Origin of the sequence: Citrobacter sp. Cpo012 (assembly GCF_030333015.1) — a bacterium.
Classification (GTDB): domain Bacteria; phylum Pseudomonadota; class Gammaproteobacteria; order Enterobacterales; family Enterobacteriaceae; genus Citrobacter; species Citrobacter portucalensis.
In genome coordinates, this window is record NZ_JAOWGR010000043.1 from 61,744 (window position 1) to 816,608 (window position 754,865).

At 52.1% G+C, this 754,865-nt stretch carries 672 protein-coding genes, 13 tRNA genes, 1 other RNA gene, 4 pseudogenes, 1 riboswitch and 1 other annotated feature; of the genes and pseudogenes, 327 read left to right on the forward strand and 363 right to left on the reverse strand.

The window, feature by feature from the left end; genetic code table 11:
- Positions 1–472: 472 nt before the first annotated feature.
- Genes mukB through cmoM form a run of 4 tightly spaced genes read right to left on the reverse strand, consistent with a single transcriptional unit; the run spans position 473 to position 7,736 of the window.
- The gene (mukB, locus tag OGX90_RS20175; RefSeq protein WP_286624581.1) at positions 473–4,933 is read right to left on the reverse strand and encodes a chromosome partition protein MukB; all 4,461 of its coding nucleotides are present in this window, start codon (positions 4,931–4,933) and stop codon (positions 473–475) included.
- Positions 4,933–5,637: a chromosome partition protein MukE gene (gene mukE / locus OGX90_RS20180; protein WP_003035809.1), complete on the reverse strand. Its 705-nt coding sequence runs from the start codon at positions 5,635–5,637 to the stop codon at positions 4,933–4,935. The genes mukB and mukE overlap by 1 nt, the downstream gene beginning before the upstream one ends.
- Positions 5,618–6,940, reverse strand: a complete 1,323-nt coding sequence (gene mukF / locus OGX90_RS20185; RefSeq protein ID WP_003831939.1) for a chromosome partition protein MukF — start codon at positions 6,938–6,940, stop codon at positions 5,618–5,620. The genes mukE and mukF overlap by 20 nt, the downstream gene beginning before the upstream one ends.
- A complete protein-coding gene (gene cmoM / locus OGX90_RS20190) occupies positions 6,933–7,736 on the reverse strand; it encodes a tRNA uridine 5-oxyacetic acid(34) methyltransferase CmoM (protein WP_003035803.1) in 804 nt (267 codons plus the stop codon). The genes mukF and cmoM overlap by 8 nt, the downstream gene beginning before the upstream one ends.
- Before the next feature lie 135 nt (positions 7,737–7,871).
- On the opposite strand from cmoM, the gene elyC reads away from it, so the two are divergent.
- Positions 7,872–8,636: an envelope biogenesis factor ElyC gene (elyC, locus tag OGX90_RS20195; RefSeq protein ID WP_234692297.1), complete on the forward strand. Its 765-nt coding sequence runs from the start codon at positions 7,872–7,874 to the stop codon at positions 8,634–8,636.
- Positions 8,637–8,729: 93 nt separating this feature from the next.
- On the opposite strand, the gene OGX90_RS20200 is transcribed toward elyC, so the two are convergent.
- The 13 genes from OGX90_RS20200 to OGX90_RS20260 all read right to left on the reverse strand — a co-directional run bounded on the left by OGX90_RS20200 (position 8,730) and on the right by OGX90_RS20260 (position 23,703).
- On the reverse strand, positions 8,730–9,623 hold the full coding sequence (locus OGX90_RS20200) for a YcbJ family phosphotransferase (RefSeq protein WP_003831934.1): 894 nt from the start codon (positions 9,621–9,623) through the stop codon (positions 8,730–8,732).
- A gap of 165 nt (positions 9,624–9,788) precedes the next feature.
- Entirely contained in the window at positions 9,789–10,535 is a 747-nt protein-coding gene (gene kdsB, locus OGX90_RS20205; RefSeq protein ID WP_137377327.1) for a 3-deoxy-manno-octulosonate cytidylyltransferase, read from the reverse strand.
- Positions 10,532–10,714, reverse strand: a complete 183-nt coding sequence (gene ycaR / locus OGX90_RS20210) for a protein YcaR (RefSeq protein ID WP_003035793.1) — start codon at positions 10,712–10,714, stop codon at positions 10,532–10,534. The genes kdsB and ycaR overlap by 4 nt, the downstream gene beginning before the upstream one ends.
- Before the next feature lie 51 nt (positions 10,715–10,765).
- Positions 10,766–11,998 (reverse strand): winged helix-turn-helix domain-containing protein, encoded by a 1,233-nt coding sequence (locus OGX90_RS20215; protein WP_137377326.1) that lies wholly within the window; start codon positions 11,996–11,998, stop codon positions 10,766–10,768.
- A gap of 41 nt (positions 11,999–12,039) precedes the next feature.
- Positions 12,040–13,017: a tetraacyldisaccharide 4'-kinase gene (lpxK, locus tag OGX90_RS20220; RefSeq protein ID WP_032942888.1), complete on the reverse strand. Its 978-nt coding sequence runs from the start codon at positions 13,015–13,017 to the stop codon at positions 12,040–12,042.
- On the reverse strand, positions 13,014–14,762 hold the full coding sequence (gene msbA, locus OGX90_RS20225; protein ID WP_137377325.1) for a lipid A ABC transporter ATP-binding protein/permease MsbA: 1,749 nt from the start codon (positions 14,760–14,762) through the stop codon (positions 13,014–13,016). The genes lpxK and msbA overlap by 4 nt, the downstream gene beginning before the upstream one ends.
- Positions 14,763–14,798: 36 nt before the next feature.
- Positions 14,799–17,063: a ComEC family protein gene (locus tag OGX90_RS20230; RefSeq protein ID WP_234692296.1), complete on the reverse strand. Its 2,265-nt coding sequence runs from the start codon at positions 17,061–17,063 to the stop codon at positions 14,799–14,801.
- A 206-nt stretch (positions 17,064–17,269) separates the two neighbouring features.
- Positions 17,270–17,554 carry an integration host factor subunit beta gene (gene ihfB / locus OGX90_RS20235; RefSeq protein ID WP_003035780.1) on the reverse strand — a complete coding sequence of 95 codons (285 nt, stop codon included), beginning with the start codon at positions 17,552–17,554 and terminating at the stop codon, positions 17,270–17,272.
- 159 nt (positions 17,555–17,713) lie between these two features.
- Positions 17,714–19,387, reverse strand: a complete 1,674-nt coding sequence (gene rpsA, locus OGX90_RS20240) for a 30S ribosomal protein S1 (protein ID WP_003035776.1) — start codon at positions 19,385–19,387, stop codon at positions 17,714–17,716.
- Between the two features lie 113 nt (positions 19,388–19,500).
- Positions 19,501–20,184 (reverse strand): (d)CMP kinase, encoded by a 684-nt coding sequence (gene cmk, locus OGX90_RS20245; RefSeq protein ID WP_003831921.1) that lies wholly within the window; start codon positions 20,182–20,184, stop codon positions 19,501–19,503.
- A 171-nt stretch (positions 20,185–20,355) separates the two neighbouring features.
- Positions 20,356–21,639: a 3-phosphoshikimate 1-carboxyvinyltransferase gene (aroA, locus tag OGX90_RS20250; protein ID WP_103015115.1), complete on the reverse strand. Its 1,284-nt coding sequence runs from the start codon at positions 21,637–21,639 to the stop codon at positions 20,356–20,358.
- 70 nt (positions 21,640–21,709) lie between these two features.
- Positions 21,710–22,798 (reverse strand): 3-phosphoserine/phosphohydroxythreonine transaminase, encoded by a 1,089-nt coding sequence (gene serC / locus OGX90_RS20255; protein WP_208744486.1) that lies wholly within the window; start codon positions 22,796–22,798, stop codon positions 21,710–21,712.
- A gap of 212 nt (positions 22,799–23,010) precedes the next feature.
- Entirely contained in the window at positions 23,011–23,703 is a 693-nt protein-coding gene (locus tag OGX90_RS20260; RefSeq protein WP_008784261.1) for a DUF421 domain-containing protein, read from the reverse strand.
- Between the two features lie 136 nt (positions 23,704–23,839).
- Here OGX90_RS20260 and ycaO point away from each other — a divergent pair, with 136 nt between their 5' ends.
- From ycaO to OGX90_RS20285, 5 genes are all read left to right on the forward strand, one after another.
- The gene (gene ycaO / locus OGX90_RS20265; protein WP_234692295.1) at positions 23,840–25,600 is read left to right on the forward strand and encodes a 30S ribosomal protein S12 methylthiotransferase accessory factor YcaO; all 1,761 of its coding nucleotides are present in this window, start codon (positions 23,840–23,842) and stop codon (positions 25,598–25,600) included.
- A 404-nt stretch (positions 25,601–26,004) separates the two neighbouring features.
- On the forward strand, positions 26,005–26,862 hold the full coding sequence (focA, locus tag OGX90_RS20270; protein ID WP_003831909.1) for a formate transporter FocA: 858 nt from the start codon (positions 26,005–26,007) through the stop codon (positions 26,860–26,862).
- Between the two features lie 59 nt (positions 26,863–26,921).
- Positions 26,922–29,204 carry a formate C-acetyltransferase gene (gene pflB, locus OGX90_RS20275; protein ID WP_003035753.1) on the forward strand — a complete coding sequence of 761 codons (2,283 nt, stop codon included), beginning with the start codon at positions 26,922–26,924 and terminating at the stop codon, positions 29,202–29,204.
- Positions 29,205–29,514: 310 nt separating this feature from the next.
- A complete protein-coding gene (gene pflA / locus OGX90_RS20280) occupies positions 29,515–30,255 on the forward strand; it encodes a pyruvate formate lyase 1-activating protein (protein WP_003035751.1) in 741 nt (246 codons plus the stop codon).
- Positions 30,256–30,341: 86 nt separating this feature from the next.
- Positions 30,342–31,136 carry a PA3715 family protein gene (locus OGX90_RS20285; protein ID WP_060682474.1) on the forward strand — a complete coding sequence of 265 codons (795 nt, stop codon included), beginning with the start codon at positions 30,342–30,344 and terminating at the stop codon, positions 31,134–31,136.
- Between the two features lie 54 nt (positions 31,137–31,190).
- Here OGX90_RS20285 and OGX90_RS20290 read toward each other — a convergent pair whose 3' ends face one another.
- Together OGX90_RS20290 and OGX90_RS20295 are read right to left on the reverse strand one after the other, a co-directional pair.
- Positions 31,191–32,612, reverse strand: coding sequence for an amino acid permease (locus tag OGX90_RS20290; RefSeq protein ID WP_003035749.1), 1,422 nt, complete (start codon positions 32,610–32,612; stop codon positions 31,191–31,193).
- Between the two features lie 213 nt (positions 32,613–32,825).
- The gene (locus tag OGX90_RS20295; RefSeq protein WP_149607851.1) at positions 32,826–33,974 is read right to left on the reverse strand and encodes an MFS transporter; all 1,149 of its coding nucleotides are present in this window, start codon (positions 33,972–33,974) and stop codon (positions 32,826–32,828) included.
- A 385-nt stretch (positions 33,975–34,359) separates the two neighbouring features.
- Here OGX90_RS20295 and ycaC point away from each other — a divergent pair, with 385 nt between their 5' ends.
- Positions 34,360–34,986 (forward strand): isochorismate family cysteine hydrolase YcaC, encoded by a 627-nt coding sequence (gene ycaC / locus OGX90_RS20300; RefSeq protein ID WP_282626274.1) that lies wholly within the window; start codon positions 34,360–34,362, stop codon positions 34,984–34,986.
- A 110-nt stretch (positions 34,987–35,096) separates the two neighbouring features.
- Here ycaC and OGX90_RS20305 read toward each other — a convergent pair whose 3' ends face one another.
- The 8 genes from OGX90_RS20305 to lrp all read right to left on the reverse strand — a co-directional run bounded on the left by OGX90_RS20305 (position 35,097) and on the right by lrp (position 47,387).
- Positions 35,097–35,960, reverse strand: coding sequence for a dimethyl sulfoxide reductase anchor subunit family protein (locus OGX90_RS20305; protein WP_003831906.1), 864 nt, complete (start codon positions 35,958–35,960; stop codon positions 35,097–35,099).
- A 1-nt stretch (position 35,961) separates the two neighbouring features.
- Positions 35,962–36,579, reverse strand: coding sequence for a dimethylsulfoxide reductase iron-sulfur subunit DmsB (dmsB, locus tag OGX90_RS20310; RefSeq protein ID WP_003831905.1), 618 nt, complete (start codon positions 36,577–36,579; stop codon positions 35,962–35,964).
- A gap of 10 nt (positions 36,580–36,589) precedes the next feature.
- Entirely contained in the window at positions 36,590–39,034 is a 2,445-nt protein-coding gene (gene dmsA, locus OGX90_RS20315; protein WP_008784257.1) for a dimethylsulfoxide reductase subunit A, read from the reverse strand.
- Positions 39,035–39,270: 236 nt separating this feature from the next.
- On the reverse strand, positions 39,271–40,563 hold the full coding sequence (gene serS, locus OGX90_RS20320) for a serine--tRNA ligase (protein WP_003831902.1): 1,293 nt from the start codon (positions 40,561–40,563) through the stop codon (positions 39,271–39,273).
- Positions 40,564–40,655: 92 nt separating this feature from the next.
- Positions 40,656–41,999, reverse strand: coding sequence for a replication-associated recombination protein RarA (gene rarA, locus OGX90_RS20325; RefSeq protein WP_234692294.1), 1,344 nt, complete (start codon positions 41,997–41,999; stop codon positions 40,656–40,658).
- Positions 42,000–42,009: 10 nt separating this feature from the next.
- Complete coding sequence (gene lolA / locus OGX90_RS20330; RefSeq protein WP_137377321.1) at positions 42,010–42,621, reverse strand: outer membrane lipoprotein periplasmic chaperone LolA; 612 nt, start codon at positions 42,619–42,621, stop codon at positions 42,010–42,012.
- Positions 42,622–42,732: 111 nt separating this feature from the next.
- Positions 42,733–46,758, reverse strand: coding sequence for a DNA translocase FtsK (gene ftsK, locus OGX90_RS20335; protein ID WP_286624593.1), 4,026 nt, complete (start codon positions 46,756–46,758; stop codon positions 42,733–42,735).
- Between the two features lie 134 nt (positions 46,759–46,892).
- On the reverse strand, positions 46,893–47,387 hold the full coding sequence (lrp, locus tag OGX90_RS20340) for a leucine-responsive transcriptional regulator Lrp (protein ID WP_002439523.1): 495 nt from the start codon (positions 47,385–47,387) through the stop codon (positions 46,893–46,895).
- 547 nt (positions 47,388–47,934) lie between these two features.
- Between lrp and trxB the strand changes: the two genes are divergently transcribed.
- The 5 genes from trxB (at position 47,935) to infA (ending at position 53,757) form a co-directional block, all read left to right on the forward strand.
- Positions 47,935–48,903 (forward strand): thioredoxin-disulfide reductase, encoded by a 969-nt coding sequence (gene trxB, locus OGX90_RS20345; RefSeq protein ID WP_003831889.1) that lies wholly within the window; start codon positions 47,935–47,937, stop codon positions 48,901–48,903.
- A gap of 114 nt (positions 48,904–49,017) precedes the next feature.
- The gene (cydD, locus tag OGX90_RS20350) at positions 49,018–50,784 is read left to right on the forward strand and encodes a heme ABC transporter permease/ATP-binding protein CydD (protein ID WP_003831887.1); all 1,767 of its coding nucleotides are present in this window, start codon (positions 49,018–49,020) and stop codon (positions 50,782–50,784) included.
- The gene (gene cydC, locus OGX90_RS20355) at positions 50,785–52,506 is read left to right on the forward strand and encodes a heme ABC transporter ATP-binding protein/permease CydC (protein ID WP_103284956.1); all 1,722 of its coding nucleotides are present in this window, start codon (positions 50,785–50,787) and stop codon (positions 52,504–52,506) included. It begins immediately after the preceding gene.
- Between the two features lie 44 nt (positions 52,507–52,550).
- A complete protein-coding gene (gene aat / locus OGX90_RS20360; protein ID WP_032948928.1) occupies positions 52,551–53,255 on the forward strand; it encodes a leucyl/phenylalanyl-tRNA--protein transferase in 705 nt (234 codons plus the stop codon).
- Positions 53,256–53,538: 283 nt separating this feature from the next.
- A complete protein-coding gene (gene infA, locus OGX90_RS20370) occupies positions 53,539–53,757 on the forward strand; it encodes a translation initiation factor IF-1 (RefSeq protein ID WP_002211347.1) in 219 nt (72 codons plus the stop codon).
- A gap of 79 nt (positions 53,758–53,836) precedes the next feature.
- Here the strand turns inward: infA and OGX90_RS20375 are convergent, their stop codons facing one another.
- The gene (locus OGX90_RS20375) at positions 53,837–54,748 is read right to left on the reverse strand and encodes a LysR family transcriptional regulator (RefSeq protein WP_003831675.1); all 912 of its coding nucleotides are present in this window, start codon (positions 54,746–54,748) and stop codon (positions 53,837–53,839) included.
- A gap of 108 nt (positions 54,749–54,856) precedes the next feature.
- Here OGX90_RS20375 and OGX90_RS20380 point away from each other — a divergent pair, with 108 nt between their 5' ends.
- From OGX90_RS20380 to OGX90_RS20390, 3 genes are all read left to right on the forward strand, one after another.
- Positions 54,857–55,717, forward strand: a complete 861-nt coding sequence (locus tag OGX90_RS20380) for a pirin family protein (RefSeq protein WP_153753434.1) — start codon at positions 54,857–54,859, stop codon at positions 55,715–55,717.
- A gap of 16 nt (positions 55,718–55,733) precedes the next feature.
- The gene (locus OGX90_RS20385; protein WP_003831673.1) at positions 55,734–56,411 is read left to right on the forward strand and encodes an isochorismatase family protein; all 678 of its coding nucleotides are present in this window, start codon (positions 55,734–55,736) and stop codon (positions 56,409–56,411) included.
- 149 nt (positions 56,412–56,560) lie between these two features.
- Positions 56,561–56,648 (forward strand) — tRNA-Ser (locus OGX90_RS20390).
- A gap of 150 nt (positions 56,649–56,798) precedes the next feature.
- Here OGX90_RS20390 and rlmC read toward each other — a convergent pair.
- The 10 genes from rlmC to OGX90_RS20440 form a co-directional block, all read right to left on the reverse strand.
- Positions 56,799–57,926, reverse strand: coding sequence for a 23S rRNA (uracil(747)-C(5))-methyltransferase RlmC (gene rlmC, locus OGX90_RS20395; protein WP_048214585.1), 1,128 nt, complete (start codon positions 57,924–57,926; stop codon positions 56,799–56,801).
- A gap of 41 nt (positions 57,927–57,967) precedes the next feature.
- The gene (locus OGX90_RS20400) at positions 57,968–58,456 is read right to left on the reverse strand and encodes a YbjO family protein (protein ID WP_003035378.1); all 489 of its coding nucleotides are present in this window, start codon (positions 58,454–58,456) and stop codon (positions 57,968–57,970) included.
- A 59-nt stretch (positions 58,457–58,515) separates the two neighbouring features.
- Complete coding sequence (potI, locus tag OGX90_RS20405; protein WP_008784246.1) at positions 58,516–59,361, reverse strand: putrescine ABC transporter permease PotI; 846 nt, start codon at positions 59,359–59,361, stop codon at positions 58,516–58,518.
- On the reverse strand, positions 59,358–60,311 hold the full coding sequence (potH, locus tag OGX90_RS20410) for a putrescine ABC transporter permease PotH (protein WP_079934664.1): 954 nt from the start codon (positions 60,309–60,311) through the stop codon (positions 59,358–59,360). Before potH ends, potI begins: the two co-directional genes overlap by 4 nt.
- Before the next feature lie 9 nt (positions 60,312–60,320).
- Complete coding sequence (gene potG / locus OGX90_RS20415; RefSeq protein ID WP_286624598.1) at positions 60,321–61,454, reverse strand: putrescine ABC transporter ATP-binding subunit PotG; 1,134 nt, start codon at positions 61,452–61,454, stop codon at positions 60,321–60,323.
- A 138-nt stretch (positions 61,455–61,592) separates the two neighbouring features.
- Positions 61,593–62,705, reverse strand: coding sequence for a spermidine/putrescine ABC transporter substrate-binding protein PotF (gene potF / locus OGX90_RS20420; RefSeq protein ID WP_136391668.1), 1,113 nt, complete (start codon positions 62,703–62,705; stop codon positions 61,593–61,595).
- A 433-nt stretch (positions 62,706–63,138) separates the two neighbouring features.
- The gene (locus OGX90_RS20425) at positions 63,139–63,615 is read right to left on the reverse strand and encodes a type III secretion system chaperone family protein (protein ID WP_100272709.1); all 477 of its coding nucleotides are present in this window, start codon (positions 63,613–63,615) and stop codon (positions 63,139–63,141) included.
- Between the two features lie 90 nt (positions 63,616–63,705).
- Positions 63,706–64,608: a 30S ribosomal protein S6--L-glutamate ligase gene (gene rimK, locus OGX90_RS20430; protein ID WP_003831660.1), complete on the reverse strand. Its 903-nt coding sequence runs from the start codon at positions 64,606–64,608 to the stop codon at positions 63,706–63,708.
- A 59-nt stretch (positions 64,609–64,667) separates the two neighbouring features.
- Positions 64,668–65,390: a nitroreductase NfsA gene (gene nfsA, locus OGX90_RS20435; protein ID WP_079934663.1), complete on the reverse strand. Its 723-nt coding sequence runs from the start codon at positions 65,388–65,390 to the stop codon at positions 64,668–64,670.
- On the reverse strand, positions 65,374–65,664 hold the full coding sequence (locus OGX90_RS20440; protein ID WP_003831656.1) for a DUF1418 family protein: 291 nt from the start codon (positions 65,662–65,664) through the stop codon (positions 65,374–65,376). Before OGX90_RS20440 ends, nfsA begins: the two co-directional genes overlap by 17 nt.
- 172 nt (positions 65,665–65,836) lie before the next feature.
- On the opposite strand from OGX90_RS20440, the gene OGX90_RS20445 reads away from it, so the two are divergent.
- Entirely contained in the window at positions 65,837–66,100 is a 264-nt protein-coding gene (locus OGX90_RS20445; RefSeq protein ID WP_008784241.1) for a GrxA family glutaredoxin, read from the forward strand.
- A 34-nt stretch (positions 66,101–66,134) separates the two neighbouring features.
- Here the strand turns inward: OGX90_RS20445 and OGX90_RS20450 are convergent, their stop codons facing one another.
- Positions 66,135–66,515 carry an inner membrane protein YbjM gene (locus OGX90_RS20450; protein WP_003035356.1) on the reverse strand — a complete coding sequence of 127 codons (381 nt, stop codon included), beginning with the start codon at positions 66,513–66,515 and terminating at the stop codon, positions 66,135–66,137.
- A 269-nt stretch (positions 66,516–66,784) separates the two neighbouring features.
- On the opposite strand from OGX90_RS20450, the gene OGX90_RS20455 reads away from it, so the two are divergent.
- Together OGX90_RS20455 and OGX90_RS20460 are read left to right on the forward strand one after the other, a co-directional pair.
- Positions 66,785–68,470 carry an aspartate:alanine antiporter gene (locus OGX90_RS20455; RefSeq protein ID WP_286624600.1) on the forward strand — a complete coding sequence of 562 codons (1,686 nt, stop codon included), beginning with the start codon at positions 66,785–66,787 and terminating at the stop codon, positions 68,468–68,470.
- Between the two features lie 271 nt (positions 68,471–68,741).
- Positions 68,742–69,539, forward strand: coding sequence for an SDR family NAD(P)-dependent oxidoreductase (locus tag OGX90_RS20460; protein ID WP_286624602.1), 798 nt, complete (start codon positions 68,742–68,744; stop codon positions 69,537–69,539).
- Here OGX90_RS20460 and OGX90_RS20465 read toward each other — a convergent pair.
- Positions 69,526–70,086, reverse strand: a complete 561-nt coding sequence (locus OGX90_RS20465) for a TetR/AcrR family transcriptional regulator (protein WP_003831648.1) — start codon at positions 70,084–70,086, stop codon at positions 69,526–69,528. The genes OGX90_RS20460 and OGX90_RS20465 overlap by 14 nt on opposite strands.
- An 85-nt stretch (positions 70,087–70,171) precedes the next feature.
- Between OGX90_RS20465 and OGX90_RS20470 the strand changes: the two genes are divergently transcribed.
- The 3 genes from OGX90_RS20470 to OGX90_RS20480 all read left to right on the forward strand — a co-directional run bounded on the left by OGX90_RS20470 (position 70,172) and on the right by OGX90_RS20480 (position 72,584).
- The gene (locus OGX90_RS20470; RefSeq protein WP_286624605.1) at positions 70,172–71,380 is read left to right on the forward strand and encodes an MFS transporter; all 1,209 of its coding nucleotides are present in this window, start codon (positions 70,172–70,174) and stop codon (positions 71,378–71,380) included.
- Positions 71,380–72,195 (forward strand): Cof-type HAD-IIB family hydrolase, encoded by an 816-nt coding sequence (locus OGX90_RS20475; RefSeq protein WP_153753439.1) that lies wholly within the window; start codon positions 71,380–71,382, stop codon positions 72,193–72,195. The genes OGX90_RS20470 and OGX90_RS20475 overlap by 1 nt, the downstream gene beginning before the upstream one ends.
- A gap of 107 nt (positions 72,196–72,302) precedes the next feature.
- Complete coding sequence (locus OGX90_RS20480; RefSeq protein WP_003831642.1) at positions 72,303–72,584, forward strand: hypothetical protein; 282 nt, start codon at positions 72,303–72,305, stop codon at positions 72,582–72,584.
- Positions 72,585–72,798: 214 nt separating this feature from the next.
- On the opposite strand, the gene OGX90_RS20485 is transcribed toward OGX90_RS20480, so the two are convergent.
- A complete protein-coding gene (locus OGX90_RS20485) occupies positions 72,799–74,031 on the reverse strand; it encodes an MFS transporter (protein ID WP_286624608.1) in 1,233 nt (410 codons plus the stop codon).
- Between the two features lie 297 nt (positions 74,032–74,328).
- Here OGX90_RS20485 and ybjG point away from each other — a divergent pair, with 297 nt between their 5' ends.
- Positions 74,329–74,937, forward strand: coding sequence for an undecaprenyl-diphosphate phosphatase (ybjG, locus tag OGX90_RS20490; protein WP_286624610.1), 609 nt, complete (start codon positions 74,329–74,331; stop codon positions 74,935–74,937).
- 64 nt (positions 74,938–75,001) lie between these two features.
- A complete protein-coding gene (gene deoR, locus OGX90_RS20495; RefSeq protein WP_048214595.1) occupies positions 75,002–75,760 on the forward strand; it encodes a DNA-binding transcriptional repressor DeoR in 759 nt (252 codons plus the stop codon).
- Between the two features lie 45 nt (positions 75,761–75,805).
- Here the strand turns inward: deoR and dacC are convergent, their stop codons facing one another.
- Positions 75,806–77,008 (reverse strand): serine-type D-Ala-D-Ala carboxypeptidase, encoded by a 1,203-nt coding sequence (gene dacC / locus OGX90_RS20500; protein ID WP_020996521.1) that lies wholly within the window; start codon positions 77,006–77,008, stop codon positions 75,806–75,808.
- Between the two features lie 328 nt (positions 77,009–77,336).
- Between dacC and OGX90_RS20505 the strand changes: the two genes are divergently transcribed.
- Positions 77,337–77,963: a glutathione S-transferase family protein gene (locus OGX90_RS20505; RefSeq protein WP_003831628.1), complete on the forward strand. Its 627-nt coding sequence runs from the start codon at positions 77,337–77,339 to the stop codon at positions 77,961–77,963.
- Between the two features lie 5 nt (positions 77,964–77,968).
- On the opposite strand, the gene OGX90_RS20510 is transcribed toward OGX90_RS20505, so the two are convergent.
- Together OGX90_RS20510 and bssR are read right to left on the reverse strand one after the other, a co-directional pair.
- On the reverse strand, positions 77,969–79,066 hold the full coding sequence (locus OGX90_RS20510; protein WP_128316662.1) for a PQQ-dependent sugar dehydrogenase: 1,098 nt from the start codon (positions 79,064–79,066) through the stop codon (positions 77,969–77,971).
- Between the two features lie 102 nt (positions 79,067–79,168).
- Positions 79,169–79,552, reverse strand: coding sequence for a biofilm formation regulator BssR (gene bssR, locus OGX90_RS20515; RefSeq protein WP_008784229.1), 384 nt, complete (start codon positions 79,550–79,552; stop codon positions 79,169–79,171).
- A 220-nt stretch (positions 79,553–79,772) separates the two neighbouring features.
- Here bssR and OGX90_RS20520 point away from each other — a divergent pair, with 220 nt between their 5' ends.
- Entirely contained in the window at positions 79,773–80,699 is a 927-nt protein-coding gene (locus OGX90_RS20520) for a LysR family transcriptional regulator (RefSeq protein WP_032942801.1), read from the forward strand.
- Between the two features lie 32 nt (positions 80,700–80,731).
- Here OGX90_RS20520 and glgP read toward each other — a convergent pair whose 3' ends face one another.
- A complete protein-coding gene (gene glgP / locus OGX90_RS20525) occupies positions 80,732–83,182 on the reverse strand; it encodes a glycogen phosphorylase (protein WP_286624613.1) in 2,451 nt (816 codons plus the stop codon).
- A 51-nt stretch (positions 83,183–83,233) separates the two neighbouring features.
- Positions 83,234–83,419 (reverse strand): glycine cleavage system protein T, encoded by a 186-nt coding sequence (locus OGX90_RS20530; RefSeq protein WP_223240755.1) that lies wholly within the window; start codon positions 83,417–83,419, stop codon positions 83,234–83,236.
- Positions 83,420–83,650: 231 nt separating this feature from the next.
- On the opposite strand from OGX90_RS20530, the gene rimO reads away from it, so the two are divergent.
- Complete coding sequence (rimO, locus tag OGX90_RS20535) at positions 83,651–84,958, forward strand: 30S ribosomal protein S12 methylthiotransferase RimO (RefSeq protein WP_003831616.1); 1,308 nt, start codon at positions 83,651–83,653, stop codon at positions 84,956–84,958.
- A gap of 92 nt (positions 84,959–85,050) precedes the next feature.
- On the opposite strand, the gene gsiD is transcribed toward rimO, so the two are convergent.
- From gsiD to OGX90_RS20565, 6 genes are all read right to left on the reverse strand, one after another.
- On the reverse strand, positions 85,051–85,962 hold the full coding sequence (gene gsiD, locus OGX90_RS20540) for a glutathione ABC transporter permease GsiD (RefSeq protein ID WP_032942798.1): 912 nt from the start codon (positions 85,960–85,962) through the stop codon (positions 85,051–85,053).
- A gap of 2 nt (positions 85,963–85,964) precedes the next feature.
- Positions 85,965–86,885, reverse strand: a complete 921-nt coding sequence (gene gsiC, locus OGX90_RS20545) for a glutathione ABC transporter permease GsiC (RefSeq protein ID WP_032942797.1) — start codon at positions 86,883–86,885, stop codon at positions 85,965–85,967.
- Positions 86,886–86,931: 46 nt separating this feature from the next.
- Positions 86,932–88,470, reverse strand: coding sequence for a glutathione ABC transporter substrate-binding protein GsiB (gsiB, locus tag OGX90_RS20550; RefSeq protein ID WP_218659424.1), 1,539 nt, complete (start codon positions 88,468–88,470; stop codon positions 86,932–86,934).
- A gap of 28 nt (positions 88,471–88,498) precedes the next feature.
- On the reverse strand, positions 88,499–90,370 hold the full coding sequence (gsiA, locus tag OGX90_RS20555) for a glutathione ABC transporter ATP-binding protein GsiA (RefSeq protein ID WP_057067350.1): 1,872 nt from the start codon (positions 90,368–90,370) through the stop codon (positions 88,499–88,501).
- On the reverse strand, positions 90,357–91,322 hold the full coding sequence (gene iaaA, locus OGX90_RS20560; RefSeq protein WP_003836974.1) for a beta-aspartyl-peptidase: 966 nt from the start codon (positions 91,320–91,322) through the stop codon (positions 90,357–90,359). Before iaaA ends, gsiA begins: the two co-directional genes overlap by 14 nt.
- Positions 91,323–91,513: 191 nt before the next feature.
- Positions 91,514–92,302 carry an aminoglycoside adenylyltransferase family protein gene (locus OGX90_RS20565; RefSeq protein WP_286624615.1) on the reverse strand — a complete coding sequence of 263 codons (789 nt, stop codon included), beginning with the start codon at positions 92,300–92,302 and terminating at the stop codon, positions 91,514–91,516.
- A 174-nt stretch (positions 92,303–92,476) separates the two neighbouring features.
- Between OGX90_RS20565 and moeA the strand changes: the two genes are divergently transcribed.
- Together moeA and moeB are read left to right on the forward strand one after the other, a co-directional pair.
- Positions 92,477–93,712 (forward strand): molybdopterin molybdotransferase MoeA, encoded by a 1,236-nt coding sequence (gene moeA / locus OGX90_RS20570; RefSeq protein ID WP_191226235.1) that lies wholly within the window; start codon positions 92,477–92,479, stop codon positions 93,710–93,712.
- Entirely contained in the window at positions 93,712–94,461 is a 750-nt protein-coding gene (gene moeB, locus OGX90_RS20575; RefSeq protein WP_057067348.1) for a molybdopterin-synthase adenylyltransferase MoeB, read from the forward strand. The genes moeA and moeB overlap by 1 nt, the downstream gene beginning before the upstream one ends.
- Before the next feature lie 86 nt (positions 94,462–94,547).
- Here the strand turns inward: moeB and fsa are convergent, their stop codons facing one another.
- Complete coding sequence (gene fsa, locus OGX90_RS20580; RefSeq protein ID WP_003836983.1) at positions 94,548–95,210, reverse strand: fructose-6-phosphate aldolase; 663 nt, start codon at positions 95,208–95,210, stop codon at positions 94,548–94,550.
- 132 nt (positions 95,211–95,342) lie between these two features.
- Between fsa and OGX90_RS20585 the strand changes: the two genes are divergently transcribed.
- From OGX90_RS20585 to OGX90_RS20600, 4 genes are all read left to right on the forward strand, one after another.
- The gene (locus tag OGX90_RS20585; protein WP_137377782.1) at positions 95,343–96,242 is read left to right on the forward strand and encodes a glycyl-radical enzyme activating protein; all 900 of its coding nucleotides are present in this window, start codon (positions 95,343–95,345) and stop codon (positions 96,240–96,242) included.
- A gap of 5 nt (positions 96,243–96,247) precedes the next feature.
- Positions 96,248–98,680 (forward strand): glycyl radical protein, encoded by a 2,433-nt coding sequence (locus OGX90_RS20590; RefSeq protein WP_032942784.1) that lies wholly within the window; start codon positions 96,248–96,250, stop codon positions 98,678–98,680.
- 224 nt (positions 98,681–98,904) lie between these two features.
- On the forward strand, positions 98,905–99,720 hold the full coding sequence (locus OGX90_RS20595; protein ID WP_213752075.1) for a Cof-type HAD-IIB family hydrolase: 816 nt from the start codon (positions 98,905–98,907) through the stop codon (positions 99,718–99,720).
- A 152-nt stretch (positions 99,721–99,872) separates the two neighbouring features.
- Positions 99,873–101,135: a DUF1479 domain-containing protein gene (locus OGX90_RS20600; RefSeq protein ID WP_186413568.1), complete on the forward strand. Its 1,263-nt coding sequence runs from the start codon at positions 99,873–99,875 to the stop codon at positions 101,133–101,135.
- 78 nt (positions 101,136–101,213) lie between these two features.
- Here the strand turns inward: OGX90_RS20600 and OGX90_RS20605 are convergent, their stop codons facing one another.
- Positions 101,214–102,806, reverse strand: coding sequence for an ABC-F family ATPase (locus tag OGX90_RS20605; protein ID WP_008784214.1), 1,593 nt, complete (start codon positions 102,804–102,806; stop codon positions 101,214–101,216).
- A 232-nt stretch (positions 102,807–103,038) separates the two neighbouring features.
- Between OGX90_RS20605 and ldtB the strand changes: the two genes are divergently transcribed.
- Positions 103,039–103,959, forward strand: coding sequence for a L,D-transpeptidase (gene ldtB / locus OGX90_RS20610; protein ID WP_008784213.1), 921 nt, complete (start codon positions 103,039–103,041; stop codon positions 103,957–103,959).
- Positions 103,960–104,053: 94 nt separating this feature from the next.
- Here the strand turns inward: ldtB and OGX90_RS20615 are convergent, their stop codons facing one another.
- Together OGX90_RS20615 and mntR are read right to left on the reverse strand one after the other, a co-directional pair.
- On the reverse strand, positions 104,054–105,163 hold the full coding sequence (locus OGX90_RS20615; RefSeq protein WP_048226004.1) for an anion transporter: 1,110 nt from the start codon (positions 105,161–105,163) through the stop codon (positions 104,054–104,056).
- Positions 105,160–105,633: a manganese-binding transcriptional regulator MntR gene (mntR, locus tag OGX90_RS20620; protein WP_003831586.1), complete on the reverse strand. Its 474-nt coding sequence runs from the start codon at positions 105,631–105,633 to the stop codon at positions 105,160–105,162. The genes OGX90_RS20615 and mntR overlap by 4 nt, the downstream gene beginning before the upstream one ends.
- 186 nt (positions 105,634–105,819) lie before the next feature.
- On the opposite strand from mntR, the gene mntS reads away from it, so the two are divergent.
- A complete protein-coding gene (gene mntS, locus OGX90_RS20625; protein WP_003831584.1) occupies positions 105,820–105,948 on the forward strand; it encodes a manganase accumulation protein MntS in 129 nt (42 codons plus the stop codon).
- A gap of 276 nt (positions 105,949–106,224) precedes the next feature.
- Positions 106,225–107,805 carry a phosphoethanolamine transferase gene (locus OGX90_RS20630; RefSeq protein ID WP_057067342.1) on the forward strand — a complete coding sequence of 527 codons (1,581 nt, stop codon included), beginning with the start codon at positions 106,225–106,227 and terminating at the stop codon, positions 107,803–107,805.
- A gap of 139 nt (positions 107,806–107,944) precedes the next feature.
- Here OGX90_RS20630 and ompX read toward each other — a convergent pair whose 3' ends face one another.
- Positions 107,945–108,460: an outer membrane protein OmpX gene (ompX, locus tag OGX90_RS20635; protein WP_048214619.1), complete on the reverse strand. Its 516-nt coding sequence runs from the start codon at positions 108,458–108,460 to the stop codon at positions 107,945–107,947.
- A gap of 411 nt (positions 108,461–108,871) precedes the next feature.
- Between ompX and rhtA the strand changes: the two genes are divergently transcribed.
- The 6 genes from rhtA to ybiO all read left to right on the forward strand — a co-directional run bounded on the left by rhtA (position 108,872) and on the right by ybiO (position 115,550).
- The gene (gene rhtA / locus OGX90_RS20640) at positions 108,872–109,759 is read left to right on the forward strand and encodes a threonine/homoserine exporter RhtA (protein WP_008784209.1); all 888 of its coding nucleotides are present in this window, start codon (positions 108,872–108,874) and stop codon (positions 109,757–109,759) included.
- 303 nt (positions 109,760–110,062) lie between these two features.
- Complete coding sequence (dps, locus tag OGX90_RS20645) at positions 110,063–110,566, forward strand: DNA starvation/stationary phase protection protein Dps (protein ID WP_003035253.1); 504 nt, start codon at positions 110,063–110,065, stop codon at positions 110,564–110,566.
- Between the two features lie 365 nt (positions 110,567–110,931).
- On the forward strand, positions 110,932–111,678 hold the full coding sequence (glnH, locus tag OGX90_RS20650) for a glutamine ABC transporter substrate-binding protein GlnH (RefSeq protein ID WP_048235778.1): 747 nt from the start codon (positions 110,932–110,934) through the stop codon (positions 111,676–111,678).
- Positions 111,679–111,815: 137 nt separating this feature from the next.
- Complete coding sequence (glnP, locus tag OGX90_RS20655) at positions 111,816–112,475, forward strand: glutamine ABC transporter permease GlnP (RefSeq protein ID WP_003035248.1); 660 nt, start codon at positions 111,816–111,818, stop codon at positions 112,473–112,475.
- The gene (gene glnQ, locus OGX90_RS20660) at positions 112,472–113,194 is read left to right on the forward strand and encodes a glutamine ABC transporter ATP-binding protein GlnQ (RefSeq protein ID WP_003035246.1); all 723 of its coding nucleotides are present in this window, start codon (positions 112,472–112,474) and stop codon (positions 113,192–113,194) included. The genes glnP and glnQ overlap by 4 nt, the downstream gene beginning before the upstream one ends.
- A 118-nt stretch (positions 113,195–113,312) precedes the next feature.
- The gene (ybiO, locus tag OGX90_RS20665) at positions 113,313–115,550 is read left to right on the forward strand and encodes a mechanosensitive channel protein (protein ID WP_111465886.1); all 2,238 of its coding nucleotides are present in this window, start codon (positions 113,313–113,315) and stop codon (positions 115,548–115,550) included.
- Here the strand turns inward: ybiO and rlmF are convergent.
- Positions 115,547–116,473, reverse strand: a complete 927-nt coding sequence (gene rlmF, locus OGX90_RS20670) for a 23S rRNA (adenine(1618)-N(6))-methyltransferase RlmF (RefSeq protein ID WP_048226015.1) — start codon at positions 116,471–116,473, stop codon at positions 115,547–115,549. The genes ybiO and rlmF overlap by 4 nt on opposite strands.
- Before the next feature lie 210 nt (positions 116,474–116,683).
- On the opposite strand from rlmF, the gene mcbA reads away from it, so the two are divergent.
- From mcbA to ybiJ, 5 genes are all read left to right on the forward strand, one after another.
- Positions 116,684–116,944: a DUF1471 family periplasmic protein McbA gene (gene mcbA, locus OGX90_RS20675; RefSeq protein ID WP_048235782.1), complete on the forward strand. Its 261-nt coding sequence runs from the start codon at positions 116,684–116,686 to the stop codon at positions 116,942–116,944.
- 290 nt (positions 116,945–117,234) lie between these two features.
- Positions 117,235–119,520, forward strand: coding sequence for a catecholate siderophore receptor Fiu (locus OGX90_RS20680; RefSeq protein WP_060683740.1), 2,286 nt, complete (start codon positions 117,235–117,237; stop codon positions 119,518–119,520).
- Between the two features lie 43 nt (positions 119,521–119,563).
- Positions 119,564–120,241: a PKHD-type hydroxylase YbiX gene (gene ybiX, locus OGX90_RS20685; RefSeq protein WP_048214623.1), complete on the forward strand. Its 678-nt coding sequence runs from the start codon at positions 119,564–119,566 to the stop codon at positions 120,239–120,241.
- A 75-nt stretch (positions 120,242–120,316) separates the two neighbouring features.
- On the forward strand, positions 120,317–120,583 hold the full coding sequence (locus OGX90_RS20690) for a DksA/TraR family C4-type zinc finger protein (RefSeq protein ID WP_032942775.1): 267 nt from the start codon (positions 120,317–120,319) through the stop codon (positions 120,581–120,583).
- Positions 120,584–120,883: 300 nt separating this feature from the next.
- Complete coding sequence (gene ybiJ / locus OGX90_RS20695; protein WP_003831561.1) at positions 120,884–121,144, forward strand: DUF1471 family protein YbiJ; 261 nt, start codon at positions 120,884–120,886, stop codon at positions 121,142–121,144.
- 97 nt (positions 121,145–121,241) lie between these two features.
- Here the strand turns inward: ybiJ and OGX90_RS20700 are convergent, their stop codons facing one another.
- The 4 genes from OGX90_RS20700 to rhlE form a co-directional block, all read right to left on the reverse strand.
- Positions 121,242–122,327: a malate/lactate/ureidoglycolate dehydrogenase gene (locus OGX90_RS20700; protein ID WP_032942773.1), complete on the reverse strand. Its 1,086-nt coding sequence runs from the start codon at positions 122,325–122,327 to the stop codon at positions 121,242–121,244.
- Positions 122,328–122,489: 162 nt separating this feature from the next.
- Positions 122,490–123,458 carry a DNA-binding protein YbiB gene (gene ybiB, locus OGX90_RS20705; RefSeq protein ID WP_048214626.1) on the reverse strand — a complete coding sequence of 323 codons (969 nt, stop codon included), beginning with the start codon at positions 123,456–123,458 and terminating at the stop codon, positions 122,490–122,492.
- Between the two features lie 29 nt (positions 123,459–123,487).
- Positions 123,488–125,638 (reverse strand): ATP-dependent DNA helicase DinG, encoded by a 2,151-nt coding sequence (dinG, locus tag OGX90_RS20710; RefSeq protein WP_071445151.1) that lies wholly within the window; start codon positions 125,636–125,638, stop codon positions 123,488–123,490.
- Between the two features lie 96 nt (positions 125,639–125,734).
- The gene (gene rhlE / locus OGX90_RS20715; RefSeq protein WP_060682506.1) at positions 125,735–127,081 is read right to left on the reverse strand and encodes an ATP-dependent RNA helicase RhlE; all 1,347 of its coding nucleotides are present in this window, start codon (positions 127,079–127,081) and stop codon (positions 125,735–125,737) included.
- A gap of 221 nt (positions 127,082–127,302) precedes the next feature.
- Here rhlE and cecR point away from each other — a divergent pair, with 221 nt between their 5' ends.
- From cecR to OGX90_RS20740, 5 genes are all read left to right on the forward strand, one after another.
- A complete protein-coding gene (gene cecR, locus OGX90_RS20720; protein ID WP_048235794.1) occupies positions 127,303–127,980 on the forward strand; it encodes a transcriptional regulator CecR in 678 nt (225 codons plus the stop codon).
- Positions 127,977–128,972, forward strand: a complete 996-nt coding sequence (gene hlyD, locus OGX90_RS20725) for a secretion protein HlyD (RefSeq protein WP_008784196.1) — start codon at positions 127,977–127,979, stop codon at positions 128,970–128,972. The genes cecR and hlyD overlap by 4 nt, the downstream gene beginning before the upstream one ends.
- Positions 128,965–130,701, forward strand: a complete 1,737-nt coding sequence (locus tag OGX90_RS20730; RefSeq protein ID WP_286624618.1) for an ATP-binding cassette domain-containing protein — start codon at positions 128,965–128,967, stop codon at positions 130,699–130,701. Before hlyD ends, OGX90_RS20730 begins: the two co-directional genes overlap by 8 nt.
- Entirely contained in the window at positions 130,694–131,827 is a 1,134-nt protein-coding gene (locus OGX90_RS20735; protein ID WP_003831545.1) for an ABC transporter permease, read from the forward strand. Before OGX90_RS20730 ends, OGX90_RS20735 begins: the two co-directional genes overlap by 8 nt.
- A gap of 115 nt (positions 131,828–131,942) precedes the next feature.
- Positions 131,943–133,049, forward strand: a complete 1,107-nt coding sequence (locus tag OGX90_RS20740; RefSeq protein WP_008784194.1) for an ABC transporter permease — start codon at positions 131,943–131,945, stop codon at positions 133,047–133,049.
- On the opposite strand, the gene OGX90_RS20745 is transcribed toward OGX90_RS20740, so the two are convergent.
- Positions 133,011–133,421: a YbhQ family protein gene (locus OGX90_RS20745; protein WP_286607828.1), complete on the reverse strand. Its 411-nt coding sequence runs from the start codon at positions 133,419–133,421 to the stop codon at positions 133,011–133,013. The two genes, OGX90_RS20740 and OGX90_RS20745, sit on opposite strands and share 39 nt — an antisense overlap.
- Before the next feature lie 131 nt (positions 133,422–133,552).
- Here OGX90_RS20745 and OGX90_RS20750 point away from each other — a divergent pair, with 131 nt between their 5' ends.
- The 3 genes from OGX90_RS20750 to OGX90_RS20760 are packed head-to-tail and all read left to right on the forward strand — an operon-like array spanning position 133,553 to position 136,514.
- Positions 133,553–134,314 carry an endonuclease/exonuclease/phosphatase family protein gene (locus OGX90_RS20750; protein WP_100272730.1) on the forward strand — a complete coding sequence of 254 codons (762 nt, stop codon included), beginning with the start codon at positions 133,553–133,555 and terminating at the stop codon, positions 134,312–134,314.
- A complete protein-coding gene (gene clsB, locus OGX90_RS20755; RefSeq protein ID WP_032942766.1) occupies positions 134,311–135,552 on the forward strand; it encodes a cardiolipin synthase ClsB in 1,242 nt (413 codons plus the stop codon). The genes OGX90_RS20750 and clsB overlap by 4 nt, the downstream gene beginning before the upstream one ends.
- Positions 135,552–136,514 (forward strand): lysylphosphatidylglycerol synthase domain-containing protein, encoded by a 963-nt coding sequence (locus tag OGX90_RS20760; RefSeq protein ID WP_286624620.1) that lies wholly within the window; start codon positions 135,552–135,554, stop codon positions 136,512–136,514. Before clsB ends, OGX90_RS20760 begins: the two co-directional genes overlap by 1 nt.
- A gap of 100 nt (positions 136,515–136,614) precedes the next feature.
- Here OGX90_RS20760 and OGX90_RS20765 read toward each other — a convergent pair whose 3' ends face one another.
- The 6 genes from OGX90_RS20765 to moaA all read right to left on the reverse strand — a co-directional run bounded on the left by OGX90_RS20765 (position 136,615) and on the right by moaA (position 140,062).
- Entirely contained in the window at positions 136,615–137,319 is a 705-nt protein-coding gene (locus tag OGX90_RS20765; RefSeq protein WP_003831536.1) for a Bax inhibitor-1/YccA family protein, read from the reverse strand.
- Positions 137,320–137,360: 41 nt separating this feature from the next.
- Positions 137,361–137,813: a molybdopterin synthase catalytic subunit MoaE gene (moaE, locus tag OGX90_RS20770; protein ID WP_286624623.1), complete on the reverse strand. Its 453-nt coding sequence runs from the start codon at positions 137,811–137,813 to the stop codon at positions 137,361–137,363.
- A 1-nt stretch (position 137,814) separates the two neighbouring features.
- Entirely contained in the window at positions 137,815–138,060 is a 246-nt protein-coding gene (gene moaD / locus OGX90_RS20775; RefSeq protein WP_003831530.1) for a molybdopterin synthase sulfur carrier subunit, read from the reverse strand.
- Complete coding sequence (gene moaC / locus OGX90_RS20780; RefSeq protein ID WP_003035188.1) at positions 138,053–138,538, reverse strand: cyclic pyranopterin monophosphate synthase MoaC; 486 nt, start codon at positions 138,536–138,538, stop codon at positions 138,053–138,055. Before moaC ends, moaD begins: the two co-directional genes overlap by 8 nt.
- 2 nt (positions 138,539–138,540) lie before the next feature.
- On the reverse strand, positions 138,541–139,053 hold the full coding sequence (moaB, locus tag OGX90_RS20785; RefSeq protein ID WP_003035187.1) for a molybdenum cofactor biosynthesis protein B: 513 nt from the start codon (positions 139,051–139,053) through the stop codon (positions 138,541–138,543).
- Positions 139,054–139,072: 19 nt separating this feature from the next.
- Positions 139,073–140,062, reverse strand: coding sequence for a GTP 3',8-cyclase MoaA (gene moaA / locus OGX90_RS20790; RefSeq protein WP_032934386.1), 990 nt, complete (start codon positions 140,060–140,062; stop codon positions 139,073–139,075).
- A riboswitch (molybdenum cofactor riboswitch) is annotated at positions 140,050–140,195 on the reverse strand. It overlaps the preceding gene by 13 nt.
- Positions 140,196–140,524: 329 nt before the next feature.
- Between moaA and yvcK the strand changes: the two genes are divergently transcribed.
- Positions 140,525–141,433 (forward strand): uridine diphosphate-N-acetylglucosamine-binding protein YvcK, encoded by a 909-nt coding sequence (yvcK, locus tag OGX90_RS20795; RefSeq protein WP_003831525.1) that lies wholly within the window; start codon positions 140,525–140,527, stop codon positions 141,431–141,433.
- A gap of 292 nt (positions 141,434–141,725) precedes the next feature.
- Here yvcK and uvrB read toward each other — a convergent pair whose 3' ends face one another.
- Complete coding sequence (uvrB, locus tag OGX90_RS20800) at positions 141,726–143,747, reverse strand: excinuclease ABC subunit UvrB (RefSeq protein ID WP_008784186.1); 2,022 nt, start codon at positions 143,745–143,747, stop codon at positions 141,726–141,728.
- 768 nt (positions 143,748–144,515) lie between these two features.
- Between uvrB and OGX90_RS20805 the strand changes: the two genes are divergently transcribed.
- Positions 144,516–145,238, forward strand: a complete 723-nt coding sequence (locus tag OGX90_RS20805) for an ABC transporter ATP-binding protein (protein ID WP_008784184.1) — start codon at positions 144,516–144,518, stop codon at positions 145,236–145,238.
- Here the strand turns inward: OGX90_RS20805 and bioD are convergent.
- Genes bioD through bioB form a run of 4 tightly spaced genes read right to left on the reverse strand, consistent with a single transcriptional unit; the run spans position 145,204 to position 148,828 of the window.
- On the reverse strand, positions 145,204–145,902 hold the full coding sequence (gene bioD, locus OGX90_RS20810; protein WP_234692243.1) for a dethiobiotin synthase: 699 nt from the start codon (positions 145,900–145,902) through the stop codon (positions 145,204–145,206). The genes OGX90_RS20805 and bioD overlap by 35 nt on opposite strands.
- Positions 145,895–146,650, reverse strand: a complete 756-nt coding sequence (bioC, locus tag OGX90_RS20815; RefSeq protein WP_032942762.1) for a malonyl-ACP O-methyltransferase BioC — start codon at positions 146,648–146,650, stop codon at positions 145,895–145,897. The genes bioD and bioC overlap by 8 nt, the downstream gene beginning before the upstream one ends.
- Positions 146,634–147,791 carry an 8-amino-7-oxononanoate synthase gene (gene bioF, locus OGX90_RS20820; protein ID WP_286624626.1) on the reverse strand — a complete coding sequence of 386 codons (1,158 nt, stop codon included), beginning with the start codon at positions 147,789–147,791 and terminating at the stop codon, positions 146,634–146,636. Before bioF ends, bioC begins: the two co-directional genes overlap by 17 nt.
- Positions 147,788–148,828: a biotin synthase BioB gene (gene bioB, locus OGX90_RS20825; protein WP_008784180.1), complete on the reverse strand. Its 1,041-nt coding sequence runs from the start codon at positions 148,826–148,828 to the stop codon at positions 147,788–147,790. Before bioB ends, bioF begins: the two co-directional genes overlap by 4 nt.
- Positions 148,829–148,904: 76 nt before the next feature.
- Here bioB and bioA point away from each other — a divergent pair, with 76 nt between their 5' ends.
- Positions 148,905–150,194 carry an adenosylmethionine--8-amino-7-oxononanoate transaminase gene (gene bioA, locus OGX90_RS20830; RefSeq protein WP_174770540.1) on the forward strand — a complete coding sequence of 430 codons (1,290 nt, stop codon included), beginning with the start codon at positions 148,905–148,907 and terminating at the stop codon, positions 150,192–150,194.
- 57 nt (positions 150,195–150,251) lie between these two features.
- Positions 150,252–150,728, forward strand: a complete 477-nt coding sequence (locus tag OGX90_RS20835) for a kinase inhibitor (protein WP_103284915.1) — start codon at positions 150,252–150,254, stop codon at positions 150,726–150,728.
- A gap of 95 nt (positions 150,729–150,823) precedes the next feature.
- Here the strand turns inward: OGX90_RS20835 and hutH are convergent, their stop codons facing one another.
- From hutH to hutI, 5 genes are all read right to left on the reverse strand, one after another.
- Positions 150,824–152,344: a histidine ammonia-lyase gene (gene hutH, locus OGX90_RS20840; RefSeq protein ID WP_111465897.1), complete on the reverse strand. Its 1,521-nt coding sequence runs from the start codon at positions 152,342–152,344 to the stop codon at positions 150,824–150,826.
- Between the two features lies 1 nt (position 152,345).
- Positions 152,346–154,031 (reverse strand): urocanate hydratase, encoded by a 1,686-nt coding sequence (hutU, locus tag OGX90_RS20845; RefSeq protein ID WP_008784176.1) that lies wholly within the window; start codon positions 154,029–154,031, stop codon positions 152,346–152,348.
- Positions 154,032–154,167: 136 nt separating this feature from the next.
- Positions 154,168–154,887, reverse strand: coding sequence for a histidine utilization repressor (locus OGX90_RS20850; RefSeq protein ID WP_003831502.1), 720 nt, complete (start codon positions 154,885–154,887; stop codon positions 154,168–154,170).
- An 87-nt stretch (positions 154,888–154,974) separates the two neighbouring features.
- On the reverse strand, positions 154,975–155,916 hold the full coding sequence (hutG, locus tag OGX90_RS20855) for a formimidoylglutamase (protein WP_267439330.1): 942 nt from the start codon (positions 155,914–155,916) through the stop codon (positions 154,975–154,977).
- A complete protein-coding gene (gene hutI, locus OGX90_RS20860; protein WP_286624629.1) occupies positions 155,913–157,136 on the reverse strand; it encodes an imidazolonepropionase in 1,224 nt (407 codons plus the stop codon). Before hutI ends, hutG begins: the two co-directional genes overlap by 4 nt.
- 224 nt (positions 157,137–157,360) lie before the next feature.
- Between hutI and OGX90_RS20865 the strand changes: the two genes are divergently transcribed.
- Positions 157,361–158,644, forward strand: a complete 1,284-nt coding sequence (locus OGX90_RS20865; protein WP_128611652.1) for a putative acyl-CoA thioester hydrolase — start codon at positions 157,361–157,363, stop codon at positions 158,642–158,644.
- 95 nt (positions 158,645–158,739) lie between these two features.
- Here the strand turns inward: OGX90_RS20865 and OGX90_RS20870 are convergent, their stop codons facing one another.
- The 3 genes from OGX90_RS20870 to OGX90_RS20880 all read right to left on the reverse strand — a co-directional run bounded on the left by OGX90_RS20870 (position 158,740) and on the right by OGX90_RS20880 (position 163,639).
- Complete coding sequence (locus tag OGX90_RS20870; protein WP_286624631.1) at positions 158,740–161,004, reverse strand: hydratase; 2,265 nt, start codon at positions 161,002–161,004, stop codon at positions 158,740–158,742.
- 68 nt (positions 161,005–161,072) lie between these two features.
- Positions 161,073–162,506, reverse strand: a complete 1,434-nt coding sequence (locus OGX90_RS20875) for an anion permease (RefSeq protein ID WP_286624633.1) — start codon at positions 162,504–162,506, stop codon at positions 161,073–161,075.
- Positions 162,507–162,586: 80 nt separating this feature from the next.
- The gene (locus tag OGX90_RS20880; protein WP_048226050.1) at positions 162,587–163,639 is read right to left on the reverse strand and encodes a 4-oxalomesaconate tautomerase; all 1,053 of its coding nucleotides are present in this window, start codon (positions 163,637–163,639) and stop codon (positions 162,587–162,589) included.
- A gap of 178 nt (positions 163,640–163,817) precedes the next feature.
- Between OGX90_RS20880 and OGX90_RS20885 the strand changes: the two genes are divergently transcribed.
- Positions 163,818–164,768 (forward strand): LysR family transcriptional regulator, encoded by a 951-nt coding sequence (locus tag OGX90_RS20885; protein ID WP_258735718.1) that lies wholly within the window; start codon positions 163,818–163,820, stop codon positions 164,766–164,768.
- 56 nt (positions 164,769–164,824) lie between these two features.
- Here the strand turns inward: OGX90_RS20885 and pgl are convergent, their stop codons facing one another.
- A complete protein-coding gene (gene pgl, locus OGX90_RS20890; RefSeq protein WP_020996535.1) occupies positions 164,825–165,820 on the reverse strand; it encodes a 6-phosphogluconolactonase in 996 nt (331 codons plus the stop codon).
- A 165-nt stretch (positions 165,821–165,985) separates the two neighbouring features.
- Between pgl and OGX90_RS20895 the strand changes: the two genes are divergently transcribed.
- Positions 165,986–166,804 (forward strand): pyridoxal phosphatase, encoded by an 819-nt coding sequence (locus OGX90_RS20895; protein WP_003831476.1) that lies wholly within the window; start codon positions 165,986–165,988, stop codon positions 166,802–166,804.
- On the opposite strand, the gene modC is transcribed toward OGX90_RS20895, so the two are convergent.
- The 4 genes from modC to OGX90_RS20915 all read right to left on the reverse strand — a co-directional run bounded on the left by modC (position 166,805) and on the right by OGX90_RS20915 (position 169,662).
- Complete coding sequence (modC, locus tag OGX90_RS20900) at positions 166,805–167,863, reverse strand: molybdenum ABC transporter ATP-binding protein ModC (RefSeq protein ID WP_003831474.1); 1,059 nt, start codon at positions 167,861–167,863, stop codon at positions 166,805–166,807.
- A 2-nt stretch (positions 167,864–167,865) separates the two neighbouring features.
- Positions 167,866–168,555, reverse strand: a complete 690-nt coding sequence (modB, locus tag OGX90_RS20905) for a molybdate ABC transporter permease subunit (protein ID WP_008784169.1) — start codon at positions 168,553–168,555, stop codon at positions 167,866–167,868.
- Positions 168,555–169,328, reverse strand: a complete 774-nt coding sequence (modA, locus tag OGX90_RS20910) for a molybdate ABC transporter substrate-binding protein (protein ID WP_003831470.1) — start codon at positions 169,326–169,328, stop codon at positions 168,555–168,557. The genes modB and modA overlap by 1 nt, the downstream gene beginning before the upstream one ends.
- 184 nt (positions 169,329–169,512) lie before the next feature.
- A complete protein-coding gene (locus tag OGX90_RS20915) occupies positions 169,513–169,662 on the reverse strand; it encodes an AcrZ family multidrug efflux pump-associated protein (protein WP_020996536.1) in 150 nt (49 codons plus the stop codon).
- 129 nt (positions 169,663–169,791) lie between these two features.
- Between OGX90_RS20915 and modE the strand changes: the two genes are divergently transcribed.
- The 7 genes from modE to gpmA all read left to right on the forward strand — a co-directional run bounded on the left by modE (position 169,792) and on the right by gpmA (position 177,581).
- A complete protein-coding gene (modE, locus tag OGX90_RS20920) occupies positions 169,792–170,580 on the forward strand; it encodes a molybdenum-dependent transcriptional regulator (RefSeq protein WP_032942748.1) in 789 nt (262 codons plus the stop codon).
- Between the two features lie 67 nt (positions 170,581–170,647).
- Positions 170,648–172,120 (forward strand): molybdate ABC transporter ATP-binding protein ModF, encoded by a 1,473-nt coding sequence (gene modF / locus OGX90_RS20925; RefSeq protein ID WP_103284906.1) that lies wholly within the window; start codon positions 170,648–170,650, stop codon positions 172,118–172,120.
- A 217-nt stretch (positions 172,121–172,337) separates the two neighbouring features.
- Complete coding sequence (gene galE, locus OGX90_RS20930; RefSeq protein WP_003831462.1) at positions 172,338–173,354, forward strand: UDP-glucose 4-epimerase GalE; 1,017 nt, start codon at positions 172,338–172,340, stop codon at positions 173,352–173,354.
- Positions 173,355–173,363: 9 nt separating this feature from the next.
- Positions 173,364–174,410, forward strand: a complete 1,047-nt coding sequence (gene galT, locus OGX90_RS20935) for a galactose-1-phosphate uridylyltransferase (RefSeq protein WP_186413578.1) — start codon at positions 173,364–173,366, stop codon at positions 174,408–174,410.
- Between the two features lie 3 nt (positions 174,411–174,413).
- Positions 174,414–175,562: a galactokinase gene (galK, locus tag OGX90_RS20940; RefSeq protein WP_032942744.1), complete on the forward strand. Its 1,149-nt coding sequence runs from the start codon at positions 174,414–174,416 to the stop codon at positions 175,560–175,562.
- Positions 175,556–176,596 carry a galactose-1-epimerase gene (galM, locus tag OGX90_RS20945; RefSeq protein WP_258735720.1) on the forward strand — a complete coding sequence of 347 codons (1,041 nt, stop codon included), beginning with the start codon at positions 175,556–175,558 and terminating at the stop codon, positions 176,594–176,596. Before galK ends, galM begins: the two co-directional genes overlap by 7 nt.
- A 232-nt stretch (positions 176,597–176,828) precedes the next feature.
- On the forward strand, positions 176,829–177,581 hold the full coding sequence (gpmA, locus tag OGX90_RS20950) for a 2,3-diphosphoglycerate-dependent phosphoglycerate mutase (protein WP_003022999.1): 753 nt from the start codon (positions 176,829–176,831) through the stop codon (positions 177,579–177,581).
- Positions 177,582–177,689: 108 nt separating this feature from the next.
- Here gpmA and aroG read toward each other — a convergent pair whose 3' ends face one another.
- On the reverse strand, positions 177,690–178,742 hold the full coding sequence (gene aroG, locus OGX90_RS20955; protein ID WP_003831449.1) for a 3-deoxy-7-phosphoheptulonate synthase AroG: 1,053 nt from the start codon (positions 178,740–178,742) through the stop codon (positions 177,690–177,692).
- 317 nt (positions 178,743–179,059) lie between these two features.
- On the opposite strand from aroG, the gene OGX90_RS20960 reads away from it, so the two are divergent.
- Both OGX90_RS20960 and zitB read left to right on the forward strand, forming a co-directional pair.
- Positions 179,060–179,434, forward strand: a complete 375-nt coding sequence (locus OGX90_RS20960) for a YbgS-like family protein (protein WP_003022994.1) — start codon at positions 179,060–179,062, stop codon at positions 179,432–179,434.
- A 113-nt stretch (positions 179,435–179,547) separates the two neighbouring features.
- Positions 179,548–180,489 (forward strand): CDF family zinc transporter ZitB, encoded by a 942-nt coding sequence (gene zitB, locus OGX90_RS20965; RefSeq protein ID WP_032942740.1) that lies wholly within the window; start codon positions 179,548–179,550, stop codon positions 180,487–180,489.
- Here zitB and pnuC read toward each other — a convergent pair.
- The 15 genes from pnuC to cydA form a co-directional block, all read right to left on the reverse strand.
- Complete coding sequence (gene pnuC / locus OGX90_RS20970) at positions 180,486–181,205, reverse strand: nicotinamide riboside transporter PnuC (protein ID WP_008784161.1); 720 nt, start codon at positions 181,203–181,205, stop codon at positions 180,486–180,488. The genes zitB and pnuC overlap by 4 nt on opposite strands.
- A gap of 26 nt (positions 181,206–181,231) precedes the next feature.
- On the reverse strand, positions 181,232–182,275 hold the full coding sequence (gene nadA, locus OGX90_RS20975; protein ID WP_286624638.1) for a quinolinate synthase NadA: 1,044 nt from the start codon (positions 182,273–182,275) through the stop codon (positions 181,232–181,234).
- Positions 182,276–182,556: 281 nt separating this feature from the next.
- Positions 182,557–182,632, reverse strand: a tRNA-Lys gene (locus OGX90_RS20980).
- Positions 182,633–182,664: 32 nt separating this feature from the next.
- A tRNA-Lys gene (locus tag OGX90_RS20985) sits at positions 182,665–182,740 on the reverse strand.
- 165 nt (positions 182,741–182,905) lie between these two features.
- Positions 182,906–183,697: a cell division protein CpoB gene (gene cpoB / locus OGX90_RS20990; protein WP_071445707.1), complete on the reverse strand. Its 792-nt coding sequence runs from the start codon at positions 183,695–183,697 to the stop codon at positions 182,906–182,908.
- A gap of 9 nt (positions 183,698–183,706) precedes the next feature.
- Positions 183,707–184,225 carry a peptidoglycan-associated lipoprotein Pal gene (pal, locus tag OGX90_RS20995; protein ID WP_003022983.1) on the reverse strand — a complete coding sequence of 173 codons (519 nt, stop codon included), beginning with the start codon at positions 184,223–184,225 and terminating at the stop codon, positions 183,707–183,709.
- Between the two features lie 34 nt (positions 184,226–184,259).
- Positions 184,260–185,552 carry a Tol-Pal system beta propeller repeat protein TolB gene (gene tolB, locus OGX90_RS21000; RefSeq protein ID WP_003022981.1) on the reverse strand — a complete coding sequence of 431 codons (1,293 nt, stop codon included), beginning with the start codon at positions 185,550–185,552 and terminating at the stop codon, positions 184,260–184,262.
- 128 nt (positions 185,553–185,680) lie between these two features.
- Positions 185,681–186,937 (reverse strand): cell envelope integrity protein TolA, encoded by a 1,257-nt coding sequence (gene tolA, locus OGX90_RS21005; RefSeq protein ID WP_008784157.1) that lies wholly within the window; start codon positions 186,935–186,937, stop codon positions 185,681–185,683.
- Positions 186,938–187,001: 64 nt separating this feature from the next.
- Entirely contained in the window at positions 187,002–187,430 is a 429-nt protein-coding gene (tolR, locus tag OGX90_RS21010; protein ID WP_003022978.1) for a colicin uptake protein TolR, read from the reverse strand.
- A gap of 3 nt (positions 187,431–187,433) precedes the next feature.
- Positions 187,434–188,126: a Tol-Pal system protein TolQ gene (gene tolQ, locus OGX90_RS21015; RefSeq protein ID WP_003022976.1), complete on the reverse strand. Its 693-nt coding sequence runs from the start codon at positions 188,124–188,126 to the stop codon at positions 187,434–187,436.
- Positions 188,123–188,527: a tol-pal system-associated acyl-CoA thioesterase gene (gene ybgC / locus OGX90_RS21020; protein WP_286624640.1), complete on the reverse strand. Its 405-nt coding sequence runs from the start codon at positions 188,525–188,527 to the stop codon at positions 188,123–188,125. The genes tolQ and ybgC overlap by 4 nt, the downstream gene beginning before the upstream one ends.
- Positions 188,528–188,802: 275 nt before the next feature.
- Entirely contained in the window at positions 188,803–189,096 is a 294-nt protein-coding gene (gene ybgE / locus OGX90_RS21025; RefSeq protein ID WP_003831434.1) for a cyd operon protein YbgE, read from the reverse strand.
- Complete coding sequence (gene cydX, locus OGX90_RS21030; protein ID WP_003022970.1) at positions 189,096–189,209, reverse strand: cytochrome bd-I oxidase subunit CydX; 114 nt, start codon at positions 189,207–189,209, stop codon at positions 189,096–189,098. Before cydX ends, ybgE begins: the two co-directional genes overlap by 1 nt.
- Before the next feature lie 14 nt (positions 189,210–189,223).
- Positions 189,224–190,363 carry a cytochrome d ubiquinol oxidase subunit II gene (gene cydB, locus OGX90_RS21035; RefSeq protein WP_003831431.1) on the reverse strand — a complete coding sequence of 380 codons (1,140 nt, stop codon included), beginning with the start codon at positions 190,361–190,363 and terminating at the stop codon, positions 189,224–189,226.
- A 15-nt stretch (positions 190,364–190,378) separates the two neighbouring features.
- Positions 190,379–191,947, reverse strand: a complete 1,569-nt coding sequence (gene cydA / locus OGX90_RS21040; RefSeq protein WP_008784156.1) for a cytochrome ubiquinol oxidase subunit I — start codon at positions 191,945–191,947, stop codon at positions 190,379–190,381.
- A 1,217-nt stretch (positions 191,948–193,164) separates the two neighbouring features.
- Between cydA and glmS the strand changes: the two genes are divergently transcribed.
- The 10 genes and pseudogenes from glmS to cobO all read left to right on the forward strand — a co-directional run bounded on the left by glmS (position 193,165) and on the right by cobO (position 204,341).
- Positions 193,165–193,614: a methylaspartate mutase subunit S gene (glmS, locus tag OGX90_RS21045; protein ID WP_191226250.1), complete on the forward strand. Its 450-nt coding sequence runs from the start codon at positions 193,165–193,167 to the stop codon at positions 193,612–193,614.
- A complete protein-coding gene (gene glmL, locus OGX90_RS21050) occupies positions 193,614–195,002 on the forward strand; it encodes a methylaspartate mutase accessory protein GlmL (RefSeq protein WP_003831429.1) in 1,389 nt (462 codons plus the stop codon). The genes glmS and glmL overlap by 1 nt, the downstream gene beginning before the upstream one ends.
- Positions 195,003–195,020: 18 nt before the next feature.
- On the forward strand, positions 195,021–196,466 hold the full coding sequence (locus OGX90_RS21055) for a methylaspartate mutase subunit E (protein ID WP_003831428.1): 1,446 nt from the start codon (positions 195,021–195,023) through the stop codon (positions 196,464–196,466).
- Positions 196,466–197,707, forward strand: a complete 1,242-nt coding sequence (locus OGX90_RS21060) for a methylaspartate ammonia-lyase (RefSeq protein ID WP_008784155.1) — start codon at positions 196,466–196,468, stop codon at positions 197,705–197,707. The genes OGX90_RS21055 and OGX90_RS21060 overlap by 1 nt, the downstream gene beginning before the upstream one ends.
- A 3-nt stretch (positions 197,708–197,710) precedes the next feature.
- Positions 197,711–199,081 carry an acyclic terpene utilization AtuA family protein gene (locus OGX90_RS21065; protein ID WP_286624643.1) on the forward strand — a complete coding sequence of 457 codons (1,371 nt, stop codon included), beginning with the start codon at positions 197,711–197,713 and terminating at the stop codon, positions 199,079–199,081.
- Positions 199,078–199,395 (forward strand): DUF4387 domain-containing protein, encoded by a 318-nt coding sequence (locus OGX90_RS21070; RefSeq protein ID WP_003831425.1) that lies wholly within the window; start codon positions 199,078–199,080, stop codon positions 199,393–199,395. The genes OGX90_RS21065 and OGX90_RS21070 overlap by 4 nt, the downstream gene beginning before the upstream one ends.
- Positions 199,396–199,564: 169 nt before the next feature.
- Positions 199,565–200,846 (forward strand): annotated as a pseudogene (locus OGX90_RS21075) (dicarboxylate/amino acid:cation symporter); the annotation flags it as partial.
- A 119-nt stretch (positions 200,847–200,965) separates the two neighbouring features.
- A complete protein-coding gene (gene glsA, locus OGX90_RS21080; protein ID WP_032942734.1) occupies positions 200,966–201,967 on the forward strand; it encodes a glutaminase A in 1,002 nt (333 codons plus the stop codon).
- 109 nt (positions 201,968–202,076) lie between these two features.
- Positions 202,077–203,729, forward strand: coding sequence for a class I fumarate hydratase (locus tag OGX90_RS21085; RefSeq protein WP_286624645.1), 1,653 nt, complete (start codon positions 202,077–202,079; stop codon positions 203,727–203,729).
- A 9-nt stretch (positions 203,730–203,738) separates the two neighbouring features.
- On the forward strand, positions 203,739–204,341 hold the full coding sequence (cobO, locus tag OGX90_RS21090) for a cob(I)yrinic acid a,c-diamide adenosyltransferase (protein ID WP_286624647.1): 603 nt from the start codon (positions 203,739–203,741) through the stop codon (positions 204,339–204,341).
- A gap of 82 nt (positions 204,342–204,423) precedes the next feature.
- Here the strand turns inward: cobO and OGX90_RS21095 are convergent, their stop codons facing one another.
- Positions 204,424–205,326 carry a LysR substrate-binding domain-containing protein gene (locus OGX90_RS21095; protein WP_003022936.1) on the reverse strand — a complete coding sequence of 301 codons (903 nt, stop codon included), beginning with the start codon at positions 205,324–205,326 and terminating at the stop codon, positions 204,424–204,426.
- A 405-nt stretch (positions 205,327–205,731) separates the two neighbouring features.
- Between OGX90_RS21095 and cobA the strand changes: the two genes are divergently transcribed.
- A complete protein-coding gene (gene cobA / locus OGX90_RS21100; protein ID WP_003831416.1) occupies positions 205,732–206,520 on the forward strand; it encodes a uroporphyrinogen-III C-methyltransferase in 789 nt (262 codons plus the stop codon).
- Here the strand turns inward: cobA and OGX90_RS21105 are convergent.
- Positions 206,499–207,392, reverse strand: coding sequence for a PocR ligand-binding domain-containing protein (locus OGX90_RS21105; RefSeq protein WP_137377169.1), 894 nt, complete (start codon positions 207,390–207,392; stop codon positions 206,499–206,501). The two genes, cobA and OGX90_RS21105, sit on opposite strands and share 22 nt — an antisense overlap.
- 372 nt (positions 207,393–207,764) lie before the next feature.
- On the opposite strand from OGX90_RS21105, the gene otnK reads away from it, so the two are divergent.
- From otnK to OGX90_RS21145, 8 genes are read left to right on the forward strand one after another with little or no spacing between them, the layout of a single operon-like run.
- Entirely contained in the window at positions 207,765–209,021 is a 1,257-nt protein-coding gene (gene otnK / locus OGX90_RS21110) for a 3-oxo-tetronate kinase (protein WP_128316868.1), read from the forward strand.
- Positions 209,018–209,662, forward strand: coding sequence for a 3-oxo-tetronate 4-phosphate decarboxylase (gene otnC / locus OGX90_RS21115; RefSeq protein WP_008784146.1), 645 nt, complete (start codon positions 209,018–209,020; stop codon positions 209,660–209,662). The genes otnK and otnC overlap by 4 nt, the downstream gene beginning before the upstream one ends.
- A gap of 6 nt (positions 209,663–209,668) precedes the next feature.
- The gene (locus OGX90_RS21120) at positions 209,669–210,478 is read left to right on the forward strand and encodes a DeoR/GlpR family DNA-binding transcription regulator (protein ID WP_286624651.1); all 810 of its coding nucleotides are present in this window, start codon (positions 209,669–209,671) and stop codon (positions 210,476–210,478) included.
- The gene (locus tag OGX90_RS21125; protein ID WP_286624653.1) at positions 210,459–211,235 is read left to right on the forward strand and encodes a hydroxypyruvate isomerase family protein; all 777 of its coding nucleotides are present in this window, start codon (positions 210,459–210,461) and stop codon (positions 211,233–211,235) included. The genes OGX90_RS21120 and OGX90_RS21125 overlap by 20 nt, the downstream gene beginning before the upstream one ends.
- A gap of 28 nt (positions 211,236–211,263) precedes the next feature.
- Positions 211,264–212,076 (forward strand): beta-keto acid cleavage family enzyme, encoded by an 813-nt coding sequence (locus OGX90_RS21130; RefSeq protein ID WP_198801901.1) that lies wholly within the window; start codon positions 211,264–211,266, stop codon positions 212,074–212,076.
- 21 nt (positions 212,077–212,097) lie between these two features.
- Positions 212,098–213,444 carry a bile acid:sodium symporter family protein gene (locus OGX90_RS21135; RefSeq protein ID WP_204191465.1) on the forward strand — a complete coding sequence of 449 codons (1,347 nt, stop codon included), beginning with the start codon at positions 212,098–212,100 and terminating at the stop codon, positions 213,442–213,444.
- A 5-nt stretch (positions 213,445–213,449) separates the two neighbouring features.
- Positions 213,450–213,869 (forward strand): GlcG/HbpS family heme-binding protein, encoded by a 420-nt coding sequence (locus OGX90_RS21140; protein ID WP_048235851.1) that lies wholly within the window; start codon positions 213,450–213,452, stop codon positions 213,867–213,869.
- Positions 213,866–214,519 (forward strand): aspartate/glutamate racemase family protein, encoded by a 654-nt coding sequence (locus OGX90_RS21145; RefSeq protein WP_032942725.1) that lies wholly within the window; start codon positions 213,866–213,868, stop codon positions 214,517–214,519. The genes OGX90_RS21140 and OGX90_RS21145 overlap by 4 nt, the downstream gene beginning before the upstream one ends.
- Positions 214,520–214,616: 97 nt before the next feature.
- Here the strand turns inward: OGX90_RS21145 and sucD are convergent, their stop codons facing one another.
- The 8 genes from sucD to sdhC all read right to left on the reverse strand — a co-directional run bounded on the left by sucD (position 214,617) and on the right by sdhC (position 224,291).
- Positions 214,617–215,486, reverse strand: a complete 870-nt coding sequence (sucD, locus tag OGX90_RS21150) for a succinate--CoA ligase subunit alpha (protein WP_003022929.1) — start codon at positions 215,484–215,486, stop codon at positions 214,617–214,619.
- Complete coding sequence (gene sucC / locus OGX90_RS21155) at positions 215,486–216,652, reverse strand: ADP-forming succinate--CoA ligase subunit beta (protein WP_003022927.1); 1,167 nt, start codon at positions 216,650–216,652, stop codon at positions 215,486–215,488. Before sucC ends, sucD begins: the two co-directional genes overlap by 1 nt.
- 90 nt (positions 216,653–216,742) lie before the next feature.
- On the reverse strand, positions 216,743–217,966 hold the full coding sequence (gene odhB, locus OGX90_RS21160) for a 2-oxoglutarate dehydrogenase complex dihydrolipoyllysine-residue succinyltransferase (protein ID WP_003022925.1): 1,224 nt from the start codon (positions 217,964–217,966) through the stop codon (positions 216,743–216,745).
- Between the two features lie 14 nt (positions 217,967–217,980).
- On the reverse strand, positions 217,981–220,782 hold the full coding sequence (sucA, locus tag OGX90_RS21165) for a 2-oxoglutarate dehydrogenase E1 component (RefSeq protein WP_003831411.1): 2,802 nt from the start codon (positions 220,780–220,782) through the stop codon (positions 217,981–217,983).
- Between the two features lie 265 nt (positions 220,783–221,047).
- On the reverse strand, positions 221,048–221,764 hold the full coding sequence (gene sdhB / locus OGX90_RS21170; RefSeq protein WP_003022921.1) for a succinate dehydrogenase iron-sulfur subunit SdhB: 717 nt from the start codon (positions 221,762–221,764) through the stop codon (positions 221,048–221,050).
- A 15-nt stretch (positions 221,765–221,779) separates the two neighbouring features.
- A complete protein-coding gene (sdhA, locus tag OGX90_RS21175; protein WP_003831409.1) occupies positions 221,780–223,546 on the reverse strand; it encodes a succinate dehydrogenase flavoprotein subunit in 1,767 nt (588 codons plus the stop codon).
- Positions 223,546–223,893: a succinate dehydrogenase membrane anchor subunit gene (gene sdhD, locus OGX90_RS21180; RefSeq protein ID WP_003831408.1), complete on the reverse strand. Its 348-nt coding sequence runs from the start codon at positions 223,891–223,893 to the stop codon at positions 223,546–223,548. The genes sdhA and sdhD overlap by 1 nt, the downstream gene beginning before the upstream one ends.
- Positions 223,887–224,291: a succinate dehydrogenase cytochrome b556 subunit gene (sdhC, locus tag OGX90_RS21185; RefSeq protein WP_003831406.1), complete on the reverse strand. Its 405-nt coding sequence runs from the start codon at positions 224,289–224,291 to the stop codon at positions 223,887–223,889. Before sdhC ends, sdhD begins: the two co-directional genes overlap by 7 nt.
- A 383-nt stretch (positions 224,292–224,674) precedes the next feature.
- Here sdhC and OGX90_RS21190 point away from each other — a divergent pair.
- The 6 genes and pseudogenes from OGX90_RS21190 to OGX90_RS21215 all read left to right on the forward strand — a co-directional run bounded on the left by OGX90_RS21190 (position 224,675) and on the right by OGX90_RS21215 (position 230,179).
- Positions 224,675–224,785 (forward strand): annotated as a pseudogene (locus tag OGX90_RS21190) (hypothetical protein).
- Between the two features lie 203 nt (positions 224,786–224,988).
- Positions 224,989–226,272, forward strand: coding sequence for a citrate synthase (locus OGX90_RS21195; protein ID WP_003831404.1), 1,284 nt, complete (start codon positions 224,989–224,991; stop codon positions 226,270–226,272).
- Positions 226,273–226,500: 228 nt separating this feature from the next.
- Positions 226,501–228,234, forward strand: coding sequence for a type VI secretion system tube protein TssD (gene tssD / locus OGX90_RS21200; protein ID WP_286624656.1), 1,734 nt, complete (start codon positions 226,501–226,503; stop codon positions 228,232–228,234).
- Between the two features lie 11 nt (positions 228,235–228,245).
- On the forward strand, positions 228,246–228,524 hold the full coding sequence (locus OGX90_RS21205) for a bacteriocin immunity protein (protein ID WP_071445727.1): 279 nt from the start codon (positions 228,246–228,248) through the stop codon (positions 228,522–228,524).
- Between the two features lie 75 nt (positions 228,525–228,599).
- A complete protein-coding gene (locus OGX90_RS21210) occupies positions 228,600–229,004 on the forward strand; it encodes a DUF2251 domain-containing protein (RefSeq protein ID WP_071445729.1) in 405 nt (134 codons plus the stop codon).
- Between the two features lie 122 nt (positions 229,005–229,126).
- The gene (locus tag OGX90_RS21215; protein WP_286574359.1) at positions 229,127–230,179 is read left to right on the forward strand and encodes an AbrB family transcriptional regulator; all 1,053 of its coding nucleotides are present in this window, start codon (positions 229,127–229,129) and stop codon (positions 230,177–230,179) included.
- A 9-nt stretch (positions 230,180–230,188) separates the two neighbouring features.
- Here OGX90_RS21215 and OGX90_RS21220 read toward each other — a convergent pair whose 3' ends face one another.
- From OGX90_RS21220 to ybgI, 9 genes are all read right to left on the reverse strand, one after another.
- A complete protein-coding gene (locus tag OGX90_RS21220; protein ID WP_286574358.1) occupies positions 230,189–230,605 on the reverse strand; it encodes a hypothetical protein in 417 nt (138 codons plus the stop codon).
- Between the two features lie 68 nt (positions 230,606–230,673).
- Entirely contained in the window at positions 230,674–231,465 is a 792-nt protein-coding gene (gene nei, locus OGX90_RS21225; RefSeq protein WP_286574357.1) for an endonuclease VIII, read from the reverse strand.
- 14 nt (positions 231,466–231,479) lie between these two features.
- The gene (pcp, locus tag OGX90_RS21230; protein ID WP_100272761.1) at positions 231,480–232,124 is read right to left on the reverse strand and encodes a pyroglutamyl-peptidase I; all 645 of its coding nucleotides are present in this window, start codon (positions 232,122–232,124) and stop codon (positions 231,480–231,482) included.
- Positions 232,125–232,133: 9 nt separating this feature from the next.
- On the reverse strand, positions 232,134–233,129 hold the full coding sequence (locus tag OGX90_RS21235) for a DUF979 domain-containing protein (protein ID WP_008784131.1): 996 nt from the start codon (positions 233,127–233,129) through the stop codon (positions 232,134–232,136).
- On the reverse strand, positions 233,126–233,848 hold the full coding sequence (locus tag OGX90_RS21240) for a DUF969 domain-containing protein (protein WP_003831395.1): 723 nt from the start codon (positions 233,846–233,848) through the stop codon (positions 233,126–233,128). The genes OGX90_RS21235 and OGX90_RS21240 overlap by 4 nt, the downstream gene beginning before the upstream one ends.
- Positions 233,849–233,903: 55 nt before the next feature.
- Positions 233,904–234,638, reverse strand: coding sequence for a 5-oxoprolinase subunit PxpA (pxpA, locus tag OGX90_RS21245; protein ID WP_008784130.1), 735 nt, complete (start codon positions 234,636–234,638; stop codon positions 233,904–233,906).
- Positions 234,628–235,560 (reverse strand): 5-oxoprolinase subunit PxpC, encoded by a 933-nt coding sequence (gene pxpC / locus OGX90_RS21250; protein WP_057067723.1) that lies wholly within the window; start codon positions 235,558–235,560, stop codon positions 234,628–234,630. Before pxpC ends, pxpA begins: the two co-directional genes overlap by 11 nt.
- Positions 235,554–236,210, reverse strand: coding sequence for a 5-oxoprolinase subunit PxpB (gene pxpB / locus OGX90_RS21255; RefSeq protein WP_003831391.1), 657 nt, complete (start codon positions 236,208–236,210; stop codon positions 235,554–235,556). Before pxpB ends, pxpC begins: the two co-directional genes overlap by 7 nt.
- Before the next feature lie 15 nt (positions 236,211–236,225).
- On the reverse strand, positions 236,226–236,969 hold the full coding sequence (ybgI, locus tag OGX90_RS21260) for a radiation resistance protein YbgI (protein ID WP_100272911.1): 744 nt from the start codon (positions 236,967–236,969) through the stop codon (positions 236,226–236,228).
- A 289-nt stretch (positions 236,970–237,258) separates the two neighbouring features.
- Between ybgI and dtpD the strand changes: the two genes are divergently transcribed.
- Positions 237,259–238,740, forward strand: a complete 1,482-nt coding sequence (gene dtpD / locus OGX90_RS21265; protein WP_008784127.1) for a dipeptide permease DtpD — start codon at positions 237,259–237,261, stop codon at positions 238,738–238,740.
- Positions 238,741–238,786: 46 nt separating this feature from the next.
- Here dtpD and OGX90_RS21270 read toward each other — a convergent pair whose 3' ends face one another.
- The 4 genes from OGX90_RS21270 to OGX90_RS21285 form a co-directional block, all read right to left on the reverse strand.
- Positions 238,787–239,689, reverse strand: coding sequence for an Rpn family recombination-promoting nuclease/putative transposase (locus OGX90_RS21270; RefSeq protein WP_286574356.1), 903 nt, complete (start codon positions 239,687–239,689; stop codon positions 238,787–238,789).
- Between the two features lie 162 nt (positions 239,690–239,851).
- Entirely contained in the window at positions 239,852–241,270 is a 1,419-nt protein-coding gene (phrB, locus tag OGX90_RS21275; RefSeq protein WP_286588015.1) for a deoxyribodipyrimidine photo-lyase, read from the reverse strand.
- 18 nt (positions 241,271–241,288) lie between these two features.
- Entirely contained in the window at positions 241,289–241,843 is a 555-nt protein-coding gene (locus OGX90_RS21280; protein ID WP_286624659.1) for a DUF1722 domain-containing protein, read from the reverse strand.
- Positions 241,844–241,940: 97 nt separating this feature from the next.
- Entirely contained in the window at positions 241,941–242,147 is a 207-nt protein-coding gene (locus OGX90_RS21285; protein WP_003022870.1) for a YbfA family protein, read from the reverse strand.
- Positions 242,148–242,455: 308 nt separating this feature from the next.
- On the opposite strand from OGX90_RS21285, the gene kdpF reads away from it, so the two are divergent.
- From kdpF to kdpE, 6 genes are read left to right on the forward strand one after another with little or no spacing between them, the layout of a single operon-like run.
- Positions 242,456–242,545 carry a K(+)-transporting ATPase subunit F gene (kdpF, locus tag OGX90_RS21290; RefSeq protein ID WP_001670793.1) on the forward strand — a complete coding sequence of 30 codons (90 nt, stop codon included), beginning with the start codon at positions 242,456–242,458 and terminating at the stop codon, positions 242,543–242,545.
- Positions 242,545–244,224, forward strand: a complete 1,680-nt coding sequence (gene kdpA, locus OGX90_RS21295) for a potassium-transporting ATPase subunit KdpA (protein WP_267448478.1) — start codon at positions 242,545–242,547, stop codon at positions 244,222–244,224. Before kdpF ends, kdpA begins: the two co-directional genes overlap by 1 nt.
- Before the next feature lie 20 nt (positions 244,225–244,244).
- Positions 244,245–246,293, forward strand: coding sequence for a potassium-transporting ATPase subunit KdpB (gene kdpB / locus OGX90_RS21300; protein ID WP_020996545.1), 2,049 nt, complete (start codon positions 244,245–244,247; stop codon positions 246,291–246,293).
- A gap of 8 nt (positions 246,294–246,301) precedes the next feature.
- Positions 246,302–246,868 (forward strand): potassium-transporting ATPase subunit KdpC, encoded by a 567-nt coding sequence (gene kdpC / locus OGX90_RS21305; RefSeq protein ID WP_048235873.1) that lies wholly within the window; start codon positions 246,302–246,304, stop codon positions 246,866–246,868.
- A 10-nt stretch (positions 246,869–246,878) separates the two neighbouring features.
- Positions 246,879–249,563, forward strand: coding sequence for a two-component system sensor histidine kinase KdpD (kdpD, locus tag OGX90_RS21310; RefSeq protein WP_191215053.1), 2,685 nt, complete (start codon positions 246,879–246,881; stop codon positions 249,561–249,563).
- Positions 249,560–250,237: a two-component system response regulator KdpE gene (gene kdpE / locus OGX90_RS21315; protein WP_234692215.1), complete on the forward strand. Its 678-nt coding sequence runs from the start codon at positions 249,560–249,562 to the stop codon at positions 250,235–250,237. The genes kdpD and kdpE overlap by 4 nt, the downstream gene beginning before the upstream one ends.
- Before the next feature lie 96 nt (positions 250,238–250,333).
- Here the strand turns inward: kdpE and pgm are convergent, their stop codons facing one another.
- Positions 250,334–251,974 (reverse strand): phosphoglucomutase (alpha-D-glucose-1,6-bisphosphate-dependent), encoded by a 1,641-nt coding sequence (gene pgm, locus OGX90_RS21320; protein ID WP_008784117.1) that lies wholly within the window; start codon positions 251,972–251,974, stop codon positions 250,334–250,336.
- A gap of 24 nt (positions 251,975–251,998) precedes the next feature.
- Complete coding sequence (gene seqA / locus OGX90_RS21325) at positions 251,999–252,541, reverse strand: replication initiation negative regulator SeqA (RefSeq protein WP_048214679.1); 543 nt, start codon at positions 252,539–252,541, stop codon at positions 251,999–252,001.
- Positions 252,542–252,735: 194 nt separating this feature from the next.
- Between seqA and ybfF the strand changes: the two genes are divergently transcribed.
- From ybfF to OGX90_RS21370, 9 genes are all read left to right on the forward strand, one after another.
- Positions 252,736–253,509: an esterase gene (gene ybfF, locus OGX90_RS21330; RefSeq protein ID WP_167819702.1), complete on the forward strand. Its 774-nt coding sequence runs from the start codon at positions 252,736–252,738 to the stop codon at positions 253,507–253,509.
- 128 nt (positions 253,510–253,637) lie between these two features.
- Positions 253,638–253,925 carry a LexA regulated protein gene (gene ybfE, locus OGX90_RS21335; protein WP_003831362.1) on the forward strand — a complete coding sequence of 96 codons (288 nt, stop codon included), beginning with the start codon at positions 253,638–253,640 and terminating at the stop codon, positions 253,923–253,925.
- A 155-nt stretch (positions 253,926–254,080) separates the two neighbouring features.
- A complete protein-coding gene (fldA, locus tag OGX90_RS21340; protein ID WP_003022839.1) occupies positions 254,081–254,611 on the forward strand; it encodes a flavodoxin FldA in 531 nt (176 codons plus the stop codon).
- Between the two features lie 210 nt (positions 254,612–254,821).
- The gene (locus OGX90_RS21345; RefSeq protein ID WP_100247215.1) at positions 254,822–254,908 is read left to right on the forward strand and encodes a ryhB-regulated fur leader peptide; all 87 of its coding nucleotides are present in this window, start codon (positions 254,822–254,824) and stop codon (positions 254,906–254,908) included.
- Positions 254,901–255,347 carry a ferric iron uptake transcriptional regulator gene (fur, locus tag OGX90_RS21350; protein WP_003022836.1) on the forward strand — a complete coding sequence of 149 codons (447 nt, stop codon included), beginning with the start codon at positions 254,901–254,903 and terminating at the stop codon, positions 255,345–255,347. The genes OGX90_RS21345 and fur overlap by 8 nt, the downstream gene beginning before the upstream one ends.
- Before the next feature lie 128 nt (positions 255,348–255,475).
- On the forward strand, positions 255,476–256,402 hold the full coding sequence (gene tcuR / locus OGX90_RS21355) for a tricarballylate utilization LysR family transcriptional regulator TcuR (protein WP_048226092.1): 927 nt from the start codon (positions 255,476–255,478) through the stop codon (positions 256,400–256,402).
- A 97-nt stretch (positions 256,403–256,499) separates the two neighbouring features.
- Complete coding sequence (gene tcuA / locus OGX90_RS21360) at positions 256,500–257,903, forward strand: FAD-dependent tricarballylate dehydrogenase TcuA (protein ID WP_204557370.1); 1,404 nt, start codon at positions 256,500–256,502, stop codon at positions 257,901–257,903.
- Entirely contained in the window at positions 257,890–259,029 is a 1,140-nt protein-coding gene (tcuB, locus tag OGX90_RS21365; protein ID WP_204557369.1) for a tricarballylate utilization 4Fe-4S protein TcuB, read from the forward strand. The genes tcuA and tcuB overlap by 14 nt, the downstream gene beginning before the upstream one ends.
- Before the next feature lie 53 nt (positions 259,030–259,082).
- On the forward strand, positions 259,083–260,378 hold the full coding sequence (locus OGX90_RS21370; RefSeq protein WP_008784107.1) for an MFS transporter: 1,296 nt from the start codon (positions 259,083–259,085) through the stop codon (positions 260,376–260,378).
- 50 nt (positions 260,379–260,428) lie between these two features.
- Here the strand turns inward: OGX90_RS21370 and OGX90_RS21375 are convergent, their stop codons facing one another.
- The 4 genes from OGX90_RS21375 to nagE all read right to left on the reverse strand — a co-directional run bounded on the left by OGX90_RS21375 (position 260,429) and on the right by nagE (position 266,458).
- Positions 260,429–260,761 (reverse strand): ChiQ/YbfN family lipoprotein, encoded by a 333-nt coding sequence (locus OGX90_RS21375; protein ID WP_008784106.1) that lies wholly within the window; start codon positions 260,759–260,761, stop codon positions 260,429–260,431.
- Positions 260,762–260,810: 49 nt separating this feature from the next.
- A complete protein-coding gene (gene chiP / locus OGX90_RS21380; RefSeq protein WP_008784105.1) occupies positions 260,811–262,217 on the reverse strand; it encodes a chitoporin ChiP in 1,407 nt (468 codons plus the stop codon).
- Between the two features lie 436 nt (positions 262,218–262,653).
- The gene (gene glnS, locus OGX90_RS21385) at positions 262,654–264,321 is read right to left on the reverse strand and encodes a glutamine--tRNA ligase (protein ID WP_048226099.1); all 1,668 of its coding nucleotides are present in this window, start codon (positions 264,319–264,321) and stop codon (positions 262,654–262,656) included.
- A gap of 187 nt (positions 264,322–264,508) precedes the next feature.
- On the reverse strand, positions 264,509–266,458 hold the full coding sequence (nagE, locus tag OGX90_RS21390; RefSeq protein WP_003831342.1) for a PTS N-acetyl glucosamine transporter subunit IIABC: 1,950 nt from the start codon (positions 266,456–266,458) through the stop codon (positions 264,509–264,511).
- Positions 266,459–266,800: 342 nt separating this feature from the next.
- Between nagE and nagB the strand changes: the two genes are divergently transcribed.
- From nagB to OGX90_RS21450, 12 genes are all read left to right on the forward strand, one after another.
- Positions 266,801–267,601 (forward strand): glucosamine-6-phosphate deaminase, encoded by an 801-nt coding sequence (gene nagB, locus OGX90_RS21395; RefSeq protein WP_003022803.1) that lies wholly within the window; start codon positions 266,801–266,803, stop codon positions 267,599–267,601.
- Positions 267,602–267,662: 61 nt separating this feature from the next.
- Positions 267,663–268,811, forward strand: a complete 1,149-nt coding sequence (gene nagA, locus OGX90_RS21400; RefSeq protein WP_003831339.1) for an N-acetylglucosamine-6-phosphate deacetylase — start codon at positions 267,663–267,665, stop codon at positions 268,809–268,811.
- 8 nt (positions 268,812–268,819) lie between these two features.
- Positions 268,820–270,040, forward strand: coding sequence for a DNA-binding transcriptional regulator NagC (gene nagC / locus OGX90_RS21405; protein ID WP_218659452.1), 1,221 nt, complete (start codon positions 268,820–268,822; stop codon positions 270,038–270,040).
- A 166-nt stretch (positions 270,041–270,206) separates the two neighbouring features.
- Positions 270,207–270,959: a ribonucleotide monophosphatase NagD gene (gene nagD, locus OGX90_RS21410; RefSeq protein ID WP_003022792.1), complete on the forward strand. Its 753-nt coding sequence runs from the start codon at positions 270,207–270,209 to the stop codon at positions 270,957–270,959.
- Between the two features lie 251 nt (positions 270,960–271,210).
- Entirely contained in the window at positions 271,211–272,875 is a 1,665-nt protein-coding gene (gene asnB / locus OGX90_RS21415) for an asparagine synthase B (RefSeq protein WP_008784099.1), read from the forward strand.
- Between the two features lie 223 nt (positions 272,876–273,098).
- Positions 273,099–273,175, forward strand: a tRNA-Met gene (locus tag OGX90_RS21420).
- 8 nt (positions 273,176–273,183) lie between these two features.
- Positions 273,184–273,268, forward strand: a tRNA-Leu gene (locus OGX90_RS21425).
- A 23-nt stretch (positions 273,269–273,291) separates the two neighbouring features.
- Positions 273,292–273,366, forward strand: a tRNA-Gln gene (locus tag OGX90_RS21430).
- Positions 273,367–273,403: 37 nt separating this feature from the next.
- Positions 273,404–273,478: transfer RNA gene (locus OGX90_RS21435), tRNA-Gln, on the forward strand.
- A gap of 21 nt (positions 273,479–273,499) precedes the next feature.
- A tRNA-Met gene (locus OGX90_RS21440) sits at positions 273,500–273,576 on the forward strand.
- 43 nt (positions 273,577–273,619) lie between these two features.
- Positions 273,620–273,694, forward strand: a tRNA-Gln gene (locus tag OGX90_RS21445).
- A 36-nt stretch (positions 273,695–273,730) separates the two neighbouring features.
- Positions 273,731–273,805: transfer RNA gene (locus OGX90_RS21450), tRNA-Gln, on the forward strand.
- A 120-nt stretch (positions 273,806–273,925) separates the two neighbouring features.
- Here OGX90_RS21450 and ubiF read toward each other — a convergent pair.
- Positions 273,926–275,101: a 3-demethoxyubiquinol 3-hydroxylase gene (ubiF, locus tag OGX90_RS21455; protein WP_234692212.1), complete on the reverse strand. Its 1,176-nt coding sequence runs from the start codon at positions 275,099–275,101 to the stop codon at positions 273,926–273,928.
- Between the two features lie 145 nt (positions 275,102–275,246).
- Here ubiF and miaB point away from each other — a divergent pair, with 145 nt between their 5' ends.
- From miaB to rihA, 10 genes are all read left to right on the forward strand, one after another.
- Positions 275,247–276,677: a tRNA (N6-isopentenyl adenosine(37)-C2)-methylthiotransferase MiaB gene (gene miaB / locus OGX90_RS21460; RefSeq protein ID WP_003831327.1), complete on the forward strand. Its 1,431-nt coding sequence runs from the start codon at positions 275,247–275,249 to the stop codon at positions 276,675–276,677.
- 206 nt (positions 276,678–276,883) lie between these two features.
- Positions 276,884–277,930: a PhoH family protein gene (locus OGX90_RS21465; RefSeq protein ID WP_003022776.1), complete on the forward strand. Its 1,047-nt coding sequence runs from the start codon at positions 276,884–276,886 to the stop codon at positions 277,928–277,930.
- The gene (gene ybeY, locus OGX90_RS21470; protein ID WP_234692211.1) at positions 277,927–278,400 is read left to right on the forward strand and encodes an rRNA maturation RNase YbeY; all 474 of its coding nucleotides are present in this window, start codon (positions 277,927–277,929) and stop codon (positions 278,398–278,400) included. Before OGX90_RS21465 ends, ybeY begins: the two co-directional genes overlap by 4 nt.
- A gap of 158 nt (positions 278,401–278,558) precedes the next feature.
- Positions 278,559–279,437, forward strand: coding sequence for a CNNM family magnesium/cobalt transport protein CorC (corC, locus tag OGX90_RS21475; RefSeq protein ID WP_003022770.1), 879 nt, complete (start codon positions 278,559–278,561; stop codon positions 279,435–279,437).
- A 24-nt stretch (positions 279,438–279,461) separates the two neighbouring features.
- Positions 279,462–281,000 (forward strand): apolipoprotein N-acyltransferase, encoded by a 1,539-nt coding sequence (lnt, locus tag OGX90_RS21480; protein ID WP_057067709.1) that lies wholly within the window; start codon positions 279,462–279,464, stop codon positions 280,998–281,000.
- A 412-nt stretch (positions 281,001–281,412) separates the two neighbouring features.
- Complete coding sequence (gene gltI / locus OGX90_RS21485) at positions 281,413–282,321, forward strand: glutamate/aspartate ABC transporter substrate-binding protein GltI (protein ID WP_003831318.1); 909 nt, start codon at positions 281,413–281,415, stop codon at positions 282,319–282,321.
- A gap of 159 nt (positions 282,322–282,480) precedes the next feature.
- Positions 282,481–283,221 carry a glutamate/aspartate ABC transporter permease GltJ gene (gltJ, locus tag OGX90_RS21490; protein WP_003831316.1) on the forward strand — a complete coding sequence of 247 codons (741 nt, stop codon included), beginning with the start codon at positions 282,481–282,483 and terminating at the stop codon, positions 283,219–283,221.
- Positions 283,221–283,895: a glutamate/aspartate ABC transporter permease GltK gene (gene gltK, locus OGX90_RS21495; protein ID WP_003831315.1), complete on the forward strand. Its 675-nt coding sequence runs from the start codon at positions 283,221–283,223 to the stop codon at positions 283,893–283,895. The genes gltJ and gltK overlap by 1 nt, the downstream gene beginning before the upstream one ends.
- Positions 283,895–284,620, forward strand: coding sequence for a glutamate/aspartate ABC transporter ATP-binding protein GltL (gltL, locus tag OGX90_RS21500; RefSeq protein ID WP_003022754.1), 726 nt, complete (start codon positions 283,895–283,897; stop codon positions 284,618–284,620). The genes gltK and gltL overlap by 1 nt, the downstream gene beginning before the upstream one ends.
- A 116-nt stretch (positions 284,621–284,736) precedes the next feature.
- A complete protein-coding gene (gene rihA, locus OGX90_RS21505) occupies positions 284,737–285,672 on the forward strand; it encodes a pyrimidine-specific ribonucleoside hydrolase RihA (protein ID WP_191226268.1) in 936 nt (311 codons plus the stop codon).
- Between the two features lie 96 nt (positions 285,673–285,768).
- Here rihA and OGX90_RS21510 read toward each other — a convergent pair whose 3' ends face one another.
- Entirely contained in the window at positions 285,769–286,251 is a 483-nt protein-coding gene (locus OGX90_RS21510) for a zinc ribbon-containing protein (RefSeq protein WP_003022748.1), read from the reverse strand.
- A gap of 235 nt (positions 286,252–286,486) precedes the next feature.
- On the opposite strand from OGX90_RS21510, the gene leuS reads away from it, so the two are divergent.
- The 4 genes from leuS to nadD are packed head-to-tail and all read left to right on the forward strand — an operon-like array spanning position 286,487 to position 291,357.
- Positions 286,487–289,069 carry a leucine--tRNA ligase gene (gene leuS, locus OGX90_RS21515; protein ID WP_095533124.1) on the forward strand — a complete coding sequence of 861 codons (2,583 nt, stop codon included), beginning with the start codon at positions 286,487–286,489 and terminating at the stop codon, positions 289,067–289,069.
- 14 nt (positions 289,070–289,083) lie between these two features.
- Positions 289,084–289,683: an LPS assembly lipoprotein LptE gene (gene lptE, locus OGX90_RS21520; protein WP_191221715.1), complete on the forward strand. Its 600-nt coding sequence runs from the start codon at positions 289,084–289,086 to the stop codon at positions 289,681–289,683.
- Complete coding sequence (gene holA / locus OGX90_RS21525) at positions 289,683–290,714, forward strand: DNA polymerase III subunit delta (protein WP_032942687.1); 1,032 nt, start codon at positions 289,683–289,685, stop codon at positions 290,712–290,714. Before lptE ends, holA begins: the two co-directional genes overlap by 1 nt.
- 1 nt (position 290,715) lies before the next feature.
- Positions 290,716–291,357: a nicotinate-nucleotide adenylyltransferase gene (gene nadD, locus OGX90_RS21530; RefSeq protein ID WP_234692210.1), complete on the forward strand. Its 642-nt coding sequence runs from the start codon at positions 290,716–290,718 to the stop codon at positions 291,355–291,357.
- Here the strand turns inward: nadD and cobD are convergent.
- Positions 291,332–292,426, reverse strand: a complete 1,095-nt coding sequence (gene cobD, locus OGX90_RS21535; RefSeq protein WP_286624665.1) for a threonine-phosphate decarboxylase CobD — start codon at positions 292,424–292,426, stop codon at positions 291,332–291,334. The two genes, nadD and cobD, sit on opposite strands and share 26 nt — an antisense overlap.
- 96 nt (positions 292,427–292,522) lie before the next feature.
- Between cobD and OGX90_RS21540 the strand changes: the two genes are divergently transcribed.
- From OGX90_RS21540 to lipA, 10 genes are all read left to right on the forward strand, one after another.
- Positions 292,523–293,134, forward strand: a complete 612-nt coding sequence (locus tag OGX90_RS21540) for an adenosylcobalamin/alpha-ribazole phosphatase (protein WP_234692208.1) — start codon at positions 292,523–292,525, stop codon at positions 293,132–293,134.
- Between the two features lie 254 nt (positions 293,135–293,388).
- Positions 293,389–293,706: a ribosome silencing factor gene (rsfS, locus tag OGX90_RS21545; RefSeq protein WP_003022728.1), complete on the forward strand. Its 318-nt coding sequence runs from the start codon at positions 293,389–293,391 to the stop codon at positions 293,704–293,706.
- A 3-nt stretch (positions 293,707–293,709) separates the two neighbouring features.
- Positions 293,710–294,177: a 23S rRNA (pseudouridine(1915)-N(3))-methyltransferase RlmH gene (gene rlmH, locus OGX90_RS21550; RefSeq protein ID WP_003022725.1), complete on the forward strand. Its 468-nt coding sequence runs from the start codon at positions 293,710–293,712 to the stop codon at positions 294,175–294,177.
- 30 nt (positions 294,178–294,207) lie between these two features.
- The gene (gene mrdA, locus OGX90_RS21555; RefSeq protein WP_286624668.1) at positions 294,208–296,109 is read left to right on the forward strand and encodes a peptidoglycan DD-transpeptidase MrdA; all 1,902 of its coding nucleotides are present in this window, start codon (positions 294,208–294,210) and stop codon (positions 296,107–296,109) included.
- Positions 296,110–296,111: 2 nt separating this feature from the next.
- On the forward strand, positions 296,112–297,224 hold the full coding sequence (mrdB, locus tag OGX90_RS21560) for a peptidoglycan glycosyltransferase MrdB (protein WP_003022718.1): 1,113 nt from the start codon (positions 296,112–296,114) through the stop codon (positions 297,222–297,224).
- 10 nt (positions 297,225–297,234) lie between these two features.
- Positions 297,235–298,344 (forward strand): endolytic peptidoglycan transglycosylase RlpA, encoded by a 1,110-nt coding sequence (gene rlpA, locus OGX90_RS21565; RefSeq protein ID WP_057067704.1) that lies wholly within the window; start codon positions 297,235–297,237, stop codon positions 298,342–298,344.
- 142 nt (positions 298,345–298,486) lie between these two features.
- The gene (gene dacA, locus OGX90_RS21570) at positions 298,487–299,698 is read left to right on the forward strand and encodes a D-alanyl-D-alanine carboxypeptidase DacA (protein WP_234692206.1); all 1,212 of its coding nucleotides are present in this window, start codon (positions 298,487–298,489) and stop codon (positions 299,696–299,698) included.
- Positions 299,699–299,804: 106 nt separating this feature from the next.
- Complete coding sequence (gene ybeD, locus OGX90_RS21575) at positions 299,805–300,068, forward strand: DUF493 family protein YbeD (RefSeq protein ID WP_003022706.1); 264 nt, start codon at positions 299,805–299,807, stop codon at positions 300,066–300,068.
- Between the two features lie 114 nt (positions 300,069–300,182).
- Positions 300,183–300,824 carry a lipoyl(octanoyl) transferase LipB gene (lipB, locus tag OGX90_RS21580; RefSeq protein WP_003831286.1) on the forward strand — a complete coding sequence of 214 codons (642 nt, stop codon included), beginning with the start codon at positions 300,183–300,185 and terminating at the stop codon, positions 300,822–300,824.
- A gap of 206 nt (positions 300,825–301,030) precedes the next feature.
- Positions 301,031–301,996 (forward strand): lipoyl synthase, encoded by a 966-nt coding sequence (gene lipA, locus OGX90_RS21585; protein ID WP_003022702.1) that lies wholly within the window; start codon positions 301,031–301,033, stop codon positions 301,994–301,996.
- A gap of 98 nt (positions 301,997–302,094) precedes the next feature.
- On the opposite strand, the gene tatE is transcribed toward lipA, so the two are convergent.
- Positions 302,095–302,298, reverse strand: a complete 204-nt coding sequence (gene tatE, locus OGX90_RS21590; protein ID WP_003022699.1) for a twin-arginine translocase subunit TatE — start codon at positions 302,296–302,298, stop codon at positions 302,095–302,097.
- A 128-nt stretch (positions 302,299–302,426) separates the two neighbouring features.
- The gene (locus tag OGX90_RS21595; protein ID WP_198801712.1) at positions 302,427–303,215 is read right to left on the reverse strand and encodes a deaminated glutathione amidase; all 789 of its coding nucleotides are present in this window, start codon (positions 303,213–303,215) and stop codon (positions 302,427–302,429) included.
- 90 nt (positions 303,216–303,305) lie between these two features.
- On the opposite strand from OGX90_RS21595, the gene crcB reads away from it, so the two are divergent.
- The gene (gene crcB, locus OGX90_RS21600; RefSeq protein ID WP_003831281.1) at positions 303,306–303,689 is read left to right on the forward strand and encodes a fluoride efflux transporter CrcB; all 384 of its coding nucleotides are present in this window, start codon (positions 303,306–303,308) and stop codon (positions 303,687–303,689) included.
- 52 nt (positions 303,690–303,741) lie between these two features.
- On the opposite strand, the gene cspE is transcribed toward crcB, so the two are convergent.
- Together cspE and pagP are read right to left on the reverse strand one after the other, a co-directional pair.
- Positions 303,742–303,951 carry a transcription antiterminator/RNA stability regulator CspE gene (gene cspE / locus OGX90_RS21605; RefSeq protein ID WP_000034825.1) on the reverse strand — a complete coding sequence of 70 codons (210 nt, stop codon included), beginning with the start codon at positions 303,949–303,951 and terminating at the stop codon, positions 303,742–303,744.
- Positions 303,952–304,140: 189 nt separating this feature from the next.
- On the reverse strand, positions 304,141–304,704 hold the full coding sequence (gene pagP, locus OGX90_RS21610; protein ID WP_003831280.1) for a lipid IV(A) palmitoyltransferase PagP: 564 nt from the start codon (positions 304,702–304,704) through the stop codon (positions 304,141–304,143).
- Positions 304,705–305,166: 462 nt separating this feature from the next.
- Here pagP and dcuC (OGX90_RS21615) point away from each other — a divergent pair, with 462 nt between their 5' ends.
- Positions 305,167–306,552, forward strand: coding sequence for an anaerobic C4-dicarboxylate transporter DcuC (gene dcuC / locus OGX90_RS21615; RefSeq protein ID WP_003022136.1), 1,386 nt, complete (start codon positions 305,167–305,169; stop codon positions 306,550–306,552).
- A gap of 116 nt (positions 306,553–306,668) precedes the next feature.
- Here the strand turns inward: dcuC (OGX90_RS21615) and dpiA are convergent, their stop codons facing one another.
- Positions 306,669–307,349, reverse strand: coding sequence for a two-component response regulator DpiA (dpiA, locus tag OGX90_RS21620; RefSeq protein ID WP_003831279.1), 681 nt, complete (start codon positions 307,347–307,349; stop codon positions 306,669–306,671).
- Positions 307,318–308,979 (reverse strand): sensor histidine kinase DpiB, encoded by a 1,662-nt coding sequence (dpiB, locus tag OGX90_RS21625; protein WP_234692205.1) that lies wholly within the window; start codon positions 308,977–308,979, stop codon positions 307,318–307,320. The genes dpiA and dpiB overlap by 32 nt, the downstream gene beginning before the upstream one ends.
- 391 nt (positions 308,980–309,370) lie before the next feature.
- On the opposite strand from dpiB, the gene citC reads away from it, so the two are divergent.
- The 8 genes from citC to rna all read left to right on the forward strand — a co-directional run bounded on the left by citC (position 309,371) and on the right by rna (position 317,025).
- Positions 309,371–310,447, forward strand: coding sequence for a [citrate (pro-3S)-lyase] ligase (gene citC, locus OGX90_RS21630; protein ID WP_234692204.1), 1,077 nt, complete (start codon positions 309,371–309,373; stop codon positions 310,445–310,447).
- Positions 310,444–310,740 (forward strand): citrate lyase acyl carrier protein, encoded by a 297-nt coding sequence (gene citD, locus OGX90_RS21635; RefSeq protein WP_003831276.1) that lies wholly within the window; start codon positions 310,444–310,446, stop codon positions 310,738–310,740. Before citC ends, citD begins: the two co-directional genes overlap by 4 nt.
- Positions 310,737–311,645, forward strand: coding sequence for an aldolase/citrate lyase family protein (locus OGX90_RS21640; protein ID WP_003831275.1), 909 nt, complete (start codon positions 310,737–310,739; stop codon positions 311,643–311,645). The genes citD and OGX90_RS21640 overlap by 4 nt, the downstream gene beginning before the upstream one ends.
- A gap of 9 nt (positions 311,646–311,654) precedes the next feature.
- Positions 311,655–313,187, forward strand: a complete 1,533-nt coding sequence (gene citF / locus OGX90_RS21645; protein ID WP_008784078.1) for a citrate lyase subunit alpha — start codon at positions 311,655–311,657, stop codon at positions 313,185–313,187.
- 3 nt (positions 313,188–313,190) lie between these two features.
- The gene (gene citX / locus OGX90_RS21650; protein WP_234692203.1) at positions 313,191–313,745 is read left to right on the forward strand and encodes a citrate lyase holo-[acyl-carrier protein] synthase; all 555 of its coding nucleotides are present in this window, start codon (positions 313,191–313,193) and stop codon (positions 313,743–313,745) included.
- Entirely contained in the window at positions 313,714–314,619 is a 906-nt protein-coding gene (gene citG / locus OGX90_RS21655; RefSeq protein ID WP_003831272.1) for a triphosphoribosyl-dephospho-CoA synthase CitG, read from the forward strand. Before citX ends, citG begins: the two co-directional genes overlap by 32 nt.
- 25 nt (positions 314,620–314,644) lie before the next feature.
- Complete coding sequence (citT, locus tag OGX90_RS21660) at positions 314,645–316,108, forward strand: citrate/succinate antiporter CitT (protein WP_003831271.1); 1,464 nt, start codon at positions 314,645–314,647, stop codon at positions 316,106–316,108.
- Positions 316,109–316,218: 110 nt separating this feature from the next.
- Positions 316,219–317,025: a ribonuclease I gene (rna, locus tag OGX90_RS21665; RefSeq protein ID WP_212024107.1), complete on the forward strand. Its 807-nt coding sequence runs from the start codon at positions 316,219–316,221 to the stop codon at positions 317,023–317,025.
- A gap of 41 nt (positions 317,026–317,066) precedes the next feature.
- On the opposite strand, the gene OGX90_RS21670 is transcribed toward rna, so the two are convergent.
- Together OGX90_RS21670 and OGX90_RS21675 are read right to left on the reverse strand one after the other, a co-directional pair.
- Positions 317,067–317,690 carry a flavin reductase family protein gene (locus OGX90_RS21670; RefSeq protein ID WP_286624673.1) on the reverse strand — a complete coding sequence of 208 codons (624 nt, stop codon included), beginning with the start codon at positions 317,688–317,690 and terminating at the stop codon, positions 317,067–317,069.
- Between the two features lie 96 nt (positions 317,691–317,786).
- Complete coding sequence (locus OGX90_RS21675; protein ID WP_234692202.1) at positions 317,787–318,617, reverse strand: alpha/beta fold hydrolase; 831 nt, start codon at positions 318,615–318,617, stop codon at positions 317,787–317,789.
- A gap of 275 nt (positions 318,618–318,892) precedes the next feature.
- Here OGX90_RS21675 and rnk point away from each other — a divergent pair, with 275 nt between their 5' ends.
- Both rnk and uspG read left to right on the forward strand, forming a co-directional pair.
- Positions 318,893–319,303 carry a nucleoside diphosphate kinase regulator gene (gene rnk, locus OGX90_RS21680; RefSeq protein ID WP_003831264.1) on the forward strand — a complete coding sequence of 137 codons (411 nt, stop codon included), beginning with the start codon at positions 318,893–318,895 and terminating at the stop codon, positions 319,301–319,303.
- Positions 319,304–319,486: 183 nt separating this feature from the next.
- Positions 319,487–319,915 (forward strand): universal stress protein UspG, encoded by a 429-nt coding sequence (gene uspG, locus OGX90_RS21685; RefSeq protein ID WP_003022101.1) that lies wholly within the window; start codon positions 319,487–319,489, stop codon positions 319,913–319,915.
- Positions 319,916–319,984: 69 nt separating this feature from the next.
- On the opposite strand, the gene OGX90_RS21690 is transcribed toward uspG, so the two are convergent.
- From OGX90_RS21690 to ahpC, 6 genes are all read right to left on the reverse strand, one after another.
- Positions 319,985–320,752: a dimethyl sulfoxide reductase anchor subunit family protein gene (locus OGX90_RS21690; RefSeq protein ID WP_071445768.1), complete on the reverse strand. Its 768-nt coding sequence runs from the start codon at positions 320,750–320,752 to the stop codon at positions 319,985–319,987.
- On the reverse strand, positions 320,752–321,309 hold the full coding sequence (locus tag OGX90_RS21695) for a 4Fe-4S dicluster domain-containing protein (protein WP_008784074.1): 558 nt from the start codon (positions 321,307–321,309) through the stop codon (positions 320,752–320,754). The genes OGX90_RS21690 and OGX90_RS21695 overlap by 1 nt, the downstream gene beginning before the upstream one ends.
- The gene (locus OGX90_RS21700; protein WP_048235898.1) at positions 321,306–323,576 is read right to left on the reverse strand and encodes a molybdopterin-dependent oxidoreductase; all 2,271 of its coding nucleotides are present in this window, start codon (positions 323,574–323,576) and stop codon (positions 321,306–321,308) included. The genes OGX90_RS21695 and OGX90_RS21700 overlap by 4 nt, the downstream gene beginning before the upstream one ends.
- On the reverse strand, positions 323,573–324,127 hold the full coding sequence (locus tag OGX90_RS21705) for a TorD/DmsD family molecular chaperone (protein WP_008784072.1): 555 nt from the start codon (positions 324,125–324,127) through the stop codon (positions 323,573–323,575). The genes OGX90_RS21700 and OGX90_RS21705 overlap by 4 nt, the downstream gene beginning before the upstream one ends.
- 223 nt (positions 324,128–324,350) lie before the next feature.
- The gene (gene ahpF / locus OGX90_RS21710) at positions 324,351–325,916 is read right to left on the reverse strand and encodes an alkyl hydroperoxide reductase subunit F (protein WP_020996553.1); all 1,566 of its coding nucleotides are present in this window, start codon (positions 325,914–325,916) and stop codon (positions 324,351–324,353) included.
- Between the two features lie 154 nt (positions 325,917–326,070).
- Positions 326,071–326,634 carry an alkyl hydroperoxide reductase subunit C gene (gene ahpC / locus OGX90_RS21715; RefSeq protein WP_002894394.1) on the reverse strand — a complete coding sequence of 188 codons (564 nt, stop codon included), beginning with the start codon at positions 326,632–326,634 and terminating at the stop codon, positions 326,071–326,073.
- Between the two features lie 374 nt (positions 326,635–327,008).
- Between ahpC and dsbG the strand changes: the two genes are divergently transcribed.
- From dsbG to OGX90_RS21735, 4 genes are all read left to right on the forward strand, one after another.
- Positions 327,009–327,755 carry a thiol:disulfide interchange protein DsbG gene (gene dsbG / locus OGX90_RS21720; protein ID WP_111465930.1) on the forward strand — a complete coding sequence of 249 codons (747 nt, stop codon included), beginning with the start codon at positions 327,009–327,011 and terminating at the stop codon, positions 327,753–327,755.
- A 203-nt stretch (positions 327,756–327,958) separates the two neighbouring features.
- On the forward strand, positions 327,959–328,861 hold the full coding sequence (gene citR, locus OGX90_RS21725) for a DNA-binding transcriptional repressor CitR (RefSeq protein WP_048235900.1): 903 nt from the start codon (positions 327,959–327,961) through the stop codon (positions 328,859–328,861).
- A 165-nt stretch (positions 328,862–329,026) separates the two neighbouring features.
- Positions 329,027–330,250, forward strand: a complete 1,224-nt coding sequence (locus OGX90_RS21730; RefSeq protein WP_286585331.1) for a phosphoadenosine phosphosulfate reductase — start codon at positions 329,027–329,029, stop codon at positions 330,248–330,250.
- Positions 330,235–330,852 (forward strand): IbrB-like domain-containing protein, encoded by a 618-nt coding sequence (locus OGX90_RS21735; RefSeq protein WP_032942666.1) that lies wholly within the window; start codon positions 330,235–330,237, stop codon positions 330,850–330,852. The genes OGX90_RS21730 and OGX90_RS21735 overlap by 16 nt, the downstream gene beginning before the upstream one ends.
- On the opposite strand, the gene OGX90_RS21740 is transcribed toward OGX90_RS21735, so the two are convergent.
- Entirely contained in the window at positions 330,853–332,013 is a 1,161-nt protein-coding gene (locus tag OGX90_RS21740) for a pyridoxal phosphate-dependent aminotransferase (RefSeq protein ID WP_128611424.1), read from the reverse strand. It abuts the gene before it with no gap.
- A gap of 132 nt (positions 332,014–332,145) precedes the next feature.
- Here OGX90_RS21740 and OGX90_RS21745 point away from each other — a divergent pair, with 132 nt between their 5' ends.
- Positions 332,146–333,234, forward strand: a complete 1,089-nt coding sequence (locus OGX90_RS21745) for an oxidoreductase (RefSeq protein WP_286624674.1) — start codon at positions 332,146–332,148, stop codon at positions 333,232–333,234.
- Positions 333,235–333,345: 111 nt separating this feature from the next.
- Here OGX90_RS21745 and OGX90_RS21750 read toward each other — a convergent pair whose 3' ends face one another.
- The 7 genes from OGX90_RS21750 to entC all read right to left on the reverse strand — a co-directional run bounded on the left by OGX90_RS21750 (position 333,346) and on the right by entC (position 340,756).
- Positions 333,346–333,543, reverse strand: coding sequence for a YbdD/YjiX family protein (locus OGX90_RS21750; protein ID WP_003022064.1), 198 nt, complete (start codon positions 333,541–333,543; stop codon positions 333,346–333,348).
- Positions 333,544–333,606: 63 nt separating this feature from the next.
- Positions 333,607–335,712: a pyruvate/proton symporter CstA gene (gene cstA, locus OGX90_RS21755; protein WP_008784063.1), complete on the reverse strand. Its 2,106-nt coding sequence runs from the start codon at positions 335,710–335,712 to the stop codon at positions 333,607–333,609.
- A gap of 184 nt (positions 335,713–335,896) precedes the next feature.
- Positions 335,897–336,310, reverse strand: a complete 414-nt coding sequence (gene entH, locus OGX90_RS21760) for a proofreading thioesterase EntH (RefSeq protein ID WP_003022055.1) — start codon at positions 336,308–336,310, stop codon at positions 335,897–335,899.
- Positions 336,311–336,312: 2 nt separating this feature from the next.
- Complete coding sequence (gene entA / locus OGX90_RS21765) at positions 336,313–337,068, reverse strand: 2,3-dihydro-2,3-dihydroxybenzoate dehydrogenase EntA (protein WP_032942661.1); 756 nt, start codon at positions 337,066–337,068, stop codon at positions 336,313–336,315.
- Positions 337,068–337,925 (reverse strand): isochorismatase, encoded by an 858-nt coding sequence (locus OGX90_RS21770; RefSeq protein ID WP_003831197.1) that lies wholly within the window; start codon positions 337,923–337,925, stop codon positions 337,068–337,070. The genes entA and OGX90_RS21770 overlap by 1 nt, the downstream gene beginning before the upstream one ends.
- A gap of 13 nt (positions 337,926–337,938) precedes the next feature.
- A complete protein-coding gene (entE, locus tag OGX90_RS21775) occupies positions 337,939–339,549 on the reverse strand; it encodes a (2,3-dihydroxybenzoyl)adenylate synthase EntE (protein WP_137377144.1) in 1,611 nt (536 codons plus the stop codon).
- 31 nt (positions 339,550–339,580) lie between these two features.
- Positions 339,581–340,756, reverse strand: a complete 1,176-nt coding sequence (entC, locus tag OGX90_RS21780) for an isochorismate synthase EntC (RefSeq protein ID WP_048235908.1) — start codon at positions 340,754–340,756, stop codon at positions 339,581–339,583.
- Between the two features lie 187 nt (positions 340,757–340,943).
- On the opposite strand from entC, the gene fepB reads away from it, so the two are divergent.
- Positions 340,944–341,900: a Fe2+-enterobactin ABC transporter substrate-binding protein gene (gene fepB / locus OGX90_RS21785; protein ID WP_044699495.1), complete on the forward strand. Its 957-nt coding sequence runs from the start codon at positions 340,944–340,946 to the stop codon at positions 341,898–341,900.
- Positions 341,901–341,961: 61 nt separating this feature from the next.
- Here the strand turns inward: fepB and entS are convergent, their stop codons facing one another.
- A complete protein-coding gene (gene entS / locus OGX90_RS21790) occupies positions 341,962–343,197 on the reverse strand; it encodes an enterobactin transporter EntS (protein ID WP_111465939.1) in 1,236 nt (411 codons plus the stop codon).
- Positions 343,198–343,306: 109 nt separating this feature from the next.
- Between entS and fepD the strand changes: the two genes are divergently transcribed.
- Genes fepD through fepC form a run of 3 tightly spaced genes read left to right on the forward strand, consistent with a single transcriptional unit; the run spans position 343,307 to position 346,097 of the window.
- Entirely contained in the window at positions 343,307–344,314 is a 1,008-nt protein-coding gene (fepD, locus tag OGX90_RS21795) for a Fe(3+)-siderophore ABC transporter permease (protein WP_032942654.1), read from the forward strand.
- Entirely contained in the window at positions 344,311–345,303 is a 993-nt protein-coding gene (fepG, locus tag OGX90_RS21800; protein WP_008784056.1) for an iron-enterobactin ABC transporter permease, read from the forward strand. Before fepD ends, fepG begins: the two co-directional genes overlap by 4 nt.
- Positions 345,300–346,097 (forward strand): iron-enterobactin ABC transporter ATP-binding protein, encoded by a 798-nt coding sequence (gene fepC, locus OGX90_RS21805; RefSeq protein WP_286574340.1) that lies wholly within the window; start codon positions 345,300–345,302, stop codon positions 346,095–346,097. Before fepG ends, fepC begins: the two co-directional genes overlap by 4 nt.
- A 46-nt stretch (positions 346,098–346,143) precedes the next feature.
- Here the strand turns inward: fepC and wzz(fepE) are convergent, their stop codons facing one another.
- From wzz(fepE) to fes, 4 genes are all read right to left on the reverse strand, one after another.
- Positions 346,144–347,277 (reverse strand): LPS O-antigen length regulator Wzz(fepE), encoded by a 1,134-nt coding sequence (gene wzz(fepE), locus OGX90_RS21810; protein WP_286574339.1) that lies wholly within the window; start codon positions 347,275–347,277, stop codon positions 346,144–346,146.
- Between the two features lie 229 nt (positions 347,278–347,506).
- Positions 347,507–351,397, reverse strand: a complete 3,891-nt coding sequence (gene entF, locus OGX90_RS21815; protein ID WP_234692188.1) for an enterobactin non-ribosomal peptide synthetase EntF — start codon at positions 351,395–351,397, stop codon at positions 347,507–347,509.
- Entirely contained in the window at positions 351,394–351,612 is a 219-nt protein-coding gene (locus tag OGX90_RS21820) for an MbtH family protein (protein WP_032941816.1), read from the reverse strand. The genes entF and OGX90_RS21820 overlap by 4 nt, the downstream gene beginning before the upstream one ends.
- A 30-nt stretch (positions 351,613–351,642) precedes the next feature.
- Entirely contained in the window at positions 351,643–352,860 is a 1,218-nt protein-coding gene (gene fes, locus OGX90_RS21825; protein ID WP_286574338.1) for an enterochelin esterase, read from the reverse strand.
- Positions 352,861–353,113: 253 nt separating this feature from the next.
- On the opposite strand from fes, the gene OGX90_RS21830 reads away from it, so the two are divergent.
- The 6 genes from OGX90_RS21830 (at position 353,114) to OGX90_RS21855 (ending at position 360,416) form a co-directional block, all read left to right on the forward strand.
- Positions 353,114–355,408, forward strand: coding sequence for a TonB-dependent siderophore receptor (locus OGX90_RS21830; protein WP_003831180.1), 2,295 nt, complete (start codon positions 353,114–353,116; stop codon positions 355,406–355,408).
- Between the two features lie 50 nt (positions 355,409–355,458).
- Positions 355,459–356,121, forward strand: coding sequence for an enterobactin synthase subunit EntD (gene entD / locus OGX90_RS21835; protein WP_032942649.1), 663 nt, complete (start codon positions 355,459–355,461; stop codon positions 356,119–356,121).
- Between the two features lie 117 nt (positions 356,122–356,238).
- Entirely contained in the window at positions 356,239–357,180 is a 942-nt protein-coding gene (locus OGX90_RS21840) for a D-ribose ABC transporter substrate-binding protein (protein ID WP_032942648.1), read from the forward strand.
- Between the two features lie 11 nt (positions 357,181–357,191).
- Positions 357,192–357,800: a DUF2291 family protein gene (locus tag OGX90_RS21845; RefSeq protein ID WP_032942646.1), complete on the forward strand. Its 609-nt coding sequence runs from the start codon at positions 357,192–357,194 to the stop codon at positions 357,798–357,800.
- Entirely contained in the window at positions 357,800–359,326 is a 1,527-nt protein-coding gene (locus tag OGX90_RS21850) for a sugar ABC transporter ATP-binding protein (protein ID WP_234692191.1), read from the forward strand. Before OGX90_RS21845 ends, OGX90_RS21850 begins: the two co-directional genes overlap by 1 nt.
- 1 nt (position 359,327) lies before the next feature.
- Positions 359,328–360,416 (forward strand): ABC transporter permease, encoded by a 1,089-nt coding sequence (locus tag OGX90_RS21855; RefSeq protein ID WP_234692192.1) that lies wholly within the window; start codon positions 359,328–359,330, stop codon positions 360,414–360,416.
- A 97-nt stretch (positions 360,417–360,513) separates the two neighbouring features.
- Here OGX90_RS21855 and OGX90_RS21860 read toward each other — a convergent pair whose 3' ends face one another.
- Positions 360,514–361,860 carry a glycoside-pentoside-hexuronide (GPH):cation symporter gene (locus OGX90_RS21860; RefSeq protein WP_063940731.1) on the reverse strand — a complete coding sequence of 449 codons (1,347 nt, stop codon included), beginning with the start codon at positions 361,858–361,860 and terminating at the stop codon, positions 360,514–360,516.
- Between the two features lie 404 nt (positions 361,861–362,264).
- Here OGX90_RS21860 and OGX90_RS21865 point away from each other — a divergent pair, with 404 nt between their 5' ends.
- A complete protein-coding gene (locus OGX90_RS21865; protein ID WP_286624675.1) occupies positions 362,265–363,737 on the forward strand; it encodes an apiosidase-like domain-containing protein in 1,473 nt (490 codons plus the stop codon).
- 49 nt (positions 363,738–363,786) lie between these two features.
- Here the strand turns inward: OGX90_RS21865 and OGX90_RS21870 are convergent, their stop codons facing one another.
- A complete protein-coding gene (locus OGX90_RS21870; protein WP_079934804.1) occupies positions 363,787–364,737 on the reverse strand; it encodes a sugar-binding transcriptional regulator in 951 nt (316 codons plus the stop codon).
- A 316-nt stretch (positions 364,738–365,053) separates the two neighbouring features.
- Here OGX90_RS21870 and OGX90_RS21875 point away from each other — a divergent pair, with 316 nt between their 5' ends.
- Genes OGX90_RS21875 through OGX90_RS21890 form a run of 4 tightly spaced genes read left to right on the forward strand, consistent with a single transcriptional unit; the run spans position 365,054 to position 369,819 of the window.
- On the forward strand, positions 365,054–365,884 hold the full coding sequence (locus tag OGX90_RS21875) for a transketolase (RefSeq protein WP_032942640.1): 831 nt from the start codon (positions 365,054–365,056) through the stop codon (positions 365,882–365,884).
- Positions 365,877–366,833: a transketolase family protein gene (locus tag OGX90_RS21880; RefSeq protein WP_191238773.1), complete on the forward strand. Its 957-nt coding sequence runs from the start codon at positions 365,877–365,879 to the stop codon at positions 366,831–366,833. The genes OGX90_RS21875 and OGX90_RS21880 overlap by 8 nt, the downstream gene beginning before the upstream one ends.
- Before the next feature lie 26 nt (positions 366,834–366,859).
- Positions 366,860–368,278, forward strand: coding sequence for an L-fucose/L-arabinose isomerase family protein (locus tag OGX90_RS21885; protein WP_286624677.1), 1,419 nt, complete (start codon positions 366,860–366,862; stop codon positions 368,276–368,278).
- A 32-nt stretch (positions 368,279–368,310) separates the two neighbouring features.
- A complete protein-coding gene (locus OGX90_RS21890) occupies positions 368,311–369,819 on the forward strand; it encodes an FGGY family carbohydrate kinase (protein ID WP_048214730.1) in 1,509 nt (502 codons plus the stop codon).
- A 51-nt stretch (positions 369,820–369,870) separates the two neighbouring features.
- On the opposite strand, the gene OGX90_RS21895 is transcribed toward OGX90_RS21890, so the two are convergent.
- On the reverse strand, positions 369,871–370,887 hold the full coding sequence (locus OGX90_RS21895) for an alpha/beta hydrolase (RefSeq protein WP_353622335.1): 1,017 nt from the start codon (positions 370,885–370,887) through the stop codon (positions 369,871–369,873).
- Positions 370,879–371,568 (reverse strand): annotated as a pseudogene (locus OGX90_RS21900) (GNAT family N-acetyltransferase); the annotation flags it as partial. The pseudogene OGX90_RS21900 and the gene OGX90_RS21895, both read right to left, overlap by 9 nt.
- Before the next feature lie 142 nt (positions 371,569–371,710).
- On the opposite strand from OGX90_RS21900, the gene OGX90_RS21905 reads away from it, so the two are divergent.
- Together OGX90_RS21905 and OGX90_RS21910 are read left to right on the forward strand one after the other, a co-directional pair.
- The gene (locus tag OGX90_RS21905) at positions 371,711–372,829 is read left to right on the forward strand and encodes a YbdK family carboxylate-amine ligase (RefSeq protein ID WP_234692194.1); all 1,119 of its coding nucleotides are present in this window, start codon (positions 371,711–371,713) and stop codon (positions 372,827–372,829) included.
- Positions 372,830–372,896: 67 nt separating this feature from the next.
- Positions 372,897–373,145, forward strand: coding sequence for a DUF1158 domain-containing protein (locus tag OGX90_RS21910; protein ID WP_008784044.1), 249 nt, complete (start codon positions 372,897–372,899; stop codon positions 373,143–373,145).
- Positions 373,146–373,166: 21 nt separating this feature from the next.
- Here the strand turns inward: OGX90_RS21910 and OGX90_RS21915 are convergent, their stop codons facing one another.
- Together OGX90_RS21915 and OGX90_RS21920 are read right to left on the reverse strand one after the other, a co-directional pair.
- A complete protein-coding gene (locus OGX90_RS21915; protein ID WP_003021996.1) occupies positions 373,167–373,508 on the reverse strand; it encodes a RamA family antibiotic efflux transcriptional regulator in 342 nt (113 codons plus the stop codon).
- 17 nt (positions 373,509–373,525) lie between these two features.
- Positions 373,526–374,638, reverse strand: coding sequence for an MBL fold metallo-hydrolase (locus tag OGX90_RS21920; RefSeq protein ID WP_008784042.1), 1,113 nt, complete (start codon positions 374,636–374,638; stop codon positions 373,526–373,528).
- A gap of 190 nt (positions 374,639–374,828) precedes the next feature.
- On the opposite strand from OGX90_RS21920, the gene OGX90_RS21925 reads away from it, so the two are divergent.
- From OGX90_RS21925 to OGX90_RS21940, 4 genes are all read left to right on the forward strand, one after another.
- Complete coding sequence (locus OGX90_RS21925) at positions 374,829–375,410, forward strand: TetR/AcrR family transcriptional regulator (RefSeq protein WP_234692195.1); 582 nt, start codon at positions 374,829–374,831, stop codon at positions 375,408–375,410.
- Positions 375,410–375,778 carry an MmcQ/YjbR family DNA-binding protein gene (locus OGX90_RS21930; protein WP_008784040.1) on the forward strand — a complete coding sequence of 123 codons (369 nt, stop codon included), beginning with the start codon at positions 375,410–375,412 and terminating at the stop codon, positions 375,776–375,778. Before OGX90_RS21925 ends, OGX90_RS21930 begins: the two co-directional genes overlap by 1 nt.
- A gap of 119 nt (positions 375,779–375,897) precedes the next feature.
- Complete coding sequence (nfsB, locus tag OGX90_RS21935) at positions 375,898–376,551, forward strand: oxygen-insensitive NAD(P)H nitroreductase (protein WP_003831162.1); 654 nt, start codon at positions 375,898–375,900, stop codon at positions 376,549–376,551.
- A 65-nt stretch (positions 376,552–376,616) separates the two neighbouring features.
- Positions 376,617–377,861, forward strand: coding sequence for a mechanosensitive ion channel family protein (locus OGX90_RS21940; RefSeq protein WP_234692196.1), 1,245 nt, complete (start codon positions 376,617–376,619; stop codon positions 377,859–377,861).
- Positions 377,862–377,864: 3 nt separating this feature from the next.
- Here OGX90_RS21940 and OGX90_RS21945 read toward each other — a convergent pair whose 3' ends face one another.
- From OGX90_RS21945 to OGX90_RS21970, 6 genes are all read right to left on the reverse strand, one after another.
- On the reverse strand, positions 377,865–378,845 hold the full coding sequence (locus OGX90_RS21945) for a LacI family DNA-binding transcriptional regulator (RefSeq protein WP_003831159.1): 981 nt from the start codon (positions 378,843–378,845) through the stop codon (positions 377,865–377,867).
- 77 nt (positions 378,846–378,922) lie between these two features.
- A complete protein-coding gene (locus OGX90_RS21950) occupies positions 378,923–380,074 on the reverse strand; it encodes a Gfo/Idh/MocA family protein (RefSeq protein ID WP_286624684.1) in 1,152 nt (383 codons plus the stop codon).
- Positions 380,071–381,099 carry a sugar phosphate isomerase/epimerase family protein gene (locus OGX90_RS21955; protein ID WP_057066485.1) on the reverse strand — a complete coding sequence of 343 codons (1,029 nt, stop codon included), beginning with the start codon at positions 381,097–381,099 and terminating at the stop codon, positions 380,071–380,073. Before OGX90_RS21955 ends, OGX90_RS21950 begins: the two co-directional genes overlap by 4 nt.
- Before the next feature lie 15 nt (positions 381,100–381,114).
- On the reverse strand, positions 381,115–382,356 hold the full coding sequence (locus tag OGX90_RS21960; protein WP_032942623.1) for an MFS transporter: 1,242 nt from the start codon (positions 382,354–382,356) through the stop codon (positions 381,115–381,117).
- A 180-nt stretch (positions 382,357–382,536) separates the two neighbouring features.
- Positions 382,537–383,931: a phenylalanine transporter gene (gene pheP / locus OGX90_RS21965; protein ID WP_008784036.1), complete on the reverse strand. Its 1,395-nt coding sequence runs from the start codon at positions 383,929–383,931 to the stop codon at positions 382,537–382,539.
- A gap of 146 nt (positions 383,932–384,077) precedes the next feature.
- Positions 384,078–385,163 carry a YncE family protein gene (locus tag OGX90_RS21970; protein ID WP_234692198.1) on the reverse strand — a complete coding sequence of 362 codons (1,086 nt, stop codon included), beginning with the start codon at positions 385,161–385,163 and terminating at the stop codon, positions 384,078–384,080.
- Positions 385,164–385,462: 299 nt separating this feature from the next.
- Here OGX90_RS21970 and OGX90_RS21975 point away from each other — a divergent pair, with 299 nt between their 5' ends.
- The 3 genes from OGX90_RS21975 (at position 385,463) to OGX90_RS21985 (ending at position 397,376) form a co-directional block, all read left to right on the forward strand.
- A complete protein-coding gene (locus OGX90_RS21975) occupies positions 385,463–386,638 on the forward strand; it encodes a coiled-coil domain-containing protein (RefSeq protein WP_234692199.1) in 1,176 nt (391 codons plus the stop codon).
- Between the two features lie 617 nt (positions 386,639–387,255).
- Positions 387,256–387,834, forward strand: coding sequence for a helix-turn-helix transcriptional regulator (locus OGX90_RS21980; protein WP_008784033.1), 579 nt, complete (start codon positions 387,256–387,258; stop codon positions 387,832–387,834).
- A gap of 197 nt (positions 387,835–388,031) precedes the next feature.
- Complete coding sequence (locus OGX90_RS21985; RefSeq protein ID WP_286624687.1) at positions 388,032–397,376, forward strand: autotransporter outer membrane beta-barrel domain-containing protein; 9,345 nt, start codon at positions 388,032–388,034, stop codon at positions 397,374–397,376.
- Positions 397,377–397,520: 144 nt separating this feature from the next.
- Here the strand turns inward: OGX90_RS21985 and OGX90_RS21990 are convergent, their stop codons facing one another.
- From OGX90_RS21990 to rclA, 6 genes are all read right to left on the reverse strand, one after another.
- Positions 397,521–398,288: a putative bifunctional diguanylate cyclase/phosphodiesterase gene (locus tag OGX90_RS21990; protein ID WP_286624689.1), complete on the reverse strand. Its 768-nt coding sequence runs from the start codon at positions 398,286–398,288 to the stop codon at positions 397,521–397,523.
- Between the two features lie 100 nt (positions 398,289–398,388).
- A complete protein-coding gene (locus OGX90_RS21995; RefSeq protein WP_003831148.1) occupies positions 398,389–398,970 on the reverse strand; it encodes a helix-turn-helix transcriptional regulator in 582 nt (193 codons plus the stop codon).
- Between the two features lie 21 nt (positions 398,971–398,991).
- On the reverse strand, positions 398,992–399,687 hold the full coding sequence (locus OGX90_RS22000; RefSeq protein ID WP_008784030.1) for a flagellar brake protein: 696 nt from the start codon (positions 399,685–399,687) through the stop codon (positions 398,992–398,994).
- A 569-nt stretch (positions 399,688–400,256) separates the two neighbouring features.
- On the reverse strand, positions 400,257–400,817 hold the full coding sequence (gene rclC / locus OGX90_RS22005; RefSeq protein WP_008784029.1) for a reactive chlorine resistance membrane protein RclC: 561 nt from the start codon (positions 400,815–400,817) through the stop codon (positions 400,257–400,259).
- Between the two features lie 11 nt (positions 400,818–400,828).
- Entirely contained in the window at positions 400,829–401,059 is a 231-nt protein-coding gene (gene rclB / locus OGX90_RS22010) for a reactive chlorine resistance periplasmic protein RclB (RefSeq protein WP_048216347.1), read from the reverse strand.
- 171 nt (positions 401,060–401,230) lie between these two features.
- Positions 401,231–402,556, reverse strand: coding sequence for a reactive chlorine resistance oxidoreductase RclA (gene rclA, locus OGX90_RS22015; protein ID WP_137377131.1), 1,326 nt, complete (start codon positions 402,554–402,556; stop codon positions 401,231–401,233).
- Positions 402,557–402,793: 237 nt separating this feature from the next.
- Between rclA and rclR the strand changes: the two genes are divergently transcribed.
- A complete protein-coding gene (gene rclR, locus OGX90_RS22020) occupies positions 402,794–403,648 on the forward strand; it encodes a reactive chlorine-specific transcriptional regulator RclR (RefSeq protein WP_191226291.1) in 855 nt (284 codons plus the stop codon).
- Positions 403,649–403,700: 52 nt separating this feature from the next.
- Here rclR and OGX90_RS22025 read toward each other — a convergent pair whose 3' ends face one another.
- The 4 genes from OGX90_RS22025 to OGX90_RS22040 all read right to left on the reverse strand — a co-directional run bounded on the left by OGX90_RS22025 (position 403,701) and on the right by OGX90_RS22040 (position 409,986).
- Complete coding sequence (locus tag OGX90_RS22025) at positions 403,701–406,844, reverse strand: CusA/CzcA family heavy metal efflux RND transporter (protein WP_241176332.1); 3,144 nt, start codon at positions 406,842–406,844, stop codon at positions 403,701–403,703.
- An 11-nt stretch (positions 406,845–406,855) separates the two neighbouring features.
- Entirely contained in the window at positions 406,856–408,148 is a 1,293-nt protein-coding gene (locus OGX90_RS22030) for an efflux RND transporter periplasmic adaptor subunit (RefSeq protein WP_008784024.1), read from the reverse strand.
- A 75-nt stretch (positions 408,149–408,223) separates the two neighbouring features.
- Positions 408,224–408,571: a cation efflux system protein CusF gene (cusF, locus tag OGX90_RS22035; RefSeq protein ID WP_008784023.1), complete on the reverse strand. Its 348-nt coding sequence runs from the start codon at positions 408,569–408,571 to the stop codon at positions 408,224–408,226.
- Positions 408,572–408,603: 32 nt separating this feature from the next.
- Entirely contained in the window at positions 408,604–409,986 is a 1,383-nt protein-coding gene (locus OGX90_RS22040; RefSeq protein ID WP_008784022.1) for an efflux transporter outer membrane subunit, read from the reverse strand.
- Between the two features lie 195 nt (positions 409,987–410,181).
- Between OGX90_RS22040 and cusR the strand changes: the two genes are divergently transcribed.
- The 5 genes from cusR to OGX90_RS22065 all read left to right on the forward strand — a co-directional run bounded on the left by cusR (position 410,182) and on the right by OGX90_RS22065 (position 414,521).
- Positions 410,182–410,865 (forward strand): copper response regulator transcription factor CusR, encoded by a 684-nt coding sequence (gene cusR, locus OGX90_RS22045; protein WP_286624692.1) that lies wholly within the window; start codon positions 410,182–410,184, stop codon positions 410,863–410,865.
- Positions 410,855–412,306, forward strand: coding sequence for a Cu(+)/Ag(+) sensor histidine kinase (locus OGX90_RS22050; protein ID WP_286624694.1), 1,452 nt, complete (start codon positions 410,855–410,857; stop codon positions 412,304–412,306). The genes cusR and OGX90_RS22050 overlap by 11 nt, the downstream gene beginning before the upstream one ends.
- 125 nt (positions 412,307–412,431) lie before the next feature.
- Positions 412,432–412,758: a PcoE/SilE family metal-binding protein gene (locus OGX90_RS22055; protein WP_100272807.1), complete on the forward strand. Its 327-nt coding sequence runs from the start codon at positions 412,432–412,434 to the stop codon at positions 412,756–412,758.
- Positions 412,759–413,130: 372 nt separating this feature from the next.
- A complete protein-coding gene (locus OGX90_RS22060; protein WP_286574327.1) occupies positions 413,131–413,634 on the forward strand; it encodes a hypothetical protein in 504 nt (167 codons plus the stop codon).
- Between the two features lie 83 nt (positions 413,635–413,717).
- On the forward strand, positions 413,718–414,521 hold the full coding sequence (locus OGX90_RS22065; protein WP_235124864.1) for an MBL fold metallo-hydrolase: 804 nt from the start codon (positions 413,718–413,720) through the stop codon (positions 414,519–414,521).
- A gap of 69 nt (positions 414,522–414,590) precedes the next feature.
- On the opposite strand, the gene OGX90_RS22070 is transcribed toward OGX90_RS22065, so the two are convergent.
- Entirely contained in the window at positions 414,591–417,035 is a 2,445-nt protein-coding gene (locus OGX90_RS22070) for a trimethylamine-N-oxide reductase 2 (RefSeq protein WP_032942601.1), read from the reverse strand.
- Positions 417,036–417,055: 20 nt separating this feature from the next.
- A complete protein-coding gene (locus OGX90_RS22075) occupies positions 417,056–418,150 on the reverse strand; it encodes a NapC/NirT family cytochrome c (protein WP_048235934.1) in 1,095 nt (364 codons plus the stop codon).
- A 527-nt stretch (positions 418,151–418,677) separates the two neighbouring features.
- On the opposite strand from OGX90_RS22075, the gene uspF reads away from it, so the two are divergent.
- The gene (uspF, locus tag OGX90_RS22080; RefSeq protein ID WP_003831130.1) at positions 418,678–419,106 is read left to right on the forward strand and encodes a universal stress protein UspF; all 429 of its coding nucleotides are present in this window, start codon (positions 418,678–418,680) and stop codon (positions 419,104–419,106) included.
- Positions 419,107–419,161: 55 nt separating this feature from the next.
- On the opposite strand, the gene torD is transcribed toward uspF, so the two are convergent.
- From torD to torC, 3 genes are read right to left on the reverse strand one after another with little or no spacing between them, the layout of a single operon-like run.
- Complete coding sequence (gene torD, locus OGX90_RS22085; protein WP_111465964.1) at positions 419,162–419,776, reverse strand: molecular chaperone TorD; 615 nt, start codon at positions 419,774–419,776, stop codon at positions 419,162–419,164.
- Positions 419,773–422,313, reverse strand: a complete 2,541-nt coding sequence (gene torA / locus OGX90_RS22090) for a trimethylamine-N-oxide reductase TorA (RefSeq protein ID WP_286624696.1) — start codon at positions 422,311–422,313, stop codon at positions 419,773–419,775. The genes torD and torA overlap by 4 nt, the downstream gene beginning before the upstream one ends.
- Positions 422,303–423,481: a pentaheme c-type cytochrome TorC gene (gene torC / locus OGX90_RS22095; protein ID WP_003831126.1), complete on the reverse strand. Its 1,179-nt coding sequence runs from the start codon at positions 423,479–423,481 to the stop codon at positions 422,303–422,305. The genes torA and torC overlap by 11 nt, the downstream gene beginning before the upstream one ends.
- A gap of 131 nt (positions 423,482–423,612) precedes the next feature.
- Between torC and torR the strand changes: the two genes are divergently transcribed.
- Positions 423,613–424,305: a two-component system response regulator TorR gene (gene torR, locus OGX90_RS22100; protein WP_020996565.1), complete on the forward strand. Its 693-nt coding sequence runs from the start codon at positions 423,613–423,615 to the stop codon at positions 424,303–424,305.
- Here torR and torT read toward each other — a convergent pair.
- Positions 424,278–425,309 carry a TMAO reductase system periplasmic protein TorT gene (gene torT, locus OGX90_RS22105; RefSeq protein WP_032942593.1) on the reverse strand — a complete coding sequence of 344 codons (1,032 nt, stop codon included), beginning with the start codon at positions 425,307–425,309 and terminating at the stop codon, positions 424,278–424,280. The two genes, torR and torT, sit on opposite strands and share 28 nt — an antisense overlap.
- Positions 425,310–425,391: 82 nt before the next feature.
- Between torT and torS the strand changes: the two genes are divergently transcribed.
- Positions 425,392–428,157: a TMAO reductase system sensor histidine kinase/response regulator TorS gene (torS, locus tag OGX90_RS22110; RefSeq protein WP_234692877.1), complete on the forward strand. Its 2,766-nt coding sequence runs from the start codon at positions 425,392–425,394 to the stop codon at positions 428,155–428,157.
- 37 nt (positions 428,158–428,194) lie between these two features.
- Here the strand turns inward: torS and OGX90_RS22115 are convergent.
- Both OGX90_RS22115 and OGX90_RS22120 read right to left on the reverse strand, forming a co-directional pair.
- A tRNA-Arg gene (locus OGX90_RS22115) sits at positions 428,195–428,271 on the reverse strand.
- Positions 428,272–428,310: 39 nt separating this feature from the next.
- Positions 428,311–428,490, reverse strand: a complete 180-nt coding sequence (locus OGX90_RS22120) for a hypothetical protein (protein ID WP_003831122.1) — start codon at positions 428,488–428,490, stop codon at positions 428,311–428,313.
- Between the two features lie 34 nt (positions 428,491–428,524).
- On the opposite strand from OGX90_RS22120, the gene fimW reads away from it, so the two are divergent.
- The 3 genes from fimW to fimZ all read left to right on the forward strand — a co-directional run bounded on the left by fimW (position 428,525) and on the right by fimZ (position 431,446).
- Positions 428,525–429,118: a fimbria biosynthesis transcriptional regulator FimW gene (fimW, locus tag OGX90_RS22125; RefSeq protein ID WP_008784010.1), complete on the forward strand. Its 594-nt coding sequence runs from the start codon at positions 428,525–428,527 to the stop codon at positions 429,116–429,118.
- 386 nt (positions 429,119–429,504) lie between these two features.
- The gene (gene fimY / locus OGX90_RS22130) at positions 429,505–430,227 is read left to right on the forward strand and encodes a fimbria biosynthesis regulator FimY (RefSeq protein ID WP_174770603.1); all 723 of its coding nucleotides are present in this window, start codon (positions 429,505–429,507) and stop codon (positions 430,225–430,227) included.
- 586 nt (positions 430,228–430,813) lie between these two features.
- Positions 430,814–431,446 carry a fimbria biosynthesis transcriptional regulator FimZ gene (fimZ, locus tag OGX90_RS22135; RefSeq protein ID WP_003831119.1) on the forward strand — a complete coding sequence of 211 codons (633 nt, stop codon included), beginning with the start codon at positions 430,814–430,816 and terminating at the stop codon, positions 431,444–431,446.
- A gap of 49 nt (positions 431,447–431,495) precedes the next feature.
- Here the strand turns inward: fimZ and sfmF are convergent, their stop codons facing one another.
- The 6 genes from sfmF to fimA all read right to left on the reverse strand — a co-directional run bounded on the left by sfmF (position 431,496) and on the right by fimA (position 437,565).
- The gene (gene sfmF, locus OGX90_RS22140; protein ID WP_187392937.1) at positions 431,496–431,990 is read right to left on the reverse strand and encodes a fimbria assembly protein; all 495 of its coding nucleotides are present in this window, start codon (positions 431,988–431,990) and stop codon (positions 431,496–431,498) included.
- A 34-nt stretch (positions 431,991–432,024) separates the two neighbouring features.
- The gene (fimH, locus tag OGX90_RS22145) at positions 432,025–433,032 is read right to left on the reverse strand and encodes a type 1 fimbria D-mannose specific adhesin FimH (RefSeq protein ID WP_048214757.1); all 1,008 of its coding nucleotides are present in this window, start codon (positions 433,030–433,032) and stop codon (positions 432,025–432,027) included.
- A gap of 4 nt (positions 433,033–433,036) precedes the next feature.
- Positions 433,037–435,658 (reverse strand): fimbrial biogenesis usher protein, encoded by a 2,622-nt coding sequence (locus tag OGX90_RS22150; protein WP_100272814.1) that lies wholly within the window; start codon positions 435,656–435,658, stop codon positions 433,037–433,039.
- Positions 435,659–435,665: 7 nt separating this feature from the next.
- A complete protein-coding gene (fimC, locus tag OGX90_RS22155) occupies positions 435,666–436,358 on the reverse strand; it encodes a type 1 fimbria chaperone FimC (RefSeq protein ID WP_267452461.1) in 693 nt (230 codons plus the stop codon).
- A gap of 41 nt (positions 436,359–436,399) precedes the next feature.
- Entirely contained in the window at positions 436,400–436,933 is a 534-nt protein-coding gene (gene fimI / locus OGX90_RS22160; RefSeq protein ID WP_048214759.1) for a type 1 fimbrial protein subunit FimI, read from the reverse strand.
- A gap of 77 nt (positions 436,934–437,010) precedes the next feature.
- Positions 437,011–437,565 (reverse strand): type 1 fimbrial major subunit FimA, encoded by a 555-nt coding sequence (gene fimA / locus OGX90_RS22165; RefSeq protein ID WP_032934356.1) that lies wholly within the window; start codon positions 437,563–437,565, stop codon positions 437,011–437,013.
- Between the two features lie 575 nt (positions 437,566–438,140).
- Here fimA and folD point away from each other — a divergent pair.
- From folD to OGX90_RS22180, 3 genes are all read left to right on the forward strand, one after another.
- Entirely contained in the window at positions 438,141–439,007 is an 867-nt protein-coding gene (folD, locus tag OGX90_RS22170; RefSeq protein WP_003831112.1) for a bifunctional methylenetetrahydrofolate dehydrogenase/methenyltetrahydrofolate cyclohydrolase FolD, read from the forward strand.
- 1 nt (position 439,008) lies between these two features.
- Positions 439,009–439,221, forward strand: coding sequence for a ribosome-associated protein YbcJ (gene ybcJ, locus OGX90_RS22175; protein WP_234692822.1), 213 nt, complete (start codon positions 439,009–439,011; stop codon positions 439,219–439,221).
- A gap of 125 nt (positions 439,222–439,346) precedes the next feature.
- Positions 439,347–439,871 carry a metal-dependent hydrolase gene (locus OGX90_RS22180; protein WP_003831110.1) on the forward strand — a complete coding sequence of 175 codons (525 nt, stop codon included), beginning with the start codon at positions 439,347–439,349 and terminating at the stop codon, positions 439,869–439,871.
- Between the two features lie 77 nt (positions 439,872–439,948).
- Here OGX90_RS22180 and cysS read toward each other — a convergent pair whose 3' ends face one another.
- Positions 439,949–441,334, reverse strand: coding sequence for a cysteine--tRNA ligase (gene cysS / locus OGX90_RS22185; RefSeq protein WP_267452462.1), 1,386 nt, complete (start codon positions 441,332–441,334; stop codon positions 439,949–439,951).
- Positions 441,335–441,507: 173 nt separating this feature from the next.
- Between cysS and ppiB the strand changes: the two genes are divergently transcribed.
- The 5 genes from ppiB (at position 441,508) to mnmH (ending at position 445,721) form a co-directional block, all read left to right on the forward strand.
- Entirely contained in the window at positions 441,508–442,002 is a 495-nt protein-coding gene (gene ppiB, locus OGX90_RS22190) for a peptidylprolyl isomerase B (protein ID WP_003021875.1), read from the forward strand.
- A gap of 2 nt (positions 442,003–442,004) precedes the next feature.
- The gene (gene lpxH, locus OGX90_RS22195) at positions 442,005–442,727 is read left to right on the forward strand and encodes a UDP-2,3-diacylglucosamine diphosphatase (protein ID WP_100272817.1); all 723 of its coding nucleotides are present in this window, start codon (positions 442,005–442,007) and stop codon (positions 442,725–442,727) included.
- A gap of 238 nt (positions 442,728–442,965) precedes the next feature.
- A complete protein-coding gene (gene purE / locus OGX90_RS22200; RefSeq protein ID WP_003831107.1) occupies positions 442,966–443,475 on the forward strand; it encodes a 5-(carboxyamino)imidazole ribonucleotide mutase in 510 nt (169 codons plus the stop codon).
- Complete coding sequence (gene purK, locus OGX90_RS22205) at positions 443,472–444,539, forward strand: 5-(carboxyamino)imidazole ribonucleotide synthase (RefSeq protein ID WP_234692820.1); 1,068 nt, start codon at positions 443,472–443,474, stop codon at positions 444,537–444,539. Before purE ends, purK begins: the two co-directional genes overlap by 4 nt.
- A 96-nt stretch (positions 444,540–444,635) precedes the next feature.
- Complete coding sequence (mnmH, locus tag OGX90_RS22210; RefSeq protein WP_267452463.1) at positions 444,636–445,721, forward strand: tRNA 2-selenouridine(34) synthase MnmH; 1,086 nt, start codon at positions 444,636–444,638, stop codon at positions 445,719–445,721.
- Here the strand turns inward: mnmH and OGX90_RS22215 are convergent, their stop codons facing one another.
- The 6 genes from OGX90_RS22215 to ybbA form a co-directional block, all read right to left on the reverse strand.
- On the reverse strand, positions 445,722–446,381 hold the full coding sequence (locus OGX90_RS22215) for a methionine ABC transporter permease (RefSeq protein ID WP_003831085.1): 660 nt from the start codon (positions 446,379–446,381) through the stop codon (positions 445,722–445,724). It abuts the gene before it with no gap.
- Positions 446,374–447,390, reverse strand: a complete 1,017-nt coding sequence (gene sfbB / locus OGX90_RS22220) for a virulence-associated ABC transporter ATP-binding protein SfbB (protein ID WP_032942581.1) — start codon at positions 447,388–447,390, stop codon at positions 446,374–446,376. The genes OGX90_RS22215 and sfbB overlap by 8 nt, the downstream gene beginning before the upstream one ends.
- 63 nt (positions 447,391–447,453) lie before the next feature.
- Positions 447,454–448,284: a MetQ/NlpA family ABC transporter substrate-binding protein gene (locus tag OGX90_RS22225; protein ID WP_079934834.1), complete on the reverse strand. Its 831-nt coding sequence runs from the start codon at positions 448,282–448,284 to the stop codon at positions 447,454–447,456.
- A 260-nt stretch (positions 448,285–448,544) separates the two neighbouring features.
- A complete protein-coding gene (locus OGX90_RS22230) occupies positions 448,545–449,678 on the reverse strand; it encodes a porin (RefSeq protein ID WP_008783995.1) in 1,134 nt (377 codons plus the stop codon).
- A gap of 186 nt (positions 449,679–449,864) precedes the next feature.
- Entirely contained in the window at positions 449,865–452,279 is a 2,415-nt protein-coding gene (ybbP, locus tag OGX90_RS22235; RefSeq protein WP_234692818.1) for a putative ABC transporter permease subunit YbbP, read from the reverse strand.
- Positions 452,276–452,962: a putative ABC transporter ATP-binding protein YbbA gene (ybbA, locus tag OGX90_RS22240; protein ID WP_234692817.1), complete on the reverse strand. Its 687-nt coding sequence runs from the start codon at positions 452,960–452,962 to the stop codon at positions 452,276–452,278. Before ybbA ends, ybbP begins: the two co-directional genes overlap by 4 nt.
- Between ybbA and tesA the strand changes: the two genes are divergently transcribed.
- From tesA to OGX90_RS22255, 3 genes are all read left to right on the forward strand, one after another.
- On the forward strand, positions 452,933–453,547 hold the full coding sequence (gene tesA, locus OGX90_RS22245; RefSeq protein ID WP_043015448.1) for a multifunctional acyl-CoA thioesterase I/protease I/lysophospholipase L1: 615 nt from the start codon (positions 452,933–452,935) through the stop codon (positions 453,545–453,547). The genes ybbA and tesA overlap by 30 nt on opposite strands.
- Before the next feature lie 163 nt (positions 453,548–453,710).
- A complete protein-coding gene (locus OGX90_RS22250) occupies positions 453,711–454,481 on the forward strand; it encodes an SDR family oxidoreductase (RefSeq protein ID WP_234692816.1) in 771 nt (256 codons plus the stop codon).
- Between the two features lie 58 nt (positions 454,482–454,539).
- Entirely contained in the window at positions 454,540–455,394 is an 855-nt protein-coding gene (locus OGX90_RS22255) for a co-chaperone YbbN (RefSeq protein ID WP_032942575.1), read from the forward strand.
- 105 nt (positions 455,395–455,499) lie between these two features.
- Here the strand turns inward: OGX90_RS22255 and fetB are convergent, their stop codons facing one another.
- Both fetB and fetA read right to left on the reverse strand, forming a co-directional pair.
- On the reverse strand, positions 455,500–456,279 hold the full coding sequence (gene fetB / locus OGX90_RS22260) for an iron efflux ABC transporter permease subunit FetB (protein WP_008783989.1): 780 nt from the start codon (positions 456,277–456,279) through the stop codon (positions 455,500–455,502).
- The gene (fetA, locus tag OGX90_RS22265; protein ID WP_234692814.1) at positions 456,266–456,943 is read right to left on the reverse strand and encodes an iron efflux ABC transporter ATP-binding subunit FetA; all 678 of its coding nucleotides are present in this window, start codon (positions 456,941–456,943) and stop codon (positions 456,266–456,268) included. Before fetA ends, fetB begins: the two co-directional genes overlap by 14 nt.
- A 133-nt stretch (positions 456,944–457,076) precedes the next feature.
- On the opposite strand from fetA, the gene OGX90_RS22270 reads away from it, so the two are divergent.
- From OGX90_RS22270 to OGX90_RS22285, 4 genes are read left to right on the forward strand one after another with little or no spacing between them, the layout of a single operon-like run.
- The gene (locus tag OGX90_RS22270) at positions 457,077–457,994 is read left to right on the forward strand and encodes an SPFH domain-containing protein (RefSeq protein WP_003831073.1); all 918 of its coding nucleotides are present in this window, start codon (positions 457,077–457,079) and stop codon (positions 457,992–457,994) included.
- Entirely contained in the window at positions 457,991–458,449 is a 459-nt protein-coding gene (locus OGX90_RS22275; protein ID WP_048235951.1) for an NfeD family protein, read from the forward strand. Before OGX90_RS22270 ends, OGX90_RS22275 begins: the two co-directional genes overlap by 4 nt.
- Before the next feature lie 19 nt (positions 458,450–458,468).
- Positions 458,469–460,613 (forward strand): PA5441 family protein, encoded by a 2,145-nt coding sequence (locus tag OGX90_RS22280; protein ID WP_234692813.1) that lies wholly within the window; start codon positions 458,469–458,471, stop codon positions 460,611–460,613.
- On the forward strand, positions 460,583–461,299 hold the full coding sequence (locus OGX90_RS22285) for a DUF3142 domain-containing protein (protein ID WP_020996569.1): 717 nt from the start codon (positions 460,583–460,585) through the stop codon (positions 461,297–461,299). Before OGX90_RS22280 ends, OGX90_RS22285 begins: the two co-directional genes overlap by 31 nt.
- On the opposite strand, the gene cueR is transcribed toward OGX90_RS22285, so the two are convergent.
- A complete protein-coding gene (cueR, locus tag OGX90_RS22290) occupies positions 461,296–461,706 on the reverse strand; it encodes a Cu(I)-responsive transcriptional regulator (protein ID WP_008783984.1) in 411 nt (136 codons plus the stop codon). The genes OGX90_RS22285 and cueR overlap by 4 nt on opposite strands.
- 290 nt (positions 461,707–461,996) lie before the next feature.
- On the opposite strand from cueR, the gene OGX90_RS22295 reads away from it, so the two are divergent.
- The 10 genes from OGX90_RS22295 (at position 461,997) to ybaK (ending at position 473,542) form a co-directional block, all read left to right on the forward strand.
- Positions 461,997–464,141 (forward strand): TonB-dependent receptor plug domain-containing protein, encoded by a 2,145-nt coding sequence (locus OGX90_RS22295; RefSeq protein ID WP_234692812.1) that lies wholly within the window; start codon positions 461,997–461,999, stop codon positions 464,139–464,141.
- Between the two features lie 2 nt (positions 464,142–464,143).
- Positions 464,144–464,968, forward strand: coding sequence for a heme/hemin ABC transporter substrate-binding protein (locus OGX90_RS22300; RefSeq protein WP_103284821.1), 825 nt, complete (start codon positions 464,144–464,146; stop codon positions 464,966–464,968).
- Between the two features lie 18 nt (positions 464,969–464,986).
- On the forward strand, positions 464,987–466,324 hold the full coding sequence (gene hutW / locus OGX90_RS22305) for a heme anaerobic degradation radical SAM methyltransferase ChuW/HutW (protein WP_128612065.1): 1,338 nt from the start codon (positions 464,987–464,989) through the stop codon (positions 466,322–466,324).
- 12 nt (positions 466,325–466,336) lie between these two features.
- Complete coding sequence (gene hutX, locus OGX90_RS22310) at positions 466,337–466,831, forward strand: heme utilization cystosolic carrier protein HutX (protein ID WP_128612066.1); 495 nt, start codon at positions 466,337–466,339, stop codon at positions 466,829–466,831.
- Complete coding sequence (gene chuY / locus OGX90_RS22315; RefSeq protein WP_032942560.1) at positions 466,831–467,454, forward strand: anaerobilin reductase; 624 nt, start codon at positions 466,831–466,833, stop codon at positions 467,452–467,454. Before hutX ends, chuY begins: the two co-directional genes overlap by 1 nt.
- Positions 467,455–467,505: 51 nt before the next feature.
- Positions 467,506–468,498 (forward strand): FecCD family ABC transporter permease, encoded by a 993-nt coding sequence (locus OGX90_RS22320; protein WP_048235958.1) that lies wholly within the window; start codon positions 467,506–467,508, stop codon positions 468,496–468,498.
- Positions 468,495–469,265: a heme ABC transporter ATP-binding protein gene (locus tag OGX90_RS22325; protein WP_048235959.1), complete on the forward strand. Its 771-nt coding sequence runs from the start codon at positions 468,495–468,497 to the stop codon at positions 469,263–469,265. Before OGX90_RS22320 ends, OGX90_RS22325 begins: the two co-directional genes overlap by 4 nt.
- A 147-nt stretch (positions 469,266–469,412) precedes the next feature.
- Complete coding sequence (gene copA / locus OGX90_RS22330; protein WP_032942557.1) at positions 469,413–471,914, forward strand: copper-exporting P-type ATPase CopA; 2,502 nt, start codon at positions 469,413–469,415, stop codon at positions 471,912–471,914.
- Between the two features lie 152 nt (positions 471,915–472,066).
- The gene (locus OGX90_RS22335) at positions 472,067–472,861 is read left to right on the forward strand and encodes a TraB/GumN family protein (protein ID WP_060682642.1); all 795 of its coding nucleotides are present in this window, start codon (positions 472,067–472,069) and stop codon (positions 472,859–472,861) included.
- A gap of 201 nt (positions 472,862–473,062) precedes the next feature.
- Positions 473,063–473,542 carry a Cys-tRNA(Pro)/Cys-tRNA(Cys) deacylase YbaK gene (gene ybaK, locus OGX90_RS22340; protein WP_003831056.1) on the forward strand — a complete coding sequence of 160 codons (480 nt, stop codon included), beginning with the start codon at positions 473,063–473,065 and terminating at the stop codon, positions 473,540–473,542.
- A 107-nt stretch (positions 473,543–473,649) separates the two neighbouring features.
- Here ybaK and ushA read toward each other — a convergent pair whose 3' ends face one another.
- Entirely contained in the window at positions 473,650–475,302 is a 1,653-nt protein-coding gene (ushA, locus tag OGX90_RS22345) for a bifunctional UDP-sugar hydrolase/5'-nucleotidase UshA (RefSeq protein WP_286624711.1), read from the reverse strand.
- A gap of 174 nt (positions 475,303–475,476) precedes the next feature.
- Between ushA and fsr the strand changes: the two genes are divergently transcribed.
- Together fsr and ybaL are read left to right on the forward strand one after the other, a co-directional pair.
- Positions 475,477–476,697, forward strand: coding sequence for a fosmidomycin MFS transporter (gene fsr / locus OGX90_RS22350; protein ID WP_003021788.1), 1,221 nt, complete (start codon positions 475,477–475,479; stop codon positions 476,695–476,697).
- A gap of 225 nt (positions 476,698–476,922) precedes the next feature.
- Entirely contained in the window at positions 476,923–478,602 is a 1,680-nt protein-coding gene (gene ybaL / locus OGX90_RS22355; protein ID WP_003021783.1) for a YbaL family putative K(+) efflux transporter, read from the forward strand.
- 45 nt (positions 478,603–478,647) lie between these two features.
- On the opposite strand, the gene gsk is transcribed toward ybaL, so the two are convergent.
- A complete protein-coding gene (gsk, locus tag OGX90_RS22360) occupies positions 478,648–479,952 on the reverse strand; it encodes an inosine/guanosine kinase (protein ID WP_003021781.1) in 1,305 nt (434 codons plus the stop codon).
- A 152-nt stretch (positions 479,953–480,104) separates the two neighbouring features.
- Here gsk and aes point away from each other — a divergent pair, with 152 nt between their 5' ends.
- Entirely contained in the window at positions 480,105–481,064 is a 960-nt protein-coding gene (aes, locus tag OGX90_RS22365; protein WP_234692810.1) for an acetyl esterase, read from the forward strand.
- Here aes and hemH read toward each other — a convergent pair.
- The 8 genes from hemH to OGX90_RS22405 form a co-directional block, all read right to left on the reverse strand.
- On the reverse strand, positions 481,061–482,023 hold the full coding sequence (gene hemH / locus OGX90_RS22370; protein WP_003831052.1) for a ferrochelatase: 963 nt from the start codon (positions 482,021–482,023) through the stop codon (positions 481,061–481,063). The two genes, aes and hemH, sit on opposite strands and share 4 nt — an antisense overlap.
- Before the next feature lie 163 nt (positions 482,024–482,186).
- Complete coding sequence (gene adk, locus OGX90_RS22375; RefSeq protein WP_003021773.1) at positions 482,187–482,831, reverse strand: adenylate kinase; 645 nt, start codon at positions 482,829–482,831, stop codon at positions 482,187–482,189.
- A gap of 231 nt (positions 482,832–483,062) precedes the next feature.
- Positions 483,063–484,937 (reverse strand): molecular chaperone HtpG, encoded by a 1,875-nt coding sequence (gene htpG / locus OGX90_RS22380; RefSeq protein ID WP_234692809.1) that lies wholly within the window; start codon positions 484,935–484,937, stop codon positions 483,063–483,065.
- 110 nt (positions 484,938–485,047) lie between these two features.
- On the reverse strand, positions 485,048–485,653 hold the full coding sequence (gene recR / locus OGX90_RS22385) for a recombination mediator RecR (protein WP_003021767.1): 606 nt from the start codon (positions 485,651–485,653) through the stop codon (positions 485,048–485,050).
- Positions 485,653–485,982 (reverse strand): YbaB/EbfC family nucleoid-associated protein, encoded by a 330-nt coding sequence (locus tag OGX90_RS22390; RefSeq protein WP_003021764.1) that lies wholly within the window; start codon positions 485,980–485,982, stop codon positions 485,653–485,655. The genes recR and OGX90_RS22390 overlap by 1 nt, the downstream gene beginning before the upstream one ends.
- 57 nt (positions 485,983–486,039) lie before the next feature.
- Positions 486,040–487,968, reverse strand: a complete 1,929-nt coding sequence (gene dnaX, locus OGX90_RS22395) for a DNA polymerase III subunit gamma/tau (protein ID WP_060682646.1) — start codon at positions 487,966–487,968, stop codon at positions 486,040–486,042.
- Positions 486,643–486,707 (reverse strand) — a sequence feature (DnaX frameshifting element). (Overlaps the previous gene by 65 nt.)
- 210 nt (positions 487,969–488,178) lie before the next feature.
- A complete protein-coding gene (gene apt / locus OGX90_RS22400; protein WP_286588083.1) occupies positions 488,179–488,730 on the reverse strand; it encodes an adenine phosphoribosyltransferase in 552 nt (183 codons plus the stop codon).
- A gap of 193 nt (positions 488,731–488,923) precedes the next feature.
- Entirely contained in the window at positions 488,924–489,301 is a 378-nt protein-coding gene (locus OGX90_RS22405; protein WP_008783969.1) for a DUF454 family protein, read from the reverse strand.
- Between the two features lie 69 nt (positions 489,302–489,370).
- Between OGX90_RS22405 and priC the strand changes: the two genes are divergently transcribed.
- The 3 genes from priC to OGX90_RS22420 all read left to right on the forward strand — a co-directional run bounded on the left by priC (position 489,371) and on the right by OGX90_RS22420 (position 491,073).
- Positions 489,371–489,898 carry a primosomal replication protein N'' gene (priC, locus tag OGX90_RS22410; protein ID WP_008783968.1) on the forward strand — a complete coding sequence of 176 codons (528 nt, stop codon included), beginning with the start codon at positions 489,371–489,373 and terminating at the stop codon, positions 489,896–489,898.
- 14 nt (positions 489,899–489,912) lie between these two features.
- The gene (gene rsmS / locus OGX90_RS22415) at positions 489,913–490,080 is read left to right on the forward strand and encodes a pleiotropic regulatory protein RsmS (RefSeq protein ID WP_065772037.1); all 168 of its coding nucleotides are present in this window, start codon (positions 489,913–489,915) and stop codon (positions 490,078–490,080) included.
- 69 nt (positions 490,081–490,149) lie between these two features.
- Entirely contained in the window at positions 490,150–491,073 is a 924-nt protein-coding gene (locus tag OGX90_RS22420) for an Rpn family recombination-promoting nuclease/putative transposase (protein ID WP_048214781.1), read from the forward strand.
- 39 nt (positions 491,074–491,112) lie between these two features.
- Here OGX90_RS22420 and mscK read toward each other — a convergent pair whose 3' ends face one another.
- Positions 491,113–494,478: a mechanosensitive channel MscK gene (gene mscK, locus OGX90_RS22425; protein ID WP_286624717.1), complete on the reverse strand. Its 3,366-nt coding sequence runs from the start codon at positions 494,476–494,478 to the stop codon at positions 491,113–491,115.
- 128 nt (positions 494,479–494,606) lie between these two features.
- Complete coding sequence (gene acrR, locus OGX90_RS22430) at positions 494,607–495,257, reverse strand: multidrug efflux transporter transcriptional repressor AcrR (RefSeq protein ID WP_003831045.1); 651 nt, start codon at positions 495,255–495,257, stop codon at positions 494,607–494,609.
- 141 nt (positions 495,258–495,398) lie between these two features.
- Here acrR and acrA point away from each other — a divergent pair, with 141 nt between their 5' ends.
- The 6 genes from acrA (at position 495,399) to OGX90_RS22460 (ending at position 502,193) form a co-directional block, all read left to right on the forward strand.
- Positions 495,399–496,592 carry a multidrug efflux RND transporter periplasmic adaptor subunit AcrA gene (acrA, locus tag OGX90_RS22435; RefSeq protein ID WP_003831044.1) on the forward strand — a complete coding sequence of 398 codons (1,194 nt, stop codon included), beginning with the start codon at positions 495,399–495,401 and terminating at the stop codon, positions 496,590–496,592.
- 22 nt (positions 496,593–496,614) lie between these two features.
- Positions 496,615–499,764, forward strand: coding sequence for an efflux RND transporter permease AcrB (acrB, locus tag OGX90_RS22440; RefSeq protein ID WP_008783964.1), 3,150 nt, complete (start codon positions 496,615–496,617; stop codon positions 499,762–499,764).
- A 488-nt stretch (positions 499,765–500,252) separates the two neighbouring features.
- On the forward strand, positions 500,253–500,627 hold the full coding sequence (gene tomB, locus OGX90_RS22445; RefSeq protein ID WP_003021733.1) for an Hha toxicity modulator TomB: 375 nt from the start codon (positions 500,253–500,255) through the stop codon (positions 500,625–500,627).
- Positions 500,628–500,654: 27 nt separating this feature from the next.
- Positions 500,655–500,873: a hemolysin expression-modulating protein Hha gene (hha, locus tag OGX90_RS22450; protein WP_002892050.1), complete on the forward strand. Its 219-nt coding sequence runs from the start codon at positions 500,655–500,657 to the stop codon at positions 500,871–500,873.
- Between the two features lie 181 nt (positions 500,874–501,054).
- Positions 501,055–501,606 (forward strand): maltose O-acetyltransferase, encoded by a 552-nt coding sequence (gene maa, locus OGX90_RS22455; RefSeq protein WP_008783963.1) that lies wholly within the window; start codon positions 501,055–501,057, stop codon positions 501,604–501,606.
- Between the two features lie 116 nt (positions 501,607–501,722).
- On the forward strand, positions 501,723–502,193 hold the full coding sequence (locus OGX90_RS22460; RefSeq protein ID WP_020996574.1) for a YlaC family protein: 471 nt from the start codon (positions 501,723–501,725) through the stop codon (positions 502,191–502,193).
- 78 nt (positions 502,194–502,271) lie between these two features.
- On the opposite strand, the gene ykgO is transcribed toward OGX90_RS22460, so the two are convergent.
- The gene (gene ykgO, locus OGX90_RS22465; RefSeq protein ID WP_005125190.1) at positions 502,272–502,412 is read right to left on the reverse strand and encodes a type B 50S ribosomal protein L36; all 141 of its coding nucleotides are present in this window, start codon (positions 502,410–502,412) and stop codon (positions 502,272–502,274) included.
- Position 502,413: 1 nt separating this feature from the next.
- Positions 502,414–502,674, reverse strand: a complete 261-nt coding sequence (locus tag OGX90_RS22470; protein WP_286624718.1) for a type B 50S ribosomal protein L31 — start codon at positions 502,672–502,674, stop codon at positions 502,414–502,416.
- A gap of 188 nt (positions 502,675–502,862) precedes the next feature.
- On the opposite strand from OGX90_RS22470, the gene pdeB reads away from it, so the two are divergent.
- Positions 502,863–504,416 carry a cyclic di-3',5'-guanosine monophosphate phosphodiesterase PdeB gene (gene pdeB / locus OGX90_RS22475; RefSeq protein WP_286624720.1) on the forward strand — a complete coding sequence of 518 codons (1,554 nt, stop codon included), beginning with the start codon at positions 502,863–502,865 and terminating at the stop codon, positions 504,414–504,416.
- A 51-nt stretch (positions 504,417–504,467) separates the two neighbouring features.
- Here the strand turns inward: pdeB and OGX90_RS22480 are convergent, their stop codons facing one another.
- Together OGX90_RS22480 and yczE are read right to left on the reverse strand one after the other, a co-directional pair.
- On the reverse strand, positions 504,468–504,821 hold the full coding sequence (locus tag OGX90_RS22480) for a DUF1428 domain-containing protein (protein WP_008783959.1): 354 nt from the start codon (positions 504,819–504,821) through the stop codon (positions 504,468–504,470).
- Positions 504,822–504,885: 64 nt separating this feature from the next.
- Positions 504,886–505,515, reverse strand: a complete 630-nt coding sequence (gene yczE, locus OGX90_RS22485; RefSeq protein WP_234692804.1) for a membrane protein YczE — start codon at positions 505,513–505,515, stop codon at positions 504,886–504,888.
- Positions 505,516–505,602: 87 nt separating this feature from the next.
- Here yczE and yczR point away from each other — a divergent pair, with 87 nt between their 5' ends.
- On the forward strand, positions 505,603–507,030 hold the full coding sequence (yczR, locus tag OGX90_RS22490; protein WP_286624723.1) for a MocR-like transcription factor YczR: 1,428 nt from the start codon (positions 505,603–505,605) through the stop codon (positions 507,028–507,030).
- A 59-nt stretch (positions 507,031–507,089) separates the two neighbouring features.
- On the opposite strand, the gene OGX90_RS22495 is transcribed toward yczR, so the two are convergent.
- From OGX90_RS22495 to ffs, 3 genes are all read right to left on the reverse strand, one after another.
- Entirely contained in the window at positions 507,090–507,308 is a 219-nt protein-coding gene (locus tag OGX90_RS22495; RefSeq protein WP_008783956.1) for a hypothetical protein, read from the reverse strand.
- Positions 507,305–507,556, reverse strand: a complete 252-nt coding sequence (locus OGX90_RS22500) for a hypothetical protein (RefSeq protein ID WP_003831029.1) — start codon at positions 507,554–507,556, stop codon at positions 507,305–507,307. Before OGX90_RS22500 ends, OGX90_RS22495 begins: the two co-directional genes overlap by 4 nt.
- A 198-nt stretch (positions 507,557–507,754) precedes the next feature.
- Positions 507,755–507,851: signal recognition particle sRNA small type (gene ffs / locus OGX90_RS22505), an RNA gene on the reverse strand.
- A gap of 84 nt (positions 507,852–507,935) precedes the next feature.
- Here ffs and OGX90_RS22510 point away from each other — a divergent pair.
- Positions 507,936–508,325: pseudogene (locus OGX90_RS22510) on the forward strand (MGMT family protein).
- 31 nt (positions 508,326–508,356) lie between these two features.
- Here the strand turns inward: OGX90_RS22510 and OGX90_RS22515 are convergent.
- Positions 508,357–508,926, reverse strand: coding sequence for a YbaY family lipoprotein (locus OGX90_RS22515; protein WP_003021666.1), 570 nt, complete (start codon positions 508,924–508,926; stop codon positions 508,357–508,359).
- 212 nt (positions 508,927–509,138) lie between these two features.
- On the opposite strand from OGX90_RS22515, the gene tesB reads away from it, so the two are divergent.
- The gene (gene tesB, locus OGX90_RS22520; RefSeq protein ID WP_003831027.1) at positions 509,139–509,999 is read left to right on the forward strand and encodes an acyl-CoA thioesterase II; all 861 of its coding nucleotides are present in this window, start codon (positions 509,139–509,141) and stop codon (positions 509,997–509,999) included.
- A 50-nt stretch (positions 510,000–510,049) separates the two neighbouring features.
- Here the strand turns inward: tesB and amtB are convergent, their stop codons facing one another.
- From amtB to decR, 5 genes are all read right to left on the reverse strand, one after another.
- Complete coding sequence (gene amtB / locus OGX90_RS22525; RefSeq protein WP_008783954.1) at positions 510,050–511,336, reverse strand: ammonium transporter AmtB; 1,287 nt, start codon at positions 511,334–511,336, stop codon at positions 510,050–510,052.
- 31 nt (positions 511,337–511,367) lie between these two features.
- Positions 511,368–511,706: a P-II family nitrogen regulator gene (glnK, locus tag OGX90_RS22530; RefSeq protein ID WP_003021657.1), complete on the reverse strand. Its 339-nt coding sequence runs from the start codon at positions 511,704–511,706 to the stop codon at positions 511,368–511,370.
- 248 nt (positions 511,707–511,954) lie between these two features.
- Positions 511,955–513,733 carry a SmdB family multidrug efflux ABC transporter permease/ATP-binding protein gene (locus tag OGX90_RS22535; RefSeq protein WP_008783952.1) on the reverse strand — a complete coding sequence of 593 codons (1,779 nt, stop codon included), beginning with the start codon at positions 513,731–513,733 and terminating at the stop codon, positions 511,955–511,957.
- Positions 513,726–515,498 (reverse strand): SmdA family multidrug ABC transporter permease/ATP-binding protein, encoded by a 1,773-nt coding sequence (locus tag OGX90_RS22540; RefSeq protein ID WP_198801661.1) that lies wholly within the window; start codon positions 515,496–515,498, stop codon positions 513,726–513,728. The genes OGX90_RS22535 and OGX90_RS22540 overlap by 8 nt, the downstream gene beginning before the upstream one ends.
- Positions 515,499–515,542: 44 nt before the next feature.
- Positions 515,543–516,001, reverse strand: a complete 459-nt coding sequence (gene decR / locus OGX90_RS22545; protein ID WP_003831023.1) for a DNA-binding transcriptional regulator DecR — start codon at positions 515,999–516,001, stop codon at positions 515,543–515,545.
- A 116-nt stretch (positions 516,002–516,117) separates the two neighbouring features.
- Here decR and OGX90_RS22550 point away from each other — a divergent pair, with 116 nt between their 5' ends.
- A complete protein-coding gene (locus tag OGX90_RS22550; RefSeq protein WP_220471131.1) occupies positions 516,118–517,173 on the forward strand; it encodes a PLP-dependent cysteine synthase family protein in 1,056 nt (351 codons plus the stop codon).
- A 50-nt stretch (positions 517,174–517,223) separates the two neighbouring features.
- On the opposite strand, the gene cof is transcribed toward OGX90_RS22550, so the two are convergent.
- Positions 517,224–518,042 carry an HMP-PP phosphatase gene (gene cof / locus OGX90_RS22555; RefSeq protein WP_286624725.1) on the reverse strand — a complete coding sequence of 273 codons (819 nt, stop codon included), beginning with the start codon at positions 518,040–518,042 and terminating at the stop codon, positions 517,224–517,226.
- Positions 518,043–518,186: 144 nt separating this feature from the next.
- Here cof and OGX90_RS22560 point away from each other — a divergent pair, with 144 nt between their 5' ends.
- Both OGX90_RS22560 and queC read left to right on the forward strand, forming a co-directional pair.
- Positions 518,187–519,887: an SgrR family transcriptional regulator gene (locus tag OGX90_RS22560; RefSeq protein ID WP_234692803.1), complete on the forward strand. Its 1,701-nt coding sequence runs from the start codon at positions 518,187–518,189 to the stop codon at positions 519,885–519,887.
- 65 nt (positions 519,888–519,952) lie between these two features.
- A complete protein-coding gene (gene queC, locus OGX90_RS22565) occupies positions 519,953–520,648 on the forward strand; it encodes a 7-cyano-7-deazaguanine synthase QueC (protein ID WP_043015404.1) in 696 nt (231 codons plus the stop codon).
- Between the two features lie 105 nt (positions 520,649–520,753).
- Here queC and fadM read toward each other — a convergent pair whose 3' ends face one another.
- The 9 genes from fadM to bolA all read right to left on the reverse strand — a co-directional run bounded on the left by fadM (position 520,754) and on the right by bolA (position 531,175).
- Positions 520,754–521,152: a long-chain acyl-CoA thioesterase FadM gene (gene fadM / locus OGX90_RS22570; RefSeq protein ID WP_003021636.1), complete on the reverse strand. Its 399-nt coding sequence runs from the start codon at positions 521,150–521,152 to the stop codon at positions 520,754–520,756.
- A 103-nt stretch (positions 521,153–521,255) separates the two neighbouring features.
- Positions 521,256–521,633 carry a helix-hairpin-helix domain-containing protein gene (locus tag OGX90_RS22575; RefSeq protein WP_234692802.1) on the reverse strand — a complete coding sequence of 126 codons (378 nt, stop codon included), beginning with the start codon at positions 521,631–521,633 and terminating at the stop codon, positions 521,256–521,258.
- 146 nt (positions 521,634–521,779) lie between these two features.
- Complete coding sequence (gene ppiD / locus OGX90_RS22580; protein ID WP_003831016.1) at positions 521,780–523,654, reverse strand: peptidylprolyl isomerase; 1,875 nt, start codon at positions 523,652–523,654, stop codon at positions 521,780–521,782.
- 268 nt (positions 523,655–523,922) lie between these two features.
- Entirely contained in the window at positions 523,923–524,213 is a 291-nt protein-coding gene (hupB, locus tag OGX90_RS22585) for a nucleoid-associated protein HU-beta (protein ID WP_219352570.1), read from the reverse strand.
- A gap of 190 nt (positions 524,214–524,403) precedes the next feature.
- Positions 524,404–526,758: an endopeptidase La gene (gene lon, locus OGX90_RS22590; RefSeq protein WP_003831014.1), complete on the reverse strand. Its 2,355-nt coding sequence runs from the start codon at positions 526,756–526,758 to the stop codon at positions 524,404–524,406.
- A 184-nt stretch (positions 526,759–526,942) separates the two neighbouring features.
- Complete coding sequence (gene clpX / locus OGX90_RS22595) at positions 526,943–528,217, reverse strand: ATP-dependent protease ATP-binding subunit ClpX (RefSeq protein WP_003831013.1); 1,275 nt, start codon at positions 528,215–528,217, stop codon at positions 526,943–526,945.
- A gap of 126 nt (positions 528,218–528,343) precedes the next feature.
- Positions 528,344–528,967, reverse strand: coding sequence for an ATP-dependent Clp endopeptidase proteolytic subunit ClpP (gene clpP / locus OGX90_RS22600; RefSeq protein WP_003021624.1), 624 nt, complete (start codon positions 528,965–528,967; stop codon positions 528,344–528,346).
- Between the two features lie 247 nt (positions 528,968–529,214).
- Positions 529,215–530,513, reverse strand: coding sequence for a trigger factor (tig, locus tag OGX90_RS22605; RefSeq protein ID WP_003021622.1), 1,299 nt, complete (start codon positions 530,511–530,513; stop codon positions 529,215–529,217).
- A gap of 344 nt (positions 530,514–530,857) precedes the next feature.
- Positions 530,858–531,175, reverse strand: a complete 318-nt coding sequence (gene bolA, locus OGX90_RS22610; RefSeq protein ID WP_003021619.1) for a transcriptional regulator BolA — start codon at positions 531,173–531,175, stop codon at positions 530,858–530,860.
- A 306-nt stretch (positions 531,176–531,481) separates the two neighbouring features.
- Between bolA and OGX90_RS22615 the strand changes: the two genes are divergently transcribed.
- The 8 genes from OGX90_RS22615 to OGX90_RS22650 all read left to right on the forward strand — a co-directional run bounded on the left by OGX90_RS22615 (position 531,482) and on the right by OGX90_RS22650 (position 540,612).
- Positions 531,482–532,060, forward strand: coding sequence for a lipoprotein (locus OGX90_RS22615; protein WP_016152050.1), 579 nt, complete (start codon positions 531,482–531,484; stop codon positions 532,058–532,060).
- A 44-nt stretch (positions 532,061–532,104) separates the two neighbouring features.
- Positions 532,105–533,580, forward strand: coding sequence for a muropeptide MFS transporter AmpG (gene ampG / locus OGX90_RS22620; protein WP_286624728.1), 1,476 nt, complete (start codon positions 532,105–532,107; stop codon positions 533,578–533,580).
- 652 nt (positions 533,581–534,232) lie between these two features.
- A complete protein-coding gene (cyoA, locus tag OGX90_RS22625; protein WP_032942534.1) occupies positions 534,233–535,180 on the forward strand; it encodes a cytochrome o ubiquinol oxidase subunit II in 948 nt (315 codons plus the stop codon).
- 19 nt (positions 535,181–535,199) lie between these two features.
- A complete protein-coding gene (gene cyoB / locus OGX90_RS22630) occupies positions 535,200–537,191 on the forward strand; it encodes a cytochrome o ubiquinol oxidase subunit I (protein WP_003831008.1) in 1,992 nt (663 codons plus the stop codon).
- Complete coding sequence (locus tag OGX90_RS22635; RefSeq protein WP_003831007.1) at positions 537,181–537,795, forward strand: cytochrome o ubiquinol oxidase subunit III; 615 nt, start codon at positions 537,181–537,183, stop codon at positions 537,793–537,795. The genes cyoB and OGX90_RS22635 overlap by 11 nt, the downstream gene beginning before the upstream one ends.
- Positions 537,795–538,124: a cytochrome o ubiquinol oxidase subunit IV gene (locus OGX90_RS22640; RefSeq protein ID WP_003831006.1), complete on the forward strand. Its 330-nt coding sequence runs from the start codon at positions 537,795–537,797 to the stop codon at positions 538,122–538,124. Before OGX90_RS22635 ends, OGX90_RS22640 begins: the two co-directional genes overlap by 1 nt.
- 11 nt (positions 538,125–538,135) lie before the next feature.
- Positions 538,136–539,026 carry a heme o synthase gene (gene cyoE / locus OGX90_RS22645; protein WP_003831005.1) on the forward strand — a complete coding sequence of 297 codons (891 nt, stop codon included), beginning with the start codon at positions 538,136–538,138 and terminating at the stop codon, positions 539,024–539,026.
- A 221-nt stretch (positions 539,027–539,247) separates the two neighbouring features.
- The gene (locus OGX90_RS22650) at positions 539,248–540,612 is read left to right on the forward strand and encodes an MFS transporter (protein ID WP_057067573.1); all 1,365 of its coding nucleotides are present in this window, start codon (positions 539,248–539,250) and stop codon (positions 540,610–540,612) included.
- A 46-nt stretch (positions 540,613–540,658) separates the two neighbouring features.
- Here the strand turns inward: OGX90_RS22650 and OGX90_RS22655 are convergent, their stop codons facing one another.
- A complete protein-coding gene (locus OGX90_RS22655) occupies positions 540,659–541,150 on the reverse strand; it encodes a YajQ family cyclic di-GMP-binding protein (RefSeq protein WP_003831002.1) in 492 nt (163 codons plus the stop codon).
- Positions 541,151–541,324: 174 nt separating this feature from the next.
- Between OGX90_RS22655 and panE the strand changes: the two genes are divergently transcribed.
- Genes panE through OGX90_RS22670 form a run of 3 tightly spaced genes read left to right on the forward strand, consistent with a single transcriptional unit; the run spans position 541,325 to position 543,904 of the window.
- A complete protein-coding gene (gene panE / locus OGX90_RS22660; RefSeq protein ID WP_060682658.1) occupies positions 541,325–542,236 on the forward strand; it encodes a 2-dehydropantoate 2-reductase in 912 nt (303 codons plus the stop codon).
- On the forward strand, positions 542,199–542,789 hold the full coding sequence (gene yajL, locus OGX90_RS22665; RefSeq protein ID WP_008783935.1) for a protein deglycase YajL: 591 nt from the start codon (positions 542,199–542,201) through the stop codon (positions 542,787–542,789). Before panE ends, yajL begins: the two co-directional genes overlap by 38 nt.
- A gap of 32 nt (positions 542,790–542,821) precedes the next feature.
- Positions 542,822–543,904, forward strand: coding sequence for a hypothetical protein (locus OGX90_RS22670; protein ID WP_286624730.1), 1,083 nt, complete (start codon positions 542,822–542,824; stop codon positions 543,902–543,904).
- 65 nt (positions 543,905–543,969) lie between these two features.
- On the opposite strand, the gene thiI is transcribed toward OGX90_RS22670, so the two are convergent.
- Entirely contained in the window at positions 543,970–545,418 is a 1,449-nt protein-coding gene (gene thiI / locus OGX90_RS22675) for a tRNA uracil 4-sulfurtransferase ThiI (protein ID WP_008783933.1), read from the reverse strand.
- A 196-nt stretch (positions 545,419–545,614) separates the two neighbouring features.
- Here thiI and xseB point away from each other — a divergent pair, with 196 nt between their 5' ends.
- Genes xseB through yajO form a run of 4 tightly spaced genes read left to right on the forward strand, consistent with a single transcriptional unit; the run spans position 545,615 to position 549,675 of the window.
- Positions 545,615–545,857, forward strand: coding sequence for an exodeoxyribonuclease VII small subunit (gene xseB, locus OGX90_RS22680; protein WP_003021586.1), 243 nt, complete (start codon positions 545,615–545,617; stop codon positions 545,855–545,857).
- Positions 545,858–546,757: a (2E,6E)-farnesyl diphosphate synthase gene (gene ispA / locus OGX90_RS22685; protein ID WP_008783932.1), complete on the forward strand. Its 900-nt coding sequence runs from the start codon at positions 545,858–545,860 to the stop codon at positions 546,755–546,757. It abuts the gene before it with no gap.
- Positions 546,758–546,781: 24 nt separating this feature from the next.
- Positions 546,782–548,644, forward strand: a complete 1,863-nt coding sequence (dxs, locus tag OGX90_RS22690) for a 1-deoxy-D-xylulose-5-phosphate synthase (protein WP_126955925.1) — start codon at positions 546,782–546,784, stop codon at positions 548,642–548,644.
- A 56-nt stretch (positions 548,645–548,700) separates the two neighbouring features.
- Positions 548,701–549,675, forward strand: a complete 975-nt coding sequence (gene yajO, locus OGX90_RS22695; RefSeq protein WP_234692795.1) for a 1-deoxyxylulose-5-phosphate synthase YajO — start codon at positions 548,701–548,703, stop codon at positions 549,673–549,675.
- A gap of 99 nt (positions 549,676–549,774) precedes the next feature.
- Here the strand turns inward: yajO and pgpA are convergent, their stop codons facing one another.
- The 6 genes from pgpA to nrdR form a co-directional block, all read right to left on the reverse strand.
- The gene (gene pgpA / locus OGX90_RS22700; RefSeq protein WP_003021578.1) at positions 549,775–550,293 is read right to left on the reverse strand and encodes a phosphatidylglycerophosphatase A; all 519 of its coding nucleotides are present in this window, start codon (positions 550,291–550,293) and stop codon (positions 549,775–549,777) included.
- Positions 550,271–551,248: a thiamine-phosphate kinase gene (thiL, locus tag OGX90_RS22705; RefSeq protein ID WP_008783930.1), complete on the reverse strand. Its 978-nt coding sequence runs from the start codon at positions 551,246–551,248 to the stop codon at positions 550,271–550,273. Before thiL ends, pgpA begins: the two co-directional genes overlap by 23 nt.
- A gap of 77 nt (positions 551,249–551,325) precedes the next feature.
- Positions 551,326–551,745, reverse strand: coding sequence for a transcription antitermination factor NusB (nusB, locus tag OGX90_RS22710; protein ID WP_000801129.1), 420 nt, complete (start codon positions 551,743–551,745; stop codon positions 551,326–551,328).
- A 19-nt stretch (positions 551,746–551,764) separates the two neighbouring features.
- Positions 551,765–552,235 (reverse strand): 6,7-dimethyl-8-ribityllumazine synthase, encoded by a 471-nt coding sequence (ribH, locus tag OGX90_RS22715; RefSeq protein WP_003021575.1) that lies wholly within the window; start codon positions 552,233–552,235, stop codon positions 551,765–551,767.
- 90 nt (positions 552,236–552,325) lie between these two features.
- Positions 552,326–553,429, reverse strand: a complete 1,104-nt coding sequence (ribD, locus tag OGX90_RS22720; RefSeq protein ID WP_008783929.1) for a bifunctional diaminohydroxyphosphoribosylaminopyrimidine deaminase/5-amino-6-(5-phosphoribosylamino)uracil reductase RibD — start codon at positions 553,427–553,429, stop codon at positions 552,326–552,328.
- A gap of 3 nt (positions 553,430–553,432) precedes the next feature.
- Positions 553,433–553,882, reverse strand: coding sequence for a transcriptional regulator NrdR (gene nrdR, locus OGX90_RS22725; RefSeq protein ID WP_003021571.1), 450 nt, complete (start codon positions 553,880–553,882; stop codon positions 553,433–553,435).
- A 153-nt stretch (positions 553,883–554,035) separates the two neighbouring features.
- Here nrdR and OGX90_RS22730 point away from each other — a divergent pair, with 153 nt between their 5' ends.
- Together OGX90_RS22730 and OGX90_RS22735 are read left to right on the forward strand one after the other, a co-directional pair.
- A complete protein-coding gene (locus OGX90_RS22730; protein ID WP_286624733.1) occupies positions 554,036–554,575 on the forward strand; it encodes a SadB/YajI family lipoprotein in 540 nt (179 codons plus the stop codon).
- A 298-nt stretch (positions 554,576–554,873) separates the two neighbouring features.
- Positions 554,874–555,737, forward strand: coding sequence for a nucleoside-specific channel-forming protein Tsx (locus OGX90_RS22735; RefSeq protein WP_003021561.1), 864 nt, complete (start codon positions 554,874–554,876; stop codon positions 555,735–555,737).
- Between the two features lie 45 nt (positions 555,738–555,782).
- Here OGX90_RS22735 and OGX90_RS22740 read toward each other — a convergent pair whose 3' ends face one another.
- From OGX90_RS22740 to queA, 7 genes are all read right to left on the reverse strand, one after another.
- Positions 555,783–556,475 carry a helix-turn-helix transcriptional regulator gene (locus tag OGX90_RS22740; RefSeq protein ID WP_286624735.1) on the reverse strand — a complete coding sequence of 231 codons (693 nt, stop codon included), beginning with the start codon at positions 556,473–556,475 and terminating at the stop codon, positions 555,783–555,785.
- A gap of 23 nt (positions 556,476–556,498) precedes the next feature.
- Entirely contained in the window at positions 556,499–556,864 is a 366-nt protein-coding gene (locus tag OGX90_RS22745; protein ID WP_032942527.1) for a VOC family protein, read from the reverse strand.
- Positions 556,865–557,034: 170 nt separating this feature from the next.
- The gene (gene secF / locus OGX90_RS22750; protein WP_003021550.1) at positions 557,035–558,006 is read right to left on the reverse strand and encodes a protein translocase subunit SecF; all 972 of its coding nucleotides are present in this window, start codon (positions 558,004–558,006) and stop codon (positions 557,035–557,037) included.
- A gap of 10 nt (positions 558,007–558,016) precedes the next feature.
- Complete coding sequence (gene secD, locus OGX90_RS22755; RefSeq protein WP_003021547.1) at positions 558,017–559,864, reverse strand: protein translocase subunit SecD; 1,848 nt, start codon at positions 559,862–559,864, stop codon at positions 558,017–558,019.
- Between the two features lie 27 nt (positions 559,865–559,891).
- A complete protein-coding gene (yajC, locus tag OGX90_RS22760; protein WP_003021544.1) occupies positions 559,892–560,224 on the reverse strand; it encodes a preprotein translocase subunit YajC in 333 nt (110 codons plus the stop codon).
- Positions 560,225–560,246: 22 nt separating this feature from the next.
- Positions 560,247–561,374, reverse strand: a complete 1,128-nt coding sequence (tgt, locus tag OGX90_RS22765; protein WP_003021535.1) for a tRNA guanosine(34) transglycosylase Tgt — start codon at positions 561,372–561,374, stop codon at positions 560,247–560,249.
- A 55-nt stretch (positions 561,375–561,429) separates the two neighbouring features.
- The gene (gene queA, locus OGX90_RS22770; RefSeq protein WP_003021529.1) at positions 561,430–562,500 is read right to left on the reverse strand and encodes a tRNA preQ1(34) S-adenosylmethionine ribosyltransferase-isomerase QueA; all 1,071 of its coding nucleotides are present in this window, start codon (positions 562,498–562,500) and stop codon (positions 561,430–561,432) included.
- 90 nt (positions 562,501–562,590) lie between these two features.
- Between queA and acpH the strand changes: the two genes are divergently transcribed.
- Complete coding sequence (acpH, locus tag OGX90_RS22775; protein WP_003830978.1) at positions 562,591–563,172, forward strand: ACP phosphodiesterase; 582 nt, start codon at positions 562,591–562,593, stop codon at positions 563,170–563,172.
- Positions 563,173–563,340: 168 nt separating this feature from the next.
- Positions 563,341–563,943 carry a peroxiredoxin gene (locus OGX90_RS22780; protein WP_003021524.1) on the forward strand — a complete coding sequence of 201 codons (603 nt, stop codon included), beginning with the start codon at positions 563,341–563,343 and terminating at the stop codon, positions 563,941–563,943.
- A 67-nt stretch (positions 563,944–564,010) separates the two neighbouring features.
- Here OGX90_RS22780 and OGX90_RS22785 read toward each other — a convergent pair whose 3' ends face one another.
- The 3 genes from OGX90_RS22785 to OGX90_RS22795 form a co-directional block, all read right to left on the reverse strand.
- Entirely contained in the window at positions 564,011–565,879 is a 1,869-nt protein-coding gene (locus OGX90_RS22785; RefSeq protein WP_286624737.1) for an amidohydrolase, read from the reverse strand.
- Positions 565,880–565,900: 21 nt separating this feature from the next.
- Entirely contained in the window at positions 565,901–566,446 is a 546-nt protein-coding gene (locus OGX90_RS22790; RefSeq protein WP_286574268.1) for an antibiotic biosynthesis monooxygenase, read from the reverse strand.
- A 173-nt stretch (positions 566,447–566,619) separates the two neighbouring features.
- Complete coding sequence (locus OGX90_RS22795; protein WP_003021513.1) at positions 566,620–567,261, reverse strand: hydrolase; 642 nt, start codon at positions 567,259–567,261, stop codon at positions 566,620–566,622.
- A 273-nt stretch (positions 567,262–567,534) separates the two neighbouring features.
- Here OGX90_RS22795 and OGX90_RS22800 point away from each other — a divergent pair, with 273 nt between their 5' ends.
- On the forward strand, positions 567,535–568,437 hold the full coding sequence (locus tag OGX90_RS22800) for a LysR family transcriptional regulator (protein WP_071445893.1): 903 nt from the start codon (positions 567,535–567,537) through the stop codon (positions 568,435–568,437).
- On the opposite strand, the gene malZ is transcribed toward OGX90_RS22800, so the two are convergent.
- The 5 genes from malZ to phoB all read right to left on the reverse strand — a co-directional run bounded on the left by malZ (position 568,431) and on the right by phoB (position 575,602).
- Positions 568,431–570,248, reverse strand: a complete 1,818-nt coding sequence (malZ, locus tag OGX90_RS22805) for a maltodextrin glucosidase (protein ID WP_286624739.1) — start codon at positions 570,246–570,248, stop codon at positions 568,431–568,433. The genes OGX90_RS22800 and malZ overlap by 7 nt on opposite strands.
- Positions 570,249–570,386: 138 nt before the next feature.
- Positions 570,387–571,760, reverse strand: coding sequence for a proline-specific permease ProY (gene proY / locus OGX90_RS22810; protein WP_008783922.1), 1,374 nt, complete (start codon positions 571,758–571,760; stop codon positions 570,387–570,389).
- A gap of 81 nt (positions 571,761–571,841) precedes the next feature.
- Entirely contained in the window at positions 571,842–573,161 is a 1,320-nt protein-coding gene (brnQ, locus tag OGX90_RS22815; protein WP_003021501.1) for a branched-chain amino acid transporter carrier protein BrnQ, read from the reverse strand.
- A gap of 405 nt (positions 573,162–573,566) precedes the next feature.
- The gene (gene phoR / locus OGX90_RS22820) at positions 573,567–574,862 is read right to left on the reverse strand and encodes a phosphate regulon sensor histidine kinase PhoR (RefSeq protein ID WP_286574266.1); all 1,296 of its coding nucleotides are present in this window, start codon (positions 574,860–574,862) and stop codon (positions 573,567–573,569) included.
- Between the two features lie 50 nt (positions 574,863–574,912).
- Complete coding sequence (phoB, locus tag OGX90_RS22825) at positions 574,913–575,602, reverse strand: phosphate response regulator transcription factor PhoB (protein WP_103284804.1); 690 nt, start codon at positions 575,600–575,602, stop codon at positions 574,913–574,915.
- Positions 575,603–575,792: 190 nt separating this feature from the next.
- Between phoB and sbcD the strand changes: the two genes are divergently transcribed.
- A complete protein-coding gene (sbcD, locus tag OGX90_RS22830) occupies positions 575,793–576,995 on the forward strand; it encodes an exonuclease subunit SbcD (RefSeq protein WP_079934857.1) in 1,203 nt (400 codons plus the stop codon).
- A complete protein-coding gene (sbcC, locus tag OGX90_RS22835) occupies positions 576,992–580,135 on the forward strand; it encodes an exonuclease subunit SbcC (RefSeq protein WP_286624741.1) in 3,144 nt (1,047 codons plus the stop codon). The genes sbcD and sbcC overlap by 4 nt, the downstream gene beginning before the upstream one ends.
- 85 nt (positions 580,136–580,220) lie before the next feature.
- Here the strand turns inward: sbcC and OGX90_RS22840 are convergent, their stop codons facing one another.
- The 4 genes from OGX90_RS22840 to OGX90_RS22855 form a co-directional block, all read right to left on the reverse strand.
- On the reverse strand, positions 580,221–581,219 hold the full coding sequence (locus OGX90_RS22840; protein WP_174770632.1) for a fimbrial protein: 999 nt from the start codon (positions 581,217–581,219) through the stop codon (positions 580,221–580,223).
- Between the two features lie 14 nt (positions 581,220–581,233).
- Positions 581,234–583,759, reverse strand: a complete 2,526-nt coding sequence (locus tag OGX90_RS22845) for a fimbria/pilus outer membrane usher protein (RefSeq protein WP_286624743.1) — start codon at positions 583,757–583,759, stop codon at positions 581,234–581,236.
- Positions 583,760–583,785: 26 nt separating this feature from the next.
- Positions 583,786–584,505, reverse strand: coding sequence for a fimbrial biogenesis chaperone (locus OGX90_RS22850; RefSeq protein ID WP_286624745.1), 720 nt, complete (start codon positions 584,503–584,505; stop codon positions 583,786–583,788).
- 103 nt (positions 584,506–584,608) lie between these two features.
- The gene (locus OGX90_RS22855; protein WP_079934862.1) at positions 584,609–585,166 is read right to left on the reverse strand and encodes a fimbrial protein; all 558 of its coding nucleotides are present in this window, start codon (positions 585,164–585,166) and stop codon (positions 584,609–584,611) included.
- Positions 585,167–585,715: 549 nt separating this feature from the next.
- Here OGX90_RS22855 and araJ point away from each other — a divergent pair.
- On the forward strand, positions 585,716–586,888 hold the full coding sequence (gene araJ, locus OGX90_RS22860) for an MFS transporter AraJ (protein ID WP_048216350.1): 1,173 nt from the start codon (positions 585,716–585,718) through the stop codon (positions 586,886–586,888).
- Positions 586,889–586,915: 27 nt separating this feature from the next.
- On the opposite strand, the gene mak is transcribed toward araJ, so the two are convergent.
- Complete coding sequence (gene mak, locus OGX90_RS22865) at positions 586,916–587,824, reverse strand: fructokinase (RefSeq protein WP_286624747.1); 909 nt, start codon at positions 587,822–587,824, stop codon at positions 586,916–586,918.
- A gap of 91 nt (positions 587,825–587,915) precedes the next feature.
- Here mak and rdgC point away from each other — a divergent pair, with 91 nt between their 5' ends.
- Complete coding sequence (rdgC, locus tag OGX90_RS22870) at positions 587,916–588,827, forward strand: recombination-associated protein RdgC (RefSeq protein WP_003021479.1); 912 nt, start codon at positions 587,916–587,918, stop codon at positions 588,825–588,827.
- Between the two features lie 50 nt (positions 588,828–588,877).
- Here rdgC and ppnP read toward each other — a convergent pair whose 3' ends face one another.
- The 5 genes from ppnP to OGX90_RS22895 all read right to left on the reverse strand — a co-directional run bounded on the left by ppnP (position 588,878) and on the right by OGX90_RS22895 (position 591,563).
- On the reverse strand, positions 588,878–589,162 hold the full coding sequence (gene ppnP / locus OGX90_RS22875) for a pyrimidine/purine nucleoside phosphorylase (protein WP_003021477.1): 285 nt from the start codon (positions 589,160–589,162) through the stop codon (positions 588,878–588,880).
- A gap of 71 nt (positions 589,163–589,233) precedes the next feature.
- The gene (locus OGX90_RS22880; protein ID WP_003830963.1) at positions 589,234–589,911 is read right to left on the reverse strand and encodes an AroM family protein; all 678 of its coding nucleotides are present in this window, start codon (positions 589,909–589,911) and stop codon (positions 589,234–589,236) included.
- A gap of 246 nt (positions 589,912–590,157) precedes the next feature.
- Positions 590,158–590,349 (reverse strand): protein YaiA, encoded by a 192-nt coding sequence (yaiA, locus tag OGX90_RS22885; protein ID WP_003021472.1) that lies wholly within the window; start codon positions 590,347–590,349, stop codon positions 590,158–590,160.
- A gap of 26 nt (positions 590,350–590,375) precedes the next feature.
- Positions 590,376–590,921 carry a shikimate kinase AroL gene (aroL, locus tag OGX90_RS22890; protein ID WP_008783910.1) on the reverse strand — a complete coding sequence of 182 codons (546 nt, stop codon included), beginning with the start codon at positions 590,919–590,921 and terminating at the stop codon, positions 590,376–590,378.
- Positions 590,922–591,107: 186 nt separating this feature from the next.
- Positions 591,108–591,563 (reverse strand): YaiI/YqxD family protein, encoded by a 456-nt coding sequence (locus OGX90_RS22895; protein ID WP_008783909.1) that lies wholly within the window; start codon positions 591,561–591,563, stop codon positions 591,108–591,110.
- 273 nt (positions 591,564–591,836) lie between these two features.
- Here OGX90_RS22895 and proC point away from each other — a divergent pair, with 273 nt between their 5' ends.
- A complete protein-coding gene (gene proC, locus OGX90_RS22900) occupies positions 591,837–592,646 on the forward strand; it encodes a pyrroline-5-carboxylate reductase (RefSeq protein ID WP_003021462.1) in 810 nt (269 codons plus the stop codon).
- A 17-nt stretch (positions 592,647–592,663) separates the two neighbouring features.
- On the opposite strand, the gene adrA is transcribed toward proC, so the two are convergent.
- The 5 genes from adrA to OGX90_RS22925 form a co-directional block, all read right to left on the reverse strand.
- Entirely contained in the window at positions 592,664–593,779 is a 1,116-nt protein-coding gene (adrA, locus tag OGX90_RS22905; protein ID WP_095533161.1) for a diguanylate cyclase AdrA, read from the reverse strand.
- Between the two features lie 91 nt (positions 593,780–593,870).
- Positions 593,871–594,191 carry a phosphate starvation-inducible protein PsiF gene (gene psiF / locus OGX90_RS22910; protein ID WP_003830956.1) on the reverse strand — a complete coding sequence of 107 codons (321 nt, stop codon included), beginning with the start codon at positions 594,189–594,191 and terminating at the stop codon, positions 593,871–593,873.
- A gap of 97 nt (positions 594,192–594,288) precedes the next feature.
- Positions 594,289–595,704 carry an alkaline phosphatase gene (gene phoA, locus OGX90_RS22915; RefSeq protein ID WP_286624749.1) on the reverse strand — a complete coding sequence of 472 codons (1,416 nt, stop codon included), beginning with the start codon at positions 595,702–595,704 and terminating at the stop codon, positions 594,289–594,291.
- A gap of 104 nt (positions 595,705–595,808) precedes the next feature.
- Complete coding sequence (locus OGX90_RS22920) at positions 595,809–596,051, reverse strand: sigma-S stabilization anti-adapter protein IraP (RefSeq protein WP_057068908.1); 243 nt, start codon at positions 596,049–596,051, stop codon at positions 595,809–595,811.
- Positions 596,052–596,299: 248 nt separating this feature from the next.
- Positions 596,300–597,496 (reverse strand): multidrug efflux MFS transporter, encoded by a 1,197-nt coding sequence (locus tag OGX90_RS22925; RefSeq protein ID WP_100272851.1) that lies wholly within the window; start codon positions 597,494–597,496, stop codon positions 596,300–596,302.
- 301 nt (positions 597,497–597,797) lie between these two features.
- Between OGX90_RS22925 and ddlA the strand changes: the two genes are divergently transcribed.
- Positions 597,798–598,892 (forward strand): D-alanine--D-alanine ligase, encoded by a 1,095-nt coding sequence (gene ddlA, locus OGX90_RS22930; RefSeq protein ID WP_008783901.1) that lies wholly within the window; start codon positions 597,798–597,800, stop codon positions 598,890–598,892.
- Between the two features lie 23 nt (positions 598,893–598,915).
- Here ddlA and OGX90_RS22935 read toward each other — a convergent pair whose 3' ends face one another.
- Entirely contained in the window at positions 598,916–599,134 is a 219-nt protein-coding gene (locus OGX90_RS22935) for a DUF2754 domain-containing protein (protein ID WP_003830949.1), read from the reverse strand.
- A gap of 264 nt (positions 599,135–599,398) precedes the next feature.
- On the opposite strand from OGX90_RS22935, the gene OGX90_RS22940 reads away from it, so the two are divergent.
- A complete protein-coding gene (locus tag OGX90_RS22940) occupies positions 599,399–599,722 on the forward strand; it encodes a DUF2755 family protein (protein WP_032942507.1) in 324 nt (107 codons plus the stop codon).
- On the opposite strand, the gene OGX90_RS22945 is transcribed toward OGX90_RS22940, so the two are convergent.
- Both OGX90_RS22945 and sbmA read right to left on the reverse strand, forming a co-directional pair.
- Positions 599,707–600,810, reverse strand: coding sequence for a DUF1615 domain-containing protein (locus OGX90_RS22945; RefSeq protein WP_048214809.1), 1,104 nt, complete (start codon positions 600,808–600,810; stop codon positions 599,707–599,709). The two genes, OGX90_RS22940 and OGX90_RS22945, sit on opposite strands and share 16 nt — an antisense overlap.
- A 14-nt stretch (positions 600,811–600,824) precedes the next feature.
- Positions 600,825–602,045: a peptide antibiotic transporter SbmA gene (gene sbmA, locus OGX90_RS22950; RefSeq protein WP_057067136.1), complete on the reverse strand. Its 1,221-nt coding sequence runs from the start codon at positions 602,043–602,045 to the stop codon at positions 600,825–600,827.
- A 384-nt stretch (positions 602,046–602,429) separates the two neighbouring features.
- Here sbmA and ampH point away from each other — a divergent pair, with 384 nt between their 5' ends.
- On the forward strand, positions 602,430–603,587 hold the full coding sequence (gene ampH / locus OGX90_RS22955) for a D-alanyl-D-alanine-carboxypeptidase/endopeptidase AmpH (protein WP_003830945.1): 1,158 nt from the start codon (positions 602,430–602,432) through the stop codon (positions 603,585–603,587).
- A gap of 1 nt (position 603,588) precedes the next feature.
- Here the strand turns inward: ampH and iprA are convergent, their stop codons facing one another.
- Together iprA and ehaB are read right to left on the reverse strand one after the other, a co-directional pair.
- Complete coding sequence (gene iprA / locus OGX90_RS22960) at positions 603,589–604,212, reverse strand: hydrogen peroxide resistance inhibitor IprA (RefSeq protein ID WP_003830944.1); 624 nt, start codon at positions 604,210–604,212, stop codon at positions 603,589–603,591.
- 89 nt (positions 604,213–604,301) lie between these two features.
- Positions 604,302–607,223 (reverse strand): autotransporter adhesin EhaB, encoded by a 2,922-nt coding sequence (gene ehaB, locus OGX90_RS22965; RefSeq protein WP_286624753.1) that lies wholly within the window; start codon positions 607,221–607,223, stop codon positions 604,302–604,304.
- 500 nt (positions 607,224–607,723) lie between these two features.
- Between ehaB and hemB the strand changes: the two genes are divergently transcribed.
- A complete protein-coding gene (gene hemB, locus OGX90_RS22970; RefSeq protein WP_003830941.1) occupies positions 607,724–608,698 on the forward strand; it encodes a porphobilinogen synthase in 975 nt (324 codons plus the stop codon).
- Between the two features lie 78 nt (positions 608,699–608,776).
- Here hemB and tauD read toward each other — a convergent pair whose 3' ends face one another.
- The 4 genes from tauD to tauA are packed head-to-tail and all read right to left on the reverse strand — an operon-like array spanning position 608,777 to position 612,196.
- Positions 608,777–609,628 (reverse strand): taurine dioxygenase, encoded by an 852-nt coding sequence (tauD, locus tag OGX90_RS22975; RefSeq protein WP_286624755.1) that lies wholly within the window; start codon positions 609,626–609,628, stop codon positions 608,777–608,779.
- Positions 609,625–610,455, reverse strand: a complete 831-nt coding sequence (gene tauC, locus OGX90_RS22980; protein ID WP_008783892.1) for a taurine ABC transporter permease TauC — start codon at positions 610,453–610,455, stop codon at positions 609,625–609,627. The genes tauD and tauC overlap by 4 nt, the downstream gene beginning before the upstream one ends.
- Entirely contained in the window at positions 610,452–611,219 is a 768-nt protein-coding gene (tauB, locus tag OGX90_RS22985; RefSeq protein WP_048235995.1) for a taurine ABC transporter ATP-binding subunit, read from the reverse strand. Before tauB ends, tauC begins: the two co-directional genes overlap by 4 nt.
- Positions 611,220–611,233: 14 nt before the next feature.
- On the reverse strand, positions 611,234–612,196 hold the full coding sequence (gene tauA / locus OGX90_RS22990; RefSeq protein ID WP_003830936.1) for a taurine ABC transporter substrate-binding protein: 963 nt from the start codon (positions 612,194–612,196) through the stop codon (positions 611,234–611,236).
- Positions 612,197–612,533: 337 nt separating this feature from the next.
- On the opposite strand from tauA, the gene OGX90_RS22995 reads away from it, so the two are divergent.
- The 6 genes from OGX90_RS22995 (at position 612,534) to fbpC (ending at position 620,327) form a co-directional block, all read left to right on the forward strand.
- Entirely contained in the window at positions 612,534–613,163 is a 630-nt protein-coding gene (locus OGX90_RS22995; RefSeq protein ID WP_286574248.1) for a response regulator transcription factor, read from the forward strand.
- Positions 613,163–614,704, forward strand: coding sequence for an MASE1 domain-containing sensor histidine kinase (locus OGX90_RS23000; RefSeq protein ID WP_286574247.1), 1,542 nt, complete (start codon positions 613,163–613,165; stop codon positions 614,702–614,704). The genes OGX90_RS22995 and OGX90_RS23000 overlap by 1 nt, the downstream gene beginning before the upstream one ends.
- 85 nt (positions 614,705–614,789) lie before the next feature.
- A complete protein-coding gene (gene uhpC / locus OGX90_RS23005) occupies positions 614,790–616,094 on the forward strand; it encodes an MFS transporter family glucose-6-phosphate receptor UhpC (RefSeq protein WP_286624757.1) in 1,305 nt (434 codons plus the stop codon).
- Complete coding sequence (locus OGX90_RS23010) at positions 616,091–617,122, forward strand: ABC transporter substrate-binding protein (protein ID WP_057067130.1); 1,032 nt, start codon at positions 616,091–616,093, stop codon at positions 617,120–617,122. The genes uhpC and OGX90_RS23010 overlap by 4 nt, the downstream gene beginning before the upstream one ends.
- A gap of 68 nt (positions 617,123–617,190) precedes the next feature.
- Positions 617,191–619,269 carry an ABC transporter permease gene (locus OGX90_RS23015; RefSeq protein ID WP_008783887.1) on the forward strand — a complete coding sequence of 693 codons (2,079 nt, stop codon included), beginning with the start codon at positions 617,191–617,193 and terminating at the stop codon, positions 619,267–619,269.
- 11 nt (positions 619,270–619,280) lie between these two features.
- Positions 619,281–620,327, forward strand: a complete 1,047-nt coding sequence (gene fbpC / locus OGX90_RS23020) for a ferric ABC transporter ATP-binding protein (protein WP_286574246.1) — start codon at positions 619,281–619,283, stop codon at positions 620,325–620,327.
- Positions 620,328–620,590: 263 nt separating this feature from the next.
- Here the strand turns inward: fbpC and mmuM are convergent, their stop codons facing one another.
- The 9 genes from mmuM to OGX90_RS23065 form a co-directional block, all read right to left on the reverse strand.
- Complete coding sequence (mmuM, locus tag OGX90_RS23025; protein WP_286624759.1) at positions 620,591–621,523, reverse strand: homocysteine S-methyltransferase; 933 nt, start codon at positions 621,521–621,523, stop codon at positions 620,591–620,593.
- On the reverse strand, positions 621,510–622,913 hold the full coding sequence (gene mmuP / locus OGX90_RS23030) for an S-methylmethionine permease (RefSeq protein ID WP_001373486.1): 1,404 nt from the start codon (positions 622,911–622,913) through the stop codon (positions 621,510–621,512). The genes mmuM and mmuP overlap by 14 nt, the downstream gene beginning before the upstream one ends.
- Before the next feature lie 274 nt (positions 622,914–623,187).
- Positions 623,188–624,399 carry a 3-(3-hydroxy-phenyl)propionate transporter MhpT gene (gene mhpT, locus OGX90_RS23035; RefSeq protein ID WP_020996588.1) on the reverse strand — a complete coding sequence of 404 codons (1,212 nt, stop codon included), beginning with the start codon at positions 624,397–624,399 and terminating at the stop codon, positions 623,188–623,190.
- A 69-nt stretch (positions 624,400–624,468) separates the two neighbouring features.
- Positions 624,469–625,482 (reverse strand): 4-hydroxy-2-oxovalerate aldolase, encoded by a 1,014-nt coding sequence (gene mhpE, locus OGX90_RS23040; protein ID WP_032942491.1) that lies wholly within the window; start codon positions 625,480–625,482, stop codon positions 624,469–624,471.
- The gene (gene mhpF, locus OGX90_RS23045) at positions 625,479–626,429 is read right to left on the reverse strand and encodes an acetaldehyde dehydrogenase (protein WP_286624762.1); all 951 of its coding nucleotides are present in this window, start codon (positions 626,427–626,429) and stop codon (positions 625,479–625,481) included. The genes mhpE and mhpF overlap by 4 nt, the downstream gene beginning before the upstream one ends.
- Positions 626,426–627,235, reverse strand: a complete 810-nt coding sequence (mhpD, locus tag OGX90_RS23050; RefSeq protein WP_286624764.1) for a 2-keto-4-pentenoate hydratase — start codon at positions 627,233–627,235, stop codon at positions 626,426–626,428. Before mhpD ends, mhpF begins: the two co-directional genes overlap by 4 nt.
- A 9-nt stretch (positions 627,236–627,244) precedes the next feature.
- A complete protein-coding gene (gene mhpC / locus OGX90_RS23055; RefSeq protein WP_103015003.1) occupies positions 627,245–628,111 on the reverse strand; it encodes a 2-hydroxy-6-oxonona-2,4-dienedioate hydrolase in 867 nt (288 codons plus the stop codon).
- Between the two features lie 28 nt (positions 628,112–628,139).
- Positions 628,140–629,084, reverse strand: coding sequence for a 2,3-dihydroxyphenylpropionate/2,3-dihydroxicinnamic acid 1,2-dioxygenase (gene mhpB, locus OGX90_RS23060; protein WP_048236000.1), 945 nt, complete (start codon positions 629,082–629,084; stop codon positions 628,140–628,142).
- A gap of 1 nt (position 629,085) precedes the next feature.
- A complete protein-coding gene (locus tag OGX90_RS23065) occupies positions 629,086–630,750 on the reverse strand; it encodes a bifunctional 3-(3-hydroxy-phenyl)propionate/3-hydroxycinnamic acid hydroxylase (protein WP_118262410.1) in 1,665 nt (554 codons plus the stop codon).
- Between the two features lie 191 nt (positions 630,751–630,941).
- On the opposite strand from OGX90_RS23065, the gene OGX90_RS23070 reads away from it, so the two are divergent.
- The 3 genes from OGX90_RS23070 to OGX90_RS23080 all read left to right on the forward strand — a co-directional run bounded on the left by OGX90_RS23070 (position 630,942) and on the right by OGX90_RS23080 (position 632,717).
- Entirely contained in the window at positions 630,942–631,754 is an 813-nt protein-coding gene (locus tag OGX90_RS23070) for a DNA-binding transcriptional regulator (protein ID WP_128612103.1), read from the forward strand.
- Positions 631,755–631,889: 135 nt separating this feature from the next.
- On the forward strand, positions 631,890–632,192 hold the full coding sequence (locus OGX90_RS23075) for a putative quinol monooxygenase (RefSeq protein ID WP_234692776.1): 303 nt from the start codon (positions 631,890–631,892) through the stop codon (positions 632,190–632,192).
- 135 nt (positions 632,193–632,327) lie between these two features.
- A complete protein-coding gene (locus OGX90_RS23080) occupies positions 632,328–632,717 on the forward strand; it encodes a VOC family protein (protein WP_233097433.1) in 390 nt (129 codons plus the stop codon).
- Between the two features lie 144 nt (positions 632,718–632,861).
- On the opposite strand, the gene OGX90_RS23085 is transcribed toward OGX90_RS23080, so the two are convergent.
- Entirely contained in the window at positions 632,862–633,338 is a 477-nt protein-coding gene (locus OGX90_RS23085; RefSeq protein WP_003830914.1) for a cold-shock protein, read from the reverse strand.
- 86 nt (positions 633,339–633,424) lie between these two features.
- Positions 633,425–633,670: a YmjA family protein gene (locus tag OGX90_RS23090; RefSeq protein WP_003021350.1), complete on the reverse strand. Its 246-nt coding sequence runs from the start codon at positions 633,668–633,670 to the stop codon at positions 633,425–633,427.
- 381 nt (positions 633,671–634,051) lie between these two features.
- Between OGX90_RS23090 and OGX90_RS23095 the strand changes: the two genes are divergently transcribed.
- Both OGX90_RS23095 and OGX90_RS23100 read left to right on the forward strand, forming a co-directional pair.
- Entirely contained in the window at positions 634,052–634,828 is a 777-nt protein-coding gene (locus tag OGX90_RS23095) for an MBL fold metallo-hydrolase (protein ID WP_057067089.1), read from the forward strand.
- An 18-nt stretch (positions 634,829–634,846) separates the two neighbouring features.
- Entirely contained in the window at positions 634,847–635,797 is a 951-nt protein-coding gene (locus tag OGX90_RS23100; RefSeq protein WP_048236003.1) for a GlxA family transcriptional regulator, read from the forward strand.
- Here OGX90_RS23100 and OGX90_RS23105 read toward each other — a convergent pair.
- Positions 635,794–636,456, reverse strand: a complete 663-nt coding sequence (locus OGX90_RS23105; protein ID WP_008783870.1) for a class I SAM-dependent DNA methyltransferase — start codon at positions 636,454–636,456, stop codon at positions 635,794–635,796. The two genes, OGX90_RS23100 and OGX90_RS23105, sit on opposite strands and share 4 nt — an antisense overlap.
- A gap of 111 nt (positions 636,457–636,567) precedes the next feature.
- Here OGX90_RS23105 and OGX90_RS23110 point away from each other — a divergent pair, with 111 nt between their 5' ends.
- From OGX90_RS23110 to OGX90_RS23120, 3 genes are all read left to right on the forward strand, one after another.
- Entirely contained in the window at positions 636,568–637,650 is a 1,083-nt protein-coding gene (locus tag OGX90_RS23110; protein ID WP_048236005.1) for a LacI family DNA-binding transcriptional regulator, read from the forward strand.
- A 121-nt stretch (positions 637,651–637,771) separates the two neighbouring features.
- A complete protein-coding gene (locus OGX90_RS23115) occupies positions 637,772–640,855 on the forward strand; it encodes a beta-galactosidase (protein WP_286624769.1) in 3,084 nt (1,027 codons plus the stop codon).
- Positions 640,856–640,906: 51 nt separating this feature from the next.
- Complete coding sequence (locus OGX90_RS23120) at positions 640,907–642,160, forward strand: MFS transporter (RefSeq protein ID WP_071444600.1); 1,254 nt, start codon at positions 640,907–640,909, stop codon at positions 642,158–642,160.
- A 94-nt stretch (positions 642,161–642,254) separates the two neighbouring features.
- On the opposite strand, the gene prpE is transcribed toward OGX90_RS23120, so the two are convergent.
- From prpE to prpB, 4 genes are all read right to left on the reverse strand, one after another.
- Positions 642,255–644,141, reverse strand: coding sequence for a propionate--CoA ligase (prpE, locus tag OGX90_RS23125; RefSeq protein WP_286624771.1), 1,887 nt, complete (start codon positions 644,139–644,141; stop codon positions 642,255–642,257).
- A gap of 40 nt (positions 644,142–644,181) precedes the next feature.
- The gene (locus OGX90_RS23130) at positions 644,182–645,633 is read right to left on the reverse strand and encodes a bifunctional 2-methylcitrate dehydratase/aconitate hydratase (RefSeq protein WP_032942477.1); all 1,452 of its coding nucleotides are present in this window, start codon (positions 645,631–645,633) and stop codon (positions 644,182–644,184) included.
- Between the two features lie 40 nt (positions 645,634–645,673).
- On the reverse strand, positions 645,674–646,843 hold the full coding sequence (gene prpC / locus OGX90_RS23135; protein ID WP_060682693.1) for a bifunctional 2-methylcitrate synthase/citrate synthase: 1,170 nt from the start codon (positions 646,841–646,843) through the stop codon (positions 645,674–645,676).
- Between the two features lie 80 nt (positions 646,844–646,923).
- Positions 646,924–647,805 (reverse strand): methylisocitrate lyase, encoded by an 882-nt coding sequence (prpB, locus tag OGX90_RS23140; protein ID WP_003830903.1) that lies wholly within the window; start codon positions 647,803–647,805, stop codon positions 646,924–646,926.
- Between the two features lie 253 nt (positions 647,806–648,058).
- On the opposite strand from prpB, the gene prpR reads away from it, so the two are divergent.
- Positions 648,059–649,669, forward strand: a complete 1,611-nt coding sequence (gene prpR, locus OGX90_RS23145; protein WP_267458789.1) for a propionate catabolism operon regulatory protein PrpR — start codon at positions 648,059–648,061, stop codon at positions 649,667–649,669.
- A gap of 32 nt (positions 649,670–649,701) precedes the next feature.
- On the opposite strand, the gene yahO is transcribed toward prpR, so the two are convergent.
- A complete protein-coding gene (gene yahO / locus OGX90_RS23150) occupies positions 649,702–649,977 on the reverse strand; it encodes a DUF1471 family periplasmic protein YahO (protein ID WP_032942474.1) in 276 nt (91 codons plus the stop codon).
- Between the two features lie 325 nt (positions 649,978–650,302).
- On the opposite strand from yahO, the gene OGX90_RS23155 reads away from it, so the two are divergent.
- The 4 genes from OGX90_RS23155 to OGX90_RS23170 all read left to right on the forward strand — a co-directional run bounded on the left by OGX90_RS23155 (position 650,303) and on the right by OGX90_RS23170 (position 654,411).
- Positions 650,303–650,935 (forward strand): LysE family transporter, encoded by a 633-nt coding sequence (locus tag OGX90_RS23155; RefSeq protein WP_008783857.1) that lies wholly within the window; start codon positions 650,303–650,305, stop codon positions 650,933–650,935.
- Between the two features lie 79 nt (positions 650,936–651,014).
- A complete protein-coding gene (locus OGX90_RS23160) occupies positions 651,015–652,403 on the forward strand; it encodes a diguanylate cyclase (protein WP_286624772.1) in 1,389 nt (462 codons plus the stop codon).
- Between the two features lie 220 nt (positions 652,404–652,623).
- On the forward strand, positions 652,624–653,718 hold the full coding sequence (locus OGX90_RS23165; RefSeq protein ID WP_286583420.1) for a 4Fe-4S binding protein: 1,095 nt from the start codon (positions 652,624–652,626) through the stop codon (positions 653,716–653,718).
- A gap of 183 nt (positions 653,719–653,901) precedes the next feature.
- Positions 653,902–654,411: a hypothetical protein gene (locus OGX90_RS23170; RefSeq protein ID WP_233899549.1), complete on the forward strand. Its 510-nt coding sequence runs from the start codon at positions 653,902–653,904 to the stop codon at positions 654,409–654,411.
- Positions 654,412–654,739: 328 nt separating this feature from the next.
- Here the strand turns inward: OGX90_RS23170 and foxA are convergent, their stop codons facing one another.
- The 3 genes from foxA to OGX90_RS23185 all read right to left on the reverse strand — a co-directional run bounded on the left by foxA (position 654,740) and on the right by OGX90_RS23185 (position 658,983).
- Positions 654,740–656,848: a ferrioxamine B receptor FoxA gene (gene foxA / locus OGX90_RS23175; RefSeq protein ID WP_286624776.1), complete on the reverse strand. Its 2,109-nt coding sequence runs from the start codon at positions 656,846–656,848 to the stop codon at positions 654,740–654,742.
- Positions 656,849–656,969: 121 nt separating this feature from the next.
- Positions 656,970–657,953 (reverse strand): helix-turn-helix transcriptional regulator, encoded by a 984-nt coding sequence (locus OGX90_RS23180; RefSeq protein ID WP_071444609.1) that lies wholly within the window; start codon positions 657,951–657,953, stop codon positions 656,970–656,972.
- Positions 657,954–658,077: 124 nt separating this feature from the next.
- Positions 658,078–658,983: a LysR substrate-binding domain-containing protein gene (locus tag OGX90_RS23185; protein WP_048236016.1), complete on the reverse strand. Its 906-nt coding sequence runs from the start codon at positions 658,981–658,983 to the stop codon at positions 658,078–658,080.
- A 109-nt stretch (positions 658,984–659,092) separates the two neighbouring features.
- Here OGX90_RS23185 and OGX90_RS23190 point away from each other — a divergent pair, with 109 nt between their 5' ends.
- Positions 659,093–659,722 carry a LysE family translocator gene (locus tag OGX90_RS23190; protein ID WP_079935108.1) on the forward strand — a complete coding sequence of 210 codons (630 nt, stop codon included), beginning with the start codon at positions 659,093–659,095 and terminating at the stop codon, positions 659,720–659,722.
- Between the two features lie 101 nt (positions 659,723–659,823).
- On the opposite strand, the gene OGX90_RS23195 is transcribed toward OGX90_RS23190, so the two are convergent.
- From OGX90_RS23195 to pepT, 4 genes are all read right to left on the reverse strand, one after another.
- Positions 659,824–660,060: a hypothetical protein gene (locus OGX90_RS23195; RefSeq protein ID WP_020996594.1), complete on the reverse strand. Its 237-nt coding sequence runs from the start codon at positions 660,058–660,060 to the stop codon at positions 659,824–659,826.
- A 98-nt stretch (positions 660,061–660,158) separates the two neighbouring features.
- Positions 660,159–660,788 (reverse strand): DUF2913 family protein, encoded by a 630-nt coding sequence (locus tag OGX90_RS23200; protein WP_048226383.1) that lies wholly within the window; start codon positions 660,786–660,788, stop codon positions 660,159–660,161.
- Positions 660,789–661,110: 322 nt separating this feature from the next.
- Positions 661,111–662,472 (reverse strand): C4-dicarboxylate transporter DcuC, encoded by a 1,362-nt coding sequence (dcuC, locus tag OGX90_RS23205; RefSeq protein WP_286624778.1) that lies wholly within the window; start codon positions 662,470–662,472, stop codon positions 661,111–661,113.
- Positions 662,469–663,725 carry a peptidase T gene (gene pepT, locus OGX90_RS23210; RefSeq protein WP_008783847.1) on the reverse strand — a complete coding sequence of 419 codons (1,257 nt, stop codon included), beginning with the start codon at positions 663,723–663,725 and terminating at the stop codon, positions 662,469–662,471. Before pepT ends, dcuC (OGX90_RS23205) begins: the two co-directional genes overlap by 4 nt.
- Positions 663,726–665,045: 1,320 nt before the next feature.
- Between pepT and OGX90_RS23215 the strand changes: the two genes are divergently transcribed.
- Positions 665,046–665,303, forward strand: coding sequence for a YjhX family toxin (locus OGX90_RS23215; RefSeq protein WP_003021255.1), 258 nt, complete (start codon positions 665,046–665,048; stop codon positions 665,301–665,303).
- Between the two features lie 10 nt (positions 665,304–665,313).
- A complete protein-coding gene (locus tag OGX90_RS23220) occupies positions 665,314–666,060 on the forward strand; it encodes an SAM-dependent methyltransferase (RefSeq protein WP_286624780.1) in 747 nt (248 codons plus the stop codon).
- 56 nt (positions 666,061–666,116) lie between these two features.
- Here OGX90_RS23220 and OGX90_RS23225 read toward each other — a convergent pair whose 3' ends face one another.
- Positions 666,117–666,680 carry a DJ-1/PfpI family protein gene (locus OGX90_RS23225; protein ID WP_003830885.1) on the reverse strand — a complete coding sequence of 188 codons (564 nt, stop codon included), beginning with the start codon at positions 666,678–666,680 and terminating at the stop codon, positions 666,117–666,119.
- A gap of 403 nt (positions 666,681–667,083) precedes the next feature.
- On the opposite strand from OGX90_RS23225, the gene OGX90_RS23230 reads away from it, so the two are divergent.
- Complete coding sequence (locus tag OGX90_RS23230; RefSeq protein WP_286624782.1) at positions 667,084–668,196, forward strand: agmatine deiminase family protein; 1,113 nt, start codon at positions 667,084–667,086, stop codon at positions 668,194–668,196.
- A gap of 504 nt (positions 668,197–668,700) precedes the next feature.
- A complete protein-coding gene (locus tag OGX90_RS23235) occupies positions 668,701–670,923 on the forward strand; it encodes an EAL domain-containing protein (RefSeq protein ID WP_286624784.1) in 2,223 nt (740 codons plus the stop codon).
- 186 nt (positions 670,924–671,109) lie between these two features.
- On the opposite strand, the gene OGX90_RS23240 is transcribed toward OGX90_RS23235, so the two are convergent.
- The gene (locus OGX90_RS23240) at positions 671,110–672,498 is read right to left on the reverse strand and encodes an APC family permease (protein WP_048236023.1); all 1,389 of its coding nucleotides are present in this window, start codon (positions 672,496–672,498) and stop codon (positions 671,110–671,112) included.
- Between the two features lie 343 nt (positions 672,499–672,841).
- On the reverse strand, positions 672,842–674,260 hold the full coding sequence (locus OGX90_RS23245; RefSeq protein ID WP_286624786.1) for a glutamine synthetase family protein: 1,419 nt from the start codon (positions 674,258–674,260) through the stop codon (positions 672,842–672,844).
- 212 nt (positions 674,261–674,472) lie between these two features.
- On the opposite strand from OGX90_RS23245, the gene puuD reads away from it, so the two are divergent.
- From puuD to cbdX, 13 genes are all read left to right on the forward strand, one after another.
- Positions 674,473–675,237, forward strand: coding sequence for a gamma-glutamyl-gamma-aminobutyrate hydrolase (puuD, locus tag OGX90_RS23250; RefSeq protein ID WP_048236024.1), 765 nt, complete (start codon positions 674,473–674,475; stop codon positions 675,235–675,237).
- Positions 675,238–675,262: 25 nt separating this feature from the next.
- Positions 675,263–675,820, forward strand: a complete 558-nt coding sequence (gene puuR, locus OGX90_RS23255) for an HTH-type transcriptional regulator PuuR (protein ID WP_003830877.1) — start codon at positions 675,263–675,265, stop codon at positions 675,818–675,820.
- 138 nt (positions 675,821–675,958) lie between these two features.
- Positions 675,959–677,446 (forward strand): aldehyde dehydrogenase PuuC, encoded by a 1,488-nt coding sequence (gene puuC / locus OGX90_RS23260; RefSeq protein WP_048236025.1) that lies wholly within the window; start codon positions 675,959–675,961, stop codon positions 677,444–677,446.
- A 2-nt stretch (positions 677,447–677,448) separates the two neighbouring features.
- Positions 677,449–678,729: an NAD(P)/FAD-dependent oxidoreductase gene (locus OGX90_RS23265; protein WP_048214853.1), complete on the forward strand. Its 1,281-nt coding sequence runs from the start codon at positions 677,449–677,451 to the stop codon at positions 678,727–678,729.
- A gap of 208 nt (positions 678,730–678,937) precedes the next feature.
- A complete protein-coding gene (gene hyaA, locus OGX90_RS23270) occupies positions 678,938–680,065 on the forward strand; it encodes a hydrogenase 1 small subunit (protein WP_100247274.1) in 1,128 nt (375 codons plus the stop codon).
- The gene (hyaB, locus tag OGX90_RS23275; protein WP_032942453.1) at positions 680,062–681,855 is read left to right on the forward strand and encodes a Ni/Fe-hydrogenase large subunit; all 1,794 of its coding nucleotides are present in this window, start codon (positions 680,062–680,064) and stop codon (positions 681,853–681,855) included. The genes hyaA and hyaB overlap by 4 nt, the downstream gene beginning before the upstream one ends.
- An 18-nt stretch (positions 681,856–681,873) precedes the next feature.
- Complete coding sequence (gene hyaC / locus OGX90_RS23280; RefSeq protein ID WP_032942451.1) at positions 681,874–682,608, forward strand: Ni/Fe-hydrogenase b-type cytochrome subunit; 735 nt, start codon at positions 681,874–681,876, stop codon at positions 682,606–682,608.
- Entirely contained in the window at positions 682,605–683,186 is a 582-nt protein-coding gene (gene hyaD / locus OGX90_RS23285; RefSeq protein WP_234096101.1) for a hydrogenase 1 maturation protease, read from the forward strand. Before hyaC ends, hyaD begins: the two co-directional genes overlap by 4 nt.
- A 5-nt stretch (positions 683,187–683,191) precedes the next feature.
- On the forward strand, positions 683,192–683,593 hold the full coding sequence (hyaE, locus tag OGX90_RS23290) for a hydrogenase-1 operon protein HyaE (protein ID WP_286624788.1): 402 nt from the start codon (positions 683,192–683,194) through the stop codon (positions 683,591–683,593).
- A complete protein-coding gene (locus OGX90_RS23295) occupies positions 683,593–684,450 on the forward strand; it encodes a hydrogenase expression/formation protein (protein ID WP_286624791.1) in 858 nt (285 codons plus the stop codon). Before hyaE ends, OGX90_RS23295 begins: the two co-directional genes overlap by 1 nt.
- 87 nt (positions 684,451–684,537) lie before the next feature.
- On the forward strand, positions 684,538–686,082 hold the full coding sequence (gene appC / locus OGX90_RS23300) for a cytochrome bd-II oxidase subunit 1 (RefSeq protein WP_286624792.1): 1,545 nt from the start codon (positions 684,538–684,540) through the stop codon (positions 686,080–686,082).
- A gap of 11 nt (positions 686,083–686,093) precedes the next feature.
- Complete coding sequence (appB, locus tag OGX90_RS23305; protein WP_286624794.1) at positions 686,094–687,230, forward strand: cytochrome d ubiquinol oxidase subunit II; 1,137 nt, start codon at positions 686,094–686,096, stop codon at positions 687,228–687,230.
- A gap of 13 nt (positions 687,231–687,243) precedes the next feature.
- Positions 687,244–687,333, forward strand: a complete 90-nt coding sequence (gene cbdX / locus OGX90_RS23310) for a cytochrome bd-II oxidase subunit CbdX (RefSeq protein WP_003830863.1) — start codon at positions 687,244–687,246, stop codon at positions 687,331–687,333.
- Between the two features lie 52 nt (positions 687,334–687,385).
- On the opposite strand, the gene OGX90_RS23315 is transcribed toward cbdX, so the two are convergent.
- The gene (locus OGX90_RS23315; protein WP_032942443.1) at positions 687,386–688,099 is read right to left on the reverse strand and encodes a GNAT family N-acetyltransferase; all 714 of its coding nucleotides are present in this window, start codon (positions 688,097–688,099) and stop codon (positions 687,386–687,388) included.
- Positions 688,100–688,291: 192 nt separating this feature from the next.
- Complete coding sequence (gene pdxR, locus OGX90_RS23320; protein ID WP_286624796.1) at positions 688,292–689,761, reverse strand: MocR-like pyridoxine biosynthesis transcription factor PdxR; 1,470 nt, start codon at positions 689,759–689,761, stop codon at positions 688,292–688,294.
- Between the two features lie 124 nt (positions 689,762–689,885).
- Here pdxR and OGX90_RS23325 point away from each other — a divergent pair, with 124 nt between their 5' ends.
- From OGX90_RS23325 to OGX90_RS23340, 4 genes are all read left to right on the forward strand, one after another.
- A complete protein-coding gene (locus tag OGX90_RS23325; protein ID WP_191238834.1) occupies positions 689,886–690,335 on the forward strand; it encodes a GNAT family N-acetyltransferase in 450 nt (149 codons plus the stop codon).
- A gap of 167 nt (positions 690,336–690,502) precedes the next feature.
- Positions 690,503–691,507 (forward strand): LacI family DNA-binding transcriptional regulator, encoded by a 1,005-nt coding sequence (locus tag OGX90_RS23330; RefSeq protein ID WP_008783828.1) that lies wholly within the window; start codon positions 690,503–690,505, stop codon positions 691,505–691,507.
- Positions 691,508–691,660: 153 nt separating this feature from the next.
- The gene (gene nhaC / locus OGX90_RS23335; RefSeq protein ID WP_008783827.1) at positions 691,661–693,112 is read left to right on the forward strand and encodes a Na+/H+ antiporter NhaC; all 1,452 of its coding nucleotides are present in this window, start codon (positions 691,661–691,663) and stop codon (positions 693,110–693,112) included.
- 12 nt (positions 693,113–693,124) lie between these two features.
- Complete coding sequence (locus tag OGX90_RS23340; protein ID WP_103285717.1) at positions 693,125–694,306, forward strand: MalY/PatB family protein; 1,182 nt, start codon at positions 693,125–693,127, stop codon at positions 694,304–694,306.
- Positions 694,307–694,923: 617 nt separating this feature from the next.
- Here OGX90_RS23340 and drt3b read toward each other — a convergent pair.
- The 9 genes from drt3b to OGX90_RS23385 form a co-directional block, all read right to left on the reverse strand.
- Complete coding sequence (drt3b, locus tag OGX90_RS23345; protein ID WP_286624798.1) at positions 694,924–696,942, reverse strand: antiviral reverse transcriptase Drt3b; 2,019 nt, start codon at positions 696,940–696,942, stop codon at positions 694,924–694,926.
- Positions 696,933–698,210 carry an antiviral reverse transcriptase Drt3a gene (gene drt3a / locus OGX90_RS23350; protein WP_286624800.1) on the reverse strand — a complete coding sequence of 426 codons (1,278 nt, stop codon included), beginning with the start codon at positions 698,208–698,210 and terminating at the stop codon, positions 696,933–696,935. Before drt3a ends, drt3b begins: the two co-directional genes overlap by 10 nt.
- Positions 698,211–698,836: 626 nt before the next feature.
- On the reverse strand, positions 698,837–699,109 hold the full coding sequence (locus tag OGX90_RS23355) for an ogr/Delta-like zinc finger family protein (protein ID WP_069721335.1): 273 nt from the start codon (positions 699,107–699,109) through the stop codon (positions 698,837–698,839).
- A complete protein-coding gene (locus OGX90_RS23360; protein WP_286624804.1) occupies positions 699,109–699,870 on the reverse strand; it encodes a phage polarity suppression protein in 762 nt (253 codons plus the stop codon). Before OGX90_RS23360 ends, OGX90_RS23355 begins: the two co-directional genes overlap by 1 nt.
- 400 nt (positions 699,871–700,270) lie before the next feature.
- Positions 700,271–702,943, reverse strand: a complete 2,673-nt coding sequence (locus tag OGX90_RS23365) for a TOPRIM and DUF927 domain-containing protein (RefSeq protein ID WP_286624806.1) — start codon at positions 702,941–702,943, stop codon at positions 700,271–700,273.
- Entirely contained in the window at positions 702,940–703,323 is a 384-nt protein-coding gene (locus OGX90_RS23370; protein WP_001075582.1) for a DUF5375 family protein, read from the reverse strand. Before OGX90_RS23370 ends, OGX90_RS23365 begins: the two co-directional genes overlap by 4 nt.
- On the reverse strand, positions 703,320–703,604 hold the full coding sequence (locus OGX90_RS23375; protein ID WP_286624808.1) for a hypothetical protein: 285 nt from the start codon (positions 703,602–703,604) through the stop codon (positions 703,320–703,322). The genes OGX90_RS23370 and OGX90_RS23375 overlap by 4 nt, the downstream gene beginning before the upstream one ends.
- A gap of 31 nt (positions 703,605–703,635) precedes the next feature.
- A complete protein-coding gene (locus OGX90_RS23380; RefSeq protein ID WP_286624810.1) occupies positions 703,636–703,995 on the reverse strand; it encodes a hypothetical protein in 360 nt (119 codons plus the stop codon).
- Entirely contained in the window at positions 703,988–704,164 is a 177-nt protein-coding gene (locus OGX90_RS23385) for a host cell division inhibitor Icd-like protein (RefSeq protein ID WP_286624812.1), read from the reverse strand. The genes OGX90_RS23380 and OGX90_RS23385 overlap by 8 nt, the downstream gene beginning before the upstream one ends.
- Before the next feature lie 130 nt (positions 704,165–704,294).
- Here OGX90_RS23385 and OGX90_RS23390 point away from each other — a divergent pair, with 130 nt between their 5' ends.
- Positions 704,295–704,468: a hypothetical protein gene (locus OGX90_RS23390; protein WP_164519984.1), complete on the forward strand. Its 174-nt coding sequence runs from the start codon at positions 704,295–704,297 to the stop codon at positions 704,466–704,468.
- Between the two features lie 452 nt (positions 704,469–704,920).
- On the opposite strand, the gene OGX90_RS23395 is transcribed toward OGX90_RS23390, so the two are convergent.
- From OGX90_RS23395 to proB, 13 genes are all read right to left on the reverse strand, one after another.
- A complete protein-coding gene (locus OGX90_RS23395; RefSeq protein ID WP_001101696.1) occupies positions 704,921–705,745 on the reverse strand; it encodes a hypothetical protein in 825 nt (274 codons plus the stop codon).
- Positions 705,742–706,932, reverse strand: coding sequence for a tyrosine-type recombinase/integrase (locus OGX90_RS23400; RefSeq protein WP_023225882.1), 1,191 nt, complete (start codon positions 706,930–706,932; stop codon positions 705,742–705,744). Before OGX90_RS23400 ends, OGX90_RS23395 begins: the two co-directional genes overlap by 4 nt.
- Positions 706,933–707,096: 164 nt before the next feature.
- Positions 707,097–707,172, reverse strand: a tRNA-Thr gene (locus tag OGX90_RS23405).
- A 165-nt stretch (positions 707,173–707,337) separates the two neighbouring features.
- The gene (locus OGX90_RS23410; RefSeq protein WP_103285727.1) at positions 707,338–707,802 is read right to left on the reverse strand and encodes a methyltransferase family protein; all 465 of its coding nucleotides are present in this window, start codon (positions 707,800–707,802) and stop codon (positions 707,338–707,340) included.
- Positions 707,803–708,066: 264 nt separating this feature from the next.
- Positions 708,067–709,515 (reverse strand): EAL domain-containing protein, encoded by a 1,449-nt coding sequence (locus tag OGX90_RS23415; protein WP_286624818.1) that lies wholly within the window; start codon positions 709,513–709,515, stop codon positions 708,067–708,069.
- A gap of 517 nt (positions 709,516–710,032) precedes the next feature.
- Entirely contained in the window at positions 710,033–710,728 is a 696-nt protein-coding gene (locus OGX90_RS23420; protein WP_286607998.1) for a fimbrial biogenesis chaperone, read from the reverse strand.
- Positions 710,725–712,332, reverse strand: coding sequence for a fimbrial adhesin EcpD family protein (locus OGX90_RS23425; protein WP_071444634.1), 1,608 nt, complete (start codon positions 712,330–712,332; stop codon positions 710,725–710,727). Before OGX90_RS23425 ends, OGX90_RS23420 begins: the two co-directional genes overlap by 4 nt.
- 10 nt (positions 712,333–712,342) lie before the next feature.
- Positions 712,343–714,835, reverse strand: a complete 2,493-nt coding sequence (locus OGX90_RS23430; RefSeq protein WP_286624820.1) for a CS1-pili formation C-terminal domain-containing protein — start codon at positions 714,833–714,835, stop codon at positions 712,343–712,345.
- Positions 714,836–714,893: 58 nt separating this feature from the next.
- Positions 714,894–715,571, reverse strand: coding sequence for an EcpB family pilus assembly chaperone (locus tag OGX90_RS23435; RefSeq protein WP_286624822.1), 678 nt, complete (start codon positions 715,569–715,571; stop codon positions 714,894–714,896).
- Between the two features lie 52 nt (positions 715,572–715,623).
- Positions 715,624–716,211: a common pilus major fimbrillin subunit EcpA gene (gene ecpA / locus OGX90_RS23440; protein WP_003830835.1), complete on the reverse strand. Its 588-nt coding sequence runs from the start codon at positions 716,209–716,211 to the stop codon at positions 715,624–715,626.
- A 598-nt stretch (positions 716,212–716,809) separates the two neighbouring features.
- The gene (locus tag OGX90_RS23445; RefSeq protein WP_048236043.1) at positions 716,810–717,529 is read right to left on the reverse strand and encodes a Crp/Fnr family transcriptional regulator; all 720 of its coding nucleotides are present in this window, start codon (positions 717,527–717,529) and stop codon (positions 716,810–716,812) included.
- 278 nt (positions 717,530–717,807) lie between these two features.
- Positions 717,808–719,058, reverse strand: a complete 1,251-nt coding sequence (proA, locus tag OGX90_RS23450) for a glutamate-5-semialdehyde dehydrogenase (RefSeq protein WP_103015305.1) — start codon at positions 719,056–719,058, stop codon at positions 717,808–717,810.
- 11 nt (positions 719,059–719,069) lie between these two features.
- Positions 719,070–720,173: a glutamate 5-kinase gene (proB, locus tag OGX90_RS23455; protein ID WP_003031373.1), complete on the reverse strand. Its 1,104-nt coding sequence runs from the start codon at positions 720,171–720,173 to the stop codon at positions 719,070–719,072.
- Positions 720,174–720,462: 289 nt separating this feature from the next.
- Here proB and phoE point away from each other — a divergent pair, with 289 nt between their 5' ends.
- Entirely contained in the window at positions 720,463–721,518 is a 1,056-nt protein-coding gene (gene phoE / locus OGX90_RS23460; protein WP_153687913.1) for a phosphoporin PhoE, read from the forward strand.
- A 58-nt stretch (positions 721,519–721,576) separates the two neighbouring features.
- Here the strand turns inward: phoE and crl are convergent, their stop codons facing one another.
- From crl to gpt, 3 genes are all read right to left on the reverse strand, one after another.
- On the reverse strand, positions 721,577–721,978 hold the full coding sequence (crl, locus tag OGX90_RS23465; RefSeq protein ID WP_008783790.1) for a sigma factor-binding protein Crl: 402 nt from the start codon (positions 721,976–721,978) through the stop codon (positions 721,577–721,579).
- A gap of 57 nt (positions 721,979–722,035) precedes the next feature.
- Entirely contained in the window at positions 722,036–723,280 is a 1,245-nt protein-coding gene (gene frsA / locus OGX90_RS23470) for an esterase FrsA (RefSeq protein WP_079935327.1), read from the reverse strand.
- Positions 723,281–723,380: 100 nt separating this feature from the next.
- Positions 723,381–723,839 (reverse strand): xanthine phosphoribosyltransferase, encoded by a 459-nt coding sequence (gpt, locus tag OGX90_RS23475; protein WP_286624825.1) that lies wholly within the window; start codon positions 723,837–723,839, stop codon positions 723,381–723,383.
- Between the two features lie 261 nt (positions 723,840–724,100).
- Between gpt and pepD the strand changes: the two genes are divergently transcribed.
- The gene (pepD, locus tag OGX90_RS23480; RefSeq protein ID WP_008783788.1) at positions 724,101–725,558 is read left to right on the forward strand and encodes a cytosol nonspecific dipeptidase; all 1,458 of its coding nucleotides are present in this window, start codon (positions 724,101–724,103) and stop codon (positions 725,556–725,558) included.
- Positions 725,559–725,709: 151 nt separating this feature from the next.
- Here the strand turns inward: pepD and dinB are convergent, their stop codons facing one another.
- On the reverse strand, positions 725,710–726,765 hold the full coding sequence (dinB, locus tag OGX90_RS23485; protein WP_003830824.1) for a DNA polymerase IV: 1,056 nt from the start codon (positions 726,763–726,765) through the stop codon (positions 725,710–725,712).
- Positions 726,766–727,096: 331 nt separating this feature from the next.
- Between dinB and dpaA the strand changes: the two genes are divergently transcribed.
- Positions 727,097–727,837, forward strand: a complete 741-nt coding sequence (gene dpaA / locus OGX90_RS23490; RefSeq protein ID WP_008783787.1) for a peptidoglycan meso-diaminopimelic acid protein amidase — start codon at positions 727,097–727,099, stop codon at positions 727,835–727,837.
- Here dpaA and OGX90_RS23495 read toward each other — a convergent pair.
- Positions 727,808–728,575 (reverse strand): class II glutamine amidotransferase, encoded by a 768-nt coding sequence (locus OGX90_RS23495; protein WP_125363548.1) that lies wholly within the window; start codon positions 728,573–728,575, stop codon positions 727,808–727,810. The genes dpaA and OGX90_RS23495 overlap by 30 nt on opposite strands.
- Before the next feature lie 111 nt (positions 728,576–728,686).
- Positions 728,687–729,268 carry a D-sedoheptulose 7-phosphate isomerase gene (lpcA, locus tag OGX90_RS23500; protein WP_003031390.1) on the reverse strand — a complete coding sequence of 194 codons (582 nt, stop codon included), beginning with the start codon at positions 729,266–729,268 and terminating at the stop codon, positions 728,687–728,689.
- Positions 729,269–730,229: 961 nt separating this feature from the next.
- Between lpcA and fadE the strand changes: the two genes are divergently transcribed.
- The 3 genes from fadE to OGX90_RS23515 all read left to right on the forward strand — a co-directional run bounded on the left by fadE (position 730,230) and on the right by OGX90_RS23515 (position 734,142).
- Positions 730,230–732,674, forward strand: coding sequence for an acyl-CoA dehydrogenase FadE (gene fadE / locus OGX90_RS23505; protein WP_003830821.1), 2,445 nt, complete (start codon positions 730,230–730,232; stop codon positions 732,672–732,674).
- A gap of 110 nt (positions 732,675–732,784) precedes the next feature.
- Positions 732,785–733,552 (forward strand): amidohydrolase, encoded by a 768-nt coding sequence (locus OGX90_RS23510; protein ID WP_048214872.1) that lies wholly within the window; start codon positions 732,785–732,787, stop codon positions 733,550–733,552.
- Positions 733,553–733,731: 179 nt separating this feature from the next.
- Positions 733,732–734,142: a Spy/CpxP family protein refolding chaperone gene (locus OGX90_RS23515; protein WP_003830819.1), complete on the forward strand. Its 411-nt coding sequence runs from the start codon at positions 733,732–733,734 to the stop codon at positions 734,140–734,142.
- 15 nt (positions 734,143–734,157) lie between these two features.
- On the opposite strand, the gene OGX90_RS23520 is transcribed toward OGX90_RS23515, so the two are convergent.
- The 9 genes from OGX90_RS23520 to OGX90_RS23560 form a co-directional block, all read right to left on the reverse strand.
- On the reverse strand, positions 734,158–734,877 hold the full coding sequence (locus OGX90_RS23520) for an EAL domain-containing protein (protein ID WP_008783783.1): 720 nt from the start codon (positions 734,875–734,877) through the stop codon (positions 734,158–734,160).
- Between the two features lies 1 nt (position 734,878).
- The gene (locus OGX90_RS23525) at positions 734,879–736,546 is read right to left on the reverse strand and encodes an O-antigen ligase family protein (protein WP_048236085.1); all 1,668 of its coding nucleotides are present in this window, start codon (positions 736,544–736,546) and stop codon (positions 734,879–734,881) included.
- A gap of 1 nt (position 736,547) precedes the next feature.
- Positions 736,548–737,090, reverse strand: coding sequence for a fimbrial protein (locus OGX90_RS23530; RefSeq protein ID WP_003830815.1), 543 nt, complete (start codon positions 737,088–737,090; stop codon positions 736,548–736,550).
- A 9-nt stretch (positions 737,091–737,099) separates the two neighbouring features.
- Complete coding sequence (locus OGX90_RS23535) at positions 737,100–738,164, reverse strand: fimbrial protein (RefSeq protein ID WP_125363544.1); 1,065 nt, start codon at positions 738,162–738,164, stop codon at positions 737,100–737,102.
- Positions 738,161–738,766 carry a fimbrial protein gene (locus OGX90_RS23540; RefSeq protein WP_032942421.1) on the reverse strand — a complete coding sequence of 202 codons (606 nt, stop codon included), beginning with the start codon at positions 738,764–738,766 and terminating at the stop codon, positions 738,161–738,163. Before OGX90_RS23540 ends, OGX90_RS23535 begins: the two co-directional genes overlap by 4 nt.
- Before the next feature lie 12 nt (positions 738,767–738,778).
- Entirely contained in the window at positions 738,779–739,555 is a 777-nt protein-coding gene (locus tag OGX90_RS23545) for a fimbrial biogenesis chaperone (RefSeq protein WP_100247262.1), read from the reverse strand.
- Between the two features lie 26 nt (positions 739,556–739,581).
- Entirely contained in the window at positions 739,582–742,053 is a 2,472-nt protein-coding gene (locus OGX90_RS23550) for a fimbria/pilus outer membrane usher protein (protein WP_286624826.1), read from the reverse strand.
- 41 nt (positions 742,054–742,094) lie between these two features.
- Positions 742,095–742,643 (reverse strand): fimbrial protein, encoded by a 549-nt coding sequence (locus OGX90_RS23555; RefSeq protein WP_020996612.1) that lies wholly within the window; start codon positions 742,641–742,643, stop codon positions 742,095–742,097.
- A gap of 69 nt (positions 742,644–742,712) precedes the next feature.
- A complete protein-coding gene (locus OGX90_RS23560) occupies positions 742,713–743,261 on the reverse strand; it encodes a fimbrial protein (protein ID WP_003830808.1) in 549 nt (182 codons plus the stop codon).
- A gap of 645 nt (positions 743,262–743,906) precedes the next feature.
- Between OGX90_RS23560 and OGX90_RS23565 the strand changes: the two genes are divergently transcribed.
- Both OGX90_RS23565 and OGX90_RS23570 read left to right on the forward strand, forming a co-directional pair.
- Positions 743,907–744,695: a winged helix-turn-helix domain-containing protein gene (locus OGX90_RS23565; RefSeq protein ID WP_020996613.1), complete on the forward strand. Its 789-nt coding sequence runs from the start codon at positions 743,907–743,909 to the stop codon at positions 744,693–744,695.
- A gap of 1 nt (position 744,696) precedes the next feature.
- The gene (locus tag OGX90_RS23570; protein ID WP_003830806.1) at positions 744,697–745,215 is read left to right on the forward strand and encodes a FidL-like protein; all 519 of its coding nucleotides are present in this window, start codon (positions 744,697–744,699) and stop codon (positions 745,213–745,215) included.
- Between the two features lie 156 nt (positions 745,216–745,371).
- Here the strand turns inward: OGX90_RS23570 and OGX90_RS23575 are convergent.
- Both OGX90_RS23575 and dnaQ read right to left on the reverse strand, forming a co-directional pair.
- Positions 745,372–745,448 (reverse strand) — tRNA-Asp (locus OGX90_RS23575).
- 133 nt (positions 745,449–745,581) lie between these two features.
- Positions 745,582–746,310 carry a DNA polymerase III subunit epsilon gene (gene dnaQ / locus OGX90_RS23580; protein WP_095533177.1) on the reverse strand — a complete coding sequence of 243 codons (729 nt, stop codon included), beginning with the start codon at positions 746,308–746,310 and terminating at the stop codon, positions 745,582–745,584.
- 64 nt (positions 746,311–746,374) lie between these two features.
- Between dnaQ and rnhA the strand changes: the two genes are divergently transcribed.
- Positions 746,375–746,842, forward strand: a complete 468-nt coding sequence (gene rnhA, locus OGX90_RS23585) for a ribonuclease HI (RefSeq protein WP_003838896.1) — start codon at positions 746,375–746,377, stop codon at positions 746,840–746,842.
- Here the strand turns inward: rnhA and OGX90_RS23590 are convergent.
- Positions 746,839–747,561, reverse strand: coding sequence for a class I SAM-dependent methyltransferase (locus OGX90_RS23590; RefSeq protein WP_079935334.1), 723 nt, complete (start codon positions 747,559–747,561; stop codon positions 746,839–746,841). The two genes, rnhA and OGX90_RS23590, sit on opposite strands and share 4 nt — an antisense overlap.
- Before the next feature lie 33 nt (positions 747,562–747,594).
- Between OGX90_RS23590 and gloB the strand changes: the two genes are divergently transcribed.
- Positions 747,595–748,350, forward strand: a complete 756-nt coding sequence (gloB, locus tag OGX90_RS23595; protein ID WP_186413701.1) for a hydroxyacylglutathione hydrolase — start codon at positions 747,595–747,597, stop codon at positions 748,348–748,350.
- A 71-nt stretch (positions 748,351–748,421) separates the two neighbouring features.
- Positions 748,422–749,780 carry a murein transglycosylase D gene (mltD, locus tag OGX90_RS23600; RefSeq protein WP_048236093.1) on the forward strand — a complete coding sequence of 453 codons (1,359 nt, stop codon included), beginning with the start codon at positions 748,422–748,424 and terminating at the stop codon, positions 749,778–749,780.
- A gap of 49 nt (positions 749,781–749,829) precedes the next feature.
- Here the strand turns inward: mltD and OGX90_RS23605 are convergent, their stop codons facing one another.
- The 3 genes from OGX90_RS23605 to OGX90_RS23615 form a co-directional block, all read right to left on the reverse strand.
- Positions 749,830–750,600 (reverse strand): class I SAM-dependent methyltransferase, encoded by a 771-nt coding sequence (locus OGX90_RS23605; RefSeq protein ID WP_286624828.1) that lies wholly within the window; start codon positions 750,598–750,600, stop codon positions 749,830–749,832.
- Between the two features lie 76 nt (positions 750,601–750,676).
- Positions 750,677–751,477, reverse strand: coding sequence for an endonuclease/exonuclease/phosphatase family protein (locus tag OGX90_RS23610; protein WP_286624830.1), 801 nt, complete (start codon positions 751,475–751,477; stop codon positions 750,677–750,679).
- A gap of 131 nt (positions 751,478–751,608) precedes the next feature.
- Positions 751,609–752,784, reverse strand: coding sequence for an MFS transporter (locus tag OGX90_RS23615; RefSeq protein ID WP_153687921.1), 1,176 nt, complete (start codon positions 752,782–752,784; stop codon positions 751,609–751,611).
- Between the two features lie 104 nt (positions 752,785–752,888).
- Between OGX90_RS23615 and yafC the strand changes: the two genes are divergently transcribed.
- Positions 752,889–753,803, forward strand: a complete 915-nt coding sequence (gene yafC / locus OGX90_RS23620) for a DNA-binding transcriptional regulator YafC (RefSeq protein ID WP_008783768.1) — start codon at positions 752,889–752,891, stop codon at positions 753,801–753,803.
- A 21-nt stretch (positions 753,804–753,824) separates the two neighbouring features.
- Here the strand turns inward: yafC and dkgB are convergent, their stop codons facing one another.
- Positions 753,825–754,628, reverse strand: a complete 804-nt coding sequence (gene dkgB, locus OGX90_RS23625) for a 2,5-didehydrogluconate reductase DkgB (protein WP_267449254.1) — start codon at positions 754,626–754,628, stop codon at positions 753,825–753,827.
- Positions 754,629–754,865 lie beyond the last annotated feature (237 nt).

The following is a 754,865-nucleotide window of genomic DNA, read 5'->3' on the forward strand; positions in this document are numbered from 1 at the left end:
CCTGAGCCAGCATCCATGCTGGCTCTCCCGGCCTTACGGAAACACGTCGGCAATTTTCAGCCGGACCAGCCCACACCTGACCATCTGCGTTTTTGTTTAAACAGCAAAACAGCTTTTACTGAAAGTCAGGGCATTGAAGCGATGACCCCTGTCCGGCTGAAAATCGATGAGGCGTTGACGTCTGCCCGGGACTGCCCGCAGGGATGCGGGCAGAGGGGATGGCCTGCATGGATGCAGGCTCGGCCCCGACCCGACAGGCAGACGGCATAAGACGAATAACTCGCGCAGCGACGATTTTCCCGCCGGGAGCCTGGGTTGCAAGGGAGGTGGCGGTGAGCCTCCCTTGCACGTTCACAGGTATCTGCGCTTCAGAGAAATGACACCACTGAGGTGAACGGAACCCTGAGCAAGAATCACATGTTCATCATACATGCTTAACTGATGAGCATTAGCCATGTAGCCGCCTTTTTGCTTAGCTTGCCTGCGAGGAGGCATCTTCAGTCCCCGGCAGTGGTTCCGGTAACTGAGGCGCAAATCCGCGCAGCCCCACCACGTGAACGTGTTCGGTGTTCTGGAAGACTTTACGCACCAGTTTGTAGGTGGTGCCTTTCTCTGGGCTGATGTTTTCCGGCGCAGCGATAATCAGCTGCATCTGCAAACGCTCACACAGCTCAAACAAGGTCGCAATAGAACGCGCATCGAGTCGTGCAGCTTCATCAAGGAACAGCAGGCGGCAAGGAGATATATCTTTCCCGCGCAATCTGCGGCCTTCATCTTCCCAGCTTTGCACCACCATCACCAGAATAGACATCCCGGTCCCGATCGCTTCACCCGTTGACAACGCACCAGACTCAGCACGCAGCCAGCCGTCAGAGCCACGGTTAACCTCAACTTCCATTTCCAGATAGTTACGGTAATCCAGCAGCTCTTCACCAATGGTTTGTGGCGTGCGTTGCCCCATGTCTATCTGCGGATTCAGACGCTGATACAGCTTCGCCAGCGCTTCTGAGAAGGTCAGGCGATTGCTGTTAAACAGATCCTGATGCTGTTCATGCTGCTCTGAAAGTACGTCCAGCAAGGTAGCATGTGTTTCACGCACATTGACGTTCAGGCGAACGCTGTTGACCTGGCCAAACGACACGCTTTGCAGCCCCTGGTTCAGCATGCGAATACGGTTCTGTTCACGCTGAATGGTCTTACGAATAATGTTCGCCACGCTGCGTGAGCTGATCGCCAGCTTCTGTTCGCGTGAGGTTAACTCTTCCGTCAGACGGCTCAGCTCAATCTCCATCTGTTCAATGGCTTCAACCGGATCATCGGTACGAATAATATCCTGGCGAATACGTTCACGCAGATGCTGGTAAACCGCGACGAAGAACTGAATTTTGCGCTCTGGACGTTTTGGATCTTCAGACAGACGCAACACATCGCGCAGGTGCTCGTTATCTGCAACCGCCAGACGTAGCGCACCGAGCGCCTTATCCGACATCGAACGCAGTTCGTCACCGGAAAGATAGGCCAACTCGCGACGGTGCAGACGCCGTTCCACACCGTTATCTTTCACCATCCGCATGACTGCACACCAGCCGGCTTTGGCGGTGACTACCTGCTCGCGCATTTCATGATAATCACGTTCCAGCTTGCGCAGTCTGCGGGTCAGGTTTTCCATCTCCGCTTCGCAGAAGGTCAGTGCTTTCTCAAGTTGGTTGCGGCGTGCACGGTTGTTGCTGAGTTGTGCATGCAGTTCGTCACGACGGATACGCGCGCGCTCTTCGGCACCGCTGTCCGCACGAACGCCAATATCCTGCAGTTCACGTTGTAAATCGTTCAGCAGCTCTTTTTTGGTGTCATAAGAGCTTTTCAGCGATGCCATGACCTGGTTGTACTGGCTTAACTGTGCGGCGTGGCTGCGCAGCGCTTCGCGAGCGCGGGTACGTTCGGCTTCCGCCTGTTCCAGGCGTTCACGCAATTTTTCGTTCAGATCGCTATTGCCGCTCAGCATTTCGGCTGAGTCGGAATAACTAAAGTGCGCCCGACGCTGTACAACTTCGGTCAGCGCAAAAGCCTGCTGACGCGCATCGCGCTGCATCTGCTGGGAATACGCATAGTCTTCCTTCAGCTGTTCAAACTGCTCAGGGTCATTTTGCAGAACCGAAACGATAGGTTCCAGTTTCGCCAACTGATTGCCATGTTGCTGTACAAAACGCGCGGCTTCCTGAGCTTCATCCAGACGCTCGCGAATTTCGTCTACGCGATCGGCTAGCGTATCATCTGCCAGCAGATTCAAGCGCGGCAGCAGGCGGTTCAGCGCAGAGACGCCCTCTTTCGCCTGTTCAAACTGCATACGGCTTTGCTGGTTATCATTTTCATGATTGGTCAGCGCACGTTCCAGTTCAACGCGACGGCTATTCAGTTGGCGAATTTCCGCTTCTGGATCGGCTTCAAACGCCACCGACAGATGGCTGCCGATAAAGCGACTGAACGCCTGATGCAGACGTTGGGTTTTCTGGACGTCAAAGGAGAGCGTGGCGAAACGTTCAGACAGCCCTTCACGCTCGGCATGCAGGGTTTCGATACGGCTTTCACGTGCTGCACGCCCAAAAATAGGCACCGTCGGGAAGCGAGAATAACGCCACTGACGCTCGGCAGTTTTCACCACCACCGCATTTTCCAGTTCATCAACGCTGAAGACGCTGTCATCAAACGACTGCGGATCCCCTTCGATGAAATAGAGATCTTCCGGGCAATCCGTCAGCCCTTCAAGCTGTTCGGTAATCAGCGACAGATCCGGTACCACAATGGCATGACGCGAAGGACCGTATAGCGCAGAGAAGTACGGTGCATCTTCAAGGCTAACGTCATCATAAATTTCTGACAGCAGTACGCCGCCAAAGCGTTCAGCCAGCGCGTTCAGACGCTGATCTTCCGCCCCGCCCGGCTGACTTAAACGTTCAATCTCTTCATCAACTGCATTTTTACGTGCGCCGACTTCATCACGCTCAACAATGGCCTCACGCTCGCGCTCCAGCAATTGTTGCAGATACTCGGTCACGTCCTGGCTGGAGGTAAACTCTTCACCACACTGATCGCTAAGCTGATTCAGGCTATTTTGCGCAGCCAGCCAGACAGGTGCCCGCTTCATCAAATGCTGAATACGGGATTGCAGCTGTTCCTGCTCCTGACGCAGCGTCATACGCTGTTCGCTGGCAGACGAGACGCTGTCCGACAAGGCGGCGATGCGTGCTTCCAGCTCCTGGTGCAGCGCTTCCAGCTCATCGATATCGAACTGTTTACCCTGACGCTTGCAGAATTCGGCCAGCAGACGCTCGGCATCCTGCTGTTCGCGCAGACGCTGCTCCAGTTCGCTCAGTCGCATACGCAACGGCTGAACCTGTTCTGCCAGGTGGCGCTGTTCCACGCCTTCGCGCAGCAGTTCACGCGCCACGCTCCAGGCTTCACCGCGCGCCAGCGGGCCGTTGATAGCCGCCACCAGCTGATAAGCCTGTTCAAACTGGCTATGCGCGGTTTGCGCCACGCTCATTTTTTGTTCTAACGTCAGCAGCTTTTCAGTGGCTTCCTGCTCTTTGGCCTGGAAAGTCTCCAGCCATTCGGCGGCGCTGTCGGCTGTCAGGTCCGGTAAGTGGCAGAGCTCTTTCGCCCGGTTTAGGGCCTGGATCGCCTGGGTATACTGGATGGCTCGCGTTTGCTGGACGTCCAGCGCTTGCTGGTAATCGGCAAGCTGGCTTTTCAGCTCATCCACTTCCAGCTCAGCGGCTTCTGCGCGGGCTTCGTTTTCATCCTGGCGGTCAACGGCTTCCGCGACCACCTCGTTTTGTTCTTCAAGACGGACCTGCAATTCTTCGAGATCCGCCTCGTAGCGTTCAATTTTTTCCTGCTGACGCAGCGCGGTTTGCACCAGATTCAGGTGATCGCTCGCGGCCTGGTAATCAGCTTCCAGATCGCCTTCCGCACCGTTGTGCTCACCCAGTTCACGCGCCATATCCACGTGTTTGTACTGCTCTGCCGCCAGCTGCTTGCGAGAGGTATACAGTTCACGACGATTTTCCAGTGCTTTATCCAGATGGATACGACGTTCATTGGCGTGGCGCATATAATCTGCGGCCACATAGTTGGTCGCTTCACTGATTAAATGCTTAAACAGGTCGCGGTCAGACTGCGTTACGCGAATCGCTTCCAGCGTCATACGGTTTTCACGCAGCGCGGCTTCCATATCCTGGAACGCTTTACGTACGCCGCTGTTTTCCGGCAGCAGGTAGTCACGCAGTGAACGGGTAATGGCGCTGGAGATCCCGCCGTACAGCGAGGCTTCAATCAGACGGTAGAATTTACTACGATCGGACGCAGAGCGCAGACGACGGGCAATGATGCCCAGATCGAACATCAATGAGTGATAATCGGTTATTGAGTTGAACTGCTTAAACTGCACGCCTTCCATCTCATCAAGCTTCTCTTTCAGCTCAGGTAGAGACAGTACGCGCGCCTGGCGTTCGTTCAGCGTTTCCGTCACCAGTTGGGTTGGCTGTACCGACATCGGCAGCCCCTGAATGGCAAACGGTTTGATATCCACTTTGCGATCGCGACCAGCAACCTGTTGCAGACGCACCCCCACGACCACGCGCTGATGACGCGAGTTGAGGACGTCGAGCATTGAATAACAAACCCCTGCTTTCAGCTTACCGTGCAGGCCTTTATCACGTGAACCGCTGGTTGCACCGGCTTCGGTGGTGTTACGGAAATGCAGCAGGGTTAAGTCCGGAATGAGCGCCGTAACAAATGCCGCCATGGTGGTGGATTTACCCGCACCGTTACCACCGGACAGCGTGGTGACCAGCTCATCGAGATCAAACGTACGGGCAAAAAAACCATTCCAGTTAATCAGCGTAAGTGAGCGAAATTTACCGCGTTCAATCATTATTCTTCTTCTCCACTGTCCGGCTGATTCTCTTCGGGCTCATCGTTGAGCTGCAGACGGTTCTCGACCGCCATCGCTTCACCATCACGAATTAAGCGACGCTGTGCTTCACGCGGATCGTCACCGCTACGCACATCCGCACCAAAGCGGAAGACAGATTCCGTAATACGGAATTTGCTGCTGTCGTGGCCCAGAAACCACACCATGCCTAAGCGGCGCAAGCGGTTGAGCGAAGAACGCACTTTTTCCTGTAGCTTCTGGCGGTCAACGTCAGAACCGGTTGAACGGTTGTTCACCAGCTTCAGTAACTTCGCTTCATCTGCCAGCGTTAGCAGCTCGTCGTACAGCTCTTGCTGGGTAAAAATCCCTTCGTTCGCCAGGCGTTCCGGGCTGAGATAGAGATAGCAAAGAATTTTACCCACCATCATGTCCAGTTCAGACAGGACCGAACGCGGAATGAGCGTCGTTGAACGCGGACGAAGGTAGAAGAACCCTTCCGGCGCACGGATCAATTCCACGTTATAGCGGCTGTAAAACTCTTCAAAATATTCCTGAAAATCCATCAGGAAGGCATGATTATCCAGTTCATCCAGACCGATATGGCGGCCCGAACGTAAGGCACTATCCAGTGCCGGAAATAACGGATTCGCCAGCGCCTGCGCCAGCTTTACCGGCATCACTTGTTCAATATTTGTCAATGACATGCGCCTGTACCTTGGCTCCGTAATCATTAATCGGCTGCCATTTGGCTGGCAGTCCGGTGAAGTCTGCTTGCGCTACGCCAAGGCGTACCGCCTGATCGATAACAATACGCGCGACGTCGAAATGACGCGCACGTGGGTATTGCGCCAGATACTCGCGCACTACCAAGCCGAGATCCAGTGGTGTTTGTCTGGATTTGTAGATAGCCAGCTGTTCTTCGATGATCGCCGCCAACTGCTCACGGATCTCGTTAAATTCTTCATATTCCAGGTCTTCCGGAAGTTCACCGGTGACCTCTTCGTCACGCAGCACCATCTCCTCGTCACGCATATCCAGCAGACGATCGGCGTTGGCATAGGTCAGCGCCCATGGGTCGTCAAAGTAGGTCTGCACGGACTGACGCAGACGCTGGGCGAAGACGCGGTTTTTATCCATGTCGATCGCGGTACGGATAAATTTATGCACGTGACGATCGTAGCCGATCCACAAGTCAATGGACTGCTGGCCCCAGCTAATAATGCGGTCGAGCTTGCTTTGTAAATCAAACACCAGCCGATCGACAAAATGCAAATCGTCATGCGTCATCGTGGCGTCCTGGATGCGTAACAGGTTAGCCTGCAGCTTATCCCCTGCCGCTTCCAGCGTATCTTGCAGCTCACGCAGCGTACCAGATGTTTCAGACAGCAGCATTTCACAGCTGGAAATCGCCGCCCGCCAGTCTTTGTTTAGCAACTGTGCGATGTCGTCTTTTACCTGCTGCTGCTGTTCATCCATGATGCGCTGGGTCAGATCGATACTGTCGAAAATCTCCGCCACCGAGTATTTCAATGGCGCATAGACGTTGCGATGCCAGTGGAACTCATCACCACCTTCCGCTGCCGCATCCGCCGCGCGCTTCAGTTCGCCTGCCACAATTGACAGCTGCATAGAAAGACGCAGCGTAGAGAATTCGCGCTGACGAATATAGTAATCTGTGATGCCAATCCCGAGCGGCGTTAAACGGTAAATGGCGTTGCCTTCAGCCTGCTCGCTGGTAAAGCGGTTCAGCAGACGTTGACGCACCATATCGTTGATCGCGTTGTTGGCGCGGACGCCGATGGTTTCGCTGGTTTGCTCAAACGCATCACTCACATGGCGGAACGCATCCACCAGTTCACCTTCACTCATCTCACCGTCAAGTCGCTCACCGTTTAGTGTGGCAACAGCCAGCAGGAACGAAAGTCTGTCTACCGGCAGAGAGATGGAGAAGTCATTTTTTCTGGCCCAGGCAACCAGTTCGGGGACTGTCTGGGAAAATTCACTCATAGGTTATCCTTGCATCTGCGGCTCGGGCCGGACGTTTAATCGCGGTGACATGAATATAGCGCCCAAGGCTGATATACGGTTCCTGGCGGCAATAACGTGTTTCTATTTCTGTTAAAGCATCAAAACAGTCATGCTGTTTTTGTTTATCACGCAGATAATCATGAAACACCCTCACGCCCGTTTTACCGGTTATCTCCCAGCCAATCTCCTCCAGCCAGCCATAGACCTGCTGAGGGTCGCGCGGAAAATCGGGAGACAACGTGCGCCGTTTCTTTTTATACATTCCCTGCTGTACATAGCCGAAATTACCGACCAACACATTACGCATCAACAGACCGTTTGCATTGTAGAACATCAGCGATAAAGCACCGCCCGGGCGTAACATCGACCACAATGTTTTTAAGACGGCTTGCGGATCGGCCACCCATTCCAGCACAGCATGAAACAATATCAGATCAACCTGAGAATCCAAATGCTGTGGGATGTCCTGAGCGGCACAATGTATAAAATGCATGTTGTCGCTCACACCTTGCTCTTCTGCCGCCCGTTGCGCTCGCGCCACCATCTCAGCAGAAAGATCGCACAAGGTGACGTGATGGCCCCGCTGCGCCATCAGAATGGCAGTCTGCCCTTCTCCGCCACCCGCATCAAGCACACGCAACGTTTGGCCCGCGTAGTCGGCAAGAAGTTTGTCCAGATCCTGCCAGAGGATCGTCTGACGAAGCTGACCTTTGGTGGTGCCGTAAATGTTACGGGAAAACTTCTCTGCAATGTCATCAAAATTGCGATCCCGCATCGGGCTCTCCACATGCTGGCTTTAGGGTGACTAAGTAAAACCGCTATTTTGTCACACCCACGCCGAGAATGAACCTTCCTGGTGTAATATCCCTGCTGATCCCCTGCTGTATGGTTAAAAAAGGAACCAAAAAGGATGCTTTTTACGCTGAAGAAAGTGATTGGCGGTATGATGCTGCCACTTCCGCTAATGCTCATTATCATGGGCATAGGCCTGGCGCTGCTCTGGTTTAGCCGCTTTCAAAAAACAGGGAAAGTGTGCATTAGCCTGAGTTGGCTGGCACTGTTACTTCTAAGCTTGCAGCCCGTCGCCGACAGTCTGCTGAAACCGATTGAGGATAGCTATCCAACCTGGCAGGATACACAAAAAGTGGAATACATTGTGGTGCTGGGCGGAGGGTATACCTGGAATCCACAGTGGGCGCCGAGTTCAAACCTGATCAGCAACAGTCTTCCGCGTCTGAATGAAGGTATTCGCCTCTGGCGTGCTAACCCGGGATCGAAGCTTATCTTTACCGGCGCTGCGGCAAAGAGCAATAACGTCAGTACTGCAGAAGCGGGCGCCCGCGTAGCGCAGTCACTGGGTGTGCCGCCCGGTGATATCATCACGCTGGATAAACCTAAAGACACCGAAGAAGAAGCAACAGCGGTTAAGCAGGCCATCGGCAGCGCGCCGTTCTTGCTGGTGACCTCCGCATCGCACTTACCGCGAGCAATGATTTTCTTCCAACAGGCCGGACTACATCCGTTGCCCGCGCCAGCCAACCAGTTAGCGATTGATTCACCGCTTAATCCGTGGGAGCGCGCGATCCCCTCTCCCGTCTGGTTGATGCATAGCGATCGTGTTGGTTACGAAACGTTGGGGCGAATCTGGCAGTGGCTAAAGGGATCGGAACATTGACAGGAATGTTGCCTGATGGCGACACTAACGCGTCTTATCAGGCCTACGTGTTCAGCGCAGAATTGTAGGCCGGATAAGGCGTTCACATGTTCATCAGGCGAGCCACGGCAGCAGTGATTTCGTGGCAAGGTCAAAGTTGGAGCGGTTAAAACGTCCGGTGTTGACCAGTTGCGCCACCTCATCCCATAACACATACAGCCAGCGTCGCCAGATGAAGGACTCCGCCACGGGCGCGCGTTGCAGGTATTGCCAAAGCAGACTTTCCGCCAGCGCATTATCCATTAAACGGAACAATTCATACTCTCTGGGCGCCCACAGCATCAAACCCGGTCCGACCATGGCCAGAAGCTGATCGCTACGGGCGTCTTTGAGCATGCTACGTAAACTAAAATTACCGTGGATCAGCACGCAGTTATCATTGAATCCTTCAAATAAAGCGGGCAAACACTCACGGGTGCGAAACAGGATCCGCTTATCCTGCATCGTCAGCCCGGTATTGTTGAACTGATTTAACGTGGTCCACAACACTTCAACACGCTGACGATACCAGGATGGCCAGATATTCTCTTGCGTGTTATCCACCATTCCCACGCAGCCACGGCTATCCTGCCGATGCCATGACAGCAGACCTTCTACGATCTGATCTTTTAAATGTTCCCAGCGTTCGGGCGTTCGGGCTGGCGCTTCCACCGGCACGCCACGTAAACGCTCAAGCAGTAGCACATCGGGACCGGGATGCTCTTCGTGGGTTAAGACCCCGTAAATGACGGGCATTCGCACCGTACCACTGCGCGCCAACATGGAGGTTTTCCATGCCAACTGCTGCGCCATACCTGGCGTGGTGAAGCTTCTCGCCATCAGCGGCATCGGATTTCCCTGGCTGTCGTACAGTGACCACAGGGCCGTATCCACTTTTTCATTCACGCATTCTATGCGACTGAGTTTTTCGCCCAGCAGGTGGCTGAGTTCGGCACGCAACTGTTCCATTTCAGATTGCCCTCATAAATGCTACTGCTTTCATAATGAGCGTCGTGCAGACAGATGTCACCCGGATGAGATCAATTGATGAAAAGAAAAGTGGAGAGAAAGCGCAACGATACGACACTCCTCCCAAAAATACGCCTCAATATGGGGGGAGTGCCGTGAGAAAAACTAATGCATTTCGGCGCGAACGCGCTCAAGATCTTCGGCAGTGTCTACGCCGGTACCCGGGACTTCTTTTGCGACGGCAACGTGAATTTTTTCGCCGTACCACAGCACTCGCAGCTGCTCCAGCATTTCGATATGCTCAAGCGGGCTAGGCTGCCAGTTAACATAGCGGCGAATAAAACCGGCGCGATAGCCGTAAATGCCCAGATGGCGCAGGAAGGTGTCCCCCACCGTTTCCAGACTTTTGGCGAAACGATCGCGATCCCATGGGATGGTCGCGCGTGAAAAATAGAGAGCATATCCTTCAGCGTCCAACACGACTTTTACCGCATTCGGATTAAATGCCTCTTCCGCACTGTGAATCGGAGCCGCAAGAGTCGCCATACCGACCTGACGTTGCGACAGATTCTCAGCCACCTGGCGAATAATGACTGCAGGAATCATCGGCTCATCACCCTGTACGTTCACAATAACGGTATCATCGCTAAAACCACATTTCTCGACGACTTCCGCCAGGCGCTCCGTACCAGACTGGTGATCGGCGCGAGTCATGCACACTTCGCCACCCACCGCTTCTACCGCGCGAGCGACATCCTCGTGATCGGTAGCAACGATGATACGTTCAGCGCCAGATTCACGCGCACGCTCCAGTACATGCACGATCATCGGTTTACCGTTGATATCCAGCAACGGCTTACCAGGCAGACGTGTGGACGCATAGCGCGCAGGAATAATGACCACAAAACTCATGATTTACTCTCATCAGCAGTCAGAACGCGGGCTTCGGTTTCCAGTAACACGGGAATGCCATCACGCAGTGGGAAAGCAAGGTTATCCAGTTTACAAATCAGTTCCTGTTTTTCCTGGTTAAACCAGAGTTTGCCATTGCATACCGGGCAGGCAATGATTTCAAGCAGACGATGATCCATAGTTCCTCCAGATGGACCGGATTGTGAATCCGTAAATATTAACATAATCGCTTAAAGGGCTGGGTCTATTTCCCAACCATGGCGTGCATCAGCAAATAAACCTTCAGGATAACGTCCCAGCGTCACGCGTGCTGCCTGCTGCCAGCGGGCAAAATCGTCAATCGCCTGAAACAATCCTTTTTGCAACGTCACTCCAGGCTTAACCCCATCCTGTAACCACAGCGAAATAACGTCCAGCACACCTGTTTTGCGGTGCATTTTGGCATCCATCCGCCCAACTAACTGTCCGCGATGCAGCAGCGGTAAGACGAAATAACCGTACTGACGTTTTGGTGCTGGCGTGTAACACTCCAGCCGATAGCTAAAATCGAATAGCTGCTCTGCCCGTTTACGATCCCAGACCACCGGATCAAAAGGTGATAATACTGCACTGTGAGTCGCCGTTAATTTGCCCGCCAGCGCCTGTTCAAGCAGCGGCTGAAGGTGGCTATGCAGCCACAAGGCTCCTAGCCCCTCAACGTCGACAGGAATAATCTGCCGCTGTTCCGCCCGTTCGTTGCACCAGTTTTTTAGCGCCGGGCGCTTCAGGCGGTAGTAGTCTGCCAGCCATTGTTCGCGGAAAATCCCCAGACTGCGGGCGCTGTTATCCAGCATGACACTTTCCGCATCTTCCTGCGAAAGTGGGTCGCGTTCATCGTCCCAGTGCGGCATGACGCGATGGGTTAAATCATACACTCGCTGGAAATTACGCCGTTCCACGACCATCACTTTCCCGGCAGTGAACAACCCTTCAAGATGACGCTTCTGCGGTTTCCATTCCCACCAGCCGCTGGTCCCTTTGCGTGGATGCTCAAAATCAGCTGAGCGTACCGGCCCGTTATGCTGGATGTGCTGGAGCAGTTGCTCAATCTCATGCGCATGTTCTTTCATCCACGCCGCTTTATATTTCCAGCCCATATTCTCCGGGGCCAGCATGCGGTGACGTATCAGCATAAAATCGCTGCGCGGCAAAAAACAGGCCTCGTGCGCCCAGTATTCCATCAGTTCGCCCTGCTGTAACGAGTCGTCCAGCCATTGGGGGGAATAATCGCCTAAACGACTAAACAGCACCAGGTAAGGACTGCGCGCCACAATATTGATGGTGTCGATTTGCAGTAACGACATGCGCGAAATGGTCGCGAGAATATCTGCCGGGGTTGCCCGGCGGCGTGTTTTTTTCAGCAGACCTTGAGCAGCAAGGTGAAGATGACGGGCATCCGTCAGAGAAAGGCGCGGCAACGACATTTATGGCCTCATAAATGATTCGCTGCCGCAGCGTGAATCAGTTAGCGAGTCAGCGAGATTAAGCTATTCAGCAATACATCAGGCCGATCGCCTGACAAATGTGCATCAACAGGTAAATACCACCAGTTTTCATCGGCAAATGCCCGGCACTTAACCGCATCTTTTTCCGTCATGACCAGCGTTTGCCCGGCGTCTACAAACGCACTGACGTCACTGTAGGTCAGAGACTGATGGTCTGCCAGCGCAATGCTTTTTTGCACGCTGGCACCACATGCTTTCAGCGTGGCAAAAAAACGCGGTGGATGACCAATGCCCGCCATGGCGACAATATTGGACAATTGCGCCACATCACGGCGTTCACCTGTACGTAAATTAACGGCCAGCCCCGGTTCAAGTCGCATAGGGATTTCCCCTGGTTGCGCAACGCCACCGTTAACAATAGTCGCATCCACCGATTTAAGGCGACCTGCGCGTTCCCGCATTGGACCAGCGGGAAGCCACCAGCCGTTGCCAAACCGACGTTCGCCGTCAATGACTACGATTTCAACATCTCGCGCCAGACGATAGTGCTGTAGTCCATCGTCCGTCACAATAATCTGCACGTCGTGTTGGGCCAAAATGGCTTTTACCGCATCCGATCTTACCGGGGATACCGCTACCGGCACGCCGGTACGTTGGGCGATCAGCACAGGTTCATCGCCCGCTTCTGCGGTAGTAGTATCAGCGGTTAGCAACAGCGGGTAAGCAGTCGCTTTCCCGCCATAACCACGCGACACCACACCCACGCGAATCCCGCGTTGTCGCAGTTGTTCAACCAACCAAATCACCACCGGCGTTTTACCGTTTCCGCCCGCGGTAAGGTTTCCGACCACCACAACCGGGACTGGCGCGCGCCATGCGCGTTTAAGCCCCAACTTGTAGCATAAGCGGATCGCGCCACTCACCAGGCCATACAGCCAGGAGAGTGGAAGTAACAATCGCCACAGCGGCGATTCACCAGACCAGATACGTGCGATCATTGACCAAATTGCATTTTATGTAATTGCGCATACACCCCGCGCTGCTCAATCAACTCGCTATGGGTTCCGCGTTCGACAATCAGACCATCCTCCACCACGATGATTTCGTCGGCTTGTTCAATGGTTGAAAGACGGTGAGCAATGACCAGAGAAGTACGGTTTTTCTGTAGCTCATCCAGCGCAGACTGAATCGCGCGTTCAGATTCAGTATCAAGAGCCGATGTTGCTTCATCAAGGATCAGAATTGGGCTGTCACGCAACAAGGCACGGGCGATAGCGATACGCTGACGTTGTCCGCCGGAAAGCAGGACGCCGTTTTCACCAATTACCGTATCCAGACCATTATCCATCTTGTTGATGAAGTCCATAGCGTAGGCCATCTGTGCCGCTTTTTCGATCTGCTCACGGCTGTACATATCGGTACGCGCGTAGGCAATGTTGTTGGCAACCGTATCGTTAAACAAGTGCACATTCTGCGAAACCAACGCAACCTGATCGCGCAGTGATGCCAGGGTATATTCGCGCAGATCGTGTCCGTCCATCAGAATCTGCCCTTCATCAATATCGTAGAAGCGCGTAATCAGGCTGGCGATGGTGGATTTCCCTGAGCCCGAACGGCCGACCAGAGCAACAGTTTTACCCGCGGGAATATTCAGGTTGATGTTACGCAGAGCCGGTACTTCACGTCCCGGATAAGTGAAAGTCACTTTGCGGAACTCGAGATCGCCGGTAGCACGCTCGATCACACGTTTACCTTCATCTTTCTCCTGTTCGCTATCCAGAATCGTAAATAAGGTCTGGCATGCCGCCATACCGCGCTGGAACTGCGCGTTGACGTTGGTCAGCGATTTCAACGGACGCATTAATGCGATCATTGAGGAGAAGACAACCGTAATTGTCCCTGCTGTCAGGTTTTCCATTACGCTTGGGAAGCTAGCCGCATATAACACGAAGGCCAGTGCCAAAGACGCAATCAGCTGGATGATAGGGTCGGAGATAGAAGAAGCGGAAACCATCTTCATACCCTGCAAACGCATCTTGTTGCTGACCTTATCAAAGCGCTTGGTTTCGACTTCCTGACCACCAAAAATCAGAACTTCTTTGTGGCCTTTCAGCATCTGCTCCGCACTGGTCGTAACCTGACCCATGGTGTTTTGCATGTTTTTACTGATGCTACGAAAGCGCTTGGAAACCACACGGATTGCCACTGACACAATTGGCGCCAGTACAATCAGGATCAGTGACAGCTGCCAGCTGTAATAGAACATCATGATAAACAGGCCAATAATTGAGGCCCCTTCACGTACCACGGTGATCAGCGCACCGGAGGACGATGACGCTACCTGCTCTGAATCATAGGTAATACGTGACAGCAACGTACCTGTTGACTGCTTATCAAAAAAGGATACTGGCATACCCATCATATGACCAAAAAGGCGGCGGCGCATGGTCATAACCACTTTGCCTGACACCCATGAAATACAGTAACTGGAGACATAGCTGGTTAAGCCACGAACTATCATCAGTCCAATGACCACCAGCGGCATCCACAGCAGCACCGAGCGATCCGTTTTACCAAAACCATCATCCAGTAATGGTTTAAGGAGCGATAACATGAAGGTATCGCTGGCCGCGTTAAGGACTAACGCTATACCCGCCACGATCAGACCCGATTTAAAAGGCGCTATGGTTGGCCATAGTCGGCGAAACGTCTGCCACGTAGAGAGATCTTTATCGTTATGCATTCAAAAAACCAGCATTTGTTAGAATAGCCGCATATTCTACCCGTTATCCTCCGACACGCCAAACCACTGATGATACCAACGAGGTAAAATCTGATCCCGCATGCTGCGTATGCGCCAGTTTTTTTGATAAAAATCCAGCGTAATCTGTCCCTGATGGGGGGTATCCAGCCATTGATAATTTTGTTGCCGATAACGTTGCTTCACTTTCCAGGACGGCAGACGCCAGGCGTTGTAACGGGATGCAGAGGCGAGTGCGACCTGCCCGTCAACCCGCTGAATGAGTGCCAGTGATGATGAAGTATTGCTGCCATGATGTGGAACCTGCATCACCGTCGACTGTAGGTGCTGCCAATAGTGACTTAGCATTTTTTGTTCAGCAGGAGATTCGATATCACCGGTCAGCAGAATACTCTGATATCCGTCATCGACCTTAACCACGCAGGAGTGGTTATTCCCCTGGTCTGTATTTCCACGCACAGGCCAGTGCGCACTGAAGGTTAACCCTTGCCATTGCCAATGCTCTCCGCGAAAACACGGGAGATGACCTTTCCAGCTCAGCGGACTTCTTACCCATAGCGACGGCCAGGCTTGTTGTAAGGAGTGCAACCCGCCGCGGTGATCCATGTGCTCATGGCTTAAAATAATTCCTTCTGGCTCCAGATTATGCCAACGCAACCAGGGAATAATCAGCTGTTGTGCGCTATCGCCTTCGGGCCATGCCAGACCGGTATCGTAAAGCAGCGCTTTCCCATTTCGCGCGATCACCATCGCCAGCCCCTGCCCGACATCCAGCATATGCACTTGCCACACATCAGTACGCGGTGCACGCCAAAGCGGCCCACTCAGCAAAAGGAGCACAGAGAAACAGAGCACCGGTAGCGTACGCAAGATATTTAGTCGCCATGCGATAATCATCATTCCGGGTAAAAATGCCAACCATTGCCAGCGAGCATCAATATTGATCCACCCTTGAGGCAGACTTCTGAGCCCCCAAAATAGCAGCGCCAGAGAACGATCCGCTAGATACCACAGGCTTGATTCAACCATCACCGTCCCGGCTAAATGCATGATCATGCCTGCTAATATCAAGGGTACGGAAACAAACGTGACCAAAGGGACGGCAAACAAATTAGCCAGAAACGAGGTCAGACTAAAACCGTGAAACATTGCGATTTGCACGGGAAAAAGCAGAAGCGTAATACCCAATTGCAGATGAGCCAGCGCCAGAAATTGACGTCCAGCACGCGACAGCGGCCAGTCCGGGAGCGGTACCCATTGGTACCAGAACAGCAGTGCCGCAACGGCGGATGCAGACAACCATAGGCTTTGCGAAAGAACAGCAACAGGATCCACCACCACGATGGCTGCCAGACAGCAGATCCAGACCGACCATCCACTCCACTGCCTGCCGCTAAGTCTCAGCGCCCCCCAGACTAGCAGCGCAACAACCGTTCGTAATGCCGGGGGTTGCAGCCCCGTCAGCCAGGCATAAAATGTGGCGCAGACAATCCCACCCACTAATGGCATCTGCCAGCAAATCCACCTTGTTGGCATAAAAAACTGTCCAGCACGAATCAATCCTGCGGCCAGTAATGCTGCAAACGCAATATGCAGCCCGGAGATAGCCATCAAATGAGCCGTGCCGGTATCACGCATAATCGTTTTCACCTCTTGTGACACAGACAAGCGCTCTCCCATTCCCAGACCCAGTATGACCTGCTGCCAGGGAAAGTCGGTGAGTGCCGTTTTCAGCGAGGCGAGATACCGCGAACGCAAACTACATTGTGGTGTGATTACCGAAGCCTGCAAGAATCGTCCCGTCAGCGGTTGATGCTGCGCCAATGCGTAACGCTGGCTATCAAATCCGCCTTCGTTTAATTGACCGTGTACAGCGCGGACTTTCAACGTCATCGCCCATGTCTGACCCGCACAAACATCACCGGGTAAATACTGCCCGTACAAGACGATTCCTTGCGCAGGAAAGATTCGTTTCCCCTGAAGGTGAGTGATCTGGCCGTAGTGCGTTGTCATATTGTCAGTTCCGGTTATCCGCACAATGGCTTGCTGGGTTTTCGCAGGCAGCGTATTACCGGCCCACATAGCCTCTTTCGCGGCCAGGATTCCCCAAAGAAAAAACAGCAGGGTTAGTCCGGCGGAACGCATATATTTGTAGGGGAGAAAACAGAGCAGACATGCCAGACAAAATACAATGCCGATACACAACATGCCTGGCAGCATAGGTAATAGCATGAGTGGGAGAATGCCGAGTAATGCGCAGGTACTCACCGTTGTTATTTTCATCAATCACCTCCCTGTTACAGGGAGTGTGCAGTACTCTTCGACGGTTGTCTGGCATCAATTTATCGTTATACGACCTGAGTTCCGCAGACATTTAGTGATGGTTGTAACGTACAAATTAACTGGGATGAGGATTCCAGGATAGGTGGACAGAAATGAAAAAAGCACCCATTTGGGTGCTTTTCTCGGCGTTAAGTCTCGCTAAAAACTTAACCGTAAATATTGGCGCGATCGCGCAGTTCTTTACCTGGTTTAAAGTGCGGAACGTATTTCCCTTCCAGATCCACTTTATCGCCGGTCTTCGGATTACGTCCGGTGCGTGGTGCGCGGTAATGCAAAGAGAAGCTGCCGAAACCGCGGATTTCAATACGCTCGCCCTGCGCAAGAGTCGAGGCCATATGTTCCAGCATCTCTTTAACTGCATCTTCAACCGCTTTCGCGGGAATATGAGGTTGCTGGGTTGCAAGTCTTTCAATCAATTCTGACTTGGTCATGATTCCTCCGGTTCCTTAAAGGCATAATTAGCTGCTGCATTGATTAAGGGCGGCCGTAGCCGCCCTTTGTCATTGATTACAGGACGAATCCTGTAATCTGTCAAGCTACTCGTCACCCTTTGTGCAGTTAACAGCACAAAGGATTTAGAGCACTCGATATTACTCGCCTTTAGCTGCTTTGAAAGCTTCAGCCATTGCGTTGTTAGAGAAGTTAGCATCTTCCTGTTTGTTAACAGTTGCGATTGCATCTTTCTCATCAGCTTCGTCTTTAGCACGAACAGACAGGCTGATTGCACGGTTCTTACGATCAACGCCGGTGAATTTAGCTTCAACGTCGTCGCCTACGCTCAGAACCAGAGTTGCATCTTCAACGCGGTCACGTGAAGCTTCAGAAGCGCGCAGGTAACCTTCAACGCCGTCAGCCAGTTCTACGGTTGCGCCTTTAGCGTCAACTGCAGTGACTTTACCGTTTACGATTGCGCCTTTCTTGTTCAGTGCAACCCAGTTGTTGAACGGATCTTCTGCGAGCTGTTTAACGCCCAGAGAGATACGCTCACGCTCTGCGTCAACCTGCAGAACAACTGCTGCGATTTCGTCGCCTTTTTTGTATTCACGAACTGCTTCTTCGCCTGCAACGTTCCAGGAGATGTCAGACAGGTGAACCAGGCCGTCGATGCCGCCGTCCAGGCCGATGAAGATACCGAAGTCAGTGATAGACTTGATTTTACCTTCAACACGGTCACCCTTGTTGTGGGTTTCCGCGAACTGCTGCCATGGGTTGTTTTTGCACTGCTTCAGACCCAGGGAGATACGACGACGTTCTTCGTCGATATCCAGAACCATAACTTCCACTACATCGCCAACGTTAACAACTTTGGACGGGTGGATGTTTTTGTTGGTCCAATCCATTTCGGAAACGTGAACCAGGCCTTCAACGCCTTCTTCGATTTCAACGAAGCAGCCGTAGTCGGTCAGGTTGGTCACGCGACCAGTCAGTTTGGTACCTTCCGGATAACGCTTAGCGATAGCTACCCATGGATCTTCGCCCAGCTGTTTCAGGCCCAGAGATACACGAGTACGCTCGCGGTCGAACTTCAGCACTTTAACAGTGATTTCGTCGCCAACGTTTACGATTTCGCTCGGATGCTTAACGCGTTTCCATGCCATGTCGGTGATGTGCAGCAGGCCGTCAACGCCACCCAGATCAACGAATGCACCGTAGTCAGTGAGGTTCTTAACGATACCTTTAACTTCCATGCCTTCCTGCAGGTTTTCCAGCAGCTGATCGCGTTCTGCGCTGTTTTCGGATTCGATAACGGCACGACGGGAAACAACAACGTTGTTACGCTTCTGATCCAGCTTGATTACTTTGAATTCAAGCTCTTTGCCTTCCAGGTGCAGCGTGTCGCGGACCGGACGAACGTCTACCAGGGAACCCGGCAGGAACGCGCGAATACCATTCAGCTCAACAGTGAAGCCACCCTTGACTTTGCCATTGATAACACCAGTAACGGTTGCAGCTTCTTCGTAAGCTTTTTCCAGCGTGATCCAAGCTTCGTGACGTTTAGCTTTTTCACGGGACAGCAGGGTTTCACCGAAGCCGTCTTCTACTGCATCCAGAGCAACGTCAACTTCGTCACCAACCTGGATTTCCAGCTCGCCCTGGGCGTTTTTGAACTGCTCTGCCGGAATGGCGGACTCAGATTTCAGACCAGCGTCAACCAGTACTACGTCTTTGTCGATAGCAACAACAACACCACGAACGATGGAACCCGGACGGGTTTCGATTTCTTTTAAGGATTCTTCAAACAGTTGAGCAAAAGATTCAGTCATGTTTAATCTTCAGGTTTCATATTTAACGTCCACCTGGCTCCATGCCGGATGGGGTTGTTTAACATACCCGCTGTCAATCCATTGCAACGGGGGTACTGCAAATTCGGTCGCACTTAAGCGAGAGCCAGTTTTTGGCGCGCGTATTGTAACGCTTTTTCAATCACTTGCTCAATGCTTAATCGGGTTGAATCCAAAACTAAAGCATCAGCAGCGGGAACCAGCGGCGCTACAGCACGATTACGATCGCGATAATCGCGTTCTTCGATCTCGGCCAAAAGGCGTTCAAAGTTAACACTAAAGCCCTTCTCCTGCAACTGTAGCATACGTCTATGCGCACGTTCTTGCGAGGAGGCGTCCAGAAAAATTTTCACCGGCGCATCTGGGAACACCACGGTGCCCATATCACGTCCATCAGCAATCAGACCTGGGGATTCGCGAAATGCGCGTTGACGACGTAATAACGCTTCACGCACGCGGGGAAACGCCGCAACCTGAGAGGCGGCATTCGCTACTTCCTGAGTACGTATTTCACCGCTGACATCTTCACCTTCAAGAATGACTTCCAGGTTGCCGTCTGTTGAGATAAAACGCACATCAAGGTGTGAGGCAAGCGGTACCAGAGCATCTTCAGATGTGACATCAACATGGTGATGTAACGCTGCGAGCGCCAGTACGCGGTAGATCGCGCCTGAATCTAACAGATGCCACTGCAATGCTTCCGCCATTGCCTTGCACAAGGTGCCTTTACCTGCACCACTTGGGCCATCAATGGTAATAACCGGGGCAATTGCCGTCATCTTTTTCTCCTTAAACGGGCGTACATTAACGTGAACGCCGCGCATTATACGCGCCAACGCCAACGATCGTTATCTTTGTGTGAAAAATGCAGAATCATTGAAGCTGAGTGTAGAATAAATAGGCAATCGGAGATGTCAGAATGTGCCGCACCCGAAAGTGCGGCAATAAAATCAGGCAGATGTACTAATACGAGCCAACTGTTCGAAATAATCCGGGAAGGTTTTGGCGGTACATTTTGGGTCAAGAATGGTCACCGGCGTGTCAGACAGCGCCACCAGCGAGAAACACATCGCCATGCGGTGATCGTTGTAGGTCGCGATGTCCGCAAATTGCAATGTTGCAGGCGGGGTGATGCGGATAAAGTCATGCCCCTCTTCCACTTCCGCGCCCACTTTGCGTAACTCCGTCGCCATCGCGAACAGACGATCGGTCTCCTTGACGCGCCAGTTGTAGATATTACGTAATGTCGTGGTGCCTTTAGCGAACAGCGCCGCCGTTGCAATGGTCATCGCCGCATCAGGAATATGGTTCATATCCATATCCACTGCGTTCAACTCGCCGTGAGTACAGGCAATAAAATCGTCGCCCCATGTAATGGTTGCGCCCATTTTCTCCAGTACATCGGCAAAACGAATATCACCCTGCATGCTGTTGCGGCCAATCCCGGTAACTTTTACCGTACCGCCTTTAATAGCACCTGCCGCGAGGAAATAGGAAGCGGAAGAAGCATCACCTTCAACCAGGTATGCACCCGGTGACTGATACTGCTGCTGCCCCTTCACGACAAAGCGCTGGTAGTTTTGATTTTCAATTTCAACACCAAACGTTTTCATCAGGTTCAGTGTGATATCAATGTAAGGTTTGGATACCAGGTCACCTTTAATTGCGATCGTCGTATCCTGCGGCGCCAGCGGCGCAGTCATCAGCAACGCAGTGAGGAACTGGCTGGAAACGCTACCGTCTACCTCAACCTGGCCTCCGGTAAAGCCACCACGCAGACGTAAAGGGGGATAGTTTTCCTGCTCCAGATAGTCAATTTTGGCTCCGCCCTGGCGCAGCGCATCAACCAGATGGCCAATCGGGCGCTCTTTCATGCGCGGTTCGCCCGTCAGCACGATGTCATTGCTGCCCAGACATAACGCTGCGGCCAGCGGGCGCATTGCGGTTCCGGCGTTGCCAAGGAACAGCTCAACTGCACCTTCTGCGTGCAACGCACCGCCATTGCCAACTATCTCGCAGCGGGTACGATCGGCAGAAAGGGTATAGCTAATCCCTAACGCATTCAGAGCATTGAGCATATGGCGAACATCATCGCTGTCCAGCAGATTGGTCAGGACAGTGGTGCCATTGGCTAATGCAGCCAGCAGCAAAGCGCGGTTAGAAACACTTTTGGATCCAGGCAGATTGATGGTGCCATCCACCCGCGCAATGGGTTGTAACGTCAGGGATTCCATGAAACTCGACTCTCAAAAAACAGACATAAAAACCCCACAGACGGGCTGTGGGGATGAAAAGTACAGCAGATTAGCCTCGGCGGCGTTCGAAATCGACCATGAAATCGGTCAGTGCTTTAACACCTTCAAGCGGCATGGCATTGTAGATGGACGCACGCATACCGCCGACCACACGATGCCCTTTCAGCGCGTGCAGGCCCGCAGCAAAAGACTCTTCCAGGAACAGTTTATCCAATGCGCTATCAGCCAACTGGAACGGTACGTTCATGCGTGAACGGTTGGATTTCGCTACATCGTTACGGTAGAAATCGCTGTTATCGATTACGCCGTAGAGCAATTCCGCTTTTTGCTGGTTAATTTTATCCATCGCATTAACACCGCCCTGCTTTTTCAGCCATTTAAAGACCAGGCCAGACAGATACCAGGCAAAGGTTGGCGGCGTATTGAACATGGAATCGTTGTCATTCAGCACGGTATAGTCGAGGATTGACGGGCATGAGACATGAGCTTTACCCAGCAAATCTTCACGGACGATGACAATCGTCAGACCGGCCGGGCCGATATTTTTCTGTGCCCCGGCATAAATTACGCCATAACGGTTAACGTCAAGCGGTGCGGAAAGAATGGTAGAGGACAGATCCGCCGTGACCACAACGTTGCTGGCAAAATTCGGCGTTTCATCGATCGCAATGCCATCGATGGTTTCGTTCGGGCAATAGTGCAGGTATGCCGCGTTATCAGAAAGTTGCCATTCACTCATCGGCTTAACAGCACGCAGGCCGTCCACGGTGACTTTGGCATCAATAACGTTTGGCGTGCAGTATTTTTTCGCTTCTTTAATTGCGCTGGCGGCCCAATAACCGGCATCGACGTAATCCGCGGTGGTTTTATCGCCCAGAATATTTAACGGGATACCCGCGAACTGCCCGCGACCACCGCCATGGCAGAACAACACTTTATAGTTGGAGGGGATGCTGAGAAGATCGCGAAAATCCTGCTCCGCTTCCTCTGCGACCTGGATGAATTCTTTGCCACGGTGGCTAATTTCCATCACTGACGTGCCAAGACCGTTCCAGTCACAAAGATCCTGTTGAGCCAGTTTAAGTACTTCTGCCGGTAACATTGCCGGACCTGAACTAAAATTGAAGACCTGAGCCATTTCCCCTCACCACGTTGTGTTGTTGTCCAATCAACATCCTGTCATTGACGATAATCCGGTGACAGACATTGGTATAAGTTATTCCTGTGGATATCGGTTTTATCATTCAGTGACACGCGCCGCAATGGGTAAAACTGGCAAGGGTAAAAATGTGTCATCGGTCACACAACAGAATCTATCGGATTGACGGGTAAAAACCGAGATTTTTGCTGTCAGGTAACCCGTTTTGCCCGGCTGGCCTTCGACCATTCTGGATTTGCACAGCGCGGACATAATTGATGATCTCCGGCCTTCATTTGCACCACTTCGCTACAACGTATGCAGGCATAGTCCCCTGCTTCAGGTATTACTTTAAATCGTTGCGTACAACGTTTAGGCAGAATACTGAGCCCCGGCTTTACGTCTTCATCGGCAAAGAAGTAGACGCTGATTTGCCCATTCGTCTCCAGAATAGCCAGTTTCACTTGTCCCAATTGCTCCACGCCGTTCAAACGCAGTTCCATAAAGAATTCAAATTCCGTCATATTGGCGCTATTGAGCTTTGACCATGCCAGCTCGCCGTCTTCAATGATCACGACGGGTTTGCCCTCCAGCAGGTCCTCCATTTTTTCACTATGCGCCATTAGCCACATTACCAGCCGATACAGCACAGCAAGAGTAATAAAGACCACCAGCACCGGCAGCATCGGAACATCGTCATAAAACGCCACGTCTCCCGCGGCGGAACCCAGCGTAAGGATGATAAGGACTTCAAAAAGCGACATCTGGCGTACGCCACGACGTCCGGTGATTTTTAAAAACAGAAAAACCAATATAAAGGTGTAAAGGCTGCGTAGCGCAACTTCCCCCAGAAAATCCATGGGCACCTTATCAAGCGCCATACGGTGTAAATCGAAAGCTTTCATTAATATGCTCTAAACGTGATTGGCTGTAAGAAAGCATAGCCAATGCTTTTATTTACGCATGGGCTCCGGCGACGATAGCGCCGTTCATTGAAACCCCGTATCATTGCGCGCTTTCCGTACGACAAAAGTGATTTTCATGACGCAAACATTTATCCCCGGCAAAGATGCCGCTCTGGAAGACTCCATCGCTCGCTTCCAGCAAAAATTGCTCGACCTCGGTTTTCAAATTGAAGAAGCTTCGTGGTTGAATCCCGTCCCTAACGTCTGGTCTGTACATATTCGCGACAAAGAATGCGCGCTGTGCTTCACCAACGGTAAAGGCGCGACAAAAAAAGCGGCGCTGGCTTCTGCGCTGGGCGAATACTTTGAGCGTCTGTCGACTAACTACTTCTTTGCAGATTTCTGGCTGGGCGAAACTATCGCCAATGGCCCCTTCGTACATTACCCGAACGAAAAATGGTTCCCGCTGACTGAAGAAGACGATGTTCCAGAAGGTTTACTGGATGCGCGTCTGCGTGCATTTTACGATCCAGATAACGAACTGACCGGCAGCATGCTTATCGATCTACAGTCTGGTAATGAAGAGCGTGGCGTCTGTGGCCTGCCGTTTACCCGCCAGTCTGATAACCAGACCGTCTACATTCCGATGAATATTATCGGCAACCTGTATGTTTCTAACGGCATGTCTGCGGGTAACACACCTAACGAAGCTCGCGTTCAGGGCCTGTCTGAAGTCTTTGAGCGCCATGTGAAGAACCGTATTATCGCCGAAAGCATCAGCCTGCCGGAAATCCCGGCCGAGGTGATGGCGCGCTATCCGGCAGTGGTGGAGTCCATCGCCACACTGGAAGCGGAAGGTTTCCCAATTTTTGCCTACGATGGCTCGCTGGGCGGCAAGTATCCGGTGATTTGCGTTGTCCTGTTCAACCCGGCCAACGGTACCTGCTTTGCCTCCTTCGGCGCACACCCGGATTTCGGCGTTGCGCTGGAGCGTACCGTGACTGAACTGCTGCAGGGCCGTGGTCTGAAGGATCTTGATGTCTTCACCCCACCGACCTTCGACGATGAGGAAGTGGCAGAACATACCAACCTTGAAACTCACTTCATCGATTCCAGCGGTCTGATCTCCTGGGATCTGTTCAAGCAGGATGCCGACTATCCGTTCGTTGACTGGAATTTCTCCGGCACCACGGAAGAAGAGTTCGCCACCCTGATGGCCACCTTCAATGCTGAAGATAAAGAAGTGTATATCGCTGACTATGAGCACCTGGGCGTTTACGCGTGCCGCATTATTGTTCCGGGAATGTCTGACATCTATCCGGCTGAAGACCTGTGGTTAGCCAACAACGCTATGGGCACCCATCTGCGTGAAACCATTCTCTCTCTGCCAGGCAGTGAGTGGGATAAAGAAGACTACCTCAATCTGATTGAACAGTTGGATGAAGAAGGTTTTGACGACTTCACCCGCGTGCGCGAGCTGCTCGGTCTGGCGACCGGTGCGGATAACGGTTGGTACACCCTGCGTATTGGCGAGCTTAAAGTGATGCTGGCGCTGGCCGGTGGCGATCTGGAGCAGGCCCTGGTGTGGACCGAATGGACGATGGAATTTAACGCCTCCGTCTTTAGCGCGGAACGTGCAAACTACTATCGCTGCCTGCAAACATTGTTGCTGCTGTCTCAGGAAGAAGACCGTCAGCCGCTGCAGTATCTGAACGCATTCGTCCGCATGTACGGCGCTGAGGCGGTTGAAGCGGCAAGTGCAGCACTGAGTGGTGAAGCGCCGTTTTATGGACTTCAGCCAGTAGACAGCGATCTGCACGCATTCCCGGCACATCAGTCTCTGCTGAAAGCCTATGAGAAATTGCAACGTGCGAAAGCGGCACACTGGTCAAAATAGTGACAAACGACTTGCCTCGAGTAGGCTAAATGTATTGTCTGAGCTATATTACGGGGCGCTTAAAGCGCCCCGTTTTTTATTTTGGTCAAACCAAAAAATAAATGTAAAAACAAGGTTAAATATTAGTAGTTGATATTAAAAAAATTAGCTTATTAATGTGGTTTTTTATCTCAATTACTCCATTTTAATTAACCGTCCCATAGGAGGCTGAAAGAAAAAATTCAACTCACTTTATAATTTTTAAAATTTATTTTTATATGGATAATCAACATGTTACACCGTAATCGCATAAAAACCATGCGTCTTACGGGCCTATAAGCCAGGCGAGATATGATCTATATCAAATTCTCATCTATAATGCTTTGTTAGTATCTCGTCGCCGACTTAATAAAGAGAGAGTTAGTGTGAAAGCTGACAACCCTTTTGATCTTATTCTACCTGCTGCAATGGCCAAAGTTGCCGAAGAAGCAGGCGTCTATAAAGCAACGAAACATCCGCTTAAGACGTTCTATCTGGCAATTACTGCCGGTGTATTCATTTCAATTGCCTTTGTTTTCTATATCACCGCCACAACCGGCACTGGTACTATGCCTTTCGGCATGGCGAAATTAGTAGGTGGTATCTGCTTTTCCCTGGGGCTGATCCTTTGTGTTGTCTGCGGTGCAGACCTCTTCACTTCAACCGTACTGATCGTCGTTGCTAAAGCCAGTGGTCGTATTACCTGGGGTCAGTTAGCGAAAAACTGGCTTAACGTTTATGTCGGCAACCTGATTGGCGCCCTGATCTTTGTGTTACTCATGTGGCTTTCTGGCGAGTATATGACCGCCAACGGCGCATGGGGGCTCAACGTTCTGCAAACAGCCGACCACAAAGTGCACCATACTTTTGTTGAGGCAGTGAGCCTTGGTATCCTGGCTAACCTGATGGTGTGTCTGGCCGTATGGATGAGCTACTCGGGCCGCAGCCTGATGGACAAAGCGTTTATCATGGTATTACCGGTAGCAATGTTTGTTGCCAGCGGTTTTGAGCACAGTATCGCAAACATGTTTATGATCCCTATGGGTATTGTAATACGCGATTTCGCCACCCCGGAATTCTGGACCGCAGTTGGGTCTTCTCCGGAGAATTTTTCTCACCTGACCGTGATGAATTTCATCACCGATAACCTGATTCCGGTTACGATCGGTAACATTATCGGCGGCGGTTTGTTGGTCGGGTTGACATACTGGGTCATTTATCTGCGTGGTAACGATCATCATTAATCTGTTGATGCCCATTACACGCAGTAAATAAAAAATCCACTTAAGAAGGTAGGTGTTACATGTCCGAGCTTAATGAAAAGTTAGCCACAGCCTGGGAAGGTTTTACCAAAGGTGATTGGCAGAATGAAGTAAACGTACGTGACTTCATTCAGAAAAACTACACTCCGTATGAGGGTGACGAGTCCTTCCTGGCTGGCGCAACTGATGCGACCACTGCACTGTGGGACAGCGTTATGGAAGGCGTTAAACAGGAAAACCGCACTCACGCGCCTGTTGACTTTGACACCTCCGTTGCTTCTACCATCACTTCTCACGACGCTGGCTACATCAACAAAGCGCTCGAGAAGATTGTTGGTCTGCAGACTGAAGCTCCGCTGAAACGTGCGATCATTCCGTTTGGCGGCATCAAAATGGTTGAAGGTTCCTGCAAAGCGTACAATCGCGAACTGGACCCGATGCTGAAAAAAATCTTCACCGAATACCGCAAAACCCACAACCAGGGCGTATTCGATGTTTACACCAAAGACATTCTGAACTGCCGTAAATCCGGTGTTCTGACTGGTCTGCCAGATGCGTATGGCCGTGGCCGTATCATCGGTGACTACCGTCGCGTTGCGCTGTACGGTATCGACTACCTGATGAAAGACAAATACGCTCAGTTCGTCTCTCTGCAGTCCGATCTGGAAAACGGCGTAAACCTGGAAGCAACTATCCGTCTGCGTGAAGAAATCGCTGAACAGCACCGCGCTCTGGGTCAGATCAAAGAAATGGCTGCTAAATATGGCTGCGATATCTCTGGTCCGGCTACCAACGCTCAGGAAGCTATCCAGTGGACTTACTTCGGCTACCTGGCCGCAGTTAAATCTCAGAACGGTGCAGCAATGTCCTTCGGTCGCGTATCCACCTTCCTGGATGCTTACATCGAACGTGACCTGAAAGCAGGCAAAATTACCGAGCAAGACGCACAGGAAATGATCGACCACCTGGTCATGAAACTGCGTATGGTTCGCTTCCTGCGTACTCCTGAATATGATGAACTGTTCTCCGGTGACCCGATTTGGGCAACTGAATCAATCGGTGGTATGGGCGTTGATGGCCGTACTCTGGTTACCAAAAACAGCTTCCGCTTCCTGAACACCCTGTACACCATGGGTCCTTCTCCGGAGCCGAACATCACTGTTCTGTGGTCTGAAAAACTGCCTCTGAACTTCAAGAAATTCGCCGCTAAAGTGTCCATCGACACCTCTTCTCTGCAGTACGAGAACGATGACCTGATGCGTCCGGACTTCAACAACGACGACTACGCTATCGCTTGCTGCGTAAGCCCGATGGTTGTTGGTAAACAAATGCAGTTCTTCGGTGCGCGTGCAAACCTGGCGAAAACCATGCTGTACGCAATCAACGGTGGCGTTGATGAAAAACTGAAAATGCAGGTTGGTCCTAAATCTGAACCGATCAAAGGCGACGTTCTGAACTTCGACGAAGTTATGGATCGCATGGATCACTTCATGGATTGGCTGGCTAAACAGTACGTCACCGCGCTGAACGTTATCCACTACATGCACGACAAGTACAGCTACGAAGCCTCTCTGATGGCGCTGCACGACCGTGACGTTATCCGCACCATGGCGTGTGGTATCGCTGGTCTGTCCGTTGCTGCTGACTCCCTGTCTGCAATCAAATATGCGAAAGTTAAACCGATTCGTGACGAAGACGGTCTGGCTATCGACTTCGAAATCGAAGGCGAATACCCGCAGTTTGGTAACAACGACTCTCGCGTTGATGACATGGCGGTTGACCTGGTAGAACGTTTCATGAAGAAAATTCAGAAACTGACTACTTATCGTAACGCTATCCCGACTCAGTCTGTTCTGACCATCACCTCTAACGTGGTTTATGGTAAGAAAACTGGTAACACCCCAGATGGTCGTCGTGCTGGCGCGCCGTTCGGACCGGGTGCTAACCCAATGCACGGTCGTGACCAGAAAGGTGCTGTTGCCTCTCTGACCTCCGTTGCTAAACTGCCGTTTGCTTACGCTAAAGATGGTATTTCTTACACCTTCTCTATCGTTCCGAACGCACTGGGTAAAGACGACGAAGTTCGTAAGACCAACCTGGCTGGTCTGATGGATGGTTACTTCCACCACGAAGCGTCCATCGAAGGTGGTCAGCACCTGAACGTGAACGTCATGAACCGCGAAATGCTACTGGATGCGATGGAACATCCGGAAAAATATCCGCAGCTGACCATCCGCGTTTCTGGCTACGCAGTACGTTTTAACTCCCTGACTAAAGAACAGCAGCAGGACGTTATTACTCGTACCTTCACTCAGACCATGTAATTGGTTTTGACTGAAATCGTACTTTAAAAAGCGTACAATAAAGGCTCCACGTAAGTGGGGCCTTTTTAATAGCCTGCTTTGTCAGCTATCTATACTTATATACTCGATGGATTTCGAGTTGCATTGAGGCGGCAACGGAGTGAATCCCCTGGAGCGTACAGAAGTACGTGACTGGGGTGAGCGAAGGAAGCTAACAAAGATGCATCTTGAAAGACGAAAAGTATGGATAGCAGCCAAAACAGACTCGACACAGTTAATAACTGTGCACTAACACTGGCCCCGGATGGGCCACACCTGGAGAAACACCGCAATGTCAGTTATTGGTCGCATTCACTCCTTTGAATCCTGTGGCACTGTTGATGGCCCGGGCATCCGCTTTATTACCTTCTTTCAGGGCTGCCTGATGCGCTGCCTGTATTGCCATAACCGTGACACGTGGGATACACACGGCGGTAAAGAAGTCACCGTCGACGAATTAATGAAAGAGGTGGTGACCTATCGCCACTTTATGAACGCATCCGGCGGCGGCGTGACGGCGTCTGGCGGCGAAGCTATCCTGCAAGCTGAATTCGTACGTGACTGGTTCCGCGCCTGTAAAAAAGAAGGTATTCATACCTGTCTGGATACCAACGGTTTTGTTCGCCGCTACGATCCGGTGATCGATGAGCTGCTGGAAGTCACCGATCTGGTCATGCTCGATCTCAAACAGATGAACGATGAAATCCATCAGAATCTGGTCGGCGTATCTAACCATCGTACGCTGGAGTTCGCGCGTTACCTGTCAAATAAAGACATCAAAGTGTGGATCCGCTATGTTGTCGTACCTGGCTGGTCTGATGACGATGACTCCGCACACCGCCTCGGCGAATTTACCCGCGATATGGGTAACGTTGAAAAAATCGAGCTGCTGCCTTACCACGAGCTGGGCAAACACAAATGGGTGGCAATGGGCGAAGAGTACAAACTGGATGGCGTCAAACCACCGAAGAAAGAGACCATGGAGCGCGTGAAGGGCATTCTCGAGCAATATGGACATAAAGTGATGTATTGAGTTTTAGCCACCACGAAACGGCTGCCCTGAACGGCAGCCGTTTTGCTATCTAAGCGACAACCACTCGAATTAAAGGAAAGGACGCCATGCGGTTATTCATTTCTGGCATGTTGCTGTTATCTGCCCAATACGTAAATGCCGCCAGCAACTGTGATATCAACGCCATTGTGCAACATGCGTGGCCAGATGCAAAACCGACAGCGGAAGGCAAGCTACTCACACAACATAATCAGGTTATCGATATCACAGGTAACTCACCGCAAAGCGCAATTTGCCGTGTCTGGCCAGCCCACCCGGAACTGACCCTAGCGGCGATTCCGCTGATGGCACAACAATATAGCGATTACGATCGCATTGGCGATCTGGAGCTTCTGGTACTGGATTCCACAAACCTCGACGTAAAACAGCGGCTACGCCTGCCCGAACGTATGAATGACGATGCCATTCAAATTACCGGTCTGGCGTTGGATACTGCGCGCTGGAAAGTTACCCCAGATCAGACCGCATTTGGCTTACGAGTCGCCCGCACCGGCAGTTCCCGTGTAAATCCTTTTAGTGAAGATGCGCTATCGCTGTTTGTTATTGAAAATAATCAACTACGGGCGGTATTAAACGGAATCGTACTTGAGAATAGCACCGGTGAATGGGACGGGAACTGTGTGGGAACATTCCACGATATTAAACGCACCCTTGCCCTTGCGCCTGATTCACATAATGGATACTTCGATATTCGGGTAAACGAGAAAAACGTGGAATCAACGGCCTATACAGACGCCAACGAGCAATGCGCATCAAAGGATAAACCGGGGAAAGCCAGTTGGGTACTGCGTTATGATGGCAAACAGTATGCCATCCCAAAAGAACTGTCCCCGTTGTTTTGAGAGGCAAAGCAGGAGATAGCATCACTATCTCCTGCTCTTCTGCCACACTTGTCTTTAGCGTCCTCTTCTCGCCAGTAGCGGGAAAATCAATCCCAGTCCAACCAGCACAAATGGCGTCACGATATTCAGCGTGAGCTGGAATGTCCACTCAGGGGTAAAGGCTTCCATTTTCGGGAAAATCCCGGTCAGACAGGCAAATGCGGTAAAGGCAAAGCACCAGATCCCCACGGTCATCGCAAGCGAGCGGTTGCGAATAAAGACATATTCCGATTTATATTTTTGCGCCAGGCGAATAACGGCAATGAACGCCACAAACACCCATAAATAACGCAATGGCATCACGACAGAGTTAAGATTCAATAGCCATTTATACAGGTTGTTCATGTCGCCAATTCCCAGTGTTGGCAACATAATCAAAATCGCCACCAGCACCAGCGTCAGAATATAACCATTTACCGGCGTACCGGAAGCGTTGGTTTTACACAGGCTCTCGGGAATATATTTACGATCAGCATCCCCCAGCAGAACTTTAAGCGGTGCATCAATAGAAAATACCAATGCCGCAATCTGTCCCAGCGTATTGGCAATCGCGTAAATAACCATCAGCGAATTACCCATACCATAATACTCACCCAATTTCTGGAAGGCGTAATATTGACCATTCGTCATCAGGTCATCTGGAATATGCCGGGAGTCAAACATCATTCCCATAGCCAGCGACCCGAGAATCGCGCATACCGCTACCATAACAGCCAGAACGAGCATCCCTTTTGGAAATTCTTTGCCCGGATTACGTGTCTGATTAACGTATGGCGAAATTTTCTCCGCACCGCCCACGGCAAATACCAGCATGGAGATCGTAGTAATGTAGGTAAAATCGATGTGCGGGATAAACGATTCCCAGGTGATATTGGTTGTCGCTATTTGCACATCCGTAATTGCAGGCGCGGTTACCGCCATCACGACATACAAAATGGACATCACAAACATCGCGATGCCTGCAACTGACCCAACAATTTTCAGTGACTTCATGCCACGGGACGCAACCCACATGAAAAAGACAAACAGCGCCAGCGTCAGCCCCTGCAACGCCACGACGGTGTACTCTTTAATCAACGAACCATCGCCCTTCAGCGCCCATCCCAGCGCAATCAGAATAGCCTGCGGTTTTTGCGCCAGATAAGGTATATGAACAACCCAATAGGTCCAGGCAGCAAGATAGGCCAACCCTGGCCCCATGGTATGTTTAATCCAGGTACTGACGCCGCCTTTACCCTCTTTAAAGGTTGAGCCAAGCTGCCCGACGATCAACGCATAAGGAATAAAATAGAGCGCGAAAATAAATATCCAGGAGGAGACAACAACCAATCCCTGATTAGCATAGTTGTTAACGACGTTGCCAAAACCCCAGACGGTAATAAATGACATTAATGCAATGTTGTACCATCGCAATTGTTTTTCCTGCACACCAGCCATACGCAATCCTTTGTGGAAGCTTTTTGATTATCAATATATGAGGCGTGGGATTATGCGCGGTAAAATGAGCGAGCGGAAACGGCAGGATGTAAAACTATAACCTTCTGCACACTTTATTTTCAGGACAGACGTGTGCGATTAAATAATGCAGGTTCCCATAAAGCATACATAAACAGTATGTATGGGAACCTGTTCATATTCTGTTAAATCAGGTCAAATGTGCGCAATAGAATTGGGCGTATGGCCCGTCTTACGCAGCAGCATTAGTAAATAAATAAACGATACGCTGGCGATCATGATAAACAGCAAGCTATCTGAATAATTCTGCATCAGCATCGCAGTAAACGAAGGTCCCAGCAGACTGCCCACGGTATAGCTCAATAGCAATGCCTGATTCATGGCGACCAGCTGATGATGTTCCACCTTTTCACAGGCCCAGGCCATCGCGACCGGATAGAGGGTAAAGCCTGCCGCACCCAACATAAACAACGCGGGCGCCATCGCCGCCTGGTTCAGCATGGCGATACTCCCGACGATCACCACGAAGACCTGGACGCGTAAAACCAGCAGACGTCCCAGCTTATCCGCCAGACGGCCAATCGGCCATTGCCCCAGAATACCGGCGCTTACCAGAACCGCCATCCAGAAACCAATGCTGGCGTTGCTCACCCCCTGATGGTTGAGATACAGCGGCATCAGGCCATACAAAGACCCCAGCACGATCCCGGAAATAATGCAGCCATTAACGCCTAGGCGCGCCTGACGCAACCTCAGCATGGAGACAATAGGCGTAGACTGCTGTTCATCACCCTGCTGATTAGCAATGCGCGTAAAGAGCAGTGGTAAAACACCCGCCAGGATAGTACCCGTCACCCACGGCAGGACGTTCATCAATTCTGTTGATACTTTACTGACCAGCAGTTGGCCTAAAAAAGTACCCACGTAATAGATCATCATATAGGCGGCAAGTAACCGTCCGCGATTACGGGACGTCCCGCTGCACATCAGCGCGCTTTCCACGACCACCCAGATCATGGCGCAACCGACACCGGCGATAAAACGCCATGTCATCCAGCTCCAGAATCCCACCATAATCCCCAGCCCGACACAGCCCGCGGCAAAAATAAGCGAGGCGATGTAATAGCTGCGGTTAAAACCAAGGTGTTTTATTAAATACCCTGTCAGCAACGTCCCTACCAGATTACCGGTAAAGTAAGACGAGCTCACCATGCCTACCTGCCAGGTAGGCAGATTTTCATGGGCGAGCCAAAGCGGGACGAGCGTGTTTAACACGGCGATCGCCAGGGTCAACAGAAGTAGCCCGCACAGCAATAGCATGACGGGACGGGTATAGGTGGACATGAATAAAAACCGTGAGGAAGTTCAAATTTCATGCGCATCATGCCACTGCTAAAAACATTGTCAATCGGCGGAATCAGAGGGCTGAGGCGCTTTCTGGTCGATCGATTTGCATTACTGATTCTTAATGTGAATAGATAAAAAATACAAAAACACATCTGCTTGTTTTTATTGATCTAAAACAAAAATCTCGCGTTACGTTCAGTCGAAAAATTTCATGGACTCCCCTTACTTTTATTTCTTACTAAACTCTATGCGGGATGCTGAGCTGCATTGTCTTCAAAATAGAACAGTGAGTTCTTATTTATCTATCTAATCCAAATATCGTTCTTTTCGTAGACTTAAACTCATCAAATTTCCCCCACTGATACTGAACAGGAGAAATACCATGACTAAACCTTACGTAAGACTTGATAAAGACAATGCGGCAGTACTGCTGGTCGACCATCAGGCTGGCCTGCTCTCCCTGGTTCGGGATATCGATCCCGATAAATTTAAAAACAACGTGCTTGCGCTCGGTGACTTAGCAAAATACTTCAACCTCCCAACCATTCTGACAACCAGTTTTGAGACAGGACCAAACGGACCGCTGGTACCGGAACTGAAAGCTCAATTTCCGGATGCGCCCTACATTGCTCGCCCAGGAAACATTAACGCATGGGATAACGAAGATTTCGTGAAAGCAGTAAAAGCGACCGGCAAAAAGCAGCTGATTATCGCTGGTGTCGTGACGGAAGTTTGCGTCGCTTTCCCAGCGCTCTCGGCTATTGAAGAAGGTTTTGACGTCTTTGTTGTCACCGATGCTTCAGGCACGTTTAATGAAATTACCCGCCATTCAGCATGGGATCGGATGTCTCAAGCAGGCGCTCAATTGATGACATGGTTCGGAGTAGCATGCGAACTGCACCGCGACTGGCGCAACGATATCGAAGGTCTGGCGACGTTGTTCTCTAATCACATTCCGGGTTATCGCAATCTGATGACCAGCTATGACACGTTAACTAAGCAGAAGTAAAGACTGGGGCAAAACCCTGACCTGACATGTAGCCGGATAGCGCGCAGCTTTAAGGCCTACGGATATTGTAGGCTTGATAAAGCACGAGGCGCCATCCGGCGTATTATGGATTAACTCGCCACCGCCATACCGACGGTCATATGCAGCCCGTAGAACACGCCACGACCAATCAGCTCGCCGACTAACAGCAGAATAAACGCGACAGAAAGCAACGGAACGGCAGGCTGGTAACCCTTCACTTGCGGTACTATCCAGCAGCACAACGCTAACGCCAGCGCCACGATCCGCCACGCCATCAGCGAACCGTAATCCGGAACCAGCGCAGAGGCCTGTTGAATCGAACTGTGGATTGTCGCCAGTTCAGTCCCCTGCATTACCGACATGATGGCACTCACGACCAGAGCAAGCACTGATATAGCCGGCAGCAGGCGCATCGCCCAACCATCCACGCCAGCAATTCTCAGTAACAGATATCCCAGCAGCGGACCGCCCATAAACATCGTCAGGAAGAAGCCCAGCGGTGTCCAGACGCTGTACCAGGTCGGTACAGTATCGATGGTGTTATACACGCGCACCATCATCCAGACAAAAACCACACCCAGCACCATGGTGACAACTAACCACAGATTGCGTAATGCGGGCGACATTTTCTTCAACATAGCCAGCAGCCAGCCGATACCGCCAACGGCAAAGAAGAGTGAGCCGCTGGCAATTTCGTTACTCAACGCAGATGATCCAACGCGATTGAGTGAGTTAAAGGCGCGCATCGGTGAGCCCAAATGGAGCATGGAAGCAATAAAACCAATGCCCATTAATACCCACAACCCAAACATGCAGGTAATTACGCGTTGCTGCGATTCTGGGCGTAAGCCCCCTTTCATCAACGCCAGCGCCAGAACAATAAAACCGCCAACCACACACTGTCCGAAGACCGTGAAGATCATCAGCGGCCATTCATGCCATCCACTTCCCATCTTACACCTCCTTCGGATTAGCCAGATAACCTGTGGTATCCCCGGTCGGGCGGCTATTGGCGTTAGGTTTGATGACAATGCTCGGTTTGGTAAAGTGCGCGCCCGGCAATGGCGCAACCGCAGCCAAAGTACCGTGTTTTTTGCGCAGTTCATCAATTGGGCCAAAATCCAGCGCACGCAGTGGACAGGACTCGACGCAAATAGGTTTCTTACCTTCAGCGACGCGCTCATGGCAGCCATCGCATTTGGTCATGTGCCCTTTGTCAGCATTGTACTGTGGTGCGCCGTAAGGACAGGCCATGTGGCAATAGCGGCAGCCGATGCACACATCTTCATCAACAACGACAAAGCCATCTTCACGTTTGTGCATCGCACCGCTCGGACACACTTTGGTACAGGCCGGGTCTTCACAGTGGTTACACGCAATGGAGAGGTAATAGGCAAAGACGTTCTGATGCCAGACGCCGTTGTCTTCCTGCCAGTCACCGCCGGCGTACTCATAAATGCGGCGGAAGCTGACTTCAGGGGTTAAATTTTTGAAATCTTTGCACGCCAGTTCGCAGGTTTTGCAACCGGTGCAACGGCTGGAATCAATAAAAAATCCATACTGGGTTGTCATCGGTTACTCCTTACACCTTTTCAACCTGAACAAGGTTCGTGTGTGATGGGTTCCCCTTCGCGAGAGGAGACGGACGCTGGGTCGTCAGGACGTTAATACAACCGCCCTGGTCCACGCGTTTTGCGTCCGGGTCATACCACGCCCCTTCGCCCAATGCCACCACGCCAGGCATCATACGCGGCGTTACTTTCGCCTCGATGTGCACTTCACCACGATCGTTAAAGATGCGCACCTTGTCGCCGTTGTTAATGCCGCGTCGCTGTGCATCCATCGGGTTGATCCACATTTCCTGACGGCAGGATGCTTTCAGAACATCCACGTTGCCATAGGTCGAGTGGACGCGAGACTTATAGTGGAAGCCGGTCAACTGCAGAGGGAATTTCTCCACCAGCGGATCGTTTAAGCTCTCAAAACCTGGGGTATAAATCGGCAGTGGATCAATCACATCACCTTCCGGCAGCTCCCAGGTTGACGCGATCTCGGCAAGCTGCTGCGAATAAATTTCGATCTTACCTGACGGCGTGGTCAGCGGATTGGCGTTAGGATCCTCACGGAACGCCTTGTAGGCCACGTGATGTCCCTGCGGGTCGCGCTGTTTAAAGATCCCCTGCTTGCGGAATTCTTCAAACGTTGGCAGTTCAGGAATGGCTTTGCGCGACTGCTCGTACAGATGACGCATCCACTCTTCCTGAGTACGACCTTCTGTAAACTGCTGCTCAACACCAAGGCGTTTCGCTAGCTCACTGGTCATCTGGTAGATAGTCTTGCATTCGAAGCGTGGTTTGATCGCCTGATCGGTGAAAATCACATACGACATATTTCCGCAGGAGGCATCCAGTGCGAAGTCCATCTGCTCCGAAGCGGTGCAGTCCGGCAGCAAAATATCCGCGTATTTCGCCGAGGAGGTCATATGACAGTCGATGACAACGATCATCTCGCACTTCTTATCATCCTGTAGGATTTCATGTGTGCGGTTGATATCAGAGTGCTGGTTAATCAGACAGTTACCGGCATAGTTCCAGATCATCTTAATCGGAACATCGAGCTTATCTTTGCCACGAACACCGTCACGCAGTGCCGTCATCTCCGGACCTCGCTCAATGGCGTCCGTCCACATAAACATAGAGATGCTGGTTTCGACTGGGTTTTCCAGCGTAGGCATACGTTCAAACGGCAAACTGTATGAGCCCTCACGCGCCCCGCTGTTGCCGCCGTTAATCCCAACGTTACCGGTAAGGATTGCCAGCATAGAAATGGCACGAGTCGCTATTTCACCGTTAGCATGGCGCTGCGGTCCCCACCCCTGACTGATATATGCCGGTTTAGCGCTACCGATTTCACGTGCCAGTTTGACGATTCGATCAGCAGGAATACCGGTAATTTGCGCTGCCCATTCCGGGGTCTTGGCGATACCGTCTTTGCCCTGCCCAAGAATATACGCCTTATAGTGACCGTTTTTCGGTGCGTCGGCCGGTAAGGTTTTCTCGTCGTAACCCACGCAGTATTTATCAAGGAACGGTTGATCGACCATGTTTTCGGTGATCAGCACATACGCCAGACCATTCACCAGCGCCGCATCGGTACCTGGGCGGATCGGGATCCATTCATCTTCACGACCCGCACCGGTATCCGTGTAGCGAGGATCGATAATAATCATGCGGGCATTGGATTTCTGTCGCGCCTGTTCAAGGTAATAGGTTACCCCACCCCCGCTCATACGGGTTTCACCTGGGTTATTCCCGAACAGAACCACCAGCTTGCTGTTTTCAATGTCGGACGGGCTGTTACCGTCTGCCCAGCCGCCGTAGGTGTAGTTCAACCCGGCAGCGATTTGCGCTGAAGAGTAGTCACCGTAGTGGTTCAGGTAGCCGCCACAGCAGTTCATCAGACGTGCTACCAGCGTTTTGCCTGGCGGCCAGGAACGTGTCAGGGTGCCGCCCAGCGTACCCGTGCCGTAGTTCAGGTAGATAGACTCGTTGCCGTAGTCTTTAATAAGACGCTGCATATTGCTGGCAATGATGTCGTAGGCTTCATCCCAACTGATGCGCTCAAATTTGCCTTCTCCACGTTTGCCGACGCGTTTCATCGGATATTTCAGCCGGTCGGGATTATAAACGCGACGACGCATGGAGCGACCACGCAGACAGGCGCGTACCTGGTGCAAGCCGTCATAGTTGTCATCACCGGTGTTGTCGGTTTCAACATACTTTATTTCACCGTCTACCACGTGCATACGCAGAGGACAGCGGCTACCACAGTTCACCGTACACGCGCTCCAGATGACTTTCTCATTGGCCTGTGTCGGATTAAGGGCTTCTGCAGCATTTGCAATACGGGTAAATGGCAGGGTAAACGCGCTACTGGCCACCGCCAGTCCGCCTATCGCCGTCGTTTTCACCAAACCTCGGCGACTAACCTCAGCTGCCAGCATGGCATCGGGGATCTTAGTTTTCATAGTGGCTCACTCTGCTGCTCACAATAAACAAAAGAGAAATACTCGTTATATATATTTTTATATAGCGTTAATATCGATATACAGACTGGTAGATACTGAATTTGCGAAAAGACAGAGATAAATACTGACTTTCATTCGAAGGCAGTATTACTCCTATGGAGGTAGGCGTTATTGTCCGACGTCAAACGGGCATAAAAAAAGCGCCCTGAGGCGCTTTTTTAGCAAAGAAAGGTAGCTTAGCCGATAAACTCCAGGCCATTCATGTACGGACGTAACACTTCCGGAACCTGAATACGGCCATCAGCCTGCTGATAGTTTTCCATCACCGCAACCAGCGTACGTCCAACCGCCAGACCGGAACCGTTCAGCGTATGTACTAAACGGGTCTTTTTGTCGGATTTGCTGCGGCAACGCGCCTGCATACGACGAGCCTGGAAATCCCACACGTTGGAGCAAGAGGAGATTTCGCGATAGGTGTTCTGCGCCGGGATCCACACTTCCAGATCGTACGTTTTGCATGCGCCGAAGCCCATGTCGCCTGTGCACAGGATGATCTTACGGTACGGCAGGCCCAGCAGCTGAAGAACCTTCTCGGCATGGCCGGTCATCTCTTCCAGCGCGTCCATAGAGTCTTCCGGGCGAACGATCTGCACCATTTCAACTTTATCGAACTGATGCATACGGATCAGACCACGGGTATCACGACCGTAAGAACCTGCTTCAGAACGGAAGCACGGCGTATGCGCGGTCATTTTGATCGGCAGCGCATCTTCGTCAATGATTTCGTCGCGAACCAGGTTGGTCAGCGGAACTTCTGCCGTTGGGATCAGCGCATAGTTGCTGCTGTCAGCTTCTTCATCCAGCGGACGGGTGTGGAACAGATCGCCAGCAAATTTCGGCAGTTGCCCTGTTCCGTACAGCGTGTCATGGTTAACCAGATACGGAACGTAGTTTTCGCTGTAACCATGCTGTTCGGTATGCAGATCCAGCATGAACTGAGACAGCGCACGGTGCATGCGCGCGATCTGCCCTTTCATCACGACGAAACGAGAGCCGGTCAGCTTAACCGCAGCGGCAAAATCAAGACCCGTGTGCATTTCACCCAGGGTAACGTGATCGCGCACTTCGAAATCAAACTCACGCGGCGTACCCCAACGGCTGACTTCAACGTTGTCATTTTCATCTTTACCCACCGGAACGTCGTCCGCTGGCAGGTTAGGAATGGTCAGCGCAATGTCGCGGATCTCGGCCTGTAAGGTATCAAGTTCAGCTTTCGCGGCATCCAGCTCTTCGCCCAGTTTGTTCACTTCCAGACGTAAAGACTCGATATCTTCCCCGCGCGCTTTTGCCTGGCCGATGGATTTCGATCGAGAGTTACGCTCTGCCTGCAGGTTTTCAGTTTGTACCTGCAGAACTTTACGACGCTCTTCAAGAGCGCGCAGCTTATCTACATCCAGCTTAAAGCCCCGGCTTGCCAGTTTTTCTGCGACTGCGTCTGGCTCATTACGCAGCAGATTGGGATCGAGCATGCTTATCCTGTGCTTATCGAATTAAAATAGGAGAAAGTGACCACAGCCTGCGGTCACAGGGATACAGAGACAACATTACCGCAACGATAACACTAACGGTAGCGTTTTATAGGGCTATTTTGATCCTGTCCGGCGAGCCAGGCGAGCTTTTCGCCAATCTTGCCTTCAAGACCTCTGTTTGTGGGGTGATAATAGCGCGTTTGTGCCATTTCCTGCGGGAAGTACTCTTCTCCGGCGGCATAGGCATTTGGTTCATCATGGGCGTAACGATACTCCTGACCATAGCCCATTTCTTTCATCAGCTTAGTTGGCGCATTACGCAGGTGGACCGGCACGTCGTAATCCGGACGTTCGCGGGCATCAGCCAGCGCGGCTTTAAAGGCGGTGTAAACCGCATTACTTTTCGGCGCGCAGGCCAGATAAACAATAGCCTGTGCAATCGCCCGTTCGCCTTCCGCGGGTCCCACGCGGGTAAAGCAGTCCCATGCGGAAATTGCCACCTGCATGGCGCGAGGGTCGGCATTGCCGACATCTTCAGAGGCAATGGCCAGACAGCGACGGGCAACATACAGCGGGTCACCGCCTGCACTAATGATGCGCGCATACCAATAAAGCGCCGCATCCGGGGCGCTGCCGCGAACCGATTTGTGTAATGCGGAGATGAGATCGTAAAAACGATCACCTTTATTATCAAAGCGTGCGCTGCGTTCACCGGCAATTTCAGTGAGCAATTCTGATTTCAATACGCGCTTACCGGAATCATCAACTTCGGCCATATCGGCCATCATTTCCAGCGTATTCAGCGCTCGCCGCGCGTCGCCATTCACCAGTTCGGCAATCGCCCGACGCGTCTCTGGCGGCAGTACGATATCCTGACCACCGTAACCCCGGGCTTTATCTGACATCGCCTGGTCCAGCACCTGTTCAATATCGTCGGTGGTTAACGATTTCAGTAAATAAACACGCGCCCGCGACAACAGTGCCGAGTTCAGTTCAAACGAGGGATTTTCAGTGGTGGCGCCAATAAACGTGATGGTACCGTCTTCAATATGCGGTAAAAACGCATCCTGTTGGCTTTTATTAAAACGGTGAACTTCGTCCACGAACAGGATCGTACGTCGACCCGCGTTACGATTCTGACGCGCCCGCTCAATCGCTTCACGAATTTCTTTTACACCAGACGTGACCGCCGAAATTCGTTCAACATCGGCGTTAGCGTAACGGGCAATAACTTCGGCTAGCGTGGTTTTCCCCGTCCCCGGCGGACCCCATAAAATCATAGAGTGCAGGTGCCCGGCCTCGATGGCGCGCGGCAAGGGTTTACCCGCAGCCAGCAGATGCTGCTGGCCGATGTACTGCGCTAAATTTTCTGGCCGCATACGTGCGGCCAGTGGCTGAAAGGTATTATCAGAAAAGTCGAGCGACAGATTGCTCACTCACACGCCTCTACTTACGTTGATCGTCAACCGTTACACCTTGCGGCGGGGTAAAGGTGAATTTCGAAGGTTCAATCGCACCATTCTGCTGAGATTTCAGCTGATAGCTGCTGCGCTGATCGTCTTGCTCAACGGCACTGAACTGATGGATAGTCCCGTCCCGCCCAACATTGATAGTAAACTGCTTCAGGTTACCGCTGCTGGTTTTTGGCGTCAGCACGAAATCATCGCCGTTTTGCTTAATGTTGTACTGTTGCCAGTCGCTGGCCTGGTTACGCGCAATCAGCATAAACGGCGTGTTGCCCGTAGCGTCTTTCAACCAGGTCGCAGTCGCCTGCTCAACAAACGGGTTAAAGAACCACAGCGTTTTACCATCGGAAACCAGAATGCTCTCGTCAGGCTGCGTCATATGCCAGTTAAACAGATTAGGGCGTTTAACCCATAAGTCGCCCTGACCTTCCTGCACCGCCGCGCCGCTACCGTCCGTGACCCTCTGAGTAAAGCTGGCATGGAAGCTACTGACTTTATCCAGACGGCTTTTCAGGTCGCTGGCAGCATCAGCCCAGACGCTGCTCACCACAAAGCTAGACAGTAATGCACAGGTGATTGCGATTCTTTTCATCGTTATTCCTCAAAATACGTCACTCCCAACGGGGAGATCCCTCTGCTATCCATTTCAGGCCAAAAATCAGCATGAGGAAAGTAGAAAATACTGAATTACTTAACTTTGCAATCATTCGAAGGGCGGCGGAGCCAGCACTTCACGATTACCATTATGCCCTTGTTCGCTGACTATTCCCTGCGCTTCCATCTGTTCGATGATGCGCGCCGCTCGGTTGTAACCGATACGGAACTGACGCTGGACGCCGGAGATTGAGGCTTTGCGTTTCTGAGTAACAAAGTTCACCGCCTGATCGAACAGCGGATCCAGTTCTTCGCCACCATCAAAGCCGCCACCGCCACCTTCGCTTTCGCTGTCAGAGGTAATGCCATCAACGTATTGTGGACGGCCACGCGCTTTCCAGTCCTGAACCACCGCGTGAACTTCTTCATCGCGTACAAAGGCGCCGTGTACACGCACAGGGATCGTCGAGTTTGGTGCAGAATAAAGCATGTCACCCATACCCAACAGCGATTCCGCGCCGCCCTGGTCAAGGATGGTACGCGAGTCAATTTTACTCGACACTGTAAATGCGATACGCGTCGGGATGTTCGCTTTAATCAGACCGGTGATAACGTCAACTGACGGTCGCTGGGTTGCCAGCACCAGGTGGATACCCGCCGCACGCGCTTTTTGCGCCAGACGAGCAATCAGTTCTTCCACCTTTTTGCCAACGGTCATCATCAGGTCAGCGAATTCATCCACCAACACCACGATATACGGCAGTTTTTCCAGCACCGGATGCTGAACATCCATGCTGTCGCCCGGCTTCCAGTATGGGTCTGGAATCGGACGTCCCATACGGGCGGCTTCAGCAATCTTATCGTTATAACCGGCAAGGTTACGCACGCCAAGCGCCGACATCAGTTTGTAGCGACGTTCCATTTCATTGACGCTCCAACGCAAGGCATTGGCGGCATCTTTCATGTCGGTCACAACTTCAGTCAGCAGATGTGGAATACCTTCATAAACAGAAAGTTCCAGCATTTTCGGGTCAATCATGATAAAGCGAACGTCTTCCGGCTGCGCTTTGTACAGCATGCTGAGGATCATGGCGTTCACCCCAACAGACTTACCGGAACCGGTTGTCCCTGCCACCAGCAGGTGCGGCATTTTAGCCAGATCGGCCACCACCGGTTCGCCCGCAATATCTTTGCCCAGCACCACAGTCAGCGGAGATGAGTTATCACGGAATTTAGCGTTATCCAGCACTTCTCGCAGATAGACGGTTTGACGTTTTTTGTTCGGTAACTCCAGTCCGACATACGGTTTGCCTGGAATAACCTCGACCACACGTACCGCCGCGGTCGACAATGAACGCGCCAGATCTCGTGACAGGTTAGAAATACGCGCTGCTTTAACCCCTGGAGCCAGATTAAGCTCAAAGCGGGTAATCACCGGGCCAGGAGAATAGTTCACCACATCGGCTTTAATGCGGAAATCCGCCAGACGCGCTTCCACCAGACGTGCCATTTGTTCCAGTGCGAACGTATCTATCGGCTCAACTTCGCTCGGCGGCGGCGTGAGCAGATCTAACGATGGCAGCGGCGTGCTTGGACGGTGCGCCGGACGACTATCCCCATTACGCATCAGCAGCGGATGGATCAGACTATCCTGCGGCGGCGGTGTAGCAGGCTGCGCTGGCTGCTGATAATGCTGCTGCGATGCAACTGGCTGCACCGGTTGCTGGTAGTGCTGCTGCGGTGCAACTGGCTGCGCTGGTTGCTGATAATGCTGCTGTGGTGCAACTGGCTGTGCCGGTTGCTGATAGTGCTGTTGCGGTGCAACTGGCTGCGCCGGTTGCTGATAATGCTGCTGCGGCGCAACTGGTTCCTGGTACTGCGCCGCGGGCTCCGGCATTACGCCAGGCGTAAACAGCGGCTCATGCGGACCCTCATCCACCAGTGTTTTCATTGGCGAAAATTCAAAGTCATCGAGGGAGAACGGATTCGCTCCGACAGGCTGTTCACCGGAATAACGCTGCTGCTGAGAAGAAGCAAACTGGCGAGCCAGTTCCGCTTCTGCGGCTGAATCTTCGTCATCAGTCTGGTGGGTATCGTCCTGATACTCTTCGCCATAACGATGCTGCTGCGACTGAGCGAACTGACGTGCCAGCTCGTCCTGCTGCATTGCATCCATTTCATCGTCACTGTACGCATCTGTATCAAGCTGCTCTTCGCGCGCTTTCTCTTCAGCCATACGCTGTGACGGCAGTTTTATGCCATATGAAGCCAGTTCACGACGAGTAGGCACGCGCACACGATTCGGACGCGGCAACTGCGGGCCAATGCCCTCTTTCACCTGCGGACGCGGCGTACCGCTGCCTGCAAGGCTAAAGACAGGTGCTGCGGCAGCGGCACCTGCCCCTAACGCGGCGCTTTTTACGCCAGCGGCCAGCGGTGCAACGGCAGCAACAGACTCAACGGGTGGTATGGATGCAGGCGTCGGCATAGATGGCGTAGACGGCTTAACACGCTCAGGCTCCTGAGCAGGTTCTGGAATCGGCTGATACCATGCGGCCAGTTGCTCACGCTCACGCGCACGTTTCTCTTCGACTTCTTCAAAGTAATAGAGCGGCGGACGAGTCGGTTTAACTTCTTCAACCACCGGCTCAGGTTCCACCACTGTTGGTTGTTCAACCACAGGCTGCTGGAACGTAGTGCTCTGTTGAAAAGTTGGATCCTGCTGATAAACAGGTTGCTGCACAGGCTCCGGCTGATAACCAGGCTGCTGGAATGCGGTGTTCTGTTGAGAGGTCGGATCCTGTTGATAGACAGGTTGCAGCACGGGCTCCGGCTGATAAACAGCTTCCGGCTGCGGCGCGACAGGCTGCGTATAAACAGGTTCAACGGGCTGCTGTGCGTAATATTGCGGCTGCGGACTCTGCTCCACAACCGGTTGTTGCCATGGCTCATACGGCTGCTGCACCGGAGGTTGCGCGTACTGGGCTGGCTGCGGATAACCTTCAGGCGCTGGTGCAATCGCGGCATCACCGGTTTGCGGGCCAGGCACGGGTTGCCAGGCCACAGTTGGGACCGGTTGCTCCATAACAGTGTTGGTCACGGGTGACGTTTGCAGTAACGGATCGACCGGTGCGCTCCAGGCCTGAGCGGCTGTTGTAGCTGCAGCTGCTGCAGCCACAGGCTCGGTCACCGAGTGGCCGTTAAGCAGTGGATCAAGTTCGTCATATTCAGGCAGCGTCGCGCGATTACCGGAAAACAGCACATCATTAGGATCGGCAACCACGCCACGGGCGCTGTATTCAATTTCGTCTTCATCATCCATGCGTTTGCCGGAAAACAGCGCCGCATCGGTATGACGACCAAGCGGGTTGGTAAATTTCTCCGCCAGACGTTTACGGCGCGCTAACGCACCGCGCAGGATACGAGCTCGGCGCGATTCATGGGGTTTGCCATCAGCGGCGTCGACAGACTCTTCTTCGTCTTCATATTCTTCGTCATCGACCCAGGTATCGTCGCGGCGGGTACGGTTGCTGGCAAACGTCAGGATATTGAGTAACCAGCCGCCCAGTTTTTCCGCAATGCTCACCCATGACCAACCGGTGAACAGTGTTAATCCCGCTGCCCAAATGCACAACAACGTCAGCGTGCCGCCGCTGCTGTGCAGCAATGGTTGTAGCGTGGTGCTGAGCAGACTGCCGATCACGCCGCCAGAGGCGAAATACCAGATGTCATCGGCGTTAATTGCGGCCAGCCCGCAGGAAGTGAGAATCAGCGCCAGAACGCCAATAATGCGCAGCGAGACGGCAAAATAATCGACGTATTCGTCGCTGGCCTGATGTCGCCAGGCAAACCAGCAGCCACCGACAATGATGACGGGGATGGTGTAGGCCATGACGCCAAAAATAAAGAACAGCGTATCCGCCAGCCATGCTCCAGGTATTCCACCCAGATTATGGATAGGCTCATGCCACGCGGTTTGCGACCAACTGGGATCCGAAGGGTTAAAGCTGAGTAAGGCAGCCATCAACCAGACGGCAAAAAGGGCAATAAGGATCAGTAGCGCTTCCAGAAGTCGGCGCCCGCTGCTTAACTTCGTCAATGTGACGTCTTTGTCTTCAGTGTATTCCTGGCTCAAAAACGGCTCTCCAGGTTTCGGGCTTTTCCTGCCCGATGCTAAAACGGACAACAGCACCGGGTTGCCCCGGCACTGTTGCTGTATGGATTAACAGGAGTGTAATCAAACTGCGTCGATTTTGCACCTGTTCCGTGTTAGCGCGTCTTAATTACCAGACGATTGCTCTGTTTGACTTCTTCCATTACTACATAAGTACGTGTGTCATTCACGCCAGGCAGACGCAGCAGGGTTTCCCCCAACAGCTTACGGTATGCCGACATATCCGGTACGCGTGTTTTCAGCAAATAGTCGAAATCACCGGAAACCAAATGACACTCTTGAATTTCTTCAAGTTTTTGTACTGCAGAGTTAAATTGTTCAAACACATCCGGGGCGCCACGATTCAGAGTAATCTCAACAAAAACCAGAAGTGATGCATCCAGATAATGCGGGTTTAACAGCGCTGTATAGCCCTGAATAAAACCCTGTCTTTCCAACCGACGCACACGCTCAAGGCAGGGCGTTGGTGAAAGTCCCACACGTTTAGAAAGCTCGACGTTAGAAATACGCCCATCCTTTTGCAGCTCATTAAGAATGTTACGATCGATACGGTCGAGATCTTTGCCAGGGCGCTTCTTACTATCTACCATTATTATTGTCTCTCTGTATTCCTTCCCTACTCCTGCCTGACTCTACCAACATCACTGTTCAGAGTCGCTACCCATCAAAATAAACCGCAACCCAGAGGGATTTTCGGTTCGCAATGTCTGGGTTTATGGTGAGAAGACCGTTGCCTGTCGGCGGCTATCGACATCACGAATGGCATCTGTCCACACCATGCGTAGATTTCGCTAACACGGTAAACATGGTATCTACATGCATGATTATGCAGCACATACATGACACAGTTTTTTTCTTCCTTGAATGTTTTCGCAAAACAGCAGGGGATTGTCAAAGCAAAACATCGATTTTTAGTACAACATGCCAGTTATTCATTCGCAGTGATGGAAAATCGTCATTTTATCACCTTATAACTGACCGATTTTAAGTAGAAATCGTTATAGTATTACGACTAATTCTGCCGTTCATCGGTTCCCGCTATTACACATATTGTTAACAAAATCGCCATACTCTTTTTTTACGCCTGTAAATTCCCTACAATCCTGCTCATTGCCTGCTAACAACTATGGGGATCTCATGGGCGCAACCAAACACAGTAAACTTCTTATTCTGGGCTCTGGCCCTGCGGGGTATACCGCTGCGGTCTACGCTGCACGCGCGAACCTGCAACCGGTACTGATTACCGGTATGGAAAAAGGTGGTCAGTTGACCACAACAACAGAAGTGGAGAACTGGCCTGGCGATCCGCACGATCTCACAGGCCCATTGCTGATGGAACGCATGCACGAACATGCGACCAAATTTGAAACTGAAATTATTTTTGATCATATCAGCAAAGTTGATCTGCAAAACCGCCCTTTCCGTCTGACCGGCGACAGCGGTGAATACACCTGTGACGCACTGATCATCGCCACCGGTGCGTCAGCACGCTACCTGGGTCTGCCTTCAGAAGAAGCCTTCAAAGGCCGTGGCGTTTCCGCCTGCGCGACCTGCGACGGTTTCTTCTACCGTAACCAAAAAGTTGCGGTGATCGGCGGCGGCAACACCGCTGTTGAAGAAGCGCTGTACCTGGCGAATATCGCATCTGAAGTGCATTTGATTCACCGTCGCGACAGCTTCCGCGCCGAAAAAATCCTGATCAAGCGTTTGATGGATAAAGTCGAAAACGGCAACATCGTGCTGCATACCCACCGCACACTGGAAGAAGTGACCGGCGATCAAATGGGCGTAACCGGACTGCGCCTGCGCGATACGCAAAACACTGACAACGTCGAGTCACTTGACGTTGCAGGGTTGTTTGTCGCTATCGGTCACAGCCCGAATACCGCCATTTTTGACGGTCAGCTTGAACTGGAAAATGGCTACATCAAAGTTCAGTCCGGTATTCATGGTAACGCCACCCAAACCAGCATTCCGGGTGTATTCGCCGCCGGTGACGTGATGGACCATATTTATCGCCAGGCGATCACTTCAGCAGGCACCGGTTGTATGGCTGCGCTTGACGCAGAGCGTTATCTCGACGGTCTGGCAGACGCTTGCAAATAAGTTTTACAAATCAGTAACAAAAGTAAAAAAGGCGACTATAAGTCGCCTTTATTTTTGCCTCGTTGTAACATTGTCCTGCCCAAAAATTCCAATAACTCACCTGCTAAGCGTGCAATGAATAAAACCCGTCAAAAAGAGCTGACCCGCTGGTTAAAACAGCAAAGTGTAATTTCCCAACGATGGCTGAACATTTCACGCCTGTTGGGGTTCGTGAGCGGCCTGTTAATTGTCGCTCAGGCCTGGCTCATGGCCCGAATTCTCGACCATATGATCATGGACAATATCCCCAGAGAGGCGCTTCTGCTCCCTTTCATTGTGCTGGTATTGATTTTCATCCTGCGGGCATGGGTCGTCTGGTTACGCGAACGTGTCGGGTTTCATGCTGGCCAACATATCCGCTTTGAGATTCGCCGACAGGTGCTTGACCGTCTGCAACAAGCAGGTCCCGCCTGGATACAAGGCAAACCAGCCGGGAGCTGGGCTACGCTAATCCTGGAACAGATTGATGACATGCATGATTACTATGCACGTTATCTGCCGCAAATGGCGCTGGCCGTATGCGTCCCCTTATTGATCGTGGCGGCGGTATTCCCGTCAAACTGGGTAGCCGCCCTTATTCTGCTTGGAACTGCCCCGCTGATCCCGTTGTTTATGGCGATGGTTGGTATGGGTGCAGCCGATGCTAACCGCCGCAACTTTCAGGCTCTTGCTCGCCTCAGTGGCCATTTCCTCGATCGCCTGCGGGGCATGGAAACGCTAAGAATCTTTGGCCGCGGTGAAGCTGAAACAGAAAGCATCCGCGCAGCGTCACAGGATTTCCGCCAGCGCACCATGGAAGTCCTGCGCCTGGCGTTTCTGTCATCCGGTGTCCTTGAGTTCTTTACCTCCCTGTCCATCGCACTGGTCGCGGTTTACTTCGGTTTTTCCTACCTCGGTGAACTCGATTTTGGCCACTACGGGACGGGCGTCACATTGGCTGCTGGCTTCCTGGCGCTCATTCTGGCGCCGGAATTTTTCCAACCCCTGCGCGATCTGGGCACGTTTTATCACGCCAAAGCACAAGCCGTTGGTGCAGCAGACAGTCTGAAAACCTTCATGGAAACCCCGCTTGCACATCCTGAGCGTGGCGATATTGAGCTGACTACAAAAGACGCAGTTTCAATTGAAGCAGAAGATCTAGTCATCACCTCGCCGGAAGGTAAAGTGCTTGCAGGTCCGCTCAACTTTACCCTGCCAGCGGGCCAACGCGCTGTGCTGGTTGGCCGCAGCGGCTCCGGCAAAAGTTCGTTGCTCAATGTCCTGTCCGGTTTTCTCTCTTATCAGGGATCGCTGCGGATTAACGGCTTTGAGCTGCGCGACCTGTCGCCTGATTGCTGGCGCAAACAGCTGTCCTGGGTTGGACAAAATCCGCAGCTCCCTGCCGCCACGTTACGCGATAACGTGCTGCTCGCTCGCCCCGATGCCAGCGAAGAACAGCTGCAAGCCGCACTCGACAGCGCCTGGGTCAGTGAGTTTTTACCACTTCTGCCACAGGGTGTGGATACACCAGTAGGCGATCAGGCTGCTCGACTTTCTGTCGGACAAGCGCAGCGCGTTGCCGTGGCTCGCGCCTTACTCAATCCATGTCAGTTGTTGCTGCTTGACGAGCCCGCCGCCAGCCTTGATGCACATAGCGAACAACGCGTGATGCAGGCATTGAAAGCAGCATCACGCCGCCAGACCACGCTGATGGTGACACACCAACTTGAAGATCTTGCCGACTGGGACGTTATCTGGGTGATGCAGGACGGACAGATCGTTGAACAAGGCACTTATGCCGAACTTAGCGCAGCCAACGGGGCGTTTGCGACATTACTGGCTCATCGTCAGGAGGACATCTAAATGCGCGCTTTGCTACCTTATCTGACGCTGTATAAACGTCACAAATGGATGTTAACCCTGGGGATCGTTCTGGCGATCGTCACACTGCTGGCAAGTATTGGTTTGCTGACGCTTTCCGGCTGGTTCCTGTCGGCTTCTGCTGTGGTGGGTGTCACCGGGATTTACAGTTTTAACTATATGCTCCCTGCTGCCGGGGTGCGCGGTGCGGCAATCACCCGAACCGCGGGCCGCTATTTCGAGCGGCTGGTCAGCCACGACGCGACGTTCCGCGTGCTGCAACATTTGCGTATTTATACCTTCAGCAAACTGCTGCCGCTCTCCCCTGCTGGCCTGTCCCGTTATGGACAAGGTGAATTGCTTAACCGCGTGGTGGCAGATGTCGACACGCTCGATCATCTCTATTTGCGCGTGCTCTCCCCGCTTGTGGGTGCTTTTGTCGTCATCATGGTGGTCACGCTGGGGCTAAGCGTTCTCGATTTCACGCTGGCTATCACTCTCGGCGGTATTATGCTGCTGACCTTATTTATCTTGCCCCCACTCTTTTATCAGGCAGGTAAAAGCACCGGGCAAAGCTTGACGCATTTACGTGGGCAGTATCGTCAGCAGTTAACATCCTGGCTGCAGGGCCAGGCTGAACTGACCATCTTTGGCGCCAGTGAACGTTACCGCGCCCAAATGGAAGCCACCGAGTTGCAGTGGCATGAAGCCCAACGACGTCAGTCTGAATTAACGGCGCTATCACAGGCGGTCATGCTGTTAGTCGGCGCACTGGCAGTGGTTGTAATGTTATGGATGGCCTCAGGCGGCGTGGGTGGCAATACTCAACCTGGCGCACTGATCGCGCTGTTTGTCTTCTGTGCGCTGGCCGCGTTTGAAGCTTTAGCACCCGTCACCGGGGCGTTTCAGCATCTCGGACAGGTTATTGCCTCTGCGCTGCGCATCACCGAACTGACCGAACAACAGCCAGAAGTCACCTTCCCGGATACCGGTTCTCCAGTTTCTGAGCAGGTCACTCTCACGCTACACGATGTTTCATTCAGCTATCCGGGGCAAACACAAAAAGCGCTCGACACCCTTTCGCTGCAGGCTCAGCCCGGTGAACACATTGCGATTCTCGGTCGCACCGGCTGCGGTAAGTCAACGTTACTACAATTGCTGACCCGCGCATGGGATCCGCAGCACGGCGAAATTCTGATTAATGAGCAGCCGATTTCAGCCCTCAGTGAAACCACGCTGCGCCAGAGCATCAGCGTCGTGCCACAGCGCGTGCACCTGTTCAGCGCGACGCTTCGCGATAACCTGCTGCTGGCAGCACCGCACGCCAGTGATGACACATTATCCGCAATGCTGTGCCGCGTCGGCCTGGACAAACTGCTAGAGGGGGATGGACTCAATGCCTGGTTAGGCGAAGGCGGTCGTCAGCTTTCTGGCGGCGAACTCCGTCGTCTGGCTATCGCCCGCGCCTTATTGCACGATGCCCCACTGATGCTGCTGGATGAACCGACCGAAGGGCTTGATGCCACAACAGAAAGCCAAATGCTTGAATTAATTGGCGATGTCATGCGCGATAAAACCGTACTGATGGTGACACATCGTCTGCGCGGCTTGTCACGTTTTGATCAAATAATAGTGATGGACAACGGACACATTATTGAGCAAGGTAATCACGCAGATTTGCTAGCCCGGCAGGGGCGTTATTACCAGTTTAAGCAACGTCTGTAAGCTATTATTGAACGATCAAACTCGCGTAGTGGAGTTTCGCTGTCATGCGCCTGGTGCAATTGTCCCGCCATTCTATAGCCTTCCCTTCACCGGAAGGCGCTTTACGCGAGCCTAACGGTTTGTTGGCGCTTGGCGGCGATCTCAGTCCAGCTCGACTGTTAATGGCCTACCAGCGCGGAATTTTCCCGTGGTTTTCACCTGGCGACCCCATCCTTTGGTGGTCGCCCGATCCACGCGCCATTCTTTGGCCCGAGAAATTTCATCTCAGCCGCAGCATGAAACGTTTTCATAAAAACTCGCCTTATCGCGTGACGCTCAATTACGCGTTCGGTCAGGTGATTGAAGGCTGCGCGAACGACCGGGAAGAAGGCACCTGGATAACGCATGATGTAGTGGACGCCTACCATCGCCTGCACGAGCTGGGCCATGCGCACTCCATTGAAGTATGGCGACAAAATGAATTAGTGGGCGGTATGTATGGCGTGGCGCAAGGTACGCTATTTTGTGGCGAATCAATGTTCAGCCGTCAGGAAAATGCGTCCAAAACCGCACTGCTTGTTTTTTGCGCTGAATTTATCCGTCAGGGCGGAAAATTAATCGACTGCCAGGTATTAAATAGCCACACAGCTTCGCTGGGCGCCGTCGAAACCCCACGTCGGGAGTACCTTGAACACCTGAGCAGACTGCGCCAGCAGCGGCTACCGAGCCATTTCTGGGTTCCCAGGACGTTATTTTCGCCTCAGGGGTGAATGTTTTCGGCACATTTTTTGTCGGGGTGTTATAATTGTCGCGCAGAGTTGGTTTAGCCCATTACCCCGCCGCCGTTAAGGAACAGTTCGCGTCAGGCAACGCCTATCGTTTATCTCCTCGTTCCCTTACACGTTGCGCTTTAAGTGCGGCTTTGCCGTGTGGTTAGAGTAATGCGCCAAACCCGATTTGCTGTGTTTTAAACGCACAAATCTTTACTTATTAAAAGAACTTCGGCATTATCTTGCCGGTTCAAATTACGGTAGTGATACCCCAGAGGATTAGATGGCCAAAGAAGACAATATTGAAATGCAGGGTACCGTTCTCGATACGTTACCTAATACCATGTTCCGCGTAGAGTTAGAAAACGGTCACGTGGTTACTGCACACATCTCCGGTAAAATGCGTAAAAACTATATCCGCATCCTGACGGGCGACAAAGTGACTGTTGAGCTGACCCCGTACGACCTGAGCAAAGGCCGCATTGTCTTCCGTAGTCGCTGATTGTTTTTAACGCCCGAATGGCGTCCAGATAATAAAAGGTCGGTTTAACCGGCCTTTTTTGTGGGCCAAGGTCAGTTATTTAATCCTCAATCATCCGCGCATATTCTTCCGTTAAGAAATCCACTAATGTGCGTACTGACGGCAATAATCCCCTGCGTGATGGAAAGACTGCGTGAATTATTTCTCGCTTCGGTTCCCAGCCGTCGAGCAATGCCACCAGTTCACCCGCGGCTACTTGATCTTTTACCATCAGCTGTGGAAGTTGAACTACCCCCACACCGGCAACTGCGGCTTCACGTAACGCCAGCATATCGGTGGTGATCATACGCGGCGTGAAATGCACCTCCGCACGTGCGCCCTGCGGCCCGAATAACTCCCAACGATGCACATGTTTACCCGTCGCCAGACTCAGGCCCGGCCAACGCGTCAGCTCCGCCGGAGAATGTAGCGTTCCCATTTGCTCGATTAACTGCGGGCTGGCATACAAACGATGTCCCCTGTCCGCCAGCACACGCATCACCAGGTCGCTATCCTCAAATGGTCGGGGCCTGACGCGAATCGCCACGTCCAAACCCTCTCCAACCACGTCCACGCGGCGGTTAGTGGCCTCCAGTTGCACTGATACGTCGGGATAACGCGCCATAAAACGGGCAAGCATTGGCCCGATATGCACATGCAGCAGCGTGACCGGACACGTCAACTTCACCACGCCACGCGGTTCAACCTGTAACGCGGCAATCGCATCCTGCGCTGCCTGCGCTTCCACCAGCATCGCCTTACAGTGTTCGTAAAAGGTTTGCCCAACTTCCGTCACGTTAAACTGGCGGGTGGTTCGCTGAATCAGTCGAACTCCCAGCGTCTCTTCCAGTTGCGCTATCCGTCGGCTTAGTTTTGATTTCGGTTCATCAAGCGCCCGACCCGCCGCCGCGAATCCCCCTTCCTCTACAACATGTACAAACCATGCAAAATCATTGAGATCCGGCTTTGTCATCTAATTGTCCTATTTATGAGACAGTGAGGACTATTTTAGCTACTACTCAGCTCGCTGTCATGAATATAAGCTTATTCACATCAAGATAACGCCACAGAGGAGACACATATGAAACAAGTAACAGGCGTCTACACCGCACCTCGCCCACACTGGGTTGGCGATGGATTTCCGGTTCGCTCGATGTTTTCTTACCAGTCTCATGCTGAACAGCTAAGTCCGTTCCTGCTGCTGGATTACGCCGGCCCACATACGTTTACGCCGGGTAACGAAAAACGCGGCGTAGGTGAACACCCTCACCGTGGTTTTGAGACGGTGACCATCGTTTACAGCGGCGAAGTTGAACACCGTGATTCAACCGGTCGCGGCGGCATTATCGGCCCCGGTGACGTGCAGTGGATGACCGCAGGAGCAGGAATATTACACGAAGAGTTCCATTCACCTGAATTTACCCGTCAGGGTGGCGAACTGGAAATGGTACAGCTGTGGGTCAATCTGCCAGCAAAAGACAAAATGGCCGTTCCGGGTTACCAGGGCATCAGCAGCGATGTGATCCCCACTGTCACTCTGTCAGATGAAGCAGGGAGCGTTCGTGTGATTGCGGGCAGCTATCAGGATACAAAAGGCCCGGCACATACCTTCTCGCCGCTGAACGTCTGGGATATGCGTGTGCAACGTAATCATCAGCTCACGTTGTCCCAGCCGGAAGGATGGAGCACTGCCCTGGTGGTATTGAAAGGGAATATCACCGTAAACGGCACTACGTCTGCCAGCGAAGCGCAACTGGTGGTGCTGAGCCAGCAGGGGAAAACGCTGCATATTGAAGCCTCCAGCGACGCCAGCGTGCTGCTGCTTTCTGGAGAACCGTTGAACGAGCCGATTGTAGGTTACGGTCCGTTTGTAATGAACACGAAACAAGAAATCGCTGAAGCCGTACGCGATTTTAACACCGGCCGCTTTGGCCAAATCTGAATCGAAGGAGAAGAATATGTCCAGTCCTGCAAACTTTAATGGTTCACGTCCGGTCATCGATGTGAATGATTCCGTCATGCTGCTTATCGATCATCAGAGCGGGCTGTTCCAGACCGTCGGCGACATGCCAATGCCAGAACTGCGTGCGCGTGCCGCCGCGCTGGCTAAAATGGCGACTCTGGCGAAGATGCCGGTGATTACCACGGCATCCGTACCGCAGGGACCTAACGGCCCGCTGATCCCTGAGATCCACGCCAATGCGCCGCATGCCCAATACGTGGCGCGTAAAGGCGAAATCAACGCCTGGGATAACGAAGACTTCGTGAAAGCGGTCAAAGCAACGGGTCGTAAAACGCTGATTATCGCCGGTACAATTACCAGCGTGTGCATGGCTTTCCCGGCTATCAGCGCGGTTGCGGAAGGCTATAAGGTTTTCGCTGTGATCGACGCTTCCGGTACTTACAGCAAAATGGCGCAGGAAATCACCCTGGCTCGTGTTGTTCAGGCTGGCGTCGTGCCGATGGATACCGCCGCAGTCGCTTCTGAAATTCAGGGCACTTGGAACCGTGAAGACGCCGCCGAATGGGCGGAGGTGTATACCAAAGTCTTCCCGGCTTATCAGTTGCTGATCGAAAGCTACAGCAAAGCTCAGGAAGTCGTGACCAGCGGCGAAAAACTGGACTCTCAGCGCTAATCCTTTCCTCCGCGCCTGCCTGGGCGGAGGAATATGTATATTGCGTAACCAAACGAGAGTTAACACGTAAATTCTGCTTGACCGTTTTAGCACAACTCCCTATAGTAGCGCCCCGTTGCCCCCCAAGCGGTCAGGCAGCAATACAATATGGTGAGGTGTCCGAGTGGCTGAAGGAGCACGCCTGGAAAGTGTGTATACGGCAACGTATCCGGGGTTCGAATCCCCGCCTCACCGCCATATTTTAAGAAGAGCTCGTACGAAAGTACGGGCTTTTTTTTCGCATGTTGCATTTGCCGGATGCGGCGCAAGCGCCTTATCCGGCCTACATTGCTACAGCCCTGAATATCTCCGTAGGCCTGATAAGCGAAGCGCCATCAGGCATGGCAGTTATTGTCGGCTGAGCAGCGTTAGCACTTCATAGTGCGCGGTGTGTGGGAACATATCGAAAAGTTGGACGCGTTCAATGCGATACCCGGGCAACTCACGAATATCCTTCGCCATGGTTTGCGCATTACAGCTGGAATAAACGATATAACGCGGTGCCATGCGGGAGAGAAAATCGCACAGCGGCTTTCCAATCCCGCGACGCGGCGGATTCACCAGCACCAGGTCAGGTACTTCGCCCTGAGCGGTAGCAAACTGGGTTGAATCCAGCGCCTGAAAATGCAGATTCTGCAACCCAAGCTCCTGCGCTGACTGCTTCGCGCAGGTAATCGCTTCTGGCGCGATTTCAATCCCCGTCAGTTTCATTTGCGGTGTAGCACAGTGCAGACCAAAACCCCCGACGCCGCAAAACAAATCCCACATGTGATTAACCGGAAGCTGACGCACCCAGTCACGCGCCGTGGCATATAATTGCCCCGCTACCACCGGATTGGTCTGGAAGAAACTCTGCGGGCGGATCCACAACGGTACATCGTTAAAGCGTTCCGCCAGCGCCTGTTGTTCCGTCAGGAAGATTTCTGTCTCCCCTTCCATAATCGCCATATGCACCGGCTGAATATTGGCAGTGATCACTTTTAACTGTGGGAGTTGTGCCTGCAACCAGGGTAGTGCCGCGCGCAGTTGTGCCAGTTTTGCGTCAGAACGCAGGACAAAACGCAGCATCATACCGCCGTCGTATCGGCTTTCCGTTAACAGCAGATATTTCAGCTCCCCGCGTTTGCGCGCCACGTTATAGGGCGTCAGCCCCGCCCGAGCGATAAACGGCTTAAGCGCGGCAAATACGGGCGCAAAAGACTCAGGATAGAGCGGACAGTCGCACAAATCCTCAGGCGTACCGTCACGATGCAGCATTCCCAGCAGCGGTTTTTCCACGCTGCCGCTGACCACCATTTTGGCTTTATTACGAAACGCGCTTTCCGGACCACTGACCGGCGCGCACCATTCTCCGACCGGATACTCGGCCAGCAGATTCTGCAGATCGGCTGTTTTTTCGAAGAGTTGATCGGCGACAGGCTGTGTTATCCACTGACAGGAGCGGCAGCGTTCGGCGTCATATAGTGCGCACTGCATACAAAGACCTACAAATTAACCGGGGGCCAAGATTATACACGTTATTGCAAACGGAAGAACCGCCTGCTGGACGCAGGAACAAACAGCAGCAGCAATACCAGCATATCCGGCAGTTTTTGCATCACCAGCGTATGCAGGATTTCGCGTCTGGACTCCCCCGCAATGCTGAACAGTTCTGGATATCCGTAGCCCAGCGAAGCCGCCCACAGATAGACGCTGGCGATAATCTGGGTCAACAGATAGATCCAGCGTGCCCAGTTCCGTCCTTTTACCAGCGAAAATGCGCAGTAAATTTCGATAAATAGCAGCACCAGACTGCCCAGAAACACCAGCGTCAAATTCCAGGTCTGCACACTGCGATGAATAAACTCACTGGTTCCACGAAACCCAAGCGTATTAAAAATCATCAACAGATCGAGACAGCGGATCATGATAATAGCCAGCGCCGCCACCTGCACCAAAGCAGGGACGTTTAAGCGAGCATGTGATGTGGATGATTTCTTAAAAAATCCCAACGCGTCGTCTTCCATGAAAACGGCGCAACCACCACAGCTGCGCCGTATAGACAGGTTGGCAGATTTTAGTTTTTTCAGCCGCGTCTTGCACGTTGGATATCGCGGATCCGTTGTTTTTCTGTTCGCGCCATCAGATACCACGCGATAAATCCGATAATTCCTACCACACCAAGGATCAGCGTCGCCAGGGCGTTGATCTCCGGGTTTACCCCCATACGTACGCTGGAGAACACCAACATCGGTAACGTTGTGGCGCCAGGACCAGAGACAAAGCTGGCAATAACCAGATCATCGAGTGACAGCGTGAAGGCTAATAACCATCCGGAAATCACCGCCGGCATAATCATCGGCAGGGTGATGACGAAAAAGACCTTCAGCGGCGTGGCGCCGAGATCCATCGCCGCTTCCTCAATGGAGTGATCCAGTTCGCGCAAACGTGAAGAAATCACCACCGCTACGTACGCCGTACAGAAAGTGACGTGCGCCAGCCATATGGTCAGCATGCCGCGATCCGCTGGCCAGCCGATGGCGTGAGCCAACGCAACAAACAGCAGCAGCAGCGACAAACCGGTAATAACATCCGGCATGACCAGCGGCGCGGTAATCATAAAGGCGAAACCATTCGAACCACGAAAACGACCAAAGCGCACCATTACCACGGCGGCGATGGTGCCAAGGATTGCCGCCATCGTCGCAGCACCTGCAGCAATCGTTAAACTCATGCCGACGGCGCTTATCATCGCGCTATCGTGGAAAAGCTCGCCATACCAACGTGTTGACCACCCCGCCCAGACCGTCACCAGCTTCGAGCTGTTAAACGAATAGATAACCAACATCAGCATCGGCGCATACAGGAAGGTAAAGCCCACTACCAGGATAAAAATACGCCACGGCGAGCGAACGACCGGTAAGTTATTCATCCGTGTTCCCCCACGCTTTTTTGCTGATATTTATGGAACCACATGATTGGCACAATCAGTAACAGCAGCATAATAATGGCGACAGCAGAAGCCACCGGCCAGTCGCGGTTATTGAAAAACTCTTGCCAAAGCACACGGCCAATCATGATGCTATCCGGGCCGCCCAACAGTTCCGGGATCACAAACTCGCCAACAGCCGGAATAAATACCAGCATTGACCCGGCGATAATGCCGCCCTTGGTCAACGGTACAATCACGCTAAAGAAGGTCTTCAGCGGCCGGGCACCTAAATCCAGCGCAGCTTCCACCAGCGAGTAATCAATACGGGTCAGCGCGGTATAAATCGGCAGCACCATAAAGGGCAAATAGGCGTAAACAATACCGATGTAGACCGCCAGATTGGTGTGCAAAATCGTCAACGGTTGGTCGATGACACCCAGCCACATCAGGAAGTTGTTCAGCACGCCGTTGTTTTTCAGGATCCCCATCCAGGCATATACGCGAATTAAAAACGAGGTCCAGGACGGCAGGATCACCAGCAACAGCAGAATATTACGCGTTGAGGGTTTACTGTGCGCGACGGCCCATGCCAGCGGGTATCCCAGCAGCAGGCAACAGATTGTCGAAATTCCCGCCACCTGTAACGATTGCATGTAGGCATCGAAATAGAGCGGATCGTCCGTTAACTGCAGGAAGTTGGCTAAGTTGAGCGTGATGGATAGCTGATCGTCAGCCCATGAAACGAGGTCCGTATAGGGAGGAATAGCGCGCGCCATTTCAGCCAAACTGATCTTGAAGACGATCAGAAAAGGCAGCAGAAACAGGAGCAGCAGCCACACATACGGCAGCGCGATCACCAGCTTGCGCCCGTGCTTCATTTGCAGCCGCGACATAAACAGCGTGAATCGCCCTGCTTTATCCACGCGTGCCGGAGGTTCAAGTGTACTCATCTTCGCTCCTTAAACCGTCAACACCACACAGCTGTCCGCATCCCAACATAAACGGACTTCGTCACCCCAGGTTGGTAATCCCTTGCGATAACGATGCTCATTTTGTAGCTGGGCGCTCAACATCTGGCCGCTTTTCAAACGTACGTGGTACACCGACAAATCGCCCAGATAGGCAATGTGCACCAATTCGCCTACCGCGAAGTTATAACCCTCTGGCGGAGGGGCTTCGCAGAGCATGATTTTCTCCGGGCGCAGCGCAACGTATACCGGGACGTTATCGACAATAGACGCATCGGCGTCCACTTTCAGCGGATGCACCAGTCCAGGAGACTCAATCACCAGACCATCTTCCTGGCGTTCTTTTAGCAGTCCCTCAAAAACGTTTACCGAACCGATAAACTCTGCGCTGTAGCGCGTAGTCGGATGCTCGTAGATCTCTTCCGGCTCGCCGATCTGGACAAATTTGCCACGGTTCATGATCGCGATACGGCCCGCCATCGTCATGGCTTCTTCCTGATCGTGTGTCACCATCACGCAGGTCACGCCGACGCGTTCAAGGATATCCACCACTTCCAGTTGCATGCGGTCTCGGAGTTTTTTATCCAGCGCTCCCATCGGCTCATCCAGCAGCAGCAGTTTTGGCCGTTTCGCCAGACTACGCGCCAGTGCCACACGCTGACGCTGGCCGCCAGAAAGCTGATGCGGCTTGCGTTTGGCGAACTCCTGCATATGCACGAGTCCCAGCATCTCATTCACCCGACTGGCGATTTCAGCCTTCGGCAGTTTGTCCTGCTTGAGGCCAAAGGCAATGTTCTGCTCGACAGTCATGTGCGGAAACAGAGCATAGGACTGAAACATCATATTAATCGGACGCAGATAAGGCGGGACATGCGCTAAATCGACGCCATCAAGCATGATTTGCCCAGTAGTCGGCAGTTCAAATCCCGCCAGCATCCGTAGCAGAGTCGATTTGCCACAGCCGGACGCGCCGAGCAGAGCAAATATTTCACCTTTGTAGATAGTAAGATTGACGTCATCAACGGCGTGCTGACCGTCAAATGACTTGGTCAGATTGCGAATTTCAAGCAGCGGGGTCAGCGCTTTGCGGATTTTCGCTTGTGGGCGTGGGGTTGCATCATTCACTCAGGTGCTCTCCGGCATAAAACAAAGAAACGGTGCAAATAACGCACCATAAAGGTGCGTATTGCCGGGTTATATGTGTCCGGGCTCAACGCTGCCCGGCAGGCAAAAATCCTGCCGGGTCATGTCCCAAACATCGGTTTATTTCCCGCTTTTTACCTTCGTCCATGCGCGGGTACGTACACGATCGATCTTCGGATCCTGTACTTTCAGTGTGAACAGCTTGGCGCGAACATCCGCAGGCGGGTAAATGCCCGGGTTGTCACGAACTTCAGGGCTGACCAGAGCCGTCGCTTCTTTGTTGGCATTGGCATAAAACACGTGGTCGGAGATATGCGCAATCACATCAGGGCGCAGCAGGTAATTGAGGAACTGATAGGCTTCATCTTTGTTTTTCGCATCGGCAGGCATCGCGAATACGTCAAAGAACGCCATTGCACCTTCTTTAGGAATTGAGAAGGAGATATTGACGCCATTTTTCGCTTCTTTCGCACGGTTTGCCGCTTGCCATACGTCCCCTGCCCAGCCAATCGCGACGCAGGTATCACCGTTTGCCAGGTCGTTGATATATTGCGAAGAGTGGAAGTAGCGAATATTTGGGCGCAGCTTCAACAGCAGATCGGTTGCTGGCCCGGTGTAATCATCCGCTTTGGTACTGTTTGGGTCTTTACCCAAATAGTTCAGCACCGTGGCAAACACCTCTTCGGGCGCATCGAGGAAAGAGACGCCGCAGCTTTTGAGTTTTTCCAGATTTTCTGGCTTGAGGATCAAATCCCAGCTATCAACCGGCGCATCCGGCCCCAGCACCGCTTTGACTTTATCCACGTTATAGCCAATACCGGTCGTAGCCCACATATACGGCATCGCGAACTTGTTGTCCGGATCGTGTTTACCCACCAACTTCAGCAGTTCAGGATCAAGATTTTTCCAGCCCGGCAATTTGCTCTTATCCAGCGGCTGGAATACGCCCGCAGTCAGTTGACGCTCAAGGAAGCTGGCAGAAGGAACGACAAGATCAAAGCCGGTGCTGCCAGCCATGAGCTTACCTTCCAGTACTTCATTGGAATCAAATACGTCATAGATAACTTTAATTCCGGTCTCTTTTTCAAAATTAGCCACCGTGTCCGGGGCGATATAATCAGACCAGTTATATATATGCAGCGTTTTTTGTTCAGCAGCGAGCGTGCCGGCAGAGATGGCCATCAGAGCACCCGCAACCAGGCCTGATAACCATTTTTTATTTAAGGCGGTCATAATCTCTTTCCTTCTGAAAGTTCGTTAACAAACGAACAAAAATGTCACACTCTAATGATATGCAAGAAACGTGCATATTCTTTCATGCGGCACCGATGAAAAGAGAGACCTCTCCTCATGCCGCTGTTGCTCGCTGGCATCCGCCGATGCATTCAACACACATTGTGGCCACAGGTCAGGTCACAAGGGGTTGTTTAAATGATGACGTTGGTAAGCTTCGCAAGAATAACTTTAGCCAGGAATTGTGGATATAGCCCAGATTAAAAAACGTCTTTTATCAATTTTTTATGCAGGAATTGTCTATGACATAAAGCGGAAGGCGCTGAATCGAGGTGAATAATTCTTTAATGAAAGGTTAAATGCAGAATAAAAACAGGCAATACGCAACCGCTCTGGCAGCGGCTGCGCGATATATGTCCAGATTCAGGAAGAATTAATGGAGGAAATGAATTTCAGCGGTGCTGTTTTGCGCATCTTCTTCAGCATTAAATAACAGCTGATGCGCTCCGGCTTCGAGGATCACCATCGATATTTGCTCTTCGCTCTGGCGAACAAAATATTCAAACTGCTCAAACGTTACGCCCGGCGTAACGGATAAAGACTGGCAAACCACCAGCTTTGGCAGATTATCATCCTGCATATCCAGAAAAGCTTTCACCGTCAGTGAACTGGCATTGATCGCAGACAGATCGGCTGCCAGTGGCAGCAATGCAGAAGGTCTGACTTCCGCCATCGCAGAAAACAGAATGACGTTATCGACCAAATCAACTTTTGCATCAAAGATGCCGTCAAAATTCTGCATGTGTGGCAAGTGCAGCGCCTGACAGGTATCGCATTCAAAAAAACTCATGCCCAGGTCGTCGAGCCATTGACGCAACGTATCCAGAGTGGGAACGACCAGTGATGTCATAATAATGTGCGACCTCTATTGATGAAAAAAATACCGGCACAGCTTACGCAAAAAGAGCGTGTCATACCACGATCGCAATCGATATTGCGCTTAGCCGCCGATTTTAAGACAAAATTCAGGAGTAGCATGGCGCTCGATCCACTGGATCATTTTCGCGGCAATGTCTATTCCGGTGGTTTTCTCCACGCCTTCCAGCCCCGGAGACGCGTTGACCTCCATGACCAGTGGCCCTCGATCAGCACGCAGAATATCAACGCCTGCAACGTCCAGGCCCATCGTCCGGGCGGCTTTGAGCGCAATTTCTCTTTCGCGCGGCGTGATACTCGCAATAGTCGCCACCCCACCGCGATGGAGATTAGAACGAAAATCGCCCTCTTTAGCCCGTCGTTCAATGGCGGCCACTACTTCATCGCCCACCACGAAACAGCGGATATCGCGACCCTTCGCTTCTTTGATATATTCCTGAACCAGGATATGGGCATTCACCCCACGAAAGGCATCTACCACGCTTTCTGCAGCCTGCCGCGTTTCCGCCAGCACCACGCCAATACCCTGGGTGCCTTCAACCAGTTTCACCACCAACGGCGCACCGCCAACCATGTCAATCATGTCGCTGGTATCGTCCGGAGAGTGAGCAATTCCGGTAATGGGTAAATCAATTCCCTGACGCGCCAGCAGCTGTAGCGAACGCAGCTTATCGCGCGCTCGCGTAATCGCTACCGATTCATTCAACGGATAGCTACCCAGCATCTCAAACTGGCGCAGCGCCGCCGTCCCATAAAAGGTAATCGCGGAACCAATCCGCGGGATCACCGCATCGAAATGAGGAAGCTGACGGCCCTTGTAATGAATAGAGGATGCCGCCGGGCTGATGTTCATATAGCAAGAAAGGGGATCGATAACTTCAACCAGGTGACCGCGCTGCATCGCCGCTTCACGCAGGCGTTTACAAGAATAGAGCGTTCCGTCCCGGGACAAAATGGCAATTTTCACCCTGCACCTCTCTGAATGACCTGGTAAAAGCTGGCGTATCATACACTGGGTTAAAATCTTTAGCGCGTAGCCCATCCCTGTTTATGCAAATATTCCAGGATAAAGGGGCGACTTTCTTTAATGATGGTACGGCGAATATGATCGCTCCAGGTGTCGCGGCGGGTATTGCTGCCTCGGGTCAGATAGTACTGCGCGAGCTGCTCATCATATTGCGCCAACACATCACTGTTGAGTGGCTGGTATTGGTTTTCTTGCACCACAAGCGACGCGGGCAGGCGCGGCTTGATATCCGGGTTATCCGCAGGCCAGCCGAGGCACAATCCAAAGAGCGGCAGAACATGTTGCGGAAGCTTCAGCAGTTCGGTGACCGGCTCAATATTGTTACGCAAACCGCCAATAAACACGCCGCCAAGTCCCAGCGACTCTGCCGCCGTCAATGCATTTTGCGCCATCATTGCAGTATCAACCACACCCAGCAGCAGCTGTTCCGCCAGCCCAAGTTGCGCGTCAGGGCAAATCTGCAAATGACGGTTAAAATCAGCGCAAAACACCCAGAACTCAGCGGCCTGTGCCACATGCTTTTGACCGCCAGATAAGGTAGCCAGTGATTCACGCAAGGATTTATCCGTTATGCGAACGATCGTCGTGCACTGTAGAAAACTGGAGCTTGACGTTCCCTGAGCGGCGGCAATAATCGCCTCACGCTGTGCATCCGAAATGGCATCATCAGTAAAATGGCGAATGGAACGGTGGCTGCGGAGTAAATCAATGGTTGGAGTCATCTCTTTTGTCTCTGTCTGAATCAGTTGAATCACCGGGTGTGCGAGACATCAGTTGCGGTGCCAGCAGTTGAGCAACACGCCACATCAACGCCACCGCAGCAGGGAGCATCAGCAGTACGCCCAGAAATATCATCACCACGCAGGCTAACGGGCTGTTAAGCGGTGCGGGCAAGGTGAGGTAATCGTTAAGCGATAGCAGCGCCAGCGATAACAAAACCATCCCAATTATTTCCAGCATCAATACGCTTTTGGGTAATACACCAATTGTGCGCATACGCGGCCTCCCGGCGAAATGGCTTCCATTATAAAACGTTCCGGCTTGCCGTGTTTAACAGATATAGCTTGAGGATATCAAAGCAACAGGCTGAACCTGCTTTCCATCCGTCACAAATCGCGGCATCATAACCATTATTGCCATCCGGCCTGATAAGTTCGAGGAGAAAGAGATGTTTGCCGTTATTTTTGGTCGCCCAGGGTGCCCGTATTGCGTGCGCGCAAAAGAATTAGCAGAAAAATTAAGCAGTGAGCATGAAGATTTTAACTTCCGCTACATTGATATCCATGCTGAAGGAATTACCAAAGCAGATCTGGAAAAGACGGTAGGTAAGCCAGTTGAAACCGTTCCGCAGATTTTTGTCGATCAAAAACACATCGGCGGCTGCACGGATTTTGAAGCTTGGGCAAAAGAGAACATGAATCTGTTCGCCTGATAGCGGTTTCTACGCCCTCACCTTGAGGGCGTCATCAGTTCTTTTTCCGCCGTTGATGCTGATTGAATAAGCTACTGATAAATAAAAAACATAATGCGCCAAGCGCGCACCAAAACACCGCACTAAACAACCACGCCAGCTCTTGCCACAATGAACGCGTCGGCATAAAAACGAACCGCATCAGTAACAGGCAGCACGGCGCCGCCAACATTGCACCAAGCAGGGGTTTGAGCACTTCCCGACGATGGGAAAAAAAGCTTGCTGCAGCACCCGGTAAGATAAAAAACAACAATCCGACCTCAGGATGCCCTGCCGCTCTGAATGCCCCTTTCACGTTCAGCGTTAATGAAAGACACACCACAATAAAGAGCACAAAGCAGCAGACCGCACTCGCCCAACTTTGCTTATGTTTCAATCGTTCCTCCTGACACATTCTCTATCGAACACTCTTTTCGCCCGCAGGCGTCCAGTCAGATAAAGTAACTCGGCATTCCATGCCAAAAACACACCCACACGATTCTTATAGCCGTTGATACGTAATGAGATTAAACTAACCGCATATATTGTTATGCTGCATTATTCGGGGCTGTGTACGATGCTATCGCCCCTTAATTTCTGGCAAAAACATTAGCGTAAATTGCCATTTCTTTCAATAGCTTACTAGTAAACAAGAAGTTAGTCTCCGTGAATATAAACGTCGCAGATTTGTTAAATGGGAATTACATCCTGTTATTATTTGTGGTCCTGGCTCTGGGCCTGTGTCTGGGCAAATTACGTCTGGGTTCAGTCCAACTCGGTAATTCCATTGGCGTTTTAGTGGTCTCCCTATTATTAGGTCAGCAGCACTTTAGTATTAACACCGATGCATTAAATCTCGGCTTTATGCTGTTTATTTTTTGCGTCGGCGTCGAAGCCGGTCCCAACTTTTTTTCGATTTTTTTTCGCGATGGGAAAAATTATCTAATGCTTGCCCTGGTGATGGTCGGTAGCGCAATGCTGATCGCGCTGGGGCTGGGTAAGCTATTTGGCTGGGATATCGGCCTGACGGCGGGTATGCTGGCTGGCTCGATGACCTCAACGCCGGTGCTGGTCGGCGCGGGTGATACCTTGCGCCATTCAGGAATGACAGGGACACAACTTTCAAGCACTCTCGATAACCTGAGCCTGGGTTACGCCCTCACCTATTTGATTGGTCTGGTCAGTCTGATTGTTGGTGCGCGCTATTTGCCGAAACTCCAGCATCAGGACCTGCAAACCAGCGCCCAACAAATCGCGCGTGAACGAGGTCTGGACACCGACGCCAACCGTAAAGTGTACCTCCCGGTGATCCGCGCCTATCGCGTTGGCCCTGAGTTGGTGGCATGGGCCGATGGTAAAAATCTGCGCGAACTGGGTATTTATCGCCAGACCGGTTGTTACATTGAACGCATCCGTCGCAACGGCATTCTGGCCAACCCGGATGGTGATGCGGTGTTGCAAATGGGCGATGAGATAGCCCTGGTGGGTTATCCGGACGCCCATGCTCGCCTCGATCCCAGCTTCCGTAACGGTAAAGAGGTGTTCGATCGCGATCTGCTCGATATGCGCATCGTCACTGAAGAAATTGTGGTGAAAAACCACAATGCCGTTGGTCGTCGCCTGGCCCAGTTGAAACTAACCGACCATGGTTGTTTCCTGAACCGCGTGATCCGTAGCCAGATTGAAATGCCTATTGATGACAACGTCGTACTCAATAAAGGCGACGTGTTGCAGGTCAGCGGTGATGCTCGTCGCGTGAAAACCATTGCCGATCGTATCGGCTTCATTTCCATTCACAGTCAGGTGACCGATCTGCTGGCCTTCTGCGCCTTCTTTATCATCGGTCTGATGATCGGGATGATCACCTTCCAGTTCAGTAATTTCAGCTTCGGCATTGGGAATGCGGCTGGACTGCTGTTCGCCGGGATCATGCTGGGCTTCCTGCGAGCCAACCACCCCACATTTGGCTATATCCCACAGGGTGCGCTGAATATGGTGAAAGAGTTTGGCCTGATGGTATTCATGGCAGGCGTCGGTTTAAGCGCGGGCAGCGGCATTGGCAATGGCCTGGGCGCGGTCGGTGGTCAAATGTTGATTGCCGGTCTGGTAGTCAGCCTGGTTCCGGTTGTCATCTGTTTCTTGTTTGGTGCTTACGTATTGCGCATGAACCGTGCCCTGCTGTTTGGTGCCATGATGGGCGCACGTACCTGTGCTCCGGCAATGGAAATCATCAGCGACACCGCACGCAGCAACATCCCTGCGTTAGGTTATGCCGGGACCTACGCGATTGCCAACGTTCTGCTGACATTAGCGGGGACACTCATCGTCATTGTCTGGCCTGGCCTTGGTTAGCGCTGAAATTTTCCTTTAATTGAAAAATTTTTTGCAGGTAAGCAGAACTTTTCTTCAAGGCGTCAGTCATAACTATTGCCACTGCTTTTCTTTGATGTCCCCAATTTGTGGAGCCCATCAACCCCGCCGTTTTGGTTCAAGGTTGATGGGTTTTTTGTTGCCTGAAATTTGCGCTCATCGCCTTCCACCTCTGAAACTCCTCCCAAATTTGCAGCATGCCGGTTATGGCACATACTTTAAAACGGTGCTTTATCGGGGATGGGGGTTAGTCATGTTGCTTACTGGAAAAGTCGCAGTAATTTTTGGTGGCAGCGGGGCTATTGGTAGTGCGGTTGCGCAGGCCATGGCGCGCGAAGGAGCCCATATATGTCTGGGCGCTCGCAGCCAGGAAAAACTTGATCGGACGGCCAGTATTATCGGAACGGCAGGTGGTACAGTCGAAACCTTTATCACCAATGTACTCGACGAGCACAACGCATCGAAGGAAGTTACCCGCCTTGCGCAGCAAACCGGTGGAATAGATGTGGTGGTTAACGCAACGGGATTTATGCACGAACAGGGCAAACACATTAACGCATTATCCCTCTCTGAGTTTATGAGCGGTATAACCCCTTTCCTCTCGGCGCAGTTCAATATCGCAAAAGCCGTAACGCCGCACATGGGCGGCAATCGTGCGGGCGTCATTCTCAGCGTTGTTGCCCCCGCGGCCCCGATGGCGATGCCTGGTCATCTGGGTCATATTGTTGGTTGTGCAGGAACAGAGGCTTTTATTAAAGCGTTCGCCAGCGAGGTAGGACCGGCAAATATCCGGGTCGTCGGCGTGCGCTCGCATGCGATTGTGGATGCTGTTGCAGCTGGCTCCTATACCGGAGAAATTTTCTCCGCTAAAGCACAGTCAATGGGTTTAACCGTCGATCAATGGTTAGGGGGTGCGGCGCAAAGTACCATGCTCGCGCGCCTGCCTACGCTTGCACAAATCGCTGAGGTCATGACCTTTCTTGCTTCAGACCATGCCAGCGCCATGACCGCGACGGTGGTGAATATTACCGGAGGCGCTACGCACAGCTGACTGTCGCGGGTATCCCTGCAATACGCTCCACCATCAGCAAGATATCTTCTCGCTGCAGCGGTTTTTTGTCCGTGACAAAATGCAGCGTCATTCCTTCAATAAACGCATCCAGCGCCCGCGCCGTAACCGGGTCAAACCACTGCTCCAGCGTTTGTTGGCTGCGTAGCATCCAGTTCTGCATCACCGTTTTCAACGCTGGTTTACGGCTGGCAAAAGCATACAGCTGATACATGAGCTCCATATTATCAGGCGTTGTGACCTGAGAGCCGTAAATCATATCGGTAATGGCATGGCAAGCCTGCGACGCATCCTTAACATCGGCAAAAAAGTCCTGATACTGCAGCATCATCCTGTCAGTAAAACGGCCAAATGCCTCCATCAAAAGCTCATCGATTCCCGAAAAGTAATAGGTCATAGAACCCAGTGGTACCTCGGCGATCATAGCGATTTTACGGTGTGTAACCCCATGAATACCATGGGCTATTACTGCATCCAGAGTCGCCTGAACTATTTTTTCCCGCCGCTGCGGATCGTTTGCACGTCGCACTACATTTCCTCTTCTTGCATTTGTGTACAAATGTACACAGTCTTGCTAATGTTGTCTCCTTCCCTCTTTTCTTTGGCTCGAATTCATGACTGGCATCTCATCACGCAAAGCCTTAAGACGTCGCACCTGCGCGCTGTTCACGTTCTTCTTTTTACCAGGATTATTAATGGCCTCCTGGGCAACGCGTACCCCTGCCATCAGAGATATCCTCTCCATCTCCACTGCCGAAATGGGTGCGGTGTTGTTTGGGCTCTCTATTGGTTCGATGAGTGGCATACTTTGTTCGGCCTGGCTGGTGAAACGATTTGGCACGCGTAAGGTGATTCGCACCACCATGTCTTGTGCAGTCCTCGGAATGGCGATCCTCAGCGTAGCGCTCTGGCTGCATTCCGCATGGCTTTTCGCGTTTGGCCTGGGCGTATTTGGCGCCAGCTTTGGTGCGGCAGAAGTTGCCATCAACGTCGAAGGTGCGGCAGTTGAGCGCGAAATGAACAAAACCGTGCTACCGATGATGCACGGTTTTTACAGCCTGGGAACGCTGGCAGGGGCTGGGGTTGGAATGATGCTTACAGCCTTCAGCGTCCCGGCTACCGCGCATATTCTGCTGGCAGCGATGGTTGCTATCACACCAATTTTCATCGCCATCAAAGCTATTCCTGACGGCACGGGCAAAAATGCTGCTGATGGTTCTCACTCCGGTGAAAAAGGACTGCCTTTTTATCGTGATATCCAGCTATTGCTGATCGGCGTTGTTGTGCTGGCGATGGCATTTGCTGAAGGTTCCGCCAACGACTGGCTTCCACTGTTAATGGTGGACGGACATGGATTTAGCCCGACATCAGGCTCGCTGATTTATGCCGGTTTTACGCTGGGTATGACCGTTGGGCGATTTACCGGCGGCTGGTTCATCGACCGTTACAGCCGCGTTGCGGTGGTGCGCGCCAGTGCGCTGATGGGCGCTCTCGGGATTAGCCTGATTATTTTTGTCGACAGCTCCTGGGTGGCGGGTGTGTCCGTTATTCTGTGGGGACTCGGCGCATCGCTCGGCTTCCCGCTGACCATTTCAGCCGCCAGCGACACCGGCCCCGATGCCCCAACCCGCGTCAGCGTCGTGGCGACCACCGGTTACCTGGCGTTCCTTGTTGGACCGCCGCTTCTGGGCTATCTGGGTGAACACTATGGCCTGCGCAGCGCTATGTTAGTGGTGCTGGCGCTGGTGCTTGTCGCCGCCGTCGTCGCGAAAGCGGTAGCGAAACCGGATCTCAAAAATACCACGGTGATGGAGAACAGCTAATGAGTATCAAACTAATTGCGGTCGACATGGACGGCACATTTTTAAGCGACCAAAAAACCTATAACCGTGAGCGCTTTATGGCGCAATATCGCCAGATGAAAGAACAAGGGATCCGCTTTGTAGTCGCCAGCGGCAACCAATATTATCAGTTGATTTCCTTTTTCCCCGAACTGGCCAATGAAATCTCATTTGTCGCCGAAAACGGTGGTTGGGTGGTCAGTGAAGGAGAAGATGTCTTTAACGGCGAACTGGCTAAAGACGATTTCCATGCCATCGTAGAGCATCTGCTGACCCGCGCCGATATCGACATTATTGCCTGTGGTAAAAACAGCGCCTATACGTTGAAACAGTACAGCGATGAGCATAAGAACGTTTCCGCCATGTATTATCATCGTCTTGAATTTGTAGATGATTTTGACAACCTCAACGACGTTTTCTTCAAGTTCGGGCTGAATATTTCCGACGACCGAATTCCAAAGGTACAGGCCGATCTCCACGAGGCGATTGGCGATATTATGGTACCAGTGCATACCGGCTACGGCAGCATCGACTTAATAATTCCCGGCGTGCATAAAGCTAACGGTCTGCGCCTGCTGCAACAACGCTGGAATATTAACGACAATGAAGTTGTTGTATTTGGCGATGGCGGAAATGATATTGAGATGCTGCGCCAGGCAGGATTTAGTTTTGCAATGGCCAACGCCCATGAGCCGGTGATCGAGGCGGCAAAATATCGCGCAGGCTCGAACAACGAAGAGGGCGTTCTGGATATTATTGACCGCGTGTTAAGGAATGAAGCACCGTTTACGCATTAACGGCTCAGCACAGACGGCAACAAAATGATGGCATGATCTATTCATAATCCGCCTCAAATTAACCCGCTGGATTATTACTTCCAGTGAATATTTCAGGCGAGCGGATCATGAAGAAAAGTGTACTGATGGCAACATTGTTGCTGGGCTTTGCGGGGACCACATTTGCACAGAGCGTTACCGTTGATGTCCCCAGCGGTTATAAAGTGGTGGTAGTGCCCTCTTCCGTCAGCGTCCCGCAGGCGGTCAGCGTAACGACCGCACCACAAACGGTATATGTTGCTCCAGCGCCTGCTCCGGCCCCTGTCTATCGCGCACATCCTTATGCGCGACATGTGGCAAGCGTCGGTGAAGGGATGGTTATCGAACATCAGATTGACGACCACCACTAAGTTGTCGCCAGGCCCAGACAACCGTAATACTGGTCAGTTAAGATCTTTGGTGAGCGGTAGGCCGGATAAGGCGTTTACGCCACCATCCGGCAATTTGCTGTAGGCCGGATGGCGCTTCGCTTATCCGGCCTACAGCGTGATTCTATTATCAACATAATGATGAATTTATCGGCGTCATTATGCTTATCTGCGCTGGATTGCGGAAATCCGGACCTTAACCTTCCCGGGAATTCCCTACCCGTTTATCTTTCAGGAAGATAACCATCAAAATCAGCCACAGTACGCCGCTTGCCAGATTGAACAGGCTGAACAAGCCGTTCCCTCCCAGCAGATACGCGTGTTTACTCAGCTCAATACCGACGGTAAAAATCAGCATCTGCAACATACCCATTGCGGCAGAAACAGTACCCTTACTTATTTCGCTGGCAAACAGCGTCAGGCGCACCAGCCCCGCATTCGCCACGCCAATGCCAAACGCATAGATACTCAAACCCGCCGTCATCCATAGATATGCATGGGATGACACCACCGTGGCCGCAGCGGCAATAATCAGGCCAACGGCGATTGGCCAGCCGCCCATGATAATTAGCGAACGCACGGTTTTTCGCGAAGTCAGACGCGCCAGCACCAGGTTACCAGCAATCAACGCGCCAAAAATCGGCACCTGCAACAGACCATATTCGTAGCTGCTGAGATGTTCACCACTGATGATAATAATCGGGGACTGCGCAATCCACGCCAGTAACGGCAGGCTGACAAAACCCAACGCCAGTGCGCCTGCAACGAAGCGCACGTTCCTCAGCACCAGCTTATAATCCTTGCCCAACTCTTTAATGGACAGCTTTTCACCAAGCCGGGTTGCCGTTTCCGGCATCGCGCGTTGCAGACCAAAAAAGGAGATGGCCGCCAGAGCAGCAAACAGGATAAACATCCCTTCCCACGGCAGAACATGTACCCAGGCTGCGCCTACCAACGGACCCAGCAGTGGCGCAATCAGCGCCACGTTTGCCATCAGCGCGGTAATTTTTATGCAGACCGCTTCTTCAAAGGATTCCTGAATGGCGGCGTAACCCACTGCACCAATAAAGCACAGGCTTATCCCCTGTAAAAAACGCAGGAAGGTAAATTGCTCAATATTCTGTGCAAGCAGGGTTGCAAGGCAGGTAACGATGAACCAGATCACACCGGTTAACATTACCGGACGACGACCAATACGGTCCGACAGCGGTCCTAACAACCACTGCAAAAACATGCCGCCTGCCAGATAGGCGGTCATGGACGTAGGTACCCAATCTAATCCGGCGTTATATTGCGCCACCACCGCCAACATTCCGGGCTGGATCATATCGTTGCCGATATAAGTGGAGAATTCGTAAAGCACCAGACAGAGCGGGAAAAGTAATGCCTGACGCCCCAAACGGACGCCTGAAGATAAACGGTTCTGCATGCAATCTCTTAACTATAGAAAAATCGCGCAAAGTGTAATAAATGCGCCGTACTGGTGATAGTGAATTATGTGATTTGAAAGCAAAATGCGCACATTTTTACACTCATTTGCTCAAGAACATTTTGCTTTAAGGTTAATTTAAGTTGAGACCGCTATCATGCTCAATAAGTCTCATTAATTGTCTTAAAAATCGTCATTTAACAGGCAAATAAGACAAGACCGCTTTTTATCCCGTGAAAGCAATTTTATGCTCTCCCCAAATGGGTCTATTTAACGATTACACTGAGTCTGGACGTTATGCTGGAAAATCTGAACAATTCGCTTTTTTACCTGATCAATGCAACACCCGACTCTGCGCAATGGGCAATTTCGCTCGCCATTTTCATTGCCAAAGATCTGATCAGCATTGTGCCGCTGTTAGCCGTTGTGCTCTGGCTTTGGGGACCTCGTGGTCAGGTTTCGCTCCAGCGCCAGTTGGTCATCAAAATGGCCATTGCGTTGGTAGTCGGTCTGACGATTTCTTGGCTGATGGGGCATCTTTTCCCCCACGATCGTCCGTTCGTTAACCACATCGGCTATAACTTCCTGCACCATGCGGCAGATGACTCTTTCCCGAGCGACCACGGTACGGTTATCTTTACCTTTGCTCTGGCCTTCCTGTTCTGGCATCGCTTGTGGACGGGTGCTCTGCTGATGGTTGTCGCCGTGGCGATTGCCTGGTCACGTGTTTACCTTGGCGTTCACTGGCCGATGGATATGCTGGGTGGATTACTGGCCGGGTTGATCGGCTGTCTGAGCGCCCAGATGATCTGGCAACGGTTCGGCACAACCTTGTACCTCGGCTTGCAGACGTGCTATCGCACCTGCTTCGCTCTCCCCATCCGTAAAGGTTGGGTACGTGACTAACCCGCGGTAAAAAGAGTAGTATTAAGCGCGAAACTGAGCACTTATTCTATTCTCCAGGGGAATTATGGAAACTCGACGCGACGAGCGTATTGGTCAATTACTGCAGGCGCTGAAACGCAGCGATAAATTACACCTCAAAGAAGCCGCGACGTTGCTGGGCGTATCTGAGATGACCATTCGTCGCGACCTGAATAATCATGATGCTCCCGTCGTGCTGCTCGGGGGCTATATTGTTCTGGAACCCCGCAGCGCTAACCACTATTTAATCAGCGATCAAAAATCCCGTCTGGTTGATGAAAAGCGTCGCGCTGCCCAGCAGGCGGCGAGTCTCGTGCAGGCGCATCAGACCATCTTTTTCGATTGCGGTACGACCACGCCGTGGATCATTGAAGCGATCGACAATGAACTGCCCTTCACTGCAATCTGCTACTCGTTGAATACGTTTCTGGTGCTGCAGGAAAAACCGCAGTGCCGCGTCATTCTGTGTGGTGGTGAATTCCATGCCAGTAACGCGATTTTTAAACCGCTCGATTTCCAGGAAACGCTGAACAACCTCTGTCCGGATATCGCCTTTTATTCCGCAGCAGGTGTTCACATCGAAAAAGGCGCGACCTGTTTTAATCTGGAAGAACTGCCGGTGAAGCACTGGGCGATGTCGATGGCGCAGCATCACGTGCTGGTGGTCGATCACAGCAAGTTTGGCAAGGTGCGACCTGCGAGGATGGGGGAATTGAAACGCTTTGATACCATCATCAGTGATAACCGCCCTGACGATGAGTTTGTTGAGTACGCTAAAGCGCAACGTATCACGCTGAAGTACTAACAGATATTGCCGGACGGCGATTGCGCCATCCGGCAATAGATAAGATTAAGAGAACCAACCACCAAACCACTGGTGGAATTTCATCATCACAAAGTCCCACATGCGGCTAAAGAAACCACCCTCTTCCACATCTTCCATCACCATCAACGGACGCTGCTCAATGGATTTTCCGTTCAACTGGAAGTCGATAGTGCCCACAACCTGACCTTTCTTCAGCGGTGCAGTTAGCTGTGGTTCAGTCAGGGTAAAGCTGGCCTTCAGGTTTTTGAGCTGGCCACGCGGAATGGTCACAGAACCCCCTTCTCCGGCACCCAAATTCACTTCACTCTTATCGCCAAACCAGACGCGCTGGGTGACGAAAGTCGCATCCGGCTTGATCGGCGTAACGGTTTCAAAGAAACGGAAACCCCAGGTCAGCAGTTTTTCTGACTCATTGAAACGAATGCGGTCGGTTTTTGCTCCCAGCACCACGGAGATCAGGCGCATATCGCCCTGGGTCGCAGAGGCCACCAGGTTGTATCCCGCCCCGGCAGTGGTCCCGGTTTTCATACCGTCCACGTTCAGGTTGGTGCTCCACAACAGACGGTTGCGGTTCGGTTGACGTATTTTATTGAAGGTAAATTCTTTCTCTTTGTGAATAGCGTACTCTTCCGGCACATCGTGGATTAACGCCTTCCCGAGCAACGCCATATCACGCGCGGTACTGAACTGTCCTGCCGCATCCAGGCCGTGTACCGTCTGGAAAGTCGTGTTGGTCAGCCCCAGTTTTTTCGCATAGCCGTTCATCAGACCAATAAAGGATTCCTGGCTACCGGCAACGTAATCAGCGAGTGCAATACAGGCATCGTTACCTGACTGAATGATAACGCCTTTATTCAGATCGGATACCGCGACCTGATCGCCGGGCTTGAGGAACATGACCGACGAACCGCGCAGGGCTGGATTACCGGTCGCCCAGGCGTCTTTGCCCACGGTGACCATGTCGTTGAGGTTAATTTTTCCGGCCTTCAGCGCCTGCCCAACCACATAGCTGGTCATGATTTTGGTCAGACTGGCAGGATCCAGTTTCTCATCAGCATTACCTTCCGCCAGCACCTTACCACTGGCGTAATCCATCAGAATCCACGCACGCGCGTCCACGCTCGGCGGGGCCGTCGGTTGCTCCGCCGCCTGTACGGTCGGCGCCAAAAGGATTAAGAGTGCAGAACCTGCAGCAAAGCTGCGAAGTGAAGAGAAGTATTGCGTCATAAATGCCACCCGAGTATCCATTCCAAAAAACCACGTCATACCACACCGTGTTTACACAAAACCGGCCAAGCGACCTCGACCAACCCATGCAGAAAAAGTCTGATGGATGACGTGTAAAATAAGTGCGGTGAGTAATAACGCACTAACGAGCTTAAAGAAACCGTAAGTTGGTAAAGTTTTTAAAGTTTATGCAATAACGCCGCGGTGCGCTGCTCCTGGCACGATTTTTTTAGACTTTGTTGCGTAAATATTAGGTTTACCCCACCATGTGAGCTAGTCAGATGGCATCTGCAGCCATAAAGCTGCTCAATTAATTTGCGGGGTTACTATGATTACACTGTGGGGTCGCAATAACTCGACCAACGTAAAAAAAGTATTGTGGACGCTCGAGGAACTGGAACTGCCGTATAACCAAATTCTGGCGGGCGGGCAGCATGGCGGTAACCGCGATGCCGACTATCTGGCACTGAACCCGAACGGACTGGTCCCGCTGCTACGCGATGATGAAACAGACGTTGTTCTGTGGGAATCCAATACCATTGTCCGCTATCTGGCCGCTCAGTACGGACAAAAACGTTTGTGGATTGACGCCCCGGCCGCGCGCGCAGTCGGTGAAAAATGGATGGACTGGGCAAATCAGACGCTAAGCCCTGCGCATCGGGTTATCTTATTTGGTCTGGTCAGAACACCTGCCGATCAGCGCGATATGGCGGCCATTGAGGCAAGTAAGCAAGTTTGCGATAACCTGTTTGCCATTCTGGATAACGCGCTGGCAGACCAGCCATGGTTCTCCGGGGCTGAATTTGGCACGGCGGATATCGCTGTTGCACCGTTCATCTATAACCTGTTCAACGTTGGTCTGAGCTGGACCCCGCGCCCGCATCTGGAACGCTGGTATCAACAACTGACCGAGCGACCGGCGTTTCAAAAAATCGTGATGATCCCGGTCAGCTAACCAAATCAGGGACTCACTTTCAGTAATTCCCCGTCGGACTCGTCGGTTAACACGTACAAATAACCGTCTGGTCCGACGCGCACATCACGGATCCGCTGCCCCCTTTCCTGCAACAGACGACCATCCTCAGTGACCGTATTCCCCTTAATGCTCAGCACGATCACTTCTTTATCTTTCAACGCGCCGATGAACAACTTCTGCCGCCACTGCGGGAAGGTATCGCTATTGTAAAAAGCCATACCACTAACCGCCGGCGACTTTTCCCAGTAAAAGATGGGTTGTTCCGTGCCAGCAACAATTTGACCTTTTGCTTCGGGAATTTTCAAACCACTGTAGTTAACACCCCAGGTCGCGATAGGCCAGCCGTAGTTTTTCCCTTTCTCGGGGATATTGATTTCATCGCCTCCGCGTGGACCATGCTCATTGAGCCACAGCACATCACTCCACGGATTCATCGCCATCCCCTGCGGGTTGCGGATGCCATACGACCAAATCTCTGCCCGCGCTCCCGCCATGTTCACAAACGGATTATCCGGCGGAATTTTTCCCTCGTCGGTCAGTCGGACTAATTTGCCCTGCAATTTATCCAGGTCCTGGGCGGTAGCGCGTTGATTATTCTCCCCCAGGCCAATAAACAGATAACCGTTACCATCAAATACCAGACGTCCACCAAAATGGTTCCCGGTGGAAAGCTTTGGCTGTTGGCGAAAAACGGTCTGAAATCCTTGCAGATGTTTGAGATCGTCACTCAATCGCCCGTAGCCTACCGCGGTGCCCGCTTTGCCTTCGCGGTCGGCTTCAGCGAAGCTTAGCCATACCCGGCGAGATTGTGCAAAATCCGGTGCTAACGCCACATCAAGCAGTCCTCCCTGACCATTTGCCCAAACTTTGGGTACGCCGGTCAGCGGGTCGGAAAGCCCTTTATCAGGCTGCCAGAGTCGAAGCTGTCCACCTTTGAGCGTAATGAGCATACCGCGGTTATCGGGTAAAAAAGCCAGTGACCATGGGTGATCGAGTTTAGTTTGCAGCACTTCCACTTTTACCGCGGCGGCATAAGTGGAAAATAGCGCAAGTGGAATAGCACAGAGAAAGAGTCGACGCATAACACCTCCTTAATGGCTCTGCATAAAGCGTAGCCAGCAAGGGGAATTATCCCGCTACATTTACATAACCTTGACGAAAAGGGGGAGCGCCCTCCCCCTGATTCAGACGTGTTCCAGCGTTGGGTAAGATTGCAAACTCTGGATACTTAGCGTCAGCGTTGTCAGGCAGTTTTCCAGTTTCTCTGCGTTAACGGCGATAAACGTTGGACAATCGTGATGTCCACTCATAAGACAAACAGCAGCGGCGGCTAACGCCCCTTCAGCACGATGAAGGGCATTCCACTCTTCCTGATCAAGATGCATACCGTGAAGCTGTGATTGCTCGTGTAATTCACGATTCAGTGCAAAAAAAACATCACGCAGGCGATCGCTCTCGCTAACTGACATGTAGCCTTTCGCTTTTCTCAACTGCAGATAAGCGGCAAGTTCGATACGGGCGTTTATCAATTTGTTGAGAAGATCGGTTCTCAGTCTGTCAACAACCATACTTTGTTCCTCCTCTTTCCAACTATGGTGCAACTTAATAGTATGGTTGTTTTTTGAACAAATAGATGTCCTACATCAATAAAGCCCAATTGATTAACATAATTTACAATGTTACAACTTCATTCTTTACGCTTATCGAAGGCGCTCTGTGTCTGACTCGCCTGACTTTTTTTGCTATACCTGATGTGGTTACTGCCATGGTGTTGATGATGAGGGGTCTATGTCGAAAGCAAATGATGCAGAAAAAATACGCACACTATCAAAAATAGATCTCAATCTGCTGACCATTTTCTGTTTGATCTATAGCGTGGGTAGCATTTCCAGAGTCGCTGACATGCTGAACATCTCACCTTCCGCCGTCAGCCAGTCATTAAGAAAACTGCGCGAAATGATGGGTGATAATCTTTTTGTCCGTAGCGGGAATGCCCTGTTACCGACAGTCTATTCTGATGAACTGTATGATAATACAATCCCAATTATCGATAAGCTATCAACGCTGATGCCGCTTTCCACGCCTGCCGCCAAAAAAAGGTTAACGCTTTATACGGAATCTTTTATTTCCCCTATCGTTATTCCAGATGTCACCGCCAGAATAATCGAGACTGACGCCGATATCAGCCTCCTGCACCTTACCGCCGACCTGAATGAACAGAGTATTATTGAACTGCTGAATATGCGTCAGGCAGATGCTGTTTTTTCTACCTTTGCCGTAGAGTCAGCAAGTCTTTCATGCCAGAAAATATGCGATATGCGCCTGGTACTGGCGGCCTCGCAGAATAATTCTTTATATGGTAACACCATCAGTGAAGCGCAATTCAGAAACGCTAACCTGGTCGGTTACAATACTAAGAATGAGAAAATCATTTATCATCGCAGTATTGTGGATAAAAAATTCAGAACCGGAGAACGCTGCCTGCTTACCTCATCGTTTACGGCGATTCTGACGATTGTGTCCAATACCCATTGTTTAGGGGTGATCCCGGAAAAGGTATTTGAAACACACGCTCAGCTGTATGGACTAAAAAAAATAAACACTCCGTTTCCCTTGCCACAATTTAGCGTGTTTGCCTCATCGCGCAAAGAAAGCAATACCCACAAAATCCTCTCACCTATTCTGGCTGATTTGCAAACAGCCTCCCTGTTATGAAAACCAGAGAGGCTGAGCGTTAGAAATACTGGCTACACGCGTATTTTTGCTATGCGCCAGATATGGTCGGCATATTCCTGAACCGTTCTGTCCGACGAGAAATACCCCATGTTAGCAATATTATGCATGGTTTTTGTCGTCCACTCCCGGGGAGTACGATACAACTCATCCACCGCATCCTGACAATCTACATAGCTGCGATAATCTGCCAATACCTGATAGTAGTCGCCGAAGTTAATCAATGAATCCAACACGTCTCTATAACGCCCTGGCTCCTGCGGACTGAACACCCCTGTACCGATTTGCGTCAGCACCTGATGAAGTTCCTCATCCTTTTCAAAGATGTGCCTCGGGTCATAGCCATCACGTCGCAGAGTTTCAACCTGATTAGCCGTATTGCCAAAGATAAAGATGTTATCTTCCCCAACGTATTCGCGCATTTCGATATTCGCACCGTCGAGCGTACCGATAGTGAGCGCACCATTCATACCGAATTTCATATTGCTGGTCCCGGAGGCTTCCGTCCCGGCCAGGGAAATTTGCTCTGACAGATCGGCTGCCGGAATAATTAGCTGAGCGAGACTGACGCTGTAATCCGGAATAAATACTACTTTCAGTTTGCCGCCGATCTGCGGATCGTTATTGACTAACTGCGCCACATCGTTAATCAAGCGAATAATTTGTTTTGCCATGTGATAAGAGGAGGCTGCTTTTCCGGCAAAGATATTCACTCGCGGTACCCAGTTGGCATCCGGCGCGGCTTTAATCCGGTTATAGCGTGTAATAACGTGGAGCACATTCATGAGTTGCCGCTTGTACTCGTGGATGCGTTTCACCTGCACATCAAACAGCGCATCAGGATTCACCACCACGCCATAGTGGGTGGCAATATGGTGCGCCAGCCGCTGCTTATTTTTACGTTTCGCACGATGCACTGCTTCATTCACCGACGGATAATCTATAAACTGCTTCAGCTCGCCCAACTGCATTAATTTAGTCCGCCAGCTGTCACCGATATTTTCGTCCAGCACTTTGGCAAGCGGTGGATTCGCCAGCGCCAACCAACGACGCGCAGTCACACCATTGGTTACGTTGGTGAAACGCAAGGGAAATATACGCGCGAAGTCTGCAAACAGTGATTCGGTCATCAGTTTTGAGTGCAATGCCGACACGCCGTTTACCTTATGACTGACAACTACCGCCAGCCAGGCCATACGCACCACACGACCATTGGACTCATCAATTAACGACACACGTTTTAGTAGATCGCTGTCATTACGATAACGTTCCTGTAATGTCTTCAGAAAACGATCGTTAATCTCAAAAATAATCTGCAAATGGCGCGGCAAAATTCGACTTAGCATTTCTACTGGCCAGGTCTCCAGCGCCTCACTCATCAACGTATGGTTGGTATAAGAAAAAATCTGACAGGTCACGTCAAACGCGTTATCCCAGCTAAACTGATGATGATCAACCAATAAACGCATCAACTCAGGGATCGCCAGTACCGGATGCGTATCATTAAGGTGAATCGCAATTTTATCGGCCAGATTGTCGTATGTTTTGTGCAACTGATAATGACGACTCAGAATATCCTGGATCGTCGCCGAGGCCAGGAAATAGGCCTGGCGTAAACGCAATTCACGCCCCGCATCGGTGGAATCATCAGGGTACAAAACCCGCGAGATACGATCGAAGTGGTATTTGTTTTCCACTTCAGTAGCAAAGTCGGCCTGCTGATTCAGTTTGCCCGCATTAACTTCGCTATTCACCTGCACGTTCCACAAGCGTAACGTATTAGTCGTGTCCGTCGCATAACCTGAAATAATTTGATCATGTGCCACGGCCAGAATATCCTCGGTTTCAAGCCAGCGGGTTTTATTCCCTTCCTGTTGAACACGCCCGCCAAAACGTACTTTATAATGCGTATTATGACGTTTAAACTCCCAGGGATTACCGTATTCCAGCCAATAATCGAGCGACTCTTTTTGTACACCGTTAACGATATTTTGTTTGAACATACCGTAGTTATAACGAATACCGTATCCACATCCCGGCAACCCAAGCGTCGCCAGTGAATCAAGGAAGCAGGCCGCCAGACGACCGAGACCACCATTACCTAATCCGGGATCGTTTTCTTCGTCAATCAGTTCTTCCAGTTCAAGCCCCATTGCCTCCAGCGCGCTTCTGACTTCGTCATAAATACCTAAAGAGAGCAATGCATTGGATAGCGTACGACCAATTAAAAATTCCATCGACAGATAATATACCTGGCGCGCATCCTGAGAGAATTGCGCCCGATTAGAACGGTGCCAGCGCTCGACCATCCGATCGCGTACCGCATATAACGTCGCATTAAGCCACTCCCGTTTCGTGGCGATTGCGGGATCTTTGCCAATAGTGAATAAAAGTTTATTAGCAATATCATCTCTAAGTTTATCAACATCAGAGTCCGTGGCGACCGGAAGTGGCGAAATATACATATTAACGTTACCTTTCAAATTTTGTAGGATGGTAATAGACAGGTGAATTATTTAAAGTTTGGGTACGTGAGCGTTAGCTTTTTGTCGAATATTTTCATGACTGGCGATGAACGTTAATTCTGTCATTAATACACGCCAACTTAAGCCTGTGGCAAGTGAGATATAATATAAACTCACACCATTAGCATAAAGAGTTTTAGCCATTTCAAGTTTCGACTTCAAAACAATATCTTTCAAATTTAACCTCATTAGTAACGCTCGACGAGATAAAATTTACGATAATGACTGTCTATAGCCAAGAAGCGGCACTTAAAGCCGGAATTAGACTCACTAAACACCTTTCACTGACCGATCTACTCTTTATAGGTATCGCTCTTTATTCTCTCCGTCTTATGCTGATCAGATATAGATGTACCGTGAAGGCATCTGTATAATCCCCCGATTACGAGCAATGTACAGTATAAGAAAATGGCAAAAATTGGTTTTATATCACTAGGTTGTCCGAAAAACCTCGTCGATTCTGAGCGCATCCTGACCGAACTTCGTACCGAAGGCTATGATGTTGTGCCAAGCTACGACGACGCGGATATGGTTATCGTTAATACCTGCGGCTTTATCGACAGTGCGGTTCAGGAGTCCCTGGAAGCAATTGGCGAAGCGCTGAACGAGAACGGTAAGGTGATCGTCACCGGCTGTCTGGGCGCGAAAGTCGATCAGATCCGTGAAGTCCACCCGAAGGTACTGGAAATCACCGGGCCGCATAGCTATGAACAGGTTCTGGAGCACGTTCACCACTATGTGCCAAAACCAAAACACAACCCGTTCCAGAGTCTGGTTCCTGAGCAGGGCGTTAAGCTGACTCCTCGCCATTACGCCTATCTGAAGATTTCCGAGGGCTGTAACCACCGCTGCACGTTCTGCATTATTCCATCCATGCGCGGCGATCTGGTGAGCCGTCCGATTGGCGACGTCCTTAGCGAAGCCAAGCGTCTGGTCGATGCGGGCGTGAAAGAGATTCTGGTAATCTCTCAGGATACCTCTGCGTACGGTGTAGATGTGAAGCATCGTACCGGTTTCCATAACGGCGAGCCGGTCAAAACCAGCATGGTTGATCTGTGCGAACAGTTATCAAAACTGGGGATCTGGACGCGTCTGCATTACGTCTACCCTTACCCGCACGTTGATGATGTGATCCCGCTGATGGCGGAAGGCAAAATCCTGCCGTATCTGGACATCCCGTTACAGCATGCCAGCCCGCGTATTCTTAAACTGATGAAACGCCCGGGCTCCGTGGACAGACAGCTGGCGCGCATCAAGCAGTGGCGTGAAATCTGCCCTGAACTGACGTTGCGATCCACTTTCATTGTTGGTTTCCCGGGTGAAACGGAAGAAGACTTCCAGATGTTACTCGACTTCCTGAAGGAAGCGCGTCTGGATCGCGTGGGCTGCTTTAAATACAGCCCGGTAGAAGGCGCTGGCGCTAATGACCTGCCGGATCAAATCCCGGAAGAGGTGAAAGAAGAACGCTGGAACCGCTTTATGCAATTGCAGCAGCAGATCTCTGCTGAACGTTTGCAGGAGAAAGTGGGCCGCGAGATTCTGGTTATCGTTGATGAAGTTGACGAAGAAGGCGCAATTGGTCGTAGCATGGCTGATGCTCCAGAAATCGACGGCGCGGTATACCTGAATGGTGAAACCAAGGTGAAACCTGGCGATATCATCCGCGTGAAGGTCGAAAACGCAGATGAATACGATCTGTGGGGCACCCGCGTTTAATTAGCGTAACCCAACGTAGGCCGGATAAGGCATTTATGCCGCATCCGGCAATGCCTGATGGCGACGCTGAAGCGTCTTATCAGGCCTACGGTTTATCCTTTTATCTTCGGGTCCAGCGCGTCGCGCAGACCATCTCCCAGTAAGTTAAACGCCAGCACCGTCAGGAATATCGCTACCGCCGGGAAAATCGCCACGTGCGGCGCGATCACCATATCAGCGCGCGCTTCATTAAGCATTGCCCCCCACTCCGGCGTCGGCGGCTGTGCGCCTAATCCCAGAAATGACAGGCTTGCGGCAGAGATGATCGACGTGCCAATTCGCATGGTAAAAAAGACCACGATCGATGAGACCGTTCCAGGCAGAATATGGTTGAAGATGATGGTCGCATCGCTGGCACCAATACTGCGCGCAGACTCAATAAACGTCTGTTGCTTCAGCACCAGCGTATTCCCACGCACCAGGCGCGCGAAGGCTGGAATGGAGAAAATGGCTACGGCAATGATCACGTTAGCAATACCGCTGCCCAGCACGGCGACCACGGCTATCGCCAGCAATATCCCCGGAAAGGCGAACAGCACATCGCAGATTCGCATGATCAGTCGATCCCACCAGCCTTCGTAGTATCCCGCCAGCAGCCCCAGTACCGTACCAATCGCCGCGCCAATAAATACGGCAAAGACTCCTGCCGCCAGCGAGATTTGCGCACCAACCAGCACGCGGCTAAAGATATCCCGTCCCAGTGAGTCAACGCCAAACCAGTGCAGCATCGACGGCCCATCATTCAAACGGTCATAATCGAAGTAATTCTCGGCATCAAATGGCGTCAGCCAGCGGGCAAAAATCGCTACCACGATCAGGAGCAATACAAACAGCCCAGCGACCATCGCCATGTGCTGTCGACGGAACCGACGCCAGAACTCATGCCACGGTGTGCGTATCTGCTCTGGCTTAACAAGGGGCATCGCATTTAAAATCGCCTGTCGGCGCCAGTTAAAAAATCGCATCCTTACTTGTACCTGATAGCCGGATTAATGGCAGCGTAGAGCACATCCACCACTAAGTTAATAAGAATAAATTCCAGAGAAAACAACAGTACCTCGGCCTGAATCACCGGGTAGTCGCGCATTTCGACGGAGTCCACCAACAGTCGCCCAAGCCCGGGCCAGTTGAACACCTTCTCAACCACGATTGATCCACCAAGCAAAAAGCCAAACTGTAGTCCCATCATGGTGACCACCGGGATCATCGCATTACGCAGACCATGTTTTAACACCACCCAGGTTTCACTCACCCCTTTAGCCCGCGCGGTGCGCATATAATCTTCGCTAAGCACATCAACAAACGAGGCGCGAGTAAATCGGGCTAACACCGCAGCCACCGCCGCGCCCAGCGTAATAGACGGGAGGATGTAGTGCAGCCAGGTGTCTGCGCCCACGGTAGGCAACCAACCGAGCTCAACGGAGAATATCTGCATCAGCAGCATGCCAAGCGCAAACGCCGGGAACGAGATCCCGGTGACCGCCAGCGTCATGCTTAATCTGTCCGGCCAACGATTGCGCCATACGGCAGCAATGATCCCCGCCGTCATACCAAACAATACCGCCCACGCCATACTGGCAATAGTCAGCCATAGTGATGGCATAAAACGACTGGCTATCTCTTCAGATACCGGGCGACGAGAAACCATCGAGGTGCCAAAATCGCCTTGCAACACGTTGGTCATGTAATGCCAGAACTGAACATGCAGCGGCTGGTCCAGACCCAGCTGCTTGCGCACCAGTTCAATAACCTCGGCGTCAGCTTCCGGTCCGGCAATCAGCCGGGCCGGATCGCCGGGTAGCAGGTGAACAAATAAAAATACCAGCACCGCAACAATCAACAGAGTTGGAATCAACCCCAGCAGGCGCTTGAAAACATAGTTAAGCATCAGGCTCCCTTCGTCGGCCCCTGTGCTAAGGGGCCGAATGCATAGCTTATTTTAAATCCGCATCATCAAAACTAAATCCGGTATCCGGCATAATCCAGAACCCGGTCAACCGGGTACTGTGCGCCGAAATCAGTTTTTCCACCACCAGCGGGATCCACGGCGACTCTTTCCAGATAATATCCTGCGCGTCTTTGTACAGCTTCGCTTTCTGCGCCGGATCGTTAGTTAGCAAGGCTGCCGCTAAATCACTGTCCACCTGTTTATTGCTGTAGAACGCCGTATTAAAGAGTGTCGGCGGCCAGTTTTGTGATGCAAACAGCGGTGACAGCGCCCAGTCAGCTTCGCCCGTAGAAGCAGACCAGCCGGTGTAGAACATCCGTACCCCGCTCTCTTTCTGCGCTTTCCCTTCAACTTCCGCGGCGCGCTGACCGGCATCCATCGCTGTAACCTGAGCCTTAATGCCCACCTGCGCCAGCTGCTGCTGGGTAAATTGCAGCACTTTCTGCGCGGTACTGTGGTTATGCGATGACCATAGCGTAGTGGTAAAGCCGTTCGGATAACCTGCTTCTTTCAGCAGTTCGCGCGCTTTCGCCGGGTCGTATGGCCATGGCGTATAGCTTTGTGCATAGGCTATCGACGGGGGGAGAACGCCGGTTGCCGGCGTTGCGTAACCAGCAAAAGCCACTTTCACCAGCGCCTGGCGGTTGATGGCATAATTCAGCGCTTCACGCACCTTCGGGTTGTCGAACGGTTTTTGCGTGACGTTCATGCTGATGTAACGCTGCATAATAGACGGACTGGCCACCAGTTCCAGGTTTTTGTTCTTCGCCAACAGCGACGCCTGCTCGTATGGGATCGGGAAGGCAAACTGCGCTTCCCCAGTTTGCAGCATGGCCGCACGCGTGTTGTTGTCGGTCACCGGACGCCAGGTAATCGTATCCAGCTTTGGCAGCCCTTGCTGCCAGTAGCCCGCGAACTTCTTAACCTTCACAAAATCCGTCTGATTCCAGGTATCAAGCTGGTACGGCCCGGTCCCCACAGGATGGAAACCGATCTCCTTACCGTATTTCTCCAGCGCGGCGGGAGAAATCATCGCCGTTGCCGGGTGCGCCAGAATATTGATAAAGGCAGAGAACGGCTGTTTCAGCGTAATCTTCACCGTCGACGGATCGACGACTTCGGTTTTATCGATATTCTTATACAGGTTGTAACGTTTCAGATGGTTTTCCGGGTTACTGGCCCGATCGAGGTTAGCTTTTACCGCATCGGCATTGAAGTCGGTTCCATCCTGAAACTTCACGCCCTGGCGCAGCTTAAGGGTATAGGTCAGCCCATCATCAGAAACCGTATAACTCTCCGCGAGCACATTTTTCAGTTTCATCTCTTTATCAAGGCCAAACAACCCCTGATAAAACGACTTCGCTACCGCCTGCGACAACGTGTCATTCGCGTCATAGGGGTCGAGCGTCGTGAAATTGGACCCCACGGCTACCACTACATCTTTGGCGGCCCAGCCAGGCGATGCGGCCAGTGCAGAGACCACTCCCACAGCAACCAGCCATTTTCGAGCAACAATTTTTGTCATGTTATTCTCCTTAAACCCTGCCTGCCTGTTATAAACGCGAAAGCGCATTTTCTGGTAGCGGACGCGCAACATAATGCCCCGGACCAACTAACTGGAGTGATACGGGGGAAATCTCTTCGCCACGTTTACGAATATTGCTGGGGATATCGTCCGACAACAGCACGCGCTGGGGACGGTGATGGGATGGATCGGCGACCGGAACCGCCGCCATCAGCTTGCGAGTGTACGGATGTTGCGGATTTTCAAACACCGCCCGACGAGTGCCTATCTCAACGATCTGCCCCAGATACATTACCGCCACACGGTGACTGATCCGTTCCACTACCGCCATATCGTGGGAAATAAACAGATATGCGATCCCCAATTCTCGCTGCAGGTCGAGCATCAGGTTGATGATTTGCCCACGAATTGAAACATCCAGCGCCGAGACAGATTCATCGGCAATAATCACTTTGGGATTGAGCGCCAATGCCCGTGCAATACAGATACGCTGACGCTGACCGCCGGAAAACTCGTGCGGATAGCGCCAGGCATGCTCAGGTAGCAAGCCTACACGTTCCAACAACCATGCAACCCGTTTTGACCCCGCATCGCCCTGCAATAACCCATGTACCCGTAGCGGCTCCAGAATGGAATATCCCACGGTCTGGCGCGGATCGAGCGAAGCATACGGATCCTGGAAGATAAACTGAATATCCCGACGCAGCGGCTGCAACTTGCTGGCAGCAAGGGTATCAATACGCTGTCCGTTGAAAATGATTTCCCCACGCTGAGACTCAACCAGGCGCAGCAGCGCCCGCCCGGTGGTGGATTTCCCGCAGCCCGACTCCCCCACCAGTGAGAGCGTTTCTCCCGGCCACAGGTCAAAGCTGACGTTTTCCACTGCATGCACCTCGCGAGTCACGCGATTTAGAATACCGCTGCGCAGAGGAAAACGCGTCACCAGATTGCGTACCCGTAGGATAGGCTCGCCTTCAACCACGGTGTCCTGCTCGGTTTGCGGTTCGACATGACTGGGATCGTGCAATGAAATGAGCGGGAAACGGCGCGGAAGCTCATGCCCGTTCATCGCCCCAAGCTGCGGCACGGCTGCCAACAGCGCTTTGGTATAGGGATGCTGGGGAGCGTGAAAAATTTGTTCAACGCTGCCGGTTTCTACCGCCTCGCCCTGATACATCACCAGCACGCGGTCAGCAATATCCGCCACAACGCCCATATCGTGGGTAATGAAGATCACTCCCATCGACATATCCTGCTGCAACACTTTTATCAGTTGCAGGATCTGCGCCTGAATGGTGACATCCAGCGCGGTCGTCGGCTCATCGGCAATTAAAACCGCAGGGCGACACGACAGTGCCATGGCAATCATCACCCGCTGGCGCATACCGCCGGAAAGCTGGTGTGGATAACGCGATAAAATCGCCTTCGCCTCGGGGATACGCACCTGATCGAGCATCCGCTTCGCTTCTACCATCGCCTCTTCATGGCTGGCGCCCTGGTGCAAGCGTATAGACTCAGCAATTTGCTCGCCCACGGTAAACACCGGATTGAGCGATGTCATAGGCTCCTGGAAGATCATCGCGATATCCGCACCGCGCACGTGACGCATTTGTGATGCGCTCTGTTCACCCAGCTCAATAACCTGCCGGTTGCGGCGTCGCAGCAGCATTTCATCGCAGCTTACCTCGCCGCCTGCTTGTTCAATCAGATGCATCAGCGACAAGGCCGTTACCGACTTTCCTGAACCGGACTCACCAACAATCGCCAGCGTTTCGCCACGCTTCAGGCGAAATGACAGATTACGCACTGCGCTGACACGTTGCTGTTCCTGTTCAAAGGCAATATTCAGATTGCTGACTGCCAGCACGTCGCTGGCATCAAGCTCATCACTGTGTGGCAACGCTATCTCCTTTTTCCCGATAAATACCGGTGGTTGGCGTATCGCCTGCATATCCCCAGGCGCGGTACATGCCTTCGCTATTAAACGGCAAGGCGACATTGCCCTCATGATCGATAGCAATTAAACCGCCACTGCCGCCAAGCGCCGGTAATTTTTCCATCACTACGCGTTCACACGCTTCGGATAAACTCAGGCCGCCATAGTCCATCAACGCCGCAATGTCATAGGCCGCCAGCGCACGAATAAAGACTTCCCCGGTTCCGGTGCAGGAGACTGCCACACTTGCGTTATTGGCATAACAGCCTGCGCCGACCAACGGACTGTCACCCACCCGCCCAGGTAATTTGTTGGTCATCCCCCCGGTCGATGTTGCGGCCGCCAGATTGCCAAACATATCTAACGCGACCGCCCCCACGGTACCCATTTTGTTGTTTTCATCCAGCGGGCTCGCGCTATGGTCCAGTACCGTTTCACCCGCTGTTCGCGCCGCCAGTAGTTGAGCATAGCGTTCTGGCGTCGAGAAAATATCCGCTGATACGCGCTCCATACCCTGCGCAATGGCAAAGTTTTCAGCCCCTTCACCTATCATCATGACGTGTGGGCTGTGTTCCATTACCAGGCGCGCCGCGAGAATCGGATTGCGTAAATGGCTGACTCCTGCGACGGCTCCCGCATTAAGCGTGTTACCGTCCATCACGCAGGCATCCAGTTCATGGGTTTCATCACGGGTATACACCGCGCCAATTCCGGCATTAAACAACGGACACTCTTCCAGTAAGCGCACGGCTTCGGTCACCACATCCAGTGCGCTACGACCGTCTTCAAGCATCCGCTGGCCGGTTTCAACGATATCCGACAGCGCCTGTATATAACGCAACTCTTGCTCCTGGCTCAGCTGCGAACGGGTGATAGCCCCTGCGCCGCCGTGAATTGCAATGACTGCTTTACCCATTTTTTTCGTCCATCAGGTGGCAGGTACCGGGGTTATAAATATCAGAATTTCTGTGACTTATTGATTCGATTTTTGAATATAGAAAGATGCAGACGTCATGTAAAGGTAAAGGCCCGTACCTCACGCCCCATCCCATCAGGTTATTTAGATGAGTTAAACAGAAAGAGTATCTTCCAACATCGTTGAATATATTATTCAAGCCGATCGGCAATCTGTTTTTTTGCATAAAACACAAAGCGTTCAACAGATGGCATAGACGCAGCCCAGTTCTTTTTGGTTAACCCCAGGTATTCCGCACGTGCGGCTTGCAGCGTATCAGCATACTCATCGGGTAATTGCGGTATAAGCCAAGAGGCAGCTTCATCTTTAGCGACAATATTGCCCGTAACTACGCTGTACCAAATACGCGCCAGAGTAAGGATGATATTTCGCTCGTCACCCTCTAAATCGCCCGGTTTCTGCCACATATCAAGGATATGCCGAAACGTTTGCACGACATCGCTAAAAGGGATGACGTTGAAAAACGTCTCAGCGGGTTCACCGAACAACGCTACGCTGGCGCGCCGGGCCTGGGTCAGCAGGATCGAAAGATCAGGATCCACCTGTCTCGGTTCAACAATTCCCGCGCGAATATCGTCACGCAACCATTCGCCAAATTGCATTTCTCTTGACGGTGGGAATCGCCACGGCACAAGTTGTGAATAGACCACAATGGTCACTTCCAGCGCCCGATAGCTATCAACGCTGCCAGGCGGTGCTGATATTTCCAGAAAACCCTGCATCAGATCTTTTCTTTGCCGGGTATTCAGTGGCTGCCTAATGGTAACCAGTAAATCGATATCGCTTTGGGGCTTTAAGCCACCTTCAACAGCAGAGCCATACAAATGAACAGCAACCAGGTCGCCCTCTATAATCCGCGCAATAAGTGCACTGGCGGCATTCACCTGTTGTCGAATTGAATTCGGGATAGTCGCAGCCATTTAGCCTCCTGGAAAAAAGCAGAAATAATGAGTCTATACTGCATTTTTCCTGTAGCGCTATTCTCTGGCAGAAAACCTGTCTCAGATCGGATCCTAAGCCTGAGGTAGCATACTGTCCGCGTCCATTTTCTGACATAATGAGCGGATTCGATTTTGCCCCGCAGGAGTCTTCTCATGGAATTTACCGCCGGACTGATGCCGCTTGAAACGGCTCTCTCTCAGATGCTTTCGCGTATTACCCCACTCACCGCCGTCGAAACGCTGCCGCTGGTTCAATGCTTTGGCCGCATTCTGGCCACCGACGTCATCTCCCCGATTGATGTGCCGGGATTCGATAACTCGGCAATGGATGGCTATGCGGTGCGATTAGCCGATTTACAATCAGACCAGCCTCTTGCGGTGGCTGGCAAAGCCTTTGCTGGTCAACCATTCCACGGCGAGTGGCCTGCGGGAACCTGCATCCGCATTATGACCGGTGCCCCGGTGCCTGCCGGTTGTGAAGCGGTGGTGATGCAGGAGCAAACGGAACAAACTGACGACGGTGTGCGTTTTACCGCCGAGGTCCGCAGCGGACAAAATATTCGTCTGCGCGGTGAAGATATAGCAAACGGCGCGGTGGTATTCCCTACCGGAACTCGTCTGACAACCGCCGAGCTTCCTGTTCTGGCCTCGCTCGGCATTGCCGAAGTACCGGTCGTTCGCAAAGTTCGCGTGGCGTTGTTCTCCACCGGTGATGAGCTGCAACTGCCGGGTCAACCGCTGGGCGACGGGCAGATTTATGACACAAACCGTCTGACCGTTCACCTGATGCTGCAGCAGCTGGGCTGCGAAGTGATCAACTTAGGAATTATTCGCGACGATCCCAACGCGCTGCGAGCCGCATTTATCGAAGCCGACAGCCAGGCCGACGTCGTCATCAGCTCTGGCGGCGTTTCGGTAGGCGAAGCGGATTACACCAAAACCATTCTGGAAGAGCTGGGAGAAATTGCCTTCTGGAAGCTGGCCATCAAACCGGGTAAACCGTTCGCGTTTGGTAAACTGAGCAACAGCTGGTTTTGCGGCCTGCCGGGTAATCCGGTTTCTGCGGCCCTCACCTTTTATCAGCTGGTGCAACCGCTGCTGGCGAAACTCAGCGGAAACACCGCCTGTGGGTTGCCTGCGCGCCAGCGCGTGCGCACCGCCTCACGCCTGAAGAAAACGCCAGGGCGTCTGGATTTTCAGCGCGGTGTATTGCAGCGTACCGCGGAAGGCGAACTGGAAGTCACCACTACCGGACACCAGGGCTCGCATATTTTTAGCTCCTTTAGCCAGGGCAACTGCTTTATCGTGCTGGAGCGCGATCGCGGTAACGTTGAGGCCGGAGAATGGGTTGAGGTCGAGCCGTTTAACGCACTGTTTGGAGGCCTGTAATGGCGGAACTCAGCGACCAGGAGATGATGCGCTATAACCGGCAAATCATTCTGCGCGGCTTCGATTTCGAAGGTCAGGAAGCGCTCAAAGATGCGCGGGTACTGGTCGTTGGTCTGGGGGGGCTGGGATGCGCAGCAACCCAGTACCTTGCGGGCGCTGGCGTCGGGCATTTAACCCTGCTCGACTTTGACACGGTCTCCGTGTCGAACCTCCAACGCCAGACGCTGCACAGCGATGCAACCGTCGGGCAACCCAAAGTGCTATCCGCCCGTGACGCGCTAGCGCGGATTAACCCTTATATCGCCATTACGCCGGTGAATGCGCTGCTTGACGATAGCGAGATTCACGCGCTTATTGCCGAACACGATTTGGTGCTGGACTGTACGGATAACGTCAGCATCCGCAATCAGTTGAATGCCGGATGTTTTGCCGCCAGAGTCCCGCTGGTTTCCGGTGCAGCTATTCGCATGGAAGGACAAATTACCGTATTTACATACCAGGACGGTGAGCCCTGCTACCGTTGCCTGAGTCGTCTGTTCGGTGAAAATGCCCTGACCTGCGTAGAAGCCGGAGTGATGGCCCCGCTGATCGGCGTGATCGGATCGTTACAGGCGATGGAAGCCATTAAGCTACTGGCAAACTACGGTAAACCGGCATCCGGAAAAATCGTCATGTACGATGCCATGACCTGCCAGTTTCGCGAAATGAAGCTGATGCGCAACCCGGGGTGTGAGGTTTGCGGGCAGTAAAAAAGTCGGGTGGCGGCTTCGCCTTACCCGACCTACAACGGCTCGAACGTAGGCCGGGTAAGCGTTAGCACCACCCGGCAACAGCATCAGATCGACGTGCGTCCAAATGCACTCTGCCAGTCGTGCTCAAACTTCGCGACGGCAGCATCAACCGCCGGAGAGCTAATCATCTGCTGAGCAACGTCCAGCGGTAGCGTGATGGACTCGCAGCCCGCCAGCAGACAATCCAGCGCCTGACGCGGTGTTTTAAAACTGGCTGCCAGTACTTTGGCGTGCGGGGCATGCATTTTCAGTAACGTCTGCAGGTCGGTCACCGTCTGAATGCCATCCCCTCCTTGCGCATCCACGCGGTTAACGTATGGCGCAACGTATTCCGCACCCGCCAGAGCAGCCAATAACCCTTGAGCTGCACCGTATACCGCAGTACCCAACGTCGGGATCCCTTCTTCTTTCAGCAATTTTATAGCCGCCAGACCTTCTGCTGTCACCGGCACTTTGACCACGATATCAGCAATGATTGCCCGCAGCTTACGCGCATCGCTGACCATCCCTTCGGCGGTGGTCGCCATCACCTGAGCAAACAGACGCCCTTGCCCTCCCATCGCTTCCTGCAGTTGCGGCAGTAGTACTTCCAGCGTCTGGTTCCCTGCCGCCACAATGCTCGGGTTAGTGGTCACCCCTGCCAGCGGGAAAATGCGCGCCAGAGCTTTTACCGCATCAACATCAGACGTATCTAAATAGAGTTCCATAACCTTTCCTCAAACGAATAATTAGCATGAATAAAAGGTAGCACGGCGAAACCTCACTGTTAGTTGACGCATGTCAATATAACTTTCATTCGAAAGTAATTTAATCTTTATACGAAAGAAAAGAGGTCGCTTATGATTTTCAATATCCAGCGCTACTCCACGCATGATGGCCCCGGTATTCGTACCGTGGTGTTCCTTAAGGGATGCTCCCTGGGCTGTCGGTGGTGCCAGAATCCGGAAAGCCGCGCCCGCACGCAGGACCTGCTTTATGACGCGCGTTTGTGCCTCGACGGTTGCGATCTCTGTGCTCAGGCTGCACCCGCGGTGATTGAACGGGCGCTGGGCGGATTACTTATTCATCGCGAAAAACTGACCGATGACGCACTCACCGTACTGACCGACTGCTGTCCGACTCAGGCGTTAACCGTCTGCGGAGAGGTAAAAAGCGTGGACGATATCATGGCCACCGTATTGCGAGATAAACCGTTTTACGACCGCAGTGGCGGAGGCCTCACCCTGTCCGGCGGTGAACCGTTTATGCAGCCAGAGCTGGCAGCTGCTTTGCTCAAAGCCAGCCACGACGCAGGCATTCATACCGCGGTGGAAACCTGTTTGCATGTCCCGTGGAAGTATATTGAACCATCATTACCTGACGTCGATCTGTTTCTGGCAGATCTAAAACACGTTGCAGATGCGCCGTTTAAACAATGGACCGATGGCAGTGCCTCTCGCGTACTGGAAAATCTAAAAAAACTGGCTGCCGCCGGTAAAAAAATGATTATCCGCGTACCGCTGATTCAGGGATTCAACGCAGACGAAGCCGCTATTCAGGCCATTACCGATTTTGCCGCAGATGAGCTTCACGTCGGTGAGATCCATTTCTTGCCCTACCACACCCTGGGCATCAACAAATACCACTTACTCAGTCAACCCTACAACGCACCGGATAAACCGCTTGATGCGCCAGCACTGCTCGAATTTGCCCAGCAGTACGCCAGCCTTAAAGGTTTAACCGCGACCCTACGAGGATAATCGCCATGACCACTCTGAAACTGGACACACTCAGCGACCGTATCAAAGCGCATAAAACGGCCCTGATCCACATCGTGAAACCACCGGTTTGTACCGAGCGCGCCCAGCACTATACCGAGATGTATCAGCAACACCTGGATAAGCCTATCCCGGTACGTCGTGCACTGGCACTAGCTCATCATCTGGCGGAACGCACCATCTGGATCAAACATGACGAACTGATCATTGGTAACCAGGCAAGCGAAGTGCGTGCCGCGCCTATTTTCCCGGAATACACCGTCTCCTGGATTGAAAAAGAGATCGACGACCTCGCCGACAGACCGGGCGCAGGCTTTGCGGTAAGCGAAGAGAACAAACGTGTATTGCATGAGGTGTGCCCATGGTGGCGTGGTCAGACCGTGCAGGATCGCTGCTACGGGATGTTCACTGATGAGCAGAAAGGGCTGCTGGAAACCGGCATTATCAAAGCCGAAGGTAACATGACCTCCGGCGACGCACACCTGGCGGTAAACTTCCCGCTGCTGCTGGAAAAAGGTCTCGACGGCCTGCGTCACAAAGTCGATGAACGTCGCTCCCGCATCAATCTGACATGTCTGGAAGACCTCCATGGCGATCAGTTCCTGAAAGCGATTGATATCGTGCTGGAAGCCGTCAGCCTTCACATTGAGCGCTTTGCCGCGCTGGCGCGTAAAATGGCGTCCACGGAAACCCGCACCAGCCGTCGAGATGAACTGCTGACCATGGCGGAAAACTGCGATGTGATCGCCCATGAGCCGCCAAAAACGTTCTGGCAGGCATTGCAGTTGTGCTATTTCATCCAGCTGATCCTGCAAATTGAATCAAACGGTCACTCGGTGTCGTTTGGTCGTATGGATCAATACCTCTACCCGTTCTATCGTCGCGACGTCGAGTTGAACCAGAGTCTGGATCGTGAGCACGCTATTGAACTGTTGCACAGCTGCTGGCTGAAACTGCTGGAAGTGAACAAAATCCGTTCCGGCTCCCATTCGAAGGCCTCAGCGGGTAGCCCGCTGTATCAGAACGTGACCATTGGTGGTCAAAACCTGGTCAACGGCCAGCCGATGGATGCCGTCAACCCGCTCTCCTACGCGATTCTGGAGTCCTGCGGCCGTCTGCGTTCTACTCAGCCAAACCTGAGCGTGCGTTATCACGCGGGGATGAGTAATGACTTCCTTGATGCCTGCGTGCAGGTGATCCGCTGCGGCTTCGGGATGCCTGCCTTTAACAACGATGAAATCGTCATACCGGAATTCATTAAGTTGGGCATTGAACCGCAGGATGCCTATGACTATGCGGCCATTGGGTGTATCGAAACCGCAGTCGGCGGGAAATGGGGCTACCGTTGCACCGGCATGAGCTTTATTAACTTTGCCCGCGTGATGCTGGCGGCACTGGAAGGTGGGCGCGATGCCACCAGTGGCAAAGTCTTTCTGCCACAGGAAAAAGCGCTCTCGGCTGGTAACTTCAACAATTTCGACGAAGTGATGGATGCCTGGGATACGCAGATCCGCTACTACACGCGTAAATCCATAGAAATTGAGTATGTCGTCGACACCATGCTGGAAGAGAACGTGCACGATATTCTGTGTTCCGCGCTGGTAGACGACTGCATTGAACGGGCGAAAAGCATTAAGCAAGGCGGCGCGAAGTATGACTGGGTATCGGGTTTGCAGGTGGGTATTGCCAACCTCGGTAACAGCCTGGCAGCAGTGAAGAAACTGGTCTTTGAACAGGGCGCTATTGGTCAACAACAGCTGGCCGCTGCGCTGGCCGATGATTTTGACGGTCTGACCCATGAGCAGTTACGCCAACGACTGATCAACGGCGCGCCGAAATACGGCAACGATGACGATAGCGTTGATACGCTACTGGCCCGCGCTTATCAGACCTATATCAATGAACTGAAACAGTATCATAATCCGCGTTACGGACGTGGCCCGGTTGGCGGCAATTACTACGCCGGGACCTCGTCTATTTCGGCAAACGTGCCGTTCGGCGCAGCAACGATGGCAACGCCGGATGGCCGTAAAGCACACACTCCGCTGGCAGAAGGCGCAAGCCCGGCTTCCGGTACGGACCATCTCGGCCCAACGGCGGTAATTGGTTCGGTGGGTAAACTGCCGACCGGTTCGATTCTCGGCGGCGTGCTGTTAAATCAGAAGCTCAACCCGGCCACGCTGGAAAATGAATCCGATAAGCAAAAGCTGATGATCCTGCTGCGTACCTTCTTCGAAGAGCACAAAGGCTGGCATATTCAGTACAACATTGTCTCCCGTGAAACGCTGCTGGAAGCCAAAAAACACCCGGATCAATATCGTGACCTGGTGGTGCGTGTCGCAGGCTATTCCGCCTTCTTCACTGCGCTTTCTCCGGATGCGCAAGACGACATCATCGCGCGTACTGAGCATATGCTGTAAACAATATTGCCGGCCGGATGAGATTCCACACCGCCATCCGGCACGCTAACCTCCCCATTGCCGGATGCGCTGACGCTTATCCGGCCTACAACGATTCTCCCCGTAGCCGGGTAAGGCGAAGCTACCACCCGGCTTTTTACTTTCATTCGAAATTAAATTTGTGCTACAGGTCACATTGTTATTAGAATGTTTCTGGTTGCAGTAATCGCCAGGAGCCTATCTTTATGACCATCAAAGTTATCGTCACCGATATGGACGGAACTTTTCTCGACGACGCCAAGAAATACGATCGTGCACGTTTTATGGCGCAGTATCAGGAACTGAAAAAACGAAATATCGAATTTGTCGTGGCCAGCGGCAACCAGTATTACCAGTTGATCTCCTTTTTCCCGGAGCTTAAAGACGAAATATCGTTTGTCGCTGAGAATGGCGCGCTGGTTTATGAGCATGGCAAGCAGCTGTTTCACGGCGAGCTCACCCGTCACGAATCACGCATTGTTATTGGTGAACTACTAAAAGATAAGCAGCTCAACTTTGTGGCTTGTGGGCTGCAAAGCGCTTACGTTAGCGAAAATGCGCCGGAGTCCTTTGTCGCATTGATGTCAAAACACTACCATCGCCTGAAACCCGTAAAGGATTATCAGGATATCGATGATGTGCTGTTCAAGTTCTCGCTAAATTTACCGGACCAACAAATCCCATTGGTTATCGATCACCTGCATGCTGCGCTGGACGGCATTATGAAGCCCGTCACCAGCGGCTTCGGGTTTATCGATCTGATCATTCCGGGCTTACATAAAGCCAACGGGATCAGCCGCCTGCTTAAACGCTGGAACCTGTCACCGCAAAACGTAGTCGCCATTGGCGATAGCGGAAACGACGCGGAAATGCTGAAAATGGCGCACTACTCTTTCGCCATGGCCAACGCGGCAGAGAATATCAAAGCGATTGCTCGCTATCAGACCGACGACAATAACCATCAGGGCGCGCTGAACGTAATTCAGGCTGTGCTGGATAACACCTCCCCTTTTAACGTCTAATCCTGCCAACCGGGGTATCCCTCATCCCGGTTTTCACTCTTTTTCTATTTTGCTCACTCCATCAAGTTTTAAACTTGCGTTAACTAAATTTTAACTTATATTATCATCTGTAAGTTAGTTGAGTTTCGAATGAAAGTTAATGCGAGGTGGATATGGCTTTTACTTTTACCAGCGACACGCTGCCCGCCGATCACAAAGCGGCAATCCGGCAGATGAAACAGCAACTGCGGGCACAGCTTGGGGATGTTCAGTTAATCTTCAATCAGTTGAGCGATGCTATCGCCACCCGCGTGGCGGAAATCAACGCCCTCAAAGCGCAAGGTGCCCCAGTGTGGCCAGTGATATCTTATGCAGATATCAAAGCGGGCCACGTAAGTGCAGAGCAGCGTGAAGATATTAAGCGTCGCGGATGCGCAGTCATTAAAGGTCATTTCCCTCGCGAACAGGCTCTCGGATGGGACAGCTCAATGCTGGACTATCTGGACCGCAACCACTTTGACGACGTCTATAAAGGACCCGGCGATAATTTCTTCGGTACTCTGAGCGCATCACGGCCTGAAATCTACCCCATCTACTGGTCCCAGGCGCAGATGCAGGCCCGCCAGAGTGAAGAAATGGCCAATGCACAGTCGTTCCTTAATCGTCTTTGGACATTTTCAAGCGCAGGTAAGCAATGGTTTAACCCGGATGTCAGCGTTATCTACCCTGACCGGATACGCCGTCGCCCGCCGGGAACGACGTCCAAAGGGCTGGGCGCCCATACGGATTCCGGCGCGCTGGAGCGCTGGCTTCTTCCGGCGTATCAGCAGGTCTTTGCTCATGTTTTCAATGGCAAGCTGGAAGATTATGATCCATGGCAGGCGGCGCATCGCACCGAGGTAGAAGAGTACACGGTGGATAACACCACCAAATGTTCGGTCTTCCGTACCTTCCAGGGCTGGACTGCACTGTCCGATATGCTGCCAGGTCAGGGATTGTTGCATGTGGTCCCGATCCCTGAAGCGATGGCGTATGTACTGTTACGCCCATTGCTTGACGATGTGCCAGAAGATGAACTTTGCGGCGTCGCGCCCGGCCGGGTGCTGCCGATTTCCACGCAATGGCATCCGCTGCTGATTGAAGCGTTAACCAGCATTCCACAACTGGACGCCGGAGACTCCGTCTGGTGGCATTGTGATGTGATTCACTCCGTCGCACCGGTGGAAAATCAGCAGGGTTGGGGTAACGTGATGTACATTCCTGCCGCACCGATGTGCGAAAAGAATCTGGCCTACGCCCACAAAGTGAAGGCCGCGCTGGAAAAAGGTGCGTCGCCGGGTGATTTTCCACGGGAGGATTATGAAACTAACTGGGAAGGACGCTTCACGCTGGAGGATTTGAATATCCACGGTAAACGCGCGCTGGGGATTGTTTAATTTTATATCCCCTTATCCCTAAGTATCTCGTGTTACAGGTGCAACCATCACACCTGTAACACGAGAACGACGGGAGACTTATTCGACGCCTTTACTACGCAGGTAATCTTCGTAGTTACCGGTGAAGTCGATTACGCGTTCCGGCGTAATTTCAATCACGCGGGTTGCCAGCGAGCTGACGAACTCACGGTCATGAGAAACGAAGATCAGCGTGCCCTGGTACATTTCCAGCGCCATGTTCAGCGACTCGATAGACTCCATATCCAGGTGGTTGGTCGGTTCATCCATAACCAGGATATTCGGTTTCTGCATCATCAGCTTACCGAACAGCATGCGTCCTTTTTCACCACCGGAGAGGACTTTCGCAGGTTTCTTGATATCGTCCTGGCTGAACAGCAGACGGCCAAGGAAGCTGCGTACTACCTGCTCATCATCGCCTTCCTGCTTCCACTGACTCATCCATTCGAAAACGGTCAGATCGTTTTCGAACTCGTATTCATGATCCTGCGCGTAGTAACCGACCTGGGCGTTTTCAGACCACTTAACGGTACCGTTGTCCGGCTGTAAGTCGCCAACCAACGTTTTCAGCATAGTGGATTTACCCACGCCGTTGGCACCAATGATGGCAACCTTCTCCCCTACTTCCAGCAGGAGGTTGAAGTTTTTAAACAGCGGGCCTTCATCAAAACCTTTCGCCAGCGCTTCCACTTCCAGCGCGTTACGGAACAGTTTCTTATCCTGTTCGAAGCGGATGAACGGGTTCTGACGGCTGGACGCTTTCACTTCGTCGAGCTTAATCTTATCAATCTGACGCGCACGAGAAGTCGCCTGTCGAGATTTAGACGCGTTGGCGCTAAAGCGGCTGACGAAGGATTGCAGATCGGCAATCTGTGCTTTCTTCTTGGCGTTATCGGCCAGCAGACGTTCACGCGCCTGGGTTGCCGCCGTCATGTATTCGTCGTAGTTACCCGGATAAACACGCAGTTCGCCGTAGTCCAGATCCGCCATGTGCGTACAGACCATGTTCAGGAAGTGACGGTCGTGCGAAATGATGATCATGGTGCTGTCACGCTCGTTCAGCGTCTGCTCCAGCCAGCGGATGGTGTCGATATCCAGGTTGTTCGTTGGTTCGTCGAGCAGCAGAATGTCCGGGTTAGAGAACAGCGCCTGCGCCAGAAGCACACGCAGCTTCCAGCCGGGTGCGACTTCGCTCATCGGGCCGTAATGCTGTTCTACCGGAATACCTACGCCCAGCAGCAGTTCACCCGCACGCGCTTCCGCAGAGTAGCCGTCCATTTCGCCATACTGAACTTCGAGGTCAGCAACTTTATAGCCGTCTTCTTCGCTCATCTCGGCCAGAGCATAAATGCGATCGCGCTCCTGCTTCACTTCCCACAGTTCAGCGTGACCCATGATCACGGTGTCGAGCACGGTGAACTCTTCAAAGGCGAACTGATCCTGGCGCAGCTTACCAATGCGCTCGTTAGGATCGAGGGAAACGTTGCCCAGCGTCGGTTCGAGATCGCCGCCGAGAATTTTCATAAAAGTGGATTTACCGCTACCGTTCGCGCCAATCAGGCCGTAACGGTTGCCGCCGCCAAATTTGACGGAAATATTTTCAAACAGCGGCTTACTGCCGAACTGCATGGTGACGTTGCTGGAAACTAACACTGGCGTATCCTGAAAGAGAAAGAAATATGTGACAAACCGCTTATTATGCCATAAGTCTACAAGAAGATCGCGTCTTCATGCGGAAGGGGAAAAGTGAAACCAAAAGGAAAAAAATGTGATTTAGTACACATCCGAATTCCTTGTTGCTCAGATTGCACATATAATGCGTGCCCAACACTACATAAATCTCAACCCACTAGCCTGCCTGGCACTGAATCTCGCATACATGAATATGAATATGAAATTAACAACGCTTTTCGCGGCGGCACTCGCAATAGTTGGTTTTTGTAATACCGCTTCAGCCGTCACGTACCCGCTGCCGACTGATGGTAGCCGTTTGATTGGCCAAAACCAGGTCATTACTATTCCTGAAGGCAACACCCAACCGCTGGAGTATTTTGCGGCAGAGTATCAGATGGGTCTGTCTAACATGCTGGAAGCCAACCCGGGCGTGGATACCTTCCTGCCGAAAGGCGGCACCGTGCTGAACATTCCTCAGCAGTTGATCCTGCCGGATACCGTGCATGAAGGTATTGTTATCAACAGCGCTGAAATGCGTCTGTACTACTACCCGAAAGGCACCAACACCGTAATTGTTCTGCCGATCGGTATCGGCCAGCTGGGCAAAGACACGCCAATCAACTGGACAACCAAAGTAGAACGTAAAAAAGCAGGCCCAACCTGGACGCCAACGGCGAAAATGCATGCGGAATACCGCGCTGCGGGCGAGCCGCTGCCAGCCGTTGTTCCGGCAGGTCCGGATAACCCGATGGGACTGTACGCGCTGTATATCGGTCGCCTGTATGCCATCCACGGCACCAATGCTAACTTCGGCGTAGGCTTACGCGTCAGCCACGGTTGCGTGCGTCTGCGTAACGACGACATCAAATTCCTGTTTGAAAATGTGCCAGTCGGCACCCGCGTACAGTTTATTGATGAGCCGGTAAAAGCCACTACCGAACCAGACGGCAGCCGTTACATCGAAGTACATAACCCACTGTCTACGACTGAAGCACAGTTCGAAGGCGGAGAAATCGTACCGATTACCCTGACCAAGAGCATTACCAGCATCACCGGCCAGTCTGACGTCGATCAAGCCGTCGTTGAGCAGGCGGTACAGAACCGTTCAGGTATGCCGGTTCGTTTGAACTAATCTGCTATATATGCCCGATGGCGCTACGCTTATCGGGCCTACCAACGCAGTAGGCCGGATTAGGCGCCAGCCGCCATCCGGCACATCACATCAATTACATCAACAGCAGCAAACCATACCCCACCAGCGCCGCCCATATCAGCATCGGTACCGAATACCAATGAAAACGCCACCAGATCCGTCGGTCGTTTGCCATCCGTAACGCAATGAGATTCGCCAGCGATCCCGGCAACAGACCAAAGCCGCCCACATTAACCGCCCAGGCCAGCAGCAGCGTCGGCGGGACATAGTTCAGCAGCAAAATCGTACTGGGCACATTACTGATAAACTGCGACAGACCAATAGCCGTTAACCAAAGTCCCGGTGCTGAGAGCGTGCCAATCTGGTGGGAAATCCCCTGCAAGGCCGGGAGCTGCGTCAGCAAATGCACATCAATGAACATCGCCATAAATACTAACAGCAACGTCCAGTCCACGCTGAGGATCACGCGACGCGCCAGTACCATGAACCCTGCCGCCACAATAGCCAGACCCCACAGCTCTTGCTTTAACTCCAGCGCCGCCAGGAAGATGATATACAGCGCCAGACAACTCCATACCAGGCGTGGTTGCCAGTCAGGCGCGCGCGTACCGGTATGATAGTGCAACGCTTTATGCGGGAAACTGAACCAGCACAGCACCACCAGCGTCAGCATCATGGCCCCCGCAAGCGGCGCCATTTGCCAGGTAAACGCGGTAAACGATAAGCCTGAGCGTCCCCACATCAGAATGTTTTGCGGATTACCTATTGGCGTGAGCAACGATCCGGCGTTTACCGCCAGCGCCTCAAAGATAATCAGGCGATTCACCGGAATGGCACATAATTTTTTCAGGGTGATGGTCAGCGGAACAACAATAAACAATGCAACGTCGTTGGTCAGAAACGTCGACAACAACGCCGCCGCCAGCACCATAAATATCGCCAGCTGGCGCTCTGTTTTGAAGCGGCGGGTCATCTTGCGCCCTAACACATCGAAATAACCGCTTAGCTCCACGCCTTTGGTCAGTAACATCAGCCCGCTAAGCGTGATAATCGTGTGCCAGTCAATTGCCCCTGGCCAGGACCGGGGCGTAAATGGCGTGAACAGACTCAGTACAACCCCAACGATGATTAACAGCTGGAAAAAACGATCGCGCTGTAAGGCACGTAATAAAGGAAAACTCATTCAGAGCCAGTTCCTTGCTGTTGCGTAAACCGGCTAAAAGCCTCCAGCGTTTCCTTACTGACGTGATGCTCCATCCCCTCCGCGTCGCGACGGGCAATTTCCGGGCTGATGCCTAACATCAACAGGAAATTTTCCACAATCTGATGACGTTCCCGGCTCTCCTGGGCTAGTCGTTCACCTTCTGCGGTTAAAAACACCCCACGCCACGGGATCATTTCAATCAATCCGACTGAAGCAAGGCGCTTAAGCATTTTAGCAACCGTCGGCTGGGAAACCCCAAGTCGCGCGGCCATATCCACCTGGCGCGCTTCACCCACCTCAATAATGAGATCGGAAATCAGCTCTACGTAGTCATCAATCAGTTCGCGGCGATGCGCCTCCCGGACCTGACGAAACCCTTCAACGTGTTCTTCGACATTCACCAATTGCGTCACTTTTTTTGTTGTTGGCATACCTGCGCGACGACTCATTCTGCTTCCTCGTTACTGTGACGCGTTAACGGCATCTGATTAGAGAGCGCTCATTGTAAACCAGAGTTGCGTGGGCACAAAAAATTAACGTTTTAGCAATAGCTATATAATATAGCCTGTGCTATATCTGTATATAATAAAGACATCCCTCAAGGACTGATGGGATTGTGAAGTCAGGAGGTTTACATGAATGAATTTAAGAGGTGCATACGCGTGTTTAGTCACTCTCCCTTTAAAGTACGGTTGATGCTGATCTCTATGCTGTGTGACATGATTAACAGCAAACCAGAGCAGGATAAACCTTCAGAAAAATAATGCGGCGTCGCGGTACGCCGCTTCATTTTCCTGCCGTCATTCGGGTACGGTGGTGGTTTTCGTCTCAATAACCCTTCTTTTTGTCAGTTTTGCCACGTCCCTCGCAAAACAATTTCTTTGTAGTAGTTGACCTTCTCTTGCGCACACTCTATCTTTTCGCAGCCCTGCGTATATTGCGGCTCGCGGATGCGGACCCTATCCCTCTTCTCGCTCTCTCAGGCAGGCAATGACCCTTAGCGCCAGGGTAAGCACATGGCGTTTTTGTATTAGTGGCGTATGAATTTAACCCTCAAAGATTCAATCATTGCTCGCAGTCGGGCTATTAGTCCGTGGACTGGCCTCTATTTCTTACAGTCTCTGCTAATAAACCTTGCTCTGGGCTATCCGCTTAGCCTGCTCTATAGCGTTGCTTTCACATGTATATTGATGCTGCTGTGGCGTAGCGCGCCGCGCGCGCAGAAGGCACTGATTGGCATTTGCTCACTCATTGCGGCAATGTACTTTCCGTTCGGCCAGGCTTACGGCTCACCGAACTTCAATACCTTACTGGCGCTGCACTCAACCAATATGGAAGAGTCAACCGAGATCCTGACCATCTTCCCCTGGTACAGTTATCTGGTTGGAGTGTTTATTTTTGCCCTTGGCGTTATCGCCGTACGCCGTAAAAAAGATGTGCAGCAGCGCAGCTGGAATAAGTTCGACAGCATTTGTTTGCTGTTTAGCGTTGTCGCATTCTTTGTTACCCCGGTACAAAACCTGGCCTGGGGCGGCGTGTTTAAGCTGAAAGATACCGGTTATCCGGTTTTCCGTTTCGCCAAGGACGTTATCGTCAATAACAACGAAGTGCTCGACGAACAAGAGCGTATGGCGAAACTGTCGAGCGTAAAAGACAGCTGGACGGTAACCGCCGTTAAACCGAAGTATCACACCTACGTCGTGGTGATCGGCGAAAGCGCCCGCCGCGATGCGTTAGGGGCGTTTGGCGGCCACTGGGATAACACCCCGTTTGCCAGCTCCGTTAACGGCTATATCTTCGCGGATTACATTGCGGCCAGCGGTTCAACGCAAAAATCGCTCGGCTTAACGCTTAATCGGGTAGTGGATAATAAACCCCAGTTCCAGGATAACTTTGTCACCCTGGCTAACCGCGCGGGCTTTCAGACATGGTGGTTTTCCAATCAGGGACAGATTGGTGAATACGATACGGCCATCGCCAGCATTGCGAAGCGCGCTGATGAGGTTCAGTTCCTCAAAAGCGGTGACTTCGAAGCGGATAAAAACACCCGTGACGAAGCGCTGTTGAAGATGACTGCCCAGGTGCTGGCAACCGAGCGCACCCAGCCACAGCTCATCGTGCTGCATTTAATGGGCTCGCATCCGCAGGCCTGTGACCGAACACAGGGTAAATACGAGACTTTCGTCCAGTCAAAAGAGACATCTTGTTATCTGTACACAATGACACAGACGGATAACCTGCTGCGCCAGCTTTACGAGCAGTTACGTAACAGCGGTAATAGCTTCTCGATGGTCTATTTCTCCGATCATGGCCTCGCGTTTAAAGAGCGGGGAAAAGAGGTGCAGTACCTGGCGCATGACGATCAGTTCCAGCAGAATTTCCAGGTGCCTTTCATGGTGCTGTCGAGCGATGATAAAGCGCATCGGGTGATTAAAGCCCGTCGCTCCGCCAATGATTTCCTCAGTTTTTTCTCGCAGTGGACAGGGATCAGCGCAAAGGAAATCACCAACAGCTACCGCTTTATCTCAGAGAAAAAAGCCGGGCCGGTGTACATCACCAACTTCAAACTGCAGAAGGTGGACTACAACCATCTGGGTACCGATATTTTCTCAACCAAATAATACGTTGTCGGCCGGATAAGGCATTTTGCTACCGATGCCTGATGCGCTGCGCTTATCAGGCCTACAACGACATTCCTTCCTGCATTACACGCAAAAAAAATCCGCCCCAAGAGGCGGATTTTTCATATCACCGAAGTGATTAGAAGCGGTAACCCACGCCAGCAATCCAGGTGCCAACGTCAACGCTACGAATACGGCTCTGCTCGTAGGAGAAGTCCAGAGCAACGTTTTCGATCGGGTTGAACTGCAGACCAGCACCGTAAGAGAAACCGTAGTCGCTGGTGCTGTGGTTGTCAGCCGGAGATGCTGCGTTCTGGAATTTACCGTAACCAACACCCACTACACCGTAGATGCTTGCCCAGTCGTTCAGACGGTAAGCCGGACCAGCAGTGATGCCGTAGTACTGGGTTTTGTTGTAGTCGCCAGAAGCATCGGTACGATCTTTTTCAGTGTAAGTGAAGGAACCGATAACACCCAGCGGGTTGTTGTCCTGCTCGTAGCGATACTTCAGGTTGAAACCGTTCATTTTGTTCGCTGCGCCCTGAGCATCGCTCTGAGCGTAACCACCGGTAACGGTAGAAGTAGCAGCTACAGCAGTACCTGCGGAGAAAGCCAGAACAGCGGCCAGTGCTGAAAGACATGCAATTTTTTTCATAACCACCTCAAATGTGCTTCAAGTAAATCTTAAGTTTTAAATATACCAAAAATTGATGGGAAACTCTTTGCGATTCGCGATGTCTAATGGGGTCTTTCATGTAACAGAACATTTCAAAAACCCGCTATCTCTTTCAATTAACATCACTTTTTCAACTGAAAATACCATTATTGCGCGCACAATATGGCACATTCATCCAGAACATTCCTAATCACACAGATTATTAATCCATCATTTTCATGCCATTGTACGGAACTGAGCAATTTTTTTTTCAACGAATACTCAACCAGTTGAGCGTAATTCCATTACACTCGCTGTTTTACTTTTCTATACATAAAATCATCTGCGTCGGAACAATGCTGAAGCGTGGCACAGATGGAGACGTGTAATCATCATTTGACAGGAGAAAGGATGCCGGGGTTGTCACGTAAAGCGCCAGTCTGGTTGCCTATTTTGGTTTTGCTTATTGCTATGTCCTCCATTCAAAGCGGAGCATCACTGGCAAAATCGTTGTTCCCACTCGTCGGTGCGCCGGGCGTTACCGCGCTGCGCCTTGCGCTGGGTACGCTCATTCTTATCGCTTTCTTTAAGCCCTGGCGTTTACGATTCGCCAAAGAACAACGCCTGCCGCTACTGTTTTATGGCCTGTCTCTGGGCGGGATGAACTATCTTTTCTACCTGTCTATCCAAACCGTCCCACTGGGAATCGCCGTGGCGCTGGAATTTACCGGCCCGCTCGCGGTAGCGCTGTTTTCATCCCGACGCCCGGTGGATTTCATTTGGGTTGCGTTGGCAGTACTCGGGCTCTGGTTCCTGCTGCCTCTGGGTCAGGACGTTTCTCACGTAGATTTAACCGGCGCAGCGCTGGCGCTGGGGGCTGGCGCCTGCTGGGCCATCTATATTCTTACCGGGCAGCGAGCCGGGGCGGAACACGGTCCGGCAACCGTCGCAGTAGGGTCATTCATTGCAGCTCTGGTATTTGTACCAATCGGCGCACTCCAGGCCGGAGATGCCCTGTGGCACTGGTCCATACTGCCGTTAGGTCTGGCCATTGCAGTCCTCTCTACTGCGCTTCCCTATTCACTGGAGATGATTGCGTTGACGCGCCTGCCTACGCGTACTTTCGGTACATTGATGAGCATGGAACCCGCGCTGGCAGCGGTTTCCGGAATGATCTTCCTCGGTGAAACGCTGACGCTTATCCAGACGCTCGCTCTGGGCGCCATTATTGTCGCATCAATGGGCTCTACGCTCACTATTCGTAAAGAGCCACAAATAAAACAAGTCGACGTGAATTAACCACGTATTATTCTGCATGGTTTGCATAATCATGCAGAATATCCAATTGTAAATCTGCGTGATAATAATTCTAATAAATATAATTTTCTCATCCGCATATTTCATTTAATCTTAAAATTAACATAAAAATAACACCACGCAAGTAACAAAACCATCATCACATTGATTTTATTTGATATTTTATATTCACCCTCGTCTTCACTATTAAAGTGATAGGCAACACCGGAAACAAAAATCCAAATTTAGCGCTATACTTAATTCCGTTGAAGAGTTGGGACATAAATATCAAGAGGATATGAAAATATGAGTACCGCGAAACTGGTAAAAACAAAAGCATCCGCCCTCCTTTATACCCGCAACGATGTGTCTGATAGCGAAAAGAAAGCGACCGTAGAACTGCTGAATCAGCAAGTAATCCAGTTCATTGACCTGTCATTGATCACCAAACAGGCTCACTGGAACATGCGCGGTGCAAACTTCATTGCAGTACATGAAATGCTGGATGGCTTCCGTACAGCTCTGACCGATCACCTCGACACCATGGCTGAACGCGCCGTACAGTTGGGCGGTGTGGCACTGGGCACAACTCAGGTTATTAACAGCAAAACGCCTCTGAAAAGTTACCCGCTGGATATCCATAGCGTACAGGACCACTTAAAAGAGCTGGCCGAACGTTATGCCGTAGTTGCAAACAGCGTACGTAAAGCTATCAGCGAAGCAAAAGACGAAGATACCGCGGATATCTTTACCGCAGCTTCTCGCGACCTCGATAAATTCCTGTGGTTTATCGAAGCCAACATTGAGTAACAGCAGACATAAGAATTACCTATATAACCCTCGCTCCGGCGGGGGTTTTGCACATCTATGGTGCATAACATTGATCATTCGTCACTCCAAAGTAAATTATTTGTAATAATCACCTCACACAATCGTTAACGAAAGATTGTTTTATCAACAATTTTTACGCTAAATAGTCATACCGTTTGCACCGTGACTGGTTCGCACCAAATAAGTGCCCCAAAACAGTGCAGATTATTCGCTATGCCCTACTTATTGTGCAGAGAAACGAGACACCCTCTTGTTAAAACAATGAGTTGCAAAATTGGCACGATTTTTTCATTAAGCCATATGTTCTCGCAGGGGATCGCCCCGTGGATATAAAAGGAAATCCTATGAAGTCTGTATTAAAAGTTTCACTGGCTGCACTTACCCTGGCTTTTGCGGTGTCCTCCCATGCCGCAGATAAGAAACTGGTTGTCGCAACCGACACCGCGTTTGTACCGTTCGAATTCAAACAGGGTGACAAATACGTTGGTTTTGATGTGGATCTGTGGGCTGCCGTGGCCAAAGAACTGAAGCTGGATTATGAACTGAAACCGATGGATTTCAGCGGCATCATCCCGGCTCTGCAAACCAAAAATATCGACCTGGCACTGGCAGGTATCACCATCACCGAAGAGCGTAAAAAAGCGATCGACTTCTCCGACGGCTACTACAAAAGCGGTCTGTTAGTGATGGTGAAAGCGAATAACAACGACGTCAAAAGCGTAAAAGATCTGGATGGTAAAGTCGTTGCAGTTAAGAGCGGCACCGGTTCCGTTGATTACGCGAAAGCGAATATCAAAACCAAAGACCTGCGTCAGTTCCCGAATATCGATAACGCATATATGGAACTGGGCACCAACCGCGCAGACGCTGTACTGCACGACACACCAAACATTCTTTACTTCATCAAAACAGCAGGCAATGGTCAGTTCAAAGCTGTAGGCGAATCGCTGGAAGCCCAGCAGTACGGTATCGCCTTCCCGAAAGGCAGCGACGACCTGCGTGAGAAAGTGAACGGCGCACTGAAAACGCTGAAAGAAAACGGTACTTACAACGAAATCTACAAAAAATGGTTCGGTACTGAACCTAAATAATAACCGGCAGCGTTGCCCGGTAGCGTGATGCTTACCGGGCCTACGCCTGGATTTTTGAGACCTGTAGGCCGGATAAGCACAGCACATCCGGCAAAACGGGCATTTGAATATTTACACCACGGTAACAGGAACGACATATGCAGTTTGACTGGAGTGCCATCTGGCCCGCCATCCCGCTTTTGATTGAAGGCGCCAAAATGACCCTGTGGATCTCGGTCCTCGGTCTGGCTGGCGGTCTGATAATCGGACTTGCAGCAGGGTTTGCGCGCACTTTCGGCGGTTGGATCGCCAACCACGTAGCGCTGGTGTTTATCGAAGTCATTCGCGGTACGCCAATCGTTGTGCAGGTAATGTTTATTTACTTCGCTCTGCCAATGGCATTTAACGATTTACGCATTGACCCCTTTAGCGCCGCCGTTGTCACCATCATGATCAACTCCGGGGCCTATATTGCGGAAATCACCCGCGGTGCGGTGCTCTCAATCCATAAAGGGTTCAGCGAAGCCGGTTTGGCGCTTGGACTTTCACGCACAGAGACTATCCGCCACGTTATTTTACCCCTCGCACTGCGTCGTATGCTGCCGCCGCTGGGCAACCAGTGGATCATCAGCATTAAAGATACCTCGCTGTTTATTGTCATTGGCGTCGCTGAACTGACCCGTCAGGGCCAGGAAATCATTGCCGGTAACTTCCGCGCACTGGAAATCTGGAGCGCCGTTGCGGTGTTCTATCTGATCATTACGCTGGTGCTGAGCTTCATTCTGCGTCGTCTGGAAAGAAGGATGAAAATCCTGTGATTGAATTTAAAAACGTTTCTAAGCACTTTGGTCCAACCCAGGTGCTGCACAATATTGACCTGAACATTCAGCAGGGTGAAGTCGTGGTGATTATCGGGCCGTCAGGATCCGGTAAATCTACCCTGCTGCGCTGCATTAACAAGCTGGAAGAGATAACCTCCGGCGATCTGATCGTCGATGGTCTGAAAGTAAACGATCCGAAGGTAGACGAGCGCTTAATCCGTCAGGAAGCCGGAATGGTATTTCAGCAGTTCTACCTGTTCCCACATCTGACGGCACTAGAAAACGTCATGTTCGGACCGCAGCGCGTACGCGGGGCGAATAAAGAACAGGCCGAGAAACTGGCGAAAGAGCTGCTGGCAAAAGTGGGTCTGGCCGAACGTGCACATCACTACCCTTCTGAACTGTCCGGCGGTCAACAACAGCGTGTGGCTATCGCCCGTGCGCTGGCAGTAAAACCGAAAATGATGCTATTTGATGAGCCAACCTCAGCACTCGACCCGGAACTGCGCCATGAAGTTCTGAAAGTTATGCAGGACCTGGCGGAAGAAGGGATGACCATGGTGATTGTGACCCACGAAATTGGCTTTGCCGAAAAAGTGGCTTCACGCCTGATTTTCATTGATAAGGGACGAATTGCCGAAGACGGTAATCCGCAGGCCCTGATTGAAAATCCACCCAGCCAACGCTTACAGGAATTCTTGCAGCACGTTTCCTGATAGCTCAACCTCCCTTCGCCCGAAGGGAGGTTTTTCACCAGAATCCTCTCATTTCAATTCCCTCCCGCCCTGACATCTATACTTATCCTTTTGAATTTATTTTCTCATGGGAGGAGTCATGCGCTGGATCCTGTTCATCTTTGTTTGTCTGTTGAGTCTTCCGACTCAGGCAGTGACGATACCTGGCGTCACCACGCCAACGTCAACCAACGCACAAACCGCCCCAGCAAAGGAGCCAGATGTTGAACAGAAGAAAGCGGCTTACGGCGCACTGGCTGATGTGCTGGAAAATGACACCTCGCGGAAAGAACTGATCGATCAGTTACGCAAAGTGGCGACAACTCCTCCAGCCGAACCGGTGCCAACCATTGTCCCACCCACGTTAACGGAAGAAAAAACGGTGCTGGAAAACGTCACCGATGTCACCCGACACTACGGTGAGGCGCTCTCCAGCCGCTTTGCCCAGCTTTATCGCAATATTACCGATGCACCGCACAAGACCTTTAACCCGCAAACGTTCACCAATGCCCTGACTCATTTTTTAATGCTGGCGGCGTCAGTGTTCGGGTTTTACTGGCTGATCCGCCTGTGCGCGCTGCCGCTGTATCGCAAAATGGGGCAATGGGCGCGGCGGAAAAACCGCGAACGCAGCAACTGGCTGCAGCTTCCGGCGATGATCGTCGGCGCATTCATTATTGATTTGCTTCTGCTGGCGCTGACATTGTTTGTCGGGCAGATACTGAGCGACAGAATGAACGCCGGCAGTCGCACCATCGCCTTTCAGCAAAGCCTGTTTCTCAATGCCTTTGCCCTGATTGAATTCTTCAAAGCCATTCTGCGTCTGATATTTTGCCCAACGGTGGCCGAACTGCGCCCGTTTAACATTCAGGATGCCGGTGCGCGCTACTGGAATCGGCGTTTGAGTTCATTAAGCAGTTTGATTGGTTACGGGCTTATAGTTGCCGTTCCCATTATCTCCAATCAGGTCAATGTGCAGGTCGGCGCGATGGCCAACGTCATCATCATGCTGTGTATCACGCTATGGGCGCTGTACCTGATTTTCAGAAATAAGAAAGAGATAACGCTGCATTTACAGAATCTGGCAGAAAGATCGTTAGCTTTTTTCAGCCTGTTTATCCGCGCCTTTGCATTGGTATGGCACTGGCTGGCCAGCGCCTACTTCATTGTGCTGTTTTTCTTTTCGCTGTTTGATCCGGGCAACAGCCTGAAATTCATGATGGGCGCTACGCTGCGCAGCCTGGTAATCATTGGAATTGCCGCCTTTGTTTCCGGCATGTTTTCCCGCTGGATAGCCAAAACTATTACCCTTTCGCCACACACCCAGCGCAGCTATCCGGAACTCCAAAAGCGGCTGAATGGCTGGCTGTCGACGGCGTTAAGCGTGGCCAGGATCCTGACGGTGTGCGTTGCGGTGATGCTGCTATTGAATGCCTGGGGACTGTTCGACTTCTGGAACTGGCTGCATTACGGCGCAGGAGAAAAAACGGTGGATATTCTGATCCGTATCGCGCTGATTTTATTCTTCTCCGCCATCGGCTGGACGATCCTTGCCAGCCTGATTGAAAATCGTCTGGCCTCCGATATCCACGGCCGTCCGCTACCCAGCGCTCGTACCCGCACCCTGTTGACGCTGTTTCGCAACGCGCTGGCGGTGATCATCAGCACGATCACCATCATGATTGTGCTGTCGGAAATTGGCGTTAATATCGCCCCATTGCTGGCCGGGGCCGGGGCGCTGGGGCTGGCAATCTCTTTCGGCTCGCAAACGCTGGTAAAAGATATTATTACCGGGATTTTTATTCAGTTTGAAAATGGCATGAACACCGGCGACCTGGTGACCATCGGTCCACTCACCGGTACGGTTGAACGAATGTCCATTCGTTCTGTGGGCGTGCGTCAGGACACCGGGGCGTACCATATCATTCCCTGGTCATCGATTACGACCTTCGCCAACTTTGTGCGTGGAATTGGATCGGTCGTCGCCAATTACGACGTAGACCGCCATGAGGATGCGGATAAAGCAAATCAGGCGTTGAAAGACGCGGTTGCTGCGGTGATGGAAAAAGATGATATTCGCGGGTTGATTATCGGCGAGCCGTCGTTTGCCGGGATTGTAGGATTAACCAATACGGCATTCACGCTACGGGTCTCGTTTACCACCTTGCCGCTGAAGCAGTGGACGGTACGTTTTGCGCTCGACAGCCAGGTGAAGAAATACTTCGATCTGGCAAACATACGCGCCCCGGTACAGACGTATCAAGTGTTACCTGCACCAGGGAATGGCCCTGCGTCGGCGGCAAGCGAACCGCTACCGCCAACCGAGCCAACGCTTTAGCGTTTACGCGCCATAAAACGACGACGCTGATCGTTATCCATAAAGGTCCAGGCAATAAAGCGGCTCTGCTTTTGTCCCTGGGCCATCTCTTTCTTGACCACTTTCACCGCGCCCGCATCCGTTAATGCATGATACAGCGGAGGCAAGTTCTCACCGCGCGACACCAGCGTGGTGAACCACATCACCTGGCGACCAAAGGCCTGGCTTTCAGCAATCATTTTCTTGATGAACGCCACTTCACCGCCTTCACACCACAGCTCCTGCTGCTGTCCGCCAAAGTTCAGCGCATCGTCTTTGTCCTGTCCCAGATTACGGCGTTTGCGCTCGCTTCCGGCACGGGCTGATGCCGCAGAATCATGAAATGGCGGGTTGCACAATGTGGCTTCATACTGCTCATTTTTGTGAATGATGCCGTTGAAGATTGCCGTTGCATCTTTCTGGCGACGCAGACGAATAGCACGGGTTAATCCCGGATTGGCGTTGACGATCGCCTGAGCGCTGTTAAACGCTTCGCTACTGGTTTCACTACCCGTGAATCGCCAGCCATATTCATGCACGCCGATCAGTGGATAAATACAGTTTGCCCCCACTCCCACGTCCAGCACGCTCGCATTTGCCGGAATGGTTCCGCTGGTTTCACCCAACAGGTCGGCCAAATGGTGTATGTAGTCAGCACGACCAGGCACCGGCGGGCACAGAAAACCATCTGGAATATCCCAGTTTTTTACCGCATAAAAATGCGCCAGCAGTGCTTTATTGAGCGCCTTTACTGCCTGCGGATTCGCGAAATCAACACTCTGCTCACCGCCGGGCGTGAGGGTGAGAAATTGCGTCAGCTCGGGCGTAACCTGGCATAAAGTCGCAAGATCATAACGGCCATTGTGGCGGTTGCGTGGGTGTAATCCCGGTTTCTGGGCAGACATAGCATTCTCCTTTTAACAGCGGCGTAAGATACCCGCATAACGCCACGCGGTAAACACACACAACAAGGAAATTTGATTTTTTACACCTGTTTGATGCCTTGCTGATTGTTCAAAAAACAGACAGTTCATCACCAATTTTTTGCGGTAAATGTCATCCGCTGACGACCTAAACTTATCAGGCACACCTGTTGTTTTTCAGAGGACATCACCATGAAGAAATGCCTCACATTACTTGCTGCTACCGTACTTTCCGGCATGACATTTGCCTCCTTTGCTGCACAGCCCAACACTAGCCCTGCAACCGGTCAGCTACATGCTTCCGGCACCGTATCCGCTACCGGCGCCTCTAATCTGAGCGACCTGGAAGACAAGCTGGCGGAGAAAGCGAAAGAGCAAGGCGCAAAAGGCTTTGTCGTTAATTCTGCAGGCGGTAAAAATCAGATGTACGGCACCGCAACCATCTATAAGTAACCCCTTCTCAGCCCAACTGCATTCATCCCGAATGCAGTTTTCTGCGCGCTGTTCACTTCATTGCAGTTCAATTTGTAATCAATATGTTGGCATTTTGAATCCAATGTAAATAAATGTATTTATTTTTGAATTAATGAATGCTAAAACGTCGCACTGATTAGTAATGCTTATCAAAATCATTATCAATTACACATTCATTTCCGCGAGGCCTGCAGGGTATAACATCCATAGAGATGTCCCTTCGCGCGAGTGAAACCGTCCACTCAAAAAATAATAAGTCACTCATTAACATGGATAAAAATCGCAACTTGCCGTCCAGTAGCTTTCACTCACTGACTTTTTTTGCCGGTCTGTGCATTGGCCTGTCCCCTATAGCTCAGGCTGTCGCTGCGGACGACCAGGATAAAAAACAAGAAGACACTCTGATCGTTGAAGCGGCCAAACCTTCGCTGTACGCCCCAACACAGTCTGCCGACCCTAAATTCTCCCGTCCGGTGGCGGATACAACCCGCACCATGACGGTGATTTCTGAGCAGGTGATTAAGGATCAAGGCGCAACAAATCTGACCGACGCGCTGAAAAACGTCCCGGGCGTTGGCGCATTTTTCGCCGGTGAGAACGGTAACTCCAGCACCGGTGACGCGGTTTACATGCGTGGTGCGGATACCTCGAACAGTATTTATATCGACGGTATCCGTGATATTGGCAGCGTCACGCGCGACACCTTCAATACCGAACAGGTGGAAGTAATCAAAGGTCCTTCCGGTACCGACTATGGACGTAGCGCACCGACTGGCTCTATCAATATGATCAGCAAACAGCCACGCACCGACTCAGGAATCGATGCATCGGCCAGCGTCGGTAGCGCCTGGTTCCGCCGTGGTACGCTGGACATTAACCAGGTCATCGGCGAGACCACCGCCGCACGTTTAAACCTGATGGGTGAAAAAACGCATGATGCTGGTCGCGATAATGTTAAGAATGAACGTTACGGTGTGGCCCCCTCTCTCGCTTTTGGCTTAGGGACTGAGAACCGACTGTACCTGAACTATCTGCATGTCACCCAACACAACACACCGGATGGCGGCATCCCTACCATTGGCCTGCCGGGATACTCCGCACCTTCTGCGGGGACTTCTGCACTGAATCATTCAGGCAAAGTGGACACGCATAATTTCTACGGTACCAACTCGGATTATGACGATTCGACAACCGATACCGCGACGATGCGTTTTGAACATGACCTGAACGACAGCACCACTATTCGCAACACCACCCGCTGGTCGCGCATTAAACAGGATTATCTGATGACGGCGGTGATGGGCGGCGCGTCTAACATCACCCAACCCACCAGCAGCGTCGACAGCTGGACCTGGTCACGCCTGGCAAATACCAAGGATGTCAGCAATAAGATCTTGACCAACCAGACCAACCTGACCTCAACGTTCTACACGGGCTCCATCGGTCACGACATCAGCACCGGCGTGGAGCTGACGCGCGAAACACAAACCAACTATGGCGTGGCGCCGATCACCCCACCACCGGTGAATATCTATCACCCCGACAGCAATGTGAATATCGGCGGATTATCTCGTAACGGCGCCAACGCTAACGGGCAAACAGACACCTTCGGTGTATACGCTTTTGATACGCTACAAATTACCCGTGAATTCGAGCTGAACGGTGGTATTCGCCTCGACAATTACCGGACTGAATATGACAGCGCCACCGCTTGCGGCGCTTCCGGTCGCGGCGCAGTCGCGTGCCCGACAGGCGTGGCTAAAGGTTCCCCGGTCACCACTGTAGATACTGCCAAATCAGGCAATCTGGTGAACTGGAAAGCTGGCGCGCTGTATCACCTGACCGATAACGGTAACGTGTACATCAACTATGCCGTTTCTCAGCAACCGCCGGGCGGCAGCAACTTTGCTCTTGCTCAGGGCGGCAGCGGTAACAGTGCGAACCGTACCGATTTCAAACCGCAGAAAGCGAAAACCAGCGAGATCGGCACCAAATGGGAGGTGCTGGATAAGCGCCTGCTGTTAACCGCCGCGATTTTCCGCACAGATATTGAGAATGAAGTTGAGCAGAACGACGACGGTACCTATTCCCAGTACGGAGAGAAACGCGTTGAAGGCTACGAGCTCTCGGTAGCAGGTAACATCACTCCCGCATGGCAGATTATTGGGGGTTACACCCAGCAACGCGCGACCATCCACAGCGGTAAAAACGTTGCTCAAGATGGATCCTCTTCCCTGCCATATACACCGGAACATGCATTCACGCTGTGGAACCAGTATCAGGCTACCGATGATATCTCCGTTGGCGCAGGCGCTCGCTACGTGGGCAGTATGCATCGCGGTTCCGACGGTGCGGTGGGTACGCCATCCTACACTGAAGGTTACTGGGTCGCTGACGCCAAACTGGGCTATCGCGTGAATCGCAATCTCGATTTCCAGCTAAACGTCTATAACCTGTTCGACACCGATTATGTATCTTCCATAAACAAGAGTGGATACCGCTATCATCCGGGCGAGCCAAGAACTTTCCTGCTCACCGCCAATATGCATTTCTAATCCATCGCGTGGGGCGTAAGCCCCACTTTCAGGAGAAACACTGATGATGTACCACATTCCCGGCGTTCTGTCGGCGCAGGATGTAGCCTGGTTTCGCGAACAACTGGACGCTGCCGACTGGGTTGATGGCCGCGCAACCACCGGCGCTCAGGGGGCGCAGGTTAAAAACAACCAGCAGGTGAATACGCAAAGTGAACGCTACGGCGTTTTACAACAGGCGGTACAGACTGCGGTAAATAACAGCGCGCTTTTCTTCGCCGCAGCACTACCGAAAACGCTCTCCACACCGCTGTTTAATCGCTACCAGGACAACGAGACCTACGGTTTTCACGTTGACGGTGCGGTGCGTAGCCATCCGCAAAACGGCTGGATGCGCACAGACCTTTCCGCAACTTTATTCCTGAGTAACCCGAATGATTATGAAGGGGGAGAACTGCTGGTCAATGATACTTACGGCCAGCATGCGGTGAAGCTTCCGGCAGGCGATCTGGTGCTTTACCCTTCCAGCAGCCTACATTGCGTTACGCCAGTGACCCATGGCGTTCGTGTGGCGTCTTTTATGTGGATACAGTCGATGGTCCGTGACGACAAAAATCGCGCCATGCTTTTTGAACTGGATAAAAACATTCAATCCCTGAAGGCTCGCCATGGGGAGAGCAGCGAGATCCTGTCATTACTCAATCTCTACCATAACCTGCTGCGCGAATGGTCTGAAATCTGATACTGCTGGCGCGTGGTCGTTTTTCAACCATCACCTTCGCTATACTTAGTCTGTAGACATCAGCAGGAGGTACACATGGCATCCGGATGGGCAAATGACGACGCGGTTAACGAACAGATCAACAATACTATTGAAGATGCTGTTGCCCGCGCTCGCGGTGAGTTACCGACGGGGGAAAGTCTGTATGAATGCGAAGAATGCGGCAATCCTATCCCTCAGGCCAGACGTGAGGCCGTGCCAGGGGTACGCTTATGCATCACCTGCCAACAGGATAAAGATTCACATAACTCAGCATTTTCAGGATATAATCGCAGGGGTTCGAAAGACAGCCAGCTACGTTGACTTATCTTTACCAAAAGTTTCAGCGCATACGATTTCCTTTACGAGCACGCTTTTTTGCACCCTGTGTAGCAAAATGTGCCGTTGTCGCCTTCTCTGTAAAGCGCAATGACAAGAACTGTAAATCCCTTACTCGAATTTATTAATATTCAATAAGTTATTTGTCATTCAATTTTTTTGATTGATGTCGTCAATTCTATTCGATTTTCTCTCACCAAAAAAAACGTGATACTTATCACATCGACGGAACAACGTCTTCTTAAAGAACACTGACTAACAGAACAACCCTGCGAGAGATTAATCATGAAAAATATCAAATTTGCTGTTGCTGCCATCGCCCTGTCCACCCTGTCATTTGGCGTTTTCGCTGCCGAGCCGGTTTCCTCTACTCAGGCGCAAAACATGAACAAAATTGGTGTGGTATCTGCTGACGGCGCCACTACGCTGGACGGCCTGGAAGCCAAACTGGCTGAGAAAGCGAATGCTGCTGGCGCAACTGGGTACAGCATCACTTCCGCTATCGGCAAAGACAAAATGAGCGGCACCGCGGTTATCTATAAATAACCGAAAGATTACCTGTACGACCCAATGCTCCAACCCTCATTGACCCTGTTTGTTACCCTTTGTTTGCCCGTCCGCCACTGGACGGGCTTTTTTTTGCCTATTGTTTCAGCCGTTGGCAGAATTCCTGCAACACGGCGTCTGGCATCCCAATTTGCAGTGCCGCCTCACAAATCGCTTGCCAACTTCCGGCATCCAGCGGAATACCGTGTTCCAGCCGTTCCTCGCGAGTGTTCACCTCCCACTCCCCAGGCAACAGGATCGGGGCATCTTCAGCATGCGGGGACGCTTTCACCCACTCAGCAAATGCCGCGACCTGGTTGTCGCAGTCCGGCGCGCCGAACAGTTGTGGATTCATAATGATGGTGGTCATACAGTTAATGATGGCGTCCGCGCTGGTCTGCAGGCTCTCTTCATGTGTGGTTTTACCGCCAGAAAGCGCACCGCCCATAATTTCGCACATCGCCGCCAGCGCATACCCCTTGTGCTCGGCAAAGGTCAGCAACGACCCCAGCGGAGAAACCTGCATTACCGCAGGATCGGTAGTGGGAACACCCGCCACATCAATCAGGCATCCTGGAGCCACCGGCTCGCCCTTATGCCATGCCACACGGGTTTTGCCAAACGCGATGGCGCTGGTTGCATAGTCCAGCAACAGTGGGAAGGTATTTTTACGCGGGAATACGACGCAGAAAGGATTGGTGCCAAAACGGCTATCGCGCCCATGAAACGGTGCGACCATCGGGATCCCCACCACATTCACAAAATGCACCGAGACAAAACCTACCGCCGCACATTGCTCCGCCCAGTAGCCAATACGGCCGATATGGTGCGAATTATGTAATGCCACGGCGGCGATTCCGTACTGACGCGCTTTTTCGATTCCAAGCGTGATTGCCTCGTGCGCCGCCACCTGACCAAACGCGCAGTCGCCGTCAAGCGTAATCACCGCCCCCGCATCTTTTACCACTTTGGCATGACGGTTGATCTGCAGATGCCCCTGCGAGAATGAACGAATATAGCTTGGGATCATACCGATGCCATGGGAGTCGTGACCGGCGAGGTTAGAGGCTATCAGATGGTCGGCCACCAGCCGCGCCTCCTGATCATTGCTTCCCATCTGATGAAAAACGGCCTGGATAAAGGCGTGCAGCGTTGGCACATGGAAGCGATGTCCACTGTTCATTGTTATCTCCTGTTGTGTCGCGTGTTTGTTGTGTTTCTTATTTTTCAACAAACTATGCTGCGCCACGGTGCGCTGGAGGTCAATAAACGTGCAGAAATTTCACATTGCCGAAAAGAGAGAACCGACGGGCCAGGCAACAGGCCCGTCGGGATAACAAATGGTTTAGAAACTTTGCTCGACGCGGGCAAGTCCTTCAGCCAGTGAGGCGGACTCACCGGTTGCCACCAGGCAGCAGGCCATCTGGATTTTCAACGATGCCGGAACAGGCTCACTGCCAGCCAGACAACGCTCAATCCAGCGCGCGGTGGTTTCCGGATCTTTTGCTACCGGTAGCGGTACCGGCTCGTCAGGCATCTCGCTCTGTCGGTCTTGTAGCACTCGCACACCGGATGAATCTATCAGGCTTATCTGCGGGCAGCGCTGCGGGTTGGCATACACTTCGCCCTCGGTACCATGCATCAACAAGCCGCGCCCACCGATATCGCCGAAGAACTTCGCCACGCGCGAAACATATTCCGGGTGGGACACGCTGGAAAGACGCAGCGCGGCATCTTCAGCAAACGGCGTGGCTAATTTAGCCAGCGTGTGCGCACTGTTACGCACCCCCATGCGCCAGCGCATCGCCAGCTGTTTCTCCAGCGGAGGGCACAGCGCGCTCACCGGGATGAACACCGGCTCATGACCATCCAGCTTTGCCTGCGCCTGCCCGGCATGCAGCGTTGGCGTAATCCCCATAAGTTCGAAAATGGTTTCAGTCAGTACGCGGGTTGGATCCTCGCTGACGCCGTGCACCACCACCGGAAAACCGAGTTTATGCAGTAAAATCGCCAGCAGCGGAGTCAAATTCGCCTGCTTGCGCGCGCCATTGTAGCTGGGAATGACAATCGGCATGGGTTTGGTTACCGGCGGAGTCAGGCGAATGGTGTGGTTTTGCATCGCTTCGTAAAAGCCCAGCATCTCCGCTTCACCTTCGCCCTTGATACGTAGCGCAATCAGTACCCCGCCCATCTCAAGGTCAGGTACGTCGCCGTTCATCATATGGGTATACAGTCCGCGAGCAGTATCCTTATCCAGGTCACGCGCGTGATTTTTTCCTCGCCCAATCTCTTTAATGATTTTGCGGTAATCCATCGATAACTCCTTGCCTGTTGCTCGCATCGTTAACGCCGACGGCGGCGCGTGGGTTTCGCTTTTTCTTTTGGTTTTACTATAACGTCTGGCACAGCAGGTTGCTCTATCGGAAATATGGGTAACGCGTTCAGTAAACGCTTGCCATAGCTTTTGGTCAATAAACGCTTGTCATAAATAACCACTTCTCCCCAGCAGCCATGGCTACGGATGAGTCGCCCAACCTGCTGGATCAAATTGAACGACGCCGCAGGCAGGCTCTGCACCTCGAAGGGGTAGCGGTTCAGGCTTTTCAACCACTCGCCCTCGGTGATCACCACCGGGCTGTCGATAGGCGGAAAAGCAATTTTGTGAATATGCACCTGAGTCAGCAGGTCGCCTTTCAAGTCCAGACCTTCAGCAAAAGATTGCAGCCCAACCAGCACACTGCGCTCGCCGTTGGTCACCCGTTTGCGGTGCAACTCCACCAGACGGTAGCGCGGCTGATCGCCCTGCACCAGCAACAGCAGGCGCAGATCGGTAACATGCTCAAGAAAACGCTGCATCGCGCGACCGCTGGCAAAGAGTACCAGCATGCCCTGATGCTTTTTACTCTCCAGCTGTTCGCGAAAATAGGCGGCCATTTCCGCGATATGCTGCTCTTCGTTATCAATTAACGGTTCGTAGCGCATCTGCGGAATGACGATTTTGCCCTGTTCAACGTGATTAAACGGTGAATCCAGCGCGACAAACCTGTCCCCTGCTTTTTCTTTCAGACCGCTCATCTCCTGCAAACGCGAGAAGCTGTTGAGCGAGCGCAGCGTTGCGGAAGTGACAATAATATGCGGGACGCTACGCCACAGCAGTCGTTCGAGCTGATCGCTCACACGGATCCCCACGCAGTGGAACCAGACGTGGATCTGCCCGTCACGCACCTCGCGCGTCGCCCATTTACTCACCGGTGCGCCTGACGACTGCGCGAGCGATGCCAGCCGCCACAGTTTGCTTTGCGCCTCAAACATGCCCAGCGCCCGGTTCATCTGCAAAATAACCCGATGCAGACGCACGATATCGTGAGTGCCGGTTTTTTCGCTGAGATCGTTGAGGAACAGTTCCGCCAGACCGCGCAGCATTTCTGTTAGCTTTGCCAGACGCTGACAAATCTCCATCACTTCCGTAGGCAATTCGCCCATCGCGAAGCGGTGTTCTGCCTCCTGGGTAGCGGGCATATACAGATTAAGAATGTTATTGAGCGATGAAATCAGCTCATACAGTTCCTCACAGTGACCGTTCAGACGCTCGGCATTTGCCAGTGGCGGCGTGGTCTTCGGGCGAAACTGCTCCAGGCAGGTAGCCACTAATTTGCAAAATAGATCCAACTGAAGTCGATACCAGGGGGCGCTGATTTCTGCGCTCATCTCCAGCGCATCGCGCGCGACATCCGGCAAATGGTGGCCTTCATCAAGTACCAGCAGTAGGTTTTTCGGCTCCGGCAAAACGGCTTCGCTTTCCATGGCCGCCATTACCAGCGCATGATTAGCCACGACCACTTCAGCTTCCTGAATCTCCCGGCGGGCGACAAAAAAAGGGCATTCACGATAGTAGTGACAGTTGCGATTCAGACAGCTGGCTTTATCGGTGCTCAGACGCTGCCAGAGTCCATCGTCGATAGCAATATCGGTGTGGTCGCGCAGCCCGTCCCACTTGTAGCTGTCGAGATCGCCTTTTAGCCTGGCACAGCGCTTTTGTTCTTCCTGGTTGTTGGGCGTCAGGTCATCGTCGAGAAAAGCCAGCAGATCCTGCTGATTGGGTTCAGTGCTGGCCAGCGCTGCTAAGTTACGCGGGCAGACATAGCGTCCGCGACCAAACGCAGCGGTAAAACGCAGGTCGGGGATAATTTTGCGCAGCAACGGTAAATCTTTGCTGTAGATCTGGTCCTGCAAAGCGACGTTGGCGGTACTGACCACCAGCGTTTTTTGTTCTTCACGCGCGATGGCAATACCGGGAATCAGATACGACAGGGTTTTCCCCACTCCGGTCGGTGCTTCAATCGCCAGATGCCGCCCTTCTTCCCCGGAGAGCGTTTTCGCGACGTCAGCAATCATCTGCCGCTGCGGCGCACGGGGGATAAAGTCGGGGATCTGTTCCTGAAGCGCCTTATACCAGGCGGCGATTTGCGCTTTTAACGCAGCCGTTAGTGCCATGAGAAAACCTGAAGTACTGTATAAACAGCCACTATTGTGGCACTTTCTATCCCGTGTCGCAAAAAGAAAAGCCCGACCTTTCGGCCGGGCTCGCAATTACTGCGCTGCAGACGGTTTGCGCGGACGGCGCGGTGGACGAGGTTTATCACCTGCCGGTTTGCCTTCGCCATTACGCGGCTTCGCTTTTGGCGCTCCGCCATCCTGACGACGCGGCTGCTGTCCACGCCCTGCTCCGCCCTGCCCGCGACCACCGCCGCCGCCACGCTGCTGACGACCGTTCTGGATCGGCTCAGCTTTAATGGACGGGTCTGGCTCATAGCCTGGCGTTGCAATACGCGGGATCTCTTTTTTCAGCAACTTCTCGATGTCACGCAACAGCTTGTGTTCATCGACGCACACCAGAGACAACGCTTCGCCGGTAGCGGCCGCACGACCGGTACGACCAATGCGGTGCACGTAGTCTTCCGGGACGTTTGGCAGCTCGTAGTTCACCACGTGCGGTAACTCTTCAATGTCCAGACCTCGCGCGGCAATGTCGGTCGCTACCAGCACGCGAATATCACCGGATTTAAAATCAGCCAGCGCACGCGTACGCGCACCCTGAGATTTATTACCGTGGATAGCCGCACTGCGGATGCCGTCTTTATTCAGCTGCTCTGCCAGATGGTTCGCGCCATGTTTGGTACGGGTAAACACCAGCACCTGCTGCCAGTTGCCCTGACCAATCATCTGCGACAGTAGTTCGCGTTTACGTTTTTTATCAACGAAATGAACGTGCTGAGTAACCTGCTCTGACGCGGTATTACGACGCGCCACTTCGATTTCCAGCGGGTTGTGCAACAGTTTTTCGGCCAGCGATTTAATGTCATCAGAGAACGTTGCCGAGAACAGCAGGTTCTGACGTTTTGCCGGCAGTTTTGCCAGAACGCGACGAATATCGTGAATAAAGCCCATATCCAGCATGCGGTCAGCTTCATCCAGTACCAGGATCTCAACCTGATCCAGTTTCACCGCATTCTGGTGTTCCAGATCGAGCAAACGACCCGGAGTGGCAATCAGCACATCTACGCCGCCACGCAGCTTCATCATCTGCGGGTTAATGCTGACGCCGCCGAAGACCACCAGCGAGCGAATATTCAGATACTTACTGTAATCACGGACGTTTTCGCCAATCTGGGCCGCCAGTTCGCGGGTTGGCGTGAGGATCAGCGCACGAACCGGACGACGGCTTTTACCATGCGGCTGATTGGTGATCAGGTGCTGCAACAGCGGCAAGGTAAAACCTGCCGTTTTCCCCGTACCGGTCTGGGCGCTGGCCATCAGATCGCGGCCTTCCAGCACGGCAGGAATAGCCTGCTGCTGAATAGGGGTAGGTTCACGGTAACCCTGCTCGGCAACGGCACGTAAAATTTCAGGGTTTAAACCAAGGGAATCAAAAGACATAACAACTCCGAACCGCCCTGACCGTTACCGGTGTCGTTTTCAGGGAGATACATACAATAGAGATGACAAAAACCACAATGTCATGAAGGGGCGGAGTGTAGCAGTTTTTGTGATGTGCCGCATAAATTATCCCTTCACTGGAAAATAACGCTCCGGACTGGACAAGGCTGCACATCAGTCATAATCTTAATCAATCGATTGATTAAGATCAGAGTCGTGCCATGAATACACCCACCATGACAACCAAAGGTGAACAGGCGAAGAACCAGCTCATTGCCGCCGCATTGGCGCAATTCGGTGAGTATGGTCTGCACGCCACGACGCGCGATATCGCTGCACAGGCCGGGCAAAACATTGCGGCTATCACCTACTATTTTGGCTCAAAAGAGGATTTATATCTCGCCTGCGCCCAGTGGATTGCGGATTTTATCGGTGCACAGTTTCGCCCGCACGCTGAAGAGGCCGAGCGTTTATTCGCCCAGCCTAAGCCGGACCGTGGCGCGATGCGCGAACTGATCCTGCGCGCCTGCAAAAATATGATCATGCTGTTAACTCAGGACGACACCGTTAACCTGAGCAAATTTATCTCGCGCGAACAGCTTTCCCCCACCGCGGCTTATCAACTGGTGCACGACCAGGTTATCAATCCGCTGCATACACATCTGACGCGCCTGATTGCCGCCTATACGGGCGGCGATGCCAATGATACCCAAATGATTCTGCACACCCACGCCATACTCGGCGAGGTGCTGGCTTTTCGTCTGGGGAAAGAAACCATTCTGTTGCGTACGGGCTGGTCACAATTTGATGAGGATAAAACCGCTCTGATTGACCAAACGATCACCTGTCACATCGATCTTATTCTGCAAGGTTTAACGCAAAGGAGTCTGGAGTCATGAAAAAACCTGTCGTTCTCGGGCTGGTTATCGCGGCCCTCGTTGCCGTGATTGCCGGTGGAACGTGGTGGTATCAAAGTCGGCAAGATAATGGTTTAACACTGTACGGCAATGTCGATATCCGTAGCGTCAACCTGAGTTTTCGTGTCGGCGGCAGGCTGGCCTCGCTGGCGGTTGACGAAGGCGATGCGATTACCGCCGGCCAAGTGCTGGGTGAACTGGACCGCGCACCGTATGAAAACGCATTGATGCAGGCAAAAGCCAATGTAGCCGCCGCACAGGCGCAATACGATCTGATGCTGGCAGGGTATCGCGAAGAAGAGATCGCGCAAACCGCGGCGGCAGTCAAGCAGGCGCAGGCCGCCTATGATTACGCGCAGAACTTTTACAATCGGCAGGTCGGATTGTGGAAAAGCCGCACCATTTCAGCCAACGATCTGGAAAACGCCCGTTCATCTCGCGATCAGGCGTTAGCTTCGCTGAAATCCGCGCAGGATAAACTCACGCAATATCGCAGCGGTAATCGTGTGCAGGACATCGAGCAGGCAAAAGCCACGCTCGAACAAGCTCAGGCCGAGCTGGCACAGGCAGAGCTTAATTTGCATGACACCACGCTGACCTCGCCGTCTGACGGCACGCTTCTCACCCGTGCAGTTGAACCCGGCAGCATGCTGAACGAAGGGGGCACGGTACTGACGCTGTCGCTCACGCGTCCGGTTTGGGTTCGTGCTTACGTTGACGAACGAAATCTGAGCCAGGCGCAGCCAGGACGTGAGATCCTGCTCTATACCGATGGCCGCCCGGACAAACCGTATCACGGCAAAATCGGCTTCGTTTCTCCTACCGCCGAATTTACCCCGAAAACGGTCGAGACTCCTGACCTGCGTACCGACCTGGTTTATCGCCTGCGAATTGTGGTGACCGACGCGGACGATGCGCTGCGTCAGGGAATGCCGGTAACGATAAAGTTTGGCGATGAGGCACGGCATGAATGACGCCGTCATTACGCTTAAAGGGCTGACGAAAAACTTTGCCGGAATGGAAAAACCGGCCGTCGCCCCGCTCGACTGTACCGTTCATGCAGGCTACGTGACCGGGCTTGTCGGGCCGGACGGCGCGGGCAAAACTACGTTGATGCGAATGCTGGCGGGATTATTAAAACCTGATGCCGGAAGTGCTGAAGTGATTGGTTTTGACCCCATCAAAGACGACAGCGCACTACATGCGGTGCTGGGCTATATGCCGCAGAAATTTGGTCTGTACGAAGATTTAACCGTCATGGAGAACCTCAATCTCTATGCCGACTTACGCAGCGTCACCGGTGAAGCGCGAGAAAAAACCTTTGCCCGACTCCTGGAATTCACCTCGCTGGGACCATTTACCGGACGACTGGCTGGCAAGCTTTCCGGTGGCATGAAACAGAAGCTCGGGCTTGCCTGTACGCTGGTTGGCGAACCTAAAGTGTTGCTGCTGGATGAGCCAGGCGTGGGTGTCGACCCTATTTCCCGTCGCGAACTGTGGCAAATGGTCCACGAGCTGGCCGGGGACGGCATGCTGATCCTCTGGAGTACGTCGTATCTGGATGAAGCAGAGCAATGCCGTGATGTGCTGCTGATGAACGAAGGTGAGCTGTTATACCAAGGCGATCCTACTCAGCTTACGCAAACCATGGCGGGTCGCAGCTTCCTGATGAGCAGTCCGCAGGAAAACAACCGCCGACTGCTGCAACGCGCGTTAAAGCTGCTGCTGGTCAGCGACGGAATGATTCAGGGGAAATCCGTCCGTTTAATCCTGAAAAAAGAGGCTACGGCTCAGCAGATCCAAAACGCTGACGGCATGCCGGAGATAACCATCAACGAAACAGCCCCCCGCTTCGAAGATGCCTTTATCGATTTACTCGGCGGAGCCGGAACATCGGAGTCCCCACTGGGCACTATCCTGCATACCGTGGAAGGCACGCCTGGCGAAACGGTGATCGAAGCCAAAGCGCTGACCAAGAAATTTGGCGATTTTGCCGCTACCGACCACGTAGACTTTGCCGTGCAGCGCGGCGAGATTTTTGGTCTGTTAGGACCCAACGGCGCTGGCAAATCCACCACCTTTAAAATGATGTGCGGCCTGCTGGTCCCCACTTCCGGCAAAGCGCTGGTGCTGGATATGGACCTGAAAGTCAGCTCCGGTAAAGCGCGTCAGCATCTGGGCTATATGGCGCAGAAATTCTCCCTGTACGGTAACCTGACGGTTGAACAGAATCTGCGCTTTTTCTCCGGCGTCTACGGCCTGCGCGGTCGGGCGCAGAAAGAGAAAATCGATCGTATGAGCGAGGCATTTGGCCTGAAGAGTATCGCATCCCACGCCACCGATGAACTGCCGCTGGGATTTAAGCAGCGTCTGGCGCTGGCCTGCTCGCTGATGCATGAACCCGACATTCTGTTCCTTGATGAACCCACTTCCGGGGTCGATCCCCTCACCCGTCGTGAGTTCTGGTTGCATATCAATAGCATGGTGGAAAAAGGCGTCACGGTGATGGTGACCACCCACTTTATGGATGAGGCAGAATACTGCGATCGCATCGGGCTGGTGTATCGCGGCAAACTGATTGCCAGCGGTACGCCAGACGACCTGAAGGCTCAGGCTGCCGACAGCGACACGCCGGACCCGACCATGGAACAGGCGTTCATCACGCTAATCAATGACTGGGATAAGGAGCATACGCATGAGTAACTCCGCTCTCTCCTGGCGTCGCGTCCGCGCGCTGTGCGTGAAAGAGACGCGCCAGATCGTCCGCGATCCCAGCAGTTGGCTGATTGCTGTGGTGATCCCGCTGCTGCTGCTGTTTATCTTCGGCTATGGGATCAACCTCGACTCCAGCAAGCTGCGGGTAGGGATTTTGCTCGAACAGCAGAGTGAAGAGGCGCTGGATTTTACCCATACCATGACCGGTTCGCCGTATATTGACGCCACCATCAGCGATAATCGCCAGGAACTGATTGAGAAAATGCAGGCCGGGCGCATTCGCGGTCTGGTGGTGATCCCAGTGGATTTTGCCCAGCAGATGGCGCGACCTAACGATGTCGCCCCGATCCAGGTGATCACCGACGGCAGCGAACCGAATACCGCCAACTTTGTGCAGGGTTATGTCGAAGGCATCTGGCAAATCTGGCAGCAACAGCGGGCAGAAGATCGTGGGGAATCGTTCAAACCTTTGATCGACGTACAAACCCGCTACTGGTTTAACCCGGCGGCCATCAGCCAGCACTTTATTATTCCCGGAGCGGTAACCATCATCATGACGGTGATTGGCGCCATCCTCACCTCATTAGTGGTGGCGCGCGAATGGGAGCGCGGCACCATGGAAGCGCTGCTGTCGACAGAAGTCACCCGCGTCGAACTCCTACTGTGCAAACTGATCCCGTATTACTTTCTGGGCATGCTGGCGATGCTGCTGTGTATGCTGGTGTCGGTGTTTATTCTTGGCGTGCCCTACCGCGGCTCGTTGCTGATCCTGTTTTTCATTACCAGCCTGTTTCTGCTCAGTACACTCGGTATGGGGTTGCTTATTTCCACCATCACCCGCAACCAGTTTAACGCCGCGCAGGTCGCTCTGAACGCCGCCTTCCTGCCCTCGATTATGCTGTCGGGTTTTATCTTCCAGATAGACAGCATGCCCGCGATCATCCGGGCGGTAACCTACATTATTCCGGCACGTTATTTCGTCAGTACCCTGCAAAGCCTGTTTCTGGCGGGAAATATTCCGGTGGTGCTGATTATCAACGTGCTGTTTTTAATCGCTTCGGCGGTGATGTTTATCGGCCTGACGTGGCTTAAAACCAAACGTCGGCTGGATTAAATTCGTGTATGGATAATTGTAGCCGTAGGCCGGATAAGGCGTTCACGTCGCCATCCGGCATTATGCCTGATGCGCTTAGCTTATCAGGCCTACAAACTGGACTGAGAGGACAGGCATGTTTCATCGCTTATGGACATTAATTCGCAAAGAGCTGCAATCGCTGTTACGCGAACCGCAGACGCGAGCCATTCTGATTTTACCGGTGCTGATTCAGGTTATCCTGTTCCCGTTCGCGGCAACGCTGGAAGTCACCAACGCCACTATCGCTATCTATAACGAAGACAACGGTAAACATTCGGTTGAGCTAACCCAGCGCTTCGCCCGCGCCAGCGCCTTTACGCATGTTCTGCTGTTGAAAAGTCCGCAGGAGATCCAGCCCACCATCGACACGCAAAAAGCCCTGCTGTTGGTGCGTTTCCCGGCCAATTTTTCGCGTAATCTGGATACCTTCCAGCAGGCTCCCATGCAGATTATCCTCGACGGACGTAACTCCAACAGCGCGCAAATTGCCGCGAATTACCTGCAACAAATCGTTAAGGAGTATCAGCAGGAGCTGATGGACGGCAAGCCGAAACCGAACAACAGCGAGCTGGTGGTGCGTAACTGGTATAACCCGAATCTGGATTACAAATGGTTTGTGGTTCCGTCGCTGATCGCCATGATCACCACCATCGGCGTAATGATCGTCACCTCGCTCTCGGTTGCCCGCGAGCGCGAGCAAGGCACACTGGATCAACTGCTGGTTTCCCCGCTTACCACCTGGCAGATTTTTATCGGTAAAGCTGTGCCCGCGCTAATTGTGGCTACTTTTCAGGCCACCATTGTGCTGGCGATCGGCATCTGGGCTTATCACATCCCGTTTGCCGGTTCATTGGGGCTGTTCTATTTCACAATGGTGATTTACGGGCTGTCGCTGGTCGGCTTTGGTCTGCTGATTTCGTCATTGTGCGCCACCCAGCAGCAGGCGTTTATCGGGGTGTTTGTGTTTATGATGCCGGCGATTTTACTCTCGGGCTATGTCTCACCGGTAGAAAACATGCCGGTCTGGTTGCAGAATCTGACGTGGATAAACCCGATCCGCCATTTTACGGACATCACGAAACAGATTTACCTGAAAGATGCGAGTCTGCAGATTGTCTGGGGAAGCTTGTGGCCGCTGTTAGTGATAGCGGCCACGACCGGATCAGCGGCGTATGCGATGTTTAGACGCAAGGTTATGTAGCTTTTTGTCTTTCGCCAGCAGCGAGACCACGGCGGGTCCGGCAAGGATGACCAGCCCCGCCAGTGCCAGCAAAACGTTGTTTTGCAGCACGCGTGACAGCAGCCACAGCACAATCATTGCGGCACCGAAATACCACGTCGTGGTCAACTCTTCCAGCACATCAGCCACGTCGCGCCAGCGCTGTTCGTGGTGACGTTGCAATGCAAGCATCAATAAAACGGTAACGCCGTACACGACGCACAATCCCAGGCCGACATGCACCAGTCTGCCGCTCATCCAGCCCATTAGCAGCAACGCCACTACCAGTAAATGCAACACTATCTGCCAGCAACTTAGACCCGTTGCGACACGAACACGTTGTTGCCACCTCATGGCTATTCTCCTGAAGGATTTTCGACTAATTGTTCAGAGTACCGGACTTTACGGAAAATTCCGCAACACCGCATCTTTTTGTGACGACGACTACACTATTTTATTTAGGAAGTGACGCCATCGGGAGGCTCATGAGCGGATCGGGAGTTCAATTTTCATTCAATGTGCTCACCATTAATACTCACAAAGGGTTCACCGCCTTCAACCGGCGTTTTATTTTGCCTGAGCTACGGGAAGCCGTCAGAACCGTCGGCGCAGACATAGTGTGTCTGCAGGAAGTCATGGGGGCGCACGAAGCGCATTCGCTGCACATTGAGAACTGGCCGGATACCAGCCACTACGAATTTCTGGCGGACACGATGTGGAGCGATTTCGCCTACGGGCGTAACGCCGTGTACCCGCAGGGACATCACGGTAATGCAGTGCTGTCGCGGTATCCCATTGAGCATTATGAAAATCGTGATGTGTCAGTCGGTGCGAGTGAAAAGCGCGGAGTCCTTTACTGCCGCATCGTACCGCCAATGCTCTCCCTCCCCATTCATGTGATGTGTGTGCATCTCGGCCTACGTGAAGCTCACCGCCAGGCTCAGCTCTCGATGCTGGCAGACTGGGTTAACGCCCTGCCCAACGCGGAGCCCGTGGTGATTGCTGGAGATTTTAACGACTGGCGGCAAACGGCCAATCGCCCGTTGAAAGCCAAAGCTGGCCTTGACGAGATTTTTACCCGCGCCCACGGTCGCCCGGCGCGAACGTTTCCGGTGCAGTTTCCCCTGCTGCGCCTGGACAGGATCTATGTGAAAAACGCGAATGCCAGTACCCCAACGACGCTTGCGCTGCGTCACTGGCGACATTTGTCCGATCATGCCCCTCTGAGTGCGGAGATTCATTTATGAAATATGGCTGGCGTGAAGGCAATCAAATTCAACTGCTGGAAAACGGCGATCAATTCTACCCCGCCGTATTTGACGCCATTGAGCAGGCACAGCAAAAAATTATCCTTGAGACTTTTATCTGGTTTGAAGATGCGGTAGGAAAACAGCTGCATGCCGCGTTGCTCGAAGCCGCCCGACGAGGAATCAAAGCAGAGGTGCTGCTGGATGGCTACGGCTCGCCGGATCTGAGCGACAGTTTTGTTGAAGAGCTGACCGTAGCCGGTGTTGTTTTCCGCTACTACGATCCGCGTCCGCGTCTTTTTGGAATGCGCACCAATCTCTTTCGCCGTATGCATCGAAAAATAGTGGTCATTGATGACCGTGTTGCCTTTGTCGGCGGCATCAATTACTCCGCTGAACATATGTCGGATTACGGCCCGGAGGCCAAGCAGGATTACGCCGTGCGCGTTGAAGGTCCAGTCGTTGCTGACATTCTGAACTTTGTACTGGAAAACCTGCCCGGGCAAAGCGCCGTACGACGCTGGTGGCGACGTCATCACCGGGCAATTGACAATCATCGCCCCGGAGAAGCGCAGGCGCTGTTCGTCTGGCGCGATAACGAAGAGCATCGCGATGATATTGAACGCCACTATCTTAAAATGCTGACCCAGGCCCGACGGGAAGTGATCATTGCCAATGCCTATTTCTTTCCCGGTTATCGCCTGCTGCATGCCCTGCGTAAAGCAGCACGACGCGGCGTTCGGGTAAAACTCATTGTGCAGGGTGAACCGGATATGCCGATTGTGAAAGTGGGTGCCCGCCTACTGTACAACTATCTGGTTAAAGGTGGCGTCCATGTCTACGAATACCGCCGTAAACCTCTGCATGGCAAAGTGGCGCTGATGGACGATCACTGGGCGACGGTTGGCTCCAGCAATCTTGATCCGCTGAGCCTGTCGCTGAATCTGGAAGCGAATCTGATTATTCATGACCGCACGTTTAACCAGACCCTGCGCGACAACCTGAACCCTATTATTGCGCAGGACTGCAAGCGGGTTGATGAATCCATGCTGCCAAAACGCACCTGGTGGAACCTGACTAAGAGCGTGCTGGCCTTCCACTTTTTACGCCACTTCCCGGCGCTGGTCGGCTGGCTTCCGGCGCATACCCCGCACCTGGCCGAGGTAGAGCCGCCCGCGCAGCCCGCTCTGGAAACTCAGGACCGTATACAAACTGAGGATGCAGGAGGGAAAACCTGATGGCAAAAAACCACCGACGCTGGCGGTCAGTGAAAAAGATCCTCACATGGCTTTTTTTTATTGCGGTGATCGTGTTGCTGGTCGTTTATGCCAGCAAGGTCAACTGGCAGGAAGTGTGGACGGTAATCCGCGATTATAATCGGATTGCCCTGCTCAGTGCCGTAGGGTTGGTGATCGTCAGTTATTTACTTTACGGCTGTTATGACCTGCTCGGGCGCTACTACAGTGGGCACAAGCTGGCAAAACGCCAGGTCATGCTGGTGTCGTTTATCTGTTACGCGTTCAACCTGACGTTAAGCACCTGGGTGGGCGGTATTGGGATGCGATATCGGCTCTACTCGCGTCTCGGGTTGCCGGGGGGCACAATAACGCGGATTTTTTCGCTGAGCATTACCACTAACTGGCTGGGCTATATTCTGCTGGGCGGTTTTATATTCACCTTCGGCGTCGTCGAACTGCCCGCTCACTGGTATATCGATGAAGGCACATTGCGCATTTTAGGCATAGCGCTGCTGCTGATTATTGTTGTTTATCTGTGGTTTTGCACCTTCGCTAAACATCGTCACATCACCATCAAGGGCCAAAAGCTGGTGCTCCCCTCCTGGAAATTTGCCCTCGCGCAGATGGCGATATCCGGGACTAACTGGATGGTTATGGGGGCGATTATCTGGTTGTTGCTGGGTCAGAATATTAACTATTTCTTCGTGCTTGGCGTGCTGCTGGTAAGCAGTATTGCCGGGGTTATTGTGCATATTCCGGCAGGGATCGGCGTGCTGGAGGCGGTGTTTATGGCGCTGCTGGCGGGAGAGAATACGTCTCAGGGCACGATCATTGCTGCCCTGCTCGCGTATCGCGTGCTGTACTATTTTATTCCGCTACTGCTGGCGCTGATGTGTTATTTGCTGTTGGAGAGTCGGGCGAAAAAGCTGCGGGTAAAAAACGAGAAGGCGATGGCGAAATGATGGTGCTTATAGTGCCGGATGCGGCTTAACGCCTTATCCGGCCTACTTTCGATACACAACTGTAGGCCGGATAAGCGCAGCGCCATCCGGCAACAGACAATTAACGACGATTGCCGAAAATACGCAGCAGCATCAGGAACAGGTTGATGAAGTCCAGATACAGCGTTAAGGCCCCAAGAATCGCGTATTTACGCAGATTGGAGCTGTCTCGCAGGTCGATCTGCTCACCGATATTTTTCAGCTTCTGCGTGTCATAGGCGGTCAGACCGACAAACACTATCACCCCGATATAGGTCACCGCCCACATCAGCGCTTCGCTCTTCAGCCAGAAGTTAACCAGCGAAGCCAGCACAATACCGATCAGCGCCATAAACAGCATATTGCCGAAGCCGCTCAGATCGCGCTTGGTGGTGTAGCCATACAAACTCATGATCCCGAACATCCCGCCAGTGACCACGAAGGTGCTGGCGATAGACGAGTAGGTATAGACAATAAAGATGCTTGATAGCGTCAACCCGGTTAATGCCGAATAGAGCATAAACAGAGTGGTCGCCATACCCGCGCTCAGCCTTTGCACCATGCCGGACAGAACAAACACCAGCGCCAGTTGAGCGATGATCAGGCCAAAGAAGGTGATTTTGCTGGAGAAGACAAACATCATCACCGCGGGCGTATTTGCCGCATACCAGGCGATAAACGCCGTCAGCAATAGTCCGCAGGTCATCCAGCCGTACACCTGCGCCATATACGTTTGCAGGCCGGAACGGGCCTGTACAATAGAATCGGATCGTGGGAATCGGTCCATGACAATCTCCTGAATCAGTATGAGCCTACAACAATTGTACTCTACCAGCGTTTTGCTGCTAGCTTATCACTGTCGCGGGCGTCAACCCAGCGCTCACCTTCCGGCGTGGCCTCGCGCTTCCAGAACGGCGCGCGGGTTTTCAGGTAATCCATAATGAACTGCCCGGCATCAAACGCGCTGCTGCGATGCGCGCTGGTCACGCCAACAAAAACGATCTCGTCACCCGGCCACAGTTCGCCAATGCGATGGATCACCGTCACCCGACCCAGCAGCCAGCGCGAACGCGCTTCGTCGACAATCTCCGCCAGCGCTTTTTCGGTCATTCCCGGATAGTGTTCCAGCGTTAACGCCTTAACGCTGTCACCGAGATTGTGATTGCGCACTTTACCGGTGAAAGTGACTACCGCGCCGTCTTCATCGCGCTCTGTCAGCCAGGGATACTCATCCCCGACGCTGAACGGCGCATGGCCAACAACAATTCGCGTTTCAGCCATTTTAGCCTCCGGTTACCGGCGGGAAGAAAGCGACTTCATCACCCGCGTTAAGAGGATGGTCAAAACTGACCAGCGTCTGATTCACCGCCGCCAGCAGCTTGCCGTCTTCCAGCGCCAGCGCCCAGCGATCGCTTTGCGCCGCCAGATGCTTGCGCAGCGCTTCTACCGTTGCAAACTCGGCGGCAACTTCTAACGCATCGGTGTTCACCAGTTCCCGTACCTGAGCAAAGAAAAGAACCTTAATCATGCGCATCCACCTTAAAATCACCCGATTTGCCGCCGCTTTTTGCCAGCAAACGCACCGGACCAATCACCATATCCTTTTGCACCGCTTTGCACATATCGTAGATGGTCAACGCCGCCACGGAGGCTGCCGTTAACGCTTCCATTTCAACGCCGGTTTTACCGGTCAGGCGACACAGCGTTTCAATACGTACGCGATTGTGCTCCGGCTCGGCGTGCAAATTGACTTCGACCTTGCTCAACATCAGTGGGTGACACAGTGGGATAAGATCCCAGGTCCGTTTGGCAGCCTGAATACCGGCAATACGCGCCGTGGCGAAAACATCACCCTTATGGTGACTGCCGTCGATGATCATCGCCAGCGTTTCGCTACGCATGGTTACAAATGCTTCTGCACGCGCCTCGCGTACGGTTTCCGCTTTGGCGGAGACATCCACCATATGCGCTTCGCCAGCGGCGTTAATATGAGTCAGTTGCGACATACTTATTTCTTCAAATGTGGGTGGAAATTACACGGACGCGTACGGGCATCAAGCTGCGGCGCAATGATATTTTCCCAGGCAGTACGACACGCTTTGGTCGAACCCGGCATGGCAAAAATCAGCGTTTTATTGGCCACCCCGGCAATCGCGCGGGATTGCAGCGTCGCGGTGCCAATCTCTTCAAACGACAGCATACGGAATACTTCGCCAAACCCTTCGACTTCTCTGTCGAACAGCGGTTGCAGCGCTTCCGGCGCCTGGTCCCCTTCGGTTAAGCCAGTGCCACCGGTAATGAGCACCACCTGTACATCGTCACTGGCAATCCAGGCAGAAACCTGGGCGCGGATGGCGTAGCGGTTCTCTTTGACAATCGCCTTATCGACAATCTGATGACCCGCTTCTTGCGCCGAGTCACGCAGATAATGGCCGGAGGTGTCATCTTCTTCGCCGCGACGGTTAGAAACAGTAAGAATAGCAATGCGTGTCGGGATAAATTCAGCGCTTACCTGACTCATGAAAAACTCCTTTTAGCGATCAGCCGCCAATGTAAGATAAGTTTTGCGTAATACCGGTATTGTTCTGATGCAGGAAATGGGTCTGCTTTTTCTCCAGCAGCGCGGCTGAAATACGTTCTTCCAGCGCCGGTTGCTGAGCATCGTCTTCCAGCAAATCACGCAGGCTTACGCCGCCTTCACCAAATAAACACAGATGAAGCTTGCCGACAGAGGAAACGCGCAGACGATTACAGGTGGCGCAGAAGTCTTTCTCATAAGGCATGATCAGACCAATTTCGCCAACATAATCAGGATGACAGAAAACCTGAGCCGGGCCGTCGCTACGCTGTCGGATCTGGTGGATCCAGCCGCGACGCAGCAGCTCATCGCGCAGTACCTGTCCGGAAATATGGTGTTTACGGAAGAGAGAGCTGCCCTCGCCCGTTTCCATCAGTTCAATAAAACGCAGTTGGATTGGTCGAGGTTGGATCCACGCCAGGAAGGTGTCCAGTTGATGATGGTTTACGTCGCGCATCAGCACGGTGTTGACTTTCACTTTTTCAAAACCGGCATCAAAGGCGGCATCAATGCCTGCCATCACCTGCTGAAACTTGTCCTGTCCGGTAATGGCGTGAAACTGACGGGCGTCGAGGCTGTCGACGCTGACGTTGAGCGCGGTCAGTCCGGCATCGCGCCAGGCGGCGGCATCGCGCGCCAGACGATAACCATTGGTGGTTACCGCAATCTGGCGAATGGCGTCGTTTTCGCGCACGGCGGCGATAATGTCAGTGAAGTCGCGACGCAGTGAAGGTTCGCCCCCCGTCAGACGCACTTTTTCCGTTCCCAGACTGGCGAACGCACGCGTGACACGGCGAATTTCATCAACGGTTAAAAAGCCGTTATTGGTGACCCCGCCGGGCTTATAGCCATCCGGCAGGCAGTAGGTGCAACGAAAGTTACACACATCGGTAATCGACAAACGTAAGTAGTAAAACTTACGTGCAAAAGCATCGGTAAGTTGAGAGCCCATGTACACCTTTCCAAATACGGGAGACGTAGTCATTTCTTCCTGCGCCCTGGTGACAAACTTTTTCAAGTCTTGTCACGGCCAAAGCACCGTATCATTTGACCCAGGTGCAGAGGCTAGAGTGTTTATACTCATCATACTTCGAGTTGCAGATGCGTTGGCTTACGGCAACTCAAATTTTTAAGAGTACTTTGTGGTTATGCCGATACTAGCGTGTAAATGGCGCTTTTGCCATGTACACTTTCGCTGTATAAATATGTATATAGCGACATGATCGTGCAATTTCGCTACAGAATAAGCAAAAATCACAGTTTTGCATTGATATACATCATCTTGCCATCAGGTGAGTGTCGTCAGAAAGGAGTAGATCGCAGAAAAAAATTACGGCAGATGCCGACTGGATAATTGCTGAAAACACGCTATTTACGTTACTGTAGCGCCGATCAATTGATATCAGGAAAATATATGCGCACTCGCACGCTGGCAGATCTGGACCGCGTTGTCGCTCTCGGCGGAGGGCATGGATTAGGACGCGTTCTCTCCTCTCTTTCCCCATTAGGTTCCCGCCTGACGGGTATCGTCACCACCACCGATAACGGCGGGTCGACAGGTCGTATTCGTCGCTCTGAAGGAGGGATTGCCTGGGGAGACATGCGTAACTGTCTGAACCAGTTAATTACCCAACCCAGCGTTGCATCCGCTATGTTTGAGTATCGTTTTGGCGGTAATGGCGAACTTTCCGGGCATAACCTCGGAAATCTGATGTTAAAGGCGCTCGATCACCTCAGCGTGCGGCCTCTGGAAGCTATCAATTTAATTCGTAGCCTGCTGAAAGTTGACGCACATTTAATTCCGATGTCGGAGCTGCCGGTGGATCTGATGGCCATTGATGACCAGGGACACGAAGTTTATGGCGAAGTGAATATCGATCAGCTCACCGTCCCACCTCAGGAACTGATGCTTTCGCCAAAAGTCCCGACTACACGGGAGGCCGTTGAGGCTATCGCTGAAGCGGATTTAATTTTGATAGGCCCCGGCAGTTTTTACACCAGCCTGATGCCGATTCTTTTACTCGATGAAATGTCACAGGCATTACGTCGCACACCGGCTCCGATGGTCTACATAGGCAATCTTGGACGCGAATTAAGCCTGCCAGCAGCCAGCCTGACGCTTAGCGATAAGCTGGCCATTATTGAACAGTACGTAGGGAAGAAAGTGATTGATGCGGTGGTTGTGGGGCCGAAAGTGGATGCTTCCGCCGTTACCGACCGCGTTGTGATCCAGGAAGTGCTGGAAGCCAGCGATATTCCCTACCGTCATGACCGCCAGCTATTGCATAGTGCGCTGGAGAAAGCGGTGCAGGCGCTGGGCTGAACGGATTTGCCTGATGCGCTTCGCTTATCAGGCCTACAAAACGAATTGCTCCGGCATCAAACAATGCCTGATGCGCTTCGCTTATCAGGCCTACAAAACGATTTGCTCCGGCATCAAACAATGCCTGATGCGCTACGCATATCAGGCCTACAAATCGAATTGCTCCGGCATCAAACAATGCCTGATGCGCTGCGCTTATCAGGCCTACAAAACGAATTGCTCCGGCATCCGGCCTACGTACGCTATCTACCCCGTAGGTCGGATAAGGGTTTACCCCGCATCCGACACCGCCTTACGATGCCGCAATAAACAACTCGCGCAACTGATGCAACTGGTCACGGATTGTCGCGGCCTCTTCAAACTCGAGATTCTGCGCGTGTTGCATCATCTGCCCTTCCAGCTCGTGAATCTTCTGCTGCAGCGCTTTTGGCGTCATATCCAGTTCGACAACCTCAGACTTCGCGCCTGCGCGTGACTTCCCTTTGCCTTTCGCTTTGGTCTTCGCAATATTCTGCCCCAGCGCCAGAATATCGACCACTTTCTTGTTCAGCCCCTGCGGCGTAATACCGTGTTCTTCGTTATAGAGCTGCTGCTTCTCACGACGACGTTCGGTTTCACCAATCGCTTTAGCCATAGAGGCGGTAATTTTATCACCGTAAAGAATCGCCTTACCGTTGATGTTACGCGCCGCACGACCGATGGTCTGAATAAGTGACCGTTCAGAACGCAGGAACCCTTCTTTGTCTGCGTCCAGAATCGCCACCAGGGAGACCTCAGGCATGTCCAGACCTTCACGTAACAGGTTGATACCCACCAGCACGTCAAACTCGCCCAGACGCAGGTCACGAATGATTTCCATACGTTCCACGGTATCGATGTCAGAGTGCAGATAACGCACCCGTTCGCCGTGTTCTTCTAGGTATTCTGTGAGGTCTTCCGCCATCCGTTTGGTGAGCGTGGTGACCAGCACACGTTCGTTAATCGCCGCACGGGTGCGGATCTCAGATAGCAGATCGTCAACCTGCGTCGCCACCGGGCGCACCTCAATGACCGGATCCAGCAGGCCGGTCGGTCTTACTACCTGATCGACCACATCATCACCGGATTTCTCCAGCTCATAGTTGCCCGGCGTCGCCGAAACGTAGATGGTTTGCGGGGCCAGCGCTTCAAACTCTTCAAATTTAAGCGGACGGTTATCCAGCGCAGACGGCAGACGGAATCCGTATTCGACCAGGGTTTCTTTACGCGCCCGGTCACCGCGATACATGCCGCCAATTTGCGGGATAGTCACGTGAGATTCATCCACCACCAGCAGGCCATCGGCAGGCAGGTAATCAAACAGCGTCGGCGGCGGCTCGCCCGGACCACGCCCGGACAGATAGCGGGAATAGTTTTCAATCCCCGAGCAGTAACCCAGCTCGTTCATCATTTCCAGATCGAACTGGGTACGCTGACTTAAGCGCTGTTCTTCCAGCAGTTTGTTATTTGCCAACAGGACTTTTCGCCGCTCTGCCAACTCAACTTTAATTTCTTCCATCGCCTGTACAATACGTTCGCGCGGCGTCACGTAGTGCGTTTTGGGATAGATGGTAAAGCGCGAAATAGTGGATTCGACCTGCCCGGTAAGCGGGTCAAACAGCGACAAACGTTCGACCTCTTCATCAAACAGTTCCACGCGCAACGCGATGTCGTCAGATTCCGCCGGGAATATGTCGATCACTTCACCGCGCACGCGGAAGGTCCCGCGCTGGAATGCCTGATCGTTACGGGTATATTGCAGCTCCGCCAGACGACGCAGGATCGCGCGCTGGTCGATAATCATCCCCACCGTCAGGTGCAGCATCATTTTTAGGTATAGATCCGGGTCACCCAGACCATAAATCGCGGAAACCGACGCCACGACGACGACATCCCGTCGCTCAAGCAACGCTTTGGTTGCTGACAGACGCATCTGCTCAATGTGTTCGTTAACCGAAGCATCCTTCTCGATGAAGGTGTCAGAACTTGGCACGTAGGCTTCCGGCTGATAATAGTCGTAGTAGGAGACGAAATACTCCACCGCGTTATCCGGGAAGAACTCTTTCATCTCACCGTACAACTGCGCGGCAAGCGTCTTATTGGGGGCCAGCACCATGGTAGGGCGCTGTAGGTCCGCAATCACGTTCGCGATGGTGAATGTTTTCCCCGACCCCGTCACCCCCAGCAACGTCTGATGCGCCAGACCATCCTCCAGACCTTCTTCCAGGCGACGTATCGCCTCAGGCTGATCGCCAGAGGGTTTAAAAGCGGAATTTAGTTTGAACGGTTTACTCATGAGCAGCTACCTGAAGCAATGGGCGGGCAGGTGTGTAATTTTACTCGCAGCAGTATATTTTGCCAGTAAAATATACTGGATGAAAAAACAGTAACGCGCCAGAATATTTCTGTTACGCCAGCAAAATGGCCGTGACTACAGGCTAAAATTTGTCCGCAGGCAAGATAAAACACCAGCAAAAATGTGTTATCCCCAAACCAATGACTTTTTTAACATTTGTCAAGCTACCCGATGAAAGTTTTGTGGCAACACATGACACTTCTGCGACAGCCATTGCATTTATCTAACACACTGTAATTTAATGACTATTATCTCAAGCCGTCTTTCGCATCAATTTAGTCGCAGGCCGCGTCTTCTCTCGCTTACCTTGTGTTTTCTAACTCTAATACACAAGGTTATCCACAGGAATAGTGGATAACTGCCTCCAGCCCGTACGGACTGTAGCCTGGCAAAAACGTCCTGATGATCTTTTCTGGTGGGATAAAAAAAAATTATCGCTATTTTTTGATATTTATCAGCTAACGAAGCGACCTGGGATGGCCGAGATCTTGCTCGCATTTTCATCATTTTCCTGCCTGCACCATCACAACGCCACCAGGCACTGACAATGTGCACACTGCGGCGCTCATCCACAACAAGCCGGATACCGCAACCCGCTCAATACGCTATTCTGCTGTATTTTCCCCTAATTCCGCTTCTGGCAAGAGATTTGCAGTTTTCTCCCGACCATCAGCCCGCAAGGCGGATATCATCATGAGGGAGAAATCTATGTTGAGTCTTCGTGCAGTGAATCACTATTACGGTAATCAACACTCGCTTTGGGATGTCGATCTCGACCTGTTGCCCGGTAAATGTACCGCCGTGCTGGGTCTTCCAGGGATGGGAAAAACCACGCTGGCCAATTGCATCATCGGCAATTTACCGATTGAGAGCGGAACCATGTTCTGGCATCAGGCTGGCGCACCACCTTGCGATCTGCTTCAGATTCCGGCGGCAAAGCGCATTGCGCTGGGTATTAACTGTGTATCACAGGAACGGCGAATTTTTTCGCAGCTGACGGTAGAGGAAAATCTGCACATTGCGCGCCAGGCGGTCGAGGAAAGCGAAGCGATGAACAGCAGCGATATTTACCGCCTGTTTCCGCAGCTGTTTGTACTGCGTCAGGCCAAAGGGGTGGCATTGTCAGAGGAAAATCAGCACCAGCTTGCACTCGCCAGTGCGCTGGTCACTCGCCCGCGCCTGCTGATTCTCGATGAGCCGACGCGAGGAAGTGGCCAGGCGTATATCCACAAACTGGGGAATCTGATTGTGAGGCTAAGCCAGGAGCTTGGCATCGCCATTATGCTCGCGGAGCAGAGCCTGCCGTTCATTCGTCGGGTCGCCGACTGCTATTGCTTGTTACATCGTGGACGCAACGTGGCTCAAGGACAAATAACACAATTCAGCGACCCGCTAATCAACGACTGGTGGATGCCGGAGACAAAGCGCTAAGATCGATATAACGACCTGTCGATGCTCGTTCCGGCTCTTCTGCCAGCCAGGGTATTTCCCCCAGTAGCGGAGCCGCAAGCGCACGCTTTAGCGTCGCCATATATTCAGCATGACGCTTGCCAGGTGGCATCACATCATTGGCAACCCATCCGGCGAGCGCCAGCCCGGCCTGCTGCACCGCCTGGGCGGTCAAAATGGCATGGTTGATACAACCGAGCTTAACACCAACCACCAGAATCACCGGCAGTTGTTCCGCTTTTACCCAGTCAGAAAAACTCAGCGTTGGTGAAAGTGGCGTAAACCATCCGCCTGCGCCTTCCACCAATACCCAGTCAGCTTGTTCTTCAAGCAAGCGTAAACCCGCAGACATCACTGAAGCCTGAATGGGGCGTCCTTCGTCAGCACTGATGATATGCGGTGAGGTAGGTTCGGCGAAGGTATACGGATTGATGGCCGCATAATCCACTGCCACAACGCTGTTGCGCTGTAGAGCCAGCGCATCGCTGTTTCGTAGACCTTCAGCCGTCATTTCACTGCCTGACGCCACCGGCTTATAGCCGACTGTTCGCAACCCCAACTGTCCCGCAGCCTGAAGCAACGCACAGCTGGCGATAGTTTTACCTACTTCGGTGTCCGTCCCGGTGACAAAATATGTGTTAGTCACGTTGAATCACTCCCAAAAAAAGATGATAGGTCAGCGGATATTTACCCTGCTGACAGGGCCAGGCGAGCTGTAACTGGCGCAACTGCGAGCGGGTCAGCACACGCTGCTCGCGTCCATCATGCAAATGCGTCGCGCCAATGCCCTTTAGCGAGCGCATGGCGCTCAGTGCATCATCAAACCACAGCGTGACGGCATGAGACTGGTATTCAACGTCCCAGCCGCACAGAGCGTTTTCCAGTTGCTCCACGGGCAAAAAACGGTTGGCATGCTCCCGGTCATCAACCGCTCTCCACGCCTGACGAAGTTCCGGCATCGACCCTTGCGCCAGCGTACTAAACGCCACCGCCCCGCCAGGACGCACCACCCGGTATAGCTCGCGTAACGCGCCGCGCAGGTCGTTGCACCACTGCACGGCCAGATTGCTCCAGGCCAGATCGAAAGTGGCAGCGGCCTGCGGAATGGCTTCGATATCCGCCAGCAGATAGTGATGGGCGACATCGTGACGCTGCGCTTGCGTAAGCATTTGCGCCGACAGATCCAGCGCACAGACCTCGCTCCCCTGCTCCCGCCAGTAACGACTCATACGCCCAGGCCCACAGCCCGCGTCCAAAACCCGTGAGAACGCCCGGCCATTGAGTTGTGCCAGTAGCGCATCGGCGCTCTGACGCTGAAGCTCCGCATGTTGCTCATAGTGCGTGGCCGCGCGACCAAACGCAGCGGCAATCGCCTGCTTATTGACCTGCGCCATGCAGCACCTCCAGTAAGTTGTCGATATCCTGGACTTCATGCGCCTGGGTCAGCGTAATCCGCAGCCTGGCCGTCCCAACCGGCACCGTCGGTGGACGAATCGCCGTCACCCAGCACCCCTGTTGCCGTAACGTCTGTGCCAGTTGCAAGGCTTTATGATTGTCGCCAACGATCAGCGGTTGAATAGCGCTGTCTGAATGTGCCAGCGTCAAATCCGTAGTATTCACCCCTGCGCGAAAACGCTGGATCAGCATCGCCAGCTTTTCTCTGCGCTCATCGCCTTCGCGGCTGCGGATCACCGCCAGCGCGGCGCGCAAGGCCTGAGCCTGGGCTGGCGGCATGCTGGTGCTGTAGATCAGATGACGGGCAAACTGCAGCAGATAATCGGCCACGCTATCAGAACACAGGATCGCCGCACCGCTGACGCCGAACCCTTTGCCAAATGTCACCACCAACAGCTCAGGTTTCACCTGCTGTCGGGAGCACGAACCACGCCCTTCCTCACCGCTTACGCCAATCCCATGCGCATCATCCACCAGCAGCCACGCGCCCTGCCGTTTCGCCACCGCGTGGATTTCTGCCAGCGGCGCGCTGTCGCCATCCATGCTGAACACGCCTTCGGTGACCACCAGCTGCTGCCCCGGACAGGGGGCTGTCAGCAGACGCTCCAGATGTTGCGAGTCGTTATGAGTAAAGCGACGTAACACGGCAGGGCTAAGACTGGCAGCCTCCAGCAGCGAGGCATGGCTGAGCCTGTCGGCAACAATCTTGTCATCTTTTCCCATCAGTGCGGCAATGACCGCCTGATTGGCGGCAAAACCAGAGATGAACAACAGCGCCCGGGAATAGCCGAGCCACTGCGCCAGGTCTTCTTCCAGCGCCTGATGAGCAACGGAATAACCGCTGACATGGCCCGAGCCGCCACTGCCGACGCCAAAATGCTCAGCGCCCTGCTGCCACGCGCAGATAATCTGCGGATGGTGGCTTAAGCCGAGGTAGTCGTTGCTGGAGAAATTCAGATACTGGCGACCGTCGGCCTGCAGCCAGCGCCCGGCACCCTGCATCACCGCATAGCGCTGACGCAACGCATCAGCACGACGACGCGCTGTTAGCGCATCGTCAATTTTTTGCTGCCAGGTCATACGGTTGCCGCGTTGTAGTAATCGTCGGTATCCGGGGTACGCAGCGCCTGCTCCAGACGTTGTTGCTGTTCGTTATCGCCCGCCAGTACCGCCGTTTGCTGCGGGTTAAGACCCAGCTTGCGAAATAACAGCAAATCCTTATCTTCGTTCGGGTTCGGGGTGGTCAGCAGTTTGCAGCCGTAGAAAATCGAGTTGGCCCCGGCCATAAAGCACATCGCCTGGGTTTGTTCGTTCATCTGCTCGCGCCCGGCAGAAAGACGCACGTATGAGGTCGGCATCATGATACGCGCCACGGCGATAGTACGAATAAAATCAAAAGCATCTACGTCGTCGTTATCGGCAAGCGGCGTGCCCTTCACTTTCACCAGCATGTTGATCGGCACACTTTCCGGCGGCGTCGGCAGATTCGCTAATTGCAGCAGCAGACCCGCGCGGTCGGTCACCGTTTCGCCCAGCCCAACAATCCCGCCGGAGCAAACTTTAATGCCCGCCTCGCGCACTTTATCCAGCGTATCCAGGCGCTCCTGGTACGAGCGGGTGGTGATGATATTGCCGTAAAATTCCGGCGAGGTGTCGAGGTTGTGGTTGTAGTAGTCCAGACCCGCATTGGCCAGGCGCTGGGCCTGAGATTCGTCCAGCGTGCCCAGCGTCATACAGGCTTCCAGCCCCAGTTCTTTCACGCCCTGAACCATTTGTTCCAGGTACGGCATATCGCGCTCATGCGGGTTCTTCCACGCCGCGCCCATGCAAAACCGCGTTGAACCGGCCTGCTTCGCCTTACGTGCCGAGTCCAGTACCTGTTCAACTTCCATTAACCGTTCTGTTTCCAGACCGGTTTTATAGCGGGAGCTTTGCGGGCAGTATTTGCAATCTTCCGGGCAAGCACCGGTCTTAATCGACAGCAGCGTACTAACTTGTACCTGCTGCGGGTCGAAATGCTGGCGATGAACCTGCTGCGCTTCAAACAGCAGATCCAACAGCGGTTTTTCAAATAATTCGGTGACTTGCGACATTGTCCAGCGAGAAGAATGAGCCATATTGGTATACGTTTCGTTGTTAGTTTGGTGTAGACTCGTAAACCTAAATCTTTTTAATTTGGTTTACAAGTCGATTATGACAACGGACGATCTTGCGTTTGACCAACGCCATATCTGGCACCCATACACCTCCATGACCTCCCCGTTGCCGGTTTATCCGGTGGCGCGTGCCGAAGGTTGCGAACTGACCTTAGCCAGCGGTGAGAAGCTGATTGACGGCATGTCATCCTGGTGGGCGGCAATCCACGGTTACAATCACCCGCAGCTGAACGCCGCGATGAAAACGCAAATTGATGCCATGTCGCATGTGATGTTTGGCGGCATTACCCATGCCCCGGCCATTGCGCTGTGCCGCCAGTTGGTGGCGATGACCCCAGAGGCGCTGGAGTGCGTTTTTCTCGCAGATTCAGGGTCGGTCGCCGTAGAAGTTGCAATGAAAATGGCACTGCAATACTGGCAGGCTAAAGGCGAATCCCGCCAGCGTTTCCTGACATTTCGTAATGGTTACCATGGTGATACCTTCGGCGCGATGTCGGTCTGCGATCCTGACAACTCAATGCACAGTCTGTGGAAGGGATACCTGCCGGAGAACCTGTTTGCCCCAGCCCCACAAAGCCGCATGGGCGGCGAGTGGGACGAACTGGATATGGTGCCTTTTGCCCGTCTGATGGCCGCGCATCGCCACGAAATTGCGGCGGTGATCCTAGAGCCAATCGTACAGGGCGCTGGCGGTATGCGCATGTATCATCCCGAATGGTTAAAACGCATCCGTAAGATGTGCGACCGTGAAGGGATACTGCTGATTGCCGATGAAATCGCCACCGGATTTGGTCGTACAGGCAAGCTTTTTGCCTGCGAGCATGCCGACATCACTCCGGACATTTTATGCCTGGGCAAAGCGTTAACCGGCGGAACAATGACCCTTTCTGCAACCCTCACCACCCGCCAGGTTGCGGAAACCATCAGCAACGGTGAAGCCGGATGCTTCATGCACGGCCCGACCTTTATGGGCAATCCGTTGGCCTGCGCCGTCGCCTCCGCCAGCCTGTCGTTAATCGAAACCGGCGAGTGGCGCGCGCAGGTAGCGGCCATTGAAGCGCAGCTGCGGGCAGAACTCGCCCCGGCGGCGGACTGCAGTTGGGTCGCGGACGTACGCGTGCTCGGCGCCATCGGCGTCATCGAAACCACGCATCCGGTGAATATGGCAGCGTTACAGAAGTTCTTTGTCGAACAGGGCGTGTGGATAAGACCGTTTGGCAAGCTCATCTACCTGATGCCGCCGTACATTATCCAGCCCGATCAGTTACGTCGCCTGACGCAGGCCGTGAACGAGGCTGTGCGCAATGCAACATTTTTTAGCGATTAATCAGCGGTAAGCTCTACGGTTTCTGGCTACACTTTTTGGCTAACGAGAGGAGTCAGCATGAAACTAATCAGTAACGATCTGCGCGATGGCGATAAGCTTGGGCATCGCCACGTCTTTAACGGCATGGGCTATGACGGGGATAATATTTCCCCCCACCTGGCGTGGGATGACGTACCCGCAGGAACCAAAAGCTTTGTCGTGACCTGCTTTGATCCTGATGCGCCAACCGGCTCCGGCTGGTGGCATTGGGTGGTGGTAAATCTGCCGGCTGATACCCGCGTACTCCCACAAGGATCCGGCTCCGGGCTGGTTGCACTGCCGGATGGGGTGATTCAGACCCGTACAGATTTTGGTAAAGCCGGTTATGGCGGCGCTGCGCCGCCGAAGGGTGAAACCCACCGCTATATCTTTACGGTTCACGCCCTGGATGTGGAGCGTATTGATGTCGATGAAGGTGCCAGCGGCGCGATGGTTGGATTTAACGTCCATTTCCACTCGCTCGCCAGCGCCTCGATTACGGCGATGTTTAGCTAAGCTGTGTTGTGCCGGATGTCGGCTTCGCCTCATCCGGCCTACAAAGCAGACCGTAGGCCTGATAAGACGCGTCAGCGTCGATATCAGGCAATTTTCTACAGAAATTCAGGCAGCAATTGCAGCAACGTTCCTTGCGCTAACAGCTCGGTCGCGCACTCAATATCCGGGGCAAAAAAGCGATCCTGCGTGTAGTGTGCAACCTGCTCGCGCAGCGCTTGTCGCGCCTGCTCCAGCAACGGACTGGAGGTTAACCCTTCACGCAGGTCAATCCCCTGACACGCCGCCAGCCACTCCACGGCAATCACGCCGCGCGTATTTGCTGCCATCTCCCACAGTCTGCGTCCCGCCGCCGGAGCCATAGAAACATGATCTTCCTGGTTGGCGGATGTCGGCAAGCTGTCCACGCTGTGCGGATGCGCCAGCGCTTTGTTCTCGCTCGCCAGCGCGGCGGCGGTTACCTGAGCAATCATAAAGCCGGAGTTAACCCCACCGTTTTTCACCAGGAACGGCGGCAACTGCGACATATGTTTGTCCATCATCAGCGCAATGCGCCGCTCTGATAACGAGCCAATTTCCGCAATTGCCAGCGCCAGATTATCTGCCGCCATCGCCACCGGTTCAGCATGGAAGTTGCCGCCGGAAATCACATCGCCCTCTTCGGCAAACACCAGCGGGTTGTCGGAAACCGCGTTGGCTTCAACCAGCAGAACATCCATCACCTGGCGCATTTGTGTCAGACACGCCCCCATCACCTGTGGCTGACAGCGCAGAGAATACGGGTCCTGCACCTTTTCACAGTTATGATGCGACTGCGAAAGCGCGCTAGAGTCGGTCAACACATGACGGTATAGCGTTGCGGCATCAATCTGCCCACGCTGCCCTCGCGCGGCATGAATACGGGCGTCAAACGGACGACGGGAGCCCAGCACGGCTTCTGTGGTCAGCGCCCCGCACACCGTCGCAGACGCAAACAGTTCCTGAGCTTCAATTAACCCGCGCAGTGCAAAGGCGGTGGAAGCCTGAGTGCCGTTGAGCAGCGCCAGCCCCTCTTTCGCCTCCAGCGTGATCGGCTCCAGTCCGGCCTTTTTCAGCGCGTCGGTAGCCGGGAGCCATTCCCCCTGCCAGCGCGCTTTACCTTCGCCCAATAGCGTCAACGACATATGTGCCAGCGGCGCCAGGTCGCCCGATGCGCCCACCGACCCTTTCGCCGGGATCAGTGGATACACCTCGGCATTCACCAGCGCAATCAGCGCTTCAATCACGCTCAAACGAATGCCGGAAAAACCACGCGCCAGGCTGTTGATTTTCAGCACCATAATCAGGCGAACCATTGCGTCATCCAGCGCCTCGCCAACGCCTGCCGCATGGGAAAGCACCAGCGAACGCTGTAAATTCTGCAAATCTTCCGTGGCGATACGGGTCTGAGCCAACAGGCCAAAGCCGGTATTAATGCCATACGCCGTACGGCCTTCAGCGACAATATTATTGACGCAGGCGACGCTGGCATTGATTGCATCAATCGCCCCGGCATCCAGGTTCAGTTTGACCGGCTGCTGCCAGATTTCACGAAGCTGGGTAAAACTCAGATGGCCCGGGGTGAGTGTCATGGTGTTCATATCAGCGTTTCTCCTGCGTCGCAGCAATCATTGGCAAATTCAGCCCTTCTTCAACGGCGCACTCCACCGCAATGTCATACCCGGCGTCGGCGTGGCGCATCACCCCGGTAGCCGGATCGTTATGTAATACCCGGGCGATGCGCGCCGCGGCCTCATCGGTACCATCGCAAACAATCACCATCCCGGCATGCTGAGAGAAGCCCATGCCAACCCCGCCGCCATGATGAAGCGACACCCAGGTTGCTCCGCTGGCGGTGTTAAGCAGCGCGTTCAACAGCGGCCAGTCGGATACGGCGTCTGAACCGTCGCGCATAGCTTCTGTTTCGCGGTTTGGGCTGGCAACAGAACCGGAGTCCAGATGATCACGGCCAATAACAATCGGCGCGGATACTTCACCGCAGCGCACCATTTCATTAAACGCCAGCCCCAGCTTTTGTCGCCACTCCAGGCCGACCCAGCAGATACGCGCTGGTAAGCCCTGGAAGTTAATCCGCTCACGCGCCATATCCAGCCAGTGATGAAGGTGCTTATCATCAGCCACGATCTCTTTCACTTTGGCATCTGTCTTATAAATATCCTGCGGATCGCCCGACAGCGCCACCCAACGGAACGGGCCTATGCCGCGACAGAACAGGGGGCGAATATAAGCAGGTACGAATCCCGGGAAATCAAAGGCATTTTCCACGCCCATCTCTTTGGCCATCTGGCGAATGTTGTTGCCGTAATCAAACGTCGGCACGCCCATTTTGCTAAACGCCAGCATCGCCTCAACGTGCGTTGCCATTGAACGTTTCGCCGCCTGCACCGTGCCCTGGGGATCGGACACCGCTTTTGCCTGATACTCTTCCCAACTCCAGCCGCACGGCAGATAACCATGCAGCGGATCGTGGGCGCTGGTCTGGTCGGTGACCATATCCGGGCGCACACCGCGCTTCACCAGTTCCGGCACAACGTCGGCGGCATTAGCACACAGCGCAATGGAGACGGCTTTACCCTCGCGGGTGTATTTGTCGATACGCGCCAGCGCATCGTCAAGCGATGTCGCCTGCTCGTCGACGTAACGGGTACGCAGTCGGAAATCAATTCGGCTTTGCTGGCATTCAATGTTCAGCGAACACGCACCCGCAAGTGTAGCGGCTAGCGGTTGTGCTCCGCCCATGCCGCCCAGCCCGGCGGTCAGCACCCAGCGTCCGCTGAGGTTACCCTGATAATGCTGACGCCCGGCCTCAACGAAGGTTTCATAAGTCCCCTGCACGATGCCCTGGCTGCCGATGTAGATCCAGCTCCCGGCGGTCATCTGGCCGTACATCGCCAGCCCTTTGGCGTCCAGTTCGTTGAAGTGTTCCCAGGTAGCCCAATGTGGCACCAGGTTGGAGTTGGCAATCAGCACGCGCGGTGCGTTGTCGTGAGTTTTGAATACGCCTACCGGTTTACCAGACTGGACCAGCAGAGTTTCATCGGTCTCCAGTTTGGTCAGCGCGTTGACGATGGCGTCATAACATTCCCAGTCCCGCGCGGCGCGGCCAATCCCACCGTATACCACCAGCTCATGCGGATTTTCCGCCACATCGGGATCCAGATTATTCATTAACATACGCAGCGGCGCTTCGGTCAGCCAGCTTTTGGCCGTTAAGGTGGTGCCGCGTGGGGCACGAATATCCTGCTGACGATATTTGCTATGGGACATGACAGAAAACTCCTCGCGAACGTCGGATAGATAAGTAACATATACTTGTCTATACAAGCTGCAGCAAGGGTCATTTTAACAATTAAGATACATTTTTATTATATTGCGTCAGCAATCACGGTTTTCATGTCCTGTATCAGGACATAAACCGTCCTTGCAGGCGATAGCGAGAACCCGGGAACAGCAAACGGGCATGAGAGACAATGGATGACGCAGACCAGGTTTTACGGCGGATCAGCAGGCAGGGATCGTGTTCTTTGATATTCAGCAGCGCGCACTCTTCAGCGCTGGCACGTACCGCTTCAACAATATGCTCACCTTCCGTTAAAGGGGCTATCAACGACAGGTATGCGTGCGGTGTAGTCTGGCTGTAATCCTGCGCCAGATACTCCGGCACAATTTCGGCATTCACACAGCGATCTTCAATCTGTACCGGCAGATCGTTCTCGTAATGAACCATGACAGAGTGAAAAATGGAGGTGCCTTCTTTGACGTTTAACACCAAAGCCTGCTGCGCGTTGGCCTGGGTTTTTTCCAGCGTCAGCACTTCGCACCGGTGCTGATGCTGACGGGCGTTGATTTCATCCGCGATGCTGCGGATTTCAAACAGCGCGGACTGACCTTTGGGCTCGGCGACAAACGTCCCCACGCCCTGCAAACGCACCAGTAAACCTTCATCCGTTAACTCACGTAGCGCCCGGTTGATGGTCATGCGGCTGAAACCATACTGAGCCACCAGCTCTGCCTCAGACGGAATGCGATCGTGAGGCTGCCAGATACCGCTGGCAATTTTTTCGCTGATCTCCTGTTTGACCTTTTCGTAAAAAGGAGCCGGAGCAGAACGGGATGGGAGCATGCGTGAGCCTTCCTTAAGCTGAAAATGTGAGTGGGTAGAATTTACAGGCATTACCCGAGCCTGATAAGCGCAACGCCATCAGGTATATCAGTGCCACCAGTGGGCGATTTGCCAGCCTAATCGCGCCGCCACGCGTGCTGCTCTGCCATCATCGTCAAAGCGTGGATTAAATTCAACCATATCCACCGCCAGGAGTTTACCGCTACGACACAGAGGCTCAATCAGTCTCAGCAGCGTCGCCAACGGTACGCCAAGCGCGGCGGGGGCCGACACGCCGGGCATTTCCCACACCGGCAGCACGTCGAGGTCGATTGTCAGATAGATGACATCCAGATTGGCAATGAACTGCGCTAACTGCGCCTGCGCCGTATCGCAATGCAGATCCTCCACCACGGTAACACCGAGCCGCTGGGCCTCATCCCAAAGCGCCTGGGTGTTTGCCGCCCGACTGACTCCGATACAGGCATAGTGAAATTCACGCTGCTGTTCATCGCAAAGCTGCGCCAACTGGCGAAATGGCGTACCGGATGTAGCTTGTTCAGCTTTGCGCAAATCGAGATGCGCATCGAAGTTGACTATCCCCACTTTCGCCTGCGGGAACGCATCCAGTACGCCCGCGCCGTGCGCAAAGGCAGTTTCGTGTCCCCCGCCCAAAACAAAGGTACGCATGTTCTCGTGCTGACAGCGCTGTACCGCATTGCGTAACGCCTGCTGCGCGCCCTCAAGATCGGGAGCCTGCGCCACAATATTTCCCAGATCCACCAGTCGATTGTGCCCATCATGACTGGCTAAATTCGCCAACGCCTTTCGCAACACATCGGACGCTCCCGCGGCGCCCGTGCGCCCCTGATTGCGTTTAACGCCTTCGTCGCAGGCAAACCCGAGTAACGCTATCTGCTCGCGGTACATTTCTGGGCTAAACGTCTGGCTCAGGGTGATAGTCTGAAACAGGCGCAGCGCATTCGGCGATTCGGCGCGGTCATCACGTCCCTGCCACAGCGCAGCTGAAGCTGGTTGCCAGTTAGTCATGCTATTTGTCCTTTGAATACGCGTTGGTAGAGTGGGTTACGCCCGGGTTCATACAGGATCTCGACCGGGAGGGTTGCATCCCACACCACAAAATCGGCCACAAACCCGGCCTTCAATTGACCGTGGGTGGCATGACGCCCCAGTGCCCGGGCCGCATGACGGGTTACGCCCGCCCATGCTTCTTCCGGCGTCAGGCCAAACTGAACACAGGCCATATTCATCGCCCAGTGCAGGCTGATAAACGGACTGGTACCGGGGTTAAAATCTGTCGCTACCGCCATCGGTACCTGATATTGACGCAGCAACGCTACCGGTGGGCGCTGCTGCTCTTTGAGGAAATAGAATGCGCCGGGCAGCAGCACGCCGACCGTACCGCTTTGGCTCATCGCCGCTACACCCGCTTCATCAAGGTATTCAATATGATCGGCGGATAGCCCGTGGTAGCGGCTTACCAACTGTGCGCCGCCAAGCAATGACAGTTGTTCGACATGACCTTTAATCGGGATGCCCAGCGCCTGCGCAGCCTGAAACACCCGCTCGCTCTGCGCCAACGAAAAACCAACGCTTTCACAGAACAGATCGACGGTCTCAAACAGCCCTTGTTCCCACAATTGCGGCAAAATGGTCTCACACACCAGCGTAATATAGCCGTCAGGATCATCCCGGTATTCCGCTGGAGTTGCATGCGCGGCCAACAGCGTCGGGCTGATTTCAACGATACTCTCTGCCGCCAGCGCTGCCACCACGCGCAATATTTTCTCTTCTGTCGTCAAATCCAGGCCGTAGCCGGATTTTATTTCCAGCAGCGTAACACCTTCTTTGATCAGCTGTTCCATCCGCTGATGAGCTACGTGTAAGAGTTGTTCATCCGTGGCGCTGCGGGTCGCCGATACGGTGGCATTGATCCCCCCACCCTGAGCGCTTATCTGCTGGTAGGAGACACCATTTAGCCGCTGCTCCCACTCACCTGCGCGGTTTCCGCCAAAGACCAGATGCGTATGGCAATCAATCAGGCCAGGCGTAATCAGCCTGCCCTGCATATCAAAAGTATTGTCATGCGTGAGATATAACGATGATTCCGGGACGATATCGCGAATCTTGCCCTGGCGGACGATCAGCGCGTGACCATCCAACAGCCCATATGGGGTACCACGTTCAGGGTCCATAGTCGCCAGACGAACATTGCGCCAGATAACATCATCAGGGAAGAATTGCTGCATTCGACTCACCACTTGTCATAGGTTGTATAGACATTTATTTTTGATTATAGGGATGTTGTCAACCTGAAGGACCGTAATTGTTATGTATTTGTGATATAAGGACTCTCCGCGCCGGGCTTTGTGGTGATAAAAACAACTTTTTACCTTTTAACCTTCCCGTTTCGCTCAACTTAGTATAAAAAAGCAGGCTTCAATGGATAACTTTTCAAAGCCCGGAGCAACCTGTGAACATATCATCAGTTTCCCGTCTGGCGCTGGCTATGGCTTTTGGCGTGACGCTGACCGCCTGTAGCTCTACGCCGCCCGATCAAATTCCTTCCGATCAGACCGCGCCAGGCACCTCTTCGCGCCCGATCCTGTCGGCCAATGAAGCGAAAAACTTCGTTGCTGCGCACTATTTTTCCGCACTGACGCCAAACACCGCGCCGTGGAGCCCTTCTTCTATTTCTCTGCCTGCACAGCCTGACTTCGTCGTTGGCCCGGCAGGGACTCAGGGCGTCACCCATACCAGCATTCAAGCCGCTGTTGATGCAGCAATCATCAAACGTACTAACAAACGTCAGTACATCGCGATTATGCCAGGCGAGTACCAGGGCACGGTATATATTCCGGCAGCAACAGGTAGCCTGACGCTGTACGGTATGGGCGAAAAACCGCTTGATGTGAAAATTGGCCAGGCCATTGACGGTGACATGAGCACCGCGGACTGGCGTCGTACGGTGAACCCAGCCGGTAAATATATGCCGGGTAAACCTGCGTGGTATATGTTTGATAATTGCCAGAACAAACGTGGCACAAATATTGGTGTGATGTGTTCTGCTGTCGTCTGGTCGCAAAATAACGGTCTGCAATTGCAGAATCTGACCATCGAAAACAACCTGGGTGACAGCGTTGATGCGGGTAACCACCCGGCCGTTGCACTGCGTACCGATGGCGATAAAGTGCAGATCAACAAGGTCAATATCCTGGGCCGCCAGAATACCTTCTTCGTGACCAATAGCGGCGTACAAAACCGTCTGGAAAACGATCGTCAGCCGCGTACGCTGGTTACCAACAGCTACATTGAAGGCGATGTGGATATCGTTTCCGGTCGCGGTGCCGTAGTGTTCGATAACACCGATTTCCGCGTAGTGAACTCCCGTACCCAGCAGGAAGCCTATGTATTCGCACCGGCTACCCTGTCAAACATCTACTACGGTTTCCTGGCGATTAATAGTCGCTTCACGGCAAGTGGCGATGGCGTGGCGCAGTTAGGCCGCTCGCTGGATGTCGATTCCAACACTAACGGTCAGGTCGTGATTCGTGACAGCGTGATTAACGAAGGCTTTAACATGGCAAAACCATGGGCTGACAGCGTTATCGCAAAACGCCCGTTTGCCGGTAATACCGGTGCGGAAGATGACAAAGGTGAAATCCAGCGTAACCTGAACGACACCAACTTCAACCGTATGTGGGAATACAACAACCGCGGTATCGGTAGCAAAGTGGTTGCTGAACCTAAGCAGTAAACGTCATTCTCTGATGTAAACCCGGCAGATTCATGCTCTGCCGGGCAATGTGCCGGATGGCGACGAAAATCGCCCTCTCCGGCATACAATTAGTGTTACACCAAACGCGACTTATTAAAGTTAATCAAACTCCCTGCCTTAATAATTTCACGCTCTTCTGCGGTCAGACTTTCCATATACACACTGATTTCACTCACCGCACCATCATCGTGAAGCACATACGCTTCGATTTCTTTACTGCACTCATCTAACGCGCGGCGAATACCGGGAATATAGATATAGTCACCCACTTCAAATGAAGGTTGCTCTGCCATCTGGAGCGGTAGCATACCCCAGTTGATAACGTTGGAACGGTAACGCTTGGTGGCATATTCCTGGGCAATATTTGCCAGGCCACCAATCACTCGCTGACAGCTCGCCGCCTGCTCGCGCGCCGAGCCATCGCCAGGTTTGACGGCGTAAATCATGCTACCAATCTCAGTATCCAACGGTTGCACATTTTCCTGACCGGCAATCTGTTGGATGCGTTCGAAAACTGACGCCAGTTCGCTGACATCGCCCCCCTCCACGCGCCTTTTTTCCAGCTCCGACGTCGCTTTACTTCTTCCCACATACCCAGGATCTCGTCGAGACAGCGTAAATTCCGCCAGTCCTAGTGGATTAGAGCGATACGACGAGGTTTCACCTGACGGGATAAGCTCATCCGTTGTTGTCACATCATCAAGGATCTTCGAGGCCACTTTCAGCAGAATATTTTCCGTTAATGCGCCCAGTTCCGGCCAGTCTTTAATGTTCGGGCCGTAAATGAGTGGTTGCTGCGTAGCCCCTTTCACGAATCCCTGGTATACGCGACTCTTATAAGGTGCAGGATTAAACGCATAGTCTGGCACCGTATCCCAGCAATCCAGATCCGTCGCAGCAGTGAGGAATCCACCGTTGGCTGCCGTAGCCGCAATTGATCGCGCATCCATCAGCGCAACGGCTGACATTTGACCATTGCCCGGTTTCGAGCCTTCACGGTTAGGGAAGTTGCGCGTGGTATGGCGGATGCTAAGACCATTGTTGATTGGCGTATCGCCCGCGCCAAAGCATGGACCGCAGAATGCGGTTCTGATGACAGCCCCCGCGCCCAGTAAATCTGTAACGACACCTTTCTGTGCTAAATCCATAAACACCGGTTGTGACGAGGGGTATACAGCAAGCGAGAAAGCATCATTACCGCAGGATTGACCACGTAATGCCTGCGCCGCAGCAATCACGTTTTCATAGTTGCCGCCCGAGCATCCAGCAATGATCCCCTGCTGTACTTTTAAGCGGCCATTTTCTACTTTATCCAACAACGAGAAGCTGGCTTTACCCTGCGCGATACGTGCAGATTCAACTTCAATCTCCCGGAGAATATCCGTCAGATTCTCATTGAGAGTATCAATCTCATAGACATTACTTGGATGGAATGGCAGCGCAATCATCGGCTTAATCGCACTCAAATCAACATAAATACAACCGTCATACCAGGCCATCGGCTGCGGACTTAGCTGGCGATAGTCTTGCTCACGTCCATGTAATGCCAGCCAACTACGAGTTTCATCATCCGTTTGCCAGACGGAGCTCAAACAGGTGGTTTCAGTGGTCATCACATCAACGCTGTTGCGAAAATCTGTTGAGAGATGGCGGATGCCAGGGCCGACAAACTCCATGACCTTATTTTTGACGTAGCCATTTTTAAATACCGCGCCAATGATCGCTAACGCCACATCCTGTGGACCAACACCTGCTGGGGGTTTCCCGGTCAGATAAACGGCAACGACGTCAGGATAATCAATGTCCCAGGTGTCGTTTAGCAACTGCTTGACCAGCTCACCGCCCCCCTCTCCTACCGCCATCGTACCCAATGCGCCGTAACGTGTATGGCTGTCTGAGCCAAGGATCATTTTGCCGCCGCCCGCCATCATTTCACGCATGTATTGATGGATAACAGCAATATGTGGCGGCACAAAGATTCCGCCGTAACGCTGTGCCGCAGACAGACCAAACATATGATCGTCACCATTAATAGTTCCCCCTACTGCACATAATGAGTTATGGCAGTTAGTCAGAACATACGGCAGCGGAAAACGTTCCATGCCAGAGGCTTTTGCAGTCTGAATAATACCGACAAAGGTAATATCGTGTGAGGCTAATGAATCAAACTTAATTTTAAGCTTATTCATATCACCGGACGTATTATGTGCGGAGAGAATCGACCACGCTATAGTTCTTTTTTTCGCATCCTCTTTGCAGATATACCCAGGCAAAGAACTCTCAGCTACAACTTCATTATTATCGGAGAGATAAACTCCTTTTTCATACAACGTAATCATTTGATACTCCGTAATCCCGTACTTATATTAGTGCGCAGTCAATTAATAATTTGAATCTGGCTTATGGTTTACAGCATGTTCCAGTTAATCAACATGCTCCACCACCACACGCCCAGGGTGATATGGACAATAAAGGTCAGTAAGGTCAGCATGCCCCCCACCAGCCACCACGATTTAATATCGTTATAGCCAACGCCAAAAATAACCGGACCTGCGGCACCGCCATAATGGGTGACCATTCCGCCATAGGAGTTAGAGAAGAGTAATGCCAGCGCGGTTAACATCAATGGTGCGCCGGAGACATTCGCCAGCATGGCAAATACCGGCATCATTGCCACAATATATGCACTGCCTGAGGCAAAGAAATATCGAACGATAATGCTCAGGAACAAAATAACGAAGAACGCCACATTGCCGTGATTACCAAAGTCGAGATTGTTTTTGAACAGTTCAGCTAACCAGTCAAAGAATTTCACTTTCGATAATAACGAACTTAACCCGATAATACCGCCATACCAGATTAAGGTATTCCAGCCGCCCTTATTTTTAACCACATCATCCCAGGTAACCACGCCTAACAAAAGCATCATACCCATTACGACAATCGCTACCGTTGATTCATCAACGCTAAGGCTTTTACTGAAAATCCATCCCAATAACGCAAGGACGAAGATACCCAGCAGCATTTTTTCGCGCCCTTTCATTGGCCCTAAATCCTGAAGCCCGGCTTTAGCAATAGTTTTGTTATCAACCTTTTTAATTTCAGGTGGATACATAAAATAGATAACTAAAGGCGTTACCAACAGCATAACCAGTCCAGGCAAAGCTGCTGCGAGTGCCCATCCCCCCCAGCTCAGTTGTAAATGACAGATATCATTGATCATCTTCAACGCCAGAATGTTTCCTGCCATCGCAGTAAAAAACATATAGCTGGTCGTTTTGGTAACCATATAGACCGTCATCATCAGGTAGTGGCCGACACGGCGCGGGCTCTTATCTGGCTCAGAGCCCAGCGCCACCGCCACGCTATTGATAATGGGCAATACAATTCCTCCCGCTCGCGCGGTATTTGACGGTGTTGCCGGAGCTAACACCAGATCAAGGAATACGGTCACATAGCCAAGGCCAAGCGTGGTGTTACCAATTTTACCGATCAGAATATAAGCAATGCGCTTACCCAGCCCCGTCGTCACAAAAGCAGCACTTAACGTAAATGCGGAGAAAACCAGCCATGTCGTACCGGAAGCATAACCGCTCAGTACGCTGCTGGTCTTCAGTACGCCATGGCCTAAATTACCGACAACTACCATAGAGGCGGCAACGGCAATCAATAGCACCACCGGTTCAGGAAACGGTTTAATCACCAGTCCGACAATGGCCGAAAGATAAATACCAAACAGCACCCACGCTAGTTCACTTAATCCCGCAGGGGCAGGAATCAAACCAATAATACAGGGGATCGCTAATATTAAAATTAGCTTCCATAATGATTTAACGTTCATTTATTAATCCTGAATAATCTATACAGGCAATACAGTATTTTTCGTTTTTCTGCGATCGCAGAGAAATGGGGCCAATGCTGTCAGGGAAGGAAAACATCACCAGCGAATATTTTTCTGGCGGTACGAATAACCGAAGCTCTGATAGTTTCAGGTTCATCCCCTTTATTGGTTAAATGAATATCAAGAGTGCCGCCAGGATGTTCGATAGTGATATTCCCGTAATGCGCCCCCGCCGTTACCTGACGCGAAACAGTACCGTTAATGACACAGCTGCTGGCGATAGCTATCGCCCCGGTAATCGCCAGCGCTTTATGGCAAGAGTGCGGCATAAAATAACGAACATTAATTTCGCCGTCGTGTTGAGGTGCAGAGATGAGAATCGGTTTTGGGAGAACCTTATTGCTGACATCACCCAGCCCCATAGCTTCACCGGCCTGTAAACGAATAGACTCAATGCGCGACAATAATTCGTTGTCTGCATCCAGTTCTTCCGCTGATTCATAGCCCGTTTTCCCAAGGTATTCGGCAGGAATAATTACGACAGGTGTCGCCATATCCATACAGGTCACCGGAACTGAGTTGATATAATCGATGTGTTGGCCCGTCGGAAAAATATGCCCGGTTTTAGAACCTGCGGCATTAAGAAACGTCAACGCAATAGGGGCCGATGTTCCCGGGACACCGTCAATTCTTGCCGTTCCTTCATACTCAACAACACCATGCGGCGTCTGTATATCAGCTTCGATAAACGTGTTGGTGTTCACATTGCGAATGCGTACGCGGGTGGTCGGCGTAGAAGCAGCAATCAACCCCTTTTCAATAGCAAACGCACCAACGGCGGAAAGCATATTGCCACAGTTGGGTGTGGTATCGACCCGTTGCTCATGTACCAGTACCTGAGCAAATAAATAATCGATATCAGCGTTGGGGTCGTTTGAAAGACTAATAATCGCGACTTTACTGGTTAACGGATTGCCACCGCCAATGCCATCTATTTCCAACGCATTGCCAGAACCCATAATCCCGATCAATATTTCATCCCGCTGTTTTTCTTCTTCTGGTAAATCTTGTGCTAATAAAAATGCACCCCTGGAGGTTCCTCCACGCATCATAACGCAAGGTATTTTTTTCATAACAATGCTCTCAATATTATTTCCACTACATATATGGTTGCATGTCATGAATAGGGTGGCTAATGACTTTGTTTGTGTGATTAGTGATTTATTTTTATTAATTAAAATTTATGAATTGCGGATACACTGAACACTTTCATCTTAGACAGGGGCTTCCCTGATTGAGTCCGGAGTCAAAATGAAACACGAGTTATCGAGCATGAAGGCATTTGTTACGTTGGCAGAGTCCGATTCTTTTAACAATGCCGCCAAGTTACTCAATATTACGCAACCTGCATTAACGCGCAGGATTAAAAAAATGGAAGAGTATTTACACACCCAGCTATTTGAAAGAACAACTCGCAAAGTCACATTAACAAAAGCGGGGGCAATGCTTTTACCTGAAGCCAGAGAATTAATTAGAGCGTTGGATGAGACCATTTTTAACATCAGTGAAATGAATGTTCATCATCACGGCATAGTGACATTAGCCTGTATTCCTACCGCGGTTTTCTATTTCTTGCCGTTGGCAATTGGAAAATTTAATGAACGATATCCCAATATCAAAGTGCGAATTATTGAACAAGGTACGAATAATTGTATGGAATCCGTACTTTGTAATGAGGCAGATTTTGGAATAAACATGAACAACATCACAAATTCCTCTATCGAGTTCACTCCACTGGTTAATGAACCGTTTGTTCTGGCTTGTCGACGCGATCATCCGCTCGCTAATAAGCTGTTGGTTGAGTGGCAAGAATTGCTGAATTACAAACTGATAGGCGTTCGTTCCTCAAGCGGTAACCGATTATTGATTGAACAACATTTGTCCGATAAACCGTGGAAGTTGAACTGGTTTTACGAGGTTCGTCATCTGTCCACTTCGCTGGGTCTGGTTGAAGCTGGACTAGGTGTTTCCGCATTACCAGGGTTAGCAATGCCGCAAACGCCGCATCCAACGCTGATAGGGATCCCACTGGTTGAGCCTGTGATTAGACGCACGCTGGGAGTTATTCGGCGTAAAGACGCTATCCTCTCCCCTCCCGCTGAACGTTTCTTCTCTCTTCTGCTTAATTTATGGGCAGATGATACAGATAGCCTTTGGACATCAGTGGCTAAGTGTCAGGAAAACATGTCGTTTGCTAAATAAGCAAAAAAAATCCGCAATCTTCACAAGATTGCGGATCGTTTGTAACGCCTGGCGTTTTAGTACGCGTTAACCACCACCCACATCGGGCCTTGTCCTACCGCGTAACGACCTTTCTCCGTCAACAGTCCTTGTTCGCCAGCAATCTCGTATACCGCGATATGGTGCGATTTTTGCCCGGCTGCAATCAGGTATTTACCTCTGTTATCGATATTAAAACCGCGCGGCTGAGTTTCGGTAGGCTGGAAACCTTCTTTGGTCAGCACGCTGCCATCTTCAGAGACGCTAAAGACCGTAATCAGGCTGGCGGTACGATCACAGGCATACAGATGACGACCATCCGGTGTGATGTGAATATCTGCTGCCCAACGGGTATCCGCGAAATCAGCAGGCATCATATCCAGCGTCTGCACACACTCAATCTTGCCGTAAGGATCTTTCAGCTCCCAGACATCAACAGAGCTGTTCAGTTCATTCACGCAGTAGGCATATTGCTTATTCGGATGGAACGCCATATGACGCGGGCCCGCGCCTTCAACGGTAGTCACTTCAGCTGGTTCCTGCGCAACCAGATGGCCATCATCGCTAACGTCAAACAGGCAGATACGATCCTGTTTCAACGCCGGAACCCACAGGGTACGGTTATCCGGAGAGATGTTGGCTGAGTGGCAACCATCCAGACCTTCTACCACGTCAACCAGTTCCACCGGCAGGCCATCTTCCAGACGCGTGACGCTCACGCTACCCGCATTATAAGAGCCTACGAACACGAAACGTCCCTGATGATCGGTAGAAATATGCGTCGGGCTACCCGGCAGCGCAGACTCTGCCGCGAAGGTCAGCGCTCCGTCATCAGGCGCAATACGATAAGCCAACACGCGAAACTCCGGGCGCACACCAACATAGAGGTAACGCTTATCCGGGCTGACGACCATCGGCTGTACCTGACCCGGTACATCAACCACCTGCGTCAGCGTCAGAGAACCATCGTGATTCAGGCTCCAGACGTGGATTTGCTGACTTTCAGGGCTGGCGGTATAAACGGTTTGCTTCATGAATACTCCTTTGCTTTTTGGCAGGTGGCTGCAATTGCCTGACACACGCCTAAGGTAGACGCTTTTAACGGTGAATGCTTAATTAAGGCTCAGAATTTTGTCCGGCTCCCGTCTCGGTGTACCATTCCAGCAGACAAAATTCTCAACCTTAATCTGGAAAAAACTATGACCGCACGCGTGATTGCCCTGGATTTAGACGGTACCCTGTTGACCCCGAAAAAAACCTTGCTGCCATCCTCCCTCGAAGCGCTCTCGCGCGCCAGAGAAGCAGGCTACCAACTTATCATTGTCACAGGTCGCCATCACGTTGCTATTCATCCTTTTTATCAGGCACTGGCGCTGGATACACCTGCAATTTGCTGTAACGGTACCTACTTGTATGATTATCAGGCAAAAAAGGTACTGGAATCCGATCCCCTCCCGGTAGACCAGGCATTACAGCTGATCGAAATGCTGGATGAACATCAGATCCACGGGCTGATGTATGTGGATGAGGCCATGCTGTATGAGCGCCCAACCGGGCATGTGGTGCGTACCGCTAACTGGGCGCAAACTCTGCCGCCGGAACAGCGCCCGACCTTCACCCAGGTTCCTTCGCTGGCGCAGGCCGCACATGACGTCAACGCCGTCTGGAAATTTGCCCTGACCGACGAAGATATTCCGAAACTGCAGCAGTTTGGCCAGTACGTTGAGCAACAGCTGGGACTGGAGTGTGAATGGTCCTGGCATGATCAGGTCGACATTGCTCGTAAAGGCAACAGCAAAGGACGACGCCTTACCCAGTGGATTGAAGCACAGGGCGGGTCAATGGAAAACGTGATTGCCTTTGGTGATAACTTTAACGATATCAGCATGCTGGAAGCCGCAGGTACCGGTGTGGCGATGGGCAACGCGGATGACGCGGTCAAAGCCCGCGCCAACATCGTGATTGGTGACAACACCACAGACAGCATCGCGAAATTTATCTACTCCCACCTGCTGTAATCAGGCGGTAATCGATACGCTCTTAATTTGCGCGTACAGCCACAGGCCAGGTTTGATACCCAGTTCATCCCTGGCCCATGGGCTAATCCTCGCCCACAGCGTCTTACCGCCCACCTCAAGCTGAACTTCCACCTGACCGTTATCGTCATAACATTGCGCGACTTTTGCCCGGAGAACGTTACGAATACTGGTCTGCTGGGGTGGTTGGAGCACCAGTGAAACATCAGAGGCCTGAATACGAATACGCAGCGCGGTTTGCAGCGGTTGCTCCAGCTTATTGACCCACAGATGCTGATCGCCGAGCGCCAGCGCGGTCATCGCATAGTGTGGATGATGTTCCAGCACGCTGACTTTCAGAATACTGCTTTGCTGTTCCTTAGGCAGCCAGGGGTGCATCACGCTGCTACCCCAGACATCTTCCAGCGAACCAAACGCTTTGACCTGCCCGTTCTCCAGCACCATCACTTTATCCGCCAGGTGCAAAATCTCATCAAGCGAGTGGCTGACATACAGCATCGGAATATTGATTTCACGTGCAAGGCGTTGCAGGTAAGGCAGCAGTTCGCGTTTACGCGGTATATCCAGCGAGGCTAACGGCTCATCAAGCAGCAATAACTCAGGCGCGGTCAGCAGCGCCCGACCGATGGCGACACGCTGCTTTTCACCGCCAGAAAGACCGCCAGGCAGACGGTCAAGCAGCGGTTCAATGCCCAACAACGCCACCAGCTTATCAAACTGTCCGGCCATGCTTTTCGCCATTCCGTAACGCAGGTTGCCGCGCACTTTATAGTGCGGGAACAGGCGCGCATCCTGGAAAACATAGCCCACCCGGCGTTTTTCCGGCGTTAAACAGATACCGTTCTCGACGTCGTTTAGGACCCGACCGTTGAGCACGATGCGTCCGGACTGCGGCTGCGTCAGGCCGCTGATGGCGTTAATCAGTGAGGTTTTGCCCGCACCGGAAACGCCAAAAATAGCGGTGATGCCGCTGGCTGGCAGCGTTTCGTTGAGCGTCAGGCAATGCGTCCCCAGCGTCTGGGAGAAATTGAGTTCCAGCATAATTATCGCCCCGTCCGCTCACGGCTAATACGCGCCAGCCATTCAGAAATCAGCAGCGAGATCAGCGCTAACACAATAGAAATGATACACAACCTCGCCGCCGCGCTTTCGCCGCCGGGAGTCTGGATCAGGGTATACATCGCCGAAGGAATGGTGCGGGTTTCGCCAGGAATGTTGGAAACAAAAGTAATGGTTGCGCCGAATTCCCCGAGGGAACGCGCGAACGCCAGCACCGTACCGACAATAATGCCGGGCAGCATCAGCGGTAGCGTAATGGTCATGAATACACGCCAGCGTCCGGCTCCCAGCGTGCGGGCCGCCTGCTCCAGCTTGACGTCGACACCTTCCAGCGCCAGACGAATTGCCCGTACCATCAGAGGAAAAGACATCACCGCCGCAGCCAGTACCGCACCGCGCCAGCTAAAGGCAAAGGTAATGCCAAACCAGTCGTACAACCATTCGCCAATGAATCCGCGCCGCCCCATGGCGACCAACAGCAGATAGCCCACCACGACCGGCGGCAGAACCAGCGGCAAATGCAGAACGCTGTCGAGCAGCGCTTTGCCCGGGAACTTGCATCGCACAAGCAGCCAGGCAAAGAAGATCCCAAACGGCAAACTAAACAACACAGCCAGGGAAGAAACTTTCAGGCTCAGGATGACGGCCTGCCATTCAGGATCGGTCAGTATCATTACTTGGTCGTAAATCCATAACGTTTAAAGATTTCAGCAGCCTGCGGTCCTTTCAGGTAATCATAGAACGCGCTAACCGTTGCGTTTTTGTGCCCATCAACAATCGCGATAGGGTATTCCACTTTTTTGTGCGAATCTTCCGGGAAAGTCGCAACAACTTTTACGCCCTTACTGGCGACAGCATCGGAACCATAGACGATCCCCAGCGGCGCTTCGTTACGTTCTACCAGCGCCAGCGCACCGCGCACGTCTTCAGCAGGAGCCAGTTTCGGGGCCAGGGTATCCCATGCACCCAATTTTTGCAGCGCTTCTTTGGCATAAATGCCCGCCGGAACATGTTCTGGATCGCCAACAGCCAGGCGTCCACCATTCAACAGACTGGTCCAGTTGGTTTTACTGTCAATGGTGAAGTCTTTCTGTGCGCTGGCTTTCGGCGCAACCACCACCAGACTGTTACCCAACAGCGTTTCACGCGATGCGGTATCAATCGACTTCTTGTCTACCGCGTAGTCCATCCATTTCTGATCGGCAGAAATAAACAGATCGGCCGGTGCGCCTGCTTCAATCTGACGCGCCAGTGTGGAAGAAGAAGCAAAAGAGGAGACAACATCAACGTTCTTCTCTTTTTTATATTGCGTTGCAATGTCCTGCATCGCGTTGGTCAGCGAAGCCGCTGCAAAAACGGTAATCTTTCCTTCATCCGCCAGCGCATGCCCGGCAACGGTAAGAGAAAGTGTTGCCCCTGCAAACAAGCGTAACCATGTACGTGCCATCTGTAACTCCTTTGCGTTTCGTTATGTAGGCGCAAATATAACGAGTAAACCAGGATTTTCCCAGTGGTTATTGATACCAATTAGAGGTTACACAAAGAAAATATCGGCAGGGAAAGCAAGATCTTGAGAAAACGAGTTGGCAGGCAAAAAATATAAACGCCCGACTGAGCGGGCGTTTGGGGAATCAATGATTCTGTCTGGACTGGTCTTTCTGACCGATAGAGGAGAAGATGTTGAACACTTCACCCAGTCCGTAAATCAGCCCCAGGATGACAGCCATCACCACAGGAACCATAATTACGGCGAATACCAGACTTTTCAATAACTCTAACATGGTCAACTCCAGATATAGTCCTTAGTTGTATTCTAACCACATAACACAGAAAAGCACTCCCCTTTTGTGCGGTTGGCTTTGCGCGCGCGCGGTTTTCCGTCACAATACCCCTTTTGCCAGGAGCTTGTGATGCAGGCCGAAATCCTTCTTACGCTGAAACTTCAGCAAAAACTGTTTGCCGATCCCCGTCGCATTTCTCTGCTTAAGCACATTGCACTTTCCGGCTCCATCAGTCAGGGCGCGAAGGATGCAGGTATCAGCTATAAAAGCGCCTGGGATGCGATTAACGAAATGAATCAGCTCAGCGAGCAGACGCTGGTTGAGCGCGCCACTGGCGGTAAAGGCGGCGGCGGCGCGGTATTAACGCGCTACGGCCAACGCTTAATCCAGCTGTATGATTTATTGGCGCAAATCCAACAGAAAGCCTTCGATGTTTTGAGCGATGACGACGCACTCCCGCTCAATAGCCTGCTGGCGGCGATCTCTCGCTTTTCGCTGCAAACCAGCGCCCGTAACCAGTGGTTTGGCACCATTACCGCCCGCGACCACGATCAGGTTCAACAGCATGTCGACGTGCTGCTGGCGGATGGCGAAACGCGCCTGAAAGTGGCAATCACTGCACAAAGCGGCGAGCGTCTCGGGCTTGAGGAAGGCAAAGAAGTACTGATTCTGTTGAAAGCGCCGTGGGTAGGAATCACTCAGGACGACGCCATCGCTCAGGCCGCCGATAACCAGTTGCAGGGCACAATCAGCCATATCGAACGCGGAGCGGAGCAGTGCGAAGTGTTGATGACCTTGCCAGACGGCCAGACGCTGTGCGCGACTTTGCCGATAGAGCAGGCCCACACATTAACGGAAGGCGCTAACGTCACAGCATATTTTAATGCGGACAGGGTGATTATCGCCACACTGTGCTGAGTTAATTGACATCAGCCTGAAGAACACGTATCCCTGTTATTCATCGCTGCAAATAATGGGATACAAAATGTCATCATTGCAAATTTCGCAAGGCACGTTTCGTCTTAGCGACACAAAAACGCTCCAGTTAGATGCGTTGACGTTAAACGCGGGTGATAGCTGGGCGTTTGTTGGCTCTAACGGCAGCGGGAAATCTGCGCTGGCCCGCGCGCTGGCGGGCGAGTTACCGCTTCTGAAAGGCGAACGTCACTGTCAGTTCACACGTATTACCCGACTCTCTTTTGAGCAGCTACAAAAGCTGGTCAGCGACGAGTGGCAGCGAAACAACACCGATCTTCTTAGTCCCGGTGAAGACGACACCGGGCGCACTACCGCAGAAATCATTCAGGACGAAGTTCACGACCCCGCCCGCTGCGCTGCACTGGCGCAGCAGTTTGGCATTTCATCCCTACTTAACAGGCGTTTCAAATACCTTTCCACCGGTGAAACGCGCAAAACCCTACTCTGCCAGGCATTAATGTCCACACCGGATTTACTGATCCTTGATGAACCCTTTGACGGGCTGGACGTGGCGTCCCGTCGCCAGTTAGCAGAGTTGCTCGCTGAGTTGCACCAGGCCGGTTTAACGTTGGTACTGGTGCTTAATCGCTTTGATGAAATTCCCGAATTCGTGCAGTTTGCCGGCGTACTTGCCGACTGCACGCTGACGGAAACCGGTGCAAAACCCGACCTTCTGCAACAGGCATTAATCGCTCAGCTTGCACATAGCGAACGGCTGGAAGGCATCCAGTTACCCGAACCGGATGAGCCTTCGGTGCGCCACACGTTGTCAGATAACGAGCCGCGCATTGTGCTTAACGACGGCACCGTCTCGTATAACGATCGCCCTATCCTGCATCATCTGAGCTGGCGGGTAAATCCGGGGGAACACTGGCAAATCATCGGCCCCAACGGTGCGGGGAAATCAACCCTGCTCAGTTTAATCACCGGCGATCATCCCCAGGGATATAGCAACGACCTGACCCTGTTTGGCCGCCGCCGGGGCAGCGGTGAAACTATCTGGGATATCAAAAAACATATTGGCTATGTCAGCAGCAGCCTGCATCTGGATTACCGGGTAAGTACGACAGTTCGCAACGTTATTCTCTCCGGTTATTTCGATTCAATCGGCATTTATCAGGCCGTCTCCGACAGGCAGCACAAGCTGGTACAACAGTGGCTGGATATTCTGGGCATCGATAAACGTACCGCGGATGCGCCATTTCATAGTCTTTCCTGGGGGCAGCAGCGGCTGGCATTGATTGTTCGTGCACTGGTGAAACATCCTACGTTGCTGATCCTCGATGAACCGTTGCAAGGATTAGATCCGCTCAACCGTCAACTGATCCGTCGGTTTGTGGATGTCCTGATCGGTGAAGGTGAAACTCAGCTTTTGTTTGTCTCTCATCACGCCGAAGATGCCCCGGCCTGCATTACCCATCGGCTAGAGTTTGTACCCGAGGGTGATATCTACGCCTATCGACAAACCTCTCTGCGTTAATTTTCATGCCAGGGCGTTTATCACGCCCTTTTTTCTGCTTTTTTTTCAGACAAGTGCTGAAATAACAACCTAACATAATGATTTATAATAAAGTAACTGGCAGCATCGAGTGAAAACACCGGAGTGTAAACGATTCCACTAATTTATTCCGTGTCACACTTTTCGCATCTTTGTTATGCTATGGTTATTGCATACCATAGGCTTAACGGAGCGAATTATGAGAGTATTGGTTACAGGTGGTAGCGGTTACATTGGAAGCCACACTTGCGTGCAGTTGCTGAAAAACGGTCACGAAGTGGTGATCCTGGATAATCTCTGCAACAGCAAGCGTAGCGTACTGCCCGTCATTGAGCGTTTAGGCGGCAAGCATCCGACCTTCGTGGAAGGAGACATCCGTAACGAAGCGCTGATAACCGAAATTCTGCACGATCATGCCATTGATACGGTCATCCATTTTGCCGGTTTAAAAGCCGTTGGAGAATCCGTTGCCAAGCCGCTGGAGTACTATGACAACAACGTCAACGGCACTCTGCGTCTGGTGAATGCAATGCGCGCTGCCAACGTGAAAAACTTCATTTTCAGCTCCTCCGCGACCGTCTATGGCGATCAGCCGCAAATTCCTTACGTTGAAAGCTTCCCCACCGGCACGCCGCAAAGTCCGTACGGCAAAAGCAAGCTGATGGTGGAACAGATCCTGACCGATCTGCAAAAAGCACAGCCCGACTGGAGCATTGCCCTGCTGCGCTACTTTAACCCGGTTGGCGCTCATCCATCGGGAGATATGGGGGAAGATCCGCAAGGTATTCCAAACAACCTGATGCCTTACATCGCGCAGGTTGCCGTTGGCCGTCGCGAATCTCTTGCCATATTTGGCAATGACTACCCTACTGAAGATGGCACCGGCGTACGCGACTACATCCACGTGATGGATCTCGCCGACGGCCATGTTGCTGCCATGGAAAAACTGGCGGGTAAACAGGGCGTACATATTTACAACCTCGGTGCAGGCATCGGCAGCAGCGTGCTGGACGTGGTCAACGCCTTCAGCAAAGCTTGCGGTAAACCGGTGAATTACCATTTCGCCCCGCGCCGTGATGGCGATCTTCCGGCCTACTGGGCTGACGCCAGCAAAGCCGATCGCGAGCTCAACTGGCGCGTGACCCGCACACTGGATGAAATGGCACAAGATACCTGGCACTGGCAGTCACGCCACCCGCAGGGATATTCGGATTAAGGACCAATCATGACGCAATTCAATCCTGTCGATCATCCACATCGCCGTTTTAACCCGCTCACCGGGCAGTGGATCCTCGTATCACCACATCGCGCCAAACGCCCGTGGCAAGGGGCGCAGGAAACTCCGTCTAAGCAGGTACTGCCTGCACATGACCCGGACTGCTTCCTGTGCGCTGGCAATACGCGCGTTACCGGCGACAAAAACCCGGATTACACCGGGACCTATGTCTTTACCAATGACTTTGCGGCGCTGATGTCCGATACCCCGGACGCGCCGGACAGTCACGATCCGTTAATGCGATGCCAGAGCGCGCGCGGTACCAGCCGTGTAATTTGCTTCTCGCCCGATCACAGCAAAACGCTGCCGGAACTCAGCGTCCCTGCGCTAACAGAAATTGTGAAAACGTGGCAGGAACAGACTGAAGACTTAGGCAAAACCTATCCCTGGGTGCAGGTATTTGAGAATAAAGGCGCAGCGATGGGGTGCTCAAACCCGCACCCACACGGACAAATTTGGGCCAACAGCTTTTTGCCTAACGAAGCCGAACGTGAAGATTGCCTGCAGAAAGCGTACTTCGCCGAACAAGGCGCGCCGATGCTCGTTGATTACGTCCAGCGTGAGCTGGCGGACGGCAGCCGTACGGTCGTAGAAACCGAGCACTGGCTGGCGGTTGTCCCTTACTGGGCCGCGTGGCCGTTCGAAACGCTGCTGCTGCCGAAAGCGCACGTGTTGCGAATTACCGATTTGACCGACGAACAGCGTGCTGACCTGGCGCTGGCGTTGAAAAAACTGACCAGTCGTTACGACAACCTGTTCCAGTGCTCATTCCCCTATTCTATGGGCTGGCACGGCGCACCGTTTAACGGTGAAGAAAACCAACACTGGCAGTTGCACGCACACTTTTATCCACCGCTGCTGCGTTCCGCAACCGTGCGTAAATTTATGGTCGGATATGAAATGCTGGCAGAAACCCAGCGCGACCTGACGGCAGAACAAGCGGCTGAACGACTGCGTGCGGTCAGCGACATCCATTTTCGCGAATCCGGAGTTTAAATAATGAGTCTGAAAGAAAAAACACAATCTCTGTTTGCTGAAACATTTGGCTACCCTGCCACCCATACTATTCAGGCACCGGGTCGTGTGAACCTGATCGGTGAACATACCGATTATAACGACGGCTTCGTTCTGCCCTGCGCTATCGACTATCAAACCGTTATCAGCTGTGCGGCACGCGACGATCGAAAAGTCCGTGTGATCGCCGCTGATTACGACAATCAGGTTGATGAGTTCTCGCTTGATGCGCCAATTATCGCTCATGACAGCCAGCAGTGGTCAAACTACGTGCGTGGCGTAGTGAAACATCTGCAAAAGCGCAATAACGCCTTTGGCGGCGCGGATCTGGTGATCAGCGGTAACGTCCCGCAGGGTGCGGGCTTAAGCTCTTCTGCCTCACTGGAAGTCGCTGTGGGTACGGTATTCCAGCAGCTCTATCATCTGCCGCTCGACGGCGCGCAGATTGCCCTGAATGGCCAGGAAGCTGAAAACCAGTTTGTCGGCTGTAACTGCGGCATTATGGATCAACTGATCTCGGCACTTGGTAAGAAAGATCATGCGCTACTGATCGACTGCCGAACGCTGGGCACCAAAGCCGTTTCCATGCCTGAGGGCGTAGCGGTGGTGATCATCAACAGTAACTTTAAACGCACATTGGTCGGTAGCGAATACAATACCCGTCGCGAACAGTGTGAAACCGGCGCGCGTTTCTTCCAGCAGCCAGCGCTGCGTGATGTCAGCCTTGAAGCGTTTAACGCCGTCGCCCACGAACTGGATCCGATTGTCGCCAAACGCGTTCGCCACGTGATCACGGAAAATGCGCGTACCGTTGAAGCCGCACAGGCGCTGGAAAAAGGCGACCTGCTGCGCATGGGCCAACTGATGGCGGAATCTCACGCCTCAATGCGCGATGACTTTGAAATTACCGTGCCGCAAATTGATACGCTGGTCGAGATTGTCAAAGCGACCATCGGCGATAAAGGCGGTGTCCGTATGACCGGCGGCGGCTTCGGCGGCTGCATCGTGGCGCTGATCCCGCAAGATTTGGTACCTGCCGTACAGCAGGCCGTCGCGGAACAATACGAAGCAAAAACCGGTATCAAAGAAACATTCTACGTCTGCAAACCTTCACAAGGAGCAGGACAATGTTAAGCGAAATCCCTGTGCAGGCTCCGGACGGTCAGCCGTTTCGCCTGCTCACCCTGCGCAATGACGCAGGGATGGTCGTCACGCTCATGGACTGGGGCGCGACGCTGCTCTCTGCTCGTATTCCGCTTAGCGATGGTAGCGTGCGTGAAGCATTGCTCGGGTGCGCCAGTCCGGAACAATACCCGGAGCAGGCTGCGTTTCTGGGCGCTTCAATTGGTCGCTACGCTAACCGTATCGCCAACAGCCGCTATACCTTTGCCGGCGAAACCGTTGAGTTGGTACCAAGTCAAGGCGACAACCAGCTGCACGGCGGGCCAGACGGTTTCGACAAACGTCGCTGGCAGATAGTCAATCAGAATGACCGTCAGGTGCTGTTCGCCTTAACATCTGACGATGGCGACCAGGGTTTCCCTGGCCATCTATGCGCCACCGCGCAGTATCGCCTGACTGACGATAATCGTATTTCGATAACCTACCGCGCCACGGTCGATAAGCCCTGTCCGGTGAATCTGACGAATCACGTTTATTTTAACCTCGACGGTGACAAAACGGATGTCCGCCAGCATAAGCTGCAAATTATGGCGGACGAGTACTTGCCGGTTGATGAAATGGGCATTCCGCATGACGGGCTGAAATCCGTCGCTGGTAGCACTTTCGATTTCCGCTCGGCTAAAATCATTAGCAGTGAATTTCTTGCCGATGACGATCAGCGCAAGGTAAAAGGTTACGATCACGCCTTCCTGCTTCAGGCACAGGGCAATGCGCGTACGCCGGTCGCCCGACTGTGGTCCCAGGATGAAAAACTGCAGATGGTGGTATACACCTCCGCCCCGGCATTGCAGTTTTACTCCGGCAACTTCCTCGGCGGTACACCATCTCGTGGGCCTGATGCCTACGAAGACTGGCAAGGTCTGGCGCTGGAAAGTGAGTTTCTCCCGGACAGCCCAAACCATCCAGAGTGGCAGCAGCCGGACTGCTTCTTACGCCCGGGTGAAGAGTATGCCAGCGTGACGGAATATCAGTTTATTCCAGTCTGATCCTTTCCCCTCACAGGCCCGATGACGTAACGTAGCGGGCCTGTTATTTGTTTATCACAGTAGAACCGCTCAAATCCCCACCACTCAAAGACAAAATCGCAACCTTGAATTCACAAGAACCTTACACTGTGGCGCTATTTTCGCTATGGTTATGCGTAAGCATTGCCGCTGACGCTTTACGGCAATATAATGAGAATTATTATCATTCAATATGATTTATAGGAGTGAGTGTATGGCTGTAACTAAGCTGGTTCTGGTACGTCACGGTGAAAGTCAGTGGAACAACGAAAACCGTTTTACCGGTTGGTATGACGTTGATCTGTCAGAGAAAGGCGTGGGCGAAGCAAAAGCGGCAGGTAAACTGCTGAAAGAAGAAGGCTACAGCTTCGATTTTGCTTATACTTCTGTGCTGAAACGTGCCATCCACACCCTGTGGAACGTACTGGACGAACTGGATCAGGCCTGGCTGCCGGTTGAAAAATCCTGGAAACTGAACGAACGTCATTACGGCGCGCTGCAGGGTCTGAACAAAGCTGAAACCGCTGAAAAATACGGTGACGAGCAGGTTAAGCAATGGCGTCGCGGCTTTGCGGTAACGCCACCGGAACTGACCAAAGATGACGAGCGTTATCCGGGTCACGATCCGCGTTATGCGAAGTTGACCGACAAAGAGTTACCGGTTACCGAAAGCCTGGCGCTGACCATCGATCGCGTTATCCCCTACTGGAACGAAACCATTCTGCCGCGCATGAAAAGCGGTGAGCGCGTAATTATCGCCGCTCACGGTAACTCTCTGCGTGCGCTGGTTAAATACCTGGATAACATGGGCGAAGATGAGATCCTTGAACTGAACATCCCAACCGGCGTACCGCTGGTATATGAGTTCGACGAAAACTTCAAACCAATCAAACATTACTATCTGGGTAATGCTGACGAGATCGCAGCAAAAGCGGCAGCCGTTGCGAACCAGGGTAAAGCGAAGTAATTTTCATCTTGGGTCAAACGAAAAAAGCGTGGAATGCTCCACGCTTTTTTATTGCCGGATGACGGCGTTGCCTTATCCGGCCTACCGAGCGTAGCCCGGATGAATTTTTTAACCGCGGCGCGCTTTTACAGCATCCGCCAGCTGGCGCAATACTGCATCGGTATCTTCCCAGCCAATGCAGGCGTCGGTGATGCTCTTACCGTAGGTCAGCGGCTCACCGCTATCCGGGTTCTGATTACCTTCTACCAGATGGCTTTCGATCATCACACCAATAATTGCTTTTTCGCCCCCAGCAACTTGTCCGCAAACATCTTTCGCGACATCCATCTGCTTTTTGAACTGCTTGCTGGAGTTGGCATGGCTAAAGTCGATCATCACCTGCGCTGAAAGCCCTGCTTTGATCAGACCTTCTTTCACATCGGCAACGTGCTGAGCACTGTAGTTCGGCTCTTTGCCGCCGCGCAAAATAATATGGCAATCGCCATTACCACTGGTATTTACGATCGCCGAATGACCCCATTTGGTCACAGACAGGAAGCAGTGCGGCGCTCCTGCGGCGTTAATCGCATCAATCGCTACTTTTATCGTGCCATCAGTACCGTTTTTAAAGCCAACCGGGCAGGACAGACCAGACGCCAATTCGCGGTGCACCTGAGATTCTGTGGTACGTGCCCCAATCGCGCCCCAGCTCATCAGGTCGGCGAGGTATTGCGGCGTAATCATATCGAGGAATTCACCCGCAGCAGGCAATCCGCTGTCATTGATATCCAGCAGCAGTTTACGCGCAATGCGCAGCCCATCGTTGATCTGGAAGCTGTTGTCCATGTGCGGATCGTTGATAAGCCCTTTCCAGCCGACGGTAGTTCGCGGTTTTTCAAAATAGACCCGCATAACGATTTCAAGCTCGCCTTTTAACTCTTCACGCAGTGCCAGCAGGCGAGCGGCATACTCTTTGGCGGCTGCCGGATCATGAATAGAGCAAGGCCCAATCACTACCAGCAGGCGATCGTCACTCCCTTTCAGGATTTTATGAATCGCCTTACGGGCATGAGCCACCGTGTTTGCGGCATTTTCAGTAGCGGGGAATTTTTCCAACAATGCGACTGGCGGTAATAACTCGTTGATCTCTTTAATGCGTAAATCGTCGTTCTGATAATTCATGATTATTCCAGCGTTGCCATACTTATATAAATGAATGCAATCCCTCCAATCTATATCTTCAGTCATAAAGTGTAAACGGGGTTTTACACTTTGGACGGATTAATCCTGGAATTGGCCAAAAAAACGCAATAAAGTAGCGAAAAACGAGATCCAACCTACAATTTATAACTGTAACGGCTTTAATTTTCATAAATTTCAAGATTCTATGCTGGGTTTAATTTCTCTGGCAAAACTATTAACCACATATTGATGATGTAACTGGCACATGCACTGTTGGAAGACGTTATCCGACATATCGACCATAACAGGAGCATATTATGCATATGACAAAGCTGGCTTCACTCTTTCTTACCGCTACACTCAGCCTCGCCAGCGGCGCGGCGCTGGCAGCTGAAACCAATACGCAGTCCAATAACGGCCAGGCAAATTCCTCGGCGGATGCCGGTCAGGTCGCCCCAGACGCACGCGAAAACGTGGCACCAAATAATGTCGACAACAGTAACGTGAATTCGGGTGGCACAATGCTGCACCCGAACGGTTCATCAATGAACCATGAAGGGATGACCAAAGACGAGATGCACAAAAACACCATGTGTAAGGACGGTCGCTGCCCTGATGTGAATAAGAAAGTTGAGACCGGAAACGGCATTAACAATGATGCTGAGACAAAAACTGATGGCACTACGCAGTAACGCTGGAAATAAAGCTAATAATGGGAGAGCAATAGCTCTCCTTTTTAATTTTATCATCCCAAAAACGGTATGATGGCATACAGTAAAGATGAGAATAACAAAGGGATGGCATAATGGCGCACTCGCATACTCATACTTCTTCTGAGCAACCCAAGGACAATAATGCCCGCCGCTTGATGTTTGCATTCTGCATTACAGCCGGATTTATGTTGGTTGAAGTGGTGGGTGGCATACTTTCAGGTTCACTGGCCTTGTTGGCCGATGCCGGGCATATGCTCACTGATGCCGCAGCGCTCCTTTTTGCGCTGCTGGCCGTCCGGTTTTCCCATCGCCCGCCCACAATACGACACACCTTCGGCTGGCTAAGGCTCACGACACTGGCCGCGTTTGTTAATGCCATCGCATTGGTCGTGATCACCATTTTAATCGTTTGGGAAGCCATTGAGCGCTTCCATACGCCCCGCCCCGTGGCTGGCGGCATGATGATGGTTATAGCTGTCGCGGGTTTACTGGCTAACGTGCTGGCTTTTTGGGTTCTACACCGCGGCAGTGAGGAGAAAAACCTGAACGTCCGCGCCGCGGCACTACATGTGATGGGCGATTTACTCGGCTCGGTCGGGGCGATCATCGCTGCGCTGATTATTATCTGGACGGGCTGGACGCCTGCGGACCCGATTCTCTCGATTCTGGTTTCCGTGCTGGTACTGCGTAGCGCCTGGCGACTGTTAAAGGATAGCGTTAATGAATTACTGGAAGGCGCCCCGCTGACGCTGGATATCGCCGCACTGCAGCGCCATCTCAGCCGGGATATCCCCGAAGTCCGCAATGTGCACCATGTCCATGTCTGGATGGTGGGTGAAAAACCGGTAATGACGCTGCATGTGCAGGTGGTCCCGCCGCACGATCACGACGCGCTGCTGGAGCGTATTCAGCATTTCCTTATCCATCACTACCAGATTGAACACGCCACGATCCAGATGGAGTATCAGCCGTGTAATGGGCCGGACTGCCACCTGTATCAGGGGGTATCCGGCCATTCACACCATCACCATTAATGGGACAGCGCGTGGGAACCCCGCTCGCGCGCGCTGTTAATCCACATCCTGCTACCGTTCAGGGCGATAACCGTCAGGATCATATACTCCAGCGACATGGCATATACGCCTTGCAGGGCGAAAATCACTACGCTTATTACGTTAATGATCACCCACAGCAGCCAGTTTTCAACGTACTTACGCGTCATCAGGATCATCGCCGCAATCGACAACACCATCATGCAGGAGTCCCAGAACGGGAATGCATCGGGTTGCAACTCAGGCACAACAACCTGCAATCCTAATGCCTGCATAATGTTCACCGCAATGCGGGTCAGGAACGCAAAGACCGGATCGATATAGACCGACATCAGGCCGATCGCCACCACGCAAGCCGCCAGCCAGCCGATCGCTTTTGGTAACGGCAGCCAGCGAATTTTCAGTTCCGCTTCATGCTGGTTGGTTTGCCTGGACCAGGCATACCAGCCGTAGATGTTGGCGGCAAAGAAGAAAACTTGCAGCAACAGGCTTGCATAGAGCTGGATCTGAAAGAAGATAATCGCAAACAGCGTGACGTTTATCAGGCCGAAGAAGTAATTGCTGATTTTCTCAAGGCTCGCCAGGCCAATACACAGCAACCCAGCGATCGTCCCCACAGCTTCGATCCACGACAGATCGTAACCGCCAGCGCCAATCGGAATATGTACCAGAATGTTCTGCGTGCTAAAAAAGTCCATCTTTTCCCCCAGAGCCAAAAAATTAATTAAGCTCGAAGTGTAGCCGCAAATTCCAACATGCGGTTTAACGGCAACAACGCCCCTTCTCGCAGCGCAGCATCAACATGTATCTCATGAGCCGCTCCGCCTTGTTCCAGGCCCTCAGCAATCGCCTTGAGGCCGTTCATCGCCATCCACGGACAATGCGCACAGCTGCGGCAGGTTGCCCCCTCACCAGCCGTCGGCGCTTCAAGCAATTCTTTATCCGGAACGGCCTGCTGCATTTTGTAAAATATGCCCCGGTCAGTCGCCACAATCAGCTGTTGATGCGGTAACGATTTAGCGGCGTTGATTAACTGGCTGGTTGAGCCAACCGCATCGGCCATATCAACGATAGACTGAGGGGACTCCGGGTGCACCAACACCGCTGCATCAGGGTAAAGCCCCTTCATGCGTGTTAAAGCCTGAGTTTTAAATTCGTCGTGGACGATACAGGCCCCCTGCCAACAAAGAACGTCTGCACCGGTCTGTTTTTGGACGTAGTTGCCCAGATGTCTGTCCGGAGCCCAGATGATTTTTTCACCCAAACTATCAAGATGCTCAATAAGTTCTACCGCGATACTGGATGTGACGACCCAGTCCGCACGTGCTTTAACGGCGGCTGAGGTATTGGCGTAAACCACCACGGTACGATCCGGGTGCGCATTGCAAAACGCGCTGAACGCATCAATCGGACAGCCCAGATCTAATGAGCATTCCGCCTGTAGGGTCGGCATCAGGATGGTCTTTTCCGGGCTGAGGATTTTGGCGGTTTCCCCCATAAACCTCACGCCTGCAACCAACAGCGTAGAGGCAGAATGTTTTGAGCCGAAACGCGCCATCTCCAGAGAATCAGAAATACAACCACCGGTCTCTTCGGCCAACTGCTGAATTTCGGGATCGGTGTAATAGTGCGCGACCATAACGGCATCACGCTCTTTCAGCAGTCGCTTGATTTTTTCACGATAAAATTGCTTTTCATCCACACTCAGCGGGGCTGGCTTTGGCGGAAACGGATAAATTGCTGCTTCTGGATCAAACATCACGCTCATCTTGCTTTCTCGTTTTACTGGCTTAACGAAATAACCGATTAAAAGCGTGACGCACGCCGTATTCGGTTAGATTTGTTTTATATGCTAAACAAGATAGCGGATTGGCGTAAGAAAGTCACAATAATTGCGTGTGATGAATGCCGGAAGGAGACTGACGTCTTATCCGGCCTACGTGAATAGTGTCGTCTGTAGGACTGATAAGCGAAGCGCATCAGGCAAGCAGATTCGAATCTTATAAATCGCAGATAGCAAAAAGGCGCCTTTAGGGCGCCTTTTTACACTGGTGGGGCGTGCAGGATTCGAACCTGCGACCAATTGATTAAAAGTCAACTGCTCTACCAACTGAGCTAACGCCCCCGTATGGGGTTTACTTCTTTATACTTTCAGGATGGTGGGTCGTGCAGGATTCGAACCTGCGACCAATTGATTAAAAGTCAACTGCTCTACCAACTGAGCTAACGACCCACTTTTTTTGCCGCTTTCGGGCTGTTTGATATCCCTTGGCAACGGCGGCATATATTACTGATTTCAGATTTTAGCGCAACAAAAATTTCGATGTAAATAACTCAACTGCTTAGGAATCACACGACGCGACCAGAATTAACACGATTTCTGGTCGCATGGTGTTCATTACATCGCGCCAAGGCGTTTTTGCGCTTGTTTCGCGCCATCAGTGCCAGGGTATTTAGTGATAACCTGCTGAAAAACGGCTTTCGCTTTCTCTTTATCACCTTTGTCCTGCATGATGACGCCGACTTTATACATCGCGTCTGCAGCCTTTGGTGATTTCGGGAAGTTTTTGACTACTGAAGCAAAATAGAACGCTGCATCATCTTTTTTCCCCTTGTTGTAATTCAACTGACCCAGCCAGTAATTCGCATTTGGCAGGTAAGTTGAGTCTGGGTACTTTTTAATGAAGTTCTGAAATGCTTCAATCGCGTCATCCTGGCGGGATTTATCCTGCACCAGAGCAATGGCCGCATTGTAATCGGTATTCGCATCGCCAGTTTGTACCGGAGCACCTGACGCTGCCGCTGCACCCGCATCAGGTGCAGGGGTTGCTGCTGCCCCACTCTGATCGCCGCCCGCAGATTGCGCCGCAGGTGCACTACCGCTGCCAAGATTATTCATCTGCAGCAATATCTGCTTCTGGCGTTCAACAACCTGATTCAGTTGATACTGATTTTCCTGAATTTGACCGCGCAGGGAATCAATATCGGACTGATTATCGGAGAGTTGTTGCTGGAGTTGGGTTAAAAGCTGACTGTGAGCGTTAGAAATACGCTCGAGTTGAGTGACACGGTCTTCGACCGAGCCAGAGCCGACACTACTGATTGGCGCCTGTGCAAAAGCGGCCCAGGGGGCCGCTATGCCAACCAGTAACGACAGACTCAACAGATGATGTCTGAAGTTACTGCTCATGCAATTCTCTTAGTAAACCAGTACGGCGCGACGGTTTTTGGCGTAAGCCGCTTCGTCATGACCCAGTACTGCAGGTTTTTCTTTACCGTAAGAAACGATGGAGATCTGGTCAGCAGAAACGCCTTTACCCTGCAGGTACATCTTAACGGCGTTCGCACGACGCTCACCCAGGGAGATGTTGTACTCAGGAGTACCACGTTCGTCCGCATGACCTTCTACGGTGACTTTGTAAGACGGGTTGCTACGCAGGAAGTTAGCGTGAGCATCCAGCATTGCAGCGAAGTCAGAACGGATATCGTACTTGTCCAGATCGAAGTAAACGATGTTGTTCTGCTGCAGCTGTTGCATCTGAAGACGCGCTTGCTCTTCAGAAGACATGTTGCCGCTGCCGTTTGCATCCATACCAGTGCCGGCACCCAGCATGCCTTCGCTGCCGTCATTGCTGGCGTTCTTGTTAGAAGAACACGCTGCAATAGCCATAACAGGCAGAGCAATCATCAGCCCTTTCAGCACTTTGTTCAGTTGCATTTCAATGATTCCTTTATTAATCAATTATTTATTATCACAGATACGGCGACCAGGCAGGGAATTTAACCTGTCCATCAGTTGCCGGAAGACGCGCTTTGAAACGCCCATCTGTAGAAACCAAATTCAGCACGGATCCCATCCCCTGAGAAGAGCTGTAGATTACCATAGTGCCGTTAGGTGCCAGACTTGGCGTTTCGTCCAGGAACGTTGACGACAGAACTTGTACGCCACCCGCTACCAGATCTTGTTTGGCAATGTGCTGCTGACCGTTGGCCGAGCTTACCATTACCATAAATTTACCGTCGCTGCTCACATCCGCATCCTGGTTTTGCGAACCTTCCCAGGTAATGCGCTGCGGAGCACCGCCGTTGACGTTAACTTTATATACCTGCGGACGACCGGCCTGGTCAGACGTAAAGGCCAGGTTTTGGCTGTCCGGGAACCAGGTAGGTTCCGTGTTGTTGCTACGACCATCCGTCACCTGACGGATCTGACCGGAACCAATGTCCATGACATACAGGTTCAGGCTACCGGTTTTAGACAGGGCAAACGCCAGTTTGCTGCCATCCGGAGAAAACGCAGGCGCACCGTTGTGACGTGGGAACGAGGCTACCTGACGAACCGCGCCGTTAGACAGTGTCTGAATAACCAGTGCAGAACGACCGCTTTCGAAGGTAACGTACGCCAGTTTTGAACCGTCCGGGGACCACGCCGGAGACATCAGCGGCTGCGGAGAACGGTGTACCACGAACTGGTTGTAACCATCGTAGTCGGACACACGTAATTCGTACGGGAACTGACCACCGTTGGTCTGAACAACATAAGCGATACGGGTACGGAATGCACCTTTAATGCCGGTCAGTTTTTCAAACACTTCGTCACTTGCAGTATGGCCCGCGTAACGCAGCCACTGCTTGTTCACTTTATAGGTGTTCTGTGCCAGTACGGTACCCGGTGCGCCACCGGTGTCAACCAGCTGATAGGCAACGCTGTAAGAACCATCCGGGTTCGGCGTAACCTGGCCGACGACTACGGCATCAATGCCCAGCGCAGACCACGCGGCAGGTTGAACTTCCTGCGCGGTACCGGGCTGCTGAGGCAGACGAGAACGGTCTAACGGGTTAAATTTACCGCTGTTACGCAGGTCAGCACCTACGATACCACCGATATCTTCAGGTGCAGCACCCGGTCCTGCCCACTGGAAGGGGACAACACCAATCGGGCGCGCCGAGTCCACCCCCTGGGTGATCTCGATACGTACTTCTGCGTGCAGCACCGCTGCCCACAGCATCAGAAAACCAAATGCTACTCGTAATGCCTGCTTCATCATATCTCCCTTATCTGGACGGAAAGCCCACGATAATTTAGCAGAATGTTAACAAACTCAAATACACAAAACTACCAGAACTCTGTCTCAACCTTAGACCGTTTCCCCTGATTTCTCAGGGGGCGTTATTACAGTTTGAAGTCCAGTTTGGCATCTTTTACTTTTTCATAAACTGCCTGGCTAGGCGGTTTAGGAATTCTTGCGGTTTTCGCAGCCGTCAGCGCAGCCTGACACAATGCCGGATCCCCGCCCTCTTCGGTCACATCCAGTAACAGACCATCGGGTGCTAACTTGATATGTAATACGCAAGATTTACCTGCATACAAATCTGCACCATACAGACGGCTCTGGATCGCATTGCGAATTTGAGATGCGTAAGCACTGATATCAGCGCCAGATGCACCGCCATTGGCACCACTTGTACCACTATCTTTCGCCGGTTGGCCGTTTCCTTTCGCTCCACCGCCCGATTTCGGTGCATTCTTACCGGAGCTCAGGTCACCCAACAAGTCGTCAACGCCAGAGGCTGCAGCGGCTTTTTCGGCCGCAGCCTTTTTAGCAGCAGCTGCTTTATCTGCCGCAGCTTTCTTATCGGCAGCGGCTTTCTCAGCTGCAGCTTTTTTGTCTGCTGCTGCTTTTTCTGCAGCGGCTTTCTTATCAGCCGCCGCTTTTTCAGCAGCGGCAGCTTTCGCGGCAGCGGCTTTTTCTGCTTTCTCAGCAGCAGCTTTCTCGGCTGCAGCTTGCTTAGCGGCCTCAGCCTGTGCTTTCTTCGCAGCGTCCGCAGCTGCCTTAGCAGCTTGTGCTTCTGCAGCTTTCTTCGCATCAGCGGCGGCTTTAGCGGCTTCAGCCTCAGCTTTTTTCTGTGCGTCCGCAGCGGCTTTCTTCGCGGCATCTGCCGCTTGCTTCGCCTGAGCATCAGCTTTAGCCTTCGCGTCTGCAGCAGCCTTCGCCGCAGCCTCTTCAGCCTGTTTCTGTTGCTCTTGCGCTTTCGCTGCGGCGGCTTCAGCTTGCTTCTGCTGTTCCGCCTGTTCGCGCACTTTTTCCTGCGCGGCTAAACGTTCTTTTTCCAGCTGCTTCAGTCGCTCTTGCTCAGCTGCCTGCTTCTCGCGAAGTTCTTCAGCTTGCTGCTGCGCCTGCTTTTCACGCTGCTCTTCAGCACGTTTCGCACTTGCCTGCTGTTGCTGCTGCCTGTCGTACTGTTGCACAACGGCGCCAGGATCGACCATAACGGCGTCGATGGACGAACCGCCACCGCCGCCGGCTGAAGCATCAATGTGCTCATCGAACGAACTCCAGATCAGCGCTGCAAATAAAATGACATGCAGCACCGCTGAAATAATTATCGCCCTTTTGAGCTTGTCGTTTTGTTCGGTTGCCTTTGACACTCTCGGTTCCCAAAAAACTGTTCGCCTGTTACGTGCTATTTTTCAAGCCAGCAAAACACAGTCATCAGATTGGCTGCGTCATCAAGCCAACCGATTTTACGCCTGCACTGTGTAACAAGTTCAGCGCTTTAATTATTTCATCATAAGGCACGTCTTTCGCACCACCGATTAAAAAGACCGTTTTCGGATTGGTCTGCAGGCGGCTTTTCGCTTCCGCAATAACCTGCTCCGGTGGTAGTTGATCCATACGATCTTTCTCAACCACCACGCTGTATTGCCCAATACCGGAAACTTCAATAATGACCGGGGGTTCGTCGTTACTGCTGACGGCTTGCGATTCGGTCGCATCCGGCAGGTCGACTTCCACACTCTGCGTAATGATCGGTGCGGTTGCCATAAAGATCAGCAACAGCACCAGCAGTACGTCGAGCAGCGGTACAATATTGATTTCGGACTTGAGTTCGCGACGACCTCGTCCACGCGTTCTGGCCATGGCTTACCCCTTGTTGCTCTCGCTAACGGTAAACGCCTGGCGGTGCAGAATCGCGGTGAACTCTTCCATAAAGTTGTCGTAATTCAGTTCCAGTTTGTTCACGCGCTGGTTCAGACGGTTGTAGGCCATAACCGCTGGAATTGCCGCAAACAGACCGATAGCCGTTGCAATCAACGCTTCTGCGATACCCGGTGCGACCATTTGCAGCGTCGCCTGTTTTACCGCGCCTAGCGCGATAAATGCGTGCATGATCCCCCAAACGGTACCGAACAGACCGATATACGGGCTGATGGAGCCAACGGTGCCGAGGAATGGAATATGCGTTTCCAGCGTTTCCAGTTCACGGTTCATCGAGATACGCATCGCACGGGAAGCCCCCTCTACGACCGCTTCCGGCGCGTGGCTATTTGCCCGATGCAAACGCGCAAATTCTTTGAATCCGCTATAGAAAATTTGTTCCGAGCCCGCCAAATTATCACGACGCCCCTGGCTTTCCTGGTACAGGCGCGACAATTCAATGCCGGACCAGAACTTGTCTTCAAATGCTTCGGCTTCACGTGAAGCAGCATTAAGAATACGGGTCCGTTGGATGATGATGGCCCAGGATGCGATTGAGAAACCAATCAAAATCAACATGATAAGTTTAACCAGAAGGCTTGCCTTCAGGAACAAATCAAGGATATTCATGTCAGTCACTGCTTAAACTCCGCGACAATAGACTTGGGAAGCGCACGAGGCTTCATTTTGAGTGGATCAACGCAAACAATCAGAACTTCGGCTTCATTCAGCACGGTGTTCTCTGCGTTGACAATGCGTTGCGTGAAAACCAATGAGGTGCCACGCATTGACGTAATTTCGGTTTGAACTTCGAGCATATCGTCGAGCCGGGCAGGCGCAAAATACTCGAGGGTCATCTTGCGCACCACAAAGCCGACACGTTCGGCCAACAGGACCTGCTGACTGAAGTGATGATGACGAAGCATTTCTGTGCGTGCTCTTTCATAAAAAGCGACGTAACTGGCGTGGTAAACCACCCCACCGGCATCGGTATCTTCATAATAGACACGAACCGGCCATCGAAACATATACTTATTCATTCCTACTGCCTCTTTGTTGGCTTCGCCCACTCACACCAGTTACTTACCTTTGTAAGCGTCTGGTGATTCGCGCTCTTGCCGCCGCGATGCATCAAGAATGTCGTTGTATATCGCGCTGTCTTCACTGTACATCCCGGTAATGCAACAAAAGGTTAGTGCTTTCAAACTTCGCTACTATACGCGCGGGAATGGTGCTTTGGAATGGGGGAAAGTAAACGGAGAGTAAAAAATTATGGGCTTATGCAAGCCCATAAATATTTAAGGATGTTTCTTATTCAAAAGAAGAAGAAAATCAGACCAACAACGAGGACAATATCCGCGATCAGCGGGCAGAAGATGCCCTGCCAATGTACGGCGCGAGGACGGAAGCCAACGCCGTGAATAATGCCTGCGCAAACCGCCCACATCAGCAGGAAACCATGCCAGATTTCAAGCTCACTGGTTTTGGCCGCGAAACGAGACGGATCCCAGAATATGCAGCCAGCCAACACGATTGCCAGCACAAATGAAAGCGCCCGCAAGGGGCGCTTGTCCATCGCGTTGTATACCATCGCGATAATGTTGGTCATTAGCTATCTTCTTGCCCGGCTTTGCCTGATTCAACGTGCTCAAGCGCCAGCGCTGTGATTATCCCAAATGCACAGGCAAGAAGCGTTCCCAAAATCCATGCGAAATACCACATTTTAAGCTCCTTACTTAGTACAGAGAGTGGGTGTTGCTTTCAATATCTTCTTTAGTGATGCGACCGAACATCTTCCAGTAACACCAGCTGGTGTACAGCAGAATGATCGGTACAAACACCGCCGCGACCCAGGTCATCAGATTCAATGTACGCTGGCTGGAGGTGGCATCCCACATGGTCAAACTTGCGTTCATCATGGTGCTGGATGGCATCACAAACGGGAACATTGCGATACCGGCAGTCAGGATGATGCAGGCTAACGTCAGTGAGGAGAAGACGAACGCCCACGCCCCTTTCTCCATACGAGAAGTCAGGATGGTCAACAGCGGCAGAACCACGCCCAGTGCAGGAACCAGCCACAGGATAGGTGCATTGTTAAAGTTCACCATCCATGCGCCAGCCACACGAGCCACTTCTTTGGTCAGCGGGTTAGAGGCAGCATGATGATCCAGTGCTGAAGTCACAACATAACCGTCAATACCATAAATCACCCACACACCGGCCAGCGCGAAGCAGACCAGAGTCACCAGCGCCGCAACCTGTGAAGTTGCACGAGCACGCAGATGCAGTTCACCTACCGTACGCATCTGCAGATAGGTCGCACCCTGGGTGATGATCATCCCAACGCTCACGACACCTGCCAGCAGACCAAACGGATTCAGCAACTGGAAGAAGTTACCGGTGTAGTACAAACGCATGTAGTCATCTACGTGGAACGGAACCCCTTGCAGCAGGTTACCGAACGCCACGCCAATCACCAGCGGTGGCACGAAGCTACCAATGAAGATGCCCCAGTCCCACATGTTGCGCCAGCGCATATCTTCAATCTTAGAGCGGTAGTCAAAACCGACCGGACGGAAGAACAAGGACGCCAGAACCAGAATCATCGCCACATAGAAACCGGAGAACGCAGCGGCATAGACCATCGGCCAGGCAGCGAACAGTGCGCCACCCGCGGTGATGAGCCAAACCTGGTTACCGTCCCAGTGCGGGGCAATGGAGTTAATCATAATTCGACGCTCGGTATCATTACGACCGAGGAAACGGGTGAGCATGCCCACCCCCATGTCGAAGCCATCAGTGACCGCAAAACCAATCAGCAGAATGCCAACCAGCAGCCACCAGATAAAACGCAATACTTCATAATCGATCATTTGACGACTCCTGTCTTAGCGTGCCGGCTGAGAAGTCACAGTGGACTGCTCGTAGTGATAACGACCGGTTTTCAGGCTACTCGGCCCAAGGCGTGCGAACTTGAACATCAGATACAGTTCAGCCACCAGGAACAGGGTATACAGGCCGCAAATCAACAGCATCGAGAAGATGAGGTCGCCAGCAGTCAGCGAAGAGTTCGCTACGGCTGTTGGTAACACTTCACCAATCGCCCACGGTTGACGACCGTACTCTGCAACAAACCAACCGGATTCAATAGCAATCCACGGCAGAGGAATCGCATACAGCGCGGTGCGCAGCAGCCATTTTTTCTCACCGATACGGTTACGAAGCACAGTCCAGAAGGACACCGCGATAATTGCCAGCATCAGAATGCCGCATGCCACCATGATACGGAAAGCGAAGTACAGCGGCGCAACGCGAGGAATAGAATCTTTCGTTGCCTGCTGAATTTGCGCTTCGGTCGCGTCGGTAACTTTGTCCGTATAGCGTTTCAACAGCAGACCATAACCCAGGTCTTTCTTCATGCTGTTGAACTGGTCGCGAACGGCCTGGTCGGTAGTACCAGCACGCAGTTCTTCCAGCAGCTGATACGCTTTCATCCCGTTACGGATACGCTCTTCGTGTTGCACCATCAGGTCTTTCAGACCAATGACCGGTGTATCAACAGAGCGGGTGGCAATGATGCCCAGCGCATAAGGAATCTGAATCGCAAAATGGTTTTCCTGCGCATCCTGGTCCGGAATACCGAACAGCGTGAAGGAAGCCGGTGCAGGCTGAGTTTCCCATTCTGCTTCAATCGCAGCGAGTTTGGTTTTCTGCACGTCGCCCATTTCGTAACCAGATTCATCACCCAGAACGATAACAGACAGAATAGCAGCCATACCAAAGCTGGCAGCGATAGCAAAAGAACGTTTAGCAAACGCGAAGTCACGACCGCGCAGCATATAGTAGGAGCTGATACCCAGAACGAACATCGCGCCACATACATAACCAGATGCCACAGTGTGAACAAATTTCACCTGTGCTACCGGGTTGAGCACCAGTTCAGAGAAGCTCAGCATCTCCATACGCATGGTTTCGAAGTTGAAATCCGCTGCGATTGGGTTCTGCATCCAGCCGTTCGCAACCAGAATCCACAACGCGGACAGGTTAGAACCCAGAGCCACCAGCCAGGTGACACACATATGCTGGACTTTACCCAAACGGTCCCAGCCGAAGAAGAACAGACCTACAAAGGTGGATTCGAGGAAGAAGGCCATCAAACCTTCGATCGCCAGCGGCGCACCGAAAATATCCCCTACATAGTGGGAGTAGTAAGACCAGTTAGTCCCGAACTGGAACTCCATGGTCAGACCGGTAGCCACACCCAGAGCGAAGTTGATACCAAACAACTTGCCCCAGAACTTGGTCATATCTTTATAAATCTGTTTGCCGGAAAGGACGTAGACCGTTTCCATGATGGCCAACAAGAACGCCATACCGAGCGTCAGTGGCACAAACAGGAAGTGGTACATCGCGGTCAAGGCAAACTGTAAGCGCGACAGTTCGACTATATCTAACATCATGACTCCTTGCTCATCGCATGAAGACTCCGAGAGTGAACCCCGTTAGAAAGGGTCACACGCATGCCCCAATACAAATTTATCTGCTTCCTTCCGCCGCTACCCTTTCCTCTCATTTGAAGAAAGGACAATGATGAAAGGTTACAAACATGTTAATAAAACACTCAAATTGATCCCGCAATTATATTACGCCGTAAAATCCTTACAATAAACAGGTTTTTATCGAGACAAATTTGCATTTTTCGATAGTGATCAATTTATAGCTAATTTACCACTTTCAGACCAATTTGATCTGAAGCAATTTACCCTCTTTTGATGCTGTTTTCCAAGTTTTAAACATTGATTTAAATCAATTTTCAAATTTAATGTTAATAGTGTTTAGCACTCACGCTACTAGTAAACGCGATGTTAACAATATGTTTTTCAATGAGTAATTGCCGTTACTACAAATGATAGGATATTTATTTAAATGTACACGATCTTTTAACCAGCCCGGATGACTTAATTGATAGAAGATAAAGAATCACTAATGCTGGGTAGCTCACAGTTTTTTGTTTAGCAAGTCAGGGATTTGTTATTTCATACAAATTATTCATTTAAATTTTACTTATAATTAACACCGAGATGTAACTATCTCAACTGGAAGCGAAAACGTTCCACAATGACCGATGCATTGCGTTTGTCGTTCTGCGAGAGAACGCTGACGTTTCGCTTAAGTCATCACTGAAAGTTATCATTAACACCCCCTCTTCTCTTATGTGGCAAAGATTAAATATGCCACAAACATTTCCTTATCATTTTTATCCTAAATTTAACAAAAATGAATTGTGACATATAAGATTAAAAAATAAAAAACCGTTATGTCGTTCACAAGTTAATTAGTAATTGGGATTTTTGAAATTATTTAAAACACGTCATAAACGGCGCGCATAACAAAATAAGATTTCGATCACAAACATGGCAAGTCATTTATTACCCAATTCTCTAATAAATTAAACCAAGCTAAGAAAAGATAATCCATCACATTGATTATGAAGGGATTTTATAGGTGGCAAATATAACAATCATTTTTCTCAGGATATTTTGAAAATAGATCAATTGCTTCCTTTTTCGCTTCCACAGAAACTCCAACCCTATTAAGAGGTTGTCACAATCCATGTTCTAAATATTAGAAAATAATTTCACTTATTGACCATCAGCCCTACAGAGGATTACCCATGAAGAAATCTACACTTGTTATTGGCGTCATCGGTGCTGACTGCCATGCAGTAGGTAATAAAGTTCTGGATCGCGTTTTTACTGCTCATGATTTTCACGTAATCAACCTCGGGGTGATGGTGAGCCAGGATGAATATATTGATGCTGCGATTGAAACAGGCGCCGATGCCATCGTGGTGTCCTCTATCTACGGTCATGGCGACATTGACTGCCTCGGACTACGTGAGCGCTGCATCGAACGCGGCCTTGGCGACATTCTGCTGTACGTCGGCGGCAACCTGGTCGTCGGTAAACATGACTTCGCCGACGTGGAAGTGAAGTTTAAAGAGATGGGCTTTAACCGGGTCTTCGCCCCCAGCCACGATCTGGAAGATGTTTGCGCGCTTATCACTAATGATATTCACCAACACAATGGCCTCGAACAGCCTTGCCTGGAAGAGGCCATCTGATGCAAACAGTTTCTGTCGATATCGGCTCGACATGGACCAAGGCAGCCCTCTTCGCACATGAAGGCGAGGAATTAACCCTGGTAAACCATGTCCTGACCCCAACCACCACACATCATCTGGCAGACGGTTTTTTTGCCAGCCTGAATCAGGTGCTGAATGTTGCCGATGCTCGCCCGTTACTGAAAAGTGGTGAAGTGCAGTTGAAATACTCCTCCTCAGCGAAAGGTGGGCTCGCCGTTGCAGCAATGGGGCTGGTGCCTTCCATTACGCTAGAGTCGGCAAAAGTTACCGCCCATTCGGCAGGAGCGAAAATCGCGCAATATTATTCGTACAAGCTGAACCGTCATGACATCCAGGAGCTGGAATCATCACCGCCAGACATTCTGTTGTTTACCGGCGGGACAGACGGTGGCGAAGAAAGTTACGGCCTGGCGAATGCGCACGCGCTGGCAGGCTCAAAGCTTGATTGCGCCATTATCTACGCCGGAAACCGGGACATTCAGGACGAAATACAAACGATTCTGGGACATAAGGATCTGACCACGGTAGACAACATTCTGCCGGACCTCGATCACCCGAATCCGTTTGCCGCGCGCCAGGCGATTTGCGATGTGTTCTTGTCACGCATCGTCAAAGGCAAAGGTCTGGACGTTATCGTCGGCGAAACAGGCGAAGAGCCTATGCCGACGCCATGGACGGTATATGAGTTAGTCAAAGCCATTAGCGATTACGACAGCGCATGGAAGGAATTCATGCTGATTGATATGGGCGGAGCCACCACGGATGTCTATTCGGCCAGCGCGAATACCCTCTCCCCCGATACCGTCCTGCATGGTGTTCCTGAACCGTTCGTCAAACGTACCGTTGAAGGCGACCTTGGAATGCGCGTTTCCGCCGTTGTGGTGGGAGAAAGCACGCAGGATATGGTGAAAGTCATCTTCGCCCAGCAGCCACAGCGCGAGGAAGCGTTTTACCGCTATCTACGCCACCTGGTTGGGCAACCGGATTACCTGCCACTCAGCGAGGAAGAGAAATATTTCGACACCCTGCTGGCAGGTTTATGCGTGGGCTATGCCGCTGAGCGCCACGCGGGCACTAAAAAGCAGGTTTGCACCTGCGTGGGTAATGTGGATTTACAGATGGGTCGCGATCTCACCACCGTACGCAAAGTCGTCGGTTCAGGGGGATGGCTCTCTCGCGCCAGCCAGTTCGATATCCATAACTGGCTCAAATACAGGGAGCTGGACGACCAGGGTAAAAGAATTCTGTTACCGAATCAGTTTGAGTATTACCGCGATTCAAATGGCCTGCTCCCTCTACTGGCAAACGTCGCCAGGCTGTACCCGCAAGCCGCTGCTCGCACCAGCATTCAGTGTTTAACCCTATAAAACTTAAGGCAGCTACGAATGGAACTTCGAAATAAAAAATTGACCCACGACGAATTCATGACCGAAAGGCATCAGGTGTTACAAACCTGGGAAACCGGCAAAGACGTTGAGAACTTCGAAGATGGCGTGAAGTACCAGCAATCAATTCCAGAGAAAAAGCGTTTCTCCCTCGCCCTGCTGAAGGCCGATCAGGAAGGTAAAACTCTGAGCCAGCCGCGCGCAGGTGTGGCATTAATGGATGAGCATATTGCGCTGCTCAAAACATTGCAGGAAGAGTGCGACCTCCTGCCAAGTACTATCGATGCCTATACCCGTCTGAACCGCTATGAAGAAGCCGCTGTCGGGATCCAAAAATCCATCGAAGCAGGTACTTCCAAGCTGAATGGTTTACCGGTCGTCAATCACGGGGTTGCTGCCTGCCGTCGTATGACTGAATCGCTGGATAAACCGATCCAGGTTCGCCACGGTACACCGGATGCGCGTCTGCTGGCAGAAATCGCCATGGCCAGTGGCTTTACCAGCTACGAAGGCGGCGGTATCTCCTACAACATCCCTTACGCCAAACGCGTCACCCTGGAAAAATCTATCCGTGACTGGCAGTACTGCGACCGTCTGATGGGTCTGTACGAAGAGAACGGCATTCGCATCAACCGTGAGCCGTTTGGTCCGCTGACCGGCACGCTGATCCCGCCGTTCATGTCCCACTCAGTCGCGATTATCGAAGGTCTGCTGGCGCTGGAGCAGGGCGTGAAGTCTATTACCGTCGGTTACGGCCAGGTCGGTAGCCTGACACAGGATATCGCTGCTATTCAGGCACTGCGTGAACTGTCCCACGAATACTTCCATAACCATGGCTTCGACGATTACGAGCTGAGCACCGTTTTCCACCAGTGGATGGGCGGATTCCCGGAAGATGAAGCAAAAGCCTTCTCCGTTATCGCCTGGGGCGCAGCGGTTGCCGGTATGTCTGGTGCCACAAAAGTTATTACCAAAAGTCCGCACGAAGCATTCGGTATCCCAACCGCGGCAGCTAACGCCCAGGGTCTGAAAGCGTCACGCCAGATGCTCAACATGGTCAGCGATCAGAAATTCCCGCAGTGCGCTGCCGTGGAGCAGGAAGTTGACCTGATTAAGAGCGAAGTCCGCGCGGTATTGAAGAAAGTCTTCGAACTGGGCAATGGCGACATTGCACGCGGTACGGTGCTGGCCTTTGAAGCTGGCGTGCTGGATGTACCTTTCGCTCCTGCCGCCTGCAACGCCGGTAAGATCCTGCCTGTTCGCGATAACACAGGCGCAATCCGTATTCTTGAAGCCGGTGCCGTGCCGCTGCCGAAAGATATTCTCGCCCTGCACCACGACTACGTTGCAGAGCGCGCACATTTCGAAGGTCGCAAGCCTTCTTTCCAGATGGTCATTGATGACATCAACGCCGTATCCCACAGTAAATTAATAGGAAGACCATAATGAAAATTAAACAGGCCCTTTTCACAGCTGGCTACTCCTCATTTTATTTTGACGATCAGCAGGCCATCAAAAACGGCGCCGGTCATGACGGGTTTATCTATACCGGCGATCCGGTAACGCCTGGATTTACGTCTGTTCGTCAGGCGGGTGAATGTGTTTCCGTACAGCTGATTCTGGAAAACGGCGCGGTGGCTGTGGGCGATTGCGCAGCGGTGCAATATTCAGGTGCAGGCGGTCGTGACCCGCTGTTCCTGGCTGAAAACTTCATTCCGTTCCTCAACGACCACATCAAGCCGTTGCTGGAAGGTCGTGACGTTGATTCGTTCCTGACCAACGCCCGTTTCTTTGACGAACTGCGTATTGACGGCCATCTGCTGCATACCGCCGTACGTTATGGTCTGTCTCAGGCGCTGCTCGACGCGGCGGCACTGGCTACCGGTCGTCTGAAAGCCGAAGTGGTTTGTGATGAATGGCAGCTGCCATGCGTCCCGGAAGCCATTCCGTTATTTGGTCAGAGCGGCGACGACCGTTATATCGCCGTCGACAAGATGATCCTCAAAGGTGTGGATGTCCTACCGCATGCGCTGATCAATAACGTAGAAGAGAAACTGGGCTTTAAAGGTGAAAAACTGCGTGAGTACGTCCGCTGGTTGTCTAACCGCATCCTGAGCCTGCGCACCAACGAAAGCTATCACCCAACGCTGCACATTGATGTCTACGGCACCATCGGTCTGATCTTCGATATGGATCCAGTGCGTTGCGCCGAATACATCGCCAGCCTGGAAGCCGAAGCGCAAGGCCTGCCGCTGTACATTGAAGGCCCGGTTGATGCCGGTAACAAGCCGGATCAGATCCGCATGTTAACCGAGATCACTCAGGAGCTGACTCGTCTGGGTTCCGGCGTGAAAATCGTTGCGGATGAATGGTGTAACACCTATCAGGACATCGTGGACTTCACCGACGCGGGCAGCTGCCACATGGTGCAGATTAAAACCCCGGACCTGGGCGGTATTCACAACATCGTTGATGCAGTGCTGTATTGCAACAAACACGGAATGGAAGCCTATCAGGGCGGTACCTGTAACGAAACGGAAATCAGTGCTCGTACCTGCGTACACGTCGCGCTGGCCGCGCGTCCAATGCGCATGCTGATCAAACCGGGTATGGGTTTCGATGAAGGTCTCAACATCGTGTTTAACGAAATGAACCGCACCATCGCGCTGTTGCAAACTAAGGATTAAGAGATGGCACGCACATTTAAGATCTTATCGCCTACGGCTATCCTGGGTTATGGCTTCCCGGAAGAAAGTTTTCGTAAAGCCATGGAAGAGTCACCGGATCTTATTGCTGTTGACGCAGGTTCCTCCGATCCTGGCCCCCACTACCTGGGGGCAGGTAAACCCTTTACTGACAGGGCCGGTGTGAAACGCGATCTGCGCTATATGATTGTGGCAGGCGTTAAGAACAACATCCCTGTCGTGATCGGCACAGCCGGTGGTTCTGGTGCAGCTCCGCATCTGGAGTGGTGTCGCCAGATAATCCATGAGATCGCGCAGGAAGAAAAACTGTCTTTCTCAATGGCGCTGATTCCGTCTGATGTCGATAAAGAAATCGTTCATCAGGCGCTGGATAACGGCAAAATCACCGCGCTCGATTTTGTGCCTGAACTGACTCACGAGGCCATTGAAGAGAGCACCTACATTGTCGCGCAGATGGGCGTCGAGCCTTTCCAGCGTGCGCTGAAAGCCGGTGCGCAGGTGGTCCTGGGCGGACGTGCCTACGATCCGGCCTGCTTCGCCGCGCTGCCGATTATGCAGGGCTTTGATGAAGGTCTGGCGCTTCATTGCGGTAAGATCCTTGAGTGTGCAGCCATTGCCGCCACCCCTGGTTCCGGCTCAGATTGTGCGATGGGAATCATTGACGATAACGGCTTTACGCTGAAGGCGTTCAATCCCAAGCGTAAGTTCACCGAGACTTCCGCAGCAGCGCACACTCTGTACGAGAAGTCAGATCCGTACTTCCTGCCAAGGCCAGGCGGTGTGCTGAACCTGAAGGCATGCACTTTCACCCAGGTTAACGAGGGTGAAGTGTATGTCAGCGGTTCACGCCATGAAGAAACACCGTATGCGTTGAAACTGGAAGGTGCACGCCAGGTCGGCTTCCGTTGCCTGACCATCGCCGGAACACGTGACCCGATTATGATTGCCGGGATTGACACGATTCTTGAAGAGGTACAGGCAAGCGTTGCACGTAACCTCTCACTGAATGACGACAGTATCCGTATGACGTTCCACCTGTACGGTAAGAACGGTGTGATGGGCAACCATGAGCCGATGAAAACTGCGGGCCATGAACTGGGAATTTTACTGGATGTCGTTGCGCCAACACAGGATATCGCTAACAGTGTTTGCTCGCTGGTGCGCTCTACCCTGCTGCACTACGGCTATGAAAATCGCATTGCGACTGCGGGCAACCTCGCCTTCCCGTTCTCGCCATCTGATATTCAGAGTGGACCGGTGTATGAGTTCTCGATCTATCACCTGATTGAAGCGAGCGATGCGCTGCGTTTTGATTTCCACATTGAACAGGTGACGCCAGAAGGAGTTCAGGCATGAAACACTCAATTTGTTCACTGGCGCAAGTAATTCGTTCCAAAAACGCCGGACCGTACGAACTGGTTTTAGATATTTTATTTAAAACAAGGGAAGACTATCAGCGGGTAAAAGCCTGCGAGCAATTAACGCCACAGCTTATTGCCGGTTTATATAATGTTGAGCCTGAATTTATTCACAATATCGTCTGGTTCGATCCAGCGAATGCCGTAAAAATCGTCATGCCACGAGATATTATTTCCGGCAATGTCGGTGACAATGATGTTTATGGTGCGCAGCAACACGCTCCATTATTAAGTATTGAGTTCGACTTGTAACAAAAAAACACAATAACAACCATTGGAGCACAGAATTCAGCTGTATCACAGTGCTTCGAATTATTCATGCGGTTGGTCACAACAGGCGTGCGTCTGAGCTGCTGTCCAGGTTCAGGCGCACGCCACCCTACACAATTCCAATTACCAGCCTTTATCCGATGGAGTACACATGAAGAAAATTAGTTTAACGAAGATGATCATATTAGGCCTGATACTCGGCATGATTGCCGGGGTGGCTATAAATAATATGGCCGCGGCTGAAACAGCAAAATCTTATGCAGCAGATATTTCCATTTTCACCACCATATTCTTACGTATGGTGAAAATGATTATCGCTCCATTGGTTATTTCAACTCTGGTTGTAGGTATTGCCAAAATGGGCGATGCCAAAACGCTGGGACGTATATTTTCGAAAACCTTCTTCCTGTTTATTTGCGCCTCTCTGGTGTCAATTGCACTGGGTCTGGTTATCGTTAATATCTTCCAGCCAGGCGCAGGTATCAACTTTGTGCCACATGACGTCGGAGCCGTTGCCGCCGTTAAGTCAGAGCCATTCACGCTGAAAGTATTCATCTCACACGCGGTACCGACCAGTATTGTCGATGCGATGGCGCGTAACGAAATTCTGCAGATCGTCGTGTTCTCAATCTTCCTCGGTTGCAGCCTCGCTGCGATTGGTGAAAAAGCCGATCCTATCGTGAAAGTGCTGGATTCACTGGTGCACGTCATGCTGAAGCTGACGGGTTACGTCATGCTATTTGCACCATTGACCGTTTTTGCCGCTATTTCAGGTCTGATTGCCGAACGTGGTCTGGGTGTGATGGTTAGCGCCGGGATCTTCATGGGTGAGTTCTACCTGACGCTGGGTATGCTGTGGGCGATCCTCATTGGCCTGTCTACTATGATCGTCGGGCCTTGCATCGCACGGTTAACTAAATCAATCCTCGAACCCGCTCTGCTGGCCTTTACCACTTCAAGCTCTGAAGCCGCCTTCCCGGGTACGCTGGACAAGCTGGAAAAATTCGGTGTTTCGTCAAAAATCGCCAGCTTCGTTCTGCCTATCGGTTATTCCTTTAACCTGGTCGGTTCCATGGCTTATTGCTCATTTGCCACCGTCTTTATTGCCCAGGCGTGCAACATCGAACTGAGCATGGGCGAGCAAATCACCATGCTGTTAATCCTGATGCTGACCTCAAAAGGAATGGCAGGCGTACCGCGCGCATCAATGGTGGTTATCGCTGCAACCCTGAACCAGTTCAACATTCCAGAAGCAGGTCTGATTCTGCTGATGGGTGTCGATCCGTTCCTCGATATGGGTCGTTCCGCCACGAACGTTATGAGTAACGCCATGGGAGCAGCCATTGTCAGCCGTTGGGAAGGTGAACACTTCGGCCAGGGTTGCCGTGGCTCTGCACCAGTGAAGTCCCCGGAGCAGGAACGTCCGGTTACCGAAACGGAAATCGCTTTGTCCTGACAATAGAACAACAACTAATCGTAGGCCGGATGGCGTCGTGAACCCCCTATCCGGCCTACAGGATAGTTTTCCCAACAACACCAACAGGAATGCATAATGAATAAAACAATTCTCGGCGTGAGTCTCTTTTCTTTCAGCGTCTTGTTTAGCGCAACCACATTCGCGCAAACCACGCCCGACTACGCCAAGCTGATAGAACAGGCTCATCAGAAGTACAAAAGTAACAACGATGGAAAAGTCGCCGACTACATCCCTGCTCTGGCGACCTATAGCCCGAAAAATTTTGCCATCACCATTGCGACGGTGGACGGCAAGATCTACCAGGTTGGCGATGTTAACAAACCTTTCCCTATGGAATCCCTGAGTAAAGTGTTCACCATGGCGCTCGCCATGGAGCAGCACGGTCCTCAGGTAGTGCTGGATAAACTTGGCGCCAATGCCACCGGTATGCCATTCAACTCAGGTTTAGCCGTTGAACTGACCAAAGGCGCGCCTGAAAACCCTCTGGTAAACGCCGGGGCCATGAGCACCGTTAGCCTGATCGAAGCCAAAGACAAAACCGATCGTTGGAACAAAATCCTCGACAACCTGAACGTCTGGGCCGATGCCACTCTCACCGTGAACGAACCGGTTTTCAAATCTGAAATGGAAACCAACCAGCACAATCAGGCGCTGGCCAAACTGATGGAATCCTATAACAGCTTCTATGGCAACACTGACGAAGCCGTTGAAATTTATACCCGCCAGTGCTCGGTGGATATCACCGTTGAGCAACTGGCCAAAATGGGTGCCGTACTCGCGAACAAAGGCAAATCTCCGTTCAACGGTAAACAGTTGCTGAATGAGAAATATGTTCCGCAGGTGCTGGCAGAAATGGCAATTGCCGGGCTTTACGACGGTAGCGGTAAATGGCTGTACACCGTTGGCATCCCGGCGAAAAGCGGCGTCGGCGGCGGCATGGTTGCCGTTGTCCCAGGCGAATATGCGATTGCGGTCTATTCTCCGCCGCTTGATGAAGCCGGAAACAGCGTTCGTGCCCAGAAAACTATCGAATATGTCGCCGAAGCGACAAAAGCCAATGTCTTTTTAGCCAAATAACTTTACGCCGGATGGCGCTTCGCTTATCCGACCTACACCAATGCGTTAATCGTAGGCCGGATAAGCGAAGCGCCATTCGGTAAACAACACGAAGAGGTGAGAAGTAAACATGTCTAAACCATTTGTCTGGCAGGAACTCTTTGTTCAGAGTAAGGATAGTACCGAGTATGAATTACTTAGTAACCAGCACGTTACGGTAACGGAGTTAGACGGAGAGGAAGTGATCAAGGTTGCACCGGAAGCGTTAACCTTGTTAGCTCAGCAGGCGTTTTATGAGGCTTCATTTTTCCTGCGCGCCGGACATTTAAAACAGATTGCCAGCATTTTGCACGACCCACAGGCCAGCAGTAACGATAAGTACGTCGCATTGCAGCTGCTGCGCAATGCAGAGGTTTCAGCTAAAGGCGTACTGCCCAACTGCCAGGATACCGGGACGGCAACCATTGTGGCCAGCAAAGGACAACATGTCTGGACCGGCGGCGATGACGCAGAAGCATTAAGCAAAGGCGTGTATTCCACCTTTACCGAAAACAACCTGCGTTACTCGCAAAATGCCCCGCTGGATATGTATACCGAGGTCAATACCCAGACCAACCTGCCCGCACAAATCGATATTAGCGCCACCCCAGGTAACGAATACCGTTTCCTGTTCGTCAATAAAGGTGGCGGCTCAGCTAACAAAGCGGCGCTGTTCCAGGAAACCAAATCCATTCTACAGCCGGAAAAACTCACTGCGTTCCTGATCGAAAAAATGAAATCACTGGGTACTGCCGCTTGTCCGCCGTATCACATCGCTTTTGTGGTTGGGGGCTTATCCGCCGACCAGGCGCTGAAAGTCGCCAAACTGGCTTCAACCAAATATTACGATAATCTACCCACCAGCGGGAACGAGCTGGGCCAGGCGTTCCGTGATACGGCGCTGGAAGCCGAGTTGCTCAATGCCAGCCGCGAGTTTGGCATCGGGGCGCAGTTTGGCGGCAAATACTTTGCCCACGATATCCGCGTAATTCGCTTACCGCGCCACGGCGGCTCCTGCCCAATCGCAATGGCCCTCTCCTGCTCTGCCGACCGTAACATTAAGGCCAAAATTAATAAACACGGTATCTGGCTGGAGAAACTCGAGCATAATCCGGGCAAATTCATTCCTGATTCTCACCGGATAGAAAACGGCGCTCAGACCGTACAACTGGATCTGAACCGTCCGCTGCGTGACATCCTGCATGACCTTTCCGCTCTGCCCATTGGTACACGCCTGTCGTTAAGCGGCCCGATTGTTGTCGCTCGCGATATCGCCCACGCGAACATCAAAGCGCGACTGGATAACGGCGAACCGATGCCGGAATACATGAAAAAGCATATCGTTTACTACGCAGGACCCGCCAAAACCCCGGAAAATCAGGCCTGTGGCTCGATGGGGCCCACCACCGGCGGGCGCATGGATGGGTATGTCGATGCTTTCCAGGCACAAGGCGGCAGCCTCATTATGCTCACCAAGGGTAACCGCAGCCAGCAGGTCACTGATGCCTGTCACAAACACGGTGGATTTAGCCTCGGCAGCATTGGCGGTGCAGCAGCCCTGCTGGCGCAGCAGTACGTGAAAAGCCTGCAGTGTCTTGAATATCCCGAACTGGGAATGGAAGCCGTATGGATGATGGAAGTTAAAAATATGCCGGCCTTCGTATTAGTGGATGACAAAGGCAATAACTTCTTTAGCCAGTTCGAGCAGCAGCATCGCTGCGCAACTTGTCCGGCAGGGCATTAAGGAGTTTCCATGGAAGCGCGCGCCAATAACGACAGACACCGTCAGCGTCAGCAGAAGCTGAAAGAGCAGGTTGATACCCGCGTAGCGGCGGCAACGGAGAAGAAAGGGATCCTGATTGTCTTCACCGGCAACGGAAAAGGAAAATCCACCGCAGCCTTTGGCACGGCAACGCGCGCAGTGGGTCACGGAAAAACCGTTGGCATCGCGCAGTTTATTAAAGGTCTGTGGGACAATGGCGAGTACAACACCCTGCACCCCCTCGGCGTCGAGTTCCATATTATGGGTACCGGATTTACCTGGGAAACCCAAAATCGGCAAGCAGATATCGAGGCGGCAACGGTTGTCTGGCAGGAAAGTAAGCGCATGCTGGCTGATGCGCATTACGATCTAGTGGTGCTGGATGAACTCACCTACATGCTTGCTTACCACTATCTGGATACCCAGGAGGTTATCAGCGCTATCGAAAATCGTCCTGCCGGTCAGAGCGTTATCGTCACAGGACGCGGATGCCATACGCTGTTACTGGAACTGGCCGATACGGTCAGTGAAATTCGCCCGGTCAAACACGCGTTTGACCGCGGTATTCAGGCACAGGTTGGGATCGACTGGTAGCCGTTCTTTTGCCGGATAACGATGCTAACGCGTCTTATCCGGCCTACCCATCGTTGTAGGCCTGATAAGGCGCAAGCCACCTTCAGGCAGCCGATACCACGGACTTACTGAGCAACCAGTTACGGAAAATCTGTAAATGCTCGGATTCCGATTTCTCTTCACGCCACGTCATAATAAATCGATTCCCGGTACGCATTGGAACATCGCAAGGAATGACCATATCACCGCTGTCCAGATCGTGCTGAATGGCAAAACGTGGGAGCAGCGCAACGCCCAGATTAGAACGGACCGCCGCGATCAGCATCGATAACAAATCAAATCTCGGACCTTTATTCACTAGCGGACTGCTGACATCTGACAGCGCAAACCACTCCTGCCACCCTTTGATGCGCGTGCTTTGGTGTAAGAGCGGAAATTCGTTTAGTAATTCGTTCACCGCCAGTTTTCGTTCCGGTTCGGCCAGCAAACAGCGGCTGCAAACCGGCAGAATTTCCTCTTCAAACAGGTACTCAACCCCTGACCATGGAGAATAAAAGTCTTCGCGCATGATTGCCGCGTCATACTCTCGATTGAGAAAATCACCAATATTCGCCAGGGAATGAATGTTCACGATAATATCAGGATTAAGTTTGTTAAATTCACGCAGGTTTGGGATCAGCCAGTGCGTGCTGAACGTCGGATTCACCGCCAGCTCAATAACCTGTACCGTCGGCTGCCAGGTCATTATCGTCGTCGTATCTCGTTCAAGTTTATTTAACGTTTCTTTAACGATACTTAAATAGTGTTTGCCGGCCGCATTTAAGAAAATGCGTTTTTTGGCATGATTAAATAGCGCGGTATTGAGAAAATCCTCCAGTGCATTTACCTGGCGGAAAACAGCACTTTGTGTCAAAGCCAGCTCTTCAGCTGCCCGGGTATAACTTTCGTGACGCGCAACAACTTCAAAAGTTACCAGCAACTCCGTCTTGGGTATTTTTCCTCTCATAACCTCTTCCATATGCAGCGTACAAAAACAGTTTAATTTATAAAAAATAATTCAAGCTACCCAGATAAGCACCGAGAGTTATATTTTATTTCATCCATTAATGTCATTGATCCAATCCATGATTTACTCACACTGATGGTGGATAAATATTAACCAATAATACTCAAGAGCAGCAATAAACACAATTTAAATAAGGTTAAACCTAAGCAAATGGTGCCAATAAGTTCTTAATAATTTTTCAAGTTATCTTGTTTATTGCAGAAAAAACTTTGCGAGATTAATCAATATTATCAGTGCGATAATTTTGGATAATTTCACGTTATAACTTACGGGCAAACGACTGCTTTTTATCATTCCTTGATGTGGTTTCTGCCTTTTTTTGATCGATGTGATAAAGGACACAATGTGAAAACTTTCGGAAAGGTCTGGCTCGTTGGGGCAGGTCCCGGTGATATTTCATTACTTACCCTCAAAGCAATGATGTGCATTAAACAGGCTGATGTCATTATTTACGATCGGCTGGTCAATCCTAAAATTTTGGAATGGGCATTACCTGATTGTCTGCTTATCAATGTCGGCAAAAACCCGGGTTTCCATTGTGTACCGCAGGATGAAATCAATGCACTGCTTGTCCAGTATGCCCAAACGCACAATAATATTGTGCGTCTGAAAGGCGGCGATCCGTATGTTTTTGGACGTGGGGCTGAAGAAGTTGAAGATCTCGTCGAGACGGGCATCCCGTTTGAAGTGGTGCCAGGTATCAGCTCAACCATTGGTGGCCTGACCTATGCCGGGATTCCGGTAACACACCGCGATTTCGCCTCGGGATTTCACGTGGTAACCGGTCATACGCGGGAGGGCAACCAACAGCAGGACTGGCGTCAGCTGGCCAAACTGAATGGTACGCTGGTTATCGTCATGGGTATCGCCAATCTGGCGTTTATCTGTGAGGAATTATTGATGGGTGGAAAATCAGCAGATACGCCTGCAGCGCTAATTATGTCCGCCACCCGGGATAACCAACGCCGACTGACCTGTACGCTCGGTTCACTACTGAGCAAGGCGCAGGAAGCTAACATCCTCCCCCCTGCGCTGATAGTGATTGGTGATGTGGTAACCCTGAGCGATCGGCTCTCTTTTATCCCTGAAGCCATCACGCTGCCGGAAAACCTTTACTGTGACAGTCTGGCATGACGAAAAGACTGGGGCGACGTTTGATGCGCCGCCCGGAAAACACGGCAAAAGTAACTGGTTTGTGCGTATTGGAGTTTCCGGGCAATGCTGTCTATTGAATGAACGGGATCGTGCAATAACTCCCCCGCTTTTTGCATTTTTTTCTGATTCACCCAGGTTTTAAAGTTAACGCCCTGCCGTTTCTTAAAAAAACGGCTGAAATAGTTTGCGCTTAAGCAAACGTGAGCTGCTACGGATTCCAGGGATAATTCACTATATAAATTCTCATCAATATAACGCAACGCTGCCAGAAGTTTTTTCTCGTGTCGGGAAGGCTCTGTAAAATAATGACGCATGTAACTGGTCGACGGGATAACAAACTCATCAGGTTGTTGCTGTTCTGTCTCAAAATTATCAACAATAAAATTTAATAAATTAGCTGATGCCACCAGCGTGTTATTATCGACTACCGCCACCTGACTCCATTCAGCTTTTATTTTTGGTTCATCCATCCATGAGCATTCATTATCAATAACGATAGTTTTATATTCCTGATATTTTGCCCGCACCTGCCCACAGAGCATAAAACCGTACAGATGCCCATCGCGAATTAATGGCATAGAAAACAGACTTAGCCCTGCGTGGCAGCTGAGTATTCTGGGTTTAAGGTGTTTTAAACCTTCAAAAGCACAATATTTGTCACACTTTTGGCAACTCGTACAATAGCGTTCATCCGCCCGCATTAATGTGCAGAACGAATTAAAGTTATGGCAATCCGAGAGAGTTTTTCCGTTTACATCAACCACAACCGTGGCTAATCCAGTCGCACTGGAGAATACTTTTGCTATCGAGAAAAAACGTTGTAGATAATCATCCTGGATTTTCAACGACACGGTATCCTCCGGCATTAATGAAATTAAAGCCGGTAATATGCAGAATTTAATCAAGAGAAAGAATGATGCTCACCGCAAAAAATAATCTCATTTATGCAGATGATTATGATCAATTGGCAAGAGAGTTAAAGCGACCTCGATAATACTCCGCTGCATACTACTGACTTCGCTTTCTCAAAGATTAACGAATCTTCACACTCTCTTGTGAGACTCTTTTCGCAAAACAAAACATCTTTATCCATTATTTTCAATAGATTACTCATTTTTACCGTGAATCAATGATGTGCTTATTTGTGATAATCATCATGTGAATGTGAAAGTCCCTCCTGAATAATATGTTCAATTAGCAAACAATCTGAACGGAGTTGATCCATGGCCGTCACCACAGGCGTTATCGCCGACGATTTCACCGGCGCAACGGACATTGCAAGCTTTATGGCGCAGCAGGGGTGGCGCGTTGCGCTACTGCCCGGAATGCCTGATACCACTCAATGCTGGAATGAAGAGGTTGACGCTATCGTCATCTCGCTGAAAAGCCGCTCATTACCCGCAGAACAGGCCATCGCACAATCTCTGTCCTGTGCCCGCTGGCTGAAACAAAAGGCAGGTGTCCGCCAGATCTATTTTAAATATTGTTCGACGTTCGACTCCACGCCAACAGGCAATATTGGACCGGTCAGCGATGCGTTGATGAACGACCTGCGTACACCCGTGATCGTCCACTGCCCCGCCCTGCCGCAAAACGGGCGCACGGTGGTGCATGGCCATCTTTTTGTAAACGGCGTACTGCTTAACGAATCCGGGATGGAAAAGCATCCGCTTAATCCTATGACCGATGCCAGCCTGCCACGCCTGCTGAGCGCGCAAACGCCAGGCAAGGTTGGTTGCATCAACCTCACGACGCTGCGTCAAGGTGTGGAAGCGGTCACTGACGCTCTGGCCCAACTTCAGGCTGAAGGTACGCGTCACGTTATCGTCGATACGCTGGATGAAGCAGATCTCACCACGCTGGCGCAGGCACTCCATGCCAGCCCTCTGTTAGCCGGGGGCTCCGGGCTCGGTGGCGCACTGGCCGCCTGCACCGGAACTCAGCAAACCATGCCGCCGGACGCTTTTCCACTACCCGCTAACACGGTGGTGTTCTCCGGTAGCTGTTCTGCAATGAGTAATCGTCAGGTCAATCGCTATAAGGCCGCAGCAGCCTCTCGTGTACTCGACGTGGCCCGCTGCCTGTCTGATACAGAACGCTACACTGATGAACTGTGTGCCTGGGCGATGACGCATATCAACGACCCATTCGCGCCGATGATATACGCCACCCAGCCGCCAGACGTACTCCAACGCATTCAACAAGAGTACGGCGAACAGACTGCCAGCCAGGCGATCGAACACGCTTTTTCCCGACTGAGCGCAAAGCTACAAGTTGCAGGTGTAAACACCTTTATCGTCGCAGGCGGAGAAACATCCGGCACCGTGGTAGAGGCACTGCAGGTGAAGCGTCTGTCCGTTGGCAAAGCCATTGCGCCTGGCGTGCCGTGGGTATTTTCCTCCGGTCTGGCGCTGGCGCTGAAGTCAGGCAACTTTGGTGACGAAGATTTCTTTTTTACAGCCCAGGAGTACGCATTATGAATCCGGTGAGTGAACACCAACTACGCGAACTACTCGTCCACTATGGCCGTTCCTTGTTTATGCGTGGTTACAGCAGCGGCGGCTCCGGCAACCTCAGCGTCAAATTGCCGGATGGCGGCTATCTGGTGACCCCGACTAACTCCTGCCTGGGTGAGCTTGATCCTGCCACGCTAAGTAGGCTGGATGCCAACGGCGTGCATCTTAGCGGCGACAAACCGTCAAAAGAGGTGCCCATGCATCTGGCGTGGTATCGGCATCGGCCATCCTGCGGCGCGGTTGTGCACCTGCATTCTCCATGGCTGACCGCGCTCTCCTGTCTGCCTTGCTCTACGCCAGAAAACTGTCTACCGCCACTAACGCCATACTATGTGATGCGCGTCGGACAGCTACCGCTGCTGCCTTATTTCAAGCCCGGCCATGAAGGCATTGCCAGCGCACTGAGTGAAATCGCGGCAGATCATACGGCTGCGTTGCTGGCCAATCACGGGCCGGTAGTAAGCGGTCGCTCGCTGCGTGAGGCGGTGTTTAACGCCGAGGAACTAGAAGACAGCGCCCGCATCTGGCTGACATTAAAACCGCTCGGCTATGTTCCGCTCTCAGAAGAGGCGGTGGCCGAACTTGAACATTCCCGGCAAGCGTGAGGTGACATGATGATCCCCGAGCAACGACGTGATTTTATCTACCGCTACGTGCACGAAAAAAATGCTGCCTCATTTAATGAACTGGCAGATCTAATGAGCGTGTCGCATATGACCGTACGTCGCGACATTCAGTTGCTGGAAGAAGAAGGCAAAGTTATCGCCATTAACGGCGGCGTGAAGCTCAATAACCTGCTGAAATCCGAACTGCCGTGGCGGGAAAAAGCCGAGTTGAATCATGATGTGAAGCGCAAAATGGGCCAGCTCGCCGCAATGCTCATTGAGCCCGGACAAACGCTGTATCTGGATGCCGGAACATCGTTGTTTGAAGTGGCGAAAGCGGTAGCCGCCAGCCACTGTTTCAATCTGACGGTAGTCACCAACGATTTTTCCATCAGCCACTATCTGATGGATATGCCACACATTACGCTCTATCACACCGGCGGTCTGGTGGATCAGCGTAACCGCTCATGTCTTGGCAAAAGCGCCGCCAGTTTTCTGCGCACCATTAATATTGATGTGGCGTTTCTCAGTTCATCGTCGTGGGATACCGAGCGCGGCATGTCGACGCCGAGTGAAGGGAAAGCCTCGGTCAAAGAAGCGGTGCTTACCGTCTCCCGGCGTCGGGTACTGGTCTGTGACAGCAGTAAATTTGGCAAATACGGCATGTTCCACATCTGTGGGCTGGGGCAGTTAACCGACATTATTTCTGATAACCGGTTACCGGAAAATGCGCAGCAGACTATTGTCAGCCAGGGCGTTAAGCTGCATCTGGTTGATGGCCGGGAGGGTGCACGCCATGCTGAAGTTAGCGGCTAACCTCGACTGGTTATTTACTGATTTACCGATAGCGGGTCGATTTCAGGCGGCAAAAGCAGCCGGTTTTCGCGGCGTAGAAGGGCTGTTTCTCTGGCAGCACCCGCTGGAGCATTTGCGGGCCGCTCAGCGGGAAACATCTCTGCCGGTGGTGCTGATGAACGCCCCGGCTGGCAACTGGGCACAGGGTGAACGGGGACTCGCTGCATTGCCCGGTCGAGACCAGGAATTTCATCACTGCCTGAACGTGGCGCGAGATTACGCCACGGCGCTGGGCTGTCGCCGGGTTCACGTTATGTCCGGCTTGCGCTGCAATGACCTGACGCTGCACGTCCAGCGCGACCTCCTGACGAATCGACTGCGCATCGCCTGCGATGTGATGGCAGACGCGGAAATCGATGTACTGATTGAACCATTAAATTCGCAGGATATGCCCGGTTATTTTATTGACAGTTTCCCGCTGGCTGAATCTATCATTCACGAGGTTGGTAAGAAGAATATCGGCTTACAGTTTGATATTTACCACTGTCAGAAAACTCATGGCAACGTGGCGAAAAATATCGAACGCTATTTTACACTTATTAAACATTTTCAAATCGCTTCTGTTCCTTATCGCCATGAACCAGGAACCGGGGAGTTAAATGAAGCATGGCTATTTAATTTTATAAGAAAAATGAATTACCAGGGCTGGATTGGCTGTGAATATCAACCGTCAACATCAGGGCCGGAATCATTACGCTGGATAACGCCTTACCTGTAATTTTAATATCTCTGTACCGGAGGAAAAAATGTCGGATACTGTTATTATTTCGCTGGCACCCGTTGCCGCGGATTGCCCCAGAGTTATACCCGAAGAACTGGCGCAGGAAATACTCGCCAGCGTAGAACATGGCGCGTCCATCGTCCATTTACACGTTCGCGATAAACAGGGACGCCTGACGCCAGATACTACCGACTTTCAGGCAACCATTGACCGCGTTATGCGCCATTCAAACCTGATTATTCAGGCTTCTACCGGCGGCGTCTCTTCGATGTCCATCGCCGAGCGCTGCGCGCCACTGGCCTGCCCTGGCGTGGAGATGGCCTCGCTGAACGTCGGTTCCGTTAACCTCGGTGATGCGGTGTATTTTAATCCCGGTCCGGACGTGGAATATTGTTCACGGCAAATAACTGAACGCAATATTATTCCAGAGTTTGAAGTTTTTGAAATCGGCATGATTAATAACATCCTGAACCTTGAAGATAAAATAAACTTTCAAAGACCTATGCTCTTTAATATCGTTCTCGGTCACCGCGGCAGTACGCCTGCAACCGTTGATGCATTAATTGCTCTGCGTAGTATGATCCCACGCGACGCCTTATGGGGAATTACTCATTTTGGCAGAAAGAATTTCGATATTATCGCTGCCGCGGTCGCTATGGGTGCCAGTGAAGTGCGAATCGGCTTTGAAGATAGTTATTATTTAAGCGTCGAAGAGAAAGCTCAGCATAATTATCAGCAGGTCGCCAAACTCGCTACGCTCATTCGCAGTATGGATAAAAAAGTTGCTACGCCGGAAATTGCGCGGCGCATGTTATCTATTCCACCCCGGCAGCAATAACAACAGCAAGGACATTTCAACATGACTATGACCACTGTTATTCACAAAACCGGACTCGGCGTCAGCGTTGCGGGCGCGGCGCTGGCGATTATCGGCGCGCTCATCCAGTCCACGGCGCTGTGGCAGCCGGGGCTGGTGATGTTTACCGTCGGATTCGCCGCCGGTGCAGGCTACTGGCCTGGTTTACGCAGCTATCAGTTTACGTTGTGGATCATCGCCGGTTTTGTTGCCGCCATGACCTGGTCTACGGATCTGATCGTCTGGGGCGGTTTCAATATCACCCATAAATGGATCGTGTTCCTTGTGATTCAGGCCACCATGTTCAGCATGGGCACCAAGCTAACGATCCAGGATTTTATTGATGTCGCCAAAATGCCGTGGGCAGTTTTTATCGGTACCTTCTGCCATTTCGTGATCATGCCCCTGCTCGGCCTGAGCATTACCCTGATCTTTGATTTTCCGCCTGAAGTAGCGGTGGGCATTTTGTTGATTGGCGCTTGCCCCAGCGGTCTCTCGTCGACGGTGATGGTTTACATCGCCAACGCCAACCTCGCGTTGGCGGTATCAATCGCCGCAGTCTCAACGCTGGCGGCAACGGTAATGACGCCGCTGTGGGTTAATCTGCTGGCGGGTTCAATGATTGATATCCAGCTCACCGCGATGGTGATGGACGTGGTGAAAATCGTATTAATTCCCATCGGCGCAGCAATTCTGCATGACTATCTGAAAACCTATGCAGGCGTGCGCGGACGCCGTGTTGTCCAGATGCTGGCCGGGATCGGCGCAATTTGGCTGCTGTATATGATTGCCGGCGGCTGGGACGCGCTGTTTGGTCATGCCAGCGCCGAAGCGCAGATGTACGCGGTGGTCCTCAACTTCGTAGCAGGCGGCCTCGTTTGGGCATTGTTCTACAACTGGCTGTATGGCCGCGTGGCGGGCGTGAAGAAGGTCATGCCAACCATCTCAATGATGGGGATCATTTTCTTTACCACCACCGCCGCCGCCGCCGGGCGCGACAACCTGGTGCAGGTCGGTTTCCTGCTCTGCTTCGCCATGTTGATGCATAACCTCGGCGGCTTCCTGATTGGTTATCTGATGAGCCGCTGGATCTTCCGCATGGACGTGCAGTCTGCCCGTACCGTGGCCTTTGAAGTCGGCCTGCAAAACGGCGGTATGGCGTCAGGGCTTGCCGCCGCGATGGGCAAACTGGCAACGGTTGGACTCGCATCAGCGGTGATGACACCGCTGGGTAACGTTAGCGGCTCGCTGCTCGCTAACTACTGGCGCAAAAAAGACGCCAGACAGGCGCAGGTAGCAGCAGCCAAAGATCCCGTTCAACCTGCTTGCGAAAATCTGTCGAAAGGATAATCACGATGACAACTCTCACTCTGGGACACGCCCTGCGCGCCGTAACCTGTGCGCTCGAACTCGCCGAAACACGTTATGCAAATCGCCCGTTAAGTGTGGCCGTATGCGATGCCAATGGAGAACTGCTTAGCTTTGCGCGGATGGATAACGCCAAACTGTTAACCATCGAGTTAACCCAGCGTAAAGCGCGCACCAGCAGCCGCCTGGGCTGCACCACGCAGGCATTTTTACAGCGTCTGCAAAAAGAGCAGCTGGATATTAGCTATTTTGCCGATCCGCGTTTTACGGCGCTGCCGGGCGGGATCCCGATTCTGCACCAGGGGAAATGCCTTGGAGCCGTCGCGGTGGGCGGTTTATCCGCGCAGGAAGATCATGATGCGGCGCTGTCCGTCGCAGAAATATTACTTAAGGAGATTGCCCAATGAAAAAGGTCGCCATGCTGCATACCAGTGCAGCCACCCTTGCAATGATGCAACAGCTGATCGCCGACATTATGCCGGAAGTGGAAGTGATGCATCTGGTCGAGGAGTCGATGATTAAACAGGTGATGAAAGCCGGAGGCGTATCACCAAATATTGCCGCCCGCATCGCCGACTATGTGCATATTGCTGAAAAGGCGGACTGCGATATCTTTATTACCGCCTGTTCTTCAATTGGTACTGCGGTGGAGCAATGCCAGTTTATGACTCCACTCCAGCTCGCGCGCATTGACTGCGCGATGGTGGAAGAGGCGATTGGAAAAGGCGAGCGGATCGCCGTGTTGGCAACTGTGGCAACCACGCTGAAGCCAACGCTGGATTACGTCCAGCGTAAAGTTCAGCAAAGCGGTAAATCACGAACCATTACGCCTGTATTAATGGAGGATGCATTCCACGCGCTGCTGGCGGGAGATATGGATACCCATGACCGTATCGTCAGTGAAGGGTTACAGAGCGCCTTTACCCAGGCGGATGTTGTGATGCTGGCGCAGGCTTCGATGGCGCGCGTTTTACAACAGCTCCCTTCCCCGCCGGTGCCGGTAATGACCTCACCGGAAAGCGGAATTCGCTGGTTGAAAACGCTGGCTGAACGGTAAATTCCCGGCAAAAAAAAGGCCATCATCAGATGGCCAACCATGTCGAAACGGGACCAGCCCTTGACTATGCAGAGAGTCAGGGCTGTTTTTTTATTTCTTACTTAATAACGGTTTTCAGCGCTTCGCCGATATCGGCCAGGCTACGAACAGTTTTCACGCCTGCAGCTTCCAGCGCAGCGAATTTCTCATCCGCTGTACCTTTACCACCCGCGATAATCGCACCCGCGTGACCCATACGCTTACCTTTCGGCGCAGTCACGCCCGCGATGTAACCTACAACCGGCTTGGTTACATGATCTTTGATGTAAGCAGCCGCTTCTTCTTCCGCGCTACCGCCGATCTCACCGATCATGACGATTGCTTCAGTCTGCGGATCTTCCTGGAACAGCTTCAGGATGTCGATGAAGTTAGAGCCAGGGATCGGGTCGCCACCGATACCCACACAGGTAGACTGGCCGAAACCATAGTCGGTGGTCTGCTTAACCGCTTCATAGGTCAGGGTACCTGAACGGGAAACGATACCCACTTTACCCGGCTTGTGAATGTGGCCCGGCATGATACCGATTTTACATTCACCCGGAGTGATAACGCCTGGGCAGTTCGGGCCGATCATGCGTACGCCAGCTTCATCCAGCTTCACTTTCACGGTCAGCATATCCAGCGTTGGGATACCTTCGGTGATGGTGATGATAAGCTTGATGCCTGCATCGATTGCTTCCAGAATTGAATCTTTGCAGAACGGTGCCGGAACATAGATAACAGTGGCGGTTGCGCCGGTCGCTTCTACCGCTTCACGTACGGTGTTGAACACTGGCAGACCCAGATGCGTGGTGCCGCCTTTGCCCGGCGTAACGCCACCGACCATTTGCGTACCGTAAGCGATCGCTTGTTCGGAGTGGAATGTCCCCTGGCTACCGGTGAAGCCCTGGCAGATAACCTTGGTATCTTTATTAATTAAAACTGACATTATTTCCCCTCCACTGCGGCAACAACCTGCTGAGCTGCATCCGTCAGACTTTTCGCTGCAATAATATTCAGGCCGCTATCAGCCAGTTTTTTCGCGCCGAGTTCAGCGTTGTTACCTTCCAGACGTACCACAACCGGAACGTTTACACCTACTTCTGCTACCGCGCCGATGATACCGTCAGCGATCAGGTCGCAACGTACGATACCGCCGAAGATGTTAACCAGTACGGCTTTAACATTGTCATCAGAGAGGATAATTTTGAACGCTTCGGTTACACGCTCTTTGGTCGCACCGCCGCCAACGTCGAGGAAGTTAGCCGGTTCGCCGCCGTGCAGCTTAACGATGTCCATGGTGCCCATTGCCAGGCCCGCACCGTTAACCATACAACCGATGTTACCGTCCAGTGCGACGTAGTTCAGTTCCCACTGTGCAGCCTGCGCTTCACGCGGATCTTCCTGAGACTGGTCGCGCATTTCGCGCAGATCAGCCTGGCGGAACAGTGCGTTGCCGTCAGCGCCCAGTTTGCCGTCGAGGCAGATCAGATCACCCTGTTTGGTCACAACCAGCGGGTTGATTTCGATCAGCGCCAGATCGCGCTCCAGGAAGATAGTCGCCAGACCCATGAAGATCTTGGTGAACTGCTGAACCTGTTTACCTTCCAGACCCAGTTTGAACGCCAGCTCACGACCCTGGTAAGGCATCGGGCCTGCCAGCGGATCGAGCGCCACTTTGTGGATCAGGTGCGGGGTTTCTTCCGCTACTTTTTCGATTTCCACGCCGCCTTCGGTAGAGGCCATGAAGACCACGCGACGGGAGCTACGGTCAACAACTGCGCCGAGGTAAAGTTCTTTACCAATGTCGGTCGCGGCTTCAACCAGAATCTGATTTACCGGTTGGCCATGAGCATCTGTCTGGTAAGTGACCAGACGTTTACCCAGCCAGTGTTCAGCAAAAGCGCGAATGTCTTCTTTGCTGTTTACCACCTTCACACCGCCCGCTTTACCACGGCCACCAGCGTGAACCTGACATTTCACTACCCACGGGCCAGCGCCGATTTTAGATGCAGCTTCTTCGGCTTCACGCGGAGTAGTACAGGCATAACCCACCGGTGCCGGTAAGCCATAGCGGGCAAAAAGTTGTTTTGCCTGATATTCATGTAAGTTCATGTGTTCTGTCCATCCTTCAGGTAATCGTTATCTTTTACCCGTAGGTCTGATAAGCGTCCAGACCTACGGGGCAGGTGATACTCTTATTAACTACACGTCCAGCAGCAGACGCGTTGGATCTTCCAGCAACTCTTTAATGGTTACCAGGAAGCCTACTGACTCACGACCATCGATCAGACGGTGGTCATAAGACAGCGCCAGATACATCATCGGCAGGATTTCAACCTTGCCGTCTACCGCCATCGGACGATCTTTGATGGCATGCATACCCAGGATGGCGCTCTGCGGTGGGTTGATGATCGGCGTGGACATCAGGGAACCGAACACACCACCGTTAGTGATGGTGAAGTTACCACCCGTCAGATCTTCGACCGTCAACTTGCCGTCGCGACCTTTAACTGCCAGTTCTTTAATATTCTTCTCAATGTCAGCCATACCCAGCAGATCCACATCACGCAGGACCGGCGTGACCAGGCCACGCGGCGTGGAGACCGCCATGCTGACATCAAAGTAGTTGTGGTAAACCACGTCATCGCCGTCGATGGACGCGTTCACTTCCGGATAGCGTTTCAGCGCTTCAACAACCGCTTTCACGTAGAAAGACATAAAGCCCAGACGGATACCGTGGCGTTTCTCGAACGCATCACCGTATTGCTTACGCAGGTCCATGATTGGCTTCATGTTGACTTCGTTGAACGTGGTCAGCATGGCGGTAGAATTTTTCGCTTCCAGCAGACGCTCGGCTACGCGTTTGCGCAGACGGGTCATCGGAACACGTTTTTCGCCACGCGCGCCCAGTTGAGCCTGCGGTGCAGGTGCTGCAGCCGGCGCTTTTGCTTCGGCTTTCGCAGCCGGAGCTTTCGCCAGATGTTTTTCAACATCTTCACGGGTGATACGACCGCCGACACCGGTGCCGTTGATAGCGCTGGCTTCGAGGTTATGCTCACCCAGCAGGCGACGGATCGCCGGGCTCAGGGCATCGTTGTTCTGCTCAGCAAGAGACGCCTGCTGGCGCTGTGCCGGAGTAGAATCTTTCTCTTCAGACTTAGCACTGGTTTCTTTACCGGTGCTGTTGCCTTCACGCAGGCGACCGAGGATCTGGCGAGAAGTGACGGTTGTCCCTTCATCTTCCAGAACCGCATCAAGAATACCGTCCGCTGATGCCGGTACTTCCAGTACCACTTTGTCAGTTTCGATTTCTACCAGTACTTCATCACGACGTACTGCATCGCCCGGTTTTTTGTGCCAGGTTGCAACCGTTGCATCCGCTACGGATTCAGGCAGGTCGGGAACAAGAATATCTACGCTACTCATTATTTATCCTTTATTTAATCGACGTTCAGCGCGTCATTTACCAGATCTTGTTGCTGCTTCTGGTGAACGGACATATACCCTACTGCCGGAGAGGCAGAGGCCGGGCGACCTGCATAACGCAGAGCTGACCCAAATGGAATTACTTCACGGAAATGATGCTGGCTGCAGTACCATGCGCCCTGGTTGAGCGGCTCTTCCTGGCACCAGACAAAATCATGTACGTGAGCAAATGGTTTCAGCGCTTCCTGCACCGCTTTATGCGGGAACGGATAGAGCTGTTCGATGCGCACAATGGCGACATCTTTTTGGTCGTTCTTGCGGCGTTGCTCCAGCAGGTCGTAATAAACCTTACCAGAACACATCACGACACGCTTCACGCCTTTAGGATCAAGTTCATCTACTTCGCCAATGGCTGGCAGGAAAGTACCATTTGCCAGTTCGTCCAGCGTAGACACCGCCAGCGGATGACGCAGCAGCGACTTCGGTGACATCACCACCAGCGGACGACGCATACCGCGCAGCGCCTGACGACGCAGCATGTGGTAAACCTGCGCCGGGGTAGACGGGACGCAAACCTGCATGTTTTGTTCAGCGCAAAGTTGCAGATAACGTTCCAGACGCGCGGAGGAGTGCTCCGGACCCTGACCTTCATAGCCGTGCGGCAGCAGCATAACCAGACCACACATACGGCCCCATTTCTGCTCGCCGGAAGAGATGAACTGGTCGATAACGACCTGTGCACCGTTAGCGAAGTCACCGAACTGTGCTTCCCAGATGGTTAGCGTGCGCGGTTCTGCTGTGGCATAACCGTACTCGAACGCCAGCACGGCTTCTTCAGACAGCACGGAGTCCCATACGCGGAAGGTGCCTTGTCCGTTATGCACATGCTGCAGCGGCGTGTAGGTTGAACCGTTCGCCTGGTTATGAATCACCGCGTGACGGTGGAAGAAGGTTCCGCGACCGGAGTCTTCACCCGACAGACGGACCGGAATGCCTTCGTCAACCAGCGTGGCGTAAGCCAGATTCTCTGCACCACCCCAGTCAAACAGCTTCTCGCCTGCGGCCATGGCCTGGCGGTCGCCGTAAATCTTGGCAACACGCGACTGCATTTCAACCGCTTCAGGTACGGTGCTGATGCGTTTTGCCAGCTCCTGCAGACGCTTCATCTCAACTTTGTTCGGGTAGTTTTCATCCCATTCGTGGTTGAGGTACGGCGACCAGGTGAAGGAGTGCATGTTCATTGGACGCCACTCTTTCACTACGCATTCGCCAGCATCCAGCGCGTCACGGTACAGATTGACCATCTCGGTCGCATCTTCCAGCGTGGCGACCTTGTCCGCTTCCAGCTTATCAGCGTAGATTTTGCGCGGGGTCGGATGCTTTTTGATTTTCTGATACATCAGCGGCTGGGTTGCGCTCGGCTCGTCGGCTTCGTTGTGGCCGTGACGGCGGTAGCACACCAGATCGATAAAGACATCGCGTTTAAAGGTATTACGGAAATCCAGCGCCAGGCGGGTCACGAAAGCGACCGCTTCCGGGTCATCCGCGTTCACGTGGAAAATCGGCGCCTGAACCATCTTACCGATGTCGGTACAGTACGGTGTAGAACGCGCATCCAGCGGGTTAGACGTAGTGAAGCCCACCTGGTTGTTGATAACGATGCGAACGGTACCGCCCACTTCGTAACCACGCGCTTTCGACATGTTCAGGGTTTCCTGAACCACGCCCTGCCCGGTAACTGCCGCATCACCGTGAATGGTGATTGGCAGGACTTTATTGCTGCTCGGCTCGTCCAGACGATCCAGACGCGCACGTACGGAACCGATAACCACCGGGCTAACGATTTCCAGGTGCGACGGGTTAAACGCCAGCGCCAGGTGCACCAGACCGCCTTCGGTTTCGATATCTGATGAGAAGCCCATGTGGTACTTCACGTCACCGGTGCCGAGGTGTTCTTTATGTTTGCCCGCAAATTCGTCGAACAGTTCCTGCGGGCGTTTGCCCAGTACGTTAACCAGAACGTTCAGACGACCACGGTGCGCCATGCCCAGTACCACTTCACGGGTACCGCTGTTACCGGCGTGGCGGATCATCTCTTTGAGCATTGGGATTAACGCATCGCCGCCTTCCAGCGAGAAGCGTTTCGCGCCCGGGAACTTAGCGCCCAGGTAGCGTTCCAGACCTTCTGCTGCGGTCAGTTCACTGAGGAAACGTTTTTTCTCTTCGCTACTGAATGCGGCACGGCCAGACTCGATACGCTGCTGAAGCCAACGTTTTTCTTCGGTGCTGGTGATGTGCATATACTCGGCGCCAATTGGGCCGCAGTAGGTTTGTTTCAGCGCAACAACCAGGTCGCTCAGCTTCATCGTGTCTTTGCCGCCGGCAAAAGAACCTACGTTAAAGCTTTCCTGGAAATCCGCATCGGTCAGATCGTGGAAAGACGGGTCCAGATCGGCCACATTTTCTTGCTGCCACAGTCCCAGCGGATCAAGATTCGCATGCTGATGACCGCGGAAACGATAGGCGTTAATGAGCTGCAGGACTTTAACCTGCTTCACATTGGCATCAGGGTCGGAAATAGAAGAAGAGTAACGTGGGGTAATCAACGCCTGTCGACGGAAATAATCACGTGTTTTTGAGTGAAGTTGATCCGGTTTGACTCCGGTACCAGGTAACTGCTGGAACGTCGAACGCCAGTTAGCATCTACCGAGTCAGGGTCGGTTAAGAAGTCTTCATAGAGCTGTTCTATCCAGCTCTGGTTAGAACCAGAGAGGTAAGAAGAGTCCAACCAGGCTTTCAAAGCGCTGTTCTGCATCGTGATCCCTTAAGCATTTGTATGCTTACTTCGCCGTGGATACTACCACGCACACCGATGTGCGTGCCGGGGTTCACTTGTTGCGGACTGTCGTGTCATCTGCGTCCGCTAAGGAACCTTTAAAAACTGTCTAATAATGTGGCAGTTTTTAGAGGTTTCCTGCACTTAAATTGCCTGATGGCGCTTCGCTAATCAGGCCTACAAGGTACGTAACCCGTAGGCCGGATAAGACGCTACGTCGCCATCCGGCAACCACTACAACTACTTACGCACTACGTTTGAGCAGCATCGACTTAATATGGCCAATGGCGCGCGTCGGGTTTAGTCCTTTCGGACATACGCTGACGCAGTTCATGATGCTATGGCAGCGGAATACGCTGAAAGCGTCACTTAAACCTTCCAGGCGGCTGTCGGTCTCGGTATCGCGGCTATCAATTAAGAAGCGATACGCTGCCAGCAGGCCTGCCGGGCCAATAAATTTGTCCGGGTTCCACCAGAATGATGGGCAGGACGTTGAGCAGCATGCACACAAAATACATTCATACAGCCCATCGAGCTTCTCACGCTGCTCTGGCATTTGTAAATGCTCACGAGCTGGCGGATTTTTCCCATTATTCAACAAGTAAGGCTTAATCTTCTCATACTGTGCGTAGAATTGCCCCATGTCTACCACCAAATCGCGCACAACCGGTAAACCCGGCAGCGGGCGAATGACAATTTTTTTGCCCGGCTGATTCAGCGCAGAAATAGGAGTGATACAGGCCAGTCCATTTTTGCCGTTCATGTTCAGACCGTCGGAGCCACAAACCCCTTCACGGCAGGAGCGACGAAACGACAGCGACGGATCTTTTTCTTTCAGCTGCATCAATGCATCCAGCAGCATCATGTCGCGCCCTTCTTCCGCCTCCAGGGTGTAATCCTGCATGCGCGGAGCGTCGTCAACATCCGGGTTATAGCGATAAACTGAAAACTCGAGTTTCATTGTCCTGTCTCCGCATTAATAAGTACGAATCTTCGGCGGGAATGCCGGGCGCAGCTTCGGTTCCATATTGACTTGACGTCGCGTCATGGATTCCGACTCTGGCAGGTACAGGGAATGGCACAGCCAGTTTTCATCATCACGTTCCGGGAAGTCGAAGCGGCTATGCGCGCCACGGCTTTCGGTACGGAAGTTTGCAGATACTGCAGTGGCGTACGCGGTCTCCATCAGGTTATCCAACTCCAGACACTCAACGCGCTGGGTGTTGAACTCGCTGGAGGTATCGTCCAGACGGGCATTTTTCAGGCGTTCGCGGATCGCTTTCAGCTCTTCCAGACCTTTCGCCATCGCATCGCCTTCGCGGAATACCGAGAAGTTATGCTGCATACATTCTTGCAGCGCTTTGCGAATCGCCACCGGGTCTTCACCGTTACGGTTACCGTTCCAGCGGTTCAGACGCGCCAGAGAAGCGTCGATTTCATCTTCGGTCGCATCCAGCAGGTCACCCTGCTCAGCGATGGATTCCTGCAGATGCAGACCAACCGCACGACCAAATACTACCAGGTCCAGCAGCGAGTTGCCGCCCAGACGGTTGGCGCCGTGAACCGATACGCAGGCGATTTCGCCGACGGCAAACAGCCCAGGGATCACCACATCTTCGCCCTGCTCATTCACGGTCAACGCCTGGCCAGTTACTTTGGTCGGAATACCGCCCATCATATAGTGGCAGGTTGGGATAACCGGAATCGGCTCTTTGACCGGGTCAACGTGAGCAAAGGTACGGGACAGTTCGAGAATACCCGGCAGACGGGATTCCAGCACTTCTTTACCCAGGTGGTCGAGTTTCAGTTTGGCGTGCGGACCCCACGGGCCGTCGCAGCCGCGACCTTCGCGAATTTCGATCATGATGGAACGCGCCACCACGTCACGACCCGCCAGGTCTTTCGCATTCGGGGCATAACGCTCCATGAAGCGCTCGCCGTGTTTGTTCAGCAGGTAGCCACCTTCACCACGGCAGCCTTCTGTTACCAGAACGCCTGCACCGGCGATACCGGTTGGGTGGAACTGCCACATCTCCATATCCTGCACCGGCACGCCAGCGCGGATAGCCATACCAACACCGTCACCGGTATTGATGTGGGCATTAGTAGTGGACTGATAAATACGGCCAGCACCGCCGGTGGCCAGCACAGTCGCGCGGGCTTTGAAGTAAACCACTTCACCGGTTTCGATACACAGCGCGGTACAACCGACAACTGCGCCATCGGCGTTTTTCACCAGGTCCAGCGCATACCACTCGGAGAAGATGGTGGTATGGTTTTTCAGGTTCTGCTGATACAGCGTGTGCAACAGTGCATGACCGGTACGGTCGGCCGCTGCCGCAGTACGTGCCGCCTGCTCGCCGCCGAAGTTCTTCGACTGGCCACCAAACGGACGTTGATAAATTGTGCCATTGTCGAGGCGAGAGAACGGCAGCCCCATGTGGTCCAGCTCCAGAATGGCTTCCGGACCGGTTTTACACATATATTCAATAGCGTCCTGGTCACCAATGTAGTCCGACCCTTTAACGGTGTCGTACATGTGCCATTCCCAGTTATCTTCATGGGTATTACCGAGCGCAACGGTGATGCCACCCTGCGCGGATACGGTATGGGAACGGGTTGGGAACACTTTGGAGAGCAGCGCACAGGTCTGACCGCTCTGGGAAATTTGCAGCGCCGCGCGCATACCTGCGCCGCCAGCACCAATCACAACAGCATCAAATTCTCTGACTGGCAGTTTCATTACACACCCCACACCACAACAAATCCATAAATGACGTAAACCACCAGCGCAACGACGATAGCCAGTTGCAGAATCAGGCGCACAGCCAGAGGTTTAACGTAGTCGGTCAACACCTGCCACATGCCGATCCAGGCATGAATCAAGATGGAAAAGAGCGCAAGCAGGGTGAAGACTTTGGTGAATGCCGATGAGAAGAAACCGGTCCAGACTTCATACGTCAGCTCGCCGCTGGTGGCGAAGAAACCGACCATATAGATGATGTATAACGTCAGAACGATAGCGGTAGCACGGACCAGAATGAAGTCATGTACGCCGTTGCGTCCTAATGCGGAGGCGTTGCTTACCATACGAGGACTCCTGCGAGAAGTGAAAGCACGACAATGATAACGAAACAAATTTTGGCGGAGCGTGTCCCTGCTTCGAGGGTTTCTTCGATATAGCCAAAATCCATCAACAGATGGCGAATGCCCATTACGGCGTGATATGCCAGCGCAATCAGGATCCCCCACAGAATTAACTCCACAAAGAAGTTATTCATAATGGATGACGCGGTGAGGAAACCTTCAGGGGAGGAAAGGCTGGTACCCAATAACCACAACAGAATCCCGACCGCCACAAAGGTGATCACTCCGGATACGCGATGGAGAATGGACGCTATCGCCGTGATTGGGAACCGGATCGTTTGCAGATCCAGATTGACAGGTCTTTGTTTTTTCACATTTCTTATCATGAATAACGCCCACATGCTGTTCTTATTATTCCCTTTAGACTTCGGGTACAGAAGATGAAGACACCTGTAGCCTGAAAGACGACGGGATTTCCTTCCTCCGGTCTGCGTGCGGGTCAGACAGCGTCCTTACTATAACTACGCGTCATATAAAACACTGCTTCCAGATGCTAAAACGACACGTTACAACGCTGGTTGGCTCGGGATTGCAGGGTATTCCGGAGACCTGGCGGCAGTATAGGACGTTCACAAAATCATTACAATTAACCTACATATAGTTTGTCGGGTTTTATCCCGAACAGTGACATAGGTCACGATAACAACATTATTTTAATTTTTAATCATCTGATTTGACAATCATTAAACAAAGTTGTTACAAACGACACCAGAAAAAGCATATAATGCGTAAAAGTTATGGGGTCACTCTTTCACCGGAGATTTAGTTATGTAACAGTGTGGAAGTATTGACCAATACCTTCAGGACAGTTATTAGTGATAGACAGGTTAAATAATTCGGATTGCTAAGTTCTTGATTTGCAGTTTATTCGCCATGAAAAGACCGTTTTACCTGCAAGCGCCCATAGCTCTGTACCCAGGTCATCCCCTCTTTCGCAGAGCGGCGAGCCAAATAACAAACTGGTAACGGTTTATTGATGCACGAAGGCAAATTTAAGTTCCGGCAGTCTTAAGCAATAAGGCGCTAAGGAGACCGTAAATGGCTGATACTAAAGCAAAACTCACTCTAAATGGTGACGCTGCTATTGAACTGGATGTGCTGAAAGGTACGCTCGGTCAAGATGTTATTGATATTCGTAGCCTTGGCTCAAAAGGGATGTTTACTTTTGACCCAGGTTTCACCTCTACTGCATCCTGCGAATCCAAAATTACTTTCATCGACGGTGATGAAGGTGTTTTGCTGCATCGCGGCTTCCCGATTGACCAACTGGCGACCGAGTCCAACTATCTGGAAGTGTGTTATATCCTGCTGTACGGCGAAAAACCGACTCAGGAAGAGTACGACGAGTTCAAAACCACAGTCACTCGCCATACCATGATCCACGAGCAGATCACCCGTCTGTTCCACGGTTTCCGCCGCGACTCTCACCCGATGGCCGTTATGTGCGGTGTAACCGGAGCGCTGGCAGCGTTCTATCATGACTCGCTGGATGTAAACAACGCGCGTCACCGTGAAATCGCCGCCTTCCGCCTGCTGTCCAAAATGCCAACCATGGCAGCGATGTGCTACAAATATTCCATCGGGCAGCCGTTCGTGTACCCACGTAATGATCTCTCCTACGCCGGTAACTTCCTGAACATGATGTTCTCTACGCCGTGCGAAAAATACGAAGTGAATCCGATTCTGGAACGCGCAATGGACCGTATCTTAATCCTGCACGCTGACCACGAACAGAACGCCTCAACCTCTACCGTACGTACCGCGGGCTCTTCTGGCGCTAACCCGTTTGCCTGCATCGCGGCAGGTATTGCTTCCCTGTGGGGACCGGCACACGGCGGCGCAAACGAAGCTGCGCTGAAAATGCTGGAAGAAATCAGCTCTGTTAAACACATTCCGGAATTTGTTCGCCGCGCGAAAGACAAGAATGATTCCTTCCGCCTGATGGGCTTTGGTCACCGTGTTTATAAAAACTATGACCCGCGCGCTACCGTCATGCGTGAAACCTGCCATGAAGTACTGAAAGAACTGGGCACCAAAGATGATCTGCTGGAAGTGGCGATGGAACTTGAGCACATTGCGCTCAACGACCCGTACTTCATTGAGAAGAAACTCTACCCGAACGTAGACTTCTACTCCGGCATCATCCTGAAAGCGATGGGTATTCCGTCCTCCATGTTCACCGTGATCTTCGCCATGGCACGTACCGTTGGCTGGATTGCACACTGGAACGAAATGCACACCGACGGCATGAAAATCGCGCGTCCGCGTCAGTTGTACACCGGCTACGACAAGCGCGATTTTAAGTCTGATATTAAGCGTTAATTGTTCAGGCCACCGGATAATTCCGGTGGCTTTTTTCAGTTCCCGTCTTGTTCATTGCATTCACCTCTTCAATATTACTTTCTCTCGTTTACTCGCCCTTTAATATATTTAATTGAGCGCAATTCCTACCCTGTTTAATATAGCATTAATTGCCAAAGCATTATTTGATCTTTAAATTCATTAACTATTTAATCCGGCCTCATAAAACACAGCACTGGATTAAATGGCATGGGCGACCTTATTTATCTGAAGATAACAGGTGAGCGACAAGGCGATATCTCTTCTGGTTGTGGTACAGACGCATCGATAGGAAATCGCTGGCAGGAAAACCATCCTGATGAGATTTTTGCTTTTTCGCTCTCTAACGGATTAGTTAATACGGGTTCTGGTATTAATACCCGGGCGCTAAGATTTGAAAAATTAATTGATAAAAGCACACCGCTATTTATTAACGCCATCAATAACAATGAACGTCTGTTTATTGAAATTGATTTATGGCGAATAAACAGATTCGGCAGATGGGAACGCTACTATTATATTCAATTAAGAAATGCTTCGGTAAAAAGCATACAAACCTATGTGGCCCTAAACGAGCTGGATACCGAAGAAATTGCGGTATCGTATGACTATATTCTTTGCAAGCACCTGATTGCCAATACGGAGTTTGACTACCTGGCGTTGCCTGCTGAGTACAATCGTTTGTTTATACCGCCCCGCAATCAGCCGGCTAGTTCGATAATACCCGTTGCGAACCGACCTCCCCCCCCAGCACCACTCATTCCTGCAGTCACACCGGTCTATGCCAAATCCTGTCTGAAAGAGAAAGGCTGTACAGACGCAGGGAGCCGTGAAGAATCGGCTGAAAACTTCGGTCAGATGGCGGTTTTCGCACAATCTTCCGTTGATGATTGTTGCGGATATGCACAACCCGCAGAAGCCTCGACCACGCTGCCGATATTAGGTGGGCTGACGCAGGTGTGGGGCGAGTGGTCACTCGGTGGCATGCTCAGCGCCGCACGCGGCGTTCCTTATATCGGAGCGTTAGCTTCCGCGCTGTATATTCCGTCTGCGGGGACGGGCAGCGCACGCGTTCCCGGACGTGATGAGTTCTGGTATGAGGAAGAACTGCGGAAAAAGGCGCTGGTAGGTGGCACAGCCACAACCCGGGTTCGTTTTTTCTGGGGAACCGACATTCACGGTAAGTCGCAAGTCTACGGCGTGCATACCGGCGAAGGTACTCCGTATGAAAACGTGCGCGTCGCGAATATGCTATGGAATGATGGACACCATCGTTATGAATTTACGCCTGCCCACGACGTAGACGGGCCGTTAATCACATGGACGCCAGAAAATCCTGCGACGGGTGATGTACCTGAACATACTGGAAGCGATATTCCACCGCTTGATCAGCCAACAATTCTGGTGACACCCATCCCGGATGGCAAAAATGAATACACCACGCCACCGTTCCTTGTGCCGGATGTCGCCGATTTTAACGATTATATTCTGGTCTTTCCGGCCGATTCAGGCATTCAGCCGATATATGTATACCTGAAAACAGCCCGGGACGAACCCGGCACAGCAACCGGCCACGGTGAAATTTTATCCGGAAATAATCGTTGGCTTGAAGCCGCCAGTTCAGGGCTGGGCGCACCGATACCTGCACAGGTCGCAGATAAGCTGCGAGGAAGAACATTTCGCAACTTTGACCATTTCAGAAGAGAGTTCTGGCATGCGGTGTCAGAGTGCCCTGAGCTAATGTCACAGTTTAAAGAACGAAATCAAATAGAAATTCGTCTCGGAAATGCTCCATTTAGCATCCCTACTGAACATGTTGGAAGGAGAAAAAGATTCGAAATTCACCATCTTGATTTTATCATTAATGGTGGCGAAGTCTTTGATATGGATAACATGAGAATTAATACTGTGAAAAATCATATTAAAAATCACTCTAATAAGTAAAGAGGTTACACATGCAACTAAAACAACGCCTTGAAGACTACACCGAATCCGAATTCTTAGACTTCCTAAATGAATTCTCTGCAAACCCGCGCTACCAGGGAGAAATGGATCGTGAATCTTACATCGACTCATTAGTCGATCATTTCGATAAAATCGTGGACCATCCGGAAAGTAATGGATTGATTTTTTATCCCCCGGATGACAGGGAAGACAGCCCACAAGGCGTCATTGATGAAATCAAAAGATGGCGTAAGTCCCAGGGACGCTCATCATTTAAACAATCAACCTAAAAATTTCAAATCAAGTCGTTAAACATCAATACCGATTATAGAACAGCGTAGTTTTATACATCCAGGAAAATTAAAATGACAATAACAGTTACGGTTCAAGCTCAACTCATCGTCGGTGAAACTCAGGTAATAGAAAGTTTAGCCCCTGAAGGTTCATACGCTGCTGTATTTGAAGATAATGGTCAAACCGGATATTTCTATGCACTTGATGAATCTGAAGACGGAAATCCTATCAAAGATGCACTACATATTTACAATGCAGAAGACGTGTCAGATGGACATATCCCATCAGATGTGAAGATCGGTTGGTCAGAAGACAGTAAGAAATGTGTGTTGCTGATAAATGGTTACCCACACGGTGTCTTTGATTTTGAATCAAAAAATGGATACTGCCGGAGCGGTTTTCCACCTACAATCAGTCAGGAGTGGTCTATCTTCGGGCATGCCTGGAATGATGCTGTCGACGATTTTTTCAGATAACAGGCATCAATACCCGATCGCCGGTTAGTCCGTTTTTATTGATACCTGATATTTTTTTCAGCGGACTTTTTCTCTATGCTGTATCAAGACATTGAATGCGGTATAAAACAAGGGAGCATGGGATGCCTGTTTTGCAGTGGAGCCTGTTGTTTGTGCTATCGCTCCTTCTTTCCCTGCTCTTTCTGTTTATCCATCTTCCAGGCCCCTTATTGCTCGGTTCGATGATCGTCGGCATCATTTTCAGTATGCGCGGCATCTCGCTGCATCCTCCTCGCTGCACATTTCTTGGCGCACAGGCGATTCTCGGCTGCATGATTGCCCAAAATCTGACCGGTTCAATCTTCACAACCCTTGCAGCCCACTGGCCGATGGTGATTGTTATACTGCTGGCAACCCTTATCAGCAGCGCGATAATCGGCTGGCTGCTGGTTCGCTATAGTAATCTACCGGGGAATACTGGTGCGTGGGGCTCGTCACCAGGCGGTGCAGCAGCAATGGTCGCAATGGCCCAGGATTATGGCGCCGACATCAGGCTGGTGGCGTTTATGCAGTATCTGCGCGTACTGTTGGTGGTCGGCGCGGCAGCGCTGGTCACCCGGCTGGTGATGGGCGACCAGGCCCAAACAATCAGTGAACAAATCATCTGGTTTCCGCCGCTAAGCGGCAATCTTTTCAGCACTCTGATGCTGGCCGCCGTTGCCGGCACGGCTGGGCGCCTACTGCGTATTCCCTCTGGCGTTATGCTATTGCCAATGCTGGTGGGTGCCATGCTGAATGCAAGCGGAGTGATGGTGATTGAACTGCCGGAATGGCTACTGGCTATAGCCTACATGTCAATTGGCTGGCAAATCGGTCTTGGCTTTGACAAGCAGATCTTTTTGATGGCATTACGACCACTGCCACAGATCCTGTTGTCCATTTTTTCACTGATGGCGATCTGCGCAGCCATGGCCTGGGGACTGGCGCATTACATGCAGATCGATTTTCTCACTGCCTATCTGGCAACCAGTCCTGGAGGAGTGGATTCTGTTGCGGTGATCGCCGCAGGAAGCCACGCTGATATGGCGCTCATCATGGCGATGCAAACCCTGCGACTGTTCAGCATTTTGTTAACTGGCCCCGCAGTCGCGCGGTTTATTTCGGTGCATGCACCGAGAAAAATGCAGTCATCTTAATGTATCGCTTTAATCCGGGTGCGCAATTTCCGTCACGTTTGTGCCCGTCTTATCCGCTACAAACATAAACTCCGTTATGCCCCCTGGATAATTCTGTGTGATATGCAGGTCGTTATTACCTTTCCAGACATATTCCACCATCTCCGTATCTCCGAGATTTTCTATCTTCAGGTCCTTGCCCGGAATTAATGTAGATGCCAGATTGTTGCTGTCAGACCTCGTTTTTCTGTGTGCCTGATACGCTTGAGTAAGAGAGAGGTTGGCATAAAAACAACGGGTTATAGCACCGTGTTCATAAATATATTCCATATCTCTCGGTCCGGATTCACATTTGGGGGTTATCTGCACAGTGGCCGTCGCCAAAAAAGGAAAGGTGCTGGCTGCAACGACAAGTAAAGCGGTACAACTTAATCGGTTAAAATCCATATGTCGCTCCTGCTCATTTCCTTGAGAGTTTTCGGTGATACAGAGCACTGGAACAGCGCCATGTTATGTTATTTCTGACAACCCGGGCACCAGTAAAAGGGGCGCGAAGAGAGCATCGTTTTCTCGATTATTCCACCACAACGCTCACAGGTTTCGCCGTCCCGATGAAAGACCTTGAAGCGAAACAACGCACCGTGATGTTTATTCTCATCGACCAGGCCGCGGGTAGTATAAGACAACCGCGGAATATCAAGCAGCGCATGTGCCAGTTGATCCAGTTGCTCATCACTAAGCTGCGACGCTTTATGCTGCCCGGTCAACCCAACCTGCCAAAGGATCTCTACCCGCAGGTAGTTACCTAATCCCGCCAGAAATGCCTGGTCCAGTAGCAGACCAGAAAACTGGCGATTGCGAAAACGCGGAGATAACAGACGCGCTTTAACCTCATCGGGCGTTAAACGTAAATCCAGTACATCCGGCCCTACCCGTTGCAGGAACGGATGGGTGGAGAGCTGTTCTGGCGTCAGCATTTCGATATCAGACGCGCTATAGAGCAGGATAGTTTTGTCGTGTGTCTGCAGCCTGACACGCAGTACCCGCGAAGTTTGCGGGATTTTGCCTGTATCCACCACTCGCCACACGCCATAGAGCTGATTGTGACTGTACAGCGTCAGGCCATTAGAAAAATGGGTCAGTAATGCTTTCCCCCGCGTTTCAAGCTGGGTAACACGTTGCCCAATCAGTTGAGATTGATACGGTTTTAACTGCTCAAAGGCAAACCAGACATCCGTCAGGGGTTTGCCTTTGACTGCCGCCTCCAGGTTATCCGCCGCGCGGCGGATCTCCGGGCCTTCAGGCATAATACTGTCCTTTGTTAATGTGTTGCACCGCCCGTCACTGCGATATCGCTTTCCACCTGCAAGGCGGTGGCAATCGCAATCTCCAGCGCACGGCGCACCGTTTCTGTCGCCATACTTGGCGCCCCGGGATGCTGTGCAGCCTGTTGCGGCAAATAAGGGATATGAATAAAGCCGCCCTTCACCGCCGGTACGTCGCGTAGTTTATGCAGCAGGCCATACATCACGTGGTTACACACGAAAGTACCCGCAGTCTGGGAAACCGAGGCCGGAATTCCCGCGTTGCGCATGGAGACAACCATCGCTTTAATCGGCAACGTACTAAACCATGCCGCCGGGCCATCGACCACAATCGGCACATCGACCGGCTGTTGCCCCTGATTATCCGCAATACGCGCATCGTCAACGTTAATCGCCACGCGTTCCACGGTGATATCCGTGCGACCACCCGCCTGCCCCACCGCCAGCACCAGTGATGGCGACAACGCGTCAATCGCGGCGTTGAGTACAGCGAGAGACTCGCCAAAGACACACGGTAGTTGGCGGGCTATTACGCGGCATCCACCGATAATAGCATTGTCGAGGCTCGAGACCACTTCCCAGGAAGGGTTAACTGACTCGCCGCCAAAGGGTTCAAATCCCGTGATGAGTACTGTTTTCATCCTTCCTCCTTACAGGAACATCAGGAAATACATCAGGAACACGTTGACCAGTAGCAGCAGTACGCCGGTTGGCACCTGCGCTTTAATCACCGCATTTTTGTCCGGTAGTTCCAGCAACGCTGCAGGAACAATATTAAAGTTCGCCGCCATCGGCGTCATCAGCGTCCCACAATAGCCGGAGAACATACCTATCGCCGCCATTACCGCTGGGTTGCCGCCGTGTTGCAGTACGAGGATCGGAATGCCAATCCCAGCGGTCACGATCGGGAAAGCAGCAAACGCATTACCCATAACCATGGTCAACAATGCCATGCCGATGGTGTACACCGCCACCGCGATAAAGCGACTATCCACCGCCAGATATTCCTGCGTCAGGTATGAAATGCCGCTACCGACACCCGCCGCTGTAAACAGCAGCCCAAGCGTAGCCAGAATCTGCGGCAAAATGAACGCCCAGCCAATGGAGTCCAGCAGACGGCGTGCCTCCTGAATCGGTTGATGCACCCGCTCATGGGTCATTTTTATCGCCATCGCCAGACCAATCAACGAACCCGCTGTCATTGAAAAGAGCGTCACCAGAGTGGCGTGATTACCCGGCCCGAACAGCGCATCCTGTAAGCCCGGAATATGGTTGAACATCAGTACGCCAATGACCGTTACCACCGGGATCGCCAACGCTGGGAAAAACAGGCGGTTGCCCAGGCGGCTGGCGCTTTCTTCACGCTGTTGCTGCGTGCGTTGATGGTAGCTTCCCAGCTTCACACCGCCAAAACCCGCGATCAGGGCCAGCACGACCACCGCAACGCCGACGGCAATATGCACTGCGCGTTTATCGCCAAACAGCGAGTATGTCCAGTCACCAAGCAGAAACAGTACGCCATATATGCCCCAAAACAGGCCTGTGGTGAAACGGCGCGGGTTTGCTTTGTCCTGCCAGGACATCAGCGCCACAATCAGTAATACCGCACCTGCCAGCCAGTAGAGATAGCTTTGTTGAAAATTCATTTCGCTTCCCCTTTCGCTGCGGCATTTGCTTTCGCCACCTCACGTTGCAAATAGCTATCCAGACGCCACAAACGCGTGCCGTGGATCAGGAAAGCACAAATTGCCGTTGGGATCCCCCACAAGGCGATATGCAGAGGTTCGGTCTGGATCCCTCCAGACTCCAGCATAAAGTTGTGCATGAATATGATCGCGCCGAAGGCAACAAAGATATCTTCACCGAAAAACAGCCCGACGTTATCGGTCGCCGCTGACATTGCGCGCAGGCGATAGCGAACCGCGCCGGGTATCTCTCCGTGATTTTTCTCGGCGGCCCCTTCCGCCATTGGCGCCAGCAGCGGGCGCACCATCTGCGGATGCCCCCCCAGACTGGTCAACCCTAACGCAGCGGTCGCTTCGCGAATGAACAGATAGACAATAAGCAGACGGCCACTGGTGGCACTGCGGATTTTCGCAATCCACGCCTGAGCACGCTCTTTGAGTCCGTGACGTTCCAGCAGGCCAATAACCGCCAGCGGGATCAGCAGGATAAACGGCAGGTTGCGGGTGTTAAGAAAACCTTCACCCAGCTTCTCGAGGATGGTGGCGATCGGCATATGCGCCGCCAGTCCCGTGACGATCCCGGCAATAATAACCACCAATACCGGATTAAAACGTAAAAGAAATCCGACCACGATGACGGCGATCCCCGTCAATGGCCAGAGAGAAATTACCTCTCCCATAATTCATTCCCGTATATGTTGTTGTGTAATATATTGTTGTTTTGTATGGTAAATCTTATGCACCAATTTCAATATTGCATGCATTAAAGGCGCTACGCAAGCGACGGGCAAAAGCGAGTGCGTGCTCGCCATCCCCATGAATGCATACCGTCTGGGCGGTCACGCTTGCCCATGTTCCACTTTGGCTTTTTACTCTGCCGGATTGCACCATTTCTAACGTTTGCGCCAGCGCCTGCTCTTCATCCTCAATCAGTGCGCCCGGCTGGTTACGTGGCACCAGACTGCCATCGGCCTGATAACCCCGATCGGCAAAAACCTCCTGACGCGTTATCAAGCCATAGTGTTCTCCAGCGCGAATCAGTTCGCTTCCCGCCAGCCCGACCAGAACCAGCGACGGATCACAGGCATGAACCGCTTTCGCAATCGCATCAGCCAATTGAGGATCTTTCGCCGCCTGGTTATAGAGCATGCCATGCGGTTTGACATGGCGCATCACACCGCCTTCTGCCCGCGTGATGGCAGCCAGCGCGCCAATTTGATACAGCGTCTGCGCATACACCGTTTGTGCAGGCAGGGTCATGGCGCTACGACCAAAATTTTCCCGATCCGGAAAGCTGGGGTGTGCGCCTACCGCCACACCATTTTTTAACGCATCACGCACGCTTGAGAGCATAGTTTGCGCATCGCCGGCGTGAAACCCACAGGCGATGTTGGCCGATGACACCAATTGCAGCAACGCTGCATCGTTCGCACATCCCTCACCGAGGTCTGCATTGAGATCAATTTTCATTGTTAAGTCGCCATGCTAACTGTTCCAGATAACGCTGCTGGTCGTACCGCGCCTTCAGCGCTTCCTCCAGCGAACACTGCACAAAATGAATCGGCTGACCGAGCGGGATCTGCGCCAGATGATACATATCTGCCTCGATAATACAGGCGATGCGCGGATAGCCACCCGTCGTCTGAGCATCGTTCATCAGCACGATTGGCTGGCCATTATGCGGAACCTGCACCACGCCGGGGAGCAAACCATGCGACAGCAGCTCGCGATCGGTCGTGCGCGTCAGCGGCTGCCCCTGAAGACGATACCCCATACGGTTACTTTGCGGGCTAAGCTGCCACGGCGAGCGCCAGAAAGAGGCCTGCGATACCTCATCAAACTCCTGATATTCAGGGCCGGGCAGTGCGCGAATGAGATTACCCCACATCAGTTGTTTTACACCTTGTGGCCCGCTGAATTGCCGGGTAGATATGCCAATCGCCAGTCGATCGCCATCACGCAGCAGACGCCCTTCAAACCCACCAATGCCCACTTTCAGATCGGTACTACGCGAGCCCATCACTTCGGGAACATCGATACCGCCCGCTACCGCCAGATAACTGCGCATGCCATGAAGAGGACGTTTTAGCGTCAGACGCTGCCCGGCTTTTACCGGTAACCGCCATCCGCTCCATACGGGAGTTCGATCCAGATGCGCTTCGCATCCGGCACCGGTCAGGGCAAACCAGCCATCGGCTTCAAACTCCACCACCAGTTGCCCCAGAGTGATTTCCAGCGCTGCGGCATTCGCATCATTACCCACCAGCAGGTTAGCCACGTTCAGCGCCGGTTTATCCAGCGCGCCACAGTGACTAATTCCGGATTGACGAAAACTATGGCGTCCCCCGTCCTGTACTGAGGTGTACATGCCAGCGCGGATGATGTTTAACATATCCCCTCCTTCTGCGGGACAAAACGCACGGTATCGCCAGCCCGTAACAGAATCGGCTCCTCCCGTTTTGGATCAAATAACGAAACGGAGGTACGCCCAATCAATTGCCATCCACCGGGTGTGGCAAGCGGGTAGATCCCCGTTTGAGATCCACCGATACCGACAGAACCTGCCGGAACAAGCAAACGCGGTTCCGCACGTCTGGGGGTATGCAGCTGTTCAGGTAAGCTCCCGAGATAGGGAAATCCCGGCTGAAAACCGATAAACCACACCACATAGTCAACTGACGCATGAAGTTCGACGACCTGCTTGTCGCTTAATCCACTGTGTCGGGCGACCTCTGCCAGATCAGGGCCAAACTCACCACCATAGGTCACAGGTATTTCAATAAAACGTGAATCCGGCTCCAGTGCTTCGCTCTCTTCCCACCAGCGCTGCAGGCGTTCAATCGCATCCAGCGCCAGCGTTTGCGGGTCGCGTAGAGTAACCGTGATATTGTTCATTCCCGGAATAGCTTCAAGCACATTCGGGGCGTCAACTAAACGCTGAGCCAGACGCCAGATGCGTTTCTGAGTCGCCAGCGTGATGGGGGGCTCCAGTTCAAGAACCACCGCCGTTTCACCTAACAGATAACAACGCGCTCGCTGCACTTTCATCCCTCTTTATTACGCTGGATTAGGTATATCGATAAAGGTTACGTCCAGATCGGTATTTTCATTCAGCCATTCGCTTAATGCGCGAATGCCGCCGCGTTCGGTCGCATGGTGACCGGCAGCATAAAAATGCAGCCCCTGCTCGCGGGCTGAGTGAATGGTTTGCTCAGAGACTTCACCGGTAATAAAGGCGTCGACACCAAATCGGGCTGCGCTATCAATAAAACTTTGACCGCCACCGGTACACCAGGCAACGCGCTGAACTTTCTCCGGCCCGGTATCACCGCACCATAACGGTTTACGGCCTAAACGCGCTTCAATCCACGATGCCAGCTCCAGCCCCGGAACCGGCATGGAGAGTTCTCCCCATGGCACCAGCGGTTCAATTTCCCCCATAATGGTGATTCCCAACAGCGCGGCCAACTGCGCGTTATTCCCCAATTCCGGGTGTGCATCCAGCGGCAAGTGCCAGCCATACAGGTTGATATCATTTTCTAACAGCGTTTTCAGACGATTGCGCTTCATGCCGCGAATAACCGGAGATTCGCCTTTCCAGAAATAGCCGTGGTGAACAATAACCGCATCCGCTTGCTGGCGTACCGCCTCGTCCAGCAATGCCTGGCTTGCAGTCACACCGGTCACGATTTTATGCACCGTCTCTTTGCCCTCAACCTGCAAACCATTCGGCGCATAATCGCTAATGGCGGCACTGTTTAGTTTGTCGTTGATCAGTTGTTCCAGTTCGGTGTTTTTCATCATCGTCCTCGTAGTCATCATTTCTGCCTGCCCAATCAGCAACACAGCTTAGGTTAAAATAGCGTCCCCGCCTGCGTTCGTCGATAGCCATTTCACTGACACATAAAGAAACAATCACACCCGCTTTGAACGTGATTTGCTTACCACTACGCGATCTAATTCATGTATATTTATGCAATCAGACAGCATATTGCAAAAATAATCAGATCTGTATCAAAGTTACAACTTTAAGGAAACACACTCGTGCAGCACGTTCAGCCAGTCGCGAGGCATTTACTTCGAGAAAATAATGAATAAACAAGCATCTCAACCACGGGCGATATACTACGTTGTCGCGCTACAAATCTGGGAATACTTCAGTTTTTACGGCATGCGTGCGCTGCTGATCCTGTATCTCACTAACCAGCTTAAGTACGACGATAATCACGCATATGAACTGTTCAGCGCCTACTGCTCGCTGGTCTATGTCACCCCTATTCTCGGGGGATACCTGGCCGATAAAGTGCTCGGCAATCGAATGGCGGTGATGATCGGCGCATTTTTAATGGCGGTGGGACATCTGGTATTAGGTGCCAGTGAAATGGCTCCGGCGTTCCTCTATTTGTCGCTGGCGATAATTGTCTGCGGTTACGGTCTGTTTAAATCAAATATCAGTTGCCTGCTGGGCGAGTTATATCAACCTGAAGACCCGCGTCGCGACGGTGGATTCTCTCTGCTCTACGCCGCCGGTAACATCGGTTCGATCATCGCACCAATTGCATGCGGATACGTGCAGGAAGAGTACAGCTGGGCGATGGGCTTTGCGCTGGCTGCCATCGGCATGCTGGCAGGGCTGGTGATTTTCTTATGTGGTAATCGCCATTTCGCCCACACCACCGGCGTCAACAAGGCCGTTCTCTGTGCTAAAACCTTTATTCTGCCAAACTGGGCCTGGCTGTTAGTTCTGCTAGTTACCACACCGCTGCTGATTACCGTGCTGTTCTGGAAAGAGTGGTCCGTTTATGCACTGATTGTTGCCACTGTTATTGGTCTGGCAGTTCTGGCGAAGATTTATCGCCAGGCACAGACGCAGAAACAGCGCAAAGAGCTGGGGCTTATCGTCACGCTGACCTTCTTCAGCCTGTTGTTTTGGGCCTTTGCTCAACAGGGCGGCAGTTCGATCAGCCTGTATATCGACCGCTTCGTTAACCGCGATATTCTGGGGTATTCCGTCCCTACCGCGATGTTCCAGTCGGTTAACGCTTTTGCCGTTATGCTGTGCGGTATCGTACTGGCGTGGGTAGTCAAAGAAAGCGTGAGTGGCAATCGTACCGTACGTATCTGGGGTAAATTTGCCCTTGGCCTCGGCTTAATGAGCGCTGGGTTCTGTATTCTAACCTTGAGCGCTCGCTGGTCCGCTGCTTACGGCCACTCCTCCATGCCGCTGATGGTACTTGGGTTGGCGGTCATGGGCTTTGCCGAACTGTTTATCGATCCGGTGGCAATGTCACAAATTACGCGTATTGAGATCCCTGGTGTTACCGGCGTATTAACCGGCATTTATATGCTGCTTTCCGGTGCCATCGCCAACTACCTAGCTGGTGTTATCGCCGATCAGACCTCACAAGGCTCGTTTGATGCTGCGGGCGCTATCAACTACTCCATCAATGCCTATATTGATGTCTTTAGTGAAATTACCTGGGGCGCGCTGGCCTGTGTGGTGCTGGTGCTGCTGATTTGGCTGTACCAGTCGCTTAAGTTCAGAAACCGTTCACTGGCGGTAGAATCCTGAGTGTAGGGGCCCGATGATGTAATCTGATTCGGGCTTTTTTCAGGAATTACGCATGACTGGCAGTCAACTCCTCTTCAGAAAGACCTGTAACCAGAAGCACCATGTAGCGATCTATTCCCTGCTCCAACATAGTTTGCGCTATACGTAATGCGGCTTCTCGTTTGCCTCGCTGCAACCCTTCTTGTAATCCATCTAAGCGTAACCGCTCGGCAATCGTCATCAGCTTCTCCTTATGTTGGGGGATCCGTTGCGCCATCTCTTGTATAAATTCATTAAAGCGAGATTCATCGCCGGATTGCAGGATGTAATTAAACATCGCCTGTAGTTGCGTGTCATTAGCGCACCCTGTAAGTAACAGCGTGGCCAGTTGATCTACCAGCCCCATCAAATCCCGCTGACGGATATGTTTTTGCATTAGTTCCAGCAGTGCCATTCGCCTGTGAGCCATGATTTCGTCATCGGGCACCACTGTGATATCCACCAATGGAAATGCGCTGGCATAAAGTTGCCGTGCCGTTACAGGATCGGTAAACGCATCAAGCCAGCACAGTGAGTACGGATACGGACTTCGACAGCCATGATAAAACAGCATGGGTATCACAATCGGCAGTTCTTTGTGCCCGGCATCCAAATGACGCTGCATCGCCGCTATTGCGTAACGCAGCAGACGAAAAGCCATATGCGGATCGGCTGAACTCTGGTGTTCTATAACCACGTATACATAACCTTCACCATCGTGCGTATGCACAGACCAGAGCACGTCGGAGTAGCGGGTACGTAAATCCGCTTCAATAAAGCTTTCTGACTCCAGCTTCAGCGTATTTAAATCGCAAAGCGTTTGCAGATCTGCGGGTAGATGAATTTCGAGGAAGTCCCGAGCTGTTTCTGGATGATGTAAAAACGTTTTAAATACCGCATCGTGCGGTGTAGATGTCGTTGGTGTTGTCATCAAATTCCGTCACCTGAATGAAGATGACGGCACTTTACTGCTGGCGGAAAACATCTTCATCAAGGCATTAGCAGCCTTGCGTACACGCTTCAGCGCTAAATGCCCCCCCACTGCAACATATTCATTCTGCTGGAAGGTATTACGCAGAAATCCGCTGCGTGCTTATCCCTTACGTGCCGCCTCATATGCCGCCAGCGTCGCCAGCCTTGCCTGTTTATGATCCACAATCGGGCGAGGATAACTCAGTGTTACCTGCGCTTTTTCAGCCCACGACCACGGTTCATGAATGGCTTTACCCGGCACGTCGCGCAGTTCCGGCACCCACTGGCGGATAAACTCACCGTCACGGTCGAATTTTTCGCCCTGCGTCGTGGGGTTAAAGATACGGAAATACGGCGCAGCGTCGGTTCCGGTTGAGGCAGCCCACTGCCAGCCGCCGTTATTGGCCGCCAGGTCGCCATCGATCAGTTGCGACATGAAATATTGTTCGCCTTTACGCCAGTCGATCAGCAGGTCTTTCACTAAAAAACTGGCGGTAATCATGCGTAAACGATTATGCATCCAGCCCGTGGCGTTGAGCTGACGCATGGCCGCATCCACAATGGGGTAGCCCGTATGCCCTGTTTTCCAGGCCTGCAAATGCGCCGGATTATTCTGCCATTGCACGCGATCGGTCCAGCGAATAAAAGGTTGATACCGACACAGCGCCGGATGGTAAGTCATCAGATGACGATAAAATTCGCGCCAGATAAGCTCATTCAACCAAACGCTGCCTGTCCCATCCTCAAGCGCCTGCGGCTGCTCCACGAGCAGTCGATTCAGGCACTGGCGCGGTGATAGTCCACCTGTCGCCAGGCTCGCGGATAATCGACTGGTTCCATCAATCGCCGGAAAGTCACGCTGCTGCTCATATTCTCCGGCAGCCTGCTGGCAAAAATGGCGTAATTGCGCGATGGCCAATTTTTCTTCTGCCGGAAATTGCTGCGAATCAAAATCCTGCTGCGGGTAGCTCAGCGTGATGGATGTTAATGGAGAGTCAAGAGCACCGCTTTCTCTCACCTTCGGCGCACTGACACATTCTGGGATCCCGTCTTTTATCCGCTTCAGCCAGGCATTTTTAAACGGCGTAAAGACTTTATACATCTCGTGATTACCGGTCATGACCGCCCCCGGAGGCAGGATCACGCTGTCGTCAAACCCTTCGCACACCACCTGAGGTATTGACTTTTCAACGGCAGCATCACGCTGGCGTTCGTTTATTTCATATTGATAGTTATAAAATATTCGACTGACGCCATGCTGTACGCAGACGTTTTTGACGGTTTCCACACTGGTCGCAAAATCACCGACTTCATGAAACAGAAGCGGGATGCCCTTTTCTGCCAGCGCCGTTTGCAACGCGTTCAACTGCGCGTTAACCAATGTCGCCTGACGTGGGGCCATATCATGCGCCTTCCACTGTTCAGGCGTGGAGATATAGAGCGCGAGTACATGTGCAGAACGATCCCGACAAGCCGCCGCCAGCGCGAGATTGTCATGCAGGCGTAAATCACGCCGAAACCAGACCAGATGCGTGGTCATAACACTCCCTGATAAAAATTAATCATTGCCCTGTAAACGCCAAATCGCAGGCCAGAGTTCAAAATAACGTTGCCCGGACAACCAGGTGTTCGAGTGCTCAGCCATATAGTGTTTGAGGAGCATTAAGGGTGCAAGTAGCGGCTGCGCCTCGCGTCGATAGTTATCGATTATCGAGGTCAATTCCTGACGTTGATGCAGATCGAGCTGATTACGGAAATAGCCCTGTACGTGCATCAATACATTGGTATGGTTACGCCGGGTAGCAGGATTTAATAACAGATGGGTCAATCGTAGGCGATACTCGGTAAAAAAAGCATCGAGATCTTGCCATTCATGGATTGCGGCAACGAAGGGGCCAAGCTCCCGATACTCTGGCTGGGAATGCGCCAGTAGTACCAGTTTGTAGCGGGTATGATAGTCAATTAATGCGCCCCGCGTTAATTTTCGCTGACGCAGGCGGTGCAATTCATGCAAAGCGTAAACACGTATTAATGTATTTTCGTCGAACTGAGGTGCCTCACTCGCTTCTGTGGTCAGACAGGTGCGGATACCAACAGGAATTCTCGTGCTCATCGCCACTCCTTATCCGTTACTCAGATAAGTGTAGACGTCGGCGTATAAAAAAACCGCCACATTGCTGTTGGCGGTTTTCTTGAACAATAACGACAACTTAATAGAAGTCGCAGGTGGCTTTTTCAGCCTGCTCCATCCACACCGGTTTATCACTAGTTTTGGACCAGACGCGGTGCAGATAGCTGTAAAAACGGGCGCGGTCTTTCCAGAACAACATGACCGGCAGCGCCAGCACGCCCGCCACAACGGCAAAGGTACGGCGCAAGAAAACAATGTGTGCTGGATATTCTTTATAAAAGTCCATAATCCTCTCCCATATATCTGTTCGGTGAATCGCACCGGAAAAATAAACTTGGTTAACTGATGAAAATAATACCGCCTTGTGTGTAATTTTGCTACTCATCCGACCACTTATTTTTATCTATTGATGCTCCGTTTAGCTAAAAACCGTAACTAAGTTACATAAAGGTTAAATTAATACTAATCATTAGTTAAATAATGGTCTTTGCCATTTTTATACTTTTTTTACACCCCTCCCACTGATTTTTGCGAAATCTTTGCAAGCAAAAATCTACGCTCTGGTTATCACATTTATGCCACTGGAGGTGCACCGTGAGTGCAGGCGTGATAACCGGCATTGTGCTGGTCTTTTTATTATTAGGTTATCTGGTGTATGCCCTGATTAATGCGGAGGCGTTCTGATGGCGGCCCAAGGATTTTTACTCATTGCCAGTTTCTTGCTGGTACTGTTTATCATCGCCAGACCGCTGGGTTTTGGCTTGGCTCGGCTGATCAATAATACGTCCCTGCCGGGTCTGGCTGGCGTGGAACATCTGCTCTGGCGTGGTCTGGGCATCTCGCAGCATGAGATGAACTGGCGGCAGTATCTGTTGGCGATCCTCGCGCTCAATGTGCTGGGGTTGCTGGTCCTGTTTTCAATGCTGATGGCGCAAAACCTGCTGCCGCTAAATCCGCAACAGCTACCTGGGCTTTCGTGGGATTTGGCGCTCAACACGGCGGTAAGTTTTGTCACTAATACCAACTGGCAATCCTATGCTGGCGAAACCACCTTAAGCTACTTCAGCCAGATGGTCGGGCTGACCGTGCAGAACTTCCTGTCAGCGGCAACCGGGATTGCGGTGATTTTTGCCCTGGCCCGTGCCTTTACTCGCCAGAGTATGAACACGCTGGGCAACGCCTGGGTCGATCTGGTTCGCATTACGCTGTGGATCCTGCTCCCCATTGCATTGCTCATTGCGTTGTTCTTCATTCAGCAAGGTGTGCTGCAAAATGTGTTGCCCTATCAGCCCATTACTACCCTTGAAGGGGTGAAACAGCTGCTGCCAATGGGGCCCGTCGCCTCACAGGAAGCGATTAAGATGCTTGGCACTAACGGGGGCGGGTTCTTTAACGCTAACTCATCACATCCGTTTGAAAACCCTACCGCGTTGACCAATCTGGTACAGATGCTGGCCATTTTCTTAATTCCTACCGCGCTGTGTTTTGCCTTTGGTGATGTGGTTGGCGATCGTCGCCAGGGGCGGACCCTGCTGTGGGCCATGTCGTTGATATTTGTAGTCTGCGTAGCCGTGGTGATGTGGGCCGAAGTTCAAGGCAACCCGCACCTGATGGCATTCGGTGCAGACAGTAATATCAACATGGAAGGCAAAGAAAGCCGCTTTGGCGTGCTGGCTACGAGTCTTTTTTCCGTCGTGACGACAGCGGCATCTTGCGGCGCTGTCGATGCGATGCATGACTCCTTCACCGCGCTGGGCGGGATGGTGCCGATGTGGCTAATGCAGATTGGCGAAGTGGTCTTCGGTGGTGTCGGTTCGGGCCTGTACGGCATGTTGCTGTTCGTGTTATTGGCGGTGTTTATCGCGGGCCTGATGATTGGTCGCACGCCGGAATATCTGGGTAAGAAAATAGACGTGCGTGAAATGAAAATGACCGCACTGGCGATTCTGGTCACCCCTGCGCTGGTGCTGCTCGGTACGGCGATAGCGATGATGAGCGACGCCGGACGCAGCGCCATGCTCAATCCTGGTCCACATGGCTTTAGTGAGGTGTTGTACGCCGTATCGTCTGCCGCGAACAACAACGGCAGCGCCTTCGCCGGATTAAGCGCCAACAGCCCGTTCTGGAACTGTCTGCTGGCCCTGTGCATGTTCTTCGGCCGTTTCGGCGTGATCATCCCCGTGATGGCAATTGCCGGATCGCTGGTCAGTAAAAAGATCCAGCCAGCAAGTCCAGGCACGCTGCCTACGCACGGTGCACTGTTTGTCGGGTTGTTAATCGGTACGGTGTTACTGGTTGGCGCCCTCACCTTTGTTCCTGCCCTGGCGCTTGGCCCGGTCGCAGAATACCTGTCATTACACTGAGTGATGCGGAGCACATGACTATGAGTCGCAAGCAACTGGCGCTGTTCGAACCCTCTCTGGTCGCACAGGCGCTGATGGACGCCGTGAAAAAATTAAGCCCACATACCCAGTGGCGCAATCCGGTGATGTTTATCGTCTGGCTGGGCAGTCTGCTGACAACCCTGTTAACGTTGGCAATGGCCACAGGCCATATGCAAGGCAATCCGTGGTTTACCGGCGCGATAAGTCTGTGGCTGTGGGTCACCGTTCTGTTCGCCAACTTTGCCGAAGCGCTGGCGGAAGGACGCAGTAAGGCTCAGGCTAACAGTCTGAAAGGAGTGAAAAAAACCGCTTTTGCTCGCAAACTCCGCGAGCCGAAATACGGTGCCGCCATGGATCACGTTCCGGCGGAGGATTTGCGCAAAGGAGATATCGTGTTAGTAGAAGCGGGCGATATTATCCCGTGTGACGGCGAGGTCATCGAAGGTGGCGCATCGGTAGATGAAAGCGCCATTACCGGTGAATCCGCGCCGGTCATTCGTGAATCCGGTGGTGATTTCGCCTCCGTCACCGGCGGGACCCGCATCCTCTCCGACTGGCTGGTGATCGAATGTAGCGTGAACCCTGGTGAAACGTTCCTCGACCGGATGATCGCCATGGTTGAAGGCGCGCAGCGGCGTAAAACGCCGAATGAAATCGCCCTGACGATCCTGTTGATAGCCCTGACCATCGTTTTTCTGCTGGCGACCGCCACGCTGTGGCCATTTTCCGCCTGGGGTGGTAGCGCGGTTAGCGTCACGGTACTGGTTGCCCTGCTGGTGTGTCTGATCCCCACCACCATCGGCGGGCTACTCTCCGCAATTGGCGTCGCCGGGATGAGCCGCATGCTGGGCGCGAACGTCATCGCCACCAGCGGACGTGCAGTAGAAGCTGCGGGTGACGTGGACGTACTGCTGCTGGACAAAACCGGCACCATTACGCTGGGTAACCGCCAGGCTTCAGATTTCCTGCCCGCCCAGGGCGTGGACGAAAAAACGCTGGCCGACGCCGCGCAGCTTTCATCACTGGCCGATGAAACCCCAGAAGGCCGCAGCATCGTGATTCTGGCTAAACAGCGCTTTAATCTGCGTATTCGCGACGTGCAATCGCTGCACGCCACCTTTGTACCGTTTACCGCCCAAAGCCGAATGAGCGGGATCAACATCGACAACCGTATGATCCGCAAAGGGTCGGTCGATGCTATTCGTCGTCACGTCGAAGCCAACGGCGGCCACTTCCCTGCCGACGTGGAGCAGAAGGTCGAAAACGTCGCACGCCTTGGCGCTACGCCGCTGGTGGTTGCCGAAGGCTCCCGCGTGCTGGGCGTGATTGCCCTGAAAGATATCGTAAAAGGCGGAATCAAAGAACGTTTTGCCCAACTACGCAAAATGGGCATCAAAACGGTGATGATCACCGGCGATAACCGCCTTACCGCTGCCGCGATTGCGGCAGAAGCCGGGGTAGATGACTTCTTGGCTGAAGCCACGCCGGAAGCCAAGCTGGCGCTGATTCGTCAGTATCAGGCGGAAGGTCGTCTGGTGGCGATGACCGGCGACGGAACCAATGACGCCCCGGCGCTGGCGCAAGCCGACGTGGCGGTCGCCATGAACTCCGGGACCCAGGCCGCGAAGGAAGCAGGCAATATGGTGGATCTCGACTCTAACCCCACCAAGCTGATTGAAGTGGTGCACATTGGTAAACAGATGCTGATGACGCGTGGTTCGCTGACCACCTTCAGTATCGCCAACGACGTGGCGAAGTATTTCGCCATTATCCCAGCCGCGTTCGCCGCCACCTACCCGCAGCTCAATGCGCTTAACGTGATGGGTCTGCATTCGCCGGATTCGGCGATCCTCAGCGCGGTTATCTTTAATGCGCTGGTTATCGTCTTTCTGATCCCGCTGGCGCTTAAAGGCGTGAGCTACAAACCGTTATCCGCATCCGCAATGCTGCGCCGTAATTTGTGGATCTATGGTCTGGGTGGTCTGGTTGTGCCGTTTATCGGTATCAAAGCAATTGATTTACTGCTGACCCTGCTGGGTCTGGTGTGAGGTTTCAGATGAGTGGATTACGTCCTGCATTATCAACATTGATTTTCCTGATGCTTATCACCGGCGGGGCTTACCCGTTGTTGACCACCGCGTTGGGGCAGTGGTGGTTTCCCCACCAGGCTAACGGTTCGCTTCTACGCGAAGGTCAAGTCGTTCGCGGCTCTGCGCTCATTGGGCAACATTTTACCGCGGCCGGTTATTTTCAGGGACGTCCGTCAGCTACAGCAGAAATGCCCTATAATCCAATGGCTTCAGGCGGCAGTAACCTGGCAGCCAGCAACCCGGAACTGGATAAACAGCTGCAAAGCCGGATAGCCGCGCTGCGTGCCGCCAACCCGCAGGCAAATCCTGTCGTTCCGGTAGAGCTGGTAACGGCTTCTGCCAGCGGGCTGGATAACAATCTGACACCCGCCGCGGTGGCCTGGCAAATCCCCCGCGTGGCGCAGGCTCGCAACCTCAGCATTGAAGAGGTCACGCGCCTGGTTGCACAATACACGCAAAAGCCGTTGGTCAGTTTTATCGGCCAGCCGGTGGTGAACCTGGTGGAACTTAATTTAGCGCTGGATAAGCACTGAGAAAAAGGACATGCATAACGAACCCTTACGCCCCGACCCCGATCGCCTGCTGGAGCAGACCGCTGCCCCGCACCGCGGAAAACTGAAAATTTTCTTCGGCGCGTGTGCAGGCGTCGGTAAAACCTGGGCCATGCTGGCAGAGGCCCAGCGGCTGCGGGCGCAGGGGTTAGATGTGCTGATTGGCGTGGTGGAAACCCACGGACGCAAAGAGACCGCCGCGCTGCTGGACGGTCTCAGCATCCTGCCGCTAAAGAGACAGGCGCGCCATGGTCGTCATATCAGCGAGTTCGATCTCGACGCGGCGCTGGCCCGCCGTCCGGCGCTCATTTTGATGGATGAACTGGCGCACAGTAATGCGCCTGGCTCACGCCACCCTAAGCGTTGGCAAGATATTGAAGAACTGCTCGAAGCCGGCATTGACGTTTTTACTACCGTCAACGTGCAGCATCTGGAAAGCCTCAATGATGTGGTCAGCGGCGTCACAGGCATTCAGGTTCGCGAAACCGTCCCCGATCCTTTTTTCGATGCCGCCGACGATGTGGTGCTGGTCGATCTTCCCCCCGACGATTTGCGCCAACGCCTGAACGAAGGCAAGGTCTATATCGCCGGTCAGGCGGAAAGAGCCATCGAGCATTTCTTTCGCAAAGGGAACTTGATCGCGCTACGTGAGCTGGCCCTGCGCCGCACGGCCGATCGGGTTGACGATCAGATGCGTGCCTGGCGAGGGCGTCCGGGGGAAGAAAAAGTCTGGCATACCCGTGACGCCATTTTACTGTGCATTGGACACAATACCGGCAGCGAAAAACTGGTGCGTGCTGCCGCGCGTCTGGCAGCGCGCCTCGGCAGCGTCTGGCATGCAGTGTATGTCGAAACGCCAGCGCTACACCGACTGCCCGAAAAACAGCGCCGGGCAATCCTAAGCGCTCTGCGGTTAGCCCAGGAGCTGGGTGCAGAAACCGCCACCCTTTCCGATCCCGCTGAAGACAAGGCGGTAATCCGCTACGCCCGTGAGCATAATCTGGGAAAAATTGTCCTCGGACGTCCGACTACACGACGCTGGTGGCGCAGTGATTCCTTTGCTGACAAACTGGCCCATCGCGCACCGGATCTCGATCTGATGATTGTTGCGCTCGATGAGCCACCTTCGCGCCCTGTGCTACAAACTGCAGATAACCGCACCTTTAAGGATAAATGGCGGGTACAAATTCAGGGTTGTGTGGTTGCCGTCGCGCTGTGCGCCATCATTACGTTGATTGCCATGCAGTGGTTGATGGCCTTTGACGCCGCCAACCTGGTGATGATCTATTTATTGGGCGTGGTGGTTATCGCCCTCTTTTACGGACGCTGGCCGTCGGTGCTGGCAACTTTTATTAACGTCGCCAGCTTCGATCTCTTCTTTATTGCTCCGCGTGGCACGCTGGCCGTTTCCGATGTCCAGTACCTGCTCACCTTCGCCGTGATGCTAACGGTAGGGCTGGTTATTGGTAATCTGACCGCCGGAGTGCGTTATCAGGCGCGGGTGGCCCGTTATCGTGAACAACGTACGCGCCATTTGTATGAGATGTCGAAAGCGCTGGCCGTTGGGCGTAGTCAGCAAGATATCGCAGCCACCAGCGAACAGTTTATTGCCTCAACGTTCCAGGCCCGCAGCCAGGTTTTACTACCCGGTGAGAACGGTAAGCTGGCCCCTCTCACCCATCAACAGGGCATGACGCCGTGGGATGATGCCATTGCCCAATGGAGCTTTGATAAAGGGCAACCGGCTGGCGCAGGTACTGACACGTTGCCAGGTGTGCCGTATCAAATTTTACCGTTAAAAAGTGCCGACAAAACGCATGGGCTGCTGGTGGTGGAACCGGGAAATTTACGCCAGCTGATGATCCCCGAACAGCAACGCCTGCTGGAAACTTTCACTTTACTGGTCGCCAGTGCGCTGGAGCGTCTGACGCTGACTGCCAGCGAAGAGCAAGCCCGGTTTGCCAGCGAGCGTGAAAGCATTCGCAACGCGCTGCTCGCCGCCCTTTCCCACGATTTACGTACGCCGCTAACGGTGCTGTTTGGTCAGGCAGAGATCTTAACGTTGGATCTGGCAAGCGAAGGATCGCCGCACGCGCGCCAGGCCAGTGAGATTCGCCAGCACGTCCTTAATACGACCCGACTGGTTAATAACCTGCTGGATATGGCACGAATTCAATCTGGCGGCTTTAATCTTAAGAAGGAGTGGTTAACACTGGAAGAGGTGGTCGGCAGCGCCCTGCAGATGCTGGAGCCAGGACTCTCTGCTCCTATTAATTTGTCGCTACCAGCACCGTTGACGCTGATCCACGTCGATGGCCCACTCTTTGAACGGGTGCTGATTAACCTGCTGGAAAACGCCGTTAAATACGCAGGTCCAGCGGCGCAAATCGGTATTGATGCCTGCGTCGATGGCGAGCACCTGCAACTGGACGTCTGGGATAATGGTCCCGGCATTCCATCGGGTATGGAGCAGCGAGTTTTTGACAAGTTTTCCCGGGGAAACAAAGAGTCATCGGTACCGGGCGTTGGGCTGGGGCTGGCAATCTGTCAGGCCATTGTGGACGTGCACGGCGGTACGATTTCCGTCCACAATCGCGCACAGGGAGGAGCATGTTTCCGTGTTACACTGCCCCAGGAAATCCCCCCTGAACTTGAAGATTTTCATGAGGATATGTGACGAACGTACTGATTGTTGAAGATGAACAGGCTATCCGTCGCTTTCTGCGCACCGCGCTGGAAGCCGATGGTCTGCGTGTATATGAAGCGGAAACGCTGCAACGTGGTCTGCTGGAAGCCGCCACGCGAAAACCCGATCTCATCATTCTCGATCTCGGTCTGCCGGACGGTGACGGCATTGATTTTATTCGTGACCTGCGACAATGGAGCGCGATACCGGTAATTGTGCTCTCAGCCCGCAGCGAAGAAAGCGATAAAATCGCCGCTCTGGATGCCGGTGCCGATGACTATCTCAGTAAACCCTTTGGTATTGGCGAGCTACAGGCGCGATTACGCGTGGCATTGCGCCGCCACGCCAGCGGCGTGTCTCCCGAGCCGGTGGTGCATTTTTCCAACGTAAAAGTAGATATCGCCGCCCGGCTCGTACATCGTGGTGATGAAGAGATTCATCTGACGCCGATTGAGTTTCGCCTGTTAGCGGTACTGCTGAATAATGCCGGAAAGGTACTAACGCAACGCCAGTTGCTAAATCAGGTTTGGGGACCAAACGCCGTCGAACACAGTCACTATCTGCGAATTTACATGGGACACCTGCGCCAGAAGCTGGAACAGGACCCGGCGCGTCCACGTCATCTTCTGACCGAAACCGGGATTGGTTATCGGTTTATGCCGTGAATCTAAGCCGAATAAAAAAAGCCGGATCAGCGCAAAGCGATCAGGCTTTTTAATTCATGCCGGATAGCGACGCTAGCGTCTTATCCGGCCTACGGTTTACGCGTTTTTCAGCACTTCGCTGACGATCTCAACCGCTTCTTTTTCGATCTGCTTGCGGTGTTCTTCACCGAGGAAGCTCTCGCAATAGATTTTATAAGCGTCTTCGGTGCCGGACGGACGAGCGGCAAACCAGCCGTTGTCAGTCATCACTTTCAGACCGCCGATAGAAGCACCGTTGCCCGGTGCCGCCGTCAGACGTGCGGTGATCGGGTCGCCCGCCAGCGTGCTGGCACTCACCATTTCCGGAGACAGCTTAGACAGCGCCGCTTTCTGCGCGGAGGTCGCACTTGCCTGCAGGCGGTTGTAGCTCGGCGCACCAAAGCGGGCAGCCAGTTCGTTGTAGTGCTCCTGCGGATTTTTACCGGTCACTGCAGTAATTTCTGCCGCCAACAGGCACATGATGATGCCGTCTTTGTCGGTCGACCACGGTGTACCGTCGAAACGCAGGAAAGATGCCCCCGCGCTCTCTTCACCACCAAAGCCAAAGCTGCCGTCGAACAGACCGTCAACAAACCATTTAAAGCCAACCGGCACTTCGACCAGTTTACGCCCTAAATCATTCACCACGCGGTCAATCATCGCCGAGGACACCAGCGTCTTACCAACGGCAACGTCTTTGCCCCACTGCGGACGATGCTGGAACAGGTAGTTGATCGCCACCGCCAGATAGTGGTTCGGATTCATCAGCCCTGCCGGGGTGACGATACCGTGACGGTCGTAGTCTGGGTCGTTGGCAAAGGCCAGATCGAACTTGTCGCGCAGCGCCAGCAGGCCCGCCATCGCGCACTCGGAGGAGCAGTCCATGCGGATAGCGCCATCTTTGTCGAGATGCATAAAGCGGAAAGTCTGATCAACGTGATCGTTAACGATAGTCAGGTTCAGGTTGTAGTGCTTAGCAATACGCTTCCAGTATTCGATACCGGAACCGCCCAGCGGATCGACACCCAGCGTCAGACCCGCTTTTTGGATCGCCGCCATGTCGACGATGTCAGCCAGTCCTTCAACAAACGGCTGAACCAGATCCTGCTCTGTTACATGACCAGATGCCAGCGCAGCGTCCAGCGACATGCGCTTCACGCCTTGCAGACCGTCAGCCAGCAGCGCGTTGGCTCTGTCTTCCACCACTTTGGTGACGTTGGTATCTGCCGGACCACCGTTTGGCGGGTTGTATTTAATGCCGCCATCTTCCGGCGGGTTGTGGGACGGCGTGATCACAATGCCGTCAGCCAGCGGGCCGCCTTTTTTGTTGTGGACCAGGATAGCATTCGACACAGCAGGGGTTGGCGTAAAGCCGTTATTTTCCTGCACGATGACGTCAACGCCGTTCGCCGCCAGCACTTCCAGTACAGAGATAAAAGCCGGTTCAGACAGCGCGTGGGTATCCTTGCCCACATAGCACGGGCCAGTAATCCCGTTTTTCGCACGTTCTTCAGCAATCGCCTGAGCGATAGCCAGAATATGCGGCTCGTTAAAACTATGACGACCTGCACTGCCACGATGTCCGGACGTACCGAACTTAACGGCGTGCTCAGCGTTCCCTGCTGTTGGTTTCAGTACATAGTACTGTGCCGTCAGTTGGGCGACGTTAATCAAATCACTCTGTTGCGCAGGTTGACCTGCACGGTTGTGGATTGCCATTGCCTGGTCCTTCTAATGCAAGGATTAAATTGTTCCGCAAACCTTTTCAATCAATTCCGCAGGGAATTGCATTGACTGCATGATGTGTTCAACCATGCTGCATTTACGGCCGGTATTGGTGTTGGTGATCACCCAGTACGGCGTGCCTGGCACGTGTTTCGGTTTGGTTTGATTACCATTTTTCAGCAGCGTCTGTTCATCCGCTGCAAAATAAACGCGCGTACGGCCATGCAACGATTCCGTTGCTTCGGCGAACGCGTTTTGATCCAGTGAATAGAGTGTAGACAGCACCAGCATAAAGCGATTTACTGCTTTCTTCTGTTCCGCGTATTCGTCGGACAGCAGCAGTTCACGCATCGCGCGCACTTTATCTTTTACGGGGTTAACCGGCTTAGCTTCCACGACAGGTTGCACAGCGCGGACTTCTTTGACTACCGGAGTGACAGGCTGTGATGCGGCGGAAAATTTCAACATACGCCGTAAAATGTCGGATGCGCTCTCGCCAATATGCTTGGTGTGGCTGGCAATATAGCTATAGAGTTCATCATCAACTTCAATCGTTTTCATCTTAATCCAGTGCAATGTTTAGCTGAATACAAGTTGTCGGGGTAAACACACGTAGTGTAAAGGCAAATCCCAACAGCGGATAGCGTCAAGCCTGGTGGCCAGCAAAACTCAGAGTAACCGTAGTTGTTGCAGCCATGTGGCAGAATGGTCAACATGATACCCTAACCCGTGAGTGTGAAAAAAAGAACTTTGCCATGAAATTGAATATCCGAGCGCAATCTGCGCAAAACCTGCACAATAATTCTCCCATCGTCCTGGTTCACGGCCTGTTTGGCAGTCTGGATAACCTGGGGATCCTGGCGCGCGATCTGGTGGTCGATCACGATATCATCCAGGTCGATATGCGAAATCATGGCCTCTCCCCTCGTTCCCCTGAGATGAATTATCCGGCCATGGCGCAAGATTTGCTGGATACGCTGGACGCTCAGCAAATAGAAAAGGCGACCTTTATTGGTCACTCGATGGGGGGAAAAGCCGTCATGGCGTTAACCGCGCTGGCTCCTGATCGTATCGATCGACTGGTGGCCATTGATATTGCGCCGGTCGACTATCATGTTCGCCGTCACGATGCGATCTTTACCGCTATTAATGCCGTAACCGATGCCCAGGCCACTTCGCGTCAGCAGGCGGCCAGCGTCATGCGTCAACATCTGCATGAGGAAGGCGTAATCCAGTTTCTGCTGAAATCTTTCGTCGACGGCGAGTGGCGTTTTAACGTTCCCGTGCTGTGGGATCAATATCCTCATATCGTCGGTTGGGAAACCATTCCTGCGTGGGAGCACCCGGCGCTGTTTATCCCTGGTGGCAACTCACCGTATGTTACCGAAGCGTATCGCGAACAACTGCTGACACAATTCCCACAGGCTCGGGCGCATGTTATTGCAGGAGCCGGTCATTGGGTGCATGCGGAAAAACCGGAGGCGGTACTGCGCGCCATCCGTCGTTATCTGAACGAACAGGCTAACTGATTAAAAACTCAGCGTCTGCGCGCGATTACGCGCGTGGGCGTTGGCGTGTCACCCCTGCTGATGTATTATGGCGCGCTATCCATCCGGGCAGACGCCTGGCTGATTGTTTCCCCGAAGTCACCAAGATCATGGCCAAAGAACAAACGGACCGTACGACATTAGATCTGTTCGCGCAGGAGCGTCGCCCGGGACGACCCAAAACTAATCCGCTCTCGCGTGATGAACAGTTACGTATTAATAAACGTAATCAGCTTAAGCGTGACAAAGTTCGCGGGCTTAAGCGTGTCGAACTGAAACTGAACGCTGATGCCGTTGACGCTCTGAACGAGCTGGCTGAGGCGCGCAACATGAGTCGCAGTGAACTCATCGAAGAGATGCTGATGACCCAACTCAGCACATTGCGCGGTCAGGCATAGTCTGAATTTCTGCTCTAAATCATAAATCGTGTAGCACAGAGTGCAGTCCTGCGTGTTTGCTGTTTCCGCATGCCTGACTGTTCTGCTATGATTGCCCTTATCCGTGGGCAATGCGCCACCACCATTTCAATAAGTTTCAAGAGGTTATTTTACTCATGGCAATCACTGGCATCTTTTTCGGCAGCGACACCGGTAATACCGAAAACATCGCAAAAATGATTCAAAAACAGCTTGGTAAAGACGTTGCCGATGTTCATGACATTGCAAAAAGCAGCAAAGAAGACCTCGAAGGTTATGACATTCTGCTGCTCGGCATCCCAACCTGGTACTACGGTGAAGCTCAGTGTGACTGGGACGACTTCTTCCCTACCCTCGAAGACATTGATTTTAATGGAAAACTGGTTGCATTATTCGGCTGCGGCGACCAGGAAGATTACGCAGAATATTTCTGCGATGCGTTAGGGACCATTCGCGACATCATCGAACCGCGCGGCGCAACTATCGTTGGTCACTGGCCGACTGCGGGTTATCACTTTGAAGCGTCTAAAGGCCTGGCTGACGACGACCACTTTGTCGGTCTGGCTATCGATGAAGATCGCCAGCCAGAACTGACAGCAGAACGCGTAGAAAAATGGGTTAAGCAGATCTCTGAAGAGCTGCACCTCGACGAAATCATTAATGCCTGATTTCGTGCGGCGTAGATTTCCATCTGCGCCGCATCAATAGATAAAACCAATCAAAATAATTGCTACAAATTTGTAACTTTTTCGTCTGACCCTGTACAATGGCTGGATGCCAATCGGGTGTTGCACAGTGTGTTTGTCGGCGATACCACGTTTTGATTAACAATATATGCCAGAGACTTGCAGTTTTCATTTAGCCATGGCAGTTCTATAATGATACGCATTATCTCAAGTGCAATTTCTGTCACTTCTGTTAATGAAGTGAATCGTTTAGCTACAGGACAGATTCCGCATGACTGACAACAATACCGCATTAAAGAAGGCTGGCCTGAAAGTAACGCTTCCTCGTTTAAAAATTCTGGAAGTTCTTCAGGAACCGGATAACCATCACGTCAGTGCGGAAGATTTATACAAACGCCTGATCGATATGGGTGAAGAAATTGGTCTGGCGACCGTGTATCGTGTGCTGAACCAGTTTGATGATGCCGGTATCGTGACCCGCCATAATTTTGAAGGTGGTAAATCCGTCTTCGAGCTGACTCAACAGCATCATCACGATCACCTCATCTGTCTCGACTGCGGCAAAGTAGTCGAGTTCAGCGATGATTCCATCGAAGCGCGCCAGCGTGAGATCGCGGCTAAACATGGTATTCGTTTAACCAACCATAGTCTCTATCTCTACGGCCACTGCGCTGAAGGCGATTGCCGCGAAGATGAGCATGCCCACGACGGCAAATAATGTAATGCTTTTTGAAAAGCCAACCTTCCGGTTGGCTTTTTTTATGGGCATTACCTGCCCTTTTCCCCTTCCCTCCGCTCCTGTGTTGCTTTAATGTAAAAATCAATTGCCCCTTCCGGAGAGTCGAAATGGAACTTCGCCAGCTACGCTATTTTGTGCGCATTGTAGAAACCGGCAGCATGGGTAGCGCGGCACTCGATCTCAATATCGGGGTTTCGGCACTCAGCCAGCAAATGTCGCGTCTGGAAAGCGAACTCGCTATTCGCCTGCTGCAGCGCACCTCGCGCGGTGTGACACCCACCAGCGCCGGGCTGGCTTTTTACTCCCAGGCGCAGCTGGCGCTTCGTCACGCAGACGACGCGATCCTCGCCGCACGCGAGTCCCGGCTTTCCGGGCACGTCAGCGTCGGCATGGCTCCCAGTACCGCTTCCGTTCTCGGAATGCCGTTTATCAACGCCATGCGGGAAAGCTACAGTGATGTCCGTCTGCATGTGGTGGAAAGCCTCTCTGGCAATCTGGAGCGGATGATTAATACCCGCCAGATTGATCTGGCTGTCGTGTTTCAGAAAGAAAAGATCCTGCGCTGGAGCGCCATACCGATTCTCGAAGAGCGGCTGTTTTTGATTGGGACTCATGCCTTACTGGCTGATATTGCCGATGACAATATTGCTCCAGCCCAGTTGGCAAGTATCCCATTGATAATGCCAAGCCCGGGCCACGGTCTGCGCGGCAGGCTGGAAGCGATTTGTCAGGAACACGCGCTGAACATTGAGATCGCCACGGAAATTGATGGTCTGGCGCTACTCATGCGCGCCGTGCGCAGTGGCATTGGTGCCACTCTCCAGCCCGGCGCGGCAATTTCCCATCTCGATAAAGAGACGCTAAGAGTGATCGGCGTCCACAATCCAATACTTAGCCGCCCCAACTTTCTGGTGAGTCTCTCAGACGATGAACTCACCCCGGCAGGCCTCGCGGCCCGCGTGGTGCTGACGAAAGTGATGCATCAACTGGTGGAAGCAGGAAGCTGGCCTGGCGCCATCCTTTACAATAACTAAAGTACCGTTTAGCACTACGTCATAGCGCCCGCACAAGCCGTGCGTATACATTTCAATTACAAATTTAACAAATGGTTAAATGGTAATGGAGTATACGATGGTTGATGTTCTGGTGATTGGTGGTGGCAATGCCGCGTTATGCGCTGCCTTGTCTGCCCGCGAGCAAGGAGCTTCGGTACTCCTGCTCGAAGCGGCTCCCCGTGAATGGCGCGGAGGAAACTCCCAACACACACGTAATTTACGTTGTATGCATGACGCGCCGCAGGATGTGCTGGTGGAAAGCTATCCTGAAGAAGAATTCTGGCAGGATCTGTGGCGCGTCACGGAAGGGAATACCAACGAAGCGCTGGCGCGTCTGGTGATCCGTACCTCTTCACAATGCCGTGACTGGATGCGTCAGCACGGCGTTAACTTTCAACCTCCTCTCTCCGGCGCTTTGCACGTGGCGCGAACCAACGCCTTTTTTATGGGCGGTGGAAAGGCCCTGGTGAATGCCTATTATCGCAGCGCAGAAAAGCTGGGCGTTCAAATTCGCTATAACACCCCCGTTCAGGCGCTTGAACTGCACAACGGCGAGTTCGTGGCGGCGCTGTCAGGCAACGAGCGTATCACAGCGAAATCCTGCGTGCTTGCCGCTGGCGGATTCGAATCTAACCGGGAGTGGCTGCGAGAAGCCTGGGGAGAGAACGAGCGCGGCGAGTGGCCAGCGGATAACTTCCTGATTCGCGGCACGCGTTTTAATCAGGGCGTACTGCTCAAATTTATGATGGATGCTGGCGCAGACATTATCGGCGATCCCTCCCAGTCACACTGTGTGGCAATTGATGCCAGAGCGCCATTATATGACGGCGGGATTTGCACCCGCGTGGACTGCGTTTCGCTCGGTATTGTGGTGAACCGGGACGCTGAGCGTTTTTATGATGAAGGTGAAGATTTCTGGCCCAAACGCTACGCCATCTGGGGACGTCTGGTCGCTCAACAGCCAGGACAGATTGGCTACTCCATCATCGACAGTAAAGCTATCGGACACTTCATGCCTCCGGTCTTTCCTGGCACGCAGGCCAATACGCTGGCTGAACTGGCCTTTCAGTTAGGACTGGATGCCGAACGCTTTACCCACACCGTGACAGAGTACAACAACGCCTGCCAGCCAGGTCAGTTCGACCATACCGTTCTGGATAACTGCGCCACTAAAGATTTGCTACCCGAGAAAACGCATTGGGCGCGACCGCTGGATCAACCGCCTTACTACGGCTACGCCCTGCGGCCAGGAATCACCTTCACTTATCTTGGGTTAAAAGTGAACGAACGCGCCGCTGTGCATTTTGCAGGGCTTCCAAGCCGTAACCTGTTCGTCGCCGGAGAGATGATGGCGGGTAACGTGCTGGGCAAGGGTTACACCGCAGGCGTGGGGATGTCGATCGGCACGACCTTTGGCCGCATTGCCGGAAAAGAAGCCGCGCTGGCTGCACGTAAGGAGACACGTCATGAAGCAGCTTGAGAAACTGATCATCGAAGCGCAAATTATCACCGAACCGGAAGCTGAAGTTGAACGCGTGATGCAGGTGTGTAACGCCTGCCGCTATTGCGAAGGCTTTTGCGCCGTGTTCCCGGCCATGACTCAGCGTCTGGAATTCAGTAAAGCGGATATCAATTATCTGGCAAACTTGTGCCATAACTGCGGCGCTTGCCTGCACGCGTGTCAGTATGCCCCGCCTCATGAATTTGCCATCAACGTGCCGAAAGCGATGGCGGAAGTCCGGCTCGAAACCTATCAGCATTACGCGCAACCCGCCGCCTTTGGCACGCTATATCGTCGCGCAGGCGTAACCGTGACGCTGGCGCTGGTTTTCGGTCTGATCCTGTTTTTACTCCTCGCTATAGGTTTGAAAGGTTCATTATTCCATCCTCCACTGGCCGGGGATTTCTATCAAATTTTCCCGCATAACCTGCTGGCCTGGATGTTTGGTTCGGTGTTTATTCTGGCGATCGGTTTGCTGATGGCGGGCGTGATCCGCTTCTGGCGCGAGATCTCTCCGGGTATGCCGCGTTCCGCCGAGATCGCTGAAGCCTCACACGATGCGCTGACGCTGAAATATCTCGATGGTGGCCACGGCAAAGGTTGTAACGAAGCGGATGATGCCTTCACCCTGATGCGCCGCCGTTTCCACCACTTTACCTTCTACGGTTTTATGCTCTGCTTTGCCGCCACCGTGGTGGCAACGGGCTATCACTACTTTGCAGGCATAGAAGCACCCTACCCGTTCTTCAGCGTTCCGGTCATGCTGGGCACGTTGGGTGGCATTGGCCTGGTTGTCGGTCCGGCTGGCTTGCTATGGCTTAATCTCAGGCGCTCACCGCTACACGGCGACGCCCGGCAAAAACCGATGGATCGCGGTTTTATTTTGCTGCTGCTGCTGACCAGTCTGACCGGTCTGGCGCTGCTGGCGGGAAGAGATACCTCATTGATGGCTATTTTACTGGCCATTCATCTCGGCGTGGTCATGGCGCTTTTTCTGACCATTCCTTACGGAAAATTTGCCCACGGATTTTACCGCTGCGCAGCCTTACTCAAGTGGGCGATTGAGAAACGGCGCGGCAAACAGGCGGGAGTCTCAGGCGACTAACCCGCAAACTCTTACCTCTATAAATATTATGATAAGACAGTGGAGCAAACCCAATGACACAACAACCATCGCGCACCGGAACTTTCGGCGCAATACTGCGGGTAACCAGCGGTAATTTTCTCGAACAGTTCGACTTTTTTCTGTTCGGGTTTTACGCCACCTATATCGCAAAGACTTTCTTCCCCGCGGAGAGTGAGTTTGCCGGGCTCATGTTGACCTTTGCGGTTTTCGGTTCGGGATTTTTAATGCGGCCCGTTGGCGCAATCGTGCTGGGTGCTTATATCGACAGAATTGGTCGCCGCAAAGGACTGATGGTGACGCTGGCGATCATGGGCTGCGGGACCCTGTTGATTGCTCTGGTTCCCGGTTATCAAAGTATTGGCCTGCTGGCTCCTGTGCTGGTATTAGTCGGTCGATTATTGCAGGGCTTCTCTGCGGGCGTAGAGTTGGGCGGCGTTTCGGTTTATCTTTCTGAAATCGCCACGCCTGGCAATAAAGGTTTCTACACCAGCTGGCAGTCTGCCAGCCAACAGGTTGCCATTGTGGTGGCAGCGCTGATTGGCTACGGCCTGAATGCCACGCTGGGGCACGATGAAATCTCTGAATGGGGCTGGCGCATTCCGTTCTTTATTGGTTGTATGATTATTCCGTTGATCTTCGTCCTGCGCCGCTCGCTTCAGGAAACGGACGCATTTTTACAACGTACACACCGTCCCGACACCAGGGAAATTTTCACCACTATCATCAAAAACTGGCGTCTGATCTCAGCGGGTACACTGCTGGTGGCGATGACCACAACGACGTTTTACTTTATTACCGTCTATACCCCGACCTATGGCAGGGCTGTACTCCACCTGAGCGCGCGCGATAGCCTGGTCGTCACCATGCTGGTCGGTATTTCTAACTTTATCTGGCTGCCGATTGGCGGAGCGATTTCTGACCGAATTGGTCGCCGCCCGGTGTTGATGGGGATTACCGTACTCGCACTGCTCACCACCTGGCCGGTCATGCACTGGCTCACCGCCGCGCCAGATTTTATGCGCATGACGTTGGTTCTGCTTTGGTTCTCGTTCTTTTTTGGTATGTACAATGGGGCAATGGTCGCGGCACTCACCGAGGTGATGCCTGTCTATGTCCGTACGGTGGGTTTTTCACTGGCCTTCAGTCTGGCTACGGCGATTTTTGGCGGTCTGACACCCGTCATATCCACGGCGCTGGTCCAGCTAACCGGAGATAAAAGCTCGCCGGGATGGTGGCTGATGTGCGCGGCACTTTGCGGACTCGCCGCCACGGCAATGTTGTTTGTCCGCCTGAGTCGTCATTATCAACCGGCCGAACAGAAACTCTGACATGCAAACGGGCGGAGAATTCTCCGCCCGTTGTATTTTCATTTTTCGATTTACTGCGCAGTATTCTTACTGCGTATTTCCTGCCAGACCTTGTCACAATCAGCATTGACGGACTGACCGTTACCCGTGCGCGTGGCCTGGATACACTGCTGATAATCCAGCACGCGTACGCTTTCTTCATTGGCAAACTGTTGGTGCTGTTTTTCTTTCTTCAGCACATTCAACACGCTTTGGCAGGCTTCAATTTTCTCCGGCGATCCCTGCGCGGTATTAATACACGCGCTGTAGGCTTCTTTCAGACGGCTGTCCTCTTTCGGCGCAGGAGATTGCGCACACGCCACCAGCCCTGATGCCATAACGGCGATGAGTATCAGTTTTTTCATAGCACTTTCCTCAACGATGCGGCAGGCACCCGGCCTGCCGCTGTTGGCATTAGAAGATGGTGAACGGAGCAATAACGATGAACTTCACGTCGCGCTCATCCTGGAACATGTTGCCGTAGCCACCGCCCCAGCTCGGAATGTCTGAATGGTTGTCGTACTGAGTGAAGTGCAGCTTAAACATGGTGCCCTTCGCACGACCTTCCTGCAGGGTGTAGACCGCATCCAGGCTGTAAGAAGATTCTTCGATAGTCCGGTTTTTGTCGTAGTACGCATCCGGGTTGAGCTGCCAGGTTGATGGCTTAGCATCCCATGCGTAAACGTAGGATGCACCTACCGCCCAGCCCGGCAGATTCCAGTTCTTCAGGTCATACATTGCGCCGAAGAAGACTGCCTTTTCACCGTTGGCGTTGAAGTCAGAACGGTTATCCCACCAGACATCCAGACGACCGTTTGAAGAGGCGTAGGTTGGGGTCATACGCTGCAGGAAGTAACCCTGCTGGCCGTCCGCTTTAACCCAGGTCCCTTCCAGACGAAGGTCAACGACTTCTGCCACTTTGTAGCCAAAGGTCAACGCCTGCAACCAGGCAGTGCCATCATAAATATCGTTCACGGTACGATCATCAACCTTGTCGCGTGCACCGTAGAACTGGTAGCTGGTGGTAAATGGGTTACCGCCTAAATCGAATTTGTAGCTGGCTTTTGCGAAGTACTGATCGACATAACCTTCAGACTGACCAAATGCCGCTTCCAGCAACAGGTTATTTTTGAAGTCATATTTCGCGCCAATTGAGTGCAGGTAATCAACACTGGTCTTTTTATCAGCCTGATAGAATTTATCGACTTCGGTGTGCCACGGTGCTTTATATTCGTTAGCCCACATATAGGAGAAGCTCAGTGCGCCAGCATCACCGTAATCGAAGTTGGCACCGGCTTCAGCTCCCTGATAGGTACCTGGCATAAAGCTCCAATGCGGTGCCAGCAGAGTCTGCCCGGTTGGTTGAATGTAACCGGCGCGCGCCCAGGTTGGGCCGTATTTAAATTTAGCTGCTGCTTTATAAAGGCTAATCCCGCTCTTATCGCCGGAGTAATCCTCGTCATAGCCTTTATTTTTGGAAGAGAATGCGATTTCGTTTGGATGGCCGCTTTCGCTACTTTCGTTCATTTCAATAGCGGTAAATGCCGCGATATCAATACCAAACATATCGGCCGCGTAACCGGACTGGAAGTCGAGGTTAGCGTTCCAGGTGGAGTGAGAAAGGTTGGTTTTATATTTGTCATGATCGGTCACATCTTTACGGTCACGCTCACGCTGCCAGTAATAGATGCCGCCGGTTAAGGTTGAGTCATCAATAAATCCTTCGGCGTGTACCTGCGGAGCGACAACAAAACCCGACATTGCTGTAATACCGGCGATTGCCAGCGCCAGCGTACTACGTTTGCCACTAAACGTACGCATATGTTAATCCTCTTTGACGTATAAAATGCTGCCGACAAAAGCGGACAGCGAAAAAACAAAAAATAAAAAAGTAGCGCTAAGAAAACCTCAGTGACTACAATGAATAGACTATTTTTCGCGACGCGAATTATCAATCTCTTTCTGTAACGAGTATGTAATAGTATGAGCAACCGCACATATTTGATTGCTTTCTGTTACATTTTCATCGGAAGATAAAAAAGCGTTGAAGAAATGAAAAAATCGCTTGTTTTCCATGGAGATGAAATCGGTTTCAGCCCATTTCATATTGAGGTAAGTTATTTAAACGTAAAAACATTCGCCCAGTCCATTATTACGGACATGTAATTAATTCGCTCCGCAAACGGAGCCTGGAACACGGTTTTTTTGCGAAAAAAAACGCCGCATGAAGCGGCGTTTAGAGAGGATGTGTTGCGGCTTATTCGCCCGCTTTAGCCCACGTGTCACGTAGACCAACGGTACGGTTAAACACCAGCTTGTCAGCCGTTGCATAACGACTGTCCAGGCAGAAGTAACCTTCACGCTCAAACTGGAACGCTTTACCTGCAACCGCTGCCTTCAGCGACGGCTCACCGTAACCCTGCTTAATGACCAGCGATTCCGGGTTAATAACGGACAGGAAGTCTTCCGCCGCGCCTGGATTTGGCACGCTAAACAGACGATCGTACAAGCGAATTTCAATCGGCAGCGCATGGGATGCGCTCACCCAGTGAATAACGCCTTTGACTTTACGACCATCGGCCGGGTCTTTGCTCAGGGTGTCGGCATCGTAGGTGCAGAAAATGGTGGTGATATTCCCTTCCGCATCTTTCTCAACACGTTCGGCCTTGATCACATAAGCATTACGCAGACGTACTTCTTTGCCCATCACCAGACGCTTGTACTGCTTGTTCGCTTCTTCACGGAAGTCTGCGCGATCGATCCAAATTTCACCGCTAAATGGCACTTCGCGGCTGCCCATTTCCGGTTTGTTCGGATGGTTAGGCATGGTGACCAATTCGCTTTCGCCCTGCGGATAGTTTTCGATAACCAGTTTAACCGGATCGATAACCGCCATCGCGCGCGGGGCATTTTCGTTCAGATCTTCGCGGATACAGGATTCCAGAGAAGCGATCTCAATGGTGTTGTCTTGCTTGGTCACGCCAATGCGTTTGCAGAACTCACGGATCGCGGCAGCGGTGTAACCGCGACGACGCAGGCCAGAAATCGTCGGCATACGCGGATCGTCCCAGCCTTCAACGTGCTTGTCGGTCACCAGCAGATTCAGCTTACGCTTGGACATCACGGTATATTCCAGATTCAGGCGCGAGAATTCGTACTGACGCGGATGAACCGGAATGGTGATGTTGTCCAGCACCCAGTCGTACAGACGACGGTTATCCTGGAACTCCAGCGTACACAGGGAATGCGTAATGCCTTCCAGCGCATCGCTGATGCAGTGGGTAAAGTCGTACATCGGGTAGATACACCACTTGTTGCCGGTCTGGTGGTGTTCGGCGAACTTAATGCGGTACAACACCGGATCGCGCATCACGATAAACGGCGACGCCATGTCGATTTTCGCACGCAGGCACGCTTTGCCTTCTTCAAAACCACCGGCACGCATTTTTTCGAACAGCGCCAGGTTCTCTTCGACGCTACGATCGCGGTACGGGCTATTTTTGCCAGGCTGAGTCAGCGTGCCGCGGTATTCGCGGATTTCGTCCGCTGACAGTTCGTCAACGTACGCCAGGCCTTTATTAATAAGCTCTACCGCATAGGCGTGAAGCTGATCGAAGTAATCCGAAGAGTAGCGAATATCGCCAGTCCAGTGGAAACCTAACCATTCAACGTCGTTTTTAATCGACTCAACGTACTCGATATCTTCTTTAACCGGGTTCGTATCATCAAAACGCAGGTTGCACTGGCCCTGGTAATCTTGCGCAATGCCAAAGTTCAGACAAATGGATTTCGCGTGGCCAATGTGCAGATAGCCATTTGGCTCCGGCGGAAAACGGGTATGGATAGTGGTGTGCTTACCACTGGCCAGATCTTCATCGATGATCTGACGAATAAAGTTACTCGGGCGGGCTTCAGCCTCACTCATCGTGGATTCCTCAAAACGTAAACAACGTATAACGGAGTATGATCTTATAAGCGACGTCAGGAGACAACTATTAGTTGCACAAAAAAGGTGTTTCAACAGGATATATGAGGGCATTTGCTGCAAAAAAAAGCGGCGGAGGAATATCCCCCGCCGCTTAAGGCACTTAACTCACTTTACTCAGGAGCAGTTATTTACCTTTAATCTCATACAGTGGTGTTTGACCGGCAACCACATGACCTTCGGCTTTAATAACCAGAGCGCCGAAATCATCGCTGTTGCTGCACACAACCGGGCTTATCATCGAACGTGCGTTGGCGTTCAGGAACTCCAGATCCATTTCCAGAATCGGTTGGCCTGCAGTAACTTCCGCACCTTCTTCAACCAGACGCTTAAAGCCTTTGCCTTCCAGCGCTACGGTATCGATGCCCATATGGACCACGATTTCCGCGCCTTTAACAGTTTCCAGGCAGAAAGCATGGTTAGTGTTGAAGATTTTCACGATGGTGCCCGCAGCCGGAGCAACCACGATTTTATCCGTTGGTTTCACTGCCACGCCGTCGCCTACTGCTTTGCTGGCGAAGGCTTCATCAGGAACCTGTTCCAGCGCAACTACGTCACCAGTAATCGGAGAAACCAGCGCTTCAACGGTGACTGCATTCGCTACAGCCTGCGGTTTTGCTACTGGGGCCGCTGCTGCTGGCGCACTTTCACCAGATGCTGCTGCCACCGGACCACGCGCGACAACTTTCTTCATTTCGTCGCCTATGGATTCGGCTTTCGCACCCACGATGACCTGGATAGTTTGCTTGTTCAGCTTAACTACTCCAGATGCACCTAAACGCTTACACATCGCATCGTTTACGCGGCCGGAGTCGGCAACGGTCAGACGCAGACGAGTGATACAGGCATCAATCGCTTTCAGGTTATCAGTACCGCCAACCGCTGCAATGTAGTTGGTTGCCAGTTGAGCCAAACCTTCTTCAGTGTTGCTGTTGGCTTCTTCAGTAACGATATCGTCTTCTTTATCTTCGCGGCCCGGCGTTTTCAGGTTAAACATACGAATAACCGCGCTGAACAGCACAAAGTAGATAACGAAGAACACCAGCCCCATCACCACCAGCATCCAGACGTTCTGGCTTGCTGCCGGCAGGTTGTACATCAACACGTAGTCGATAGCACCTGCGGAGAAGGAGAAGCCTGCGTGGATCCCCAGCAGTGTTGCAACGAACAGGCTGATACCCGTTAACAGTGCGTGCAGGAGGTACAGCAGTGGAGCCAGGAACATGAACAGGAATTCCAGCGGCTCGGTAACACCGGTCAGGAACGCGGTGATCGCAACGGACAGCAGCATACCGCCAACCATCGGACGACGTGCTTTCGGAGCCGCGAAGTACATCGCCAGCGCCGCACCCGGCAGACCAAACATCATGATTGGGAAGAAGCCAGACATGAACATACCCGCAGTGCCGTCACCCGCGTAGAAGCGGTTGATGTCACCGTGGAATACGGTACCTGCAGCGTTAGTAAATTCGCCAATCTGGAACCAGGCGATGGTGTTCAGCACCTGATGCAGACCGGTTGGGATCAGCAGACGGTTGATGAAACCAAAGATACCGGAACCCAGCGCACCAGCGCCCACGATCCACTCACCACCCGCATGGATGGCATTCTGTACCGGCGGCCATACGTAACCGAAGATAGCAGCCAGCACCAGACAGAAGAAGCCAGTGGCGATCGGCACAAAGCGTTTGCCGCCAAAGAAGCTCAGGAAGTCAGGCAGTTTGATACCAGACCAGCGGTTATACACGGCACCGCCGACCAGACCGGTGATGATACCAGCCAGCACACCCATATTGATTGCAGGGTTAATGGTAACCATTGCTTTGGTCAATATGAAATAACCGACCGCACCTGCCAGCGCTGCTGCACCTGCGCTGTCTTTTGACCAGCTGGAAGCAACACCGATCGCAAAAATTAACGCGAGGTTATCAAAGATGGCCCCACCCGCTTGCGCGATGAAGGGTACGTTAAGTAAATCTGGTTGGCCGAATCGCAGCAGCAGTGCCGCGACTGGCAGCACAGCGATGGGGAGCTGTAACGCCCTACCCAGCCGCTGGAAAAAACCTAAAATATTCATTTTATTCCCCCTACGAGACCCCGATTAGGCTTCTTTGAAGCCATATTTTTATTGTGCGACCATTCCTGACAGCAAGATTCTGGAACAACGATATTAACCATTCATCTACATTCAGAGTGTGTGAAAAATTAATTCGTATCGCAAATTAAACGCGTGTTTTTTGTGATTCCAGTCACCAAATATCGTTATTAACCCTCCCTTTCACTGGCTAACTACGAAAACTTATTTTATCATTCAAAAAATCGAAACGGATTGATCCTTACCGATGCAAAACCAGGTTACGCTTATTACTGCACAGAGACTCAATCCGCCAACTGCTTACTTTTACTTTTGAGGTGAAGAATGAGACTGATCCCCCTGAATACCGCTGAACAAGTCGGCAAATGGGCTGCTCGCCATATCGTTAACCGTATTAACGCGTTCAAACCAACGGCAGATCGTCCGTTCGTTCTGGGCCTGCCGACTGGCGGTACTCCGCTGACAGCTTATAAAGCATTGGTTGAAATGCACAAAGCGGGCCAGGTGAGCTTCAAGCATGTTGTTACGTTCAACATGGACGAATATGTTGGCCTGCCGAAAGAGCATCCGGAAAGCTACCACAGCTTTATGCACCGCAATTTCTTTGATCACGTTGATATTCCAGCAGAAAACATCAACCTCCTCAATGGTAACGCGCCGGATATTGATGCAGAATGCCGTCAGTATGAAGAAAAAATCCGTTCTTACGGTAAAATCCACCTGTTTATGGGCGGTGTAGGCAACGATGGTCACATCGCGTTCAACGAGCCAGCTTCCTCTTTGGCTTCCCGTACCCGCATCAAAACGCTGACTCACGACACACGTGTTGCTAACTCACGCTTCTTTGACGGCGACGTAAGCCAGGTGCCTAAATATGCGCTGACCGTTGGCGTGGGCACCCTGCTGGATGCTGAAGAAGTGATGATCCTGGTTCTGGGCCACCAGAAAGCACAGGCGCTGCAAGCCGCCGTTGAAGGCAACGTTAACCACATGTGGACCATCAGCTGCCTGCAGTTGCATCCAAAAGCCGTTGTGGTCTGCGATGAGCCTTCCACCATGGAACTGAAAGTGAAGACGCTGAAATACTTCAACGAGTTAGAAGCGGAAAATATTAAAGGTCTGTAATTGATGTCTCCGCCCTGTCGATAAGTTGCAGGGCGGCATTTTTTTGAAATCGGGGGTCGGAATGTATGCTTTAACCCAGGGCCGGATCTTTACCGGTCACGAAATTCTTGATGACCATGCGATTGTTGTCGCCAATGGCCTGATCGACAGCGTTTGCCCACTGGCTGAATTACCGTCAGGGATTGAACAGCGCTCACTGAATGGGGCCATTGTTTCCCCCGGTTTTATTGATGTACAGCTGAACGGCTGCGGTGGCGTGCAGTTTAACGATACGGCAGAAGCCGTAACCGTTGAAACGCTGGAAATCATGCAAAAAGCCAATGAAAAATCTGGCTGCACCAACTATTTGCCAACGCTTATCACCACCAGCGATGACCTGATGAAACAAGGTGTTCGCGTGATGCGTGAATACCTGGCGAAACACCCGAATCAGGCATTAGGACTTCATCTTGAAGGCCCGTGGCTGAACCTGGTGAAAAAAGGTACCCATAATCCGGGATTTGTCCGTCAGCCGGACGCTGCACTGGTTGATTTCCTGTGCGATAATGCGGATGTGATCACCAAAGTCACACTGGCACCAGAAATGGTCCCGGTAGAGGTCATCACCAAACTGGTGAATGCGGGTATCGTGGTTTCTGCGGGTCATTCCAATGCAACGGTAAAAGAAGCAAAAATCGGATTCCGTGCAGGTATTACCTTTGCAACGCACCTGTTCAACGCGATGCCGTACATTACCGGCCGCGAACCCGGTCTGGCGGGCGCTATTTTGGATGAAGCCGATATCTACTGCGGTATCATCGCCGATGGCCTGCACGTTGACTACGTTAACATTCGTAATGCTAAGCGCCTGAAAGGCGACAAGCTGTGCCTGGTTACTGACGCGACCGCGCCAGCAGGTGCAAACATTGAACAGTTCATTTTCGCTGGTAAAACAATATACTACCGCAATGGACTGTGTGTTGATGAGAACGGCACGTTGAGCGGTTCATCATTAACCATGATTGAAGGCGTACGCAATCTGGTCGAGCATGCAAATATCGCCCTCGACGAAGTCTTACGCATGGCAACGCTCTACCCTGCTCGCGCCATCGGCGTCGACAAACAACTCGGCAGCATCGCGCCAGGCAAAGTAGCCAACCTGACTGCGTTCACGCACGACTTTAAAATTATCAAGACCATCGTTAATGGCAACGAGGTCGTTACTGAGTAAGAGAAAGAATGACACCAGGCGGACAAGCTCAAATAGGTAATGTTGATCTCGTAAAACAGCTTAACAGCGCGGCGGTTTATCGCCTGATTGACCAGCATGGGCCAATCTCGCGAATTCAAATTGCCGAGCAAAGCCAGCTTGCCCCCGCCAGCGTAACCAAAATTACGCGTCAGTTGATCGAACGCGGGCTGATCAAAGAAGTCGATCAGCAGGCCTCCACCGGGGGCCGCCGCGCTATCTCTATCGTCACAGAAACCCGCAATTTCCACGCCATTGGCGTACGACTGGGTCGCCACGACACAACGCTCACGCTCTATGATATGAGCAGTAAAGTTGTCGCCGAAGAGCATTACCCCCTCCCGGAGCGCACCCAGGAAACGCTGGAATATGCGCTGCTCAACACCATTGCCATCTTTATTGAGAGCTGCCAGCGGAAAATCCGTGAGCTGATCGCAATTTCTGTCATCCTGCCAGGCCTTGTCGATCCTGAAAGCGGCGTCATCCGCTATATGCCACACATTCAGGTCGAAAACTGGGGACTGGTCGAAGCGCTCGAAAAACGCTTCAAAGTCACCTGCTTTGTTGGTCATGATATTCGCAGCCTTGCGCTGGCTGAGCACTATTTCGGGGCAAGCCAGGATTGCGAAGACTCCATTTTGGTGCGAGTGCACCGCGGAACCGGCGCGGGTATCATCTCCAACGGTCGAATTTTCATCGGTCGCAATGGCAACGTCGGCGAGATTGGTCATATTCAGGTAGAGCCGCTGGGTGAGCGCTGTCACTGCGGTAATTTCGGCTGCCTGGAAACCATTGCCGCCAATGCTTCTATTGAACATCGCGTGCAAAACTTACTGAAGCAGGGTTATCCAAGTCGACTCACGCTGGATGATTGCAGCATCAAAGCCATCTGTAAGGCCGCGAATAAAGGCGATAATCTGGCATCAGAAGTCATTGAGCACGTTGGTCGCCATCTGGGTAAAACTATCGCCATTGCCATCAACCTGTTTAACCCGCAAAAAATCGTCATTGCGGGCGAAATTACCGAGGCAGATAAGGTGCTGCTGCCTGCGATAGAAAGCTGTATCAACACGCAGGCGTTAAAGGCGTTTCGCCATAATTTACCGGTGGTTCGGTCCACGCTGGATCACCGCTCCGCCATTGGCGCCTTTGCGCTGGTGAAGCGCGCAATGCTCAACGGTACACTGCTGCAACGTTTGCTGGAAAACTAATACACGTCATCCTTCGAGCTGCCTCTGCGTTAGCTGCATCTGCTCACCCCGGTCACTTACTTCAGTAAGCTCCAGGGGGTCGCAGACTTGCCGCCTTGATGCAACTCGAATGATGTAGTGTATTTTGTGTATAGTAATGCCTTCTTTTTTTAATGTCGGATTGTCCATGGCCATTAAGAATGTAATTTGTGATATCGACGGCGTGCTGATGCACGACAATGTTGCTGTACCGGGTGCGGCAGAATTTCTGACTGGGATCCTGGAAAAAGGCCTGCCGTTAGTCCTGCTGACTAACTACCCTTCGCAGACCGGGCAAGATCTGGCAAACCGCTTCGCCACCGCGGGTGTGAATGTCCCTGATAGCGTCTTTTATACTTCCGCGATGGCTACCGCTGATTTTCTTCGTCGCCAGGAAGGAAAAAAGGCCTATGTGGTGGGTGAAGGCGCGTTAATACACGAACTGTATAAAGCTGGATTTACCATTACCGACGTGAACCCCGATTTTGTGATTGTTGGCGAGACACGTTCCTATAACTGGGACATGATGCATAAAGCGGCGTATTTTGTCGCCAACGGCGCGCGTTTTATCGCCACTAACCCGGATACCCACGGTCGCGGCTTTTATCCCGCCTGTGGAGCACTCTGTGCCGGTATTGAGAAGATCTCAGGTCGTAAACCGTTTTATGTCGGCAAACCCAGCCCGTGGATTATTCGCGCGGCTCTCAACAAAATGCAGGCGCACTCGGAAGAAACCGTTATCGTTGGTGACAACCTGCGTACCGATATTCTGGCAGGTTTTCAGGCGGGTCTGGAAACTATCCTGGTACTGTCTGGCGTATCCAAGCTTGATGATATTGACAACATGCCGTTCAGACCAAGCTGGATTTACCCGTCCGTTGCTGAAATAGACGTCATTTAATCTCTTTAGCCGGATAACAACATCTGCAAGTTATCCGGCCTGAAAAATACATCCATTCAATAAAATCACCACTTCACTGTTGATTCATCAATAATAGCGTTCATTACATAATCTTTTTTCATCAATCAGCAATGACCATTGCGTTTTTTATTTTCTGACCCGTAATTCGCTTGCGCCCTCTCCAGCTTTGCGGCATTTTCTTTATCAAGCAAACATAAAAAGCATCACGCAACTGGTTAACGGAGAAGGTTATGTGTTCTATTTTTGGCGTATTCGATATTAAAACTGACGCAGTTGAACTGCGTAAAAAAGCCCTGGAACTGTCTCGTCTGATGCGCCACCGCGGCCCGGACTGGTCAGGTATTTACGCCTGTGATAACGCCATTCTGGCGCACGAACGTCTGTCCATCGTCGACGTCAATGCCGGTGCTCAGCCGCTGTACAACGTGAAGAAGACACATATCCTGGCGGTTAACGGTGAAATTTATAACCACCAGACACTGCGTGCTGAATACGGCGATCGCTACCAGTTCCAGACCGGTTCCGACTGCGAAGTTATCCTCGCGCTGTATCAGGAAAAAGGACCCGCGTTCCTCGATGACCTGCAAGGCATGTTCGCTTTTGCCCTGTACGACAGCGAGCAGGACGCCTACCTGATCGGTCGAGATCATATCGGGATCATCCCGCTGTATATGGGTTACGACGAGCACGGTAACTTCTACGTTGCGTCTGAGATGAAAGCGCTGGTTCCTGTCTGCCGCACAATCAAAGAATTCCCGGCCGGTAGCTATTTGTGGAGTAAAGACGGTGAAATTCGTCAGTACTACCAGCGCGACTGGTTTGAATACGATGCCGTCAAAGACAACGTTACCGATAAAAACGAGCTGCGCCAGGCGCTGGAAGATGCGGTGAAAAGTCACCTGATGTCAGATGTTCCTTATGGAGTTCTGTTGTCCGGTGGTCTGGATTCATCTGTCATTTCCGCGATAACTAAAAAATACGCGGCACGCCGTGTTGAAGATCAGGAACGTAGCGAAGCCTGGTGGCCACAGCTGCACTCCTTCGCCGTCGGCCTGGAAGGCGCTCCGGATCTGAAAGCTGCGCAAGAGGTGGCGAACCATCTGGGGACCGTGCACCATGAGATCCACTTCACCGTGCAGGAAGGTCTGGATGCGATCCGCGACGTGATTTACCACATCGAAACTTACGATGTCACGACGATTCGCGCCTCGACGCCAATGTACTTAATGTCGCGTAAAATTAAAGCGATGGGTATTAAAATGGTGTTGTCGGGTGAAGGTTCGGACGAGGTGTTTGGCGGCTATCTCTATTTCCACAAAGCGCCAGATGCAAAAGAACTGCACGAAGAAACCGTGCGCAAGCTGCAAGCGCTGCATATGTTCGACTGCGCCCGTGCCAACAAAGCCATGTCGGCCTGGGGTGTAGAAGCTCGCGTGCCCTTCCTGGATAAGAAATTCCTTGATGTGGCGATGCGCATCAACCCGCAGGACAAAATGTGCGGCAACGGCAAAATGGAAAAACACGTTCTGCGCGAATGTTTTGAGTCCTACCTGCCGGCAAGCGTCGCATGGCGTCAGAAAGAGCAGTTCTCTGACGGTGTCGGTTACAGCTGGATTGACACTCTGAAAGAGGTGGCTGCAGAACAAGTTTCTGACCAACAACTGGAAACTGCCAGCTTCCGTTTCCCGTACAACACGCCATCGTCTAAAGAAGCGTATTTGTACCGTGAGATTTTCGAAGAGTTGTTCCCGGTAGCAAGCGCTGCCGAATGTGTGCCGGGCGGGCCGTCGGTTGCCTGTTCTTCTGCTAAGGCGATCGAATGGGATGAGGCGTTTAAAACCATGAACGATCCATCTGGCCGTGCCGTTGGCGTACACCAGTCCGCTTATAAATAAGTTAATCCTTAGATAAGAGCCCTGCGGGGCTCTTTTTTTATGTTTGTTTTCTGTGCAAAAAAACAATTAATAACTAATAATTGCCGAATATTGCGTCATGCTGTTCGCAACCTAACCAAACAGTCACATTCCAGCTATTTTCAATGAAAAAGGGGTTGACGCTTCAAGGCTCAATACGCATAATGCGCCCCGCAACGCCGATAAGGTTACGCGAAAAAAAGATGGCTACGTAGCTCAGCTGGTTAGAGCACATCACTCATAATGATGGGGTCACAGGTTCGAATCCCGTCGTAGCCACCATCTTTTTTGCGGGAGTGGCGAAATTGGTAGACGCACCAGATTTAGGTTCTGGCGCCGCAAGGTGTGCGAGTTCAAGTCTCGCCTCCCGCACCATTCACCCGTAAGCGTTGCACGGATGGGGTATCGCCAAGCGGTAAGGCACCGGTTTTTGATACCGGCATTCCCTGGTTCGAATCCAGGTACCCCAGCCATTTTTTCTTCGATATAGCGGTTCACCGTAACGGTCATTGGGGTATCGCCAAGCGGTAAGGCACCGGTTTTTGATACCGGCATTCCCTGGTTCGAATCCAGGTACCCCAGCCATCGAAGAAAATGTTAGTATTTGGCTACGTAGCTCAGCTGGTTAGAGCACATCACTCATAATGATGGGGTCACAGGTTCGAATCCCGTCGTAGCCACCATATTAAGGACGTATCGACTCGTTCGGTAAATCCAAAAAATTGTTGGGGTATCGCCAAGCGGTAAGGCTCTGGTTTCTGATACCAGCATTCCGAGGTTCGAATCCTCGTACCCCAGCCAATTTCAAAAAGTCGTCCACTCTGTGGGTGCACCCGTTGGGGTATCGCCAAGCGGTAAGGCTCTGGTTTCTGATACCAGCATTCCGAGGTTCGAATCCTCGTACCCCAGCCATATTAAAAAAGCTCGCTTCGGCGAGCTTTTTGCTTTTCTAACGTTGGGTGACGGCAAGCCTTACCCAGCCTACATGACTTGTAGGCCTGATAAACGTAGCGCCATCAGGCACCACTCGAGCTACAACCCTAACGCATACTTCAGTGCCTGACGTTTCAGTACGCCAGCGCGCTCTGCGGCCATGAGCCCGAGATTACGCATGATGCGCAGCGGCTGCAGGTTATTGCTGAATCCGGCATAGAACAGATCCATACCGCTTTGCATGATGAAATTGTCAGTCATACGGCGATTCTGATAGCGCTTGAGCACCGGCTGACTGGCCCAGGATTCACCGTAGCTGCGCGCGTTCACCAGCACATCAATCAACGCATCGACATCACGAAAGCCCAGATTAACGCCCTGCCCCGCCAGCGGATGAATGGTATGCGCGGCATCACCTACCAGCGCCAGCCCCGGTTGCACATATTGCAGCGCATGACGACGCGTAAGCGGGAACGCCCCCGCAGCCACTGGCATCACCTTACCGAGTCGCGATGGAAAATGTTTAGCAATCTCCGTCTGCAATTGCGGCATATTCAGCGCTTGCAATTGGCGGATGCGAGCCGGTGAGTCGTACCACACCAACGAGGCCCAGTTATCAAACAGCGGTAAAAACGCGCGCGGGCCGTCAGGCGTAAATTGCTGCCAGGTGCTGTCTCCCGGTGAATTTTCGCATTGCACGGTTATCAACATACAGGACTGCGCGTACTGCCAGGCATGGATACCAATCCCGGCCATTTTTCGCACCTGAGAGTTGGCACCATCGGCGCCGATGACCAGCTTCGCGCTAATGGTTTCGCCGCCTGCCAGCTCAAGCTCATGTCGATCGTTATGTTGATGCAAAGAAATCAGGGACGTCGGTACGCGCTGCGTGACTTTGGGGTGAGCTTCCAGCGCCTGCCAGAGCGCCTGTTGCAGGACCGTGTTTTCCACCATATAGCCCAACAGAGGCAGCTTAAGCTCGGCGGCATCAAACATCACATGGGCATTTTCCCACTCCCACGTTTCCAGTCGACGATAAGGATGGCTGCGCATCCCCTGCACCGTATCCCAGACGCCCAGCCCTTTTAGCAACGACACCGACGCGGAACTAATGGCAGAAATTCTGACATCAGGCTGTCCGTCAGCCACAAACGGCGCGGGAACGGCATGCTCAATGACCGTTACCGTAAATCCATGCTGCGCCAGTCCAAGCGCCAGCGCGCCGCCGACCATCCCCCCGCCGACAATGGCAATTTCCGTTGGTTGATTTGTCATGGTCAATTATCCAGTTACATGTATTGTGTAAGTTTACAGGATTTTTTACCCCTTGAGGCTGACATCCGTCATACTGGTCACAACCGCGCCAAAGCAGTACACTATGCGCCCTGCATTTCAGCCACAATTTCGCAAGAGCAAGTCGATGACCAAAAAACTCCATATTAAAACCTGGGGCTGTCAGATGAACGAATACGATTCATCGAAGATGGCCGATCTGCTGGATGCCACTCATGGGTATCAACTGACTGACGTGGCGGAAGAAGCGGATGTGCTGCTGCTGAATACCTGCTCAATCCGTGAGAAGGCTCAGGAAAAAGTGTTCCATCAACTGGGCCGCTGGAAACTGTTAAAAGAGAAAAACCCCAAGCTCATCATTGGGGTCGGTGGCTGTGTTGCGTCTCAGGAAGGCGATCATATTCGCCAGCGCGCGCATTACGTCGATATTATTTTTGGGCCGCAAACTCTGCACCGCCTGCCGGAAATGATCAACAAAGTGCGTGGAAGCACGACCCGTAGCCCGGTGGTTGATATCAGTTTCCCGGAGATCGAAAAGTTCGACCGCCTGCCAGAACCGCGTGCTGAAGGTCCAAGCGCGTTTGTGTCCATCATGGAAGGTTGTAATAAATATTGTACTTACTGCGTGGTGCCCTACACCCGCGGTGAGGAAGTCAGCCGTCCGGCGGATGATATTCTGTTTGAAATCGCCCAGCTTGCAGCCCAAGGCGTGCGTGAAGTGAACCTGCTGGGGCAAAACGTGAACGCCTGGCGTGGTGAGAACTACGACGGCACGATCGGGTCTTTTGCCGATCTGTTACGTCTGGTGGCCGCGATCGACGGTATTGATCGTATCCGCTTCACCACCAGCCATCCGATTGAATTCACCGATGATATCGTTGAAGTTTATCGCGATACGCCAGAGCTGGTGAGCTTCCTGCATCTGCCGGTACAGAGCGGTTCAGACCGCGTACTGAATCTGATGGGGCGCACCCATACCGCGCTGGAATACAAAGCGATCATCCGCAAACTGCGCGCTGCACGTCCGGATATCCAGATTAGCTCCGACTTCATCGTTGGCTTCCCGGGTGAAACCACGCAGGATTTCGAGCAGACCATGAAGCTGATTGCTGACGTCAATTTTGACATGAGCTACAGCTTTATTTTCTCTGCGCGTCCTGGCACCCCTGCCGCCGATATGGTTGACGACGTACCGGAAGAAGAGAAGAAACAGCGTCTGTACATTCTACAGGAGCGTATCAACCAGCAAGCTATGGCCTGGAGCCGCCGTATGGTCGGCACGACCCAGCGCATTCTGGTTGAAGGCACATCGCGTAAGAGCATCATGGAACTGTCAGGCCGTACCGAAAATAACCGTGTGGTGAACTTTGAAGGCAACCCGGATATGGTCGGTAAGTTCGTAGACGTAGAAATTACCGATGTCTGGACTAACTCCCTGCGCGGTAAAGTGGTGCGTACCGAGGACGAAATGGGTCTGCGTATCGCAGAATCCCCTGAATCGGTCATTGCGCGTACCCGCAAAGAAAACGATCTGGGCGTCGGTATTTATCAGCCTTAATCCTGCTGAAAAACGTAAAAAAGGCCCGATACCGCTACACTTATCGGGCCTACAATCCTGGGCTCGCTGTCCCGGCGGGTCTTGTAATCTGCCCTATCATCCCCATATTTGCTGCAATGCTTGCGCCTTTCCCCCATGGCGTGAATAATTTCCTTAGATGCCGGTAAATGTTCAGCGTCCGGCGAGACATGCATAAGAGGAACAGTTTGAACATAGACACTCGCGAAATCACCCTTGAACCCGCAGACAACGCCCGCCTGTTGAGCCTTTGCGGCCCATTTGATGACAACATCAAACAGCTGGAACGTCGCCTCGGCATCGAAATTAACCGCCGTGATAACCACTTTAAACTGACCGGTCGTCCAATTTGCGTCACCGCTGCGGCAGATATTTTACGTAGCCTGTACGTCGATACCGCCCCAATGCGCGGTCAGACGCAGGACATCGAGCCTGAACAAATTCATCTGGCGATCAAAGAAGCGCGTGTGCTTGAGCAAAGCGCAGACAGCGTGCCTGAATTTGGCAAAGCGGTGAACATCAAAACCAAGCGTGGAGTAATTAAGCCGCGCACGCCGAACCAGGCACAGTACATTGCGAATATCCTCGACCACGACATCACATTTGGTGTGGGCCCTGCGGGTACGGGTAAAACGTATCTCGCGGTTGCCGCTGCGGTTGATGCGCTTGAGCGTCAGGAGATCCGTCGCATTCTGCTGACCCGTCCGGCAGTGGAAGCGGGCGAAAAACTGGGATTCCTGCCAGGAGATCTCAGCCAGAAAGTCGATCCGTATTTACGACCGCTGTATGACGCGCTTTTCGAAATGCTCGGCTTTGAAAAGGTTGAAAAGCTGATTGAGCGTAACGTCATTGAAGTTGCGCCCCTGGCCTATATGCGCGGTCGTACGTTGAACGATGCGTTCATCATTCTTGATGAAAGCCAGAACACCACCATCGAACAGATGAAAATGTTCCTGACCCGTATCGGCTTTAACTCCAAAGCGGTCATCACTGGCGATATCACCCAGATTGACCTGCCGCGTAGCACCAAATCCGGTCTGCGTCATGCCATTGAAGTGCTGGCTGAAGTCGACGAAATTAGTTTTAATTTCTTCCATAGCGAAGACGTGGTGCGCCACCCGGTGGTCGCCCGTATCGTCACGGCGTATGAAGCCTGGGAAGAAGCAGAACAGAAACGCAAAGCCGAGCAGGCTGCAGAACGCAAGCGCGAAGCTCAGGAGCAGGAACAAAAATGAGTCAGGTTATCCTCGATTTACAGCTGGCATGTGAAGACGAATCCGGTTTGCCAACAGAAAGTCAGTTTCAGGGCTGGCTGGATGCGGTGATCCCCCAATTTCAGGAAGAGTCTGAAGTGACGATTCGTCTGGTCGATGACGCGGAAAGCCACGACCTGAACCTGACCTATCGCGGGAAAGATAAATCCACCAACGTGCTCTCTTTCCCGTTTGAGGCTCCGCCGGGCATTGAGATGTCGCTGCTGGGCGATTTGATCATCTGCCGTCAGGTGGTTGAGAAAGAAGCGCAGGAGCAAGGCAAACCGCTTGAGGCCCACTGGGCGCACATGGTGGTGCACGGTAGCCTGCATTTACTCGGCTACGACCATATTGAAGACGATGAAGCGGAAGAAATGGAATCCCTCGAAACAGAGATTATGCTTGCTCTGGGCTATGAGGATCCGTACATTGCCGAGAAGATTGCAGAATAGTAGCTTGCCGGATGGCGGCGCTTGCGCCTAATCCGGCCTACATTCATGCCTTTCGTAGGCCTGATAAGCGTAGCGCCATCAGGCAAAACATGCCGTCAACAGCTGAGTAAACGCATGACGCGCTTTGTATTAACTAACATGAGAACCCATACGACGCCATGAGCGACGACAATTCACACAGTAGTGACACCTTAAACAGCAAAAAGGGATTTTTTTCCCTGTTACTGAGCCAACTTTTCCACGGTGAACCGAAAAACCGCGACGAACTGTTGGAGCTGATCCGTGATTCCGGGCAAAACGACCTTATCGATGAAGATACGCGCGATATGCTCGAAGGGGTAATGGATATTGCGGACCAACGCGTTCGCGACATCATGATCCCTCGCTCCCAGATGATTACCCTGAAACGCAACCAAACTCTGGACGAATGCCTCGATGTCATTATCGAGTCTGCCCACTCGCGTTTCCCGGTAATTAGCGAAGACAAGGATCACATTGAAGGGATTCTGATGGCCAAAGATCTGCTGCCATTTATGCGTAGCGATGCCGAAGCCTTCAGCATGGAGAAAGTGTTACGCCAGGCGGTTGTCGTCCCTGAAAGCAAGCGGGTTGACCGCATGCTGAAAGAGTTCCGCTCCCAGCGTTATCATATGGCTATCGTCATCGACGAGTTTGGCGGTGTCTCAGGTCTGGTGACCATTGAGGACATCCTTGAACTGATTGTCGGTGAAATTGAAGATGAGTACGACGAAGAAGATGATATTGATTTCCGTCAGCTCAGTCGCCACACCTGGACTATTCGTGCACTGGCGCCGATTGAAGACTTCAACGAAGCTTTCGGCACGCATTTCAGCGATGAAGAAGTGGATACCATTGGCGGGTTGGTCATGCAGGCCTTCGGTCATCTGCCCGCGCGTGGAGAGACCATCGACATTGATGGTTACCAGTTCAAAGTGGCAATGGCCGACAGCCGTCGTATTATTCAGGTTCATGTCAGAATTCCGGACGACTCACCCCAGCCCAAACTGGACGAATAAACCCGAAACTGGATCTAAGACTACATGGCATTTGCCCCTTTAATTGAACGCCAGCGCATTCGCCTGCTGCTGGCGTTATTATTCGGTGCCTGCGGGACACTGGCTTTCTCACCGTATGACATCTGGCCCGCTGCGATTGTTTCGCTGATGGGCCTGCAGGCTCTCACCTTCAACCGCCGTCCGCTCCAGTCTGCCGCTATCGGCTATTTCTGGGGACTGGGACTGTTTGGCTCAGGCATCAACTGGGTTTACGTCAGTATCGCGCAGTTTGGCGGTATGCCGGGCCCCGTTAACGTCTTCCTCGTGGTTCTGCTTGCTGCTTACCTTTCCCTCTACACTGGCCTGTTTGCCGGCGTTTTGGCGCGTCTGTGGCCGAAAACTACCTGGATACGCGTAGCGATTGCCGCGCCGGTAGTCTGGCAAATCACTGAATTTCTACGCGGCTGGGTACTGACCGGTTTCCCGTGGCTGCAGTTCGGCTACAGCCAGATCGACGGTCCGTTAAAAGGGCTGGCGCCGGTAATGGGCGTTGAGGCGATAAACTTCCTGCTGATGATGGTTAGCGGCCTGCTGGCACTTGCACTGGTAACGCGTAACTGGAAGCCGCTGGCTACCGCCGTGGTGCTTTTCGCTCTGCCCTTCCCGCTACGTTATATTCAGTGGTACACGCTGGAGCCGGAAAAAACCACCCAGGTCTCGATGGTGCAGGGTGACATCCCGCAGTCGCTCAAATGGGATGAAGGCCAGTTACTCAACACCCTGAAGATTTATCTCGACGCCACCCAGCCTGAGATGGGCAAATCACAGCTCATCATCTGGCCAGAATCCGCTATTCCGGACCTGGAAATTAACCAGCAGCGTTTTCTGAGTATGATGGATGACCTGCTGAAATCGAAAAATAGCACGCTGATTACCGGTATTGTAGACGCACGTCTGAACAAGCAGAATCGTTACGACACCTACAACACCATCATCACACTGGGTAAAGACAGCCCATACAGCTACGACTCCAGCAACCGCTATAACAAAAACCATCTGGTACCGTTTGGCGAGTTTGTCCCGCTGGAATCTATCCTACGCCCGCTAGCGCCATTCTTTGACCTGCCAATGTCTTCGTTCAGCCGCGGTCCTTATGTACAGCCACAGTTGCATGCACACGGCTTTAAGCTGACCGCTGCCATCTGCTACGAAATCATTCTTGGCGAACAGGTACGGGATAACTTCCGCCCGGATACGGACTACCTGCTGACTATCTCCAACGATGCATGGTTTGGTAAATCTATTGGCCCGTGGCAGCACTTCCAGATGGCGCGTATGCGTTCCCTGGAGCTGGCGCGACCTCTGCTGCGTAGCACCAACAACGGTATTACGGCGGTGATTGGTCCGCAGGGCGAAGTTCAGGCGATGATCCCGCAGTTTACCCGTCAGGTGCTGACCACCAGCGTGACGCCAACGACGGGCTTAACCCCTTATGCCCGTACCGGAAACTGGCCGCTCTGGCTGCTAACCGCGCTGTTTGGCTTTGGCGCAGTGGTAATGAGTCTGCGCCAACGTCGTAAGTAAAACAGTGCCCCATCAAATGCAGGCCGGATAAGGCGGTACGCCGCCATCCGGCAGTTGTGCAGCATCGTGCCTGATGGCGCTACGCTTATCAGGCCTACTTCCCCCCTCCAAAAGACCATTCTGGCACGTCTATTGCTTTGTTCTACAAGGCAAACGCTGTTTTGGCTGAATGTGCAACCTGGTCGCACCAAAGTTGAGCGCCGGTAGCACCTGAAAAGTGCAACAAGATATTTTTGCCCCCAAATGGTGCGGCGCACTTCGCAAAAATAAACAATAACACAGCAAATTCTTTACATTCATCCAAACTAAATGTTAACAAACACATACAAGACTGCACGTTTTAGTAGCAAACAATAACAACATCACAATGGGTATCAATGCGTCCCTGGCGCAGACGATAAAGGAGTTGGATATGCAATTACGTAAGCTCGCCACTGCCATGCTGGTCATGGGAATGTCCGCCGGTCTGGCGCACGCAGAAGACGCAGCACCAGCGGCAGGCAGCACGCTGGATAAGATCGCCAAAAATGGCGTGATCGTTGTCGGCCACCGTGAATCATCAGTACCGTTTTCTTACTACGATAATCAGCAAAAAGTGGTCGGTTATTCACAGGATTACTCCAACGCGATCGTTGACGCCGTGAAGAAAAAGCTGAACAAGCCTGATCTGCAGGTGAAACTGATCCCGATTACTTCACAAAACCGTATCCCGCTGCTGCAAAACGGCACCTTCGATTTTGAATGTGGATCCACCACCAACAACGTCGAGCGCCAAAAACAAGCCGCTTTCTCTGACACCATTTTCGTTGTCGGCACCCGTCTGCTGGCGAAAAAAGGCGGCGACGTCAAAGATTTCGCCGATCTGAAAGGTAAAGCCGTAGTCGTGACTTCGGGTACCACCTCCGAAGTTCTGCTGCACAAGCTGAATGAAGAACAAAAAATGGATATGCGCATCATCAGCGCGAAAGACCACGGTGACTCTTTCCGTACTCTGGAAAGCGGTCGCGCCGTTGCCTTTATGATGGATGACGCCCTGCTGGCTGGCGAGCGCGCGAAAGCGAAGAAACCAGACAACTGGGAGATCGTCGGCAAGCCACAGTCTCAGGAAGCCTACGGCTGTATGTTGCGCAAAGATGATCCTGAGTTCAAAAAGCTGATGGACGACACTATCGCCAAGGCGCAAACCTCAGGCGAAGCTGAGAAATGGTTTGATAAGTGGTTTAAAAATCCAATTCCACCGAAGAACCTGAACATGAATTTCGAACTGTCAGACGAGATGAAAGCTCTGTTCAAAGAACCAAATGATAAAGCGCTTAACTAACTAAAATAAATGGGAGGCTTCCCCTCCCTCTCGATTGTTACTCGGCACGGACAGACTATAAGCCTGATGGTCGTTCCCCATCAGGCCTGAAAACCGCAAAACGCCGAATAACAATCTTCGAGGGTAGCGCTGCTACCCTTTTTTTTCTGGAGTAGATTTATGTCTATAGACTGGAACTGGGGTATTTTTTTACAACAAGCCCCGTTCGGCAACACCACCTATCTCGGCTGGCTCTGGAGTGGTTTCCAGGTCACTGTCGCGTTATCCATCACCGCCTGGATTATCGCTTTCCTCATAGGCTCTTTATTCGGCATCTTACGTACCGTTCCAAATCGTTTCCTTTCTGGGATCGGCACGCTGTACGTTGAGCTGTTTCGTAACGTTCCGCTCATCGTCCAGTTTTTTACCTGGTATCTGGTTATTCCGGAACTGCTGCCGGAAAACATTGGGATGTGGTTCAAGGCTGAGTTGGATCCCAACATCCAGTTCTTCCTCTCATCAATGCTTTGTCTGGGGCTGTTTACCGCCGCGCGCGTCTGCGAACAGGTTCGCGCCGCTATTCAGTCTCTGCCTCGTGGGCAGAAAAACGCCGCACTGGCGATGGGACTGACGTTACCGCAGGCCTACCGCTATGTTCTGTTGCCAAACGCATACCGCGTGATTGTTCCGCCAATGACCTCAGAGATGATGAACCTGGTGAAGAACTCCGCGATCGCCTCCACCATCGGCCTGGTCGATATGGCGGCACAGGCAGGCAAACTGCTGGATTACTCCGCCCACGCATGGGAATCGTTTACCGCTATCACTCTGGCTTACGTCCTGATTAACGCCGTCATCATGCTGGTGATGAATCTTGTTGAACGTAAAATCCGCCTGCCTGGCAATTTGGGAGGCAAATAATGTACGAATTTGACTGGAGTTCTATCATCCCTTCCCTGCCGTATCTGCTGGATGGGTTAATCATCACGCTGAAAATCACCGTTACGGCGGTAGTCATTGGTATTGTCTGGGGAACTATCCTGGCCGTCATGCGTCTGTCCAGCTTCGCGCCGATAGCCTGGTTTGCGAAAGGCTACGTCAACGTATTTCGTTCTATTCCGCTGGTCATGGTGCTGCTGTGGTTCTACCTGATTGTGCCCGGCTTCCTGCAAAACGTACTGGGTCTGTCGCCAAAAACCGATATTCGCCTGATCTCAGCAATGGTCGCGTTTTCGATGTTTGAAGCCGCGTACTATTCCGAGATTATCCGTGCCGGTATCCAGAGTATTTCTCGTGGGCAATCCAGCGCCGCGCTGGCTCTGGGGATGACCCACTGGCAGTCGATGAAGCTCATTATTCTGCCGCAGGCATTCCGCGCGATGGTACCGCTGCTGCTAACCCAGGGCATCGTACTCTTCCAGGATACCTCGCTGGTCTACGTATTAAGTCTGGCAGACTTCTTCCGTACCGCCTCTACCATTGGCGAGCGTGACGGCACACAGGTTGAAATGATCCTGTTTGCTGGCGCCGTTTATTTTGTATTCAGTCTGAGCGCATCGTTGTTGGTCAGCTATTTGAAGAAAAGGACAGTTTAATGATTACCCTGAAAAATGTTTCTAAATGGTATGGTCACTTTCAGGTGCTGACCGACTGCTCCACGGAAGTGAAAAAAGGGGAAGTGGTGGTGGTCTGCGGCCCGTCAGGTTCAGGTAAATCAACGCTTATCAAAACGGTGAACGGGCTGGAGCCGGTACAACAAGGCGTCATCACCGTTGATGGTACCGTGGTGAATGATAAAAAAACCGATCTGGCCAAACTGCGCTCTCGCGTTGGTATGGTGTTCCAGCACTTTGAACTGTTCCCTCACCTGTCGATCATTGAGAACCTGACTCTGGCGCAGGTAAAAGTGCTCAAGCGCGATAAAAAACCGGCCCGCGACAAAGCGCAAAAGTTACTGGAACGCGTTGGTCTGTCAGCACATGCGGAGAAGTTTCCAGCTCAGCTCTCAGGGGGCCAGCAACAGCGTGTCGCTATCGCCCGGGCGCTGTGCATGGATCCTATCGCCATGCTGTTTGACGAACCGACGTCGGCGCTTGATCCTGAAATGATCAACGAAGTACTGGATGTTATGGTTGAACTGGCCAATGAAGGGATGACCATGATGGTGGTAACCCACGAAATGGGCTTTGCGCGTAAAGTGGCGAACCGGGTGATCTTCATGGATGAAGGGAAAATTGTTGAAGACTCGCCGAAAGAAGAGTTCTTCGCTAATCCGAAATCGGACCGCGCCAAAGACTTCCTCGCGAAAATACTGCACTAATCTTGCTGGCGCGCACCTCCATGTGCGCGCCACCTCACGCTTTATCCCTTCGCCTCTCGAAACACATACAGCCCAGCGTTAACCTTGTCACAAAGTCCCACTTACAAGGAGCAACAATGGCACTTCCTATCCTGTTTGATTGCGATCCGGGTCATGACGACGCTATCGCAATTGTGCTCGCCCTCGCCTCACCAGAACTGGATGTGAAAGCGATTACCTCATCAGCCGGTAACCAGACACCTGACAAAACGCTGCGTAACGTGTTGCGCATGTTAACGTTGCTCAACCGTACGGATATACCAGTAGCTGGTGGCGCAGTGAAACCACTAATGCGCGATCTGATTATCGCCGATAACGTTCACGGCGAGAGTGGACTTGATGGCCCGGCGCTGCCGGAACCCGCTTTTGCGCCACAAGACTGTACCGCCGTGGAACTGATGGCGAAAACCCTGCGTGAAAGCCCGGAACTGATGACCATTGTCTCCACCGGGCCGCAAACTAACGTAGCATTGCTTCTGAATAGCCATCCTGAGCTGCACGCCAAAATCGCCCGTATCGTAATTATGGGTGGTGCGATGGGCCTCGGAAACTGGACGCCCGCCGCCGAGTTCAATATTTTCGTGGATCCTGAAGCCGCTGAAATCGTATTCCAGTCTGGCATTCCAGTGGTGATGGCTGGTCTGGACGTCACGCATAAAGCGCAAATACATCGCGAAGATACCGAGCGGTTCCGCGCTATCGGCAATCCTATTTCGACGATCGTGGCTGAACTACTCGACTTCTTCTTTGAGTATCATAAAGATGAAAAATGGGGATTCATCGGCGCGCCACTGCATGATCCATGCACCATTGCCTGGCTGCTGAAACCTGAACTGTTTACCACCGTTGAACGCTGGGTCGGCGTGGAAACTCAGGGTAAATATACCCAGGGAATGACCGTGGTGGATTACTACTTCCTGAGCGGCAATAAGCCAAACGCCACCGTAATGGTAGACGTGGATCGCGAAGGGTTTGTCGATTTGCTGGCAGAACGGCTGAAGTTTTACGCCTAATACACGCCGGATGGCGCTAACGCTTATCCGGCCTACAAAATCGTGCAATTTGTAGGCCGGATAAGACGCTTTGCGTCGCCATCCGGCAATAAGCGATCACGGCTCAAACGGTCGCCGCTGAAACTGATCGTGTCCGCATTTCGGACACAGCGGTAGCACATCCGGGGTGTAAACCGCTAAATGGAAGTGGCACTTCTCGCAGACCAGATTACCTAATCCGACCACCTCACCGCTGTGATAAACCCCGTGATGACTGAGGTCCTGGAACACCTCGCGCCATTCGAGCTGCGTTTTATCTGTAATATCGGCCAGTTCCTGCCAGATACTCTCCTTGATAACCCGCATAAAGACGCTGTCTGTCTCCTCATCAAGACTTTCTTCATAGCTCAGAGCAAACTCTTCCAGGTCACGTCTGACGGCCCGGGTGAGCTCTTCTACCTCGGTTCGCGTTAACTCCCCTGTCTGCATAACTCGTTGACGCGCCTGCTCCACCAACGCATCAATATCGCGTTCGCCATTACGCAGACGTTCGCTCAGTGAAGCCACCAGTTCACGGTAATATTGAGCAACCTTGTTCATCACTTCGCCTCCTGGGTCGTTAACTGTCTATAATAATAGACGTTATTTACGCGACGCTTTGCAAGACTGTCCACAGAGTGTGTAAATTCGTGCAAGAATTATCCTTGCGGGAATTCAACGCTGAATGCGCGAAAGGCTGTTTTGGCGCGGGCGTTTGGGCTATGCTATGCGGATCTGAAACACCACATCTAAAGCTACGTTTGTAGCTGTATTGAAAACAGGACCACTGGCTGCCATGCAAGAGCAATACCGCCCGGAAGAGATAGAATCCAAAGTACAGCTTCACTGGGATGAGAAGCGCACATTTGAAGTTACCGAAGACGAGAGCAAAGAGAAGTATTACTGCCTGTCTATGCTTCCCTATCCTTCTGGTCGACTACACATGGGCCACGTACGTAACTACACCATCGGTGACGTGATCGCCCGCTACCAGCGCATGCTGGGCAAAAACGTACTGCAGCCAATTGGCTGGGATGCGTTCGGTCTGCCTGCAGAAGGCGCTGCGGTTAAAAACAATACCGCACCAGCACCGTGGACGTACGACAACATCGCATACATGAAAAACCAGCTCAAAATGCTGGGTTTCGGTTACGACTGGAGCCGTGAGCTGGCGACCTGCACCCCGGAATACTACCGTTGGGAACAGAAATTCTTCACCGAGCTGTACAAAAAAGGCCTGGTGTACAAGAAAACGTCTGCGGTCAACTGGTGCCCGAACGACCAGACCGTACTGGCGAACGAACAGGTTATCGACGGCTGCTGCTGGCGTTGCGATACCAAAGTCGAGCGTAAAGAGATCCCACAGTGGTTCATCAAAATCACCGCTTACGCTGACGAACTGCTGCGTGACCTGGATAACCTGGATCACTGGCCTGACACCGTGAAAACGATGCAGCGCAACTGGATTGGCCGTTCTGAAGGCGTGGAAATCACCTTCGATGTGAACGGTTACGACAACACGCTGACCGTTTACACCACCCGCCCGGACACCTTTATGGGTGCGACCTATCTGGCCGTTGCCGCAGGTCACCCGCTGGCGCAGAAAGCTGCTGCAAATAACCCAGAACTGGCCGCCTTCATTGACGAATGCCGCAATACCAAGGTTGCTGAAGCCGAAATGGCAACCATGGAGAAGAAAGGCGTCGACACGGGCTTTAAAGCCGTTCACCCGCTGACTGGCGAAGAAATCCCCGTTTGGGCAGCAAACTTCGTCCTGATGGAATACGGTACGGGCGCAGTCATGGCCGTTCCGGGCCACGATCAGCGCGATTACGAGTTTGCGACAAAATATGGCCTGACCATCAAACCAGTAATTCTGACCGCTGAAGGCGCAGAGCCGGATCTGTCCGAACAAGCTCTGACCGAAAAAGGCGTGCTGTTTAACTCCGGCGAGTTTGACGGCCTCGACTTCGAAGCTGCCTTCAACGCCATTGCTGACAAGCTGGTAGCCAAAGGCGTGGGTGAGCGTAAAGTGAACTACCGTCTGCGTGACTGGGGTGTTTCCCGTCAGCGTTACTGGGGTGCGCCAATTCCGATGGTGACGTTGGAAGACGGTACCGTACTGCCGACGCCAGAAGATCAGTTGCCGGTTATTCTGCCGGAAGACGTGGTTATGGACGGCATCACCAGCCCAATCAAAGCCGATCCGGAGTGGGCAAAAACCACCGTTAACGGCATGCCTGCGCTGCGCGAAACCGACACCTTCGATACCTTTATGGAATCCTCCTGGTACTACGCGCGCTACACCTGCCCGCAGTACAACGAAGGGATGCTGGATCCAGAAGCTGCAAACTACTGGCTGCCAGTTGATATCTACATTGGTGGTATTGAACACGCCATCATGCACCTGCTCTACTTCCGCTTCTTCCACAAGCTGATGCGCGATGCGGGCATGGTCAACTCTGACGAACCGGCCAAACAGCTGCTGTGCCAGGGTATGGTGCTGGCTGATGCGTTCTATTACGTTGGTGCAAACGGCGAGCGTAACTGGGTTTCTCCGGTTGATGCCATCGTTGAGCGCGACGAAAAAGGTCGTATCGTCAAAGCTCAGGACGCAGAAGGCCATGAACTGGTCTATACCGGCATGAGCAAAATGTCCAAGTCGAAAAATAACGGTATCGACCCGCAGGTTATGGTTGAACGTTACGGCGCTGACACGGTACGTCTGTTCATGATGTTCGCTTCTCCGGCTGATATGACGCTGGAATGGCAGGAATCCGGCGTTGAAGGGGCGAACCGCTTCCTGAAACGTGTATGGAAGCTGGTTTACGAACATACTTCCAAAGGCGATGTTGCTGCCCTGAACGTTGATGCGTTGAGCGAAGACCAAAAAGCGCTGCGTCGCGACGTACATAAAACCATTGCTAAAGTTACCGATGATATTGGTCGTCGTCAGACCTTTAACACCGCAATTGCGGCGATTATGGAGCTGATGAACAAGCTGGCGAAAGCACCGCAGGAAGACGAACAAGACAGAGCCCTGATGCAGGAAGCCTTACTGGCCGTCGTTCGCATGCTGAACCCGTTCACCCCACACGTTTGCTTCACGATGTGGGAAGCACTGAAAGGCGAAGGCGATATCGACAACGCACCGTGGCCGGTGGCGGACGAAGCGGCAATGGTTGAAGACTCAACGCTGGTTGTGGTTCAGGTAAACGGCAAAGTACGTGGCAAAATCACCGTTCCGGTAAACGCCACTGAAGAGCAGGTTCGTGAGCGTGCTGGCCAGGAGCATCTGGTAGCAAAATATCTTGATGGCGTTACCGTACGTAAAGTGATTTATGTACCGGGTAAACTCCTCAATCTGGTCGTTGGCTAAGCGCGGGAGGAAGCGTGCGACTTCTGACAACATTGTTGTTATCTCTGGCGGTGCTTGTCACCGCCGGATGTGGATGGCATCTGCGTAATACTACGCAGGTCCCACCCTCAATGAAAACCATGATTCTGGACTCTGGGGATCCAAACGGCCCATTAAGCCGCGCGGTTCGTAATCAGCTGCGTCTGAACGGCGTTACGCTGCTAGAGGACGGCTCAATGCGTAAAGATGTGACGTCCTTGCGTCTTGGCGCGGTCAGCATATCGCAGGATACGGCGTCGGTATTCCAGAACGGTCAAACGGCAGAATACCAGATGGTGATGTCCGTGAGTGCATCCGTGCTGATCCCAGGTCATGATATTTATCCAATCAGCGCCAAAGTTTATCGTTCGTTCTTTGACAACCCACAGGCTGCGCTGGCGAAGGATAACGAGCAGGACATGATCATCAAAGAGATGTATGACAAAGCGGCTGAACAGTTAATTCGTAAGCTGCCAAGCGTACATCTGGCCGATACTCTGTCATCCAATGCTGATGATGATGCTAAGCCAGCGGCGACAAAAGCCGCAGAGCCTGCGTCATCTCCGGCGCGTGTTTCCACCACGCTGGGTAACTGATGCTCAAGTTGTACCCTGAACAACTCCGCGCACAGCTCAATGAGGGGCTGCGCGCGGCGTATTTGCTCTTAGGTAACGATCCTCTCTTGTTGCAGGAAAGCCAGGACGCTATCCGTCAGGCTGCCGCCACACAAGGGTTCGAAGAACACCACGCTTTCACCCTGGACAATAGCACCGACTGGGGAGAGATTTTTTCACTCTGCCAGGCAATGAGCCTGTTTGCCAGCCGTCAAACCCTACTTTTGCAGTTGCCTGAAAATGGCCCCAATGCCGCCATTAACGAACAGCTCGCTTCACTCGTCACACTGCTACATGACGACCTGCTGCTGATCGTTCGCGGCAACAAACTGACTAAAGCGCAGGAAAACGCCGCATGGTATACCGGACTTGCCAATAATGCGGTGCAGGTAAGCTGCCAGACGCCGGAGCAAGCACAGCTTCCTCGTTGGGTCGCCGCCAGGGCGAAGCTTAACAATCTACAACTGGATGACGCAGCGAATCAGCTGTTGTGTTATTGCTATGAAGGTAATCTGTTAGCACTGGCGCAAGCGCTGGAACGGCTAGCATTGCTTTGGCCTGATGGCAAACTAACGCTGCCTCGCGTGGAGAAAGCCGTTAACGATGCCGCGCACTTTACCCCGTTCCATTGGGTGGATGCGCTGCTGATGGGCAAAAGCAAACGAGCGCTGCACATTCTGCAACAGTTACGCCTGGAAGGCAGTGAGCCGGTTATTTTGCTGCGCACGATACAGCGTGAATTACTGCTGTTGGTCAACTTAAAACGGCAGTCAGCCCATACGCCTTTACGCACGTTGTTTGATAAACACCGGGTGTGGCAAAATCGCCGGGGTATGATGGGAGACGCGCTAAACCGGCTGAATCCTGCGCAGTTGCGTCAGGCGGTAACGCTGTTAACGCGTACGGAAATTACGCTTAAACAAGACTATGGTCAGTCAGTGTGGGCGGAACTTGAGGGGCTTTCCCTGTTACTCTGCCATAAATCGCTGGCCGATGTTTTTATTGATGGTTGATATGAAATCATTGCAGGCTCTGTTCGGTGGCACCTTTGATCCGGTGCATTATGGTCATCTTAAACCGGTTGAAATTCTGGCGAATCTGATTGGCCTTTCCCGGGTCATTATCATGCCCAATAACGTGCCGCCGCATCGTGCGCAACCCGAAGCGTCCGGCGAACAACGTCAACGCATGGTTGAACTGGCCATTGCCGATAAGCCGTTGTTCTCCCTTGATGAACGCGAACTGAAACGCGATACCGCCTCCTACACCGCGCAAACGCTCAAAGAGTGGCGCGAGGAGCAAGGACCGGACGTGCCATTAGCGTTTATTATTGGCCAGGACTCACTGCTTACCTTTCCGTCCTGGCATGACTACGACACGATTCTGGGTAACACCCACCTCATTGTCTGCCGACGTCCGGGCTATCCGCTCGAAATGGCGCAGGAAAAGCACCAGCAGTGGCTGGAGGATCATCTGACCCATTCGCCAGATGACCTGCACAACTTGCCTTGCGGGAAAATTTATCTGGCTGAAACGCCGTGGTTTAACATCTCCGCCACGCTCATCCGTGAGCGTCTGGAAAAAGGCGAGCCGTGCGACGACCTCATGCCAGCTGCAGTGCTTGGCTATATCAATCAGCAGGGGTTGTACCGCTAAGCACCTTGCGTAGAGCCGCCAACAGGCGGTTATTCTCTTCCTGGCTGCGAACGGCTACCCGATAATAGCGCGCATCCAGCCCCGGATAATTAGCACAACTGCGAATCAAGACATGTTGTTCCAGCATTGCGCGTTGCAGATCAAAATCCGCCCGATCGCAGCGCAATAAGCGATAATTTGCCCTGCCAGGATACACCGTCAGGCCGGGCAGTACTTTCAACTGCCGATCAAACCTCGCGCCCTCTTGCTCCAGCCACTTCCATGTTGCCTGCTGATATGCGCTGTCGTGTAAAATAATCTCACCTGCCAGTGCAGCAAATGCGTTAATTGACCACGGCATTTGTCGACGGCGCATCTGTGCAACAGCCTGTTCATTACTGTTGACCAGATACCCTAACCGCAGCCCCGGTATCGCATAGAACTTGGTGAGAGAGCGCAGCACCCAAATATGCGGGTTATCCAGAAGCAGCGGAATAAACCCCTGCTCCCCGGCAATAAAATCGATAAACGCTTCATCAAGGATCAGATTGATCCCAAGCAACTCACAACGCGCGGCTATTTCGCGCAGCAGGCGGTTATCGGGCAGCAAGCCAGTGGGATTGTTGGGCGTACAGAGAAACAGGCAGTCCAGCTCTGAGGATAACGCATCGAGGATTGCATCGGTAAGCTGCCAGCCATCGTCTTCGCGTAGCGCAAACTCATGGATCGTGCAGTCTCCCCATTGCAGCGCCCGACGATATTCAGCAAAGCCGGGCGTCACGATCATCGCATGGCGTGGTTTAAGACCTTGCACCAAAGTGAAAATCGACTCAGTCTCGCCGTTTCCGGCAAGTATCCATGAGGCAGGAATCTGATGATGTTCCGCCAGTGCCGCATGCAGTTTAGCGTAATCAACATCCGGGTAACGCTCCGCGCAGTCCAGGTTGTCGACGATCGCGCGTTTTAAACTTGTCGGCATACCCAGCGGATTAATATTCGCGCTAAAATCCAACAATTGTTCAGGCGAGATGCCCAACAGTTCGGCGGCTTCTCGGGTATTGCCACCATGCGCGCTCTTCAATAAAGACATCGTGCCGCTCCACGCAAAAAAAGGTATTTTAGTGAAAAATCTCTGCGCAATCAGGGCAAACATCATGTTTTGTGCGAATAACCTCAAGAGGAAAAAATGAGACTCTGGTTAGTACGTCATGGAGAAACTGAAGCCAATGTCGCTGGTTTATACAGCGGCCATGCCCCCACACCGCTAACGGAACGGGGTATCGCTCAGGCGCAAACACTGGGTACGCTGTTACGCAATGTACCTGTCGACAACGTTCTGTGCAGCGAGTTGGAACGTGCCCGCCATACAACGCAGTTGATCTTAGGCGATCGCGAGGTTCCTGTGCGCAACATGCCTGAGCTCAATGAGATGTTTTTTGGTGACTGGGAAATGCGCCATCATCGCGATCTGGCGCGAGAAGACGCCGAAAACTACGCCGTGTGGTGTAACGACTGGCAGAATGCGACGCCAACCAATGGTGAAGGTTTTCAGGCGTTTTCCCAGCGCGTGGAACGCTTTATTGCTCAGCTCGCTGATTACAAAACGTGCCAAAACCTACTGGTTGTGAGCCATCAGGGTGTTCTGAGCGTTTTGATCGCCCGTCTGCTGTCCATGCCGGCTGCAGCAATGTGGCATTTTCGCGTCGAACAAGGTTGCTGGAGCGCAATTGATTTTTGCTACGATTTTGCGGTTCTTAAAGTGCTCAACAGCCGGGCTGTATGGCACGACGGGGAGTGAAAGCCCTGTTTTTTCTGCCGAAGGGCTTCTCTCCCATTGACACCCCATGACAGGCTGTTATTCTCCGCAACCTGACTTTTCCCGCCCTTCAGAGCTTTGCAGAAATTGTTTTACAAAAATGGCGATGCATTCTGCGGCGTGGGGTGGGATGATAGCGCACTTCAAAAGCGCTTTCGGAGACATTTGTCCCGATATCGCCTCTGGTTCAGGTATACTAACAGACGTTTTTAACTCTTTTCACCCAGGGGGAACACTTGCAGGGTAAAGCACTTCAGGATTTTGTAATCGACAAAATTGATGACCTGAAAGGTCAAGACATCATCGCCTTAGACGTTCAGGGCAAATCCAGCATCACTGATTGCATGATTATCTGCACCGGCACGTCCAGCCGTCATGTAATGTCTATCGCAGACCACGTTGTTCAGGAGTCCCGCACTGCTGGTCTGCTGCCGCTCGGCGTAGAAGGCGAGAACGTTGCAGACTGGATCGTCGTTGACCTCGGTGATGTGATTGTCCACGTGATGCAGGAAGAAAGCCGTCGCCTGTATGAACTGGAAAAACTCTGGAGTTAATGCGTGAAGCTGCAACTTGTCGCTGTGGGTACGAAAATGCCTGACTGGGTGCAAACCGGGTTTACGGAGTATCTCCGTCGGTTTCCGAAAGATATGCCCTTTGAGCTGATCGAAATCCCGGCAGGAAAACGCGGCAAGAACGCGGATATTAAACGCATTCTCGACAAAGAGGGTGAGCAGATGCTGGCTGCCGCAGGCAAAAACCGCATCGTCACCCTTGATATCCCTGGTAAACCCTGGGACACGCCGCAGCTGGCGACTGAACTGGAACGCTGGAAACTGGACGGTCGTGACGTCAGTCTGTTGATTGGCGGGCCGGAAGGTCTCTCCCCTGCCTGTAAAGCGGCAGCGGAACAAAGCTGGTCACTCTCTGCGTTAACCCTTCCTCACCCTCTTGTTCGGGTTCTGGTCGCGGAGAGTCTGTACAGGGCGTGGAGCATCACCACCAACCATCCTTATCACCGTGAGTGATCATTGATTCTTGAGTAGATTAAGCAGCGGATGAAACTACAGAATTCTTTTCGCGACTATTCGGCTGAGTCCGCGCTGTTTGTGCGCCGGGCGCTGGTCGCTTTTTTGGGGATTTTGCTGCTCACCGGCGTGCTGATCGCCAACCTTTATAATCTGCAAATCGTTCGCTTTACTGATTATCAGACTCGCTCGAACGAAAACCGCATCAAACTGGTGCCTATCGCCCCCAGTCGCGGCATCATTTATGACCGTAACGGAATTCCGCTCGCCCTTAACCGCACCATTTATCAGATAGAAATGATGCCGGAAAAGGTCGACAACGTTCAGGATGCCCTCGACGCGCTGCGTAACGTCGTAGACCTGACGGACGACGACATTGCCGCCTTTAAAAAAGAGCGCGCCCGTTCACACCGCTTCACCTCCATTCCGGTAAAAACTAACCTGAGTGAAGTTCAGGTGGCACGGTTCGCCGTTAATCAATATCGCTTTCCCGGCGTCGAAGTTAAAGGCTATAAACGCCGCTATTACCCCTACGGCTCTGCGCTGACCCACGTCATTGGCTACGTATCGAAGATCAACGATAAAGACGTGGACCGCCTGGACAAAGACGGCAAGCTGGCCAACTACGCGGCGACGCACGACATCGGTAAATTGGGTATTGAACGCTATTATGAAGACGTACTTCACGGCCAGACTGGTTATGAAGAAGTTGAAGTGAACAACCGTGGCCGCGTCATTCGCCAACTGAAAGAAGTGGCGCCGCAGGCCGGGCACGATATCTATCTCACCCTTGACCTGAAACTCCAGCAGTACATCGAAACGCTGCTGGCGGGCAGTCGTGCCGCGGTGGTAGTCACCGACCCGCGTACCGGTGGCGTTCTCGCACTGGTGTCCATGCCGAGCTACGACCCGAACCTGTTTGTCGATGGTATCTCGAGTAAAGATTACTCCGGGTTGCTCAATGACCCGAATACCCCATTGGTTAACCGCGCGACTCAGGGTGTCTACCCTCCTGCTTCGACGGTTAAACCTTACGTCGCGGTTTCTGCATTAAGTGCAGGTGTCATCACCCGCAATACCGGCCTGTTCGATCCGGGCTGGTGGCAGTTACCCGGCTCTGAGAAACGCTACCGCGACTGGAAAAAGTGGGGACACGGTCATCTGAACATTACCCGTTCTCTGGAAGAGTCCGCGGATACGTTTTTCTATCAAATCGCCTATGATATGGGGATAGACCGCCTTTCAGAATGGATGAGCAAGTTTGGCTACGGCCAATATACGGGCATCGATCTTGCCGAAGAGCGCGCCGGAAACATGCCAACCCGCGAGTGGAAGCAAAAACGGTTTAAAAAGCCATGGTACCAGGGTGATACCATTCCGGTCGGCATCGGTCAGGGTTACTGGACGGCAACCCCTATCCAGATGAGTAAAGCGCTGATGATCCTTATCAACGACGGTTTGGTAAAAGTCCCGCATCTGCTGATGAGCACAGCAGAAAACGGCAAGCAAGTGCCGTGGATCCAGCCGCACGAACCACCCGTTGGTGACATTCATTCCGGTTATTGGGAAATCGCAAAAGACGGCATGTACGGTGTAGCCAACCGTCCTAACGGTACTGCACACAAATATTTCGCTGGCGCACCTTACAAAATTGCGGCGAAATCCGGTACTGCACAGGTCTTTGGCCTGAAAGCCAATGAAACCTATAACGCACATAAGATCGCCGAGCGCTTACGTGACCACAAGCTGATGACGGCCTTCGCACCCTATGATAAGCCCCAGGTTGCTGTCGCCATAATCCTTGAAAACGGTGGCGCGGGCCCGGCTGTGGGTACCATTATGCGCCAGATCCTTGACCACATTATGTTGGGCGACAATAACACCAATCTGCCTGCAGAAAACCCCGCGGTTGCAGCAGCGGAGGACCAATAATCGTGACGGATAATCCGAACAAAAAAACATTCTGGGACAAAATCCACATCGATCCCACGATGTTGCTTATTTTGCTAGCGCTGCTGGTTTACAGCTCGCTGGTCATCTGGAGCGCCAGCGGCCAGGATATTGGCATGATGGAGCGCAAGGTCGGTCAGATCGCGATGGGCCTGGTCATCATGGTGGTGATGGCGCAAATCCCGCCCAGGGTTTATGAGGGCTGGGCTCCCTATCTCTACATCTTTTGCATCATTTTGTTGGTGGCAGTAGATGCCTTCGGCGCTATCTCCAAAGGCGCGCAGCGCTGGCTGGATTTGGGGATTGTGCGTTTTCAGCCTTCCGAAATCGCCAAGATTGCCGTGCCGCTGATGGTCGCGCGCTTCATCAACCGTGATGTTTGCCCGCCATCGCTAAAAAATACCGCCATTGCGTTGGTGCTGATATTTATGCCCACCCTGCTGGTGGCCGCCCAGCCAGACCTCGGAACTTCAATTCTGGTCGCCCTTTCCGGTCTGTTTGTTCTGTTCCTTTCTGGTTTGAGCTGGCGTTTAATCGGTGTTGCGGTGGTCCTGGTTGCGGCGTTTATCCCGATACTGTGGTTCTTCCTGATGCATGATTATCAACGTCAGCGCGTCATGATGTTACTCGATCCGGAAACCGATCCGCTGGGTGCGGGTTATCACATCATTCAGTCTAAAATTGCTATTGGCTCCGGCGGTCTACGTGGTAAGGGCTGGCTACACGGTACGCAGTCACAGCTTGAGTTTTTACCCGAACGTCATACAGATTTTATCTTCGCGGTATTAGCGGAAGAACTGGGTCTGGTAGGGATCTTAATTCTGCTAGCGCTGTACATTTTGCTGATTATGCGCGGATTATGGATCGCTGCCCACGCGCAAACCACCTTTGGTCGCGTCATGGCGGGTGGTTTAATGTTGATATTATTCGTTTATGTCTTCGTAAATATTGGTATGGTGAGCGGTATTCTGCCCGTGGTTGGCGTTCCTCTCCCACTGGTCAGTTACGGAGGCTCGGCACTTATCGTGCTGATGGCTGGGTTCGGGATTGTTATGTCGATCCATACCCATAGAAAAATGTTGTCGAAAAGCGTGTAAGGGGTACGCAATGCGTAAGCAGTGGCTTGGTATCTGCATCGCAGCAGGAATGCTCGCGGCGTGTTCGAGTGATGATGGTCAGCAACAGGGTGCTGTCGCGCCGCAGCCTGCGGTGTGTAATGGTCCGATTGTTGAAATCAGCGGGGCCGATCCGCGCTTTGAACCCCTGAACCCAACGGCGAATCAGGACTATCAGCGTGATGGTAAGAGCTACAAAATCGTCCAGGACCCTTCCCGCTTTAGCCAGGCAGGGCTTGCCGCTATCTATGATGCGGAACCCGGAAGCAACTTAACCGCGTCTGGTGAAGCGTTCGACCCGATGCAGTTAACCGCAGCGCATCCGACGCTGCCAGTCCCAAGCTATGCCAGAATAACTAACCTGGCAAATGGCAGGATGATTGTCGTGCGCATTAACGATCGCGGCCCTTATGGCAACGATCGCGTGATTTCACTTTCACGTGCAGCAGCCGACCGTCTGAATACCTCCAACAATACCAAAGTGCGTATCGACCCGATCATCGTCGCCCAGGATGGTTCATTGTCCGGGCCGGGAATGGCTTGTACCACGGTAGCGAAACAAACCTATGCCCTGCCCGCGCGTCCTGATTTAAGCGGCGGTGGCAGTATGGGCAGCATGCCTGCGCCATCGGATGTGGGTCAGCCGCAAGGCGATATTCGTCCGATCAGCAATTCCACGTTGAAAAGCGATGATACAACCGGTGCGCCAGTGAACAGCAGTGGATTCCTCGGTGCGCCGACCACGCTCGCTGCAGGCGTGCTGGAAGGTAGCGAGCCGACTCCAGCTCCGCAACCGACCACCACCGCACCGGTAACGCCAACCGCACCAGCAGCAACACCAGCCGCCGTCGCTGCACCTGCGCCAGCGGCAGTAGCCAACGGACGCTACGTGGTTCAGGTTGGCGCAGTCAGCGAGCAGTCGCGTGCGCAGCAGTATCAAAAACGTTTAAGCCAGCAATTTGGCGTCCCAGGTCGGGTGGTACAAAACGGCGCAGTCTGGCGTATCCAGATGGGGCCGTTCGCCAGCAAAGCTGAAGCCTCCACATTGCAGCAGCGTCTTCAAGCCGAGGCGCAATTACAGTCCTTCATCACCGGCGTGTAATAACGTAAATCAGGTATCTGAACTGTCAGTTTCTGTAAATGACATTAACAAAGTCACGCGGAAAGTCAGATGCCTGCCCGTTTTGCATTTGCTATAGTAGGGCACTTTTTTTAATTTCATCACGGACGTCGTAGTTCAGACCATGAAGACCACTTTTTCCGCTCGTTTCGTGCAGCGTATGGCGCTCACCGCGGCTCTCTGCGCAGCTTCTCTCTCTGCTGCCCATGCCGATGACCTGAATATTAAAACCATGATCCCGGGTGTTCCGCAGATCGATGCGGAGTCATATATCCTGATTGATTACAATTCAGGTAAAGTTCTGGCAGAACAGAACGCCGACACTCGCCGCGACCCCGCCAGTCTGACCAAAATGATGACCAGCTACGTCATCGGCCAGGCGATGAAAGCCGGGAAATTCAAAGAAACCGATCTGGTCACCGTCGGCAATGACGCCTGGGCTACAGGTAACCCGGTCTTTAAAGGTTCATCGTTGATGTTCCTGAAGCCAGGAATGCAGGTTCCTGTTTCTCAGCTTATCCGTGGTATCAACCTGCAATCCGGGAATGACGCGTGCGTGGCAATGGCGGACTTCGCAGCCGGTAGCCAGGATGCTTTCGTCGGACTGATGAACAGCTATGTGAACGCGCTGGGCCTGAAAAACACCCACTTCCAGACCGTTCATGGTCTCGATGCTGACGGTCAATACAGCTCGGCTCGCGACATGGCGATGATTGGTCAGGCGCTGATTCGCGACGTGCCTAACGAATACTCTATCTATAAAGAAAAAGAGTTCACGTTTAACGGCATCCGTCAGTTAAACCGTAACGGCCTGCTGTGGGATAACAGCCTGAATGTCGACGGTATCAAAACCGGTCATACCGACAAGGCTGGCTATAACCTCGTTGCATCCGCAACCGAAGGCCAGATGCGTCTGATCTCCGCCGTCATGGGTGGCCGCACCTATAAAGGTCGTGAAACCGAAAGTAAAAAACTGCTGACCTGGGGCTTCCGTTTCTTTGAAACCGTGAACCCACTGAAAGTCGGTAAAGAGTTTGCTTCAGAGCCCGCCTGGTTTGGTAACACCGATCGTGCATCGTTAGGCGTAGATAAAGATGTCTACCTGACTATTCCGCGCGGCCGCATGAAAGATCTGAAAGCAAGCTATGTGCTGAACACCGCGGAACTGCACGCACCGCTGCAGAAAAACCAGGTTGTCGGCACCATCAACTTCCAGCTGGATGGCAAAACCATTGAGCAGCGCCCGCTGGTAGTCCTGCAGGAAATCCCTGAAGGCAACTTCTTTGGGAAAATCATTGATTACATTAAATTAATGTTCCATCACTGGTTTGGCTAAAAATCGAACACTTGAAAGTGTGATTTACGTCCCCATATACTAGGTATCCAGATAACTCCCACGCGCTGTGGGAGTTATTATTTATTGATGTAACGCCGGAGCTGACATGAAAACCAAACTTAACGAACTGCTTGAATTCCCTACTCCATTTACTTACAAAGTAATGGGGCAGGCGTTGCCTGAGCTGGTTGATCAGGTGGTTGAAGTGGTACAGCGCCATGCGCCAGGTGATTACTCTCCGACGGTAAAACCGAGCAGCAAAGGCAACTACCACTCGGTCTCAATCACTATTACTGCTACACACATTGAGCAGGTTGAAACGCTGTACGAAGAATTAGGCAATATCGATATCGTACGCATGGTACTGTAAAAACCTGTTGGTTACCCGCTGCATCCCCGCTCGGGTAACCCCTCCCTCCTGTGATATACTTTTCCCCCTCTTTTATATTCTCTACTCTATGTGAGTATCTACGGAGATGCCGTTTTGTATCAGGATAAAATTCTTGTCCGCCAGCTCGGTCTTCAACCTTACGAGCCAGTTTCTCTGGCCATGCACGAATTCACCGATACCCGCGATGAAAACAGTTATGACGAAATCTGGCTGGTAGAGCATTATCCTGTTTTTACCCAGGGTCAGGCAGGTAAAGCAGAGCACGTACTGATGCCAGGAGATATTCCGGTGATCCAGAGCGATCGTGGCGGTCAGGTGACTTATCACGGGCCGGGCCAGCAGGTCATGTATGTGCTGTTGAACCTGAAGCGTCGTAAACTTGGCGTTCGCGAACTGGTTACGCTGCTGGAGCAAACCGTTGTGAATACCCTTGCGGAAATCGGTATTGACGCCCACCCGCGAGCCGATGCGCCTGGCGTATACGTTGGAGAGAAGAAAATCTGCTCTTTGGGGTTACGTATTCGTAAAGGTTGTTCATTTCACGGCTTAGCGCTCAATGTGGATATGGACTTGTCGCCTTTCCTGCGTATTAATCCTTGTGGTTATGCCGGAATGGAAATGGCGAAGGTATCGCAGTGGGATAGCACCGCCACGACCGAGAGCATTCGCCCAAGGCTGCTGGCCAACATTCTGGCGCTGTTGGGTAACCCACCGCACGAGTACATCGCGGACTGAAAATACGCGCATACTTTGCCACGGCATACGTTGTGGCAAATGGCACAAAACAACAACTATTTTACATTTTGCCAGCCTGTCAGGCTGCTTTCTGGCCCGTTTCAATGATATACTGCGTATCACTAATTCAAAAATAGTTGATAAATGCAACATTCCCTTGAATTGAAACGCTTTCCTTCGTAATTCGCAACTGGAACACGCAAGCTATGAGTAAACCCATTGTGATGGAACGCGGTGTTAAATACCGCGATGCCGATAAGATGGCTCTTATCCCGGTAAAAAATGTGGCAACAGAGCGTGAAGCCCTGCTGCGTAAACCGGAATGGATGAAAATAAAACTGCCAGCGGACTCCACTCGCATCCAGGGCATCAAAGCGGCAATGCGCAAAAATGGCCTGCACTCTGTCTGCGAAGAAGCTTCCTGCCCTAACCTGGCTGAATGTTTCAATCACGGAACTGCAACCTTTATGATCCTCGGCGCAATCTGTACCCGCCGTTGCCCATTCTGTGACGTTGCTCATGGCCGTCCGGTTGCTCCTGATGCTAACGAGCCGTTAAAACTTGCTCAGACGATTGCTGACATGGCGCTGCGCTATGTCGTCATTACCTCCGTTGACCGCGACGATCTGCGTGACGGCGGCGCTCAGCACTTTGCTGACTGCATCACCGCTATTCGTGAGAAAAGCCCGTCGATTAAAATCGAAACGCTGGTGCCTGACTTCCGTGGTCGTATGGATCGCGCGCTGGATATTCTTACCGCCACTCCGCCGGATGTGTTTAACCACAACCTTGAAAACGTACCACGTATTTATCGCAATGTACGCCCCGGGGCTGACTACAACTGGTCACTGAAGCTTCTGGAACGTTTCAAGGAAGCGCACCCGGAGATTCCGACTAAATCAGGTCTGATGGTCGGTCTGGGCGAAACCAATGCGGAAATCATTGAGGTCATGCGTGACCTGCGCAGTCATGGTGTAACTATGTTGACGCTGGGGCAGTATTTACAGCCAAGCCGCCATCACCTGCCGGTTCAACGCTATGTGAGCCCGGATGAGTTCGATGAGATGAAAGCCGAAGCTATGGCAATGGGCTTTACCCATGCAGCCTGCGGTCCATTCGTTCGCTCTTCTTACCATGCTGACATGCAGGCCAAAGGGCTGGAAGTGAAGTAATCGTGTAATACTCACTTACATATCAGCAATAAAAAAACCGGCAAATTGCCGGTTTTTTTTCATGCAGAGTATGCAGTATGAGCATCATGCTCCTGACATTACTCTTTATGAGAAAGCTTCTCAGCCTGAACGCTACCATCAGCATCTTTCTTAGCATCGGCATTATCGTCGTTCATTGCTTTCTTGAAGCCCTTGATTGCCGTTCCCAGGTCTCCACCCAGTGTACGTAACTTCTTGGTACCAAACAGCAGAACAACCAGTGCGGCAACCACCAGCAGTTTGGTAATACTAATCTCACCCATAGATACCTTCTTGACTTAAACCAGGCTGCATAAAGCGCCATATTAACCTGAGAATATTAACGGCCTTTCGACGCGCGCACACAATAGCAATCTGTAACAAGGTGAATCAAGCCTTGTTTAAAAAAACGTCATAATAATTGCGGTGGCGCAAAGCGTCGGTTACTTAACACCGGGAGTTGTGCCCTAACCTGCCTCACCCGTTCGGCGGAAACCTCGGCCATAATTAGCGCGGGCGTTTCTGCCGCAGCAGCAATGGTCACACCAAAGGGGTCGATGACCCTGCTTTGGCCGATATTCTTGTTACCGCACTCTCCCGCCGCAATCAAGTAACACGTCGCATCTAACGCTCTTGCCGCCAAAAGCGTAGCCCAGTGATGCTCTTTAAGCGCTCCCCGAACCCAGGCTGCGGGTAAGACAAGAATTTCCGCTCCCTGCAATGCGTGCGCCAGCGCCAACTCAGGAAAGCGCAGATCATAACAGGTCATTAACCCTACTTTTAACCCGTCTACGTCCAGCAGCGGCGCTATGGCGTCCCCTGCATCCACATTTCGTGACTCCTGAATCGAAAAGGCATCATAGAGATGTAATTTAGCGTAATGGGCCACGACCTGACCTGCCCGTAGCGCCACCAGCATGTTAAACGCCCGGCCTGGCACAGAAGGAACATGAATCGTCAGGATTGTCGTCATCTCGTTTTGCGCGCTTTCTCGCAGCAAGCGCGTCAAAAATCCGCCCTCCAGCAGTTGAGCTGATTTCACTGACAGGTCTGGGTCCAGATCGTCACGGGCCAGAAGCGCCTCCGGTAATACCAGCAGCGACGCCCCCTCTCCTGCAGCCTGAGACATCAAAAAGACGCAGGTTTCTGCATTTTTTTCCCATGAAGGTCCCACGGCAAATTGCCCTGCTGCAACGAACATATTCCCTCCAGAAAACGTTGTTAGGCTCGCCAACCACGATTATTCAGCGTTACACTCATCCTATATACAATCAAATAGCAGGATTATGCAGTGTTACAACTCCTTTTAGCGGTTTTTATCGGTGGTGGTACAGGTAGTGTAGCAAGATGGATGTTGAGCATGAGGTTTAACCCGCTACATCAGGCCATCCCATTCGGTACACTGGCTGCAAACTTACTTGGCGCATTTATCATTGGTATGGGTCTGGCGTGGTTTAATCGCATGACTAACATTGATCCAATGTGGAAGGTACTGATTACCACTGGCTTTTGCGGGGGACTAACAACGTTTTCCACTTTCTCAGCTGAGGTGGTGTTTTTGCTACAGGAAGGACGTTTTGGTTGGGCTATGGTGAATGTACTGGTTAATCTGTTGGGATCATTTGCGATGACCGCCCTGGCATTCTGGCTGGTTTCGGCCTCTCCCGCGCACTGAAGCGAAAAAAAACCCGCAATTAAGCGGGTTTTGAATGCTTGCTGTCGTATGCTTACAGAGCGATTACGTTTGCAGCAGAAGGGCCTTTGGCACCGTTAGTGATTTCGAACTCTACACGCTGACCTTCAGCCAGAGTTTTAAAACCATTGGTCTGGATTGCAGAGAAGTGTACGAACACGTCTTTGCTGCCATCTTCCGGAGTAATGAAACCGAATCCTTTGGACTCATTAAACCACTTAACGTTACCTTTAATCTTAGACATCAAAATTACCTTTACATGAAAAATAGACACAAATGCTGTGTCGGGTATCAGTACAACAATTGTGGTGGACTTTGTCCAGTCGAACTTTATCAAAAAGTGATAAATGTCGCGTTATTTTTCAGTTAAAGTTAATATCGCACTGTTTTTAAAAGACTTTTTAATAATCCACCTGACAATACAGGTAGTCCATCAAAACTGGAAACGCATCCATGCAAAGTAGACGTTACCGTTGTTGTACGTTCCCGGAATGTAGGTCATCTGGAACGTTGCCGGACCATACCCTATCGATGCCAGCGGTAACAGCACGGGTACCGGAATGTAGTTCCAGTTATCGCGCGCGGTAAAACCGGCGGTAAAACCGAGACCTGTGTGGAAATTTTCATCTGCCAGCGGTCGCCAGGTTTTTTCCCAGCCATAACCACCAATGGGTTCCCATTTATTGTAGGAATCCTTAAAGGCCATTATATAAAGCCCGTGCCAGTTACCTTTATCATCCCAACGGGATTGACCAAAGCCCGCCCCCCATGGGCGTTCATTGTAGCGATCCGTTTTTTCTTTATCATAAGCAAAACGAGCATGCCAGGTAATAGCCGGCACGTACAGATCATAATGTTCTGGCTGCTGCCAGGTTTCACTGACGTTGTCTTTAAAAGTAGCGAACCAGCCTTTATCTTCAGCAGCGCCCTGGGGAATGAAAGCTAACTGAATAAAAAGAAATGAAAAAATGAGAAAATATCGTTTAGCGACAATCACAACTTAATTACCATCCTGGGATTTATTATTAATTGTAGCAAACCCAACCTTAATGTTAGCTTAACAAAAATGCGCAGCTAAAAAATCAGAATAATCCTCAGCCTATAATTTTTAAGATAATTATCCATGAGTTTATTGAGCCATCTAATAGGAACTATTTTCTCTTTATTGCCAATAAATTGTTCTTTCCTGCGAAAAAAGTTAAATGCCATCACAATAAATTAACAATTAATATTCATCATCGCCACAAAACACACACATCAGCGCTGCGCTTCACAGTTTCTTATTGTGAGATTCTTTTTTAAACCGCGATGCTGAAAAAACGGCTTAACCATCGCTTGAATCCGTATTTTTATTGATTTTAATCAGCAAGAGTTATCGGTTTATTAGGCACATTCTGTCACCACTTTTTACTTTTTTTAGTTTTTTTACTTTCTGGGCAGCAATGCGACAGGGGAAACGATGTTGACATTTATTGAACTCCTTATTGGGGTTGTGGTTATTGTGGGTGTAGCGCGCTACATCATTAAAGGTTATTCCGCGACAGGCGTACTGTTTGTTGGTGGTCTGGTTTTGCTGATTATCAGTGCGCTGATGGGGCATAAAGTTTTGCCGTCCAGCGCGGCATCAACGGGCTATACGGCAACAGACATTGTTGAATATATTAAAATTTTGCTGATGAGCCGTGGTGGCGATCTCGGCATGATGATCATGATGCTGTGTGGTTTTGCCGCTTATATGACCCACATTGGCGCGAACGATATGGTCGTTAAGCTGGCCTCCAAGCCTCTGCAATACATCAACTCACCTTATCTGCTAATGATTGCCGCCTATTTTGTCGCCTGCCTGATGTCACTGGCGGTTTCGTCAGCAACCGGTCTGGGCGTATTGCTGATGGCAACACTGTTCCCGGTCATGGTTAACGTTGGGATCAGCCGTGGCGCCGCAGCGGCCATTTGTGCCTCCCCTGCTGCAATTATTCTTTCACCAACATCCGGTGATGTGGTGCTGGCGGCAAAAGCTGCGGAAATGCCGCTGATCGATTTCGCCTTTAAAACCACGCTGCCAATTTCCATTGCCGCCATCATTGCTATGGCGATTGCCCACTTTTTCTGGCAGCGTTTTCTGGATAAAAAAGAGAACATTTCTCATGAAATGTTAGATGTGGCTGAAATCACCACGACTGCTCCGTCATTTTACGCCATTCTGCCGTTTACCCCGATTGTTGGCGTCCTGATTTTTGATGGTAAATGGGGTCCACAGCTGCATATCATTACGATTCTGGTTCTGTGCATGCTCATCGCGGCTATTCTGGAGTTCGTACGTGGGTTCAACACCCAAAAGGTTTTCTCTGGTCTGGAAGTCGCTTACCGTGGCATGGCGGATGCCTTTGCTAACGTGGTGATGTTGTTAGTCGCTGCGGGTGTTTTTGCCCAGGGCCTGAGCACAATCGGCTTTATTCAGAGTCTGATTTCTATCGCTACCTCGTTTGGTTCGGCGAGCATTATTCTGATGATGGTGCTGGTGATCCTGACTATGCTGGCGGCAATGACTACGGGTTCCGGTAACGCCCCGTTCTATGCCTTCGTTGAGATGATCCCTAAGCTGGCGCATTCCTCCGGCATTAACCCAGCTTACCTTGTTATCCCGATGCTGCAGGCGTCAAACCTTGGACGCACAATCTCCCCGGTCTCCGGCGTGGTGGTTGCTGTTGCTGGTATGGCGAAGATTTCTCCGTTCGAAGTGGTGAAACGTACCTCGGTTCCGGTTCTGGTTGGGTTGTTGGTTGTGATTATCGCAACTGAAGTGATGGTACCAGGTTCTTCTTCAGCCGTCGTTGGCGGCTGATACTCAGAGAAATGTAGGCCGGATAAGGTATTCACGCCGCATCCGGCATTTCGATTGCAACGTTGCCGGATGTCGATGCTAAAGCATCTTATCCGGCCTACGTCAGAAATCAGCATTTAGCCGCCGTGATAGATACGCTGCGGCCTACCCACCTTACCGTGAATAATCTCCGCAATAATCAAATGACGGCTGGCACAGTACTCCAGGTAGCGTCTGGAAGTCGTTCGGCTGATGGTGAGCGCCTGGGCGATCGTTTCTGCTGTATGGTGTACCGTCGGATCGGCGAATAATTTCAGCACTGCATTCAGCGTTAAGGCATCAATCCCGGTCGGTAAATCCCCTTTCGGCTCGCCCCGCGCGTAGGCATTAAACATCTCATCTATCTGCTTTTGACTGGCGCTATCATTACCCGCCAACATGCGTCGACGCTGTTGATAACGCGTCAGGGTCTGCCCCAGCCGCTCGTAGGCAATGGGTTTGACCAGGTAATCGAACGCGCCGCTGCGCACAGCTTCGGAGACTGTTTCCATGTCGCTGGCCGCCGTGGTAAACACCACACCGCCCGGATAACGCGCCTGGGTTAGCTCATGCAATAAGGTAATTCCCTTGCCGTCCGGCAAGTAGTTATCGAGCAGAATCAAACCGGGCTTAAAACGCTCAATCATCATCCTCGCCTGCGCAAGATTACCCGCCAGCCAAATCTGGCTGAAGCCAGGTATATGGCGGATATATTCAGCATGCATTTCCGCCAGTAGCGTTTCATCCTCAACGATCAATAGCGTTAATGGTTCCGTCATTGTTTTTTTTCACTTTCGGAAGAAATAAAGAAAATAAGGTGCCGCAGGGGGAGTTATCTTCGAGCGTAATCACCCCGTCACAGCGCCTCACATAACTAGCAATAAGATACAAACCGATGCCATGTTCACCTGGTTCATCGGTACGGGTGCTCACACCCTGTTCAAATATTTTTTCACGCAATGCTTCCGGCACACCGCATCCCTGATCGGCAACTTCGATGATCACGTCATCCCCTTCATCGCTCAAATAGAGTTCGACGACCTTGTTGCCTTGCTGGGTGCGCAAGCTCGCTTCAAATGCATTATCAAGCAGATTGCCAACAATTGCTGCAAACTCTGTGCTATCCAGCCCCTCGGGGAGTTGATGCAGTTGGCTGCCCGGAACAATAGTCATGGTGAGACCCAGTTCCCGCGCGCGCTGCACCTTGCCAAACAACAGACCGGCTACCTGACGATCGACAAACGCGCCGCGCAGGCTGTCAATCAGTTGCTGTTGCGCCTGGGATTCCCCCTGCACCATGGCCAGAACCTTGTCATACTCTTTCATTTGCAGCAGACCATTGATGGTCGACATCCAGTTCAGGTGCTCATGACGCAGCGTCCTCAGGCTCTCTACATACTGTTTGATTTGCGTTAACTGCGCATTAAGAGTAGCAATTTCATCTTTACTACGAAAACTGATGATTGCCCCAAGCAGTTCGTCACCGGAGCGAATCGCCTCACGGTTGGCGATAACGCTCAGTCCATTAAAGTTGACCATCGCGTCCTGTCGTTTTTCCGCAATCTGTTGGGTGAAAAAGTCCGCTGGCTGAACCACCTCACTCACCGGTTTTCCAAGCCACTTTCTCCCAGGTGAAGACAGCCCCAGCATTTTCCTCGCACTGCGGTTTATTGCGGTGATATATCCATCAGGATCCACGGCAATCAATCCTTCATATACCGAGCTGAACAACGCTTCCTGCTGACGTACCACACGCGCAATTTGTTTCGGTTCCATACCCAACATCTGCCGACGAATATGGGCAGCGAAAAACCAGGAGAGCAGCATAAGTACCAGCAACAGGAGGATAAACACGCCGGCCATCGGAAGTAAGAAGTCCGATCGCCAGCTATCGATTTTGCTGATCAGATAACCAATTGAGACTACGCCAATGATTTTGCCATCGTCATCAAAGATGGGCGTTTTAGCGCGCATTGCCATCCCGATGGACCCTTTACCGGTAATAAAGTAGCTCTCGCCTTTTTCCAGCGCACCGGGTTTGGTGAACTGCATCGGATAGCCAATCTTTTCCGGGTTCGGATGATATAGACGAATGGAGTTGGTATCCCCGATAACCACATAGTCGAAGTCAGTTCCGCTCTGCAGTTTGTCGGCAATCGTCGCCAACCGCTTGTAATCACGATGCTTAACCGCTGTGATGATACTGTCGTTAGAGGCGATGATTTTGGCCTGATTCATTGCCATATCGCGGACATGCGTTGCCAGATAATCTTCAAAGCTGGCGGTGAAGTATTGTGCCAGGGCGGCAATGATAAAAACAGAAACGACCAGAATGAGCAGAAAGATACGTAAAGGAAACGCCAGACTGCGGAAAAAAGGAAACCGTGTTTTATTTTTCTGTTCTGCCATCACATTTTTCCTCACCGACGTTAACTAAAACTAATTTCTCATTGTAGTTGTAATTAAAATGTTCTATTTACACGTTATGGTATAAAACAAGATCGTTGCAGATTCCCCACCTTAAATCAATTAAACAAATTAAAACCACACCTTATTTTAGGGTTAAATTAATTAAAAAACTTAAAACCATAAAACACATTAAAACCTTCTAACTTATTGTGAAATAAATCAAAAATTACCTCCAAAATACCCCTTACGATGTATGCAGCAGGGAAAAAAAGAAATACTCCGTAATAAAAAACCATTCCCTTCAATTGCAAACAAAACGTTATCAGGTTGCTAAACAGAGCAACAAAAACAGAAACCCAGTAACAAATATAGCATCGGGGCTCTATTCACTATGTTCGGTAATAATATATTCACGCAAGTTAAACGCTCAGAAAATAAAAAGATGGCGGCTATCGCGCAATTTCTGAAAGAGAATGATTTGAGCGTAGATACGAGCGTCGAAGTATTTATCACCGTCACCCGTGACGACCGTCTGATTGCCTGCGGTGGTATCGCTGGGAATATTATTAAGTGTGTCGCAATCTGTGAATCTGTCCGCGGCGAGGGTTTAGCGCTGACGCTGGCGACTGAGTTAATCAACCTTGCCTATGAACGCCATTGTACACACCTCTTCATCTATACCAAAACCGAGTACGAATCGCTGTTTAAACAGTGCGGTTTTTCTACGCTCACCAGCGTTCCCGGCATTATGGTATTGATGGAAAACAGCACCACACGTCTGAAACGCTACGCCGAATCACTGGCAAAACAGCGTCATGATGGGAAAAAAATTGGCTGTATCGTCATGAACGCCAACCCCTTCACCAACGGACACCGTTTTCTGATCCAACAGGCGGCCGCGCAATGTGACTGGCTGCATCTGTTTTTGGTGAAAGAAGATACCTCACGTTTTCCGTATGAAGACCGCCTGGATCTGGTGCTTAAAGGAACAAAAGACATTCCACGTTTAACCGTGCATCGCGGTTCGGAGTACATCATTTCCCGCGCCACGTTCCCGTGTTACTTCATCAAAGAACAGAGCGTTATTAACCACTGCTACACCGAAATAGACCTGAAAATCTTCCGCCAGTATCTGGCTCCGGCTCTCGGCGTCACGCACCGCTTCGTCGGTACTGAGCCGTATTGCACCGTCACCTCCCAGTATAACAACGACATGCGTTACTGGCTGGAGACCCCAACGCTTCCCGCCCCGCCGATTGAACTGGTGGAAATTGAGCGGCTGTGCTTCCAGGAGATGCCGATTTCCGCCTCCTGGGTGCGCAAGCTGCTGGTTAAAAAAGATCTCACGGCTATCGCATCCCTGGTCCCTGACGCCACGCTGCAGTATCTGCAAAGCATGGTTGAGCGAGCCTCATCGGGTGCGGCAGTCCGCCAAAATACCCCCGCATTAGCAACAGGTGAAAAATGAAAATAAACCAGGCAGCCGTCGCAGGCACACTCGAGTCCGGTGATGTGATGATTCGCATCGCCCCACTCGATTCGCAGGATATTGACCTGCAGGTTAACAGTAGCGTCGAAAAGCAGTTCGGTGATGCCATCCGGGCCACCATTCTGGACGTTCTGTCCCGCTACAACGTACGCGGCGTGCAATTGAATGTTGATGATAAAGGCGCACTGGACTGCATTTTACGTGCGCGACTGGAAGCACTACTGGCCCGCGCTGGCGGTATTCCGGCACTGCCATGGGAGGATTGCCAGTGATTTCCGAATCTTTGCAACAACGTAAAACTCGTACTCGCCGCAGCATGTTGTTCGTACCGGGCGCCAATGCCGCCATGGTCAGCAACTCGTTCATCTACCCGGCAGATGCACTGATGTTCGACCTGGAAGACTCCGTCGCGTTGCGTGAAAAAGATACCGCTCGCCGCATGGTGTACCACGCGCTGCAGCATCCGCTGTATCACGACGTTGAAACCATCGTGCGTGTAAACGCCCTCGACTCCGAATGGGGTATCAACGACCTTGAAGCCGTGGTACGTGGCGGTGCTGACATCGTACGTTTACCGAAGACCGATACCGCGCAGGATGTCATCGACATCGAAAGCGAAATTCTGCGTATCGAAAACGCCTGTGGCCGTGAGCCAGGCAGCACCGGTCTGTTAGCCGCCATCGAATCGCCGTTAGGCATTACCCGCGCGGTAGAAATTGCCCATGCTTCCGAACGTCTGATCGGTATTGCCCTGGGTGCGGAAGACTATGTACGTAACCTGCGCACTGAGCGCTCACCGGAAGGTACTGAACTGCTGTTTGCCCGCTGCTCTATTTTGCAGGCTGCACGTTCTGCCGGTATTCAGGCGTTCGACACCGTGTATTCCGATGCCAACAACGAAGCGGGTTTCCTGCACGAAGCCGCACATATCAAGCAACTGGGTTTTGACGGCAAATCGCTCATCAACCCGCGCCAGATCGAACTCCTGCACAACCTGTACGCCCCAACGCGCAAAGAACTGGCTCACGCCCGTCTGGTTGTGGAAGCCGCTGAAGCCGCTGCTCGCGAAGGTCGTGGCGTAGTTTCCCTGAACGGCAAAATGGTCGACAGCCCGGTTATCGAGCGCGCCCTTCTGGTTATCTCCCGTGCAGAACTTTCCGGCATTCGCGAAGAATAAGGCAAAAAAATGACGCAGAAAATCGAACAGTCTCAACGCCAGGATCGCGTGGCGACCTGGAGCCGTCATGCAGAAAGTGAGCTTTCCGCTTATCAGAGCACCGCAAAAGTAGAATTGCAGGCGCAAAAACCGCGCGACAAAAAGCTGTGCGCTAACCTGGAAGACGCTATTCGTCGTTCAGGTTTACAGGATGGTATGACTATCTCTTTCCACCACGCTTTTCGTGGTGGCGATCTGACGATTAACCTGGTGATGGACGCCATCGCCAATATGGGCTTTAAAAATCTGACGCTGGCCTCCAGCTCTCTGAGCGACTGCCATGCTCCACTGGTTGAGCACATCCGTCAGGGCGTGGTCAGCCGCATTTATACCTCCGGTCTGCGTGGTCCGCTGGCGGAAGAAATCTCACGTGGCCTGCTAGCCGAACCGGTACAAATTCACTCCCACGGTGGCCGTGTGCACCTGGTGCAAAGTGGCGAGCTCAGCATTGATGTGGCGTTCCTCGGCGTGCCGTCCTGCGACCAGTTTGGCAACGCCAACGGTTATACCGGTAAAGCGTGCTGCGGCTCACTGGGCTATGCCCGCGTAGACGCCGAAAACGCGAAACAGGTTGTCCTGCTGACTGAACAGCTGCTGACCTATCCGCATAACCCGGCCAGCATTACGCAGGATCAGGTAGATCTGATCGTGCAGATCGATCAGGTCGGCGATGCGGACAAAATTGGTGCCGATGCGACCCGCATGACCACCAACCCGCGTGAACTGTTAATCGCCCGTAGCGCGGCTGAGGTCATTGCTAATTCCGGCTACTTCAACGAAGGCTTCTCACTGCAGACAGGAACCGGCGGCGCCTCTCTGGCCGTTACGCGTTTCCTGGAAGACAAAATGCGCAGCCGCGATATCCGTGCCGACTTCGCGCTGGGCGGCATTACCGCTACCATCGTTGACCTGCACGAAAAAGGCCTGATTCGCAAACTGCTGGACGTTCAGAGTTTTGACCGTAACGCCGCAGAATCGCTGGCCCGCAATCCAAACCACATTGAGATCAGTGCCAACCAGTATGCCAACTGGGGCTCAAAAGGCGCATCCGTCGATCGTCTGGACGTCGTGGTGCTCAGCGCGCTGGAAGTTGATACCAGCTTCAACGTCAACGTACTGACCGGTTCTGACGGCGTACTGCGCGGCGCATCCGGTGGTCACTGCGATACCGCGGTTGCCGCTGCGCTGTCTATCATCGTCGCGCCGCTGGTTCGCGGACGCATCCCGACCCTGGTTGATAACGTGCTGACCTGCGTAACCCCAGGCTCCAGCGTTGACATTCTGGTCACTGACCACGGTATCGCCGTCAACCCTGCACGTCCGGAACTGGCAGAACGTCTGAAAGAAGCCGGTATGAAAGTGGTGTCCATTGAATGGCTGCGCGAACGTGCACAGCAGCTCACCGGTCAGCCACGCGCTATCGAATTCACTGACCGCGTGATTGCCGTTGTGCGTTACCGCGATGGTTCAGTGATTGACGTTGTGCATCAGGTGAAGGAATAAACCATGCACCTGCTCCCTGAAAACGCCACCCAACACGCGGTTTCCATTCCCGAGCTGCTAGCCAGCCGCGATGAGAGACAGGCAAGGCAACAGGAGTGGCTGACACGCCACTCTGCGCCGCTGGTCTCGTTTACCGTCGTCGCACCGGGACCGATTAAAGACAGCGAATTAACCCGTCGTATCTTTAATCACGGCGTAACCGCCTTGCTCGCGTTGGCGAAACAATCCACCTGGATTGTCAGGGAGCAAACAGCGCTGGTTTCTGCCAGCGGTCCAGAAGGTCTTTTGTCTATTGAGGCTCCGGCCCACGACCTCAAGCTCGCCACAATTGAACTTGAGCATTCACACCCGCTGGGACGGCTATGGGATATCGATGTCCTGACCCCTGAAGGGGAAATTCTGTCCCGGCGTCATTTCGCACTCCCTGCCCGCCGCTGTCTGCTGTGCGAGCAAAGTGCTGCCGACTGTGCGCGGGGTAAAACCCACGCGCTTTCCGACTTACTCACTCAGATGGAGGCACTGCTGCATGATGCCGATTCCCGCAACATCAACCAATAACGCAGTCCTTCCTCTGGATCTGCCTGATGCTTACGCAACGCTTGCGTGGCGCGCCATGTTGACTGAAGTCAACCTGTCGCCCAAACCCGGTCTGGTAGATCGTATTAACAACGGCGCGCATAAAGATATGGCGTTGGAAGATTTTCATCGCAGCGCTGAAGCGATTCAGTCATGGCTGCCACGTTTTATTGAATATGGGGCGTTTAGCGCACAGCTATCGCCTGAAGATGTATTGAAAGGACTGCGCCCGCTGGGCATGGCCTGCGAAGCCGATATGTTCCGCGCCACCGCCGGGGTGAACACCCATAAAGGGAGCATCTTTTCACTCGGACTGCTGTGTGCCGCCATTGGCCGCCTGCACCAGCTCCAACTCACTGTTACCGCTGAAACCATTTGCTCTACAGCAGCAACATTTTGCCGTGGCCTGACCGAGCGCGAACTGCGCCAGAACAATCAACAACTCACGGCTGGCCAACGTCTTTATCAGCAATTGGGATTAACCGGCGCACGGGGCGAAGCCGAAGCGGGATATCCGCTAGTCATCCAGCATGCCCTGCCGCACTACCGCGCACTGCTGACTCAGGGCCGCGACCCTGAACTGGCGTTACTCGACACATTATTGCTGCTGATGTCTATCAACGGCGACACCAACGTGGCTTCACGTGGCGGCGCAGAAGGTCTGCGTTGGCTACAGCAGCAGGCCACCGCCCTGATGCAGCAAGGGGGGATTCGTACCCCTGCCGATCTCGAATATCTACACCAGTTCGACCAACAGTGCATTGAACGCAACCTCAGTCCCGGAGGCTGCGCCGATCTGCTGATCGTCACCTGGTTCTTAGCTCAGATTTCACAAGTTCATCATTATCACAATTAAAGATCCTTTCCGGAGAATCACACACATGTCTTTAGCAAAAGATAAAATATGGAAGTTATTGGCCCCCCTGGTCGTCATGGGTGTCATGTTTCTTATCCCCGTCCCTGATGGAATGCCTCCACAGGCCTGGCACTACTTTGCCGTGTTTGTGGCGATGATCGTCGGTATGATCCTGGAGCCAATTCCGGCAACAGCGATCAGCTTTATCGCCGTAACGATCTGCGTTATCGGCAGCAACTATCTGCTGTTTGATGCTTCAGAACTGGCCGACCCGGCGTTTAAAGCGGGTAAGCAAGCGCTGAAATGGGGTCTGGCTGGCTTCTCCAGCACCACCGTGTGGTTGGTGTTTGGTGCGTTTATCTTCGCACTGGGTTATGAAGTCACCGGTCTGGGTCGTCGTATCGCGCTGTTCCTGGTGAAATTCATGGGTAAACGTACCCTGACGCTGGGCTATGCGATTGTTATCATCGACATTCTGCTGGCACCGTTTACTCCATCTAACACTGCGCGTACCGGTGGCACCGTATTCCCGGTTATCAAAAACCTGCCGCCGCTGTTTAAATCATTCCCGAACGATCCTTCCGCGCGCCGTATCGGTGGATATTTGATGTGGATGATGGTCATCAGTACCAGCCTGAGTTCCTCGATGTTCGTGACCGGCGCTGCGCCTAACGTGCTGGGTCTGGAATTCGTCAACAAAATTGCCGGTATTCAAATCAGCTGGTTGCAGTGGTTCCTCAGCTTCCTGCCGGTCGGTATTATTTTGCTGATCGTTGCTCCGTGGCTGTCATACGTTCTGTACAAACCAGAAGTTACTCACAGTGCTGAAGTTGCCGCTTGGGCCGGTGATGAACTGAAAGGCATGGGTAAACTTACCCGTAAAGAGATAACGCTGATCGGTCTGGTATTGCTCAGTCTGGGTCTGTGGGTCTTCGGTGGTAAACTAATTGATGCAACCGCAGTGGGCCTGCTGGCTGTTTCCCTGATGCTGGCGCTGCACGTTGTACCGTGGAAAGACATTACCCGTTATAACAGCGCATGGAACACTCTGGTTAACCTCGCCACGCTGGTCGTTATGGCGAATGGTTTAACCCGTTCAGGCTTCATCGACTGGTTCGCCAACACTATGAGCACGCACCTGGAAGGCTTCTCGCCTAACGCGACCGTGATCGTTCTGGTGCTGGTGTTCTACTTTGCTCACTACCTGTTTGCCAGCCTTTCCGCTCACACCGCCACCATGCTGCCGGTTATTCTGGCCGTCGGTAAAGGTATCCCGGGCGTGCCAATGGAACACCTGTGTATCCTGCTGGTACTGTCCATCGGTATCATGGGCTGTCTGACTCCATATGCAACAGGCCCTGGCGTTATCATCTACGGCTGTGGTTATGTGAAGTCCAAAGACTACTGGCGTCTGGGTGCTATCTTCGGCGTTATCTACATCGCTATGCTTCTGCTGGTCGGTTGGCCGATTCTGGCAATGTGGAGCTAATCATTCCCGTTCATGCCTGATGAAAATGATGCCAGTCAGCTAAACCTGACTGGCATTTTTTATGATTAAATAGATGATATTCAGAATTTATATAAGTGTCCGAAATCATCATGACATCAACATGGCGTTATTCTTCGTTGCTGGCAGCACTCCTGCTACCAGTTTCTGCAGCTCAGGCCGATGAACTTCAGGCAAAACAGTACGCTGATTTTGACAGCTACGTGTTGGCTCTCTCCTGGCAAACCGGATTTTGTCAGAGCCAACACGAGCGTAATCGTCAGGAGCCTGACGAATGTCGTTTGCAAAAAGAGAGCGCAGACAAAGCTGATTTCCTGACCGTTCACGGTTTATGGCCCAGCCTGCCTAAATCCATTGCTGCCCGTGGAGTAGACAATCGCCGTTGGATGCGTTTTGGCTGCGCGACTCGCCCTATTCCCAACCTGCCTGAAGCCCGCGCCAGCCGTAAATGCGCGGCCCCCGAAACCGGGCTGTCGCTGGAAAGCGCGGCAAAACTCAGCGCCGTAATGCCCGGCGCTGGAGGGAGATCCTGTCTGGAACGTTACGAGTATGCCAAACATGGCGCGTGTTTCGGTTTTGATCCCGACGCGTACTTCGGCACGATGGTACGGCTGAATAATGAGGTTAAGAACAGCGAGGTGGGCAAATTCCTGGCGGAAAACTACGGCAAAACCGTCAACCGTAACGCATTTGACGCCGCCGTTGCCAAAAGCTGGGGCAAAGAGAACGTCAAAGCTGTGAAGCTAAGCTGCCACGGCAATCCAGCGTATCTCACTGAGATCCAGTTATCCCTGAAAGCCGACAACATCAACCAGACGTTATCTGCCCAGTCATTCTTACCGCAACCGCATCCGGGTAGCTGCGGTAAACAGTTTATTATCGACAAAGTGGGATACTGAAACTTGCGACCGACGCTGCGAGCTGGCGTCGGTCCGTAAACTTAGCGTTTTGCACGGGCGTCCGGGCGAACTAAATCAAAACGATGTGTTTCACTGATCGAATAATACGCCGTTGGCCCACCTGCACGCAGTACCGGTTTCGCTTTCGCCGTCTGATAGATGCCGTCTTCCAGGAGCGTTTCATCTATGTGAATGCCTACCACTTCTCCCAACACCATCCAGGTATCAACCGGTGAGCCATCAGCGGTAGTCAGTTGCAGGCTTTGCGATAAGCGACACTCGAAATTGACCGGGCTTTGCGCCACGCGCGGCACGTTGACTATCCGGCTATCTGCCTTGCTAAGCCCGGCGGCAAAAAACTCGTCCTCACCGTGCGGCAAGCTGGCTGACGTTTCGTTCATCGCAGTGGCCAGCTCAAGAGTCGTCAGGTTCCAGACAAATTCACCGGTTTCGATAATATTCTGCACGCTGTCTTTCCAGCCGCTGCTGGCGAAACCGATAATCGGCGGATGATAGTTAAAACAGTTAAAGAAACTGTATGGTGCCAGATTGTGCCGACCGTTGCTGTCACGCGACGCAATCCAGCCAATCGGGCGCGGTCCAATGATGGCATTTAGCGGATCATGCGGTAAGCCGTGTCCCTGTGACGGTTGATAGAAATACATAGCGTTCCCTGTTGAAGTTAACGTCAGCGCAGCACAAATTATGCTTCGCTCATCCCCCTGGAAAAAGAAGATCAGCGTAGAACAATCTGCCAACGATTACGACTGAATAAAGTTGAGCAGGTCACCGTTGATCTGTTGCTTATGGGTGGTGCAGATGCCATGCGAGCCGCCGACATATACCTTTAACTGCGAGTCCGGCAGCATTTCCGCCGCGACCTTTCCGCAGGTATCAAACGGGACAATCTGATCGTCATCACCGTGGATCACTAGCGTCGGGATGGTCATCTTTTTGAGGTCTTCACGCAGATCTGTTTCCGAAAACGCGTGTATACAGTCGTACAACGCTTTGATGGAACCCTGTAAACCTTGTTCAACAAAACTTTCCCTGACGGCTTTCGACTCTTTTGCGCCAGGACGATTGTAGCCATAGAATGCAGCGGTCAGCTCATAGAAAAAGGCGGCGCGATCGTTCACAACCCCCTCACGGATGCCATCGAATACCTCTTTCGGCACGCCATTTGGGTTAAAGTCAGTCTTGATCATAATGGGCGTCACCGCGCCAATTAACACCGCTTTTGCCACCCGCTGCGTCCCATGCCGGCCAATATAACGAGCCACTTCCCCACCGCCGGTAGAGTGCCCAACATGTACGGCATCTTTAAGATTGAGATGCGCGGTAAGTTCAGCCAGGTCGTCAGCATACTGATCCATATGATGTCCATCCCAGGGTTGGGCCGAACGCCCATGTCCGCGCCTGTCATGGGCGATCACACGAAATCCTTTCGATCCAAGGAACAGCATTTGATCTTCAAACGCATCTGCCGTCAGCGGCCAACCGTGACTAAACACAATAGGTTGTCCACTTCCCCAGTCTTTAAAATGCAAATAGCTGCCGTCTTTCAAGGTAAGTTTGTCGTACTGGCTCATGAGATCTCCTGTCGCGGAACACTGAGTTGTTTGACGCGCCCGCAGCGAGCGCTTAAAAAGCATAATGCAAATTGGAGAACGATCACGTTTTTCGGCTAAAATCACACCATATGCGACAATGTTGATGATTTACCTGAATGTGAACTAAATCACTTCAAACATGGGGTAAGTCTCAGTATCATCATAAAAGCTAAACCCTTGCCGCCTGACGGTGAGGGTTTTCTTTTGGGATTATTTACCTGCGCACCCGCAGTATCGACGACATGGAGTAATAAATGTCCAGACCAACTATCATCATTAACGACCTCGATGCGGAACGCATTGACCGCCTGTTGGAGCAACCTGCGTTTGCTGGTTTACCGATTGCCGACGCCCTTAACGCCGAGCTGGATCGTGCCCAAATGTGTTCTCCAGAAACCATGCCGCACGACGTCGTGACCATGAACAGCCGCGTGAAATTCCGCAATCTGAGTGATGGCGAAGTCCGTGTGCGTACCCTGGTGTATCCGGCCACTATGACTGACAGCAACACACAGCTTTCGGTAATGGCACCTGTCGGCGCTGCACTTCTGGGGCTGCGCGTTGGTGATACCATTCACTGGGAACTGCCAGGCGGGACCTCAACACACCTCGAAGTTATCGAGCTTGAGTACCAGCCTGAAGCTGCAGGCGACTACCTGCGCTAACTCTGTCTTATCAAAGCCACTCGCTTTATCTTACAGGGGATGCATCCGCATCCTCTTTCCGGTTAGATCTCCCTGCTCCTCGCTTTCTTTCCTGTTCGCAAAACATAAATCTGTGTCGTGACTGACAGAATCATTTTTAATACTATGCTGTTATGTGTTCATGTAATGACAAGGAGAATGTTTATGTACAACACAATCATAATGCCAGTTGATGTATTCGAAATGGAACTGAGCGACAAGGCTATTCGCCATGCAGAATTTCTGGCCCAGGATAAAGGGGTTATCCATCTACTGCATGTGCTGCCAGGCTCAGCGAGCTTAAGCCTGCACCGCTTTGCAGCCGATGTCCGTCGTTTTGAAGAGCATCTGCAACACGAAGCGGAAACCCGTCTGCAAACGATGGTCGGTCACTTCAGCATCGATCCTTCCCGTATTAAGCAACACGTCCGCTTTGGCAGCGTCCGTGACGTGGTCAACGAGTTGGGTGAAGAGTTGAATGCGGATGTCGTTGTCATTGGGTCGCGTAACCCATCAATCAGCACCCATCTGCTCGGCTCTAACGCTTCCAGCGTTGTTCGACACGCGACTTTGCCAGTGCTGGTTGTTCGTTAACAGCCACTGATTTGCTAAAGAAAACCCCTGCCAGGTTAACGCCTGACAGGGGTTTTTATTACCTCACGATTAATACAAATGGCCGATATTCACGATGGAGCTGATCGTATCGCCAAAAAACGTCAGACGGCTCAGGAATATGCCAACAAACAGCAGGGCGAAAAGCGCTTTTGCGCGACGCTCGCCCTGACGGCTAAGCACAAAGGCCACCGCCAGACACACCAGACTCGCCAGATAAAGTGGCGACGTCAGCCAGGCATGCGCCGTCATCTGCATGATGGTGCCACCGCTTAGCCAGATAATGGGTGCGGCGATCATGACTGCCATACACACGACAATCCCCTGGCGCAATGCAGCAACGGCAGGTGCGAGGTTAAGCAGTGGAATCGCAGCACACCCCATCACCCACACCGTGATGAAGAACAACAGCATTGTCAGACCGTTGGCAATCGCCACCATTGCCGGGGCGGCATAGGTCATCCCCTGTACCGCCACCAGTGCGATACCGAGAACAGAGGCCAGAACAGCTGGTGCTTTGTGCCCTTTTGCCAAAAACGTCACCCCGACAGCTGCACCGTATAAAGTGGCGCCCAGAATCTCTCGGCTCAGCCAGGCGTGCTGCAGGTTGATCAAGGCATCGTAGGCGCGATCCGGATGCGCAAGGTGTAATATCGCCGCCACGGACGCCGCCGCCAGAACCAGTCCACTTACCAGCCAGTACAGGCGCTTGCTCTCCAGTTTTCCTTGCAGCACACGCAGCGTCAGAATGAGCGTGATCCCAACCGACATTTGGCTTAATACGGTAAAAATGACCAGAGGAAGTTCATACTTTTCCATTACTTGGCCTCCGGCTGCTTTGGTTGACGCGCAAGGATAAAACGCGTGCCAGGATTAAGCTGCGGCATACGCGGGAATCCCGGCGGATACTGCACCGCATTATCAGGTATAGGATCGGCATCCAGATCGATAAGCGTCAGCGCACCTACCGGACAGGCATTCACGCACGCCGGCTGCATGCCAACATCAAGACGCTCATAGCACATGCTGCATTTTTCTGCTTTTTTCGTCTCTTCATTAAAGCGCGGCGCACCGTATGGACAGTTGCGAATACAGTTTTTGCATCCGATACAACGTTCCGGGTTATGCACTACAACGCCATCCTCACGTTTGGTGTACGCCTCTACCGGACAAGCCGCCAGGCAGGCCGGATTTTCGCAGTGGTTACAGGCCAGCGAGTAGAACGCTCGCTCTTCATGCGGATAAATTTCTTTATCCAGCGGGTAGACGTAGCGCCAGAAACGTTCTGGCTCCAGCTGGTTAAAACTCTTACACGCCATCGCACAGCCACGGCAGCCGATACACTTATCGCTATTAACTAAAAACGCGCGCCTCATGCCGCTGCTCCTTTATCGATCAAAATGATGTCCGCAAACTGACTATGGATGGCCGCACCTGGCGCACCAGTTTTCATCAAGCCCATATCGGCTGGAGTATCCGCCACTACGTTTTGAACGTTGTATTTCCGTTTCGGGAACCAAGCCTCGTACATCACCAGGAAATCCTCCGGAACGTTAGCGGTTACCTTCGCACGTAACTCCACCTCACCTGCGGTGTTAAACACTTTCACCAGGTCATTTTCAGCGATGCCTCTTTTCCCGGCGGAAACCGGGTGCATATAAACAAACGGTTCAGGATAGAAGACCTGCATCCAGTCAAGGTTGATGAATTGGGAATGGATACCGAACTGGACATGCGGCGTAAACAGGTGGAATGGCAACGTGCTTTTTGCCTCCGGTTTGTATTCCGGCAGCGCCGTATGACCATTTTTCTCACACAGCTCAGATTTGAACTCAAACTTTCCAGAGGGCGTTTTAAACTTACGGTCATACCAGGCCGCAGAACTTGGCAGAATGGCTTTTTTCGGCCCTTCCAGTAAATCATCCCAGGAGGAGATACCAAACATTTTGGCCATTCCGTCATTGAACTCCTGGTCCAGCCAGCGCTTATGATCGAACTCCTGCGGGAATGTGCAAGAACCCGGCTCCAGCTTGTTGATTGTGCGGGAAAGTAAAACGGCGATTTCCAGATCGCATTTTGCCTCATACATTGGCTTAATTGCAGGCTGGTTGATTGAGAGCCAGTAGTGCCAATATGAGGCGTCTACGTTCCACTCTTCAAAGGCTGTGGTGACAGGCAAAACGATATCGGCATGCTGGACGGTCTCGTTAAAGAACTGGTCGGCGCACACCACCATTTCCAGTTTTTCGAATGCTTTTTCCATCTTGCTGCGATCAAAATCCTGAGCAAACGGGTTCTTACAGGCAACCCAAAGCATTCGGACTGGCGGCTCATTGGCTTCCAGAATTCCCTTTGCGGTCTGGTTGATATTCAACGAGCGATCGGAATACTGTGCGACTTCCCCCGCAGAACCAAACTCGCTGGTTGTGCCCGCCGCCCCCGGCATCCCAATGGAGCCTACCGGTGGCTTCTGCAACATGGCATTGTAGTTAAAGCCCCAGGTATGCAAATGACCGTAGCGAGCGCCACCACCCTCAATGCCAATATTGCCGGTCATTGCCACAAAGGCATCGATAGCCCGTACGTTAGCGCCGCCGTTGACATGGCGCTGCATGCCGTAGCCAATCCACACGGTAGCAGGGTTAACCGCGGTAAATTCTTCCGCCAACTGGCGAATAACATCCGCCGACAGCCCGCAAATTTCAGATGCCCACTCTACGGTAACGTTATTACGCAAATACTCTTCAAATTCAGCATAACCATGGGAATAGTTGTTAACGAAATCCTGATCAACCAATCCTTTGTCCACCAGGTGGCGTGCCATGCCCAGCGCCAGAGCGCCATCTGATCCTGGCCGAACACGTAAATAGAGATCGGCTTTCGCAGCGGTTTGGGTTAACAGTGGATCGATAACGACCACTTTTGCGCCTTTTTCCCGCGCCTGATAGATGTACTTCATGGTGTGCATAGAGCACCAGGCCGGGTTAGCGCCCCAGATAATAATGTATTTGGCTTTCACCATATCTTCCGGGTCGTTACACCACATGTCGCCCATGTCGTAGTTTTGCGCGTCGATACCGGCTGGCCAGCAAGGTGTTCCGGCAAAACGGGTGGTGTAACCCAGTGAAGACATCATCCCTTCAACGGCATAGTTCAATACACCAAATTTGCCTGAGTACTTGGTCAGCGCCAGACCCAACATTGAACCATCTTTCTTTTTAATCTCCAGCATCTTGGTCGCAATGCGCTGCATTGCTTCATCCCAGGAGATACGACGCCAGTTACCGCTGCCGCGAACATCCTGAACCATCGGATATTTAATGCGGTCCGGGCTGTATACCCTACGTGGATAGCTCAATCCCTTCACACACGGAGTTCCATGCGTAAACGTTGATTCAGGCGCGCCTTCCACAAAGGTGATGACGTCATCCTTCACCCAGGTTTTCAGGCTACAAGTGTCATAGCAGTTACGTGGACAGGCGTTACGATAGATTTTGTAGGTTTTGGGATTAAACGGAATTGGCGGTTGCGCCAATGCACAGCGTGAAGTCAGCAATCCCCCTGGCAGGGCAGCCACCGTTCCAAGGGCAATCAACCCTTTCAAAAATGAACGTCTGTTCAGAACTCCCGGTTCATTACTCATATTGATACTCTCGTGTTTAATTCATCAAGCCAAAAAGACAACCTTTCCGCGACGTTTTTCAACGTAACGGTTTGTGCATTTATATGTATTTTTTCTATATACGCGGGCATCCACATCGCTATATACTCAATTACATATCGAGTCATAACGATCTGGTATTCTGCTGATATCCTGGCATTAGCCGATAATAAAACTGCTAATTCCAATACGCAGGAAATATGATCATCCGGGATATTATTTACATGGTTTATAGATAGACCTATATTTGCCATGAATTCCCGAATGCTTAAGGTTGATTTACCCATTACGAGGGCATCTTCTTCAAGGTATACCGAAGCGAACGGCGGGGCTTTTAGCGTCTGCGGCCCAACAAATAGTGCATTGAAGTCGTACTCCGCCTCCAGCCACTCCTGCTCTGTTAGCGTTGAGGCATTTGTATCTAAAGCTGAATAAGCCGCTTTCAGCGTGTAACTATCGTGAGAGATAAAAAAATCACGTAACAATAACCCTGTCGATTCAAAGATCGTCAGGGTTTCATATATTTCACCCATGAATTAACCAACCATTTATTCACACAACAAATGAAAAAATAATGCAGGTTAATATAATAAAGATAACGCCCTCTCTTTCTTTGATGAAAATAATGATCAGGCTAATTAAGTGAATGTTTTAAACGGTTTATTGTTTCAAGAATTGACAATTTAAGTGTATGGAAATAAAAAACCGCCAGCGGATGACTGGCGGTTTTGGCATTGCAGGTGAGTCTTACTTTTTTTATGCTACTGTCGTGCGAATCAGATAATCAAACGAACTTAACGAGGCCTTCGCGCCTTCACCGGTCGCGATGATAATCTGCTTATACGGTACGGTGGTGCAGTCACCGGCAGCGAAAACGCCTTTCACGCTGGTTTCGCACTTGGCATCGATGATGATTTCACCCATACGGTTACGTTCAACGGCGCCTTCGAGCCAGTTGGTGTTCGGCAGCAGACCAATCTGAACAAAGATACCTGCCAGTTCCACATTGTGAACATCGCCGCTCACACGGTCACGATACTCCAGGCCAGTAACTTTGCTGCCATCGCCTTTCACTTCTGTCGTTTGCGCATTCAGAATGATGTCGACGTTTTTCAGACTGCGAAGCTTATTTTGCAGCACCTGGTCGGCCTTCATTTCAGGAGCAAACTCCAACAGCGTCACATGTTCAACAATACCTGCCAGGTCGATAGCCGCTTCAACGCCGGAGTTACCGCCGCCAATCACTGCAACACGCTTGCCTTTAAACAGCGGGCCATCACAGTGCGGGCAGTAGGTTACGCCTTTGGTGCGATACTGATCTTCGCCCGGAACGTTCATGTTGCGCCATTTCGCGCCGGTGGCGATGATAATGCTACGTGCTTTCAGCACCGCACCGGAGGCCGTTTCAATCTGATGCAAACCGCCTTCCTGCGCTGCTGGAATGAGTTTGCTCGCGCTCTGGCTGTCAATCACATCGACATCATAATCATCAACGTGTGCTTTCAGCGCACCTGCCAGTTTCTGACCTTCAGTTTTCGGTACTGAGATATAGTTTTCAATATCAACAGTATCAAGGACCTGACCGCCAAAACGTTCGCCCATCAGACCGGTGCGAATGCCTTTACGTGCAGAGTACACTGCTGCCGCCGCACCTGCAGGACCAGAACCGACAATCAATACGTCATAAGCATCGCGCTTATTCAGCTCTTCAGCCGCACGTTTTTCTGCGCCGGTATCCACTTTCGCCACGATCTCAGTCAGCGTCATACGCCCCTGACCGAACTCTTTGCCGTTCATAAATACCGCCGGAACGCCCATCACGTTACGATCGGTGATTTCGTTCTGGAATGTACCGCCGTCAATCGCCGTATGCTTGATACGTGGGTTCAACACCGCCATCAGGTTCAGCGCCTGCACCACGTCCGGGCAGTTATGGCAGGAAAGTGAATAATAGGTTTCAAATTCAAAATCACCGTCGAGATCGCGGATCTGCTCCAGCAACGTCTGCGCCTCTTTTGACGGATGACCACCGGTCCACAACAGCGCCAGCACCAGAGAGGTAAACTCATGACCCAGCGGAGAACCGGCAAAACGCGGTCCCTGGTGAGAACCGGGATTGGTAATCAGGAACGATGGCTTACGCACCGCCAGAGTATTGTCTTCTTTGAAGGTGACTTTTTCTGACAGTTCAGCAATTTCAGTCAGCAGTTCCTTGATTTCTGCCGATTTAGCGCTGTCATCCAGCGTCGCAATCAGCTCAACAGGTTTGGTCAGTTTCTCAAGGTAAGCCCTGAGCTGGGTTTTCATATTTGTGTCGAGCATTCTTCTTCCCTCTCTGAAAACATCATCATGCAAGCCGATTTTGCGGGACTGCATTAATGCAACTTGCGTCATGGTGCTGGAATGAAACAGGCGCAAATTTGCGCCTGTGGAATGCCGGATGCACTAGGTTTATCCGGCCTACAAACTATGCGACTTAGATTTTACCAACCAGGTCCAGAGATGGCGCTAAGGTTGCTTCACCTTCTTTCCATTTTGCCGGGCAAACTTCACCTGGGTGGGAAGCGACGTACTGTGCTGCTTTGATTTTACGCAGCAGGTCAGACGCATCACGGCCGATACCTTCAGCGGTAACTTCGATTGCCTGGATGATACCCTGCGGGTCAACAACGAAGGTTGCGCGGTCAGCCAGACCTTCATCTTCACGCATGTTGTCGAAGTTACGGGTCAGGGCGCCAGTCGGGTCGCCGATCATCGCGTATTTGATTTTCGCGATGGTTTCAGAGCTGCTGTGCCATGCTTTGTGGGTGAAGTGGGTGTCGGTAGACACGGAATACACATCTACGCCCAGTTTCTGCAGTTCTTCATAGTGGTCTGCAACGTCACCCAGCTCGGTCGGGCATACGAAAGTAAAGTCAGCCGGGTAGAAGAAGAAGACGCTCCAGCGACCTTCGGTATCTTTCTCGGTTACTTCGATGAACTCACCGTTTTTGAACGCCTGGTTTTTGAAAGGTTTAATTTTGGTATTAATCAAAGACATCTGTACTTCCTCCGTGTTTTCGTTGAGAGATAAGTTAACGAAAATCTCTTCGCAGGGCTAATGCGTTTCCTTTATCAAATCAATAAGCGTTAACTAACAACCCACTCAAACTCATGTTGTGAACCTAAAGATAAAAGTAAAAAAGGCCCCCTTTGCAGGGAGCCTCATTACCCGAGCTACCCGCAGGTAACGTCAGTGCCAGCAGGGCTGGCTATGTGTTGCGCTCTACATTACCTTAACAAAGGTCGTAACAGCGATAGGGATTACATCACCCAACTAAAGAAAGGGCAATCGACAGACCGTCGATCTTACCTATGGCTGTGATAGGTTTTGCAATTAAGCCCACTTTCCTGCTGATTTTATAAGGAAAATCAATGTTTAAACGCACCTTACTCTTAACTCTTCTCCCCGCTATCGTGCACGCAGAGGAGCTCCCTGCCCCTGTTAAAGCCATTGAGAAACAGGGAATTACGATCCTGAAGCCCTTCGACGCACCGGGTGGAATGAAAGGCTATCTGGGAAAATACCAGGACATGGGGGTCACTATCTATGTCACGCCTGACGGTAAACATGCCATCTCCGGCTACATGTATAATGAAAAAGGAGAAAACCTCAGTAATGCGCTCATAGAAAAAGAGATCTATGCCCCTGCCGGACGTGAGATGTGGCAGCGAATGGAAAAAGCGTCGTGGATTCAGGACGGGAAAAAAGAAGCCCCGGTCATCGTTTACGTGTTTGCCGATCCCTTCTGTCCTTATTGCAAACAGTTTTGGCAGCAGGCGCGCCCATGGGTAGATTCCGGTAAAGTTCAGCTGCGTACGCTGCTGGTTGGCGTGATCAAGCCCGAAAGCCCGGCAACTGCTGCTGCGATCCTGGCATCCAAAGATCCGGCCAAAACCTGGCATGACTATGAAGCATCCGGCGGGAAAATGAAGCTGGAAATCCCCACGCCTGTCCATCCAGAACAGATGAAAGTACTGAATATCAACCAAAAACTCATGGATGATTTAGGTGCTAATGTGACGCCCGCGATCTACTACATGAGCAAAGACGATACGTTACAACAGGAAGTGGGATTACCCGATAAAGATAAATTAAATATTATTATGGGAAATAAATAAAGGTAACAGAATGAGTGATTGTTATGGTTCTCATTTCAATCACTCTTTAAAATGTATTTTTATCGTAACCATCAAGCAATCTGTGTTATTTTAGTTTAAGTTAATTATTCATTAAGCCATAAACATAAACTCTAAGAATGATTAGAATTTAAATTATTCAACAATTGAATTATCCTATACATTACCATCACAGGAAGGTATGCATGGCTAACCTCTATGACCTCAAAAAATTCGATCTTAACCTGTTGGTAATTTTTGAATGTATTTATCAACATTTGAGCATCAGTAAAGCTGCGGCAACACTGTATATCACCCCTTCAGCCGTCAGCCAGTCATTACAGCGACTGCGTACACAGTTTAACGACCCCTTGTTTATTCGCTCAGGCAAAGGCATTACGCCTACGGTCACAGGGGTAAACCTTCATCTTCACCTTGAAAAAAATCTCAATAATCTGGAACAAACCATCAATATCATGCACGGTTCCAGCCTGAAAAATAAATTCGTCATCTACAGTCCACAAATTACAACCAACCTGAATGTGACATCTTTAATTAATAGCCTCAGAGAAAATTCAGATATTGAAATTGAGCATCATGATATATTAATGTCAGCAGAAACGGCCGAAAACATCCTTGCCTATCGTAAAGCCGATCTGGTGATTACAACAACGCCGGTCCACAACCGTTCTATCGTATGTACTCAATTCAAGATCATTGACTGTGTTTTAGTGTGCAGTGGCAACCATCCCAGAATAAATGAGACGAGCACACTCGAACAAATCCAACAAGAGCAATTTACATATTTTTCCTCTGAAGATCAGGGTATTAAAGATTATCGTTCCCGTGCCAGCGAATCGATGGCATTCCATAAAGTAGGTTTTAGTAGCGACTCCTTACTCTCGATTGCTAACGTTATCGCCAGTACGGATATTATTGGTGTAATCCCCAGACAAATTTATGAAATTTATCAGCCAGCATTGAAATTTAAAGAAATTAAAACCGATTTTGAATTACCAAAAGTAAAATTATTCATAATGTATAACCGGGCATCATTGAATAACAAAGCCTTCGCAGAATACATAAGCAAACTATCCTTGGATAGTTAAGGATAACATGATTAAAAGCACATTATAATTCATATAAAATATACAATAACAAAATAGCATGCAAATAATGAATATATTTAAATATTGCATGTCGCAAGAAAAAGCCTATCTTATTACGGACATTTATTATGGCTGCAAATAATAAAAATTCGATATGGATTTGATATGTCTGTTTATAAAATACCGTTGGATAAAAATGTTCTGCAAGCAGCACAGGAACGCATTACCTGGACGCTTGAGACTCTACCGCGTGTCTGCGTTTCTTTCTCTGGAGGTAAAGATTCGGGGTTGATGTTACATCTGACCGCCGCCATTGCCCGCCAGTTACAGAAAAAAATAAACGTCTTATTTATCGACTGGGAGGCTCAGTTTTCCTGCACTATCGACTATGTCCAGGCGCTACGCGAGAATTATTCCGATGTCATCGAAGAATTTTATTGGGTTGCATTGCCGCTGACGACGCAAAATTCACTGTCACAATTTCAGCCTGAATGGCAATGCTGGGAGCCGGGTACTCAATGGGTTCGCCAACCGCCTGCAGATGCCATTACCGATCCCGAGTTTTTCTCTTTCTACCAACCCGGTATGACTTTCGAGCAATTTGTTCGTGAGTTCGCTGAATGGTTTTCGCAGAAACGACCGGCCGCCATGATGGTCGGGATCCGCGCCGATGAGTCATATAATCGTTTCGTCGCCATTGCGAACTCGAAAAAACAGCGTTTTGCCGATGACAAACCCTGGACCACCAGCGCCCCCGGCGGGCATACCTGGTATATTTATCCGATTTATGACTGGAAAACTGCTGACATCTGGACGTGGTTTGCGAAGTCAACGCTCCCGTGTAATTCCCTGTACAACCTGATGTATCAGGCGGGGGTTCCCACGCGATACATGCGTATCTGCGAACCCTTTGGACCAGAACAACGCCAGGGGCTGTGGCTTTACCATGTTATTGAGCCTGAACGCTGGGCAATGATGTGCTCCCGCGTCAGCGGGGTAAAAAGTGGCGGGATATATGCTGGTCAGGACAACCATTTTTACGGTCACCGCAAAATATTAAAACCCGAACATTTAAGCTGGCAGGAATACGCCATGCTGTTATTGAAGAGTATGCCGGAAACGACCGCTGAACATTACCGCAATAAAATCGCCGTCTATTTACAGTGGTATAAGAAAAAAGGCATGGAGAATATCCCACAAACCCAGGAAAGAGATATTGGTTCAGTGGATATTCCGTCATGGCGGCGTATCTGTAAGGTCCTGCTGAATAACGACTATTGGTGCCGGGCTCTCTCATTTAGTCCAACGAAACCCAAAAACTATCAACGCTACAATGAGCGCATGAAAACAAAACGCCAGGAATGGGGACTCTTATGCAACAGCGATTAACTCAGGAACTCCTCGGCTTTCTTTCTGGTTTATCAGAACCAGAGAGAATTGAAGCCATAAATGAATTCAGAAAGGCAATACACAGCGTCAGTCCCTTTCGCGAGGAGCCCGTAGATTGCGTACTTTGGGTTAAAAATGATCATATTTCACCCAATGACTACAACCCCAATAACGTTGCGCCACCGGAGAAAAAGCTGCTGCTGAAGTCCCTCGAAGCTGACGGGTTTACGCAGCCCATTGTAGTGGTTCACTCAACGGCTGAAGAATACGAAATTGTCGACGGTTTCCACCGCCACGAGTTAGGTAAAGCCAAAGCCTCACTGAGGCCCAGGCTGAAAGGATATCTGCCGGTTGCCTGTTTAGAACGCGAACGCCATGAGCGTATGGCGGCAACCATTCGCCACAACCGCGCCCGCGGGCGTCATCAAATCCACGCCATGTCCGAGATTGTCCGCGAGCTATCGCAACTGGGCTGGAGTGAAGAAAGAATTGGCAAGGATCTTGGTATGGACAGCGACGAGGTGTTACGCCTGAAGCAAATCAACGGCCTGCAAGCGTTGTTTGCTGACCGTCGATTCTCCAAAGCCTGGACTGTGAAATAGCTACAACGAAACCAGACGCTCGGCTGCCGCTAACAGCGTCGATTCTTGCTTGGCAAAACAGAGGCGAATCAGTTTATGCGGGAAAGGATCGGCGCAGAACACCGACAGCGGAATTGCCGCAACGCCCACTTCAGTGGTCAGCCACTGGCAAAACTCCACGTCGTTAAGCGAGGAAACGGCGCTGTAATCGACCAGTAAAAAGTATGTGCCTTCACACGGCAGAATTTCCAGTCGGCTGTCACGCAGCGCGTTCACTAACACGTCGCGTTTTTTCTGATAAAACGCGGGCAGTTCGCGATAGTGTGCCGGATCTTCTCGTAGCATATCCGCCAGTGCGAGCTGAGCCGGCGTGTTGACGGAAAACGTCAGATACTGGTGCACTTTTCGTAGCTCAGCGCTAATGGCGGCTGGCGCAACGCAGTATCCGACCTTCCAGCCGGTCATATGGTAGGTCTTACCAAACGATGAAACAGCAACAGCGCGTTCCCGCAGCTCTGAATGTGCCAGCACGCTGGCATGCCCCTGTTTGGCGAAACAGATATGCTCATAAACTTCGTCGCTGATGACAAAGATCTCGCGTTCTTTAATCGCCTGCCACAGCGCGTCAAAATCGGCGTGATGCCACACGGTGGCAGAAGGATTATGTGGCGTGTTCAGGATAACCAATCGGGTACGGTCGCTGAGTAAGGCACCAAACGCCTGCCAGTCGACGCGAAAAGCTGGTGGTTGCAGGGCGATACGTTTAACCACACCGCCGGATAATTCAACCGCAGGCGCATAGCTGTCGTAGCTCGGGTCGAAACAAATCACCTCATCACCAGGGCGCACCAGCGCAGTGATCGCGGCATACAATGCTTCCGTTGCCCCCGCCGTGATGGTCACTTCACTATTCGCGTCAGGTTTATAGCCGTACAGGTCTGCCGTTTTATCCGCGATGGCTTCGCGCAGCGGCTGCACGCCCGTCATCGGCGCATACTGGTTTGCGCCATGCGCGACGTGATACGCCAGACGCTCTTGCAAAAAGAGTGGACCGTCAAAATCAGGAAACCCCTGCGAGAGGTTAATGGCCTGATGCTGCTGCGCCAGTGCACTCATTTGCGTGAAGATAGTGGTGCCCAGATTAGGCAGTTTGCTTTGCGGAATCAGCGGGTTATTACTCATTATTGTTATCCCAGCGTGTGATGTTGTGGTTGAAGCCACTATAGCACGATGCTAGTATTTGGCAATCAAGACGTTCAGACGTCTATATAAAAATAACCTGCCTGGACAGGACAGCCAAAAGGACAACACAACATGAGTAATACCGAAATTCGCGTCGTCACCGGCCCAGCTAACTATTTTTCCCATCCTGGTAGTCTGTCGAGACTGAACGATTTTTTCTCTGCCGACCAACTTTCACGCGCCGTGTGGGTTTATGGTGAACGCGCCATCGATGCGGCCCGCCCTTACCTGCCAGAGGCTTTTCATCTTGCCGAGGCTAAACGCCTGCTGTTTACGGGACATTGCAGCGAAACCGATGTTGCTCAACTGGCAAAAGAGTCGGGAGAGGATCGCAGTGTGGTGATTGGCGTGGGTGGCGGTACATTACTCGACACCGCTAAAGCGTTGGCCCGTCGTCTGGATCTGCCGTTTGTCGGTATTCCTACTATCGCGGCGACCTGCGCTGCCTGGACGCCGCTCTCTGTCTGGTATAACGATGCGGGCCAGGCACTACATTTCGAAATTTTCCCTGACGCGAACTTCCTCGTGCTGGTCGAACCCGAGATCGTTCTCAATGCGCCAGAAGAATACTTACTGGCGGGGATCGGCGACACGCTGGCAAAGTGGTATGAAGCCGTCGTGCTCGCACCTCAGCCGGAAACACTGCCATTGACAGTACGTCTGGGTATTCAAGCCGCGCAGACCATCCGCGACGTCCTGCTGGAAAGCAGCGAGCAGGCGCTGGCAGACAAACAACAAGGCACGCTAAGCCGCACGTTTTGCGATGTGGTGGATGCGATTATTGCCGGAGGCGGCATGGTTGGTGGTCTGGGTGAGCGCTACACACGCGTGGCGGCGGCGCATTCTGTTCACAATGGCCTGACCGTCCTCCCACAAACCGAGAAGTTTTTACACGGCACCAAAGTGGCGTACGGCATCCTGGTGCAGAGCGCGCTGCTGGGACAAGATGACGTGTTGGCGCAGTTAATTACCGCTTATCGGCGATTCAACCTGCCAACCCGATTAGCTCAACTGGAAGTGGACATCAATAACCGCGCCGAAATCGACAAAGTGATTGCGCACACTCTGCGCCCGGTGGAGTCCATTCACGCCCTGCCGGTAACGTTAAAGCCGGAGACACTGCGCGCAGCATTCGAAAAGGTAGAGTCGTTTACGGTGTGATTATGGTGCGGGTTGCCTGATGGCGGCTTCGCCTTATCAGGCCTACGACGACAAATTACGCCAATACGATGTTGTAGGCCGGATAAGCGTCAGCGCCATCCGGCAAAAAAATCAACAGCACTTCGCGCCACCTTTCCCGCCATATCGCGCATCCTGGCGCTCGCGGAAAAATTCTTCGTAGGTCATTGGCGTCTGGTCCGGATGCGTGACGCGCATATGTTCAACATAATTGTCGTAATCCGGCACACCTATCATTAATCGGGCGGTTTGACCTAAATACTTCCCGGCTTTGGCGAGTGTTTCAAACATAGTGTTTCCCTGTCGTACAAACGCCCTCCCCGTTCAGGAGAGGGCTCGTTGGTAAAGAGAATATTAGTGCGCGCCTTTCGCCTGCGCCACGATCTCTTCGACATTCTCAGGCATCGGCTCGTACGGTGTCTCTTTCGAAGTTGGTTTGTCCTCTTTCAATGCTGCCAGCGCAGTTTTGATGGAGAACAGACCCAGCACCACAACGACGACCATGAAGAAGATGGTAAGACCCGCATCCAGGCGGTTGTTAAACACCAGTTGCGTCAGCTGCGACTGGGTGTACTGCGCCGGAATGTTACCGCTGTCGATCATCGCCTGGAACTTGTTGGCGATAGCCAGGAAGCCGATTTTCGCATCCGGGCTAAACGCTTTCTGCCAGCCAGCGGTCAGGGTACAAATCAGCAGCCAGGCGGTTGGGACCAGTGCCACCCACGCGTAGCGCTGGCGTTTCATCTTGAACAACACCACAGCACAGAGCATCAACGCCATACCGGCCAGCATCTGGTTAGCGATACCAAACAGCGGCCACAGGGTATTAATACCACCCAGAGGATCCACCACGCCCTGGTGTAAGAAGTAACCCCAGGCCAGCACGCACAGCGCTGTAGCCAGCAGGTTTGCAGGCAGCGAATCGGTACGTTTCAGGCTCGGTGATACCACGCCCAGCAAGTCCTGCAGCATAAAGCGCGCGGCGCGTGTACCGGCATCTACCGCCGTCAGAATAAACAACGCTTCAAAAAGAATGGCGAAGTGATACCAGAACGCCACATCCATCATGCCGCCCAGTGCGCCGTGCAGAATGTACGCCATCCCGACGGCCAGCGTCGGCGCACCACCTGCGCGGGAGATGATGGATTGCTCACCCACTTCATTGGCGATTTGATGCAGGGTGTCTGGCGTAATGGCAAAGCCCCAACTGCTGACTACCTGTGCCGCAGAAGCCACTACGTCAACCGTGCCCGCAGGAGCCAGCACCGCCATCGGGCTGTTCATTGCAAAGTACACGCCCGGATCGATGATGCACGCGGAAACCAGCGCCATAATGGCGACAAAGGATTCCATCAGCATTCCGCCGTAGCCGATAAAGCAGGCCTGCCCTTCATTAGCCAGCATCTTCGGCGTGGTGCCGGAGGAGATCAGCGCATGGAAGCCAGATACCGCACCACAGGCAATGGTAATAAACAGGAACGGGAACAAGTTACCGGTCCAGACCGGGCCAGTACCGTCAACAAACTTGGTCAGCGCTGGCATGGTCAGCGTTGGACGCATGATCAGAATCCCTACCGCCAGGCCAACGATGGTGCCGATTTTCAGGAAGGTAGAGAGGTAATCACGCGGGGCCAGCAGCAGCCACACCGGCAGGACGGCGGCAACAAAACCGTAGCCCACCAGCATCCACGTCAGCTGTACGCCGGTAAAGTCAAAGTACGGTGCCCAGGTCGGGCTTTCAGCCACCCAGCCGCCGGAAATAATGGCAAACACCAGGAACACCAGACCGATGACCGACACTTCACCAATGCGGCCCGGGCGCAGATAGCGCAGATAAATTCCCATGAAGATCGCCAGCGGGATGGTGAACGCTACGGTGTAGGTTCCCCACGGACTGTGGGTCAGCGCTTTCACGACAATCATCGCCAGTACTGCGAGAATAATCACCATGATCATAAAACAGGCCACCAGCGCAATAACGCCCGCCGTTGGGCCCATCTCTTCTTTCACCAGTTCGCCAAGGGAACGACCATCGCGACGGGTAGAAACAAACAGCACCATGAAGTCCTGCACCGCACCCGCCAGTACCACCCCGGCGAGCAGCCAGATCATCCCCGGCAAATAGCCCATTTGCGCCGCCAGCACCGGTCCAACTAACGGACCCGCTCCGGCAATTGCCGCAAAATGGTGACCAAACAGCACTTTTTTATCGGTGGGAACATAATCCAGACCGTCGTTATGGCGCACGGCTGGCGTCATACGCGTCGGGTCAAGCGCCAGTACATTTTTCGCGATGTACAGGCCGTAGAAACGGTAAGCGATAAGGTAGACACAGACCGACGCCACGACTATCCACAACGCGTTGATCTGTTCACCACGATTTAATGCGATATAGCCGAGGGCAAATGCTCCCATAACGGAGAGCACTGTCCAGACGAGGTACTTCCCTGATTTGTTCATAGTTGTTATCCGTTGTCCGATCCAGAGAGATGTTACATTTTGTTTCTATAACATCTTTTCTGAATTTAACAACCTGACAACCATGCAAACCCGAAGTATCACTGAGTATTTACATTGCATTGTTAACTAGATCACTTCATTTACCTGTTAACTCTGCAATTTCATTTTACTTTGCCGGGTGATCTCACCCCATCACTGCAGTGCCTAAACGACAGGTGCAACAGCGTCGTCCCTGCTCATCAAAGATGACGATTTCCCAGCTTTGATTTTGACGCCCAAGGTGCAGCGGCTGGCAAACGCCGCGCACTTTCCCTTGCGATACCGCCCGATGATGCGTGGCGTTGAGTTCCGTCCCCACTACGCATTGCCCGTCTCGGGTCATCAGATAACCCGCCATTGAACCCAGCGTTTCCGCCAGGGCCGCGGATGCGCCGCCGTGCAGCAGGCCAAATGGCTGATGCGTGCGGCTATCCACCGGCATTTCGGCTTCCAGCACATCATCACCCAGCCGGGTGTAGACCATGCCTAAATGCGCCACCATCGTGTTCTGACTGGTGGCATTGAGTTCATCCAGCGTTAAATGACGCTTCCAGATCATCGTCATGCCCCCAGCGTGGAACCGCCGTCCACCACGATATCCTGTAACGTAATGTGGCTGGCCAGATCAGAGGCGAGGAATAAAATAGTGTTAGTGATCTCTTGTGGCCGGGCGATTTTCCCCAGCGGAATCCCGAGTTTAAACTGCTCGCCAAATCCACGAATGCGCTGTTGCTCCGCGTCATCGCTAACCCACAGCGTGCGCTGCATATCGGTGTCGGTCGAGCCTGGCGACACCACATTACAGCGCACACCGCTGCCCGCCAGTTCAAGTCCGACGGTCAGCGCCAGACTTTTCAACGCGGCTTTTGACGCGCCGTAAGCACTCATGCCGATACGCGGCGTGTGCGCCGCATCCGACGCGACGGTCACGATCGCCCCGCCCTGCTGGCGACGAAACTGCGCCATCGTCTGCTGAAACAGATTGAACGCCCCGCCAACGTTAACCGCAAACGTCTGCTGCCACTCCTCAGCGCTCAACGCATCTGTGGCCCCCATACGCAAAATACCTGCGGCATTGACCAACACATCTAAACGCTCGCGCGCTTTGAGGACACGCTGGCACACCTCAGCTACCTGTCCGGCATTCGCCACATCCAGCACTTCGGTCGCAAACGGGTAGTTATCCTGAGGAAATTCGCGATCGAATCCTGTCACCTCAGCACCAGCCTCCGCAAATGCCAACGCCGTGGTGTAGCCAATCCCTTTACCCGCGCCGGTTACCCAGACGGTTTTCCCGGCAAAATCAAATCCAGCCATTACTTCACCTCGCGGGAGAGCAGCGCCCACCAAGCGTCAATGGTCGGTTTTTTCGCCAGCATCACGAAATCAATGTCACCATGAACCTTACGCCAGCGCGCCGCCAGCGCCATCATGCGCACGGAATCCAGCCCGTAGTCGATCAGGTTTTCGTCATCCATCGGCTCTTCAGACTCATCCAGCAACGGCAGAATAACGCTGCGCAACGCATCTTTACTGGTCGGGACCGGTGTCGGCAATAATTCCTGGGTCATTACCACACGCCCGGAACGTCCCGCCACGTATTTCAGCGACATCAGGTGTTCGTCACGGCTAAAGTCCGCCAGCGCATCGGCAACCATAAACGGCTTGATGTCACGCATGAAGGCGTCCGTTGCGGTGGTCATACAGCCGATATGCGCATACACCCCGGTAATGATCAGTTGATTACGCCCGGTTTCCTTGAGCATCTGTTCCAGCGGGGAACGATGAAATGCGCTATAACGCCATTTCACCAGAATGGTATCCGCTTCATCCGGCGCCAGCGCCTCAACGATCTTTTGTTGTTCCGGGGAACGCGTCAGGCCCGGTCCCCACATATCATTGAGCAGAGCGCGGTCTTCATCACTCTGTTCTTTCGGCTGAGCGGTGTAATACACCGGAATGTTATGCTCTTTGCAGTACTGGCGCAGCGCGGCGATGTTCGCGACGACCTGCTCCATCATCGGGCAGTTATCGCCCCAAAAGCCGATAAAATAATCCTGCATGTCGTGGATCAACAGCGCGGCGCGTTCAGGGTCAAATGCCCAGTCGACTTTGTTCACCGGAACATCGAGCGCCGTTGGTAGCGCATAAGCCTGCAGTTTAGGAATTGCCATTTCTATTTCTCCTTCAGGCCAGTGAACGTGATGCCAGCCACTGACGTAATTGTTTTTTATCTACCTTCCCCACTGGAGTCAGCGGTAATGACTCAACGCACTCAACACGATCGGGTAATTTGAATTCCGCTATGCCCTGTTCGCGTAGAAAACGGCGCACCTGCACCGCGCGCAGCGGCTCTTTCACCACCAGCCAGGCACAGCTTTTCTCACCCATCAGTTCGTCTTCCATACTGACCAGCGCGGCATGGATAACCATTGGATGGCGCAGCAGCAGGTTTTCAATCTCTTCAGCGGCGATCTTCTCCCCGCCGCGATTGATCTGATCCTTTTCACGCCCCTGAACGGTGATGTAACCATCCGGATCGATAGCGATCAGATCGCCGGAACAGTAAAAGCCGTTGGCGTCAAAGGCGCTGGCATTATGCTCAGGACTTTTGAAGTAACCGCGGAAGGTGTACGGACCACGCGTCATCAGGCGTCCGGTCTCTCCCTGGGCTAAAGGGTTGCCGTCAGCGTCTGCTACCCAGACTTCATCATCGGGACACATCGGGCGACCCTGGGTATTGATGATGCGCTCAGGACTGTCGTCCAGACGGGTATAGTTCACCAGCCCTTCCGCCATGCCGAAGACCTGCTGCAACTGGCAGCCAATCTCAGCCGGAATACGTGCCGCAAGCGTGGCGGAAAGTCTCGCGCCACCGACCTGAAGCAGTTTCAGCGAAGCCAGTTGCGCATTACTGCCCCACTCCGCAATCGCCTGCAACCACAGGCTCACCGCAGGTGGCACCAGCGCCGTGACGTTAACCTGATGCTGTTCAATCAGCGGGAAACACAGAGTGGCACTCGGGTCAGCCGCCAGCACCACAGTGCCGCCAGCCAGGAATACGCCCAGCGCGCCTGGCGAACTCATGGCGTAGTTATGCGCCGCCGGGATTGCGCATAAATAACGCGTTTCCCCGGTGAAGCGGCAAATCTCATTGCTGCGACGTACGCTGTAGTAGTAATCGTTATGAGTGCGAGGAATCAGCTTTGGCGTCCCGGTCGTCCCGCCAGAAAGCTGGAAGTACGCCACCTCATCAGCAGGCGATGGCGTGGCGGAAAAATCTGTCGCAGGCTGGTTTATCGCCGTTTGCAGATTGTGTTCACCTTCAGCGTTGCGCAGTAACACCACGCGCACTGAATTGTGTTCGGCCACAAAAGCGTTAAGAAAATCGTCGCCGCTAAACAGCGTATGCTGGCGATCGGCAATCAGCAGTGCCGGCTCAATCTGTTTGGCGTAGGCGTTGAGTTCGTTACGCTGATGGCTGAACAGCGCCAGCACTGGAGCTACGCCCAGCTTGAGCAGCGCAAAGAAGGTGATATACAGCTCAGCCACATTGCCCAGTTGTACCAGCGCGGTTTCGCCGGGTTTGATCCCCTGGCAACGCAAACTGCAGGCAAGATTGTCAGCGGCCTGATTCAGCTGGCGATAGCTCAGATGGCGTTCACCATCAATAACCGCCGTATGGTCGCTGTCGGCGTGACGGGTCAGAATGTCGGTCAGCGGCAAATCCTGCCAGTAACCTTTTTCACGATACCTGCGGGCAAACTCTTCCGGCCAGCGGGTGAAAGGAATACTCATTATTGCTCCTTAAAGCCAGTCCACAAGGCTCTTAATGCAGTCCAAAAACATTCAACATCGTGGAGAGCTTGGCCCCCGTTTCACGCCATTCCGCAACCGGGGAAGAGGCTGGAACAATTCCTGCTCCGGCAAAAAAACGCACCTGATTGCGCAGCAGCTTCGCACAGCGGATCGTCACCACCCACTCACCGTTACCTTCGGCATCACACCAGCCGACAATACCGCCGAACAATTCACGATCGAACGGCTCCAGCTCGGCGATAAGCTTGCGCGCAACCTGATGTGGGAAGCCGCTTAGCGCAGGCGTCGGATGCAGCAGGCACGCCAGCGTCAGGGCGTTTTCCTGCGGGTTGGCTTTACCTTCAAACGGCGTGCCGAGGTGCCAGAGCGTCGGCGTGGTAACCAGCTGCGGAGAAGAAGGCAGTTGCAATTCACGGCTGCGATCGCGCAATACCGTTTTCATCGCCTGCGTCACCAGTTCGTGCTCATGGCGGTCCTTCTCAGACGCCAGCAGGCGGATCCCTGCTTCGCGATCCAGCACATCATCAGGCTGACGACGTGCAGAGCCCGCCAGCGGCAGAGAACTGAAACGATCGCCTTCTTTGCGCAGTAGCAGTTCCGGACTGGCACCAATCAATACGCCGCCGTCTTCAATCGGTACATGGAAGTTGTAGCTCGCTGGATTTTGCGCCACCAGACGCTCCAGCAGCGCACCGCTGTCAATGTTGGCATCGGCGGTGATATCGATCAGGCGTGACAACACCACTTTGTCGACTTCCGGAGTGGACGTCAGCGCAGCCGCCCGGGCGACCATATCTTCAAAAAAGTCCTGTTCCGGGATCGATTTACGTTCAACGACGTTCAGCGACTGATGCGCGGTAAAGTAACGTGATGATTGCTGCTTCGCCGTACGAGAGAAGCTCTGCCATGATTGGGGAATAAACAGCGATGATGGCTGGCGGGTATCAAAGGGAATCGCCCCGACCATGACAGGGTTCGCGATGCCCTGCGATTTGGCATCAGCAAACAGTGCGTTCATTTTCTGTTGGAAAGGGCTGTCTGGCGAATCGCCATCAATTGCCGGTTCCGCATAGCGGGCGAAGCATCCTGACGTCGTAAAACTACGGTACGGCGACATAAAGAAAAAACTGTCGGGAGCGAGCGTCGGCATAGTCTGCGTTTTTTCCTCGGCCAGTGACGTATCCATATCATCCTCCAAAAATGATAAAGGCTCTAATAATGATTATCATTTATATTTTCGGTCGCTAACCTAAAAGTAAAGCGGCGGTATGTCAACTCTTGTGGTAGCACAATGTGCGACTTTGGCTTGCATCCTTGCTCGCTAACAATGAAAATGAGAAGCATTACTCATACTGATAACAGGAAGCCGATTCGTGAGTCTCCCCTCTTTTTGCCGCACCGTGCTCTTACTGGCAGGTTTATCTCTTTCAGGAATTTCTTCAGGTCACGCCGCCGACTGGCCGCGTCAGGTTACTGACAGCCGCGGCACGCATACGCTTGAGCATAAGCCGCAGCGAATTGTCTCCACCAGCGTGACCCTCACCGGCTCGCTGCTGGCGATTGATGCTCCGGTCATTGCCAGCGGTGCCACTACGCCGAACAATCGCATCGGCGATGCACAGGGCTTTTTACGTCAGTGGAGCGAAGTAGCAAAAGAACGCAAACTGAGCCGCCTGTATATCGGCGAACCGAGCGCCGAGGCCGTCGCAGCTCAAATGCCGGATCTGATTCTGGTAAGCGCCACTGGGGGAGATTCTGCCCTCGCGCTATACGATCAGCTGTCCACCATTGCGCCAACGCTCATCATTAATTACGACGATAAAAGCTGGCAGTCGCTGCTGACCCAGTTAGGTGAAATTACCGGTCAGGAGCAACAGGCAGCTGCGCGAATTGCCGAGTTTGATAAGCAACTGCAGGCGGTTAAGCAACGTATTACCCTGCCACCACAGCCGGTCAGCGCGCTGGTATATACCGCCGCGGCGCACAGCGCCAACCTTTGGACGCCTGAGTCAGCGCAAGGCAAGCTGATGGAGCAGTTAGGTTTTACGCTGGCAACGCTGCCTGCCAACTTGCACACCAGTCAGAGTCAGGGCAAACGCCACGATATCATCCAGCTTGGCGGTGAGAACCTGGCGGCAGGCCTGAACGGCGAAGCGCTGTTCCTGTTTGCTGGCGACAGCAAAGATGCCGACGCTATTTACGCCAATCCGCTTCTGGCGCATCTGCCAGCCGTGCAGAATAAACGCGTTTACGCCCTGGGTACGGAAACCTTCCGTCTCGACTACTACAGCGCTACGCTGCTGCTGCAACGTCTGTCGGCTCTGTTTTAATGTTCAGCGCCGGATGCGGCTCACGCCTTATCCGGCCTACAAACCATAGAGCACAATGCGATCAGGCATTCACAGGGACCTGCCGGAATCGGCGCACTTCTCCCAACAACAGCAGCAGTAACAGACCGACAATCACCAGCCCAAATCCACTCACGCTTGCCGAAGCAACCGGCGTCATCATCGCGCCCAGACCACCTAACAACGCCGCGCCAATCGCATCGCCGGTGACGTTTTGCGCCGTCCACAAACCGTTAATTCGTCCGAGCATCGCTTCCGGCGTCTGCGTCTGTAACAGGGTGTACTGCAACAAAGAGCTGACCGCACTCAACCAGCCAAACAGCGCCAGACAAACCACACCAAGCTGCCAGACGGGCATCAAGCCAAACAGGCCGATAGCCAGAAATGAAGCCACGGTCGATGCCAGCATAATCAGTCCCGGGCGAACGCTGTGCGCCAGTTGTCCGCTGGTCAATGCGCCCACGGCTGCCCCCAGCGGAATAGCCGCATACAGCAGGCCAATTTGCGCACTCGACATGTGCCAGTTAATCGCCAATGCCGGATACAGCACACGCACGGCGCTCGCCATGGTTAACAGACCACCGAGCAGCGCAATGCCGCCAATCAGCGGGCTGGCAAGCAGAAAGCGAAATGCTGCCAGCAGCGATTTCAGCGGATGCTCGCGCGGCTGCGGCGGAGGCGGCAACGCAGGAAGGCTCAGCAACGGTAGTAAGGTAATGAAGGTTCCCGCCGCCGCCAGTCCGTAGTTCCAGGCCACGCCGCCAGTCGCGAGCAGCACCCCGCCAAGCATCGGTGAAATTACCGATCCCAGACGCACCGTCAGCATGGTAATCGCCCCGGCCTGCATCAAATTCTCGCGCCCAACCAGCGCTGGCGTCGCAGCCAGCAATGCGGTCACGCCCAGAGAGGCAAAGAAACCATCCCATAAGCCAAGCAGATAAATCGCCAGCAACGACGGTTCGGGCAGCAGCGCATTCAGACACAGGCCAATAAAGCCAATACCACAGGTTCCACGCGCCAGCAGGATCACTTTTTTACGCTCATAGCGGTCGGCCAGCACTCCGCCCACCATCAGGCCAATAAACATTGCGCTACCGGTCAACGTCACCGACAAACCCACCTGCCAGGTCGACTGGGTCATCATCTGGATCTGTACCGGAACCGCCACGCCGAGTAGCCCCAGAGAGACAATGGAAATAAAACGGGCGAGGAAGACAGCGCGAAATGCTGGGTGGGTCTTTAACAGGCTGAGATTGAGCAGCCAGGATTGTCGATTCATTACAGAGCCTTACCAGGTACTTTTTCAATATCCATTCGATGGCTGCACATGCTAACATATCCAAATAAGATCGATAACGATAATTACTATCATTATCAGGGAAGTTGATATGTCATGCTCTGTTTCCGCGACACGCGCCTTCGCCGTGCCCGGACTATTGTTATTACTTGTTCTCACCACGGTATTAAGTCTGGTTATTGGCGCCAAGTCGCTACCTGCCTCCGTGGTGCTGGATGCGCTCACCGGCAGTTGTCAAAGTGCTGATTGCACCATCGTGCTGGACGCGCGCCTGCCGCGCACGCTGGCGGGGCTGCTCGCCGGTGGTGCGCTGGGCCTGGCTGGCGCACTAATGCAAACGCTCACGCGTAACCCTCTCGCCGATCCCGGCATTCTGGGTGTCAACTCCGGCGCCAGCTTCGCTATTGTGCTGGGGGCCGCGCTGTTCGGCTTTTCCTCTGCGCAAGAACAGCTGCTGATGGCCTTTTGCGGTGCGCTGGCTGCATCGCTGATCGTAGCTTTTACCGGTAGTCAGGGCGGCGGGCAGTTAAGCCCGGTACGTCTGACCCTGGCGGGCGTCGCGCTGGGCGCGGTGCTGGAAGGATTATCCACCGGCATCGCCCTGCTCAACCCGGACGTTTACGATCAGCTGCGTTTCTGGCAAGCCGGCTCACTGGATATCCGCAGCCTGCAAACGCTGAAAGTTGTGCTGGTACCGGTACTGATTGCCGCGGCTGTCGCACTGTTTCTCAGTCGCGCTCTGAATAGCCTGAGTCTCGGCAGCGACACCGCTACCGCGCTTGGCAGTAAAGTCGCTCGCACGCAATTTATTGGCCTGCTGGTTATTACCGTACTGTGCGGCAGTGCGACCGCGATTGTTGGTCCTATCGCCTTTATCGGCCTGATGATGCCGCACATGGCGCGCTGGCTGGTGGGGGCGGATCACCGCTGGTCACTGCCCGTAACCCTACTGGCAACGCCTACTCTGTTACTGATTGCCGATATAATCGGTCGCCTGATTGTCCCCGGCGAGCTGCGCGTGTCGGTAGTCAGTGCTTTTATCGGTGCACCGGTGCTTATCTTTCTGGTACGCCGTAAATCGCGTGGGGGTGGCGCATGATGCACCTCTCCCGCCGCCTGATAATCAGCAGCCTGCTGCTGGTTGCAGGTTGTCTCGTCATTGGTTTGTGGAGCCTGCGTAGCGGCGTTGTTACGCTGGAAACCCAGCAAATTATTGCCGCCCTGCTCGGCGATGCGCCGCGCAGTATTACGCTGGTGGTGACCGAATGGCGTTTGCCACGCGTGCTCATGGCGCTATTAATTGGCGCGGCTCTCGGCGTGAGCGGCGCAATATTTCAGTCGCTGATGCGCAACCCGCTGGGCAGCCCGGATGTGATGGGTTTCAATACCGGAGCCTGGAGCGGTGTGCTGGTGGCAATGGTGCTGTTCGGACAGCATCTCACCGCTATCGCGCTGGCGGCCATGCTGGGTGGGATTCTGACTTCTCTGGTGGTCTGGGCGCTCGCCTGGCGCAATGGGATCGACACCTTCCGGCTGATTATTATCGGTATCGGCATTCGCGCCATGCTGGTGGCGTTCAACACCTGGCTACTGCTGAAAGCATCATTAGAAACCGCGCTGACGGCCGGGCTGTGGAACGCCGGATCGCTCAATGGCCTGACCTGGGCCAAAACCTGGCCTTCTGCCCCGCTGATTATCATCATGCTGGTGTGCGCCGCGCTGCTGGTACGCCGGATGCGCTTACTGGAAATGGGTGATGACAGCGCCTGTGCGCTTGGCGTCAGCGTTGAGCGCTCACGTCTGATGATGATGCTGGTTGCGGTGGTACTGACCGCTGCCGCCACCGCGCTGGCCGGTCCTATCTCGTTTATTGCTCTTGTCGCGCCGCATATCGCGCGACGTATAAGCGGTACATCGCGCTGGGGATTAACCCTGTCGGCGCTGTGCGGCGCGTTGCTGTTGCTGATGGCGGATTTATGCGCCCAACAGCTGTTTATGCCTTATCAGCTTCCGGTGGGCGTTGTCACCGTAAGCCTCGGCGGTATTTATCTTATCGTCTTGTTAATTCAGGAGTCCCGCAAAAAATGATCGAATCAGTAGCCCGTTTGCGTGGCGACCAGTTAACGTTGGGTTATGGCAAGTTTACCGTGGCGGAAAACCTCAATGTGTCGATTCCCGACGGCCATTTCACCGCGATTATCGGGCCAAACGGCTGCGGGAAATCAACACTACTGCGCACGCTGAGTCGTCTGATGACGCCCGTGCACGGCAAGGTCTGGCTCGACGGCGAGCATATTCAGCACTATGCCAGCAAAGAAGTCGCCCGCAGAATAGGTTTGCTGGCGCAAAACGCCACCACGCCGGGGGATATTACGGTACAGGAGCTGGTTGCCCGCGGACGCTACCCACACCAGCCGCTGTTTACCCGCTGGCGGCAAGAGGATGAAATTGCGGTCTCAAACGCCATGCAGGCGACGAGTATCACCCACCTGGCATCACAAAGTGTGGATACCCTTTCCGGCGGACAACGTCAGCGTGCATGGATTGCGATGGTGCTGGCGCAGGAAACGTCGATTATGCTGCTCGATGAACCCACCACCTGGCTGGATATCAGTCATCAGATCGATCTGCTGGAACTGCTGAGTGAGCTAAACCGGGAAAAAGGTTACACGCTGGCCGCCGTTTTGCACGACCTGAATCAGGCCTGTCGCTATGCAACACACCTGATCGCGCTGCGTGACGGAAAAATTATTGCCGAGGGTGCACCGAAGGAGATCGTCACCGCGCAGCTTATTGAAAAAATCTATGGACTGCGCTGTATGATTATCGACGATCCGGTTGCCGGAACGCCGTTAGTGGTGCCGCTTGGACGCAACAAATAACACGCGTTACAGTATGGCGGCCAGCTTGCCGCCATACGACAATTCATCACACCAGTTGCTGATCAATAAACGTCATTTTTTGCTTACGCGACATCATGGCATGGTTCAACAGAACACCACCACACGCCACCATTCCCCCCAGTAATGCGGCCAGAATAACGATCATTGATTTAGCCGGACCGTCTTTTTTCACCGGCAGCGAAGGTGAAAGTTGATATTTAAACGGCGTAAATGTTACGTCACCCACATTCATCGCTAACAGTTGCTCAACGTGGTACTGGCGATTACGTAATTCACCGTTAATTTCAGCAACATCCGTTACTGATTTTTCTATTTCTAATTTACGTTCGATGCCGTCAGCACCCAGTGAAATAGAGAAATCGGGGTCATCCTTCACCGCCTGGCCATTACTGTAGACCGGCTTTTTAATCCCGGCGGCATTGGCGATCTCCAGCGAGTAGTTCAGTCGCTGGATATTTGCTTCCAACTGGTTTTTGAGCCTGACGCGATCCATCTCCAGTCTTTCTTTTTCATAACTGGTTTTGATGGACAATTTATTGCGAATATCTTCCAGCGTTTCTTTCACCACAAGGGCAGAAATATACTGGATATATCCCTTCAGCACTGACTGGGCTTCTTCGGCCTGAGGTGCGGTAAAACTCAGTGTCCATGAGGTATACAGCGAAGTTTCGTTCTTCTTACCCAGGTTAGTATCAACCGCTTTCATTTTCTCACTGAGCCTGACAATTGCCTGATGCAACTCCATTTCGTCGATATCAGCGCCCTTCAATTGCGCCATCACGTAAGGCGAAGAGCGCAGGTACTCTTCTAACAATGAAGGCGACTGGAATTTTTTGATAAACAGGTTAAACACATCATCACGGCTAACGCTAATATCCATATCCAGCACGCGCAATTTGGTCAGCGTATTCTCTAATCCCTGCCATTGAACCGCTTCCGCCGGCGTCACGACGGCCTGACTGGTCCATTTTTGTGGCAGCAGAAAAGAGACCAGAATACCCACACAAGCAAAGGCGAAAACGGTCGCTATAATTTTCGTTCTTGCACGCCATAAGATTTCGATTAGATTCACTAAATCGATTTCATTTGCGTTTGCCGTTGGCTGAGGATACCCAGTAAATTCCGAAACGTTATCTTGCTTTATATTTAATGATGACATGTTGTGTGACCTGAAAACTTTCCTAAAAGAAAAACATTCCTGTGGGAGAAGTCTACCAGCTAGTCAGATTTATCCGAAACATTCTTTGTGCTTGTCGCCCTACCAAAAATTATATTCGGAATTTATTCACCCCTTTCATCCCCTTGCACTGCATAAAAAAGAACAATTCCATAACATATTATTTACATTATGGAATTGTTCGATCACCGCGATAGCAATATTCGTCTTGTTACACAGATTTATTAATCTGTGCATTTATTACAGGCCCTATTGCCTCAAATGAGGCAGGGGAAATAATATCAACATGCGCGCAATCCTGGCGGTAAACATCCAGACTGGATATCCACGGCGACCAGCTGCGTTCAGGACTGACACCCGGTACTAACGTGCGCTCAGCAACGAACAGCGTAGCGTGACCTGCAAACGGCACGCTGTGTGCCGTGGTGAGCAGGCGAACCGCATCGGCATAGTTGCCTTCGATTGCGTTAAATAAAGCCTCTGACGCATTCCCCTGCTGCGCCGCCAGAAACGCTTCGCGTTCACGCTCGATCTCTGCCAGTACCGCTGGATCCAACCCATTAGCCTCTTTTTCTTGCCAGTTTTGCGTTTCTGGCGGCCAGGTATCCAACAGCCCGAGGAATGCAACCGTCTCTCCTCTGGCATGTAAGCGCGCGGCGATCCCCTGTGCCAGCGTGCCGCCCAGCGAATAACCTAATAAATAGTAAGGTCCGTGAGGCTGTTGACAGAGCAATGTTGCCAGGTGATGTTCGCATACCGCATCAAGATTTTCCGCCGTCTGCATAGGGCCATCCGGGCGCGGCGACTGAATACCTATAATCGACCACTGCGGGCTGAGATATCGCGATAGCACGCTAAACTGCCAGGCAAAACCCGACGCCGGATGGAAACAGAACAGCGTTGGGCCGTGACTTTCACGCAGCGGCAACAGTGCCTCAAATCCCATATGTTGCGACTGCTCATCATCAGTGCTCTCCAGTAGAGCACTCAGTTGTTCAACGGTAGAGGCCACCATAATCTGCCCCGGCGTCACCTGACGCTCAAAAACCCGGCTCAACTGTGCCGCCAGCTTCATCGCCAGCAACGAATGTCCGCCAAGCGCAAAGAAGTCTGCCGCCACGTCATTAACCTCGCAACCCAGCAAAGCCGCAAAAGACTGCGCGATGGTGGTTTCAGTCCCTGCTCGCGGTGCGCGCCCGGAAGTACGCGACGTCAACTGCGGCATCGGCAGCGCTTTACGATCCAGTTTACCGTTCGCGCTAAGCGGTAGCTCCGCCAGCTGCAACAAAACCGTCGGCACCATATGCGCAGGCAGTTTTTCACGCAGCTTTTCCCGCAACGCGGACGTATCCAGCGGTAAACCCGATTGTGACACCAGATACCCCACCAGTTGACGCGCATCGCCGCCTGTCGCCGCCGCCTGGTTGAATACGCAGGCGTGGGCAACGGCATGCTCGACATCAGGCAACTGCTGCATCACCCGGTCAATCTCGCCGAGCTCAATGCGTTGTCCGCGAATTTTAAGCTGGTCATCGCTGCGCCCGAGGTATTCCACCGCGCCATTTTCCAGCCAGCGAGCCACATCCCCGGTACGGTACATGCGTTCGCCAACGTTAAACGGATCGGCGATAAAGCGGCTTGCTGTCAGATCCGGACGGCCCAGATAACCTTGCGCCAGTTGGATCCCCGTCAGATATAAATCACCAGCCACGCCGAAAGGCACCGGGCGCATCATGGCATCCAGGATACGTAAACCGGTATTCCATACCGGATAGCCAATCGGCACGCTGTTGCCGGTTACAGCAGCAAGGTCTTCCCCCCAGGCCGGATACCAGCTCACATCAACCGCTGCTTCCGTTGGTCCGTACAAATTGTGCAGTGGCGCATGAGTTAACTGTTCCCACTCACGGCATAAATCTGCAGGCAAGGCTTCGCCGCTGCAAAATACCCGTTTCAGCGAGGCACAACTCTCCCGCGCGGTTTCCGGCGTCAGTGAAGCGACAAAAGCGGCCAACATAGAGGGAACAAAGTGCGTGGTCGTCACCCCATATTGGGCAAAGAACTGCTGCATCGCCAGCGGATCGCGGTGCGCCTCAGGCTCTGCCATTACCAGCTTTGCCCCGGCAATAAACGGCCAGAAAAACTCCCATACCGAGACGTCAAAACTGCACGGTGTTTTCTGCGCCACCACATCATCCGCGGTCAGCGGATAGTGATTTTGCATCCACAGCAGACGGTTAACGATGGCGGTTTGCCCAACCATCACCCCTTTTGGTCTACCGGTAGAACCGGAAGTAAAAATGATATAGGCAGTATGATTGGGCTGAGATAGCGCCAGCGGAGCAGCATCTTCTGCTGGCAGGGGCGAGTCATAGCACAGACTTTCCAGCCCAGGAATATCGCTAAAGCGCGCCAGTTGCTCATTGGTCGCGATCAACAATTTTGGCTTCGCGTCTTCGAGCATCATCCGCAGGCGATCGTCCGGGTATCCGGTATCCAACGGCAGCCAGGCTGCACCGGCTTCAACGATACCGTGCAGCGCCAGCGTCAGGAACACGGAACGCGGTAATGCCACGGCGACGCTGTCGCCAGGCTTGACGCCGCGTGCACGCAAAAGGCTCGCCAGCGCCACGACCTGCTGGCGCATTTCGCGATAGCTAAACTGATAGCGGGCATCGGCCAACGCCGGGGCATCCGGCGTTTTATCGGCCTGCTGTACCACCAGCGCGCTCAGCGTAGTGGACGGGATCTCCACGGTGGTGTGATTAATCTTCGCCAGCCGCTCATGTTCTGTTGGCAACAGCATCCCGGCGTCGCCGCAGCATAGCGCCGGATTGTCGGCAAACTGCTCGATAAGCCCGATTAAACGCGAGGCATGCTGCGTCAGCGTTTCTGCATCGTAGCGCTGTTTATTGGCCAGAATTTCAATACTCAGCCCACCGTTTTCATCCGGGAATAACGCCAGTTCAAGATCGTTCACCGGCCCTGTCGCCAACGTGTGGGTTTGCGCCTGAACGCCGGGAATATTCAGCTGATAGTCGAATATTTTCACGTTCAGCACCGGGCCAAACAGCGGCTCGGCACCTGCTGCACGCCCGCTGTCGCGAACGATTTGTTCGGCATCATAACGTTGATGCCGACGCATTTTCTTCAACTGTCCGGCCAGTCGTTGTGCAAGCGCAGGCAAGCTTTCTGCCGCATCCAGCCTCACACCAAATGGCAGTACGTTTAAAACCGGTCCAGTGGAGGTCAACGCCGCCGACCCCATGCGCCGCATAAAGATAAACCCGGCGGCATAATCCATTCGGCTGCATAAACGTCCCAGCCACAATGCCACCAGCGCGAGGGCCAGATCCGCACGCTGAACGTCAGGCATACGTGCCGCAAGCCGACGAAACGCCCCTTCAGGCGCGGTTAACTTCATACGAATAATATCCGCGCTGGCCGATCGTCCCGGCAACGGATTGTTCGACAGCGAAGCAGGAGGCGGGAGTTGCTTTCGCTGCTCGCTCCAGAAAGCGCCGTCTCGTTGCCAGGCATCGCTTTGACGGTACTGTTGATACTCTTCCACCACCTCGGCGAACGGCGTAAAAGGCGAGTCTGGCGTAGGCTCGCCGTGTAGCCATGCGCGATAAATTGCGGCTATCTGGCGGGTAATGGCCGGAAAACTGAAGCCATCGACCAGCAAATGATGGTAGCGCTGATACCAATACCAACGCTTTTCTCCCACCTGTATAAGCAGGTGAAAAACCAGCGGCTTATTGCCATCAGCACGTATGTCCTGCTGCAGGTCTGCCTGCATCAACGCACGCGCCGCCTCATGTGGATTGGATTTTGCGCGCAAGTCGATAATTTCAGGTTGCGCAAAGGCGAGCGCAGAATCCACCCATTGCCAGACCTCACCGTTATCTTCGCTAAACCGCATCCGCAGGGTATCGGCCTGCTCCAGGCCCGCCACAACGGCTTTCGCCAGCAACGACGCGTCCAGTTCGCCAGTTAACTCTACGTAGTGCGCCACGCTCCACGCCGAGGGCAATGCGGAGAGTTTTTCCGCCATCCAGATCCCCGGCTGAGCCGCCACTAAAGGTAAACGCTGAGTCATGGAGCCTCCTGCACATCGACGTAGTTCGCGGTCGTAAGCGTGGTCCAGTTTGCTTCCAGCCATTGCTGGCAGGCTTCCTGGGATTGGGGTTCGCAAGCAATTTGCCAGCCAGCAGGAAGCGAGCACTGCTGCGGCCAAAGGCTAAACTGACGCTGGGGATTTTGCAGAATGTAAAACTGGCCCTGCGGATTATCGAAGGGGTTACTGAATTCCATACTCAACTCCTGTCGTGGAACATCGTCCGGTTAAATCGTGTCGGTAAGCGGTTGCCAGAGCGTCATTAGCCCTTGCATCAGACCGCCGCGCCAGCAAAGCGCATCGTGTCCGCCATCAACCTGACGCCAGAAAATAGACTGTGGTGCAGAAGGTAACTGGGCATATAACGCCTGATTAGCGCGATAAATAATGGGCTCGCGGATCCCCGCTTCCAGGACAATACGCAGCCCCTGAGCACTCACCTTCCCGCTTTTCAGTTGCTCGACGATCGCCCCGTCCTGATGACCACCGCGATGCGGCCACCAGTAAGAACCGGACTGGCTAAGCACACAGCCAAAGCGCGCGGGCCAGTTCAGCCCGGCATACAGCGCAGACAACCCGCCAAAACTTTGCCCAGCCACCACGGTGCGCTGCGGATCGTCACTAAACGCGGTCGTTGTCTTCACCAGTGGTAATAGCTCCTCCTGCACCGCCAACCAAAAATCCGCATTACACGGTAGCTCATGGCTGCGGTGAGCCGTATCAATGGCATCAATCAGGAGATAAACGGCAGAAGGAAGGTGTCCGCGATGCGTGAGTGAAGTCAACGCAGGCCAGACCGGCATACTCTGTGCCCAAAACTGTCCGTCCAGCAGGATAGCCAACGGACGCGTTTCGGGTTGAGCATCACCGGTGGTAAACACCCATACGCGACGCGTATTGCCGAGCCTGGCGCTATGCCATTGCAGGCACACTGCGGGGGATTTGGGGGGTTCAGGTTGATCCCATCCGGGCTGTACGGGTGCCTCCGGCATTTCCAGCGCAGACACCGCGTGGCCACGACCGCCCCGCCAGCTCTGCGGATTAAGGGGATCAGCAATGGCCTGTGGCAGCAATTGCCGCCAGCCTTCACGCAGCACGTTTCGGTCAGGCGCTTCGCCTGCCACAAGCGAGGAAAAGATATCGTTGCGCTCTGTTGGGATAAAACAGTAACTGCCACGCCAGTTGGCGCTGAGGGAAACACTCCAGCACCAAACATTTGTTCCATCAATGCGTCGCATCGACTGAGGGGTAGCATTTTGATGGTGGTCGGTGACGCCGGTGATATAAACCCAAACGTGATGAATGGCTGACTCTTTCTCCGTTCCCTGCGGATCACGCCACCAGAAGGTTACCCGATAATTTCCGTTGTCTTCACGCTCCCACTCCGGGCCTTTTTTTGACTGCCACCACGCCTCGCTTCCCATCTTTAACGTCGTCACAACCATAACCCCATGTTTATTGTGAAATTTTATGATCTAGCGTGAAATATATTGATAATATTATTGATAACTATTTGCATTTGCAATAGCGTATTGTCGCGCTGTGGGAAGCGCGTACAGTTTTTCACCACTTATAAACCGACCTGGCGCTGCGTACTTTTTCTGGAATGGATCGTTTACGCAGATGCGGGCGACATCAGGCCAAATGCCGCACCACGGCACATTGGTACTCGTGGCTAAAAGAACAGCAGGACATACAATGAACAACAAGATTCATTCACTGGCCTTATTGGTCAATTTAGGGATTTACGGGGTAGCCCTGCCAGCAATGGCAGAAGATCAAACCGATAGCGTCGCTGTCTCTCATGAAGACACCATCGTCGTTACCGCCGCCCAGCAGAACCTGCAGGCACCGGGCGTATCAACCATTACCGCTGATGAAATTCGTAAGAATCCTCCCGCTCGCGATGTGTCGGAAATCATCCGTACCATGCCTGGCGTTAACCTGACCGGTAACTCAACCAGCGGACAGCGCGGCAACAACCGTCAGATCGATATTCGCGGCATGGGGCCAGAAAACACCCTGATTTTGATCGACGGTAAACCGGTTACCAGCCGTAACTCCGTACGCCAGGGCTGGCGCGGCGAGCGTGATACCCGCGGCGATACCGCCTGGGTTGCTCCGGAAATGATTGAACGTATTGAAGTGCTGCGCGGTCCTGCCGCAGCACGCTATGGCAATGGCGCAGCTGGCGGTGTGGTGAACATCATCACCAAGAAAGGCGGCGATGAGTGGCATGGTTCCTGGAATACCTATTTCAACGCGCCGGAACACAAAGAGGAAGGTTCAACCAAGCGTACCAACTTTAGTCTGAATGGACCGCTGGGCGGAGATTTCAGCTTCCGCCTGAACGGTAACCTCGACAAAACCCAGGCCGATGCCTGGGACATTAACGACGGTCACCAGTCAGCACGTACAGGGTCATATGCCGATACGATGCCTGCGGGTCGTGAAGGGGTAAAAAACAAAGATATCAACGGCCTGCTGCGTTGGGATTTTGCCCCAATGCAATCGCTGGAGTTTGAAGCTGGCTACAGCCGTCAGGGCAACCTGTATGCGGGTGACACTCAAAACACCAACAACGATAACAAAACTAACGGGCTGGTAAAAAAATACTACGGTAAAGAAACCAACCGTATGTACCGCCAGAACTATGCGCTGACGTGGAACGGCGGCTGGGACAACGGCATTACCACCAGCAACTGGGCGCAATACGAACACACCCGTAACTCCCGTTTGGGTGAAGGTCTGGCAGGTGGCCTTGAAGGGTTATTTAACAGTAATCAATTTACCGACACTGACCTGGCGGATGTCACCCTGCACAGCGAAATTAGCATTCCATTCGACCTGTTAGTTAACCAGAACCTGACGCTCGGTACCGAATGGAACCAGCAGCGAATGAAAGACATGAGTTCCAATACCCAGACCTTTATGGGCGGGAACATACCTGGTGCCAGCAGCACCGATCGTAGCCCATATTCACAGGCTGAAATTTTCTCCCTGTTTGCTGAAAATAACATGGAGCTGACCGACAGCACCATGTTGACGCCGGGTCTGCGCTTCGACCACCACAGCGTCGTTGGCGACAACTGGAGCCCGTCCCTGAACCTGTCCCAAGGTCTGGGCGACGACTTTACGCTGAAAATGGGTATCGCACGGGCCTATAAAGCACCTAGCCTGTACCAGACTAACCCGAACTATATTCTGTACAGCAAAGGCCAGGGCTGCTATGCCACCGGATCTGCGACGGGCATTGGTTGCTACATGATGGGCAACGATGACCTGAAGGCCGAAACCAGTATCAACAAAGAGATTGGTCTGGAGTTCAAACGTGACGGTTGGCTGGCCGGCGTAACCTGGTTCCGCAACGATTACCGTAACAAGATCGAAGCGGGGACTGTACCGCTAAGCAGAACGTCAATTACCCAGAAAAACCCGACTACGGGTAAAGAAACAACAACCTACACCGATATCTATCAGTGGGAAAACGTACCTAAAGCTGTGGTGGAAGGCCTGGAAGGGACGTTGAACGTACCGGTTAGCGAAACCGTTACCTGGACCAACAACATCACTTACATGCTGCAAAGTAAGAATAAAGAGACCGGCGAACGCTTGTCGATTATTCCTGAATACACGCTGAACTCAACGCTGAGCTGGCAGGCGCGTGAAGATTTGTCGCTGCAATCCACCTTTACCTGGTACGGCAAACAACAGCCGAAGAAATATGATTACCAGGGTAAACCAGTAACCGGCAGTTCAGCCCAGGAAGTGAGTCCGTACAGCATCGTCGGCCTGAGCGCAACCTGGGATGTGACGAAAAACGTCAGCCTGACCGGCGGCGTGGATAACGTCTTCGACAAACGTCTGTGGCGTGAAGGTAATGCCCAAACCACCAGCGATATCAAAACTGGCGACTATATGGCGGGCGCTGGCGCGTACACCTATAACGAACCGGGTCGTACGTGGTATATGAGCGTTAACACCCACTTCTGATAGCGTTGTTCCCTCTCCTCGCGACGGGGAGAGGGAAACGATACACAACCATGCGTACAACACACACATCGCTTCCCTTCGCCGACCACGCGCTGCATTTTGTCGAGTTTGATCCCGCCAGCTGCCATGACCACGATCTGCTCTGGCTCCCCCACCACGCCCAGCTTCTGTCCAGCGGACGCAAGCGTAAAGCTGAACACTTAGCAGGGCGGATCGCCGCAGTACATGCATTACGTGAATACGGTATCAAAACTGTACCTGGCATCGGCGGGCAGCGACAACCGCTGTGGCCACAAAAGTTGTTTGGCAGCATCAGCCACAGTGCATCAACTGCGCTGGCGGTAGTATCGACGCATCCCGTTGGGCTGGATATAGAAGCTATTTTTACGCAACAAACCGCAGTTGAGCTGGCTGACGGTATTATCGATAACCACGAACGACCGATTTTGCATCATTCTGAATTGCCCTTTCCACTCGCCTTAACTCTGGCATTCAGCGCCAAGGAGAGCCTGTATAAGGCGTTTTCCACTCAGGCATCCGGGTTACCAGGTTTCACCAGCGCAAAAATTACCGCACTCACGAATCAGCAATTAACATTGCAAATCATGCCATCATTTTCGCCTAACCTCGCCAATCAGGCAATTAACGTACATTGGTTTCAACGCGATAAAAACATCATTACCCTGTGTGCACCCACGCTGTCAGGATCGTGATCCTTTTCTCCTTTTAAGAAATTAGCTGCGCAAATCGTAGACAGTTCGATTATCTCGACTTATCGTTAACTTGAATAATAAATCATATTTGAATAAATATTCAAAGTGGAGAAAGAGATGAACAAGACCCTGATTAAATCCGTATTACTGGCCTCGATCCTTACCGCATCGGGTTCGCTGTATGCTGCCGACAACGGACTGATTGCGATTATCACCCCTTCACACGACAACCCGTTCTTTAAAGCCGAAGCCGACGGCGCGGTCGCCAAAGCGAAAGAGCTGGGATATACCACGCTGGTCGCCTCTCATGATGATGATGTCAATAAACAAAACCAACTGATTGAGACCGCCATAGCCCGAAAAGCGAAAGCCATCATTCTCGATAACGCGGGCGCCGATGCCACCGTTGGTCCACTGGAAAAAGCCAAAGCGGCGGGCGTGCCTGCATTCCTCATCGATCGTGAAATTAATAAGACCGGCATCGCAGTCGCGCAAATCGTGTCGAACAACTACCAGGGCGCGCAGCTCGGCGCAGAGAAATTCGCCAAACTACTGGATGGAAAAGGCAAGTACGTTGAGCTGTTGGGACGCCAGTCCGACACCAACGCACATGTGCGCTCACAGGGGTATCACGATGTGCTCGACGACTATCCGGATATGAAAATGGTCGCCCAGCAAACGGCGAACTGGAGCCAAACTGAAGCGTTTACCCGTATGGAAGCTATTTTACAAACCAACCCTGATATCGTCGGCGTCATTTCCGGCAACGACACCATGGCGCTGGGCGCAGAAGCTGCCCTGAAGGCTGCTGGGAAAAACAATGTCATCGTGGTGGGTTTTGACGGCAGCGACTACACCCGAGATTCCATCATCAACAAGAGCAACATTAAAGCGACCGTCCTTCAGCCCGGCTGGCAGCAGGCACAAATGGCGGTTGAGCAGGCTGATTACTACCTGAAAAACGGCAAAGCGCAGAAAGAAGAAAAACAGCTCATGGATTGCGTGCTGATTGATGAAACCAATGCCAGCAAGCTGAGTAAATTCAACCTGAGCCACTAAGCGGAGGCACTATGTCGTTAACACAATGGGGTGCTGCACTGGTTGGGTGCGCCACCCTGTTGCTGACGGCCTGCACGGTAGTTGACCTCGACGAAAACGGCAACCCCATCATCCCGGCCGACCCACAGGCCAAAGCCAGTTTCGACAATCAAACACCCGAGCAGATCGCGCAACAAACCTGGCAATCCCGCGTCCTGGATGCGGCAAAGCAACACGCTCTGGATGCGTCAGCGCTGAGCGCACGCCTGAAGACGCCCTCACCTACCGCCGAGAGCGTATTTGTGCGCCTGACCAGTCAGATTGAGAACGTCGATACCACCAATGCGCGCGAGAAAAGCATTGTGATGAGGGTCAATGACGCCCCTGTCACCATCCAAATAGGCCCGGTGATGCGCGGCAATGCCATTCGCGATGCGAGTGGTTTTAAGTTTGAAGACTTCACTAACCAGGTTCAGTTTGCCCAGCTTTCCCGGGCGTATAACCGCGAAGCGGTAAAACACTTGCCCGCAGTGGACGAAAGCTGGCAAGGGAAGCGTGCCACGGTACTGTTCGCCGTAACGCTGAATGCAGGAAAAGCGGAAAACGCGGCAGCGTTAGCGCTGGAACAGGAGGCACACTGATGAATAATTCCTCAGCAGAGGACATCATCCTGCGCACACATGCCATCTCAATGCTATTTCCCGGCACGATTGCGCTGGACAGCGTGGATTATCAGGTGTGGCGCGGTAAGGTCAACGTGATTATTGGCGAAAACGGTGCGGGGAAATCCACGCTGATGAAGATCCTCGCCGGTGTTCAGCAGCCCAGCAGCGGCGAGATGACGCTCAATGGCAACCCTGTTCGCTTCGCCAATACCCGGGACGCCGCGGCGCACGGGATTGGTATGGTGCATCAGGAACTTAACCTGTTTGAGAATCTCACCGTCGCGGAAAATATTTTCCTTGGCCGGGAGATCCAAAAAGGCATGACCCCCATTGATGAGGCCGAACAGGAGAAGCGTACTGCGGAGCTGCTAACCCGACTCGATCAGCCCATTTCACCCCGCGATCTGGTCGGCAATCTCAAAGTTGGACAGCAACAGCTGGTTGAAATCGCCAAAGCGTTGGCGGAGGACGCTGACATTCTAATCCTCGACGAACCCACCTCGGCGCTGAGTAAAACCGAAGTCGAGATCCTGTTTCGCGTGATTCGCGAACTGACTCGCCAGGGCGTTTCGATAATCTACATCTCTCATCGACTCGAAGAATTGATGGCGATTGGCGATGTGATCACCATTTTACGCGATGGCAAATTCCAGGCCGAAGCCAGAGTTAGCGATATCGATGTGCCGTGGATTGTGCGTGAAATGCTGGGCAGCGACCCGGTGAGTAATTTTCTTGAGCCAGGTCGCACGTTCGGCGCGCCGGTTCTCGAAGCGGAACATATTACCTGCGTCAATGCCGCTGGCAATGCGGTGGTCAACGACGTCACCTTTAACGTCCACGCGGGCGAAATTGTCGGTATCTATGGACTGATGGGGGCCGGAAGAACCGAATTGTTCGAGTGCTTGCTGGGTACTGAGCGCAACTACCTCGGTAAACTGTGGCTCGACAGCAAGCCAGTTCCACAGCGCTTAACCACCGCCGACCGCATTCGTATGGGAATGAGTCTGGTACCGGAAGATCGCAAGCGCACAGGCATTTTTCCCATTTCTTCGGTTGCCAGCAATCTGACTATTGCCAGCCTGTGGCGTCGCCTGCAGCGCGGTTTTGCCATCGCCCGCAAAGATGAGGAGGCCGTCGTCGCCAGCACAATTGGTAATCTGTCGATCAAAGTGTCCTCACCGGATGTTGAAATCCAGGCTCTGAGCGGGGGTAACCAGCAGAAAGTGGTGATTGGCCGCTCCCTACTTACCAATCCCAAAATTCTGTTCCTTGATGAGCCCACACGCGGCATTGACGTTGGCGCGAAGGCCGATGTGTTTCGTATGATGGTACAGCTCTCACAACAGGGTATTGCCGTTGTCTTCTCCACCTCGGATTTAAAAGAAATTATGGCGGTATCTGACCGCATTCTGGTGATGTCTGGCGGCAAGCTCACGGCCGATATTATTCGCGATCGTGCCGAAGAATCGGCGCTGGTCACCGCAAGTGCTCAGGGGTTCTGACATGAAAACACTACAATCTGCCGTCGTCGCACCGCGAGCCGGTGTCACCTTCTCGCGGGAAAATATCCTGCTGCTGATCCTGAAATTACGTACCTTTATTGCGCTGTTTCTGATCGTCGGATTTTTTGCCTTCACCGTCCCCGGTTTCCTCTCTGGCGGCAGCATGGTCATTATGATCAAGCACATCGCCATTAACGCGTTTCTGGCGCTGGGAATCACCTTCGTCATTATTACTGCCGGCATTGATCTCTCGATTGGCGCTACGCTTGGGCTGTGCGGCATGATTGCCGGATGGCTGATCACCAAAGGCATTGTATTACCCATGTTTGGCATCGCTATCTTCCCCAGCGTCTGGGTGATTGTACCTGTCGTACTGCTGATTGGCGGATTGATTGGCGCAGCAAATGGCTGGATTATTACGCGCTATAACGTCGCACCTTTTATTTGTACGCTGGGCACCATGTACGTATTGCGCGGCGCGGCGATGCTGACCTCTGACGGACAAACATTCCCCGGGCTTTCCGGCAATCCACAGTTGGGTAACACCGGTTTTGATGAAATTGGCGCGGGAACTCTGTTTGGTATTCCGTGGGCCATCTGGATGATGATTGTGCTAGCGCTGGTTATTGCCTACGTTGCCCGCCGTCTGCCCTTTGGCCGCCACGTGTACGCTATCGGCGATAACGAACGCGCTGCTGAACTGTCCGGGGTAAAAGTGAGGCAGGTAAAAATCTGGGTGTACACCCTGTCCGGACTATGCGCTGCAATTGCCGGAATAGTTGTTTCAGCACAACTTTCCGCCAGTCATCCGGCCAATGGTACAGCATTTGAGATGAACGCCATTGCCGCCGTTGTACTTGGTGGTACGTCGCTGGCCGGTGGTCGAGGCACCATCTTAGGCACGTTGATTGGCGCTTTCGTTATCGGTTTTCTGGCCGATGGTCTGGTGATGATGGGCGTCAGCGAATTCTGGCAAATGGTGATTAAGGGCATCGTGATTATTGTCGCGGTCATTATCGACCAGATGCAAAACCGGATGCAGCAAAAAGCCGCAGTGGTTGCGCAAAAGGCGGCGCTGGAAAGTCAGTAGCCCTGAAATTACGCCTGATGGCGCTGCGCTTATCAGGCGTAGGTCGTGTATGACATATGGGCCTGATAATGCACCGCCATCCGGCAGTGGGGAAATTTTATTTCATGACGGCTTCAGCCTGCCCTGCCGAAACCTTATCATCCAGTTTAAACATCATCAGCAACCCCAAACTAATGGCATGGAAAATGGCAGGAATCCCGGCAATTAAGAACATAATCGCCGTCATCGTTTCCGATGACACCGCCTCACCCGCTTTGTAACCGCTAAGGGAGAGCACTAGCCCAACCATCCCACCCGCCAGTGCCAGACCAACCTTCATCGAAAAGAGCGTACCGGCAGCGACAGCCCCAGACATTCTGACGCCGGATTTGTCTTCACAATAGTCGGCACAATCAGAAGGCAGCGCCCAGGCAGTAATCGAGCCAAGTTCAGCCATCAATACCGACAGCACCAGTAGAACACATGCCAGTGAGATTTGTTCAGGGTTAACGAAATAGAGACATAATGCCGCCACGCCACCGCCCAGTTGCGCCACCTTCAGCGTACCTAATTTCGAGAGCTTGTTGCGCTTAATCAGTTGAATAGCAATCATCGGCGCAATGATCCCCGCAATCGCTGTGGCCGAAAGCAGACCAGAAACAAAGCCATCCCCACGATTCAGGAAATACTTCACAAAATAAATAGTCACACTGCCTTTAATTACAAAAGCAATGGAGCTGGTAATTTTGAACAGATAGAAAACAACCACCGGTTTCGCTTTCAGCATAATTCCCAGTTGTTTGGTAAACGGGACTTTATCGGTCTCCACGCTAACCTGATATCGCTCCTTTGTTCCCCAGAAACAGAGCAGCATAAACGCCGTGGCCAGCACGGCAATAAAGCTCATCGCCATCATGTAGGCGCGTGCTTCATCGGTTTTTCCATACCAGGCGACGAAAATCGGCACTACCATTGAGCAGATAAGAAAGGCCATCTTAGCCAGTGGGAAACGCCAGGAGTTGGCGCTTAAACGATCCATGGGATCGGCGGTGAGTGTCGTCAACAACGCCACATACGGCACTACCGTGGAGGCATACATCAGGATCAGAAATAGATAGGTAATCACTGCATAGACTAGCTTTCCAGTGGGTGAAAAGTCCGGCGCCAGAAAGACTAAAAAACAGGAAATACCGTAAGGGATCGCCAACCAGAGCAAAAAAGGACGATACGAGCCGTGCTTTGTCCGCGTGCGATCGGAGATATTACCGATAAATGGATCATAGAAGGCATCAACCAGACGGGCAACAATAAACAATATCCCCATCGCCGCTGCCGAAATCCCTAAAACATCGGTATAAAAATAGGGCAAAAACATCATCGTCATCCCAAGAAAAATGTTCGCTGACGAATCACCTAACCCATAACAGATCTTCTCTTTGATACTCAATTTATGCTGTTGCTTCATGAGAAACCCTCTTTATAAATATATATTCATTATCGAATTACTATTCACGCAAAGGTTAAGCCCACGAATTTAGCGCTGGCAAGTGGTTAGTCGTGACATTGTTACCAGTATCACAATTAACCTCATTCTTTTGCTCCTAAGCGCGCCGTCATCTAGTGGCGAAATGTCATCTTATTAATAAACAAGACGTTTATGCTGGCTGGCCGTTTCTCTCGTCATTCAGATAACGCTTACTCCTTTCAGTCTCACAGTAAAAACCTCACAGTAATCAGCAGAAATGGCGGCGTTTTTGTGATCGCATGCTCATTTTTTCGCCTTGACAGTGGAATGTTAACGGTAACCTCCCTTACTCTCATCGTGAATATAAAATCATAATGGAATATATATTCCAAAGGAGAGGTGCTATGAGCGAACAAAGTATTGCCCTGTGGGGGCGGTTTGAGTATCAGGTCACGGACGTTGACGATCCTCGCCATTTTACCGACACCGAGCTATCAGCCACCTTTACCTGCGGCGAAGAATCCCGCACGGTTTGGGGCTTTTACAACGGTAACGGTCAGTTCATACTGCGCTTTATGCCGGATATCCCCGGCGTCTGGCACTATCGCATCAGATCAAATATTCCTTCGCAGTCCCCTGTCGAAGGAACGTTTACCTGCGTCCCTGAAACACAGTTAACCGGCCCGGTACAGCGTGATGGCGACGGGCACTTCCGCTATGCCAATGGCAACGCGTTTTATCCTTTTGGCACCACGGCCTACGTCTGGAATTACCAACCGGACGATATACAGCAACAAACGCTGGCATCGCTGGCGGCGAGTCCGTTCAATAAAATCCGCATGTGCGTATTTCCTAAACACTATCGCTACAATCTGCAGGAACCGATGCGCTTCCCCTTTCCGGGTACCCTCGACCAGGGATTTGATTTTACCCGCTTCGATACCACCTTTTTTGCCCAGTTGGAGAGTCAAATACAAAAGCTGGATGAACTGAATATTGAGGTGGATTTGATCCTCTTTCATCCGTACGACCGCTGGGGATTTTCCGCCATGTCGCAGGAGACCGATCGCCGCTATCTCCGCTACGTGGTGGCACGCCTCGCATCGTTTAAAAATATTTGGTGGTCGCTGGCCAATGAGTTCGACCTGCTGAAAGAAAAACCGATGTCTTTCTGGGATGCCGCCATAGCGCAAATCAAACGCGAGGATCCCTCTTCGCACATGATCTCCATTCATAACTGGCACAACCCGCCGATCCACTACCGCTCAAATGCGCACTGGTACGATCATCACAATCCCGCGCTCACCCACGCCAGCATCCAGCACCACGATATGCACTTTGTCCCGGAATGGCGGCAGACATTTGCCAAACCCATTGTCATTGACGAATGCTGCTATGAAGGCAATGTCGATCTCGGCTGGGGCAATATCACCGGAGAAAAAATGACTGCATTGTTCTGGCATGGCGTAATACTCGGCGGCTATGTCACTCACGGCGAAACATACCTGAATGAAGATGAGATTATTTGGTGGTCACATGGCGGCACGCTCAAAGGAACAAGCATCCCGCGCATCGCTTTTTTGCGCAACATCCTTGAGGAAGGACAAGCCAAACGCCTGACACCGCTCCCGTGGGGTAGCCACTGGGATACGTCGATGGGGATAAGCTGCGAGGGCAACTGGGGACTGTTCTATTTTGGCGATCATTGCCCTGCCTACAAGATGATGACTATGTTGCCGGAGAATACGACGTGGAAGGTCGATATCATTGATACCTGGGCCATGACGATCACGCCGGTTGCGGGGGTTATTCAACACGGTGACAAGCTGGATCTACCGGCTAAGCCATGGATTGCTCTACGCTTAATAAAACTCTGATAACTACAGCCAGCCCCAGGGGCTGGCGATAACTTGACTCACCGCGGCGTCACCCTTTGACCAGATTGCGCGCTGTCGGGTAGTCGGTGATCAGTACGTCGATATAATTCCCCTGCAGCGCGCCACGGATCGCATTCTGTTTTTCTACCCCGCCCGCCAGCGCTATCACATGGTTGCAGTCGCGGATCTGCGCCAGCTCCATGCCGATAACCGGGTCTTCCTCATGGCTGAGTACCGGATTGCCCGCCGCGTCGTAATAATGCAGACAGATATCCCCGACCGCGCCGCGTTCGGCCAGCAGTCGCAGCATCTCTTCGTTGTAATAGTTTCCTGAATTTTTCAGCAATTGAGAAGGTTCCAGCTCCCCGATGCCGACAATCGCCACATCCACTTCAGCAAATTTTTCGACGACCGCCGCCACGTCCGGGCTGTTAACCAGCCGAGAACGTTCTTCCACCGAATGCTCAATACTTTGCGAAGGCAACAGCCAGGCCGGGCAGCCGAGGTGTGCCGCCAGCTGTTGCGTCAGAATCGTGGCCTGCACGTTGCCGTTTGGCCCCACGCCACCCAGTAATTGGATCACGCCTGCCGCCCGGATATTTTGCGGGTGCATTTCATCAACCATGCAGCGAATGGTACTACTCCAGGAGGAAATACCGACCAGGTCTTCGGCACGCAGACGAGTTTCAACGTAATGTGCCGCCGCACTGCCAATGGCATGCTTAATTTGCGTACTACTGGGGCTGTCGCCAACATCCACGACAATCGCCTGGCGCAGACCAAACCGCTCTTCAATGGCTTTTTCCAGCTCGACAAAGATATTAGTCGGCTGTACGACGGTGATTTTCACCAGCCCTTCTTTCTGACAACGCGTCAAGGCACGGGAGACAAAGGACTGCGACAAATGCAGCAGCGTGGCGATTTCAGACTGTTTTTTATTTTCGGCGTAGTAAAGTGTGGCAATCTTAACCAGCAACCGCTGTTCATCCTGCTTTGACATAACATTCCCCCTGGTAAACTGCCTGTTATTTTTATTCATACCTGAATAGATAACAAGTCGTCTGCGCCTTTCCGGTTATCGCGTTAGTGTGATCCTTTTCTCTTTTCGCCAAAATTTGCTGCTATAAGGCGTAGACAAACCCTCAGACAAGGCATATCTTTAATCATGAATAATAAATCAGTAGTGAATATTTATTCTAACCGATAACGACCAACTGTTTTAGCTGCATATTACGCAGTGGATAGCGAGACAGTTGCACTACTGCACCCACATGGAATATTTATTCACTAAGGATTAAACATTCAAGAGGTGTCTTATGAATCCGTTTTCGCTCTCAATACCAGAGCTAGTCAAGAAAGCACGTGCGGTACGTCGTCGCATTATCGTGTTGAATGCAGAAAGCCCGGCGGGGGGACATACCGGCGCTGACCTGTCGCAGGTCGAACTGCTGACAGCACTCTATTTTCGCATCCTGAATTGCTCACCAGAGCTTATAGCAAGCGATGAGCGCGACATCTACATCCAGTCGAAAGGTCATGCAGTGGGCGGTTACTACTGCGTGCTGGCTGAGGCTGGTTTTATTCCCGTGGACTGGCTGGCGACCTATCAGCACGCCGATTCACACCTGCCGGGCCATCCGGTGAAACACAAAACGCCAGGGATCGAACTGAATACCGGAGCGCTCGGTCACGGTCTGCCGGTCGCCGTGGGCATTGCGCTGGCAGCCAAACGTAACAACAGCAAGCGCCGGGTGTTTGTCGTTACCGGTGATGGTGAACTGGCAGAAGGAAGCAACTGGGAAGCCGCACTGGTCGCCGCCCACTACAAGCTGGATAACCTGATTATCATCAACGACAAAAATAACCTCCAACTTGCCGGCGCAACCAAAGAGATCATGAACACCGATCCACTGGATGAGAAATGGCGCGCCTTCGGTATGCAGGTCACAGAGTGCCGCGGTAATGATATGAGTGATGTGGTGCGCACGCTGGAAGGGTTAACCCCGGAAGGTAAACCGCACGTCGTCATTGCCCACACCACCAAAGGGGCCGGGATCTCCTTTATTCAAGGCCGCCCGGAATGGCACCACCGCGTGCCAAAAGGGGAAGAAGTTGAACTGGCGCTGGAGGAACTGAAAGATGCGTAATAGTGAACACCTCGCCACCGTGATGGTGAATACCTTAATTGCCGCGGTCGAGCGCGGAATGGACGTTGTACCCGTCGTTGCTGACTCAACGTCTACGGCGAAAATCGCCCCGTTTATGAAGGAATTTCCCGGTCGTCTGGTCAACGTGGGTATCGCCGAACAGACGCTGGTTGGCGCCGCCGCCGGCCTGGCGCTGGGGGGCAAAATCGCTGTCACATGTAATGCCGCTCCGTTCCTTATTTCGCGGGCCAATGAGCAAATCAAAGTCGACATTTGCTACAACAACACCAACGTGAAGCTGATCGGCCTGAACGCGGGCGCCAGCTACGGCCCCCTCGCCAGCACACATCACAGTATTGATGACATTTCCGTTCTGCGCGGTTTTGGCAATATTGAAATTTACGCCCCGTCCTGCCCAGTGGAATGCCGGCAGATTATCGACTATGCCTTAAGCCACGTCGGCCCGGTTTATGTTCGCCTCGACGGAAAAGCCTTACCGGAACTACACGACGAAAATTACCAGTTCACTCCGGGTAATATCGATATTCTGCGGAAAGGAAAAGATGTCGCTCTGGTCGCGATGGGCTCAACCGTCCATGAAATTGTCGAGGCTGCCACAGTGCTGGAACAGGCGGGTATTGATGCAAGCGTAATCAGTGTACCGTCAATTCGTCCCTGCAATACCCAACAACTGTTGGCGGCATTAGCCCACTGCAAGGCCGTGGTCAGTGTGGAAGAACATAACATTAATGGCGGCGTGGGAAGCCTGGTGGCCGAGGTACTGGCAGAAGCTGGCTGTGCCATTCCGCTGCGCCGACTCGGCATTGGCGATGGTCAATATGCCATCGCGGCCGATCGCGCGGCAACGCGTGCCCGCCACGAAATTGACGCCGCTGGCGTCGTGAAAAACGCCGCCGCGCTGTTGCAGCACCACACGATAAAACAATAACAACAGAACACTTACTGGAGAAAGCGATGTCACGAATTCCTCAACAGTTGACCATGGCGGTGATTATTGGCAATCGGGGATTTTTCCCAAGCTATCTGGTTGCTGAAGCCCGCGAACAAGCCAGCGTGCTCTTTGCGCGACTGGGCATTAAAACCATTATGCTCGACGATACGCAAACGGAACTCGGTGGGGTAGAAACCCGCCAGGATGCGAAAGTGTGCGCCGAACTTTTCCGCGCTCACCGCGACGACATTCACGGCGTGGTCGTGCTGTTGCCGAACTTTGGCGATGAAAAAGCAATAGCGGAAACGCTGCGCCTGTCTGGCCTGAATGTCCCGGTACTGGTTCAGGCGCAGGAAGATAACCTTGATAAAATGGGGCTTGCCACCCGCCGTGACAGCTTCTGTGGAAAAATCTCCCTGTGCAATAACCTGCGTCAGTACGGCATTCCATTTACGCTCACCACCCAGCATGTCTGCGATCTGGCCGGTGAGGTTTTTGCTCAGGATCTGAAACGTTTCGAACAGATTTGCCGTGTTGTCAGCAGTATGCGTGGCGTACGCGTCGGCGCTATCGGTGCTCGCCCGGCTGGATTCAATACCGTTCGCTACAGCGAAAAATTACTCGAAAGACTGGGTATCGCCGTTGAAACGCTGGATCTGTCTGAAGTCTTTACCCGCATCAAATGTCTGCGCGATGACGATATCCGTGTGGATGAAAAACGTCGTCTGCTGCTGGATAACGCCGATGCCAGCGCCATTCCCACCGACAAACTCGTCACAATGGCAAAACTATTTGTCGTCATCAGCGAATGGGTCATCGCTAACGATATAGATACCACTGCGATCCAGTGCTGGACTTCGCTGCAGGAAAATTTAGGCATCAACGTATGCTCAATCATGAGCGTGATGTCCGGGCAGTTAATGCCCAGCGCATGCGAAGTGGATGTGATGGGCGCGCTGTCAATGTACGCCCTCGCCAGCAGTAATTTAAGCCCGGCTTCCATTGCCGACTGGAATAACAATTTCGGCGACGATCGTGATAAATGTGTGCTTTTTCACTGCGGAAACTTTGCATCAGCCAGTCTGGAGAGCCCCAAAATGGGTACAGCGGACATCATCGGTACCACCGTTGGGAAAGAGAACACCTGCGGTGCAGTACATGGACGCATGAAAAGCGGCACACTGACCTATTTCCGCCTGAGCACCGACGATTTAACCGGTGAAATCAAAGCGTACGTCGGAGAAGGCCAATCGGTAGACGATCCGCTGGATACGGTTGGCTGTCGTGCAGTAATCCAGGTGCCGCATCTGGAGAATTTACTGGCGTGGATCTGTCGTAACGGTTTTGAACATCACGTGGCAATGAACCATTCCGCCAGCGCCGAGGTGCTGCATGAAGCCTTCACCCGCTATCTCGGGGTGGATACGTTGTTCCATCGCTAATACTCAGGGAAACAGAGAGGCTGGAGAAAACGATGTCAGCAACGAAAGACATTATTATTGCGCTTGATGAAGGCACCACCAATGCCAAAGCCGTTGCGCTGGACGGTCGGGGAAATGTGGTCGCGAAGTTCTCCCGCGCGCTGGCGATCCACACGCCTCGCGAAGGCTGGGTTGAACAGTCCGGCGACGCGCTGCTGGAGGCCTCTCTGGCTGTAATGGCGCAAGCAGTTGCCGCCGTAGGTACGCAGCGGGTGGCGGCGCTGGCGATCAGTAATCAGCGAGAAACGGCAATCGGCTGGTATCGCGCAAGCGGGCGTCCGCTCGGCCCCGCCATTACCTGGCAATGCTCGCGCACGGCTGACTTTTGCCGGGCGTTGCGCGAGCAAGGTCATGAGGCGAAAATAAAATCCATCACCGGATTGCCCGTCGCCCCGCTCTTTTCCGCCTCTAAAATGCGCTGGCTTCTGGAGTCCGTCCCCAACGGCATGGCGCTCGCGCAGCAAGGCGAAATTTGCCTCGGCACTATCGATAGCTGGTTACTGTGGAATCTTACTGGCGGTGCGGCGTTTCGTTGTGACGCCTCCAACGCTTCGCGCACGCAGTTGCTCAATCTACATAGCGGCCAATGGGATAGCGAGATGCTGGCGCTGTTTGGTATCCCGCAACAGGCGCTGCCAGAAGTTTGCCCTTCCAGTCATCATTTTGGCGTGACGAAAGGCCTGGCGACCATCCCCGATGGGATCCCCATTCTGGCGATGATTGGCGATTCTCATGCCGCGCTCTTTGCCCACGGGTTAGGTGCTGAAGGTTGTGTTAAAGCGACCTATGGCACCGGCTCATCGGTGATGGCTCCGGTATCTTCAACGCAGTCTGCGGTGAATGCGCTGGCAACAACTATTGCCTGGCATGATGGCGATACCCGGGTCTATGGTCTGGAAGGCAATATTCCCCATACCGGCGATGCTGTGGCCTGGATGGCCGACAGTACCGGCTTAAGCGAACTGCCGGAGGAGCAACTGTTACATGAACTCAATACTCTGCCCGCCACGGTCGACTCGACGCTGGGCGTCTATTTTGTTCCGGCACTTACCGGGCTGGGCGCACCCTGGTGGGATGAAAGCGCCCGGGGGTTAATTCATGGCCTCAGCCGCGGCGTGAAACGCGCGCATCTGGTGCGCGCCGCGCTGGAGTCTATTACCTATCAAATTGCCGATGTGGTGCAAGCGATGCACCAGCACAGCGGTTTCAGCCTCAGCGCGCTGATGGTTGATGGCGGGCCGACAAAAAATGATTGGCTGATGCAGTACCAGTCCGATCTGCTGGGTTGCCCGGTTATGCGCAGCGACATTCCCGAGCTTTCAGCCATTGGCGCCGGGCTGCTGGCACGCAAGGCGCTGCTCGGTACAGAAACCGCTCAGCTACGCCATTTTTTGCCCGACCACATATCATTTCAGCCAAACGCAGAGCGTCACGGTCGATTGCAAAAACGCTGGCACGAGTGGCAAAGCGCCGTTGAGCGTACGCGCTGGCAAACACCTTAGCGAGTCAGCAATCATGATAAATCCGCCCGCAGCCACGACTGAGTGCGGGCGCTAATCGCGAACAAACTCACCAATCGCCAGATAGGTGGCTTTAGCTTCCTGCTGGACTTTGTCCTCCAGCATCAGATAAGCATGCGTCATCCCAGGAAAGTGAACATGCTGAACGGGTATCCTCTCAGCTTGCAGTCTGGCGACAAAAGCAAAATCTTCATCCCGCAACGGATCCAGCCCACCACTGACTACCAGAGTGGGTGGAAAATCCTGGCTCAACGGCAGGTAAAGCGGAGACGTCTGTTTACGATCTTCTTCATTGCGGAAATATTGCTGAAAATACCAGCGTATTTTGCTTTCATCCAGTAGCTTTCCGGTACCGTTCTCCTGCACCGACGGCCAGTTCAGCGTGTAGTCCAGGCTCGGATAAATCAGCACCAGGCGATGAATAAATCCTGGCTGCTCGCGGGAAAAGTAGGCCGCCAGCGTCGCGCTAAATGCGCCGCCACCGCTGTCGCCGATAAGCGTGAGTTGGCGAGTGTAAGGAATATGCTGACTGTCGAGCAGCGACCAGACGTTTTCTATTACGGCTTTAGCATCGGAAAGACCAGCCGGATACGGGTTTTCTGGCGCAAGTCGATAATCAACCGACACAACGATATTTCCTGTCGCCATCGCCAGATGACGGGCAACCGGGTCATACACTTCCACCGAACCGCTCAGATACCCACCGCCATGGATAAACACCACCACCTTCGGCTCTCCGGTCAGTGCCGGTCGATAAATCCGTACCGGGATGCGACGCTCTCCGGTATCCACTTCCGTATTGATAATCGCCGCCATCGGTTCTGAGGTGGACACATTTGCTTTTGTCAGTGCTGCTAACCCTGCTCTTGAGCTGAGCGTGTCGTAGCAAAGGTTGGGATTGCGAGGTTGTGCTGCGAGTAAATCAGCCAGAAGCGCGGGCGGTGTTTGCGTCAGCGAGCCATGTTCCTGTTGCCAGCGCTGTTGATAACCTTGCTGTTGCGTCTGCACAGTCTCAACGTTGGCAGTCTCACAGGAAAAGCACTCTGCCATCGACTGGCGTTGCCGTCCGTTTTCATCAAAGTTCTCTGCGGCCAACCAGCGCTGTAACACGGTGTCACACTGGGGCCATTCGCTATCAATCATTGATAACCAGTCGCTGTCGCGATTACGCCCCTTGCGCACAATCTTCTGGCGAAAGCGACCTTCGAAGATAAACCCAAGGCGTTCCGCTGCCCGTCGAGAAGCGGTGTTCAGAGAATCGCATTTCCACTCCACGCGACGATAGCCCAACGCAAATGCCTGGCGTAACAGCAGCCAGATGCTTTCGGTGCCGAGAACCGTATTTTTCATACGCGGTGACCAGGTCACATGACCAATTTCGACCGAACCGTGCTCTCGTTCAATCGCCATAAAGCACACCAGTCCGACAGCTCGTCCTGAACGCTGTTCAATGACGGCATAGGGAACGAGAGATGCATCCGAGGATTTACCCTGCACCCAGCAAACTGCGGCCTCAACGCTTGTGGGGCGAGAGCTTGCAAGCCAGGTCCAGTCGCGATCGTCCGGCGCCTGCGCGTAGGCATCAAACAGATCGGCGGCATGGCTGTCGGCATCCAGGGGAACCAGTCGACAATATTGCCCTATCAGCGTTTCCCGTGGCAGTACGGCAGCGCCATTCCAGTCCGGCACGACATCGCCGACGGTTTGCCCATAAAGATTTATTTCCGGCACGATTCAACCCCAGTAGCGAAGTAAAAAATAGTTATAACACTGGCCATTACGCCTTCAAAGCGTCGCAAGGGTGATTTTGACGACGAACAGAAAATCATCAGTCCTTCTATACTGATTAAAAATCAACGCGGAAGAGAGCCTTATGCCACTACCTGATTTTCATGTTTCCGACCCTTTTACGTTAGGCATTGAACTGGAAATGCAGGTGGTCAATCCGCCAGGTTACGACCTGAGTCAGGATTCTTCCCGGCTGATTGACGCCGTAAAACCGCAGCTCACCGCCGGAGAAGTGAAGCACGATATCACCGAAAGTATGCTGGAGATGGCGACCGGAGTTTGCCGAGATATCGACCAGGCTGATGCTGAATTGTCCGCTATGCAGCAGATAATTATGCGAGTTGCTGCAGAGCATCACCTCGCCATTTGTGGCGGTGGCACACATCCATTTCAAAAATGGCAACGTCAGGAAGTCTGCGATGACGAACGCTATCGGCGCAACCTGGAAAATTTTGGCTATCTTATCCAGCAAGCGACGGTGTTTGGCCAGCATGTGCATATCGGCTGCGCAAACGGCGATGATGCCATTTACCTGCTACACGGCCTGTCGCGATTTGTTCCCCATTTTATTGCGCTCTCGGCCGCCTCACCTTATATGCAGACGTCTGACACGCGGTTTGCCTGCGCGCGCCTGAATATTTTCTCCGGATTTCCCGATAATGGCCCGATGCCATGGGTGAATAACTGGCAGGAATTCGAGGGGCTATTCCGTCGACTGGCTTACACCAGCATGATTGATAGTATTAAAGATTTACACTGGGATATCCGCCCCAGCCCGCACTTTGGCACGGTAGAGGTTCGGGTCATGGATACGCCGCTGACCCTTGATCATGCGGTCAATATGGCAGGACTTATTCAGGCTACCGCCCACTGGTTACTCACCAAACGTCCATTCATGCACCAGGAGCGTGATTACCTGTTGTATAAATTCAATCGTTTTCAGGCCTGTCGCTTTGGTATGGCGGGAATCGTCACCGACGTCAATACCGGCGACGGCTGCCGCCTGTCAGAAGACACATTGCGACTCCTGGAGAATATCGCTACCTCTGCAGATAAAGTAGGCGCAACCAGCGCGATTGAAGCCTTACGCCTACAGGTTAAACATGGTCATGACGAAGCACAGAATATGCGTGATTTCGTGGCGGAAGGGGGATCGTTGAGTGGTCTGGTGAAAAAGCATTGTGAGATTTGGGCGGGGTTGTAAGCGTGGGTATTTGCGTTGCCCGCTGAGATCCCGGACAATGGTTTTTTAACTCAAGTTTAACAATGCCATGAAACACCCGCTTGAATCACTGATGACTGTCGCAGGGATCCTGCTACTGGCTTTTTTGTCTTGCCTGCTGCTACCCGCCCCCTCGCTTGGCCTGGTGCTGGCGCAAAAACTCGTCGCCATTTTTCATCTGATGGATCTCAATCAGTTTTATACTTTGCTGTTTTGCCTGTGGTTTTTACTGCTGGGCGTGATTGAATATTTGGTGCTGCGCTTCATCTGGCGGCGCTGGTTCTCGCTGGCGGATTAGGCCCGCGAGAACCCTCTGCTGTTAATGCGTTCGGCTATGATTTTCTTTGCGATAAGCTCCCGGCGGCTGGCTGAACGTACGGGTGAAAATACGCGTAAAGGTCTGCTGCGAATCGAATCCGTATTTCAAACAGATGTCGTACACTTTCTGATCGGTATCGCGTAGATCGCGCGCCGCCAACAGCAGCTTGCGCTCGCGGATGTAACGCCCAAGACTTTCGCCTTTGTACTGCATAAAAAGACGCTGCAGGTGCCATTTGGAATATCCCGCATGGCGTGCAATATCATCAATGCGCAATGGTTGATTCAAATTATCATCAATCCATTCAACAATCGTATCAATTACCTGAGCAGAAATCGTCATCATGCTCTCCCCTGTATTCATTGAGTCACCTGTTGCCACCAGGCCGTAAACGGTTGGTCCGGTTCGGACAGTATTACCGGTTCACCCAGCATTGGCGTCAGCAGTCGGTAATCCTGATGACGGCTGGCAAGCGCCAGTCGTTTGTAAGGATCATCCCAGGTATGTTTTGCCAGAACGAAACGGCCGGCATGCCCTGGCAACACGGCTTTCGCATGCAGATCTGCCGCGGCCTGAGCCGTCTCTTCCGGCATCATGTGAATAAACTTCCAGTCCTGGTCATACTGACCGTTCTCCATAATCGCCAAATCGACAGAGCCAAACTGCTCGCCGATGGCTTTAAAATGCGGTCCATAGCCGGAATCGCCGCTGTAATAAACGTTCTGCTCCGGCGTTTCGAACATGAAGCTCGCCCATAGCGTTTGGTTGCGTTTGATACCGCGCCCCGAGAAATGACGGGCGGGCAGCACATGAACGATCAGCGAATCCGTCACTCTGACGGACTGATTCCAGTCCCGTTCTTCGATTATCTCGCTGCGCATCCCCCAGTAACGCAGATGCGACCCGACGCCAAGCGGCGTAATCACCCGCTTAATTTTCGGCATTAGCGCCTTGATAGTGGCGAGATCCAGATGGTCATAGTGATCGTGCGAGATGATGAGCAGGTCTATCTCCGGCATCGTCTGTGCGGTCCACGGATAATCACCGGCAAAGGCCTTGTTCAGGAACGAAAACGGTGCGGCATAATTGCTGAAAACCGGATCAATCAGGATACGTTGACCCGCCAGCTGTAAATACCACGAAGAATGGCCCAGCCAGACCAGGGTATCCTGCTGCGGCGAAAGCCCGGCGAGATCGGTCGCGACCATAGGTAACGGTTGTGCTGGTCGTGCATTTTCACGCTTAGCGACCAGAAACTCCCACCAGGCCGCCAGCATGCCTTTGTTGCCGGTATAGCCCGGTGTCGGCACCTGGTTATGAAACTGTCCATCACGATAGTGCGGTGACTGTTCAACCTGACTCAGTTGTGCCCCTTGCGGCGCCTGACCAAACCCGGCATTGAGTACAAACGGTAAACTTGCAGCTGCAGCAATAAGCATAATAACAACCACACAAACTGTGAGACGCTTCATATCCTGACCTTAAACGCGCCCCCTTTCCGCTGGTTTGCGCGACTGACTCTTGATTATGAGTGAGTAAGCACTCATTATAGAAATCGAAAGTTCTCCGTCAAGATGATTTTCAATCTTTGACATTCGCCGTTGCGGCGCAGCAAACGCCGTGATTCAATCATGTTTTTTACAGACTTAAGGGTAAAGTGTAGTGGCTCGTCCGAAGAGTGAAGACAAAAAACTGGCATTACTGGAAGCTGCAACCACAGCATTTGCACAATCAGGTGTTGCGGCTTCGACCGCCGTGATAGCCCGTAAGGCAGGGGTTGCGGAGGGAACGTTGTTTCGCTATTTCGCGACCAAAGATGATTTGATCAACGAGCTTTACCTCTTTTTGAAGCAAGACCTTTGTCAGTCGATGATGGCAAACCTGGATCGTTCAGTGACCGATGCCAAAACCATGACTCACTACATCTGGAACAGCTACATTAGCTGGGGCCTGAACCACACCTGCGGGCATCGCACGATTCGTCAGTTGGCCGTCAGCGAGAAAATAAGCAAGGAAACCGAACAACAGGCTGACGATATGTTCCCGGAACTGCGCGATCTTTGTCATCGTTCCGTACGACCCGAGTTTATGTCTGACGAATATCGCGCCTTTGGCGACGGGCTATTCCTTTCTCTGGCAGAAACCACCATGGAGTTCGCCGCCCGCGACGCTGCTCGCGCAAATGAATATATTTCGATGGGGTTTGAAGCCATGTGGCGCGCACTGACCCGCGAGGAACAATAATGGACGGCCAGACCCTTCCTGCCTGTGCGAAACGCCTTGCGCTCGAACTACCTTTTACCGAACACTGCTGGCCTTTCGGCCCGGAATACGATGTCTTCAAGGTTGGCGGTAAAATTTTTATGCTGGTCACGGAGCTTCGCGGACGGCCACTTATTAACCTGAAATCCGATCCGCAAAAATCACTGTTAAATCAGCAGATCTACCCCAGCATTAAGCCCGGCTATCACATGAATAAAAAGCACTGGATCTCGGTCTATCCTGGTGACGATATTACCGAGTCATTACTGGCAGAGCTGGTGAATGATTCCTGGCACCGCGTCGTCGACGGCTTGCCGAAACGGGATCAAAAACGCCTGCGTCCAGGTTGATTTATCGCTAACCCCGATAAGTGTTTTTGCATTTTCCTGTCTTATCTTTTTCCTGCTAACCCTGTACCCTGCTGAAACAAAACGCACCCGCAGGGTATGGAAAATCACCAGGAGTAGTTATGGATATTGTTTCTGTCGCCTTAAAACGTTACTCCACTAAGGCATTCGATCCGAATAAAAAACTGACCGCTGAGCAGGCCGAAAAATTAAAAACGCTGCTGCAGTTTAGCCCGTCCAGCACCAACTCTCAGCCATGGCACTTTATCGTCGCCAGCACTGACGAAGGTAAGGCGCGTGTGGCTAAATCCGCAGCCGGCGGCTTTGTATTCAACGAACGTAAAATGCTGGATGCTTCCCACGTTGTGGTGTTCTGCGCCAAAACGGCGATGGATGATGCATGGCTGGAACGCGTGGTGGATCAAGAAGAAAGCGATGGTCGTTTCGCCACGCCTGAAGCGAAAGCCGCAAACCACAAAGGCCGCACCTTCTTTGCCGACATGCATCGCAAAGAACTGAAAGATGACAACCACTGGATGGCAAAACAGGTGTACCTGAACGTCGGTAACTTCCTGCTGGGCGTTGCGGCGATGGGCCTGGATGCTGTGCCGATCGAAGGCTTTGATTCAGCTGTCATGGATGCAGAATTTGGCCTGAAAGAAAAAGGTTTCACCAGCGTAGTGGTGGTTCCTGTGGGTCATCACAGCGTAGAAGATTTCAACGCCGCGCTGCCGAAATCTCGTCTGCCGCTGGAAACGACGCTGACGGAAGTCTAATCCTCCGCATTTGCATAAGCTCCGCGCAGCGGTCATCATAGACCGCTGTTTATTAAGGAGACGTTATGCAGGAATTGATATCTCAGGTAGAAGAACTCGGCATTGAAATAAATCACACCACCTCATTGGTGATGATTTTTGGCATTATTTTTATCACCGCCATTATTGTTCACGTTATTTTGCACTGGGTGGTATTACGCGCATTTGAAAAGCGCGCCAGCGCCAGCTCCCGCCTGTGGCTACAAATCATCACGCAGAACAAGTTATTTCACCGGCTGGCATTCACCCTACAGGGTATCATTGTCAATATACAGGCCGCACTCTGGCTACAGAAAGGCAGCGAAGCCGCAGAAATATTGGTGAACTGCGCACAGTTGTGGATCATGATGTACGCCCTGCTGTCCCTGTTTTCCCTGCTGGACGTTATTCTCAATCTGTCGCAAAAACTCCCTGCCGCATCGCAATTGCCGCTAAAAGGCATATTTCAGGGCATCAAGCTAATCAGCGCAATCCTCGTCGGAATATTGATGATTTCCCTGCTGATTGGCCAGTCACCGGCAATACTGATAAGCGGTTTGGGTGCCATGGCCGCCGTGTTAATGCTGGTGTTTAAAGACCCTATTCTCGGTCTGGTGGCCGGAATACAGCTCTCCGCCAACGATATGTTAAAGCTTGGCGACTGGCTGGAAATGCCGAAATACGGCGCAGACGGTGCTGTTATCGATATTGGCTTAACCACCGTCAAAGTGCGCAACTGGGATAACACCATCACCACTATCCCCACCTGGTCCCTGGTATCAGACTCTTTTAAAAACTGGAGTGGGATGTCGGCTTCCGGTGGGCGGAGAATAAAGCGCAGCATCAGCATCGATGCCACCAGCATCCATTTTCTTGATGAGGATGAGCGCCAGCGTCTGTATAAAGCCCACCTGCTGAAACCGTATTTAACCGCACGTCACCAGGAAATTGACGAGTGGAATCAGCAGTTAGATGCGCCTGAATCGGTGTTGAATCACCGCCGGATGACCAATATTGGCACCTTCCGCGCTTATCTGAACGAGTATTTGCGTCATCATCCGCGTATTCGCAAAGATATGACGTTAATGGTGCGCCAGCTTGCGCCGGACGATCATGGTTTACCGATCGAAATTTATGCCTTTACCAATACGGTGGTCTGGCTGGAATATGAAAGTATTCAGGCTGATATCTTCGACCATATATTTGCCGTAGTCGAAGAGTTTGGCTTGCGCATTCATCAGTCGCCTACCGGAAACGATATTCGTGCGCTGTCTGGCGCGTTTCAGCGATAAAGCTCAGGTACTGGCGCGTGAAATATAGCGCCAGTCCATCATCACCCTTTCCGTCTGCGCGTCAGGATTTTCTATTTTATTCAGCAATAATCCTACCGCTTTGCGGCCTATATCCCGTGAGGGCTGCTCAATGGTCGAAAGCTGTGGAGAAACCATTTCTGCCAGTTCCGTACCGTCGAAACCAACAACGGCGATATCCTGCGGGATCTGTAATCCGGCATCGAAAATAGCGCGCATCGCACCAGCGGCTAGCGTGTCCGATACGGCAAACACCGCGTCGGGTTTCACCTCTGCGGCAAGTAGTGTTTTCATCGCCGCAATTCCTGCACTGGAACTTAATTCACTGGCATATTCCACAGCCTGATATTCAAGCGACAGCGCATGCAGCGCTGCTTTATAGCCGCGTTCGCGCAAACGAGCATATTTATAACTCAGGTCATGATTGATTAAGGCAATTCGTCGGTAGCCCTTATCCACCAGGTGAGATATTACCGACTGTGCGGCGTCAACATCGTTAATCCCCACGCAGGAAACCGCGCCTTTGTCAGCATATTCCGCGCACTGAACCCAGGGCGCATCGCCAATCAGCGTAGTCAGTTCCGGTAATTTGGAGAATGCATCCATGGTGATAATGCCATCGACGATTTTCCCCGACAGGAGCTTCAACGCCGATTTTGATCGGGCTGTATCCGAGCCGGAGTTACACAGTAAAATGCGATAGCCATTCTTCTCCGCCTCCTCTTCAATGCCTTTAACAACCTCTGCACAAAAAGGGTTGGCGATGTTGGAAACCATCACCAGAATCATCGAACTACGTGCCGTACGCAGCTGACGCGCCAGCAGGTTGGGCTGATAATTGCTTTCTTTAATAGCCTGTAGCACGCGCTCGCGATTTTTGGCTTTGACGGTATCACTGTGATTCAGCACACGCGATACCGTCGCCACCGACACACCGGCAAGCTGGGCGATTTTTTGAATAGACATAACGACGACACATCCTGCGGTTTACGCTTTGCGTTGAGGCTACCATAAAATCGCCGACTGGCGAACCGGATGCGTGTTTAGCGCTGTACTGATATCCAACGCTGCTGCTGATGGCTTTTTATAATTGCATCAATGATATACATCACATCCGCACCATCAGAAAAAGACGCAAATCGACGCTCCGCCGTCGCGGGCATTTTGCCTGCCAACACCGCCTGATAAAACTGCTGCATCATATTCTTGAACGCATCCGGCCAGCCTTCAATATGCCCACCCGGAAAGTGCGCACTGGCAGCTACATCAGCATTCATCAATCCAGGGTCGTCCGTCAGGATCTGGTTCGCCTGCTGACGATGCCCAACCCAAAGCTGTTGCGGCGTTTCCTGATCCCAGTGCAGTGAACAGTGGCTACCGTTAATTTCAAAGCTCAGGTGATTCTTGCGCCCTGCACTCACCTGCGAAACGCTAAAGCAGCCTTTGCTGCCATCATCAAAACGTACCAGCACCGATCCACGATCTTCCGTCGTAACCGCTTTATCCTCAAATTGCACATCAGCCGTTTGCTGGCCAAACGTAGCGTTACTGGCAATGCTGGCTTTACGTACCGGCCAGACGATAGCTAAATCGGCCATCACCTCGACAATACGTTTTCCAGTCACGAATTGCACCGTATCGCACCAGTGCGAACCGATATCCGCTACCGCCCGTGAATCGCCGCCCTGTGCGGCATCGACCCGCCAGTTGTAGTCAGTCTCCAGCAGCATCCAGTCCTGCAGGTAGCTCCCCTGTACGGCAAACAGACTACCCACGCTGCCGCTTCTGACCATACTGGCCGCCTGCTGCACCATTGCAAACTGGCGATAGACAAAGCTCACGCCGTGCACCACTCCAGCCTGCTGTGCCAGCCTTTCCAGTTCACGAGCCTCATCCGGCGTCATACACAGCGGCTTTTCTGAAAACACGTGCAGACCCGCGCGTAAAATCTGCCGATTGATGTCGGCATGCAGATGATTCGGCGTACAGTTATGCACTACCTGCAGTCCGGGATGCGCCAGCAGCGCTTCAACGCTGCCGTACGCATGAGGAATATGAAGACCATCTGCGCGTTCCAGGGCAATCGCCAGCGAGCTATCACAGAGCGCCACCACGTTCACACCGCCGAGTCGACGCAACGCCTCAATATGTGCAGGCCCAATAAATCCGCTGCCAATAATGCCAACCTGTATCATTTGCGTACCTCATCGCCAGCGGCGAAATCATCAAATGCACGTGCAGAAACCGGAATAATATGGCGCCGTATAAAATCACTCCCCTCACGCGCCCCGGTTTGCGCGTCTTTCAGGCAACACTCCCATTCCAGCACCGCCCAGCCAGGGAAATCATATTGTGTGAGCTTGCTGAAGATCGTTTTGAAATCGACCTGCCCGTCCCCCAAAGAACGGAAGCGCCCGGCGCGATCGAGCCACGGCTGATAACCGCCATAGACACCGCTGCGGCTACTGGCATGGTACTCAGCGTCCTTGACGTGGAACGCTTTAATACGCGAGTGATAGACATCGATAAACCCAAGATAATCCATCTGCTGCAATAACAGATGGCTCGGGTCATAGAGAATGTTGCAGCGAGGATGATTATCAACCAGCGCAAGAAAACGCTCGAACGTCATGCCATCGTGCAGATCTTCGCCGGGATGGATCTCAAAGCAAACATCCACCCCATGGTGATCAAAGCGATCGAGTATCGGTCTCCAGCGGCGCGCCAGCTCCAGAAAAGCCTCTTCAAAGCGCTGACGATTATGCGGTGGCCACGGATAAAAGAAAGGCCAGGCGAGCGAACCTGAAAACGTGGCATGTGCCGTCAGCCCCAGTCTTTGCGAAGCCGCAGCGGCCTGGTGTAGGGTTTCGATGGCCCACGCCTGTCTGGCCTGCGGATTAGCGCGTACAGACGGCGGAGCAAATCCGTCAAAAGCGTCATCGTAAGCCGGATGGACGGCAACCAGTTGACCTTCAAGATGGGTAGATAATTCGCTAATCACTAACCCATATCCGGCCAGCATCCCGCGAATATCATCACAATAGGCCTGACTTACAGCAGCTTGTTCGACATCAAACAGCGACTTGTGATTACACGGGATTTGTAATGCCTTATAGCCCAGCTCCGCCGCCCATTTTGCCACGCCTTCCAGGGTGTTAAATGGCGGGCGATCCCCAATAAATTGCGCCAGAAAAATGCCTGGCCCCTTGATGGTTTTCATAACCCCTCCTGAAAATTACGCCTGCTCTTTGTCGTCATACTTGAAAGAGAAAAGGAAAATCAGGGCAATCACTGCGGCAGCGACTGCCGGGATCCACCAGAATGTGGTCCACGCCTGAGGCACGGTTTGCCCCGCCACCAGCCGGTTGTAAAGTGCGCCTGAAATTTGCGAGCCCAGCAGCATACCGATCCCATAGGTAAACATGACGATCATGCTTTGCGCCTGACCTTTTACTTTTTCCCCGGCGATACGATCGGTGTAAATAAAGCCGACCACGAAGAAGAAGTCGTAGCACACGCCGTGCAGCAGAATGCCGAGATACAGCAGGAATCGGCCCTCTTCGCTGATGCCGAGGGCAAAGAAGGCATAACGCACGAACCAGGCGCACATCCCGATTAACAGCATGTATTTCACGCCCAAACGTCTGAACAGGAACGGGATCACCAGCATGAAGAATATTTCAGACATCTGACCAAACGACATCGCCGTACTGACGTCGCCGACGCCCGCATCAGCAAGAAACGACGCGGTATACGCGTAATAGGTTCCCAACGGTACAGAGATAAGCGTCGCGCAGAGCGAGAAGACAAAAAAGTGACGGACCTTGAGTAAAGCAAAAGCATCCGCACAAAACAGATCGCGAACTTTTACCGGCAGTCCTTTCGCCGGTGCTGGCGTGTTGGGCAGCGTCAGGCTGTAGAGTGCCAGAATCACAGAGATAATCGCCGCCAGCGTAAAGATGCCGGTGGTGTCCGAAATCCCGGTTACACCGATAAAGATCCCCGCGACAATCCAGCCAATGGTGCCAAACACCCGCACCACCGGGAAGGTTTTGTCCTTATCCGACAGGCTATGAAAAGCAATATTGTTGGTAAGCGCCAGCGTTGGCATGTAGCACAACGTGTAGCCAAACAGCAGACCAATCAACAGTGCACCGTTTTGCGCCACCAATGCCTGCGGAACAAACCACAGGATTGCCGCGCCAGCAAGGTGCATCACCGCCATCACCTTTTGCGAGGCAAAAAAGCGGTCTACCAGCATCCCTAAGACGAATGGCGACAGAATAGAGGCAATGGGCCCGGCTGAAAACGCATCGCCAATCAACAGCGACATGTTGTGCTGGCTCATCACCAGCCCCAGCGTGACGGACCAACTTCCCCAGATAAAGAACTGTAAGAACATCATTAGCGACAGCCGGGGCACCAGCAGCCGGTACTGTACGCTCTGTTTTCCACTACTTTCGGTTGTTGACACCATTTTTTGCCCCACCCTTAAAAAGTAATCGATTACAAATTAGATTCAATAGAAAAGTAATCGATTACAAAATAAAGATCCTGTCAGCAGCAGCAAAATTGCGAGAACGGTCACGATAAACGTTGAGTGAGGATCCGATCCCATCCTGACGATGGGATCGGTAATAACAAGAACGGTAGAAACTTAGCGGGACTTACGACGCAGCAGTTTGAAGGCAACAAACAGGAACAGGATCCACACCGGTAGCAGGATAGCTGACAGGCGCATCTCATCCATCGTACACATCAGCACCAGAATCATGCCAAGGAAAGCAATACACAGGTAGTTCCCTGCCGGATACAGCAGCGCTTTAAACTGCGTGTCACGTCCCTTACGACGCATCGCCGCCCGGAATCGCAGATGTGCCAGGCAGATCATAATCCAGTTCAGCAGCAGCGTCGCCACCACCAGCGCCATCAGCAGGCTAAAGGCCTTTTGCGGCAGCACATAGTTGATGAGTACCACCAGCGACGTAATAGCACCGGAAAGAATCAGTGAGTTCACCGGTACGCCGCGACGGCTGACGCGGGTTAAGAACTTCGGCGCGTTACCCTGAACCGAAAGACCAAACAGCATGCGGCTGTTAGAGTAGACGCCACTGTTATACACCGACAGTGAAGCCACCAGGATGACAAAGTTCAGTGCAGAAGCCACTACGTTGCTGTCGAGATTATGGAAAATCATCACAAACGGGCTGCTATTGGATTTCACTTCCACCCACGGGTACAGCGCCAACAGCACCACCAGAGAACCGATATAAAACAGCAGAATACGGTACACCACCTGGTTTACCGCCTTTGGAATGCTTTTCTGTGGATCCTGCGCTTCCGCGGCAGTAATCCCGATAAGCTCCAGCCCGCCAAAGGAGAACATAATCACTGCCAGCGACAGAATTAATCCGTTCCAGCCGGTAGCAAAAAAGCCGTTGTAACGCCACAAGTTATCGATGCTTGCATGTTCCCCGCCGTTACCGGAAAACAGCATCCACACGCCAAAACCAATCATGCCGATAATGGCCAGTACTTTAATCAGCGCAAACCAGAATTCCGTTTCGCCATACAGACGTACGTTGACCAGATTGACGGCGTTGATGATCACGAAGAATGCCGCGGCCCAAATCCAGGTTGGAACATCGGGCAACCAGTACTGCATGTAGATCCCTGCCGCTGTCAGTTCAGCCATGCCGACCAGCACAAACATCACCCAGTAGTTCCAGCCGGACAGAAAACCCGCGAACGGTCCCCAGTATTTATAGGCAAAATGGGCAAACGATCCGGAAACGGGTTCTTCGACCACCATTTCGCCCAGTTGACGCATAATCAAAAAAGCGATGATCCCGGCAACGCCGTAACCCAGTAACACCGCAGGTCCCGCCATCTGAATAGCCGGGCCAATGCCCAAAAACAGGCCGGTACCAATTGCGCCGCCCAGCGCAATTAACTGAATATGGCGGTTTTGCAACCCTCGTTGAAGCGTCGGCTCGTTCGTCGACGCGGCATCAGACACGCTGGTGTCAGATGCAGTTGACGCGTTTTTCACGCCCTTCCCCTGTGTGGTTTTTATTGAAGGGGCTTCTTTTAACATTTCAACCTGGTTGTCGCAAGGCGCAATCGATTGGATACGCCGGGCTTCCTTGCCCAACGCACCGAGGCTCGGGAGAAAAACAATAGAAAGAAGGCGAGTTGTTATTGTTTATTCAGGTCAATACGTACCACGTTATCTGGCGCAGATGTAGAGTGGTCTTTATTAAATTTCTGTTTCACGGTGACAAACAGGGTTTGCCCATCCGCCGAGAGCAGCAAGCTGTTAGGGTTTGGTGGTAAATCCCAGCTTTTCTTCACGCTGTAATCGGTCGCATTCAGGCTGAGCAATTTCCCTGAATCACGCTGGGTAATATAGATTTCGTTGCGTTTTGCGTTAAATTTCACCGCCAGCGAATCACCCACATCCAATTTTTTCAGCAGCTTACCAGTATGGATATCCAGCACCAGGGTAGTCTTCGCTTTCGAGTTGTCGGTGACAAACAGGCGACCCGTTTGTGCGTCCTCCGCCATATTCAGCAACAGCGCAGGTTGTTCCCCCAGCGGTTGCCAGCGTTTTTCTACGCGCTGATTACGCGGGTTGATAACAAGAATTTCACCGCCGCCGTTAGCTGCATAAATTCGCTGCGTCACTTCTGAATAATGCAGTCCGGTCATCCATTTACCCGTATTTTTAATGCGGGTTTTTAGCTTCAGGGTTTCAGCGTCAACCACCCAAATCACCGCCGGATCCGCCACGGCACCAATATAGAGCAAACCGTTATGCAGCAGCACCTGGCGCGCACCATACGGGAAACCTTCTGGGTTACGTTCCGGGAACAGTACGCGATTTTTCACTTTGCCGTCAGCGGTATTCAGCGCGCTCAGGCCACCATCCAGTGAGTTGGTGACATACACTGTTTTACCGTCCGGCGAGATAGCCATACCAAAGTTTTTCATATCGGTATGACTCAAGCCGAGCGTTTTAAGCGTTTTTGGATCCAGCTTGTAAACCACGCCGCCCTGCACATCTTTAAATCCTTCGGCGCTGGCAACGTACAACGCATCCCCTGCCGGGCTAAGCGCCATTTCATATAACCCATCCGCCAGCGCGCGTTGTTGCACATCACTGACGGCAGGTTGCGCTGTTTTTTCCGTAACGCTGGCGTTGCTGGCTAGCGTGGTATGCGCCGCACAACCGCTTAACGCCGCAGCAATCAGCAATGCCAGCGCGGATGTTGTTTTTTTCATTGTCGGGATCCTTACCAGAAGTAATACAGGGAGTTAATAACAAAAGAGAATGAGAACTATACGCATTATCTTTACTGAATCAAGAATAATTACCCGAGAGTAAAAAACATGAAACAGAGGTTTGAAGATGCAGACAGGTGCGCGCGACTTCCGGTTTTTCATAATTACAGTGAATTATTCTGGACGAAAAGGCATCGCAGGCCACAGAATGCGCTTTACTGTTTTTCTAACATTTTCAAACGGGTGAACCTGTTGTACTTCAGCCACTCGTTTTTTAGCCAGGCCAGGCAACGACTGTCATGAATAAGATCATCAAACGACTGGAAATCGTCAAAAGCGCTATTGAACTGGAAGATGAGGAGATTATTTTCCAGCAGGTGGCGCATCTTAAAAATGAGCCTTTGTCAGTCGTACCTGGCACCATTGTGCAGGCGATCGAAGAACGACGCTTTGGTGATGCCCTGCGTGAAATCTCGGCCTGGCTGCAATCTCAACGGGCAGTCTCTGCGTGGCAGGATCCCGCCATTGCCGCCAGTAAGCTGGAACTCAAAGCACTCGAAACACAGCTGCGTGACCTGATCGATAAGCGTAACACGCGCATTCAAATCCTCGATGATTTCAACGATCTGTATCACCTTCGTCTTGGACCGCTGATGAGCCGCATTCTCGAACTGCGTAAACAGCTCGCCGCCAGTGCCCAGCGCAAACAGGAAGCGGAGCGAAAACGCCGGGAAAAAGACTATCAATCCTGTCAGCACTATATTTCCCAGGCTGTTGATCAACTGGCCAGGCTCAAGCAGCACTGGATGAACCAGAATTCAGATTCGCGCGAATCGGTGGAAACACGCCAACGTATTCAGCAGCAAACTGAACTGATTACCGCCCTGCTGGCGGAGATTCGTGAGCTGGAAAACGACTTTTCTCGCCAGGACGACAGCGCAACCCGTCAGGCACAGGAAGAGGCCAGCCATGAATATGATGAATATCAGGAGCAGCAGCAGGATGCACAGCATCGTTTTAGCCGTGACCAGCGGCTTTCCTCTGATGAACGTAATGAGTTAAAACGCCTGTGGCGTCAGGCAAGCCGTCTTTGCCACCCGGACGTGGTAGCCGATGATCTGAAAGAGAAAGCGCATCAGATGATGGTGCAGCTTAACCAGGCGCGCCAAAATGCCGATCTTGCCGCCGTCCGGGCGCTACTGACTCAATTGCAAAGCGGCCTCGAACCGATGATGGCGAGTGACCGATTGAACGATTTGCAGCATTTACGCAGCAAAATACAGCAGCTCAGAGAACAAATTAACGCGCTGCTCAAAGAGATTACCGAACTGGAAGCCGAGAACGCCTGGCGGCTTGCCACCTCCGTGACTGATAAAGAAGCCTACTTCTCCGATCAACAACGGGCGCTTACGGAAATCCGCAATACGCTGGAACAGCAGGTGCATCAGGTTGAACAGGAACTGTTGGCGGGCTAAGCCCTATCAGCAATAGCAATCAGAAAAAATAACCTCTTCAAGTGAGTTTTTAAAATTAAGCACAAAAAGCCAAAAATAGGATAATTCCCTAAAAAACTCACAACACTAAGAATTATCAACCTGAATATTCGAGTTTCAGGTCGATAACTGCAAATTTAGCGATATTTCTCTCTTCCCCTCGACGCCCCTTCTCTTTTTCCTGGTCTTGATTAAGAATTCTCCTACCAACCAGTAAGCCCATTAAGAAAAACGGGTATCCATCTGAAATATAATGTTTTTCATATAAATCCCCTCCAAAACAGATAGGAATACCCTGTCTTTATAGAAACCACTCAATCATTATTCATGCGATTCATAAGCGAAATCTATCAATCATTTACGCAGAGCTGAAATAAACGATTTATCTTAAATTTTAACAAAGTGTAATATCTACTTTAAGAATAGTTAATGATTCTAATAAATACAGAGAATATCTGTTTAATCTGGAATTAATAAGGATACGTTCACAGCACAGAACGTAATACGAGATTTAATTAACATTTCACGCGTCGCAAGAAACTCTTTTTTAACCTACAAAAAGAGGCGGCTGCTTGCACCAAAATTTCAAGGAGATCGTTATGTCAAAGGCTATTTTTTTGGGTGACTCAATTTACCCTTGGCTAGGCATGCGAGAAATCCTACGTGGCTCATCATTATATATTGATATCGCGTATTACTCCTCCCAGACGCTCTCTGCTGTCAAAATGCTTCCTTATGAAACGGATTGCATCATCATTAATCCTGACAAATCAGATTTTTTAAAATATGCCAGGATTATCCGCAACATGGCTTTACGACCTGTCACCAAAATTATTGTTTTGGCAGATGAAGCTACTTTTACTCTTTTTCAAACCGTTTGTGGGAAGAACATGCTGTTTCTTGATCAAGATGCCAGTCTTGATCGGCTACACCATGCCGTTACACGTATCACAAAAAACAATAACCAACAAAATATCAAAGCATTACACAACAAGATCACAGCAAACGAATTCAACGTAATGATGATGCTTGCACGAGGATGGTCACTGACACAAATCGCCGGGGCATCACAAAAAAGTGAAAAAACCATCGGGGCGTACAAAAGCAATATTGCCAGAAAACTCGGCAAAAATAACACCCGGCTCAAGTACACCATTTCTCACTATAGCCAGCCGTAACTGACTTATTTAAGGACAATTATCACGGTTATTATTTAAAAAAAGTTTTCTTTCGACTCGCTTTTTAATTCCGCATCGCACGGAAGGAAACCCTATTCCCAAAAATCTATTACCGGGTAGCACATCCGCGTGCCAACCATAGCCAACAACTCAATGTATTAACACATGCATAACAGGAATGTAGACGAGGGTTATATATGAACAAAGTTTACAGCATTATTTGGAACGCGGCGCTCGGTATCTGGGTGGTCGTTTCTGAATTAACCAAAGGAAAGAAAAAAAGCAGCTCGCGTAAAACGGTTGCGGTATTAGCAGCGGGTGCATTAAGCGCTGCTTCAATGCAGGTTTCCGCTGATCCGATTATCGATATCGGTGATCACAATATTTTCACCGACTACCAGGCAGGTATTTCCGTTGGGGATTATGCGGGTATCCACGACTACGGATTCTTATATAAAGATATCACTGCTGGTCAGGCGCTCAATATCAGCGGTGCGATCCCAACGATCAGTCCGGGTCAAAGTGGCGTTGTTGAATCAACGACCATCAGAGAGCTGCTGCAAACCGGCAAAATCACTCTTAAGGCCACCAGCCCTGACCAGAGCGTAAAAACGATTACTAATGCTGAAGAGCTGGCGGAATACCTCACGTACAACCGGTCGTCGACGCCTTCACAGAGCACAGAATTCTCTATTAACGACCCGGCATTTCCTGGTGAGCCAGCATCAATTAAAGTCTTTGATACCCAGGAGTTAAGTAGCTTTCTTACCGAATCACAGATCGGCGATTCGGTATTAAACACCTACGATCCAACGTTGTCTAAAATCTATAAACAATTTGGCATCGCGCTGGCGACAAATGGCTCCATAGCCAATCTGGATATTGGCAACGACACGCTCAATGTCCGTGACAAAGCCAATACTATCGAGTTGCTGGCTAAAGACTCCTCCTTGCTGGAGGCTCAGGACGCAGGTAGCCAGGTTAACTGGCAATCCGATAACTATATAAAATTTAACGCCGCCCCAGTTATCCCTGAAAAAACGTTCGCCGGTTCAGCGCAAACCTCCGTGTTTGGCGATGATGTAACACTCATGTCCTACGGCTATGATGCAGACGGTAAAGTAGTCGAAACGGGTACGCGCACATTTAACATTACCAGCACGCAGGAGCTGGCCGATTTTAACGACTGGCTGTTGGGTAAAAGCAGCGACGCAGCAGAAAACCCTGAAGGGCAAAAGGTCAGTCAACTGCAGTTGTGGCTGGATGTTGAAAACGGTGATATCACAACCGTCACCGCCGCGCAGACAAAATACGCGGAGCTGATTGATGGCTTGATCAACTCCAGCAAGTCTTCAGACGTGCTTACCTGGGATTACGACGTCTGGACCGACGGCTTGTCGCATAGCAATAACGCGACCGCTGGCCGCGGTGAGCTGCATGCTATTTACGCCAACGGTGCAGGCACCTCCGGCACCCTGAACAAAGATGCGATTATTGCCGTTGACGGCAGTATTAACGGTGTCATGAAATCCCTTAATGGCGGGGTTATCACTAACCTTGGCGAGCTGAACGCATTACGCACGTCTACCGGGCAGAGTCTGGCGATTGGCATGCTGGCAAAAGACGCGACGGCAACCAACAACGGGATCATCAACTCCGGGCTGTTTATCGACAAAGACGGCAACCAAAACGTCAACAGCTATGGCGCATTTGGCATGCAGGGGCAAGGCGCCAGCCAGATAGCAAACAACGGCACCATTAACCAGGCGATCACCACCGATAACTTTGGTACCGCGTCGGCAGCAGATCCCTGGAGTAAGGATGAGCCAGATTCTTCGCTGACGCTGGCTATTGGCATGCAACTGTCTGACGAATCGCAAGGCGTCAACAACGGCGATATCAACGTCGTGGACGGGCGCAAAAACGGTGCATCCTTTGCCAAAGGCACCGCTTATGGCGTAGAAGTCGCCGGGAATGCCACTTTCACTAACGCTCAGGATGCCTCAATTTATCTTGGTCGCGACGCAAGCGATCCGTCTAAAGATGTCACGATGGCTGGCGGCTCTAGTCTGAGCGCCGGGATCATGACCAAGAGTGCCAAAGAGGTGATTAACAACGGTCTGATCACGCTGGGAACCGGCATACGCAACGCCGCGGGGATTCTGGTCGGGAATGCCACGGGCAACGTCCTCAATACCGGCAATATCGTGATCAATGGAGGTTCTGGCGGGGGCAGCAGTAAGAACTACGGCATCTCCGTACGCGACAGCGGCGCGGAAAATAATCAGGAAATCCGCAACGACGGCAAGATTAACGTAAATGGCACCAACAACGTGGGGATCCACGTTAGCGCCAATAACAAAAATGCCGAAGTCACCACCAGCGCTTCAGGCTCTATCGTGGTGGACGGTGAAGGCGGTGTCGGTAACCGTAACTACGCTATCTGGGCAGAAGGCGGCGCTAACGGCCAGGCTGTGGTCAACGTCTACTCCAACATTACGCTGGATAAAGCCGGTAACATCGGTGTGCACGTACGTGATAACGCCATCGCTAACGTTGACAGTCTGAGTAGCCCGACATTTAACAGCACCGATCAGATTGGTTATTACCTGTTTGGTAAAGGCGCTACCGCCAACATTGGTCAGGCGGTGATGAATGACAATGGTCAGGATCGCACCACCATTTTCCGTATCGCCAATGGCGCATTGCTGGCCGGGAATACCACGCCGCCGAATGGTCAGGCTGGCTCCAACCTTGATCTTACCCTCAGCGGTAAGAATTCCGTGGGCGTTCTCGCCACCGGCGCTGGCAGTAGCGTAGATACCGGTGAAGCTACGTTTACCGTTAAGGGTAGCGACTCAGCGGCGCTGGTTATCGAAGGCGGCGCGAAAGGAACTATCAGCGATAAAACGACCATCAATTTAACCGGCGAAAGAACCGTTGCCGGGGTTGTGGATGGTCAGGCTCACCAGTTGAATGGTGACACGCAGGGTAATCCTACTAGCACCACCCTCACCTCCAACGCGAAGATTACCTCTGAAGCTAGCGGCAATGAGGTTATCGCCTATGTGGCGAGGAATCAGGGCAACCTGATCCTGGATACCAACTCGATTATTGATCTGGCCAGCGTCGACAGCATCGGCGTTGATGTTCAAAAAGGCGGGAGCTTAACCAATAACTCCTCCAGCGCCCTGCATGTCAGCAACGGCATCGGTGTTAGGGCTTCAGGTGCCAGCGCACAGATCAATACACTGGGCAAAGTTCAGGTTGATGATGGTACTGCCGGGGTTCTGCTCACCCAAGGAGCCAGCCTGCTGATTAACGGTATTTCTGGCGACAGTATTACTACCGATGGCACCGCTGACGGTATTCGTCTGGCCGAAGGCGCTGGCGCTCTGTCCGCGCAAAATGTGGAGATCAGTGCAAAGGGTGACGGTGCTGGCATTCAAAACGATGCTAACAATAACAATATCCTGTTACGAAACGTCACCATAAACTCCAACGATGGCGCAGGCATCCGCACCAGCGTGGCGTTGACCATGACCGATAAAGACAGCGCTGGAAATATCCTCAACGTCAACGGGAAAGGTACCGGCTTTGCCTTTGAAAAACGCGATGGCAGCTCGGTATCGGGCGATCTGACCATCGGCAAAGGCTACACCATTGAGGTGCTGAACAGCGAAGGCAGCGGTATCCGCGCTAATACCAACGGTAATGTCACCACCAATGCCGACATTAACGTGCATAACGACGCAGGCGGTTCGGCGATCATCGCGAAAAACGTCAGCGCCTTGACCAACAGCGGCAAGATTATCTCTGCCAGCACCACCTCACCGGTTATTGACGCCAGCGGCGACAGCAGTAAAACCATTACCAACACGGGAACCCTGCAGGCCATCAACGACACGGCCGTGGCCATTCAGTCCGGCAAAGGCAATGACACCATTGATATCAGCGGCGGTGTAACCAGCGGCGTAATCAATACCGGCGAAGGTGCGGACATCTTTAACTGGCGTAGTGGCTCCTATGCGGGTGAAGTGAATTTCGCCGGTACTGGCGGTAACAATAAAGCCAACATCGGCAATGTGACGCTGGATAAAACACGCCACATCACTACTGAAGCAGGTAGCGGCAACGCCCTCACCTTCACCGATACAAAAGGTGCGAAGATTGGTACGCTGGCTAGCGACAACCTGACCACTGGCACCAACATCGGCACCGGCTGGGATTCGCTGACCATCAGCGGCTCAAACGCAGATGTCCGGGTCGTAGAAAACCTGACGCTGGCAAGCAAAACCATTGCCGTAAACAATGGCGCAACCCTGAGCACCGGCGACCACGTCGAGCCGACCAGTACTGCCGCAAGCATTGGCGATTACAATGTTACGACCCAGGGCACAGGCAGCCGGGTTATCTTCGATACCCAGGGTAATGCTTCAGCGGCGCAAATTTATCGCGGTATCATCAGCGGTGACGGGAAGTTCGAACGTGCGGCGGGCGGTACCACGATCTTCACCGCTAACAATACCTACACCGGCTCTACCACTATCGCTCAAACCGGTACGCTGCAGTTGGGTGACGGCGGAAATACAGGCGAAGTCAGCGCCGTGTCGAATATTCTCGATGACGGCGTACTCATCGTTAATCGAGCTGATAAAGTTTGGCTCAACGGCGTGATCTCCGGTATTGGCGCGCTACAGCAAATCGGCGGCGGCATTACCCGTCTGAACGGCAACAACACCTATACCGGCGACACCACCGTTACCAACGGCACGCTGCTGGTGAATGGCGATCAAAGCGCGGCGCGCGGTGCCACCACCGTTAGCGGCACGTCCACACTTGGCGGTAATGGCACTATCGGCGGCAACGTGCTGATGAACGATGCCACGACCCTCAGTGCCGGTGACGGTGGTGCGGGTACGTTATCCATTAACGGTAATCTGCAGCTTGGTAGCAAAACGACTTCCGCTTTCGAACTGGGTCAGGCCTATACGCCAGGCGGCGCGCTAAACGATCTGATTAACGTCGCGGGCGATCTGCAACTGGACGGGACTCTGGATGTCACCACTTCACAGGGCGGTAACTTCGGACCGGGCGTGTACCGTATCTATAACTACGGCGGCACGCTGGATAACCAGACGCTGGAATTAGGCGCAATACCGGACAGTCAGGATAAGAGCAATATTTTTGTCCAGACCTCCATCGACAAACAGGTCAACCTGGTGAACGCCAACGGCGTTACCCTGCAGTTCTGGGACGGCGCAACCGTCAATCAGAGCCACGGCGCGTCGGGCATTGAAGGCGACAGCAAAATTGACGGTGGCGATGGCAAATGGATGGCAATCGGCAGCCAGGGTGATAACAACTGGACCACCGCAACCGGTGAAGGTAACGCCCCTTGGGCACAGAAGTCCTTCGCCGTCTTCACCACCAAAGGCGGTACAGTTACCGTGGACAACGCCGCGGGAGAAGTTAACTTCTCCGGGGCACAGTTTGATGCCGATGGCTATGTCGTTAAAGGCGATGCGCTTAACGCGTATGCCACCACGGAAAACGCGACCCACGCAGGCCAGACGCCGGGAACTGGCGAACTGCTGCTGCGCGTTGGCGCCGGTGGCGCGGGGCAAAACTATACCGCGACCATTGAGTCTGTTATCCGCGAAGCCAGTACTGCTGATAAGCTGACGCTGGTGAAAACCGACCTTGGCCGTCTGATTCTCAGCGGTGACAACGAGTATCGCGGCGGCACGCGCATTGATGGTGGCACGTTGCAGATCTCCTCCGACAGCAATCTCGGCCAGAGCGGAACTGACCTGGCAATCAATAACGGTTCAACGCTGCAACTGGGCGCGGACCTGACCAGCAATCGCACCATCGAGCTGGGAGCGAATGAGAACGCAGCGGTGTTCGATCTCAATTCGCATCACTTCACGCCAACTGGTGAGATTACCGGCGACGGTAAACTGAAAGTCACCAGCAGCTCTAGCGATGCGGGCAGCACCTTGTCGCTCGACCGCGCAAACAGCTACAAAGGCGACACAGAAATTGCCGGTACCGGAAACGCCAACAACGTGACGGTCAACGTCAGCAAAACCGGAGCCTTTGGCAGTAACGAAAGCAGCACAGTGAACGTCAATAAGGGCGCGACGCTCAATGTCAGCGGGACAGATACCAGCCTGAAATCCCTGACTATGAACATCGCCGACAGCCTGTTAACGTTGGCAGATAACGTCACCGCAGCGAGCGCAATGCTGAACCTGACGGGCACGGCGAAAGCGGTGTTAACCAACAACGCCACCGCGGGCAACGCGACGGTTAACGTGTCAAAAGACAGTACTCTGGCGCTGGAAGAAGACGCCAGCGGCGGTAATGCCACCGTGAACAACAGCGGACTGATGACCTTTGCTGACCAGGCGATGGCAGAAAATACCGTCGTTAAAAACCTGGCGGGCGGTAAGATCGATATCAGCGCAGTCGACAGCGCAACATCGATCGGCTCGTTGTCCGGCGCAGGTAATGTCGAACTGGGCAATAAAGAGCTGTCGCTGGGTAATCTGCATCTTGATGACACCATCAGCGGCATTATCAGCGGCAACGACGGCAGCCTGGTGAAAATCGGTGACGGTACGTTAACGCTGACCGGCGACAATACTTACACCGGCACCACGGACGTCAATGAAGGCGTGCTGCTGGTCAACGGTAATCAGTCTGCGGCTACCGGCCAGGTGACGGTGAAATCCGGGGCAACGCTTGGCGGAAACGGGATTATTGGCGGCGCGGTTGATGTACTGGACGACGCGCATATTACCGCAGGTGCGGCCATCAACAGCGTGGGTAAACTGACTACCGGTTCGCTGACGCTCAGTGATAACGCACAGCTGGATTATCAGTTTGGTCAGGCTTACACCCCGGGCGGTGCTTTCAACGACTTGATTGACGTAAATGGCGATCTGACGCTCGACGGTAAGCTCAACATTGAAACCTCACCGGGCGGCAGCTTTGATGTCGGCGTCTATCGCGTCATCAACTACACCGGCACATTGACCAACAATGTGATGGATATTGCTAACGCGCCGGAAGCGGCTGACAGCCTGTACGTGCAGACATCGGTGAAAAATCAGGTCAACCTGGTCAACCACGCAGGACTAACGCTGCGCTTCTGGGACGGCACCGGCGGTGAGAATGGCGAGCTGAAAAACAACGGCGTCATCAACGGCGGCGACGGTATCTGGCAATCCAGCCAGGGTAACGACAACTGGACTACCGATGAATCAACGCCGGAAGGCGCGCTGAACGCACCGTTTACCGATGCCGCGTTTGCCGTCTTCCAGGGTGAAGCAGGCAACGTGACCGTCGATAACAGCAAAGGCGACGTCATCATCAGCGGCGCGCAGTTCGCCACCGATGGTTATCGCGTGGGTGGCGAAGCCATTACCACCAATACGGCCAACACCCTGATTCGCGTTGGCGATGGCACAGTAGAGGGCGCCAACTACACCGCGACTATCGACAGCGTTATCCGCGGTACCGGCGGCCTGAATAAAGGCGATCTCGGTACCCTAATCCTCACGGGCGACAACACCTACAGCGGCGGAACGACCATCACCTCCGGGACGCTGCAGGTAGCGGGCGATACCAACCTGGGTGCGGCAGATACGGGAATTACCTTTAATGGCGGTACGCTGAAGTATGGCGAAGCGTTTGATACTGCCCGTCAGGTGACGCTGGAATCCGGCGGCGGGACATTCGACACCAACGGGCATGACGTTTCTCTGCTGACTGAAGTCGAAGGTAACGGTCAACTGACCAAAACCGGTAAAGGCTCCCTCACCCTGACGCTGGATAACACCTACACCGGTGGCACCACCATCGAACAAGGCGTTTTACAGCTGGGTAACGGCGGTGATATCGGCAGCATTCAGGGGGATGTCGTTGATAACGGCGTACTCAACGTCAATCGTGGCGATACCCTGGCGCTGACCGGCAATATCAGTGGTAAAGGCCAGTTGCATCAGACCGGTAGCGGCATTACCGAGCTGCAAGGTGAAAACAGCTACAGCGGCGCGACGTTGATCGCCAACGGCGTGTTGCAAGCGGGTAATGCCAACACCCTGAGTAGCGCATCGCACCACTATGTGGTCGCAGACACCACGTTGAACACTCAGGGTTACAACCAAACGGTAGCGGGCCTGAGCAACGGTGGCGATGTCTCGCTCATCGGTCAGCAGACTGGCACAACCTTAACCGTCAAAGGGGATTACACCGGCGAAAAAGGGACTATCAACATGGCGGCTATCCAGAATGGTAGCGGCTCAGGCATTGCCGACCGTCTGATTATCGATGGCGGTAAAGCCAGCGGTAGCACGCTGCTGGATGTCGATGGTTCTGGTCTCGGCGCGCCGACCATTGGGGATGGTATCGAAGTGGTGACAGCGCTCAATGGCGCAACCACCACCGCACAAACGTCGCGGGATGCCTTCCATCTTGCCGCCGATCGTATGGCTGCAGGTGCGTTTGAGTACCAACTGCATGCGGGTAATGCTCAGGGCCAGGGTGAAAACTGGTATCTGAGAAGTGAATACCGTCCAGAAACCATGCTGTATTCTGGCCTCGCCAGCGTCGTACGTCAGGGTGATCTTAGCCTGTTGGGTAACATGCACCAACGTATGGGTGACGAGGTTAAACCGGGCATTGATGAAGACAATCGCGCGTGGGCAAGAATGATTGGCTACTCCGGTAAAACCAAACTGGATGACGCGGCCGGTACACAAACCAGCTCCCATACCATGGGCATTCAAGTCGGCGTTGATATGTATGCTAACGAAAGCTGGAAAGCCGGGATGTATACCAGCATCCTTGATATCGACAGCAACGTGAAAGGCACGAAGACAGGCAGCGATGGCAAAGGCGGTAACATCGACGACAACGCATTTTACGTCGGCGGATATGCTACCTGGTTCTCGGGTGACGGTATGTATGTTGATAACGTCCTGCAGTACGGTAACCATAAATCCCGCCTGGAGGCGACCGGTAACAACGGCTCGTATACGGTCAGAGGCAACACGCTGACGGCGTCGACAGAGGTAGGTAAATCGTTCCGTTTAGGTGCCAGCGCATGGAGTCTGGAACCTCAGGCTCAGTTGATCTACCAGTACAGCGACTTTGATAACAGCACGCTGGATGGTGTGACCCCAACGAAAGTGAAAATGGATACTGCGGATTCCTTTACCGCGCGTCTGGGCGTGCGTCTGGTCGCTGACTATGACACCAACCATGGCAAATTCCAGCCGTATGGCAGGGTAAACGTCTGGCAGGGTCTGGGTTCAAAAGACAAAACGCACTTCACCAATGCGGTAGCCACCACCACGCTGGAATCTTCACAGCAGTACTCCAGCACTGAAGTTGCAGCCGGCCTGTCATGGTCCATCGATAGAAACCTGCAGGTCTACGGTGAGCTGGGTACGCAATTCAGCAACGGCGGCAGTAAATCGCAGGTAGAAGCGCCGGTCAATGCCTCTATCGGCTTTAAGAAATCGTTCTAAGCTGACATAAACTCACCAGCCCCCTGTTCTGCAGGGGGCTTTTTTTTGCCGTTCAAAGCCGCCTGATGCGCTACGCTTATCAGGCCTACAGACTTAACAGCTACGCGGAACAACCAAGGGGTTGGGAAACGTGAAAAGGAGGGATTAACGATTATATTGTGCTAAGAGTGAAGGGATCTCTTCTGCCAGCACCGGGGGAGAAATGAAAAAGCCTTGAATTTTGTCACAACCAATCTGCATCAACCGCTCCAGTTGGGACTGGGTTTCCACCCCTTCGGCAAGAACTTCAATGCCAAAATTATGCGCCAGTGAAATAATACCCTCAACAATCTTTGTTGATCGGGTGTCGGGCTCAATACCGGTGACAAATTCCTTATCAATTTTTAAAGTGTCAAAAGGATATTTCAACAGGTAATTAAGATTAGCATGGCCGGTTCCAAAATCATCAAGTGCAAGCTTGACCCCTATCGCCTTTAATTCCGTCATATTTTTAGCCGCAATCTGGCTGTCACACAGCGGTGACGTTTCCGTGACCTCTATTTGGCATCGATGGACCGGCAGTCCGGAAGTGGCAAGATTTTGTCTGACGCGTTGGGGTAGCAGAGGATCGCAGAATTCAAGCGCGGAAATATTGACGGATAATACAATGGGGTCAGGCCAGGAAGTTGCAACATCCCACGGAGAGTGAGTAACCATATCTTCAATGGAAATAATATTGCCGCTATCTTCCAGTAAGGCAATAAAAACATCGGGAGAGATCATACCCATCTGAGGACTATTCCAACGCATTAATGCTTCAAATCCGCTTATACGCTGGGCATGCAAATTGAAAATAGGCTGATAAACCATATAAAGTTGACTGGTATTCAAAGCCTTTTCAAGCGCAGTTAGCACCTCATTGGAATTAAACATTCCCCTCTCCCTCTACAAATCATAAAATTAAAAACCAGTCAAAATCACTCCCAAATTGTATCTACTATTAGGTGTATTACATCAGAAAAGAATGGTCAGGTTAGGGTAAAAAAGACATACGATGGGTAAATCTGACAATTAACTTATTTAAATCAGAGGTATTGGTCAGGCCAAGTTTGGCGACGACTCTCATCTTATGTGCCTGAATCGTTTTATAGTTCAGGCTAACTAACTCAGAAATTTCTTTGGCTGTATAACCACTTACCAGTAAGTTCAGGATCTGCTGTTCTCTTTCGGTTAATCTCTTCTGCGAACGATACAGTCGGGGGTTCCATTTCCCGACTGATAATTTCGCCAATTGACCAAAATCGCGCAGTGAAGATTTTTCAGTCAAAACTATTGTTTTTTCGACATATAATAACTCTACGCATAATTTCGCCACCAAACTATCAGCAACAATCACCACGACGTTATTATAAAATTTGAATCGGTTTTTATTCAAAAACTGAACAATGTCTGAACACGCTTGTTCATTATCAATGATATTAAAAACCATGGTTTGATGCTGGCATAATGATGACTGATGCAACATATCCTCAAACTGGAATGTTTGTATCGGTACATGTTTGCTGGTCAGGTAGGCAAACATACCATTGCCCACAAAATTATCACTGCCACACATCAACATCCTGTTCACCGTTCCTTATAAGCTTCTAATCTTGTTACTCATTAAAAATTTAATAATGATTTTCTCGACTTCAGTCTCTTCACGACGATTTTTAAAGTCGAACTCACATGAGATCTGATGACAGGAATACAACTGGTTATCCTCATCAAATTCATTGATCGGGACGACATCGATCACTTTTAAGTCCAGTTGTAAACTGCCAAAGGTATCGAAATCCAGAGATGCATTTTTAATCACCGCATCTTTATAAAGAAAACGGGCGTTTACATCTTTAACGATTAACGCACAACCACCCTGCGAGATATTTTTAATCTTGAGAGAGTAGTTTTCTCCATTTTTGTAACGACCAAAACAGAAAAAGTCATAACCCTTCAGGAATGAAAAACGCTGATTTTGTCTCTGCTGGGCAAAGAAAATCATATCCGGGATGAAGTAGGATAATCCTGCTTCCGCACCTGCTGACGAGGTTTGTTCGAACCTGGCACTAAATTTTACAATCCCGCTTTCACTGTGCAGGATAAAGTATTGGACCTTTTCAGGAACAATGTCTCCGTGTCCGGAGATGACAAACCGTTCGAAATCAATCTTCTCTAACTGCGTGATAACGCTACTGTCTCCACACAGGATTTCCAGTTTCGTTTTCTTATGAAGCTCTTCACGAAGGATAGCGATGATTTCAAACTTGTCTTCCTTTGCTAAGCCAAAGCTCATTCTAAAACCCTTATTTCCATATTTAAGATATGTCCCGCCTTTGGTTACTCACAAAACGCGAGATCAGCATCCACCCCTGGTGCTTAATTACCATAGTGGATTCCATGTCAAACAGTTGGTTAAAAATTAAGTTTTTAACTATCTTTAGTCAGTTATTGATACGTAAAAACATTTAATCAGGATTAATTCTAGCTCAAGCCAGGCCTAAAACCACGCGAACTTGCGTACTGGCTATAACAAAAGCGAATAACAAAATTTTTAAAATGAGGTTTTGAGATAACAAATAGCAAGAATTGTACAGAAAAAAATAAAGCAATCATGATGGAGGGGTTACGCAACATGCGGGTTGGCGTGCTATCGCGGGGGATAAGAGAAGATGTTTACTGCACTCTATCATTAACTAAAATATAGCCCTGACTCGTTATGCTTCTAAATTGAATAATTGCAATTTATATATGCTTAATAAATTTACCTTAAGTCAGAAAAAAAGCCAGCATCCTGCTGGCCCGGTAAGTACCGAATCGAACTATAGTGGCTTGCTATCTTACAGAGGGCACAACGTTAAAAATTCAATACCGCTGCTTAATTATTGATCGGGATGAATCTGCGATAATCATCACTGCTCCCGCCAACATTAACGTATCTTTTAACACCAACCGCCCAGCGCCTGACAAGTACGGAAATCCGTGGTGTAAATCACCCAGCGGCATTACCCATGCTTCTGGAGTGGTTATTAAAAATGATAAGGTAACAATTGGTGTGGCAAATGCCAGAACGCCGCCAATTAATCCCAACCAACGGCTAACAGGATTAGCCAGCACCAGCAAAGCGATAAGAACTTCGACTACGCCCAGGCCATTTGAGAACGTATACGTGTTATTCGCTGTCTGCCATTCACGAGCCTGTGGTTTGAATTCACCTTCGTGGGTTAAATGTTGTTTGTATTCTTCTGGATGCTCATAAAAAAATGACATTACCGGACTATTGGCGACAAACGGCGTAATGCTGTCGGCTTCGTAAGGTACAAATTTTAATAAACCAATCCAGATAAAAACAATCGCGATACTCAGGCGAATCAAGGTTAATCCAACTCTATCGCCTTTGCCCAATATACGAAGATACTTTTCCATCCCGGCTCTCCTCACTTGTACAAAATTGCCGTTGCGTGAGTGCTGCTATCAATGCGCATTGAGGTAATTTTCCAGGAAGTCGCATTCTTTTCCTGCGCCAGTTTCGCAATGGCATCTTCCACCACGGAAGGAGAGCCAGACACGGCTGATACGCTAACGTGGGCAACCTCGGTTTGCGCTAACGCGGAAAATGTCACCGGAGCAGTCAGTAACGCAGTCATTAGTAACGTAGTTTTAAGCATGTTCATTTCTATTTCCATTAACGAGTTATTTCAGTGGGAATATAATAAAACATGTCACTTTATTTTATTTCATCCGTAACGCCAGAATAACTGTCAATTAGTATCAGGAATATAAAAACAAATAAAAAAAAGCCCCACACGGGTGGGGCAAATATGCAGACTACGCTATTATCATTTTATGAGAGAAAAGAGATCGTTTAATGATTCGCTCATACTTGGATGGGTAAATATCTGGTCACGCAATGTGGTATAAGGTAACCCCGCATCCATAACCGTCTTGATGATATTAATCATTTCATGAGAATCCACGCACAGCAGCGACACGCCTAATATTTGTTTCGTTTCGCTATCCACCACCGCTTTAAGAACACCACGCGTATCATTCATCACACGTGCACGCGGGATAGCCGCTACCGGCAACGTCACGACTTGCACCGCCGCACCGCTGGCGCGAGCCTGTTCTTCAGTCATTCCGACGCGGGAAAGCGGCGGCGTCATAAAGACGGAATACGGTACGTTTTGGCGATCGCCCGTGTTACGTAACCCCTCGCCTAGCAGGTTGTCACGCACAATACGGAAGTCATCCAGTGAGATATAGGTAAATTGTAATCCACCAGTGACATCGCCCATTGCCCAAATGTTATCTGCCGATGTACGCAAATATTTATTCACAACAATGGCACCACGATCGTTTACATCCACACCCGCTTTCTGCAATTGCAGGTTTTCTGTCGCCGGTTTGCGACCTGATGCTACCAACAGCGCATCCACCGTCTGGGCACCCTCCGGCATGTGCAGCTGTACTGCACCATCATGAGAGGAGACCGACTGCACGTTGGCATTGAGGATCAGCTCGACGCCTTTGTCGCGTAAAATGTTGGCGATAGCGTCAGCAATATCCCGGTCTTCACGAGGCAAAAACTGCGGAGCTGCTTCATAAATAGTGACTTTGCTACCAAAGTTGGCAAACATCGATGCAAATTCAACGCCGATATACCCACCGCCCAAAATGCCCAGACGCTCTGGACGTTGCGTCAAATTCAACAGCCCGGTGCTGTCAAATACGCCAGGTGTCGTGGTTAATCCCTCAACGTTTGGAATCGTTGACTGGGCGCCAGTATTAATAAAGATTTTCTCGCCGCTCAGCTCAATCTCGCCTGTTGACTGCACGACTCGCACAGTATGGTTATCAACGAATTCAGCACGACCTTCAATCACATCCACGTTTTCCAGATCGGCAAGATTATGGAAATTTTTATCGCGCAGAAAACTGACAACAGAGGCCTTGCGTTGCATTGCTTCGGCAAAGTCATGCTGAAGTTCAGCATCATGTACCAGGGTTTTGGTTGGGATACAGCCGATGTTGATGCATGTCCCGCCATACATGGTGTTTGACTGTTCAATAATCGCTACCCGCCAACCCGTTTTGGCCAGTGTTGCCGCCAGCGTTTTACCCGCTTTGCCAAATCCAATAATAATCGCCTGATACTGATTCATGCTGTCTCTCCGCCAAGTCACTGTTCGTTTAATGAAATGAAGTATAGGTCTAACTCTGCCAGAACAATGTATCCACAACTCGCAGATAACTGTCAGATCGTCTAAATTAGCCTTAAAGATGACTAACATTTCGAGAATGAATTATTACACTAACACTTTGAAGGTATTAATATAATAATGAAATAAAGAGATAATATCGTTTCAACAAACGACAACAAAAAATGTTCAGGAGTCTCCATGGATGCCCTTAGCCGATTACTGATGCTTAACGACCCACAAGGCTCAATTGACAAAAACTGCCTACTGAGCAGGGACTGGCAACTGCCGCACGCAGCAGGTGAATTGTCCATTATCCGCTGGCATACGGTCACACAAGGGGCAGCCCAACTGGACATGCCCGATGGAACATCTTTTACTCTGCGGCCCGGTACTATCGTGATCCTGCCGCAAAACTCCGCACATCGGCTCTGCCAGTCTGGCGATGAACAAACACACATTGTTTGTGGCAGCCTTCGATTGCACGCTTCCTCACGCTATTTTTTAACTGCGTTACCGGAAGTATTGGTTCTGGCACCTGATGAAAATAGCCCTGTCAGCCAATGGCTCAAGGCCATGATTGCGTTGATGCAACAGGAATCCATGAGTTCTCTGCCAGGTTCCAGTGTAGTCTGCAGTCAACAATGCGCCACACTGTTCGCCTTAGCCGTTCGCGAATGGTTAACCAAGGCGACCCCCGTTCAAAACGTGTTGAATCTACTGCTTCATCCCAAACTAGGGGCTGTCGTCTTCATGATGCTGGAGTCACCGGCATTTGCCTGGACCGTCGAAGAATTGGCGAAACGTGCGCATATGTCGCGGGCCAGCTTCGCGCAGCTATTTCGTGAAGTCTCAAACTCCACGCCGCTCGCAGTATTAACCACATTACGCCTGCAATTCGCTGCCCAGATGCTGTCTCGCGGGTCGCAGCCATTGGTTGTGGTGGCCGAGTCGGTGGGCTACGCCAGCGAATCGTCATTCCATAAAGTCTTTTTAAGGGAATTTGGCTGCACGCCGGGTGAGTACCGCAAACGCGTGAAGGCACTGGAGGTATAACGCGGCGCCTGCTTCGGCAACAAATCCGAATGCAGGCGCGCGCTTTAGAGCATTATTTTTGACCGCGGTGTCTGTGCAGCCACATCAGCTTATACGCAGCCGGAATAATGAATAGCGACAGCAATGGTGCGGTGATCATACCGCCAATCATCGGCGCTGCGATGCGGCTCATGACTTCTGAGCCAGCTCCCGTCCCCCACAAGATAGGTAACAGACCCGCGATAATCACCGCCACGGTCATCGCTTTTGGCCGCACGCGCAGCACGGCACCGTGATATAACGCTTCATCCAGCTTATCCGCCGTAAAGGTTTGCGGATTTTCCAGCGCGGGTTCGGCTTCAATAGCGTGGCGCAAGTACATCAGCATCACCACGCCAAACTCCGCAGCAACACCTGCCAGGGCGATAAATCCGGTTCCGGTTGCGACCGACATATGGAAACCCATCCAGTAAAGGAACCAGATGCCGCCCACCAGCGCAAAAGGCACACTGGTGATAATCAGCAGCGCTTCGCCAAAGCGACGGAAGGCCAGATAAAGCAAGACGAAGATAATCATCAGCGTCATTGGCACCATCAACTTGAGCTTATGGCTGGCGCGCTCAAGCAGCTCGAATTGCCCTGAAAACGCCACGCTGGTCCCAGGCTTTAACTGGACCTTTTCAGCAATAGCCTTTTTCAGATCGTTCACCACTGAGACCATGTCACGATCTCGGGCGTCGATGTAAATCCAACTGGTTGGTCGCGCATCTTCGGTTTTCAGCATCGAAGGCCCCGAAACCACCGTCACATTGGCGACATCCGCCAGCGTAATTTGCTGTTTCATGGGCGTCAGAATCGGTAGATTACGCAATGCTTCCGGGCTATCACGATAGCTCTGCGCATAGCGCAGGTTGATAGGATAGCGTGCAATCCCTTCCACCGTTTCGCCCACCATTGCCCCTCCTACTGCTGAGGTCACAAACAGCTGCACAGCACCTACGGTCATGCCGTACCGGGCTGCTTTTTCACGATTAATATCTACGTTGAGATAGCGTCCGCCCACCAGACGCTCGGCCAGCGCCGAAGAGACACCCGGCACGGTTCTGGCCACCTCTTCAATTTGCTCCGCCGTGGCGTCGATATCTGCCAGAACATTACCCGACACCTTAATGCCAATTGGGCTTTTGATCCCCGTAGAGAGCATGTCGATACGGTTACGAATCGGCGGAACCCACAGATTCGCCAGCCCCGGCAAGCGTACGGTTTTGTCCAGCTCGGCGATGATTTTGTCCATCGTCATCCCCGGACGCCACTGGTCCTGCGGCTTCAGTTGGATCGTCGTTTCAACCATTTCCAGCGGCGCGGAGTCTGTTGCGGTTTCTGCCTTACCGGTTTTACCAAACACGCGCGCCACCTCCGGAACGGTCATGATCAGCTTGTCGGTTTTTTGCAGCATGTCCGCTGCCTGCGCCGCTGAGATCCCCGGCAATGTCGAAGGCATATACAGCAGATCGCCTTCGTTAATCTGCGGCAGGAATTCACCACCGACTTTATTCAGCGGGTAGACAACCGTCAGTATTGAAAGCACCGCCACCAGAATGGTGGTCTTGGGCCAGTGCAACACCTTCAGCAACAACGGATGGTAAATACGGATCAGAAAACGGTTAAGCGGGTTGCTACTTTCGGCCGGTATTTTTCCACGGACCCAGAATCCCATCAGGATAGGAATAACCACAATCGCCAGAAATGCCGCGCCTGCCATGGCATACGTTTTGGTGAACGCCAGCGGGCCGAACAGTCGCCCCTCTTGCCCCTCAAGCGTGAAAATGGGGATAAACGACAACGTGATGATCAACAGGCTGATGAACAACGCCGGGCCGACTTCTACCGAGGCGTCAGTAATAACCTTCCAGCGCGTTGCGTTATCGAGCTTTTCATTCGGATGCTGATGCCCCCACTCTTCCAGCCGCTTATGGGCGTTTTCAATCATCACGATTGCGGCATCAACCATCGCCCCGACGGCAATGGCAATTCCCCCTAGCGACATGATGTTGGCGTTCAACCCCTGGAAATGCATCACGATAAACGCGATACACAGCCCCAGCGGCAGGGAAATAATCGCCACCAGCGCCGAACGCAGATGCCACAGGAACAGTGCGCACACCAGCGCCACGACGATAAACTCTTCCAGCAGCTTGTAGCTGAGGTTATCAATGGCGCGATCGATGAGCTGACTGCGATCGTATGTTGTAACTACCTCTACGCCTTCCGGCAGGCTGCTTTTCAGCGTGTCGAGTTTGGCTTTAACGGCAGAGATCACCTCACGCGCATTTTTACCGGAACGCAGGATAACCACCCCGCCCGCGACTTCGCCTTCGCCATTCAGTTCGGCGATCCCACGGCGCATTTCCGGTCCAATCTGTACGCGCGCCACATCGCGCAGGTAAACAGGTACACCGTCGGCCCCTGTTTTCAGGACGATGTTATTGAAATCATCGAGCGTTTGCAGATATCCACTGGCGCGGACCATATATTCCGCTTCAGCCATCTCAACAGATGAGCCGCCCGCTTCCTGATTCGACGTATCCAGCGCCGATTTCACGTCCGCCAGGCTGATGCCATATTGCGTCAGCTTCATCGGATCGATAACGACCTGATACTGTTTAACCACGCCGCCTACCGAAGCGACCTCCGCCACGTTAGGAATCGTTTTTAACTCATACTTTAAAAACCAGTCCTGAAGAGAGCGTAATTCCGCCAGATCATGTTTCCCACTGCGATCCACCAGCGCGTACTCAAATATCCAGCCGACGCCCGTGGCGTCCGGTCCCATTTCCGCGCTAACGCCAGCCGGTAATTTTCCCTGAACCTGGTTGAGATACTCCAGTACGCGCGAGCGCGCCCAGTAAGGATCGGTACCATCTTCGAAAATGACGTACACGTAGGAATCACCAAACTGCGAGAAACCGCGCACGGTTTTCGCACCCGGTACCGACAGCATGGTGGTGGTCAGCGGGTAGGTCACCTGATTTTCAACAATTTGCGGTGCCTGCCCCGGATAACTGGTTTTGACGATCACCTGAACATCAGAGAGATCGGGCAGCGCATCAACCGGCGTATTGATGATGGTCCAGGTTCCCCAGACGCTAAGAAACAGCGCCCCCATCATCACCAGAAAACGGTTTGCCACCGAACGACGGATAATCCATTCAATCATTTATCATGTCCTCAGTGTGAATGGGTCGCCTGGGCTGGCATGGCGGCTGCGTCTTGCGCCTTACTGTTCTGGGCGCGCATACGGTCCAGTGCGCCAGAGATATTCGCTTCGGAATCAATCAGGAACAGGCCACTGGACACCACTTTTTCGCCTTCGGTCAGGCCGGAGCGGATAGCCGTCAGCCCCTGGGATTCATGGAATACCGCAACCTGTTTCGGCACAAATCGGCCTTCGTTATCAACGGTGATGACCCGCTGCTCGGTACCCGTATCAATCAGTGCTTTAGACGGGATCAGCAGCATTGGCTCGCTTTGTGTTTTCAGTTGCAGGTAAGCATTCATCCCGGGCTTGAGCGCCTCGTCGGGGTTATCGACCTGTAAACGGAGCTGGAGCGTACGCGTGGTAGCATCAACGCTTGGTAAGATACTCCACTTGCTGATGGTGAAAGGCTTATCCGGCCAGGCGGGCACGGTGATGGTAAATTGCGAGGCATCTTTAATCAGCCAGGCGATAGATTCCGGGACCGACGCGCTAACCCATACCGGGTCCATACCCTGAATTTTCGCGACCACATTGTCTTTGGAAATGTTCATACCGGTACGCAAATCGAATGCGGTGATCACCCCATCGATAGGCGCTTTCAGGGTAAAGCGAGTCTGAATTTTACGCGTCGATTTTAAGCGCTGGATATCTGCTTCAGGCATTCCAGCCAGACGTAATCTCTCCAGAATCCCTTCCACCTGCGTCGCGCTACCGCCCGTTTCCCGCAGCAATAAATATTCGCTCTGCGCCTCAACCCAATCAGGAATAGTCAGGTCGATCAGCGGCGAACCCTTCTTAATTTTGTCCCCCACGGTCAGCGGGTAAACCTTCTCGATAAAGCCCGCAGAGCGTGCCTGGACAATAACAAACTGGTATTCGTTATAACTAACGTTGGCCGGGAACGTTTGCGCGTAGTGCAGTGGTCCACGACGCACTGGCTCTGTTTTCAGCCCCAGGTTCTGGGTCTGTGTAGGATCGATGCGCACGCCTGGTGATGACGCGTTCGCGGTCTCTTCATCGGCATATTTCGGGATCAGATCCATATCCATAAACGGCGATTTACCCGGTTTATCAAAGCGCGTGTTCGGATACATGGGGTCATACCAGAACAACACTTTTCTGGCTTCTTTTTGCTGAACTGGCCCGGCTACAGACGATATTTTTGCCGATGAATAATAAGTATAAACACCGACAGAAATAATCCCGCCGGCAATCATGCTACCGAGAATAAGCGCGGTATTTTTAATATTTAAAGACGCCATAGTGATTTCCATTGCGCGATAGTCTCGCCCGCGTTCGCAAAACCTGGGCAAGAATAAAAGAGACCAGCGAGAACGTTATTTACTGATGTGAATATCGCGTAACACAGAGAGATTTCCCTGCTGAACAAACGTAAACGCGACCTTATCGCCTGGCTTAATATCATCAGCCTTCGTATCAGCAACCAGCGTAAAGCGCATCGTCATGGCCGGCCAGTTCACCGCTGGAATAGGGTCATGCTTAATCGTGATTTTTTTACTCTCCATATCAACAGCTTCAATCACCCCGGTAGCGCTAATGAGTTGTTCCTGTTGAGCCGCTGGCTGCATATTCATCATCTCGCCATGCTGATTTTCATTGGCCTGGGCGTTAAACATAACCACAGAGAAAAGGCTAAACAGTACGGCTTTGGCGGTAGTATTCATACATCATGCTCCTGAAAAGTTAATATTAAGGATTACTCCACCCAACCGCCGCCTAAGGCAGCAAACAGTTTAATTTCATTAACCTGTTGGGCGTAATTAAGATCGAGCAGCGATTGCCGCGTAGCGAATAAAGAACGTTCTGCGTCTAATACTTCGATATAGCTAACTGCGCCATTCTGATAAAGCGCTCTGGCGCGCTGTAGTGTGATTTGCAATGAATCCAGATAACGCTGCTGCCCACTAATTTGATCGGCAATGCTTTGGCGTAACACCAGTGCATCCGCCACTTCTTTAAACGCGTTCTGAATTTTTTGTTCGTAATTCACCACCGACTGCTGCTGGCGAATTTCTGCCAGGTCGAGATTGGACTGATTACGTCCGGCGTTGAAGATTGGAATATCTATTTTGGGGACAAAATTCCACATGCCGCTGGAGGCATTAAATAAATTGGAAAGATCGCTACTGCTACTGGACACGGAACTGGTCAACGTTATCGACGGAAAAAATGCCGCCCGCGCAGCACCGATATTGGCATTTGCCGCCAATAATCCGTGCTCAGCTTCCATAATATCCGGGCGCTGCAACAGTATTTGCGACGAAAGCGATGGCGGCAGCGTTACCGGTTTAATATCCCCACGGCTGCGCGCCTGGTCATCGGGTAATTTCCCGTATGTACCCAGCAACAGTTGCAGCGCGTTATTGGCCTGTGCCAACTCACCTTTACGCTTGGCAATTTCGCTACGCGTACTTTCAATCACACCGCGCGCTTGTTCCAACGCCAGTACGTTGGTGCTACCGGTTATCAGTTGCTTCTCTACAAAAGCATAAGAGCGCTGATAGTTTTGCAGCGTTTCTTCGGCAACTTGCAACTGCGCGTAAGCCAGACGCTGGTTGAAATAGCTTTGCGACACGTTGGAAATTAATAAGATATGCACCGCCCGACGCGCCTCTTCGCTGGCGAAGAAGTTCTGCCGTTCGGCTTCACTCATATTTTTAAGCCGCCCAAAGAAATCCAGGTCGAAACTGAGATTGAGTCCAGCTTCGAATTCACGATCGGTGCTGCTATCACCTTTTAATTTACCGCTGTAGGTACCGCTGGAGCCTGCCGTGATTTGCGGATAACGGTCAGCGTCCGTGACGCCATACTGCGCTCGCGCTTCCTGAACCTTCAGCGTCGCCATGCGTAAATCGCGGTTATTGATCAGCGCCTCACCAATCAACGCCTTCACCTGGTCGTCAACAAAAAAGGTTCGCCACCCCGTGTCCTGGTATTCACCAGGAGCCGACACCAGGGAATTCTGGCTTAAAGAAAATTGCTGTGGCACCGGCAAGGCCGGGCGCTGATAGTCCGGCGCCAATGAACAACCAGCGAGCACGAATATAGCGCTGAGAGTAAGAAGCTTAAATTTGCTCATAGTTCTTCTCGTCCTGACCGGACTGATGTCCCTAAAATAAGTAGGAATTTATAGTCTTGTACTTTAACGAAGTGACTCTGTTTAACCGGTGACAGGAAAATGACAAAACTGTCATTTTCCCAATAACAGATTGCTATCCGATCCCGCTTCCCTAGAATTGAAAGTCCGCACAACCAGTGCGAGAAGGAGAATGCGATGAAGGTTTTGATAGTCGAAGATGAGAAAAAAACCGGTGAATACCTGACGAAAGGCCTGACGGAAGCGGGTTTTGTTGTGGATTTGGCGGATAACGGCCTGAACGGGTATCACCTGGCGATGACCGGCGATTACGACCTGCTCATACTCGACATCATGCTGCCGGATGTAAACGGCTGGGATATCGTGCGGATGCTGCGTTCCGCCAACAAAGGAATGCCCATTCTTCTCCTCACCGCACTGGGTACCATTGAACATCGGGTTAAAGGTCTGGAATTGGGTGCTGATGATTACCTGGTTAAACCGTTTGCCTTCGCCGAACTGCTGGCACGGGTCAGAACGCTGCTGCGCCGGGGCGCTGCGGTGATTGTTGAAAGCCAGTTTCAGGTCGCGGATTTAATGGTCGATCGGGTCAGCAGGAAAGTCACCCGCAGCGGTACGCGCATCACCCTGACCAGCAAAGAGTTTACGCTGCTTGAGTTTTTCCTGCGCCATCAGGGGGAAGTTTTACCCCGCTCACTGATCGCCTCCCAGGTCTGGGATATGAATTTTGACAGCGATACTAATGCCATCGACGTCGCCGTTAAGCGTCTGCGCGCCAAAATTGATAACGATTTTGAGCCGAAACTGATTCAGACCGTGCGCGGTGTGGGATATATGCTTGAGGTTCCTGATGACCAGTAAACGATGGCGGCGCCCTTTTTCACTGGCGACACGACTGACCTTTTTTATCAGCCTGGCGACAATTGCTTCATTTTTCGCCTTTGCATGGATAATGATCCACTCCGTGAAAGTCCACTTCGCCGAGCAGGACATCAACGATTTACAAGAGATTAGCGCCACGCTGGAGAGGATTATTAACCAACCCAACGAGCCAGAATCACGCCGCCTGGAAACGCTAAAAAATGTGGTGGCGGGTTATTCGAACGTCATTATTTCTCTGGAAGATAACAACCAAAAGGCCATTTTCCATTCGCCCAATGCGCCGGATCTCCGGCAGTTTATCGCCAGTGCAAGACCGGATAAAAATGCTCATGCCAGCGATGTTTTTATTATCTCAGGCCCCACACTGCAAACCTCCAAACATATCCACGGACAGAAAACATCGTCTAACTGGCGAATGATTCGCCTGCCGGTAGGACAACTTGCCGATGGAAAACAAGCGTATACGCTGTATCTGGCATTATCGATCGACTTTCATCTGCACTATATTAACGATCTGAAAAACAAGCTGATTATGACAGCATCGCTGATTAGCATGATGATTGTTTTTATCGTGTTGTTCGCCGTATACAAAGGTCATGAACCGATTCGTAACGTCAGTCGTCGCATCCAAAATATCACCTCGAAAGATCTCGATGTACGCCTCGATCCGCAAGCTGTTCCTATTGAACTGGAACAACTGGTGAGTTCGTTTAATCATATGATCGAACGCATCGAAGACGTATTTAAACGCCAGTCGAACTTCTCAGCGGATATTGCCCATGAGATCCGCACGCCAATAACTAACCTCGTCACCCAAACGGAGATTGCGCTCAGCCAGACCCGCAGCCAAAAAGAGCTGGAAGATGTGCTGTATTCCAATCTCGAAGAGTTTGGCCGTATGTCGAAGATGGTGAGTGATATGCTGTTTCTGGCGCAGGCGGATAACAATCAGCTGATCCCAGAAAAAAAAGCGCTCAATCTGGCTGATGAGGTCGGTAAAGTGTTCGACTTTTTCGAAGCCTGGGCTGAAGAGCGTGAGGTTGGTTTACGGTTTGAAGGACGCGCATGCTGGGTTTCAGGCGACCCATTAATGTTACGCCGGGCAATGAGTAATCTGCTGTCAAATGCCATGCGCTATACGCCAAAAGGCGAGTCGGTAACCGTGCGGGTGAAAGAGGCGGATGGCCAGGTGCAGATAGTCGTTGAGAATCCCGGAAACCCCATTCCCCCGCAACATCTTCCGCGACTCTTTGACCGCTTTTATCGAGTGGACCCTTCACGACAGCGTAAGGGCGAAGGCAGCGGCATTGGTCTGGCGATTGTGAAATCAATTGTGACTGCCCATCGAGGAAAAGTCTCGGTGACTTCCGACCCTCATGCCACTCGCTTTATTCTGACGCTGCCCAAGCACGCGATTTAATTTATGGTGATGACGCTTATACCCGTCATCACCTGTTGTCTGACACAACCGTCATAATCCTGTCACGCCACTGACAGCCCCTATTAATTATACTTTCTTCCGTAAACCCAAACAGGAGAAATATGATGAATAAGATGTCCTCTTTTTTAGCTATCGCGTTTTTTATTTCAGCTGGCGTTAATGCGGCAGAAACACCCAAAATGCATCAGCAGGCCGCAATGGCTCATGAAATGATGAATAACAGCGACGCTCCTGCACATCAAAAAATGGCACAAGCACACGCCGCGCAAGCAAATAATTCATCGTCAACATCAACCAATGCGCAATCATTTTCACAAATGAATGAACACGAAAAAGCGATGGTTGTTCACCAATCGGTAAACAACGGCCATTCATTTGCTCATGAGGTACAGGCCGAGCAGCACCGCGCGCAGATCTCCACTCAGGGGTAAAGACGAACTATATTGACAACGACATCCATAAATACGCGAAGTTTGAATATTGTGGACTACTCTCCCCACGCGGGCCTGTTTATATACAAGCCCGCGTCCCACTTCATCGTTAATGTCAATATTAATAATTCATTAAATCCTTCTTCTAAAAGTAAATACATCTTAGCTCTCTACCCGGATTGTATAAAATAAGTAAATAAACAGCTTATTATGTTGCGTATTACAGCATTCACCACCCCACCCTAATTATAAATTAGGATTTCCCCTGGTATGCTTCATTAATATTTAATGGGAGACTGCCGTCGTCGTAAACATGACAGTCAAAAAGTTCGCATTCCTATAAATAAATTTAATGATGATAGTGAGTAAAAAATGAATAAACGTCTGCTAACCCTCCTGGTCCTTGGCCTGACAACTGCCACAACAGCATGTGCAATTACCCCGGCAATGCAGAAAAAGTATGAACGTTCAGGTTGTACGCAGATGAGTGAACTCAATGGCTGCGATGTGAATAAATCCTATCAGTGGAACCGCGATCATGGCTTTATTGAGAACAGCAACGGCCAGCAGAATCGTCATCATCATGGTGAAAAACAGCAAAATACCACTAACACGGATAACCACGATAATGCCGGTATTGATGGCAAATTCAGCGGAAATTACGTGGCCAAATTTGCCAATGGTCAACGCAGCGTTGATATTCACGTCGAAGATTCCGGCGTTTACGTCAATGGTAATGAAGTGCGTGACGTAAATACCTATAAGGATACGATGACCTTCCGTGTCGGCTATGCCACCTATACGATTAAAACAAATGGTCACGGTAGCTGGAATGACAGCGATGCAGGAAACACAGGCAAAATTGTGCGTGAATAACGGATAACGCTAAAGAGCGCTGCGATCACAGCGCTCTCAAAAGCGATGCATTACAGTATGCCGTTTTAATACGGGAGTCAGGCATGGCTTTAACCCTCACAGTGCTGCTTGAAAACCGACGCGCTGCTGGCGCAGAAATATCAATACTGGCCAAGCCTGGATTAAGTCTGTTAGTTCAGGATGAAACAACCACAATATTGTTTGATACCGGGCCGGATGGCAGCTTCATGCATAACGCTGCACAAATGGGCGTGGACCTGACCCAATTAACCGCCGTAGTGCTGTCGCACGGTCATTATGATCACTGCGGCGGCGTGCCGTGGCTTGCGGATAACAGCCGTATCATTTGCCATCCTCAACTGGCCTGCGAGCGTTACGCATCGATAACGGTTGCGGGAATACCACGAAAAATTAAAAAACTCTCGCGTGATAACAACTACTCTCGATTCATAATGGAATACACCCGCGAGCCGCTGGCTATCAGCGATCGTTTTTTGTGGTCCGGGGAAATCAGTGTCCCCACGCCACAGTCCTATGGCGTGATTAGCGAGAAAACACTCCAGCCAGATTACATCAGTGACGAAGGCGTATTGATCTATAAATCTGCACGCGGGTTAGTCATCATTACCGGTTGCGGGCATCGGGGAATAGAAAACATCGTACGCCATTGCCAGAAAATCACCGGGGTTAACAAAATTTATGCCCTGGTCGGTGGCTTTCATTTACGCGCCGCCTCCCCCGCTAAGCTATGGCGGACCCGACAATTTATTCAGCAACAGCAACCCGAAAAACTGCTCGGCTGTCATTGCACCGGTTCGTGGGGGCGATTGTGGCTACCGGGAACTGACGCCCCGGCAACGGGAGATGTGATAGTGCTGGCTGAGTAACAACAGTAAAACGTTGCCCAAACAGCAATAAAAAACGGGAGCCTTACGGCCCCCGTTTATCAGTCATCATTACATGGTGACAATTGCTGGCTCATCAAAGACGGTGAGTTTTGGCGCTTCACCGGTGTATTTTTCTGCGTATACCAGGCTGGTATTCCCGGCACAACCATTCGCCAGTCTTGAAGTCGGGATATCCGCCGTCAGCACGTTCGCGCCGCCATTTTTACAGATACCGTTTTCAATATCCGGCCATGCGCCTTCATGAATACAGATGATACCCGGTTTGATGCCGTCGCTGACGTGCGCCCCAACCAGAACCTGTCCACGAGCATTCCATACGCGGACCAGATCGCCCTCGGCAATCCCTCTGGCTTTTGCGTCATCCGGATGAATCGTCACCGGTTCACGATTGGCAATCGCGTACTCTTTACGTAGCGACGCGTAGTTCAGCTGGCTATGCAGACGATGTGCCGGGTGCGCCGTCAGTAGCTGCAGCTGATCTTTATCCGCAGTTCCTTTCCATTCATCCGGTTCAATCCAGGACGCATGCGGCGGACAGTCTTTATACTGATAGCCTTCAATCGTTTTCGAGTAGATTTCAATCTTGCCGCTCGGCGTTCCGAGTGCGTTCATCACCGGATCGCTGCGGAAATCCGCGTAGCGCACATATTTGTTATTCTTTTCATTCTCACGCATTTCGATCAGCTTATTCTGCTGCCAGAACGCGTTGAACTGAGGCATGGCAACACGCTGGGCGCGGGCGGCTTTTTGCGCGACGTCATAGAACTGCTTCAGCCACGCCATTTCGTCTTTGCCTTCGGTGTAGACAGCTTTCCCCCCCGGCTTAAGCATCTCAGCCAGATCGGCAAATACGTCAAAATCACTACGCGCTTCAAACTGCGGCTCAATGACCTGCTTCATCGGTACCAGATGCTGGTTACTGTAATCACCGGTCATGGTCAGATCGTTACGCTCAAACGAAGTGGTGATTGGCAGAACGATATCTGCGTGTTTGGCCGCAGCGGTCCAGTAGCATTCAGAGATGACAACCAGTTCAGGCTTCTGCCAGGCTTTGATTAAGCGGTTGGTATCCTGATGATGGGTAAAGTTAGCGCCGCCCGCCCACCAGATCATTTTGATATCCGGGAAGGTTTGCTCTTTACCGTTATGTTGATATTTGCCGCCTGGGTTTTCCAGCGCTTCGACAATTCGCGCTACCGGCAGGCTGGTCACCGCATCGGAAACCGCCCAGTCATTACCTGCCGATGACCCACCCTCAATTTTGGCGGAGATCGCCGGTAAAACCCCACCGATACGCGTTGGATTACCGCCGTTGGAATAGTGATAAGAGAACCCGAAGCCGCCGCCTTCGGTACCAATTTGCCCCAGCATCGCCGCCAGAGTCACCAGCATCCAGTGTTTTTGCTCACCGTATTGCTGGCGCTGAATCCCCCAACCTGCCATGAGCATGGTTTTGTTGCTGGAGAAAATTTCCGCCAGCTTTTCCAGTTGCTCAGCAGGCACGCCACACACGCCAGATGCCCATTCGGCGGTTTTCTCTACTTTATCGCTCTTGCCGAGCAGGTACTCTTCAAACTGCGGATATCCGGTAGTGTATTTTTCCAGGAAGGCTTTGTCGTGAAGGTTTTTCTTCACCAGCGTATGGGCGATCCCTAACATCATTGCCACGTCGGTCCCCATATGTGGCGCAATCCAGGTCGCATTATCACCAAAGAACTCGATGGTTTCAGAACGCATCGGATCGATGGCGATGACGCTTTTCCCTGATTTCTTCAGCAGATTAAAGTATTCGATCCCTTGTTCATCCGTGCTGCTCCAGGCAATCTTAAGGGTGTTGAGCGGGTTCATCCCCCACAGCACCACGACCTGACTGTGCTCAAGCACCATCGGCCAGGTGGTTTGCTGCTCATAAACCTCAACCGATCCCACAACGTATGGCATGATCACCTGCGCGGCACCGGTTGAATAATCTCCGGTATGCCCAGCGTAGCCACCGGCCATGCTCATATAGCGTTGCAGTAAGGTTTGCGCCTTATGCAGAACGCCGCTGGATCGCCAGCCATAAGAACCGGCAAATATCGAAGCGGGACCATAGCTGCTGCGGATCCGGCTGTGCTGTTCATGAATGAGCTTCAGCGCCTGTTCCCAGCTGACCCGCACAAAGGGATCGTTACCGCGTTTGCCATCCGCTTTACCCGGGTTTTCCAGATAGCTTTTGCGCACCATCGGATACTTCACGCGGATATTGGTATGAACCTGATCTGGCGCGGTTTGCTGTAATGAGTTCGGCACCGTTTTCGGCAACGCACCTTTTGAGGAAACCACTTTTCCATCTTTTACTTCCACGTATACCGCACCCCAACGTGCTGCCGTCAGGATTGCTCCGCCATTCTGGCCTTCGGCCCAGGCTGGCATTGGGATCACCGAAGAAATCGCCATTGTCCCGGTTGCCGCGCCAGCCGTCTTAATAAAGTCACGTCTTGTGAGTTTCATGATTTCTCCTGATTGATCGCTTATTTATTCATGTCTTTAGCGTTGTACTGGAAGTAACGGCTCAGGATATCCAGTTCGGTTTCACTGATATTGGTGCGGGCCCCCATCCCTTTGGCTACTGAAGGCCAGGCGTTAAGCGTGAAGTGATTCGCCGGAATTGGCGCATGACAGCCCGCGCAGTAAACATTGTCGAGTTTGCGCGCGTAATCCCACATAGGTTCACGGCTGGCGAGTGCGGAACCGCTCCATTCGCCCTGCAGCACGACATCTCGCCACGCATTGCCGTAGTCATCTTTTTTCCAGTCGGAGAGGATCTTCAGCGACTGTTGACCTTTTTCACTCAGGCTGGCAAGAATCAAACGCTGCCCTGCTGCGTAGTAAATAACCTGTTCACTTCCTTGCATCTGGCTACCGCGAATCTCGACCAGTCGCGCATTGTCCGTTGTTTTCAGGACCTGCATTTTGGTTGCCGGGTAAACAGTTCCCAGATCGCCAAGCGCGGTGTTGCTTACAGCATAAAGTTCAGTTGCTGAAGCTGGGGTGGAGGCTGACTGCGCTTCAAGTCCTTTAAGCGCACTGTCATCCATTTTTATTTCAGGTGGGAAATGGGCGACGCCTTTATGGCAATCAATACAGGTTTGCTTTTCCGCGATGCCCATTTTGTGCATCTTCTGAGCATCCGCGCTTTGTGCGGCAAGATCCATGGCGTCCATACTGTGGCAGCTACGGCAGGTCGCAGAATCATTAGCCTTGAGCTGTGCCCAAACGGTTTGCGCCATCTCCAGACGGTGTTCTTCAAATTTTTCCGGGGTATCGATTTTTTTGGTTATGAACTGATGATAAACATCTTTTGAGGCCCGCAGCTTAGCCACCAGAAAATCCAAACCGCCCTCCGGGATATGACAGTCCGCGCACTCTGCGCGAATACCTTTCTGATTCTGGAAGTGAACCGAGCCTGTATATTCTTCGTAGGGCGCCTGCATCGTATGGCAAGACAAACAGAATTCTGTACTCGAGGTTTTATGTAATGTCCATTGCCCTGCCAAAACAATAACTGCACCAAGAACAATGCACAGCAGCATCGTCCATAGGATAGTTTTATTTATTTTTCTCATCTTTTAATTCCATCAGACGAATACCCTTTTAGAGGTAGACAATAAATATCCTAAAGCAGCTATTTATTGATATTCATCAAGCGCGGAGAGAAATGAGAATCAGCAAATGGGTAAGTTTGAAGAGGCTCGCATAATTAGTGAGAACGAAATGTAATTATTGTTTTTTCTTTAAAAACAGATTTTTAAACCACTTGCCAAGTTTATACATCTGTAAAGTAAGATGATGTCAGAATAAAAAATTACGGAGTTCATAACGCTGTTGAAATTACCCCCTTAACGGCCATCGTTATATAATTAAATATACAATGAAAAATATAAAAAAGCACCCTTTTCTATTTCGAGATGGCAAGCATTAACGAGGGGACATCTCTTTTGGTTTTGCTGAGAAATACATTCAAGATAGGCTTACAGTACATACTGCTTCATGACGCGCACTGATGCACACATCCTTGATCTGGTCACTTATTATACAGAAACAACTTTCGCTACACTCAGGGTAGAGGTAAAACAAACAGGAGGTAGTGAATATGTATCGCTCAATTCTGGTGCCCATTGATATCTCTGAAGCCGATCTCACTCGTCATGTTGTGCCGCAGGTCCAGGCGCATGCCAAAACCGCGAAGGTCCACTTTTTAGCCGTTATTCCTACCGTTCCGTTCTATGCCTCGCTGGGACTGGCCTACTCTACCGAATTTCCGGACAGAAGTGGTCTGCAGGCTAAGGCCAGCGAAAAACTCGAAGAAATTATTAAGCAGTTCAATATTCCTGCCGGCAGGACTCAGACCCACGTCGTTTACGGCCCGCCGAAGGATCAGATCCTCAAGCTGGCGGAGGCGGTTGACGCCGAGCTTATCGTCATCGCCTCACACAAACCGGGGTTTAGCACTTATTTACTGGGTTCAACGGCGGCAGCCGTAGTCCGCCACGCGAAATGCCCGGTGCTGGTTGTGCGGTGATAGGGTTAAAACGGGAGCGAATATGCTCCCGTTTTTCTGTGGCTCAGGCTATCACTCAGTTCTGATGATCCAGCCTGACAAATGCCAGTAGCAGCTGGCTCAGCGCAGCGTAGAAACCAAAGTCATCATATCGGCGGCATTTAGCAGTGAACTCCGGTAACCAGCGTAACAGCCCCGCCAGCGTTTCTCTGCGCAACGCATCAATACGCTGACGGCTAACCCCTGGCTCACCAAGAGAAAAATGCAGATGGCTCAGCAGTTCGATAAAAATCGCCAGATGATCGGCTGATTCGCTAAACGTATCGCTTACCTGCATGCCCGCATCAGATAACAGTTGTTTAATGACCCCGTAGTTTGGCCCTTCTTCAAGATGAGCCGACGCATAGGGTAACGCGGCGTGTTTATCCGACATCAGGAACAGGCTGCAAAAATCAGCCGCCAGTTCCAGGGTAGCGTCTTCACGTACCTTGAGCGCGGCAATTTTCGCTTCCAGCAAAAGAACATCGGCCTCAAGCGACGGTTCACCTTTGAGCACGGTGAACCACTCCGTCATTTCGCTGGACTGCAATTGCGCTAATCCCTCACCGTCACGCTCCCGGGAAAACATTTGCGCCAACCATGCATAAACACAGGCCATCTGTTCTGTCGTCAGGGAGGTGTGTTTCATCATGACGTCACCTTCTCCGCCGGGACATATTCGCACTGCGCCACCATTTTTATCGGGCCGCTGAACGCCGTCACGTTATCCACCTTACCGGTATATTTCTCAATTTCCACCAGCGTAGTATGCGCACTGGTCGCCTGCGCCAGCTGAGACGTGCCGATATCTAGGGTTAACACGTTCGGATTACCGTATTTACACAGCGCTCCGCTTTCTCCACCGTTATCAGGATCGTACCAGGCACCTTCATGGATGCGCGCCACGCCCGGCGAGTAGAGATCGGAGACAACCGCGCCGGCCAGCACTTGTCCACGCGCATTAAATACACGAACTATATCGCCGTTGCGGATCCCCCTGGCGCTGGCATCCTGCGGGTTAATAAACACCGGCTCTTTGCCACCTACCGCGTAATGCTTACGCAGCGCTTCGGACTCGCAGAGCTGTGAATGCAGACGGAAATCCGGGTGGACGGATTGCAGATGCAGCGGCCAACGTTGCGATCCAGGCCCACCGTGTGAACGTTCGATTTTCTCAAACCACATTGGATGCCCCTGACAATCGTCATATTGCATATCGGCAATAGTTTTCGAATAGATCTCGATCAAACCGCTCGGCGTCCCCAGAGGCTCAAGGTCGGGATCTTCGCGGAAGGCCTGATGACGGACAAACATCTGCGGATGTTCGAATTCAACGTACTCTTGCTGATTCCAGAAAACGTCGAAAGCCGGAAGATGAACACCGCGTCCCTTCCCTTGCTGGCTTCCTTCCTGCCAGATGCGCTTCAACCAGCCCATCTCATCCAACCCTTCTGTGAACGCTTCTTCACGGTTAAAGCGGCGGCAAAGATCGCGGAAAATATCGAAATCATTACGCGCTTCAAACTGCGGCTGCACCAGCTGCTTCATAGCGATAATGCCGCGGTTGGAGTGGTTGCCATATTGGTCGAGATCGTTACGTTCAAACTGGGTCGTCGCCGGTAATACGATATCGGCGAATCGACAGGTCGAAGTCCACTGATTGTCGATGGCGATAACGGTTTCCAGCTTGCGCCAGCCCTCAATAATACGGTTGATCTGCTGGTGACGATGGAAAGGGTTGGTCCCGGCAAAAACGCACATCTTCAACGGTGGCAGCTTGACGGTTTTACCGTTCCAGTTGATGCTCTTGCCCGGCTCCAGAATCGCATCGATAAAACGCGCGATCGGGATGGTACTGCTGTAGCCCTTATAATCGGTGCTGTCATGTACCGGTGGAACGGTGGTAGAACCAGAAAATCCGTTCAGGATAACGCCTTTACGCCCTGGGGTGCCCGCGCCGTTGTAGTGCCAGCCAAAGCCAAATCCCCCTCCGGGTAAGCCAATTTGCCCGAGCATTGAGGCCAGCACCACGATCATCCACGCCCACTGTTCCCCGTGCTGCATACGCTGCACGCACCAGCCAGCAATAATTTGCGTTCTGCCGCCCGCCATCTGCCGCGCAAGTTCACGGATTGTCTCAGCATCAATCCCGCAGATTTTTTCCGCCCACTGGGCATCTTTAGGCTGTCCGTCACTTTCTCCCAGCAGATAAGGCAGAAATTGCTCAAACCCAACGCAGTAGTTCTCGAGGAAATGCTTATCGTAGAGCTTCTCGGTATACAGCGTGTGTGCCAGCGCCAGCTGTAGCGGCACATCAGCCTGCGGATTCACGGCGATGTGCTTAACCTTGTCGCGGCCCAGGTAGTCGTGAGTCGAGGTAATGACCGGGTCAACGCTGATGACCGAAATCTCGCCCCGCGCCACTTTATCCTTCAGTTGCTCGTAGTATTCGTAGACATCATGATCTGGACACCACCAGTTCGCCTGCTGGTTTTTGATGAGGTCAGAACCCCACAGCACAATGGTTTTGCTGTTTTCGAGTACCAGTGGCCAGGAGGTCTGCTGTTCATATACCTCCATTGAACCCACCACGCGCGGCAGAATGACCTGAGCAGCACCGGTGGAATAGTCGCCCCCCGTACTCACGCTGTTGCCATGCAGCGCAATGGCACGCGCCAGCATCCCGGAAGCATTGTGGAACATCCCGGTCGATTGCCAGCCGCTGGCCGTTAGCAGCGCGCTCGGACCATAAGTCTTCTGAATGCGCTCCAGCTCCTGATAGAAGAAATCCAGCGCTTCATCCCACGAAACGCGCACAAAGCGGTTATCTCCACGTTGCGAGGTATCGCTCTGATGGTGTTTACGCAACCAGTCCACGCGGACCATGGGATAGCGAATACGCGCTCCACCGTGTACGTGATCCGGGAGTCCGGCGATCATTTTTGACGGGTATTTATCGCGCTCGAACGGCCTGGCTTCAATGAAACGACCGTCAACCACGGTGGCACGAATCGCCCCCCAGTGAGAACCGGTCAGAATCCCCTCTTTGACGCCTGCCCCCTGCACCTCTGCGGCATTAGCGCTACGCGGCGTGAGCAGCGAAGGCCCTAACATACCAGCTACGGTCAAGCCGCCCAGTTGCAGCAAAAAACGTCGGCGCGATGCCTGAAAGAGATCGTTATTTTTCATTGCTTTCTCCCTTATCGCCATGCGGCTTATCCGTAGTGTCAGAGGCATTCATCTGCAAATATTTCAGCAAGGTACGTTCTTCGCGTTTATCCAGACTGGTAAATCCAATCATGCCGTTCAACGTGCCAATCCAACCGTTAGCATCAAAGTGTTCTTTCTCTGGTGCACCGTGGCATTGGTTACAGGTTCCGTTATAGAGCGAGTCGGCATAAGCCCAGATAGGTTTGATATCGTTGACCATATCGCCCTTCTGCATCCAGGCAGTGGCCTGCAATTTACTCCATGGCGTATTCGTTTCCGCAACGGTGGTTTGCTCCAGCGTCTTCACGTGCTGCTGGATGTCGCCACGAATGGAAGCCACAAAAATGCGCTTGCCCGGCAGTTGCGCCAACACGCGCTGACGCCCATTACTCTCGGTCCAGCCCACAATTTCAATTTGCAGCCAGTCACCATCACGCTTTAACACTTTCACTTCAGAAGCGGGCAGCAGTGAGCCTGCAGGTTCTTTATCACCTTTGGCGGCATAAATAGGTTTGATGTCCAGAGAGTAGAGCGTCTCGCCATCGTCGTTCGCCCTGGCGCGTAACTCATCAAACTGCTTGCGGAAACCGCTGCTCATATCGGGAAGCTGGTGTGCAATACCTTTATGGCAGTCGATACAGGATTGGTTGTCCTTGGCCGCAATCTTCATCTGGCGCGCAGCTTCAGGATGTTGTTTCGCGTGGTCCATCGCATCATAGTCATGACAAGAACGACAGGTCGCGGAGTTGTTCTCCTTCATTCGCGCCCATTCGCGCTCCGCCAGCTCAGCGCGTTTGGCTTCGAATTTCTCTGGAGTATCAATAGAGTGGGCAACAAAGGTTTGGTAAATATCGTTGCTGGCCTCCAGCTTACGTTTCACCATGCCTGGAATATCGGATGGAATGTGGCAGTCATGACATTCTGCGCGCACCCCGGAGGCATTCTGAAAATGCGCAGACTGTTTATATTCTTCGTAAACCGGCTGCATACTGTGGCAGCTCACGCAAAACTCGGTAGAACTCGTTAATTTAATACCAACGTGCGGCAAGACGATCAGCGCAATACCGACCACAATCCCGATAACGACCAGCGCCAACACTGACCAACGTGCGCTCGGTCTGAGCAGCGCCCTCCATAGTTTCCGCATAATAGCCCCTGTAATCTTATGGTTTAGTTACAGAGGATCTTATTTCTCAAATGTGAACAGCAACACTGGTCAGGATGAATGGCTTACGGCACAATGTGAACAGATATGAACAGAAAGAGAACACCATCAGGATGCCGCATCACATTGTCATTGTTGAAGATGAACCCGTTACCCAGGCGAGGTTACAGGCATATTTTGAACAGGAAGGTTATCATGTCTCTGTCACTGCCAGCGGAGCTGGTCTGCGTGAAATCATGTCACAACATCCTGTCGATCTCATTCTGTTGGATATCAACCTCCCGGACGAAAATGGCTTAATGCTGACCCGCGCCCTGCGCGAACGCTCAACGGTGGGGATCATTCTGGTGACAGGTCGTAGCGATCAAATTGACCGGATCGTTGGCCTGGAAATGGGCGCTGATGATTATGTCACCAAGCCGCTGGAGCTACGTGAACTGGTGGTTCGGGTTAAAAATTTGCTCTGGCGTATCGATCTTGCCCGCCAGGCACAGCCGGAGACCAAAGATAACTGCTATCAGTTTGCCGGATACTGTCTGAATGTCTCCCGGCATACCCTGGAGCTGGGCGATGAGACGATCAAACTCACCCGCGCCGAGTATGAAATGCTGGTCGCCTTTGTCACCAATCCGGGAGAAATTCTCAGCCGCGAACGTTTACTGCGTATGCTTTCGGCACGACGGGTAGACAATCCAGACTTACGCACCGTAGATGTACTGATCCGCCGTTTGCGCCACAAGCTACGGGCTGATTTACTGGTGACACAGCACGGCGAAGGTTATTTTTTAGCGGCCGACGTGTACTGATACAGATAAACCGGACGGAACCCGCCAGGAGACAGCGAGCGTTGAACATGCTGGCTGTCGGCATTTTTCGGGGTGAGCACCAGGATCGGCGGACTGATATTTTCCGGTACCGGTTGCCCTTGTAGCACCCTGATCGCCTGTTGAATCGCCAGTTCACCTTGCCAGACCATCTGATCGCTGGCAGCCATAATGATTCTTTCGCGTTTAAGTCCGCGATACACCTGATGCGACAGGTAAAAAGAGACCACGGTTAGCGGCGTCCCCGGATTCCGTTTCTCTCCCATCGCCGCTTCCGCAGCAATTGCCGTACCGGCAACCACATCGACATCCGGGTGACGCTCAAGCATCTCCTGCAACAGGTTGCGCTGAACTTCAATATCATTATCCCCCAACGCCACATCCACGATGTTCACCTGACTACCGGCAATCGCCTGACGGAATCCTGCCACCATTTCGCGGCTGCCTCCGGCGTCATCAGGTCCTGGCAATAGCAGAACCTTTAACGGTTTGCCGCCGCTCCACTTGACCAGATAGCGGCCCGGCTGATACCCCATCTGGAACCACGGAACACCGACCCGTGCTTTCACCGTCGGATCGTCTATCGCATTCACTACCTCAATGACCGGCAACGCGCCTACCTGCGCGGAAAGATCCGGGAAAGTCGTCGTGCTGCTACCCAGCAATATGGCATCTGCTCCCCATTGCTGGCACTGGGCGATTTGTGTTTTTTGCGTGGAGAACTGACGATACCCTCCCGCCTCTAACACCTTCAGACTTACTCCGTATTTTCTCGCCGCCTCAAGCATGCCGTAATTCACGGAAAGCCAATATGAGTCTTTCAGGCTGGGATACAGCGCGCACAGTTTCCAGACTTTGTTTGCAGTAACGTCCGATTGCAGTTCCGGGACTGCCTGCTGCGTATCCTGCCAGCGCAGCAATGCGGCCCCAGCCGCATGACTCAAACCGGGAAAAAGCGTGATTAACAGGAAAACCAATACGCGCATGATAGCCTCAACATTGATAAGGCTTTATCCTAGTTGCTTTCCTCTTTTGGACTCAACCTTTTTAATCTGTGGCGACCAGACAGTGAATTTATCTCTGACCAAACGACTGTGGATAGGCTTTGCGCTGATGGCGGCACTGACTCTCATCAGTACGCTGACAGGCTGGTATAACCTGCGTTTTGTCAGCCAGGTTGAGCAGGCCAATACCCAGGCGCTAATTCCAACCATGGATATGGCACGCCAGCTCAGCGAAGCCAGCGCCTGGGAACTGTTTTCCGCACAAAATCTGACCACCGCAGACAATGAAAATATGTGGCTGGCTCAGGGGAGAATGTTAACCGCCCAGAGTCTGAAAATAACCACATTACTCAAAACCCTTCGTGAGCAGGGCTTTGATACTTCTGCCATTGAACAGCAGGAGAAAGAAATCGCCCGATCGTTAAGCCACCAGGGGGAGATGGTTGGCGAACGCCTGAAATTACGCGCTCAACAGCAACAACTCAGCCAGCAAATTATTGAGGCCACCGCTGACGTTGCCGAAATGGCACGCGGTCAGGCCAGTAATGCCGCCACGTCGGCGGGAGCGACACAGGCCAGCATTTACGATTTGATTGAGAGCCATCAGGGGCAGGCCGCTGAACACGCGCTGGACAGGCTCATCGATATCGATCTGGAATATTATAACCAGATGAATGAACTGCGCCTGAGTGCGCTACGCGTGCAGCAAATGGTGATGAATCTGGGGAATAACCAGGCGCAGAATAACCTGGCTGCGCTGGAAAACCAGTTGAATGCCGCCGTCAGAGTACTTCAGCGCCGACAAATACGTATTGAAGATCCCGTGGTGCGCACTCAGGTGGCCAACACCGTCAATACGATTAGCCGTTATGTTGAGCTGCTGTCCCTGTATCGCCAGGATAATGACATCACGACCCAATTACAGATCTTATCGCAGAATAATATCGAGCAATTTACCCGTTTCAGTAGCGAAGTCAGCCAGTTGGTGGAAACCATCGGCCAGCGTAATCAAAGTGGACTGGCGCATCTCAAACAGACCAGCCAGCGCGGGCAACACTTGCTGCTGCTGTTAGGTGGCGTGTCATTATGTTTGCTGATTCTTATACTTTGGCGTGTGGTTTATCGCTCAGTCACTCGACCACTGGCACAGCAAACCCAGGCGTTACAGCGTCTGCTTGAGGGGGATATTGACTCCCCATTCCCGGAAACCGCAGGCGTTCGTGAACTGGATACCATCGGGCGGTTGATGGATGCCTTTCGCGGCAGTGTTCACGCCCTCAATAGCCATCGCGAACATCTGGCTGCACAGGTTAAAGCTCGCACCGCCGAGCTGCGTTCTATGGTATCTGAACACCGACAGGCCCGTGCAGAAGCTGAAAAAGCTAACCAGGCAAAATCGGCGTTTCTTGCCGCCATGAGCCATGAAATACGCACCCCGCTGTATGGTATCCTCGGCACTGCGCAGTTGCTCTCAGACAATCCCGCCCTGGCACAGCATCGGGAAAATCTACGCGCAATCACCGACTCGGGCGAGTCTTTGCTGACCATCCTCAACGATATCCTGGACTATTCCGCCATCGAAGCCGGTGGAAAAAATGTGGCGATAGGCGATGAGCCTTTTGAACCCAAACCCTTGCTGGAAAGTACGCTTCAACTCATGAACAGCCGTGTTGCTGGTCGCCCTGTCGTGCTGGTTGCGGATTTTGCCGATGACGTTCCCGCTTCCCTGCGTGGCGATCCGCGCCGCATCCGGCAAATCATTACTAATTTATTAAACAACGCACTACGCTTTACCGATCGGGGACACATCATCCTGCGTAGCCGATGTGAGGGCAAAAACTGGTACATCGAGGTTGAAGATACGGGATGTGGAATTGACCCTGCCCGCCAGCACGATATTTTTCAGCCGTTTGTTCAGGTAAGCAGTAAACGAGGTGGAACCGGACTCGGACTAACCATCAGCGCCAGTCTCGCCCAGGCAATGCAGGGAGAGCTGAGCGTCACCAGCACGCCCGGCGTCGGGAGTTGTTTCCAGCTGCGTCTGCCATTGCGGGCAACCACGATGCCCATCATGAAACCCGCACAACGCTCCATATCGTTACAGGGCTTACGCTTATTGCTTATCGAGGATAATCCTCTTACACAACGTATCAGTACTGAAATGCTCATCCTCAATGGCGCACAGGTTACTGCTGCCAGCAGCGCCGCTGAGGCGCTAAAAATATTGCAGGAAGATACTCGCTACGATGCTGCTCTGGTTGATTTCGATCTTCCTGATATCGACGGGATCACGCTGGCACAGCAGTTAGCCCACGACTATCCGGCACTTAGCCTGATCGGCTTTAGCGCGCACGTCATCGACGAAACGCTAAGCCAAAGAACCAGCACCCTGTTCCTCGGCATTATTCAAAAACCAGTCCCCCGGGATGAACTCAGTCGACTTATTACGCATTATCTGCACGGTAGTGCGACTCTCCCGCTTGCATCAGAAAATGACAACAAACGGTTAGATTTTCATCAGTTGTCTGGAGATATCCAGGTTATGGGATGGCAAAAGGTGCGCGAATGGTTAGCGCTCTTTAAGCAACACACTCTTCCTGTATTAGATGAGATTGACGCTGCCCGCGCAGCACATGACGACGAGCAGATAAAACGTCTGATGCATCAGCTAAAAAGCAGCTGCGCCAGCATGGGAATGCGCTCAGCCAGCACGATGTGTGCAGCACTTGAACAGCAGCCGTTGGGTGATTTTTCACTCAGAGAGGAGATCCAACAAAGTCTTTATGAGGTAGAACGTTGGCTGGAAAAAGAAAAACCGTCCCGCGCGTAACGGTACGTTGAAGCTGAGCATAGAGACTGACTTTGAATGGTACGCCCTGTAGGATTCGAACCTACGACCTACGGCTTAGAAGGCCGTTGCTCTATCCAACTGAGCTAAGGGCGCATTGCGAAGTGATTACTTCATGCAGATGAAACGCGTGAATTATACGGTCAGCGCCTGCTGAGTCAATGCCTTTTGTTTCAGTTGCTGGCGAAGTGAACGAATGTTGATTTTTTCTGCTTGTTCAAGGGTATCCAGGAAATCGCCTGGTAACAACTCAGCCCACGAAACGCCAGATTTAGGGATACATGTATTTAGAATATTTATGATTTTGCTTAACATTCCCTTACCCCTCCAGCGGTTCAGGAACTCTTTAATGTTAAGTATCGCCATCAAGGAAGAAAACAGTCACTTCGAACATGGACTTAAAATTATCATCTCCCATTTGGCAAATCAGTGGCATCAGGAGATTTGCTTTTTGCCTGTCGAGGATATCGATCGCGCTGACATCGCGTTTATTTCCCTGGATGAAGATTGGCTCAGCGCCGATTGCTATCAGATTCCGGTCCATACCCGCCGCCAACACCGGGTAGTCATCTGCAACAGAAACGATAAAGATAAGCTGATGTTCCGGCCCTGCCTGTACATGTTGCCACTGATCTATCGGGAAGATGACGTTGAGGAAATGACTAAAAAATTAGTCCTCATCCTGCAAAAACGCGCGCTGCGCAACAACGTGCCCGCAACTATCTGCCATTACTGCACCACTCGCAACTTTTCTATCGAAGAACGTCAGTTCTTAATGTTTCTCGCCAGCGGCTATACCTTAGCCGAAACAGCTCACTTGCTCTCGGTAAGCGAAATTCAGGCCAAAGCCACCCGTCGCAGCATTATGAAAAAGCTGCATGTGAAAAACGATCAGCAATTCTTAAGATACATCCGGGCGCATCTGAACTTTCTACAAAATTAGGTGGCATCTCTCTGCCTGATTTTTTATTGAGAAAAATCTCATCACCAATTAAGTATCGGCACCTACTGTACCTATCTCCATGCTGCCAGAATAATCCTGGCTTACTATTTCCGGGGTAACAGAAAGACACACCCGGTAATATTTTATCTAATCCCATAGAGAGGTTGAACTGGATAAAACGACTTTTTGGGCATTGAGTAAGACATCAGAAAACTTCCGGCAGATTATTCTGATGGGATACGCAATTGCCAGTCTGATGATTGCTGAAGCATTGAAACCCAACAGCACAAGGAAACTCGCCTTTACGCTGGAGAAAATTTGGGTCAGGGATGTTTATAGTCGGCAATTTATCCAGACCTGCCGCAACAGAAATGGAATGGAAAAGGATGCACAGCGCAAAACGCCGGGATCGACATCGCCGTATACGAAACACTAACTGTACCTGGCAATATCCTCACTACACATCACAGGTATTTGACCAACTTGAGTATCTGACGCAAAAACTCGAATACACATTACCGAGTGACACTATATCTCAGGCGATTATTACGACAGATTACTATCTGGCCTATGCGCTGGGTCGACATTTATTTTCAGGAGCACGTACCGCAATCTTCCAGACCATTGAATCGGCCAAAGTCAGCCTGCGAGAGTCGGTAATTAGTCAGTTAGTGGTTGATATGGAAGGTTTAACAATCTCTTATTTTGATGTTCTGGAGTATCTGCGTCAGCTAATTAAACCGCGGAATAACATCCAAATCTTCATATTGCTTTCCCGCCACGATGAAGACCTAATCCCTTTTATTTCTCTGTCCGGTCCATTTTATATCTTGTCACGTAGCCTGCGCCTCCCGGAGATGCGCCGCGCTTTATTGTCGCCAGTCCTTAACTATATTCACTCCAGGCACATAAACCAGCTCGATTGGGCGATGGTGGAATTACTTTTACAAGGTAACTCCTTAAAAGAGATTGCTTTGTTACAAGCTCGCCCCTACCACCGTATCATCTATCGCCTGAACCAGCTGATTGCGCGTCTGGGCTTAGCAAACCGGCAGCGTTTTTTGCACCTGATACATCGCCTCAGCGTTACCTCTGCTCATTTAATTTAACACCCTAACCCTATGTGCCATAAGATTTTTTAGGAAATTACTTATTTTTATATGAGATAAAAGATCTAAATTTCACAACTATTTAATATTTACAACTATTCCTGGTATTATGCTATCTTCCACCACCCCAGTAAACCATACTGATTCTGTGCATACCAGCACAAATAGCGTCATTCCCACCTTAACAAATCCTAAACAATTAGTTTATTGTATTGTTTTTACCATTTAAAAATTTTTTTCAGTCTGCCATAATTCAAACAGCAGTAAAATAATGCCAATAGTCATTAACACATCTGGATCTTTTAGAACATCCTAACTGACATTAACAACCTGAATGTTGTAAGCCTTTTCCGAAAGAACAGAGCAGGTATAATCCCCATAGTTTTCTGATTAATTGTTAGTTTTCCCAGTGTGAAATGGATTTTCCACAAATTCATTGTTCTGTAGAAGAGCAACCGAATAAACAAGGATGAAATAATATTTATTCGACTCTCCCTCAGAACAACCCTTGGCTATTTGACAATATTATAACGCCTGATGTTTTATAAAATTATCAAGATACGCATACAGTTTGAGGCATACAACAATGAAACCAGCATCCGTTATCATTATGGACGAACACCCTATTGTCAGAATGTCGATAGAAGTACTACTTGAAAAAAACAGTAATATCCAGGTTGTGTTGAAGACCGATGACAGCCGTACGGCAATAGAGCACCTGCGCACTTACCCTGTCGATCTTGTCATTCTGGATATTGAACTACCTGGTTCAGATGGATTTACATTACTCAAGAGAATAAAGTCTCTGCAGGAGAATACTCGGGTGCTGTTTCTCTCCTCCAAATCGGAGTCTTTTTATGCCGGGCGTGCTATCCGGGCCGGTGCAAATGGTTTCGTCAGTAAACGAAAGGATTTAAATGATATCTACAATGCGGTAAAAATGATTTTATCGGGATATTCTTTTTTCCCTTCAGACACCCTTAACTTCATTAACAATATAAATATGAAAAAAGGTGTATTGAATGACATGCCGCTCTCTAATCGCGAAGTTACGGTTTTGCGTTATCTGGCAAATGGGCTCTCTAATAAGGAAATTGCTGAGCAGCTGTTACTCAGCAATAAAACGATTAGTGCTCACAAAGCTAACATCTACGCCAAACTCGGCTTGCACACTATCGTTGAGCTGATCGATTACGCAAAAATGCATGAATTAATGTAATAGCACTCCCGGCGAGACTTCGTTCGGGAGCGTTTTATCCGCGCATTGATTAGTTATAGTTAATCATAAATGTGGCATCGGCCCTGGCGAGGCCTGGCTGAACCCCGTCTGCTAACGCGATATAGTTGGCGAAAAAGGTCAGCGTGGCATTGCCGTTTTCATCAATCCCTACGGTTTGGCTGGCCTGCTCGAGCGGTAATCGCGTACGGTCACTGTCATGCAGTTCGATCGCCACCTTTTGCGCCATCACCGCGTCATCAAGCGCCAGCAACGTCGTACCCGGGGCCGGAGTACCAGAAAACGTTATTGACGCGGATCCCGGCGGGCAGCCTTCCAGCTTCAGCGTAAACGCGACTGGTTGGGTAGTATCCCCGCTGGTCTGTAACTGCTTTGTTGGCCAGGTGCCCAATTCAACCGACTTATTGCTGTCGCTGGCAATCACCGCACAGGTAAAGTCCACCACGTTTCCGCGCAGTTCAATATTGATTTCGCCCAGCGATGAGGCCGCATGGCACAACGAGCTGAATGTCAGTATGGGCAGCATCACCAGAAGCGCCCATGAAGTTGGCGTTTGCTTGTTAGTCATAATCTACTCGCAGATAGCCACGGGCAGTAAAAGGCCCTTCGGTAGGTTTATTCCCCGTCACGCTGACCGGCCATGTCCGAATACTCACGTTTGCCGCGGCGTTATCATCCAGTTGAAATGGGATCGTGCTGGACAGATTATTGGGCGTCAGCGGTCTACCGGTTTTGTCGGCGACAATGAACCCTAAGTCAGGATTGTCTGATACCATCATTTGCCCAGAGGCTTTCTCGGCCTCTACCCGCATGGTTAAGTATGCCTGTGCAGCGACGTTGGTGCATTTTATCGCCACCGTTTTGGTCTGCGGATTAATGCCTTCGGGACGGTTTCCTGCCCCCGCCTTGCTGAACAACGATGCGCCAATATCGCCAAAATCAAACTCGACAATCTGCCCTGCGTTCACCTCACAGTTTTGTGGCACCTCCACCTTACCGCTGTAGCTGATGGTATAAACCGGCGTGCTTAGCGCATCTCCAGTACTGGTCGTGACATAGACTCTGAACATGGTCTGGCGCGGGATCGGCACCATGTTAATAAACGAGCGGATCACTTTGAGTTTAAACACCAGGTTTGAATCCTGTACGCCAAAAGGCTTCTGCTTCGAAACGTTCGAGTCAACGCCCATACGGATATAATTTCGCGGAGGATAAAACAACCCGGCATAGCTGTCGGTGATGCTCATGGCCCCCAGCAGGTAGTCATTGAGCTTCAGATACTGAAAACCACCCTCGGTACTTTGAACCGGAAGTTCAGTGACATAGCTTCGATAGGTGTAATTCACCGTTGTCCCAGCCGGACAGGTGGCATTAACGCCAACCCAGCCCGATTTTTCCGGTAACGTCACCACCTGCCCCGGCTGATTATTGCTGCTGTTAAAGACGTTCGACAGATCGTAAAAAACATCCGTTGGTGTGCCATTCGAGTTTTGACAGACCGTCGCCCAGGACGAATGAGCCATCAGCAGTAAAGCGCTTCCCAGTAACAAACCTGTTTGTCGTTTCATCGTATTATTCCTGTCGTGCCGTTGGAGATTCGCACGTCACGTTCGTGAGCGTCACCGCCTGTTTCAGACTCTCCTCAGGCAAGGCATAGTGCGCCACGCAGCGAGCGTTAGCGCTTTCCCCCCATTGGATCAGCAATTCGCCTTTTAGCGGTAAGCCGCTCAGGTAGATTTGTCCGTCTTCGCCCACCATACTGGTCACGCCGCTGGTGTTTTCACGCACAACGGATCCAAATGGCACAGGTTTACCTGCATATTTCGCGGTTATCAGCGCCCGCACGCCGATACGTGTATCAAACGCTGCTCGCACCAATGCCCCTTGCGTTGGCACGACGCTGCTAACGTTATTTTCCACATCGGTATTGTTGTTCATTGAATTGGTATCTAACGCGACGCGGTTATAGCGATAAACGGTGGCATACGGCATCACCGCGTATCCGCGCCAGTCGGTTTGCACGCCGGTCTGGTTTTCTATCCGCACACCCTGCGCGCCAGGTGCTTTAACCAGCACATTGGTGTCCCCCAGCGGCTGACTGAGCGTAATACCGTCCGCATGCCCCACCACGCCGCCGGAGAGCTGCCAGTTATAGTCATGCTGATCGCGATCGTAGTTGTATCCCACGCCCAGCGTGCCATAAGCCGCCTGCCAGTTGGCGCTGGCGTTTCCGCTGTAACCGTTGGTGCTGCTGTGCCCCTGATTCACGCTATAGCTCAGGTTGCGTCCATCCAGTAACGTACCGCCGATCCCGCTCTGCCAGCTGTTTTGTCCGTTGCTGTTGCGGTTGGCATTAAAAGTGGCGTAGGTGCGATCGAGCGCGTTATCACGCGAGTAGCGCCGTCCGCTTAGCAGGCTGAACGGCACTGACATATTGAATGCCAGAATACGGTCGGTGTCGGAGATGCCTACCGATTCATTCCACGACCAGGAGAGTGAATAGCTAATTCCCTGCCAGCCGCTGGCATAGCCCACCTGATACCAGGTATTGGTGTCTGAGGTATTCCAGTACGTTTGCTGACTCCCCGAAACATACAGCGAGCCGTAGTCTCCCAGGTTCTGCGAAATGTTAATCTGGAAGCGGCCCTTTTTGCTGTAACTCAGGTTGTGGTAACTCTTCACATCGGGCACGTCGTGGCGATTGCCTTCGCTGTCGTATTCATACTCATACCCTTCCATGCTGCGATACGCGACGTCATCAAGGGTATAGAAGCCGCGCGTTGAGTAGCGATATCCCAACAGTTGGAAGTTTGTACCAAAGTTGTTCAGCGATTTTGCATACAGAAAACGCAAAGACTGCCCCTGATGCGTACTGTCATCCGCCAGTTGACTGCGCGCATGGGTTAAATCCACAGAAACCGCCCCCCAGTCCCCCAGGTTTCGGCCAGTGCCTAAAACTACCGCGGTGTAACGTGAGGCCAGCTGCGTACCGCCATAAGCGGTGTAGCCTTCTGGTAACCCGGCAATTAATGTTCCCTGGAAAAAGAACGGTGAAGATTGCTGGCTATTGCCGCTGCGAAAATCCCCGGCAACCACGTCGTATTTGAAACGCCCTTCTCGTTGTAACAAGGGAACCGTGGAGTACGGCACCGTATAGCGCTGCTGGCTGCCGTCCTTTTCGTCCACCGTCACCTCAAGGTCACCGCTGGATGACGTCGGGTTGAGATCGGTTATCGAAAAAGCGCCCGGTGAAACATAGCTTTGATAAATCACATAGCCATTCTGACGAATGGTCAGTTTCGCTGCGGTACGCGCAATACCGCGAACGGTAGGCGCATAGCCCTGTAAGCTGTCGGGATACATACTGTCTGAGGAATAGAGCCGCGCACCGCGAAACCCGACGCTGTCAAATACGTCGTTGCCGGTGTTGCTGTCGCCCATTACCAGTTCACCCTTCAGCGGGATAATCGCGCGCTGAAGCCATGTACCGATATTTTTCCAGCTTTGTGAGTGGTATCCGTCACCTTTGGAATAGCTCCATGCGCCGTTATTTCTCAAGCGCCAGGGGCCATAGTTCAGGCCACTGAGCATACTTAAGAAATAGCTGTCAGTGTCACTGCCGCGGCTGCCGGTAAAGCTGTAGTTGACCAGCGCAGCCGGGATCCCTTCATCCCACTCCTCCGGCGGAATATAGCCACGCGCGCTGTTTAACATTGACGCCTGCGGCAGGCTGACGTTCAAGCGCAGGGTAGAAAAATCAAATGCAATCTCACTGCCTGGAATCGCCTCAGGTAGATTGATGCAGGTATCGTTCGGATCCTTACTGAGTGCCGGAAATGCGGTGATATTGACGCCAAGGCGCTTCACCCAGTCGAGTCCAAAACACGGCATCAGCCCACCAGACTTCTCCCCGGCTTTTCCCGCACTGCTCGTAAAACGAATATCCTGAGTGGCAACAAACTCATCGTTGCGCCAGATATCCACGCGATAAACGCCTTCAGGCTGATGATTGCCTTTTTCAAAACGTGATAAATCCGCCACGGTTGCCGTATCCGCAGATAAAAAGGCCGGATTAAAATAGCTTTCCCCATGGCTTAAAGAGGGAAAGAGCGCCGCCAGCGTGGACAACGCCACCCCCGCCAGCGGTGGCGTAACCCCCGGTAACAGGCCAGGAAAATACGTTGTCTTATTCATCGTTATCTCAACGCACGCTAACCGTTTGGGCCGGGGTCACGGCGCCATAATCATTGACCGTCTGGAACGTGACGTTGCCCTGAAGGCCCGTTGGTAGCAGGACCTGCGCATCACTTTTCGGCGCGACCATCACGTTATCAACCTTCGTTTTCCCCACGTTGAGATTGACCAAGGTGACGTAATACGCTGACGGATTATTGATTTTCAGGTGGTTGCCGATACGGGAGAATTTCAGCATCCCGGGCGCATCTTCCGGAATTTGCGGCAGATTATTCGGACGGACAAAAAGCTTGATGCGGGACAGAATCGCCAGTTGCAGAACGTTTTTACCCTCAAGGCTGTTTTTATTGACTGACGGAATGGCTTTCACATTCATCCAGAACAGCGATTCACGGTCTTTGGGCAGCGGAACACCTGCATAGATGATACGCAGCGTGTTTTCGCTTTTGGGTTCGCTGACGAACAGCGGAGGCGTAACCACAAACGATTTTTCTTTAACGCCTGCGCTATTCTCGATCCATGAATTGACCAGGTATCGTTCTTTGGTATCACTATTGCTAATAGACAGGGACGTTTGTTTGGCATCAGCTGGATAAATAACGCGGGTAGCGCCTAATGCAATACCGCCGGCAGCCTGAACACTGGCAGCAGAAAATAAGGCCAGTAAAAGGATAAAACCTGATTTTAGATAATTAAACATAGCTACAAATACCTTTGGTGTGATTATCGTTGGGAAATTAATCAGGGATAAACCAACGTAAACCACACGTCTGAACGAAGCGTTCCCGGCGTTATATTTTCCGAGACAGCCCGATAACGAGCAGTGAAATGAAACGTCATCTCTTGCGTTATAATCGGCGCATAATGAAGCGGCAGCGCATTCGGAATAATTTGCTGTTGGCGCTCATCAAATAACGCCAGACCGATCCCCGAAGCCGCAGACGCATCACCACTAGCAAGAAAAACCTGCGGATCTTCTGCTGGTGTCACACCTGCAAACGCAATCCCAACGTGGTCATAAACATCGGAGCTGCATGACGTTAAGCGCAGTGAAAACGGCACGCTGGTAGAGGCAAAGCTTCCCGTCCCGGAGAAAGCATTAGTGCGATACTGCCCCATTTGCACCCGCAAATTTTGGCTGTCGGTAGCGACCGTACAGGCACCATTGACGAGCTGCCCCCGTAAGTGAAGGCGGCCACTTTCCAGTATTACCGTATGTGCAAACACAGGCAGTACGCACAGCATTCCCGCCAGCGCCACGCCTTTCCCTATCATCTGCCGCATCCTTCATCATCCCCGGAAATTGCCTCATCCAGTGAGGCGAACGTCATCCTTGCGCAAATCAGAACGGCTTATTCGTACTTCATGATGAACGTCGCGTCGGCATTTGCCTGACCCGGCGTAGCGCTGGTGGCTGTGGCTTTGTAACGCGCAGAGAAACGTAGGGTGTTGGTCCCTTCTACCAGCGCCTGAGCGGTAGAGAAGGTAGCTCCATCCGGCTTCAGCGCGGTGGACGTATTGTCCAGGATCTCAATCCCGACACCGCTGGCAGTGGTACCGTTATCTGCAGAAGTGACAGCCAGCAGGTTGTTGTTGGTAATATCGGATTGACCAGAGAAAGCCACGGCTGCGGTTGCGGCAACTTTCGGGTCACAGTCGTTCAGCACGATGGAGAACGGAATTTGCGCCGTTGTATCGCCAACTGCGGTAAAACTGGCGGTACGATACTGGCCTAAGGTGACAACCTGATCGGATGACTGAGTACTGACTGCACAGGCTGCATTGACCAGTTCACCTTCAAAATGCACAGTACCGCCGCTAACGCTTACCGGATCGGCTGCAACCGCTGCACCTGCAACTAACATCAGGCTGGCAATAACAGAAGAGGTCATTAATTTACGTTTCATGGATTTCCCTTGAATTACACACATCCGGCTCCGGCATCCTGCGGGATCCGTTTGAATCATTATCGACATTAAATGTCAGGCTAATTATCTCTGCATCCTGTAAAGATATATATCGCAAGAGAATTAGCTAACCTTTTACCCCAACTCTCCTGAGTATTTGATTCACTAATTAATCTTCGCGAATATGACTATTCGTCACAGGGTTAAATTAAACATTTCAATTAATGAAAAATACCTGCAAATCCTTTTATTGACCCTGGCCAATTCTTATTGGGACCTAAGAAAAATCCGGGTGAATATTACTTAAATGCTCCCATAAAGGTACGTAACAGACTGGTTTATGGCGCATTACCCCTGAAAACACCAGGGTGATGAATTGTTTCATTCACGTTAATTTTAATTCGCATGCTCATTAATTACCCGGGGGACTTCAGCCTCTGTGCTGCTCCCATTCTCTGACCATGACACCCGTTATCGCACGTAAAAACGCAAACGAAAACTGACAGCACGCCCCGCTTCTGACAAAATAGTGACATCCCCTTCGGTTTAACGTAACAGACGGAATTCTCTCTCTGATGGCAGCAAAGATTATTGACGGTAAAACGATTGCGCAGCAGGTGCGCTCTGAGGTTGCTCAAAAAGTTCAGGCGCGTTTAGCGGCTGGATTACGCGCCCCAGGCCTGGCTGTTGTGCTGGTAGGTAGCAACCCGGCTTCGCAGATTTATGTTGCGAGTAAACGCAAAGCCTGTGACGAAGTGGGGTTTGTCTCCCGCTCCTATGACCTGCCTGAAACCACCAGCGAGGCGGAGCTTCTTGAGCTGATCGATACGCTCAATGCAGATACCACCATCGACGGTATCCTGGTACAACTGCCGTTGCCGGCGGGTATCGACAACGTGAAAGTGCTGGAACGTATTGCGCCAGATAAAGACGTTGACGGTTTCCACCCGTATAACGTCGGTCGTCTGTGCCAGCGCGCGCCGCGCCTGCGCCCATGTACTCCGCGCGGTATTGTTACCCTGCTTGAGCGTTACAACATCGATACCTACGGTCTGAATGCCGTGGTCATTGGTGCCTCGAATATTGTCGGTCGCCCAATGAGTATGGAGCTACTGCTGGCTGGGTGCACCACCACCGTCACCCACCGATTCACCAAAGATCTACGCCGCCACGTAGAAAATGCTGACCTGCTGATTGTTGCCGTCGGTAAACCGGGCTTTATTCCTGGTGAGTGGATCAAAGAAGGTGCGATTGTGATTGATGTCGGCATCAACCGTCTGGAGAATGGTAAGGTTGTTGGCGATGTGGTCTTTGACGATGCGGCCGCACGAGCGTCATATATCACGCCGGTCCCCGGCGGCGTAGGACCAATGACGGTCGCCACACTTATCGAAAACACGCTGCAGGCGTGTGTTGAATATCATGATGTAAAGGACGTTTAAGATGGCCACATTTTCACTGGGTAAACACCCACACGTTGAACTCTGCGATTTGCTGAAGCTGGAAGGCTGGAGCGAAAGTGGCGCCCAGGCAAAAATTGCTATTGGCGAAGGGTTAGTGAAGGTCGATGGCGTTGTTGAAACGCGTAAACGCTGCAAAATCGTTGCCGGACAGAGCGTCAGCTTTGAAGGCCACAGCATTAACGTCGTGGCGTGACCCTAAGTGCCGGATGAGGTTAACACCGTATCCGGCCACTTCCCCCTCTCGTTTTCAGATAATGACTTCATCCCCACTTCACAGTGAACTGATAGCATGTTGTTTTTCCATACGAAGCGATCATCATGCCCACTATCGTTACCCACGCGGCCGTTCCGCTCTGTTTAGGGTTAGGTCTCGGACTTAAAGTCATCCCCCCACGATTACTGTTTGCTGGCGTCGTTCTGGCCATGCTGCCAGATGCCGACGTGTTGTCATTTAAGTTCGGCGTCGCCTACGGCAATGTGTTTGGCCACCGGGGATTTACCCACTCACTGCTGTTCGCCTTCGTGGTACCGCTGCTCTGCGTCTTGATTGGCCGACGATGGTTTAAGGCGGGATTGATTCGCTGCTGGCTATTCCTGACGGTTTCACTGCTGTCGCACAGTCTGCTGGATTCTGTCACCACCGGCGGTAAAGGCGTCGGCTGGCTGTGGCCGTGGTCGGATGAGCGCTTCTTCGCGCCATGGCAGGTGATTAAAGTCGCCCCGTTTGCGTTATCACGCTACGCCACGCCGTACGGGCACCAGGTGATCATGTCGGAGTTAATGTGGGTATGGCTGCCGGGAATCGTAATGATGGGTGTGCTGTGGTGGTATCGGAAACATTAATCTGCCGGATACGACGCGATGCGTCTTATCCGGCCTACACGGCCCGGTAAGCGTAAGCGCCACCGGGCATTACAGAGTTACTTACGACGCCAGGTGGTACCCTGCGGGCCGTCTTCCAGCACGATGCCCATCTCGTTGAGACGGTCACGCGCGGCGTCAGCTGCCGCCCAGTCTTTCGCCTTACGGGCATCCAGACGCTGTTGGATTAGCGCTTCAATTTCAGCAACTTCACCGTCATCCGCCTGCGCACCGCTTTGCAGGAACGCTTCTGGATCCTGTTCCAGCAGGCCCAGTACGCTGGAAAGCTTACGCAGATGCGCAGCCATGCCGTTAGCCGCCACCATATCTTCACCCTTCAGGCGGTTAACTTCACGCGCCATATCAAACAGCACGGAGTAAGCTTCCGGGGTGTTGAAGTCATCGTCCATCGCTTCAATGAAACGCGCTTCAAAGTCCTCGCCACCCGCAGGGGTAACGGATTTGTCGGTACCACGCAGCGCGGTGTACAGACGTTCCAGCGCAGAACGCGCCTGCTTGAGGTTCTCTTCGCTGTAGTTTAACTGGCTACGGTAATGACCGGACATCAGGAAGTAACGGATGGTTTCGGCGTCGTAGTATTTCAGCACGTCGCGCACGGTAAAGAAGTTGCCCAGCGATTTGGACATTTTCTCGCGGTCAACCATCACCATCCCGGAGTGCATCCAGTAGTTCACGTATTCGCCATCGTGAGCACAGGTGGACTGAGCGATTTCGTTTTCATGGTGCGGGAACATCAGGTCCGAACCGCCGCCGTGAATATCGAAATGGTTGCCCAGCTGCTTGCAGTTCATCGCAGAACATTCGATGTGCCAGCCCGGACGGCCCGCGCCCCACGGAGATGGCCAGCTCGGCTCGCCTTCTTTGGACATTTTCCACAGCACGAAGTCCATCGGGTTGCGTTTCACATCAACCACGTCAACGCGTGCGCCTGCCTGCAGCTGATCCAGATCCTGGCGCGACAGCTGGCCGTAGTTCGGGTCAGTCGGCACGTCGAACATCACGTCGCCGTTATCAGCAACGTAAGCGTGACCTTTGGCAATCAGCTGTTCAGTGATTTCGATAATTTCAGCGATATGGTGCGTAGCACGCGGCTCCAGATCCGGGCGCAGAATATTCAGCGCATCGAAATCGCTGTGCATTTCCGCGATCATTCTGTCGACCAACGCCACAAAGCTCTCGCCGTTTTCATTCGCGCGCTTGATGATTTTGTCATCGATATCGGTAATGTTGCGCACATACTTCAGCTTATAGCCGAGGAAGCGCAGATAACGCGCAACGACGTCGAAAGAAACGAAGGTACGTCCGTGGCCAATATGACAGAGATCGTAAACGGTAATACCACACACGTACATGCCGACTTCCCCGGCATGAATAGGTTTGAATTCCTCTTTTTGGCGCGTCAGTGTATTAAAGATTTTTAACATCGAAGATTCCGTGTAGACGTGTGTGGATAGTAAAGTCTGTATAATACCCATAATTTAGACCGGAAGCAGCACACTTTGCGAGGTGATCGCAGCTTGCGGTTATGCTATAACACACCCCTAACTCTGACCCTTGACGGGGTCGAAGCACCAATCTATCGGAACAGGATGCAAAAATGGTTACTTTCCACACTAATCACGGCGATATCGTAATCAAAACGTTTGATGATAAAGCGCCTGAAACAGTTAAAAACTTCCTGGACTACTGCCGCGAAGGTTTTTACAACAACACCATTTTCCACCGTGTTATTAACGGTTTCATGATCCAGGGCGGCGGTTTCGAGCCAGGCATGAAGCAAAAAGCCACGAAAGAAGCGATCAAAAACGAAGCGAACAACGGTCTGAAAAACACCCGTGGTACGCTGGCGATGGCGCGTACTCAGGCTCCGCACTCCGCAACCGCACAGTTCTTCATCAACGTTGCAGACAACGACTTCCTGAACTTCTCCGGCGAAAGCATGCAGGGTTGGGGTTACTGCGTGTTCGCTGAAGTTGTTGAAGGCATGGACGTGGTTGATAAAATCAAAGGCGTTTCCACTGGTCGCAGCGGTATGCATCAGGATGTGCCAAAAGAAGACGTTATCATCGAAAACGTGACCGTCAGCGAGTAATCGTGGCGACACTGTTTATTGCAGATCTTCACCTCTGCACAGAAGAACCGGCGATTACCGCCGGTTTTCTGCGTTTTTTAGCCGGTGATGCGCGAAAGGCCGATGCGCTATACATTCTTGGCGACCTGTTTGAAGCCTGGATTGGCGACGACGATCCTAATCCGCTGCATCGTGAAATGGCCGCGGCGATAAAATCACTGACTGATTCCGGCGTTCCCTGCTTTTTTATTCACGGCAACCGTGATTTTCTGCTCGGTAAACGTTTTGCCCGTGCGAGCGGCATGACCTTGCTTCCCGAAGAAAAAGTGCTCAACCTGTATGGCCGCAAGGTGCTGATCATGCATGGCGACACCTTATGCACCGACGACGCAGGCTATCAGGCATTTCGCGCCAAAGTGCATCAACCCTGGTTACAGAAGCTGTTCCTCGCTCTGCCGCTGTTCGTTCGCCAGCGAATCGCTGCGAAAATGCGTGCCAACAGTAAAGCAGCCAACAACACCAAATCTCTGGAAATCATGGATGTGAATCAGCAGGCCGTGATTAGCGAGATGGAAAAACATCAGGTTCAGTGGTTAATTCACGGCCATACCCACCGCCCTGCCGTCCACGAACTTACGGCCAATGAGCAACCCGCTTTCCGCGTGGTATTAGGCGCATGGCACACCGAAGGTTCGATGATCAAAGTCACCCCTGACGACGTTGAACTGATCGCCTTTCCGTTTTAATTCTGCAGATACCCAGTTCCTCTTTACACAAAACTATTCGAGTTGCATCGAGGCGGCAAATCTGTGAGTCCCCTGGAGCTTACAAAAGTAAGTGACTGGGGTGAGCAGATGCAGCCAACAAAGAGGCTGCTTGAAGAGTGAAGTGTAAAGCGCGCAATCGTTTTCCTTGGCGGTGAATTATGCTATTCTCTGTGGTCTCAAAAGTCGAGTGTAGTGCACCACAGGAGTTTTCAGACGCATGTCTTCCCGCAATAATCCGGCGCGTGTCGCCATCGTGATGGGGTCCAAAAGCGACTGGGCTACCATGCAGTTCGCCGCCGAAATCTTCGAAATCCTGGACGTTCCGCATCATGTTGAAGTCGTCTCCGCCCACCGCACCCCAGACAAACTGTTTAGCTTCGCCGAAAGCGCTGAAGAGAACGGTTATCAGGTGATTATTGCCGGGGCCGGTGGCGCAGCGCATTTGCCTGGCATGATTGCGGCGAAAACGCTGGTGCCTGTCCTCGGTGTTCCGGTGCAAAGCGCAGCGCTGAGCGGCGTAGATAGCCTCTACTCTATCGTTCAAATGCCGCGCGGTATTCCGGTCGGCACGCTGGCGATCGGCAAAGCGGGTGCGGCAAATGCGGCCCTGCTGGCAGCACAAATTCTGGCAACACACGACAAAGCATTACACCAGCGTCTGAACGACTGGCGCAAAGCGCAAACCGATGAGGTGCTGGAGAACCCGGACCCGCGAGGTGTCGCATGAAGCAGGTCTGCGTACTTGGCAACGGACAGCTAGGGCGCATGCTGCGCCAGGCCGGTGAGCCACTGGGCATAGCGGTCTGGCCCGTCGGGCTGGACGCTGAACCGGCTGCGGTCCCTTTTCAGCAAAGCGTGATCACCGCTGAGATTGAGCGCTGGCCGGAAACGGCACTCACCCGCGAACTGGCACGCCACCCGGCGTTTGTTAACCGCGACGTCTTCCCGATTATTTCCGACCGTCTGACGCAAAAGCAGCTTTTTGACAAGCTCGGTCTGGCGACCGCGCCGTGGCAGCTGCTGGCAGATAAAAGCGAATGGTCTGCGGTATTCAACAAACTTGGCGAGCTGGCGATCGTGAAACGTCGCGTCGGCGGCTACGATGGACGTGGACAGTGGCGCTTGCGCGCAAATGAAACTGAGCAACTGCCGGACGACTGCTACGGCGATTGCATCGTCGAGCGGGGAATCAACTTCTCCGGTGAAGTCTCACTGGTTGGCGCTCGTGCGCACGACGGCAGCACCGTTTTCTATCCGCTGACCCATAACCTCCATCAGGACGGCATTCTGCGCACCAGCGTGGTATTCCCGCAGGCTAACGCCAGACAGCAGGAACAGGCTGAAGCAATGCTCTCTGCCATCATGCAGGAGCTGGGCTATGTCGGCGTGATGGCGATGGAGTGTTTCATCACCCCGGAAGGTCTGCTGATTAACGAACTGGCTCCGCGCGTGCACAACAGTGGCCACTGGACGCAAAACGGCGCCAGCATCAGCCAGTTTGAGTTGCATCTACGTGCCATTACCGACCTGCCGTTACCGACGCCGGTGGTGAACCACCCTTCGGTGATGGTAAACCTGATTGGTAGCGACCTGAACTACGACTGGCTCAAGCTGCCGCTGGTGCATCTGCACTGGTATGACAAAGAGGTGCGTGAAGGGCGTAAGGTGGGTCACCTGAACCTGAGCGACAGCGATACCGCGCGCCTTAGCGCAACGCTGGAAGCGCTTATCCCCCTGCTACCGCCGGAATATGCCAGCGGTATTATCTGGGCGCAGTCAAAGCTGAAATAAGCCAATAATGCCGGGGAGTTGATTTTATCCTTCCCCGGCCCCTCCTCTGGCGCGTAAAATCCCCTCCATTGCTGTTTTGTATTTTCAGGATCAAACATGAACGATGGAACGGACTACCGCGCAATTTTGCTCGCCGGTACGCCTTTAATCGATGTACGCGCCCCCGTCGAATTTCAGCAAGGCGCAATGCCGGGCGCAATCAACCTTCCCTTAATGAACGATGACGAACGTGCCGCCGTCGGGACCTGTTACAAACGCCAGGGACCTGAAGCTGCCCTCGAGCTTGGTCATCAACTGGTTTCGGGTGAAACCCGTCAACAGCGCATGAGCGCCTGGCTGGATGCCTGCCGTCAACATCCTGCGGGCTATTTATGCTGCGCGCGCGGCGGTCAGCGTTCACATATTGTGCAGCAGTGGCTGCATGAGTCCGGCATTGACTATCCGTTGATTAAAGGCGGTTACAAAGCCCTGCGCCAGGCAGTGATACAGCTGACTGAAGAATTAGTGCAAAAGCCGATCGTCTTAATTGGCGGCTGTACCGGGAACGGTAAAACGCAGCTGGTGCAACAGCAGCCAAACGGTGTGGATCTCGAAGGTCTGGCGCACCATCGCGGCTCCTCGTTTGGGCGCACCGTTGAACCTCAATTGAGTCAGGCGAGTTTTGAAAACCTGCTGGCGGTTGAAATGCTCAAAACCGATAGCCGTCAGGATTTACGTCTGTGGGTACTGGAAGATGAAGGCCGCATGATCGGGGCTAATCATCTGCCAGAATGCCTGCGCGAGCGCATGACCCAGGCATCAATTGCGGTGGTGGACGATCCTTTTGAGCGTCGTCTGGAGCGACTACGCGAAGAGTATTTCGTGAAGATGCACCACGATTTTACCCACGCTTATGGCGAGAGCCAGGGCTGGCAGGAGTACAGCGAGTATCTGCACCACGGCCTGTTTGCTATCCGCCGTCGTCTGGGTTTACAACGTTTTGCCGAGCTGACCACCCTGCTCGACGAGGCTCTGCGCGAACAGCAGGCAACGGGCAGCACCGACGCCCATATGGGCTGGCTGGTGCCGTTGCTCAATGAGTATTACGACCCGATGTATCGCTATCAGCTGGAAAAGAAAGCCGCGAAAATTGTTTTTCGCGGCACATGGCAGGACGTTGCCGAGTGGCTTAACGCACAGTGATCAGTGTCTGTCGCGCTTATCTGCGCGTTTTGCCAGCCAGTCACCCAGCACCTGAACGACCTGCACCAAAATAATCAGCGCCACCACGGTGACGATCATGACCTGGGTTTCGTAGCGGTAATAACCAAAGCGAATCGCCAGGTCGCCGACTCCACCGCCGCCAACGATCCCGGCCATCGCGGAGTAACCGATCAGACTCACCAACGTTATCGTCAACCCACGCAGCAGACCCGCGCTCGCTTCAGGTAACAGAACGGTGCAGATGATGCGCATCGGGCTGGCACCAAACGCTTCCGCCGCTTCAATAATGCCTTTATCGACTTCACGTAACGCGCTATCAACCAGACGGGCATAGAAAGCGATTGCCGCCACCGAGAGCGGGACCGACGCCGCAATCGGGCCAATGGTATTCCCGAGCAAAAACTGGGTTAGCGGCAGCAGCAGAACCAGCAGGATCACAAACGGTACCGAACGAATGATATTCACCAGCACGGAGCTGAGCAGATACACAAAACGGTTTTGCCAGAATAAATGCCGGTCGGTGACGAAAATCAGAAAACCGAGCGGCAGACCACCAATAATTGCCAGCACCGTAGAGATGCTCAGCATCTGGAAGGTTTCATTAAACGCCAGCGTTAAATCAGGCAATAAATCATCCACGAATCACCTCCACCTGTGCAGTACGTTGACGAATATGTTCCACGGCGACTTCCACCGCTGAAGGGTTATGCGGCGCGGTCAGCTGCACGACCAGAATCCCCAGCGCACGTTCGCCAATATATTCAATTTTGCCGTGCAGAATGTTCACCGCCACGCCAAATTTAACCGCGACTTCTGACAACACCGGCTGTTCCGCCGAATCGCCGATGAACAGAATTTTTAGCAACTGACCAGGCAGATGCTGGCGCAGACGCTCGGGCAGCGTCAAATTGAGGGTATGCGACACCAGCTGCTGCGTAAACGCGTGCTGCGGGTGAGCAAAAACGTCAAACACCTCACCAGACTCCACCACCTTGCCGCCGGACATTACCGCCACGCGATCGCAAATCGATTTGATCACGTTCATCTCGTGAGTGATCAGCACGATCGTGATCCCCAACTGTTGGTTGATCTGCTTAAGCAACGCCAGAATCGTGGCTGAGGTTTCGAGGTCCAGCGCCGAGGTAGGTTCATCACACAGCAGCACATCCGGGTGATTGGCAATCGCGCGGGCAATACCCACACGCTGCTTTTGCCCACCGCTGAGCTGAACCGGAAAGCGGTTCGCCTTGTCGGACAGCCCCACCAGCGCCAGGATTTCGCTCACGCGCGGACCAATTTTACTGCGCTCCCATCCGGCAGCCTTCAGACTAAAGGCGACGTTTTGCGCCACGGTACGGGTATGCATCAGGTTAAAATGTTGAAAAATCATACCGATACGCTGACGGGCTTTACGTAGATGCCCCCCTTCCAGCGCGGAAATTTCTACGCCGTTCACCTTCACGCTTCCCTGGCTCGGACGCGTTAAGGCGTTCAGGGTGCGCAGCAGCGTACTTTTCCCCGCGCCGCTGGTCCCGACAATGCCAAATATCTCACCTGCGCCAATGCGCAAGCTAACGTCATCAACCGCCCGGGTTGATGGTCCACGGCCTGCGCTAAAATCCACGCAAACTTTCTCAATCTCAATCATAGCCACCTCAGAAATGCGAAAAGGGCAGTCGTCGCTGCCCCTGTTAACCCTTGTGCGCAGCGATTATTGGGCTGACGACATCCATTCCGGTTTCTGGAAGGCGCTGTAGATATTTTGCGGATCGTCGATCACCGCGCGATACGCCGGAGATTTCACCGCCTCAACAATATCTTTCGCGAACGGTTTATCCGCATCTTCACTGCGTACCGCGATGATATTTTTCAGATTTTCGTCCAGGTGTTCCTGCTTGATGGCGCTGGCGAGATCCATTTTTGCCGCCACGGCAAAGTTACCGTTGACCAGCGCACCGGTCACACCGTCCAGCGTACGCGGCAGTTGTGCCGCTTCCAGCGGTTTAAACACCAGCCCTTTCGGATTGCTGGCGATATCGCGCTCGGAGGCTTTAGTTGGATCAATATTGTCTTTGATGGTGATAAGGCCAATAGACTGCAGGAAACGCAGACCGCGGGCCAGGTTGGTGGGATCGTTGGACAACGTGATCACATCCCCTTTTTTCAACTCATCCAGGCTTTTGATTTTGTGCGAGTAAAACCCCATCCCGGCCGTCGGGACCACAATCAGCTTGCTCAGCTTCAGGCCTTTATCGGCGGTGAATTTGTCAAAATAGAGCGAATGCTGGAACAGGTTAGCATCAATGCTACCGTTGGAGAGCGCCATGTTTGGCTGCACGTAATCGCTGAATTCGCGCACCACTACCTTGTAACCTTTCTCTTTCAGCGTAGGGGCAATGGCCTGTTTCACCATATCGCCGTATGGCCCAGGCGCGACGCCAAACACGATTGTGTGCGGGTCACTGTTCGCATGAGCAAATTGTAAGCCGCAGGCCAGTAACAGCGCCCCGGTCGCGACGCGTAAACTCTGACGCAATCCCATATTTTCTCCATTTTAACGTTGTGGTGTCATGTCTCACGCCGTTCATGCGGCGTTGTTCTCGTTGGCCTGATAACAGGCAGATTTCTAACATGACACAGATCACAACCTGCTGTCCTTGAAATTATTTCATGATGTTGCAGAGTATGTTTTTAAATGTGAGAAGGTATGAAAAAGCCGGATGTCGGCACAAGTGCCTTATCCGGCCTACAACTGCTTTCTTAGGCCCGATAAACGCAAGCATATCGGGCGGCAGGCGTCGATTAGAAGTCGTAACGCAGACGCACCAGGTTCATGTCACCCAGATTGTCGGTGCTGGAGGTAAAGACGTGTTCGTAATCAACACGGAAACCGTAATCCAGCTGGAAGCTGATCCCTACGCCGTTGTCGGTACGCAGGTAGTTACGGCCATTCACGTACTCAATACGGTCGCCCATAAAGTAAGGCTGAACGGATTTCAGCGCATACTGACCCACCGGGAAGGTGTAACCGGCGAAGTATTCCAGACCCCAGGCGTCACCGGCAAAGTAGTCGTTAACAGAGACTTTTTTGGTGGTCATGAAGTTTTGATACCAACCGCCGCCCATCGAGAAGGTCCAGTTGTCCGGTTTCCAGCTCAGCGCGGTACCGACGATGTTTTGATCGTAGGTTTTGCTGGTGTTGCCACGCATTTCCGCGCGAGTGTAGTTCCACGCCGTACCCCAGGTCAGGTCATCGGTAATATGATAATCCACACCCAGTGAGCCGCCGCCTTTACGCTTGTAGCGCAGACCGTTGTTCGGGTTGTAATCATCACTGAACAGATAAGAGGCGTAGAGATCCACATCACCAACGGTATTCTTATACTTCAGTGATTTACGCGTACGATAGGAACCATCATAGTCGCCATTAATACCGTTACCTGGCGCCTGACCGATCATGTCATAGTCCCAGATATCCGTTTTCGCACCGACTACATCATAGTAAATGCTGTTCTGTTGACCAAAGGTCAGCGTACCCCAGGTTGCACTCTTCAGACCGGTGTACAGCATACGACGCGTGGTATCGTTGGCACCGTCAGCGTAGTGGTTATCCCAGTTGAACATTGCCGGGAAGTTAACGCCCAGCTCGTAGTAGCTCACCCAACTGATATCATCAAACAGATAGTAGTCAGCGGCGAAGCGGAAACGTGTACCGCCATCGAAGCCATTACGTTTGTAGCCATTCTTACCATCGTCACCGGCCATATTCTGGAACTGCGGACGAATACTTCCGCCGACGGTGAAGTTAAGACGGCTCAGCGGGTTGCCCGCCTGCGGATCTTGTTTCAGGACCGTGATTTCCGCCTGTGAAGCGAAAGTCGTTAATGCCACTGCTGCGCCGATCGATACCGCCAGCGCTGTTTTTTTTATAGTCATTATTTATACCTTGATAGATAGCCTGCCAATTATTCAGCACACAAATATTAACGTTTATTAATACTCTCGTGTTGTTGGGTTTTTATTGTTCTGTGCTGTTAAATATCAAGGAGTTAACAATTTGTGCTACATAGAAAAAAAGACGCACCGATTTTAAAACCGGTGCGTAATCATCACGAATATGAATTAACTACTGAACTGACGGAACAGCGCTTTACCTTTTAGCAGACGTGAACCGAGCCATCCGCCGCATAAAGAGAGCAGCAATGCTCCACTAAATGGTAATACTACCCACAGTCGCCAGTCTGGCTCCCACGGGAAATCAAACACTTTGGTTTGCAGTACCGCCAACGCTGTTTCCGCACCGATGGCCGCCACCAGTCCGGCAACCATCCCGAGCATGGCGAACTCGCACCACAGCGTGGTACGCAGCAGCTTCTTACCTGCTCCCAGCGTGCGCCAGACCACCAACTCCTGATGACGCTGACGCATCCCGACCTGGACCTGCGCCAATAGCAGCAGCATGCCACAGGCGGTGACCAGTACCACCATCACCTCCAGTGCGCGGCTCACCTGATCCAGCACCTGGCTCACCTGTTTGAGGATGGCGCCAATATCCAGCAGGCTGATGGTCGGGAATTCGCGGTTAAGCTGCGTTAGCATGCCGTTGCCGTTCTCCCAGCGAAAGCTGGTTAACCAGCTTTGCGGCTGAGCATCCAGCGCGCCGGAGGGGAAGATAAAGAAGAAGTTGGGCCGCAGGCTTTCCCAATCCACTTTGCGCAGACTGCTGACCGTGGCGCTGAAATCCTGGGTATCGCCCATAAAAGTCACCCGATCGCCGAGTTTGACATTCAGCCGTTTCGCTAACCCCTCTTCCATCGACACTTCGCCCGCTTTTGGTGGCCAGCTTCCGGCGGTTATCGGGTTATGATCCGGTCGGGTATCCTGCCAGGTCAGGTTAAGCTCGCGGTTCAGCGCCTCATCCTGATTGCCTTCGGTCGGCTTCTCATTGATAGCCGTCAGACGCGCCCGCACAATCGGATAGAACGATTCCGGGATCACCTGATGCTCGGACAGGAAAGCCTTCAGCGGAACCACCTGCTCGGTGGCAATGTTGATCAGATAATAGTTCGGACTTTCGGGCGGCATTTGCTGCTGCCAGCGGTCGAGCAGATCGCCGCGCAGCACCAGTAACAACGCCAGCAGCATAAAGGAAAGCGAAAATGCCGATAGCTGGCTGAGCGTTGACCACGGCTGGCGTAACAGTCGACTGACCGCCAAACGCAGCGGCAGTGAGGAGAGCGTCAGACCACGCAGCACGTTGAGCAGCATCCAGCCGAGCACCCCGCACAACAGCGCCAGTACCACCGCACCAGCCAGTACCGCCCACAGCAGCGAACTTCCGCCCATCAGTCCGGCAAGCAGTGCAATCACGACTATCATTACCACCGGCAAATAAAACTTCAGGGGCCAGACGTTTGCCACCACGTCACGGCGCAGCACCCGCAGCGGCTGCGTCGCCAGCAGCAGGCGGTAAGGGCGTAACCCCACCAATAGCGAAATCACCGTCATGGTGCCTAGTGCCCATAACCACGGCCAGGGGCTGGCAGGCGGTAGTTCTCCAGGCAGAACCGGCTTGAGCAGCAGCACCAGCACGCGCTCGAATAACAGTCCGAATAGTCCGCCGGTCACGCCAGATAGCGCCAGCACCATCAGCCATTGACCAACAATCAGCCTGCGCAGTTGCGCTCTGCCCGCGCCGAGGGTTTTCAGAATAGCCACCAGATCGTAACGGCTGCGGCAATAATGGCTCATCGCCACGGCAACCGCGGCGACCGCCAGCAACAGCGTTAACAGCGCCGACAGCAGCAAGAACTGTTGCGAACGCTCAAGTGATTTCCCCAGCGCCCCTTCATCCTGCTCCAGCCCATACCAGCGCTGTTCAGGCTTTAACTGTGGCAGCAGCCACTTTTCATAGGCTTCCAGTTGCGATGGCGTCCCGCCAAATTTATAGCGCCAGGTCACGCGGCTTCCCGGCTGGACCGCCGCCGTTTTTTCGACATCCGCCATGTTCATCATCAGACGCGGTGCTATCTGGAACGGATTAAAACCAGAGTCCGGCTCCTGCACCACCTCCCCGGCAATGCGCAGCGTGGCATCGCCAACGTCGATGGAATCACCGACTTTTAAGTTGAGTAGCGCCATCAGACGTGGGGCCAGCAGCACCGAGCCTGGCTGCGGTTTCAGTCCCGGCGGGTTGGTTTGCAGTGTGCCGTACATCGGATACACATCATCTACCGCTTTGACGTTCGCCAGCTGCGGCGTATCCCGGGCAAAAGTCATGGTGGCAAAGGTGAGCTGTTCGCCCACCTTCAGGCCACGCTGTCGCGCCTCGTCAATCCACGCTTTCGGCACGGTACGCGAACTTTGTAGCGACCGATCGCCCGCCATAAACTCACGGCTTTGCTGGCTCAGCCCTTTTTCCATACGATCGCTGATATTGCCCAGCGCCAGCACACAGGCTACCGCCAGGCTCAGCGCCAGCCAGACAATCAGGAGTGAAGGCGAGCGCCATTCGCGCCAGAACCAGCGTGCAATCATGCCTCCTCCTGCAACTGTCCATTCACCAGACGTAAGCGCCTGTCGCAACGCGCCGCCAACTGCGGGTCATGCGTCACCAGAATCAGGGTGGTGCCGTGTTCCCGATTCAGAGAAAACAACAGGTCGGCTATTTTGTCTCCGGTCTGGCGATCGAGGTTGCCCGTTGGTTCATCGGCAAACAGCACGTCAGGGCGACCGTTAAACGCTCGCGCCAGCGCCACGCGCTGCTGCTCCCCGCCGGAAAGCTGGGCCGGAAGATGATCGAGACGTTTTCCCAGTCCCAGTTGTTCCAACAGCGTTTTTGCCCCGTCACGACTTTTTCCGCTATTTTCGCCGCGCAACAGCGCGGGCAGTTCGACGTTTTCCAGCGCGTTGAGGGTCGGAATTAACATGAATGACTGGAAGACAAAACCCACGTGCCGCGCCCGCAGCTGCGCCCGGGCTTCTTCGTCCATGGTGTGCAGCGCCTGTCCCACCAGGCTGACTTCACCGCTGGTGCCATCGTCAAGCCCGGCGAGAATCGCCAGCAGCGTGGATTTCCCCGATCCCGACTCGCCAATCAACGCAATGGTCTCGGTGCGTTTGACAACCAGTTCAACTCCGGTAAGGATGGATAGCTCATGATCACCCTGACCGACGGATTTCTTAAGATGATGAACTTCAACAATGTTTTCCGCTGGCATTGGCCTTTCCTGTTCCTGGTCCTGTTAACTTTCCGCGCCGCCGCAGCGGACACGTTATTAATTCTGGGTGACAGCCTGAGCGCCGGATACCGAATGTCCGCCAGCGCCGCGTGGCCTGCGCTACTTAATGATAAATGGCAAACCAAAACGCCGGTGGTGAATGCCAGCATTAGCGGCGACACCTCGCAGCAAGGTCTGGCCCGTCTGCCTGCATTACTCAAGCAGCACCAGCCGCGCTGGGTGCTGGTCGAACTTGGCGGCAACGACGGCCTGCGCGGCTTCGCGCCTGCGCAAACCGAACAAACCCTGCGCACGATTTTGCAGGACGTGAAAGCGGCAAATGCCGAACCGCTATTAATGCAAATTCGTCTGCCGGCAAACTACGGTCGCCGTTATAATGAAACCTTTAGCGCGATTTATCCAAAGCTCGCCAAAGAGTTTGATATCCCTCTGCTGCCATTTTTCATGGAAGAGGTTTATCTGAAACCCCAGTGGATGCAGGATGATGGTATTCATCCTAACCGTGACGCCCAGCCGTTTATCGCCGACTGGATGGCGCAACATCTCACCCCTTTTCTATCCTAAATAATTCGAGTTGTATGAAGGCGGCAAGTGAGAGAGTTCCCAGGAGCATAGATAACTATGTGACTGGGGTGAGCGAGCGTAGCCAACGCGCAGACAACTTGAAGTATGACGGATATAGTAAATCACGACTCGTAATTCAACGGAGATCCTGACAGGTAAAGTTATGCAAAAATCGGTCTTAATAACAGGATGTTCCAGCGGAATCGGCCTGGAAAGTGCGCTTGAGCTAAAGCGCCAGGGTTTTCAAATTCTGGCAGGCTGTCGCAAACCTGACGATGTCGCGCGTATGAACAGCATGGGATTCACTGGCGTGTTGCTGGATCTGGATTCACCCGAAAGCGTGGATCGTGCCGCCGATGAAGTGATCGCCCTGACCGATAATCGTTTATATGGGATCTTTAACAACGCCGGATACGGTGTCTATGGTCCCCTGTCCACCATCAGCCGCGAACAGATGGAACAGCAGTTTTCCGCCAACTTCTTTGGCGCACATCAGCTTACCATGCGCCTGTTACCTGCCATGTTACCCCACGGCGAAGGGCGCATCGTGATGACCTCCTCGGTAATGGGATTGATCTCAACGCCGGGACGCGGCGCCTATGCCGCCAGCAAATATGCACTGGAAGCCTGGTCCGACGCACTGCGTATGGAACTGCGCCACAGCGGGATTAGGATCAGCCTGATTGAACCTGGCCCCATCCGTACCCGCTTTACCGAAAACGTCAACCAGACCCAGAGCGATGCTCCCGTTGAAAATCCCGGCATTGCCGCGCGTTTTACGCTGGGACCAGAAGCGGTTGTCGCCAAAGTGCGTCATGCGTTTGAGAGCGATAAACCAAAGCTACGTTATCCGGTTACGCTGGTGACCTGGGCAGTGATGCTGCTTAAACGCCTGTTGCCAGGCCGCATAATGGACAAAATTTTACAGGGTTGAGTTGAAGCTCGCGCGTCAGCCCCCATGTAACAAGAAATCGACAAAAGAGAGTAACTCCATGTCCACACAGAATATTGTTAACATTAACGAATCGAACCTACAGCAGACCCTCGAACAGTCGATGACCACGCCGGTCCTGTTCTATTTTTGGTCTGAGCGCAGCCAGCATTGTCTGCAATTAACGCCGGTACTGGAGAACCTTGCCGCCCAGTATAACGGTCAGTTTATTCTCGCTAAGTTGGACTGCGACGCCGAGCAGATGATCGCCTCCCAGTTTGGTCTGCGCGCGATCCCTACGGTTTATCTGTTCCAGAACGGCCAGCCGGTAGATGGATTCCAGGGCCCGCAACCGGAAGAGGTTATTCGCGCGCTGCTGGAGAAAGTGCTGCCGAGCGAAGAAGAGCTGAAAGCACGCCAGGCTATCGAATTCATCGAAGCTGGTAATCACGCGGATGCGCTGCCGCTGCTGAAAGAAGCCTGGCAGATCTCCAACCAGAGCAGCGAAATCGGTCTGCTGCTGGCGGAAACGCAAATCGCCCTGAACCGTTCTGATGAAGCCGAAGCGGTACTGAAAACCATTCCGTTGCAGGATCAGGACACCCGCTATCAAGGGCTTATCGCACAGATCGAACTGCTGAAGCAGGCGGCGGATACGCCGGAAATCCAACAGTTGCAGCAACAGGTTGCCAGCAACCCGCAGGATGCCGCGCTGGCCACGCAATTAGCCATCCAACTCCATCAGGTCGGACGCAACGAAGAATCGCTAGAATTGCTGTTCAGCCACCTGAAGAAAGATCTTACGGCTGCCGACGGTCAGGCGCGTAAGACCTTCCAGGAGATCCTTGCCGCACTGGGAACCGGTGATGCGCTGGCTTCGAAATACCGCCGCCAGCTGTACGCGCTGTTGTACTAATTGGTTCATCATGCCCGATGGCGCTACGCTTATCGGGCTTACAAACACAACCAACACCTCATTCCCGTCGGCCGGATATGGCGGTAGCCGCCATACGGCATCACATCACGGTTTCTTTAATGGCGTTACCACTAATTGGTGACGTGAGTTATAGAATTTTCGATAGGTTAAGTAGCAGGCGATAATGGTCGACAGGCTGGCGGTTGATAGCAGCATAAACGTCACCATAATCTGATACTTAATCGCTTTTACCGGGTCAATACCTGCAAAGATCAATCCTGACATCATTCCCGGTAAACTCACCAGCCCCACGGTCTTCGCTGAATCAATCGTCGGGATCAGCGAGGCGCGAATGCTGTCGCGAATAAGCGGTGCAGAAGCCACCTTCGGCGTTGCGCCGAGGCTGAGTTTTTCCTGAATTTGCTGCTGCTCGCTGTTAAACCTCTGCCCCAAATTGTTGTAACACAGCCCCACCGCCACCATCGCATTGCCTGCAATCATGCCGGAGATCGGGATGACCTGCATCGGCGTGAACTCGATAGAGCCTGAAAGAACCAGCACCGAAAGCGTTAGCCCCGCTCCCACCGTAATAGCAATAAACGACGAGAGAAAAGCTTTATCAATATATTTACTGCGTTTTTGCGCGTTATAGGCCGCGTTAAAGCAGATAAACAGCACCATCAATAAGGTCAGAATGCTATGGTTGACGCCGAAAATATATTTCAGCACGTAGCCCACGATAATAAGCTGAACCACTGCCCGGCAAACGCTCCAGAGAATATCTTTTTCCAGCGCCAGCTTTTCTTTGTTGCTGATCAGTATCGCGACCACCACCAGCATCATCGCTAACGCCAGGGATTCATTGGTAATATTATGCTCGTTCATTACTTACTTCCTGCATTTCACCGGCGTGCGGTTGAAGGGTTATGACGTTATCCGCATGATCAATTTCATCTTTGTCATGCGTCACCCACAGCACAGCAATATTCTTATCGCGAACATAGTGGTGAATTAATTCGTTCACATTACGCTTGTTGGATTCATCCAGCGCGCTGGTGATTTCATCAAGCAGCAGAATTTTCGGCAGAAACTGCAAATTACGAATTAACGAGACGCGCTGCTTTTCGCCGCCGGATAGCTCATTGATATTTTTTTTGAGGATCGTCTCGGGTAACTCAAAGCGGGCCAGATCGGCCAGAAACACATCCGGATCCGGACGTTTGTCGCGAATTTGCCAGGGGAAAATGAGATTGTCGTAAACGGTGTCACCAAACAAAGCGGGCGTTTGCGCGCAATAAGAGACCTGCTGGCGATACGTTTCCGGCTTGAGGGTATTTATCTCTTTACCCTCAAAGAGAATCTCACCACCAGTCGGACTTATTAACGACGCCACAATCTTGAGTAACGTGCTTTTACCGCAGCCGGACTGGCCGGTAATCAGCTTAAATTCTCCGGCGTGGAGATCAAAACAGATGTTATTAAGAACCTGCGTCGCCCCTGCCTGCCATGCGACATTTTTTAACTGAAGCAGAATGCTGCTTTCTTCCATTACCAATCCCTTTTTACATCTTTCGTGCAGATAGTCTATCCCTGTAATTTATTATAGGGGAGCCCACCTTGATAAATCGGGTATAATTTGACTAATGAGGCAGTAAAGGACAGCACAACAGGAGGTTTCATCAATGCTCATTTTTATTCCTATTCTTATTTTTGTCGCGCTGGTGATCGTCGGCGCAGGCGTCAAAATCGTCCCGCAGGGATATCAGTGGACGGTAGAGCGTTTTGGCCGTTACACCAAAACCCTGCAACCGGGTTTAAGCCTTGTTGTACCGTTCATGGACCGCATTGGTCGTAAGATCAATATGATGGAACAGGTGCTTGATATCCCCTCTCAGGAAGTCATCTCCAAAGATAACGCCAACGTCTCGATTGATGCTGTGTGCTTTATTCAGGTGATCGATGCGCCGAAAGCCGCGTATGAAGTCAGCAACCTGGAACTGGCGATCATCAACCTGACCATGACCAACATTCGTACTGTTCTCGGCTCGATGGAGCTCGATGAAATGCTCTCCCAGCGTGACAACATCAACACGCGCCTGCTGCATATTGTTGATGAGGCCACCAATCCCTGGGGCATCAAAATCACCCGTATTGAGATTCGTGACGTGCGTCCACCGGCGGAACTGATTGACGCCATGAACGCGCAGATGAAAGCCGAACGTACCAAGCGCGCCTACATTCTGGAAGCCGAAGGGATCCGCCAGGCGGAAATCGTCAAGGCCGAAGGTGAGAAGCAGTCGAAAATCCTCATCGCGGAAGGTGAACGTCAGTCCGCATTTTTACAGGCTGAAGCGCGTGAACGTTCCGCAGAAGCAGAAGCCCGCGCAACACAGATGGTGTCTGAAGCCATTGCCGCCGGGGATATTCAGGCCGTGAACTACTTCGTGGCACAGAAATACACTGAAGCGCTGCAGCATATCGGCTCGTCGAATAACAGCAAAGTGGTGATGATGCCGCTGGATGCCAGCAGCCTGATGGGTTCCATTGCCGGGATCGCCGAACTGGTTAAGGACAGCGCCAGCGAGCGGAAAAAATCATGATAGCGATGATTCTGGTGCACCCGCATATCTTCTGGCTCAGCCTCGGTGGTCTGTTACTGGCCGCCGAGATGCTGGGCGGCAACGGCTATCTGCTGTGGAGCGGCGTGGCAGCGGTGATTACCGGTCTGGTCATCTGGCTCGTTCCACTAGACTGGGCGTGGCAGGGGGCAATGTTCGCTGCCCTCACCCTGCTGGCGGCCTGGCTGTGGTGGAAGTGGCTGGCAAGACGCGTTCAGGAACAGCAGCCGGCCGATAGCCATCTTAACCAACGTGGACAACAGTTAGTTGGCCGTCGATTTACTCTGGAAACTAACCTGGTCAATGGTCGCGGACATATGCGCGTCGGCGACAGTTCCTGGCCCGTTAGCGCCCGTGACGATTTGAGCGCCGGAACGCAGGTTGAAGTCATTGCCGTTGAGGGAATCACCCTGATTATAAAAGCGGTATCACACTAAAAAGACAGGAAATAAGACTATGGTCAGGAAGACACCCCTTGCCTTTGCCCTTTGCACATTGCTGACCGCCGCCCCGCAGGCATTCGCTTCGTTCGATATGGAAGACTGCAAATGGAGCGACGACAGCTGCCTGCTGAAGGGAACGCCGACCTTTAACCCTGAAAACGACAGCCGCGACAACCTGCTGCGGCTGCTGAGCCAGGAAAAATCATTTGCTCTGCCCGTGCAGTCGATGCCCGCAGACATCACTCGCTCCCGCGATTTCTATTTTGCCTATCACCCGCAATGGGATGAGGCTGCCCCGCAAACAGCGGCAGCTCAGGCATCCGCCGCGGACAGCCCTCTCTCCCGACAGATGGCCGAGCTGAACATTAGCGCCGACGAAATAAACATCAATGACGCTGAGCTAGAGAACCGTCATGTTTCGAATAACGCCGAGAGCGTTAGCGCCTTTTTTGCCGCGCTGTTGGCCGATTCCACATTAACAGCGGAACAGCGTCAGGCCTTAGCCCAGGCGCGTACAGGACTGCTTTCCGGAGCAACCCGCGAGCAAATTGAGTCTTCTCTTGCCACCTTCCCGGCAGATTCTCAAGCTCTGCCCTATAAAAGCTATCTGGCAGCAGCAGCCAGTTTCTATGCCGGTGATTATGCCAGTGCCGAACGGGATTTCACTCAGCTTGCTACAAGCGACCGTCCGTGGCTGGCAGAGACCGCGCAATACATGCTGATGCGCACGGCGTTGAACAAGAGCAGTCAGAACAGCGTGGGCGAGTACGGCGATTTTGATATTGCGAAAATTAATCGCGAGGATGCCACTCAGGCTCAAGAGTTGGCGCAGGCCTATCTGCAGCGTTTTCCCCAAGGACTCTACGCTGACTCTTCACGAGGCATGTTGCGTCGCATCAACTGGTATTTACAGTCATGGCCGCAGTTAGCCGGGTTGTATGAACAGACGCTTCAGCAGTCGGCTGACGCACATCAACTGCGCGAAAATGTCATCGAATACGATAATGTCTATGGCATGGCGTTCTACGACCAGTCCGTCGTTGAGGCCTTCCCCGACGCGCCGCGAGTCAGCTATATCGAGCTACTACGCGCGCTGCGCCTGGATAACAATAACAAACCGACGCTGACGCAGGCACAGCTCGACGCCAGCAAACCGGTGTTTGAACAAAGCCAAAAACTGCCGCTATGGCGCGATCTGCAACTGAATCTGTGGCTGGCAACGGGCAACTACGCGGCAATTATTCAGGCAGTTACGCCAGCGCAGAAACTTGCTGCTCACGATACCCTCGCCTTCAGCGAACAGGTGCTGTACGGCGAAGCGTTGATGGGCCAGAAAAAATGGGCCGAGGCGCGCGATTTCTGGCAGCAGTTGTTAAAACTCAGCCAGGATAACGAACAGCAGCAATATGTACAGGCTAAGCTTGCCGCCACGCTGGTGTATAGCGGCGACGTGGCAGCGGTTTTCGCACCGAATAGCGCGGTGACCAACCTGCGCTTTCGTTCGCAGGTGCTGAAAACGCAGGCCACGCCAGAACTGCTGCGCCAGCAGGCCGTTCATGGCCCGAATAACGAAGAGCGTACCATTGCGTTGCATACGCTGCTGGTGCGGGATCTTACAGAGAATCGTTTTGGCGACTGGCTTACTGACAGAAAACTGGCCAGCGCGATTACATCACCGGTCATTGGCGAAGCGTTTGCTGACGTTAACCTGAGCATATTCGACTGGAATGGCGACACGGCGCAGGCGGGTTATACGTGCCGCAGCCTCAATGAAACGGTAACGGTATTGAGCAAAAAAGCGGATGATGCTCACGCGCTGAACTGCCTTGGCGAATTCTTCCGCACCACGCAAACACATGTCGACCTGTGGAAAAACAGCGCTGGCAACGACGTGCTTGAATCAGCTATTTCGCGTAAGAAACCGTTCGGCCAGTTCGACAGACAGAGCTACTACCAGCAGGTAATCACCTCACCCACCGCGGAAGTCGAAGATAAGAGCTTCGCGCTGTATCGCGCCATCATGTGCTATGCGCCATCAGGCGCTAACGAATGTGGCGGAGAAGACGTGGACAAATTGCAGCGTAAGGGCTGGTTCACCCAACTGAAAACGCAGTATCCGGGAAGCCCGTGGGCGCAAAAACTCAAATATTACTGGTAACCGCACTGCTTCTCGGCCAGGCACAGGCGGCGGATATCGTCGCCGCCCGTGAACATTCAGCCTTCTGGCTGTGGTCTGGGGTGAAAGCCAGTGACGAGCTGAAAGACGCGCAAACGGTTTATCTGCACCAGGGCGAGGTAATGGTTCGTTCCGGTAACGTGGTGTTCCAGCGCCTCGGACTGCCGGTCAGTCGTCTGTCTTTTCCCTCAATCTGGCTGACCGTGCGCTTTACAACCCTCGACGTACCGGAAGAGATCCCGGCGCGTATCATACGGTTGATGCAGCGCTGGCAGACCGCCGGGAATAACGTCGTCGGCCTGCAGGTTGATTTTGACGCAGCGACCCATCAACTGACCGACTACGCCCGCTTTCTGCAGCAACTGCGCCAACAGCTCCCGGCCGAGTTTGCGCTAGGCGTAACCGGACTACTGGATTGGGCAAAAACGGGCGACGTCGCTACGCTGAACGCGTTGGCGGTCGATGAACTGGTGGTGCAAAGCTATCAGGGGCGTCACACGGTGACGAATTATCAGGCGTATCTACCCGCGCTGAGCCGCCTGCGCATTCCATTTAAGCTGGGACTGGTGCAAAACGGTAGCCGAGATCCACTGGCTGAAGCGCAGCTTGAGAAATCTCCGTGGTACCGCGGTACGGTGGTGTTTATGCTTAATCCTTCTCGCCGTTAAGCCTTCGCTTTGTGATGGCAGCAGCCGGAGAGATTATCCATAATAGGACATTCAGCGCTGTCATCACCCGGGCAACTGTCCGCCAGCGCCAGTAAATGCAAGCGCATGGCCTGCAGCTCACTGATATGCCGCTCAATATCCGCCACCTTTTCCAGGGTGCGCTTTTTCACATCCGCGCTGTGACGCGCCGGATCGTTAAACAGGTTTACCAGCTCGCCGCACTCTTCCAGATTAAATCCAACCTGCCGCGCCTGACGCAGCAACGTCAGTTCATTCAGATGCTGTTGGTTGTAAGTGCGATAGCCATTGTCACTACGCAGCGGCGGCGTCACCAGTCCTTTCTCTTCATAAAAGCGAATGGCTTTGCTGGTTAAACCGGTTTTTTTCGCAACATCGCTAATATTCACATTTCCCCCGCGGTGCTTGTTGGTGCTGAGCCACATTATAGCCCAGATTGCCGTAATCATTTACCCGAGAAATCTGCACATTATAAGCCAACAAAGAGATGAATAAATCCTTTCTATTCACATTGTTATACCCGATACAGATCACATTTCAGTATTTATTGACCGTACAAAATTGACTCAAATCAAAAGATATATTGGTTATGCATCTTTCATATTGAACAAAGGGAAACATTTTTATATACAAATGCGAATGATAATGATGATCATTTACATTTAATAAAGGTTCTCTTATGTTGCCACGGATTAACCAAAGGCCATTTATTCTTTCAGCCCTGACATTATGCATGTCCGGCGCTGCTTCTGCAGCTACCTCTACAACACACGCTTCAACGCCCGACGATGATACGGTGATCGTCACGGCTAACCGCTCTGAAAGTAGTCTCTGGGATAGCCCGGCAACTATTCAGGTTATCGATCGCCAGACGCTGCAAAACTCCACCAGCGTTTCTATTGCTGATGATTTACAAGATATTCCCGGCGTCGAAGTCACCGATAACGCCCTCGCTGGCCGGAAACAAATTCGTATCCGTGGCGAAGCCTCTTCGCGGGTGCTGATTTTGATCGACGGCCAGGTCGTCAGCTACCAGCGCGCCGGGCAAAACTACGGGGCCGGTTTGCTGATTGACGAATCCGCGCTGGAACGGATTGAAGTAGTAAAAGGCCCCTACTCTGTCCTTTACGGTTCGCAGGCGATTGGCGGTGTCGTAAACTTTATTACCAAAAAAGGCGGCGATAAGCCTCTCGGCGGCAGCGTTAAGGCCGTTTATAACTCGGCAACGGCAGGATGGGAAGAATCAGCAGCAGCCTGGGGCAGCATCGGAAACTTTGACTACCGCATCAATGGCAGCTACTCCGACCAGGGGGACCGCGATACGCCTGACGGGAGATTGCCCGACACCAATTTCCGTAATAACGGCCAGGGCGTGTGGCTTGGCTACAATTTCGATCGCCATAAAATCGGACTCTCCCTCGATCGTTACAAACTGTCTACTCAAACCTGGTTTGACGATCCAGAGGGCCAGTTCGACGACTTTAGCGTCAAAATACCTAAGCTGGAACGCGAGAAAATCGGTCTTTTCTACGACTACGCGGCTGGCGGGGATTACCTGAAGAAAATCCATGTTGACGCATACACCCAGACAATAGAGCGCAAATTTGAAAACCGGGTCAAAACGACTCAGGTAATCCCCAGCCCGGCGATTAAAGCGCTGACGATAAACAATCAAACCAATACCAACGACAAACAGTATACCCAGGGGGTAACGCTGCAGGGCAATTTCGCCCTTCCCGCGAACAACGAGCTGGTGATTGGCACTCAATATCAGCATGACAAAATCAAACAGGACACGGACGGCAGTACGCGCCAGACCGCAGCTACCGGCTTCTTCGATACGCAAACCCGCACCCTGTCATACAACGAAGCGGAGCAAAGCAACACCTCATTGTTCGCGCAAAACGACTGGCGCTTTGCCGATGACTGGACCTGGACCGTAGGCGCACGCCAGTACTGGCTGTCTTCGAAGCTCAATCGCAACGATACGCAAACCCTGCAAAGCAGCGGCAGCACCTGGCATTCCACCGGGGGAAATTCAGTACACGATGATGAACTGGTGACCTCAACCAGCCTACGCTATTCCGGTTTTAAAGATCTTGAACTCCGGGCAGCATATGCCCAGGGCTATGTTTTCCCCACGCTGACTCAGCTGTTTATGCAGACGTCCGCAGGCGGAAGCGTGACCTACGGCAACCCAAACCTGAAGGCGGAACACTCGAATAACTATGAGCTGGGCGCACGGTATAAAGGGAATATGTGGCTGATTGACGGCGCCATTTATTACTCCGAAGCCAAAGACTATATCGCCAGCCTGGCCTGTTCAGGCCAACCCGTTTGCAGCGGTAATACCACCTCTTCACGGGGCGGCTATTACTACTACGAAAACATCGATCGGGCCAAAACCTGGGGCATGGAACTCACCGCAGAATACAACGGCTGGGCGGTTTCACCTTACCTGAGCGGTAATCTCATTCGCCGTCAGTACGAAGGCAATACCCTAAAAACCTGGGATACCGGCGAACCCACGCTGACCGGGCGTGTCGGCCTGAAACATACCTGGTTGATGAATGTCGCTAACGTGACGTCCGATGCCTTTATCCGCGCGGCGTCCAGCGCTAAAGATAATACCGGCACCACGGAAATCAACTACCCAGGCTGGGCCACACTTAACCTCGCATTCAACACCGAGTTCGGTCCGCAGGACCAGTATCAGGTCAACCTCGCGCTCAACAACCTGACCGATAAGCGTTACAGAACCGCACATGAATCTATTCCAGATGCTGGTTTCAATGCCGCCGTTGGCTTTGCGTGGAATTTCTGACGATGAAAAAGCTCATGATTGGCTTACTGAGCCTCGCCTGCGTTTTCAGTGCCCAGTCCGCCGACCGCCTGGTGGTGGCGGGCGGCTCGCTTAGTGAACTGGTATACGCCATGGGCGTCGGCAACCTGGTGGTTGGCGTTGATGAAACCACCTCGTATCCGCCCGAAACTGCCGCACTCCCGCATATCGGCTACTGGAAGCAGTTAAGCAGCGAGGGCATTTTGTCGCTCCATCCGGACAGCTTTATCACCTGGCAGGATGCAGGTCCCCAAATCGTGTTGGATCAGTTGCGGGCGCAAAAGGTTAACGTCGTGACGTTGCCGCGCGTACCGGCCACCGTCGAACAGATGTACGCCAACATTCAAGAACTGGCTACAACACTGCACATTCCTGACCAAGGTGAGGCGCTAGTCAATCGCCTGCAGCAACGTCTGGAGCGTATTAAGCACAGCGTGGCGGCGAAAAACGCGCCGGTCAAAGCCATGTTCATTCTCTCTGCTGGCGGCAGCGCACCTCAGATCGCCGGAAAAGGCAGCGTTGCCGATGCCATTATGACCCTCGCAGGCGCACAAAATGTCGCCACCCATGCGCAGTATAAAAGCTACAGCGCGGAGTCACTGATCGCCGCCAACCCGGAGGTGATCGTGGTGACGTCGCAAATGGTCGATGGCGGTCTGGCTCGCCTGAGCGCGATTGCCGGTATTACCCACACTGCGGCCTGGAAAAACCAGCGCATTGTGGCGGTAGACCAGGCGCTGATTCTGGGAATGGGACCACGCGTCGCCGATGCGGTTGAAGCCCTGCACCAGCAATTCTGGCCTCACTAACTGGATTTATTAAGAAGAATGAAAACTGAACATTCGCTGGATCTCACCGCGCATTTTGCGCTCGAGGGAAGTCAGCCATTTAAGGATCGCCGCGCCACGATGCCCTGGCGTGGGGCGATCCCGGTTGCCAAAGAGCTATTGTCACAGACCTGGCAGGAGGTCATCAACCAGCCAACCCCACCGCGTAAACGGCTGGTGTACTTGCATATTCCTTTTTGTGCAACACATTGTACTTTCTGCGGTTTTTATCAAAACCGATTTGAAGAAGACAACTGCGCCCGCTACACCAACGCGCTGTTGCGCGAAATAGAGATGGAAGCTGATAGCGCATTACATCAGTCAGCCCCCATTCACGCCGTCTATTTTGGCGGCGGTACGCCTTCTGCGCTGTCTGCACAGGACCTGGCCAGAATCATTACCGCGCTGCGTGACAAGCTACCGTTGGCGCCGGACTGCGAAATCACCATTGAGGGACGGGTGCTCAATTTTGACGATGCGCGAATTGATGCCTGCCTTGACGCTGGCGCCAATAGATTTTCAATCGGTATTCAGTCTTTTAACAGCCGAATCCGCAAGAAAATGGCGCGTACTTCGGACGGCCCGACCGCGACGGCCTTTATGCAGGGACTGGTAAAACGAGATCGTGCCGCCGTGGTGTGCGATCTGCTGTTTGGTCTGCCAGGACAAGACGCAAAACTGTGGGGCGAGGATCTGGCGATTGCCCGCGACATCGGCCTCGATGGCGTAGATCTTTATGCGCTGAATCTGATCCCTAATACACCGCTTGGCAAAGCGGTTGAAACCGGGCGCACAACCGTTCCCTCTCCCGCCGAACGCCGCGATCTCTATCTTCAGGGCTGCGATTTCATGGACAGCGCGGGCTGGCGCTGCATCAGCAACAGCCACTGGGCGCGTACCACACGGGAACGCAATCTGTACAACCTGCTGATTAAACAGGGTGCAGACTGTCTGGCATTCGGCTCTGGCGCAGGAGGGTCAGTCAATGGCTATTCCTGGATGGTCGAGCGCAACCTGAATACATGGCATGAATCTATCGCCGCCGGAAAAAAACCGCTAATGATGATGATGCGCACCGCCGAGCGTGGTTTCCAGTGGCGACACACTCTCCAGGCTGGTATTGAGACGGCCCGCGTTCCGCTGGATGAGCTGACGCCTCATGCACAAAAACTGGCCCCGCTACTGACCCAATGGCATCACGCAGGACTGACGCGAGATGCCAGCACCTGTGTACGCCTGACCAATGAAGGGCGTTTTTGGGCGAGCAATATTTTGCAGTCTCTTGATGAACTGATTCAGGAACTTAACGCGCCGCGCATTGCGGTAGAGCAACCATAAAAGGAGTGAATAATGAGCCATGTCTCTTTACAGGATTTTTTGAAAACTGAGCCGGACGGTACGCTGGAAGCTATCGCAGCCCAGTACAACACTACATTGCTGGAGGTGGTGAAAAAACTCCCTTCCCCAACGCTGGTTTCCGGCAGTCAATTTGATACCGTCTGGGAAACCGTCTGCGAATGGGGCAAAGTCACCACCCTGGTCCATACTGCTGATGTCATTCTGGAATTCACCGGTGAATTACCTTCCGGATTCCACCGCCACGGTTACTTCAACCTGCGCGGCAAAAAAGGCATGACCGGTCATATCAAGGCAGAAAACTGCACGCATATTGCCCTGATTGAACGCAAATTTATGGGAATGGACACTGCGTCCATTCTCTTCTTCAACCAGGCGGGTAGCGCTATGTTCAAAATTTTCCTCGGTCGCGATGAGCATCGACAGCTGCTGGCCGAACAGGTCAGCGCCTTTCACACGTTGTCTTCATCTTTAAAGGAACATGCCTGATGGCTCCATGGCTTATTTTTGGTGCAGGTGGAAGCGGCGTCGGCGCGAAAACGCTGGAGCTCGCACTGGCGGAGCATCGTCCGTTGATTGCTGTCGTTCGCAATCCCCAGGTTGCTGCCGGGCTGCAGGAAAAAGGTGTGCAGGTCTTTATTGGCGACGCCTGCGACAGCCAGGTCACCGCCTGCGCCTGTCGTGCAGCGGGTCAGCATGCCACGGTGATCTCCTCCATGGGCGGTGCCCAGGATTATCTGGCGCACAGAACCGTCATTGATGAAGCAGAAAAAGCTGAGATCAAACGCATGATTCTGGTTACCTCTCTGGGCTGTGGCGACAGTTGGCCCTTTTTGTCCCCACGCGCCAGGGCCGCATTTGGCCAGGCCGTACGGGAAAAATCGTTGGCTGAAAGCTGGCTACAAACCAGTCTACTGGACTACGCCATTCTCCGCCCCGGCGGTTTGCTGAATGGTGAAGCCACAGGTCTGGCGCAACGCATACAGGCCGAGGAGTGTCATGGCTTTGTGATGCGCGCGGATGTTGCCAGGCACATTCACGAACTGGCCACGGCGCCGACACTCAATAACCAGATTTACAGTTTAGTTGAGCCGGGACTGAAACCCGCGTAAACCCCTCGCGGCGCGGAAACTTCGCGCCGCAAAGACGTTATGGAGCGTTGCGTGCTTAAGGACTCGCTTTCTTCCGTCAGCATTCTGACGGGCCTTTCTCTCTTGCTGGTCGCTCTGATGCTGTTCGGTGCCAGCCAGGGGGCGTTGAACATTAGCTTCAGCGCCCTGTTCAACGACGAATACCGAGATATCTGGTTGAACATCCGCCTGCCCCGCGTACTGCTGGCCGTTTTGGTCGGTGCTGCGCTGGCTACGGCAGGGGTCATTATGCAGGGACTTTTTCGCAATCCAATGGCCGATCCCGGCCTGCTTGGCGTCAGCAGCGGCTCCGCGCTGATGGTCGGCATCGCGATAGTTATCCCATTTTCATTCCCCGTAGTGCTGGTGTTGTATGAGCAGATGATTTTTGCCGTCGCGGGCAGCATGGTGGTCTGCACGATTATTTTCCTGATAAGTCAGCGTCATAACCACGGCGGAATGATGCAACTACTGTTAGCAGGTATCGCTATCAATGCTCTGTGCGGTTCGGCTATTGGTGTGCTGAGCTATGTGGGCGACGAACAGCAGCTACGTCAACTTACGCTGTGGATGATGGGGAATCTCGGCCAGGCCCAGTGGCCAACGCTGCTGGTTGCCAGCACGTTTGTTCTTCCAGCCATTGCAGTCACCGTCTGTATGGCGGGAACGCTTAATTTGCTGCAGTTGGGTGATGAAGAGGCGCATTACCTCGGCGTAAACGTCAAACGTAAGCGCCAGCAGTTACTGTTGCTCAGCTCGCTCCTGGTTGGCGCTGCCGTTTCCGTCAGCGGCGTGATTGGCTTTATTGGCCTGGTGATCCCGCATCTGATCAGAATGACTACCGGCGCCGATCATCGCTGGTTGATTCCTTGCTCTACGTTGGCCGGCGCCTGTTTACTTCTGATTGCCGACACGCTGGCCCGCACACTTGTTCAGCCTGCCGAAATGCCCGTTGGTCTGTTAACCAGCCTGATCGGTGGACCGTATTTCCTGTGGTTAATACTGCGTAGCCGGAGGATGTCATGATCGTCGCTGAAAATCTGGTCTACCACATTCAGGGCAGACGACTGACAGATGACGTTTCCGTGACGCTACCTGATGGAGAAATCATCGCGATTCTTGGCCCGAATGGGGCCGGAAAATCGACGCTGCTTCGCCAGCTTACGGGCTATCTGCAGCCCCACAGCGGGCGTTGTAGCTTGTTTGGCAAGCCGCTGAACGAGTGGTCAATCACCGAGCTGGCAAAAACCCGTGCCGTGATGCGCCAGAACAGTCATATGGCCTTCCCGTTTAGCGTGCAGGAGGTCATCCGCATGGGCAGGCATCCGTATCGTACGCGCAACACGGGCGATGAAACGGAGCACATCATGACGTTGTGTGACTGCCAGGCGCTGGCCGCGCGCGATTACCGGCATCTGTCGGGAGGAGAACAACAGCGGGTACAGCTGGCGCGTCTGCTGGTTCAACTTTGGGAGCCCGAACCCAGGCCAAAATGGTTGTTTCTCGATGAACCCACCTCCGCCCTGGATATTCACCACCAACAGCATCTTTTTCGTCTGCTGCGTCGTCTGGTAGGTGAACGACAGTTCAGCGTCTGCTGCGTCCTGCACGATCTCAACCTTGCGGCGCGCTATGCTGACCGCGTTGTATTGATGGAACGCGGCAGGATAGTTGATAACGGTCGTCCGCAGGATGTTCTGCAGCAATCGTCACTAAATGCACTGTACGGCGCCGATCTCACGGTGATGAATGAACCGCAGCATCGAACGCCGCTTATCGTTCTCAATCAATAACAGACCGGGAACGTGCTGACCTGACGTTCCCGTTTTTCTTCCTTTACGCCCTTTTTGCACCTTTTCTAAAAACTCCCTTGACCTTCCCCCAGATGGAAGGTTTAACCTTTATCACAGTCAGTTAATCCTGCAATAAAGGAGTTGGTTATGTCTCAAACAATCGATCTAACCCTGGACGGCTTGTCCTGTGGTCACTGCGTAAAACGCGTTAAAGAAAGTCTGGAGCAACGCCCGGACGTTGAGCAAGCGGATGTCACTGTGACTGAAGCGCACATCACCGGGAGCGCCAGTGCTGAAGCGCTGATTGAAACCATTAAACAAGCCGGTTACGGCGCGGAGTTAAGCCACCCAAAGGCTAAACCGCTGACGGAGTCATCAATCCCGTCGGAAGCACTGGCAGCGGTCCCTTCCGAGCTTCCGGCAGCTACGGCTGATGATGACAGCCAACAGTTGCTGTTAAACGGCATGAGCTGCGCCAGCTGTGTTATCCGCGTACAAGATGCTCTGCAAAGCGTACCGGGTGTCACGCAGGCACGGGTAAACCTGGCGGAACGTACTGCGCTGGTAATGGGCAGTGCGTCCGCCGACCAGTTAGTGAAAGCGGTGGAAAAAGCGGGCTACGGCGCAGAAGCCATTGAAGATGATGTTAAGCGCCGCGAGCGTCAGCAAGAAACCGCCGTAGCAACCATGAAACGTTTTCGCTGGCAGGCGGCCGTCGCGCTGCTGTTGGGTATCCCTGTCATGGTATGGGGAATGATTGGCGAAAACATGATGGTCACTGCCGACAACCGCAGCCTGTGGCTGACGATTGGTCTGGCAACGCTTGCCGTGATGGTTTTCGCGGGCGGTCATTTTTACCGCAACGCGTGGAAAAGCCTGATGAACGGCACCGCGACTATGGATACGCTGGTGGCGCTGGGTACGGGGGTGGCATGGCTTTATTCCATGAGCGTCAACCTCTGGCCGCAATGGTTCCCGATGGAAGCGCGACACCTCTATTATGAAGCCAGTGCGATGATTATCGGTCTGATTAACCTCGGGCACATGCTGGAAGCGCGGGCTCGCCAGCGTTCGTCCAAAGCACTGGAAAAATTACTCGATCTGACGCCGCCGACCGCGCGTGTTGTTACCGACGAAGGTGAAAAGAACGTGCCGCTGGCAGACGTTCAGGCGGGAATGTTGCTGCGCCTGACCACCGGTGACCGCGTTCCGGTAGATGGCGAAATCACTCAGGGAGAAGCCTGGCTGGATGAAGCCATGCTGACCGGAGAGCCTATTCCGCAACAAAAAGGCGAAGGCGATAGCGTCCACGCCGGTACGGTCGTACAGGATGGCAGCGTGCTGTTCCGCGCCAGTGCCGTTGGCAGCCATACCACGCTGTCACGCATTATTCGTATGGTGCGCCAGGCGCAAAGCAGTAAACCGGAGATTGGTAAACTAGCCGACCGTATCTCCTCAGTGTTCGTTCCGGTCGTCGTCGTCATTGCGCTGGTGAGTGCGGCAATCTGGTATTTCTTCGGGCCGGCACCACAAATTGTTTATACGCTGGTGATTGCCACTACCGTACTGATTATTGCCTGCCCTTGTGCGCTGGGCCTGGCTACACCAATGTCGATTATTTCCGGTGTGGGTCGTGCTGCTGAGTTTGGGGTTCTGGTACGTGATGCCGATGCGCTTCAGCGCGCCAGTACGCTTGATACCGTCGTTTTTGATAAAACCGGGACATTGACTGAAGGTAAACCGCAGGTTGTCGCCATCAAAACGTTTGGCAACACCGATGAAGCACTGGCAATTCGTCTGGCAGCAGCCCTTGAACAGGGGTCCAGTCACCCGCTGGCCAGAGCGATACTGGACAAAGCCGGTGATGTTACGCTGCCACAGGTCAATGGTTTCCGTACGCTGCGCGGTTTAGGCGTAAGCGGTGAAACGGAAGGTCATACGCTGCTGCTGGGCAACCAGGCGCTGCTCAATGAGCAACAGGTAGATACCACTGAAATGGAAGCTGAAATCACCGCTCAGGCATCCCAGGGGTCAACCCCGGTTCTGTTGGCGATTGATGGTAAAGCGGCGGCGCTGTTAGCGGTGCGTGATCCACTGCGTAGCGACAGCGTGGCAGCACTTCAGCGTCTGCACCGCAACGGGTATCGTCTGGTGATGCTTACCGGTGACAACCCGACCACGGCTAACGCTATTGCCAAAGAAGCCGGTATTGATGAGGTGATTGCCGGTGTTCTGCCGGACGGTAAAGCCGAGGCGATTAAACGTCTGCAAAGCCAGGGGCGTCAGGTTGCCATGGTGGGTGACGGTATCAACGATGCACCTGCGCTGGCTCAGGCAGATGTAGGGATTGCCATGGGTGGCGGCAGCGATGTGGCGATTGAAACCGCCGCGATTACGCTGATGCGCCATAGCCTGATGGGCGTCGCGGATGCGCTGTCTATCTCCCGGGCAACGTTGCGTAATATGAAGCAGAACCTGGTCGGCGCGTTTATTTATAACAGCATCGGTATTCCCGTTGCCGCGGGGATCCTGTGGCCGTTCACCGGAACACTGCTGAATCCAGTCGTTGCCGGGGCGGCGATGGCGCTCTCCTCCATTACTGTGGTGAGCAACGCTAACCGACTGCTGCGCTTCAAACCGAAAGAGTAACCCCCTGCCGCATGGCGCTCACGCTTATCCGGCCTACAAAGTGCAGGTAACATTGTAGGCTGGATAAGACGATTTCGCGTCGCCATCCGGCGATTCTCGCATTGCACCTTCCTGGACCACGCGCTAGCATGAAAGTCTACTTAGGGGGTCGTATGGATCTGTTATACCGGGTAAAAACATTTTTCACCGCGCTACGCGGCAACCACTATACCTGGCCTGCCATCGACATTTCATTGCCCGGCAACCGCCATTTTCATCTGATTGGCAGTATTCACATGGGCAGTCGCGATATGGCACCTCTGCCTGCCAAATTACTCAAAAAACTCAACCATGCCGACGCGCTGATTGTCGAAGCGGATGTTTCCGGTGACGACGCGCCGTTTGCTAACCTTCCTACATTTGCCGCACTTGAAGAACGTATCAGCCCGGAGCAGTTAGAAAACCTGCGTAAAGTCACCAACGAACTGGGTATTTCCCCATCGCTGTTATCTACTCAGCCGTTGTGGCAAATCGCCATGGTATTACAGGCGACACAGGCACAGCAGTTGGGTCTACGGGCAGAATACGGGATTGATTACCAATTGCTGAAAGCGGCAAAACAAGCGCATAAACCCGTTATCGAACTGGAGGGCGCATCCAGTCAAATCGAGCTGTTATGTCAGTTGCCTGATAACGGACTGGCTCTGTTGGACGATACTCTGACGCACTGGCATACCAATGCCAGATTGTTGCAACAGATGATGGGCTGGTGGCTTAAAACACCGCCACGCAATAGCGAACTGGCGCTTCCCAATACCTTTAGCCAGTCGTTGTATGACGTATTGATGCATCAACGCAACACAGCCTGGCGCGATCGGCTCAGGGCGATGCCTGCTGGTCATTACGTCGTGGCCGTTGGCGCGCTACATCTGTACGGAGAGGGAAATTTGCCGGAGATGTTACGGTAAAAAAAATGGCCAATATTTCTATTGGCCCGTCAAAGAGGAATTTCATCATTATTATGATCCCAATGCTTAAAGCATCGGTGTAGTTCGATTGTCGCTCAAAGTCATCATCCTGCCAATACTATTGCGCAAGATGGTACTATTTTTTAGACAGACATCAGGCGTATGCTTGAGTCGTATTTTGTCTGGTCCAGGAAAATTGCTATGACACCCGCCGTTAAATTACTCGAAAAAAACAAAATTTCTTTCCAGATCCACACCTACGATCACGATCCGTCCGAGACGAACTTTGGTGATGAAGTGGTGCGCAAGTTAGGTCTGAATGCGGACCAGGTCTACAAAACGCTGCTGGTTGCCGTGAATGGCGATATGAAGCATCTGGCAGTTGCGGTCACGCCTGTAGCCGGTCAACTGGATCTCAAAAAGGTCGCTAAGGCTCTGGGGGCTAAAAAGGTTGATATGGCCGATCCAATGGTTGCGCAACGAACCACCGGTTATCTGGTGGGGGGGATCAGCCCATTAGGACAGAAAAAGAGATTGCCAACGCTCATTGATGCCCCTGCCCAGACGTTTGACACCATTTATGTTTCCGGCGGCAAACGCGGGCTGGATATCGAACTGGCAGCGGGCGATCTGGCGAAAATTCTGGATGCGAAATTCGCCGACATCGCACGCCGCGATTAAACGGTTATAGAATGATTGCCTGATGGCGCGCAGCTTTAAGGCCTACAAATCGCACTGACCTGTAGGCCGGATAAGGTGCCCGCACCGCCATCCGGCACTCCGCCCTGTTACTGCCAGGTAACTTCCCCCTTCGGCTCATACACACTGGCATCCAGCGGTGAGTTCTTCTGCACGAACTCTTTCAGCACTTCTGCATCAATAAACCCGGTATTCACATAGCCTGGTTTGTTATCAATTCGCGGATAGCCATCGCCGCCGGTTGCGTTGAAGCTTAGCGTTGCCATACGATAGTTTTTGGCTGGGTCAACGGGTTCGCCTTTGATTTTCAAATCGTTAAGCTTGCCGTCTTTCGCCACAAAGCTGACGTTGGCAAACTGTGGATAGGCCCCGGAGTCCGGCTTCATTTGCGCCACGGCGGTCAGATAGTCAACCACCTCTTTCCCGCTCATGTCGGCATACACCACGATGTTTCCGAACGGCTGTACTTTCAGCACGCTCTTATAAGTGATATCGCCGCCTTCGATGGAATCACGGATGCCACCGCCGCTCATCACGCCAAAATCAGCGCTGGTTCGCGCCATTTGCGCAGCCAGCAGCAAATGTCCCATGTTGGTCTGCACGAAACGGACTTTGCTTCGGTCGCCTTCGAGGCGCGCATTGACGCTACCGATTTTCACGTCGAGCTGCGCTTTACCTTTATTCTGGAACGGCGTCAGCAGCGAAAGCATTTGCTGATTTTCAGCTATTTCCGGGGTGTAGAGTACGCGCTCACTTTTACCGTTGTCCCAGGTCACTTTTTTCTTCAGGTTGACGGGAATGAGCTGGTAGTTGACCATTTTCATTTCGCCGTTACGGAACTCAAAGTCCGCCCGGCCCACATATTTCCCCCACTCGTGCGCCTGCACAATCCAGATCCCATTTTGCTTGTCTGGCGCACACGGCGTACCCGGTACGTAATCAACCTGCTTCTTGTTCTCTGAAGCCATACACACCGGATCCTGCGAGTGACCACCGACAATCATCGCCAGCGATCCCGCCGGCAGGCTACGCGCCATTTCGACATCGCCAGGGGCGTTCGAGCCGTGGTTGCCGTTGTCATAATGTCCCATATGGGTGGTCGCGATAATGATGTCTGGCTTTTCACCCATATTCAGTTCCTGGATAACCAGTTTGGCTTCATCAGCAGGTTTACGGAACTCAATATCGGTAAAGAACTCGGGGTTGCCTATTTTTGCCGTATCGTCGGTGGTTAAACCGAGTACGGCAATTTTTAAATCCTGGCGCTTAAAGATGGCCCACGGCTTAAACAAACGCTCGCCAGTGCTTTTCTGATAGATATTGGCCGAGAGAAACGGGAATTTGGACCATTTTTCCTGCTGGCGCAGTACGGTCATGGGATTATCAAACTCGTGGTTTCCGACCGCCATCGCGTCATAGCCAATCAGGTTCATCCCACGAAAATCAGGTTCCGCATCCTGCAGATCGGACTCCGGTACACCGGTATTAATGTCGCCACCGGAAAGCAGCAGTACGCTGCCCCCTTCCTCTGCCACCTCTTTACGAATACCGTCCACCAGCGTTTTTTGCGCCGCCAGTCCGTATTCTCCGTATTCGCTGCGCCAGAAGTGACCGTGATGATCGTTGGTATGCAGAATGGTAATTTTGTAGGTTTTATCTTTTTCGTACGCTTGTGCAGGCTGACCTGCCAGCGTAAATGCGGCTAATAACGCCAGCGCCACGCCCCGTTTTAAAAACTTCATATTTCTCTCCCTGAGCCAAAATCAACGACTGAAATTACAATGATATGAAATAATAGTCGAAAATGTTTTCAGAAATGAGACTTCCTTCAAACACCTTCCGCAGGTATGTTAGTCAGGTAATAATAACAAAATAGATTACCCTCATAATCGCAACCCAAACAGAAGTGACTTTCTATGGCAATAAGTGAACCAACCCAGCCTGTGGCTGGCGCGTCAGCGTCGGTTGCTAAAGCACGCACCTCATTTGGCATTTTAGGAGCGATCAGCCTCTCCCATCTGCTAAACGATATGATTCAGTCGCTGATCCTGGCGATTTATCCGCTATTGCAGTCAGAGTTCTCGCTAACGTTCATGCAGATCGGGATGATCACCCTAACCTTCCAGCTTGCTTCTTCGCTGCTGCAACCGGTGGTGGGTTACTGGACGGACAAATACCCGATGCCGTGGTCGCTGCCCATTGGGATGTGCTTCACGCTGAGTGGGCTTGTTTTGCTGGCCATGGCCGGCAGCTTCCATATGGTGCTGCTCGCCGCGGCGCTGGTTGGCACCGGCTCTTCGGTATTTCATCCGGAATCATCCCGCGTGGCGCGCATGGCCTCCGGCGGTCGTCACGGCCTGGCGCAGTCAATTTTCCAGGTTGGCGGCAACTTCGGCAGCTCTCTGGGCCCCTTGCTGGCAGCTGTCATCATCGCGCCATATGGTAAGGGTAATGTGGCCTGGTTTGTTCTGGCTGCGTTATTAGCGATTGTCGTCCTGGCACAAATCAGCCGTTGGTATGCCGCGCAGCATCGGATGAGTAAAGGAAAACCGAAAGTTGCCATCGTAAATCCGTTACCGCGCAATAAAGTGGTGCTGGCGGTAAGCATCCTGCTGGTGCTGATTTTCTCCAAATACTTCTATATGGCGAGCATCAGCAGCTATTACACCTTTTATCTGATGCAAAAATTCGGATTATCGGTACAAAACGCCCAGTTTCACCTGTTTGCCTTCCTGTTTGCCGTCGCGGCCGGGACAGTGATTGGCGGACCATTAGGCGATAAAATTGGCAGAAAATATGTTATTTGGGGGTCTATCCTCGGCGTTGCGCCATTTACCCTCGTTTTACCCTACGCAACGCTGGAATGGACCGGAATTTTAACCGTGATCATTGGTTTTATCCTCGCATCGGCGTTTTCTGCTATTTTGGTCTACGCGCAGGAGCTGCTTCCTGGGCGTATCGGCATGGTTTCTGGGCTATTTTTCGGTTTTGCCTTCGGCATGGGCGGCTTGGGAGCCGCGGTGCTAGGGCTGATAGCCGACCATACCAGCATCGATTTGGTCTACAAAATATGTGCTTTCCTGCCACTTCTGGGGATACTGACCATATTCTTACCTGATAACCGACACAAAGCCTGATTTTCTGACGGCCAAAAGTAAATTTTGGCCGTCATTACTTGCAGTAGCCATCAGCCTTTACCTCTCACATATCACCGTACTTTTCCGATCCGTGCTTTTTTACGCTTAAAATCCCGTTTTCTTCAAAATTCAACAATTATTCATAAACATAAACATTAAAATTGTCATAAACTATTACTCGTAGTTTGGGTTTTTAGGATTATCACAGCAACCAAAGGAGACGGAATGCATCACGCCACCCCGCTTATCACCACCATTGTCGGCGGCCTTGTGCTCGCTTTTATATTAGGCATGATTGCCAATAAACTACGTATTTCTCCTCTGGTGGGATATCTGTTAGCGGGCGTTCTGGCCGGTCCATTTACACCTGGTTTTGTTGCTGATACTAAGCTCGCGCCTGAGCTGGCTGAGCTTGGCGTTATTCTGCTGATGTTCGGCGTGGGGCTGCACTTTTCGTTGAAGGATTTGATGGCGGTAAAGTCTATCGCCATTCCCGGCGCGATTGCCCAGATAGCAGTGGCAACGCTGCTGGGTATGGCGCTTTCAGCCGTATTAGGCTGGTCGCTGATGGTGGGGATCGTGTTTGGTCTGTGTCTTTCAACCGCCAGTACCGTGGTGCTATTGCGTGCACTTGAAGAACGACAGCTCATTGACAGCCAGCGCGGGCAAATTGCCATTGGCTGGCTGATTGTCGAAGATCTGATGATGGTGCTGACGCTGGTTCTCCTGCCAGCCGTCGCCGGGATGCTGGAAAAAGAAGACGTCGGTTTCGCCTCGCTGGCCGTCGATATGGGCATTACCATCGGTAAGGTGGTGGCGTTTATCGCGATTATGATGCTGGTGGGTCGTCGCCTGGTACCGTGGATTATGGCCCGCAGCGCCGCAACCGGTTCACGCGAACTGTTTACCCTCTCTGTCCTCGCCCTCGCCTTAGGTATCGCCTTTGGCGCAGTAGAGCTGTTCGATGTCTCCTTTGCGCTGGGCGCGTTCTTCGCCGGTATGGTGCTGAATGAATCTGAACTAAGCCACCGTGCGGCGCATGATACTCTGCCGCTGCGCGATGCGTTCGCCGTGCTGTTCTTCGTCTCCGTCGGGATGCTGTTCGATCCGTTAGTTCTGATCCAGCAGCCGTTGGCGGTACTGGGCACGCTGGCGATTATCATCTTTGGTAAATCCCTTGCCGCCTATTTCCTGGTGCGCCTGTTTGGTCACTCCCAACGCACGGCGCTCACCATTGCCACCAGCCTGGCGCAGATTGGTGAATTTGCCTTTATCCTGGCGGGTCTGGGAATGGCGTTGAACCTGCTGCCGCAGGCCGGACAGAATCTGGTGCTGGCGGGGGCAATCCTGTCCATCATGCTCAACCCGGTGCTGTTTGCGGTGTTAGAAAAATACCTCGCCAAAACAGAAACGCTGGAGGAGCAGACGCTGGAAGAGGCTATCGAAGAAGAGAAGCAAATTCCGGTGGATATCTGCAATCATGCCTTGCTGGTTGGCTTTGGTCGCGTCGGCAGCCTGCTGGGTGAGAAATTGATGGCTGCAGGGATCCCGCTGGTGGTGATCGAAACCTCGCGTACCCGGGTGGATGAACTGCGCGAGCGTGGGATCCGCGCGGTACTGGGAAATGCCGCCAACGAAGAGATTATGAATCTGGCGCATCTGGATTGCGCGCGCTGGCTGCTGTTGACCATCCCCAATGGTTATGAAGCGGGTGAAATTGTCGCTTCCGCACGTGAGAAATGCCCGTCGATTGAGATTATCGCCCGCGCGCATTATGACGATGAGGTGGAATATATTACCGAACGCGGCGCCAACCAGGTCGTCATGGGTGAGCGTGAAATCGCCCGCACCATGCTGGAGCTGATTGAAACGCCGCCTGCAGGTGAAGTTGCTACGGCCAGTTAATGTCCGTGCCGGATAGCGTTATCGCTTATCCGGCCTATACAAGATTTAACGGTCCCAGTACGACTCTTCGAGACTGTCTTCACGTTCCGGTAAACCGCGCGTCAGGCGCGGTGAATGCTGGTTCAGCACCTGATAACTCACGCGATTAGCATACTTACACACCTGGGCTAACGACGAATAGGTCAGCCAGGTGAACTTGTGCTTGCTGGAGTTAGGCACGTTGCTGCGGTGATAGCTGTTGGCGGTAATATCATGCAGCAATGCCGCCAGCGCGCCGTCACCTGCGCCGTTGGTGTTCATTATCTTTTCAGGTCCGCCCATATACGGTGCGATGTGCGAATACACGCGCAGCGGATTGGTACAGTCTTTATGGCGCATGGCGCGGCTGAATTCGTACTGATTAAATTCGGCAATAGCACCAGGGAGCAGAGGATGCTGGGTTTTACGTTTCACTTCTTCTTCCGTAAAGCCCGCCATATACAGACCCGCCGGACCCGCAGTGCACAGCACCAGATCCACCCAATCCAGCGCCTTGTCAGACGCCAGCAGCGGGTCGTTTTCGCCGGTCAGCGCTTCAGCCTCTTCTTCATTCATCGCCAGAATGGAGACATGCTCTTTCAGGAATGCCTGCCACCACTGTGGGTTATCGGCAATGACGAATTTGGTGCCCAGGGTCAGAACCACCGGCACATTGTGTTTTTTGGCATATTCAATCGCCTTCATGGTCGCTTCCGGCATCGGCTCACCTGGTTCGCAGCGCACCAGATAGGACGTCAGCACCAGCGCGGACGCTCCGGCAATCACCGATTCAGGGATGCTGTCCGCTCGTAGCTTATTCATATGCCCAGGGCTGATTGCGAAGGTACGCTCACCTGACTCGCCAATCAGCGTAAAGCAGCGGCCAATCGGTCCGTTAACGCCTTGCAGGTAGTTCAGGTCGGTACGGCTGGAGGTATTGCATAAATAGCGGTACGCATAGCTGCCAATCTCGATATTGCTGCACATCACGCCCAGCAGCACCGAGCGGTCATCCGCCAGTACAGAGTAGTTGTGCATCGTGTTACCGATAGTACCGCCCGCAAACTGATGGGTGATCAAGTTTTCACGCACCAGTTCCTGGTAGAGCGCTTCTGCGACATCATCGGCAATCACCAGAGAATGCCCGGCGCTTAATCCATAACGTTTTACAAAGTCATCATCCACTTTGGCTTCAATATCCACCAGCGTCTGGTCGATACCTACCACCCAGGCTGCGCTGGTTTCATTTTCTGGCTGAATTTGTTGCAGCAACGGATCGCGCGCGCTGACGGGAAAATAGTGTTTGGATTTGCGTTTACCGGGAAATTTCATGGTCGATTTTACGGGTGGTTAACTGAGCGATGCATGGTAGCACATTCCCTGCCACGCATGCGATGCGGCGCTAAGTTTCAATATCAGACGGTGAGATCGCAGTTTATACGGGATTAATTTCTACAATAACTCACCTTCACAAGGAGCGTTTTATGAAGCCGGAAAACAAGATCCCCGTACTCGACAGAATTTCGGATGAAATGAAAAGCGTGGTGAATTTTCATCGCGACGATCTGCCGCCGTGGCCCGCTGCAGATGACTTCGTGGCCCAGCGCCAACACTACATTCATGAACGGCAGTTGTGGAATGCCGATGCCCCAGAGATGAATACCCGCGAATGCGTTATTTCTACCGCATGCGGCCCCATGGCCACACGTATTTACTCACCGCAGCCCCATAGTCTGGCAACGTTGTATTATCTGCACGGCGGCGGTTTTATTCTCGGTAATCTGGATACCCACGACCGTATTATGCGCTTGCTGGCGCGCTATACGCAGTGCACGGTAATTGGTATCGACTATTCACTTGCGCCGGAAGCCCGTTTCCCGCAAGCCATTGAAGAGATTGCCGCCGTCTGCCAGTATTTTCATCAGCACGCTGGCGACTATTCTCTTAATGTGAATCATATCGGTTTTGCGGGCGATTCCGCCGGAGCCATGCTGGCGCTTGCCAGTGCGCTGTGGCTGCGGGATAAACGCATTGTATGCGGCAAGGTGGCTGGGGTGCTGTTGTGGTATGGGCTTTACGGCCTGCAGGATTCACTGAGCCGACGGCTGATGGGCGGAGCGTGGGATGGGTTAACCCGCGAGGACTTGCAGATGTACGAAAACGCGTACCTGCGTAGCGCTGACGATCGCGAGTCACCGTATTATTGCCTGTTTAATAACGATCTGACACGTGACGTGCCACCGTGTTTTATCGCTGGCGCTGAGTTTGATCCGCTGATTGACGATAGCCGCTTACTATTCCAGACGTTGCAGGCGCATCAGCAGCCCTGCCAGTACAAAATGTACCCCGGTACGCTGCACGCCTTCCTGCACTATTCGCGAATGATGAAAACCGCCGACGATGCGTTACGGGAAGGCGCTCGTTACTTCAGAGCCCAGCTTTAACGGTAAGCGTCGGTCAGTTTAACCATCATTTCGATATGTTCCGGTGCGGCATTAAGCGCCGGAATATACTCATATTGCTTACCGCCAGCTTCGAGGAAAATCTCCCGGTTTTGTACCGCTATCTCTTCCAGCGTTTCGAGGCAATCTGCCGAGAAGCCCGGACACATAACCTGGATATGTTGTGTCCCTTTCTCCGCCAGCATTTTTAACGTTTCGTCGGTATACGGCGTCAGCCACGGTTCGCGACCAAAGCGAGACTGGAAGGTCATCATTACTTTTTCTGGCGGCAGACCAAGCGCTGAAACCAGCTCTCGGGTGGTATCGCGACAGCGCTGCGGGTAGTCATCGCCTTCATCGGCGTAACGCTGCGGAATGCCGTGGTAGGAGAGCAGCAGCAAATCAGGTTCACCGTGTTGAGCAAATGAATCCCGGGCACTCTTCGCCAGCGCATCGATGTAGCTGCTGTCATCGGCGTAATCACGAATAAATGAAACGCCAGGAATACCGCGTTTACGCGCTAAGATACGCGCCAGTTCGTCCCAGACGGCCGCTACCGTCGAACAGGAATATTGCGGGTACAGCGGTAACACTACCATGTGTTCAACCCCGCTTGCCAACAGTTCATCGACCGCGCTTTCAAGCGACGGCGAACCGTAGCTCATTCCCAGCGCAACAGGGGTATTTGGTAGGCGTTCTGCCAGCGCACGCTGTTGTGCCTTGCTATAAACCATCAGCGGGGAACCGTCTTCCATCCAGATTGACTGGTAAAGCTTGGCTACGCGTGGCGCACGCAACGGTAAAATCACCCCGCGCAGCAGCGGCCACCACAGTGCAGGTGACGTATCAACTACGCGTGGATCGCTTAAAAACTGGCGCAGGTAGCGCTTAACGGCTTCGGGGGTTGGGGCATCGGGAGTGCCGAGGTTTGCCAGCAGGATACCGGTTTTCGTCTGACGCATTACCGCCTCTTATCGATTCAAATTGTTGATAATTGTAGCGGAAAAGCGATAAAGAAGAACTAATTGCTGTGAGAGGTAAGACGAGAATTTGCCTGATGGCGCTACGCTTATCAGGCCTACGCGATAATGGCAGGCCTGATAAGAGGTTTATTACGCGAAAAAATTAGCCGAGGATTTTTTCCAGCGCTGCGCGCACGTCAGCAACGGCCTGAGTACCATCAACTTTCGCGTATTTGGTGTTACCCGCCTGCGCTTCTTTAGAGTAGTAGCCGATCAGCGGAGCGGTCATCTGATGGTATTCCACCAGGCGCTTACGTACAGTTTCTTCCTGATCGTCTTTACGGGTGGTCAGCTCTTCGCCGGTCACGTCATCTTTACCTTCAACCTTAGGCGGGTTGAATTTGATGTGGTAAACGCGGCCAGAAGCAGCGTGTACGCGACGACCCACGATACGGTCAACGATCAGTTCGTCAGGAACATCGAACTCCAGAACGTAGTCCACGTTGATGCCCGCTTCTTTCATGGCGTCTGCCTGCGGAATAGTACGCGGGAAGCCATCCAGCAGGAAACCATTACGGCAGTCTTCCTGAGCAATACGCTCTTTTACCAGCGCGATCACCAGCTCATCAGTCACCAGCTTACCGGCGTCCATGATGTCTTTCGCTTGTTTGCCCAGCTCGGAGCCAGATTTCACGGCGGCACGCAGCATATCACCGGTGGAGATTTGCGGAATACCATACTTCTCCATGATGAACTGAGCCTGAGTTCCTTTACCCGCGCCCGGAGCGCCAAGCAGAATGATACGCATTACGAAAATCCCCTTAAAGGTTGTCGATATTTTTTAAAAAGCGCTAAACGATACCACCATCACGCAATTGGCTCAAGAAAGACGCCCGACGCTGAAACGGTTAACGGTGGGAAAATTAAAAATAAGGCGAGAAAATGCCGGATGGCGGTGGAAACACCGTATCCGGCATACTATTACGAGATGCTGTAGGCCGGATAAGCGTTAACGCCATCCGGCATTACATTACGGGTATCAGGACACCAGCAACTGGTTCATACGACGGATGAACTGGTTAGGGTCTTCCAGCGTGCCGCGCTCAGCAAACAGCGCCTGACCCAGCAGCAGTTCGACCCACTCTTTGAACTGCGCTTCGTCCTGGGTATCTGCCGTGCGTTTTACCAGCACGTGGTCCGGGTTGAGTTCAAAGATATATTTCACTTCCGGTACGGCCTGGCCCGCAGCGGCAAACAGTTTCGCCATCTGGGTGCTCATTTCGTCTGCATCGGTGGTGACGATGGCTGGCGTGTCGGTCAGACGGTGAGTCAGACGCACTTCTTTCACGCGGTCGCCCAGCAGGGTTTTCACGCGCTCAACGAACGGCGTCAGCGCTTTTTCCGCTTCTTTTGCCGATTCATCAACTTCATCCGCCAGCTTGTCGATGGACTCGTCAGCTTTGGCAACAGACTGGAATGCCTTACCGTCGAACTCGGTCAGGTAGTTCATCATCCACTCATCGATGCGGTCAGAAAGCAGCAGCACTTCGATGCCTTTCTTACGCAGCAGTTCCAGGTGCGGGCTGCTCTTCGCTGCCGCATAGCTGTCTGCGGTGATGTAGTAGATTTTCTCCTGCCCTTCTTTCATCCGCGACACGTAGTCTTCCAGCGACACGGTCTGTGCGGAGGAGTCAGTGTGCGTAGACGCGAAGCGCATCAGCTTAGCGATCGTTTCCTGGTTGGCGTGATCTTCCGCCGGGCCTTCTTTCAGTACCAGGCCGAACTGTTTCCAGAAGGTCTGGTATTTTTCCGCGTCGTCTTTCGCCAGTTTTTCCAGCATCTGCAGTATGCGTTTGGTCAGCGCGCTGCGCAGGTTACGGGTGACGGTGCTGTCCTGCAGGATCTCACGGGAAACGTTCAGCGGCAGATCGTTGGAATCTATCAGACCGCGCACAAAGCGCAGGTAGTTCGGCATGAACTGCTCGGCGTCGTCCATAATAAACACACGCTGGACGTACAGTTTCAGACCATGCTTGTGATCGCGGTTCCACATATCCCACGGAGCCTGGGACGGGATGTACAGCAGGCTGGTGTACTCCTGCTTACCTTCCACACGGTTGTGGCTCCAGGTCAGCGGGTCAGTGAAGTCGTGGGCGATGTGCTTGTAGAACTCGTTGTATTCGTCGTCTTTGATTTCCGACTTGTTACGGGTCCACAGCGCCTGCGCTTTGTTGATCTTTTCCCAGGAAACCACGGTCTCGCCGTCTTTTTTTTCGGATTTTTCGATCTCTACCGGCAGCGCGATATGGTCGGAATATTTGCTGATGATGGAACGTACGCGCCAGTCATCAAGGAACTCATCTTCGCCTTCACGCAGATGCAGGGTGATTTCGGTGCCGCGATCGTCTTTGGTGATGTCGGCAACGGTGTACTCACCTTCGCCCGCAGATTCCCAGAACACGCCGTTTTCCGGCTTATCGCCCGCAGCGCGGGTACGCACGGTGACTTTGTCCGCCACGATGAACGCAGAGTAGAAACCCACCCCGAACTGGCCGATCAACTGGCTGTCTTTCGCCTGATCGGATCCCATGGACTCGAGGAAAGATTTAGTACCGGATTTCGCAATGGTCCCCAGATGATCGATAACGTCATCACGGTTCATCCCCACGCCGTTATCGGCAATGGTCAACGTACGCTTATCTTTATCGAAGGAAACACGTACACGCAGCTCACCGTCGCCTTCATACAGGTCCGGGTTAGACAGGGCGCGGAAACGCAGCTTGTCTGCCGCATCCGAGGCGTTAGAGATAAGCTCACGCAGGAAGATTTCTTTATTGGAATACAGAGAATGGATCATCAGGTGCAGAAGTTGTTTTACTTCTGACTGAAAACCACGAGTTTCTTGTCCTTTCATGTAGATCTACCTCAACAATGCCATTTTCAATGGTAAAAACACGTTGAGGGTGAAATGGGGACAAGCGGGAAGGATTTCAAGCGGAAGCCGCCGTCGCGGCCTCCGTTTGTTCAGAATTTAATCTTGTGTCGCCCTGCCAGAGAGTGCGACAGCGTGGTGCCATCGACCATTTCCAGCTCGCCGCCTACCGGAACGCCATGGGCGATACGGCTGGCTTCAACGCCATATTGCATGCAAAGCTCAGCAATATAGTTGGCGGTCGCCTCTCCTTCGACGGTGGGATTGGTCGCCAGGATCAGTTCGTTGATTTGCTCAGACGCCAGTCGCTGTTCGAGACGATCCAGCCCGATATCATCAGGGCCAATACCGTCCAGCGGCGACAGGTGTCCCATCAGCACGAAGTAACGTCCGGAAAATTGCCCGGTTTGCTCAATGGCGTAGATGTCCGCCGGACTCTCCACCACACAAATCTGACCGTTTTCCTGGCGACGCGGGTTCGAGCAAATGTTGCAGACGTCTTGCTCTGTGAAGGTGCGGCAATCGGCACAATGGCCGATTTCCGACATTGCCTTCGTTAACGCCTGTGCCAGACGCATCCCGCCGCTGCGATCGCGCTGAAGTAGCGTGAACGCCATGCGCTGCGCCGACTTCGGGCCAACGCCCGGCAGACAGCGCAGTGCTTCCATAAGCTGAGTTAACAGCGGGCTGGTTTGCATCAGAACGGCATCTTAAAGCCAGGCGGCAGCTGCATTCCGGAGGAAACAGAGGCCATCTTCTCTTTCTGCGTCTCTTCAATGCGACGCGCCGCGTCGTTGAATGCCGCAGCAACCAGGTCTTCCAGCATCTCTTTGTCGTCTTCCAGCAGGCTTGGATCGATCTCCACGCGACGGCAGTTGTGCGCGCCGTTAATGGTCACTTTTACCAGACCCGCGCCAGATTCGCCGGTCACTTCCAGCTTGGCGACTTCTTCCTGCATCTGCTGCATTTTTTCTTGCATCTGCTGGGCCTGTTTCATCAGGTTACCCAGACCGCCTTTACCAAACATAGGCTTCTCTCTCAATCACGTTAAGGGATGACGACCGTCAAACCATTAGGCTCACGATCAAATGGGGCGAATACTCTCTTCGTCCAGCTCCGCATCGAAAAAACGACGCAGCGTCTGGATGTTATTATCCGCAATAATCGACTCACGCGCCTGCGCGAGTTTCTCTTCATAAATGGCCTGACGCCACTCCAGCGGCGTACGCACCGCTGGATTATCATCTTCAACGATGGTCAATTCAACCGTTGACCCCGTTAAGGAACTCAGTGCTTCAGCCAGTTTTTGCTGCGCGCCGCTGGAATTTAGGTGTCGCTGCGTGGAACGCAGGTGCAGGCAAACTACGTTGCCATTCTCTTCTTTCCAGGCATTAAGCGCCACCTGCTCCACCAGTTTAGGCAGCGAGAGCTGACTCACCTGGGCGGCCCACGGGTCACGTTCAATGGCTTCAGCCGCAAGCTTTGCCGCCAGTTCCGGCGTTTTTTCATGCTCAAGCGCTTTTTTCAGCGCTTTCGGCGTGGCAACGACTTCTTTAACTTCTGCAACAGGATTGGTCGCTTTCCAGCGATACGCTTCTTTCTTCGCCGGTGCTTTTTCCAGCGCAGAGACCGCCGGACGCGCCTGAACACGTTCCGACACCGAAGCCAGTCTTTCCAGCGCAGCATTATTCACCGGCCGCGCGCGGGAAGCGGCTGCCGGTTCACTCTTTTTTGCTTTGGTTGCTCCCTGAGCACGTTGCAACTGGCTACGCGCCGCCAACACCTGACTGGTGGCATCGGAGAGCGGCACATTCTGTTGCTGTTGTGCAGGCGCAGGCTGCTGCTGCACCTGCGTCGGGGTCATCACCGCCGTGGGTGCGACCGGGGCAAACGACTGTCGTGGAACTTCAGGTTCCGGGAGCGGCATGCGCGGATGAAAAGCCAGCGCACGCAGCAGCGTCATTTCGACGCCCATTCGCCTGTCCGGCGCATACGGCAGTTCTTTGCGGCCGATTAACAAAGTCTGGTAGTAAAGCTGCACATCAGTTGGCGGAACAATTCGCGCCAGTTCACGCATACGCTGTTCAATGGCGGCCATATCGCTGCCGAGCGCGGCAGGCGAAAGCTGAACCATGGCAATACGATGCAGCAAAGCCGACATCTCAACCAGCAGCGCTTCCCATTCGATACCGCGCGCGGCGGCGTCGTTTACCAGCGCCATAACGCGTTCGCCGTCCGCAGCCACAACCGCTTCAACGAGCGAGAGCGCCTGGTCGTCGTCCAGCGTGCCGAGCATGGTGCTTACCGCCTCGGTCGAGACCTGACCATCGCCGCTGGCGATCGCCTGATCGGTCAGGCTCAGCGCATCACGCAGGCTGCCGTCCGCGGCGCGAGCCAGCAGTTGCAGTGCACGTGGTTCATGGACGATATGCTCTTCTTTGAGGATATGCTCAAGCTGATGGCGAATCTGTTCGACATCCAACGCTTTAAGATGGAATTGCAGACAGCGCGACAGGATAGTCACCGGCAGCTTCTGCGGATCGGTAGTCGCCAGCAGGAACTTAACGTGCGCGGGCGGCTCTTCGAGCGTTTTCAGCAAGGCGTTAAAACTGTGGCGCGACAGCATGTGCACTTCGTCGATCAAGTAGACCTTAAAGCGACCACGCGCAGGCGCATACTGGACGTTATCCAGTAGGTCACGGGTGTCTTCGACTTTGGTGCGTGAGGCGGCATCGATTTCAATCAGATCGACAAAACGCCCCTGCTCGATTTCCCGGCAATTATCGCACACGCCGCACGGCGTGGCGGTGATGCCAGTTTCACAGTTTAATCCCTTCGCCAGCAAACGGGCGATAGAGGTTTTCCCGACGCCACGGGTGCCGGAAAACAAATAAGCATGATGAATACGCCCTAACGACAAGCCGTTCGCCAGTGCCGTCAGCACATGTTCCTGGCCGACGACGTCAGCAAAGGTTTGTGGGCGCCATTTTCGGGCTAAGACCTGATAACTCATTGGCAGGCTCTGAAAGGCTGGAGGGTGGATTCACAGGGGGATAATGCTAACACAACCTCGCAGCGACGGCGAGGTTGACACGTTATATTCGGGCGTTATCGTTGCAGTCAGTTTGGTTTCGGGCAGCGCACAGAAACCGGAGCGTACACGCAGTACGTGAGGATTTCGAGCACTGACCGGGGCCAAAATGGCAAAAAAGATAGCCCTAAATTAGTGGCCCGGGAATGAAACCAGGCTATAACAAGTCAGCCCCTGTTTTTCCAGACGCTGTTCGCCGCCCAGATCAAACAGGTTAATGATAAAAGCAGCATCGGTAACTTCACCACCCAGACGACGGATCAGCTTCACGGTCGCTTCAATCGTGCCGCCAGTTGCCAGCAGGTCGTCCACAACCAGCACTTTATCGCCAGGTTTGATGGCATCAACGTGGATTTCCAGCTGATCGGTGCCGTATTCCAGCTCATAGGTCTCAGCAATAACTTCACGCGGAAGCTTACGGGGTTTGCGTACCGGAACAAAGCCGACGCCCAGACCCAACGCTACCGGCGCGCCAAACAGGAAGCCACGCGCTTCGGTGCCAACCACTTTAGTGATACCCGCATTTTTGTAGCGCTCAACCAGCAATTCAATGCTGAGGGCGTAGGCTTTCGGGTCTTCCAGTAAACTGGTGACATCACGAAAGAGAATGCCCGGTTTTGGGTAGTCGTGGATGCTTTTGATGCTATTTTTGAGAAACTCAAGCTGCTGTGCTGTCGCGGTCATAAGTTTGTGCCTGATTAATACAGTATTACTTCACGGCGCACTAAACACTTCATCCTCGACGAATCTTGAATGATTTTGTGTCTATATAAGAGCCAAGGTTACACTTGCTTAACCTTTGACCACCTGCGCCTGTGCTCGAAAACGGTCGAATTTACTGGCTGTGAGAGACAATTGCAACAGCGATTATTGCGCTTTACTGCTTTTGTTGTTTTTCATCAATCACCGGGATCCGCCACATAAAAATCAGTAAACAGGCGAGAATAACCAGCAGCAGGCCGCGTACCCACATCATATTGACCAGCCACAGTGAAATACCAAACGTCACCAGGATCAACAAAATAGCGCGCGGTTTTGCTCCCGGCGGCATCGCACGGTGTTTTTGCCAGTGGCGCAAATACCCGCCGAACCACGAACGGTAAAGCAACCAGTCGTGAAAACGCGGCGATGAGCGGGCAAAACACCAGGCAGCCAGCAGTATAAACGGCGTCGTCGGCAACAGAGGCAATACAACGCCCAGCGTACCTAGCACTACCGCTATCCAGCCAATGATGATTAGAATAATGCGTTGCATAATATGAGTACTTAACACAGAGAATCGCTACTTTAGCATAACGGTTCTCATTTTCATCGGAGTGTTGTTGTGAAAACCGCCATGCTGTTACAGACGCTCGAAAACCAGCTTAACCGCTTGCGACAACACTGCGCCCCGCTGGCGCACCACACAACGCTTAGCGCCCGCTTTGACAGGCATCTGTTTCACACGCGCAGCACGTTGCTGCAGGCTTGTCTGGATGAGGCTGACGATAATCTTACTGCCCTGCGTCGCGCCGTTGAGCAGCAACAACTCCCACAAATCACCTGGCTTGCGGAACACCTTGCCTCACAGTTAGAGGCTATTTCACGTGAAACCGCCAGTTGGTCCCTTCGAGAGTGGGACAGCGCTTCTCCAGGTCTGGCGCGCTGGCAGCGCAAGCGGGTCCAACATCAGGAATTTGAACGCCGTCTGGTTGAAATGACGCGTGAACGCAAAGAGCGTCTGGCTCAGGCTACCGGCTTTGAAGAACAGCAAAAACTGCATCGTGAAGTAGAAGCATTCGAGGCGCGACTGGCGCGTTGTCGCCATGCTCTGGCAAGAATAGAAAACGTGCTGGCGCGTTTAACCCGTTAATCCCCGGAGAATTTATGTCATTAGAGAACGCCCCGGACGAGGTCAAACTGGCCGTCGACCTGATTGTTTTACTTGAGGAAAATCAGCTACCAGCACGAACAGTGCTACGCGCGCTGGAGATCGTCATGCGTGATTATGAAAACAAACTTAAAACTGCGGAAGGCACCTCGCAAACTGATTAATTGCCCTCTGGTCTGCCATTGGCTTCGGTGTCAGAGTCGTCGCAACATCACGACGATAACGGACAGATCATGGAACGACTCCCCACCACACCCCACGACGCGGTCTTTCGGCAAATGCTGACGCAAAAGGAGGTTGCCCGAGATTTTTTGCAGATCCATTTGCCTGAAGCATTTCTCAATATATGCGATATGGATACATTAACGCTGGAATCAGGCAGCTTTATTGAGGACGATTTACATACCAGCTATTCAGATATCCTCTATTCCCTGCAAACAACACATGGACCCAGCTACGTTTACGCACTGATTGAACATCAGAGTAAGCCCGATAAATTCATGGCCTTTCGCCTGATGCGCTACGCAATTGCCGCCATGCAACACCATCTTAACGCCGGGCATAAGACATTACCTCTGGTCGTTCCTATCCTGTTTTACCATGGTATGGAAAGTCCGTGGCCTTATACCCTTAACTGGCATCACCTGTTTAGCGAACCAAAGCTTGCGAAAGCGCTTTACGGCAATGAATTTACACTGGTAGACCTGACCGTAATGCCAGATAATCAGATCTTGCAGCATCAACGGGTAGCGATGCTGGAACTCCTGCAAAAACATATTCGTCGACGGGATCTGAGTGAGCTATTGGATCAACTGGTCACACTCTTAACACAAGAGCATCTGACAGAATATCAAATCGACGTTTTGATTAATTACATGCTTAAAGCAGGAAATACCACGGAACCCGGCGTACTTGTCCGCCATCTGGCGCAGAGTGCGCCACAGTACAAGGAACAGCTGATGACGATTGCCGAATGGTTGGAAGAAAAAGGCAGAGTGGAAGGCATACAACAAGGGCTGGAAAAAGGGTTAGAAGAAGGTCGGCAGGTTGAAGCGCGTAATATCGCACAAAAAATGCTCGCCCGCGGCCTGGAACTGGAGCTGATTACGCACCTTACAGGCCTGACGCAGGAAGAACTGGTCGCGCTGGCGCACTAAATGCAATCAGGGCGACAAATATGCCGCCCTGATTGCAACTTAACCTACCGAAGGCGTCGGATCATCACCTTTAATGATGTCACGCTTAACCTCGGTCACGGTATCACCTTTCGCGTTATGCAGATGCACTTCGAGCTGGTTAAAGGCGATATCAATGTCGTTTTCACGGCACAAACGATCGACCGCACGGTTCAGTTCATCAACCGTGTGGCTACGATCGCGCAGTTCACGTACGTATAATCGCAGTTCATGATCCAGCGTGCTGGCGCCGAAGGCGGTAAAGAACACCGCAGGCTCTGGATCATGCATCACTTTCGGGTGTTCCATCGCCGCCTGCAGCAGCACTTTCTTCACTTTATCCAGATCCGAACCGTAGGCCACACCGATGCGGATCACCAGACGCGTGGTGGTATCGGAAAGCGACCAGTTGATCAAACGCTCCGTCACAAATGCTTTGTTCGGGATGATCACCTCTTTGCGATCGAAGTCGGTAATAGTGGTGGCACGGATACGGATCTTGCTGACCGTTCCTGAGAACGTACCGATAGTCACGGTATCGCCGATGCGGACCGGGCGTTCAAACAGAATAATCAGACCCGAAACAAAGTTACCGAAGATTTCCTGCAAGCCAAAACCAAGACCAACCGACAGGGCTGCTGCCAGCCACTGTAGCTTATCCCATGAAACACCGAGCGATCCGAAGACCGTCATCGCGCCGATGGCGATGATCGCGTAGTTAAGGATCGTGGTGATCGCATACGAAGCGCCCTGACGCATCTTCAGTCGCGACAGCACCAGCACTTCCAGCAGGCCGGGTAAGTTACGGATCAGCGCCCACGCGACCATTGAGGCAATAATCGCAAACAGCAGGCTGCCCATGGTGACGTCTTTCACCACCGCAGCTCCCGCTTCGGTGCCGTTGTAATGCCAGAGCGTAATGCTATCGAGATAACTGAACACGGTGATTAGATCGGACCAAATTGCCCAGAACAGAATACCAAACAGGGCAACCATCACCAGCATTGTTATACGCAGCGTTTGCTGGTTAACCTGCTCAAGCGCAATGGTCGGTTCTTCCTGCGGCTCGGCTCCTTCCGCCCCTTCTTTCACCAGGTTCTGACGACGCGCTAAGGCACGGCGCCAGGCGATGCGACGTGCCGCCACGCTCAATCCACGCAGTACCGTCTGATACAGCAGGTTCCAAAGGATAACCAGATAGACCGTTTCAATCCAACGACCGGCCAGGCGCAACGTGGTGTAGAAATACCCTGTCGCCGTCAGCACCATTAATGCAATCGGGATAATTGAGAGGACAGTAATGGTAACCAGACGCAAGCCATGCGACTCTTTGTCGCGCCAGCTTTCACGACACATTGGCCATACCAGGAAGGCGATCAGCAGCAGGTTGAGGAAAATAACTACCTGACCCAGCACATCGTCCATCAAATTAAGCGGCGACAGCTCAGCAATGACTGACCAGAAGTTGAGCGGTAACAGCGCCAGGCTAATACGCACGATCTGGCGGCGCCAGTGGCTGGTCTGCTTCGCTGGCATACCAAAATGACGAATTGCCACACCATCTTTTTCCAGCACCTTCCAGCACAGACCAAACACCAGCCAGAAGACTGTCATCTTCTTACTGAACGCCCACAGCAGATCGCTGATATTCAACTGCATGGTAAGCAGAATCAGGCCCAAGGCGAGGATAATCAGGCACGCAGGTAACGCTCGGATCAGATCGATCAGAATCGCTTTTGGCGTATTGAGCTGACTGTCATTACGCAGGTTCCCTACTGCGGCGGCTAATTTCGCCTGATACTCTTTCAACCATTTCAAACGCCAGCGGATTAACCCGGCAATAAGCAGCAGTGGCAGCCCCGCCAGGAACGCAATAAAGACGGCGGGCCAGGCTTTTTCCCAGTTCACTGTGATTTTCATCGATTTAAACTGGTCTTTGAGCGTTTGCGGGAAGGCTTTGATCCAGTCCCAGTCCATCGGACGGTTACTATTAACCCAGAAGATTTGCTGCGTGAGGATCCCTTTCAGGTTCTTCGACACGCTCATTAGCTGCTGTTGATTGATTTGCAGGTTAATCGCCATCATCAACTGGTTGCCCAGCTGCTTGTTCAGCTGATCCAACAGTTCACGGCGCATATCCACGACCTGCAGCAGGGCATCATGGACTTCACCATTCACTTCGTTGCTGTGCCCTTCTTCCAGTTTGGCGACAAACGCATCGTTCTGGAATAGCGCATCACGCTGCTGGTTAATCTCAAACTGTTCCAGACGCAAATCGGCGATCCGGTTGGTCATATCGGCAAGTTCATCCGCCGACGGCAGCGTTTGTTGTTGCTGATACAGAATACGCGACAGCAGCAGGCTGCCTTTCAGGACGGCAATCTGTTCTTTAATGTTGCGTTCGGATTGCAGCGCGCGGTCAAGCCAGTTTTTGACTTTGATATTCTGCTGCATCAGGTTGTTGCCGTTTTCGGTCGCGGCAATCAGACGCTGACTTAGCTGATGGTTAACGTCCAGTTCCTGCTTCACTAACGGATTTGACTGAATACGCTCGGCTTCATCCGGCGTTACCGCTTCCTGAGCTGTCTTTTCGGTTAACGTCAGTCGTTTGCTGTTCACCGCTTCTTGCAGAAGCTGGAGCTGATGTTCAAGCCGGTTACTGTTAGCTGTTACGTAATCACGTTGTTTTTGCAAGGTATCCTGCAAAACAGTATTACCTTCGAGGCTCTTACGCTGTTGGTCGATCTGCACACTCAGCAGCGCCTGCTGTGCCTGCAGCAACACCTGCTGGCTGGGGCGTAACGCAGCCTCTCCCACATTGTTGCCATCGAGTCGATTACGAATTTGCTGCATTTGCTGCGACGCGGTGTACATCGCATTCTGCACACGCTCTGGCTGCGTCTGGAGCGACACCAGTTGGCTGTTGTAAGCGGCAAGATCGTTTTGCGCACTTTGCAGGTCATCCAAAACCTGTGCCACGCGCGACTCAAGCTGTCGCAAGGAGAGTGTACTCAGCGTTTTTCGCGTTTCATCGTCGTTATCGACATCGCTGAGCGAATTTAACGCATCCGTCGCCTGACGCATTTTCTCCGGTGCCTGGGCAACTTTCTGGCGAAGCTGTACGGTCTCATCTTTCACGCGATCGATTTTATCCAACGTGGCGATGGTATCGATGAGATCCTGTTGGACCAGCTTATCCTGCGCGGAGAGATCTTTTTGTTTACTCAGCGCGTCCAGTTGGCTCTGAATATCCGCTTTCGTCGGCAGTTCACCACTCTGTTGCGCCCGCGCAAAAGCAGACGACTGGCAAGATAGCATGAGAATGAAGAAAAGAATGGTAATAGCAATAAGATGCTGTGAACGTTTATAGAGCTGCAACATAGTCATGAGAATGAACGTTTCTGAACCGGAAAAGTGACCGAAAATAGTCAAGCGGCAAGAATATCACGGCTGTGACCGGCAGAATAGCAGCAGGCAAAACGACCAGGAGAATTCCTGGTACAGGCCCAAAACGTTTAGTGGATTTCCGCCACGCCAAGCCGCAGAGTTGGGCACATAAGGCACATCTCCAGCAGCACAGCGACGTATTCCCGAGCTTCTTTTTTCAGATCAAACGATTCGGGGGCAAATAACCAGTTTTCTATGATTCCGGTAATATAGCTGCGCAACAGGACCGCCACGCGACGGGTGTTCAGGTTTTCCGGCAGCATATTGGCATCCATACAGTGCCGCAATGTTTGTTCGATACGATCGTAATTTTCAATACAAAGATGGCGTTGAGCTAACTGAACAGAGGCCATTTCCCCGACAAATTCGCATTTGTGGAATATAATTTCCAGCAACAAACGTCGGCGTTCTTCTGTCACGGTAGCTTCAAGAACGTAAATTAAAATTTCTCTTAATACTGATAGTGGATCGTCGGGGAATTTTGCCTGATACTCAGTCTCTAACTCATCAATGTTAGGTTTTGCTAGCTCCCAGATTTCACTGAATAAATCCGACTTGTTTTTGAAATGCCAATAGATTGCGCCGCGCGTGACACCAGCGGCTTTTGCGATCTCCGCAAGCGAGGTGGATGATACCCCTTGTTGCGAAAACAAATGCAGAGCAACATCGAGAATATGCTGTCGTGTTTCCTGTGCTTGTTGTTTGGTTTTTCGTGCCATATGTCAGTGAATTTACAGGCGTTAGATTTACATACATTTGTGAATGTATGTACCATAGCACGACGATAATATAAACGCAGCAATGGGTTTATGGGCTTTAAGCCATTGATCAATTTGAAATCGGACACTCGAGGTTTACATATGAACAAAAACAGAGGGTTAACGCCTCTGGCAGTCGTTCTGATGCTCTCAGGCAGCTTAGCGCTAACAGGATGTGACGACAAACAGGCCCAACAAGGGGGCCAGCAGATGCCAGAGGTTGGAGTTGTTACGCTCAAAACTGAACCTCTACAGATAACAACTGAGCTTCCGGGTCGCACCAGTGCGTTTCGCATTGCAGAAGTTCGTCCTCAGGTTAGCGGTATTATCCTGAAGCGTAATTTCACGGAAGGTGGCGATATCGAAGCGGGTGTATCTCTCTATCAGATTGATCCTGCAACTTACCAGGCCGCTTATGAAAGCGCAAAAGGCGATCTGGCCAAAGCACAAGCCGCAGCAAATATCGCTCAACTGACGGTTAAACGTTATCAGAAACTGTTGGGTACCAAGTACATCAGTCAACAGGACTATGATAGCGCGCTGGCAGACGCACAGCAGGCAAACGCCGCCGTTGTCGCCGCGAAAGCCGCGGTAGAAACTGCACGCATCAATCTGGCCTATACCAAAGTGACGTCGCCGATCAGCGGCCGCATTGGTAAATCATCCGTTACGGAAGGTGCTCTGGTGCAAAACGGTCAAGCGACCGCACTGGCGACCGTTCAACAGTTGGACCCGATCTACGTGGACGTGACGCAGTCAAGCAACGACTTCCTGCGCCTGAAACAAGAGCTGGCCAACGGCACGCTGAAGCAAGAGAACGGCAAAGCGAAAGTCGAACTGGTAACCAATGACGGCATTAAATTCCCGCAGTCCGGCACGCTGGAATTTTCTGATGTGACGGTTGATCAAACTACCGGGTCGATTACGTTACGCGCCATCTTCCCTAACCCGGATCACACCTTACTGCCGGGTATGTTCGTTCGCGCACGTCTGGAAGAAGGGATTAACCCAACGGCATTACTGGTTCCACAGCAAGGCGTTACCCGTACACCGCGTGGCGATGCCAGTGCATTGGTTATCGGTGCAGACAACAAAGTTGAAACTCGTCAAATTGTCGCCGCACAAGCGATTGGCGACAAATGGTTAGTCACTGATGGACTTAAGCCGGGCGACCGCGTGATTGTCACTGGGCTGCAGAAAGTACGTCCTGGCGCGCAGGTAAAAGCGCAGGAAATCACCGCTGATAACAACCAGCAAGGCCAAAGCGGTAGCCAGCCTGAACAGTCCAAGTCTTAACTTAAACAGGAGCCGTTAAGACATGCCTAATTTCTTTATCGATCGCCCAATATTTGCGTGGGTGATCGCCATTATCATCATGTTGGCAGGGGGGCTCGCGATCCTCAAATTGCCGGTAGCGCAATATCCAACTATTGCACCGCCAGCAGTGACGATCTCCGCGACCTACCCTGGCGCTGATGCCAAAACAGTACAGGATACTGTTACGCAGGTTATCGAACAGAACATGAACGGTATCGATAACCTGATGTACATGTCCTCTAACAGTGACTCCACGGGTACCGTGCAGATCACCCTAACCTTCCAGTCTGGTACTGATGCGGATATCGCGCAGGTACAGGTGCAGAACAAACTGCAGCTGGCCATGCCGTTGCTGCCTCAGGAAGTACAGCAACAAGGGGTTAGCGTTGAGAAGTCATCCAGCAGCTTCCTGATGGTTGTCGGTGTTATCAACACCAACGGCACCATGACGCAGGAGGATATTTCCGACTACGTTGGCGCCAACATGAAGGATGCCATCAGCCGTACTTCAGGTGTGGGTGATGTTCAGCTGTTCGGTTCTCAGTACGCGATGCGTATCTGGATGGATCCGAACAAACTGAACAACTTCCAGCTGACGCCGGTTGATGTAATCAGCGCCATCAAAGCGCAGAACGCCCAGGTTGCAGCCGGTCAGTTAGGTGGTACACCACCGGTGAAAGGCCAGCAGCTTAACGCGTCAATCATCGCGCAAACCCGTCTGACCTCTGCTGATGAGTTCAGCAAAATTCTGCTGAAAGTGAATCAGGATGGTTCCCAGGTTCGTCTGCGTGACGTGGCGAAAGTGGAACTGGGCGGTGAGAACTACGACATCATTGCGAAGTTCAACGGTAAACCGGCATCCGGTCTGGGTATCAAGCTGGCGACAGGTGCTAACGCCCTGGATACAGCAAACGCTATCCGCGATGAACTGAAGAAGATGGAACCGTTCTTCCCGTCAGGTCTGAAGATCGTTTACCCGTATGACACCACGCCGTTCGTGAAAATATCTATTCACGAAGTAGTGAAAACGCTGGCGGAAGCAATCATCCTCGTGTTCCTGGTAATGTATCTGTTCCTGCAGAACTTCCGCGCGACGCTGATTCCGACTATCGCCGTGCCGGTGGTGCTCTTGGGTACGTTTGCCGTCCTTGCGATTTTCGGCTTCTCGATAAACACCCTGACGATGTTCGGGATGGTGCTCGCCATCGGCCTGCTGGTGGATGACGCCATCGTTGTGGTCGAGAACGTTGAACGTGTAATGGCTGAGGAAGGACTACCGCCGAAGGAAGCAACGCGTAAATCAATGGGCCAGATTCAGGGCGCACTGGTGGGTATCGCGATGGTACTGTCAGCGGTATTTATCCCAATGGCGTTCTTCGGGGGGTCTACCGGTGCAATTTACCGTCAGTTCTCCATCACCATTGTTTCCGCGATGGCGTTGTCTGTACTGGTGGCATTGATTCTGACCCCTGCCCTGTGTGCGACCATGCTCAAACCGATTGCTAAAGGCGATCACGGAGAAGGCAAAAAAGGCTTCTTCGGCTGGTTTAACCGCATGTTCGATAAGAGTACGCACCATTACACCGATAGCGTAGGCGGTATTCTGCGCAGCACCGGTCGTTATCTGGCGCTGTATCTGATCATCGTCGTGGGCATGGCCTATCTGTTCGTTCGTCTGCCAAGTTCGTTCCTGCCAGACGAAGACCAGGGGGTATTCCTGTCTATGGCTCAGCTGCCAGCGGGTGCAACGCAAGAGCGTACCCAGAAGGTGCTGGACGAAATGACGGATTACTATCTGACCAAAGAAAAAGCGAACGTTGAATCGGTGTTTGCCGTTAACGGCTTCGGTTTTGCAGGTCGTGGTCAGAACACCGGTATCGCATTCGTCTCTTTGAAAGACTGGAGTGAACGTCCAGGTAAAGAGAACAAAGTTGAAGCGATTACTCAACGTGCAATGGGCGCATTCTCGCAGATCAAAGACGCGATGGTCTTTGCCTTTAACCTGCCAGCGATTGTGGAGTTAGGGACCGCGACCGGTTTCGACTTCCAGTTGATTGACCAGGCAGGTCTGGGCCATGAGAAGCTGACTCAGGCGCGTAACCAACTGTTTGGTGAAGTCGCGAAGCATCCTGATCTGTTGGTCGGTGTTCGTCCTAACGGTCTGGAAGATACGCCGCAGTTCAAGATCGATATCGATCAGGAAAAAGCGCAGGCTCTGGGCGTTTCCATTAGTGATATTAATACAACGCTGGGTGCAGCATGGGGCGGAAGCTACGTGAATGACTTCATCGACCGTGGTCGTGTGAAGAAAGTTTACGTCATGTCTGAAGCGAAATACCGTATGTTGCCGGAAGATATTGGAAACTGGTATGTCCGCGGCAGCGATGGACAGATGGTACCGTTCTCCGCCTTCTCTACCTCACGTTGGGAATACGGTTCACCGCGTCTGGAACGCTATAACGGTTTGCCTTCCATGGAAATCTTAGGCCAGGCCGCTCCGGGTAAAAGTACCGGTGAAGCCATGGCCATGATGGAGCAACTGGCCAGCAAACTGCCATCCGGTATCGGTTATGACTGGACCGGTATGTCCTACCAGGAACGACTGTCCGGCAACCAGGCCCCTGCCCTGTATGCCATTTCACTGATCGTCGTGTTCTTGTGTCTGGCAGCGCTGTACGAGAGCTGGTCAATTCCGTTCTCCGTAATGCTGGTTGTACCGCTGGGTGTTATCGGTGCATTGCTGGCAGCAACGTTCCGCGGCCTGACCAACGACGTTTACTTCCAGGTAGGCCTGCTCACAACCATTGGGTTGTCGGCGAAGAACGCGATACTTATCGTCGAATTCGCCAAAGACTTGATGGATAAAGAAGGTAAAGGTCTGATAGAGGCGACGCTGGACGCAGTACGCATGCGTTTACGTCCAATCCTGATGACGTCACTGGCCTTTATTCTGGGCGTAATGCCGCTGGTCATCAGCTCCGGCGCAGGTTCCGGTGCACAGAACGCCGTTGGTACTGGCGTAATGGGCGGGATGGTGACGGCAACCGTGTTGGCGATCTTCTTTGTTCCGGTGTTCTTTGTGGTGGTACGCCGCCGCTTTAGCCGCAAAAATGAAGATATTGAGCATAGCCACTCAGTAGAGCATCATTGATACATATCTAAAGATAAGGCCGCGCAAGCGGCCTTTTTTCTGGAAAAATCATAAAAATCACTTATTGCCATTCCGTTTATTTTCTATCGGATAAATAAGCGATATAATCCTTGCAGCCTTAAAGGCTATTCTTAAAAAAACAGCGAGAGTTCTTATTTACTTTAATAAATATTAAGATTAATCCTATCCACTGGTTCACATTGTCGGTTGTTGCCTTTCGTTGCTAAACCTAAACAAGATAACCCGATGATTGCCCGAAGAATAAAGAAATTGTCCCATTTCGAATAGCGGCATTTATCTGTTAAAATGTAAAAATGACGTAGCATCATAATTTTACATAATTGTAATTTTTCGTGATATGACGATGAAATCTTTTTTAGAGTAGATTATAGTTAAATCATCAGGAGTCGCGGGCAAGTTCCAGGTAGTTGTTGTATCCATCCCGAAAGGTGTTCGGTTAGTTTAAGCCACTAAGAAGGGGATGCGTTATGGATGAATACTCACCCAAAAGACATGATATCGCGCAGCTTAAATTTCTCTGCGAAACTCTGTATCATGACTGTCTTGCAAACCTTGAACAAAGTAACCATGGCTGGGTTAATGACCCTACCTCTGCAACCAGCTTGCAGCTCAATGAACTGATAGAGCATATTGCAACCTTCGCACTTAATTATAAAATTAAGTACAATGAGGACAATAAGCTGATCGCGCAGATAGATGAATACCTGGATGACACTTTTATGTTGTTCAGCAGTTATGGTATTAATACGCAGGATCTGCAGAAATGGCGGAAGTCAGGTAATCGACTGTTTCGCTGTTTTGTCAATGCCACCAGGGCTAATCCTGTTAGTTTGTCTTGTTAAAAATTATTACAATCATAGGTAAGAGTTATGTCCGATAAACCATTAACTAAAACAGATTATTTGATGCGCCTGCGACGTTGCCAGACAATTGATACGCTAGAGCGCGTTATTGAAAAAAATAAATATGAATTGTCCGACAACGAACTGGCTGTATTTTACTCAGCAGCAGATCATCGCCTTGCTGAATTGACCATGAATAAGCTTTACGACAAGATTCCAACTTCTGTTTGGAAATTCATTCGCTAATTGCACTCAAGGTTAAGTCAGGTATAGCGGTACCGTTGTCTGGCTGACCATTTTCGTATTTACAATGGTTATTTAATTCAAATCGCGTGACTATGATCACAGCAAAGGAGCGGGAACGTTCCCCTTGTTTGCATTACGTTTTACTGTGCTGAAATAACCTTCAGTACACAGGGAATTCGTAATGCGTAATGAAAAGCAAAAAATGATCGCCGGCGAATACTATCGCCCGGCAGATGAAATGCTGCGCAGTGACCGACTACGCGCTCGTCAGTTGATCCATCGCTACAATCTCACCGCTCCCGATGAAAAAAATGAGCGTCAGGCAATCCTGCACGATCTGTTAGGTCAGAGTGAGGGAGCCTATATTGAACCCTCTTTCCGTTGTGATTACGGTTATAACATCTATCTTGGTAAAGACTTTTACGCCAACTTCGACTGCGTTATGCTCGACGTCTGTCCAATTCATATTGGCGACAACTGCATGCTGGCACCAGGCGTTCATATCTATACCGCGACCCATCCGCTGGATGCTACCGAGCGCAACAGTGGCCTGGAGTTCGGAAAGCCCGTGACTATCGGCAATAATGTCTGGATAGGTGGCCGTGCAGTGATCAATCCCGGCGTCACGCTGGGCGATAACGTGGTTGTGGCATCAGGCGCAGTGGTCACTAAAAGCGTTCCGGCAAACACCGTGGTTGGGGGCAATCCCGCAAGGATCATCAAAACGCTGTGATCTTAAATGTAACTGTTATGCTAAATTGCGGTTAATCTGTTACTTTCTTCAAAGGGTATCCCCTTTTAAAATAGGGCGATCCCTCCTGAATTTTGCAGATATCACGAAGGCAAGAGATGACAGAAATACAGCGCCTGCTTACTGAAACAATCGACGACTTAAATATTCGCGAGAAGCGCGATAACAAACCGCGCTTTAGCATCAGCTTTATTCGCAAACACCCAGGGCTGTTTATCGGCATGTATGTTGCGTGGTTTGCCACGTTGGCGGTGATGCTACAGTCAGAAACGTTAGTCGATTCAGTATGGCTGCTGGTGGTGCTGTTCGTTGTACTCAACGGCTTTTTCTTTTTCGACGTTGCGCCACGATACCGCTTTGAAGATATCGACGTTCTGGATTTTAGAGTTTGCTATAACGGAGAATGGTACAACACTCGCTTTGTCCCCTCCTCTCTCATCGATACTATCCTGCACTCACCGTCCGTGGATAGCGAACATAAAGCACAGCTGCAAAAGATGATATCGCGCAAAGGCGAACTCTCGTTTTACGATGTCTTTACGCTTACCCGCGCCCAGACCAGCCAGTAACGGCATCTCAGCACAGATAAAAAAAGTGCGTTCCTGCGAAGGTAACGCACTTTAATCCCTGAAATGCTGGCAAAGAAACTAACGTCTTTTTTTACGCCCCTGTACTGCTTTAAAGCGCGGATTCGTTTTGCAGATAACGTACAAACGCCCTTTGCGTTTTACTATCTGGCAGTCAGGATGGCGCTGTTTTGCGCTGCGAAGTGAATTGAGTACCTGCATTTTAATCCCGCTTAACGCCAATAAAATGACCAAAACGTTTTTGGAAACGTGCTGCACTACCTTCATTATCAAAGGTTTTTTGTTTCCCGGTATAGTACGGATGTGATTTAGAAGAGATATCGAGGGTCACGTACGGGTACATTTTCCCCTCAAACTCAATTTCACGCTCAGTCTTGATGGTCGAACCGACCTTAAAGAATTCATTGGCACTGGTATCGTGAAACACTACGGTACGGTAAAAAGGATGAATATCCGGTTTCATGGCAACCTCAATTTGTTACGTTATAACATAACTATCAAAATACACCACTCTTGTACAAACCACAACCTGATTTACGCTACAGGGATTTAAACGGGATGATAAATGGCCGTAAATATATGATGCCAATCGAATAGCTTTTTGGGGTTTCGGATATACTTTCCCTACGCTGTGTAAATAAGGATATCACTGTGACAACACGACATTTGATAAGCCTGGTGACTGGGGTACTGTTCCTTTCCATCCTCGCGCCTGTAGGTTTAAGCCTGTGGCTGGCACATCGTCAGGTCGAAACGAAATTTATCGATGAACTCGATATGTTCTCAACGCGAGTCGCATTACGTACGGAACGCGTAGGCGAGCAGGCGAAAAAAGCATTACGCAATATTGAAGCTTTTCAGGGAGTGCCTTGCAGTGACGAGCATTTGCTGGAAATGCGTCGTTTGTCCTATAGCTATCGCTATATTCAGGAAGTGCTGTACCTCAAAGATAATGTTCCACAATGCTCATCCCTGGAAAAAAGAAGTAAGGCCGCCGCGTTTCCATCAGCGATGAAAGTCACGCCTGATGGATATCGCGCATGGCTTACTACGCAAAACGATTTGGGCATCAAGCGCTTTATGGCAGCATTAGGGAGCGAACATTATGTTGTGATGGTCGATCCGGGCTCTTTTATTGACGTCATCCCGTTTGGCTCATGGCCGATTGAAGTCACTATCATTGGAACCGTGCGCAACATAGTCGTTGCCAGTAGCGCCAACCTGCCATCGGACGTTTTGCAGCATGTACAGCAAGAAAAATCGATTACTCATTTTAAAAAAGATGGCAGCATTTATAACGCCCGCCCCTTTCCTGAGTTGGGTATCACGATCGTAACCTGGGCATCTACCCTGCCGTTACAAAAAACCTGGCACCGACAGGCACTGATCTGGCTTCCGGCAGGCATTCTTATCGGATTGCTCACCGCCGCCTTTGTTTTGCGCATTTTGCGCCGCTTACAGTCGCCCCATCACCAATTACAGGACGCTATCCAGCATCGGGATATCAAGGTCTACTACCAACCGGTTATCTCGCTCAAAACGGGAAAAGTCGTCGGGGCTGAAGCACTGGCTCGCTGGCAACAGGCTGACGGAAGCTATCTGTCGCCAGAAATTTTCGTCGCGCTGGCGCAAGAGACCGGGCTGACAGAGCCTCTCACACGATTGATTATTGAAAGCGTATTTGAAGATTTAGGTAAATGGCTGCGTCAGCATCCAGACCAGCATATATCCATCAATCTTGAGTCAGCCGATCTGGCCTCCGAAACGCTTCCTGCTCTGTTAAGTCAGAAAGTGAACCACTGGCAACTTAAGCCTACGCAAATCGCGCTGGAACTAACCGAACGCGAGTTTGCCGACCCGAAAAACAGCGCGCCGTTTATTGCTAAATACCGTCAGGCAGGCCACTCGATCTATATCGATGATTTTGGCACCGGCTATTCCAGCCTGAGCTATTTACAGGATCTGGATGTCGACATCCTGAAGATAGACAAATCGTTCGTTGATGCACTGGAGTACAACAACGTGACGCCACATATTATCGAGATAGCGAAAACGTTGAAGCTGGAGATGGTGGCGGAAGGTATCGAAACCGAGAATCAGGAAGCCTGGCTACGCCAGCATGGCGTGCAGTACGGTCAGGGCTGGCTTTACAGCAAAGCGCTGCCGAAGGCGGAATTTATTCTGTGGGCAGAAAAACGGCTTTAACATTGCTGTTGATGTTGAGATGGCTGGCGGCACGCCGCACAGCCAGTCACATCACTCTTCCATAATGGGCGCAAATCCACCGTAGATCATTCGCTTGCCATCAAATGGCATAGATTCACCGAATTCCTTCATACGGGGATCGGACATCATCTTCTGATTCGCCGCATCGCGGACCTCTTTGGAAGGGTATTCAATCCAGCTGAATACCACTTCTTCATGCTCCTGTGCTTTCACAGCCATGCGAAAATCGGTCAGTTTGCCGTCGGGGACATCATCTGCCCAGCACTCCACTACGCGCAATGCACCGAACTCCTTGAAAAGCGGAGCTGCTTTTGCCGCCATCGCAATGTACGCCTCCTTGTTTTCAGCGGGTACGGCAACCACAAAGCCATCAACATACTTCATGAGAAAAACCTCCGAAGTGTACTGCGCGGCAAGCCGATTCCGGCCGCGTCAGTCGAGGTTAAGTTTAGTCGCCAGTAGGCGATCGCGCCCCAGGTGCATTCCTGATACGCGTACGTGACTGCGGCTGATGCCGAAACCACGGCAGGCAAAGCTGAATCAACGGTCCGATAGCCAAGGCATACAGCACCGTACCAACGCCCACGGTTCCACCCAGCAGCCAACCGATAAGCAGCACCGACACTTCGATTGCGGTTCGAATTCGTCGTACTGGCCAGCCGGTACGCGCGTGGATACCGGTCATCAGACCATCACGCGGACCGGTGCCAAAACCTGCGCCAATGTACAGGCTGGTTGCTAACGCATTCAATATTACCGCTGACACCAGCAGCCCGCTGCGCGCCAGCAGAGATTCAAATCCAGGAATCACCAGCAGCGCGGCATCTGCCGCCAGCCCGATCATAATCACGTTGCTCAGCGTGCCAAAGCCTGGACGCTGGCGCAGCGGTATCCACGCCAGCAACACCAACACGCCAACGGCAATAATCACCACGCCGATATTCATCGACAATAAATTGGCTACACCCAGGTGAAACACGTTCCACGGATCGGCCCCTAAATCAGCACGGACAAACATCGCCGTCGACACACCGTACAGCGTCAGCCCGATAAACAGCTGAAGTAAACGACGCAGCATGCTTTTCCCCTCTCACTCTCGGATAACTTTCATCTTCACCGCAATTGGCACTATGATTAATGTCCAGTTTTCAAAAAGTGGACTGTTATGTCATCTCGCCGTTACGGAAGTCAGTCTTTGCAACGCCTGCTCGGACACTGGCTGGAAAGCCCCTCGCGAACGCCCATCTGGCGACAGCTGGCAGAAGCGTTACGTCTGCTTATTCTCGATGGTCGGCTGGCGCTGGATAGCCGCTTACCGGGTGAACGCGAGCTCGCCGTCGTCCTGCAAGTAAGTCGAACTACCGTCGCCAGCGCTATGGCGCAACTGCGTGAAGAGGGATATCTGGAAAGCCGTCATGGTAGCGGCTCACGGGTGATCCTGCCGGAACATATTCGCCATGTGCCAACCCGGACCAGTACCGGCACAGCACTTGATTTGTCCACGGCGGCTCTAAGTGCCGGTCCCGAAATTCATCAGGCTTACCAGCAGGCGCTGTTTGCTATGCCACAGCATTTGCTGAGCTCCGGGTATCTGCCGCTGGGGTTGTCGGTATTACGTGAATCCATCGCCCGGCATTATTGCGATCGCGGGCTCCCGACGCAGCCCGATGAAATCATGGTCGTGAATGGTGCAGTCAGCGGCCTGGCGCTGATCCTGCGTTTGCTCACCGGCCCCGGCGATCGCGTGGTGGTCGATCACCCCACTTATCCGCTGGCGATTGCCGCGATTCAAGGCGCATCCTGTCGTCCCGTCGGCGTGTCGCTACCCGAGCACGGTTGGGATACCGCGGGTCTGGTCGCCACCATCGCGCAAACCGCACCGAGAATGGCCTACCTGATGCCGGACTTTCACAATCCGACCGGGCGTTGCATGGACGCTGCAACTCGCCAGGTCGTGGCGGATATTGCCGAACGAACCCGCACTACCCTGGTGGTCGATGAGACGATGGTGAACCTGTGGTATGACGCCCCGCCGCCGCCGCCGCTTGCCGCATTCAATCGCGACGCGCCGATCATTCTATTGGGTTCGGCCGGGAAAAGCTTTTGGGGGGGATTACGTCTGGGCTGGATCCGGGCGTCGGCGCGAACCATTGCGGCGCTGGTACAAACCCGCGACACCTTCGATTTAGGCTCCCCGGTGCTTGAACAACTTGCCACCAGTTGGCTGCTGGATAACGCCGCCGACTTTCTTCCTGACAGAAGACGGCTACTCACATCGCAGCGCGATCTGTGCTCGAGCCTGATGAACGCACATTTCCCGGAGTGGCAGTTTACCCAGCCACAGGGAGGACTCTCTTTTTGGGTTGAACTGCCCGATACGCTGGCAACGCTATTCGCTACGCGCGCCGAAAGCGTAGGCATTCAATTAGGAACCGGTACGCGGTTTGGGCTTGATGGCGCATTCGATCGTTTTTTGCGTATGCCTTTCACGTTGCCGGATGACACAGCGCGTGCCGCCTTCAGGGTGTTACAACCCATTTGGGATAACCTGCGTTTGCAGGCCAGCAGCGGGAAAGTACGCAAAATAATCTAAGCGACGAGTCAAAGGACTCGCCCTTATAAGCCGGGATGGATGATAGAGTCCCGGTGATATTACCGCTGAGGGGGAACCGGAAAACCCTTCAGTGAAATCACGAAATTTTCACCGTCTTTCTTAATTTTTGCCCCAGCATCACACCAGTCGGAGGCAATACGGAAGAACTCGTCGCTGCCGACATTCCAGCTCAGGCGGACATGTTTCACATAACCGGAGCGTAGTAAATCACAAGCTTCGCCGTAATTACTGGCGGTTGAGAGCGGTTGTTGTTTCATTTTTTCTTCTTCAGTAGTCTGCGCAATGCTTTGATTTCTTTAGGAGTCAGTGCTTCAACTACGGACTCTTCCGTATGCTGGCTATCGATATCCTCAGCGGAGACTCCCGCCTCTTCAACGGCGGTAAACGCAATCAGCAGCAGTTTTTCCGTCGCAACACTTAAATTTTCGTTATGCACTTCAGCGTAATGGCGAAGCTTTTCTTTTAGCGCCTCATCAATTTTGACATTCAATACAGCGGTCGACATCGTAGAAAATCCTTGTGGTCAGCCAAAACACACCGGATGTAAGACCCTGTCGTTACAGCGCGATGGCGGCGGCAAAAGCAACAAATAACATCCCCGAAACACATTGACAGCATTTGATGACAATAAAATGACAATACGATGACAAAGAAAAGAAGATAAGAAGAAGGGAAATTGCCGGACGGCAGAATTGGGTGGGGGCCCTGCCAGCTACATCCCGGCACACACGTCATCTGCCTTGGCTGCTTCCTTCCGGACCTGACCTGGTAAACAGAGTAGTGTTGCGGGAGAACCAACAGAGCCCCCATTGAGAGCGTTGTTAACCAACGCGCAGGCGCATTATCACTGCTGCACCCTGTAATTGCAACCCATCCAGCATCGGATGCTGTTTTCTTGTGCAATGCGGCTTCACTCCCTCGCCATTCGGCATTATGCTGGAGGATTAGCGCAGGAATAAATAATGGATATACAAGACACTTTCCCCCAACGCGTCTGGCAAATCGTCGCGTCAATCCCCGAAGGTTTCGTCACCACGTATGGCGATGTTGCCAGGCTTGCCGGTTCGCCGCGCGCTGCGCGCCAGGTCGGCGGCGTGCTTAAGCGTCTCCCCGAAGGCAGCACTTTGCCCTGGCATCGGGTGGTTAATCGTCATGGTGCCATTTCGCTGACCGGCCCCGACTTACAACGGCAGCGTCAGGCGTTGCTGGCAGAAGGAATAGTGGTTTCAGGAAGCGGGCAGATCAATTTACAGCGCTATCGCTGGGTGTACTAACCCTCTCCAGGCGGAGAGGGTTACGACTGCCTTAGTACTGCGTGGGAGCAGGAACGGCAGAAGAAGGATTCACCTGGGTTGGTGACGTTGACGGCACCGTGGTGGCTGCCCCACCGCTTGCCTGAACCGGTACTGCTGTTTGCTGTACAGGGACCAGCGTCAGGTCAGCTTTCGTACCACCCTGATTAATGACCGTCTGAACGGTATCAGTAATAAAGACCAGTTTGTCATTAACCGTAATTGCCGCACTCAGCAGAATACGGGCGTTAGGCTGAATATCTGCCGGGTTAAATGGTAATACAAAGCTGAATGGCGCCTGCTTACCTTCAGTACGGACCGCTTTTTGCGACAGCACTTTTGACGGTGCATCGGCCAGCGACGCATCTGACAGCGTGACGGTCAGCACCGCATCGGGTGGCAAGGCCACTTTCTGGCGGATCCATACCGTACCAGAAACATTTGGCTGTTGAATTTTAGACTGTGTGTCAGCAATTGACGTATTAGGGCTTGGCGCAGGTGTCTGAATATCTGCACTTTTATCAGCACAGGCCGCCAGAGCGACCGCAACCGCTAAACCACTTACCATGTGCACGAGTTTCATTAAATTCTCCTTATCATCTATGCACCAGCGAGAACTTTCCTCGCCAGAAGAGTGGTTAACAAAAACATAACGTGACTAAGTGTGGCACAAGACAGCTGTTTTTGCCTGTAATAGGCCTTTAATTCAGACAATTGCACCCATCGGACCACTTTCAAAATTGCGTTATACTCTGCCTACCTCGCTGCGAGATCGATATAACCTGGAGAGCACGTATGAGTCTGGCGCTGAAAAATTTGCTGACATTGTTAAATCTGGAAAAAATTGAAGAAGGACTCTTTCGGGGCCAAAGTGAAGACTTAGGGTTACGTCAGGTTTTTGGGGGACAGGTTGTCGGTCAGGCGCTGTATGCCGCCAAAGAAACCGTACCGGAAGAGCGTCTGGTGCACTCCTTCCACAGCTACTTTTTACGCCCCGGCGATAGCCAAAAGCCCATCATCTATGATGTAGAAGTCTTGCGTGATGGTAACAGCTTCAGCGCGCGCCGCGTTGCCGCAATTCAGAATGGTAAACCCATTTTTTACATGACCGCCTCTTTCCAGGCACCGGAAGACGGATTTGAACATCAGAAAACCATGCCGGATGCGCCGGGTCCCGATGAGCTGAAATCAGAAACAGAAATTGCCCGCTCAGTGGCGCATTTACTGCCGCCGCTGTTGAAAGAAAAATTTATCAACGATCGTCCGTTGGAAGTGCGCCCGGTTGAATTTCATAACCCCTTAAAAGGTCACGTCGCACCTCCGGCGCGCCAGGTATGGATCCGTGCAAACGGCGAGCTGCAGGACGATCTGCGCGTCCATCAATATCTGCTGGGTTATGCCTCAGACCTGAACTTCCTGCCTGTAGCGCTGCAGCCGTACGGGATTGGTTTTCTGGAAAAAGGGATTCAGATCGCCACCATTGACCATTCAATGTGGTTCCACCGTCCGTTCAATATTAATGAGTGGCTGTTGTATAACGTCGAGAGTACTTCGGCCTCCGGTGCCAGAGGTTTTGTACGCGGGGAGTTTTATACGCAGGACGGCGTGCTGGTCGCCTCTACCGTGCAGGAAGGGGTAATGCGTAATCGCAATTGAGAATTACCGGATGGTGGCGCAAAAGCGTTACCATCCGGCAGATTGAAACATCAAGCGTTGTAAGCGTTCTCGCCGTGACTGTTCACATCCAGACCTTCGCGTTCCTGCTCTTCCGGTACGCGCAGACCCACCGTCATATCCGCCAGCTTATAGCCAATGAAGGCCACCACGCCGGACCAGACGATGGTGATCGCCACGCTTTCCAGTTGCACCAGCAGCTGATGCCCCATGGTAACGCCCTCAGCAAATCCCACGCCGCCCAGAGAGCTGGCAGCGAAAACCCCGGTCAGGATGCAGCCAACAATACCGCACACGCCGTGCACGCCAAACACGTCACACGGATCGTCCACGCGCAGAAAACGCTTCAGCATGGTTACGCCCCACAGACCAGCCAACCCCGCAACCACACCGATAATCAGCGCCCCGCCGACACCGATGTAGCCACATGCAGGTGTTACGCCCACCAGACCTGCAATAGCACCGGAACAGGCGCCCAGCAGAGACGGTTTACCACGCAGCGCCCATTCACCGAAGATCCATCCGAGGATGGCGGCAGCGGTGGCGACCACGGTATTGACGAAGGCCAGTGCAGCAATTTCATTCGCCGTTCCCGCTGAACCGGCGTTAAAGCCAAACCAACCAATGTAGAGAATAGCGGTACCGGTGAAGACCATCGGCAGGTTATGCGGTTTAAAGGCTTCTTTGCCAAAACCGACGCGTTTGCCAATCAGATACGCGCCAACCAGACCGGCAATCGCTGCGTTGATGTGCACGACCGTCCCGCCCGCAAAATCCAGTGCGCCGTGAGAAGCCAGCAATCCGCCGCCCCAAACCATATGTGCAATGGGGATGTACGACAGCGTTAACCACACCACCACAAAAATCAGCACCGCAGAGAAACGAATACGCTCAGCCAACGCCCCGACAATCAGCCCAACGGTGATGCAGGCAAAAGATCCCTGAAAAGCAACGTGAATGTACTGGTAGAAGCTCCCCGTGACCGCCGTCAGCGCGATGTTCTTCAGCAATACCCAGTTGAAGTTGCCGAAGAAATTATTCCCTTCGCCAAAGGCCAGTGAGTAGCCATAAACCACCCATAGAATACAAACCAGAGCGAATGTCACCGTCACCTGAGTCAGCATCGACAGCACGTTCTTACCGCGAATCAAACCGCCGTAGAACAACGCAATGCCAGGGATAGTCATAAACAGCACCAGCGCGGTACAGATCATCATAAAAGCGTTATCTGCTTTATCCGCAACCGCCGGTGCCGCCATTGCCAGTCCCGGCAGTAGCGCCAGTGAAGCAATACCCGTTTTCATCGTTGCTATCTTCATTTTTTGGTTTCCTATCACTGTGTGCCAGAAGTTACAGTGCGGCTTCGTCGGCTTCGCCGGTACGAATACGAATCACACGTTGCAGCTCGGCGACGAAGATTTTGCCGTCGCCAATTTTTCCGGTGTATGCCGCCTTACTGATGACATCAATCACGCCATCCAGTTGGTCGTCGGCAATCGCCACATCAATCTTCACCTTTGGCAGAAAATTGACGCTATATTCAGCCCCACGGTACAGCTCAGCATGACCTTTCTGTCGGCCAAACCCCTTCACTTCGGTGACGGTCAGCCCCTGAATACCAATAGACGACAGTGCTTCACGGACGTCTTCCAGTTTGAACGGTTTGATTACCACGGTAACCAGCTTCATAGATCCCCTCCAGTCAGAATTCAGTAGTGGCTGCAGATACACGAGAGGAATATTGCAAGGGGTGTGCCAGGAATGAAAAACGCGGAATGATTCAGGTTCGCCGGGTACTATCGGGAGAGAAAAAGAAAAAACGCACTATAACGGTGCATAGTGCGTTACATTTTTGCACCAGATTGTTGATTGCCGGATGTCGGCGTAAACGCCTTACCCAGCCTACGATACCGCGTGGCCGGATAAGCGCTGCGCCGTCAGGCGATAACAGAATCCTCTTGCGTGCTGGCGGCTAACTCTTCGCCCGCCAGCTGCAGCTGATACATCTGCCAGTAACGGCCTTGCGCCGCCAGTAATTGCTGGTGCGTACCACGCTCAACCGCCTGACCGCGATGCAGCACCAGAATGGTATCCGCATCGACAATCGTCGATAACCGATGCGCAATCACCACCAGCGTAGTGTGTTCACGGACCGCCGCCAGCGCGTGCTGAATGGCCTGTTCAGTACCGGAATCAATACTGGCCGTGGCTTCATCGAGGATCAGCACCTGCGGCGTTTCAACCAATACCCGCGCCAGCGCCAGCAGCTGTTTCTGCCCAACGGAGAGATTATTGCCCTGCTCGCCCAGCCGGGTATGAATCCCCTCGCTCAAGCCCCGAGCCAGTTCAGCCAGTTGCACGGTCTCCAGCGCCTGCCAGACCCGCTCTTCTGAGATATCGCGACCCAGCGTGACGTTTGCCAGGAAGGTATCCGCCATCACCACCGGATCCTGCTGCACCATCGCGATGCCCTGACGTAACGCACCGTGGCTCAGAGAAGACAACGGACGTCCGTCAAGGCGGATTTCCCCCTGCGTCAGCGGGTAATATCCCATCAGCAGGCTGGCCAGCGTGCTTTTGCCGCTGCCTGTGTGTCCGACCAAAGCCACAAAGCTGCGCGAAGGCACGGACAGACTGATGTTTTGCAGCACCAGATTGTCGTCGCGATAGGCAAATGAAACGTTATCCACCTCAATGTCTCCGCTTTTGAGCGGGCGATCGTCTTCACCATAGCGCTGACGAGGCCCGTCCATCAGTTCGAACACTCGCTCACCAGCGACAACCGCCTGCTGCAGCATTGATTGCTGGGTGGTCAGCTCGATCAGCGGTTCGTTCAAACGGCCGAGGTAGCTGATGAACGCGTACAGCACGCCAACCTCGATGGAGGTGCCAGAGGTAAAACTGAACAGCATCAGCAAACCGCAGAGGATCAGTGCCGAGAACAGGCTCAGCAGCGGACGCAGCAAAAAACCATCCAGTCGCAGGGTTTGCATACGCGCCATATAGTGCGAGCGGCTGGCCTCGCCCATTCTCTCGCCAAACCTTGCCTGCTGGCGGAACTGCTGGATAACGCTCATGCCGTTGATGACTTCGTTAAAGCCATCGTTAATATCCGCCAGATAAGCGCGCACCCGGCGCACAATCGGGGTGCTGTAGCGTTGGTAAATCACCATCACCACCAGCACGGCTGGGAAAATGGCCATTGCCACCAGCGCCATGCGCCATTCCAGGCTGAACATTGCCACCAACATCGCGCCGATTAAGGCCGCGCTGCGCAGGACCGTTGCGACCACCGTCACGTACAGGTCGCGAATAACTTCAGTATCATTGGTCACGCGGGAGATAAGCTGCCCGACGGGCTGAGTATCAAAAGCGCTGAGCGGCTGACGCAGCGCAGCGTCCATTACGTCGGTGCGTAACTGTTGTACTACGCCAACCGCCGCCTGGTTAAACAGCAATGACTGCGCGTAATGCAGACCTGCCGCCAGCAGTTGCAGACCGACATAGGCCGCAACCAGCCCGGCAACCATCGCCAATGGCAGATTGTTCTTCGCCACCATGTTATCGATAAAATAGCTAATCAGCAGCGGACCGCTGACTTCCGCCGCAGCCGCCACCCACAGCATAACTACCGCAATCGCCAGCTGTTTTCGCCATGGGGAACCATACGCCAGCAGTCTTTTCAGAGTTGGCCATAATTGCCCGAAACTACGCATTAGCCGCCTCCTCGTTTATCTCTGGTGCATCAGACAGCGCCGCTTCAAGTTGCTGATAGCGGTACATGTCGCGATACCAACCGGGCTGTTGCACTAAAGATTCATGCTCACCGCGCTGAGCAATATGCCCATGCTGCATCACGATAATCTCGCTGGCTTCCGTCAGAGCCGATAAACGGTGCGCGCTGATAATCACGGTTCTGCCTTCGCCCCACTGGCGCAGGTTATGTAGGATCTGATGTTCGGTACGACCATCCACCGCCGACAGCGCATCATCCAGAATCAGAATTTCAGCGTTCAGCAATAACGCTCGAGCGATAGAAATACGCTGTTTTTGCCCGCCAGACAGCATCACCCCGCGTTCGCCCACTTCGGTGTTGTAGCCCTGAGGAAGACGTAAAATATCCTCATGAACGCTGGCAAGGCGCGCCACATGCTCGATCTCTTCCTGCGTGGCCTGCGGACGTCCTAAGGCGATGTTATTACCGACGGTATCGGAAAACAGGAATGGCGTCTGGCTGACAACCGCCAGTCGGCTGCGCCAGCTATCCAGCTGTAAGCGCGTTAATGGGATATCATGAAAGCGCACATCGCCTTGGGTGATATCAAAATGACGCTGGATCAGCGACAGCACCGTACTTTTTCCCGCGCCGGTCGGACCACAGATGCCCAGCATCTGCCCAGGTTTGAGCTGGAAATTCACATTTTCCAGCGCCGGGTGGGTGGTTTGCGGGTAACAAAATTCGCGAATCGCTACCGCCAGCTCGCCGCGTCCTTCCGGCACCGGTTCAGTACCGTCATCCACTACCGGCGCTTCTGCCAGCATGGCGCGAATTCGGCTATACGCGGCGCTGCCGCGTTCGACGATATTAAACATCCAGGCCAGCGCCAGCATCGGCCAAATCATCAGACCGAGATACATCATAAAGCTGGTGAGCTGCCCGAGCGTCAGCGAGCCGTGAACCACCATCCAGCTTCCCCCGGCAATCGCCAGCAGGTTAGCCATACCAATGGCGATATAAATGGTAGGATCAAAGCGGGCATCAATGCGCGCCACACGAAGGTTTTTCTTACCGGTATCTTCAGCATCAGCGGCAAATAATGCCGACTGCCGATCCTCCAGCCCAAAGGCCTTGATCATACGAATACTGGTCAGGCTTTCCTGAGTACGATCGTTGAGACTGGAAAACGCCGCCTGCGCCAGCTTAAAACGGTTATGGAGTCGATCGCCGTAACGTTTGATCATCAACGCCATCACCGGCATCGGCAGCAGCGCAATGAGCGTCAGTTGCCAGCTTATCTGCGTTGACATCACGATCAGCACCGCACACCCCATTACCAGCGAATCCACCAGCGTCAGCACCCCTTCTCCGGCGGCAAATACGACGCGATCGACATCGTTGGTTGCCCGTGCCATCAGATCGCCCGTACGGTGCCGCAAATAAAATTCTGGATGCTGGCGACTCAACTGACGGTAATAATCTTCCCGCAGTTCAACCGCCAGTTGGTAGGATGCGCCAAACAGCAGCACGCGCCAGACATAACGCAGCAAATAAACCACCACGGCAATCAGGGCAATTGTCCCCACCCACATCAGCAGCCGCTCGGTGGTGAAGCGTTGAGTCGTCACGCCATCCACAATGATCCCGACCACTTTCGGCGGAATAAGCTGAAGGATAGCGATGATGATAAGCAAGGCCACTGCCCCGAGGTAGCGACGCCACTCCCGGCGGAAGTACCAGCTTAATTGAGCAAATAATCGCACGCGTTATGTCCTGACAAGGTTTCCGGCAATAAGCGCCGGGAGAATTATTCAATAGGTAGAGCAGTTGTGTATTTAATCTGTTCCATGGCAAAGCTGGAGGTGACGTCAGACAGGCCCGGTACGCTGTTCACCAGGCGCTTATAGAATTCATCATAGCTTTTCATATCAGCAACCTGCACTCGCATCAGGTAGTCATACTCCCCTGCCATACGCCAAAACCCCAGAACCTCGGGCATTCCGGTCACTTCAGTGACAAAGCGGCAATACCATTCGCTGCTGTGATGCTGAGTTTTGATCAGCACAAACGCCGTTAAGCCCAGCCCCAGTTTTTCTGGATCCAACAGGGCGACTCTGCCCAGCAGGATACCGTCATCCTCGAGTCGTTTGAGACGTTTCCAGCAAGGGGTGGTAGTCAGATTAACGGCATCTGCTAATGCCTGCAAAGAAAGGGTGCAGTCCTGTTGCAGTAAGCCGAGTAGCTTGCGGTCAATTTTGTCTAACATATCCACTCCACAGAGAAGAATTTTCTCCTTACATTCTATTTTAAAGGCTAAATGGCAACAATTTTTTCCGTGCTTTTCGCTATTCTGGGCACAAAATGACAAATGGATATCTATTAATGATGAATAGCTCCTGGGTTAAAAACGCCATCAATGAAATCAACGCGGATTATCAGCGTTCTGCGGATACGCATCTCATTCGCCTGTCGCTACCGGCGTTCCCGGGCATTCAGCTCTATTTAAAAGATGAGAGCACGCATCCGACCGGGAGTCTGAAGCATCGTCTGGCGCGCTCACTGTTTCTGTACGGATTGTGCAATGGCTGGATCAAAGAAGGCACCACCATCATTGAATCATCGTCCGGTTCAACGGCGGTCTCTGAGGCTTATTTCGCTCGACTGTTAGGGTTGCCATTTATTGCCGTTATGCCTTCCTGTACGGCAAAACGTAAAGTTGAACAGATTGAATTTTACGGCGGTCGCTGTCATTTCGTGGAAAGCGCCTGCGAAATCTATGCGGCCTCTGAGCAACTGGCGCGTGAGCTGAACGGTCATTACATGGACCAGTTCACTTACGCTGAGCGCGCCACCGACTGGCGCGGCAATAATAATATCGCCGACAGCATCTTTCGTCAGATGCAGTGCGAGCCCAACCCCGTTCCCCGCCATATTGTGATGAGCGCCGGAACCGGTGGCACCTCAGCAACCATTGGCCGCTATATTCGCTGTCAGGGCTACGATACTCAACTGATGGTGGTAGACCCGGAAAACTCGGTCTTTCTGCCCTTCTGGCAGGATCGCGATGCCACGTTACGCAGTCCGGTAGGAAGTAAAATTGAAGGCATTGGCCGCCCGCGTGTCGAACCGTCTTTCATTCCTGACGTGGTCGATGAAATGCTGCGCGTGCCGGATGCCGCAAGCGTGGCCACCGCACACTGGCTGGAAACGCAGTTGGGCCGCAAGGTCGGCGCCTCTACCGGCACAAACATGTGGGGAACGCTACAACTTGCCGCCCGTATGCGCGATGCAGGCGTTACCGGTTCGCTGGTGACACTGTTGTGTGACAGCGGCGAACGCTATCTGGAAACCTACTACAACCCACAGTGGGTCGACGCGCACATCGGTGATTTAACGCCGTGGAAAGCGGAGCTTGCCCAACTACTGAACACCCATTAATGGGATAAAAAAAAGCCAGACGCGAAGTCTGGCTTGCTGGAAGGGATCTCTCATTCGGGGGAATAAGGTAGATGTGGATTGTCCAGCCAATGCGTCAAAAAGTGTGACACTGCCTGATTACGGCAATGCCCAATCACCGATAAATGAGGCAGTTCAGCAATCAGTTGCGGCATCGCGTTACCCATAATCAGGCCGCGCCCAACGCTGCCTAACATTTCGCGATCGTTCATGGCATCGCCAAACGCCATACACTCGGCCATTGAATAACCTAAATGGTCGCTCAACACCGCCAATGCCGATCCTTTATTACAGCCCAGCGGCAGCACCTCAAGGCAATCAAACGCGGAAAAACAGAGATTCGCCTGTTCACCCAGCGCTTCATTCAGTTGAATGCACAATTGGATAAGAGAGTCATGATCGCCACAGAAACAGACTTTCGTAACCTGATGCGCCGGAATACGTTTCACATCGACGATCTGGTAGCGAAATCCGCTATACACATGCGCCTGCAGCAGCGAGGGGATCTCTTGTCCGGTGAACCAGCCATTGTCATTAAAGACATGCATGCTGGCGGTAGTGTCCCACTTCTGATGCAACACAATATCCGCGACATTCGGATCCAGATCCTGACGGTGTAACACATCGCCCTCAACAGAGTGAATGCGCGTGCCGTTACCCGTGATCAAAAAGGCGTCCAGCGAGATCGAGCCTAAAATATGGCGCATCTCAAGCACATGGCGACCGGTGGCAAATGTCAGAGTAATATCGCGTTCACGCAGGCGCGACAGCGTTGAAAGCGTTTCGTCACCTAAATGGTGATTCGGCATCAAAAGGGTGCCATCCATATCAAATGCAGCCAGACGAGCCATTTCTTTCTCCACACTGTGACGCGGTTAACTTGTGATCCAGTATCACCTGAGATATACGGAAGTAATAGTGAATAGATAAAATGAATTGTTCCGGGTTTCTCTACGCATAAACCGTTAACGAACATCCTGAAGGAAAAAGTATCAATGCGTCTGCTTAATCGCCTGAACCAGTACCAACGCCTGTGGCTGCCCTCGAACGGCGAACCGCAGTCGGTGACCGTCGGGGAACTGGCCGAACGCTGTTTTTGTAGCGAACGCCATGTGCGTACCCTGCTAAAGCAAGCGCAGGATGCAGGCTGGCTGGAGTGGCATGCTCAGTCGGGGCGCGGGAAACGCGGGCAGCTGCGGTTTTTAGTGACGCCAGATTCACTGCGCAACACCATGATGGAACAGGCGCTGCAAAAGGGAGAGCAGCTTAGCGTACTGGAACTGGCTCAGCTGGCGCCGGGTGAATTAAGAACACTGTTACAACCGTTTATGGGCGGTCAGTGGCAAAACGACACGCCAACCCTGCGTATACCCTATTACCGCCCGCTCGACCCCTTGCACCCCGGGTTTCTCCCCGGTCGCGCAGAGCAACACCTCGCTGGACAAGTTTTCTCTGGCCTGACCCGGTTTGACAGCACTACGCAACGTCCCTGTGGAGACTTAGCCCACCACTGGAATATCTCCGCTGACGGCCTGCGCTGGGATTTCTATATTCGTTCCACCCTGTACTGGCATAACGGCGATGCGGTCAGCAGCACACAGCTACATCAGCAGTTGCTGAAGCTGTTAGAACTCCCCGCGCTGAATAAGCTGTTTATCAGCGTAAAGCGCATTGAGGTGACGCATCCCCAGTGTCTGACCTTTATTCTGCATCGTCCCGACTACTGGATGGCGCACCGTCTGGCAAGCTACAGCAGTCACCTGGCGCATCCTGAGCACCCGTTTGTGGGTACCGGCCCGTTCCGGCTGACGCTGTTTACTCCTGAGCTGGTGCGTATCGAGAGCCACGATCACTACCATCTGAGTCATCCGCTGCTAAAAGCCATTGAATACTGGATAACCCCGCAGCTCTTCTCCCAGGATTTGGGCACCAGCTGTCGCCATCCGGTGCAAATTGCGATTGGTAAACCCGAAGAGTTGCCTATGCTAAGCCAGGTAAGCAGCGGGATCAGTCTTGGTTTTTGCTATCTCACGCTCAGAAAAAGTGCGCGCCTGAATACGCAGCAGGCCCGTAGACTGATCAATATCATCCACCGTTCTTCCCTGCTACAAACGCTTGAAGTGGATGAAAATCTGATCACGCCAAGCAATGCACTGCTCCCCGGATGGACTATCCCGCAATGGGATGAACTCGACGAGGTAGCATTACCGGAAAAGCTGACGCTGGCTTATCACCTGCCGGTAGAACTTCACGCTATGGCTGAACAGCTTCGCCAGGCGTTGGCGTTGCTCGGCTGTGAATTAACGCTTATTTTTCATAATGCTAAAAACTGGGATGGCGATCATCCCTTAGCCCAGGCCGACCTGATGATGGGCGACAGGCTGATTGGTGAGGCACCTGAATATACTCTCGAACAGTGGTTGCGCTGCGATCAGCTCTGGTCACATGTATTGAATGCGCCAGCATACACACATTTGCAAACGACCCTGGATGCCCTACAAATCCAGGCCGATGAGGACGATCGCCACGCGGCTTTACAACAAGTTTTCGCCACGCTAATGCATGACGCTACCCTGACGCCACTGTTCAATTATCACTATCGCATCAGCGCGCCACCGGGCGTGAACGGCGTACGCCTGAATCCTCGTGGCTGGTTCGAGTTTACCGAAGCCTGGCTGCCACCTCCTTCCGCGTGAAGAAGCTGGTCGACGGCACGCCCAGGCGCTACCATAAGGGCTTCGTTATTTTGTCAGGAAAAGCCATGAAACGTGCCGTTGTTGTATTCAGTGGAGGTCAGGACTCCACGACTTGTCTGGCGCAAGCGCTGCATCAGTATGATGAAGTGCACTGCGTGACCTTTGATTATGGTCAGCGCCATCGCGCTGAGATTGATGTCGCACGTGACCTGGCCTTAAAACTTGGCGCGCGCGCGCACAAAGTGCTTGATGTCACATTGCTCAGTGAACTGGCTGTCAGCAGCCTGACCCGCGATAACATTCCGGTACCCGATTACGAACCGGATGCGAACGGCATTCCCAATACCTTTGTGCCAGGACGCAATATTCTGTTCTTAACGCTGGCAGCAATTTACGCGTACCAGGTGCAGGCAGAGGCGGTCATTACCGGCGTTTGTGAGACCGATTTCTCCGGCTATCCGGACTGTCGCGATGAGTTCGTTAAAGCCCTGAACCATGCTGTAAGCTTGGGGATGGCGAAAGATATTCGCTTTGAAACCCCACTGATGTGGATCGATAAAGCCGAAACCTGGGCACTGGCCGATTATTGGGGCAAGCTGGACCTGGTACGCGAAGAAACGCTGACCTGCTATAACGGCATCAAAGGTGACGGTTGCGGTCACTGTGCGGCGTGTAATCTGCGTGCCAACGGCCTGAACCATTATCTGGCGGATAAATCGGCAGTGATGGCGGCAATGAAGCAGAAAACCGGGTTAAAGTGATTGTATTGCCGGATGGCGCTTTGCTTATCCGGCCTACATGCAGTTGCAGCAACTCTTGTAGGCCGGATAAGACGCTTGAGCGTCGCCTTCCGGCAGTCGCAGCCACTACTGCACCATCTGCTCCAGTTTTTCGCGCAACTCCCCTTCCAGCGGCAGCGCTTTTTGCGTCTTCAAATCAATGCAGACGAACGTAATCAGCGCATCAGCCACCACCTGCCCTTCTGGCTCCAGGGTAATGGTCTGATTTAACACGCCACTTTTGCCATTTAACTGTTGAACCTGACTGGTGATAGTCAGCAGGTCGCTCAGCACCGCAGGACGGCGGTAGTTGATATTAATATTCACGACCACAAAAGCGATGTTGTGTGCGGTCATCCACTGAAAGCTGTCGCTGTTTTCCAGACCATCCCAGCGGGCCTCTTCCAGAAACTCCAGATAGCGGGCATTGTTAACGTGCTGATAGACATCAAGATGAAAACCACGAACTTTGATTTGTGTTTGCATAGCGCAGGAGCCTTACGTTGTTTTTATAGGAACAGACTTTTGAGTAAAGAGGTCATAACTGGTATGACCTCTACAGTCTGGCAAACTTTCAGCGCTCTGCAAGTTATTGAAGTGTTAAAACTGCCAGGTTACGCTCAACCAGTGAACTGCCCATGCCCGGCACCTGCTTTAAATCGTCCACCGTTTTAAACGGCCCGTACTCCTCACGATAGCTCACAATCGCCTGCGCTTTCTTTAGACCCACGCCATTCATAACTCGCGCTAAATCCTCCGCAGAAGCGTTGTTGATGCTTACCCTGGTGCCCTCATCGTCGCTTGCTTTAGCGGGCAGTGTGGCTTTGCTTTGTGCCGCCCCTGGGTTTTCCGCTTTGGTTTGAGTCGCCTGGCTTTTGGCGACAGGCTCAGCCGCCAATGCGGTTTGGGCCATACCAGCGCAGGTCAATGAAAGAGTGATAAGCAGAGCTTTGATTCCATGTTTCATACTGTTTTCTCCTTGTTTGTTAACAGTGGAATCACGATAGCGAGGTGCAGAACGGCAGACAAACGGCAAATATCAGAAATGGAAAAGGCCGCGAAAGCGGCCTTTGGTAGATACAACTTTTTGCAATTTTTTGCGAACTGCCTCGGTTATTGCTGCTGTTCCAGCGCATCCCCGATTTTAATTTTTGCGGCTTTACGCAGGTTGCTCATCAGCGCTTCGAAGACAATCTGCGCGTTGTTCTGAGTGATCCCCTGAACCATCGCTTTCTTCTGCGCTTCAGGCATAGAACCGGCTTTCACCTCGTCCAACGCCAACAGAACAACGTTACCCTGCATGTCGTTCGCGACGCCGTAGCTCGGTTTGTCTTTCGCCGGCAGGCTCAGACCAAAGGCAGCCTGGCTCAGCGGATCCTGACCCGTACGGCTCAGCGTTTTCGCCTCGCCAAAGCTCAGACCCGCCGCTTTCATCGCTTCATCGCCTTTACCGGCTTTCAGATCCGCCAGCAGTTTATCGGCATCAAGCTTCGCCTGCTGCTCTGCTTTATTGTGCTTAACGAGCGCAGTTACCTGCTCTTTCACTTCAGCCAGTGGCTTCACGGCTTCGGCTTTGTGCTCTGCAATACGCAGCACGAACGCACGATCGCCGTCCACGGTGATGATATCGGAGTTACTGCCAGGCGTACCGTTCTCACCAACCAGACCACCATTGAAAATGATGTCAGCGACTGGTTTGAAATTCAGTTCTTCCGGCAGGCTGTCACGGCTAAACCAGCCCGTTTCAACCGCTTTCATACCCGCAGCCTGCTCTGCACCCGCCAGAGATTCGTTATCATTGCTGGCCGCGTCGCTGACTTTCTGCTGCAGCGCATAGTACGCATCCAGCGCTTTTTCCTGCTTCACTTTTGCCGCAATCTCGTCACGGGCTTCGCTCAGCGGTTTAACTTGCGCAGGCTGTACGTCGTCAAGACGCGCAACGAGGAAACCAACGGAAGACTTAATTACGCCAGACAGTTGGCCTTTTTCTTTCAGACCAGCATTTTTCAGCTCATCCGGGGTGGTGGAATCTTCCAGCCATCCCATATCGCCGCCTTTACGGGCAGAGATGATATCGGCAGATTTTTCTTTCGCCAGCGCAGCAAAATCACCGCCTTTGTTCAGCTCGTCCAGTACCGCTTTGGCTTCATCTTCCGTTTTGGTCTGAATGATGCTGTAGCGGTTACGCTGCGGCTGAGTGAACTGATCCTGATGCTGGTCATAGTAAGACTGAATATCAGCATCGCTGGCCGTCTCCTGCATAGCAGCGGCGTCCAGCTTGATGTAGCTCACGCGGAACTGTTCCGGCGTCATAAAGTTGTTTTTATTCTGCTCGTAGTAGCTGGCAACTTCCTGCTCGGTAACAGACTGCTTCGCGGCCAGTGCGTTAACGTCAATCGTCGCCTCGCGCACGATACGCTGCTGTGCGACCAGCGCCGCCAGTTCGTCCGTTTCGCCTTTCAACATGAAGTCCGTACCGGCAACACCGTTAATCAGCTGCTGTGTCGTAAGCTGATTACGTAATGCCTGAGCGTACTGGTCTGCAGTCATTCCCATTTGATTGACAATCGCGTTGTAGCGGTTGTTATCAAACTTGCCGTCCACCTGGAACGCAGGCGTGGCGAAAATGGCCTGTTTAACCTGATCGTCGCTGATGTTGAGCTTAAGCTCGCGGGAATACTGATCCAGCAGCGCTTCGTCAACAAGACGATTCAGCACCTGCTGACGCAGCGTTTTCATATAACCTTCGTTCGCGGCCAGCTCGGAGTATTGATCGCCCAGCTGTTGCTGCATGCGGTTACGTTCACTGTTGAACGCATTCTCGAACTGCCCGCGGCTGATCTCCTGGCCATTCACTTTGGCGGCGAAGTTATTGCCCCCGCCAATCAGGTAACCACTCACGCCGGTCAAAATGAACGACACGATAATGATACCGAAAATAATCTTGAGCACGAGACTGTTAGCAGCCGTGCGTAAGCTGTCCATCATGGTGTAACCACACTCCGCTGTAGATGACTATACGCGTTATCCTCTCTGCTGCCCCCGCGTTGATGACAACAACGGCAACAAGGATTTTGAGTATATATGCTTCACGCAGCATAGCGTTTCCTGAACGCTGCGCACAAAGGTCTATTGTGACAAGAAACAGGGGCAATTGTCAGCCCACAACGCGTAGAAAGTACCGGAATTACAAATAAAAAAGGCACATCAGTCGATGCGCCCTTGTACTTCGTCACATCCCCAAAGGGGAAATCACTTAGTTTACCGCGTCTTTCAGTGCTTTACCTGCACGGAAGCCCGGTACTTTAGCCGCGGCGATGGTGATCTCTTTACCTGTTTGCGGGTTGCGACCAGTACGGGCAGCACGCTCTTTAACGGCAAAAGTACCAAAACCTACCAGCGCTACGTCATCACCTTCTTTCAGAGATTCGGTAACAGAAGCAATAATTGCATCTAACGCACGTCCAGCCGCAGCTTTAGAGATATCAGCCCCTGCAGCAATTTTGTCGATCAGTTGAGATTTATTCACTCTTCTCTTCCTCTTTATAATTTATATCGCACCTGAATCCTTCAAAGTGCGACCGCGCAGCAGTTATATCAGGCCTGCCATGCCCTTACAACACCCGTTAATGATGGCAAGCCCAATCCGTTATCTAAATTAGCTATACAAAAAAAGGCTGGCAAGCCCGAAATGGCCTGCCAGCCCTGTTTTTATTAATGCTCTTTGCGCGAGGTCACTATTTTGCCGTCACAACCTGCATTCCAGAGGGTTCATTTTGCAACGCAAGAGTCAGAACTTCCTCAATACGTTTCACCGGGTGAATATTAAGATCGGCAATTACGTTGTCCGGAATCTCTTCCAGGTCACGTTTGTTCTCATCGGGAATTAAGACCGTCTTAATGCCGCCACGGTGTGCCGCCAGCAGTTTTTCTTTCAAACCACCGATAGGCAGAACCTGACCACGCAGGGTGATCTCACCCGTCATCGCCACGTCGGCGCGAACTGGGTTACCGGTAAGACAAGAAACCAGCGCAGTACACATAGCAATACCCGCACTTGGACCGTCTTTCGGCGTAGCCCCTTCAGGTACGTGAACGTGGATGTCGCGTTTTTCGTAAAAGTCCGGGTTAATACCCAGTTTTTCCGCACGCGCGCGCACCACGGTCAGCGCAGCCTGAATCGACTCCTGCATGACTTCACCCAGAGAACCGGTGTAGGTCAACTTACCTTTACCCGGTACGCAGGCGGTTTCGATAGTCAGCAGATCGCCGCCAACTTCCGTCCACGCCAGACCCGTCACCTGACCAACGCGGTTTTCGTTGTCCGCGCGGCCATAGTCAAAGCGCTGTACTCCCAGATAATCGTGCAGGTTGTCGCCATTGATCTCAATATGTTTCAGCGATTTATCCAGCAGCAGCTGTTTCACCGCTTTACGGCACAGTTTAGAGATTTCACGTTCCAGACTACGCACGCCTGCTTCACGGGTGTAGTAACGAATAATGCCCACAATGGCGCTATCGTCGACCGTCAGCTCACCTTTTTTCAGCGCATTACGCTCAATCTGTTTCGGCAACAGGTGACGTTTGGCAATGTTCAGCTTTTCGTCTTCGGTATAACCGGACAGACGGATCACTTCCATACGATCCAGCAACGGTGCCGGAATATTCATGGAGTTAGAGGTCGCAACAAACATCACGTCGCTGAGATCGTAGTCCACTTCCAGGTAGTGATCGCTGAACGCCACGTTCTGCTCTGGATCCAGCACTTCAAGCAGCGCGGAAGCCGGATCGCCACGCATGTCGGAAGACATTTTGTCGATCTCATCAAGCAGGAACAGCGGGTTTTTAACGCCCACTTTGGCCATTTTCTGGATCAGTTTACCCGGCATAGAACCGATATAGGTCCGGCGGTGACCGCGAATTTCGGCTTCATCACGCACGCCGCCCAGCGCCATACGGATGTATTTACGCCCAGTTGCCTTCGCGATGGACTGCCCCAGAGAGGTTTTACCTACCCCCGGCGGTCCAACCAGACACAGGATCGGCCCCTTGATTTTATTTACACGGCTTTGAACCGCGAGGTACTCAAGGATACGGTCTTTGACGCGCTCCAGACCATAATGGTCGGTATCGAGGATTTCCTGCGCCTGGCGTAGGTCTTTTTTGACCTTGCTACGCGCATTCCACGGCACCTGTACCATCCAGTCGATGTAGCCACGCACCACGGTCGCTTCCGCCGACATAGGAGACATCATTTTCAGCTTCTGCAGTTCTGCTTCCGCTTTCTCTTTTGCCTCTTTCGGCATTTTCGCCGCGTCGATTTTACGCTTCAACGCTTCGTTTTCGTCCGGTGCATCGTCCATCTCACCGAGTTCTTTCTGAATAGCTTTCATCTGCTCGTTCAGATAGTACTCGCGCTGAGATTTTTCCATCTGCTTTTTCACACGGTTGCGAATGCGTTTCTCAACCTGCAGCAGATCGATTTCAGATTCCATCATCGCCATCAGATATTCCAGACGTTCGTTAACGTCGGACATCTCCAGCACGGACTGCTTGTCAGCCAGCTTCAGCGGCATGTGTGCAGCGATGGTATCCGCCAGACGTGCAGGATCGTCAATGCTGTTCAGCGACGTCAGCACTTCTGGTGGGATTTTCTTGTTCAGCTTGATATAGCCTTCGAACTGGCTGATAGCGGTACGCACCAGCACTTCCTGTTCGCGCTCATCAATAGCAGGCGAGTCAAGGTACTCTGCTTTCGCAGAGAAATGCTCGCCGTTGTCAGACAGCGCAGAAATACGCGCACGCTGTAACCCCTCGACCAGCACTTTTACGGTGCCGTCAGGCAGTTTCAGCATCTGCAAAATAGAGGCCACGGTCCCGACGGTGAAAAGATCGTTTACACCCGGCTCATCCGTTGACGCTTCTTTCTGTGCGACCAGCATGATTTTTTTATCATGGTCCATAGCCGCTTCCAGACAACGGATAGATTTTTCCCGCCCTACAAATAAGGGTATGACCATGTGCGGATAAACCACCACATCGCGCAACGGCAATACGGGGATTTCAATGCGTTCAGAACGCTCAGGATTCATAGAGCTCTCTCTTAGTTTAGTTTCCGCCAGGTAATCAGATGGTACGACTGTGCTTCACACCACCTTTAACATGTATGTCAGTATATGGGGATGTTTCCCACACATTCAACGCCATGTTTACGGAAAAATAAAAGGGGAGATAAAATCCCCCCTTTTTAATTAAATGTCTGTATGAATTGATGAATTATTCGCCAGATGCCTGCTGCGCTTCCGGCTTACCGTAAATCAGCAATGGCTTGCTCTGACCGCCAATCACCGACTCATCGATCACCACTTTTTCGACGTCTTCCATAGAAGGCAGATCGTACATGGTGTCGAGCAGCGCGGCTTCGACGATAGAACGCAGACCACGAGCACCGGTTTTACGCGCCATCGCTTTCTTGGCGATCGCATCCAGCGCTTCCTCACGGAATTCCAGATCGACACCTTCAAGATTGAACAGCGCCTGGTACTGCTTGGTCAGGGCGTTTTTCGGCTCTTTGAGGATCTGGATCAACGCTTCTTCGCTCAGCTCGCTCAGCGTTGCCACAACCGGCAGACGACCGATGAACTCAGGGATCAGACCAAATTTGATCAGATCTTCCGGTTCGACCTGCGACAGCAGTTCACCTTCGCTGGCTTTATCAGACTGTGCTTTTACCGTTGCGCCAAAACCAATGCCGGAGCCGGTTTCAACACGGTTAGCAATGACTTTATCCAGACCGGCAAATGCACCACCGCAGATAAACAGGATCTTGGAGGTATCAACCTGCAGGAATTCCTGCTGAGGATGTTTACGACCACCCTGTGGCGGAACGGCAGCAACCGTCCCTTCGATCAGTTTCAACAGCGCCTGCTGTACGCCTTCGCCGGAAACGTCACGGGTAATAGATGGGTTATCAGACTTACGAGAAATCTTGTCGATCTCATCGATATAGACGATCCCACGCTGTGCTTTCTGCACGTCGTAATCGCACTTCTGCAACAGCTTCTGAATAATATTTTCAACATCTTCACCCACATAACCGGCTTCGGTCAGCGTGGTGGCATCAGCCATGGTGAACGGAACGTCCAGCAGGCGCGCCAGCGTTTCAGCCAGCAGCGTTTTACCGGAACCCGTCGGGCCAATCAGCAGGATGTTACTTTTGCCCAACTCGACGCCATTGCTGGTGTCGCCGTTGCGCAGACGTTTGTAATGGTTGTATACCGCGACCGCCAGCACTTTCTTCGCCTGCTCCTGACCGATAACGTAATCGTCCAGGTGGTTGCGAATTTCATGTGGCGTCGGCAGCGCACTGCGTTCACGGTGCGGTGCTACTTCCTTAATCTCTTCGCGAATGATGTCGTTGCATAAATCAACACATTCGTCGCAGATATACACGGATGGACCGGCAATCAGCTTACGCACTTCATGCTGGCTTTTGCCGCAAAAAGAGCAGTACAACAATTTGCCCGAGCCATCTTTGCGTTTATCTGTCATGGGTCAAAACCTCTTCTTTGTTCTTTGTGCCGCACACGACGACGCAAATGCCATTCTCAGGCGCAAGACGCTAGTCAGCGTTGTGCCGCTCCAGGTAATTATAGCGGCACACCTGCGCACTGGGCATTAATTACGATGGGTCAAAATCGAGTCGACCAGACCGTACTCTACCGCTTCAGAAGCGGAGAGGAAGCGATCGCGCTCGGTATCACGTTCAATCTGCTCAAGAGATTGACCCGTATGATGCGCCATAAGTTCGTTCATGCGCCCTTTTACCTTCAGGATTTCACGGGCATGAATTTCAATATCCGTTGCCTGGCCCTGGTAACCGCCCAGAGGCTGGTGGATCATGACGCGAGAGTTAGGCAGGCAAAAACGTTTGCCTTTCGCCCCGGCGGTCAGCAGGAACGCACCCATTGAGGCCGCCTGGCCCATACAAATGGTGCTGACGTCCGGCTTAATAAACTGCATGGTGTCATAGATAGACATCCCGGCAGTGATCACTCCACCAGGGGAGTTGATGTACAGGTAGATATCTTTTTCTGGGTTTTCTGCTTCCAGGAACAGCATCTGCGCCACGATCAGGTTAGCCATATGGTCTTCGACCTGGCCGGTCAGAAAAATGACGCGTTCCTTAAGTAGACGAGAATAGATATCAAAAGAGCGCTCACCACGTGAGGTCTGTTCAATGACCATCGGCACCAGCGCCATATGGGGTGCAAAGTTATCTCGTTCGCCGCTGTATGACATTTCCGTCTCCTGGATAAAATTTGAAAAAACCTGCTGTGCTGATTGTAACCTTATGGACGGATTATCAGCTAGTCCCTCAGTAATGGGTACGACATCGCCATAATTCAAGCATAACAATCTTTTGTTGTAACGCTAACACTGAAACGCTGTTTTCGCACTCTTCCCATGCAAAATGCGTGACAAAAAAAAACCCGCCACCAAAAGGTGACGGGCTTGCGTACGAAATTCGAGCTAAAAAAGCGACGAATTACGCCTGCTGGTTCATCAGTTCGTTGAAGGAAGTGGCTTTTTCAGTCACTTTCGCTTTCGCCAGAACGGCTTCAACAGCCTGCTCTTCCAGAGCGACGTTACGCATGTTGTCCATCAGCTCTTTGTTTTTGCTGTAGAACTCAACAACTTCTTTCGGATCTTCGTAAGCAGAAGCCATCTCTTCGATCAGGCCTTTAACGCGATCTTCGTCAGCTTTCAGTTCGTTGGTACGAATCACTTCGCCCAGCAGCAGACCAACAACTACGCGACGCTTAGCCTGTTCTTCGAACAGTTCACGCGGCAGTTCCAGAGCTTGTTTCTCGTTGCCGCCGAAACGTTGTGCAGCCTGACGACGCAGAACGTCGATTTCGCTGTCGATCAGAGCAGCCGGAACGTCGATGTCGTTAGCTTTTACCAGACCTTCGATCGCCTGAGACTTAACGCGGTTACGCACAGCGCCTTTCAGCTCGCGTTCCATGTTTTTACGGACTTCAGCGCGCAGACCTGCTACGGAACCATCTTCAACGCCGAAACGTTTGATGAATTCTTCAGTCAGTTCCGGCAGTTCGCGTTCTTCAACTTTCTTCAGGTTGATAACGAACTTCGCAGCTTTACCTTTCAGGTTTTCAGCGTGGTATTCTTCCGGGAAGGTCACGTCGATAGTGAACTCTTCGCCAGCTTTGTGGCCTTTAACGCCTTCTTCAAAGCCCGGGATCATACGACCCTGGCCCATCGCCAGTACGAAGTCAGACGCTTTGCCGCCTTCGAACTCTTCGCCGTCTACAGAACCGGTGAAGTCGATGGTTACACGGTCTTCTGCATCAGCAGCGCCGTCTTTGTCTTTCCAGGTAGCCTGCTGCTTGCGCAGGGTGTCCAGCATTACGTCAACGTCAGCGTCGGTAACTTCAACAACCGGTTTTTCAACTTCGATTGCTTCCAGGCCAGTCAGCTCAACTTCCGGGTAAACTTCAAACTCTACCGCGTAAGTAAAATCTTCACCCAGTTTGTATTCGCCCGGAACGTAGTTCGGTGCGCCAGCCGGATTGATTTTTTCTTTGATGATCGCGTCAACGAAGTTGCGGCTCATCAGGTCACCCAGAACGTCCTGGCGAACAGACGCGCCATAACGCTGAGCAACAACATTCATCGGTACTTTTCCTTTGCGGAAACCGTCAATACGCACTTTCTTCGCTACGTTGACCAGCTCGCTTTTCACAGCGGTCTCGATGCTGTCAGCAGCGATAGTAATCGTTACACGGCGGCCAAGGCCTTGAGTGGTTTCAACTGAAACTTGCATCTTGTTACCTCAAAAAATCACAGTGCTCGGTCAACTCTTCTCCGCAAGCACAGGTTGTTGGCTTCGCGGAACTGGGATGTTCTCATAAGCAATCACATTCCCTGTCGTCAGAATCATCCCGAAGACATTCCGAAAAATAAGACGCGCATTATAGCGGCATCACTTTTATGAGTCGAGAACGGTTATCGCGCGTTGCTGCGGCTTTTTTCACAATTCCCGGCTAATTTTTGTCTGAATACTGTACGACTGCCCCAGAATTCAGACAAAACAAAACGGCCCGCAGGCCGTTTTCACATAATCTGTAGCAACATACTGGAAAAGCGTCGGTTGTTGCAAATCCGTTTTTACGCGATGCTTCCCGCCCCACGACACGGAGGCGATGCAAAAATCGTATCCTGCAACGCTTCCCACTCCTTAATAGTGTAGGTATGCAGGGCAAGCGCATGAACGGTTGTGGAAAGCTCCGCCGTTAACGTGCTGTAAATCATCCGATGACGATTAAGAAAACGTTCACCTGTAAAGCGATCGCTAACCAGTACAACCTTAAAGTGGCTTTCAGAACCAGCCGGGACATTGTGACGATAGCTTTCATCCACAACTTCGAGGAACACGGGTTCGAACGCTGCCCTTAATTTTTCTTCTATTTGCTCACGAATCATCATGAAATTTTTCCTCCGACAACGCTGAGATGTCACCCATCCCTTTAAATACTAGCCGCTTTTACCGTTTTCATTACACCTTAGCAACAAAAAATTAGCGCTTGTCTGATTTTCTCATTCAAACGGATGAAGTTCACTGATTCCTCACTCCAATTTATTGCAAAAAGTCCGTTTATAGTCTCCACAAAGTCATAAAACGGACAACACAATGAATTTACATGCGTTACCCACTTCCCCTCATCGTTGGCGATGTTATGATGGCGGGAATTTTCTCTAACCATACAATTTAGATTCGCTGAGAGCCCTGGCATGTTTAAAAAAATCCTCGTCCCGTTTGTCGCGCTGTTTATGTTAGCTGGATGCGCAACACCGCCGACCACTATTGAAGTCTCCCCGAAAATTACCCTGCCGCAGCAGGACCCAAGCCTGATGGGTGTGACCGTTAGCATCAACGGAGCCGACCAGCGCCAGGATCAAGCGCTGGCAAAAGTCACCCGCGACAACCAGTTGGTGACCCTGACCGCATCCCGCGACCTGCGTTTCCTGCTGCAAGAAGTACTGGAAAAACAGATGACCGCACGCGGTTATATGATTGGACCGAACGGTGCAGTCAACCTGCAAATCATTGTTAGCCAGCTGTATGCTGACGTGTCTCAGGGTAGCGTGCGCTATAACATCGCCACCAAAGCAGACATCGCCATCATTGCTACCGCCGCCAACGGCAACAAGATGACCAAAAACTACCGCGCAAGCTATTCTGTTGAAGGTGCACTGCAAGCCTCTAACAAAAATATCGCTGATGCCGTTAACAGCGTGCTGACCGACACCATCGCTGATATGTCTCAGGACACCAGCGTTCACGATTTCATCAAGCAGAACGCTCGTTAATTTCTGCCCATATGGCCCGGCGTTCGTCGGGCCTATAGAAGCCCATGTCCAGTCAATACTTACGTATTTTTCAGCAACCACGTTCAGCTATCCTGCTCATTCTGGGGTTCGCCTCCGGTTTACCGCTCGCACTCACCTCCGGTACGCTTCAGGCGTGGATGACAGTCGAGAATATCGATCTTAAAACCATCGGTTTCTTTTCCCTGGTCGGTCAGGCCTACGTATTTAAATTTCTCTGGTCCCCGTTGATGGACCGTTACACGCCACCGTTTTTAGGTCGACGTCGCGGCTGGCTGCTGGCGACCCAGGTGCTGTTGTTAATTTCTATCGCTGCGATGGGCTTTCTGGAGCCTGGCACACAGTTACGCTGGATGGCCGCACTCGCAGTAGTGATCGCTTTTTGCTCGGCATCGCAGGATATCGTCTTTGATGCATGGAAAACCGACGTATTGCCCGCAGAAGACCGCGGTACCGGCGCGGCTATCAGCGTGCTGGGCTATCGATTAGGGATGCTGGTTTCAGGCGGATTGGCCTTGTGGATGGCCGATCGCTGGCTGGGCTGGCAAGGGATGTACTGGCTGATGGCTGCGCTGTTGATTCCCTGTATCATCGCCACCCTGTTAGCACCTGAACCGACTGACACCATTCCGGTGCCTAAAACGCTGGAACAGGCGGTTGCGGCTCCGCTGCGAGACTTCTTTGGTCGTAACAACGCATGGCTGATCCTGCTGCTTATTGTGCTGTATAAGCTCGGGGATGCTTTCGCCATGAGCCTGACCACCACCTTTTTAATCCGCGGCGTTGGGTTTGATGCGGGTGAAGTTGGCGTGGTGAATAAGACACTGGGGCTACTGGCCACCATTGTTGGCGCGCTGTACGGTGGGATCCTGATGCAGCGCCTTTCTCTGTTCCGCGCATTGCTTATTTTCGGCATCCTGCAAGGGGCGTCGAATGCGGGCTACTGGCTACTGTCCATCACTGACAAACACATGTTCAGCATGGCGGCGGCCGTCTTCTTTGAAAACCTGTGCGGCGGAATGGGCACGGCGGCGTTTGTCGCCTTATTAATGACGCTGTGCAATAAGTCCTTCTCAGCGACCCAGTTCGCCCTGCTCTCCGCGCTTTCAGCCGTTGGTCGCGTTTACGTTGGCCCGGTAGCGGGTTGGTTTGTCGAAGCACACGGCTGGCCGACGTTTTATCTGTTCTCCGTGTTTGCCGCGATCCCCGGTCTGATACTGCTGCTGGTATGTCGCCAGACCCTGGAACATAGCTGGCAAAATGAAAGCTTCATTCGGCGCACGGAATTTCGTGGAGCATACAGTCTGGCATTAATGACGCTAGTTGCGGGCTGCTGCCTGCTGCTGGTTTGGCTGCTGCTGTTAACCATGAACGCGCTGGATTACACCAACTTCTCCTTCCTGCCGGAACTGCTTGAAGTCTCAGTGGTGGTCGCTGTCTGCGGGGTCGTTTTTGGTGGATTGCTTGATTATCTGGCATTGCGCAAAACCCGTCTGGCATGATGTTGCATATTTATGCTCTAAATAATTCGAGTTACGGGACAAAAGGCGTGAGCGTTTTGAACAGCGCTTGCGCTGGCCCCGTAGGGGAGAGGCCGAGAGGCCGAATCACGCGGCGACGCAGCAAATCCCCAGGAGCTTACATAAGTAAGTGACTGGGGTGAGCGAGGAAAGCCAACACACCCGTAGCTTGAAGTATGACGAGCATATTTGGTCGTTGTAATCACCCTGCGTAATTATAACGGCGAAATAAGCAACAACTGCTAAAAATAATATTTGTTATTTTGTGCGCCAAAGAATTTGGAAATTATTGACGCCTTTTATATATACTATTTTCCTTACTCGATTCAGCCACGAAAGATTTATTTTTTGTTTCTCAATTGTCCGCTTATTGATAATCAATTGTTAAGCAATTGTTTTATTTTCGTATTGGTTATACCAATTGCCCTCAGTACGCCCCCCACCTGCCCGCTTTCGTTATAACGTGATGTTGCAACAGGTTCTTAAAGCCAAAGCGACATATATTGCAACATATGTGACATGCACGGCAGAACCCAGTAACACAGATCTAGAGATGTTTACAGTAATGTAACCTTCCCGTAAAATGCCCTCACACTTTAAACGCCACCCGGTCCCGTGGAATTGAGGTCGTTAAATGAGACTCAGGAAATACAATAAAAGTTTGGGATGGTTGTCATTAATTGCAGGCACTGCATTACTCAGTGGCTGTAATTCTGCGCTGCTTGACCCTAAAGGACAGATTGGACTGGAACAACGGTCATTGATACTGACGGCATTTGGCCTGATGTTGATTGTCGTTATTCCCGCCATCTTGATGGCTGTTGGTTTTGCCTGGAAGTATCGTGCAAGCAATAAAGATGCGAAGTACAGCCCGAACTGGTCACACTCCAATAAAGTGGAAGCTGTGGTCTGGACGGTGCCGATCTTAATCATCATTTTCCTTGCCGTTCTGACCTGGAAAACCACTCACGCTCTTGAGCCAAGCAAACCGCTGGCGCATGACGAGAAGCCCATTACCATCGAAGTGGTTTCCATGGACTGGAAATGGTTCTTCATCTATCCGGAACAGGGTATCGCTACCGTGAATGAAATCGCCTTCCCGGCGAATACTCCGGTTGAATTCAAAGTGACTTCCAACTCCGTGATGAACTCCTTCTTTATCCCGCGTCTGGGTAGCCAGATTTATGCCATGGCCGGTATGCAGACTCGACTGCATCTGATCGCCAACGAAGTCGGTACTTATGATGGTATCTCCGCAAGTTATAGCGGACCAGGCTTCTCCGGTATGAAGTTCAAGGCTATCGCAACAAAGGACCGCGCCGAATTCGACCAATGGGTTGCTAAAGCTAAACAGTCCACGAACACCATGAGCGACATGGCAGCGTTCGAGAAAGTGGCTGCGCCAAGCGAATACAACCAGGTGGAATACTTCTCCAACGTGAAACCGGATTTGTTTAAAGACGTTATTAACAAATTTATGGCTCACGGTAAGAGCATGGACATGACCCAACCCGAAGGTGAGCACAGCGCACACGAAGGAATGGAAGGCATGGACATGAGCCACGCGGAATCCGCTCACTAAGGGGCCGAGGAAGAATACGATGTTCGGAAAATTGACGCTGGATGCAGTTCCGTTCCATGAACCTATTGTCATGGTTACGATTGCTGCCATTATCATCGGTGGTGCGGCCTTACTGGGCCTTATCACTTACTTCGGTAAGTGGACCTACCTGTGGAAAGAGTGGCTAACCTCGGTTGACCACAAACGCCTTGGCATCATGTATGTCATCGTCGCAATCGTCATGTTGATTCGTGGCTTTGCCGACGCCATCATGATGCGTAGTCAGCAAGCGCTGGCTTCTGCAGGTGAAGCAGGCTTCCTGCCTCCTCACCACTACGACCAGATCTTCACGGCTCACGGCGTGATTATGATCTTCTTCGTGGCAATGCCATTTGTTATCGGTCTGATGAACCTGGTGGTTCCGCTGCAGATCGGCGCACGTGACGTTGCATTCCCGTTCCTGAACAACCTGAGCTTCTGGTTCACCGTTGTCGGCGTAATCCTGGTTAACCTTTCTCTGGGCGTGGGTGAATTCGCGCAGACCGGTTGGCTGGCGTATCCGCCACTTTCGGGAATAGAGTACAGTCCAAGCGTCGGGGTCGACTATTGGATATGGGCAGTCCAGTTGTCCGGTATTGGTACAACCCTGACCGGTATCAACTTCTTTGTGACCATCATTAAGATGCGTGCGCCAGGAATGACCATGTTCAAGATGCCGGTGTTTAGCTGGGCATCTCTGTGCGCGAACATCCTGATCATCGCTTCTTTCCCAATCCTGACGGTTACCGTCGCGTTGCTGACCCTGGATCGCTATCTGGGCACCCATTTCTTTACCAACGATATGGGCGGCAACATGATGATGTACATCAACCTGATTTGGGCCTGGGGCCATCCGGAAGTGTACATTCTGGTTCTGCCAGTCTTCGGTGTGTTCTCCGAAATCGCGGCAACCTTCTCACGTAAACGTCTGTTTGGTTACACCTCGCTGGTGTGGGCAACCGTGTGTATCACCGTTCTGTCGTTCGTTGTTTGGCTGCACCACTTCTTCACCATGGGTGCAGGCGCTAACGTAAACGCCTTCTTCGGTATCACCACCATGATTATCGCCATCCCGACCGGGGTGAAGATCTTCAACTGGCTGTTCACCATGTATCAGGGCCGCATCGTATTCCACTCAGCAATGCTGTGGACGATTGGCTTTATCGTCACCTTCTCAGTCGGCGGCATGACCGGTGTACTGCTGGCGGTGCCGGGTGCGGACTTCGTTCTGCACAACAGTCTGTTCCTGATTGCGCACTTCCATAACGTTATCATCGGCGGTGTCGTATTTGGATGCTTCGCTGGTATGACCTACTGGTGGCCAAAAGCGTTTGGCTTCACGCTGAACGAAACCTGGGGTAAACGCGCATTCTGGTTCTGGATCATCGGCTTCTTCGTAGCATTTATGCCACTGTACGTGCTGGGCTTCATGGGTATGACCCGTCGCCTCAGCCAGCAGATTGATCCACAGTTCCATCCGATGCTGGTCGTTGCCGCCTGCGGTGCCGCGCTGATTGCACTGGGTATCCTGTGCCAGCTGATTCAGATCTTCGTTTCTATTCGCGACCGCGAGCAGAACCGTGACCTGACCGGTGACCCATGGGGTGGTCGTACGCTGGAGTGGGCAACCTCTTCCCCGCCTCCGTTCTATAACTTTGCCGTTGTGCCGCACGTTCACGAGCGTGATGCCTTCTGGGAAATGAAAGAAAAAGGTGAAGCGTACAAGCAACCTGCGCACTATGAAGAAATTCATATGCCGAAGAACAGCGGTGCCGGTATCGTCATTACCGCCTTCGCAACACTGTTTGGTTTCGCCATGATCTGGCATATCTGGTGGCTGGCGATTGCAAGCTTCGCAGGCATGATCATCAGCTGGATTGTGAAAAGCTTTGATGAAGACGTGGATTACTACGTGCCGGTCCCGGAAGTCGAAAAACTGGAAAACCAGCATTTCGATGAGATTACTAAGGCAGGGCTGAAAAATGGCAACTGATACTTTAACGCACGCGACTGCCCACGCGCACGAACACGGGCACCACGATGCAGGCCAGACCAAGATCTTCGGATTCTGGGTCTACCTGATGAGCGACTGCATTCTGTTCTCTATTCTGTTTGCAACCTATGCCGTTCTGGTGAACGGCACCGCAGGTGGCCCGACAGGTAAGGACATTTTTGAACTGCCGTTCGTTCTGGTTGAAACATTCCTGTTGTTATTCAGCTCCATTACTTACGGCATGGCAGCGATTGCCATGTACAAGAACAACAAGAGCCAGGTTATCTCCTGGCTGGCGTTGACCTTCTTGTTCGGTGCCGGATTCATCGGGATGGAACTCTATGAATTCCATCACCTGATTGTTAACGGTATGGGCCCGGATCGCAGCGGCTTCCTGTCTGCGTTCTTCGCGCTGGTCGGTACTCACGGTCTGCACGTCACCTCCGGTCTTATCTGGATGGCGGTGCTGATGGTGCAAGTTGCTCGTCGCGGCCTGACCAGTACTAACCGTACCCGCATCATGTGCCTGAGCCTGTTCTGGCACTTCCTGGATGTGGTGTGGATCTGTGTGTTCACTGTTGTTTATCTGATGGGGGCGATGTAATGAGTCATTCTAACGAGAGCGGCGGCGCATCCCATGGCAGCGTAAAAACCTACATGACAGGTTTTATCCTGTCGATCATCCTGACGGTCATTCCGTTTTGGATGGTGATGACAGGTTCTGCCTCACCGGCCGTCATTCTGGGAACTATTCTGGCAATGGCAGTGGTACAGATTCTGGTGCACCTGGTGTGCTTCCTGCACATGAATAGCAAATCTGATGAAGGTTGGAACATGACGGCCTTTGTCTTTACTGTGCTAATCATCGCCATCCTGGTTGTGGGCTCCATCTGGATTATGTGGAACCTTAACTACAACATGATGATGCACTAAGAGCGGCGATTATGATGTTTAAGCAATACCTGCAAGTAACGAAACCAGGCATCATCTTTGGCAACCTGATCTCGGTGATTGGGGGATTCCTGCTGGCCTCGAAAGGCAGCATTGATTATCCCCTGTTTATCTACACGCTGGTTGGGGTGTCACTGGTTGTGGCGTCGGGTTGTGTATTTAACAACTACATCGACAGGGATATCGACAGGAAGATGGAGAGGACCAAAAACCGCGTGCTGGTTAAAGGTCTGATTTCCCCTGCGGTCTCGCTGGTATACGCCACCCTGCTGGGTATTGCTGGCTTTATGCTGCTGTGGTTTGGCGCGAACCCTCTGGCCTGCTGGCTGGGGGTAATGGGCTTCGTGGTCTATGTGGGCGTTTATAGCCTGTACATGAAGCGCCATTCCGTTTATGGCACGCTGATTGGCTCACTCTCCGGCGCTGCGCCGCCGGTGATTGGCTACTGTGCCGTAACCGGTGAGTTCGATAGCGGTGCATTGATTCTGCTGGCTATTTTCAGCCTGTGGCAGATGCCGCACTCTTACGCGATTGCGATTTTCCGCTTCAAGGATTATCAGGCTGCCAACATCCCGGTACTGCCGGTGGTGAAAGGTATTTCGGTCGCGAAGAACCATATCACGCTGTACATCGTGGCGTTTGCTATCGCCACGCTGATGCTAACCCTGGGCGGCTATGCAGGTTATAAATACCTGATTGTTGCAGCGGCGGTGAGCGTCTGGTGGTTGGGCATGGCGCTGCGCGGTTATAAAGTGGAAGATGACAGAGTCTGGGCGCGCAAGCTGTTCGGTTTCTCCATCATCGCCATTACCGCGCTTTCCGTGATGATGTCCGTCGACTTTATGGTGCCAAACTCGCAGAACCTGCTGACTTACGTCTGGTAAGTTAATCGTCACACCTTCTATGCCGGATGGCGGCTGACGCCTTATCCGGCCTACAAAAAAGCACATAGCTTGTAGGCCGGATAAGTTACGTTCAGATCGCTATCCGGCATTTTCGTCTCCAGCCGACGCCCCTCACAACCCCAACATTTGTTAATAAAGCGCATATTTACCCAGCCTGCTTAGCGCTTTACACTAGGCGCGAAATTAATACAGAGGTGGGAATGAACGATTACAAAATGACGCCCGGTGAGTTGCGCGCCACCTGGGGTTTAGGGACCGTATTCTCGTTGCGCATGCTTGGCATGTTTATGGTCCTGCCGGTTCTGACCACGTACGGTATGGCGCTACAGGGTGCCAGCGAAGCGCTGATAGGCCTTGCTATCGGCATTTACGGTCTGGCCCAGGCCGTCTTCCAGATCCCCTTTGGCCTGCTCTCTGACCGCATCGGTCGTAAGCCGCTTATTGTCGGCGGGCTGGCGGTATTCGTTCTCGGCAGCATAATTGCTGCTCTCTCCGATTCAATCTGGGGCATTATTCTTGGTCGGGCTTTACAAGGCTCTGGCGCCATTGCGGCTGCCGTAATGGCGCTGCTTTCCGACTTAACCCGTGAGCAAAACCGTACCAAAGCGATGGCGTTTATCGGCGTCAGCTTTGGTATCACCTTCGCCATTGCGATGGTGCTGGGACCAATCGTTACCCATGCGCTGGGGCTACACGCGCTGTTCTGGATGATTGCAGCCCTTGCTACCACGGGTATCGTGCTGACCATTTGGGTCGTTCCCAATAGCACTACCCACGTGCTGAACCGCGAGTCGGGCATGGTAAAAGGCAGCTTCAGCAAAGTGCTGGCAGAACCCAAACTGCTGAAGCTCAACTTTGGCATCATGTGTCTGCACATATTGCTGATGTCCACCTTCGTCGCTTTACCAGGCCAACTGGCGAAAGCAGGCTTCCCTGCAGCAGAGCACTGGAAAATTTATCTGGTGACGATGCTGCTGTCCTTTGTTTCCGTGGTGCCATTCATCATTTACGCCGAAGTGAAGCGCAAGATGAAACGCGTGTTCCTCGCCTGCGTGTTACTGATACTTATTGCAGAGATTGTATTGTGGAGCGCTAACGTGCGTTTCTGGGGGTTGATTGCGGGTGTGCAGATATTCTTCCTCGCCTTTAACCTGATGGAAGCCCTCCTCCCCTCTCTTATCAGTAAAGAGTCTCCGGCTGGCTATAAAGGCACGGCGATGGGCGTTTACTCCACCAGCCAGTTTCTTGGCGTGGCGATTGGCGGTTCGCTCGGCGGTTGGGTGGTCGAAATGTTCGATGGTCAGGCCGTATTCCTGGCCGGTGCGCTTCTGGCGGCGGTGTGGTTATTGGTGGCAAGTACAATGAAAGAGCCGCCGTATGTCAGCAGCCTGCGGGTGGAAATCCCACCTGAAATTGCTGCGGATGACACCCTGAAGCAGCGTCTGCTGGCTAAAGAAGGAATAAGCGAAGTGTTAATTGTGGCGAAAGAGCATTCGGCCTACGTGAAAATCGACAGCAAAGTCACCAATCGATTTGAGGTTGAGCAGGCCATCAGCCAGGCGTGAAGATGAGATTTGTCAGATGGCGGCTTACGCCATCTGACATAACGACTTAATCGCGGAAGTTCTTGAACTGGAACGGTTGACCGAGGTCGCCGCCGCGAACCAGTGCCATGACGGATTGCAGGTCGTCACGCGCCTTGCCGGTTACACGGATTTCTTCGCCCTGAATCTGCGCCTGCACCTTCAGTTTGCTGTCTTTGATCAGCTTAACGATTTTCTTTTGCACTGCGCTTTCAATGCCTTGTTTCAGCTTAGCTTCAACAAACCAGGTTTTACCGCTGTGCACGAAGGTTTCTGGTACGTCCAGCGACGTGCCTTCAATACCGCGTTTGAGCAGCTTGGCACGCAGAATATCCAGCAACTGATTGACCTGAAAATCAGACTCGCTCAGCACCTTAATCGTCTTATTTGACTCATTCAGCTCAAAAGTCGCTTCAACGCCACGAAAATCAAAGCGTGACTCCACTTCGCGGCTGGCGTTATCTACCGCGTTACGGGCTTCCTGAAGATCAACTTCAGAGACAATATCGAAAGATGGCATCTTTTCCTCTCCCTTCATTTTTGATGCGAAGCATAATACCTGCAAAGTTACCCAACAGACAGCGCTATACTAGGCTGTATCCTTTAATTGTACGTGGTACTGATACCTGCGAACAATAATGGGGTACGGCCGATATGGATTAACACCTGGTGCTGTTGCAGGTGAGGAGGAAGAATGAAAATTACCGTACTGGGATGTGGAGCGCTAGGACAGCTTTGGCTTACCGCGCTATGCAAACATGGACATGAGGTGCAAGGGTGGCTACGCGTACCGCAACCCTATTGCAGCGTAAACCTGATCGACACGGATGGGTCAGTTTTTAATGAATCCCTGACGGCAAACGACCCCGACTTTTTGGCAAAAAGTGACCTGCTACTGGTCACCCTGAAAGCCTGGCAGGTTTCTGATGCGGTAAAAAGCCTGGCCGCAATTCTGCCTGAAACTACTCCCATTCTGCTGATTCACAACGGCATGGGGACAATTGAAGAGCTGCATAACATTAAGCAACCTCTGCTGATAGGCACCACCACCCACGCGGCACGCCGTGACGGCAACGTCATCATTCATGTCGCTCAGGGAACAACACGCATTGGTCCGGCACGTGAACAAGACGGTGATTTCAGTTATCTGGCTGAAGTCCTGCAAGAGGTGCTACCGGACGTCGCCTGGCACGACACTATTCGCGCCGAGCTGTGGCGAAAGCTGGCCGTCAACTGCGTCATTAACCCGCTAACCGCATTATGGAATTGCCCAAACGGCGAGTTACGCCATCATCCTGAAAAAATAGCACTCATCTGCGAGGAAGTGGCCGCGGTCATTGAACGCGAAGGCCACCATACATCTGTGGACGATTTACGCTATTATGTCGAGCAAGTGATTGACAGTACGGCGGAAAATATCTCATCAATGCTGCAAGACATTCGTGCCCTGCGCCATACTGAGATCGACTACATTACCGGTTATTTGTTAAAACGCGCCCGCGCGCACGGCATCGCCGTCCCGGAAAACGCCCAACTGTTTGAAATGGTAAAGAGAAAGGAAAGTGAGTATGAGCGCTCAAGCACTGGTATGTCTCGCCCCTGGTAGTGAAGAGACCGAAGCGGTCACCACTATCGATCTGCTGGTGCGCGGCGGAATTAAGGTCACAACTGCCAGCGTCGCCAGCGATGGCGACCTGACGATCGTGTGCTCACGCGGAGTGAAGCTGCTGGCGGATGCGCCATTAGTCGAAGTTGCTGACGGCGATTTCGACATTATCGTGCTACCGGGCGGTATTAAAGGCGCCGAGTGTTTCCGCGACAGCCCGCTGCTTATCGAAACCGTGAAACAGTTTCATCGTTCCGGGCGCATTGTCGCGGCAATTTGCGCCGCGGCCGCCACCGTACTCGTCCCACACGATATTTTCCCCATCGGTAACATGACCGGTTTTCCGGCGCTGAAAGACCAAATTCCCGCTGACCAGTGGCAGGACAAGCGCGTCGTATGGGATCCGCGCGTCAATCTGTTAACCAGCCAGGGACCGGGGACTTCCATTGATTTCGGTTTGAAAATCATTGATCTTCTGGTGAGTCGCGAAAAAGCTCACGAGGTGGCGTCACAACTGGTGATGGCCGCGGGAATCTATAACTACTACGAGTAAATCTTCGAGCCACTCCCTTATAAGGAATCATAATGAAAGGATATCTGAGTGGAGTGGCTTTACTGCTCCTTTCCGGTTATGCCACAGCGACGCAACTCGAAATAAAGAGTATTGAATATCGCTATCCCGGAAGCACTGAAATGCAGTATCGCTTGCCATGGTTTTCCTCGACGGATAACCCCAAAGTTGCAAAACGCATTAACGATTATATTTTCGCAAGCTTTATCAATCAGCTACCGGGCAATACTCCACAGGCCACAGTAAATCAGTTTGCGAAATCAGCCATGAATCCCACCGCAAATCTTGACTACACGGTTGAGTATCGCAACGCAAAAATCCTGACGCTCAACATGTTTATCGAAGGTTGCGGGGCGTATTGCGAGTCGTACAATGTGCCGATCAGCTTCGATTTAGCCAGCGGTGCGGCAATTACCCTTAACGATCTCTTTTCCCGGGCTACAATCGCCGAATTAAACACCCGCACCAGAAAAGATATCCGCGGCCAAATCGATACCTTTGTTACGGCGCATAATTCGCAAACACCAGAACAAATAAAAGAAGAGAAAGGTGAAGATTTTAACTATGCCGAATTCTACGCATCGTGCGCAACCTACACCGACGGTTTGTACTACATCGACAAATTCTCCCTGCAAAAAGACCATCTGGCTTTCCTGAACGGACGCTGTAGCAACCACGCCAGCCGTGCGCTCGACGAGTTGGGTGATTTCACAACGAAAATCCCAACCGCGGAACTGCAAAATCAACTCACACCGTACGGCCAATATCTGACTACAGCAAAGAGTACAACACCAGTTTCGCCAGCGCCCGGCATCGACGGCAAAGTCATGTACGGCACGCTGGGTAAAAGCATGCGTATTGTGTTGAAGGTGGACTGCAAATACGGTGATTTTTTTGAAGGGGCTTACTTTTACCAAAAATTTGGCGCACCGATTGAATTGACCGGCAAATGCGACACAGCCGACAATCAACATTATGAACTGAAGACATCTGCGGCTGAAAAAACGCAAGAGAAGATAACGCTGGAATTAAAAGACGGTGTCTATCAGGGGGTCTGGGAGTCGAACGGGAAGACGCTTCCCGTTCGTTTTGAATAATATCGTTATATTGCCGGATGGAGGCGTAACCGCCTTATCCGGCCTACAACACGGTGTTTACTCAATTACGGGCGATACACCTTCACGTTCTCAAAGCCCTGCTCGCGCAGATAAAGCGCCTGCAGGCGGCTCATCACCCCGCGTTCACACCACAGCAGCCAGGTTTTACTCTGGTCCAGATCGCCGAATTTAGTGCTCAGCTTGTAGAATGGCAGAGAAACGACGTCCACACCTTCAACCTTCAGCGGTTTATCATCCTGTTCATCCACAGAACGGATATCAAGGATTACGTCATTCGGGCCGAAACCGCTCACGGTTTCCACTTCTACCACGGTCTGCTGCGTCTGCTGGGCGATATCGCGAATATCAATATTGTTCGCTTCTTCAACCACTTTATCGAGGATAGAGAAATCGAAGTTTTCTTCTTCGGCCTCAATCTTCGCTTTGATCGCTTTCACCGTCGGGCTTTTTGAAATTACACCGCAGTATTCCGGCATGGTACGGGCAAAGTCCTCGGTACCAATTTCACGCGCCAGATTGATGATGTGCTCTTTATCATGGGAGATAAGCGGGCGCAGGATCAGGGTGTCAGAAACGTTATCGATCAGACGCAGGTTGGTCAGCGTCTGGCTGGACACCTGGCCCAGTGCTTCACCGGTTACCAGCGCCTGTACGCCGTAGCGCTCAGCGACTTTCGACGCCGCGCGAACCATCATACGTTTGAGAACCACGCCCATCTGGCCGTCATCAACTTTCTCCAGGATCTCACCGACCACCGGTTCAAAGTTGATAGCAACAAAACGCACGCGATGCGAACTACCGAAGCGGTTCCACAGGTAATGCGCCACCTGGCGAACGCCGATTTCATGCGCTGCGCCGCCAAGGTTAAAGAAGCAATAGTGTACACGGCAGCCGCGACGCATCAGCATGTAGCTGGATACACCAGAGTCGAAACCGCCGGAAATCAGCGACAGTACGTCTTCCTGCGTCCCAATCGGGAAACCACCAATACCTTCATAGCGGCCTTTAACCAGCAGCAGACGGTCGTTTTCGATTTCAAGATTAACGGTCACATCCGGCTTCGTCAGCTTCACGCGTGCAGATTCAATATGTTGGTTCAGTCCACCGCCAACATAACGTTCCACCTCAATGGAGCTAAACTCATGCTTCCCGCGACGCTTAACGCGTACACAGAAGGTTTTACCTTCCAGTTGATCGCGATACTGCACCAGTGCCTTCTCGAAAATATCGTGCATATCGGTAAACGGCACGTCTTCTACTTCGAGAATGTGGTGGATACCCGGAATACGGGTCAGCGCGTCGCGAATATCCAGGCGCTGGCTTTCATCTTTAGCGCGAACCTCAACGTGATCCCAGTGACGGACAACGGCAAGGTCTTCATCATAGTGCTTTAAAACGTTACGAATGTTCCCTGTCAGAATTTTTATAAAGCGCAAACGCACAGATTGGCTTTTGATGGTGATTTCTGGGAACAATTTAATGATAAACTTCATGGCGGCAATGGTTCTTAGGCAAGTCTGAATGACTTGTAATGGAAAAAAATACAGCAGCCCATACCCGCGACTGCATCCAGGCGCGCAAGTATATCACCATCACGCGGCTACTGTGCACATTGCGCGTTATTTGCTTATCAGTGCGAGTCCGTTACCATAGTCTTGTGCTGCCAATACAGAGAGTCAGACATTCATTATGCCGAAGAAAAATGAAGCGCCCGCCAGTTTTGAAACCGCGCTGAGCGAGCTGGAACAAATTGTTACCCGTCTGGAAGGCGGCGACCTGCCGTTAGAAGAAGCGTTGAACGAATTCGAACGTGGCGTACAGTTGGCGCGTCAGGGACAGGTCAAATTGCAACAGGCTGAACAGCGCGTACAAATCCTGCTGTCAGATACTGAAGACGCGGCCCTTACGCCTTTTACACCGGATAATGAGTAAATGGATTTTACGCAGCAGCTACAGGCTTGCGTTGAGCAGGCCAACCAGGCACTGAGCCGTTTTATCGCGCCACTGCCCTTTCAGAACACTCCCGTGGTAGAAACCATGCAATATGGCGCATTATTAGGCGGTAAACGCCTGCGCCCGTTCCTGGTGTATGCGACCGGTCAGATGTTTGGTGTCAGCCTGAGTACGCTTGATGCTCCCGCTGCCGCCGTCGAATGCATTCATGCCTATTCGCTGATGCACGATGATTTGCCCGCGATGGATGACGATGACCTGCGACGCGGTCTGCCGACTTGCCACGTAAAATTTGGCGAGGCAAATGCGATCCTGGCCGGAGATGCGCTACAAACGCTGGCATTCTCCATTATCAGCGACGCCCCAATGCCGGAAGTCACTGACCGTGACCGCATCGCGATGATCTCTGAACTGGCTCAGGCCAGCGGCATCGCCGGTATGTGCGGCGGTCAGGCGCTGGATCTGGAAGCTGAAGGTCATCAGGTTGAGCTGGATGCGCTGGAGCGGATTCATCGCCATAAAACCGGAGCATTGATTCGCGCCGCCGTGCGTTTGGGGGCGTTAAGTGCTGGCGATAAAGGGCGAGAATGCCTGCCAATACTCGACAAATACGCAGAAAGCATCGGTCTGGCTTTCCAGGTTCAGGATGACATCCTGGATGTGGTAGGCGATACTGCAACATTGGGTAAACGTCAGGGTGCTGACCAGCAGCTTGGCAAAAGTACCTATCCTGCACTTCTGGGTCTTGAGCAAGCCCAGAATAAAGCCCGGGATTTAATCGAGGACGCCCGCCAGTCGCTAAGTCTGCTGGCCGCACAGTCACTCGATACCTCGGCACTGGAAGCGCTAGCGGACTACATAATCCAGCGTGATAAATAAACCAACATATCCCATGAGCTTGCGATGAGTTTTGATATAGCCAAATACCCGACCCTGGCGCTGGTCGACTCCACCCAGGAGTTACGTCTGCTGCCAAAAGAGAGCCTGCCAAAGCTTTGCGACGAACTGCGCCGCTATTTGCTCGACAGCGTAAGCCGTTCCAGCGGGCACTTCGCCTCTGGTCTGGGCACGGTGGAACTCACCGTCGCGCTGCACTATGTCTACAACACCCCGTTTGACCAGTTAATCTGGGATGTGGGACATCAGGCTTATCCGCACAAAATTCTGACCGGTCGCCGCGATAAAATCGGCACCATTCGTCAGAAAGGCGGCCTGCATCCGTTCCCATGGCGCGGTGAAAGCGAGTATGACGTACTGAGCGTTGGGCACTCTTCTACCTCCATCAGCGCAGGTATCGGTATTGCCGTTGCCGCCGAGAAAGAAGGTAAAGAGCGCCGTACCGTGTGTGTGATTGGTGATGGTGCCATCACCGCTGGGATGGCGTTTGAAGCGATGAACCACGCGGGCGATATTAGGCCCGACATGCTGGTTATCCTCAACGACAATGAAATGTCGATTTCAGAGAACGTTGGCGCGCTGAACAATCATCTGGCACAGCTGCTCTCTGGCAAACTCTACTCATCGCTGCGCGAAGGCGGGAAGAAAGTCTTCTCCGGCGTGCCGCCGATTAAAGAACTGCTCAAACGTACCGAAGAACACATTAAAGGTATGGTTGTGCCGGGGACTCTGTTTGAAGAACTGGGCTTTAACTATATCGGTCCGGTGGACGGTCACGACGTGCTGGGGCTTATTACTACGCTCAAAAACATGCGCGATCTGAAAGGCCCGCAGTTCCTGCACATCATGACCAAAAAGGGTCGTGGCTATGAGCCTGCGGAAAAAGATCCGATAACCTTCCACGCGGTACCCAAATTCGATCCGTCCAGCGGATGCCTGCCGAAAAGCAGTGGCGGCCTGCCGAGCTATTCAAAAATTTTCGGTGACTGGCTGTGCGAGACCGCAGCGAAAGACAATAAGCTGATGGCAATCACCCCGGCGATGCGCGAAGGTTCCGGAATGGTGGAGTTTTCACGTAAGTTCCCGGATCGCTATTTCGATGTGGCGATTGCCGAGCAGCACGCAGTGACGTTTGCTGCCGGTCTGGCGATTGGCGGCTACAAGCCGGTGGTAGCCATTTACTCGACCTTCCTGCAACGCGCCTACGATCAGGTGCTGCACGATGTAGCCATCCAGAAACTGCCGGTCCTGTTTGCCGTTGACCGGGCAGGGATTGTTGGCGCAGATGGACAAACCCACCAGGGGGCGTTCGATCTCTCCTTCCTGCGCTGCATCCCGGAAATGGTCATCATGACCCCGAGTGATGAAAACGAATGCCGCCAGATGCTGTTCACCGGCTATCACTACAACGATGGTCCAACGGTCGTGCGCTACCCACGCGGTAACGCGGTAGGCGTTGAGCTGACCCCGCTGGAACAACTGCCAATTGGTAAAGGCATCGTGAAACGTCACGGGGAAAAAGTGGCGATTCTCAACTTCGGCACCCTGATGCCGGAAGCCGCTCAGGTCGCAGAGTCGCTGAACGCCACGCTGGTCGATATGCGCTTTGTAAAACCACTGGATGAAACGTTGATCCTTGAAATGGCTGCCCAACACGAGGTGCTGGTTACCATTGAAGAGAACGCCATTATGGGTGGTGCTGGCAGCGGCGTAAACGAAGTGCTGATGGCCCATCGTAAGCCCGTCCCGGTACTGAACATTGGCCTACCAGACTTCTTCATCCCGCAGGGAACTCAGGATGAAGCTCGTGCCGATCTGGGTCTGAATGCCGCCGGAATTGAGGCCAAAATCAAGGCCTGGCTGGCATAATCCCCTCCCCGCTCCTGCTATGCTTAATTCATCACGAGCTAAGCAGGAGTGGATTGATGAAATACAACATCTTAGGAAAAACCGACCTACGGGTCTCCCGCCTTTGCCTGGGTTGCATGACATTTGGCGAACCCAATCGCGGCAATCACGCCTGGACGCTACCTGAAGAAAGCAGCCGCCCGATAATCAAACACGCCCTTGAGGGCGGCATTAACTTTTTCGATACCGCTAACAGCTACTCCGCTGGCAGCAGCGAAGAGATTGTCGGCCGCGCGCTGCGTGATTTCGCCCGCCGCGAAGATGTCGTGGTCGCTACCAAGGTTTTTCACCAGGTGGATGATTTAGCAGAAGGTTTATCCCGCGCACAAATCCTGCGCTCAATCGACGACAGCCTCAGACGCCTGGGTATGGACTATGTGGACATCCTGCAAATTCACCGCTGGGATTACAACACGCCAATCGAAGAAACTCTGGAGGCTCTAAACGACGTCGTGAAAGCCGGTAAAGCTCGCTATATTGGCGCCTCATCCATGCACGCTTCGCAGTTTGCCCAGGCTCAGGCCTTACAGAAGCAACACGGCTGGGCGCAGTTCGTCAGCATGCAGGATCACTACAACCTAATCTACCGCGAAGAAGAACGCGAAATGCTGCCGCTTTGCTATCAGGAAGGCGTGGCCGTTATCCCATGGAGCCCGCTAGCGCGCGGTCGCCTGACGCGTCCCTGGGGAGAAACAACCGCACGTCTGGTTTCCGATGAAGTCGGTAAAAATTTGTACAACGAGAGCGATGAAAACGACGCGCAAATCGCCGCACGACTGACCGGTGTCAGTGAGGAGTTGGGTGTAACGCGGGCACAGGTTGCGCTGGCCTGGCTGCTGAGCAAACCCGGCGTGGCAGCGCCAATTATTGGCTCTTCGCGTGAGGAACAGCTGGATGAGTTGCTCAACGCGGTGGATTTAACGTTGAAGCCGGAGCAGATTGCCGAGCTGGAAACGCCGTACAAACAGCATCCGGTGGTGGGATTTAAATAAGCGAGGTTGTAGATTGTAGGCCGGATAAGCATAGCGCATCCGGCACTGATCGCCCGATGTCGCGGCGCTTATCGGGCCTACAATAGCCGCTGAAAAGGGTTAAATGATACCTACCGGCCAGTGATGACCGATAAAATACAAAATTCCGGCAGAGAGTATCCCGGCCACAATATCGTCGATCATGATCCCCGTCCCGCCATGCACGTTGCGATCAAACCAACGAATCGGCCACGGCTTCCACATATCCAGAATACGGAAAATCACAAATCCGGCGGCAACCCACTGCCAGTCGTTGGTCGGCAGCGCCATCAGGGTAATCCACATCCCGACAAACTCGTCCCAGACAATACTACCGTGATCGTGCACGCCCATATCTTTCGCCGTTTGATGGCACAGATAAACGCCGATACAGATAGATAACATCACCACCAGCGAATACAGCTGCCACGGCAGAAAAGTCATTAAATACCAAAAAGGGATCGCCGCCAGCGATCCCATCGTGCCTGGAACAATTGGGCTCAGCCCGCTGCCAAAACCGGTGGCTAACAGGTGCCACGGATTGCGCATACTCAGGCGGCTTTTGGCGACATCTTTTTTAAGGCGCGGCAAAATGGTCATATCCTTTCCAGTCAAACGTGACGGGTTTTCCATCGCGCGTAAAGTGAATGCCTTCCACGTCCGCGCTCATCTGCCCAATGCAGGTAAACGCTGCGCCGAGATTTCCCAGCGCCACTTCCAGCGCACCACGATTAATTTCCGGTACGGTAAAGCATAACTCATAATCTTCACCTCCCGAGAGCGCCCAGCGCAGGGCCTGTTCCGGCTCAACGTGCTGTGACAATGCCGTGGAGTATGGCAGCACATCAACGTTAACCCGTGCGCCACAGCCGCTAGCATTAACGATGTGTCCCAAATCGGAAATCAGGCCATCGGAGAGATCGATAGCCGCACTGGCCAGATCGCGCAGGGCTTGTCCCTGCAAAATACGCGGCGTGGGACGCAGATGGCGTTGCAGCAGATAGTCCGCGTCTGTTGCATCTGCAACCTGCAATCGGTTCTGCAAAATCGCCAGCCCGGCCGCACTGTCGCCCGGCGTGCCGGTAACATAAATCCAGTCACCCGGTTTCGCGCCGGAACGTTTTAAGGCCCGCCCAACGGGGACGTAGCCATGGATACCCAGCGTCATCGACAGCGGCCCACGCGTGGTGTCACCACCAATCAGCTGCATATCATAGTAATTGAGGAGTTCAAACAGGCCATCGCTGAAGGCTTCCAGCCAGGCTTCATCGACGTCAGGTAACGTGAGCGCCAGCGTCAGCCACGCAGGATCCGCCCCCATCGCCGCCAGATCGCTCAAATTCACCGCCAGTGCTTTCCAGGCGAGATCGGTCGGATCAATGTCGGGGAGAAAGTGGTTGCCTGCCACCAGCGTATCGGTACTGATCGCCAGCGTTTGTTTTTCAGGGATGTTCAGAAGTGCGCAGTCGTCACCAATACCGGTTTCGACATCAAGACGAGAAGTTCTTACGCGGTCAAAATAACGGGCAATCAGGGAAAACTCGCCACATGCCATACGTTATGCCTCAGCAGAAAAAAAAGAAAAAGCCGGGGACAGCGGAAACAGGTTCCACCATCCAGCCGGCCTCGGGATTACTTTTTGTTGGGGCGAATCACAGGTGCTGCTTTATCCAGTACGCCGTTCACGAATTTGTGGCTATCTTCAGCGCCGAAGGTTTTTGCCAGTTCAATCGCTTCGTTGATGGCCACTTTGTACGGCACATCACTACGTTTAGACAATTCAAACAGCGCAATACGCAGTACGGCTTTTTCTACCTGACCCAGCTCTTCCAACAGACGAGACAGGTAAGGCTTCATTAATCCATCCAGGTACGCGCTGTTAGTCGCCACCCCGGACAGCAGTTCACGGAAATACAGAACGTCGACATCTTTAACGTCCTGTTCCGCCAGGAACTGGTATTCAACATCAGCGATGTCGTTCTGGGACAACTGCCAGGAGTAGAGCGCCTGGACGGCACACTCACGGGCGCGGCGACGAGCAGCAGGTTTCACGGATTTCCCCTTACAAAAATCAGGCCTTGATGGCTTTCAATACATTAATCATTTCAAGCGCAGTCAGTGCAGCTTCTGCGCCTTTGTTACCGGCTTTAGTGCCAGCACGTTCGATGGCTTGTTCAATACTTTCGGTGGTCAGAACACCGAAGGCTACCGGAATGCCACTGTCCTGAGCGACATGCGCCAGGCCATTGCTTGCACCGCCAGCCACATATTCGAAGTGCGCGGTACCGCCACGGATCACCGTACCGAGCGCAATCACCGCGTCGTATTTACCGGTTTTTGCCAGTGCGTCAGCGGCCAGTGGCAGCTCATATGCACCAGGAACCCAAACAACGGTAATGTTTTCATCTTTAACCTGGCCAATACGTTTCAGGGCGTCGATAGCACCTTCCAGCAGGCTGTCATTGATAAAGTTGTTGAAACGCGCAATGGTGATGGCGACGCGAGCGTCCGGGGTAGCAACGTTAGCTTCAATAATGTTCATATTCTTCCTTCGGGTTCGATTTATGGCCCCGTAAGGGGGGCGGATTTTATCATAATATTCTGTGCGCTGCTTCCTCTAAATCAGAAAGCCTCACGCAGTCGTTAAATGCAGGCAAACGTCCGGGCCCACCTGGCGTATCTCATTGAATTTGAAATGGGGTGCGTCAGCCAGTTTCTCAAGGCCTGGAAGCACACATAATCCTCTCGCATCGCTGCCTAACAGTTTAGGCGCAACATACACGATTAGCTCATCGACCAAACCGGCCTGTAATAATGCCCCGGCGAGTGTTGGGCCTGCTTCAACCCAAATGCTGTTAATTTGCTGTTTGCCCAGTTGCATCATTAGCACCACCAGATCCAGATGCCCGTTATGTTCCGGCACCTTCAGGCTGCGCACCGTCTCCGGCCAGCTACGAGGGTCGTCTTCAGTCCGGACAATCCAGGTTTCTCCAGGCTGTTGCACAATTCGGTGCGCCGGTGTGACCTGATTCTGGCTATCAAGAACAATGCGGATTGGCTGACGCAGCTCTTCCTGCGGGTAACTCGCCTGAGTTGACTCCCCAAGCTCCGACCAACGCACGGTAAGCTGAGGGTCGTCTGCCAGCACCGTAGCACTGCTGGTTAAAATGGCATGGCTTTGCGCGCGCAAGCGTTGCACATCACGGCGCGCCTGTGGCGAGGTGATCCACTGGCTTTCACCGCTGGCCATCGCTGTACGGCCATCAAGCGACGCGCCAAGCTTAAGCTGAAGATACGGGAATCCCGTACGCATGCGCTTGAGGAAGCCTTTATTCAGTTGCTCAACTTCGCTCATCATCAGCCCGTGGCTGACGTCAATGCCCGCCTGCTGCAAGCGATAGAGGCCACGACCTGCTACCTGCGGATTGGGATCCTGCATCGCGGCAACCACACGCGACACCCCCGCCGCAATCAGTGCATCGCAACACGGCGGCGTACGACCATGATGACTACAGGGTTCAAGCGTCACGTAGGCAGTTGCCCCCTGCGCTTTTTCTCCAGCCATCCGCAGAGCATGAACTTCGGCATGCGGTTCGCCCGCTCGGTGATGATATCCTTCACCGACGATCTCCCCATCTTTCACAATCACGCAGCCCACGTTGGGGTTAGGGTGAGTGGTAAAACGTCCGCGCGCAGCAAGCTTTAGCGCGCGCGCCATGTACAATTCATCCTGCATGGCTTAGTCCTGTAGGCGAGCGATCTCTTCGCCAAATTCTTTGATGTCTTCGAAACTCCGGTAGACAGAGGCAAAGCGGATGTAGGCGACTTTATCGAGCTTTTTCAACTGCTCCATCACCAGGTTGCCAATCATCTTGCTCGGCACCTCACGCTCACCCGTCGCACGCAGCTGTGATTTGATATGGTTTAACGCCATTTCGACGTCATCTGCGCTGACAGGCCGTTTCTCAAGCGCTCTGAGCATGCCGCTGCGCAGCTTTTCTTCATTAAAGGGTTCACGCACATCGTTGCTTTTCACAACGCGCGGCATGACAAGTTCAGCCACTTCAAAAGTGGTGAAACGTTCGTTACAAACCAGACACTGCCGACGGCGGCGTACCGAGGAGCCCTCGCCTACAAGACGAGAGTCAATTACCTTAGTGTCTACGGCGAAACAGAATGGGCAATGCATACGGCGTCCTGTACCTCAGTGGTTAACAGAATCTATTTTACCCTGAACTGCCGTGACAACAAAGGCGCTGCGCTTTTGAGACAAAGGATCGATGCCTTCGTGCTCAGTGCACACTACCATTATGCTATCGCGACAATGAAGGAAGTAATCACAATGACAAGACGTTACCTAAGAATTCTCCTGGTGGGAAGTCTCTTTAGTCTTAGTGCCTGCGCACAGCAAAGCGAAGTACGCCAGATGCATCAAAGCGTTAGCACGTTGAATAAAGAGATGACGCAGCTTAATCAGGAAACGGTAAAAATTACGCAACAAAATATGTTGAATGCAAAATCAACCAGCGGCGCCTATCTGCTGCCCGGCTCCAAAACCCCGGCTCGACTGGACAGCCAGATTGGCACCTTACGCATGTCGCTGGTGAACATTGCGCCGAACGCCGATGGTACGCGCCTGACGCTACGAATTCAGGGTGAATCCAACACGCCTTTACCCGCCTTTAGCGCCACCGTCGAGTACGGGCAAATTCAGGGCACCACGGACAACTATCAGGAAGTGAACGTTCATAACCAATTGGTCAACGCTCCGGCGAGTATTCTAGCTCCCTGCGACGTAGACATTCCGTTACAGATGAATGGCCTCACTCCAGATCAGTTAGGATTTGTGCGCATCCACGACGTCCAGCCTGTTAGCCAATAAACTTTTTTGCGGAACGTTTTGTGCGTTCCGCAACATCACTCCGCTTCTTTTTGTTACTCCCCTGACATAACCGATATTTCTGGTAAAACTTGGCAACATTCATGAGAGCCAGTACAATTCGCCGCCTAAAGTACGCAAACGTGAACGCAATCGATTACGTAAATGATAGAACTGTGAAACAAGACATATTTTTGTGAACAATGATTTTTATAATAGGCTCCGAAGAATTACGAAATATTTAGAAACGCAAATTGCGCATTTTTCACTCCCGAAAGGGATTTCAAACAGTGGCATACATATGAAAAAAACATTACTTGCAGCCGGTGCAGTGCTGGCGCTCTCCTCGTCTTTTACTGCCAACGCAGCAGAAAATGACAAACCGCAATATCTGTCCGACTGGTGGCATCAGAGCGTCAACGTGGTGGGTAGCTATCACACGCGTTTCTCCCCGAAACTGAACAACGACGTGTATCTGGAATACGAAGCGTTTGCCAAAAAAGACTGGTTTGACTTCTATGGCTACATCGATATTCCGAAAACCTTCGACTGGGGTAACGGCAACGATAAAGGTATCTGGTCTGACGGTTCCCCGCTGTTTATGGAAATCGAACCGCGTTTCTCCATCGACAAACTGACCGGTGCTGACCTGAGCTTTGGTCCGTTCAAAGAATGGTATTTCGCCAACAACTACATCTACGATATGGGTGATAACAAAGCCAGCCGCCAGAGCACCTGGTATATGGGTCTGGGTACCGATATCGATACCGGTCTGCCGATGGGTCTGTCCCTGAACGTGTATGCTAAATACCAGTGGCAGAACTATGGCGCATCCAACGAAAACGAGTGGGATGGCTACCGTTTCAAAGTTAAATACTTTGTGCCGATCACCCAGGTTTGGGGCGGCCAGTTGACCTACATCGGCTTCACCAACTTCGACTGGGGCTCAGATTTGGGTGATGATCCGAACCGCACCAGCAACTCTATCGCATCCAGCCACGTCCTGGCGCTGAACTACGATCACTGGCACTACTCCGTCGTAGCGCGTTACTTCCATAACGGCGGCCAGTGGAAAGGTGGAGATACCCTGAACTGGGGCGAAGGCGACTTCAGCGCGAAATCTACCGGTTGGGGTGGTTACCTGGTCGTAGGTTACAACTTCTAATCCAGACAATGTTTCGCAGACAAGCCAGCTTAACCGCTGGCTTTTTTATGGCTGGTCTTCACAGCGTACTTTACGCAAAAAGTCACTTAGCGAGCGAGCTGCCGATTCGCGAAAATGCCTGTCGAGTGGCGTAATCTTCAGACATCGATCAACGCGAAAGCAACGATAATCGTCACGCTTCTCGCACCAGCCAACCAGCAGCCAGTGCTCGCCCCAGAAAAATAATCCCAGCGGCTGAACGTCGCGCCAGGAGAGATTCCCGGACTCATCACGATAATGCAGCGCCAGCACCTGCTGTGCTGAAACCGCGCGATGTATGAGATCGAAGGCACTACGTGAATGCGGCTGATTACCAAAATCTGGCGCGAAAATCCGCGTTTGCTCGGCTCTGCGCCGACTCTCTGGCGGCAATATCGCCAACACTTTTTCCTGCGCGGATTCCAACGCCTGTGAGAGTGAATCCCCACCCCATGTTTTCAGCAATCGAATCGCTACCATCAATGCTTCTGATTCGTGATGCGTTAACATCAACGGCGGTAGATCAAACCCGGCCATTAAGCGGTATCCGCTGCCCACTTCGCCTTCAATAGGCACACCGGATAAAGAGAGATCGCGGATATCGCGATAAATCGTCCGTTCAGAAACCTCAAGACGCTCTGCCAGCAGCGCCGCCGTTGTCACTCGCCTGCCACGCAGGATTTGCACAATCTGAAACAAGCGGTCGGCGCGTCTGCTCATTTTAATCCTCAGTGCTGAAAATATTACGCGGGTTGATGTAAACCAACACGATTGCCTTCGCTGTCAGTAAATAGCGCAATCGTACCAATGTCCTGCCCCAGTTCGAGTGGGCCAAACACACACTGACCGCCAGCAGTGGCGACGCGTTCAAGCGTTGCAGCCAAATCGTCCGTATGCAGATAAATAATAGCGCCCTGCGCTGAAGGCGTAATACCGTCAAATTTAGCCAGCGCCCCGCCGGGAGCGGGATCCTGATGCGGAAATACGGCGAGCTCAGCGCAGTCCATGTTCTCCCGGCGCAAAGAAACCTGCATTACTGGCTCATAAAAAGCGATGGCGCGATCCATTTGTACCACGGGGATTTCAAACCAATTAATTACATTGCTCATACTTCCTCCTGCCTGTGTGGGTAATCTCAGGAGGACTATATGACAGGGCTACTGACAGCATACTGTCAGTAGTGTAGCGACAGGAAAAGATAATTACCTGTCGCTAATTCACAGGCAAAAAAAATCCCGACCTTGCGATCGGGATTCCAGTATCTTCACTCCTGGATGGGTTAAGGCAGAATCGACGGTTGATCCGCCCCTTCTTTCTCGACCTTCTGCTGCAGCATGTGCTCACGCTTCATACCCAGCTTCAGCGCCAGCGCCGATGCCACGTAGATAGAAGACGCAGTACCGATGGAAACACCGATAAGCATGGTCAGCGAGAAGCCTTCCAGTACCGGACCACCGAACAGGAACAGCATCAGAATAACCATCAACGTTGTACCGGACGTAATCAACGTACGGTGCAGCGTTTGAGTCAGTGACACGTTAAAGATTTCGTAAGGCGTACCGCGACGAATTTTGCGGAAGTTTTCACGAATACGGTCAGATACAACGATACTGTCGTTCAGCGAGTAACCGATTACCGACATCAGTGATGCGACGATAGTCAGGTCAATCTCGATATGGAACAACGACAGGATCCCAAGTGTGATAATCACGTCGTGCGCCAGCGCGATAACTACCCCTGCCGCCAGTCGCCACTCAAAGCGGAAACCGACGTACACCAGGATGGAGATCAACGCCGCCATCAGCGCCATCGCACCGGTTTGCGCCAGGTCTGCACCCACGCTCGGACCCACGAATTCAATTCGCTTCACCGCGGCGTTTTGGTTGGTGGATTCGTTAATCACACTCAACACTTTGCTACCCAGCACCTGACCGCCGTCTGCACCTTCAGTTGGCGGCATACGTACCATAATGTCGTGGCTGCTGCCGAAGTTCTGCAGAAGCGGATCAACGAAGCCCGCTTTCTCCAGCGCATCGCGCATCACGTCCATATCGGCCGGTTTTTCCAGCGTGATTTCAATAACCGTACCACCGGTGAAATCGAGCCCCCAGTTAAACCCGCGTACGCCCATCACCACGATGGCCGCAATCAGCAGGAAACCTGAAATGCCGAAAGCCCAGTAGTCCCAGCGCATAAAGTCCCAGACTTTACGGCCGTGGTTCAATTGTTCAACAGTATATTCCTGTGCCACTTCGCACTCCTCAGATTGACAGCTTTTTGACGCGCTTGCCGCCATACAACAGGTTTACGATGGCACGTGTACCGACAATCGCGGTAAACATCGACGTCGCCACACCAATACCGGTAGTAATCGCGAACCCTTTAATTGCCCCGGTGCCAACTGCGTACAGGATGATGACCTTGATCAGCGTCGTAATGTTCGCATCAAAGATGGAGCTAAATGCGCCCGCATAACCTTCATTGATGGCCTGCTGCACCGAACGCCCGTTACTCAACTCTTCTTTGATACGTTCGTTGATCAGTACGTTCGCATCGACCGCGACGGCAAGGGTTAAGACGATCCCCGCAATCCCCGGCATACTCAGCGTAGCACCCGGCAGCAACGACATAATACCGACAATCAGCACCAGGTTAGCAATCAGCGCACTGGTCGCAATCAGACCGAACTTCTTATAGAAGAAGATCATGAACAGGATAGACACCACCAGACCGGCCAGACATGCTTCCAGACCCTGTTTAATGTTCTGCATACCCAGGGTTGGGCCGATGGTACGTTCTTCAACAATCTGAATCGGCGCAATCAACGCACCGGCACGTAACAGCAGGGAAAGCTGGCGTGCTTCGTTCGGGTTGTTGATACCGGTGATACGGAAGCTGTTACCCAGGCGAGACTGGATATTGGCGATGTTAATCACCTCTTCCTGTTTCACCAGTACTGCACGACCGTTGGCATCTTTCTTACCGCTGTCTTTGTACTCCACGAACAGGGTCGCCATCGGCTTACCGATATTGTCCTTGGTGAAGTTGGACATGATGTTACCACCTGCGCTATCCAGCGAGATGTTAACCTGCGGCTGATTGTATTCGTCCTGGCTGGAAGTGGAGTCGGTGATATGGTCACCGGTCAGGATCACGCGCTTGTACAGCACAACCGGCTGACCTTCGCGAGATTGTTTCACTTCCGAATCACCCGGTACACGCCCGGATGCCGCAGCAGACTGGTCAACGTTGGTATTTACCAGACGGAATTCCAGCGTCGCGGTTGCGCCCAGAATTTCTTTCGCACGCGCGGTATCCTGAATACCCGGCAGTTCGACCACAATGCGGTCAGCACCCTGACGTTGTACCACCGGCTCAGCAACACCCAGTTGGTTAACACGATTACGCAGAATGTTGATGTTCTGCTGTACTGCGTATTCACGGGCTTCGCTCAGGCGCGCATCGGTCATTACCGCACGCAGAGCATTGCTGCCCTGGCTGGAAATAACCAGATCCTGGTGACGTTTGCTCAAGTAAGAGATAGCTTCATCACGGGCGCTGCTATCACGGAAAGTGATGCTCAGACCGTAGTTATCTTCTTTGCGAACGGTAGTATAAGGAATGCCTTTTTCACGCAGATCGCTGCGCAGGCTATCGATATTTTGTTCCTGCAACTTACTCAGCGCGGTGTCCATATCCACTTCCATCAGGAAGTGAACGCCGCCACGCAGGTCAAGACCGAGTTTCATCGGTTCTGCGTGAATGGCAGCCAGCCAGCGCGGGGTTGCCGGAGCAAGGTTAAGCGCCACGACGTACTGATCGCCCAGTACGCCCATTAATACTTCACGTGCGCGCAGTTGGGTATCAGTGGAGTCGAAGCGCGCGAGAATAGCACCCTCTTCCAGAGCCACAGACTTAGGTGTGATTTTATCTTCTTGTAACGTTTTCTGGACCTGGATCAGCGTTTGCTCACTGGCGGCGGCACCGCGCACGCCAGTGATTTGAACAGCCGGATCCTCACCATACAGGTTGGGAAGCGCATAGAGCAGACCGACGACAATAACGACGATCAGCATGACATACTTCCACAAAGGATAACGGTTTAACACGGCAGTTCCCTTTGGGAAAACAATAAATTACAGCGCCTTCATGGTGCCTTTCGGCAGAACGGCAGCTACGAAATCACGTTTGATAACCACTTCAGTGGTGTCGTTCAGCGCGATAGCGATGTAGCCAGATTCTGCTACTTTAGTCACGCGACCCACCAGACCACCGTTAGTCAGTACTTCATCGCCTTTCGCAATGGAGTTCATCAGGTTCTTGTGTTCTTTGGTACGCTTTTGCTGTGGGCGCAGGATCATGAAATAGAAAATCAGACCAAACACCACCAGCATCAGAATCAGAGACATCGGGCTGCCCTGCGCCGGAGCACCTGTTGCCGCTACCGCATCAGAAATAAAAAAGCTCATTCAAATTCCCTCATTATTAAAATTAATCAACGTTCACAGGTGGAACTGGTCTACCCTGACGTTGGTAAAAATCGGTCACGAAGCTCTCTAATTTACCCTCTTCAATAGCCTTGCGTAAACCCGCCATCAAACGCTGGTAGTAGCGAAGGTTATGAATCGTGTTGAGTCGCGCGCCCAATATTTCGTTGCAACGGTCGAGATGATGCAAGTAAGCGCGCGAATAATTGCGACAGGTGTAGCAATCACACTCAGCATCGAGCGGACTGGTGTCGCTTTTATGTTTCGCGTTACGAATTTTTACCACGCCGTCAGTCACAAACAAATGACCATTACGGGCATTTCGCGTTGGCATCACGCAGTCAAACATATCGATACCGCGACGCACGCCTTCAACCAGATCTTCTGGTTTGCCGACGCCCATCAGGTAACGCGGTTTATCTGCCGGAATCTGTGGGCATACATGCTCCAGGATGCGGTGCATATCTTCCTTCGGCTCACCGACAGCCAAACCGCCGACAGCGTAGCCATCAAAGCCGATATCTACCAGACCTTTGACGGAGATATCACGTAAATCTTCGTAAACACTGCCCTGAATGATGCCAAAAAGCGCATTTTTGTTGCCGAGACTATCAAAACGGTCACGGCTGCGCTTCGCCCAACGCAATGACATCTCCATTGAGCGTTTAGCATAGTCCCAGTCGGCCGGATACGGTGTACATTCATCGAAGATCATCACGATATCGGAACCGAGATCGTATTGAATCTCCATCGACTTCTCGGGATCGAGGAAAATCGGATCGCCGTTGATCGGGTTACGGAAATGCACGCCCTGCTCAGTTATCTTACGGATATCGCCCAGACTGAACACCTGGAAGCCGCCGGAGTCGGTGAGGATCGGCCCTTTCCACTGCATGAAATCGTGCAGATCGCCGTGCAGTTTCATGATTTCCTGACCCGGACGCAGCCACAGGTGGAAAGTGTTGCCGAGGATAATCTGTGCGCCGGTCGCTTCAACTTCTTCCGGCGTCATGCCTTTTACTGTGCCGTAAGTACCGACCGGCATAAAAGCAGGCGTTTCTACTACGCCACGATCAAAAACCAGGCGGCCGCGGCGCGCGCGACCGTCTGTGGTATCCAGTTCAAATTTCATCTTCACTCCTGCGTCAGAAAAACAGTCCGACGTTTTAAACACTCATGCCGGAGACTTACTCCCCGACACGCTCAGAAATAGCCTGCGGATTGTACGTGATAAACATGGCATCCCCGTAACTAAAAAAGCGATATTCCGCTTTTACCGCTTCATGATAGGCGTGCATGGTGTTTTTATAACCAGCAAATGCGGAAACCAGCATAATCAGCGTCGATTCCGGCAGGTGGAAGTTGGTGACCAGAGCATCAATCACCTGATATTTATAGCCTGGATAAATAAAGATTTGTGTATCGCCGAAGAACGGCTCGATGAGATCGTTTTTGGCCGCCTGCGCCGCACTTTCCAGCGAACGCACGGAGGTGGTACCTACCGCAATCACGCGATTACCGCGCGCTTTCGCCGCCAGCACCGCGTCCACTACATCCTGCGGCACTTCCGCATATTCGGAATGCATAATGTGGTCTTCGATGGTGTCTACGCGTACCGGCTGGAAAGTACCCGCGCCAACGTGCAGGGTGACGAACGCCATTTCAATGCCTTTATCGCGCAGTTTAGCCAGCAGCGGATCGTCAAAATGCAGCCCCGCGGTCGGCGCAGCGACGGCACCCGGTTTTTCGCTGTACACGGTCTGGTACAGCTCGCGGTCGGCGTCTTCATCCGGACGGTCGATATACGGCGGCAACGGCATATGGCCGATGGCGTTGAGGATATCCAGCACGCTGCGTTCGTCGTTAAACTCAACTTCAAACAGCGCGTCATGGCGGGCGACCATCGTCGCCTTAATACTTTCGTCGTCGCCCAGCAGCAGCTCGGCACCCGGTTTCGGCGCTTTCGAGGCACGAATATGCGCCAGAATACGTTTGTCATCCAGCATACGCTCGACCAGCACTTCAATCTTACCGCCGCTGGCTTTACGACCAAACAGACGCGCAGGAATGACGCGGGTGTTGTTAAAGACCAGCAAGTCTCCAGGGTTGAGCTTATCGAGCAAATCGGTGAAAGTACCGTGCGTCAGCGCGCCCGTCGGCCCGTCCAAAGACAGCAAGCGGCAGCTACTGCGCTCAGCTTGCGGATAGTGGGCAATCAGGGATTCGGGTAGTTCAAAGGTGAAATCGGTAACGCGCATGACACTGACTCAGACTAAAATAAGAGGCGGGTAGTCTAGTGCCGGGGCGTTCTCCCTGCAACCTTTACCCCTCTGGATAAACGTTTAACTATGAATTTTCTTGCACATTTGCATCTCGCTCACCTTGCCGATAGCTCGCTTTCCGGCAATCTGCTGGCCGATTTTGTCCGGGGTAATCCGGAAACACACTACTCGCCTGATGTGGTAGCAGGCATCTTCATGCATCGTCGTATCGACGTGATGACCGATAACTTACCGCAGGTGCGTGAAGCCAAAGAGTGGTTTCGTAGCGAAACGCGCCGCGTCGCGCCGATTACGCTGGACGTTATGTGGGATCATTTTCTGTCGCGCCATTGGTCGGAAATCTCCCCTGACTTCCCGCTGACAGACTTTGTGCGCTATGCCCGTACCCAGGTAACCACTATTTTGCCGGAATCGCCGCCGCGCTTTATCAATCTGAACAACTATATATGGTCAGAGAAATGGCTTGAGCGCTACCGGGACATGGATTTTATCCAGAACGTCCTGAACGGCATGGCCAGCCGCCGTCCACGGCTCGATGCCCTACGCGACTCATGGTATGACCTCGATACGCATTACGATGCGTTAGAAGAACGATTCTGGCAGTTTTATCCGCAAATGATGGAACAGGCGCGGTGTAAAACCCTTTGATCGCAGCCCGCATTCCCCGCCGGATAAGCAGTAGCCGCCGTCCGGCAAAAGATTGATAGACAAAACCTGTCTCATTGATTGCCAGCGCCTCTTTGTCTTATTCCCGAACACTCTCTATACTGGCCCGCGTTGCGTTCCAAAAACCCCTTAACTTTGCAGGAGAATTATATGGTACTGGTAACTCGTCAGGCTCCGGATTTCACAGCAGCTGCGGTACTGGGTAGCGGTGAGATCGTTGAAAACTTCAACTTCAAACAGCATACCAACGGTAAAACCACCGTTCTGTTCTTCTGGCCGATGGACTTCACCTTCGTTTGCCCGTCTGAACTGATCGCATTCGACAAACGTTACGAAGAATTCCAGAAGCGCGGCGTTGAAGTTGTTGGCGTTTCCTTCGACTCTGAATTTGTCCACAACGCATGGCGTAACACCCCTGTCGACAAAGGCGGCATCGGTGCAGTGAAATACGCAATGGTTGCTGACATCAAACGCGAAATCCAGAAAGCCTACGGCATCGAGCACCCGGAAGCGGGCGTTGCGCTGCGCGGTTCTTTCCTGATCGACGCTAACGGCGTTGTTCGCCACCAGGTGGTTAACGATCTGCCGCTGGGTCGTAACATCGACGAAATGCTGCGCATGGTTGACGCGCTGCAGTTCCACGAAGAGCACGGCGACGTTTGCCCGGCACAGTGGGAAAAAGGTAAAGAAGGTATGAACGCGTCTCCGGACGGCGTGGCAAAATACCTGACCGAGAACGTTTCCAGCCTGTAATTGGCATGAATCGACAAAAGGCCCGCAAATGCGGGCCTTTTTTATTGTTAGCAGATCCGATAAGCGATTAAAACGCGAAGCAGGAGCAGCCAAGCGCGCCCCAGAAAGCCCGGTCATCTGACACCGGAATCCCCGATTTCCGCGCAATATCATGCTGGTGACCGTGTACGCCGCAGCTGCCGCAGCACTGGTGCATCTGCACCATTGCGCCAATTTTCGCCGCAGCAGGTGGTGCTGAGCGATAATGCCCTGGCACCTTCACCACTGGCGACCAGTCCGGCACAATCGGAATAGCAGGTGGTGCCAGCGGGGTGAAATGCCCTGCGGCGTAAACCACTTTGCCATCAACAACGGTCATCACCGACTCAATACCTTTGATCTCTTCTTCCGGCACGCTGAAGTAATCTTTAGACAGCACCACCAGGTCGGCCAGTTGATCTTTCTCGATGCGCCCTTTCTTATCCTGCTCACTGGAAAACCAGGCGCTCCCGGCCGTCCACAGTTCCAGGGCAACATCACGCGGCAGACGGTTGTTATCATCGTACATTGCCATCCCGCCAACGGTACGGCCCGAAACCAGCCAGTAGAGCGCGGTCCACGGGTTGTAGCTGGCCACGCGGGTGGCGTCAGTCCCCAGCCCAACCGGAACGTCAGCCGCCAGCATTTTCGCCACCGGCGGCGTATGTTTAACCGCGTCTTTGCCGTAGCGATCGACAAAATACTCTCCCTGGAACGCCATACGGTGCTGGACCGCAATCCCGCCGCCCAGTGCTTTTACACGCTCAATGTTCCGTTCAGTAATTGTTTCGGCGTGATCGAAGAACCAGTGCAGGCCATTGAACGGGATATCACGATTAACTTTCTCAAATACGTCCAACATTCGGCTGATAGATTCATCGTAGGTGGCGTGCAGGCGGAACGGCCAGCGATGCTCCACCAGGTGACGAACCACGCGCTCTAGCTCATCTTCCATCCCCTCCGGCAGATCCGGACGTGGCTGAAGGAAGTCTTCAAAATCCGCTGCAGAAAAGACCAGCATTTCCCCCGCCCCGTTGGCACGATAGAAGTCGGTTCCCTGCCCTGGCTTGAGCATATCGGTCCAGCGTTCAAAGTCTTCCAGTTCCTGCTTCGGACGCTGGGTAAACAGATTGTAGGCAATACGTACCGTCATCTGTTTGTTAGCGTGTAACTGCTCAATGATCTCGTAATCTTCCGGGTAGTTCTGGAAGCCGCCGCCCGCATCGATGGCGCTTGTCAGTCCCAGACGGTTCAGTTCACGCATAAACTGACGGGTCGAGTTAACCTGCATTTCCAGCGGCAGTTTTGGTCCTTTTGCCAGCGTAGAATAAAGGATCATGGCGTTCGGTTTAGCGATCAGCATTCCGGTCGGGTTGCCGTTGCTATCACGCACAATCTCACCGCCCGCCGGATCCGGCGTCGCTTTGGTATAGCCAACCGCTTTCAGCGCGGCGCGGTTGAGCAAAGCCCGGTCGTAGAGATGCAGAACAAAAACCGGAGTATCCGGAGCGGCTTCATTCAGTTCTTCGAGGGTTGGCATGCGACGTTCGGCAAACTGGAATTCACTCCAGCCGCCCACCACGCGTACCCATTGTGGCGACGGCGTTCTGTCAGCCTGGTCTTTGAGCATGCGTAGCGCGTCCGCCAGTGACGGCACGCCCTCCCAACGCAATTCCAGGTTGTAATTCAGTCCACCACGAATAAGGTGCAGGTGCGAATCGTTCAGGCCCGGGATCACCGTATGTCCTTGCAGATCGACAACCTGCGTCCCTTCGGCGGCAAAGCTCATTACCCGTTCGTGGCTACCGGTCGCCAGGATCTTTCCGTTGGCGATCGCCACCGCCTCGACCTGCTGACTTTGCCTGTCGAGAGTATGAATTTTTCCGTGAGTCAGAATCAGTGTGGCAGTTTGAGACATAACAATCTCCTGAGGTACCGGTCAGGCTTTTTTCAGCCATCCGGCAAACAGACGGGTTACGATGGGCATCCAGAACCAGACCACCAGCGCAACCACAAAGGCATCATTGATGAGATGCAGGAGTAACGAGCCCTTCATTGCAGGCAGCACAATGCCGGTCAACCACGGCACCAGATTGGTGCTGGGAAATATCACTAGCAGGGTTATCAGAAACTGTTTCCAGCGTTTGGGCTGGAGTACATGGGGCGCGGGCGGCGTAAACCAGAACGCTGCTTCGGTGCGAATTTCGGTTTTGTCACCTTCAGCCAGCAGTGGAGCAATCTCTTCGACCAACACGCGGCGCGTATCGGACTGGGTCCAGCTATACAGATGCTCAAGCGTGTCGAAGCGGATAATGATGTTCCACAGGTTGTTGCCATCTGCCGGGCGAATCACGTTCGCCCCGAGATGACCGGGAAATTCAGCCGCTACAGGCATGATTTTCCCCAGCCACTGCTCATACCGCTGCGCCTGCTCAGGTAGCAGAGTGTGAGTAATTACCAACGTCACATGTTTGTTCTGCGCCATGAAGGGTTCCTTGTTGACAGGAAACAGGCCGCTTAGGCCAGGAAAGCAATACACAAAATCATTCATGGTGCATCGAGGCGGCAAGGTTGTGGATCCCCGGGAGCTTACATAAGTAAGTGACCGGGGTACGCAAGCGAAGCCAACAAAGATGCAACATGAAGGATGACATGTATTTAAGCTTTACGTTCCGGCGCGCCATGCACCATGGTATAGGCATAATCCACGCCCATACCGTAGGCGCCGCTGTGCTCGCGTACCAGATCCATTACGGCGTCGTAGGTTTCTTTGCGGGACCAGTCGCGCTGGTACTCGAGAAGAACCTGTTGCCAGGTTACGGGTACGGCACCTGCCTGTACCATGCGGTCGATAGAACGCTCATGAGCATCTACGGACGTGCCGCCGGAGGTATCCGTTACCACATAAACTTCATAGCCTGCCTCCAGTGCCATCAGCGCCGGAAAAGTCAGACATACTTCGGTCCACAGCGCGGAGATAATCAGTTTTTTACGCCCGGTCGCTTCCACCGCTTTCACAAACGCCGCATCTTCCCAGGAGTTCATTGAGGTGCGTTCAATGGGTTTGACATCAGGATGAACCGCTAACAATTCCGGCCAGATATATCCGCTAAAACTTTTGGTTTCTACAGAAGTATAAATCACCGGAACATTGAATATTTTCCCGGCTTTCGCTAATGCCACGGTATTATTTTTTAAAGTCTGGCGATCAATATTCGCCACACCGAATGACATTTGCGGCTGATGATCAATAAAAATAAGCGTAGAGTTTTGAGGGTCAATCAGTTCCCGAATAGACATAGCACACCTTCTTAATCAATAAGTTAAAAGGCAACGGTCTGTATCTGCCGTCAGCAGCAGGATCCTGAATCAGAAAGCTTGTTGAGTATAGCGGGAAATTTCTAACGAGTTATTAAAGAAAACTTACCATCCTGTGAAACTATTAATTTTGTGTTGCGATATATCCTAAACAACATCAAAAAAATGCGCATGACTCATCTAATTTATTCACTGGCATTGTTTTTCTTCATTCGGTACAACAGAAGGGTTTAATTTTCAGGATATTTTCTGCTTATGCGCATTAATCTGGATGTTTTGCTTATTCTCGACGCACTCGACAAACAGGGTTCATTTGCCGCAGCGGCCGAGTCGCTGTTTAAAACCCCTGCCGCACTCAGCTATATGATTCAGAAGCTGGAAAGCGATTTGAATATCGAGCTGCTTGACCGTTCCGGGCACCGGGCAAAATTTACCGATACCGGACAGATGATGCTGGAAAAAGGGCGTTTGCTGCTGAATGCGGCAAAAGATCTCGAAAAGCAGGCGGTACAGCTGAGTTCAGGCTGGGAAAAAGAGCTGGCAATTGCGCTGGACGACTCCTTCCCTTTCACCGCGCTGTTGCCCATTATCGATGAATTTCATGCGCTGAATAAACAAACTCGCCTCAGTTTTACCCACCATACGCTGGCGGGCTCCTGGGAGGAGCTGACCCATAATGGAGCCGATATTATTCTGGGGGCAATTAATGAACCGCCAACGTCTGCAGCCTGGTCCTATAAAATGCTCGGCACGTTGGACAATGTGTTTGTCGTTGCGCCTGAGCATCCGCTGGCCGCAGCAGCAGACGGCCTGACCAACGAACAGTTATGCCTGCATCGGGCGATTGTTATCAGCGACAGCGCCCGCTTCTGCCATCCGTTACAAACCAATCTGATGGAGGAACAGGCGCAAATCCGCGTCGATGACTTCCACAGTAAGGTGATGCTACTACGAGCCGGTATGGGCTGCGGATTTCTCCCCCGCCATATTGCCAGCCCGTGGCTTACCACGGGCGAGCTGGTGGAAAAAACGGTTATCTCATTTCGCCAAAAAGACGTGGCTTACATGGCATGGCGCAATAACCGCGATGGGCTGGCACAGCGCTGGTGGCGGGAAACGCTGCTGGCAAGCCCGGAGATTGCGCGCTTATATCAATGACCTATCCATACCGAGGCGGAAATCGCCGGCAACGTCAGGATATCGTCGGCAAGCATGCCGTTGCCCTCTTTGTGCTGCCATTGACTCACGCTCAGTAATGGCGAGGCTGGCAGGACCACTTCACAAGCGTGGCCACGGTTAATCGCCACCAGTACGCGCTGTCGGTTTAGCACGCGAACAAACACCACCACGTTATCCTCGGCGTAAATCACCTGGCAACCACCGTGGCGCAGCGCCTGATTCTGGTAGCGTAATTTTGCCAACCGCTGATACAACGCCAGCAGAGTAGCGTCCTGTTTTTCAGGCTGCCACGGGAACGGTTTGCGACAAAACGGATCGTTGTTCCCGTCCAGCCCCACTTCGTCACCGTAGTAAATACAGGGCACGCCAGGCCAGGTAAACAGCCATACCACCGCTAGCGGTAACCGTGCGACGTCTTTACCGAGCAGAGATTTAAAGCGGGCGGTATCGTGGCTGTCGAGCTGATTAAACATCCGCAGCTGTTGCTGATGCGACAACCCCGCGCGGTAGTTATCCATCCATGCCATACAGGTCTGGGCATCAATGGATTGCGGGTCGTATGAGATATCGGTATTGGCGAGAAATCCCCAGAGGGGGAAAGTAAAGCCGCGATAGTTCATGGCGGCATCTTCTGCATCAGCCTGCAACCACTGGCGCGCATCGCCAAAATGCTCACCCACCACATACGCCTCTGGCTGGGTTTCTTTTGCCGCCTGCGTAATTCCGGCCACATGTTGTAGGTTGTTACGTGCGCCTCCGGCCTCTCCCAGCATGTGCACCACATCAAGACGCCAGCCGTCCATACTCCACGGCGCTTTCAGCCAGTGGCGGACGATACTGTCTTCACCACGATAAATTTCATTCACCAGGCTTTCCGAGGAAAAGTCCAGCTTAGGTAAGCTGGAATATCCCAGCCAGTCGAGCGCAACGCCGTCGGCTGAGAAATGATACCAGTCGCGCCAGGGGGATTCTGGATTATGGCACGCCCCGTCTGTCCCCCGATTATGTCGGTCAAACCAGGCGTGCGAATCGCCGCTATGGTTAAAGACGCCGTCGAGAATCAGACGCATGCCCTGCCGTTGGGTGTTGTGCCGCAGACGCAGTAGCGCCCTGTCGCCGCCAAGTTGCGGATCAACATGACGGTAATCTTCGGTATCGTATTTATGCACGCTCGGGGCGGTAAATACAGGATTCAGGTACAGCGCCGTGACCCCTAACGTTTTCAGGTACGGTAGCTTTTCGCTGATGCCGTCCAAATCGCCGCCATAAAACGTGGAGCCACCGGCCTGAGCCGTAAGCGGTTCGTCCCATTCGCGCCGCACGATGTCGTGTCCGGCGGCGTGGTGGTAATAGACGTTATCCTGGCCCGCTTCACGCGACTGGCTGCGGGCAAAACGGTCCGGGAAAATTTGATAGAAAATCTGATCGGCAACCCACTGCGGACCGTTATCCGGCACATCAACCGCAAACTGCTCCAGACGCGCAGGCGGAAAACGGCTGAATCCCTGTGGGGTGAACCACAGCTGACGATCGAGCCAAAGTAATTTAAAGCTATAGCGTCGACGAGGCTGCCCGCTGGAGAGATCGATCGCCGCTCGCCACGCGGTCACACCCGGCTGCGGCTGGCTGCGCTGCTTGTGCATAGCCAGCGAAATCTCTTCGTTATCGTTTTCTGCGCGTAGCGTCACCCGCTGGGGTGGATTTTCCCCCACCAGCCATAATGTAATCGTCAGTTGATCTTTGTTTTGCTTAACAAATGGGGCAACCGGAAGGTGCCAGGCGTTCAACATCACGTATCCCCTTTGATGATAATGACGTCACCTTGCCATAGCGAAGTGCAGGATCACTCATCATCTTAACGTTTATTGGGGGAGGAGTTCGGGGGAGGAGAAACTTGCCGGGTAACGCAAAGCTACCCGGCAAAAATATTACTGTGCTTCAGCCAGTTGGCGCTCGCGACGGCGCTTGAATCCCCATCCGACCAGCAGCAGGACAATCCACGCAAAGCCGACGTACAGCGAAATGCGGGTATCCGGATGATAGCCGATGAGCGCGATGATAAAGACCAGGAAAATCAGGCCAACAACGGTCGTCGTTACCCCACCCGGAACTTTAAATTTCAGCGCTTTGACCTCATCCGGCGGCAGACGACGACGGAAAGCAATCTGCGACAACAGGATCATAATCCACACCCATACCGTGGCGAAGGTCGCCAAAGAGGCGATCACCAGGAAGACGTTTTCCGGCATGATGTAGTTAAGATACACCGCAAACAGCAGCGCGATAGTCATCACCATTACCGTCACCCACGGCACGCCACGACGCGACGTCTTGGCGAACATTTTCGGGGCACTGCCCTGCTCCGCCATGCCGTGTAGCATACGCCCCACACCGAAGACGTCAGAGTTAATAGCCGACAGCGACGCAGTCAGAACCACAAAGTTGAGGATCCCGGCAGCAAAAGTAATGCCCATATGCTGGAACGTCATAACGAACGGGCTACCGTCGGTACCCACCTGGTTCCACGGGTAGATAGACATAATGACGAACAGCGTCCCCACATAAAACACCAGGATACGCATTGGTACGGAGTTGATGGCGCGCGGAATAGATTTTTCCGGGTCTTTGGCTTCGCCTGCGGTAATCCCGATAATCTCAATCCCGCCATAGGCAAACATCACCATTTGCAGCGACATCACCATGCCGAGCCAGCCGTTGCTGAAGAAGCCACCGTTGCTCCATAAGTTATGGATACCGGTTGGTTGCCCGCCGTTGCCAATCCCCCAAATGATGATACCGAAACCGGCGACAATCATGATGATAATGGTGGCGACTTTGAAGAACGAGAACCAGAACTCCAGCTCACCAAACACCTTCACGCTCATCAGGTTGATGGCGCAGATAATCAGCACCACGCTGAGTACCCAAATCCAGTGCGGTACCGCCGGGAACCAGACGCCCATGTATATGCCGAAGGCTGTCACGTCGGCAATGGCGACAATCAGGATTTCAAAACAGTAGGTCCAGCCGGTAATGTAGCCTGCCAGCGGTCCGAGGTTTTCCTGCGCGTAGCGCGAGAAGGAGCTGGCTGCCGGGTTATGAACAGACATTTCGCCCAGCGCACGCATAATAATGTACGCCGCGACACCGCCGATAATATAGGCCAGCAATACGCTTGGCCCCGCCATTTTGATAGCGTCGGCCGAGCCGTAAAACAGCCCGGTACCAATTGCTGAACCTAATGCCATAAAGCGGATGTGCCGGGTGCTCAGCCCACGCTTTAGCTTGTTATTACTTTCCATCGATTCCTAACCTGTTAACACAATAAAAAAACCACGGGGCCATGTTAATAGCCCCGTGGTTAAAACTTATTGTCAGTGATATTAGTGTGCGCTGGAGGTCACTTGTCGACCCGCGGCGCGATCCCAGATAACTGCCAGGACCACCATCACGACTGTTGGCATCAACCACGCCAGCCCCTGCTCCGCCAGCGGTAAACGCTGGGTCCAGGCCGGTAACACGTCGCCAATTGCAGAAGCTTTAATGCCATCAAGGATACCAAAAATCAGGCTGATAAACATCGCAGGAGCAATGACGCGGGAAGAATTATGCCACCATGAGCGGGTAAAGCTTAATACAACCAGTGCGATACATGGCGGATAGATAGCCGTCAGCACCGGAATAGAGATCTGAATCAGATGGCTCAGACCCAGGTTAGAAACCACCATCGAGAAGCCGCCGAGGATAAATACCAGCGTGCGATAAGACAGTGGAACGTACTGGGCAAAGAACTCTGCGCACGCACAGGTCAGGCCAACCGCGGTGACCAGACAGGCGATGAAAATCAGCGCCGCCAGCAGGAAGCTTCCTGCACCGCCAAAGGTGTGCTGAACATACGCATGCAGAATCGCCGCGCCGTTAGCAGACTGATCGACCAGAATCGCGCTGTCTGAACCCAGACGGAACAGCGCGAGATACAGCAGCGTTAAGCCCACACCCGCCATTAAACCCGCCCAAACGGTATAACGGGTCAGCAGACGCGCTTCAGTAACACCACGCGAGCGAGCGGCGTTAACGATAACAATACCAAACACCATCGCGCCCAGCGTATCCATGGTCAGATACCCGTTCACGAAGCCATTAGAAAACGCCGCAGTTTGATAGGCTTCCATCGCATTACTGATCGGGCCTGCTGGCCAGACGATTGCAGCGACAGACAGGACCACCAGCGCCAGAATTTTCAGCGGTGCCAGGAAATTACCCACCGTATCCAGCAGTTTGCCCGGATAAAGCGAAACCAGAATGACAATCGCGAAATAGATAACGCTATAGATAAACAGCGGCAGCGCAGAGTCACCAGTCAGCGGTGCAATCCCGACTTCGAAAGAGACCGTCGCGGTACGCGGGGTAGCGAATAACGGCCCAACGGCCAGATAGCAAACGGTCGCCAGCAGCAGACCGGCAACTTTACCGATAGGCGTGCTCAGTCGGTCCACACCACCGCCGACTTTCGCCAGCGCGACAACGGTAAGAACCGGCAGGCCAACGGCCGTAATCAAAAAGCCAAAAGCCGCAGTCCAGACGTGTTCACCTGCCTGCAAACCAACCATTGGGGGGAAGATGATGTTACCTGCACCAACGAACAGTGCAAATGTCATAAATCCCAAAGCGATAATATCGCGCGATTTTAACTGATGGGTCATAAAGTCTTACTGCCTGTGGATGTGGTGTTGAAAATAGTAAATTTTTGCCTTTCCCTGGGGGACAATACAGCGGCATTTTTGCTCAATTCCAGCGGGAAACACTCCCGACCTGGCGCGGCGAAGAATAGTTTTTCGATTTACCGCGTAAATGCAGTCGGTATGACAGCACCTGGAGCGCAATTTAAACGCTTATAACGTTTTAAAGCAAGGTGGGATCCAAAAACCAGAACAATATAGCGATATGAAAAATAGGGTTAGCACAAAACACCATTTCATGGAAAAAGGTATGGGTAATAATTCGAACAAAAAACAATCAAACGTCGTAAAATTCAGGAGGCATCTATTGACCACATAAAAAAAACCAGCTTGCGCTGGCTTTTGGAAAGATTATCTTACGAATACGTCTTAGCCGTTACTTTTGGCAATGAAACGTTCCGGGATCATGAAACTAAATCGCGTCTCTTTGCCTGGTTCGCTTTCGATGTTCAAACGGCTGTCGTGGTGATGCAGCGCATGTTTCACGATAGCCAGCCCCAGCCCGCTACCACCCGTTTGTCGCGATCTCGCCTTATCCACACGATAAAAACGTTCAGTCAAACGTGGAATATGCTCGGGGGCAATGCCCGGACCGTTGTCTTCCACGCAAAACTCCGCCCCCGACGCCACATGCTGCCAGCGTACGGTAATGTGCGTTCCCGCTGGTGTGTGGTTAACCGCGTTGTACACGAGATTCGAGATAGCGCTACGCAACTGCTCCTCGTTGCCTCGCACGTTCAGGCTGTTATCGACATCAAAGGTAAAGGTATGTTTATGCTGGCTCAGGGTTTGCGCTTCGTGCTCGATCACGCGCAGCATCATGGGCACATCGACTTTCTCATTCAGCTGCAACGTCGGCGCAGCTTCAATTTTTGACAGCGTCAGCAACTGCTTCACCAGGCCTTCCATACGGTACGTTTGCTCACGCATGGTATGCAGTGCTTTTTCGCGCGTTGTCCCTTCCAGCGGGTGCTCCTGCATCATTTCCAGGTAGCCTTGCAGCACCGTCAGCGGTGTGCGCAACTCATGGCTGGCGTTGGCGAAAAAGTTACGCCGTGAACCTTCCAGTTGGTGCATCTGGGTAACGTCGCGCGCCACCATCAACAATTGCTTATCGGTATAGGGCATCACGCGAATTTCCAGATGCCGTCCGGTATTGAGCACCAGATTGATTGGCCGGCTAAAATCGCGCGTTTTCAGATATTGTGTGAATTCCGGGTAGCGCAGCAGGTTAAGAATATTTTGCCCGCTATCGTCCGGCCAACGCAGTCCCAGAACCTGCTGAGCCAGTCCGTTACACCAGAAGATACCGCCTTCTTCGGTGGTCAACACCACCGCGTCGGGTAGGGATTCCGCCCCGCTGCGAAAACGTTTAATCAGGTTACCCAGTTCTCGACGGCGCTTTTTGTTGCGAAGCTGCATTTGATGCAGCCCATATAACAACGGCTCCCAACTGCCTCGCCCCGGCGGCGGCGTCATACTTCTGTCGACCCATAACCACCAGGATAAACGTAATAAATTCCAGAAATGCCAGATAAGCAGGCCCGTTACCGACGCCAGTAAAAACCAGGGCAGGTAACCGAAAAAAGCGCTAAGGATAAATGCCGGTATGCAGCACAGGATCAGCTCCAGTACCAACCTTTTCCATGACAATCGTTCTAGCAAACGTCTTACTCCATAAACGGCCTAATCCATCAGGCCCTGATTCTTGTCAGTCAAAAGCGGGTCGAAAAACGATATCCCGTCCCGCGAACTGTTTGCACCATACGATCGTGTCCGCTGTGCTCCAGCGCTTTACGCAAGCGGCGGATATGCACATCCACTGTCCGGTCTTCTACGTAGACATTGGTTCCCCAGACATGATTGAGGAGTTGTTCACGACTGTATACGCGTTCGGGGTGAGTCATAAAGAAGTGCAACAGTTTGAATTCGGTCGGCCCCATATCCAGCGGTTCTTCGCCGGTCATTACGCGATGCGAAGTGGGATCAAGACTCAGCCCCTGCATCTCAATAACCTCTTCCACCGCCATGGGGGAAATTCGACGCAGCACAGCTTTAATACGCGCCACCAGCTCCTTGGGAGAAAACGGCTTGGTAATATAGTCATCCGCACCGGTTTCCAGACCCCGGACGCGATCTTCCTCTTCTCCCCTCGCCGTCAGCATCATCACGGGGATCTCCCTCGTCATGGCTTCGCGCTTGAGATGCTTAATAAACTGTAGACCCGAGCCGCCGGGAAGCATCCAGTCAAGCAGGACGAGATCCGGCCAGGGTTCATTGAGTTGGTTCACAGCACTGTCATAGTCTTCGGCTTCTACGGGTTGAAAACCGTTTTGCTCGAGCACGAAGCAGACCATTTCACGAATTGGAGCTTCATCTTCTACGACCAGAATACGTCTCGCCATGATTTGCCCTGTTTATAATTAAATCGTTTGCCATCAATACGGTGCCATTATGCGTCAGTTTTATGACAGATTTATGAAAAGATAGTCCAGGTTTAACGCAGCCAGACGAATTATGACAGCCCGGAGACAAGATATTACCGTCTCTGAAAGGTTATAATCCCCGCCACTGTTTTATCGTCATGGAACTCTTATGCGCATCCTTCACACGTCTGACTGGCATCTGGGCCAAAATTTCTACAGCAAGAGCCGCGCCGCTGAACATCAGGCCTTTCTCGACTGGCTGCTGGAAACGGCACAATCCCAGCAGGTGGATGCCATTATTGTGGCGGGCGATATTTTCGATACCGGCTCACCGCCAAGCTACGCCCGTGAGCTGTATAACCGTTTTGTCGTCAATCTGCAGCAAACTGGCTGTCATCTGGTCGTGCTGGCAGGCAACCACGACTCCGTCGCCACGCTCAATGAGTCCCGCGATATTCTGGCGTTTCTCAACACCACGGTCGTTGCCAGCGCCGGCCATGCGCCGCAGGTGTTGCCGCAACGTGATGGCACGCCGGGAGCGATCCTGTGTCCGGTTCCTTTCTTACGACCACGTGACATCATTACCAGCCAGGCCGGGCTAACCGGACAAGAAAAACAGCAGCATCTGCTGGGGGCGATCACCGACTATTACCAGCAGCAGTATCAGGACGCCTGCACGCTGCGTGGCGATCGAAACCTGCCCATCATTGCGACCGGCCATTTGACCACCGTTGGCGCCAGTAAAAGTGACGCCGTACGTGACATTTATATCGGTACGTTGGACGCCTTTCCGGCGCAAAACTTTCCACCCGCGGACTACATCGCACTGGGGCATATTCACCGGGCGCAGGTTATCGGCGGGACGGACCATATTCGCTACTGCGGTTCACCGATTGCCCTTAGTTTTGACGAGTGCGGCAAAAACAAATGTGTACATCTGGTGAGCTTTGAAGCGGGGAAACTCAGCGCCGTTGAAAATCTCACCGTACCGGTCACCCAGCCGCTTGCGGTACTGAAAGGCGATTTAGCCGCCATTACCACCCAGCTTGAACAGTGGCGTAACGTGCCACAAGAGCCGCCGATATGGCTGGATATTGAAATCACCACCGACGACTATCTGCATGACATGCAACGTAAGATCCAGGCCTTAACCGAAGATTTACCGGTCGAGGTGTTATTGGTGCGCCGCAGTCGGGAACAACGTGAACGTATTATGGCCAATGAACGACGCGAAACGTTAAGCGAGCTAAGCGTAACGGAAGTTTTTGACCGCCGCCTGGCGCTGGAAGAGCTCGAGGAGCCTCAGCGTGAGCGGTTGAATCAGCTGTTTAGCGCAACCTTACACACGCTTGCCGGGGAGAGTGAAGCATGAAAATTCTCAGCCTGCGCCTGAAGAACCTCAACTCCCTGAAGGGAGAATGGAAAGTCGATTTCACGGCAGAACCTTTTGCCAGTAACGGGTTATTCGCCATCACCGGGCCAACGGGCGCGGGGAAAACCACCCTGCTGGACGCGATTTGCCTCGCCCTGTACCACGAAACGCCGCGCCTGAATACAGTGTCACAGTCGCAAAACGACCTGATGACCCGCGACACCGCGGAGTGTCTGGCCGAAGTTGAGTTTGAGGTGCGCGGCGAAGCCTACCGCGCATTCTGGAGCCAGAACCGGGCGCGCAATCAGCCCGAGGGCAACCTGCAGGTCCCGCGCGTAGAGCTAGCCCGCTGCGCTGACGGTAAAATCCTCGCCGATAAAGTCAAAGACAAGCTGGAGATGACAGCCGAGCTTACCGGGCTGGATTACGGGCGTTTTACCCGTTCGATGCTACTGTCTCAGGGCCAGTTTGCCGCCTTTCTTAATGCCAAACCGAAAGAGCGCGCCGAGCTTCTGGAAGAGTTAACTGGTACTGAGATCTACGGCCAAATCTCCGCCATGGTGTTTGAAAAGCACAAGTCAGCGCGTACGGAGCTGGAAAAACTGCAGGCCCAGGCCAGCGGCGTGGCGCTGTTAGCACCAGAGCAGGTGCAGTCCCTGACGGAAAGTTTGCAGGTACTTACTGACGAAGAAAAACAATACCTTACCAGCCAACAAACTCAGCAACAGCACCTCAACTGGCTTATTCGGCAAAATGAGCTTCAGACGGACATAAACCGCCATCAGCAGGCATTACAGGCAGCACTTCAGGCGCAAGAAGACGCGCAGCCGCAGCTGGCAGCGCTGAGCCTGGCGCAGCCGGCCAGAGCATTGCGCCCTCACTGGGAGCGAATCCAGGAACAAACGGCTACTATCGAGCGTACGCGCCAGAAGATTCAGGAAGTGAATACTCGCTTACAAAGCAGCTTAGCGCTGCGCGGGTGTATCCGTCAGCAAGCGCACACGCAATCGACCGCGATACTCGCCGAACAACAGACGTTAACCGACTGGCTGAACGAACATGACCGCTTCCGCTTATGGAGTAGCGAACTGGCAGGATGGAAAGCGCTGCTGGCGCAACAGTCCGACGCCAGCGCCCAGCTACGCCAGTGGCAACAGCTGCGGGAGAACGACACACGTAAGCTCGATGCACTGGCGCTTCCCACGTTGACCCTTTCGCCGCAGGAAGTGACAGAAGCGCTGGCTCAACATGTGCAGCTTCGTCCACTACGCCAGCGCCTCAGTAATCTGCACGGGCAAATCGTCCCGAAGCAAAAGCAGCTGGCACAGCTACGCGCTTCACTGCTGCAGCGCCAGCAAGAGCTGACCCAGCGCAACGCGGTACTTGCCGAGAAACGTCAGCGCTATAAAGATAAAAATCAGCAACTTGCCGATGTGAGACTCATTTGCGAGCAGGAAGCCCGCATCAAAGATCTGGAAAGCCATCGGGCATTACTGGAATCCGGCAAACCTTGTCCGCTTTGTGGCTCTACTACACATCCGGCTATCGAGCGTTACCAGACGCTTGAGCTGAGCGTAAATCAGGCACGACGTGAAGTGCTGGAAAAAGAGGTCAAAACGCTGGCCGATGAGGGTTCAACCCTGCGCGGGCAGCTTGAGGCGATAACGCAGCAACTTCAGCGCGATGAACATGAAGCACAGAGGCTTTCTCAGGAGGAGCAAGCACTTACTCAAGAGTGGTTGACCGTTACCGCCAGCCTCAACGTATCGCTACAACCGCAGGATGACATTGCCCCGTGGCTGGCCGCTCAGGAAGAGTACGAACAACAGCTTCACCAGTTAAGCTTGCGTCATACCCTGCAGGCGCAAATCGCCGCGCATACCGAACAGATTACTCAACTCCAACAGCATATTGACCAGCGCCAGGCAACGTTAACCTCAGAGCTGGACCGTCATGGTCTGGCCCTTCCGCCCGAGGATGAAGTCTCCTCATGGCTAAGAGAACGGGCGAACGAAGCGCAAATGTGGCAACAGCGCCAGAATGAACTGACTGAGCTACAGGCCCGGATTGCCCAGCTTGCGCCGCTGCTGGAAACGCTGCCAGAATCTGAGGCGCTTTCTGAAATCATTGAGGATCTGTCGCTGGAAAACTGGCGGCAGGTGCACGACGATTGCCTCTCTTTACAGGGACAGTGGCAAACCTTGCAGCAGCAGGAAGCACAGGACGTTCAGCGCGCCGCAGACATTCAGGCGCAGTTTGATGCCGCATTGCAGGCCAGCATCTTTGACAACCGTGACGCCTTTATTGCCGCCCTGCTGGATGAAGAGACCTTCAACCGTCTTGAGCTGTTGAAACAATCGCTGGAAAACCAGCAACAACAGGCACAAACGCTGCTTAATCAGGCCCAGCAGGCGCTGGTGACTCATCAACAGCAGCAACCAGCCGGGGTGGATCTCACTCTCACGGCACAACATCTTCGCGACACGCTGGCGCAGCTCACCCAACTGCTGCGGGATAACACCACTCGTCAGGGAGAAATTCGCCAGCAGCTCAGGCAGGATACTGAAAACCGCCAGCAGCAGCAGGCGCTGATGCAGGAGATTGAAAAAGTCGCGCAGCAGGTCGAAGACTGGGGCTATCTGAATGCGCTGATCGGCTCGAAAGAGGGAGATAAGTTCCGCAAATTTGCCCAGGGACTGACGCTGGATAACCTGGTCTGGCTTGCCAACAACCAGTTAACCCGTCTGCACGGTCGCTATTTGTTGCAGCGCAAGGCTAGCGAAGCGCTGGAGCTGGAAGTGGTCGATACCTGGCAAGCCGATGCGGTGCGTGACACGCGTACGCTCTCCGGAGGTGAGAGCTTCCTGGTGAGTCTGGCGCTGGCGCTGGCATTGTCCGATCTGGTCAGCCACAAAACGCGAATTGACTCCCTGTTCCTCGACGAAGGCTTCGGCACGCTGGACAGCGAAACGCTGGATACCGCTCTGGACGCACTGGATGCACTCAACGCTACCGGTAAAACCATTGGCGTGATCAGCCACGTCGAAGCAATGAAAGAACGCATTCCGGTGCAAATCAAAGTGAAAAAAATCAACGGGCTGGGTTACAGCAAACTCGACAACACTTTCAGAGTGGAATGACGCTGATTTTTCGACGTATTGATATTGCCGACAAGATCGGCAATATCATTCCCTGCATATTATTCTTACGCTTAAAAAATAACCGCTAGCGGTAAATCATATCAAAGGTCGCCGTGGCGTTGATTTCGCCGGCCCGCAAGTTCTCATTTAAACGTATGACGTGAGCTTTAAACGGCAGAGCGACGCTCCCTTCTGCACCATTTTTTATCGTGGACAGGAGCTCGCCAAAATTCACTAACCGATCGTTATATAAAATTTGCACACCGACACCTTGCGCAGACGTCGGAGAATCAAGATCATTTAATGTCAGAATAGTGCTATCGCCTGCTGCCGTTGTACCAGAAAATAATACATTGACATTGGTATCCTGATCGCACGTCAAATCAATTTTAAAATCAACCGCATCACCAGTATCACCCGGGTTATTCAGACTGACAGTTTTAAAGTAACGACCCAAATTAACAGAAATATTCTTACTATTAAGCACACAACTGGCACTGTTAACTACCACATCTGCATCGGTAAAGTTAATATGAAGTTGAGCGGCGGATTCATATATTCGGGAAGCACTAAATCGTGATAATTGCAAGGGAGTATCTGTAATAGGTTGCCCGGTTGAGATTAATCGCACCTCAAACATTGCCGATACATTTGTGTATTCACAGCCATTGCATGTTTTTGAACCTTCAGCCTTCGCCGGAGAATAAAAAATACGGGCATCACTTGGTGAGTAGCTTTTGCCACTATCAACAGACAACCACCAAATTTTAATCCCAATACCTGGGTTATTCGTCTGATAAACATATTCTTCAACACCATTTACCAGCGTCAATGATGAGTCATCATATCCACGATAGATTGGGTGCACCCCATTACAAAATATATCCGATTGATTTGGAGCACTAAGATAACCGCTATCCCATAGGACAGTTCCTGCAGGGACATCGCGCTGAGCGTTAATAGTCGGAACGGTGACCGTATAGGTTGCAGCTGTCGTATCATTTTTATAATAACATGAAGCATAACTTACCACTGACCAGTTTAGTACAAAAAATACAATCACATACCTAATGAAGGATATCATTATCACTTTCACCTTTATTTACACTCTGCCGCTAATATAGCAACGGTTTTGTTGGTAAGTTCATCGGCAGGAATAGCAATCTGCGCGGTACACTGCTGTATTGCTTTCTCACCCCACTTCACCATAACGCGATCGCCTGCCGATACACCGGTTAAATAAACCTGTCCATTATCACCCACGATACTGGCATAATTTTTTTCGTTTTCCCCTGCCAATGCCGCAAGCGCGCCGAAAGGAACGTTATTTCCATTATGTTGTAGCGTTAACAAAACACGTATACCGGTGCGTGCAGAAAATGTTGCCAGTGTGACCGCACCACGCGAAGGAATCACCTGTTTGACGGGCTCCTCAATATCAACCTGCGAGTTACTTGCCGTATTCAATATAATGTTATTCGTTCGATAGGGTGAGGCATATGGAATAACAGCGTAGCCATAGGAATCAGTATATACGCCGGTACTGTTTTCTACTTTAATATCAGGCCCATCGTCGGCATCGACTAAGGTCACCGTTTCAGGTAGCGACTGTGCTAAAGTAAACCCGCCAGCATGGCCGATAATCCCACCTTGTAACTTATAATTCACTTGCCTGCTGTTGTTGTCATAATTGTACCCACCAGAAACAGAGCCAAATGAGCCTTGCCAGGTGGCATTCATACTTCCATTCTCCCCCATTCCATTATTCCCCCAGGACTGCTGGAGATTATAATTGAGGTTATCATCCTGCAATGCAGTACCACTGATCCCAATCAGATGTTGCTGACTACGATGACGGTTATCTGTATAAGTATAATTCGCCCAGGCACTGGGTAACCATTTATCTAAGGGAATACTGACAGTAAATGAAACCTGCTCATCTCGATGTGAGGTTGGCGTTTGCGTCAACGAATAGTTGAGCATAAATCGGATCCGTTCCCAGTTCTGGTTATAACCGACAGATACCGTGCGCTCATATCCCGCCAGTCCCCAGTAATCTTGCTGATAACCGGAGATATAGAAAGAACCTAGCTCATTCAGGCTCTGGCTGATATTTACCTGAAAGCGGCTACGACGGTTATTGGTATTGCGATAAGCATAAAAACTGTCGTCATCAATATCGTTAGTTCGGTTATTTAACGTTTCCGTAAACGTATAAAAATTACGGGTAGAGTAACGATAACTCGCAAGCGTAAGATTGGTGTTGGTCGTATCGATATTCTTCGCATACTGGGCACGATAAGACATCCCCTGCCAGACGTTATCAGCCACTTCGCTTCTGGCCGTTGTGGCATCAAACGAAAACGCGCCAAAATCATGAAGATCAATACCAAAACCTAATGCCGCGGAACGATAAAAATCACTGCCCAACACGCCGCTATACACGGTAAAACCATAAGGCAACCCATAGATAAGTTGCGCTTCGACCAGATTAGGATCCTCTGATGTATCATTATTTTGGTAATGCCCGGCGGCAACGCTATATTGCAATGCCCCCTGTCGCTGCATGATAGGTAAAGAAGACGACGTCTGAACGAAGCTACGCTCACTCCCATCAGCCTCCGTGATTGTTATATCGAAATCACTGCCGGAAGATACCTGCGGTACATCCGTAATTTCAAACGCCCCTGCGCTGACATAGGTTTGATAGAGAGTGTAGCCATTTTGCTTAATGGTCACCTTAGCATCGCTTTTCGCAATCCCCCGGATCACCGGCGCAAACCCTTGTTGGCTATAGGGCAGCATAGCGGTATCTGTTTGCAGACGAATACCACGAATCGGAAGGCTGTCAAAAATATCTCCCGCAGTAGAGCTATCACCGAGCGTTAGTTGGCTACGCAGGCGCTTTATATCCCGCTGAATATACGTCGAAATGTTTTCCCAACCATCTCCGCTTTGGTAATTTCCATTGTTTCGTATGCGCCACGGCCCTACATTCAGTCCACTGTTTAAACTCAGGTAATTTTGTGTCGACGAGCCCTGAGAGCTGTAGTGTGTTTTAGAGCCGCTATAGTAATAACCCAACAGTGCAGCAGGTATCCCATCATCCCAATTATCAGGGTCGATATACCCCTGCACTTCCTGATTAACAGCAACTTGCGGAACACGAATATCCAGCCGTTGTTGCTGAGTGGAGAAAGTCCAGGAAGCCTCTTCAATGTAACGTCCGATATCATCAACCGTGGCGTCATCAGACATCGTTTTCATCAATGGCATTTTGCTGACATTGACGCCATAGGCGGCCAGTTCTGATTTTTTTAACACGGGAATGAGTGCGGTATGGGCTTCATTAAGCACATACGTCACATTCTTTTTTTCAACAAAATGATTATTAAAATAAACAGAACTGAGGTAGACGCCTGGTGCAAGTGCATTATCGTCTAAAAAAGTACGGATCGCCTCTGCGCTGTCTATTGGGGAATCAAAACGTAGCGCATCAATATTAAACTCATCATCAGCAACTTGTGATTCAGCGATACAAAACGGACTACACAACATCAACGCGGTGGCAATAGCTGATAATTTCAATGAGAGAATTTCATGATTATTATTGATAGGCCGCATATTGTGGATATCCTTATCCGCCAAATTTAAAGTGACTTTTCCTGTTCGGAAGTGGCATTGCCGTAGTCGTCGATTGCACTCCATCGAACAGACTTAGCGTTCCCACCAGGAAGGGAATAGATCATTTTTGAATAGGGTGAAATCATCATAGACACAGCAGAAAGCGTATCTTTCGGCGGCTTTACCTCTTTGCCGTCAACGGTCATATTATGCAAAGAAATATAGTATGCCGTCGGGTTATCCACAGCCAAACGTCCACCTGAAACAGAAAATATCAGACTTTTGTATGCTTCTTGCGCGTCGTTTTTATTTAATCCTTTTGGTCGCCATATCAGCTTAATACGGCTGCGGGTAGCCAATTGTAGCTTACTTTGTTGTACTAACACTTTAGGCGTCGCTTCGATAGACTTGATATTAGCCCAAAAAATTTGTTCACGATCTTTTTTCAGGATGTCATTTTTATCGACTGAGATAAAATGTAGGATATTCGTCTGTCCGCCAATAAGTTTAAATAACGGAGGCGTAATAATAAGAGGAGGCTTACTTTTATCATTCTTATCGAAGTTATCAACCCATGCCTGAACAAGCTGATTTCCATTACCCGTATTTTTTACCGTTGCCTGAACTTCATCCACATCTCCAGGATAAATAATACGCGTATTACTAATTTGCACCCCCGCCGAAGCAGTGTTTTGAAAAAGAATGAATATTGCTGAAAACAGCAAACCAGAAATGTTGAGATTCATCATTCATCCCTTATGGCTAAATCTCGAAAAGAATTACAGGACATACCCTGATTATCCTATGGCATATCCTGTCTGAACTTACGTCACACCCACTCTACGTCCCTTATGGATAGTAAATGGTATAGGTTGTGGTTGCGGCAAACTCGCCGCCTTTGATACTCGCCGGATCAACGGTTGCCACAACTTTTGATGTGAAGTTAAACGTCAGGTCATTTTCTTCGCTTGCCCCGGTCGTTTGAGCAAAAGCAGAGTTCGCTTCGTCGTTAAAAACGACTTTATCATTGCTGGCATCAGCGCCATAAACCACAATACCAACACCGGTATCAACGCCGCCAGTAAGCGCTTTCAGCTGCGTATTTTCCGTTGCGGTATCACCTGCAAAGGTCAGGTTTACCACAGTATTTGCCGGGCACTTAGTCAGTTTAATTGCAAATGGCTGAACCTGAGACGCTTCTTCGCCAATACCAGCAAAGGCGTTCGTCCCCAGCGGGGTAAAGGGTACCTGAACATCTTCGCTGTCTGTATCAACCTGGCAAGGTGGGTTAATAATAGTACCGGTAAAAGTGACGGTGCCCTGGTCATCAGTTAAGTCTGCCGCATGCGCAACATTGATAGCCGCAACAAGCAACAAAGAGGCAGAAAGGAGTACTTTCTTTTTCATGTGAAATTTCCCTATAATAAATTTTATTATCTTTCGAATGCTGCCTCTGAAATTTCCGCCAAAGACTTTTGCATATAAAAATCCCAAACAGTCCTCAGAAGAGGTCCGAAAGATAGAATCTTATGCGTTCTAACCCAATGGATATTGTGGTCGACATATATAATATAATATGATTTTTATTTCATCAACAGCACAAAGACAAAAAATAATATCATTACAAAACAGCAATTTATAATAAGTTAACCGATAAAACAAAAACAATATTTAAATAATTTATAGCTATGCGATTTATATATAAAAAATAAATCACTATCGATTCATATACGCTGTGAATACAATAACCCATTCCCAACCAGAAATCGCCCATCAATAAATTATTATTTTAGTGTATTTTATATATTGAAAAGACTACAATTCAGAGTCCGTATGTTATCGGCACCTAACATGCAAATAATTGCTTTCAAGAATAATTGCAATCGTTCGTTCAGACTTCACAAATATGATAGCATTAGCCCTACTTAGCTGTTGTTGCTGTGTATGACAGGTGGTATGAAAAAAGTCATTTTCTCTTTAGCCTTGGGGACGTTTGGGCTGGGCATGGCCGAATTTGGCATCATGGGTGTACTCACCGAATTGGCGCGGGACGTGGGAATTTCCATTCCTGCCGCTGGCCATATGATTTCGTTTTACGCCTTTGGCGTGGTGCTTGGCGCGCCCATTATTGCACTCTTTTCCAGCCGCTTTTCGCTCAAGCATATTCTGCTGTTTCTGGTCACGCTGTGTGTGATTGGCAACGCCATTTTCACCCTCTCCTCCTCGTATTTTATGCTGGCGGTGGGTAGGCTGGTTTCAGGCTTCCCGCACGGCGCATTTTTTGGCGTTGGCGCAATTATCCTGTCGAAGCTCGCCCGCCCGGGAAAAGTCACCGCCGCTGTCGCGGGCATGATTTCGGGTATGACCGTTGCCAATCTGGTTGGCATTCCCGTCGGCACCTGGCTGAGTCAGGAATTTAGCTGGCGCTATACGTTCCTGCTGATTGCCGTCTTTAATATCGCCGTGATGGTCTCGGTCGCTTTTTGGGTGCCCAACATCAGCGATGAAGCAAAAGGAAACCTGCGCGAACAATTTCACTTTTTGAAAAGCCCCGCCCCGTGGCTCATTTTCTCCGCCACCATGTTTGGTAACGCCGGGGTTTTCGCCTGGTTCAGCTATGTAAAACCATACATGATGTTCATCTCCGGCTTTTCCGAAGCGCTGATGACCTTCATCATGATGCTGGTAGGATTAGGAATGGTGTTGGGAAATCTGCTGAGCGGTCGGCTGTCTGGTCGCTATACGCCGCTGCGCATTGCGGTGATAACCGACTTCGTGATTGTGCTGGCTCTGCTGTTACTCTTTGCCTTTGGCGGGATCAAAGCTGCGTCGCTAACCTTTGCCTTTATTTGCTGCGCGGGCCTGTTTGCCCTGTCGGCACCGCTGCAAATTTTATTGCTGCAAAATGCTAAAGGAGGGGAGCTGCTGGGTGCGGCTGGCGGGCAAATTGCCTTTAACCTCGGCAGCGCGATTGGCGCCTACTGCGGTGGCATGATGCTGACGCTGGGCTTTGCCTACAACTACGTGACGCTGCCGGCGGCACTGCTGTCGTTTTCTGCGATGTCGTCACTGCTGCTGTACGGTCGCCTGAAGCGCGCAGTACCCCAGATGACACACGCTGCCGGATAGCATCTGCGTTACCCGGCTACGCGAACCTTACTCCTGCGGCCACAGCCAGGCCGCACCGCGTACACCGCTGGAATCCCCGTGTAGCGCCTTGCGTAGAGGCGTTTCGCACTCGCCACCAAAGACAAACTGCTTAATCAACGCCGGAACGTTTTGATACAGTCGGTCGACATTGCTCATTCCGCCACCCAGCACAATGACGTCCGGATCGAGAATATTCACCACATGTGCCAGTGATTTCGCCAGACGACGCTCATAGCGGCTCAACGCCTGCTCCGCAAGAGCATCCTGCGCAGTAACAAGACTGATAATTTCATTGCCTTTGAGCTGCTTACCGCTCAGACGCTGGTAGTCGGTGGCAAAGCCGGTCCCGGAAATGAAGGTTTCAATGCAGCCTTGTTTACCGCAATAACAGGGGACTTCCTGTCGGAAACGCAGCTCATCTTCGTCCATCCATGGCAGCGGATTATGCCCCCACTCGCCCGCGGTACCGTTACCGCCCGTGTGCGCCCGACCATTCAGTGCCACGCCTGCGCCACATCCGGTGCCGATAATCACCGCAAACACGGTTTGCGCCCCGGCCGCCGCACCATCCACCGCTTCTGAAACCGCCAGACAGTTGGCATCATTTGCCAACCGCACTTCACGATTCAGACGCGAACTCAGGTCTTTGTCAAAAGGTTGTCCGTTAAGCCAGGTCGAGTTGGCATTCTTTACTACCCCGGTGTAGGGCGAGATTGAACCTGGAATGCCCATTCCCACGGTTCCCGTCTGCCCGGTGGCGTTTTCCGCCATCTCCACCAGCGTGGCGATGGTTTCTATCGTTTGCCGATAATCATCACGCGGCGTGGGCAGGCGATGGCGAAAAAGCTGTTCGCCCGCATCGCCAAGCGCAATAACTTCCGTTTTCGTACCGCCCAAATCGATACCTATACGCACTGTTTGCTCCTCTTCCCGATTAACAATGCAAGCATAGCGACAATTCGCTATCATGCCCGCTGGATTTAACGACAAGGCCGTGGAAATTATCATGCTGTGGTTCAAAAATTTAATGGTTTACCGTCTTAGCCGCGATGTTTCTTTGCGAGCCGAAGAGATGGAAAAACAGCTGGCATCAATGACGTTCACCCCTTGCGGTAGCCAAGATATGGCAAAAATGGGCTGGGTTCCGCCGATGGGATCGCACAGCGATGCATTAACGCATACCGCCAATGGCCAAATTATTATCTGCGCCCGCAAAGAAGAAAAAATTCTGCCGTCGCCGGTTATCAAACAGGCGCTGGAAGCCAAAATATTCAAACTGGAAGCTGAGCAAGGTCGCAAACTTAAGAAGACCGAAAAAGACTCGCTGAAAGATGAAGTTCTGCACTCATTGCTGCCGCGCGCCTTTAGCCGCTTCAGCCAGACAATGATGTGGATCGATACCGTCAACGATCTGATCATGGTTGATTGTGCGAGCGCGAAAAAAGCCGAAGATACGCTGGCGCTGCTGCGTAAGAGTCTCGGTTCACTGCCGGTCGTTCCGCTGACGATGGAAAACCCTATTGAGCTGACGCTGACTGAATGGGTTCGCTCCGGCACCACGGCGCAGGGCTTCCAACTGCTGGATGAAGCTGAACTGAAAGCGATCCTTGAAGACGGCGGTGTGATCCGCGCGAAAAAGCAGGATCTGGTCTGCGACGAAATCGCCGTGCATATCGAAGCGGGCAAACTGGTCACTAAGCTGGCCCTCGACTGGCAGCAGCGCATTCAGTTCGTTATGTGTGACGACGGCTCCATTAAGCGCCTGAAGTTCAGCGACGAGCTGCGCGATCAGAATGAAGATATCGACCGCGAAGATTATGCTCAGCGTTTTGATGCCGATTTCATCCTGATGACAGGCGAACTGGCGGCGCTGATTAAAAGTCTGGTGGAAGGATTAGGCGGCGAAGCGCAACGTTAAGCCGTGTTTAGCGAATGGCGACTCAATATCGCCATTCGTCATTTTTACGCTTACAGGTAACGGCAAAGATAGGATGTTGGCTCTGCTACCTGCAGATGAAACTCGCTGTTGCCCGGTACGTTAAACACGTCTCCTGCGGCATACACTTTCCACTCGGTTTCCCCTGGCAGCAGCACGTTCAGTGCGCCACTAACTACCGTCATCTCTTCAGGTGCCGCAGTACCAAAGGTATATTCACCTTCAGCCATCACGCCTACACTGGCGCGGCCAGTACTGCTGCTGGTAAAACCGATCGATTTTACTTTGCCGGAAAAGTATTCATTACTTTGAAGCATACAACTGGCCCTATCTCGTGATTAAGTTAGGAACCAATATAGGGGGCTGACGTTCCACCTGTCACGCAAAATTACGCCAGCAATTCCGAAGCCAGTCGGGCAATCAACACATTGGACAGCAGAACCGGGACATCCAGCGACTTTTGCAGTAAATCACGATGACGTTGATGAAACCCCAGGCAGTCCAGCATAAGAACATCAGCACCTTGCTCAAGGAGATATTTCCCGGCATCAATCAGCTGTTGTTCAGAACCTTCTACTGGATTCGCCACGGCGTACACTGGCGGAGTTTGTAACACCTGCCACTTTTGTGTCTGGGCTTTGAGCAATTCAGCAACAGGTACAATGACCCCAACCTGATGCCCTTCGACAATCGAAGCCACTAACGGGGGAATAATGCGTATAGGTTCCAACAAGATACTATTGCGGGCGGTCAGACGGGTGATTGAGGCGGTACTCATCAGCAGGATCACATCAAATCCCTGATTATCGAGCACCTCCACAATGCTTTGCAGCGAGCGTTCCACTTTCTGACGTGAGACATGAGCAAGTTGGTGGTCGCTAAGCAGCGTTAATAACAGCTCGTCACCGGGTGAAGCCCCGTACTCGGCCATCACATCTTCTCTCTGCATCTGCCCCAGCAGACTGTGGTGAGTAATGTGCTGTTCATCAATATATTCCGTCAGGAGCGGTAACATCTCACACATCGGCACAACGCCAATCGTGAGGATAGCCAACGACGTACTCATTTGTTGCTCCACCGTCTTCTTACTTTGCTGTGAAATCCCGGATAAGTGCCGGGCGCTGACCTGTGCTACAAATGCTCAAAAGCGTAGCAGTAGATCGGCGGTGTATTGTGTAAAGATTCCAGATCATTCCAGTACTGGATTGTTATTGTTTAATTTTCAATTTTTACTGTATACGGCGAAATTTAAAATAATGTGATGTACGCCCGGACTGGCACTTTTAAGACTCGTGCCAGAGCGGTCTTCATATCAGGTTTTATCGGGGTCTTCGTAGCGTTTTTTAGCATCCATCGCTTCCTGAGCTGAAGGATGCTCACTGATCAACGAATTCGGTTTAGGGTGATCGGCACGAAGTTGATACCAGGTTACCGTCTGACCTGGCGTCCCTTTTTCAACCGTAACAATGGTCGCTTGACGTGGATAAGGTGGTTGTGTCGGCATAGTTCTTCCTTTTCACTGGATGAACATTAAGTATAGACACCGCCCTGCAACCGTGGCGCTGCCTGCGCCAGTATCCCAAGAATGTCTTCCACTACCTGCGAAGGTGGATTGGTGGCATCAACGATATAGTGCGCAGCCTCACGATACAAAACATCGCGCTGGGCGAGCACTTCCTGAACCTCTTCGGTCAACGGTTTGCCGGTTAGAGTCGGTCGCAATCCTTCTTCAGGCGTGGCCTCCAGACGATCAACCAGTACCGATACCGGTGCGCTTAGATAGATAACCACGCCGTGGCTGCGCATGTAATGACGATTAAATTCGGTAAGAATGATACCGCCGCCGGTCGCAACAACCGTGGCAGGAGCTGTAACAGCCTGCAGAGCGGTCGTTTCCTGGGCACGAAACCCTTCCCATCCTTCTCTTTCGACGATTTCCGCCACGGTCATTTGCACGTGCGATTGCAACCAGCGATCGGTATCAACGAACTGGAAATCAATAGCCTTTGCCAGCGCCATACCGGTTGTCGTCTTACCACACCCCCGGGGGCCAACAAGAAAAAGAGGTTGCGTCATCACAGAATTTCCCCAGAGAGCCGCCAACAAGCGGGATCTGATGCGGTTAAAAATATAATCATATCATCAAACTAGTACATCGCCAAAACTGTAAAGAAAAAATTACAGAAAGAATGGCGAGATGAGTTAACCCCTACTATAACAAGAATTCACAATGAATAAAGTGTAAATAATAAATTACACACCCTATTTTCTACGCTGAACTTCCAGCCACCACTTATCCAGTTCAGCCGCAAAATGCTGTCTGTCGCGGGGCGAAAGGCTGTCCGGCCCCCCGGTCTGGATACCGCTGGCTCGCAGTGTATCCATAAAATCACGCATCATCAGACGCTCGCGGATCGTGGCTTCGGTATAGCGTTCGCCGCGCGGGTTAAGCGCCGCCGCACCTTTTTCAATCACTTCAGCCGCCAGCGGAATATCTGCCGTTATCACTAAATCACCGGCGCTGCACTGACGCACAATCTCGTTATCAGCCACGTCAAAGCCCGCAGGCACACGTAATGTGCTGATGAAACGCGAAGGCGGGACGCGCAGGCTTTGGTTGGCCACCAAAACAAGCGGCATTTGCATGCGCTCAGAGGCGCGGTACAAAATGTCTTTAATCACATTCGGACACGCATCGGCATCCACCCATATTGTCATAGCTTCTCCCCACTGGTGTGCTGTCGCACATTGTCGCGTGCTTTTACTTTCAGGCAAAGTGCTGTTTCTCCTTCTGAACATATTCATTCCGCGCTAAGCTTAGCTTTCCCAGATTTACCCTAAATAATTCGGGTTGCAGGCAGGCGGCAAGAGAGTGAGTCCCGATGAGCTTACTCTGGTAAGTGATTCGGGTGAGCGAACGCAGCCAACGCACATGCAACTTGAAGTATGACGGGTATAAAACAATGAATATCATCCATAGGGAGTGACAAGATGGACAAGAAAATTGGTTTTATCGGCTGCGGTAATATGGGCAAAGCCATTCTTGGCGGCATGATCGCCAGCGGCCAGGTTCTCCCCGGACAAATCTGGGTCTACACCCCTTCCCCCGATAAGGTCGCCGCGCTACACGACCAGTACGGCATTAATGCGGCGCAGTCTGCACAAGAAGTCGCGCAGATCGCTGATATTGTTTTTGGGGCCGTAAAACCAGGCATCATGATTAAGGTACTGAGCGAAATTACCTCCAGCCTGAACAAAGATTCCCTTGTCGTCTCGATTGCCGCCGGTGTTACCCTCGATCAGCTTGCCCGCGCGCTGGGTCATGACCGTAAAATCATTCGCGCGATGCCAAACACGCCATCGCTGGTGAACGCCGGAATGACCTCCGTCACGCCAAACGCCTTAGTCACGCCGGAAGATACGGCCGACGTGCTCAATATCTTCCGCTGCTTTGGCGAAGCTGAAGTCATTGCGGAGGCAATGATTCATCCGGTCGTTGGCGTCAGCGGTTCAGCACCGGCCTATGTATTTATGTTTATCGAAGCGATGGCTGATGCCGCCGTTCAGGGGGGGATGCCCCGCGCGCAGGCTTATAAATTTGCAGCACAAGCGGTAATGGGTTCGGCGAAGATGGTTCTGGAAACGGGTAAACATCCTGGCGAATTGAAGGATATGGTGTGCTCGCCAGGTGGAACCACCATTGAGGCGGTACGCGTCCTGGAAGAACGCGGTTTCCGTTCATCGGTGATTGAAGCGATGATTAAGTGCATGGAGCAGTCGGAAAAACTCAGCCGCTCCTGAGTTAACACCGCCGGACGTCAGGCCGCCGCTTCAGTGCGGTTACGTCCGGAATTCTTTGCTTTGTAGAGAGCCATATCTGCTGATTTTAACCATTCTCGATAGTGTTCAGTTTCAGACGTCAGCGGCGCAACGCCCACGCTAATGCGCAGGTCAACCTGCGGCGCGCAAGATAAACGCAGTTGGGTAAGCCGTTCGTGAACACGAGACATCGCTGCAATCGCGCTGCTCGCAGACGTGCCACACATGATTACCGCAAACTCATCACCGCCAAAGCGACCAATCACATCACTACCGCGTAAGGTCATCTGTAACTGGCGGGTCAGTGCAACAATGGCCTGATCCCCGACGTCATGGCCCCAGGTATCATTGATACTCTTAAAATGGTCGATATCGATGATAAGGAGCGTGGCATCACGCTGATGGCGGCGGCAATTATCAAATTCATTCCGCAGCAACAGTTCCCAATGACGTCGGTTATAAACCCCGGTCATCCCATCTCGCGTACTCATAACCTGTAAGCGACGTTTATGTTCTGCCAGCCTGATGAGCGTCTGGTAACTCACCCAGGCAAACAGCAACGGGTAAACCACTAACACCGGCAGCGACAGCAGCACACTCAGTTGCGTACTGCTAAAAGCCACGGGAATATCCGTTAACTGTAACGTCACCAGGCAGGAAACCACCATCAACACGGCGCCTGCGATGAAGACACGCATACCCCCTGCGCCCATCAGGTTGATACAGATAATCATCAACAGCGCCGTGGATGGCAGCAAGTTTATCCCCATAATCCCCATCCACATCCCGGCGAGAATGGCATCGGCTTTTAAGTTGGTATATTCGCTATGCAGTGGATCGATAGCTTTACTTGCCAATTGCCATGCCAGATGCGGCCAGACAAACGCCCATCCCACCAGCAAAAGCCACCAGCCTCCGGTTATTGGCTGAGAAACTAATACCGACGCGATAGGGAAAAACATTCCCCCCAGTCCCACCGCTCGCGGCAGCCTGATTCGTCGGGCAAATCGCAGACCGGAACGTTGGTGGTCATTTTGATGAAGCAATATAAAGGCTTCATTCGGGACGACCTTCTTTTGATAAAAGTTTTCATCATTCATCGTATTTGGGAATATTCTGAAACAAATTTCCCAAATTATAGGAAGGGGTCTGGTGGCGGAAGTATGATATTTCGGGTGAGCGATTTTACCTGCTCACCCGGAAGTGCTAAGCAGATTTTTTCAGGCAAGCGCTCATAAACTTATTACGATCATCGCCTTTCAGAGACTGCTCCGTCGCCTTGACGTTGCATTCACGCATTTTCTGCTGCTGCGGCGTCAGGCTCTTTTCCTCAGGCGCAGATTTACTGTTTTTCAGGCAATCACTCATATAGGTCTTACGCGCATCCCCTTTTAAGGTCTGCGCCGTGGCCTGCTGATTGCAGGTGGTCATACGCTGTTGTTGCGGGGTTAACGTCTTCTCGGCAGCACCGACGGTAGTTAAAAAAATAAGGCCAAAGAGTAACGTCATTAATAATGTAATTTTCATAGCACCATCCTTTTCTGAACGACGACACACAGGTAAGTTTGGCTGCTAACGATAAAAATACCACCCGACGGCAAAAGTATTGCCGTCGGGTGTCAGCTTATTTCAGTCCTAACGCGGCTTTCATGGTGTAAAACAGATCGGTTTGATCGGTCAGGCCAACCACATTCGCCGCATGAGGGCCATAGGCTGCAATACGCAGTTGGCTGCCGGTGTGCTCCTGGGACTCTTCTTCAGAGTTGCCATAGCTGATGACCATCACCGCGCCATCTTTAGTGTTCAGCGCCTGCGTTAAACCGGGTGCTTTAGTATCCGGTGCGACAATCTGGCTGGCATGCGCGTGGTCAGCGGTTACCACAACCAGGGTGTTGCCATCTTTCTTCGCAAAGGCAAGTGCACGCTGCACCGCTTCATCCAGATCGACCGTTTCACCAATTTGTCCACACGGGTTAGCGGCGTGATCTTGTTTATCGATCGACGCGCCTTCTACTTGCAGGAAGAAACCTTTCTCATTTTTGCTTAACAGCTCAATCGCTTTATCCGTCATCTGCGCCAGCGTTGGCACGCTGTCGTTACGTTTTGGATTTGGCGTACAGGTCACTACCGGCTTATCCAGGTTGCCGTGATAAGACGCTTTCGGCCCTTCCCAACGCACTGGCATATTACCGTCTGAGAACAGACCCAACAGCGGTTTATCCTGATTCGCTTCGCTAACAGCCGCCAGCGTCGCGGCATCACTCACCATCTGGTAACCACGGGCCTGGGCTTGTTCTCGCAGCGTTTTACCCTGCCACTCACCTGCCGTAGCGGTTTCAGTAAAAGTCTTTGCTCCGCCGCCTAACGTAACATCCGCACGAGCATTCAATAATTGTTCGGTAATTGACCCTTTACCGCCTTTTTCCAGCGCGTTCGTCGGGCATTTTTCAGCCGTCACGCTCGGACCATAGCATTTACGCGAAGTGACATGGGCAACCAGTGCGGCCGGCGTGGCATCCTGCAATTCAGCCGTGGAAACGTTGCCTGTCGCCAGACCTGCCGCTTTGGCCATTTCCAGAATCGTGGTGTGATCTTTTTCATGAATATCCACACCCAGCGCCCCGTTATAGGTCTTCACGCCGGTTGTCCATGCTGTCGCAGATGCTGCTGAATCTGTCACATAATCGGGCTTGCCCGTTTTCTTATCCACCGCATAATGTGTGTATTGTCCGGTCAACGGTAAAGCATCAATACCTTTAAAAAAGCCGCCCGCGCCTTCAGCATAATTTCGCGCTGCCGTTATTTCGGAGTCGCCCATCCCATCGCCAATCAGTAAAATTATATTTTTGGCCGGTTTATCGTTCAGGGATTCGCGCAGAGCTGCCGTTTGATCGGCAGACAATCGGCGAGCGCCACCCGGCGTGGTGATATCTCCCTGAGCAGCACGATTATCCATAACCGCTACAGTAGATGTTTCTGCATTAATAACCGGGGTAAACAGCAAAGGTAACAGGGCAATAGCCAGAGCGCTTTGTTTCACTTTATATTCTCCATGTATAAATACGGTAAAATTAAAACAAAGCGACTATAAGTATTTGATGTGACACTTTTATGATAATTTGTGGTTACCCTACCACAGATGGATCACAAGGCTTTTGGTACGCACTCGCCAGCATTATGTATGTTCGTCAGAAACGCGGGCATGCGGTTTCCGCCAGCCAGCGCCCCCTCAATTTGACGAATAAATATTTGCCGATCGTTCCACGCCATATTGCTCAGCATTTCGATGATTACCCGCTCTAACGTTTCGACCTGTGCCGCCAGATCTTGCGATTCTTCTTCTTTTTGCGCGAGCTTAAGTAACAACTCAGTGACGAGGTTTTTCATTTGCCTATTCCCTTAACAAAATATGGGTCACGTTATCATTAAGGCTCACGACTGCCTAGAGGATGAAAGTTGTATTTTTATAAGAAATAAAACGATTTGCGAAAACAATCACAACACAAAATAAGGGAAAATGAGTCCTGAAGCAGAATGATTCAATATAAAAAGGTAAGAAAATTAATAATCACACAAATATATAATACACAATTATGGATTAACAACGCTGACAAGCAGCGTTGTTAATCAGGACCTCAACGAGCCGCGCGCCGACGCCGCAACGCGATAGCCAGTTGCCAGATATTGATAAGCACAATGCTTGCTGTAGCAATGAACACCCAACGGAACCCCGCCATTGCCGAAACCGTTGCCCCCATCAATGGCCCTGCGACGTTGCCAAGGTACATAAATGACTGGTTATAGCCAAAGATGCGTCCGGTTATCTGGTCGCTGGAGTATTTCACCAACAGCGTCTGCACCGCCGGCAACATCGCACCATCAGCAAAGCCGAGCAGAAAACGTAGAATTCCCAACTGCAACGGCGTGGTAACCCACGACATGGCAAAAAACAGCACCACCGCGAAGATTAACGTCGCCATTAAAATCCGCTCAGTACCAATACGGTCGCCTAATTTACCAAGTCGGGGCGCGGAAATCAGAGCAGAAATGCCCGGTACTGAGGCTATCAGCCCACTGAGAAAAGCAATATTCGAACTGTCCGGGACCATCGATTTAATAAACAGCGCCAGAATAGGCCCAATTGAGCCGTTACACAGTTGAATCACCATGGTGGTAAAAAACAGGCTGATCACCAACGCTGGATGCGAAAGCGAGGCAAACACGGCCTTCCCACTCAGACGTTCGCTTTTTTTAATCGTCGGGCGAACGCCCTCTTTGATCAAGAACAGTGTGACCAGAAAACTCACTACCAGCAAGGCGGCGGTAATACAGAATACCGCTCGTAAGCCAACATGATCGGCGATAAAGCCTCCCATCAGCGGTCCGCCAATGACGCCGCTAATTTGCGCCGTAGAGAGCGTACTCAGCGCCCAGCCGCTGCGCTCGCGTGGAACCTGGGACGCAACCAGCGCCATCGCATTAGGAATATAGCCGGAGGTTAACCCCATCACCCCGCGCAGCAGAAAAAGCTGCCAGACGTTAGTGGCAAATGCCTGTAGCAAAATCGCAATGGCCATCCCCAGTGAGGCCCGCAGCAGCATCAGCTTGCGTCCTTTACGGTCGGCCAGACTGCCCCACATCGGAGAAACAATGGCTGAAATCAGGAAGGTGACGCTGAACGTTAATCCGGACCACATTGATAGCGCTTCATGCGAGGTCACGCCCAGTTGGGAGATATAGAGTGGTAAAAAAGGCAAGATTTGGCTAATCGCCAGTCCGGTAAAAAAGCACCCGAACCAAACGGAAATAAGGTTAACTCTCCAGGATTCCATAAGGACTCATAACGATAATTAGCTGAAAACTGCGAGAAGCTTAACAAATTACTTAGCCGAATAAGGGTCTACAGGTGCGATAAATCACAGTTTAGGATTTTATCTTCCCGCTCATCATATTTGTGATATAGCTCACATCAAACCCATAATATAAACAGGGGATTGTGCTTCCCGCGCGATCTGCGTGTATGTCCCCTTCTAATCCCCTGTCATTCGCCAAAACAATCTGCCAGAAGCCGAGGAAACCTGCGTTTTGTCGTGGTAATGTATGTGCTTTGCATTCATGGAATGGGTTTTTAAGATGGCAAAGTTGCGGGTAGGAATCGTATTTGGTGGTAAATCAGCGGAACATGAAGTGTCATTGCAATCGGCAAAAAATATTGTCGATGCCATCGACAAGACTCGCTTTGACGTTGTGCTGTTAGGTATTGATAAACAAGGGCAATGGCACGTCAGCGATGCCAGTAACTATCTGCTCAATTCAAACGATCCGGCGCATATTGCGTTGCGACCTTCTGAGACCAGCCTGGCGCAGGTACCGGGTAAACAAGAGCACCAGTTGATCGATGCACAAAACGGTCAACCGCTGCCGACGGTCGATGTTATTTTCCCGATCGTACACGGTACTTTGGGTGAAGATGGCTCTCTTCAGGGCATGCTGCGCGTGGCGAACCTGCCGTTTGTCGGTTCTGATGTGCTGGGTTCTGCTGCCTGTATGGATAAAGACGTGACCAAACGTCTGCTGCGTGATGCCGGGTTAAACATCGCGCCATTTATTACACTCACTCGCGCGAATCGCAACAGCATCAGCTTTGCCGAAGTGGAATCCCGCCTGGGTCTGCCGCTGTTTGTAAAACCGGCCAACCAGGGATCGTCCGTTGGCGTCAGTAAAGTAACCAGCGAAGCCCAATACGATCAGGCCGTCGCGCTGGCATTTGAATTCGATCATAAAGTCGTTGTGGAGCAAGGGATCAAAGGTCGCGAGATCGAATGTGCGGTACTGGGCAACGATCATCCGCAGGCCAGTACCTGTGGTGAGATCGTGCTGAACAGCGATTTTTACGCTTACGACACTAAATACATTGACGATAACGGTGCCAAAGTTGTCGTTCCGGCAGCAATTGCGCCAGAGATTAACGATAAGATCCGCGAAATCGCCATTCAGGCCTACCAGACTCTGGGCTGTGCCGGCATGGCGCGCGTGGACGTCTTCTTAACTGCTGAAAACGACGTTGTGATCAATGAGATCAACACGCTGCCTGGCTTTACCAACATCAGTATGTATCCGAAGCTGTGGCAGGCGAGCGGTTTAGGCTATACCGATTTGATCACTCGCCTGATCGAACTGGCGCTGGAACGCCATGCTGCGGATAGCGCGCTGAAAACCAGTATGTAAACCCGTCAGGATGCCTGATAGAGCTATTGGGCATCCTTTGCTTCATCATCTTCAACGCGGCGACGGATGATTAATCCGGCCAGCCAAAAGCTAATCACCCAGGTCACCAGCCCCACCGCATAAGTTTGCCATCCCTGCGCTTCAAAACCTAATAACCCCACCACGCCATTCAGAATAAAGATAAGCCCAATAGCGAAAGCATAGTAGTGCCAGTCTCGGCGGATTTTTACAGGCAGGTTCATAACAGCTCCGGTGGAAATACAACACAGTAAGGCATCCTCGCACATTTCCCCGAGGGCGTCTGTGGCCTGTGCGGAATTTCTTAAATGTAACTCAGTTTAACTTAAGGTTACATAATTGTGACCGCCAACAAAAAACCGAAATCCAGGAATAATCTCTACCTGAAATTACCATCATTCTGATATTGACATTGCCGATCACCTGTCAGACTCACTCTCAGTTCCAGGCATTACGTCAAAAAAAGCAGGTTATTTCCGGAGGTCTTTATGGCTGATTTTACGCTCTCAAAATCCCTGTTTAAGGGCAAGCATCGGGATCCCTCCTCCCTGCCCGGCAACATTGCGTATGCCGTATTTGTGCTGTTTTGCTTCTGGGCGGGTGCACAGATTTTAAATCTGTTGGCCCACGCGCCCGGCATCTATGAAGAACTGATGCAGCTGCAAATGCAGGAGACAGGACGCCCGCGGGTTGAAATCGGTTTAGGCGTCGGTACCCTCTTTGGACTGATCCCCTTCCTGGCCGGAAGCCTGATTCTTGGCGTCATAGCGGCGGTCATGCGCTGGCGTCACCGTCATCATAAAGATGACTGATTCATACACTTCGCCCGACGATCGTCCACCCGTTTAGCAAACCACGCAGTAGTCAGATTACGCGTGATCTTCGGGCTTTCCAGTTGAATGCCCGGCAGCATTTCACGGGGTAACGTTTTCCCGGTCTTCGCTTCCGCCAGCTTATAAACCTTTTCGTACAATGCGGTTTTTTCAAAGGCCAGGCTGTCACCTTTTTGCAGTTGACGGCGGATCTCACTCTCGCTCATCCCTAGCTTCCCGGCCAGTTTACGTACCGCCAGCTCCGTTTTGCCCGGCTCACTGCTGCCATAGAGAATCAGATCCCCGTCCATCGCCAGCTTCACTCCACTGGCTTTACTGACCGCATTCTGGAAAGCTGCATTGCGGCTCGCATACCATCCGGCATTAAAATCGGCGAAGCGGAAGATTGGCGCACTGTAATTCGCCGGGTAGTTGAGCAGATGATACGTACCGAACCACAACCCACCACGGCGGCTAAACACTTCCTGACGTACCGTCCCCGCCATTTTCCACGGATACCCGCTGGTGTGCTGCTCAGCAAACGCGATACTGACCTGCATTGGACCACCGGTATGTACCGGATTAAGCGATCCGAACAATGTCTGCCCCATCGGCACCATGTTGATGAAATCATCAAAGATGGCGCTAAGCTGTTTTTCCGTCTTCACCGTATCCAGACGCTCGCTGTAGCTTTTCCCCGTTGGCGAGTTAATCTTTAGCGCGGTATGCACGACAAACAGCGGGATATGCATGCGTTCTGCGCGACGGTCAATCTCTTTCCAGGCGATTTTGCTTAAACCAGGAACAGCCGGATCGGCCTGGAAGTTTGACTCCTGCTGCGCAACCGCCAGCACCGAACAGATATTTTCAACCGTTGGTGCCAGCTTCTGGCTTTCAAAGGTCTTTGCCAAATCCTGCGCCCATGCGTCCCGGTCTTTCACGCTGGCGGGCATTTTCTGGCGCACCACGCTCGCCACATCGACGGCTTTCTCCCCTTTTTTTAGCGGCTGCGCGGGTTGACTACTGCATCCCACCAGCACTAATGCTGCCAGACCGGACAAGGGGTAAAGACGGGAAACCGTCGACATAACATCTCCTTTTGTTAACTAAGAGTATGGGTAACTTCCTGAATTTCCTGACCATCAAGCTCGCGCTCAAAGCTTCGCAGACGCTTATAAATAGACATCAGTTCCACTAACGTTGTCCAGGAGTTAATCAAATACTGGAACGAGCCGCGCACCTGGCCAAATACGTTGGTGATTTGCGTCATCAGGCCGAGCGTAATCGTACCGGCAACAATTGACGGAAACAGCAGGAACAAACCGAAAACGTTATCAACCTGCAGGTAAAGAATACGGGCGATATTGAAGTACATATAGTGAAAATAGAGACGGAAGTAGTTTTGCCGTACCGCATGGAACAGTTCACGCACCGTCGGTGGCGTCGCACGGTTGCCATCATCTTCGCCATAGACCAATTCTTTACGATAGGCCGCTTCCACGCGCTGGTTTTTAAACTCCAGCCCGGGAAGTTTTATCCCGACCACGGCCAGTAAACCGGTTCCCATCAGCGACCAGACAATCGCGGCAATCACCAGGCCATAAGGCACATGTCCAACAATCGGCAGGTCAGGAACATGGGCAGAGAGCGTTACCAGTACAGGCAGGAAGGCAATCAGCGTCATAATCGCGTTGATAAAGCTGACGCCCATATCTTCCAGCGTAGAAGCAAAACGCATGGTGTCTTCCTGCACACGCTGTGCTGCGCCTTCGATGTGACGCAAATGCTGCCAGTGCGCCATATAGTGTTCGTTCATCGCGGTACGCCAGCGGAACACATAGTGGCTGACGAAGAAGTTGTTCATCACACCAATGACCACGGCTATCAGCGCAATGCCGAGAAAAACGCCCACTTCATGATAGAACTGCTCAATCTTCACCTTGTGTGGTGCGCTGAGCGCAGTTTGAATCAGGTCATAAAATGGCGCATACCAGGCGTTGACGGCGACGCCGACTTCAACCAGAAACCAGGTCACAAAAATAATCAGCGATGTGCCCAGAATAGACCAGTACTGCCAGCGATGTGGGCTGTAGAGAAACCAGAACAGCGCGAACACCCCGACACAAAGAATGTAGTACGCATAAAAAATCAGGTAATCCAACGACCAGAAACGCGCTGCGCTAATAGGTACGTCTCCCGACGCGCCGGTAATATGTGCAACCCAGGCTCCCCCACCTGCTTGCCAGAATACAACGGCGACGAGTGCCCAAATAAATGCCGAAATAAAGAACGGCCCCGGCTTTGGGAAAAAAGACTTAAACATAGTGCTCTCCTGCTAACTTCTTATCGTTATGACGACTGCTGTGCATTTGCCACCGTGGAGTGCGGAGGCCAGACGGCTTACGCCCAAAAACACAAGCTGAAACCGACAATTGTGACCAAAACCGAGGCACTTAGTTCGCACCTTGGTTATGAAGAATTGTTTCTGTGGTTTTCACACTCGACAACGTTCCAGTATGTGCAGATTATCACAGCGTGAGATCACAAAAGCGAACATCCGCAATCCAGGAAACTCCTGTGTTTACTCATCGTTACGTTTTTCCCACTATCATTGGTTGATAAGCGCTTTGCAATACGCCGATGAGTAGTATAAATACGCATACGCAGGACATCCTTTTTCACTTTCTCTAACTCATGGACACCACCGTTGAAACGTAGTCTGCTTTTTTCTGCCGCGCTGTGTGCGGCGTCATTGACATCTGTCCAGGCGGCACAGCCTATAACCGATCCGGTCTTCGCCTCTGATATCGTTGATCGTTATGCCGACCATATATTTTACGGCAGTGGTGCTACGGGGATGGCGCTCGTGGTGATTGATGGTAATCAGCGTGTATTTCGCAGTTTTGGTGAAACACGCCCCGGCAATAATGTTCACCCGCAACTGGATTCCGTAATCCGCATTGCCTCAATTACCAAATTAATGACCAGCGAAATGCTGGTGAAATTACTCGATCAGGGCACGGTCAAACTCAACGATCCATTGAGTAAATATGCACCTCCTGGCGCACGCGTACCCACTTATCAAGGAACACCAATTACGCTGGTGAATCTGGCGACGCATACCAGCGCACTGCCGCGCGAACAGCCAGGCGGCGCGGCCAAGCGCCCGGTGTTTGTCTGGCCAACCCGCGAGCAGCGCTGGAGCTATCTCTCAACGGCTACGCTTAAAGCCGCACCAGGATCGCAGGCTTCTTATTCCAACCTGGCGTTTGATCTGCTGGCCGATGCGCTGGGTACCGCGTCAGGTAAGCCTTATCCGCAGCTGTTTGAAGAAAAAATCACCCGTCCGCTGGGGATGAAAGACACCACCTTTACGCCATCTCCCGATCAGTGCCGACGCCTGATGGTCGCGGAAAAAGGTGCCAGTCCTTGTAACAATACGCTGGCAGCGATGGGCAGCGGCGGCGTCTATTCAACGCCTGGCGATATGATGCGCTGGATGCAGCAGTATCTTTCTTCTGACTTTTATCATCGTAGCCAGCAGGCCGACCGGATGCAGACGCTGATTTACCAGCGTACGCAGTTAACTAAAGTGGTGGGAATGGACGTTCCAGGCAGAGCCGATGCGCTTGGTTTGGGCTGGGTCTACATGGCGCCGAAGAATGGCAGACCGGGAATTATTCAAAAAACCGGTGGCGGCGGTGGCTTCATTACCTATATGGCGATGATCCCACAGCAAAACGTTGGGGCATTTGTCGTAGTGACGCGCTCTCCGCTGACCCGTTTTACCAATATGAGCGACGGTATCAACGAACTGGTTGCAGAGTTGAGCGGGTACAAGCCACAGGTCATTCCTGCATCCTGATTCAATACTCAAAAGGCAAACGGTTAATGCACACCAGTTTGCCTTTATTCATTTCAATGTAACCGCCTTTACGCAATGCTGCGAGAACCTCAGCGACAACCGAGCGTGAAATTCGTGTGCGTTGGTGAATATAGTTCATAACGCCAATGCGTGAACGAAGGGCTTCATCCCATTTCGTCATAGAGATCAATGTCGCGCGAATCTGATCGTAGGAGTTATTGCCGATCAACTGCAGATCGCGTAATTCAAGCATGGAGTTTTGCCATGCCAACCAACAAAAAGCTTCACGCCAAAGCTGGCACTCTTCAATTATATTAATTGTTTGCGAGGCAGGTAGATGGTATCCCGTACAATCGCTTTCCGTGATTAATCTGTATTGTATATCTGTTTTTATCACACCATCTGAAAGCCCCATAATAAACGGTGCCTGCGCAATACCGACCAGCACATTCTCCCCTCGCCTCAGAGAAATTACACCATTTAAAATGATAAAGGTATCGTCACTGTTTATATCACTGGAATAAATTATTTCTTTATCGTTATCACACTCAAAGTGTTTGCCATATTTTGACAAACATTTATCAAGCTTACCAAATTCCACAAGCGGTTTATTTGCAGACAACATTTGGGCATCCCTTGCAATAAATGCCCGTCAAATCCGTGACGGGCATTTTTCTGAGTTAGATTATCTTTTCTTTAACAACAAGAGATGTCTTACCAGGTATATTTAACACCAACATTTGCAGACCAGTCTTGATCAACATCGCCACCACCGAGGTAGTTAGCATCGGTGTATGCGCTGAAGTTTTTGGTAAAGCTGAACTGAGTACCCAGTCCAACACGTACCGCAGAACCTTCTACACCGTTGTCGATAGAGTCGCCGTTTACGTCAGAATCGTTGTTAGAGTCGTCGTAAACGTAGGCCAATTTGAAGTACGGGGTCAGCGCCTGGTCGTCGCTGTAGGCGAAGGTATAACCTGCATCTACACCGAGTTCATAGCGCATGCTGTCATAAGACTGACCGTCAACTTTCATGTCGTTGCTCAGCTTATAGTCATCACCAGACTGGAACAGACCGGATACGCTGCCGTATGGCGTTACGTAACCTGCGTCACCCAGCTTCAGGTCATAACCCAGTTTCAAGCCAAAGCCCCAGGCATCAGAAGAGGTGCTGCCATCAACATACTCACCGTTGCTCATGTTAGCAGTCAAATCGTTGTTGAAGTGAGAGTAGCTTAAGTTACCGTCAACAAAGATGTTGTTGGCAAAGTGAGCAGAAGAGTAGATGTAGGCAGTCTGGCTATCCTGATCCACCTGACCGGTACGGTCGCTCATATCACCTTTCGCGAAGCCTGCAGCAGCACCGACAATCCACTTAGCGTTGTTACCATCAATTTTGGAATCAACACCGACCATGATGCCGTTAACATCCTGATCGTAGTTAATGGTGCCATTATCTGCATCGAAGCTACCACCGAAGTAGCTAACCCATGCACCACCGTTATCAACCAGACCATGACGCGCGTTAGTCAGACGAGTACCAACGGTATCTTGTTCCAGGTTCCAGATATTGGTGTTAGCAGACGGAATGCTCAGCGCCATGTTCGCGTAGTCTGTCAGTTCCATCTGCTGCAGAACAACAGTGTTACCCTGCTGCTGTGCCTGATAGGTGTAAGCACCCAGGTCAGCTTTGTTGGCTGCAGAGAAGGTCGCAGTGCTGTTCGCGTCGTTAACGTAGACCAGCTCGTTACCTTTGTAATCCGCAACAGAACCTGCGCCAGTCGCGTTGTCGATACGGACTTTATAGTTACCAGTTGCGGCCGCTACATGGTCACCATAGTTATCAACTTCAGACTGATCGCCTGAGGTGTCGGAATCGCCGTTACCGTTGATAGTCAGATGACCATCAGAGTTCATCGCGATCACACCATAACCGTAGTTAGACTGAGATTTATCGTTAGTGCGATCGTTGGTCAGATCAGCATTCAGCACATAGTCAGTACTGTTGATGTCGAAAACACCCGCGTTAACATGGTTATAAGCGTCGGTGTAGCTAGTCAGGTTCAGGGTATCAACCTGCAGTGCATTACCGGTACTGTTACCCACATCCAGAACGCCGTTGTTAGTGACGTTAATGGTGTTTGCATACAGCGCAGCTTCAAGCACATTCCAGCCAGCCGAAACATCATCGGCGATTGTGACAGTACTGTTGTCGATAGACAGAGTATCCGTCGCAACGTGACCATCTTCGTTGATGTTCAGTGCAGAAGCACCGGTCAGAGAGATAGAGTCAGCAACCAGCTCAGAATCACCCACGTTGACGACAGAACCGCTGTTGATGCTCAGGGTATCAATCAGGGAAGTTTTGGTAGTATCCCACTGTGAAGCACCGTTCAGCGTGACGTTGAACAGGCCGCTCTGGTAGACAGCGTTGCCAACTACATGACCATTTTCGTCATAAGAAGTTGTGTCGCTATCAATACCGTAGGTTGATTCCGGCCACAGGCTGTTAGCGGTGATGTCGATCAGCGTAGCGGTGGCTTCAGTGCCTGCAGCGTAGCTGTCATAAACGCCGTCACCATCGGTGTCAACCTGGTGCACGGACATTGCCGCGCCGACCCACTTACTGCCGTTGTTCAGTGTCAGATCCAGACGGTCAGTACCGTCCCAACCATTGGTATCCAGGTCAGTATCGGTATCACGATAAGTGTCAGCACCGTTCGGGAAGAAGTTCTCATCGAAGTTGCTGGAGAACAGCACATCACCCATCAGTGTGGAATTGTTAAACGTTGCGGTGGTCTGCATCGCGTTATCTGCATTTGGATTAGCAATAACCGCTAACGCAATATCGTCTGCAGTATAAGACCCGCTGTAGTCGCTTGCATTGCTGGTGTTACCAAACCAACCGGTGGTGCCTTCGTCAGTCCATGAACCAGAGGTCAGGGTAGAATCGCTGACAGCGATAGTGTTGTTAAATACTTCACTGCTGTTTACGCCAGTGCTGACGGTATTATCGTCAATATCTGCCCACTCGTAACCCTGAGTCAGGGTTATGCCAGCGACATGAGAGTTGGCGGAGATAGACAGATCAACTTCTTGATCCAGAGTGATAGCCGTACCCAGGTTATAAACGTCGACAACGTGTGTGTCAGCTGCGTCATTATACGTACCGTTGTAGGTATAATGTTCGTAGTTGTCATCGATAGTTGAATTGATGACGTTCATCGCCAGGCGATCGTAGTAATAGTCAGTACCCGTACGGTTAGTACAATCCGAGGTCATACATTCGGATGTCACCATACCGTGAATGGTGCTGTTTTTAATCGTCAGGCTGTTGTTATTGGTGTTAGTAGACAGCCCATCATCCAGATAATAAGTCGAAATAACGCCGTTGACAGTGGCGTTATTAATTACCGGATAAATATCACCGTTATAAATACTATCGGTGTCGTAATTGTTCCAACCAACATATCCATCATAATAGACGCCATCCGCGTAGGATGCGTCATTATAATGAGCAAACGTTGTGTAGGTGGTCCCAGAGATATCAGTTGAAGCATTCGCCTGAGAAGTGATTGCCAAAGTGCAGGCTAATGCTAATTGTGAGACTACAAGTTTCTTTTTCCAAGTGTGCATTTGTCATCCCTCCTCAGGGACGTAATATAGTTGATCCATCAATTATCAATGCAAAGAAAACATTTTATGTTTCGCGGGGAAGATTATGCGGTTTCACAAAGGAAAGGTTCAATTATTCTTTGGTTTAAGTCCGATTACGGACAATAGACATGCAAATTATTCGAAACAGCAAATAAACGTAAAAATCATTTTTATTTTAGACAGTTACATGTAAAGGCATTGGCAAAACAATATATTGAAATTATGATTAGCTTAAAAATCAAACGTCAGCAAATAAATACCGTTAAATCTCGCCACTTAATTAAAAATTAAATTAAACTAAATTCACCATAAAACTAATCACTATTTAAAATAGTCATAATTGCAAAAATAGAGATAACACATAATACCAAGCATTGATAACATCAACATAACCTCGGCATAACGCCAACTTTCGTAAACCCCTCGCCCTCAGGTTCGGGTATACTACGGCCTTCGATTCCACAAACATCAGGCATACCATGACAGACCTAATCCAACGCCCTCGTCGCCTGCGCAAATCCCCTGCGCTGCGCGCTATGTTTGAAGAGACAACACTCAGCTTAAATGACCTGGTGTTGCCGATCTTTGTTGAAGAAGAACTCGACGATTACAAAGCTATCGACGCCATGCCCGGCGTGATGCGCATACCAGAGAAACACCTGGCGCGCGAAATCGAACGTATTGCTAATGCAGGCATCCGCTCGGTCATGACCTTCGGGATTTCTCATCACACCGATGAGACCGGCAGCGATGCCTGGAAAGAAGACGGTCTGGTGGCGCGCATGTCGCGTATCTGTAAGCAGACCGTACCGGAAATGATCGTCATGTCCGATACCTGTTTCTGTGAATACACCTCGCACGGTCACTGCGGTGTATTATGCGAACACGGCGTTGATAACGACTTAACCCTTGCTAACCTCGGCAAGCAGGCAGTCGTTGCCGCAGCAGCGGGCGCAGATTTCATCGCCCCTTCAGCCGCAATGGACGGCCAGGTACAGGCGATTCGCCAGGCGCTGGACGCCGCGGGCTTCACCGATACTGCGATCATGTCCTACTCCACCAAGTTTGCCTCTTCTTTCTACGGCCCGTTCCGTGAAGCCGCAGGCACGGCGCTGAAAGGCGATCGTAAAACGTATCAAATGAACCCGATGAATCGCCGTGAAGCGATTCGCGAATCGCTGCTGGATGAAGCCCAGGGCGCAGACTGCCTGATGGTGAAACCGGCTGGCGCGTATCTCGATATTCTGCGTGATATCCGCGAGCGCACCGAGCTGCCGATTGGCGCTTATCAGGTCAGCGGTGAATACGCGATGATCAAATTCGCGGCGATGGCAGGTGCAATAGATGAAGAGAAAGTGGTTCTGGAAAGCTTAGGCTCGATCAAACGCGCTGGCGCGGATCTGATCTTCAGCTACTTCGCACTGGATCTGGCTGAGAAAAAAATCCTGCGCTAGCCACTTTGTTGCCGAATGGCAGTTTCGCTTTATCCGGCCTACAAATCGTAGGCCCGGTAAGTCAATCGCCGCCGGCAATCATCCCGCCCGATAAAACGGCTTGTCTCCCAAAATTGTCGCCCGGTGCATAATGCGCCTCTGTGGCAGATAATCCGCATTCGCATAATGCTGCGTGACGCGATTATCCCAAATCGCCACATCGTTGGGCTGCCAGCGCCAGCGCACCTGAAACTCCGGTTTGGTGATATGGGCGAATAAAAAGCTTAGTAACGCATCGCTCTCTTTTTCCGTCACATCGACAATTCGCGTAGTAAATCCCTCATTCACAAACAGTGCCTGTTTACCGCTTACCGGATGGGTCCGCACCACCGGATGTAGCAACGGTGGATGTTTAGCGACCGCCTCCAGCCAGCGCTGATGCTCTTCTGGTGTCTTGCGGTATTTATACTCCTGGAACGATTTACGGAAATCATGCTCTGCCCGCAGGCCACTCAACAGCTGACGAAACGGCTCAGACAATGCGTCATAAGCGGCAATTCCGCTGGTCCATAGAGTGTCTCCCCCGACCGATGGCAGCTCTTTTGCTGCCAGGATCGCCCCGGCAGGCGGCGTGTCGATAAAGGTGACATCAGTGTGCCAGTTGTCGTTATCCGGCGGGTTATCGTTATGGGTATCCAGCACGATAATTTCCTCTACCCCTTCGGCATGTGGATAGACAGGGTGAATATGCAGATCGCCGAAACGCAGCGCCAGTGCCCGCTGCTGTTGTGGCGTAATCACCTGCTGCCGCAGAAACACCACCTGGTGGCGCAGTACCGCATGATAAAGCTGTTCAAACTGATTATCGCTCAGCGGACGCGTCAAATCCGCACCAGTGATTTGTGCGCCAATGTACGGCCCCAGCGGGGTAATGCTCAGACGTTCACTCATTGTACTTCTCCATGCCAGGGCGTCAGGCGACGCTGAAGCGCGCGCAGACCCAGCTCTAAAATAAATGCGATAACGGCAATGACCGCGATCCCTGCCAGCACCACATCCGTTGCCAGAAACTCACCGGCTGACTGCACCATAAATCCTAACCCTCGCGTGGCCGCGATCAGTTCAGCTGCCACCAGCGTCGACCAACCCACGCCAAGCCCGATGCGTAACCCGGTGAGGATCTCCGGTAATGCCCCCGGCAAAATAACAAACCACAGCACCTGCGCACGGCTGGCCCCCAGCGACTGCGCGGCGCGCACTCTCACCTGCTGCGCACTTTTCACCCCCGCCAACGCCGACATCGCCACAGGGGCGAAAATAGCCAGATAGATCAACAGGATCTTGGAGGTTTCACCGATGCCAAACCAAATGACCATCAGCGGTAAATAGGCCAGGGGAGGAACCGGGCGATACAGTTCAATGATCGGATCGAGAATGCCGCGCATCGTCGGACTCAGCCCCATCGCGATCCCAACCGGAACGCCCAGCAGCACTGCCGCCAGCAGCGCGATAACAATACGCGTCAGACTCGCCGCCAGATGCTGCCACAGCGTGGCATCCATAAACCCTTGCGGCCCGGCAATGACGATCAGCTTTTGTAAAACCTGTCCCGGCGGCGGTAAAAACAGCGGACTGATTAACTGCAGCGCCGCCACCGTCCACCACACCGCCAGAATGACGGCCAACGTACCAAGGCTTAAGGTAATCTGCCGCGAGAACGGCCAGCGCCAGTTCAGCACCCGCTGGCGACGGGGTTTATCATTAATCACCACGCTCATGAGAATGCCTCCCGTTGTTCAAAGACACGACCTAACACGTACTCGCGCATGGCGATAAACTGCGGATCGGACTTAATGCTGCGGCTCGACTCTCCGGCCACAAAGCGACGGGCGAAATTGAGCGGCAGACGTTCCAGTACCCGGCCTGGTCCTGGGGACAGCAATACCAGTTCTGTCGCCATAAACACTGCTTCTTCAATATCGTGGGTAATCAGCAGCACCTGTTTGCCGGTCTCATGCCACAGCTTCAGCAGCAGGGTTTGCATCTGCTCGCGGGTAAAGGCGTCGAGCGCACCAAAGGGTTCATCCAGCAGCAACAACTGCGGGTTGGCCGCCAGCGCCCGGGCAATGCCGACGCGCTGACGTTGTCCACCGGAAAGTTGCCAGATAAAGCGTTTTCCCGCGCCCTCCAGCCCGACTTTCTGCAACATCTCCAGAGCAATACGCTGACGCTGTGGCTTGTCCACGCCCGCCAGCTGCAGCCCAAAAGCCACGTTGTCCTGCACGTTACGCCAGGGCAGCAGACCTTCGTTCTGGAACACGACCCCGCGATCTGCCCCCGGACCGTCAACCCTGTTACCCGCCAGCGTGATGCTGCCATGCTGATACGGCACAAACCCAGCAATCAGATTTAACAACGTGGTTTTCCCACAACCGGAAGGCCCGAGTACCACCAGCAGTTCACCGCTATCGAGCGTCAGGTTGATATCCTCCAGCGCCGGTTTTCCACCGTAGCTGGCGGCAAGATGAGAGATTTGCAGCATCATCGCCTCCTTATTTATTGCACGAAGCGATCGGTCACGTACTGGCTGTAATCCGTCGCGACAGCGGGGACTTTGCCCTGCTCTTTAAGGAACTGCGCGGTGTCGATAATCGCTTTGTTCACCGGGCCGGTTAGCTCAGCGGTTTGCTGTTGCGGTGTCAGGTAAGTGTTACCTTTCACCAGCCCCGGAACATCCGCCTCCGGTACACCGCTCAAACGCGACAGTTTGCTGATATTCTCCGGCTGCTTCAGCCATTCATCAGGATTAGCGATATAAGGCTGCTGGGCATCGATAGCGCTTTTGGCAAAGGCTTTCACCACCTCAGGATGCTTCTCGGCAAAATCTTTGCGCACCACCCACACGTCCAGCGTCGGTGCCCCCCACTCGCCAACCTGCGAGGAGTCGGTTAACACCTTTCCGTCTTTTTCCAACGCGTTGACCGCAGGTGCCCAGACATACGCACCATCAATATCTCCGCGCTGCCATGCGGCAATGATCGCTGGTGGTTGCAGGTTCACAATCTCCACCTGGCCAGGTTTAATCCCCCAATGTTTCAACGCCGCCAGCAGGCTGTAATGGGTGGTGGATATAAACGGCACGGCAATGCGTTTGCCAATCAAATCTTCCGGTTTACTGATGTTTTTCTTCACCACCAGCGCCTCAGAATTGCCGAGCTTTGATGCCAGCAGGAAAACCTCAATAGGCACTTGCTGACTGGCAGCGACCGCCAGCGGGCTGGAGCCGAGATTACCGATCTGCACGTCGCCGGACGCCAGCGCACGAACGATGCTCGCCCCGCTGTCGAATTTGCGCCAGTCAACGGTCGCCCCGCTCTCTTTGGCAAACGTGTTATCCGCCTGCGCCACTTTGGCAGGTTCGGCGGAGGTCTGATAAGCAACGGTGACGTTCACCGCCTGCGCCTGAAATGCGATGAATGCCAGTGCGGCAAGAAGTGCGTTACGCGATGAAATAGCCATGATTGTCTGCTCCCCTGTCTTGTTATGGAGGCAGTATTTCGTTGCGGCACATTTTGATAAAGGAATTAAAAATTCTGGCTAAGAACTAAGCGTTTTTAGAAAAAAAGCGGCAATAGTTAGCTATTTCGCTCATTACAGAACGTAGGCCGGATAAGGCGCTTGCGCCGCCATCCGGCAATCAATGCCTGATGCGCTGCGCTTATCAGGCCTACACTCGCTACAACACCCGGCAAATTATTGCGATTTTGTTACATTCGTTACATATCCGCGCCACGATGATTGCCAGCGCGGCGCTGGCAGGCATCATAGAGGCCATTGTCAGCAAGAGAGCAATATCATGATTCATGTTGTGCTGGTGGATGACCATGTGGTGGTGCGTTCCGGCTTTGCGCAATTACTCAGTCTCGAAGACGATCTGAACGTTACCGGTCAGTACAGCAGCGCGGCGGAGGCCTGGCCTGCACTTCTGCATGATGATGTCAGCGTCGCGGTAATGGATATCGCCATGCCGGATGAAAATGGCCTGAGCCTGTTAAAACGACTGCGGGCGCAGAAGCCCGGTTTTCGCGCCATTATTCTCAGCATTTATGACTCGCCCACGTTTGTGCAAAGCGCGCTGGACGCTGGCGCCAGTGGTTACCTGACCAAACGCTGCGGCCCGGAAGAACTGGTGCAGGCGGTACGCTCGGTGGGCTTGGGCGGACATTACCTGTGTGCCGATGCGCTGCGTGCGCTACGCGGCGGCGAGCAGCCCGCGCAGGTTCTGGAAGTTCTGACCCCGCGCGAGCGTGAAGTGTTTGATCTGTTGGTCAAAGGCGACAGCGTAAAAGAGATCGCCTTTAAGCTCGACCTCAGCCACAAGACGGTGCACGTTCATCGGGCGAACGTGCTGGGCAAACTGCAATGCCACAGCACCATCGATCTGGTGCATTTTGCCCTCGACCACCAGCTATTGACGGGGCATTAATGTCGCGTAGCCTTCGGCATTGGGTTATTTCTCTGTTTATTCTGCTGTCCTGGGGATCGGGCTGGCTGATGCTGTGGACGCTGGGGTTTTACCTGACCCACAACGGCCAGCAGGCGGCGCTATTTCTGCCGCACGGCGTCTATCTCGCGCTGTTAATTCTGCTTTCTCGCCGTTACTGGCCCGCGCTGATACTGCCGCCGGTGTTGATGTTGTTCTGGCTGCACAGCGAGCAATTACTGAATGGCTATATCCTGCTGGCTGCGCCGTTAATTAGCCTGATTCCGGCGAGCATCGGCCAGTCATACTGGCACCGCTTTCCCCTTTACTGGCAACGCTTAACGCTGCTGCTGGCCGCCGTAACGCTCACCTCATTGCTCAATACCGCCCTGCTTTCACCGTTTATCCAGAGCCCGGCAACGCTGATTGGCCTGGCGTCGTTTACCGGCGGCGTGTTGCTGACGCCGTTTGTTTATCTGATCTATGAATTTCTGCGCCAGCAGCACCGCTATCATCTGCTCGGGCTGGATACCACCAATCCCCCGCTGCGCACCTCGCTTATCATCTGGTGTAGCCTGTTTTTTATTATTGGCATCGGTACTCAGATGGTGCTGTCGCCGGAGATCGAGCGCCTGTTGCTAATCGTGGTGTTTTTACCAAACGTGGTGATGGCGTGGAAATTTGGCTGGCAGGGCGGCGTGTTGTCAGGATTGCTCGGCAGTATGATGATCACTATCGCCCGGCAAATCGGCGTCGGGTTCAGTAACTTACTGGAGCTGGAGATTTTCCTCGCCACCCAGGCTCTGCTGGGTATAGGGCTGGGGATCGCCATCAGCCGCCAGCAGCATCTGGCGCAAAACCTGCACCATTATCGCCAGCGTCTGGAAACCGAACTGGCGGCGCGTCGCGCGCTGACCGAACAGCTGATCCGCACCGAAGAAAACACGCGCAAAAGCCTGGCGCGGGAACTGCACGACGAAATTGGTCAGAACATCACCGCCATTCAAATTCAGTCGCAACTGGTCAAACGTGCACCGGGTCGTGAGCAAACGCTTGAGGCTGCGAATCAAATCAACGACCTGGCCCGGCGTATTCACCACTCCACCCGTCAGCTGCTGCGCCAGCTGCGCCCCCCCGCGCTCGATGAACTGTCTTTTAAAGATGCACTACATCATCTGGTGAATGAATTTGCTTTTGCTGAACGGGGTATTCGCTGCCGCTTTGATTATCAGCTAGAAAATACGCCAGAAAACGAAACGGTGCGCTTCACGCTGTATCGCCTGTTGCAGGAGTTACTCAATAACGTCTGCAAACATGCCGATGCCAGCGATGTGTCGATTACGCTGCGCCAGCGGGAACATTGCTTGTTTCTGGACGTCGCTGACAACGGCGTTGGTATTCTGCCAGAAAAAATTCCCGGTTTCGGTATCCAGGGGATGCGTGAGCGGGTGAGCGCCCTTGGCGGTGAACTGACGCTCGAATCAAACAACGGCACGCGAGTAATTGTTAACCTGCCCACAAATTTGCAACAAACCAGCCGCTAACCAGGAAAAAGTCTTAGTCACTGCGGACTTTCTCTCATCCCCTTTTGCTTTCACTTTCCTATAGTCAGCACAAACGGAGACTGCCATGCATACACGCTCAGCCAGCGAAACAGACCAACAATACCGGGCGCTACGCCCCCGGCTGCTGATGTGTATGGTAATTGGTTACGCCGCGTTTTATCTGACGCGCAAAAGCGTTAACCTTGTCCTCCCGGCGCTGCAAACGGATCTGGGTCTGGATAAAGGCGATATCGGCCTGCTTGGGTCACTGTTTTATCTGACCTATGGTCTGTCGAAATTCACCGCCGGGCTGTGGCACGACAGCCACGGACAACGTGCGTTTATGGGTATTGGTCTGTTTGCTACCGGCGTTTTAAACGTGCTGTTCGCCTTTGGTGAATCGCTGACGCTGCTGCTGGTGGTCTGGACGCTGAACGGATTTTTTCAGGGCTGGGGCTGGCCGCCCTGTGCCCGACTACTAACCCATTGGTACTCGCGCAATGAACGTGGCTTCTGGTGGGGCTGCTGGAATATGTCGATCAACATCGGTGGCGCCATTATCCCACTAATTAGCGCTTTTGCCGCCCACTGGTGGGGCTGGCAGGCGGCCATGCTGGCACCGGGGATAATCAGTATGGCACTGGGAATCTGGCTCACCCTGCAATTGAAAGGCACGCCCCAGGAAGAAGGGTTACCCACGGTTGGGGAATGGCGGCATGACCCGCTGGAGCTACGTCAGGAGCAGCAAAGCCCGCCGATGGGGCTGTGGCAAATGTTGCGCACTACCATGCTGAAAAACCCGATGATCTGGCTGCTCGGCGTGTCGTATGTATTGGTCTATTTGATCCGCATTGCGCTGAACGACTGGGGCAACATCTGGCTGACGGAAAGCCACGGTGTGAATCTGCTCAGCGCTAATGCCACGGTGATGCTATTCGAAGTTGGCGGTTTGCTGGGGGCGCTGTTTGCCGGATGGGGATCGGATCTGCTGTTCAGCGGTCAGCGTGCGCCGATGATTTTGCTGTTCACGCTGGGGCTGATGGTTTCCGTCGCCGCACTGTGGCTGGCACCAGTGCACCACTACGCGTTACTGGCAGTGTGTTTCTTTACCGTGGGCTTTTTTGTGTTTGGCCCACAGATGCTAATTGGCCTCGCAGCCGTTGAATGCGGACACAAAGCGGCGGCAGGTTCAATTACCGGTTTTCTCGGGCTGTTCGCCTATCTGGGGGCCGCGCTGGCGGGTTGGCCGCTGTCGTTGGTCATAGAACATTACGGCTGGTCGGGAATGTTCAGTTTGCTCTCGGTTGCCGCTGTCTTTATGGGTTTATTGCTGATGCCGTTGCTCATTGCGGGCATTACCCCTTCTCTCAGTCAAAGGATAAAACAATGAAACTGACGCTTACCTCTACCCTGATCGCTTCCGCTCTGACGCTGGCAGCCTTCAGCAACGCAGCCCAGGCGCAGGGCCGTCTGGTGGTGTATTGCAGCGCCACCAACGAGATGTGCGAAACCGAAACCAAAGCCTTCGGTGAAAAATATGATGTGAAAACCTCATTCATTCGCAACGGCTCTGGCAGTACGCTGGCGAAAGTGGATGCAGAGAAGAAAAACCCGCAGGCGGATGTGTGGTACGGCGGTACGCTGGATCCGCAATCCCAGGCCGGTGAAATGGGTCTGCTGCAGCCGTATAAATCACCAAACCTCGAACAGATCATGGAGAAATTCCGCGATCCCGCGAAGGTCAAAGGTAATCTCTCTTCGGCGGTTTACGTCGGTATTCTGGGCTTTGGCGTTAATACCCAGCGCCTGAAAGAGAAAAACCTGCCGGTGCCAAAATGCTGGAAGGATCTGACCAAACCGGAATACAAGGGCGAAATCCAGATTGCTGACCCGCAAAGCTCCGGTACCGCCTACACCGCGCTGGCGACCTTTGCTCAACTGTGGGGTGAAGATCAGGCCTTTGATTACCTGAAACAGCTAAACGCCAACGTCTCTCAATACACCAAATCCGGCATTGCCCCGGCGCGTAACGCCGCCCGCGGCGAAACGGCTATCGGCATTGGCTTCCTGCACGACTATTCGCTGGAAAAAGAACAGGGCGCACCGCTGGAGCTGATTTCTCCATGCGAAGGCACCGGTTATGAAATCGGCGGCGTCAGCATCCTGAAAGGTGCGCGCAACATCGACAACGCCAAACTGTTCGTTGACTGGGTGCTGTCGAAAGACGCGCAAGAGCTGGCGTGGAAGAAAGGGAAATCCTATCAGATCCTGACCAACACCACCGCCGAGACCTCCCCTAACTCGCTGAAGCTCGACGACCTGAAGCTTATCAATTACGACATGGATAAGTACGGCTCGACTGACGTACGTAAGGCGTTGATCAATAAGTGGGTTAGCGAAGTTAAGATGGGTAAATAAGCCCACGTTGCGTTCATTTGCCGGGTACGGCGTAAACGCCTTACCCGGCCTACATTACCGGAAACGCTATGTCACACACACTTGCACTCCATCCCGTGAAAAAACGGGATGCGATATTTCTTTGGGTTTTGCTCGGCTGGCTGGCGTTTGCCCTGCTGCCTAGCTGGAGCCTGGACTACGGTCTGCTGGAGTCAACGCGGGAAGAAATACTCGCCGCCTACGGCTGGTCGCAGTTCAATATCAGTTGGCTGTGGTATCTGCTGCCAAGCCTGCTGCTGGTGCGCCCATTCCATGAAGCCAGGCGCGAACAGCGCAGCCGCCATTATCTTGACGCGGGTTGGGCATTTTTCTGTATGGCCTTTATTGTCGCCAGCGCCACCCTTGAGGGGCGCGGCTTAGGCTATGCCACCATCGTGCTGTTTGTGGCGCTTGGCGCAATCATGACCCTGGCGCTCACCCGCCTCGAATGGCTGGGCGGTGACCGTTTCGTCATCGGCTCGCTTACCGCGATTGTCGCGCTGATCGGTATTTTTATCGTCTGGCCGAGTATCGCCATTTTCATTCCGATGTTCACCAACGACGCCGGGGAATTTGCCCCGTTGGCGTTTATGAATGTGCTGTCGCAGGCACATATTATTCAGGTGATCCTCAACTCAATTATGCTGTCGATTGCCGTCGGCGTCGGCTGTACCTTCTTTGGTCTGGTACTGGCTATCTACACCACCCGTATCGCCAGACGTAGCGCCATAATCGGACGTATCTTCTCGATTTTGCCGATCGTCACTCCGCCGTTTGTCGTCGGTTTAGGCGTCACGCTGATGATGGGACGCTCCGGTTACATCACCGAGTTTATGGTCGAATGGTTTGGTTTAACCAACACCAACTGGCTGTATGGCTTTACCGGCATCTGGCTGGCGCAGGTTCTGGCCTTTACGCCGATGGCGTTTATGATCCTCGACGGAGCAATCAAAACCATTCATCCGTCGCTGGAAGAAGCGTCATACACCCTGCGTGCCAGCCGCTGGCAGACCTTTAACGGCGTGTTTGTCCCGCTGCTGAAACCCGCACTGGCTAACGCCTTTTTGATTGTGGTCGTGCAGTCGCTGGCTGACTTTAGTAACCCGCTGGTGCTCGGCGGTAACTTCGACGTGCTGGCAACGCAAATCTACTTCTACATCACCGGTTCGCAGCTTGACTACCAGGCCGCCAGTACGCTGGGTGCCTTCCTGCTGCTGTTTTCGCTGCTGGTGTTCTGCGTGCAGTATATGTGGATTGGTAAACGCTCATACGTCACCGTTTCCGGCAAATCCTACCGGGGCGACGTACAGCCGTTGCCGGTAACGCTGGTATGGAGTGTGGTCGCGCTGCTGGCAGTGTGGATTGCCTTTAACGCCCTGCTCTACGGCAGCATTTTCTACGGCAGTTTCACCGTCAACTGGGGCGTGGACTACACCCTGACGCTGGCGAACTTTACCAAACTGTTCGGTCAGGGGATGAGCGACGGCGCGTGGCCTTCACTGCTCGACACCCTGCTCTACGCCGGGATTGCCGCGCCGATCACCGCGATCTTCGGCCTGCTGATCGCATGGATCGTGGTGCGCCAGCAGTTTAAAGGCAAGAAGACCATCGAGTTCACCACCATGCTGTGCTTTGCCGTTCCGGGCACCGTCGCGGGCGTATCGTACATTCTGGCATTTAACAGCGCCCCGGTGTATCTCACCGGCACCGCCGCCATCGTGATTATCTCGATGGTGATGCGTAACGTCCCGGTCGGTATCCGCGCAGGCATCGCGGGCTTGGGCCAAATCGATAAATCACTGGATGAAGCCTCACTCAGCCTGCGCGCCGGTTCTCTGCGTACTATTACGCACATCCTGCTGCCGCTGCTGCGCCCGGCGATCCTCTCGGCGCTGATTTACAGCTTTGTGCGCGCCATTACCACCGTCAGCGCCATCGTGTTCCTCGTCACGCCGGATACCCGCGTAGCGACGGCCTACATCCTGAACCGCGTGGAAGATGGCGAATACGGTGTAGCGATTGCCTACGGTTCCATTCTGATCGTGGTGATGCTGGCGATTATTTTCATCTTTGACTGGCTGATCGGTGAATCACGTACCTCCCGTTCAAAAGCCAAAAACCAGGCGTAATGGAGCGCACTATGACTCAGAAAAATTTCGTTGAACTGCGCAACGTCACTAAACGATTTGGCAGTAATACGGTAATCGACAATATCAACCTCACCATCCCGCAGGGGCAAATGGTGACGCTGCTCGGACCATCCGGCTGCGGCAAAACCACTATTTTGCGCCTGGTTGCCGGGCTGGAAAAACCGAGCGAAGGGCAAATTTTCATTGATGGCGAAGACGTCACCCATCGCTCTATTCAGCAGCGCGATATCTGCATGGTGTTTCAGTCCTATGCCCTGTTCCCGCATATGTCGCTGGGAGAGAATGTCGGTTATGGCCTGAAAATGCTCGGTGTACCGCGCGCAGAGCTGAAAGCCCGCGTCAAAGAGGCGCTGGCGATGGTGGATCTGGAAGGATTCGAAGACCGCTTTGTCGACCAGATCTCCGGCGGTCAGCAGCAGCGCGTGGCGCTGGCCCGCGCGCTGATCCTCAAGCCGAAAGTGCTGCTGTTTGATGAGCCGTTGAGTAACCTCGACGCCAACCTGCGTCGCAGCATGCGCGACAAGATCCGCGAGCTGCAAAAGCAGTTTGATATCACCTCGCTGTACGTCACCCACGATCAGAGCGAAGCCTTTGCGGTTTCCGATACCGTGCTGGTGATGAACAAGGGACACATCATGCAGATCGGCTCACCGCAGGATCTTTACCGCCAGCCCGCCTCCCGCTTTATGGCGAGCTTTATGGGCGATGCCAACCTGTTCCCGGCAACCTTCAGCGACGGATACGTTGATATCTACGGCTATCATCTGCCGCGCCCGCTGCACTTTGCTACACAGGGTGAAGGGATGGTCGGTGTGCGCCCGGAAGCGATCACGCTCAGCGATCGCGGCGAGGAGAGCCAGCGCTGCGTGATCCGCCATGTCGCCTATATGGGGCCGCAGTATGAAGTGACGGTGGAATGGCACGGGCAGGAGATTTTATTGCAGGTCAACGCTACGCGTCTGCAACCGGACGTCGGCGAGCAGTATTATCTTGAAATCCATCCGTACGGCATGTTTGTTCTGGCGGATGCGGCATAACGTTTTGTGGCTTTGTAGGCCGGATAAGGCGCTTGTGCCGCCATCCGGCAATGCCTGATGCGCTGCGCTTATCAGGCCTACAATGAACGATGTAGGCCGGATAAGGCGCTTGCGCCGCCATCCGGCAATGCCTGATGCGCTGCGCTTATCAAGCCTACAATGAACGATGTAGGCCGGATAAGGCGCTTGCGCCGCCATCCGGCAATGCCTGATGCGCTGCGCTTATCAGGCCTACAATGAACGATGTAGACCCGATAAAACCCTCAGCTTCGCGCTTTTAGCGCGGCAATATCCGCAGGCGTGGTGCGACAGCACCCGCCAATTAACCGTGCGCCAGCGGCCTGCCACTGCGGCAGATAATCCGCCAGCTGCGCGCAATGTTCACCGTGATGATGCCAGGTTTTGCTCACGGCATCGTAATGCTCGCCCGAGTTCGGATACACCACAAGCGGCAGCGCCGTTAAACCGTGTAAATGCTGCAACGCAGCGGTGGTGTTTTCCAGTGCAATACAGTTAATGCCTAGCGCCACCACCTGCGGATAACCCGCCAGCAACGCAACCACGTCACGCAGCGGCGTACCGTCGCTCAGGTGCTCTCTGTCGCGCAGGGTAAATGAGAACCACGCCCGCGCACGCGGATATGCGGTCAACAGCTCAGCCAACGCCTCAATCTCGGCAAAATTCGGCAGGGTTTCACAGGCCAGCAGATCGGCCCCGGCATCCAGCAAGGCTTCCACGCGCGGGCGATGAAACGCCTGAAATGCCTCAACGCTACAATGATAATCGCCACGGTATTCAGAGCCATCCGCCAGATACGCGCCGTAAGGCCCGACGGATCCCGCCACCAGAAGCGTTCCCGCCTGCGGGTTCTCTGCCAGATACGCTTCACGGGCTTTACGCGCCAGCTCCACGCTTTTGCCAATCAGCGCTTTCGACTGCGATTCATCCAGACCTCGCGCGGCGAAGCCCGCCGGCGTCGCCTGATAGCTGGCAGTGATCGCGCATTGCGCCCCCGCCCGGTAGTAATCAAGATGCACTTCGCGGATAAGCTCCGGGTTTTCTACCAGCACTTTGGCTGACCACAGGCTGTCGGCTAAGTTACACCCTCGCGCTTCCAGCTCCGTCGCCATCGCGCCATCCAGCAGCAGGATATCCTGTTTATCAAGGAGAGCGCGTAACGGATTATTCTGCGACATGTTCTGGCTCCTGTTTTGCGTTTCGGGGTTGAGTAAGGAAATAAGCACCATAGCACAACGCAACAAACGGTAACCCGCACCACAACGCAATTCTCTGCGCTGGATCGAATGCCAGCCCTACACAGGCCACCAGGCACAGCACAAAACCTAATACTGGCACCAGCGGATACCACGGCGCGCGATAATGTAATTCACTCAATGCCTTACCTTGTTGCAGATGACGGCGACGAAAAACAAAATGCGAGGCGCAGATACTCAGCCACACCGCTACCACCGCAAACCCGGAGATTGCCGACAGCGCAACAAATACCGTGTCCGGGGCCACCACGCTGGAAAACAGCGCCAGCACACCACCGAGCATACTGACCGACAGCGCCGTCAGTGGCACGCCGTTTTTCGTTACTCGCGCAAAACAGGCCGGTAGCGTACGTTCATTCGACAACGACCACAGCATGCGCCCGGAGGCATATAACCCGGAGTTCGCTGCAGAAAGAATAGCCGTCAGGATCACGAAGTTAAAAATATCAGCGGCGTACGGGATCCCTACTTTCTCAAACACCAGCACAAACGGGCTTTTCTCCACGCCCGCCTGCTGCATCGGGATCAGCGCCGCCAGCACAAACACGGTGCCGATAAAGAAAATAATCAGTCGCGCGATGGTAGTACGAATCGCTACCGGGATAACTTTGCGCGGGTTTTCCGTTTCACCGGCAGCAATGCCGATAAGCTCGGTACCCGAAAAAGCAAAGTTCACTGCCACCATAGTCATCAGAATCGGTAAGCCACCGTGCGGGAACCAGCCTTCCGCCGTGATATTACTCAGCCCCGGCGCGGGCGAGCCATCCTGCATAGGAATAAAGCCGAAAATCGCCGCCCCGCCGAGGATGATAAAAGCGATGATAGTGACCACTTTGACCAGCGAGAACCAGAACTCCCCTTCGGCAAAAAAGCGCGTAGAGATAACATTCAGGCCAAAAATAATCGCGCAGAACACCACGCACCAGACCCATACCGGAACCTGTGGAAACCAGTACTGCATACAGAATCCGGCGGCGGTAAAACTCGAACCCAGCGCCACGGTCCAGGTCAGCCAGTAGAGCCAGGCCACGGTATACCCCGTTGCCGGGCCAAGATAGCGCGCGGCATAAACGTGAAACGCCCCGGTCTCCGGCATCGCGACCGACAGCTCGCCCAGACACTGCATAACCAGCCAGACCACCAGCGCACCAATCAGATAGGCCAGCAGCGTTCCCGCCGCTCCGGTGGTGGAGATGATGTACCCGGTATTGAAGAATAATCCTGTGCCAATCACGCCGCCCAGGGAAAGCATAATCAGGTGACGCGTTTTCATTGTGCGCTTCAGTGGCGCATTTTGTTGTGTTGTTTGCATATAACCTTCTAAACGTATGGACATCTAAACATCCAAAGAAGGTTTGTTATACCGCGTTTGTTAACAGAATGCAAAGTCAACCCTGCACCAGACGCAGATGCCCGCGCCGGGCGCTTAATAGCGGGTGGGGATTAATAATCAGATACAAAAAGGGCCGCCAGCTCATAACGCCTCCGTTGCCATGTTTTATCTAAACTTTGGCAACACAGTTGACTGACGGCGTTCACCCGGAAGTGGGAATCAAATCTCCCCACTCCCACAACCGGATGAGTGCTTAAGCACCGCTGGCTGGGATCGGCATCTGTGATTTGCGGCTCATCAGAATAAATACCGCCAGGCCTGCCAGCAAAATGCCCGGCGCAGAAGCCGCCATCACCCCTACCGTTCCGGTACCGAGCGCTAACATTTTCCCTGCCAGCAGCGGGCCGCTCATCGCCCCCAGACGCCCGACTGCGACGGCGGTTCCCACGCCTGTGGCGCGGATCTGCGTGCTGTAAAACAGCGGCGCCAGCGCATACAACACGCTTTGCCCGCCGGTGGCGAACATCCCCGCCACAAATCCCGCCATTAGCATGCCGCTCAATGACGACACCGTACCCAGCGCCAGCAGTGAAGCCAACATCCCGGTGTAGATCAGCAGCGACATCACCACCGGGCGCAGTTTATCCATTAACGCCCCGAGAATTAACGTGCCGCTGGCCGCGCCAATTTGCAGAGCAAACATTACGCCTGCCGCCTGCGATGGCCGAAAGCCCTGCTCCACCAGCAGCATCGGCAGCCAGTTGATCAGCATATACACCACCAGCAGGGTGAAGAAATAGCACAACCACAGCAGCAGCGTGGCACTCGCCGTCGCTGGCGCAAACAGGGCACGCAGCGGTGCGGCGGCCACTTGCGTTTGTTGGGTATAAACCTGTGATTCCGGCAGCCAGCGCATCAACAGCGGCACCAGCAGCAGCGGGATCACCCCGCCAACCCAGAACACAGTTTGCCAGGCGGAGGCCAGGCCGCTAAACCCAAGCGCCGCCGCCAGCGCCGCGCCGATCGGCACACCGCAGTACATCAGACTCACCGCCGTACCGCGAAAACGCGGGCCCGCCGCCTCGGAAGTCAGCGCGATCAGATTCGGCAACGCCGCGCCCAGCCCGACACCGGTCATCAGACGGGCAAACACCAGCGATGAGAAATCCCAGGAAATCGCCGTCGCCAGCGAGAACAGGCCGAACAGCGCCACAGAGGCAATGAGAATGCGCTTGCGGCCATAGCGGTCAGCCAGCATGCCACCCACCAGCGCGCCGGGCAGCAGCCCGAGAATGCCCGCACTGAAGATCCAGCCCATCTGCATTTTATCCAGCGCAAACGCGTGGGCGATACCGACGGCAGCGATACCGGCGGCCTGTAAATCCAGCCCTTCCATCAGGGCAACTAAAAAGCAAAGCCCAACGGTCAACGTCAGGCGGTAAGATGCGGGGGTACGGGTCGTCATAAGATGTCCCTCTGAGGTCACGATGCAGGTGAATCGCGGCTGATACGTTGCCAGCCGCGTAATCATTTTTTATTTGCGGTTGCGCAGGTCCAGCGCTACGTCGACGATCATATCTTCCTGGCCACCCACCATCCGACGTTTGCCCAGTTCCACCAGAATATCTACTGCGCTCAGGTCATAACGTGCTGCCGCCACTTCGCAATGACGCAGGAAGCTGGAGTACACCCCGGCATAGCCCAGCGCCAGCGTTTCACGATCCACCCGCACCGGACGGTCTTGTAATGGACGCACTAAATCGTCGGCGGCGTCCATCAGTGCGTAGAGATCGGTGCCGTGCTGCCAACCAAGCTTATCCGCAGCGGCGATAAATACCTCCAATGGCGCGTTGCCCGCGCCTGCGCCCATCCCGGCCAGGCTGGCGTCGATACGGTCACACCCCTCTTCTACCGCGGCAATGGAGTTCGCCACCCCAAGACTCAGGTTGTGATGCGCATGCATTCCGGTTTCTGTTTCCGGCTTCAGCACCGCTTTCAGTGCGCGGAAGCGGGCGCGAATATCGCTCATGTTCATTGCGCCGCCGGAATCGACCACATAAATACAGGTCGCGCCGTAGTTTTCCATCAGCTTCGCCTGCTGCGCCAGGTTCTCCGGTGTGGTCATATGGCTCATCATCAGAAAACCGACGGTATCCATGCCAAGCTCACGCGCATACTGAATATGCTGGGCCGACACATCAGCTTCAGTGCAGTGGGTCGCCACGCGCACTACCCGTGCGCCGGCCTGATATGCATTTTTCAGGTCATGAATAGTGCCGATACCCGGCAGCAACAGCGTGGCAATTTTGGCATGCTTCACCACGTCCGCCGCCGCTTCAATCCACTCCAGGTCGCTGTGCGCACCAAAGCCGTAGTTAAAGCTGGAACCTTGTAAACCGTCGCCGTGGGCCACTTCAATAGAATCAACCCGTGCGTCGTCCAGCGCTTTGGCTATCTGGCGCACATTCTCCAGCGAATATTGATGACGAATAGCGTGCATACCGTCGCGCAGGGTCACGTCAGAGATATAGAGTTTTTTACCGTTCATGCTGCTTCTCCTGCCTGACGAGCGAGGGACTGCGCCATCTTCTCAGCGGTCGCCAGCGCGCTGGAGGTCATAATGTCGAGGTTGCCCGCGTAGGCTGGTAAATAGTGCGCCGCGCCTTCCACTTCCAGATACACCGCGGTTTTCAGCCCAGAGAACTGGCCGATACCCGGCAGATTCACCGGTTTATCCTCCGGGATGACTTCAAACTGGACACGCTGTTTCAGGCGATAGCCCGGCACGTAGGCCTGCACCGCCGCCGCCATCTCATTAATCGACGCTTCAACTTCAACCTCAGAGGCCGCTTCGCTCAGCACATACACCGTGTCACGCATCATCAGCGGCGGCTCGGCCGGGTTAAGGACAATAATGGCTTTGCCTTTTGCCGCGCCGCCGACCACTTCAATCGCCTTCGAGGTAGTTTCGGTAAACTCGTCGATATTGGCACGGGTACCCGGTCCTGCCGATTTACTGGCGATCGAGGCGATAATCTCGGCGTAATGGACTTTTGCCACGCGAGAAACTGCCGCCACCATTGGGATGGTCGCCTGTCCGCCGCAGGTCACCATATTGACGTTCTGCTGATCAACGTTGGCTGCCAGATTCACCACCGGCACGCAGTAAGGACCGATTGCCGCGGGCGTCAGGTCGATCAGGCGGATGCCAGGTTTAACGGCACGTAGCGCGGCGTCGTTCTTCACATGCGCACCTGCGCTGGTGGCGTCAAACACAATGTCGATATCAGCGAATTCCGGCATGTCGATAAGCCCTTTCACCCCTTCATGGGTGGTGGCAACGCCCATGCGTCGGGCACGCGCCAGGCCATCAGATTCTGAATCGATACCGACCATCACCGCCATTTCCAGATGCACGCCGTGACGCAGAATTTTTATCATCAAATCGGTACCGATGTTGCCGGAGCCGATAATGGCGACTTTACGCTTACTCATGACTGACTTCCTTTTGTAACCGCCGCTGAAAAGGTGGCGGCGACTGAACCAATACCGTCGATATGGGCTTCAAAACAATCGCCCGCATTCACCGCCACCATCGGGCCTAACGCTCCGGTGAGAATAATGTCTCCGGCACGCAGCGGCTCGCCGAGGCTGGCCATTTTGCGCGCCAGCCAGACGGCGGCGTTGATCGGATGTCCCAGGCATTCGCTGCCGCGTCCGCTGGAGACCTCTTCGTTGTTGCGCGTCATTTTCATCGCGCAGTTTTTCAGATCTAATCCTGCCGGACGCTGTGCCGGACCGCCGACCACATACACGCCACAGGAGGCGTTATCCGCCACGGTATCAACAAATTTGATCGACCAGTCGCGGATACGGCTGCCGACCACTTCCAGCGCGGGAAGTACCCACTCTATGGCGTTGTAAAGCTCGTCAAAAGTGGTGTCGGTATTGGGCAGATCGCGGTTCAGCACCAGCGCAATTTCGGCTTCAATACGCGGTTGCAGAACACGGGAAAACGGGATGGTGTCGTTATCGCCATAGCACATGTCAGCAAACAGCGTGCCGAAATCCGGCTGATCGACACCCAGCTGCTGCTGCACTTTCGGGTGCGTCAGCCCCACTTTGCGCCCGACCACGCGACGCCCGCGCGCCACGTCGTACTGCACGTTGATGCGCTGAATGGCGTAGGCCGCTTCCGCGTTATCCACACCAATCAATTCACGCAGCGGGGAGATGGCTTCCCCTTTTTCTTCAGCCTGACGTAAATCGGCGGCTAGCTGCTCAAGATTACGATTCGTCATGTCCGTTCCTTAAGGGCGTGTGAGGAAATTCAGCACCAGTTGGTTAAAGGCATCCGCATGTTCCCACTGCGCCCAGTGCCCGCAGTCGCGGTAGATGTGCAGTTCAGAACCGGCAATCCCGGAAAGCAGGCGCAGACCGGCATCCATCGGTACAAAGCGGTCATTGCGTCCCCAGACAATCAGAGTCTGAGCTTTGATTTCACCCAGACGCGGGCTGAAATCCGGGAACTGTTTCGGGTTGGCCTCCAGACTCTGGACAAAGTTTTCCAGGTGATCGCGACGCGACAGCATGTTATTCAGGCGCGCCTCAAACAACGCCTCGGTCAGGTCGCTGGTGTCAAAGACAAAGATCTCCATCATCAGCTTCAGGTTCTCGATGGTCGGCTCACGATACAGCTGATTCAGGCGCTTGATACCTTCGGTCGGCATCGGGGTAAACAGGCTCATGCCGCCCGTTCCGCCGCCCATTAATACCAGTTTGCCCACGCGCTCCGGCCAGCTCAGGGTAAACGCCACAGCACTGTGACCGCCCATCGAGTTACCCAACAGGTGGACTGTTTGAATATCCAATTGATCGACCACGCTTTTCAGGATGCGGGCGTTGAGATCGGATCGCGAACCGCGGTTAACGATCCCATCGCTTTTGCCCCAGCCAGGACAATCCAACAGGATCACCCGGTATCCGGCCTGTACCAGCGGATCGATATTGCGGCTGAAGTTTGCCCAGCCCGTCGCGCCAGGACCGGATCCGTGCAGCAGCACGACGGTCTCTTCGCCCTGCCCACAGTCATTGAAATGCACGCGTAGGGTTTCGCCTGCTTCCTGCACCTCCAGAAAACGACTGGTAGCGGCTTCGGTTTGCGGTTGGTAAGTCATGATGTTCTCCTGCATATTCAGTTCTGTTTTAGTTCTGCGTAGTGGCGCTCAGGGAGCCGAATCCGGCGATCCACTCCGGGATCGGGCGGTAATAGCGGCCTTCGCTGCGCCAGTTGCCAAAGGCAGAAATGGCGGCAAAGGCGGCAACCCAGGTTTTAACTTCGTGCGTTGATTTGCCCGCCATCGCGGACAGCTCTTCGTTACTGACCGCGTCCAGCTCCTGCAAACGCCCCTGCTCAAGCAGGGTCATAAAACGGTTATCCCAGACGGGGTTAAGCGGGTGTAGCGTGTTTTGATCGACCACAAACTTCTCGGCGGCGCTGATCACCCGCTGCTGGCGCAGCTCGCGCTCGTTTTCAGGTAACTGTTTGCCGCTGCCGAGCAGGCGGTCACGCATATGGGCATCAGCCTTCGCCAGCTCCGGTACCGGCGGCTGATGCGACAGACCACCGGAGCCTAAAAACAGCACGCGCTTATTCAGCGAGCTGGCGAAACGGCCAATCGCTTCACCGAGCATGCGGGTACGCTGAAAGCCCGGCAGCGGCGTGGCGACACCGTTAATAAACACTGGCAGCACCGGCACCTTATCCAGGCCGCCGAGCAAAAACTCCAGCGGCTGCGCGAAGCCATGATCGACCTGCATGTTGTAGGACACGGCGAGATCGATACCGCTTTTCATTACCGCGTGGGCGCAGGCTTCAGCGAGATCTGTCGGCACCGGTAATTCCCCCGCCGCACTACCAAAATCGCCGATCGCTGTAGCTCCAACGCCTAAACAGAACGGCGGCATCACGTCGTAGAAAAATCCGTTGTAGTGATCGGGGGCAAACAGCACGACCAGTTCAGGTTCGAACGCCGCAATACGTGCCCGAGCGCTGGCGATTACGCCGTTAACCTCGTCGAGCACAGCCTGTGCCGGGTCGACATAGCCCACCAGCGGCGAGTGGGAAAGACAGTGAAGATAAGCGTGCATATCAGGCAACCTTTTCAACAGGAATGTCGGCAGTAGCGCGAGTGAGCATCATCACCGACGCCAGTTTATTCAGGGTGCTGCCCAGGGTTTGCGGAATGGCGATGGCGGCCACGAAGCGGTCCGGGCGCATTACTACCAGCGCGGCGTTGTGCTGGGCAAACCACGCGCGCAGGCGGTTTTGCGTATCGCCAATGCGGGTAACGCCGTCGTGGTTATCCTGATCGGTATGTATCTGCGTATCCGGCACGACCTGGATAAAACGCGTCCCCAGCGCCTGCCACTGTTGGATCTGCGCCTCGCTCATGCCCCATAGTGGGTTACAGCCCCAGCCAATCACCGCGAAATTCGGTCCGATGACGTTGTCGAGCAACGTCACTTCGCCCGATTCCAGCGTCACCTTCGGCTGGATAAACATCTTGCCGACCGGTGAAGTTTTCGCGTCGCCTTCACGCACCAGCGCCCCGGCGTGGTACTGCGGCATCGGCTTAAAGCGCATTTCAAGGAAGTAGCGTTTGACCGGCGGAATATAGTTCAGCAGCCAGGAAACCCCGTCGCGTACCGCGCCGTGCCAGCGTTTGGGCGGCGCAAGTACGTTGCCAGCGGTCACGGAGAGGTCGATCATCGCTTTGGCGTGGTCGCGGCGTTCCTGCTGGTAGGTATCCAACAGCGCATCGCCGGCTTTACCGTTAATCACCAGCGCCAGTTTCCATGCCAGATTGAAAGCATCGCGCATGCCGCTGTTGTATCCCTGACCCTGCCAGACCGGCATAATGTGCGCCGCATCGCCCGCCAGCAGCACGCGGTCAATACGAAAACGTTCGGCCAGACGAGCATTATGGGTATACACGCGCTGGCGGATCAGCTCGACGTTGTCCGGGTTCGGCAGCACTTTGCTCAGTAACTGGCGCATATTCTGCGGCTCGCTAAGCTGCGCTTCGGTTTCCCCCGGCATAACCATAAACTCAAAACGGCGCACCGCGTGCGGCAGCGCGGCAGAGACATACGGGCGCACCGGATCGCAGCACAAATACACATGCGGCGTGCTGAGCGGATCGTTGGCGATATCCACCACAATCCACTGATTCGGCGCGGTTTTACCTTCAAACGGCACGTTCAGAGAACGTCTGACGTTGCTGCCGCCGCCGTCGCAGGCCACCAGCCACTGAGCCTTCACCGTTTCACGTTGACCGTCTGGCGCTTTCAGATTTAGCGTCACTTCGCCGTTTTGTTGGCTGAAGGCCTCCAGCTCGCGGGAGAACAGGCAGCGCACGTTGGGAAAACGCGACAACCCTTCCAACATCACCGCGTCCACCTGCGGCTGAATAAAAGCATTGCGGCGCGACCAGCCAAATTCGTCGGTCATCGGCTGGATATCAGCAAAACAGCGGCCTTTCGGGGTGAGAAAGCGCATCGCGTGCCACGGCGTGGTGTGCGGCAAAACGTTCTCGACCAGCCCCACAGACTGCATAGTGCGCAGCGCTTCATCATCAATGCCGATGGCGCGAGGATAGTCGATCAGCGTGTCGAGCTTCTCCACTACCAACACCTCAATGCCCATCTGCCCAAGATAGTTGGCCATCATCAGCCCTACCGGACCAGCACCGGCAATCGCCACCTGCGCGGTATGCTGCACAGCGGGTTGGATATCCGGGTTTTTTGTTGTCATTTCAGAACCTCACGACTCGGACAAAACGCAATTGCGGACCCTGGTGAGGCGCAATTTGTTTTGTTAAAAATATGTGAATAATTTTTTGTTGTGCGGTCAGTATAGAAGCGAGTTTTTGCGCTACAATCAAAACACGCCAGGATGTGCACTAAGTGCACAACGTTGTTTTACCTGTAGATTTGTCAATGAATATGAAAAATAACGAGAGCACTGAGTACAAAACCGTACGCGGATTAACGCGCGGATTAATGTTATTAAATATGTTAAACCGGCTCGATGGTGGGGCCAGTGTTGGCTTGCTTGCTGAGTTAAGCGGCCTGCATCGCACCACGGTCAGACGGCTGCTGGAAACCCTGCAGGATGAGGGTTACGTCCGGCGCAGCCTGTCCGATGACAGCTTTCGCTTAACCATTAAAGTCCGCCAGCTCAGCGAGGGGTTTCGTGACGAGCAGTGGATTTCTGCACTCGCCGCCCCGCTGCTGGGGGATTTGCTGCGCGAGGTCATCTGGCCGACCGACGTTTCCACGCTGGATGTGGACGCGATGGTGGTACGTGAAACCACCCACCGTTTCAGCCGCCTGTCGTTTCACCGGGCGATGGTAGGGCGTCGTTTGCCACTGCTGAAAACCGCATCCGGCCTGACCTGGCTGGCATTTTGCCCGGAGAATGAACGGCAGGAACTGATTGAAATGCTTGCCTCCCGATCGGGAGAAGAGTTCCAGCTTGCGCGCGAGCCGCTGAAGCTCAATGCCATTTTGACCCGCGCGCGAAAAGACGGTTTTGGGCAGAACTTTCGCGGTTGGGATCAGGAAGAGAAAATCGCTTCTATCGCCGTCCCCATCCGCAGCGAACAGCGGGTGATCGGCTGCCTGAATTTGGTGTATATGGCCAGCGCCATGACCATCGAACAGGCCGCGGAAAAGCATCTTCCGGCCTTACAAAAGGTGGCGAAACAGATAGAGGACGGCGTCGAGTCGCAGGAGATTTTGGTTGCCGGGAGGTGAGATGGATCACAGTTATGCGGATCATCTGATTGATAGCTGGCATAACTCACTATCCGGCCGATAAAACTCTGTGACGCCTTGCCCAAAAAATATCTTCATTTCATAGTGTGCATTCGTTTTCTGCCAGGAGGCTGCATGTTAAAGGTCATTGCTGAGGATTTCATCAAACCTGATTATATTGAAACTGTTCTCCCGTTGTATCGTGAGCTAATAGCGGCAACGAAGAAAGAACCGCACTGCATTGCTTACGACCTCTATATTGATGAAAAAGATCCGGGGCATTTTATTTTTATCGAAGAATGGCCAAACCACGCGGCTCTCGATGAACATTGTGCCAGCGAGCATTTCCAGCGACTTGTACCATTAATCGATCAATACACGCGCCAGGAAGCACGTTACATACTGATGGATGACGTGGTAAATCCGAATGCCACATAAAAATAGTGAAATGTGGACAGGTGGCTTATGACGAAAGTAAAGGAATAACTTTTTGGCAGGATGCTTAAAAGCATTCCAGTTAATGATAAAATAGCAAGCACAAATAGTAAGTTAATACCGGGTGCCATATTAAAAATGAATAAAAAATGTCTGGGATATATTTCAATTGTTGTCGATGATTATGACAGAGCTATCGATTACTACATAAATAAGCTCGGTTTTACCCTGATTGAAGATACTCCACAACCGGGGAAACGTTGGGTTGTGGTATCGCCGAACCCGGACAGTGACTGTCATTTGCTACTCTCCAGGGCTGCTAATGAAACTCAGGAAGCATTCATCGGTAACCAATGTGGAGGACGCGTATTCCTGTTTCTGCAAACCGATGATTTCTGGCGTGATTACAATGAAATGAAATCGGCTGGCGTTCAGTTTTGCGAAGCCCCCAGAGAAGAAGAATACGGTACCGTTGTTGTTTTTGAGGACCTCTATGGTAATCGATGGGATTTACTACAGAGAAAATAAACACCATATGTGACCATTAACGTTATCTGACTCAACTGGATATACATTTCTGGCACAAAATTGTTCTTCCCGCACCACAAATAAAAAACCGAAACCCGCTCCTGGAAAGCGCGGCGTTCCGGTTTTTATTCAGTCCGAAGGGTTTCAGACTTTAAGCAGTTTCACCGTCGCGTCGATGTCGATTTCATCTTCCGAGAAGATCAGCGTCGTGCCCTGGAAGGTAGTGATGGCCAGCTTTTTCAGCGTGCGCATTTCACCAGGCTTCACGTCTGATTTAGGTCGGATGCTGTTCATCAGCACGCCGACAGACAGCACAGCATTTTCTTTGTCGATACGGGTCTCTACAGGGACTTCTTCGCTGTAGACCAGGAATGACTTGATCGAAGTTAGCTTCAGACGCTCGCCTGCTATATAGATGTACTTGCTGTCTGGTATGACTTTTACCGCGTAGGCAGACAAGCCTTTGTTGTTGGTGGTGGGCTCAAAAGTCACCGCCGCGTCTTTCTTGATCAGCTCAGGATTAGCAACCTTAATCACATGAAAATAGCGGTTGTCGCCGTTTTCATCTTTGATAAATCCAAAGCCTTTATCTTTAAACCACGTTGTGATTGTTCCGTTCATTGCTGTTTCCGCCTGATTAAACCTATTACTTGTAGAGTATACCTACTCAATTTGCGCGCAGTGTAAAACACAGGCCATGTCTTTGGCTACTCGTTACCCCAACGATTGAGGAACTCCGCAATATCATCGATACGCTGAGCGTCGACACCTGCCACGGTAGCCATCTCCTGCTGCGCTTCTTCGCTGATCTCTTCGTTGTTCATCAAACGAGTGATCAGCTGCTGGAAGTAGTGCGCCAGCGCGTCACGCTCTGTGTCGCTCACCGGCTTTGCGGCCTCGGTCGCGTACTCGTCGGCGATATCATAATATTTTAGCGGAATGTCGTTGTTCATCAGTTGCTCCGGGGTAAATGCGTGTGCCAGCAGTTGCCTGCCGCGTCTGGTGTGAATGATAGCATTCTTATTTCATGGTTCGCGATCTGTTTTATTGGTCACTATGCATTACATATATCAATAATGTTTTCCGGCACCACTTCGCATTTAATAAACCTTCCGTATTTAAATAACAGCATTCTTATTCAGTTCGATATAATGGCTACTTATTAAATAACGAGCCACCAAGGAAATATTAAATTACTTTAATTCTAATTACATTATCGACATCTGTAATCCGCAGTTGGCCCAATCCCATCGCTAGTCGCCCATTTGCCCACATTCATCTTCTGGACAACACTCTACGATGACACCACTGACCTAACACGTGGAGCAAACACCATGAACATCACGCAAATCCGTAACGCTACGCAGCACATCACTTTTGGTGGCAAAACCTTTCTGATCGACCCTATGCTGGCGGCAAAAGGTACTTATCCGGGCTTTGCCGGTACGGCACGCGCCGAGATCCGCAACCCGACCGTTGATCTGCCTGTCGATATCGACACCCTGCTCAACGTTGATGCGCTGATCGTGACCCATCTGCATGAAGACCACTGGGATGAAGCCGCGGCTCGTGTCGTACCGAAAGACAAACCGATTTATGTGCAAAACGATCGCGATGCGCAGGTACTGCGGGAACAAGGTTTCACGCAACTGACCGTACTGACGCAAAACACTGCGCTTGGTGATATCACCCTGCGTAAAACCGGCGGCCAGCACGGTTCGGATCGCGCTTACGCCATCCCGCAAATGGCTGAGCGTCTGGGTGATGCCTGCGGAGTTATCTTCCAGCATCCGGCGGAAAAAACGCTGTATCTGGTCGGGGACACCATCTGGCGCGACGAGGTGGAAACCAACATGCGGACTTTCCAGCCAGGCGTGGTCATTCTGAACGCAGGCTTTGCTCACGTTATCGGGTTTGGCCCAATTATCATGGGCGCGGAAGATGTGCTAAAAACCCACTTCACGCTGCCCGAAGCACAAATTGTGGCGACCCACATGGAGGCGATTAACCACTGTCTGCTGACCCGCGCGGCCTTGAAAGAGTACGCCTGCGACAACCAGATTGCGCAATTCGTTAACGTGCCGGAAGATGGCGAAACCCTGACGTTTTAAACTCCACAGAGGACTCGTATGCAACCGCTTAACGTCGCCATTGTTGCCGTGGAAGATTTCAGCCCGTTTCACTTCTCGGTGCCGTGCATTATTTTCAGTGACAAAGTGGCGACGAAAAAGCGTTTTGAGGTGCAACTGTGTGCAGAACAGCCGGGCATCGTTTCCTCGCAGGATGGCTTCTCCATTAACGCAGCCTACGGCTATGAAGCGGTGGAGGCCGCCGACATTGTGGTGATCCCCTGGTGGGGTACCACGGCACATCGGCCACCACAAAGCCTGCTTGATGCGCTCAATCGTGCGCGACAAAACGGCGCGCAGATTGTTGGGTTATGCCTGGGTGCGTTTGTCCTCGGCTACGCCGGTCTGCTGGATAGCAAACGGGCGGCTACGCACTGGGAGTTCGAGCAGGATTTTCAGGCCCGCTTTCCGGCAGCTCATCTGGATATCAACGCGCTGTACGTGGATGACGACGGTATTATTACCTCGGCAGGCACCGCCGCCGCGCTGGATTGCTGCCTGTACGTCATCCGCCAACGTTTTGGCAGCACGGTGGCGAATCAGATTGCCCGACGGATGATTGTGCCGCCACATCGCGAGGGCGGCCAGGCACAGTTTATCGAGCAACCGGTGGCGAAAAATACCAAAGATCAGCGCATCAACGTCCTGCTCGACTATTTGCGCCAGCATCTCCATGAATCACATAATCTTGACGAGCTGGCGCAACGGGTGATGATGAGCCGTCGCACCCTCACCCGTCATTTTATGAAGGCCACAGGGTCAAGCGTGGCCGAATGGTTGATTGCCGAGCGCCTGCGCCGTAGCCAGACGTTGCTGGAGTCCAGCCAGTTACCCGTTGAACGCATCGCCGAACAGGTTGGTTTTCAGTCGCCCGTCACCTGGCGCCAGCATTTTAAATCCCACTTTGGCGTTAGCCCGGCTGAATGGCGTAAAACCTTTCGCGGCGATTAGCCTCTTTTTTGCGCCAGCCAGATGGTGTGCCCGGTGCAGTGCGGATCTTCCATCACCATCTCGACCACCGCAAAACCGTGTGCTGACAGCAGTGCGCGGTATTCATCCGGCGCGAGGCTGGCGTGAAACAGCGGCTCACCTTCAAATTGCCCCATCGCGATGCCGTTGTCCGTACCGCTGGTAAACATCAGCGCGCTGCCGGGATGGCTGAGGCGGTCAAAAATCGGGAACATCTTTTGCTGGTCCTGCTGAGTTAAATGGAAAAAGCTGTCCCAGGCGATCAGACCATCGAAAGTCTCATTGAGTGCCAACTCGCGCATATCCTGTTCCAGCCAGCGCTGTGCGGGAAAAGTGTTTCGGGCCCGCGCCAGCATCGCCGGGGAACCATCAACGCCGGTAAGCTGAAAACCTTGCTGGATAAAATAACCGGCGATCGGCTGACCGTTGCCGCAGCCAATATCCACAATGCTGCCCTGCCCGCCCATCACGGAAATAAATTTATCGAGCCAGCTTTTCTCGAACAAGGTGCGCGAGCGCTGGCTGGCAAAAGCATCCGCATGGCGTCGGTAGATGGACAGAATATTTTTTGCCGCAGATTCGCTCACAATGTCCTCGCTTTTTTCTTCTGTTAGGTATAACGACGATAAATCCTTCAGCACACTATCCTCAAACCCTGGAATGCGCCTCGCAGAACCCATGCGCAAATACCCCAAAACCGTCCCGCTGTGGCATCATAGCGCACAGATAACGTCATGACAGGGGTGATAAACGTGAAACCGGTAACGCTATACGATGTGGCAGACCATGCAGGTGTCTCTTACCAGACCGTCTCTCGCGTCGTGAACCAGGCCAGCCACGTTTCCGCAAAAACCCGACAGAAAGTTGAGGCCGCGATGGCGGAACTCAATTACATTCCTAACCGCGTTGCACAGCAGTTGGCTGGCAAACAGACGCCACTGATTGGCGTTGTGACGGCAAACCTTGCCCTGCATGCCCCCTCACAAATCGTTGCTGCCATAAAATCCCGCGCCGACCAGTCCGGTGCCAGCGTGGTGATCGCCATGGTCGAGCGCAGCGGCGTTGAGTCCTGTAAAGCCGCGGTCCACCATCTGCTTTCTCAACGCGTAACCGGGCTTATCATCAACTATCCGCTGGATGAAGAAGATGCCATTGCCGTGGCCGCTGCCTGCGGTACGGTGCCGGTGTTGTTTCTCGATGTCTCTGACCTGACGCCAATTAACAGCGTGATTTTCTCTCATGACGACGGCGCGCGCCTTGGCGTTGAACATCTGGTGCAGCACGGACATCAACGGATCGCCCTGCTGAGCGGGCCGCACACTTCCGTTTCGGCAAGGCTTCGGCATGCGGGCTGGCACAAGTATCTGGCACATTACCAGCTACAACCCGTTGTGGAGCTGGAAGGCGACTGGAGCGCGATGTCTGGTTTTCAGCAAACGATGCACATGCTGAATAACGGTAACCTCCCTACCGCCATGCTGGTCGCTAACGATCAAATGGCGCTGGGCGCGATGCGGGCAATCAGCGAGTTCGGTCTGCGGGTTGCAGTGGATATATCGGTAATTGGCTACGATGACACCGAAGACAGCGCCTGTTACATCCCACCGCTGACCACCATCAGGCAGGATTTTCCGTTGCTGGGTGAAACCAGCGTCGACAGGCTATTGCAACTCCCCCGTGGCGGCTCCAGCGTGGGTAACCAACTGCTTCCCGTCACCCTGGTCAAGCGCAAAACGGTTCTGCCTCCCGATACACAAACCACCACTCCCCAGGCGCTGGCTGATTCACTGATCCAGCTGGCGCGGCAAGTTTCTCAGCTCACACCCAAATTGTGAACGCATAACAATTGTGTGAGTCAGTTCACTTATTGAACGCCCCATCCTTTACAGCAAGGAGCGCTTGTTCGTATTTTGATTGAAATTGTGAGCGAGTAACAAATTCAAACAGGATACCGTTATGAACCTGAACACAGATTCACTCTCCGCTGTTCTGGCCCGCCGCGACTGGGAGAATCCCGGCGTCACGCAGCTCAACCGGCTTGAAGCACATCCGCCGTTCTGTAGCTGGCGCTCAGCGGATGATGCACGTACCAATCAGCGTTCGAGTCAGTTACGCTCGCTGAATGGCCAGTGGCAATTTGCCTGGTTTGCCGCGCCGGAGGCTGTCCCAGAAAGCTGGCTGACAAGCGATCTGCCACAGGCAGACATCATCAACGTCCCCTCTAACTGGCAGATGGCCGGTTATGATGCGCCAATTTATACCAACGTCACCTACCCAATCCCGGTGAATCCTCCGTACGTTCCGGCACAGAACCCGACAGGATGTTACTCGCTCACATTTAATGTTGAAGACGCGTGGTTAGAGGAAGGCCAGACGCGCATTATTTTTGACGGCGTGAACTCCGCGTTTCATCTGTGGTGCAACGGTCGCTGGGTCGGCTACGGTCAGGATAGCCGTCTGCCGTCTGAGTTTGATCTTAGCGATTATCTGCTGCGCGGCGAAAACCGTCTGGCTGTGATGGTGCTGCGCTGGAGCGACGGCAGCTATCTGGAAGACCAGGACATGTGGCGCATGAGCGGTATTTTTCGCGATGTCTCCCTGCTACATAAGCCCACTACGCAAATCCGCGACCTGCGCATTAATACCCGTTTTAATGACGACTTCAGCCGCGCCACGCTGGAAGCGGAAGTCAGAGTGGGTGGCAACGAGAGCGAAGATTTACGCGTCACCCTGCAATTGTGGGAAGGTGAAACGCTCACCCACGAAACGACCTCACCGCTCGGCAGCGAGATCATTGATGAACGCGGCGCTTATCATGACCGGGTGACTCTGCGTCTGAACGTCGAAAAACCGGCGCTATGGAGTGCCGAAACGCCCAATCTGTACCGCGCCGTTGTGCAGTTACACACCGCAGGCGGAGTACTGATTGAAGCGGAAGCCTGTGACGTTGGTTTTCGTCAGGTTTGTATCGAAAACGGCCTGTTGCTGTTAAACGGCAAGCCGCTGTTGATTCGCGGTACCAACCGCCATGAGCACCATCCGGTCAACGGCCAGGTGATGGATGAGGCGACGATGGTGCAGGACATCATCCTGATGAAGCAGAATAACTTCAACGCCGTGCGCTGTTCCCATTACCCGAACCATCCGCTGTGGTACACCCTGTGCGATCGTTACGGCCTGTATGTAGTCGACGAAGCCAACATTGAAACCCACGGCATGGTGCCGATGAATCGCCTCACCGACGATCCCGCATGGTTGCCTGCCATGAGCCAGCGCGTCACGCGCATGGTGCAGCGCGATCGCAACCACCCGAGCATTATTATCTGGTCACTGGGCAATGAATCCGGCCATGGCGTCAATCACGACGCGCTCTACCGCTGGATAAAATCAGAAGACCCGTCACGTCCGGTGCAGTACGAGGGCGGTGGAGCTGATACTGCCGCCACCGACATTATTTGCCCGATGTACGCCCGTGTCGATCAGGATCAGCCCTTCCCCGCAGTACCCAAATGGTCGATTAAAAAGTGGCTGTCGATGCCCGGCGAACAGCGTCCGCTGATCCTTTGTGAATACGCCCACGCTATGGGCAACAGCTTTGGCGGCTTCGCCAAATACTGGCAAGCGTTCCGTCAGTATCCGCGCCTGCAGGGCGGATTTGTCTGGGACTGGGTGGATCAGTCGCTGACCAAATATGATGAGAACGGCAAAGCATGGTCAGCCTACGGTGGCGATTTTGGCGACACGCCTAACGATCGTCAGTTTTGCATGAACGGGCTGGTGTTCGCCGATCGCACTCCGCATCCGGCGTTATATGAGGCCAAACATGAACAGCAGTTTTTCCAGTTCACTTTACTGCCGGGCGCTGAACGCCAGATTGAAGTGACCAGCGAATATCTGTTCCGCCGCAGCGATAACGAAGTTCTGCACTGGTCGATTGCCCTGGACGGCAACCCGCTGGCCGCCGGAGAAATCGTTCTGGATATCGCCCCACAGGGCCGCCAGGTGATTACCCTGCCGAACGTTCCGATGCCGGACACCGCAGGCGAACTGTGGTTGACGGTGCGCGTAGAGCAGCCTCAGGCAACCGCATGGTCAGAAGCCGGGCATATCAGCGCCTGGCAACAGTGGAAGCTGGAAGAGAAGCTCAGCCTGGTACGTCCATCACACGCCAGCAGCGCACCACAGCTGGATGTTAGTGAGAGCAATTTTACCGTGGTGGCCAACAACACACGCTGGCAATTCGATCGTCAGTCCGGCCTGCTAACACAATACTGGATTAGCGATGAAGCCCAGTTGGTAAGCCCACTTATTGACCAGTTCACCCGCGCGCCGCTGGACAACGACATCGGCGTGAGCGAGTCAACCCGCATCGACCCTAACGCCTGGGTTGAACGCTGGAAGGCCGCCGGTCACTATCAGGCTGAAGCAACGTTACTGCACTGTGCTGCCGATACGCTGAGCAATGCGGTACTGATCACCACCGAACATGCGTGGCAGTATCAGGGTGAAACGCTGTTCATCAGCCGAAAAAGCTACCGTATTGACGGCAATGGTGAAATGCAGGTAACGGTGGATGTCGACGTTGCCAGCGGTACGCCGCATCCGGCCCGCATCGGCCTGAGCTGCCAGCTGGCGCAGGTTGCGGAGCGAGTGAACTGGTTAGGTCTTGGCCCGCATGAGAACTACCCGGACCGTCTGGGCGCCGCCTGTTTCGATCGCTGGGATCTGTCGCTTGATGAGATGTACACCCCGTATGTTTTTCCGAGCGAAAACGGTCTGCGCTGCGGCACGCGCGAACTGTACTACGGTGCGCACCAGTGGCGCGGAGACTTCCAGTTCAACATCAGCCGCTTTAGCCAGCAGCAACTGATGGAAACCAGCCACCGCCATCTGCTGCAACCTGAGGCAGGCACCTGGCTCAATATTGATGGCTTCCATATGGGCGTCGGCGGCGATGATTCGTGGAGTCCTTCCGTGTCGCCGGAATTCCAGCTGAGCGCCGGACGCTACCACTTCCAGTTCGTCTGGGGCCAAAAATAATAATATAAGCAGGGCAGGTTGATACCTGCCCGCATTTATAGGAAGTCTGTTATGTATTATTTAAAAAACACTAACTTTTGGATGTTCGGCTTTTTCTTCTTCTTTTACTTTTTTATTATGGGTGCGTATTTCCCCTTCTTCCCTATCTGGTTACACGATGTAAACCATATCAGTAAAGGCGATACCGGCATCATCTTCGCCTGTATCTCACTGTTTTCTTTGTTATTCCAACCAATTTTCGGACTACTGTCCGATAAGCTTGGCCTGCGTAAACATCTGCTGTGGGTAATTACCGGCATGCTGGTAATGTTTGCCCCGTTCTTTATTTACGTATTTGGTCCGTTATTACAGGTTAATATTTTACTGGGTTCAATTGTCGGCGGGATTTACCTTGGCTTTATTTACAATGCCGGTGCCCCAGCGATTGAAGCCTATATTGAAAAAGCCAGCCGCAGAAGCAACTTTGAATTTGGTCGCGCGCGCATGTTTGGCTGCGTGGGCTGGGCGCTGTGCGCCTCGATTGCCGGAATTATGTTCACCATCAATAACCAATTCGTCTTCTGGTTAGGCTCTGGCTGTGCGGTCATTCTGGCATTGCTGCTGTTATTTTCAAAAACAGATGCCCCCTCTTCTGCAAAAGTCGCGGATGCGGTAGGCGCCAATAACTCGGCATTCAGCCTGAAGCTGGCGCTGGAGTTATTTAAACAACCGAAACTTTGGTTCCTCTCCCTGTATGTGGTCGGCGTTTCCTGTACTTACGATGTGTTTGACCAGCAGTTCGCCAACTTCTTTACCTCATTCTTTGCCACCGGCGAACAGGGTACCCGCGTGTTTGGCTACGTCACGACGATGGGAGAATTACTCAACGCCTCGATCATGTTCTTTGCACCGCTGATTGTGAACCGAATTGGCGGAAAGAACGCCCTGCTGCTGGCCGGTATGATCATGTCGGTAAGGATTATTGGCTCGTCATTCGCCACCACTGCACTGGAGGTCGTTATTCTCAAAACGCTGCATATGTTTGAGATACCGTTCCTGATCGTCGGCTGCTTCAAATACATCACCAGCCAGTTCGAAGTACGTTTCTCGGCCACGATTTATCTGGTGTGTTTCTGTTTCTTCAAACAGTTAGCCATGATTTTCATGTCAGTTCTGGCCGGGAAAATGTATGAGAGTATTGGTTTCCAGGGAGCTTATCTGGTGCTGGGGATTATTGCGCTGAGCTTCACGCTGATTTCCGTATTTACCCTTAGCGGTCCGGGGCCGTTTTCCCTGCGGCGTCGTCGCGAAAGCGTCGCGCTGTAAAAGCCTCTTTGCCGGATGCACCACTCACGTGGTTTATCCGGCCTACGATACTAAAAGGCCCGGTAAGCATTGCGCCACCGGGCATCACACGATGTTACTCTTCGATCGCCTGACGGATTTGCTGCAACGACGCGGGATCGTCAATGGTCGTTAGATCGCCAGGATCGCGGCCTTCACAGATCGCCTGGATCGTCCGTCTGAGCATTTTGCCAGAGCGCGTTTTCGGCAACTGCGATACAAACCAGACATGCGCCGGGCGGCCAAAATTACCAATCTGACTGTCCACCAGCGCCATAATCGCCTTCTCTTCCGAATGTGCGATGTCGCGATCTTCAAGGCTGTCGCTCTGTTTCGGAATGACAAACGCGACCGCTACCTGCCCCTTCAGTGCGTCCTTCACGCCGACCACAGCCACTTCGGCAACGTTCGGATAGCTGGAAATACTCTCCTCTATCTCACGCGTTCCCAACCGATGCCCGGCCACGTTGATGACATCATCCGTACGACCAAGGATGAAGTAATAGCCGTCCGCATCGCGAATACCCCAGTCAAAGGTGGCGTACACCTGACGAGAAAACAGCGACCAGTAGGTGTTCACAAACCGCGCGTCATCACCCCAGATAGTCTGGATACAGCCCGGCGGCAGCGGCCCTTCAATCACCAGCATGCCCTTTTCATTCGCTTCGCAGGGCTCACCGGTCACCTCATTGAGCAACTGCACGTTATATCCGTACATCGGCACGCCTGGGCTACCCAGCCGCGACGGGCGGTCGTCCAGCCCGCGAGCGATCGCCATAATCGGCCAACCGGATTCAGTCTGCCAGTAGTTGTCGATAACCGGGACGCCCAGCGTTTCCGTTACCCAACTGGCGGTCGGTTCATCCAGCGGCTCACCCGCCAGATACAGCACCTCCAGCGAGGAGAGATCGTGATTGCGGATTTGCGCGGTCGGGAATTTCTTCAGCACGCGGATGGCGGTTGGAGCGGAGAACATCCGGCTGACCTGATACTTCTCAACAATTTTCCACCATACGCCACAGTCTGGATACGTTGGCAACCCTTCGTAAACCACTGTCGCCATCCCCGCCAGCAGCGGGGCATACACGATATACGAATGCCCAACTACCCAGCCGATATCCGACGCGCAGAAGAACACACCGCCCGCTTTACCGCCGAAAATGGTGTCCATCGAGGTCGCCAGCGCGACCGCGTAGCCGCCAACGTCGCGCTGGACGCCTTTCGGTTTACCAGTTGTCCCGGAGGTGTAGAGAATGCAGGACGTTTCGTTCGACTCCAGCCAGGCAACCGGTACCCGCGCGCCGAGATGCTGCTGGCGCAGCGTGGCAAAGTCGAGGTCTCGCCTCTCTACCTGCGCCATTTTCGACAGACCGCGATCGACTAATACCACATGACGCGGCTGATGCTGCGCCTGATCGATCGCATCATCGAGCAGCTTTTTATACGGCAGGACTTTACCGCCGCGCGCCCCGGCATCCGCCGACACGATAACCACCGGTCGGGCGTCGTCGATACGCGCCGCTACGCTGTGCGAGGCGAAACCACCGAACACCACCGAATGGATCGCCCCTATACGTGCGCAGGCCAACAGCGTAATGTGCGCCTCGGCGATCATCGGCATATAAACCAGTACCCGATCGCCACGCTGTACGCCCAGCGACAACAACATCGCCGCCGCGACGTTCACTTCGTCATACAGCTGACGAAAGGTAAACGTGCGTTCTTCTTCGGTTTCTGATGACACAGCAATCAGCGCCAGCGCGTCAGGCTGTTTCTCCAGCCAGCGGTCAATGGCGTTGTGGCACAGATTGGTCGTACCACCGCAAAACCAGCGGGCAAACGGCGGATTACTGTGGTCCAGTACCTGCGTATACGGCTGCTGCCAGTCAATACGCTGGGCCTGCTCGGCCCAGAACGACTCCGGCTGCGTAATAGAACGTTGATAAAACTCGCTATAAGACATAATGCTCTCCTGTTGAACTTACGCCTTGCCGCACGCAGGTTTAGATTACATAAAGGTCCATATACTCATTGACCGGCATCTGCTCCAGGCGAGTTCTGTCCAGGGAGACATCCAGGATGCGCTGCTGCTGACGGGTCGGGAACTGACGCGCCAGGTTAATTTTGAACTTCTCGACCAGCTTCGGCATACCGTCGTTACGACGGCGCGCGTGGCCGATTGGGTATTCCACTACCACTTCTTCAAAGCGTGAGCCGTCGGTGAACTCAAGCGTGATGGCATTCGCGATGGCGCGTTTTTCAGGGTCGTGGTAATCCGCAGTAAAGGTCGGATCTTCGAAGCAGTTAATCTTTTCACGCAGTGCATCAATGCGTTTATCCTGCGCCACGCCGTCTTCGTAATCTGCCGCCGTTAAGCGTCCGAACAGTAGCGGGATAGCCACCATGTACTGGATGCAGTGGTCACGATCCGCCGGGTTATTCAACGGGCCTTTTTTATCGATGATGCGGATACAGGCTTCATGCGTACGAATGGTCACTTTTTCGATATCGGCAGCGGTCTTACCTGCGGCCTGTAACTGCTCGTACAGCGTCATCGCCGCTTCTACCGCGGTCTGCGAGTGGAACTCTGCCGGGAAGGAAATTTTAAACAACACGTTTTCCATCACGTACGAACCGTACGGGCGCTGGAAGCGGAAAGATTCGCCTTTGAAAGAGACATCATAGAAGCCCCAGGTTTTCGCCGTCAGTGCGGATGGATATCCCATTTCACCGGTTTTCGCCATCAGCGCCAGACGTACAGCACGTGAGGTGGCATCGCCAGCCGCCCAGGATTTACGCGTGCCGGTATTCGGCGCATGACGATAGGTACGCAGTGACTGACCGTCGACCCACGCCAGCGAGACGGCGTTGAGAATTTCATCCCGGTTCAGGCCAAGCATCTCGGCAACCACCGCCGTGGAGGCGACTTTTACCAGCAGGACGTGATCCAGACCAACGCGGTTGAAGGAGTTTTCCAGCGCGATACAGCCCTGAATTTCATGGGCTTTAATCATTCCAGTTAACACTTTTTTCATGGTTAACGGCGCTTTACCCACCGCCACCGCATTGCGCGACAGCCAGTCAGCCGTCGCCAGAATACCGCCGAGGTTATCGGAAGGATGACCCCATTCTGCGGCCAGCCACGTGTCGTTAAAGTCCAGCCAGCGGATCATCGCACCGATGTTAAACGCCGCCTGCACCGGATCGAGCTGGAACTGGGTACCTGGTACGCGCACACCGTTCGGGACGACGGTACCCGGTACAACCGGCCCCAGCAGTTTTTTACAGGCCGGATATTCCAGCGCTTCCAGGCCACAGCCAAGGGTATCAAGCAGGCAATAATGCGCGGTGTCATACGCCACCTTCGAGGTGATCTCGTAGTTCATGACATAATCAACGATATCAACGATTTCACGGTCAAATTCAGGGCGGACGTTCGAAATATGTGCAGACATAGGGTACATTTCCTGTTTTTTTATCTTTAGAGGTTTTGCATTAGCAACGCTGATCAATCGAGACAAATACGCGATCTTCCGGGCCGGTATAGTTGGCGGAAGGACGGATAATTTTGTTGTCCTGACGCTGTTCGATGATGTGCGCCGCCCAGCCAGTGACGCGGGCGATAACGAACAGTGGTGTGAACATTTCAGTGGGGACGCCCATCATGTTGTAAGAGACTGCCGAGAACCAGTCGAGGTTGGGGAACATCTTTTTCGTTTCCCACATCACCTCTTCCAGGCGGTCGGCGATGTTGTACATTTTCAGCGAACCGCCTTCCTGAGAAAGCTGTTTCGCCACGCTCTTGATCACCTGGTGGCGCGGGTCGGCAATGGTGTAAACCGGGTGACCAAAGCCAATCACCACTTCTTTATTTTCAACGCGTTTACGGATATCTGCTTCGGCTTCATCCGGCGTTTCATAGCGTTGCTGGATCTCCAGCGATACTTCATTCGCTCCGCCGTGTTTCGGCCCACGCAGTGCGCCAATCGCACCGATAATCGCGGAGTACATATCAGAGCCAGTTCCCGCAATCACACGCCCCGTGAAGGTAGAAGCGTTAAACTCGTGCTCGGCGTACAGCACCAGCGAAATGTGCATCGCCTTTTCCCAGCTTTGTGATGGCTTCTCACCATGCAGCAAATGCAAGAAGTGACCGCCAATAGAATCATCGTCGGTTTCCGGCTGAATGCGCTCGCCGTTATGGCTGTAGTGATACCAGTACAGGAGGATAGAACTGAGCGAAGCCAGCAGTTTGTCGGCAATATCGCGTGCGCCGGAGACGGTATGTCCTTCTTTTTCCGGCAGCGTACAACCCAGCGCGGAAACACCAGTGCGCATCACGTCCATCGGATGCGAGGCGGCAGGCAGCGCTTCCAGTACGGTACGCACGTTAGCGGGCAATCCGCGCAGCGCTTTCAGTTTGCTTTTATAGGCGGTGAGCTCATCGCGGGTGGGTAATTTCCCGTGAATCAGCAGATGCGCAACTTCTTCAAATTCGCACTGTTGTGCCAGATCAAGAATATCGTAGCCACGATAGTGCAGATCGTTACCGCTTTTACCCACGGTACATAAGGCAGTATTTCCGGCAGCGACGCCTGACAGCGCAACCGATTTTTTAGGTTTAATGACATGGGTACTATTTTGCAGGATCGTTGTGTCGCTCATGTTGTCCTCGTCATTATTGTAATATGTAGGGTACTAATTTATTGCCGGATGGCGGCTAGGCCTTATCCGGCCTACGACGGTTACTTTTTTGTGTACAACGCGTCGAGTTTCTCTTCGAACTGGTAGTAATTGATGCTTTCGTACAGCTCGTTGCGCGTCTGCATAATGTCGATAACGTTCTTTTGCGTACCTTCCTGACGCAGCACGTTGTAAACCTTCTCCGCCGCGCGGTTCATGGCGCGGAAAGCTGACAGCGGGTATAGCGCCATCGCAACGTTCGCGCTGCGCAGTTCATCGGTGGTAAACAGCGGTGTGGCGCCAAATTCAGTAATGTTGGCGAGAATTGGTACCTGTACCGCATCGGCAAACTGGCGGTACATCGCAAGTTCGGTAATGGCTTCCGGGAACAGCATGTCAGCGCCCGCTTCGACATACGCCTGGGCACGATCGATGGCAGCCTCTAACCCTTCCACCGCCAGTGCATCGGTTCGCGCCATAATCACAAAGTTGGGATCGGTGCGCGCATCAACGGCTGCGCGGATCCTGTCGACCATCTCTTCTTTCGAGACGATCGCCTTGTTCGGGCGATGACCGCAGCGCTTGGCGCCGATCTGATCTTCAATATGCAGCGCAGCAGCACCCGCTTTGGAAATCGACTTGACGGTACGCGCCACGTTGAATGCAGACGATCCAAAACCAATATCCGCATCCACCAGCAACGGCAGCGGGCAAACATCCGTAATGCGACGAATATCAGTCAGCACATCATCAAGGGTAGAAATGCCGAGATCCGGCAGCCCCAGCGACCCCGCAGCGACACCGCCGCCGGAGAGATAAATCGCTTGATACCCGGCACGTTGAGCCAGCAGAGCGTGGTTGGCGTTGATGGTGCCAACGATTTGTAATGGGTTTTCTTTAGTGAGCGCAGCGCGAAACGCCAGCCCTGGGGAGTGTAGAGACATATCCCGTCCTCTTGTTATCAACTTGTTATCGTTCGTTGATATTTCTAAAGCAAGGGGTATGCCAGGGAGCTTATTTTCTCTTCAATTTAATTTTTTATCTTTTAAAACAACAAATTAAATCCAATGTTTCTATTTTTGTTGCACAAAAGCGTGTCAGCTATCGTTTCATGAAACGTTCCTTCACGTTTCATTGCAACATTTATGAAACACAACTAAACCCTACTACTCGGTTCCTTAATTTTTGGGGTTAGTTATGGCAGATACGCATCTACCGCCGCGAGTGAACGACGATAAACCGGTTATCTGGACAGTCTCGGTCACCCGCCTGTTTGAACTGTTTCGCGACATCAGTCTGGAGTTCGACCACCTGGCGACCATCACCCCCATTCAGCTTGGTTTCGAAAAAGCGGTGGCCTATATCCGTAAGAAGCTGGCCACCGAGCGTTGCGATGCCATCATTGCGGCAGGCTCCAACGGCGCATATCTGAAAAGCCGTTTGTCTATTCCGGTGATCCTGATTAAACCCAGCGGATTCGACGTGCTACAGGCGCTGGCAAAAGCGGGAAAACTCACCTCGTCAATTGGCATCATTACCTATCAGGAACCCCTCCCGGCGCTTCTCGCGTTTCAAAAAACCTTCAATTTGCAGCTTGAACAGCGCAGCTATATCACCGAAGAAGATGCTCGTGGGCAAATCAACGAGCTGAAGGCTGGCGGTACACAAGCGGTAGTTGGTGCGGGGTTGATTACCGATCTGGCAGAAGAAGCAGGCATGACCGGCATCTTTATCTATTCGGCGGCCACCGTGCGCCAGGCCTTTGTCGATGCGTTGGATATGACCCGCCTGACATTACGCAGAAACGGTCAGTACGCCTCTGGCGATACGTTGCGCACTCGCTACGCGCTCGGAGATATGCGCGGTCACTCTGCGCAGATGGAACAGGTACGGCACACCATTATGCTGTACGCCCGTTCGCGTGCGCCGGTCCTCATTCAGGGCGAAACAGGAACGGGTAAAGAGCTGGCCGCACAGGCCATTCACCGTGAGTTTTTCACCCGTCAGGAGAATCGGCGCGGTAAACCCTCACCGCCGTTTGTTGCCGTCAACTGCGGGGCAATCACCGAGTCATTGCTGGAAGCGGAGCTGTTCGGCTATGAGGATGGCGCCTTTACCGGCTCTCGCCGAGGGGGACGCGCGGGCCTGTTTGAAATCGCTCACGGCGGAACCCTGTTTCTTGACGAGATAGGCGAGATGCCGCTGCCGTTACAAACCCGACTGCTGCGTGTGCTGGAAGAAAAAGAGGTTACCCGGGTCGGAGGACATCAGCCGATTCCGGTCGATGTCCGGGTGATTAGCGCCACGCACTGTAATCTGGAGCAGGAGATGAAACTGGGGGAATTTCGTACCGATCTGTTTTATCGGTTGAGCATTTTACGCCTCAAGCTGCCGCCGCTGCGCGAGCGGTTGCCCGATATCCTGCCACTGGCGGAAGGCTTTTTAAAACAGTCGCTGGCGGAACTGGACGTGCCGTTTTCTGAGCCTGTACGCAAGGGGTTGGGATTAAGTCAGCCGACGCTGCTGAATTATGGCTGGCCGGGGAATATCCGCGAACTGCGTAATATGATGGAACGTCTGGCACTGTTTTTAAGCGTCGAGCCGCAGCCAGAGCTGAATGTGGATTTTTTACAACAGCTGTTACCGGAACTGGCCATTGTTGCAGACTCACCGCAAGCATCGTCATTGCTGACGCCACAACAGGTGTTGGCACAATTCAATGGTGATAAAACCGCGGCTGCACGCTATCTCGGAATTAGCAGAACCACGTTCTGGCGCAGATTAAAAGAAACCCCGCCGGTACAATGACCGACGGGTGTCGTATTTTTTACAGCTGCACGTTATTTTTTCTTGTAAATATTCGCTGTGCCATGGATTTTGTTATCCGTTTGGCCGGAGGTTAATACCACCACGTCAGCGCCTTTCTCTTCAGCTTTCTTCAGAAGGTCTTCTTTAGCATCCGAAGTAGAGACTTCATTACTCGTTGAAATATCACCGATTTTTGTATACTGAGACTCAACCTTTTCAAACTCAACCTTCGTCATAAATTCCGCGGCGTACGCGTTGGTCACAACAAAAGCTAACGCACCAATAAGTACTTTAATTCCAGTTTTCATATAAAAGCTCCAGATTTTGTTATATATGCCATCATCGACCCCTGAACATTCGACATGCGAGTCAAGGATGATTAATAAGTAGTTCAGCCTGGCAAAAAGATCCAGAGCAGGCGGAAATATAAAGAGATTTTGCGAATCGTTGATAACAGAAAACCTGTGCCGTCGCGTTATCTGACGCGCCAGGTTTGCACAAAATAATCTATGAAGTCATTTGCAAATCTCAGCGCGTTTCACTGCGCAGTGTGAGTGAATACGCAGAATGATGAACACACTAAAATTATAGTGTTAGCTGTCACTTAAGCGCTTACTAATGGAAATGTTGTCTATGGAACCTCTGCACGCCGTCGTTCTTACCATCAGCCTCTTTGTTTTAACCTTTTTTAACCCCGGCGCAAACCTGTTCGTGGTAGTACAAACTAGCCTGGCATCCGGACGACGCGCAGGAGTGATGACCGGTCTGGGTGTTGCCTTGGGTGATGCGTTTTACTCCGGCCTTGGGCTTTTTGGTATGGCAACGCTAATCACCCAGTGTGAAGAGATATTTTCATTGATTAAGATTGTCGGCGGCGCCTATCTGCTGTGGTTTGCCTGGAACAGCATCCGCCATCAGGCCACGCCGCAAATGCCCACGCTACAGCAGCCGCTTTCCGCCCCCTGGTATGTGTTTTTCCGCCGTGGATTACTAACGGATTTATCAAATCCGCAAACCGTACTGTTTTTTATTAGTATCTTCTCGGTCACCTTAAGCGCAGACACGCCTACGTGGGCCAGACTGATGGCCTGGGCAGGCATTGTGTTGTCTTCCGTTATCTGGCGTATTTTTCTCAGCCAGGCATTTTCTTTGCCTGCCGTGCGACGGGCGTATGGTCGCATCCAACGCGTTGCCAGCCGGGTGATTGGCGCAATAATAGGTGTTTTCGCGCTAAGACTTATTTATGAAGGTATTAGCCATCGATAAGAGAGTTTAACTTGACCATTGTGAGGTAATTGTCCGTAATACCGCCTGAATTTTTAATCGCAGGTTGAGTGGCAGTGAGATGGAACAGGTTGAACCGGTAAACGACACATTACTCCTTACAGAATGGCAGGCGCTGATACGACAAACATCGCCTGACGTTCACACGCTCCTCACATCGTTAAGCGATGAAGAGATCCGCCATTTAGTGACCGTTTTTTATGACTATATGCTCTCCCATGCCCAGAGCGCATTGTTCCTCAATACAGAACAGGTCAGTACCCGCCTCAGCGGCAGTATGTTTGACTGGTTACGCAGCGTGCTTGGCAGCGCGCACGAAGATCTACCGCAGCTGCTGGCCAAACAGCGAGAAATTGGCGTGGTGCATGCCCGTATCGGCCTGCCCATCGATCTGGTAAACCGCGGCGCGCGTAAGCTCAAGGATGAGCTGTATCGGGTATTGAAAACCAAAGCTGACGACTCGTCTTCCCTGCTGAGCAATGCTATCTGTTTCAGCAGTCTGGCAATGGATACTGCGCTGGAGGCCATGACCGTCTCTTATTCCCCAAGCCACCAAAACTCCCTGCATACGCAGGAGCAGTATCGCCTGCAGACCATTTACGATGACGTTAACGTCGAACGCGAACGACAAATTCGCTCATTTACCGACTGGGAAAATCAGTTTATCTATAACATCGCCATCGGTATGCCTTTCGGTGAGATGGTATTTCTGGCAAATTCTGATTTTGGTATGTGGTTCTCGCATAAAGGAAAACACATTCTCGGCAACAGCAATCTGTTGAATGAAATGGAATCGCTGATAGCAGAGATCGACAACCGCATGACGACCACCCTGTCACCTCAGCATCAGCCGACAGAACCTGAGAGGATGAGCCTGTTGCAGGATGTCCGCCAGCTGTCGGCAAAAATCCATTTCCTGCTCGCCTCAATGTTTGACGCACTGGTGAAACAGGAAAATGGTAAAGACTCGCTGACCCAGTTACTTAACCGCCGCTTTATTCCAACCATCATGCGGCGTGAGATTTCGTTAGCGTTACATGCGCGGAAGCCTTTTAGCCTGGCGATGCTGGATATCGACTACTTCAAGCAAATTAACGATAACTTCGGGCATAATACCGGCGATCTGACGCTCAAAAACGTCGCAGCAGTCATTTATGATCATATCCGTAGCAGCGATTACGTGTTCCGCTACGGTGGTGAAGAATTTATGATCCTGCTCGTCGAGTCAGACAAGTCGCAGGCCAGTATCATTCTCGAAACGCTGCGTATGAAGATTGCCGGGATGTGCATGGCGGCATCGGCGGCAGAATCATTTTCTATTACCGTCAGCATTGGCATCGCCGAATATGACTATCATCCCGACTATAAACAGTTGGTTGATAAAGCCGATCGCGCGCTTTATCTGGCGAAAAGTAATGGCCGCGATCGCATAGAGGTATATCAGGAATAACCTTCTCCGCCACAGAGAAATAAATACCCCATTCAGGGTATTTATCTGATCGGCGATAAATACCGAGCTGTTATTTTTATTCAGGCATATTGGCATGATGAAAATAACAGCCACGTAATAAGATGTAAATCAAATACACCAAATCTGAATAGCGCTAGCATATCCCGGTGATGACGCCTTCTGAATGCAGAAGGGGAAATATGAGGGATAGTATAAAACCATGAACGGGAAGAAAAGAACGCGCTGGCAGCGCCGTCCAGGCACGATCGGAGGCAAACTGCCGTGGAATGACTGGCGCAACGCCAGCAGCTGGCGAAAAGCCACCCAGTTTCTCCTGCTGGCTATTAATATTTATATTGGCGTAACGTTCTATTACTGGGTCCGCTATTTCGAAACCGCCGGCACCAGCGTCTATATTCCAAGGCCAGGTGGTATTGAGGGATGGCTACCAATCGCGGGTTTGATGAATATCCGCTATACGTTGGAGACTGGTTTTCTTCCGCCTATCCATGCCGCCTCCATGCTGCTGTTAGTTGCGTTTATCCTGATTAGTCTGTTGTTAAAAAAAGCCTTCTGTTCGTGGTTATGCCCGGTGGGCACGCTGTCCGAACTGCTCGGCAATCTGGGGAAAAAAGTATTTGGTCGCAACTTCACGCTGCCGCGCTGGCTGGATATCCCGCTGCTCAGTCTGAAGTATTTGCTGCTGAGTTTCTTTTTGTATATCGCCCTGTCGATGCCTGCACAGGGGATTCAGTATTTTCTAATGTCGGCCTATGGCATGATTATCGACGTGAAGATGCTCGATTTCTTTCGCCATATTGGCTCCGCTACGCTCATCTTTGTTGTCGTTATCAGTGTCCTGAGCCTGTTTATTCGCAATGCCTGGTGCCGCTATCTGTGCCCTTATGGTGCGCTGCTCGGTCTGTTCTCGCTGCTCTCGCCGTTTAAAATCCGCCGTAACGCAGACAGCTGCATCGACTGCGGAAAATGCGCGAAAAACTGCCCGTCGAATATCCCGGTCGACAGACTGATTCAGGTGCGTACCGTGGAATGCACTGGCTGCATGACCTGCGTTGAATCCTGCCCGGTGGCCTCAACGCTGAGCTTCTCACTGCAAACACCACCGGGGGCGCAAGACAACGGTAAACCGTTATGGCGACAGAGGACGCTATCAGGTGTTGCCATGACGCTACTGGTGCTTGGCATTCTGTTTGCCACCATTGGTTATGCCGTTTATGCCAATGTCTGGGATACGCCAGTGCCCGATCATATGTATTTCCAGCTGATCCCGAAGGCAAAGATGATCGGCCATTAATTTTTTTATCAGTATGTTCAAAACCCTGCCAATTCTGGCAGGGTTTCCCGCCTGTCCTGCCATTTTAAGACAATTGAACTTGTGCCATCGCGCTCTCGTTTATACAACCTTAAATATCATCTGTAATAATTTTTCTATTTTGTTATGGGCGACTGGGATCAAAATAATGAACGGGATAACATCATGACTAAAATAAAACTGGCACTGCTATTACCTCTGTTTATGGCAGGTTGTACGATGAATGACGGGGAATTAAGAAACGCTTACGCTCAGCATTATCAGCAACCTACCGCTTATGTAGATGCTTATAAACAGAAAATAGCCAGTATGGATATTCATGCGCTGGCCCAATATGCCGCCGCAGAAGATAAGAAAAAAATGCGCGGGCAGCCAAGACTGAAAATCGACGAATTTATTACCATTGAGAACGTGCAGGCGAAAGGAAATCGGGTGGTCTACGATTACTCACTGTCCGAAAGCTGGCTGGCGCTGTCCGCAGATAAACAGCGCGAAAAGCAGACCAATATGAATAAAGACCTGATCTACCGTACCTGCTCGCTGGAAACGGTACGTCTGGCGCAGGCAAAAGGGCTGGAAGAAGAGCATAACTATTACAGCCAGTACCCAGACAAAGTCGCCTTTACGCTGAGAACCAGCACGCAGATTTGTCTGCAGAACGGTTTTACACAATAGCCGCAATCACAAAGCCTGATGCGCTGCGCTTATCAGACCTACGATTTACACGCTACCGTAGGCCGGATAAGGCGCCAGCGCGCAGATTTGTCTGCAAAACGGTTTTACACAATAGCCGCAATCACAAAGCCTGATGCGCTGCGCTTATCAGGCCTACGATTTGCACGCTGCCGTAGGCCGGATAAGGCGCCAGCGCGCAGATTTGTCTGCAGAACGGTTTTACAAAATAGCCGCAATCACAAAGCCTGATGCGCTGCGCTTATCAGGCCTACGATTTGCACGCTGCTGTAGGCCGGATAAGGCGCCAGCGCCGCATCCGGCTAAAACATCAGAATTTCCAGGACACACTGCCGACAATGCTGCGCTCGGCGCCGAAGTAGCAGTATGAGAGCGAGTTACAGGCTGCAACGTAGCGCTTGTCGGTCAGGTTGTTAACGTTCAACTGCGCGCTCAACCCTTTAATGCCGATATTCGTTAAGTCGTAACCAATCACCATATCCACCAGTGTGTAGGACGGCAGGGTGTGAGTATTCAGGCGATCGCTGGTAATACCGTTAACGTAGCGCACGCCTGAACCCAACGTCAGGCCGTCCAGCGGACCGCTTTTCACATCGTAGCTCAGCCAGGTACTGGCCTGGTTACGCGGGGCGTACACTGCTCGCTTGCCCTGCTCTTCCGGGCTGCTTTTCTTATAGCGAATGTCGGTATAGGTATACGCCGCCTGCAAACGGAAGCTATCCGTCAGTTGGCTAATTGCCTCCAGCTCCACCCCTTCAGATTCAATTTCCCCAATCGAGCGGTACGGATCGGTCGGCTCTTCTTTGGTGGCTATATTCGTCTGATTAATACGGAATACCGATGCGCTGAACTGGCTGTTGAGTCCTTCCGGCTCATATTTCAGCCCGGCTTCCCACTGCTTGCCTTTCATCGGATCCAGCAGATTGCCGTTCTCATCGGCAAAACTGGTTGGCGTAAAGGCAGTGGAATAACTCACGTACGGCGCAAAGCCGTTATCGAATAAATAGAGCAGCGCGGCACGGGTACTGAAGTTGTTTTTATCCAGATCGCTACGAGTATCCTTGATCTTATCAATGTTAGAAACGCTGACCTGATCGTAGCGACCACCGAGCGTAATACGCCAGCGATCCCATGATATCTGATCCTGCAAATAGTAACCCGTCTGGCGCAGCTTGTGTTTCTCACGCGCATACATGTCGATGTAATCAGGCTTCGCGCCGTACACTGGGTTAAAAGCGTCAATCGGCGGGAAAGCACCGTAGTAACCGGTAGTATTGTTGCTGCGATCCTGATAGTCGATCCCCACCAGCAGACGGTGGTTTACCTGCCAGGTATCAAAGCTGCCGTCAAGCTGGTTATCCAGCGTAATCGCCGACATTTTTTCATCGGAGCCGGAGTAACCGCGATTAAGCTCGGTTTCATTCAGCCAGCCCGCCGCATACACCTGATTCAGCTCAACGTCGGTATGCAGATAGCGCAGCTTTTGCCGCACCGACCAACCGCTATCAAACATATGCTCAATGTTGTAGCCCACCATGTTTTCACGGCGATCGTATTTGTCGTAATCATCCTCGCCTTCGTAAAAGGTGTTGGAGATCTTTTGCCCGTAATGCGGAACCACGGTGCCGTCATACGGCAGACCGGAGTGGCTACCGCCTTCCGGGTCGCGGTGCAGATAGGCCATCAGATCCAGACGCGTCTGGTCGGTGATACGCCAGGTCAGGCTGGGCATCAGCGCGTAACGCTCTTCCTTCAATGGACCAAACTGCGAGTCCGCGTAACGCGTCATCCCGCTCAGTCGCGCCGCCACGCGCTCGTTATCATCCAGTGCCCCGGTGACGTCAAACGCCGCGCCGCGCTGGTTATTGTTGCCGGCAAACAGCTTCACTTCGCCGCCCGCATCAAACGATGGCTTACGTGAGGTCAGCGCCACAATGCCACCCGGAGAGGAACGACCATACAGTACGGAAGCCGGACCGCGTACGACTTCGATATCTTCGAGGAACCACGGATCGACCACCAGCGAGCTGTGTGAGTTGGTGTCGCCCATCATCTTCAGACCATCAAGATAGACGTTATCCAGGCTACCGTCAGAAAAGCCACGCAGCACGATGTAGTCAAAGCGGTTGGAGGCGCCAATCTGATTGCTGTACACCCCCGGCGTATAGCTGACGGCCTGGCGCACGCTGGTTGCGCCCTGCTCTTCAAACTGTTCACGGGTTACGATCGATACCGACTGCGGCGTTTCAATATCCGGCGTGGCAAGCTTCGTGGCCCCGCTCTGCATCTGCGAGGTGACAACCACCGTATCGTTTTTTGTTGTTTCCTGCGCCAGCAGAGGAAAAGCCACGCTGCCGGTAACCCATCCCACCAGCAGCGCCAAGCGAGTCTTCGCGAACATGAATATCTCCAAAGGCATGTCTAATTGTAAGTGAGAATTATTACCTTTTTGCTGACGGAGATAGCTATGCCGGATGCCAGGTTGCCTATGCGCAGTGCCAAATTGTCAGGAAATCACGTGCGTAAATCGCAAATATGGATTAGCAAAGTTTGAGCAAATCACCGGGTGAAAAGCCGTAACGGCGACGAAAAGCGGTAGAAAAGTTGGTGGCGTGCTGATAACCCGACATCCAGGCCGCCTGCTGTACGCTATATCCTTCCAGTAGATAGCCGCGTGCACGTTCCAGACGGCAATCGCGCAGGTAGTCGAATACCGAACAGCCATAGGCTGCGCGAAACTTACTGCGCAGGCTGCTGGGACTCATCGCTGCGCGTTGGGCCAGTTCATTAAGGGTGTAGTCATTTTCGGGACTTTGCTCCAGCAGTCGGCGAACGACCTCCAGTCGCTGCTGCTCACCGCTCGCCGCAAGACGTTTACCGCTCTCGACCTGACACACGCTGAGGCCATGACCAAACAGTTGTAATATCAGCCCTTCCAACATCAGCTGACGAGAAACATGGCTAATCGTACTCTGCTGCGCGTACTGCAGTCCGCTGAGTAAAAACCCCGGCACCTGCCAGATAAGCGTCGGCGTCTGGCATCTTTCCCACTCACGCATCAACGATTCGAGCAACCCCGTGCGACACGCGCCGTCGGGATACAAACCGAGCGATAATGTCCGCAGTTTACAATCAGCATGATGACGGGCACGCATCGTCTGGTGCTCACTCAGGCGCGAGCTAAACGCCATGCCGGAGCGCACCACATGCTCCTGTCCGTTAAGCGTCAGGATCACGCAGCCTTCCAGTACCACCAGCATATACAGAGGGCTGTCGTGACGAGAGGTGGTTTCGTAGGGTTGCAATACCTGTACGTCGGAGTGCGTCACGCACATCCCACATGGGAGAGTCATCTCCTCAATTTCACCTTGCAGAACAGGGCTGCCAGACGGTAAATCCGGCCTTTGTGCCAACTGGGGAAAGCGGTAATCGATCCCGTAGCGCTCACCAAAATCCATAAACTCGCTGACGGAGAAAGTGCGAGCGACGCGTCCGGAGGCATTCAGGGCGGTGGTATTGTTCATGCTGTCTTCTGCGCAGAAAATGGGATTAACGGTTTATAACTGAAGCAACATTACCATTACCTGCGCAATACGACAATAATAATGAGAACCATTATCAATATGGGTGATTAGCAGAATAAACAGCTTAATCCAGCCAGTTTAGATCTGCCGAGGAGACACACGGCGCAGCCTCTTTTAACCAGCGATACAGCAGCTCAATATTTCTAAGCCGTGTTGAAGTCTTTGGCCAGACAAGGTAATAGCCCTCGCCAGTCGCTACCGCATCTTTAAACGGTAACGCCAACATCCCTGCCTGAATGGCCGCCAGGCTTAACAGCAGGTCGGCAACGGACACGCCATGACCGCTCATCGCGGCAAGACTGCCCTGCTCCAGGGTGTCGAACACTTTGCCTCGCGCAAGATTCAACGCCGGAAACTTCCCGGTGCGTTGCAGCCACCGACGCCAGTCACGGCGATCCGCTGAGGGATGAATCAGTTCACAGGCAGAAAGATCGCGCTGCGCCTGCACCAGCAGTGCGGGTGAGCACACCGGGATAAGCCACTCCTGAAACAGCAACCGGCTGTCGGTATCGTCACCAAAATGGCCATTCCCTAACAGGATCGCACAGTCATACGGTTCACGACCGAAGGATACCGAATCGGTATCCATCCAGACGCTGGAAATTTCGACAACCGGGGTCGGATGCGCTTCACGGAAATGACGCAGCACGTCCAGAAGCCAGCGCATCGTCAATGTAGACGGCGCTTTCAGCCGTAGCTCATGACTGCTGCTGCGAAAGGCATGACACGCGTGTTCCAGACTCTGAAACCCAGCCGTCAACTGCTGCGCCAGCCCTTGGCCAGAAGGCGTTATCTCGATACGCGGGCCGCTGCGGACAAATAGCTCACAACCAAACCATGCCTCCAGCGTGCGAATATGACGGCTTACCGCGCCCGGTGTCACGTTAAGTTGAATAGCGGCTTTACTGAACGATCCCAGACGGGCTGCGGCTTCAAAAGCCCTCAGGGCATACAACGGAGGTAGCGTCATTCTCAGCTTCTATGTTGAGTTTTACTCACAGTAGAGCGCAGTTTTATTCGTTTTTCAATGCGCCACGCAGGCGGAATACTGATGGAAAATATCATCAGGATAATCAGGTATGAATTTCACTTTACTGGCTGCCTATAGCCTCAGCGTAGTAACCCTGCTGTTAACTCCGGGTCCTGTCGTGGCGCTGATTACCACCACCGCGTCGCAGCACGGCTATCGCCGGGCCTTTCTCACGCTGATTGGCACTAACGGCGCTTCTTTAGTATTGATTGCTCTGGCTGCACTGATGCTAGCTGGTGTGGTATCAATCTCTGCGATATGGCTTGGCGTACTGGGTCTTGTGGGATCGTTGTATATCGGTGTGATGGCGATTAACGGCCTGCGGGCCAGGGACTCACACCTCGGACTGAGTGCGCCAAAACGCGATAACAGCGGGCTTATCCATGGATTTCTGACAGGGGTCGCTAACCCAAAGGACATTTTGTTTTTCGTAGCGTTTTTTCCCCAGTTCATTGCCATTACGCAAGATTTCACCACCAGCATTCTGACGCTAACGCTGGTGTGGGTTATTTTTGATGTTACGGTGCTGTCTTTTTACATCATGGTTTTCAAACGCTGGATGCCAGAGCGGTTTGCCAGACGCAGCGTTTTTATCTCCTCCCTGTTTCTGCTCGCGGTGGCGGTGTTTGGCATTATTTATAATGTACACGCGCTACAAATGCTCTCACCCGCGATGTGATCCCCAACGAATTGTTCAGCCAGACATCTCATCTTGCACCGGGAGGAATAAAATAAGAACAAATCGACATTAACATTATTAATGGATTTATAAACCAGGATTCAGAAAATATAGACGATAACATTTTCCTGGCGTTCAACTGGCACCCTCACCCATGACAACGCATCAACGGCGACAGGTGCCATTTCATTTTCTAAGCGAAGTAGAGGTGTGTTGCCATCTGGCACAACCGTGCTTTCACCGATCTCAAGAACGCCCCGAAAAGAAATGGACACATTGTCTGGCGTATCCGACAACCTTATCCATTCGGTTGTAATCACTAACTTTCGAGTAAACATTCGCTGTCCTTTGCGCGTGGTATATGTCCGATAATTTCATAGGTAGATCAATACACTCTTTGAACAAACAGAAATTTGTCCCCCATATCTGTTAAGCATTACTTAACAGAAAGAAAATTGAAGTAATAAAACTCATTCGAAATATGTTTCACAAATTCAACCGGCAGGTTATGTTTGATGAACGTTAACTTTGCAAACTCAATATCGCCGTACACTCGAATACAGAAAGGTTTGACTATCTCGCCCTGCACGCCAAAGCACTCCTGAAGCCGGGTGTCATCCATAAAAATAAAGTCACCTTTTCTGACCTTAATACTTTCATGAAGGCCTTGCCACTTCTCCGGAGTGAGCAGAAAGCTCTCCCACCCATTATTTCTCAACACTTCAATCGTGTGAGTAAATTTAAAATAGTCGTTTTGCATTGTCACATCACCACTCGATGTGGCGTACAAATATTCTATTTTAAATTTAAGTTGTGCATTGAGGCTTTTTTTCTTCCCCTCATCAATTAACCACTGAAGCTCACTGACAATGCTCTTCGAAAATATTTTTCTTTTTTTGGCAATAGCCAGCCAATGCATAATGAATAGATGCTCTGACATTTTAGAGTAGATTTTATGATCCTTTATTGCAATACCAATTGCGACTAACGCACTCCAGGTAAAGGCTTCCAGATCATCCTGATAATGATGTCGTAACGTACTAACTCTTCCAGAATCCCTTACCACTTAAACCTGCCCAAATAAATCATCATTGTTATTCCACGTCATTCTTGTATTACTCTATTAAAAAATTACTACAACTAAAATCGCCAAAATATGATCCAGATCAACTTATCTCTATGTAATAAACGTGCAAATATAATACATCATACTTATTAATCATTAATCCGGGGTGGCTCAACAATGACTAATAAGAATAATGCGATAAAGATAAAGGTTAATAATAATCACCAGTAATCAATATCACCTTTTGTGATGAGACCTGTAAACAGAAAAAGCAAACTACCGGGCATTCAGCAACCCGGAAGTTTGCTTATTACAGACGAAGTTAATAGAAAATACCGATGATCAGGGTATGCGTTACAAAGCCCACGATCAACGGTACGGCAGTACGTTTAACCACATCAAATGGCGTTATTTTCGCCCCACTGGAAACGGCAATCACCACGCCGGAAACCGGTGAAATTGCCCGCCCCATATGTGATGCCTGCTGCATCGGCAGGATCATGGCAACAGCGTTAGCGCCCATACTTGCCGCGATTTGCGGGATCAGCTCAACGAAAGCAAGGAATGGCGCATTACCCGATCCCATAATAATTGCTGCCGCCAGCGTCACCAGCGCAAACACCACCGCCATAGCAAATGGAGGTAATCCCACGTGCTCCGCCATCAGGATTAATTGATCAATGGCACCAATAACTTTAATCCCGTGAGCAAAAACACCTGCCGCAACCAGTAGCCCAACCACCCCGGTAAAGGCGGTGCCCATGCCTTTAAGGAAATGGCTGAATCCTTCGCATACTGACTTTAAATCACGCACCCGCAGCCACTCAATCAACATGCAGACAGCCATTGAAATGAGCACAATGGTGATAATATTCAGGTTAATACCACTGACGAACATTTCCGATGATCCCACCGCCATCAGTATCGGAAGCATCGGGAGCAGCGCATAAAAAGCCGGGGCTTTTCCTGAATCAGTCACCTCAGCGCTACCGATTTCCCGTGGAAGCGTCCCCGCTTTACGGTCGCAATGCCGCTGCCAGAAGAAATGGCAGACGCCGACGACCAGCACGGTTGCCAGCGCTGCGGGTCCCTGGTGGTAAACAACGTATTCCACCACATCCATATTGACCGCTTTAGATCCCCTGATAGCATCGATGGCCGTCGGGGTATACGCCACACCAAGCGAGGTGGCAATAACCCCAGCAGCCGAGGCCGCAGAAAGCCCTAACCCCAGCATAATGGGGAACATCGTCCCCATCAGCAACACGGCAAGCCCGGTAGCGGATGGGATGGCCAACTGCAGGAGGCTGGCGAGCAGATAGGAGAAAAATAGAAGCACATAGGGCGAACGCAGCGCGCGCAAAGGCTTCGTCACGACCCGCACAACCGCTTCATTTGCCCCGATATGATCCATGTAATGCGCAAATCCCATGAGCGCCATAATCATCAGGCCGAGATCGGCAGCACGCGTACTAAAGAGATCGCGCATCACCTCGAAAGGATCGAGAAATGAAATCCCCGTACTGGCAACGCCCTTCGGTAATACAGAACCCCATCCGATTAACGCCGTACAAATCATCAACACCAGGCCCGCAATGAACAGCACGGGTTCAGCGCGATAACCTTTCAGTATCAGACGCGCGACCACCACGATAACCAGTAGGGCAATTAACACCTGAATCATGACTGAGCTCTCCTCTGCGCGAACTCAGCAAAGGTTTCCTCAATGACCGCTACCACCACATCGCTGGCAGCTCGCAGTGAACGCACCGGTAGATATTCATAAATTGAATGAAAGTTATGGGCACCGGTAAAAATATTCGGGCAAGGCAGTCCTTTCTGCGATAGCACTGCGCCATCATACCCACCACGCATGGCGACAGGTTGCGGGGTAATACCACACTTCTGATACGCGCGTAACGCAATATCAATCGGGTAGTGTGCATCGCCCTGCAAACTATTGAACACATTGGCATAGCGATCGGTTAAATGACAGACCACGCTGTTTTCTCCCCACAGCGCGCAGGTGCTGACGGCAAGCTGGCGGATATATGCCATACGCGCCTTATACCCTTCTTCGGTAAAATCCCTGATATCCAGCTTAAGTACCGTACGGGCGCTGTTACCCTGAAGCTGTTTTACCCAGTAATACCCTTCGCGTCCTTCCGTATACTCAGGCGCCTCTCCTCCGGGCAGCATCGCAATAAACTTATGCGCCATCAGCAGAGAGTTCTTCAGCTTACCTTTGGCCGACATAGGGTGCGCGGACTGGCCGGTAAAGATGATTTCCGCATCACCCGCGTTCCAGTTCTCATAGACAAACTCTCCAATGCCGCAGCAGTCCAGGGTATAGCCAAAATCAGCGCCAAACGCCGCAACATCAAACGCTTTTGCTCCCCGTAATCCCTGCTCTTCATCAGGAACAAAACCGACCTTCACCGGCCCATGCTTAATCTCCGGATGCGCGACCAGGTACTCCAGGGCATTCATAATCGCGGCGATGGCGGCTTTATCATCAGCCCCTAGCAGACTGGTACCATCCGTCACCAGCAGGTCATCGCCGACATAATTTTTCAGTTCCGGAAATTCACTTTCACGCAGATAAATATTCAGCTCTTGATTCAGACACAAATCCCCACCGCTGTAGTGAAGACGTTGCGCATTTGTGTCCGCGGTCTGTTCTGCGCTGGTATCCAGATGACCAAAAAAGGAAACGACAGGGATGGTGTCATCGGTATTTCCAGGTAAGGTCGCGGTCACAATAGCGGTATCCCTGACCTCAATGTTTTCCATTCCTAATGCTTCAAGTTCTACTGCAAGTAGTTTTGCCAGTTCCATTTGACCAGGTGAAGAAGGCATTATCCCATTAGCACCATTTTCCCTTGAGGTCGTGGTATTGATTTTCGTGTAGTTAATAAAGCGTTCAACAATATCCATTCCAGGAGATCCTTTAATGTATCATTTACGAGGTACTGCAAGAGAAGACCTGCATACAGCGTGGGTTGAATAATCTGAGAACAAAATAAAATCAGCGCTCATCCCAGAACGCTGATTTTATGAGTGTTACGACAACGATTTATATAAAGGAAGATAAAAAAGGCCAGTAATTATACCAGTGATTAAAAACTCCTTTTGATTGATAAAATCATATTCCCTGTCTGTTTTTACTACATTTTCCATGGTGTTAAGCTAACAGAAGTCATAAACTGAATTCGTATGTCTAAGGGATAATAAAAATCATTTAGATTCTTGCCCCCGATACCGACACAAGACATACCATCGCTATATTTTTTTAATGAACAAATGCTGTAACAGCAACATGCAACCGTTTGCACCTCTCTACAAATAGCCACTTAACGCACTAAAATCCGTGAACAAAATCACAATTACTTCAAAAGCGAAAATTAACATAACGCTTAAAAACAGATAGTTATAAGAAAAACTATATAATACCCCTATAAATAAAGATGAAATCACACTATTCACCATGAAATAGATTCATAGCGATACTATTTCAACATTACCGTATGGTTCACAGAACAAAACCTGTCGTCATCACTAATGCAAAACAACAAGAACAATAATATTAAATTATCTATATATGACGATTATCAAAATTATACACAGGCAAAAAAAACCTCTCCCCTGAGAAGAGATTCAGGGCAGAGGTAATACGGGTGTTAAGGACATTTTTATAGTTTTGATGATAACAGAAGAGCTTCTTGCTGGATTGAGTATACACACTTCACGACGTTAAGAAAATTCCTAAAAAGAATTAAAAGAAAACACCATTAAAAATCCTTTTTATAATAAAGACATGTTTATCAAATAAAACAAAATTAGGATAGGGAAAAATTAAATATCACTAATCTATAGTATGACGCAAGTGGGGCTAACAACGCATCATTACGGCCAATACCGCTACTGACGATGTCTGAACATTCAATAAATTTAATATATCCATACACTGCTCAGCTAACGAGAGTTAAAAAATTATAAAATAAGCTAAACGCAATTTTTCGTCATAGATCACATTTTCCCGACAAAACGATTCCCCTACTCGCCCAGGCTGGTATGATTCAGCAGGTAAATACCTATCAACTCAACCCGAGGCTTTGATGCTGGAGAATGTAATCATCAGATAATCAGCTTACCGACCTTTTCAGGCCGGACTGGTTATCAATGCGCCGAAATCGAATGCGGACACCGCTGTGTGTTTGCACGTTTTGCACATGATGATTAAACAGGTTTTCCAGTATGAATTTATCCCGTCAGGAACAACGTACCTTACACGTTCTCGCCAAAGGTGGCCGTATTGCTCACGTCCGCGATGCATCTGGTCGTGTCACTTCCGTCGAATGCTATAGCCGCGAAGGGTTACTGCTCTGCGACTGCACGCTCGACGTATTCAAAAAACTCAGAACGAAAAAACTGATCAAATCCGTTAATGGTCAGCCCTACCGCATCAATACCACCGGGCTGAACAACGTTCGCGCCCAACTGGATAATCGCTAAGGAGAGAGAGATGGATATCCCGAAGATTTTTACGATCAGCGAAAGCGCACATCGCATTCATAATCCGTTCACCGCGCAAAAATATGCGACGTTAGGTCAGGTTTTACGGATGCCCCCAGGAACCCGCATCCTGGATCTCGGCAGCGGCTCGGGCGAGATGTTGTGCACCTGGGCACGCGATCATGGAATTTCCGGCGTTGGTATCGATATGAGCCAGTTATTCAGTGAGCAAGCCACCCTGCGGGCAAGTGAATTGGGCGTCACTGAGCACGTGCGTTTTATTCATGCCGATGCAACAGGTTATATCGCCGAAGAAAAATTCGATATTGCCGCCTGCGTTGGTGCAACCTGGATTGCCGGCGGCGTTGCCGGAACGATCAAACAGTTGGAACAAAGTCTCAAACCAGGCGGGATCCTGCTCATCGGCGAACCGTACTGGCGTCAGATGCCCGCAACGGAGGAGATCGCTATGGCTTGCGGCGCGACTTCAGTAGCCGATTTTCTTTCTCTGCCAGAACTCGTTTCGTCTTTCGACCTGCTCGGTTATGACGTGGTGGAAATGGTACTGGCTGACCAGGAAGGTTGGGACAGATACGAGGCGGCAAAATGGTTGACGATGCGCCGGTGGCTGGAGGCAAATCCGGACGATGAGTTTGCCGCCGAAGTCAGAGAGCACCTGAGAAGTTCACCAGTCCGCCACGTTGCATTCACCCGGGAATATATCGGGTGGGGCGTATTCGCACTCATGAAGAGATAATATATGCAGTCGGTATAGCCAGGCAGGTTATACCGACTTTTTCATCGCATCATCGCTTACTTCATTAATACTTCAACAAATTTAGCTAACCATTGCGGATGCGCGGGCCATGCTGGTGCCGTCACCAGATTGCCATCAACGTGGGCCTGATCAATGCCAATATCGGCATAATGTCCACCGCTCAGACGAACCTCGGGCGCACAGGCCGGATAAGCGCTACAGGTCCGGTTTTCTAACACCCCCGCCGCCGCTAACAGTTGGGGCCCATGACAAACTGCGGCGATAGGCTTACCGGCAGTGTTGAAATCTTGCACCAGCTTAATGACATCCGGATTCAGTCGAAGATATTCCGGAGCACGCCCGCCGGGGATCAACAGTGCGTCGTAATCGGCGGCCCGCGCCTCGGCAAAATTCGCATTTAACGTAAAACGATGCCCCGGCTTTTCACTGTATGTCTGCGCCCCATCAAAATCGTGAATGGCGGTTTGAACGTAGTCACCCTGACTTTTATCCGGACAGACGGCATCCACACGATGCCCAAGCATTTGCAAAGCCTGAAAAGGCACCATCGTTTCATAATCTTCGACATAATCTCCGACCAGCATCAGTATCTTCTTCATTCACATCCCCCACTCACGGTTATTAATGATGAGAAATAACGGCCATCTTTACTATAGTCCACACGGTTCATGGCATTAATAAATACAACAGAACAATCGGCCAGATCACAATCCACGGCAAGGCCCGCCAGACGAGGGCTCAGAGCCAACGGCGTAACATATGTTCATGCTGATAAATATAAATTATATATAAATATATAGTTGAGAAATTTTAATAGTCGCCAGTTTCACTCATTATATAAAACTAAGAGATTGCAACGCATATCTCCTGCGCTATATTTCGCGTGAAATTTACCCGCGATCACTTTATTTATTATTCAATATTTAAAATACGCAGAATATTTATTATCTATTATTATTTTATTCACCTGATATCAGGTAAAATTACGCAAAGGTTAATCCTATGATGACAAGACGTTCATTCGTCAGACAAGGCCTGGTGACTTCAACGAGTATGCTACTCGCTGGTATGACGGGCTTCAGCTTTAGCCAATTTGCCCGCGCGACAGAGAACCGCCGCTGGCAAATGCCTGATGAAGGCGCACCGCATGCGGCAACCTGGATGGCGTTTGGTGCCAGTGCGGAGATCTGGGAGCCTCATCTGCTACCGGTGGTGCAGGAAAACCTGGCGTTAGTTGCCAAAACCATCGCCGCATTTGAACCCGTGAATATGTTAGTACGCGAAGAAGACAGCGAGCTCGCCGCGCGTCTGTGCGGGCCGTCAGTCAATCTTCTGGTTCACCCAATAGACGATCTGTGGATCCGCGACACCGGGCCGGTGTTTGTGAAAAGCGCCAGCGGTACGCTCGGCGGTGTGGGATTTAATTTCAACGGCTGGGGGAATAAGCAAGAGCACGAACGTGATGCCGATGTGGCTGAATTCGTAACTGATTACGTTCAGGCCGAGTTTCTTCGCTCGGCGCTAACACTGGAAGGTGGCGGTATTGAGGTGGACGGCGAAGGCACGGCGATTATTACCGAGAGCTGCGTGCTTAACTCCAACCGTAATCCTGGCGTCAGCAAAGCCGAATGCGAAGAAGAACTAAAGCGACTGCTAGGTCTGGAGAAAATCATCTGGTTGCCGGGTATTGCCGGCAAGGATATTACCGACGGCCATACAGATTTTTACGCCCGATTCACGCATCCGGGTACGGTGGTGGCGGGTCTTGAGCAGGATCCGTCATCCTTTGATTACGCGATCACCCGACGTCATCTGGACATATTACGGGCCGCCACGGATGCCAAAGGCCGACGGTTGGAGGTAGTCACGCTGGAAGGACCTTCTACCATCCGCCAGACTTATGCGAGCGATGATTTCGCCGCGGGGTATATCAATTTTTATCTGTGTAATGATGCCGTCATTGCACCGCAATTTGGCGATAAGCGCACCGATCGTAATACCCATGCTATTTTGCAGGAGCTGTTTGCCGATCGTGAAATTATTCAGTTGAATATCGACGGTATCGCTGCCGGTGGCGGCGGTATTCACTGCGCGACACAGCAGCATCCTCGTTAATGATTAACAATTGAGTGTGTTGTGGGAAGGTGGGGAAACTCACTTTCCTGGCAATAAAAGAATGATTTTCATATCAAGGTGTAGCCATTAGTTAATATTCAAAAAAAGAGTAGCTCAACTAACATTCACGAAACAAATAATATTAAATAATAACAATTCAATAGCTTTCATCGATCTTTCATGGTATTTATGATCTGCCAAACCTATCGATGAAAGCTATCAAAAAATTTATATTGATCGTTTTTATCGATCGACTATTCTGTCTGAAATAATGGCTACTGACGCAACTTTTATTATCTGTACAACCAGCAATATTGTTCTCCTCTGTGTTGCGAAACATAGGGAAATTGTCGAGGATTACCTTTAAAAAACTCACATAACAGATTTTAAAATAGTTTTCAATTAGCGAAAACATCCAATAATACACATTTTAAGCCCTAAATCTAACCTGTTTTAAGTAGATGACTTAAATCGAGAACGGTGATAACTCACTGAGAATTGCGAATGATGATATTGCTAAGAAAAACGGAAAATATAAATTTCATTAATACATTTAGAGACTATTTTTGTGTCGGCATCGCGTTTTTTGCATTACAACTGGTCGCTGGCCATCTCAGTAAGCAAGAGGATGTTGCGGGTATAACACTGCATTTTTACGATCTCACTTTACCTCTCATTTCTGCACTGCTGGTTTTATACCGGCAAAAGGCGCTGCCAATTTTGGCTGCCTTTTTCTTGTATGCGCTTTACTCTTACTCTTTATCTTCGGTATTCACACTAACGGCTCAGCTACTGGCTGCTCTCATTAGCCAGACACTCTACTTTTTCTCGACAGGCAAACGAGGCGCGGTTAGCTTTGGTCGTAGCCAGCTTACAACCCTGCGTATTGTCTGGCTCGTGTGTTGCAACGCCTTACTATTCATCTCGATTGATCACTGGTTCCAATCGAACACAGCCTCTGCACCGATCGCAAACCTTTTTACACTACAAACATTAATTAACTTACAGTGGCTGATGAACTCTTGCCTGACTGGCATCCCTTTTTGTTATCTGTTGCTTAGAAGCGTTCAAAATCCTGCATGGTGCATTCTATACATTAGACAAGTAAAGGCGCTGATAAAATCCGGCCCTCCTATTCTGTATCAAGTATTATGGCTGGTGCTGTTACTCTGCATTATGTCCGCTTTGATCGTCATCAGAGAAGATATTCTTATATTTACAGACTATTCATTACTGTGGTTACTTCCAGTAATGCTATGGGGAGTGATCTGTATTGGCCATGCTTTGATATCCCCTGTATGGGTAACAATGCTTATCCTGTTGGGATATTATATAAACAGTTATATTCCACCTGCTAACTATAATAATTATTTACATAGCCTCGTGATTTCCTCCACGATAGTGTTTGTCTTTTCTATTACGATTGTTGTTACCGGTGTACTTGTGGTTCATAACCGAAAATATCTCCGCCGCCTCAAACAACTTTTTAGATCAGAGCCTAACACCGGACTGCCTAACTTTCAGGCCCTGCAAATGGACATCCGTAAACACGCAACAGAGTGCTTGTGTTACATCCGTTGTACAGAGTTGAATACGCTGGAACAAACTCATGGAATAGAATTCCGTTTTGAATTTGTAAAAGCGCTAAGCGCATATGTACGTAAATTGATTAAGGGTACAGGTGACATTTATTACGCACCAGGTCATGGAATAATTCTTCGCCTTAATGCTGTCCCTGACATTCCTGATCTCTACAAGGACCTAAACTCTTTTCGTTTTATCTGGAAGGACTACCAATTAGGGCTATCTTGTGGTGTGGCATATACCACCGAGAAAAACCTGATTAAAAATTTATCTCAAGCAATTAAGCATCTTAATACCCAAAGCTACATCTCGTTAATGCAGGGGCAACCGTTGTTACTCAGCCCGCAAGTGCCAGGTGATAAAATTGTCAGCCAGGCTGTCATTCGTCATATGTTGCAAAAGGCAATTGACAGAAAGTCGTTTGAGCTTATGGCTCAACCCATCGTATCAACGATGCTGGTTGTTCAGCCGATCGTTTCAACCACGGGACTGACACGTTATCACGAGATACTTATTCGGATAAAAATGGTTGATGGTAAGTTAATCTTTCCAGACACCATTCTACCGGTTGCTCGCGAGGCAGGATTACTTCCTGCGCTGGATATCACTGTTATAGAGCAAACATTTCGTTTTATACAGTCACGGCAGAAATCTGACCCAAACAGTCACTTCTCCATTAATCTGACGCCTGACTCGCTTAATAAAATTGATTTTCTTGATAATGTTTTTACATTATTTAGAAAATACTCAATAGCACCTGAGCGTATAATATTTGAAGTTATTGAATCAGATATCATTGACAACGCTAATGTCACTGATGTTCTGAGAGCACTACGTAAAGCCGGTTCTAAAATTGCTATTGATGATTTTGGCACAGGAGCATCAAGCTATTCACGACTACGAACGTTAGACGCAGATATTCTGAAAATTGATGGTTCCTTCATCCGTAACATACTGACCGATGAATTTAGTCGATGCGCCGTCAGATCCTTCTGCGAAGTAGCAAAACTCAAAAACATGGAAGTAGTCGCTGAGTTTGTTGAAAATGAGGAAATTGAAAAGATGCTAATTACGATGGGTATTGGTTGGTTACAGGGATACCATATAGGGAAACCCGTTCCTATTGAGTTGGCTGAATTATAATTCAGTAATTATAATAATAATTATATTCCTACATTGATTCACTTACCGGCTCCCGTGCCGGTTTTTTTATTCCCTAAAACAAGCGGGACTTTAATTAAAGCAGGTATGCCGCGACCGTTTGACGCGACATACCGTGTTTCATTTTTAACTCAACTCAGCCGAATGCTACGGCCTATTCAGCTTCCATCACTCCCAGGCGCGCTCAGATTTCGCGGCGTCAAACTGCGGCGGCGGTTTGCGAAAACGTCCGGTCAGCCAGGCAAGATACACCAGCCCGACGCCGGCCCATACCAGACCCAGCGTCAGCGATGTCACCTCAAGATTCACCCACAGTACGGCAACCGTGGCGGCACCGACCATTGGCAATACCAGATAGTGCAGCTTCTCCTGCCAGGTATGCTTGCGTCCTTCACGACGCCAGAAGTGGTTAAACACGGAGAGATTAACGAACGTAAAGGCCACCAGCGCACCAAAGTTAATCAACGCCGTGGCAGTCACCAGGTCAAAAAACAGGGCCGACAGCGCCACAATCCCGACCATGATGACGTTCAACGCGGGAGTACGCCATTTGGGATGGACATAACCAAAGTACTTCTCCGGGAAGACGTTATCGCGGCCCATCACGTACAGCAGGCGCGAAACGCTGGCATGCGACGCCAGACCTGAAGCCAGCGTATTCACAAAGGTGGTACACAGGAAAATAGACTGGAACAGCTTGCCGCCGACGTACAGCGCAATCTCCGGTAGCGCCGCATCCGGGTCTTTGAATCGGCTAATGTCCGGGAAGAACAGTTGCATAAAGAACGAGGCAGCAATGAAGATCAGCCCACCGTACAGCGCGGTAAGAAAAATAGCTTTCGGGATGGTGCGCGCAGCATCCGGTGTCTCTTCAGATAGGGTCGTCACCGCGTCAAAGCCGAGAAACGAGAAGCAGACAATGGTCGCCCCGGTGATAATCGGGATCAAATGCGCATTCTGGCTGATAAACGGTTGCAGCGACCAGACGGTCCCAACCCCTTCCCCTTTGTGCAGCCCCTGCACCACGAGGAAAATGAACACCACGATGATCGCCACCTGCACCAATACAAACAGCGCATTGAAGTTCGCTACCAGATTAACGCTTTTCAGATTGGCCGCGGTGAGGATCGCGACGAACATCACCACCCAAATCCATGGCGCAACCCCCGGGAACAGCGCGGAAAGGTAAATTTTCGCCAATAGTACGTTAATCATCGGCAGGAAAAGGTAGTCAAGCAGTGACGACCAGCCGACCATAAACCCGACATGCGGGTTGATCGCTTTTTGCGCATAGGTATAAGCCGAACCGGCCTGTGGAAACTGGCGCACCAGCTTTCCATAACTGATGGCGGTAAACAGTACTCCCGCCAGGGCCAGCAGGTAGGAGGCCGGAACATGGCCATTGCTAATACCCGAAACAATGCCAAAGGTGTCAAACACCGTCATCGGCGTGAGATAGGCAAGCCCCATCACCACCACCTGCCACAGCTTCAGGGATTTACGCAGCTGTGCTTTGCCCGGCTGGGCAGAATGATCCGCAGAAGAGTTAGTCGACATAGTTTTCCTCCCCGCTACGAGTCCAGATCTGCGTTCGAAACGTGGGTACAGCAGACCTGGGTCGTGTCGGGGAGGAATGGCATAAAAAAGGCGTCAATGGGGTACGGCACAGATGCGGTCCGTATTTACTGCGGGAGCCATGAATACTCACGCGGGGCGGGTTTTTAAACATTGGCATCATCACATTTCCTCGTCACAAACTCTGTCGGTTATCTGAAGACCCGTTGTCGCCCGCGCTCCATTACGCGACATCCGGGAAATGGCAGGTATTCCTGCAATTTTTACGGGCTGGCTCCGCTCAGCCCGCATGATGCGACTTCTATTTCAATGACCTGTACAACGGTCAGGCGTTTTTCAGCATCCACTCAATTTCAGTGTCGGTAATCAGACGTTCAAACTGGATAAGCTCATCGTTTTTACAGGCGTGATACACATGGCTAAACCGCTCACCCAATAGTTCACGCAGACTGTCATTTTGCATAAACTCCCACAGCGCATCGCTCTGGCGAATCGGGAACGGCAGCCCTTCCTGCTCCAGACCGTTACCCTCCACTTCTTCTTGTAACGGCAATTCGTTATCCAGACCGTGAAGGATCCCCGCCAGAATGGTCGACATCACCAGATACGGGTTGGCATCAGCCCCCGCTACGCGATATTCAACCCGATGGTTATCACGGTCGCCGCAGGGAATACGCAGCGCCACCGTACGATTGTTGTGCCCCCAGGACGCCTGGGTCGGAACATACATCCCCGGCTGGAAGCGGCGATAGGAGTTCACATTCGGCGCCAGCAGCGCCATTGACGCGGGCATCAGATCAATCATCCCAGCGAGCGCACGCTTTAATAACGCGGAATCATCGCCATTCGCATCAGCCAGCACGTTCTCACCTTTGTTATTCATGACGCTGATGTGGATATGCATCCCGCTACCGGCATGCTCCTCATAAGGTTTTGCCATAAACGTGGCATGCATCTTATGTTTCTCCGCCACCAGCCGTACCAGACGTTTCAGCGCCAGCGCGTCATCGCAGGCGTCGAGCACGTTGTCGGTATGGTAGAGGTTGATTTCAAACTGCCCAGGGGAGGCTTCAGCCACCGCGCCGTCAGCCGGGATCAGCTGTAAATGGGCCAGTTCATCGATATCGTTCAGCACATCTGCAAAGTGGTTCAGGTTATCAACCGAATAAACCTGACTTTGGGTATTACGATCGTCCGTTCCCGGCGCGCATGGCGGCTGCAGATAACCTTCGGGATCGCGCTTACGATCGAGTAAATAGAACTCCAGCTCTACCGCTACGACGGGGAACAGACCGCGCTGGCGAAGTTTCTGCCAGAGTCGGTTTAGTACGTTCCGCGGCTCAACGTCAAAGGGAGCGCCATCTTCATCCAGCATCGTCAGCATCATCTGCGCAATAAATTCCGGATCGGCAGCCGAAGGGGTTAACGTACCTGCCACGGGTACACAGGTCCGATCCGGTTCGCCAAGCTCCTGGCCTAATCCCGCCTCTTCGACCACATTGCCCAGAATATCCATCGCGAAAACGGATGCCGGGAAATAGCAGCCTTTCTCTAACTTATGCAATCCCGCAACGGGAAGGCGTTTACCGCGAAAACAGCCATTAAGGTCGGTTAACAACACATCCACATACTGCGTATTAGGATAGCGTTCCAGATATTGCTTAACTTCGCGCGCAAACGCGCTACTTCGTCTCTCTTCAGAATGCTGAACAAAATTCTCAACTTCTACGATATTGGTTTCCATGATTCACCGCCGTTGGCCTGGTAAGCTGTTCTGTGATTTGACTGTTAAATATAATGTCCACCCTTCGACTCTGGATGCAAACAAATTGTTTGTCAAATGTTAAATTAAGTTTGCTAGAAGGTTATTCCGCTGCTAGATTGAGAAAATAATGAACGGAATGGCACAACAAGGAACCGTTTGGCAATAATTTATTCCAAAACGTGAGGTCGATCATGGGCAATATATTTGACAAGCCAGTTATTGGTGTAGTGATGTGTAGGAACAGGCTTAAGGGTCACCAGACCCAAACTCTGCAAGAAAAGTACCTGAATGCGGTATTAAATGCCGGTGGATTACCGATAGCGCTTCCCCATGCGCTTGCGGAACCCGAATTGTTGAACGCGCTGTTACCGAAACTGGACGGTATCTTCCTGCCAGGAAGCCCAAGCAATGTGCAGCCGCACCTCTATGGTGAAAATGGCGATGAGTCTGACGCCGATCCCGGGCGTGATCTTCTGAGCATGGCGCTAATTACCGCCGGGCTCGAAAGGCGCATTCCCATTTTCGCCATCTGCCGGGGCTTGCAGGAATTAGTTGTCGCCACTGGCGGGACTCTGTATCGTCGCCTGTGCGATCATCCACAGTTCCTGGAACATCGTGAAGATGCGGAACTCCCGGTGGAGCAGCAATATGCACCATCTCATGAAGTCCAGGTTCAACAGGGAGGATTGCTATCTCAGTTAATACCAGGTTGCAGCACGTTTTGGGTCAACTCCTTGCATGGTCAGGGCGCAAAAACCCTTGGCCCGCAGCTGCGCGTGGAAGCACGCTCGCAGGATGGATTAGTGGAAGCTGCCAGCGTCTATGACCATCCTTTCGCGCTCGGCGTGCAGTGGCACCCGGAATGGAACAGTAGCGAATACGCCCTGTCGCGTTTGTTACTTGAAGGTTTTATCACCGCTTGTCAGAACCACCTCGCTGAAAAACAGCGACTCTGACCACTACAGTTAAGGAAATGCAATTATGAGCGATGACGGCCTGGCGCCGGGTAAACGTTTGTCAGAGATCCGCCAGCAATTGGGTCTTTCGCAGCGTCGTGCCGCCGAACTGTCTGGGTTAACGCATAGCGCCATCAGCACCATAGAGCAGGATAAAGTCAGTCCTGCCATCAGTACGCTGCAAAAGCTATTGAAAGTATATGGGCTGTCGCTCTCCGAGTTCTTCGCGGAACCGGAAAAGCCTGACGAACCGCAGGTGGTTATCAATCAGGATGATTTGATTGAGATCGGGAGTCAGGGAGTATCCATGAAGCTGGTACACAACGGAAATCCGAATCGTACGCTGGCAATGATGTTTGAAACCTATCAGCCAGGCACGACAACCGGGGAGAGAATTAAACACCAGGGTGAAGAGATTGGCACAATACTGGAAGGTGAAGTGATACTGACCATCAACGGTCAAACGTATCCTCTTGTTGCAGGGCAAAGCTATGCCATTAACACCGGCATACCACACAGCTTCAGCAACACCTCGGCAGGGATCTGCCGCATCATCAGTGCCCACACTCCCACCACTTTCTAATAAGTAGCGGCCTGAGTTTCTCAGGCCTTCTTAAATAACGCGCATTAACAGGGTACATCCCTGGGGTATCGTGCAGCCTGATTTTGCCTGAAAAAGATCAGCAACGAACTTTATCTTATTGATATAAAAGGAGTAGCTATGAACTTTCAGAATCTTAAATATTGGCGTGAGAAAGCCAGCCATTATTCACCAGAGACCCGTTTATTTATTAACGGCGAATATTGTGCCGCCGCTGATAACGAAACCTTTATTACGCTGGATCCGGCAGGACAACGTCCTCTGGCTAAAGTCGCCCGCGGTAAAAAAGCGGATGTGGACCGCGCGGTCACCGCAGCCCGTACCGTCTTTGAACGCGGAGACTGGTCGCAAGCATCACCCGCAGAGCGCAAAGCGGTACTGCACAAACTCGCCGATTTAATGGAGCAGCATCACGAGGAGCTGGCGCTACTGGAAACGCTCGATACCGGTAAACCGATTCGCCATAGCCTGCGTGATGATATTCCCGGCGCGGCACGCGCCATCCGCTGGTATGCCGAAGCTATAGATAAAGTCTATGGCGAAGTTGCCACCACCTCGGTGAACGATCTGGCACTGATTGTGCGCGAACCGGTAGGCGTGATTGCCGCCATTGTACCGTGGAACTTTCCTCTGCTTCTGGCCTGCTGGAAACTCGGCCCGGCACTGGCTGCGGGTAACAGCGTGATCCTCAAGCCTTCCGAAAAATCACCGCTGACCGCCATTCGCCTGGCTGCGCTGGCTAAAAAAGCAGGTTTGCCCGATGGCGTTCTCAGCGTTGTTAGCGGGTATGGTCACGAAGCGGGTCAGGCGTTGTCACAGCACCCGGATGTTGATGTGATCACCTTTACCGGCTCGACTCGTACCGGCAAGCAACTGCTCAAAGACGCTGGCGACAGCAACATGAAACGCGTCTGGCTGGAAGCCGGAGGTAAAAGCGCCAATATCGTGTTTGCCGACTGTCCGGATCTGCCGAAAGCCGCCGCCAATGCCGCGGCAGGCATTTTCTACAACCAGGGTCAGGTCTGTATCGCCGGTACGCGCCTGCTGCTGGAAGAGAGTATTGCCGACGAATTTATCGCGCTGCTGAAAGAGCAGGCGAAAAACTGGCAGCCTGGCAACCCGCTGGATCCGGAAACCACGATGGGCACGCTTATCGACAATGCGCATGCCGACACCGTAGACACGTTTATTCGCGACGGTGAAGCGCAAGGCACGCTGGCGCTGGATGGCCGCAGCCACGTACATCCCGCCGCTATCGGCCCGACGATTTTTGTCGATACCGCACCGCAGGCCCACGTCAGCCGCGATGAAATCTTCGGCCCGGTACTGGTCGTCACCCGTTTTAGCAGCGAAGCCGAAGCTCTGGCGCTGGCTAACGACAGTGACTACGGCCTCGGCGCCGCGGTCTGGACCCGCGATTTGTCGCGCGCCCACCGTATGAGCCGTCGCCTGAAAGCCGGCTCAGTCTTCGTGAATAACTACAACGACGGTGATATGACCGTGCCGTTCGGCGGTTATAAGCAAAGCGGTAACGGACGCGATAAATCCCTGCATGCGCTGGAAAAATTTAGCGAACTGAAAACCATCTGGATCTCCCTGGAGTCTTAATCATGACTGAACATACCAGCAGTTATTACGCCGCAAGCGCCAATCAGTACGAACCGTTTCCGACCCTTAGCGAATCGGTTAGCTGTGATGTTTGCGTCGTGGGCGGTGGTTATACCGGACTCTCCTCCGCCCTGCATTTAGCGGAAATGGGTTATGACGTGGTGCTACTGGAATCCGCGCGTATTGGTTTCGGGGCCAGCGGACGTAACGGCGGTCAGTTGGTGAACTCCTACAGTCGCGATATCGACGTCATCGAACGTACCTATGGCCCGGACGCCGCTAAAATGCTCGGTGGAATGATGTTTGAAGGCGGCAATATCATCCGCGAACGCATCAAGCGTTATCAGATCGAATGCGACTATCGTCCCGGCGGGCTGTTTGTAGCGCTGAACCACAAACAGATGGAAACGCTGGAAGAGCAGAAGTCGAACTGGGAACGCTACGGCAACACGCAGCTTGAACTGTTAGACAGCAGTGAAATTCGTCGCGAAGTCAGCAGCGATCGTTATGTCGGCGCGCTGCTCGACCACAGCGGTGGTCATATTCACCCGCTGAACCTGGCGATTGGCGAAGCTAACGCCATTCGTCTGAACGGCGGACGCGTCTTTGAGCAGTCGCCAGTCACCCGTATTCAGCACACCAGCCCGGCGGTGGTCAGCACTGAAAAAGGCCAGGTGACGGCCCGCTTTGTGATCGTCGCGGGCAACGCCTATCTCGGAGACAAACTCGAACCTGCGCTGGCAAAAAGCAGCATGCCGTGTGGCACGCAGGTATTAACCACCGAACCGCTGTCGGCGGAGATGGCGCGCTCGCTGATCCCGAAAAACTACTGCGTGGAAGATTGTAACTACCTGCTCGATTACTACCGTCTGACCGGAGATAACCGCCTGCTGTACGGCGGTGGTGTGGTCTACGGCGCTCGCGATCCGGACGATATTGAGCGTCTGGTAATGCCGAAACTGCTGAAGACCTTCCCGCAATTGCAGGGGGTAAAAATTGATTACCGCTGGACCGGTAATTTCCTGTTAACGCTGTCTCGTATGCCGCAGTTCGGCCGTCTTGATACCAACATTTACTATATGCAGGGCTACAGCGGCCACGGCGTGACCTGTACTCACCTGGCAGGACGCCTGATTTCCGAACTGCTGCGCGGGGATGCCGAGCGCTTTGACGCGTTCGCCAAACTGCCGCACTACCCGTTCCCGGGAGGCCGCAGCCTGCGCATTCCGTTTACCGCCATGGGGGCGGCATATTACAGCTTACGCGATCGCCTTGGGGTTTAAGTTCTTCCGCGATAAACCCGACGCACAGGGCGATCCCCCCTGTGCGTTTTTTTATTCCTGGAAAGCGAAAAACAGATAACAGGTACGAAAATATCGCAATAGGACATAACCACACTCTTTGCATTGTTTCTCCCTTCCGATCGGATACGCTTTTTTAGATATCGCTGGCGGCATGCGCCAGAACTCAACGGGGGAAGAAACGCGTGTTATGAATACGAATAACGAGGAGACCTTTTATCAGGCGATGCGTCGCAAAGGCGTAAGCAGACGCAGTTTTCTCAAATATTGTAGCCTCGCGGCTACATCGCTTGGGTTGGGAGCCGGAATGACGCCCAGAATTGCCTGGGCGCTGGAGAACAAACCCAGGATCCCGGTAGTCTGGATCCACGGGCTGGAATGCACCTGCTGCACCGAATCATTTATCCGCTCCTCTCACCCACTTGCCAAAGACGTCATCCTCTCCCTGATTTCCCTCGATTACGACGACACCCTGATGGCCGCCGCCGGAACGCAGGCCGAAGAGGTATTTGAAGACATTCTGAGCCGCTACCACGGCCGATACATTCTGGCAGTCGAAGGCAACCCTCCGCTGGGCGAGCAAGGGATGTTTTGCATCAGCAGCGGGCGCCCTTTTATTGAAAAGTTAAAACGAGCCGCAGCAGGAGCCAGCGCGATTATCGCCTGGGGAACCTGCGCCTCCTGGGGCTGCGTGCAGGCTGCCCGGCCTAACCCTACCCAGGCTACGCCGATCGATAAGGTGATCACCGATAAGCCGATCGTGAAAGTGCCCGGCTGCCCGCCGATTCCGGATGTCATGAGCGCCATCATTACCTACATGGTGACATTTGATCGTTTGCCTGAACTCGATCGTCTGGGTCGTCCGCTGATGTTCTATGGTCAGCGTATTCACGATAAATGCTACCGCCGCGCCCACTTTGACGCCGGGGAGTTCGTTGAGAGTTGGGACGATGACGCCGCCCGCAAAGGCTATTGCCTGTACAAAATGGGCTGCAAAGGGCCAACCACCTATAACGCCTGTTCCACCACCCGCTGGAATGGTGGCGTTTCCTTCCCCATCCAGTCCGGCCACGGTTGTCTGGGATGTTCGGAAAACGGCTTCTGGGATCGCGGTTCGTTCTACAGCCGCGTGGTTGATATTCCACAAATGGGGACGCATTCAACCGCCGATACCGTGGGCCTCACCGCGCTAGGCGTCGTGGCAGCCGGTGTCGGTGTTCACGCAGTCGCCAGCGCCGTCAATCAACACCACCGCCACAAACAGCAACTAGCCGACGCCGGACAACAGTCTCCAGACAATAAGGATAAACAGGCATGAGCAATTCGTATCAAACCCAGGGATATACGGTCAATAATGCCGGTCGCCGCCTGGTTGTCGACCCCATCACGCGCATTGAAGGCCATATGCGTTGTGAAGTGAACATTAATGAGCAGAACATCATCACCAACGCGGTTTCCTGCGGCACTATGTTCCGCGGGCTGGAGATCATTCTACAGGGGCGCGACCCGCGCGATGCCTGGGCATTTGTCGAACGAATTTGCGGAGTGTGCACCGGCGTACATGCGCTCGCCTCGGTCTATGCCATTGAGGACGCTATTGGCATAAAGGTGCCCGACAACGCCAACATCATTCGCAATATTATGCTGGCGACGCTGTGGTGCCACGACCATCTGGTGCACTTTTACCAGTTAGCCGGAATGGACTGGATTGACGTGCTGAATGCCCTGAAAGCAGATCCGCGCGCCACATCGCAGTTGGCACAAAGCCTTTCAGCCTGGCCGATGTCTTCTCCAGGCTACTTCTTTGACGTCCAAAATCGCCTGAAGAAATTTGTCGAAGGCGGTCAGTTGGGGATTTTCCGCAACGGTTATTGGGGACACCCGCAGTACAAGCTGTCGCCAGAGGCCAACCTGATGGGCTTTGCCCACTATCTGGAAGCGCTCGATTTTCAGCGCGAGATCATCAAAATCCATACGGTGTTTGGCGGTAAGAATCCGCATCCGAACTGGATTGTCGGCGGGATGCCGTGCGCTATCAATATCGATCAGAGCGGCGCGGTAGGCGCAGTCGATATGGAACGCCTGAACCTGGTGCAGTCAATCATCACCCGTACCGCTGATTTCATCAACAACGTCATGGTGCCTGACGCGCTGGCTATCGGCCAGTTCAATAAACCCTGGAGCCAGATTGGCACCGGGCTTTCTGATAAGTGCGTCTTAAGCTACGGCGCGTTCCCGGATATCGCCAATGACTTCAGCGCGAAGAGCCTGTTGATGCCTGGCGGCGCGGTGATTAATGGTGATTTTAACAACGTCATGCCGGTGGACTTGGACGATCAGCAGCAAATTCAGGAGTTTGTCGATCATGCCTGGTATCGTTATCCGGACGATCAATTAGGTCGCCACCCGTTCGAAGGGATTACTGAACCCTGGTACAACCCGGGCGATGTCAAAGGCAGTGATACCGATATCAAGCAGCTCAACGAACAGGAACGCTATTCGTGGATTAAAGCCCCGCGCTGGCGGGGACACGCTATGGAAGTTGGGCCGTTGGCGCGTACGCTGATTGCCTATCACAAAGGGGATGCCGCCACGATTGAATCCGTGGATCGGATGATGTCCGCTCTCAAGCTGCCGCTATCGGGTATGCAATCAACGCTGGGACGTATTCTGTGCCGCGCGCACGAAGCGCAGTGGGCCGTGAGCAAGCTGCAATATTTCTTCGACAAGCTGATGACCAACCTGAAAAACGGCAATCTGGCTACCGCAAATACCGAAAAGTGGGAGCCTGAAAGCTGGCCGCAGCACTGTCGCGGGATCGGTTTTACCGAAGCGCCGCGCGGAGCATTAGGCCACTGGGCATCGATTCGCGACCAGAAGATCGACCTGTATCAATGCGTGGTGCCGACCACCTGGAATGCCAGCCCGCGCGATCCAAAGGGACAAATTGGCGCTTACGAGGCGGCGCTGATGGGCACCCAAATGGCGATACCGGATCAACCGTTGGAGATCCTGCGCACCTTGCACAGCTTCGACCCCTGCCTGGCATGTTCAACCCACGTACTCGGCGACGACGGCAGCGAACTTATCGCCGTCCAGGTTCGCTAAGCGTTAAGGAACGGAACGATGACTGGAAAAACATCCCCACGCGTCGGGGAGGCGCGTGATACCGCCACCAGCCACTATGTGTTTGAAGCGCCAGTACGCTTGTGGCACTGGCTGACGGTGGGCTGCATGTTGGTGTTGATGGTGACCGGATACTTCATTGGCCGACCGCTGCCGTCGGTCAGCGGTGAGGCCACTTATCTGTTCTATATGGGCGACATTCGGCTGGTGCATTTCGCCGCCGCCATGGTGTTCACGGTGATACTGCTGATGCGCATTTACTGGGCCTTCGTCGGTAACCGTTATTCACGCGAACTGTTTATCGTGCCGGTCTGGCGGCGCAGCTGGTGGCAGGGTGCGTATTCTGTGGTGCGTTGGTATCTGTTTCTGGAAAAAAAACCGGGAGATGATATCGGTCATAACCCCATCGCACAGGCGGCGATGTGCGGTTATTTCCTGCTTTCCGTTTTTATGATCCTCACCGGTTTTGCCTTATACAGCGAACATAGCCAGTACGCCATTTTTACCCCTTTCCGCTATGTGACGGAGTTTTTCTACTGGACCGGCGGGAACTCTCTCGATATCCACAGCTGGCATCGGTTAGGGATGTGGTTCATCGCCGCCTTCATCGTAGGCCATGTGTATATGGCGATTCGTGAGGACATCATGTCTGACGAGACCGTCATCTCAACCATGATTAACGGCTTTCGTAGCCATAAGTTTCCCAAGGGTCAGCACGATAAGGAGGCGTCATGAGCGAACCTAACGTCATCGTGATGGGCTTAGGCAACCTGCTGTGGGCAGATGAAGGGTTTGGTATTCGCCTCGCTGAGCGCCTATACGCTCATTATCACTGGCCTGAATCGGTAGAGATTGTTGACGGCGGCACGCAGGGACTGAATCTGCTGGGCTACGTTGAGCAGGCCAGCCATTTGCTGCTGCTTGACGCCATCGACTACGGGCTTGAGCCGGGAACCCTGCAAACTTACGCCGGAGACAAAGTCCCGAGTTACCTCAGCGCTAAAAAAATGAGTCTGCATCAGAACAGCTTCTCTGAAGTGCTGGCTCTGGCGGATATTCGCGGCCATCTCCCCGCGCACATCGCTCTGGTGGGACTACAGCCGGTACAGCTGGACGACTATGGCGGCAGCCTGACCGACATCGCGCGCGCTCAGCTCCCGTCGGCGGAACAGGCCGCGCTTACGCAACTGGCCGCGTGGGGCATTGCGCCACAGACAAGCGATGAAACGCGTTGCCTGAACTATGACTGCCTGTCGATGGAAAACTATGAAGGCGTGCGTATTCGCCAGTATCGCGTAACGCTGGAGAGATAATTAACATGTTGAATGACCAACCGTTTTCTGCGCTATGGCAGCGAATGCTGGCTAAGGGCTGGCAACCGCTGAGCGCATCTGAACTGGATAACTGGATAACCCGCGTGGATGATGGCGTGGTCCTGCTCAGTAGCGATCCTCGCCGTACACCGGAAGTCAGCGATAACCCGGTCATTATTGCCGAGTTGCTCCGCGAGTTTCCCCAGTTTGACTGGCACATCGCCATGGCGGATCTTGAACACAGCGAGGCGATCGGCGATCGCTTTGGCGTGTTCCGTTTTCCGGCTACCCTGGTGTTTACCCAAGGTGAGCTGCGCGGCATTCTCAGCGGTATCCACCCGTGGGCCGACTTGCTCAACCTGATGCGTCCCCTCGTTGAACAACGCATACCGCCGGAGTCTGCATGATGAGCGATTCCTTTTTTCATCTGCTGGGGCCGGGAACGCAGCCAGGTGATGACAGCTTCAGCATGAATCCCTTGCCCCTCACCTGCCAGGTCAACAGCGACCCCAGCATGGCAACACTGGAAAACTGTCCGCACAGCCCGGCGGTGATGGCATTGTTAGCCGATGTGCGCCACCAGCTCACCCAGAGAATTCCCGCCAAACAGGATGTGCTGGGATGGGATTTATCCTCGCTCAATGCAGACGATCTCACCTTTCTGAATACGCTACTCGGCGAAGGCGAAGTTTCCGTGCGCATTCAGCATGCTGACGGCAGGGCGAGCGAGATTCAGGAGTCGATTTTCTGCGGTATCTGGCGGGTGCGTTGTCAGAATGACAAGGGGCAATGGCAGGAACATCTGGAAGCAGGCAGCGCACCACGGGCGCTGTGGCAGGCGGCAACAATCAATACGCTGCCGGACGATAGCCTGCTGCCTCCGCCTATAGATGGGTTGATGAATGGCCTGACGCTGGCCCAGGAATTGCTGGCGCACGTGCGCGATCCGGCAGCGCAACCCCATAGCATTAACCTCACCCAACTGCCGATTAGCGACGCGGATCGCCTGTTCCTCGCCCGCCTGTGCGGCGAAGGGCACATTCAAATCCGCACCATCGGCTACGGCGAGAGCCAAATCGACGCCACGGCGCTGCGCCATGTCTGGCATGTTCGCTGTCTGGATACCCTGAAAGGGCTTCTGCTTGAGAGTTATGAGATCTGTCCGTTGCCGGAACTGGTATTGGCCGCACAGGAAGATCTGCTCGACTCGCTCGAGCGGCTGGATGAAGTCTGCGGCTGGCTGGCATCCGGCCCGCCTGCCTGATCCCCTCTTTAGACCCGCGTACTTGTCTACTGCGGGTCTGACGTTTTTTTCTTACCTATTCACTCTCTAATGCCTGATGGAGTTCGCATGTGGGACGTCATTGACCTATCGCGCTGGCAGTTTGCGCTGACCGCGCTGTACCATTTTCTGTTTGTTCCCCTGACGCTGGGGCTGATTTTTTTGCTAGCCATCATGGAAACCCTGTTCGTGGTGACCGGCAAAACAGTCTACCGCGACATGACGCGTTTCTGGGGAAAGCTATTCGGTATTAACTTTGCGCTCGGCGTGGCAACCGGCCTGACCATGGAGTTTCAGTTCGGTACTAACTGGTCGCTCTATTCCAACTATGTGGGTGATATTTTCGGTGCCCCGCTGGCGATGGAAGCCTTGATGGCCTTCTTTCTTGAATCCACCTTCGTGGGGCTGTTCTTCTTTGGCTGGCAGCGCTTAAACAAGTATCAGCATTTACTGGTGACCTGGCTGGTTGCGTTTGGCTCTAACATCTCGGCCCTGTGGATCCTCAACGCCAACGGCTGGATGCAATATCCAACTGGCGCTCACTTTAATATTGATACCCTGCGCATGGAGATGAGCAGCTTTAGCGAGCTGGTCTTTAACCCCGTCAGCCAGGTGAAATTTGTGCATACCGTGATGTCCGGTTATGTCACCGGCGCCATGTTTGTGATGTCTATTAGCGCCTGGTATTTGCTGCGTGGTCGCAATCGCGAGTTCGCCCGGCGCTCCTTCGCGGTGGGTTCCGTCTTTGGCACGCTGGCTATCCTCGGCACGCTACAACTGGGTGATAGCTCAGCCTTTGAGGTCGCCCAGCTCCAGCCAGTAAAACTGGCGGCAATGGAGGGCGAATGGCAAACCGAACCGGCCCCCGCGCCCTTTCATGTCATCGCCTGGCCGCAGCAGGAGCAAGAGCGTAACGCCTTTGCCGTGAAAATACCGGCCCTGCTGGGTATCCTGGCGACTCACTCGTTAGATACCCCGGTTCCAGGACTCAAAAATCTGATGGCGGACGCGTTGCCCCGTCTACAGCGGGGGCGAGAAGCGTGGTTATTGTTGCAGGAAATCGCTAAAGGTAACCGCACGCCGCAGGTGCTGAAGGCTTTCCACGCCGTAGAAAATGATCTGGGTTACGGCATCCTGTTGGCGAACTACGCGCCTGATATGAATCATGTGACCCCAGCGCAATATCAGGCCGCGCAACGCGGCGCCATTCCGCAAGTGGCCCCCGTGTTCTGGAGCTTTCGCATCATGATTGCTTGCGGTTCGCTGCTGCTACTGGTGATGGCGATTGCGTTGATACAGACCTTACGCTGGCGTATCGACCAGCATCGCTGGGTACTGCGCATGACGCTGTGGAGCCTGCCGCTTCCGTGGATTGCCATCGAAGCTGGCTGGTTTATGACGGAGTTTGGCCGCCAGCCGTGGGCGATTCAGGATATTTTGCCGACATGGTACGCCCACTCCGCGCTGAGCGCAGGCCAACTGGCCTTCTCGATGGGGCTAATTCTCACGCTTTACACCCTGTTTTTAATTGCTGAGGTCTACCTGATGCAGAAATACGCGCGCCTTGGTCCAGATGCAATGCATAACCAGCAACCAACGCAACAACAGGGATAAAGGAGACAATCATGTTGGATTATGAAACGTTGCGGCTCATTTGGTGGCTGCTGATTGGCATCATTCTGGTGGCCTTTATGGTCACTGACGGGTTTGATATGGGGGTCGGCTGCCTGTTACCGCTGATCGCGCGAAACGATGATGAGCGACGGGTGTTAATCAATATCGTCGGGGCGCACTGGGAAGGTAACCAGGTGTGGCTCATTCTGGCGGGCGGTGCATTATTCGCGGCCTGGCCGCGGGTCTATGCCGCCGCATTTTCGGGGTTTTATGTAGCGATGATCCTGGTGCTGTGTGCTCTTTTCTTTCGCCCGTTGGCCTTTGATTATCGCGGCAAAATAGCCAATGCGCACTGGCGTGCTATGTGGGACACCGGGTTGGTTATCGGGAGCCTGGTCCCTCCTGTTATCTTCGGCGTCGCGTTCGGCAACCTGTTCCTGGGCGTGCCTTTTATCTTCACACCACAGCTTCATGTGCAATACCTGGGCACTTTCTGGCAGTTACTCTCACCCTTTGCGCTGCTGTGCGGCGCATTAAGCCTGATGCTGGTTATTCTGCAAGGGGGCGTGTGGCTCCAGTTGAAGACCGACGGCATTCTTCACCAACGCGCGCTCTCTGCTACCCGTCGTAGCGCAATGCTGGTCGTGCTCTGCTTTCTGTTAGCCGGTTACTGGCTATGGACGGGGATCGACGGCTATGTGCTACTTAGCCAGGATCCGAATGGTCCTTCCAACCCGCTATTAAAAATGGTAACGACCTCACCGGGCGCGTGGATGGCGCACTTTTATCAGTCACCACTGCTGTTAATTATTCCGCTGCTTGGCATGATTTTCCCGATGCTCGCGATCTATGCCTGCGGGCAACGTCGGGCCGTATGGGGATTTCTGTGCGCTTCACTGACCCAGGCCTGCGTGATCTTCACCGCCGGAATCACCCTGTTTCCGTTTGTGATGCCTTCAAGCGCGTATCCGCTCTCTAGCCTGACGGTGTGGGACAGTACCTCCAGCCAGATGACGCTCAGTATCATGCTGGTTATTGTGCTGATTTTTCTACCGATCGTTCTGCTTTATACCGTGTGGAGTTATTACAAAATGCTGGGACGAATCAATGTAGAAACGATCCGCCGCCACAATCACGAACTTTACTAGGGAGGACCGTACGATGTGGTATCTGTTTTGGTTTGTCGGCATTCTGCTGATGTGCGCACTCTCCACGCTGGCACTGGTCTGGCTGGAGTCGCGGCAGAAATAATACTGCGCGTGCGCTACGCTTTCTGGCTCTCCGGTTTATTCGGGGAGCTTTTTTATCCCCTTTCCATCAGCTCGCCAAGGCGCCGAATCTGCCGTCCCTGGCTATCGAAATTACCCTCATCGAGCCACAGATCGTAGGCAGGTCGAAGTGTCGGGTACTCACCGTCAATGATTGAGTACCATGCGGTATCACGATTTCGTCCACGGGTAACAATAGCCTGCCGAAATATACCTTCAAAACTGAAGCCAAAGCGCTCTGCCGCCCTACGGGAAGGCGCATTGAAGGCATCACATTTCCATTCAAAGCGGCGATAGCCCAGATCCTCAAAAACGTACTTTAAAAGCAATGAGATGACTTCCGTTGAAATTCGCGTGCGTTTCATGCGTACGGAGTAAGAAACATGCCCTACCTCAATCACACCATTTGCGGGATCAATCCGCATAAGAGCAAACGTCCCAACAGGTTTCATACTGGTTAAATCGATCACGGCAAAATGCATCGGATCTGTCTGTTCTTCCATGTTTTTTAAATAAACCAGGAAGGCATCAAAAGTTTCAAAAGGCCCGACCGCCAGATATGTCCAGTCACGACAATCGCTTGCTTCGCAGTACGCTTCATACAACTCTTTTGCATGGCGTTCGGTGTTAATGCGCTCAAGCTTACAATAGCGACCTGTAATTTGCTGAGCCTGTGGAAAGGGTGCGCCTTTCCAGTCAGACAAAGTCATACCTACGGGTTGTTGGAATTGATTAAAGACGCCCGGCATATCTGTACCTCTTACAAAACAGAACTAAACCAGCGCAGGGTATGATCAAACTGAGCGGCCCAAAAGAACCACAATGCGTGTTTTTAACGGATCCACACTCTTTAATTGTACAAAAAACAGGCACTATATTTTTGCCCGTAGCGAAAGAAACGTATTTACTGCATTAATGCTAAGAGCTGAATAAATTATAATTTAAATAACCTGAGCCAAACGGCGAATCCCATCAACAATTGCCTCTACCGGATGATTTGCAAAACCAATCAAAATCCCCTGTCGTGAGACATCGCTCTGGTAATAACGACTTAGTGATAGTATTCCCATCCCTAGTAATCTGGCTTGCTCCTCAACTTCATTTCCGGTTAATCCGTTTTGTAGCCAGCACACAATATGGACGCCAGAGTCAGAAGGTTGCACAATCATTTTATCAGCCAGGTATTCTTGAATAGCATTGACCAGCGCAGTTCTTCTTTCATAGCATGCCTTACGAATTCGGCGCACATGACTGGCATAGTGACCATCCTCAATAAAATTCGCCATCACAGCCTGTTCAAGATAACTGGTGCCAAGATCGGAAAAATATTTCGTCACCATAATCTGTTCTTGTAAACCCGGCGGGACAACTAAAAAACCTAAACGGAATTCCGGGTACATCATTTTAGAAAATGTTCCGGCGTAGATTACGCGTTGATTCTGATCTAATCCTTGCAGAGCTTGTAAAGAACGGTCGGCATAACGGAACTCGCTATTATAGTCATCTTCAAATATCCATGCCTGATTCAACTTCGCCCATTCCAGCAACTCAAAACGCCGGGATAAACTTAACGTTCCACTTAATGGATATTGATCCGACGGGACGACATAGGCCAGCTTAGCGTCAGGAAAATGATCAATACCATAGCGGACGTTCATTCCCTCGCTATCTACCGGTACTGGCCTCACCATCGCGCCAACTGACATGAAGGCTCCGCGGGCGCCTTTGTAACCCGGGTCGTCCAGCCAAACGTCACTTCCTGCCGACAGCAATGCTCGTGCAGTAATGTTCAATGCCTGTTGAATACCATTTACGATGATTATCTGTTCTTCGTTACAGTTCACTCCACGCGTTGTTTTAATGTAGCGGCAAACCGCTTTTCTCAATGGAAAGTACCCGCAAGGATGAGTGTGAGCGCCCAGTTGATGCCGGGATTGTCTCCAGACACGTTGCAGTAGCTTTCCCCATAACGCATGCGGGAAGAGATCCGTACACCCGACACCAACCGCAAATAGGCGGTTCATGCCGCGCCCTTCATACTCATTTGACCACAAATCGCGAACAGGATTATTTCGGCTGTGAACCTGTTCATCAGGCGAGACAACGTCTCCCGACGCTATCTTTGGATAGCTATTGCTGATACTCCGATCCGGAATATTATGTGAGACATATGTTCCAGACCCTTTACGGGTCAGGATATACCCTTCATCTAATAGCCTGTCATAACCGGCGATCGCTGAGTTTCGTGAAATTGACATCATCTCGGACAATGCCCTGGTTGACGGCATTTTTGTTCCTGGCGGCAATCGCCCTTCGAGGATGTGATCGCGGAGGATGTGGTAAACCTGCTCCTTAACCGCGCCTTTTCCTAAAACAAATCCTTGAAATAAAGGCGCATTGTTTTTCTTCATTGTATTAACCTTTATACTAAAAGTGGATCCTATCAATATATCGAAAGTGTCTCTTTACGAGAATTTATAAAGTTCTTAGTATCATCATACTAACACATTACTCGTATAAAATATCAGGATATATATGACTAACATGAATACCGTTACTATTGAAAGTGCAGAACAAAAAGACTACGCCTGCTGGCTTCCTTTATGGATAAACTATCAAACATTTTATCGCACTAAAATTTCAGATGAAGTAACAAAATTAACGTGGGAGCGTTTCCTTACCCCGAGCGAACCTGTTTATTGTGCTGTTGCCAAATATGATGGAAAAATAGTGGGACTGGTGCATTATCTCTTTCACCGTTCAACATGGGCAGAATCCAACTATTGCTATCTCGAAGATTTATTTGTTAGCGAAGAGGTACGTGGTCAACATATCGGTAAACAGCTTATCGAGTATGTCCAACAACAAGCCAAAAAACACCACGCGTCAAGATTATACTGGCATACGCATGAAACCAATCTCCGTGGACAACGTCTGTATGACTGGGTGGCCCAAAAGAGCGGGATGATCGAATATCGTATGTAAGGATAATAATACTCAGGATAGTATTTAATTATTCAGTACTAAAAATAAGCCTCTGAGTAGATATACTCAGAGGATGTCTCGGTGACAAATCCCCCCAACCTGAATAAGATAAGGAAAAAAACCAGCGATAAGCAAATTCTTAAGAATCAAAAAGGTAAAGAGCCAGCATGGCAACGATAAAGGATGTTGCAGAGTTAGCGGGAGTGTCCACCGCAACAGTTTCACGTGTTATTAATCAAACCGCATGGGTTGAACCCGTGACGCGTGAGCGTGTTGAAAAAGCCATGCGCGAACTGAACTATCATCGCAATGCCGCCGCTATTGCATTAGCGAAACGCAGCGGTGACATGCTCGGGTTATTGACCGGCAACCTTGCCGATCCCTTTTTTGCCAGGCTTGCCCGAGGCGTGGAAGAAGTATCACGCCAGCAGCAATTTCGGCTGATGGTATGCAGCGGTGGCCACGATGAAGGAATGGAAAAATCAGGACTCGATTTCCTGATAAACCAGGGTTGTGAAGCGATTGTGGTCCATGCCAGTAGGCTTTCTGAAAAGGAACTGTTGCGATATGCCGCTCATTTTCCTGCCATGGTGGTCGTGAACCGCTATATTGCCGGGATGGCCAATCGCTGCGTGTGGCTGGAAAATAGTCAGGCAGCTAAAACAGCCACGCTACATCTCCTGGAACAGGGGCACCGTTGTATTGCCTGCGTGACAAGTGATTTACCGATTATCGATCGCCGTGAGCGGCTGGAAGGTTATCGCCAGGCGCTGGCCGAATATGGCATTACGCCAGATAAAAACTGGGTGATTAGCGTGCCCTTTAATGAAGAAGGTGGCGAACGCGCTGCACACCAGCTGCTTAATTGCGGCATTCCTTTCACCGCAGCGGTGACATTTAATGATGTGATGGCCGCCGGGATTATGCGCATCCTCCATCAGCAGGGAATTACACTTCCGCAGCAGCTTTCGATCGTTGGATTTGATGATGTGGTGATGGCCCGCTATCTCTACCCCGCACTCACAACAATGCATTATCCCGTTGAGCGCATGGCTCGCTGCGCTTCGCAGCTGGCGATACAGCTTTTTAAGGGCGCAACTCAGCGTCCCAGCGTGAATAGTTTCACTGCGGATTTAGTGATCCGCGATTCTGTTCTTCCCCCCTCTCTCTGAAATCAATGCGTAAATCGTCAAGCCCCTGAATTGTGATCGACTTCAAGTTTAACGTCTTCATGTAATCGCTTACATGAGGGCCAATGAGCGATCACAGTCAGGCAAAAGGGTGTTCTCTACTCTTGAGCGACCTTACAGACTGGAGATTCATGAATGAATGCCTCTCAAAATCAGAAAAAAACACTCTCATTTGGACTGGCAGTAATCCCTATTTTAGCCATGCTACTGCTGTTAATTATTGGCTACGGCATCATGGGGCTACGTATTGAGCCTTTGTTGCTATGTTCTGCTGCAGTCGCCGCGGGTATGGCCTGGTGGCAAGGGTATTGCTGGGAAGACATCATTAATTCGGTGGTTGATAAACTCGCCAAAGCAATGCCGGTTATCATGATTCTTATCTGTGTCGGCGGCCTGATTGGTACATGGATGTTCAGCGGCACCATCCCTTACATGGTGTACTGGGGACTTAAACTCATCAGCCCCGAATACATTCTCATCGCCGCGTTCTTTTTGACCAGCGTCGTATCGGTGTGTACCGGAACCTCCTGGGGTTCCGCCGGAACGGTTGGCGTAGCATTGATGGGCGTTGCCGCCGGACTGGATGTTTCGATGGCAGCAGCGGCAGGTGCCGTTGTTTCTGGCGCTTACTTCGGTGACAAGATATCGCCGCTGTCAGACTCCACCAACTTTGCGGCCATTGTTGCAGATACCACCCTTTTCGAGCATATCCAGCACTTATTATGGACCACCATTCCCAGCTTTCTGCTTGCCGCCGTGGTTTATCTTATTGCCGGCCACAGCAATATGCTGGGCGAGGTCGCCACGCCGCAACGGGTTACCGATATTGTCAACGCTCTGGAGTCGCTATACCACTTCAATATCATTCTGATTTTGCCACCGGTTATTGTGTTGTGGGGCGCGATTCGTAAAAAGCCGGTCATTCCTTTAATGCTGAGTGCATGCGTATTAGCCCTGATTCTGGGCGTTGTCATGCAAGGACTCAGCATCAAGCAGGGACTGGATGCCTTTATAGATGGATTCAACATTACTATGTTCCCGCAAGGGAGTGAGGGCATTATTGCTGATGTTCCGCGCCTGCTGAACCGCGGCGGAATGTTCTCAATGATGAGCACTATCCTTCTGGTATTTTGCGCATTCTCTTTTGCCGGTGCCTTAACGTTAACGGGCGCACTCAACATTATCATTAACCGCTTACTGACGGTCATTCACAGTGTCGGTCAGTTAATTGCGGCAACCATTGGTACCACCCTTCTGGTGACCGGAGCGACAAGCGACGGCAAGCTGGCTCTTCTGGTTCCAGCTGAACTGTTTAAAGACGCATATCGTCGTATGGGACTGGATACCAAAAATCTGTCCCGCACCATTGAAGACGCTGGCACCGTCATTGAGCCGTTGTTGCCGTGGACCGCTGCCGGAGTTTATATGGCCACGACATTAGGAGTGAGCACGCTGGATTTATTGCCATGGGCGATTCAGTGCTATGCCGCAATCTTCTTCGCCTTGATTTACGGTTTCACGGGAATCGGTATTGCGAAGGCGCCATCAGTGGCAGAAACAGAAAAAAATATTACGGCAACAGAATAGGGAGAGCATGTAATGGATTTTAATAAGATTATCGATCGTCACGATACCGCCTCGTTGAAATGGGACTTTATGGCGCGATATTTCGGCGAGGATACACATCAACTGTTGCCAATGTGGGTGTCTGATTTTGACTTTACTTGCCCGCCCGCTGTTCAGGAGGCTTTAACTCACCGCGTCGGGCACGGTATTTTTGGTTACAGCGAACGACCACAAAGCTACTTTGATTCATTAATTTCATGGTTCTCAACCCGGCATCAGCTGGAAATCAAGCAAGAGTGGATCTGCAGTATTGAAGGTGTTGTTCCGGGATTATCGCTACTCGTACAAATGCTAAGTCAACCCGGTGAAGGCGTGGTCGTTCAGGGGCCTTATTATGGTTCATTCGCTAAAATTATCTCTCTGAACGGCAGACAGCTGCTGGAAAATCCGTTGTATGAGGACCCGGCTACCGGTTATCAAATGGATTTTGCTCACCTGGAAATGTTATTCCGGACTGAACGTCCGCCGCTGATGATTTTATGTAATCCGCATAATCCAACCGGTCGTTGTTGGTCTGCACAGGAGCTGGAACAGCTACTTACGCTATGCGAGACCTATGATGTGACGTTGCTGTCTGATGAGATATGGGCAGATTTATTGCTTCCTGGAGAACAATTTACTTCAGTTCTGCATCTGGGAGAACGCTGGCATTCGCGTGTAATTTCAGCTACTTCAGCCAGTAAAACGTTTGGTTTGTCGACATTGCGTATTGCTAATTTTCTGATACCGGCACCGGCATTGCGTGAACACTTTTTACGCCGTCTGGATGCACATGGACTGGATGTATTCAATGCGCTATCCGTCGAGGCGAGTACGGCTGCATGGCAACATGGTGCACCATGGTTAGACGATTTACTTGGCTATCTGGCTGAAAATCGACGCTGGTTTATTCAACAAATTGATGAATATCTCCCATGGGCTCGGGTTGTTCCTTCCCAGGCAACGTATCTACTGTGGATAGATTGCAAAGCGCTTGGACTGGATGATGAGCAGCTCAAATGGGTAATGCTTGATGTTGCCGGTATTGCGCCTTCAATGGGAAATGGCTTTGGTCCTGCTGGAAAAGGTTTTATCCGCCTGAACATGGGATGTCCACGCGCCTACCTCGAAAAAGCGGTAGAGGGCTTGAAGCGTATTGCATTTACATCCTGTTGAATCTGCTCAGTAAACGAATCGGCCCTGGCACAGGGCCGCTCGATATTATCAGCCATTTCGACGAGGCCTGATTAACGGCCTCTGAACTACCAACCAAGAATGGCGATGCGGAGAACGTGGTGCAGGTTACCCGAAAAATAAGATGTGCGCTGAAAACCGCAGTAAACGGGCTTTGCGTTGATTTCGGTAGACTTGAGAAGAGTTTGAAATGGTGCCGATAATAGGAGCAAAACACGCACACAACTAACTGAAAAATATGAAAATAATAATTTAATTAAAATAATATACCCCCATACATGCCCCACAATTTAGCTTCATTTACAGTTCAGAAAGCATGGGAAGCATGAGCGTAGGTGTGGCCAGTTTCTCAACATCAGGTGTGTAAGCACCACAAGCTGTTCTGGTTAAGCTATAAACAGCTAGTAACTACTCTCAACTGAACCTGAAAGCTCCTACTCCTGCTTAGCAGGATCGGATCTTAAGCAACTTTATTAGCTTAAGTTTAAGCAATTAAGCCGATTTCAGATCCAGCGAAATCGTATTATTGCCAACAAAAAATACATCAACAACAATAACGTAAGTATTTTGAAACTGACCACAATTATATTTCTATCAGATTAATAGCTTTCTTTCAATTCTTTTTTCTCAATCATCTTTACAAGATCTAACTCATCCCACTTGACAAACCAATAAATTTTGAGCATGGATTGCAGATCACTCTCAATATCCGAATGGCTTCTATTCACATTTTTCTCATATTTTTTGAGATATTTTCTGTATAAAAATCGTCTTGTCTCAATTGAAACAAATGGGCAAGACATAACATCCAAGAATAAATGTGCCTTTTCCGATGATTGTAATAAATCCATATCAGGGTATAGCAAATCTTTAATTCTAACCTCAACAATACGTTTAAGTTCTTGATAAGGTTTTCTATTTCTAAAATAGAATAACAATGAGATTATTGTAAAGTAATCCAATTTCTTTTTATGTATAATACCATTAAAGAAAGAAGCACTTGCAAGATAATTATCCCCAAAAAAAGTAGCAGCTAAAATCAAATTAACTTTCTCTATGGAAATAAAGTCATCAATAAAAAGACCATTATCATTTTCACCAAAATTGATATTTTCAGCAGTATCTATTAATGTTGTCATAAAAATACTACTATAATCATTCGAAAGCACCTTCAAATAATCATTAACAACAACCATTGTTTTTGATAATTTATATGAAGATGATACCGTTGGGTTAACGCTGAAGAAAAACAACATTATATCAGTCACTGAAAATATAATATCTTTAATATTCTTAAGTATTTCAACCTCACCTTTAATCTTTTCCACCGGGAAAAGATTAATAATTGATATTAATCTTTTTGATAATGAAGATATTAGGTACGAGGAAATATCTGTGTAAGAAACTTTGTTATCAATACATATAGACTTGATATTATTTATCATATTCACTTTTAAATCATGCTTGCTTCTGATCTTATTTAGAGAAATGTTACCATCAATCCTTTCATATAGTTTACGTTCAAGATTCCGTACCAGTTCGTTAACTTTAATGATTAATCCTGTCTTGCTAGTGCAGAATGGTCTAGAATATTTTTTAAGTTTATTGATATTTAATTGAAGATTAAAATCATTTAGCTTCACGTTAATGGTTTTAGTGATAAGTTCAGCATTTGCCTCATTGTTGCAAAACACTATAAAATCATCCACATACCTTAATATCACATAATCTTTGTGATTAACCCACCCGTATTCATCAAGAAGATTTGACTCGATACTACAATCGATACGCTGGAATATTAACTCTGCAAAAACCCTACTAAATTCTGAGCCTATAGGTATACCATTTGTTTCATTATTATTACTACGTTGCATCAACGTATCTAGTTCCTGACCAAATTGATTGCTATATCTCACATGTTTTCTGATGTAAGATTTATTTTTTAAAGCCCATGAAATAGAGTGAGTATATATACTATCAAAACAATGTGATACATCTAACATCCACATTGTTGAGAATCTTTTCTCAAGATCAAAAAACATTTTACTTTGAAATAACTTATATATCCTATTAAATCCTCCATAAGAAAAATAAGAGGATGAATACTTCCGCATTAATTCATCTTCTGTAGTTTCAATATCCTCTCCTTTATATTTTTCTGAGGCATTATTTTCATATAAGAAGAATGAGTTTGCGACCTTTCGAGGATATCTTATAGAGTAATTACTTTTTGACGCATTTAATGTTATAACAGTTGAGTAATTTTTATAAAACTCACAATAATTAAGCTGAGATCTCGGGTGAATCAAAGAAAGATATCTTAAACTAAAAGCATCCTTGACAATGCAATAGCCAAACGGAAAGCTTTGTTTCTTCTTTTCCTTTTCTCGATCTTCTATTTTTATAGACAAGTCCAAAACAGGGTTAATAATTTTCTTTACGAACGAAGAAAGAGGAGTGAAATACAAAAAATCCTTATAATCAGTTTCAAACTCGGTCAGATTCAAATACAACCCATCATTTGAGAAGATGATGGGACAGTCACCTGGTAGCGTATCACATAGTAATGCCCTGAGATAATCCTTCTTATCAAGTTTTACATTCTTCTTTATAGCCATATTTTTGTGATCTCAGTGTAACGTTTGAAATTATACTTCCTATAAACTCTATCAACAAAACCTTTTCTAAAACTATTGCGCAATAATTCCTTTCTTTGATTTACATTGAAAGAGTGTTTCGCAATACTATGCAAACGTCCATTATTTGATTTAACACAATATAATAAAAAATCATCTAATTGTTTTAAGGCTATAGAGTTCACATCCAATCTTGCATTACTATAATAAATTCCAGTACTAATCTTACTTTTCTCTAGCGAACTTAACGATCTGATCTTCCTATTTAAATCCCTATTACTTGTTAAAAAAGAAATCCTATCTAATAATAATTTAAAATCACCAGTTGCATGGTAAGAGTAGAAAGCTCTTGCTATTCTAGTTTTAATTTTTTTTATGCGACCACGAGATAAATCTACAGTTACTTTTCTATATACACTAAAAATAGCACCATCGTTACTTAAAGGCGAATCTATTACAGAAAAAGAATAACCTAAAAAATCAAATTTATGGAGTAGTTTATCTTGACCTGCCGTCCCTTTGCTTCTCTTGCGGATAAGTGGGGACACCTTCAACTTATTTTTATTTAAACTTAATCCTTCGGGTAACAAACTTTGTATTTGTTTCATAAAAGACAATGGGCATTCATCTCCACTTGAAATGATCACCATATCATCTACAAAGCGAGAGTAATAAAACACTTCTGAATGTCGATGAATACTACTATCAAATGCTGCCAAGTATAGCTCAGATAACATAGGACTAATCTCCAGTCCTCTTGGCAAACCTTTTGATGAATGGATTCTTTCACAAGCTTTAAGATACCATTCTATCAAATTTTTAGTATGTCTGGATAAACGTTGTTCATCTTGCAAATATTGAAAGAGCTGAGGCAAATTGATAGATTCAAAAAAAGATTTTATATCTAAACGATACACTCGGAATTGAGCACCTTCTTTGAGATAAATCTTTAGCTCATCAATTATTTTATTTCTTTGCTTGGGTAAAAGTGACTCCAAACATTTTAAGTTTGCGTTACAATGTCTAAGTATTAGTTTTTCTTTTAAACAAGATGCGTTGTAAACACAACGTCCTTTTATGTTTATTTTCTTTACAGCCACACCAGAACGAAAATTTTCGCTGGCAATTAAAACAGCATCATTGATTAATGATTCTAATTTATCCACATTGTTTTTATTAAAATAAAAACTCTTCTCACTTTCGCTCAAGTTACGTTTAAGTGCTGATGAAGTAAATGGCTGCCGGTTCATAAAACTCCTCACAGTACTATCCTTTATGCTTTTATAACTCTTTACATCGTTGCGCGCAATCGCATCCCCGCCACACTTGACCACTTAATGTAATAGTTTCATGCACCTGCATGACATAGTGTAGGCCACGCTGACAAGTTGGCGGTTCGCTGGTCCCCGCCGCATAAGATGGGCATCATCCCTAACAATACTGGCGATTTTAGTGATATGGGAAGAACCAGACTCATATTTGTCCACATTGAATTGATATCTCTGCAGGTGCGGAGAAGAGATGATCAGCATCGAACCATACGATTTAGGATACAAAAAAGTAGTGAATTCCCCCTACCAATACTTACATCTATTGAGACTGACTGAGTGTCGTGAATTGCGCCAGAATTGACCATTTAGCCCTGCCACGTGCGCAGCCCCCCACGCCTGCCCACTTCGCTTAACAGAATGGTTTTCATGCACCCCATAAATCGTCTCCGGAGCCGCCATACAAGGGCTTTCACGCCAAAAACAGCGCATGATACTCATGCGTTTTCATGCGCCATAGACATGCACTCATGCGCTCTCAGGCCTGCCAGGAAAAAGCGTAAAAAATCCCGGTACAGGACCGGGATTACGTGGGTGTTTTATGTTAATCAGACAGGGATTTGCTGACGGCTTGACAGTTTTGATGCAGAGCCATAGCGATTGAGCGTTTTCTTTTGCTTTTCAGGCTGTTCCGGTTCATCTGATTCCTGTTCATTACGACGGGGTTTCATAATTATCGTATCCACACTTTCCAGTGCGGTAAATGTGCAGGAACATTCAAGATTCTGGCACTGATACCATGAGCGTTTAACCGATGGTGCTTCATAGGCGGAGGTTCTGGCGTGTGCCGTAGTGCCGCATTCGGGACATTTAAGTGCCATCAGATACCCTCCGCGGCTCGGTTACGTTTTTGCAGTTCTTCACGTTCCTGCCGGATCTTAATTTTATGAAGGGCCGCCGGAGAGGGAAGTTTGCGGAAATCAGCAAGGGCAGCATAATCCGGCGCAACACCTGCCAGTTTAAACACAGGGTCCTGTTCCGGCATCGCAGCGTTAGTAAGAGCCGGTTTGGTGATATGTTTGTGAATAAAGTCTTTCAGTACTGTGTCCGGGTCATTAACTGAATTCACCACACCCACAACGGCACTGGCTTCCCGCCCCATTGTGGTTTTGAGCAGGCTCAGTGTCTGGATTAACGCCTTACCATGCGACTGCATGAAGTCTTCCCAGATTTGCTTTGCGCGAATTTCCACAAGGGTGTTATGTGCGCTGATATACTGCCCGGCTAATTTCCCGGCTTCCTGCGGTAATAAGGCATTTTCGCTTTCCTGAGCTGCCAGCAGTTCATCAAAATCCTCAAGCGTTTCTCGTCCCAGCGCAATTTCCGTGCGCAGTTTTTTCATTTCCTTTGAGACTACGCCCTGGCTTTCACGAAACAACGTGCGCCACTCCTCATTCAGGGCGTTCGTCGTGGCTTCCATTTCAGCGCGGCGCTGGCGGATAGTTGCAATATTATCCGCAGCCGCTTTCTGCCGACGACGTGTTTCAAGCCATGCACTTCTGGCTGTGTTCAGGGTTTCCAGTGCCCGCTGCGTTACAGCCGGAAAAGTGGAAAGGTTGTTATTCTCTGCTGGGTTGTTCATGACTTCTCCTGTCGGGTTGCTTCGTTACGTCAATTGTGTCGTGGCTGACACAAGCGCACTATCGGTGCTCAGTGTGTGGTGGCTGGCACAACGGGCGTTTGCGGTTATTCAGGCATGGCTATGAAAGCCAGCCAGATAAAAATGCCTCGGTTTCAGTCTGCGTTATGTCCCTGATGCGGTGGAACAGGTGAAACATGTGTTATAGCATTGTTTTATAAAGTATTTATATGCACAGCACAGGTGGAACATCGCGGGTAACAAGGTGGAACAGCGGATCGGCTGGCGTTCCACCTGTTCCACCTCACTATTTCAAAAGGTGGAACAGGCTCAGCCCTTGTAAAATACGGTTGTTCCACCTGTTTCACCTGTTACCCTAAATAAATAAGGCTCACGCAAAGCCTTAACCCGGCACCTCGCTGTTGAAGACATAGAGTCTGCGGGGATTCATCTCTGGCGGGCGAATGGTTGTCTGTAGCTTGCCATCGGTGGAGGGCAGCAGGTATCCACGATCCGCGCACAAACGCGCCACCTTGCGCGGGTCAAATCCCCGGCAGATTTCTTTCCAGCCGGACGGCATGACGTAGAACGTGGTGACAGCTTCCGTTCCCTGCGCGGTACTGCCTTTCTCCACCCTGCGCCAGCCCACCATATTGCCGGGGCGGTTGCGCTCGTCGTGCCAGTCTGCAAAGCGGCTGTACTGATTCGCGGTAAAGAAACTGCGTACCTGCTCCAGTGCGGCAATATCTTCCTGATTGGCGGTGTGCCCGCGATCTTTCAGCCATGCGTTCAGGCAGACGCGGGTTGCCCGCAGCGCTTCCCCCTCAGGCCAGCCGGTAATCCCCAGACGAGTTGCCAGTTCTCCCGCCATCGCCACCAGTGCAAAGCGGTTCACAGCCCGGCCCACCTGATTGCCCGCATCTTGCGGGGTCAGCGAGGCGGTATATTCCTTCATCAGTGACTTTGCCTGTGCCGTCAGCCCGTTAAGATCAGCGGTCAGGGCTTTCAGCCACTCCCTGAACGGCGAACCGTAGTAGCTGGACGTGGCCCACTCCAGATGTTCCGCCAGCGCCTTGCCGCTGTCGAAGCCGTGCAGCTCCTCAAATACGCCAAACTTCCCGGAATCGCTGGGGATCTGGATCATCCTGACTTCCATCCCGGCAAAGGTACGCTCCCCGGCTTTTGCCGCATGTTCGGTCAGTGACAGTTCGCCGGTTGAAAAGAACAGCAGCCGCCACTGCTTACGGGTGCGCAGCTCACCGTCCGTACCGGCACGGCCCTTGCCCTGACCGTTTGCCAGCATGTAGGCGATATTGCCTGCCTCGCGTCCGTCCACCTCCCGGATCTCATCGAGCATCATGGCGGCATCGTTGCGGCGGCTGGCGCATCCCTCCAGCGCGTTGCCGGTTGCCCGCCACGTCTGCCAGTAGTCAGGCCCGCCGCAAACGGAGGTTGCCGCTTTCATGGTGGTGGTCTTACCGTCCGTCGATTCCCCCTTGAGGTGGTAGCCGCCGCCATCCATACCAACCAACCGTAACAGGGGGGCAGCAAAAGCCAGACTGACGGCAAACGCCACGCGGGAGTTGCCGGTGCAGTAGCGGGAAACGTGCTCCCGCCATTCCTCCGTTGTGCCCGACACGCGGAAATCGCGCCCCTGCACGGAAGTGGTCTGGAGAATGACACCCTCTGCACCTTCACCGCTGACCTCATCCTGCAGGACGTAAACCTGACCATGCCAGCCCGTGCGGCTGACGCAGGTCACGCGGCGTTCCGGTTTACACAACGAGATATATTCCATCAGGCGGGCGCGGGCCTCGCCGGTGGTGCTGATATAAGACAGCCCGTTAACCAGCAGAACCCGTCGCAGCTCCTCACCGCTGCCGCTCAGCATTTCCATCGGCATCGCCCAGCGGCGACGCTCTCCCCACGTATCTTCCCACTCCAGCAGTCGCCCGAAGTTACCGCCATCGGCATCGCAGGTGATTGCCGTCACGCGCAGCGGGTTACATATTTTGACGTTCTGGATCTCCGTCTCACCATTGCGCTGTACCTGTTTTTCATACCAGAGATATTCCTGGGTAAGACGGAACCCGTGCGGCAGCTGCGTGCGGCCCTCCCCGCGCAGCACCAGACCGTTACGGAAGGCTTCACGGGCACGGGTTATACCGTGCTCACGATGGAAGTCATTCCAGTCGGCCTTAATCTCTCCCGGTGGCAGCGTCATCCAGCCGCCGACTGCTTTTGCCGCCCGTTCAGCAAAGGCTCTGCCGGGATTCTCGCCCCCGTCCTGAAAATCGTTATCACCGGCGATGATAATTTTTACCTCAGGCCAGCGTGCCCGCAGCGACTGCGCCACGTTGGGCAGGTTGCCCGCAGATATGGCAGCCACTACGCATCCGGCGGTGAGCTGGCTCACCGTCAGTGCCGTGGCGTAACCTTCGGTAATCACCACCTGTACCGGCGGTTCAGACGGTAACGGGCTGAGCGCCACAAACGCGCCTTTCATCGTACTGCCGGGCAGTATGCTTTTTTCACCCGTCGGGGCGATAAGCTGCGCACCGGTCACGGCTCCGGCGTTGGTGGTGAGCGGTAACAACAGGGAACCGGCAGGAAAATCCTTACCGCTGATATGCTGCACGCTTCCGGTCAGGGAGGCCGGATATCCGGCAAACCCTTTCCCGGCCAGATAGGGGCTTTCTCCCGTGTGGCTCTCTTTCATCAGCGCCGCCACGGTAAGGCTCATATCGCGTTTAGGGGCTTTTTGCCTGGCGGGCTTAACAGGCAGTTCCTGCACATCCGGCACATTAAGCACCTGCGCTACCTCCTGCGCTGCCTTTCTGACGCCGTAACCGGTCATGAGCTTAACCAGATCCAGACCGTCACCATTGCCGCACTGGCTGCAAATCCACGTTCCGCGTCCGTCAAGGTCATCTAGGCGGAAACGATCCTTGCCCCCACATTTAGGACAGGGACCGTGCCTGCCGTTTTCGGGTACATCAATACGCAGCATCTGCAGAATAACGGGCCATTTCCCCCGGGCTGCGGCTGAAATCTGCGTAACCGTCTGTGTTGTCATACTTCCCCCTGATGCAGCGCCACACCCGTGCTGCAGAAATCATCAAAGGCCGCCGGAAGTGTGCGGTACAGCTCCGCCATTACTTCACAGCCGCGCACGGTCAATACCGGCGGCGCAGTCAGCAGTGACGGCTCCAGCATGTCAGTCAGCAGTGCCAGCGCCGCCGCTGCGCCCTGTGCTTCTCCGTACTCGTTAATCAGTGCGCACTCGATATGCAGGGCAATGGCCATTTCAATACGCTCAACCGTCAGGCTGTGCGGACCATACTGATCGCTGCCGGTTTCGTTCAGCGTTTTCTGCCGCCATGCCGATGCAATCGCCCGCCGGTACAGCGCGGTGGTCATTTCTGCCGGGAAAATGGAAACCTGCGGCTGGTTCATCTGGCACCTCCTTCAATCAGTGCGCAGCTGTATGCAATATCCGTCAAATCTGCCCGCAGGTATTCCATCAGCGCGGCGACACCCGGCGCACAACCTGCATCAAGTGCTCCGACCTGAGACGGGTATTCAGAAAAGAGAAGCTGGAGCATGTCGCAGGCATTTCTTGCGCGGGTCAGCTTTCCAAAACCGTCCTCTGACAACCCATAGGCAAAAGCACCGGTATTGTGTTTTTCAGGCAAAGCGCGGCCCTGAGCACTGTTGTGCCCGTTTGAAATATTCATCGTGGATTACTCCGTTTTCAGCGGTGTTTTGTCAGAGAAAATTTGAATAGTGACTGTCGTCAGGTTCAGCAGAACGCCGTATGCTGCGCTCCCGCCAGCGGGTAAATACCACTGACGGGTGCAGCGTCAGCGGGCCGGAGCCACTACCGCCTGCCGGAGCTGGTGAAGGTTTAAAGAGCGGCGCATCAAACAGGCGCGTATACCGCTGTTCAAACCATGCCAGAGGGCAGGAAGAAAGCTGGTTGTCGCTGTCATGACGTATTAGCACTTCACGGCTGAATTCAGGATTAACCAGCGCCACGGAGGGAGACGCTTCAATTAATCGGATGATTGTTACGGTCCAGCCACGTTCATGCTGCCAGCGTTCGCCGGGTTGCGGATAATTAAGCATATTCACCTCCGCAGGGAATGCGACCGGCAAAGCTCAGCACGTAGTCCGGGGCCAGTCTGCGCTGCGCTGGGCGCTCGTTATCTGCGGTGATCCTTAACATCACTGGACGGGCATTGCGTTGACTGCGGTTGATCGCCGCAAATAACCAGGTACACTTCTGTTTAGCCATCTTCGTTACCTCTTTTAACGGTGGTTAAATGCTCGAGCGGTGTTCCAGCACTCTCGGGCATTGCTTTTATAGGCTTTCTAGCTCTACAATGGTAATTACCATGTAGGCATCATATGTTAGGGTAATTACCATGTCAACACCACAAGAAAAACGCTCTCCTCCATTCCAAATGCGTCTTAACGAAGATTTCAGGTTGCAGCTTGAAAATGAAATGCGCAAAGATGGAGATAACGCATTGGCATCTTGGATCAAGAGAATTTTACGTAAAGAGCTTCAATTACGCGGAATTGAGCCTAAAGGCTAAGCCGTTGGCTATTAATAAAATTAAACTCTACTGAATTGTGGGAGTAGACGCTAAGGTATTCCCACTTTTAATGTTTCTTGCCTGTTCCCTCATTCCTTCAAATTTCTGCCCAGAGTTTTCTTCGAACCCATCTCTCCACGTATAATAATCAGCTGCGCGCCAACGCGACATCCGTCCTATTTTTATAGGTTTAGGGAAACGATTTAAAGAAATCAACCGATAAATCCATTTATCACTTAGTAAGCAATCTGATGTAATAAACTTCATATCGATCAGAGAATCCATTGAAGGTCGTTGCAAAGTAGTATTGTCATGCTTGGATAACATTCATCATTCTCCGTTTATCTAAGTCTATTGGCTTCAACACGGAAAATTAAAACACAGGTTATACATGAGAAAAATGTGACTAATGAGAAAAACCCAAAATCATTAGCCACAACAATTGTTAACTTTCAGTTAAATTTTATATTTTTCATGCAGCTACGTAGCAAACTTACAACAGTATCATAGCTCAAAGGCGGCTCTCCGGTCTTAGGCCAGAACTCACTGGCGTGTTGAAAAAGATAATCAGCTATCGCTGCTGGACTCTCTCTTCTTAACCTCATATCACGATGATAGAGCGCAATAATAGCCATGAGTATTTCAGCTCGAGGAACTGCATGCTTTTGTTTTTGCGCTTCAGATTGTGATTTATATTTGTTGGTGTTTTTTATCCTCTTTTGCTCACATGATACTAAATCAATGAATTTTTGAATCTGTACTTTTGTAATCCACAAAACCTCAAAAAGATAATAATTTTCTTTTTCATCATAATTAACATAAAGCATTGCCTTACAATTTACATTAGGTGTGCCTGCTACTAGAAAATGCAAAGGCCAGGAATCCGGTTGCCCTTCATGCTTAACTAACAAATCTTTATATTCATAATCAACAGCCCACAAACCGGATATGAAGCATCGAATAAAGCCATTTTTATCAATCAAATTATTTTCATCAGGAATTCTTATAGAACTTAAATCTGACAACATAATATTGCCATTTCTGTCTCGTGGTAAAACTTTCAGATTAGATAAGAACTCATCCATTTGGCCATCGATCTTCAAACCACATGAAACATCATACTCATCATCATGAAATTCCATGCATAACTCTACATCTCGTTCTCTAGCAAACCAGAGTATATCCTTTTCATTACAACCAATTTTTTCTGAAGCTTCATCTAATTGGTAGTAATCTCTAAGCAGAGAATCAGTATTATTAATTTTTAAAACATTCATTTATGAGTACCAACTAGCTCAGATAAATAATTAGCATACCATTGCATCATTTCTCTTCGCCCTTCGAGATATTGGGCATGGTTATAAATTCCACGAATAGAATTTTTGTCCAAATGAGCAAGCTGGGTTTCAATCCAAGCGCTGTTAAATCCTTTCTCATGTAGAATCGTACTCATCGTATGCCTGAAACCATGCCCCGTAACACGTCCTGCATATCCAATACGTTTAAACACCTGATTAATACTTGCTTCACTCATAAATTTGCTAGGATCGTTACGCCCAGGAAACATCAAAGGATAGTTTCCAGTCAGTTCCTTTAAGGTTTCAAGAAGGGCTAATGCTTGTTTTGAAAGCGGCACAAGATGCGCACGACGCATTTTCATGCGTTCTTTTGGTATTTCCCAAAGAGCGTTATCAAAATCAATTTCACACCATTCAGCGGCGCGTAGCTCACCCGTTCTCAGTCCAGTCAGGATAAGTAAATGTGCTCCTAGCACAACAATCGGGCTTCCTGTATAGGCATTCAGGGCGGTAAAGAACTCGGGTAACTCGGTGGCTTTAAGGAAAGGATAATGGGCGGCTTCGTGGCCCTGCATTGCGCTGGCGAGATCCGGTGCAGGATTGTAAATTGCTCGCCCTGTTACGATGGCATAACGGAAAACTTCTCCACATCGCTGGCGGACTTTCTTCGCTTTTTCCATCGCACCTCTGGCTTCTATCAGTCTCAGCACCTCCAGTAGTTCGAGGGGTTTAATATCCGCAATAGGTCGTTGCCCGATATGGGGAAAGATATCCTTCTCGAAGGCCTCAAGAATATCGGAAGCGTAGCCCTCTGACCATTTTGGCGACTTCATCTTGTGCCACTCTAACGCTACCTCTTTGAACGGGTTGACTATCTCAGTGGCAGAGGTCAAAGCCAGCTTCTTCGCTTTCTTTACTTCGCCTGGATCGTTACCTGCTGCGAGTAATTTCTTTGCGTCTTCGCGCTTTTGCCTAGCATCGGCAAGGCTGACAGCTGGATAGACGCCAAAAGATAAGCGTTTTTCTTTACCCGCGAAGCGATACTTCATTCGCCAATATCGTGAACCATTGGGTTCTACTTGAAGATACAGGCCGCCGCCATCAGCAAGCTTATAGCTCTTCTCTTTTCCTTTGGCGGCTTCAACCTTACGGGCATTCAGCATCATTGGGGGCACATTTCCTAGACCGAACAGAACATGCCCCTGATTGTGCCCCCAATTGCATGTTGATTTCAAGAGACAAGGGTTGACCTCAGATGACTTAAAACAACGTAATATATATGTTTTTAAAGGATTTTATTGATGTTGGTTGACTTGAGAAAACTAGGGGATGGTGCCGATAATAGGAGTCGAACCTACGACCTTCGCATTACGAATGCGCTGCTCTACCAACTGAGCTATATCGGCCCTGATAAGGACATGCCCACGAATGTGAACACGGGGTAGAAGGTTAAAACTAACCGGGCGATGCGTCAATGGCCTTGCGAATCAAACGCCTAATTTTGCATCATCCGGTTTCAATAACGCACGAATCGTGTCGTCACAGGTGTCCTGGTACGCGGCAAGGGAATTCTATAACCAGCGGCGAACACGCTGCTCATAGCGTATCCATTCCGGCCCGAAATGTTTTCGCAGTTGTTCCTCTTCAAAATCAATATGTAATCTGGCAACCACCAGTATAAACAGCGGTGCAGCCAATATTCCAATCAGGCTACCAACGTAGAGAGAAAAAGCTAACTGGAGTCCACTCATTCCAAGATAGATTGGATTGCGGCTCCAGGCATAACATCCGCCAGTAACAAGCGTGGTCGATTTCTCTGCATGCAGTGGGTTTAGCGTCGTACGTTTCTTCCGCATCTGCCACGCGGTATGCAGTATCATCGCCAGACTGACGCTAGCCAACAATGCACTTATTACGATAGTCACCGCGCCAAATGTGAAACGCGGGCTCGCCGTAAACGCATCCGCGATGAGGAATAATAATAGGATGAGTGGTGGTGGAAGCCAGACTCTTAATTTTTGCAGGAAATGACGCATGGCTATGGACTAACCTCGGAAGCGGTTTGATTAACGCTGATACCGCTATAAATACCCCGTTTAAGATACATAAACAAACGGTGCACACCTCACTATAGGACTTTTTACTTAACCAGGCAGACAGGCAGCGATGCAAAGACGCCCATACCAGAGGCGTCTGCCCCTGGTGTTCAGGAAAAAATCATGCTGCAGGCCATGTCAGCTCAGAGCACATACTCGTTTAAAGGTTTACCCTTCAAATGTAAAAACCGTGTCAAAAATGAATTACGTAGATAAAGGTGAATCCGACGCTGATTCAAACAAATCTACAGACTGCTGGTAATACCGGATAAAATCATTAAATGTCACTGGCGGTAGAAACTGATACCCCTGCAGATAGTCAACATTATTTTTTCCCAGCCATTGTTGCTGATAGTCATTTTCAACGCCCTCGGCCACCGTACGTAACCCCAGAAGTCCTGAAAGGTGAGTAATTGACTCGAGCATAGGGATATATTGATCAACCTCTTTAATTTCCTTAATGAAGCTTTTATCAATTTTGATTACATCCAGGTCTAACTCATTGAGATAGCAGAGATTAGCGTATCCAGTACCAAAATCATCCAAAGCAAACAACACACCTTTATTTCGTAACGAACGAATAAGTTCTTTGATTGCAGGAGTGATCGTGAACGTCTGGTTCTCTGTTATCTCTATCATCAATTTTATCGGCAGACCTTGCGTTATCTCCATAAAATTAAGGCATTCCCAATAGAATACGGGATTATTTAAACCTGACGGACTGACATTAAAAGAAACGAACAGAGTTTTATTAATGCTTGCGCCTCCAGAGACCAGATTGCGCGCAACAGCGGTCATTAAATAGCTAGTTAACTCATTGATTAAGCCACTTTTTTCAGCCAATGAAATAAACTCTCGCTGAGAAATAGCATAGTTATGTCCCTGTGGCCAACGAGCCAATACCTCAACACCACAAACGTCGCCCCTGATATTCACGATGGGCTGAAAATAAGGAATGATCTCCTCATTCCTTATTGCCATACTCAGTCTACTAGTATCCGAAACATCATATGCGTCAGTGTAAACTGCATCCCCATTCACATTATTATTGATTATAGAGCTTTCATTTAATAAATTATTTCGGGTTAAAAAGATAACAGTTTCATTAAAATTGGAAAAGCCGAGGCGAGCAGTAATTTTATCCCGATATCGATACACTGACTTAATTGTTAGCGAATTAGCAATACAGAAATCATGCAGTTTTTCTTTTGTGAATGATGAATACAGCATTTCTTCTTCAAATTCAGTCAAGTTAAAAGTAAACATCGGTGAATCTTTATTGACTTCCACAACTTTGTTAGGTGCCAATAGACTCTCTTTTAATTGAGCGATCAACTGCTCCGACAATTCCCCCCCATTGATAAAGGAATATTCTTCATATCCCCGATTAACAGGCAGGGTTTCGCACATCCGCAGAACAATACAGTGTATGTTGATGAACTGTGTACTGTTTCTCTGAAGCCATTTTTTGACCAATAATAATGGCAACCGGTTATCGATCACCAGCAAGCAGGACGGATATTGCGACATAACTGACTGCGTGCCAGAAATAAATGTCCGTGCATCGATCAATACCAGATTTGGTAACCATGCTTTTATTCCTGAAAAAAGGAAAGTATCATAACTGAGCAGAAAAATTTTTTTCGTATTCATAGTTATCACCAACTTAAATTTATGGCATAGCAGGTCCCTCGCTCTATTCACGAGAGAATATACAACACCTTCGACCTCCAATAATCATAAGGCGATTCGTGATATAACTTTATCCATAAGCCATATCACGTAAATTCAGAATTTATAATCACAGTTATCCATATGAGTATTCTCATCACACCGTAAGTTCCATTTAAAAATTGAAAAAGAAAAAACTCCATTTCTTAATCAGTACAAATCCCTTTACTCACTTTCACTTCATTACAAAACAAAAAGCTATAAATACAAAATTTACAAAACATATAACTACAATGACCAACAGAATAACATATTACCGTAGTTTATGCTGACCGACAAACTAAGAGAGGATGTCGTAGATCTTGTATTCATAAACATTTCCGGCAATATGCACGACATATTGTTTCATCGACTCTAAATTTATTGCTACATTTTCTATAGCGAGTGACAGTATAGGTTCAATATATAATCAGGGCATATTGGTTCAGACCCAACACCTCTAATGATTAATTTTTGAGCAACCCTGACCCACGGGTAAGTATTTCTGCAACGCTACGATAAATTTCCGGTTTTTTGTTTTCAACTCACTACTATGCCAGGTTTCCCCCGGTAACACATAACGCATGGTGGCTTCATCATCAGTTGAGTGACACCCCTGGTGTACGATAATTTTGAAAAAAGTATTCCCTGTGTTTTTCAACGTCCCGTTTATCTCATCAATGGTGTAGGCCAGGTTCATTTTCCTCGGACGAACGACCAATATGGTATCCATAGCGATCACCGGGAGAGCCTGTCCGCCTTTCCCTTGATTACGCTCGGTAAACAGCGTTATCGGCATTTCACGAAACAGTATTCGGTAATAGCGTTCTTTATCATCCTGCGGGCCACGATAGAAAATCTTAAAAAACTCACTTGCCTGCGGTGCCAGTGAAAAACGGAGCGGAGTAAACAAAAGTTCGCCTTCGGCAATAGCACTTCTGTTTTCACCTCCCGGTCCCGGTTTATCTATTTTAACTGCACTAATACTGTACACGTTCTGTTTCTGGCTATCGTTATAGATTCGTTTACTGATAAATGATTTATCCGATGGCATCTCATAAATAGTCGACTCCAGGTAGACGGCCTGTGCGGAGAACACCGTCAGCCCGGAAAGCAAGGCCAATATCCATCTTAGCGCCAAACGACAGTGGCTCATGGCGTCACTCCCACCCAGTTCGCCGTCACTTTTATCTCTCCGCTGGCACTGACAACACCTTCCCAATCCGCACCGGAAACGGTCAACATCGAACGCGAATCATTCATTGGGAAAAGCAATTTTAAATCAGTCGCAAAGTAGCTTCCATCATCTGTATTATTTGCGTCCCAGGGCGTCTGTTGCCATTGCGCATCTCTCATGCTGATTGCCGCTTCACTACAACTATTTCGTTTCTGTACCACGCCACCCGACTGACTGTTGTACTGAAGGAAGGCGGGAATGGGGACAGATAACCCACCTTGCGTAGAGGTGAACAGGCAATAAGGCACATTGTTTATCGTCGTACTTTCCCCAATAACCTGTGCGGTAATGCTATCAGCCTGACGAGGCCCCGAGACCGTCACGGTGTAATCCATCTCAATCGGAGCGGTCTCGCCAATTGTGCCGCTGCCGCTTGCCGAGGTGCTGTTATCCGATGAGATAATACTGATCCCATATTCCTTTGGAACAATATTGAGCTGTAGCGAAGGAGTAAACTGGTAATACCCCGACTCTGGCGTCACGCTATTTGTAAAAGCAAATGTAAATGGTTGGCTGTTGGTGATACTGACGCCACGATCCACCATATTTTTCAGGAATGTTTTCGACAGAAAAACATAGACATACTCACCACTATTACTAAAAATATTATAATAAACCGACGTCGAGCTAAAGTTAGTCCAGGTTTGACCATCACCAGAATATTTTATTGTGGCAGCTGCCGGTGTAAAACCAAGCAAACCGCTATCCGCATACATACGAATACGTAGTGAAGCCGTCAGGTTGCTGGTTTGATTTAAATTATATGAAATCATCTTACAGATAACGCCATCTTCACGACTGACCACACCCAGCTCACAATAACCACTGTCTTTAGTGATGCTCGGCGTACCATCACTGGCAACCCATAACTCCTGAAATGCATTGGTAGAAACCAAAGACAAATGACCTATTTTATTTAATGTATAAGGTCTGATGTACCAATTACCGCTGCTCTGGTCTTTACAACGCTGTCCAGCCGCATAATCATAGTCAATCGTGGTTCGACAAAAATTAAGGTTATATGTCTCTGCGCTTCCGACCGACATATTGCGGAAGTATTCATACGCCGAGTCTGTCAGCGATGCAAAACCATAGTACCCACCGGCGATCCCGGATCCGGTTGCTTTGGTGTGATAAAAACCAAATTGATCGGTTAGCTCGGCAGCAATATAGCCAGATGCAGGGCAATTAGCACCAGTGGTGCAACGAATACCCCGGAATGGTTCACTGATTGGTGAATTATCAATCCACATATCTTTATAATATGAGGTATTGGCTACCCAACCAACGATACCCATATATCCCAGGCTATCCTGGTCGTTTCCATATTTTACCCAGGTGTTCGACCCACTAATGCGAGGATCGAGAGAGGACGGGGTAATAAAGTATTCGTTATCAACATTGTTTTCTATAAACAAATAGTTGTTGTTGACCGCCGCCTGAGTGGAAGCCGAGAGCGCCCAGGCGGATGGAGATAACGCGGCAAAGACACAGCCGAGAATAAGGGAAAGAGATTTATTCATTATTAATACCTTATCGTTGTGCCATCGTGGTTTGCGTTGCACATTTCACATCGCCAACCCACGCCGCGCCGCGTGCTTTTTCCAGATCCAGATCGGCTTCACATATCCTGCCATTGGCAGAAATTAACGTAATAACCGGATACTTTTTATCAATATCGATAGCAAACTCACCTTTTGCATCCGTACGTGTTTTACCGATGTGGTTATGAATATCGGTATTTGCAGCCAACTGTCCATCGGGATAACGAATGCGACCGAATACGGTGACCATGCTTTTCACTTCAGGGTTGATAACTCCCACGTTACCCGGATATAGCGTCAGCTCCTGTTTGCGTCCTGAAACAATATCGAAGCTGTCCTCAGAGTTTTTATCATTGAGGATTTCCAGCTTGTACTGAGCATAGGGCGGCAGTGCAATGAAGTTTGATTTACCGCTGAGACGATAATTGCGGTTATTAATCTTCGCAGCCAGTTTCCCCTCGCCGGTCAAATCTGTTTTTACGATAACGCCAGAACGCTGCCTCTCTTTACTCAGACCGAAGTCTTTACCTGCCCATGCCAGAGAACCTTGGGAAGAGAAGTTCATATTGGTGGAGTTGTCAGCAGAACGTGTTACCGATACGGTGCCAGCGTTATATTTCGTGTCATAACTTAGATTGCCGTTTACCGAATAATTATTGTCGTAATACTGTTCACCACTCAGACGCGTTGATGCCGATAATCCGACCGATTTAATCGGCCCTTCAGCATACTGTTTTCGTGCACTGAGATTACCCTGGGTGCTGCCATAGCGATCTCGGGAGACGCCCATGCTCAACCAGGTCGCCAACGGCAACGATAAGTCCAGGCTGACATAACGTTCCTGTCGCCCATCGTCATTTCGGTTGTTGTAGTAATAACGCTGAATTCCTGCACGTAACCCAATCGTGGCATACCTTCCAGAATAAAGAGTCGTGTTGTAATCCAGATTACGGTATTTATTGCCTGAGTAACGATTCTCCGTCTGACTAACAGTGAGTGAACCACCATGAGGAATAAACTTTCCGAGGTTAAGAGTTCCGCCAATGGAATAGTTATCACGCTCCTGCATAGGCAAGCGATCGCCAATTTTACTGTCTTCACGAGATGCCCAAAGGGAACCATATCCCTCAGGGACATTGAGATTAATGTTACTGATGTTTCGCCATGATGAATCGTTCGCTACCAACATCTGATTGCCAATACTGACGTATTCATTCACATTCAGCGTGACATCCGTTTCATTAACCGCATTGTTGTCAAAACCGTAGATCGTTGATTTCAGGCCCAGCCCCGACAATATCGCCAGCGTCACCGATGCGGCCCCCCCGGCAATCCAGGTCTGCTCACTACCCAAATCCTGATAGTGGTTACGCTTATAGCTCACCCGATCATAATCCAGCGAACCACCAAAAAACTGCCATGAGAGCTGATGAACTCCGGCAGCTTGTTGGCGAGCAAAGATCTTATTAACCCGGCTGACACGACTATTAATTGTCCGCCCATTGACCACGATATCTACCGTGACGTCGTAAACACCATACGGAAAGCGACTGGTATCAATTTCATAGCTGCCCATATTAAAGTTCTGCACGCTGAGCAAACGTCCATCGCGGAAGACATGAACCTCACCAGCGGCTGGCAAAAATACGGTAATCGGCGTGAGTGAAAGCGCGGTATTCTCAACAACCGTACTTCCTTTGTTCCCGTAGCTCACACCGTAAATTTTCCCACCATTCAGCGCATTCAGGCTGGCAATAGACTGGACATTCCATGTATCAAGCATCCCCAGCGCCAGTCGATACCCTTCATAATCGCGCTCATACATCGCACGATAAAGTTTACTGGTACCATTGCTGTCACCGATACCGTAAAACGAACCGTTAACATTAATGTGGTGCTCCCGCAGCGATGTTGTATTGTCCATCGTCAGATAGCTGCGGGTACTGCTGCCATTTCGGTAATCGTTGTAGTAGGTACCAAAGTTGTAGTTCAGGACGTTAGACAGAGTTTCAACGCTGGAAGGCCCAAGCAAGCTACTGCGCGCGACAATCGCTTCAGTTAACGCATCTTTGCTGACAATCATCTCCAGGTGAAATGATGAGACATTAAGTTGCAGTCGAGCATCATCTGACAGTTCAATATTCGTATTATCGTAAAACTTTACATCACGGATTTTTTCCACTAACGCGCGGGTTTCCTCGGATAACACAGCATTATTGGGCAATTCAGCAAGAGTCAGTGCTTTAACTGTAATATTGCCATCAACAAGCGAAATCACCGCATCGGCAATTTTTTGCTGACTTTTCTCATCAGTCTCGTTGTAACGGATATAAACCGGCACCGTCATTCCCTGCTCCAGTGAACGGGCGAAAGCGCTGGGAATAACGTAATTACCCACTTTTACTGGGACTGCATGTGAAGTTCCTGGTGTCAGCGCAAGAAAAAGACAAATGCTACCGCCAACAATATATGTTGTTGTCATATGCATCCTTACAATCCGGTATTTTTATTTTTCCCGTACAGATGGCTGCTATTGACCATCACTTCACTGTAATAAACTGCTTACCGTGCCAGATACCGATGCGTGAGCGGCTATTACTAATGTCGGTGAACTGCAGTTTTATTTTTGTACCTGGCATAATGTAATAACGTTCACGACAGCCCCGCCCCTGATCGCGAGCATTATCTTTGCAAGCCCCATAGGCGATTACTCGAAATGAAACATTGCCAGTATTGCTAATAACATCACCATTACGGTTATATTCAAAACGCTCTTTTCGCGGCGCAACGACCAGGATTGTGCCAATTTCTGCTGACGCTGTCGCAACAGCTAATTTATTGGCCCGGGTTTCCGCGCTCTCGGTGACTGGCTCATCTATCCATTGCAGACGATAATAACGCTCGACATCATCAACTGGCCCTTTATAAAAGAAGCGAAAAACATCCTTTGCCTGACCAGGCAGAATTAGATTGGCAGGCGTAGAGAGTAATTCCCCGGAATTAACGGGTTTTATTTCGACTCCGCCCGCTAAAGGTGATGACAGTTTTTTTACCGATACGCTGACATAACGAGCCGAATCTGTCGTATTAGTGATTTCTTTCGATAATGAACTCTCAGTAGAAGTCATTATCGACGTGATATCACCGACGTTAATTGCCCAGCTGGAAAAAGATATTACCAACCCTACCAACATTGCTGCCGGTAAATATTTATTCATGACACCATTCCTGATAAATTCGGGAGAAATTCTCCTCCCGAACTTTTATTTCTTAGGCGGACGGAGTCGTCCAGGTTGCATTGAACTGTACTTTTACATCCCCAGTCCAATAGCCGTCTGGCAGTGCAGAGTAATCCGTTACCGGCGTGCTACCATCAGAAGTCGCAGACGCAATGGTGAATTTGAAGTTGGATTGATCGCTGACGCGGTCAGCACCGTTGTAAGCGCCATCAGCCATCAGGCTTTCAAGACCAGAAGTCGAGCTGGAATTTACCAGGACAGTATCTGATGAATTAGTCAACGCGGTGCCATTCCATGCCACCCCTACGTTCAGGGTAGACGCATCACCACTGGCGTTGGTCAGAGTATTGCTAATAATCTGAGCGGTCAGTTCAAAATCAGTTGCCGTTTCCTGGCCCTGAATAGTCACATCAAACGCGCCATCCTGGGAGTTGAAGCCATTCAGACCTTCCGCATACTGGAAAGTCAAAGAGTTCAGCGGAGTGACGACCAACATGCTGGTGGTATCTTTTGTTGCCGTCGCGTCCCACGAGGCTGTTGCAGAAGCAGTGACATCTGCCATTGCATTTGCCGCAACAAATACAGACGCCAGAGAGGTCACTAATAATAATTTTTTCATTTTTATCTTCTCCTAAGAACAAACTCACCACCGAGTCTTATTATTAAGTCACTCCAGCGGTTCCATTAATTGCGAGCCATAATTGCCGCGCCCAAAAATTATCATTTGAATTAAGTAACATCTCAACAAACCCTGAAACGCAAAAATTACAAAAAGACTAAGAATTTTCCCACTAAAACGATAATATAAGAAGTTTCCTAAGTTTAATTTACTTAAATAACACCATGACTCAGAACTATCACCCAAATAAATAAGACAAATCAAACAATTCATCTTTTTTATGTTTTTGATAAATATCAAAAAGATCATACAAATACCACGAGAGCAAAACCCTTACAAAACATAAAGATAATTAACACCTCCATAGTTTCTCTATAATGCTTATTATTTGTTGCAATTATGCTAAATTTTTAACGCCGCAAGAAAATTCTCATGATATATCCATTTGCGAGGGAATATTCTTATAAAAAAATCATTCACCTACAGAAACCACATTCTAATTGATAATTATTTGACAAAATTAAAACCAGGAATTTTCCATATAAAATGAATATTCCTAGCTTATCAGGAGAGATAATGATTATCGTTAAATAGAAAATTAGATAAAACGTTTTAAACCAAGATAACTATTAATAGTTACGGTACGTACCCTATGTAAGGTAATCAAATTCTGCTGTTCAAGTGATTTTAATGAGCGGCTAACGGTTTCAATTTTAAGATCGAGATAACTGGCAATTTCCTCCCGAGAAAATGGCAAGCGAAGCGTCGTTTCTGGCCTGCCGATGCGCAAATGCATCTCGTAAAATTCCACCAGGAAAGCCGCGATCCTGGCCTCAGCATGTTTATTCGCATAGCGCCGCAGTTTTTCAACAATGAATCCATTGTCCCTGCAGAGAAACTTTATGACTGCAGCAGCAACCGAAGGCTCCTTCTCTGCTACCTTGAACAACCGCGCAATATCAATGTGGCAAACCTCTGCAGCCGTTGCGGCCTGGATAGTTGTCAGATACTTCCCTCCTTCGACAGCATCCAGCGCCATGATATCTCCCGGAACATAAAAGCGGCTGATATAAACGTTATCGCCACATTCCACGCTGGACTTGCAGTACCCCTCATGGATAACAAAAAGCATCTCCGCGGTTTCATCCTGCCGAGCGAGTATCTCCCCAGCTTTAAACCGCCTTCTTTTGTCTATTAATTTGTATTGATTATCACGGTCAATCGCCGCTCCCTTTGGGCACAGCGAACAATGACGGGGAGGAAACGGGTTGCCAAGCGGCACAACAGGAATGCTAAGTTTGTGAATATCCGATTTCACGCAACAACTCCTCATAAAAATGAGATTGATTCTAATAGATCGGGCCATGGGAACAATACGTGAAACGAAGACCAGGAAAATTCATGCAGGCAGGGAAAATTCTGTGATACGCCGCCTTTCTGGCGCCAGAGAATGCATAGGTCAGAACCAGACTGGTGCGGATGATGTTAAAAACGCAGGATAAAAAATGCGGCAGCGGGGTGAAGGTTAGAATTAACTGGGTGATGCCTTAATAGCCTTTTAAATCAGATGGCTATTATTGCATCACCCAGTTTTAATTACGCACGAATCGTGTCGTCACCGAAGCCAACCCACTTATATGTGGTCAGTGCTTCCAGTCCCATTGGGCCACGTGCGTGCAGTTTTTGCGTGCTCACCGCCACTTCCGCACCCAGTCCGAACTGGCCGCCATCGGTAAAACGAGTAGAGGCGTTTACATACACGGCAGAAGAGTCCACTTCATTCACGAAACGGTTGGCGTTGCTGAGCGTGCGCGTCAGTATGGCGTCCGAGTGCTGGGTACCGTGTTCGCGAATATGGGCGATAGCACCATCCATATTTTCGACCACCACAACGTTCAGATCCAGAGACAGAAACTCGTTATCCAGCTCTTCCGGTTTTAGTGGCACCAGTTTGGCAGGGCCATGCAGAACTTGCATCACAATTTCATCACCGTGCAGCGTAACACCGCTATCCGCCATCTTTTGGCTTAACGCAGGCAGGAAACGCTCAGCAATATCCTGATGCACCAGCAGAGTTTCTACAGTGTTACAGGTGCTTGGACGCTGGGTTTTGGCGTTAACGATAATCTTCAGGGCCGGGGCGATCTCCGCGGTATCATCAACATAAATATGGCATACGCCAATACCGCCGGTGATGACCGGGATGGTCGACTGCTCACGGCACAGCTTATGCAGACCCGCGCCACCGCGAGGGATCAGCATATCGATGTACTTATCCATCCGCAGCATTTCAGCGACCAACGCGCGGTCCGGGTTATCAATTGACTGTACGGCAGCCGCGGGTAAACCGCAGGCTTCCAGCGCCTTTTGGATAACAGCCACGGTCGCGGCGTTGGTCCGGTAGGTCTCTTTCCCACCGCGCAGAATCACCGCATTGCCGGTTTTCAGGCACAGGGAGGCAACGTCAACGGTGACGTTTGGACGCGCTTCATAAATCACGCCAATCACGCCCAGCGGGACGCGACGACGCTCCAGACGCAGACCGCTATCCAGCAGGCCGCCGTCAATCACCTGCCCTACCGGGTCGGCAAGATTACAGACCTGGCGCACATCGTCAGCAATCGCTTTCAGACGCGCCGGCGTCAGCGCCAGGCGGTCGAGCATCGCTTCGCTCAGGCCGTTGGCTCGCGCCTGCTCAACATCTTGTATGTTCGCGCTGAGGATGCTTTCCGTTTGCGCTTCCAGCTCATCAGCAATAGTTTCCAGTACGCGATTTTTTTCGCGACTGGAGAGCAGCGCCAGCTTGTATGACGCGGCTTTGGCAGCAATGCCCATTTGTTCCAGCATATGCCTGTTCCTTAACGGGTGATCATGTCGTCGCGATGGACAGCAACCGGACCGTATTCATAGCCCAGGATGGTGTCGATCTGTTGTGAGTGGTGTCCGGCAATACGGCGCAGCGCGTCGCTGTTATAGCGGGTGACGCCGTGGGCAATATCGCGCCCTTCGAGATTGCAGATGCGGATCACTTCACCACGAGAAAAGTTACCTGTCACGCTTTTAATGCCTTTTGGCAGTAATGAGCTGCCGCGTTCCAGAATTGCTGCGGTCGCGCCCTCATCGACGGTAATCTCTCCGGCAGGCGGAGCGCCGAAGATCCAGCGTTTACGGTTCTCCAGCGGAGAGGCTTGAGCATGAAAACGCGTCCCAACGGAAACGCCTTCCATCACGTCGCCAATCACGCCCGGCTTGCTGCCTGCGGCAATAATGGTGTCAATCCCGGCGCGGCATGCGACATCGGCGGCCTGCAGTTTTGTGCCCATGCCGCCGGTTCCCAGACCTGAGACGCTATCCCCGGCAATGGCGCGCAGCGCATCATCAATGCCGTGCACGTCTTTAATCAGCTCAGCCTGCGGGTTGGTGCGTGGATCGGCGGTGAACAGCCCCTGCTGATCGGTCAACAGCAGCAGCTTATCGGCTCCAGCCAGAATTGCCGCCAGCGCGGAGAGGTTGTCGTTATCGCCGACTTTAATCTCGGCGGTCGCTACGGCGTCATTCTCATTAATGACAGGAACAATGTTGTTATCCAGCAGCGCGCGGAGCGTATCGCGGGCGTTGAGGAAGCGCTCTCTGTCTTCCATATCTGCACGCGTCAGCAGCATCTGCCCGATATGAATACCGTAAATCGAGAACAGCTGTTCCCACAGTTGAATCAGTCGGCTCTGCCCGACCGCCGCCAACAGCTGTTTCGAAGCTATCGTTGCCGGGAGCTCCGGGTAACCAAGATGCTCACGTCCGGCGGCAATCGCACCCGAGGTAACGATAACAATACGATGCCCTGCGGCATGGAGCTGCGCGCACTGGCGAACCAGTTCTACGATGTGGGCGCGGTTCAGGCGGCGGGATCCGCCCGTTAACACACTGGTGCCAAGTTTTACCACCAGCGTCTGGCTGTCACTCATGATTCTCTGCCATTCAAAATTGGGGAAAATGATATCAAACGAACGTTTTAGCAGGACTGGCCCCGGTTGCCAACAACCAGCGCACAAAGCATGAAATTTTATTGCGCAGGATCAGCAAGCGTAGCGGCAGATTTTGACGCATTTATTACAGAAACAAAAAAACATCCTTTTTTAAAAATATTCTTACTTTGTCATAAAACGTTCATTGCCAGACGTTAAAAACCCTCCTGTCTTTTAACGGGGATCACACCCAGTGAATATTAGCGCGTACTTTTAATCAGGAATGAAAATGAAAAAGAGCACTCTGGCATTAGTGGTGATGGGAATTGTTGCGTCGGCATCCGTACAGGCAGCGGAAGTGTATAACAAGAACGGTAATAAGCTGGACTTGTACGGCAAAGTAAAAGCCATGCATTACATGACGGATTATGACAGCAAAGATGGTGACCAAAGCTATATCCGTTTAGGTTTTAAAGGCGAAACGCAAATTAACGATCAACTAACCGGTTATGGTCGTTGGGAAGCAGAGTTTGCCGGCAATAAAGCTGAAAGCGACTCTAACCAACAAAAAACACGTCTGGCCTTCGCCGGTGTGAAATTAAAAGATTTTGGCTCGTTTGATTATGGTCGTAACCTGGGTGCGCTGTATGACGTGGAAGCCTGGACCGATATGTTCCCGGAATTTGGTGGCGACTCCTCCGCACAGACCGATAACTTTATGACCAAACGCGCCAGCGGTCTGGCAACTTACCGTAACACCGACTTCTTCGGCGTCGTGGATGGCCTGGATCTGACCCTGCAATACCAGGGTAAAAACCAGGATCGCGATGTGAAAAAACAGAACGGCGACGGTTTTGGTACTTCTGTTACCTATGACTTTGGCGGCAGCGATTTCGCGGTGAGCGGCGCTTATACCAACTCCGATCGTACCAACCAGCAGAATCTGCAAACTCGCGGTACGGGTGATAAAGCTGAAGCCTGGGCAACCGGCTTAAAATATGATGCTAACGATATTTATATTGCGACGTTCTATTCTGAAACACGCAATATGACGCCAATTTCCGGCGGCTTCGCCAATAAAACACAGAACTTCGAAGCGGTTGTTCAGTACCAGTTTGACTTTGGTCTGCGTCCGTCACTGGGTTATGTTCTTTCTAAAGGGAAAGATATTGAAGGCGTCGGCAATGAAGACCTGGTGAATTATATCGACGTGGGCGCAACGTATTTTTTCAACAAAAATATGTCCGCGTTTGTTGACTATAAAATCAACCAGCTGGATAGCGATAATAAACTGGGCATCAACGATGATGACATCGTTGCTGTCGGTATGGTCTACCAGTTCTGATATAGCATAAAAAAAATGCCGGATGGGGTTGCGCCGCCATCCGGCATTTTACTGTTCATTATGCCGTTAACTTAACCGGTTCATCCTTAAAGTCGTCAGCAGGTTCCAGCGCCAGATTCAGCGTCGTTAACAAGCCACGTAATTTTTCATGGAATTCACGTAAGGTGTATTCCAGTCGCTCTACCACTTCAGTCTCTTTCACCGGCACCGCCGTCCAGTTACCGTCTTTATCAAACAAACCAAACTGATAGCTGTACGTGAAGCGTTTTTCCTGCGCCTCCAGTTCCATCCACCAGCCCCAGAACTCGCGTTTCTCAGGGGCGGGTTTCACGTTGACGCAAACAGCCAGACAATCGAAAAAAAATCGATTATCTTCGCACTGCCCTTCCCGGATGTACGGGCCAAGCGCGGTGAATTTCTTGATCAATCTACTTTTCGGATGCCCACTCGGTAACGTCATTACGATCTCCTTAGGTGAAGCACCTGTTTTACCAAATCGCTAAAATTTAGCAAACTTTTAACACAATCTCTGATTGATCCAACCGGTTATTTCCTGCAGCCCTTTGTCAAAATTGCGATACACCGGGTTGAAGGGGATCTCCAGTAGCTTACCGTCTGAAGATGAAGATGTGATTAAACGTGACTCTTCTTCCGGGCTAAACGGATCGTTCTTCCAGAATCCCGAGAGCATTGGCGTCGGGCAGCGTCGCCCCAGCAGGCCCTGCACTTTTAATGAATAGCGATTAAGCTCAACGCGCAGCGCTTCATCGGAGGCGTCGTGCATCCCCAGGCGGCTAGCCAGTACATCAAGGTACATTTCCGGGACGCTCGCCTGACGCTGCGGGTCGCTAAGCAACGCATGAACCACTGGCCCCAGACAGGCCACCGCCTTCAGACGCGATGATTCCAGATACGCCAGACGTACCGCAACGTTAGCGCCAAAGCGGAAACCGAAGGCCGCCACGCGGGTGTGATCCACCCAGGGAACATTAGGCAGCGCTTTTAATACATGCTGATGCAGCAGGCTGGAATCCTGAGTCAGTTTCCATTTTGACGAGAACCCAACCGACGGCATATCCAGCGTCAGCATGGCTATACCCCGTGGGGCAAAATAGCGCTCATACAGGGTGTAGTAATCCGTTTGCATGGAATCGAGACCACCACACATCAGCACCGTCGGGAACGGACCGTCACCTTTTGGCATATGCAGGAATCCAGTGATTGGCGCGCCGCCGGTAACGGCAAATTCCATCTCGCGCAACGTGCCCGGCAGTCGCTGCGCGGCCTCTTCATAGGCGCGATTGGCCAAAGCCTGTGCCTGCTCTGCCAGCTCATCGCCTTTCAGGTGTGGGTAAGCGGCAATGTTGTACAACGTAGACGCATGCAGCCAGTGGCGTCCGCTCACCTGCGGATCCTCTTCCATAGACGCTTTCTGTTGCCAGTCCATCGCCTGCTTCGCCCACTCATAGATCCAGTTCCCACCGCGATAGCCGATAACCGTATCGTAGAGTTCTTTATCTGTACGCTCGGCTTCGCTCATCACGATACGTGCCTGCACCTCAAGGATTTCACGCGGGTCGACGCCGCGCCAGATCCACATCAGGCGATTCACCATGCGATACCAGTGCGGAATGGTTTTGCCATCCAGGGCAGATTGTACGGACGGCTGCGCGCCGTGATTAAAACGACGAACCAGTGTTGACGTTTCAGGGTGTTTGAAGCGGGGTTTAAACAGGACTTCGCTGAGGTTAGCCTGTGACATGATTGCAGCCTCCATGAGTACTCACTGAGGCATAGTGTAACCTGACACAGCACAAAAAGAACAACGCCCGGCTGTTGCCAGGCGTTGAAAACTTTTTAGATTAGCGACCAGAGATCGGCGGGACGAACACTACGCCCATATCCCACGGCTGCTCAATCCAGGTATCCTGAGGGATATCAACAACATAATCATTCACCAGCGGGCGACCAGCCGGCTTAGCGAAGATAGTGACGAAATGCGCTTTAGGATACATTTCGCGGATCGCAATGGCGGTACCACCGGTGTCAACCAGGTCATCGATTACGATGAAACCTTCTCCGTCGCCTTCGGCACGCTTCAGCACTTTCAGTTCGCGCTGGTTGTCGTGATCGTAGCTGGAGATGCATACGGTATCGACATGACGAATACCCAATTCACGCGCCAGCAATGCGCCCGGCACCAGACCACCACGGCTAACGGCAATAATGCCTTTCCATTGTTCAGAAGGCATCAGGCGGCTTGCCAGTTTACGTGCATGGATCTGCAACATGTCCCAGGTGACGACGTATTTTTCGCTCATGTGAAGTGTCCCAGCCTGTTTATCTACGGCTTAAAAAGTGTTCGAGGGGGAAATAGGTTGCGCGAGATTATAGAGATCTGACGCACTAAAAACCAGTGTTTCGCGGAATCCGCGCCTCTTTTTGCATGCTTTATGCTAGCCGTCAGCGGAGAAAGTGGTATTCTCAATCGCATCGCGCAAGCCTGACTTGTGGTGTTTTTAATTCTGCTAACCCCGTGGCCTGCAAGCAAGTTTTGTAGGACATCGCCAAGGAGACTCAACGTGTCTGAACTGTCTCAATTATCCCCGCAACCGCTATGGGATATTTTTGCCAAAATCTGTTCTATTCCTCATCCGTCCTATCATGAAGAGCAGCTCGCTGAACACATTCTGAGCTGGGCCCAAGAGAAAGGTTTCCACGTCGAGCGCGATCAAGTCGGTAATATCCTGATTCGCAAACCCGCAACCGCAGGTATGGAAAACCGCAAGCCGGTCGTTCTGCAGGCGCACCTGGATATGGTCCCGCAGAAAAACAACGACACCGTGCACGACTTCACTAAAGATCCTATCCAGCCTTATATTGACGGCGAATGGGTGAAAGCCCGTGGCACCACGCTGGGTGCGGATAACGGCATCGGTATGGCGTCTGCGCTGGCCGTTCTGGCTGATGACAGCGTGGTACACGGTCCGCTGGAAGTTCTGCTGACCATGACTGAAGAAGCGGGTATGGATGGCGCGTTTGGTCTGCAGGCTAACTGGCTGCAGGCAGATATCCTGATCAACACCGACTCTGAAGAAGAAGGTGAGATCTACATGGGTTGCGCAGGCGGTATCGACTTTACCTCTAACCTGCCGCTGTCCCGTGAAGCAATCCCGGCTGGCTTCCAGAGCTTTAAGCTGACGTTAAAAGGCCTGAAAGGTGGTCACTCCGGCGGCGAAATCCACGTGGGTCTCGGTAACGCGAACAAACTGCTGGTACGCTTCCTGGCGGGCCACGCTGAAGAGCTGGATCTGCGTCTGGTTGATTTCAACGGCGGTACGCTGCGTAACGCGATTCCGCGTGAAGCCTTTGCCACCCTCGCCGTGGCTGCAGATAAAGTTGATGCGTTAAAGGCGCTGGTCAACACCTATCAGGAAATCCTGAAAAACGAACTGGAAGCCAAAGAGAAGAACCTGGCTCTGCTGCTGGATGCCGTAACTCAAGACAAAGCCGCGCTGACCGCTCAGTCTCGCGACAGCTTTGTGCGTCTGCTGAACGCCACCCCGAACGGCGTAATCCGCAACTCTGACGTCGCCAAAGGCGTGGTTGAGACCTCTCTGAACGTCGGCGTTGTCACCATGACTGACGACAATGTTGAAATTCACTGCCTGATCCGTTCCCTGATCGACAGCGGTAAAGACTACGTGGTGAGCATGCTGGATTCACTGGGTAAACTTGCTGGCGCGAAAACCCAGGCAAAAGGCGGATACCCAGGCTGGCAGCCGGATGCTAACTCTCCGGTTATGCACCTGGTTCGTGAAACCTATCAGCGTCTGTTCAATAAAACGCCGAATATCCAGATCATCCACGCTGGTCTGGAATGTGGTCTGTTCAAGAAACCGTATCCAGATATGGACATGGTTTCCATCGGGCCAACTATCACCGGTCCGCACTCCCCGGATGAGCAGGTTCATATCGAAAGCGTCGGCCATTACTGGACGCTGCTGACTGAACTGCTGAAGTCTATTCCGGCGAAGTAAGATTCTGCGCTAAATGCCGGATGACGCTACGTTTATCTGGCCTACATGCTGGTTTGTAGGCCGGATAAAGTTGTTACGCAGCCATCTGGCCTGCACGCTGGTTTGTAGGCCGGATAAGGCGTTTACGCCGACATCCGGCAATTGTTCTGAGTCACAGCCCCAACAGTAGCTGTCTTTCCATTTGTGGATCCAGCAGCGTGACGTGTAACCCCACCAGCCTGACACCTCGCCCTCCCCTACGCTCGTCCCAGGTCTTGCGCGCTGTCGTAATTAAGTCATCTTTATTTAAGCGCGGCCAGACGTGCTCCTGCGTAGTCTGCTGAAAATCATTAAACTTGAGTTTTATCCCCTGGCGAGCGATCAGCAGATCCGGCTTTACCTTTGCCAGACGCCGTTCCAGTTCAGGATAGAGCCGTTCAATTATCGCCTCACACTCCGACCACTCGTGAATATCTTCTGCCAGCGTACGCTCCACGCCGACGGATTTACGCAGCCTGTCGTTGTTGACGTCCCGTTCGTCAATCCCTTGACTGCGCTCCCACAGCACGCGACCAAACTTGCCGAAGCGTTTGAGCAGCATTGCCAGGTCGTATTTTTGAACATCTTCGCAGGTACGTAATCCCATTGATTCCAGCTTAGCGGCGGAGACTTTGCCAACGCCGGGAATTTTGCCTAACGGCAATGTTCTGAGAAATTCAGGAACATCGGCAGGGGTAATCACATATTGCCCATTGGGTTTGTTGAGATCGGAAGCTATTTTTGCCAGAAATTTTACCGGCGCAATTCCGGCAGAGGCGGTTAACTGTAACTCGTTAAAAATTGTCTGGCGGATTTCCTGAGCGATCAGCGTAGCTGAGCCGTGGCAGTGGGTGCTGTCGGTCACATCCAGATAGGCTTCATCCAGCGAAAGTGGTTCTATCAGCGAGGTATAGCGGGAGAAAATAGCCTGAATCTGGCGGGAGGCTTCTTTATAGGCCTCGTAACGACCAGGTAATAAAGTGAGATGCGGACACAGCTTTAATGCCATTCCCGTTGGCATTGCGCTACGCACGCCAAATTTGCGCGCCGGGTAATTGGCCGTGCTGATGACCCCCCGACGTTCTCGACTGCCGCCAATAGCAATGGGAATATCACGCAGGGCGGGGTTGTCGCGCATTTCCACCGCCGCGAAAAAGCAGTCCATATCGACATGTATGATTTTACGCATCGTTTGTCTCCCACATCACTGTTTAAGTATACAGTATTTTTATGTTGTGAGGAGTCTGGTTGTACCTAATGCTGGGCCGTTCCAGACCCATTATCCATCCAGCACGAATAAGACCCAATGAAGCGCAGTAACCAGCAAAATACGCCAGTGTCTGACTGCCTTTAAGCGCAATTTTCCGTATAAAGAAAAACTAAAGTGTAAACGCCGCACGAGAGACTTGCGAAAAACTCTCTTGGTGCTAATGTGAGCGCTCCAGATCCAGATTTATCCGATTTGGGGATTCTTTTTGCCGTCCTGGCGTGTGTGATCGTTTTATCAAGGAATAAGCAGTATGCGTAAAATCGCATTTTTTCTTGCGATGCTTTTATTGCCGTGCGTTTCATTTGCCGGTTTGCTGAGCAGCAGCAGCCCGACTACGCCTGTCAGCAAAGAATATAAGCAGCAATTAATGGGCTCCCCCGTTTATATCCAGATCTTCAAAGAAGAGCGAACCTTGGATCTGTACGTCAAGATGGGCGAACAGTATCAATTGCTCGACAGTTATAAGATCTGTAATTATTCCGGTGGCTTAGGTCCGAAGCAGCGTCAGGGTGATTTCAAAAGTCCGGAAGGGTTTTACAGCGTTCAGCGTGGACAGCTGAAACCAGATAGTCGCTTCTATAAAGCGATTAACATTGGTTTCCCTAATGCCTATGACCGCGCACACGGTTATGAAGGTAAGTACCTGATGATCCACGGTGCCTGTGTTTCCGTCGGCTGCTACGCAATGACCGACAACGGCATTGATGAGATTTTCCAGTTTGTGACCGGTGCTCTGGTGTTCGGGCAGTCCAGCGTACAGGTTAGCATTTACCCGTTCCGCATGACCGATGCCAACATGCAACGCCATAAGTTCTCGTATTACAAAGATTTCTGGGCCCAGTTAAAGCCGGGATACGATTACTTTGAACAAACACGTAAACCACCGACCGTTTCTGTCGTCAATGGTCGTTACGTCGTCAGCAAGCCGTTGAGTCACGAAGTGGTTCAGCCGCAACTGGCATCAAACTACACGCTCCCCGAGACAAAATAATGCCCACTCGCCTGGCATAATCTTTTGCCAGGTTTCATTGCCGGTTAACGGTTGAGTGGCAATCACGGTGACCACATCATTGGGTGTGGTCTCTGAACTAAAATCGATTTCCACATCCTGATCCAGCAATGTCGCCACGCCAAACGGCGCACGACGCGTGATCCAAAACAGGTTGGTCGAACAAAAGGCCATCACATAGCGTCCGTCAGACAACAGCATGTTGAAGACGCCCTTCTCCCGCAGCTGTCCTGCCAGCATTGCGATATATTTAAACACTGCCGTCATATTGCCCGGCGTGCGCGGATAACGCTCCGTCAGCTTGTGGAGCAGCCAGCAGAAAGCTTTTTCGCTGTCGGTTTCCCCGACCGGGCGGAAATTTCCGGTTTCCAGCGATTTATAGCCACTGAGCTGTCCATTATGAGCATAGGTCCAGTTGCGTCCCCACAATTCGCGGGTAAAGGGATGGGTATTTTCCAACGCCACTTCGCCACGGTTCGCCTGACGAATATGGGCAATCACGGAACAGGATTTGATGGGGTAGTCTTGTACCAGTTTGGCGATAGGCGAATTAAAGCTGGGTTGCGGATCTTTAAACGTACGGCAACCCTTACCTTCATAAAACGTAATACCCCAGCCGTCTTTGTGCGGCCCGGTCCCTCCGCCGCGCTGAACCAGCCCGGTGAAGCTAAAGCAGATATCGGTTGGCACATTGGCGCTCATCCCGAGCAGTTCGCACATACATCACCTACCTTAAAACCGTGAACTGCCTGATGGCGCTGCGCTTATCAGGCCTACGTGGCGCTCATGTAGGCCGGATAAGGCTTCAGCCACCATCCGGCAATCGTCTTCTTATGGTTTAACCATCTCTTTTTCGATCAGCTGGATCAGGATATGGATCACTTTGATATGAATTTCCTGAATACGGTCAGCGTAGCCAAAGTGCGGCACACGAATTTCGATATCCGCGCTGCCCGCCATTTTTCCGCCATCTTTACCGGTCAGGGTGATCACTTTCATCCCTTTCTCACGCGCTGCGGCAATCGCTTTAATTACGTTACCGGAATTACCCGAAGTCGAGATGCCTAGCAGGACATCACCTTCACGACCCACGGCTTCTACGTAGCGAGAGAACACATAATCGTAACCAAAATCGTTGCTGACGCAGGAGATATGGCTAACGTCAGAGATAGCGATAGCAGGGTAACCAGGACGGTTTTCACGATAGCGTCCGGTCAGCTCTTCGGCAAAGTGCATCGCGTCGCAATGGGAACCGCCGTTACCGCAAGAAAGCACCTTACCGCCCGCTTTAAAGCTGTCTGCCAACAGGACCGCCGCGCGCTGAATGGCGTGAATATTGGCGTCATCTTTAAGAAAATTAGCCAGCGTTTCCGCCGCTTCGCTCAGTTCGTTACGAATAAGATCCTGGTACATGAGGATATCCTTCAGCATGAATGTAAATGACAAGACGCAGTGTACCGGATAGCGCTACCAGCGAGAAGTCCAAGCCACAGGAATGGTCATAATGACTGCAAGTGAATCATGCAAGGAGAATATTTTATCTTTGAACAGGGTTACGTTCACCTTATGTTCATCGCTACTCTGATATCGCTATTTACGTGAACGTGCAAGGGTGGCTCACCGCCACCACCCTTGCAACCCGGGCTCCCGGCGGGAAAATCGTCGCTATGCGATTCATTCGTCTTATTCCGTCTGCCTTTCGGGTCGGGGCCGAGCCTGCATCTCTGCAGGCCATCCCCTCCGCCCGCATCCCTGCGGACGACCCCGGTCAGCCGTCAACGCCTCATCGATTTTCAGCCGGACCGAGGGTATCGCTTCAACGCTCTTAATTTCAGGTGTTTCTGTTTCGCTGTTTGAAAAGACGGCGGAGATGATCAGGTGTGGGCTGGTCCGGCTGAAAATTGCCGACGTGTTTCCGTAAGGCCGGGAGAGCCAGCATGGATGCTGGCTCAGGGCGCGTTTTGCAAGGACGCTACCTCGCGCCCGGCCCGGTAGCCTGAAGGAATAAGCGGAGGGTATTGCACAGCAACAATTTTCCCGCCGGGAGCCGGGATTGTTAAGGGTGCAGCGATAGCACCCTTAACACGTTCACAAATATTGGCGCTGCAGAGTGGCGATAAACGCAAAGTGAACGGAACAATTTCTCAGAGATAACACGTTCATTACCTTGCCAACGCATGTTGATATTTCCTACTACAGAAAATTATCCAGACAGGAATGGCTACGGCTTTTGATTTTTTGTGCCGGTTAAAACAGCAACAATGTGAGCTTTGTTGTAATTATTTTGTAAACACATTGCTAAAAGAATTTACATCCACTACAAACATATCATCACAAGTGGTCAGACCTCCTACAAGCAAGGGAGCTTTTCGTTATGATGATTTTGAGTATTATCGCTACGGTTGTTCTGCTCAGCGTTCTGTTTTATCACCGCGTGAGCTTATTCCTCAGCAGCTTAATTTTGCTCGCCTGGACGGCTGCGCTTGGCGTGGCTGGCCTGTGGTCAGTCTGGCTGCTGGTTCCTCTGGCCATTATCCTCGTGCCGTTTAACTTTACGCCGATGCGCAAATCCATGATCTCTGCGCCGGTGTTCCGCGGTTTCCGTAAAGTCATGCCACCGATGTCGCGTACTGAGAAAGAAGCGATTGATGCCGGTACAACCTGGTGGGAAGGTGACCTGTTCCAGGGCAAGCCTGACTGGAAAAAACTGCATAACTATCCTCAACCGCATCTGACCGCTGAAGAACAAGCGTTTATTGATGGTCCAGTGGAAGAAGCGTGCCGTATGGCGAACGACTTCCAGATAACCCATGAACTCGCGGATCTGCCGCCGGAACTGTGGGCATATCTGAAAGAACACCGCTTCTTCGCGATGATCATTAAGAAAGAGTACGGCGGGCTGGAATTCTCAGCATATGCTCAGGCTCGCGTTCTGCAGAAACTCTCCGGCGTTTCCGGGATCCTGGCGATCACCGTTGGCGTACCTAACTCATTAGGCCCAGGCGAACTGCTGCAACATTACGGCACCGAAGAGCAGAAAAATCATTACCTGCCGCGTCTGGCTCGCGGTCAGGAGATCCCATGCTTTGCTCTGACCAGCCCGGAAGCAGGCTCCGACGCAGGGGCGATCCCTGATACCGGCGTGGTTTGTATGGGCGACTGGCAGGGCCAACAGGTGCTGGGTATGCGCCTGACCTGGAACAAACGTTATATTACGCTGGCGCCTATCGCCACGGTACTGGGTCTGGCATTTAAACTCTCTGACCCGGAAAAACTGCTGGGTGGTGAAGAAGATCTCGGCATTACCTGTGCGCTGATCCCAACCTCAACGCCGGGCGTACAAATTGGGCGTCGTCACTTCCCGCTGAACGTGCCGTTCCAGAACGGTCCGACCCTCGGTAAAGATGTGTTTGTACCGATTGATTACATCATCGGTGGTCCGAAAATGGCCGGTCAGGGCTGGCGCATGCTGGTGGAATGTCTGTCTGTGGGACGTGGTATTACCCTGCCGTCTAACTCGACGGGCGGCGTGAAATCAGTCGCAATGGCCACCGGCGCATATGCGCACATTCGTCGCCAGTTCAAAATCTCCATCGGCAAGATGGAAGGTATTGAAGAACCGTTGGCACGTATTGCCGGTAACGCCTACGTGATGGACGCTGCGGCATCACTGATTACCTACGGCATTATGCTGGGTGAAAAACCGGCGGTGCTGTCGGCTATCGTGAAATATCACTGTACCCACCGTGGGCAGCAGTCAATCATCGATGCGATGGATATCACTGGCGGTAAAGGCATTATGCTTGGCGAAAGCAACTTCCTCGCCCGCGCTTATCAAGGTGCGCCAATCGCCATTACCGTTGAAGGTGCCAACATTCTGACCCGTAGCATGATGATCTTCGGTCAGGGTGCGATTCGCTGCCATCCGTATGTTCTGGAAGAGATGGCTGCGGCACAGAGTAACGATGTGAATGCGTTCGACAAGCTGCTGTTCAAACACATCGGTCACGTTGGCAGTAACAAAGTGCGCAGTTTCTGGCTTGGCCTGACACGTGGCTTAACCAGCAGCACGCCAACCGGCGATGCGACCAAACGTTACTACCAGCACCTGAACCGTTTGAGCGCCAACCTGGCCCTGCTTTCAGATGTGTCCATGGCCGTACTGGGCGGTAGTCTGAAGCGCCGTGAACGTATCTCCGCGCGTCTGGGCGATGTGTTAAGCCAGCTGTATCTGGCCTCTGCGGTACTGAAACGTTATGACGATGAAGGCCGTAATGAAGCGGACCTGCCGTTGGTTCACTGGGGCGTTCAGGATGCGTTGTACAAAGCGGAACAGGCGATGGACGATCTGCTGAAAAACTTCCCGAACCGTCTGGTCGCGGGCTTGCTGAACGTGGTTATCTTCCCGACCGGTCGCCACTACGACGCGCCGTCTGACAAGCTGGACCATAAAGTCGCGAAGATTTTGCAGGTTCCGAGTGCTACTCGTTCTCGTATTGGTCGCGGTCAATATCTGACGCCAAGCGAGCATAACCCGGTTGGTTTGCTGGAAGAGGCGCTGCTGGATGTCATTGCAGCCGACCCTATCCACCAGCGGATCTGTAAAGAGTTGGGTAAAAACCTGCCATTTACCCGTCTCGACGAACTGGCGCACAATGCGCTGGCGAAAGGGCTGATTGATAAAGATGAAGCCGCGATTCTGGTGAAAGCCGAAGCGAGTCGCCTGCGCAGTATCAACGTGGATGACTTTGAACCCGAGGAGCTGGCGACTCAGCCGGTAAAGCTGCCAGAGAAAGTGCGTAAAGTCGAAGCCGCATAACGATATACGCACAACGTTTAGCCCCGCTTAATGCGGGGCTTTTTATTGCCACATTTTCATTAATGCTCATGCTACAGTGTCAAAATGTTGTTCAACGAGGAGCCTCGATCGTGCCTGGTTTGAAAATTACTCTGCTGCAACAGCCCTTGATCTGGATGGATGGCCCGGCCAACCTGCGCCATTTTGACCGACAACTGGAAACCGTCGCCGGACGTGATGTCATCGTGTTGCCCGAGATGTTTACCAGTGGATTTGCCATGGAAGCGGCAAATAAATCGTTGCCGCAGGAAGAGGTCGTCAGTTGGATGCGCGCCAAGGCGCAACAGACTAACTCCCTGATCGCTGGCAGCGCTGCTATCCAGTCTGAACGCGGCCCGGTAAACCGCTTTTTTCTGGTTGAGCCCGAAGGTAATGTGCATTTCTACGACAAGCGCCATCTGTTCCGCATGGCGGATGAGCATCAGCATTACCAGGCGGGTGACGCGCGCGTTATTGTTGAATGGCGCGGCTGGCGCATTCTGCCATTGGTCTGTTATGACCTGCGTTTTCCGGTATGGTCGCGCAATCGCAACGATTACGACCTGGCGTTGTATGTTGCCAATTGGCCTGCGCCGCGTTCGCTGCACTGGCAGCTTCTGCTTGCCGCACGGGCGATTGAGAACCAGGCTTATGTAGCAGGATGTAACCGCGTGGGCACAGACGGTAACGGCCACCATTATCGCGGTGACAGCCGGGTGATTAATCCGCAGGGTGAGATTATTGCCACCGCCGAGCCGCATCAGGCCACACGCATTGACGCCGAGCTGTCACTCTCAGCGCTGCGCGAGTATCGCGAGAAGTTTCCCGCCTGGCAGGACGCCGACCCGTTTACGCTATAACTATCGCCTTCACTCCCGCTGCGCTACGTTTCTTGTGGCGGGATTGTTTCACTCCGTAACCAACCGCAAAACAAATTCGCGTGGCGACATGCGGTGAGCATCGTATTCTGCAAAGGATAATCACTCGTAACCAGCGGGTGGCAGACAATGTCGATAATTTCCTTATCAGGATTTCAATAATGAAGAACTTCTTACGCATGACTTTGCTGGCGGCTACCTTAGCGGGCGCTTCTTTTAGTACGCTTGCAGCAAACGTATCCAATGTTCCTGCTCCAGCTCAGGACCCGGTCGTTCAGCATCTTAAGCTGACCAACGACCAGGTGGCGCAGATTAAAAAACTGCACCAGCAGCTTGAAACCAACGTAAGCCAGATTTCGGTGAAAGATGTTAAAGACGGCGCGTTGATTGACGTCATCAAGTCCGGGAAATGGGATGAAGCTGCCGTTCAGAAACAGCTTTCTGCGTTCAGCAACATCGAACAGCAGGCGCGTTATTATCGCGTAAAATACTATTTTGACCTGAACAAAGTGCTGACCCCAGAACAGCGCCAGCAGGTGCAAAAAGATATCGCACAGACGCTGAGCGAGTAATTGTCAGAGCCTGAGTCAGCAATGATTCAGGCTTTTCGGTAAAATTTCCTGCTCAAACAGAAAGCCCTGTACAGCATCTGCGCCGCTCATACGGCAAATGGCATAATCCTGTGGCGTTTCTACTCCCTCAATGACAACCCGCTCACCCAGCCCACGAAATTGATTGACCAGAACCCTCAACTGCCACTCCGATGTTCTGAACTGATGAAACATTCCACTTTCAATTTTGATGGCATCGAAACGGATGCCCGACAGCCGCCAGACAAAAAATAGCTCAGGCGAAACATCATCCAGCCACACGCGAAACCCGTGACGCACCAGCGTTTTTACGGCAATGCATACGGCCTGCTGCTCTGCCTTATCCAGGCGCATCATGGAGCCCGGATCCTGAATTTCAATAACAATCCTCCCCTGATGCACCTGCTTTGTGAGACGTGTGATCCATGACAGACTGGTCAGCATCCTGACGGATAAATTCAGCGAATAGCTTCCAGAGAGGGCCAGCACCCGCTGCATTTGCCATAGAAAAAGCTGCTGTTTTGCCGTGATGGAAAGGTGCTTGAAAAACAAATCCAGTGGGAGCGGTGTGCGTACCTGACTTAACACCTCACAGACATCCAGCGATGCGTCATCAAAAAAATGAATGCGCTGCAAACGGATCCCGGTGATCCGCAGCAGCTCGGCGTTGCGGGGAAGTTCTGGCACATAACGGGCCTGTTCGCTGAACCTGTTCATATCATTCCATTATTTTATTAAAAGGACGTCGTGCATCCTGCAGCCACGGGATACGGCGATCGTTTGGGTATATCAGGCAAAAGCGCGTCGCCAGACGATGCGCCTCGACCAGGTCGCGCTGTTGCAACGCCAGTAAGATTTGCGTGAAGGAGACATTAGGGTCTGGGTGAACGCGCACATAATCAGGTGCCCAGCGGCGAACCGCTTCCAGCCAACGTGCGTCCCGGGTACGCTGATACCGTTGTAGATATCCCATCTGGACATCAAACCGATAGCGACTTGTAAGAAGCCAGCCTCCTACAGGGAGCGGTTCGGCAAGATGCCACTGCGTTGACTGCCTCTCCGCCAGCGTCAATTGCTGTTGCGTGTGCAGCGTGAGAAGCAGCAATGGCGCGACGGTCAGTAACGAGATAAACCCTGCCGCGCGAATCAGCGACGTCGACGTAAGCGCCAGGCGTATTCCCGTTCGCGCGCTGTCTGCACATCGAAGCAACAGGATCAACAGCAGCCAGTGTGGCGTTGACTGCCTAACGGGGTATTCCGTCAACATATGAATAACCACCGGCAGTGCCGCCACCAGGCAGGCGCGACGCCAGCAATTACCGTGCAGCCAGAGCCATAAACCATCCGCTATAAAACAGAGCGCCCCTGCCAGCCCAACCAGACCGCCCTCCACCAACCACAGCACCAGTTCGTTGTGCGGATGCGAAATGCTGCCCAGCCCCAATGGCCCCGCGCGTTCGAGAAACACGGCAGCAAAACTGCCCACGCCCCACCCCATCCACGGACGTTCGGCAAATAATGCCAGCGACGTTTTCAACACCGTCCAGCGCACTTGAGAAGTCGTCAGATGATCGACCGTGACCACAGACAAAAAATGGCGGGCCGTGGCCCCTATCGCTACGCCTAACGCCAGCGGCAGGAGAAGTAGCAGCAGCGTGCGCCGTTGCGCCGGGAAAACCGCCAGCAGCAGCACTTCACCGATTACCAGAGACAGGTAGCCGGTTTGCGACTGAGATTCATGCAGCACAAATCCCATCATTACCAGGCCTATCCCAATGGCAATTCGATACCCGCGGTGCAGACGTAAAAAGAGCGGTGCTGACAGCAGCACACCGCATGCCGTGAAGCTGGCTATCAGGTTGACCTGCTGAAATATCCCGTAGGGTCGCGTACCGCGCCGCCAGGCAAACTCCCAGTATTCAACGCCCGGCAAATGCCAGTACTGATAGACAAACGCCAGACATTCAATGACGCACGCTCCCCATAGTAGAGCCAACAGTGCCGTTAGGGTGTTTGCCGTGAGCGGAATTTGTAATGTGACCAGATAGACGCTCACACCGCCCAGTAACGCCCCCGCCACCAGCAGTGCCTCGGCCTGCCAGACATCAGGCGTTAGCAGGCAAAGCAACGTCAGGATGAACGCCCCGACTGTAAAACACGCAGCGGGCACAGTGATGCGCCAGCGTTGACGAGGCACCAGCATCAATACGCTTGCAGCCAGTACAACAGCGTAGATCCAGCTCGTAATATTAAGCGGCAACGACAGGCCGCTGCCGCCGTTGTTCGGCCAGTAGAGATGCATGGCCCCACACCAGAAAAACAGACTAATACCGAGCAATAATTTCTGCGCAGGCAGCGGCGCAATGCGATTCAGTACGTTCATCATGCTACTGGTAGTTCAACGTCCAGGTCCCGCTGGCGCTGAACGGACCGTATTCGAGAGACTGATTTTTTATCGCCGATGGCTCCGCTGCGACCCACGCCAAGAAATTCAGCGTCATCGAACCTTCTGTTATCTCTTTGACTGACGTGCTCTCATCAAGGCGGATTGCCGTGCCGTCCTCTTCGCTCATCCCAATCCCGATCCCTGACGCACCGCCTTGTTCACTGCTATCCAGCGCCAGATGATCGGTCAGCTCCGCATCCTCACGACCGCTGAAGGTAACCGAGATCCCACGGAAAACCTCCGGGTTGCAGTCGCGTAACTGGATGCTGAATTTTTCCGGCTTACTGCGCCCCGAGAGATAGAGATCCTGTGTCGCGATTTGCTTGAAATCGACCTCGATTTTGTCGCCTCCCGGTGCAAGGCTGCAGGCCAGGGCTCTGATTGTGCCGTGAAAATACATATCGCCGCCGACCAGTTTGGTGTCGGCCTGCGCCATGCCACCTAGCAGTAACATACTGGTCGCGAATAACGCCGAGAATCTCATGACATCCCCCTACTGAAACTGCGCAACAACGGTGGCAGAGGCTTCAAATTCACCTTCTTTCACGCTTCCCACGCCCGGCTTTGCCACCGGCGCGGCGGTGAGATTCCAGTCGCCCTGATTCTGGTAAAATCCCTTCACGTTGTAGAATTGATTGGGCACGACGGTGCCACCACTCTCGTCTTTAAGCATAATGCCGAGATCGTCGCGCTTTTGTCCGCCGCTCAGCGTGCCAAGGAGATTACCATTAAACCCCGCCGTGCCTGACGCCGTGGTCGTTTGTATACCAAGATTAATGTTCAGCGCGCCCTGATCGAAACTCCCGCCTTCACAGACCACATGTATAGGGACTGACTTGCTGTAGTTAGTGCCGTTGAGCCGGGCAGCGGATCCAGGCAGATCGCCAAACTCAATGCTGATTTTATCTCCCCGGTTGAAGGTGCATTTGTCCGGGACGGTAATTAGCCCGGATTTAATCACCACGCGAGAAATCGCCGTGGTTGGCGTAGGTCCCGCGCTTCCCATGCGCCCGGCCACCTCCACCAGCGACTGGGAAGTGATATTGATGCCATTGATAATGGGTTTAGTGACAATAAACGTCACTTTCCCTTTTGAACCACTTTCAACGTTAGTCGCTCGCGTGTAGCCCTTACGCTTTTTACAGCTGTTGTTGCTGTTGCGGTTTGAAACGTTGGTAAAAGGCGCCTGCACATATTTTTTATAGCCCCCGGCAACCCACACCTGAACTTCCACATCCAGATACTCGTTTAGCCGAAAACGGTTCGCCCCCTGATTTGAAGGCGGCATCGTGGTTGTGGTGGTGTAGTAAATTGGTGCTCGGGAGATGTCAGCCTGTTCGCAATAGAAATTCACCACATACCAGCCGCCCAGATTCCATGGGAACGGCTCCGTTCTGCCACCCACGTGGTTTTTGCTGACATCCAGCGAGCTCAGTTCAATATCGTACTGATGCGGCGACCCACCTTCCGGCTCACCTTCTCCCTGTGTAAATGCCTGCCCGGCCAACGGACAGCCTGCCAGCACCACCCACAACAGCGTGTTACGTAATACGCTCATAGATACTCCAGCTTGAGTCTGACCAGACCGTTAAATTCTCCGGCGGTCACCTCTCGCCCAAAAGATTCCAGCGCGGCAAGAAAATGAATGGCGTTATCGCCCGGTTTGAGGATCCACATGCGTTGCGGTTGGTTCAGGTGGATTAACTGATTACGTTCAGTCAGTAGCCGGATGCCCGCGCCGCGAACATCACCACGAATGCGCCCCAAATCGCTGTTTTCCGGTGCGCCTTCAGCCATTAGCGTCATCGAAACACCACGCTCCACCGTGCTGTGCGCCAGCTCAGGCATCTCACTGGTCTGCCCGGGGAAATCCCTTAAGGTATGACCGGAGCCCTTTAAACAGCCATTCAGATACAGCGTGACCAATACCGGATCGCTGCGATCGCCGCCCTGGCGAAATCGGCCGGCGGAAATATCACCAAGATCGATAGTCTGATCGCGGGAGGCCATATCCAGCACGCACGGCGAAACGAACACCCGACCATGAAAGCGGACGTTGCCATACTCGCCGGACACATTGCTCATATCCTGGCGACCGCTTGTGGCCTGAACCGAGCAGGCCATGCCCGCCATCAGCAGAGCGCAAAGCATCTTTTTCATTTACGAATCCTGTTACCGGGGCTGTTGCTCCATCGGCAATGCTTTACACACATTGCCTGTGCAGCTGAATTTCAATTCGGGATGACCGCCAAAATCGTTCACATACATCATGCTGAACTGGCTAACGCTGCCGTCGGCCACGCTGAAATCGAGAGAGGACTTTGGTGAAACCATAATCCCAGGGAAGTCAGTCAGCCTGTCGCCGCCCTGCGCTTCAGGCTTGCGGCTTAAGCCGATTAAGGTAACGAAGTACGGCGTTGGGTTATCCACACTCCAGCGCTGCCCCTGCTTATGAAAGACCAGTTGGTTTTGCCACACGGCGCCCGGTGTTTCCGGCACGATGGCGGTCGGACGGTAGAACAGTTTGATGCGCGACTGCATCGCCAGTTGCAGCACGTTCGGCTTATCCGGCTTGGGCGGAATTTCACGCACGTTCAGGTAGAACAGACTTTCGCGATCCTGCGGCAAAGCGTTAATACCGCTGGTTTTTGTCACACGCGCAATGCCCTTTTGCCCGCCGTTAATCCGTTGTAGCGGCGGTAAAACCATCAACGGCGAGGTAATTTTTGTTCCATTGGCGTCTTCCACCCACGACTGAGCCAGAAACGGAATGCTCGGACTGGTGTTGGTTAAGTTCGCGCTGACCGATCGCGCATCACCGGTGATAATCAGACGGGTACGGTCAAGTGCAATGCCCGCCCATGAGGCGTTGATCTCTGCAATAAAAAGCAGACCGCAGACCACGGGTTTGAGCCAACGCTGCACGGAGTAAAATGCTTGATTTTTCATGACAAAATTCATTCAGGTTATTGATATTATTCACAAGGCAACAGCACGTTACCTTCCGGGTTGATTTGTTGCGGCACCTGTAAGTGACACTGCGCGCGACCGCCCCAGGCAACAGAAAGACGCTCGGCTGGATTCACACCCGCAATCCAGGCCATGCCGTTTTCCATCACCATGGCGACGCTGACACCGTTGGCGTTAAACACTTCGGCACCAAACGGCGGTACCGAACCATCTTTCAGGCGCAGCAGCGCCATCATTTTTTGCCCCTGCGCCACGGCGAAGCGCTGATAACCAATCGCGCCTTCCGTCAGGGTGTTGGTGACGATGGCTTTGGTCGCGGAAATGTCCTCGTCCATTGCATCCACATCGATACGGGTATCAAAGCTGTGATAGCTGACGACGTCCGGTACGACGGCAATACCGAAGCGGTTTGAGTGCGCCTGTTCGCCGTTCAGCGGTACATTCGCCACACCGTCGGTATCAACCATCACCCTGGCGGTATTCATCGACGCCTGGCTGTTGTGTAGCGCCGCGCCATGGCGCGTTGCGGTAAAGCCGCCGCGCATCGTGCCACCAACGGAGAAATAGCGTGATTGCTGCCAGCTGACGTTAGATTCCAGTTCCGCCATCATGCTGCGATGCTTGTAGTAGCCATCAAACGCGGTGTGCCCTTCACCGGAAACCCCTGCGCGCAGTCGCCATGGATTGTTACGGTCGCGGTTATCGGAATACGAAACCATCTGACTGGTCTGGCTACCGCTGTTTTGCACTTCATAATCCATTGAGCGGCCATCGCTCCATGGCACCGAAATGGACAGCGAAAGGCTGTCGTCCCGTTTGCCCTGATACTCAGAGCGGTAAGCGGCAAGGTTGGCGCTGATCCCCTGAATGCCTGCGAACGAAAAGCTGTGTCCCATCGACACCCCGTAACGATCCTGAGAGCCACGATCCCAGTAATTCTGGTGGGTATAGGTCAGGTACAGCGTGGTCGCTAATTGCGGGTCGTCAGCAAAAAAGGTCTTGTTACCGGTGATGGTGTACATCTCTTTTTCGTTGCCGGCGCTGTTGTTATTTTCATACTGCTCGTCGAGGAACTGCGAGAAGGTGCGGAAGTTACGCTGTGAAAAACGGTAACCGGCAAAGGTGATGGCGCTGTTGTATTCATCAAAGGTTTTGGCATAGCTGAGCTTAAAGGACATCCCTTTTTGTTCAGCCTGATGCTTTACCCGGCTCACGGATTGCGTCGCATCAGCCGACAGCGCGCCCAGCCAGCTCAAATCCCGCCCAATCCCCATCGACCAGGCATTATAGCGATCGCCTGTGAGCAACGCGCCACCGTACAGTGACCACGCATTGCTGACCCCCCATGAAAAATCACCGCTATAAAATGCAGGTCCCTGGACGTCGTGGTTATAACGCGATGGCTTACCGACAGCGGCGTTGTAACGAACATAGCCCGGGCGCGTCAGGTAAGGGATATCGGCCGTATTGACCTGAAAGGTTTGTACGCTGCCATCCTGCTCTTCGACGCGAACATCCAGCGTGCCGCGTACCGAGCCGTGTAGATCCTGAATATTAAATGGCCCCGCAGGAACGGTGGTTTGATAGATAACACGCCCCTGCTGACTGACGGTGACCTTCGCATTACTGCGGGCGATGCCGTGCACTTCGGGCGCGTAGCCCTGCAAATTCGGTGGTAGCATGCGCTCGTCGCTGGCGAGGTTAGCCCCGGTAAATCGGACTGAATCAAACACCTGGGAATTCAGATATATTTCACCGACCGTCAGTTTTGCAGCCTGCATCGGTAACGGGCGATAGGCATAGATCTGATCCCAGTCGATACGCCCACGATTTTCATCCGAAGCATAATTGGCCTGATACTGGCCACGAAAGCGCCACGCGCCGAGGTTAAAGCCCGTCTGTCCATAACCAGACAGTGAGCGGTAATGATCGCCACCTTGTTCGTAATGTGTGGCCTGGCCCGAAACGCTGTAGTCGAAAATCAGTCCCGCGACGCCGTTATCCCAGCGCTCCGGCGGCGTCCAGTCTGGATCGGTATATTTCATCCATGCCTGAGGCACGGTAATGTCCAGTACGCCTGCGCGATTATTCAGCACCACACCCGGCAGGCGGGAAATGTCATAGCAGGTCGCGCTAATCGGATGAATATAGGTCAGCGCCTCTTCTTTGAGCGCCAGTAATTCGAGCTGTTGCGGCGTCAGGCACGCCATGGATTTATGCGAGTTGGCAGGATCAACGATATAACGGATCGACTGCTGAGGGATCTCCTGGCTGTTAATACGAACATCCAGCAGATATTCTCCGGGAGTCACAAAGTTGCCTTCGGAAAAACGCTGTAAATCGACATTTTGTCTGTCACTGGCATCCAGGACGTCAGTATTAAATTCAATAGACTCATCCGCTTCAGCCCATGAAGAGGCACAGACCAGAGCAATTAAAAGCGCCAGACGTTTTTTATCTGTTTTCAGCGTGATCATTTTCGTTCGCAAACCTTCAGATACCCGAATTGCTGTGCAGCTCAGAGATAATTCACAACAAAATGCGTGACTGCAGTAAATTCACCAGACGTCATTCTTCCGTCGCGGGAGATCAAATAAGCCGTAAAATTGAGCGTGTTTTTCCCGGGGTTAAGCGCATAATCCGGTGATGGCTCACCTAAATGAATTTGCTTGCCTTTGCCGTCATATATTTCTATCGCTAAATTTTCAGTTTCCGATTGCACGCTCAGATAATCAGGATTGTCACTATCCGGTGCGCCGGAAAAGGTAATATTGGCGCGTTGGAACAGATTCCCGGGGTGTTGAGAATCCCCTAATGAACATCCCAGCAAATGAATGCTGAAATCATGCGCAGATACTTTTTCAGGTTTTCCGGAAATATCTCTGGCTGAGAGGTCATCAAATTCAACCAGCAGCGACCGGTCGCGTGGATCGACATAACAGGCAGCCTCAATAATATTTCCCCGCATGCGCATTTTGCCGGGCGTACTGACAAGACGATGGGTGTCAGCCAAAACCCATGCAGGCGATATGAAGATAAAAAGCAGTAAAATACGCCATCCAGGCATCACCGCATTTCCTTTCAGTTATTCGCAGGAAGGGTTAAGCAGGCGCATAATTGCGCCCGCAGCAGATCGTTACTGATAATCGATCTGGAAATTAACGGTAGATTCGAAGTCACCCGGGGTTACGGCTGCGGATGCGTTGTTGGCCTGCAGGTAAGCAACGAAATCAATGTCGGTTTCGCCATCGGTAATGTTGACCTGAGATGCGGCTTCGCCCCATTTCACATCCTGGTTACCACTGTCAATCATACCGATGCCCGCGCCCTTTGCTGTACCCGAGGTAAATGCAGCCAGCGCATTGTTGTCGGTATCAATCGTTGCCGGGGTGTAGGTTACTGTGGCGGTTTTCGCAACAGTTGTATCGCAGCCCTGCAGAACGATTTTGGCATGCTTAACACCAGCACGTTGGTTGTCTTTTAACTGAGAAGTTGGGATCTCACCAAAATTAACCTGCACCGGGCTGGATTCTGGGGCCAGACCGCATGCGGAATTAACCAGAGAACCAGTGAAGTGAATTTTACCGTTAGTCGGTTCAACATTTTTTGCAGCGAAAGCAGAAGATGCAGTAAAAGTCATTCCCGCCATCAGCGCACAAGCCACAGCCACGTTTTTCATTTTCATATTACTACTTAACCTTATATCTGTTTTTTGGTTATTCCGACGATCTATTTCCACAGACAATTTATGCAAGGGAAACCCTGATCTGCAGGTGGCGGAAGTGCATTTCCTTGCAAACAATCCATCTCAAGCCACCCTGTATTTTGAACTTCATTGGTATTCCATCCGAAATACCGTCCACAGTTGTTTACGCTGTTTCGGGGCTTATATTAAGTCGACGAAAAAATGACACAATGCAAAAATCCGGTATTAATCAAACTCAGGGAATCGTGTTGTAACACTGTCTGTAGAGCGATCGTTTACCTAAAAAATAGCCAAAAAACACGCCAACACCAGTGTTAATGTCTATTATTTATAATTTTTATAGAGTTTTTATCTATCAACTATTTTTTTATTTAGCCAGAAGAACAGGCAAAATGTATTTATGAATGTTTTGTAAAAATGAAATTGGGCATCAAAAGCGAGTAATGACAATAAGATAGTGAAAGAGAGGAAGGAGATTGGAGGATTCTATTAGATATATTAAGAGATTGTTATATAAATATTAATAAAGCGTTCTATGGTGCAATCATTTTTTATAAATGAATTATGTTATGCTATTGCTTCCCCCACTCGAATGCGAGATATCCTGCTTTAAAGGAGACATCAGTGATTTCTCATATACCAATAAACAAAATTAAATCCGTAATTATTGGTGAAGGCTTAGTTTTCAGACCACATAAAAATACCCTAAAAGACCTGGCATCTGGTGAAATGGCCACATTGAATAATGTGGCAACACAATTACTGCTCTATCTGTTGCAAAATGGTAAAGAGATATCCTCGCGCGATGAAATTCTGCGGAATGTTTTCCAGCATAATGGCGCCAGAGCGACGGATGCTAATCTCAATCAGCACATTTCATTTCTGCGCAAAGCAATAACGTCTACGGGCCATCCTGCAGAACTGATCGTCACCATTCCGCGAATAGGATTTCGGATGAGCGACGCCAGTATCAATATTCAGCAACTGGAGGAATCGCAAGCGCCCACCAGAATAGTCAATGTTGCATTGACGCCCAGGAAAAAGAAACGAAACCTGTGGCCTGTCACGATAACAACGTTAATTACCGGCATCGCCGTGCTGGCGACAGCGTGGTTAACATGGATACCCAATGAAATCGCGATGACGGACGCGGCGATCCTGCGGACTATCGACTACGAGCAATGCCGTGTGCATATATTAGGAAACGCCCTCACCGACACCATAACCGAAAAAAAAGCGCTGGATATTTTCAAGTCTGTGGGTATTAACCCCAACTGTTCGTACCCAAAAGATCTGTATCTCAATACCTGGGCGAGCAACCATAATCTGGTTGAGTGGTCGTTTGCCGCTGAATGCGGGCTAAACCTCGGTTATTACCATTGCATCAGCCAGTATCGCCATCATGAGGAATGATATGAAGCAGGAAAGCGATCACTCTCCTTTACTATGGTCAGTCGTGATTGCCATTTTTGGGCTAGCGGCTATCGCTTTTTTTATTATCGCCGGGAATGCGAAAAAACAAGAAATCAGTTTTTCCTGCTCCTCGGAATTCACGTCGATACTCGACATCCAGAATACAAAAAAGGAACTCCACGGAATAATGCTGATAACCAGCTACAACTCCGGACACCTTTCATTGTCAGTCCAGGGGAAACTCAAAAGTGACGACGGCGAGTTCGCTGTTAACCGAAAACTGTTCTTTCGCTATGCCCGTCCACTCGGCCATACCGCAGGCGTTTTTATGCTCACTCCCGATGGTCGGGAAAAATCCCCCGATGATGACGCAACGGACGCTGTCGACTATCTCTTCTTCGACGCTTACGAACGTGCCGACAAGCTGTATATGCTAAAGCACCTGAATGAGGAAACGGTTCTTATTGGCGATAACTTCTCACCCCGCTTCGCCTGCGTGATGAATCACTTCGCGAGTTAATCGCCTTCTGGATATGCGTCGGGTTAAGGATGACCTGATGTGTTGCCCACCCGAAAGCTCGGGCGCGGTCGATAAAGTATGGTAATGAGATTATTATTTTTGGCGGGCTAAAACGACGAAAGCCTGAATCATTTCTGATTCAGGCTTTCTGAATAGTGGCGGAATGGACGGGACTCGAACCCGCGACCCCCTGCGTGACAGGCAGGTATTCTAACCAACTGAACTACCACTCCGCGTTGTGTTCCGCTTGGGAACGAAGCGAATATTACGGATTGCCTCGCGCCTCGTCAACGCTTTTTCTCACGTTTTTAATCGTTTGCTGCAAAAATCACCCGAATGGCCATTTTCATACGGTAAACGTACAAACTATGCCCGCCAGAGGCAACTTCCGCCTTTCTTCTGCACCAGGTCAAGGCGTGACTCATGGGCCGCTAACTCTTCATCAGTGGCGAAAACAACGCGTAGTTTGCTGGACTGTCGCACAATACGCTGGATCCCCGTGTCATTCTGCTGCTGGCTGTCGCCTTCCATTGAGAACGCCATCGTGGTCTGCCCGCCGGTCATCATCAGATAAACGTCGGCCAGAATCTGGGCATCGAGCAATGCGCCGTGCAGGGTTCGTTTACTGTTGTCTATCTCATAGCGCGAGCATAACGCATCAAGGCTGTTTCGCTTGCCAGGAAACATTTTCCTCGCCAGCGCCAGGCTATCGGTTATTTTGCAAAATTCATTCGTCTTCGGAATATCACGCTTGAGCTTCGCGAATTCGTAATCCATAAAGCCGATATCGAACGATGCGTTATGGATGACCAGCTCCGCGCCGCGAATATAGTCGAGAAACTCGTCGGCTACATCGGCAAACGTAGGTTTATCGAGCAGGAATTCGTCTGCGATTCCGTGTACGCCGAACGCTTCCGGGTCCACCAGCCGATCCGGCTTCAGGTAAACGTGGAAGTTATTACCGGTCAGGCGGCGGTTCACCACTTCAACCGCACCGATCTCAATGATCTTGTGGCCTTCATAGTGGGCGCCAATCTGGTTCATACCGGTGGTTTCGGTATCGAGGACGATCTGTCGTGTAATTCCAGTGCTCATAACGGTCATTTATGTCAGACTTATCGTTTGATTTCGATTTGCTAAAACAGGAAGTCTACCAGAGATGCTTAAACAGGTAGAAATTTTCACCGATGGTTCTTGCCTGGGAAATCCAGGGCCTGGTGGTTATGGGGCGATTTTACGCTATCGCGGGCGCGAAAAAACCTTTAGCGAGGGCTACAACCTCACCACTAATAATCGCATGGAGCTGATGGCGGCAATCGTTGCGCTGGAAGCCCTGAAAGAACAGTGTGAAGTGATACTCAGCACGGACAGCCAGTATGTGCGCCAGGGCATTACGCAGTGGATCCACAACTGGAAGAAGCGCGGCTGGAAAACAGCAGATAAAAAACCGGTGAAGAACGTCGATCTGTGGAAACGTCTCGATGCCGCGCTGGGGCCGCATCAAATCAAATGGGAATGGGTTAAAGGTCATGCGGGCCATCCGGAAAACGAACGCTGCGATGAGCTTGCACGCACCGCGGCCATGAGCCCGACTCAGGATGATATTGGGTATCAGACTGAGGCTTAAGCGTCCGGTTTACGGTATTGCCGGGTCGCGCCAACGGCATGACGGATAGGCGTTTTGCTTTTATTTTGTTTCATCGGGTTGAGCGTAAGCGGAATGGTTCGCTTGCGCGCAACCACCAGCTGTAAACAGCCCAGCGCGGGGATATGGGCGCTTAACATTTTCCCGCCCTTCTTGTTCCAGGGCAGAACATGAAAACGACTATAGTGCAGCACTTCAAAATTCAGTAATGATAGCCAGTCCAGTTGACGCATGAGGGTAAACATCCGACTGTTATAGGGCGATGTCTTGCGCAATACGGGCACCAGTTTACGCAATCCCATCAAGCTTACCGGGTTAAAGCCGCTCAGAATCAACCAGCCGTCATCAATCAACACGCGATCGGCTTCACGCAGTAGGCGATGCGGATCAGAGCACCACGGTAACGTATGGGCCAATAAACAGACATCCACGGACTTATCGGCAAAGGGAAGATGCAAAGGATCGGCCGTCACCTGCATGGGAGATCCCTGCAAAGAAACATTTACCTGATGAGAAACCGCGCACGCTTCAGAATCGATTTCTGCGCTTAAATTACCAACCTTAAGCAGATGAAAACCGTACATTTTTGCAAACCACGGGTTAAGCTGATACTCCAGCGCCTCACGATAGTGTTCGCCCCAGGGCAAATCATCCCAGCTAACGGGCGCTACGACAGTTTGAGGGATCCTTGCCGGTTTCATCACAACCTTCCGTTACGCATTGAGAGGTAATATATGAATCTTAACAGTATTCCTGCATTTCAGGACAATTACATCTGGGTCCTGTCAAATAATGACCAGCATTGTCTGATTGTGGACCCGGGTGAAGCGGCTCCTGTTTTGAAAGCCATTGCAGAGCATAACTGGGTGCCGGAAGCCATTCTGCTAACCCACCATCATCAGGATCACGTTGGTGGAGTGAAAGAACTCCTGCAACATTTCCCACAAATAGTGGTATACGGACCGGCTGAAACGCAAGATAAGGGAACGACACACGTAGTCGAAGATGGCGATATTGCACTCGTTTTGGGGCATGAATTTAGGGTAATTGCTACTCCTGGTCACACTTTAGGACATATCTGTTACTTTAGCTATCCTTACTTATTTTGTGGTGACACGCTCTTTTCTGGCGGTTGCGGTCGACTTTTCGAAGGTACAGCAACTCAAATGTATCAATCACTTAAAAAAATAAACGAACTTCCTGACGATACATTAATTTGTTGCGCACATGAGTACACATTAGCAAACATGAAGTTTGCCTTAAGCATTCTCCCGCATGATTCGTTCATAAATGAATATTATCGTAAAGTTAATGAGTTACGCGTAAAAAAACAAATGACACTACCCGTAATTCTGAAAAATGAGCGGCGAAATAATCTTTTTTTGAGAACGGAAGATATTGATTTAATTAATGAAATCAACAAAGAAACAATATTGCAACAACCTGAAGAGCGTTTTGCCTGGTTAAGGTCAAAGAAAGATACGTTCTGACAATTCCGGGTTGCCTTTTGAAAACTTCGCCGTTATGATCGGTCGTCTTTTAAGCAACTATTGACACACACATGAAGGCAAAAGCGATATTACTCGCCTCTGTCCTGCTTGTTGGGTGCCAGAATACTGGTAACGTCCAACAACACGCACAGAGCCTTTCTGCAGCTGGTCAAGGGGAAGCAGGAAAGTTTACAAGTCAGGCGCGATGGATGGACGACGGAACATCTATCGCTGCTGATCAAGATTTGTGGGCTTTCATTGGTGACGAGCTAAAGATGGGAATTCCGGAAAACAGCCGGATTCGCGAACAGAAACAGAAGTATTTACGCAATAAGAGCTATCTCCACGATGTAACTTTACGGGCAGAGCCGTATATGTACTGGATAGCCGGGCAGGTTAAGAAACGTAACATGCCTATGGAACTGGTACTACTACCCATAGTGGAGAGCGCTTTTGATCCTCACGCAACGTCTGGCGCCAATGCCGCAGGTATTTGGCAGATCATTCCGAGCACGGGGCGCAATTATGGTTTAAAACAGACCCGCAGTTATGATGCACGTCGCGACGTTGTGGCTTCCACCACCGCCGCGCTGGACATGATGCAGCGTCTGAACAAGATGTTTGATGGCGACTGGCTGCTGACCGTTGCTGCTTATAATAGCGGTGAAGGTCGTGTCATGAAGGCAATCAAAACGAACAAAGCTCGTGGTAAACCCACTGACTTCTGGTCGTTGCCATTGCCTCAGGAAACGAAGCTATACGTGCCTAAAATGCTGGCATTGAGCGATATACTCAAAAACAGCAAACGCTATGGCGTACGTCTGCCAACAACAGACGAAAGCCGCGCGTTGGCACGTGTTCGCCTGAGTAGCCCGGTTGAGATGGCTCAGGTTGCTGATATGGCGGGTATTTCCGTCAGCAAGCTGAAGACCTTCAATGCAGGCGTGAAAGGCTCCACATTGGGTGCCAGCGGCCCGCAATATGTGATGGTGCCAAAGAAGCATGCAGAGAAGCTGCGTGAGTCTCTGGCTTCAGGCGAAATTGCAGCCGTGCAGTCAACGTTGGTCGCGGATAACACGCCGCTGAACAGTCGTAGCTACAAAGTTCGCTCTGGCGATACGCTTTCTGGCGTCGCGTCACGCCTTGGCGTGAGCACCAATGACCTTAAGCAGTGGAATAATCTGCGCGGGTCATCCCTGAAAGTGGGTCAAAACCTGACGGTGGGTGCGGGTACCAGCGCACAGCGTCTGGCGAACAACAGCGATAGCATCACCTATCGTGTGCGTAAAGGCGACTCGCTGTCGAGCATTGCCAAACGTCACGGGGTTAACATCAAAGATGTCATGCGCTGGAACAACGATACGGACAATCTACAGCCAGGCGATCAGCTCACGTTGTTTGTGAAAAACAACGGTATGCCGGACTCCTGATAGCATTGTAGAAATGAAGGCACTGGATTCCCCCCAGTGCCTTTTTTATTTATCCCGCTTTATGTGCCTCAACCATTATCGTGTCGCTGGTAAACGAGCCATCTTCCTGTAACGCAAAGTAGGCTTTCACGTCTGCAGAAGTACTTTGTTGGTATGCACGAATCGCGTCGCTCAACGCCGCGGGCGTGCGCATCCTCGCGACCCACGAACTGAACTCCAGTGGCAGGCGATCGGTTAACAAAGTATCGGCAATCAAATTGGCATCGTTGATTAACGACAGCCACTCTCCACTGGAATAGTTACGAACGTGCGAGGTATCGCGTAACGCCTCCACGGTTTGCAACCAGATATCACGTACTGGGTGGCCTGGCGACATCACATCCATCACAATCAATACACCACCGGGCTTCAGAACGCGGTTCACTTCCCGCAGCGCACGTCCGACATCATGCCAGTGATGCGCAGAATAGCGGCTAATTACCACGTCAAATTCGCTATCTTCAAATGGCAGACTTTCGGCATAACCCTGGCGTGTGGCGACATTCTCCAGGCCCCTGTCATTTGCCGCCTCAGCGACCACCTCAAGCATCTGCGACGATAAATCATAAGCCACAACCTGCTTTACGTGTTGCGCGGCTACAAAGCTGGCATGCCCCGCTCCACATCCCATATCCAACACACGGGCCTGCGGAGATGCCGACAACCTTTCCCCCAGACGCAGCAAGTCACGGCCAGAGGCGTGCACCGCGCTGGTTAAATAGGCATTAGCCTGAGAGCCAAACTGTTTTTCGACGTTGTCATGGTGAGAGCGTGTTGTCATTGTGTTGTCCTTCGGTTGTTGTGAAATAGGAAGGGCAACCATCACAGGCCTGCCCTACGGCAGACCTGACACACCGTTATTGTTCAGGTTTGCCGGGACTGAATTCAACGAGTAGCGGGTTGTGATCGGATGCACGGGTGACCAGCACAGAGGCTTCACTCACGTTCAGACCACGATAGAACACAAAATCGAGAGGGCGACCAAACGCGCGTCGGCGCTGATCGTCGGTAAAACGTACCTGGCGCAGCGACATTTCTCGCGCAAAGCGGTACAGCGCATTCATCCGTCGACGGCTCCAGGCATTGAAATCGCCGGCCATAATAACCGGACCGCTGTGATGAGCAATCTGATCGCCAATGGGAAGTAACTGCTTACTATAAACATCGACGCCGAGGCTAAAGTTAACCGCGTGGATATTCACCACCATTAATAATCGAGAGTCAGGCAGCGGATACACCGTTACCAGAGCCGATTTCGCCAGCCGTAAAATAGGCTCACGCTCGCGCAATGGACAACAGTAAACAGGATGAGCAGCAGAGAGCGTCATGACGCCAGAGGGATGCTGAGGCAGCACAAAGGCAGGAACCTGATCGGCAGCAAGGTAGTTAGCGGTCGCAAACTGCACCAGTTCTGGCGTGGTTTGCGCTTCCTGTAATAATACCAGATGCGCATCTTTGCCAAAATTCTTCAGCACCGACTGCCATTCTGCGCGCTGCTGTTTAAAAATATTCCATACCAGCACGCGAATGCGGTCTTCATTGCTTAACGGAACGCCTGCGGGTAATGCCTGGCCAATATGCGCAAACGACCCCGGCGGTAAAATCCGCTCGGCGGGTTGTCCGGCAACATAACGCATGGCATAGGTGTTTTTTCGCACTTTAGACTTTCAAACCTCTGTAACGTCAACCAGTCCGCAGCCGGACTGGTTCTTCTGTTATAGGGATTTTAGCACTCACTTTCAACGAACAATTGCAGTTTGTTTTGTAAGTGGGCGCTTACATCAATGATTTACCCCAGAGCAACACGCACGGGTTTATCAAGACGACCGCTGACACCCATCAGCAGGAAAGCTACCAGAACAATGAGGGCGCCAATCCACGGCGTCTGCGCTAAACCATAATGCTCGACCGTTTGCCCGCCAATTACTGACCCCAGCGCAATCCCAATGTTAAACGCCGCAATGTTTAACCCTGACGCCACATCTACAGCATTTGGCGTAAATTGCTCAGCTTTCTGTACCACGTAGACCTGCAATCCCGGTACGTTACCAAAGGCAAAGATCCCCATCACCAGAATGGTAGCCAGCGCGGCGTATTGCGTAGAGGCCGTCAGTTGGAAGACCATCAGCAGAACAAACAGCGCGGCGAAAATGAATTTCAGCGCAGGAACCGCACCATGTTTATCCGCCAGCTTACCGCCCCAGATATTACCGATAGCCACTGAAACACCGTAACCCAATAAGATCCAGCTTACTGCTGCCGGGGAGAACCCCGCCAGATCCTGCATCATCGGTGCAAGGAAGGTGAATGCCGTGAATACACCGCCGTAGCCCAGTGCCGTAACGGCGTAAATCAGCAACAAACGGGGATGAGTCAGTACCTTCACCTGGTCGCGAATGCTGGCGGCAGCACGACCGGGAATGTTGGCAGGGATCAGTAACTGGCTACTGATCAGTGCAATCACGCCTAACATTGATACCGCGAGGAAAGTCTCACGCCAGCCAAAGTGCTGACCGATAAATGTTCCCAGCGGCACGCCGGTGACCAGCGCCACCGTTAAGCCACCAAACATAATGGCAATGGCGGAAGCCGCTTTCTCTTTTGGCACCAGACTTGTCGCGATGGTAGAACCAATCGAGAAGAATACGCCGTGTGCCAGTCCAGTCAGCAGACGAGCAATAATGAGTGTCATATACCCGGGTGCCTGCCATGCCAGCAAATTCCCCGCCGTAAACAGAACCATCAGCGCAACCAGTAACTGTTTACGTGGCAGGCGTCCGGTCAGAGCAGTCAGTACCGGCGCGCCAATTGCCACACCCAGCGCATAGATTGAAACCAGCATCCCGGCTGAAGGTAACGAGATCGCCAGCTGTTGAGCGATGGTCGGCACCAGACCAACAATCACAAACTCAGTAGTGCCTATAGCGAAGGCACTTATTGTTAGTGCAAATAAAGCGAGAGGCATAAATAACTCCGTAACATCAGTAATCAGATGACACGCAGTATGCCTGGATGTTTTAATGACAAAAACATTCAAAATCTCAATATAATTTTGCGTCAGGTGCAAAAATGAAAGCAACCTCCGAAGAACTTGCAATTTTTGTGGCGGTAGTGGAAAGCGGCAGCTTTAGCCGGGCGGCAGAACAGCTTGGACAAGCCAATTCCGCGGTCAGCCGGGCAGTAAAAAAGCTGGAGATGAAACTGGGCGTCAGTTTGCTTAATCGCACGACCCGACAGCTAAGCCTGACCGAAGAAGGAGAGCGCTACTTCAGGCGGGTGCAGCAGATACTGCAAGAGATGGCTGCAGCAGAAACGGAAATCATGGAGTCGCGTAATACTCCGCGCGGCCTGCTGCGCATCGACGCAGCAACACCGGTGATGTTGCATTTCCTGATGCCACTAATCAAGCCGTTCCGGGAACGGTATCCCGAGATGACGTTGTCTCTCGTCTCCTCAGAAACGTTCATCAATCTTATTGAACGAAAAGTGGATGTTGCTATACGAGCGGGTACACTGACTGACTCGAGTCTACGTGCGCGTCCGCTATTTACCAGCTATCGTAAGATTATTGCCTCACCGGACTACATTGCCCGTTTTGGCAAGCCAGAGAGCGTCGAGGAGTTAAATCAGCATCTGTGTCTGGGGTTTTCCGAACCGGTTTCACTCAATACCTGGCCGATTGCCTGTAGCGACGGACAGCTGCATGAGGTTGAGTGCGGAATTTCTTCCAACAGTGGAGAAACGCTAAAACAGCTTTGTCTGAATGGCAACGGCATCGCATGTCTTTCAGATTATATGATAGATAAAGAGATCGCGCGGGGTGAACTGGTGGAGTTATTGGCAGATAAACGTCTGCCGGTAGAGATGCCTTTTAGCGCAGTTTATTACAGCGATCGTGCCGTCAGTACGCGCATCCGGGCATTTATCGACTTTTTAAGTGAATATATAAGAACAGCTCCCGAAGGAGCTGTGAAAGAGGGTTAATGGGTACAGAGGGTCAGGCAATTAATCCCAATCAGGGGCCAGACCTTCCGGGCTGACCAGACGATCGTTGCAGTCCAGTGCCGCGATCGCTTTTTTATCTTCGGCATCCAGATGCAGTTCCAGCGCCAGCAGGTTGCTTGCCAGGTTTTCACGTTTGGTAGAAGAAGGAATTACGGAGTAACCTTCCCCCATTGCCCATGCCAGAATAACCTGCGCCGGGGTCGCGTTATGTTTCGCGGCAATGTGCGCAATCACTTCATCTTTCAGCGCTTTACCGTAAGCCAGCGTCATATAAGAGGTGATGTGGATACCGTGTGCTTTCGCCCAGTCAACCACCTTACGGCTCTGCAGATACGGAGACAGCTCAATCTGATTGGTCGCAATGTTCTCTGTACCTACTGCGGCAATGGCTTTTTCCATCAGCGGAATGGTGAAGTTTGAGATACCAATTTCGCGAGTCAGCCCCTGCTGTTTTGCTTCGAGCAGCGCCTGCATGAATTCCTCAACAGATACCGCATCACCTGGAGATGGCCAGTGGATCAGCGTCAGATCGACATAATCTGTACGCAGCTTCTTCAGGCTTTCTTTCAGACTTGGGATCAGTTTTTCTTTGCTGAGATTTTCAATCCAAATCTTGGTGGTGATATACAGCTCGTTACGCGGTACGCCGCTTTCGGCAATCGCCTGACCAACAGCCGCTTCATTATCATAGATTTGCGCAGTGTCGACAGCACGGTAGCCTAGCTCAAGCGCCGTTTTAACAGAAGCGATAACCACGTCGTCTTTCAGGCGGAAAGTACCTAAACCGAATGCAGGGATAGTCATAGAATTCCTCTTTTTAATCACTATGTTCGTTAACTGAGAGGATTATGAGCTTAAGCTCTTTATAGAAAAAGAGTGAAAAATGCAGAGGATTTTTGCGGATTCAGCAATAATTAAATTGCAGACAAAGAAAAAGCCCTGAGCGTTAGCTCAGGGCTCTTAATAAGTGGCGGAACGGACGGGACTCGAACCCGCGACCCCCTGCGTGACAGGCAGGTATTCTAACCAACTGAACTACCG

Bases quoted from the DNA above. Each gene is read 5' to 3' on its own strand.
- mukB (WP_286624581.1), bottom strand. From the start codon at position 4,933: ATGATTGAACGCGGTAAATTTCGCTCACTTACGCTGATTAACTGGAAT.
- mukE (WP_003035809.1), bottom strand. From the start codon at position 5,637: ATGTCATTGACAAATATTGAACAAGTGATGCCGGTAAAGCTGGCGCAG.
- mukF (WP_003831939.1), bottom strand. From the start codon at position 6,940: ATGAGTGAATTTTCCCAGACAGTCCCCGAACTGGTTGCCTGGGCCAGA.
- cmoM (WP_003035803.1), bottom strand. From the start codon at position 7,736: ATGCGGGATCGCAATTTTGATGACATTGCAGAGAAGTTTTCCCGTAAC.
- elyC (WP_234692297.1), top strand. From the start codon at position 7,872: ATGCTTTTTACGCTGAAGAAAGTGATTGGCGGTATGATGCTGCCACTT.
- OGX90_RS20200 (WP_003831934.1), bottom strand. From the start codon at position 9,623: ATGGAACAGTTGCGTGCCGAACTCAGCCACCTGCTGGGCGAAAAACTC.
- kdsB (WP_137377327.1), bottom strand. From the start codon at position 10,535: ATGAGTTTTGTGGTCATTATTCCTGCGCGCTATGCGTCCACACGTCTG.
- ycaR (WP_003035793.1), bottom strand. From the start codon at position 10,714: ATGGATCATCGTCTGCTTGAAATCATTGCCTGCCCGGTATGCAATGGC.
- OGX90_RS20215 (WP_137377326.1), bottom strand. From the start codon at position 11,998: ATGTCGTTGCCGCGCCTTTCTCTGACGGATGCCCGTCATCTTCACCTT.
- lpxK (WP_032942888.1), bottom strand. From the start codon at position 13,017: ATGATCGCACGTATCTGGTCTGGTGAATCGCCGCTGTGGCGATTGTTA.
- msbA (WP_137377325.1), bottom strand. From the start codon at position 14,762: ATGCATAACGATAAAGATCTCTCTACGTGGCAGACGTTTCGCCGACTA.
- OGX90_RS20230 (WP_234692296.1), bottom strand. From the start codon at position 17,063: ATGAAAATAACAACGGTGAGTACCTGCGCATTACTCGGCATTCTCCCA.
- ihfB (WP_003035780.1), bottom strand. From the start codon at position 17,554: ATGACCAAGTCAGAATTGATTGAAAGACTTGCAACCCAGCAACCTCAT.
- rpsA (WP_003035776.1), bottom strand. From the start codon at position 19,387: ATGACTGAATCTTTTGCTCAACTGTTTGAAGAATCCTTAAAAGAAATC.
- cmk (WP_003831921.1), bottom strand. From the start codon at position 20,184: ATGACGGCAATTGCCCCGGTTATTACCATTGATGGCCCAAGTGGTGCA.
- aroA (WP_103015115.1), bottom strand. From the start codon at position 21,639: ATGGAATCCCTGACGTTACAACCCATTGCGCGGGTGGATGGCACCATC.
- serC (WP_208744486.1), bottom strand. From the start codon at position 22,798: ATGGCTCAGGTCTTCAATTTTAGTTCAGGTCCGGCAATGTTACCGGCA.
- OGX90_RS20260 (WP_008784261.1), bottom strand. From the start codon at position 23,703: ATGAAAGCTTTCGATTTACACCGTATGGCGCTTGATAAGGTGCCCATG.
- ycaO (WP_234692295.1), top strand. From the start codon at position 23,840: ATGACGCAAACATTTATCCCCGGCAAAGATGCCGCTCTGGAAGACTCC.
- pflB (WP_003035753.1), top strand. From the start codon at position 26,922: ATGTCCGAGCTTAATGAAAAGTTAGCCACAGCCTGGGAAGGTTTTACC.
- pflA (WP_003035751.1), top strand. From the start codon at position 29,515: ATGTCAGTTATTGGTCGCATTCACTCCTTTGAATCCTGTGGCACTGTT.
- OGX90_RS20285 (WP_060682474.1), top strand. From the start codon at position 30,342: ATGCGGTTATTCATTTCTGGCATGTTGCTGTTATCTGCCCAATACGTA.
- OGX90_RS20290 (WP_003035749.1), bottom strand. From the start codon at position 32,612: ATGGCTGGTGTGCAGGAAAAACAATTGCGATGGTACAACATTGCATTA.
- OGX90_RS20295 (WP_149607851.1), bottom strand. From the start codon at position 33,974: ATGTCCACCTATACCCGTCCCGTCATGCTATTGCTGTGCGGGCTACTT.
- ycaC (WP_282626274.1), top strand. From the start codon at position 34,360: ATGACTAAACCTTACGTAAGACTTGATAAAGACAATGCGGCAGTACTG.
- OGX90_RS20305 (WP_003831906.1), bottom strand. From the start codon at position 35,960: ATGGGAAGTGGATGGCATGAATGGCCGCTGATGATCTTCACGGTCTTC.
- dmsB (WP_003831905.1), bottom strand. From the start codon at position 36,579: ATGACAACCCAGTATGGATTTTTTATTGATTCCAGCCGTTGCACCGGT.
- dmsA (WP_008784257.1), bottom strand. From the start codon at position 39,034: ATGAAAACTAAGATCCCCGATGCCATGCTGGCAGCTGAGGTTAGTCGC.
- serS (WP_003831902.1), bottom strand. From the start codon at position 40,563: ATGCTCGATCCCAATCTGCTGCGTAATGAGCCAGACGCAGTCGCAGAA.
- lolA (WP_137377321.1), bottom strand. From the start codon at position 42,621: ATGAAAAGAATCGCAATCACCTGTGCATTACTGTCTAGCTTTGTGGTG.
- lrp (WP_002439523.1), bottom strand. From the start codon at position 47,387: ATGGTAGATAGTAAGAAGCGCCCTGGCAAAGATCTCGACCGTATCGAT.
- trxB (WP_003831889.1), top strand. From the start codon at position 47,935: ATGGGCGCAACCAAACACAGTAAACTTCTTATTCTGGGCTCTGGCCCT.
- cydD (WP_003831887.1), top strand. From the start codon at position 49,018: ATGAATAAAACCCGTCAAAAAGAGCTGACCCGCTGGTTAAAACAGCAA.
- cydC (WP_103284956.1), top strand. From the start codon at position 50,785: ATGCGCGCTTTGCTACCTTATCTGACGCTGTATAAACGTCACAAATGG.
- aat (WP_032948928.1), top strand. From the start codon at position 52,551: ATGCGCCTGGTGCAATTGTCCCGCCATTCTATAGCCTTCCCTTCACCG.
- infA (WP_002211347.1), top strand. From the start codon at position 53,539: ATGGCCAAAGAAGACAATATTGAAATGCAGGGTACCGTTCTCGATACG.
- OGX90_RS20375 (WP_003831675.1), bottom strand. From the start codon at position 54,748: ATGACAAAGCCGGATCTCAATGATTTTGCATGGTTTGTACATGTTGTA.
- OGX90_RS20380 (WP_153753434.1), top strand. From the start codon at position 54,857: ATGAAACAAGTAACAGGCGTCTACACCGCACCTCGCCCACACTGGGTT.
- OGX90_RS20385 (WP_003831673.1), top strand. From the start codon at position 55,734: ATGTCCAGTCCTGCAAACTTTAATGGTTCACGTCCGGTCATCGATGTG.
- rlmC (WP_048214585.1), bottom strand. From the start codon at position 57,926: ATGCAGTGCGCACTATATGACGCCGAACGCTGCCGCTCCTGTCAGTGG.
- OGX90_RS20400 (WP_003035378.1), bottom strand. From the start codon at position 58,456: ATGGAAGACGACGCGTTGGGATTTTTTAAGAAATCATCCACATCACAT.
- potI (WP_008784246.1), bottom strand. From the start codon at position 59,361: ATGAATAACTTACCGGTCGTTCGCTCGCCGTGGCGTATTTTTATCCTG.
- potH (WP_079934664.1), bottom strand. From the start codon at position 60,311: ATGAGTACACTTGAACCTCCGGCACGCGTGGATAAAGCAGGGCGATTC.
- potF (WP_136391668.1), bottom strand. From the start codon at position 62,705: ATGACCGCCTTAAATAAAAAATGGTTATCAGGCCTGGTTGCGGGTGCT.
- OGX90_RS20425 (WP_100272709.1), bottom strand. From the start codon at position 63,615: ATGACATCACTGGTCGTTCCCACTCTGGATACGTTGCGTCAATGGCTC.
- nfsA (WP_079934663.1), bottom strand. From the start codon at position 65,390: ATGACTCCAACCATTGATTTACTCCGCAGCCACCGTTCCATTCGCCAT.
- OGX90_RS20440 (WP_003831656.1), bottom strand. From the start codon at position 65,664: ATGCGCACAATTGGTGTATTACCCAAAAGCGTATTGATGCTGGAAATA.
- OGX90_RS20445 (WP_008784241.1), top strand. From the start codon at position 65,837: ATGTTTGCCGTTATTTTTGGTCGCCCAGGGTGCCCGTATTGCGTGCGC.
- OGX90_RS20460 (WP_286624602.1), top strand. From the start codon at position 68,742: ATGTTGCTTACTGGAAAAGTCGCAGTAATTTTTGGTGGCAGCGGGGCT.
- OGX90_RS20470 (WP_286624605.1), top strand. From the start codon at position 70,172: ATGACTGGCATCTCATCACGCAAAGCCTTAAGACGTCGCACCTGCGCG.
- OGX90_RS20475 (WP_153753439.1), top strand. From the start codon at position 71,380: ATGAGTATCAAACTAATTGCGGTCGACATGGACGGCACATTTTTAAGC.
- OGX90_RS20480 (WP_003831642.1), top strand. From the start codon at position 72,303: ATGAAGAAAAGTGTACTGATGGCAACATTGTTGCTGGGCTTTGCGGGG.
- OGX90_RS20485 (WP_286624608.1), bottom strand. From the start codon at position 74,031: ATGCAGAACCGTTTATCTTCAGGCGTCCGTTTGGGGCGTCAGGCATTA.
- ybjG (WP_286624610.1), top strand. From the start codon at position 74,329: ATGCTGGAAAATCTGAACAATTCGCTTTTTTACCTGATCAATGCAACA.
- deoR (WP_048214595.1), top strand. From the start codon at position 75,002: ATGGAAACTCGACGCGACGAGCGTATTGGTCAATTACTGCAGGCGCTG.
- dacC (WP_020996521.1), bottom strand. From the start codon at position 77,008: ATGACGCAATACTTCTCTTCACTTCGCAGCTTTGCTGCAGGTTCTGCA.
- OGX90_RS20505 (WP_003831628.1), top strand. From the start codon at position 77,337: ATGATTACACTGTGGGGTCGCAATAACTCGACCAACGTAAAAAAAGTA.
- OGX90_RS20510 (WP_128316662.1), bottom strand. From the start codon at position 79,066: ATGCGTCGACTCTTTCTCTGTGCTATTCCACTTGCGCTATTTTCCACT.
- bssR (WP_008784229.1), bottom strand. From the start codon at position 79,552: ATGGTTGTTGACAGACTGAGAACCGATCTTCTCAACAAATTGATAAAC.
- OGX90_RS20520 (WP_032942801.1), top strand. From the start codon at position 79,773: ATGTCGAAAGCAAATGATGCAGAAAAAATACGCACACTATCAAAAATA.
- glgP (WP_286624613.1), bottom strand. From the start codon at position 83,182: ATGTATATTTCGCCACTTCCGGTCGCCACGGACTCTGATGTTGATAAA.
- rimO (WP_003831616.1), top strand. From the start codon at position 83,651: ATGGCAAAAATTGGTTTTATATCACTAGGTTGTCCGAAAAACCTCGTC.
- gsiD (WP_032942798.1), bottom strand. From the start codon at position 85,962: ATGCGATTTTTTAACTGGCGCCGACAGGCGATTTTAAATGCGATGCCC.
- gsiC (WP_032942797.1), bottom strand. From the start codon at position 86,885: ATGCTTAACTATGTTTTCAAGCGCCTGCTGGGGTTGATTCCAACTCTG.
- gsiB (WP_218659424.1), bottom strand. From the start codon at position 88,470: ATGACAAAAATTGTTGCTCGAAAATGGCTGGTTGCTGTGGGAGTGGTC.
- iaaA (WP_003836974.1), bottom strand. From the start codon at position 91,322: ATGGGTAAAGCAGTCATTGCAATTCACGGCGGCGCAGGGGCTATCACC.
- OGX90_RS20565 (WP_286624615.1), bottom strand. From the start codon at position 92,302: ATGGCTGCGACTATCCCGAATTCAATTCGACAACAGGTGAATGCCGCC.
- moeA (WP_191226235.1), top strand. From the start codon at position 92,477: ATGGAATTTACCGCCGGACTGATGCCGCTTGAAACGGCTCTCTCTCAG.
- moeB (WP_057067348.1), top strand. From the start codon at position 93,712: ATGGCGGAACTCAGCGACCAGGAGATGATGCGCTATAACCGGCAAATC.
- fsa (WP_003836983.1), bottom strand. From the start codon at position 95,210: ATGGAACTCTATTTAGATACGTCTGATGTTGATGCGGTAAAAGCTCTG.
- OGX90_RS20585 (WP_137377782.1), top strand. From the start codon at position 95,343: ATGATTTTCAATATCCAGCGCTACTCCACGCATGATGGCCCCGGTATT.
- OGX90_RS20590 (WP_032942784.1), top strand. From the start codon at position 96,248: ATGACCACTCTGAAACTGGACACACTCAGCGACCGTATCAAAGCGCAT.
- OGX90_RS20595 (WP_213752075.1), top strand. From the start codon at position 98,905: ATGACCATCAAAGTTATCGTCACCGATATGGACGGAACTTTTCTCGAC.
- OGX90_RS20600 (WP_186413568.1), top strand. From the start codon at position 99,873: ATGGCTTTTACTTTTACCAGCGACACGCTGCCCGCCGATCACAAAGCG.
- ldtB (WP_008784213.1), top strand. From the start codon at position 103,039: ATGAATATGAAATTAACAACGCTTTTCGCGGCGGCACTCGCAATAGTT.
- OGX90_RS20615 (WP_048226004.1), bottom strand. From the start codon at position 105,163: ATGAGTTTTCCTTTATTACGTGCCTTACAGCGCGATCGTTTTTTCCAG.
- mntR (WP_003831586.1), bottom strand. From the start codon at position 105,633: ATGAGTCGTCGCGCAGGTATGCCAACAACAAAAAAAGTGACGCAATTG.
- mntS (WP_003831584.1), top strand. From the start codon at position 105,820: ATGAATGAATTTAAGAGGTGCATACGCGTGTTTAGTCACTCTCCCTTT.
- OGX90_RS20630 (WP_057067342.1), top strand. From the start codon at position 106,225: ATGAATTTAACCCTCAAAGATTCAATCATTGCTCGCAGTCGGGCTATT.
- ompX (WP_048214619.1), bottom strand. From the start codon at position 108,460: ATGAAAAAAATTGCATGTCTTTCAGCACTGGCCGCTGTTCTGGCTTTC.
- rhtA (WP_008784209.1), top strand. From the start codon at position 108,872: ATGCCGGGGTTGTCACGTAAAGCGCCAGTCTGGTTGCCTATTTTGGTT.
- dps (WP_003035253.1), top strand. From the start codon at position 110,063: ATGAGTACCGCGAAACTGGTAAAAACAAAAGCATCCGCCCTCCTTTAT.
- glnH (WP_048235778.1), top strand. From the start codon at position 110,932: ATGAAGTCTGTATTAAAAGTTTCACTGGCTGCACTTACCCTGGCTTTT.
- glnP (WP_003035248.1), top strand. From the start codon at position 111,816: ATGCAGTTTGACTGGAGTGCCATCTGGCCCGCCATCCCGCTTTTGATT.
- ybiO (WP_111465886.1), top strand. From the start codon at position 113,313: ATGCGCTGGATCCTGTTCATCTTTGTTTGTCTGTTGAGTCTTCCGACT.
- rlmF (WP_048226015.1), bottom strand. From the start codon at position 116,473: ATGTCTGCCCAGAAACCGGGATTACACCCACGCAACCGCCACAATGGC.
- mcbA (WP_048235782.1), top strand. From the start codon at position 116,684: ATGAAGAAATGCCTCACATTACTTGCTGCTACCGTACTTTCCGGCATG.
- OGX90_RS20680 (WP_060683740.1), top strand. From the start codon at position 117,235: ATGGATAAAAATCGCAACTTGCCGTCCAGTAGCTTTCACTCACTGACT.
- ybiX (WP_048214623.1), top strand. From the start codon at position 119,564: ATGATGTACCACATTCCCGGCGTTCTGTCGGCGCAGGATGTAGCCTGG.
- OGX90_RS20690 (WP_032942775.1), top strand. From the start codon at position 120,317: ATGGCATCCGGATGGGCAAATGACGACGCGGTTAACGAACAGATCAAC.
- ybiJ (WP_003831561.1), top strand. From the start codon at position 120,884: ATGAAAAATATCAAATTTGCTGTTGCTGCCATCGCCCTGTCCACCCTG.
- OGX90_RS20700 (WP_032942773.1), bottom strand. From the start codon at position 122,327: ATGAACAGTGGACATCGCTTCCATGTGCCAACGCTGCACGCCTTTATC.
- ybiB (WP_048214626.1), bottom strand. From the start codon at position 123,458: ATGGATTACCGCAAAATCATTAAAGAGATTGGGCGAGGAAAAAATCAC.
- dinG (WP_071445151.1), bottom strand. From the start codon at position 125,638: ATGGCACTAACGGCTGCGTTAAAAGCGCAAATCGCCGCCTGGTATAAG.
- rhlE (WP_060682506.1), bottom strand. From the start codon at position 127,081: ATGTCTTTTGATTCCCTTGGTTTAAACCCTGAAATTTTACGTGCCGTT.
- cecR (WP_048235794.1), top strand. From the start codon at position 127,303: ATGAATACACCCACCATGACAACCAAAGGTGAACAGGCGAAGAACCAG.
- hlyD (WP_008784196.1), top strand. From the start codon at position 127,977: ATGAAAAAACCTGTCGTTCTCGGGCTGGTTATCGCGGCCCTCGTTGCC.
- OGX90_RS20730 (WP_286624618.1), top strand. From the start codon at position 128,965: ATGAATGACGCCGTCATTACGCTTAAAGGGCTGACGAAAAACTTTGCC.
- OGX90_RS20735 (WP_003831545.1), top strand. From the start codon at position 130,694: ATGAGTAACTCCGCTCTCTCCTGGCGTCGCGTCCGCGCGCTGTGCGTG.
- OGX90_RS20740 (WP_008784194.1), top strand. From the start codon at position 131,943: ATGTTTCATCGCTTATGGACATTAATTCGCAAAGAGCTGCAATCGCTG.
- OGX90_RS20745 (WP_286607828.1), bottom strand. From the start codon at position 133,421: ATGAGGTGGCAACAACGTGTTCGTGTCGCAACGGGTCTAAGTTGCTGG.
- OGX90_RS20750 (WP_100272730.1), top strand. From the start codon at position 133,553: ATGAGCGGATCGGGAGTTCAATTTTCATTCAATGTGCTCACCATTAAT.
- clsB (WP_032942766.1), top strand. From the start codon at position 134,311: ATGAAATATGGCTGGCGTGAAGGCAATCAAATTCAACTGCTGGAAAAC.
- OGX90_RS20760 (WP_286624620.1), top strand. From the start codon at position 135,552: ATGGCAAAAAACCACCGACGCTGGCGGTCAGTGAAAAAGATCCTCACA.
- OGX90_RS20765 (WP_003831536.1), bottom strand. From the start codon at position 137,319: ATGGACCGATTCCCACGATCCGATTCTATTGTACAGGCCCGTTCCGGC.
- moaE (WP_286624623.1), bottom strand. From the start codon at position 137,813: ATGGCTGAAACGCGAATTGTTGTTGGCCATGCGCCGTTCAGCGTCGGG.
- moaD (WP_003831530.1), bottom strand. From the start codon at position 138,060: ATGATTAAGGTTCTTTTCTTTGCTCAGGTACGGGAACTGGTGAACACC.
- moaC (WP_003035188.1), bottom strand. From the start codon at position 138,538: ATGTCGCAACTGACTCATATTAACGCCGCTGGCGAAGCGCATATGGTG.
- moaB (WP_003035187.1), bottom strand. From the start codon at position 139,053: ATGAGTCAGGTAAGCGCTGAATTTATCCCGACACGCATTGCTATTCTT.
- moaA (WP_032934386.1), bottom strand. From the start codon at position 140,062: ATGGGCTCTCAACTTACCGATGCTTTTGCACGTAAGTTTTACTACTTA.
- yvcK (WP_003831525.1), top strand. From the start codon at position 140,525: ATGCGCACTCGCACGCTGGCAGATCTGGACCGCGTTGTCGCTCTCGGC.
- uvrB (WP_008784186.1), bottom strand. From the start codon at position 143,747: ATGAGTAAACCGTTCAAACTAAATTCCGCTTTTAAACCCTCTGGCGAT.
- OGX90_RS20805 (WP_008784184.1), top strand. From the start codon at position 144,516: ATGTTGAGTCTTCGTGCAGTGAATCACTATTACGGTAATCAACACTCG.
- bioC (WP_032942762.1), bottom strand. From the start codon at position 146,650: ATGGCGCAGGTCAATAAGCAGGCGATTGCCGCTGCGTTTGGTCGCGCG.
- bioF (WP_286624626.1), bottom strand. From the start codon at position 147,791: ATGACCTGGCAGCAAAAAATTGACGATGCGCTAACAGCGCGTCGTCGT.
- bioB (WP_008784180.1), bottom strand. From the start codon at position 148,828: ATGGCTCATTCTTCTCGCTGGACAATGTCGCAAGTCACCGAATTATTT.
- bioA (WP_174770540.1), top strand. From the start codon at position 148,905: ATGACAACGGACGATCTTGCGTTTGACCAACGCCATATCTGGCACCCA.
- OGX90_RS20835 (WP_103284915.1), top strand. From the start codon at position 150,252: ATGAAACTAATCAGTAACGATCTGCGCGATGGCGATAAGCTTGGGCAT.
- hutH (WP_111465897.1), bottom strand. From the start codon at position 152,344: ATGAACACCATGACACTCACCCCGGGCCATCTGAGTTTTACCCAGCTT.
- hutU (WP_008784176.1), bottom strand. From the start codon at position 154,031: ATGTCCCATAGCAAATATCGTCAGCAGGATATTCGTGCCCCACGCGGC.
- OGX90_RS20850 (WP_003831502.1), bottom strand. From the start codon at position 154,887: ATGCTCCCATCCCGTTCTGCTCCGGCTCCTTTTTACGAAAAGGTCAAA.
- hutG (WP_267439330.1), bottom strand. From the start codon at position 155,916: ATGACTAACTGGCAACCAGCTTCAGCTGCGCTGTGGCAGGGACGTGAT.
- hutI (WP_286624629.1), bottom strand. From the start codon at position 157,136: ATGCAGCAATTCTTCCCTGATGATGTTATCTGGCGCAATGTTCGTCTG.
- OGX90_RS20870 (WP_286624631.1), bottom strand. From the start codon at position 161,004: ATGATTACGTTGTATGAAAAAGGAGTTTATCTCTCCGATAATAATGAA.
- OGX90_RS20875 (WP_286624633.1), bottom strand. From the start codon at position 162,506: ATGAACGTTAAATCATTATGGAAGCTAATTTTAATATTAGCGATCCCC.
- OGX90_RS20880 (WP_048226050.1), bottom strand. From the start codon at position 163,639: ATGAAAAAAATACCTTGCGTTATGATGCGTGGAGGAACCTCCAGGGGT.
- OGX90_RS20885 (WP_258735718.1), top strand. From the start codon at position 163,818: ATGAAACACGAGTTATCGAGCATGAAGGCATTTGTTACGTTGGCAGAG.
- pgl (WP_020996535.1), bottom strand. From the start codon at position 165,820: ATGAAGCAAACCGTTTATACCGCCAGCCCTGAAAGTCAGCAAATCCAC.
- OGX90_RS20895 (WP_003831476.1), top strand. From the start codon at position 165,986: ATGACCGCACGCGTGATTGCCCTGGATTTAGACGGTACCCTGTTGACC.
- modC (WP_003831474.1), bottom strand. From the start codon at position 167,863: ATGCTGGAACTCAATTTCTCCCAGACGCTGGGGACGCATTGCCTGACG.
- modB (WP_008784169.1), bottom strand. From the start codon at position 168,555: ATGATACTGACCGATCCTGAATGGCAGGCCGTCATCCTGAGCCTGAAA.
- modA (WP_003831470.1), bottom strand. From the start codon at position 169,328: ATGGCACGTACATGGTTACGCTTGTTTGCAGGGGCAACACTTTCTCTT.
- OGX90_RS20915 (WP_020996536.1), bottom strand. From the start codon at position 169,662: ATGTTAGAGTTATTGAAAAGTCTGGTATTCGCCGTAATTATGGTTCCT.
- modE (WP_032942748.1), top strand. From the start codon at position 169,792: ATGCAGGCCGAAATCCTTCTTACGCTGAAACTTCAGCAAAAACTGTTT.
- modF (WP_103284906.1), top strand. From the start codon at position 170,648: ATGTCATCATTGCAAATTTCGCAAGGCACGTTTCGTCTTAGCGACACA.
- galE (WP_003831462.1), top strand. From the start codon at position 172,338: ATGAGAGTATTGGTTACAGGTGGTAGCGGTTACATTGGAAGCCACACT.
- galT (WP_186413578.1), top strand. From the start codon at position 173,364: ATGACGCAATTCAATCCTGTCGATCATCCACATCGCCGTTTTAACCCG.
- galK (WP_032942744.1), top strand. From the start codon at position 174,414: ATGAGTCTGAAAGAAAAAACACAATCTCTGTTTGCTGAAACATTTGGC.
- galM (WP_258735720.1), top strand. From the start codon at position 175,556: ATGTTAAGCGAAATCCCTGTGCAGGCTCCGGACGGTCAGCCGTTTCGC.
- gpmA (WP_003022999.1), top strand. From the start codon at position 176,829: ATGGCTGTAACTAAGCTGGTTCTGGTACGTCACGGTGAAAGTCAGTGG.
- aroG (WP_003831449.1), bottom strand. From the start codon at position 178,742: ATGAATTATCAGAACGACGATTTACGCATTAAAGAGATCAACGAGTTA.
- OGX90_RS20960 (WP_003022994.1), top strand. From the start codon at position 179,060: ATGCATATGACAAAGCTGGCTTCACTCTTTCTTACCGCTACACTCAGC.
- zitB (WP_032942740.1), top strand. From the start codon at position 179,548: ATGGCGCACTCGCATACTCATACTTCTTCTGAGCAACCCAAGGACAAT.
- pnuC (WP_008784161.1), bottom strand. From the start codon at position 181,205: ATGGACTTTTTTAGCACGCAGAACATTCTGGTACATATTCCGATTGGC.
- nadA (WP_286624638.1), bottom strand. From the start codon at position 182,275: ATGAGCGTGATGTTTGATCCAGAAGCAGCAATTTATCCGTTTCCGCCA.
- cpoB (WP_071445707.1), bottom strand. From the start codon at position 183,697: ATGAGCAGTAACTTCAGACATCATCTGTTGAGTCTGTCGTTACTGGTT.
- pal (WP_003022983.1), bottom strand. From the start codon at position 184,225: ATGCAACTGAACAAAGTGCTGAAAGGGCTGATGATTGCTCTGCCTGTT.
- tolB (WP_003022981.1), bottom strand. From the start codon at position 185,552: ATGAAGCAGGCATTACGAGTAGCATTTGGTTTTCTGATGCTGTGGGCA.
- tolR (WP_003022978.1), bottom strand. From the start codon at position 187,430: ATGGCCAGAACGCGTGGACGAGGTCGTCGCGAACTCAAGTCCGAAATC.
- ybgC (WP_286624640.1), bottom strand. From the start codon at position 188,527: ATGAATAAGTATATGTTTCGATGGCCGGTTCGTGTCTATTATGAAGAT.
- ybgE (WP_003831434.1), bottom strand. From the start codon at position 189,096: ATGACCAACATTATCGCGATGGTATACAACGCGATGGACAAGCGCCCC.
- cydX (WP_003022970.1), bottom strand. From the start codon at position 189,209: ATGTGGTATTTCGCATGGATTTTGGGAACGCTTCTTGCCTGTGCATTT.
- cydB (WP_003831431.1), bottom strand. From the start codon at position 190,363: ATGATCGATTATGAAGTATTGCGTTTTATCTGGTGGCTGCTGGTTGGC.
- cydA (WP_008784156.1), bottom strand. From the start codon at position 191,947: ATGTTAGATATAGTCGAACTGTCGCGCTTACAGTTTGCCTTGACCGCG.
- glmS (WP_191226250.1), top strand. From the start codon at position 193,165: ATGAAGAAATCTACACTTGTTATTGGCGTCATCGGTGCTGACTGCCAT.
- glmL (WP_003831429.1), top strand. From the start codon at position 193,614: ATGCAAACAGTTTCTGTCGATATCGGCTCGACATGGACCAAGGCAGCC.
- OGX90_RS21055 (WP_003831428.1), top strand. From the start codon at position 195,021: ATGGAACTTCGAAATAAAAAATTGACCCACGACGAATTCATGACCGAA.
- OGX90_RS21060 (WP_008784155.1), top strand. From the start codon at position 196,466: ATGAAAATTAAACAGGCCCTTTTCACAGCTGGCTACTCCTCATTTTAT.
- OGX90_RS21065 (WP_286624643.1), top strand. From the start codon at position 197,711: ATGGCACGCACATTTAAGATCTTATCGCCTACGGCTATCCTGGGTTAT.
- OGX90_RS21070 (WP_003831425.1), top strand. From the start codon at position 199,078: ATGAAACACTCAATTTGTTCACTGGCGCAAGTAATTCGTTCCAAAAAC.
- glsA (WP_032942734.1), top strand. From the start codon at position 200,966: ATGAATAAAACAATTCTCGGCGTGAGTCTCTTTTCTTTCAGCGTCTTG.
- OGX90_RS21085 (WP_286624645.1), top strand. From the start codon at position 202,077: ATGTCTAAACCATTTGTCTGGCAGGAACTCTTTGTTCAGAGTAAGGAT.
- cobO (WP_286624647.1), top strand. From the start codon at position 203,739: ATGGAAGCGCGCGCCAATAACGACAGACACCGTCAGCGTCAGCAGAAG.
- OGX90_RS21095 (WP_003022936.1), bottom strand. From the start codon at position 205,326: ATGAGAGGAAAAATACCCAAGACGGAGTTGCTGGTAACTTTTGAAGTT.
- otnK (WP_128316868.1), top strand. From the start codon at position 207,765: ATGGCCGTCACCACAGGCGTTATCGCCGACGATTTCACCGGCGCAACG.
- otnC (WP_008784146.1), top strand. From the start codon at position 209,018: ATGAATCCGGTGAGTGAACACCAACTACGCGAACTACTCGTCCACTAT.
- OGX90_RS21120 (WP_286624651.1), top strand. From the start codon at position 209,669: ATGATGATCCCCGAGCAACGACGTGATTTTATCTACCGCTACGTGCAC.
- OGX90_RS21125 (WP_286624653.1), top strand. From the start codon at position 210,459: ATGCTGAAGTTAGCGGCTAACCTCGACTGGTTATTTACTGATTTACCG.
- OGX90_RS21130 (WP_198801901.1), top strand. From the start codon at position 211,264: ATGTCGGATACTGTTATTATTTCGCTGGCACCCGTTGCCGCGGATTGC.
- OGX90_RS21135 (WP_204191465.1), top strand. From the start codon at position 212,098: ATGACTATGACCACTGTTATTCACAAAACCGGACTCGGCGTCAGCGTT.
- OGX90_RS21140 (WP_048235851.1), top strand. From the start codon at position 213,450: ATGACAACTCTCACTCTGGGACACGCCCTGCGCGCCGTAACCTGTGCG.
- OGX90_RS21145 (WP_032942725.1), top strand. From the start codon at position 213,866: ATGAAAAAGGTCGCCATGCTGCATACCAGTGCAGCCACCCTTGCAATG.
- sucD (WP_003022929.1), bottom strand. From the start codon at position 215,486: ATGTCAGTTTTAATTAATAAAGATACCAAGGTTATCTGCCAGGGCTTC.
- sucC (WP_003022927.1), bottom strand. From the start codon at position 216,652: ATGAACTTACATGAATATCAGGCAAAACAACTTTTTGCCCGCTATGGC.
- odhB (WP_003022925.1), bottom strand. From the start codon at position 217,966: ATGAGTAGCGTAGATATTCTTGTTCCCGACCTGCCTGAATCCGTAGCG.
- sucA (WP_003831411.1), bottom strand. From the start codon at position 220,782: ATGCAGAACAGCGCTTTGAAAGCCTGGTTGGACTCTTCTTACCTCTCT.
- sdhB (WP_003022921.1), bottom strand. From the start codon at position 221,764: ATGAAACTCGAGTTTTCAGTTTATCGCTATAACCCGGATGTTGACGAC.
- sdhA (WP_003831409.1), bottom strand. From the start codon at position 223,546: ATGAAACTGCCAGTCAGAGAATTTGATGCTGTTGTGATTGGTGCTGGC.
- sdhD (WP_003831408.1), bottom strand. From the start codon at position 223,893: ATGGTAAGCAACGCCTCCGCATTAGGACGCAACGGCGTACATGACTTC.
- sdhC (WP_003831406.1), bottom strand. From the start codon at position 224,291: ATGTGGGCGTTATTCATGATAAGAAATGTGAAAAAACAAAGACCTGTC.
- OGX90_RS21195 (WP_003831404.1), top strand. From the start codon at position 224,989: ATGGCTGATACTAAAGCAAAACTCACTCTAAATGGTGACGCTGCTATT.
- tssD (WP_286624656.1), top strand. From the start codon at position 226,501: ATGGGCGACCTTATTTATCTGAAGATAACAGGTGAGCGACAAGGCGAT.
- OGX90_RS21205 (WP_071445727.1), top strand. From the start codon at position 228,246: ATGCAACTAAAACAACGCCTTGAAGACTACACCGAATCCGAATTCTTA.
- OGX90_RS21210 (WP_071445729.1), top strand. From the start codon at position 228,600: ATGACAATAACAGTTACGGTTCAAGCTCAACTCATCGTCGGTGAAACT.
- OGX90_RS21215 (WP_286574359.1), top strand. From the start codon at position 229,127: ATGCCTGTTTTGCAGTGGAGCCTGTTGTTTGTGCTATCGCTCCTTCTT.
- OGX90_RS21220 (WP_286574358.1), bottom strand. From the start codon at position 230,605: ATGGATTTTAACCGATTAAGTTGTACCGCTTTACTTGTCGTTGCAGCC.
- nei (WP_286574357.1), bottom strand. From the start codon at position 231,465: ATGCCTGAAGGCCCGGAGATCCGCCGCGCGGCGGATAACCTGGAGGCG.
- pcp (WP_100272761.1), bottom strand. From the start codon at position 232,124: ATGAAAACAGTACTCATCACGGGATTTGAACCCTTTGGCGGCGAGTCA.
- OGX90_RS21235 (WP_008784131.1), bottom strand. From the start codon at position 233,129: ATGAATTTTCAACAAAGCTATCTCTACTGGCTGGCAGGTGCGGTATTA.
- OGX90_RS21240 (WP_003831395.1), bottom strand. From the start codon at position 233,848: ATGGGAGAGGTAATTTCTCTCTGGCCATTGACGGGGATCGCCGTCATC.
- pxpA (WP_008784130.1), bottom strand. From the start codon at position 234,638: ATGAAAATTGATCTCAATGCAGACCTCGGTGAGGGATGTGCGAACGAT.
- pxpC (WP_057067723.1), bottom strand. From the start codon at position 235,560: ATGTTAAACATCATCCGCGCTGGCATGTACACCTCAGTACAGGACGGG.
- ybgI (WP_100272911.1), bottom strand. From the start codon at position 236,969: ATGAAAAACACCGAACTGGAACAACTGATCAACGACAAACTAAACAGT.
- dtpD (WP_008784127.1), top strand. From the start codon at position 237,259: ATGAATAAACAAGCATCTCAACCACGGGCGATATACTACGTTGTCGCG.
- OGX90_RS21270 (WP_286574356.1), bottom strand. From the start codon at position 239,689: ATGACAACACCAACGACATCTACACCGCACGATGCGGTATTTAAAACG.
- phrB (WP_286588015.1), bottom strand. From the start codon at position 241,270: ATGACCACGCATCTGGTCTGGTTTCGGCGTGATTTACGCCTGCATGAC.
- OGX90_RS21280 (WP_286624659.1), bottom strand. From the start codon at position 241,843: ATGAGCACGAGAATTCCTGTTGGTATCCGCACCTGTCTGACCACAGAA.
- OGX90_RS21285 (WP_003022870.1), bottom strand. From the start codon at position 242,147: ATGGACTTTTATAAAGAATATCCAGCACACATTGTTTTCTTGCGCCGT.
- kdpA (WP_267448478.1), top strand. From the start codon at position 242,545: ATGGCGGCCCAAGGATTTTTACTCATTGCCAGTTTCTTGCTGGTACTG.
- kdpB (WP_020996545.1), top strand. From the start codon at position 244,245: ATGAGTCGCAAGCAACTGGCGCTGTTCGAACCCTCTCTGGTCGCACAG.
- kdpC (WP_048235873.1), top strand. From the start codon at position 246,302: ATGAGTGGATTACGTCCTGCATTATCAACATTGATTTTCCTGATGCTT.
- kdpD (WP_191215053.1), top strand. From the start codon at position 246,879: ATGCATAACGAACCCTTACGCCCCGACCCCGATCGCCTGCTGGAGCAG.
- pgm (WP_008784117.1), bottom strand. From the start codon at position 251,974: ATGGCAATCCACAACCGTGCAGGTCAACCTGCGCAACAGAGTGATTTG.
- seqA (WP_048214679.1), bottom strand. From the start codon at position 252,541: ATGAAAACGATTGAAGTTGATGATGAACTCTATAGCTATATTGCCAGC.
- ybfF (WP_167819702.1), top strand. From the start codon at position 252,736: ATGAAATTGAATATCCGAGCGCAATCTGCGCAAAACCTGCACAATAAT.
- ybfE (WP_003831362.1), top strand. From the start codon at position 253,638: ATGGCCAAAGAACAAACGGACCGTACGACATTAGATCTGTTCGCGCAG.
- fldA (WP_003022839.1), top strand. From the start codon at position 254,081: ATGGCAATCACTGGCATCTTTTTCGGCAGCGACACCGGTAATACCGAA.
- OGX90_RS21345 (WP_100247215.1), top strand. From the start codon at position 254,822: ATGATACGCATTATCTCAAGTGCAATTTCTGTCACTTCTGTTAATGAA.
- fur (WP_003022836.1), top strand. From the start codon at position 254,901: ATGACTGACAACAATACCGCATTAAAGAAGGCTGGCCTGAAAGTAACG.
- tcuR (WP_048226092.1), top strand. From the start codon at position 255,476: ATGGAACTTCGCCAGCTACGCTATTTTGTGCGCATTGTAGAAACCGGC.
- tcuA (WP_204557370.1), top strand. From the start codon at position 256,500: ATGGTTGATGTTCTGGTGATTGGTGGTGGCAATGCCGCGTTATGCGCT.
- tcuB (WP_204557369.1), top strand. From the start codon at position 257,890: ATGAAGCAGCTTGAGAAACTGATCATCGAAGCGCAAATTATCACCGAA.
- OGX90_RS21370 (WP_008784107.1), top strand. From the start codon at position 259,083: ATGACACAACAACCATCGCGCACCGGAACTTTCGGCGCAATACTGCGG.
- OGX90_RS21375 (WP_008784106.1), bottom strand. From the start codon at position 260,761: ATGAAAAAACTGATACTCATCGCCGTTATGGCATCAGGGCTGGTGGCG.
- chiP (WP_008784105.1), bottom strand. From the start codon at position 262,217: ATGCGTACGTTTAGTGGCAAACGTAGTACGCTGGCGCTGGCAATCGCC.
- glnS (WP_048226099.1), bottom strand. From the start codon at position 264,321: ATGAGTGAGGCTGAAGCCCGCCCGAGTAACTTTATTCGTCAGATCATC.
- nagE (WP_003831342.1), bottom strand. From the start codon at position 266,458: ATGAATATTTTAGGTTTTTTCCAGCGGCTGGGTAGGGCGTTACAGCTC.
- nagB (WP_003022803.1), top strand. From the start codon at position 266,801: ATGAGACTGATCCCCCTGAATACCGCTGAACAAGTCGGCAAATGGGCT.
- nagA (WP_003831339.1), top strand. From the start codon at position 267,663: ATGTATGCTTTAACCCAGGGCCGGATCTTTACCGGTCACGAAATTCTT.
- nagC (WP_218659452.1), top strand. From the start codon at position 268,820: ATGACACCAGGCGGACAAGCTCAAATAGGTAATGTTGATCTCGTAAAA.
- nagD (WP_003022792.1), top strand. From the start codon at position 270,207: ATGGCCATTAAGAATGTAATTTGTGATATCGACGGCGTGCTGATGCAC.
- asnB (WP_008784099.1), top strand. From the start codon at position 271,211: ATGTGTTCTATTTTTGGCGTATTCGATATTAAAACTGACGCAGTTGAA.
- ubiF (WP_234692212.1), bottom strand. From the start codon at position 275,101: ATGACAAATCAACCAACGGAAATTGCCATTGTCGGCGGGGGGATGGTC.
- miaB (WP_003831327.1), top strand. From the start codon at position 275,247: ATGACCAAAAAACTCCATATTAAAACCTGGGGCTGTCAGATGAACGAA.
- ybeY (WP_234692211.1), top strand. From the start codon at position 277,927: ATGAGTCAGGTTATCCTCGATTTACAGCTGGCATGTGAAGACGAATCC.
- corC (WP_003022770.1), top strand. From the start codon at position 278,559: ATGAGCGACGACAATTCACACAGTAGTGACACCTTAAACAGCAAAAAG.
- lnt (WP_057067709.1), top strand. From the start codon at position 279,462: ATGGCATTTGCCCCTTTAATTGAACGCCAGCGCATTCGCCTGCTGCTG.
- gltI (WP_003831318.1), top strand. From the start codon at position 281,413: ATGCAATTACGTAAGCTCGCCACTGCCATGCTGGTCATGGGAATGTCC.
- gltJ (WP_003831316.1), top strand. From the start codon at position 282,481: ATGTCTATAGACTGGAACTGGGGTATTTTTTTACAACAAGCCCCGTTC.
- gltK (WP_003831315.1), top strand. From the start codon at position 283,221: ATGTACGAATTTGACTGGAGTTCTATCATCCCTTCCCTGCCGTATCTG.
- gltL (WP_003022754.1), top strand. From the start codon at position 283,895: ATGATTACCCTGAAAAATGTTTCTAAATGGTATGGTCACTTTCAGGTG.
- rihA (WP_191226268.1), top strand. From the start codon at position 284,737: ATGGCACTTCCTATCCTGTTTGATTGCGATCCGGGTCATGACGACGCT.
- OGX90_RS21510 (WP_003022748.1), bottom strand. From the start codon at position 286,251: ATGAACAAGGTTGCTCAATATTACCGTGAACTGGTGGCTTCACTGAGC.
- leuS (WP_095533124.1), top strand. From the start codon at position 286,487: ATGCAAGAGCAATACCGCCCGGAAGAGATAGAATCCAAAGTACAGCTT.
- holA (WP_032942687.1), top strand. From the start codon at position 289,683: ATGCTCAAGTTGTACCCTGAACAACTCCGCGCACAGCTCAATGAGGGG.
- nadD (WP_234692210.1), top strand. From the start codon at position 290,716: ATGAAATCATTGCAGGCTCTGTTCGGTGGCACCTTTGATCCGGTGCAT.
- cobD (WP_286624665.1), bottom strand. From the start codon at position 292,426: ATGTCTTTATTGAAGAGCGCGCATGGTGGCAATACCCGAGAAGCCGCC.
- OGX90_RS21540 (WP_234692208.1), top strand. From the start codon at position 292,523: ATGAGACTCTGGTTAGTACGTCATGGAGAAACTGAAGCCAATGTCGCT.
- mrdA (WP_286624668.1), top strand. From the start codon at position 294,208: ATGAAACTACAGAATTCTTTTCGCGACTATTCGGCTGAGTCCGCGCTG.
- rlpA (WP_057067704.1), top strand. From the start codon at position 297,235: ATGCGTAAGCAGTGGCTTGGTATCTGCATCGCAGCAGGAATGCTCGCG.
- dacA (WP_234692206.1), top strand. From the start codon at position 298,487: ATGAAGACCACTTTTTCCGCTCGTTTCGTGCAGCGTATGGCGCTCACC.
- ybeD (WP_003022706.1), top strand. From the start codon at position 299,805: ATGAAAACCAAACTTAACGAACTGCTTGAATTCCCTACTCCATTTACT.
- lipA (WP_003022702.1), top strand. From the start codon at position 301,031: ATGAGTAAACCCATTGTGATGGAACGCGGTGTTAAATACCGCGATGCC.
- tatE (WP_003022699.1), bottom strand. From the start codon at position 302,298: ATGGGTGAGATTAGTATTACCAAACTGCTGGTGGTTGCCGCACTGGTT.
- OGX90_RS21595 (WP_198801712.1), bottom strand. From the start codon at position 303,215: ATGTTCGTTGCAGCAGGGCAATTTGCCGTGGGACCTTCATGGGAAAAA.
- cspE (WP_000034825.1), bottom strand. From the start codon at position 303,951: ATGTCTAAGATTAAAGGTAACGTTAAGTGGTTTAATGAGTCCAAAGGA.
- dcuC (WP_003022136.1), top strand. From the start codon at position 305,167: ATGTTGACATTTATTGAACTCCTTATTGGGGTTGTGGTTATTGTGGGT.
- dpiA (WP_003831279.1), bottom strand. From the start codon at position 307,349: ATGACGGAACCATTAACGCTATTGATCGTTGAGGATGAAACGCTACTG.
- dpiB (WP_234692205.1), bottom strand. From the start codon at position 308,979: ATGGCAGAACAGAAAAATAAAACACGGTTTCCTTTTTTCCGCAGTCTG.
- citC (WP_234692204.1), top strand. From the start codon at position 309,371: ATGTTCGGTAATAATATATTCACGCAAGTTAAACGCTCAGAAAATAAA.
- citD (WP_003831276.1), top strand. From the start codon at position 310,444: ATGAAAATAAACCAGGCAGCCGTCGCAGGCACACTCGAGTCCGGTGAT.
- citF (WP_008784078.1), top strand. From the start codon at position 311,655: ATGACGCAGAAAATCGAACAGTCTCAACGCCAGGATCGCGTGGCGACC.
- citX (WP_234692203.1), top strand. From the start codon at position 313,191: ATGCACCTGCTCCCTGAAAACGCCACCCAACACGCGGTTTCCATTCCC.
- citG (WP_003831272.1), top strand. From the start codon at position 313,714: ATGATGCCGATTCCCGCAACATCAACCAATAACGCAGTCCTTCCTCTG.
- citT (WP_003831271.1), top strand. From the start codon at position 314,645: ATGTCTTTAGCAAAAGATAAAATATGGAAGTTATTGGCCCCCCTGGTC.
- rna (WP_212024107.1), top strand. From the start codon at position 316,219: ATGACATCAACATGGCGTTATTCTTCGTTGCTGGCAGCACTCCTGCTA.
- OGX90_RS21670 (WP_286624673.1), bottom strand. From the start codon at position 317,690: ATGTATTTCTATCAACCGTCACAGGGACACGGCTTACCGCATGATCCG.
- OGX90_RS21675 (WP_234692202.1), bottom strand. From the start codon at position 318,617: ATGAGCCAGTACGACAAACTTACCTTGAAAGACGGCAGCTATTTGCAT.
- rnk (WP_003831264.1), top strand. From the start codon at position 318,893: ATGTCCAGACCAACTATCATCATTAACGACCTCGATGCGGAACGCATT.
- uspG (WP_003022101.1), top strand. From the start codon at position 319,487: ATGTACAACACAATCATAATGCCAGTTGATGTATTCGAAATGGAACTG.
- OGX90_RS21690 (WP_071445768.1), bottom strand. From the start codon at position 320,752: ATGGAAAAGTATGAACTTCCTCTGGTCATTTTTACCGTATTAAGCCAA.
- OGX90_RS21695 (WP_008784074.1), bottom strand. From the start codon at position 321,309: ATGAGGCGCGCGTTTTTAGTTAATAGCGATAAGTGTATCGGCTGCCGT.
- OGX90_RS21700 (WP_048235898.1), bottom strand. From the start codon at position 323,576: ATGAGTAATGAACCGGGAGTTCTGAACAGACGTTCATTTTTGAAAGGG.
- OGX90_RS21705 (WP_008784072.1), bottom strand. From the start codon at position 324,127: ATGGGTGAAATATATGAAACCCTGACGATCTTTGAATCGACAGGGTTA.
- ahpF (WP_020996553.1), bottom strand. From the start codon at position 325,916: ATGCTCGACACAAATATGAAAACCCAGCTCAGGGCTTACCTTGAGAAA.
- ahpC (WP_002894394.1), bottom strand. From the start codon at position 326,634: ATGTCTTTGATTAATACCAAAATTAAACCTTTCAAAAACCAGGCGTTC.
- dsbG (WP_111465930.1), top strand. From the start codon at position 327,009: ATGTTTAAACGCACCTTACTCTTAACTCTTCTCCCCGCTATCGTGCAC.
- citR (WP_048235900.1), top strand. From the start codon at position 327,959: ATGGCTAACCTCTATGACCTCAAAAAATTCGATCTTAACCTGTTGGTA.
- OGX90_RS21730 (WP_286585331.1), top strand. From the start codon at position 329,027: ATGTCTGTTTATAAAATACCGTTGGATAAAAATGTTCTGCAAGCAGCA.
- OGX90_RS21735 (WP_032942666.1), top strand. From the start codon at position 330,235: ATGCAACAGCGATTAACTCAGGAACTCCTCGGCTTTCTTTCTGGTTTA.
- OGX90_RS21740 (WP_128611424.1), bottom strand. From the start codon at position 332,013: ATGAGTAATAACCCGCTGATTCCGCAAAGCAAACTGCCTAATCTGGGC.
- OGX90_RS21745 (WP_286624674.1), top strand. From the start codon at position 332,146: ATGAGTAATACCGAAATTCGCGTCGTCACCGGCCCAGCTAACTATTTT.
- OGX90_RS21750 (WP_003022064.1), bottom strand. From the start codon at position 333,543: ATGTTTGAAACACTCGCCAAAGCCGGGAAGTATTTAGGTCAAACCGCC.
- cstA (WP_008784063.1), bottom strand. From the start codon at position 335,712: ATGAACAAATCAGGGAAGTACCTCGTCTGGACAGTGCTCTCCGTTATG.
- entH (WP_003022055.1), bottom strand. From the start codon at position 336,310: ATGATCTGGAAGCGTCATTTAACGCTGGATGAACTCAATGCCACCAGT.
- entA (WP_032942661.1), bottom strand. From the start codon at position 337,068: ATGGCTGGATTTGATTTTGCCGGGAAAACCGTCTGGGTAACCGGCGCG.
- OGX90_RS21770 (WP_003831197.1), bottom strand. From the start codon at position 337,925: ATGGCAATTCCTAAACTGCAGGCTTATGCGCTACCAACGGCGCTCGAT.
- entE (WP_137377144.1), bottom strand. From the start codon at position 339,549: ATGAGTATTCCTTTCACCCGCTGGCCGGAAGAGTTTGCCCGCAGGTAT.
- entC (WP_048235908.1), bottom strand. From the start codon at position 340,756: ATGGATACGTCACTGGCCGAGGAAAAAACGCAGACTATGCCGACGCTC.
- entS (WP_111465939.1), bottom strand. From the start codon at position 343,197: ATGAATCGACAATCCTGGCTGCTCAATCTCAGCCTGTTAAAGACCCAC.
- fepD (WP_032942654.1), top strand. From the start codon at position 343,307: ATGTCATGCTCTGTTTCCGCGACACGCGCCTTCGCCGTGCCCGGACTA.
- fepG (WP_008784056.1), top strand. From the start codon at position 344,311: ATGATGCACCTCTCCCGCCGCCTGATAATCAGCAGCCTGCTGCTGGTT.
- fepC (WP_286574340.1), top strand. From the start codon at position 345,300: ATGATCGAATCAGTAGCCCGTTTGCGTGGCGACCAGTTAACGTTGGGT.
- entF (WP_234692188.1), bottom strand. From the start codon at position 351,397: ATGACTCAGCGTTTACCTTTAGTGGCGGCTCAGCCGGGGATCTGGATG.
- OGX90_RS21820 (WP_032941816.1), bottom strand. From the start codon at position 351,612: ATGGAATTCAGTAACCCCTTCGATAATCCGCAGGGCCAGTTTTACATT.
- fes (WP_286574338.1), bottom strand. From the start codon at position 352,860: ATGGTTGTGACGACGTTAAAGATGGGAAGCGAGGCGTGGTGGCAGTCA.
- OGX90_RS21830 (WP_003831180.1), top strand. From the start codon at position 353,114: ATGAACAACAAGATTCATTCACTGGCCTTATTGGTCAATTTAGGGATT.
- entD (WP_032942649.1), top strand. From the start codon at position 355,459: ATGCGTACAACACACACATCGCTTCCCTTCGCCGACCACGCGCTGCAT.
- OGX90_RS21840 (WP_032942648.1), top strand. From the start codon at position 356,239: ATGAACAAGACCCTGATTAAATCCGTATTACTGGCCTCGATCCTTACC.
- OGX90_RS21845 (WP_032942646.1), top strand. From the start codon at position 357,192: ATGTCGTTAACACAATGGGGTGCTGCACTGGTTGGGTGCGCCACCCTG.
- OGX90_RS21850 (WP_234692191.1), top strand. From the start codon at position 357,800: ATGAATAATTCCTCAGCAGAGGACATCATCCTGCGCACACATGCCATC.
- OGX90_RS21855 (WP_234692192.1), top strand. From the start codon at position 359,328: ATGAAAACACTACAATCTGCCGTCGTCGCACCGCGAGCCGGTGTCACC.
- OGX90_RS21860 (WP_063940731.1), bottom strand. From the start codon at position 361,860: ATGAAGCAACAGCATAAATTGAGTATCAAAGAGAAGATCTGTTATGGG.
- OGX90_RS21865 (WP_286624675.1), top strand. From the start codon at position 362,265: ATGAGCGAACAAAGTATTGCCCTGTGGGGGCGGTTTGAGTATCAGGTC.
- OGX90_RS21870 (WP_079934804.1), bottom strand. From the start codon at position 364,737: ATGTCAAAGCAGGATGAACAGCGGTTGCTGGTTAAGATTGCCACACTT.
- OGX90_RS21875 (WP_032942640.1), top strand. From the start codon at position 365,054: ATGAATCCGTTTTCGCTCTCAATACCAGAGCTAGTCAAGAAAGCACGT.
- OGX90_RS21880 (WP_191238773.1), top strand. From the start codon at position 365,877: ATGCGTAATAGTGAACACCTCGCCACCGTGATGGTGAATACCTTAATT.
- OGX90_RS21885 (WP_286624677.1), top strand. From the start codon at position 366,860: ATGTCACGAATTCCTCAACAGTTGACCATGGCGGTGATTATTGGCAAT.
- OGX90_RS21890 (WP_048214730.1), top strand. From the start codon at position 368,311: ATGTCAGCAACGAAAGACATTATTATTGCGCTTGATGAAGGCACCACC.
- OGX90_RS21895 (WP_353622335.1), bottom strand. From the start codon at position 370,887: ATGGCAGAGTGCTTTTCCTGTGAGACTGCCAACGTTGAGACTGTGCAG.
- OGX90_RS21905 (WP_234692194.1), top strand. From the start codon at position 371,711: ATGCCACTACCTGATTTTCATGTTTCCGACCCTTTTACGTTAGGCATT.
- OGX90_RS21910 (WP_008784044.1), top strand. From the start codon at position 372,897: ATGAAACACCCGCTTGAATCACTGATGACTGTCGCAGGGATCCTGCTA.
- OGX90_RS21915 (WP_003021996.1), bottom strand. From the start codon at position 373,508: ATGACGATTTCTGCTCAGGTAATTGATACGATTGTTGAATGGATTGAT.
- OGX90_RS21920 (WP_008784042.1), bottom strand. From the start codon at position 374,638: ATGAAGCGTCTCACAGTTTGTGTGGTTGTTATTATGCTTATTGCTGCA.
- OGX90_RS21930 (WP_008784040.1), top strand. From the start codon at position 375,410: ATGGACGGCCAGACCCTTCCTGCCTGTGCGAAACGCCTTGCGCTCGAA.
- nfsB (WP_003831162.1), top strand. From the start codon at position 375,898: ATGGATATTGTTTCTGTCGCCTTAAAACGTTACTCCACTAAGGCATTC.
- OGX90_RS21940 (WP_234692196.1), top strand. From the start codon at position 376,617: ATGCAGGAATTGATATCTCAGGTAGAAGAACTCGGCATTGAAATAAAT.
- OGX90_RS21945 (WP_003831159.1), bottom strand. From the start codon at position 378,845: ATGTCTATTCAAAAAATCGCCCAGCTTGCCGGTGTGTCGGTGGCGACG.
- OGX90_RS21950 (WP_286624684.1), bottom strand. From the start codon at position 380,074: ATGATACAGGTTGGCATTATTGGCAGCGGATTTATTGGGCCTGCACAT.
- OGX90_RS21955 (WP_057066485.1), bottom strand. From the start codon at position 381,099: ATGAAAACCATCAAGGGGCCAGGCATTTTTCTGGCGCAATTTATTGGG.
- OGX90_RS21960 (WP_032942623.1), bottom strand. From the start codon at position 382,356: ATGGTGTCAACAACCGAAAGTAGTGGAAAACAGAGCGTACAGTACCGG.
- OGX90_RS21970 (WP_234692198.1), bottom strand. From the start codon at position 385,163: ATGAAAAAAACAACATCCGCGCTGGCATTGCTGATTGCTGCGGCGTTA.
- OGX90_RS21975 (WP_234692199.1), top strand. From the start codon at position 385,463: ATGAATAAGATCATCAAACGACTGGAAATCGTCAAAAGCGCTATTGAA.
- OGX90_RS21980 (WP_008784033.1), top strand. From the start codon at position 387,256: ATGTCAAAGGCTATTTTTTTGGGTGACTCAATTTACCCTTGGCTAGGC.
- OGX90_RS21985 (WP_286624687.1), top strand. From the start codon at position 388,032: ATGAACAAAGTTTACAGCATTATTTGGAACGCGGCGCTCGGTATCTGG.
- OGX90_RS21990 (WP_286624689.1), bottom strand. From the start codon at position 398,288: ATGTTTAATTCCAATGAGGTGCTAACTGCGCTTGAAAAGGCTTTGAAT.
- OGX90_RS21995 (WP_003831148.1), bottom strand. From the start codon at position 398,970: ATGTGTGGCAGTGATAATTTTGTGGGCAATGGTATGTTTGCCTACCTG.
- OGX90_RS22000 (WP_008784030.1), bottom strand. From the start codon at position 399,687: ATGAGCTTTGGCTTAGCAAAGGAAGACAAGTTTGAAATCATCGCTATC.
- rclC (WP_008784029.1), bottom strand. From the start codon at position 400,817: ATGGAAAAGTATCTTCGTATATTGGGCAAAGGCGATAGAGTTGGATTA.
- rclB (WP_048216347.1), bottom strand. From the start codon at position 401,059: ATGCTTAAAACTACGTTACTAATGACTGCGTTACTGACTGCTCCGGTG.
- rclA (WP_137377131.1), bottom strand. From the start codon at position 402,556: ATGAATCAGTATCAGGCGATTATTATTGGATTTGGCAAAGCGGGTAAA.
- rclR (WP_191226291.1), top strand. From the start codon at position 402,794: ATGGATGCCCTTAGCCGATTACTGATGCTTAACGACCCACAAGGCTCA.
- OGX90_RS22025 (WP_241176332.1), bottom strand. From the start codon at position 406,844: ATGATTGAATGGATTATCCGTCGTTCGGTGGCAAACCGTTTTCTGGTG.
- OGX90_RS22030 (WP_008784024.1), bottom strand. From the start codon at position 408,148: ATGGCGTCTTTAAATATTAAAAATACCGCGCTTATTCTCGGTAGCATG.
- cusF (WP_008784023.1), bottom strand. From the start codon at position 408,571: ATGAATACTACCGCCAAAGCCGTACTGTTTAGCCTTTTCTCTGTGGTT.
- OGX90_RS22040 (WP_008784022.1), bottom strand. From the start codon at position 409,986: ATGAGCAAATTTAAGCTTCTTACTCTCAGCGCTATATTCGTGCTCGCT.
- cusR (WP_286624692.1), top strand. From the start codon at position 410,182: ATGAAGGTTTTGATAGTCGAAGATGAGAAAAAAACCGGTGAATACCTG.
- OGX90_RS22050 (WP_286624694.1), top strand. From the start codon at position 410,855: ATGACCAGTAAACGATGGCGGCGCCCTTTTTCACTGGCGACACGACTG.
- OGX90_RS22055 (WP_100272807.1), top strand. From the start codon at position 412,432: ATGAATAAGATGTCCTCTTTTTTAGCTATCGCGTTTTTTATTTCAGCT.
- OGX90_RS22060 (WP_286574327.1), top strand. From the start codon at position 413,131: ATGAATAAACGTCTGCTAACCCTCCTGGTCCTTGGCCTGACAACTGCC.
- OGX90_RS22065 (WP_235124864.1), top strand. From the start codon at position 413,718: ATGGCTTTAACCCTCACAGTGCTGCTTGAAAACCGACGCGCTGCTGGC.
- OGX90_RS22070 (WP_032942601.1), bottom strand. From the start codon at position 417,035: ATGAAACTCACAAGACGTGACTTTATTAAGACGGCTGGCGCGGCAACC.
- OGX90_RS22075 (WP_048235934.1), bottom strand. From the start codon at position 418,150: ATGAGAAAAATAAATAAAACTATCCTATGGACGATGCTGCTGTGCATT.
- uspF (WP_003831130.1), top strand. From the start codon at position 418,678: ATGTATCGCTCAATTCTGGTGCCCATTGATATCTCTGAAGCCGATCTC.
- torD (WP_111465964.1), bottom strand. From the start codon at position 419,776: ATGATGAAACACACCTCCCTGACGACAGAACAGATGGCCTGTGTTTAT.
- torA (WP_286624696.1), bottom strand. From the start codon at position 422,313: ATGAAAAATAACGATCTCTTTCAGGCATCGCGCCGACGTTTTTTGCTG.
- torC (WP_003831126.1), bottom strand. From the start codon at position 423,481: ATGCGGAAACTATGGAGGGCGCTGCTCAGACCGAGCGCACGTTGGTCA.
- torR (WP_020996565.1), top strand. From the start codon at position 423,613: ATGCCGCATCACATTGTCATTGTTGAAGATGAACCCGTTACCCAGGCG.
- torT (WP_032942593.1), bottom strand. From the start codon at position 425,309: ATGCGCGTATTGGTTTTCCTGTTAATCACGCTTTTTCCCGGTTTGAGT.
- OGX90_RS22120 (WP_003831122.1), bottom strand. From the start codon at position 428,490: ATGTTAAGCAAAATCATAAATATTCTAAATACATGTATCCCTAAATCT.
- fimW (WP_008784010.1), top strand. From the start codon at position 428,525: ATGTTAAGTATCGCCATCAAGGAAGAAAACAGTCACTTCGAACATGGA.
- fimY (WP_174770603.1), top strand. From the start codon at position 429,505: ATGCACAGCGCAAAACGCCGGGATCGACATCGCCGTATACGAAACACT.
- fimZ (WP_003831119.1), top strand. From the start codon at position 430,814: ATGAAACCAGCATCCGTTATCATTATGGACGAACACCCTATTGTCAGA.
- sfmF (WP_187392937.1), bottom strand. From the start codon at position 431,990: ATGCTGCCCATACTGACATTCAGCTCGTTGTGCCATGCGGCCTCATCG.
- fimH (WP_048214757.1), bottom strand. From the start codon at position 433,032: ATGAAACGACAAACAGGTTTGTTACTGGGAAGCGCTTTACTGCTGATG.
- OGX90_RS22150 (WP_100272814.1), bottom strand. From the start codon at position 435,658: ATGAATAAGACAACGTATTTTCCTGGCCTGTTACCGGGGGTTACGCCA.
- fimC (WP_267452461.1), bottom strand. From the start codon at position 436,358: ATGTTTAATTATCTAAAATCAGGTTTTATCCTTTTACTGGCCTTATTT.
- fimI (WP_048214759.1), bottom strand. From the start codon at position 436,933: ATGATAGGGAAAGGCGTGGCGCTGGCGGGAATGCTGTGCGTACTGCCT.
- fimA (WP_032934356.1), bottom strand. From the start codon at position 437,565: ATGAAACGTAAATTAATGACCTCTTCTGTTATTGCCAGCCTGATGTTA.
- folD (WP_003831112.1), top strand. From the start codon at position 438,141: ATGGCAGCAAAGATTATTGACGGTAAAACGATTGCGCAGCAGGTGCGC.
- ybcJ (WP_234692822.1), top strand. From the start codon at position 439,009: ATGGCCACATTTTCACTGGGTAAACACCCACACGTTGAACTCTGCGAT.
- OGX90_RS22180 (WP_003831110.1), top strand. From the start codon at position 439,347: ATGCCCACTATCGTTACCCACGCGGCCGTTCCGCTCTGTTTAGGGTTA.
- cysS (WP_267452462.1), bottom strand. From the start codon at position 441,334: ATGTTAAAAATCTTTAATACACTGACGCGCCAAAAAGAGGAATTCAAA.
- ppiB (WP_003021875.1), top strand. From the start codon at position 441,508: ATGGTTACTTTCCACACTAATCACGGCGATATCGTAATCAAAACGTTT.
- purE (WP_003831107.1), top strand. From the start codon at position 442,966: ATGTCTTCCCGCAATAATCCGGCGCGTGTCGCCATCGTGATGGGGTCC.
- purK (WP_234692820.1), top strand. From the start codon at position 443,472: ATGAAGCAGGTCTGCGTACTTGGCAACGGACAGCTAGGGCGCATGCTG.
- mnmH (WP_267452463.1), top strand. From the start codon at position 444,636: ATGAACGATGGAACGGACTACCGCGCAATTTTGCTCGCCGGTACGCCT.
- sfbB (WP_032942581.1), bottom strand. From the start codon at position 447,390: ATGATTGAGATTGAGAAAGTTTGCGTGGATTTTAGCGCAGGCCGTGGA.
- OGX90_RS22225 (WP_079934834.1), bottom strand. From the start codon at position 448,284: ATGGGATTGCGTCAGAGTTTACGCGTCGCGACCGGGGCGCTGTTACTG.
- OGX90_RS22230 (WP_008783995.1), bottom strand. From the start codon at position 449,678: ATGACTATAAAAAAAACAGCGCTGGCGGTATCGATCGGCGCAGCAGTG.
- ybbP (WP_234692818.1), bottom strand. From the start codon at position 452,279: ATGATTGCACGCTGGTTCTGGCGCGAATGGCGCTCGCCTTCACTCCTG.
- tesA (WP_043015448.1), top strand. From the start codon at position 452,933: ATGAACTTCAACAATGTTTTCCGCTGGCATTGGCCTTTCCTGTTCCTG.
- ybbA (WP_234692817.1), bottom strand. From the start codon at position 452,962: ATGCCAGCGGAAAACATTGTTGAAGTTCATCATCTTAAGAAATCCGTC.
- OGX90_RS22250 (WP_234692816.1), top strand. From the start codon at position 453,711: ATGCAAAAATCGGTCTTAATAACAGGATGTTCCAGCGGAATCGGCCTG.
- OGX90_RS22255 (WP_032942575.1), top strand. From the start codon at position 454,540: ATGTCCACACAGAATATTGTTAACATTAACGAATCGAACCTACAGCAG.
- fetB (WP_008783989.1), bottom strand. From the start codon at position 456,279: ATGAACGAGCATAATATTACCAATGAATCCCTGGCGTTAGCGATGATG.
- fetA (WP_234692814.1), bottom strand. From the start codon at position 456,943: ATGGAAGAAAGCAGCATTCTGCTTCAGTTAAAAAATGTCGCATGGCAG.
- OGX90_RS22270 (WP_003831073.1), top strand. From the start codon at position 457,077: ATGCTCATTTTTATTCCTATTCTTATTTTTGTCGCGCTGGTGATCGTC.
- OGX90_RS22275 (WP_048235951.1), top strand. From the start codon at position 457,991: ATGATAGCGATGATTCTGGTGCACCCGCATATCTTCTGGCTCAGCCTC.
- OGX90_RS22280 (WP_234692813.1), top strand. From the start codon at position 458,469: ATGGTCAGGAAGACACCCCTTGCCTTTGCCCTTTGCACATTGCTGACC.
- OGX90_RS22295 (WP_234692812.1), top strand. From the start codon at position 461,997: ATGTTGCCACGGATTAACCAAAGGCCATTTATTCTTTCAGCCCTGACA.
- OGX90_RS22300 (WP_103284821.1), top strand. From the start codon at position 464,144: ATGAAAAAGCTCATGATTGGCTTACTGAGCCTCGCCTGCGTTTTCAGT.
- hutW (WP_128612065.1), top strand. From the start codon at position 464,987: ATGAAAACTGAACATTCGCTGGATCTCACCGCGCATTTTGCGCTCGAG.
- hutX (WP_128612066.1), top strand. From the start codon at position 466,337: ATGAGCCATGTCTCTTTACAGGATTTTTTGAAAACTGAGCCGGACGGT.
- chuY (WP_032942560.1), top strand. From the start codon at position 466,831: ATGGCTCCATGGCTTATTTTTGGTGCAGGTGGAAGCGGCGTCGGCGCG.
- OGX90_RS22325 (WP_048235959.1), top strand. From the start codon at position 468,495: ATGATCGTCGCTGAAAATCTGGTCTACCACATTCAGGGCAGACGACTG.
- copA (WP_032942557.1), top strand. From the start codon at position 469,413: ATGTCTCAAACAATCGATCTAACCCTGGACGGCTTGTCCTGTGGTCAC.
- OGX90_RS22335 (WP_060682642.1), top strand. From the start codon at position 472,067: ATGGATCTGTTATACCGGGTAAAAACATTTTTCACCGCGCTACGCGGC.
- ybaK (WP_003831056.1), top strand. From the start codon at position 473,063: ATGACACCCGCCGTTAAATTACTCGAAAAAAACAAAATTTCTTTCCAG.
- ushA (WP_286624711.1), bottom strand. From the start codon at position 475,302: ATGAAGTTTTTAAAACGGGGCGTGGCGCTGGCGTTATTAGCCGCATTT.
- fsr (WP_003021788.1), top strand. From the start codon at position 475,477: ATGGCAATAAGTGAACCAACCCAGCCTGTGGCTGGCGCGTCAGCGTCG.
- ybaL (WP_003021783.1), top strand. From the start codon at position 476,923: ATGCATCACGCCACCCCGCTTATCACCACCATTGTCGGCGGCCTTGTG.
- gsk (WP_003021781.1), bottom strand. From the start codon at position 479,952: ATGAAATTTCCCGGTAAACGCAAATCCAAACACTATTTTCCCGTCAGC.
- aes (WP_234692810.1), top strand. From the start codon at position 480,105: ATGAAGCCGGAAAACAAGATCCCCGTACTCGACAGAATTTCGGATGAA.
- hemH (WP_003831052.1), bottom strand. From the start codon at position 482,023: ATGCGTCAGACGAAAACCGGTATCCTGCTGGCAAACCTCGGCACTCCC.
- adk (WP_003021773.1), bottom strand. From the start codon at position 482,831: ATGCGTATCATTCTGCTTGGCGCTCCGGGCGCGGGTAAAGGAACTCAG.
- htpG (WP_234692809.1), bottom strand. From the start codon at position 484,937: ATGAAAGGACAAGAAACTCGTGGTTTTCAGTCAGAAGTAAAACAACTT.
- recR (WP_003021767.1), bottom strand. From the start codon at position 485,653: ATGCAAACCAGCCCGCTGTTAACTCAGCTTATGGAAGCACTGCGCTGT.
- OGX90_RS22390 (WP_003021764.1), bottom strand. From the start codon at position 485,982: ATGTTTGGTAAAGGCGGTCTGGGTAACCTGATGAAACAGGCCCAGCAG.
- dnaX (WP_060682646.1), bottom strand. From the start codon at position 487,968: ATGAGTTATCAGGTCTTAGCCCGAAAATGGCGCCCACAAACCTTTGCT.
- apt (WP_286588083.1), bottom strand. From the start codon at position 488,730: ATGACCGCGACAGCACAGCAGCTTGAGTTTCTCAAAAATAGCATCAAA.
- OGX90_RS22405 (WP_008783969.1), bottom strand. From the start codon at position 489,301: ATGCAACGCATTATTCTAATCATCATTGGCTGGATAGCGGTAGTGCTA.
- rsmS (WP_065772037.1), top strand. From the start codon at position 489,913: ATGTCATTAGAGAACGCCCCGGACGAGGTCAAACTGGCCGTCGACCTG.
- OGX90_RS22420 (WP_048214781.1), top strand. From the start codon at position 490,150: ATGGAACGACTCCCCACCACACCCCACGACGCGGTCTTTCGGCAAATG.
- mscK (WP_286624717.1), bottom strand. From the start codon at position 494,478: ATGACTATGTTGCAGCTCTATAAACGTTCACAGCATCTTATTGCTATT.
- acrR (WP_003831045.1), bottom strand. From the start codon at position 495,257: ATGGCACGAAAAACCAAACAACAAGCACAGGAAACACGACAGCATATT.
- acrA (WP_003831044.1), top strand. From the start codon at position 495,399: ATGAACAAAAACAGAGGGTTAACGCCTCTGGCAGTCGTTCTGATGCTC.
- acrB (WP_008783964.1), top strand. From the start codon at position 496,615: ATGCCTAATTTCTTTATCGATCGCCCAATATTTGCGTGGGTGATCGCC.
- tomB (WP_003021733.1), top strand. From the start codon at position 500,253: ATGGATGAATACTCACCCAAAAGACATGATATCGCGCAGCTTAAATTT.
- hha (WP_002892050.1), top strand. From the start codon at position 500,655: ATGTCCGATAAACCATTAACTAAAACAGATTATTTGATGCGCCTGCGA.
- maa (WP_008783963.1), top strand. From the start codon at position 501,055: ATGCGTAATGAAAAGCAAAAAATGATCGCCGGCGAATACTATCGCCCG.
- OGX90_RS22460 (WP_020996574.1), top strand. From the start codon at position 501,723: ATGACAGAAATACAGCGCCTGCTTACTGAAACAATCGACGACTTAAAT.
- ykgO (WP_005125190.1), bottom strand. From the start codon at position 502,412: ATGCAGGTACTCAATTCACTTCGCAGCGCAAAACAGCGCCATCCTGAC.
- OGX90_RS22470 (WP_286624718.1), bottom strand. From the start codon at position 502,674: ATGAAACCGGATATTCATCCTTTTTACCGTACCGTAGTGTTTCACGAT.
- OGX90_RS22480 (WP_008783959.1), bottom strand. From the start codon at position 504,821: ATGAAGTATGTTGATGGCTTTGTGGTTGCCGTACCCGCTGAAAACAAG.
- yczE (WP_234692804.1), bottom strand. From the start codon at position 505,515: ATGCTGCGTCGTTTACTTCAGCTGTTTATCGGGCTGACGCTGTACGGT.
- yczR (WP_286624723.1), top strand. From the start codon at position 505,603: ATGTCATCTCGCCGTTACGGAAGTCAGTCTTTGCAACGCCTGCTCGGA.
- OGX90_RS22495 (WP_008783956.1), bottom strand. From the start codon at position 507,308: ATGAAACAACAACCGCTCTCAACCGCCAGTAATTACGGCGAAGCTTGT.
- OGX90_RS22500 (WP_003831029.1), bottom strand. From the start codon at position 507,556: ATGTCGACCGCTGTATTGAATGTCAAAATTGATGAGGCGCTAAAAGAA.
- OGX90_RS22515 (WP_003021666.1), bottom strand. From the start codon at position 508,926: ATGAAACTCGTGCACATGGTAAGTGGTTTAGCGGTTGCGGTCGCTCTG.
- tesB (WP_003831027.1), top strand. From the start codon at position 509,139: ATGAGTCTGGCGCTGAAAAATTTGCTGACATTGTTAAATCTGGAAAAA.
- amtB (WP_008783954.1), bottom strand. From the start codon at position 511,336: ATGAAGATAGCAACGATGAAAACGGGTATTGCTTCACTGGCGCTACTG.
- glnK (WP_003021657.1), bottom strand. From the start codon at position 511,706: ATGAAGCTGGTTACCGTGGTAATCAAACCGTTCAAACTGGAAGACGTC.
- OGX90_RS22535 (WP_008783952.1), bottom strand. From the start codon at position 513,733: ATGCGTAGTTTCGGGCAATTATGGCCAACTCTGAAAAGACTGCTGGCG.
- decR (WP_003831023.1), bottom strand. From the start codon at position 516,001: ATGTTAGACAAAATTGACCGCAAGCTACTCGGCTTACTGCAACAGGAC.
- OGX90_RS22550 (WP_220471131.1), top strand. From the start codon at position 516,118: ATGATGAATAGCTCCTGGGTTAAAAACGCCATCAATGAAATCAACGCG.
- cof (WP_286624725.1), bottom strand. From the start codon at position 518,042: ATGGCTCGTCTGGCTGCATTTGATATGGATGGCACCCTTTTGATGCCG.
- OGX90_RS22560 (WP_234692803.1), top strand. From the start codon at position 518,187: ATGCGTCTGCTTAATCGCCTGAACCAGTACCAACGCCTGTGGCTGCCC.
- queC (WP_043015404.1), top strand. From the start codon at position 519,953: ATGAAACGTGCCGTTGTTGTATTCAGTGGAGGTCAGGACTCCACGACT.
- fadM (WP_003021636.1), bottom strand. From the start codon at position 521,152: ATGCAAACACAAATCAAAGTTCGTGGTTTTCATCTTGATGTCTATCAG.
- OGX90_RS22575 (WP_234692802.1), bottom strand. From the start codon at position 521,633: ATGAAACATGGAATCAAAGCTCTGCTTATCACTCTTTCATTGACCTGC.
- ppiD (WP_003831016.1), bottom strand. From the start codon at position 523,654: ATGATGGACAGCTTACGCACGGCTGCTAACAGTCTCGTGCTCAAGATT.
- lon (WP_003831014.1), bottom strand. From the start codon at position 526,758: ATGAATCCTGAGCGTTCTGAACGCATTGAAATCCCCGTATTGCCGTTG.
- clpX (WP_003831013.1), bottom strand. From the start codon at position 528,217: ATGACAGATAAACGCAAAGATGGCTCGGGCAAATTGTTGTACTGCTCT.
- clpP (WP_003021624.1), bottom strand. From the start codon at position 528,967: ATGTCATACAGCGGCGAACGAGATAACTTTGCACCCCATATGGCGCTG.
- tig (WP_003021622.1), bottom strand. From the start codon at position 530,513: ATGCAAGTTTCAGTTGAAACCACTCAAGGCCTTGGCCGCCGTGTAACG.
- bolA (WP_003021619.1), bottom strand. From the start codon at position 531,175: ATGATGATTCGTGAGCAAATAGAAGAAAAATTAAGGGCAGCGTTCGAA.
- OGX90_RS22615 (WP_016152050.1), top strand. From the start codon at position 531,482: ATGTTTAAAAAAATCCTCGTCCCGTTTGTCGCGCTGTTTATGTTAGCT.
- ampG (WP_286624728.1), top strand. From the start codon at position 532,105: ATGTCCAGTCAATACTTACGTATTTTTCAGCAACCACGTTCAGCTATC.
- cyoA (WP_032942534.1), top strand. From the start codon at position 534,233: ATGAGACTCAGGAAATACAATAAAAGTTTGGGATGGTTGTCATTAATT.
- cyoB (WP_003831008.1), top strand. From the start codon at position 535,200: ATGTTCGGAAAATTGACGCTGGATGCAGTTCCGTTCCATGAACCTATT.
- OGX90_RS22635 (WP_003831007.1), top strand. From the start codon at position 537,181: ATGGCAACTGATACTTTAACGCACGCGACTGCCCACGCGCACGAACAC.
- OGX90_RS22640 (WP_003831006.1), top strand. From the start codon at position 537,795: ATGAGTCATTCTAACGAGAGCGGCGGCGCATCCCATGGCAGCGTAAAA.
- cyoE (WP_003831005.1), top strand. From the start codon at position 538,136: ATGATGTTTAAGCAATACCTGCAAGTAACGAAACCAGGCATCATCTTT.
- OGX90_RS22650 (WP_057067573.1), top strand. From the start codon at position 539,248: ATGAACGATTACAAAATGACGCCCGGTGAGTTGCGCGCCACCTGGGGT.
- OGX90_RS22655 (WP_003831002.1), bottom strand. From the start codon at position 541,150: ATGCCATCTTTCGATATTGTCTCTGAAGTTGATCTTCAGGAAGCCCGT.
- panE (WP_060682658.1), top strand. From the start codon at position 541,325: ATGAAAATTACCGTACTGGGATGTGGAGCGCTAGGACAGCTTTGGCTT.
- yajL (WP_008783935.1), top strand. From the start codon at position 542,199: ATGAGCGCTCAAGCACTGGTATGTCTCGCCCCTGGTAGTGAAGAGACC.
- OGX90_RS22670 (WP_286624730.1), top strand. From the start codon at position 542,822: ATGAAAGGATATCTGAGTGGAGTGGCTTTACTGCTCCTTTCCGGTTAT.
- thiI (WP_008783933.1), bottom strand. From the start codon at position 545,418: ATGAAGTTTATCATTAAATTGTTCCCAGAAATCACCATCAAAAGCCAA.
- xseB (WP_003021586.1), top strand. From the start codon at position 545,615: ATGCCGAAGAAAAATGAAGCGCCCGCCAGTTTTGAAACCGCGCTGAGC.
- ispA (WP_008783932.1), top strand. From the start codon at position 545,858: ATGGATTTTACGCAGCAGCTACAGGCTTGCGTTGAGCAGGCCAACCAG.
- dxs (WP_126955925.1), top strand. From the start codon at position 546,782: ATGAGTTTTGATATAGCCAAATACCCGACCCTGGCGCTGGTCGACTCC.
- yajO (WP_234692795.1), top strand. From the start codon at position 548,701: ATGAAATACAACATCTTAGGAAAAACCGACCTACGGGTCTCCCGCCTT.
- pgpA (WP_003021578.1), bottom strand. From the start codon at position 550,293: ATGACCATTTTGCCGCGCCTTAAAAAAGATGTCGCCAAAAGCCGCCTG.
- thiL (WP_008783930.1), bottom strand. From the start codon at position 551,248: ATGGCATGTGGCGAGTTTTCCCTGATTGCCCGTTATTTTGACCGCGTA.
- ribH (WP_003021575.1), bottom strand. From the start codon at position 552,235: ATGAACATTATTGAAGCTAACGTTGCTACCCCGGACGCTCGCGTCGCC.
- ribD (WP_008783929.1), bottom strand. From the start codon at position 553,429: ATGCAGGATGAATTGTACATGGCGCGCGCGCTAAAGCTTGCTGCGCGC.
- nrdR (WP_003021571.1), bottom strand. From the start codon at position 553,882: ATGCATTGCCCATTCTGTTTCGCCGTAGACACTAAGGTAATTGACTCT.
- OGX90_RS22730 (WP_286624733.1), top strand. From the start codon at position 554,036: ATGACAAGACGTTACCTAAGAATTCTCCTGGTGGGAAGTCTCTTTAGT.
- OGX90_RS22735 (WP_003021561.1), top strand. From the start codon at position 554,874: ATGAAAAAAACATTACTTGCAGCCGGTGCAGTGCTGGCGCTCTCCTCG.
- OGX90_RS22740 (WP_286624735.1), bottom strand. From the start codon at position 556,475: ATGAGCAGACGCGCCGACCGCTTGTTTCAGATTGTGCAAATCCTGCGT.
- OGX90_RS22745 (WP_032942527.1), bottom strand. From the start codon at position 556,864: ATGAGCAATGTAATTAATTGGTTTGAAATCCCCGTGGTACAAATGGAT.
- yajC (WP_003021544.1), bottom strand. From the start codon at position 560,224: ATGAGCTTTTTTATTTCTGATGCGGTAGCGGCAACAGGTGCTCCGGCG.
- tgt (WP_003021535.1), bottom strand. From the start codon at position 561,374: ATGAAATTTGAACTGGATACCACAGACGGTCGCGCGCGCCGCGGCCGC.
- queA (WP_003021529.1), bottom strand. From the start codon at position 562,500: ATGCGCGTTACCGATTTCACCTTTGAACTACCCGAATCCCTGATTGCC.
- acpH (WP_003830978.1), top strand. From the start codon at position 562,591: ATGAATTTTCTTGCACATTTGCATCTCGCTCACCTTGCCGATAGCTCG.
- OGX90_RS22780 (WP_003021524.1), top strand. From the start codon at position 563,341: ATGGTACTGGTAACTCGTCAGGCTCCGGATTTCACAGCAGCTGCGGTA.
- OGX90_RS22785 (WP_286624737.1), bottom strand. From the start codon at position 565,879: ATGTCTCAAACTGCCACACTGATTCTGACTCACGGAAAAATTCATACT.
- OGX90_RS22790 (WP_286574268.1), bottom strand. From the start codon at position 566,446: ATGGCGCAGAACAAACATGTGACGTTGGTAATTACTCACACTCTGCTA.
- OGX90_RS22795 (WP_003021513.1), bottom strand. From the start codon at position 567,261: ATGTCTATTCGGGAACTGATTGACCCTCAAAACTCTACGCTTATTTTT.
- OGX90_RS22800 (WP_071445893.1), top strand. From the start codon at position 567,535: ATGCGCATTAATCTGGATGTTTTGCTTATTCTCGACGCACTCGACAAA.
- malZ (WP_286624739.1), bottom strand. From the start codon at position 570,248: ATGTTGAACGCCTGGCACCTTCCGGTTGCCCCATTTGTTAAGCAAAAC.
- proY (WP_008783922.1), bottom strand. From the start codon at position 571,760: ATGGAAAGTAATAACAAGCTAAAGCGTGGGCTGAGCACCCGGCACATC.
- brnQ (WP_003021501.1), bottom strand. From the start codon at position 573,161: ATGACCCATCAGTTAAAATCGCGCGATATTATCGCTTTGGGATTTATG.
- phoB (WP_103284804.1), bottom strand. From the start codon at position 575,602: ATGGCGAGACGTATTCTGGTCGTAGAAGATGAAGCTCCAATTCGTGAA.
- sbcD (WP_079934857.1), top strand. From the start codon at position 575,793: ATGCGCATCCTTCACACGTCTGACTGGCATCTGGGCCAAAATTTCTAC.
- sbcC (WP_286624741.1), top strand. From the start codon at position 576,992: ATGAAAATTCTCAGCCTGCGCCTGAAGAACCTCAACTCCCTGAAGGGA.
- OGX90_RS22840 (WP_174770632.1), bottom strand. From the start codon at position 581,219: ATGATATCCTTCATTAGGTATGTGATTGTATTTTTTGTACTAAACTGG.
- OGX90_RS22845 (WP_286624743.1), bottom strand. From the start codon at position 583,759: ATGCGGCCTATCAATAATAATCATGAAATTCTCTCATTGAAATTATCA.
- OGX90_RS22850 (WP_286624745.1), bottom strand. From the start codon at position 584,505: ATGAATCTCAACATTTCTGGTTTGCTGTTTTCAGCAATATTCATTCTT.
- OGX90_RS22855 (WP_079934862.1), bottom strand. From the start codon at position 585,166: ATGAAAAAGAAAGTACTCCTTTCTGCCTCTTTGTTGCTTGTTGCGGCT.
- araJ (WP_048216350.1), top strand. From the start codon at position 585,716: ATGAAAAAAGTCATTTTCTCTTTAGCCTTGGGGACGTTTGGGCTGGGC.
- rdgC (WP_003021479.1), top strand. From the start codon at position 587,916: ATGCTGTGGTTCAAAAATTTAATGGTTTACCGTCTTAGCCGCGATGTT.
- ppnP (WP_003021477.1), bottom strand. From the start codon at position 589,162: ATGCTTCAAAGTAATGAATACTTTTCCGGCAAAGTAAAATCGATCGGT.
- OGX90_RS22880 (WP_003830963.1), bottom strand. From the start codon at position 589,911: ATGAGTACGTCGTTGGCTATCCTCACGATTGGCGTTGTGCCGATGTGT.
- yaiA (WP_003021472.1), bottom strand. From the start codon at position 590,349: ATGCCGACACAACCACCTTATCCACGTCAAGCGACCATTGTTACGGTT.
- aroL (WP_008783910.1), bottom strand. From the start codon at position 590,921: ATGACGCAACCTCTTTTTCTTGTTGGCCCCCGGGGGTGTGGTAAGACG.
- OGX90_RS22895 (WP_008783909.1), bottom strand. From the start codon at position 591,563: ATGACAATATGGGTGGATGCCGATGCGTGTCCGAATGTGATTAAAGAC.
- proC (WP_003021462.1), top strand. From the start codon at position 591,837: ATGGACAAGAAAATTGGTTTTATCGGCTGCGGTAATATGGGCAAAGCC.
- psiF (WP_003830956.1), bottom strand. From the start codon at position 594,191: ATGAAAATTACATTATTAATGACGTTACTCTTTGGCCTTATTTTTTTA.
- OGX90_RS22920 (WP_057068908.1), bottom strand. From the start codon at position 596,051: ATGAAAAACCTCGTCACTGAGTTGTTACTTAAGCTCGCGCAAAAAGAA.
- OGX90_RS22925 (WP_100272851.1), bottom strand. From the start codon at position 597,496: ATGGAATCCTGGAGAGTTAACCTTATTTCCGTTTGGTTCGGGTGCTTT.
- ddlA (WP_008783901.1), top strand. From the start codon at position 597,798: ATGGCAAAGTTGCGGGTAGGAATCGTATTTGGTGGTAAATCAGCGGAA.
- OGX90_RS22935 (WP_003830949.1), bottom strand. From the start codon at position 599,134: ATGAACCTGCCTGTAAAAATCCGCCGAGACTGGCACTACTATGCTTTC.
- OGX90_RS22940 (WP_032942507.1), top strand. From the start codon at position 599,399: ATGGCTGATTTTACGCTCTCAAAATCCCTGTTTAAGGGCAAGCATCGG.
- OGX90_RS22945 (WP_048214809.1), bottom strand. From the start codon at position 600,810: ATGTCGACGGTTTCCCGTCTTTACCCCTTGTCCGGTCTGGCAGCATTA.
- sbmA (WP_057067136.1), bottom strand. From the start codon at position 602,045: ATGTTTAAGTCTTTTTTCCCAAAGCCGGGGCCGTTCTTTATTTCGGCA.
- iprA (WP_003830944.1), bottom strand. From the start codon at position 604,212: ATGTTGTCTGCAAATAAACCGCTTGTGGAATTTGGTAAGCTTGATAAA.
- ehaB (WP_286624753.1), bottom strand. From the start codon at position 607,223: ATGCACACTTGGAAAAAGAAACTTGTAGTCTCACAATTAGCATTAGCC.
- hemB (WP_003830941.1), top strand. From the start codon at position 607,724: ATGACAGACCTAATCCAACGCCCTCGTCGCCTGCGCAAATCCCCTGCG.
- tauD (WP_286624755.1), bottom strand. From the start codon at position 609,628: ATGAGTGAACGTCTGAGCATTACCCCGCTGGGGCCGTACATTGGCGCA.
- tauC (WP_008783892.1), bottom strand. From the start codon at position 610,455: ATGAGCGTGGTGATTAATGATAAACCCCGTCGCCAGCGGGTGCTGAAC.
- tauB (WP_048235995.1), bottom strand. From the start codon at position 611,219: ATGCTGCAAATCTCTCATCTTGCCGCCAGCTACGGTGGAAAACCGGCG.
- tauA (WP_003830936.1), bottom strand. From the start codon at position 612,196: ATGGCTATTTCATCGCGTAACGCACTTCTTGCCGCACTGGCATTCATC.
- OGX90_RS22995 (WP_286574248.1), top strand. From the start codon at position 612,534: ATGATTCATGTTGTGCTGGTGGATGACCATGTGGTGGTGCGTTCCGGC.
- OGX90_RS23000 (WP_286574247.1), top strand. From the start codon at position 613,163: ATGTCGCGTAGCCTTCGGCATTGGGTTATTTCTCTGTTTATTCTGCTG.
- uhpC (WP_286624757.1), top strand. From the start codon at position 614,790: ATGCATACACGCTCAGCCAGCGAAACAGACCAACAATACCGGGCGCTA.
- OGX90_RS23010 (WP_057067130.1), top strand. From the start codon at position 616,091: ATGAAACTGACGCTTACCTCTACCCTGATCGCTTCCGCTCTGACGCTG.
- OGX90_RS23015 (WP_008783887.1), top strand. From the start codon at position 617,191: ATGTCACACACACTTGCACTCCATCCCGTGAAAAAACGGGATGCGATA.
- fbpC (WP_286574246.1), top strand. From the start codon at position 619,281: ATGACTCAGAAAAATTTCGTTGAACTGCGCAACGTCACTAAACGATTT.
- mmuM (WP_286624759.1), bottom strand. From the start codon at position 621,523: ATGTCGCAGAATAATCCGTTACGCGCTCTCCTTGATAAACAGGATATC.
- mmuP (WP_001373486.1), bottom strand. From the start codon at position 622,913: ATGCAAACAACACAACAAAATGCGCCACTGAAGCGCACAATGAAAACG.
- mhpT (WP_020996588.1), bottom strand. From the start codon at position 624,399: ATGACGACCCGTACCCCCGCATCTTACCGCCTGACGTTGACCGTTGGG.
- mhpE (WP_032942491.1), bottom strand. From the start codon at position 625,482: ATGAACGGTAAAAAACTCTATATCTCTGACGTGACCCTGCGCGACGGT.
- mhpF (WP_286624762.1), bottom strand. From the start codon at position 626,429: ATGAGTAAGCGTAAAGTCGCCATTATCGGCTCCGGCAACATCGGTACC.
- mhpD (WP_286624764.1), bottom strand. From the start codon at position 627,235: ATGACGAATCGTAATCTTGAGCAGCTAGCCGCCGATTTACGTCAGGCT.
- mhpC (WP_103015003.1), bottom strand. From the start codon at position 628,111: ATGACTTACCAACCGCAAACCGAAGCCGCTACCAGTCGTTTTCTGGAG.
- mhpB (WP_048236000.1), bottom strand. From the start codon at position 629,084: ATGCACGCTTATCTTCACTGTCTTTCCCACTCGCCGCTGGTGGGCTAT.
- OGX90_RS23065 (WP_118262410.1), bottom strand. From the start codon at position 630,750: ATGACAACAAAAAACCCGGATATCCAACCCGCTGTGCAGCATACCGCG.
- OGX90_RS23070 (WP_128612103.1), top strand. From the start codon at position 630,942: ATGAAAAATAACGAGAGCACTGAGTACAAAACCGTACGCGGATTAACG.
- OGX90_RS23075 (WP_234692776.1), top strand. From the start codon at position 631,890: ATGTTAAAGGTCATTGCTGAGGATTTCATCAAACCTGATTATATTGAA.
- OGX90_RS23080 (WP_233097433.1), top strand. From the start codon at position 632,328: ATGAATAAAAAATGTCTGGGATATATTTCAATTGTTGTCGATGATTAT.
- OGX90_RS23085 (WP_003830914.1), bottom strand. From the start codon at position 633,338: ATGAACGGAACAATCACAACGTGGTTTAAAGATAAAGGCTTTGGATTT.
- OGX90_RS23090 (WP_003021350.1), bottom strand. From the start codon at position 633,670: ATGAACAACGACATTCCGCTAAAATATTATGATATCGCCGACGAGTAC.
- OGX90_RS23095 (WP_057067089.1), top strand. From the start codon at position 634,052: ATGAACATCACGCAAATCCGTAACGCTACGCAGCACATCACTTTTGGT.
- OGX90_RS23100 (WP_048236003.1), top strand. From the start codon at position 634,847: ATGCAACCGCTTAACGTCGCCATTGTTGCCGTGGAAGATTTCAGCCCG.
- OGX90_RS23115 (WP_286624769.1), top strand. From the start codon at position 637,772: ATGAACCTGAACACAGATTCACTCTCCGCTGTTCTGGCCCGCCGCGAC.
- OGX90_RS23120 (WP_071444600.1), top strand. From the start codon at position 640,907: ATGTATTATTTAAAAAACACTAACTTTTGGATGTTCGGCTTTTTCTTC.
- prpE (WP_286624771.1), bottom strand. From the start codon at position 644,141: ATGTCTTATAGCGAGTTTTATCAACGTTCTATTACGCAGCCGGAGTCG.
- OGX90_RS23130 (WP_032942477.1), bottom strand. From the start codon at position 645,633: ATGTCTGCACATATTTCGAACGTCCGCCCTGAATTTGACCGTGAAATC.
- prpC (WP_060682693.1), bottom strand. From the start codon at position 646,843: ATGAGCGACACAACGATCCTGCAAAATAGTACCCATGTCATTAAACCT.
- prpB (WP_003830903.1), bottom strand. From the start codon at position 647,805: ATGTCTCTACACTCCCCAGGGCTGGCGTTTCGCGCTGCGCTCACTAAA.
- prpR (WP_267458789.1), top strand. From the start codon at position 648,059: ATGGCAGATACGCATCTACCGCCGCGAGTGAACGACGATAAACCGGTT.
- yahO (WP_032942474.1), bottom strand. From the start codon at position 649,977: ATGAAAACTGGAATTAAAGTACTTATTGGTGCGTTAGCTTTTGTTGTG.
- OGX90_RS23155 (WP_008783857.1), top strand. From the start codon at position 650,303: ATGGAACCTCTGCACGCCGTCGTTCTTACCATCAGCCTCTTTGTTTTA.
- OGX90_RS23160 (WP_286624772.1), top strand. From the start codon at position 651,015: ATGGAACAGGTTGAACCGGTAAACGACACATTACTCCTTACAGAATGG.
- OGX90_RS23165 (WP_286583420.1), top strand. From the start codon at position 652,624: ATGAACGGGAAGAAAAGAACGCGCTGGCAGCGCCGTCCAGGCACGATC.
- OGX90_RS23170 (WP_233899549.1), top strand. From the start codon at position 653,902: ATGACTAAAATAAAACTGGCACTGCTATTACCTCTGTTTATGGCAGGT.
- foxA (WP_286624776.1), bottom strand. From the start codon at position 656,848: ATGCCTTTGGAGATATTCATGTTCGCGAAGACTCGCTTGGCGCTGCTG.
- OGX90_RS23180 (WP_071444609.1), bottom strand. From the start codon at position 657,953: ATGAACAATACCACCGCCCTGAATGCCTCCGGACGCGTCGCTCGCACT.
- OGX90_RS23185 (WP_048236016.1), bottom strand. From the start codon at position 658,983: ATGACGCTACCTCCGTTGTATGCCCTGAGGGCTTTTGAAGCCGCAGCC.
- OGX90_RS23190 (WP_079935108.1), top strand. From the start codon at position 659,093: ATGAATTTCACTTTACTGGCTGCCTATAGCCTCAGCGTAGTAACCCTG.
- OGX90_RS23195 (WP_020996594.1), bottom strand. From the start codon at position 660,060: ATGTTTACTCGAAAGTTAGTGATTACAACCGAATGGATAAGGTTGTCG.
- dcuC (WP_286624778.1), bottom strand. From the start codon at position 662,472: ATGATTCAGGTGTTAATTGCCCTACTGGTTATCGTGGTGGTCGCGCGT.
- pepT (WP_008783847.1), bottom strand. From the start codon at position 663,725: ATGGATATTGTTGAACGCTTTATTAACTACACGAAAATCAATACCACG.
- OGX90_RS23215 (WP_003021255.1), top strand. From the start codon at position 665,046: ATGAATTTATCCCGTCAGGAACAACGTACCTTACACGTTCTCGCCAAA.
- OGX90_RS23220 (WP_286624780.1), top strand. From the start codon at position 665,314: ATGGATATCCCGAAGATTTTTACGATCAGCGAAAGCGCACATCGCATT.
- OGX90_RS23225 (WP_003830885.1), bottom strand. From the start codon at position 666,680: ATGAAGAAGATACTGATGCTGGTCGGAGATTATGTCGAAGATTATGAA.
- OGX90_RS23230 (WP_286624782.1), top strand. From the start codon at position 667,084: ATGATGACAAGACGTTCATTCGTCAGACAAGGCCTGGTGACTTCAACG.
- OGX90_RS23235 (WP_286624784.1), top strand. From the start codon at position 668,701: ATGATGATATTGCTAAGAAAAACGGAAAATATAAATTTCATTAATACA.
- OGX90_RS23240 (WP_048236023.1), bottom strand. From the start codon at position 672,498: ATGTCGACTAACTCTTCTGCGGATCATTCTGCCCAGCCGGGCAAAGCA.
- OGX90_RS23245 (WP_286624786.1), bottom strand. From the start codon at position 674,260: ATGGAAACCAATATCGTAGAAGTTGAGAATTTTGTTCAGCATTCTGAA.
- puuD (WP_048236024.1), top strand. From the start codon at position 674,473: ATGGGCAATATATTTGACAAGCCAGTTATTGGTGTAGTGATGTGTAGG.
- puuR (WP_003830877.1), top strand. From the start codon at position 675,263: ATGAGCGATGACGGCCTGGCGCCGGGTAAACGTTTGTCAGAGATCCGC.
- puuC (WP_048236025.1), top strand. From the start codon at position 675,959: ATGAACTTTCAGAATCTTAAATATTGGCGTGAGAAAGCCAGCCATTAT.
- OGX90_RS23265 (WP_048214853.1), top strand. From the start codon at position 677,449: ATGACTGAACATACCAGCAGTTATTACGCCGCAAGCGCCAATCAGTAC.
- hyaA (WP_100247274.1), top strand. From the start codon at position 678,938: ATGAATACGAATAACGAGGAGACCTTTTATCAGGCGATGCGTCGCAAA.
- hyaB (WP_032942453.1), top strand. From the start codon at position 680,062: ATGAGCAATTCGTATCAAACCCAGGGATATACGGTCAATAATGCCGGT.
- hyaC (WP_032942451.1), top strand. From the start codon at position 681,874: ATGACTGGAAAAACATCCCCACGCGTCGGGGAGGCGCGTGATACCGCC.
- hyaD (WP_234096101.1), top strand. From the start codon at position 682,605: ATGAGCGAACCTAACGTCATCGTGATGGGCTTAGGCAACCTGCTGTGG.
- hyaE (WP_286624788.1), top strand. From the start codon at position 683,192: ATGTTGAATGACCAACCGTTTTCTGCGCTATGGCAGCGAATGCTGGCT.
- OGX90_RS23295 (WP_286624791.1), top strand. From the start codon at position 683,593: ATGAGCGATTCCTTTTTTCATCTGCTGGGGCCGGGAACGCAGCCAGGT.
- appC (WP_286624792.1), top strand. From the start codon at position 684,538: ATGTGGGACGTCATTGACCTATCGCGCTGGCAGTTTGCGCTGACCGCG.
- appB (WP_286624794.1), top strand. From the start codon at position 686,094: ATGTTGGATTATGAAACGTTGCGGCTCATTTGGTGGCTGCTGATTGGC.
- cbdX (WP_003830863.1), top strand. From the start codon at position 687,244: ATGTGGTATCTGTTTTGGTTTGTCGGCATTCTGCTGATGTGCGCACTC.
- OGX90_RS23315 (WP_032942443.1), bottom strand. From the start codon at position 688,099: ATGCCGGGCGTCTTTAATCAATTCCAACAACCCGTAGGTATGACTTTG.
- pdxR (WP_286624796.1), bottom strand. From the start codon at position 689,761: ATGAAGAAAAACAATGCGCCTTTATTTCAAGGATTTGTTTTAGGAAAA.
- OGX90_RS23325 (WP_191238834.1), top strand. From the start codon at position 689,886: ATGACTAACATGAATACCGTTACTATTGAAAGTGCAGAACAAAAAGAC.
- OGX90_RS23330 (WP_008783828.1), top strand. From the start codon at position 690,503: ATGGCAACGATAAAGGATGTTGCAGAGTTAGCGGGAGTGTCCACCGCA.
- nhaC (WP_008783827.1), top strand. From the start codon at position 691,661: ATGAATGCCTCTCAAAATCAGAAAAAAACACTCTCATTTGGACTGGCA.
- OGX90_RS23340 (WP_103285717.1), top strand. From the start codon at position 693,125: ATGGATTTTAATAAGATTATCGATCGTCACGATACCGCCTCGTTGAAA.
- drt3b (WP_286624798.1), bottom strand. From the start codon at position 696,942: ATGGCTATAAAGAAGAATGTAAAACTTGATAAGAAGGATTATCTCAGG.
- drt3a (WP_286624800.1), bottom strand. From the start codon at position 698,210: ATGAACCGGCAGCCATTTACTTCATCAGCACTTAAACGTAACTTGAGC.
- OGX90_RS23355 (WP_069721335.1), bottom strand. From the start codon at position 699,109: ATGGCACTTAAATGTCCCGAATGCGGCACTACGGCACACGCCAGAACC.
- OGX90_RS23360 (WP_286624804.1), bottom strand. From the start codon at position 699,870: ATGAACAACCCAGCAGAGAATAACAACCTTTCCACTTTTCCGGCTGTA.
- OGX90_RS23365 (WP_286624806.1), bottom strand. From the start codon at position 702,943: ATGACAACACAGACGGTTACGCAGATTTCAGCCGCAGCCCGGGGGAAA.
- OGX90_RS23370 (WP_001075582.1), bottom strand. From the start codon at position 703,323: ATGAACCAGCCGCAGGTTTCCATTTTCCCGGCAGAAATGACCACCGCG.
- OGX90_RS23375 (WP_286624808.1), bottom strand. From the start codon at position 703,604: ATGAATATTTCAAACGGGCACAACAGTGCTCAGGGCCGCGCTTTGCCT.
- OGX90_RS23380 (WP_286624810.1), bottom strand. From the start codon at position 703,995: ATGCTTAATTATCCGCAACCCGGCGAACGCTGGCAGCATGAACGTGGC.
- OGX90_RS23385 (WP_286624812.1), bottom strand. From the start codon at position 704,164: ATGGCTAAACAGAAGTGTACCTGGTTATTTGCGGCGATCAACCGCAGT.
- OGX90_RS23390 (WP_164519984.1), top strand. From the start codon at position 704,295: ATGTCAACACCACAAGAAAAACGCTCTCCTCCATTCCAAATGCGTCTT.
- OGX90_RS23395 (WP_001101696.1), bottom strand. From the start codon at position 705,745: ATGAATGTTTTAAAAATTAATAATACTGATTCTCTGCTTAGAGATTAC.
- OGX90_RS23400 (WP_023225882.1), bottom strand. From the start codon at position 706,932: ATGATGCTGAATGCCCGTAAGGTTGAAGCCGCCAAAGGAAAAGAGAAG.
- OGX90_RS23410 (WP_103285727.1), bottom strand. From the start codon at position 707,802: ATGCGTCATTTCCTGCAAAAATTAAGAGTCTGGCTTCCACCACCACTC.
- OGX90_RS23415 (WP_286624818.1), bottom strand. From the start codon at position 709,515: ATGAATACGAAAAAAATTTTTCTGCTCAGTTATGATACTTTCCTTTTT.
- OGX90_RS23420 (WP_286607998.1), bottom strand. From the start codon at position 710,728: ATGAGCCACTGTCGTTTGGCGCTAAGATGGATATTGGCCTTGCTTTCC.
- OGX90_RS23425 (WP_071444634.1), bottom strand. From the start codon at position 712,332: ATGAATAAATCTCTTTCCCTTATTCTCGGCTGTGTCTTTGCCGCGTTA.
- OGX90_RS23430 (WP_286624820.1), bottom strand. From the start codon at position 714,835: ATGACAACAACATATATTGTTGGCGGTAGCATTTGTCTTTTTCTTGCG.
- OGX90_RS23435 (WP_286624822.1), bottom strand. From the start codon at position 715,571: ATGAATAAATATTTACCGGCAGCAATGTTGGTAGGGTTGGTAATATCT.
- ecpA (WP_003830835.1), bottom strand. From the start codon at position 716,211: ATGAAAAAATTATTATTAGTGACCTCTCTGGCGTCTGTATTTGTTGCG.
- proA (WP_103015305.1), bottom strand. From the start codon at position 719,058: ATGCTGGAACAAATGGGCATTGCTGCCAAAGCCGCGTCATACAAGCTG.
- proB (WP_003031373.1), bottom strand. From the start codon at position 720,173: ATGAGTGACAGCCAGACGCTGGTGGTAAAACTTGGCACCAGTGTGTTA.
- phoE (WP_153687913.1), top strand. From the start codon at position 720,463: ATGAAAAAGAGCACTCTGGCATTAGTGGTGATGGGAATTGTTGCGTCG.
- crl (WP_008783790.1), bottom strand. From the start codon at position 721,978: ATGACGTTACCGAGTGGGCATCCGAAAAGTAGATTGATCAAGAAATTC.
- frsA (WP_079935327.1), bottom strand. From the start codon at position 723,280: ATGTCACAGGCTAACCTCAGCGAAGTCCTGTTTAAACCCCGCTTCAAA.
- gpt (WP_286624825.1), bottom strand. From the start codon at position 723,839: ATGAGCGAAAAATACGTCGTCACCTGGGACATGTTGCAGATCCATGCA.
- dinB (WP_003830824.1), bottom strand. From the start codon at position 726,765: ATGCGTAAAATCATACATGTCGATATGGACTGCTTTTTCGCGGCGGTG.
- dpaA (WP_008783787.1), top strand. From the start codon at position 727,097: ATGCGTAAAATCGCATTTTTTCTTGCGATGCTTTTATTGCCGTGCGTT.
- OGX90_RS23495 (WP_125363548.1), bottom strand. From the start codon at position 728,575: ATGTGCGAACTGCTCGGGATGAGCGCCAATGTGCCAACCGATATCTGC.
- lpcA (WP_003031390.1), bottom strand. From the start codon at position 729,268: ATGTACCAGGATCTTATTCGTAACGAACTGAGCGAAGCGGCGGAAACG.
- fadE (WP_003830821.1), top strand. From the start codon at position 730,230: ATGATGATTTTGAGTATTATCGCTACGGTTGTTCTGCTCAGCGTTCTG.
- OGX90_RS23515 (WP_003830819.1), top strand. From the start codon at position 733,732: ATGAAGAACTTCTTACGCATGACTTTGCTGGCGGCTACCTTAGCGGGC.
- OGX90_RS23520 (WP_008783783.1), bottom strand. From the start codon at position 734,877: ATGAACAGGTTCAGCGAACAGGCCCGTTATGTGCCAGAACTTCCCCGC.
- OGX90_RS23525 (WP_048236085.1), bottom strand. From the start codon at position 736,546: ATGATGAACGTACTGAATCGCATTGCGCCGCTGCCTGCGCAGAAATTA.
- OGX90_RS23530 (WP_003830815.1), bottom strand. From the start codon at position 737,090: ATGAGATTCTCGGCGTTATTCGCGACCAGTATGTTACTGCTAGGTGGC.
- OGX90_RS23535 (WP_125363544.1), bottom strand. From the start codon at position 738,164: ATGAGCGTATTACGTAACACGCTGTTGTGGGTGGTGCTGGCAGGCTGT.
- OGX90_RS23540 (WP_032942421.1), bottom strand. From the start codon at position 738,766: ATGAAAAAGATGCTTTGCGCTCTGCTGATGGCGGGCATGGCCTGCTCG.
- OGX90_RS23545 (WP_100247262.1), bottom strand. From the start codon at position 739,555: ATGAAAAATCAAGCATTTTACTCCGTGCAGCGTTGGCTCAAACCCGTG.
- OGX90_RS23550 (WP_286624826.1), bottom strand. From the start codon at position 742,053: ATGATCACGCTGAAAACAGATAAAAAACGTCTGGCGCTTTTAATTGCT.
- OGX90_RS23555 (WP_020996612.1), bottom strand. From the start codon at position 742,643: ATGCCTGGATGGCGTATTTTACTGCTTTTTATCTTCATATCGCCTGCA.
- OGX90_RS23560 (WP_003830808.1), bottom strand. From the start codon at position 743,261: ATGAAAATGAAAAACGTGGCTGTGGCTTGTGCGCTGATGGCGGGAATG.
- OGX90_RS23570 (WP_003830806.1), top strand. From the start codon at position 744,697: ATGAAGCAGGAAAGCGATCACTCTCCTTTACTATGGTCAGTCGTGATT.
- dnaQ (WP_095533177.1), bottom strand. From the start codon at position 746,310: ATGAGCACTGGAATTACACGACAGATCGTCCTCGATACCGAAACCACC.
- rnhA (WP_003838896.1), top strand. From the start codon at position 746,375: ATGCTTAAACAGGTAGAAATTTTCACCGATGGTTCTTGCCTGGGAAAT.
- OGX90_RS23590 (WP_079935334.1), bottom strand. From the start codon at position 747,561: ATGAAACCGGCAAGGATCCCTCAAACTGTCGTAGCGCCCGTTAGCTGG.
- gloB (WP_186413701.1), top strand. From the start codon at position 747,595: ATGAATCTTAACAGTATTCCTGCATTTCAGGACAATTACATCTGGGTC.
- mltD (WP_048236093.1), top strand. From the start codon at position 748,422: ATGAAGGCAAAAGCGATATTACTCGCCTCTGTCCTGCTTGTTGGGTGC.
- OGX90_RS23605 (WP_286624828.1), bottom strand. From the start codon at position 750,600: ATGACAACACGCTCTCACCATGACAACGTCGAAAAACAGTTTGGCTCT.
- OGX90_RS23615 (WP_153687921.1), bottom strand. From the start codon at position 752,784: ATGCCTCTCGCTTTATTTGCACTAACAATAAGTGCCTTCGCTATAGGC.
- yafC (WP_008783768.1), top strand. From the start codon at position 752,889: ATGAAAGCAACCTCCGAAGAACTTGCAATTTTTGTGGCGGTAGTGGAA.
- dkgB (WP_267449254.1), bottom strand. From the start codon at position 754,628: ATGACTATCCCTGCATTCGGTTTAGGTACTTTCCGCCTGAAAGACGAC.